This window comes from Bacillus sp. FSL W8-0920, from assembly GCF_038593215.1.
GTDB lineage: Bacteria > Bacillota > Bacilli > Bacillales > Bacillaceae > Bacillus > Bacillus pumilus.
The window spans coordinates 575,587-1,498,332 of the sequence record NZ_CP151974.1 but is presented as its reverse complement, the minus strand read 5'-3'; the positions used below and the strand labels follow the sequence as shown (position 1 = coordinate 1,498,332).

Here is a 922,746-nt window from a genome sequence, read left to right as displayed (position 1 = left end):
GTTGTGTCTTTGCTGAGTGTTTCCACACAGACGACTTCTCGGAGCCCATATTTACGTTCTATTTTTCTTTCTAACGATCCATACTGTTGGTTGACTTCATCATGAATAATGATTTCCACGATTCCTGCTTCACGTGCTTTTGCCAAATATTTCGATATGAGCGAACGGCTAACCCCAACCGCTTCTGCAATGTTAGATTGAGTGGCGCCTTCTTCATAATACATATGCGCAACCTTAATGAGCAGCCTTCTTTCATCATGGAATGTCATAATAACCCTTCTTTCCGCTTAAGTGTTCCCTAACAAATGCTATCTAAAATAACATTTGTTAAAAACAGATTAAATGAAAAAAATAACAGAGTCAATACTAGAGGAGTGTTCTCTCATAAGAATGAAAAAAGCCGCACATGAAGCGGCGGCTTTAAAAGATGTTTTTATTCATTTGTTTGATGGCTGCTTTTTCAAGCCTAGAGACTTGTGCCTGAGAAATCCCGATCTCTTCGGCAACTTCCATTTGCGTTTTGCCCTGGAAGAAGCGTTTGCGAAGAATCATTTTTTCCCTGTCGTTCAACCTACGCATGCCCTCTTTTAAGGCCAATTCTTCCACCCATTGTGTGTCTTTGTTCCGTTCATCACTAATTTGATCCATCACATAAATCGGATCTCCTCCGTCATTATAGATCGGTTCAAACAAAGATACAGGATCTTGAATTGCATCTAGGGCAAAGACAATTTCCTCATGAGGCACTTCCAGCACTTTGGCAATGTCTTCTGCTGTTGGCTCCTTGCTTGTCTCACTAATCAGCCTCTCACGGACCTGAAGTGCCTTATAGGCAATATCTCTTAGCGAGCGAGACACCCGAATCGGGTTGTTATCACGCAAGTATCGACGGATTTCTCCTATGATCATAGGAACCGCATAAGTTGAAAATCTGACATTGTGGCTTAAATCAAAATTATCAATTGATTTCATTAATCCGATACAGCCTACTTGGAAGAGATCGTCGACATATTCGCCTCTGTTGTTAAAACGCTGAATCACACTTAAAACCAACCGTAAATTGCCATTGACTAGCTTTTCTCTTGCTGTATCGTCACCCTCATCTTGCAGCTGTCTGAACAATTTTCTCATCTCGTCGTTTTTCAGAACAGGCAACTTGGAGGTGTCGACTCCGCAGATTTCCACTTTATTTCTGGACACTTTTTTCCCTCCCTACAGGAGCTGTTGTACAAAGTTCAGTATCTCCTTGGGATGGAAAAATATGCACGAGCGATGACAAGAATCATGAAAAAAAAGGTTGTTTCCTTTGACAGTGCAGGGACAGAGCTTTTTTAAAAAATTTTTTAGACCATTTTATTAAATTCTTTTTGTAATCGTTTAATAATTCTTTTTTCAAGCCTCGAAATATAAGACTGTGAAATCCCAAGCATGTCAGCGACATCTTTTTGGGTTTTTTCCTCACCACCAATTAAGCCAAATCTTAGTTCCATGATCTGCTTTTCGCGGTCATTTAATTGCTCGAGCGCTTTTTTCAGCAATTTTTTATCCACATTTGCTTCAATATCGCGTGTGATAATATCATCATCTGTTCCAAGTACGTCTGATAAAAGCAGTTCATTTCCGTCCCAATCAATGTTGAGCGGCTCATCAAACGAAACTTCTGACCGGATTTTATTATTTCGACGTAAGTACATCAAAATCTCATTTTCAATACATCTCGAAGCATATGTTGCAAGCTTGATCTTTTTTTCTGGGTTAAATGTATTGACTGCTTTGATCAGACCAATGGTTCCGATACTGATTAAATCCTCAATATTAATACCTGTGTTTTCAAATTTTCTTGCGATGTAAACGACTAAACGCAAATTTCTTTCAATCAGAATCGCTCTTGCGGTTTGATCACCCTTTGGTAATTTGACAAGCAGCTCCTGCTCTTCATCCTTTGATAATGGAGGCGGGAGCGCTTCACTTCCACCAATATAATAAATTTCATCACTCTTTAGACCTAGCTTCATGAGGAGTTTATACCAGTAGTAAGTGAGTTTAAATTTTAATTTTTTCATCTTCTTCTCCCTTCTAAATGTCAAGTTGACCTCGTAAGATAAAAGACATCACCAAAAACTACGACACCCCCTGGATGATTTTCCCGTCTAACATATCTGGATGAATGATGGATTGAAATTCCTGATCTGCCGATAAACCGCTGAGACTCAACCCAACAAAACACTTAGCAGGCTGAATCATATGCGTCTTTGAATAAATGAAGACTGTATCTGGTTTTAGGCATAGTAGAAAGCCGTGATCATGACCGACCGCTCGATATGGAACAAGTCTTAATCGATCAAGAAGAGGAAATTGATCATCGATCTTTTGCATGACTTCAACAGGATGAGACTGTTTCATGAGCTCTATAAATGACTCTCCGCAAATGGCCGTTAGCTGGTCGGCCTGGACGATCATGACAGGTGTTTTTGTCATAGGATCATACAGCTGGTTGCCAGAATCGACGAGTCCCTTTAAACGGATGGTCTCTCCATGAATGTGTATTTCCACAAGCACTTGTTCATCAACCTGTCTTTTTTTCGTACCCACCTCGCCTAATCTTTTCTTTGAAAACAGCCAAATCGCAGGAAACCCAGTTAAAACAAAAAGCCAGCTAATCGGATCACCAAAGCCATCATTTTGAGAAATCAGCAGGCCATCTTGAATCACTGTATTGGTTTGCAAAAATGAATGAACCCCGATCATGCCTCCTCCCATCAAAAATGTTACAAAGTAAAAAGCAAACAGATTTTGAAAAAAGGAACGAAATCTTTGAAAACCAAAGGTTGCAAGAACAATGAAGACAGAAAAAAGTAGTTTGCCTAAAGGGTGTGACACAACCATTGCAAATGGTGTAAAGAGCAAGAGAACAATGCTCGATCCAATGAGAGCTCCTAACATATATCGCCTTTTTTTTACTTGTCGTTTGAGAATAAATGCAGTGAGTAAGAGAAGCAATAGATCAAAACAAAAGTTTAACAGCCAAATCACATCTAAATAAATGACCACCTTCTGCTCCTTTCATCTGAAACAAAGAATCAAAAGCAGTACTTGCACTTGTTTGTACCAGTATAAAACAGTCATGAGATGGAAGTCTGTCAATTCTTGTTGGGGATGATAGAGAACTTTTGGTGGATTGTTATTGTTTTTGTCGAGGAATGAGAGAGAATATTCTTCTGGACAAGCCTTCAAACAATTGTTGAAAGAAAAAAGACACGCTCCAAGAAGTCGTGTCTTTTGTTTAAGTTACTTTTCATTGATGTTTAATGTACCTGAAGCTTTTTGTCTTGTGACATTTCCATAATCATCTCGCACAATTACTTCAATGACCGCACCTTTTGCTTTAGCGGTAGAAGTAGCAGTCCAGTAGCCTTCATACGTTCCGCTCGATACTTCGCGAAGCGGCAGCTCTGTGGTATTTTGAAGCTTTGATCTCGCGTTTGTCAGCGGCATGTGAATGACAAACGTTGCGTCTAGCTTTTCTCTGCTGTGAAATGAAATTTTAACAGACTCCCCTGATGCCAGATGGACATTCTCTGCTGGAGTCAGCTTAGAAATCTCAGGTGCCTCGTATTGGACATCGATCTTGATTTTTTTAGTTGTTTTGTTTCCTGCTGCATCTTTCGCTGTGACTTTGATCATATTTTTCCCGTTCTCAAGCAGTATTCTTACGGAATACTTCCCTTCTTTTATGGTTGCCTTTTTTCCATTTACGGTGACTTGATCAAGATGATCATCTGTCACCTTTCCTTCTACAGTGAGCGATTCTTTATTCGTCTTTTCCCCTTTTTTCGGTGTATCGATAGTGAGCGCTGGCGCTGTTTGATCAATGATTACCTTTACTGGTGTAGATCGTTTTGTTGCACCTTTATCCGTAACAGTTGCAGCCGTGAATACATGCTCTCCACTTGAAACTGTGACCTTTTCTTTGAAGGCGCCTGACTGATCTGCTTTCACTTTGGCAATCTCTTCGTCGTTTTGATAGATCGCTACATCAAGCCCAGGAGAGGCTTTGCCTTCAATCTCCAGTTCATCTTTGTTCGTAATGACGCCTGCCTTTGGAGATGTAATCTCTGGCACATCTGCTTCATAGTCAACAAGCGCACGAATCATATAATTTCCCTCTTCTTTTGGAGAAGGAGAAAATGCACCGCTTGTCAGCTGCCAGCTTCTTTCAGCATTTGGTCCATCTTCATCAGTTGCAAGCCCTGGAGATTCCGTATTCTTTTTCGTTTGAATATAGACAAGATAGAAATCTCCATCCACCGTAATGGCTTGATCTTCTAAATCTACTTTTGTCCATTCCCCATTACGCAGCGCTTTTGCTTTTAGAGGTCCTGCCATTTTCTCCCCTGGAGCTCCGTTCTTCCCAGAAGCGTCATACACTTCAACTGCAAATTCATTCCCTCCAGGAGCTGGCCACTCTGATGACCAGAAACGGAAAAGCCCTCCTGTGAGTTGCGCTTGTTTCTTCCCCTTTTCTAATGAAAACTTCACAGCCCAGCCATTGCCAGGATCATAGAAGGCTCTCGCATTTTCAGCTGTTCCATCATCGTAGCCAATTTCCCCAGCAAAGCCGATGAATGGCTCTAGCTGAATGTTTTTTCCAACTGGCTTTTCTGTCACATCTGCTGTAAAAGAATATCCTTTAAATCCTTTGGCAAATACTTTGACGGTATAGACACCGCTCAATGCCTCTAGAGAAAATTCGCCAGATTCATTTGTTTTCACCGGCTTAATTTTCGCATCCTCTACAAGATAAACCGTGGCATCCTTTATCTTTTCACCCGTTGTTTCGTTGGCAATTGTGCCAGATATCGTTCGTTTCTTTAGTGGCTGTAAGGCGAAATTCGCCTCTGCCGTTTTATTTGAAGAAATATGGACGGTTTGTGTGCGTGATTCAAATCCGTAAGCTTCCGCTTTCACTGTGAATTTTCCTGCACTGTGAGGAAGCTGATATCTCCCTGTCGCTTCATCTGTGTACGTTGACTTGCCGCTTTCAAGAACACTAATTTCCGCTTTCATTGGAAGGGCTTTGATGGACGGACCAGCTAGATTTTTTTCCTTTTTCAATTCTTTTATGTTCGCAGGCTTCTTATGTGGGTGTACCGCCTTATCTTTTTGAGGCAAGGCTTGATCTGTTATTTTCATATCACCTAAATGAACATCTTCGTTTGTCACCTGTCCTTCGATCATGCCAATTCCATCTGTTAATGCCGTAATCGCCTCTCTTGCATCAACTAAACCTGCCCCATAGCCATTGTTTGGGGATTCCGTGAACTGCTGATCAGTTAATGGCTTCGCTGTATCAATCAGAATTTGTTCAATCTCTTCAACAGAAAGATCTGACTGTACTTGGCGAAGAAGAGCCACAACAGCTGAGACATGCGGACCAGCCATCGACGTCCCATTCCAGCCATCCTCATACCCTTTCCCAGGAATGGATGAACGAATGTTTACCCCTGGGGCGGCAATGTCTGGTTTCATGACACCATATGGAGACGGACCTTGCAGCGAGAAAGACCCCAATTTGTTATCTTGATCCGTAGCACCCGTTGCAAAGACCTCTTGATAGTTCGCAGGATTCGCAATAGATCCTTCACCACCAGGGTTGAATAAATCGGTATTGCCAGCTGAAAACTCTGGGAAGATGTCCGCCGCTCTCCAAGTATTGACGACATCTTTATACCAATCATCTAGGCCAGGTCCACCTCCCCAAGAATTATTGACAACATCTGGTGCCTTTTCTGGATGCGGGTTGCCGGCCTCATCTTTTGGTGCTAAAATCCACTCACCTGCGTCAAGCAGATCAGCATCTGTCCCACCATCTTCTGAGAAAGCTTTCACCGCAATCCATTTTGCGCCCGGTGCGACTCCGATTTGATTCTTTCCATCTGGCTCAGAGCCAACCATCGTTCCCGTTACATGTGTACCATGCTCTAAATCATCATATGGCGCTTCAGATCCTGTCGTAGCATCGTACCAATTGAATTCATGAGTTGGTTCATTCGGATGTGCTGGATCAAATCCGCGGTATTTTTCCTTTAAAGCAGGATGATCCCATTCCACTCCTGTATCAATACTTGCCACAACTGTACCAGTACCGTCATAACCTAAAGCCCACGCTTCTGGAGCATGAACTTGAGAAATGTTCCACTCGACTCCATCTACTGCTTTCATTTGTTTTTTCTGCTTCGTCTTCAAATCAACTGGCCGGTGAATTTGACGGGTTTCATTTGGCAACACTTGATCTACTTCTGGGAAGGCAGCCACCTTTTCCATGACTTCTTTCGTTCCCGTCACCGCTAAACCATTCACAATATAGTACGAATGAATCTCCTTCACTTGCTTTTTCTTTTGTTCCTTTTGTAAATACGTAAGGAGCGCTTCCTGCGTCTTTTCAGACGTTGCTCTTAATTCGGATACGACAGCTGATCTTTTTGTGTATTGCGTTTTAGCCGCTGTTAATTTCTGTTTTTTGGCTTTGATCACCGCTTCCTTCGCCACATTTTGCGTATTTGTTTGCTCTTTCATTTTGATTAAAAAAGTCACCTGATCATCCTGCTGAAACTGCTTCATTAATCTAGATGAGATCTTTGCTTTTGTAGTCTTAGAGGAGACAGCTTCCTCCTGATATGAGGTAGAAGTCGATGTTGCTTGAACCGTCCCAAAGCTTGTCATCGTTAAAGTACCAATCACCAAAAGACTCATCAAACGATAGCCGGCGGTCTTGCGAAACTTCAATTTCAATCAAATCCCTCCTCCTCAAATGTCCAAACAGAGTATAGGTCCCACTCCTTTCCTTCTGTTGTTCATGGCAAGATTCATGGTGTTCTATTTAATGTAGTCAAATAAAGTTCATCATTTTGTCGTTTTTTGTAAGAGGGAGTAAAAATGATTCTTTTTTCTTAAACACCATAAGTCAAATTACATATGGAAATTGAAGTAGCTTTCACGTATTTATGACTTTTTGATTAGAAACCCTTATAAGTTGAGACATAAAAAAACCCCTTCCAATGGAAGGGGTTAAGCTATACTCGATTAGCGTTTATTGCGGTTGCGTAAGAACGTTGGAATGTCTAGCGTATCATCACTTGATTGTGTATTTTGTCTTGGCTGAGATGATGGCTGTTGATGTTCTTCACGTTTTACTTCACGTTTTTGAGGAATGGATTGATTTTGCTTTAATCCTTGTCCTAATGGGTTTCTTTGTGATTTTGTCACTTCTGGTTCTTGCTCAATAAATCCAGTAGCGATCACAGTCACCACAATTTCATCCTTCAAGTTATCATTGATGACAGACCCGAAAATCATGTTTACATCTTCGTCAGATGCAGAAGCCACAATATCCGCCGCTTCTTGCACTTCATAAAGACTTAGGTTCGTTCCACCCGTAATGTTCATGATGACACCTTGAGCACCATCGATTGCTGTTTCTAGAAGTGGTGAGGAAATGGCTTTCTTCGCGGCTTCCGCAGCACGGTTTTCACCTGTTGCGACACCAATACCCATAAGAGCTGAACCTTTATTGGACATGATGGTTTTCACGTCAGCAAAGTCAAGGTTAATCAGACCTGGTGTTGCAATTAAATCTGAAATCCCTTGAACACCTTGTCTAAGCACGTTATCTGCCGCGCGGAATGCTTCCAGCATTGGCGTGTTTTTATCAACAATTTCAAGCAAGCGATCGTTTGGAATCACGATTAATGTGTCAACGGCTTCTTTCATAGAAGCAATTCCTTCAACTGCTTGAAGCTGACGCTTTCTTCCTTCAAATGTGAAAGGACGAGTCACAACTCCAACTGTCAATGCACCAGAATCTTTTGCGATTTTTGCAATGACAGGTGCAGCACCCGTACCAGTTCCACCGCCCATACCAGCTGTAACGAAGACCATGTCTGCGCCTTTTAATACTTCTTCAATCTGCTCTTTGCTTTCCTCAGCAGCTTTTTTACCGACTTCAGGATTCGCACCTGCTCCAAGCCCTCTTGTCAGCTTAGCACCGATTTGCATTTTAGTTTCTGCTTTTGATAGATTTAACGCCTGTGCATCAGTATTGACTGCAATAAAATCGACACCTTGTACGTCATTTTCAATCATTCGGTTGACAGCGTTATTCCCGCCGCCACCTACTCCGATTACTTTAATTGATGCTAGGCCGTCTATATTTGTTTCAAACTCCAACATGCTGAATCCTCCTAATCCGTCGAAAATCTAATTCTATTCCCAGAACATATTAAATAGTTTTTTCATTTTGCCCGGTTTTTTATTTGTCTCTTGTTGTGCTTGTTGTTTTACTTTCGGTCTTGGCTGCGCTTCTTTCACTTGTGGTGCAGAAGAAACCGGCTCCATGGATGCGCCTACTTCATGAAACGCCTCATCTGGCATTTGGAATCCAACTTGTCTGCCCTGAATCTTTGCATTGCGATAAGCAAAGTGGATCAGACCCACTCCTGTCATATATTGAGGCTCTCTCACCCCGATATAATTCGGACTTGCAATCCTGACATTGTTTTGCAAGACTGTTTGTGCAAGAGAAAGGATACCTGGAATGGCTGCCTGTCCACCTGTTAGAACGAATCCACCAGGCAAATCATGGACACCCATATTTCTTAATTCCTCTGCCACAAAGAGCAGGATTTCTTCCAGCCGCGCTTCAATAATGTTAGCCGCATCAATTTGTGTATACGTTTGTTTTTGATCGGTACCGATCACAGAAACTTCAAATGTCTCCTCAGTCGATGCCTCATCATAAAACGCATGCCCAAATTGTTTTTTGATTCGTTCAGCTTCTTCAGTGGAAGTTCTAAGTCCTATAGACAAATCTTTTGTTATGTTCTCTCCGCCCAAAGGGATACTGTGAGTAGAATAGAGATGCCCGTTTTCAAATACGGAAATCGTTGTAGATCCGCCGCCAATATCGACAAGAGCTACCCCAAGATTTTTTTCATCTTTCGATAATGCTGCCGAGCCCGATGCGAGTGGCTGCAAGCATATATCCAGTATTTCAATTCCAGCTCTTTCTACACATCGGAGCCAGTTATGTAGAATCGTTTTAGAACCTGTAATTAACGATCCTTCCACCTCTAGCCGAACACCAAGCATTTTTTTCGGATCTGTGATCTCATCTCTTCCGTCGACGATAAATTGTCTCGGAATCACGTCTACGACGAGATGTTCTTGAGGAATAGATACTACTTGTGCAGCATCTAAGACACGTCTCACATCTTCAGCATGTATTTCTTTGTTTTCACTAGATACTGCGACTACGCCGCTCGTATTCTGAATATGAATGTGGTTTCCGTTAATTCCGACAATCGCCTTTTGTAAAGGAAAACCTACCATTCTCTCAGCCTGTTCAAATGCTTGTCTAATAGAATGAACTGTCTCATCTATATCAACAATCGATCCTTTTTTTAACCCCTCTGAAGGGACATTTCCAACACCTATAATGTTAAGCGAATCATCCGCCATTTCTCCGACGATGACTTTTATATTGGATGTACCGATGTCAAGGCTGACGTAAATTTCATTGTTGTTCATTCTATGGCACCTCCTCACATATCAATACTTTCTATTCTATTATTTGCTGAACAACAATACAATGAATGTGTTTTTACAAGTGTGTAACAAAACTTAAAAAATCAACATTTTTTATTAGGATTACTGAAAATATTCGTTACATCATATGTATATCCTTTTTTATGACTCACTTTTTTTCTTTTTTTCTCTAGAAATTGTCCATTTTGTTAGGAGAATTCTTCTAATAACTGCTATATTTTGAAACAATCTAACGCCGAATGCAAACATTCCGACTAAGTATAAGTCTACACCAAGATGGACGCCCAGAAAAGCTAAACTTATTGCCAGTATAATATTAAAGAAGAAGCCTGATACAAACACTAGTTCATCGTATGCCCCTTGCAGATGTGCCCGGATTCCACCAATCAATGTATCAAGCGCAGCAAGTACAGCGAGGGAAAGATAATTAGAATACTCATTCGGTATCGTAAAATTAGTTAAGAAACCGATCGCAACTCCTATGATTAAGCCAAGTACAGGAAGCCACATTAAGATTTCCCCTCCTTTACATCATCAAGAGGCTTCAATTCGTTTACTTGAATTGCACCGTCATATGCTTTTAAGTGGATTTTTTTCTTCGGCTGGCTCATACTCAAGCTGAAGTTTTCCTGAGCAAACAAATCACCAATATCTGATACATTTAAACGGCTGTATAATTTGTCGGCTTGCTCACTAATCATTTTAATGGTGACTTCATCACTATCTAAGCTGTATCCATCCATTTTTGTCGTGCCATTAATATCTCGAATCACACTTGTATTAATGACACGGCGATCATTGATGGAAATATGTTTTGCCCCAAACATATTGGCTTCATTCATTAACTTTTTCAGAAGATCAGGTGGGATATTTTTCACTTCTTCTCCGGTAAGGTCCTTGGAAAAAAGCTGAGATATTTCAATTTCAATCCCCTCCCCTTCCACTTCTGTAAAACCAGCCTTTTCTTTTAAATCCTTTAATGTTTTTGTTAATTGTGCTTCTTTTGATCGGTCTCCTTGAAGACCATATTTTTTTAGCATCTCGTCGTATTTATCAATTTCTTTGAGCAAATCCAATTCCTTACTTTTAGATGCAGATAAATCCTCTCTCAGTTCCCACACATCACGAGTATCACGAACTTTGGGCTTTTGTAAGGAATTAAATTGGATGGAGACCATGATGCCAAATATGATCATTAAAGCTGTTAAACTAAGTAAAGGCTTCTTTTTCCTCAACACCACTCACCTTTTCACTTTTAATCTTTGTTTCTTAAAAGAGGGTTCATACGAATATCCGTTTTCTCGATCGTCATTGAAATGTGATCACTTGTCAGCTGATCGACCACTCCCCCTGCAATATTTAAAGCGGGTATTAACACAGCAGGATCACCAATAGCAGATATGACAAATGGTGCTGGATGCTGAACACCATCTACTGTGACAACTGGACCGTTACAATGTATGTATGATTGGTGTGTGATTCTTTGCCCATTAATAGATACAGCAGAAGCCCCTGATATAAATAGTTCGTTTATCACATGAAAAATGTGGCTCTCATGCACAATGTAATTATTAACATTTTGTCCACTCGGGATATAAGATGCATCTTCAAGAGACACTTTTACCCCTTTTCCTTTTACACCGATCTCTCCTGTAAACATTCTATATTTCTCAACATCTTCCAGCACATTAAAATATTGCTCTTTTTCATTTTTCAAATTGGACTCCGTTGCTTGTACCTTTGATTGAAGACTATATAATTCTTTTTCGAGTTTCTGATTCGCCTTTTCTTGCGTTGTGAGCTGACTTTTCAGAGAGTATTCTTTTTTCCATTGCTCTGTTCGAATGACATCTGCCTGATGCTGCTTTGTATATTGGTATGAAAAAGAAATCAGAAAACCAAGAACAAGCATGACAATCGAGAATATAACTGTTTTGCCTCTCAACGCTCATCTTCCTTTTTCTTAGATTTAAACGCTTCGAAATACGTAGCGACTTCCATATGGATTGTGCCTTTTTCAGATGATGAAAGTTCTTTTACAATGGCTGGATAGGTTTTCATTTTATCACCGAATGTTTTAATTGATGCAATCACAGTGTTTCCGTCGTTCATATAAAATTTAACTAGCCACTTGTTTGAATTGGTCGGCACATAATATATTTCTGAGATGAGCTCCTGAATAGAGGCTGGTAGTTGATTTAAAGATTTAACAGTTTGCTTCAGCTTCTCCTTATTGTCCCAATCGACAAAAATAGGTCCTGCATGACTCGGTGTCACTTCTTCTGGTAAAGCGGTCCCATTTTCAAGAAGCTCATAATATAGATTTCCCTTTTGAAGATACGCAATATTTGCATATTCTTTGACAGCAATACTCACTTTATTTGGGAAATGCTTTTTGATACTGACACTTTTAATCAATTTATTTTGTTTCAAATGATCTGCTGTTAAATCTTTATTTAAATTCCAAAACTCTGTTTCGCCTTCTTTAATTTGTGAAAGTTTAACAAGCTGTTTTGTTGAGACATGCTCGTTACCTGTGATGGTTAAAGAAGAAATTTTGCTGATAGGTGTCTGCAAATAAATAATAATTAAAACCATGATAAAAAACAGTAGTATAAAAGAGATCAGTCTCCGATTCGCTTTTTGCTTCCTTTGTTCTTTAATTTTAGGAATTCGCTCTTCTATATTGACGATCTTTTCATTTTCATGATCAGGCCGCATATATACTCTTCACCTCATTCAAAGCTGCTTGTCCACACCTTTGGGTCATCATTTTGATGAGAAAACAAACGGCATTCTTTCATGCCGTTTGTTTTCCTCAGATGCCATCATTCATAAAAACTAGCTGTTAATTTTCTTCACCGATAATTTCTACTTCTGTATGCATCTCTACGTTGCAGTCTTCTTTAATTTTCTTTTGGATGAACTGAATTAAGTCCAGCACGTCTTGAGCAGTTGCTCCACCAGCGTTGACAATAAAGTTGCCGTGCATATCAGAAATTCTAGCTCCGCCGATTTGGTATCCTTTTAAATTCGCTTTTTCTACAAGCTGTCCTGCATATTCAGGCAGCGGATTTCGAAAAATACTGCCAGCACATGGCCGGTTATAAGGCTGAGTTTCTTTACGATAATCTTTATTTTGCTGCATCTTCTTTGTGATTTTTTCGCGGTCATCCTGCTTGAGCTTAAACACAGCTTCTAGAACAATGCCAGGTCGTTCCTTTTGTAGGACTGACGTTCGATAGCTAAAATTCATTTGTTCATTTGTGAGCCACTCGATGCTTCCATCTTCAAATAAGATTCTGGCTTTCACAAGAATCTTACTGATATCAGATCCATGTGCACCTGCGTTCATATAAACAGCGCCTCCAATAGATCCCGGAATACCAGCTGCGAATTCCAGTCCTGAAAGACCCTGTTTACTAAGTGATGTCGCGAGCCTTACGACAGAGTAGCCGCCGCCTACTGTAATTTCTTCATCATTTACAGTTAAGTGATCCAGTCCAGCACCTAGCTTTAGGACAACTCCTCGAATTCCCTTATCAAGGACAAGTAAATTAGATCCTCTTCCAATGACCGTCCAATTCGTATGGTGTTTTTTCACATGATCCATGATCGTTTTCACTGCATCGATATCTTTTGGGATGATCAAAAGATCTGCTGGTCCGCCTATTTTCATTGTTGTATGATTTGCAAGCGGCTCATTTTCAAGTACTTTACCAACTTGCGCTTCTAATAATTCATTCTTCAAGTTCTCCATATTACCCTCCGCCTTACCTAATATCATTCCATCATGTAGTTGTAATTTCTTTTAACACATTATATAAACGTGTAGCCGCATCTGGTACTCCGAGTTCTTTCGTTAAACGGCTCATTTGGTTGAGTTTTTCTTCATTACCAGCAATTTCATCAATGGCATGCAGCAAACGATCTCCTGAAAGCTCTGATTCTCTTAAAACAATCGCAGCATCATGTTTTTCAAGTGATCTTGCATTGATTTCCTGATGATTTGCCGTCACGTATGGGCTCGGAATAAAAATGGTTGGGATTCCAAGAGCCGTTACTTCAGCAATTGTTGTAGCTCCTGCTCTTGCAACAATCACATCGATCGATTTCAGGTACTCTGGCATTTGATGCAAGAAAGGTTTGGTGATCATATTAGGTGCTGCACCTTTTTCCTTTAGTTCATTCAACACTTTTTCATAATGAACCTCACCTGTGATATATAAAAGCTGGTAGTTTTTAGCCTTTAAATCATCTTGCATTTCGATCACTGCTCTATTGATAGGAGCAGCACCTCGACTCCCGCCGAAAATAAGAACCGTTTTTTTCTTTTCATCGAGCCCGAATTCTTTAAGAGATTTCCCCTCTTTTATAGAGACGACTTCAGAGGCTCTAGGGTTTCCCGTAAATACAACCTTTTCAGAAGGAAAATGTGCCTTTGCCTCATCAAAGCATATGGCTACCCTATTAACATATCTCGCTAGGAACTTATTTGTAATACCAGGCAGGCTGTTTTGTTCGTGTATAATGGTCGGGATCTTCAGCTTAGAAGCCGCATAAACAACAGGCCCACACACATAACCGCCTGTTCCAATAACCGCATCAGGCTTGAATTCTTTTAAGTAAGATTTGCTTTTTTGAACGCCTTTTAAAAATCTCATCACCGTTTTGACGTTATCAAAGGAAAGCTTTCGTTTAAAACCTGAAATTTCTATTGCCTTGAAAGGGATATTTTCTCTTTCTACAATTTTCTTTTCAAGTCCATTTTCAGTACCGATATATAAAAATTCCACATCAGGATGCAGTCTTTTCACTTCTTTAATAAAGGCTAAGGCCGGATAAATATGTCCGCCTGTTCCGCCTCCACTGATTACTATACGCATTATACCATTTCCCCTCAATTTTTTTCTGCTCTGAACAAAGTATAAACCCTGTTTTAAACAACAGGGCTTCATTAAAACCTGTAAAGAAGAGTCAAAATAAACGTTTTCGAAACAAAAACTGTCATTTTCACTCTTCAAATCATTTTTTTATACTTTTGCAAAATAAACGTCAACATGGTTTCATTAGCTTCAGCACGCTAATATCTTGCGTACCTGCTGACATTAAGAAGTACGCCAATCGCCATCAGCATTAATGTCAATGATGAGCCGCCATAACTAAGGAATGGGAGCGTGATACCTGTCACAGGAATAAGTCCAGTGACAACTGCGATGTTAATCATTACTTGAATGGCAACCATTGAAATAATACCAACTGCTAGGAAACTCCCATATAAGTCTGGGGCTCCAAGTGCTATTCGTATGCCTCTCCATAATAGAACACTAAAGAGGAGTAAAATGAGTGATCCCCCTATAAAGCCAAGCTCTTCAGACAATATCGCAAAGATGAAGTCCGTTTGGGGCTCAGGTAAATAGAAGAATTTTTGTCTACTTTGACCAAGTCCCATTCCGAACAGACCACCTGGACCAACAGCGTATAAGGACTGAATAATTTGAAACCCACTGCCTAGTGGATCTTCCCAAGGATTTAAATAAGATGTAATTCGTTTTATTCGGTAGGGTGCTGATAAGACAAGTGCAGCGAACCCGCTGAGCCCTATAAGACCGAGAAATATAAAGTGAGCAATTCTCGCACCTGAAACAAATATCATAATAATACAGGTTCCAACCATCACCGTTCCTGTTCCCAGATCCGGTTGAAGCATGATGATGGCAAATGCAGAAAATACAATGCCTAAAGCTGGGGCAAAACCTTTTCGAAAGGATGTGATATTTTTTTGCTTTTCAGATAAGAATTTTGCAAGAAACGCAATCATCGCAAGCTTCATAAATTCAGAGGGCTGAATACTAAACGCACCGACACCGATCCAGCTTCTTGATCCATTTCTCTCCATACCGATACCAGGAATAAGTACAAGCAGCAAAAGGAGAAAACAAACAGCAATCAATATCTTTGACCAAGTCCGCCACGTCCAATAATCGACTCGCATAATGAAAAACATTGCGATAACTCCGATTCCGGCAAACAAAAGCTGTCTTTTTGCAAAATAAAACGAATCATCAAATTTATACGATGCCCACACTGCACTAGCGCTGTACACCATAATTAAACCAATCGTCAATAAAAGTAACGTAATGACAACAAGCAAAAAATCCGGAGAAGTTTTCTTATTCGTCAAGAGACCGACACCCCAAGCATAATTTCATTTGGGCTGTCAGTCATATGAGAGACAAGCCCTTATTTAAGCATATGCACGGCGTTTACAAACATGTCTCCACGTTCTTCAAATGTTTTATGTTGATCCCAGCTTGCACAAGCCGGAGATAATAAAATCACGTCTTCTTCTTCAGATATGTTAAACGCCGCAGGTACTGCTTGTTCAACATTATCGACATGTTTTACGTGATGTATTCCAAGCTCTTCACCAAGCTTCACAAACTTAGGTGCAGTCTCACCAAATGTGATAATTCCTTTGACATGTTTCATAAAAGGTTTCAACTCATCAAATTCATTGCCTCGATCAAGTCCACCTGCTAATAAAATAGTCGGTTGTTCGAAGGCTGACAATGCTTTAGTTGTTGCCAGTATATTGGTCGCCTTGCTATCGTTATAAAATTTCCGACTCTGAATTGTATCTACAAATTGCAGACGATGCTTCACCCCACCAAATGTGGTGAGTACGCGTGTGATCGCTTCATTTGAGCAGCCTGCATTTTTTACAACACAAATAGCTGCCAGAATGTTTTCTTGATTATGCTCACCAGGAAGGACAACATCCTTTACATCAATGATATGTTCATTCATGTAGTAAATTGCACCATGTTGAATAAACGCACCATGTTCTACTGGCTCTTTCACTGAGAAAAACACTTTTTTTGCTTTTGAACCTTCTGCTAGTTTTACAACGGAAGGATCATCTAGGTTAATTACAGCGATGTCATCTTCTTGTTGATGTGCGAATACTTTCTGCTTTGCTTTTTCATATTCATCACGAGTGTGGTGATAATCTAAATGTGCATCAAAAATATTTAATATTAAGCTGATTTTAGGTCTAAATTCAACTGTTCCCATTAACTGAAAAGAAGAGAGTTCTGTTACGATCCACTCATCGCCAGCTGCATTTGCAGCGACTTCACTGGCAACTGTTCCAATATTACCCGCCACTAATGTTTTTTGGCTGTCTTGTTTCAGCATTTCATAAATCAATGTCGTGGTAGTGGTTTTTCCATTCGATCCAGTAATCCCAATAAAAGGAGATGAGGTTAAATGATACGCTAATTCTATTTCCGTCCAAACTGGAATTTGGCGGCGAAGCGCTTCTTGAACCATCACATTTTCATATGGAATGCCTGGATTTTTAATTAAAATTGTAATGTCTTTATCTTCGAATATACGAAGAGGATGACTGCCACAAATGACATCAATCCCCTTTTCAGAAAGTAGCTGAGCAGGTTCATTTTCTTCAAACGGTTTTTGATCATTTACCGTCACATTTACTCCATGTTCATGAAGAATTGAAGCTGCCGCATATCCGCTTTTAGCAAGACCTAATACTAGTACATGTTCGTTTTTTAACATTTGCATCTTATTCAATTATAACCACACCTCGATGTAAATTCCTAAAACAGCAAGTAATAAACCAGCTGTCCAGAAGGTGACAACTACTCTCCACTCTGACCAGCCAACTAACTCATAGTGGTGATGAAGCGGACTCATCTTAAAGATTCTTTTGCCGGTTGTTTTAAAGGAGATGACTTGAAGAATAACGGATAACGTCTCAACAACAAATACTCCACCAATAATGACAAGTAAAATTTCAAGCTTCGTTAAAATCGCAATTGCTACAATGGCTCCGCCTAATGCTAGAGAACCTGTATCACCCATAAATACTTTTGCAGGATGTGCGTTAAACACAAGGAAGCCAAGAACGGCTCCTGCAACAGCTACTGAAAAGATCGCTACATCATACTGGGATTGATTCCAAGCCAGTATAGCAAATGCTCCGAAAGCAATAGCAGCGGTTCCAGATAAGAGGCCATCCAGTCCATCTGTTAAGTTTACGGCATTAGAACCTCCGACAAGCATGAAAACAACAAGGATAAAGTAAGCCCATCCTAAATCAAAGCTGACGTCTGTTCCTGGAATGCGAATCGTCGTTGCAAACTGATAATAATGGAAAACTGCATAAAAGATCACAGCGATCACAATTTGACCGATTAATTTCTGTTTCGATGTTAATCCAAGATTTCGTTTCATCGCTACTTTAATATAATCATCTAAAAATCCTAATAGGCCGTAACCAAGTGTGACAAATAACAGTAAAAACATTTCTGGACTAATCTCAGAAAATTTGTTGATCATCACAATTGTTGTAATAGTGATAGAAAAGATAATCATGATGCCGCCCATTGTCGGCGTCCCAGATTTCTTTTGGTGGGACTGCGGGCCCTCTTCTCTAATACTTTGACCAAATTTTAGTCTTCTTAAAAACGGTATAAAAATCGGGGATAAAAGAACACTGATTAAAAATCCCATTATGATTGTAAACAATATCACCTGTTCAAGCATCGTTCTTTACTCCTTCCGAATTTCCAAAGCCGTTTTCCATCAGAAAATTGCATTCATTATTATGGTATTCATTCGCGTTCTTCGTATGTTGTTTTTGTACAAAATGCTTCATTTCATTACACTCTTTTCATCATTTTAAGATTTGTTTAGATCTAAAATAGCGTCAATAGCAACCTTTGCATCATCAAAGTCATAGACTTGATCGTCAATAATTTGATAGGTCTCATGGCCTTTACCGGCTATTAAGACTGTATCGCCTTTTTTCGCATTGGCAATGGCAAAGAAGATCGCTTGTTTTCGATTCACAAAGCTATGATAATATGCGTCTGGTACCCCGTTTTCCATATCTTTTAAAATGGCTGAAGGATCTTCGCTTCTTGGATTGTCTGATGTAAATACAGGTTCATCTGCATATTTCACAGCGATTTGAGCCATTTGAGGACGCTTTGTTTTATCACGGTCGCCGCCGCAGCCAATCACGCAGAAAATTTTGCCCTCTGTTAATTCTTTACATGTTGTGAGGACATTTTCTAAACTATCAGGTGTATGTGCGTAATCGACGATGACAGGGAAGTCTTGATCGCAGTTTACAAGTTCAAATCTGCCCTTGACTCCTTCCAGCTCTTCAATCGCACTCACGATCGTCTCAAATGTTAAGCCAGATACGATCCCAACTGATACCGCTGCGAGGATATTATACACATTGAACTTTCCGACGAGGGCAACCGTCACTTTCTTGGTGCCGATTGGAGTGACCAAATCAAATTGAGTTCCCTTCGGCATGATTTGAATATTTTTTGCCATGACATCTGCTTTTCGCTCTAGGGCATACGTCATGACTTCAGCAGCTGTGACTTTTTCAAAATAACTCGAAGCCTCATCATCTGCATTTAAAATCGCATGCTTCGGTTTATTGTGATGAAAGGCACTTCCGAGCTGAGAAAACAGCAAGCTTTTCGCATGTTTATATTCTTCCATTGTGTTGTGGTAGTCAAGATGGTCCTGCGTAAGATTTGTGAAAACAGCAATATCATAATCACATCCATGCACCCTGCCAAGATGGAGGGCATGTGATGATACTTCCATGATGGCTGTGTCTACATCTTGATCAAGCATCTGTTTAAACGTTTTTTGAAGTGTGACACTTTCAGGTGTGGTGTTTTTCACGTCGAGAATGTCATCATTCACCTTCATATACATCGTACCGATTAAACCTGTTTTCTTCTCGGCTTTTCTCATCATTTGTTCGATCATGTGTGTTGTTGAGGTTTTTCCGTTTGTGCCTGTGATCCCGATGAGATTCAGCTTATGAGTGGGCTGTTCATAAAACGCATCAGCTATTCTTGCAAGTGCTCTTTGAGAGTGTTTCACAATAATGACTGGTACCTCTGTTATGTTAAGAGGGTGTTCTGCTACAATGGCAGCAGCCCCGCTTTTCACCGCTTTTTCAGCATAATCGTGTCCATCTACTGTATAACCTTTTATACAGACAAAAAGGCTTCCCTTTTTCACCTCTCTTGAATCCATTTCAATGGAAGTGATATCAGGATTTTCGTTTATCAATTCGTTGTTTTCACTTTTAAAGTATGTAAGCAGTTCTTGTAATTTCATTTTCATATCAAACCTCTCAAATTCGTTCACGTGCATGTCTTGTGAAAAAAACACACAGTCTATATTTTATCGTAAAAAAAAGGATACATCCAGCGTATTCCTTAAGTTTCTGTTGGAAAAAACACACTTTGGACTCTTTTTTTCAAACTGGCCTTCTCTTTCAACAAAAAGAGGCAGCCAAATGAGTGCGGCTACCCTCTGTTCATTCTTTATTATTCATCGTTTAAGTATAATCTGATCGTGGAGCCTTCTTTGACCTTTGTCCCAGCAGCAGGTGATTGCTTCACTACTTTACTGCCAGTTCCTGAGGCATCGATCTTTAGGTTGATCAAGAGGGATTCAAGATCTGAAACAGATCCTCCTACAAGATTCGGTACTTCAATGGTTTTTGTGTCCAGCCACTGATACTTCTTTTCAATTTGGCCTTTTCTTTTTTTCACACCCATCTCAGGCAGGCTATCCCGCATAATATGACCAACAATTGGTGCGGCAACGGTACCACCAAATTGAATGGTGCCTTTTGGATTATCCACAGCTACATAGACTACGATACTTGGGTCATCTGCAGGCGCAAATCCGATAAACGACACAATGTGGTTATTCTCCATATACTTTCCGTCCTTTACCTTCTGTGCTGTTCCTGTTTTTCCGCCGACCCGATACCCTTCAACAAATGCATTTCGGCCAGTTCCTTGAGCGACTACACTTTCAAGTGCATACCTGATTTCTTTAGATGTCTCTGCTGAAATCACTTTCTTTTTGGCAATCGGTGATTGCTTTTTCACAACCTCTTTTGTGATTGGATCTATCCATTCTTTTGCAATATAAGGCGTGTAAAGTGTCCCGCCATTTACTGCAGCTGCTACTGCAGCTACTTGTTGAATTGGCGTAACAGATACACCTTGACCAAAGGCGGTGGTCGCCTGCTCTACAGGACCTACACGATCAAGCGGGAACAAAATTCCCCGCCCTTCTCCTTGAAGGTCAATTCCGGTTTTTTGGCCAAATCCGAAATTTTTGATATAAGAAAATAATTTTTCTTTACCAAGACGGTCTCCTAGCTCTACAAAGCCGGGGTTACAGGAATTTTGAACTACTTCCAAGAATGACTGTGATCCGTGCCCGCCTTTTTTCCAGCACCTGAGTCTTGCACCATCAACTGTCACAGATCCGCTGTCAAAAAATGAATCGCGTTTTAAATTCACTTTCTTCTCTTCTAATGCTGCTGCAAGTGTAATAATTTTAAATGTCGAACCCGGCTCATATGTGCTCCACACCGGAAGATTTCGGTTAAACACTTTTGAGTCAACTGATTGATAGTCAGCTGGATCAAAATCTGGTCTGCTTGACATTCCTAGCACTTCACCATTTTTCGGATTCATCGCAATCGCAATCATACCATCTGGATTATACTTTGCCTGCGCGTTGTCTAATTCCCGTTCTATGATGGTTTGTACTTTTGCATCGACTGTTAATTTCATATCAAGACCATCTTTAGGCGGTGTATAATCGTCTGCTTCATCTGGCATTTTCTGCCCTTTTGCATCAGAATAAAACTTCACAGACCCTTTTTCGCCTTTTAGGTCATCGTCATAGTAGGCTTCAAGTCCAAGTAAGCCTTGATTATCGATTCCAGCAAAGCCCAGTACATGTGAAAGAAAGCTGCCAAACGGATAATGTCTGATGCTGTCTTCTGCTACATACACACCTTCTAAATCAAGCTCTCTTACTTCTTTTGCTTTTTCATGAGATACCTTTCTGCCCTCAGGAGAAATTCGTTCAATTGATGTTTTTTTCGTGACGTGCTTGTACGCTTTTTCTTCAGACATATTCAGCACAGCTGCCAATTTCTTACTTGTTTCTGCAGGATCTTTAATTTGCCGAGGGACGACCAAAATAGATGGAGCACTTTTGTTCGTCGCAAGCTCTACCCCATTCCGGTCCAAAATATCTCCTCGTTCCGGTTCGAATGGAAGGTTTCGGCTCCATGAATCTTTTGCTAAGCTTGTCAGCTTCTCACCCATAATAAACTGCACATATCCTAATCTAGTATCTATGATGAAAAAAATGATCACCCCAAACAACAGCACGAAAAGCAATCGTTTTCTCACTGTTACACTCGACACTCGCACGCCCGGTTCACTCCTTACATATGGCTTGTTTTCATCATATGCAGGTCCGTCCTTTTGTAGAACGCACCGTGATATTCTGCTGGAGCAAAAGAAAAAACCTAGCAAGTGATTTGCTAGGTTTACAGTTAATTTGGGCTTTTAAATGTCACAGTGACGACTTTGTCTGAAATCTCCGCTCCACTTTTGACACTTTGTTTCACAGCATATCCTTGTCCATTTGTTTCTATATGCACACCGGCAATCGAAGCATATTGAAGGACTTCTCTTCTGGACCAGCCTGTCATATCAGGCATCTTAATGGTTTTCCCTGCTGTTTTCAAGAAGACTTTCTGGCTTTCAGAGAATTCAGAGCCCGCACTCGGCCACTGGCGTTTAATGGACAGACCGTCGCCGATGACAACAGGTGTTAAGTGTTTATTTTTGACTTCTGTTTCTGCCTGCTTCACTTCTAAATCCAGGAATGAAGGCATCGTTTCTTGTTTCACTTTTTGTTCGCCTGATTTCTTATCGTCTGTTTTTGTTGGTGCAATATTTAAATATAGCAAACTATTTTTCATGACAGGGTTAAAGATTTGAGAAACCGGAGCTGACCCCGTTTCTGTTTCAGACAGCTGCGGCTGCTGGACAGCCACATAAACAAGTAGCTTCGGATCATCTTTTGGCGCCATTCCCATAAATGAAAAGACGTAATCGTTTCTTCCTTGGAGGTAACCGCCGGCACCGCCAATTTGTCCCGTTCCTGTTTTTCCAGCAACGTCGAAGCCTTTGATTTGATAAGGCTGACCTGTTCCAATTTTCGAGGAAACAACCTCACCTAAAATGTCACGAACTTGCTTCGCTGTATCAGATGAAATCGGTTTTCCTGCCGCTGTTGGTTCGTGCTGCAAAATCGTTTTGTTTGTGTTCGGGTCTGTAATATGGTCAATGACATATGGCTTCATCATTGTTCCGCCGTTTGCTATCGCAGTGGCTGCTTCGATTTGTTGAATCGGTGTGATGGCTGATGCTTGACCATAAGCTGTCGATGCTTTGTCATATTCATATCTATAATTGATTTTACTAGACGCTTCGTTCGGCAAGTCAATCCCCGTTTTGTCATAGAAATGGAACTTCTGCAAATATTGTTCGTAGCGTGTGAAGCCTAGTTTTTCTTTTGCAAGCTTTGCAAAGGCCACATTTGACGAGCGAAGAACTCCTTGATGAAAGTCAATTTTCCCCCAGCCATTTCCGTTGTTGTGGTCTCGCACAAGGCCGCCGCCTACTTTATAAGTACCAGATTGATATTTGTCATTGCCTTGGTAGACCCCTTCTTGGATCGCCGCAGCGAGGGTAAAGATCTTCATCGTTGAACCTGGTTCAAACGCATATGAAATCACATCATTGTTATAATTCGTAATGTCTAGTTCATTTAAATTAAAGCTTGGCCGCTGCCCCATCGCGAGAACCTTCCCAGTTTTCGGATCAACGACTGTGGCAATGATTTTCTTCGGCTTATACTTTTTGGCAACCTGCGTCATACTTTCTTCAAGAAACGCTTGAATTTTCTGATCGATGGTCAGCGTGACATTTTTCCCGTCTTTCGGGGCGACAATGTCTTCTTTACTATTCGGCAATGCCCATCCGCTTCTGTCACTGTTATATGTCACATAGCCGTCTTTTTCTTTTAAAAATTTGTTCAGTGCCTTCTCAAGTCCCATTGCACCTGACATGTCCTTTGTCGCCTCATTTAATCTGGCATAACCGATTAGGTTAGAAGCAAACATGCCGTTAGGATAATATCGCTTCGTGTCTTTTTCAAAAGCAACACCTGGAAGCTTTAGCTTTTCAATTTTTTCCTTCGTTGAAAAACTAATATCCTTCCCCGCTTTACCAAACTCCACTTGGAATGCATCTTTTGTATTGAGACGCTTTAAAATTTCGCTTTCACTCATATCGATGACTTTCGAGAGCTCTTTTGCCGTCTTTTCTTTATCGACGACATGCATTGGATGCTTAGGGTCCACTGTCATTTTCTTGCTCATGACCGCAATGAGCTTATACACAGATGTATCCTCAGCGATCACATTTCCATTCCGGTCTAAAATAGATCCTCTTTTTGCTTCAAGTGTTTTCTTCGATTGATATTGTTCATTTGCCTTGGCAGCTAATACTTGTCCATCAACCGTTCCTGTAATTTGAATATAGATAAAACGTGCTAGGATGATAAAGAAAAACAGGGCGAAGCAAATACTCGCAATTGCCGCGCCTCTGTTCATCATTTTATTCTTTTTAGGCATCGCCATGTTAATCGACCTTCTTAACATCTTTCGAAATAGTTAAGCCTGCTTTTTTTGCGGCATCAATGATTCTTTCTGGTTCACTCAGCAAGTCTTTTTCCTTTTGTAGCTCAGTGATCTTCTTCGATTCTAAAGATACTTGCTGTTCTAGCTTCTGCACTTCGATATTGGCGTGATAGACAGCAAAAGCTTTAGAAATGATGAGAATCGAGCTGCACATAAGAGCCATGACAAACATGACAAGTAAGATTTTTTCACCAAGTGTGATAGAACCTCTTCTTTTAATGACAACCGATTGGCCTTGCTGCTCTGTTTGATGGTGCTTCACTTCTCTTTGGTAAGCCAAATTACTCATAAGAAACCTCCTTTTTATCATCATCTATGGTGTCGTTTTACTTTTTTTCTGCAATTCGGAGCTTCGCTGAACGGGCACGGTTGTTATGTTCCAGCTCTTGTTCTGATGCAACGATCGGTTTTCTCGTGATCAGCTTCAGCTTTGGTTCAAGTCCTTCTGGAATCACTGGTAGTCCGTGCGGAAGTTCTGGAAGAGAAGACATTTCTCTAAATGTACTTTTACAAATCCGGTCTTCAAGTGAATGGAATGTAATGACAGAAATTCTCCCCTTCGGATTGAGTAACTCTATTGCTTGTTCTAGTGCTTCTTCAAATACTTTCAATTCATCATTTACGGCAATTCGGATCGCTTGAAACACTCTTTTTGCTGGATGTCCGCCAGTTCGTCTTGCAGGTGCCGGAATTCCTTCTTTGATAATGTCGACAAGCTCACCCGTTGTTTCAATTGGCGCTTTTTTTCTTGCTTCTTCAATTTTGCGTGCGATTTGCTTGCTGAACTTTTCTTCCCCATATTTGTAGAAAATCCGAACTAGATCTTCAAATGGCCATTCATTCACCACTTTTTTTGCCGACAATGCGGCTGATTGATCCATTCGCATGTCAAGAGGTGCATCATGGTGATAACTAAAGCCTCTCTCTGGTGTGTCGAGCTGAGGAGATGATACCCCAAGGTCAAAAATCACACCGTCTACGCTTGTAATACCTTGTTCATTCAGACGTTCTTTTAAATATCGGAAGTTGCTTTTTATGAAAAGAATGTTCGCTTTAGAATCCGCGAGCTTCTCTCGTGCATGATCCAGTGCAGCATCGTCTTGGTCAAATCCAATCAATGTTCCTTTTTCTGATAATTGAGATAGTAAATATGAGCTATGACCTGCTCCGCCTAGCGTGCAGTCCACATATGTACCGTCTTCTTTTACGTTTAAACCGTCAACTGTTTCTTTTAATAATACTGTCTCATGTTGAAACATGATGTTATGGTCCCACCTTTTTCAAATAGAAATGAATGTGTAGAAAGCTTGCTGCACAAGGGATTATTATATATCAAATCCAATCATGTTTTCAGCAATTTCAGCAAAAGAATCTTCTTGCTCTTCTGTATATTGTTCCCAGATCGACTTACTCCACAACTCAATTCGATTTGAAACGCCGATGACCACACATTCTTTTTCGAGTTTTGCATATTGGAGTAGGTTTGATGCGATGTTAATACGCCCCTGCTTGTCCAGATCGCATTCGACTGCGCCAGAGAAGAAGAACCGGGTAAACGCACGTGCATCTTTTTTCGTTAGCGGTAGTGCCTTGAGTTTCTCTTCGATTAGTTTCCACTCACTCATAGGGTAGCCAAATAAACATTGATCAAGCCCTCTCGTCAGCACAAACTGTTCTCCAAGACCGTCTCTAAATTTAGCAGGGATGATCATGCGCCCTTTTGTATCAATCGTATGTTGGTATTCACCCATGAACATGATAATCAGAGCCCCACTTTCTCACCCATACTCTCCACTATCCACCACTTCTCTCCACAAAACTTATTCTACACTGTTTCTACATAAAAAAAAACCCTGAACTAGTCAGGGTTCATTAAAACTTTATTTCAAAGTTTGACAATTTGTTGCTTGTTTTGAAATGAAAATGGCATATTTTTGAATGTTTTGAAGAATTCTGGACCATATTTGTTTAAAAAGTACATGATATTCCAAATTCTTTCTTGCGGAGCATCTAGTGGTTTTAAACTATTTTCAATCCGTTCAAAGTCCCGAAGGATATATCCTTCCTTCTCTTCCACACGCTGCGCCACTTTTTGATAAACAAATTGAAGCTGGTCTTCAATAAATTTGGCATTTTTATCTAGCAGCTGCTCGAAGTTTGGTTCAATCTCCAGTGCTTCTTGTCTCATCACGTCATGAGCATTTGCTAATTCACGTTTGGCGTGTTGAACCGCTTGAACAAAGCTGTCTGGAAGACTTTGCTGAAAGTGCGCTTCTTTCTTTTCTTTCACTCCATTTGTCAGCACTTCTTCTACCGACAGTTCTCTAACTGACAGTTTCTTGTCGATGTGCCTTTCAAGAAGGGTTACATGCAGTCTCGGAAGAACAGGCGCCATCTTTAATTTAAAATGCTCAAAGATTCCTTTCAGTTCTCCCCAATAGTTAACCTCACCGTGTCCTGCCATAAAGGCAAGTGTCGGGAGAAGCGTTTCCTGCATCAAGGGACGCGTCACCACATTGTTGCTAAACCGTTCTGGGTGCTCCTCCACTTCCTGCAAAAGCTCTTCCTTCGTCCACGTAAGCCCCACTTCTGATATAGAAAACCGGCCGTTCTCTTTTTCAATCAGGAAACGTTCCTCATCATATTCGTAAAACAGATTCGCCTGATTGTCACCAGCTTCAATAATTGGCTGATATCCTGCTCGTTTCATAGCAGCCTGCGATTCATTTAAGCGAGCAGTAACTGCATCATTTGTCTCGACAATGTGCTTGAATAACGGACGCTCGAGTGGTTTGACACCTAAGTCCCCCGAATTAAATAAAAGCAGTCCATCCTCTTCAAAGAGGTCACATACAATCCATTCAAAGAAATCAGTAAACGTTTGTGATTTGCGTAAACATCGAAGAAGCTGATCAAACAAGTCATTGGTGTATGCTGATTCTTCATACGTTGAAAACACTTCACGGAGCCATGTCTCGGTTTTTTCTTGATCAAGCGGGATTCTTTTCGCAGCCGCTTTTTTGACGTTATGTAATGACAGCTTTTGTTTCACTGGCCCTTTTTCGCCAGATGTGTACACAAAATTAATTTCATCTACGTCATGATCCTCACCGGCTACCCAAAAGACCGGAATCACCGGGACGCCAAGCTCTGTTTCTTTTTCTTTTGCAAACTGAATGATGGATATGATTTTATGTATGGTATAAAGCGGTCCTGTTAATAGACCAGCCTGCTGTCCTCCGACCACCATGACACTCCGTTCATCACGGATCTTTTCAATGTTCTGGCGCATCGCTTTCGATTCAAACTTTGCGTGGTACGCGCTCATATAATCCGCTAAAGCCTCGCGCGGGAAGCTCATTTCCATGAGATCGTCGTATCTCTTTTTCCATGTGTGCTCAGAATGTATATCATAATCAAAAAAAGTCATCATCTCTTTTTTTTCTTCTATATAATCACGTATGAATAAATTCTGACTTCGGATGGAAAGTTCAGTCAATTGCATGTTTAGAACTTCCTTTCTTCAATAAATAGTTAGTTTCCCGAAAAAAGTATAGCATGTAAATGAGCTCACTCAAAAGATTTTGTTTGCTTTTTTTCCAATACTTCCAAGCTTCGATCAAAGAAAGTGAGATGTGGCGCCGCAACGCTGTGAGCTTGAGCCTTTTTTAAAAGATAGCCAAGGATGGCTTTTCTTTCGGTTTGGCGGCCTTTCACTATATCTTGAAGCATAGACGACTGATTCTCAGCCGTTTTCTCACAAACAGAGACTACATAAGACCAGAGCCGCTCTTTTTCAGGTAAGCCCAAGATGGAAACTGCTTCTTCGAATGCACATTTCATCATGTATTCATATGAAGGGTTTGCGTTCAATTCCCCGTTTCTCACATGCAGCAAAGCCGTGAGTGGATTAATACAGACATTGACAAGCAGTTTTTCCTCCAGCACCTTTTTCCATTCATCCGTATAGATCATCTGAAAATGAGATGATGTCTCATTCAATGCTTTTTTTATATCAGCTGCTTCCTCATGCTGAAATGCCCCCCACTTGATGACACCGATACCTGTATGGTTCACTGCATGATCTGACATCTTCATAGCTCCGTGCTCTACCACACCTATGTATAATGAATGTCCCGTTTTCCAATTCTCCAAATCTAATAAGTGAGCCATTCCGTTCTGTAAGAATAAGATACGATGAGGAGGTAATGTCGATAGTTCACCAAGTACATCTTGCAAATGATGATATTTCACTGTCACGATGAGCAAATCAAATTCTCCTGTTATTCCTGTCTGTGCATGAACAGCCGCCTGGCATGTTTCTCCTTTTACTGTTCGCTCAATGCCTACTGCTCGAATCTCTTCTGCCTGTTCGTTTCTTCTTGTAAAGACTGTGACGTCATGATGCTGTGATAAATAACTAGCACAAAGCAGACCAATCGCACCGCCGCCAATGATTCCAATATTCAACTGCCGCACATCCCTTTTTCGTTTACTTCATGATATCAACTATTTTAACAGGTTCATGTCGTGATGCAAAAAGCAGATGGCGCGCTATGATTGAATTTTTTTAATTTAAAAACTATAATAATAAGTGTAAAAACTTTTTGAGGCGGGTGGGATGAAAACGCCTTCAATGACATCACTGTCGACATTATGTGTGTAAGGGGGAAGATCATATGGCACAAGTAAAACGACTTCTAATTAATTACAAAACGTTAGAGGAATTTAAACAATTTAAGGAATACGGCATACAAGAGCTATCCATGCTCGAAGACCTTGAAAGCAATATGATTGAAAATGACAGCAACTCTCCATTTTATGGGATTTATTTTGGAGATAAGCTAGTGGCACGTATGAGCCTTTATCAAGTGGACGGCTCAACGACAACGTATTTTAACCACAACCATGATTATTTAGAGCTGTGGAAGCTGGAAGTGCTTCCTGGGTATCAGCGCAAAGGGTATGGCGAAGCACTTGTTGAATTCGCTAAATCGTTCGGATTGCCAATTCGGACCAATCCGCGCGTCAAATCTGCTGGTTTTTGGGATAAAATGGGCTTTGAAGCAGTCAAATATGATATGGAGCGCGATAAGGGTGAAAATCCACTCATCTGGGAGCCCGCACATATTCAAAAAAATACAGGTGAATCCGCTTAAAGGCTGATCACAAAACGCCCCTCCTTTCTCTGTGAGGGGCGTCTCTTTATTTAGCATATTCTTTTAAGCTGATATTCTGTTTGACTCTTTCAACAATACCTATGAGTGCCCGGTAATCTTCTTCTGTCATTTTTAATTGCCGCTTTAAGTGTTCATTTTCTTCTGTAAGTGACTTCAATTGATGCTGTGCATCTGCCAGTTCTTCGCGTAAATGAGTAGGTCCATCAGGTTCTTTTTCAAGCTGCTCTAAAAACTGAATCACTTCTCGAAGGGTCAATTCAGCCTGATTTGAAGTAGTCTTCTCTTCTATGGTTAACGCATGCTGTGGTAAACCAGAGGAATGAATACCTATTTTTTTGCGCAATTCTTTCCGCTGTTTTTTTGCCAGCTCTATGCCTGCCTGATATTGTTTTCTAACGTATGAGTTCCACCTGAAACCACATGCTGCCGCTGTTCTTGACAATGCTTTCCCGACTTCCTCAAATGCGGAAAGCTGCGTTCCTCCGTCTCGAATGTGCCTTAAGACAACTTCTGCTAAAAGTAAATCTTCATCCTGTGTCCATGCGTCCTGCCTTGTAATCGTCAATTGATCATCCCCCCTGAATCTGAATACCACATCATATGCGCCTACTAGAGTAGATAGACTATTTGCAGGGGAGAAACCTAAAAAATAGACAAATAAAAAAACGCAAGGGAAGAATTCCCTCACGTTTTTTTATCAAGCATTAGTTGCTTTTTACGTCTTTGCCTTTGTATGTTCCGCAAGATTTGCAGACACGATGAGAAATTTTCATTTCACCGCATTCTGGGCAAGCTACCATACCAGGTACTTGTAGTTTGAAATGCGTACGACGCAATCTTTTTTTCATTTTAGAAGTTCTTCTAAAAGGTACAGCCATTATTCCCACCTCCTTAAAGAGTTAAGTTAAGATTCATTATTTTCTTCTAAGAGCTTCTTCAAGCCTTCCAGACGCGGATCAATTCGGTTTTGATGTGCATCTTCCGAAATGACCGCCCAGTCATTCCCTTCTTGTGGTGCAGCACCTTTTACGTCCGTTTGGTCGCAAAAGATTTGCATCGGCACTTCAAGAAGAATTTCTTCCTTGACTAAAGGCGTTAAGTCGATGATGTCGTCTTCTACAATAGAAACGTCTTCATCTTCTATGTCGTCTGTCTTATGAAGTACAAATAGTTCTTTCGTTGAAATCGCAAATGGATAATTTACATCAACAAGCGTTCTTGAACAAGGCAATGTCATTTCACCTGTGATGGTTAAATCAAATGCGACTTGCTTTGATTCGATCACTCCAGTCCCTTTCACCTCTACCGGTGAAATGCGACGTATATCTGAATGAAGGCTAGTAAGTTCATTTAAGTCAACCGTCTCATGAAAATCGAAGCTGTTTTTAGCTTTTTGATGTAACTGATAAACTGTCCATTTCAATTGTATCACCTCTAAGAGCAACAAACATGATTATAGCTTTCCTCATGTTATTTGTCAATATTTTTTCTTTACAGTCCTTTGTGATGTCAGAGCGTTGTTTGACATCAGTTCTCGGAATGCCTACACTGAAAAAAATGGGCTTCATTTTTCCCTTATGCTACTGTAGCATAGACCATTTAACCATAGCAAGAAAGGCGGAACATCTATTGAAAGCAACAGGAGTCGTTGTCGAGTATAATCCATTTCATTATGGACATGCCTATCATGTTCGTCAGGCGAAAACACATACCTCCTCAGATGTTGCCATTGCCGTCATGAGCGGTTCCTTCCTCCAGCGCGGTGAGCCTGCCATCGTCTCAAAATGGGCGCGGACAAAAATGGCACTGCAAAACGGTGTAGACATTGTGTGTGAGCTTCCATACATATACGCAGTGCAAAAGGCAGAAACCTTTGCAAACGGTGCTGTGGCGATTCTAGATGCTTTAAAATGCCGCTCCCTTTTTTTCGGCAGCGAGGATGGTGACATCAAAGCATTCGAGCGAACAGCTCGTGCTTGGCATGAGAAAAAAGAAGAAATTGACCTTTTCACAAAAGGAAAAGTAAAAGAGGGCCTTAGTTATCCAGCTGCTGCTGCTGCTGCGTTTCAAGAGGTGATTGATCCTAAGCACTTACTGGATCTGTCTCTGCCCAATAACATTTTAGGTTTCCATTATGTCAAAGCCATCTTGGAGAGATCCCCTCACATGCAGCCCTTTACCTCTCAAAGGATTTCATCTGGTTATCATGATGAAGAACTACCTGAAAATCAGAAAATCGCAAGCGCAACAAGTATACGAAAAGCGTTAAAAGATCATGGTACATTTGAAACAGTCGCCCCTTATCTCCCAGAAGCTACGCTCAAGCAATTACATGACTATCATTCTTCATATGGTCTTCTACATACACAAGAAGCCTACTTTAGCTTCTTAAAACACGTTTTTCACACAATGGATACGGCAGAACTAGAAGGCATCTATGAAATCGAAGAAGGCATCGAACACCGCATGCAAAAGGCGATCACACATGCGTCCTCCTACGAGGAATATCTATCACTTGTGAAAACAAAACGCTATACGTGGACGAGGCTGCAACGGATGAACACACATCTCTTAATGAGGGTGAAAAAGAGTGCCATGCATGAGCTGCTGAAAGAGAAAAAAGCGCCTTATATTCGTTTACTTGGTATGTCAAAGAAAGGGCAGCAATACTTATCTCTTGTGAAAAAAGAATTGGACGTGCCGCTCGTCAGTAAGCTGTCTGCCTTTTCACATCCCGCACTTGATCTTGATATTCGCGCATCCCGCGTCTTCAGCCTGCCCGTTAGTGAGCCGATGCAAACGAACTTAACGGAAGCGGAATTTAAAACCTCACCGATCCGATATGATGAAGAGACTGGTCTCTTCCAGTCTTAGCAAAAAAAGCAGCCTTGCGGAAGGCTGCTCTTTTTTGATTAAGATGCTTTCTCTTTTAATTTGTTTAAATAGTTCAGGGCATCTTGCATTGTATCTACAGGCACAATTTTCATATCACTTTTAATATCTTTCGCTGTTTTGACAGCATTTCTATAGTCTGAATTTGGATCACCTTTATCATTCGGTGCAAAGAATATATCTTTTCCTGCTTTATCTGCCGCCACGACCTTTTGATCGATTCCGCCAATTGGACCGACCGTTCCATCGGCGTCAATCGTTCCCGTTCCTGCAATCGCATAGCCATGTGTTTCGTCTTCTTTTGTCAGCTGGTTATAAATTTCAAGTGACATCATAAGACCTGCTGATGGGCCGCCGATATTTTCGATATCCACCTTAATAGAAGGTGAGACTTTCACATTTCGGTCTGTAAATAATGATACGCCAATTCCAACTCGATTCGGCTCTTCTTTAAATGGTTTTAACGTCACTTTCTCCGTCATGTCTTTGCCATTTCGTTCAAGGACAAAACGGACAGATGTACCTGCTTTTTTGCTGCTGATATACGAAACCATTTTATCAGCAGAATCATAGGTCTTGCCATCAACGCTTTTAATTCGGTCGCCCACTTCAATTTTGCCGTAAGCAGGCATTCCTTTCATCACGTAGCTTGCATATACGCCGTTAAACGTATAATCTACTTTTTTACCTGCTTTTGTATATGCTGCAATCATGGCATTTTCTTGCGAGCTTTTCATCAGCTGCAGCTGCCGTTTCATATAATCTTGATCCGACTCCCCGTCCGCTTTAATATTTTCTTCTGGGACGATTTCATCATATTTATTCATTTTCGCAAGCAAATACGTATACGGATTGGCTGGACCTACTTTAATTGTCATAAGAGAGAAGCTGCCCTTCTCGCCATATCCGCCGTCTACTTGAATGTGGGGAGCAATCTCGGTTGCATCACCCGGCTTTGTCACGTAATATGGCAGTTTGACAAAGGTTAAGCCACATAATACAAGGATAACGACAAAAAAACTGAGCCAGCGAATATTTAATTTTTTCATTCGATTAACACTCCCATTTATCAATGACATCTTTCAGTGTACCTGTTAGTTGATCTGCGGCAAGCTCACCTGCTTCAATCATCTCCTGCACCTGCACGAACGCACTCGAGCTAAATGTTTCAAGCCTCGGCCGGATCATGACATCAGCGTGAATGGTTTGATGACGGACCAATTCATTTTGAAGGATGTCCAAACTTTGCATAATCACATCCGATAATCTCGTCGCCTTTTCTGTTTTTTTCACCCTTGATACATCAGAGGCGATAATGAGGTCTGCGCCCATATCTTTTAAAACAGACACAGGAATGCGGTCCACAACCGCTCCATCCACTAGCTGTCTGCCGCCCATTTCATGAGGAACAAACACGCCCGGAATGCTGATGCTTGCTCTGACTGCTTGTGAGACAGACCCTTTTTTAAACACGACCTTCTCCCCTGTCTCGAGGTCACAGGCAACCACTGCAAGGGGCATTTTTAATTCTTCGAATTTTTTCCCATATGTAAACGTGTGAATCAGCTGCAAAATTCGATTTCCTTTTAAAAGACCGATTTTTGGCAGTGTATAGTCAGCATAATACTTTTTTCTGAAGACAAGTGCAAGTTTTTTCATTTTTTCTACGTCCTGTCCTGCCGCATAAAAGCTCCCAACAAGTGCGCCAATACTGCTGCCAGCAATCATATCTACCTGAATACCTTGTTTCTCAAGACTAGATAAAACTCCGATATGTGCCATTCCTCTCGCACCTCCAGAGCCTAACGCAAGCCCGATGACTGGTCGCCTCATGAAAATCCACCCTCCTCTTTTCTATGCATATATACGAATCTATTGGTCTAAACATGCCCCTTCTGCTCGTATAGTAATAGAAGACAGGCTCGGCTAGTTTCTTTCTTTTTTGATCACGAGCTCGCCAATAGATCATAACGGCAAGGGGCGAAATCTCCATGAAAAAATGGAACACTCTGTTCATCGCTGCTTTTTTTATCTTTTTAACAGCCACTGTGATTACACATCCACAAGCCTCTTTGCAAGCGTCTAAAAATGGACTTGCAATGTGGTGGGAGGTTGTATTTCCATCATTGCTTCCTTTTTTTATTTTGTCCGAGCTATTAATTAGTTTCGGGATTGTCAGATTTGTCGGGGTATTATTAGAGCCATTTATGCGCCCCATCTTTCGAGTGCCTGGTGTAGGCGGATTTGTCCTAGCGATGGGAATGGCATCAGGCTTTCCTTCTGGTGCGAAATTAACCACTAGACTCAGGCAGGAAGGGCAACTGACACAAATCGAAGCAGAGCGCCTCGTTTCTTTTACAAATTCATCGAACCCATTGTTTATTTTCGGTGCGGTGGCTGTTGGTTTTTTTCATCATCCAGCTTTAGGAATTGTTTTGGCCTGCGCACATTATTTAGGGAATCTCGCTGTTGGGGTGACGATGCGAGGATATAAAGCACGGCATGATGCACATCTGAGAAGCCGTAAGCAAATTTTATTCCCACCGTTTCAAGAGGCATTCAGCGCTCTTCATACAGCAAGACTCGCAGAGAAAAGACCGCTCGGCCAAATTTTAAGTGATGCGGTCATGTCATCAGTCCAAACACTCTTTATGATTGGCGGCTTTATTATCTTATTTTCTGTGTTTAGCAAAATGCTGTCAGTTGTTCATGTGACGGATCTCTTATCCATAGGGATCGGATATATGCTGCAAACGATGCACCTTCCGCCAGAATTAGATCTTGCGATGATTGCCGGTTTATTTGAAATCACATTAGGAAGTCAGCTGACAGGGTCACAGGAAGTCACCCTTCTTGCTAAAACGATTGTCGTCAGCTTTATATTAGGATTCAGCGGGTTTTCTGTTCAAGCTCAGGTCGCTGGCATTCTGACGGCAACAGATATACGCTTTAAACCGTTTTTCTTCGCTCGTTTGCTTCACGGGATTTATGCAGCTGTTTTTGCCTTCTTATTGTTCAAGCCTCTTTATGTCTCTCGATCTGACATGGCTCTCCCAGCAGGTGCCTTTGAAGCAAGCCAGCAGGTCGTCATGTACAGCAGTGTGCTTTGGAATCAGCTTGTGACAGCTGGCCCTTTGATCACGCTATGCAGCTTGATCTTGTATACGGCGCTATACTATCAGAAATTAAAAAAAGGATGAGTGCACAGTGCACTCATCCTTTAAATTTTTCTATCAGCGCTTCTTCTACCTCTTTTGGCACAAGGTCTTTGACTGAACCATCATATTTCGCTACTTCTTTGACAATGCTTGAGCTTAAGAAGGAATACTGATTGTTGGTCATCATGAAAAACGTTTCAATGTCATCGTTTAACACTTTATTCATTGATGTGCCCTGCATTTCATATTCAAAGTCTGTCACAGCTCTTAATCCGCGTAAAATGACTTTGGCTTCTTTTTGTTTCGCATAATCAACAAGCAGACCGTGAAAGGATTCGACTTTGATATTTGGCAGATCCTTCGTCGCTTGGCGAATGAGCTCACACCGTTCTTCAACGGTAAATAACGGTTTCTTGGATGAGTTATTTAGTACACATACATACACTTCATCAAAGATCTTTGCACCTCTTTTGATGATATCCAAATGGCCCAATGTGACTGGATCGAAGCTACCCGGACAAACGGCTATGTTCCCCATGCTTTAATTTCCCCGCTTTCTATAGATCGTAATACCAGTCAACCCGTACAGTTCCTGTCTTGATATGTAAAGCTGTCCAGCTTCCTCTGGCAGTATAACGTCCTTATCATGCTCACACACGATTACGCCGTCATCTGTTAATAAGGCATGCTCGTCAATCATGTCAAGAAGTGCTTTTAGCTGTTGATCTTTGTAAGGCGGATCAAGAAAGATCGCTTGAAAGGATTCCTCTCGTTTCACAACGGCTGCAAGTGCACGCTTTGCCTCGTTTCGAAACACTTCACTTTGATCAATCAGCTCCAATTGATTGAGGTTTCCTTTTATCGTTTGAATCGCCTTCATATCTCGATCAACGAATATGCAATGATCGAATCCTCTAGAAAGCGCTTCAATCCCTAAACCACCGCTTCCCGCAAATAAATCAAGGGCCCATCCGCCATCAAAATACGGGCCGATCATATTAAATATCGATTCTTTTACTTTATCTGTCGTCGGTCTTGTTGATTGACCTGGTACCGCTTTAAGTGTGCGGCCTTTTCTCGTTCCAGAGATGACTCTCATTTTTCCACCACTTTTTCTGCTTGCTTCTATTGGTTATTGTGTATGACAAAAAATCCAACATTATCTTACCACAACACTCCGCAGGGGACAATGCGCGGACTTTCATTCATTTACTATGTATAGATCAAGGAAAGCGGGGTCATACTACTTATAACAGCATCTGATGTGGTGCTGTTGCCAACCGCGGAGAAGACTTACGTTTCCCCATAAGTTCTTCCTCCGGTTTCTCCTCTCCCTTTGCCTTCTCCTTAATGAATCATTAAGAATAGAAGGACCCCGCGGGTGATGCCGCGGGGGTTTTTTTGTGTCTTTAAAAGCCCACTTTATAATCATACTCTTTTGCTTTGTCCAATTTGGATTCGTACTCTAATTTAATAAAGGGTTTATATGAAGGCTCAACACGTTTCACAAATGGCAATGAGCTGAGCTTAGCCATATGGCGCTCGAGATCATTCATATCACAATAGATCACTGCATATTTCATTTTCCGTGAAATATAGTGAACATTTCCAAATTTTCTTAGCGCCTTTGACTGCTTTAACGAATGCAGCCAAACGACCATCCCTTGACGTTTGCTTTCCATCTTTTCACCTGCCGCTTTTTCAATTCTTTTCAGTCATTATGTAAAAGACGAGACATTCAAGTCTCGTCAAGATACTTTACAGCCACAGCTGCCACCAGATCCACAGCCACCGCCGCATGATGATAGACCATCAAAATATGGGTTCCCTGTTGGAACTTTGATATATGCTGATACAGCTTGACCGATTTCAATACTAATCTCATCTAAGATGGATTGAATCGCTGTTTCTGCTTTTTTGAAATCAACCACTGTATCGTGAAGATCTAACTTTCTTTTGACCTCACGCATTTCCTTTGAGATCGTTCTATAGTCCGGATGGTATTTGCCGAACCGCTGCACATCCTCATATTGCTCTTTTACTTTTGTAAAATGGGCAATAATTTGTTGGGCTTCTTCGTCTTGCTGGAGACGCTTAAAGCAGTTGCGGTAATGTTCAGCCTCCTCCGACTGAAGAATCATGGCAGCCAATTGATTCGCTTCCTCTTGGAGCTCCACAGATTCGATTGTCGCATACATAAATGATGCACCTCCAATTCATAGTTTACCACGAAACCTATGGATCAGAAAATGCTTTTACGTCACAAATACATCCCATGTCTCTCTTTTCTGCCTATATTCTGGATGACGAGAATTGAGCACAACGGTCATTTTATGCTTTCCTTTTGAGAGATGCTTGACCACAAATGCAGCAGTATATTCATTGCCTGCACGTTTTCCGTCTACATACACTGTAAAATATCCCGCCTTCTCATCCTTTTTTAGTCGCGTAGGCTCAAGATGAAAATCTTGCAGTGTACTTTCTATATAAACAGAAGACCCCTGCACTTTGTATTTTAAAAAACCTTGCTGCTTCATTTCGCTTTGGGCTTGCTGCATCACATGTACAGCTGGATCTTGCTTTATGACTTGCTTCTCTTCATGTTGACTTTGACACCCGGTGACAAGAAAAAGCAATGCGCATATTGACAGCATCCATTTCATCATCTGATTCTCCTTTCATCTACTTTTATAGGATGCTCAGGAAATAGACATCTTAATCAACTCAAAAAAGCCTCATCCGGCTCCATTTTGATTGCGCATTGCTTGGAACATTTGAATCATCATTTCAGCCATTTGGACACTGTTACTCAACTGACTCACACGATGAGGAATGGTTTTTTCGTAAAAATTCATTTTATCTAATTCAAAGGACGATAGCTTATCAGGATGTCGAGTCAGCTGTCTGTACCAGAGAGGACGCTGTCTGATGAATTTGATTCGATCCTCTTCGGCCATGACAAACTCCAGTACTTCTTTCCGCACCAAAAGCATCCCCTTTCACTTAATCTTTCCTGAAGGAGAATGGGTGCTGACTGCCTCCAGATGAACCTTTCTTTGAGCCATTTGATGAAAATTGTCCGAGTAAGCTTTGTAAAGAGGAAATAGACTGGCTCATTTTGTTGATTTGTTCATTCATTTGATCAGCGTCCATTTTTTTCACAGCAGAAACCATTTTAGACATAAAATCGGCTTTTCCCGCTTCACTTGGCTTAGAGTCTTTTTCTTCTTTCACGTCTCCAGATTGCGTTTGCCGGTAAGGAGACCACATCTCATCTTCCTCACCAAACATGACCCAATTTTCGTATACACTTTGCCAGCTTTTTTCTTGCGTTTGCACTTCTTGAATTAACTTCGGATGGCGTCTGACGAATTGTTTAAATTCATCAATGGATGTTTGTTTTTGCTTGTTTGTCATATCCTCACCCCCCATACAAATGCCTACTATACTATATACATCAGCAGTTATTTTGGTGAGCCTCTTTTTCAATCAAAAAAACAGCTGCGATGGTGCAGCTGCTTTCGTTTAAGATGTTTTTTTAATGAAGTTTTGGGTGTAGTATTTTTCTTTCACACCGACGCCAAGGTGTGTGTAATCTTTATTTAATAACGCCTTTCTATGACCTTCACTATTGAGCCAGCCTTCTACCGCTGCAGGTCCATCTACATAATTATAGGCAATGTTTTCACCTGCGAGCTGAAATGCCACCTCGCCTCTTTCTAATCGGTCTTTCAGCGTACCGTATTTTTTAGATTCATGGGAGAAATAATGATTCTCTTTCATGTCCTCACTATGCATGAATGCCACTTCAGAGGTTTCATCATCCCACTTTAAGATCGGCAGTTTGTACTTATGACGAATAATATTGGTCATATCAAAAATTTGTTTTTGACTGGAAGCTTCGATCTCTTTCCATTTTTCACCCGATATTGCCTCTGGTTCTATCAATTGACCACGATAGACGACTTCGTATGGCTTTTGTTTCACAAATGTATCTGCGTTAAACGCCCTAATACTTGAAAGGGTGCTTTCAAACTTATCCATGTAAAGCTGAACATATACATCATCGTCCACTTTCACGGTAGGTCTTGTATTCATATCATCTTCTGAGAATTCAAAGCGGTATGAATTTTGTTCATCCTCTACATGAATGTAAGGTGCAATTTGTGTTTTTTTAAATACCTCACTTGTGGCTTGACCGATTTTAAACGGTTCAACATTGAGCCCGTCTCCTGTTGCAAACAATGTCACCACTTTACTATTCTTTACCCCTACTTGAATATAGTGCTTCTTCGATTGATTGTATATCCACCAGTCATAATCATATGCGGAAGGATCAATGCGATCTGGTTCTCCCAGCTGTTTAAGCACTTCGTTTGAAGATTTCCCCATAAAGGACATGAGCCCCTTTTTAGGGATGTTGATCGGCTTATCGCTAGATGTTCCTTCATTAGACACCTTCGGTTCATTGCTGTTTTCTTTTTCTGGTGAAGATCCATATTGAATAAACAGAACATACGTTCCAGATATAATCAGGAGGATGAGGAGTGTTTTGAGCACAGTTTTCAAATAAACACCTCCGTTAAATTGGCAAGGTACAAAAAGTACCTTCTACTGTCATTTAAACAAAACTCGCTCTATTTATCAACGACAATACAGCCTATTTAACACGAATTTAAAATATGCCCCTCTTAATGAAGAAATCCTTGCCCATGATCTTGATCCTGCTGAGAGATTTCTGTCAGTGCATCTCCTGCGCGATCATTCGATAAATCTTCGACGGATAAATCTCCAAGAGCGACAATCCCTGTTAATGCACCGTTCTTCACAACAGGAATGCGGCGAAGCTGGTGCTCTGACATCAGCCGGACAATTTCTTCAAGCGTTGCATCTTCTTCTGCTGTCAGTACTTCCTTCGTCATCAGCGAGCCTACTTCCTGTGAGTTTGGCTTTTTTTCTGCAATGCCTCTGAGTACAAGGTCACGGTCTGTCACGATACCAACGAGCTGATCTCCGTTAACCACGGGAATGGCTCCGATGTCTGCTTCTCTCATTTTGACTGCGGCTTCATACGTATTGTCATCTTGCTGACATGTCACTACTTTTTTTGTCATAATATCTTTAATTTTTTTCGTTTTCACGTTGATTCCTCCATCTGTTATTTTCTTTATTACTGTAACCAGGTTATAAAAGAACATACCTTTCACAGTTGAAAGTTTAACGCTTTCATACTATGATTGTCAGTAAAGGGAATTTTTATAAGGAGGGGTTTTGGGTGAAGTTTGAAGGTACGGGGATTGAAAAGGTAGCAGCTGACTTAAATAAATTAGATTTCATCATGGAAAGTGAAGGATTTGTACGAGCCGATCAATGGGATTATGAGCGTGTGACGTACGACAGAAAGTTTAACATGGTAGAGGGAACCTTTTATTTACGCATTTCCGGCTACGCCACCGAAGGAGATGTAGGTTCAAAAAGAGCACACATACAGCTTCTTACACCTTTACTCGGAAAACATTATTATCCGCACGGTGTTGAATACGGCGAAGGCGAAGATTTCCCTAAGTCTCTCATCCAATCAAGCAAAAAAACGCTTGAACAGCTGAAAGAAAAACTAGAAGCAATGACTGCAGAAGCATAAACGAAAGCACAGCCATCCGGCTGTGCTTTTTTCATTCATATTTCGGAATCAGGGCATCTGGTACGGCATCTTTCGCTCTTTCTTTTCTTGCCCAGTCAAAGAAGACAACAGCAAGGATCGAGCCGTACACAATCTCCTGAATAATTTTCATCAAAATCGCGCCTAGCTGCTGGTCTTCTAGCAGCGGCAAGGTATGGAACATTTCAGGACCTGTGAGCGCAAGACCTGCCAGCGTATCACTTGGTACGCATAGATGCAGCGCCTGTATCCAAGCACCAGCATCAGAATAGGTTGCATAGATCGGTGCCTCACTAAACATGATGAGTGCACACGCAGGAGTCATTAATATCCCGTCTGCCATGATATAACCAAGCTTTAAAATGCCTGTAATCTGAGGCTGACTTTGGACTTTATGAACGAGCGGCCACCACATGAAAAAGGCAGCGATAAAAATGACCACTGTCATCAGCGCATGATAAAACGGATCTGTTTTCACAAAGTCAAACACAAGCGGAATATGGTACATCGAAAACAAGCCGTTAAACCCAAGCAATGCAATTAAAGGCTTTGAAAACAAACGAAACATCTGCTGAATGCCTGGTGTTTGTATGATCCGCTCCCAAATGGCCGCAGGTAATCCTGTAATAAGGAGAGGCGGAATGACTAAATAGAGCACCGCCATTTGCGCCATATGTGCACTAAACATAATATGCCCCATTAAATCAATTGGGCTTCCTTTTACGGCGTATAACAGAACAAGCCCCGTCAGAAACAACGTTTTCTCTTTTACCGTCGCACGATGCTTCCCCTTTGTCACAAGAAGCAGATAAAGAGCAGCTGCTATGACAATACTAGTCAAATAGTAAGGGCTCCATAATGCCCGAAATCCGAATATTTCTAAGTTCTCCATTGCTGCGCCTCCTTCAAGGGCAAAGCGGGCTTACCACCAAATAATGGTCAAAAAGGCTAATACGGTAATAAACGCGACAAACACACCTGAGTAAAGAAACAATGCGGGTGTTTCATGCCCTTTTTGGTTCATGTGCATAAAATAATAAAGCTGAAAAGCCACCTGAATAACGGCAAGCAGTAAAATAAATGGTACTGCGAACCAGTTTCCTACGTCTTCAGAAGCGATTGTTAAAAAGGCAACAAAGGTTAATCCAATCATCAAGCCGAAAGAAATGAGCTGATGCTTCATTTCTTCGGCATTTTTCTTTTTACGGTATACAAGATCGACTTTAGACTGATTTGTGTTTTTATTTCCCATTCTTATCCCACCATTCCCATTAAATATACAACGGTAAAGATGAAGACCCACACAACATCAATGAAGTGCCAATACAGACTTGCCACATAATATTTCGGCGCATTGTATAAATCGAGTCCGCGTCTCATATTTCGAATCATAAGAGCGGTAATCCAGCAAAGTCCAAAGGCGACGTGAGCCCCGTGAGTTCCTACAAGTGTATAGAAGGAGGAACCAAGAGCTGAACTGGTAATGGTAAAATCATACGCATGCACATAATGATAGAACTCATAAATCTCAACCCCTAAAAATGAAGCACCTAATAGCACAGTCACACCAAGCCAAAGCTGCATCTTTTTAAAGGCAAAGTTTTTCATATGATACATTGCATACACACTCGTTAAACTGCTCGTTAGTAGTAGCATCGTGGCAATAAAGACAAGCGTGAGATCAAACATATCAGTTGTTTTTGCTCCGCCTGCATTAGAGTTTTTCAGCGCCAAATACGTGGCAAAGAGCGATGCAAACAGAACGGTTTCTCCCCCAAGAAACAACCAGAACCCGACGAACTTATTCTTTCCTTCTAACGTGGCTTTCTCAGGAGAAGCCGGAAAAGTTTCTGCTGTCATTTTTTGTGGTTCCATTATGCTTTCACCCCTTTATCATCGTCATCGGTCAAATCTTCTTTGTGAATATGGTACCCATGATCGTCTTTAAGAGAGCGAACCAGCATGGTCGCAAATGTAATGCCAAGACCAATGAGAATCACTGGAAGCCCCCAGCTATGCTCTTGACGATACATGAAGCCAAACGCTGACACAAATAGACCGAATGAGATAATGACAGGTAAGATGGAATTATTCGGCATGTGAATATCATCGAGCGGTTCAGATGCTGTCATTCCTTTTTTACCATCCATTTTTTCAATCCATAATGGATCTAGTCCTCTGACAAGCGGAAGCTGTTTAAAGTTATATTCTGGCGGAGGTGAAGACACTGCCCATTCAAGCGTTCTTCCATCTCCCCAAGGATCGCCCGATACACGCTCCCCTTTTGCTGTCGTCCAGATGATATTAATCAGCATGATGACAACAGCTACAAACATGAACAGTGCCCCAATCGTACTGACCAAGTTCCCAAGGTCTAGCCCCTGACCCGGCAAGAATGTAAAGACTCGGCGCGGCATGCCCCAAAGACCGAGAAAATGCTGGATAAAGAAGGTTAAATGGAAACCGACGAAAAACAGCACAAAGCCAATTTTCCCAAGCTTCTCATTCAGTATTTTTCCAAACATCTTCGGCCACCAGTAATGCACACCAGCTAAAATACCGAATACGACCCCGCCGATAATGACGTAGTGGAAATGCGCCACAACAAAGTACGTATCGTGGAACTGATAATCTGCTGCAGCTGCTGCAAGCATGACTCCGGTTACCCCGCCAAGTAAAAACGACGGTATAAAGGCAACGGAATACAGCATTGGCGTTGTAAACTTCACATTACCGCCCCATATGGTGAGCAGCCAGTTAAATACTTTAATTCCTGTCGGCACCGCAATCGCCATTGTGGCTACAGCAAAGATGGCATTGGCAATCGGACCAAGTCCTGTTGTGAACATGTGATGCGCCCACACCATGAATCCAAGGAAACCAATCAATACAGTCGCAAACACCATCGACGAATACCCAAACAGCCTTTTTCTTGCAAACACTGGAATGATTTCAGAAAATATTCCGAATGCTGGCAGGATTAAGATATAAACTTCTGGGTGTCCGAAAATCCAGAACAAATGCTCCCAGATGATTGTATTTCCGCCGAGCTCTGGATTAAAAAAGCTCGTATCAAACATTCTATCAAGCATCAGCATCGCAAGCCCTGCAGTAAGCGGCGGGAATGCGAATAAAATCAGTGCTGAGGCGACAAATGTCGTCCAAGTAAAGAGCGGCATTCTCATATACGTCATACCAGGCGTTCTCATATTAATAATCGTTGCAAGAAAGTTGATTCCGGCAATTAGCGTACCAATACCCGCTATCTGCAACCCTAAAATATAGAAATCCATGCCGTGTCCTTCTGAATTCAGCGTGAGCGAAGCGTATGCAGTCCAGCCTGCATCAGGTGCCCCGCCCATAAACCATCCAAGATTTAAGAAAATTCCTCCGAAAAAGAACAGCCAAAAACCAAGTGAATTCACAAATGGAAACGCTACGTCACGTGCACCAATTTGAATAGGTACAACCGCATTCATTAATGCAAATAAAAGCGGCATTGCTGCAAGGAAAATCATCGTTGTTCCATGCATCGTCATGACTTCATTGTAAAACCCTGCACTTACAAAATCATTTTCAGGGATGGCTAGCTGAATACGGATTATCATCGCTTCCAGGCCGCCAATTAAAAAGAAAAATCCCCCTGCCACTAAATATAGTATGGCAATTTTTTTGTGGTCAACCGTCGTCAAGTAATCCCATAAGACAGCGCCAAACCCCCGCTTTTTAGCTATAGTACTCACCATGAAATCCCCCTCTTATCTCCCATTTGCCCCTTTTCATATAGATGTTTTAACTTTACACAGACTGTGTCTGACAGATGGCTACTTCTTGGTTGTAGAGACATATTCGGGAGCTCTTAACAAAAACTTCACATCGATTACATACCCTCTTACACATTCCTATTAGAAATTACTCGATTTTAAGTCCTTTTAAATACTCATAAAGTGCATCTGCTTCTGAGTCATTTAATTTAGGGTACGTCCCTGTCATTTTATTTCCTGGTTTAAAGCTCTCTGGATCTTTCAGCCATGCTTTCACGTTTTCTTTGTTCATGTCTTTAATTCCAGCTACTTTCGTTCGCTCTCCGAAGGTTGCAAGGTTTGGTGCTGTCCTTGCCGCTTCCGGCCGTTCGTCCCCAGGCTCTACTGCGTGACAGCTCAAGCAGTTTTTCTCTTTAAATAATTTTTCACCTTCAAGGGCAAGATCTTTTGTGGATGTAGGCTTCTTGTAATCAGCCATTTTTTTCGTCCATCCTAAAAACTCATCTTGAGAAAGCGTTTTAACTTTAAAGTCCATTAAAGCATGCGAGGGACCGCAAAGCTCCGCACATTTCCCGTAGAAATATTCTCCTGCATCTTTCGTTCGTTTTGAATCAAAGGTTAAATAAAACTTGTTTTCATTGTCTGTGTTTGTATCAATTTTACCGCCAGCCGATGGAACCCAGAAAGAGTGTTTCACATCAGATGCTTTCAGCTTGAAGTAGACCTTTTGATCTGTCGGTACAATCAATTCCTGACTCGTGACAATCCCATAATCAGGGTATTCGAATTCCCACCAATATAAACTGGCTCTTACATTGACAACAAGTGTCTTTTCAGGATCTCGTTTTTTCTTATCCATAGCGCTTGTATCCCCAAGCTCAAGCGTGTATGCCACAACAGGCACAACGAGAATAATGAGGAGAAGAATCGGAATCGCTGTCCACGTAATTTCTAGGTTACGGTTCCCTTCCACCTGCTTTGGAATCGTATCTTCTCCAACTTTAGAACGTTTGAATTTAATGATGACGTAAAAGAAAATGATCGATACAACAATGACGACAAGAACCATAATGAGTGTACTCAGTACCGTTAGGAAAAATTGTTTATCTGCTACTTCCCCAACTGGTTTGAGTGTTGATAAGTATGGTTCACCACAGCCCGCCAAAACGAGCGTCAATAAGAGAAACAGTGAATAAACACGCCATTTTCTTATCATAATTTGTCCCAACCCCTTTTGCTTGATCTCCTTTGCCTTTCGCTTTTTACCTCTTATTTATAAAATCACTTTTCACCCATCCATAACCCCCGCCTCTTATAAAAGCACTTACATTTCCTGTTTTCATAAAAAAATGATGTTTTTACTCAAAATACCATCTATGTATAAACAGAAAGCCGCCTAAATAGAACTGAATATCAGGCGGCTTTCATAGTTGTTAGAAAATGTTGTGTTATAAGATATAGCCTTGTTTTGATGTGATCAAAGTGTATTTTACTCTAGAATAGTGTAATAATAATCATCGCGACGAAAAAGATGGTTAAGTAGTTTAATGAATAAACGAACATGAGCGTTGACCACTTCATGACGTCTTTCATTTTAAAGCCCATAAGGCCAATGACGAGCCATCCAATATTCAGCAATGTGCCAAGTGCGACAATCGGCCATCCTAATCCACCTAAGAAAAATGGAAGCGGGAGAAGACATGCTGTCCAAATGATGATTTGGCGCTTCGTGACTTCAAAGCCATAAACGACTGGCAGCATTGGAATACCTGCCTTGCGGTAATCTTCCGTTTTCTTAATCGCAAGTGACAGGAAGTGCGGGATTTGCCAAATGAACATAATCATAAACAAAACCCAAGCCGTTGTGTCGATTGTACCTGTGACAGCTGTCCAGCCGATTAATGGCGGCACCGCACCAGATACACTTCCAATAACGGTATTAATGGTGTAATGGCGTTTAGACCACATGGTGTAAAGAACCGCATAAGTAAAGACTCCGATAAATCCAATCACTGCTGATGTGATAGTTGTCATCAGAAGCATGATGAGTCCAAGTACAACAAGCAAAATACCAAATGCATACGCTTGCCCCGGCTGAATCTTACCTGTAACCGTCGGTCTTGTTTTTGTTCTTTCCATTAATATATCAATATCACGGTCAAACGCATTATTAATGGCGCATGAACCGGCAATAATAAGAGAAGAACCAATCATTGTTAACAGCACAATATCAAGATTCCCAAGGAAACTCATCCCTGTAAAATAAAAAGCAAGCCACATTCCAGTAAATGTTGTAATGAAGTTGGAATTGACGATGCCCATTTTAATCAGAGCAAGAAAATCTTTCCAAGCTGTTGTTTCTTCTATTTGTCCATGAATAGCTGCTTCCGCGGCTGTTTTGGAATTTGCCAATGTGTATAACCTCCCTTGCCCAAACCTTCAAACAAACAATGAAACGTAAATTCGTTACAACTCTATCATACAAGATAAACAGCTGTAAAAAAACATCCTATTAAATAATAAACGACAATCTCGAAGTTATTTGTGAACTTTTAGTGAATTTATTAGGATTTATCTGTGTTTCAGAAGGCGGTGCAAAATGAAATATTCTCTCCTCTATTTCTATCAGACTGTGAAAGAAAGATCAAGCACTCTAAATCTGTAAACTTTGTGAACTAACATATCATTTTTTTGTGAACTTTGGTCATTATGAATTGCAACAGAACACGCATTTGGCTTAAACTTGAGAGCATGTGAGGTTTTTCAATTAGATCAGAAGTTTTTTAGAGAAGGTGAAATAATTTGATGAAATTTGCTTTAAGGTTATTGAGCGTGATCACAACATTTGTGATGCTGATCGTTTTGATTGGCGGTGCGCTTGTGACGAAAACCGGCTCGGGTCTTGGCTGCGGCAGGCAGTGGCCCCTTTGTCACGGTCGTTTCTTCCCTGAAATGAACCCTGCTTCCATCATCGAATGGAGTCACCGCATGTCAACAGGGGTTTCAACCATTCTTGTCTTGGCACTGGCGGTCTTATGCTGGAAAAAGATTAGTCCAGTATTCCGTGAAACCAAATTTTTGGTCATCATGTCGATTATATTCTTACTGCTACAAGCGCTGTTAGGGGCTCTTGCCGTCGTGTTTGGTTCCAACGCACTTGTCATGGCACTGCACTTCGGTATTTCACTCATTTCTTTTGCTTCAGTGTTATTGCTTGCGCTTCTTGTATTTGAGGCAACCCGATCTGAAACAAAGCTTGTGAAGCCGCTTCATATCGGCAAAAAAATGCAGTTTCATATTTATGGTTTGATCACCTATACGTATATCGTGGTGTACACGGGTGCTTATGTGAGGCATACTAAGTCAAGCCTTGCTTGCTCTGTTTTCCCGTTTTGTTCAAAAGACGGTGCACTTCCAGCATACTTTAATCAGTGGGTGCAAATGTCTCACCGAGCAGCAGCACTTCTTTTATTCGTCTGGATATTTGTTGCGATGTTCCATGCCATGAAACATTATAAAGAACAGAAGCAGCTGTATTATGGATGGATCATTTCAGCCATTCTCATTACACTTCAAGCGATTTCAGGTGTGATGTCTGTGTATTCTCAGCTCGCACTAGGTTATGCGCTGGCTCATTCATTCTTTATTTCCTGTTTGTTTGGAGTACTCTGTTACTTCTGCCTACTCATTGCCCGGTTTAAATATGAAAGCAAAGAACCATTCAAATAAGAATTTGTATCCCCCTTTCTTGCGGAATGGGGGATTTGTTTTATTGTTGTTTTGCTTCTTCAAATAGCGAAATGGCTTTTTTGCGTCTTTCCTGGTGGTCAACTGCCGGCAGCGGGTATGTATCACCTAGCACACAGCCCGATTTCAATTGCTCATCAATCGGCATTTTACTTGGTTCATGAATCCATTTTTCATCGACATGCTCTAGCTCTGGTACATATTTTCTAATATATTCTCCGCTCGGGTCAAATCGCTTTGACTGAGTGGTCGGGTTGAAAATACGGAAGTACGGCACCGCATCTGTTCCGACTGAGGCTGCCCACTGAAATCCTCCGATATTTGACGCCTCATCATAATCCACAAGTTTTTTTGCAAAATACGATTCGCCCTTTCTCCAATCAATCAAATAATCCTTTGTTAAAAATGAAGCTGTAACCATCCGCAAGCGGTTATGCATCCAGCCCTCCTCATTTAACTGTCTCATCCCTGCATCAACGAGCGGAAAGCCTGTTTCTCCTTTACACCAAGCTTCAAACAGCGTCTCATCTTCATTCCATTTCATTCCTTGAAACGCCGAATTGATTTCTTTTTCTTTCATCTCAGGATAATGCGCATAAATCATATGATAAAAATCACGCCATGCCAGTTCTTTGATAAAAGTCTCTCTGCCCTCGTCTTCATAGAGTGCTTCTTCATATATCGCATGAAAGATTGTTCGAATCGAAATAGTGCCTGTTTTTAAGAAGCGCGACAGCTTGCTCGTTCCAAAAACAGACGGAATATCTCGTTTCTCATGGTAACGCGTTAATCTTTTTTGGATAAATTGATGAAGCGTGTTCATCGCTTTGTCTGAGCCGATTTGATCAAACTTCCTTGAGCAGCCCTTTATCAATTCTCGCAGTTTATCATTTCCTTTTTGCGAAAGTGGCTCATCACAAATCGTATGCTCGCTGCTAAAAAATGATTTGTCAACTTTTATCACAGGCTGCTTTTCTTGCTTACGCCATGATTGATAGTATGGGGTAAACACTTGATAATGTGACCCATCTGCTTTTAAAATATCTCGCGCCCCGTGAAGGTGTGTATCTTGCCATGTTGACACATGAATGCCCTTCTTTTCTAAAAAATCGGTTACTTGCTTGTCACGCCTTTGACCGATCCCCACCTCATCTTCATTAAAAAAGACGGCTTTGATGTCATACATTTCCATGACCTGCTGAAAGGCGCGCAGGACATCATCATGGAGAAGGTGAACATACACTTGAGATTCTCTCGCTTCCTTGACGAAATGCGCCAAGTTTTGAAAGAAATGTTCGTTATTTATATCCATTTCCATTTCAGTAAAGAATGGATCTAGATGATAAAGAGCCAATAATTTGTACTCGTGTTTTTTTGCATAAGTGATCGCTTTTGACAAGGCGATATGATCATCTAATCGCATATCTCGGCGAAACCAAATCACGACAATTTCCAACTTTCTTCACCTCACTCTATAGTGTAATCACTCTCGCAGGCTGCTGCACATTTTAATGCGCTCAAAAAAAGACACATCACGATGGATGTGTCTCACTTATTATTCAGGCTTTAAAACAATCAGCAGATCTCCGGTTTGAATCGGTTCTCCATTTGTCACATGTATTTCATCTACGACCGCAGTGAATGGGGCTTGTACAGTCGTCTCCATTTTCATGGCTTCATTGATCATCAAATGCTCACCTTGCGAGATTTTCTGCCCTTTTTCCACGAGCACTTTGATGACAGTGCCTGGCATTGATGCGGCAATGTGATTTGGATTTGAACGGTCCGCCTTCATTTTTTCTTGAACGGATGATTTGATGCTTTCATCCTTAATCACGACTTCACGCGGCTGTCCATTTAGCTCAAAGTAAAGAACTCTTGTGGCATCTGGATTCGGTTCTCCAATTGACACGAGTTTAACAATGAGGGTTTTTCCTTTTTCGATTTCTACCTCGATCTCTTCACCAAGCCTCATCCCGTAGAAGAACGTTGGTGTGTCAAGAACAGAGATGTCTCCGTAGCTTTCTGCTGTTTGGACAAATTCAGAAAAGACTTTCGGATATAAGGCATACGCAATCGCATCTTGCTCTGTCAGCGTCAGGTCATGAGATTCTTTGAACTGCTGCTGAATAGCTTCAAAGTCAACTGGCTTCAGCTTTTCACCAGGTCTGACAGTGAGCGGTTCTTCTCCTTTTAAAATCAGCTTTTGCAATTTTTCAGGGAACCCGCCATGCGGCTGGCCTAAATAGCCTTTAAATAGCTCCACAACAGAATCAGGGAAGTCTAAAGTTGCTCCTTTTTCATAGACATCTTCCTCTGTTAAATCATTTTGCACCATATAAAGTGCCATGTCTCCGACTACTTTAGAGGAAGGTGTCACCTTCACAATATCACCAAACATGTCATTCACACGTCTGTACATTTCTTTTACTTCGTTCCAGCGGTCACCAAGTCCGACACCTTTCGCCTGCTGCTGCAAGTTACTATACTGTCCGCCAGGCATTTCATGCTCATAAATTTCTGTATGAGGTGAATTCATGCCGCTTTCGAATTCACGGTAGTATTTTCTAACAGAATCCCAATATTGAGAAAGGTGTTCGACCGATTGGACGTTCATGTCTGGCTTTCTTTCATGCCCATCTAAAGCATAGTACAGTGAGCTTGCGCTTGGCTGCGATGTGAGTCCTGCCATAGAGCTGACGGCCACATCGACAATATCAACACCTGCATCAATTGCCTTTGCATAGGTGAACAGTCCATTTCCACTCGTGTCATGTGTATGAAGATGGATAGGGATTGTGAGTTCATCTTTTAAAGCAGAGACTAACTCATAAGCTGCCTGCGGCTTTAATAATCCCGCCATATCTTTAATACCTAAAATATGTGCACCGGCAGATTCAAGCTCTTTCGCAAGAGATACATAGTACTTAAGATCATATTTCGGACGAGATGGATCGAGAATGTCCCCCGTATAACAAATGGCTGCCTCTGCCACTTTGCCTGATTCACGAACAGAATCAATGGCAAGTGTCATGCCTTTGACCCAGTTTAAGCTATCGAAAATACGGAACACGTCAATGCCTGCCTCGGCAGATTCCTTTACAAATGCTTTAATCACATTATCCGCATAGTTTGTATATCCGACAGCGTTTGATGATCTTAAAAGCATTTGGAACAACGTGTTTGGCACTTCTTGGCGAAGCTCTTTTAATCGCTGCCAAGGATCTTCTTTTAAGAAACGGTACGCAACATCAAATGTAGCACCGCCCCACATTTCCATACTAAACAGCTCTGGCCATAAACCTGCTGTTGGCTGGGCTACTTTCTTTAAATCATGAGTTCTGAAGCGGGTCGCAAGCAGAGACTGATGCGCGTCCCTAAAGGTTGTATCTGTTAAAAGGACGCTCTTTTGTTCTTTCACCCAATTGGCAAGGCCCTCAGGTCCATGCGCATCTAACAATTGTTTAGTCCCAGATGGCATCTCTTGCTTGAGCGGAAGCTTCGGTACAACAGGCTTGTCAAAATGAGGCTTCTTTTTCTCCGCAATACCAGGGAATCCATTAATGGTCACGTTACCAATATAAGTCAGCATCTTCGTTCCACGGTCTTTTTGCTTAGGGAAATTAAATAGCTCTGGCGTTGAATCGATAAACGACGTATCGTATTCCCCTTTTAGAAACTTCTCATGCTTTGCCACGTTTTCAAGAAACGGAATGTTTGTTTTAATTCCGCGAATCCTGAATTCCTGTAAGTTTCGAACCATTTTAGCAGCCGCTTGGTCAAATGTGAGCGCCCATGTGGACAGCTTGACCAATAGTGAATCGTAATAAGGTGTAATAACTGCACCTTGAAAGCTGTTCCCTGTATCAAGTCGTACACCAAATCCCCCGCCTGAACGGTAGGCCATAATTTTCCCTGTGTCTGGCATAAAATCATTTAAAGGATCTTCTGTTGTAACCCTTGATTGAATGGCAAAACCATGTGTGAAAATATCTTCTTGCTTTGGTATACCGACTTCCTTGCTGTGAAGGTCATAGCCCTTTGCGACAAGAATTTGGGTTTGGACGATATCGACACCAGTGATCATTTCAGTGATCGTGTGTTCTACCTGTACCCTTGGATTGACTTCAATAAAGTAAAACTCTCCATTTGCAACAAGGAATTCTACAGTTCCTGCATTGATATATGATACATTCCGAGCCAGCTGAACAGCCGCTTCGCAAATGTCTTCACGCAGTTGATCTGTAAGAGACACACTTGGCGCCACTTCAATAACTTTTTGATGCCGCCTTTGAACAGAGCAGTCACGCTCATATAAATGAATGATATTGCCATGATTGTCACCAATCACCTGTACCTCGATGTGTTTCGGATTTTCAATCAGTTTTTCAACGTATACTTCGTCATTTCCAAAAGCCGCTTTTGCCTCTGACTTCGCACGGTCATAGGCTTCCTTCAGCTCCTCTTTCGTTCTGACAATCCGCATACCCCGGCCGCCGCCGCCTAGTGAAGCTTTAATAATAAATGGGTAACCGTATTCTTCACCGAATTTTTCGACTTCTTCGGCCGAATCAACTGGTCCGTCACTTCCTGGAATGACTGGAATTCCAGCTTTTTTCGCTTCTTCTCTTGCCTTTACTTTATCTCCAAACATATCTAAATGTTGAGAAGTTGGACCGATAAATTGAATGCCTTCCTCTTCGCATCGTCTTGCAAAATGAATGTTTTCAGATAAAAATCCGTATCCTGGATGAATCGCATCCACGTCATTTCGTTTTGCAATTTCGATGATCCCCTCGATATCAAGGTAGGCATCAATCGGCTTTTTCCCTTCTCCAACTAGATATGCTTCATCGGCTTTATAGCGATGATAAGAGCCCGAGTCTTCTTTGGAATAAATGGCTACTGTACGTAAATTGAGCTCCGTACAGGCCCTGAAGACTCTGATAGCAATTTCCCCTCTGTTTGCAACTAGAACCTTTTGAATTGTTCTCTGTGACATTTCTCACTCCTCCATATCCCTTAAAATTTTATATGTACTCTATAATAAAGGAAGAAATGAAAACTGTACACTTTTGTTTTCTAAAGATTCAAAGTTTTCTGCAATCCATTTTTTTGAACTGATGGCTTGCTCATTGATTTTTTCTTTTTGTAACGCTCTTTATATTCAGTAAACATGCTGATATTCAGCAATATTCCCATACAACCGCTCAGTAAAATGATGGACGATCCCCCGTAGCTAATAAACGGAAGAGTGACCCCAGTAATCGGAATCAGACCTGAAACACCGCCTAAATTAATGCATGTTTGGATCGCAATCATGGAGGAAATTCCTATTGCAAGCAAACTTCCAAATGGATCTTCACACTTTCTTGCAATATAAAAACCTTTCACGACGATGAAGCCAAGGAGAGCGAGTACAAAAAATACGCCGAAAAAGCCAAGCTCTTCTGAAATGATTGCCATGATAAAATCTGTGTGCGGCTCTGGAAGATACCCGTACTTTTGAACGCTTTCTCCTAGACCCAGTCCAAAAAAGCCGCCTGATCCAATGGCATAATAGGAATTAATCAATTGATGTCCAGTATCCCCTGCATCTTTAAAGGGATCTTGGAAACTCTCAAAACGCCCGAGGCGATTTTGCGTGAATATTTTATCCCAGAACAGAATAATAAATGGGGTTACGATGACCATCACGGCACTAAATAACGCCAGCAGCTTCGCAAGTGTTTTCCCGCTAAACCCTGAGCATAAAATCATCGCAAGAGCAATCATGCCAATGATAAAGGCTGTCCCATAGTCTGGCTGCAAAATGATAAATCCGCATAAGATCGAAACAATCACGATTGGAGGTGTGACTCCTCGTAAAATATGATCAATATAATGCTGCTTTTTTGCATACACAGCAGCAAGATAAATAATAACGACAATCTTCACAAATTCCGCTGGCTGAAGACTGAATGGGCCTACTTTAATCCAGCTTCTTGCGTTCCCTGCAATATGACCGCCAAAGTACACATAGATGAGGGAAAAAACGGATAGCAGCAGCATACCGATTTGAAATTTCTTATTTGAAAACAGCTGATATGGAACTAATGCTGTAAAGAGCAATATGACCGCTCCAACGATCATAAATAAAAGCTGTTTCTTAAAAAAATTATCTGGCGCGGCATCGTATCTAATCACAGATGTAATCATACTTGAGCTATACACCATGACCAAACCGAATGCGCTAATTAAAATAATGGCGAACAATAATGAGTAGTCATACGATTTTAGCATTCTCTTTAACATATAATCCTCTTCCTAACGTCTGTTTCTACTGCTTGATATCCTCTTAGCTGTTTTTATTCTACTACATTTTCTCTGTTTGATCTCGTTTTACCTCTTTTATATTGTTCGTCATTCGTGAAAGAATCAAGTCCGTTTGACATGAAACAATGAAAAGAAAATAGAGGACAAAAAAACTCAAACTTATGTTAAGGAAGTTTGAGTTTTCAATCTTTATTTTTTTGTGAACGCATCATGAAGTGCGGAAAGCTCTCTCTCAAGTTTATCGAGTAGTTTCTTACCTTCATGTTGATCAACTAATCCAAGCCGGACAGCAAAATCAATTTCTCTCGATAATCCGAACATTTGAGTATCTAAAACCTCTTCATAAAGAGGACATTGCGGCATCGTTAAGTTGTCCATTTGCACTTGGATCAATTTTAAAATTTTATCTGCATCCAATTTTAATAAAGACAGTGCTTTTTGCCGATGATCGACTAAAATTTCTGACGCCAAAAGTATCCCTCCGTTCCCCAGGCGAGTACCTAATTCTTCTATTTATCATAAAGCGAAACGCCCAAAATTGCAAGCAGATTTGTACAGTTCGCTTTGTAAAAATAAAAAGAAGCCTTCCTTCATTAAAAGATACTCATCTCGTATTTTTCACTCATCAGCTCAAGCAGCTTAATCCCAGCAATACTATTCCCTTTTTCATCCAAAGCCGGACCGAAGATACCGATTCCAAAATCATATGGTGCAGCTCCCATAATCCCGCCTGAGACACCGCTTTTTGCAGGAATTCCGATGTTAATGGCAAATTCTCCGCTCGCATTGTACATGCCGCACGTCACCATAAAGGTTTTACAAATTCTAGCGACATCTTTTGAAAGAATTTGCTTCCCCGTTTCTGGATGTCTGCCGTCTAATGAAAAAACACAAGCAATTTTCGCCAAATCCAAGCTGTTCATCATGATGGCACATTGTTTCGTATAGACGTCCATGACTTCCTCTACGTTCCCTCTAATAATATGATATTGCTTCATATAATAGCACATTGCCCGGTTAATCATCGATGTCTCAAATTCGGAGGCTGCTGTTTCCTTGCAGTATGTAATGCTTTTGTCATTTGCAAGCTCTCTAATGAAGCTGAGCAACCGGCCCAGCTGATCTTGCGGAGTCGCTCCTCTGATTAAACTCGTGACTGCGAGCGCCCCTGCATTAATCATTGGATTCAGCGGTTTATTCGGACTCGCTGTTTCCAGTTTGATCATTGAATTAAACGGGTCACCTGTTGGTTCTTGTCCAACAAATTGAAAGACTTTTTTTGGCCCTTCTTCTGAGAGCACAAGCGCCAGTGCTAATACTTTTGAAATGCTTTGAAGGGTAAATCGTTTATCTACATCTCCAGCTGAGTGGCACGTATTACTCACATGATACACTGCCACAGATAAATCCGTCTGATCCGCTTTGCCGAGAGCGGGAATATAGGATGCTACTTGACCATCTTTGGCCACTTTTTTTGCTTCTTCTACAAATCGCTGAAGCTCTTCATTGTCGCGACATGCCATGCTCATACACTCCCTATCTTTCATGTATGATTAGTGTGTACAAGGTGCAGCATGTTTATGAAAGTGACAAAGCGGGAGAAAACTTCTATAATTTATGTTGGAAAGGGGTTGTCTTGAACATGAGCATCATTCAAATCAAGGGGAACGTACAGTACAAGATCACCATTGATCCAAGTGTATGGATTTTTGATGACCGCAAATTTTTAATGGATTCATTCTTTGAAAAAAATGCAGCAAGTGAAGAGAAGCAGCTAGATCAGGAGCTTGACCAAGAGCGGGTCATAAGAGAAGGTCAAACTCTTCCACCCACGTTAAAAACAGAGAAGAAGTACGAAAAGGAAAGACTCGTCACAGGCAGCTTCGGGATGAAGCTTGGCGATATGCTAAAAAATGCTGAGCCGCTTGAACATGCGGATACATGCGAATTTGTCACAGAGACAGGTACAATTGCTGTGCCGCTTTCTCAGGCAATGGAAAGCATTGCTCATTTCAGCCAACATGGTAAGCCAATCACAGAAGAAGGACCCATCCACGTCTATTTCGCGGATCAGTCCAACCTCACTCAGCCGATAAAAGGTGTCAAAGAGCTGATCATTACATAAGAACAGATGGTCTGGACTATAGCAAATCAGCGGCAAGCTGTGCAAGTCCAGACCTTTCTCCTTTGACAAGCTTGACATGTCCAGATATTTGCTGCCCTTTGAACCGCTCGATCACATACGTAAGCCCATTATTTAAGCTGTCTAAATAAGGGTGATCAATCTGCTCTGGATCTCCCATGAGCACAATTTTACTTCCCTCTCCGACTCGCGTTAATAATGTTTTCACCTCGTGCTTTGTTAAATTCTGCGCCTCATCAATGATAATAAATTGATCAGGTATACTTCTTCCCCGAATATACGTCAATGCTTCGACTTGAATAGATCCAATTCCCGACAAAATCGCATCAAGCTCGCCCGGCTTTTTTGTATTAAATAAAAACTCTAGGTTGTCATAGATCGGCTGCATCCATGGTCTGAGCTTTTCTTCCTTTTCTCCAGGCAAATATCCTATATCTTTCCCGACAGGCACAATGGAGCGCGCCACGATCAACTTTTTAAACATACCGAGGTCCTCTGTCTGCATTAATCCGGCAGCAAGTGCAAGCAATGTTTTACCAGTCCCCGCTTTTCCAATCAGTGTCACGAGCGGAATGTCACGGCGCAAAAGCAGCTCGAGTGCCATCGTCTGCTGGACATTCTTTGGACGGATTCCCCAAATATGCTCTTGATCATAAACGAGACGTTTTACATGCTCTGCCTTTTGATCAAGCATTCCTAAAGCAGAACCACCTTCATTTCCCTTCATGATGACAAATTGATGAGGGTTGAATGGTGCGCTTGTGACCTCTTTTATTGGTAATTGATTTTGCTTATAAAATGTATTCAATTGCTCAGTCGGAATGTAGAGCTCATGATAGCCATTATCGATGTCTTCATTTTGCAAAACACGGTCACTTAAGAAGTCTTCTGCTTGAAGCCCTATAGCATCCGCCTTTACCCGCACTAACACATCCTTGCTGACCAAAATAACAGGTCTGCCATGAGGCTTTGTTTCTTCCTCTAAGCTTAAATTTTTCGCGACTGCCAAAATTCGATTATCGTTCGTTTTTTCAATAAAAATTTCTTGAAGCTCATGAAAAGAGCGGTGATTCAGTTCAATGCGTAGCGTCCCTTTTGACTCTAGTGTAATTTTTTCATGCAGTTTCCCTTTCGATCTTAAACCGTCGATTAGGCGTGAGACGCGCCGGGCATTTTGTCCAACCTCGTCCATATATCTCTTTTTTGAGTCTACTTCTTCTAACACAACGGCTGGTATGACGACCTCGTTGTCTTCAAATGAAAAGATTGAATTCGGATCCTGTAATAACACATTTGTGTCTAATACATAAATTTTACTCAGGTCCTTCGCCTCCTGATCGGGGTTTCATTCATCCTTGTCTTTCCCAAAACGATTGTTAAAATATATGTTTTCATGAATAAAGTTAGAAGGTTAATTCAACAATAAAATAAATCATGCAGTTTGTGAAGGAGGGAATACAGATGCGACTATTTTTGACATTATTCATGATTCAAGCCATCATTCTGTTGGGCGCTTGTCAGCAGCAAGAAAAGCCAGAGGCACTAGACAAGCAAGATGGACGCCAGCACGTAGTACGGGTGTCAGACTCAACGAAGAAAAAGACCAATCAAGCCCGGTCATCTACAGATGTTGCGCAGCATCTTGTCAAAGTGACAGAGCACGTAGCAGATGTCAATGATGCAACGGCGATCGCCATCGGCCGCTATGCTGTTGTTGGTATTGATGTAAAAGATGATTTAGATAGAAGCAAAGTAGAAAACATTAAATATTCAGTTGCAAAAGCACTGAAAAATGATCCAGAAGGTGCGAATGCTGTTGTGGTCGCTGATCCGGATACAGTCAGCCGGTTAAAAGAAATGGGCAAAGAAATACAAGCAGGCCGTCCTGTCAGTGGGATTATGGATGAACTAGCCGCCATCGTCGGCCGCGTGATGCCAGAGATGCCGAGAAATGAAATTGATCGCCACGAAACAGATCCGACAAATGAGCCGAATGATCAGCTCAAACAAAATGATCAAAAACAGTTAGACGAACATCAAAACGATCAATCAAACCATCATATGAATCAGAAGAAATAAAGAGAACGGCTTATATCTCCTGTGATATAAGCCGTTTTATACGCTGATTTTAAGTAGCTGGAAAACATGCTATAATAAATGCAATAAGTGAGGTGAAAAGGATGAGAGTGAAGTGCTCAATATGTGAGAAGCTTGAAACCATTGATGATGATACACTCGTTGCTAAGCGGTTAAGAAATCGACCGATTCATACATATATGTGCGATGACTGTCAGGAACGTATTAAAGTAAAGACAGAAGCACGCATCAAGACTGGCAGATTCTCTCTTTATCAAGATCCTGCGACGAAAGAGAAAAAGAAGAAAAAAGGAAAAAAAGAACAAAAGACATAAAAAAAAGACCTGACACATGTTCAGGTCTTTTTTTACGTATTCACTGTTCCTTCTTTTTTCGCACGATGCAGCCGTATTTTATAAATAATCAAAATGGCAGCTGCCACAACTAGGCCTTCCGCTACTGGCAGGAAGATTCCTAGAAATGTGAGAAACGTGCAGCCAAAAATCAAAAACAAGTAAATCACGAGCGCTTTTAAAATCGGTAAACGTCTAGCAAAGCCGAGCTTAAAAACAATAATCGCTAAAACAAGGATGGTGCCATATAGGAGCCACATCCCTGTTTGCGGATTTTCATCGACACGAAACAGCATCGCGAAAAAGGATAGATTTTCACTTACTTCCTGATCATTCAAAAAGATTCCCTCCCCTTATCTTTCAGGGTTCTATCTCTTTAATTCTTCATGGAATTAAGATAATCCTGCTAGCTTTTTCTTCTTCGCTGATTTCTCACGTTCGTTTTTATCTAAAATTTTCTTTCTTAAACGAATTGATTCAGGTGTAACCTCACAGTATTCGTCCTCATTCAAGTACTCAAGAGATTCCTCAAGTGACATAATACGTGGTTTTTTCATGCTCACCGTTTGATCTTTCGTCGCTGAACGCACGTTTGTTTGTTGTTTCATACGGCTTACGTTGACAACAAGATCGTTCTCACGGTTATGCTCACCAACAATCATTCCTTGGTATACTTCAACACCCGGCTCAACGAAGATCACACCGCGCTCTTCAACGCCTTGGATTCCGTAAGCAGTCGCTTTACCTGTTTCCATTGAAACAAGAACTCCTTGACGGCGTCCGCCGACTTGACCAGACTGCATTGGCTGGTAGCTGTCAAACGTATGGTTCAAAATACCAAAACCACGAGTTAATGAAAGAAATTCAGTTGTATATCCGATTAAACCACGTGAAGGCACTGTAAAGATCAGGCGAACTTGACCATTACCATTATTGATCATGTCAATCATTTCACCTTTTCGTGCGCCCATTGATTCCATGATAGAGCCAGTGTGCTCCTCTGGTACATCAATTTGAACGCGTTCAACAGGCTCACATCGAACACCGTCAACTTCTTTTACAATAACTTCTGGCTTCGATACTTGTAATTCAAATCCTTCACGTCTCATATTCTCAATAAGAATGGATAAGTGAAGCTCTCCGCGTCCAGATACAACCCACGCATCAGGTGAAGCAGTTGGATCTACACGAAGACTGACGTCTGTTTGAAGCTGCTGCTCTAAGCGCTCTTCAATTTTACGTGATGTTACGTATTTCCCTTCACGGCCTGCAAATGGGCTGTTGTTAACAACAAACGTCATTTGAAGTGTCGGCTCATCAATACGAAGGATTGGCAAAGCCTCTTGGTGTTCAACCGGACAAACCGTTTCACCTACGTTGATGTCTTCCATTCCAGAAACAGCAACAAGATCTCCTGCTTTCGCTTCGTTGATTTCCACTCGTTTTAACCCTTGGAAACCAAAAATCTTCGTCACACGGAATTGTTTCACACTGCCGTCAACTTTCATTAAGGCTACTTGCTGTCCTACTTGCATTGTTCCTCTGAATACACGGCCGATCCCAATTCTTCCAACATAATCATTGTAATCAAGTAGTGCCACTTGGAATTGAAGCGGCTCTTCATGGTTATCAACTGGGCAAGGGATATGGTTAACAATGGCTTCAAACAAAGATTCCATGTTTTCATCTTGCTTGCTCGCATCGTTACTTGCTGTACCATTGATTGCTGATGCATAGACAACTGGGAATTCAAGCTGTTCTTCTGTTGCATCCAATTCAATGAACAAGTCGATTACTTCATCGACTACTTCAGCCGGACGAGCAAAGTCGCGGTCAATTTTGTTGACAACAACGATTGGTGTTAAGTTTTGCTCAAGTGCTTTTTTCAGCACAAAGCGTGTTTGAGGCATACAGCCTTCATAAGCATCCACAACGAGAAGTACACCATCTACCATTTTCATGATACGCTCAACCTCACCACCGAAATCGGCGTGTCCTGGTGTATCTAAAATATTAATGCGTGTATCTTTATAATGGATCGCAGTATTTTTAGCTAAAATCGTAATACCGCGCTCTCGCTCTAAATCATTTGAATCCATGGCTCTCTCAGCGATATTTTCATTCGCACGGAAAGTACCAGCTTGATGGAGCAATTGGTCAACAAGCGTCGTTTTACCATGGTCAACGTGGGCAATAATTGCGATGTTGCGAAGATCTTTTCGAAGTTTCACATTTTCATCTCCTAAAATAATTAGATAACTTTCATATTATATCACAATCCCCTTTAAATGCCGATCGTTTTTCTGTAAACTTATATTAACTCTAAAAAAAAGGGATGGAGACAAATGAAACAAATCAAATGGCTTCTATTATTATGTGCATTACTTGCGGTTGTCAGTATGGCGTTTATTGGGGTAACTCTTGCAGAAAAAAACGTGCTGGGTATTTGTCTAAGTATTGTGTTTGCCATGATTTTCATGGGTACAGGATTTACATTAAAAAGAAAATTAAACGTGCAATCATAAAATTTCTCAAAAGCCTTTTACATTCTATATGTAGAAGGCTTTTATTTTGGGTAAAAACAAGACCAACCACCTATGAAAGGTCGTGTATAAAGACAGAACATATCATTTAGGCTTGGCAAAAGTAAGCCATCTGAACCTCTCCATTTTTCGACAATAACGTTTATAGTTCTCCAAAATCAAACAGAAAGTTACAATTTTCCTATTCTTCCACAAACTTTCTCATGGTATGCTGTTCTTGCAACAAAATTTAACAGAAAAGGGAGAGAAAAGAAGCATGAAGAAGATTTTGAGCAAATCGCTCAGCTCTGTTGTATTTTTCGCTTTAGCTATTATTCTTACTTTCACAACAGTAGCTCCTGGGCAAGCAAGCGCTGCAACTTTCAAAGGGATTCCTTTCGAGCAGCAGCAAGTCATTAAAGAATTATTGGAGAAAAACGAGCGTGTCATCAACATTCTCATCAACTCATTTGTTGAGGAAGACAACAACTACACATTTGATGTGAAAAAAGCTGTTGAGCTCGGACTAACTGAAGAAGAAGCGGCGACTGCTGAGAAATTCTTAGATCGCGCAGCTGTTCTGACAATCGTTTTCAGTGAAAGCATCACTAAAAACGAAAAAGGAAAATTGGTTTTTGATGCAGCGAAAGCTGTTGAACTTGGTCTTACAAAAGAAGAAGCAGCTAAATTTGAAAAACTGTTGAAATCAGTGATCAGAATTGCTGACCTTGCCGGTGATGCACTTGTTCTAGACAAAAAAGGTAATGTTGTCATTGATTCAAAAATCGCAAAAGGTATTGGATTCAGCTCTACTGAATTACTTGTTTTTAACCAAATGCTGAAGAAAATTCCTCAAGAGCAATTAAAATCGGTCTATGATGCCATTCAAATTGCTAAAGAAAAATTAAGCTAAGCTCCAAAACCCCCACCTGGATCGCCCAGATGGGGGTTTTTTATTTCAGCCAATAAAGAATGATCATCATGACATACCCTAAACCAAACACGATGCTTGCTCGGTATATTAACTTGCCATAATAGCGCTTCTCGAACTTTCTTTTTTCTTCCTTTTCATCTATATATGGCATGAGATCAGGTGTCTGGATAAGAGTGATTGGTTCTCTCATCTCTTGATAAAGTTGCCGGCAGCTCTCGCAGGTTTGTAGATGCTCGGCTATTATTTTATTGGTACCCGCACTTGTGTCTCCCTCTATATAAAGGGGTAACAATTCTTCGATCAAATAACAGCTCATGTATTGAACTCCTCACAATGTAGCATTCGCTTCAGCTCTAATCTCGCTCGATGAAGGGTTGTTTTGACTTTAGATAAAGTCCAATTCAAAATTTCAGCTACTTCTTCATATGACAATTCCTGAATATCTCTTAAAATAAGGACCTCTCGATATGAATCCTTCAGCTGATTGATATGATGCCACAGCCTTTGAATGTCAGCTTGTGTTTCGATGTGGTCCTCTGGTGTCAAAAAGGACTGCTGCTCTAAGTAATCAACCTCTTCTACATTCGTAAATGTCCATTTGATTTTCCGGCGATAGTCATTCACAAATGTATGATAAGCAATGGTATAAAGCCATGTTTTCACACTAGAATGTCCTTTAAAAGATGATAAACCATGTAGAGCCTTCATAAATACATCTTGCGCAAGATCCTTGGCCGTTTCCATATTCCCTGTCCGCCGATATAGATATTTGGTGATTTCCTGAAAATATTCTTCATAGATTTTTTCAATTTGATCAGCTGTTCTGGACATTAGAAATAAAACCACACAGTCATCCAAATCGATAAGACAATGAAAAAGAAGTATAACGAGTAAATAAACCCCTTCATGCGTTTTAACTCATTATAGTCATTCTGATCTTCAATCAGTGCTGAACCTTGTTTATTCCCTATGACAACATGCTGAAATTGCTGCTCATGTGACTTCATCCAACTGTATGCTTCGTCACCCAGCTCCCCTTCTTGATACAGTTCATATAAGTCTTGAAAGATGGCTTGTTTTTCTTTATCTGTCAAAACGGTGCACCTCTTTTGTTCGTCCATTTACTTCATAAATTTTACGCTCATTTGATCCAAAGGTTTGAATAATGACTAGCCATGAATTGTCCATGTCCCCTTCTTTGTTGATCATTCTAACTGGTTTTATTTGTTTTTTATAAATCATAGATGGTTTCTCATTTTTTAATACTTGTTGATAGACTTCATCACGATCTTTATACGATACAACATCCGGTATAGAGGACACTGGTTCCAGCCTCAGTTCAATTCCATCATGATCTCTAAACACACGCAGTAGATGAGAGGATCGATTAAATGTATACTGTTTGGTTTCATTAGTACCTGTCTTTTTCTTCACGTCTTCTGGCTTTTTCTCTATGAGCTTTAACAAATCTTCATCGCTGACGTTCTCTTTTTTCTGTTGAAGAAGCGTTTTTGACAACTTGAAGCTGATGATATCTTTTGTTGAGCCATTAAACAGAAACTCCGATTGATCTTTTGTTGTGACCCTCACTTCATGCTGCCAATCAAAATAAAATTCATCAATGCCTGTGATTTGATAAGCTGGCGACTTTAGGTTTAAATGTTTATAAATACTGTTGATCCTATTTTTTATCTCCATTTCTGTTAAATGGATTCCGTCTATATCCTTTAATTGAAAGATGGCGTTTACGTATTGCGCTTGTCGAAGCGTCCCTTTTTTCCAGGTGGCAAACGCTAAACTGTCCTCTTCATTCTGAGACATTTTTGGCAGAAGAAGAACGTCCGTCTCTCCGTCCTCTTTTTTTACAGCTAATTGAATGCGCTGTAGATCGATTGACCGCCCGCTTTTTTCAAAAAATTCAATGGTTTTTTTTCTATATTCTTTATCGGTTAGTTCCTTTCCCTCTAAACGACCTCGATAAGAATAACCGCTTAATTCGCCTGTAAACGCAGAAATATTCACTTCATACTGATCATCTGCAAACACGTAATGATAAGGGATAGGCTGAAGACTAGCATTTAAATACAGCGATTGATCCTCTGGGACAAATTTTGAAGCGAATGCTTTTGCACTTACTGCTGATAAAGGGCGATATTCTTCTGAAAATGTATCTACCAGTTCCGTTTTGGTGAATTGGAACATGGTATGAGGAATATTGACAATCGGATTGAGTAATAGCAGAAAAAAGACAGCTATACAACCAGCGCCCCACTTCCTTAATCTCACCTTGTCCCGTAGTAAAGCATATAACAAATAAATCGTCATAAAGCTTCCTGCTGCTGCTACTAAAATGACAATCGATTTAAATGTAGATTGAAGCTCATACTTCGAAATAGAAGGATAAAATATATAAAGCAAGGCTGCAAAAATCAAACCATAGAATAAAAGCAATTCCTTCCACTTCCAGTGCCAAAACAAGCGAAAGAAAAGGTGCAGCAGCAAAGCGGCAAAGCAAGCCATAGCCAAAATGGTGATCATATCTCTCCATACTAGCCCCGTATCACCGCTAAGAAAGAACTTTTTGCTTTCAGCAAACACAATAAACACTGTTTGACATAAAGGCAGAAGTAATACAGATAAATCAAAAGCAAAAAACATACCTTTATTTTTTAAATAAGGAAGAGTAATAACATAGTACAGTGATGCAAGCAAGACATACCCATAGATGAGAAATTGCATGAAATCCGTCAGCACTTCAAATGTTTCAATCGTATACTGTCTAGCTAGGACTTGGTGGCTCATTTCAAGTGTCATTCCGCCTAGCAGGACTACTCTTAATACAAGCCCAGCATAAAATACATAACCACTTTTCTTTTCTTTCCATATAGGAAGTGTAATAAAAAGAACAAATAGTCCAAGTACACACCATTGAATGATGCGGATACTGTACTCGTTTAAAATAAAATACCTTTCAAAATGGAGCGATAAATCACTAAACAAATCAAACATTAATAAACAATCCTTTACATCAAATTAAGGCCTCGTTCGTATAGACATTTCTCTTTCCAAAAAGTTTCATCAAATACAAAAAATCACTTCATTCTCATGAAGTGATTTGGTTTATTTTTTATTTCCACTGCCTTTTATGTAATCGTGCAAGATTTTTTCACAAACGGATCGATTTCCGGCGACGATACTGTTTTTGTCTAGAAACGTTAGGTGTTCTCCGTGTATATTTGAGTAGACTGCCCCTACTTCATCCAAAAGCACACAGCCTGCTGCATAATCCCACGGCGCAAGCCTTAACGTGACGTATGCGTCACTTCTGCCGCTTGCGATATAAGCGAGCTCAAGTGCAGCTGATCCAATCGTTCTCGTCCCTCTCACATCACGCACAAGACGGGCAAACGGTTTAGCATCAAAATAAGGGCTTTCGATCGCCCAGGTCGGGTTAATGCCGACAATGGCTTTTTCAATCGCTACATCTTTTAATGGCGGAAGCAGGGTATCATTCATATAAGCCCCTTCTCCTTTGACCGCATGGTAAAGCTCGTCATGAATGACGTCATATATGAGACCGATTTTCCCAATGCCATTTTCAAATATCCCGATTGAAATGGCAAAGTTGCGTTTTTGATGGACAAAGTTCATTGTGCCATCGATTGGATCAATGATCCACACGACTCCATCCAGTGAGGTCACTTCTTCCCCTTGTCCCTCTTCACCTAAAATATGATGATCTGAAAATGTCGATTGTATCTTTTCAATGAAAAAACGTTCTGTTTCTTTATCGATATTTGTGACAAGATCATTTGGATTTGATTTTGTTTCAATTGATAGACCTTCCTGCATGGACGCTTTAATACGGCTTCCTGCTTCTTTTACCCAAAGCTTTGCAAGACGGTCAATTTCCACCCAGTTTGTCATCAGACTGTAAACCTCTTTTCTATGTAATACCTATTTGTAATAGCATACTGATATTATGTGCGTAAAAGCAAGAAAAAAGCAGCTTCATACAAAAACGAACCGATGAATTGGTTCGTTTTTACCTCACCTTGTTTTACCCTTTAAGCTGCTCCCATTCTTTTCTTAGGCGCTCAAGCTTTCGTTTGCTGCGTTCGATTTGGATGTCATCTTTTTGCTCGATGGCTTCATGAAGCGTAGAAAGCTCATAGTCCACCTCTAATCTCCACACAGCGATGCGATTCTTCTTCTCCTGTCTATACCCCTGCTTCACGATTTGCTTCATTTGGTCAACGCCCCTTCCAGAGAATGATTCATTCCTTGTCAGTTTTCATTGATAAAAAATTCAATCGATAAGAGAATTGGTTCTTGCTTATATCGTATGAAGCGATCGCATAACCGCAACGACATTCTGAAAATTGTGTTTTTACCTATTTGTTATGTACCACAAAATCGTTGTTTTTAAACGCTGCCCTACTTCCTCTACAATCTTTGACATGACGGTGCATCTTTTTTTGAGCTTAACCCAAGCTATGATAAAATATGATCAGCGAAAGAATACAGGAGGCATACTATGAGTGAAATGCGTTTTAGAGATGAAGATTTTGAGACATTTACAGTTGACGGTTTAGATGAACGAATGACCGTATTAAAAGAAAGAGTCCGTCCAAAGCTTGAGGCACTTGGAGAACACTTTGCACCACTTCTTTCTTCTATTACAGGAGACGAAATGTTTGTACACGTCGCAAAGCATGCTAGAAGATCAGTCAATCCGCCAAATGATACGTGGGTTGCTTTTGCAAACAGCAAGCGTGGGTATAAAAAACTCCCTCATTTTCAAATTGGGCTTTGGAAAACACATGTCTTTGTATGGTTTGCTCTCATTTATGAATCTCCTGTGAAAGGCGAATATGGTCAGTTATTCGAAAAAGAACTAGATACCATTCAGAAGAAAATACCGCAAGATTTTGTTTGGTCTAAAGATCATATGAAACCAGATGTCATGCGTCACAGCGAGCTCGATGCAGAACAGCTAAAAACGCTGTTTGAACGTGTGCAAACGGTGAAAAAAGCCGAGCTCCTTTGCGGCATTCAGTTGCCTAGAGAAGAAGTCGTTCAAATGAATAATGAAGAATTTTTATCAAAAATCGAAGATGCCTTCCGCACGTTGACTTATCTATACCGCTTTACACAAAAACAATCTGTATAAAAAAACGAGCCCACCAAGGCTCGTTTTTTCTTACATACGTATAATGGCGGACTCTTCTGCTTCTCTTGCCGTTTTCACTGTACGATAAGGAGAATACCCGCTTTCCTTTTCAAACGCTGCACAATGCGTCTTTTCTTCTGCTTTTGATGGCACAATCTCTTTAAAGCGTTTATAAGTATCTAATAACTCCTGCTTCGCTATTCCTTTTTCATAGGCTTTTTCAACAGCTTGAAAAAACGAAATAACCGCAATCTTTTCCTCTGTCGTCCAGTCGACGTCCATTGGATATTGATATTCCATTTACTTGTCCCTCACTTTAACACTCATTTCTTATTTGAACTTTTATTATAGCATCTGTTCGATCAGAAACCGATTGATTTTATGCTTTACATTCCGATCAGTTCATAATATAATTCTTTTGTTTTATGCAATGAAATCTGTCGTTATTGGCACAATAATAGCAGGTATTTCGACGAAGGTGGGAAAGCAATTGTCACAACATGATACACCCTTATACACTGGACTAAAAAAACACGCAGCAACCAATCCAGTTCAATTTCACATTCCTGGCCATAAAAAAGGAGCCGGAATGGACCCTGAATTTAGAGCATTCATTGGCGACAATGCATTAAGCATTGATCTCATTAATATAGAACCTCTTGATGATTTACACTCACCTCGAGGAATGATAAAAGAAGCACAAGATCTAGCTGCTGAAGCCTTCGGTGCTGACCATACGTTTTTCTGTATCCAAGGAACAAGCGGCGCCATCATGACAATGGTGATGACCGTATGCGGACCTGGAGATAAAATCATCGTTCCGCGTAACGTCCATAAATCGATTATGTCCGCGATTGTATTTTCTGGCGCAGTTCCTGTTTTTATTCACCCAGAAATAGACAAAGAGCTTGGCATCTCTCACGGCATTACACCAGAATCAGCGAAAAAGGCACTCACGGAGCACCCAGATGCAAAAGGTCTGCTTGTGATTAATCCGACGTATTTTGGCGTTTCAGCAGACTTAAAATCGATTGTAGACATTGCCCATTCATTTCATGTGCCTGTCCTTGTCGATGAAGCACACGGCGTGCATATTCATTTTCACGATAAGCTCCCGCTATCTGCCATGCAGGCAGGTGCCGACATGGCAGCAACAAGTGTCCACAAACTCGGCGGTTCCCTGACCCAAAGCTCTATTTTAAATATGAAGGAAGGGCTTATCTCAAAAGATCGCGTGCAATCGATTTTAAGCATGCTGACAACAACGTCTACTTCTTATTTGCTCTTGGCGTCACTTGATGTCGCTCGAAAGCGATTAGCCACTGAAGGAAAGGCACTAGCAGATGAAGCCATCCGTTTAGCTGAATCAGCGAGAAACCGTTTGAATCAAATTGATGGCATTACGTGTATTGGCAAGGAAATACTCAGTTCAGCTTCTACGTATGATTATGATCCAACGAAATTAATTATTTCAATTAAAGACCTTGGCCTAAATGGCCATGATGTCGAAAAATGGTTGAGAGAAAGCTACCGGATTGAAGTGGAGCTTTCTGACCTTTACAACATTTTATGTATTGTGACCCCTGGTGATTCTGATGAAACAATCGATACGCTTATAATGGCTATGAAAGACATTGCCGCAACCTCTACAAGTGAGAGCGGCACACAAGCGGTAACTGAAGTCCTGCTTCCTGAGATTCCATCGCTTGCCATGACGCCGCGTGATGCCTTTTACGCCACAACAGAAGTGGTTCCGTTTAAAGAAGCAACAGGCCGCATCATCGCAGAGTTTGTTATGGTGTACCCGCCAGGCATACCTATTTTTATACCAGGAGAGATTATCACAGAAGAAAATATCTCCTATATCTTTAAAAACATTGAAATTGGTCTCCCTGTCCAAGGACCAGAAGATTCAACGCTAGAGATGATCCGCGTGATTAAAGAACAGAAACCAATTTTATAAAAAAGAAACATGCAGCCCCAAATGGAGCTGCATGCTTTTTTATTTATTCAGAGGCTTCATCACAGCAATGACAGTGACCACACGTTCCGTATAGTGTTGTCACTTTTTCATTTTCAAATTGATCAATGGTCTCATTGCAATCTTGACAAATAATTGTACCCACGTACATTCCCCTTTTCTTCATTCAATATTTGAAAGCGTTTAATCTATTTCATACTCCTATAATATGATGTCACATTTAAGTTGTCAACGGTTAATTGTATGACACATTTAATTATTTTTTATGAATATGTGCTATTTTCTCATCATATTGAGGGAACGTTTCAATTGTATTTTGCTTCATATCAATTCTGTAACAATTGAGTAACAATCGAAAATTGTCAAAAAGGACATGATACACTAGAGTGACTAACAGGTAACCAGCTCCTAAAAATGTTGGGACAACCCCAAAGGATTTTGAGGTGAATAGATTGAATTTTATGAGGACACTTCTCATTATATTCCCCATGCTCTTTGTACTTAGTTCATGCTCATTTGCGTATATCATACCGAATCAGACAGACCAAGTCAGTCATATTCAAAAACCAAGAATTCTCTTTTTTACAGATGCAGAAAATCTTGATAAAGAAAGTCCTTATTATGATGCAGTCCTCGATTTAAAGAATGAATACCCGAAGGAAATGTCAAAGATGATTGTGAAAGAAGATCGTAAAGGCTGGAAAAATGAAGTAGACGAATTACCGGCTATTTTACTTGTAAATAATGAAAAAGTCATTGTGAAGGTTGAAGGAAATGTCAGCAGCAAAGAGGATATTTTATCGCCTTTATGCCACGCTTTAGACCGCGTGAATACAAATTAATGGCTTCACCTTGCACTTATATATCCATATGAAATAGCCCCCTCATGAAATGAGGGGTTTTTCTCATGCAGCGCTCAAAAAAACCCTCTCCTTGATGGAGAGGGTTTTAATAAGTTCATTATTTTACGATATGGATTGGGCTTCCAATTGCTACTTCAGCCGTTTCCATTGTAATTTCACCTAAAGTTGGGTGAGCGTGAATTGTCATTGCGATATCTTCAGCAGTCACTCCAGCTTCGATTGCAAGGCTAAGCTCTGAAATCATATCAGAAGCGCCAACACCTGCGATTTGTGCACCAATCACAAGACCATCCTCTTTACGAGTGATCATTTTCATGAAGCCATCAGTTGCGTCAAGAGAAAGTGCACGTCCGTTTGCTGCGAATGGGAATTTCGCTGCAACGATGTCGATTCCTTCTTCTTTTGCTTCTGCTTCAGTGTATCCAACAGTTGCAAGTTCTGGCTCAGAGAATACAACAGCAGGAATACCAAGGTAATCAATTTCAGCTGGCTCTCCAGCGATTGCTTCAGCTGCAATTTTACCTTCGTAAGAAGCTTTGTGTGCAAGTGGTGGTCCATCAACGATGTCACCAATTGCATAGATGTTAGATACGCTTGTACGGCATTGTTTGTCTGTTTTGACAACTCCGCGGTCAGTCAATTCAACACCAACTTGCTCAAGACCAAGCTCATCTGTGTTTGGACGACGACCAACAGTAACAAGTACGTAATCAGCATCAACTGTTTTTTCTTCACCTTTTACTTCGAAAGTAACAGTGACACCATCAGATTTTTCTTCAACGCCTTTTGCAAGAGCGTTTGTATGGATTTCAACGTTTCCTTTTTTCTTCAGGTTACGTTTAACCAATGAGCTCATTTGCTTTTCGAAACCTGGAAGGATTTCGTCTCCACCTTCAAGGATGACAACTTCTGTTCCAAAGTTTGCATAAGCAGTACCAAGCTCAGTACCGATATATCCACCACCGATAACAACTAACTTCTTAGGTACTTCTTTAAGCGCTAAAGCACCAGTTGAGTTGATCACGCGGTCTGTGTATTTAAAAGTAGGCAATTCAATTGGACGAGATCCAGTAGCAAGAATTGCATTTTTGAAAGTGTACGTCTGTGCTGAATTTTCATCCATTACACGTACAGAGTTGCTGTCTACGAAATAAGCTTCACCTTTAACGATGTCTACTTTATTTCCTTTAAGAAGACCTTGAACTCCACCTGTTAATTTGTTTACAACAGAAGCTTTCCACTCTTGAACTTTTGTGAAATCAACTGTTACGTTTTCAGCTTTGATACCCATGTCTTCAGAATGCTTAGCATTTTCGAAACGATGGCCAGCATTGATTAATGCTTTTGAAGGAATACAACCAACGTTTAGACATACACCGCCAAGTGTTCCTTTTTCAACGATTGTTACTTTTTGTCCAAGCTGTGCAGCACGAATAGCAGCTACATATCCGCCAGGACCTGCACCGATGACAAGAGTATCTGTTTCGATTGGGAAATCTCCTACTACCATGACATTACGCCTCCATTAAAATTAATTGTGGATCATTCAATAAACGCTTGATGTGGTTAAGGGCATTTTGCGCAGTAGCTCCGTCGATCATACGGTGGTCAAAGCTTAGGGAAAGAGCTAAGACTGGAGCTGCAACGATTTCGCCATCACGAACAACCGCTTTTTCAGCGATACGGCCAATACCAAGGATCGCTACTTCTGGGTGGTTGATGACTGGAGTAAACCATTGTCCACCAGCAGAACCGATGTTTGTGATTGTGCAAGATGCACCTTTCATTTCAGCTGGAGCCAATTTACCATCACGTGCTTTTGTTGCAAGCTCGTTGATTTCGTTAGACACTTCAAAAATAGCTTTGCGATCTGCATTTTTCACAACTGGAACGAGCAGGCCTTTTTCAGTATCAGCTGCAATTCCGATGTTGTAGTAATGCTTTTGAACAACTTCATCTGTTTTATCATCGATAGAAGTGTTAAGTACTGGGTACTTTTTCAAAGCAGAAGTAAGAGCTTTTACAACGTAAGGCAAGTAAGTTAACTTGATTCCTTGATCAGCTGCAACTTGTTTGAATTGTTTACGATGTGCAACAAGGTTCGTTACATCAACTTCATCCATTAATGTTACGTGAGGAGCTGTATGCTTAGAGTTTACCATTGCTTTCGCGATTGCTTTGCGGATTCCGCTCATTTTCTCGCGAGTTTCTGGGAATTCCCCTTCAAGAACTGGAGCTGCTGCCGCTTTAGGAGCTGCTTCTTCTTTCGCACTTTCAGCTGCTTGAGGTGCTGCTTCTTGAGCTGCAGAACCACCATTAACGAAGCTGTCGATATCTTCTTTTAACACACGTCCGTTTTTACCAGAACCTGCAACTTTGTAAATTTCAATGCCTTTTTCGCGAGCATATTTACGTACAGATGGCATAGCGATAACGCGTTTGTTTGGATCAGCATCTACTTGCTCTTGTGCGCCTGCACCAGTTGCTGCTGCCGCTTCTTCTTGTGCCACTTCTTTCTTCTCTGGCTCGTTACCAGCTTCAGCAGTACCTTGTACTTGAGCTTCAGTTTTTGCTTCGCCTTCTTCTTCGCTGCCTTTAAATTGAAGATTTTCGTAACCAGGTGCATCAAACGTAATGATTGTTTGTCCTACAGTTGCAACTGTTCCCTCTTCAACTTTTAATTCTAATACTTTTCCTTTAACAGGTGAAGGAATTTCTACAACTGCTTTATCGTTTTGTACCTCTGCTAAAACGTCATCTTCATTAATTTCGTCGTTTGGTTTTACAAACCACTTAACGATCTCACCTTCGTGGATACCTTCTCCGATGTCCGGAAGTTTAAATTCAAATGCCACTGTTTTTCGCCTCCTAGATTTTGTTGAATCCTTGTTGTGTATGTTTACACGGTCTTGTAATTGATAAAGGGGAAGAGAAATAAATTCTTTTCCCCTCAATCATTTAATTAAAATTCAAGAACTTTCTTAGCTGTTTCAAGCACGTCTTTATGGTTTGGAAGCCATACGGTCTCAGCTTGAGAGAAAGCAAATACAGTATCAGGTGCAGCTACACGAAGTACTGGTGCTTCTAGGCTAAGGATTGCTCTGTCATTGATTTCAGCTACTACGTTTGCAGCAATACCAGCTTGTTTTTGTGCTTCTTGAACAACGATCGCACGACCTGTTTTTTCAACAGAAGCGATGATTGTTTCAATATCAAGCGGGCTTACTGTACGAAGGTCGATCACTTCAGCAGAAACGCCTTCTTTTTCAAGCTCTTCAGCAGCTTTAAGTGATTCGTGAACCATTGCACCGTAAGTGATGATTGAAAGGTCAGAACCTTCACGTTTCACGTCAGCTTTACCGATTTCAATTGTGTACTCTTCTTCAGGTACTTCCTGGCGGAAAGAGCGATAAAGTTTCATATGCTCAAGGAATACAACCGGATCATTGTCGCGGATTGCAGAAATTAATAGTCCTTTTGCATCGTAAGGTGTTGAAGGAATGACCACCTTGATACCAGGCTGTTGTGCGATAAGACCTTCTAAGCTATCAGCGTGAAGCTCAGGTGTGTGAACTCCCCCGCCGAATGGAGAACGGATTGTCACTGGAGAATGCCAGCGTCCGCCAGAACGGTAACGCATACGAGCCATTTGTCCAGAAACAGAATCTAATACTTCGTAAACGAATCCGAAGAATTGAATTTCCATTACTGGGCGGAATTCTTGTAGTCCAAGGCCAATTGCAAGACCGCCAATACCAGATTCAGCAAGTGGTGTATCGAATACACGATCCTCACCAAACTCTTTTTGCAATCCTTCAGTCGCACGGAATACGCCGCCGTTTTTACCAACGTCTTCTCCGAAAACGAGAACGTTTTCGTCATTTTTCAGTTCTGTGCGTAACGCATCAGTGATCGCTTGAATCATTGTCATTTGCGCCATGGCTTACTTCGACTCCTTCTGTTTGTAAATTTCAAGCTGTTCAACTAAGTTGAATGGTTTCACATCGTACATGTTTTCAATCAAGTCAGTGACTTTTTGCTTAGGCTGTTCGTCAGCTTCTTTGATCGCTTGTTTGATTTGTTCTTTTGCATCTTCGATGACTTTATTCTCTTCTTCTTCAGACCATAGGCCTTTGTTTTCCAAGAATTTGCGGTAGCGTACCAATGGATCTTTTTGCTCCCACTCGTTTTCATCTTCTTTTGTACGATATCTTGTTGGATCGTCACCAGCCATTGTATGTGGGCCGTAACGGAATGTAAGAGTTTCGATTAATGTTGGACCTTCGCCATTTACAGCACGCTCACGAGCTTCAGCAGTTGCTGCATATACAGCTAATGCATCCATACCGTCAACTTGTACGCCTACGATACCAGCTGCAGCCGCTTTTTGTGCAATTGTTTGCGCAGCAGATTGCTTCTCAACAGGAGTAGAGATCGCATATCTGTTGTTTTGGACAACAAAAATCGCTGGCGCTTTGTAAGCCCCTGCAAAGTTAATACCTTCGTAGAAATCACCTTGTGAAGCTCCGCCATCACCAGTGTAAGTGATTGCAACAGCATTTTTACCGCGCTTTTTCAAACCAAGAGCTACACCAGCAGCTTGAATGATTTGTGCACCGATAATGATTTGTGGTGAAAGTGCATTCAGATCTTCAGGCATTTGGTTACCAACAAAGTGTCCACGAGAGAACAAGAACGCTTTTGTTAATGGAAGGCCATGCCAGATTAATTGTGGTACATCACGATATCCTGGAAGAATGAAATCTTCTTTCTCAAGTGCAAAGTGAGTTGCAAGCTGAGAAGCCTCTTGTCCAGCTGTTGGCGCATAGAAGCCAAGACGTCCTTGACGGTTCAATGAAATTGAACGTTGATCTAATACTCGTGTAAACACCATACGGCGCATTAATTCTTTTAATTGGTCATCTGAGAGATCTGGCATTGCCGCTTCGTTTACGACTTCGCCTTTTTCGTTTAAAATTTGAAACGTTTCAAACTGCTTTTTGATGGCATCAAATTGCTTTTTGCTATCAACAATTGCTTTTTTTGTTTTTGCAGCCATTCTAAAGTCACCTCTTCCTTTCTTTTAACAGTCAATTTGTCGTGAATCCATTTATACATACAGATATAGGATAACCCAAAATACACATATGACTCCTGTATTTAATAGCCACTAGGATCGTTGTCGAAACATAAGATGATCGCTCGTTTTTGAGTTCTTCTAACTGTATTAACGATAGTTCACAAATAACTAATACAACTTCTGTTAACAAGGACTAGTTTACAACAAGAAAAATAGTCCGTCAATTGATTTAACGGCTTTATTTAAATAAATGTATTCGCTTTACTTTTTATGGTGAGCTGTATCAATCTGTTTAACAAACACATCGAACTGTACTAGTATAGTGTGTACTACTGTACTACAATAGAAAATGTTTGTTTTTGTCGAAAAATAAAAAAAGAGCTGTTTTTTCAGCTCTTTTTGGACTCTTGATCTGCCACTTTAGACAAAGCCTGTTTATGCTCATTCAATTGCTTTGTATATTGATTGAACTTTTTACCTTCTTTTCTGACTTTGCTATAAGAACGGTTCACCGTCTTCAGCTTGGATTTTAGCTCTTTATATCCTAAGTCCTTTTTCTTTAAAGATTGATATAAATGCTGATCTTGTTTCAACGCCTTTTGATATTCCTTGTAAAGCTGGTCATACGACGCATATCTTTTCTCAAGCGATTTGACCGTTTCATCTGCTTCTTCTTTTAAATTCGTATCTTGTATACGTCTCGCAGATTCCTTGACCGTTTTCAATTCTTTTTTCGATTCATCCATGCTGTCTTTTTCTGTTTTCAAATGTTCTTCTCGTTTCGCAGCAGATGCTAACGCCTGATCAGAAAGGCTTTTCACTGTTTTAGTGTGATCCTTTGTGGTTTGAATCATTTTTTTATAGAGCTGCTGCTCTTTTTTCTCATAGCTTTGCAGTGCGCCTTGCTCTTTTTCAAAGGATGCCTCTTTTTCGCTCATTTTCGTCATCGCATCTTGCATATCATGAAATGGACTTTGACCTCCGCACCCCGCCAGCAAAAGGGTACATATCCCCGCTAAAGCAGCACCTGCTTTCATGCTTCTTCTTATCTGTCTCATCACAAGGTTCCCCCTTTACATCTCCACATACCACTATAATTTTTATAGGCGTTTGTGACAAGGAAAGAGGTCATTTTGAGGAGCCGAAGAAGATTTTTTTCAAGTGATAGGCGCATGACTATACAAATAGTGCATTCATACATAGTTTATATTACACGCTTCGCCTTCACTTATGAGAGGCCGAGTGTATTTCCAAAGGAGGTCAAAAGTATGTCTAATTATAGTCATGGAAGTATGTATGGTGGATACGGCGGTTACGGGTATGGATACGGTGGTGGATATGGCGGTGGCTGTTGTTACCCAAGTTATGGCGGTGGCTACGGATACGGCGGTGGACGGACATTCGCTTTAATCGTTGTCCTTTTCATCCTATTAATCATCGTTGGCGCAGCATTCTTAGGCGGCGGTGGCGGCTGCTGCTAATGGCTGTTTAAGCCTCTGACCGGTCTCATAGGACCGGTCTTCTTTATTTCATTGCATATGTTGTGTATCATTTTATATACTTTACATACAAAGGAAATAGGAGTGAAGATTTGTGATTACCATGGAAGATATCGTACGGGACGGACATCCCGTCTTAAGACAAACAGCTGAAGCGGTCGAGCTCCCGCCGACAGAAGAGGAAAAACAGCAATTAGCTGACATGATTGAATTCGTTAAAAATAGTCAGGATGCTGACATGGCTGAAAAGTATGGACTCAGACCCGGCGTTGGACTCGCGGCTCCGCAAATTAATGTCAGTAAACGAATGATCGCTGTTCACTGTGAGGATGAAGATGGAGTGGAATACAGCTATGCCCTTTTCAACCCGCGCATTGTCAGTCATTCCGTCAAAAGAGCTTATTTAACGACTGGTGAAGGCTGCTTATCTGTTGATGAAGCCATTCCTGGATTTGTCCCTCGATATCAAAAGATCAGGGTGAAGGGTACAACGCTTGAAGGAGAAGACATTGATATTCGCCTAAAAGGGTTTCCGGCCATTGTGTTTCAGCATGAAATCGACCATTTAAACGGCATTATGTTTTATGATCATATTCAAAAGGATCAGCCATTCGCTGAGCCTGACAACTCTGTTGCGATCGGCAGATCATAAAATAAAAAGAAGACCCAATAACCTAAGGGTCTTCTTTTTTTATTCTTCAATCAGGCCTAAATGAGTCACTGCATGGAATATGCCGTCTTCATCTACTGGCTTTGTCACAAAATCAGCCAAATCTTTTAGTTCATTCACAGCATTTCCCATGGCGACGCCTGTACCAGCAAACGAAATCATCTCTCGATCGTTCAGACCGTCTCCAAAGGCAACGGTATCCTTTTGCTCGTAAGGCAGTCTTTCGATAACTCGTTTAATGCCTTCAGCCTTTGATCCGCCTTTTGGCAAGACATCTGTTGACAGCTCGTGCCATCTGACAAGATCAATTTCTTCGCGGAACGCCTCGTATTGGACTTCCTCTTCTGCCTTACAGAATAACAGCATTTGAAAAATCTCGTTTTCTTTAAAGTAAGACAAATCATGTTCAGGATGCTCTGTTTTTAAAGTCCCAATCCCCTCATGGATAAACGGATGATTTGGCACAGAAGCCTTCATCGTTTTTTCCCCCATGAAAACAAGCGGATGATCATGATGATCCGCTGTTTCATAAATTTGCTCCATTAGCTCCAGTTTAAGCGGATTGCCGTAAATGACTTCTCCCTCATACATGACATACTGACCGTTATAAGCTATAAAGGAGTCAAGCCCCAATTCCTCTAAAATAGGCTTAATTAAAAAAGGCGAACGCCCAGATGCAATGAAGAGATGATGGCCTTTTTCTTTTAATAAACGAACCGCTCGCTTCGTTGATTCAGGTATTTTTTTATCATGATCATATAAAGTACCGTCGATATCAAAGAAGATGACTTTTTTATTCATATCCCGTCTCCTGTCTCTTGTTATGTATACCCACTCCCTTTCATCATACAGAAAGATTTCTGCTTTCGAAACCAATTCCTATGAAAACGCCCATTTCCCACATATAACCATGTAACATTCAATGGAAACGTCATATAATACAAGTATAAAGAGAGAACGGAATACAAGGTCTAATCTCACTTCAATTCGAAAGGAGGCGACCTGCGATGCTTCGTCGTCTGCGCAAGAAAATTAGAAGACAATGGAAGGACATGCTTCGTAAAAAATCGATCGCTTAAAAGGATCTTCCGCACATTTGCTGAAGGTCCTTTTTTCTCAGAGACTTTTCTTATGCGCGTTTTTTTAATATAATAGAAATAGCGAGTGTAACATACGGTATTTAAGGAGAGATTTGGATGATATATAAGGTATTTTTTCAGGCAAGTACTACTGAGGTACCTGTAAGAGAACACACAGATTCACTATACGTTGAAGCAGTTTCTGAAAGAGACGTACGTGATAAGTTGAAAAAACATAGCTACAACATTGAATTCATTCAGCCTGTAGACGGTGCTTTTTTAGACTATGAACGAGAAAGTGAAAATTTTAAAGTATTGGAGCTATGAGAGGAATGAAATTTGTAAAAAACGATCAGGCGGCAGTTTTTGCGCTCGGCGGTTTAGGCGAGATCGGTAAAAACACGTATGGCGTTCAATTTCAAGATGAAATCATTTTAATTGATGCTGGTATTAAGTTCCCTGAAGATGAGCTTCTTGGAATTGACTACGTCATCCCTGACTATACGTACTTAGTTAAAAACGAAGATAAAATCAAAGGTCTTTTCATCACTCACGGACATGAAGACCACATCGGCGGTATCCCTTACCTTCTCAAGCAAGTGAATATTCCAGTTTACGGCGGCAAACTCGCAATCGGCCTACTTCGTAATAAATTGGAAGAGCACGGTCTCTTGAGACAAACAAAACTTCACATTTATGAAGAAGAAGATACCATTAAATTCAGAAAAACAGCTGTGTCTTTCTTTAGAACTACACACAGTATTCCAGATTCTTATGGAATTGTCGTGAAGACACCTCCTGGTAACATCGTACATACAGGTGATTTCAAGTTTGACTTTACGCCTGTTGGCGAACCTGCCAACTTAACAAAAATGGCTGAAATCGGGAAAGAAGGCGTTCTATGTCTTTTATCCGATAGTACAAACAGTGAAATTCCAGAATTTACGATGTCTGAAAGACGCGTAGGCGAAAGCATTGATGACATCTTTAGAAAAGTCGACGGACGTATTATCTTTGCTACGTTTGCTTCAAACATTCACAGACTTCAGCAAGTGATCGAGTCCGCTGTTGCCAACGGCCGAAAAGTTGCGGTGTTTGGACGAAGTATGGAGTCTGCCATTGATATTGGACAAGATCTTGGCTACATTAAATGTCCAAAAAACACGTTCATTGAACATAATGAAATCAACCGTCTACCAGCAAACAAAGTGACTATTCTTTGTACTGGGAGCCAAGGTGAGCCGATGGCTGCTCTTTCTCGTATTGCAAACGGCACTCACCGCCAGATTTCGATTAATCCTGGAGACACTGTTGTCTTCTCTTCTTCACCGATTCCAGGTAACAATATTAGCGTAAGCCGCACCATTAACCAGCTGTACCGTGCTGGCGCTGAGGTTATTCATGGCTCACTTAATAATATTCATACATCTGGTCATGGCGGACAAGAAGAACAAAAGCTGATGCTCCGTTTAATTAAACCAAAATTCTTTATGCCGATTCACGGTGAATACCGCATGCAAAAAACGCATATTAAACTTGCGAATGATTGCGGAATTCCTGAGGAAAACTGCTTTATCATGGATAACGGTGAAGTACTTGCACTAAAAGGTGACGAAGCAAGTGTCGCTGGCAAAATTCCATCAGGTAACGTGTATATCGACGGAAGCGGAATTGGCGATATCGGGAATATCGTCTTAAGAGACCGCCGCATTCTTTCTGAAGAAGGTCTTGTCATTGTGGTCGTCAGCATGGACATGAAAGAATTCAAAATCTCTGCTGGTCCTGATCTCATCTCAAGAGGCTTTGTCTACATGAGAGAATCTGGAGACCTCATCAACGACGCACAAGATCTCATTTCAAAGCATCTTGAAAAAGTAATGGAACGTAAGACAACTCAGTGGTCGGAAATTAAGAACGAAATTACGGACACACTTGCTCCTTTCCTTTACGAAAAAACAAGACGCCGCCCAATGATCTTACCGATTATTATGGAAGTGTAATCACAAAAAGAGACACGAGCCGACTGGCTGTGTCTCTTTTTTTCATCAGTATTGAAAAAAGCCGCATATATAACATGCGGTTTCTCACTTTTTATGATTGAATTGGGAGGTGCTGAAAGTTTCTGACATCAAACAAGCCCTTTGTCGTCATTTTCACATCAGGAATGACTGGAAGTGCCAAGAAGGACAGCGTCAAAAACGGATTAAAGTCTAAGGTAAAACCTGTTTCTTTAAGCGCTTCATGAAGTGTATGAAGGCTTTCATTGACTAGATGTGCCGGCTGATCTGACAATAAACCAGAGATCGGTAATGGCAGCGTATGAAGAGAACGCCCTTCTTTAACAACAGTCAAACCGCCGCCTGCTTCTTTTAACGCCTCAATCGCTTTGATGATATCAGCATCATTTGTGCCAACTGCAATTAAGTTATGTGAATCATGTGCAACCGTTGTTGCAATCGCGCCCTGTTTGATGCCGAAGCCGCTGACAATCCCTACGCCTATTTCAGATAAACCTTGATGACGTTCAACAAGCACCATTTTCAATACATCTCTGCCTGTATCACTTGTAAATTGTCCGTTCATTTCTGAAGGAGAGACTTGTTCTAACTTTGTTTCAAGCTGATTCGGAACAATACGGATCACATTCATATGTTGATCGCCCGTGATAGGTAGTGCAATGTCTTCCTCTTGAACATCTACTGCATGAACAGATTGTAATAATGCTGGGCTTGGTGCGATCTTTTCGACACTTGGCTTGTACTCTCCGTTCTGTGCAACCAATTCACCTGCGATAAATACGCTTGTAATGTCTACATGATGAAAGTCCGAGACAAGCATAAAATCAGCATCATAGCCTGGTGCAATGGCTCCCTTTGTTTTAAGACCAAAACACTCTGCGGCATTTAAGCTTCCCATTTGATAGGCTAAAAATGGATCTAAGCCTTCTTTTATGGACATCCGTACTTGCTCATCAATACTTCCCTGTGCCATTAAATCATCCAAATGTTTATCATCTGTGCAAAAGAAAAAGCGTCTCGCATTCTTTTCATTGACAGCGGGTAAAACATTTTTCACGTTTTTGGCAACAGATCCTTCTCTCAGCATCACATACATGCCCCTTTTCACACGCTCAAGGGCTTCCTGTGCAGTTGTCACCTCATGGTCTGTTTGGATATTGGCCGTCCGGTAGACGTTGATTAAACGATCTGTTAAGCCTGCTAAATGGCCATCAATCAGTTTATTCTCGTTTTGGGCATCAAGCAGCTTTTGAAGCATATCTTCTTCTGCCTGCTCCACACCGACATAGTCCATCACCTCAGCAAGACCAAGTACTTCCTTTTCTTGATAAAGAGGCTTTAAATCTTTCGCTATTAATGTAGCACCTGATCGTTCAAAACTGACTGCCGGTACACAGGATGGCAGCATGAAATAAATATGTAAGGCAGCTTTTCTCGCTTCTTCCAGCATAAATTGGATGCCTGTTATACCTGACACATTGGCGATTTCATGCGGATCTGTTACGACAGTTGTCACACCGCGCGGAACGACAGCTTTGGAGAATTCAGCAGGGGTAACCATTGAAGACTCGATATGAACGTGGCCATCAATAAAACCAGGCACAAGCATTTGACCTGCTGCATCAAGCTCCTGTTCTCCCTCGTACTCCCCTATCCCGACTATTTGTCCATTTTCAACAGCGACATCAGCGTCTATCCATTCCTGGTTAAACACATCCATGACTTTCGCATGTTTAATCACGAGGGCTGCTTTTTTTCTCTTTGCTGCTACCTCAATTTGATGTCTGAAAAGCTCCTTATCCAACGACACTGCCTCCTCCAAGTAAACAATATAATGTTTCTTATCGTAAACGAATCTGTTTGTCCAGTCAATGACATTTAGAGAAAATCAACCATTTCTGAATAGTGATAATTGCACGAAAAATAAGATGATTCATTTTTGCGGTTATACATGAACAAAGCAACCCTTTTCAGTGTCAATTTCCGTCTCAATGTCCACCTGTCATGAACACATTCATGTAAAAAAACACCCCGTCATCGGAGTGCTTAATAATCGTTTTGCATTTCTCGTTTTTCAAAGCGTCCTATATCGGCTACTGCCCCAATGACAATGAGGATATCTTCTTTTTGAATCATTTCATCTGCCAGCGGGGAAACAATGACTTCTTTTCCGCGCTTAATGGCCACAATGTTGATGCCGTATTTTGCCCGTATATCAAGATCTAAAAGAGAATGTCCCGCCAGCCTGCTGTTTGCCACAATCTCAATCAGGCTGTACTCATCTGACAGCTCGAGGTAATCAAGCACGTTATTTGAAATGATTTTATGTGCAATCCGTCTGCCCATATCTCGCTCTGGATGAACGATGCGATCCGCTCCAATTTTGTTGAGCACCTTTTCATGGTAGTCATTTTGCGCTTTCACGGTGACCATTTTGACGCCAAGCTCTTTCAGCATAATCGTTGTTAAAATACTTGCCTGAATGTTTTCACCGATTGCAACGATGACATGATCAAAATTGCGAATACCAAGATTTTTTAAAACGTTTTCGTCCGTCGAATCACCAATGACCGCATGTGAGGCAATTTTCGCGTACTCGTTTACTCGATCTTCATTCATATCCATCGCCATGACTTCAAGTCCTTCTTCGCTCAGCGCCTTGCAAATACTTCCGCCAAAGCGTCCAAGACCAATGACTGCATATTCCTTTTTCATGTTCAGACTCCTTTTATCTCACTTACCATGCATTTTACTACGGTTTGATTAATGAATCCATATGGGAACGAATTTTTTTGCGGAACGCTTCACTTAAGTAAAGGTCTGCTCCTTTTTCGATTTCACTGCGATAATGAGCTGGCGGAGCGATTTCTTCGCTCTTTTGAAGCACAAGAAAGGTTAAACAGTCCTCATAAATTTGATCACCTATTTTGACATCGACAAAAGCTGGACGATATGTGCCTTCATATACTCCCTCTCGTTTATACAAATAACGAATGGCATCAAAAGGAACTTCATATAATACACCCTCTGTTTCGCCGCCGTCTTCTACCATATCAGCTCTTGATCCATCTGGCCTCACCAATGTAAATTTCGTAGTAAAACCGTTTAGTACACCACCGCCGATGATTTGTCTGAAGTGATGATCGACTTCTGCGAGCTTAAATCTAGCATCATCCATACAGGAGCCATAGGCAAAATAATAGAAGGATGATGGCTTCTCATGCCACAGTTTATAAGCTTTCCAGCACCCTCTCTTTATTTCTTTCAGTGCTGATGCCTTCTGCTCTGGCAAAATGTATGTCATGGCTGCTACCTGACCTTGATCCGTCATGACATTGATTTCCTGCTTGTCATACCCTTCCTCTAGTGCGTCTATCTTATTCAACGTGTCAGCAGTCACCTCGTACAATTCCCCGTATACAGTGCCTTTTTCTGCGGAAACACACGCTGGATATCCTTGACCTGTATCGTAGATTCTTCCATTCATCCAAGCAGATTTAGCTATTAGTCTGCTTTCCTTCATGTACGCTTCGTGGTGCTCTTCATGCTGCAATAGCGTCCCATATACAAATAAAGCTTTCACCATCATAACTTCACGTCCTCTCAACTTGCTGCTGTCTGCTTTTTTGACACACAGGCAAATAAATATGAAAAGCTGTGCCTTTTCCAAGCTCACTAGACACGTCCATTCTTCCGTGATGATCTTTTAAAATTGTCGCACAGATGGTCAGACCAAGCCCTGTCCCTTCTTTTTTCGTGGAAAAGAAAGGGTCATATATTTTTTGAATATCTTCTTCAGACATCCCTTTTCCTTCATCTTGAATGGTAATCTTCCATTCATTCAATACTTTTTCTGTAGATATGTATATGCTGCCACCTTCAGGCATTGCCTCAATCGCATTTTTGATTAAATTAATGAACAGCTGCTTCATTTGGTTAGCGTCTGCTAGGATTGCACCGGCATCCTGCCTTTTAAATGGCTGCTTGAGATCAATATTTGAAAGAACGGCATTTGTTTTTAATAAAGTAATCACTTGTTCTAGAAGCTCATGAAGCTGGACTTCTTGAAAATGGACCGCTTGAGGCTTAGCCAATACAAGCAGCTCACTTAAAACAAAATCAATCCGTTTAATTTCAGAGAAGATAATGTCAAAATAATCGGTTCTTTCAGGATATTGTGTCTTCATCAGCTGTAAAAAACCATTTACTGATGTCAGTGGATTTCTGACTTCATGGGCGATTCCAGCGGCTATTTGTCCAGCGACGGCCAGCTTTTGCGCCTGCATTTGCAATTGCTGATTGGATCTTTCAAGCTCAAGCTTTGCCTGCTTTTGTTTCGTAATATCAGCTACTGTTCCAATTCCTCCGGTAAACTGGTGATGCTCATCAAAATAGAGCTTGTAATGAACGTCTCCCCATACCTTCTTTCCCTCTTTATGGAGAAGCTGCAGTTCTACCCGCCCCGCATCTTTATGCTCCTTGATCACAGATAACAAATGCTGCACCACGCGTTCCTCTTGATCAAAGTACTGATTGTACATGGTGCCTAGACATTCATCAATGTCATAGCCTGTCATTTGTGTCCATGCTTGATTCAAAAAAATAATTTCACCTTTTTCGTTTGTTTCAAAGACGATTTCTTGCAAGTTATCTGTAATTCGATTCAGCCGCTCTGTCAGTTCCTGTGCTTCTTTCTCTCTCGTATTTAAGTCTGACACAAATAGATTTAAGCGGTCTACATAGCCTGAGACAACCCAGATCCCTGTTAGAACAAGGACTGTAAAGGCTAGATCGAGCGGCCAATTAATTTGATAGCCGCCTAGATAATAAAAGAAATCCCAGCTTAATATTAAAATAAATGCAAGAACAGATAACACGATCCGCACTTGATATGTTTTGTTCAAATAATTCCACCTGCCGCCCTGAGATTCTTTGTCAATTGTACCATTTTCCACTTATTTTTTGAGGGAGATGGGGCATTTTTAAGGAACTTTTTCAGAAAAAAAGCCTGTTCTCCGCACAAAGGAAGAGAGCAGGCTTTTTTCATTACTGCTGAAGAGCTTCTTGCAGCTCTTTTAAGAGCAGTTCTGCGCCTTCAGCGCTTAATGTAATTTGACCATTTCCATAATCATGGTTCTCTGATGTAATCTCACCAGTCATGAGGCAAACACCCTCTGGCTTGTATTTTTTCAAGACGATTTTCTCCCCATCTATAAAAAATTCCATACTGTCTTTAATGGCAATATCAAGTGCTCTTCTTAATTCGATTGGCATCACAATACGCCCTAGTTCGTCTACTTTTCTTACGACTCCGATAGATTTCAATTTCGTTCCCTCTTTCTTTCATTAGCTCAAGATCAATCTGTTTTTCACCAATTGATATATCGTAGACGTAAGAGATTCTCAAAAGGTTTCTCCTCTATAAAAATTTTTTTCATAAAAGAAAAAACAAAGGGAAAATTTATTGTGATTGTCAAAATGATACTTGAATTTTACAAGTTCATTTCAAGGTCATCACAAACCCCCACAAATGACCTCAACCCTCTGAACTTTTAAATGTAAAATTGTTTAAAACAGCAAAAATAGAGATTGGGTGAAAACATGTTTCAAAATGCCGAAATTGGAATTGATTTAGGAACAGCTAACATATTGGTTTATAGTAAAAATAAGGGAATTATTTTAAATGAACCATCCGTCGTGGCAGTCGATACAGAAACAAAAACTGTACTTGCCGTCGGAACAGAAGCAAAAGAAATGATTGGGAAAACACCTGGGAAAATTGTGGCGATCCGTCCGATGAAAGACGGTGTCATCGCTGATTATGATATGACAACAGATTTACTCAAACAAATCATGAAAAAAGCAGGAAAAAATATCGGGTTTACCTTCAGAAAACCAACGGTCGTCGTATGTACACCTTCTGGTTCAACAGCTGTTGAGCGTCGTGCCATCAGTGATGCTGTGAAAAACTGCGGAGCAAAGCACGTGCATTTAATAGAAGAACCTGTTGCAGCCGCAATCGGCGCTGATCTCCCAGTAGATGAGCCTGTTGCAAACGTCGTAGTTGATATTGGCGGAGGAACAACGGAAGTTGCCATCATTTCGTTTGGCGGCGTTGTCTCTTGTCATTCCATTCGAATTGGCGGAGATCAGCTGGATGAAGATATCATTACGTTTGTCCGAAAGAAATATAACCTATTAATCGGCGAGCGGACAGCTGAGCAAGTTAAAATGGAAATTGGTTATTGTCTCATTGAGCATGAGCCTGAATCATTAGAAGTACGTGGACGTGATCTGGTGACAGGTCTTCCAAAAACGATCACACTTGAATCTCATGAAATTCAAGGTGCCATGCGAGAGTCACTTCTTCATATTTTAGAGGCGATTCGTGCCACATTAGAGGACAGCCCTCCAGAGCTTAGTGGTGACATCGTAGACCGCGGCGTGATCTTAACCGGCGGTGGCGCTTTGTTAAACGGGATTCAAGAATGGCTCTCACAGGAGATTGTCGTTCCAGTTCATATTGCAGCAAATCCACTTGAATCTGTCGCAATCGGAACAGGTCGTTCACTAGAAGTCATTCATAAATTGCAAAAAACATTAAAATAATCTTCTTGTTCTACTTCTTTTTTTATCATTTCGATCATATCGTGAGGAATGGATAAACGTGAAGGAGGAAGAACATGTTGCTTGATTTAGGTAAACGGGTCGTTGTCACAGTCATTTTAACGGGTATTATATTAGGAGGAATGAGCCTGTCGTTTTCACATATGCCCCCTTCTAATGCACAGCCTGTGAAACAACTGAACCGCTAAAAAAGCCGCATGAAAGCGGCTTTTTTATTTTGGCCTTTCGCGTGCTCCCCATTTTCCTTTCCGGTCTTAAATCTGATATGATGAACATGACTAAAGGAGGGTTTTTATGAATTCATTTGAAAAACAATTAGATCAATATGCGAAGACCATCGTTGAAGTCGGTGTGAATGTTCAAAAAGAACAAGAAGTCGTCGTATCTGCATCTACTGAATCTGCAGACCTTGTTCGTCTTGTCGCGAAACATGCGTATGAGCACGGGGCGAAAAACGTACATATCCGCTGGAGTGATGGTGTTCTTGCTCGTTTAAAATATGAACATGCACCGCAGGATGTGTTTGAGCAATTCCCAGAATGGGAAGCACAGATGATGGAAACCATCGCAAAACGCGGCGGCGCTTTTATCACGATCTTGTCAGAAAGCCCTGACCTTCTGCGAGGCATTGATTCGAAAAAAATCGCTGCACAGCAAAAAGCCGCTGGATCCGCCCTTCATACATATCGCCAATACGTTCAATCAGACAAAGTGGCTTGGACGGTCGTAGGCGCTGCATCAAAAGATTGGGCGAAAAAGATTTTCCCTGACCAGACAGATGAAGAAGCTGTCGCTTTATTATGGGATCAAATCTTTAAAGTCGCTCGCGCTGATCAAGCAGATCCTGTGGAGGCTTGGAAAAAGCACGATGAGTCGCTAAATGAAAAGGTCAAAATCCTAAATGAGCGCCACTACCACAAGCTTCATTATGATGCTCCTGGCACTGATTTAACGATTGAGCTCCCTGAGCAGCACATTTGGGTAGGTGCCGGCAGCGTGAGTGAGCGCGGCGTCTCTTTCATGGCCAACATGCCAACAGAAGAAGTCTTTACCGTACCTAAAAAAGATGGTGTAAATGGGACTGTCTCAAGCACAAAACCGCTCAGCTATGCAGGAAATATCATTGATGAGTTTACTTTAAGATTTGAAAATGGCCGAATTGTCGATGTGAAAGCGAAGGAAGGCGAAGACATTTTAACTTCGCTCGTTGAAACAGATGAAGGCTCTCATTATCTAGGTGAGGTTGCTCTCGTACCAGATGATTCACCAATCTCAAACTCGAACATTCTCTATTACAATACCCTTTATGATGAAAACGCATCGAATCACCTTGCCATCGGCAGCGGGTATGCGTTCAATATCGAAGGCGGAAAAGAGATGAATCGTGAAGAATTGGATGCAGCTGGTGTAAACAACAGTATCACACACGTCGATTTCATGATTGGTTCAAAGGAAATGAATATTGACGGTATTACAAAAGACGGAAAACGTGAACCGATCTTCCGTAATGGAAACTGGGCGATTTAACCAAGAAAAGACATCCACAAGTGGATGTCTTTTCTTATTTACGCATAAAGCTCAACGAGTCTCTTTTGAATCTCTTGATCTGATAAGAACTCATCATATGTTGTTTGTTTATCGACGATGCCATTTGGCGTCACTTCGATAATACGGTTTGCCACTGTTTCAACAAACTGATGGTCATGAGATGAGAAGAGCATAGCTCCTTTAAAGCTCATTAAACCGTTATTCAGCGCCGTAATGGACTCTAGGTCTAAGTGGTTCGTCGGCTCATCTAGAAGCAGTACATTCGCTCCTGACAGCATCATTTTCGATAACATACAACGAACCTTTTCTCCTCCTGATAAGACGCTTGCTTTTTTCTTAACTTCTTCCCCAGAGAAAAGCATACGTCCTAAGAATCCGCGTAAGAAGCTTTCGCTTTGATCATTAGGAGAATACTGGCGAAGCCAATCCACTAGATCGACATCGTTTCCTTCAAAGTATTCACTATTGTCTTTCGGGAAAAAGGCTTGAGATGTTGTGACGCCCCATTTATATGTCCCACTGTCTGGCTCCATCTCACCAGCAAGAATTTTAAATAAAGTAGACACAGCAAGCTCATTACGGCTTAGGAACGCAATTTTATCCTCGCGATTCATAATAAAGCTGACGTTATCAAGTACTTTCACACCGTCAATTGTTTTCGATAGACCTTCTACTTGAAGAACATCATTCCCGATTTCGCGCTCTGGCGCAAAATGGACATACGGATATTTACGTGAAGATGGCTTAATATCGTCTAAAGAGATTTTATCAAGCAATTTCTTTCTTGACGTCGCTTGCTTCGATTTAGAAGCATTCGCGCTGAACCGGGCAACGAACTCTTGAAGCTGCTTAATTTGCTCTTCTTTTTTCTTATTTGCATCTTGGCTGAGTTTCAGCGCTAGCTGGCTGGACTCATACCAGAAATCATAGTTTCCGACATATACTTGAATTTTTCCGAAGTCTAGGTCCGCAATATGTGTACATACTTTGTTTAAGAAGTGACGGTCATGCGAAACGACGATGACGGTGTTTTCAAAATGAATAAGGAACTCTTCCAGCCACTGGATGGCTTGTAAGTCCAAGTGGTTTGTTGGCTCATCCAGAAGAAGGACGTCAGGCTTACCAAATAAAGCTTGTGCTAGTAGTACTTTAACCTTTTCAGAACCACCAAGCTCAGACATTTTCTTCAATTGAAGGCTCTCTGGAATGCCAAGACCTTTTAATAAGATCGCTGCTTCACTTTCTGCTTCCCAGCCGTTTAACTCAGCGAACTCACCTTCAAGCTCTGCTGCACGAATCCCGTCTTCATCTGAGAAATCAGGTTTCATATAGATCGCATCTTTCTCCTGCATCACATCATATAGACGTTTGTGACCCATCATGACGACTTTTAATACTTCAAATTCTTCGTATTCAAAGTGGTTCTGTTTTAAAATCGCTAAACGCTCACCAGGGCTCATATGAACATCGCCCGTCTGAGCTTCAATTTCACCTGAAAGAATCTTTAGAAACGTTGATTTACCAGCTCCATTGGCACCAATTAAACCGTAGCAGTTGCCAGGAGTGAATTTAATATTTACTTCTTCAAATAGTTTACGATCAGCAAAACGCAAACTAACATTATTTACTGCAATCATTTATTAATCCTCCATCACTCATTCATCATTATGAAGTATAACATGAATAACGTTTGATAGAAACGTCTCTCACTAAGAACGAAGGCAAATTGTCCAATATGGTATAATAAGTGGGAATGATTTATTGAAGGAGTTCGTGCGATTTGAGATTACTTACACTGATGGAATACTGTTTATTGATTTTCTTTATGGGTATTTATTTATCTGCAACAGGCTTTAATGCGAGGGATTTTGGCCTTTATATTGGGCTTGTGCTTATTTACACACTGGTACACATCTTTTCGAAACGCTTTTTACAAAAGCGAGGGAAAGAAAATCATAAGATCGGATTGTTTCGGTCCGTTTTAGCCATTACTGGGTCTGTCTTCGCTTCTGTGTTGGCCATTGTGCTCATTGTTACAGTGCTCACGCCAAATTAAAAACGACCCTTCTTTTAAGGGTCGCCCGTTCAAGCACTTTTCTCACGCACCTGAGAAGGGTGCTTTTATTTTGTTTGCCGAATGTCGCCAAATGGGAAGAAAACAAATTCTGATGTCCCGACAACCCGATCCTTTTCAATGAGCCCAAGTCCATTTCTGCTGTCCATGGAGTTGAGTCTGTTGTCCCCCATCACAAAGTAATCGTTTTTCAGAACTTTCACTGGACCAAAATCCCCTGTCAAATGCACTTCATACTCTTTCGCATGTGCCTTGTTCTCTTTTAAATAAGGCTCATCTACTTTTTTACCATTAATGTAAAGCGTATCATCCTTCATTTCAATCGTGTCTCCCGGAAGACCGATCAATCGTTTTACATAATGAATTTTCTGGCCATCTTTTCCATTAATAATCACGATGTCACCTCGTTTGACACCACCTAGATAGTTAATGGTTTTGTTGACAAACAGCTTTTCTCCATCATGAAGGGTCGGTTCCATCGACTCTCCTTCCACCACATACGGCTCAAATATAAACGTACGGATGAGCAAGACGAGCGCAAGTGCAATTAAAATGGCTTTGATCCATTCAAACAGTGAACTTTTCTTCTCTGTTTTGGCTTGCTTTGCATCAGATTGAATATCATTTTCGTTTTGTTTGTTTTCTTCGTTCAAAATACTGCTTCCTCCTAAGACTTTCTGCTAAAAGACTTGAAACGTGAATTGAATAACTTTACTTTATCACATGTCATTTAAAAATTCACAAGACAACCATTCAATTAGATATTTTTTCCTAATTTGTTCATAATTAAACAAAAGAAGCACCGCTGTTCACGATGCTTCTCTTCTACTTTACGCTTCTAGTTTCACTGGTTTTTTCAAAATACCAAGTAAAATCGCTGTTACAACGGCACCGATTAAGATGCTGATGATATAAAGTATCGGATGATTTGTTACCCAGAAAACGAATAGTCCGCCGTGCGGTGCAGGAAGCGTGACTCTAAAGAATTCCGTTAATCCGCCAGCCACAGCTGCTCCAATGACAGCTGAAGGAATCACGCGTAGAGGATCAGCCGCTGCAAACGGGATCGCCCCTTCAGTGATGAAGGCCGCTCCCATAAAGTAGCATGTAATCCCTGCTTCTCGGTCACGTTTTGAGAATTTATTTCTAAAAATTGTTGTAGCAAGTGCAATACCTAATGGTGGTACCATTCCGCCTGCCATAATGGCAGCGTGTGGTGCATAGTTTCCAGCAGCAATCATCGCAAGACCAAATGTGTAAGCCGCTTTGTTAATTGGCCCACCCATATCAATCGCCATCATACCTGCCAAAATAATGCCCATTAAGACAAGGTTTCCAGTACCTAAAGTTTCAAGCCAATGAGTTAATCCGTCCATCACCATTTTTACTGGTGTGTTCACAACGTAATGCATAATGATACCTGTGAAGAAAATACCGAACAATGGATAGAGCAGAACCGGTTTAATTCCGTCGAGTGACTGCGGTACGAATGTGAATACTTTTTTAAGTAACACAACGACATAACCAGCAAGGAAACCGGCAATGAGTCCGCCTAAGAATCCAGCACCTGCTGCCGATGCCATAAATCCACCAACCATACCTGGCGCAAAACCTGGACGATCTGCAATACTCATCGCAATAAATCCGGCTAATACAGCCACGATTAAGGCAAGTGCATTATCTCCACCAATTCCTTTTAAAACAGCTGCAAATGAATTAAATGAAGGGTCATTAGGGTCAGCCGATTTAATACCCCAGAAGAATGAAATTGCAACAAGGATACCGCCTCCGACAACAAATGGAAGCATGTTGCTTACACCGCTCATTAAGTGCTTGTAAAAACCACTTCTCCCTTTGCCAGATGACTCATGTTCGTCTTTTGAAGAACTGCCGCCAGAGCCTTTATAGATCGGCGCATCTTGATTGACTGCTTTTTCAATCAATTCCTGCGGACGACGGATTCCTGCTGTCACAGGTACTTCAATGACATGTTTGCCTTTAAAGCGTTCCATTTCAACTTGCTTGTCCGCTGCCACAATGATGGCTGGTGCTTCTTCGATTTCTTTTGCGGTAAGAGCGTGTTTAATACCGCCAGAGCCGTTTGTTTCAACTTTAATGTCAACGCCCATTTCTTTCGCTTTTTCTTTCAAAGCATCTGCTGCCATAAATGTATGTGCAATACCTGTTGGGCAAGCTGTTACTGCTAAAATCTTAGCTGGTTTACCTGATGCAGCCGGCTCCTCTTGAACTTCCTCTTCTTCTTCATCGTCGTCCTTATCATGCGTATTGATGATATCGATGATTTCATCTTCAGTAGCCGCTTCAAGAAGCTGCTTTCTGATTTCTTCACGCATCAGAAGTGTTGATAAACGAGAAAGTGCTTCTAAGTGCGTGTTGTTTGCGCCTTCAGTTGCTGCAATCATAAAGACAAGATGACTCGGCTGCGCATCCAGTGATTCATAATCTACACCAGCTACCGAGCGGCCAAATGCAATGGCAGGCTCTTTGACACTTGCTGTTTTAGCGTGAGGGATAGCAATTCCTTCACCAATACCAGTAGAGCTCTGTTTTTCACGGTTAATCACTGCTTCTTTGTAGCCCTCTTTATCATTTAACTTGCCTGCTGTATCTAAAACAGTGACTAATTCTTCAATGACTGCTTCTTTCTGCTGGCTGTCTAATTGAAGCTTAATGGTCTGCTTTGTGAGTAGTTCTGTTATTTTCATGGTGACTCCTCCTTTAAATGCGTGTGACTTTTACTTGTGGTAATAGTGTGTCAACAAGCTCTTTTGTCCCAAGCTCTTCAGAAAATGCTGTAGCACTGCCTGATGTGACGCCAAGCTTAAATGATTCTTCAATCGAAAGGCCTTTCGAAACGCCGGCTAAAAATCCTGCAACGACTGAATCCCCTGCACCAACCGAATTAACAAGCGTACCCTTTGGAACATTTGACTGATAAATCCCTTCCTTACTGAATAAGAGAGCGCCATTACCAGCCATGGATACGATAACATGTTCAGCACCTTGCTCTAACAGCTTCTTCCCATAAGGAATAGCTTCTTCCGCAGTAGAGATGCTTGTCTCAAACATTTCACCTAGTTCATGATGGTTTGGCTTCATTAAGAACGGTTTCAAGCCTGCTGCTTTTTTTAGGGCTTCCCCGGAAATATCAAGGACCACTCTAACGCCTTGCTTTTCGCACACCTCAGCAATACGTTCATACGTGTTATGAGGCAATGAAGAAGGAATACTGCCAGCTAACACAACGACATCTCCTTCAATCAATGAAGTAAATTGAGACAGAAACGACTCAAATTGTACTTCAGTAATGGATGGGCCGAGTCCGTTGATTTCGGTTTCTTCACCTGTTTTTAGTTTCACATTAATTCGTGTATCTTCTGACACCTCGTGAAAGGCTGTTTGTAATTGTTCGTTTTGTAAAAAGTCTTGAATATATTTGCCTGTAAATCCACCAATGAATCCAAGTGCTTTTGATTCAACACCGTGACGTTTTAAAAGCCTTGAGACATTGATCCCTTTTCCGCCCGGATATTTTTTGTCATAGGTTGAACGATTCAAACCGCCGACTGCGAAATCCTCCACGTGTACGATGTAATCAACTGATGGGTTTAAAGTAACTGTATAAATCATGTTTTCACTACCTTTATAACCGTTTTTTCATGGTAATTATCGAATGAATCCTCTTTTGCGTCGTTTGTGATAATGGTGGCTTCCTGTAAACTAGCAAAGGTTGAAAACGATATTTCGCCAAATTTAGAGGCATCTGTTAAGATATAGGTTTTTTTCGCCTGCTTCATGGCCCTTTTTTTCATGAGCGCTTCCTCTGGATCAGGTGTTGTAAACCCCGCCTCGGGATGAATGCCGTTCGTCCCAACAAAGCTTTTGTCAAAACGGTAATTTTCCATCGCCGTTAAGGCTGCGGCTCCGACCATGGCTCCTGTTCGATGTTTCACTGATCCGCCTATCAGGTAAAAAGAAATGCCTTTTCTCATGAGTGCTTCAATGTGCATAACACCATTTGTCACCACAACAATATCTTGATCTGGATCGATATATTCAATCATTTGCTGTGTGGTCGTACCAGCGTCTAAATAAATACAATCGCCTTGTTTTAAAAGTGAAGCAGCTGCCTCTGCAACCAATGACTTTTCTTGAAGGTTTTTGGCAGATTTCTCAAATACATCTGGTTCAAGACGGATACTTGATATCTTGGCTGCTCCCCCATGAACTCTTTTAAGAAATCCTTTTTCTTCAAGGGCTGATAAATCTCTTCTAATAGTAGATTCAGACGCATCCGTCATAATCGTTAAGTCCTGTATTTTGATGACATCATTTTCTTCTAAACAGTCGATAATGAGTTGATGTCTTTCCGGTGTTAACATGAAAACACCCCCTTTTGAAAACGTATTCATTTCGCGCGCACCTTTATTGTAATCGCTTTTTTCAACATTATCAATACAAAACAATCAAATACATTCAATAACTATCAAAATCTTTCACCATGGTCATCTTACCTTTATATGTACCATTTGTAAACTGAAAAATATGTGACATTAAGATGAAAGTCATGATCTTAGCATTTCTATCATTTTTCATTTCATTCAATAGAACTAAAAAAAGCTTTTATGCGATGTGCATAAAAGCTTTTGATGTTTGATTACAGCGGAATTCACACTGTTTGTATGTCTTTGTTCTTCTCAGAATTATTCATATCTAAGAGAATCAATCGGATCTAGTCTTGCTGCTTTATTCGCAGGAATTAACCCAAAAACAATCCCAATAAGCATACTAAACAGTACACCTACACAAATGATTTGCCAAGATACTAAGGACGGCCAGCCGGCAATGAGTGATACTAACGAGGCACCGCCTATACCTAGTGCAATCCCCATCAACCCGCCGATCAAGGTTAAGACGACAGACTCAATTAAAAATTGAACGAGTATTTGAGCCCTCGTTGCTCCAATCGCTTTTCGAATACCGATTTCCCTTGTCCTCTCTGTCACAGAAACAAGCATGATATTCATCACACCGATACCGCCGACAAGTAAAGAAATTCCAGCTATTGACCCAATGATTGTTGTCATAACAGACGTGATTTGACCGATGCCCTCTGCAATTTCTTCCATGTTGATCATTTCATAAGCATCTTCTGTATGATGATTCTCATTTAATAATGCAGCCGCATTCTTTCCTACTTCCTTCATTTGATCAGCATGTGCGACTTGAATTGACAACTTATCGTATTCTTTGATCCCAAATGTGGAGGTGAGCATGGCAAATGGGACATATATTTCATTCATATCGAATGAGAGCATTCCTTTTTGTTTGGCTAAAACACCGATGACTTCAACCGGCTGTCCGTTCATCCAAATCATTTCGCCCAATGCCTTCTGTCCATTAAATAATTCTTTTTGTAAGCCTTCAGAGATGAGGGCGGCTCTTCTGCCGCTTCTAAAGTCAATATCTCTTAAATTCTGCCCTTCTGCTATTTGTAATGAATGTACATTTGTATACCCTTCATTTATACCGTTAACTGTCGCATCCACTGTCGTATCTTGAAATCTCAGCTGCATTCCTTGCGCAGTCGAAGAGGCAACCTGATTCACCCCATTGATTGTCTTAATGCTTTTTATGTCTTCCTCAGTAAATGTGGCGTCGAATAAAGCGTTGGGATTTGCATTTAACTCTTCGTCAGAAGGCGTATATGTCATATCAACGGTATTGTTTGGACCTGAAATCGACCCTTTTAGCATTTGCTCGCCGCCTTGACCGATAGCCACGACCGCAATGACTGATCCAACACCAATAATAATCCCAAGCATCGTTAAAATAGAACGTAATTTATGAGCTAAAACAGAATTCATCGCTATTTTGATATTTTCAAAGAGTTTCATTCATAGCGTCCCCTTGTGTCAATCTATCTTCAACGAGTCGTCCATCTCTTACAACGACCGTCCGATTTGTATACGCAGCTATTTCTTCTTCATGGGTGACAAGTACAATCGTTGTCCCTTCCTCATTCAGCTTAGTAAACTGTTCCATGATTGAGAAGCTTGTTTTTGAGTCAAGAGCGCCTGTCGGTTCATCTGCTAAGATAAGTTGCGGCTTATTGACAATTGCACGGGCTATTGCCACTCTTTGCTTTTGCCCTCCCGACAATTCACTTGGCATATGTTTCATTCGGTCTGTCAAACCAACCTTTTCAAGTGCCATCTCTGCACGTTCTTTTCTTTCCTTTTGACTGATACCAGCGTAAATCATCGGAAGCTCAACATTACGCCTCGCATTTAACCTCGGCAGCAGGTGAAATTGCTGAAAGACAAATCCAATGAATTGATTTCGAATCACTGCGAGGTCTTGATCCTTTGCTGCTGACAGCTCTCTTCCTTGAAAATGATATTGTCCTGTAGTTGGCCGGTCTAAACAGCCAATGATATTCATTAACGTCGATTTTCCAGAGCCGGACGGGCCCATAATAGACATATACTCGCCTTTTTCGATGACAAGATCGACCTCACTTAATACATCAAATGATTCCTCGGCAACCTCATAGCTTTTTGTCACGTTTGAAAGCTGAATCATTCAGCATTCACTTCCATTCCGTCATACATGTCATCTGATGGATGAGAAATGATTTGATCCTCTGCTATGACACCTTTTGTCACTTCAAGATCATGACCTGACGTTTCCCCTAGCTCTACTTTTACTTTTTTAAGTACATTCTTTTTGACAACATAAACGTATTGTCCATCATCCTCTTTTTTTACAGCTGATTCAGGAATCGTTAGGGCTTGACGCTTATCTGTTTCAATTTCCATGATCATTTTAAAACCAGGTTTTGCTTCAGGTTTTTTTCCTTTTATTTCGATTTCAACTGGATATTGCACCGTTTGATCACCTGCAGTTGTTTCGGATGCTGCCTGAGCAGGTACAACCCCCACTTTTTTCACGACCCCTTGCCAGCTCTTTCCGCGAATAACATCAGACGTTATCTTTACTTTTTGTTTCTTTTTCACTTTTATGGCGTCATATTCAGAAATCAATCCTCTTACAATCATTTTTTTCTCATTGCCAATATGAATGATCGCCTGTCTCTCTTCTGGCTTTCCTGCCCCTTCTTCTTGCTCAATGGAAATGACTGTACCGGCAATTTTACTATGTACGATTAAATCTTCTATTTGTGCTTTTACTTTTTCTTGGCTGATCTCTGCTTGTTTTTGTTCTAATTCAGCCGCTTTCAGCTCTAGTTCAAGCTGGTCTCGCTCGGTTTTAGGATTGGCAGCGGAGTCGCCTCCTTGTTTTTTATCTAATTCGCTCAATCTATTTTGTAATTGTTCGCGTTTTAACGTACTGGATTCAGCCGCAAGAGCTTGCTGCTCTTCTTCAAGTTCCAGCTCTCTATTTTCATATGTAAGAAGCGGCGTTCCAGGCTTTACCTTTTCTCCTTCTTTCACAGAAATCCCCTTCAAATGTCCCTTTTCCTCTTCTGCATAAATGAACTGCTCTTCAGAGAATGAAAGTGTCCCTGGCGTCATGACCGTAGTGGTGATTTCTTTTTGCGTAGGTTTTACTGTTTTAATAGCTGCTGTCGAAGCAGGCTTTGATTGATTTTTCGCAATGTTAAAGCCAATAAATAGACCGATAACAATAATAAAAATGGATCCGATGATGATTTTCTTTCTCATAAAGACATTCTACCCCCAGCTTACTGATATGGTGATTGCAGTTCCTACATATTGAAAAATGATAGATAAGAGATAAAAGACTCCTATAATGGTCCAAGCGATTCTTGGCGATATATGGCCTACTTTCATCAATAAAAAGCCTGTTAAAACAAGGTTCCAGATCACAAATAGATCAATATTGGCAAGCACAGCATGCCATGGACCAGACGTTTGAATGAGTGCATTTAATGAGGTGATTGTGATGTTTTTTGGCACATGGAACAGAATGATGGACAGATGAGAAATAATCGTACCAACGATCGTAACTGGTGTAATAAACAGGACCGCTGAAAACAGCTGCTGAAACGATGCATCACCCTTTGCTAAAAAAACGATGAACTTATATATTGCAGCATTAACCACAAGCCCGAGAAGTAGACCAATTAGCGTCACCACATAAACGACCGATACCGGCAAGCTTAAATCTGCCCACATTCCTTCATTCACCAGCTCTGACAAATAAGTCACAATCACTGTTAAAAAAAGTACGCAGGATAAAGGCCACCAAACCACCGGATTTTCCCATACTCTTTTCAGGTGCTCCGAAGGCCTTGTGCTCACTCCAATGATCGTAGGCTTTTGCATATTTTCTTTCATCAAATGTCATCCTCTCTATGTCATGCAAGTATGCAAACGCACATGCTCTCTCTTATTCTTTCTATTTTATCAAAAGATTGCCAATAAGTGATGGATGATTTGATTTTCTTATTTTCATTGAGGGAAAAATTATCTATTATCATGAATGAAATCCTCCAAATGACACCATGACTAGATCATATTCATATCAAGAAATAAAGGTTTTTCTGACCTAAAAACATTTTATCAAAAAAAACCCATGTCTTTCGGAATAAATATCCTTTTCCTTTGAATTCGGTTGGTCTTTGTGAGACACAACAATTTTTTGTTAAAATAATCCTAGTAATTTCAACAAATCCCGGCTTTATAGGACTATGATTGGTTTCTTTTATAGAACAAATGAGCCTTTAGTAACAATACTTTCATATTAAAAAATTAAAAATATCATGATTTTACTTGATCAAAAGTTATTTTTTCATATAATGTAAAATAGAGGTAGGTTAAATGATAGTGGAAATGGAGTCAAGTGAATGTTAAGAGAAAAATTGAAAACGCAATTGATTTTACTTTATGAAAAGGAACAAGAAGCATGGCAATACTTTCGAAAGGAAAGAGAACTGATTTATCATGAGCTCAAATTACTTGATATGAAAGAAAGCAGACCCTCTAATGACAAAATATACTACGCTGCTAGATGTGTAGATATTATTAAAGAGAAAAAGGGTAGCATTGTGAGCACAAAAGAATTAAAAGAACAGCTTCAAGCCCAGACAGATTTCAACGTGAGACGAATTAGTGAATTGTATGATCTGATTCAGCAGCTCGATCCTCACATTTCTAAAGCACGAAGGGGATGTTTTATTTACGAAGATCACACCCAAATACCTCTACAATCTTTTCACACATAAAAAATTGGTTACAGCCGCTGGCCATAACCAAATCCTCTAATATCTATTATCCACCGCTTACAGGAGGAATGAATGCAACAGTGTCCCCGCTACGCACTTCAGCGTTTCCCCTCGTATATCGTTCGTTGACTGCAACCATCACATTTTGTGCAGCATCAACACCATATACCTCCTGTAATTCTAATTTAATCTCATCAACCGTTGTTTGATCTTTTTGAATGATGATTTGTTGTTTACCGGCCTTCTCAGCAAGGCCGGCGAACAATAATACACTAATCAAGCTGATCACCTTCTTTCTTTGCAAGTTGAAGCTCGCTAGGTTTCCCCTCTGGATATGAAACTTTTTCAAGCTGATCACCTATCCAGGCTTCCCCGTCTTCCCAATATTCTTTTTTCCAAATCGGAACGATTTCCTTAATTCGCTCAATGGCATATTCGTTCGCTTCGTATGCAGCCTTCCTATGAGGAGATGAAACGGCTATCGCAACAGCAATATCCGTTATATCAAGTGTCCCGACCCTGTGCACAATGGCAGCTTCAGTATCAGGCCATCGTTTCTTGATTTCTTGTCCAATTTGACTTAGCATGCTTTCTGCCATTGGTATGTATGCTTCGTAAGTTAAGCGCAGCGTTTTCTTACCGTTTGTCCACTCTCTGACCGTCCCGATAAACGTCGTAATGGCCCCTGCCTTCCGCTTTGTCACATGCTGAATCAATTCATTCACATCAATCGGCACTTTTGTTATTTTAAAAAGTTCACTCAAATAGAGCCGCCTCCTTTCAATAAGTTATAACAAAATGTATTCGCATCCTTTTCAAAGGCTGAAAACACTGGAAAAGAGTAATTTTGGGCTAACTGAAACTCTTGAGAAAAATAAATAGCTGCTTGTATATTGGAAAGTGTTGAAAGATCAATGAGCTCCTCTTCATTCTTCACACAAACGATTTTGCGGTATGGTGCCTGTTTATACCCTTCTATCAAGACCGCGTCTAATGGAAGATACTGACACATGTTGAGCAATTGCTTTAACGTGATGTGCTGCATTGAAAAGTGAAATTCACCCTCTCCTTCTACGCCAGCGGCAAATGCACCTGCCCCGACATATCGATCGGTGTCTTTTTCTTTCAAAAGACGATCTGGTTTACCGCCATGTCCATGGTGTTTAAAACAGCCTAGCTTCAGCTCATCAAGTACAGCCAGCTGACAGAGCTTTTCAATCAACGACGTCTTTCCGCTGTTTTGATAACCGACCACCTGTAATATACTTAATGTGTCATCCAGCATGGGGAACCCTCGCCTTCGTGCTGAAACAGCAGAACATGCACCTGATCACCAGCCTTAAAACCTCTTGTTCCACCTGGCAGCACGATGAAACAGTTCGCCTCTGCTATTGAGGTCACGGCACTTGATTTATCGAGACCTGTTGGGGTCACACTGAGCTGACTGCCCGTGAACTCAAGTGCCGCTCTGACAAATCGAGTAAACGGATTGGCTTTTGGGAAATCGTGTGTCAGCTTCGCCTCAGCAAAATCGGGTAACGGCTGTTTCTTGAAAGACCATTTATAGACCATCGGTTTCACAAATAATTCAAAGCCAACAAAACAGGCAGCAGGATTTCCTGACAGGCCAAACAGCAGTTGACCATTTGGCATTGCAGCAACCGTCGTTACACTGCCGGGTCTCATGGCCACTTTATTAAATAGCACCTGAGCTCCCAGCTTTTCATAAATTGCGGGGAGAAAGTCAAAATCACCTACTGAAACTCCGCCTGTTGTAATTAAGAAGTCTACCTTGCTTAAGGCTGCTTTGACTGCATGATAGCTTTTGTCAAAATCATCGGACACACCGCCTAAATCAAGCGGCTCTCCCCCAGCCTTAAGGATCTGGGCATAAACCATGCTAAGGTTACTGTTTCTAATCTTCCCGTCCACCATCGCATCACTCACTTGAAGAAGCTCTGTACCTGTTGAGATGATGCCGATCACTGGCTTTTTGACAACTGGAACTACCGCATATCCGAATGTCGCCAATAAGGCCGTAACGCCCGGAGTTACTTTGGTTCCTTTTTTGAGCATCACATTCCCTTCAAGTACCTCTTCTCCTTGACGAGAAATATTGTCCCCTTTTTTCAGCGGTCTTTTAAGTGACATGTATGATTTCCCATCTTTTTCAAAGGTTTTAGTCAGCTCAAGCATGATGACGACATTTGCTCCATTCGGGATTTTTGCTCCTGTCATGATACGAATGGCTTGAAAGAGACCGATGGTTTTTGCTGAGACCACTCCTGCCCCAATATGATCAATGACCTCAAATTCAACCGGATGCTCGCTTGACGCTTCTTTTGTATCTTCTGCCCGAAGTGCAAAACCATCATACGGGGACCGATCAAATGCAGGCACATCATGATCTGCCAAAATATCTTCTGCAATGAACCTTTCAAGGCTATTTCTTAAAGGCACCCATTCTGCTTCTCCATGCTTTTCATATTGATGGACTTTTTGAATGGCTTCTTGTACTGGAATTGGCTGACGTCTTTCCATCACACTTCACTCCTATATCCCTAGCAGTTTTGCTAGTAATGAATTGGCTGCTTTTTCATCATTTGTCCCATGGATTAATGCACGTCCACCTTTGAAAAAGACGATACGATAAGATTCATAGCGGACATGGATTAAGAAGTCATTCACTTCTACCTCACAAATGGATGACAGCCGCTCTTTCACATGCTGAAATGATAGATTAGCTAGATCCTTAGATACAACTTGGACTGTATCCCGCCCGCAAAGAATCGTCGTTTTTTTACGCTGATCGTGTAAATAAGGATAGGTTCTATCTTTGCCGCAAGATGGACAGTCCTTCTGCTTAGTAAGAGACAAATCCATTTTAAACGATGTCGCCTGCCAAAGATCAAATGTGACAAATTTCCGTTCGATTTGATCTTCATGTCCTGTTAAATACTTTAGCGCCTCTGTTTGCTGATAAGCAGAAACCATATGAACTGCTGGAGAAATAATCCCCGCTGTATCACACGTCAAACCGCCAACAGGCAGTTCTGTAAAGACACACGATAAACACGGCGTTTTATCTGGCAAAATGGTCATATACATCCCCTGGCTGCTCACACAAGCACCATATATCCACGGCGTCTTCGTTTCCTGCGATAAATCATTCATGACCATTCTCGTCTCAAAATTATCCGTCGCATCAATGACAATATTTGCGCTGTGAAATAACGGTCTTAACAGCTCAACCCCTGCATCTTCAATCAGGGCGTGTATGGTCACTTCATGATTGATCTCTAGGAGACGTTTTTTTGCCGCAGCTGCTTTTGGCACATGTGCCTTTGCGTCATGTTCTGTATACAGCTGCTGCCGCTGTAAATTTGAAAATTCTACATAATCACGATCAACAATCGTCAACGTGCCGATCCCAGACCGGACAAGCCCTTCCGCAGAGGCCGTTCCAAGTGCACCTGCTCCAACAATTAGAACATGACTGTCAGCAAGCGCACGCTGACCCTTTTCCCCAACCGGAGGGAACAAGATTTGTCTTGAATATCGATCATTCAATGCTGTTCTCTCCTCACCATTTTTTATGTATCATATCATACCGTTTTCAGGTAAATCGCTTCTTTTATTGATATTTCGGAATTCATTTGGTGTTACGTTCAGTTCCTCTTCTGAGACGATACGCACCTTAAGCCTTTGAAGTAACTCTTTGATGGCTAATTGATTCTCTTTTAAACACGCATCAATGGACGGCAGACAGCGGCGGTGATAAAGTGCAAATAAAGGCTGTAATCTGCCCTGAACAAGCGGGATGATTGCATCTACGTGCTCGCCACAATAGGACGATAATGCTTCGGCGGTCTCTCTCCGCACGAAAGGCATGTCACATGCCGTCACTAAATACCATGCTGCTTCTTGCTTTTGCATCGCTGTATACATGCCGGCAAGCGGCCCGCATCCGAGCACCTGTTCATCATCCAACCACACATCTCGTTCACCTCTTTCTTTAAAAAAGGTCAGAAGTGATGGATGGCTGATGATGACCATCTGTCCTTTCAAAAGTTGCTTTTTCACATGCTCATATAGTGGTTTTCCTTGATACATATAACTTGCCTTTGGCTCTCCAAAACGTCTGGATGCTCCTCCAGCTAAAATGACATTGACTACGTCCATCCACTCACCCTCCTTTGATATGGTTGTTCTAATCACTCTCATCTCGCATACTTTATTGGTAACATGAATAAGGAGGGTCTATCGATGAACAGGCGCCATGCTTCTCCCCTATTCCATGACCTATCTCAAGAGAATTTATACTTAAAAGCGGAAACAGCCAAATATCAACAAATGATCTCTGATTTACAGTCCTCATATACGTATTCTAAAAACAAGAAGTTAACTCAAGAATATCACGAGATGAAAAAGGATTACACGCAATTAAAGCAACAATTGGATGAAATGACCATTGATCAAGATCATGCAGCCTCAAAAATACAGGATCTTTCCTACAGCAAATCTGAATTATTACATAAAATAGTCCTTCTTCATGAAATGCTCCAAAAAGAAACCTTTCATAGAAGGAAAGAAACGGAAGAAAAACACCGGCTGCATTTAAAAGTCATCAAATATAAAGAAATCTCTCAACAATTAAATGAACGGGTGCAAGATCAAGATAAACGGCTTGCAAAAGAGGAGAAAAAAGGAAATACTTTATCCGCTGTGATTGAGAAACTGCAGCAAACATTAGGTGATAAAAACGCAGAGCTCAATCTATTACAGGAAGGCGTAAAACACCTGCAGGAGCGTTTTTATGAAACACAAGAGAAATTACTGCAAATTGAAAAAGCAAAGGAAGCGATTTTTTATGAAACGCTCACAAGCTATCAAAAGCAGTTAGCCGAAAGTGAGGAATGGATCGCATCTCATTTTGCTGATATTGACCAGTCAGCTCAAACAAATTCACAGCCATTCTCTCGAGACAGCCTCCTGCAAACAACGGAAGAAATTGAACCCATCTTGAAAAAGTTGAATGAACAAGTTCAAACGCTACAAGCACAAGTCGATGCGGTGCAGCAAAATGGAGATGTCATGACAGTAAAGATTGAAGGCTTCAAAAAGCAGCGTGATCACCTGTCAAAGGAACGAAAAATTGTCTATACTGTTGATCAAAAAAAGTAATTCTCGCAATAAAAAAACTGCTGGCTTTTTTCGTCAGCAGTTTCTTTTTTATTTATTCGTCTTCTGTTTGAATATCGCCTTCTAAAATATACTGTCCGCGATATGGCTTTTTCACTTCAGGATACATTTTAATTAAGCTTTGCATAAACGTTGTCATATTTGGAATTTCAAGACCGCTCTCTTTTTCAATTTCTTTTTGAAGTTCAGAGCTTTTAATCGCTGCATTATGACGCTTTAACGTTTTAATCGCAGCTTCGCGAAGCTTAGCTGCCTTTGAACCAGGGCGAGCTGTGCCTCTTCTGCGTCTTGTAGATCCTTCAGGAATACCTACAGGTGCACCGTTTAGCTGTCCTGTTCCTAAAGTTGATACAGCATTTGATTGTGATTGTGCAGGCGGCTGGTAGCTTCTCATTTCTTGTGCAGCCAGTTCAGCTAATACAGGCAGTGAATCCGTTTTTCTTTCTGTACGCACTTCTTTTTTTGTATCTGACACTAGACCTGTTCCATGACGGTCTAATTCTCTTAATTTTGCATAAATCGTATCTCGCTCAATTTGATATTCACGGATGACCTTTACTTCTGCTTCGTTTAATTGTTCCAATCGTAATCGTAACGCTTCCCTCTCATTAAACAATGGATTTCCCCCTCATCATATAAAAAATATTCTATAGTAAATATTAGATTAGAAAACTAATTTTATCAACTATTTTTTTATCATTTTACAGTTTGTTATCAGATAGGTATTTTCAACTAAAATTTTGCCAAAGAGGAACAATCGGCATCCATTTCATTGCCACTAAAGGCTTTTGACAAACCTTAAAATATTGTAAAAAATTTGAATAAACACTTATACTACTTGATTTACATCGTTATTTACCAAACTGAAATTTCTTTTGTGCAAAAACGTTCTGAATAGTAAAAAGTTAAAACCTTTACATTTTCATTTCAAAACAAAAATGTAAATAGGTCTTTAGACCTTTTTGTTTCAGGAATATTTTTTAATAAACTCCCCCAATTTCTCTTTTCTTAGGAAGGCGAAGTCCATTCCGTGCAATAGGTCGCCTATTTTTGTCCATGAAAAAACCCCCATTTATGGGGGAAAGCCTATTCTGCAGCCTTTTCAGACTCAGAAAGCACTCGATTGACACGTTTCTCAAGCATTTTCATTCCGCTTCCGCCAGCTTGGAAGTGGCGCAGAGCACCTGTTTTATCAAATACATAATATGCTGGTACATATTCATTTTCAAAGGCTTCTGTTAACTTATGATCACTATCCACAAAAATTGGCTGCGTGATTTCATGCTCTTTCGCAACTTCCTTGATCTTATCCAGATCTAGGTCATCCTCTGATCGCGGCATATGAACGGCTATCACGTTTAGTTGATCCTTGTATTCATCACGGAATTGATTGACTTGAGGCATTGCCTCTTTACAAAGATGACAGCTGACTGACCAGAAATGAATCAATGTTGGTTTGTCACCAATTAGATCTTCTTTTGTTACTTCTCCATTTAACCATTCTTTTGCACCAGTTAGTTCTGGCATTGGTTGACGTAATTTCATTATGAAGCGCCTCCATCCATTGTATGTGTCGAAACAAAAAGGTCTAACATTAGTTAGACCCTCCTGTTTCTTCAGCTATCAATTAAAGTGTTTTTTGACCAGGCTTCCAGTTCGCTGGGCAAAGTCCACCAGTTTGTAATGCTTGAAGAACACGTAATGTCTCATCTACATCACGACCGATATTGTTGTGGAATACTGTTTGATATTGAAGTTCGCCTTCAGGATTGATAATGAATAGACCGCGAAGTGCAATTCCTTCTTCTTCAATTAAAACGCCGTATTCTCTAGATACTGTGTGGTTTGTGTCAGCAGCTAGCGGATATTTCAATTCGCCTAGACCATTGTCTTTACGGTCTGTGTTGATCCAAGCAAGATGCGTATGGATTGTATCAGTAGATACACCAATGATTTCAGCATCTAAATCTTCGAACTCATCATAACGATCGCTCATTGCTGTAATTTCAGTTGGGCAAACAAATGTGAAATCCATCGGATAGAAGAAAAGAACTGTCCATTTGTCATTCTTCATGTTTTCTTCTAGACTTACTTTACCAAATTCCTTGTTAGCAAGTACTGCTTCCATTTCAAAACGTGGAGCTTGTTTTCCTACAAAACGCTCTGCCATATGTAAATCCCTCCAAAAATAATATCTTTATACAGACTTCTAAGCTGTATATAAAATGAGAATCAAAAGTTGAAATTCTCATTTAGTTAATAACTTCACAATTACAATTATAATACTTAAGCGGTTTTTAGTCAATATTAATTAATAATAAATTTAATTAACGATTTGTCACAATCTCTTGCTTCACTTAACAAAAGTTTAACATGTCTTGCAGAAGGGAACAAATGATTAGCTTCTCTATTAGAGCATACATAGAAAGGTTTTGAAGATCATGAAAGCATTTGAACAAATAGATTGGGTTTCCATTATCCTCAATAGCAGTATGATTTTGCTAAAACTAATCGCTATTTTTGTGATTTATTTTATCATCAGAGCCATCGGAAATAAGATGATTAAGCGTGCCTATTCCACTTTCTCTGAAAGGCATGACGTCTCTTTATCAAGAGCTCAGACGCTGCAAAGTCTCACGCTAAATATTTTCGCCTACATATTGATTTTTATTTTAGTTGTCATGATCCTCGACTTATTTCATTATAACCCGACCGCTTTGCTAGCTGGCGCAGGCGTTGTGGGGCTTGCAATCGGTTTTGGCGCTCAAGGACTAGTGAGTGATATTGTGACAGGATTCTTTATATTATTAGAGAAACAATTCGATGTGGGAGAATACATAACAGTTGCTGGCTTTGATGGGATCGTAGAACAAATTGGACTTAGAACCACGCAGCTTCGAAGCTTTGACGGCACCCTTCATTTTATTCCAAATCGAAGCATATTGAACGTGAGCAATCATTCAAGAGGGACTATGCAGGCACTCGTTGATATCGAGCTATCTCCAGAAGAGAATGTGGATCAAATGATCACAGCCCTTCAAGCTGCGTGTGATGAGGTACGAAAAGACATTCCTCAAATTATCGAAGGCCCTCAAGTTGTCGGCGTGGAGGCGTTTGGATCCTCTTCCCTTGTACTGCGCATCATTGCAAAAACCGAAACAATGGAGCAATGGCGGGTAGAACGAATCTTGCGCAAAAAAATGAAAGAAGTACTCGATATAGAAAAAGAGCAAAAAGAACCGGGATGATCATCTACCGGTTCTTTTTCTTGTTTGTTTTATTGAACACGCTGTTCTACTTCTTGACAAATTTCATCAGCCGTCATACCAGACGCGGTAATCACAGATGCCTTTGTCGTTGTGTCTGAAATGCCAAGAACATTTGAATCTAGCCCTGTGACTACATAGCAGTCACACTGATCCATTTGCTGTTCATTTTGAATACGTACGACGTCATACCCTTTTTGCTTCAGTAGTTCTTCTACATCGGATAAAGATGGTTCTACACCAATTCTTGTCATAATCAAGAACACCTCCTGTTCATAAGGTGTACAGGAGGTAGCTTGATTATTCATTCACCTGCTTGCTTTTTGAAATAAGCCGTCATAACGTTTACTGCGGTTTCTATCGCTTTTTCATCAGGCATAAGTTTTGCATGATGCAGGCCATATTCTGAATCGACCCCTAACCAAAACATGAATCCAGGGTATTTTTTCAGCATGTAGCCAAAATCTTCTCCTGTCATGGCTTCTCTGCATTCAATCACATTCGCAAGCCCTTCTCCGGCGACATATGACATAAATTCCTCTGTCAGTTCCTTTGAATTATCCACTTCGTAATAAGATGAAGGGTATCGCACGGTTGCCTTGCATTCGTAGCCAATTTCAATCCCTTTTGCTAGTGCTTCAATTCGCTTTCTCACTTTTTCCATAGATTCTGGTGAAAGTGTACGAATGGTGCCATCAAGCTTTGCATGCTGTGCAATGATATTTTGAGCCGTTCCCCCGGTAATCGTGCCAATCGTGATGACCGCACTATCAAGAGGATCGACATTACGAGAAATAACCGATTGCAACTGACCTACAAGTGCGCTCGCTGCCACAACCATATCATTCGCTAAATGAGGGTAAGCAGCGTGTCCGCCTTTTCCTTCAAGATCTATCACAAGCTCACTCGTATTGGCAAAAAGCAGCCCTGGCTTTGTGGCTATCGTTCCGACAGGATATTCAGGTGCAATATGCAGTGCTGTAATAAAATCTGGCGTCCACTTTTTCAGCACATCACTTGTAAGCATCGGTTCAGCTCCGCCTGGACCTTCTTCTGCCGGTTGGAACATAAATAATAGATCTTCTTTGATTGGCTCATGAACGAAATGATCAATGATCCCAAGTGCGATGGTCATATGCAGGTCATGTCCACACGCATGCATCTTCCCTTCATGTACTGATTGAAATGGATACCCTGTGTCCTCAGGAATTGACAGACCGTCCATATCTGCACGATACGCAAATACGCGCTCAGGATTTGTTCCCTTTACTTTGACAAAAAGTCCAGTTCGCCATGTTTCTATCTCAACTCGATCTTTTGAATAAGCACTAAGATGATTGATGAGGTACGCTTGTGTTTTGAATTCCTTAAAACCAAGCTCAGGGATTTGATGTAAATCTCTTCGAATGGATATCAATTGCTCACGATTTAACAAGTGAACTCGCTTCCTTTCCTCTATACGAATAAGACGTGGATATATCATCCACGTCTATGTCTTCAGCTGCGAATTGTATGAATTAAAGCTGACGCAGTTCTTGTTTAATTTCTGTTTTACCTTTTGTTTTTTCATCAATGTCTTTGATTTTCTTTGCAGGTGTACCTGCTACAACTGTGTAAGGCTCTACATCGTTCACAACGATCGCACCAGCAGCTACGACTGCACCTTTACCAATTGTTACACCTTCTAGAACTACAGCGTTCGCACCGATGACAACATCATCTTCTACGACAACTGGTTTAGCAGATGGTGGCTCAATGACACCTGCAAGAACAGATCCAGCACCGATATGACAGTTCTTACCTACTGTCGCACGGCCGCCAAGCACCACGTTCATGTCAATCATCGTACCTTCGCCGATCACAGAGCCGATATTAATAGAAGCCCCCATCATGATGACTGCATTATCACCGATTTCAACTTGGTCACGAATGATCGCACCTGGCTCAATACGCGCTTTAATGTTCTTTAAATCTAACATCGGGATTGCAGAGTTGCGGCGGTCATTTTCCACGACAACATCTTCAATTTTGTCTTTGTTCGTTTCTAGCGCTTCTTGAATGTCGCTCCACTCACCGAAAACAACTCCGGTGTTTCCTGTGATGAACGTTTTTGCATGTTCACCAAACTCAATACCTTCTAAATCACCTTTGATGTAGACTTTGACAGGTGTTGATTTTGTACTATTTTGAATAAATGAAATAATTTCATTAGCGTCCATTTGTTTCATGTATGTATGTCCTCCTCTTAATTTATACTTCATTACTGTACCAAAGGAGAGTTTTAATGACAAGTGAAAGAGTTGACTCTTCAATGGAAAATAAAACAAGCGGGACTGATTACCCCGCTTCCTGCTGGTGAAGATGAACAAATTGTTTGCCAAAAGAAATCAATTTCTCTTCTTCTTCTCCTTCTGGATTTAGCTCGATCTTGACGGATGGCAGGACAATGTCACCGCCAAGTTCCTTCACTTTTTCTTCGATTAGGTCAACAGCTCCGCAAAAATGCTCATAAGATGTATCCCCGGAACCGAATACAGCAAATGCTTTTCCCGTTAAATCAAGCTCTTCCATTTCTTCATATAAATCAATAAAATCATCAGGAAGGTCACCATCTCCCCATGTGTACGCACCTAACATAATGTGCGTGTAATCATTGAGAAGCTCTGCATCAATATCCATCGCTTCATGACGGTCCACCCTGGCTCCTGCTTCTGTTATTCCTTTTTCAATTAGATCTGCCATCGCTTCTGTATTCCCAGACATCGTGGCATACACGAGTAAAACCTTTTCTGTCACTTTTTCTTCCTCCTTATCAATGAATCAATGCCGGCTCCTCATATGGTCTTACAAACTTGCTCTCATATAAACCAGCACAGAAAAAGTTTTCATTTTGATTGGCTACACGAAAACCGTGTCCTTTGATCGTATCAAACCATTTGAGCTCTTTTTGCTCAATATCAAGCTGATACACTTTAGAAAACCCGTGTTCGTCTTGTGAAGTCGTCACATACACAATGCCATTATCCTCTGACACATCCAAAAATGATTCCTCTCTAGCAAAGGCTTGTGATTGAATATCATGCAGCATATTGGTATGTAAATCTAAAATTTGAACAGATCCCTTTTTGCCTTTTTTTGATCCCAATGCGCAAACAAGCAGATGCTCCTGACAGAGCAGCATAGAAGCTGTCATCCGGTGCTCCTCTCTGTTTAGGAGGAAAACCTGTTCACTCTCCAAGTCATACACCCATATTCCTCCGTGAACATCATGAATCTGTGTTCCAATATAAAGGTGATCACCTGCAGCACATAAGGAACGAATGACAGGCGGGTGGTTCACATGAGCAAATGGCTTCATAATTTCCCAGGAAATCCCGAAATCATTTGACACATAAATACTATGTTTTCCATGTGCACACACAAACCCATCTTTGCGTCCTGTAATAGACCAAACGACTGCATTTGTTGGAAATGATGATAGCGCCCATGTATGACCTTCATCTCCTGATCTAATCACTGTGCCATTTTCACCAACACCGAATAAATAAGGTCCAATATAGCTGATGGCATGAATTTTATGCTTGAGCTTAAACAGTTGCTGCCACCCGCTCTCCACACTGTAGTGAAAAATACCTTCACGTTTTACAGCGACAAAGTATCCACCGTTTTTAGATGCAGCAACAGCTGTCGCTCCTTTATGAAACATGGTTTTCAACTCGTTTCTCAGATAGCGCCGCCCACGTTAAAAAGCTTGTCGCAAATTCCTGACAGCACGCCACATCCTCATCGGTATCAGGCGCAAGCTCCATTTTCAATGTTTCAGGAAATACAGATGCACCGGTTGATTTGAGCATGTCATGAAATGTATGAACAGCCTCACAAAACTTCGGGTAGCTGTAATCTCCAGATCCGAACACAGCTGCTTTGATGTCACTTAGTTCAAGCGTGGAGACCTCTTCATAAAAGTCCTCAGCTTCATAAGGTAAATCACCATCACCCCATGTATAAGAACCGATGAACACATAATCGTATGAAGAAAGATCCTCTGCGCTTGTATCATCAAATTCCAACATCTCTGTATCGATCCCTATTCCTTCTAGTGTTTGCTTTATGATCGCTGCCATATCTTCTGTATTACCAGACATACTCGCAAATGTAATTAGTGCTTTCATCTATCGGTCACCCCATCTAAATGATAATCATTTTCAATTATTATATGTACACTTTAAATGATAATGATTTTCATTGTCAAATGATTTCATAAAAAAGCTTTGACCAATCAATACGATAACCCAATGAAAAACCCGCTCATTCCAATTGGAAGGCGGGTTTTTCATATCGAAGAGATCATCGGTTTCTCATTCGTTCGTTTCATCTATTTGAATAAAATATGGACCATAATCCGTTTCATGCGTCATCACAAATGTCCATTTTTCATTCCAATCCATCACATACATATCGTTATAATCCATATGATTAGATTGATATGGTAAATCATTGATTAAAAGAGAGCTGGCATTTTCGAAAAGATACGCCTCGTCAACAAATTGATAAAAAACAGTACACTTATCCTTTGATTGTTGAAGAAATGCGTCTATCGCTTCAGCATTTTCAAGGCATGTAACCATTCCAAAACTGCATAAATGCCATAAAAAATCATCTATTGATATCTCGTTTTGTTCTTTCATTGAAAGATGACTAGCAAAACGTTCACGCCACCTCACGCGCAAATGATCTCCCCATTCTGGTTTGTTCATTTTGATTAATTGATTGTTTTTCATAAGATCGAAGTCTCCTCTATGATTCGCTCCATCTATCTGTTGCTTTGATATGCGTGCAATAAGTAAATGATCATTCACCTAAAAAAGCACCTTTCTTTTCCAAGAAGGTACTTACACCGCATCACTTTCAAGCATTTCTTTGACCACACCGACAAATGCTTGCACTTGTTTTAATTGAAAAGAAGCTTCATAGCCTAGCAGCCATGTGTCACGTCCGATTTGCTCTCCATTCACGTCAACAAGCGGTGTTTTATGAACACTTTTTTCGTGGTCGTATAAGGTGACCGAAGGCAAAATGGCGTAGCCGATGCCGTGGTAGGCCATTTGTTTACACGTCTCAATCTGGTCCACTAGAATCGTCTGCTTTGGAGACACTTTGAATTTTTGATGCCACCAGTGCTGGATTTCCTGATAATACGTGCTGTCGCTTTTAAATTGAATAAACGGGCGTTCTGTCTCGATTAACTCGTCCACGTCTTTGATAACGGAATCGACTAAATATAAATGATCTGTCATCAAATATTCCTTTGTTCCCTTCCAATCAGGGTTTCCGCGAATGATCCCAATGTGCACGTGGTCCTCGTATAAGCTTTTGAGCATTTCACTACTCCAGCCGGTCACAAGTGATACCTTCGCATTTGGGTACTTTTCGACATATCGCTTTAACACTTTCGGCAGCCAGTGCTGTCCAATAATGGATGCAACCGCAAGCTTTAGTGTACCGTGAATTTCCCCTTCAAGTTCATCGATTCTCTCTCTCACTCGATCTTGCTCAACCGTCACCTCTTTTGCAAATTGAATGATCTGTTCACCTGCCGAAGTCACGGTGAGCCCTTTCTGAGAACGAAAAAAGATTTTGGTTCCCCACTCTTTTTCAATCGTCTGCAATCTTTGGGATAAAGCAGGCTGAGAGACAAAGAGCCGCTCCGAAGCCTTTCTCATATTCAATTCTTCACTTAGCACAACAAGCATATGTAACTCCTGAAGCTGCATGGGCGTCCCCTTTCTCTCTATAAGTTTTTCTTATTCCATATGGTCATTATATAAATTATAGCTTATGAAGGCAAAAAAAATAAGCTGGGTTTCAGCTCATTTTTTCGCGGCATGAATCACTTCATTTAAGCGCTTTAATACAACACGTCGTGTAAATATTCCTTCAAAGACTTGCTCCTCATTTACGACACAAACAAATCCATTATTCGTTACAGCGTGAACGCCTTTTAGCACAGGATCCGTCGTTTTAAGCCTTGGGATATCAGTAAGCATAACCTCTTCTACCTTCAATTGGTCCAGCTTTTCGAATTCAATTCGTTCTAAACCAAAGATCTTATCCATGATCATATTCGTTCCAATTAACCCATGCAGGTGATAAGAAGGATCTAATACCGGGATGGCTGTATATCCTGTTTTTGTAAGGACCAATAGAGCATGCTCAAGGTTATTTCCAATTTGAACATGTGCCACTTTATCTGCATCAATCATATGCTCGGCTACTGTTGACTCAAGCAATTGAGTTGGTTCTATCTCTATCATGTTTCTTCGACCCCTTTTCTCTCAATCATCAATCATACATTCCCCTTTACCATTAAGCATAAACTAAAACGAAATTTGTCGAAAGATTTTTTCTGCATAAAAAAGATACTCAGCTCCCGAGTATCTAATAGAATGTTCAATCAATATTAATTCTCAAACCTTACTCTGTCATACAATGTGATCAACTGCTTATACGTATTGTCATCGACATTTTTTGTTCCACATTCTATATCATTGATCTCACTGCTTAGTAATTCGACAGCATATTCCTGATTCAGCAATACGTTTAATAATAGCTTTTTCTCTTCTTCATTAAAACGATTTTCGATGACGCTCATCCAACATCAGGCCCCCTGTTTCATATATGCTTTTATATTGATTAGCAGGCTTTTGAATGTCTGCTTCCTCTCTATACAGCTAGAATAAGGAACTAGAATCGAATCGTCAACCGCACGTTTCGACAAGGTTTGGAGAAAAATGACGGAATTTATTTTGTGTATCGATTGGCATAGCAAAATGCTGCGTATGAGTCGGGTTTTATTTTAGCTTCAATTCCCATAGCTGTGATCATTCCGGTCATTTCCTGGATCAGATCTTTTGTACTTCCTTTTTTGCCAATATCCAGATGGGCTTCAAAACGGAGGTCTGCCCCTTCCTCAGCAAACGGAAGAAGCAAATCCATCAGTTCTGTTAAAGGCCCCTCAAGGATGTCTGCACATACCTTTTGGCTAAACGCTGTCTCTAATGAAATTTTTTCTCTAAGGCTTTGCACAGGTCTGCTGATCACTTGTTGCGTGAGGCAGCCCCAAGCCCCTTTGCCAATCCGGTGGAGATGAATTGCAGTCATAAATCTTGTGACATTTTGATTGACCTGAGAGTCCGTACCAATTGATAACACATAGGCGGATCTAGGGTCTTTTCGAATAAAGTCTTTCATTCTCATGACGACATCAGAAAACGCTAAATGATCTTCAGAAAGATTGTAGTAAAAAGAATCACTCACAGAAAGGAACTCCTTTTTAATGGTCTCTTATCCGAAATATGCGCTGAATGATCATCTTCCATTTGTACACTGCGCCAATCATGACACATGTATATTGCCGCAAATAAACGAAGGAATCCTTAGAAAAAACATTTCATACGATTCAGCTTAGGATTGTAAAAGCTCAAAAATCTCAATCGAAATCATATCAATGTTGTCAAATGGGAAAGTATTTGGCTTATCCCCTTGTTGAAAAACAGTCAATTCAAACGTTTGATTCTTTTCGAAATACTTAACACTACAGATTTTCTCACCGTTCACTTCGAAATAACGCTGTGCCGGTTCGTTTGCAGCTTCTGCTGTCTCTTGAAGACTTTGCAGCCTTGTAATGATACCCATTAATTGTGACATTCTAAAAAAAGACTCCTTTCAAAAAAACAACTCAAGATGAACCCGTATTGATTATACACAAGTCCTACAAAGCATCATACCATAAAGTGTTCTCAGATGATATTTTTCCTCTTGAATTCAAAAAAAGAAAAAGAATCTGTTTTTTTAGTTTGAGTCTTTTTTCTAATCTCATGCACCATGTTTTTATAAACCCGCAGATCTCATCAGACGTTTGGCAATTTCGTCAAAATCCTCTTTGGAAATGCCTGGGGCAAACTCTTCCGGTAATTCTCTATAATCTGGCACAGGTGCTCCTTGCGGGGTGCCCTCAATCACTGTGAGCGGTTTTCCATCAATCGGATGACTGCCTTTCCAAATCTTATTAATGTCCTTGTAATCCGTATCACTAAATGTATACAGCTTTGTATGAACATTTTGATCTTCAAATTTCCTCGCTGAATCAAAGTATTTGTTGTCGAGGTTTGGGATTGGTAGCATCTTTCCTACATCTACACCTGTGGCTACCTCAAGCGCCTTTGCATATGCCACAACATGCACTCCGCCCCTGACGAGTAAATAGCCGATCATCTCTCTTGCTGTAGGATGATCTGTCATTTCATATACGCGCATTTTGTGCGTACGTGCTCCGCATTCTAGGAAGAAATTATGAAGGAGGTCAAGAATCAGGTTTCCGCTTGAGAACACATTCTCCCCGGTCCAAGGTTTTGCCATGGAATCAAACGGATAGCCTGTTTGAGCCGTTTGAATAAAATGCTGTGTATTTCGTTTATCGACAGCCGCTTTCATCGGTGTCGTATCTGGATCTCCGCCATGGGTGGTCCCTGTAATCATGAGATTCACAGCTGTGGTCACAAGTTCTACATGACCGAATTCTTCAGCCGTAATGCTGGATACGAGGTCATAAAACGGTTTGAGTTTTCGTTTTCCTCGAAAGTTAAAGGATTGAAACATGTAATTATTTAATGTGGACATTTCGCCGAATTTTCCGCCGAGTAATTCTTGCACAGCAGCAGCACCATTTGCATCTGGGTGATCTGGTCTTGGCAAATCAATCAGCAGCCGCTTGTCACGTTTGATCATGACGTTCCCTCCTACCGTCTAACTGTCATCACTTAAGATGTATGGAAGGATTGGGCTGTCCTATGCATGAGGCGAAGATGAAAAGCACAAAAAAAACTTGGCGGGGGTAGCGCCAAGTTTTTTGGATCTTGATCTGATAGAGGGGTTGGGGAACAGAGAGTAGCTTCTCTCTATAACTAAATGATAATGATTATCAGTTTCATTGTCAACCATTTTTTATTTCTTTTTTTCAATCAAAAAAAGCAGCCTAAAAGGCTACTTAGATTGTTAATAAATGGATAATACAATCTTCACTCTGTGCTTTTAAATTAATCCATCTTGCTCATATAAATAGGCATACGGAAGATCTATAAATAAATACATATCTCCCTCTAACGGGTAAGAAAACGTACGTATCCTCTCACCAGTTTCTAAATCGCTGTAAATATCACTGAAAAATCCTTTCCCGCTCATTCTCATTTGGAGAATATTTGCTAGGAAATAAGGACGCCAGCTCCAGTTTTTCTCGATATATTCAGGCTGGAACAACCATTCTTTTTCTTTTTTAAACACATTTCCAGTGATTTGAAAGCCTTCTTCATTACACATATAAATCCGAAAGCTGCAATCCGATAATTCTAATGCCAGCTTTTGGATGAGTTCATCATTTGTAGTGCATGATTTTTTTAAGGTCGTGACAGCTTGGTGAATTCGTTTATAAAATGTTTCAGAATGTTCGTAGACAGTTTGTAGTTTCTTTTTCTCATGCGCAATAAATTGCTGGAATTCTTCCCTCAGCTGATCTTTTCGTTTATTGCGGTCGATTAATTCCGCCGCCGGCTCGTGAAGATAGAACCCTTGAAAGTATCTGCCACCATTTCTCCAAGCATATTGCAGCTGAAAATTTGCTTCAATGTCTTCATAAATTAAAGCCGCCCCTATTTTTCTCGCAAGCAATGAAATGCTGTACAAGACATATTCATAGGAAGGAGAAGGAGCCGATGCCCTTAATGCGTGTAAATCTATTTTTAATAGATCGGGTGAGAGCAAGGCAATCCGGTCAAGATTGCTGCTTTCTTTTCCGATATTCGAAATGGCGATTTTAATACCATATGTACGAAAATACGTTAACGTATGGTAAAGCTGTTCAATATCGCCGCTAAACGTATGCTCTGTAAATTCGATAACAAACCGATTAAGTTGAATACCCCTTGCTTCATATTGCTTCAAGAGTTCTAAAAAGCTTTCACCATGATCAAGCATCAGGATATTGGCATCATGATTAATAAAAATGAGCAAATCATCATCTGCTGTTGTGAAAAGATCGAGTGCTTGCGTCAGTACTTTATGATCTACTTCCACTTTATATTCGTCAGGAATAGATGAATCCGTAAAGAAGGAGCCTAGGCTAACTGTTTCAGACTCGAGCTTCATTCTTCCTAAAACCTCATAGCCTATCACTTTTTGCTCTTCCGCACTGAATATCGCTTGATAGTGCGGGAAAACATCTTCAATATTCGTTAAAATATCCAATGGATCGACCATTTTCATCACCTGCTTCTCTCTTTGTGTGATTATAACACATCAAAAGCAGGTCTTACATCGTCATTCAAAATGGGGATTGGTTGAGCCATTGCCCCCCATCCATTGTGATACAATCTCCATTTATATAAGACGCTTGTTCAGATAATAAAAAGCTTGCAAGCTTTGCAATTTCCTCTGGTGTACCAAGTCTGCCAAGTGGAACACTATCTACTGTTCTTTGCGCTGCCTCTTCCGATTCCCATAGTTTATCCGCACCACCTGTTCTCTCGATTGGACCTGGCGCGATGGCATTAACGCGAATTCGATATTGCTTACCCCATTCCACTGCAAGCGTTCGAGTGAGAGATAAAACACCGGCCTTTGCTGCCGCTGAATGCGCCACACCTACACCAGCACCCCATGCATAGGTTGCCACCATATTGACCATACTTCCCCTTTTCTTTTGACGAATCCAGTAATTGCCCACTGCATGACTGCAAAAAAATGTTCCATTTAATACAATATCAATGACAGCCTTCCAGCCGTTAGGAGATAGTTTTTCTGCTGGAACTAAAAAGTTTCCTGCAGCATTGTTAATCAGAGCGTCCACATCTCCAAATGTATCTACCGCAAACTTGACCATTTGATCGGCATCCTCTGGGTTTCGTACATCCATTTGGAAGTAAGCGATCGAGCCGCCATTTTGTTTTATTTCATTTGCTACCTTTTCTAACGTTTCTTCTGTTCTTCCAGTAATCACGACATTCCAGCCTTCATGTGCCAAATGGACAGCCATCGCCTTCCCCATTCCGCTTGATCCCCCTGTGACAATCACTGTTTGTTTCGTCATTTGTTCTCCCCCTCTGTGGTTTTGAATGACTATTCATTCATTATTTCTATCATATCATGATTGACCCTAGATGCACCATATGGGAGATTCTTTAAATATGATGCTATACTTAATTTTATTTATAAAGGAGTCTTATATGAAGCAACTTTCTCGGAGACAGTTTTTAAAAGGAGCAGCTGGCGCGAGCATTCTCGGTTTTTTAGCTACAACATGTGGATACGGATATGCCAGATACATTGAACCACGCATGATCGATACCGTGTCAATGACCATTCGGGATGCTCAGCTTCCAGCTTCATTTGACCAGTTTAAAATTGCTCAATTTAGTGATGTTCATTTAAGTGATACATTTCCTGCGAAGGAATTAGAATCCGTCGTCCAGCAAATCAACGCTGAGTCTCCAGACCTCATTGTGTTCACAGGTGATCTCGTTGATTTTCAAGCATCGATTGAAGAGCATGAAAAAGCGAAAGCCTATTTGACTGAGCTCCATGCCCCGTTTGGTAAGCTCGCGATATGCGGTAATCATGACTACGGACCATTTGGCATTGATCTTTATGAGAATACGATGAAAGATTGCGGCTTTACAATATGTAAAAATGATGTGTTTCCATTAGAAAAAGAAGGGGCGCATATTCAGATTGCTACAATGGATGACCTGATGATGAGTGTGCCGGATTATGACCTGATTAAGCGAGAAGTATCATCTGATTTATTTACCTTGCTGCTCGTACATGAGCCTGATGCAGCATTGGAGCTGGATACAACCCCCATTAACTTGCAGCTTTCTGGACATACCCATGGCGGACAGGTGCAGCTTCCTTTCTACGGACCCATTCTCACAGCACCTTTTGGCCATACATATGTGGAAGGTTTATACGGAAGTTATCAGCACCGAATCTATGTCAACCGCGGACTTGGGACAACAAGACTGCCGCTTCGATTTTTAGCCAAACCTGAATTAACCTTTTTCACCCTCTCTTCTCGCATTTAGACAGAAGCCAAACCGCTTCTTTTTGCATATAGATAATCAAAGATCTTTCTCATGACAAATGTTAGGAGAAACCTTCCTTAGCCTGATTCCGTCCATATATAGATTGAGTGACAGGCATCATGGCTTCTTTTATTTGAGCAAAAGGAGTGTCCTTTGGTGTTGCGATATACGGTAAAACGCGGAGAAACGCTTGCTTCTATAGCGCTTGATTTTCGAACAACAACAGAAGCTTTAAAGGCTGCAAACCCTTCACTGCAAGGCCGAGAGCCGTTACAAAATGAGGTCATTATCATTCCTGGTCTGCCCGATCCTAATACGATCCCTTACCGCATCTCTGTTTCGATTTCAAGCAAACGTCTCGTTTTGTTTTCTGGATCAGAGCTGATTCGGTCGTATCCGATTGCAACAGGAAGAATTTTAAATATGACACCGACAGGTTCTTATTATATTGTGAACAGACAGCCAAACCCAGGAGGTCCCTTTGGCGCCTATTGGCTAAGCCTCTCGAAAGTTCATTACGGCATCCACGGTACGAATAACCCGTCTTCAATTGGTAAAGCTGTGTCTAGGGGATGCATTCGTATGTATAATCAGAATGTCATCGAACTTGCTTCAATCGTTCCAAATGGAACACCTGTGACCATTAGCCAGTAGGAGAAATCAATTGTATGAATGCTTAAAATTTTATATGATATAAAGTGGGATCTTCAGGTTAAGGAGCGTATTTATGGATATTTTTAAAAACAGAAATTTTGTTCGTCTCTTTTTTGCAGCACTTGCTTCGCAAATGGGGACAACAGTAGGCAATATGGCGTTTGCCTTTTATTTGCTCGATCATTTTAGTCATCAGCCCGCCTACGCCACATTAGCAGAGCTCATGTATTCACTTCCAACGATCTTTGTCTTTTTTATGGTCGGTGTCGTAGCAGATCGTTTTGATCGTAAAAAAGTCGCAGAGAATTGCGATTGGATACGAGCTGGGCTGACGATTGTTTTATTCATTGTTATTTATTTCAATTCACTACCTCTTATTTTCTTGATCTTGTTTATACGAAGTGCCATTACGAAGTTCTTCTATCCAGCTGAAGCCTCTCTCGTTCAGGCGATTTTAAATAAAGATCAATATGCAAAAGCCGCTGGCTTAAATCAAATGCTGTTTAGTTTATTCATGGTATTTGGTGTTGGAATCGGTGCGATTATGTATAAGACAATTGGACTTCACGGTGCCATTACCATTGATTTGATCAGTTTTATTGTGTCAGGCATCCTGATTCGTACATGTAACATTCCAATTGAAGCACGTCAGCCAAATGGACAAGCAGGCTGGAGAGGCATGACCATTAAAACGTCTCTAAAAGATTTTAAAGAAGGCATTCTTTACATTATAAAAAATAAATTATTGGCTTCTTTAATTTTTGGCTTTTTTGTTTTCGGTCTAGTCAATGGCGCATTTGCTGTACTTCCGATGTTTACAATGAAATATGGCCTTTCACCGGACCATTTTGAACTGCATACATCATTCTTTACAATCGCAATTGGTGCCGGTCTACTTGTTGGCAGCATAATGGGCTCTGTTCTCGCTAAAAAAGTAAAGATGCAATATCTCATGTCACTTCCAATTTTGGTTGCAGGCATTCTGATTTTTGTACTTGGTTCCACCCATACACTATGGTTGTTTTACGTCACATCGTTTGTCATTGGTACATGTATTGGCCCAGTCAACATTGTCATTGGCGGCTGGTTGCCGAGAATCGTCCACCCTCGTCTGATGGGACGTGTGTCAGGCTGGGTTGACCCACTTACCATGTTTGCTCAATCCATGACATTAGGTTTGATTGCGGTACTATTTCCAAAACTCATTACAAACGTTTCTTATATTTATTACGGAATGGGCGTTATTATTTTACTCGTTTTCCTTTTTTACTTCTTTACACTGCCAAAGTTCAGCAGAGAAGCTGACGACTTAGACGTGCAGCGTGAACTAAAAGGTCAGGGAGCGCAATAAATGAAGCAAAAAGGACTTTCTTCTATAGAAAGTCCTTTTTGCATGGCTGAAACACAAACGGCACTTATTTTTTCTGCTCATCGAAATGATTGGAAGCAAAGGATGAATCGAACGATCATCTATCACGTACACAATGCCTCCAACGACAAGTGCGACCAATAAAGGAGTTAACATATCTTCAATCTAAACAGTCCTGTCTGTTCTCATTAACTTTGATCTTATAACATATTTTTCTTTTTATGAAATAAAAGGAATGTGTATAAAATTGCAATATTTTTAATAAAAAATCTTTACATCTTTGGAAGTTTTATAGTAGTATAGTCAGGTTGGAGGTGAGGGGTATGCTAAAAAGTTATTATTTTATTCATACAAAAGATGATCAAGGTCAATATGTTGTACATACAGAAGATTGTGCATTTTTAGGTGATGCTTCAAGCCGTAAATTGATTGGTCTGCACATGAGTGGCGAGAGCGCCATTGATGAGGCTAAACAAATGACGAATGAAACTGATTTTAATGGTTGCTTCTACTGCGCTTATTCAAGTCATAAGAAATAGACCATGTGATTAAACCATATGTTCGGGCATGTTGTCTGGCATATGGTAAATTTTCAGGCGCAACATGAATACAAATTGAGAAACTACCCATTTATTTAAATAGGTAGTTATCACGAACTAATAGTTCACTTCATATATATTTCACCCAGTCAATTCTTCTTGCAATGAAAATCTCTCTTTGAACACCCTTCCTTCTCATTTTTTTGGCTGATATAATGCCATGAATAAAATCATGTATACAATACAAGCTGTCCCAGCCCATTGAAAAAAACCAAATGGCTCCTTTAACCAAAAAACAGTCGTGACAACTGCCGCAAGGGGCTCGACACTTCCAATTAAGCTTGACTCTTTCGGTGATAAATATTGCAAGCTTTCTATGTAAAACCAAAAAGCGATCATTGTACCAAATATGATAACAAACAATAAATAAACATACGCTTCAACAGGTAAATGCGAAAGATTTATCTTCCATGGCGGATGGACTAAGCTAAGGGCGGCTCCCCCAATCAGCATCGCCCAGCCGACAACGACTAAAGAATCAAATTCTTTTAACAGATTGATTGGATATAGCGTATAAAACGAAAGCGCTACAGCAGACAGTATTCCCCAAACCACTGCGACAAATGGAACGGTTAATGTTGAAACAGAACCATTCGTCAATAAGAGAAACATGCCCATGAACGCCAATGACACCGTCAGCATATCTCTTTTGGTAAAAGTAGATTGGCGGCGAAGTACTAAATACATGATAATCATAACAGGGGCCGTATACTGCAGAAGCGTCGCCACAGCTGCATTCCCAAGTTGAATGGATGCCATATAAGTATATTGAACAGCTAGCATGCCCATTACTCCAAATATCAGGACTTGCATAGCCGTCCTCTTCTTTTTCCACACACCAATTAGTTGCGCTCGTTCTTTTGTCATGAAATGAACAAATAAAAGCAGTCCACCTGAAATAAGCAGCCTGACAGTCACAAGCCAATTGACATAAATCCCATATTGCTGAAACAATTTTTGTGAAACAGTTCCTCCTACTCCCCAACAGATGGCACCAATCAGCACAAGCAAAATTCCCTTATTTCTATCCATTTCGTTCTCCTCAACTCTCAAACAATCATGATAATATAGTTGATAGTAGTTCACTTTGTTACATATTGATATATCAATTGAACATAAAAATAAAAGAATATTGAGGAGAACCATGAACAACCATCATTTTCTTGTTGACTACAATTTGAAAGAATTAACGGAGCATTCTACTACGACCTGGTCTATCGCTCTTTATCATACGAAAATTTGTGATCATAGAAGCGGCCGCATCCCTCTTCACTGGCATGACGAATTTCAATTTGTTTTTATTTTAGAGGGGGAAGCTGAATTTCACATCAATGAAGAGACGATATGTTTGAAGGAAGGAGATGGCGTATTCATCAATAGTGGCTGCCTGCATATGGCAAAAGATGCGAATGGGACAACTTGTACATATCTTTGTCTAAACGTTTCCCCACATTTCATCACAGCCAATGAATTATTTACCACTTTCGTTCATCCTTATATGCATGCGAGTCAGACACCTTATATTTTATTGAACCGAAAAGACCACTGGCCAAATCATATCTATCAATGTATTCAAACCATTCAGCGATTAATTGATGAAACTCCAGCATATTATGAGCTTGAACTCAATATTCAACTCATCACCATGTGGAAATGTTTATTACAAAATGGCTTTCAAATAAAATATGATGCACGGCAGCATGATAAAAATGAACGGATGAAACCTATGCTGAATTGGATTCACCAGCATTATCACGAAAAGGTGCTTCTTCAAGATATCGCTCGAGCAGGTCAGCTAAGCCGATCTGAATGCTGCAGATACTTCAAAGATATTCTAAAGAAGACACCTCTTCATTATGTGAATGAATATAGAGTTCAACAAAGTCTCATCCTGCTTCAAGAAACAGATTTCAATATAACCGAAATTGCTTACAAAGTCGGCTTCAACAGCACAAGTTATTTTATTAGTATGTTTAAAAGAATAAAAAATACGACACCTTTAGCATATAGAAAATTAAAAGCGCCGCATTCTTTGTAACTGAAACAGATTGAAGAAAAATCATGATGGATAGATACTAGTGTCTTTGCACACCATTCTGTCATTTTTATATACAAACACGTTTTAGAACCGTCATGAATGGCTATTGTAAATAAGAACAATGGAAATCCTATCGCTTTTTAAAATAAGTCTATTTGCAATTTACTAATAAAAACGTATAATTTATACTAAGCACAGGAAGACGAAAGACAAAGGAGAGAAAAAATGGACGATTATGCTCATACTAAAGACATAGAACCTACAGCAGAAAACATCGCAAAAGCCATTTATACTGTTAACCGCCATGCTAAAACCGCACCAAATCCCAAGTTTCTTTATCTTTTGAAAAAACGTGCGCTGCAAAAACTATTGCAAGAAGGTAAAGGAAGAAAAGTGGGCCTACATTTCTCTAACAATCCCAAATATAGTCAACAACAGTCCGACGTGCTGATTGAAATTGGAGATTATTATTTTCACCTGCCACCAACCAAAGAAGACTTCGAATTTTTGCCACACTTAGGAAATTTAAATCAATCATATCGCAATCCGAAAGCGAATATGTCATTAAACCGAGCAAAGCAACTGCTTCAAACGTATGTCGGTTTAAAAGAAAAACCTACCGCCACAAAACAAAAATCACATTATACAAAGCCCGTCTTCAAACGACTCGGGGAAAGTTATTTTTAAACAAAAAACCACTCATGACGAGTGGTTTTTCCTTTAGATAATAAAGTGATCGACTTTTTCAATCAGCTGATGAATTTCTGGTTTACTAATTTGATCATCTGCACCAATTGTTTCCCCTTTATGGCGCAAATCTTCAGTGATTAACGAAGAGAAGATAAGAATCGGTATGGAACTTGTTAAAGGATTTTCCTTCAACAGTTTCGTTAATCGGTGACCATCCATTTTAGGCATTTCAATATCTGTAATAATCATATCAATTTCTTCTGTCACAGTAATTCCTTTGCTGACAAGGTCCATGACGTGGTCATATGCCTGTTTCCCGTCTTCAAAGGTCACAATGTTTTTATAGCCTGCTTCGGTTAATTCATTTGCTAATAAACGCATGAGAAGCGGAGAGTCTTCAACGACATAAAGCTTCTTCCCTGTTCTTCTCTCGTCTTTCTCACCGTCAAACATATGATACGTTTCTACTCCAGAAGCGGATTCAATATCATAAATGATTTTCTCATAATCTGGAAGGAAAACCATTTTCTCATCAAGCTTAATGATACCGGTTAAATGACGTTCCATCCCTTGATTGAGTGCAGTTGGCTTTTCAATCTCTTCCCAGCTGACGCGGTGAATTTGTGATACCGTTCCTGTATGGAACACAAATTTCCGTTGGTTGAATTCAGTCACAATATATTTCTCTTGTTCTGACTGATCTGACTCGACATTAAAAAAGGAAAATAGATTGATGACTGGTAAAATCTCGCCTCGTAAACTAATCATCCCTTCTACATCTTGATGAGAGTGCGGTACTGCCGTCACCTCAACCGGCTGGATGATTTCTCTTACTTTCATGACGTTAATGCCGAATTGATTTGAACCAATTTCAAACTTCACAATTTCCAATTCATTGGTACCAGAGTCAAGTAAAATTTCTTGTTTGTTTAAAGCCACGGAAATCCCTCTATTCTTCAATATAAGATTGTACTTTTTATATCGGCAGCATAGGTAAAAAGTTGACGTTTCTTTACGCTTTCTCTCGTACGAATTGATGAATCACAAGTCCTATCGCTGCAAGAATAAGTAAAGACCCTAGCGCAAGGCGGCTTGCGAGGTTTCCGTGCTCTGCAAACAGCAGAGTGACTGACCCATAAATGATGGGTCCAATAATGGAAGACACCTTCCCTGAGAATGCGAAGAGACCAAAAAACTGTCCTCTCTTTTCCTTCGGTGTCAGCTCAATAATCAATATTCGTGATGCCCCCCAGCTTGCGCCGAGTGAAATACCGAATAAACTGCCAGCCACCCAGAAGACCCATTCCGTTGTGGCTGTGACAGCCAGAATCAGGGCAACGATCAAAATCACATACACGACTGTAATCGAGCGCTTTGCCCCAATCGCTTTTGTGATATATCCAAATAAAAAGGAGCCAATGATACTTGAAATGGTCGACACAAGATAAAGCAGAATAAATTGTCCAGCAGTAAAGCCAATGATGATTTTGGCATACACCGCCATCATCGCAATCGCTGTCTGTAGGGCATCATTCATAAAAAAGAAAGCAATCATAAAGATAAAAGCCGGCTTGTAATGTTTCATCTCTTTAAACGTGCGAATAATTTCTTTATACCCGCTGAAAAATGACGCCTTTTTCTCTGGCTGCGGCAGTGGATGAGGGTCTTTTACAAAAAAGAGAAATGGCAGGAAAAAGAGAAAGAATAATAGTGCTGTCGGAATAAATGCTTCATGAAATTGGTCATTGCCAACAAGTAAATAAACTGTGAGACCGACAAGTGTCCCTAAATAACCAACGGCAATGCCAAATCCAGAAATAAGCGGTATTTCATCCTTTGTCCCAAGATCGGGCAGGATGGTGTCATAAAACACTAGGCTCGAGTGATAGAAGAATTTTGCAATCACAAACAAGGTGACCACTACTAATAAAGAGACAGGCAGCCCAAACCATTCGCTTGAGAAATCAATCCCAGCAAAGATCCCCATCAAAAATGTACAAGCTATACATATTAGAGTAAACACTGTGATATAGCGCTTCTTTTTTCCTGTACGATCGATCAGGACTCCGTATAATGGTGTGAAAATGACGAGAAAAAAACTGGCTAGTGCGTTTGCATAAGAAATAAATGTACTAGCGATCTGATCCATTCTCGCACTGTCTCCGATTGTTTCCTGCAAGTAGAACGGGAAGAAAATGGTAATCATATTCGATGAAAATATCGTATTTGCAAAGTCATACAATGCCCAGGCCAAAATGGGTGCTGTCAAAAACAGACCGAAGCCTGCCCCTTTTTTCTGCATGGGCTTTTTCCCTGTTTTCAATCGTTTGTCTCCCTTCCCTGCCTGATTTTTCACTATCATTCTATTTTATGTCATACGTCCCTCTTCCATACAAGCAATCTATACAAAAAGCACCTCTTACGATTGAGCAGAGGTGCTTTTTTTCATTATTTCTTCACAACAATGGTACTTGCAATTAAATCGTGAAGTGCTTGTTTTTTCTCTGTGAAAAAGGCAATGATGTAGCCAATATATAAGATTGGAGACAAAAAGCCTTTTGCAAAGAAGCGACCTGTTGCACGGCCGAATGTCACTTTTTCGCCCGTTACTCTTGTCACTTTAATCCCAAGAGCCATCTTACCAAGCGTTCCTTGCAGTTTTGATGATTCCATGATGGCGTAATAAAGCCATGTCACCACAATACCGACCAAGATCGCTCCTATATAGAAAAAGATAAGTCCCATAATCACTGCCCATTCCTCATCTGTCATAACAGTTGTTGAATAGTAATAGCTGTCGTCATCCATCATCAATGCTGCCTCTGGACTTGAGACAAAAAAGAGTGTTGCCAAAATAAACATGATAAAAGAATATGGTACGCCGATGATGATACCATCCAAAAGGTGTGCAAGAAAACGATAGCCTACGCCTGCTAGCTCAGGATGTTTCTTTTCTTGAATGTGTGGTTCTGTTATGTTTGTTTCCATCCTATTTCTCCTTTATTATGTATGTTTTCTATAAATTTCTTATAATCATTCGTTATTATATCTTATGAATATCGCAAGATCAATGTAACTTTACACTTTTACATATATTTTAGATCAGTTCGTCCTCAATGATTTATGTGAATAAATACTGAAAATTTGTGAAAATCATGGTAATTCTAGTTCTTTTACCTCCTGATTTTTTAACATTTTGTGATATTTTCGTCTTGTTTCCATTCTGCTGTTGACAATGGTTCTTCACATGGTACAATAGTCAAGGATTTTTTAAAGAAAGGTGTTCATGATGGGAACTGTCGTACTATTAAATAACAATGAAATGACTGTGATTGAAGATATTTGCGAAGCTGATTTTTTAGACATGAAGCATGATTTGTCAAATGATGACGCAGCTTATATCTCTTGGTATGAAGATTACGATACTGCTTATGGATATTGATTTCATTTCATAGATGAAGCGTAAAAAAAGGCGATACAACCTAAGTTGGTTGATCGCCTTTTTACGTTTGCGTGCTTCTTTCACTTTCAGGTTCTACATGAATAAAGATTTGTGCATGCGGAAAATCTTGCTGAATCTTCTCTTCAATTCGATCACATAATTGATGAACATCTTCTATCGTTGTCTTGCCATCTACAATCAAATGAAAATCAATATATTCCTCTGCACCGGATCGTCTTGTTCGAAAGTCATGATATTCGATGAATTCTTGACTGAATCCTTGAATGATTGCTTCGATCGATTGTTCTTCCTCGGGCGTTAGCCGGGCGTCTACGAGCGGCGGGAAGGCTTCTTTCATGAGTTTAAATGCTTCACGCATAATAAAGAGAGCAAGTATCATTCCAATGATCGGATCTAAGAAATACCAGTCGGTTAATGCGACAAGCAATAAACTGAATGCGACCCCTAATGACGTATACACATCAGTTAACAGGTGCAATGCATTCGATTTCATGGCGACAGAATGTACTCGCTCTGCCTCTTTGTTCACAACCTTCGATACGATAAAATTGATGAGCGCGCCTATCAGCATCACCACAATGCCAAGTACAGGCAGCTTGACTGGCTCTGGATGCATTAATTTGTGAACACATTCGTAGATGATCCAAATGCCCGCAACGAAAATCAGTAAGGTCTCAATCGTTCCAGAAATATTTTCGACTTTTCCATGTCCATAAGGATGTTTAGAATCTGCTGGCTTTCTTGAAATACGAACAGAGATAAATGCAATAAAAGATGCCATTAAATCGAGAAAAGAATGAATGGCTTCTGATAAAACCGCAACAGATCCAGTGAGCAGACCTACAATGATTTTTAAGATGACAACAAATGTGTTACTCATCACGGATAGAAACGCTATTTTTGATGTCTTCGCTGATTGTTCCATTTATCGTCCTCCTTTAGGAGATCGTATGTCTATGAAAGCAATTCCCATGACCCTGATTCTCACGTTCTTTCAGTTTACACCGTTTTGCCGTTTTCTAATCATGTTATCGCAGCCTGTATTTTCTCGTGAGGTTACGCTATAATAAATGTTGCTCTTTCTTCAATATATCACTCATGCTGTGATGAATAGGAGAATAGACTACAGATAATGATATCCAGTGCCTTTCGCAGGTGACATTTATGCAGTGAATGGTAAAATAGGATAAAAACATAAATTTTTAAGGTGATGAGAAATGGAGCATTTGCTGAATCCAAGAGTAAAGGATATTGAAATTTCAGGCATTCGAACATTTTCAAATCTCGTATCGTCATATGAGGATGTCGTTTCTTTGACGATAGGCCAGCCCGATTTTTATACGCCGCATCATGTCAAAACAGCTGCAAAAGCAGCCATTGACGAGAATTTTACTTCGTACACTCATAATGCTGGTTTCCTAGAGCTAAGACAAGCAATCCAGCACTACATCAAGAAGAAAGTCAACCTTGATTATGATGCAGAGTCAGAGATCATTGTGACGACAGGTGCAAGTCAAGCGATTGATGCTGCGTTTCGAACCATTTTGTCAGAGGGTGATGAAGTGATTCTACCTGGACCTGTCTACCCTGGCTATGAACCGATCATTCGAATGTGCGGGGGGAAGCCCGTACATATCGACACAACGAATGCTGGCTTTAAATTAAATGCCAAGCTGATTGAGGATGCATTAACGGAAAAGACAAAGTGTGTTGTGCTTCCTTATCCTTCAAACCCAACTGGTGTCACGCTTTCAGAAGAAGAATTGAACGAGATTGCCCAGCTCCTTGAAGGAAAAAACATCTTTATTTTATCCGATGAAATCTATAGCGAGCTGACATTTGACCGGCCGCATCATTCAATCGCTTCTTTCTTAAAGGAACAGACCATTGTGATTAACGGACTGTCTAAGTCTCATAGCATGACTGGTTGGAGAATTGGCTTTTTATTTGCTTCAGCTCCAATTGCTAAACATGTATTAAAAGTACATCAATATAACGTGTCTTGTGCCTCGGCTGTCTCACAAAAGGCGGCACTTGAAGCTGTGACAAATGGTGTGGATGATGCACTCATCATGAGAGAGCAATATAAGAAAAGGCTCGATTATGTATATGATCGGCTCATTTCTATGGGGCTTCCGGTCATTAAGCCTTCTGGCGCTTTTTATATTTTTCCATCCATTGAATCGTTTGGGATGAGTTCCTTTGATTTTTGTATGGAGCTGTTAGAAAGTACAAGACTTGCTGTCGTACCAGGGTCTGCTTTCTCTCCACTCGGCGAGGGGTATGTGCGTCTATCCTATGCTTATTCACTTGAAACACTGAAAGAAGGACTTGACCGCCTAGAACAATTCGTTCTTGAAAAGCGTTCTATTCATTTAACAGACTGAAACAACGGCTCTCCTGCCGTTGTTTTTATTTTGCAGGAAACATGATGTGAAATACGGTGCCCTTTTCGGGATGACTATCCACACGGATCGTCCCGTTGTGATTTTCTAAAATATTAAATGTCACCATAAGGCCAAGTCCAGTCCCTTTTTCCTTTGTCGTTAAAAAGGGCTCTCCTATTCGCTTCATGACCGATTCAGGAATGCCAACCCCTTCATCACGAATGGTGACGTGAATTCCATCTCTTTCTGCTTTGGCCGTAATGTCAACCTGCCCTCCGTCCGGCATGGATTCTACGGCATTTTTGATTAAATTGATAAACACCTGCTTGAGCTGATTTTGATCCCCGTTCATCAGGAGATCCTCTTCTATTTCACTTGTATTCATTAAAATGCCATTTAAGTTCGCTTGTGTTTCTAATAAAGCCGTGACTTCGCTGATGATTTTTTTCAAATCAAGTGTCTGCATCGATGCCGTTTGCTGCGGTTTTGCCAGCATGAGCAGCTCGCTTAAGATAATTTCTATCCGGCTCAGTTCAGAGAAAACAATCTCGAAATATTGATCCCGATCTTTTGTTTTCGGTTTAATGAGCTGCAAAAAGCCTTTGATGGCAGTCAATGGGTTCCTGATCTCATGTGCAATGCCCGCAGCCAATTGGCCTGCGATCGATAATTTTTCAGATCGGAGCATGAGCTCTTCTGTCTGCTTACGTTCGGATATATCTCTTAAAATAATTTGAACGGCTGTTTCTCCAAAAAATGTAGTTGGGATACACACCATTTCTGTATAAATCAGTTTGTGTTTAAACGTATGACAGCTCATCGTGACAATCTCAGAATCTGATGCTCTTTCAATAATACGTGATATGCTTTTTTTCACTTTTGGCTGGTCACAGGAATGGATTTGATGAAAAATATCTTTTCCTATTAATTTATCGTAATGCTCGGCTTCAAATAATTTAATGCCTGATTCATTCATAAACACCCATTTGTGATCGTGAATGACCGCAATCGTATCAATGGAGTTTTGGATGAGCAGCTGATACCGCTCCCGGCTTTTTTGCAGAACGGTTTGGAATTTCTTACGGGATGAGATGTCTACTAACAGCAAAAGCTCTGCCCGCTGATTTTGATAGATCGTTGGTGATGACTTCACTTCGATATGAATGCTGCTCCCATCTTTCCGCTTCCAAATCTGTTCAATCATTCCGACTGGAAGACCTTGTTGCAGCCTTGTAATTCGGCTTCTCACAATGTCATGGTACTCCTCAGCAATAAAGTCAAATGCAGTTTTGCCGATCATGTCATCTCTTGTACATACCCCCATTAATTGAAGCATCGCATCATTCGCATAAACAATTTCCCCTAAAATCGTAATACATAACGGATTTGGCAGCATGGCAATCAATTGTTCAGCTTCACTGACATGTTGGAAAGCCGGCAGACTGCCTAACGACTGTTCTGACACTTCTGATGTTGTTTGAAATGCTGCTTTTTGCGGTTCAGCGTCCAGCACCCTCATTTTTAGGATCATTTCTCTACTTAATTCACTGTCTAACTCATCACAAGCAACAAAATCAATACTAGCTTCAATCCATACAGCTGTTAGGTCACTTCTAAGCAGCCTAAAGTGGGAAATCTCTAGCATGTGCTGATTGTAGAAATAACTCTCGACGAGAAATTGATCTTCGGTATGAACAAAGTCTTTCAAAAAACACCCTAGTAAATCCTTTTGTTCATAGAGCAAAAGCTGCTTACAGTTAGAAGAAATGTAGAGAAAGCGGCCATTAGAAGAAAGAACGGCATGTAAATCGATATTCGAATAAAGCTGATTCGAATCTTTCATTTTTTGTTCCATCGTCGTCCGACCCTCCTTTTCATTTTTTAGGGTTGTCCTTAGATTGATGTATAAAAAAGATTCGCTAGAAAACCCGTATTTTCCTTCCGTCATCGAGGGAAACGTCCATATTTTCAGCAAAAAAGAGCACATTCTCTTGATGTGCTCTCTGCTGTTTACTGCTTTTCGTATTTCTTTTGTAATTCAACGTACTTATCAATAATTTTACTTGGGATGGTTTTAATGACGGAATCTTTGTCTGAGACATAAGGTGTCACGACACTAAAAGCTACTTTTGGATTGGACGATGGATAATATCCTCCAAAGGTTAAATTGTAAGTGGGGTTTCCCCACCAGCTGCGGTTAGCACCATAGTAAAAGGTTTGGGCCGTCCCTGTTTTTCCTGAGACATCATGCTGACCAAAGCGGCCAGCGGCAGTACCGCCGGTCGATGTGACCATTTTCAGTCCCATTTTGACGCGGTCAATATCTGCTTTCGAATTGTTAATCGTGTTCAATACCTTCGGCTCGTATTTTTTCACGACTGGGCCTACTTCATCCTTCTTCGTTGGAAGGTGAACGCTTTTCACCACTCTTGGTTGAACGCGATTTCCTCCATTGGCGATCGTTGACATGTACTGGGCAACTTGAAGCGGTGTATACGTGTCATACTGCCCAATTGCTTCATCGAGCAAAAGTCCGCCGACCGTCTTCGGATGTGTCTGCATCCCGCTTGATTCCTGCGGCAAATCGATCCCTGTTTTCACGCCGAGGCCGAATTGCGCATAGTAGTTTCTCATTTTTTGCAGGTGCTCAGGTCTTGCCGGTAACGGACCATCCTTTTGATAAATGATGCCCGCCATTCTCATCGCTACTTGGAACATGTAGACGTTGGAACTTTTTTGGAGAGCCTGTAGATCATTGACCCATCCAAGAACTTTGTATGACCGTTTCGGCTTTCCACCACTCCCTGCAAAGTAGAGCGGTGTATCCATATAGGATTGGTTGTGCGACATTCCGTCCTGATAACCGCCAAGTACTGTGGCTCCTTTGATTACAGAGCCCATTTCGTACTGGGTCGTAAATGTTCCGATGGCATAATCAGTGACGTCTCTGCCGTCCATTTTCTTGCCAGACATCGCGAGAACATCCCCAGTGTTAGGGTCCATCATCACGACAAATGCACGGTCCATCATATAGTTTCTCGCACTAGCGGATCTAAGCTCTGATTCGACGATCTTGTCGACTTCCTTTTGCAGCTCCATATCAAATGTCAGTGCAAGATCAAGTCCTCTTCGTCCCTCTGTCCGCTTGATTTCATCGAGCAGCTTCCCGCCAACCTGAGTATATTGAACGGTCGCTTTCTCCGGGTTCAGAAAATCCTCGTATTGATACTCTAAATAGCTCTTCCCTACTCGGTCATTACGTGAGTAGCCTCTTGCCATATAGTAATCTTCACGCTCTTTTATAATCCCTTGCTCTGGTGTGGTCACACCGCCAAGTACATTATAAAGGGTCTTCTCATACGGATATTTTCTTGTCCAATCATTGATGACATTCACACCAGGTAGTTCATCAAGATGCTCTGATACAAGTGAAATCTCTTCATAGGTCAAACTCACAGATGATGCCTGCTTTGACTCTTTTGTTTCATCGAGTAAAGCAACTTTTTCGTCCCCTTTTTTCTCTTCATTTGGGTCCATTGCTTTCACGATTTGAGGCTCAAAGGCATATCCGCCTGTAAATCGACGATAGATCGCTGCAACTGCTTTTTCCTCTGCATTTTTTTCGATCGCCTTGACCTCTTCCTTAGGCACGCGCTCTACTTGAAGCGGATAGACATCTTTTGCTTTAAGATTCTTTTGCTCTGCTTTTGAAATGAGCTTATCCGCTTCTTTCGGATGGCTTGCCAGCCAAAAATCTCGAATGTCACGCTCTCTCAAAAAATCAGTATCCATTTTTATATAAGTCGCAAGTTTTCTTGCTACCTTAATCTTATCCTTCGCTTTTACACCGCTTTCTGATGTATAAACGATGGCAGGTACACTTTCATTATCAACGACGATTCTTCCTCTCGCGTCATACATTTTTCCTCTTGGTGACGGGTATGATGCTGTTTTGACCTCTGTTCGGTTAGCCTGCTTTTTATAATCCTCACCATTGACGATTTGCAGTACACCAAGCTTGATCACAAGCACAGCAAACAAACTAAAGACAGCGAAGAAAAAGAGATTAATCCTCCAGGCGTTCCGGCGCTTGAATTTTTTCTGCTCGGCACCACCTTGATGCTGTTTCTCTCCCACTTATGTAGCTCCTCTCATCCTTTCAATCTTTTACAATTACCACTCATTATTGTAACACTTTTGTAATAGTTGTTACAGCGAAACAAGCGAAAAAAAGCTGTCAATCCCTATTATGCAAAAAAATATACTAACACTTTAAAATATTGGTATGTTTATGTCGTTTTCATTAAATGGAAGAATTCCCTATCCTTTGATATGAGGCGGTTTTTTTTGTGACTTTAACAAAAATGACAAACAGGCATTGTCAATGGAGGATGCTGGTACGTTTATAACAAAAAGTCCATGTTATGATTTTCTGTGAGAAAACAAAACAAAGATTTTAGGAGGAGTTACAATATGAAGAAGAAATCATTCTTTTTTTCAGCGCTAACGGCTGCTGCACTCATCACGTTCACTGGGGGACATTCAGCTGATGCGAAGGAGCTTAACCTGAAACAAGTAATACATGTACAGCATCAAACCATTGATCTTCATACATTAGCTACAAAATTACATATCTCTTCAGATGTAAACAAGCTAAGCAAGTCGAATCAAAAAGAGATCGAAGCTCTTTTAAACAAGCTGATCAAAAGCGGTCAACCTGTTACTGGCACAAAAGTGGTAAAAGAAGTAAACAAAGCAAAAAATGAACAAAAACAAGAATCAGTGAAAAAACCTACTGCTTCTAAACCAAGTGCGCCAGCAAAACAAAATACAAACAACAATACAAAAGCTGATCAAAAAGACACAACGACAGCAAAAGCAGACAGCAGCTTGAATGCATTTGAAAAAGAAGTCGTTGAGCTTACAAACAAAGAGCGTGCAAAGCAAGGATTAAAAGCACTTTCTGTTGATTCAAAACTAAGCAAATCTGCTCGCGCAAAATCTCAAGATATGAAAGATAAAAACTATTTCTCTCATACAAGCCCAACTTACGGATCTCCATTTGATCAAATGAAGAAATTCGGGATCACTTACAAAACAGCAGGTGAAAACATTGCCCAAGGTCAAAGATCTCCACAGGAAGTGGTGACTGCTTGGATGAACAGTGAAGGTCATAGAGCCAATATCTTAAACAAAAACTATACACATATCGGTGTTGGTTATGTGAAATCTGGCAACTACTGGACGCAGCAATTCATCGGAAAATAAGTTATCTAAAAAGCCTGTCCCGAAGTAGGACAGGCTTTTTTATTTCACCCATAATTTATATATACTTTGTGTGCCGCTATTTTCTTCGCCCTGTTCGCGCAGCTTCTCATAAAGTGACTTCGCAAGTGAGAGCCCAGGCATCTCTTCTCCCATCAGCTCTGCTTCTTCAAGTGCAATGCCCATATCTTTAATAAAATGCTTCACGTAGAACCCTGGCTCGAAATCACCTTTCAGCATTCTTGGTGCAAGGTTTGACAAGGACCAGCTTCCTGCCGCACCCGTTGTGATGCTTTTGAGCACGTGCTCTGGATCAAGTCCTGATTTTTCGGCATAGGCCATAGCCTCTGCGACACCTACCATGCCTGCTGCAATCGCAATTTGGTTACACATTTTGGTATGCTGGCCGCTTCCTGCAGGTCCTTGATATTGAATGTTTTCGCCCATTTTCTCAAATAAGGGCAAACACGCTTCATAGGCTGATTTTTCTCCGCCAATCATAATGGCAAGCGTTGCATTTTTTGCACCTACGTCTCCGCCAGAAACTGGTGCATCTAATGCAAACAGCCCTTTTTCTTTCGCTTTCACTTCAATTTCTTTTGCCAGCTGAGGCTTCGATGTCGTCATATCTATCAGATAAGTACCAGGCGTAGCATGTGCCACAAGCCCCTCTTCACCTAAATAGATTTCTTCTACATCTGATGGATATCCTACCATTGTGATGACAGCATCTGCATGTTGTGCAATTTCCTTCACTTCCGGCTTCCATGATGCGCCTTTTTGAATGAGTGCATCTGCTTTCGCTTTTGTTCTTGTATAAACGAGAACTTCATATCCAGCATCCATTAAATGTTCTGCCATACTGCGTCCCATTACACCAATTCCAATAAAACCAACTGTTTTGATTTGTGTCATCACTTGTTCCTCCTTAAAGAGACTTTGTCAATCCACCATCAATGATAAGTGTTTGACCTGTCATGTATGTATTGGCTTCAGATAAAAGAAAGGCTGCATATGCTGCAAATTCCTCTGGCTGCCCATAACGGCCAAGCGGAATCGTACGTTCAGCCTGTGCTTTGATTTCTTCAACCGTTTGGTGCTCTGCCTGCGCGCGGTGCTTGTCGAGCTGTTTGACACGGTCTGTTTCAATTTTCCCTGGGGCTAACGTATTAATCAAAATCCCATCCTTAGCAAGCTCCTGAGCGGCTGTTTTTGTCCAGCCGGCAATAGCCGGTCTAAAAGTATTTGACAGCATCAAGCCTGGGATCGGTTCTTTTACTGACATAGACGCAATGTTTAACACGCGTGCACCGCGTTTTTTCAAATAAGGCAAGGCCTCTTTTAATAATCGAATATAGCTGAGTAAATGAAGCTGAAATGATTCCATCCAGTCTTCATCTGTTAAGGTTTCAAGCGTCCCTGTTTTAGGCCCGCCTGTATTGTTCACAAGAATGTCTACACACTTCTCATCACCAGCTGCCGCTTGAACTAGCGCCTTGATTTGCTGCGCGTCAGACACATCACATACTTGATAAGTCAGCTTTCCTTTTACAAGCGGAGATAATTCTTTCACCGTTTCTGTCAGCGTGTGCTCATGTCTTCCTGAAAGCATCACATCTGCTCCCTCTTTTGCTAGAGCAAAGGCAATCGCTTTTCCGATACCTTGACTACTTGCAGCGACCAATGCTTTTTTTCCAGATAAATTGACATTCATGTCAACACCTCCTTTGCTTTATTTTATCATACAAAAAGAACCTTGCTCACGTCGCAAGGTTCCTTTTCGCTTCTTTACAGCTTAAACCGATCTACTGCTTGACGTAATGCATTGCTGGATTCGTTCAGCATTTCAGTCGAGGTTTTCGTTCTTTCTAAAACTTGGACTTGTTCATCTGTAGACGCATGCACTTCCTCAGCTGAAGCCGCCGATTCTTCTGAAATTGCAGCAATGCTTTGAATGGAGTCACTCATCTTCTGCTGTTCTTCTGTCATTTCATTGATCTGTGTATGAATGCTGTCGATTGTACCGACAAGTGCCTGCATTTCCATTGTGATGCTGCTCAGTGCCTCACCTGTTGCATTAATGGCGTCACCTTGTTCCTCATTCATCTTACTTGCTGCTGTCATCGCTTCAGCCGCCTTCTTCGATTCATTTTGAATGAGTTTGACGGTTTCACTAATGTGTTTTGTTGATTGCGCAGATTGTTCAGCAAGCTTTCTGACTTCTTCTGCAACAACAGCAAATCCTCGTCCGCTTTCTCCAGCTCTCGCTGCTTCAATGCTTGCATTCAGTGCAAGTAAATTCGTTTGATCCGAGATTTGAGAAATGGCTGTCACCACGTTTTCGATATTTTTCGTTTTATGCTCAAGGTCTAGCAGCATTTGCTCTACCTTTTTCGATTCTTCGTTCGCTTGTGTTGATTTTTGAACGAGCACACCAAGTGCATCAAGCCCTTTATAGCTTGCATCCTCAGATGATTTTGAGTTGGTTTGCATTTGTGAGGCAAGCTCACCCATATGGCGCACTTTCTCATACAATTGCTCTGATTTCTCATTAATTGTTTCTGCATCTGATGCCTGCTTAGATGCCCCTGTAGCCACCTCTTGAATGGCGGTTGCAATCTGTTCGCTCGACAGCAAGGTTTCATTTGAAATTTGTGTGACTTCATCAGTTGATGTCACTACTTGGTCTGAAGCCCCTTTCACTTTTTCAATTAACTCTCTAATTCCTTCGGTCATTTGATTAAAGCTCTTTGTTAGGAAACCAATCTCATCTTGAGATTTCGTTTCAAGTGAGCTGGTTAAATCACCTTCAGATACTTTACGCACATGCTCGATCAGACGCTTGATTGGCGTTGTAATGCTTTTTGCTAATAAGAAACTGAGAATGATCGCAAGAATAATGGCAATCACTGAAATAATGATGCTCGTCTGATTCATTTGTTCTGTGATCCAAAGCAGTTTCTTTTTCTCAAAGCTGACACCTATTGTCCAGTCTGCCTCTTTGATTTTAGAAATGACCGTCAGTTCTTTATTATCATCAATACCGGAATTGTCGATCGCTTTTTTTACAGAAGCAATTTTTGATATGTTTTTTCCTTGCTCAGTTGGATGTGCCAAAATCGTTCCTTTGCCATCAACTAAGAAAGCAGTTCCCATATAAGGGATCTTTTGTTCCTTAATATATGATTGAATGGAAGACAGCTTTAAATCAAGTCCTGCGACGCCAACAACCTTTCCATTTCGCACAATTGCCTTGGTGGCTGAGACAACCATTTCATTCGTTGCTTTATCAATGTACGGATCTGTCCAGATGACTTCATCAGGCTTTTCAGCAGAATTAATAAACCAATCTCTCTTTGTTGGATCATATCCCTCGCCAAAATCAGATTCTGGGAAGGCAAACATTTTGCCGCCACTTGTTCCTATATAGGCAAGTGAGATCAGTTCATCCTGCTCCTGCAAGCCTTTTAGTTCATCGTTTTCAAAGGCTAATGTTTGTTTTGTTTGCTTTTGGGCAAAATCTTTTGTCAGTGTACTTGTTGCCAGTCTGTTTATTGTATCCCCGTAATTATCAAGCTTTTGAGCAATAATATCTCTCATGCTTTCTGCTGTTGCTGCTGTAGTCGTTTTTGCATCCCGTTCAATGAGTGGTCTCAATACTATGTTGGAACCCACTTGAACTGCCACAACGGTTAATATTAAAATAACTGAGATAAAAACAGCTATTCTCACTTGAAGTTTCTTAAACATCTCATCACCCCTACATCCTACTTTCGTATCTTATTTTGTATATCGGCAAAATTGATACCGCATTCAATAGTTGCAAGAAAATTTAAATAGAAAAAACAAGCCCTAAAGGCTTGCTTTAAGTGAAATATTCAATTTTCGCAGACGGAAAGTACCGATCAATATATGATTCTAAAGTCCGCCTTAACTCTTGTTCCTCATCTTTTTGATAGATATATTTCCCAATCCCATATCTACCCCACTTGTATCTTCTTTTTTCTTCATCTAATTCTAATTTTGATTTCGGATAGTTTTTTTGGATGACACGCTTCGCTGGTTTTGTAAAACGATGCTGGATCATTTCAAAGGTGATATCGTGCCTCACATCTTCAGGAAGGGCTGCATCTAGCTTTTCAAAAAGAACTTTATACCCTTCCTGCCAGCCTTCATGAATGTAAATTGGGGCAATAATAAAGCCAAGAGGATAGCCTGCCTTTGCGACCTTGACAGCCGCTTCAATCCGCTGATCAAGCGGTGATGTTCCAGGTTCGAAATATTTAATGACATAATCCGCATTGATGCTAAAACGGAATCTTGTCCGGCCATTATGCTTTGCATCAAGTAAATGATCGACATGATGAAATTTGGTCACAAAGCGAAGCTTACCAAGATCAGTTTGGCCGAAGTATTCAATCGCTTTCTTTAGTGTATGTGTCAAATGGTCAATTCCTACAATATCTGACGTACAAGAAGCTTCGAATCTCGTGATATCCGGCGCACGCTCATTCATGTACTGCTCCGCCTGATCTAATATTTCTTCAACATTCACATATGTTCGAATGTATGGCTTACTTCCCATCGTCGTTTGCAGGTAGCAATAATGGCAATGCCCCATACAGCCTGTTGCAAATGGGATCGCATACTCCGCAGATGGTTTAGACGTATCAAACTTCAACGTTTTCCTCACACCAATGACAAGCGTTGATTTCGCATTACGATACTTTTGTAAGTCATTTTTACCCGGAATATTTCTTACTTGGTTATGTGAAGTCGTTTCTCTTATTTCAATACCCATCCCCTCGAACTTTTCCTTCAGCTCTCGTCCTAACGGGTACTCTAACGCCCGTGGTTCAATGTACACAAGCTGGGGCACAAAAGGTTTGATCATATTTAGCACATCCTTACCTTATAGGTTTTCATACCGTTACTTTAACCGTGCAAGATGGCTTTTATCCTTTCTAAAATCTCCCTTATTCAAATAAATCTTGATAAAGAGCTTCTGCTTCTTCATATGTCGGAAAGACCGCATCATCTGGAGCTAAAGGATGGTACGTTTCAAGTAAGAATAGGGCAAGCTCCTCTTCGTTGTATGGATGTGAAACGATTTCTGCTTCTTTGATTTGTGCTACGTTTGCTGCATGTGGATTTCGATAAATCACATATACTTGATCACCCGGTTTATAGTCTGAGAAAGGCAATCTGGTCACCTCCATTTTTCTTATAGAATGCCCTTCTCTCTGACGGATATGACCCAATATGATAAAATTCGACAAAAAAACCAGACAGGGTTACTGTCTGGTTTGAATTCACTTAGTTATGTTGAAACGTTTTCTTCACGAAATCAACCACTTCTTCTGTCGTGCTAAGTGATAAAATATGCTCTTTAAATGATGCAGCTTCTTCCTTAGAAAGCTTGCTTAGCTGAGTTCTTGCTGGAAGAATAGATGTTGCACTCATTGAGAATTCATCTAATCCTAATCCAAGAAGAAGAGGAATTGCGATTTCATCTCCTGCCATCTCTCCGCACATGCCAACCCATTTACCTTCTTTATGCGCTGCTTCAATAACAAGCGTAATCAGACGTAAAATCGCTGGATTGTAAGGCTGGTAAAGATAAGACACTCGTTCGTTCATTCGATCAGCAGCCATTGTGTATTGAATCAAGTCATTCGTTCCAATACTGAAGAAATCCACTTCTTTTGCAAATTGGTCTGCAATGACAGCTGTTGATGGAATTTCTACCATTATACCGATTTCAATGGAATCGGATACGTCTGTACCAGCGGCAACCAATGCTTCTTTTTCTTCAAGTAAAATGGCTTTTGCTTCTCTAAATTCTGATAACGTCGCGATCATAGGGAACATGATTTTCAAGTTTCCATATGTACTTGCACGAAGTAAGGCGCGTAGCTGTGTTCTGAAAATCTCCTGTTCTTCGAGGCAAAGGCGGATCGCTCTAAAGCCAAGAAACGGGTTCATTTCTTTTGGAAGCTGCAAGTAAGGGAGTTCTTTATCGCCACCAATATCTAGTGTGCGGACAACCACTGCTTTGCCTTCCATTTTCTCTAAAACAGTTTTATACGCATCGAACTGCTCTTCTTCTGTAGGAAGCTGATCTCTGCCCATGTATAAAAATTCTGTACGGTACAATCCGACTGCTTCGCCGCCATTTTCAAGCACACCTTTTACATCTTCAGGTGTTCCGATATTTGCAGCTAGCTCTACGTGAACGCCGTCTTTTGTGACCGTTGGCTGGTCAACCAGTTTCGCCCATTCCGCTTTTTTAGCTAAATAGTCTTCATGCTTTTTTTGATACGCTTTCACTTCATCTTCAGAAGGCTGAATGATGACGTCTCCGCTAATACCATCAACAATGATCAGATCACCATTTTTCACCGTTTTTGTTGCTTCTTTTGTTCCAACAACAGCTGGAATCTCCATTGATCTTGCCATAATCGCTGAGTGAGAAGTACGACCGCCGATATCTGTCGCAAACCCTTTGACGAATTGTCTGTTTAGCTGAGCAGTATCAGAAGGAGTTAAATCTTCAGCAATGATGACCACTTCTTCAGAAATCATGCTTGGATTCGGAATGTCAACGCCTAGCAAATGTCCAATTACACGTTTTGTTACGTCGCGAATATCCGCTGCACGTTCCTTCATGTATTCATTGTCCATTGCTTCGAACATCGTAACAAACATTGTCGCTGTTTCTTTTAAAGCAAATTCAGCATTTACTTTATCAGAGTTGATTTTATCCTTTACTGGGTTTAGCAGCTCTGGATCACTTAACACAAGAAGGTGTGCAGAAAAGATATCTGCTTTGTCTTGGCCAAGCTCTTTTAGCGCATGTTCTTTAATTGCTTCAAGTTCTTGTTTAGAAACATGAATTGCTTCTTCAAAACGCTTCACTTCTGTCTCTGGATCGTTGATGTCTTTTTGGTGAACTGTTAAATCTGGTTCTTCCAGACGATATGCTTTTGCAATCGCAACGCCTGCTGAAGCACCGATTCCTTTCAGTTGTTGCATTACTCGCCTAGGCCTTCACTTTTCATTGTGTCTTTAAGCGCAGCAAGTGCATCATTTTCATCAGAACCAGAAGCAGAGATTGTGATTGTAGCACCTTTCGCAATTCCTAGAGACATTACACCCATAATAGATTTCAGGTTCACTGTTTTACCATTATATTCTAAGTTGATATCAGCATCATATTTACTAGCAGTTTGTACAAGTACTGTTGCAGGACGTGCGTGAATTCCAGAATCTGCAGTTACTTTGAATGTTTGTTGAGCCATTTTTATCAATCTCCTTTTTATACAATTAATACATCCACAATATTATATCATACTGCCGAGCTTGTCATCTAACAAGAACGGCAGTTATGAAAATTATTTTGAAATTTTCATGATGTTTTCTTGACCAGCTTTGATTTCACCGGCTTCTTGAAGGTCAATAAATTGTCCTTCACTTAAGTTGGTAAATACAATTGGTGTCATTAAAGATGGTACTTCAGACTTAATTTTATCAATATCAACCTCTAAGAGTTTTTGACCGATTTCTACTTGATCTCCCTCTTGTACAAATGCTTCAAATCCTTCTCCTTTGAGGCTGACCGTATCAATACCGAAGTGGATCAAAATTTCAAGTCCACCGTCAGATTGTAGGCCAATTGCGTGTTTCGTTGGGAATACATTTAAGATCTTCCCTTTCACCGGTGAAACCACCGTTCCATCTGTTGGCAAGATGGCGAAACCGTCACCCATCATTTTCCCTGAGAATACTTGATCTGGTACATCTGTAATCGGATGAAGCTCCCCTGTAATTGGTGATGCAAAGGTTTCTTCACCTAGTTCGTTTTGAAGCGGTTTTGCAATGACCTCTTCGACCTGCTGGCTGACTTCTTCTTTTGCAGAAGGGTCTTTCGCTGGACGAGGCGTGCGGCCTGCAATGATGTCCTGCATTTGTGTTTTTAAATTATCAGAGCGAGGACCGAAGATGGCTTGGATGTTGTTCCCTACTTCGAGAACTCCTGAAGCACCAAGCTTTTTCAAGCGGTCCTTGTCCACTTTCTTCTGATCATTAACAGTGACACGTAAACGCGTAATACAAGCATCAAGGTGTTTAATGTTTTCTTGGTCACCCATTGCTTCAAGAATTTCATAAGGTAAGTCATTACCCTTTTCAGACTTAGGACTATCTGCACCGTCAGCTGCTTCATCCTCGCGGCCTGGCGTTTTCAGATTAAATTTGCGAATGGCGAATCTAAATCCGAAGTAATAAATAGCAGCAAGTGCGAGACCAACTGGAATCACAAGCCACCAAGCGGTTCTGTTTGGCAAGATACCGAATAAGAAGAAATCGATTAATCCTCCTGAGAAGGTCATACCGATTTTCACGTTTAGAATATCCATTATCATAAAGGATAATCCAGCAAATACACAGTGGATTGCAAATAACACTGGTGCAACAAACAAGAATGAGAATTCAAGCGGTTCAGTAATCCCTGTTAGGAAAGAAGTCAGGGCTGCTGATCCCATAATTCCTGCGACAAGCTTTTTATTCTTTGGTTTTGCTTCATGGTAAATCGCAAGTGCTGCTGCTGGGAGACCAAACATCATGAACGGATATTTCCCTGTCATGAATGTACCAGCTGTCAGCTGAACACCATCTTTGATTTGCGCCATGAAGATACGCTGATCACCACGGATAATATCTCCTGATAAGCTCTTATAGCTAAAGAACTCATACCAGAATGGCGCGTAGAATATGTGGTGCAGACCAAACGGAATTAATGAGCGTTCAATGACACCGAATACAAAGGCAGCAAGCGGCTCATTCGCTGCAAGCAGTCCTGTTGAAAATGAGTTCAGTGCACCTTGGATTGGCGGCCAAATGACTAGCATCAAAAGCCCTAAAATAAGTGCTGAAATAGATGTAACAATTGGAACAAAACGCTTACCGGCAAAGAAGCCAAGATATTGCGGAAGCTCAATTTTGTAAAATTTATTAAACATATAAGCTGCTAATACCCCGACAATAATCCCGCCAAAAACTCCGGTAGATAAGGTCGGTATGCCGAGCATATTAACATATGCTGGGTGGCTTTCCTTAAAGAACTTAGCCAATTTGATTGAATCGGATGGAATTGATCCGTTGGCCATTAATACGGCACTCATCGTTACGTTCATGACAAGATAACCGATAATTGCGGCAATCCCTGCCACACCGTCTCCATTAGCAAGACCGATGGCAACCCCTACGGCAAATAAGAGCGGAAGATTCGAGAAGACAATGTTCCCCGCATTTTCCATGACGCTTGCAACAAGCTGAATTGTATCATTGCTTAAAAATTGAGCCACATCGATCAGCTGCGGATTTTGCATCGCATTCCCAAGTGCTAATAAAATACCAGCAGCAGGAAGGATCGCAACTGGAAGCATAAGTGCTCGTCCAATTTTTTGCAACACACCAAAAAGTGATTTAAACACTAGTTGAACCTCCTTTTATTTTCGCTTACAACATACAAGCGGGACGCTCCCTGACATACATTTCATAGTTAACCGTTTACATTTCACTTTCAAACACAAAAAAAGGCATGGTGATATAAGGTTGCGCAAATAACAGGATCTTATCCTGTATTTACCTTAAGTCACTCATGCCTGATCGAATCAGTTACACGTTTCAAGGAAACTATGAAATTTTATTTGTCAATCTGTACAGATGAAGGGTTAGGTAGACAGCCTCTGCATCTTGTACAGGCTTTTTCAATGCATGTTGTAATATTTTGATCATTTTCCAAGCAGTATTGTAGCATAAAGGATATTCATTTTTCAATAGATGAAGCAATTTTTCTGGCTCCTCTAAAGATTCTTCCCGTTTAATACGCTCAATCGAAAACGTAATATGGCGCAATAAGCGTAAATAATGAATACTTTCTCTGTCTACTTTCATATGAAATGAATCTTCTATGACTTGGACCATTTGCGTGATGAGCTGCGAATGACGGTTCACCTCAGATAATGGCCGATTCGTTAAAGCTGAGTGAATATGGAGCGCAATAAAGCCAATCTCTCCTTCTGGCAGCTTTGTTTCGACATCAGGACGCTCGTTAATGAGCTCAACGACTTCCTTTGCGACCTCGTATTCTTTCGGATACAACGACTTCGTCTCAAGCATAAAGGGATTGGTGATATCATATCCTTGCTGCACCCGCTTAAAACTAAAGGCAATATGGTCAGTCAGGGCAATATGAATATGCTCATTCAAACGGTGTCCCATTTTTTCTCGTATATGATAAATGACGTCATTGGCAAGCTCGATCATGTTCTCATCAATGTGGTGAAGCAGTTGTTTATATTCTGTTTGTTCCTTTGTATTTTTAAGGACAAACATTTTTTCAAATGTATCTTGATCGAGAACATCACCCGATTTTTTCCCGAAGCCGATTCCTTTCCCAATCAGAACTACTTCGCCCAAAGAAGGGTGTCTTGCAATGATGACATTATTATTTAACGCTTTATCAACGGTGAAGGATTCCATGAACATCCCCACCTCCTTCTTATTCAATCCCTCTTATCGTACAAAACAGATGAAACGTGCGTCAACGATTGTTTTTGAAAACGGTGGTTGATCGCTCGATCAGGCGAAATGGCAGCATTCTTTTCTCTGGCATCTCTCCCTTTATGGCCCGATCGAACAAGTCAAACGCTTCCTGACCCATTCGTTTCAGCGGAATATCAATGCTGGAAATCCCCAAAGCCTCACTTAATTGGTTAAATTGAAAGCTCAGTATGGCTGGAGTTTCTTCTGCTTTTATATGATGACGCTGCGCCTCTAATAAAAAGCCTGCTGATACGTCATCATTTGTGATGAATAATGCTGTGGGGCGATTCTTCATCTCCTGCCACTCTGTAAATAATTGTTTTCCATCAAAAAGTGTTAGTTTCCCTTCGATGATCCATTCTTCATCAATCTCCTGCCCGAGCGATTTCATCATGTCTTGATAAGCCTGAAGGCGCGACTCGCTATTCGCTCCTTCTGTTCTGGCGAGAACAATCGCAATTCGTTGATGGCCGCATGCTGCCAAATGATGCAGGCCTTCCTTAAATGCTTGATCATGTGCAATTGACACTGTTGAGCATGTATCATGCGGCGTGGGATGACAAAATATAATCGGCCCAGATTCCTGCCACTTTAAAATATGCCCATCACTTAACGCATTTGAACAAAATATTAAACCATCCACACGGCGTTCTTTTAAACTCATTAACGCTTCTTTTTCTTTTAATGGATCATACCCCGTTTGAAATAAAGCAAAATGCATACCGTGCGCCTGTGCTTTTTCTGCAATACCTGTGACAAGGCCGCTGAAATAAGAGTGTTCAATCGTCGGAAGAACGATGCCAAGCATATTTGAATAGCCCTTTGCTAAATGGACAGCTTGAATGTTTCTCGTATATTTGAGCTCTTTCATCGCATGTAGAACACGTTCTCGTTTTTCCTCTTTGACATAAGGATGATCATTCAACACACGTGATACAGTTGTCACAGATACGCCCGCTCTTTTCGCAATCTCCCTTATGTTTGCCATTTTTTCTCCTACTTTCTCTTGCTATGGTAAGCGTTTCATACTTTAAGATGTATGTGAGCTGAACAAATCACTGGATGGAAAGGGGAATTCAAGATGGGTTTCATCATATGGATTATATTATGTATGACTGTTTTGTTTTCTGCTCGTTTTGCACTACATCCTTTAGGAAAAGAACATAAAATCAAACCGTTTGAATCAATTGATGATTTTTTTGTTGATCAGGATCGAAAAGAGTGACAAAAAATCACGATGACACTTCCAAGACATGGACGTTCATCGTGATTTTTTTATTACTTGATGATCGTCAGCTCTTTCGGATAATTGGTTAAAGTGACTGGACCGTCTGCTGTGATCAATACATCATCTTCAATTCTGACGCCGCCGACTCCTGGGACGTAGACCCCAGGTTCGATCGTATACACCATGCCTTCTTGGAGAAGATCATCATTTGCCTGGCTCATCGAAGGAAACTCATGAACAGACACCCCTAGACCATGCCCAAGGCGGTGAGGGAAATAGTCCCCATATCCAGCTTCTGTGATCAGCCCGCGTGCTTTTAAGTCCAGGTCCCCAATTCTCACACCCGGCTTACTCATTTCTAGTGCTGCCATTTCTGCGTTCAGGACGGTTTGATAGATGTCCTTTTGCTGATCAGTAGCTTCCTGATAGATGAATGTTCTTGTAATGTCTGAGCAGTACCCATCAACAATGACTCCAAGGTCAAATAACACAAAGTCGCCTTTTTTTAAGGCTGCCTGTCCTGGATTTCCGTGAGGCTCTCCTGATTTTTCGCCAAAGAGAACCATCGTCGAAAAGGACATGCCTTGAATGCCTTTTTTCTTTAGCTCATATTCAATGACAGCGAGCACTTCTGTTTCGGTGACTCCTTCTTTTAAGGCGTTCACCCCAATTTTTACCCCTTCATCTGCCAATTGAGCTGCTTTTTTCAGTGTAGCAATTTCAGATTCATCTTTAATCAGCCTCAGCTGATTGAGCTCTTCTTCTGCCCGGACAAAAGTTTCTGCCCCAGTGGCAGCTTGAAGCTGTTCTGCTCTTTGAAGCGGAATCGACTCTTTTTCAATTGCAAGTCGAGTTGCTCTTACACCGCGTTTTTCTACTGCTGACTGAATAAAATCAAATGGATTCTCATGGTCTTCATAACCAATGATATCGCCTGACCACCCAGCATTTTTCGCCTGCTCGACTTCCATTTTAGGCAAAATAAAAAATGGATCTGCCTCTTGAAACACAAACAGCCCCATTACTCTTTCATGCGGCTCTGTGAAGTATCCAGATAGATAAAACACATTTTCCTTTGTATGTATAAATGCACCTTGAATGTCTTTTTCCTTTAGCCAAGAAGACAAGCTCTTCATTCGGTTCATCGTGATCCTCCTCACACGTTTTACTACTGATCTATTGTATCAGTTTTTGCTTTATTTCGCACAAAAGCGCACTGGCAGAAGCCAAGTGCGCTATGATGATTTGCTTAAGATGCACGAAGCAGACGCAGTCCATTTAAAATGACCAAAATCGTACTTCCTTCATGCCCGATGACGCCAAAAGGCAAATCAAGCACTTGTAAGAAATTCGCACAAATTAACAAACAAATCACCGTTAATGAGAAAATAATATTTTGCTTAATAATTCGGTTCATCTTTCTTGAAAGACGGATCATCTTCGTTAAGTTATTTAAATTATTCTTCATTAAGATCAGATCTGCTGTTTCTAAAGCCACGTCTGTGCCTCCGCCCATCGCAACCCCCACATCTGCTGTGGCGAGTGCCGGTGCATCATTGATTCCGTCTCCTACCATGATGATGGAATTACCGTGTTTTTTAAGTTGATTGACCTCATGTACCTTTTCATCTGGAAGGCACCCAGCAACAACCTTTTGGATGCCGGCTTCCTGCGCAATGGCTTCAGCCGTTTTTTGCTGATCTCCTGTCAGCATGACGGTTTGGATGCCTAAATCATTCAGCTCTTGAATCATTTTCTTCGCTTCAGGTCTAATTTGATCTTTAAGGCCAAGGCACCCAACGACTTCTTGATCCTTTTGAACATACACCACTGTGTATCCTTTTTCAGAAAGATGCTCTCCTGTTTCTTCAATCTCGCGGTCCATTGAAGCCTTGCCAGCAAAGTCTTTCTTCCCAATCCGCCACGTTTCTCCATTCAATTGTGCCTTTACACCAAAACCAGAGGTTTCTTCAATGGTGACATGAGCTGATCTTTCTATTTGTTGCTCTTGTGCCATATCAGAGATCGCTTTCGCTAATGGATGGTTTGATTGATTTTCAATTTGATAAAGCGCCTGATAAAAGGCCGCTTTCTCTTGTCCTTTAGCGATCACCACCTGCTCCACAGCTGGCTTTCCGCTTGTAATCGTCCCCGTTTTGTCAAAAGCAATCATGCTGCTAGTGCCTAGCTTTTCTAAAAAGACGCTCCCTTTAACAAGCATTCCGTTTCTTGCGCCGTTTGAGATCAGTGACAAAGCAGCTGGCATAATGGATGCAACAAGCGCACAAGGTGATGCTACGACCATAAACACCATGGCCCGGTAGAAGGTTTCACTCATACTCCAGCCTAGTACAAAATGAGGCAGAACCATTAAAATCGCGACGGTGATCAGTACACCTTTTACATACGCACCTTCGAATTTTTCAATAAATGCCTGGCTTGGTGACACACTTTCTTGAGCCGATTCGACAAGTTTAATAATTTTATGGAAAAGCGTTTCTTCATTATGTTTGGTCACTTCTACTGTTAAGGAACCATTTAAGTTCACTGTTCCCGCAAACACATCTTCGCCTTGCCCTTTTTCCTGGGGCACAGACTCGCCCGTAAGCGCAGATTCATCCACACTTGTTCTTCCGCTTAAAATCACACCATCTGCTGCAATACGTTCCCCAGCTTTGATCATGATACGGTCACCTGGTGTTAATGATGAAGCAGAGACTTGAATGGTCGTACCATTTTCTTCAATGAAAGTCGCTTCATCTGGTGCGATGCTCATTAAAGCTGTTAAATCCTTCTTGCTTTTATTTGATGTATACGTTTCAAGCGCACCACTAAGTGAGAAAATAAAAATTAAGATCGCGCCCTCTGCCCAATATCCAATGATTGCTGAGCCTATAGCTGCAAAAATCATTAAAAGTTCAACATTCAAGCTTTTAGACGAAATGGTTTCTTCAATTCCTTCCTTCGCTTTTGCAAAACCTCCAATTATAAACGCAAGGATAAATAAAGGAATACTCCACATGCTCTCATCCTTTAACATCCATCCAACCAAAATGAGAATCCCTGAGATACCCGCTGCTATTAATTCTCCGTGCTGTGTCCATTGATGAAGGGACCATTTCGATTCCTTTTGATTTGTTGTTTGATAAAGTGCTGTATTCTCATTCATGATTGTTTTCTCCTCTCTAATTGATAATGGTTTTCACATCATCAATTGTTGCCCGTTTCCTTTTTTCATCTATATTTTCTGCTATTTCAAGCTTTTTATAGGTCTGTTATTCATTATAACAGGTTCTGACCGATTTTCAATTAATAATTATTATAATTTCTTTTTGATAATAATTATCATTATTGATGTAGATCCTTTCATCTCTTCTGAGCACAGTTTATTCAGATGAAAAGCAATTGAACACAAAAAAGAACCAAAGGAATGATCCTTGGTTCTTGAAATCATGTTTCGTTCTAAAAATCCGTCCACTCCTTGATTTGTTTTTTCGTCAGTGGACCTACATGATTTTTCACAATTTCCCCTTTTTCATTTATCAAAAAGCTGGTTGGAATGGTGATGATTTGGTATCTCTTCATCATTTCCCCTCGCTCATCTAGTATGACCGGGAATGTAAACTTTCTGTCTTTCACAAATTGGGCAACCGCATGTTTACTTTGTTCAGCCCCTAGTAAATTCACCGTTAAGATATCAACATCACTCTGATTTTCTTTCACGATCTGGTCAAATACGGGCAGCTCCATTTTGCAGGACGGGCACCATGTTGTCCAAAAATGCAAAATGGTCTTTTTTCCTTTCGCCGGAATCATCTGCTTTTCACCAGTTAATGCACGAGCCTCTATCCTTGGCGCCATAACGGGCTCTTTCGCTTCAGCCTCGCTGCCTATGAGTAATAGAAGCAGGGTCATTATAAGAAGACTGGCGGGTAGATATTTACGATTCATCAGGATCTTCCTTCCCAGTTTTCTTATAGCTTGCCCGCTCGACGAAGAGGACATTCAAGCTTTTTTCATTCTAAGAAACATGGAAACGCCAAGCTCCTTACAAATCGTCGCATAATGCAGTGCAGTCAAGAGGAGCATGCCCGTATTCATCCCTAATATAACCCCCATCATATTCAAGCTTTCAATTGACCCGAGAAAATACACCATTGAAAACGAGACGACATGCACCCATATATTATGTAGGAACACATCTTTAATGAGCCCCATACCGATTAAGCACGCTTGAAATGGCATCACAAACAGGTGGCATAAAAAGTACGGCCAAAGCAGCTGTAAGTAGACAGCAGCTTGCGGTGAATCAAAAAAGAGCTGTGTGAGCGGATAAGCAAAATAATACATCACCATCACTGCCGGTACCCCGTACCCAAACGTAATGATTATTGCCTGCCTGACACGTTTTTTCACAAGGGCATACTGACCTAAAGCATAGGCTTCAGATACACTCGGAATCATCACAATCATGATGGAATGAGCGATAAATGCAGGGAAAAAACCGATCGACATCGCGACACCAGCCAGCATGCCGTAATGATCAACAGCAAGTGTGCCAGAGATGCCTGCAGCAATAAGGGCACCTTTGATTAAAAACGGTTCTATCGCATTTGCGATCGCATGAAAAATCCGCATGCCCGTTGTTGGAATGGAGACAGCTAATAGGCGCTTTCTCACGTCAATTCCTCTTAATTCAACAGACCTGACATTGACAGCATTTTTCGCCATGACGTATTGGGAGTATAAATAAATAAAGACGACAAGATCACTCGCGACAATGACACCAATGGCAATGAGTACCGCTGTTTCAATATCAAACGAATACCAATGGAAGAACAAAAACAGGCAGATAAGCTGGATCGTTTTCTTCAGCATATTGGCAAGAGCGATCCTGCCCATTTGCTGCTTTCCCATAAAATAGCCGCGTGCAATCGAGGTAAACGCAATAATTGGAATAAGAGACAGCACAAGCCCTTTCATGAGCGGATGATACGACTGAAACACTGGAATGAACGGCAGGACAATCGCAGCGATCCCCGTTGTTGTACATGTCACCACAAGCGTCATTTTAAACGCATGGCGGAGCATACTTTTATGGAGCCGCTCATGCGATTCTGCAATGAATTTAGAAATGGAGACTGGCAGCTCTAAGCTGGCAATCACGAGGACCAGCATGATGATTGGAAGGATACTCATATATAGACCCATTCCATGTTCTCCAAGCTCTCTCGCTAAAATCATATTGACTAAAAACTCTATACACTCCGCAATGAAAGCTGCGACAGATAGCAGAATGACCCCTTTTACAAATCGATTCATGTAGCCTCCCCTTTATCTAAAGCAAATTCTTTTCACATTCTATGAGACAAGTCCTGAAAATATTTTGATAAATGAAGACAAAAAAAAGAGCGATCTGATTGATCGCTTCATTTCTTTATACAGCAAATACGTGACGACCGATACGTTCTACAATTTTGCGAGAACGAATCCAGTTATCTGTTGCCGTTTTGGGATTATAAAAATAAATGGCCTTTGTTGTTCTGTCATGTTCTTTCACTACTTGCTTCACAGCTTTAACAGAATCTTGATCTGCTTTATCATGAATGCTTCCATTCGATACTGGCTGGAAAGCATTTCGCTGATAAATAACACCTTTGACACTGTCAGGAAAAGAGCGATGCTCCACCCTGTTTAAGACGACGCTTGCCACAGCTTTTTTACCTGCGTAAGATTCACCTTTCGCTTCAGCATGTACCAATCGTGAGAGCAGTTCCATTTCCTCATTAGAATAGCGTTTGGCGCTTTCCTCGTTCGTCGTTTCTGATTTTACTCTTTTCTTTTGCTTCGGTTTTGAAGACATTTTTTCTGAAGACGTACTTAGCATTTTGACTTTCGGCTGACGCTTCTCCTCTGAAAATGCTGGGATGACTTGATCGTGTTCATCTTGATCTATATATGAAAGCTCATGCTTAACAGGTGCTTGTGAAAGTTCGTGACTTAATGTGCCTTGCTGCTCTTGTATGTTGTCCATCTTCATGGCTGCGATTAGCATAAGGATGACAAAAAGAGCGGTATGAATTTTCATCATTCGCCTCATTCCTCCTTTAATTAAAGTAGGCGGTAAGATACTTGTCCACTCTAACAAGAGCTCCTTCTATTTTCACGCACAAAGATTTGCATGCCTAACCAAATTCCGTCATTAAATGGCATGTCCTAGTTGAATTGCGTATCAACTGGAATTGTTAGCGCTTAAAAAGACCCCTTTTCCGCCTATCATCATCCTTATGCTCCTGATTATGGGTTATTACATTTTCTTTTCAGATGTATCAAGCTCGTTTGAAGTGTGACAAAAGAACTAAAATAAAAAAGCTTTCTCTCATTCATGAGAAAAAGCTTTAGCTTCTTGCTTCTGTAAGATATTCAAAAATAACATCTCCACCATGTTTCGCAATCCCGCGAAAATACTTAAAATCATCTTGATTCACCAAGATCGAACGAAACGTTAAAAAATCATCTTTCTGAATGGTCACTTGCTTTTCTGTCCCATTTCGTAACGATTCAAGTATTGTGAGCATTTGTTCTTCCGTCAAATAAACCGCTCCTTTACAGCCATCATCAAATATTAAATATATCATCCGTTAGGAAAGCATACAACGAAAACGAAACAAAAACGTCTTTATCCTTTACATTGGTATGAAAATATTGCAAAATACTTTTTAATAGGGAATGAAATCTGTTTTTAAAGGAGAGGGATCGGTTGAAGATTGCAAAAATTGGAAATGTGATCGAATTTAGAAATGGTTTAACAGGTGTAGTTGAAAAAGTGAATGAAAACTCTGTCATTGTGGATGTCACCATTATGGACAACTATAGAGATTTAGAACTGGATTCACTAACAGTCGTTAATCATAAAAACTATAAAATCATCAAAGACTCCGTACATTAATTTGCAATCCTCAATTCAGACTATCGATACATACGTAAATACGAAGCAAAGCTGTTCATTTATTTGTTGAAAAGGTGAATAGTATTTCAGACAACTTTCTATTTTTATAAAGTGATGAGATGCAGTATTAGCTCTAGACAGGAGAAACTAAAATGCAAAATTCAAATGATATCATTGTGCGTTTTGGGAATATGGAAGACGCTGAAACTACTTTAGACATACAGTCATCAGTGATTGCTGAATCAGATTATTTACTTACAACGCCTGAAGAAAACAAAAAAACCCTTTTAGAACACAAGGCTTGGATACAAAAAAGAATAGAGAACGAAAACGAAACGTACATAGTTGCTCAAAAAGACGGAAAAGTCATTGGGTTTATAGCATTTGAAAATGGATCAAATAGAAAAAGAACTGCCCACGCAGGTTCATTTGGTTTGATGGTTCATAAGAGCTTTAGAGGTTTAGGCGTAGGGGAAATGTTGCTAACAGCGTTATTAAATTGGGCAGAAATGAATCCTTCGATCGAAAAGGTTAGTTTAGCCGTATTCTCTACAAATCAAAAGACCATTTCTTTGTACAAAAAGATGGGATTCAGAGAAGAAGGTCGTAAAATAAAAGAATTTAAAATAAGTGAACATGAATACTGGGACGATGTTTTAATGTATAAACTTGTTTAATACCATAAAAATAGATGCAGAAATAAGGACATAACATAAATTGATTCATCAATTTGTTATGTCCTTTTCTTATTATTTCACCTGTACTAGTGTCAGTCTTTTTGCGTATGAAAGGTTTGCATTTCCGCTTTCGTTTTGTACATGTCAACTTCCTCTGGGGTGATAACGCCTTTATCGATTAAAAGTGCAATCACTCCAAGCAATGTGGAGGCACTCCATTTATATCGTTCTTTGTTTTGATGTTCGAGCATTTGAAGCTCTTCTTTTAGTTCCATCAGCAGCTTCTCTGTCTTTTCTTCTTTGTTTGCCAACTCAAACGCCTCCGTTATTCGTTCATTGCCTCTATTTTATCTCAAAGCAAATAAGATAAGCAAAAAACACAAATTACCTTTACAAACATACGTTCTGCCATGTATAATAAATTTACGAGCTGGTAGCCCCCAGCCGTCCTAGCAAGTTCTATTCCCATTTTTATGAGGAGAGCGACATGACTCTTCTCTTTTTTTATCACTTCAATCTAATTCATCCCATTCAAACCCATAAAAAAAGACATGTCATTAGGCATGTCTTTTCCTTTATTAGCGATTATCAATCGTTTCAGGATACATATCATGATTCATCATGCGATATGAAGCCATTTCTTCATATTTGGTACCAGGTTTTCCGTAGTTCGTGTACGGGTCAATTGAAATACCGCCTCTTGGTGTAAATTTGCCCCATACTTCAATGTATCTTGGGTCCATCAATTCAATGAGATCGTTCATAATAATATTCATACAATCCTCATGAAAATCACCATGGTTACGGAAGCTGAACAAATACAATTTTAATGATTTACTTTCAACCATGATTTCATTTGGGATATAGCTGATATAAACTGTCGCAAAATCCGGCTGACCTGTTTGCGGACAAAGTGACGTAAATTCTGGGCAGTTGAATTTCACAAAATAATCTCTATTTGTATGTTTATTCGGAAATGTTTCAAGCACTTGTGGTGCATAATCAAACAAATAATTGGTTCCTTGATTTCCTAGTAAAGTGACACCTTCTAATTCTTCTGGTTTTCTTGTCGTCATGTCGTCTCTTCCTTTCTATACGCCTCGTTTATTGCCCCATAATAATGTGTGCAGCTGCGGCAGCACTCTTACGCGATTTAAGTCTGGGTCTTGCGCTACTTGATCGACAAGCGCTTCATACTTCTTTAATAAGTGCGTCAATAAGTACGCATCATCACCTGTTGTCGTGTCATCATTTCCTACCTGCAAATAAAAAGGAAGCTCTGGATATTTCGCATGAACATCCTTTGCATAGGCTAAATCATGATCGTCAAAAATCACGACCTTCAGGCTTGCATGCTGCAATCTATTTCCGTTTTTCAGCTCATCTATGATACGTGTGAGTTTCGCGAAATCTGTTTTCATATTTGAGCTTGGTGGCTTCGGAGAAATGGTTAAATCATCAATTTTCAAAAACCAGTCCTGATACATTGTCCCTTGTGTTTCAAGCGCTGTATCAATTCCTTCTTCGTGTAGCAAATCAATAAGTGATTCCATTTGTTTTAAAAGCGCAGGGTTTCCCCCTGAAATGGTGACATGAGAAAAAGCCTGTCCGCCTATTCTTTTTAATTCCTTGACAATGTCCTCTGCGTGAAGCCACTGAATGTCATGCTTTGCTGATCCATCCCAAGTAAAGGCGGAATCACACCAGCTGCAAGAGTAGTCACAGCCAGCCGTTCTGACAAACATGGTTTTTTGTCCAATGACCATCCCTTCTCCTTGAATGGTCGGACCAAAGATTTCTAATACAGGAATTGCTTTAGCCATTGTGTTCAACTCGTTTCGGCCGGTAAATGCAGTAGCTTGTTGGTGTCTCCCTAACAAAGACCTGAACACATACTGGTTTATTTGCTAAAGTCGATAAATATGCTGCGACTTTGTCATGGACTGTTTTTGCCACAACCTCTGTAGTAGGCATCGCGTATGGATCGGTTGATGAGAATTCCTCATGATCATTGAGCAGCGTGTGATCATACTGTCCATGAATAAGTTTTTTCAGTGTACTAAAATTGACAAGGAAACCTGATTCATCTAGGTCATCTCCAGCAATGGTTATATTGATGGTGTACGTGTGACCATGTACACGGCTGCAAGCACCTGCATCCTCTCTTGGGATGAAATGGGCAGCTGATATATGCATATCCTTGTTCAATTCAAATGAGTATGGATGATTCGTTTGTGGATAGATTTGAGAAAGCATTTATTTTGCCTCCTTCATTTCCATATAAGTGTCATAGCCCTTTTTCCGAAGCTTACACGCAGGACATTCCCCGCAGCCATCAGACATGATGCCATTATAGCAAGTGAGCGTTTCATTTTTCACAAAATCTAATGCATTCAGCTCGTCTGCTAGCTTCCATGTTTCTGCTTTATTGAGCCACATGAGCGGTGTATGGATGACAAATGGTTTTTCCATCGCCAAATTCACTGTGACATTACAAGATTTTACAAACTCGTCACGGCAATCTGGATAGCCGCTAAAGTCTGTTTCACATACACCTGTGATAATATGTCTTGCACCGATCTGATACGCAAGAATAGAAGCGAAGGATAAGAACACTAAGTTTCTTCCTGGTACAAATGTGGAAGGCAGCTCTCCTTCTTTTTCCTCAATGTCAATGTCATCTCTTGTTAAAGCATTTGGTGCCAGCTGATTCAAAAGAGACATATCTAATAGATGGTTCTTCACACCTAACTTGTCAGCAATTCTTTTGGCGACATCAATTTCTTCTTGATGACGCTGATTATAATGAAAGGTCACGGTTTCTACCTCTTCGAATTGTTGAAGTGCCCATAATAAACATGTCGTACTGTCTTGTCCCCCGCTAAAGACAACGACTGCTTTTTCATTTTTCATCTTCTGTTCTCCTCCTTTTGCAGATCTATACACTCGTACAAAGCTGCATCTGAAAGGCTCATGAAAACCCCTATTTTTCTCAAAAGAAAAGACACCTTTACATGTGTATGAGGTGTCCCAGCCATAAAAAATAAAAAATGCCACATCCAAGGATACGGCAAGTCCTTAGTTTTTTATAGAGGGTTTTGCTAGAACCTCTCCCGTTTACACGGATTTTTGTTCAATTTTCACAGAGGATAGTGTACCACATATTTTCCATGCAGGCTATCCTTTCTTTACTTATCATGTGATGCAGGCACTTTTTTTAGAAAAAGAAAGAGGATAAAAAAGATGCTCACATAGCCAAAAATAGGATAAACTGTTGATATCAATGTACCGTAACCAATTTTACTAATCACATAGCAGCATAAGAGAATAAGGGATATTGTCAAGACACTGTTCATTCGTATATACGCCCTCACTTGTCTCTCAAGTCCATATAAATTGCCTATGACGGATGTAAAGACTTCGCCGAAGATCACAAATAAATAAATGAGGTGAATGGAATTTGCTACTTGATACACGACCTGAGCCATTGGAATATCAAACGCCTCCAGCATATCTAATGAAGAAAGAGATAAAAAGCATACAAATAAAATAATTGTCAGCATGACGCCCCCAAGCACAGCTCCCTTTTTAATCACCGCTTCAGAGGTCATTTCATTTGCGACGGGCACTAACACTGCTTGAGAAAGTGCCAAATTAAAAGCACCATATGAGATAGCTGATAAAATCCACTCTCCCTCACCCATTTGCAGCGCAAGAACATAACTTTCACTACTGCTAAAAACGAATGAATCAAGAAACACAATCATTGAAAAGAAAATAAGCATTGGGACGACGAGAACATTGACACCAAATAATCCTTTTGATCCTTTCAAAAGCACAATCACGCTCAGAATGATCGTCAAAAAGATCCCATATTCCTTCGATATGCCAAGCTGCTCTTCAAATATAGCACCTGCGCCAGAAATCATCACTGAAGTGACGCCTAATAAAATAAAAAACATGACGACATTAATATACCTGCTTGCAGCTGCGCCAAATAGAAACCGGTTCATATCTTGATAAGACTCTGCTTCAATTCGTTTAGAAATGAGCATCATTTTTGCCCCAAGTCCAGTAAAAATAGCGCCGCTAATCAAGATTCCGAATAATCCAATCCAGCCAAAACGAACAAAAAATTCTACGATTTCTTTTCCGGTCGCAAACCCAGCTCCAACCACTGTTCCTACATATACAAAGGCAAGCTGAAAAGCGGATTCATTTGAACGTTTCATGTGACCCCTCCGCACCCATCACTTTCGATTGTCTTTTTTTATCCTATGAGACAAGTTCCTTGAAAAGAAGGACAAACCATGATTAAATGCAAAAAAGGATTTTCACCCGCCTTTGAGCAAAACAGTTGAAAGTCAAAATAGGTCAGAGTATACTATAGTCAAAGATGGTCAAACAACAGACCATTTTCTTTAACATTCATTGGTCAAATAAAGTCAAACTTTTATCATAAGGAGGTCATGGCAAATGCGTTGTCAACATTGTCAAGTAAATGAAGCAACTATTCGCCTGAATATGCAAGTGAATTCATCCCGGAGCCAAATGGTTTTATGTGAAGACTGCTACACCTCTTTGATGGAGCAATCAAAAATGAAAATGGGACCTCAATTGTTCGGAGGAAGCTCATTCTTCTCTGGGCAAGAGCAAGCAGGACATACGCAAAACGTAGAGCAGCCAAAGCAAAAAGGCTTACTTGATGAACTTGGCCGCAATTTAACAGATGGCGCAAATGCTGGTTTAATTGATCCAGTCATCGGCCGTGATGAAGAAGTCGCAAGAATCATTGAGATTTTAAATAGAAGAAATAAAAACAATCCTGTCCTCATTGGTGAACCAGGTGTTGGGAAAACAGCGATCGCTGAAGGACTTGCATTGAAAATTGCAAGTGGCGATGTACCAAATAAATTAAAGAACAAACAAATCTATTTATTAGATGTCTCCTCCCTTGTAGCGAATACAGGGATACGTGGTCAATTTGAGGAAAGAATGAAGCAGTTAATCAAAGAACTGCAAAGCCGTAAAAATATTATCTTATTTGTAGATGAAATCCATCTTCTTGTAGGCGCTGGATCTGCCGAAGGGTCAATGGATGCTGGAAACATCTTAAAACCAGCTCTTGCACGAGGCGAGCTCCAGCTAGTAGGTGCGACGACATTAAAAGAATATCGTCAAATTGAAAAAGATGCCGCACTTGAACGACGCTTCCAGCCCGTCATTGTAGATGAGCCAACACAAGCTGAAGCGATCGAAATTTTAAAAGGCATTCAAGATAAGTACGAAAGCTACCATGGCGTCACCTATTCAGACGAAGCCATTCAAGCGTGTGTTCAATTATCTTCCCGGTATATTCAAGACCGTCATCTGCCGGATAAAGCCATTGATTTAATGGATGAAGCAGGTTCAAAAGCGAACCTCTCCATTGATGCAGCAAGCGAAGATGAACTAACAAATCGTCTGAGAGAAATTGCTGCTGAAAAACAAGCCGCTTTAAAAGAAGAACAATACGAAAAAGCAGCGAAGCTTCGAGATGAAGAAGAGGCCATTGAAGCTAGACTTCAAAACAAAACAAATGACAAAGAACATGTCGTCACAGCAGAAGACATTCAAGCCATTGTGGAACAAAAAACAGGCATCCCTGTCGGCAAACTGCAAGCAGACGAACAAACCAAAATGAAAGAAATTGACGTCCGCTTAAAAGCACGAGTGATCGGTCAGGAACATGCGGTTGAAAAGGTAGCGAAAGCTGTGAAGAGAAGCAGAGCCGGCTTAAAATCGAAACATAGACCAACTGGCTCCTTCCTATTCGTTGGACCAACAGGTGTCGGGAAAACCGAATTATCAAAAACACTAGCTGAAGAATTATTTGGTTCAAGAGATGCGATCATCCGTTTAGATATGAGTGAGTACATGGAGAAACACTCAGTATCTAAGCTCATCGGTTCTCCTCCTGGTTATGTTGGACATGATGAAGCGGGTCAACTGACGGAAAAAGTACGCAGAAAACCATACAGCATCATTTTGCTGGATGAAATCGAAAAAGCACACCCTGATGTGCAGCACATGTTCCTTCAAATCATGGAAGATGGCCGATTAACAGATAGCCAAGGTAGAACCGTCAGCTTTAAAGATACGGTCATCATCATGACAAGTAACGCAGGCAGCACAGATAAAACGGTCAAAGTCGGCTTCCAGTCTGATCAGGAAGAAGCAATTGAGGAGCAATCACTCATTGATTCACTTAGCGCCTATTTCAAGCCAGAATTCTTGAACCGTTTTGACAGCATCATTCAGTTTGATTCATTAGATCGAGATGATTTAGTGAAGATTGTGGATCTTTTGCTCAATGAGCTATCAGAACAATTAAAAGAGCAAAATTTAACAGTCCATGTGACAAATGAAGCGAAAGAAAAAATTGCAGAACTTGGATACCATCCTGCATTTGGTGCTCGTCCACTGCGAAGAACCATTCAAGAGCATGTTGAAGATCAAATGACGGAAATATTGCTTGAAGAAGAACAGCTTTCAGGATTTACTGTAGAAGTTGAAGATAACGAAATTGTCGTAAAAAAAGGATAAGTACATCTTAAGAAGGATCTATAGCTCCATCATGTTGCGGTGTCTAAGTTCCATCCGCACGCCGACGCTCCCCCGCCTCTATTCCTTTAAGATAAAAGAAAAAGAGGTGGATCACATGATGAATTGGAGCTATGATCTTGTCAAAATCATGTATGAGGAAAAATTAAAAGAGCTGCTTTTAATTGAAACCGCTCAAAGAAATTAAAAAAGAAACTCCCTTTATATCAGAGGGAGTTTCTTTTTTAAGGTAATAGAAAGCGCTTTCGTCAAAAATTCTTCACAGAAACTGCCTTAATTTGATATTCAGACTAAAACCCTTCTAGAAGACACCGATATTAACTATAGAAAAAGATAGTTAAAGGATTTGGTGAGATAATGGACAAAACATCGTTAATAGGTATTATTTTAGCATTTATTGCACTGAGTGTCGGTATGGTTCTGAAAGGTGTAAGTCTAACCGCTCTTATCAACCCAGCGGCTATATTGATCATTGTGGTTGGGACGATTGCAGCTGTTGTCATCGCATTCCCATCTAGTGAAATTAAGAAAACACCAAAATTGTTCGGCAAAATTTTTAAAGACAACAAGCTTCCAACGATTCAAGAAATGATCCCTCTTTTTTCAAACTGGGCACAAATTGCGCGTCGTGAAGGTCTTTTAGCATTAGAAGCTAGCATTGAGGAAGTAGATGACGATTTCCTTAAGAACGGCTTAAGCATGGCGGTTGACGGTCAAAGTGCAGAATTTATTCGCGACGTCTTAACAGAGGAAGTTGACGCCATGTCTGAAAGACATCAGTCAGGCGCATTAATCTTTACACAAGCCGGTACATACGCTCCGACGCTTGGTGTACTTGGCGCCGTTGTCGGACTTATTGCTGCACTTGCTAACATGGGAGATATTGAAGCACTTGGACATGCAATCAGTGCAGCCTTCGTTGCCACACTGCTTGGGATTTTTACAGGGTATGTGTTATGGCATCCATTTGCCAACAAGCTAAAGCGTAAATCAAAGGAAGAAGTAAAACTTCGTCTAATTATGATCGAAGGGATCCTTTCTGTTCTTGAAGGTCAATCTCCAAAAGTGATTGAACAAAAACTTCTCATGTACTTACCAGCGAAAGAACGTGCAAATCTTGTCATTGAAGAAGGAGAAAAACAAAATGGCTAGGAAACGTAAAAAACATGATCACGATGACCATGTAGATGAATCTTGGCTGATCCCTTATGCCGATCTTCTGACGCTTCTACTCGCTCTCTTCATTGTGCTTTTTGCATCAAGTTCGATTGATGCGGCAAAGTATGAACAGATGGCCAAGTCTTTTAATGTCGTCTTTACGGGCGGTACAGGTGTCATGGATCAAACCAGCATGCAAAGCACTGAAGAAACTGAAAATAGCAACCAGACCAAAAAAGCAGCTGAAGAAGATGAAGAAGCTCAAGCGAAAGCTCGAGATCATGCCGTTCTCACAAAGGTCAAAAAGCAAGTGGATTCCTTCATTGCCAATAAGAAACTTGGAGCTAAGCTCGAAACAAAGCTCACGGACGAAGGTTTGCTCATTACGATAGAAGACAGTATCTTCTTTGATTCTGGCCGGGCGATTATTCGACCTCAAGATGTCCCGTTAGCAAAGGAAATCTCAAAACTACTCGTCATTAACCCCGCTCGTGACATCGTCATTAGCGGACATACTGATAATGTTCCGATCAGAAATTCAGAATTTGAATCCAACTGGTATTTAAGTGCCATACGTGCTGTAAACTTTTTAAGTATTCTTCTTGAGAACAGCAATTTAAACCAAGAAAACTTTAGTACAAAAGGTTTCGGTGAATTCAAGCCAATCGCTTCAAATGACACAGCAGAAGGCAGAAGTAAAAACCGACGCGTAGAAGTACTTATTTTACCGATTGAGAAAAAAGCAAAATAAAAAAGGGAGCCCTCGGCTTCCTTTTTTATTTATTCTTTATGATCATATAAATGTTTTGCACGCAGTCCCACATGTTTAAGCATGTCAATGCAGGCATCCTTCTCTTCTTCGCTCAGGACACTGATCATCTCATGAATTTCTTTCGCATGATCTGGGAAGATATCATCAAGCAAAGCTCGTCCCTGCTCGGTAATATGCGCAAATGTGACCCTGCGGTCTTCTGCACAAGCCTTACGGCTAAGGAGTTCTTTCTTCTCCAATTTATCGACCACATACGTGATGCTGCCGCTTGCAAGTAAAATCTTATCACCGATTTGCTGAAGCGGCTGATCCCCTTTATGATACAGCAATTCTAATACTGCAAATTCAGTCGGATTCAGCCCGTGCTTCACAATATGTTTGTTCATGTGATGATTAATTGAGCGATAGGCACGTGATAATACAATAAATAATTTCAAAGATTTTTCAACATTATGATTTTCCATTTTTTATCATCCTTTATGAAATACACCCCACTAATGTGACATTAATAAACAATAAGTAAAATGTCAACATTTTGATCTATCTTTAGCATGAAAATGAGACCAGAACGAATCACCTAATTTTTTAAAAATCACACAAGTCATCGTAATAAACATAGGTTCAATGCTATAATAAGTCTATTAGGTAATACGTTGGAGCGATGAATGATGAGTATACTGAAAGGGTTTTGGAAGAAGATCAGGCTGTACCTTATTTTGGTCATGATTCCAACCCTAATCATTAGTTATTTTATCTATGAAAAAGAAACGGAAAAAATCGACTTAAAAAACAAACAAACTGCTACACTTATGTTAAATATTCACAAAAACCAAATGAATTATTTAATTAGTGAAACAGAAGCGAGATTAACTTCACTTGCCATGGGATTTGACCAGCCTCTTGAGACGAAAAAAGTAAAAAACATCCTAGAGAAAATCTATAAACAAGAACCTCGTTTTTCAGGCCTGTATCTCCTAGACAAAAAAGGAAATGTAACAGTAAGCACCACACCATTAAAGGAAAAAATCAACCTATCATTCAGAGATTACTTTAAGCGCATTCAAGTGACCAAGCAGACGGTGATCACAGATAACTATGTGAGCCGAATTACAAAACAGCGGATTCTTTCCATTTGCGTGCCTGTGCTGGATGAAAACGAAGAAGTCACCAATGTGCTAGTCGCCGCCATTCAAATTGATTATTTAAGAAATATTATGAATGTATTGAACCCTGATCTTCATTTTAAGATGCTGAATCAAAATGGACATGTCGTGTTTACAAGTGGTCCACAGCCAGCATCAGAAAATGGCAGCACCGTGTCTACATATTTAGATGAAAACAGCTGGAAGCTAGAGGTCTATCCGCAACGCGCTTCTACAGGTGAAGTGCTGTCTGTTATGCTGATCCCTTTATCCAGTGCTTTTATTTTATTAAATATTTTATTCACACTTGTTCAATATGTCATTTTAAGGCGTCAAACCCAGCAGGAGCGTCACCAAAATGAAGCGCAAAAGCTTGAATTAATCGGAACCCTCGCAGCAAGTACGGCACACGAAATTCGCAACCCATTAACAGGGATTAGTGGATTTATACAGCTTTTGCAAAAGAAGTATCACTCTGAAGAAGATCAGCTCTATTTTTCTGTCATTGAAGAAGAAATTAAACGAATCAATCAAATCGTCAGTGAGTTTCTTGTATTAGGGAAACCAACGGCAGAAAAATGGCAGAATAACTCTGTCAAAGAAATTGTCAGTGAGATCATGCCGATCGTTTTCTCTGAGGCGAACCTTTATAATGTTGAGGTTGATTTGCAAATTAATACGATTCGAGATGTTGGGGTATATTGCACAAAGGATCACATTAAACAAGTCGTATTAAATGTAGCGAAGAACTCGTTAGAAGCGATGCCAAATGGCGGTCATTTGAAGATTTTAATTGAGGCTGAAAAAGAACATGTCATTATTAAAGTGAAGGATACAGGCGAGGGCATACAAGAAGAAATGTTAAAACATATCTTCCTCCCTTTTATTACGTCGAAGGAAAAAGGGACAGGTCTTGGGCTTGTTGTGTGTAAACGAATCATTTCGATGTATGGCGGAACAATTGATATCGAGAGCGAAGTGAATAAAGGAACAACCGTCATGATCATGCTTCCTTCTGCTCACTCAGCATAGCTGAAACATTCAGCCGGTTTTGCTTAGGCAAGACCGGTTTTTTCATGTCAATAAGAGGGACGGTTCACAGATAGAAGACTCATTTGAGATACAAGATCATGAAAGGAGGGGGCAGATTGTTTCTCATGAAAAAGGAGATGCTGATACTCATTCATCAGGTTGTCCAGTTCTTGACTATATTTAATTGTCGTCTCACCAGTGTAGCCTTCTGCTTGAGCAGCTTCTACCATCTGTTTTCTCTTCTCATCAATGGACATTAGCAATTGTTCTTTCCTTACATAAATATTCATGATCTCAGCTCCCGCAATGAATTCGACTGTCTATGCTCAAAATGATCCGACACCAAAATTATACTTTATTTGTAAATTAAATTAAATATGCTAATTTTATTTAATTTTTTACAGCCTAAAGACCTCTTACCCAATCATATTTGGGGGTAAACTTCAAATTTGGACAGGACTGACACATGGATTAAACAGAATTTTATCCTATGTAGAAGATCAAAATCAACTATTTTCTTTCTCATTTTATGTCTATTTCCCTAAAAAAAAGCTGATCTTCCGCCTCATGCGGAATGATCAGCTTTTGTCATTAAACCTTTTCTTCCTCGTAAATTGGCACCCAGCCCTCAGTTGTGACAAATATGCGAACGGCAACCACTTTTCGATCCTTTTGAAGTGTAAAATAGTGACGAATATGTGGCGGAACAGAAATTAAATCGCCTGGATTCAGTCTCACGTCAAAAAAGACGCCATCCTTACCTTGAATGGCAAAGATTCCATGTCCGCTTACAATAAAGCGTACTTCGTCATCTGTATGGTGATGCTCACGCTGAAAATTTTGGAGCAGGTCATCTAGGTTTGGTGTGGCGTCAGATAATGAAATCACATCCTGCGCTTTGTATCCTCGTTTTTCAGATATACTCTCGATTTCCTTTTGGAAAACAGTCAAAATCTCTTCCTTTTCCTCATCTGTTAAATCATACTTTTCTGATAATCGGTTTGGAAGCTTTGCAATATCCCAATGCTCATAAATGACCCCTTGGTTTTCTAAATAGGCTGCCACCTCTTGCTCGCTTTCAAGTAATGTGTTCTCTTCGTTATGAATCAAAATCGTCGCCATGTGCTTTTCCTCCTTTTTATGTGACAAGCTGCTTTTGATAAAGCGTTAATTTCAAGTGGTAGCTAAACAAAAATTCATACGCCTCTAATACTCGTTTTGCTTCTGAGGCTGTTTTTCCCCAGACTGTGATGCCGTGATTTCGAATGAGCACAGCACCTGATTCCGACTCTTCAGTGAGATGCTTTGCAAATTGTGCTGCAAGATGCGGGATATGGGCTGGATTTTCAATAATCGGTAACGACACTTCTGCATCCTCTTCCCAGTAACCAAGCGCTTTGATGATTTCGTTTCCTTTGAAACGAACCTCGCCCCTATCCCCATACAGCTCAGACATCACATTATTATCGATTGTATGAACATGGAGACAGCAGCCTGCATTCGTCTGCTCATACACGTAGTTGTGAAGCAATGTTTCAGCTGATGGTCTAAGCGGTTCGTTCGGATCAACAGGCTTACCTGCTGCATTTACTAAAACAAAGTCTTCATCTGTTTCTTTTCGTTTATCTTTACCGCTTGCCGTCACCAAAAACGTGATTGGATCATCCGACACCTTGATCGATAAATTGCCGCTTGTTCCGTAAAACCAGTCTCTTTGTGCCAGTTCACGTTTGACGTCTGCTAGCTCCTGCCAGCGCTTGCTCTTTGCGTCTGCCATTCCTTCACTTCCTTTATTTGATCAAATTGTGCTTTAAGATCAATAAATGTTTCATACTCTAGATGGACAAGCCCGAGCTCTTTACATTCGTTTAGCAAGTAGTCACGCGCAAATGTGAGATCCGCATGCTTTGCCGCCTCCACATCGGTGACTGAATCTCCAATCATGATAATGAAGTCATTCTCACAGGTCAGCTCTCGAATGATTGACGGCTTGCAGCATCCGCAGCCATTTTGACATTGCGAATCGCAGGCATGCGGCCATTCAATCTGAATATGCTCTTCCCCAAATGACGCATGATTGCAATAAATATCGTCTCGATCCACAATGCCCTCGAGTATGGGATAAACAAAAAAGTCCATCCCGCCGCTTAGCACATAGAAGGGAATATCAGCCTTTTTCACATGATCAACAAATTGCTTGAATCCTTCTCGAATCTCTGTATCTTCTAAAATAAACGATTGAATGGCTTCTTTTTGATCACTCGTCAGTAATTGAAACATCTGCCCGACGCCTTCTTGAATGGTGATCTCCTTTGTGAGAACATCGTCCTTCAGCTTCGTCCATTCACTTGGTGCAAAGTGTTTCATGATGCGAATGATATTATCATTTTTCGTAATGGTTCCATCAAAATCACAACATACAATTGGTTTTTTCATTTATTCTGCTACCCTTCCCCATAGTTCAAGTGCTGCTTTTAAGTCTTGGCAAGAAGCTGCCTTCTCTTGGATCGACTCTCCATGTATCACCGCATCAATGATCGATCGAAATGCTTTCCCTCCGCCGATGGCTCCACGCGGATGTCCGTGAATTCCTCCACCAGCATTTATCACATGATCGAGTCCAAAATCTTTCATCAAAACTGGAACCATTCCAGGATGAATGCCTGCTGACGGAACAGGGAACGTTTTTTGAACCGAATCCTCTTTTACACAAGCTTCATAGATTCCAAAGGCATCTTTTTTCGGAAGTGCGACCGACCCATACGGTGAGGGAAAAAGACTCAAATCAGCGCCAGCATATCGATTTAATTTACCTAAAAGAAGAGAATGGGAGAATCCATATTCGTGCGATGATGTCAAAGCGCCGCTTACTGCGGGATGGGCCATAATAGGCAATCGAATATCTGGATCCTCAGCTAAGCTTTGCATGACATCTAACCCGTAGGCAAAAACATTGAATAAGAGTGCATCTGCTCCAAGCTCAGCTGCCTTTCTTGCTCGATCCTTTAGTTCAAAGGTTCTGCCAGTTAAATTAACGGCATATAGCGTTCGGTGCCCTGTCTCTTCATATGTTTCTTTTAATATCTTTTTTCCTTCTTTGATTCGTTCTTCAAAAGGGGCTAGTGGGCTCTCAAATAAAATTTCATCGTCTTTGATAAAGTCAACGCTGCCTAATGCTTGTAAACGGAGCTGTTCTTTTAAATCTGCCATATCACGGCCAATGACACCTTTAAAAATACTCATCAACAAAGGTCGATCAAACACGCCTACTTTTTTTCGTATGCCATCAATTCCAAATACCGGTCCTGGCAGACTTCTTTTCAATCGATCCGAGAATTGAATGTCGATTAGCTTCACTTTTCCATCTAGTGAAAGCTTTCCAAAGATCGTCGTCAAAACGGCCGGAATATCCGCTGAAAAGTTAGCCTCAGGATAAGCAATGGTCACCTCAGATTGATATAGGCCATTTTCGGCTGGAGCAAACTTTTCTGATACCTTTTCCACCCGGCCTTTATGCTTTTGAAGCTGCTCTTTTTTGAGCTGCGGCAAATCCGTCCATGATCCAACTGTTAAACCAAGCGCGATCTGCTCCGCTTTTCGGTTTACTTGTTCATCCTCTCGATGTGTTAATACGTATGTTGCCAGTAATTCACTCACTAGGAATCCCCTTTCGATTGCGTCATGCATATGGTCAATAAAAAAACCTCTCCAAGTGCTTTATCAGCGCCTTAAAGAGGTTGTTTCGTGTCATTCATCCGAATCTTATCTCTCAGCGCTTGCTGCAAGAATTAGCACCGTGCTTCATGGAAGTCGGTTGCCGGGCTTCATTGGGCTAGTCCCTCTGCCTACTCTTGATAAGAATATTCAATTTTCTTAAATATTGTCTGAATTATCGCACCGTTTATTCATGTTGTCAATGGCTTATTTTCAAACAGATTCAAGGAATCGATTCGCCGAGCGGCTTCTTTTAACCGCTCCTCATTTGTTAAAAGTCCTACTCTCACGTATCCTTCACCGTGAGTACCAAACCCATTCCCCGGCGCCACAACCACATGTGCTTTCTCTAATAATACGCCAGCAAAAGATTCAGATGAATATCCTTCTGGCACCTTTAGCCAAGCAAAAAACGACCCCTTTGGTGCAGTGACCTCCCAGCCAATCTCCTTGCAGGCAGCAATCCACACATTTCGCCGATTCTCATATCGATCATTTTGCACCTGTACGCACGTTTGGTCGCTTAACAAAGCTTCCGCTGCCGCATCTTGAGTGGCTTTGAACAGTGAAACAAACAGGTGATCCTGATAAAGCTCAATCGCTTCAATAACAGACGGATTTCCTGCTGCAAAACCTACTCTCCAGCCGGCCATATTATACGTTTTAGACAATGTGTATATTTCAATTCCTGTCTCTTTCGCTCCATCTGTTTGCAAAAAGCTGATTGGCTTTTCCCCATCAAACCCAATGCCGCCATAGGCAAAATCATGGACAACACATAGCTTGTGATCTTTTGCGAATGTAACGGTTTCTTCAAAAAATGAACGGCTTGCCGTGGCACCTGTCGGATTGTTGGGATAATTTAAATACATCAACTTTGCTTTTTCCTTAACATCCTCAGGCAACCTGTCATAGTCAGGTAAAAAATCATTTTGTTCAAGAAGCGGCAGCGTCACCATCTGAGCTTCAGCAAGCACAGCACCTGACCAATAATCAGGATAACCTGGGTCTGGAACAAGGAGCGTATCACCCGGATTCAGCAGGCATTGCGGCAGCTCAACAAGCCCTGCTTTCCCGCCAAATAAAATCGCAATTTCCGTCATCGGATCAAGCGTGACACCATATTCTCTTTCATAAAAGGCAGCGGCAGCCTTTTTTAATTTCGCTGTTCCGCGGAATGACGAGTATTGATGATTTTCAGGTTTTAATACCGCTTCCTGCATGGCTTTTACAATGTGCGCGGGAGTTGGCTGGTCAGGATTTCCCTGCCCTAAATTAATAATATCTGCGCCTTCCTGCACCTTTTTCTGGACCTTTTGGACAAGGGATGCAAAAAATTGTGTCGGTAATTGTTTCAATACATCTGATTGCTGGAATTCCATTTTTCTTCACCTTCTATTCAAGTTACGTAGCAATACAAATACTGTAATGGATTGTTTTACGAATTGTAAAGCAATTTTGAAAAAGGATTGACATGTGAAGCGCAGCTCTGATAATATCTTGAATTAAGAAATGCAAACAGACACGAGACAATGACATATTGATTTCTCTTATCGAGAGTTGGGCGAGGGATTTGGCCTTTTGACCCCAACAGCAACCGACCGTTAATACCACTGTGAAGTGGGGCGCAGCAAGTAAGCGCCAAGACAATTGTCTTATAGGGCACGGTGCTAATTCCATCAGACGTATGTGCTGAGAGATAAGAGAGGCTTTGAGCATACACACCATCAAGCCTCTTTCTCTCAGGAGAAAGAGGCTTTTTTATATGATTTGGAGGGGAAGCAATTGGTTACACTTACGGCATCATATGAAGAATTAACAGAAAGCTCAGCAGTTGCACTCGCAATTAGACTTGGCTTGATCCAAGAAAGTAGTCATTTGACATGTACGGAAATCGGGGACGGGAATTTAAATTACGTCTTTCATATTTTTGATCATAAACAAGAAAAAGGTTTGATCATCAAGCAGGCACTGCCCTACGCCAAGGTGGTCGGAGAGAGCTGGCCGCTTACATTAGACCGTGCGAGAATCGAAAGTACTGCCCTGATCAAGCAGTCAGAGTATACACCGCACCTCGTACCAGCAGTCTATTATTCAGATACAGCTCTTGCTGTGACGGCAATGGAGGATCTATCACACCTCGAAATCGTCAGAAAAGGGCTAATTGCCGGAAAACAATATCCGCATTTATCCGATCATGTCGGAGAATTTTTAGGAAAAACACTTTTTTACACTTCTGACTTTGCCACAAATCCTAAAATTAAAAAACAATTTGTGAAGCAATTTACGAATCCGGACCTTTGTGACATTACCGAAAAGCTCGTCTTCACAGATCCTTTCTTTGATAGCGGCACAAATGATTTCGAAGAAGAATTAAGAGAAGCTGCCGAAGCGCTTTGGGCAGATCTTGAAGTGCAGGCAAAAGCAGCTGAATTGAAGCGTATTTTCCTGACATCTGCCGAAACACTTGTTCATGGAGATCTTCATACAGGCAGTATTTTTGCAAGTGAGACGGAAACAAAAATCATTGATCCAGAATTCGCTTTTTATGGTCCCTTCGGATTCGATATTGGTCATTTTATCGCTAACCTGTTCCTAAATGCTTTGTCCCGTGAGAATGAACATGATCAGCAGCACCTTTTTGACCATGTCGTCAATGTATGGGCAACATTCAAAGAAGTGTTCGCAAAAGCTTGGAAAGAAGACAGCATTGAAGCGTTTAGTGTATCAGACAGTTTTTTAGAAACAACCTTTGACCGTATTTTAAAAGAAGCGACAGGCTTTGCGGGCTGTGAACTTGTCCGCCGAACGATTGGCCTTGCTCATGCCGCTGATCTCGATGCGATTCCATCACCATCTAAACGGATTCAGCAGAAAAAAGCAGCACTTACGCTCGGAAAAACATTCATCAAACAATATCATGCAGTGGAAACAGCGTCTGACCTCGTCGCATTATTCCAGCAATCTGTAAAGGAGTGACGGGTTTTGTCTAAAGAATTTGAAGTCCCCCGTTCTGTCGAATGGGAAGAAAACTATATTAACATTTTGAATCAGCAAAAATTACCGGCTGAAACTGAGTTTGAGCATCTATATACAAAAGAAGACGTGTATGATGCCATTGTCACGTTAAAAGTGCGGGGAGCACCTGCCATTGGCATTACAGCAGCTTTTGGACTGGCGCTCAGTGCCCAAGACATTGAGACAGAAGAAATTGATGTGTTTAGACAAGAAGTCATTCAGATAAAAGAATATTTAAACAGTGCTCGTCCAACCGCTGTGAATCTAGCCTGGGCATTAGAGCGATTGTTGCAGCGCATTGATCGTGCAGCTTCGGTCAATGCAGCCAAAACAGACCTTGTCCATGAGGCCATTCAAATTCAAATTGAAGATGAAGAAACATGCAGACAAATCGGTCAAAATGCACTCCAGCTCTTTAAATCGGGTGATCGGATTATGACCATTTGCAATGCAGGCTCCATCGCCACGAGCCGGTACGGAACAGCCCTTGCTCCATTTTATTTAGCCAAAAAGAAAAATCTCGACCTTCACATTTATGCCTGTGAAACACGTCCTGTTCTCCAAGGGGCTAGGCTGACAACATGGGAACTCATGCAAGGCGGCGTAGATGTGACGCTCATTACAGATAACATGGCAGCCCATACGATGAAAGAAAAACAAATTTCTGCAGTCATTGTTGGAGCTGATCGCATTGCCCGTAATGGAGATACGGCAAACAAGATTGGCACGTTAAGTCTCGCCATTTTAGCCAAGCATTTTCAAATTCCGTTTTTTATAGCTGCACCGCTTTCTACCTTTGATATCTCAACCAAAAACGGGGCAGATATTCCAATAGAAGAGCGTGACCCGCTGGAAGTAAAGGAATTAAACGGCGTCCAAATTGCACCACCTGATGTTCAGGTATTCAATCCCGCCTTTGATGTCACTCCTCACCATCTCATTTCAGGGATCATTACAGAGAAAGGGATTATCACGTCAAACTATACAGAAGAGATTGATGCTCTGTTCACTGAAAGCATCTCACTCTGATCATAAAAAAAGCGCCGTGTACTTCTTATTTAAGAGCACCGCGCTTTTTTATTTCATTCGTTTTTGCTAAAATTTCTTTTTTCTGTTCTTCTGTCAAAACCTTCATTTTGACACATAGTGATGTGACGGCATACATTTTATTCTTTTTGTCCCAAAACATTCCCTAGCGCCCTCCTTTTTCCCTCAACCAACTTTTTTAGCTTAATAAAAGGATATGTCGCTTGGAAAACATTTGGAACAGGTCAATCGATTTATTTTTGAACAAATGGGATACCTTCTAATTCAAGCAGAACCGCTTTTATATCTGTCTTCGTTCCTGCATAGCCCGTCAGAGAACGGTCTTTTCCAATCACTCTGTGACAAGGGATAAAAATAGGTAATGCATTGCGTCTATTGGCTTGTCCAATCGCTCTCACAGCCTTTGGGTTACCAATTGCTTCTGCAATGTCTGCATAACTTTTTGATTCACCATACGGAATAGTCGAAAGTGCTGCCCACACTTGCTCTTGAAACGAAGTTCCCTTTTGCTTGAGCGGGAGATCGAATTCTTGGCGCTCACCCTTGAAATATTCATCTAGCTGCTTTTTTGCTTCTTGTAATACAGACGTTTCTTCTTCTTTTAGATTGGCTTCCTGTTTTTTTGCTAAAAACGGCTCATCATCAAACATCACTTCGATGATGGCGTCGTCTTTTTCTAGTATGTATAGTGCCCCAATTGGTGCGTGATAGACGGTATAATACACGTTAATGCTCTCCTTCTTGTTTCTTCTGCCTCAGTGGCAGCGTGAGATGAAAGACGGTTCCTATCCCTTCCTCACTTTCTACCTCAATCGTTCCTTGATGCTCTTCAATAATTTTATAACTAACCATTAAGCCAAGTCCAGTTCCTCTTTCTTTTGTCGTATAAAATGGTTCCCCTAGACGCCTCAGCTTGTCCTCTGCCATTCCGCAGCCTTCATCCCGCAGTGAAATGACAATATGCTCTTCGCCCTTCCGCTGAATGCTCACATAGACATTTCCTTTTCTCGGCATGACTTCAATTGCATTTTTTAAAATGTTAATAAAGACTTGTTTTAATTGGTTTTGTTCACAATAAATGAGCGGAATCTCATCAATCACATTGAGATGCATTTGAACGTTGCCAAGATTCGCCTGTGCGTGCAACAGATCCATCGTGTCTTTCACAATTTGCACCACATTTTTTTCTTCAAATACGATGGCTTGCGGCTTTGCTAAAATCAAAAATTCGGTGATGATCGATTCAATTCTTTTCAGCTCTGAAGTGATGACATTGAAATAGAGCGAATACTCCCCTTCTATATTTCCTTTTAGCAGCTGAATGAAGCCTTTTAATGCTGTCATCGGGTTTCTAATTTCATGCGCAATTCCAGCGGCAAGCTCTCCGACCACATGAAGGGTATCTGATTTTCTCACCCGTTCTTCTAATTCCTTCCGCTCTGTCACATCTCTAAAGATCGCCAAATTCATATTATGAATGATGTTGCGTTTAAAAGAGAATTCCAATATCCGCTGATCTGGGTGGTTCAGCACAAATGGCACTTCATTGTCCATTTCATCTAATGACATCGCCTGGGCAGGCTGTGCCAAATGTTCAATTTGATAAGGCGCAAGGATGTGGAAAAGGTTCATTTCCGTTAAATGATCACTTTTCAATCCTAGTAGCTCGCTTGCGGATGGATTGACTTCGATAATGCGGTATTGGTTATCAAACAGAACAATGCCGTCCATTGATCCATTAAATACTTTACGGAATTTGAGCTCACTTTCGCGCAGCTCCTCCTCCATCCTTTTTCGATCACTCACATTACGTAAAATGGTTAAGTGCTGTCCTTCTAATACCGCATGCTTTGATGTAAACTCGAGCTCTTTAAACTGACCATTTGCCATTCTGAACAAAAGCTCTTCCCTTATTTCATGATTCCGAATATATCGTCTTCTAGTCGGTCTATATCTCTGATCAGATTTCACGAGAAAGTCTGTGAGTTTCTTGCCAATCAGTGAATGCATAGGCAATTCAAAAATGCGGCAGGCTGATTCATTGGCTCTCACAATCTCTCCATCATCCGCCCATATGATGATCGCATCCATTGCATTTTCAAAAATTTCTCTAAAGCGTTCCTCACTTTTTAACAGCTTTTCTTCCATTAACCTTTTTTCTGTAATATCCCGCATGATGGACATATAAAAACCGCTCATCACATTTGATGTAATGGTGAGCTCGAATAATTTGTACTGGCCAGATTGTAGAGTAACAGGAAGCTCTCCTTTTGCTTTCCCTGTTTCTTTAAGTGACGTTAAAAGGTGCTGTAAGGATGGAAGATTTTCTTCGTCGACAAATTCATGTAAATAGCGATCGGTTAAATCAGTCTTTTGCAGCTCAAAGCTCTGACAAAAAGAATGATTCGCATCAATCATGCAGCCATCCTGATCAAAAATGACCATCCCGTCAATGGCTCGGTCAAACAAATCTTTGAACAGCTGCTCATTCATGGAGCGTTCTCGTTCTAATATTTTCTTTGAGGAAATATCTCGCATGACGACAATATATTGCTGATTCATGGTGTCGTGCTCTGCGACAAATTCAATGTATTTTGTTTCACCATTTTCCAGCTGAATGGAGATTTCTCTTTTTAACGTACCTTTTCGAAAAAATAGATCGAGTGAGCATTCAATTTTATCTTTCGGGATGCCGTAAAGGAAATCTAGAACGGATTTATTGAGGAGGTCTTCTTTCGGTGTCTGTACAAGCCTGCATGTTGCTTCATTGGCTTGGATGATGTTGAGGTGCTGATCAAATATAAAAATGGCATCTAACGTCTTATTTAACAGCATTTTTTGCTGCATCAACTCTGTTCGCAAATATTCGTTCTCTTTTTCTAATTTTCTGATATCTTCTGCGCCATCGAGCGTTTCAGTCATTCTCTTACACTCCTTTTCCAGCCTCATTCCTCTACAATATTTCTACAATATTTTCATTGTTCCTTCATTCGACTCATAAAAAAAGATAACTTTTTACACGAAGACTGTCTCATTTATTTCATTTGGATGACAGGATCGAACCTCGATTCTCTTTTCTTACGCTTCTTTTACAGCCGTTCTACAATTTCACATCAAATAGCGAAATGAGCCAAAATGTATTTTAAAATGGGGCAAATACGGGAACAGTGCACTTAGAACATTTATGTTTAAAATCGAGCAGGAAAGGTGATGTTATGGTATCTTCACGAGATAGTTATTTTGATAATGCGAAATTTCTTCTGATTTTTCTAGTTGTTTTTGGTCATTTGTTACGATCATTCATTCATGATAATGATTGGATGCTTTATTTATACAAGTTTATTTATACTTTTCATATGCCTGCCTTTATTTTGGTTTCCGGCTTCTTTGCAAAAGGGTTTAGAAAGCCAGGTTTTATGAAAAAAGTTGCTATTAAGCTGATCATCCCATATTTCATTTTTCAGGTGATCTATTCCGTTTACTATTATCTCTTGCAGGATCAAAGCATGGCCAATTTAAATCCAATTGATCCGCAATGGTCTTTATGGTTTTTAATTAGTTTATTCTTTTGGAATTTGCTGCTCATTCCTTTTTCTAAACTGCCATTTCACTGGGCGATGATCGTCAGTTTGTCGATTGCGTTACTTGTCGGTTACGTGGACAGTATTAGCAATACACTGAGCTTATCGCGTACGTTTGTCTTTTTGCCAATGTTTTTAGCAGGCTTCTATTTAAAAAAGCAGCATTTTGAATTCATCCGTACAAGTAAAGGAAAGCTGTCAGCACTTCTTGTATTAATGGCTGTATTCTTGTTTTGCTATTTCTATGAATTTGATTATTCCTTCTTATTTGGATCACAGTCATATGCTTCTCTTGGTGATGAGGGAGTGATTGCGGCAATGAAACGAATGACATGGTATCTGCTTGCATTCGGCGCTACATTCAGCTTCTTTGCTTTAGTGCCAACACGCCGTTTCTTCTTTACAAAATGGGGCACAAGAACGTTATATGTGTATTTATTACATGGCTTTGTAATTAAGCTGCTTAGAACGACTTGGTTTGATGACTGGGCCTTGAATGCAGCAAGTGTGGTCATGTTATTGCTGCTGACCATTCTGTTAACCTTTACCCTGTCTAGCACCTTTGTTAAAACCGTTGCACAGCCAGTGATTGAGCTCAAAATGACCAATCTCATGCGTACAATCACCGGCAGGCAGGGCAGTTATAGCAAATAAAAAACGATCCCGCGCGGATCGTTTTTTCTATTTTTCATTCATGTGTCCATTGTGACATTCAGCATCTTTCTTAGGCTTTACAAGCGTATCAATCCATTTGCTGCTGTTGATATCTCCAAGCTCACTACCAAATTCCTCTTCTAAGATATCTGGGTCCATTGGCTTTTTATGGTCTTTCATGTCCTTGCTTTTTACATGCTTCTTAGTCACGAGATCCTCCCCCTTGTTTCCCTTTATGAGAATTTCGGTTTGCTTGACGATCTCTTGAATGTTCATCAAATTGGGTTTGTCCTTGATCATGTGCCATGCTTTCTGTCGGTGTCATATTATTTGTCAGTGCTTCATTTTTCGCTGCTTTTCTTTTCATCTGAAATCAGTCCTTTTTTGACATATTTAGTTCTTCTCTTAATTGGTCTAGAAGTTCCTTCATTTGTTTGACCGTCACCGGCTTTTCCTCTGGCTTTAACTCATAGCCGATTTGTCCATTGGCTTCTAGGGTGGCTTTTTTGAGACTGCTGATGTCTGTAATGCCTTGCTGCTTTAAGCGCATTTTGAATTCATCCCTTGTGAGCCGCGTTTTCTTAAGTTTGTGATCAAGCATTTCTCCATCCTGCAAAATGACGACAGATTTCCCTGAAACCAATTTTTCAAAGAAATCAGATTGGATAGACAATTTTTCCATGATGACGAGTGCAATGATAAATGTAGCGGCGGCATAAATCGTTTCAAGTAAATTGTGCTCAATAAAGGGTTGGATAATAATCGATCCGATTGAAATCATGATCACTGTTTGTTGAACAGTTAATTGACTAATGGATTTAGGCCCTGCTATTCTCAGCAGCAAGGTACCAACTAGCAGCATGACAATTGCTTTCCATATTACATCCAGCACGTCTCGTTCACCTCTTACCTATAGATTGCGAACATCCCATGTGATTTAGCCAGTTAGATAATGGAAATAAAAAAACAGCATTCGCTCGGAATGCTGTTTAGCCGATGATGACGCGCTCTTTCGGATAATGATAATTCGCTTCGCTTTCTCTTCGGCCAATTAAATATAAGAAGCTTGGAATGCCGATCCGTCCAATAAACATGACGACCATAATGATACATTTACCGAACACCGTAAGGTCCGAGGTGATTCCTAGCGATAGCCCTGTTGTTCCGAATGCAGAGCAAACTTCAAATAAATTTTCTAGAAGTGTATTATGCTCGGATAAGGATAACAGGAACGTAGCGCCAAACACCAAAATAAAGGCCATCATCGTCACCATCAAGGATTTGTTAATATCCGCTTGATGAAGCTCTCTTTTGAAAATTTTAATGGACTTATTTCCCCTAGCAAAATGAAACAGTGCGAGTAAATTAAGGGCAAACGTAGTTGTTCGAATTCCGCCTCCCACAGAGCTTGGGGAAGCCCCGATAAACATAAGCATACATAGAAATAAAAGGGTCGGTTCTGTCAGCTGGGTAATATCTAATGTTGTCAACCCCCCACTTCTTGTTGCGGTCGATTGGAAAAAAGAATAAAACAAGATTTCGTGCCAGCTTTTCCCTAGGAAGCTGAACCCGGCTTCAAGTGCATATATGCCAATCGCTCCAACAACGACAAGACCGCCAAACGTAATCGTTGTGATTTTTGTAAACAATGAAAACGATGCGTGCTTTCGGTCCTGATTAAATAAATAATCCTTTACTTCGACGAGCACAGGAAAGCCAATCGCTCCAAAGATGATCAGCAGCATCGTAATAAATTGGACAAAATAATCATCCTTGTAAGGGATGAGCGAGTTCCCTGTAATATCGAAGCCCCCATTGGTGGTCGCACTAATACTTGAGAAGAAGCCATGCAAGAATGCTCCTTGCACATCGTAATATTTGAGAAAATACATGCTTAAAATCAGACCGCCTAAAAACTCAATGAGCAAAATTAAATATAAGACCTGCTTCATTAATTTCACAATACCTGATAAATTGCTCTGGTTTTGATCTGCCATGATGAGCTTTCTTTCTTTAATCCCAATCCTTTTTCGCATGACAATCCACACAAAGGTACCGAGCGTCATAATGCCGATACCTCCGATTTGCAGGACAAACGCAAGGATCCACATACCTGCCACACTAAATGTTTGCGAGGTATCAACGACAGTGAGTCCTGTGACACTTACCGCACTCACCGCCGTAAATAGAGCATCAATAAATGTCCATTTCACTCCCTCTTGATGAGCCACTGGGAGGCTGAGAAGAATAAGTGATACGGTTACAGCAAGAAAATAATAGAGGGCAATCAGCTGAAATGCTGACAGCCGGTCAATTAGCTTTTTGATAGGATTCATTGTCATTCCTTCTTTTATCTATCTTTTCGAATACTTTATCATTTTAATGAAAAGAGACATGATTTTAAAGATATTTTATGCTTTATTTTCTTTTTCATCAAAAAGAAAAAGACATCCTGATGTAGAATGTCTTTTCGTCTTTCTTATTTTGCTTCTAGTCTTCTGATTCTTTCGTTTAAATCAGGGTGTGTTGAGAAAAGAGAAGCTTTTCGTTTACCACTGATTTTAAGCGTAGCAACTGCTGTTTGATCATCATCTTTGATTCTTGACGTATACGCCTCAAGTGAGCGAAGCGCATGAACCATTTTATCTTTACCGGCAAGGTCAGCTCCGCCTCGGTCTGCATGGAATTCACGGTGTCTAGAATATGCAAACACGACAAGGCTTCCTAGGACAGAGAAAATGATTTGGAAAACAATCACTGCAATAAAATGAACAATCGGAACAAGCTCTTCACGCGAAACAAAGCGGCTTGCGATCCATGCCGCAATTCTTGAGAGGAAGACAACGAACGTGTTGACGATCCCTTGAAGCAGCGTCATTGTCACCATATCACCGTTCGCAACGTGAGCAACTTCATGAGCGATTACACCTTCAACTGCTGCATCATCCATTTCATGAAGCAATCCAGTTGAAACGGCAACAAGTGATCTTCTCTTAGAAGGACCTGTCGCAAAAGCATTTACTTCAGATGATTGATAAATACCAACCTCAGGCATTTTAGAAAGGCCTGCTGCTCTTGATAATCTGTGCACGCGGTCAACAAGCTGCTGCTCATCATATGTTAATGAATCCTTTTCAGGGTTTAACACACGCACACCCATCATCATTTTTGCCATCCAGCGAGACATCGCAAGTGACATGAACGAGCCAACAAAACCAACAACTGCACTGAATACTAGCAGTGCCACCAAATTAATTCCACCGTCTGCTCCTATATAAGAACCAACACCAGTTGCTGCACTAATAACCGACAGTACAATACCAATCGTAGTGATAACAAGAATGTTCGTTAATATAAACAGAAATATTCTTTTACCCATACATAACCTCCGCTGTCATATTAAGTTCATTTGAACTTATTAATAAAATTATAAAAATAAACGTCTCAAATTGCAAGGAAAAAGGAATCATTCCTTCTGTTTATCATAACGGCTTAAGCCCCGTCACTTCAATATTTACGACTTTGCCACAGCTGAAAAGTGAACAAATTGTGACGCCGCGTTCTGTATTTTAGTTTATTTTGCATTTTCATCAAAAAGAGATTATGATGTTGAATTAGATCAATAATCACGTTTTTGACGTACAAATGAGGTGGAACATGGTGACTTTTAAATTAACGAGAATTGACATGACGAGACTTCTATATTCTCTAAAAGGAGAGGGAGATCTGACTCCGCTTCAGCTTTTGAATCTATCTGTAAAGGGCGATAAGGATCATGAATATGATGAGTTAAAGATCCCTTCGTTTTTTGAGAAGCTCGAACGGCGGAAGCAAAAATCAGAGCACGGTCTTTCTACAAATGAAATTGTTGAGCTTGGCAACTTGTGTGAGCTAACGTCTCTTAAATCGACGGCGATTCAAAATTGGATCAAGCGTGATATTAAAGATATGATTGGTCATCCAGAGCTTGGCAAGAAGTACTCCATTGATCAGGTCGTTATTTTATTAATTGTCAGGGATTTAAAATCAGTTTTTGACTTTGATGCCATTCGCATGATCTTATCTGCCTTATTTAACACGATCACAGATCGAACAGATGATGTTATTAGTCCAATCCGTTTTTATGAAGCATATGCGCACGTCCTAGATTTTATTTATCACCATACACATTTTCCGTTAAAGGAAACAAATTTACGAGAAATGACTGAGGAGCAGACCGACATGCTCCATGAAGAGTTTACAGAATTAACGAAGAATCAATGGAATTTGATTAAAGGCATTATCAGTTCTACCGTCTTCTCTGTGTTCACTTCCCACTTGCAAAGTACAGCGCAAGAAATGATGTTTAATACGCTACAGGCAGCTAAATAAGGATAAAAGAAAACCGAGGTGATGAGGTCACCACGGTTTTTTTGTGCAGCAATTGCCAGCATAATTGTACGCCGTTTTCTTCAAAATAAGAAGGCGCAACAAACATGAGGTGAAAGGAGGAATATGGACATGGCAAATCGAAATCAGCTTCTTGTTCCTGGAGTAGAACAAGCATTAGATCAATTTAAATACGAGATCGCTCAAGAATTTGGCGTGACTCTCGGTTCAGATACAGTCGCACGTGCAAATGGTTCTGTTGGCGGTGAAATTACAAAACGACTCGTTCAACAGGCTCAATCACAAATGGGCAATCAATCTAAATAAAAACATGGTGAAATACGCCGGAGCTATTCTGGCGTTTTTTTATTGTTCATATGTGTGCTCAAACCGGTTTTCACGATACGGGGACGGTGCACCTTTTCCCTGCTTCTTCATATGGTCTTTTTTTCGTTCAGCGGACGGCTGTTTCTGATCCCTGTCGTTTTTTTTTGCGTGCTTTTCAGCACCACCACGTGATGTGCCGTTTGGATTCCTTTTATCATCAGGTTCCGTTGAGTGATTTTTTTTTTGTTCTTTATCGATAGAACGTTCCTTTTCTTCCTTTATTTGATTGTCTTTGCTTTTATCATCAGGTTTTGTTTGGTGTGGCTTTTGAATAGATCCTTGCTCTTCCCTCTCTTGATCCTTCTGCTCTTTGTCTTCAGCTTCAGGAGCCTCTTGATCTGGCTTCATCTCTTCGCTATCGTCTGTCTTGACGTCTTCTTGTTTGTCTTTGTCTGCTTGATCTTCATCATCTTTTTTAGGCTCTTCTTCTTTGACAGCATCACTCTCTGCTGCGTCTTCATCCTTTTGAATGCCTTCTTGTTCTTTGTCTTGGATTTCTTGATTTCTGATATATGTGCCTGTTGAAATGCCTGCCTTTTGAGCTTTTTCTCTTGTTTCCAGGTCACTTTCTACAGTTTCTAGCTTGTAATCGCGCTTTTGATATTCACCAGAGATGGTGTTAATTTTACTTTTGACGTTGGTTTTATATGTATGGTCCTGCTTGTTTTCATAAACCGTTGAAATATAAATACTCTTAGAGTGGTTCACATAACCTTTTTTGTCACAGTCATCTATGATTTCCTGCACAACTTTGGTCATGTCGTTTTTTTCTAAATCCTTCATACTGGCCAGTACTTGTTTCGCATCTTTATTCAGTGGTGTGACACCGATCACTTGATAATTGTGATCAAGCTTCAGTTCAAAGCTTGGATTAATGTCAATCGTCATATATGCATATGCTTTTTGACTTGAGAAAGATGGCATCATAGTAAAAATCACGACAATAATCGCAGCGATTGATAGGATTCCTGCATTTAATGGACGTAAACGAAGCAAGTCAAAAAAACCGGCTTTTTTTCTTTCGAGACGTGATTCATTCGGAAATGTCACTTCTTGACCGATTTCATAATCTTGCTGTTCATATTTTGTCCGCAGAAATTGTCCATCAGGGGTCAGCAGCGTGACATATTTTTTGTTTTTCTCTACTATAATGCCTCTTCTCATGAATTAAGCACCCCTTTAAGGTAATCTTTCAAATACACATAATCACCCGTCATAATGATCGCCATCGCAATGATATATTTTCTATTTCTCTCAATCGTTTTGCGGCTGACTTCCACTAGCTTTTCAAGCTGTTTGACTGGCAATTGTTTTTTCTGAAATAAAATGGTTCTGAGCTCATCGTGTTCAACGAGTGTGTGAGCTACTTTAATGGCATTTTGCCTTGCATCTGCATGCTTTGGTGAATGTTCAAGCAGCTCTTGAAACGTGAGACCGTATACTTTCAATCGTTCTTTAAAATGTTCAATTTCTTCTCTTCTGTGTTCTTGTTCAATTAAACGTCTATATTCGTTTGTAGACAGCTCTGCTTCAATCATGCTTTGAGAGTACTCGCCATTTTCACTTTCTTGCAGGTCCATTTGAACCGTTGGCGCATTTCTCGCTTCTTTTCGAATATAGTCGATCACTTTTCTTTTAATAATTAATTCTGCGAAAGCAAGGAGTGAGTTTCCTTTTTCAGCAGAGTATTTTTCTATCGCTTCATTAAAGGCAATTAAGCCTATGCTGAATTCATCATCTTTTTCATCTATATATCGTTTACAAACGGATGAAACCGTCTTAGCGACAAATGGTTTGTATTGCTCTATTAATGCATTTTGCAGCTCGATATCACCTTGTTGAATACTGATAGCCGACTGCTCTAATGTTTGCTTTTTCTTTCCTTTTTTAAACAAAAGGCTAAGCAATGGTTTCACCTCAGTTCTCCCTATATTACTCATTTATGATAGCTAATTTATGAGGGAAGCGCAAAGGAAGAAATGAGGAATTCATTTCCTGTTACCCAATTATGACATGTATATCATCATCTACTTTACAATGTTTCGTCTAAAAGCAAAGAAATAAGGGGGTATCTCCCCCTTATTTGTAATATACGTGTTATGAAAATGAAATGATATTTCTTTCAAAAAACCTACTCTTCTAGGCGTACCTCTTGTTTTTCCTTGTTTTGTTGCCCGCCTTTTCTTGATGGACTTGATAAAAACCAGCCAAATGCTGCAATTGCGAGAAGCACTGTCCAGAAAATCACTTTCCATAATGTTGAATGAATAAAATGAGAGGACACGATACCAATGGCTGGATGTGACAGTGTGTAAAGCGTGAGCTTCACACCAACCCACCCGACAATGACAAAGGCTGCTGTTTCTAGGCTCGGTCTTGTTTTGAGCAGTTTCACAAAGACAGTCGCTGCAAATCTCATGATGATCAGACCGATGATACCACCTAAAAGAATGACAATAAATTGACCGCCATCAAGTCCACCGATTTGCGGAAGACTTGTTTTCGGCAAAGTTACGGCTAATGCGACCGCCGCTAAGATGGAATCGACAGCAAAAGCGATATCAGCAAGCTCGACTTTTACGACTGTTGCCCAGAAGCCGCTTTGCTTCATGTTTGTGTCTGATTCCTTTTTCTTAAATACGTGCGATTTTAAAATATGGTGAATGGAAATATAAAGAAGATAAATTGCACCAATGGCTTGAACTTGCCACACATCCACTAAAAACGAAATAAGAAACAGGGAACCAAATCGCATGACAAACGCACCCGCAAGTCCGTAAAACAATGCTTTTTTCCTTTGCTTTTCTGGAAGGTGTTTCACCATCACAGCCATGACCAGCGCATTATCAGCGGCTAAAATCCCTTCTAATCCAATCAGTACGAGAAGAACCCACCCGTACTCTAAAATAATTGCTGCATCCATCATCATTCCTCCTTGTTTTATCTATTGTCCCACAACAGACAAAGGCTTATGAATGCAAAAAAGACCTTTGCCTGTAATGGCAAAGGTCTTGCTAGACATGTGATATGTAGAATCATGCCAACAAAGCCGATGGAACTTAAGTCCATGTAATGACGACTTTGTTTCCGGTAAAAACCGGACGCTACTCCCCTTTGGTGGGATTTAAGAATATTTAGATTACTTATAGTTTAATCAATAGACACTGTATTGTCAACAGGGGACTTTCACCTCGGGTCCAGTGATTAGGCAGTTGGTGTTTCTGCTTTTCTTTTTCTACGTTTCAGCCATATATACATCGCGAAAAGCAACACAATCCCGATCCCAATCGGCAGAAGATATGGATCTAACATTGCGCCAACCTCTTTCCAGTTCTCCCCGAGCACAAATCCAAGATACACATATACAAATGTAATAGGCGTAATCGCTAAAAACGTGTACAGGCAAAAGACCCACACATTCATCTTGGCAATACCGCACGGGATGGAAATAAGCGTTCTGACTCCTGGAATAAACCGGCCGCTAAATGCGACGAATCCACCATGCTTTTCAAAGAAGGCATCCGATTTATCAAGCGACGCCGGTTTAACAAAAAAGTACTTCCCATATTTATTTAAAAAAGGTCTACCGCCATAACGTCCTAACCAGTACAAGGTCAAAGGGCCAGCCACGCCGCCAATAGAGCCGGCTGCCACAACACCAATGAAGGCCATGTCCCCTTCTGAGACCCAGTAACCCGCAAGAGGCAGAACCACTTCAGCAGGAACAAATTCAATACATAATGCAAGGAAGATGCCAAAGTACGACAAGTTCTTAAAGGCATCAGCTAAAGAAATAATAAAATCTTCGATGTTTATCAATCCCTTTCACACATAATCGTTTAACTGATTCTATCTCTTTTAGAATCGCACATATATTAAACGAAAAAAACCGAAGAAACGATTCACTTTTCGTCGTTTTTTTACATTAAATTTGATTTTACTATAAAAGACAGGTGAAAAAAAAGTTGATTGTGGTATTTAAGTGAAGGAAAAGTGAACACAGAAGCCATTCGATCCGATATATTAGGTATACGTCTGTTTTAAGATACTGGAGGTTTTCTTACATGACCCATTTAACAGGAAGTTACAATGGATGGCTTGTCTTTCTGTCAATCGCAGTCGCCACTGTCGCCTCCTACTCAGCTCTTCATTTAGCCAGCCGAGTGGCACAGTCAAGCGGTGCAAAGAAAAAGGTATGGCTGATCGTTGGTGCCTTGATCATGGGAATGGGGATATGGTCGATGCATTTTATCAGCATGATGGCATTTCACGTGCGTGCTGGCATCACCTATGAAACACCCTTGCTCATTTTATCGATTTTGGCATCTTTTGTCGGGTCCTTGATCGCATTCACAATATGCATTCAAGAGCAACTCTCCACAAGGCGGCTGCTCATTAGTTCAATCACCATGGGCTCAGCTATTTGCAGCATGCATTATCTTGGAATGGAATCAATGGCCAATGTCTCAATCAGCTATGATCCAGTCCTCTTTTTTCTTTCGTTTTTCATTGCTGTGATAGCGTCTTTCTTTTCGCTTCATCTCTTTTTTCGGCTCCATCGATCCGGGAAAAAGCAGGAGGATCATCTGTTAAAAATAGCTGGTGCACTCGTGATGGGCGGGGCTGTTTCTGGGATGCATTATACCGGTATGGCTGCTTCTACTATGTTTTTTCATTCAGACGGACAGCCCTATAGGGGTGGTTCTCTTGAACTATCTCCATTCAGTCTGTCGATTTTCATCGGCTTAATGACACTGATTGTCCAAACACTGATGATTTTTGGTGCCTATATAGATCACCGAATCATGAAGCAGGCAGATAAGCTAAAGGAAAATGAACAGCGGTTCCAATCGCTCATCAAACATAATATCGATGGCATTATCGTGTTATCTGTCAATCGAAAGGTGCTTTCTGCGAACGACTCAGGTAAACAAATTCTAAAAATGTGCAATTCTTGGATTGGTGATGATGTCAGCCAATACGTCATGCCGACTGACATGTGGGAAGAATTTATTTACGAGTCAAAAAAAGCCATCACACGTGAAGCAGAACTAAAAGCAGCAGATCGCTTTTATTATTATCATGTCACTTACATACCTGTTCATGTCAACAATACGCTTGACAGTATTTATCTTGTCTTAAAAGATTTAACGCAGCAGCGGATTGCAGAAAAAGAAATTCATGTCATGGCACATTATGATGCGTTAACCGAGCTTCCTAATCGGCGCCACGCCATCAACCATCTAAGTGATGTTCTCTCCGCTCAAGAAGAGACAGGAACATCGACGGCTGTTCTGTTTCTTGATTTGAATCGTTTTAAAATTATCAATGATGCACTTGGTCATAACATAGGGGACTTACTTCTTAAAGCAGCTGCAAACAGACTGACGCAATGTTTACCAGACAACGGCTTTATAGCCAGACTAGGCGGGGATGAATTTTTAATGATCTTCCCTGACATGGGGCATGACACACAGAAAATTGAACAGCTTTCTCAAAATATCATTCGGCAATTTGAGCGTCCTTTTTTCATCCAGAATCATCAGCTCATTACTTCTATCAGCATTGGAATCGCTATCTCACCTCAAAATGGCAAAGATGGGATGGAGTTAATGAGGAAAGCCGATATGGCGATGTATTTATCCAAAAAACATAAGCAAAGCCGTTATGAGTTTTTCACCGAATCAATGGAAAGATCAAGTGAAGATAGGTTGAACCGAGAGCTTGAGTTACGGGATGCCATTCAAAGAGAACAGTTTGTGCTTCATTACCAGCCGCAAGTGAGTGCGAAAACAAGACAGATGACTGGTGTAGAAGCTCTTCTAAGAATGAAAGCACCAGATGGTTCGTTAAAATCACCCGAGGCTTTTATTGAGCTGGCAGAGGAATCAGGACTGATCATTGATATTGGCAGATGGGTGATTGATACCGCATGCAGGCAGGCTAAAACGTGGTATGACAACGGGCTGAAAATTCCCGTGGCTGTCAATTTATCTGCAAAACAATTCAATTCTGAAGACTTAATTGATTTGATTAAGCTGACACTGAAAAAATACGATATGACACCGTCACTGCTCGAGCTTGAAGTCACAGAAAGTATGACAATGGACAATATCAAGCAATCAAAACAGGTACTGACCTCACTGAAACATCTGGGCGTTCGTATTAGTATTGATGACTTTGGTACAGGGCATAGCTCCTTAAGCTATTTAAAGGATTTGCCCATTCATCGCCTAAAAATCGACAAATCCTTCATCGAAGATATTTTAAATGATTCAAAATCTGAACAGATTACAGGTGCCATTATCGCGATGGGACATCAACTCTCTCTCGAGGTCATAGCAGAAGGTGTTGAAACCTTTGCGCAGGCGCAGCTTTTATCTGCGCAAGGATGTGACGACTTGCAAGGCTTTTATTATGCAAAGCCCCTTCCAGCAAACGATATCGAAAAATTCATTGCCTATCCAGCGCATCAGCTGGACACATAAAAAAGGTGCCAATCATGGCACCTTTTCGTTCTATCTAAATAATAAATGTTGACTGTGAATACCTGCTTTTTTCAATAGACTAATCAATTGTTCTTGTTCTTCTCGCGAGAGGCCTGAGAAGGCACGCGCAATCCGGAGAGAATGAATCGGGTAAATTTTATCAAGATAACTGCGCCCTTTATCTGTTAAATGGGCATAAACCGACCTTTTATCCTTTGGGTCCTGCTCTCTTTCAATGAAACCATTTCGTTCTAATTTGTCAATTACGTACGTCACATTCCCGCTGACAAGCAGGAGTCTTGAGCCGATTTGCTGAAGTTTTTGAGCACCTCTTGTATACAGCAATTCAAGAACCGCAAATTCAGTTGGATTAAATCCATGCTCTTTGCTGTCTCTAATGCTGTGTTCTGAAACGCTTTTAAATGCTCTTGCAAATACCTTGTAAAGTGTCATTGAACGTTCTACTTCTTCTTCATTAAACGATAGTCTCATCACATATCTACCTCTTATAATATTTTTTTAACTTCAAGGCTTTCTTGCGGTGCAGTTGGAGCCTTTCGTAAAAAATAGAAGTACGTTTTTGAAAACCCTTTCAACCACATAAGTGACTCCATTCGTGTTATGTATAAGATTTCGATATAAACTTTTAAAATCCTTCTTATTTTTCACAACCATCTCGAAAAAAAGGTTTTTTAGCAAACCATCAAGATCCGACACAGTTTAACATAATCTGTAAAGACTCTATGTTTCTTTACACTGTATTCGTCAAATTTCTACAAAATTCAATATTGCTATAACATTAAACAAAAAAAAGAACCCTTTATGTGACATGCGCACATTTCAAGGGATTTTCACAAATCACGCTTTGTTTTGTTGAAAAAGAAGTGATACTCTTTTTTTAAGTCACTAATTGTCATTTTCTTGGCCGCACTAGGACTGTACACTCCTAATGAACAGAGCTGCTTCGTATAATAATGTCTTTCCTTCGCTAAAGCTTCTGTTAGGATACGCCGCACCGATTATCCCCTCCTATCAATTGATCTGGAGCAGGTGCTTATGAAGACCTTTTATACAAATCATTTTGTACAGCTCTTAGAAGAGCATGCGCATTCTGACCTGCAGCCTGCATGAATCGCTCCAGTAATTCATCCCTCTTCATATCTAATGCGATGATTTCTTTTGCCATACAGATGATCCGTGTTTGCTCCATCATATGCTCCTCCTCCTATTTCAACTCATCATCATTATATGCAAGCGTAGCAATCACTTCACATATGTTGTCAACTTTCCTTCCATCGTTTTTTCATTTTTATGTTTTTATGTTATATTTTCTAACAAACGATAGGTTTTTTTCGTTGTCATTCTGTATAATATGAAGAAAAGACTTGCAGGGGTGAGTATATGACGCAGGAAGATGTATCTTATAAAGATAAAAAAGTCATTTCAATCGGGATTGTCAGTGAATTAACAGGGCTATCCGTCAGGCAAATCCGATATTATGAGGAACGCAGACTCATCTACCCCCAGCGCTCAACAAGAGGCACGCGTAAATATTCTTTTTCTGATGTAGAACGATTAATGGACATCGCCAACAAACGAGAAGACGGTGTGCAAACAGCGGAGATTTTGAAAGACATGAAGAAAAAGGAACAGGCATTAAAAAGCGGACAATATAAGAAAAAAATGCTGGAAGGTCAAATTAACGCACACTTCCGGTACAAAAATCGATAAACAAATAAAGTTTAGCTGACTCTTTTAGGCTTTGTTCGTACTTGATTTTTGGTCATGGCTTATGAAAAAGAGACAGCTTTTTTTGCTGTCTCCGTTATCAAACCAAAGCCCTTGGCAATGCCAGATCATACTCAGTGAAATAAGCTATATAGGCAAGGACATTCGTTTAAATTTACTTTTTTTAGGCGGCGTTCCACAACATTTCATTCTAAGAAACAACACTATATCAAATAGCGTTTTAGGTATATTGTTAAGTGCAGGCGATCTAGCGTTTATCCATTCGTTCAGGAATCGAAACAGTTCGTTCATTGATCACATTCCCCGTGTTCAGCGTCGTTTTTGGTTCAATTAAGAGCAAATGAACTTCTTCTTCAGCAATTGGCTGATGTTCAATTCCTTTTGGAATCACAAGAAACTCCCCTTCATTAAGCGCTATTTCTCTATCCCTAAAACGGATGACTAGATTTCCTTTCCATACAAAGAACATTTCATCCTCGTCATCATGGTGATGCCAAATGAATTCACCCTTAATTTTTACCATTTTCATGTATGAGTCGTTCAACTCTCCACTTATTCTAGGATTCCAATAATCATTTATTTGCGAAAATTTCTCTTGGATATTAACCTTTGAAATCAATAGATTCCCTCCTCATTTACTTGGAAACGTCTTTTTTATCTTTCTTAAGCTAGAACTCCCTACCTTGCAAATTCTCCTCCTCATGATAAACATCAAGGGACACAATGAGCATCAACCTCTTATATTATTAAGTTTACTTATTCTGTTGGATCACGTAAAATCAAAAAATAATGTATAGTTCATCACAATTTGTGATACAAAAAGGAGCATTGTTTTGGATATTACATCTTTGGAGATATTTAAAGCAGTAGCTATTGAACAAAGCGTTACAAAAGCTGCTGAGAAATTAAATTATGTACAGTCCAATGTCACTGCACGAATCCAGCGTCTTGAACAAGAATTAGGTGTTCCTCTTTTCTATCGATATCACAAAAAGATATCCTTAACGCCTGCAGGGCGAGAACTGTTGCCATATGCAAACAAATTACTCTACGATTTTGAAGAAGCGATAGAGGCCGTAAAGCTTTCCTCTACTCCGCGAGGTACTTTGCACATTGGATCTATAGAGTCTACCGCTTCGACAAGATTGCCCAGCATTTTCGCAGCATATCACAAGACATTTTCACAAGTAGAATTAAGCATGTATATGGCACCTACTGTAGATCAGGTTCATGCTATTCTCAACTACAAGGTAGACGGTGCATTGGTTGATGGGCCCATTCTTCATCCCGACATTATTGAATATCCGGTATTGGAAGAATCACTTGTTCTCATTACAAGCTACTCCCAGGAGGAATTCCAGGTAGAATCAATTTTACATGAACCATTGCTTTCGTCATTTGCGCATTGCATCTATTTGGGGCGTTGGCAACGATGGTTAGAGAGCAATGGCTTTGCTTCGATGAAGGTAATGGAATATGGCACTTTAGAGGGCGTGCTTAAATGCGTTGAAAATGGGCTAGGGGTTACCGTATTACCAAAATCTATGGTTGAATCTCGGGTGCAAGGCAGATTTACCTGTCATCCTTTACCGGAACCACACAGAATCGTACCAACTGTGTTTATAAGGCGCCGCGATTCGTACATGACCAGTGCCCTCTCACGGTTTATGGAATTATTGGGCATAACTCATATGTGATCGGGTCATTTGTGGTAAAAAAGAGGATAGATAGAGCGACATTCTTTCAGCTCTTCTATCCTTTTTACATAAAATTATTTTAGCTTTCATTGAGAGGAAGTGTCAGTTCCTTCAACGAGTCCTACAAAGTCAATCCGTACACCGCCTTTTTCAGGATCTTCTATGACCCGCATGGCCAGTGCCTTTTTCTCCCCTGTTTTTTCATCTTCGTAATTCGCATGAAAGACGTGAATGCTGGCTTCTTCCAATTGAAAATCATCATAAGAAAGCGTCTCTATGCCCCATTCTTTTTTCAGTTTTAGAATGTCATTTGGGCTTGGGACAGCACCTTCAACATAGATGTTTTCTATTTTTTGTTTATTTCCTTCGGTAATCGCTTCAATCATATGCTCTGCAGCCACTAGTCTTCTGTCTTTCCCCTCGTCTTCCCTTGAACATGCACCTAGCAATACAATGCACATTAAAATGAATAAAAACTTCTTCATTTTTCTCTCCCACCTTCTCCTTAAAATGTAAAGGATGGAAGCGCTATATGCAATCTTTATTCAAAAAAGACTGTAAAACGTCACGTTTTACAGTCTTCTTGCTACATCAGTGTATGAAGGAATGCAGTTGCAATTCCAAAATAGATCAATAAGGATAAAATATCATTCAATGTTGTGATCAACGGCCCAGATGCAATGGCTGGGTCCACGTTTAATCTGTGTAAAATAATCGGTACAACCGTACCTGCCATTGTCCCAATAATCAGTGTTGCAAGCAGTGAGGAACCGACAACAAAACCTAAAATCATATTGCCCTGCCACACCATTGCGACGACTGTAATAATAATGGAACAGACAATCCCAATGTAAATACTCGTTCTCAGCTCTCTAAAAATAAGGCGCATGATGGTTTTTTTCGTTAATTCTTCTTTTGAAAGCCCTCTAATGACGACGGCAAGAGACTGTGTCCCTGTATTCCCTGTCATCCCGGCAATCATCGGCATGAAGAACGCTAAAGCAACGACTTGCTGAAGGGTACCTTCAAAATAATTTAAAATACTGCCTGAAATCAGCCCAATGAACAAAAGCAAAATGAGCCACGGAAGACGGCGGTATGCCGCCACAAATGCCGGCGTGTCGAACGTGATATCTTTACCAGAGGCAGCAAACTTTTCATAGTCTTCGCCCGCCTCTTGAATCACAACATCAATGATATCATCGACTGTAACAATTCCGACTAGGACATTGTTCTCTTCCACAACAGGAATCGCAAGGAAATCATATCGTTCAATCAGCTTTGCGATTTCCTCCTGATCCTGAAAGGCTCCAACGGCAATGACTCTTGTAAACATGAGATCCTGTACCTTTTCATCCGGTTCACCTAAAATGAGATCCCGGTATGAGAGAACGCCTACAAGCTGTTTTTGATCATTAATCACATATAAATAGTTGATTGATTCCGCAATTTCAGCAAAGCTTTTCAGCTTCACAACGGCATCCTGCACTGTAAAATGCTGAGGAATCCAAACATAACGGTTCGTCATGATCCGTCCCGCTGTCTCAGCAGGATAATTCATAAGAAGCTGGACGGCTTTTGATTCCTCTGCTTCCATGTTAGATAAAAGCTGATCCTTTAGCTCATCCTCCATCTCATCAAACAAGTTGGCTAGATCATCGTTATCCATTTTGTTTGTGACGAAGGTCGCTTTGTCTTTACCTACTTTTTCAAGAACAATTTCTTGATATTCCCGCTCCAGCTCACCCATCATTTCTGTCACGTCATCGACTGGTAAAAAGCTGAGGAAGCGGCCGCGGTGTTTCTCTGGAAGTTCTTTAAATAAGTAGGCCATATCATATGGCTGAAGTTCTTCCATGATGTTTTTAAATTCTTTTCGTTTTCCATCTCTCAGTAAAATAATGATGCGTAAAATGAGTTCATCATACGTAATATTTTGTATCATCGCTGTTACCTCCCCAAAGTCAGGAGATACCCGAATCCCTTAGAATGTGCGGGGGTCAGGATCTCCTCTATCTGATGTCTCAATCTGATCTTTTGACATATCCTCTATGTGTCTCGAATCGGGATGATCCATCCCCACACCTCCTTTTCTCATAAAAAAGCACCTTCAACCGAATGAAGGCGCTTTGTAAGCATGACAAATAAACACTTGCTCCTTCAATCGTAGAGCTTTAGCACTGTATGGCATAGGAAAAATCCAGCTGCATTAAAAATCACCTTATGTCGATGATTTCTGTTGACCCATTGGCGTCTTTGGACATTTTTGGGCAGCAGCGTATCTCCATACAGGAGCCTCACCTAACGAAGTCTCATATTGTTGACACACTGAGATTACAGAAAAAGCGCAGTGATGTCAATAAGCAAGATGCCAATTCCCCTTATGTATTCGCTTACTTTTGAAAAAAAGAGCGATAGACAAAGTAGACTATCGCCCTTTCATGTCTTTTATTCCTCTTCTGGCTGATTCATATCCTCTTGGGAGAGGAGATGAAAGGAATCATGCAAAAACAAAGCATATCCTTCTCCATCAGGATGCGGAACATATTCCGCATGGTCCATTGTCTGCTCTTCTTCTTTTTTCTTCATATTCTCTCGCCTCCTTTCCCGTAGTTTGTCCCAATGAAAAAACCTTACACATGAAAGTGTAAGGAGTGATTAGTACAAAACAGCTGAACTCATAAAGGTGCGGCGAATGTCACCATTGGCAATGCGCTGATAACCGTCGCTTTAGCTAAAAATGAATGATTGTTTACAGAAAAAAGCTCTCTCTGATTAGGGTACAGCCATTGATTGATAACACAATGTATAATACTAAGTATAAAAATTGAATATTGGGGGATATGATGATGGGCGAATCTACACTGAACATGCACTTTTCAAATGATTTATTAAAAAAAGTAAGAGAACAATTTTTATATATTGATGAGGATCCTATCCTAAAAAAGGAACGACTTTTTTTGACAATGCAGGTGGCTCTCTTCGTTTAAAACAGGCAAATCATATATTTTCAATCATTGATGGCATCCCAGATTGTTCTGAAAGAAATCATAAAGCTGCAAAACACTTGATTGATATCCAAAAAAAGGGGATTGTTGATCTTCAAACCATTTTTAACGTGAAACAAGGAAGCTTCGCCACATATCTGACAGCATCACAGGCTATCTTTCAAACTACGGGTATCATTGCAGAACATATTCAAGGAACAAATATTGTCACAACATCCTTAGAACATCCAGCAGCCTACGACGCAGCTAGTTTTTATGCAAATAAATTAAACAAAGAGCTGAGAGTGGCCAAGTCTAATCCTTTAACAGGTGGAGTGAACGTAGAAGACATCTTGGCATTAATCGATCAAGATACTGTTCTTCTAAGCGTCATCTATGCTTCGAATATCTCTGGTGCTATTTTAGACATTGAACAAATTGTACAAGAGGCAAGAAAAAAGAAACCAAACTTATTTATCATGGTTGATGCCGTTCAACATGCACCTCATGGTTTAATTGATATTGAAAAAACACCTGTGGATGTGATAAATTTTGCTCCATATAAATTTTTTGGTGTTAGAGGCTGCGGGATTGCTTATTTATCGGAAAGAGCTGCTCTTCTCCCTCATCATAAGTTAAAAGGAAAGAAAGAAACTGAATGGGGACTAGGAACTCCAGCACCTGCTCATTATGCGGCTATTAGCGCAATTGTTGATTATGTGTGCTGGCTTGGAGGTCATTTTACAACAGTGAATGCCAGACGACAGTTATTCGCAGCAGGTATGGAAGCTATCGGAAAACAAGAAAGGTCTTTATTAAAAATAATGCTAGACGGGACACCCAACGTAAAAGGGCTAAGAGAAATCAAAGGAGTTACCGTGCATCTTGATGACCATGATTTATCAAAAAGAGATTTCATCGTAGCCATATCGATAGAAGGAACAAACCATGAGGATGCAGTAAGACAATATGAACAGCACGGTGTGATCGTATATGAAAGGTTGAATACAAGCATTTATTCTAAAAGGATGCTGGATTCCTTTGGAATGAAAGGGGCTATTAGAATATCACCTCTCCATTGTCATACTATTCAAGAGATTGAGACGTTTTTAAGAACAACTGAAATGATAAGCAATCAACATAAAAAGCATTAACATGCTTGGTGGACAGATACATGGAAGTACGCTATTTAGTTTAAAAGATGATATTCATTTGTACTTAAATATCATCTTCTAAGCAAAAATAACGGTCTGAACCATCGGTTCAGACCGCATACAAATTTATCTTAGGATTGCTGCCGTATTAATCATCCCATTCTTGCTTCAGGATTTTGCCTGTTTTAGCGGAAATCTCAAAATCAACTTCCTCGCCGTTTGGTGTGGTGATTTCGACTTCATACAAGTACACACCATTTTCTTTATCTAAATCAGAATCTGTGACTGTTCCTTTTACTTTTGCAAGGGCAATTTGTTCAGCCTGTTTTTTAGTGATTTTCACATTCTTTTTCTTTTCTTTGACTGGATCATTCAGCGCTTTCCCTGTTTTGGCATCGACATATACTTTATATTCAAAGCCGCCTTTTTTAATCTCGACCTCATACACCCATTTTCCTTTTTTACGCTCAAGATCCACATCGTCCACATAGCCTTTCACAACTTTTAATGCTGCTTTTTCAGCTTGTTTCTTTGAGACAAACGATGATTTCTTTTGCACCACCTGCTCGGCGTTTGCTGTTTGATTTGTATTTTGCGCTTGAAGTGTGAAACCACCTGCGACAAGAGTTCCTGTTAATGCTGTAGCTACTAGTACTTTTTTCATCATGTTCATGTCCTCCTCTATTTGATTTCTCCTTTATCTTAAAGAAACAAGATGATAAAGGAAGGAAAGAAACATGAGAAAATCATGAGAAAAGGATTAGTTTTCGTACGTAATACCTTCAATGTCTCCTGTATATGCGTTCACAAGCACCTCTGCCTCTCGCCCATCAGGCAAATCCAGCTCCACCTCAAAGACGAGCATACCGCTAAATGTTTCAAGATCAGCATCATCCACTGTCCCTCCGACTTCTTTTACTGCAATTCGGATGGCTTCTTCGACCGTGATTTTTGTCATTTTCTTTTCTTTAGAGGTTGGGTTTTTCTTTTCTGCTTCAAGCACCTTAAACGTTTGCTTGTCGACATCGACTTGATATAATTCTTTTTTTGATTGGATCGTAAAAATAAAACGATCGGACTTTTCTTTCTTTTGAATGACCGTACCGCTTACTTTTTTAACAGCCGCTTCTTCTGCCAGAAGCTCAGCATTTTTTTCATTTGGTTTTTGATAGCTTTTTAACTGCTTGATTTCTTTCATTTGACCGCTTGCGGAAGATGCAATGATTTGATAGATCCCATTTGAATTTTCCAGGGTCAAGGTATAGTCCTGTTTATGATTGATTAAATCAATATTTGTAATGTTTCCATTGTAGTCTTTTGCGATGATTTTTTTGATTTCTGCTTCACTTAATATTTTTTGATCAATGGTTTGAATCATGAGCATTGCAAAGGCTGCAAGAACGACGAGACATCCTGCGAGCGCAAGCACCATTTTCGTTTTTCTAGACATGCAGCGCCTCCTTCCTATTTCCTATTTTATAAGGAGGAAATGAGAAATTGATGAGAAAAGACCTATTTTATTTCTGAAAAAGAATGGTCATGGTTGTCCCTTCGCCGATACGACTGTCCACCTTCAGTTCGGCCCCGTGCTCTTCCGCAATTTGCTTCGCAATTGAAAGACCAAGTCCGGTTCCGCCCGTCTCACTGTTTCTCGCTTCATCCACACGGAAAAAGCGGTCAAAGATTTTCGGCAGATCCTCTTCTTTTATGCCAATCCCATGGTCAACGACTGAAATAAACGGCTTCTCTCCCACCCATCCGCAAGTCACATCAACGGCCTCTGTACTATATTTAACTGCATTATCAATCAAGATGGTCAAAAGCTGTTTGATTGTCTCTTCATCCCCCTCAGCGACGAGCGGCTGATCTGTTTGCACATCAGGATCAATGGTTCGATTCGTTGCAACTTCAAGTGTATGACATACCTGCTTGCATAAATGACCAAGATCAACTGGCTTCATGTCCAAGTAAAGCGGCTGACCATTTTTCGCAAGTGTTAATAATTGATCTGTCAGCCTTTTCATTTTTTTCGCTTCATCATGAATCGCTTGAGAGGATTCTTCTATAACCTCTGGACGTGTCTGTCCCCAGCGCTTTAGTAAATTGCTGTAGCTCATAATGACGGTAATCGGTGTCTTCAATTCATGAGAGGCATCATGCAAGAATTGCTGCTCTTTCTCATAATGCTTCTCGAGGATTTCTGACATTTCATTAAAGGTTTGTCCCATTTGATACAATTCATCCTTTGAATCGCCTGCTAGTTTGATTCGCTTAAACGCCTTCTCCTTCATACTTGCCTTCATGGTGCTCGTCATTCTACTAATAGGGCGTACGATTTGTTTTGTTAAAATGTGGCCAGCAAAATAAGAAAGCACTATAATTAAAACGCCAGCAGCGATTAAAATCATTCTTAATAACGCCAAATTCTCTTCCGTATTTTCGATTTCTTCATATACTTGAAGCGACACGATCTCGCCATTTGTCCAAATAACCGGAATCGCAGCGAACGCAACCATATGCTTGTTGTATTCTTTGATTTCTGCTGTCTGACCAGTTTCATATGTAAAAGGCAGTGAGCTAAACGTTGATTCCTTTGTGACAGTCAGCTTTGACTCACCCTTTTCTGTCACGACACGGATCATGCCATTTTGAGGTAGGTACGCCTTCAGCAGCTCCGAGGATGGAAGACCCTCTTCTTCTGATTTTTTTAAAGCAATGGCAATATTTTCAGCAACCTCAGACAGCCGGGACATATCTTTTTGCGTCAAGGTCATCGAAAAAATAAAATAAATGGCTGTATGAAACAGCAGCACCATTAAAAACAAGGACAACGATGTATAAAGCTGAATTTTATTTTTTAATCTCATTCTTTATCCTTTCATCACATAACCCACACCTCTCACTGTGTGAATCAGCTGTTTTTCGAATGGGTAATCGACTTTTTTCCTTAAATAACGAATATAGACATCCACTACGTTTGTGTCACCGAAGTAATCAAAGCCCCAAACGGCTGTTAAAAGCTGATCTCTTGTAAGCACTTGCTGCTGATGCTTCAGCAAGTGGACAAGCAGGTCATATTCTCTCGGTGTGAGCTCAAGCATTTGCCCGGCCCTTTGTATGTCTCTTGTTTTCTCGTTGACGGTCAAATCTGCTATGCTAAGCTCCGTTTCCTTCTCTTCTTGCGCATGAATATTCAACCTTAACTGCGCACGAATTCGCGCTAGTAATTCTTCTATGTCAAAAGGCTTTGTAATATAATCATTCGCCCCAAGATCGAGGCCGCTTACTTTATCAGGCACACTCCCTCTTGCTGTTATCAAAATAATAGGTGTCGCTGTATTTGTCTTTCGAACCCTTCTCAGCACTTCAAGACCACTTAATTCTGGAAGCATGACGTCAAGCAGCACCAAATCGAAGCTTTCCTCTTCAAGAGCCTGGAGTCCGCTCATACCTGTCTCTTTGACTTTGACCTCATATCCTTCATATTCAAGCTCTAGTGACAGCACCCTTGCAATTTTCTTTTCATCTTCGACTACGAGTATCTTCCCTTTGTTCATCTCTATCTCTCCTATCTAAAAGGCAAGCTTGTCTTTCCATTATTATATGTTGCCTTTCCCATTTGGAACAGTCACAAACTTCACGTCTTTTTTTACTTAAAAAGGAACATATATTTAATAAAGCTGTATTCATTTTCATCAATTTTTAAACATAGTCATTCAATCTCACGAAATACAGAGAAATCAAATTGAATAGATGCTCAACAAAAAAAGCCTCTTTCTTGAGGCTTTTTATTTATTTCGTTTTAGGATTATTGTCAAAAAGCTCGTCTACTGTGGTATCCAGAACAGTTGCAATGTCAAAGGCTAATTGTAAAGTAGGATCATATTTATCATTTTCAATGGCATTTATGGTTTGTCTTGAGACCTTACAACGTTTAGCCAGTTCTTCTTGGGATAATTTAAAAGATTTTCTGAGTTCTCTAATATGATTTTGCATTTAATCACCATATTTTTTTCTGTAAATGATTAATGAAAACAAATATATGATTGAGATCAGAGTCAAAAACATGATAGGGGAAACTCCAAAACCTTTATAAGAATTTTTTTCTTGAATCATATAAAATATGGCCTGTGCGACTTCTAATACCAGTATACCGATTACCACCATAAAAGCATAGGATTGAGCTTTCGAGTAGATAAATTTCTTTCTCTCATCACCTTTTTGAATCATTGGTGCAATAAAGATGAACAGTCCGATTAGTAATAATATAACTGAATACACAATTTTTACAACATCCATTTATTCGTCCCCTCTCCATCAAAATGTAAAAAACTCTTTACATTTAAAATCATAGCATCATTCCGATAAATGTCAAATACTTTTTACATTTTATTTTATATAACGTTATCATAAAAAAACAATCATTCGCCCCTCGCTTGTGCTCTTCCTTCCCTTCTATTTATCATCTCCTGATTTCATTGTTATGTAGTTTGCCTCTTTTAGTCCTTTTCACCCATTTTCATCTATACAGGTGCAAGCTCACTATGCAGCATTTCCTTCTTTTTCATATGATATCAAGAGTTTTCCTCAAAAGCTGAGTTCTTTCGTCAAAATGTGAGGAGAACTGCACTTTTGATAATAGATTGATTATTTGAAAAATTATTACAATTGACCCTTTCCGATCAAAAGTTTCTTTTATACAATAACATTACGCAGCCTGAATCTACTTTGAAAACAAAATAAGGAGGGCTTTCTTATGAAAGGTGAAATTCGCTTAATTCCGTATGAAGTAAAAGCCAATGTGATGGAAGCGAAAGAGACGCCGGAAAGTATTCAGGAGATTAAAGCACCCGAACTTTGGTCAAGTGGCTTCAAAGGAAAAGGCATAACCATTGCTGTCCTTGATACAGGCTGTGACACAGAGCATCCCGACTTAAAAGATCAGATTATCGGAGGCAAGAACTTTACCGATGATGACAATGGAGATGCTGAAAATGTAAAAGACTACAACGGGCATGGTACCCATGTAGCAGGAACGATTGCAGCAACAGATCAAAATGGCGGAATTCTAGGGGTTGCCCCTGAAGCCAAGCTGCTGATCGTGAAAGTTCTTGGCGGTGAAAATGGCAGCGGGAAATACGAATGGATCATTAATGGCATCAACTATGCCTCTGAGCAGAAGGTGGATATTATCTCTATGTCTCTCGGTGGTCCAAGCAATGAGCCCGCCTTGCAGGAAGCCATTCAAAATGCGGTGAAAAGCGGTGTACTTGTTGTGTGCGCAGCAGGAAATGAAGGGGACGGGGACGAGCGTACAGAAGAATTCTCCTACCCAGCAGCATACAATGAAGTCATTGCCGTAGGCTCTGTCTCCCTTGCAAGAGAATCCTCTGAATTCTCCAACGCCAATAAAGAAATCGACCTCGTCGCTCCAGGAGAAGACATTTTATCCACTCTTCCTAACCATAAATATGGCAGACTCACAGGCACCTCAATGGCTGCCCCTCACGTGAGCGGTGCACTAGCCATCATTAAAAATGCCGAAGAAGAAGCGTTCCAGCGTAAGCTGACAGAGCCTGAGGTCTATGCTCAGCTTGTCAGAAGAACCCTTCCACTGAAGCAATCTAAAGCCCTCGTCGGAAATGGATTTTTATATTTAACTGCGCCTGATGTCCTTTTAGAAAAAACATTGGAAGCAGATCTTTTATCTCTATAGCTTGAATAGAGGTCCTGAGAATAGATAGAATTTTCTCAGGATTTTTTTAATTAAAATTATTCAAAATTTACTTTGACGAAATGAAATGGACGTTATATAATCGAACACAATAAATTCATAGTTTGAGAGTCGGTAATTCGATCATACGTCGAATTTTAATTGGGAAGACCGGTGAAAATCCGGCGCGGTCCCGCCACTGTGAGTGAGGAGAGCTTTTCTTATGAATCCACTGTCATAAGGACGGGAAGGATGAAAAGCTTGCAGATTCACCAGCCAGGATACCAGCCGCTCTATCACATCAAACCCCCTACGGTTGATAGGAGATGTCGGAAAAAAGCGTCAGTTCTGCTCACGCCTTATTTCGCACACACATTTTGTCTTTTTAAACCAGACATTTGCCCTCATCAATCTTCACCATGAGTGTAAATGTCTTTTTATATTTAGAGGAGGAATTGGAATTGACAATTGTTAAAACAAGTAATCTAGGTTTTCCGAGAATTGGTTTAAACAGAGAATGGAAAAAAGCACTTGAGTCTTATTGGAAAGGTCAAACTGACCGTGAAACCCTCTTAAGCACACTGGATGAACAATTTTTAACTGCCATTAAAACGCAAATTGATCGACAAATTGATGTTGTTCCTTCTGGAGATTTTACCTTCTACGATCACGTGCTCGATACTGCTGTCATGTTCAATTGGATTCCAGAGCGCTTCCGCAGCTTAAAAGACCCGCTAGATACATACTTCGCGATGGCAAGAGGAACAAAAGATGCTGTCTCAAGTGAAATGACAAAATGGTTTAATACAAACTATCACTACATCGTTCCAGAATACGAAAAAACCACCGAATTCAAACTCACACATAACAAACCGCTTGAAGCTTACGAAAAGGTGAAAAAGGCGTTTGGTGTTGAAACAAAACCTGTCGTACTTGGTCTTTATACATTTGTCTCACTTTCTAAAGGCTATGAACCAAATGAAGTAAAAGAGATTCAGCAGCGTCTCGTCCCGCTTTATACTCAAGTTTTAAAAGAACTTGAAGAAGCTGGCGTCAAATGGGTACAAATTGATGAGCCAGCACTTGTCACAGCTTCATATGAAGACGTGAAAGCCGTCAAAGAAATCTATCAAACAATCAAAGAAGCCGTACCTGCCTTAAATATTCTTCTTCAAACCTACTTTGATTCAGTAGATGCGTATGAAGAGCTTGTCACATATCCTGTTGAAGCCATCGGTCTTGATTTTGTCCATGATCAAGGACGCAATCTTGATCAAGTGAAAAAGCACGGCTTCCCGAAAGATAAAATTTTAGCAGCAGGCGTCATTGATGGAAGAAATATTTGGAGATCAGATCTTGGCGAAAGATTGTCATTCGTTTCTGAGGTCATTGCTGACGCTCAGCCGAAGGAAGTATGGCTGCAGCCATCAAGCAGTTTGCTGCATGTACCAGTTGCAAAACACCCAAGCGAACAGCTTGAAGAAAAACTATTAAACGGACTTTCTTATGCTACTGAAAAGCTGGCTGAATTAACAACATTAAAAGAGGGCTTAACAAAAGGAGCTGCGGCGATTGAAGCCGCCATCAATGAAGCCAAGCAAGCACTTCTTACTTTAAAAGAATTTGCAAAAGGAACCAATGCGGATTTCACAGCAGAACGCAACAATCTTTCATCGAAAGACTTTAAACGTCCAGTTGCCTTTGAAGAGCGCCTTCGTATCCAAAACGAATCTCTTGAACTGCCGCTCTTGCCAACAACAACCATTGGCAGCTTCCCGCAGTCTGCTGAAGTGCGCAGTGCTCGTCAAAAATGGCGTAAAAATGAATGGACAGATGCAGAATATGATGAATTTATTAAGAAAGAAACAAAAAGATGGATTTATATTCAGGAGGAAATCGGTCTGGACGTTCTCGTACATGGAGAATTTGAACGTACAGACATGGTTGAATACTTTGGTGAAAAGCTAGCCGGATTTGCCTTTACGAAATTTGCTTGGGTACAATCCTACGGCTCACGCTGCGTGAAGCCGCCAATCATTTATGGAGATGTCGAGTTTACAGCGCCAATGACCGTGAAAGAAACGGTTTATGCACAAAGCTTAACGGAGAAAAAGGTCAAAGGAATGCTGACAGGTCCTGTCACCATCTTAAACTGGTCTTTCCCAAGAACAGATATCACCCGAAAAGACATTGCCTTCCAGATTGCTTTCGCATTACGTAAAGAGGTAGAAGCGTTAGAGGAAGCAGGGATTCAAGTTATTCAAGTGGATGAACCTGCGCTAAGAGAAGGTCTTCCGCTCAAAGAAAGTGATTGGGCAGACTATTTAAACTGGGCAGCAGAGTCGTTCCGTCTATCAACATCATCTGTTCAAAATGAAACGCAAATTCATACACATATGTGCTACAGTAACTTCGAGGATATTGTCGATACGATCGAAGACCTTGATGCCGACGTGATCACAATTGAACATTCACGCAGTCATGGCGGATTCCTCGATTACCTAGAGAAGCATCCGTATTTGAAAGGCCTCGGACTTGGTGTATATGACATCCATAGCCCGCGCGTTCCATCTGTCGAAGAAATGAGTCAAATCATTGATGATGCGCTGAACGTATGCCCGACAGATCGCTTCTGGGTGAATCCTGACTGTGGACTAAAAACGAGACAAGAGCCTGAAACCATTGCTGCTTTGAAAAACATGGTGACGGCGGCTGAAGTCGCTCGTAAAAAGCTGTCGCAGCATGCATAATTGATTTCCTCTCCCCTGCTATCATGGCGGGGGATTTTTATGTGCAAATTGTCCTGCTTGACCATCTACTAGGAGGTTTCCTTTTCTAGCATGATTCGTTTATACTAGAGAAGTCAGTCGAACAAAGGGAGGAAGACAATGAATCACGAAGATTTTTTACAACGCGCAATTGATCTTGCAGTAGAAGGAGTCAATAGTGGTACTGGCGGCCCTTTTGGAGCAGTCATTGTCAAGGATGGACAGATTATTGCCGAGGGAAGCAACAATGTGACAACAACAAATGATCCAACCGCACATGCTGAAGTCACAGCCATTCGAAAGGCGTGCCAAACGCTGAATACATACCAATTAGAAGATTGTATTTTATATACAAGCTGTGAGCCTTGTCCGATGTGTCTTGGTGCTATTTACTGGGCTAGACCAAAAGCGGTCTATTTTGCTGCTGGACATCAGGATGCAGCAGTTTCCGGTTTTGATGACTCGTTTATTTATGAAGAAATCAATAAAGATTACGAATCAAGAAATATTCCATTTTATCAGCTGACACTTCAAAAAACCCTTGCACCATTTGAAGCATGGGAAACATACGAACAAAAGAAAGAATATTAAAAAAAGACACCTGCGCTCATCAGCAGGTGTTTCTTTTTTTCAGCGTGATAGAGGACCTTTTTTATTCAGCCACTTCAAGCTCTACTTCGATGTTCCCTCTTGTTGCTTTTGAATATGGACAGAATTCATGCGCAGCCTCAACAAGCTCTTTCACCTTGTCATGGTCAAGGCCTTTTGCAGATACAATCAGCTTGACACCAAGCTTAAATCCGCCATCACTTTCATCTTTTAAAAGACTGACATGTCCCTCGACTTCTGATTCAATGTTGACCCCTTGCTTTTTCGCTACTTGTTCAAGTGCCCCTCCGAAACATGCTGCATAGCCCGCTGCAAATAATTGCTCTGGATTCGTACCAGTTTCTCCGTCTTTCTTTGCATTAGGCATGACAATGTTATGATCGAGCACACCATCTTCTGAACGAACATGTCCAGCTCTTCCATGTTGTGCCTTTACTTTTGCTGTGAATAATGGTTTCATCTTCATCTCCTCCTTTATCTATTTATTCCTTTCACGTTCTATCCATTTCTCAAACATTTATCGCACATTAAAGAATTTTTTCGTTTTTGGGCTGTATTTATTTTAAAAAAGAAGAAAATCTTATACAATGATAAGTATGACAAAAAATAGTTGGTGACTGACATGACAAATGAATTCGAGCATATGAAGCTGGAAAATCAGCTTTGTTTCTTGTTATATGCAAGTTCAAGAGAGATGACGAAGCAGTATAAACCGTTATTAGAAGAGTTAGACATTACGTATCCGCAATATTTGGCACTGCTTTTATTGTGGGAGCATGGGACATTAAATGTGAAAACGATGGGAGAGCTTTTATATTTAGACTCCGGTACACTCACACCTATGCTGAAACGGATGGAGCAAAACGGACTCATCATCCGCGAGCGCTCGAAAGAGGATGAACGTTCTGTGCAAATTCGTTTAACGGAATATGGCGAGCAACTAAAAGAGAAGGCTACTGCAATTCCATTTCAGATGCTGTCTGGGACAGGCAGATCGGAAGAAGAGTTAAAAACGCTGCGCGCCTCTTTGCATGAGCTTTTGCAAAAATTAACACAATCAAAAGGCTGAGGGAACATTCCCTCAGCCTTTTATGATATCAATTATTGTGCGACAGCTACTAATTCTACTTCGATATTTCCTTGAGTCGCTTTTGAATATGGGCATACGCCGTGTGCTTTATGAACAAGCTCATCTAATGCTGATTGCTCAATTCCAGTTCCTTTTACTTCTAGCTTAACGCCTAGTTTGAAGCCGCCATCTGAACTGTCTTTTACTAAGCTCACATGTGCTGTTACTTCACTTTCAAAACGGATACGCTCTTGTCTTGCGACCATTTGAAGGGCTGAATCAAAACATGCAGAGTAGCCTGCTGCAAATAATTGCTCTGGATTTGTTGCTTTTTCAATTTTTTTCGCTCTTGGTGTTCCAGGCATTGCTACATCATGCTCAAGCACACCATCAGTTGAAACAACCTTTCCTTCTCTTCCTCCTACAGCTGATACCGTTGCAGTAAATAAAACTTCTGACATGTATATAACCCTCTTTCTCTCCAATAATATTTTCTACAATTGAATTGTACACAATTAAAATTCAAGAGTCAACGAATACACACTCTTTTTTTAAGATTTCCTTTCTCTTCTATTTTATGTACACAGTAAAAAAAGCCCTTAATAAGGGCTTTTAGATGATGTCTTGCTGCGCATTTGGTTGTTGTAGCGTATGATTTCTGTTATCCGGGTCGGCATTTGCTGCTGCCAGCCATAACGCCAGGATGGTGATGCTTGTACAGACGACTGCCCATTTTTTAAAATTCATATAAACAATCCCCTCTCTGAATATAGATTCGAGCATGTTCCGCTTCTCCGTAGAACATGGAAGATTTTTCATAATCTTCCATTTCATTATAATACTTTGCGGTGTCTAATGCCAGCTCCTCTATATCTGGATATGCATAGGCAGACTCTAAAAAATGAAAAATTCGTTTAATATGCTCCGCATCTTGCTTTAAATACAATGCTTCTAAAAATATCGTCTTTTGAATATGAATGTCATCTTGAAGTACTTCTGCTCGCTTCATACATTCTTCTCTGTAGTGTAAGGCTTCTTCGTGTTTGCCTTGTTTGTATAATATCTGAGCGGCTGTATAAAGAGGGTCTATGGATCGACGAAGGTGATCGGATTGATTTTGGTCAAATAACGAGATGGATTCTTTCATTAGTTCGAGTGCGCGGTCAAGATCTCCCATTCGGTAATAACTGTTGCCCATATTAAACAAAGAGGAAGCAATAAAACGCACATTTTGAAAGTCTCTTGATCTCGCAAGCGCTCTCTCGAGATGTGGTAATGCCTTTTCATGTCTTCTCATATCATCATAATTACCTGCCACAATAAATTCGCATTGGATCGTGCGAAGCGCATATAGCTCATGCTGAATATAGACATCTCGCGCCAGTTTGGCATGATGCATCGAGATATGTGTTTGTTTCATGTGATAATATATTTCTGACATTTTAAAATGAAATTCCGCACGTTCAATATCATCTGACACAAAAGAAAGCTTGTGCTCTGCCTTTTGATAAGACGAGATGGCAGCAATATACTGCCTACGGCCAAATTCATACATGCCTCTGAAAAAATGATAGTAGTATTCAAGCATGCCTGTGACATGTGTTTGATGCTCATCTATTTCTTTCGAAAGCTCGGAAAAGTTGGCGCGAAGCTTTCCTTCCTTTAATGGCTTTAAATAATCGAGCATGACCTCATGTCTGAATTCCATTAAAGAAAAATAGAGAAGCAAATTCTGATCTTCTTCCATTGAATCAAGAGAGGTGCGAATTTCCTGCTTTAGTTGTTCTGCTTGTTCTGAATCAAATCTGCGGATTAATTCATACCACTTGTTGATTTTCACTCCAATATCCGAAGAGGGAATGATTTTCGCCATACGTTGCCTTCTCCAATCTTCTCAAAATATAAAACATTACCATATTTTATCATACTTGACCGAAGAAATACAAAAATGAAAGGAAAAAGAGAGTCCTTTTGTCACAAGACTCTCTTTTGAATTCGTTATTCTCTTATTTGTCCTTGACCGCGAATGACAAACTTTTCAGAGGTTAAGGCAGGCAGACCCATAGGTCCTCTTGCATGCAGTTTTTGTGTGCTAATCCCTATTTCTGCTCCGTAGCCAAATTCAAAGCCATCTGTGAACCGAGTAGAGGCATTATGATAGACAGCGGCAGCGTCGACAGCTGTTAAGAAAAGTGACGCATTTTGATCATTTTCCGTAATGATCGCTTCAGAGTGCTTGGAGCTATACGTTTGTATATGCTGAATCGCTTCTTCTATATTGGCTACGATTTTAATACTGACAATCGGCGCTAAAAACTCTGTTTCATAGTCCTCTGTGGTCGCTAATGAAGCACTTGGCGCAAGAGCACATACAGCTTCATCGCCCCGTATCTCTACCCCATTTGCATGAAGGGCTTCACATAACGAAGCGCCATATGTTTTTGCCCATGCTTCATGAATGACAATGCTCTCGATCGCGTTGCAAACAGAAGGCCTTTGGGTTTTAGCATTCAGCACAATCTGCTCAGCCATTTCGTTTTTCGCTGTTTCATCAATGTAGATATGACAGTTCCCTGCACCTGTCTCAAGCACTGGCACGGTAGACTCTCTCACAACAAGATCAATTAAATTTTTCCCGCCGCGCGGAATAAGGACATCCAGATATTCATTTAAAGTGAACAGCGTTTTCGCCGTTTCACGGCCTGTATCTTCAATCAATTGCACACTGTCTACTGGAATATCCGTTGTGTGAAGCGCTTCATGGATCACCTTCACAATCGCTTTATTACTATGGATGGCAGAGGAGCTCCCGCGAAGAATAACAGCATTCCCAGTTTTCAAACAAAGGGTGGCAGCATCTACAGTCACGTTTGGTCTTGCTTCATAAATCATTCCAACCGTTCCAAGAGGCACACGCACCTTTTCGATGTACAGACCGTTTTCTTTTTGAATGGTTTCTAATGTTTCACCAATTGGGTCTTTTAGGTGAATGAGTTGAAGGGTCGCGTCTGCGATGGCTTCAATTCTCTCTTCCGTGAGTCTAATCCGGTCAATAACAGAAGGCGTGAACTGCTTTTCCTCTGCAGCCTGCACATCCTTTTTATTCTCATCGAGTAAATAAGCGGAAGATGCTTTAAGTGCCGTTGCGATGGCATGTAAAGCTGCATTTTTTTGCTCCGTCGTTTTTAGGAGCAGCTGATCTTTGGCTACACTTGCTTTTTTTGCTTTTTCAAGAACTTCATTCATCGTATTCCCTCCTCAGTTTTGTACATGCTGTACCCAGTGATCTCTGTGTATGACTTCAGGCTTCTCATTTGAAAGCTCGTCACTTCGCATTCCTTTAATACTGAGAAGCTCATCGGATGCGTACAAGGTTTGTCCTTTACCTACTAGTCCGTTCGGCCCGACGACTTCAACGACCTCTCCTTTAGAAAAGTCACCAGCGACATCAATGACGCCAGCTGGAAGAAGACTTCTGCCATGATGCAAAATCGCCGCTTCCGCTCCTGCATCTATCATAATTTTCCCAGAAACGGGTGAATGGAATTGAATCCATTGACGGCGGTTGTTAACAGCTGATAAGTCCTGTTCTCCGATATACGTTCCGTCTCCTTGACCCGCTAGAATATGAAGCAGCTTATCCTCACCAGTACCTGTACCAATGAAGACTTTCACGCCTAGTGAAAGTGCCGTTTGTGCAGCAGACAGCTTTGATTTCATCCCGCCTGTTCCCACTTTTGAGCCTGTGCTCTTCGCATATGAAAACAATTCTTCTGAAATGTGTGTTAGTACATCAAAACGCTTCGCCTCAGGATGCTCATTTGGATTTGCATTATAAATACCGTTAATGTCTGTTAAGATGATCAATTGGTCTGCATGAATTAATCCACTGACAAGAGCTGACAGCATGTCATTATCACCAAAGGTAAGCTCCTCAATGGAGACAGAATCATTTTCATTAATGATCGGTAAAATTTTTCTTTCTAGCAGCTCCATCATCGTTGCATAAGCATTTCGATATCTTGTTCGATCTGAAAAGTCATTACGGGTTAAAAGCATTTGTGCAGGTGTCATGTGAAACTGTGAAAATAGTTCTGTATATTTCTGCATTAATAAGCCCTGACCAACGGCTGCTGCTGCCTGTTTTCCCTTTAAGGTCACAGGTCTTGATGGATACCCTAAGCTGCCAAACCCTGCTGCCACGGCTCCTGATGAAATTAAAATAATTTCATGCCCAGCCTCTTTCAGCTTTGCTATCGCTTTCACATGATCCTGCATTTTTTGTTCATCAATGGCTCCTTTTTGCTCTGTTAATGAACTGCTGCCAATTTTGATGACGATCCTTTGCTTTTTCATTATTGATTCCCTCCGCTATACCTTTAGGCACAAAAAAATCCCTTTTTCTCCTTATGTAAAGGACGAAAAGGGATTTTCCGTGGTACCACCTTCATTGAATAAGCATACTTCTAGCTTATTCCACTCAACTCCTGTAACGCCAGGCACGCGCTTAGATTTTTCCTCTAAGGCTCAAAGGGCAGGTTCAGCAGCTGTCTGCGGCAAATGTTTCAGCATGTCATTTGCTCTCTTTACGCATCAGTTCCTGCTTACTATTCCTTTTCAACGCTCGTTAATTTTTTTATATTATCACCAATTGCTAAGGAAAAGTCAAGCGGTCAATTAAATACAATCGTTTTATTCTCATGCACAATAATTCGATCTTCTAGATGCCATTTGACGGCACGTGCAAGCACACTCCGCTCAATTGTTCGGCCAATATTTTTTAAAGCTTCCGCATCATCCCTGTGATCTACACGCTCAATATCCTGTTCAATGATCGGTCCTTCGTCTAAATCATTGGTCACATAATGAGAGGTTGCGCCAATTAATTTGACTCCTCGCTCATATGCCCGCTTATATGGATTCGCACCGATAAACGCTGGCAGGAAGGAATGATGAATATTAATGATTTTGTTCGGGTGTTGTTCTATAAATCCAGGCGTTAAAATTTGCATGTATCTAGCAAGCACAATGGCATCAATATCATACTCTTCTAATAATGTGAGCTGCTGTTTTTCCGCTTCTTTGCGAATGTCTTTGTTCGCCTTCACAAAATGGAACGGAATTCCAAGCGCTTCTACTGTATCTTTTGCCGTTTCATGATTGCTGATGACGACCGCAATTTCAGCCATCAAATTGCCGCTTTGCCATTCCCATAGCAGCTCATGTAAACAATGAAGCTCTTTTGACACAAAGATTGCCAGCTTTTTCAGCTCACTTGCACGCGACATGCTCCACGTCATTTGAAAAGATGCTGCAATTGGTTCAAACTGCTGCTTCAGCTGATCCATATTTGCCGAGATGTCTTTCCAATCAAATTCAATTCTTAAAAAGAACCGGCCGCTTTCATGATCTGTTGTGTATTGGCTGGATTCAATGATATTTGCTCCGTGCTCAAATAAAAAGGAAGAGACAGCTGATACAATTCCAGGCTGATCCGGGCAGCTGACAAGCAATCTTCCTTTTTGCTCATGCTTTTGTCTGTGTAATTCAAGTTTCTCTGTTATCAAAGTTCTCATGTATCATGACCTCATTTACGTTTTCATTCTAATGAAATATTATACTGGACTGGAAAGAGAAAAAGCAATGTAGAGCCCTATTTTTCATTGAATATTCATTCAATTCTGCACCTATCGTGATATAATGTGAATAGACCTTTTATCATAAAAGGAGTGATGGAGATGAAAAGTATGACTTTGTTTGGAAAAGTGAGCTTTTGGCTCGGCATCATTTGTCTAATCACAGGTATTTTCCTTTTTATAGCCGGTGAAAGACTCATTCCTTTTCTCACATTTGGTGTGTGTTTTCTGCTTGTGAGCCAGCTTTACCGCAAAAATGAAAACGATTCCAATCATCATTCGATGTAACAAAAGGCTGGCATCTATCTGCCAGCCTTTTCTTATTCAATGATTTTCAATCCTACTGCCGCAGATAAAATCAGTGCGATGAAGAAAATACGTTTTGCGTCTTTCGATTCTCCGTAAAACAGCATACCGACGATGGCGCCTCCAGCAGCTCCGATTCCAGTCCAAATGGCATACGCCGTTCCCATCGGAATCGTGTTCATCGCAAGAGACAGCATCAGAAAGGACATCGAAAAGCCAGCCGCAATGAATAAAATCCATTTGACATGCTTGTCTTTTTGGAATTGGTTCATCATGGTCACACAAAACATTTCTAAGATGCCTGCTCCAATAAGTAAAAGCCAGCTCATGATTCAGCCTCTCCCTTCTTTTCACCTGTTGTCAGCTTCAGTCCTAATACACCGCACAAAAGCATGACAATCAAAAGCAGTTTGACAAGCTGAACCGGCTCACCAAGCACCATGCCTATGACGACGGTTCCTGCTGTCCCAAGCCCGGTAAAAACGGCATAAAGTGTGCCAACTGGGAGTACACTTGTTGCTTTCAGGAGTAAAAAAAAGCTCACGATAATACAAACGATGGTTGCGCCCCATTCTATGAGCGAGTGGGCATATTTCAGCCCCATCACCCAGCCGACTTCAAAGATGGCCGCAATAAAGACATTTCCCCATTTCATCTGATCTTCTCCTTTCTGAACGATTCCAACCAACAAAAAAAGCCTGGAAATCGATCGTTTGATCAAATCTCCCGGGCTTTTATCCCTCCGTGTCCATATGGCCTCTTCTAAGACCCTATGTGTTTTCTCTCGGTCCAGACTGCGCCAGCGCACGGAACCCTAGAAAACCAATTCATGATAAACAGACCTGACTTAGAGCAGATTCTGTATTAAAAATCTTATCACACCCCGATATGCCGGTCTACCAGTTTGCTCTCCCTCTTCAAATATACTTGTTCATTTTTCGAAAGAAATGATTTGGGACCGGCGTATACTAAGTGTTAGAAACAGATCAACTGATAAAGAAGATCTGCGGGATATTTGCGTGCTGCTAACCGAAGGGAAATGAACGTATATGACAATCCATTTATTTTTTATTACATTGACGATCAAGCGTAAATACAAGGACATGGAGACCGTTCTTTACGAACAAGAAGTTGAAACATTTTATGAAGAAATGAAACAGAAACAACTAAAGTATATGAACTAAAACAGGAAAAATATGGAAGAAGGACCAAGTTAGACACGCTCAGACGTTAAAGGAACGATCATATCGCTGGTATAATGAACTCAGATTGATGTGATGAACGTTCAACTTTAGGATGCTGCATTTATAGATCATCCGATGTATCGGCCCAAATAATGAAACCAAGAGGTGGATCGTATGATGATAAACGACGAACAGAAACATGAATTTTATCAAGCACTGGTTGACAAGAATCCGCAATATGACGGCACATTCTTCGCCGGCATTAAGACGACCGGTATCTTCTGCCATGCCACATGTACCGCTAGAAAACCAAAATATGAGAACTGTGAGTTTTTCTTTACAGCAGAGGAAGCACTGCTAGCAGGGTATCGTCCGTGCAAGCGCTGCACTCCATTAACCTATCCAAACAGCATTCCAGAAGAAGTCAAAACACTCGTTTCAGCAGTTGAAACACATCCTGAAAAACGCTGGAAAGAAGAGGACTTTCGCGAGTTAGGGATTCACTCTGCAACGGCCCGGCGGAAATTCAAAGAAATCTACGGCATGACCTTTGTTCAATATGCGAGATCACGCCGAATGGGGCTTGCCTTTAAAGAAATTATGAATGGAAAAAAAGTGATTGATCAGCAGGTCGCCTTGGGCTATGATTCTTCGAGTGCCTTCAATGATGCCTTTACGAAAATCATGGGAAATCCCCCTAAAAAGGCGCAGACTAAGATTCTCCACGCTAATTTTATTTCCACACCGATTGGACGCATGATCAGCGTGACAGATGCCGCGCATGTGTATTTACTGGAATTTATGGACAGGCGGGGACTAGAAAAGGAAATTGAGAACATGAGAAAAAAGCATCATGCGCGTATTTTAGTTGGGGAAACAAACGTCCACCAACAATTGGTAAAGGAATTGACCTTATATTTCGAGAAAAAACTGACGCAGTTTACCGTACCACTTTCCATGCATGGTACCCCTTTTCAAATGAAGGTGTGGGACCTGCTCACACGCATTCCATCAGGCGAAACAAGTTCATACCGAGATCTTGCTGTGATGCTGGGCGATCCGCATTTGGTCCGGGCGGTAGGGAATGCAAATGGTGCCAATCAATTGGCGATCATCATTCCATGCCACCGCGTCATTCAAACAAGTGGTGAGCTTGGCGGCTACGGCGGCGGGGTTGAACGTAAGAAATATTTACTTCAGCTAGAACAGCGGATATAAAATAAAAACGGCTCTGCTTATTTTGTAAGCGAGCCGTTTTCTTCGTAGCGGGTGATGCTGTATACATCAATGATTTGGTCCCATTTTGAAATGGTTTTTTCTTTTTTCATGCCCATTTTTAAAGCGACCTTTACCGATGCTTCATTGTCTGGGCGGATTAAGCTCACCATTCGTCTGACCTTCATTTCTTCAAAACCATAGGTGAGACAGCCTTTTGCGGCTTCAGCAGCATAGCCATTTCCCCACGCTGCTTTTTTTAGCATGTAGCCGATTTCAAGTTCTGTTTGTCCTTCAATGTTTTGCAGAACAATCCCGCTTTGCCCAAGTGGTTCATTCGTTTCTTTGTCTTCAATGATCCAGAGAGAAGTATGATACATACGGTCATTCTTTTGATTCCATGCAATCCACTCTTTCGTCTGCTGCTCATCCTTCAAAGAAGGATAATACTTCATTACTTCTTCATCTTGGAACAACATGTCATATAAAAATGGTGCATCATGTTCATTCATCGTTCTCAGTCTAAGGCGCTCTGTTTCAAGCACTGTGCGTGTTTGAAGTTTCATTTATGATCCCCCCTCACTTACTGATTAAAAATATCACCGAACAATCCATTTGAATCTGGGGCAAAGTAATGGATTCCCGCACCGGTTAAACTAGCTGCCAGCGCCGTCCACATCATTAAACTGACTGTCATCCACACCGCAACTTGCTTTCTCTTCGTCCCGAAGCTCATGCACATAAATGCCGCTAGATGACTGCCGATGATAAAAGGACCAATAAGCGCTAATCCCGGGAGACCATATCGTTCCCAAATTTTTCTGGCTCGCAGTTGCTTTTTTTCTCCTTTTTCATCACTTTTGTCCTCTTTTCTTCTCAACCGCCATGCTTTGAAGCGGTCTACGAAAACAATGAGGAGCAAGACTGTGAGAAAGTTGCCGATGAATCCGATTACAGCCGTTGTCACAGGATGCAGTCCACCTAAGATGGCCAGTGGAACAACACCAACCACTTCAAAAAAAGGCAAAGCAGCCAATACAAAAACAAGTACATATCCCCATAAAATATCCAAGCATAGAACCCCTTTTCATTTTGTCCTCTTCCCATTGTAATGAAAAATACGCTACCATTTCTACATTTTTTTAGAAAAAGAAAAGTACACCGGATGGATGTACTCTATTTTTTACATCGTGTTTTCATTTTTCTTGTTCGCCCGGCGTAAGACCATGAGCATAAGCCCTATTACGATCACAACCGATAGTAGACTTTGCATGAGAAGCACGCTTGGTGATGTCCAGCCAAGCCATTCGAATATGAGCTGCGGTCCGAAGAAGATAACCGGTATCAATGAAACGACATTCGCCTTTAAGATTGCATTAAAGACAATGATACATAACAGCATAAGCAGGATGACGCCCAATCTTTGACCTGAGGTCAGCACAAGTAATGGTGTGCCGAGCTTTTGATCCAATAGTTTGATTGTGACCATTGAAGTCAGTTGAAAGATTCCTAAGATCCAAAAATAAAGAAATGCCCGGCCGCCTGTCTGAAAGGCAGACGCTCTAAACATCACAATAATCATGATGACATTGGCTACTAAAACGAGCGGATAGCCAATTAACGCATACCAAGAATAGGATAAGCTTTGACTGATCGCATCTGATAAAATCATATAAAAGAGTGAACCAATTAAGAAGGCACTGACGAAAGGAACCCAGTCTTTATGGTTTCCTGACAGCTCTTTTGCGAGTTCATCAGCATAGCCCCTCGGATCTCCGCCAAACACAGCCTCCCCTGTTTTGCCATCTTTTTCAGCCTCAACCGCATGTGTCGTTAGCTCATCCATCAGCTCATCAATTTCGTCCTCATTTTTTCCCATTGATATGAGATAAAATTTCAGCTCTAGTAAGATGTGTCTTGTTTCTTTTGATACCATAATCTCACTTCCCTTTTTGTAGTAAACAGTTCACATTTTTTGAAAGCTCACTCCAGCGGGTAATAAACTCTGTGAGCGCTTGTTCTCCAGCTTGTGTGAGCGTATAGTATTTCCTTTTCGGCCCGCTTGCTGATGCTTTTGTGACAGTGGTCACAAGCTGTTCCTTTTGCATACGCAGCAGAATCGGGTAGATACTGCCTTCACTAATTTGATCAAATCCATAATGAGCGAGCTTCTTCGTCATTTCATATCCATAAATCTCACCCTCTGAAATAATCGACAGCAGGCAGCCTTCTAAAATTCCTTTTAGCATTTGTGTGGATGTTGTCATCTTTGTTCCTCCGATTCCAGTACCTTGCATCACAAGATAGCATCATCTTACCACACACTATCTTGCCATGCAAGATACCGTTCTAGAAAAAAATCACCGCTTAAAGGGTGATTTTTACGCCCATGGTTTATCTGTCCCAAGTGCGTCAGCCAATGCCTTGCTATGCTTTCGGCGGCTTTTTCTTTCTTCAGCCCGCTGTTTTGCGGTTTGATGCAACATGATTTCTTCCTCTGTTTCCGGCATGACTTGTGGGACTTTCTTAGGCTTCCCATTGTCATCTAACGACACAAAGGTAAGAAATGAAGTCGCTGCGAGTCTGCGCTCTCCAGACATCAAGTTTTCTTTGATGACCTTAACGAACACTTCCATAGAAGACGTACCCACCCATGTGACATAGGACTCTAAACATACCGACTCCTTTTGTCCAATCGGCTCTAAAAAATCAACGGAATCCATTGATGCCGTGACCGTTTCACATCGGCTGTGCCTTGCTGCCGAGATGGAGGCAATGTCATCTATATAACTCATTAATTTTCCACCAAATAAGGTTTGGTGATTATTCGTATCGAGAGGGAATACCCTGCTGGTTTTGACAACTTTTGATTCCTTGCAGTATTTAAAATTTTCTTCACTCATCATCATAGCTCCTTCTTGCTGTTTTCGTGAATGCGGAACGACTTTTATTAAACACTATTCTTTTAGGTTTGTCTAAACATTTTGCTTTAGTCTCCTGTGAGAGATTTTCTTTCGGAAATGTTTCAACTATGACTAGAACGAGGAATAATAGAACTATGAACAAACAAGGAGGCCATTTGATGGATTCTATGAGAGCAGAACAAATACACAAAATGCCGCAATGCATGAGTGAATATGACGATTTACAAGAAGTCCTTTTATGCAGTCCCATCTATATGGAAATCAAACAGATCATCAACGAAACCCAAAAACATTTTGCAAGAGAAAATATTTCTCAAATGAAAGCCATTACTCAGCATAAGCAATTGATCCAAACCCTAAAAGACCATCAAGTACGCCCCATTATGCTTCCTGCAAATGACCGCTTTCCTGAACAAGTGTTTACCCGGGATATTGGGTTTACGATTGGACATACACTCTTTGTTTCAAGCATGGCCGCTCCAGTTAGGCAAGGAGAAGAACAATTGTTAAAAGAGTGGGCACAGGGAAATGGGTTGAAGACTGTTACCCTGACAAATGGAACGATTGAAGGCGGCGATGTGCTTGTGGATCAAAGACGCGTATTTGTCGGAACGAGCAAAAGAACAAATCCAGCCGCTATTCATGAGCTTAAAAAAGAACTGCCGGATCATGACATCATTCCCATTCATCTTCCTGCTCACATTTTGCATCTCGATTGTGTGATGAATATTCTCTCTCATGATGAGATATTGATTTATCCAGAAGCGTTCAAAAAAGAGGATCTTCACCTGCTCAACATGCATTATCATCTAATTGAAATAAGCGAACAAGAGCAATTCACACTCGGCCCAAACGTTTTATCCATTGGACAGAAAAAAGTGATCAGTTTGCCCATCAATCAAGAAACAAATGCTGCATTAACCGCTCACGGCTACACTGTCATTGAAGTGGATTTTTCAGAAATCATTAAATCTGGCGGCTCTTTTAGATGCTGCACATTGCCGATTCGGCGTACGTTCACTAAAAAAGCCAGCGTGTAGAACAGTTTGTCTACTTGCTGGCTTTTTATCTGCCTATTTTTATGTCCGATCGTATAAATGACAGGCGACATCATGCCCTTCTTCTACTGCTTGTAATGTTGGCTTTTTTTCAGCACACACATCCATCGCTGCAGGACACCTTGTTCGAAATACACAGCCGCTTGGCGGGTTCACTGGACTTGGAATTTCTCCCTTTAAAATGAACCTTTTGCGCTTGTCCTCCACGTCAGGATCTGGTATGGGGATCGCTGACAGCAATGCTTGTGTATAGGGGTGCAGCGGTATTTGATATAACGTATCACTGCTAGTCAATTCGACGAGATGACCTAAATACATGACACCGATTCGGTCGCTAATATATTTGACCATCGACAAGTCATGCGCAATAAAGAGAAATGTCAGCCCTTCCTCCTTTTGCAGTTTCTTCAGCAAATTCACGACCTGCGCTTGAACGGAGACATCTAGTGCAGAAATTGGTTCATCTGCCACAATAAATTTCGGCGCTAAGGCGAGTGCTCTTGCAATACCGATTCTCTGCCTCTGCCCTCCGCTGAATTCATGAGGATAGCGCGTGGCAAAGTCATAGCTAAGTCCAACAGCTTCCAGTAGTTCTTTCACCCGGGCAACCCTTTTCTTTTGACTCCCATAAAGGTTATGAATCTCCATTGGCTCCAGCATAATATCTTTTACAGATAGCCGCGGATTTAAGGAGGAATACGGATCTTGAAACACCATTTGAATTTGCCGATTAAAATCAAAGGATTCTTTTTGTGAAAGGTGATGAAGGCTTTTCCCTTCATACAAGGCTTCTCCATCTGTCGGTTCATAAAGGCGCATAAGCACTTTTCCAAGTGTGGATTTCCCGCAGCCGGACTCGCCAACAAGGCCAAATGTTTCGCCTTGTTTCAGCTGAAAGGAGACACCGTCTAGCGCTTTTAGCGTTCTTCCTTTCGATAGATGAAAATGTTTTTTGAGATTGTTTACTTGTAAAAGTGGTTCAACTGCCATGACCTTTCCTCCTCTCGCTTGGCAAATACCGTCTCGCACCTGCCCATTCTTTTTCATATGAAGTGCCAGCAAGGGAAAGAAGTTCAATTTCTCTGCCGGTTTTAGGTGAATGAAGCATCATACCGTCACCTGCGTAGATCCCAACATGGCGGACTGCTCCCTTTCCGTTGTCATTGGCGAAAAACAATAAGTCGCCTTGTTCTAAATGGCTTGATGCGACCGGTGTTCCTTGCACTGCTTGGTCACTTGCATCCCTCGGCAAAAGATATCCGCACGCTTTATACATGCTGTAAGCAAAGCCCGAACAGTCATAGCCAAAGCTGCTCATGCCGCCCCATAAATACGAAAGACCAATAAATTGTTTTCCCTTGTCTACAACATCTTTGCCGGCCATAGAAAAAATAGATGAAACTGGATGCACATCTGCTTTATTGATTTCTCTCGTCCCTGCTGGTGTGACAACACGAAAGCAATCACTCGTTTCTTCTACAGCTGCGAGCTCTGTTAAAAAACTAATTTCCATGTCCGCTTGCCCGTTTCGATAGAGCATGGCTTTTTTCTGACAAACGATATGAGATATAGTTGGTGCACTTCCTTCTGTCACTTGCTTTAGTTGGTTCGCAGGTATATAGCCAGGATAGCCTTGTGGGTGTTTCCGGCTGGCCTGCTGCGGAATAACGACTTTCATCCAGCCGTCTGTTTCTTCTAAGCCAATGACTCGTTCACCGAGCAGTACTTGCGACTGGATCAGATTTTCTTCACATAAAGCCAGTTTTTCTTCATATGTTTGCTTGTCAATCCACTCTTTGAATTTGAAGGAGCTCTGAAGTACCTTTTGATCGATTTCTCTCGGTGACTGCGGCGCTGTCCATACGTTCGCAACTGCAACCTTTGATTCAAATATCATCATGAGACTCCTTTCACTCCTTGAATGCCTAACCCATGATGCGGCGGGAAAAAGATATCTTTTCCTTTGTACACGATTCCTCCGTCCACCATGTCCTCTTTTAGCATGAGCGGGGCATCAAAATCATAGCGGGTGATATTTGGCTGGCTGGCGGCGAGATGAGCGGCTGCTGTAATGCCAAGTTTTGACTCAATCATGCTGCCAATCATGCACTTTACGCCGTATGCTTCTGCCAGTGCATTGATTTTTAGGGCTTCTTTTATGCCGCCTGATTTCATTAATTTTAAATTGATTAAATCACAGCTTCTCGTTTCAAGCACCTTGATCGCATCATGAAAACTAAAAATACTTTCGTCTGCCATTATCAGTGTATCTGTTGCCTCCGTCACACGGCGTAGGCCTTCGATATCTTCTTTTGGCACTGGTTGCTCGACTAGTTCGATATTCAGTGGCTCCATTTTCCGAATGGCTACGACCGCTTCCTTCCACGTCCAGCCCTGGTTCGCATCGAGTCTAATCTGAATATCCGGCCCGATCTTTTCTCGAATTCGCTTGATACGCTGAATATCCGTATCTATATCATCTTTTCCTACCTTGATCTTTAATGTCTGAAAGCCTTCAGCTGCGTATTGCTTCGCATCTTCCGCCATCTCAAGCGGACGGTTTACACTGACCGTATAATCAGTTTCAAGCTGACTGCGATATCCGCCAAGGTATTGATAAAGCGGAAGTCCTGCCTGCTTCGCTAAGCCATCATAAATGGCCATGTCAACCGCTGCCTTTGCGCTTGTGTTGCAAGCGAGCACCCGGTTCATATGAGAAAAAATTTGTTCATATTCTGACAAGGAAGCTCCAAGCAAACTCGGTCTGATCACTTCGCAGATGGCATAGTCGATGCTTTCCAGCGTTTCACCTGTAATCACTGTTGTCGGGACTGCCTCTCCGTAGCTGACGTCACCTTGATCATATGTGATGATAACGATCAGAGATGCTGCGTCATACACCGTTCGTAAAGCGGTTTTGAAAGGCTTTTTTAGCGGTACACTCATTCTACATGTACGAACATCGACGATTTTCATTTGATCGCCTCTTTCGCTGCAACGCCTGGAGAAATGTGCAGTTTTTTTCCTGTCGCATCTAATGCAGCCTGCGTGCCCATTGGAATGGCAAAGTTTGGCGAAGAATGACCGATCCGGAAGCCCCCAAGTGCAGGTTTCTTTTGCGGGACAATATAGGTGTCCCATACTTGATTCAATGTGAGGGACTGATCTTTCTTTTTTGGCTCACATTGATGAAAATCTCCAATGATGAATCCAGCCGCATCATCCAATTTTCCAGCAGATGTAAGGTGCTGCATCATTCGATCGATTTTATAGGGTTCTTCGTCAATATCTTCAATGAACAAAAGCTTTCCCTTCGTATCGATTTCAAAAGGCGTACCAAGTGTTGTCACGATGAGGGCAAGATTTCCTCCTGCAATCTCACCTGAAGCGGTGCCCGGATAGAAAGTATGAAGGGGTGACAAGTGGTGCGCATACGTAAAGGCTTTCGGTGCGAACAGCTGTAAAAAGGTATCTTTCGTATAAGGATGGACCTCCTCAAGTCCCACATCAGAGGAAAGCATTGGCCCATGAAACGTCACAAGACCCGTCTGCTGCTGGATGGCCGTATGTAAAAACGTAATATCACTATAGCCCCAAAAGATTTTTGGATTCCGGCGAATGAGGTCATAGTCAATGACTTCCGCAAGTCTTCCAGTCCCGTATCCTCCGCAAGCACAAATAACCGCCTTCACTTCTGGATCTTGAAACATACGATGAAGATCCTCCACTCTTTCATGATCATGACCTGCTAAATATCCATACCGGCGGCCCAAATACTTCCCTTTTTTCACCTTTAGCCCGAGGCTTTCTAAAAAGGCAATCCCTTTTGCTAATTTCAGCTCATCAGGCGGGCTTGCTGGTGCAATAATCCCCACCGTATCCCCTGTTTGAAGTGCCACTGGCAGCTGGCTCATGCCATATCCCCTCTTTCTCTTCGTTTCTTTCAATCTATGGGTTTCTGCTTCATAACATGAACGAATAAAGGAACAGACGCTTTTATCTAAAAGCGTCTTAGATTGTTGACAAAGGGCTAAAATGATGTTTATTTTAGCCCTTTGTCTTCTTTTCAGCGTGATAGAAAACCTTTGCAGTCTAGGAAGGACGAGCACTGGCGCGGAGCGAATTTGTCATTCGTGAGCACCAGCGCGCAGGACTGACAACGAATGCGAGGGTTTGTCTACACGCTGAGACGCTTTTATCTAAAAGCGTCTTTTGATCCTAATATTACTCTCCATCTACTTGTGCCCATTTCAAATCGATATACCCAACAGGGTGACGGACAATCCCCTTCACGCCTTCTTTTTGTAAATGAACTTGGTTATAAAAATGAATCGGAATGATCGGTGCTTCTTCAATGAGAAGTGCCTCTGCATCATGAAGAATGTTATTTCTCTTTTGCTCGTCTGCTTCCTGGCTCGCCTTTTTGATCAGCTGATCATAGGTATCGTTTGACCATCCTGTCCGGTTCATGGCATTCCCTGTTTGAAAGCTCTCTAGGAAATTGATTGGATCTGCATAGTCTGCTAAAAATGAACTTTGTGAGAATTGGAATTTGAGCGCCTTTTGATCTTCTGCAAACACATTGGCTTCCATGTTTGCAAGCTTCACATCTACACCTAGCGCTTCTTTCAGCTGCTGCTGGATGGCTTCAGCTTTTTTCTTGTTCTCAGGCTTTGTACTGTATGTCAATGTGACGGCTGGCAGTTTTGAATAGTTCTCTTCTTTCAGCCCTTTTTCTAATAACTTCGCAGCTTCACTCTTATCATTCTTCACAAGATCACCGCCAGCTTTTCTGAAATCCTCACCCTTTGAATCAAGAATGCCTGGCGAGACGAAGGCACGTGCTGGCTTCTCTTCATTTTTCGTTACATAATCCACGATATCTTGCGGGTTGATCGCCATTTGAAAAGCTTTGCGGATGTTCTTATTTTGAAAAGGCTCCATGTTCACATTCAGACGATAAAAGAACAATCCAGCCTGGTCTTCAATTTGTACATCTTTATTTTTCAGCAGATTTTCACTTTGCTCTGCTGGGACAAAGGCAGTATCTAAATCTCCTGATTGATACATTTGATAGTCTGTGTTTCGATCACTGATCATCAGCCACTTCACTTGATCCAGCTTGACTGTTTTTTTGTCCCAATACGTCTCACTTTTTTCCATTGTGAAGCTCTCATCATGCTTCCACTCTGTCAGCTTGAACGGTCCATTTCCGACAAAGGTTTTGGCGTCTTTTGCCCAGTTTGGGTCCTTCTTAGCTACCTGTTCATTGACAGGAAAAAAAGCAGGGTTTGCGGTCATATTTAAGAACGATTTCTGCGGATATGCCAGTGTGACCTTAAGCGTTTTGTCATTTACAGCGCTGACTTTCACGTCTTCTTTGTCTCCTTTTCCGCTGTTAAATGCCTCTCCGCCTTCAATCATGTAGGCTAGGAACGATGCAGATGAGCCTGTTTTCGGATCCAGCAGCCGCTTCCACGCATATTCAAAGTCACTCGCTTTCACTGGATCACCATTTGACCACTTGATGCCATCTCTTAAATGGAACGTGTACGTTTTTCCATCCTCTGATATCTCCCATTTTTCCGCCATTGCAGGAGATGGTTCGTGCTTTTCATTCAGTCTCGTTAATCCCTCCATTAAGTTATTGAGCCCTTGCCACGATACATTATTAAAACCAATCGGCGGATCAAACGACGTCGGTTCATTTTCGTTATTTAAGGTTAATATTTTCTTTTCACCCTGATTGCTTGATGATCCTTTCCCTGCTTGCTCATTGGCTGTACATCCTGCGAGCAGCATGATCGTGAACAAACATATACTGATGATCCATCCCTTTTTTCTCATCAAAAACTCCCCCTTTGTGTTGATGATAAAACGGTTTGATTCGCTCGCTCATCTTGGAGCCAGCAATGCACTGTGTGGGTAGGTGACCGCTGCGTTTCGTGCGGCATGATATGATCACACACCTTCATGGCGGACGGGCAGCGATCTGTATACGGACAGCCCTTTGGCGGAGCAAATAAATCAGGCGGGCTTCCTTCAATTGGAATGAGTTCATCTTTCATATCAAGTCTTGGAACGGATTGCAGAAGTCCTTTTGTATAGGGATGCTGCGGACTGTAAAAAATATCTCGCCTCGTTCCGACCTCCACCATTTTCCCTCCGTACATGACGGCTACCCGGTCTGCGACTTGGGCGACGACCCCTAAATCATGTGTGATTAAAATAATGGTGACCCCTGTTTTTCTCTGAATCTCTTTAAACAGCTCTAATATTTGTGCCTGTATGGTCACATCCAGTGCGGTCGTCGGTTCATCAGCAATCAGCACTTTGGGCTCGCAAATTAGTGCCATGGCAATCATGAGCCGCTGCCTCATTCCCCCGCTGAACTGGTGAGGGTATTGCTTTAACCTTTCCTTCGGCTGCGGAATGCCGACCAAATCAAGCATCCGAATGGCGGCTTCTGTCACTTCTTTTTTCGTCAGCTTTTGATGCTCCTTTGCCGCCTCCATGAGCTGATCGCCGATTGTCAAGGTTGGGTTCAGTGCGGTCATTGGATCTTGGAAGATCATCGAAATATCGACACCTCGTATGGCGCGCATTTCTTTTTCAGATAATGACAGCAAATTTCGGTCTTCAAACCAGATTTCTCCCCGATCAACATGAGCGCTGTAAGCTGGCAGCAGCCTCATAATGCTTTGTGAAGTCACACTTTTCCCGCAGCCTGACTCTCCTACAATGGCAAGGGTTTCTTTTTCATATACATCCACATTCACCCCGCGTACCGCTCGAACTGAGCCGCCATATGTCCGAAAACTGACGTGCAGATCGATGATTTGTAGAACTTTTTTCAAAGCGCCATCACCTCTTCATCTTCGGATCAAGCGCATCTTGCAAGCCATCACCTAAATTGTTAAAGCAAAACATCGTGAGCGAAATAAAAAACGCAGGGAAAAATAAACGCCACCAATGCCCGTTATCTGACAGCACTGTCGGCAGCGCATCATTTGCCATCACGCCCCAGCTTGCAAACGGTGCTTGAATGCCTAAACCAAGAAAGCTTAGGAACGCTTCTGCAAATATCGCGGTTGGTACAGTTAAGGTCATCTGAACGATAATCGGCCCCATCGTATTCGGCAGCAGGTTGCGGCGAATGATACGAAGGCTCTTTGCACCAAAGGTTTTTGAGGCAAGGACATATTCCTGGCTTTTCAGCTGAAGAACTTGACCTCTCACGATTCTTGCCATTCCAATCCATCCGGTGACAGTGAGCGCTACAATAATGGTGACGAGCCCTGGCCCCATCAGAACCATCAATAAAATGACAACAAGTAAATAAGGAAGACCGTAGAGCACCTCGACGATTCGCATCATGACATTGTCATATCTCCCGCCCTTATAACCGGCAATGCCTCCATAGATCACGCCGATGGCAAAATCAATCAGGGCTGCCATGACGCCTACAAATAAAGAAATACGCGCCCCGTACCATGTACGCGTGAACACATCTCGTCCAAGCTCATCCGTTCCGAACCAGTGAGCAGCGGATGGCGGCAGATTTTGCATCGAAAGACGCTGCTCTGTCACGCTATTAGGTGCAAGCAATGGGCCTAATAGTGCCATGATAAAAAGAAAAATCAATACCGATAGACTAAACATCGCAAGCTTATTTTGCTTCAGTCGCCTCCATGTGTCTGCCCAATACGAAAGAGAGGGTCTTTTAATGGCATGGGCCTCCGTTTTCTTTTGCTCTCTCGGAGAAAACCATTCGTCCGGCACTTCATGATGCGGATTCGGTTGATCCTGCTGCAAATGTATACTCATGCCTTTCCTCCTTTCTGATGCAGCTGAATCCTTGGATCAAGCAGGCGATACGCCACATCGACAATGAAAAGAAGTGTGATTAAAATGATGCTGTAAAAAACAGTGGTTCCCATGATGACAGGATAATCACGGTTGTTAATACTCTCGACAAAGTATTTTCCCATGCCAGGAATCGCAAATATTTTTTCAATGACAAAACTTCCTGTTAAAATGCTTGCGACAAGTGTGCCAAGAATAGTCACAACAGGCAAAAGCGCATTTCGAAGTGCATGTTTAAACACAATTTTAAAGGGAGAAAGTCCTTTTGCTTTAGCAGTGCGAATATAGTCTTGAGACAGCACTTCAATCATGCTCGATCTTGTTAACCGGGCAATAATGGCCATCGGACTAACGGCAAGAGCAATGGTTGGCAGCACCATATGCATCGGACTTGTCCACATCGCTGTAGGAAAGAGCTTCAAATTCACAGCAAGCTGCTGAATTAATAAGGTAGCAAAGATAAAGTTTGGAATGGATATACCGAAAACAGCAATGGTCATGGCGATATAATCAATCAATCCATTGTGCCGGAGGGCAGCCATGACCCCTAGCAGGATGCCGGAGATGACAGCAATCAATATTGAGATAAGACCAAGTTCTAATGAGACTGGGAAGCCTCTCGCCAATAGATCATTGACACTTTCAGAAGGCTTTTTAATGGAAGGACCAAAATCAAAGGTAACGATGGATTTTAAATAGATGACATATTGAACATACAGTGGTTCGTCTAAGTGATAGTAGCTTTCGAGGTTTCGCTGGACGGTTTCGTTTGTATTTCGTTCTTCATTGAAGGGCGATCCTGGGATGACCTTCATTAAAATAAACGTTAACGTCGTAATCGTTAAAATCGTGGCAATCATCGCAATAAAACGCTTGAGCAAAAAGCTGGTCATCTGCCGTCTCCCCCTCGCTTAACAAAATGTTGTACGTGCGGCAAGCTCTGTCATGACAAGCATCGCTTGGTAGGCTTCTAATATATTCTCTGCTTGATACGTCACCGTTGTTGTCCCTTCAATAATGGCAGTACCAGGCATTAAATTCGCCCATTCAGCTTGTCCATAATTGGCAAACTCAATCTTCAGCAGCGGCTGATCAGGAGGCGTCAGCGGCTTGATGTGATGAATCTGTTTCATTGCGGCTTCCACTTGCTGCAAGATTTGTTGGTTGACTTTGGCAGGAGTGAGAGATTTCACAGCAGATCTTGATATGGTCTCTTTCACTGCCACTGTTTTCACACCAGGCATCAGCTTCTCTGCTTCAAGAGCTGCTTGATCGTCTCCGCAAACAAGAATCACCGGCACACCATAGTAGCCTGCAACATACGCATTAAAGCCCATTTCACCAATTGGATGATCATTTATGTAAAAATGTCTAACACCAAAAATCATACTGTGGGACATCACACCTTTCATAGACGCCCTCGCATGATAGCCTAAAAAAACAGCAGCATCATAGGTTTGATCTAACCCTTGAACCATTGAATAAGGCTTGACGTCACCAGATATAAGAGATGCTTCTTCATGCAATTCTTCAATCAACAAATTATTCATTTTAGAATGACTGTCATTGACCAAAATATTGGTTGCGCCATGCTGAAGAAGTGCCTCCACACAGGCATTCACTTCACCCGTCATGATCTTTCTGCCCCGTTCATAATTGTGCTGACGGGCATCGACAAATGTATGATCAGCTAGACCAGTAATCCCCTCCATATCGACAGATACATAGAGCTTCATTCCCATCCCCCTTAAATTAAACTTAAAATTTGTGTATATTTTTCTAAATTTTCTAAAAAATTATATGATTACTTGATCGATTTTTCAATACAATGTCTGAAAATAAGGAAATTAGACTCAGATATTATAGATCAAAAGACTGTACGACAAAGGATTTTTTTAACAAATAAAACACCGCTAACTATGTCTTTAGTGGTGTTTGTCTGCTTCGTTAATCTGTGATTTCAGCTGTTCATATTTCTTCATCGTTTGTGTAAATAGATCATCAAACATCTGAGGTGCCTGCTTTTGAATAACCTCGGCGCCTTCTCCTGTAATGCCCCCTTTTGTCGCCACTCTATCGACGGTTTCAGCAAAGGTGAGGCCCCGTTCTACAAGGACTTGACCTGTGCCTAAAAGGGCATACGTTAAAAATTCATACGCTTCCTCTAAGGAAAGCTCACTATTTCTCACAGCAGCTCTCGCCATTTCTTCAAAAAGAGCAGCGATAAAACCAGGAGATGAGCTCGTCAAGTTACTCGCCGCATCGAACTTGTCTTCTTCAACTTCACGTACGATGCTAAAAGCTGAAAGCAGGCGGTGCAAACGCGCCTTTTCTTCCTCTCCAGCAGTTTCACCATGCGCAACGAGGGAAACGCCCGTTCCAACAGCTGACGTGAGCGTTGGGATGTATCTGGATATTGGTTGAGTCGTATGCTTTGATAACTTGTCTAACGTCACAGCCGCGGCTACTGACACAATATGCACCGATTTGGCTGCTGAAGACAGTTGATCGAGTACATCAAGTACAGCAAGCGGCGGCACGCAGATAAAAAGTACATCACATGACGCAGAAAGTTCCTCTAATGAGCAGATGTTTATTTCTTGATGCTTGTCTTTAAGTTGAAGCAGGCGGTCCGTTTCACTTCTTGTATGGATCATGATTTGATGTGCATAGAGCACTTCTTTTTCCAGCCATTTTTGCACCATCATATCAGCCATGCTTCCATATCCAATGATTCCAATTGTCTTCACAGTTTAATCTCCTCTATTTTGCTTAGATTCACTACTTATTTTAACAATTTCCCACAATGTTTTCATTTTTATCCCACACTTTTTTCTTACGATCAAGTCAGTATCCACAACAAAAGGTAAAACCCCCTTAAACCCATACATGAAAAAATGATGAAAGAGAGTGATTTGAATGACACATCACAAAAATGAACAACAACCTTCTCAAGAACTTCAAACAACGGAGCAGCCGCAAAAACGAAAGAAGAAGCCAAACGGCTGGTTTAAGCCATTTGTCAGCGGTGTTGTAGGCGGTACGCTGGCGTTAGGTGTGTACGTCCTTTCGCCATATGCCCAGCACGCATCAGACAACACAGCACATAATTCAGCAGTGGTATCGACAAATGATACAAGTACCAATTCGTCAAAAACAACCGCCGTCCAAACATCACATTCATCGAGCAGCATCTCCAGCATGGTGGAAAATGTATCACCAGCCATTGTCGGCATTACAAACTACCAAGCGCAAAGTCAAACAGACACGAGCTTCGGCGATTTCAATACGCCTTTTGATGAATCACAGCAAAATAAAAGCAGTCAAGAGGAAAAAACAGGTACAGGCTCAGGAGTGATTTTCAAAAAATCCGGCAGTAAAGCCTATGTCTTAACAAATAACCACGTCATTGAAGGGGCAAATAAACTCACAGTATCCTTACACGATGGCAAAACCGCCAAAGGTAAACTGGTTGGAGCTGACCCGCTGACTGACCTAGCTGTTGTAGAAATTAGCAGCAGTCACGTAACGAAGGTTGCGGCATTAGGCGATTCCTCCTCGCTGCGTGCTGGGGAAACCGTCATCGCGATCGGAAACCCGCTTGGTGAAGATCTATCAAGAACCGTGACCCAAGGAATTGTCAGCGGTGTTGACCGAACAGTCTCGATGAACACATCAGCAGGCGAAAGCAGCATTAATGTCATTCAAACAGATGCAGCTATTAACCCAGGAAACAGTGGCGGCCCGCTTCTTACGACAGATGGAAAGGTTGTGGGGATCACGAGTATGAAAATTTCTGAAACAGGTGTTGAAGGCATCGGATTCGCTCTTCCAATCAATGATGTCAAACCAATCGCCGATCAGCTTCTCGCAAAAGGAAAGATTGAGCGTCCATATATCGGCATCAGCATGCTGGATCTCGAACAAGTCCCGGACGTGTATCAGAAAGAAACACTCGGTCTCAAAAATAGTCAGCTTGATCAAGGTGTATACGTCAAAGAAATCGCCGCAGGCTCACCTGCCGCCAAAGCCGGCTTAAAGTCAGAGGATGTCATTACCGCCATCAATGGGAAACAAATCAAAACCGGAAGTGAATTACGTCATGAACTATACACGAATACGAAAGTTGGAGACACCGTAAACATCACACTCATTCGAAACGGAAAAGAAGAAACGAAGAAGGTGACATTAACACAAACTGAATCTAAGCAGGTAAGTTCCTAATGCAAAAGAAAAAGGGCTAAAATCAAGATGATTTTAGCCCTTTTTTCTTTTCAGCGTGATAGAAAACCTTTGCAGATCTGACAAAGAATGCGGGGGGTTTGTCTATACGCTGAGCAGCTCATCATGAGCTGCTTTTTTATGATGACTGAATTGGCGTTAATCTTTGTTCTATTTCTGCTCGTTTGTGCTCTAGAAATGGCGGAAGGGCTAATTGATCGCCAAGCTCATCTACTCCTTCGTCCACTGTAAATCCAGGGCCGTCTGTTGAAATTTCAAATAAGATACCATTCGGTTCTCTAAAGTAAAGGGCTTTAAAGTAGAAACGTTCCACAACACCAGAGTTCGTGAAGCCTGCTTTTGATATTTTGTCATACCATTTTTCCAGTTCCTCTGCATCTTCCACGCGAAAGGCTACGTGATGCACACTTCCTCTGCCGGAACGCTCAGAAGGCCCTTCAGTTTTTTCGATCACATGAATTTCTGTTCCAGCACCGCCATTTCCTGACTCAAAAATGGTCACGATCTCACCATCATTTGATTGTTCACGCGCTCTTTCGGTGAAGCCAAGGATGTCTGTTAAAACACGGATCGTTTTGTCCGCTTCTGCAACAGTTAATTCCACTGGACCCAAACCTCTAATGGCAAACTCTGCCGGAATATCATCATGCACTGGCGGTGAGCCTGCTTCTTGTGCGTTCGGTTCTACTGTTAAAAATAGCTGCTGCCCTTCTGGGTCTTGAAAGCGCAAGGCAGGTCTGCCCCCTCTCAAGGAAGCCGTTTCTTGCTGTACGTCTGTCTCTTCAAAACGCTTTTCCCAAAATGAAAGTGCTTCTTCAGAAGAAACGAGAAGGCCTGTGCTTGTGATCGCGTTTGTTCCTTTCAAACGACGAGCGAGCATTGGAATTTCAAAGAATGTGAGCTCCGTTCCCGGTGAAGCGACCTCATCTCCATAAAATAAGTGATACATAGATGGGTCATCCTGATTGACCGTTTTCTTTACAAGTTTTAAGCCAAGAATCTGGCGGTAGAAATCAACATTTTTTTGAGCATTGGCTGTTAATGCAGATACGTGGTGAATTCCATTGATTTTCATTACGTTCACTCCTATTTCTAAATATCTCGAATTCAAGATAATATCCTTATGAATAAAATAGGTCATTTCTCAAGAAAAGTCAACCATTTGGCTAGATGTTCGGTTTCTAACGATAAAATTAACATTAAATCAAAAATAATCTTTTATTGTTCGCTTTTAACGAAACATTTACCCTGATATCTCCAATAAACGAACACTTTTAAATACAAATACGAAAATCAGAAAATTTTTTTAATTCTTGTTTTCCTAAAATCGTATTACAATGAACAAAATACATGTCACAGTAACGTACGAAAGTGATGCAGGAGGTCGCGAGTAATGAACAAAGAACAACCAGCGTTAAAACAGGACATCGGCTTATTTTTCGCCCTATCTCTTGTCATCGGGACGATTATCGGGTCCGGCGTCTTTATGAAGCCAGGCAACGTCCTTTCCTATTCAGGAAGCTCAGATATCGCATTATTCGCTTGGCTGCTGGGCGGCATTTTAACCCTTGCAGGCGGACTCACTGTTGCTGAAATTGGTACACAAATCCCCCGGACTGGCGGATTGTATGCCTACCTTGAAGAAGTGTATGGTGAGTTTTGGGGCTATTTATGCGGCTGGGTGCAGATTATCATTTACGGACCTGCCATCATCGGTGCGCTCGGTCTTTATTTTGGTTCATTGTTAGCCAATTTATTTTCTCTTTCTTCTTTATGGTCGACAACAATCGGCATTATCACTGTTTTATTTTTATGTTTAATTAACATCATGGGAACAAAATACGGCGGTTTTGTTCAAGGGCTGACCACCATCGGAAAGCTTGTCCCGATTGCCGCTATTATTGTGTTTGGCTTATGGAAAGGAAACGAAAATATTTTTATGGCTGTCAACGATAGCATCGCTCAAATGAACTTCGGTGCAGCGATCTTGGCTACGTTGTTTGCCTATGACGGCTGGATATTGCTTGCAGCACTTGGCGGTGAGATGAAAAACCCAGAGAAGCTGCTTCCTCGTGCAATGGCAGGCGGGATTTTAATCGTCACGGCTTGCTATCTCTTTATTAATGTCGCTCTTTTGCACGTGTTACCAGCAGATCAAATCGTACAGCTTGGAGAAAATGCGACAAGTACTGCTGCGACAATGCTCTTTGGACCAATCGGCGGTAAGGTCATTAGTATCGGCATCATCATTAGTATCTTTGGCTGTTTGAACGGAAAGGTTCTTTCATTCCCACGTGTGATTTTCGCGATGGCAGAGCGAAAGCAAATTCCTTTCGCAAACGCGATCTCGCGTATTCACCCTACATTTAAAACACCGTGGATTGCTGTATTTGTACAAATTTTGATCGCCATTGTGTTTATGGTCGTCAGCAATCCAGAAAAGCTGTCAGAGGTTTCGATCTTCATGATCTACATCTTTTATGTCATGGCCTTTTTCGCAGTCTTTAAACTGAGAAAACAAAACAAAGGAATCGAACGTGCTTATAGCGTACCACTTTATCCGCTCACACCAATCGTTGCGATTATCGGTTCTTTATTCGTCTTAATCAGCACCATGATCACCGACTGGAAAAGCTGTCTCATCTCTATGCTGATCGGGATTGCTGGACTGCCTATTTATTATTATATGAAAAAAACACACAAAAAAGCAGAGCGCTAATCAGCTCTGCTTTTTTTTATATTGCTTAATCACTTTGTATGATTCGTTTAAATATCTCATGAGCCGGTATGGCTTACTAAGCACGCGGATTGGGAGTCTTGAGATAAATCCATTCAAATTCGCCTTATATTCCTGCGTCATCCGCTTTGGCTTTGTCGCAATTTTTTCGTATACTTCTTTGTAAAATTCCTTCATGATGTCGACTTTCACACTGATCTTCTGATGACACTCTGTACACTCAACGCTTTTCATCTGATCATTCACATAAACGATGCTGTGGAGGGTCTCTTCTTGGCACCGAGTACAATGTAGGTTCGCTTCCATTTCGGTTTTCTTCAAGATACACAGCTCCTTTCTCGTTTGATGTTGCTCTTTTTATACAATTCGATGGGTATTAGCCGTTTATTGGACGGAAGCTTCCTTTAAAATGGCTGCGGCCGTTAGTTCGTCTGTCACCAGTACTTGAATAAAGCCGCCATTTAAAGCCCCTAAAATACTTTCAGCCTTATGGGTTCCTTCTACAACAGCGATGACCGTTTTGACGCTCTTTAACTGCTCCAGTGATAAACCAATGACCTTTTGGTTCAGTTCATCTTGGACAGGTTTGCCTTGACCGTCAAAGAAACGAAAGCCAATATCACCAACAGCCCCTGATTGCCTTAAACCAGATAAATCTTCTTCTTTTAAGTAACCAACTGTTTTTAACGTTGAACCTTTATGCGGGTTGCCAATACCGATGAGGGCAATATCTACATTTTTACCTTCTTCAAGCACAGCTTCTATATCCTGCATTGCCATGAGCCGCTCTTTTAATTCTTCTGTTTCTAAAATCGCCGGGGCATATAAATAGGAACACGTGCCATTCATTTTCTTTGCCAGCTCATATGCCAGCTGATTGGCATGAATGTCGACTGCCTGCCTGCCCATTCCGCCCTCTAATGGAATGACCTTCACATCATTTCTTCGCTCGAACGGGTATTCCTTTACAAGCTCAGACAGTGTAGTTCCCCATGAAATGCCGATTTTCTCCGCGTCTTTCATGTTTTTAGATAAATAATAGGCGCCTGCTTGACCGACTGCCCGCTTCACCATCTCAGACATTGTCCCGACGCTTGGGACAACGACAGCATCTGTTAATTGAAAAGTTGTTTCTAGCTGTTTTTCCAGTTCCACCGTATGAATACTTTCATCTTTAATGTACACCTCAACGATTCCCACATCTTTTGCTTTTTGTAAGAGCTTTGAAATGACTGGTCTTGAGACATTGAGCTTTTTTGCGATTTCCTGCTGCGTCCACCCGTCTGTATAATAAAGATGAGCAACTTTGACGAGCTGTCGTCTTTCTTCCCAATTCAGCATGTGACATCATCCTTTTAATATACTATGATTCCCAGTATACCAAACATTCGTTTCTAATTGGCACAATTGTTATGAAAATGACAAAAAGAGCGATTACCTCTCCGCTCTTTTTCCCTCCGTATATTTTGGCTGATACGTTCTCCCGCCGTCTAACAGGATAATTTGTCCGTGCAAGTAGCTTCCCTCTTCACTTGTAAGAAATAAAGTGAGTCCTGCGATATCCTCTGGTCTTCCTAATCTCCCGACAGGAATGAGCGATTGTAGCTGCCTTTTCTCCACCTCAGTAGGATAGAGCGTATCAAGCATTTGAGATTCAATCACGCGGGGTGCAATCACATTGATACGCACATGGTGTGCCCCTAATTCCTTTACAAGCGAACGCATCAGGCCAAAAGCACCTGCTTTTGAGGCGTAATACTGAATTCCACCGCCTGAGCCAGTGATAGCAGATCCTGATCCAATCACGACAATGCTTCCTTCTTGCCGCTCACATATATAAGGTGCTGACGCTTTGATGCAATAGTAAAGACCATACAAGTTCACAGCCAGTGTCTTTTTCCAAAGTGAAAAATCGACTTCTAAAAAAGGAAGTGATTTTGTCATCCCTGCTGAATACACAAGATGAGCAATGCCGCCTAGCTCCCTTTCAGCTACTGAAATCATCTGCTGAACACTTTCCCACGATGAAACGTCAGCTTGAAATGTCAGCAGCTCAGAGTGCTGTTTTTTTAAAAGTGAAAGTCCTTGTTCATCTATATCAGACACAGCCACTCTGTGCCCTTCTTTTAAAAAACGCTCGGCAATTTCCTTTCCAATCCCTTGGGCACCACCAACGATGAGAACCGGTTTTTGATCATTAGCCAGCACTCTCACCCCCATCAAGCATAATCGCTGCACCATCAGTAAATGCGCCATATGATGTACTTAAAAAGACCGTCATATGGGCCACAGTCTCCTTGATTTGCTCTGCATTAGGAATCAAATGGAGAGGGGGCGGTAATAAGGCGAGCACCCGAATGCCTTTGTCTTTAAATTCTCGCGCCAGCCCTTTTGTCATGGCATTCAGCATGGAATTCGATGTCGCATGTGAAATCCCGCCATCACCTGTGATACTGCCTGATGACGATATATTAATAATGCAGCCTTTTTTCTGGTCAACCATGTGCCATACGGCAGCTTGACTGGAAAGAAAGACAGTATTCACAGCTGTTTCCACTTCGTCCATCCACTCATTAGGGTGAGCGGCATCAAGCTCCGCCTCAGCTCCTTGCGCTGCTTGATTGACCAAAATATCCAGTTTCCCGCACGTATCGATCACTTGCCTCAGCATACGCGTGGCATCACGCGGCGTTTCTAGCGGATTCATGATGATACTCGCCTGACCGCCCATTTTTTGAATGTCTTCACAAATGGTTCTAGCCTTTGATTCATCATGAAATGTGTGTAAAAAAACATGTGCACCTGCCTGGGCTAAAGCCAGGCAGATGGCTTCTCCAAATCCATCTGTGCTACCTGTCACAAGTGCCGCTTTCTGATGAAGCTGGACGTGCACATGCATCTCCTCCCTATCCCTTGTTTGGCATTTATTTTCTCAGCTTACTCACGATATCAAGAGCTGCTTCATAAAAACCTTCTGAGATGGTCGGATGCGGATGAATCATTTTCGCCATCTCTTCTGCTGTTCCTTCTAAATACATAAAGGAAGAAGCTTCTGAAATCATTTCTGTGACATGCGGACCAACCATCGTTGCACCGATCACTTCACCATATGCTGTATCGTACACCAATTTAATAAAGCCTGTTTGAACACCTGCCGCTAACGCTTTACCGCTTGCCGCTAAATCAAATCGTTCAGTTTGTACGCTGAGCCCTTTAGCTTTTGCCTCTTTCTCCGTAAGACCAACACTTGCCACCTCTGGTAATGTATAAATACATCTAGGCATAATATCAGCATTCATTTTTTCAGGCACGCCGCAAATATTGCTGACCGCAACAGCAGCCTCTGCCATCGCCGCATGAGCCAGCTGATAACCGCCGGCGACATCCCCAACTGCGTATACACCTTCAGCACTTGTCTGCATCCGATCATTCACCTTGATAAACGGACCATCATGCTGAAGATCAAGCTGGTTAACAGCTGATACATTCGGTCTTCTTCCAACGCAGACAAGCAGTCTTTCCGCTGTAAAGATGTGCGTCTCCCCTTTATCATCTGTTGCATGAACCGCTTTGACTCCTTCGCTTTCCGTCACCTCTGTCACAGTGGTTTTCTTCGCGATATGGATGCCCTTTTTCTTGAGTTCTCTTTCTAGCAGCTTAGATGCTTCTTCATCCTCTTGCGGGATAATGGACGGTGCCGCTTCAATAATGGTGACTTTTGATTGAAGACTTTGGAAGATACAAGCAAGCTCAAGACCAATGACGCCTCCGCCAATAATGACGACAGAAGCAGGAATATCTGGGATGTCAAAGATTGTATCACTTGTATCAAATGAAATATCTTTAAGCCCCGGTATTGGCGGAATAGCTGGTGTAGATCCAGTAGCAATGATTAACTCTTTCGTTTCAATCGATTCTGATCCATCTTGTTTTTCAATCTCAATCCGATGCTTTGTCACCGCTGTACCTCTGCCGTTATATACATCAATCTTTCCTTGCTTTAATAAAAAAGCGATTCCACCTCTGAGCTTTTCAATGACGTCATCTTTGCGCTTTCTCATTTTATCGAAGGAAAGAATCATGTCACCTGTTTCGATTCCCCAGCTTTTCGCCTTCTCGATTGATTCAATGACTTCTGCATGTTTCAGCAGGGTCTTTGAAGGGATACAGCCTCGATTTAAACAAGTACCGCCTAGAAAATCCTCCTCAATCAAAGCAACCTTCCGTCCGCGCTCAGCCGCTTGAAGGGCGGCAGTATACCCGCCAGGCCCTCCGCCAATGACTGTCAGATCATACGTTTTCGTCATCCGATTCATCTCCTACATTAGCAATTCAAATGGTTGTTCAAGCACTTTTTTAAGGTCTGTTAAAAAGGCAGCCGCTGGTGCGCCATCTACTACTCGGTGATCAAACGATAAACTGACACCCATCATTGGCCGCACCTGAATTTCTCCATCTACTGCAACAGGTTTATCTTGAATCCGTCCTACACCTAAAATCGCCACTTCTGGCTGATTAATGATCGGGGTAAAGGTATCAATGGCATACATGCCTAAGTTACTAATCGTAAAAGTGGATCCTTTCAGCTGGTCAGGAAGCAGTTTTTGATCGCGTGCGTTTCGGCCAATTTCTTTCGCTTCTTTTGTTAGTTGTTTTAATCCTTTTTGATTCGCATGAGAAATGACTGGTACCATCAAGCCGTCTTTCACTGCAACAGCGAGACCAATGTGTACATCTTCATGGAAATGAAGCTCATTTTGTTCAAATGTCATATTGATCTGCGGGTGGCGCGTGAGTACATGGCTGACCGCATGAATGATGATTTCTGTGAACGACAGCCGGTAGCCTGTCTCTTTTTCAATCGCCGGAAGTAACTGCTGACGCACTTCTTTCGCTTTCGTCATATCAATTTCACTTGTTAATGTGACGTGCGGTGCTGTAAAGGCACTTTGTGACATGCGATCAGCAATCACTTTTCTCATGCCAGCTAATTTTTGTGTTTTCACAGGCGAAGCCTCTTTTGTTTGCGTTGCTGCTTGTACGTCACTCTTCATGATCTTACCGTGAGCGCCAGATCCAGAAACTGCTGCTAAATCAATTCCTTCACGAGCAGCGACTTTTTCTGCAAGTGGTGAGACGCGCTGGTCTTTCTCGCTAGAATGAACGACTGCCTCGACGTCCCGCTTTTGGACTCTGCCTTTTGGCCCTGTACCAGATACCTCTTGAATCGCCACATGATGATCCTTTGCCGTTTTTCTCGCTGCGGGCGTGGCACGTACTTTTTCACCAGATGTTTTTGGGGCTTCAGTAGAACTGGATGAAGACGAGTCTGGTGAAGACGATTCGCTGCTTTCTGAGGAATCCTCATCTGCCTGTGCTGGCGGCTCGCTCGGCACCTGTTCATTTGCCTCTCCGATATATCCAATAACAGCATTGACTGGAATTTGATCATCAGCTTCGTAGTATTTCTTTAGAAAAATGCCGTCATCATAGGCTTCCACCTCGATGTTGATCTTGTCTGTCATAATTTCAAAAAGAGGCTCACCGATTTCAACTGAATCTCCTTCTTCTTTCAACCATTGAAGCAAGGTTCCGATCTCCATCGTACTGCTTAGCTTCGGCATAAATATCTCTTTTGGCATGATCTTCTCCCCTTTATTTAAGAGCGTACAAGCTCTTTTGCTGCTTCAATAATATCTGGCACTTGTGGAATGACCGCTTTTTCCAGCGTCGGGTTGTATGGTATTGGGACTGCAAGGCCGCCAAGTCGTTTAATCGGCGCATCTAAATAGTCAAACGCTTCACTTTCCGCTATCATACTTGCAATCTCTCCACCGTAGCCGCCTCGTTTGACAGCCTCATGAACCACGATACATTTACCTGTTTTCTTCACAGATTCGATAATGGTTTCTTCATCTAATGGGACAAGTGTTCTTGGGTCAATGATTTCAACATCGATTCCCTCTGCTTCTAGTTCCTTCGCCGCTTCTAATGCTTTGTGTACCATAATCGCTGTTGCTACAATTGTGACGTCTTTCCCGCTTCTTTTCACATCAGCTTTCCCTAAAGGAATCGAATAAGGCTCTTCAGGCACTTCGCCGATTGTTTTATATAAAAGCTTGTGCTCGTAGAAAATGACAGGGTTGTCATCATCCATTGCTGCTTTTAAAAGTCCTTTGGCATCATAAGCTGTTGAAGGCTGAACTACCTTTAATCCCGGAATATGAGCCATCCACGCTTCTAAGCTTTGTGAATGCTGCGCTGCGGCACCCGTTCCTGATCCTGCTGGTGTTCTCACAACGAGTGGTACTTTTCCTTTTCCGCCAAACATGTATCGTGTTTTGGCTGCTTGGTTTACAAGCTGATCCATTGCGATTGTAATAAAGTCAGAGAATTGAAGCTCTAAAATCGGACGCATACCTGTCAAAGCCGCTCCGACTGCACCTCCTGCGATGGCAGCCTCAGAGATTGGTGTATTGCGTACGCGCTCCGGACCGAACTCTTCAATCATGCCGCGCGTGACCCCAAAAGCACCGCCATATACGCCGATATCCTCACCTAAAATGAATACATCTTGGTTCTCTCTCATTTCCTGACTCATAGCCTCTCGAACGGCTTCTAAATATGAAATCTCTCTCACTGTTGTTTTTGTCACGTGATTCCCCTCCTAATTAGGCGTATACATCCTCTAATAGTGTATCGATTGACGGTTCTTTACTGTTTTTAGCGAATTCTACAGACGCTTCAATTTCCTGCTTCGCTTCTTCCTGCAAGGCCGCTGCCTGCTCTTCTGTCAAAACATTCAGTTCAATCAAGAGAGACTTAAAGCGCTTGATTCCGTCTTTTTGTCTCCACTCTGTTTCTTCTTCACGTGTACGGTATTTTTTCGCATCACTCTTAGAGTGACCTTTCCAGCGATACGTTTTCATTTCAATAAGTGATGGACCTTCTCCAGCTCTTGCGCGGCTGACTGCTTCATCTACTGAGTTCATAATCTCGACCATGTCATTTCCATCAATCGATTTCCCAGGTATTCCGTAGCTTTCTGCTCTTGTTGAAATGTCTTCAATGTTGATCATTTCTTTTACAGGGCCAGACATGCCGTACTGATTGTTTTCACAAATGAATACAACAGGCAGATCCCAAATGGATGCAAGATTTAGCGCTTCGTGAAAGCTGCCTTCATTTGTCGCTCCATCTCCGAAGAAACAAAGAACAACATAGCCTTCCTGTTTCATTTTAGATGTGAGCGCTGCACCTGTTGCCAGCGGGATACCGCCGCCAACGATTCCATTTGCGCCAAGGTTCCCTTTTTCTAAATCAGCGATATGCATCGAGCCGCCTTTTCCTTTGCAATAGCCAGTCTCACGTCCGAATAGTTCTGCCATCATCTTATTGACCTCTGCACCTTTTGCAATACAGTGACCATGTCCACGGTGCGTGCTGACGATCTTATCTTCGTCCTTTAATACGGCAATTGATCCAACAGCTGACGCTTCCTGTCCGACACATAAATGAGTGGTTCCATGGATAAGTCCTTTGGCAAAGAATTGATCGACCTTTTCATCAAAATATCTCACTAACCACATTTGTTTATATAAATCTGCTAATCTCTCATGACTAATCTGTTCAGGCAAAGTGATTTGTTTTTGCATTTCTTCTCTCCCCTTTACATTTGTTCTTATGTGTTACATTTGTAATTATCATACGTTTAAGTATCTTTGAAGTCAAGCATTTCTCTTTCATTTTTAAGCGTTTTCATCTTTTATCAGAAAAAAAGAGAAAGGCAAAGCCCTTTTCTAAAGAACTTCTCTTTCTCTTCCAATCTCCTAGGTTCTCATTCATCTGGGTACATCATGATTTTGACACTCTCACCTTCAGGGTGCCTTGCGCATTCTATCGCCTGAAGGAGCTGACTTAACGGATAACGATGCGTCACCATCTTTTCTGTGTTGACCACTTTTGCTCTTAAAAGTTCAAGGGCTTCAAGGTAGTGATAAGGATGTGAGGAATAGGCTCCTACTACTTTCACTTCATCATGGAAAAATCGATCAGCCGGAATGGAGACGTCTCCCTTTGGAAAATGAGCAAACACTAAAATCGTTCCGCCTCTCGCTACCGATTGAAATGCTTCTTTTAAAAGCGCACTACTCCCAACAGAAATAATGACGAGGTCTGCTCCCTTTCCATTTGTTTCTCTCATGACCCGGTCTTCCACCGGCTCAGAGGCTGGATGAAAAGCGACGTCTGCACCTAAATTTCTCGCTTGCAGCAGCCGGTTCTCATTCACATCCGTTATCATCACTTTCCCAGCTAAGTAATGTTTGGCAAGCTGTAGTTGAATGCAGCCAATTTGCCCCGCTCCAAGGATCAGTACAGAATCTCCTGGATGAAGAGGTGCTCGTTCAAACCCGTGCAGGCAGCAGGCGACTGGCTCCACCATCGCCCCTTGCTCATATGAGACATCATTCGGGAGCTTGCCCATTGTGTGCTTGACATGTAATGCAGGGACGCGGATATACTCTGAAAACCCGCCTGGCTCTACATTAGTGGCTGCAAACTGCGGACACATTGTATAAAACCCCTTTTGACAAAAGTCACAAGTGAAGCAAGGTACATGGTGCGCAACATAAACCCTGTCTCCCGTTTTTATATTTGTCACATTTTTTCCGGTTTCAACAACATCTCCTGCGATTTCGTGCCCTAGTACCGTTCCAGGAGGTACCGTCTCATGTGTTGCTTTGTAAATATCTGTGCCGCATAAGCCGCAGGCACGCATTCTTAATAGCACTTCATCATTACCAATCGCAGGCCGGTTCCGCTCCTCATACCGAATGTCCTCTGAAGAATAAAAGACAGCTGATTTCATGTAGCTGCATCCTCCTTTTCATCACCTTTCGCAAAATCCTGCAACGTTTGCACAAGCTGCTTGTACTCACTCATCTCACTGGATATCCAGTAACGTCCTCCGAATATGCGAGATGGGCCCACCCTGACATAGACTTTTCCGATATGAGGGTATGGCTTGATAAAAAGCTTTCCTTTAATATCAGAGACCGCATATGTGTGCCATCTGCCAAACGCTCCGATTTTGAGTTTATCTTCACTAATGATGACGTTTGTCGGCTGGTTCAGTCCAGTGATGCTAGAAAGCATGAGGATAGGCAGCGTATAAACGCCTAACACAGCTAACGGTTCAGGCCCTGCTGACATTAACGTATAAAGAGACCAAAGAAAAAACAGACAGATGAGTACGGCTGGAAGAAAAATAGACAACACTGCAGACGTTCGGCTATAAGCATGATGCTGCATGAGACGTCCTCCTTTCAGATACATAGAAGGAGCCAGGAAAGCAAAGCTCCTCCATGGAATGATTGTTTACTTAATATGATCGATGATTTTTTCAATATCATCTTCAATGCCAAATCCAGTTAAAAAGGATAATGTTTGAATCACAGGCGTTCCTTTCGTATCACTCACTGGTGTTGTCGTTACGATTAAATCGGCGCCTTCCGCTTTTTGCGGGACTTCAGATGCCTTGCACTGTTCCACCACGACATCATATCCTTTTTCCTTTAACTTCTCTTCGACCTTTTTGGCAACAACCGTTGATGTTGCAACCGCTGTTCCGCATGAAACCAATATTTTCTTTGCCATAAGAATCCCTCCAGCTCTTTTATTGATCTTTCTGATCTAAGCCCATTTCTTTCGCATACTGCTTTCTAATATCATTTCGCACCCAGTACCATAGGAGCGCATAAGCCAGAGCACAGATGATGGCTGCAATAAAGTACGGGTTGCTCGGATCAAGAAGTCTCACCATGATCCAAGGAATGACGTGGGAACCAAGGTCAATACCTGAAATCATATTGGCTCCTTCTGGGAAGTCAAACCCGACTGCTTTCCCCATTGTTGTCGCAAGCGGTGCGAGATTCGTTGCGATAAAGAAGACAATCATTAATGTAAAAATACTGTTAATAAGACCACGAATAATGTTTCCACGAGCGGCTGCTACTGCCCATACAACTGTAAATGGTAGAACTGATAAGTCAGCAAACGGCAGCATGCCATTGTAAGGGAGAACGACTGCAAGTAGAATCGTAATCGGCACCATAAGAAGGGCTACCGCCATATTCGCCGGATGACCAATCACAATCGCTGTATCTAAACCAATATAGACATTTTTCCCAGGGAAGCGCTTTTGAATATAAGAACGAGCGCCTTCAGAGATTGGAATAAGACCTTCCATTAATAACGCAACCATTCTTGGCATTAGGACAAGAACTGCTGCCATTTGAATACCAAGCGTCATGACGCCTTTCGCATCATAGCCGCCTAAAAGACCAATAATGATACCAAGTATGAGACCCATCACAAGCGGTTCGCCAAAAATACCAAAACGTTTCTTCAATGTTTCTGGATCAGCATGAATTTTGTTTAAGCCAGGGATCTTGTCAATGATACGGTTGGACGCATACATAAGCGGTGCGAAGTTGACCGTTTCAGCATGAGCCATCGATACGCCTTTCAATCCAAAATGGTGTTCGATTGTCGGTGCCGTCCAATCAGCTAATTTAAGCGTGATAGCAGAGACGATCAAACCAACAGCAAGTGCCAAGAACATATTATGATAAGCGTAGTAAGTCACAGAGGCTGCGAAAATCAAATGCCAGAAGTTCCAAATATCCACATTCAGTGTTTTTGTAAAGTTAACGGACAATAAGATGACATTTAACAAAAGCACAAGAGGAATCATCAAAGGGGCAACAGGTGTACCGAAGGATATAGCCGCTCCAATCGGCCATCCAACATCCAAAATATCGAGCTTTAGGCCAAGGGAATTAACCATGGCTTTTGCTGCTGGCCCAAGGCCACTCACAAGCAAATTAATGACAAGGTTGACACCGACAAACCCAATTCCGATCGTAATACCGGCTCGGAAGGATTTCTTAAAGCCTTGCCTTAAAATCATACCGAAAAGCGTCATAATAATCGGGAGCATAATAGTTGGTCCAAGGTCTAATATAAAATCGACAGCTTGCTTGATCATACATCCACCTCCTGGATTTTTCATATAAAGCGCTTACATTATTTTGTGAAAGGCTATTGGTTTAATTCTTTCTGAAGCACAGCAACCGCTTCTTCATACGACGTCATATCAGACAGCTTCGTCATCACCTCTTCTTTTCTAAAAAGTGTCATGAGCTTCTCTAACATCACAAGCTGCTTACTAGGTTCAGAGATTGCTAGGACGAACACAATTTTAGCCAGCACAGTTTCATCAGGGCTCCCCATCTTGTGAAAGATAACAGGTTCCTTTAAAGTGGCTACACTAATCGCCGGTTTGTTCACATGCTCAGGATCTGTATGTGGAATTGCTACCCCAAAGGTCGCAAGTGGAAGGCCCGTAGGATATGTTTTTTCTCTTTCAAGCACCGCTGGTAAAAAGCTCGACTTAATATATCCTCCCGCTTCTAATCGCTCTGCTAAATATGTGGTCACCTCCTCTCTTGAAGATGCATCGTACTGCAGCTTAATCAGTTGTTCATCTAACTCAAACAAGTTGTTCAAACAACCACTCCTTTCATTTGGTATAAATATGAACACATGTAACAAAAAGAAAGAACATTTTGGAATAGAACCTTTTATAAAGCGCTTACAAATATGCATCCTGAAAAATGTTCAATGTTGTTACCTTTGTAAAGATATTATAATATTCTAAATTATAAGTCAATGTTCCTAGGGAAAATTTTATAAAAAAAGAGGCAGTCTTCTGCATCTTTCATCAACTCTGCTCTACTTCTTATTAAATGTGACTTCCTCTCTCTAATCACTCAGTACTTGCTCTTTGATGTCAGCAACAACATTATCATTCATACGGAAAAAAGGCCCTTAGCCATCGAAATACATACAGTCCTGTACTTCATAAATAGCGAAGCGTCTTCCGCTCTCTGATCAGCTATGTTTCATTTATTTAAATAAAAAAAGAAACGCCATCCTCAAGAGGCGCTTCTTTTCCCGGGAAATGTTCTTATTGGGCAGAGAGCTTTAAATTGACGCCAACGGCAGTTCCGTTTCTCGAGGAGTCAGCCACTCCAGTAAAGGTTCCTGCTTTTCGATCAATGAGTAGCGCTTGGACATTTCCTATATCAATAGGCGAATTGCCGAAACGATGTCCCATGTCATTAAGCTTTGTTCTCACATCGAGAGGGACACCTACTTCATAACGATAAGAAGTTGGGCTGTTTGTGTAAATTCTTGGTTCTTCAACTGCATCCTGAAGCTCCATCTCATATTCAAGCAAATTCAAAATGGTTTGTGAAACAGAAGCAATAATGGTCGTTCCTCCCGGTGAACCTACTGTCATGACAGGCTCATTATCTTTAAAAATGATGGTCGGTGTCATACTAGACAATGGTCGTTTATTCGGCTGAACTTCATTTGCTCCGCCTGGTCTTGCATCAAAATCTGTTAGTTCATTGTTTAAGAAGAAACCATATTCCGGGACGAGAATCCCTGTACCAAATAACTGTTCAATGGTTGTCGTGAATGACACAACATTTCCCCACTGATCGGCAACAGTAAAATGTGTGGTCTCACCAATGGTTTTATCTTCAGGCTGTGGAACAATAGGAGATGGATTTTTTTCATCCTCATACGCCCACGGATCTCCTTCTTTCGGGTTACGATTCTTTTGATCTAATTGAATAAGAGAGGCTCTTTCTGAAATGTAATCATCGTCTAATAGTCCTTTTAGTGGAACATCTACGAACTCGGGGTCGCCGGCATATGCAGCACGGTCAGCATAGGAGAGATGCATTGTTTCAGCAAGTAGCTGATATTTTTCAAATGATTTGGGGTCATATTGAGATAGGTTAAAGTGGTCAAGTATTTTGAGAATTTGCAGCATAAACACCCCGCCTGAGCTTGGTGGAGGCATACTTGCAAGCTGGTATCCTTTATAGTCTCCCCAGATAGGCTTGTCAGTCTCGACCTCATAACGACCAATGTCATCAGTTGTCATCGTCCCGCCAAAATCCTGGACTGTATTTGCAAGTGCCTTTGCTACTTTTCCTTCATAAAATGCTTTGCTTCCTTTTTTCGCAATGAGCTTAAATGTTTTTGCAAGACCTGGCTGAACTAGGAGGTCTCCTTCTTTGAGCGGCTGATCATCTGGAAGAAAGATTGGCGCTGCGGCCGTTTTTTTCAATTTTCCTTGATGATCATCAATGGCTTTTGCCAGAACAGAATCGATTTCAAATCCATCCTCTGCAAGCTCAATGGAAGGCTTAATCAATTCTTTCATCGAGCGGGTTCCCCACTTTTCTAATGCCGCCTCAAGACCTTTCACAGTCCCTGGAACACCAACAGCATTACCGTGTGTGGATCGCTCAGCAAACGGGATGACTTTCCCCTCATCTGTTAAAAACATGTCTGGTGTTGCGCCTTGTGGTGCTCTTTCTCGACTATTGATGATGGATGTTTCTTTTGTCTTCCCATCATAAACCATCATAAATCCTCCGCCACCAATTCCAGACATCATTGGCTCTGTCACATTCAGTGCGTACTGGATGGCAACAGCAGCGTCAACAGCGTTTCCACCTTTCTTTAATACATCTGCACCCACTTCTGATGCGAGTGGATGGGCAGTAGCCACCATGCCATCCTTCCCAACAGCTACTTTATTCCCATGAGTTTCGTTTGCAGTGACCTGACTGACAGGCAGAAAAAACGAGAAAACCAACAGACATATGGACAAAATAGTTAGAGAAATGCGTTTCATACACAACACCCCTTCCATATTCTTACTTTGACCATACCGACTTCTTGACCAGAATACAATAGATTATTCTAAAATTTCTAAATTTTTCATTATTTCTTCCTATATTCACCAAATATAAAGCGGATTTTCAAAACATATGACACATGTACAAAGTAGGGATAAAGACACTATCCTTTCAAGTCTTTGATTTCGCGGTATAATAAACGCATCACAAAGGGGGAAGAATGATGAATCAGCAGAGCACCTTATTTTGGGAAACTTATTGGAAAGAAAAATCAGAAAGCGCACCAATTGACGCATCTGTTTCCGCTTGGGCATTTGGAGCAGACCCAGATCATTTACTTGACCTTGTTCTGCAAGGGAAAAAAACAGCGACATGTTCTGGACATCTTTTTTACGAAAAGGAACAGGAGCCGCTTCCAAAGGCAGGACAATATGCGGTCATTTTGGACAGCCATGACGAACCAAAAGCCATCATAGAGATCACACATGTAGATGTCATGCCAATGAATGAGGTTCCAGAATCATTTGCCCAAGCAGAAGGTGAAGGCGATCTTTCTTATAACTATTGGTACAAAGCCCATCAAGCATTTTTCACAGAAGCACTCAAACCGTTCGGATTAGAATTTAAAGAAGACATGCTCCTAGTTTGCGAGCGATTTAAACTAGTTTATTCAGCTTCTTAAGCTTTAAGCGGCGCCAAGAATGGACCGCTTTTTTCATTTCTTTTCTCCTTTCTGAAAAAGGTGTGTTGAGAACACATCTTTAGGTCAGAATAAGATCAAATAGAAAAAGTGAAGAAATTTTCGACTACACCTGTTTTTTTTCGACAAAAGAATATATAATTATTTGATGTGTGCATTGTCTCATTTATACAATGGAGGGTTTTTACATGTTAAAAAGGAAAAAAGACAAGTTTTCCGTCTTGTTAACGGAAATTGCTAAAAATTTAGATGAAACTGCTGAGTATTTTGTTAGCTATAAAGTAACAAATCAAACCACTCTGAAAGAATTTTCTGACACATTGAAGGAATATGAGACAAAAGGTGATAATCATGTTCATACGATGATTAAAGAGCTGAACAAAGCCTTTATTACGCCGATTGAACGTGAAGACATTCTTCAATTGACGAATAGCCTCGACGATGTTTTAGATGGAATTGAGCATTTTTCAGCGACAATGGAAATTTATTCAATGACAAGCTCTGACGAACATATCGACAAATTCAGCCACTACATCAGAGAATGTGCAAAGGAAATTTTAATTACAATCGATTTACTGGCTGAAAATCGCTTAAAAGATATTCAACCACACGCAATCAAAATCAAAGAGATCGAGCATAATTGTGACAATCTTTATCGTAAATCACTAAAGAACTTGTTTGGAAAAGAAACGGATCCAATCAAGGTCATTCAATACAAAGAAATTTACGAAACACTTGAAGAAATTGCTGATTCCTGTCAAAGTGTTGCCAACAATCTAGAAACAATCATTATGAAGAATGCGTAACGGGGTTAGTTAAACATGGACACATTACTCATCCTTACCATATTTATTGTCATTTGTGCACTTGCTTTTGATTTCATCAACGGATTCCACGATACAGCAAATGCCATTGCCACTTCGGTTTCAACAAAGGCGTTAAAGCCTAGACATGCTATTATTATGGCAGCGTTCATGAACTTCTTAGGAGCAATGACATTTACAGGTGTGGCAAAGTCCATTACAAAAGACATCGCAGATCCTTTCACACTTCAAAACGGTTCTGTCGTCATTTTGGCTGCTTTAATTGCGGCCATTACTTGGAACTTGCTTACTTGGTATTACGGAATTCCGAGTAGTTCTTCGCACGCACTGATCGGATCAATTGCAGGAGCTGTTATTGCCTCTGCTGGTTTTGGCGCTTTAAACTATTCGGGGTTCATTAAAATCATTCAAGCACTGTTGCTTTCACCTATCCTAGCTTTCGTATTGGGATATATCGTGTATACCATTATCAAAATTATATTCAGAAACAACAATCTCGCAAAAACAAATAAACAATTCCGACGTGTTCAAATTTTAACTGCTGCACTGCAATCGTATACCCACGGAACAAACGATGCGCAAAAAGCGATGGGAATTATTACGATGGCTTTAATTGCAGGTAATTTGCATACAACTGACGACATTCCTTTCTGGGTACAATTCTCTTGTGCGCTTGCAATGGGACTAGGTACTTCTATTGGCGGCTGGAAGATTATTAAAACAGTCGGCGGTAAAATTATGAAAATTCGTCCAGTAAACGGAGTATCAGCTGACTTAACGGGTGCAGCTATTATCTTCGGAGCGACATTTATTCACTTACCTGTTAGTACCACTCACGTGATCTCATCTTCTATTCTAGGTGTAGGTTCTGCACACAGAGTAAAAGGAGTAAACTGGGGTACGGCAAAACGCATGCTCGTCACTTGGGTGATCACATTACCGATTTCGGGAACTCTAGGGGCTCTTATATACTTTGTGTTAAATGCGATTATCTAATATCAAAGACCTGTCAGACAGGTCTTTTTTTATTTGTCTGCACCCTTTTCCTGCAAGCCATTTTTTCATGAAGCAGGGTTTCCAATCATATCCATAGAAATGAATAAGTATCCATCTGTCTATGGGAGAGAAGAACATGCTATTATTTTTTCAATTGACCGTGTGGTTATTGCTAGGTGCTCTTGCTGTATATGTATTTGCCGTATGGCGCTTTGAACAAAAAGTAAAAGAAAAGATGTTTGCCATTCGTAAAACGTGGTATTGGATTTATGTAGCTGGTGCTGTTGTGTACTGGACAAATGACCCTTCTTCAATCTTCACCGATTGGATGCACTACTTGATTATTGCCGTTTTTTTTGCATTAACCGATGCATTCATCTTTCTCAGCTCCTATATTAAAAAACTCGGAAATCACGAACTGGAAACCGACACCCATCAACTCCTAGAACAAAATAACGATCTACTTCATTCTTACCTCAATAAGCTAAAAACGTACCAATACCTATTGAAAAATGAACCGATTCATGTATATTATGGAAGTGTAGAGGCATATATAGAGGGGATTGAACGACTCATTTATTCTTTTGCCGACAAAATGAATATTCAAGCGGTTCTTTGTCCATACGATACGCAGGAACAAAAAGATGACCTGCTGCGGACACTTGACCAGCGCTCTCTTATTCAGGCGAAGCTTGACAGGCAGGAAGTCTATTACGATGATTTCGGCAAATTGGTGCTCATCCCGTTTTCTGTAGCAGATGATCACTTCGTCATTAAGCTCACCTCTGATGACATTGTCACTGAGTTCGACTATTTATTAATGACGTCACTTACAACAATTTATGACCTAATCTTGCCTGACGAAGAGGAAGGTGATGAAGATGGACCACGCACTTCAAGGGGATAACAACAATCGCAAGAAAAACCCTTTTAAGATTTTAAAGAAAAAGCAACATATTAGTATGGCGGATTACAAGGTAAGCCCCCATACTGAGCGTATTTTTAAAAAGAATGAACAGCTATTGGATGAGTATAAAAATAAAAGGGCTTGATTACACTAAAGGACGCGGAACAAAATCCGCGTCCTGCTTCCATTTTCACATAGACTTGCATACAATAATCTATACGCTGCAACGATTGAGGTGCCAATAAATGAAAAAGAAAATCAAACAATTGAGATATGTTCAGTTTGCTGAATATAAGTCGTCGCCTTATATGCGTCGATTAAATGAGCAAAGTGAAGCAGTCATCCAATCATACAAACAGAAACACTCACTTACTTAACAGCTTCAGAAGCTTTTCCTTCGTTTTAGGTCCGTATACCCCATCACTTGTCAAACCATTTACCAGCTGAAAACGCGCTACGGCGTTCGCCGTTTTTTCTCCGTAAACTCCGTCTATTCCTTTATTTGCAGCTGCTTTATCAGGATAAAAATAAACAGCAGCAAGCGCCTGCTGGACGAGGCGTACATGCTCTCCCTTTGTCAATGGAGAAGTCACCTTTAAAACCCCATCTGGCAGCTCATACAAGCTCTTTGCATCGTTACGATAAATTTTGAGAACCTGTCCAATTTGAATCTTGTTCGGATCGCTAATGTCATTCCACTTCTGTAAATCCTGAACTGTGACCCCGTGAGCTTTCGCAATACTCGTTAACGTATCACCGCTTTTCACGACATACGTGATGACCGTCTCCGGATCTTCTGCCGTTCCAATCCCTTTTTTAAATTCATCCCAAGTAGATAGAAGCTGGCGTGGACATGCTTTTCCAGACCAGTACTGATGTGTGACCACGTTTGCTAGCGGAATGTGATGTTCTTTTAACAGCTTTTGAATGAGCCATTGTGCATGTTTGACCGCTTGCTGAAAATTCCCATCTACATTCTCACAAATTTCAATTCCGATCGACTTCCGGTTACCATTCCCATGACCATCCCCTGCATGCCAGCCATTTTCATTTAACGGCAGATGCTGAAAGATTTCATGATCATCCACTGTAAAGTGCCAGCTCACCTCTGTCGTTGGGCTTTTTACATAGGCCGCATGACTTTTCGCATCCGCTCCCTTTGACGTGTTTGCTGTGTTATGCACCGTTACATACTCCGGTGTCATCGCATATCCTGGGCGGTTTCCGTTTCCAACTGGAATAAAATCTTGATAAATTTGTACCATGTACTGCACTCCCTTTTGCTAAATTGAATTGATCTTTCTCATCAATCGGTGGCATTCGTAAGACAATACTTGTTTGTTTTCATGAGAAGACTATGGTAAAATTTGAATTCAATTCACTCTTTTTAGTCGTGAAACGTGCAAAAATACAGAAAAAAACAGGAATTAATTCCATTTTTCCTTGATTTTATGTTAAAATTGTTAAAAATAAGCCGATAATAAAAGTAAGTAATAGCTCATTTAGCTATTTAGTCCTATATGGACTTTTCTTTTACGCCAAAAATAGAACATACGTTTGTATGGAGGTTTTCAAATGACTGGTTTTTTAACCCATTTAGAAGAAGATATTAAGCGTTTATATGCTCAATTACAAATAAGCGGTCCTGCTTATAGAGAGATGCAAAGGATCGCTTCTGAATTTCGCGTGTGGGTCCATTACGAGGAGACTGGCAGCATGATGATCCAGCATCAAGGTCTTTACAGTATTATCTTAAACAGATCCCTATCACCTGAAGAACAGTGGCAGGATTTCGCCCACGAGCTTTGTCATGTGCTAAAGCATACAGGCAATCATTTCAAAATGAACAAACTCTTTCGAGAACTGCAGGAGTTTCAGGCAAAACAATTCATGTATCACTTTTGTGTTCCAACCTTTATACTGATGAAAATGAAGCTTCCACCCCTTCGGCAGCAAGCCATTTTGCATATTGCTCAAACGTTTCACGTCACTTGGGCTTTTGCTGAAAAACGGCTTGCCTTATTCGAACAGCGAAAAGCAGGTATTCGCTTTCAACAGGAGTTTACGTCTTATTTAATGAAAGCAGAAAGAGTCGCTGAAAAAGAAGCAGTTTATCAAACGTAAATCATCGCATAAAAGTTTATTCATAAAGGGCTAATACTTGTTTGAGTACATTTGTGTACCGATAAAATTGTTCAGTTTGTGTATCTCGCCGGTATTGACGCCTAAAGTCTTGAAAGAATGCTCTTCTTTGCGCCTGACTAATTTCAAGTTGTACACTTTTTCCTGTCAGACATTTGTTATTGATATTATCAGGATGCGTTCCAGAAAAACGATCAGATTCGGCTAGCAGCAATGCTTGAAAGCCATTTAGTGTTAAACGCTTCACAGTTTCTGCCGCTCTTTCTCTGTCTGTACCTCCCACTAACGTTTGAAGCACCTCTGTTTCTCCGTAGCCATGAAGTGCAAACGTATAATGATGGGTATGCACTTCTGAAAGGCAAAGCGGCTCATCAAAGCGTGTACTTGTAATATGAAGAACATGATTGCCTTTTACTTTAAGGCCTTCAAATAAATACATAGAATAGTCACTAGAAATTTCATGAACAAGCTCACTCACGCCTGATTCAATTCCTCCAGCATGAGGAGACAAAACTAGCAGCTGGTTACCTTTCCGCTTGTGAAGAATTTGATAATCAATCCCTTTTCTTTCATGAGCGGAGAGCTCTTCATAATTTTCATACGTATCGATAATTTGCCTCATGTCATCTGCTCCATTTCTTTATATGAGCATAAGTCTACTGATCCCTCATTCTTTTGTAAAGAGGTTTCGAATCAAATATACCACTTGAATTCTTCCTTAAATTTTCCTTACATTTACGGCATTCTGTTGAATTTTGAGAAAAAATGACCGATAATTGAAACGAATAGAACTTTTGGACTATATGAATCTTTTTGTATTCTCTCTCATAAATTAGAAATATTGTGATCTACATCTGGAGGAATTCATGTTAAAAAAGAAAACCACCCTCACTCTTATCATCTTACTCCTTAGCTTCGCTGGCATTATTTATTGGAAATGCTTCTCTCTTCAAGGCGTGTCTCACGGAACATTCATCCGCTCGATGTCATCACCTGACGGAATGTACATCATCAACACCTATCAGCATAGCGGAGGAAAGCTAAAGGAAAACGCAGTCAGAGCAGAAATTGAAAACAAACTGACCCACCGCAAGAAAACGATTTACTGGAAATACCCTGATAAGGACCCTCTCATCAAATGGAAAAACGGACAGCTTGTTCAAATTGGACATGAGTTTTTAAATGTGGTGAAAGGCGACACCTACGATTATCGCTTTGATCAGAACAAGAGAAAATAATGCATCAAAAAAACGAATCCCTCTTGGATTCGTTTTTTACGTTGACATGACGGTTTGCATGAATTTCTTCATATTCTTACTAACCGTCGTCAATCGATCGACAATTTCACTAAACTCTGTCACAAGTAAAGCCTGTTCCGATGAAGAACCTTTCATATGGTCCATACTTTCAAGTAATGTATGTATATTGGAGGAGATTCCTTGCAGTGAGCTTTCGATGTTTTCTGTTGCACGTGAAGTTTCACTTGAAAGCTTTTGAACCTCACTTGCTACAACACTAAAACCTGCTCCCTCTTTTCCTGCCCTGGCAGCTTCAATTGACGCATTCAATCCTAGCAAACTCGTTTGTTTCGAGATGCCTTTAATCATTTTTGTAATATCGGCTGTTTGTTTCGAGCTTTCAAGAGTTTGCTGCGTTTGTAAGGTCATCTCCTCACTTGTAGCAGAGAGCTCCTCTGAATGTGCCGCCACCACGTGCACTTTTTCTTGAATACTTTGAATAATGTCATTCAATGAATCCATATACGCTTCAAGCTCTATTTGATTTTTGAGTGGAAATCCTAAAGCGAGGGCACCAATCACTTGCCCATTTTCATCAAAAATAGGCAATCCCATCGCATTTAATGGTACTCCATACACTGATTCAGGCACAAACATACTCGATGTCTCACCTCTCAACGCTTTTTTCATATTCAGATCATCTGGTTTAATACGTTCACCAGCTCGAATTTGAAAATCAACATCTTTCGATGGCAAATACAGCAAAAATTTCTCTCGGTCAATGACACCCATCGTCACTTCATTTTTTAAAATCTGCATCATATAAGGTGCTGCTGTCACTATACTCTGTAGTATATCCATTTTCTCTACCCCCTTGTATTATTTATCGGTCGTTCTTCTTAAAATAATAGTTTTTTTAAAAAAATAATGATGATGATGAAAGTTATTTCTCATATGTACGAGTAAAAAGAAGGAAATTCCCTCTTTATATTCAACAAAACGTAAATTTGCTATAATTCAAGTATCAACATATGATGAAATGGTCATGTAATCATTTTATATATTCATTGGAGGCGCATGTTGTGAGACAACCTATGACATATGAGCGGGCGATCGTCATTGGCGGCGGTATGACGGGAATACTCGCTGCAAAAGTTTTATCAACGTTTTATCATCAAGTTTTCATTATCGAAAAGGACGAAATGCCAGACTCTCCTAAGAATCGTCTCGGCACTCCTCAAGCTTTTCATCCACATAGAATGCTGCCACTAGGCAAGCAAATAGTGGAACGTCTATTTCCTGGTTATACAAAAGAGTTACTGACAATGGGCGGATTTAATACGTGGCATCAAACCTCTCGTTTTATTACAAAAGATGGTGAGTTAACGCTTACTGATACCGAAGAAACAGCCGTCACAAGACGTGCCATGCTAGAGTGGGTGCTGATGCAAAGAATGTTAAATGAGGGACGGGTGCAATGTTTAGAAAAACATGAAGCCCTCTCACTTCAGTTGCAAGAGGGAACAAACCAAGTCATTGGACTGGTCGTGAAAGATCGGCATGAAAAACCAGGAAGCATTCGTGAAATGAAAGCAGACTTAGTGATCGATACGTCTGGAAGAATGTCTAAATTGCCAAAATGGCTGAAGGATGCTGGACTGACCTTACCACGGGCAGATGAATTAACGGTGTCACTCGGTTACAGCACAAGATACTACAAGATGCAACCAGAAGCGCCATACCAGCAATCAATGGTCGTAGTGGGTCAGCCGGAAAGGCAAATCCCAACAGGACTATTTGAACGGGTAGATCATGATTTAGTAGCTGTTCTTCTCTCTGCAGCTGGCGGAGCACATTATCCAACAACGGATGCTGATCAATTTGATTCAGAAACAGCTGCACTGACCCATCCCGCAATAGCAGATGCCATCACTCATTTAACGCCCTATACAAAGCCAAAAGGGTTTAGAGTCCCTTCTTGCGTGAGATATCACTATGAACAAATGCACGACTGGCCAAGTGGATTATTGGTGATGGGCGATGCCTTGTGTACATTAGATCCCATTCATGGTCAAGGAATGACAAAGGCCGCACTCGAAGCACAAACTCTTGAGCGCATGCTCAAACAAGCACAAGAAAATGAGCGGCTATCTTTTGAAAAGGACACATTACAACAAATGCAGCACGCGAGTGAACTTGGCTGGTGGCTTTGTGCAATTGCTGATATGGCGTGGGAAGGCGTCGAGTTAAAAGGAGAAAAAACCATTCCTCATTTAACGTTTGTACAGGAATTTTTAAATCGCTACGTACAATACGCCATTGTCACAAAACAGCCTAAACGTCTTGAAGCGTATCACCGGATGCATTCTTTCTTAATAGAACCGAGAGACATCATCAACTTAGAACAGCTGCTTGACATGATTCAAGCTGACACTTCTGGAGAAACGGCTGAATGGTGGAGTCAGTGGGATCAAGAGGACGATAAACGCAATCGAGCTTTTTTCCATGAAGCGGTTCCTGACTTTCGTTTACAGCACTTGCTTTCATTAGATTGAAACAAAAAAAGCCCCTTAGTGGGGCTTTTTCATTAACGTAATAATTGAAGTACGTTTTGCGGCTGTTGGTTTGCTTGAGCTAACATTGCTTGAGACGCTTGAGAAAGAATGTTGTTCTTTGTGAACTCACTCATTTCTTTCGCCATGTCAACGTCACGAATACGTGACTCAGCAGCTGTTAAGTTTTCAGCAGAAGCACCAAGGTTGTTGATTGTGTGCTCGAGGCGGTTTTGGACTGCTCCAAGTTTAGAACGCTGGTCTGAAACTTGTTTGATCGCTCCATCAATGATTGCTAATTGATCGTTAAACCCACCTTCTTCATCTGCTGCAATTTCGGCGAAATCAGTTACTTTAATAGTAGAAACGGTTTTATCCTCAACTCCAAGTTTATCAGCAGACATTGCTTCAATATGAACTGACAATTGCTGCGCACCGTTAGCTCCAATTTGGAAAGTAAGTTTTTTCGGTTCTCCGTCTTCTGGTTCAGCAGCAAAAGTTCCATCAAGAAGTTTCTTTCCGTTGAATTCAGTACGGTCAGAAATACCGTTCTTATCTGTACCGTTCCCAATTTCCTGAACTAGTGCATCAATTTCCTCTTGAATTGCACCAAGGTCTGTTTCATCTTGTGTACCAGTGTTTCCAGCTTGAACGACTAGTTCACGTACACGTTGAAGGATTGAGTGAGTTTCAGTCAATGCACCCTCAGCTGTTTGAATAAGAGAGATACCGTCTTGAGCATTTTTCGTCGCCATTTCTAATCCGCGGATCTGACCACGCATTTTTTCAGAGATTGCTAGACCTGCTGCATCATCTCCTGCACGGTTAATTTTAAGACCAGAAGAAAGCTTCTCCATGTTCTTTTGTCCTGCTCCATTGTTTGCAGACAAACGGTTCAGTGTGTTAAGTGCTGCGATATTGTGGTTAATTCTCATTTCCTATTACCTCCATGTGTTTGAACCAATTGAACATCCTTGTCCAAAAGTTCTAAATTAGAATTTTTTTGTAAGCCTTACAATCCATTTATCGAACATTAATGGAATTTGTTTAACAAAAAAGGATTAAATAAGGAAAAAGCCTTATTTATTATGATCATTTCGCTAGTGTATATCAAATTTAAAGGTCATTTTTCATGACTTACCAGAGGGATTTAAGAATCATAAGACTGGGGGAAAATCGAAGAAAAAAACACCATAAAAAAAAGCCCCATTAAGGGGCCTGTCATTAACGTAGTAATTGAAGTACGTTTTGTGGCTGTTGGTTCGCTTGTGCAAGCATTGCTTGAGACGCTTGAGAAAGAATGTTGTTCTTTGTGAACTCACTCATTTCTTTCGCCATGTCAACGTCACGGATACGAGACTCAGCAGCTGTTAAGTTTTCAGAAGAAGCACCTAGGTTATTAATTGTGTGCTCTAGACGGTTTTGAACCGCACCTAGTTTAGAACGTTGATCTGACACTTGTTTGATTGCATTATCAACGATATCTAATTGATCATTGAAACCACCTGCAGCACCTGCAGCAATAGTTGCAAAATCAGTTACTTTAAGAGCTGAAACTGTTTTAGTTGCATCAGCTGGGTCTGTTCCAAGTTTATCAGCAGACATTGCTTTGATGTTTACATCTAATTTTTGTGCTTTGTTTGCACCAATTTGGAAAGTTAATGTAGCTGTTTCAAAATCACCATTCAACAATTTTTTACCGTTGAACTCAGTACGATCAGAGATACCATTTTTATCCGTACCGTTACCAATTTCTTGAACTAGGTTATTGATTTCTTCTTGAATTGCACCAAGATCTGTATCGTCTTGTGTACCCGTGTTTCCAGCTTGTACAACTAGTTCACGAACACGTTGAAGGATTGAGTGAGTTTCAGTCAATGCACCTTCAGCTGTTTGGATAAGAGAGATACCGTCTTGTGCGTTTTTAGAAGCCATTTCTAGTCCGCGGATTTGTCCACGCATTTTTTCAGAGATTGCTAAACCTGCTGCATCGTCTCCTGCACGGTTGATTTTAAGACCAGAAGAAAGTTTCTCCATGTTCTTTTGGCTAGCACCGTTGTTTGCAGACAAACGGTTCAATGTGTTAAGTGCTGCGATATTGTGGTTAATTCTCATTTCCTATTACCTCCATGTATGTGGGACCTAACAGACGTCCTTGTCTGAAAAAAGTCCTTTATTCTAGGGCTTATCAACCCTACAATTCTTTTATCGGAATATTTCATAGGAAGTTTAACACTTTTTAATATTTATTTATTAATTTATCAGTCTTAATTCATGATTTAGTTCTATGGAAAAGACGTATTGTGTGCTCCTTTTAAAATATTAGTTCTTCTTATCATATTTTTAATTTAAAATATAAGTACGCACCAAGTGGGTCTCACATGATATATTCAGGATCTGCTTTTTTCAAATATCAGTAGACATAAAAAAGCCCCATAAAGGGGCCCTTCATTAACGAAGTAATTGAAGTACGTTTTGTGGCTGTTGGTTCGCTTGTGCAAGCATTGCTTGAGATGCTTGAGAAAGAATGTTGTTCTTTGTGAACTCACTCATTTCTTTCGCCATGTCAACGTCACGAATACGAGACTCAGCAGCCGTTAAGTTTTCACCAGAAGCACCAAGGTTGTTGATTGTGTGCTCTAGACGGTTTTGAACTGCACCAAGTTTAGAACGTTGGTTAGATACTTGTTTGATAGCTCCATCAACGATATCTAATTGATCATCGAAAGAAAGTGCGCCTGCAGCAGCAGGAGTGGCAAATTGTGTTACATCGATGTCTGCTACTGCGTGGTCTGCTTTAAGAGTTCCGTCAGCTTCTAATGCACCAAGTGCTGTAGAAGACATTGCTTCGATGTTCACATCTAATTTTTGTGCTTTATTTGCACCGATTTGGAAAGTTAATGATTTTGCATTAGCACCAGCTGCGCTGAAAGAACCGTCAAGTAGTTTCTTTCCGTTAAATTCTGTACGGTCAGAGATACCGTTTTTGCCAGAACCGTCACCAATTTCTTGAACTAGGTTAGCGATTTCTTCTTGGATAGCACCAAGGTCTGTTTCATCCTGAGTACCTGTGTTTCCAGCTTGAACGACAAGCTCACGTACACGTTGAAGGATTGAGTGAGTTTCAGTCAATGCACCTTCAGCTGTTTGGATAAGAGAGATACCGTCTTGTGCGTTTTTCGTCGCCATTTCTAATCCGCGGATTTGTCCACGCATTTTTTCAGAAATTGCTAAACCTGCTGCATCGTCTCCTGCACGGTTGATTTTAAGACCAGAAGAAAGTTTCTCCATGTTCTTTTGGCTCGCACCGTTGTTTGCAGATAAACGGTTCAATGTGTTAAGTGCTGCGATATTGTGGTTAATTCTCATTTCCTATTACCTCCATGTATATGGGACCTGACAGACGTCCTTGTCTGAAAAAAGTCCTTAATTCTAGGGCTTAACAACCCTGACAATTCTTTTATCGGATTATTTCATAGGAAGTTTAACATTTTTTAATATTTATTGATCAATTTTACATATCTTTATTCACTATTTAGTTTCACAAAAATTTCTATTATGCTATTCGTTCAAGTGATGAGCACATAGCCTGTATTAAAATGAATAGGAACAAAATAAAAAAGCCCCATAAAGGGGCCTGTTATTAACGAAGTAATTGAAGTACGTTTTGTGGCTGTTGGTTCGCTTGTGCAAGCATTGCTTGAGACGCTTGAGAAAGAATGTTGTTCTTTGTGAACTCACTCATTTCTTTCGCCATGTCAACGTCACGGATACGAGACTCAGCAGCTGTTAAGTTTTCAGAAGAAGCACCAAGGTTGTTGATTGTGTGCTCTAGACGGTTTTGGACTGCACCAAGTTTAGAACGTTGGTCTGAAACTTGTTTGATCGCACCATCTACGATGTCTAGTTGTTGATCAAATGTAAGTGTTGGTGTAGCAGCAGCGAATTGTGTAACATCAATATTAGAGACTGCTTGACCCGCTACAAGAGTTCCATTATTAAGAGCCCCTAGTTTGTCAGAAGACATTGCTTCGATATTTACATCTAATTTTTGCGCTTTGTTTGCACCGATTTGGAATGTTAAAGTAGCTGTACCATTAGCAAAGTCGCCATTCAACAATTTTTTACCGTTGAACTCAGTACGATCAGAGATACCATTTTTTCCAGTACCATTACCAATTTCTTGAACCAGATTGTTGATCTCTTCCTGGATAGCACCAAGATCTGTTCCGTCTTGTGTCCCAGTGTTTCCAGCTTGAACAACAAGCTCACGTACACGTTGAAGGATCGAGTGAGTTTCAGTCAATGCACCTTCAGCTGTTTGGATAAGAGAGATACCGTCTTGTGCGTTTTTAGAAGCCATTTCTAATCCGCGGATTTGTCCACGCATTTTTTCAGAGATGGCAAGACCTGCTGCGTCATCTCCTGCACGGTTGATTTTAAGACCAGAAGAAAGCTTCTCCATGTTCTTTTGGCTCGCACCGTTGTTTGCAGACAAACGGTTTAATGTGTTAAGTGCTGCGATATTGTGGTTAATTCTCATTTCCTATTACCTCCATGTATGCGGGACCTGACAGACGTCCTTGTCTGAAAAAAGTCCTTCGTTCTAGGGCTTATCAACCCTGACAATTTTATTATCGGACGTGGTAATAGGATGTTTAGCAGATTTTTTTTGAAATATCGCATTTTTTCATGACTTTGATCCTAATTTTAACAATTTCACAAAAACAAAAACTGCTGATCTATCATCAGCAGTTTTGCCATTATATGAATATCATATCAGTATTGTTTGATATCAAACATTAAAATATTTTGGTACACCACATAATCCTTCTTACTTGTGAAAGACCCTTTATTGTGTTCATCATTGATTTCATAGAAGTTCATACCAATTCCAAAGCTTCTTTCTTTATACCAGTTAAGAAAATCGTTGATTTCTTTCATTGAAAGCAAATAATCTTTTTGCAGTCCATTTATCATAGTAATTGAAAGTATACCCTTTGTTACTTCTTCACCAGGTTTTGTTCCGTCTTGTTCCTTTGGTTCTTCTGTTGATCCATCCCCAGGCTTAGTCCCGTCCTGATCTTTCGGTTCTTCTGTTGACCCATCATCAGGTTTTGTTCCGTCTTGGTCTTTTGGTTCTTCTGTTGATCCATCACCAGGCTTTGTTCCGTCCTGATCTCTCGGCTCTTCTGTTGTGCCATCATCTGGTTTTGTCACATCCTGATCTTTTGGCTCTTCTATTGTATCATCATCTGGTTTTGCCTCATCTTCAGTTATTTGCAAGTCGTTTAATGGAATGGAAATCACTGATTTGTAATCACTTTTTGCAGAAAAATTCCCCATATAATATGAGTAGTTACGTCCGCCAATGACATACAAATGGTCATCAACAATTGCTGCAACAGCTGATACTCTACCTTCTGGTAAATCATATGCTGAATTTTTAAATTGGCCATTTTCTGGGTTGAAAATTTGAACTTTCTTCAGTATTTCACTTGAATAATCACCAGTCAACTGTCCTCCAATAACGAAGAATTTCCCATTATATGTTTCATAGGCTGGTTCAAATGAATATGAAGTTAAGTCACTATCTTTTAATTTACTCCATTTATCTGTTGAGATATCATACTGGAACAAAGATCTTTCTCTACTATGCCCAATCGAATTTTCTCCACCGGCAACATATATTTTGCCATCAATTGCAGAAATGGCTCTCCCATTTCGAGATGGTAAACCCGATGAGTTCAAGCTCTTCCATTCACCAGAGGCTGTATTGTATTGATAGACATTATTCTTATAAGAATTTTTTGAAGATACAATATATATATCCTCTTTTACTGCAACTGCGTACAAAGTTCCCTTACTATAAGTTGAAAATACAGGGTCTCTGGGTATTTGAATTGGCTCTTCAGCCCACTGATCAAGTTCTGTATCATATATATCAATCGTGTTATAAGCTGTTTTTGTCTCTTCGTTTATTCCACCTATTAGATATATTTTCTTACCTACTGTAGCATAAGTACCACCTGTTCTATTTCTCGGCATGCTCGTTTTTTCTTCCCAAACATCTTTCTTAGGGTCATACATAAATGTTTGATTATTTAACTTATTTTTTTCACTTGCTCCGCCAAATAAATAAATTTTTCCATCTACCACTCCTACACCGGCATTAATACGTTCTTCTGGTAAATCAGCTCGTTTCGTCCATCCAGTTGATTTTGTTTCTGCATCTGCTTTAAATGGACTAAGGGTACTTATTAAAAGAAGTACCATGATAAATAGTAAAAATTTCTTTTTCATTTTTATTCCTCCACATCATTATATTCCCTCCTTTTATCGATCTAATATTTGTAAAGTTTACAATTTAATGGCTTTTTAATTAAACTTTTTATAATAAAATCCTCACACATACATCACCGGTGTCGATATTTTAATAATCTTCCCGCCTCGACGATAAAATCTTGGGACGCGGCGGCTTAGGGTGGCGATGACTTCGTAGTTGATCGTATTGAGCATTTCAGCAATTTCATCGACAGAAATTTCTCCGCCCTTTTGACGACCGTATATGACGACTTCCTCGCCTTGCTTTGCTTTCATTTCTCCTAAACTGATCATCGTCATATCCATTGTGACTCGGCCAGCAATCGGCATTCGTTTTCCGCGGAAAAGCATAAATCCCCGATTTGATAAAGCACGTGAGTACCCATCTGCGTAACCGATCGGTATGGTCGCAATAACCTCATCAGGTTTTGCTACATACGTTGCCCCATAGCTGACGGTCCTTGGCTCTGTCACCATTTCCTTTACGAACGCAATCCTTGCTTTTAAACTGAGAGCGGGCTCTAGCTGAACAGCGTCTAAGCTTTCAATGTATTGCGAGGGATACAGACCATATAGCCCGATGCCCAGCCGAATCATATCGGCGCTAAATTCAGGAAACGCGATAGCAGCCGCTGTATTGTTCATATGTACGGTTGGCAGCTTAATTCCTTGTTTTTTCAAAAAGCGAAGAAATTCAATAAAAATGCTGTGCTGCAGCAGCGTGAAGTCAGGGTCAGGCTCATCTGCAGTGGAGAAATGCGTAAAAATCCCGTCCCATCTAAGATTTTCACTCTTTTCAAGAGCTTCCACCACTCCTAACAGCTCTTCCTTCGTCCGTACACCTAGTCGCCCCATCCCTGTGTCGACATTGACATGAATCCCAAGCCGGTGTTGACTTTCTTCTTCTGCTAAGATCTCATTTGCTTCAACAATCCAGTCTTCACGAAGGCCAGATAGATCAATTCTCCAGGCCGCAGCCCTTTTCACACAGTCGAGCGGGGTAAATCCAAGAACCAAAATCGGTGCTTCAATTTTTGCTCTTCGCAGCACAATGCCTTCCTCCAAGCTAGCAACTGCGAGCTCCGTCGCACCGCTTTCCAGTGCCTGCCGGGCTACCTCCACTGAGCCATGTCCATAAGCATTCGCCTTCACGACAGCCATGATCTTACTTTTCCTTGGAATATGCGCTTGAATGGCTTCGATATTTCTTTTAATCGCATCGAGATTGACTTCGATCCAGACTTCCCTGCATAGCTTTTTCATTTATTTTTCCTCCTCATCACATGAGCGTTCTTTCTATCTCCATGTTCGCTTTTGCGTCTAGTCTATCTTTATTCATTTTTGAGAAAAACATTCAACTACAATGACTGGACCTGCTTTGTCTTGTTGCACACAAAAAAAGAAACCACATCAACTGTGATTTCTTCTCTATGTGCGATGATATTCAATTTCATCCGATCATTGCATCAATATCATGATAAATCTCCTGTAAATTTTCCCCTTCACTTAAGTATTGAACATTGCTCTTACGAACAGGCACATCAAAACACAAGAAGTTGATTGTCATCGTGGACGATACTTGATCATTCATTGTGAACCTTAATTCAAGCGTCGAAACCTCTTCTTGATCATCACCTCCGCTACATCATCAATCGGCACCCCATCTTCTAACATCTCAACTTGTTTCAAATCTTTCATGGATAGCTCAGTGACTGCAAATCTATTTTTTCTAGTTGACCCGCCAGGCTGATATTCAATAAAGCGCATTTTCTTTAACTCATCATCAATCGCAAATCCCTTATCAACTTGCTCCGAAAAGATATAGGTAGATGCCTGAAACCCATCTTCGTGAAAAAGCATCATCATTTTGTCCAATAATATGTTGGGATCATTCTGTTCTTTTCGTCTTTGACATCTACCGGCTATGATTAAAATGACCAGTCCTCCGATGATGCTGAGAGCCGTTCCCCATCCATTCCCTACATCTACGAAAACAGTAAAACCTAAAATAGCAATCATAAAAGCAATGATAATGCCTATGATGAATATCACTCAATGCTCCTCCTATCATGACCCTTCATGAATGGTTTAGCCATAGTATAGCATTTGAAGTAAGGTGATTTAAGAATATTTATATGAAGAAAACAGACCATAAAGATCTGTTTTCCCATTGAACTTCATTCAAGTGTTTAAAAGATAGGCAGTAAGAATTCACACACGCCTTCTTCTTCTCTATATCTCTCCATAATAGATGCCTGACGCATGTTCAATTGATTGTTTTGGATCATTTGAGGCAATTGGCTCCAAAACAAATTCACTTTTTCGGTTGTATGTGTCACTGTAAACACAGCATACTTTCCCCCTTCAAAATGTCCAGTCTGAACCATTCGATCTTTTGAGAAATCTCTATTTGTCATCAACATGAGGTCGTATCTGCATTTTTCTGGTGGGATTTTTCCAGGATCATCTTGAGGAACACCATATATACCAAATTCCTTTAATTCATCATTTAATTGATGTTGATTGATCCATTTTTTAAATCTTTTCATCATCTCTACATTTTCTTTGCTACCATATGGTCCTATATTTCTCATAAACACCATTTTCATATTCGTTAACATTTCAATTTTGTAATTCATGATTTCCCTCCAACTCTTATTGGAAGATTGGCCAATCATTCCTTACATCCAACGGTAACATCCTTTAAAATATAATACAGTAGGATATTAAAAATAATTGAATTATGTTGGAAAAACATTCACAGGAATTGCGATTTAGATCATAAATTAAGTCATCTCATTTTCTCTTTAAATAGCATATCCAATTTTTTAAAATAAAAAAGAACGGTCTTTAGCCGCTCAATTGTTTATTGATTTTCCTTTGAAGATTTAGCAAAGAGAAGGGTGACAATCAAATAGATAATTGTTCCGAAAAACAGACCATTTAACAAGCTGATAAACAATATTTCACAAACCAGGCCAACATAATAAGACACTGGCGTCCCTGGAAACACAGCCATATTGAACAGACTAATTATAAAGGTTAAAGCAAAAAATATAATGAAAATCTTTCGAAATACTGTTGATTTTAACATTGTCATTTCACTTCCTCCTCAGTATGTTTTCTATGAAAAAAATATTCTTTGTTCATAGCGTATATTCCGTTTTATAGTAAAAAGCCCATAAAGGGCTTTTTACTTAAGCAGTATAACCAATACTTGCAGTATGACCTCTCCTAGCTTCATCATGACTTGCTGTCACTTCAGACGTAAAATAACCAACAACACTTATGACACTAATCATCACGAATACTACTGATAACGTTTTAAATTTCATACTGACAGTCCCCCCGCTTTACTTGAGTTTGGAAATAAAGAATCTTTTCATAGAAATGCATCGCATTGTCTTTATCTCCCATTTCATTATAATATTTTGCAGCATCTTTTGCTAAATCTTCGAGGTCAGGATACATTGACTTTACTTCTAACAATTCCATTATTTTTTCCAACTGCTCAAAATTGTTGTCAATGTATAGGGATCTTAAAAACTTGAATATCAATAATAGAACATGGTCTTTCAGCTTTTCAGATAGTTCTATGCCGTTATTTAATGCATATGTACCTAAGTCCTGTTCTTTCTTTTTGAAGTAGGCTTTTGACAACATAATGAGCGGATCTAAGATTCTATTTAAATGCTCGTATCCCTGCTCTTTAAATGCTCGAATTGAATCATTAAAGTGAATAATCGCTTGTGCTAATTCTTTGTTATGAAAATAACTCAACCCTAAATTATAAAGTGCTGATCCTTTTAATCGTTTTGTTGAGTTGTCGGCGGCTTTTTCTAGTGCGTGTTGAAAATGGGGTATGGCTTTTTCGGGGCAGCCCATATCGATATAGTTTAATCCAATGACAAAAGAACATTGAATCTCTCTAACAGTGTATGTATCTTTTTCTCGGTAACATTCTATCGCCTGTGCGATATGGTGCATCGACATGTGGGTTTGTTTCATGTGGTAATAGATTTCTGCCATCTTGTAATTGAACTCGGCACGTTCAATATCGTCGCTGACAAGAGACAGCTTTTTTTCTGCCCGCTTATAGAAGGTAATCGCATTTAGGTATTCATAGTTTTCAAATTCGTACATGCCGTAGAAAAAATTAAAGTAATACTCGAGCAATCCTGTTAATTTTTCTTGATCCCTTTTGATCTTCATTGCGAGTTCCCTAAAGTTCGCCCGCTCTTTCCCATTTTCTAAAGGATTTAAGTAATCAAGCATTAATTTATGTCTGAACTCCATGAGTGAGAAATACAATAATAAATCTTGATTTTCTTCCATATGATCAAGCATTGATTTGATTTCCTCTTTATATGCTTCGGCGTCCGGTACGTTAAATCGTTGAATATGATAATACCATTCATTGATTTTCAAACCGACGTGAGAAGAAAGTACTTTCTCCATCAGCCCTTACCCCTTCCTCTATTTCCCCTATAATGACATATATTATCATTTCATGAGCTATCCGGCACCGAAAAGAAACCGCAAAAGAACAAAAAAGCTTCTTCTAAAGAAGCCAAGTGATTGATCGTCATTTTGATAAGGAGGAATAACTGAGCTCGCGCCCCTGTACTCTCTGAAATAAGATGGTACAATCAGGTCTAACGAAATATTTACATCCAGTATACCCTTCACGTCATACTTGATTTAATCGTTTCCATTTACGAATTTGAGTACGGAAATTTTTAAAAGGGGCAACGGTATTCACATGAATAAATTTATAAACTGGCCAAACTGCCTTTGCTGTAGCGCCATCCGCCCATTTTCGTTGATGAGGTTCAAACACTTCTGCTTCACTCATACGATCCAACATATCACAAATAGTTAACACATTCTGTTTGAGCTGAGCTCTTAATGCGACTAGTGATTGACAGGCATACTTCTCATTAAAAAGAGAATATAATGCGCCAAGCTGATTCCATTTGTATCCTTCTGCTGGCGTATGGACAACTTTTCCTTCAGTTTCGTTTTGCTCCCATTGAAGTAACAGGGTTGTCCAACCAACTTGATAGGCCAAGTTTTCTGCAGGAGTTCGGCTTACATCCTCTATTCGATCATCTTTCATTTCTTCTGGAATCATATCGAATTCTTCATCGTATTGATTGTACGATTTCATGATTGCTTGTTTTAAAATGTCTTTCGACTCATAGGTTGTCATCATATTCACCTCTAGTTCTTTTCGTGAAAATTTTCCTCAGAACACATCTTGCAAAAGTAAAAAAAATAACTAGAGCTCATGATACTGAATTATTCTAATGTTTTCTGCTTTATTGTCTCTATTATAATCAAACTCTTAATCGAGCAAAAAAGCAATAGCATTTCTGGTTAAATGAAAGCATCTACGTAAGTTTAATAAAGAATATCTATAAAACCGGCTGCGAAAAATAAAGACACTCTTTACGTTCTATCATAAACAAGCACCCAGTATTTCGCCCCAGGTTCCCCTTCTTCTACAACAGCCTTCCAGCCTCTTTTTTGATAAAAAGACAAAGCTTTGTGATTGTCAGAGACACATTTGAGGGTGACCGGTGTTCCGAGCACTTTTATAGCATGTTTGAGAAGCAAGTCGCCAGCTCCTTGACCAGCAGCTTCGGGATGCACAAACAAGAGGTGAATAAAACGATCTGGTACATATAGAGAAATGAATCCGAGGATTTTATTGTTTTCCTCTGCTAAGAAAATTTGCTCTTCCAGCGTATCTTGATCAAAATCTTGCAGATTGATTTCTTCTGTATTGAGCCAGTGAAAGCTCTGACGGCGGGATTCTAAATAGATTTGTCTTAATTTTGGATAATCTTCTATGCTTGCTTCTCTAATCAACATCACAACATCCCCCCTGTTTTTATTTGAATGTTAATTCACCTCTAGAATGTGTTTTGCCTGTATTCTACCTGCCAATAACAATTGATCGCTGAACTGCGAATCATTGACAGCACGTGCAAGAGCGATTGTACCGACCATGCTGCTTACTAGTGCGTAACTCGTAGAGAGACCGATATTTCCCGTATCGGCTATAAACGCCATAAACCGTTTCAATTCATCCGTATAGGCTTTCCGTACCTCTTGCGATAATTGAGAAATCTCCCCTGCAAGTGCAGGCAGTATACAGCCGATCTCCGTCTGATCACGGTGAACAGAACTTAAATAGAATTCAATGATCGTCTGAATTCGAGACTGGTCTGCTTTCTTGTCTGCAACACTTTGCAGCAGCTTTATCGTATCAGTAATAGCAAAATGAAAAGCCTCTATCACCAACTGATCCTTGTTCTTAAAATGAGCGTAAAACCCTCCATGAGTTAGACCTGCCCCTTTCATAATGAATGGCAAACTGATATTACGAACGCCATTTGTTCGAAATGCTCGTGCAGCACTTGCAATGATTTGCTCTCTCACTTTTGACTTATGACCTTTCGGATAAGGCATCTTTTTACTCCCCTCCTTCACTTTAACTCTTTTTAAGTGTGTTTATCAAAATATTATAATCATCATATTTTCTTGTGTCAATTGACTGAAATCCATCTTTCCTCACTTAGATGGGATTGACTTCATCAAAATATGATGACTATAATATATTATGATCATCATATTTTGAGACGGAGGTGCAAGAAATGATTCATTTAGAAACAGTAGATACTTTAGTGATCGGATCAGGTCCGGGAGGCTACGTGGCGGCATTACGTTCAGCTCATCTCGGCATGAAAACAGCGATTGTAGAGCGTGATCAATTAGGTGGAGTATGTACCCATGTAGGCTGTATCCCTTCTAAAGCGCTAATAGCAGAAGCAGAGCGGTTCAAACTCCGCACACAATTGGGGGTTTTTCAAGAAAGCGGCTCTTTCAAGGATGCTCAAGCGTTCAAAAAAGCTGTTGTGAAAAAACAAGCTGGAGGCGTCCAATTTTTGCTAAAGTCAGCGGAAGTTACCATTCTGGAAGGTGAGGCAAGCTTGATCGATCATCATACAGCGGTGATTCAACATGCCGAAAAAGGTGAAAAGCGAATCAATTTCAAACACCTAATACTAGCAACTGGTTCCCGTCCGATTGAAATTAGATCACTCCCTTTCGGAGGTCGTATATTGTCTTCAACTGAAGCACTATCCCTTCCTAAAATTCCGAAAAGCCTTGTTGTAGTTGGAGGTGGTTATATTGGGGTTGAACTAGGACAGATGTTTGCAAGGTTTGGAGCAAACGTCACCATTTTGGAAGGCGGCAATCAAGTATTGCCTGGCTTTGAAAGTGAACTTGTCTCGCCTGTCGTTCGACAATTGAAAGAAGATAACATCACCCTGATTACAGGAGCACACGTCACAGATGCCAAGCAGCATATAAACGGAATTGATCTTCATTATGAGAAACAGAAAGAAAGCTACACGGTGAAAGCGGAATATGCACTGATTACTGTCGGAAGAAAACCGAATACAGATGGTTCATTAGGGCTTGATTCTATCGGGTTGTCCATTACCCCTCACGGACTGATTGAAGTTGATGAACAATGCAGAACATCCATTCCGCACATATATGCCATTGGTGATATCACCGAGGGTCCCGCTCTGGCTCATAAAGCTTCCTATGAAGCGAAGGTTGCAGCAGAGGCAATCGCTGGTAAACCTTCTATTGTAGATTATAAAGCGATCCCACTCGTTGTGTTTTCCAGCCCAGAATTGACGAGTGTTGGACTGAACGAAACAGATTGCAAGCAACAATCCATTCCGACTGTCATTGGAAAAACAATGTTCTCCATTAATGGTCGAGCACTGGCATTAAAAGAACCAGAAGGATTTGTGAAGATTGTAGCCCATGCCGAATCTGGTCTTATTTTAGGAGCACAAATCGTAGGTGCAGAAGCATCTACTCTTATATCAGAACTTTCTCTCTCTATTGAAATTGGTGCTACAGTAGAAGATTTAGCAATGACGATTCATCCTCACCCAACATTAGGTGAAATGATCATGGAAGCTGCAGAAATGGCCACCCGTAAAGTTGAAAAATATCTTGCACGATAATTGGTTCAGGTGTAGCTTCTAAAATTGAGAAAAATAATCGCCATAGCTTATTTATTTAAGAATAATAGGCTATGGCGATTTCAATTGAGCACTCATATTAAAACGTCGGTCAATTTATCGTTAATTGGATCCTACTTCACGCTTTTTACCGAGATTCATGGATAACTGAACGCCAATCATCAGCATGACGATGACAAGCATTGCCACAATAGAAGCATAAAAATGTCCGCTTAGATCGAAAACCAAGCCAATGAAAAACGGACCGAATCCTCCCATGATATACCCGCCCATCTGCGACATGGCGGACCAAGTTCCGGCTTCCTCTGGAGTACGCGTCTCTATAATCGGTAACATGAGCGCTAAAGGAAATAATCCACCTGCACCCATACCTAGGAAAATGACAGCTGGCAAGATCGGCATTGGCAGAAGAAGAAAGATGAGGCCAATCAGCTCAGACAGACTGCATAAGATGAGAAATAATTTCGGTTTTCCTAATCGAGTAACGACCGCTGGAACGAGTAGTGCCACCGGAATCTGAATGAGTGTAAATATGGTCAGCAGCATGGCAGCATATTGCGGACTGTTTCCGAAACTAAGAGCAATCGGTGAAATCCATGCCGTCAAAGAATAAAACATGCTGGACATAAAGCCAAAAAACAAGGTAAATTGAATCGCCTTTTTGTTTCGCAGCGGCAATTTTAACGGCAAGGTTACATGATCACTCTGCTCATTTTTGCGAGCTATACCTACCCATAGAATAAGCGCGATTACCCCTAGAATAGCCCAGCAAGACAATGCAAACGGAAGATGGTGACTGCGTAGGTAAATCGGAATGGTGAAGCCGGAAGCAAGTGCTGCACCTATTGTCATCGAAATGGAATAAACACTGACAATACCAGGATTTCTCGGGAAATACTTTTTAATAAAACTAGACAATAAAGGACCCGCGAAGCTAATCCCTACCCCTCCTGCAAATGCAGTCATGAGCAGAATAGCGACCGATTGGCTTGTACCCCGCAGCGCTGTGGCGATCGTGATGAGAAGAATCGAGAAAAAAAGCGTTCTCTCTAAACCAAAACGCCGGCTGAGTGTCGTCGCAACGGGAGCAAACACCCCCATACAAAGGACAGGCAAAGTGGTCAAAAGACTGGCTGTCAGTGCGTTCACACCAAGCTCTGATTGGATCATACTCATCATAGAAGCCACGGACGTAATGATTGGGCGCAAGTTTAATGCAGCTAAAAATAAAGCGGCTAAATAAAACATTTTTTTCATCAATGCACTTCTTCCTCTCTCTACTTGTTGAAGTTACTTTGAGTATAAATCCGCCGCATTCATTGATCAATACAATAATTCGTATTATGATGATAGTAAAAAACTATTATTAATGAAAGGATGACAAATGGATACTCGGCATATTACATATTTCATGGCTGTATTCGATCATTTACATTTCACAAAAGCTGCTGAGCAATTAGGGATATCACAGCCTACATTAAGCCAGCAGATTCGGCTGCTTGAAGCAGAAGTTGGGATGCCGCTCTTTGATCGAATCGGCAAAAAAGTCGTCGCTACCGAAGCGGGTTCTCTGCTATATCAATATGGGATGAAAATGCTTCAAGCTGAAAGAGATGCAAAAAATGCGATGAAAGAACTATTATCTGAAAAACGGGGAAACGTTCGACTTGCCGTTCTCCCTTCCGATCTTGACTTTCAGCTTGTTCCGCTATTTGTAGAATTTAAAACACTTTATCCTGAAACCAATCTGAAAGCATATTCAACGATCTTCGTTCGTGAAGAGGTTCTGTCGCATAAGGTGGATCTCGGCATCGGGCTGAGAGGGCCTGCGGATAAGCGTCTCATTCAAATTCCACTTGGAAGTGAGCCCTACGAATTATTTGCTCATTCAGAAAGTGAACTAGCCCAACAGAGTGAAGTGACATTGGAAGAGCTGACGCAACATGCTTTGGTCATGTATCCGAAGGGATATCTAGGAAGAGATTTAGTAGAAGACGTATGTAAAGAACAGGGTGTGGAACTAGACACTGTCATGGAGGTTGGGTCCGCATCTTCATTATTGCAGCTGGTTGAAGCCGGCATCGGTGCAACCATTCAGCCGCGAGGATTGCTGCAACAACATGCGACATGGCCAAATATTGTTTCGATTCCTATTGCTGATCCGGCACCTGTTCGTCACTTGGAATTAACTTATTATGCAGATCGATTTGTCAGCAAAGCACAGCAGCAGCTATCTGAATGGCTAATAGACTTTTTCAAATCAAGAACAAACTAAAAATGAGGGTAAAACATGAAGAATGCAAACAGCGTATTTACAAGGACAAACCGGGTAGCGATTCGTCAATTTGATCTGCAAGATATCGATGCATTTTATCAATACCGAGCAAACCCCTCTATTGCAACCTATTTAAAGGAAAGGGCTATATTCACGAAGCCTTGAGTTCAATGATCGAATATATTTTCACTACACTGAACAAGCATAAAATCATTGCCTTTACTGATGTGCGCAATGAAAAATCTATTCGCGTGCTGGAACGTTTAGAAATGAGACGCGAAGGACATTTGCTTCAAAATGATATGTCAAAAGGACATTGGGTTGAAGAATATCAATATGCGATTCTTCAATCGGAGTGGACCGCTAAGCGCCAGTAAAAGACGCTTTTGATAAACCTTCTATATACATATAGAACTTTTCTATAACGCTCACCATGCTTTCTTTTTTTATAATAGAAAAAAAAGAAATGTGGTGGCGTATATGTCTACAACGATCGGAATTATGGGCGGGATGGGTCCTTTAGCAACGATTGATCTGATGAAAAAAATCATTTCTCATACTCCAGCGATAAAAGATCAGGATCATCTCCATGTGATTGCTGATAATTATCCGCAAATCCCTGATAGAACCAATGCCATATTTGGGAAAGGCGAAGATCCTACAGATGATATGATTGCATCAGCTAAGAGATTAGAAAGTGCAGGAGCGGACTTTATTCTCATTGCATGCAATACCGCTCACTTCTTTTTAGAAAACATACGACATTCCACTCATATCCCTATCATGAATATGCCATTAGAAACCGCAAGTTACCTAAACAAACATCACTATACATCTGTGGGCTTACTATGTACTGATGGAACATTAAAAACCGAGCTCTATCAAAGGGCTTGTGCTCATCACAAGATTGACGTCATGACTCCTAGTGAAAATCTTCAGAAGAGCGTTATGAATGGGATATATGCGGTGAAAGCAGGAAAATTATGTAAAGGCGAAAGTGAATTAGCGGTAGCTGCAGAGATTTTAATCAATCAAGGAGCAGAAGCCATCATTGCCGGCTGTACAGAAATCCCCTTAGTCTTAAGGTCAACTAAAGATGTGAAAGTGATTGACCCTACTGTCATTTTGGCGAAAGAAGCTGTAAAATTAGTGTATGAGCTTGAAAAGCTAAACATTTAAAGTACGTAATTTAAGGGGATAAAATGAATATTGAGAATATAGAAGCGTTTATTTTCGTATGCCAGCTAGGCAGTATCAATAAAGCTGCGGAAGCACTGTATTTAACCCAGCCTTCTGTTTCGGCACGTATTCAATCGTTAGAAAAAGAATTAGACCTAAAATTATTTGATAGACAGAGAAATAAACTATCTCTGACGGAAAAAGGTGAACAGTTTTACCCGCATGCCAAAAAGATCCTCCATTCTTATCAAGAAGCAAAGCATAGTCTCAAACAAACGATGATTCCTTATGAATTGACGATTGGATGCGCATCCTCTATTTCCAATAATCTATTGCCTAACATATTGCCCGCCCTAAAAGAAAAATACGAAAACCTGAAAGTGAAAATCGTAACAGGACACTCAAAGGATGTTGTCCAAAAAGTGATTAACAACCAAGTAGACTTTGGCATTGTCAGGACTGAAACACATCCTCAAATTGAATCAATCCCGATTTTCAGTGATCCAATCGGGCTGTTCGTCCCAACTCATCACCCGCTCGCTAGCCTTGACAACATTAATATGAAAGAACTAGAAGAACAGCCTTTTATTTTCTTTGACTATGGGTCATTTGATTGGTTGATGCTCCACCGATTATTTCAAAAAAACAGCATCACACCGAACATTTCCATTGAGGTTGATCATATGGAAACCGCAAAAAATTTAGTACTTCAAGGAATGGGACTATCGTTTCTACCTCATCATTGCGTGAGAAATGAGGTAGAACAAGGAACATTAAAACAAATTTCAATCGATCCATCCATCAATTTCAACATCAATATCGAGTTCATTTATAAAAAAGGAAAATCCAAATCAGTTTTCATTGATCAACTCAAACAGTTTTTTCATGAATTAGATTAAAAAAGCCCTTTTTAGGGGCTTTTCTTCTTTCACTATCGTTTTTCCACTGGATGAATGTCTTCTCCCAAAAAGGGGATATTAGGCTCTCCACTCTTTTCTAGAAATTCAGCAATTTCTTGCAGCTCTTGATCGATACGGTCATTCCTTGGCATATCCGGGTTTAACAGAAGGATGGAGTGAATCGTTGTCGCTGTTTCATACAAGACATGTTGATCTTTTATCTGTTGGATGCATTGTTTCATACGATCGAAAAACCATTCGATCTCTTCCGTTTCTTCCATCGAATAATGTGCCATTTTGAAGAGATTCTGCTGACGAAGGTCCTGCCTCTCAAATATGTGTTCAAGCTCTTCTTTACTGACATATAAATCAGAATCTTCCTCCTTAATCTCTACTACTTCGACCATCGCATCTTCAGCTGTATATAACTTCTCAATAAAGTCATCGAAAGTTTCTGCCAGCTTAAAATCTACTTCCAGCTCTAAATCAAAATAGTGAATAGAAGGATGTTCCTTCGTTTCTCGATAATCCATGGCGATCCATGTATCTTCTTCTCCGCTGATGATCACAAGTCCCTCAGGCAGATTCAATTCATTACTTAACTCGGGACTATTCATGATGCCATCACCTTTGGCGATTCCTCTTAGATGGTCAAATTGAACATGATCCTCAGCCCATGAATTCGGCTGTTCCGTTGGAAAAGCATTGCGAACTGTAAAACCGCCATTCCATTCTAAAATGAGCTTTTTGTATGTATCAGGTAAAATGACTCCAAGTATGCCCTCTGCTTCATGAATTTGTTCCTCATCTATCTTTTTTAACGTAAAAGGACTCTCTTCTTCTTTTTCCCAGAATGATTTCAAAGTGGGTGCCTCCCAATCTGTATTAAGGTCAGTATAACATTGGTTCATTATGAATTCTCTACTCAAACTTATCTATTAATAAACTGGTGATGAGGAGAAGATCATAAACCTTTCATCCTCTCTGAGACCTTAAAGGCTATAAGCTTTACGACAAAATAAAAAAGCCCCTTGGAGGAGGCTTTTTTACGTTTGTTTTCTTGAAGCAACCTCGATGTTGCTGTTATCACTTTTAGAAAGTGATGGAATACCAGCAGTAGATGCGAGTACAATGACTGCCAATGCACAAAAAACAACTTTTTTAATACTCATAAAGACAGTCCCCTTTCAAAATTTTTGTTTGCGCGTCCAACATTTTCATTAAAAATTCATTTGCTGTTTCGTGATCATTTTTAGATTTGAACACACCTGCCACATCATAAGACAGCTCTTCTAAATAAGCATAAATTTTGTTCTCATCTAAAAAATGAAAGACCTGTTTAATTTGGTCAATATTTACTTTATCAACATATAGGGCTTTGATAAAGTGGAACAGTCGTTTGTATAAATCGTCATCATATTGAACAGAGATCGAAAAGCCATAATCAAGGACATCTTTTCCCTTTTTATAATCGCCTTTTTTCATCAATAACGATGACAGAAAATAAAGCGAATGTGGTAAGTTGTCATATCGTTCATTTTTGTTGATACGAACAGCCTTTTCACAATAAGCAATAGCTTGATCTGTATCACCTAAACATTCATAGCAATCAGCCAGATTATAATATGCTGATGAGATCAATCTATTGTTTTGAATTTCTTCAGCCATCCTTAAAGATTTTTCTAAATGAGGAAGAGCTTTATCGCTGCGTTTCATATCATCGTAGTTTCCTGCAATTACAAATGAGCATTGAATCTTTCTTACTTTATACAGGTCATATTGTTCGTAAATCTCCATTGCTTTCAGAATATGGTGCATAGATACATGTGTCTGTTTCATCATGTAATAAGCTTCTGCAACTTTAAAATGGAATTCAGCTCTTTCAATTTCGTCAGAAACAATCTCCAGCTTTATTTCTGCTTTTCTATAATATTTTATCGCTTCTACATACTCTTTATTACTGAATTCATACATGCCTCTGAAAAATAAATTGTAATACTCTAACATGCCGGTGAGCGTTTCTTGAGAGGTTTCTATCAGATCTAAGAGGGATGAAATGGTTGGTCTATTTTTATTAAAGTCTACAGGTTTAATGTAATCTAACATGATTTGATGTCGAAAGCACATCAATTGATAATAAATGAGTAAATCTTGATCCTCTTCCATTCGTTCAATTTCTTGTTCTACCTCAGCTTTCAAAATCTCTGCGTCGGGTACACTGAATTGCCGAATCATTTTATACCATTCATTTATTTTCACACCTACATGTGAAGAAAGAACTTTCTCCATCCCTTATTCCCCTTCCACTAATTTCCCTTATATTACATTTATTATCACATATAGGAATTTACAAAGCACCGAAAAGAAACCGCAAAAAGAACAATTGTTACATCAATAAACCTTTGGCACATTATCATTACAAAACAAAAAGGCAGACTCATTTCAGTCTGCCTTCATCTTCTAGATTTTCATGGGAACACCTTTTGTCTTCAGGTAATATGCAATGAATCATTTAACCACTCGTCACAATGTTCAATAAGCCACCTCAAATATTCAACATATTGACCGGCATGATAGCCATCACAAACAGCATGATGTACTTGTATGGCAACGGGCAAAATGATTTTTCCTTCTTCCACCTTAAATTTGCCTATCGTAAATATTGGCAGTAAATAAGCTTCATCTGTAGATACATTAAGGTTAAAAGAAGTAAAATCAATCCACGGTAGACTTGAAATATTGAACATGTTTTCTGGCATATGAGGTTTCGGAAATAGGTTGCTGCTTTTGCTAAATGTTTCAATATCGGCTACACAGCTTTTATAAAACTGAGCAAAGTTTTCATCAAAAGGCGTCCAAATACTTGAAAACGTCTTTGTTTCTTTATTTAGAATTGTATAACTAGGATGGAGAATCTCCCAGTAACCCAGTTCATCGTTCACTTGATCCATCCGAAACTCAGGAATTTTTTGCACAGCTCTTGCTAACAAATAAATTTGCACAGGATATACTTTTAGCTTTTTTTCTTTTAATATTGCATGCAATTTCGTGATGTCTAGATTGATCACCAGGCTATATGAGCATCGGGTTAACGTCATATAATGGTGAAAGTGCTCTTTTCGCGGATAATTTTCGTCTATTTGTTTAAACAATTTTATCTCCTCCTGAATGTGATTTACTGTATTCAGGAGGAGACTTTATCTGTTTTCACCACCACAATCATCCTTTCAAGAGATATGTCATGTTTCTGTCCATTCAAAGTCTACCATGAGCTTTGCCTACGTTAAAGCCTGCAGCAACTCGAATAAAAAAGCACCTTCTATTGTAGAAGTACTTATCTTATATTCTAGCACTAGCTTTTTTATATTTTCGAAGAAATTGATGACCTTCATTTAAAAAAACTAGAAAACGCTTATTTATAGTTTCAATAACGATTCTATCTGGTTGACCATATGGAGCACCAATTCTATAATCAATATCATCTGCAACTCCATACTTGTCCGACTCTTTAATACTAACGATTTGATCAATTGGTATTTCTGTTTTAGATAAACCAAATTTTAAGACTAAGCATTTTTCATCAAAACTATAACGAGTTTTTAGGAAAACAGTAAAAATAAAGAAAAGTGCTAATAAAAAGATTAACATAATTACATATTCCATAGAATCACTCTTTCTTATGCTTTTATCTAATTTTACCATGTTTTTTACTTTTTAAAACCAACAACTTTAATAGAAGTGTTATATAAGTTTAAATTCACCCTAGTAAGGCAAGTTCTATGAAGTGCTGTTCATACATTTGTATAAGTTAGCTACGATTCCCCCTCCTCTATATTAGAAAAAATGACTGAGATACTTCTCACTGTTTTACCAAAGTAAAACTTATTAAAGAGCATCTATATATGTCCATCGTACTTTTAGTGAAGAAATCAATTGTTTTAGTTCGTTGCGAATGACCTTTGTTCGTGTAATTCCTCAAGGAGGTGCTTGGTTAGTGACACAGGAAAATAAGGCATCAAAAGGTCTGTTAATTACTTTACCTGCCGCTATTATCGCTATTGTATTGATTTTAGGAAAAATTGGTACGCCTGTAACAAATATTTTATTTTATGTAGTAGCTTTCGGTGTAATGTGTTTAACTGTTTCAAACTTAATAAAAGACTATAAAAAAAAAAGAAAGATTGATTACTTGTTCAGGGCGCTAATTTATATAGCTGTGAAAAACAGGATAATGAACCCTTCAATAGAGGAAACAAGCGTTACCAAAATACGGTTTCATGATCTTAGACACACTATGAAACTATTTTATTGTTAAATGGCGCACCTGTCGTATCTTAAATTGACCACACTGAAAAATACAGTGTGGTTTTTAATTTTTATAATGTTTTCTTATATTTTAGAAATACAAAAGCCATTCTCGATTATCTCACGAATGTCTCTTTATCAACGTCTTTTCATATGATATGATTCCGACTGGGCTCGAACCTGCGTCCTCTACCCTGTCAAGGTGAATGACCTCATCCGAAGCAAACGGACGTTCTCTGAAAAAGACTGATTTAATAAGGTTCTATGATGAGCCTTTCTGATAAAAAATGTGCATTTCTGAAGAAAACTGAAAGAGTTGGTCCCCATATAAAAACAGACCCTGCAGGGCCTGTTTTAATTTTGCCTATATGTTTTGAGATGTTGTGTTTCGATCAGCTACAATCATCTTAAGAGCAATCATCGTAAAACCCTTCTTAAAAGTCATACAAACAATCCCCTCTCTGAGTTTTGAGTTGTGTTTCTAATACATTTCGTAGCTTCTTCAAATCGACCTTGTTTCCCTACTCATCTGCATATACTATATAACATGCTTTAGAATAAGCGAATAGCTGTTTCTGCTCTATACTGAAACACCTCGGCAAGCTGCTCCTCATTTATATTATTAACATAAATCGCTTCTAAGAAGTTAATTAGATTTTTATAAAGCTTGTTAGGGGCTTCCTCACATGCCCATCAACTTAAGAATTTAGAATTCCCCACCAAAAATTATGAGTTTTTTTGTACAAGTTATCACAAAATTTCGTTTTTGGGGTAGTTTTATTTTCTTAGCTTTATTGCGATGAGCGGTACCCCATAAAGGCCCCTGATACATAATTGATGTTCTACCATTTGTAGAAAACAATCCACTTATACCATTTTAACAAGAAGAAATATCTCATCCTTGTTGTAATATTGGCTTACGTTAAGCTTGTGAAAAAATCATATTCATGTATAATACAATTGATGTATAATACATGAATTGTAGGAGGATGACCTTTTTGAAAAGAGAAGATGCCTTAAAACTAAGATCAGATATTAAGAAAATGATTATAATAACTGGGGTTTTTGAATCTCAAAATTTGCCCAATGGACCATTTGAAAAACCTCTACCAACTTCTCAAATGATGGCGTTAGAGGAACTAGAGGTGGAAAAATTAACTGTTTGGCAACTATCCAATAAACTTAGATTAGAGACTTCAACTGTGAGTAGATTGGTAGATAAGTTAGTAAAAAAGGGGCTTGTTTATCGTGAAGTAAATGAAAAAAATAGAAGAGAACTTTTTCTGCACCTCACAGAAAAAGGTCACACAACTGTTCAATACTTAAGAGAGCAATCCATTACATTTTATCAAAATATTCTCAATAACTTATCAGAATCAGAACAAAAAATAGTTGTGGCTGGTTTTGAATTATTTATTGATTCTATTTCTAAGCCTTTTGATTAGAGTGAGGTAAATCATAACATTTGGAGGGTATAATGAGTTTGGATTTTGAACGTCCTATTATTGAATTAAAAGAGAAATTTGATGAATTAAAGAAAATAATGAAAGAACATAATGTAGATTTATCGTCAGAAATTCATGTATTAGAAAAACGTTTAAATAAAATGCAAGATGAAATTTATTCTAATATTACACCTTTTCAACGAGTTCAAATTGCAAGGCTACGTAACCGGCCCACGACATTGGACTATATACCTTTATTGTTTACAAACTTTTTCGAACTTCATGGTGATCGATTATATGGTGATGATCAAGCAATGATAGGTGGTATTGCAAAATTTAAAGGAATGCCCGTTACGGTTATTGGTCATCAAAGAGGTAGAAGTACAAAGGAAAATATAGAAAGAAATTTTGGAATGGCTCATCCAGAAGGATATAGAAAAGCGCTAAGACTTATGAAACAAGCTGATAAATTTAATCGCCCTATTATTACATTTATTGATACAATAGGCGCCTATCCAGGGAAAGGGTCTGAAGAACGTGGAATTTCTGAAGCAATAGCTCGAAATCTATTTGAAATGGCTACGCTTAAAGTGCCAATTGTTTGTATTGTAATTGGAGAGGCATCAAGTGGTGGAGCTCTTGGCATTAGTGTCGGTAACCATATCCATATGTTAGAGTATTCATGGTACTCGGTAATTTCGCCAGAAGGAGCAGCATCTATCCTATGGAAGGACGCTAAGTATGCTCCAGAAGCTGCTAAACATATGAAAATTTCAGCAAAAGATTTAAAACATTTAGGAATTATTGATGAAATCATTCCTGAAATTAAAGGTGGAGCACAAAATGATATAAAATCACAGGCAAAAATGATTGAATCTGCAATCGAATCATCTCTAAAAAAATTGATACTATTATCCTCGGAAGAGCTTATACAACAGCGATATGAAAAGTATAGACAAATAGAGAATAATAAATGAAAATATTTAAAGTCCGTATTGCATTTCTGAAGAAAACTGAAAGGGTTCGTCCCCAATCCCTCCGCATAAAAAACAGACCATGTAGGGTCTGTTTTAATTTTGCGCTTTGAGATATTGTTTAAGAAAAAGCTTTGCTATAGAGGTAATGTACCAAAGCTTTTCGATTAATTTCGCTCAACTATCGGTTTTTCAGCTAACACTTTGATAGCCTTTTGTTTAGTTCCCACAAAGCTGTTTTGTTACTATCCCATTTTAAAAGAGTTACCGCTTCCTCAAAACACACCCATTTATAATCAACGTGTTCTTTAGATAATTTAATATTTTTTGTAGAAACTTTAACGCCAAAAGAAAATTCTTTTATCACATAAACATCTTTTCCCCAAAGAAATTCACCAACTACATCCTCTACGGGGAGTGAAGACACAGAATGAAGTTTTATATATGGACATTCTCTTATAATTCCAGCCTCTTCAAACGCTTCCCGTTTTGCTGCTTCTATAGGAGTCTCACCATCTTCTCCACCACCAGCTATTCCTTGCCAATAACCATAATCGCTTCGATGAAAAATAGCATAAAGAATGGAATTTTCAGTTTCTATATAAGGAAATATCAATACTTGATACGGTGCTCTCATTGCTTAACCTCTTTTTCTTAAAATTCACCTTAAATAATACTCTCAAACTCACTAAGAATAAGTTCGCCTACATTTACTACAAGTGGATCTTCATTACTTTGTAAGAAATCGGATATTTGTTGCACCAGCTCTTTAATATTATTATTGATTGGCATATTTGGATTCAACAAGAGAATGTTATTAAACGTATCAGCTACTTGATAAAGCGCATCTTCATCTTTTGTTTTTTCAATGTGATATTGCATCTTTTTAAAAAACCATTCAATTTCGTTCAAATCAACCATCGGGTAATATTGAATTTTATACAGATTACCTTCATCAACGACGTCCAATTCAAATATGGCTTCAAGTTCTTCTTTACTCAAATAAACTTCAGTAAGCTCATATTCAACCTCTGTTGCTTCCTCATCAATAGTGTACTCAACTGTATAAAGCCCCTCAATGAATTCATCAAAGGAATCTGCTAATTTAAAGTCTTCTTCCATCTCAACATCAAAATAATGAATTGCAGGATTCTCTTTCGTTTTTCGATAATCCATCGCTACCCAAGTATGGCCATCCCCGTTAATCAAAACAAGCCCTTCTGGCAGCTCCCACTCTTTTATTAAATAGGCACTATCCATAATCCCTTCACCTTCAGCAATTCCAAGCAGGTGATTAAATTGAATGTGATCCTCAGCCCATGAATTAGAGTGAGTCGTTGGAAAAGCATTATGAACTGTATAACCACCATTCTGTTCTAATATGAGCTTTTTATATGTATCTGGCAAAGTGACACCAAGTTTCTTTTCAGCTTTAGCTATTTCTTCTGCGTTGATCTTTTTTAACGTATAGTAAGCTTCTTCATCTATTTCCCAAAAAGATTTCAAAGTTTTTTTCCTCCTAGTGTCATTTAACAAACCTTTTTATATTCTATAAAACTGTTTTTGGTGGTAACTGTCTTTCTGATCTTGAGAGAAAGATTGATCTAATATGATTCACTTCCGTAAGAATCCAACAATTGATGACCTAAAAAGGAAAACGAAAGATGAATCGACGATACGTAAGGCAGTTGGGAATCATGTACCACGTAAAGAATTGACTTGGGATAATGAGAAAAAAGAATGACGTTTTAGATAAAGAATAAATTTCTAATACATTTAGCTAATTAAGGCACTTTCATATTGCGGGGTTTTACTTATTTTAATGTCTTTTGAAGAACTGTTTTTTAAACACTGCAATAACAATTGATATGAATGTTGTACTTACTTAATTTTTAATGTATAAATGTATCTGACATCCATTCATTAAACTTTTGTTTCTCTTCAAATTGTGGATAATGAGCTGATTTATTGAAAGTAATGAAATGCTTTTCTTTGGCAGTAATCGTATCGAAATATTTTTTAGCTGTATAAGATGAAGTCATAAAATCATATTTACCCATAACAAAATATAAAGGAACTTCAAGACTTGTTAAAAAATCTGGTAATGGCTTTTCTAAAAGATGCTTTACCAGCTTCTCTTGAGAATATCCCATTCCAAAGTTATAGCGTATGACGTCTAACAAATTATATTCATTGCTAAATAAAGTTCCTATCATATCACCGTCAGGGTTATCGATACTTCTTGTAGCTCCTCCATATTTCATCACATAATCTCGCGGGGTAACTATATCACCTTTTTCAATATTCTTAGTTAACCCTTTTAAATAGTCTACATCTTCAATATTACCAGCTTTTTCAGCTTGGATAATGCAATAATTCAAACTGTCTTTCTCACTTTCTATTGTATCACTCATCTGTCCAATCCCCACATAAGCCTCATACTTCTCAGGGGATTTTTTAGCCGCTTGCATACCAATGTATGTACCTGATGAATGAGCCATAAGAATGACTTTATCTTTACCAAGACGTTGTGAAATATAGTCTGTCAACTTCAATAGATCATCGACTAATAAATCTGTTGATAGATTAGAATAATCTTCAAAAAAGTGATAAGATTTCCCACTCGCTCTTTGATCATAATTCACAACGGTAAAATTTGATTCTAATAGGTTTTGGTATTTAGCAGCGTATGGTGTTTCTGGAGATCCTGGTCCGCCATGTACAACAATTACGACAGGGTTATTCTGATTACTTCCACGTATCATAATTTCATGATTAGTACCATTTATCTTTACTTTTTCTAATGTACTAATACTATTATCACCTTTTATTTTTGAGGTCCATGTTGGAAATAAAAGGGCTATTACAAGTAATGCTAGAATAGCCATTATTAAAAAGGATATGTATTTTATTGTTTTCTTTTTAAAATCCATGTTATTTTCCACTTCTAGGTTTCAACTCCTTTTATTTTTACTAATCTAAATTCCCCATAACTAGTTAGGTGTTTCTATAGAAACCTTATTCTTCTGTTCTATAACATTTATTTCAAGAAATATAATTTCTAGTACAATATACACACAAGTATATCATATTCAATTTACCATACTTTCTTACCCAAGCGCCAGAATACAAAAAAGAGCAACTTCCAAGTCAGAAGTTGCCTCTTTATTCTAATCTTCAGGATCATCTAAGATGCCCAATATATCTTTTTCATCCATTTGATCCTAAAAATACTGAGAAACAATCTGGTGGATAAAGTTCGTCCCCAATCAACAGAAACAGAACAATTATTCGTTTTCAGAAAAACAAAAAACCCTTGCTAGGCAAGGGTTTAAACGATGATTCCGACTGGGCTCGAACCAGCGACCTCTACCCTGTCAAGGTAGCGCTCTCCCAGCTGAGCTACGGAATCGGGTTATGTATCAGTTCTGGGCTTTCTGTTACTGACAGTCTCTATTATATAATCATCATGATCCGTCGTCAATGGTTTTGTTCAAAAAAGGTCAAAAAGCCGGCGGCTGTGCCGGCTTTTTCTCTTCTTTATGATTGGTTTACAAGAACAGGCTTTAGTTGATCGAGTGCTTGTTTGAAGTCGCGTTTGAGGTCTTCTCCGTTTTCTACTCCTACACTTAATCGAAGCAGGCCGTCCGTAATCCCTCTTTTTTCTCTTTCTTCTTTTGGCATAGCAGCATGTGACATTTTGGCTGGGTATGACAGAATGGATTCGACGGCGCCAAGGCTGACGGCGAATACAGGTAATGTGACAGCATCCACTAATTCTTTGACCGCTGCTTGGTTTTCTAATTCAAATGAGAGAACTGCTCCAGCTCCGCTTGCTTGCTTTCGCTGAATGTCTGCCCCAGGATGGTCATCTAAGCCTGGATAGTATACTTTTTTCACCGCAGGATGCTCTTTGAGGAATGAAGCGAGTTCAAATGCCGTTTGGCTTGCTTTTTCTAATCTGACTTGAAGGGTTTTTAACCCTCTTAATACGAGCCAGCAATCCTGCACGCCAAGGACCGCACCGAAGGAGTTTTGCAGAGAATAGAGTTCTTCTCCCAGTTTCTCGTCTTTCACTACAGCTAAGCCTGACAGTACATCACTATGACCGCTCAAAAATTTCGTTGCGCTGTGCAGGACTACGTCAACGCCAAGGTCAAGCGGACGCTGAAGAGCGGGTGTTAAAAATGTATTATCTAAAAATGTCAGACAGTCATGTTCTTTGGCAAGCTGGACGACGCCCCTAATATCCGTAATCCCTAGAGTTGGGTTTGACGGCGTTTCCATGTAAATGACTTTTGTATTCGATTGAATGCCTCTTTTGACTTCATTCAAATCCGTCATGTCCACAAAGGTATGCTCAATGCCAAATCGCGAAAGAACTTGAGTAATCATTCTGAAAGTACCGCCATACACATCTCTTGTGACAAGGACGTGATCTCCTTTTGATAATAGAAGAAAAGCGGTTGAGATGGCTGCCATGCCTGATGCAAAAGCAAGCCCTCGTGTTCCTCCTTCTAGCGCCGCAATCGTATCCTCTAACGCTTGACGTGTAGGAGTCCCCGATCTTGAGTAGTCATATTGACCAAAATCATCGAAGCTGCTTTGATGAAAGGTGGACGCATGCTGAATCGGCACACTGACTGCACCTGTTGAACGGTCTGTTTTGAATGCATTATGAACGAGTTGGGTTTCGAATGTCCAATCATGTGTGGTCATTTGGCATGTACCTCCTCTTTTACTTGTGATAGTGCCTGTTTTAGGTCTGCCTTCAGGTCATCTACGTGCTCAATACCAACGGAGAAACGGAGCAGTTTGTTACACACACCGTTTGCAATGCGAATTTCCGCAGGAATATCCATGTGCGTTTGCGTCGCAGGATACGTAATGAAGCTTTCGACTCCGCCAAGACTTTCAGCAAAACATATCGTTTTCAGCTGCTTTAAAAATGGATTGACCCAGTCCTCTTCGGCTACACGGAATGACAGCATTCCTCCCTTGCCTGGGTAAAGGACATCTTGAATTTCTGGCTGTTTCTTTAAAAACTCAGCTAGCTCCTTCGCATTTGCCTCGTGCTGGCGCATTCTAAGAGCCAGTGTTTTCATCCCTCTCATTAACAGCCATGAGTCAAACGGAGATAAAACGGCGCCAATTGCGTTTTGATGCTGGAACATGTCTTCAGAGAGCTTCTCTCCTTTTGTCACCACAAGCCCGGCAAGAACGTCATTGTGTCCACCTAAATATTTGGTTGCACTATGGATGACAATGTCCGCTCCAAGCGTAATCGGCTTTTGCAAAACGGGTGTGTAAAAGGTGTTATCGACAATGACCAAAGCGCCATGTTCTTTTGCAATCTTCGCTATTTTTTGAATATCCGCTTCCTGCATAAGTGGATTTGTCGGCGTTTCAATAAAGACTGCTTTTGTGTTTGGCGTGATTTTAGAGCGTAAACAGTCTTCATCTGAAAAATCATCGTAAAGAAAACGTAAGCCGTACTTTTTCCATTCGTTTTCAAACAAACGGTATGTACCGCCATATAGGTCTGATGAGACGATGAGTTCATCACCGCTTTCAAATAGCGCCATGATCGTTTGGATCGCAGCCATTCCCGAACTGAAGGCAAATCCGGCCGTCCCTTCTTCGAGTGAAGCAATTGCATCCTCTACAAGCTGTCTTGTTGGGTTTTTCGTACGAATGTAATCAAATCCCGTTGATTCCCCTATGCCTCTATGTCTGTAGGCTGTTGAAAGATAAACGGGGGGACTGACCGTACCAGTCGCCTCTTCGCTGCGGTTTCCAATTTGCGCTAATGTCGTTTCCACATGTTCTGTCATTTGACACCATCCTAAGTAAAAATCTGATTTCAAAACAGAAAACCCCTTCTTCATAAGAAGAAGGGGTTTTAATCGCTTCCTCTTATCTTCCAAGCAAAAAAGCTGCTTGCTGGATTTAGCACCTTGGTACATCACATGAAGTGATGCATACCGGTTGCTGAGGTTTCAAAGGGCCAGTCCCTCCACCTCTCACGATAAGAATGTGTTGTCTGTCTGTTCTAATTCTTAATACTGTAACGCATTAAATCTCATTTTTCAAGAGGAATCTGAACAATTAATTGAAATTTTCTGTATTTTATAACAGATTCGGTGTTAACTGAATTGATTGCATGTTAGCATATAGGAACAACACTATTTTTCATGTTACAATGAATGGAAACGTTTCACTTTGTGATGAAATCGGTTAGCTGGAGGAATGGATTATGGTGAAGAAAACAGGCATTATTCAAGAACAAACCTTACATTCAAAAGAACTTGGGGCGGATATGACCCTTTTGATCTATTTGCCAGTCAATTATTCCCCCCTTTATACATATCATGTCATCATTGCCCAAGATGGTCATGATTATTTCCGCTTAGGCAAAATAGGCAGACAGGCAGAAGAATTGATGCAAAACAAAGAAATGGAACGCTCCATTATCATTGGTGTTCCTTATGAAAATGTCACGGAAAGACGGAATACGTATCATCCAGACGGCACAAAATTTGAAGCGTATAAACGCTTTTTAGCAAATGAACTTGTCCCTTATATTGATACGCATTATCCAACCTATCAAATTGGCTCAGGTCGCACGTTTATTGGTGATTCACTGGGTGCTACGATTTCTCTTATGACAGCGATTGATTATCCTTCTTTATTTGGCGGACTCATTTTGCAGTCCCCTTACGTCGATGAGTCAGTCTTAGAAGCTGTTAAACAGTCGACAGCCCTTTCTCATTATGCGATTATCCATCAAATTGGACTGGAAGAAACGGCTGTGAAAACAACAGATGGCCAAGTGCTTGATTTTATTCAGCCAAACGACGATTTAAAGGCACTTCTTGAACAGTCAGGTGCGGATTATTTATTTGAGACATTCGAAGGGGATCATAAATGGACGTTTTGGCAGCCGCTCATTGCGCCTTCGTTAAAAAGAATGCTCCCATATTCGTTAATCAACTGAATTTTGTTATAATAAACAATAATAAATACTTTCTTAATCAGGAGGGAACAAGATGAAATACGGAGTTGTTATATTTCCATCAAAAAAATTGCAAGATATTGCGAACTCTTACCGGAAGCGTTATGATCCGAACTATGCACTCATACCGCCTCATTTAACACTTAGAACACCTTTTGAATTAACGGATCTAGAAGCGGCTGAGGTCGTCTCAACGTTAAGAGAGTATGCAAAAAATGTTTCTCCTATTACGTTACGTATTAAAAAATTCAGTTCATTCGCTCCTGTAAACAACGTCATTTATATGAAAGTAGAACCTAACGAGGAAATCATGGCGCTCAATGAAAGATTGTACGCAGATCCACTTGAAGGTACACCTGAATATGCCTTTGTTCCGCATGTGACAGTGGCTCAAAAACTATCAGATGATGAGCATTCAGACGTACTTGGCACATTAAAGCTGAGAAAGATTGACCATGAAGAAACAGTGGATCGCTTCCACCTTTTATATCAATTAGAGAACGGATCTTGGACCGTCTATGAAACATTTATTTTAGGAGAAGAGGGTTAAGTACACTTGAAAACAGTCATCGCAACAGCACAAACACAACGAGAAGATGCATATTACGTTCGAAAAGAAGTATTCGTCAAAGAACAAGAAGTCCCAATAGAGATTGAAATAGATGAACTAGAAGACGAGGCCATTCATTTTGTCATTTATAACGATGAAATGAAGCCTCAAGCAGCCGCTAGATTACTGATCATTGAAGGGCCAAAGGCAAAGCTAGAACGAATTTGTGTGTTAAAAGAGGCGCGCGCTTTCGGCCTTGGCCACAAACTATTAGAAGCGCTGGAAACAGAAGCCATTGCGAATGGTGCGAAGGAAGCAGTTATGCACGCACAAGTCCAAGCTCTTCCTTTCTACGAAAAAAAAGGCTACAAAGCCGTATCTGAACCGTTTGTAGAAGCGGGGATCACACATGTCAAAATGACAAAAACACTGTCTGTTTGACCAAAAGAAAAGCCAGAGCATTCAAGATGCCCTGGCTTTTCTTTCTTTATCATCGTTCGTCAATGGAAGAAAGCGCAAACATTTATATATACGTATTAATATGAACGCCTTTGCCTTCCTCCATAAACATATCTCGTACAAAGCGTTCCCGCTTTTTTTGTTGTACTTTCGTTTCCGCTTCTGTCACTAAGTCCTCTTTTTTCTCCAGCTCTCTGTATATCTTGTCATGAAAGGTGCGAGTAACCTTAGTTACTTTCGCGTAGTCTTCTTTATCCTGAGGAGCAGGACGATTGATATATTGAAAATACAGATCCGGCTGAATCGGGGCTATATATCCCATCAAGAACGCCTCCTTTGCTTCTCTTCTACTCTACTATTCCCTAATTAATACTGTTTGAAACACGTCTCATTTGATATGATTAGATGTGTTTCTTTTTAAGATTGATTAACTATTGGAGGACTAGCTTTGAAATGCGCACGACGACATGATCGAACGATCTCATTACATACGTATTCGAGAGAACATTATCAATTCCTCCATGACGAGGGAAAAAAAGGGCACTTATTCTGCCCATATTGCGGACAACCAGTCTTTTTCAGATTAAATATACATGAAGAACCTGCCTTTATTCATAAACATATGTCTCAGCAAGTGCTGTGTGAACAAGCAGAAGAACAAGAAGATCAGAAAAAACACGCAGAGCGAGAGGAAAGTGCTTCTTATAAAGAACTTGGGGGCTTCCGTTTTCCAACAGGTAAACAAATCATCTCGCAAACGAATGAATCATATGACTGGCAGGAACCAAGGTCGATTCAATTTAGTGATGCGTTACATTTAGAAGAGAATGAACAAGCACATACCATCGATCTCTTTCCGCATATCACCTTTAGCACACCGCAGCTTCAAGCTGTCACACATAAAGACGGTCCAATGCTGGTGCTGGCTGGTGCTGGCAGCGGGAAAACAAGAGTCCTGACAGCAAGAGCGGCTTATCTCATGTCACATCATCATATTCCTGCTCACCATATCTTACTCGTGACTTTCACCACAAAAGCCAGTAGTGAAATGAAAGAAAGACTGCGCAAGCAATATCAGCTTCACCCATCACAAGCAAGCCAAGTGGTGACAGGCACCTTCCACAGTCTTTTTTATAAAATGCTGCTTCACGATGACGCAAACAAATGGAATGGCCAGCACCTGATTAAGTTTGATTGGCAGAAGGAACAGTACATTCGGAAAGCCATCATGAATGAAGGACTAGATGAAAAAAACTACCCTACCGATCAAGTCCTGCAATCGATCGGCTATTGGAAAAATGCTTTTTTACCAGGTGAGCTTCCTGATTTGAAGGATGAAAAGGAAAAGCACATGTGGACGATCTATCAATCTTATGAACATCAAAAACGAGACAATCAGCAATTTGACTTTGATGACATGGCCATTGCCTGCTTACATATGCTGACAGAACAGCCCGAACTGCTAAAACGGTATCAAGAACGATTCCAGTATATTTTAGTGGATGAATTTCAGGATATTAATCCAGTACAATATCAATTAATTCAGCTGTTAGCTGGAGAATGTGAGCAGCTATTTTGTGTCGGTGATGATGATCAAGCCATTTATGCCTTTAGGGGCAGTAATCCTGCTTTCATTCTTGAATTCAAACGAGATTATCCTTCGGCTCAGATTGTCCATTTACATGCCAATTATCGGTCGCATCATACAATTGTCGCAAGTGCGGATGCCATTATTAAGAAAAATCAGCATCGTTATGAGAAAACGTTAAAAGCCGTCCGATCGGAGACAATCCCTCCTACGCTCTTTTATCCATATGACGAGGAAGAGGAAGCGACCATGATCGTGGCAGATATTCAGGAGAAAATTAAAAACGGCGCAAAGCCGAATGATATCTGCGTGCTCTTTCGCACCAATACGGGAGGCCGCGCGATTTATGAGCGTCTGCATCAATCCGCGATTCCGTATGAGACGGAGGCTGGTGTCAAAGCCTTCTACAGCAGACGAATTGTTCGGGTTCTTCTCGCCTTTCTCTCTTTAAGTCAGGATGCCGATGATGTAGCTGCTATGAAACAGCTGCTTCCAGTTTTCTTTTTAAAGCAACAGACCTTAAACACAATGAAGGCACTGACCATCACGGAAGATTGTTCAATGGTCGACGCACTCGGAAAACTAACTGATATTCAGCCGTTTCAACAGAAAAAGCTGCAATCTATTGTTCCTCTGTTCCGCACGTTACGAAATTTAAAGCCGTCTGATGCTGTGGCGTTTATTGAACAAAAGATGGGACTTGGTGATTACTTAAAAAAACGAGTGAATGATACGAATGTGCTTGAAAAAGGGGCGGATGACGTACGAGATGTAAAAACCGCCGCCAAACGCTTTGAAACGATTGAAGCCTTTCTCGCACATGCCGAACACATGAAATCTGCCGAAAAGGAAAAAACAGACGAACCAGGTGTTCAGCTCATGACGATTCACCGGGCAAAGGGTCTGGAATTCCAAACGGTGTACATCACTTGCGTGGTCGACGGAGCACTGCCTCATGATTTCTCACTTGATGAACTCAGAAACGGTGATGAAGAAGCCTTGGAAGAAGAGCGCCGTTTATTATATGTGGCCATGACAAGAGCTGAACAATCTCTTTATCTATCGGTTCCATCATTTAGACGAGGGAAAACCGCTCATCGCTCGCGCTTTTTATATCCCCTACTAAAGAAAAATCGAGCATTATTCACAGAAAAACAACAGGCCCCCCTTTAAGCGGAGAGCCTGTTGTTTATTTTTTGTTGTTCATCATTTTAGCGATGGTATTGAAATCAAGCTTTTCTTTTCCACTTGTAATCGATTGAACGATTTTGTCTTCCATTTCTTTCGGTACACGTTTATTCGCAAGCTGCGCTACTTTTTTAATGACGCCTCGTACCGTTGCTTCATCTTTAAAGTTGGCATTTTGCAAAGAACCTGCAAGTTTGAAGACATCGTTCATATTCACACCTGTTTTATTTTCAACGCTTTTAAAGAATTTATTATCCATTCATTTGCCTCCTCTTTGTGGAGTAATCACCTTACTATATGAAAATAGGCGAGATATGTGCCTATCCTAAAGCCTTGTTTGCCCAAAGAGAAAGGAAAGCAAAAGGCTCCCCTATTGCTTCCCTCACCTTCTTACTGTTTAGTTAAAGAAAGAAGCACCAACGATGATTAGAAGGATGAAAAGCACAACGACAAGAACAAATGTTGATCCATATCCGCCGCCGTAACCTCCGCCGTAGCCGCCGCAATAACCGCCACCGTAACCGTAACAACTCATATATAAGCACCTCCTCTTCTCCCTTACAAAATATGAAAAATACAACAAATGGTTTGGACGATCACATAAAAAAGTGCGGAATTTTTATTTCTGCTGTTTAAAGACGTAATCTGCCTCTCCATGACGCACAATGAATGCTTCTGTTTCTTTCGCAAAAGCATCCATCTTCACGCCAAATGCTTTTAAATGCTCCTCAAGATCCTTCGCTTTATCCGCTAGATCCATTTCAACCTTTTCGTGCGCTTGCTCTTTCCCATCATGGGGTTTAGTGAACAAGGAACCGATTAATTGTTCGAATGCATCCATTCTGGTCACCCCTTCTCTCTTACATATGCATCACTCAAAAAAAGGGCAACAAAAAAACCGGATAAATCCGGCTTTTGTTTTCTCTTCTATTGAGGTTTCTTTTTCTTTCCACAGCCGCAGCCTGCTTTTTTAATTTTCTTCGTATAAACAGATTGTTGATTTGACTGCGCTGGATAACCTTGAAGCATATGTGACGGTGTTTCATTTGGTTTCATCGCAACCCTTCCTTTCCTCTTCCATGATAGTATATGCATTTTTTGAAAGCGCGTCTGATCAGAATGCCTGTTTATTTCACCAGCTTTGAGACAATTGCTTCAATAATGCCTGCTGCTGCGGCAATCGCTAATAGTAAATTAAGCCACATGCTAATGACAGGAAATAATATGTATATCAGAAGTAAAGCAGCAGTGCACCACATGCCAGTACACCAATAACAGCTTAACAGCTCTCCTACCCAAGACCGCAGCCCTTTACCTTTAATGATAATATATGTCTCTACTTCACCTTGTTCATTGACCTCTTCTTGTTCTTCATGAAATAAACGGCGGAAAGGAGCAGTAATGGTATCAAACACAATGAGCCTAGTCAGTCTAAAGGATGCGAGGGCAAACACGACAAATGACAAAGCACCGCTCAGGAGCCTCCACCTCCTTCTTTCTTCTTTTTTGCGTCCTTTCTTTATATATGCAAAAAGAAAGACCGCCATGATGAATCGAGCGGAAATAAAATTGGGTTGTACTTTTTCACACTTTCCGATTCCACCTTGAGCCTCTGCTGCATTAAATAATGTATAGATAAGAAAGGAGTGAAAGTATTGTCTATTGAAGAAAGTGCTGATTTATTATACACACAACTGTTAAACGAATTAATCAGCAATTATGATGATTTCATTGAGATCAAAGATTCCGAAAATGTCACAATTCATAAAACAGATGTAACAGCCGCACTCTCCCTTCAAGCGACCGTAACGACAATCATTACTCTTTTAATCCAACTTCTTGTACCAAACGATGAATTGGCTACAGACATCACAGATCAGCTTTTAGCCACACAACAAGTGACAGTCCAAAAGAAAACTGTGATCCAAATCATCAATTGCTATAACGTCACGATTACATTATCAGATGCATCTATTATGAACTCTGTCCAAATTCTCACTCAAACATTGAATGTACTATTAGTTGAAGCCGGCATTCTTTGACCCTTTCTTTTTCTAACATTATGTATGAAAGAGGTGAAATAATCGTGGCTGAAGAGAACGAAAAAAAGGAGTTTCAAATCAACACTGATGTTGATCCATTAACGAGCCTTCTTGTAAGTGATATTTTAAACAAAAACAATATCACAGATGATCAGAAAGCAAATATTTCAGATGATCAAAGAAGAATGATTTTGAAATTAGTTGAGGACTTACAAAAGAAAGCAGATGACTTCGTACAGCAGCAGCAGGAGAAAAAAAGGCAGGCTGAGGCAGCAAAACATGTGGAAGAAGCAGCGCCTGAACCGCAAGTACGTCCAAAACGAAATTCACTTCGAGATCGTATTCAGCAGCGCCGTGATGCGCAGCGAAACAACGATTAAATAAAAATGGGTTGCCTGCTAGGGTAAATGCCCGAGACAAAACCATTCATTCCAGCATTTAATAAAGTAAACGGAAGGAGGAATAGAAATGGAATCTAAACCATACTCTTGGGTCGCTCTAGATCGTAACTGTACACACCACGGCGATTACAACAACTACGAAAGAAAAGCAGTTTGTGACGGCCACTTTTTTGATGATGAAGATGTCTTACAAGACTTTGATCAAGTGAGTTTTACAAAGCAGACGTCTGAGGAAGTCATTATCGTCAGAGACTCTTGTGACATTAACGTATCTTCTGTTGACGCACAGGTTGCAGCATCTATTCAAGTAGCTGTTCAAACAGCGATCATCACCATTACAAATATCTCAATCGCAGACGGGGATTTAGCAGACCGCGTCACACAGGATCTTTTACAAGCCGCTACTCACAAACAAACAAACCGCCAAAAACTTGTCATCGAAAATTCAAGAAACGTTACAGTATCGACAATCGATGCGGACATCTCGATCGCAATCCAAACACTTACTCAAACACTTGTTGCGACAATCGTTGCAATCGGTATCCTCTAATGTCCAAAAGCAGAGCGAAAAGCTCTGCTTTTCCTTTTATAAAAATACAACAAATATAAATAGTCATTTACCCACACCAACTAGAGGGCGCATACATATGTTGTTAAGGACTAAAGTCAAATACCTTGTTAAAGGAGCTGAAATCCATGAGCTGCGGAAAACACCATGGCCGACATGATGAAAACTGTGTATGCGATGCGGTTGATAAGATTTTAGCAGAGCAGGAAGCTGTAGAAGATAAATGTCCTACGAGCTGCTACAGTAATTTATTAAGCCCAACCGTTTCTGGAAAAGATACGATTCCGTTTTTACTTTTCGATAAAAAAGGCGGATTGTTTTCTACTTTCGGAAACATTGGAGGATTTGTTGACGATTGCCAATGCTTCGAATCCATTTTCTTCCGGGTTGAAAAATTACACGACTGCTGTGCTACGTTATCTGTATTAAGACCTGTTGATGTACACGGACATACGCTAAGCGTTTGTCACCCTTGTGACCCTGACTTCTTTGGTTTAGAAAAAACGGACTTTTGTATTGAGGTTGATCTAAACTGCTTCTGCGCAATCCAATGTTTAAACCCAGAACTAGTAGACAGAGTCATGCCATCGAAAGATAAAAAGCATCATCACCACGGCTAAATCAACCGGCCATTGATCTCACTTGTCATGAGTCAAAGCATCCCCTTCCTTACGAATGACAGTCAATCATGCGGAGCAGTCAGCATAAGAGCTGCCGCTTCCGCATTGATTGTAAGTAGAAGTATCAACCGGCAAAACAAAAAGCTTGTAGATGATGACAGTGCTCAAACACTCAAACAAATTTCCTAGTATAGGAGGGTTGAATATGAGCCGCAAACATTCATGGAATTGTGTAGCAGAGGCTGTTGAAAATATTAACGACTTACAAAATGCCGTCGAAGAAGAATGCCCGACCAGCTGTTACAGCAATCTCCTTTCTTCATCCCATTCATTAGGTGACACTGTCCCGTTTGTTCTCTTTACATCCAAATCAAAACCATTCGTCGCATTCGGAAACGTCGGAGAAGTAGATGCAGGTCCTTGCTTCAGCACTACATTTTTCAGAGTCGAACACATCTCTGACCACTGCGCAACACTCAGCTTGCTTATCGCATTTGACAAAGACCGTCATATTTTAGATTTTACAGACAAAGATTCCGTATGTGATGTGTTCCGATTAGAAAAATCGAAGTATTGCATTGAAGTAGATCTTGACTGCTTCTGCGCAATCGAGTGCTTAAATCCACGACTCATCAACCGTAACTGCTAACAAAAAAAGTCCCTCTATGGGACTTTTTTTATTCGTTAAAAGCCAAGTGGATGAATCGAGGAAATTTCATCTATTGCTAATTCAACTGGATTTCCCCCGCCCGCTGTTCGAATGACCACTGTATCTTCTTTTCGATCCATGATAATCCCTCTATATGTTTTACCATCAGCTTCAATCAGGCAAAGGGCTCTTGGCATATTATGAGGCAGGCTTGTGAGAAAATCGACTTTTTCGTCAATGCTCATCTGACTTAAAGGCTTTTTCACTCGTTTTCTTCTAGGTTCTTCTTTTGTTTCATGAAAAACGCCTTCTGGCGGCTTCTCCTCTTCTCGCTGAGGTTTTCGTTCTTGTATAAGCTCTGGCTCTTTTGTGATGTCTTGTTCTTGGGTAAGCTCTGCTTCTTGCATCATGTCTTGCTCTTGCTGACGCTCAGGCGGCTTTGCTTCTTTTTTCTTCTCGATTTCTTGAGCCACAGGTTCCTCGTGCGTACTTTCTTCGATCTTGTCTTTTTTACTCTTAGAAATTTCTTGTGGTTTTTCTGATTTCTTTCGCTTTCTCACAATATTTTGCATGGCCGGCATTGATTCATCATAGCTCGGCTGAACAATATACATAAGTGGCTTCTGGTTCTCATCACCTTTATTTGACATACTAATCCCTCCCGAATGATTCATTCCTTATATATATGAGCGGACGCCTCAAATCAGAAGAAAAATAAAAAAACAGCATACCCTTATTCGGTATGCTGCAAATCATTTAATTGGTTAGCGAGCAATGATATGGAAGCCAGAATCAACATGCAGATTCTCACCTGTCATGCCGCGTGATAGATCACTGAATAAGAATAGAGCTGTATCGCCAACTTCTTCAGGAGTCGTTGTACGGCGAAGCGGTGCACGCTCTTCAATATCCTTCAGAATGGTATTAAAACCACTGATGCCTTTTGCAGACAGCGTACGAATTGGACCAGCAGAAATACTATTCACACGAATACCTTCTGCGCCTAAATCAGCTGCTAAGTATTTCACACTTGCTTCAAGTGCTGCTTTTGCTACACCCATTACGTTGTAGTTAGAAACCACACGCTCTCCGCCTAGGTATGTAAGCGTGACAATGCTTCCACCTTCTGTCATTAATGGACGTGCTGCTTTTGCTACAGCTGTTAAAGAGTATGCACTAATGTTGTGCGCCAAAAGGAAACCTTCACGGTTCGTGTTTAAGTATTCACCGACAAGCTCTTCCTTGTTTGCAAATGCAATCGCATGCGCAACGCCATGAATAACTTGTACTTTTTCTTTAATTGTAGCGAAACATTTTTCGATTTCTTCGTCACTTGTCACGTCACATGGAAGAATGATTGAATCATCACGCTCAAGTGTGCTTGCAAGTTCTTTTACAGATTCAGCAAGACGATCTCCAACATAAGTAAAAATCAAACGAGCTCCAGCTTCGTGAAGTGAGCGGGCAATTCCCCAAGCGATGCTTCGTTTATTGGCAACACCCATTACCACGATATTACGGCCTTCTAAAGAAAAGTTCATATGTAATAAAGCCTCCTATTTTTTCAAGACATAGTATTAGTACCTGATCATAATATTATCACAGATCATGAGAGAATGACAATTTCCGCAGAAAGAAAGTTTCTTTTTCATCAAAAAACCGTCCTCACAAATGAAGACGGTTCGATTTTCTTATCGTTTGAGCCGGTTTTGCTGATAAGCAAAATGGTTGGTAGGTCCGTGTCCAGCCCCAATATTCAAAGGGAACTTGATGGCTTCATGGACAAAGGTTTCTGCTGTGTCAAAAGCCTCCCTCATGGAGGATCCTTTCGCAATTTCGGCTGTTAATGCCGCTGCAAACGTGCAGCCTGTGCCATGTGTATGCGGTGTATCAATATGTTCATTTGTGACTTCTATAAAGCCTTTTCCATCATACAATAGGTCTGTAATCATTCCGTCAGATGGACCGTGACCGCCTTTGATCACGACATGTTTCGTACCAAGCTCATATAAACGCTCCGCTGCTAGATAGCGATCCTCTTTTGTCTGAATCCGCATGCCTGTCAGCACTTCTGCCTCAGGAAGATTCGGCGTTACGGCATAGCTGACAGGCAGCAAGTGTGTTTTCAACGCTGTGACCGCATCTTCATTTAATAAAGAAGCGCCTCCTTTTGCGATCATCACTGGATCGACAATGAGCTTCATGTCATATTGAACCGTTTTTTCAGCAACTATCTTGATCATGTCTGCGCTCCACAGCATTCCTGTTTTGACGGCATCTGGCAGTAAATCCTCTGCCACTGCATCAATTTGACTTTCTAACGCCTCGTTTGAAAGCGGATATACTCCGTGAACACCTAGTGTGTTTTGTGCTGTAATCGCTGTGATCGCAGACATTCCGAACACACCGAGCTCCTGAAAGGTTTTTAAATCAGCTTGAATGCCTGCTCCGCCGCCAGAATCAGAACCTGCAATTGTGAATGCTTTTTTGATCGTCATTTCATCACACCTCTCATTAGCCAATCCATTGATGATAAATGGTTCTTGCTTTTGCCATATCATTTGTGCCATGGACAAGAGCTCTGCCGTCTTTAAATAAGACAAGCTTATATTCATCCTTTTGACAGGAAAGCAAATACGGATTTTCAAGGACATCTATCCCTGCTTTCTTTAACCGAAGAGCCACTTCGTGTAATGGCGGCGGGGTTTCGGCTGCACTGCGGATTTGGACCGTATTGCGGCCGCATAGTACATCTGCTTTCGCTCTCTTGTCATAGGAGAGAAAAGGATATGTCTTCAGTCCGCAGCTTGGACATTGCTTCTTCTTTAAGGAGCTGGCTGATCGGATGTCAGACCGCTCATTGGTCCATAAATCAAACGATCTTAAAATTGGCGTCACTTGATGACCTGTTAAATACTTCAGAGCATCTGCCACTTGATATGCTGCCACCTGCTGCACAACTGGACTAATGATACCGGCTGTATCACAAGTCATGCCTTGTGCGGGTAAATGTTCAAGCAGGCAGTGTAAACATGGCGTCTCACCAGGAATGACAGTAAATTGAATACCATAGCTGGCGACGCAAGCTCCATAAAGGAATGGAATTTGATGTTTGACGGCAGCATCATTAGCGATCATTCTCACCTCAAAATTATCCGCTGCATCAACAATGATTGAAGCTCCGCTGACCAGTTCATCAATCTGTTCAGCGGTCACATCAATGACAATTCCTTTGACCTGCACGTCACTATTTATCTGTTTGAGTCTATTTTCAGCCGCCACAGCCTTTGGCAGTCGATCCTGTACATCTTGCTCCGTGTAAAGCTGCTGACGCTGAAGGTTGCTCCATTCAATATAATCTCGATCCAAAATGGTGACAGATCCAACGCCAGCACGAACGAGCATTTCCGCACTAGCTGTTCCAAGCGCTCCTGCACCAATAATGACAGCCTTTGAGTCATTTAACCGCTTTTGCCCCTCTATGCCGATTGGCTGAAAGAGCTCTTGTCGTGAATAACGTGTGCTCAAAATGCCGGCATTCCTTCCTGCGGACTGCTTGCTGTCCCGTAGTTTTTCAAAGGAATACGTCCCGCCTCGAAGCCTAGCCTTCCTGATTCAATCGCCAGCTTCATGGCTTTAGCCATTTTCACAGGGTCCTTTGCACCTGACACAGCGGTGTTCAGTAATACAGCGTCAGCCCCTAGCTCCATCGCATAAGCCGCATCCTTTGGAGAGCCTACACCAGCATCAATAATCACCGGTACCTTTGCCTGCTCGATAATAAATGAGAGATTCAGAGGATTTAGTAAGCCTTGCCCTGAACCAATCGGCGAAGCACCTGGCATGATGGCATGGACACCAAGCTCTTCTAATTTTCTTGCCAGTACCACATCATCAGATGTATATGGCAGCACGATAAATCCTTCTTCGAGTAGCATTTCGGATGCTTTTAACGTTTCGACTGGATCTGGCAGAAGAGACCTTGAGCAGCCAATGACTTCTACCTTGATCATGTCACACAGTCCAGAAGCCTTCGCTAAACGAGCAATACGAACTGCCTCTTCCGCTGTACTAGCACCAGCTGTATTCGGAAGCAGCGTATATTTTGATAAATCAAGCTGCTCCAAAAAGTTTGGCTGAGATGCTTCGAAAATGTTCATTCTTCTCACAGCAAAGGTTAATATTTCTGCTTCTGATACGTTCACGGCTTCTTTTTGAACTTCAAATGATGGGTACTTTCCTGTACCAAGTAATAATCTTGATGTGAATGTCTTTCCGCCAATGTGCAGCATGTTGTCATCCTCCTCCTACAAAGTGAACGATTTCGATCGTGTCATTAGGTTCAATTTTCACTTGTTGAAACGCTTCTTTATCGATAATTTCTTGGTTCTTTTCCACAATCACTACTCGATTTTCAAGCTGATAGTCTGATAGCAGGTCATAGATCGTTCCATTTTCTTGTTCGAAATCAACGATTCTGCCATTCAATTGAATTTTCATACAAACAGTGCCTCCTTTCGGCCAATACGAAATGCGTGAAGCCATTCCTTTTGGACCGGTTCACCTAATATCAGGTCGCGAATGATTTCTCCAGTAATCGGGGCAAGTAAAATACCATTTCTGTAATGCCCTGCAGCAAAAAGAATACGCTGATCTTCCGGGTGTCTTCCGATATAAGGATGCCGGTCGCTTGTCGCCGGACGAAGGCCAGCCCAGCACTGATCAATCGGCATCTCCTTGATCGAAGGCATCAGCTGTGACGCCTTTTGAATAACAGCTTCAATGCCGCCAAGCGTCGGAACAGTTTGCCACTCGTTTGGCTTCATCGTTGCGCCAACGACCAGTTTGCCGCTATCTCGTTGAACGATGTAACTATGATCATGGTAAATGGTGTGTTGGAGTGCTGGACCATGATTCCATACAGACACACATTCCCCTTTTACTGGATAAAGAGAATGAGATAATCCAAGCTCTTCAAAAAAACGGCCAGACCATACACCACTTGCTACAGTGAGGTCATCACATGTGAATGTTCCCTTCGTTGTTCTAATCGCTAACGCTTCTTTCTCCCGCTTCACTTCGATCACGGGTGTACACTCATTCACTTCTGCCCCGTACCTGACCGCCGCCTGCCAAAATGCCCGGCATACCGCATAAGGTTCGACATGAACATCCTCTTTAATCAAACCTGCTCCTAAGATGTTCTCTGCTATTTGAGGCATGCATTTTTTTACGCTGCTTGCGTCAAGCCACTCAAATGTAGACAAATGCTGCATGCGGCAAAGTGCTTGTTTCTCCTCTTCTGTAAAGGCTACCTTCATGATACCGCCCGCTGATGTTCGAATATCAATGCCAGATTCATGCTGTAGATCGACTTTTAACTTTTCGTACAACGCCTGGCTTGCTCTGCCTACTTGAAAAAAAATATCCTTATGACCCTCTCCTTCAGCATGTGCACCAAGCATCCCAGCAGCCGCACTTGTCGTTTGCTTCCCTACCTCATTCGCCTCAAATAAGACGACCTGCTTTCCTGCTTTTGCAAGGTGATAGGCAATGGACATCCCTATGATTCCACCACCAATGATTGCCACATCATAATGCTTCTTCATAAGGATGCTCCTTTACTTGTTTAGAAAATGCTTGTGCCATCTTGCGCGGCTGATGATGAGTAAAAATTCCAGACATGACAGCAATCCCTTTCACATTCGCGTGTCTCAATTCTGGAATGCGGTCAGGTGTCACACCACCGATTGCCACGACTGGAATAGATAGTAGAGATGTCAGTTCTTTCACAAGCTGTACGCCTCTTGCCTGAAGTCCTGGTTTACAAGTGGTGTCATATACGTGCCCAAATATGACATACTCTGCTCCATTTTTCTCAGCTGCTTTCCCTTCTTCAATCGAATGAACAGAGACGCCCGCATGAAGATGAGGGAATTTTTGCCGCAGCTCTTTTGGCGAAAAGCTATGGCCCGGGAGATGTACCCGGTGAATATTGGTGAGCAGTGCAACGTCTACTCTGTCGTTGATGATGAGCTTCTCTTTCGGTACACCTTCTAAAAGGAGACCTTTCACGAGATCAACAAGCTCACTTGCTGTTTTAGACCGTTCTCGGATATGAATAAAATCCACTTCAGGTGCAATGTTTTTTATTTGTTTGATCAGCTCACCCGCAGGAAGCGAATCATTTGTCACTGCGTGGAGTTCCATTTGCACCAACCCCATCTAAGCATGCTGTTTGCCACATTTCTTTTTGATACGCCATCTCCCAGAAATGGTATTCGTAATAGCTTGAAATCACAAAATTTTCTTTCATATTGGCCCGTACATGTTCTGGTGCTTTTTCGGCTAGTTCATCAAAGCGGTTGACCTGTTCAAAGACAAGTTCCTTAAACCAATCCCCTCCATATGTCAAAATCCATTCCTGATAAATCGGATGGTCAGGTGTGGTTTGTTTCAGCTTTTCACCCACCTCATAATAAAGCCAGTAGCACGGCAATAACGCAGCTAATATCTCTTCGAATCGTCCGCTTTTCACAGATCGGTACATATGAGACGTATACGCATATGCAGTGGGAGAAGGCTTAAAGTTCTCGATGGCTTCATCTGAAATCTCTAAAAGCTCTATAAACTTTCTATGCAGCGACAGCTCTGCTTCATACGTTCCCTGCGCATGATACGCCATTCTGCCGGTCGTATGTAAGTCCTCACTAATTGCCGCTCCATATGCTTGCACCTTTGCAAAATGAGTTAAATAATATGAATCTTGCATCACATAATACGTGAAACGATCGAGTGACAGCGTGCCATCGCCAATCCCTTTCACAAAGGGGTGTGTAAAGCTTCCATTCCACCATGGTGCTGCTGCTTCTTTACATTCAGTTGAAAATGTCATGTTTCTCTCCTCCTGTTTTTCCATATAAAAAAGCCACTTTCCGTATGGAAAGTGGCTTGGAATTTGTAAAAAGCATAATCAAAAACCGCACCACTTCCCTACGCAGGTATGAACCTGTTCAGGTAATGAGGGTCTAAAAGTCGATACTTTTATCTCAGCCCTTTTAAAGGACTCCCCTAGTGGATCAAATATATGATGTTGTACTTCTATCTTAATCAGGAATTGTTCATTGGTCAAGGGTTCATTCTCACTCTAATTGGGCTCTAAGTCCTGCTACATACTCACGAGAGCCCGACACAAGCACACGGTCACCGCTTCTAAGCGTCGTATCTCCATGTGGTACTAAGCTGTCTATCCCTCTGAAAATACGGACAAAGACCAAATCGCCGGTAAACGGAAATTCCCTCAGCATGACATTGTGATAGCGATGATTGTTCATTTGAATTTGATACAAGGAAGTATCCTCATTTGTTAATAATCGAATTGCATCCGGTGCTTCAATCAAGGCTCTTAGCACCGTTTTAGATGATAGGAAATTAGAAAACGTATCAATGCCCGCTTCCTTCAATGTTAGCTCTGCCTCAGCTTTGCTCACACTCGCAATGACTTGTTTTGCTCCTTCTTCCTTTGCAAATAAAGCAATTTCCTTATTTTTCGTCTCACTGCCTGTTGCGACGACGAGGACATCCTCCTGGCCAACGCCTGCCTTTCGCAGCGTCTCATCGTCGTACTCTTCAATTGATTCGACTTCAAAGATGGAGTCGGCGAGCATCGCTTCTTTATTTTCTTGAAAGACATGCAAAATTCGAATATCATATTCATCCTGATGTAAATCGAGTGTGACAGGTAAGGTCAGCTGATTTGCACCAATAAAGGTCACACGTTTTTTATGGCTCACAGCTTGTTCTTTTTTAAACAGTGCTTTAAACCAAACTGGCGTTAAAATACTCGTGAGTATCGCGACTAAAATCAGCGCGCCGGACATTTTATGATCAATGACTCCGAGCCGCTCCCCGATCGTCGCAGCTGCAATGACGAGTGATAATGTCGATGTTAATAAAAAGCCAGAGCCGATCACTTTTTTCATGTCATACCATTTTTTCAAATAAAGAATCGGGATGAGCTTACTAATCAGTAATGCAATAAATAGCAGCGGGATCATGATCATAATAGTTGGGTCCTTGAACAGTGCCCATATATTCAAATCCACTCCAACCATCACAAAGAAGATGGGGATCAAAAATCCGTAGCCAAATGAATCCAGCTGCTGGACAAGCTCTTTATTCGGCGAAAGAAGGGACACAAGTACGCCCGCTAAAAACGCCCCAAGAATATTTTCAGCACCGAGTGATTCAGATAAAGCAACTAAGACTATAATGAGAGTAAAGATCGCCCTTGTCCCAATTTGCACGGTCCCTTTTGACATGGACTGAAAAATTGACTTTGTCTTAAATACGCGGCCAAATAAATAAAGAAGGATGCCCGCAGCAAATAATAAGAGCAGAAGCCACATATTCCCTGTACCATCGCCATAAATGGAGGAAAATACAGCAAGTAAAATCATCGTCACCAAATCCGCAATGACAGCGACAAGCAAGATGATTTGACCGATATTCGTCTGCATCAATTTTTCCTCTTTTAAGGTGGGAACCACTACCCCTAATGAGATCGTCGATATAATGAGCGTCATTAAAAAGGCATTTTGGATAAACCCTGCAAGGACAAACGCATAGGACAGAATAAAAGAAATACTAAATACGCCAAGAAAAACAATAGTGGCTGCTTTAAACGTATTCGGTTCTTTTAGACCATTTGGTAGTTCTCGTGCTTTCTTCTTTGACTCGAAAGAAGAAAAATCTATTTCAAGTCCACTTAAAAACATCAGAAAAATAAAACCGAGCATGGATAACGTATCTAACCATGCATCATGTTCAACTACCAGTTGAAGACCGCTTTTTCCAATGATGAGCCCCATGATGATTTCAGCAACAACGACCGGAATGGTCAGCTTAAATCGGTGCAATAAAAGTGGGGTGAAAAAGGCGACAATAATAACGACAACGAGTGATGAAACAGATGTATGCTCCATTGGCTAAAGCCTCCTAACATTGATGTTTAATCTTTTAAGGTTTACGTTAAAGCATTGATTCTAACAATTGCCTAAATGAAAAGAAAGCCATTCGTTATATGTTCTAAAATTCAAACTTCTTTAACCCCGATGAATGGATGAGAAAAATCAGGAGGAAATCTTATGAAATTTGATATCATTGGTGATATCCACGGCTGCTACGAAGAGCTGCTTGCCCTCATACACAAACTAGGATACGAATTCAAACATGGATTACCCGTCCATCCTGATAAGAGAACGCTAGCACTTGTCGGTGATTTAACAGATCGAGGACCTCAGTCAGTAGATGTCATGCGATTTGTCATTCATGCCTACGCACACGGCGCGATCCGCTACGTACCTGGCAACCATTGCTTTAAGCTTTATCGCTATTTAAAAGGAAATCCGGTGAAATTACTTCATGGCATTGAAACCACAGTGAACGAAATAAAAAAGCTGCCCCTTCATGAACAAACCAAATTGTCACATGAATTTAAGCAGCTATTTGAGAAGGCTCCGCTTTACGATGTACTTATTCCTGATGAACTGATGATTGCTCACGCAGCGATGAAGGAAAAGGACATTGGAAGAAAGCCGAACAAACAAATGCGATCCTATCTATTATTTGGCGCAGTCACAGGAGAAACGTGGCCGGATGGGCGACCTGTGCGGAAGGATTGGGCAATGGAATATCGCGGAAAACCATGGATTGTCTACGGACATACACCAGTGAAAGAACCGCGATTCGTTGGCAGAACCGTCAACATTGATACAGGCTGTGTATTTGGCCACCGGCTGTCTGCCCTTAAATATCCTGAGCTTGAAACGGTTTCTGTTCCTTCCTCTATGCCTTATGACGATTCAAGGTTTCAGCATTTCACATCATAAAAAAACCCGGTCCTGCGCTTGCAGGTAGCCGGGTTTTTCTATTTAAAGCAGCAATGATTTCATGTCTTCAGGAAGCGGAGCCGAGAATGTCATTTCCTCCCCGGTCATCGGATGAGGAAAAACAAGAGTCTCACTATGCAGTGCCTGCCGGTTCATCTGCTCACTCGTCCCGCCATATAACGTATCTCCGATGAGCGGATGACCAAGGTACTGCATATGAACACGAATTTGATGGGTTCTCCCCGTTTCAAGTGCCAGCGTCACATCTGACATGTTCAACTCAGCATCCACCGCTCGCACTGTAAAATGCGTCACAGCTTCCTGCCCAGTATCATCGACCATTCGCTCGATGATACTATCTCCTTTTCGGGCAATTTTTGCACGAATGGTTCCATGCTTTTCTTTGATCATGCCATGTGTAAACGCTCTGTATGTTCGTTTGACCGCTCCACTTTTCTGCGCTTTTGATAAAAGGCTGTGGGCAAAGCGATGCTTGGCCACAAGCATGACGCCAGATGTATCACGATCAAGGCGGTTCACTAAATGAACCGTCAGCCGAACAGACTGCTCTGCATAATGATGCAGCAATCCATTCGCAATACTGTGCTCTGGGTGCTCCCGAGAAGGAATGGACGGAATATATGGCTTTTTATTCAGCACAAGGACATGCTCATCCTCAAATAAAATATCAAGCGGAATCGGAGCAGGCTTTAGCCCTTCACTCACTTTTTCCTCTGGGAATAAAATGGTGAGCCTGTCTCCGTTATGCAGCTTGTATCTCACAGTCACATGCTCTCCATTAATGAGGAGATCACCGCCATCAAATTTAATATCCGTCAGCATTCTTTTCGAAATGCCAATATCTATTAAATAATCCTTTAAAAGCAGCCCTTCTTCTTTGGCTGTCATGGTTTTGTTTAGTGTAAAGTATTCCAGCGAGAACGACCTCTTTCTTATTCACCTTTTCCGATAAAGGAATCTTGCACCCTTTTCCAAAACGGAAATGGTCTAAATCGGGCAAAGCGGACATTCTCGTCTGCTACCCGGCATTGAATGGATTTGACGTCCTTATGAAGCAGCGTCAAATGATCAATGGTTACCTGAAAATCGACATCATTCCTCGGTTTAATGACACAAGTATGGTGGTCTGGTAAAATAAGCGGCGAACCGACCGTTCGAAACACTCTGTTGTTGATTGAAGCCATTTCTGCCAGCTGAATGGCTCTAATGGAAGGATGAATAATGGCGCCCCCAAGTGCTTTATTATAGGCTGTACTGCCAGACGGTGTAGACAGACAAAGACCGTCACCTCTGAATGTTTCAAACAGCTGACCCCTAATTTCAACATCTGCCACAAGTGTCCCTTCCATACTTTTAATCGTACATTCATTCATGGCTAAATATTTCTCTTCTCTGCCGCCATCGTTGTATCTGACAATGACTTCTAAGATCGGATATTCCACAATGTGATAAGGGGTTTTCGCAATAGCTAAAACGAGTTTTTCAATTTCACTTGGCACCCAGTCAGCATAAAAACCAAGATGACCTGTATGAACACCGACAAAAGCTGTTTCATTCAGACGGTCGCTATAACGGTGAAACGCATAAAGAAGGGTGCCGTCTCCACCAACCGTAATGACAAGATCGGGTTCCTCTTCATTAAGTTCCATCCCGAAATCCAATAAGTAGGTCTGAATTTTACTTTTGAGTGTGTCAGATACAGAATTCCCTTTCGAAGAAACTGCAAATTTCATGAATTCTTCTCCTTTTCCACCTTGCTGCTATGAGAGGGCAGCATCATATTTGATCAAGCACAGGCTCAGCTATCGTTTTTCTTTTTCCGGGAAAATGCCACTTGTGCTTCTTGAATTTCCCCTCTAATTTCAGACATCTCATCATCAAGAAGAGATGCTGCCTCGGAAGCTCTTTGAAGGCGCAGCTTGACTTTCTCCGGGATATTCCCGCTATATTTATAATTCAGAGAATGCTCAATGGTCGCCCAAAAATTCATCGCAAGTGTACGAATTTGGATTTCGACGAGGAGCTGCTTCTCTCCATTAATCGTTTGCAGCGGATATAACACAACAAGGTGGTACGAACGGTATCCGCTTTCTTTATGCTCTGCAATATAGTCGCGTTTATCAACAACCACGAAGTCTTTTCGTGACTGGAGCATTTTTTTCACGACTTGTATGTCTTCTACAAACTGGCACATAATGCGAAGCCCAGCAATATCCTGCATCGTTTCGATTTCATGCATTGGGATGTTTTTACGCTTTGCCTTTTCTAATATGCTGGCAACAGGTTTCACTCGGCCTGTAACAAATTCTACTGGTGAATGGTCATCCTCGAATTCATACAGCTTTCGAATGCCTTTTAGTTTCACTTTTAATTCTTCGACTGCTTGTTTATACGGTGCGAGGAATTGATCCCATTGTTTTTTGTCCATGAAACTTCCCCCAATTCCATATACCTAATTATTTCAGAGGAATGTGCTCTTCACTTTCTCTTCCATATCTCCGTAATTGGCATTGTCTTTAATATTGTCGATTAAATAATGTAATTCTTGATGAAGCTGAATGAGTTCTAACGAATGTCCTCCCGCTGTCAAATAGACAGGGATGTCAAGATTCATTGCTTCTTTTAATGGAGTCCATGTATGTTCCCCTAAGATAAGATATGAAAAGGACTCCTCGTTTTCAAGTATGTAAACGAACGCAAAGTGATCAGAATCAACAAGCATTTGTCCTGATGCTTTTGCTTTTTGGATTTGCTCTTCTGACTTGGTCGTCAAAATCAGCCTGTCTTCTTTTAAAGTTGCTTCTGCGATTTCAATTCGGTTTTGCATCATGATCTCCTTTACAACAAAGTACAGCTTTATTTTATCATATCAAGTTCAATATTGATAAACCGAACTTATTGAGAAAATCCTATTTTCTTCTTATAAATGATCCTTTCACGTAATTATCCATTGATTTTGGCACATGTGGAAAGAGAAATAATAGATAAAAACAGTCTTTTACATGATGAACATACTTCATGTACAATAATCATATTTCCTCTAAATGAAAGGTTGATGTCAAAATGGCACAGGAAATTGAAATAGAACTAAAGCAATTGTTAATGAAAGAAGAATTTGAACAGTTGAAACAACATTTTCAATTGAAGGATTCGGATTTTCACACGCAAACCAACCATTACTTTGATACACCTCAATTTGATATAAAATCTCAATTCGCTGCATTAAGAATGAGAGAAAGAAACGGTCAGTGGGTTCTCACGTTAAAGGAACCACACGAAATAGGCTTGCTCGAAACCCACCAAACGATCGCTCCTCCTTCAAGCCTTGCCGATTTCCAGCTGCCAAAAGGTGAAGTGGCTGACAGGCTAGATCATTTGAACATTCAAAAGGATCAAATTGTGTATTTTGGTTCACTTGAAACGTCAAGAGCTGAAAAAATGATCAAAGAAGGCTTAATTGTTTTGGATCACAGCCGATATTTAACAGTAGAGGACCATGAACTTGAATTTGAAGTGAGCGACCTGGAAATCGGACAAGCCGCATTCTCCGCATTGCTCCAACAATTCCAAATCCCTGTTCGAAACACGAAAAACAAAGTCGTACGTTTTTATGAAGAGAAAATGAAAACACAGAATAGATGAATTCCTTGAAGGAGGAACATGATGAACGTCAATCAACTTCAATCCTTTATGCAGCTCCAAGCGCTTAAAACGTTACAATCAGACCCTGGACAAACGCAAATGCCGGGCGGCCAAGAATCGACTGCACAAGCTTCATTTCAGTCGCTGCTGCAAGATTTTTTAGGCGGATCAGAATTATCACGCCTCCCGCTTTCAATTTCTGCATTTATGGGAACGGACCCATCAACAGCTCCGAACACGCAATACGCGCGTACAAACCCATACTTATCTGCTATCGCTGGCGGTGAGCAGCTTCAAGCTCAACCTTCATATGCGAATGACGCTCAATTGAATACAGCAAATGGTATTGGGAATGTCTTAAACAACAGCTACACGCCGCCGCTTCAAAAGGCTGTTTCAAGCGGCTCATCATCAAAGGAAATTAATCAAATTGTGTCACAAATGGCTCAAAAACATGGTGTTCCAGAAAAGCTAATTCATGCGGTCATTAAGCAAGAATCTGGCTATCGTACGAATGCGGTCAGCCATGCAGGCGCGCTTGGCCTTATGCAGCTTATGCCATCTACAGCTAAGTCACTTGGCGTGAATAATGCCTTTGATGCGGCTCAAAACATCGAAGGCGGCACGAAGTATATCAAACAAATGCTTCAGAAATATAATGGAAATGTCTCACTCGCCTTAGCTGCTTATAATGCAGGCTCAGGAAATGTTGATAAATACGGCGGCATTCCACCATTTAAAGAAACACAAAATTATGTAAAGAAAATTACAGCACAATATTTCGCTTAAACCGAAGAGAATAACCTCTTCGGTTTTTTGTATGTCGCTTTTCACCCTTTTTTGACTGAATGTGTTATGATATGGTCAATTGATCACGGAACCCGCCTCTCCCCTTATTTCCAATAGACCAAAGCGGTTTGTTTGTGGAATTGAGATGAGGTTGTTAAAATAAGTACAAGAATAGAAACATTAAAATAGAACAAACTGAATATCACTTTTGAAATAAATGAATTCACAATAGGGCGCTTCATCCTATTAACTACGAGTAAAAGGAGTAGTCAACATGGTACAATCGTTTAACGCACCTTACGAAGCGGTTGGAGAGGAACTTCTGTCGCAACTTGTTGATACTTTTTATGAAAATGTAAAGTGTCATCCTTTGCTTCATCCTATTTTCCCGGATGACTTAAAAGAAACAGCAAGAAAACAAAAACAGTTTTTAACGCAATATTTAGGCGGACCCCCGCTTTATACAGAGGAGCATGGTCACCCTATGCTACGGGCGAGACATCTCCCTTTTCCGATTACTGAGGAGCGGGCTGACGCATGGCTTGAATGCATGGAGGATGCGATGGATCAAGTAGGATTAACCGGCGATATTCGTGACTTTTTATTTGAGCGACTTTCTTTAACGGCTCGTCATATGGTCAATCAAACACCTGAAAAGGATGGACGATCTTGAGCTGCAATACGCACGATCAATATTTCTCACACTGTCACGGACATCCTCAAAAGCCGATTGAAATCTATGTATTCATTGACCCTCTAAGTCCAGACTGCTGGTTATTAGAACCATCCATTAAAAAATTAAAAATGAAGTACGGCCGTTTTTTCACTTTACGAACGGTAACAAGCTCTAGTATTAATGCATTGAATCGGAAAAGAAAAAAGCATTTACTGACTGAAGCATGGGGGAAATTTGCGACCAAAACTCAGACCAAAAAAGAACAAATGCTGTCTGAACAAATTGTGACTTCACCCTATCTCGCCTCGCTTGCATTAAAAGCGGCTGAACTTCAAGGTAGAAAATGCGGAATGAAATTTCTGCGACTCATTCAAGAATCACTTTTTTGCCATCAGCAAGATGTCACAAGTGAACATGTACTGCTAGAAAATGCAAAAAGCGCTGGACTAGACATCGAGGAATTCCAGCGCGATATTCATTCTCAAAGTGCTGTCAAAGCACTAAAATGTGATATGAAAATTGCCGCTGAAATGGACGTGTCTGAGCTTCCGACCTTTGCCTTTTTTAATACAGTAAACGGAGATGAAGGATTAAAAATTTCAGGTGCGTACTCTTATGATGTATACGAGGAAATCCTTTTTGAAATGATTGGTGAAAAACCAACCCCTTCAGAACGGCCTCCAATTGAATGGTTTATTGCTTACTTTCAATTTGCATCTGCCAAAGAGATTGCGGTCGTTTATGACCTGACACTTGATGAAGTTGAACGAGAAATGAAAAAGCTGGCTTTCGCTAAAAAAGTCGAACGTGTACAAGTGCAGCAAGAAATGTTTTGGCGCTATAAAGAAGATGATCATCATTCAGATCTTGATGTCTATCGCTGTGAGAATGAACATGGGTGCTGACCCATGTTTTTTCTTCACTTCCAAAAAGAACATTTGTTCTATTTTTAGGTACGAAGAAACCGCGCCGGGATAAGCGCGGTTTCACTATGTCTTAACGACAACAAAGGGGATGGGAGAAATTTTTCACGGTCAAACAAAGGGGTAATGTTTGTATGTGATTAATTTCACATCTGTAGTATATCAAATTTTGTCGACTTATGACAACAGATATACTATATGTTCATATTTTTGTCACAAAACATAAGAGGGTTGTCACTTTCATATAGTGAAAGTAACGAAAAAATGGAGGGATCTGCATGCGCAGCACAACCATTGGACTTGTTTCCATTGGCTTATGTTTCTTTTTAAACATATTAGGCTTAATGAAAATGCTTCCCCTTTATCTCACATCGCCTCTCTTATTTGCTGCAATACTTTTTACACTTTATCGACTGAACCACCGGAAGACCTTTAAGGGATTTAAAGGTTGATGAGAATGAACGGCCTCTACATGTGAAGAGGTCTTTTTTGTGAAAAAAACTCCTGTCAAAAGATGAGTATGCACTCACACGTCTGACAGAAGTCTTTTCATTACTCACCCGTTGTGGAGATGAGTTCTTCCATTTCTTTTAGTTTTTCTTCGAACAATTGACATGCTGCTTCGATTGGTTCTTTAGAAGCCATATCAACACCTGCTTTTTTCAGCACATTGATTGGATAATCAGAGCTTCCTGCTTTAAGGAAATCTGTGTAGCGCTCTACCGCTGGTTTTCCTTCTTCTAAGATTTGCTTGCTTAATGCCTGTGCAGCACTATAGCCTGTAGCATATTGATAGACATAATAGTTGTAATAGAAGTGAGGGATTCTCGTCCATTCTAATCCGATTTCCTTATCCACAACCATGCCGTCTCCAAAATACTTCTTATTCAGGTCGTAATAAAGGTTCGTCATGAATTCTGGCGTTAAAGCCTCTCCTTCTTGTGCTTTCACATGAATCAAATGCTCAAACTCAGCAAACATCGTCTGTCTGAATACCGTTCCTCTAAATCCTTCTAGCAAGTGATTTAACACATACAAACGCTGCTTTTTATCATCTAGATGATTCAGCAGGTATTCGCCAAGTAACGCTTCATTTGTCGTAGAAGCTACTTCAGCTACAAAGATGCTGTAGTTTCCATACGGATATGGCTGGTGCTTTCTTGTATAGTAGCTGTGGACGGAGTGCCCAAATTCATGAGCCAGTGTAAATAAATTATCAATATTATTTTGCCAGTTCATGAGGATATATGGATTTGTGCCATAACTTCCAGATGAATACGCACCGCTACGTTTCCCTTTATTCTCATAAACGTCTACCCAGCGATTATTGAGTCCCTCTTTTAACACGGACACATATTCTTCTCCTAATGGCGCTAACCCTTTTAGCATATAATCCTTTGCTTCATCGTAGGTTAGCTTCATGCCAGCATCTTTTACAAGTGGCGTATACAAGTCATAATTGTGCACTTCATCAAGCTTTAACACCTTTTTACGCAATTCAATATAACGGTGTAATAACGGTAAATATTGATGAACTGTATCAATTAGATTGTCATATACTTCTTCTGGGATACTGTTTCGAGATAGTGCTGATTCTCTTGCCGATTTATAATTTCGTACTTTTGCATAAAAATTATCCTTTTTAATCGAACCACTCAGTGTTGAAGCAAGCGTGTTTTTATACTGATCATACGTTTTATACACAGCTTTAAAGGCATTCTTTCTCACTTCACGGTCATCACTGTTTAAAAATGTGATAAAGTTGCCGTGGGTAATTTTCTTTTCTTCCCCATTTTCATCCTTTACAGAAGGGAACGAAATATCAGCATTGTTAAACATACTAAAAGTAGTAGATGAAGTTGAGAGAGGTTCAGATGCCTCAGCTAATAAGGCCTCTTGCTCCTCACTTAAAATATGTGGACGTTCTTTATTAATTTCTTCAAGAGCATGAGAATACAGTTTTAATTCTTCTTTTTCCAGAATAAACTGCTGCAATTTATCTTCTTGAATCGATAAAATCTCTGGAACAATATAAGCAGAAGTACTAGAGAGTTGTGTAAATAAATTCGATGCTTTATCATTTAGCGCTTGAAATGATGAATTAGTTGTATCCTCATCGTATTTCATGTGCGCATATGTATAAAGCTTACCAAGCTTTTCAGAAAGCTGATCCTGAAAGGTTAGGGCTTCATACAGTACATCAGCAGAATGGGCGAGCTTGCCTTTAAATTGGGCGAGCTTAGGAATTTCTTTTTTGACCGCTTCGAATTCCTTGTTCCATGCATCGACGCTTTCAAAAATATCTTCAAGTCGCCATTTGTTTTCTTCTTTTACTTCGCTTCTGTCTGGTAAATGGTTGTTTTTGCTTTGTGAAGTCATATGAATCCCCCTTGCATAAGTTGTGTTGAACCAACCTTTCGGAAAGTGAAAGAAATTGGTGTTGTATTTATCTTCTTTGTTTTGAACTATATTTGTCAAATCATATGCAGAAATAAATACCAAACAGACTAAAAAAATGAGAAAAAAGCGTTTCTTTCTATTCAATCGCAGCACCACCTTTTTCTTATCATGATCAAAGTGGGCATGAAACATGCTAATGAAATAAGAAAGCATCTCGTTTGAACGCTTCATCTACTGTTTGTATCGGCATTTGATTTGACGCTACTTCATAATTACCCTCTTTCGTCATGTGTAAAAACCCTTGTCTGACAAGCGCATGAACATATGATGTGATAACCTCTTTTAATTCTTCTATTGAAACATCCCCATATCGAAGCTTTACTTCTTTCATCTGGATACACCGCTTGATTTCTTTCATCAGCAGTTGAATCGTCACTGGACTGCTTCCTTTTTTCCTTATTATCCAATCATATAGACACCCCTGCCAGACATAAACGGGACTTGTAAAGATGTACGCTTCTGGCAGCGGGATAAATAATTCAGCCGGTAGAAAAGGGAAAGCTGTTTGATGATGCTCATAAAAAACGTCTCTCAATCGTTTGCTTTCATTTGATAAAATGCGAGGAGGCCGCTGCCTAAATTGCTGTATGCACCTTAGCCATTGCTTAGAAACTTGACGCTTGCTTGATGGCGGCGATAGGATATCCGAAAGTTTGCGGTATGCTGTTGGCGGTCTGACAGTCATGGCAGCACATATTTTCGTTGGTTGAAATACAAGGAGTTGAGCAAGATGGATGAATCGATTCTGGAGCGGACAATAAAAAATCAGACTTCCTTTCTGTGATTCCCTTAGCATTCCCCAATGAATGGAGGAGAAGGAAAAGAGCTGGGCAGATTTTCGCTTTAAACGATTTGCTCCTAGGACCCATATAGGGAAGAGCCCTGCTTCGCGGAGTCCTGCTGTTCTTTTACGGAGCTCTTGCCGTGAAATATTTGAGCATTGATATTCGATTGCATAGCTTGTTCCTCCAATAGAGACGGTCACGTCAGGACGCTGATGAACCATTGACACATACTTTTCAAGCACTGGTTTATGTCCCAGCTGCTGAAGCCAATTCATCATGGCTTCTTTCCCCGCCTGATGATATGCCGTTTCGCCTGAGGCTAGTGGACATGCTGTCAGCTGTTTATGTGCAAAATGATAAACACGTTGTTCACCAAGCTTTAATTGCACTTCTTCCCTGCATTCAGGGCAGTAAAATTTGCACGTTGTCCTGACATGCTCCAACCTGTTTTTAGATAAGTGATGTGTAATTCGAATAAGCTTTCCATTATCCATGATCGCTGTATTCATTCAGCTCGCCCCTTAGTTTTTGATGACCGTATTATAGCTTGTTCGTCTATAAGAGAGCGAATAGGCAAAATGAGCTTTTATTGTGTGAAAATATGATTTTACTGATGTTTTCTTGAGGAAAATGAAAAAACCCCCTGATAAAAAGGGGGAAAATACAATCTTTATAGTAATGGCGATAATAATCTTGCTGTTGATTCAAAGAGTCTTACCCTTAACGGTCTCTTTGCAAATTCTTCTGGGACAATCTCGTGCGACTGTTCTAAATCACCTAAAAAGTCGTTCACGAGCTTCTCAGTGCTTTTCGTTTTATAGAGGAAGGCATTCACTTCAAAATTCAAATGAAAGCTTCTCATATCCATGTTGGCCGTGCCTATCGAAGCCAGCTCGCTATCTACAATGATAAATTTACTATGCATAAAGCCTTGATCATATTCATACACCTTTGCCCCTGCTTCTAAAAGCTCCGGGAAGTATGAACGGGACGCATGGAAGACGATCCGTTTATCTGGATTCTTCGGTGCAATAATCCGTACGTCTACTCCGCTTAATGCAGCAATTTTCAATGCAGACAAAATATCATCATCCGGCACAAAATATGGTGAAGCAATCCAAATAGACTTTTTGGCAGAGATAATCATGGAGAAAAAGAGATTTTTAATGACCTCCCACTGTTTATCAGGACCACCAGCAATCATTTGTACGCCTTCTGTTGTAATCTCAATGTGGGTGAAATCTTTGAAGTATTCCACACCTGCACATCTCTCATTCGTCATATAGTACCAATCCTGCATGAAAATCTGCTGCAGATCACGAACAGCTTCACCCTTAATCATCAAATGCGTGTCACGCCAAAATCCATATTGTCTGCTTCTGCCCATATATTCGTCTCCAATGTTTAGCCCGCCAACAAATCCAACTTCTCCATCAATCACGACAATTTTTCGGTGATTTCGGAAATTGATTTTATTATTTAACAGTGGCAGCCTCACGGGTAAAAATGGAACGATCTGAACGCCAGCCTTTTCGAGGTCAGCAATATATTGACGAGAGAGCTTTAAACTCCCTACATCGTCATATAAAAAGCGGACAATCACGCCATTTTTCGCTTTATCAATGAGAATATCTTTTAATTCTTGTCCAAGGTCATCGTGGCGGAGAATATAATATTCTAAATGAATGTGATGTGTCGCCTTTTTGATTTCTTCAAAAATATGAGAGAATGTTTCTTCTCCATTCGTCAGGACTTTAGAGGACGTGCGATACGTAATAGGGGTATGTCCAAGTCTGTGGGCCAGCTTAAATAAGAGCTGCTGATGATCACCCATATGCGTCATTTTCTCAATCGCTTCTCTATGAATATGTTCATCTTCCTGGATTAACTGTTCGTCCAAGATGGCTTTCTTTTCAAACAACCGGCGCTTTTTGATATTGCGTCCAAAGAAAATGTAGAACAAAAAGCCGAATAACGGAAAGCTGCCAAGCAGGACAAGCCACGTTATCGTTTGAGATGGATTCCGGTTCTCCAAGAATATGACAAACCCGATGAAGATAATCGATAAAGTGAACAGAACGCTGACTGAACTTAATACACTTACCGCTAAATCACCGGCAATTAATTGAATGACTAAATAAGCACCTATCGTAATGATAAGAAAAAATAGAACTTTGACTAAATTTCTCATTTCATTTTCTCCTTGCCGATCTCTTTATTTACCTATTCATTCCGATAAAAAAGCCGATTCCTCTATAGAAATCGACTTTTGTTGGTTACGAGAAGTGCTGTTGAATCGTTTCAAGGGCATTTCCTTCGATAATCAGCTGACCATATTCTTTCAGTCTGTAAATGCTGACCACTGATTCATGAGCATATTCAAGCAAAATGCTGAGCTTATTCTCCACTTGCTCATCTGACAAATCCTCGTGGAAGTCAACATATAGATAATAACGGTTTTCAAACGAATATAAACTTGAGGTAAAATCCTGCATATTTAATTGAGAAAGTGCAATCAAATCTTCAAAGTCATCCATTTTCAACACAAATTGAAGTTGAAGTTTTTTGTCCTTCTCATTATGGTCTTCTTGATCCTGCTCTTCTTTTTGAAAATCATCAAGCAGTGCGTCTAGACTTTCTTCATCTGTTTGATCTTTTTTATCTTCTGGAATCGGCAATTCGAGCTTTTGTCCATCTTTAGAAAGTTGGGCTTTCGTCACGACAATTTCAAGACCTTTGTCAAGTGCCTGCACTTGAATCCAAAGCGGTCCCTCAACTGCAAATTCTTCTTCTTCGTGCACTTCGTCCATTACTTCCCAAAACAGCTCTTCACTGCGTTCACGATTATACCAAATCTCTTCACGGTCAAATCCGCGGTCTTCAATATCACCGTAGGAAATATAAAATTTCACTGTATGTTCATTAATTCTTTCGATTTCCATTTTGCCAACCTTCCCTTCTATATAAGATGTTGAAGGGACATACAAGCTCCCAATTAATAGTACTTTACTACACTTTACCCGTTCCGTCTACATGTTAACCTTTTAAAGAATTGAGGTATTGCTTCGTACTGTCTATTTTATGATAAAACATGAATAAAAGAAATAAAAACGCATTTTTTGCAGAGAAAACTTACAGAAACATATATTTGAATTGTCTTCATATATTGGTTGTACGAGCTCTATTAGACATGAGGTGAAATGGATGGAAACAGAATGGATCATATCCTTACTGATGATTATTGGCATCGATCTGATTTTAGGCGGAGATAACGCGTTGATCATTGCGATGGCTAGCCGCAGCTTGTCAAATGACAAACGCAATAAAGCCATATGGATCGGCACACTTTTGGCAGTGCTGATGAGAATAACAATGACAGGTGCCGCAGTTTATTTATTGACCATCCCTTATTTACAATTTATCGGCGGACTTTTTCTCCTTTATATAGGATACAATTTGTTAATTGAGCAAAAGAAAGAATCAATTCGCATTAAAAGCAGCGGCTCCCTTTGGCGTGCGGTTCAGACCATTGTGATTGCCGACCTCTTTATGTCACTTGATAATGTGATTGCAGTTGCAGGAGCGGCAAAAGGGAACATGTTGCTGACCGCTTTTGGCCTGATGATTTCAGTACCGATTATTATTTGGGGAAGTAAGCTGATTCATGCCGCTTTCACCAAATTCCCGTTTCTTTTATACGGAGGAAGTGCTCTTTTGGCTTTTACTGGCGGTGAAATGATTGTTCGTGATGTGAAATTGAATGAATTTATGGCTCAGCATGCGACTCTTGAATTGATGCTTCCGTTTTTAACAGTCGTAATGGTCATTTTAGCCAGCCTGTTTTACGAACAAACGGCTGAAAATAAATAAAAAAAGCTGCCAAATGATCGGCAGCTTTTCGTTTTTCTATTAGTTAGCAAGTCGCTGAGCTTCTCTTAGTTGGAATGTACGAACCGTTCTTGGAAGGAAACGTCTAATTTCATCTTCATTGTAGCCAACTTGTAGTCTTTTTTCATCCAAGATGATTGGACGTCTTAAAAGACCTGGATGCTCATTGATCAGTTTATACAATTGTTGAAGAGGCATTGTCTCAACATTCACATTTAGCTTTTGGAATACTTTTGAACGTGTTGAGATAATTTCATCTGTACCGTCTTCAGTCATTCGAAGAATTTCTTTAATTTCATCGATTGAAAGAGGCTCTGAAAAGATGTTTCTCTCTTGATACGGAATATTGTGCTCTTCTAACCACGCTCTTGCTTTTCTACATGATGTACAGCTTGGTGATGTGTATAATGTTACCATAAATCTTCACTCCTCAATTTGTAGAATGAATATTGATCTGTATTCTTAAATTAAAATTGTTCTAAATAAGTAATCTTTATAGTGATTATACTATAAAAAAGTAAGTGTGAACAGATTTTCTTGCAATTTTTGTGACAAAAACTAGACAATTTCATTCATTTTCTCGTGTTGCTTGATGTCTGAACATTCTCATTTAGTCGAGATGATCGAAAATATTTTTTTGTTTTCTATTTTCAATGACCTTCAATACATCATCAACATCTTCATACGACTGCCCATACCATTCTTCATCTTTATACGTATGGATTCGTTCATAGGTTTTCCTCATAGCCTCCATCATTTCTTCTTCATTATCTGTAAGAGGCGACCAATAAAGGATTTCCATGCGGTTCACTTCATTTGTTGCAAGTGACCTGCGTTTATAACCGATTGATTCTGCATGCTTGAAGTGCTCTCTTTGGTAAAACTTTAGGCGTTTTGCAGTATCTGCATCATCTTCATCTACAGGCTCAACCTCAAGCAAGATCGGTTTCTTTTTTTCCTTCAGCTTATGAATGAGCTTTGATCCGAGGCCTTCACCTCTTGCATCTCTGGAAACAAATAAATAATCAATAAAGATAAAATTATCAAATTCGGCGTACATCATCACATGATGAGGTCCTTCCTCCTTATGATAAACATCACTTCTTTCCTTTAATAAAGCTTCCATATGCTCTTTTGACTTCATTTCTTCTATCGGGAAGTATTCACTGAGCTTTTCATACCAATTCATGGATCCGCTCCTTATGATATCGTTAAGAACCACTTCCTTAGATATTCCCGATTTCCTGCTATTTAAACGCCTGTACTAGTAAGACGCAGCAAAGTCTCCTCTAGTTTCACTTTTTTTCAAACAACAGAAAAAAAGTTTTATATCGAACGATTCATGAGTAATTGAAAACAGACAAACAGGATAAGTGTCATCCCAGTTTGGAACATGATGAAATAAAGATACTTGCTGCGCCGTGCTTCCTCTTTCTGATTGCTTGTTTTCCGGTGAAGCATATATTCCACGGAAAAAGACACGATGCCAATGAGCACCATAAATATGAGCATCCACTGTCCTCCATTTGGCTTTCTCAAAAAGGACGTTGAAAAAAGCATGAATACAATGAGAAAGTGAAAGAATGAATAACGAAACGTCTTCCATATCGACATCTGATTTCCTCCTAGAACCCGCTTGTTGTTAACTAGAAATTACCATCATCTCGTTTTTTTGTAAAATAAAAAAAAGAAGCACTGACATAGCAGTGCTCCTTCCTTCTTATAATTGTTTTGCCTGAAGCTCTTTGAATTCTTCCTCTGTGCAGCTCACAAAGTGACCTGGCTTCACTTCACGGAAATCAGTGTTTGTTCCTTTGTGAACGGACGGATCATACTTGATTCGTTTGCGGTTACGCTCATAATCTGGATCTGGAAGCGGAATCGCAGATAGTAATGATTTTGTATATGGATGAAGCGGATTTTCGTATAATTCATTCGCTGGTGCCAGCTCTACCAATTTCCCGAAATACATCACGCCAATACGATCGCTGATGTATTTTACCATGGACAGGTCATGGGCAATGAATAAATACGTTAAGCCTTTTTCTTCTTGCAGTTCTTTCATTAAGTTAACGACCTGTGCTTGAATCGACACATCTAATGCAGATATTGGTTCATCGGCAATAATAAAATCTGGCTCAACTGCTAATGCACGGGCAATTCCGATACGCTGCCTTTGACCACCAGAGAATTCATGCGGATATCTGTTTGCATGCCCTTTGTTCAATCCAACGGTTTCAAGCAACTGGTACACACGCTCTTTACGCGCTTGCTTTGTTTTCGCAAGGCCATGAATGTCGATGCCCTCTGCAATGATATCAAGGACTGTCATTCTAGGGTTCAGTGAGGCATATGGATCTTGGAAGATCATCTGCATTTGACGGTTGAACTCAAGCATTTTTTGTCTTGATTTCTTCCCGTGTACATTTTCTCCTTTATAAAGAACCTCGCCATCTGTCGCATCATAAAGTCTAATGATGGATCGGCCCGTAGTGGATTTACCACATCCAGACTCACCTACAAGACCTAGTGTTTCACCTTTGTAAATATCAAATGAAACGCCGTCAACTGCTTTCACCGTTCCTCTTGCTGTATGGAAATGCTGCTTTAAATTTTTGATTTCTAACAATTTTTCTGCCATGCTATTCACCCTCTTTTACTAATACAGGTTTTTCGTAGCTACCTTCTAGTTCACGCATTCTCGCCTTTACAGCAGCAGGCGGTTCAACTTTAGGTGCATTTGGATGAAGTAGCCATGATTTCACATAATGCGTATCTGATACTTTGAACATTGGCGGTTCTTGTTCAAAGTCAATTTTCATTGCATAATCGCTTCGGAGTGCAAATGCATCTCCTTTCGGCGGGTTTGTCAGATCTGGCGGTGTTCCTGGGATTGCAGTCAGCTTTCCTTCAGCTCCGCCATCTGTGTCTAGGCTTGGCATTGATGCCAATAGTCCCCATGTATACGGATGTTGTGGATTGTAGAAAATTTCATCCACAGTTCCTGTCTCAACAATCTGACCTGCATACATAACAGCTACACGATCAGCGACGTTGGCGACAACACCAAGATCATGCGTAATAAAGATAATTGACGTTTCAACCTTTTGCTGAATTTCTTTCATTAATTCTAAAATTTGCGCCTGAATTGTTACATCTAGAGCTGTTGTCGGCTCATCGGCAATCAATAGCTTTGGATCTGCTGCGAGTGCCATCGCAATGACAACCCGTTGTCTCATCCCGCCACTAAATTCGTGTGGGTATTGTTTGATTCTTTTTTCAGGCATTGCAATTCCAACAAGCTCCAGTAATTCAATGGCTCTTTTTTCAGCCGCTTCTTTTGAAATTTGTTCGTGCTTGAACAGCACTTCTGTAATTTGTTTCCCGACCTTCATCGTTGGGTTCAAGGAAGTCATCGGATCTTGGAAGATCATTGAGATGTCTTTTCCTCGAATGTTTTGCATTTGTTTTTCAGTTTTCTTGACAATATCTTGCCCATCAAACAGGATCTGTCCGCGCTTGAAATAACCCGGCGGCATCGGGATTAATCTCATGATGGCCTGTGATGTCACACTTTTACCAGAGCCAGATTCACCTACAATAGCAAGTGTCTCGCCTTTATTTAAGTGGAAGTTCACACCACGAATGGCTTGAACCTCTCCACCATATGTTTTAAATGAGATTGCAAGGTCTTTCACCTCTAGAATACGTTCACGTTCCATCCTAATCACTCCTTATTTACGCAACTTCGGATCTAAAGCGTCTCTTAGTCCGTCTCCAACCACGTTAAAACCAAACATTGTAATACAGATAAATGCGGCTGGGAACCATAATCTCCACGGGTAGTAAGTCATGGCTGGAATTCCGTCAGACGCCATTGTTCCCCAACTAGCTAATGGAGCTGGTACACCAAGCCCTAGATAGCTTAAGAATGCCTCCGTGAAAATAGCCGAAGGAATGGTTAGTGTCATCGTGACAAGAATTGGTCCCATTGAGTTTGGAATCAAGTGTTTAAATAAAAGTCTAGATGTTTTCGCACCTAATGTTTGTGCGGCAAGAACGTACTCTTGGCTCTTCAATTGTAAAACCTGTCCCCGAACAATACGTGCCATGTTAATCCAGCCTACAACTGTCATGGCGAGGATAATCGTTAATAATCCTTTTGGCAGAACAACCATCATTAAAATAACCATTAATAGTGTTGGGATTGCCCATAAAACGTCTGCGATACGCATCATCACTTCGTCCGTACGTCCGCCTTTGAATGCAGCAATACTTCCCCAGATAATACCGATGATCACGTCAAGAACAGCTGCTGCAAGACCGATAAAGATCGAAATTCTTGCCCCAACCCATGTACGAACAAACATGTCTCGGCCTAAATCATCCGTACCGAACCAGTGCTCTTTTGAAGGCGGCTGATCTGCATTAAGCAAATCTGTCGTAGAGTAATCATATTTAGAAAACACCGGAACGAAGATCGCCAGCATCACAACAATGAAAATAATTGTAAGCCCAACCATTGCAAGTTTATTTGCACGGAAGCGAAGCATAGCATCCTTCCATAAAGATAGACTAGGTTTAGAAATTTTTTCAGATTCTGCTGCATCAGCCGTCGCCGGCACAAATAAGTCTTTTCTCATCTCTTCCATGTGTTAGACCCCTTTCTTCGCCTTCGTCAGTTTAATTCTAGGATCGATAATACCGTAGAGGATGTCAACGACTAAAATACTGATTAATAGAATAATACTGTAGAAGACTGTGACACCCATGATGACGGTGTAATCACGGTTTGTAATACTTGTGACAAAGTGAGAGCCTAATCCAGGAATGCCAAAAATCTTCTCCACGACAAAACTACCTGTTAAAACTGAAGCAGCCATTGGTCCCATGTAAGTAATGACAGGTAACAATGCGTTTCGAATCGCGTGTTTGATCGTAACAGCTGATTTCGTTAATCCTTTCGCTCTAGCCGTTCTAATGTAGTCACTGTTTAGCACTTCAAGCATACTTGACCGTGAAAGTCTAGCGATAAATGCCATTGGCATGAAGGAAAGTGCAATAGAAGGTAGTACGGTGCTGGCCCAAGACTCCCATCCTGCAACTGGGAAAATCGCTAAAATGCTTGCCTCAGATGCAAATACATATTGTAGTAGCGCCGCTAAAATGAAACTTGGAACTGAGATTCCAAAGATCGTTAAAATAGCAATCGTATAGTCTTGCCACTTGTTATGATAGAGCGCTGCAAGGACCCCAAACAATACACCAAATGCTAATGCGAGGAGAATTGCCTCAATTCCGAGGGTAAAGGAAACGGGGAATCCAGAACCGATTAAGTCATTTACGGTTTGTCCTTTGTATTTAAATGAGGGACCAAAATCTAATTTTGCAACTGAACCTAAGTAGCTTACATATTGAACAAATAAGGGCTTGTCCAACCCGTAGTGCTCGTTTAGGTTTGCTTCAATTTCAGCAGGAAGTTTCTTCTCCCCAGAGAATGGACCACCAGGTGCTGCCTGCATGAGAAAGAAAGTTGCAGTTACAATAACAAACAGTGTGATTAAAATATATATTAATCGCTTACCGATATATTTAAGCAACGGAATTGCACCTCCATGATTTTACAACATTTTCTCTAATCAGCAAGAAAGGTATATGGAGAGACATCCTCCATATACCTTAAGATCCTTGCCGTAGATCTCTTACACTATAATCTTACTTTTCGAAATGAGCCCATTTGTATTGAACATCACCAAGTCCAGATACGACGACACCTTTAAGTTTTGGATCTTGTACCCAAAGCTGAGTGTAGAAGTAGATTGGTGCTATAGGCATATCGTCGATGATGATTTTCTCTGCTTTTTTCAGCATTTCTTCACGCTTCGTTTTATCTGTTTCTTTCGCAGAATCATTCAACAATTGTTGATACTCTTTGTTTTCCCATCCAGTGTCGTTGTTTCCACCGTCTTTATCTTTGTAAAGCTCAAGGAAGTTCACTGGATCGTTGAAGTCACCTAACCAGCCCATACGTCCAATTTGGTAATCTCCACTGTGGATTTTGTCGATGTATACGTTCCACTCAGAGTTATCAAGTTCAACTTTCACACCTAAATCTTTTTTCCACATTTCTTGAATTGCTTGTGCAATCTTTTGGTGAGCTTCATCTGTGTTGTAAGAAAGTTTCAATGCTGGAAGGTCAGAAACTGACTTATAACCTAATTCTTTCACACCTTTTTCAAGAAATTCTTTAGCAGTTGCTACATCGTGATCTTTGAAGTAGCCAGTTTTGTTATCAGTAAATCCTTCCATTGTTGGAGGAACGATTGCCATTGCTGGAACTTGTTCACCTTGCGTAATTTTGTCAACAATTGCTTGACGGTTGATTGAGTATGCAAGGGCCTTACGGATGTTTGCATTATTTAAAGGTTTTGATTCTGTGTTGAATTTGTAGTTATAAATACCAGCGATCGTTTGAATTTTAAGACCGCCATCTTTTTTCAATGTTTGTAAAGATTCTGTTGGAAGGTTTCCAGTTGGAGAACCAGCCCAGTCAAGCTCACCTTTTTTGAACATGCTAAGCTCAGTGTTTGTGTCTTTGATCATAGACATGTTAATCTTTTTCAATTTCACAGTGTCTTTATCCCAGTATTCATTGTTCTTTTCAAGCGTGATAGAACCGCCATGTTTCCATTTAGAAAGAACGAATGGTCCGTTAGATACGTAGTTTTCACCAGCATTTGTGTACCAGTTTTTATTCTTTTCAGCCACTTTTTTGTTGACTGGCATATACGTATAGAATGCAGTTAGTTCAGTAAAGAACGGTGTTGGGTTCTCTAGCTCAACTACAAGCGTTTTGTCATCTTTTGCTTTAATACCAACATCAGCAACTTTCGCTTTCCCTTTGTTCGCTGCTTCAGCACCTTTAATATAGTAAAGCTGGTAAGCATATTGAGATTCATTTTTAGGATCTAATGCCCATTTCCAAGCATATTCGAAATCTTTAGCTGTGACAGGGTCACCATTAGACCATTTTGCATCACGAAGTGTGAATGTGTATGTTTTACCATCAGCACTTGTTTTGATATCAGAAGCCATTGCATTTTCTGGCTTACCTTCAGCGTTAATTCTTGTTAATCCCTCAAAAGTCTGACGGATGACACTTCCTGAAGTTGAATCATTTGCCAATCCCGGATGTAGAGAAAAAGGCTCAGTGGAGATATTCACATTTAGTGTTGTTTTAGCCTCTCCAGAACTGCTCGTGCTGTCGCCTGATTTGTTTCCGCTGAAACCACAAGCGCTTAATACAAGTGTGAAAATAAGCATTAAAGTAACAACAGACCAACGCTTTTTCAACTGTATTCCCCCTTATAATATGTTTTAGTTCAAAGGTCTCGATAGAAGATGAGATTCAGATTTAAGAAATAGCGTAAAAAAGTCCCTAAATAGCTTACTTTCTATTTCTTTTGTTTTTTCTGAATTTTCACTATGTAAAGAGCCTAGCACAAACGTGTGAACAAATTAATTATAATGAATAGAATAATTTATTGCAATATCAATTTCATATATTTTTAAAAAACGTAAATGGGGATAAAGAGGGATTTTTATAAACTAAAGTCTCAATCACTTCAACAAATTAAAGCGGAAATTGATTAAAATAATTTAACAAATTCAGCAGGAATAATGTTTTATACATATAATTAATCATCCTTTTTTAAAAAAATCTGACAGATAGTTGGTATTTTACCTAAAATTTTAAGTGTCAAACGACATGATGAGAAGGTCACATGAGGGCTTCGTGACTTTTTCATGGTCATCCTTTATAATAGATAGACATAATGTTGCGATGAAAAAGAAGAGTACATATATTCACCATTAACAGAGAGTCTGCGGCTGGTGCGAGCAGATAATGGCATGTATGGAATGGGCTTTGGAGCAGCTAACCGAACACTTTTGAAAGTAAGTAGGCTTAGACGGAGCAGTCTCCGATATCAACGTCTTGAGTGATTTCCATGTGAAATAACAAGGGTGGTACCACGGTTCATTCGTCCCTTTTCTGTTGAAAAGTGATGGGTGGGCCTTTTTATATTGAAGAAAAGAGGTTTTAGTATGACAAAGAAGACAATTTTTTCAGGCATTCAGCCGAGTGGTTCGGTCACATTGGGGAACTATATTGGAGCGATGAAGCAATTTGTCGATTTGCAGCATGATTATCACGGCTATTTTTGTGTAGTCGACCAGCATGCGATTACGGTGAGTCAGGACAGGCTAGCCCTTCGCCAAAATATTAGAAGCTTAGCAGCTCTTTATTTAGCGGTTGGACTTGATCCAGAGAAGGCGACATTGTTTATCCAATCAGAGGTACCTGCTCACGCCCAGGCAGGATGGATGCTGCAATGTGTTGCTTATATTGGGGAATTAGAAAGAATGACCCAATTTAAGGACAAATCCGCTGGTAAGGAAGCGGTTGTTTCAGGACTATTAACGTATCCCCCATTAATGGCTGGCGATATCTTATTATATGGTACTGATTTAGTCCCTGTCGGAGAAGATCAAAAGCAGCATCTTGAATTGACTAGAACGCTTGCTGAACGTTTTAACCGCAAATACAATGACATCTTCACCGTACCTGAAGTGAAGATTCCAAAAGAAGGCGCTCGGATTATGTCTTTAGCAGATCCGGTGAAAAAGATGAGCAAATCCGATCCGAACCAAAAATCGTTTATTACTTTATTAGATGAACCAAAGCAGCTTGAAAAGAAAATCAAAAGTGCTGTGACGGATTCAGAAGGCATCGTTAAGTACGACAAAGAGAACAAGCCTGGGATTGCCAACTTGCTGACGATTTACTCTGTGTTAGGTAACATATCGATTGCAGAGCTTGAGCAAAAGTATGAGGGCAAAGGGTATGGTGAGTTTAAGGGAGATCTTGCGAACGTCGTTGTTGATGCTTTAAAACCAATTCAAGATCGATACTATGAACTCATTGAGTCAGACGAGCTTGATCGCATTCTTGACGAAGGTGCTGAAAAAGCAAACCGCGCAGCAAACAAAATGCTGAAAAAAATGGAGAATGCAATGGGTCTTGGCAGAAAGCGCAAATAAAAAAAGCTTGCAGCACATCACGCTGCAAGCTTTTTCTAATTCACCTTTGATTCGTTTTCCATTTCCCAAAGCTTTTCAAAAAACGGCTGTCCCTTAATCATTTTTTCACAAAATGCTACATGATTCTCTGACCATCCATCAATGGTTTCATTGTAAAGCATGTTCCAAATCTCTTCGAATGACATTCGTTTGATTTGATTGTACATGCGCGGATTCCATTCCGTATACCAATACGCAATCTCCGCCCTGTTTTGAAGACCTTTTAATTGATCGAGCGCCATAAACATTAGCTGCTTCAGCTGTCTTTCTTTTCTCGTTAATCCGCTGATGTGCTGCGGCGGCAAAGACAAAATGTGATACTCCTTCGCCGACTCAAGACGGTCCTGAGAGAATTCATATTCCTCAGCCTTCACATCCTTCACCATTTCATACACCAATTGCTCCTGCCTTGGGATTAAGCGGCTTTTCCTCACAGGAATGGAATACCCAATCGTATCCACAGCAATAATTCGTATGCCGTCTGTCACCACAAAGCAATATTCTAATTTACGCCGTTCATGATTTTTTCGAATATATGATTTCTCAAAAACAGATTCTAGCAGCGTCTTCGGCAGCTCTGAAAGATCATTCTCTATGTAATCATACAAAGGACTCTGCACCTTGAGTAAAGGTACTTGATCTAACAGCTCCACACTGTCCTCCTTGCGCCACTCATGAAAATGACACACATTGTAGCCATTTTCTTCCCCTTCAAACCAATTCACCCATACGTCATGAAGAAATAACATAACCAATCCCTCACTTTATAAAAACTGTTGTCCACAGTATGGGCAAGGGATAGAGAAATTATTCCAACTTTATTAAACTTCAAGCGGAGCGAATGTGGTTTGCATTTCTTTATTGCGCAGAGTCCCTTTCATCTTGTCATAAAAATGAGGCATTACTTTAACTTTTTAGGATCAAGCGCATCTCTCAGCCCATCTCCTAAGAAATTAAAGCATAAAACGGTCAGCAATATCAGTAAACCTGGGAAGAGCGGATACCACCACGCTTGCACCATAATCGAGAAGTTTTGTGCATCTTGCAGCATGTTGCCCCAGCTCGCTGTTGGCGGCTGTATGCCAAACCCTAGATAGCTCAGTGTTGATTCGGCTAAAATGACGGAACCTACTTTTAATGTAGCTGACACAATAATAGGACCGATACAGTTCGGTAAAATATGCGAAAAGATGATGACATGGTTTTTCGTTCCAATGGTTCTTGCTGCGAGTACGAATTCTCTTGTTCGCAGTGATAAAAATTCACTACGGATCAGTCTCGCGGTTGTGGTCCATCCGGTCAAAGCAAAGATTAAAATCAATTTATCAATGCCCGGTTTGAAAATAGTAACAAGCGTGATCAAGAGAAAAATGTCGGGAATCGACAACACGACATCCACAAATCTCATTAACAAGGAATCAACAAATCCTTTGAAATACCCCGCTACCGCTCCGACCACAGTGCCAATGGTAATCGCACCGACCACCGAAACGAAACCGACTAATAAAGAGACCCTCGCGCCATAAAGCACCCTTGAGAAAATATCGCGGCCAAACTTGTCAGTTCCCATCAAATGCTCAACACTTGGCGGCTGGAGCCGTTTTAATAAATCTTGCTGCTCTGGTGCGTAAGGGGCAATCACAGGAGCGAAAATGGCTGAAAAGATAATGACCAATAAGATCACGGAGCCGGCAACCGCCAATTTATTTTTGAAAAATTTCTCGCAAAATAAACGCAGCATCGTCTCTGGCTTTGGCGGAAGACCCTCCTTTAATTTGAGATCAACAGGAGGTGTTCCCATATTAGGCTGTGCCAATTGTGCTTCAGCTCCCTTCTAATATTCAATACGCGGATCAACGATCGCATAGAGAATATCCGCAATTAAATTTCCAACCACCACGAGCACTGCGGAAATAACAGTCATCGCCATAATGACCGGATAATCTCTCGAAAAAGCAGAATCAATGAACAGCTTTCCAAGCCCTGGCCAAGTGAAAATTTGTTCCACTACGACTGCACCACCAATAAAGGATGGAATCATCAATCCGAAAATCGTAATGACAGGCATAAGACCGTTTCTTAACCCGTGCTTGAAAATGACTTTGTTTTCTCGAAAGCCTTTCGCTCTTGCGGTACGAATGTAATCCTGCCTCATGACATCAAGCATACTCGACCTTGTGTACCGGGTGAGCCCTGCCATATCAGCGGTTGCTAAAACAAAGGCTGGTAAAATGATGTGATGAAGCCGGTCAAATACATTAAAATCGGCGTTTAAGGTAGAGACGCCGCCTGTTGGGAACCATCCTAAATTCACAGATAAAACCATTATTAGAATGAGTCCAAACCAAAAGTTCGGAATAGCCAGTCCGATAAAAGATGTAAATGTAATGCCATAGTCTAGCTTTGTATATGGACGTTTTGCCGAAAGAACACCGAATGGGATGGCGATAATCAGGGCGACTAATGTAGAAAAGATCATGAGGATGAGGGTATTTGGCAGCCGGGCAAAAATCAAATCAGCCACAGGCGTTCCCTTTTTAACAATGGAGGTGCCAAAGTCACCTTGAAGCATATTGCCAAGCCATTTCATATACTGCACATATTCAGGGTCGTTCAAGCCGTACTTATCAATAAAAGCTTCCCGGTCTGCCGCACTAATGGTTGGGTCCATCATAAGTGACATCGGATCGCCTGGTGCTGCTTTCATAATGGCGAAGGACAAAATGGTAATCCCAAATAAGATGGGAATGGAAAGCAGTGTCCTTCTAATGATATATGTAACCATATGCACAACTCCTTTTTCATCGGATCGCCATACTGTGATGAAAAAGGGCTAAAATGATCTTTCTTTTAGCCCTCTGTCTTCATTGCATCGTGATATGAGAACCCTCTCAATCTAACTGGTGCTCGGTGAATGAAAGGGTATATCTTCACGCTAAAAGGAGAGAACTTTCCTCTTCTTTCACTAGCAGCCTACTGTTCAATCCACCATTTCTCGATTTTGTAATACTCATCTTTCGGGTGGTAAGAGTAGCCTTGGAGATTAGATGGCATCGCGCGATGTGAGTTGGCATAATAAAGGAACGTATATGGCTGATCTTCTGCGATCAATTCATAAATTTTTTCATATGCCTTTGAATATTCTTTTCGATCGCTTAAATTCTTGGCATCTACTAACAGCTTATCGACCTCTTTATTTTTATACCAGATGTTATTCAAGCCTTTTTCTGACTGGCTTGAGTGGAAGATGCTGAATTGATCAGGGAATGTGGCAAGGCTCCAGCCGAGCAGCAGCGCATCATAATCCCACTTAGGCGGTGTCGTCTGCTCAATGAGTGCACTGAATTCCACAATTTGCGGCTTCGCTTCCACACCAATTTCTTTGAGCTGCTGCTGGACAACGACAGCAATGTCTTCACGGACTTTGTTTCCTTGGTTGGTCTTTATAACAAAGGAGAATTTCTTGCCATCCTTATCAAGATAGCCATCTCCATCTGTATCCTCCCAGCCCTCTTCTTTCAGCATCTTTTTCGCTTTTTCTTGATCAAATTCAAACACTGGAACACTTTCATTTTTAGGGTAGTTCCATGACAGCGGACTTTCTGGAATGTTGGCTACTTTGCCGTCTCCATCTAACACTTGATCGACAATCGTTTGGCGGTCAATGGCATGTGTCAGCGCTTGGCGGACCTTTTTACTTTTAAAGAGATCATTTTTCTGGTTCCAGCCAATGTATGAATAATTGAGCCCTAAATCAGATTCAATTTTAATGTTGCTGACTTTTTCAGCCGTTTGCAGCTCTGCTCCAGGTACAGCAAAGAAATCAATATCACCTGCTGAAAGCTGGGCAATTGCTGCGTTCTGATCAGGAATCGTTTTAATCGTGACGGTATCAAGATATGGACGTCCATCCCAATAATCGTCAAAGGCTTCTAGTTTCACGTAGTCGCCTTCTTTCCACTCGGCAAATTTAAATGGACCTGAACCAATTGGTTTTTTTCGGTTAAATTCATTTTCACCGAGATCTTTTATAGGCACATCACCTAAAATATGCTTAGGCAAAATGCCGTAGCTTCCTAGTGTGACATTATAAAAATAGGGATCTTTTTTATTGAGCTTGAATTCGATTGAGTAATCCCCTGTCTTTTTAACTGAATCTAATACTTCAAATCCTGATCCGCGCTCCCCGTTGTAGTCCTTATTGATCGGAATGCTGTATGTAAACACAACATCATCAGCTGTCAATTCTTCTCCATCATGAAACTTTACGCCTTTTTTAATGGTCACATCAAACTGCTTCCCGTCATCAGATTCTTTAATATCTTCTGCGAGTGATAGCTGAGGGTTCAGCTTTCCGTCCGTTTGAAGTAAAAAGCTGTAGATTCTTTCTTCAATATCAGAGCTAGCCACGTCTGTTGAATACAGCGAGTTAAATAATGTTGGTTCTGCAATGGAACCGATGACAAGATCTCCGCCCTGTACAGGTTTACCGGTGGATTTCTTTTCACTGTCTCCAGAGGTTTTATTTCCACTAGAGCAAGCCGCAAGCATGAGCGTGAAGATCAGCAGTAAACTAATCAATATGGATTTTCTATTTCTACCTTTCATATACAATTCCCCCTATCCTTTTTTAGAAATGACGACAGATGCCGCTTCATCCCCCCTCTCAAAGATGAATTCATCCAAGCCGATTAAGCGTCGTAGAGGTGACAGGCAACGAAGTGGTTTGGTTTTAATTCTTGAAATGCTGGTATTTTTTCTTTACAAATTTGTTTCGCATACGGGCATCTTGTATGAAATACGCACCCTTTTGGCGGATTTGCAGGACTTGGCAGATCGCCTTGAAGCATGATCCGTTCTCTTTTGATCTGACCTTTTTTACGGGTAACAGGGACAGAAGAAAGCAATGCCTGTGTATATGGGTGGAGCGGTTCATCGTACAGGCTGTGCTTATCGGCAAGCTCCATCATTTTGCCGAGATACATCACGCCGACTCGATCACTAATGTGCCTGACCACACTTAAGTCGTGAGAGATAAATAGATAGGTCAGGTCAAATTCCTCCTGAAGTTCCTCCATCAGATTAATCACCTGCGCCTGAATGGATACATCAAGTGCTGAAACCGGCTCATCTGCGATAATCATTTCAGGATTCATGGCAAGTGCACGAGCAATGCCGATTCGCTGCCTCTGCCCGCCAGAAAATTCGTGGGGATAGCGATTTGCAAAGCTTGGATGAAGGCCCACCTTTGATAAAAGCTGTTCTACTTTTTCATTTCTTTCTTTTAAGGAATATAAGTGGTGTGTTTTGTAGGGTTCTTTGATGATGCTTCGAAGTGTTTTTCTAGGGTTGAGTGATGCAAAGGGATCTTGAAAAACCATTTGGATGTTTTTTCGTGTTGATTGTCTTAGCTTTGATTCTGATACACGGGAGATATCTTGCCCTTTAAAAAGGATTTGACCGTCAGTTGGTTCATATAAACGAATCATGGTCCGGCCTAATGTTGATTTACCGCATCCTGATTCCCCCACTATCCCTAACGTTTCACCTTTATAAATCTTCAAATCTATGCCGTCAACAGCTTTGACTGCACCGACTTTCTTCTGAAAGACGCCTGCTTTAATCGGAAAATGTTTTTTGATTTGTTTCAGTTCAAGTATGGCTTCTTTCTCTATTAGATCTGTTGCATGTGGTTGATTTTGAGCAAGGGTCATGTTTGGTCTGCCTCCTCATATAAGAAGCATCTGACGCTTCTGCCATTTTCAAAAGTCCTCAGTTTAGGCAGTTCACCTAGGCAGCGCTCCTTCACTTGCGGGCATCTAGGAGCAAATCGGCAGCCGGCTGGAAGCTGATCCGGTGCAGGGACATTCCCTTTTATTGCTGTTAGCGGCTGTATGTCTCCGTCAATGACAGGAATCGATTCAAGCAGCCCTTCTGTGTAAGGATGCAGCGGCTGATCAAATAATTCTTCGACGGTCCCATTTTCAACAACCTGTCCGCAGTACATGACAATGACTCGATCTGCCACTTCAGACACGACACCTAGATCATGAGTGATGAGGAGAATCGATGTACCAAATGTCGTGCATAAATCTTTCATCAATGTGAGCACCTGGGCTTGAATCGTAACATCTAGGGCAGTTGTCGGTTCATCTGCAATGAGGAGCTTCGGATCACAGCTTAGCGCAATGGCAATCATCACTCTTTGCCGCATGCCGCCTGATAAACGGTGCGGGTAATCTTTGATGATTTGTTCCGGTCTGGAAAAACCAACAAGCTTCAGCAGGTCAATCGCTTTTTTTGTCGCTTCTTTTTTTGAAAGTTTTTTGTGATAGATGAGGATTTCTGTTATTTGTTCCCCGATGGTTAGGACGGGATTAAGTGAGGTCATGGGTTCCTGAAAGATCATCGACACGTCATTACCACGAATGCTGCATAATTCCTTTTCACCATATGTAACGAGATCCTTGCCATCTAGCTTGATGAAACCGTCCATAATTTTTCCACCAGTGCCGTTAATCAAGCCCATAATGGATAAGGACGTAATGCTTTTACCAGATCCAGACTCACCGACTAATGCGACAGTTTCTCCTCTGTTGATACTGAAATCAACACCATCTACAGCAGGTATCGCTTCTTTTTTTCTAAAAAAATAGGTTTTTAAGTTCTGCACTTCAAGCAGCGTGGTCATGTATTCGCCCCTTTCACCATCAATCAATAGAACAAAATCTAAAAATTTCATCTTTTTCGAATAAAAAGAATTATCAAAATTTATATTTGTATATTATTACATTGTTATGACGAAATCAAGAAGAATTTAGTAAATTTGTAATATGTCTCTTTTTGTGTGAATCATTCACTTTATGAGTCTATCGCCTTTAAAAAAGTTTCGGACGGCTCTGCAATCATAGACTCCTCGCTGATTCTGTGTTCGCTGAAATACTTTTTCACGATATAAAACCCAGTGGCGTAACCAAGCATTTTGGGGTAGTTCCCTTTTCCATAAAGGAGGTTCTGTATCAGTCTTTCGTCGTCCTGCACTTTTTGATCAAGATGACTGGATACCCATTTCTGATACATACGCTGAAGCTGCGTTTCGTCATAGAGAGTGGTCCATTTGGCTGTATAGCTTTCTCCGTATCTATGATACACAGCATATTCAGCGAGCCCCTCCATCATGATTGTATCAAGGAATGTAAAATCTTTTTCTTCTTTCGTGAGAAAATGCAACCTACATACATGGTGATATTCATGAGTCAGCAATGTGCCGATACGTTCTTTCGGGGTATTTGGCGACAAAAAGAGAAAGACCTTGTCGTCAAATGCCATGCCGGATTGATAATAAAATTGCTCTCTAATTTCTTTACTGCTCTCATTGACTGGCAAAATAAAGACTGGAATGTCAGGGCCTTTCCACTGCTTTTGCAGCGCCCGGTATTCTTTCATGACGAGCTGGAAGTACCCTTTTTCTTTGAGCTTGTCGATCATGTCTTTGCATGATCGAAAAGAGCGAATCATGCCGTGATGTTGCAGGTGGGAGAGAATAGAGGACCATTCTTTTTCCTCCGCCCCTTTAAAATAAGGAACAAAGCGCGACGCAAGCTCCTGAAATGATGAAGATTGATGAATGAGATATTGTGTATTGACTAGACCCATACTGCTAAACACCTCCATTTTCATCATATGCAAAAAAGCGGCGATCTGATTATAGATCGCCGCCTTCTTAGGAAATATTACGCTTCGTATTTTTTAAAGATAATTGTCGCATTGTGTCCGCCAAAGCCAAGTGAGTTACTTAGAGCCACTTGTACTTCTTTTGAACGTGCTTCATTTGCCACATAATCAAGATCACATTCTTCATCCGGTGTTACAAGGTTAATGGTTGGAGGAATAACGCTGTCTTTAATCGCAAGCACAGAGAAAATAGCTTCTACTCCACCTGCTGCGCCAAGTAAGTGACCTGTCATCGATTTTGTCGAACTGATCGCAAGCTGATTCGCATGCTCTCCGAACACTTCTTTAATCGCCATTGTTTCAAATTTATCATTGTACGGTGTGCTTGTTCCGTGGGCATTGATATAATCAATTTCTTCCACAGACAAACCAGCATCTCGAATCGCTTCTTTCATTGCGCGTACGCCGCCTTCTCCGTTTGGAGCCGGTGCTGTAATATGATACGCATCTCCAGTTGATCCATATCCAACAATTTCTGCATAAATCGTCGCGCCACGTTTTAATGCATGCTCAAGTTCTTCAAGAACGACAATCCCTGCACCCTCTCCCATCACAAATCCGTCACGGTTTTTGTCAAATGGACGGCTTGCTGTCTCTGGATCAGGATTTGTCGAAAGAGCTTTGTTCGCACAGAAGCCAGCGAACGACATTTTTGTTAACGGCGCTTCTGTTCCGCCTGTGATCATCGCATCTGCATCTCCGCGCTGAATGACTTTAAATGCATCACCAATTGAGTTTGTTCCTGTTGCACATGCTGTGACAGTACAAGAGTTAACCCCTTTTGCGCCAAGTGCAATTGAAATTTGGCCTGTTGCCATATCTGGAATCATCATTGGAACGAAGAACGGGCTTACGCGTCTTGCCCCTTTATTTGAATACACTTCAAACTGCTCTTCAAATGTTTCAAGTCCGCCAATACCAGATCCAACCCATACACCAACACGCGGTGCGATTTCATCTGTGATTTCAAGACGTGAATCTTCTAGCGCCTTTTGAGCAGCAACGACTGCATATTGTGTGAAGCGTGCCATTTTTCGTGCTTCTTTTTTCTCCATGTAATCTTCAATGTTAAAATCTTTTAATTCTGCAGCCACTTTTGCTGTATATTCACTTGAGTCGACACGTGTGATTGGTCCAACTCCTGATACACCTGCTAAAGCATTTTTCCATGTTGATTCTACATCGTTGCCAAGAGGTGTCAAAGCACCCAATCCTGTAACAACTACTCGTTTTTTATCCATTAATTTGTGCACCTCACTCTTTTATCGGCCCCATCGCATAGCGATTGCGCCCCACGTTAATCCGCCACCAAAACCTACCATTACAATCACATCGCCGTCATGAATTTTTCCGGCTTCGATTTCTTCACATAGTGAAATCGGAATGGATGCTGCTGATGTGTTTCCATATTTATGGACTGTCTTCGACATTTTTTCAACTGGCAGCTCTAGGCGTTCGCGGGCTGCTTCCATAATGCGAATATTTGCTTGATGCGGGATCAAGAAGTCAACGTCTTCTTTTGATAGTCCAGCTTTTTCGATGACGTTTACGCTTGACTCGCCCATTTGTCTTACAGCAAATTTAAATACTTCTCGTCCATTCATGATTGTATGATCTTTTTCATCTAAGTACAAGTGCTTACCGCCTCTTCCATCGGCTCCAAGCTCAAATGAGAGAATTCCTTTCCCTTCGCTGACCTCTCCTAACACAGCAGCACCTGCTCCATCTCCAAACAGAACAGCAGTATTGCGGTCATCCCAGTCGGTAATGCGAGAAAGTTTTTCAACGCCAACGACGAGCACGTGCTTGAACGTACCTGATTCGATAAATTGTTTTCCAGTAACAAGCCCATACATAAAGCCAGCACACGCAGCGCTAATATCCATTGCACATGCTTTATGTGCACCGAGCTGCTCTTGAATCATACAAGCGACTGTCGGAAATGATTGATCTGGCGTGACTGTCGCCACAAGAATCATATCGATATCTTCTGCAGCTACATTTGCGTCAGCTAATGCTTTTTTTGCAGCAGCAAGCGCCATATGTGATGTATTGACATCATCAGAAGCAATTCTTCTTTCTTCTATACCTGTTCTAGTACGAATCCATTCGTCAGAAGTTTCAACCATTTTTTCTAAATCAAGATTTGTTAACACTTTTTCAGGTATATAGCGGCCAAGGCCAATAATTCCAGCATTCATTGAATAAGACTCCTTTTACTCATACGAGCATGTGATATTGTGATCTTATATTAGTATCTGGTACTAATTTTAACTTATTTTTTTCTCCTTGGCAATACAAACGTCTAACCTTTCCTCTCACTTTTTTCATAGATTATTGATATACCAATCGTAGAAAGGAGCATTTGATATGGCGCAAAAAGATATTTTTTCGGCGATGATGTTTGGACAGCCGCTTGAAAAGGAGAAAAGCAAGGAAGAAGCAAAGGAGGAACGCGTGGAGACAACTTCAAGTGAAGAGTCCATTGACTACATGCATGTCATGAACCAAATTGGGAACATTATGAACTCCATCGATGAGCTGAAGCCTGTGTTTAAAGATGTTGGCCCTATGATTAGTGCCTTCAAGAAAAAATTATCATAAAAAAAAGCCACTATTCTGTGGCTTTTTCTGATTCTGCATCTGCTTTTCCAAGCTCATATGCCTCTTGCATAACAGATGTAAACAATGATAAAAGCGGCTGAAGAGCTTCGGGCTCAAGCTGAATACCTGCTTTATCTAATTCTTCTTTTGCCTGCGGAAAATACTTCATGGCAATTTGTAAAAACTCCATCGATTTTTCGTGCTGCATCGTTGTATCCTCACTTTTCATTTGGCAGTTTGCCAGTTTTTTTGTAAGACGCAATATCACTTTCAATGTCTTTCAAAAAAGCACGGTCAATGGTGGAACTAAATTTCCCCATTTCGATCACTCCTTCTTTAAAGTCAAAGGAGTACTCACCTTGTGCATTTAGCTTGCCTTCATTAAATTTCTTCGCAATAATACTATACGCTTTATCCACATGCTGGACTGTGCTTGTTAAGACGGTATGGCTGCCGAGGTTGGATTGATCGGTGACATATCCGATCGCTGATAAATTATCGGCTTTGATTTGTTCAATGACAGGGATATTATAACCATCACCTGCTGGATATACAACATCTACGCCCTGTTTTTCCAATTTTCGATAGAGCTCCACGGCTTTGTCCGCATCATCCCAGTTTTCAACAAACTCGGCAAGCACTTGTACATGTTCATCTTGATATTTTGCACCTTTGATAAAGCCGTCTACTTCGCTTTGCCAATCATATGTAGCAAGAATACCAATCTTTTTTGATTTTGACATATGTGCTGCTGTCATGCCTCCGAAAAAGCCCATCGCTTCACCTTTAAACGTCACATTCGCAACATTATCAGCCTGAGGCTTGTTTCCATTTACCGTGATAAATTGTGTTTTCGGATAATCTTCACTAATGATGTTGAAAATTTCGCTGTATTCACTGCCATGGCCAATAATCAAATTGACTCCTTTTTTGTGAAATTCTTCAATGGCATCAACGATTTTCTCTTTGTCGACCATTCCTTCCTTATAATAAACATCTACACCAAATGTTGATTGAATATTTAATAAGCCTTTATAACCTTTCGTTCCCCAAACTTGATCATTAATTGTATCGGGGACGAGTAAACCCACCTTCTCAATCTGTCCTTTTAAAGGTGCCTGTGAGCAGGCAGATAATAGGAGAAGGAACGAAAAGATCATGACAAGCCGCTGATACTTCATGCCATGTTCAACTCCCTTTGCCACATGCAGGCATGAACCTGTATGTTAAATATAGGTTTATTTTATACTGAAAAAAGATAAGATGGAAGATCATTCTTGCTTTTTGTCGAAAAATGTTGAGTTTTGTCTTTTCCATTCTGCCATCATTTCTTCTGCTTGTTTGTCATCTGTTTGTCTTTCTGCCTTCAATTCATGTGTTATTTCCTGTCTTTGTTCAGAGCCTGTTGCCCACTTGAACAAATCCCTTGCTACATCTTCTACAAAAAATGCCTCATCACGCTTCGTTCTTTCTTTATCAAGTGTCCATGGTCCAAACATGCGAGGTAGAATAACAGCCGGCACATTCTGATTGGATGATTCGTCTTCGTTTTTTTCGTAAAGAACCCGGTACATACCTTGCGCCGCTTTCAGGTCTTCGTATCTTTTATCTGGTTCTTCTGATTGAATAAAGATCAGATCATACGTGTCTTTCCCATCCTGAAGGTCAATGACACGGAAAAGATCATTTCTGCCAAGCCACATCATTCGTTCTTCTAATAACCTCTTTTGCTCTTCTGTTTGCTCATGAGGGCATGTGATATCCATTTGAATGCCCTCTTTCATCATATATTCACACAGCGCTAGGCCAAAAAATTCATCTGCCCCTATGATCAGTCCTGTCTCCATGTCCATGTCCCCTTTTTTAGCTTATCGAATAAAAAGAAGAGCCCTTTCCATGAAGGGCTGTTATCATCCTATTCATCACAATTCTCTTTCATGCGATTTATAAAACTTGTGAATGGATTGAAAGATTCTTCTCGGATGATCAAACATATGCAAGGTGAGATCGATTTGACAATGCTCTGGATTCTTCATGTGCTGATCAATAAAAGGCTTTGCATGCAGTTCATATGCATAGGGTGCACCGTTTAGTCTTTGCCATATGTGAATCGGTACATGAGCAGAATGAACAGGGCAAGCTGGGAGCGGATACGTTTCCGCTTCCTTTTCAGAGCAGCCGTAGCTTTTCGCTAATTCTTTGATTAGCTGTTTATAAAAGAATTTGTGTTCCTTTTCTCTTTCCCGTTGTGCATAGAGATGCAGACATGGATTCACCATCGCAATGGATCTTAGCACTTCTGGCATCTCTTCAGCAAGGCTCATAGCAACGAGTGCACCCATCCCCTCTGCCAGCACATGAATTTCCCGGTTTAATATTTCTTGTTTTAATGTGTGATGAACGAGCTGCTTTGTACTAAAAACAGCATCTTCGCATCCCCAGTGATTCCCATGAAGATGACTATTAAACAATGTATATCCTTCATCCTTTAAGGCAGTTAAAAGCTGGTTTCTTCCATAGTGCTGAAGCCAGAATGATGTATTTTCCTGCACAAAGTGATTTCGGTCACCGAGGATAAGAATGCCAAAGCCATTTGGTTTTTGAGGAAGGTGAATGACGTTCCACTGGGAACCAAGCTGGAAAAACCGTTCGCTTACACCCATATGGCCAGCCTCCTTTCAGTGATTCTGCTTTCTATGATATGAACAACAACTCTTGTAGGAATAAGGAAATCCCCTAATGACAGAAGAATTCTTTTTATTTTTATAGAAGAAGGTCTAAAAATGGTCACATAAAGGCTAAAACAGTCTTTTCCCCTCACTCGTATCTATGGTATGATAATCAATAGATTGTTACATAAAGGACGGTGGGATTATGCATTATATTATCACCCTCATTTGGACTTTTCTGCTGACACATATGGCTGGTTACATCGTTGCTTCGATGAATGGCGCTGCTTATGACTTTACTTTGACTTCTATTCTTGCAGTGGTGTTTACGGTTATTTTATTCATCTTTGCTGAAGTAAGTCCAATGAAAGAAACGGAAAGTTCAACAAAACACTCTTAATACGTAAGAGATGAATGCGAGAAAGAGCTAAAATGATCTTGATTTTAGCTCTTTTTCTTTTTGCTTGAAAAGCGGTACGCTAAAACCCCCTGCAGCTACAGGGGGTTTTTTATTGATTACACCTCGACGGTTTCGGACTTCTGTTTGTCTTGAGTCAAATGGCTTTTCGCAAGCCCTGTAAACAGGAAGATCGCGATACCTGATAAAATTTCAAGGACCCCGCCGCCAGCAATGACAGGTCCCGCTCCAAATCTTTCTGCCAGAACGCCTGATACGACAGCTGCAAACGGGAGGAAAACATTTGATGAAGCATTGATCACCGCGTATACTTGCGGCTGATCATCTTGGTCGACAGACGTTTGAATAATGACCATTTCCGGTACATTGATCGCACTAACGGCGGCACCGAATATAAAGGAAGCTAGTAGAACGACTGGCAGCCATGTACTCATCCCTGTGATAAAGAATGCAGCTCCTTCAATCATACCAGCGACAATAAAGAACAAACCAAATCTCTTAATTTTTACCTTCGCCAGAGCAAAGCCCATCATAAACGCGCCGACTGCAGCAACACCTCTTAAAATGGAATACACCATAGAATCGCTTTGCAATGCTTCTGCTACGTATACAGCAGATAGTGCCTGCCACGGAGCTGCAGCGACATTCATTAAAATACAATACAGCGTCAGTGCAAATAAAATGTGATGATTTTTGACGACGAGAAACCCTCTTTTTAAGTTATAAAAATATGTATTCTTTGCTTGTTTTATACCTGCTGCTTTGTCTTCAGCGGTTTTCTTTAATTTAACACCGATAATAAACAGGCCGGATATGATGAATAAGGCAGTGGTGATGAGCAGGGTATCTGCAGGTCCGATTAATTTGACTAAGAGACCAGCGACCATGACTGCTGCAAGTGCGACAATTTCAAAAGAAGATTGCAGGATGGCATTTGCTTTTTGAATCAGATGCTTCGGTACAATCTGCGGTAAAATCGCCACCGAGGCTGGGTTATACGCTGCACCTGTTGCCGATTGAATAACCATTAATGAGATCAATAACCATAATGGCAATAGATGCGAAAAATGCAGTAGCGGAATAATGAGTACAATGGTTGCTCGAACGACGTCTGATGCGAACATCCATTTAGACAAATGGTGCTTTTTCATAAGAGGTCCTAGTATTGGGGCTAGCAAAGATGAAGGAAGTACGGTTACTGCTAGGAGAAGTCCTGTACCGAGCGCTCCATCCCCTCTCAAAATCAATAGCCAAAGGACGGATGTAAAAGCAAAACTTTCTCCTGTGTTTTTAATGAGTCTTGATATGAATAATGAGGTGAAGCGTTTATTCCAAACACTTTCACTGAGATTCGTCTTTTCCATCACACAAATCCTTTCAACTAGTTAATTTCACTTACATATTTTACCTTAAATTCTCTTTTATTCATACTATTTATTTGAAAATTTGAACTTAATTGTTTTTTATTATAAAGAAAAAAGAGGCATGACACATGCCTCTAAAGACTTATTCCAGCCGACTCTTAGTCAATTGCTTATGGCTTTCTCTGATAGGTCCAAACACGGTTATGGTTCGAGTTATCCGGAAAGACGTCGCCTGCTTGAAGCTTAATCTTTAAAGGATCTTTCACCATACTGCCGGTTTCACCGATCTCGACATACACACCATTATTTGGTGCTTTATTCCCTGATTTAAACTGATGCTGCTGACCCATTTCCATCCTCCTTTCTCGATGATGTTATTATGTCCCGTGACTTGCCTCTCCAATCCTTTATGCAAAAAGTCCCTGCTCCTACGAGTCAGGGATGCTTTTCATTTATTTGGTTTGTTGATACATGAGCTCTTTGATTAATGCTTTTTGTACATGCAGGCGGTTTTCTGCCTGCTGAAATACTTTTGAGTGCGGTCCATCAATAATGTCTGCTATCACTTCTTCTCCGCGGTGTGCTGGGAGACAATGCAGGAAAATATAATCCTTTGCTGCATGACGCATTAGTTCGTCATTGACTTGATATTCTTTAAATTCAGCAAGGCGTTTCTCTGTTTCTGCTTCCTGCCCCATGCTTGTAAACACATCGGAATAAATGACATCTGCATTTTGGACAGCAGCGACAGGGTCTGTCGTAACGATGACTTCTGCGCCTGATTGTTTTGCAAATTCACGTGCTGTGTCTGTTACTTCTTGAAGTGGTTCATAGCCTTTTGGTGATGCAACTGCAATATCACAGCCTAGCTGCGCACAGCCAACCATCAAGGAGTGAGCCACGTTATTTCCGTCACCGATGTAGGCGACTTTGATTCCTTTTAATGTTCCTTTTGCTTCTTTTATCGTCAATAAATCAGCAAGTGCCTGGCATGGATGGGAGTAGTCAGTCAGTCCATTGATGACAGGAATGGACGCGTATTGTGCCAACTCCTCGACCTTCCCATGTTCAAAGGTTCGAATCATAATGCCGTCTACATAGCCAGACAGCACCTGCGCTGTATCACTGATCGTTTCTCCTCTGCCGATTTGCAAATCATTTGAGCTGAGGAAGAGCGCATGTCCCCCCAGCTGCGTCATTCCCGCTTCAAACGACACGCGGGTTCTAGTTGACGATTTTTCAAAGATCATCGCTAACGTTTTCCCTTTGAATAAATCTTGGTATGGGTTTTGTTTCATTTCTTCCGCTTTTTCAATTAAATAAGCAATGTCATTGATTGAGAAATTTTTTAATGATAAAAAGTCTTTTCCGTATAATGTCGGTTGCACGTCAACTTGACTCATGCCGTCACTTCCTTTTTGTATAATTCTTGGAGCGATACTGGTGATACATCTCCATTTTTTCCTTGTAGGAATGCTTGAACTGTTTCATATTCGGTTAGAACTTGGACGCCGTGTGTGAGTGCTTTTACGCGTTGCTCTTTTGCCTCTTCATCCTCGCCTAAATGGATATGAAGGGATTTATCTTCGTTTTGCAGCCAAGTGTCAAAGCTGTCCGTCCAGACGTCAAAGCCTGCATGTTTTGCTTCATCTACCAATTGTTCACTGCCTTTTATAAAGAGGCTACCTTTCTGATGCCAGATCGACGCAAACACTTTTTTCAAGGCGCTTTCGGCGTTTTTGCCTACACACATTCCTTCTCCTGTCGCTTTCATTTCAGGTGTCAGCTTTAAGTCAATATCTTGAATGGCATGTGATGAGAAGACTGGGAATTTGACCGCTGTTCCCCCTTTGTTTTTCGTTACTGGGTTCAGTTCTTCAAGCGTTGCACCAGCTAGTAATTGAGTCGCAAGTGGAATCATGTCAATGCCCATCACCTTGCTGACAACTGGAACGGTCCGGCTCGCCCGCGGATTCACCTCTAGTACAAGCGCCTGATCCCCTTTGATCACAAATTGGATATTCATAATGCCCTTAAACGCTAATTTCTTCGCTATTTGTTCGGACGCAATATGCACCTGCTGTTTGATGTCCTCGCTGATGGAGACACTTGGTAAGATGGCAAAGCTGTCACCTGAATGGACGCCTGCTTTCTCAATATGCTCCACGATCGTTGGGATGAAGGTCGTTTTTCCGTCAGAAATCAGATCCACTTCAACTTCTTTTCCAGTGACATACTCATCAATTAAAATTGGATACGGCAAATGATCTGGCTGATCAAGTAGTGACGTCAAATGCGCTTCTGACTGGACAACAATCATTCCCATTCCGCCAATGACATACGATGGGCGAATTAACACAGGGTAACCGATGCTGTTAGCATGCGTGAGCGCTTCTTCTTTTGAATGAGCTGTATTTCCTTTTGCATGAGGTAGGTTCAGTTCATCAAGAAGCTGATAGAACAGATCACGATCTTCCAGCGCATCTAGCGTGTCGAAGGATGTACCTAACAACGTAATGCCCGCTTTTTCTAAGCCTTCTGCTACATTGATGGCAGTCTGTCCGCCAAATTGAACGATGACGAAATCAATTTGCTCTGCTTCCACAACGTTTAAGATGTGCTCTAATGTAATGGGCTCAAAATATAAACGATCTGCGATTTCATAATCCGTACTGACCGTCTCTGGATTGTTGTTCATCATGATCGTTTCAAAGCCAAGCTTTTGCAGGGTAAGAACGCCATGCACCGCACTATAGTCAAACTCGACTCCTTGCCCAATTCGAATTGGACCAGAGCCAATGATGAGTGCACGCTGTTTTGTTTTCTCTTGATGCTCTCCATCACTTTTGCCAAAGTATGTGGAATAGAAGTAGTTCGTTTTTGCATCAAATTCCGCTGCACATGTGTCGACAATCTTAAATGAAGCCGTAATGCCATATTCTTGACGAAGCTGTCTAATCGCCTCTTCACTATTGCCTGTTAGAAGAGCAATCGTTTCATCAAGGAAGCCCTTTTCCTTTACCTTTTTCAAGGTGTCTTTTGAGAGCGTTCCCTCATGGTTCTTCAATTCCTGTTCGAGAGTGATCATATTGCTGAACACATGTAAGAAGAATAGATCGATTTTCGTCGCTTGATGGATCGCTTCAACCGTTTCCTGTCTTGAAAGAAGTTCCATGACAGCAAAGAAACGTCGATCGTCTGGTGTTTTGACAAGCTCAAATAGTTGTTCAGTCGATTGGTCTTTCAATTCTGGCAGGTGGAAACCCTTTGTCTTGATTTCAAGAGAGGCGACCGCTTTTTGGATGGCTGACTCTAAATTACGGTCAATCGCCATGACTTCGCCAGTCGCCTTCATTTTTGTACCTAATTGCCGATCTGCCTGTTTAAATTTATCAAACGGCCAGCGCGGGAATTTCACGACGACATAATCGAGTGCCGGCTCAAAACTAGCATAAGTTGTGCCTGTGAGCGGGTTTTTCAGTTCGTCTAGTGTATAGCCTACCGCAAGCTTTGCTGCCATTTTAGCAATCGGATAGCCCGTCGCTTTTGAGGCAAGAGCAGATGAACGACTAACCCGCGGATTCACCTCAATGACAAAGTATTCTTTACTGAGTGGATCAAGGGCAAATTGGATGTTGCATCCCCCGACTACATCGAGTGCTGAAATGATTTTCAGGCTTGCTGAACGAAGCATTTGATAATCTTGGTCTGTTAATGTTTGCGAAGGTGCAACGACAATCGAATCTCCTGTATGCACACCAACTGGATCGATATTTTCCATATTACAAACCGTAATACACGTATTTTGACGGTCTCTCATGACTTCATATTCGACTTCTTTAAAGCCCGCAATGCTTTTTTCAACTAAACACTGATGAATCGGGCTCGCTAAAAGGGCTCCTTCAATAAGCGGTTTAAACGCTTCTTCTGTTAAAGCAATTCCGCCGCCCTTTCCGCCAAGTGTGTATGCTGGTCTTAGGATGACTGGGAAACCTACTTCTTTTGCAAATTGAAGGGCATCCTTTGCATTATCCACAATTTCACTATCTGGCACAGGTTCGTTCAACTGCTTCATGAGAGCACGGAATTTCTCTCGATCTTCACCGTTTTCAATTGTTTCAACTGACGTTCCGAGCAGGGTTACCCCGTGCTTTTTCAGCACACCGGCTTTTTCGAGCTCGACAGCAAGGTTTAAAGCGGTCTGTCCGCCAAGGTTGGCTAAAAGACCATCTGGTTTTTCCTTTTCGATGATTCTTGTCACTGAATCAACTGAAAGCGGTTCAAAATAGATTTCATCAGCAAATGATTCGTCTGTCATAATGGTTGCTGGGTTGTTATTCACTAAAATGACTTTGTAGCCCTCTTCTTTTAGGGCCATACATCCTTGTGTTCCTGAGTAATCAAATTCAGCTGCCTGACCAATGATGATTGGACCAGACCCGATGACTAGAATGGTTTGTATGCTTTGATCTTTAGGCATGTGCAACTTCTCTCCTTGCTTGTTTCACTTTCTCAATAAAATCATCGAATACCCATTCACTTTCAGCAGGACCTGGGTGTGCTTCTGGATGAAATTGAACTGACATAATGAGCTTCTCTTTATGAATGAATCCTTCGACAGATCCATCATTAACATGAAGGAATTTCACTTCCACTTCTTTGTCATTCATGCTTTTTTCATTCACCACATAGCTGTGATTCTGACTTGTCATGAAAACACGTTTGGATTCTGTATCTTGTACAGGGTGATTCGCCCCGCGGTGGCCAAATGGAAGCTTATACGTATCCCCGCCAAGTGCAAGAGCGATTAATTGATGACCTAAGCAGATTCCAAGTGTCGGGAAGGTCATCATGATGTCATGAATGGTTTTTAAATATGGCTTCATTGTTTTGGGATCTCCAGGTCCATTCGATAGCAGGACCGCATCTGGCTTAATCTCAAACACCTTTTCCAGCTGTTTGTACGGAATGACGGTTACTTTACAGCCGCGCGCTTCAAGCGAATCTGCTATTGATTTTTTAAAGCCAAAATCAATAAGCGCTACATGTTCCTCGCCGCTGCCTTGAGTGTAGATTTCATCGTCTGTCACCTGTGCGATCACATTGTCTTGTTTCATGGCCGGCGGTGTTTCGTTTTCGTCTACACTGATCACAGCGTTCATCGTCCCATTTGCCCGGATGTTTTGCACGACTGCACGTGTATCGGTATGAGTCAGAAGCGGAATGTTCCACTTCTGTAAATAATCTTTTAAGCTAACCGCTGCAAGATGGTGAGAGAAATGATCCGCTGCTTCATACACAACGACAGCTTTCACTTGTGGTTTTTTGCTCTCAAAGTCTTCATGATTAATACCGTAATTTCCGATGAGTGGATATGTGAAAACAATGATTTGTCCCTTATAGGAAGGGTCTGTGAGCACCTCTTGGTAACCTGTCATCCCTGTAAAGAAAACCACTTCACCTGTCATGCCAGCTTCTCCTGTCAGTTCTCCTTCAAAAGAGGCTCCATCTTCTAAATTTAAATAACCTTTCATGCTTGTGTCACCCCAAATTGAATAATTAGTAATATAAATGAATTTTTATGCGTTTTGGTGTAAAAAAATTTATACCGTCACTGTTTCATTTGCTAAAACATGAGTCATCGCTTCTATTGCTTGATCTATTTCTGCTTGTTCTACATTCAGCGGAGGCAATAACCGAATCACATTCGGACCAGCTGGAAGTACTAGCAACCCCTGTTCTCTCAGAGCTGTGATATAATCTCCGACTGGCTGATGACATTCAACCCCTGCCATCAATCCTTTTCCGCGTACTTCTTTTACGATATTCAGTTGTTTCAGATCTTGCAATTTTTCTAGCAGATAAGCGCCTTTTTCTTTGACTTCTGTCAGAAACTCATCTTTGAAAATGACATCGAGTGTTGCATTCACAGCAGCCATGGCAAGCATGTTGCCACCAAAAGTTGTTCCATGTGAACCTGGTGAGAATGCGTCTCCTAAAGCCTTTTTCCCGATGACTGCACCGACTGGGAAGCCATTTCCTAATCCTTTAGCAGAAGAGATAATATCAGGATCAAGTCCCGTCTGTTCGTATGCAAATGCTGTTCCTGTACGTCCAATACCCGTTTGAATCTCATCTACGATCAGAAGTGCTTCATGCTTTTGGCAAAACGCTTGAACAACGTCTAGAAATTCTGTTGTCGCTGGATTTACGCCACCTTCTCCTTGCACAACCTCAAGCATCACCGCTGCCACATCATCGACTTCACATGCAGCAATAGCGTCTGGGTCATTGAACGGGACATAATGAAAGCCTTCCAGCATGGGACCAAAACCCGTTTTGATTTTATCTTGACCTGTAGCAGCCATACCAGCATACGTGCGCCCATGAAAAGAGTGCAAAAATGTCACGATATTTGTTTTCCCTGTTGCTTTACGCGCTAATTTGATTGCACCTTCATTTGCCTCAGCTCCGCTATTACAGAAAAACACGAGATCACCTGAACTATTTGCAGCCAGTTTTTCTGCTGCTTTTTCTTGCAGTCCATTTTCAAATAGATTCGATACATGCCAGACGTGATCAAGCTGTTTCTTGATGGCTTGATTGACCTTTGGGTGATTGTGACCGAGATTTGTGACCGCAATGCCTTGTATAAAGTCTAAATATTTTTTCCCATTTGTATCGACTGCCCAAGAACCTGCTGCCTCTTGAATTTCAACATTCCACCGTCCATAAGTTTGAAAGAGATGACTCACAGGACCGCCTCCTTTTCCTTCACAATTCTTGTTCCTTTAAAGGTTTCCCCTGTAAAGATACTGCCTTTGCCATTCACGATCATGACTTCATTCACATCTCCTGATAAAGCACTCAAAGCGGATTGCACCTTTGGAATCATTCCCCCGGAAATAATGCCTTCATCAATGAGCGTGAGAGCTTCTTGTTCGGTGACGACATCTAATAGCTCGCCATTTTTTAAAATGCCTTCCACATCTGTAACAAACATGAGCTTATCAGCTTTCATCGCTCCTGCGACAGCTGATGCTGCTAAATCAGCGTTTACGTTTAACGTTTGGCATTCCTCTGTCATAGACAGTGGTGCAATCACAGGAATAAATTGTTTTTCCATTAATGCTTCTGCCATCTCTGGATGCACTTCTTTGATTTCACCAACGTACCCGTACACGTCTTGATTAAGAAAATCAGCGACAAGCATCTGACCATCTTTCCCAGACACGCCGACAGATGAGATACCATGCTTTGCGAGCTCTGATACAAAGTATTTATTGACCGTTCCTGAAAGGACCATTTCCGCTACCTCTAATACTGGCTTCGTTGTTTTGCGCTGCCCGTCAACAAATTCTGTTTCCACTTCTAATTTTTGCATCATGTTCGTGATTTCAGGGCCTCCGCCATGGACGATAGCCAGCTTAAATCCAGCAGCTTGAAGTGAGCGGACATTTTCATAAAAGGTATCTGAAAGTTCTCGAATGACACTGCCTCCACACTTGAATACGATCGTTTTATCCATGTCTATCTCCTTCATTATGTGCGATAGCTCGCGTTAATTTTCACATAATCATAGGTAAGGTCACAGCCCCATGCCGCTGCCTGACCATTCCCCTCATTCATTTGAATCAAAATCGTGATCTCATCCTGCTCTAAATACGCTTTTGCTTCCTCTTCTGAGAATGGCTGCGGTTCATTATGTTTAAACAGACATTGTCCACCTAAATACACTTCTACCTCTTGTGGTGTGACGGACGCTGCGCTATGGCCAATCGCTCCAATGATACGCCCCCAGTTGGCGTCGGTGCCGTATACGGCTGTTTTCACTAGGCTTGAACCGACGATTTTCTTCGCTATGATGCCGGCTTCTAAATGATTTTTAGCGCCAGCGACTTGCGCTTCAATTAATTTCGTTGCACCTTCTCCGTCTCTTGCAATCTCTTTGGCAAGATCCTCACAAGCTAGCTTTAATCCTTCTTTGAACAATGGCCATTCTGGATGCTCTTCATTTAGCACATCATTTTCTGCCATGCCATTTGCCATCACGAGTACCATATCGTTTGTCGATGTTTCTCCGTCAACAGTAATTTGATTAAAGGTCACATCGGTAATATCACGCAGTGCATTTTGCAGAGCGTCTTGTTCGACATTTGCATCCGTTGTCACGAAGCCAAGCATTGTTGCCATATTTGGATGAATCATACCTGAGCCCTTCGCTGCACCTGAAATGAGAATCTCTTTGCCGTTTATCGTCAGGGTGTATGTTGTGTTTTTAATGACTGTATCTGTCGTTAAGATTGCCTCTTCAAAATGACCATTTCCTGCTTTTGCTTCTTTCAGCTGAGTGATGCCTTTTTTGATTTTATCCATATCCAGACACTCTCCAATGACACCAGTAGAAGAAACAGCAATGTAATCAGGTTCTACCCCTAACATATTTGCGCAAGCTGCCTGCATTTCGTATGCGTCCTTTAAACCTTGCTCACCGGTACATGCATTGGCGATGGCACTATTGACAATGACCCCTTTTAATTGCCCTGTCTTTTTTAAGCTTTTCTGAGTGACTTGTAGAGGCGCAGCTTGAAAGTGACTTTGTGTGTATACCGCTGCACTCGCTGCCGGCACTTCACTGACGATCAGTCCGAGGTCTTTTTTTGAATAACGTAATCCAATATGAATCCCCTTTGCTTCAAAGCCTTTTGGTGATGATACGTCACCGTCTATTTTAACAATGCTTTTTTCATTCAATTCGATCATGTTTGTTGTCTCCCCTGTTCTTATGGATAGAGAGGTGTCATTGTGAGGCCCGCCTCTTCATCTAAGCCTTTGATGATGTTGAAGTTTTGAACCGCTTGGCCGGCTGCGCCCTTCATGAGATTGTCGATCACAGACACAATCGTGAGTCTGCCTGTACGTTCATCTAAATGAAAGCCAATGTCACAGAAATTACTGCCGTATACTTCCCTTGTTTGCGGATACACCCCGTGATCTCTCACTCTGACAAAATAGGAATCTTCATAAAAGCCTTTCATATGCTTCATCAATTCCTCTTTTGTGGTATCTGATTTCAGCTGAGTATACATCGTCGCCATAATCCCCCTTGTCATCGGGACAAGGTGCGTTGAAAATGTGATATTCGCCGTGTGCGGATTCCATTCTCTTAATATTTGCTCTATTTCAGGTGTATGTTGATGTTCATTTACCTTATAAATTTTGAAGTTGTCGTTTAGCTCTGAAAAATGCGTTCCAAGTGAGGCAGATCGTCCTGCACCGGACACTCCTGTTTTTGCATCTATTATGATCATAGATTCATCGATTAGATTCTGTTTCATCAGCGGTGCTAAACCGAGAAGAACTGCGGTAGGGAAGCACCCTGGATTTGCAATAACTTCAGCCTGCTCAATCGTTTCACGATTCAATTCAGATAACCCGTACACAGCTTGTTGAACAGATGCTTGATCAGCTGCCCTTCGTTTATACCAAGCTTCATAGGTTGCACCGTCTTGAATGCGCAAATCACCTGATAAATCAATGATAGGCACTCCTTGGTTCATGAGCTTCGGTGTGAGTTCACTTGATACGCCTGCTGGTGTCGCTAAAAACACAGCATCTGTTTCTCGCACAATGGCAGCAGGATCAATGGCTTTTAATGTTTGATCAGTAATCGTTGTGAGATGCGGATAAGATTGACTGTATAATTGCCCATCACCACTCGATGAATACAATATACATTCATCCACGTGTGGATGTTGCTTGAAGATACGAACTAATTCCGCACCACCGTATCCCGTAGCACCTATAATACCTATTTTCAACGTCAATACACCCTCTTGATCTTTGTGAAATTATTTAACATTATAACATGTATAAAAATTAATTCAATTGTATATTTAATATTTCTTTTCATTTTTTTTCATAAAAAAATCCACATATCTACGTGAGATATGCGGATTTATCTTTCATATTTCATCAAGATGATCATGAGAGCACTGCATAAATATATGATAGAGCTTGCATAAAAAATGAAGTAAACGGTGAAGAAATCTGCAAACAGGCCGCCAAGCATAATTGCTATCGATGAAAAAAGAGCTGTCCAAAAATGATAGCGGCCGACCTCCTTCATTCTTTTATTCTCTGTTGTCAGTTCCGTAACGATGAGTTTTTCCCCGTGCTTTTGAAAGCCGCCTAGTGCACCAAGTGCCAGCTGAATCATATACACTTGCGCGACTTCTGTTATATGCGGAAATAGCAGCAAAAGAAATGCCATACCGAACGAATGAATAATCAAAAAGAGCCGCCTATCGGTTGTTTCGGGCAGTTTCCCTAAAAGTAAATGAATAAACGCTCCGCTTAAACCAAAAAGGCCATAGGCAAGACCAAACTGAGAGTAGCTTGATCCAACATTTTTAATAAAAAGAATGTAAAAAGGGAAAATCAAACTGCTGGCGAAAAACAGCAGACTTTGTGAGTAGACGAACCATTTCATTGCTTTTGCATTCATTGTGTATTGTACCTTTCATAAAAGTAATTGATAAACCTGCCGTCCGGATCTGCTTGCTTTTTCTTTTGGAAGAACACATCCGTTTTAGGATACGCCTGTTTCATTTGTACCTTCGTTTGATAAGGCATGTACGGTAAGTAATAGCTTCCATGGTGCCGTAGCGTGATATCTGTCATTTGCCGGATGATCCGCTCTGCTTCTGCCTTCTCTTCTTTCTTAAAACCATAATTCACTAAAAGAACAAGGGCAAACATATCTTCTTTCGCATATGAGAGATCCGCTTTTTCATTTTTTTGTACGTAGCGGATCGTGATGTTCATTAAATTCAAATCTTCCTGTTGTAAAAAGTGTCTCATTTCATCGATATACGCACGAAAGCGATCCACTGGGACGAAATATTCCTGCAGTACATCTGTGTCTGACTCATTCTCATAGTCTAAAAAAGCAGAATCTGAGCGCATCACATTATTTCTTGTGATCAGCTGATCATTTTGACTTTGGAAATACTTCTTTTGCAAATGCCATAGCAGATCTTTCCCCATATCAAACCTTCTTGAAAGACCGAGCATAAATTTGAGTGGCATAACGAGTTGATCCTCTTTCAGCTCTTGATATGATTCGATCTCTTGTTGTGAAGTGAGGGAATAATTCGTTACATACATCTCTTTCAAAAAGTTGGTTTTCGATGTTGAGATTCTGGCAAGATGCATGCGTACTTGTTTATTTTGTTTGACATGTTTTTGAAAATAATCAGTGTATTCATCGTAATTTAGAGAGGTTGTCTCCATTTTATATAATTCATCCTTTGTTAAGGAAAGTTCAACATCTAAAATGACTCCGAACAAGCCGTACCCTCCAATAACGGCAGTAAATAAATCATCGCCTGGCTTCACTGTGACAATCTCACCATCTGCTTTTAACAGTCTGAAGGAACGAACGGTGTCAATGAGTGAGCCGTAGCGAATGTCACGTCCATGTGCGTTTGCACTGAGAGAACCGCCAATCGTAAAGATGTTCTGTGATTGCATGACCTTCACTGCAAGACCATATGGGTTGACATATCTTTGTATATCATCCCATGTAGCGCCGCTTTGGACACGGATGGTTTTCTTTTTTTTATCAAATGCTAAAATTTGGCGGAATTCTGTCATATCGAGCACGATGCCATTTTCATAATACGTGTGGCCGCCCATGCTATGCTGTTTGCCGGCAATGGATATCGGTAGTTTTTTTGCTTTCGCTTCTTCTACTACTTCTTTTAAAGTGTCTATTTCTTTACCTTGAACGACTTTTTTTATTTTAACAGGCATGAGATGACTGACATCTGTAAATGCCTCAAGGTCTTGTTTTTTGTGTGCTTGCTCCTCACGAATGGTGATTGATGTAAAAAATGCAGCAGCATATCCCATCAAAAGAACGATCCACAACCATTTTCGTTTCATTATAGGTACTCCGTTCTATAAAAATTACATTCATTATATCAAACCATACTCTCCCCCCACCTTAATTTTTCATAAAAAAACCCGGTACGAGTGTTCCTCATACCAGGCATTTTCATTTGTGCTTATTGAATACCGAGCGCGATTTTTGCGTATCTTGACATTTTGTCTCGTGTCCAAGGCGGATTCCATACGATGTGAACTTCTGTTTCTTTCACTTCTGGAAGATCACTTAATGCTTTTTTCACTTCATCCACGATAACTGGTGCAAGGGGACATCCCATTGATGTTAAGGTCATCGTGATATCCGCTTTTCCATTCTCATCAAGATCGACATCATAGACAAGTCCAAGGTTGACGATGTCGACATTCAGCTCAGGGTCAATCACCTGTTCTAGGGCGCCTAAAATATTTTCTTTCAATGCTTCATCCATGATATCCACTCCTTTTCCATTAGTATAACGTACTTTTTCTTTTGACTAAACGTTTGTGCTTTTCAGATGTGTCACAAACCAGTCAATCGTTTCAAACATTGCCTGTCTTGAGACCTTATGGCCAGCTTGTCCATCTGTAATAAAACGAATCAGGTGCGGATCTTCTTTATATTGGGTTGCTACTAACTCGTCATAAAGAGCTTTTGCATGCCGATAAGGGACAACTGGATCGTTTTCTGCATGCCAGAATAACAGCGGTCTTTTGTTTAATCGATCTGTTTGCAGCGTTAAATCATAAGGACGCAGCGCGTCTAATTGCTGATGAACCTCTTCGTCTGTAATTTCTTTCATCAACCCTTTGTTCCGCATGTTCATGATTTGTGCTTGTAGGAATGTCGTATATTTCGGACTGCCCATCAAGCTAACTGCCGCTTTAATCCAATCATGCTTGGCGAGTGCACCAAAGGTCGTGATGCCGCCCATGGAAGTACCTGCAACACCGATCAGATCGGCTTCAATCAATTGTTTTTCTTGAAAATATGTTTTGAGTATATCGATTTCACGTATTTCGTTCAGGACAATTTCCCAGAACCTTGACGCCAGTTCCTCTAAGCTGAGGTTTTCTGATCTTACACCATGATAAGCACAGTCAGGCAAAATCACTCTCATGCCTTTTTCCGCCAAATGAAAGGCGAAGTGTAAGTTGTGCTCGCGTGCACTTGTAAATCCGTGTATAAAAAATACAAGCGGCAGCGGTTTGTTTTTATTTTCAGCTTTTACGATATGTAAAAATGGAATATCGCGCGCAATTTGCTCATCAATGGTGATCACAGCCTATGAATCCTCCTTTATCATTCCCGTCTTTGTTTATTTTAACATGTAGACAACAAAGATGTGATAAAGATACACTATAGGTAGAGGCGCCGCAAGAACTGCCTCCTATCACTTACAGATCAAAGGAGATTTTATGGAGACTAAACCTTATCTAATCGCACTTGACCTGGATGGCACGTTATTAAAAGATGATAAAACCATCTCTACACACACACTTGACGTCATTCAAAAAGTGAAAGACAGCGGGCATCATGTCTGTATTTCGACCGGACGGCCATTTCGTTCCAGCTCTCCTTATTATCAGCAATTACAGCTTGATTCACCCATTGTGAATTTTAATGGAGCGTTTGTCCATCATCCTCTTGATGAAAAATGGGGAAGATTTCATACGTCACTTGATCTTCAAGTCGTTAAACAGCTTGTAGACATTAGTGAGGAGTATAAAGTACACAATGTGCTAGCTGAAGTGTTAGACGATTTGTATTTCCATTATCATGATGAGAAGCTCATTGATATATTTAATATGAATGCAAATAAAGTTACTGTTGGAGACCTTAGAGACAACCTTGGAGAGAATGTGACGAGCGTGTTAATTCACGCAAAAGAAGAGGACGTTGGAGCCATTCGAAGCTATTTATCAGATGTTCATGCAGAAGTGATTGATCATAGGCGATGGGCTGCTCCGTGGCACGTGATTGAGATCATTAAAACAGGCATGAACAAGGCCGTTGGACTGCAAAAGATCAGTGATTATTACGGCGTTCCACAGGAGCGGATTGTGGCATTCGGAGATGAAGACAATGATTTAGAAATGCTTGAATTTGCTGGATGCGGTGTGGCTATGGGCAACGGAATTGATGCTGTGAAACGTATTTCAAATGAAGTCACTGATACAAACGAACAAGATGGGATTGCAAAGTTTCTAACGAATTACTTCTCGCTTTAATTTTTCCATTCATACATAGCAGATGGAAGCGGGCATACTACCTTTAGACAGGTTGTCCTGTCAGCTTGTGTAAAGGGGCGGATTCCGAATGGGTAAAAGAAGCAAATCGAAACGCTTTATACAACAAGGTAAAGATTCAGTCAGTCTGCATGATGCACGTTTTCCTTATCGTTCTACGCTTGAAGAAGCTGCGGAGGACAGGGGAAACATGAAGACTGATGCTTCTGGAGGTTCATTGTGAGAAACGAACTTTTTGATCAAGCCAAATCATTTACTGAAGAAGCCCTTACTTCTTCATTTTCATCTGGGTTAGAGCGTCAACAGGCGGTCAAACGAGCCAAAAATGCCGTATCATCTGCATTTGCCAATTCGACAGATGCAGAAAGAAACCAGCTGCATACCTTCCAAGACTTGCTCGATGATCTCTAACATAAAAGAAGCTGTCCACACCATTGGACAGCTTTTTCTGATTCTCATGAAGCTGAAAGCACTTATTTCACTTGGAACGTTTTCTTTTCCGTGATTTGCTTCAGCCCTTCTGCTCTTCCTTTAAATGTGACGACCGCTTCATACGTTCCCGGCTTGACACCATTTGACCACGTATCTTGAAAATCATAGGCTTCGCCTTTCTTTAGTACAAATGATTGGATGGCCTGAGTGAACATACGGTCTTTTGAGTAGCGGTATTGTTCATTTCCGTTTTCATCATACACACTGAGTTCGAATTTCTGGCTTGTGTTAAAGGTAAATTCAATATCTCGATCTGATTCATTTTTCAGTGACATGTTAAATTGAACCGAAGAACCTTTCTGGACGGGGTCTACTGTGAGTACAACCGTTTTTTCTCCCATTTGACCTGATACCTCCTTGTTTGGTTCATCCTTTTTTTGTTGTCCACAAGCGGTTAAAATCAATACAACGAGAAGAAGCACCAACCCTTTTTTCATTCGCTACCCACCTTTTAATCTCGTCTGAAAAATCCAAGAATATTAGTTGTTTGCACAATATTTGTAAAGGCTTTTGGATCGACTTCTTTAATAATTTGTTCAAGTTCATACAGCTCATACCTTGTAATGACGATCACCATCATTTCTTTTGGCTCATTGGTAAAAGCTCCCTTTGCAGGTACAGTCGTAATACCTCTGACCATTTTTCCATAAATGGCTTCCTTGATTTCATCAGCCTTTTTCGTCACAATCATCGCGGTCAGCTTCTCATGTCTTGTATGGATGGCATCAATGACCCTTGTGGTCACATACAGTGTGACAAGGGTATATAATGCTTTCTCCCAACCTTGTAATAATCCTGCTGTAAAAATGATGATACCATTTAAAATGAAGAAATACGTACCGACTGGTTTATCCTTCCACTTCGCTAAGATCATGGCTATGATGTCGAGTCCGCCTGTCGATGCCCCAAATTTGAGCGTGATCCCAATCCCTACTGCTGATATCACGCCGCCAAACACAGCATTTAGTAAAATATCATGTGAAACACTCGTTTCTGGTAAGATGCCGAGGAAAATGGTCGTCAGGGCCACACTGATGATGCTGTAAAACGTAAAGGAACGGCCCACTTTCATCCACCCTAAAATGCCGACTGGAATATTTAAAATAAATAATAGAATCCCTGTGGATACATAAAATGGCGCATATTGATCCATTAAGCTAGATAACAGCTGGGCTACCCCTGTAAACCCACTCGCGTATACATCAGCTGGAATTAAGAATAAATTTAGTCCAATCGCATTGAGCAGTGCACCAATGACGACGACAATGAGTTTTTTTGCTTCTCCGATGAACATATTGTCATTCCTCCACTTACCATTCTCTCTATGGTTTTCCCTAAAATTTAGAATTTGAACACGAAAAGTTGATTTCTGTGATATAGTTAGGCTAAAAAGTTGTAAAATATGGCTGATTTTTTTAGAAAGAAGGGATTTTGATGACTGTTCATATCATAGCAGACAGTGCTGCTGATCTGCCTCTTTCTTATTATGATGAACATAACATGACGGTTATTCCGCTCCGTGTATTGCTTGGCGAAGAGGAATTTGAAGATTTGGTCACCATTGAACCAAAACAAGTATTTGATGCGATGAGACAAGGCGCTAGCCCAAAAACGTCACAAGCTTCACCAAACCGAATCAAAGAAGCCTTTGTTTCTCTCGCACAAACCCATACATCTGCAATCTATGTTGCCTTTTCATCAGAGCTTTCTGGTACATATCAAACCGCTGTGATGATGGCAAACGAAGTGAAGGAAGAATACCCTGATTTTGATTTACGAATCATTGATTCTAAATGTGCTTCACTCGGCTATGGGCTTGCTGTCAAACACGCTCAATCACTTGCCATTGACGGAAATACAATACAAGAAATTGAAACGTCTGTAAAGCATTTTTGCGAATCTTTACAACATATTTTTACTGTAGACGATTTATCGTATTTAGCAAGAGGCGGAAGAATTAGTAAAGCGTCCGCATTTGTTGGCGGTTTATTGAGTATTAAGCCCATTTTACACGTCGAGGATGGAAAGCTCATCCCCCTTGAGAAAATCCGCGGACGTAAAAAGCTGTTGAAACGCATTATAGAACTGATGAAAGAACGTGGAACGGATTGGTCAAATCAAACTGTTGGCATTAGTCATGGTGATGATCCTGCACTTGCAGAAGACATGAGACAATTGATTGAAGCCGAATTTCATCCAAAAGAAATTGATATTCAGATTGTCGGCGCAGCTGTTGGGTCCCATTCAGGCCCAGGTACGCTTGCCATCTTCTTTACAGGCAAACCATCATAAAAAGCACCCTTCCCTGACACATCACGGGAAGGGTGCTTTTCTTATGACTTATGAAAGTTTAAAACGGTGGACGGTTTCATTTAACCTTGCCGTCATACTCATCAGTTCTTCTACCTGTTTGTTCATTTGATGGAAAGATTGCAGCTGTTCATTGGCCGAGGCAGAAATTTCTTCACTGCCAGCTGCTGTTTCTTCTACAACCGCACTAATATTTTCAATCGAGTTGAGTACTTGTCCGCCAAGCTCTGTTGATTGAACAATTTGGTCATTTAAGACCGCCATTTCTCGTTTAATGTGCTGCGCTTTTGTTTCTATATCTTCAAAGGAGTGCGAGGTTTTGTCCATCGCATCCTGCTGTTGAAGTGAAAGCTTGACTCCTTCTTTGACAGTTTGACTAATGGATTGAATGCCTCTTTCAATATGACTGACCATATCAAAGATTTGTCTTGTAGCGTTAGATGATTCGTCGGCTAGCTTACGAATTTCATCTGCTACAACGGCAAAGCCTTTTCCAGCCTCACCTGCTCTTGCCGCTTCAATCGCTGCATTTAGCGAAAGTAAGTTTGTTTGATCCGCAATGTCAGAAACTGTTTTGGCCATAGCCGAGATCCCGCTAGCATATTGCGTGAATTCTCCTGCCGACTGCTCGATTTGCCTTGTGGCATGTGTATTTTTTTCAATCGCCGTTTTGGTTTCTGTTAACGTGTGCTTTCCACTTTCCACTGCTTCTATCGCATCCCCTGTACTTTGGATGACTGTTTGTGAACGTTCGGAATTTTTACGTCCATGCTGATCCATCTTTTCAATCAAGCTAACGCCATGCTGGAGATCCTCTGAAATGGCCTGTGACCCATTTGCCATTTCGTCTGTCGAGACAGATACTTGATTTGCAGATTCCATCAGCTTTTTGTTTTCATCATCTAATTGGATCGAGAATGTCTCTACTTGACTTGAGACATTACTGATTTCTTTAATCAAACTAATCAGTTGATCTGTCATTTGATTAAAGGATTCATTCAAGCCGCCGATTTCATCCTTACGCTGAATGTCCATTCGCTCGACAGCAAGGTTGCCTTCTGCGATCTGCTTCGCTCGGTAGGAAAGTGATTTAATCGGTGTCACGATGGATCTTGTTAATCCAATATTTAAAAAGACAGCAATGACAATCAGTGTGAGGGCTGCGACGAGTGCACTTGTGATGATCCATTGCACATTATCCGCTGTATTCTCTAGATTTTGTTTATATGCTTCTTCTGCTCTTTTATTCATTGTATGGATGTCGTTTAAAACACCATCAATTCTTGCAGCGACCCGTCTTGCATCCGATGCATTTTTTTCACCAATGGCATTATTTGCTTCCTTGGTCCACGTGTTATATTTTGCATTTAACCTTGTTAATTCATCTTTATTTATATTTCCTGCGTGTTTGTTTAACGTTTGCAGCTGTTTTTTTGCTGTAGAAATACCGGTTTGAACAACCTCTAGCTGTTCATCAGAAAGGGTCATTGAATAATTGGTCATGGTTTGTTCGACGCTTTCAAAGCTTGCCTTCGTTTTTTGAACATTTAATAAGGCTTGAACTTCTGTTTCATTCGATGATTGGATCTTTGTCATACTGACAATGATAAAGGCGATGACGCCAACTGCTAAAAGAAGTGAGACGAGTGAGTTGAGTAAAATTTTGATGCGCAAGCTCATGATGCGTCCCCCTCATCTTTTAGCAATTTCTGCTTCAGTTCATTTACTTTTTTGGTCAATGTTTCAGCATCTTTGAGCACCCGAATTCTTGCCATATCGATTCCGTCATTGTTTAAGTCGTAAATAACATGCCCATTTTTGATTTGATTGCTCTTGACGAGCTGTTCGCTGAATTGATAGACCACTTCATCGACTTTTTTTACCATGGACGAAATCACCGCTTTTTCAGCGGTGTAGTACTGATCACTATCTACACCAATGGCATATTTGCCCTGCGCTTGCGCTTCTTTTAATACACCGACACCTGTATAGCCAGCTGCGGCATATAAAACGTCTGCTTTCTTTTTGATCATGCCTTTGGCTATTTTACTGCCTTTGTCCGCATCACTAAACGTATTAGCATAGGTGGATAAGATCTTGATGTTCGGATTCACTGATTTGGCGCCTTTTTGGAACCCTTTTTCAAAACGATGGATCAACTCCGCATCGACACCGCCAACAAATCCAATGACATCACTTTTCGTTGTCATTGCAGCAAGTGCGCCCGCTAAATAGCTGCCTTGCTCTTCTTTAAACGTCACGGAGGTCACATTTTTCAGCTCAGATACGGCATCGATGAGCAAAAAGTGCTTCTTCGGATATTTCTTTGCGACTTTTTCTAAGTCTTCTTGCATACTAAAGCCTACCCCGATGACGAGATCATTGCCAGCTTTTACAAGCTCGGTCAGTCCTTTTTCATATGTATCGGTTTCTGCAATTTCTCTATAATCAAATTCAATACCTAGGTCATCACGTGCTTTTTCTAATCCTTTAAACGATGAATCGTTAAATGATTGATCACCAAGACCATCATCTGTGAGCATAACGCCAATATGCTTCGCATTTGATGCTGGTGGTTCCCCTTGTTGATTGCTGCATGCGGTGAGCACCATAAGCACGGCTACCAACAGAAGCAATGAAATTTTCACTTTCATCCAAACACACACTCCTTTTGTCATCCTTACTCCTTTCTTATCGGATTTGAGAGGCGTTGTTTCAATGATTAAGTGAAGGTTTTTCAGCTTTTTTCATGACTTTTTTCACTAAAAAAACCCATTATTTATCACAAATATAAAAAAAGGGATAAAACCATGATGATTTTATCCCTTTTTCTTCATTTCAGTGTGATATGAAAACCCATGAGGTTAGGGTTCTCTTTCACGCTGCTCATTTTTTCTCGTATGTCCAGCCCTCTTTTTGGTAGACTAGGCCGTTTTTCATCAAATGACCTAATGCTCGTTTAAAGGCTGCCTTGCTCATTTGGAATCGTTCACGGATGTCTTCTGGATCACTTTTGTCTCCATAAGGCATGGCACCATTTCTCGTTCTCATATAGGTTAAAATTTCTTCTGCATCGACAGATAACGCTTCCTGTTTTCTAGGGAGCAGAGAAACGTTCACGGTCCCATCCTCTTTCACTGCAATGACGCGTCCTGTCACGGTCGATCCTAATCTTGGTTCTTCCTTTCGTTCCGTGCGGTGGATAAACCCTCGCACGCCTGTATCTGTCAGCATAAACGAGCCTGTCGCAATTAAGCGATAAATCGTACCAGTGATTTCTTTGTTCATTAAGGTTTCGGGTGCCTCGGTAAACAATTCACTGATCACATCTTCAGTGGCTGGCTTTGCGAACATTCTGCCGTAGCTTGTGACTTTCAGCATACAGTAAAGTTTGTCTCCTTTTTTCGGCCATGCTTCCTCAAAAGGCGGTAGATGTTCTGTTGCAACAAGTGCATCCTTTGAAAGCCCAACATCCACAAATGCGCCCATGTCTTCTAGGACGTCTACGACTTCTACCCAGCCATATGTATGCGCATTGATTGTCGGTATTTTCATCGTCGCAGCTAGTCTTTCTTCATGATCTACGTATAAGTAGACCTCTACTTCATCTTGGTCACCAATATCTTCTGTCATTTCACTGCGGTGCAAGAGGACAGAATCTTCACCATCTGTCAAAAAGTAACCGTATTCCATCTCGTTCTCTATTTGCAAGGTCAGTTGCTCACCTGGTCTCATGTTCTCTTCCTTCCTATCTGCTCATAAAAGAGCGTTCGTTCATCTTTTGATTCACTTTATTCTACTATACTTCTCCTCACATGAACATCTCTAGTTCTGTTAGCTAAAGTGGTCAAACCGAACGCGATTTATACCGCTGCTGGCAGAACTCTTTGACTCATCTCTTTGATAAAGTTTCTTCTTCTCCACGTTGCATGATAAAATAGACGCAATATCTATCCATGGAGGTCATGCGTTATGGCAAAAGAAAGCTCATTTGACATTGTATCAAAGGTTGAACTGCCTGAGGTGCAAAACGCCGTTCAAGCAGCGCTGAAGGAAATTAAAAACCGTTATGATTTTAAAGGAAGTAAAAGTGATATTTCTCTTGAAAAAGAAGAGCTCGTGCTCATCTCTGATGATGACTTTAAGCTGGAGCAGCTAAAAGATGTACTTGTGTCAAAGCTGATCAAACGAAATGTTCCAACTAAAAACATCGACTACGGAAAAACCGAGCATGCCCTTGGCGGAACCGTACGCCAGCGCGCGAAGCTGATCAGCGGAATTGATCAAGACAACGCCAAAAAGATCAATGCACTCATTAAGCAATCCGGCATCAAAGTGAAGTCACAGTTTCAAGATGACCAAGTGCGTGTAACAGGAAAAAATAAAGATGATTTACAAGAGGTTATTTCTCTTATGCGCAAGGCAGATTTACCGATTGACGTTCAATTTATAAATTTTCGATAAATTTCAAATTTTCCATTGATTATTTCCGATTTTTTCGATACAGTGGATGGAAGTTCAATTTATTGACATGTTCATATCGCTTTCTTATCAAGAGAGGCAGAGGGACTGGCCCTGTGAAGCCTCAGCAACCGGTGTAGTAGAAATATATTTTCTATGACCAAGGTGCTAAATCCAGCAAGCAACTGCTTGGAAGATAAGAAGAAGAATTACGATACAGCCAAAAAGTCTTCTTCTTATCAGAAGGCTTTTTTTGTTACATAAAAATAAGGAGGAAACCAATGGGCCTATTACAAGACTTACAAAACCGCGTACTGATTGCTGACGGTGCAATGGGAACACTTTTATACTCTTACGGCATTGACCGCTGCTTTGAAGAATTAAATTTATCGAAAGAAGATGAAGTAAGGCGCGTGCACGAAGCATATGTGCAGGCTGGTGCGGACATCATTCAAACAAATACGTACGGCGCAAATTATATTAAACTATCCCGCTACGGCTTAGAGGAAGAAACAAAGCGCATCAATACAAAGGCGGTACAAATCGCAAAAGCAGCCGCCGGCTCTGCTTATGTCCTTGGAACGATCGGCGGCATTCGAACGTTTAACAAAAATGCCTATACAATTGAAGAAATTAAACGAAGCTTTAGAGAGCAGCTGTACATTCTATTAAATGAGCAGCCCGATGGATTATTGCTAGAAACGTATTATGACATGGAAGAAGCGAAGGCCGTTCTCCAAATTGCACGAAAAGAAACGACTCTCCCGATTGTCATGAACGTCTCCATGCATGAACAAGGTGTGTTGCAGGATGGAACACCGCTCAAGGATGGTTTATCTGAATTGTCCTCTCTTGGCGCAGACGTCGTTGGCATCAACTGCCGGCTTGGCCCTTATCATATGATTCAGGCACTCGAAGGCGTTCCAATTTTAGAAAATTCCCATTTATCAGTCTATCCCAACAGCAGTCTCCCCTCTCTTGAAGAAGGCAGACTCGTCTATGATACAGATAACGATTATTTTCGAAAAAGTGCACTTGAATTTAGAAATCAAGGCGCACGTATTATCGGCGGTTGCTGCGGAACAACGCCTCAGCATATTCACGCAATGGCTGAAGCGGTCAAGGATTTAGCCCCGATCACTGAAAAAGAAGTGAAAGTATTAAAAGAAGAAGTCATTTCGATTCAAGATCAGCGGACTGAACCAGGTCTTGATGAGCTCGCTACGAAAAAACGGACGATTATTGTAGAGCTTGATCCGCCGAAGAAGCTGAACTTCGAAAAATTCCTCGTCGCGGCAAATGAGTTAAAGAATGCAGGCATTGATGCATTGACATTAGCCGATAATTCTCTTGCGACCCCGCGCATTAGCAATGTGGCTTGCGGGGCATTATTGAAACAGCAGCTTGATATGCGTTCACTCGTCCATATCACGTGCCGTGATCGTAATTTGATTGGGCTTCAGTCCCATTTGATGGGTCTCGACACCCTTGGTTTAACTGATATTTTAGCCATTACAGGCGACCCTTCTAAGATTGGAGATTTCCCGGGTGCAACGTCGGTTTATGATTTAACCTCCTTTGATTTGATTCGGCTGATTAAGCAGTTTAACGAAGGCCTTTCTTTCTCAGGGAAGCCGCTTGGCAAAAAGACCAATTTTTCAGTAGCTGGCGCGTTTAATCCGAATGTTCGCCACATTGATAAAGCGGTCAAACGTCTTGAGAAAAAAATCGAATACGGTGCTGATTATTTTATTTCACAGCCTGTTTATTCTGAGGAACAGCTTGTGAAAATTCATGAGGAGAGCCGTCATTTAGATAAGCCGATTTATATTGGCGTTATGCCGTTAACAAGCAGCCGAAATGCGGAGTTTATTCATCATGAAATTCCAGGCATCAAATTATCTGATTCCATTCGTGACATTATGGCCAAGGCTGGTGAGGATAAAGAAAAGCAGCGAGCAGAAGGCTTAGCGATTGCCCGCTCTTTATTAGATACAGCCTGCGAATTGTTTAACGGCATTTATTTAATTACCCCTTTCCTTCGATCAGACTTAACAGCAGAACTAACCACCTACATTCATCAAAAAGAAAAGGAGTCAAACACCCATGTCAACTATCACTGAACAGCTTAAGAAACGCATCCTCTTCCTTGATGGTGCAATGGGGACCATGATTCAAAATGCCAATCTCACAGCAGAAGACTTTGGCGGAGAAGAGTATGAGGGCTGTAACGAGTATTTGAATGTGACAGCCCCTCACACCATCCGCGCGATTCATAGAGAATACCTTGAGGCAAGCGCCGACCTCATTGAAACAAATACGTTCGGGGCTACAAAGCTCGTCCTTGACGAATACGGGCTTGGCCACCTTGCCTATGAACTCAATATACGGGCTGCCCAGCTGGCAAAGGACGAAGCTGACCGTTTCTCCACGCCGGAGCAGCCTCGATTTGTTGTTGGCGCGATGGGTCCCACTACGAAAACATTATCTGTGACAGGCGGCACAACCTTCGATGAGCTCGTCAAAAACTATGAAGAGCAGGCCCGCGCCTTGATTGATGGCAAATGTGATGCCCTTCTTTTAGAAACAAGTCAAGACATGCTGAATGTAAAAGCTGGTTTCAAAGGCATTCAGGAAGCCTTCCAGCAGACAGGTATTGAGTTGCCTCTCATGGTATCAGGTACGATTGAACCGATGGGCACTACCCTCGCTGGTCAGGATATTGAAGCCTTTTATATCTCTCTTGAGCATATGAAACCAATGAGTGTCGGCCTGAACTGTGCGACGGGTCCTGAATTCATGACAGACCATATCCGCACGCTCTCCTCCATCGCCAAGTCAGCGGTTAGCTGCTATCCAAATGCTGGTCTACCAGATGAAGAAGGTCAATATCATGAATCCCCTGCTTCACTTGCTAAAAAAATTTCCGCCTTTGCCAAGGAAGGCTGGTTAAATATTGTTGGCGGCTGCTGCGGAACAACACCTGCACATATACAGGCATTGTCAGATGAAGTACGAACGATTCAGCCGCGTCACATTGCGCATGAATCGTCTCAGCATACCGTCTCAGGAATTGAGCCCCTGATATATGAGGAGTCAATGCGCCCTCTTTTTGTAGGAGAACGAACCAACGTGATTGGTTCACGCAAATTCAAACGACTCATTGCGGAACAAAAGTTTGAAGAAGCGTCAGAAGTTGCTCGTGCACAGGTAAAAAACGGTGCTCACGTGATTGATGTGTGTCTCGCTGATCCAGACCGCGATGAGGCGGCAGACATGGAAGGTTTTTTACAAGAGGCTATGAAAAAAGTCAAAGCCCCATTTGTCATTGATTCAACGGATAAACACGTGATCGAAAAAGCGCTCACATATTCCCAAGGGAAAGCCATCATCAATTCCATTAACCTTGAGGATGGCGAAGAACGCTTCGAAGAAATTCTTCCACTTGTGAAGCTATACGGCGGTGCACTTGTTGTCGGCACGATCGATGAAACAGGGATGGCCGTAACAGCAGAACGAAAGCTGGAGATTGCGGTACGCTCTCATGATCTATTAACGGAGAAATATGGCATTCCCGCAAGTGACATTATTTTTGATCCACTTGTCTTTCCAGTAGGCACTGGAGACGAGCAGTATATTGGCGCTGCCGAAGAAACGATCAAAGGCATCAAAATGATCAAGGAAAACCTGCCTGAGTGCTTGACGATTTTAGGCATCAGCAACGTGTCTTTTGGACTCCCACCTCTTGGGAGAGAAATCTTGAATGCCGTCTACTTGTATCACTGCGTCCAAGCAGGACTTGATTACGCCATTGTGAATACAGAAAAGCTTGAACGCTTCGCTTCCATTCCAAAGGAAGAAATCAAGCTCGCTGAAACACTGCTCTATGAAACAAATGATCAAACCCTTGCTGAATTCACCCAGTTTTACCGAGGCAAAAAGAAAACGGTGAAAAAACCAAAGGTCTCCTTATCACTTGATGAAAGGCTAGCACTCTACGTCGTCGAAGGAACAAAAGAAGGACTTATCGATGATTTATCCCTGGCTCTAGAGCAATTTGAATCACCACTTCATATCATCAATGGTCCGTTAATGCAGGGAATGGCTGAGGTTGGACGTCTTTTCAATCAAAACGAACTGATTGTGGCGGAAGTGCTTCAATCAGCAGAGGTCATGAAGGCATCTGTATCGTATCTCGAGCAATATATGGAAAAGCAGCATGCAAACGGAAAAGGTAAGATTCTACTTGCCACTGTAAAAGGAGATGTCCATGATATTGGAAAAAACCTTGTCGACATCATTTTGAGTAATAACGGCTTTCAAGTGGTCGACCTTGGCATCAAGGTGACACCGCAAACATTGATCGAAGCTGTGCAAAAGGAAAAACCAGATATGATTGGGTTATCAGGATTGCTTGTGAAGTCAGCCCAGCAAATGGTACTCACCGCTCAGGATTTACAAAAGGCGAATATTTCCGTGCCCATTTTGGTCGGTGGCGCTGCACTTTCTCGGAAATTTACGAAAATGAAGATTTCGCCTCATTATGACGGACCGGTTCTTTACGCAAAAGATGCGATGGACGGCTTATCTTTAGCCAATGAGTTAAAAGCAAATCCTCTTCAGTTTCAAATTAAGCCCGACGAAGAGCCTGTGGCACCTTTCAAAAAGAAAGAAACAAAGCAGCCACAAGCTGTCATTGAATTACTAGAAAAACGTGCGGCACTCCCTGAGGCACCTATTTTCACGCCAGAAAATACGGCACGTCATTATGTAAGGGACATCGACCTGCATCATATTATGCCTTATGTAAATGAACAAATGCTCATTGGCCACCACCTTGGATTAAAAGGAAAGGTGAAAAAGCTGTTGGCCGAACAGCATCCAAAAGCATTGGAATTAAAGCAGCTTGTCACAGATCTTCTAAACGAAGGCAGAGAGAAAAACTGGTTTGCGCCTGCATTTGTCTATCAATTTTATCCTGCCAGTTCAAACGGAAATGATCTGCATATTTATGATCCCAAAGCGCCTGACCGTATCATTGAAACATTCCAATTTCCAAGACAGGAGAAGCTTCCGTACCGCTCCATTTCTGATTATGTGCGGGGAAGCGGTGAAAGGGAGAAAGATTATATTGCCTTATTTGCCGTCACAGCCGGAGCGCGTATACGTGAAGTCGCGCAGCACTTTAAGCAAGAAGGAGATTATTTAAAAATGCATGCAGTTCAAGCTCTTGCGCTTGAGCTTGCAGAAGGATTAGCCGAAAGAACCCACCAAGTGATTCGTGACAAATGGGGCTTTCCTGACCCAGTCGATTTCACAATGGAAAAACGATTCCAAGCGAAATATCAAGGGCAGCGCTATTCCTTTGGTTATCCTGCCTGTCCAAATCTTGAAGACCAAGAAAAGCTGTTCAAGCTGCTTCAGCCTGAAAAAATCGGCATCCATCTAACGGAAGGATTTATGATGGAACCTGAAGCATCTGTTTCAGCGATCGTCGTTTCTCATCCTGAAGCTCGATATTTTAATGTTCATTAATGCAGAACCTCCGAAACTGGAGGTTCTTTTTTGCTGGGAAAATTAGATAAACTTCAATTTTTACACTATACCTTCTTATGGTACGATACACATAGATGAATTCAGCTAAGAAGGAGTTGCGCGTCATGACAAACGTTGTTCAACGAGCATTAACACTCGATGACATACCAGATCTTATCGCATTGTCTCAAGAGGTAGACTGGCCTGATTACAATGCGGAAGAGCTCACATCTCTTTTAACAAATGGATATTTCACAGGTTTTTCAACAGCGGATGGACAAGTCATCTCATGTGCAGGACTTTTCCAATATGATCGAATGGCGTCAATTGGTGCTGTCATTGTATCTGAGACACATCGCGGCTTAGGTCTTGCAAGGAAAATGATTGACACCCTGCTAGATCAATGTGATCAAAGCATTCCTGTCGTTTTAACCGCTACTGTCCAAGGGCGGCCAGTTTACGAAAAAATCGGGTTTCACACGGCTGGTTACATTACGACTTACAAAGCGCAAAACCCAAACCCAGGGGCACTTAGTGTGTCAAATGACATCCACCTGTCTCCTGCCGATGAATCGCACCTTCCGTGTATTGAAGCACTCGATGAAAAAGGCGCAGGCACAAATCGATCAAGCTTTATAAAAAACCGGATGAACCGAGCAGCACGGCGTATCATTGCACAAAATGAACATCACGACACAACTGGCTTTGCGTTCGGCGTTGAAACACCTGCCAATTTAATGATTGGTCCGCTTGCTGCAAATGATGAACTTACAGCTCTCTCGCTGATCCGTTCGCTCATTTCGTCTTATTCGGGTCCAATTCGTTTAGATATGCAGGAGGAAACAGCTGAGCGCCTCCATGAATCACTTGTTGAAGCAGGTTTTACGAAAACAAACAAAGCGCATTTTATGATGATTCGTGGAAAAGAAAAGCTGAACGATCCCGCTCTTCTTTATTTCCTTGCCTCTCAAGCATTTTCGTAATATATAAAAAGCTGTAGACACTTGATGTCTACAGCTTTTCTATTATTTCTCGCCGATGGACGAAAGAACATGCGCGAGTGCATTTGTGACCTTTCCATGCTCTGATGCATGCGGGCGGTCATCTCCGTCTCCATACCCATAATCAATCATTCGATTACGATTTAAGCACAGCTTTGTCAGCTTCGGCTGGAATAGATCAAATAGGTCAAAACGGTCCTTCAGCTGCGGGAATTGCTTTTGATACTGCTGAATTTCTTCGGCAAGCAAGCGCCAAAGTGTCGCTTCATCTAACAGCTGATGGTTCTCTAACACGTTTGATACGTAACGCAGGTTGCAAATAAACAATCCTGTAAAGATAAACTGCACTAAGCCTTCCGGCGGTTCACTCCGCAGCACTTCTTTTAAATCGTCTCCTAGAGAAGCCAATTCAGGCAGCGGCTGATCACTAATATTCACATCATCGACGAAATCTTTGATCGCCAAACGATGAGGCTGATGATCTTTTAACACAAGAATCGTATTTTGTCCGTGCGGTGAAAAGACGGTGCCGTATTGATACATAAAGTGCAATAGCGGCGGCATCACCACATGGAAAAATTTCGCCATCCACTCTTTTGCTGAGAGACCTGATTTTTCAATCAGCTGTTTCACATATGGCTCACCTTCATGATCCTCATAAGTGAGTGCCGCAAGTGTAACAGGGGTCTCTCCTTCATCTAAGTACGAGTAAATGCTTTCTCTAAAAATCACACCGAGCATTTCAAGATATTGATACGGCGCACCAGGCAGTTTGCTATAGTAAGGATGATCGACATTAATACTTGCATTCTCACCAGGTAATATCACGCGGCAGACATCAGATAAAAATGAATCTTGATCCGCGATCCCTTTAATATGCGCTGTAATGCGAGGGGCAATGACTGTCCGTTCTGACGGAAGTCCTCGGTACACGAGTGTATTTAAAATGCTCATTGGCAGTTTAATATGATGCTTGCCTTTATTTGAGATGTTCGTAAAGGTTCTGATCGACTGCTGCGGGATATATTGATCCAGTCCCTCTCCTACATACACAATCCGGCGCAACGCCAAATCTTCTGGGAAATGCTGAATAATCATATGTGTCCACTGCCATTTATGAACAGGCATCAAATAATAATCAGCTGCAATCAATCCTTCATCCTTTAGCACGCGGTGAAATTGACGGATCGTGACTTCATCTAACTCTTTGGCAATTACCTGCTCATAGTTTTCATGATCGACTGCATGGAATGTCGCAAGGTCCCGGTGAACAGCAATCCAAGACAGCTGCACACTTTCTTGCCTTTCAGGTGCATAGGCTAGGTAGTCATCATAACTGAACCCAATGCGTCCTTTGTTATACACAATCCAAGGGTGGCCTGTCATTTCTCCTTCAATCCATGCATAATCAGTATCTGTCAGTTCATCCGCACGAAGTGCTTTTTTCGACAGCAAATGTACATCTGCTAACAGGGTGTGATGAAGCTCTTTTATAAGGTGTCCTGTTGTGTCAGAAGACATTGGAATGAGCGGCTGAATGTCTAGTAAAAACACAATGGCACTGACATCCTTTGACCATTTTCCGTCTTGACAGCACTCGATTGATTCAGCAATTGTATCAAAACTATCAAACAAACGAGGTTTTGCAAGATAGCGATATTTCTTATGTTCGTGAATGATTAATTCATACTGAGCAATGCCATCCTTATGATCTAGCTGCACGGGATGAAGCATATCCTCATACATGTATTCAGACAGCATTTTTGCCACCATTCGCTGGTTTGCCTTTTTCCAAGCAGCCGGATTCACCGCTTTTTTCAATTCATCTTGTACACTCATCGCTTCATCCTCCTTAACCTTTGATTTCTTCAAATGTGTTGACGTTCTTATGTGTACCAAATGTCTGGAAGACGTGCTTTTGATAAAGTGGATACACGGTTTGACGAGCAAGTTCATTGATAATCACACTGTTTCGGTAAGCGCCAAGACCTAAATCTGGAGCGCCAACGCCATGTGTATGAAGCTCTGCATTTTGGACAAAAATATCATTTTCACCCATTGTATTCGTTTTTAAGCGATATTCACGTTCGATTTGGAACCGTCCTTGATCGTCCCATTGAATGTGATGAGAAATTGGATTGATAAACGGGGGCAGTACCGATTGATAGCCCGTCGCCAGTACGACAATATCTGTCTCGTGGGTAAAGGTGTCCTCTTTGACCCATTGCGTGCATGAAAGGGACAAGCCGCGAGCTGTTTCCTCAATCAAGTTGACCTCCGTCATTGCTTGAAGCACTGTGTTCAACTGCTCTCCGCAGGCAGAACGTTCATAAAGCAAATGATAAATATCACGGATCATTGCAGAGCTGATGCCCTTATACAGCAAATCTTGCTGCTTTAACAACGCATCCTTTTTTGTTTGCGGAAGCTCATAAAAGAAATCAATATAATCTGGAGAGAAATATTCAAGGCCAAGGTTTGAATATTCCATTGGGAAAAATCCTTTAGAGCGTGTGAACCAGTGAATATCCTTCGCCTCATCATCTGATAAAATATCATAGAACACTTCTGCCGCACTTTGACCAGAGCCGATCACTGTCACAGATTTCCCTTTGAAACAGCCTTCTTTCTTTCGTTTTAAATAGTCAGCAGAATGAAAAACTTTCTCTCCTAAAGCTGGCTGGAGCGATGCTGGTATCGCCGGCTGTGTACCAATTCCTAAGACGAGATGCTTACTTTCAAACACCTCTACCGTTTGGTCTTTCACATGACGCACATGCACTTCATATCGCTTTTCTCCTGCTTTCTCGATCAATGAGACAGATTCGACGTTCATGCCAAATCGGCAAGAGTCTAACTGGTCTGCGACCCAGCGGCAATAATGACTATATTCCTTGCGCGGGATATGAAAATCTTCTAGAAAGTAAAATGAATACAAACGATTTTGTTCCTGTAAATAGTTAAGAAAGCTATATTTACTTTTCACATCTGCCATACTGACAAGGTCCGCTAAAAAGGGAACTTGCAGTGTCGTCCCCTCAATGAGCATCCCTGGGTGCCAATGAAAGGCTTCACTTCTTTCAAAAAACAAAGCGTCAATTTCATTTACCTCTTCAGATAATGCGGCAAGTCCTAAGTTAAACGGACCAATGCCGATCCCTATTACATCCACTACATTATTTTGCTTGTTGAACCGCGTCATGGTTATACTTCCTTTCGAATCTTTCTCGATCACAAAACATTAAAAGACCTGTTTTATCGGGTAAATTGACTGGTTTTACACGTTCAAATCCGCATTTTTCAAATACATGGATCATTTTTTCATTGCGAATATCCGGCTCAGCGACGACTTTTTCTGTTGGTTTATTCTGCTCAAATTGAAATGCTGTCATGGCCTGAAGCAGCGGAGTAGCAAAACCTTTTCCTACATAATCCGGCTCCCCTATTAATAGATGGATTCCTTGATCATGCGGAGAAGGCTGATAGTAAGATTCAATGACATCACCTTTGACGTTGTATGCCTCAAAATAACTCATTGGCGTCCCATCAATTGTGCCTAAATAAAGGGTTTGATGCGGATCATGAACCGCCTGATAAAAATGCTTTTCAAAAGCAGGGAACGGAATATTCAAATGCCAAAATGGGTGAACATACTCCTCTTGCATCCACCTGTGGACAAGCCGGACATCTCTTTCATATTCAGCGCGAATAAACTTAATACGATCCCTCATCCAATCAGCGCCTCCTTATGTAAAAAGAGCGGATTCAAGACAGCTGTGTAACGAGACTGTGTTTCCAGAGATCCTGTCAGTTCATCCATATCTTCAAACCGTGTCAGCAAATTCGCTTTTGAAGGCAGTTCTTTTGAGCGCAGAAGGCTGTTTGTCAGCTCAGATGCACCGTATGTTTCCTCATGAGCGAGCAATGTGTCTCTCACAAGGGCGAGCAAGTCTTCTTCTTTCGCCAGACCTTCTGTACCAAAGCCGTTAATGAGACCAAATAAATGATTAAAGAAGAAATAATAACGCAGTCTCTCAACAGCTACCTCATCTGCACAAATCGTTTCACTTCTCACGCTCAGGTTTTGGACAAGATTTGCGAGTTTATCCTTTTTCGATTCACTATAGTAGTAGCCTTGGTTGTCACGATAATAGAAGGTGTGCGGATAACCACCCTTCATTTGCACAACAGCGTTTTGCTGATGGGCTTCAAGTGCAAGACCATACGTTTCAAACAGCCAGAGCATCGGTTCTAACGAAATAGTTAAATATTGTTTAAACCAATCTTGGCTCACAGCCTCCAGTGATCGGCCTTCTGCGTCTGCAAGGTCATGAATGATCCCTGCTAATCGCGATTTTCCACCATACGCATGATCCTGACATAATCCAGCAATTAAGCTTGCCCCTTTTTCACGATGTAAAAATGGATTTTGACGAATGACTACTTCAAAGCCAGATTCCGCCTCTTCTCCTTGAATGGATAAATAGGCGGGATCTTCAATGACCCGGAATCCAGAAAATTTATCGTATAAAGAAACGCCTAATTCTGTTTTTAAAATGCGCGACATCTCTACACCGCGATCCAGTTCCTTTTGTTTATTAACACGTAAGGAGTTTGTAATTTTCACAGGAACAGAGAATTTGAGCATGTAAGCAGAATCCTTTTGATAGACGGTTCTGAAGGATGAGGTCGCTGTGTATTCAGAACCGATCGGTCCTAAATAAGTGAGTTTCCCTTCCTCTATATAACGGTTCACAAATGCCTTCTCCATGACCACTTTGACTTGCAGCGGATGAATCGGAATGAGCACATATTCTCCGTTTTCTACTAACGTATTCAGTCTCTCTTTTTCTGCTGGTACCTGGCGCAAGAGCTCCTCTAGCATGAGGCTTGCCGCAGACTGTGTAATTGACGAATCCTGAAGCACAATCGAATGATGCGCTTTAAAGTAATGAAGCTGGAAAGCCCCTTTCAGCTCAGGAGAATAGATCGCTTCCTCCTCCTCTGTCATTCCTTGTCTGCTTTTTGGGGTAGGATGCGTTAAATGACCAAGGAGAAGTGACTGCTCAGCCTCAATATACTCAAAATCGGCTTCAGAAAGAGCGGCTCGATCACTTTCTCGCTCCTTTAAGAACCGTTCAATATTTCGGCAGCTTAAAATGATGCGAAGCATGAATTCATCCTCTGCATCTGTACGGCCATATTCAATGAGAAGCTCCTTTGAACATAAAGCAACAAGTGTCGTGTAATCGACGATTGCGCCCTCTTGTTCACTGCCTTGCGGGCGAAAGCGAATCGGAAAATCAAAGAGATGGCGGCCAACAGATGAAACATATCGGATCGGAATCACAAGCTCTAGATCTTGTTTTGCTAGTTTTGCGATGAAGACAAGCGAGCCATCTGCTCTCACCTCTTTTTTTGCAGATCGATCGATTCCTGTTTCGCGTAAAAAACAGTTTAAAAAGCTTTGCATGGTTGCATTTTCAGCCATTTGTTTATATTGACTCAACGTAGTACCCTCCCGGATTGAATATGAGCGATCCCGATATCAACGATGTCAGAAAGGATTTCCTCAATATGTGTGATTGTCGTTCTCGGATTTAACAAAGTGAATTTTAAGCATGTTCGGTCATTCACCACTGTTTTCGCAATGACAGCAGTTCCTGTTTTGAATAATGTCCGATGAATGATTTTATTGATGTCATCTGTTTGATCGTCATCCTTAAATCGGAACACAACTGCATTGATTTCTGGCTCAGGATTGATCACTTCAAGGTCATCATTTCTCTCAATAAGCGCGACCACATCCTTTGCAAAATGAATGGTATGGTCAATGATTTCTCCAAAGCCTTCTTCTCCAATTAAACGAAGAGAAAGAAGTAATTTCAGAGCATCAAACCGGCGCGTCGTTTGGACAGATTTATTGACGAGATGTAGAATACCATCGAGCTCGTCTTCCTTTGGATTAAGATAATCGGCATGATAATTGATCAAACCAAAATGTCTTTTATCCTTTAGCAAAAATGCCCCGCAGGATATCGGCTGATAAAATTGTTTGTGAAAGTCAATCGTGATTGAATCAGCAAGCTCAATACCGTCTAACTTCTTACGGTAGGTTTCGCTTAATACAAGTGCTCCGCCGTAGGCAGCATCTGCGTGAATCCAAAGACCGTATGGCTTGACGAGGTCATATACCTCTCGAACTGGGTCAATACTGCCAAAATCCGTTGTCCCGCAAGTGGCTACTACCGCAAAAGGCAGCAAGTTCTGCTCCTTCAACTCAGCCAGCTTCTTTTTCAAATCATTGAGGTCCATTCGATGATGCTCATCTGTCTCGACTAGTACGACTGCCTGCTCTCCTAAACCTAACTGGGAGGCAGATTTTTTCACAGTGAAGTGAGCATTATTCGAGCAAAGGATTCTCATGCGGTGAGATTCACTTGGTAAGCCTTTCTGCTGAACATTCCACTGCCATGTGTTTTCACAAAAGGCATCTCTCGCTAGAAGCAGCCCCATGTAGTTAGATTGGGTTCCACCGCTTGTAAATGTCCCATCTGCTAGGCCGCCATAAGAAAACTTCGCACATAGCCACTTGAGAATTTCTTCCTCAACCAAAGAAGCAATACCGCTTTGATCAAAGGAATCCATTGATTGGTTAAAGGAACTTACCATCACCTCTGCGGCAAGTGCAGGAATAAGCGGTGGACAATGCAGATGTGCCAAGCATTTAGGATGCGATACATCAATCAAATGCGGCAAAAGATGTTCTTTTATATCTTGAAAGACGGATTCAATGGATTCACCAGACGGTTGAAATCGGAATAGCGATTCGACACTATCCGCTAATTTCCCAGGCAATATTCCACTGTATGGTCCTGTGTCTTTTTGCCATTGATCCAGTAAGCTGTCGATAGATGTATGAAGAGCCGCTTGGAAGGACTCTCTTCCAAGCTGGCTTTGATTGATAAATAATGAATCCACTGAAGCCTTAGTTGATTGCATCGTACACGGCCTCTTTAAAAATAGCGATGACTTTTTCAAGCTGTTCTTCTGTCATAATGAGTGGTGGCAAGAATCGAATAACACTTCCGAAACGGCCTCCTGTCTCCACAATTAAGCCTTTGTCGAAGCAATTCTTTTGAATAAGACTGGCCAGCTCTGGATTCGCTGGATAGCTTCCGTCCACATCCTGTTTCTCATTTGAATTGACTACTTCAACGCCAATCATTAAGCCTCTCCCTCGAACATCACCGAGAGCAGGGACTTGTTTTTGGATGTCTTTTAGATGCGCCTGCATACGATCTCCTAACCGTTCTACATGATCAAGCAGGTTGGTTTCTTTGATAAATTTAAGCGTAGCAGTTCCAGCAGCCATCGCCATTTGATTCCCTCTAAATGTCCCGATGTGTGCACCTGGATTCCATTGATCTAAATCTTGATCATAAATCACAACTGAAAGCGGCAGGCTTCCACCAATGGCTTTTGACAGCACAATAACGTCAGGTACAATTCCTGCATGTTCAAAGGCAAACATCTTCCCTGTTCGGCCGATGCCTGATTGAACCTCATCAATAATGAGTGGAATCCCTTTTTCTTTTGTGATTCTTCTCATTTCTTTCATCCATTCAATCGATGCTGGAATGGAGCCCCCCTCGCCCTGCACTGCTTCAAAGATCATACCTGCTGGCGGAAGAATACCACTTTCAGGATCATTTAATACGCGCTCAATATACGAACTTGAAATGCGGTGCGAATTCTTCCCACCAATTCCAAATGGGCAGCGATATTCATATGGGTAAGGCATAAAATGAACATCAGGTATTAACCCTTGCACTCTTTCCTTTGGAGATAAATTCCCGCTTAATGACATCGTGGCATGTGTCGCACCGTGATACGCACCATGGAAAGATAGAATGCTTCGATTCCCTGTCGCTGTTTTGACTAATTTAATTGCTGCTTCTATGGCGTCACCACCAGTTGGTCCACAAAATTGAATTTTGGCTCTTTTTGCAAACTCTTCTGGCAAGTGAGAAAAAATTTCATTCACAAATTCTTCTTTAATTTCTGAGGTTATGTCCAGCGTATGCAACGGTCTTTTTTCATGAAGCATACGTTCAATTGCATCTATAACAACTGGATGATTGTGACCAAGTGCAAGTGTTCCTGCGCCTGCCAGGCAGTCATAAAACTCTCTGCCATCCGCATCTGTCACGATCATACCCTCGGCTTTTTGCATGGCTAATGGGAACCGTCTCGGATAAGACCTTGCATTCGATTCTCTTTGACTTTGCTGCTCTAAAAATTGCTGATTTTTAGAAACGGTTTTGATGGACATAATAAAACACTCCTCCAATTGATAAAGATTATCATTTTCATTTACTAGCCTAGAGGATGTGAGATATGAAAGTCAATTGTATTCAAAAAGATGATTCTAAAAGCATATGAATGCTATATTCTCTATTTAACGAGTAATTTCGTGTCATTTTGACAAACCTCTACTGCTATAGGGAGAATAAACGCGTGAGACGAAATAATGTAGAAAAAAATTACAAATCATTCTTCCTGGTTCTTTTGTTCTATTCATGACAAAGCACTTATTTTATATGGGAAAGTGGATGAAAGTGATGTAGAAAAGGAAAAAAAGAAACTTCATTCTATATTGATATAAATGGTTATAATGGTATAATTTCTCTGAAACAAAAGGGAATGGAGAGGGATCTGATGATTTTAACAAAGCATGATCTCCACCACTACTTAGCTCAGGACAAGAAAGCATTAGCCATTAAGCGCAAACGACCTAAGTGGTTTGGGGATGATATATGGAAATATCAAAGGATTTTACGAAAATATGAATACTATTCTAATAGCGGTGCTGCACTTCGCAAATGGTTCTATCGCTATTTACATAAAAAGAAAGGCATGCAGCTTGGCTTTGATATTCCGATTGGTGTCTTCGGTCCCGGTCTTAGAATCAATCATACGGGTCTCTTAATTGTGAACAAACATGCAAAAATCGGGGCATTTTGTGATATTCATCAAGGGGTGAATATTGGTCAGAATCATCATGAAAAAGATGTACCAACCATTGGGGATCATGTATGGATTGGCCCAGGTGCTAAGCTGTTTGGGGATATCTATATTGCAGATCATATTTCCATCGGAGCAAATGCTGTGGTAAACCGTTCCTTTCACGAGGAGAAAATTGTTATTGCAGGTGTGCCAGCGCAAAAGGTAAAAGAAAAAAGCCCTTCATCATGAAGGACCCACCTGATAAAAAAGAATGATACCGATCAAAACAGAGATGAGCAGCATGAGGTAAAACAAAATCGTTAAAATAAGAATGGTCCAGCCAAGTCCCTTCCTCTCTGTCTTGATCAAATAAATACCGAGAACGATCGTACTAAATAAGACACCTAAAATGGCCCACAGCCATTTGTCTTTATCATGCTTTGGCGCATCAAACCATAAATAAATGGCAACAGCAAGTGAAACGAATAACCCTGTAAGTCTCACGTTCAAACTCCTCCTTATGTACACGCGTGCTTTCTATTATGCGTTTGAGTATCCGATCATCAGCAATAAGAAGTAAAAGACATAGACTAGAATGAAAATAGAATAGATGATAATGGACACGATCAGAACCGTCCAGCCCAATCCTTTTCTTCCTGTTTTGATCAGGTATATTCCAAATGTAAAGAGCCCGAATAAAAGGCCTAAAATCGCCCACAGCCATTTATTCTTCCCATGTTTAGGCGCATCTACAAATAGGTAAACGGCCACTATAATCGACACAAACCATCCGGTAATCCAGCGCAACTCATTCGTCACCCTTCTTTTTTAGTTTATTCAATCATACGCTACTTTTGTACTAAAAAGAAAAGGAATTATTCAGTTGAATGTTGCAGAAGGCTTTGCCATTCCTCTCTCAGCATCCCGTAACGCATCGAATCATAATACTCTCCTTGGTAGTAACGGACCTTTCGCAGTCTTCCCTCAAGGATAAACCCGCATTTCTCTGCGCACCGCATCATCCGTTCATTTCCCGACCATGTAGTAAGACCAATTCGAGGAATATCAATGTGTGTAAATAACTTATCAGTCCATAGACTTAATGCCTTTGTCCCAACGCCACCGCTCCAAAAGCGCGAATCATAAATGAGAATGCCGCATTCAAGCCACCGTGTACGTTCATTCTCCCAATAATATGACACGGTGCCTTTGATTTCGCCGTCTATTTCAATACCATATAGCTTTGGCGGAATGGATGTATCCTGTAAGTATCGTTTTTTAAAAGCAGCAAGCGGGATTTCGTGTTCATGAAAATATGGGGCGTTCCACTCTCGATAGGACTGGTCTGGTGCTTTGAATCTTAAATGCCATACCAACTCTAAATCAGCTTCGTTTAATGGTCGTATGTTCACAAGCTTTTGTTTTTCCCTTTTCATCTGTTCACGTTCCTTTACTTTGTCGTTCTTTTTGCAAGATGACGGTACTCGATAGGCGTCATGCCTTCGTTTTGCCGAAACAGCTTAGAAAAATAAGTAGGATCATCAATGCCTACGTGATCAGCAATCGCTGCGATTTTATCATTCGTTGAGGCAAGCATGCTTTTGGCTTTTTCGACCTTGAGACGATTGATATATTGGTTTGGCGTGAGTCCATACACCGTCTGCATACACCTTGTCATGTAATCAGGGTGATAGTGCAGCTTCTCTGCAAGCTCCTCCATTTGCAGTTTCTTCATAAAGTGACGCTCAAGATAATGAACCACTTCTGAGGCGACATTCTCCTTTGCACTTGGAATATGAAATGCTTCTTTTTGTAAATGAATGAGCAGTTCTTCAAACTGAAGCTGTTTTTTCAGCGGCAGTTCAGACGCGTCATCGTTTAGGGCCCGCATCTGTGCAAGGTGCTTTTCTAATACATTTCTTCCTTTCACTTTTCCTTTACGGGGCAGGCTAAATTCATATGTTGCCGGCTTTTCAAAGGTGGCTTGATTTTGTTTCATATCAAACCAGTGTTCTCTCGGCCGATTCGTCAGCTCATATGGATCAATTGAGAAATGCAGCCACTCATAGTGCGTATCTTCTTCGCATGGCAGGTGTCCGCCATGCGACAAGCCAGGTGAGAGAATGATATATTCTCCTTCTTTTACGTGATGAGCCTTTCTGTCCTCTGTGATCCATAGCTGCCCTCTTGTGACATAAAGAAGATCAAACACGGTGAAGGTTCTAGAGATATGTCTTTCTCCTTGATGAAATACGCCTTTGCCTGAAGCGATATAAACCGGGAACGGCGGTACAGTAAATGTAATAAATCGATTCATATTCATCCCCTTATGAAGTCGGATTTCTCCAATAAGTTTCGGTTTCATCTCTTCTTATTATAGTCGATGCAAGGTACACTATAAATCGGATTTATACGAAAGGAGGTTGATTGATGAAACCTCAATCACTGCCAATTCAAAAGATTCAAGCTAGGGGGAAGAAAAACCACCCTTCATTATTTGCATTAACTTGGCCTATTTTTATTGAAATCTCTTTATATATGCTGATGGGAAGCGCGGATACCCTCATGCTCAGCCAATATTCCGATAATAGTGTTGCAGCAGTTGGTGTAAGCAATCAGCTCCTGAATTTATTGATTGTCATGTTCAGTTTCATTACAACTGGAACGACGATTGTGATTGCGCAGCTTTTAGGAGCGAGCCGCAAGCAGGAAGCGACTCAAGTCGCCTATGTCTCACTAGGAACCAATTTCTTGATTAGCTTTGTCATTAGTCTTCTCATGTTTGGATTAGCTGTTCCCATCTTACACCTGATGGGCCTATCAAGTGAGCTCATGCCGGATGCGACTATATTTTTACAAATTGTCGGGCTGCTTTCTTTTATTCAAGCGCTCATTATGACGTATAGTGCTATTTTAAAAAGCTACGGATATACAAGAGATACGATGTATGTCACTATCGGAATGAACTTGTTAAACGTTGCTGGTAACTATTTGGTGATTTTTGGTCCGTTTGGTTTCCCTGTATTAGGTGTCATGGGGGTCGCTTTTTCGACCTCACTCGCTCGATTGATCGGATTAATGGCCATGATCCTCATTGTACGTCGCCGAATTGGATTACGCTTTTCACTGAAGAAGATGTTTCACATCCAGCGGACATATTTAAAAAAGTTGCTGAAAATCGGCATTCCTTCTGCTGGAGAGCAGCTTTCTTATAACGGCTCTCAAATGATCATTACACTGTTTATTACATTTATGGGGACGCAGGCATTAGCTGCAAAGGTTTATACTCAAAATGTCATGATGTTCATTATGCTATTTGGTGCAGCTATTAGCCAAGGGACACAAATTTTAATTGGGCGCCATATTGGGGCGAAGGAATTCGATGCTGCCTATCACAGATGTATGAAAAGCTTATACTGGGCCATTGGCATCTCCCTTCTTTCTTCTATTGCTTTATCTTTATCATCGACGCATGTGCTTGCTTTCTTTACTAGCAACAGCGAGATCATTCAAACCGCCGCCACCCTCCTCCTTTTGACCATTATTTTGGAACCGGGCCGTTCTTTTAATATGGTCATTATTAATTCCTTGCGGGCTGCTGGCGATGCGAAGTTTCCAGTGTATATGGCGATGATTTCAATGTGGGGCATCGGGCTTCCGATCGCTTACTTGTTAGGCATTCAGCTTGAAATGGGCCTCATTGGGATTTGGATTTCTTTTATCGTGGATGAATGGGTAAGAGGCATCTTTATGTATAGGCGGTGGCGTTCAAGAGTTTGGACAGAGCATCGCTTTTCTTCCACATAAAAAGGACTGCGGGTGCAGTCCTTTTTTACGTAATATCTTCTAAAATAAGTTCTTTTTCTTGGTTCGAAATAAATGATCGCTGTGTAAACACGCGGTATTCATTTTCTCTTGTTTTATCTAAAATGGCTTTATAAAAGTGAGCAGCTGCTTTCACTGGTATACGTGAATAGAGCGGGAATTCATGAAGATGGTCAAAAAACTCCTCGTAGTATGCCTCTGCCTCAAAGGCAATGTACTCCCATACGTGCTGAAATGCTTGATTGATAATGCCTTCTTGCAATTCTTGCTCTGTATATCCGAATTGATCCATGACTTGCTTTGGCAAATAAATGCGGTCTCTTTCAGCCTTATCCTCGCCAATGTCACGAAGAATATTGGTCAGCTGCATGGCAATCCCTAATGAAATCGCTGCTTCTTTTAGCTGTTCTTTTTTACGCGGTGCAATAATAGGAAGCAGCATAAGTCCAACGGTACTAGCAACATGGTAGGAATAAATGAGCAGTTCATCTAACGTTTCATATCGGTGCTGCTCTAAATCCATCTCCTGACCTTGGAGCAAGTCACGGAACGGGGCTTCATCCATACGAAACTCTTGAAATGTATGTGCTAGCGCCACCCACATCGGATCGTTCCGATCTACCTCACCTTGTAAAAATCGATCAAACGTCTCTCGAAAGGAGGCAAGCTCCTCTTTTGGCGAGGGGGACTCATCTACAATATCATCTGCTCTCCGGCAAAAGGAATACACGGCCCAGACGGCCTGTCTTTTCTTTTTAGGCAGCATGGAAAAGGCACGGTAAAACGTTTTAGAATGGGTTTGAATGGTCTCCTCACACAATTTCAATGCTGTTTGTACATCAACCACTTAGCTTCACTTCCTTTCTGTCATTCAAATCTTTTAACAGCACAGACGCCATCAGCTTCGCACTTTGCATCACGATCGGCACTCCGCCACCAGGATGGATGGAAGCACCTACTGCATAAAGATTGCCCGTCTCAGCTACCTTCACTTGCGGGCGGAACACACCTGATTGAAACAAGTTAGGCGCAAGTCCAAAGCTGCCACCTTCAAACAATCCTTCTCGCAAGGAATCATTTGGTGTTATAATTTTTTTCCAGACAATCGACTCTCGCAATCTTGGAAAGCCTCTTTTCTCAAGACGATCGACCATTTTCTCTACAAAATCTGTCTCCTCTTCCCAGTTGATATGATCTCCTGAGGGAACGGGAATCAGCATATATAAAACACTACAGCCTTCCGGGGCAAGAGATGGATCAATGATCGATGGATTAAATGTATAAAACGACGGATCTTGAGGGATCGTCTTCGTTTGAAAAACCTCTTTCATATGCTGATCAAAGTGTTCGCCCATAAAGAATTGATGCACAGGCGCATCATGGTACATTTTGTTTAACCCGAGATACACCATTACACAGCCAGAGGACGGCACGTATTTTCGCCGATCTTGTTCGTCTAAACCAAGCTGTTTTAACGCAGCTGGATAATCTCCGTTGATGACAAAGGCATCAGCTGCTATATGGGCGTCATTGACTTTTGCTTTAACCACGCGTTTCCCATCAAACTCTAGCTCCGTGACTTCGACATTTTTTCTCACATGCACACCCATTTTCATGAGCTGCCCTTCCAATATATCTACTAAACTCGCATAGCCGCCTTTTAAATAGTAGATTCCATGTGCGTGCTCACTATATGAAACAAGCGAATATATAGCAGATGCTTCATATGGATTTCCTCCGACATAGAGGGTTTGAAGTGCATATGCATCTCGCAGGCGTTCGTCTGAGAAATACTTTTTCAGGGCACTTTGAACCGTGCGATACGCCTTTAATTTCATTAAAATTTTCATGTTTGCTTTTGTAAAAAATGTACGCTTTTCATGAAATGATTTCTCTAGAAAAGCTTGTTGTCCTTCTTGAAACCGGTCTGTCATTTCTTCCATAAACCTTAGGAATCCTTGATCTTCCTTTGGAAATACACGTCTGATTTCCTCTAGCTGACGAAGTGCATCAGAGTACTTCGTGTAGGAGGTTCCATCTTGAAATTGAATCGTATACAGCGGATCAAGCTGCAAAAGATCAAGAGATGCTTCGTCAATTCCTACCTCATGTAAAATACCTTTTAACATATCTGGAAGTAGGACAATGGTCGGACCTTCATCTACTTTATATCCTTTCTCACGTACAAAAGCAAGCCTTCCGCCAAGTCGCTCATTTTTTTCGACAAGCGTGACATCATGTCCCGCTTTTTTTAAATAAAGTGCTGAGATCATCCCGCCAATACCGCCACCTGCAATCAATATATGTTTTGTCATGAGGCGCTCCCCTTTTCTTGTTGCGGCAATGTTTTGTGCGTATGTTTCTCTTTTGAAAGAATCGCATTTGTCGTGATGCGTGCTGATTCTAAAATGGTCGGCAGTCCGCTTCCTGGATGCGTTCCTCCTCCTACGAGCCAGCAATGATCCAATTCATCAAATTCGTTGTGCGGCCTTAGGACCATCATCTGCGTCAGCTGGTGGCCAAGGTTAAATGTGGCTCCTTCGTATACGTAAAGGTCTTCCTCCCATTGCTTCGGTGTAATCATCCGCTCGACTTCTATATGCTGCCTTACATTCTTAAAACCGGTTTTTCGCTCCAGTGTATTCAGTACAAGTTCTCTGAATTCATCTTGATGCGCTTCCCAGTCAATGCCGCTTTGATTGTTGGCAACAGGTGCCAATACATAAAGAGCTGACTTTCCTTTTGGCGCAAGTGAGTCATCTGTGACACTAGCATTTTGAATATAAATAGATGGATCATCTGGCAGCTCATATGTTTTCGTAATGCCTTTGACAAATTGCGCATAATCATCAGAAAAAACGATGGTATGATGCGGCTCCTCATATATGGTATCTAATCCTAAATAAAGCATAAAGGTGGAGCATGAAAATTTTTTCTTTTTTAATTTTTTCTCGCTATATTTCTTTAAAAGTCCTGGCTCTACAAGCTTTGTCATCACATGTGCAAAGTCTCCATTTACGACAACCTCATCTGCCTGTATTTCTTCCCCAGATTCTAAGCGAATGCCTTTTACCTTCCTGCCTTCTGTCAGCAGTTTTTCGACGCCGGCTGACAGATGAATCGTTGCTCCAGCTTCAACCGCCGCTTTTGCCATCGCTTCTGACAGCTGATTGACCCCGCCCTTCGGATGGAACACACCTGTGTCATGCTCCATAAATGATAGAATGGAGAAAGCACCAGGGCACTCCCACGGTGACATACCTAAATACTTTGATTGAAATGTAAACGCATATTTCACTGATTCATTTGAGAAATAATCTGACAGCACATCATATAAACTCTTATTCAATGAAAGCTGCGGAAGTGCTTTGAGCACCTTTGGACGCAAATAATGATGAAAACGATCCATTTTACTTTGTAAAATAGGTGTAAGCCGATCCATTTTTCGCTTCGTATCGTTCATAAATCGAATATACCCTTCGCCCTCTCCAGTTGCAAAGGCTTCTAACCGTCTATACATTTCATCACGATCTCGTATCATATCTAGCTGATCGTCTTGAAAAATCAATCTATACATTTCTTTTAATTCGATCACATCAATATAGTCATAAAGATTTTTACCAGCAAAGGTGAACAGCTCCTCTGCAATATGAATCATGCTGAGAAAGGTAGGACCCGTATCAAACGTGAAATCACCCAGTTGAAACTTAGCGTTTCGTCCGCCGATAAAGGGCTGCTTTTCGTATACATGAACGTCATGTCCTTTGCTTTGAAGCATCATAGCTGCCGCAAGTCCCCCTGGTCCTGCTCCGATCACAATGATTTTCATTATCCTTTTTCCTCCAAATTAATTCACTTTAAGTTAATTATACAAATTAGAAAGATTAGATCAACTTTCGATGTGCTCTATTCGTCTCATGTTATGTATCAAAAAAAGCCGGCTTCCCTTCAACAAATGTAAGAAAGCCGACCCTTTATTACGCTTCTATATCAATTCGATACGTTTCAAACCAATGATGAATTTGCGCCAGATGAGCGATTAATTGCGGGCCCTTCATGAGCTGGCCATACCAAGGCACTTGAAAGGAAGCTCCTTCCGTTTCAATCAGCTGCTTTAATTGATTCGGATCTAGAAATTCGTGAAGGACAGAATCTTTTTGCGCAAGGCAGTCTATTAACATCTCTTTTACAGCCTGGGTATAGGCTGGATGATGTGTTTTCGGGTAAGGACTCTTCTTGCGATAAAGCACTTCATTCGGTAAAATTCCCTCTAATGCTTTACGTAAAACCCCTTTTTCACGATTTCCATGCATTTTCATTTCCCAAGGAATATTCCATACATATTCGACAAGACGATGGTCCGCAAATGGTACACGTACCTCAAGACTCGCCCCCATACTCATTCGGTCTTTTCGATCTAGCAGCGTTGTCATAAACCAGACCATATTTAAGTAAAAAAGTTCTCTCCGGGCTTTATCTACTCCAGTTTCTCCATCTAAAAGAGGCGTTTCAGCCACGGTTTCTTCATATTTGCTTTGTGCATATTCTTTTAGTGACAGCTTCTTTTGCCACGAGTCTTGTAAGAGCTGCGTTCTAGCTTCCGTCGATCTCATCCAAGGAAAACCATTCGTTTCATTTGCCGAATGAAACCAAGGATAGCCTCCAAAAATTTCATCCGCACATTCACCTGACAAACCAACCACAAAGTCCTTTTTAATTTCTCGGCAGAACCAAAGCAAGGAAGAATCAATATCTGCCATACCCGGTAAGTCTCGGACCTCAACCGCTTCCTTTAAATAAGCAGCCAGCTCCTTTTGTCCAACGATGCAGCTGTGATGATTCGTTTGAAACGCCTTGGTCATGTGGTCAATCCATGGACCGTCCGCATTTGGCTGGAATTGACTTGCTTCAAAGAATTGATCATTCCCTTCGTAGTCAACCGAATACGTATGAAGCGGTGCTTTCCCTATTTTCTCAAAGTGCTTAGCGGCAATGGCGGTAATGGCACTCGAATCAACGCCCCCCGATAAAAATGTACAAACAGGCACATCAGAGACGAGCTGCCTTGTGACGGCATCTGTAAAGAGATCCTTGACGTGCTGTGCTGTGTCATCGAGCGAGTCCGTATGCGCCTTGCTTTTGACATTCCAGTATCTCCACACACGCAATCCGTTTTTTGAAAAGGTCAAGGCATGAGCAGGTCTCAGCTCTTTTACCCCTTTAAACACTCCTTGCCCTGGTGTTCTAGACGGTCCTAAACCAAAAATCTCCGATAATCCCTCATGATCGACTTTTGCTTTCATATCAGGGTGAGCAAGAAGCGCTTTGATTTCTGAACCAAATAAAAAGGAATGATGACGTTCTGTATAGAAAAATGGCTTGACGCCGAGCCGGTCTCTCCCTGCAAATAATAATTCACGCTCACTATCCCAAATCGCAAATGCAAAAATACCATTAAAATGGGTCACACACTCTTCCTTCCATTCTGTGTAGGCGTGAAGAAGTACCTCTGTATCAGAATGCCCAAGAAAGCGGTGGCCCCTTTTTAACAATTCTTTTCTTATATCCTCTGTGTTATAAAGCTCTCCATTGTATACAACGGTATAAGCATGGTTTTGATGTGTATATGTCATCGGCTGTTTTCCGCCTTCTACATCTACAACCGCTAATCTTTTATGCCCAAATAGAACGTGCTCACTTTTCCACGTATTTGTATCGTCTGGCCCTCTTTTAGATAATGTATCTGTCATTTGATTGATTACATGGTCCTGTTGGATGAGCTGCTTTTTAAAGTCTGCCCAGCCTGTTATTCCACACATCATCATCAGCTCCCATCCGTTTTTCCTCAAGTGTTCTCATTCAGCCTTTCTTAGTTTATGCATCGTCTCCTTGATAGTTGATTTGTCCTTTTTTCTCGGACGTATAGGACAAGCATGATTTGGTAAGAAAAGAAAGAGGAAAGGAGCGTCTGCAAATGGAAAAACGAATGAGGCAGCTTGAACGCTGCAGCCGAAGATGGTGCAGCGGGTATTTACTCATTGAAAAAGGGCATTGTCTGATTGAAGATGAAGAAGGAGAAATCATGCTACCAGAAAGTCTTCAAAGCACGATGATCTGTTTGAAGGATAATGACAGGTGGACAAAAGGGGAACTGCTCGGGTCCATGATCCTTCATGAAAATGGACAGCTATTAGAGGTACAAGGCGGTGAAGAGATTCAATATACGGCATCACTTGCGAAAGGATGGCTTGACCTCCTGATGTTCGTTCCTGAAAACGTCTTTTATGAAATCATTGCACAGATAGAACAGCTTGGCTTTTCTGTCTACGATTGTGTTTTCTCTTCCTTTCATTCTTTTCAACGAGTTTCTTTCTTTCAGTTTTCGACAGATACACAATCACTTGCCCTTCAATGTCAGCACGACTCCGCCGCAGGTCAAATTCGTTTTGAATGGACCACTTCTGACGGTCACCGGTCAGTTTCGCAATTTGAAGGCATATAAAAAGGACACTGCTTCGTATAAGCAATGTCCTTTTTATGTTAAAAGATATGGAAACCGATTGGCAGACGTAACCCGAGAAGAATGGTCACAATCGCGAGTACGATAAAACCAATCAATACACCAGTCACCGATTTTCCTTTTTTCTTGCGTACAAGAACCATTTCCATGAAGCCGATCACAAGGATACCGAAAATCATTTTACCGATATACTCGCCGCCGAAACCTGGAATCTTCATTCCTGTGCGAACATACAGCTCTACGCCTGTGGCGATAATGATCAAGTACAATAGTCTGACAATCATGTGCACAATTTTAGCACCTTTGTCGTTTTTACCTGCTAGAGCAAAGGCCACGAAGAATAAAATAATTCCTAGCACCCATGCTGTAATATGTAAATGCGTTCCCATCTGTTATTTCCCCCTTTATCAGAACAATTACCTTCTCATCGTACCACGAAATAAGTCGAACACAAAGCGACAATCCTGTGTCATCTCACTCTTTATTTGACGCGATTTGATAGCGTCCCAATCGGTTCAATCGTGATGTCGATTCGATCCCCTGAAGCTAAAAATTTAGGCGGTTCAAAGCCTTTGCCAACCCCAGAAGGTGTTCCCGTTGCAATGATGTCACCAGCTTCTAGTGTCATCCCTTTTGAAAGAGTAGACACAATGTTCTCGATGGAGAAAATCATTAATTCTGTACTTGCAGACTGGCGAACCTCTCCGTTAACCTTTGTTTCCACATGGAGCGCGCCGTGATCCTCGATCACAGACTTATGTACAATATAAGGTCCTATCGGGCAGGTTGTATCTAAGCTTTTCCCTATAAAAAATTGTTTGTGTTTTTTCTGTAAATCTCTTGCCGTTACGTCATTTAAAATGGTGTAACCAAATAGATAATCATGGACTTCTTCAGGTGCAATATTCTTCCCTGATTTGCCCATCACGATCGCAAGCTCTCCTTCATAATCCAGTTCACTCGTCACATCTTCATGAAGGAGGATATCCGCTTCATGTCCAACGACTGAAGTAGGTGCCTTTGTAAAAATCATCACATCTTTAGGAATATCCGCTACACTTCCCATCTCCATGACATGATCTTGATAATTCTTTCCAACACACATAATGTTTTTAGCTGGCTTTGGAATCGGCGCATGGAGTTTCACGTCCGACAGCGGATAAACATAAGAACCGCGATCCTCTTCTTTTTTCTCAGCCCAGTCAAGGAGCTGTTTGACATGCTCAACAAACTTGTCCCCCATATGAATACATTCAGCTAAAGAGTTTGGCAGTGTCTCAAGCTCAAATAATTTGGCTTCTGCCTTTTTGACGTCCATGACCCATTCATCATCAATGACTACCCCGATAAACATCCTGCTATGTATCTCACCTGTAAAAAACTTCATGTTTTCCCCTCACAATCTTCATTTCGCTAAGTGATGATGTCTCATTTTATTTCTCTATGAAATAAAAAAAACCCTTTTTTATCATACTCTCTTTTAAAAAGGGTTTCAAAAAAGATGATCTGATGTTTAGCGGTAGCGGCGATACTCCCACATGTTCCCTTGATCCCATTTACGATCAACATTTCCTCTGCTGCGGGAATGATGCTTTTTCTTTCCACATCTTTTGCAAGAGCGACTGCTTCTATGGTGATGAGATCGCTTAGATCGATGGCTGCGGCGCGACTTGCGGCTCTTCTTATGATGCGATCTGTGCTTGCTGCGATGTGACTTGCGGCAGCTCTTCTTATGATGCGATCTGCATTTGCTGCGGTGTGACTTGCGGCAGCTTTTCTTATGATGGGATCTGTGTTTGCTGCGACATGACTTTTTCGGTTCGCTCTTTTTGCTTCTGCAAGATTTCTTGCTTTTATATGACTTTTTACTCTTCATGCTTTTCTTCGAGCGATAACTTTTCTTTGAACGATGGCTTCTGTAGCTTTTTTTACTGCGACATGATTTACGGCGTCCACCACCGCCAAAGAACCAATGACCGCGATTTGAATGACGAGAACGAGCTGACTTATGCGATCGTCTCGATTCTGGCTCACGATCTAAGTGATGATCACGTCCTTCACTTCGAAGTGAATCCACTGCATGTTCAATATGTGAATGATCAAATGTGCTCACGAACGATTCCCCTCCCAGTCTATACTTTGACAAAACAAACAGATCAAACTGTTTATCTTCTCTGCTTTATGTTACGAGACTTGGTAGACAAGTGTTCTTGGCGGATGCCCCTTTCTTTTAAAACTCCATGAATACCTAACAAACGGGTACAGGACATTCCTTCATTTTCATATCGTAAAGAAGAGCATAGGAGGAGGATGAACGCATGACTACAGAACCTTTAAAGCAAATGGATATTTGGATTCATCCAAAGGACCTGATTGAATTAAGAAAAGACATATGGAACGACGAACCTGTTGAGGCCATTTTGAAAACCGGCCAGATCAAATCGCACATTTATGCTTCATACCGAGGGTCTCATATTAGGAAACTTAAGAAAAAGTCCTATCAAATTGAATATCGAAAGCCAAAGCAAAGACAAGGCGAATCCATCTTTCATTTAAATGCGGAGTACAATGACCCTTCGTTTATCCGGAACAGGCTGTCCTTTTATTTCTTTGAGCAAATGGGCGTGCTAAGCCCTGCTGCGTCTCATGTGTTTCTCACTATAAACGGAAGAAAAGAAGGCATTTATTTAAAAATAGAATCCGTCGATGAGCACTTTTTTCAGAAAAGACAGCTTTCAGGAGGCGGCATTTATTATGCAGTCGATGACGACGCCAACTTTTCCCTTTTGAGTTCATTTGATAAAAAGCCAAAAAAACACCTTCTCCTCGGGTACGAGAAAAAAACAGGGAGTTCTCAACATGATCAACAGCTGAGTGAATTTATTTACTTTCTCAACACAGCGAAAGATGACATATTTGCCGAAAAGATTGAGCATTACCTAGATGTGACCCAGTATTTCCGCTGGCTCATTGGTGTTGTGTGCACACAAAACTTTGACGGCTTTGTCCATAACTACGCTCTTTATGTGAATGAACAAGGCAGGTTCCAAGTGCTTCCTTGGGATTATGATGCGACATGGGGCCGTGACATTCATGGAGAAGAAATGGCGTTTGATTATATTCCAGTAAGCGGCTTTAATACTTTAACTTCTAGATTACTAGATATCCCTTCGTTTAAGAGAGCCTATTACACGCTTTTCCAGCACGTACTCGATACACAATTTTTAGAAGACCGGCTTTGTCCAATTATTGAAACATGGCATGCTTCTATTGAAAACCGAATCGGAGATGATCCTTATACAAGAGACCGAAAAGACATTCTAAGATCAGAGCGAGAGGTCATCCGGCAGTATATCAACAAAAGACGACGTTATTTACAGGCTGAAATAAGAAAAGAGAGAGATCGCACGTAAGGACGCTTTCGAATTTTGTCACTTTATTACTCATATTGACGAAACAACTTTTTTTATAGAAAAATAGGGTATACTAACCATATCCTTCTATTTGATAAAAAATGTGAGAGTTGGCGTCCGTTATGATCAATTATGAAATTGAACAAAAAAGATTACATTTAATTGAGACCGCAAAAAAATTCGGGATGAATGCCGAAGAAACCATCAGGTGCAGTCAAGAGCTTGACACACTCTTAAATAAAGGCATCAAATATACCTCGAATGAATGCTCTAAAAAAGGGTAAACCATACACCTCATTCCTCTCATCAAAAGCTTTCAAAAAGACAATCACACATTAAAAGACCCATCATAAGCTATGGTGAAACGCCCAAAAACAAAGTGCCTTATTTTTATAAAGGATGTGCACCGCTATGCCGGCTATTGTTGGAGCCTTTAAAGTAAATGCCGTCGGAACGAGCGGAGTCGTTCATGTTGGAGACTGCATCACCATTTCTCCAAATAGTCAGGTTAAAACGTTTGCTGGCGCAGGCAGTTTTAACACTGGTGATCAATTGCGCATTAGCAACTATAAAAGTGTGACAAATACGTACGACAGTGATGTCATTGATCAACCGCTTGTTGGTAACTTGTAAGGAGTGAGAATCCGTTGAACTTCTATATTAATCAAGCGATACAAATTAATTATTTGCGTGTAGAGTCTGTCAGTAACTCCTCTGTGCTGCAAATTGGGAGCGCTGGTTCAATTAAAGCTCTTTCTAATCTGTATAACACGGGCAGCTACGTAGAAGCAGCACCTGCCGCAGCAGGCACACAAGGAATTGAAGAATCCCAAGGCGCAAGCACAGCACCTTTTGTACCGCTTCAGTCACCAACAACTTAAGTTCATCTGCAATCCCCGGAGGTGTATGTCAATGTATGACTATCAAAGCAACGCTTCACAAGTGTATGGCATCATTCAAAAACAAACACAACAAATCATGATGCTTGAAAAAAGGCTTAACGAACTTCAGCAGGAAATGCAAATGATCAAGGATAAACCGACAACGACGATTGAACGGATTGATTATCAATTTGATCAACTGAAAATCGAGCGGCTGGAAGGTACGCTGAATATCGGCCTCAATCCATCTGATCCAAACAGTGTTCAAAACTTTGAAGTGGGCCAAACAACAACCCCGGGCATTGGAATGATGCAGCAAGAAACGGCTGATCAATTTTTCAATCAAACACGCCAGCTTGTCGACGCATTCTTAAATGAAGAAGCGCCAGAACTTCTTGAAGAGCTGGAGCAGCGATATGAAGGGTCTCTTGATGAAAGCAACAAGCACCACATCATTGAGGATATTCGCAAGCAAATTGACAGCAGAATCAAATACTATGCAGGACAGCTCCCGCACCGGGAAGATATGACTCCGCTGCAGCGTTCAGAGCAAATTGCTGAATATGTGAAGCATGATGTTAAACGAGCGATTGAGCACTTCTTAGCCCATATTCCAAATGAAACGAAAGGAGAGGAAAACGGATGAATTTCACAGTCGTCAACCGCAACATCGAGACCGGAAGCATTAAAGTAGTTGGGGTTTCGTCCTCTTCCCTATTTATCATCGGGGACACAGATCATGTACAATTATCCTCCATTTTTGATACACCGCCAGAATCTTTGATCATTGGCCCGTTTGTTCCTCTGGCACCTCGATAATGATTAAGCGCACATCTCAAGTGAAGTTCTCGAAGGTGAATTCTGTCGGGATTTCGAGTGTCGTTCAAATTGGTGATACACAGGAGCTATGCCCGAAGGTCAAGGTGTTAGCTGTTCAACGGACGCTTAGTTTGTTTTATGGCTATGAAGCAGAAAACTTAAATGCGAAAGAATTTGAAGTATATTTTGAGCCGATTCCATTGATGCTGCCAGAACGATCAGTTAGAACGGCTTTTTACCATGAAAAGCCTGTGATTAAAGTTTCTTCGATACATGTAGAAGGGGTATCATCGTCCTCTGTCTATCAAATCGGCTCTACTTGTAGAATGAATGCCGTTGCGCGAGTGAAGCATATTCGAGAGTTATTTAGCAACGACGAAAGTCCGCCAAACTCACAAGTGGACCTACCTGCGCATATGATGGTGATATGACTTCGAATAAAGGATGTCGATTATGCCAGCAATTGTCGGACCCATTTACATTAACTCTATTTCTGGAGGCGTCGTAAACGTCGGTGACTCATTTTACCTTTCACCTAAAAGTTCGTCAAAATCTGCTTTAGGCTCTGGAGCGGGGAATACCGGAGATTTCTTGATATTAAATAATGGCATTAGCGCCACCAACTATGTGGATCCTGACTTAAATGATCAGAATATGGTAGGCAATGCATAAAGCAGCTCCTCTACAGTCATTTCATGAGAGGAGCGCTTTTTATGCTTATTTTTTTCTGCGTTGTCTCGATTTTTTTGTTTTAACCAGCTTGCTTGCCGGCTGTTTTCGAATCCATTTGATGTACGAAGCAAGCTTTTCATCCTGCCTTAGTGCATCAAGTGTGTTCAAGCGCACGGCAAGCTCCTGGTTTGTAAAGAGGGCATGCACTTGTTTATGGCAGGGGATACACAGGAAGGCAGTCGGTAAAAAAGCCCCACCTTCTTCTCTTGGTGTTAAGTGATGTTCTGTGAGCAGGACATGTTGTCTTCCGCACAGCTCACATAATCCAATGGTTTGCTTTGCCACCCTGTCATCACCTCAACATTTACATTAATTCCATTGAGACCGTTGTCCCTTTCCCGCTTGGATCTGCTGGATGGACAATCAGTTTCTTCGGTAGTCTCATTTTCAATTCTTCCACGTGGCTAATAACACCAACTGCTAAATTGTGAGACTGTAGCTTTTCTAATGCGGTAATGACCGTATCAAGCAAGTCTTGATCGAGCGTACCGAATCCTTCATCAAGGAAAAAGAATTGCAGTGGGAATTCACCTCTCAGCTGAATTTGTGCAGAAAGAGCAAGGGCAAGCGCCAGTGATGTCAAGAAGGTTTCCCCGCCGGACAAGCTGGACACAGGACGCCTAACACCGCCATTTGCATCATCTCGCATAACAAAGCCGCCTTCTGAGTCGACCTCAATCGCATATCTTTGTCTCGTCAACATACCTAAGCGGGCGGATGCATCACGACTGACACTTTCCAGCTGTTCTTCTGCTAAAAATTCAACAAACGTATTCCCTTTAAAAACAGTTTGCAGTTTATCAAGGCGATCAATTTCTTCCTGCAGTGCTTCCAATCGTTCGTGAATACTTGCAAAGCGCTGATGATTCTCTTCAATCACACGCAGGTGTTCATGTGCGGACCCACTCATTGCTGTCGCTTCTTCCAATGCTTTTTCAGCTGCAGCTTTTCTGTGCTGAATGTCCGTCCACTGCTTTTCATCCAGTGACTCTTCTTTCAGTAATTCAGAAATTCGCTTTAAGTTTGCGGCACATTCCTTTCTTTTATCCTCAAACTCCTCAATTTCCTGTTTGACCGATTGACGTACTGGCTGTTCCATTGAAACAGACTCAATTTCCTGCGGCATATGAAAAGGAGAAGATTCTGCTTGTTTTTCCCATGCTGCTTCTGCTTCATGTTTTCGCCTGTTCGCCTCTTGAAGCTGACGCTCACTGCTTGAAAAATGACTTTGCGCCTCACTAAACAACTGCTGCGCGTGCTGCAATTGCTTGTACGATTGCTGCTCTTTTTCATTAAGAAGAGAAAGGGTGTGTTCAACCTCTATAAGTTCATCAGAAATAGAGGCAGCTTTTAATGGATATCGGCCTAAATCTGTTTCATATTGTTGGATAAGCTGCTGCTGACTTTCTAACTGATGCGCTAGTTTATCAAGTTCTTTCTCGACATTGTATATCACTGTCTGCAGCTGCTCTTTTGCTAGCTGTTTTTCTTCCAAAAACGTAATGCTTTTCTCAATACGTTCTTTATAGCCTTCCGCTTGTTGGTCCTTTTCATCGATTTGCTTTTGCATTTCTTGTACTTGATTCAATGTAAGATGCGGGAAGGTCTGTTCAAATTGAGTCGTTTGCTCTGAAAGCTCAGCATCAAACTCTTTGATCAGCACCTCTAATTCTTCGATGCGCTGCTGTTCAAAAGTCATTTGCTCTTTTATCTTGCTCATCTCTGCTACTTGATCATGCGTTTCATCCATTAAACGAGCTCGTTTATGTTCAACTTCTTGAGTATCCTGTTTTATGCCTTTCCATTCTTGCACCAGACCCTGCAAAGACTGCGAATTTTGTACCGTTTCTACTGCTGCAGCGACTTCCGCTCCAGGGGCTTTCTGAGATAAGAAAGCGAATTGCTTTACTAATTGATTGGCATGCGTTTCGAGAAGCTGCTTTGCGGCATACATGTCTCTCCCATAATCCTCTGCCTGCTTGAGCTCTTTGTCCATCCGTTGAATGACTTCATCGACTTGTGCCACGGTTTCTTCATGGTCATTGGATTGCAAAGCCTTTGGATCATGATGAATCGACCCACAAACCGGACATGGCTCACCATCTACTAGCTCTGCCGCTAATTCTTTTCTTAATTCTGCCGCCCTTACCGCATCTCGCTGCTTTAATTTTTCGAGTTTCTGTTGTTGTTCTTTTTGACTCCATTCTGTCAGAGCTCGTTCGAGTTCACATACATAAAAATAGAGGTGTTCAATTGCTTGAAACGATTGGTCTATTTTTTCATAATGGTCGTTTTGCTGCTTTTGAAGCTTTTCATATGCTTCTGAAGTCTGTGAGGCTCGCTTGTTGAGCTCCTCCAGCTTTTGCTTTTCCTTTTGAATACTAAGGTTTATTCTTTCAACATTTTCACTTAAACGTAAAGCATCCTGTACACTTTTGCGTTCTTTCACTGAAACTTGTAACTGCTCCAGCTCATTTTTCAGCTGTGTTTGTTTCGTTAGTGCACGCTCTAATAGAGATTGGAGATTCTCCGCTTCTTTCTTCTTTTGGAGGAGCTGCTGCGCTTTTTCATTTTTTTGGCGCTCTATGCTCGTCTTTTCCTGAAAAGCTGCCTCTTTTTTACGTTCAATTTCTTTTAGCTGAATCAGCTGTTCTTTCTTTTGGAGAAGGTCTGGCTCTGTCTCTATTTTCTTTTGCCGGGCTTGCTCATACTCCCGCGCCATTTGATCATAGATCGTTCGTTGATGCAGCAGCTGCTTTTCTGCTTCCTCTTTCTCTTTCGATGCTTGAGAAAGCTGTTTTTCAGCCTTTGTCAATGCATCCGCATAGGGCTTTAGCGTCTCTGCCTGCTCTGCGATATGGAGCTTCGTCTTTTTCTCTTCTATTGATGGTGCCAGTAAATTCAGCTTGTTTTGTTCAGTCTCGTAAGCTTCTTGTTCCTTTTGATACTGCCAGATCGCTTGCGCCTTTGTAAAAGCAGTGAACGCTTCGTCCCGCGCTTGTTTTTTCTCATGAAAAATAGCCTTTGCCTGCTCAGCTGCTTCCTTTGCTTTTGCCAGCGCCTCTGGACCAGCTTCTCCTAAACCATTCAGTTCAGCTAGCAGTTCATTTTTTTGCCCATAATGCTTTTGAGCCTTTGTACGCAATCGCTTGACGAGTTGATCTCCATATTTCTCCAAGTTAAATAACCGCTGAAGCATTTGACGTCTGTCTGCCCCTTTGAGGGAGAGAAATTCTGCAAACTTCCCTTGAGGTAAGACAACCGCACGGGTAAAGTCATCAATGGTTAATCCGAGTAGTTCTTCTACTTTACGATTCACCTCACTCGCTTTATCTGCGAGAACTGTCTGCGTATCACCGATTTCAATTAGGCGGCATAATGTCGTTCTGACTTTCATTTCATCCGCTCGTTTGAAAGCACGTTCAACTTTATAAGAAATGTGGTGTTCCTTTTGCAAAGCAAATGTAAAGGAAACCGACAGCTTTTCTTCCGCTTGGTTCAAAATACCATGTGTATTATTTAACGCACGCTCCACTTTGCCATAGAGTGCCAGTGTCATGGCGTCTAATATGGAAGACTTTCCACTTCCTGTCGGTCCAAATATGCCAAACACACCCGCATCACATAATGAGCTAAAGTCAATTATTTGTTCTTCTCTGAAGCTATGAAGTCCTTTAATGGTCAGCGTAATCGGCTTCAAGTCGCTTCCTCCTCTTGCATATCATTGGCTAGCTCTAAAAACAGTTTGACTGTTTTTTCATCAGGCAGACCGCCACCTGTCTGGCGCTCATAAAACTTCACGAACCTCTCTTCGATCGAGAGTTTTTCCACTTGCTTTTGCTCTTCTATTTGCTGTAGTTCTTTGAACTTTGGACGAATGTGAACAAACCCACTATGCTGCTTTCGGAGCTGATGAATCTCTTCAATAGAGAGCTGATCTGTTAAATGAATCTCTAGATCAATCCATGCCTGAAGATCCCGTTTTTCATCCAGCCACTCGTACACTTGACTCAGTCCCTCAGTCGCCTTCCATTTCATAAGTGGTTTTCCGCTTGATAGAAACACTTCTTTCCAGCTCGCTTTTTCATTCGGTTTTGCCTCTACAATTGTGACTGATTTGGCGTAACCTGATTCAGAAAAGCTATAAGCAAGAGGTGATCCAGAATAACGAGCAATCGTTTTGGCACGTTTGATCGTTTGCGGCCTGTGCAAATGACCAAGTGCAACATAGCAAGCGGATTCTGGCAGGCTTTCAGCCGCAACAGTATATGCGCCGCCTACTTCAATCGGTCTTTCTGAATCTGTTTGACTCCCCCCTGCCACATAAATGTGGCTTGTTGCCATATTGACCGTATCCGGTTGAAATTGATTACTTAAATGTTGAAACGCTTGTTGAATCTTTAAATTGTAATGATCACGAAGCAATTTCTCTTCAAATGTTTCAGCTAGCACCTCATTTAGTCTCGCCTCAGACGGATAAGCGAGTGCTGCAATGGATAAACGTTCATCCGCAGAAGGAACATCGACACGGATGATGTCATTTGTCGGATATCCAATTAAATGAATCCCTTGATCATTTGTTAAAGGTGATGCGGCTGATAAACGATCCGGATTATCGTGGTTGCCTGAAATGACCACTACCTGGCGTTTTCCTTTATCAGATAAGGCAGATAGACTTTCATAAAAAAGCTGCTCTGCTCTAGCAGGCGGATTCACAGTATCAAAGGCATCACCGGCCATCACAATGACATCAATGTGTTCGTCTTTCACGATTTGATACAGTTCATCCAAAAACTGTGCTTGCTCATCAAGCCGGCTTCGACCTTCAAGGGTTTTCCCTAAATGCCAATCCGCTGTATGCAGAATCCTCATGTGATTCACCTCTCATTCCGATACATTTATAAAGAAATTTCTAAATTTCCATCGAAGAAATAGAGAATTTTCTCCTCTAATGTTCTGTTTGTCAAACGCTCTACAGCTTTTGCATATAAGGCTATTTGGGTTTCATAACGCTTTTTCAAGATCGGTTCAGCAGCGTCAACTGTATATCTGCCTTGTACTCTATCAGTTTTATAATCTAGTAAATATAGCTTTCCATCTGTTTCAAATAAACAGTCAATCATCCCTTGAATCAGAACAGGCTCTCCCTCAGTATCAATATGACTGTATACCTCTTTAACAGGTAACACCATACTAAATGACACCTCTCGTTTTACCCAGTCCGCTTTTAGCAGTTTTTGACCAATTGAAGTAGAGAAGAAAGAAGCAATTCCTTCTTGATTAATTGATTGGATCTGCTCATCTGTTAGCAAGTCTCGCTGCTGTAAGGATTCGAGCAGGTGTCCTATACGTGATTCATCATAGGGCTCCTCAGAAGGAAGCGGGATATGCTGCATCACTGTATGCATTGCGGTGCCTTGTTCTGCGGCAGTGAGTGTTTTTTTCTTCATGAAAGCTGGCCGGTCATACAATGTTGCACGAGCTTTTCGAATAGAAGAAGGAACACTGTACTCATCCTGTATTTCTTTCATTCTTTTTATCTCGGAAACAGACTGCTTTGTGCCGACTTGCGAGGCCGCTAGATACGGATATTTCCATGAGAGTCTCTCTGCCACCTTCTCATCAGCATCACCATATCCTTCAACAGGTAGACCATCGATCAATGCTTGTACAATCTCGTCTTGCTCCTTTTTTTCAAGTGACATATCTTCCTTTAAAAGATCAGAAGCTTGCGTAAATGAGATAGTGAATGTAGACGGATGCGAAAGAACAATATCTCCTGTTTCTTCTAAAACAGATGACATCGCTTGATGACGGATAAGGGCAGGGCCAATGAAATCTAAGTATGTTTTCGATTGATACCGTTCAAAATCAGGGAGCAGCCACTCTTCTCCGGTTGCGGCATTTTGCCATTTGCTTAATGCTTTCACCTGATTTTTGACAGAGCCGACTAGAAATAATTTTTCTTTAGCCCTTGTGAGCGCTACATATAGGACCCTTAATTCTTCAGATAACAACTCTTTTCTCATCTTTTTTTTCATCGCCACAAGTGGTAATGTCGCATAACTAATTCTCAGCTCAGGATGGATGTACTTGCTTCCAAAGCCTAGTTCTTTATCAAGTAAATAGGGCTGGTTTAAGTCCATCATATTAAAGTTTCTGCCGAGCCCTGCGGTAAAGACGACTGGAAATTCTAATCCTTTACTGCTATGGATCGTCATCATGCGCACAACGTCCTCTGTTTCACTGAACGTTTTTGCTGCACCAAGATCATCCCCACGCTCCTGCATTCTTTCAATAAAACGAAGGAATCGGAATAGCCCTCTAAAGGCAGCTTTTTCGTATTGCTTAGCCCGGTCATAAAGGGCACGAAGATTTGCCTGTCGCTGCTTACCTCCAGGCATTCCGCCAACATAATCAAGATACTGCGTATCACGGTAGACTTCCCAAATTAATTCTGCCACCGAATGATTGATAGAAAAATCACGCCACTTGCGCAGTAATTGGAAAAATCGCTCTAGTTTTTTGCATGTAGGGTGATCAGAATGCGTCACACTCATGAATGCCTTTACAGCATCATAATACGTGCCTTTTTTATCACTCGTTCGAATCAGAGCCAATTCATTTTCGTCTAAATGAACAATAGGTGATCTTAAAACAGCAGCAAGCGGGATATCCTGATATGGATTATCGATGACTTTTAACAATGAAAGAATGACAGACACCTCTGTTGCTTCAAAATAACCAGAGGAAAGATTCGCATATACAGGGATTCCCTGCTTCTTTAATTCCTCCATCATTTGCGGAGCCCAAGGCATAGACCGAAGCAAAATGACAATGTCACGATACTGCAAATTACGGGTCATTTGCTGCTTTGCATCGTACACTTGAAATGGCTGCTCCACTAATTCTTTTATTTTTTCAGCAATGATTCTCGCTTCAAATTGGACGGTCTCGAGCTCTTCTCGCTCTTCGCCGGTTTCTGCTTCCTGCTGATCTAAGTGGACAAGAAGCATTTCTGTCGTTGTATCTTTGCTTTCTGGATAACTCGCTCCAAGCTTTAATTCAGCTTGTTCATCATATTCAATTTCTCCCACTGTTTCCCCCATCAGCTGCTTGAACAAAAAGTTCGTACTATCTAAAACATCTGAACGGCTACGGAAGTTTTTATTTAAATCGATTCTCTTCCCTGTTTCTTTGCCGTCTGGTTGAAAGTGTTTATATTTGTTTAAAAAGAGCATAGGCTCTGCCAGTCTAAAACGATAAATAGACTGCTTTACATCACCAACCATAAACAGATTGCCCTCAGCAGAATGTTCTCCTTTAGATACAAGCTTTAAAATCGTTTCTTGTACAAGGTTTGTATCCTGGTATTCATCAACGAGCACTTCTTCAAACTGCTGTTGATAGTATTTGGCAGCTTCTGTTTCGATCAAATGTCCTTCTGCATCCTGCTCCGCTAAAATGCGTAAGCAATAGTGCTCTAAATCCGAAAAGTCGACAATTGACTTTTCCTGCTTCGCTCTTTCGAAACGCTCACCAAATTGGATCACAAGCTCTACAAGCGTCTCCACAACTGGCTTCATTTCAGCTAAGCTTTTTAAATGTTGGGCAGGACTGCGCATGAAGTATTCATCTTTTAGTTTTTCTAATTGTTTTTTTGCTTGATTACGTGCATCTGTGGATTTTTCTAAGAGAGCAGGGTCATATTCGTCCCCTTTGCACGTTTTGAGCCTTTTAAAATTGACGTTCGGCAAAAGCTCATAAAGCTTCTCAAAATCATCTTGATGACGGATTAATTCATTGACTTGCTCTAAATCATCTATAAAATTCTCTGCTCTCGGTGCTGGGCCGCCTGGTTCTTTTGATAGCGAAAGAGCTCGTTCAAGCAGCTCCTGGCAGCTCCGGAGAACGAGAGAAAGATCTTCTTTGATATATGGATAAAACGGTAATTCTTCTACTTTTGTTTGAGCATCTACATCATAAAGTGAAAGAAATGCCCGCATCCATTGCTCCGGAGAAGGATGAGATCTCGAAAACTCATAAATTCTCTTCACGAGCCATTGCAAATCTAAGTCGTGACGGTCAGATGTATAACGATCAACCAATTCAAAGAATGATGGCTTTCCAGCCTTATATTCATCCTCAAACAGTTCGTCTAACACTTCATCTCCTAATAATTCTCCTTCTGTTTGGTCAGCCAAACGAAAGCCTGGATCAAGATCAATTTCATAGTAAAAGGTGCGCAAAACCTGCAAGCAAAAGGAGTGCAAGGTTGAAATATTAGCTCGATTCATGAGGGACAGCTGCCTTCTCATATGAAGAGACCCAGGGTTTTTGGCTAATTCTTTTTCAAGTGCTTCTGTGATCCGATGCTTCATCTCTGCCGCAGAAGCATTTGTGAAAGTCACAACGAGCAGACGATCCACATCAACTGGATGTTCAGGCCGGGTCATTTTTCGAATCAGGCGTTCAACCAAAACAGCTGTTTTACCTGACCCTGCCGCCGCCGCAACCAAGATATCTTGTCCTTCTGAAACGATGGCTTCCCACTGGTCATCCGTCCACGTACTGTTATTCGGTTTTGGTATTTGCATACTGATCCCCTTCTTTTTTGATCCGTTCTATCACAACATCATCCTTTTCAGAGGTGAGCACCCTAAAATCATTATCTTCTATTGATTCATCGAATTGGCAAATAGACTTGAATGAACAAAAGCGGCAAGGTGTTTGATCCTTTAATTTATATGGATTAATTGCGACCTCTCCATTTGTAATTCTTTCGCCTGCTTCTTCAAATGTGCGCCGAACGTGTTGTGTGAGTATATGGAAATGATCCTCACTTAAAACTGCCGAATCAGAACGGAAAGACCCATCCTTTTTCAAACCGGCTTGAATGACTTGCGATCTACCTGAATCAAGCGTTTGATCCATTAGCTTTACTGCTTCCACATCTTCAAGCAATAAACCCTTCATTTTAAATTTCTTGAAGATTTCCTGCTCAATTTCATCCTCTGCAAGTGGAATCGGTGCTTGAATGAGCGGATCATGAATATGGAAATATAAAATGCCAGCAGGCGTTGCTTCTACGCCGAGCCACTCTTTCGAATACGTAATGGTTAGGTCTAAGTATGTGAGCATTTGCAAGGCAAGACCATAGTATACTTCTGCTAGGTCAAGACCTTTCTCACTGGATTTGTAATCGACGATTCTTAAAAGCAGCCCTTTTGAACCTTCTGCCTTATCTACCCTGTCAATCCTTCCGACAAGCTCCATCGTGCAGCCATTCTTTAATTGAAAAGTAAACGGCGGCAAAGGCCCTTGACCTCCAAAACCTAACTCAAGCCCTACCGGAGAAAATCCACTCAATTTGGCATGTTCACTTAATATAGAAGAGACTCGAATCAAGATTTTCTGAAGCTTTTCTTTAATATAAGCATGCCGATTAGAGCTTAATAGAATTTCCTTTTGAAGACGCGGAGCAAGCTGTTCGATTGCATGTCTTGAATAGGTGACACAATCTTCCTTCGTTAGGTTTTTCCAATCCTTTTTTTGTTCAACTAGCGTATCTGAAATATGCTTCAAAGCCGAGTGAAACAATTGGCCGATATCGGGTGCTTCCAATTTGTAAAATTGTCGATCCTTTAGTTTTAAACCGTGGGAAGCAAAGTGAGAGAATGCACACGCATTGAACTTCTCCATTCTTGAAACACTGCCCTGAATATGGTCACCGTAAAGCTCTTTTGTGACATTAGGCTTTAATGGCTTCGCTCGATTTGTAAAGAACAAGCTTGACATGATGTTTTTTGATACATCCCGATGAGGAGATGTCATTAAGTAGTTATAGACACTCCACCATACACTGCTGATGGGATATTGATTGAGCCATTGCTGCAGCTGTGAGATGGTATACGACAACGAAACATGCTCATTCGCTACAAATTTTAATTGCTCATCGTCTTCCAGTTGTTCTGGATCTAACACATAAAGAGCCTGTTGATGATTTGGCATAAGCTCTTGGCAATACTTGATGAGTGTCGAAGGCAATAGAGAACGTCCTTCTGCATCAGAAGCCGCATAGGATAGATACAAATGACGGGATGGACTTGATAACGCTTGGTAAATTAAAAATTGCTCATCTAGCAGCCGTTCTTTTCCTGTCTCTGCTAGCTCTGCTCCTGCTCGTTTTAACCATTCTCGGTCATCCTCAGACAATACACTCTCATCAGAGGGACGTGCGGGAATAACGCCATCATTTACACCAATGATAAACGTACACTTCACTTGATACATTCTGGATAAATCCATACTTCCAATAAATACTTGGTCGAGTGAAGGCGGAATCAAAGCGAATTTTAGAGAAGCTAACCCTGTATCTATCATCTGTTGGAATAAGGGAAATGAGAGCTCTTCGTCACCTAGCATGTCAACAAATTCATCCATTAATTGAATCACCGCATCCCATACTTGCCCGTGCTGCATTGCTTCAGCTAATCGACCTGCTTCTTCAGCCTCAAGCCTCGCCTTTTCAAGCTTATCTGGTACTTGTATCTCTTCTAAAAAGACATAGACAGCCTCTACCATGTCCCTTACCTTTTGCGCTTTTTTGAGCCTTTTCTGCAACTGGTAAAGCGGGGGCGCGATCCATTCTTTGACGTCATTTAGCATTTGTTCCATTTCAATTTCTTGATCTGTTTGCCTGAAATCCTCATCTAATGATTGGAAACGCCTGTAATGAAACCGGGAACCGTTTGTCCAGCGCTCTCCTTTTACACCATAAGCAATGCAATAGTTTTCAAGCTGATCTGCCTGCTCTCTCGCTTTGTTCTTAGTGATTTCAAGCGGAAATAAGAACTCTGTTTTCACGCAGCGAAATACCGCTTCATACCGCCAATTTCCTTTTATGACATCCAAGCTCGAACGAATTAATTCAATGAGCGGATGATACTGCATCGATTCATTTCCATCAATAAAAAAAGGAATATCGTAATCTCGAAAAACCTCTTTTAACGTATCTTTATAGTCATCTACATGCCGCGCTACAATCGAGATATCTCGCAGTCTGAGTCCTTTTTCTCTCACTAAATCAAGGATATCTCTCGCTACTCCCTCAATTTCAGCTCGTTTATTTGCACTTTTAGACACTGTGAGATGAGGGGTGTTTTCCTGATATGGCTGAACGGGCCGCTGCTCATATTGGTGTTCTAAATAAGCAAGATCTGGTGTATAAAGGTGCCGATGATTTCTTTCAAAAATATTTTCAGAAATGTCAGCTCCGCACTCTTTAGCAAGCTTATAGAGCTGGAAATACGTTTTACCTGTCATACGAAATAAATCAAGTTCATTTGGCTGCCTATCATGATAGGATCGATCTACTGTGAAAGCCGCAGTTATTTTTGCTGCATGCAGCAAGAGCTGTTCAATGACAAGAAGCTGCTGCGGTGTAAATTGATAAAAACCATCTATATAGATGTGTGCTCCTTTTATTTCTTCAGCTGAAGGAATTTGCTGGGAAAGAAGAGTCAAATAGTCTTCTGAGTGCACATATTCATCTTGTAAATGCTGCTCCATCTGCTGATAAAGAACATGGAGATCATGCAATTTTTCGGCTGCCCGTCTTTCTTCTGTATACTCTGAATGCATGCTAGACGCTGAAATCTTCTCAATATCCTCTGGCAGCATACAGTATCTTTTGAATTCAGCCATCGTTTTTTCGATTTGCTCCACAAACCCCGGCTTATCACTCGCTTTTTTGAATACTTTAAACTTGTCTTTCTGCTCTTCAATCACTTTTCTTAAAAGCATTTGAATTCCTGTGCTTGTCACAAATTGCCGGTTCGCTCCACCAGTCTGCTGTAAAATAGACCAAGCAAGACGAGTGAAACTAAATACTTTAGCTCTGATCATTCCACCAGCTTCAGACGTTTTCGCAAGCTCATATTCCATTAAAAATGTCATTTGATCCGGGACTAAAAAAATGATTGGCGGACCCAACGGATCAAGCCGAAGCTGTTCTTTGATTTCCTCTAAGATTGCAGTCGTTTTTCCACTCCCCGATCTGCCTGCTAAAAACTGAATCTCCACGTTCCACAACACCTTTCTTATGTACTCATATTCTAGCGAAAATAAAGGTAAATAGCTATTTTCCGATCACGTTCCCATTCTCCTTTCTGAAAAAAGACATAGGCACCTTTCCTCACTCTTTTCATATCATAAACCATCATGAACTAAAAGGAGGCTGGCAATATCATGTATTACGGTTACTATGACTACTCGCCTTATGACATGCGCCAAAACACAAGGATCATTTCAGACCTTGAGAAAGCGATTAATGGTGAGTATTCTGCGATCCAATGCTACGAAAAACTTGCCCAAAAGGCAAAAAATCCTGAAGCAAAAAAGATCATTCAAGAAATACGCCAGGATGAAGTCAGACACTATCAACTATTTTCAAAGCTATATTATTCTTTAACAGGGAAAAACCACAAACCAAGCGTAACAGAACCTTGTCCAGACCAATTCAGAGAAGGACTTATGTTTGCCTTTAAAGATGAACAAAAAACGGTCGATTTTTACTTAAGCGTATCAGACTATGTCCGGGATCAAGGAACAAAAGAGCTAATGAAACGTATCGCTCAAGATGAGCAGCAGCATGCTGTATGGTTTTTATATCTTTTAACGCACCATGTATCATAGATAGTCCTATTTTAATAGGAGATCGTATGTTCCGTCAAAAAATGAAATCGATTTTTCGTTCATTCAATCTATTAAAGAAAGCGCTAAATGTAGCAAAGCCTCACATCCCTTCCTTATTTTCAAACGAGAAAATGAGAATTCGACCATTAAAAAAACTCCTCTGCCCAAAATAGCAGAAGGAGTTTTTTTATGATCTTTTAATGAAATTTTGCTTCATTGCTTTGCTGCTGATGCTTGAGTATCCCATCAATTGACAACAGCTTACTGCCGCTAAGAGTCAAATAAAGCGCCATGACGAGCAGCGAAAGTTCAAATTCATAGCCACCAACAAATCCTCTAGAAAAACCAACAGTGATAATCGCTACTGCCATAATTGGTACGAATAATGCTGCGAAAATACGTGTTCCTAGACCTAAAATCAAGGCAATACCACCGACTAGCTCAATTGTCTTCACAATATAGGCCATAAATTCAGGTACACCGATTTGTCCAAAGAATGCTGCTGTGCCTCCCAGCCCTCCTTGATATGCCTGAAGCCCATGTAAAAAGAAAATAATACCTAAAATAACGCGTACAAAAAGTGTTCCTATTTCTTGATTTGTTTTCATATAGTGATTTCCTCCTGTTTTTACACTACACAATGTAATGTTAATAAGTAAAAAAATTAGTAATTAAGGTTGAGCATAATCATTAAGACCACCATCAGAATGGCTGATGTGACGATTGGAATCATTGGTACATTAAAAGGAATATTGTAAGTTGGATTTAAGATTTTTTGTATTCTTAAATTCAATGCCCGATCCCCAAAGGACACCGCAAACTTTGTTTGTTTTTGAAACTGGGTTCTCTTTTTAATCAGCTTCAAAAGGGCCTGCCCTACTCCAAGCTCAGTACCTGTCTTCTGAATGGCATAGTCATCTGCAATCACTTCACGAAAAACAGAGTAGCTTTGTCTCATATGCTTTAACACTGGAATGTACCAAATGACTTTTGTGAGCATTGAGAACATGAAAGCCTTTAAAGGATCATAGCTGTATTTGTGATGCAATTCGTGATGAACTACAGCGTCAATCTCTTCTTCATCCAGCATGTCCATGAGAGCTGTTGATAAATAAACCTTTGGGTGAAACATCCCCATTGCAAAAGCAAGCGGTTCATGACAATGAAACACGATGATGTCATTAGCATATTTCTCAGATAAAGATTCGGTTGACTGGTGATCGACTGCAAGCATCAGATTTTGCTTGAATTGAATGTACTTTTTGATTTGTTTCGTCATATAAAAAATCGCAAAACCCAATGTGTAGAGGACTAAGGCATCCAGAAAGTATTTTAAAGGAGTGAATCCATAGAATTCGAGCACAGACTGGCATACATGGATCAGGTTATATGCTTGATTCCAGCCAAAAAAGCTTGAAAGCACGTAATACCCCATCTGATAAAAAATGGCTAAACCAATCAATATACCGCCTGAAAACAGCAGACTCGACTTCATTTTATTCATTTTGCTGCTCCTCTTTTTTAGATGCTAGCCGTGCTTCTAGTACTTTGAGTAATTCAGGATCAGCACTTTCAATCGCATCCACCATATGATTCACTGCCAGTGGACCGAAATCATCCATCAATCCTTGTGTAATCCATTTTGTTTGCTCATTTAGAAATTCTTCTTTTGTTAAAATAGGATTATAAATAGATGAGCGCCCTTTTGTTTTTTTCTCCACAATTCCTTTTTCGGTTAAGCGGTTCAGCACAGTCATCACGGTGTTGAAATTAATCGGCTTCTCATCTGACAGCTTTTGCTGCACCTCTTTAATCGGCATATCCTCACCTTCATAAAGGATCTCCATAATTCTTCCCTCTAAAGGACCAAAAAAACGATTCAATCCCTTTTCATTATATTTAAAAGAAGGAATTTTCATGTTATCACCCCACACTATGTAGTGTAGTGTAATTGAAAATGATAGTCAACCGATAACATAAATAGGGGAAAATCGTTGTATATAGACTTTGTTTTTGGTAAAAATGATATCTTTCTTTATAAAAATGTACTAATCATTTAGTGATAAGATAATCTTATGAAAATAGTGAAAAAATTCGTATTTTATTTATAGAGACTTTTGTATTATAGTGAAGTTAACAACATTTCACTTACTGAACAAACATATAGGAAGAAGGTTTACATGTGATGAAACAAGGAAACAGCCTTCGAACCGATCTCATTCTCATTGCGATAAGCGGTTTAGGTGGATTTCTTTTGTCTTTAACAGGTATGTCCATTGGCTGGATGGTAGGTACATTAATAACCGCAGCTTTTATTTCTATGCGCCGCCCCACCCTGTTTCAGCGTAAAGGAACTAGCACCTTACGTATTCACAGCAGATGGCTGCTCCTTGGTCAATTCATTCTCGGAATCGAACTCGGACAGAAAATGAATATGAAGGTCCTTCACATTTTCGCTGAAAATTGGCTCCCTGTGAGTTTCATGCTCGTCTTTTCTATTCTACTGGCGATGCTCTCAGGCTTTGTCTTATGGAAGCTGAGCAAAACAGATATGCTGACAAGCTTTGTCGGAACTGCCCCCGGCGGTTTATCCGCTATGCCGGGCATTGCCCAAGAGGTGGGAGCCAATACAGCTGTTGTGAGTCTTGTGCAAACGATACGTGTATTAATGGTTGTACTCACTATCCCATTTACAGTGTTTTATTTAAATACAAAAAACCAAGCGGATGTGGCTGTAGTTACGCAAGGGAGCGCTTTTTCTTCGGGTGTTTTCACCCTTTCAAACATCTCTTGGACCGCTGCGCTTATTTTAGGTGCCTGGCTCATGTCACGCCTAGCAGTTCGTCTTCATTTCCCTGCTCCTTGGCTGATCGGCAGCATGCTAGGCGTCGCAGCTCTTCAAGTTGGTGCGGGCGCACTCATAGGTTATGATTTGATTCCTTATTGGCCGGCACAAGCGAACATTGCGTCTCAAGTATTTCTAGGTGCAACCATCGGTTCAAAAATGAATAAAGAAATGTTTGTCGGGCTAAAAAACACTCTCATTGTGGCTGTCGTCAGCTCAGCTGGGCTAATTGCTGCGACTGTCCTCAGCTCTATTGCCATCGCTGAGATCACAGGTATCTCTGTCATTACAGCCATTCTTGCTTTTTCGCCTGGCGGTATTGCAGAGATGGCAACAACTGCGGTTACACTGCATGAGGATTCTACCTTTGTTGTGGCTGTACAAGTCGTCAGAATTATTCTCGTCATTGCAATGCTGCCACCGTTTTTCCGCTTCTTACATCACGTATGGGCAAAAAGGCAGCCTGATTATAAAGCCGCAAAATAAAAAGAGACGCTTTGCATGTGCAGAGCGCCTTTTTTTATTCACTGGTATTTCTTTTAACACCGACAACTTGATCCTTTGAAATGGTGCCAAAATGCCGGCTGTCGAAGCTATGTATTCGGTTATCTCCGACCACAAAGTAATGATTGTTTTTGATTTTATCGTCTCCTGTGATGGCTTTCAGCTGAAAATCCCCTGTCAGAACGTTCCCCATTTTATGTTGTTTCTGCTCTTTTAAATAAGGTTCCTTCTTTTTTTCACCATCGACAAATAACTGATCATCTTCATACTTGATCGTTTCTCCTGGGAGTCCAATGACTCGCTTGATCAAGATTTGATTTTTAGGTCCGTGAAATAACACATAATCAAACCGGCTAATTTTCGTGAGTTTTGGCGAGAACTTATTGATTAATAATTCTGTTCCATCTGTAAAAGTTGGGTCCATACTAACCCCTTCTACTTTGTACGTGACAAACATGAAATTCTTGACTTGGAACAATAAGACGATGCCTGTAATAATCATCAACCATAGCAATGGCTTCTTTTTCATTAAGAGCCTCCTTTGTCCTCACGTTTGCTCATTCGAATGTTTAACCTATTTTCTACTCTCTTTCCAACATACCATAATAACGCAATAACTAGAACCGCAAAAACACTTCTTAACGGATTCTTAACTAAAGCAGAAAGATCATAACCAATAAAACTAATGATAAAGAGCATGACACACTTGCCAGATAAAGTAGCTAATGAGAATTGCCAAAAACTAATTCTTGATAAACCCGCTACAACATTGACGGCAGCAGAGGGCGTGAAAGGAAAGCAAAGTAAAATAAATAATGGACCAAATCCCCGCTTCTCCACCCAAAGCATCAATTTTTTAATGGAAGGATGCCTGCTGATAAAGTTGAGCATTCTCATCTGTCCAAACTTTCTGATCAGTAAAAAGACAAGAATAGACCCTGCACTTGCGCCAATCCAGGTCAATAAAAATCCTTCCCAAAGGCCGAATGCATTTGCATTCGCTACAGCAAACGCAACGAGTGGTAAAAACGGAAGAAATGCTTCTATTAAAGGGAGCAATATGGCCACAATCGGTCCAAAGGCCTTGTAGCTCTCAAAAAATGATGTGATATTTTCGTGAGTAAATAGGGAAAGAAATGATGTCAACTTGTTTGACTCCTTCAAGGTTTGTCTACTTTTCATTTTACATGGAAAACATAAAAATATACAAATGAATCCCCCCCTTGAGATTATTTGACTCATTCGGTATAATAAATAAGAACATGTGTTCCATCAAGAAAGAAAGCAGGCTTGGACATGACGAGACTATCAAGAATACAGCTTCAGATGATGGAACAGGCCATCTTTCTTCCAATGGTCGTCTCCATCCTCAATCGTGATTTGACTCACTTAAAACAACATCAAACATTTAAACTAAATGAACCATACATTCAGCTTGTGACCTCCGCCTTAAAGGAAGCACAGAAAGCACTTTATGAACTAAAGCAGCATTTACGTAAAGAAAAAATGAAGGTACAGCAAATTGAACACGATGAAGGATTTACAACGTATCTATTTATCATGGATGGCTATGAAGAAAAACATAAATACTTTAATCCACGTATACGTCACCGGGTAGAGGAACTGCTGACACGGTATTTTCTTCATCAAGCGAATTGAATTTGCTTCATTGTCGCGCTTCCCCATTCAAAGCAAAAAGCCTGCCACAGCGGCAGGCTAATGCTTCTTTATGATAATTCAAGCTGTTCTCTCAGCTCTGTTCTCACTTCTTCTAATCCAGCGCCATCTAACTCAAAGTAATACACATTCCCAGGCTGATAATCATGGCCCTTTAGCTGAATGGTATCTACTGATGTCAATGAGCTCAATAACGGGAAAAGACCGATAAACTGCTTCATGGACAGATTGGTTGAAACATTGTCACCAAGTGTATCAATGATGTTGTCATAGGATGGGATCGAAGAAATGGATTTAGACTTTTCAAAGATGGCTTGAAGTGCTTCCATTTGGCGCTTCCCGCGCATGAGGTCACTATCTGCCTTTCTCGTTCTCACAAAGGCTAATGCTTCTTCGCCATTTAACGTATGTGTTCCTGTTTGTACATGAACTTTCCCTTTTGAATCCTTTTCCATTTGTTTTGCGATACCTTCATCTTCAATCGTTACGTCAATTCCGTTTAGCTCATCTACAATGTCTTGAAACGCCTTAAAGTTCCCTGAAATCACATAGTCTACAGGAATGTTCAGCAGGTTTTCGACCGTTTTGACTGACAAATCTGCACTTCCAAACGCATGGGCGTGGGCGATTTTATCATATCCTCTTCCCGGAATATCTACATAAGAATCACGAGGAATACTGAGGAGCTTGATGGTTTTCTCTGTTCGGTTCACAGCCGCCAGTAAGACCGCATCACTTCTTGCTTCGTCTACCGTTTCACCTGGACGGCTGTCAATTCCAAGCAGCAGGACCGAGAAGCTGTCCTTTCCTGGATCAAAAGCTTTCACACGCTTTTGCGAGGTGTCTCCTCTTTCTAATGACACTTGCGCCTTATTCGACGCTTTTGAAATTTTATAGTAAGCATATCCTGTCACAGATATTGCCATCACCATGACAAATGCCATGATAAACAGCACGACTTTCACCCAAGGTCTCAGCCTTCTTTTTGATCTTGTTTTCTCCTTCATCCTTTCCGAACCCTCACTCTATCTTAGTCTATCAATGTAGGTTCCACTATAACATATTTTAACGAAAGTTTCCTGCACGCAACATATTTTTATGAACCCACAATGAAAAACTTTTAAAACTCAGATAACTCAATCTTTTAATCTGCCGGTAGTGTTCTTTTTAAATGATTCCGTATAATTAGCATTGTCTACATTCATATCATTGCAGGAGAAAATTCAGAAAAAAGCAGCCTCTAATGTCGGCTGCTTCTTCATCGTTATTGAATACTCACTTGAAATTGTCCCTTCAATTCCTCTTCTGCTTCTTGAAATAACTGCTTTACGCTTTCTGCATACTCGCCAAGAGCGTCCTTGCTCGTGTCAAAATTCACCCATGTCAGCTCTACTGGCAGATTTACTTCTCCTGTCAAACAGTCCCATAGGGCATCGAGATTTTTCCCGTAGTAGTCAGGAAGGTGTAAAACTGTTTTTAGTTGGTCATGAAGCTCTTCTTGCGACCTGCACGACGCGCCGTCCAGCTGCACTTGTTTCATGTCATCTTCCCCTCTCATGCCTTTATTTTAAACGAATGGAAGGCAAAAGAGAAAGCAAGACTCCTCACTTTTGTTTCTGTCTGACACTTGACATCAAAAGGATGAGACAAGCTGCCAAAACGACCAAGAAAAAGACGGTTAAAACCACCTGAGTTCCGAACAGATCAGCGAAGAGCCCGACAAAAACACTTGGAAGACCCAGACCTAAATAGGCAAACAAATAAAACCCGGCAACGGCTCTAGCTGCCTCCTTTTTTCCCCGCTCGACAATAAGCTGAAGACCGCCTAAATAAGTAAATCCATAGCAGGCAGTACCCGCAAGCATCGTTCCGGCAAGCACAAGAATGATTGACCCACCATTTGCTCCAAATAGCAAGAGACCGTATCCACATGGAAGACAGATAAATCCGGCAAGGAGCGCTGCTGTGCTATTCATTTTGCGAACAAAAGGCTGCATCAGGACACCTGACATATTAATCAAAAACAGTGCCGGCCCTACCCATAATTCATATCCATTCAATTTAAGCTGTGCTGGCAAAACCGAAATCACAAGGCCACACACTGACCACGCGACAGCAATCGCTGCATTCGCTGGCATTGTTCCTTTTGGAAATGTTGGCATGTTCATCATCGGTTTATCTGCATCTCCTTGTACAGGCGGAACGAAAAAGAAGACACCCACGATCGTTAGGATTAAAAAGACCAGCACAATCCAATAACTAAGCGGCGCAAGCGTCACATACTGAAAAGAAAGAAGTGCCGTAAAAAGAGCACCGCCCCCAAAGCCAACCGAACTGCATAACGCAATAAAAGTTGGAATCCAGCTTGATTTTTCTGGATATAAAGCAATCAAATAAGCAGTGCATGTGCCAACACTTAGGCCAAGCCCCACCCCTTGCAGCAGCCGCGCCAAAAAGAGCATCTGAATGGTAGGATGTACGATCATCAATAAGGTAGCACATAATGAAAAACTAAGTGCGACCAATAAAACCGGTTTGCGTCCAGCCCGGTCAGATATCCCGCCAAGAAAAAGTAAAACTGGAATCAGTCCGAAGACATATGCAGCAAATACAAGGGCTGTCGCCGCCTTTCCGTACCCTGCTTGTTCGGCATACAACGTATAAAGGGGCACCTGCAGATTCACTGCGGTTGTAATCATAAAAAGACCAAATAAAACGAATATAAATGGAATGATGGATAGGTGTGCGGTTTCTTCTTTAGCTGCAGGGATCATTTCACTCTCTCCTCTAGTCATAAGCATATGAGAACAGTGTACACACCTTTTGGCTTACTTCCTATATCCAAAAACGATGCTATTGACCACTCCATATTCCCGTGTCATCATCATGTTATATGTGACAATGAGAGAAGGTGTCCGATGTATATTTATTTAGACCGCTCAAGTACTACCCCGTTCTGGCAGCAAATCGTGACTGAGATCATTCAACAAATTCATTCCCAAAAACTGAACCCCGATGATCAGTTAACACCGACACGCGTATTAGCACAGGAGCTCAATGTATCAAGATCAACTATACAGCTTGCTTATGATGAACTGCTGGCAAGAGGATATGTCAGCACATCTAGAAGAGGCGGTACGAAGGTCATTTCAAGTGATCACTATGCGGCCTCCACTCCCCATCAAGGTGAGCCGCCTTTTCCTCTTCCGGTAAGACCACACTTTCAAGAGGCGGAGAAACAAATGAACCACTGGCTGTCGGCCAATCAATTTCATGAGAAGCTTGATATTGATTTTCGTCATCAGGAACCAGCCATCGATGAACATTTTCAAAACATATGGAAACGCTCGCTCACAAAAGCATTACAGCGATTAGAGATGAAAGATTGGGGCTATTCCTCCCCGCATGGTTTATGGGAAGTACGTTCAGAAATACGCCAATACTTATCAGTAGAACGCGGCATCGATGTAGAAGAGGATCAAATCGTGTTAACAGGAGGCACGCAGCAAGCCATTGATTTGATTTCACAGGTATTGCTTAAAAAAGGCGATATAGTAGCTGTTGAAGATCCAGGCTTTCCTGGAGCAAGGCTTTCCTTTATGCATCGTGAAATGAACATTTATCCCGCGCCCGTCGATGAAGAAGGGATCATGGTGAATACATTACCACGAAAAACAAAGCTGATTGCGGTGACGCCCTCCCATCAGCGTCCAACCGGTGTATGTATGAGTGTGAGCAGAAGGCAGCAGCTGCTAAAATTTGCTGTCAGTCATCAGTCTTATATACTAGAGGATGATTTTGATGGAGATTATCGTTATCATGGCGGACCGCTTCCTTCCTTATTTTCAGAAGCACCCGACCATGTGATTTATATCTTAAGCTTCTCCAAAGTGCTGGCACCAGGCATCCGCCTTGCTGCCATTATCGGCTCCAAAGCGGTCATAAAAGAAATCGCTTCCTTGCAATCACTCATTCAAAGACAGCTGCCCATTATGGAACAGATCACACTCGCCTCTTTTTTCAGAGAAGGAGAATTCACGCGTTATGTCAGGCGAATGAGACAGCTATATAAAAAAAGACAGGCTGCCATGATGGATGCCCTTTTAACACAACAATTTGACAAGCACTTTCATATTTATGGAACAGATACGGGTCTTCATGTCTTTTTGGAAGGAGCGCCAAACTTTGACGAAAAAGGCAGTATTGAGGCAGCAAAAGCAGCAGGTATTGGCATTTATCCATTAAGTCCTTATTGTTTTGAGAGCAATCGAAAGGGATTACTGCTAGGCTTTGCTTGTACGGACGAAAACATGATTCAAGAAGGTGTGCGCCGCTTAAAGCAAATACTTTATATGTAAAAAAAGCCTGGAAGTCCGCCTTCCAAGCTTTTTACGTTGATTGCTGAATGCGGCCTACTTCTTCAATAAATGCAGCTGCCCTCTGCAATCCATCTTGGAGATGATGAGTAGCGGAAATAAACAGCTTTTCTTGATCTGGGCGCTTTAATAGCTGCTCCACCTGACCAATTCCTTTTTCAAATGAATGAAGACCTGTCTTTAATTGTTCATCTGCCTTTTGATAAGCGGTTGGAATTTCTTGATGAGCAAGCCCCTTTTGAATCACACGATCAAAGGCTTTCGTCGCCTTTTTCAATTTTTTATTTACTTGGATCTTTCCCTGTCCATCTGAAATAAATTGGTCGGTCATGTTTTCATAAGCTTCATTTAACTCATCCATATAACGCTGAACCCATTGTTCATACGCAGCTTCTTTTGTGTCTTGTTTTGAAGGCGATTGACCTGCTTGCTGACAGGCTGCTAGTAAGGTCACTGTCAAGGTGAATAGTAGCAGCAATTGCGATTGTTTTTTCATACAGAGCCTCCATTTCTTATTCCCATTCGTTCATATCGGTCAAAATAGGAGTATCCTTTACCACATACGAACACTTTGCAAGAAATGATTTCTTTTATTGTAACAGACGGCTCGTGTCACTTCTGTGATTTATGAATAATTGCTTGAAAATACGTCTAAGGATCCACATTTCTCTGTCATTTGGTGGACAGTCTACCGATACACACTCAATAGACGACTGGATATATGGATTTGGTTTCAACAAATTCATGTGCATGGTGGATGTTCTCGTGTCATCATAATGATGCCCCAACGAAGTCGCCTTGTCCTGTTGATTTATTGAAGTTTACCTTTACAAGCAATGTCAAGCTCTTCGACTACTTCACCATCTTGGATGAGATAGGCTTTTTCATGAAGATTGACAGCGGGACAAATATGATTTGGAATGATTTGCACCTTCTCACCGATCTGGACAGTCTGACGGAAGCCTTCGTGATAAATGATAGCATGCTCATCAAATACACTGGAAACAAATACATCATCAAAGTCTTTTACCTTGCCTAGTCCCTTTGTTTTCGTCAGCCCTTTTGTACGGGTTTGAGCCGTGAGCCCTTTGGCACCAACATCTGTAATGACACGAGTATTTGTTGGCTTACTAATGACTGTCGTCAGGACGGCTGCTGCACAATGTGAAAAAGTGCCGATCACATTGGACTGAGAGGCATCCATGAAGATGTATGTGCCTGGGCGGATTTCGGTCACTCCCTTTGGAATATCAAATTGAAATAAGAACGGTGGTGTTGATCCTATGCTCACTACCTCTAGCAGCATGCCTGATTCTTTTGCAACCTGTGCAAACCGAAGCGTTCGATTCACAGCGTCTTCATATAATGTCTGACAATGCGCTTTACTTTCCGCCTTGTATGTATGACCATCATGAGAAAAAATCCCTTTTAAATGAACGAACTCACATGTTTTTATCGCCTGCAAGATTTGACGGAAATCACTCTCTTCAATGACACCAGACCTCTCTTCTCCAACCTCTATCTCAATTAAAACCTCCGCTTTTTTCTCTGCTCCACGAAAGACATCTTCAATTTGATGCACATGCTCTACACAATCAATTCCAAATGAAATGTGTATCGACCCTGCCAGCTTTCGAATTCGCTTCAGCTTTGTCTCACCTACAATTTGATTGGCGATAAAGATATCTGTTAGCCCATGCGCCGCCATCACTTCTGCTTCCCCTACTTTCGCTACAGTTAAGCCAGATGCGCCCATCTCCTCCTGCACCTTCGCAAGACCAGGTGTTTTATGTGTTTTCGTATGAGGACGCAGTTTGACTTGCTGACGGTCCGCATATTGCTGCATAGCAGCTAGATTCTCCATCATCACCTGTTTATCAATTAATAGCGCCGGTGTATCTAGTTCATCATAAGTCATCATCATATCCCCTTTTCTGTCGCTCATTATATAAAATTTTATACATTGTACTTAAATTATATAATTTGTTATATAATTTTCAATGTTTTTTTCTTCGAGAAAGTAAGACGATATGCTAAACATAAGGAGTCCAGCGGCTGGGCTGCCGCTGGTTTTAGTTAATATCTGTTCCGAAGCTCCCTTAATATAAAATCGTATACAAGGTTGAGCTGTTGTTCCTTTGGATACAGCATAAATTCTTGTTTTTTAGGAAGACCACCATCAAGGCGATCTTGAAATTTCGTTCGGAGATACGCTGTTCTGTGCACCTGACTCTCAAATGACTTATATGAGACATCGAGTTTGACGGTTTGCTCATTTGTAAAGATGACCACCGTGTCTCCGAGGGATGATTCCTGGAAGGTATGAATGTATTTGTGGGAGATCCAGCCGCACTGAGGACGGTTGGATGAATAGGTTGGGAAGAAATACAGATGATTGGATGAGTCAATCACAATGGGAGGCTTGTGGGATATTCCTGTTACTTCATATGTTCCCGCTTTTCTGCCTGCATAGCTTGAGCCGAAGAATCGGCAGCTGCGTTCAATAATTTGCAGAGGTTTTAATTCAACGTAAAAGCTTGTCTCTCTTTCTATGACTTTTGAATATACTCTTTTTCCTTCTTCAACCGGAAGGATCGCCATTGTTGTTTGATTAATGACGTATGAATCTAAAGGTGTTTCACTAATTCCTGACACTTCATTTCCTCCTGTGTTAATTTTTGGTTATTTTAGATACTATTAATCTATCACCAACATATAAGAAACGACAGGATTTTTTCAAAATTTATTAAAAATCATTTTTTTATCGTATTATTTAGTCCATTCGATCTATCGAAAAGCCTTTTTTAAGATATATCACATCGTGTCGATTGGACAAGAGGTGTCGATTTCGCTCAAAAATAAATTGTCTAAAAATTATAAATTCTTGTTGATTTTTTCTTCGCCAATCCATATACTATAAAAAAGGCATCGGGGGGATTCTTTATGAAAGAGAAAAAAACGTATGCTGAGCTCATGAAGTCCCGCAACACCCAAAAAACCGAAGAAAACGGCGTGACGATTTTAGACATCTATATTCAAATGGTTTTAGATGAGGCGCTTTATAAACAGCGCTTAACCTTCCTTAGAGAAGAGATTGATAAGGCACTGGATCAGCGTGATGAAAAACGATTCAACGACCTGTCAGCTCAATATGCAGAACACTGCTTACATTAATCATGATGATTTTACTTGCGGCAAAGAGGGCAGCAACTCGTCTCTTTACCGCAAGTTTTTTGTTTATCCATTTAAAATGGTTCCGCCATTGACATGCAGGATTTGTCCATTTATATAAGAGGAGTCTTCGCTCGCTAAAAATAAATAGCTCGGCGCAAGCTCTACTGGCTCACCAGGACGCTCCATTGGAACATCTCCGCCAAATTCAGAGACTTCCTTTTCCGTAAAGGTCGATGGAATGAGGGGTGTCCAAATGGGTCCCGGAGCTACCCCGTTTACTCTAATCCCTTGCTTAATGAGCGATAAAGATAATGATCTCGTAAATGTCACGACTGCCCCTTTTGTAGATGAATAGTCGATCAAGGTTTCATGCCCTTTATAGGCTGTGACAGATGCAGTATTAATGATACTGCTCCCTTTCTTTAAATGAGGAAGTACCGCTTTTGTTAAATAAAACATGGCAAAAATATTCGTTTGAAATGTTCGAAGAAGCTGATGTGAGGTAATCTGTTCAATGCTTTTTTGCGGATGCTGTTCCCCGGCATTGTTCACCAAAATATCTATGGAACCGAAAGCATCCTTCGTTTTTTTGACGACCTCATTTGAAAACGCCTCATCTCCTAAATCACCTGCAATTAAAATGACGCGACCTCCCGCCTTTTCAATATAGTCCTTCGTTTCCTCTGCATCGCGGTGCTCACTCAAGTAAACAATGGCGACATTGGCGCCTTCCTTCGCAAATAAGACCGAGACTGCTCTTCCGATCCCGCTGTCTCCACCTGTCACAATGGCTGTTTTCCCTGCTAATTTTTTATCCGGCATCTCTCGATCAAAAACAGGCCTTGGATTCATTTTGTATTCAAGACCTGGACGCTCACTTTGATGCTGAGGCGGCAATGTTTTCTTCGGCTGCTTTGTTGACACGTCTGACCACTCCTTCCTTTTATCTTGTTTATTTTTATGTGTTGGCTATTTTTTTATGTATGCCAGGCTAGTTTCCTTTCAAATGTATGATTTTCTTCATTGTGGAAAAATTATACATAACAAGTCACTAACTGGAGGCGACAGTATGGAGCAAGAACATAAAGGATTGGAACAGGCAAAATCGTTATGGATAGCGGATAGTCAAAAGCATTCTTTTCCTACAGTAGATGAGGATCTCACAGCAGATGTCATCATTGTTGGCGGTGGTATTACCGGTATCGCTACCGCGTTTGAAATGACAGAACGCGGGCTGGATGTCATCATCATTGATGCTGATCAACTGCTGCAAGGTACGACCGGACATACGACAGCTAAGATTACCTCACAGCACGATGTTTACTACCATGAGCTGATCCAGCAAATTGGTATGCCCAAAGCCCGTTTGTATGTAGAAGCAAATGAGAAAGCAAAAGAGCTAATTCAAGCTCGCGTCCAAAAGTACGACATCGATTGTCAGCTAGAAGTCAAGGATGCGTACCTTTATACAAAGGAAGAAAGCGGTGTAAAAAAATTAAAAAAGGAATTAGATGCCTACAAACAGCTTGGGATTGATCGGGGATGGAAAACAGCGCTTCCTTTTGATGCTGACATCAAGGCTGCCCTAGCAATGACGCAGCAGGCACAGTTCCATCCCCTTCATTATCTCAATGCACTCATTGACCAGCTCCTAGAGCGTGGTGTACGTATTTATGAACAGACAACTGCTGTTGACGTAAAAGAAGGAAACCGCCCTGCTGTCGTCACAAAAGACGACCATCACCTGACAGGCCGCTATATCATATCCTGTTCGCACTTTCCTTTTTATGATGGAAAGGGACTTTATTTCACGCGCATTCACCCAGAGCAATCTTATGTGGTAGCAGCCAAAACAACGAAGCCGCTCCCAGATGGAATGTACTTAGGGATCGACCAGCCTGCTCATTCTTTAAGAACGACAGAATGGCATGGTGAGGAAGTCGTTCTCATCGGAGGAGAAGGTCATAAAACTGGACAAGGCGGGGATGAATCTGCTCACTATGAAGGACTAGAAAGGTTTGGAGACGCTACCCTTGGAATTGAAGAGGTGCTGTATCGCTGGTCGACACACGATATGGTCACAATGGATCAAATCCCTTACATTGGCCGCCTAACCAAGCACCATCAAAATATCTTCGTTGCGACCGGTTTTAGAAAATGGGGCATGACGACAAGCCACGCGGCAGCTACTCTTATCGGTGATTTGATTGAAGGAAAATCGAATCCATACGAATCCATTTTTACGCCATCAAGACCTGTTTCTGATTCTTTCGTCAAAGATTTCGTTAAAGAAAACAGCAATGTCGCTGCCAAGCTGATCAGTGGTAAATTAAAACGAACCGATCAAACCATTGATGATTTAAAGCCAGGTGAAGGCGGCATTGTATCGTATGAGCATAAAAAATGCGGCGCCTTTAAATCAGAGGATGGGAATATCTTTCTTGTGGATACAACGTGTACTCACCTAGGCTGTGAAGTCGCTTGGAATAATAGCGACCGCACTTGGGATTGCCCGTGTCACGGTTCACGTTTCTCCATTACTGGAGAGGTAGTAGAAGGCCCAGCAAAGAAACCACTAAAAAGGTCTTATAAAGAACAGTAAAATTTTACTGATCCCCTTTAAAAAATCCAATATTATCCGATAGATAATATAAAGTCTGATAATTTGTGATGATTATAGGGGGACAAAAACATTGTTATTTAAAAAAGAGACGAAAAGAAAAAACACTGCTTTTTTCACACAGCAGGATGATGGGATAAAACGTATCAACTTTTCTGACAATACGGATATCGCGAAACAAATTAAAATGATAGATCTGACGCAGCATGACCTATTTATTTTAAAACAGCTCAATCCAATTGTTCAGGAGGATATTGCACGTATCGTTGATAAATTTTATAAAAATTTAGAAGTCGAATCTTCCTTGATGCATATCATTCAAGATAATAGTTCTGTCGACCGTTTGAAAAAAACACTCCGCATTCATATTAGTGAAATGTTTGCAGGTGTGGTTGATGAAGCCTATGTGGCAAAACGAATTAAAATTGCGCAAGTTCATTTACGGATTGGCCTCCAGCCTAAGTGGTATATGGCTGCATTCCAGGACCTTCTGCTATCAATTATGGATTTATTTGCTCAGCATATCCAAGATTTCAAAGAATATCAGACAGCAGTCAAAGCGACGACAAAAATCTTAAATTTAGAGCAGCAGCTTGTCCTTGATACATTCCAAAATGAATATTCTAAAATTCGTGATGAAGCAGAACAGCAGCAGCAGGAGCTCCATACAAAAATCACAGAAACATCAAATTCACTTGCTTCTCTCTTCTCAAACACAACAAATGCAGTGGACAAGCTTGTATCAAAATCTGATGAGATGGCAGACATGTCGCAAGCTGGCACGCAAATTTCAGCACAGGTCGAGGAAAAATCGATTGGCGGTAAAAAAGAATTAGAGATTCAACAAACACAAATGAACCAAATTGATGGCAGCATGACAAAGATTGAAACAGAAATTAAGCGTTTAGAAGAAATCGCCAAACAGATTGAACAAATCTTTGGGATTGTCACAGGCATTGCAGAGCAGACGAACTTGTTATCTTTAAATGCTTCCATCGAATCTGCACGAGCAGGCGAACACGGAAAAGGCTTTGCTGTCGTCGCAAACGAGGTTCGTAAATTATCAGAGGACACAAAGAAAACGGTTTCAACCGTATCTGAACTCGTCAACAATACCAATTCACAAATCTCCATTGTGTCTCAGCACATTGGGGACGTGAATTTACTCGTGACAGATAGTAAAGAAAAAATGACTCAAATCAATTCGCTCTTCGATGATATCGTCAGCAGCATGAACTTAAGCAAAAATCAAAATGGAAAAATTGAAATAGACCTTCAAACCTTCCTGAACGAATTGAAGGAAGTCAAACAAACGGTTTCTCAAGTTGCCAGCTCAGTCGAATCCTTAACAAGTCTCACAAATCGCTAATCCAGTCTTTTTTCTTCTGCTTTAGTATAATAGAAGAAAAGATAGAAAAGGCGGGATTTGATTGACAACAATTTGCCTAGTCAGGCACGGGGAAACAGATTGGAATGCAGCGAAACGAATTCAAGGACGAACAGATATCCCTTTAAATGATACTGGTAAATGGCAGGCTGAACAAACGGGTCTTTATTTGAAGGATGCCCATTGGGATGTTGTCATTTCCAGTCCACTCACAAGGGCAAAAGAAACAGCACACTTGATTTTAAAACATATAGATGCGCCTCTTGTCGTCATGGATGATTTCATTGAGCGTGATTATGGCGATGCTGAAGGCATGTCATTTGAGGAGCGCCAAAAGCTTTTTCCAGATAAACAGTATCCAAATATGGAGCCGCTTGAAGCGATTCAGGATCGAATGGTAGAAGGCATTGAGAAAGTTAGAGCAGCCTATCCGAATCAACAAGTCCTGATCGTGGCACACGGCGCTGCCATCCATGCTTTACTCACCACCTTAGCGGATGAACATCTTGGTCTTGAGAACACGAGGCTCGTCAATGCTTGCTTAAATTATGTGGAATGGAAAGATGGTAAATGGAAGGTGCTTGATTACAACGTGGTCAGCCATTTAACTCAATCCTCTCCTATTTAAAGAACCTGTTATGTAAACAGGTTCTTTTTAAATGACAAAAACAATGATAAAATAGTATTTTTTTATATCGAAATTCGAAATAGATGCTAGACATTTCTACCTATTTTAAGGCTTTTCGGGTATCGAATATTTCTCCGAAAATGGATCATAAGAAAAAAAGCACATTTCCTTTTTAATAGATAGCCGCTGAAATAGTAGAATAAACATATTTTACCATCATTTCCAAGTGACTTAATTCCCCAATTTTCGCTAGGACTTTCACAAAAATTCGGGTCTACTCTTATTTGCCTACTTCCCTTAAACTGAATATACAGAATAGTCAAACGGATCATTCTTATAGACTACGGATGATTATTCTGAAATAAGAAAAAAGGGATGTGGATTGTGCGTGAAAAAGAAAAATGTGATGACAAGTGTTTTATTGGCTGTCCCTCTTCTGTTTTCAGCAGGGTTTGGAGGCTCCATGGCAAATGCCGAGACGGTCTCAAAGTCAGATAGTGAAAAGAGCTATATTGTTGGCTTTAAAGCCTCTGCCACTACAAACAGCTCTAAGAAACAAGCCGTCACTCAAAATGGTGGAAAACTAGAAAAGCAATATCGTCTCATTAATGCCGCACAAGTAAAGATGTCCGAACAAGCCGCAAAAAAACTTGAACATGACCCTAGCATTGCTTACGTAGAAGAAGACCACAAAGCAGAAGCATATGCACAAACCGTCCCTTATGGAATCCCTCAAATCAAAGCTCCAGCTGTACACGCTCAAGGTTATAAAGGGGCTAATGTCAAAGTAGCTGTCCTTGATACGGGCATCCACGCTGCCCACCCTGACTTAAATGTTGCAGGCGGTGCCAGCTTCGTCCCTTCAGAGCCAAATGCCACCCAAGACTTTCAATCACATGGAACTCACGTAGCCGGAACCATTGCTGCCCTTGATAACACAATTGGTGTTCTTGGGGTCGCTCCAAGTGCTTCCCTATATGCTGTTAAAGTATTAGACCGCTATGGCGACGGACAATATAGCTGGATCATTAGCGGTATTGAATGGGCAGTAGCCAATAATATGGATGTCATCAACATGAGCTTAGGCGGACCGAATGGTTCAACAGCACTTAAAAATGCCGTTGATACAGCGAATAACCGCGGAGTCGTTGTTGTGGCGGCTGCAGGTAACTCAGGTTCCACTGGTTCTACTAGTACAGTTGGCTATCCAGCAAAATATGATTCTACCATTGCCGTTGCCAATGTAAACAGCAACAATGTCAGAAATTCGTCTTCTAGCGCAGGTCCTGAATTAGATGTTTCTGCACCTGGTACTTCTATTTTAAGTACAGTACCAAGCAGTGGATACACATCTTATACTGGAACGTCTATGGCGTCTCCTCATGTAGCAGGAGCAGCAGCGCTTATCCTTTCTAAGTACCCGAATCTATCAACTTCTCAGGTTCGCCAGCGCTTAGAAAACACAGCAACACCGCTTGGTAACTCCTTCTATTACGGAAAAGGGTTAATCAACGTTCAAGCGGCTTCTAACTAAACAATAAATAAAATCCGGCTAATACAGCCGGATTTTTTTATTTATTGCTTCCTCGACGTTTCCTCTTTTTCCGCTGCTTTTTCCATTTCCATGATTCTCTCCATCATAGTTGGGTGCCCGTAGCGGAAGACCTTCACTAAAAGTGGTGGATTCACCTGAGACAGCCCTGATTTTGCAAGCTTTTGAAAAGACGTCACCCCTGCCTCTCCGTCTTTTGTCAGGTTTAGCGCATACTCATCAGCTGCACGTTCTTGATGTCTTGAAACTGCATTTGTAAAAGGTGATGCTGCAAATGACAGCATCGATACAATCATGAGAAGAAGCGGAAGAGCAGCGATGTCGCGCGGCTCCCTCAGCCGAAATAGAACTGCTCCTTTACGATAGAAATAAAAATAGAGACGGTCGATCGCAAAAAATCCCGCAAGTGACAGTACTAGATATCCTGCTAATCCTATATAGACATGCTTCATGACGTAATGTCCCATTTCATGTGCCATGATAAATAAAATTTCGCGATCTTTCAGCTTTTGCAGTGTCGTATCCCATAACACAATACGCTTATTTTCACCAATCCCTGTGACATAAGCATTCATCGTGTTCGTTTTCTCAGACATATTGACCTCATATACATGACCTGCCGGGATATGAGCTTTGTCTGCAAGTGTTAAGATCTTGTTCTCAAGAGTTTGATCCTTTAGTGGATAAAAATTGTTATATAACGGATCAATGACGACCGGCTGTATAAAGAAGAGAAATAGCGTGAATGGAACTGTCAAACACCAGGCATACAGCCACCAGCGCTTTCTTCTTTTTTGAATAAGCCAAAAGAATACAATAGCACATAGGGCAAGAAGCGGATATTGAATCCAGAAATCCAGTATTTGATCTTTCAACCAGCTTGCCGTACTTTGAGCAGATACTCCGTAGTGCAAAGACAGCTGATAACCAATCCACTTAATGGGAAGTGAAATCAGCATTGTCAAAAGCGACAGCACAAACACATATACAAGTTTACTTAAAAATGTGAATCGAGCTGCTGCCAGGCTCCAGTCTGCTAATTTTCGTGAAAACCCTGAAATGAGCAGAAGAAAAAAGACATACCAATCTAATGGAATTGTCATGAAAAATAGCAAGTTACGTAATCTCGAGAAATTCTCGCTGATGACAAGCTCATGGCTTGTCATAAAGGTATGCGGATCTGCACTTGTTCCTTTTACACTGTCAGGAACCGCTGCATCCCCAAATAGAAACAAATAAGAATAAATAAAAAGACCGTACAATATGTATGCTACCGTTGCAAGAGCTACCCATTTACGTACTCGCACAGGTCAGCCTCCTTTCCATCCCTCTCTCTATTCTAATCATCCATTATTTTGTTTAGAACCTGTCTCATGTGGCTCCATCATAGCATGCCCTATCTGAAAAAGCTTTCACGAAAAAAATGATTATGCTACTCGAAAATCGGAGATGCTACATATAAAATAGAGTGTTGGAGGATCGAAATGAAGAAAATCCTTGCAGGAGTTGTGATCTTTGGACTTTTACTTATTACCTTCTTTTATGTATTCAGCCGGACGAGCGAAATCTTTGATGAGAATCGAGCTGAAAAATTGCTCCTTTCATCTGAAAACGAGTCCACTTCTTATGAAATAGATGATAAGGACACAGCAGAAGACTTAATAGAAGAATTAAACAAAGGCAAACAAACAAGCAATCATCTCAAGAAAAATTTAAAGAAACCAGATTATATCGCCAAGGTGATGTACGGCCGAACAAACGGCACCACCTTTCAGCTTTGGACAAACCGTTCGCAGGTCGTTTTTTTAGTAGATGGGACTTATTATGAGCTGAATCAAAAACAGTCTAATTCTTTTCAGAAACAGTTAAAAGAAGCCATTCTAAAGGGCTGAAATATTATTTTATCCCTTTGTCTTCTTATCAGCGTGATAGAACCTTAGCACACTAAGGGAGTCTCTTCATAAGAGACCCCCCTTTTCTTATTTACTTTCCTCTGCTTGATACTTTTCCTTTAGTGCTCTTCTTAAAATTTTACCTGTTGTGTTCTTTGGAATATCATCTATGAAATGGATCGTTTGGGGCTGCTTATATTTCGCTAAAAAGCGTGAACAATGTGTGATGATGTCTTCTTGATCGATGTGAGCATGTTTCTTGGGGGAAATGTAACAGACGACAGCCTCTCCGGTGTTCGGATCTGGCACACCGATGACAACGGCTTCTGCTACAGCTTCATGTTGATAAAGCACTTCTTCTACTTCTCTTGGATACACATTATAACCGCCAACAAGAATCATATCCTTTTTCCGATCGACAATATAAATGTATCCTTCTTCATCTCTTCTTGCTAAATCACCGGTGTACAGCCATCCGTCTCTTAGTGCAGCTTCAGTATCTTCTGGCATTTGATAATAGCCTTTCATAATGTTGGGTCCTTTTGCTATGAGCTCTCCGACTTCATTTGGACCGACTTCTTCTCCCAGTTCATTCACAATCTTATTCTTCACATTCATAATGTCGGTCCCGACTGAACCGGGTTTTCTTTTTCCATCAAGAGGATTGAATGCAGTTACTGGGGAAGCCTCTGATAATCCGTAACCCTCCAGCACCGTGACACCAAATTTTTTCTCAAAACCGTGAAGTAAAGCAACAGGCATTGAGGCACCGCCTGATATACAAATCCTCACAGAGGACATTGCTTTCTCATGCCCTTCCTGGCGGTACAAATAGTTATACATAGTTGGAACACCAACAAATAACGTTGGCTTCTCTTTTTCCATCATACGCAAAAGCTCTGATGGGCTGAAATGCGGCAGGACATAGATGGTCGCGCCATGAATCAATGGTGCATTCATACAAACCGTTAAACAAAATACGTGGAACATCGGCAATGCGGCGATCACCTTGTCCTTTTCATCAATGGATAGGTACTCAGCAACGTCTCTGGCATTTGAATACAGGTTGAAATGAGTCAGCATCGCACCCTTTGGTTTTCCTGTCGTGCCAGATGTAAATAAAATAACTGCCGTATCGTCCTGATGAATAGATGGATGCACGTTCTCTTTCGCATGACCAGACACAAGCTTTCCAAAGAAGACAAGTTGATCTGATACTTCCTTAAAACTTGATCTGCACGCAGATTCATTTTCTGCACAAATAATCACCCGTTCAATAGACGGAAGCTGTTCATACACTTGCTCGTACACTGGCAGCAGTTGTTCAGGGGCAACAATGCCTTTTACATCACCTGTAATCAGCATATAGCCAATTTCACTAGGCGTGTATGTTGGATTGATTGGTACTACGACAAGCCCGGCTTTTAAAGCACCAAAAAAAGAAATGACAAAATGCGGTGAATTTCCTAAAATAAGCGCGATATGATCCCCGGCTTGAAATCCTTCGCCCACTAATCCATCTGCAAAGCGCTCGATACTTGTCATGAGCTCTCGATAGGTCCACTGATTTCCTTCAAAGATCAGTGCGATATCTTCTCCCTTCGTCATCGCCGTCTGCTCTAGATTTTTGATCAAATCCATTCTCCCACCCCTTACATGTCATCAATGAATGAATAACCATTCATTTTATGGCCAAACATTCCTCCTTTCTATTATAATAGACAATCGAAAAAATCCACAAGATCAAATGTAAATCGCTTTCAATTCTTTCAATCAAAAAAGCACCGCTATCTCTAGCCGTGCTTGTTCCTCTTAATAAATCAAATCAAGAAAATCCTCTTTTGATACATTGCCGAAGTAGTGGCGCATGTCCATATCTTCTAATACGTCGCTGATCGTTTTGCGATCATATTGTTGCCCAATGAGTCTTTTTTCAATATCAGCAATATCCCCTACACCGAAGAAATCACCAAAGATCTTGCAGTCCTGGATCATCCCTTTTTTCACTTCTAATCGAAGATCAATGGAGCCTGCTGAGAATCTTTTAGAATGCTGTAAATTAAATTTCGGTGAACGGCCGTAGTTCCATTCCCATTTTTGATATCGTTCCCGAGAAATCTCGTGAATCTTTTCCCAATCCTTCTCAGTCAACTGATATTGAGGAACATCCCCATTCGTATCGAAAATGTAGCTTAACAGAATTTTTCTAAATTCTTCTGTTGTCATCTTTTGATCCATTAATTCACTAATATTGGCAACCCTGCTCCTAATGGATTTAATGCCTTTTGATTCAATCTTTTCTTTTTTCACATTTAAAGCCGAAACAACATGTTCAATTTCTGAATCAAATAGCAGCGTGCCATGGCTGAAAATACGTCCTCGTGTTGCGAACTGGGCATTTCCAGAAATTTTTCGACCTTCTGCCATGATGTCATTTCTGCCACTTAATTCAGCTTTGACGCCTAGCTTTTCAAGCGCTTGGATGACTGGCTCCGTAAATTTTTTAAAATTATGGAAGCTGTCCCCATCGTCTTTTGTGATAAAGCTGAAGTTTAAGTTTCCTTTGTCATGGTAAACTGCGCCACCACCGGACAGGCGGCGGACAACTTTGATGCCGTTGTCTTCCACATACTTCGTGTTGATTTCTTCTATAGTATTTTGGTTCTTTCCTATAATAATCGACGGCTGGTTAATATAGAACAGCAAGTACGTTTCTTCTGGGTCTAAATATTTTAAGCAATATTCTTCAATTGCCAAATTAATCATTGGATCATAATGTTGTTCGTTATCGATAAACAGCATCTCTATCTTCCTTCCTTGTTCCATCTAAGCCCTGAATGGGCAAGCTGTATATTGCCAGTATATAACGCCTGTGCTTCATTGACTAGGTCTTTATGACGACCAAAATGGGGCAGGTGGGTGATGATCAGTTCCCCAACATTTGCTTCCTTTGCAAGCTTGCCCACCTCTGTACTATTCATATGTCCTGCACTCGATCCATCCTGTCCAGCGTAAAAATTGCTTTCAGCAATCAGTAGATCTGCATCCTTGCTAAATGGGATAAATGCCTCCTGATCACTTGAGTCTGCTGTATACACCACCACAGCATCCCCCGCCTGAATTCTCATCGCATAGCATTCTGCCGGATGAACCGTTTTCAAAAAATCAATTTGAAATGGACCAATTTGAATACCCTCTTCTGGCTGATAAGCCTTTGCCTTAGTATGTACATCATCCGCAAGCCGCCCAAATGCTTCTTGATTACCTGTATGTCCATAGATCGGAAGCGGACCGCTGCTTTTTCCTAAATAATATCCCACTAGCTTCGCATATTGGAGTGGTCCGATATCTGCAATATGATCGTGGTGATAATGAGAAAGGAGAACAGCATCTAGTTCTTCTATATCTATGTATTGCTGCAGTTTGGAAAGAACACCGCTTCCGCAGTCTACAAGTAGACGAAAGCCATCTGATTCAAAAAGATACCCTGACGTCGCTTCACCAGCGGCCGGGAATCCTCCGTAGCATCCAATGACAGTTAATTTCATCGTCATTTTTCCCTCCTTTTCTAAAAATCCCCTTCTTACAATATACCCATTTTTCATGAAAAAAGCATTCTTCTTGCCTATTGTTACAAAACAGATTGACAAATATCAATCTGTTATAATACAATAATAGCAACAAAACGTATTGGAGGATGACAAATGCTAGGAAAAATCACAGAATTTTTTAGAAATTTGCCTTCAAAAAAATGCACAAAATGTGGAAATGATTTAATGGAACAACACGAGTGTTACGGTAATGAATGTGAGGAATGCTCACAAGTAAGTTATCTTAAATAAGGTAATAAATTGAATTAAAAAGCACTTTTTTCCTCCGTCGTCAGTTGGAGTCAAAAGTGCTTTTTATTTTTTCTGAAAAATAGGTAAAAAGGTAAAACCCTTGTCCTAAAAGGGTTTTTTAGTATTTTCATCTGATGAGTTTTAGTTCCGAAGGCACTTTTTATTGACTTGAATCAATAATGGAGGTTCTAAATGTTCATTTTTTCAAACAATTTTGTATTTTCTTAATATAATTTAATCGTGGACGAAACTCTTTAATTTTAGTTATACTTTAATTCATATATTAAAACTTAATATGATGGGAATATTCCTTTAATGAATATGTTAGGGAGGAAATCTATGAAAAAATTAAAATTTGGATTAGCGACACAAATCCTAATCGGTCTTATTCTCGGTGTCGTTGTTGGGGCAATCTTTTTCGGTAACCCAGGCGTTGAGACTTATTTAAAACCAATTGGAGACTTCTTCTTAAGACTCATTAAGATGATTGTTATACCAATTGTCGTATCTAGCTTAATTTTAGGAGTTGCAGGTGCCGGTGATGGTAAAAAGGTAGGGAAGCTTGGTTTTAGAACCATTCTTTATTTTGAAATTATCACAACATTTGCGATTATCCTTGGTCTTGTGCTTGCTAACTTTGTTCAACCTGGTGCAGGCGTTGACTTTGGAAATACGGAAAAACAAGATATTAGCCAGTATGTTGAAACGGAAAAAGAGCAAAGCAGCAAATCAGTTGCTGATACGTTCCTTCATATCGTTCCAACGAACTTCTTCCAATCATTGGCGGAAGGTGATTTGCTTGCGATTATTTTCTTCACTGTGCTATTTGCTCTTGGCGTTTCTGCCATTGGTGAACGCGGCAAACCAGTGCTCGCCTTCTTTGAAGGTGTATCACACGCCATGTTCCATGTCGTCAATGTTGTGATGAAAGCTGCACCATTTGGTGTCTTCGCACTCATTGGCGTGACTGTATCAAAATTTGGTCTTGAATCTCTTATTTCATTAGGTAAGCTTGTAGGTCTTGTTTATTTTGCGCTCGCTCTCTTCCTTATCGTTGTATTCGGAATTATTGGAAAGATGATTGGCGTCAATATTTTCAGATTTCTTGCTTACATGAAAGACGAAATGCTTCTTGCCTTTAGTACATCAAGCTCTGAAACAGTTTTACCAAGAGTCATGGATAAAATGGAGCGCATTGGATGTCCGAAGGGAATTGTTTCTTTTGTTATCCCAATCGGTTATACGTTTAACCTGGACGGCTCCGTCTTGTATCAAGCGATTGCTGCGCTTTTCCTTGCACAGGTATATGGCATTGACCTCACGATCGTCCAGCAGCTCACACTTGTTCTTGTGCTGATGGTGACATCTAAAGGAATGGCTGCCGTTCCTGGTACGTCCTTTGTTGTATTACTCGCCACATTAGGAACGATTGGTGTTCCTGCTGAAGGTCTTGCATTTATTGCAGGTGTGGATCGTATCATGGATATGGCGCGAACAGTTGTTAACTTAACAGGAAATGCACTTGCAGCTGTTGTGATGTCTAAATGGGAAGGGCAATATGACCCTGAAAAAGGACATCGCGTGATGACTGGACAAGATGTACCTGAACCGACACAGCTTTCAAGCTAATGAAAAAGAACCCCAATAAATGGGGTTCTTTTTTTATACTGTGATTAAGGATGATTGCACGTAGTGATAAAGAAGATTCGCTGTATGGACAAGGGAATCTTCATGCGTTCGTTCAAAAGCATGCGAGGAATCGATCCCTGGACCAATCAGTCCATGAATGATATCATGCCCTGCTCGAATCGCTGCTGATGCATCAGAGCCGTAATAAGGGTAAATATCTAAACGGTAATCTATGTTGTTCTCTTCTGCTAATGCAGCTAAATGCTTGCGTAATCCATAATGATAAGGACCGCTTGAGTCCTTCACACAAATAGACACGCTGTATTCATCTGTTGATTGACCATCGCCGATCGCTCCCATATCGACAGCAAGATATTCCACCGTTTCTTCGGGAATATTGGAGTTACCTCCGTAGCCAATCTCTTCATTATTAGAAATTAAGAAGTGCGTCGTATGCGGCAGTGTGATATTTTCCTTTTGAATGCGGTGGATGAGTCGTAGCAAAAGCGCTACACTTGCCTTGTCATCAAGGTGTCTTGATTTAATAAAACCTGATGACGTCACTTCCACTCTAGGATCAAATGAGATAAAGTCCCCTACTTGAATCCCAAGTGCTTTGACATCGTCTGCATTTTTCACCTTTTCATCGAGACGAATCTCCATATTTTCTTGGTTTCGTTTTGCTTTTCCTGCATCCGCATAGACATGAACGGACGTTTGATGCATAAGAATAGTACCTGTGTATGTATGACCTGTTGCTGTTTCAATTTCACAATATTCGCCTTCAATTGAGTTATATTGAAAGCCTCCAATGAGTGCAAGACGAAGCCGTCCATTTGATTTAATTTCCTTTACCATTGCACCGAGCGTATCGACATGTGCTGTCAGCATGCGGTGTTCCTTGTCATCAGTTCCTTTAATAGTAGCAATTAAGCCGCCCTTACGATTTCGTTTTGTCTCAATATTTACATCTTGTAAAAAGCGTTCAACAAAGCCGATCACCTTTTCTGTATTCCCTGACGGACTTGGGATCGATACGAGCTTTTGAATCAGCTGAACGGTTTCGTTTACTTCAGTAGTCATTCGGCATTTCCTCCTTTGTGTGAAAGCAATTCCTTCCATTAAAATATATCGCTTCGGGTTCAAGATGTCTAATTTCAAATCAAAAATCCTTCCTCTATCAAGAGAAAGGATTCATTGATTAAGCTTCGTCTTGTTTCATTTTTCTTACGTTCCAAGCAAAGTATGCAGTTGTTGCCGCCATCATGATGATCGCAACTGTACCGAGAATCGCTGCTTGGTGCCATAAATAGCTGTCATCACCGCTTGCAATGATCGTTCTAAATCCATTGATTGTATACGTCATTGGAAGCAGACTATGAATGACTTGGAAGAACTTCGGCACAAGCTCAAGCGGGAATGTACCAGCACTTGCTGCGAGCTGAAGAACTAAGATAATGACGGCAATGAAGCGTCCTGGGTTCCCCATTGTTGTTGCTAGCAGCTGAATAATCGCTAAGAATGTCAGACTGACGACGATCGCAAAGAGATAGAAGCGCCAGAGGCTTTCCACCTCAAGACCAAGACCAAAGATGAGCATCGTACTTGCAATGACTGCTTGAAGGATACCGACAAGTAGAAGCACGCTATATTTGCTGACAAACCATTCAAACGCATTTCTAGGGCGGCCAGCAGGGTCTTTCATTGGGAATACGACGGTGAGCATTAGAGCCCCAACAAAGAGTCCCATGGATAAAATATAAGGCGTGAGCCCTGTTCCATAATTATCAATCTTCTTCGCTGTATCATTTTCTGTTTTAACTGGGCTAGCAATCATATTGTAATTGTCTTGCCCCGCATCAATTTCTCCTGTTTCATCAGCGGCGCTTTTCAATTTATTGGACAGCTTACCTGTACCGCTCTTTAAATCTCCCAATCCTTTATCAAGCGATTTTGAGCCTTCGGCAAGCTTAGATGTATTACTTTGGATATTTGTTGAACCACTTTCCAGCTTATTTAACGCTGCGCTCAGCTGGCTTGATCCATTCGCAAGCTTATCCGCACCGCTTTTCGCTGTATCAAGCTTTCCATTTGCTGTTTGCAGGCCATCTTGTAATTGGCCTTGACCTGTTTGAAGCTTCAGTGCACCTTGATACAATTTATTCGTACCAGACGTCATTTGGTCGATCGCATTTTGTATCGCAACTGTAGATGTGTACAGCTGTTCTGTTTTCTCTGGTAGCTGTTTGACTTGCTGCAGCTGCGCTTTTGCAGATGCAACTGCTTGTTGAACCTCACTTGCATCAGGCAGTTCCTGCAAGGCCGCTAAGCTTTGTTCGAGTCCAGACAGATCAGGCAGTTCGATTTTAGGCAGGCTGTTCAGCTGATCCATTGCCGCCTTTTTCTCTTCATCTGTCATAGAGCTGTTTTGGATAATGCTTTTTACATTAGCATCTCGATTTGATAGTGCTTCTTTTAATGAAGCAAGTTTTGTACTGAACGTTTTTGCGTCTTCTTTCACCTGATCGAGTTTAGGCGCCATCTTCTCTAAATTCGCTAATTCTGGTGACGACAAGACTTTTTCTACTGCTGCAATTTTTTCCGAAAAGGATTGGGCTTTGTTGTTTAGCTGCTCAATGCCTGCTGTGAATTGCGGCATTTTAGAAGCGAGCTGCTGATGTCCTTCTCGGCTTGTGTTTAATCCTTCGGTTAATGTATCAATTCCTGTACCAAGCTCTCCAAATTTCTGATCAATGGTTTGATAGCCTGTTAGGAGCTGACCAAGCCCACTGTCTAGAGACTGTATGCCTGTGTTCAGTTCACCCATTTTCCCTGCGAACTGATGAACACCTTCGCTATAGGTTAACGTACCTTCAGCCAATTTGGCTAAGTTGTCTTTTAATTTCGTACTGCCATCTTTTGCGCTTTTTGTTCCGTCATCAATTTTCTTCGCGCCATCGCTTGCTTGATCTAATCCTTTTGCAATCGTTTTGAAGTTATCAAAGATGACCTCGGCGTAATTTTTTGTGACTTCTTTTGAAACCGAATCTTTTAATTTGATAATGGCATTATTCGCAATTTGTGACGCCGCATAGTTGGCGCCTGGATTCGTATAATATTTCAGATTCGATTTTTTCGGATGTTTATCTAGCACTGTACTTGCATTTTTCGAGAAATTCTTTGGTATTTCCACCACGAGGTAATAGTCCTCGTTATTTAATCCTTTTATAGCCTTTTCATGACTATCGACAAAGTTCCATTTGAAATTATCGTTTTTCTTTAATTCCTTTACTAAATCATCGCCGACTTGAAGGGTTTTCCCGTCATAATGACTGCCTTCATCCAAGTTGACAACCGCTACAGGCAATTGATCAACTGTACCATAAGGGTCCCAGTATGCTTTTAAAAATACACCACTGTAAATCAGCGGAATAAATAAGACAGCTAAAATCGGGATCAGTAGTTTTTTGCTCGTTACAATGTCCTTCCATTGATTCCGAATTAAATTCATTGCTGTTTTCCTCCCATAGATGAATGACTAAATATAAAATTTGGTCATTTGAACTCAAAAAAATTATGTTGTTGCAGATAGTCCTTTTAAGACATAAAGCTCCAGCGATTCGGCTACCTCTTCTTTTGTTAAAGGCTCGTATCGCTTTTCCCAATCAAAAATCAGTGCAATATATAGTTTCACCATCACAAATGCAGTCAATTCAGGATCACAAGGCTTAATGTCGCCTTTATCCATCGCTTCTTGCACTTTCATTTTGATATAGCGAATGATCATCTGCTCCATTTTTTCGATCATTTCCTTGACCGCTGACGTGCCAAGCTCTGCATTTTCCTGAAAAATCTTAATTGTGAGCTGGTGGTTTTTTCGAAATTCTAAAATTGCAAAGAGTGCTAAGTGAAGGTTTTCAGAGAAACTATTCTTCTCATCAATTGCCTCATCCGCAATTTTCCTCATCTCTAGTAAAAGGGATGTGAAAATTTCATCAAACAACTCTTCTTTGTTTTTGAAAAATGTATAAATGGTTCCTTTTCCGACGTTGGCAAGCTTTGCCACAAGGTCCATTGTGGTCGCTTTATACCCGAATTGAGTAAATGCTTTCGTCGCACCCTCTAAAATCATTTGTCTCCTATCAACACTCATGTTCTCACTCCCGAAATGACTATTTGAACGTTTTGGTCATTAAGTACAGAAAGTAATATACCATATCTTTTTCCCCAGATGCAACAACTTTGTTCACATTTATGATTCCCAACTCTTTTTGAATGATTCGAACATGAAAAACTCCCTTTCCATGACAGAAAAGGGAGTTGTTTTTATGAAAATAGATACGATACAGCCTCTGAGATGGCGGCTTTTCCTTGATCAATACAATCAGGGATTCCAACACCTTCAAATGCAGCACCTGTGATATAAACACCAGGATATGATTGCTTAAACGTTTCTCGCATGTTCGAAATAGCTTTCTGATGACCGACGTGATATTGCGGCATACTTGTCTTCCAGCGAGTCACTGTCGTCAATTCTGGATCTGCTTTAATATCCATGATTTTCTTTAAATCTTCTAGCACGATGCTGACGATTTGACTGTCTGACTGCTCGACAATCGATTCGTCACCAGCTTTTCCGACATACGCACGCAATAGCGTTTTTCCTTTCGGAGCGGTATGCGGCCACTTTTTGTTTGTCCACGTACAGGCTGTAATAGAGAAATCACTGTTTCTTGAGATAACAAAACCAGTGCCGTCATATTCATTATGAACATCCTCTTCTTTAAAACCGAGTGCTACTGTTGCAACAGAAGTAGAGGTCATGTCATGCAAATACTCTAGCCCTGCTTCTTTAGGAAACATGGAATAAATCGATTGATGCGGCGTCGTGACAATGGCTGAATCGGCAAAAAGCGTTTGACCGCTGTCTAATTGCAAGCCATAGCCTCCATCCGTTTTTTCAATCTGTTTTACTTTTGTCCCTTTATACACCTTTGTCAGCTTGAGCTTACTTTCTACTGCTTCCACAAGCGACTGCAACCCTTGATTGATCGTTTGGAACTGTCCTTGTTTTTTCGCAGTCACCTGCTGCGCTTTCGCATGCTGCTGTGATTTTTTCATCCCAAGAATCAAACTGCGATGCTGCTGTTCTGTTTGATAAAATTGCGGGAAGGTGGACATTAAGCTCAGGCGGTCAATATCCCCTGCATAAATGCCTGATAGAAGCGGTTCAATTAAATTCTCAACGACCTCATCACCCACACGTCTTCTAAAAAATTCACCAAGCGACTGATCTTCGGTCTGCTTGCTTTTTGGCAACACGAAATCCATCGCCGCTCTTGCTTTTCCCGCAACTGAAAAAAGACCAGTTGTAATAAATGGGCTGATTTGAGTTGGAATGCCCATAACAGCACCCTTTGGCATCGGGTGAAGCTTTTCATTGACCAGTACATACGCTTGCCCAGTTTCATTATTGACGAGCTGATCGGACAGACCGACATCTTTCGCAAGCTGCGGCCCACTGACCTTTCTTTCTAAAAATGAATCAGGTCCACGTTCAATGATGTAGCCGTCTTTATATAATGTTTGTATTTTTCCACCTAGCCTAGGGCTCGCTTCAATAAGTGATATTTGAATCGGAAGACCTTTTTCTTCGACTTCCTTTTCCAAATAGAAGGCGGCGGCTAAACCAGTGATGCCACCGCCAATGATGACAAGGTGTTTTTGATTGTCATGCATAGGATCGCCTTCTTTTATATGATTACTTGCTTTCGTCAAGCTTCTTTAATACGACTGTTGCCAGAGCATCAATAAATGCTGGTTTCGCATTTGGCATTTCTGGACGATAGTAGGCTGCACCAATTTCATCTGTCACGACTTTACATTCATAATCGTTGTCGTATAACACTTCAAGATGATCAGCGACAAAACCAACAGGCACATACACGAATGTTTGATAGCCTTTTTGTTCAAATAAGTCCCGCGTTAAGTCTTGTACGTCTGGTCCAAGCCATGGATCCGGCGTATTGCCTTCACTTTGCCAGCCAATTTCATAGTGTTCAATTCCCGCACCTTCTGCAATCATTTTGGCAGATTGTGCGAGCTGATCAGGATATGGATCTCCTGCTGCAATAATTTTTTCAGGAAGGCTGTGTGCAGACACAATAAGTACCGCGGAATCTCTTTCCTCTTGACTCATTGATGCATACGTATCCTTCACTTGCTTCACCCAATAGTCCACAAACTTCGGCTCATCGTACCAGCTTTCAACAGACGTAATCTGTAGATTGCCAAGCTTGTCTGCCTCATCTTGTGCACGTTTGTTATATGATTTCACACTAAAGGTAGAGAAATGCGGCGCTAAAACGATACTCACAGCTTCTGTCATGCCGTCCTTGTGCATGTCAGCAACTGCATCCTCTATGAAAGGCTCGATATGTTTTAAGCCAATGTACACATGAAATTCAATGTCGTCTTGAATGTCATTCAAGTGCTCACACAAACCATGTGCCTGCTGCTCAGTAATTTTTGATAAAGGAGAAATACCGCCGATTGCCTTGTAGCGGTCCTTTAAATCTTGCAGCATTTCCGGCTCCGGCTTTCTGCCTCTACGAATATGTGTATAATAACGCTCAATGTCTTCTTCTTTATATGGGGTGCCATATGCCATGACAAGAAGCCCCATTTTCTTTTTCTCCACAACCAACACTCCTTCAGATCAATTGAAATAGTTTAGATGGATGATTTTTTATGTGTAGCTGAATAGTCGTGAATAAAATCGGTCAGCTTCTTTAACGTATCTGGTGAAACATCTGGAAATACCCCATGACCTAGGTTAAAGATGAAGTGATCTGATTTCATCCCTTGATCTAATATGTCTTTTGCTCTTTCTTCAATGACTTCCCAAGGAGAAAGTAAGATCGTTGGATCAAGATTTCCTTGTAACGTTTTTGTGAGCCCTTCTTTTCGCGCTTCGTCTACACTCATACGCCAATCAAGTCCAACGACGTCTAGCGGCAGGTCATGCCAATCTTTCACGAGATGGCTTGCACCAACTCCGTACATGATCATTGGTACATTTTCACTCTTCAACTCTGTGAAAATTCGCTGCATGACAGGTTTAATGAATGTCCGGTAGTCCGCTGCATTTAAAGCGCCCACCCATGAGTCGAAGATTTGAAACGCACTGACCCCTGCTTTTACCTGCGCGCGTATGTACGTGATCGTCATATCAGCTAATTTGTTCATGAGCAGCATCCATGTCTCAGGCTCACTGTACATGAGCGCTTTTGTTTTATGATAGTTTTTAGACGGGCCGCCCTCAATCATATAGCTAGCCATCGTAAATGGTGCACCAGCAAAACCGATGAGCGGTACATTCAGCTGCTCCTTCGTTAAAAGCTGAATGGTATCAAGCACATATGGCAGGTCTTCTTCAGGATGAAGTTCCCCAAGACGTTCGATATCTGCTTTTGTCCGAATCGGTGAATCAATGACAGGTCCAATGCCATTTTTAATTTCAACGTCCACTCCAATAGCTGGAAGCGGGGTCATAATATCTTTATATAAAATCGCGGCATCTACACCATATTGTTCTACAGGAAGTCGTGTTACATAAGCACATAGCTCTGGCTGATGCGTAATTTCAAATAGCCCGTACTTTTCTTTAAGGGCACGATATTCAGGCTGTGAGCGTCCTGCCTGCCTCATATACCAAACTGGTACATGGTCTGTTTTTTCCCCTTTGCACGCCTTTAAGAACGTGTCATTAAAAGCCTTCGTTTTTCCCATTACCTTTCATTCCACCTTTCGCCTTACACTCTCTTTGTATAAGGCTCAAACACTGCTTTTACTATACCGCTTTTTCAAGGCACGGTATACTAAACCGGCTCATTGTTCAAAAAATCGCCGAATATTAACGTCCAAAAGCCTCTGGCTTGACATATGGACTGCCTTCTCCTTCTTCTTGCGTTTGAGTATTATATGGAACCACCTTATACTCCGCATCTGAAAACACATTGGCATACGGCATTGTGTAGCTGCCTACGCCTGTCACTGAATCGATCAGCGTCTCGTTCCCATTCCTCTTTTCATAAATACGGTATTCAACCCGTTTATCCTCTTGCTTCTCCCAAGACAGCTCTAATGTAAACAATCCTTTGATTTTAAACGCATAGCGGGCTTCAAATCCTGATAGTCCCTCTAAATGAATTGGCGCTTGAAGTTCTTTAATCCCCTCTGGTTTTTTAAACGTTTCATTCGTTATTTGGGCTGCCGTTAAAATATCCTTAAACAGCTGCACTGGGTATTGACTTCCGCCAGTTAAATAGTGACTGTTATCGGTTTTGTCATACCCCATCCAAATCGCACCCGTTGTACTTGGCGTATAGCCGGCAAACCAAGCATCTTTTGTTGCACCCTTCACACCTGAATATGTGGTCGTGCCTGTTTTACCTGCTAAATCTCCAGCATATGAACCGCTCTGGGCTGTTCCGCCTTTGACGACTTGCTGCAGCATTCTTGTCATATTCCAAGCATTCTGCACGCTAAACACTCGTTCTGGCTTACTACGATTTTTCTCTACCGTTTCTCCTTCATCATTGGTGATTTTCTGAATGAAGAAAGGCTTTTGATATACGCCTTCGTTTGCAAATGTGTGGAAAGCTCCTGCGATTTGAAGTGGAGAAACCCCTTTTTCTAAACCGCCAAGCGCCATGGCAAGTCCTTGATCCGAAATATCGATTCCCATTTTCTCGAGATATGTTTTCGAAGTATCAATACCAAGCTGGCTTAATGTCCACACCGCTGCTGTATTCTTACTTTTCATGAGGGCCTCCACCATCGTGACCTTGCCTTCATACTGTCCATCGTAATTCTTTGGTGAATAACCGTCATAGCTTTTTTCTTCGTCTTCAAGCAGGGAATAAGGTCGGAATTTTTTCTCTTGTAGCGCAGGTCCATATACCGCGATCGGCTTGAAAACAGATCCAGGCTGTCTAACAGCGGTCACCCTGTTATAGCCCCTCGCTTGATATTCTCGTCCTCCGATTGCTGCTTTTACTCCCCCTGACTCATTATCAATAAAGATGGCACTGCTTTCAGGAGAACCGCTTTTTCCCGGGAAATAACGGTTGTTTTTCATCGCATCGTAGGTGACCTTTTGCAGATTCATATCAATCGGAACTGTTATGGTATAACCACCTTGAAGCAATTGTTCATGTGAAATGGCATACTCTGATTCTGCTTCCTTAATGATAAGATCGACATAGCTATCGACCCAAGGCGTTTCTGATTTCTTTTTTAAATGAATGCCTAGTGTTCTCCCTTTTGCTTCTACTGTTTCTGTTGATGATAAATATCCTTGCTCATTCATTAAGTTAAGAATCGTGTCCCGTCTTTGTTTATTTTTATCAGGGTGTAAAACAGGCGAGTAAGTAGACGGCGCCTTTGGCATCGCAGCGAGTGTAGCCCCTTCGCTGACCGTTAAATCTTTCACATCTTTACTAAAGTAATAATTGGCTGCTGCTTGGATACCGTAGACGCCATGACCGAAGTAAAGCTGATTCAAATACATTTCAAGCAGCTTATCCTTTGAATAATCTCTTTCTAAATTAATTGCAATGATGACTTCTTTTGTTTTTCGCAGAAAGGTTTTGTCATTTGTGAGAAAAATATTTTTTGCGAGCTGCTGAGTAATTGTACTGCCGCCCTCTACCTTTCCACCTGCTAATATATCTCGATAAACCGCCCTTGAAATTGACTGCGCATCAATTCCATGATGCTCATAAAACCGCTTGTCCTCGACAGACACAAAGGCTTTTGCTACTTTATCAGGTACATCCTTTATTGACACAGGGTCCCGATTTTCTGAATACATACTTGTGAGTTCTTTTCCATTCCGATCAATGATTTGGGATGAAGCGTGAAATACAAGCTTCTTTTCATCTATGACATAATGTCCTAAAAATAAAATGGTCAGATAGCCAATAAATGAGAGTACGATTGTACTTCCTGCAATGACTAATGGAATGATTATCTTCTTTTTCTTCAAATTAGGTCACCTCATTCCTTTATACGGATAGTATGGGATGTATTGCTTCATAATATGTTTTATGGATTGACTACCAAAGAATTATATATCATTCTTTTGTTATACTATCAAGCGGGAGGCGGTTTAGATGAATGTCTATATAACCTATGGAACAGCAGATTTCTTGCATAAAATCGCAAAGAAACACGATCAGGAAAATCTGCTTTATATGGTCGGAAAAGAACAAGCAGCTCTTTTCCATGAGACGGAGGGCGAGACTGTTTTTAAAGCCCCTCATGCCTATGATGTGATCTATGCGAAAGGTGAGCTAGTCCAACCTGGCTTCGTCACCTTGAATCATATCCCTGTGAAGCTTGAAAGCAGAGCACTGTTTGAATCTACTTTTCAGAAGAAGACGAACATTTCAGAACATCAGCGGGGCTTCCAGGCTCTTCGTGTTTTAAGACCGAAAAAAGATGAAGAAGTGTATTTGATTATGACACTCTGGGCATCAGAGGACTTATTTGAAGACTTTCAAGAATCAGAAGCATTCTTTCAGCCAAACGATGATACTGGCTCCATCTTCTCTCGTCCTGCTTATCTCACATCCTATCATGCCGTTACAGACAATTAAGGAAGTGCTGCTTTCAGCACTTCCTTTTTTTATGAAAAAAAGCCCAATCGCTGGGCTCTTCATTTTATCGTCGTGATGTCAGCTCGTACCGATGAATGATCGGCTGAAGTACATAGAAATTCAATAGGATCCATCCTAATAAGATCGGCCACTTCAGCATAGGTGAAGCCCCTTTCAATTGAATGAGCATCACCAATAGCGGAATCAAACAGAGCATGAAAAAAATCATTTTTGATACAAAGGTTTCTTTGATTTGATGCCGACAGCTTGGACACATCATCATTTTCGTATGTGATAAATGAAACTTTTCAACGAAAGAAAACGCTTTTGAACAATTTGGACAGCTTCCCAATACAATTCCTCCCTTTCTCCGCTTCATAGCACCTTCGACTTTTATGTAAAATGACCTTTTGATGCGCATACGACATTCTCTTCTGTTGAAAGATTCTAACAATTACCATACAATCAGTAAAAGAGCATGAAGGAGGTTTTCAAATCAATGACAATATCCACTTTACAAAAAAGCATCAATGAACGTCTTGATGAACATTATGAGGAAATGGTTGAAATTAGACGCCATCTCCACATGAATCCTGAACTTTCTTTCCAGGAAGAAGAAACAGCCGCTTTCATCGCCAGCTACTATGACAGATTACATATACCAACACGTACACAGGTGGGCGGCCATGGTGTACTCGCCTTTATCGAAGGAGCTTCTTCGGGCCCGACGATTGCCCTCAGGGCTGATTTCGATGCGCTTCCTATCCATGATGAAAAGGAAGTGCCTTACAAATCGACAAAGCCCGGTGTGATGCATGCCTGCGGGCACGATGGGCACACAGCGACACTACTTGTCTTAGCGAAAATTTTGAATGAGCACCGTGATCAATTAAAAGGGAAAATCGTCCTCATTCATCAGCATGCAGAAGAATATGCGCCAGGCGGTGCAAAACCAATGATCGAAGACGGCTGCTTAGACGGTGTCGATGTCATATTCGGGACGCATCTTTGGTCTCCAGAGCCTTGTGGCACGGTTCTTTATAAAAGCGGAAACTTTATGGCAGCTGCCGACCGCTTCTCTATCCGAGTTCAGGGGAAAGGCGGACACGGCGCCCAGCCTCACTTAACGAAAGATGCTGTACTTATCGGTTCACAAATCGTCACAAACTTGCAGCAAGTCGTTGCCCGTAAAGTCAATCCAGTTGATTCTGCTGTTGTATCTGTTGGAGGTTTTGTAGCAGAGAATGCTTTTAACGTCATTGCAGATTCTGCAGTTTTGACTGGTACTGCACGGTCCTTTGAAGAAAGTGCACGACACACCATCGAACGAGAAATTGAACAGGTCGTAAAAGGGGTGTGCGACATGCATGATGCCGGCTACACATATGAATATGTGAGAGGATATCCTGCTGTCAAAAATCATCCAAAGCCAACTGAATTTATTGCTGACATCGCAAAACAAACAGATGGTGTCACAGAAGTAAAAGAAGCGGAAACCCAAATGGGCGGAGAAGATTTTGCTTACTACCTTCAGCATGTCCCTGGTACCTTCTTTTACACAGGCGCCATGCCGGAAAACAGCGAAGACGCGTATCCCCATCACCACCCGAAGTTTGATATCAACGAAAAAGCAATGCCTATCGCAGCAAAGGTACTCGCCCGTGCTGTCCTTTCCTACGATGAATAAAAAAAGCCGCTGGCAAACAGCGGCTCTAGATTAAAGACAAAGGGTTTTAGCCCTTTGTCTTCTTTTCAGTGTGATAGAAAACCTTTGCAGTCTAGGAAGGGCGAGCACTGGCGCGGAGCGAATTTAACATTCGTGAGCACCAAGCGCGCAGACCTGACAACGAATGCGAGGGTTTGTCTACACGCTGAAGCCGCTGGCAAACAGCGGCTTTTCTATTTCATTTCTTTCAACACCCGTAAATGAAACACATGACGAGCAACATCTCCGAGCTGTCCTGTCAGATGATGATTTGCCACACCGCCAACAGCGGCTCCGACAATCGGCATTAATTGAAACAGCTTCACTAGGTCAATGTAATCTCGATACTCTTGCTGAAAGCTGTACCAATCCATTTTCTCACGGCTCGTTTCCCAATCATCAATGATGCTCATCATTTTTTGACGATGCGCACTGCCGGAAAAGGCGAGTTGAAATATACAGAGCAAAAAGAGTCTTTCCTCTTTTTGAGACAAATCAAAGCCATAAATACATGCCAGTTCATAAAGACATTTCATCTTGATGCTAAGCAGCAGCGGAAAGTCTGCCATACCGAGCAAAATACCACCTGCACCTGTTCCAATTCCTTCGATCGCAGCTGCTTTTTGATAGTACTTCACTTTCTCCTTTGCCAGTTCATTTCGCTCAATGATGGATAATTGCTCATCAATGACTGAAAATGAAGTGAAGTGAGATCCTGATACGGTGGATTCAACCATTGTTTTGACCGCACTTGTGATGACTTGATGAAACCTGGCAGGGATTCGGCGGTTCACCTGCTGCTGAACTCCTTTTGAAAACCGTTCGATCTTTGAAGGTTTTCTTAAAAAACGCGTTTGAAAAAGAATGGCTTCTTCATATAACTCCCGTTCAGCTGCATTCATCCGGTCCCCTCCTTGATGTCATCATACGCTCGCTGTCAGAAACATATCTCTGCTTATCGCATCTTTTTTAATCGACTGAGTACGTAAGGCTTGAAGAGGACAAGCACAAATGCCAGTGAAATCAGAAGGGCAAGTCCACTTCCCTGCCATCCTCCTGCCGGTAGTACTGAACAGCTCAGCAATATCGATTGGATGATGAGCACGTTACGGACGAGAACAAAAAAGCTCCGATCCTTTTCTTGCTGAGCAACAGGATAAAGTGCCTGTAATGAAAGATGGGCAAAGTGCTTCGTTAACGGCACAAGCTGGACACCTGTGATGAACACGGTGAACAAGACAAGCAGCGCGCCCACCCAGCCTGCTGCACCTGTATACAAAATAATCAGGACAAACACGGCAGTTAGCCTAAAAACGAGACCAAAATAGTCATTTGAGCGTACAAACGCCCTCACATACATATAAGAAAAAGTTTTACGCTGGTCATACGGAACAAACTGCAAAAGCCAGTCCATATAAGCTCTTCTTTTCACCTGTTTCTTTAAATGAGGCACATCTGTAAATAAATTGGCCAAACGATAAAAACGCTGTTTTCGTTTTAATTCGTCAGAAATATGCAATTCCCATTGAAAAGGCTGCTTTTTGACTGCATTGGTTAAGTAAACGAGATAGACACCATAGATGAGATAAAAAACGATTGCGATTGCATAAGATGCCTGTAAAACGGTATAGATTAAAATCATATTCAATAGAAAACGAAGGAATGCATCAAGCCATCTCATCTGTTTTCCTTGAAAATACGTCATTCTCCATTGAATCGCTGTATTCAGACCCTTGATCAAAATCATTTGCGCCAATATAAGCACATACATCTTGATGCCGCCTGAAGACACCGCCGAATAAAGCGGGAGTGCGACAATGGATACGGCAATGAGAGGAAACAGCTGAGAAATGAAGCTAAAGTTAAAAGCTTGTTTTAAATAAGGCTCCATCTTCCCTTCCAAAGGAAGCAAAAACACGAGATCCGCTTCTTTGATCAACGTCCGCACGTAAGAGCTTGTCAGCACCAATGAGAAAACAACTGCCATGACCCAGTAGGAAGGAAAATGTGCTGGAATTTGTTTGAGCCAGTTACTATACCAGCTCGCTCCGCCTGCAAGGAAAAAAATGAGCACAATGACAAGATGATCATTGAACATGTATTTTAAATATTTTCTTGTATCTTGTATGTGTTCCGCTAACCGGGATTTCCAAATGCTTTGCGTCGTTTTACTCATAGCTTTCTTCCTTTGTTAATTCCAAATAAAGATCATCGAGTGTCGCATCTCTCATATTGAACTGTTCTCTCAGCTCTGTCAGTGTTCCTTTCGCTCTAATTTCCCCTTCGTGCAAAATAATAAAGGAATCACAATAGCGTTCAGCTGTCGCCAAGATATGCGTTGACATCAGGACACTAGCACCGTTTTTCTTTGCAGCATTCATCCGTTCAAGCAGTGCATTAATCGCAAGAGGATCAAGCCCTAAGAACGGTTCATCGATGATATACAGTTCCGGTTCAACAAGAAACGCACACATAATCATGACCTTCTGCTTCATTCCTTTTGAAAAATGAGCAGGGAACCACTTCAAACGTTTCTCCATTCGAAATTCTTTCAGCAATGACGGCAGACGCTCATCTAATTGTTCCTTTGACAGTCCGTAAGCCATCGCTGTCAGCTCTAAATGCTCTTTTAAAGTTAATTCTTCATATAATACAGGTGTTTCTGGAATAAACGTAAATTGCGAACGATACGCCTCTTGATCATCTTGAAGGGTTCGTCCATTCAATTCAATAACACCTTTATGCGGTTTCATGAGTCCGATGATATGGCGAATGGTTGTGCTTTTCCCCGCCCCGTTTAAGCCGATGAGACCGACGATTTGATTTCTTTCTAATTCAAATGAGATATTTTTTAGAACGGGATTCTTCGTATATCCACCCGTTACATCTTTTACAGTGAGAAGGGACATGAATTCGTTCCTTTCTTTCGTTTTTCCTTTATAGTAACAAAAACGAAAGGTAATTTGAAATGTTTACCTATAGACAAGTCAAGAATAAAAAATAGGCATCTTGGTCATCATAATGTATGTAGAAGAAATGAACTTGATGACCAATAAGTAAATGAGGTGTTTGTTAAAGGCAAAGAACCGCATGACAAGTTGGTTTTTCATCTAAAAACCTTAGCTTCTGTTTTGCTTCACTGATTCTTGATTTTTGTGTCCTATACAATATGTATACGACAAACCAAAACGTCAAATGAGGTGTTTACGGCAGAAATAGCAGGCATATGAATTCTTTATTTCAGTAAATAGAGAATTCAAAAGGCATATCGAATGAAAGCATCAGCATTTCTTCTGCAGGAGCAGGATGAGCGACCAAAGGAGTTCGCTTGTCCTGTTTTCTTTTTTGCTCATTTTTGTGATACGATGAAGGAAAATGAATGAGGAGTGACATGACGTGAGCGATTGTATTTTTTGCAAGATCATTGATGGAGACATTCCATGTGCAAAAGTATATGAAGACGAGCATGTATTGGCTTTTCTAGATATTAGCCAAGTAACAAAAGGGCATACCCTTGTAATTCCAAAAATACATAAAGAAAACATCTACGAAATGACACCAGAAGTATCTAATCACTACTTCCAAGCGATTCCGAAAATTGCAAGAGCGATCAAACAGGAATTTGAACCCATTGGATTAAACCTTTTAAACAACAACGGCGAAAAAGCCGGACAATCTGTGTTCCATTACCATATGCATATCATTCCGCGCTACGGCAAAGGCGATGGCTTTGGTGCCGTATGGAAATCACATCAAGATCAATACACGTCAGAGGATTTAAAAGAGATTTCTTCTGCCATCCACACGCGCCTTACCTCATCTTAATAGATGAGGTTTTTCTCATTTCCACCCCTTTTTATCCCCTTCATTTCTTAATAGTAAGATATTTAAAACGATTCAAATTTTTTGTCCAATTGCTTCAAATTTGTGATAGGATGGTTTTATCTTTTGATCCATTAACGCGAGAAATAGGGAGAGATTGTGATGAAGCGAACGACGAATTTTAATGCTGGTCCGGCGGCACTGCCGCTAGAAGTGCTTGAAAAAGCACAGGAAGAACTTGTTGATTTTAAACAAACTGGGATGTCTGTGATGGAGCTGTCTCATCGCAGCGGTGAATATGAAGAAGTCCACAATAAGGCAAAAGCACTGTTGGTGGAACTGATGGACATTCCTGAAGATTACGAAGTCCTCTTTTTACAGGGCGGAGCTAGCCTTCAATTTGCGATGATTCCGATGAACTTCTTACATGAAGGCGAAACGGCTCATTTCATTCAAACTGGCGCTTGGTCAGAAAAAGCATTATCAGAAGCAAAAGGGTTTGGTGAAACATCTGTGTTTGCTTCAAGTGAAGACGACAACTACTCGTATATTCCAGAAGTAGATGCCTCCGGTTTAACAGATGGCGCTTACTTACACATCACATCAAACAATACGATCTTCGGCACTCAGTGGAAAACGTTCCCTGGTACATCATTACCGCTCATTGCGGATATGTCCAGTGATATTCTCAGCAAAAAAATCGATGTTTCTCAATTTGATCTCATTTATGCTGGGGCACAAAAAAACCTAGGGCCTTCTGGTATCACGATTGTGATCGCGCGCAAACGTTTATTAGAAAAAGAGAAAAGCAGCACACCGAAAATATTAAAATATTCAACACACGCAAAAGCTGGCTCTCTTTATCACACACCACCGACTTTTGCGATTTATATGCTGTCTCTTGTCCTTGAGCATGTTAAACAGGCTGGCGGCGTAGAAGCAGCGGAAAAACGCAATGAACAAAAAGCAGGCATTCTCTATGACACAATTGATCAAAGCGGCGGTTTTTACAAAGGACACGCACGCACTGACAGCCGTTCGCATATGAATGTCACATTTACCCTTCGTGATGATGCGCTCACTGCTTCCTTTGTAGAGAAAGCAAAGCAGGAACAAATGGTTGGACTTGCCGGCCACCGTTCTGTCGGTGGATGCAGAGCATCTATTTACAATGCGGTATCGATTGAAGACTGCCAAAAGCTTGCGGACTTTATGAAAAAGTTCCAGCAAGAAAATGAGTAAAAAAGCTTTTCTATAGAGAAATAAATTTGTTATAATAACGAGAAATATAAAGTGATGACTCTTGCAATAAATGATGAGCCATATTATTGGAGAGTTCTAAGAGCTTAGCAGAGGAGAGCATAGAAATGAAAACAAAAGAATTAGTCATTATGTCATTGCTTGTAGCAATGGGAGCTGTTTTGCATACGATTTTCCCGCCCATCTTTTTCGGAATGAAACCTGATATGATGCTGGTTATGATGTTTTTAAGCATCATCCTTTTCCCAAAGGTACAGCATGTAGTGGTTATTGCCCTCGTAACAGGCGCCATTTCTGCATTAACAACAGGTTTCCCAGGCGGACAAATTCCGAATATGATTGATAAACCAGTAACAGCCTTTATCTTCTTAGCCCTTTTCTTATCTTGCATGAAGATAAAGAACAAAGTAGTGCTAACCGCTGTGTTAACTGCGATTGGAACCATCGTATCCGGCGTGATTTTCCTATCTGCCGCATTACTGATCACTGGACTGCCAGCTGCATTACCGGCACTTCTTGTAGGCGTCGTCCTGCCAGCAGCCGTGATTAATACCATTGCCATGGTATTTGTCTTCCCAATTGCTCAGTCCATTCTCAGACGTGCAAGAATGATAGAAGTTGCTTAACAAATAATCGAACCTCTTCATAATAGATGAAGAGGTTTTTTTCATGCTTTTATAAAAGAAAAAGGGTCAGCAGCAAAATGAGGAGCGAAATTCCTGCACCTGCCGCACACACAAGTGCTTTTTGCTTTAATACATGTTTTGGCGGATAAGACCCTGCATACCCCAGCTGTCTTGCATAATGAATAGAACCACCTGTAAAAACGACACCGATACACGTAAAAACGAACAGAAAGACAGACAACCTTCTCCCCTCCCTTTTCTTCAAAAGTATGCTAAAATAAAGCAAGCTATGTATGGAAGTTCAATGAAGCTGATCGTCAGCTCAGAGAGAACATGCGAATGTGTAAAATTTGACTAGAGGTGATTTGAATGGCTAGTGGACGTTCTTTATTAACAGGATTATTTGTAGGCGGTCTCCTCGGAGGTGCGGCAGTGCTCCTGACGACTCCCTCTTCTGGCAGAGATGTGCGCGGAAAGATGAAAGATGGCTATGACAAATTCGAAGATACGCTGACAAGATTAAAAAGAGATGGACAGGCTTTAAAAGAGCAAATTGTTGAAACAGCAAAAGAAAGCGCAGAGGTCATTAAAGAAGTCGGAACTGAATTACAAACATCGATTCAGCAATGGCGTGAAGAAATCAAGCCTCACCAGCAGGACTTGCAAAAGGAAATTCAGGAAATTGAGGAAAAGCTCAAGCAACTGGAGAAAACCTTACAAAACTAATATACTCAAGAAAAAATATTCGTTTACAAAAGTGTGCGGGGTGCGTATCCCGCACTTTTTTTGTTGAAAAAAGGTTATTTTGTCAATGTTTTTCATGAGTTTTAAAAATTCTTGAATTTTCAGCTTTATTAATCTTTATTTTATTGGCATAATAGAATTACAAGAAAAAGAGAAGTAGGTGAAATGGATGAATCATTCGGAAAAGCCTTTCGATGTAAAAGAAGCACTTTTATTCAGTCAAAGAATGGCCCAATTGAGCAAAGCTCTTTGGAAATCCATTGAAAAGGACTGGCAGCAGTGGATCAAACCGTATAACCTAAATATCAATGAACATCATATTTTGTGGATTGCGTATCAATTAAAAGGAGCTTCAATATCAGAAATTGCAAAGTTTGGCGTCATGCATGTATCAACGGCGTTTAACTTCTCCAAGAAACTTGAGGAACGAGGATTTTTAAAATTTTCTAAAAAGTTAAACGATAAACGCAATACGTATATTGAGCTAACGCCAAAAGGCGAAGAGACATTCCATAAACTACTCGAAGATTATGACCCTGCACGAACTGGTATTGTCAAAGGTGCACAGCCGCTTCATGACATTTACGGAAAGTTCCCTGAGATTTTAGAAATGATGTGTATTATCCGAAACATCTATGGTGAGGACTTCATGGAGATTTTTGAGAAATCGTTTTCAAACATTGAGAAGGACTTTTTGGATGAGCGAGGAAAAGTCACGAAAAAACCTGAGGAACTTGAAGACTCAGCTGATGCAGCAGAAAAAGCGGCTAATAAAGCAAATCAAATTGTTTAATGATCTTTATAAATTCATTCATTAACGGCTGAAACAGCCCTTGATCACGCAATGCAAATATCGTCTCATGCACATCCAGCTTTTCAATTAACTGTCCTGCAAAAAGCGCAAGCATATCGTCAAACATGACGTAGCCTTGTGCTTTTTGCTTGTCCATTTCCTCTGAAAGCTCAGCACAAATACGCTCAATTTCCTGCGCCTCTTCCTTCGATACCCGCTGCCTGATCAATAATGCATAATATGGATAACGGCTCATATCGGTCGCCGTCAGCAAAAGTTCCATATAATATTCGAGCTGGCTCATTCGTTCCTCAATACTCATGTACGTTCCCTCTTTCTCTTAGTCTTTCTATTCTAGCCGAAATTACTCATTGACGAAAGAGACGAACCTCCCTCTTCTGTCTTTTTTTCTTGAAAAATCCAAAGTTTCCTCTCTTTATTCCATGTGAACACAACATTTTATTTTTTTTCATGAAAACCATTGATTTTTATCCTCAGGAAGAGTAAATTATCTTGAGATATTCAATTAGTTTTTTAAGATTGGAAGGATGAAAAATGAATTGTTGGAAAACCATTAATCTTGAAAAGGATTATGGTTATACAAGACTGCTGATTTCAGCCATAAGTCTTGCTATACTTTTTTTCATTACGGCTTTTTTATGTTTTCAACTGACTCATCCTGAAACGAGACTAAGCAGTCACAACGCACCGCTTTTTGCGATGCTTTTACTTGTGACATTGCTTGTCCACCGCGTGGTTCACTTGATCCCAGTGATGAAAAACAAGAAAAAAATGACGCTATTTAAACGCAATTGCTGGCAGCGTGTACCAAAGAACATCATGCTTTATTCACTTCTCAGTCCATTTTGTGTGATTTCACCGGTTTACTTTGTGTTAGGTGTGGCGTTTCCAATGTATGCACACTATTTTATCATCATCGCAAGTATTCATGCAGGCTATTGTTTGCCTGACTTTTTATTTGCATGGAAACTGCTCAAAGCACCTAAATCCTGCATCATCGATCAAGCCCAAGACGAGTTTGATATTTTAGTTGACCAAACATCCTCATCATGAGGTTTTTAAAGCCAACTTCTATCTTTTTCATAAAAAATTTGGTAATGTAGTATGGGAATAGCATAGAGAGGGGGGATCTCCGATAGTTTTATTTTACTTCATCGTCTTTGCCGCGTTTATTGTGTATTCAATAAACAGGCTTACTAATACATTATGCCTTGTCAGAGAGATTCCTGAAGAACGGCAAGATAAGGTGTTTCGCTTTATCAATGTATCGATACTGATCTTACTGATCTCATCATTTGTTGAAATTACCATATCTATTTAAGATCAAAGCAAAAGCTGCCAGTTTGAGGGCAGCTTTTTGTGTATATTCATTAATTAGCAAATCCAAGATGCACCGATAATGATCAATAAGATGAATAACACGACGACTAGTGCAAAACCGCCAGCGAAGACTTCTCCTCCCATGTAAAAAACACCTCCTGCCAGTTCTTCCTCTGTTCTAAGCTCAGTGTATGCTATAAAATTGAAAACGTTTAGGCACCTGTCATCGTTTGAAAAAAGAACCGCCCGCACGCATGGCAGGACGGCTCCTTTCTGTCACAGCGATTTAATTAATAAAGATATGCTGCACCAACGATGATCAGCAAAATGAATAGCACGACCAATAAAGCAAACCCATTAGAATATCCTGCTCCCATATAATTCAGCCTCCTTTTTGTGATCACTATATGTGTATGTAGCGCGCAAATTTTTGACTAGACGAATGCCCTCCCATTTGCATTTCTTTTTACAGCGTGTCACAATATGTTATGATACAAGCAATGATAAATAAATTGGAAAGATTAGGAGTGTTTTTTGAATGAAAAAAATGGCTTTAGCAGCTGTAACAGCAGTTAGTGTTTTAACTCTTGGCGCATGCAGTAGCGGTGATAAAGATGTCATCGCAACAACAAAATCAGGAGATGTCACAAAAGAAGAGCTTTATACGACTCTTAAGAAACAAGCAGGTGGAGATGCTTTAAATCTACTTGTTCAACAAAAGGTTCTTGCTGACAAATACAAAGTATCTGATAAAGAAATTGATAAGAAAATGGAAGAATATAAAAAGACACTTGGTGAAGATCGTTTAAAACAACTTCAAGATGAATTCGGAAAAGATTACATCAAAGATCAAGTGAAATATGAGCTGCTGACTCAAAAGGCTGCCAAAGCTAACATCAAAATCACTGATAAAGAAGTAAAAGCGTATTACGATGACCTAAAAGGGAAAATCCGCGCAAGCCACATTTTAGTAGCTGATAAGAAAACAGCTGACGAAGTGGAAAAGAAATTAGATAAAGGTGAAAAATGGGATGCTGTTGTGTCTGAATATTCAACTGATACCGCTTCAGCTGCACAAGGCGGCGATGTAGGCTGGTTCGCAAAAGAAGGTCAAATGGACGAGAACTTCAGTAAAGCTGCATTCAAACTAAAAGTGAATGAAATCAGCAAACCAGTGAAATCACAATTCGGCTACCATATCATTAAAAAGACCGAAGAACGCGGTAAATACGATGACATGAAAGCAGACTTGAAAAAAGAACTACTTAATCAAAAACAAGCAGACACAAATGAAATCCAAACGATCTTAAACAAATTGGTGAAAGATGCCGATGTGAAAGTAAAAGATAAAGAACTTGAAAACACATTCAAAGAAAAGTCTCAACAACCCGCACAAAATCAACAACCACAACAAAACCAATAATCACAAAAAACCCCTCTGCCGTGATCGGGCAGAGGGATTTTTATATCACCTGATTAAGCAATCGAGTGATCTTCTTGTGCCGCCGTATCTTGGGATCTTTTCATTTGCTGCCCCTGTCGTCTGCGCTCTCTTTCTTGCTCCATTCGCTCGATAAAAATTTCTCCTTCCTTTTCAATAAAGGATTGATCAATCTCTTGCTCCTCTTTGGCCGTTGTCATTAATTTATACGCACAGAAAATAATGCCAATGATACATGCATACACCCACCATGGAAAAAACAACATTTTTTCATCGCCTCCTTTTTTTCAGAACAGCTCTCTTCCTTTGTGTTACATGCTTATGCGAGAAGAAGACAAGTTATGAAAAAAACGCCCGCATAAGCGGACGTTTTGACATGGTTATTCGTGAAAGGTTGGTTTATAAAATGAACGATTCTCTAGCGCAAAAATACGTTCTGTATATTCTCCTGGCTTCACATGCTCAAGCGCACGATCCATCATATTCATCTTCGCATCTAAATTATCAATATAGTGGAGAATTTCGGCTTCCTTCACCATTGGTGGTTTCGGGCTGCCCCACTCTCCTTTGCCGTGATGACTTAGTACTAAGTGCTGTAGAATCAGAATTTCTTCTGAATCAATGCCAAGCTCTTCAGCAGCTTTCGCAATTTCTGTCACCATAATCGAAATATGACCAATTAAATTGCCTTCCACCGTATAGGTGGTTGAGACTGGGCCTGAAAGCTCTTTGACTTTTCCTAAATCATGAAGAATGATGCCTGAATATAAAAGATCTCGATCTAGTGATGGATATAGATCCCCAATTGATTTAGCCAAATGCAACATAGATACCACGTGATAAGCAAGACCAGAGACAAATTCGTGATGGTTTTTTGTCGCTGCTGGATAGTCAGCGAATTCCTGTCCATATTTTTTCAGCAAATGTCTTGTGACACGCTGTATATTAGGGTTTTTCATATCAAAGATATATTGCATAATCGTATCCATCATATCATGTTTTGGAATAGGAGCTGTTTCGAGAAAATCATCGATTCGAATTTGCTCATTTTCAGCAACAGGGCGTATATTCCTAAGTTTCAGCTGATTCCTCCCGCGATAATGATGAATATCGCCTACTACCTTCACAATGGTTTGTGCGGCATAGGTTTGTTCATCATTCTGCTTCGCATCCCATAGTTTCGCCTCAATATCTCCACTTTGATCTTGAAGAATTAACGTTAAAAATGGTTTGCCATTACTCGCAATCCCTTTAGTAGATGATTTAATTAATAAATGCAGGTCAACTTGTTCGCCGACATCATAGGTCATGATCCCTTTAGCCATTCAATAAAAGCTCCTTCCATGTTTCTGCTCATATAAGTATAACATAAGTCATTATTTGTCAATCATTCAACAACTAAACTCGTAACCTGTCCATCTTCTGCTGCTTGCTTCATATGCTCATGACAGGTGAAATAAAACAGCTGTGTTTCAAAACGTGTGAGCTCGTCCATCATCTCCAGCACTCTGCCTAGACGAACGTGATCGAAATGAACAAAGCTGTCATCCATCATAAACGGAAGCTGACAATCTTGCTGATGAGACAAAGCAAGCGCAAAACGAATCGCCAGATAGATCTGTTCACACGTTGCCTGTGAAAGCTCCTCAGGACGGAATATTCGTCCATCCATTCTTTTCACCATGAGCAAGTCATCTTCAGGTGAAAATAAAATCGCTTCATAACGATCATTTGTTAACGGTTGAATAAAACTAGAGGCTGTTTGAAGCAATGCAGGCAGCCTTGTTTCTTTATGCTCATTCAATTTTTCTCGTATGACGGTGCGGACAAGCTGAATGGCCGCCCATTTTTTTGCAAGGTGCTTCGCATGCTCCTGCTCTGCGGCAAGCTGATGAGTCAAATCAGACACTGTTCCAGAAGCTTCTATTTGCCGGATTTCCACCGCTAGTTCTGCTAAACGCTTTTCCATATTCTCCGCATTCAATTGAACGTCATGAAGGTGCTGCTTTGCTTCTGCACACTCCTCCTCAAGGAGAGATAGTCCTTTATGAATAATCCATTCCTCCTCATCAAAACAACCGCTTCTATGAAGCTCTTGATTCAGCTGCTGCAGCTCAGAAAGCCGTTTCCGGTATTCTTTCGATAGATGAGAAAGCACTTGGTAATCTTCTTTGGACTCTGCTTCTACTTGACGAAAAAGCTCGTCAGTTTGTTTTTCGTAATATTGAATTTCACCTTCTAGTGTCGAGAGCTGCTGCATCGCATGTTGAATGGATACATGTAATGTCTGGCGTTCTTTTTCTCTTTTCGCCTCATCTTTCAATATCTCTTGAAAGGCTGAAATATTCTCCTGAATAGTTCCTTCCTTATTTTGAAGGAGACTGCTTAACGCTGAAACCTTGCGCTCATAAATCGATTGCTGATCGGAGAGCACATCTATTTCACGCTGAAGCTCCTCATATGCCGCTGTATTCATTTTTAATTGTTTTAGAATATGGAAGGCCTCTACTAGGAAAGAAAGCTCAGACGACAAGCCAAGCTGTCTCTTCTTTTCCTCTACTTGCTGCTGGACAGGCTCTAGCTCTAGCTCCCAGTCTTCATATTGCCGGATGATTCTTTCGTACAGCAGCTCCTTCTGCCTCATAAGTGTTTCAGCTGAAGCTGCCTGCACTTGAAAGGAATCTAAGGCGTCTTCGCCGCTTCTTTGTTTCATAGGGCTCATTTGACTGAATGAGTAAATGACAAAGAAGAGAAGAACAGAAAATCCCGCAAACAAGAGCGTGATCCACCACTCTGTTAAAAAGAATAGAACACACAGAAACACCACATCAAATGCGATCAAGCCTCGGAATAACCACGACCGGGAATGAATCGGTTTCTTTTTCGTTCTTGTCCCCTTCGCATCATCTTCTGTTCCGTGCAGTCTCACTTGCTGTTCCTTTAATCCCTTTAAAGCGGCTTCTGCTTCGTCCAGCTCATGTCTTGCGTGATCAAATCGTTCATCTAACTGCGCCTTTCTGTCCATGAGACGGACGTATTGAGTGACAGTCTCCTTTAATTCCCACTCAAATTCAAGCGAATCGTCGATTTGTTCGAGCTTTATCGGGCGATCCCACTTTAGCTTTGCTACCGCTTCGTCGATTTTTTGTTTCAATGAATCACGGTTTGCTCGACACTCTGCTATGCGCTTTTTCACAAGCTCAGCATTAGATGCTTCATCTACAACTCGTTTCATCTCCATTAAGGTATCTTTGTCATAGAGCGGTTGAACTTGTACGAGTGAGGTTTGCAAATGTTCTAACTTCTGTTTCAGTGCAGTCAATTGAGCCTTTTTCGGGTGAAGGTGTGATTCTAGTTTATCCAGCTCATGCTCTGTTTCTGCTCTAAAACGTTTGACCCGGTCTGGATAGCGGGCTAATTCCTTTTTCAAGTCCACTTTTTTCTCAATCATGGGATACACTTGAATGGATTCAGTCAGTTTCTGAAGGTGTTCTTCTGCTTGCTTCATTTCATTTTGAAGCTTTTCGATCGTCTCCGTTAATTCAGATTGCTCCCGTTTCTTTTCGGTATAGCTACCTTCTATCAATCTCGCTTGTTTCAGCTGACCTGTTAGCTCTTTTAAATGATCAAGCTGCTGGTTTAATTCAGGCTTGCGGCCATTTGGTTTAAACAGCTGCTCCTGCTGCTTTAGCAGCCTGCTATCCATCTTGGTGGCTGCATCTGAGCCAAATAAACTTGAGAAAAGTAGAAATTCGCCTATCTGATCCTGATTTAAGGCTTGGACATTTTGCAGTCCGAACACATCAAATGAATAGATTGATTGATATAATCTGCGATCCGTTCCCTTTAAAAGTGTCTGTAGAAAAGCTTCGTCTTTCACTTCACCATTCGGTAAAAACACCTGTGCTTGACCACCGCGGTCGGATGTTCTCTCAATGTGAATAACGCCTAACTCGTCATCTTGGCAAGTGAGGGAACCGCCATAAAAAGAACCCTGTTTCGTCTTGTACATCTTGTTTTTCGGAAAACCAAATAACATCGATTCAATAAACGTTTTCAATGTCGTTTTCCCCGATTCATTCAGGCCGTAAACTAGCTGAAAACCGTCATCAGAAAAGTGAAAGGTCCGATTTGAAAATTTCCCGAAATGGGCGATATGGAGTGAACGTATTTTCATTGTGCCTCTCCTTTTCTCATAATTGCTTTAGCTGTTCTGTCAGCAGCCTTTGTGCTTCTTCTTTTATATCCACCTCATCCTCTTTTGTGAGAGTTTTGCCTGACTTTCTATAGGTTGGGTGACGCTTGATCGGTGATAGAAGCTCTTCATATGCCTCAAACTGTGAAATTTCAGCAGTGAGTTCCTTTAAAAAAGAATCTTCTGGATAGGCGACATCCTCATTTGTTCGGCAATCAATCGAGATCACCCAAACGAATACATCTTCATCTTCCTCCTGTTCATGAAGAACGATCATGAGCTCCTCAACCAACTCAAGCTGCGTATGCTCAAAGTAAGGTGGTGCCTCACCCGTCAATTCAATTTTCACAAAATGAGGGACGCCATCCTTTTTCAGTTCACTGATTTTGTTATCCACAAGTATCACAAGATCCGTCATATGAACCGTCTCTGTGATGTCTATTGCAAGTGTCTCAAACATCACATCTGCACAGCTCATAAATTCCGCTGTCGCAGAATCCTTGGAGAGTTGAACAACGTAACAGCCTTTCTCTCCTGTTTCTTTTATATGTCTGCCCTGCATGTTACCAGGGTAAATAATCAACGGGTCTTCATGCAGAAGGGCTCTCTTATGTATATGTCCAAGCGCCCAATAATCGAAATCTCGGGAAACGAGCTGCTCAAGCTGAAAAGGTGCATACGCGTCATGACCTTCTTGTCCAGCTAATGTACCGTGAAGCATCGCAATGTGAAAGGCAGCATCTGTCGTTTTGACGTAATGTGAGGTCATATTTTCATAGACAGCACGCTCCTTGTAGCTAAATCCATAAATACTTGCGACAAGCTGATCTCCTCTATAGTAGGATCGCTCACTTGGGGTACTGGTTGAAAAAACGTGCACATTCTCAGGCCACTCAATCGGTGTCCATTCACCGCCTAAATGATCATGATTACCATAAATAATAAAGACTTCAATCCCTTGAGTTTGCAGTCTTAGAAACTGATTTCTTAAAAACAGCTGTGCTTTCAGGCTACGGTTGGATTCGTCAAATAAATCTCCACTCAGCAGCACAAAGTCTACTGCTCGAGCAATGGCGAGATCAAACATATTCTTCGCACTTTGAAATGTACTTTCTTTGAGCCGCTTAAAGGGTAAGCTAGGGATATTCGACATTCCTGCAAATGGACTGTCTAAATGTAAATCTGCGGCATGAATAAAGGTGAGCTTAGTCAAACGTCTATCTCCTTGTCCGATACTGTCATTGTCCATATTTTATCATGCCATTTTTGCGAATGCACGTTCTATCACTCTCATTCTAAAAAACACATTTTTAAGGGCTAAAAAAGAGGTTTTATCTTATTCCTTGTTTAATTACATAGACAAGTAGAGGAAAGGAAGATGAGGAATGGAGAAGACATACTTTTTAACTGTATTTGACCCATCGGGTGAGACTTTATTAAATGAAAAAATCACAACGGATAGTGATGAAAAGGCAAAGGAATTAGGTCGCCATCGCTTAATCGAACAGCAATACACGAAGCATTCTCATCGGCTCGTTGATGATGCAGGCAAGCTACTTTTATTTGAACGTTAAAAAAGCCGGCATTCGCCGGCATCACATCCGTTTATACATTCTGGAACACAGGTCGTCTTTTTTCTAAAAAGGCCTGAATGCCTTCCTTATGATCATGGCTTTGCCTCAGCCTTGCCTGTGCTGCCCTCTCCTTTTGAAGAACGGCTAATAGCTGTGATTCTGACTGCTGGAAATAGATTAGCTTTGTCTCGATAAATGCTTGAAGCGGCATGTTCATAAACGGCTTCACACATACCTTTTGATACGCATCGACTTCCTCTTGAAACACGCCGTCTGCAAGGCCCAGCTTTAGCGCTTCTTCAGCAGGAAGCTTTTGTCCGCTCCAAATCAATTGTTTCGCGGTTTGTTCACTGACTCTTTTTGTAAGGAAAAAGTGTCCTCCGCCATCTGGTATTAAGCCTACTCCATTAAAATTCATGGCGAGCTTTGCATCATGATGCATAAACAAGTAGTCACAGCTTAAAGCAAAGCTAAAAGCAAGGCCTGCCGCTGACCCGTGGACAAGAGCAATCGTCACTTTTTTCATACCGGCAAGAGAAAGCGTAATCCCCTCGATCAGATCCATCACACGATGGAAATCTTCTTCACTTTCCTGCTTAAGCATCATGCCAATATCTCCGCCTGCTGAAAATCCTTTTCCCACACCCTTGATCACAACGACTTTTGCACTACTTTCCTCCGCCGCATCACATGCCTCTTTGAATTCAGCAAACATGTCCACATGAAATGAATTGTAAGCATCTGGTCTGTTGAAAACGATTTCAAAAATATCCCCGTCTAGCTGACAATTGATATATGTCATCATGCATCCCCCTTTTCTTTTAAACACACAACTTACTTCCATTTCAACCCGAATAATCCCTTTTCCTCTGCGTAAAAAATTTCAAGATCAGTTGATACCAAAATAAGCATAATTGTTGAAACAAAAAATATATTTTTATATATTAAATGAGGAAAGAAGTTGGTGATGAAAGGGGGAGGATGGCTGATAAGGCTTTCCCTATTCATATTGGTTAGTTTCATCGTCATGTTTTCTCCTTTTTCAAATGTCGTTTTTGCTACACAAGCAGAAACGAGCACACCTAGTCTTATTTCTCCATCCATCTCCGATGAAGAAATACACGCTGTGAAAACACCTCTATTTTCAAAAAATATGCCTCTTCTATTCTATTAAAGGACAGATTATCACTAGCTGATTCAAAGGTTTTCCCTCTAAAGCCTGCTCCATCAGCTGCGTTATCGATTGATCTACGTTTTTTGAAAATAAAGTGTGCGATCCCCATTATGTGTCAATCAAATGATCCATAATGATTCATTTTATTTCATCCGTATTACGATATGAAAATCACAACCTACATATTTGGAGGGATAAAATGAATATGAAAGAAAATGATTTTCCTGGGAGTATTGCGGGCGGACTTGCCGCTACCTTAAAGCCATTTGCTGCATTGTACGTCTTAATCCTTGCGATATTAGGTCCACTAGTGACGAAGGAATCTAAGCGAATTTATCAAATTCTGAACAAAGTGTTCAAATGGCAAACAGAAAAGCCAAAAGTGAAAAAAGAAACGAACCTAATGAAAAAGGGCCTTATGCTTGGGGCCCTTTTTATCTCTTATTCAAATTGCTGAAAGGCTGTTTCTTGCTTAACTGGCGCTTCTTTGACCCCGCGAATGGTTTGAATCACTTTCTGGTTGCGGTAGATGGATAGTTTTAAATTGGTCGCCGCTGTTCCATGAGAGTGATCTAGGTGCGTGAATGTAAAGAAATGATGCGGACGCTTGTCTTTGAACACAAGCCTGAAGTCTTCTGTCACTTTAAAATGCTCTTCACTTTCCCATTCAATTAAAGGTTCATACGCACTAAACCATGCCGGGATATTCGGTGTATACCCTGTAGCCAATACAGCACGATCTACTGTTATATTCTTTTTTTTCTTTAACTGCCACTGCTTTAGGTGTAGCTTCAGGGACTGATTCTCCTCCACCTGTATGGCTTCAAGCTCGGTCATTGGCTGAATAATCACAGATGCCTCTTCGCCTGAAACAGACCGATGATACAATTCCTGATAAATGCGTGAGAGTGTCGATGCATCTATCCCATTTCTTAATCCAGTCAGCCTAGGTAATGTGTTCATTCGTTCTTCATAAGGAAGCGAATGGAAATATTCAACGTACTTTGGTGTAAACAGCTCCTGACCAAGCTCAGCCGTCTCCAGCTCTCTAAATTCACTAGATCGCGTAAACCAAGATAGCTGTTGCCCTTTCTTCTGATGCTGAAGCAGGTCTAAGAAGATTTCGGCTGCACTCTGCCCAGAGCCAATGACCGTCACCGCCTCAGCTTCATGAAGTTCTTTCTGTTGTTCTAAATACCGGCTGCTATGGGTCACATATGGCAGTGCAGCAGCAGGCACATCGACAGGAATCATCGGTTTGCTCCCTGTTCCGAGCACGACATGCTTTGCCTGATACTCAGAAAGCGATCCATCCTTCAATCGCCGGACTTTCACAAGATAACCACCTTGGCAGTCCGTCACTTCCTCTACCTTCATGCCAAATTGACAGCTATCTAATTCACCTGCGACCCATGACAAATACTCATTGAATTCTCTTCGCGGAATGTCAAACTGTTCAAATGTATAGAACCGGTGAAGTCTATTTGATTCATGTAAATAATTTAAAAATGTATATCTGCTCCTTGGATTCGCCATCGTCACAAGATCAGCTAAAAAGGAGACTTGTAAATCCGTTCCTTTGATCAGCATACCAGGATGCCAGGCAAATTCAGTCTCCTGTTCAAAAAAACAGCATGAAACATCTTCATACTCCGCTAACAAAGCCGCCAAACCTAAATTGGCAGGCCCAATCCCAATTCCGATCACATCAATCATATGTACACCTGCTTTAACTTTTTATCACTTATATACCCTTTTACAAATGAAAAAAACACTGCGTCACCGCAGTGTTTAAACATGAGGAACAAATAATGACTCAAGAAACTGAATTTTCTCTTCAGTATAGTGTTCATAACGGTCATTATATGATTTTGGATCTTTTGGATTGGCATATTGCGTAATTTTTCCTGAACGTGGATCAATAAACTTACTAGCAGCACCGCATCCAATCCCAATGATTGTCTGCACTTCTTCCATAATAATGATATTATACAAACTTTCCTGTCCATCTAATGAATACCCGACATTTTCAAGGTTTCCTAAGATGTTTTTTTGTCTATATAAATAATAAGGATGATAGTCATGTGCTTTCGTCCAAGCGACCGCTTCATCCATCATACGTGTGATCTCTTCTCGGTCAGCTACTTGATATTTGTCCTTATTGCGCGTCATCTCAGACGCTCTTTTAAAGGAGAGTGTATGCACAGTTAACGATTCAGGCTTAAGTTCTTCAGTCTGTTGCAAGGAATGCTGGAATTCCTTTAGCCCTTCTCCCGGCAAACCAATAATTAAGTCCATATTAATATTATTCATGCCATACTGTCTTGATAAGTGATACTTTTCAATCGTTTCTTCTACACTATGGTGCCGGCCAATGGCTTTCAGTGTTTCATTCTCATACGATTGTGGATTGATACTAATCCGGTCAATATGATATCGGTTTAGCACCTCTAGCTTATCAGGCGAAATCGTATCAGGACGTCCTGCTTCGACAGTCACTTCCCGTATATGTTTCACATCAGGGAACGAGCGATACATTTCTTCATACAGCAAATCCATTTCTTCTGCAGTGATACTCGTCGGCGTACCTCCGCCAAAGTAAACGGTCGTCACTTTGATCCCATGTTCTTTTAGCCAAGTCCCGATTTTTTGCATCTCATAATGAAGACCAAACAAAAACGTTCCCACTCTTCCTGCTTGTCCTTTAATCGCATAAGCAGGAAACGTGCAATAAGCGCATTTTGTTGGGCAGAAAGGAATACCAATATAAATACTTACCTCCTGCTGAAGGTCATACAGGTCAGGAATCGCTTGAAGCTGACGGTCAACAATCTCCTGCATCAAATCGATTTTTTCATCATGAATCAAATAATCACGCTTTAATGCGGCATGCGCATCTTCCTTTGTCATACCTTCTCTCAGCATCTTATGAAGTAATTTTGTAGGACGTATCCCTGTGAGAATACCCCACTTTTGCGTCATTCCTGTGTGCTCCTGAAGCAGATGTAAATAAACAGACAGCACTGTGTTTTTGATTTGCTTCCAGCGCTCCTTGTCATTCAAGCCCTCTGGGACGTCTCGCGAAAAACGACTAGTGATGTCTAATCCAGCGATGTGACCAGATGCCTCCACTATGCCATTTTCTTCTTTCCAGCTAAACTCCATGACTAGTCCATCATGCAATTCATCTGGATCAAACAGCACTTCACTATCTTCTTCAAATAAATTGGCTATATTAACAAGCGGGCGATGAAATCGTTCATCTGACAGCCCTTTAATTAAAATTCGCATCGTATCACCTTTATCTTCAAACTTGTTTCATTTTACAAAATATATGTAGGAAAAGCAATGACTGGAACAGTTGAAGACCCTGCCATTTCTTGATTGACAGGGCCTTCGCCTATATTATCGTTTAATATCGAATTGATGTAAGAATCCTTCTCTTTGCTGCATTCTAAAGTATTCTTTGATCATATAAGCGACTCCCTGTTCATCGTGCGAACGTGTCACCCAATCGGCTTTACGCTTAACAGAATGAGGTGCATTTCCCATCGCAACGCCTAAACCAGCCAATTCAAGCATTGCGATGTCATCTGTTCCCTGCCCAATGACCACCGTATCTTCTAAAGTCAAATCTAATGCTGAGGTCAAAAGAGAAAGCCCCGCTTCTTTCGATACGCCTTTGCATACAATATTCATTTTCTCATCACTGATCCGAATAAGATCGACAGATGGAAAAGCTTGTTGAATGGTTCGGTGAATTTCAGGCTGCAGCTCTGCCGTTGAATATACTTCAATCACTGGTGTACTGACCGGTTCATCCATCAGCATATCACTTAGCGATTCAACAAATTGCACGGGATAGAAAATTGGATCAGATGGATGAATCAACGTCTTTCCCATCAGCTGTGACTGCGTTTTTTTCCGGTTGCCAATCGAGAATTTTTCATGCAGCAAGCGAACATTACAATCAAAGCTTTCAAGAATTTGTACAAGATTAAATGTTTTTTCTTCCGTTAGTTTCTTCACATGAAGCGGCTCATCGAGTTTATTCGCGATAAATGCACCACTATGCGTTACAAGGGTTGACGTTGGAATCTTCAACGCCTTGGCAATTTTTTGTGCGGAACGAAAATGCCGGTTGGTGACAAGCGTCACGTAAACCCCTTTTTTCTTCACGTATTCCACAGCTTCTTTTGTAGCGGAATGGATTTTTCCATTGGAACGAAGTAACGTTCCATCTATATTGAGTGCAAGTAATTTTTTTGACACTGAGGCATCCCCCTTCTTGATGACTGTACTTACGATGAGGATATGCCCTAGCTTGGTGCTTTAGAACATGCAGTTGAAAGAGCCCTATGTGTTATGAATCTTTTGCAAATAAAAAAAGCCTACCCCTAGGCTTTTTTTTATGTATGGTTTGGATGCGTCACAATGAGGTGATGAAGCTCCCCATGATCCCCTTATCTTTCACACACCAAAGCATTGCTTATATCAGATCCCCTTATGCTTTGTGTTTCTCCCAGAAGCGCTTCTCTCTCGTTTGGCTAATCGCCATAAATCCCAAGTGAAACGCACCCAATTGTCCCATGAGAGCGCTCATTTGAAAGCACTTTCAATATAAGTATTATCGCAAAATTTATGAGCTTCGACAACCTTTTTTTGAAAAGTTGGACAGGGAACATGTGAAATAAAAAAAGGGCGAATATCATCGCCCTTTTCATTAATTTTCTTCTGGATTCCCATAAAGCTCTTCAAGAGGCTTCATGATCACTTTATTTAATTCTCCGATGAGAACACTCACACGTTGTTCTGCTTCCATCAACTGCGAGATTTTATCGTGCTGTTGAACAAGTGCCACTGTTTTTTGAGCTTGCTCCACTTCTTCTTGTGTGATCTCTTGACCAGTCATTTGTTTTTGTTGAAGGTTTACTTGAATGTCACGGAAGTTATCGAACATTCTTTTAGAGGATTCATCCGCGTTTACCTCATCATAAAGATTTTTTAAAGTTGAATATTCTTCGCTATGACGCAGTGCTTTTTCAAGGTCATATGCAACATCATAAACATTTACAGACATGTTATGTCTCCTTTCTATCCGTTATCACCGATATGATCGGCGGACACCACTCCACTATAACAAACTATGGCTTTCGTTTCACATATATACAATGAATTCATCAAAATTTCTCTAGTCTGTCTTAAAATAGCGTGACAAAGATTGCTTGGATTGCGCCGATCAATCCGCCTAAAAGACCGCCTAAGAATGTAATCATCTTGAGCTCCTTATTGGAAATACTGACGACAAGCTCTTCCATTTTTTCTAGCGGGAAAAGTTCAATTTGTTCACGAATGATGTCTTCAAATTGCAGCTTTGCAAGCAGATCCTCTAAAACATTTGATGCCGCACTGATCCCCTTTTGAATCAGTACTGGTGCAACGTGTGTTTTAAGATCATCCGCTACAGCACTGACATATGCACCAACTGGTTTGTCTAATATCAGCTTTGTTGAGAAATGAGAAAGCAATTGGTTTTTCACGCTAAACATAAGTTCCTTCACATTCCATCTTTCATCAAGCTCATGTAGAGAGAACTGCTTCACCTTGTCCCATTCTTGAACAAGCAAATCTGATAAAAACCTTTTTGTCTCTGCGTTTCTTAAAAATTTGATGATTTCAGGATGTACCCGATCAATTAAGCTTGAATTTCCTAGAAACATTTGGACCATACTGCCGAGCATTCCTCTTTCTTTTAAGAAATCATCAATCATATTACCGAGTCTTGATTTTCCTTCCTCACTTTCAAAATAATGAATCCCTCTCTTTAAAATATAATCTGCTGCATCTGGAATTTTTGAAGATATTTTGTTTTCCACATCTAGCGGAAGCAATTCAGATAAAGTTTGCTCATTATAATTTTCAAGTAGTGAATTGAGCTTATGATCAGACCACTCATGGATCCATTCATCTGCTTTGACGTCAGCCTGTGATACGCCGAAGCTTTCAAGCAAAGATAGCACTGTTATCTCCATTTCAGCGCCTTTGTCAATATATCGATGGACTGTATGTAAGATTTCTTGCTTTGCCTCCGATGATTCAAATCGCTTTTGAATACCTTCTGGCGTGAGCAAATGCTCCATCACCATGACACCAACCTGCTTGGCTACTTCGTCTCTTCTTTTCGGAATGAGCCCTGGTGTAAAAGGAAGCTGTTTCCCGAATAAGTAATACGGCTTATAAGGGCGAAAAAGCATTTTAATCGCAAGATGGTTTGTTGCTGCTCCAATGACTGCGCCTATCACAATCATAAAGATAAACGTTGTGAATATATTCAAAGTCGTCATCAACCTTTCAAATAACACCCGATGTTTATTGTTTTAACCTATACGTATTATAGTTGTTGTCAAGTTCCCAAGCAAATGAAGCATGCTGCTAGACATATGATCAATCGATCTGTCGTAATGATAAAGGAGCGCAATCTTTATGTAAAATCATGAAAAAGTGTTTTTCTGCTGGTAAAAAAAGAAGTTGAAAAGAAGGTGTTTTTTAATGACATCAACATTAGGTATTGTGACCCTTTCACCGAAGTATGAAGAGGCATTCACACGTGGGCTAGCCAAAGCTGCCCCTGCTTATGGTTTAAAGGTTGTCCGTTTTACACCACTTGATTTAAAGCCGGCTTCAAATTTGATACAAGGTCAAACATATACGAATGGTCATGGATTCGTCGCAGCAGAATTTGAGATTCCTGACTTGATTTACGATCGATGCCTTTACAAGCATGACGCACAATCTAAAAAAGCAAAACCAATCATGGATTGGCTGAAAAAGTATCCGAAAACAGATTTTTTGAATACAGGTATTTCAAATAAAATGATGCTATTCGAGCAGCTCCGCCTTCTCCCTGCTTTACAGCCATATTTACCTGTCTGCTCATTATTAAAAAAGACATCAGACCTTCTCAGCATGTTAAGGAAAGACGGTTATTGTAAAATGCAGCCGCTCTCTCAACACCATGCAGCATCTACTTACTTCATTTTCTTAAAAGACAACACTTTCACTGTTCAGCTAAGTCCCGAGCAAGTCATCACATTTTCGCGTCCATCAGATATAGAGCGCTGGTGTAAAAAATATGTAGGCCGATATTTCCTTCAATTTTTTCAGACGAGTGATGAAAAAGACTTTTTATTCAATGAAATAAGGATTTTCCTGATGAAAGATTCACAAAATCAGTGGAATCGCATAGGAATTCACACAAAATCACCTACAGAAAATAGTCATTTAAGCATTACACAAAAATCAGCAGCCATGATAGGCTTTGATCACTATCTAAACACCTTGCAGCCGCACATCAAAGAACTTCTTTTAGATGATATTGCATCCATTCAAGCATCTCTGCCAGCATATATAGATAAAACCCTTTCCCCTTGCTTTGAATTCGCTGTAGACTTACTCCATACAAGTGAAGGCAGGCTTTTCATATCAAATATAAGATCAAAACCAGGGCGATCCGCTTTTTTAAAAGCTTATCCTGACAAGGAAAATCATTTGATTCGTACCATTCTTGCACATGCCCAATCGATGAAGTCACAACCGAAGGAGGTATCTTATGAACAAAAATCGCTGCATCATCGCTCCTCATCCCACAAGTGAAAAAACAATTCATCTTCCCGTCCGTTTTAAACAGCAGGAGGCGATCTATTCTCTTGCTTTAGGTTCCCGTTTAATAGATGACTTCACCGTTTCCTATCATCAACATCCGAAGAAAATTTTATTATCAGAAGATCTATATAGAGATTTACGAATTCCTTATCAATCAAAAGCTGATGTGATCGCCATTGATCATACCCTGTTTTTAGGGCCACTGCTTGGTATTTTCACCGCAGGTTTTGAGCAAAGCACGCAGCCACTCGGAACGAGATCAGACTTTTTTATCAAACTGCTGCGCTCTTTCAAACAACATGCCGGTTTTGCCTATCTTTTTGGTACTCATTCTATTGATTGGGATAAAGGAATGGTAGAAGGATTGTTGTACCAACAGCAAACATGGGTTAAAAAACAGATGCCCCTGCCTTCAGTCATTTACGACCGTCTTCCAAGTAGAAAGGCTGCTCAGTCAGCATTCATTCAAGAAACAAAACGCAAACTCACTCAAGACTATGATATTCCTTGGTTCAACCCTCATTTTTTTAACAAATGGGATATTCATGAACAACTGTTAACAGATGAAAAAACATGTCCTTTTCTTCCACATTCCATACAATTGGACCCGGTGGACGCTCTAAATAAAATAGAAACACTCCTCCATCTACATCAGGTCATTTACTTAAAACCGTCAAACGGCAGTCACGGCGACGATATTTATCAATTAAACAAGAAGGCTCATGGAATCATTGTATGCTCAAATCAAGGAAGAGCTGTTCCATATGACTCATTAGAGGATTTCGTGACCAATCTCCGGAAAGATCACGCAGTTCAAGACTTTATGGCTCAACAAGGCATTGCACTTCTTCAAATAGACAATCAACCAATGGATTTCAGAGTCCATACCAATAAAAATAAGTACGGTCATTGGACAGTCACAGCAGCAGCAGCAAAAATTTCTGGCAATCACACCGTCACGACTCACCATTCACATGGTGGCTCCGTGAGAACACTTTATGATGTTTTTCCAGAAAAGAAGAAGCGTTTCAAAATCTTAGAGCAGCTTTCTTATACGGCCATCACGCTTAGTCAGGTAATTGATGAAAAAATGTCCGGTCATATTGGTGAAATCGGTTTTGATTTAGGTATTGATCAGACAGGAGCTATCTGGATGTTTGAAGCCAATTCTCGCCCTGGCCGCGAGGTTTTCCAGCATGTCTCATTGCGAAACTCAGAAAGGCTGATCGGCAAAAGAATCATGGATTACGCATCTTACCTTTCACAAACGACCTCAACAACTACAGACCATACAAACGTCTACTGACTGTTTTTCGTTTTAAAGTGAGGGTGCTATGAAATCTATGCTTTTCCTATGCTCTTTTCATCAGATGAGATACAATAAAATCAAGTTCAAGGTTGTTTCCGTATTGTCGTGTTTATTTATTGTTTCATCAATAAAAGCAAGGAGGCAATAATGATATGATTTCTCATTTTCAATGGAAACCTCTCTTTAAAAAAGCACAATTGCCAGGCTGGAAAATATCCTTTTTTCACAATGGTGCGCACTACGAAGGCATCTACCACAAAACAGGTGATATTGAATGGGGCTCTCAGCTTCCGCCCCATGAAGTCGAACCAACATTAAAAGAAGAAATCCACGAATTAATGCTATTCCATGTCTATGATTAAACTGTTTAAGGAGCTTCGCCATGTTAGAAAAATTAAAGCTTGTTTACGGAGAGCATATCATCAGCTCCCCTACAGATGATCATCAAATTCTTTGGTACCAAACAGACGAAGGCGAATTATTTGGAGTAGACAAATCAAAGCTTACAGCTAGAGAAACACTTCTTCTCAATACTTTCCTTACACCAATTGATCTTTCTCACACAAAGCAGACTGAGGATGAACAAAAATGGTACAGCTATCTTTTTGATAACAAACCACTAACTGTTCAGCACCCCGTCCGTGTATATTATTTTAAAATGTCACATCAAGCAGAACAAAGGCAGCAAATAAAAGAGGCTGTGGTCCACAGCCTCGAACAAACTCATTTCATTTGGACAGGCGCTCATACCGCGATGCTGATTCAAACAAACGCTACATCAGAAAATAGTCAATTAGAGCTGCTATATGATTTGTCTCTAGCCATTACAAGTGACTTTTTAACAGACTCAGTCTTTTTACAAGGACAGCTCCATTTGCCAAATGAACATTTACAGAAGAAATTGTTAAAAGAACAGCAGCTTGTCTTGGGCCATATGCAGCGAGCTAAGCCTAGGTCAGGGATTTGCACAATTTATCAATGTCTACCCTCACTCTTACGTTATGATGAATCCGCCCTCTCTCATGCTATTTCAGATGCTTTTAAAGAGGCGGTCCTTGATCGGGACGTTTACCGTACCCTCATGACTTATATGCAATGTAACTTAAATGCATCTAAGGCAGCAAAAGCTTTATATGTTCACAGAAACAGCCTTCAATATCGAATTGATAAATTTATTGAGCGAACAGGAATTGATATACGACATTTTCCAGAAGCATCTGCCGTCTATTTTATGATGAATCTTCTCGACCTTTCATAACATTCAGTGACATGAGCACCCTGCCCAAAAATGAAAATGAGATGTTGTGCACGTTGTCCATTTACAGACGCTTCCCCATTTTATACACTTTACTTACAAGTAAAGCGCTTTCAATAAGTAAATGGGGAGGTTATCATCTATGGCTGAAATGATGCTCAATCAAATTTATAAAGTGTATGATAACAAGGTAACAGCAGTAGACAACTTTAATCTACATATAGAAGATAAAGAATTTGTTGTGTTTGTTGGTCCATCTGGGTGCGGAAAATCAACAACCCTTCGCATGATTGCAGGACTTGAAGAGATTTCACAAGGGGATTTTCTTTTAGACGGAAAACGGATGAATGATGTAGCACCAAAAGACCGGGATATCGCAATGGTTTTCCAAAACTATGCATTATACCCTCACATGAATGTATACGATAATATGGCTTTTGGATTAAAGCTACGGAAGTTCCCGAAAGCAGAAATTGATGAGCGGGTTCGAAATGCCGCTAAAATATTAGGCCTTGAGCAATATTTAGACAGGAAACCAAAAGCACTGTCTGGAGGTCAAAGACAGCGTGTTGCACTTGGGAGAGCAATTGTGCGTGATGCAAAGGTCTTTCTTTTGGATGAGCCGCTTTCTAATTTAGATGCAAAACTCCGCGTTCAAATGCGTGCTGAAATATCTAAGCTTCATCAGCGTCTGCAAACGACATTTATCTATGTCACACATGACCAGACTGAAGCTATGACAATGGCTACTCGTCTTGTTGTAATGAAAGATGGCTTTATTCAGCAGGTTGGAGCGCCGAAGGATGTATATGAAAATCCAGAGAATGTATTTGTAGGTGGATTCATTGGCTCTCCTGCGATGAATTTTTTTACAGGAAAGCTCTCTGACGGTGCCATTGCAGTTGGAAAAACGCATATACGTGTACCAGAAGGAAAGATGAAGGTATTACGCAGCCAAGGTTATATCGGAAAAGATATCATCCTCGGGATCAGACCAGAAGATTTTCATGATGAACCAGTGTTTATTGAAGCATCTGAGGGCACAAAGATCGATGCCAACGTAGAAGTTGCTGAATTAATGGGAGCAGAAACGATGCTTTACTCTTCTCTCGATGGTCAGTCTTTTATTGCACGTGTTGATTCTCGTACCGATGTTCAGGCCGGACAATCTATACCTCTTGCCATCGATATGAACAAAGCCCACTTCTTTGATTCGGATACGGAGCTCCGCATTCGTTCCGCTGAATAAAGAGATATATGCAGTGCCATCACTCATGATTGAGTGATGGCTTTTTTGCATGTTGAACAACATTTACCATGTACTTTTCTCGTATGTTTTTTTCGGAAATCACCATAATACTTAGTACAAAGAAGTTACTGCATTGGGTTTCGCCAAGTGGCAAATGACTTGATCATTTCGCTGGTGCGATTCCAGCAAACCCAACCATAAAAAATCATATACAAAAAGGAGATTCACATCATGGCTAATTCTAATAGTTCAAATCAATTACTAGTTCCTGGAGCAGAGCAAGCAATCGATCAAATGAAATACGAAATCGCTTCTGAATTTGGCGTTAACCTTGGAGCAGAAACTACAGCTCGTGCTAACGGTTCAGTTGGTGGAGAAATCACAAAACGTCTTGTGTCTTACGCTCAACAACACATGGGTGGAACAAAAGCTTAATTTCATATCTGGATCATAGAAGGCACCTCTTAAGGTGTCTTCTTTTTTTGTTATTCCCCCTCACCAATCTCCTTTCCAGCTCATATCATGGAGTAGAAAGGAGCGAATCTTCATGGACATTATTTCCGGTATGAACTTTGAACTTCTACAATTCGTAGGTATCTCTCTATTATGTGAATATGCTCATAGTATTCGGTCCTTTCATCTTTATAAAAAAAGCATCACATAAAAGTTGTACCATTTTGGGTTCTTTTCACTTATAGTATGTAGTGGAGGGATCGAACAGATGAAAATAGCTCTTTTCGGTGCTCATGGACGTGTAGGACAAGCATTTCTTCGTTTCGTTCAAGTAGATGATCGTTACATCGTTCGTTCATTGATTCGGACAAACCGAGAAGAAATGCTTGCGGGTATGTTTCAAGTCACCGGCAATTCAAGAAATCGAGAAGATGTGCTTGAGACGATCAAAGGAGCAGATATTGTTGTGAGCTGTCTATCGACAGATGGTGATGATACATTATCTGTTTCAATGGAACATATCGTACAAGCCATGAAGCAATCAAATACATCAAGAATTATTACAATAGGTACAGCAGGTATTTTAAAGGCAAGGCAGCAGCCGGAACTTTACCGTTTTGAAACAAATGAATCAAGGCGGACCACTTCCCGAGCAGCTAAGGAGCATGCCAAAGCGTTTGAACTCCTTCAATCGACTGATTTAGATTGGACCATTATTTGTCCAACCTATTTACCAGACGGAGAAGTGACACGGTCATATCGCTATGAGAAAGATTTTCTCCCTATAGATGGAAAGAAAATTTCAGTTGAAGATACCGCACACTTTTTATATCAGCAGTTAAATTCGAAGGAATTTGTACATCAACGCGTCGGCATTGCTTACTAATGTCGCATAACGAGTAAAGATCGAGGTCTAAAACGATTTCTCGACTTTTTTATGCAAATAAAAAGAGCCTCATTCATAATGAATAGGCTCTTTTTGTGATTCATCAGCTGTTTGCCACAGCACCTTTTTGCAGTTCGTACATTTGCGCATATAGCCCTTCTTGCTGCATGAGTTGATCATGACTGCCCCGCTCGACAATTTCCCCTTTTTCTAAAACCAAAATCATATCGGCTTTCTTAATGGTGGATAATCGGTGAGCAATGACAAAAGTTGTTCGTCCTTCTTTGACAACATCAAGCGCTCGTTGAATGATCGCTTCTGTTTCTGTATCAATGTTTGCGGTGGCTTCATCTAAAATTAAGATCGCTGGATTGTATGCTAGTGCACGAGCAAATGAAATGAGCTGACGTTCCCCTGAGGAAAGAGTACTTCCCTTTTCAACGACTGGTTCATCAAATCCTTCTGGCAGATGCTTCAATAACTCTACTGCGCCTACTTGTTTTAATGATGCTTCAATCGTTTCTCTTTTAATGTCTTCATTTCCTAAGCTGACATTGGATGCAATCGTTCCGGAAAATAAATACGGGTCTTGAAGGACAATGCCCATTTGTTTCCGCAACGTTTGCCGGGACTGGCGATAAATGCTTTCTCCATCAATGAGAATGTCTCCTTGCTGAATGTCATAAAAACGCAGCAGTAAGTTCATGATCGAGCTTTTCCCAGAACCAGTATGCCCCACAAGTGCAACCGTCTGGCCTTTTTTGGCCTCGAACGTAATGTTCTTTAATACATTTTTCCCTTCATTATAAGCAAAGGTGACATCTTGGAACTGAACGTGTCCTTCCATTTCCTTCTGAACGGGTTCTTCCACTGTTGTTCCTGGCTCATCCAATAATCGGAAAACCCTTTCCGAGGAAACCCGTGCTAATTCCAATCTCGAGAATTGGTTCACAATGCCTGTAATCGGCTGAAATAATCGATTTAAATAATCGACAAACGCATAGAGCACACCAATCGACACAATCCCCGTCGCACTTAAGGACGCACCGCCAAAATACCAAATGAGTGCCACATAGGCTAAATTCCGAAGCAGGTTAACTAAGTTATGCGAAAGAAGTGAATTTAAATGGAGCATCTTTCGCTGATATCGAAAGTGATTGTTGTTCAGCTCATCGAATTCCTCTTTCGTCACTTTTTCATGGCGAAACGCTTGAATAATGGTCATCCCTTGAATGGCTTCATTTAGCTTGGCATTGATGTCACTAATGATCGAACGAATGCGGTGATTGTACACCGATGCAAACTTTCTGTAGGTCATTGACCATAGGAAAATAATCGGTACCGCCACTAAACAAATGAGTGCCAGCTTCACATTTAATAAAAACATGGCAATATAAATCCCAATCATGTAAATCGCACTCGTCACGAAATTGGCGAGGACTGTCACATATAAATCACGAATGGTTTCTGTGTCATTGGTGATCCTCGCTACGACCTTTCCAGCAGGTAAATTATCAAAATACCGGATAGGCAGTGTTTGAATATGCTCAAATACATCAACCCTCATTTTTTGAATAATTCGGTTGGCTATTCGCTGTAACAGATAATGCTGCGTATATTGAAAGAAAATCGCAATAACGAGAAGCCCTAGATAAAATAGAACAAGCTGCACCAAACCACTGATTTCCGGCTCATAAAAAGAGAAAATTTCCTCTTTCGATAAACGCTGTACTTGATAGGTCTCGCGCTCGTTTCCATTTTCAATGGTAAGCTGATCTCCCGATATCTTTCGGTTTCCATCAAAACGAATGGGCTCATTCACAAAATAGTAACCGAATCCGACCTGCACCACATTGATTTGTTTTCCGGATTCCATATCACTGTCTAATCGATCGCTTCGTATATAGTTATTTCCCTGGTAATAAACGGTTTTGTCTGTTTTTTCATTGACCTCGACATAAGGCTTTTCTACGCCTAAAATATGATCATCAATCATTTTCTTCCCAATAAATGGTCCTGTCAGTTCAGCACCTACTGCAATGATGAGAAAGATCAAGGCAACAGACAGTACTTTCTTATAAAGGAGTGCGTAGGCAAGGAGTCTTCTTCCTGTTGTCATGCCTCATCCCCTCCTTCCAGCTGGTTTGTCAGCTGCTGACGCAGAAATTGTTCTTTGTACCATCCATCTTGCTGAATAAGCTCTTCGTTAGTTCCCTTTTGGACGATGCGTCCTTCTTCCATGACAAGTATGAGATCTGCATGCTCAACAGCTGATAGACGATGAGTCGTAATAAACGTCGTTTTTCCATGACGATTTTGCCTTAAATTTTCTAAAATAGCGGTTTCTGTTTTTGCATCTACCGCAGAAAGCGAGTCATCCAGTATTAAAATGTCGGGATCTATTAATAAAGCGCGTGCAATGGAAATTCGCTGCTTTTGTCCACCTGACAGCGCCACACCTTTTTCTCCGACCATGGTTTCGAGACCCTCAGGCAAAAGACGTAAATCTTTTTCAAAATAAGCATCTTTGATCGCTTGTGCTAATTCATTTTGTTTTGCGTCTCGATGACCAAAACGCATATTCTCTTCTACACTTTTAGAAAAAAGAATATGATCCTGCGGTACGTATCCGATCCATTGAAATAGCTGATCCAATTCGATCTCTTGGATTGGGACTCCTGATAGCAGGATTTGACCATCACCTGTTGGGTACTGGCGCAGAAGCTGTTTTACGATAGTCGTTTTACCGCTTCCTGTTTTGCCTGTAATTCCGATCGTTTGCCCCTTTCGAATCGTAAAGGACACATCAATTAAATTATCTTTAGGGGAAGTTGGATACCTAAATGTCACGCGATCAAACTGAATATCGCCAGGCTCTTGTAACGTTTTTGGCTGAGAAGCGTCTGTGACATCCGGCTTGTAGCTGAGTGTATGATTCAACCGGTCTAACGACGCATTTCCTCTTTGCATAATATTAATCAACTCGCCGATCGCAAACATTGGCCAGATCATCATCCCAAGATAGACGTTAAAAGCGACAAGCTCACCAATGGTTAAATCACTTTGGAATACAAGATAGGCTCCGTAGCCAATTCCTATTAAGTAGCTGACACCGACAAGTAATTTCACTGTCGGCTCAAACAATGAATCAATGACCGCCACTCTCATATTTTTTTGAAATACATCATCTGTCATTTGGCGAAAGCGTTCGACATCTTGCTTCTCCTGTACAAAAGACCGGATGACCCGGACACCTGCGACCGATTCAAGGACGCGATCATTCATATCACCAAATGCATCTTGAGCAACTGTAAAGCGATCATGAATTTTGCTGCCATAATACGCAATCAAAAGCGCCATCAGCGGCATAGGGATAATCGCCATTAAAGTTAATTTCCAGCTAATCGTCAGACCCATCGTAAAAAAGATCATCAGCATATAAGCAGTGGAATCCACCAATGTCAGAACGCCAAAGCCTGTCGTTAAAGCTACAGCATTCAAATCGTTTGTACCTAATGCCATTAAGTTACCAGTTTTTTTCTTTTCATAAAAGGTGGGTGTCATCTTGAGTAAGTGGCGCATGAGTTTCCCGCGCATTACACGCTCCATGACATTTGCGCCGCCAAATAACTGATACATCCAAAAATATGTCAGTGTATAGACGACGACACCTAGCAAGCAAAAAATGGCTACATAAAACATCATACTAGATGTTGTAAATTGACCAGAACGAATGTCATCCACTGCCTGCCCAAGGTATCTTGGCGGCAGCATTTCAAGCACATTCACAATGAGCAGGAGCGTAATGGCGATCGTATAACGCCTCCACTCTTGTTTGAAGAACCAGCCTAATTTTGTAAATACTGAAAACATGTTTGTCTCTCCTTTTAAAGCTAGCCGCTTTCTAGATTTTCTTGGCTGTCACCTTGAATTATTTTTTTGGTTTTTGTCATTTGTCTTGTTTTTGGCATGTTCACATGCTTTCACTCCTCTTCATTTACTTGTTGATCTCCATCCCTTTATTTCGGAATGCGAAATGAATACAACAAAAAAAGAGGCAACCAGCAATCTGGTACGCCTCTTTTCGTCATGTAAAAAGGCGCATGTTGACAAATACGCAACATACGCCTTGATTCATCCGATCAATTGGAACATACGAGTCCCTTTTCAATGACCAATGAAGGTGTAATTGTCACGTGAATCAACCCATTCATGCAGTTTGATTTCATTCTTCCAATGTTGCACATGACATTTCCTCCTTTTGGCTCTTGAATCTTTTTTTATCTTATAGTGGCTGTCACCATTTTGTCAATAAATATTTTTCAATAAATGAAATTTTCTAACAAAAAGTTCACCACCTTCATGTGTATCTTTTTCAGATAACGGGTATACCATGAGTGTAAAGACTCCTTTTGAAAGGAATGAGGACATTGTTTCAAGCTGATCGGATGGTCGTTGCGTTTGATGGACATGAAGACAGTAAGAAAGCATTAAAAAAGGCAATCGCTTTAGCCAAAACCTTGAATGCCAAGCTGACCGTTGCCTATGCACATGATGGCAAATCAAGCAGACAGGTGTTTGATGCACCGCGCCCAATGACTGGCGGAGCTTATATCGGCGGCGGCATGGCAGACCTTCAAACACCCCCTGTGTATGTACCTCATGATGAACAGCAAAGTCCCTTGATTTTTGAAGATCATACAGAAGAGGTCGTTGCAGAAGCAAGAATGCTTTTAAATGAGGAGCAGTTTGAAGCTGCGATTGAAATTGTTGAGGGGGAACCAGCGGAAGCGATTATCGAATATGCTGAAGACATATCAGCAGACCTCATCGTCATGGGAGCACGTGACCAAAGCAGATTGAAAAAAATGCTCTTTGGCAGTGTAAGTGAAAAGTTATCATCAAAATCAGATATTCCTGTGCTTATTGTAAAATAAAAGAATCACAAAAGGCTGTAAACATTCGTTTACAGCCTCTTTTTATTTATGAAGAAATCGATGCTTCACTTTCCTGTTTAATTTTTTGCTGGAAGCCTTCCTGTACACGCTTTGTTAACTCTCCTGGAACGCCTTCACCTACTGGCTGACCATCAATTTCAACAATCGGAATGACTTCAGCCGTCGTCGAGCTGATGAAAATTTCCTGCGCGCGCAGCAGCTCTTCTTTACTTATACGCATTTCTCCAACGCTGCATCCCTCTTCTTCACATACTTCAAGAAGCTTTCTACGGGTAATGCCGTTTAGAATAAAATTGTTTGCGGGATGTGTGCGAATCACGCCATCAATGACGGCATATACATTCGAGGAAGTACCCTCTGTCACAAAACCGTCTCTAATCAGAATGGCTTCAAACGCACCAGCTTCAGATGCTTTCTGTTTTTCCATGACGTTATATAAAAGATTTAAGCTTTTAATATCACATCTTAACCAGCGAAGGTCCTCAGATAATATAGCCTTTGCACCAGCTGTCTGCTCATGAACAGGCTTTTTCACCTGGAACGTATATGCTGTGATTTGAGGAGTGAGAGAATTGCCATATTGATGTTTACGAGGTGCGACGCCCCGTGTGACTTGAATATACACGCCGCCATCTGTTAATTGGTTATGGGCGACGAGCTGTTTTAACTTTTCTTCCATATCTGATACTGCACCTTGAAGATGAATGCCGATTTCTTTTGCACTCTTGAACAAACGCTCTGTATGCTCTTTTAATGTAAACAAATTCCCATTGTATACACGGATGACCTCATAGACACCGTCACCAAATTGATAGCCTCTGTCTTCAATATCCACATGTGCATCCTTTTTTTCAATGAAATCGTCATTATACAATACTTTCATACGGAATCTCCCCTTCGCTTCGCATTAATGGTTGAATCTGATGCTATCTTAGCGGATAAATGGGTATGTTTCAATGATTATTCAGAATTATTTCACATCATGATAAATGGTCAACTTTCTATTGTAACAAAGATAGACTCATAACCAAAAAGATTCCAATTTTTTAGCATCTTCTATATTCATAGGCTCTTTTTTCCTGTATACTTACTCCATATAAACACGACAAAAAACAGTGAAAAAAGACAGAATCTACTACATGATTCGACAAAAATTTTTGATTTATTGGAGCGATTGTAATGCAACGGGTTACGAAAAAACAGACACCTTCAAACACGATGCTGCTCTCAAAGGCGATTGGTTTAGTGATTCTGTCACTGATCCTCTTTTTTATTTGGGATATATCTAAAACCAATATGCAGGCAGCAGACCAGCCGGCTAAAATGTCTGCGAGCAGTCAATTCCGAGACACAAGCACAAGTCTGAAAGCAAAAGATGATTCTACGAAAACATTAGATGCACATTTTAAGATCAACCCAAACAAACACGTAACGGATCAAACGATCTTTTTAACCTTTGATGATGGTCCGTCAGCGACATCAAACCAGCTTTTAGATGTGCTCAAGGCGCATCAAGTAAAGGCTACATTCTTCATGCTTGGGCCGCAGATTAAGGAACATCCGGCCGCTGTGAAAAGACTTCATCAAGAAGGTCATCAGTTAGGGCTTCATGGGATCACACACGATGTGAAACGCTTTTATCAAAAAAGTGATTCTCCCGTTAATGAGATGAAGGAAGATCAGCGCATTTTGGCTTCTGTCACAGGAGAGTATTCACATCTTGTGAGAACACCTTATGGCAGCGCCCCAAATTTAACCGATCAGCAAAAAGCACGTTTAAAACAAAAAGGCTTTATCTACTGGGATTGGACAATTGACAGTCTTGACTGGAAATATAAAAGCTCAAAATATGTACCAGAAGTATTGAATCAACTGCAAGTGCTAGAGACAAAACATCCAAAGGAACCAAAGATCATCTTAATGCACGATCAGCCAGCGACAGCAAAATACTTAAACAGTTTGCTCACACAGCTAAAAGCAAAGGGCTATACATTTGAAGTACTTGATGAAACGATGAAGCCGCTGCAACAATAAAGAAAGACCCTGCACCTTTTTTGGATGCGGGGTCTTTTATGAATTATAAAGCTTTCACGAGATCGCCAATTCGCTCATGAAAGACAAGATCAAACAATGGATCGTATTCTGTTTCACTCAAATTCATCATCACCTTGAAGATGGAAGGATTTTGAGCGGCATCTTCTGGAATATATCTTGCTGGCACTACTTCTAGGGAGGTTCCCATGACGAGCAGAAGGTCCGCTTGCTGAAGTGATTTCTCTACTTGATCAAAATGTTTAACCCTGTCTCCAAAAAGGACAACATCTGTTTTCAGCACTTGCCCACATGTCCGTCCGTCTGAGGAAACCTTTAGACATACAGGCACTTCTTCTTGTAATAAATAAGGCAATTCATATGTCGCTTGGCATGATGGACAAGTAGCTGTTTGAATGGAGCCGTGAAGTTCATATACATGCTGGCTTCCTGCTTTTTTATGCAGGCCATCAATATTTTGGGTAAAAATCTCTACAAGTTTTCCTTGTTTCTCAAGGCTTGCTAAGAAGGTATGCCCGCTATTCGGCTCGTACTCCCCGCTCATTTTCATCTGAAACAATTCCTTGAATTTCGGCCAGAATTGATAAGGGTTTGATAAAAAGTAGGAGCGGCTCATCGCTTCCATGCGAGCGGTGTCTTCAGTCCATAAGCCGCCCGTTGATCTAAAATCGGGAATACCTGATTCCGTGCTCATCCCCGCACCTGAAAGCACCATTATATGTGAAGCCTGCGTTAATTTCTCTCTTAGCACTGCCACCTTTGTTTGATCCACGCATCCTTCCTCCTTTATTCACTCAGCTGTTTTTCACCTTTTTGTTTCATGTAAATGGTCTGTCCAGGGAAGGCAAATTCTACACCTTCTTCATGGAAGATATCCATAATACGGTAGTTAATGTCCTGTTTGATATTCAGGTTTTCAGCCCAGGCCGTCGTGTTTGTGTAAAAGTTAAAAAATAAATTCAAATAACTGTCTGCCAGTACATCGAGATTCACCATGATTGTCTCCTTGTGCACCCCATCATGCTCATAAAGCATTTGTTTGAGACGTTTGATACAATGGTCCAGATTTTCCTTTGGTGTATTGTAGGATACACGTACGGAAAACGTAATTTGGCGTTTATTCATTCTCGTCCAGTTCGTGATTGGTTCCTTTGAAAGCGTAGAATTCGGAACTGTCACGACAGCTTCAGCAGGTGTTCTAAATTTTGTACTTCGAAATGTAATGTCCTCGACAGTCCCAAGAACACTTGGCGTCTCCACAAAGTCGCCCATTGTAAAAGGCTTCTCTGTAATGATAACGACCCCTCCAAAAAAGTTCGCCACCGTATCCTGTGCAGCAAGCGCAAAGGCTAGACCCCCTAGACCAAGACCTGCCACAAGTCCATTTACATCATAATTAAATTCCTGTGCAATGACACTAATACTTAGTGCAATAATAATGAAACGAAGCACCTTTGATAAAAACGGCGCTAAAATATCATCCATTTCTAATTCAAATTTCGAATTTACTTTTTGAAATAAGAAAGAAGAAGCTGCGGTTAAATTACAAAGCCCCCATGTCAGCATCAATATAATGGAGGATCTATATAATTTGACGATGACATCCATATGATGCTCAAAGTATGGTGCCTGTCTTAACGCCAAATATAACCCAAGTGCAACAAAAAACAGTCTGGCTGGCTTTTCGAATGCCACAACAATTTGGTTAATGACCTCCGTTTTAGACCGATTGGTCAGCCTAAAGAGAAGATGAAATAAGTACTTCGTAAATACTTTCCGAAGCAATAAAAAAAGCAATAAAATACAAAGGCTAATACCGATTTGGATCGCAACATCTACTGTAAAATATGTATCCATCCATTTTTGTGTAATCATGTTTGTCTCTCTCCTTTAAAACAATCCTCTCTAGTTTATAATATAACCTTCGTTTATGTCCTCTCATAAATGTCTGACCTCTAAATAAAAAGCCTCGGGATCAGTCCCGAGGCATGATGTTCAATTATGAAATTTTGGCTAGAGACATATCGACGGGCAGCAAACTACTTTTTCTTCTGAGCCTGATCAAGGAGAGTCGCTTTAAACATTTCAGCATCCGTTTCGGCCTTAATACGTTCTTCCACTCTAATTCTCCCTTTACCCAATCATCTCGCCTCCTTTTCATCATTATAAAACATCAGAATTTTCAGTCAACATGACGAAAGCACTAATATTTTGGCGAACGCTGACGATTTGGACAAAATTGATCGAAGAAAAATTTGATGTACTTCAGATTTACTCAATCATGGCTTGGGATATTCCTGCAACTTTTTACATTTGTATTCTCATACTTTCTTAGCAATCCGATTCACCATTACATACAGCTCTTCTTTCGTCCATATAGTAAAGAAGGAAAAACGGTAAAGCATTTGATATGATAAGACCAGAACTTAAGTCAGGGAGCTGGAGCATGTGTATATTATTGCGCATAGAGGGTCATCAAGCGCTGCCCCAGAAAATACAATTGCTGCATTTGATTTAGCTGTTCAGCAGGGTGCAGATTATATTGAATTAGATGTACAGCTCACATTGGACCAGCACGTCGTCGTGATCCATGATGATACAGTTGACCGAACGACGAACGGGAACGGCTTAGTCAAAAGCTATACACTCGATCAGTTGAAAAAACTGGACGCAGGAAGCTGGTTTGACCAACAGTACACAAATGAACGAATTCCAACATTACACGAAATTCTTGAAAGATACAGCCAGCGGATCGGGATATTGATCGAGATCAAACACCCAAAACGGCAGATAGGAATTGAAAAGGCAGTTGCCCGCATCGTCAATCGGTTTGCCTATTCTCGTCATATCATGATTCAATCTTTTGACGATCATGCACTGCAAAGAATCAAAGCTTTCGCCCCTTCTCTTAGAACAGCTTTGATTATAAAGCCTAATGCATTTAAACTGACGAAAAGAAAGTTAACGGCATACAGCTCGTTTGCAAATTGTCTTAATATGAAAAAAACGATGATCAATAGATGGTGGATAGACCGCATCCACACATTCGGGATGGATGTGTTTATATGGACTGTGAAAGATCAAAAAACAGCCGATCGGATTAAAAAATATCCCGTTGATGGTGTCGTGACGGATCATCCGCTATTTTTTCTAAAGGAGAAATGATGTAAATGAAAGCGTATCTTGCCGTATTTATTGGTGGACTGATTGGGACACTTTGCAGATATGAACTAAGCCAATCGATTGTCAGCCAAACATTCCCCTATGCAACGCTAATCGAAAACGTGACAGGCAGTCTGCTTCTTGGTTTTTCAACAGGATATTTTATGTTCCAAAAGAGAAAAAAATATCTTGCCGCTTTGATCGGAACAGGATTTTGCGGAGGTTTTACGACAATGTCCACTTTTTCTAAAGAAACGATTCTTTTATTACAGACCGGGCAAATCACTTCAAGTGTGATCTACATCCTGCTCTCAGTCATTGCAGGAGTAGCGGCTGCCTTATGTGGACTAATGCTAGCTCAACGACTCTTTCATCAAAATAAGCAGCAGAGAGAAGGCAGATAAATGATCGTTTTATATACAGCTATTGCCGGCGGGATTGGCAGCGTCCTTCGTTTTTTGATTAGCCAAACGATACAGAAATCTAAGTCTCATGCTCGTTTCCCGTACAGTATTATTCTTATCAACTTATTAGGTGCTGCCGGTTTAGGTATACTGACAGGTGCCGTGACTGCTAATCATCCGCTGCTTGTGATCATTGGAACAGGTTTTTTCGGTGGCTTTACAACATTCTCTACGTTTAGTGTAGAGTCTGCGACCATGCTACAGCAGCGGCAAATCGGAAAACTTGCTGTCTACTTATTGACGACAATCATCGGGTCTTTCTGTTTCTTTACTGCGTTCTATCAAATAGGACAACACCTTTTTTAAATATTGGTGATCGCAGCTAAGCTAATGAGCAATTGATCCATAAGCTGGCGCTTCATTAAAAAGAGGGTTTTTTCACTGTAGCCGATTTCCATCGCACACTTGGCCATCCGCCAATCTCGAAAGTATTTGTAATCGATGAGCTGCTTCTCTATCTCATCCAACTCTTTTAGTGCTGTTTCAATACAAGCAACGATGAGTTCATACTGATTTTTTTGCTCTTCTAACTTCTTCCGTGTCATGTGATCCAAATGATGCGGATTTCTTTTTTCAAGCTGTCTTTCGATATTTAAAATCGCTGCCTGGTAATTTTTAAAATTCTTCAAATGAAACTCAATTCGTTTCATTGAGGTTTTTTTCTCCGTGATACTGGCTGTTTCATACCAAAGCATATCCATCCCCCTATATAGAACGTTTGTTCTCATTATAACCCGAACGAGCATTCGTAAAAAGAGACTAAATACCTAAAAAAACCTTGAGCTTATTTTTCGCTCAAGGTCATTTCATTTACTAACAGCGGCTCTTTTATATCAAGCCCTGTGCGTGTATTTCCTTTTTCTGATGATGTGACGCCTTTCTTTAGGTCGATCTTTTTCACATAGCGTCCATCCATCTCCAAGACCTTCATCCGAATATCATCAAGATAAATGGATTGTCCTTCTCGGATATCAATGTTCTCATTTAAGATTAACCCGCCTATTGTATCAATTTCTTCATCATGATATGACATTTCAATCAAATCTTGAACTTCATCTAATCTGACTTTGCCATCTAAAACATAATGATGATCGGCTCTTTTTTGAATAACCGGCTGCTCATCTTCATCGAATTCATCTCGAATATCTCCAACAATCTCTTCTAAAATATCTTCTGTTGTGACAAGTCCAGACGTTCCGCCATATTCGTCGGTTAAAATCGCCATATGCATTCGATCGCGCTGCATCTTGACAAGAAGCTCTTGAATAGGAATCGTGTCAATGACTTCAATCACTGGATATATATAATCTTGAATCTTCAGTTGATCTTTTTCTCCTTGATACACAAGATCTGCAAAGAGCTGCTTTTTGTTCAGCATGCCGATGACATGATCTTTATCACCTGAAAACACGGGAAAGCGTGTATATTTTTCCTGCGTCATGATGGAGAGGATTTCATCTAGCGGCATATCTTCTGGAATGGCACAAATTTCTCTCCGCGGGACCATGATTTCTCTGGCAATTCGATTATCAAAGTCGAAAATTTTGTTCATATAATTATATTCTGATGGGTTGATTTCCCCATTTTTTAAGCTCTCAGATAATAAAATCTTTAATTCCTCTTCAGAATGGGATTGTTCTTTTTCAGACCCCATATCGATGCCCATCATTTTGGTTAGAACACGGGCTGACCCGTTTAACACATAAATGAAAGGGAACATTAGGATATAAAATGCATGCAGCGGGCCTGACAGCCAGAGCGTCATTTTTTCCGCCTTTTGAATCGCCAGTGTTTTTGGTGCAAGCTCACCGACGACTACATGCAAAAAGGTAATAATAGAGAACGCAAGTGTTGCTGAGATCAGGCTGATTGCTGAATCAGGAATGTTTGTCAAACCGAAACCTCGAACCAAAAGTTCTTTTACAGCTGGCTTACCAATCCACCCTAAACCAAGGGATGTCACTGTAATACCGAGCTGACAGGCTGACAAATATTCATCCAGCCTTGATGTCACCTTTTTCGCCACGATGGCCTTTTTAGACCCTTCGGCAACAAGCTGATCAATTCTTGAGCTTCTCGCCTTTACTATGGCAAATTCAGATGCAACAAAGAAAGCTGTTAAAGCAATCAAAACACCGACTATACTCAGATTAACAATATCGTCCATTTAACCTTGCTCTTTCTTAGAAGAACAAGGAGTCACCTCCTGATTGATGATGTTATGTTTTGCAAAACGGTTAACTGATTAAATAAGACTATATTGAGGGCCCCACTTAACCACCTCCGGTTCACGTATAAATCCGCTTCTCTACATATATATGAAACGGTCTTCATTTTATCTTACCATAAATAATCTGAAAATTCCTGTATCACTATGTTAAATTTGACAGGACAATTTAGACTGAGAAATCCCTTTCTCCTCTTCATATCGGCAGGAAATATGAACAATTAACTTGTATTTCAGGCTAGAATTATATTAAACTATTTTCATAAACTATAACGTGACGGTTAGGAGGAGATGTTCAGATGGGGCTGAGAAAAAGTATCGTATTGGTGAACTAGCACAGATTGCACAGGTGACGAAACGTACTGTAGATTATTATACAAATCTAGGGTTGCTTGCGCCTGTTAGATCTTGCTCAAATTATCGTTATTACGATGAACATGCTTTAAAACGATTACAATTAATCGTTCTTTGCAAACAGCAGAGATTGGCTCTTTCTGACATCAAATCCAGATTAGATGAACAATTCCCTTCTCAAAAGGAAGATCCTGATGAACTTGTCCATTTAACATCTGATATCGATCGGATGAACGAGCATATGGACCGCATTTTGGTACGTTGTAAGCAGCTTCAACCAGAACAACGTGAAAAATTAAAAGAGCAGCTTACACCTGAGAAGATGACGGCTGTCCAATCATTTTTACTGCTGTTAAGTTAAAATTTTTACTAAACAGGAGGTGTTACCTTCGTTCTCAAAGTCAGAACGAAGGCCTTAATTGGACATAGTTAATTTACTTATAGTTGCTTTGCTTATAGCTTTAACCGCATTTTTCGTTGCATCAGAGTTTGCGATCATTCGCTTAAGAAGCTCAAGAATTGATCAGTTAATCGCAGAAGGTAATAAAACAGCAGTTGCTGTCAAGCATGTCACGACTCACCTTGATGAGTATCTGTCGGCCTGTCAGCTCGGTATTACCATTACCGCCCTTGGTATTGGTTGGTTAGGGGAAGAAACAATTGCGCACATGCTTGCTCCACTATTTGTAGAGCTGTCCATTCCTCAATCAGCTAGTTCTATTGTCACTTTTATTATTGCGTTTAGTATTATGACGTTTTTACACGTTGTGGTTGGAGAACTTGCACCAAAAACACTCGCCATTCAAAAGGCGGAGCAAGTATCTCTTCTTTTTGCTAGACCGCTCATGATTTTTTACAAAGTGATGTTCCCGTTTATCTGGGTATTAAATGGATCTGCTCGTTTGTTAACAAAAGCGTTCGGTCTTCAGCAAGTTTCTGAGCATGACATGGCGCACTCTGAAGAAGAATTGCGGATTATTTTATCAGAGAGCTATAAAAGCGGCGAAATTAACCAGTCTGAATTCAAATATGTAAATAAAATTTTTGAATTTGATGACCGTCTGGCGAAAGAAATTATGATTCCTCGTACCGAAGTTGTCAGCTTCCCTCATGATATTACCATTGAGGAAATGCTGAAGGTGACCAAGGTAGAGAAATATACACGTTATCCAATTGAAGATGGCGATAAAGATAATATGATTGGTGTTCTGAACATTAAAGAGGTTCTTACTGCCTGCATTAGCGGTGAGTGTTCTACAAGTGATACGATCGAAAAGTTTGTCAATCCAATTATTCATGTGATTGAAACCGTTCCTGTACATGATTTATTGCTCAAAATGCAGCGTGAACGTGTACACATGGCGATTTTATCAGATGAATACGGCGGTACAGCTGGTCTTGTGACTGTAGAAGACATCCTTGAAGAAATCGTCGGTGAAATTCGTGATGAATTCGATATGGATGAAATCAACGAAGTGCGTAAACTTGGAGAAGACCATTACATCTTTGATGGAAAGGTTCTAGTGGACCAAGTCAACCTGCTCTTAGGTACGCAGCTTGATAACGAAGAAGTCGATACGATCGGCGGCTGGTTCCTTACTCAGAAATATGAAGTTGAGAAAAATGACACCATTCGTGAGCAAGGCTATGAATTTATCATTAATGAAGTCGATGGACACCATGTGGTATATATCGAGGTCAAAAAGTTAAATGAACAATTAGCAGAAGCCGCTGAAGAAGGCGCTTCTTAAGAAAAAAACGACCCTTGCCAAAGCAAGCGGTCGTTTTTCTTATGCCTTTTCCATTAATTGAGCTTCAAGTTCTTTAATTCTCGTGTTTAATACTTCCGTCATGGCACCTAATCGTTCTTTTGGCGGCAGATGCTCAAATTCTGACTGCTCAATCGGTTCACCAATAATTAAGCGCATTTTCCCCTTTTTGAAAAGACTTTTCGCATTGGACGGTCCTTTGTACGCTGCTGGAACGATTGGCGCTTTACCGAGCTGTGCAATAGTAACCGCACCTCTTTTTAAAGGTACATCCTCTGTTGTACGTGTTCCGCTTGGAAAAATCCCGACGATCTTTCCCTCTTTTAATAATTTAATGGGCGTTTTAATACTGCTTGGCCCAGGATTCTCTCGATCAACTGGAAAGGCATGAATCTTCTTTAAAAATCCACCGATCCATTTGTTTGCAAACAATTCTTTTTTCGCCATGTAGTGGATCTCAAACGGAAGAATTCCTGCGCCTAATGCAAGAACATCCACAAAACCCTCATGTGTACATGCAATGACAAATCCCCGATCCGTTGGCAGATTCTCTTTTTGATATACTTTGATTCCGCCTCGGAGAGTAAATACTACTTTAATGGTATAGCCTGAAAATTTATACATAGTGCACTTCCTTTGTTTGAAGAATGAAGGATTTGTTTCTATTATAACAAATTTTTTATTACCTGGTACTAAAATTTTCATGAAACAGCCAAACCATCACATCATTTTTCTTTCTAAATCATCGTTCTTTCTGTATTCAGGTCTATGGTTTTAGGAGAGAATAGAAGAGGAATTGTGTCCAATTTTGTCGTTTTTTAAGGTTTTTTCCTGATTTGTTCTATTGAAAATGCTTTATAAATGACGCAAATTTCGCTATGATAAGGAGAAATGATTTTGATTCGGCGAAAGAAATGAGTATTGTACGGTATTGAGAAGTTTCGTGCAACTTTATGCCTTTCTTATGCGTGTATAACATAGAGGGGAGAAAAATCAGTGACGATCGATGAAATTTATCAAATGTATATGAACGATGTTTACAGGTTTCTGCTCTCCATGACAAAAGACAAACATTTGGCAGAAGACTTATTGCAGGAAACCTTTATGCGTGCTTATATACATATTCATTCCTACGACCATAGCAAAGTGAAACCTTGGTTATTTCAGGTGGCACGAAATGCTTTTATTGATTATGTCAGGAAACATAAAAAAGAAGTGACCATATCGGATGATCTTATTGGCGGCCTTTTACAAACGTCTGTACAAAGCCCTGCTGAACAGGTTGAAATAAAAGAAGTCCTCAACATGTATTTGGAACAGCTTCCAGATAACTACAAGGAAGCGTTGACATTGTATTATTTAAAAGAACTGAATTACAAGGAAGCATCCAAGGTCATGAATATTACTGAAGCAAATTTTAAAAGTGTTTTATTTCGTGCAAGGCAGCGCCTAAAAGCACTTTACAACAGAGGTGTTAATGATGAATGAAGAGTTTAACAAGCGATGGGAACAATATAATAATGGTGAGATGAACGAGGAAGAAATGATAGCGTTTGAAGAAGAGCTTGAAGAAAACGAAAAACGCTTAAGTCAGGAACTGAACGACTCGGATTGGACCGATTTTTCCATCAGTCCTGAAAAGCAAAAAGCCATCTTGCAATACGGAAAAAGAAAGTCTTATTTACGTATTTCTGTACTTGCTGTCATCTCTACACTTATTATTTTACCGCTTTGTACATTAGGAAGTTATCTATACTACGGCGTTGGCGGAGCAGAGAGCAAAGGGAATCACTTCATGGAAACAGCCGCTGTAACAGTCGCTTTGACGAAACCAAACGTGGCGATTGATATGAAGGATTTAAAAGGCCAAGTCAAGCTTTTTGGAATGAACACCGAATTGAAGCTGCAAAAACAAATTGGCAATAAAACAGAAGCCATTGGCAGTGAGCAAATCGAGATGTTTTTCGATAAATTAAAGCAGCCTACCATCTCATATTATGGTGACAGTGCACGCGATACGGAGGATTTCTTTACCCATCCTTCTACTCAGGCAGATGCATCAAAAAAACAAACACTCACTACTTTAGACAAGCTTCCTGAAGGAACAGTCAGTGAAGTGTATGTTTCCTATGACAAAGCGTATACACCAAAGGACGTTTATTCCTTTGCTAAAAAATATGATATGAAAGTGCTCTGGAATGCGATTAAAACAGAGGATTCATTAAGCGAGAATCAGCGGCCAATTGGCTTTCCTGGGAGAGACTCTGAATTCTTAAAAGAGCTTCAGCACACATCAAAAACAGAGGTAGATCAATTTAAAGATGCCCTTACTTATGTCAATCAGCACCCAACCTGGGCAAAAACGATCTCTGGCAGATCTGAACTGGATCTGTCAAACCGCATACGCTATATCAATCAAAATGGTGTCACGATTTATGGCTCTGTGATCACAGGTCCTTCGAAAGAAATCGAGAAATTCGTGAAGACAAAACGCATTAAAACGGCAAAAGTGAGCGAGGTGGAATTATGGAATTGGTAAGAATTTTTAAAGAGCATAATGTATTTGGCTGGATTTCTGTCGGTACAGCGATATTATCTCTGCTCATGCTGAACCTCGCCATTATAAGTAATGTGACATTTTATTCTTTTCAGATGCTTCCTTTTGCAATGGCCGCAGTTCCATTTGGCATTATTGAACTGTTCATTAAAAAAGGCCGTACGGGCCCTGGGTTCCTTGGTGTCGTTCTGAATATCTTTGTCATTCTTTGTGTCTATGCCATCGTATCGATCGATGTCGATCTTCAATTAGGCTTTTAAGCCGTTCTCAAAATGAAAAGCCCGAGTTACTTGACTAATGCCAAGTCGCACGGGCTTTTTTGAATATCGATTTATGTTCTTAAGTCTACAGCGCAAATAAAAAAGACTGCTTCATCAGCAGTCTCTTAAAATAAATTAGTTTACAAAAGTTTTCGCTCCAAGGTAAATCGGCTTCCAGTAGCTTGAATTCATATCACTGATCGTCACACCATCGGAAGCAGCATGAATAAACTTGTTGTTTCCAATGTAGACACCCATGTGAGACGGACCCGATTTATATGTTGTAAAGAACACAAAATCGCCAACCTTTGGAGAAGATACGCTTTTCATTGATCCCCAAAAACCTTCAGTTGTTTGTCTCGAAATCTTTTTTTGTTTGTTAATGATATACCACATAAACCCGCTGCAATCAAAGCCCTTTGGTGTCGTTCCACCCCATCTATATGGTGTGCCATTGTGCGCTTTAGCATCCGATACAAGCTTAGACGTGTTTAAAGAAGAAGCAGAAACTGTTTTTTCTTTAACAGGTGTTGTCTTCACTTTTTTAGACGACTTTTTGACCTTTAGCTTTTGCCCAATTTTGATCAGGTTTGTTTTGAGTTTATTTAACGATTTCAGCTCTTTTACAGTCATGCCGTACTTTTTGCCGATTTTAGATAATGTATCACCTTTCACAACTTTATGAGTGGCTGTGGCTGACGCCGCTTTTACTTTTGTTGTTGTTTTGGATGTTTTCATTGTTTTTTTTGCGGCAGTACCATTTACTTTTAACGTTTGTCCAACATAAATCGTGTTAGATTTCAGCTTATTGTCTGATTTAATCTTGCTCACGCTTGTCTTATATTTTTTCGCTAAAACAGAAAGAGAGTCACCTTTTTGAACTTTTACTGATTGTGCTGAGGCAGCTCCGGCAAATAATGTCGTCCCAAGTAAAACTGCACTTGCAGCTGTGATCAATTGTTTTTTCATTTGTTCCTCCTGTATGTATCTATCGAGATCCGAATTTTTATCTACTTACTATTATAAGGATCAAATACCAGAAGAAATAGTCTTGACTTCCTACGACATTATGCTTATTAATTCGGCAAAATTTATTTTTTTTTAGGGTTCTTTTTATTTCATTTTCATTACACAATCATGACAAAATAAACGCATCTTGTCATGGATAAATGATACATTCATTTCTCTTTTTGGCTCATTCTATGTAAAGTGGGCCTTTACAATTTTAAAGGGAACTTTACGATCCTGTAAATGGGAATCCACAATTCTGCTCTACCATTGTAAACGTAAGAGCGATACATAAACATTGAGGAGGCAAAATGAATGAGTGTGTTGAAAAGCTCGAAAACGAAAATCGCTGCAGTGGCGGCAGCATCTGTGCTATCGATTGGCATTTTTTCAGGAATTGAATTTGGACAGGCTGACAAAGCAGAGGCTAAAAAGAAGCCAAAAAATGACGTACAAAATGTGATCGTGCTGATCGGGGATGGCATGGGAACACCGTATCTTTCAACTTACCGTTCATTTAAGCACAACGGAGACCTTTCAAAGCAAACAGCGTTTGACCCTTACCTTACTGGCATGCATAAAACATACCCTAACGACTCGAAAAGCAATATCACTGATTCTGCCGCAGCTGGTACAGCTATGGCAACTGGTAAAAAGACATACAACAATGCCATTGGTGTAAACAAAAACGGCAAAAAATTAAAAACCGTTTTAGAAGAAGCCAAACGCAAAGGAAAATCGACGGGTCTTGTCGTGACCTCTGAATTAACAAATGCCACCCCTGCTGCGTATGCGGCTCACGATGTATCGAGAAAAAACACAGCAGCCATCGCTGATGATTTCTTCGATGAAAAAATCGGTAAACAGCATACAGTCGATGTCATGCTTGGCGGAGGTCTCGTCGATTTTGTCCGAAAGGATCGTGATTTAACGAAGGAATTTAAGCAAGCCGGATATGATTATGTCACCAATAAAGATGCCTTACAAAAAAACAAAAACCAAAAGGTGTTAGGCATTTTTGCTGATGGCGGTCTTGATAAAGCGATTGATCGTGATAAAAAGACCCCTTCCCTGCAAGACATGACATCCTCAGCCATTAAACAGCTGTCTAAAAACAAAAATGGATTTTTCCTTATGGTCGAAGGCAGCCAAATTGACTGGGCAGGACATGATCATGATATTGTGAGTGCCATGAGTGAAATGAAGGATTTTGAAAAAGCATTTGAAGAAGCGATTCGTTTTGCAAAAAAGGATAAAAATACGTTAGTCATCACCACTGCCGATCATTCAACTGGCGGACTTTCCTTTGGGGCAGACGGCTCAGGTAGCTGGGATTACAAACCGGTAAAAGCAGCGAAAAAGACCCCAGATTTTATCGCAAACAAAATCGTCAGTGGCATGCCTGTTGAATCAGCGCTGAAACAATATATCGATCTTGATTTCACAACAGAAGAAATGGCCTCTATTCAAAAGGCCGCTGAAACAAAGGATACTGTTAAAATTGATGATGCGATTGAAGAAGTGATCAACGTGAGATCACATACAGGCTGGACCACATCAGGTCATACGGGCGATGAAGTGCCATTCTTTGCGTATGGCCCAACAAGCCAAAAGCTAAAAGGTCTGATGGAAAACACCGATCAAGCAAAACACCTTTTCAAGCTGCTGAAAAACCAATAAAACTGACAAAAAAGATGTCTGCTAAGAGACATCTCAGCGTGTAGACAAACCCTCGCATTCGTTGTCAGGTCTGCGCGCCGGTGCTCACGAATGTCAAATTCGCTCCGCAAAAGTAGCTGCCCTTCCTAGACTTCAAAGGTTTTCTATCACGCTGAAAAGAAGACAAAGTGCTAAAATAAAAATCATTTTAGCACTTTGTCACCAATCTAAGATGTCTGCTAAGAGACATCTTTTTTTGTTTTTTTATGCGAGATATTTTCTATGAACTCCTTTTCCATCATACGAAAACATGACTTCTTTTCCTTCAAGAATGGATTCGATATGCACACTTCTTCCCCATAGCTGATGCAAATATGGGAGTACTTTTTCTAAGTATTTCAGATCTAGTTCAATGCCCTCATACCAATGTTTAATATAGAGTTCATTGTTTTTTAAATAGTCGCCATCCATCACGGTCAAATAAGGAAAGCCGCCATTGACCCTCATGCTGACTAGCTGATCACGAACAGCCTTCCATTCTTTATCGATGACTTTATAATCTCTCCCTTGTTTTTGAAACAAGTACAAATCTTCTCTCATCACAAGGTCTTTTGTTAAGTAATTTCGAATGAAGGAAATATCTGATTCAATCTCCCTTACTTCAAACATTTTGCTGCGGCCCGATCCTTCTGTCACCCCTGCTTTTTTTAATTCTTCACATGGGTTGTCATAGCGCTCTTCGATATCTTCAAAAATCTTCAAACCTAAATAGTAAGGATTGATGCCTGTTTTTGACGGCTGCACCACGCCAGCATTTAATTTGGCAAACTCAATCGATTCATTTGAATCCAAATCAAGCTCTCGCATTATCCGCTGATGCCAATACGATGCCCAGCCTTCATTCATAATCTTTGTTTCTAGCTGAGGCCAAAAATAGAGCATTTCCTCCCTCAGCATCGTGAGGACGTCGCGCTGCCACGGCTCTAACTCCCGGGAGTGCGCCTCAATAAAGAGTAAAATATCTTTTTCCGGCTTTGGCGGAAATGGCTTGGCGATTTTCTTTTTCTCACGTATTTTCGGCTCATCCATTCCCCACAAATCATCATACGGCGTCTGACGCTTTGGTTGGTCATCTTCATATTCTTCTTCATCGCCGATATTCCAGCTTAGTTTTGAACGAACAAGAGACGGATCAATATGCTCCTGAAGAGCCAATACGGCGTCTAAAAAGGATTCAACTTCTTTTGTTCCATGAAGATGCTCATATTCTTTGATCCGCTCTGCCGCAGCTGACATGCTTTCTACCATGTCTCGTTTTGTGTTTTGGAAACGGCAATTATTTTTGAAGAAATCACAGTGTGCCAGTACATGAGCCACAATTAATTTATTCTGAACAAGCGTGTTGTTATCAAGTAGAAAGGCGTAGCAAGGATTTGAATTGATGACCAGCTCATAAATTTTGCTTAATCCTAAATCATAATGAAGCTTCATTTTATGAAATTGTTTCCCGAAGCTCCAGTGGCTGAATCGTGTTGGCATTCCGTATGCACCGAACGTATAAATTATTTCCGCGGGACAGATTTCATACCTCATCGGATAAAAATCTAGACCAAATCCTTCTGCAATTTCTGTAATTTCATCAATGGCTCTTTGTAAAAGACGTTTTTCTGATACGCTCAAGGAAACCATCCCTCCTCATCGGACTTATCCCTACTATATGAGCGTATCTAAAAAAACATGATGTTCCGCCATTCGTTTAGACGACTTCCATTTCTTTTGTGGATTGCCCGCCGAATGACTCGAAATGTATATTCTGTTCTGGAATTCCCAGCTCTTTTAGTATATAAATCATCTCCTGTGTAAACACCGGGGATCCGCATAGATAAAATTGGCCTTTCCCTTCTCCAACCACTGATTGAAGAAATAGACGGTCAATGCGGGAAGCTGCCTTTTCAACAAGCTCACCCTTACCAGACTTCGCAAATTGTTCATTACATAAGATGATGCGGCCATGCGGAGCTGATGCTAGAACGCTTTCAAATTCATTTTCAAAAGCGGTGACATCCTCTAATCGATCTGCATAAATCATTGTAAATGGATGGCTGTTTTGCGCTGCTGTTTTCAATAAACCGATCATTGGCGTGACTCCAGAACCAGCACTAATGAAATAAACAGGCTCTTTTGTGGCTTCTTGCAAGCAGAACATTCCCTGCGGCATACTCACTTGAAGAACGTCTCCTTCTTCCATTTCATCATGCAAAAATGTAGACACATGACCATCGCGCTTCACTGTGATGCGGTAATAGGATGGATGATGGTGATCTGATAAGCTGTATTGTCTGCTACACATATAAGCCTCACCTGGCATATCTGCCTGAACCGTAATATATTGACCTGCTTCAAACATTGGCAGCTCTGATTCATCTTTTGGTACTAAGTAAAAGGAGATCAGCGCTGGAGATTCCTGTACCTTTTTCTTTATCACAAATGGCTTCACATCTGCCCATCCACCTGGTTGCTTTACATTCACCTCCATCATTTCTGCTTCAATCGTGATAAAAATATTTGCAATGATGTCATATGCGGCCTTCCAAGCTAAAAGCGTGTCATCTTTTTCCGTTAAACCAAACACTTCTTTCATCGCTTCAATTAGGTAATATCCGACGATTGGATATTGCTCTTTTTTGACCATCACACTGACATGCTTATGGGCAATCTGTTTGACCGCAGGAAGTAATTCTTCTAATCGATCGATGTGCAGTGCAGCTTGGTATAGTGTCGCAGCAAGCGCCTCTGGCTGACTTCCGTTCATGAGGTTTGTTTGATTAAATTGATTGAGTAGCTCTGGATGCTGACGAATCATATTTTGATAAAAAACAGTCACAAGGTTGGTTCCCTCGCCTTTTAATAGAGGGGCTGATTGTTTAATAGCATTCATTTGATCTATAGATAACATCGTCATTCCTTCTTTCAAAAGATGTATTTTAAATACATCTTTATCGTAACGGATGACAGCTTATAAAAGCAATATTTATAATACATGTTTTAAATGTTGACACATTTAACACTTTCTCGAACAGTTTTTGTCTAAAATGTGTTACGATGATACAAAACTCTATCAGGTTTAGAGGTCGTCAAAATGAAACTAACGAATTATACAGATTTCTCATTAAGAGTACTCATTTATTTAGCATCAAGAGAGAACAATGAACTGTCAAATATTCAGCAGATCGCCGATGTTTATGGCATCTCTAAAAATCATCTGACAAAGGTGATTTATCATCTTGGAAAACGCGGCTATGTTGAAACGATCCGTGGAAGAAATGGCGGAATTAGGCTTGGGAAAAGCCCAGAAAGCATTAACATTGGAGAGGTTGTCCGTTATACAGAGGATGATTTAGTCATGGTTGAATGCTTTGATCCAAGGAAAAACAGCTGTATCATTTCCCCGATTTGTTCATTAAAGCATGTACTTCATGAAGCACTTACTGCTTACTTGCGCGTTCTTGACCAATACACATTAAAAGACTTAACTCAAAACAAAGATGCTCTTAGAGAGCTCCTCCTTTAGGCGAAAGAATTCTATTCTTTCGTCTTTTTCTTTACCTTCTTGTAATAATAATTAATTTAAAATTATTATAAATAGATATTGACTATCATGTTTGATTCAATATAATTAGGGTATATAGATTGCTAGAAACCATTTTTTTGTTTACAGGAGGAGAAAAGAATGACAAATTCAAATCATAAAAATTTGACAACGAACCAAGGCGTACCTGTTGGCGATAACCAAAACTCAAGAACAGCTGGTCACCGCGGACCTACATTTCTTGATGATTACCATTTGATTGAAAAACTTGCACACTTCGATCGTGAACGTATTCCAGAGCGTGTTGTTCATGCGAGAGGCGCCGGCGCTTATGGTGTGTTTGAAGTTGAAAATAGTATGGAGAAACATACAAAAGCAGCCTTCTTAAGTGAAGAAGGAAAACAGACAGATGTTTTTGTTCGCTTCTCAACAGTTATTCATCCTAAAGGTTCACCTGAAACATTGCGTGATCCGCGCGGCTTTGCTGTCAAATTTTACACAGAAGAAGGCAACTATGATCTAGTTGGTAACAACTTGCCGATCTTCTTTATACGTGATGCATTGAAATTCCCTGATATGGTTCACTCTCTCAAGCCAGATCCTGTAACCAATATCCAAGATCCTGACCGTTATTGGGATTTTATGACCTTAACACCTGAATCCACTCATATGCTCACATGGCTCTTCTCTGATGAAGGAATCCCTGCGAGCTACGCTGAAATGCGCGGTTCTGGTGTGCATACATTTAGATGGGTCAACAAATATGGTGAAACAAAATATGTGAAATATCACTGGAGACCTTCAGAAGGTATTCGTAATTTATCTATGGAAGAAGCAGCAGAAACCCAAGCGAATGATTTCCAGCATGCGACAAGAGATTTATATGACCGCATTGAAAATGGCAACTACCCAGCATGGGATTTATATGTCCAGTTGATGCCGCTTAGCGATTATGATGATCTTGATTATGATCCATGTGATCCAACAAAGACATGGAGCGAAGAAGATTACCCGCTTCAAAAAGTAGGACGCATGACACTGAACCGCAATCCTGAGAACTTCTTTGCTGAAACAGAGCAAGCTGCTTTCACACCAAGTGCACTTGTTCCAGGAATTGAAGCATCTGAAGATAAATTGCTTCAAGGTCGTCTGTTCTCTTATCCAGATACGCAGCGTCATCGTCTTGGTGCCAACTATATGCGCATTCCGGTGAACTGTCCTTATGCACCTGTACACAATAATCAGCAGGATGGCTTTATGACAACGACTCGTCCAAGCGGTCATATTAACTATGAACCAAACCGTTACGATGATCAGCCAAAAGAAAATCCTCACTACAAAGAAAGTGAACAAGTTCTTCACGGTGATCGTATGGTGAGACAAAAAATTGAAAAACCAAACGATTTCAAACAAGCTGGGGAAAAATATCGAAGCTATTCAGAAGAAGAGAAACAAGCATTGATCAAAAACCTAACAGCTGACCTGAAAGATGTAAATGACAAAACAAAATTACTTGCGATCTGCAACTTCTATCGTGCAGATGAAGACTACGGACAACGATTAGCCGATTCACTTGGTGTGGATATCCGCTCATACCTTCAAGGAAGCATGAAATAATTGATCCGGAAAGGGCACCTCTAATAAAGAGGTGCTTTTTTTATAACCGGAATACGTTAATACTAATCAAATGACCGGTCACCGGGTGAAAATAGATTTCTGCATGCGCAGCAAAAAGCGTTGAGCCTTCCTTCACGGTGACGCGAAAGACATCTTTTGTCTGATCTTCATTTACTTGTGTACGCCCGATATATTGATAATCGTTTAAAACGGCGCCTTCATATTCCTCTTGCAACGCTGTGTACGCAAGTCTTTCCCAATTTTCAACAGGCTGCATCGCTGCATTTGTTGCAGGATGGATCATGAAACTGCCAAACAAAACCATTCCCGCTGCAAAAGGCACCCACCATTTCGGCTGCATGATATCATTGATCTCACTTTCATGTATATTTTGTTTATGTTGTGCTGATCGATCCATTTTCATACATGAAGCATTTATTCAGCCTATAATTCCCGGTACACGATTGATGCGGACACCAACTTTTCCCCTGAAAATGTCGATATGTTCCGAGCAAACTAATGAGGACTTCTCAAGGGAAAGGAGAAGGTTTGATGAATGTGGCGGATTATGATAAAGCACTTTATTATACGCATCGCTCGCAATGGGATAATTTACTTATTCTTATGGTACGTACGCAAGATGACTTGCTCTCGAAACGTATTGAGCATTTCTTACACGCGTATCAATTTAACCGGAACGATGCTGATGTTGAAAAATGTTTATATGGGCTCCTGCAGTACATTGACCATGCTTCAGAGGCCGCTGCTTCTGAAGTTTATTCACAACCGATGTACACATAAAGAAAAAGGCTGATTATCAGCCTTTTTACATACATTTAGCAGTGCGCAGTGATTGGAAGCATAAAGTGGCCTTTTACCCAATCTTGTTTTGTATAAACAAACAGCGCATCCTCGTCATTTGGTGCCTTCACCGAGTGTAAGCCGTCAATTGACGTATCAGGTGTAAAATAGAACATCACTTTTTCCGTCGTTTCATTCACAATATGTGCAACAACTTCCTCTATATTTTGTGGCTCGAGAGAAATGATATCAAAGACATGTATGGTTTCATTTTCTTCATTCATCAGAACAATCGTATCCAACGCTTCAATATAGAAAAGGGCATCCGGCCAAACCAATGTAAAATAAAACATCAATAAGCTGCCATGATGCTTAGCGTCTAATTTCTTTGAGCCCGTTTGGCGTTTTTCTGCGAACTGTTCAAGTAATGGCAGGTCATGTTCCAATGTCAGCTGCTTGAGACGCATGTCCTTTTTTATATGAATGGCGCTTTTGCTGATATCTAGACTAAACTCACTTTCGTGGTACCGTGTAAAGCCGAATTTTGGATAAAAATCCAGTACAGTTTCATTGGCAAAAAGAAAAATCAAATCACAATCATGTTCGTACGTATCCATAATATGCTCCATTAACTTTGTCGCTAATCCTTTATGGCGATAGGCTTGATCCGTCATCACCGTGCCAATTTGAACAGCTCGATACGTTTTTCCATCAATGATCAGTGACATGAGGTAAACGGAAGCGTTTGAGATCACTTTCCCGTGATGGACAAAGGAATAAGGAATATATTTTTTATCCCAATACCCTCTTTTGTACCAGTCACTAAAATCCAAATCAAATGTATTGATCGCTAGCTTATTAAAGCTTTCTTTCAATTTTTCATTATGGCGATAATCACTCACTAATTCATATGTCTCCATGCTCATTTCCTCCTTTTATCATTTCACCTTTAGTCAGCCGGTTTATCACCTCCTTCAAAATAAAAAAAAGACTTGATGAGCATATACTCATCAAGTCTTTTATCGTTTTACTCATAGAGATTAGACTGAACATGCTTCTCTTTTCACGCAAAAGGGCACGTCAAATAAACCAACAACCGTGCTCTTTTTATTCAATTCATTGAACTGAATGTGCGCTTAAAAGTTTTAGCATAACGACTAAATTCCCTTCTGTTATAGCAGCTCTTTAGGCTGACTTTTTTGATAATCCACTGCATATAGAGCCGCTTGGGTACGATCTGCCAGCTCTAGTTTTGATAATACATGAGATACGTGCGTTTTGACAGTTTTTTCAGAAATAAACAAGGATGAGGCAATTTCTTTATTGCTTTTCCCCTTTGCAATTTCGAATAAGACATCTCGCTCTCTATTGGTCAGCTCTTTCATTAACTCCCATTTTTGCTCTTTTGGCTCAGTCAAATGCTGCACAAGAAAATTGGTGATATGACCATCTAATTGATAGGTGCCCTTTTGTACGTCAATCATTGTCGTAAGAAGTTTTTCTGGCGCTACATCCTTGAGCTGATAGGCTTTTGCCCCTGCTTGAATGGCGGGAATAACATAATCTTTATCCGCATAGCTTGTCAGGATCACAATGCGGGTATCAGGCATTTCCAGCGTCATTTGTTTCGTTGCCTCAATGCCATTCATTACAGGCATCGATAAATCCATGAGAACGATGTCAGGTCGCGTTTGTCTGACAATTTCTAATGCTTCTTCTCCATTAGAAGCCTCACCAACAATTTCGACGTCAGGCTGTGTCTGCAGGAAAAACACAAGCCCTTTTCTCACAATATGATGATCATCTGCAATGACAACTCTCATGACGACCCCTTCCTTTCTTGAGAAAATGGCACCTTCACTTGAATAGTGGTCCCTTTACCGAGCTCAGACTCTATACAAAATGTTCCACCAGCTCTTTTGATACGGTCAGACATCCCTTTCAGACCAAGTGAAGGGAGGCTCATTTGCTCGTCATACTGAAACCCTTTACCGTGGTCGATGATTTTCATCTCAAACGTGTCTTTTGATTGTTCCAGCTGGACTTTAACGTCCTCTACTTCAGCATGTTTTTGACAATTATTCAGCGCTTCCTGGCATACCCGAAACAACGTTTCATGCTGAGTATGATCCATCTCCATACAACCTGATAACGATAATGTACAGCGTAATCCTAAAAGTTTTGCATACTCTTGAATCCCTGTTGTGAATCCTTTTTCAAGTCCTCTTGGCCTTAGCTGCCAAATGAGTGACCGCATTTCAACCAGTGCATCTTGTGACAAATGCTGAATAAAATCAATCATTTCCCCTAGATTCTGATCGTTTGTCATTTGACGGGCGGCTTTAGCAGTCAGGCTGACTGAAAATAGCATTTGGTTAACGGAATCATGTAAGTCCTGTGCAAGCCGGTTTCTTTCTTCCAAAAGAGCATGCTGATGTTCGTTTTGCACAAGCTTCATCCGTTGAATGGCGGTACCAATTTGAAGCGCAATGCTTTCAAGCAAGTTCAATTCTTCTTGCGTAAATGTGACTTTTCCTTTTGCCGCCACATTCAATAACCCGAACGTACGCTTACATGCTTTGAGGGGAACCGTCGCATGATGTGTAATTCCTTCAGTATCCCCAAGCTGCTTTTTAACCGCCGTTTCGATGCGTTTACAATTCATAATGTTTGTGGCTGATTGGAGTGAGCCCTTTGTGTATCGATTGATGCAATAGCAATCGTTTTGACACATGAGCTGCTTTTGATGCTTTGCCAGCGCTTCTGGTAAGGAGACCTCTGCCATCAGTTCGTACGAGCCGTCTTTTTCTATAAAATAAATCCATGCGGAATGAAAGCCTGTGACATCCATCAGCATATGGAGCACTTCATGAAGCGTATCTTTTATTTCCAAGCCTTCATTTAGCTTTTCAGCAATTTCTTTTAGCGTTTTTAATGTTTCAACCTTCTCTTGATATTCTCCCATACTGTTTACCCCCGGCATTTGCTGCCTTCTCTTTTCATTACGCTCATTATATCATGAGCATTCTGCCGGTTCTTTCGCTAAAAGGATGATTTTTTCTCATCCTTTTGATGGAGAAAAAGCCATCATGTATTCACACAATGGCCTTGTTTGTTTATTTAGCTGTTTCTTCCACAATTTCATAAACGACTTTCATCACTTCTTCTGACAAATGCTTCAGCTTTTCTTCGCTATCTGTTAACGATGTACCTTTGACAGCAATATAAAATTTCACTTTAGGCTCAGTTCCGGAAGGTCTTAAGCAGAACCACGAACCATCCTCAAGGAAATATTTCAGCACGTTTGATGCTGGAAGGTGAATGGTTTCTTCTTTCTTTTCGGCAATCAGATATCTTTGACTTGATTGGTAATCCTCAATGACAGTGATGCGCTGACCCGCGATAGCAGGTGGCGGATTTGTTCTAAAGGTATGAAGGATTGCTGAAATTTGCTCTGCTCCTTCTTTCCCTTTTAAGGTTAACGACTTTAACCCTTCTCGGTAAAATCCAAACTCCTTGAAAATATCAACTAGCGCATCGTACAAGGACTTGCCTTGTTTTTTATAGAAAGCAGCGACTTCGACAGCTAGCAGCGCTGCTTGCACCGCATCTTTATCTCGAGCAAAGTCACCGATCAAATAGCCATAGCTTTCTTCGTACCCGAATTGAAACGTGTATTCTCCGCTCTCTTCGAATTGCTTGATTTTTTCACCGATAAATTTAAAACCAGTAAGCGTGTCAATCGTATGGGCACCAAATGCTGAAGCAACAGCACGCCCAAGCTCACTTGTGACAATCGTTTTCATCACAACGGGACGAGGCGGCAGCTGACCAAGCTTTTGTTTTTCAGACAATAAATAATGGAGCAATAGAGCTCCTGTTTGGTTGCCTGTTAAGACGGTAAACTCTCCATCTTGATCTCTGACCGCAATACCTAGCCTATCCGCATCTGGGTCTGTTGCAATGAGGATATCGGCATTCTGCTTTTCGCCAAGCTTGATCGCATACTCAAATGCTGCATGCTCCTCTGGATTTGGCGATGTCACTGTTGAAAATTGTGGATCTGGTCTTTCCTGTTCAGGTACAACGGTTACATGCTGATAGCCTAAAGCTTGAAGCCCTTTTCGGACAGGCTCGTTGGCCGTACCATGAAGCGGTGTGAAAACGACTTTGACATCGACCTCATCTGCCAGCTCAGGGTGCACACTGATGGTTTTTAATTTTTCAATATAAGCATGATCGATTTCTGCTCCGATCATGTTGATCAGCCCTTGTTGTTTTAACGTTTCTTCTGAATCAACTGAAATCGACAGTTCATTTTCTATTGCATCTACTTCTTGAATGACTTGATCTGCTTGAAGTGGCGGCAGCTGTCCGCCGTCTTCTCCATATACTTTATAGCCATTATATTCTGGTGGATTATGACTTGCTGTTACGACAATCCCAGCAAATGCATTCAGCTCTCGAACAGCAAAGGAAAGCTCCGGTGTTGGACGCAGTTCGTCAAACACGTATGTTTGGATGCCCTGCGAGGCAAGTGTTTTGGCTGCTTCCATCGCAAATTCAGGCGATTTATGGCGTGAATCATATGCAATGGCGACGCCTCTTCTTTTTGCATCCTCTCCATGTTTCGCAATATACGCAGCAAGACCTGCAGATGCTTTACGAACCGTGTACACATTCATTCGGTTCGTACCAGCACCAATCTCCCCGCGCATTCCTCCAGTACCGAACTCAAGGTTTTTGTAGAAACAGTCTTCAAGTGCTTGTTGATTATCTTGATGTGCCTCCAGCCATTCCCTTAGCTCAGTATCCAGGTGCTTCTCATTGATCCATCGCTCATAATTCGTCTTCCAACTCATGGTCGTCCTCCCAGCTCTTATCATCAATAAAATAACCTCTACTGCTATTTTATATGGAATCATCCTTTATGTCATGCTATATCATTGGGAGATGAAGAAAATGCTGAACAAATAAAAAAGCCGATGCATGATCGGCTTTTACTTATTGCTGACAAAGGGCTAAAATGATCTTTATTTTAGTTCTTTGTCTTCCTTTCAGCGTAGTCTGAAAACCCTTGAAGTCTAGAAAGGACGAGCACCGGAGCGGAGCGAATTTGACATTCGTGAGCACCGGCGCACAGACCTGACAAAGAATGCGAGGGTTTGTCTACACGCTGAAAAGCCGATGCATGATCGGCTTTTCTTTTATTCAGCATCAAGCGGTACAACTGCTTCATGGAATAGTTGATCTAATTCTGTTTGATGCTTCTGTTTTACTGCTTCATCCCAGCCAAAACGCTCTGCCATATAATCAGCGACAGGCTGTGCATATTTTTTTGCCCAGTTGATATTAAATAGTAGGCTTCCTGTTCTTCTTAAGAAGAAATCGACAGGAGTAACAGCTAATTCTTCTTCGATTGCATAGACAAGCTCTGCGAGTACATACGCTGGAATGTTTCGTTTGTCTGCTTCACCTTGAAGCTGCTCTACACGCTTGAAGAGACTGCTGACGTTTGAGCCATATTTTTCGGCAAGTTTTTGAGCAATCGGTTCTGTTAAACCAACAGATGCACCTTCTGCTGTTTTCGCTTGGACAAAGGAAGCCATATTTTTAGATCCGCCTACATGACCGCCTGAAATTGGCATGTGCTTTGTTTTACATGGTCCAAAGTCTTTGCCTGTTGCTTCTTTTAGTCCATCACGTACAAGATTCACAATATGCTCAGCCATTTTGCGGTAGCCTGTTAATTTACCGCCAGCAATGGTGATTAAGCCTGAAGATGATGTCCATACTTCATCCTTACGAGAAATTTCTGAAGGGTCTTTGCCCTCTTCATGAATGAGTGGACGAAGACCAGCCCAGTTAGATTCAACATCTTTTTCTGTAATATTGAGATCAGGGAACATGTATTGAATCGCATTGATGACATAATCACGATCTGCTTTTGTCATACGCGGATGTTCCAGCTGCTTTTTGTACACTGTATCTGTTGTACCAACGTACGTTTTGCCTTCTCTTGGAATCGCAAAGACCATCCGTTTATCAGGTGTGTCAAAGTAGATCGCTTGTTTTAATGGGAAGACTGATTGGTCGAATACTAAGTGAATACCTTTTGTATGCTGTAAGTGCTTCCCTTCTTTTGAGTGATCCTTGTCTCTTAGTTGATCGACCCACGGACCTGTCGCATTGACGATTTTCTTCGCATATACATCGTATGTTTTCTGCGTCATGACATCTTCAATGACAACACCGACAACTTTGCCTTTATCATAAATAAATTCTTTTACTTTCGCATAGTTGACCGCTTCTGCTCCGAATTTCACAGCCTCTTTCATAACTTCGATTGTGAGGCGTGCATCGTCCGTACGGTATTCAACATAGTAGCCGCCGCCTTTTAAGCCGTCCTTTTTCACAAGCGGTTCTTTTGCAAGTGTTTCCTTCGCGCTCAGCATGCTTCTGCGTTCGTTATGCTTGACGCCAGCTAAAAAGTCATACACTCTAAGCCCAATGGATGTTGAAAACTTACCGAATGTCCCGCCTTTATGCATCGGAAGAAGCATCCATTCTGGTGTTGTTACATGAGGACCGTTTTCGTATACAATGGCACGCTCTTTACCGACCTCTGCGACCATTTTTACTTCAAATTGTTTTAAATAACGAAGTCCACCGTGCACTAGTTTCGTTGAGCGGCTAGATGTACCTGCTGCGAAATCCTGCATTTCTGCAAGACCGACGCGCATTCCGCGTGAAGCCGCATCAAGTGCTGTACCCGCGCCTGTAATACCCCCACCAATGATAAACACATCATATGGTTTTTTTGTCATTTCCTGCAGCATTTGTTCTCTTTCTAAGCTAGAAAAAGTCATCTCTTGTTCCTCCCATGTTGTACGGTAAAGAAAAAGAGACCGCAAACACCCAAAGCGTATTTCTACACTTCGGTGCCTGCGGTCTCTCCAGTTCTCCAACCGTTCTATTAACTTAATTGAAGTATATCATACTTTTGGTTTATTTGAAAGCTTGAGCTGCTTTTACAGCCTTTTTCCACCCGCTATATAACGAGTCACGGCTGCCTTCCTCCATCTTAGGTTCAAAGCGCTTGTCAAGGTTCCACTGTTTTGCAATGTCTGAACGGTCGTTCCAGAAGCCAACTGCTATTCCCGCAAGATAGGCCGCACCGAGTGCCGTCGTTTCATTAATTTCTGGACGCTCTACAGGCACATCCAGTAAATCACTTTGGAAGCCCATTAAGAAATCATTCTTTACAGCTCCGCCATCCACACGCAATGTTTTTAATGAAATATTTGAATCCTTTTCCATCGCATCTAACACATCTTTCGTTTGATAAGCAAGTGATTCTAACGTTGCACGGACAAAGTGCTCTTTAGAAGTACCACGTGTTAACCCGAATACAGCGCCTCTGACATCACTATCCCAGTATGGTGTGCCTAGACCAACGAATGCAGGAACGACGTATACGCCATCTGTTGACTCAACGCGCTCTGCATAAGCTTCGCTGTCTTTCGAGTCTTTAAACATTCTGAGTCCATCACGCAGCCATTGAATCGCTGAGCCAGCAACGAAAATACTTCCTTCTAAAGCATATTCAACTTTGCCGTCAATGCCCCATGCAATCGTCGTTAATAAACCATGATCCGACTTAATGGCTTTTTCCCCTGTATTCATCAACATGAAACATCCTGTACCATATGTGTTCTTCGCCATTCCTTCTTCAAAGCAAGCCTGACCGAATAAAGCAGCCTGCTGATCTCCCGCCGCTCCTGCAATCGGAATATTTCTGCCGAAGAAGTGATAGTCAGTTGTTTCACCATAAATGTGTGAAGATGGTTTCACCTCTGGAAGCATAGAAGCCGGTACGCCAAGGATATCAAGTAATTCTTCATCCCATTTCAGATCGTAAATGTTGAACATTAATGTTCTTGACGCATTGGAGTAATCTGTGACGTGTGATTTACCGCCTGTCATCTTCCAAATAAGCCAAGTATCGATTGTGCCAAACAGTAAGTCGCCATTTTCTGCTTTCTCACGGGCACCTTCAACATTGTCTAAGATCCATTTTACCTTTGTACCTGAGAAATAAGCATCAATAAGAAGACCTGTTTTATTTCTAAACGTTTCATTGTGTCCTTGTTCTTTTAACTCTTCACAAATGCCAGATGTTTGTCTTGACTGCCAAACAATTGCATTGTAAATAGGTGCGCCTGTATGTTTATCCCAAACAACCGCTGTCTCACGTTGGTTCGTAATTCCGATACCAGCGATTTGGTCTGCTTCAATTCCTGATTCAATTAAAGCAGTTGAAATGACCGATAGAACAGAGCTCCAAATTTCATTTGCATTGTGTTCTACCCAGCCTGGGTTCGGAAAATATTGATTAAATTCCTTTTGAGTTGTATGTGCAATTTTGCCTTCTTGATCAAATAAGATCGCTCTTGTGCTTGTTGTCCCTTGATCTAGTGCAAGAATATATTTTTCTTTTGTCATGATGTTTTCCTCCCCTTACATACTTTCATTTACAGCATTTGTTTGGTTTTTCGTAGTGATATAGAGTCCTAACAATACCACAACTAAAATAACGCTTACAATCCAAAAGGCTGGAGTGACGTTCGCTTTAAAGGCTGCATTGTAGAAAACACCGCCAAATGCGCCGCCTAAAATTGGACCAACGACTGGCACCCAAGCATACTTCCAGTTCGATGGGCCTTTCCCTGGAATCGGCAAGATCGCATGTGCGATTCTCGGACCTAAATCACGTGCAGGGTTAATTGCATAACCAGTTGTTCCACCTAAAGAAAGACCAATTGCAACAATTAAGAAACCAACAATCAGCGGATTGACTCCGTCTGCAAATTTATTTGCACCAATCGCTAAAATTCCTAGAACCAATACAAATGTACCGATGACTTCACTAAGTACGTTTGCAAAAGTATGCGGAATCGCAGGACCAGTTGAGAATACGCCTAGCTTTGCACCTGGATCATCTGTTGCTTTCCAGTGCGGTAAGTAATGTAAAAAGACAATAGTTGCCCCTATTAATGCGCCAAGCATTTGACCAACAATATACATTGGAACATCAGCCCAAGGAAAACTTCCTTCTAGCGCAAGCCCAATTGTGAGTGCAGGGTTTAAATGAGCTCCACTAATTCCACCAGTTGCATATGCTGCAATGGCTACTGCAAATCCCCACCCGAAAGCGATTACAATCCAGCCGGATTGATATGCGAGTGATTTCTTTAAATTAACTGCCGCACACACACCGCCTCCAAAAATAATGAGCAGCATTGTACCTACGACTTCTCCCCAAAATGGTGTCATGAAAAATTCCTCCTCTGGTTCAGTTGCCATCCCCTATGAATGTGTAGAAAAGATAAAGAAAAAGATCCACAACAAACATACTTTACATCAGGGTCATTTGTCACCTAGTAAAGCGTTGTTGTGGATCTCCGTTTCTCCATCACATGATATTAACTTAGTGCTATAGTATCAGAGGATGAAAACGTTGTCAATAAATATTCACATTTTATCTTTTCACTTTTGGAACGCTTTCCAAAGGGTGGTATTTGAGGTCGTCACTGCTGTAGCCCCTGCTTCAAGCGCTCTTTCTACATCTTCTTTTGTACGGATAAATCCGCCTGCAAAAATCGGGATCCCAGTTCGCTCGCGCACTTCTGTAATTAAATCTGGCACGACGCCCGGCAATACTTCAATAAAATCTGGACGATGTTTCCCGACGAACTCCATGCTTTTTTCCATGGCACTCGTATCAAGTAAAAACATTCGCTGAATGGCATATACCTTTTTTTGCTTGGCTTTTACTATGACAGAAGACCTAGTAGAAATAATTCCTGCTGGCTTCATTTCCTGACAAATAAATTCCGTTCCATACTCATCATGTTTAATCCCGTGAATGAGATCGACATGGACAAACATTTTTTTGTGATGAGCATTTGCCTCATTCATGATGCCCTTAAGCCGGCCTAAGTGAACATCAAGTAAAACACCATATGTAAATGGACTTTTTAAAAATTCCTCAAATTGCTTCATATTTCGTACAGCAGGTAAAATGGGTTGATCATGAAAACTCATAAGCCGTCTCCTTCAAAAGTGTATTGAATCAGTCTTCTCCTAACAGTAATTGAAACTCTTCTATTTTTCAATACACCTAGTGTGCCCAATACCGATTTCATCTCACATCATCTTCAGAGAACTAGCTCAAAATGATGGAAAGCAAACTTTTATTCCATAAAAAAAGCAGAGAAGTCTCTCTGCTATAGCTGTGCTATGCTTTCTTTTAAGGTATTGATGATAAATGAGGCGTCATCATCTGTTATATTAAGCGGCGGTGCAAGCTGGGCAACGTTATTATAGCCCGCCACTGTATCCCCATTTTTCCCGATGATCAGTCCGCGTTTTTTACATTCAGCAATCAATTGACCGACGACATGTGGCTCAGCTGGTTTTTTGGATTGTTGATCCTGAACAAGCTCAATGCCAAACAGCAATCCTTTTCCTCTGACATCTCCAACAAAAGGGTGTTCTTTTAACTCTTGCAAACGTTCAAGCATATCCCGGCCGAGCGTCTCGGACCGTTCCACTAGTTGCTCGTTTTCCATAATCTCTAGGTTGGCAAGTGCCACCGCACAGGAAGCAGGGTGACCGCCAAATGTATTCACATGACGCAGCCTGTCATACGTATCTTCTCCTGCATAGGCTTCATAGATTTCTCGTTTCACGCACGTTGCAGAAAGCGGTAAATAACCGCTTGTGATCCCTTTTGCCATGGTGATAATATCCGGCTTTACTTCCTCATGCATAAAACCAAACCGCTTCCCTGTCCGGCCAAATCCACAGATGACCTCATCTACAATGAGAAGCGCTCCATGGGCTTCACAGATGTCTTTGACCTTCTTCAAATACCCTTTTGGCGGCATTAGGATACCTCCGCCCGTAATGATCGGCTCCATAATGACCCCAGCTATCGTCTCACTTAGTTCCCACGTCATGGCCTGATCTATTGCCATAGCACTTGCCAGATTCTCTTGATCCTCAGGATGACGATACACATCAGGCGGTGCGACATGAATAAAGCCCTGACCCAATGGTTCATATTTATATTTACGCTGCGCTTGACCGGTTGCGGCAAGAGCCGCTGCTGTATTGCCGTGATACGACCGGTACCGGGAGATAAACTTTGTCCTAGTACTTTCTCCTTTTTGCGTATGATATTGTTTGGCCATTTTAAATGCAGCTTCATTGGCTTCAGAGCCACTGTTAGAAAAGAAGATGACATAGTCCCCGCCAAGCCACTCATTTAGCTTTTCAGCCAGCTGAATCGCCGGCACGTGGCTTTGTGTAAGCGGATAGTAAGGCATTGTCTTTAATTGCTTATACGCCGCTTCTGCAAGCTCTTTCCGGCCATATCCGGCATTTACACACCAAAGGCCTGACATCCCGTCTAAATAACGATTTCCATGAATATCTGTCACCCATGCGCCTTCTGCCTCGTGAATGACCATACTTTCATTTTCCTTGTTTGTTCCTTTCATTTGATGCCAGATCAACTGATCATCTTTTGCCTGAAGATTTTGAGCCTGCTCATGTATTTTCATCTTCCCGCCCCCATGTATCCGTTTTCATCATTAAAGAAGCTTAGACCAATTCAGCAGCACATTGCCTCTCCATTCATTATATGGATGAAACGTGAGGCATATGAAACTGGAACCAGGCCGCCCGTAAGAGAGAACCAATCCGTTACTTTCATTATAAAAAAGGGGTCAGGCCGATTACATTAGACAGATCGTCAACTGATTGAGCACCAGCATAAGACACTTTTCTTGATGCCTTGGCAAAATGGAGCACACTCTGCTAACGTCGATTTCCTTGCAGGAATTCATAGGCAAGAATCGCAAATTCAAGCGCCTGTCGTTTCGGCGCCTGCATCATATCCTCACCGAGCAAGGCATGCAGTTTATCCAGTCTATGATAGAGGGTTTGCCTAACAATATAGAGCTGGCTTGCGGTTTCTTTTTTAGAACCGTTTGTCTGTAAAAAGATATTTAGCGTTTGATAGAGTCTTCCGCTATTTTGATTATCGTATACAATCACGGGCTCTAAATACTCTTTCACCATACATTCAAGCAGACCGCTTTCCTTCATCATAGGCATGAGACGGAGCATATGTAGATCTTGATAAAATGGACTTTCCACCCGCTGAGGCATCACTTTTTTTAAATGCAGCACTTCTTTGGCTGCTTGAAAGCTTTTTCTCATGTGCTGAAACTTTTCACAATATTGCCCGATACCAAAATTGATCTCGGCCCCTCGGGGCTGCTCCCGGTCATACAATTGTTTGATGTCGTTTGCAGCCTTTTCTGCACGCTCTTTCCAGTCCTCTTTCTTTCTCGTGTTTAATAAAATAAACAAGGTTTGTTCTTGATGCTCATATGCAATCAGATGGAAACCAGCACGCTGAAAAATGGAGCGGCAAGAGACAAGAAAGTAAAGATTCCCTGTGATTTGTTCAATTTGATGATGTTTTTGAAACAGCAAGACTACGCAGCCAGTTGGCTTTTTCACCCCTTCTGTTTCTTCGAGGTGCTCTATGATCTCTTGTTCTGTATGCTCTTCTTGAAACCATTTTTGCAGCCATTCATTTTCTTTTGTCTTCTTCAGCTCTTCTGTATAAAGCTCTCTTAATGTTTGCTGGGCTAGAGCATTCGCTCCTTTATCCATTACAAGCAGTTCGAATTCAGAGAGCGTGTCCGCTTGATGAATGAGCACAAGATCTGCAAATGTTTGTTTGAGCGCAAGCACTTGTTTTTGTGTCACTTCGTATCCTTTTGGCACGGAAGCAAACTGCAAATAATTCATGACCAGTTCTTCGGTTTGTTTGGAAGAATCACATAAAATAATCGGCTCGCCCTGAACAGGGAGGAGTAAAAGTATCCCCCTTACGTGCTGATACACTTGATCCAAAATATCCATCTGCGGATGCGGGGTCAGCAAAAGCTCATTTAGCTTTGATGACAGTGCTTCTAAATCAGCCATCATTTGATACTGACGCTCGATCATCATCGTATGAAGATGCTGCGTGATGTTGACGAACTTCACTTCTTTTGTAAACAGAATAAGCGGAAAATCTCTCTCTTCTGCATAGGTCAGTAATTCTTCCGGCACTTCGAATCTTAGCGGAACAAATTCAATACACAAGCCGGCTGCTCCTGAATCAATCAGCTGTCGTAAAAACGCTTGAAACACATCCAGTTGGTCATGGAAGCCTGCGGCTGTTGTTAATATAAGCTCGCCTCCATTTAATAAATCCTCTACATCAGGCACTTCTAACACATGTATCCATTTGACCTGCCGAAACAATCCTTTTTCCCCTGCTAACACTTTTGCATGCGCAAAATGCTTCGTTTTCAACACGTCACTCACTTGGAAATGAACATCTACATTCATTCATATGTCCCCCTTTGTTTGCCGCCTATCCCCTATCCCAGAGGGTGCATGGATAAAATCCATAATAAAACTGGTAATGTCACGATACTTAAGATTGTACTGAGAAATGTCGTGCTTGAGACAAACTCAGGCTTCGTTCGAAATTGTACAGCCATCAGCGTGGTATTTGCTGCTGTCGGCATGGCTGCCACTAAGATCATAATTTGTTTCACCATATCATCTACCGGTAAAATAAGCGTAAAGCCAAATGCAATGAGTGGGGAGATAAACAGCTTCAGCAATACAGCATAAGAAATATTGCGATAATCCACTTGCTTAAAAGAAATCACAGCAAGCTGCATACCTAAAATAAGCATAATCGTCGGAATGGCAGCATTCCCCACAAGCTGAATACCCGTCATCAGCTCTTTAGGTAATGAAAGGTCAATCAGCTGAAATAATAGACCGATGAGTGCCCCATAAGCAACTGGCATACGCAGTACTTTTTTCAAGACGACCTTTCCATCTCCCGCATCCTCTCCGCCCTTTGCTGCATAATACATGCCGATTGTACTCATGACAAGCTGCTGCAGTACCATCAACACGATCGCAATGTCCAAGCCTGCTGCTCCGAAGACTAGCAGCACAACAGGCGTGCCATAGTTTCCATTGTTCATAAAGGCTGACGACAGAATCATGGCGCAATACGTTTCATTCGAATAACCATAAATACGAGATAAAATAAAGACACATAAAATAAGTGCAAGACAAAGTCCGACAACAAAAATGGATAAATACACATAGTCCATCGACACTTTGTTTTGATAAAAGGTTTCAAACGCAAGAAATGGTGACATTAAATATAAAGACATTGATGAGAGCGTATGTATGTCAAAACCAATCGCCTTCTGCCCGATATACCCGATCAGGAATATGCCGAACACTGGCAGTAAGACAAGTAAAAACTCCATGATGCACCTACTTTTCTTTAGTTGAATTCCAGATTCCTTCTGCTCCTCATTATCATACCATTGATAAACAATAAAAAAGAAGCACCCTTATGAAAGGCCGCTTCTCTCCTCATCCATATAAAACACTTCCCACAAATGACCATCAAGATCCTGAAAGCTCCATCCATACATGAACTCATGATCCTGCTTTTCCTTAAACGGTGAACCGCCTGCTGCCATTGCCTGCTCGACAAGCTCATCGACCTCTTCTCGTGAATGAACGCGCATAGAGATGATCACCTCTGATGCTTTTTTTGCATCCACTAATTGTTTCTCTGAAATGGACTGAAAATGCCTAAGAGATAACAGCATGACGGTGATCGTGTCATCAATGACCAAACAGGCCGCCTGATCATTCGTGAACTGCTGCTCAAATTCAAAGCCCAGCTGCTCAAAAAAAGCGATAGATTCCTTCACATGATTTACCGGCAAATTGATATACAGATGTTTAGATTGTCGCCCCATGTTCCTCTCCTTTTTGAACACATAATCTCCTTTCAGTATATTCAGCTTTTTCTTCAGCATCCCTTTGGCAATTGAAAAAAATATGTTATCAAAAAGAAGCGCCTCAACGATAGGCGCTTCCTTCATTATTTCTTATATTCAATATGGTACACGTCTCTTCTTCGGTCTTTCAGCTGACGTACGGTCCCATCTTGCCTTTGTCTTCTTAAAATTTCTAAATCGACATCCCCAACGACAACCATCTCAATGTTTGGATTACACTCTCCTACAATCCCATCTCTTGCAAATTCAAAGTCTGATGGGGCAAATATAGCCGATTGTGCATATTGAACATCCATATTTTCGGTTTGTGGAAGGTTGCCAACTGTTCCAGAGATGACGGTATAAATCTGGTTTTCAACCGCTCTCGCCTGTGCACAGTAACGTACTCTTAAATAGCCTTGGCGGTCTTCTGTACAGAACGGAGTGAAAATAATTTTCGCTCCTTTGTCAGCTGCGATCCGTGCAAGCTCAGGAAATTCAATATCGTAGCAAATTTGGATCGCAATTTTGCCGCAATCCGTATCAAATACCCGGACCTGGTCACCAGCTGAAATCCCCCACCATTTTCTTTCATTCGGCGTGATGTGAAGCTTATATTGCTTTTCAATCGTTCCATCACGTCTAAATAAATAGGCGATATTGTAGATTTTCCCTTCTTCTTCTACAAAGTGGGAACCGCCGATGATATTAATGTTATATTTCACAGAAAGGTCTGTGAACAAATTAATGTAGTCCTCGGTATATTCCGTGATCCGCTGCACGGCAAGACTAGGTGACCGCTCTTCTAAATAAGACATGAGCTGCGTCGTGAAAATTTCTGGGAATACCGCAAAGTCAGCTGATGCATCTGATGCAACATCCACATAATACTCGACCTGATTCATAAATTCTTCAAAGGAGTGAATTTGTTTCATCGCATATTGAATCACACAAATTCGAACAGGGAACGCCGATTTAAAATATCTTTTCGATTGCGGGCGATAATCGACATTGTTCCATTCCATTAACGTCGCATATGTGCTGGATGCTTTATCATCAGGCAAGTAATTGGGATTGATCCGCATGAGACTAAATTCATTTAACAGCTGAAAAGATAAAACGGGATCATAGATTTGGTGAAGCATCACCTGCTCCACATACTGGCGAGGCGTCATTTCCTCTTGGTATTTATGATAGTTCGGAATGCGCCCGCCAATGATGATGCTTTTTAAATTTAATCTTCTTGCCAAGTCTTTTCTTGCTTCATACAAGCGATGTCCAATTTTCATTCGTCGGTATTCAGGACTCACCATGACTTCGATTCCGTACATATTCATCCCATCCGGATTGTGGTTTGTGATGTACCCATCATCTGTAATGTCCTGCCACGTGTGGCGATCATCGTATTCATCAAAGTTAATTAATAAACTTGAACAAGAGCCAATGATTTCTCCCTCGAATTCAGCACAAAACTGCCCTTCTGGGAAATGCTCAAGGTGGCTTTCAAGATGCTCTCGTTTCCAAGGATCCATGCCTGGAAAGCATACCTCTTGCAAGGCAATGATCCGGTCAATATCCTCTTCCCGGATATTACGGATCTCCATTCTTTTTTCAAACCGCGTTAAGTCTAGTTTTTCTGCCATGATGTATTTGCCCCCTTACTGATCCTCTTTTTCAAGCTGATGGAATAGCTGGAGCAATTCGATTTCAGCCATGGATTCTAATCTGACATCATATTCTTCAAATTGCAGCGTGCTCGTCACTTTGTTTGGGACGATGACACATTTCATACCTGCCCGTTTGGCAGCTACTGATCCATTTACAGAATCCTCAAATGCCACACAATCTTTTGGCTCTATCCCTAAGCAGCGTGCGGTTTGCAAATAGAGCTCTGGATTTGGTTTCACTTCTTCCACATCATCTGACGTGCGGATACATTCAAAATAGTCGAAAAGACCAATCTGCTTCAGGTGATCAGACACCCATTTATAGTCTGAGCTGGAAGCAAGTCCAATCTTGATCCCTAGCTCCTTTGCCGCTTCTAAATAAGCTTCTACACCAGGTCTTGCTGATTCGTCCTTCATTCTTTTTTGAAAACGAGAACGCCGATCTGCTGTGAGTGTCTCATGATCCAGCGTCTTTCCTAGCTGCTTTTCCAAATATTCAAATGGCTTAAAGCCTGCCTGCGTCCCAATGACCTTGCCCCATACGGAAAGAGGCAGATCTGACTCATGCTCCGCAAACATTTCTTGTAAAACCTCATATTCATGTGTTTCTGTATCTAAAATTAATCCGTCAAAATCAAATATAATCGCCTTTACCAACGAGGCCACTCCTTTTTTTTACAAAAGTCTTAAAGATATACTCAATGCTATCATATCGTGAATAAAATTGACTTTCAAAGATGAATGTCTGCTAAAATGATTATGTATAAAAGGAGCCTGCACCGTTTTGTCAGGCTCCTACCCATGTTCGGTTCATTCTGCAAGAGATCCAAGCGCTCCGATTCGTGGAGAAATAGGCGATGTTGAAAAAGAGCGGGTTTGGTATTACAGATCTTAAAGGTTTCTCCGTTCCCTTAAAAATAGTATGTGCGAGTGCCTTGTAAGTTAACAAGGAAGTTCACACCATCTTTTACGCATTTTGAAGGTGACGGCTGGCAAAATCGTCGAGATCAAACGGAAAAGAAAAGCCGCAGGCGTTGACCTGCTCACGGTTTCGCTCGAATAGCTCACGATCTCGTTTGGTGAGATGACGTTTCGGTTTTACAATAATGGTATGTAATAGCTGAAGTCCCGATAAAATACGAAATGCATCATCCATCGTCCCGTTATATACACCATCAATAAAGGTAAGGGAGCGATCTTTTTGACGCATATCCCGCTGCTGTCCATTGACAGCATGAGAAAGAAGATCTTCAACATCCTTTGATATTTCTTCAATTGCCTGCTCTTGCAGGTCTGTAGCAGCTTTCATTAATCTCACGTGACATCTACCTCTCTGTCGTTATTCTTTATTCAGAATAGCACAGAAAAAAAGGCGTTCGCCAAGGTAAGTGTTTCCTATATATACCCATAGAGAGGAACGGATATCATGATCATAAAAGGACACACGCTCTCACTCAAAGTAGACGAGCAGTATCATCACACTTCACTCAGTCATTTTTTAAAGACAGCCGTCTCTGCATCAAAACCGATTATTCACTTTTGGATGGAGCATCAAAAAGTTCGTTTAAATCAAAAGCCTGCCCATCACGCAGCTAAAGTCAGTCAAGGCGATCAGATCATCATTGATTTATTTGAAACAGAAGAAAGTGATGTGACACCGGAATATGGTGAATTAGAGGTACTCTTTGAAGACGAGCATTTATTAATTGTGCAAAAACCTGCCGGCCGGCCAACTCATCCGAATGAACAAGGACAAACAGGCACACTGGCAAATCTTGTGGCATTCCATTTTCAAGCAAATGGTGAAGAAAAGCGGGTAAGACATATCCACAGGCTTGATCAAGACACGAGCGGCACCGTCATTTTTGCAAAGCATAGATTAGCCCATGCGGCTCTTGATCAAATGCTTTCTAAAAAAACAATCAAACGCACATACATCGCCATCGCAGAGGGACTTTTCAAAAAAAAGAAAGGCACCATCGATGCAGCGATCGGCCGTGACAAACACCATGCAGTCAGACGAAGAATCTCCCCAAATGGGCTAAAAGCTGTGACTCATTTTCAGGTCATGGACATGAATAAACGTCTGCAACTGACAGCCGTTAAACTTCAATTAGAAACGGGTAGAACGCATCAAATTCGTGTCCACCTGAGCAGTCTCGGGCATCCACTAGCTGGGGATACATTATATGACGGAGTTCGTGATTACATCAATAGGTGTGCTCTTCACGCCAAGCAAGTAGACATGAAACATCCTTTTACAGGTGAGCATCTGATCATCGAAGCACCTCTACCACCTGATATGGACCAGCTCATGAGTCAAATCATCCATTAACAAAAGAGCCTGCGTATGAAAAGCAGGCTCTTTTTCTTTATTCAGACACTCTTTTTGCATAAATAATATACCGCTCTGGCGCATTGCCGACGAAATGAAAAGGATAGCATGTGGTTAATATCAGCTCTTCCTTTTCATTCTGCAACGTAATGATGGATGTATCATGCTGATCAACAATTTTCGTATGTGTGATTTCATATATAAATTCACCATACGGCACAGTGATTTTCAGCTGATCTCCAATATCCAGTTCGCCTGTCCGGCGAAACACCGTGTCACGATGGCCAGAAAGGACGATTTGTCCATTTTGATCAGGATAATAACTGCCTTTGTAATGTCCTACTCCCTTTGCTAGGTCATCCGCATCCGTCCCTTCGACAATGGGAAGGTCTGCTTTTAATTTTGGAATCGTCAGGATGCCAGAAGCTTTCCCCACTTCTGGAGCAAACTGCTTCTTGGACATCCCTTGATCGTCCGCCACGACCTTCTTCGCTTCGTCTAATGATTGGGCTGTTTGAAGATGAGTCGATGCGATTTGCCATATCCCCCAGCCGAGCAGCACAATCCCGGCTGTCATTACAGTCAGTGCAAGCCACTTTTTCATGCTTAAACTCCTTTGCCTGTTACATTTCTCTTAGATGATACGCTCTTTAGCTTGCTGCTTTTTCCTCTTGTTTTGCTTTTTGAATTCGTCCCTCTTTTTGATACACAATGGAAGCTCCTTCAAAGCTTTTCACAAAATCGACAGTGGCTTCTAAGTCTTCTGGGCCGGTTTCAGGGTTTTGCCCAAGCCTGCCTATTGGTGCATATTTACTGCCAGTTGCTGTTGCCATGAAGTTATTCACAGTGAGTGTATACGCTTGATCGAGAGCTACGGCTGAACCGTCTGGCAGCTTCAAGTCGACTACTTTATATGTTACAGGATCATAGGAATATGAAAAGCCTGAAATGCTATAATCTGGTCCAAATTGTGGAGAAATTTGTGCTTCTATTATCTCTACTAAGTCTTTTCCCTTGATCTCTAGTTTGACTAAAACGTTGCCAAATGGCTGAATATTAAAGAGATCTCCCCACGTTATCGGCCCTTTTTCAAGGTTTTGTCTAATGCCGCCTCCATTCATCATGGCAAAGTCACTTTTCATTGAATATCTCATACCATCCGCAATCAAATTACCGAGCGGCGTGTCTCCATCATTTGAATAGCCGCCTTCCATTTTGACCCCGGCTTCTCCAACAACCTCACTAATAATCGGCTCCACTTCTTTTCCGTAATGAGCCAAGATGTCTGCTGCTTCCTTGTCCTTTTCTATACCAGCTTGATCTACATACTGGATATTCGCACTCTTTTTGACGATATCCTTCGTTTTACGGTCAAGTGTCACATTGACTTCGCCAATCGCCTTTCCATATTCAAAGGCTTGCACAATTAATTTTCCATTGACCTCTCCATTGACCACTTCATGATTATGCCCTGCAAAGATGACGTCAATTTCATCATCACCTTCTTTTGCAAGCTTTGCACTCTCTCCGGTGATCGTATCCCCATTTTGAGAGGCTGTCATATGAGCTAAAACCGCTATGGCTTTAACTCCTTTTTGTTTTAGTTCCTTCGTGGCTTCATTCACAGCTTTGACTTCATCTGTAAACTGAATGTCTTTAATCCCTTCTGGCATGACCATTCCTGCGGCTGACTTGGTCACAACGCCGATAAATGCGACTGGGATTCCTTCGACATCGATGATTTCATAAGCCGGTAAAAGCGGTTTGCCAGTATCCTTGTATTCACAGTTCGCACAAACGAGCGGAAAGTTCTGTCCGTCATACCCCTTTGTGCCTTTAGGATGATCTCCGCCATTCAAGATACGCAATAGCTCGTCTACCCCTTCATCGAATTCATGGTTGCCGACCGTGCCGACATCAAAGCCAATGTTCTCCATGAGTTCAACGGTTGGTTCATCTTGCAGAAGAGAAGATATTGGAGAGCTCCCGCCAATCATATCTCCAGCATGGACCGTGATCGTATTTTTGTGCGCTGCTTGTTTTTGCTTCATATAGGCCGCGACATAATCCATCCGCCCATACATGCCTTTATTGCCATCATCTTTTAGATCCAATTCGTATTCTTGATCAATTTTACCGTGTAAATCATTCAAACTTAAAATCGTTAATGGTACGTCGTCCGCATCCTTTGCCGGCTGATAACCAGCCTGTTCTGCTTCTTCTTTGGAAGCAAAAAAGACCCGTTTATCCACATCGATTTCTTTCCATTTGTCAGGGGACACGTAGGTTTTGACAGATGAATCACCAACATAGCGTGTCAGTCCTTTTTTCTGTTCACGTGCTCTAAATTCAAATGGCTGTTCCAGCAGAGGGTCCGCTTCGTTCCATATGCCCAGTCCTTTTTCCTTTGCTTCTTTTACTGCTTTTTGAAACGTATGATAGTCCTTTTCATCTCCAACTGGCCAGATGAAATAAGTAGGGGCATATCCTTTTTTCACAAGCTCTAGATTTGTATTTAACCCTTTTTTGGTTTTCACTTGAGCTAAAAGACGTCCATAGTTATCTTTCGCTTCAGGACCAATCTTTAATGTGACTTGGTCACCGCTTGAAAGTAGTGTTTTTAAATAGTCAGTCGCTTGCTGTCCAAAACGCAATTGGTTTTTGTCTAATTCGCTTTTTGGCTGATGATACGTTTCCGGCGTGTCCATATTCACAAAACGCACCTTTGTTGTACCTAGAACGGGCTTCTTTAGATGAATCGTATCTCCATCCACCACACGGTCAACAGTTGCTTTGTATTCTTTCTTCATCTTTGGCGGCTTTGGCTGGCGTTTCAGCAGGTTGATATCATCCTTATGTCTTGGAAGCACCTGCAACGTATCATATCTGCTTAACACCCCTGTAAACTCGTACCATTTTCCTGTCTTTACTTTATCAATCGCATTCGTATCGACCATCACTCTCAGAGTGGTGCTGTGATATTTTTTATCGATGATCACCACATTGTATCCACCGCCAGCCGGCTGCGCTGGTTTTGCCTCTACATAGCCTTTGACCTTTACTAGTCTTCCTTCATGTTTACCTGCTTGTTCCGTTTCTAGCTGCTTCACAGACACTCGCTTCGCCTTTGGCAAGGTTTGGTTCACAGCATCTATCTTCAGACTGCCTTGATCTGGCACAATTTCAATCAGTCCTTTATAAGACGTGATTTTGCCAGTCACTGTCACCTTCATCCCTGCTTTTAGTTCTGGGAAGTGATTGGGCTGAGCTGAATAAACATTGATTCCAGCTGATTTGTCTTGAATGTATGTGGACAGTTTCCCATTGCCTACAGCTGATTGATCTGCTGTCACAATTCCGCTCACTGTCACGGTCTCTCCTATGAGCTGACGGGCTTTTTTGATCTGCACAATCTTTTTTTGTTTCCACACCATTTCTTTCTTTTCAGATGCATTGACCTCGCTCCCTGCGGACATACCAGGCAATAAGGATTGCAAACTAAAGATCACCAAAACCAAACAACAAATCATTCGAATAGATAGCATTCGTTTCATTAGACCTCTCCCCTTTGTGCTTCATCTCTCATAGTGTACAAAGTAAATATTGATGTTGAATGGATTTCATGTAAAACTTGTCTTTTTTAACTCATCGGAAAGGTAATAATCACTCGTGTCCCCTCAAAGTTTTTGCTTTCAAAACGAATGGTGCCGCCATGGCTTTCAATGATTTTAATGGTCATCATTAAACCAAGGCCTGTCCCCTTTTCTTTTGTTGTATAAAATGGTTCACCGAGTTTCCCTATCTCGTCCTCTGGTATTCCCTTTCCTTGGTCTTCAAAGATCAACATCATTTGCTGATCTTTCATGAGAGAGGTCACCTTGATGTCGCCTGTCACACCATCCATCGCTTCTATTCCGTTTTTAAGGATGTTTAGGAAGACTTGTTTCAGTTCATTCGGAATGCCTTGAATGTTAGGGAGCGACGGAGACAGCTTTTTCTGAATGGACACGCCTTTTAAGACCGCCTGGGATTCAACGACCATGATCACTTCTTCGAGCAGAAGATTGACATGTACCGGTTCAAATTTCACCGATTTGCTTCTCGAAAGAACGAGGAATTCATTAATGATCGACTCGAGCCGATTAAACTCTGACATCATCACATCTGCATAATCTTTCTGATACTTCTTACTTTGAATCATCAGCTGTAAAAACCCTTTTAATGAGGTCAGCGGGTTCCGTATCTCGTGAGCGATGCCTGCTGCAAGCTGCCCTACTGCTGACAGCATCTCAGATTTCATCAGCATCTTCTCTGACTGCTTTTGATTGGTGATATCCTCTGAAATCCGCATGACGGTTGACTGCATTTTGTCAGGGTCATCAATTCGGTGTAAAGAGACTCTCTCCCATCGTTCACGTCCAGATAAATCTTGAAAGTATAGTTCACCTGTCCAGCTGCCCTCTCTTAAACAAACCTTCCATTGTTTCTCTAAATCATCACATTGACATAGCGAATGATAGACAGAAAAAATATCTTTGCCGATCAGGTCATATTCATGCTGCTGGACAAACTGACAGAAACGCTGATTCACGCATTGGATGACCCCTTCCTCAGTTGCCACAACAATATGAATATGGCTGTTATCAAGTGCCGTCACCGCTAGATGAAGCGACTGCTTAATTTTCGTTACTTCAGTCATTTTAATCCAGGTCATCACTGCTCCTTCACGTTCTTCATCGTAGATGGGTGTGATGTGAACGGTGAATTGCTCGCCTTCGTTCGTTTCAATTTCACGTTCGATCGCGCGCCTATCCGATATGACGGATTGGATATCATGATAGAGCGTTTCCTGCGTAAGCTTTTTAGCCATCGACTGAAAGGATTGCTGATGTCTGATTTTCGCAGAAGTAAATAAAGAGGCAGCTGTAGGAGTGTAATAGCGTATATTCATGTCCCTGTCCACAAACAGCGTTGCAAGCTCCGGCTTGACAGAGGGTTTGTACAGTTCTTCTCTTGTCACCCTCAAGTTGTTTATGATATTTATATAATGTTCGTGTTTTTTCTCAAACTCCTCTAATTGCGTGTGTTTTGCTTTTAATTGAGCCCTTGCCTCCTGCTCCTTTTGTTTGACTTCATTGAGTTCATTTTCCAAATCGACAATACGCTGTTGATAGACTGAATTCTGATCTGACATCCCTATGTCCCTGCCGTTCTTTTGATTTTTTCCTCTCTCATTCATTCGAATGAGAATGACGTAAACTCCCTTAAAACGGCGGTCAAAACTTTTCACGGTAAAATCTGCATATTGCTTGCTGCCTTTTTCCGAAATGAGAACATGTTGAAACACAACCTCTGTCTCGTCTGTCCAAACCTTTTGAAAGGTTTGACTGAGCATCTCTTTCATATAATCTGGTGTCACATATTCACATGATTGATCTGACACTTCTGTATGATCTAAAAAAGAATACGCACCCTTTGATACTGCCAGGATTTTGTCACTATCATTGATGACCATACATGCATCATAATCCTTGCTTACTTCTTGCATATATTGTTCGGCTCGCGCTTTCAACTCGATATCACGAGCGTCTGGTGTCCAAGGGACATGTGGTTTTGAAACGTTTGAATGGGTGTAAATGTTCCATTTTTCATTGAACAAATGAAACAAACGAGGGATATTGGGTACAGTTTCATTTGGCCCTAATATCAACATCCCTTGATCTTTTAAAGCATATTGGAATCGGGACAATACTCGTTTTTGCACTTCAGGCTGGAAGTACATCAGAACATTTCGGCAACTGATAAAATCGAGGTGGATAAAAGGTGAATCGATCAATAAATTGTGAGGTGCAAAGACAATATGTTTTCTAAGCGACTGCTTCACAATAAAAGCGTCACCTTTCCTTTCGAAATATCGCGCCCGCCATTTTTCCGGCATCCTTGCCATAGACTCTACTGAGTAAAGACCTTTACTAGCTGTTTGAATGGCTTTCCGGTTGATATCTGTTGCAAATACTTGAAGTTCAATGGTCACTTGTCTTCGCTTCATTTCTTCTAAAAATAAGATCGTAAAAGAATACGCTTCCTCTCCTGTCGAACATCCTGCAATCCAAATACGGCATCGAGATTTCCCGTTTTTCACCGCATTTTCAATGATCGACGGAATGATCTGATGTTCACATACATGAAAAGCCTCCATATCTCTAAAAAAAGATGTCATGCCGCTTAGAAGCTGAGCGTGCAGAAGGTCAAGCTCATCTGGTTCTCTTTCTAATAAGTAGTCGTACTCTGCTAACAATGAAATCCGTTTTTTTGCAACATTCATTCGTTTTTGAATGACAGATAGCAGCCTTTTCTTTTGATAGGTTGAAAAAGCAATGCCTTTATACATTTCAAGACGTTCAATAATTCTCAGTAAAACAGGATCTGCCTCATCGAGATGCGGGACGTTGATGATATTTGCGATATATGCCGCAAGGGTTGAAGGGTCTTTGAATGTTTGTTGATACAAAGTGTCAAAACCACTTTCTTCCTCACTGCACGATAAAACTGTACCGCCCTGCTCAACCAACTGAAGCAAGCCACTTCCCACGCAATGACCTTTTTGAAAGAAAATCGCATATGCCTCCTCCTTTTGAACGCTGGCAAGAGACTGAAAAAGCAAGTCCACAGAGCAAGCCATGCACGCCGGCAGCTGCTCTGATAGGTGCAGCCGCTGATCTTCTGTTAACGTCACTACCGCATGCTGTGGACAAAAATAAATCGTCTTCTTCATGACTTTCTCACCATGTTTAATCGTTTTTGCCCGGTAGCCAATCGGTAAAACAAGTGCTTCCAAATCAGTTATACAATCGCCTGTCACATGATTTTGTACAACAATAAAAGAGGCATTTAGTTCATGTGGAAATGATTGAAAAAAAGCCTCAAGATGATGCTGTTCAAACGGCGAAACACCGATGCCAATCACTGGTGCCTGCACATGTTCGTCTTCTATCAAACGATTAATGATTTTGTCCTGCATCTGGTACCCCCATGTTCATTCGTCTGATACTTTTTTTCGACAAAAAGGAAGAAAACCCTCTAATTGTAAATAATGTTTTTTGCATGAAAGAAGGAAAACTTCCTCACATTAAAACAGAATGTATAAACAATAGGAGGAATCTCTATGCAAAACGATCAGCAGACAAACGTTCAAGGAAATGTCCAGCAGCCCCAATTCAATCATGGCGGGCATGAGTTATTTGATTTACATGAAGTATTAGCAGGGACCATTAATATTTTGGATCAATACATGATCTTTCGCCAATTCATCCAAGATCCCGCATTATCCGACATTTTAGATCGACAATATCAATTTGTATTGTCACAGTATAATGTCACGGTAGATTGTTTTTCTACTGGTCAAAAGCCTAGTGAAGAAACATCTACGTATATGATGAAAGAACAAACAGAGGTGACATACGGAATAAAACCATCTCAGCCTAAGAAGCCAAATCAATCGTTACAGGATGTAAAGGACTCGGGAATTACAGGGCATATGCTAGGTCTCGTGAAATCACATGCTGGATTACTTTCAATGACTGCACTAGAGGTAACAAACCCTGTGGTGCGACGTGTGCTTGCAGCGCAAATTCCGAACTTTATTGAAATGGCGTATGAAATTTTCTTATATCAAAATAAACATAGCTATTATCAAGTTCCGCAGCTTACAGCTCAAGATATGCAGGCGATGACGTCTACATTTGCCCCAATGAAGGGCCAAGTTCAAATGCCGCCAAACAAAGCCAATCAGCAAAAACCGCTTCATTAAACAAAAAACGGCCGACCTATATCCTCAGGTCAGCCGTTTTTTCTTTGATAACTCAGTTTAAATTGCTCTTCAAAATCTGCCAAACGTTGTCCTGTCGCTTGTTCAAAACCTCTATCAAAACGGCCAGTCTTCGCCGTTTCCTCCATAATCTCATGTATGACGTCTCGTCCATAAAGCTGCACGAGCTCATAAATCATATAGTAGCTTTGCACATAAACATCTGTCTCATACGTCATTCGGGAGTCCTGCCAATCTTGATCGGAATGAAGAAATTGAAAGGGAATGACGTCGAACCGTTCAGACGTGGCATTTAACACGTCATAGGCCGTCCATTCTGCTGTTCCCTCATGGAACCAAAGGGGAAAGATCACCGAAGACACTTCGTAAGAATGAACTTTTTCATAGAAAACAAAGTGAGCATATTCATGAATCAATAACGTGTTGAAAAAGTATAAAGGGAGTGTCTCTTTCTTCAATAATGCTTCCCGCTTATCTGGATATAACCCTATCATTTGATCATGATCGGAGTAAAAACCCGTAATATGCTTAATTCCTGCAAATTGCTCGATTGTCTCTTTATCATCAAAATAAATAATGTCTAAAGGTTTGTCAGTTTCAAAATGAAATACTGACGCTGTCCTCTTCTTTGCCTGATCCATGGCCTCAATTGTTAAATCAACAAAAGCGTCCTCTTCCTCTGCATAGTATATTCTAATATGTTCATAGACTTGCTTATTGAGCCCCTCCGTTAAAATCGTTTTAGGAGAAGACTGCTGCTCTAAATATTGTCCTGTCAGCTGAAACGCAACATAAATCAAGTATGCGGTGAAAGCATAAAAAATGAGACCTGCTGCTATCATTCCGCCTACAAGCTTTTTATGAATCAATGACGGCTTGGCTTTCATTTGCTCCCCACCTGAATTCATCCTGCAGCCTCTTTCTCTTTCTATGAAGAAACAAAGATCAACAAGAGGTGATATATTTTTTACTTTATGCAGTCAGGTGCGCAAGGTGCGGTTCCAAACAAAAAAGCCGCATATGACATACGGCTTTTGTCGTAGTTATTTTGATTCAGGGAAGACACGTCTGACCGTTTCAGTAAATTCATCGAAAAATCCTGAGATGGGCTCTCCGCTTCTAATACGTTTTCCGTACCCTTCCATACGATCGACAAAGTCTGGATTCGCAGATACATACACATTGTCAATTTGTTGATCCGTTGATTTGACTTTATCAGAAATTTTCTTTTTCAAATCTTCTGTTACATTACCGCTTTTATCGCCTTCAAGCATAACGGCAACAAATGCATTCTTTCCTGTAACAAGTACGTTCGCTGTTTTTACTTCAGACATGTTGGCTACTAGCTCTGACGCTTTATCTGCCACTTTGACCTTCTGAGGTGTTTGAACATCTGGCTGATCCTGCCTCATGTTGTCATTCTTATATGTGACATTTTCATACTGTCGTTTCATTGTTCCTCTTCGCTCATCGCCCTGGTTGTTCATACCACATCCTGTGGTGATCAATGCTGGAACGAGTAGTAAAGATAGCATCCATTTCTTATTCATCATTTATTCCCTCCTTTTGCTCTTAGGTTTTTCATCCAGTCGGCTTTTTATGCATACATCCTCTCTTTCAACGAAATGAATTCATAATTCAGCTTTGTTTGGTCATCCTAAACATGATGAAGAAGAATCATCACGATCAAATGGAGGGATTCGTTTGTTTAAAAAAAGAAAAGGCATGAGCACTGGCGCAATGATCGCAGCATCTACAGCCATCATTGCATTATTTTCCCCAGTTTTACGAAGAAGACTGAAAAGCATGACGCAAATGAATATGTCTTCAATGATGAAGGGAAAAGATCAACAGCACCATGAATCGTCTCGACAAGAGTCACACGCACAGAAAGAATCAAAGGGCACTGCGGAAATCGGACAAATGATGAAGCAGGCATTCACTGCTGTACAGCCAAATCATACGAATCAGCACCAATCGACATCAAGAAACCATCAGCCAAGAGAGTCTTATGCACAGTCTCTTCATATTGATGAAAGTGTCATGAATGTGATGGATGATGAATCAATCCAGCAAGTGATCAATGACATCGAGCACAAATAAGAAAACAGGGGCCTTTATGAATAGAGGCTCCTGTTTATTCTCCTGAAAAATGTTCTTTCATCATCACAGAGAAGAAAGGTAAAAAGGTGATTTCAACTGTTGTGATAAAATCGCCATAAGCTTCCACTATGATTAAAAGCTCTTTTTCGTATTGCTTGTCTTTTTTTATCTCTACATGTTGCACGGTTTTAAAATCATAGATGCCTAAAACAGATCCATCTTTTTTTCGAACAGCTTTTAACGTAAATTCTTGACTTCCAAGGTACATCGTGACAACGAAACGCTCGTCTTGATTCTCAAATCGAAATGTCAGGCTTTGATATTCAATAGGCATCCCTTTCTCGAACCTTTCATCTGGCTCCGTTTCAAAAAAAGAAAGCCAGTCCGTTTTATCTGGGAAGCGTTTTCCTCGCATATGTTTCGATCCCCTTATAAGTGAAATTTTTATTAATTATCCTTTTTCCCCTTTTCTTTTGCAACAAATTTTAGTAATTTTAAAAAGGTGATTTAATTTTGCTAAGAGACCTCTTTATTAATTTAACAATTCTTGTCACTTTTCATTATCTATTTCTGCTTGTGTTTAAAGAGAATTTTCTTAAGAAAGAAGATACCCTGCTCAGACAACTATTCAAAGGCATTCTTTCTGGGTTACTCGGTGTCCTCTTAATGTTCTTCTCTATCAAAGCAGGACCAGCCATCATCGATTTAAGACATATCCCCCTTATTTTAACGGCCTTTTATGGAGGCATCGCCCAAACCATCATTGCAGCCTGTGTTGTAATCATTGGTCGATTATTAATCGAAGCCAACGTCGCTTCTTTCATCAATATTTTTTCCATGATGATCATCGCAACAGCTTCTTTTTTAATTGCTGAGCGCCATATGAATCAAGTTATGAAAATGCTTTTGTCCATTACGTTAGGTAATGTCATTGCCACAAGCCTGTTTATCATGATCGTGCATGAGACATCATTTGAACTGCATTTTGCTTATTGGATGTTCTCATATGTTGCAGGACTGTTTAACTTTTACGTCATTGAGCATCAAACAAAAGCATATCAGCTGTTAAATTTGTATAAATTCCAAGCTCATTATGACTTTTTAACAGGTGTTTTAAATAAGCGGAAGTTCGATGAGGTCTTAAATGATGCTTTTTCGATGAAATTTAAGCAGCCTATCCATCAAATATCCCTTATTTACTTAGACATCGATTACTTCAAATCCATCAATGACCAATATGGACATCATGAGGGAGATATGGTTTTAAAAGAAATCGGAAAAAGGCTGATGAAAAACACAAGAAGCTCAGATTATATTGGCCGAATTGGCGGTGAGGAATTTGCCGTCCTTCTACCCAATTGTACAGTTGAAAAAACATGGCAGATTGCAGAACGCTTACGAAGAAAAATAGCAGATCAGCCGATTTATTTACAAAATGGCATGTCCATTCATATTACAGTATCACTTGGGTGTGCGTATTTCCCCGGGACAAGTCCAAATATCAAGCAATTACCGATTATAGCTGACCAAGAGCTCTATAAAGCGAAGCAGTCTGGCCGAAATCAAGTGAGCTTCTCAGGGAGAAAAAGAGGCCAATGAACATAGGCTTTTTCCTCAATTTGTTAGCGCTAATTATTTTTAAAAAAGTTTTTGGATAACAGTTGTTTTTTCCCGCAAACACTGGTAAAGTAAAGGTAATTATTTTTGTTCGTATCATCTTTAAGAAGAAAGTTTTGAAAGAGTTTTCGTCTTTGAAGTTTGTGTAAGAGCAAGAATAGTGAATTTAAGCGTTAAGATCGCTTTAGGAGGAAATTTCATGTTAGAAGGTAAAGTAAAATGGTTCAACTCTGAAAAAGGTTTCGGATTCATCGAAGTAGAAGGTCAAGACGATGTATTCGTTCACTTCTCTGCTATCCAAGGCGAAGGCTTCAAAACTTTAGAAGAAGGTCAAGCAGTTTCTTTCGAAATCGTTGAAGGTAACCGTGGACCACAAGCTGCTAACGTTAACAAAGCGTAATTTAAGAGCATCTGCTCTTTAGCACTTTATAGAGTGAAGGAAAACCGCCCGGCTTCTGCCGGCGGTTTTTTTGTGCTATAAAAAAAGAGAACCTGACGAGAGGTTCTCTTTTTTATTTGTCGTTCTGCTTTAGCTTCTGCAAAGCAGAACGATACATATCATCATTCATTTTAGTTTCTGGCTCTTCTTCTTTGACAGGTGGTTCTGGCTGCTTAAACTTTTGAAGCGCCTGTCTATAGAAATCATCACCAGACACTCGTTCATCCGTTTGAGAAGGCGTTGACGCTTCCTCTTCTACTTCAGGCTCTAAAGGTCTCGCCGCAACTTCTGACTCGCTACGGGGCACGTCAGGCTGATTGGGCACATCTTCATTGATCTCTTTCTTCTCGACCGAAGCGTGTCTGACATTGAATGCTACTAATCCGATAATGACTAGAACAGCAGCTACTAACGCTACAATAATCGTCGCCAAAAGAACCCTCTCCTTATCGCTTAAATGACGCAGTGACTGATGCTACACGTCTTCCTAATGCTTTCCCGAGTTCAATGCCTTCTGTCGAAATCACTTCATCAGAATCAATCGGACATGTCACACCTGCTCCATAGTAAGAGCCGTATAAAGCATTTTCTGGCACATTTCCAGGAAGACCAACGACAAGCATCCCTTGGTGGAACATTGGTGTAATCAAATTATGCATCGTCATTTCTAAACCGCCGTGCGTTGTAGCAGTTGTACAGAAAACGGCACCGACTTTATCGATTAGTTTTCCCTCTGCCCATAGGTAGCCAAGACGGTCAATCCATGTCTTTAATCCAGCACTAATGGTCCCAAAGTGACCAGGGCAGCCCCAAATGATCGCATCCATTTGATCCAGCTTGCGAATATCCGCATCTTTCACGTGATCAACGAATACTTCAGCCTGCTCTGTTTCACCTGCGCCTGCTGCAATTGCTTCTGCCAGTGCTTTTGTATGGTTACCTTCACTATCGTATACGACATAAATTTTCATGTACGGTCCCTCCACACTTATCTTGCATCTTGGTTTGCTTCCTTAGGTGCTGGAAGCAGTGTTATTTCTTGTTTTTTATGCTGCTGATCTTTTCGCTTTTTATCCTTACGTACATCACGCAGGAACAAGCTAAGAATGACACCAGCGGCACAGAATAACGTTACCCACATGTAAGCATCATTGATACCCATTACGTTTGAATCAACCTGTGCTTTCGTAAAGAGCTGGGTGGATACATATTTTTGAGCAGCTTCAGCTGTCATGCCCATATGATGCATCACATTCGACACAGCCGCCTGGAATGAATTCATAAAGAATGGGTCCGCTGTATTTGTTTGATCCGCCATATTGGAATAATGGAATGTTGTCCGATTCGTATAAATCGTTGTGATCAAACTCGTACCGATCGAACCGCTTATTTGTCTTAATGTATTAGACATCGCTGTACCATGGCTGTTTAAGTGCTGTGGTAATTGGTTCATCCCAGCTGTCATCACCGGCATCATAAGGAGTGACATACCGAATGCACGCACTGCATACATGAGTACAATGTGACTATATGATGTATCAATGGTCAGCCTTGTAAACTCGAATGTGGTGACAACGGTAATGAGCATCCCCACAATCGCAAGCGGACGAGGTCCAAATTTATCAAACAAAATCCCTGAAATCGGGGACATAATCAGCATCGCAAGTGCCCCCGGAAGCATTAATAGCCCGGATTGCAATGCCGTAAATCCAACGAGGTTCTGCAGATAAATCGGAAGTAAGAACATCCCAGTGTATAAGGCAACTGTAATAATAATATTAATAACACTTGATAATGAGAAAATGCTGTATTTAAACACACGGAAATCAAGCATCGGATTATCAACTTTCAGCTGTTGGAAAATAAAGAGAATGATCGCAATCGCACCAACAATAATCGTCGATAAGACGATCGGATCTGTCCAGCCATCACTTCCGGCTTCACTCACTCCGTATAGAAGTGAAGCAAAACCAACGATGGAAAGAATCGCACCAAGGCCGTCCAGCTTGATCTTTTTAGGCTCTACAATATTTCTAAACATAAAGAAAGCGGCGATAATGACAATTGCTCCGATTGGAACAAGTCCATAAAACATAATACGCCAAGAATAATGTTCAATAATGTAACCAGATAATGTTGGTCCTACCGCTGGAGCAAACATCATTGCAAGACCGAAAATCCCCATTCCTTTCCCTCTGTTTTCAGGAGGGAAAATAAAAAGGATTGTTGTCATCACAAGCGGCTGCAGAATACCGCCGCCGATTGCCTGAATCAAACGACCGATAAGCATCGTTGAAAAGTTCGGCGCAATCCCGCAAATAAAGGTCCCTAGTGTAAACGAGATCATGGCAACTAAGAATAAGCTGCGCTGTCCAAAGCGTGTGATTAAAAACGCAGATAACGGAATCAGCACACCGTTGACAAGCATATAACCTGTTGTAAGCCACTGAATCGTCGTTGCACTCACATTAAATTCAGTCATTAAATGGGGCATGGCTACGTTCAGAAGTGTTTGGTTCAAAATCGCTACGAACAAGCCGGCCATTAAAATGATCAGTAAAGACAAGGAGCCTGCTCCCTGTTTTGTTGCTGCAGGTTGATTTGCCATCTCAGACAACCTCCTTTCATTTTTTGATATCAATCATCATTAAGATGAAATTTTGACAGAAGCATTCATACCAGGAAGTACTTTGTCTGATGGATTTTTAATTGAAATTTTCACTGCTACTTTTTGTGTCACTTTTGTATAGTTACCACTTGAATTTGTTGCTGGCAGCATGCTGAATGTTGAGTTTGTCGCATAACCAATTTGTTCAACTGTTCCTTCAAATGTTGTATCAGGATCACCATCTACGACGATGTCAACTTTGTCGCCTTTTTCAATGTTTTTAATATCTGTTTCTTTGATATTCGCTGTGATGTAAAGCTTGCTTAAATCAATCGTTTCACCAAGAACTGTACCAGGCTGCACTTGTTGATTGTTTTGTACTTCTTTTTTGACTAATGTGCCATCAGCCACTGATTTAATGTTTGTTTTTGTTTCTCCTTCAACTTTTGCAACTGTGCTGTCTTTTTGCACTTCGTCACCTTCATTGATATCCCAGCCTTTGATTTGTCCAGCTGCTGGTGCTGTGATTTGATACATGTCACCTGTCACTTTCGCCTCGTCAGTTTTGACAAAATTTGTGCTTTCGTAGTAGTAATAAGCACCTCCGGCAATAATGGCAAGAATTACAATAAGGCCAATAATGTTCGTTAGCAATAAACGCCCTCTGTTCATGTTTTGTTTCTCCTTTCATGTATAAAAATATAGTGTCATCTGCTTTAGCAAACTTAGAATGCCCATCATCTGACAGAATATGAAGCAAGCTCATAAAACTGTTATATCTCCTTCATCTTCCCCGCATGAATAATGGTGTGCAGCCCATTTATACTTATTGTTCACTCATGAGCAAAGAGTAGAAAAAGAAGAAAAGACGATCGGCATCTTTTTTGAAAAACTTATATTTAACAAGATTAAATATTAATAAATGAAAATTGAAATGTCAAAGAGAAAGTTTTACTTTTTTTCTGGTGATCCCTTCCTTCTCCATACAAAAAACCCTTCAGCCCTTATGCTGAAAGGTTTTTTCAAATGTGCTATTTACGAAAGAACTTCTTCCTGCTGAAAAAATTTTTTTAGGGCGAGAAAAACATCTGATTTTTGCTTCAAAATATAATGCTTAAATTTCTCATCCTGTATATGCTTATATGCTGACATTAATGTAGAATGCCGGTTGTATTGATTCACTTCACCATAACAGAATAAATTGGCTTTTTTCATAATTTCAGAAACAAGCTTTACGCACCGTGCATTGTCTGAGGTCAAATTGTCTCCATCAGAAAAATGAAAAGGATAAATATTATATCGCGATGGCGGATAACGTTCGTCTATGAGCTCTAGTGCTTTTCGATAGACAGAGGAGCAAATCGTCCCCCCGCTCTCGCCGCGCGAGAAGAAATGCTCTTCATCTACAACCTTCGCCTCTGTATGATGGGCAATAAATTCAATATCGACCGTCTCATACTTTGTCCGTAAGAAACGTGTCATCCAAAAGAAAAAACTTCTCGCCATATATTTTTCCCAAAGTCCCATACTTCCGCTCGTATCCATCATTGCCAAAACGACGGCTTTCGACTCTGGTTTGGTCACTTCATTCCACGTCTTATATTTGATATCCTCTGGGTAGATTGGATAAAAGGAAGGACTGCCTGTCATTGCATTTCGTTTAAATGCTGAGAGCATCGTTCGTTTTTTATGGATATTGCCTGTTAACCCGGTTTTGCGAATATCGTTAAACTCAATTTGCTCGACAATAATGTCGTCAAGCTCCTTTTGTTTAAGGTTTGGTAGCTCTAATTCCCGAAACAGCGCTTCCTCAAGATCCATTAATGAGACCTCTGCTTCGTAATAATCCTCTCCAGCCTGATCTCCTGCGCTCTGCCCCTTTCCTTGCCCTTGCTTACTGTCTGATCCATCACGTGCGACAATATCGCCTACCTCGCTATCTCCATCACCTTGACCCACATGCTTATTTTTATCGTAGTTGTACCGAATTTTATATTCATCTAACGAACGAATTGGAATTTTCACAACATCTTTTCCGTTAGACATGATAATGCTTTCTTCTGTGACAAGATCCGGCAAATTGTTTTTAATCGCTTCTTTGACCTTTTTCTGATGACGCTGCTGGTCGTCATAGCCTTTTCGATGGAGGGACCAGTCTTCCTGAGATACAATAAACTGACTTTTTTCTTGCCGGGACATCCATCCCCCTCCTCACCTGTTTGCACAATTCTTCTAACCACCGATTCCTTTATCTTATGCTGCTCGTCACCCAAGTTGACGGTCATTTCTAAAAAAGACATTACCGGTGCAGGTGCGCCAATAATGCCTCCTTCATTTATTAACGATTAAGAAGACTGCCTACATATTTTAAAAGTTCATTTGCACTTGTTGAATTATAGCCATGTTCATCAATTAATCTAGCCACTACTTCATTCACTTTCTTCAGCTGCTGTTCATCCGGTGTCTTCGTTGACGTCGTGATTTTCACCACATCTTTTAAATCAGCAAACAGCTTCTTCTGAATCGCCTCACGCAATCTCTCATGAGAATTATAATCAAAGCGTTTGCCCTTTCTCGCATAAGCCGAAATACGAATCAGAATTTCTTCTCTAAATGCCTTTTTCGCATTTTCAGAAATTCCGATCTGCTCTTCAATTGAACGCATAAGCTTTTCATCAGGATTCATTTCTTCACCGGTTAACGGATCACGCAGCTTGTTTTTGTTGCAATAGGCCTCGACATTATCTAAGTAATTATCCATCAGTGTTTTCGCAGACTCCTCATAGGAATACACAAATGCCTTTTGTACTTCCTTCTTGGCAATATCGTCGTACTCTTTTCGCGCAACAGAAATAAAATTCAAATAGCGCTCCCGGTCCTCGCTTGAGATAGACGGATGCTGATCGAGTCCTTCTTTTAACGAACGAAGAACATCCAGCGCATTGATCGACTCCATATTCTTCCGGATAATAGTGGAGGAAATGCGGTTAATCACATATCGCGGATCAATTCCGCTCATCCCTTCATCATGAAATTCCTTTTTCATCTCATCAATATCAGCAGATTGGAAGCCTTCGACACTTTCTCCGTCATACAGACGCATTTTTTTCACCAAATCAATATCAGAACGCTTCGGCTCTTTGAGTCTTGTCAAAATGGAGAACATCGCTGCTACTTTCAGCGTATGCGGGGCAATATGCACATCAGAAACATCACTTTCTGAAATCATTTTATGATAAATGCGTTCCTCCTCTGTCACCTTCAAGTTATAAGGAATCGGCATCACAATAATTCTTGAATGCAAGGCCTCGTTCTTTTTATTTGAAATAAACGACCGGTACTCGGTTTCATTCGTATGAGCAACGATCAATTCATCTGCACTAATCAAGGCAAAACGGCCTGCTTTAAAATTTCCTTCCTGCGTTAATGACAGAAGATGCCATAGAAACTTCTCATCACACTTTAACATCTCCTGAAACTCCATCATCCCTCGGTTTGCTTTATTGAGTTCTCCATCAAAGCGGTAGGCCCTTGGATCTGATTCTGATCCAAATTCAGCAATGGTTGAAAAATCGATGCTTCCTGTTAAATCAGCAATGTCCTGAGATTTCGGATCAGACGGACTAAAGGTACCAATACCGGTCCGTTTATCCTCTGAGAAGAAGATCCGTTCAACCCTTACATCCTCAATTCGTCCGCCATATTCCTCTTCCAGCCTCATCATATTCAGAGGGGACAAATTCCCCTGCACACGAATGCCATACTCTCTATAAAAATCCTCCCGCAGATTTTGCGGAATAAGATGAAGCGGATCTTCATGCATCGGGCAGCCTTTGATCGCATAGACTGCGCCATGATCTGTCAGTGAATATTCCTCTAGTCCTCTTTTCAGCCTAGTAACAAGCGTAGATTTCCCCCCGCTCACTGGTCCCATCAATAACAAAATACGCTTCCTCACATCGAGGCGCTTGGCAGCAGGGTGAAAGTATTCCTCCACTAATCTTTCCAATGATTCCTCTAATCCAAAAAGCTCCTGATCAAAAAATTTGTACGTTCTGACCCCATTCTCCTCTTCAATCCCGCTGTCTTTAATCATATGATAAACGCGAGAATGAGCAGATTGAGCGACAAGTGGATTTTCCTTTATAATGTCTAAATACTCGCCAAATGTGCCTTCCCATTTAAGACGCTGCTCTTCTTCTCTGTGCTGTTCAATTTTCTTTAAAATATCCATATGAACCTCCTCTTTCAAGATTGAAGCAAGTAATCAGATACTGTTTTACAATCTATGCGGAGGCGTCCTATTACATGCTTTCGTTCTTCAAAATGACGAATTGGCAAACTGAATTGACAACCATCCGCAAGACCCTTCATAATAAAGGAAAAACAGGAGAAAAATGATCTTCTTCTCCTGCTTTTCAAGGCGAACTTCACATCATATGAAACAGGCAGCGATAGAAACAAAGGGATAAGGGGGAGCTTATATGAGAACGGTCATTATGATGGGCGTCATCATTACGTTTTTAGTATCCATTTTCACAGCTGGCTACGAAGGCAAGCCTGGTAAATGAAAAAAAGGATGTTCCATGAGCGGAACATCCTTTTTTCATTTAGTTCGTTGTTTTTAGCACTTGCATATTCACTGTGCTTCGATTTTTTCAATATGTCAAAAAATAGACTGAACAAATCATATTTTGTTCCTTATCTCATATAAAAAAAGCCGAGATTGGTATCCCAGCTTTCTTCTTGACCTTATATCAGATCTCGATATTGCTGCTGTCGAAGTGCCTCATACACAAGAATTGCTGCCGTATTCGATAGATTCAGAGAACGAACATGTTCTGTCATCGGTAAACGAAGGCAGCGGTCCATATTCCGCTCGATCAAATCTTTCGGCAATCCACTTGTCTCTCTGCCAAAAACGAAGAAGTAATCTTCATCTAACTGAGAGTAATCAAATGTCGTATGCGGCTTTTGGCCAAATTTTGTGATATAGAAGAATTGTCCCTTCGGATGAGCCTCAAACAATTCATCAAGCGAGTCATGATAGACGACATTGGCATATTTCCAATAATCGAGTCCTGCACGCTTCAGCATTTTATCATCTGTCGAAAAACCAAGCGGACGAATCAGATGAAGGGTTGTATTTGTTGCTGCACATGTACGCGCAATATTTCCAGTATTAGCTGGAATCTCTGGTTGATATAAAACGACATGAAGTCCCAAAAAAGTTCACCTCTAATTTTCTTTTCCGCTCAACATTATACCATTAACTATCCTTCGCGGCATCGTCCAAAATGTGAAAAAACGTATAACGAATAGCTGGTGTATAGGCGGTCGAATCCTCATACGACCAATAACGCATTCGGCTGTCATATGTCTGAGCATTCACAAGAGGCATTCCGCCTTTATCGTGATCGACGACAATGGTTGTATGATTATACCTGCCATCTCCCTCAAAATCGTAGCAAATGACATCACCAATTTGAAGCTCCTGCGCTTCCTTGAGTTTCTTTGCTCTTAAACCCGCTTTCGAATTCGCTAAATAATTTTTCATCGAATGAGCCACCGTCCAGCTATAGCTCCACGTGTGCGACCGCACCCACCAGCCAGATCCGCGGTTCGGATACCCTCTCGTTGGCGCATTCCCTGCCTTCAAGCATTGTGAAATAAAATTTGTGCAGTTATCTTCGAAGTTTTTATAGGCGGGATTTCGTTTATTCCAGTACGTCTCCGCATATTGTACGGCTGCCCGCCGGTCATAGTGAAAGGCTCTCCCAAACTGTTCTTCTGTCTGAAAGCGCTCATCCACCTGCTCTTCCATTTGCCGCTTTTCTAACATTATCCGATCTTTCACAAGCATGTCGTTGTAAAGGAACGCTTCTCTTTTTTCTACTTGTTCCTCTAAATAAAAAGAATCGTCTACATCCTTGCATACATAAGTGAGATGAGCAAGATACTGCACATGCTGAGCCCCATCATCCTGAATCGTTGAATCTAGGAGTGTTGCTTTCGCCTTCGCCTTGACAATCTCCACCTGTCTTCTAGCAAAAAGCTCTTTTTTCCGTTCGACTGCTTCCACATCAGACATGAGCTGCGGCTGTTTGATTGCACTTCCATTTAATAAATAACCAAGCCTGTCTTCTAATGTTTGCTCTAATAATTGTTTCACACAGACACCACCAAACTTTTTTTAAAATCTCTGTTTGGTTCATTCTATGTTCACAGAGATGTTATTTAGTATTTAAAGGTGTCTGTAAAAACTCAATCCCTTTGATGATTTCTTGCTTCGCTTCCTCATCACTTTCCCGCTCAAGGGCTTTTTCCAGCTCTGGGAGCAGCTGCTCATCGCCAATTTTCCCTATTGCCCAAGCAGCCGTGCCTCGAATAACAGGCCTTGGATCCTTGTGCATCAAATCAATCAACACGGGTAAGGCAGATGTATCTTTAAAGTGAGCAAGTGCCAAAATCGCATTTCGCTGAATTGGCTTTTTCCCCCGCCATGAACCTGAAACATGACCGTATTTTTCCTTAAACTCACGATTACTGATCGTAAGAAGCGGCTTTAAGAGCGGCTTCGCAATTTCAGGGTCCGGCTCCATTTCAGGATGCAGGTGAAAGTCCTTCCCTTTATTGATCGGGCAGACAATTTGGCACGTATCACACCCGTACAATCGATTTCCTATTTTCGAACGAAATTCGTCAGGCAAAAATCCTTTCGTTTGCGTTAAAAAGGAAATACATCGCTGGGAATTCAGCTGTCCTGGATTTACAAGTGCACCAGTTGGACACGAATCAACACATTTATTACACGTTCCGCACTGGTCTTCAATTTTTTCATCCGGTTCAAATGGGACATTTGTGATCATTTCAGCCAAATACACGTAAGACCCAAACTCTGGCGTGATAATCATACAGTTCTTCGCACTAAAACCTATGCCAGCACGTTCCGCTACTGCACGATCGGACAGCTCCCCTGTATCCACCATTGATTTTGTTCGTATATCGACATGTTTGCTTCGCAAGAATTCCTCGAGCATATCGAGCTTTTTTTTCAGCACAACATGATAGTCTGTTCCCCAAGAAGCACGGCAAAAGATCCCTCTTCTTGCATCCTTTGTACTTCGAGGAGCATCTTTCATTTTGGAAGGATACGCGAGCGCTATCGCAACAATTGATTTGGCCTTCGGAAGCAGCAAAGAAGGGTTTGTTCGTTTTTCGATATCAGGCTCTTCAAAGCCTGACAAATACCCTAACGATTCATGTAAGATGAGGCGATCTTTTAATGAATCAAATGTATCAGCACTTGCAAATCGGATTTTATCGACACCAATTTCTTTCGCATATTGAATCAATTCTTCTTTTAATTCTCCAACATGAATCACCTTGCAAACCTCCTTTCTTTGTTTCTTCTGTTGTTTTCAGTATAATACGAGTGTATCATGACCGATTGGAGTGAGTCACTGTGAAGATACATATGGAAATTTCTCATCCTGACAACCCGTCTATCCATGTTGGACAGATTGAATATTCGCATATTGAAGTTGGCACATCCCCTCAAATGTTAAAAGGCCGGCTACGCCTGTTTCAAGAATCTTTATTCTTTGAATACGAAGATAAAGTCTTAGAAGAAGTACCAGCAATCAAAGAATGGACGGACCTTTTAAAAGACGTTCCTTTCCTGCCAATTCTTGCTGATATCCAAAAGGAACAATTTATTGACTCGACCAATTCCGTACAGGATTTGTCGATCTTTTTCTCTTTAAAATATTTCTTGCCTATCCTGACATTCGATGCTGATCGCATAGAAGAGCCGCTTTCACTAGCAAAACATGAGAGTGGTTACATTGAATGGCAGGACAACGCAGGACTTAAGGGATTATTTTCTCAACCAAGTAAAGCACACATTTCTCAAGACACAAAAAACATTCTGCAAATCATTCTGTTTCCGCCATCTATTTCCCGGGAAAAGAGTGAAGCCCTCATCCAATCCTTGACGAAGATGTTTGTACAAATACATGGTGGAGAAAGTAAATATGAATTTATTGAAAAAGCACTGTAGCTTGACAGTGCTTTTTCACATTATACTGACATAATAAAAAACGCAACACTTCGTTTATCTAAGAAACGAAATACTGCGTTATTAACAAAAATTATGTATTGGAGCGGGTGATGAGAATCGAACTCACGACATCAGCTTGGAAGGCTGAGGTTTTACCACTAAACTACACCCGCATCAATTTTTCAAAAGCAACGTCATCGCGTTGACCTTTATTATGTTACAACTTCCTAAACAATTCGTCAAGAGAATATGAAGATTTTTCGTCAAAAAACTTCATATTCTCCGTATATATTACGATAGTTATTTATCGAGCTGAATATAAAATAAGTAGGCATGTGACTTATTCTTCAGCGCTTGCTTAGGATTTTTCTCAATCTCTTCAAGCATCGGTGAATTTCCGTCTTTCCCCATTGCCGCTGTATACGCAATCAGTGCCTTTCCTCCAGAAGAGACTTTGACAGTTTCAGATTGTGCAGAAAAAACATAGTCACTTACCTTGAACGGAAAGCTTGCTGTTGCTTTCGTCATTCCCTCGTTCTTGTTGTCTGACCACATACTAAATTGTGATTCATATGTATCTTTCTCATGCCTTAATTGTAAGAGCACATTCATCGTTTGGTCGGTTCCATCCTGATGTAAAGTAAAGGTGGCAGATGACGCTTCCTTATTAGCTAATCGCCCATTTTTATAATGACTCCCGATAAACGTAATACTCTTATCCTTCTTCGTTAATCCTTTTATTGTCAAAGCGACCATTTCATTAGTAGTTGATGCTTCTAGTAAGTTTTTTTCTTTTTTTGTCAGTTTCATTTGTTCGATGGTTACTTGCTTCTTAGTAGCAGACTCCGTGTTTATTGTCGATACCGTCTTCTCGGTTTGCGTGGTTTCTTCAGCCTTCTCGCCGCATCCTGCTAATAGAAAAACAGTGAATATAAGAACACTCCATTTTTTTAACATTGAGATCCCCTTTGATGTTTTTTATTTTCTATTATACTAAAATTTGGTTGGACATACAAAAAAAGATTAGGAGAATTCTCCTAACCTTTCGCTTTTTTCTGCTTCATGGCTGATAAGATAGCCACAATGAGAAAACTCGCGGCAAAAATCACAATCATATAAATAAAAAAGTTTGGCTTGATTTGAAAAGTAAATGCGGATGAACCTTCCATCTCAAAAGCGAGACTGTTAAATAATAAAGCATCATTCGTTTTTGATTGAAATAAATGATAGAATAATATGCCGATTGTCAGCATCGGAAAGCCTAAAAACCCCAGAAAACCACCAACAATAGCACCTTGTTTCATCGCCTGTACGTTCATGATCGTTGTCCTCCCATTCCCCCAAGCAATAGCTGCTTCATAATGGATTTACCATCCCCCATAAATGGAAGAAGATAGAGTAATTGAATAAAATACGTGATTGAAAAAATAAAGAAACCTGTTGAAATTGGATTTTCTTTTAGACATAATACGGTCACAATGATCCCTGCTGCTCCGATCACACCTGGGACAAGCGGCCCAAGCAGGGTAATCCATACCTGCTTTTTCTGAAACGGATCTAATACCGGTCTCACAAATTTCACAGACATCATATCACTTGCAAAAAAACCTTGTGGACCATCCCGTCCCGCAAATTTCCGATGCGCATAGCCGTGTGCTGCCTCATGTAAGGCCGTTCCCGTAATTAATCCAAAATAAATAATTGTAAAATAAATCGCAATGGCTGCAATTGACCGGTCAGGAATGAATAAAAAAGCGATTCCTGCCATGACCATAAATAGCATCCAGAAAAAGATGATTTTACGCGTCACCATGAGTAATGCTGTCCCAAAAATATGAAGGAACGAGTGACCAGTGCAATCAAATCGTTCCTTCATTTTCACTTGATACTGCTTGAAAAATTGACAGCAGGCTGTCACAATCCGATATGGTGATTGATAATGAATAGACAGTAAGTGGTGCTGATTCAACCCCATTATCAGTTGATAAAAGTCACGAGAAATCACAGACTCATCGACCTGAAACAAATCGGCGAGCTCTGCGGTAATACTCGCTTCTGTCCTTTTACCATCTACTTTCGTTAACATATGATAGGCACTTTCATTAATCGGGAGTGTGCTTCCATACTGCGTATCCGTGAGATGCCTCTTTTGTAAGGTCACATACGGCGCAAGTGCCGGTACCCGCTCAATCTTTAGCTTATTGTTAAGAAGTTGAATCATGTGAATACCTCCATGAAAAACCTTTGTATATGGCAAAGATGAGCAGACCTTCAAATGCAGCTACAAGCAGCCACTGAAGTGTTTGACTCGACTCCCCTATGACATAGTTTCCAATAAAAACAATCGGAATCATGAGTAAAATAAGTGCTCCAAATGAAAAAATGCCTGTGTAAGGATTGTTCCGATCAAGCGGAAGTAAAATACCTACCACATAAAAGAGCGCAGTGGCATTGCATAAGACAGCGGCCCCAATCAATACGTTCCAAACCTGATCAGGAAGCGTCAGCGTTGTCAGCATGAAGATTGCAATTTGCAGTACACCAACAAGCAAAAGCCCGATAAACTTATACAGAGCCACTTCCCACGATCTTAGACCAAATGTTTTGTACATCCCCAGCATTCGTTTATCATTGCCAAATGAATTGAAGGCGGTTAATCCAGCAAGAGCGCAGAGAACAAAAAATGCTTCTTCTTCAAAACGGAATCCAAATTGATAACGGACGAATAAAATCACAATGAGGAGAATGAGAAAGTTTAAAATGTTTTCTTCATTTCGCACCTGTGATTTCATTTCCTTTACAATAAGTGACCATTTTTTTGAAGAAGAGAACGGCAGTTTGTTTAAAAAGGTTAACGCTTTTTTTTCTGCCATAATCGGCATCATCGCAAGGGAAAGAAATGCACCGCTCGCCGATAAAAGGATAAACAGAATCAAAATTGCATAGTTTACCCCTTCAGGAGACATTCCTTGAGCCGCTAAGAAAAACGGTGCTGTAAAATACATCAAATGATAATCAAACTGTATATATGATTGCTGAATTTGACTGATATCAAAATGCGTCATTCCATACGCTACAACCAGTGCTAATAAAACAAAGATCGCTGCAAATTTTTGCAACGGTAATTTTAATTTCAGAATGACCAAATACGTCATATTATAAATGAATTGCAAAAGCATTAAGACAAAAAGCGATTGCAAAATCACCATCAAAAAGAACGTAAAGATAAAGAAAATACCTATTCCCTGGGCAATAAAATTAGGTAAAAGCAGAATACCGATAAAAAATAAAACAAGTCCTGCCACCACTGTCACCATCGGAATAAAGTATCCAAGGCTTTTCTGAAAGGTAGAAAGAGGGAACCAGCTGAGCTGCATAGAAAAACGGTCTTGCTCAGGCGTTCTGACCTTGATCAAAATGAATAACAGGCTAGTAAAGATGGATGCATTGATCGCCATTGACACAACGAGTAATCCTAGTGAACGTTCATCGCCATTTAAGAAAGCCTTCATAAAGACACCCGTAAAACTGTATCCGATGATGGCGCCCATTGTGATGGCAAATAAAAAGAATAAGATCACAATGATCCGCTTCGTCTGAGTATCAAAGAGCTTATACATCTCCTGCTGCCACATTTTAAGCATCATTCTAGAAATGATTAATGATTTCATCAAAATGTGCACCCCTATCACTTAACATTGAAGCTTTCAGAAACACCTGTTCCAATGTGCTTGATTGATACTTCTCTTTTAAGGCTGAGACCGTTCCTTCATCCATTTTATTTCCCTTAGAAATAATGGCGATTTTGTGGCACAGCTCTTCCGCTGAAAGCATATCATGCGTTGAAAGCAAGATCGCACCATGGTGCTCAGCATAACGCTTCATCAGTTTCTTTGTGTTTATAACCGCTTCAATATCAAGTCCTCTAAAGGGCTCATCCATGATCACCAATTGACTATCAAGCATAAAGGCGGCAATCAGCTGTGTCTTTTTTTTCATACCATGTGAATAGGTTTCAATCGGTCTTGATAAAGCCGAGTCCATATCAAACAGTTCAATTAGTTGATTTCTTCTATGAATTGTTTTACATTCATACATAGAAGAAACAAAATCTAAATATTCAGCCCCAGTCAATGCTTCAGGGAGCAGCAGATCATCTGGAACATAGGCTACTTGTTTTTTAAAGGATGGTTCGTCATTTGTGACATCCTGCAACAGAATCGTTCCTTCTGTATGCTTAATGATGCCGAGTATACAGTTAATCATCGTTGTTTTACCAGAACCATTCGGTCCAGCAACAGCAACGATTTGATGAGGGTCGATTTTTAAATGAAAATCATTGACAGCAGTCACGTTATTTTTATACGTCTTGGTTAATTTCTCGATCGTAAACATATAACCTCCAAGTGTCTGCATATTCTTTAAAAACAGATCAGGCTAAACCGCCCGCCACAGACGGTTTAGCCTTGGTGTCATTTCATAGAAGTAAAAAGATGAATCCTAAGTATAGCTACTTACATTCAATTTGGACTTTTAAGCCACTTTCCCACTGAACGGCTCCTGTAAAGCTACCCTTGCCGTTTGCTAAACACCAAACTGCTGCTCCTAGAACAACTGTTGCTCCCAATCCAAGAAGGACAGCAACAAATACTAAGAACCAAGCTTGGTCCATAATAGCAGGTTCCATAGTGGAATAGTCAACTTGCGGCGCTGCATAAGTCATACTTTTCACCTCCCAGCTTATGATGATCGTATCATAGGCTCTACTCTCCAAACATCAACAGAAGATCCCATTTTTGACCGAACGTACTTTCGGATAAAATGTGACTTTTTATTCAATTCTTCACTTTCAAGTACAGAACCCCTATCTTATTAGCTAGATTTTTTCACTCCTTAAGAACCACAAAACCCATATAATGGCAATTAAACCATCTTTTTTCTTCTTTTTTTGAAATAGTCCATTTTTATCAATCCCTTTATATATTCTTTCTTTTTTGTGAAATAGCAAGAATTCCCCCGATATATCAGATAAAAAGGTCCTAATTATATGTCGTTAACACACCATTTACGAAATATTTACTGATAATTCCGATAAAAGAGTGAGTCTATTTCCCTTCTTCTCTTGTCACTTAAAATATGTATATACAAGAAAGTCCATTGGGAAAAAAGCCCTTTCTTTTCTTGAGTAACATCCAACATATGATTCGCTTCTTTTTATGAAAAAACAACTTACAGCATAGACATTCCCATGATTTCACTAGTTGGCAATGATTGATTGCTTTCAAAAAAACTGATCCGTACTCTCTAATGCAACAATCCCTCTTTTCATCCAGCGTATCCACACCCTTCCTCATTGAAATTAAAAAAGCCCATCAACTTTATTTATTATTTTTTCAGATTTATCTAAAAAATGATTGACCAAGCTCGAAACAAGATTTATAGTCTTATTAAATATTTCTTATCAAAGTAGTTGGTTTTATCTAACAAAAGGAGGATACACACATGTCAGAAGAACGTCCATTCCGTTTAGAAACAAAAGCCATTCACGCAGGTCAGGAGCTTGATTCAGCAACCTATTCAAGAGCCGTGCCTATTTACCAAACAAGCTCTTTCGGTTTTAGAGATAGTGAGCATGCGGCGAATTTATTCGGACTGCAGGAACCCGGAAATATTTACTCTCGCATTATGAATCCCACAAATGACGTCTTTGAAAAACGGATCGCCGAGCTTGAGGGCGGCATTGGTGCACTTGCTGTCTCTTCTGGACAAGCAGCGACCACTTATTCTATTTTAAACATTGCAGGAGCTGGTGACGAAATTGTCTCCTCCAGCAGCCTTTATGGAGGCACCTACAATCTGTTTGCTCATACGCTTAAAAAGCTCGGCATTACAGTGAAATTTGTCGATTCATCCAACCTTGAAGAACTCGAAGCAGCGATTACAGACAAAACGAAGGCAGTGTATGCAGAGAGTATTGGGAATCCTAAAGGCGACATTCTACATATTGAAGCCATCTCAGCCATTGCACACAAGCACCACATTCCGCTTATTGTGGACAATACGCTCGCAAGCCCATATTTATTAAGACCGATTGAGTTTGGCGCAGACATTGTCGTCCATTCCGCTACAAAATTCATTGGCGGTCATGGTACATCAATTGGCGGTGTCATTGTCGATAGCGGCAAGTTTCCTTGGGCCGACAGTGATAAGTTCAAAGGGCTGACTGAACCAGATCCAAGTTATCACGGCCTGACGTATACCGAAGCAATTGGAGAAGCGGCTTATATCACAAAAGCACGTGTGCAGCTCTTACGGGATTTAGGAGCAGCCTTGTCACCTTTCAACTCATTTTTACTTCTGCAAGGCCTAGAAACTTTGCATCTGCGTCTCGAGCGACATAGTGAAAATGCGTTAAAAACAGCGCAATTCTTACAAGATCACCCTCTTGTAGATTGGGTAAGCTACCCAGGTCTTGAAAGCCATGAATCTTATGAGCTTGCTCAAACCTATTTACCAAAAGGACAAGGCGCCATTCTCACATTCGGTATTAAAGGTGGACGAGAAGCAGGTAAAAAGCTTATTGATTCAGTTAAACTTTTCTCACATCTCGCAAATGTGGGCGATTCTAAATCATTGATCATTCATCCTGCCAGCACAACGCATCAGCAATTAAGTGAAGCAGAACAAAAAGCGACAGGCGTCACACCTGAGCTCATTCGTTTATCTGTTGGAACAGAAGCGATTGAAGACATTATTGCAGATCTTGAACAGGCGATCAAAAAGAGCCAGGCTGAATGAAATAGAAAAAGCACACCTCTGTGTGCTTTTTTATGTTTCATTCATTATTGAGTAGTCGAACGTCTTGGAAAGGATAGAACACAAATGATGTCGTTCCTTGAATATCACTCTTTGTAAAAAGACCTAAGCCATTACGACTGTCCATTGAGTTTTGACGGTTGTCACCCATGACAAAATACTTGCCTTTTGGAACGGTAAGAGGACCAAAATCAGGTGTCAGCAAGATGCCATCTGCGGCTGCTTTCTTTTTGTTTGACGCTAAGTAAGGCTCTGCCACCTTTTGACCATTGACATACAGCTGGTCATTTTTCATTTCAATTTTATCACCAGGTAAACCAATCAACCGTTTAACATAATGAGTACTGCGGTCTTCCCCATCAAGAACAATGATCTGTCCCCGCTTATAATCACCGAAATAATCAACCGTCTTATTCACAAAAACCCGCTCTGTATTATGCAATGTTGGATCCATAGAGGTCCCTTTTACAATATACGGTGCGAATAAAAAGTTACGAATGATAAAAACGGCAATGAATGCGATTAAGATCGCTTTGAGCCAGCCCCATACTTCTGATTTCTTTTTTTGTGTTTTTGTATTTGTTGTCATAAGCTCCTCCTGAAATCCCCTAGGACGAAATGAGTTCCGCTAGCTGCACGCCAGCATCACGCTTGTATCACCCTAAATATAAACATAATTTGCCAACAAATCAAGCGATGAGAGAGAAAAAGGCAAGCACCCTTCTGTGCTTGCCCAAAACTCAGTTACTTAGTAGAAGAATCCTCTTCTTTTTCTTTTGATTTACCATAGAAATAATCAGATGGATTCACTGGTTTAAAATCAGACAGCTTATGGAATCGAAGAAGATCCCTATAAAGCACTTTATCTGAAAGGCTTAACTGATTATCGACACGGGCTTTAATCGCCTCTGTCTTTTTATTTTGTTTCACAACTTTACCTGTTTTTGTATCATAGACAGTGTTATCTACAAGTGTATATTTTGGTGTCACATAGTTTCCGTTACGGAATGCAACAGTTTGATCATGTTTCTTAGAGAATAGATCTGTTCCAAAATTCACATACTCATTTGAATCAATACCTTGTAAGTGAAGAAGCGTAGGCATCACGTCTACTTCACCACCATACGTATGGTTCACGCCGCCCTGTTTGCCAGGAATACGAATCATGAGTGGTACACGCTGGTTTTGAGCATTTTGATAAGGTGTAATTTCTTTCCCTTGAATTTCGCTCATTGCACGGTTATGGTTTTCAGAAATACCGTTGTGATCACCATATAATAAAATGACCGAGTCTTTATACATACCTGATTTTTTCAAGTCTTTAAAGAATTGCTCTAATGACTCATCTAGATACCTTGCTGTTTGGAAGTAGTTATCTACTGTTTTGTCACCAGTTGTTGCCTTAGCAATCGTCGCATCTTTTTCATCTAAATTAAATGGATAGTGATTAGTCAATGTCATTAAATGTGCATAAAATGGCTTTTTCATTGATTCTAGCATCGGGATTGATTCTTTGAAGAATGGTTTATCCTTCAGACCCATATTCACAAGATTTTCTTCATCCATGTTGTAATGTGAAGCATCGAAGAATTGATCATATCCCATATGTTTATAAATCGTGTCACGGTTCCAGAAAGATTTATAGTCGCCATGAAGCACTGCGCTCGTATAGCCTGCTTTTTGATCTAGGATAGCAGGGAGTGATTGGTAAGTATTTTCACCTTTTGTCACAAACGCTGCTCCCTCTGGCAAGCCGAACATACTATTATCCATCATCAGTTCAGCATCAGCTGTCTTTCCTTGACCTGTCTGATGGAAGAAGTTATCAAAATACGTAAAGTCCTCTTTCCCATGAGCCAGCTTGTTTAAAAACGGTGTCACTTCTTCTCCATTTAGTTTGTAGTCAATTAAGAAAGACTGGAAGCTTTCTAAATGGATTTTAATGATGTTTTTCCCTTTTGCTTTACCGAAATACTCTGCGTTTGGCTTCGCATAGTGAGAAGCTGTATAGTTTACAACATCCGTTAAATCTTCACTGCTCGCATTTGCTACCTGTGTTGCATTTTGTGCTGATTGTACTCCGTCATAAATCGTATAATTATAAACACCTAAATATTTGACAACATACTTATGATCAAATGTTCTTGTTAATAATTCTGGACGGTCCTTTTCAGCTAAATGAAGGTTTACAAAGAACAGTCCTACACCTGTAGCCACAATCAACAGTGCAAATGTCTTTTTCATTTGGAATTTCTTCACTTCTGGTCTCCAGATCACAATCGCAATCAAGATAATGATATCAAGGAAATATAAAAGGTCATGCGGCTTAATACTAGATAACACACCGCCAGTCATGCCTCCTCCAAGATTGCCTGCTTGCTTCATTGTGGAGAAAGTCAAAAAGTCATCAAAGAAACGGTAGTAAGCTACATTCGCATATAAAAGTGCGGTCATAATAAAGTCAATCACAATTAATACTATGGCAGATTTACGACCCTTCAAAAAGAGAGCCAGTCCCAAAAACACAATGGCTGAACTAAATGGATTTAATAAGAGAAGACCCTCTTGAAAAGAACCTTTCACTCCTAAATTAAAGTCCATTTTGTAGGCTGCATACGATTTCGCCCAAAATAAAAGGACAGCCAATACAAAAAAGCTATATTTGTTCGCAAATATTTTTTTCATAAAACCTCTTCTTTCTTATTATCGTTCTGATATAAATGAAATCATAAAAAATTTACATTGATTTTGCAAATGTAAATCTTCTTCACCAAGCATTCCCGATGCTCTGTTTCCGCCGGATATGTGTGCTCCGTTAATATAACGTATGAGAAGCATTATAGGTTTCAAAAAAAATACGAGTAAATAAAAGGAAAAATATCCATTTACATTTCATTTACACACACTTTGCAATTCAATAGATGAAGAAGGGTTTGTAAATCACTCAGTACTACTTTACTTTTTTCATCTATTCGTGTCAAAGTAATTATAAAGAAAAGGAAGAATCACCTAGGCTTTTCGACTCATTTACCAAAATATATACAAAGTTCGATACATAACTTATTCGTATTTATTGTGACTCAACCTCCAATCATCCATGTATTTTCTCTCCTTCTGACAATCTAAAAAAGTTTTAAGCAAAAAAAGCTTGATTTCTCCTCCTCATGTGCGGTGTGATAAAGATATAGATTTTCAACAAATCAGGCTGGAGGACAATCACATGAAACATAACAAACAAATTAACGCATTTGAAGAACGATTTTCAGAAGAAATAGATCACATCATTGCTGTCACAGGACCTTCAGGAGTAGGTGCAGGAAAAGCCGGACAGGAAGCTCTTTGGACTGCTTCTATTCCACTGATTGCATGGAAGGAAAAAGACTTCGTTACAACAGAAAACATAAGACTCTGCTGGTTAACAGATGAAGAGGGATTAAGGGAAAAGCAGGCACAATTACATAAAGAATCAATCGTGACACTTCAGGTCCGAAAAGGTGAAGGTGAGTTCATGCTTGTATCACTCATCGATACAGATACACAGGATGAAGAGCTGCAAGAGATACTAGAAGAAGCCCAAAAACCTGTCTTTTATCATGATGACCTGCTGGGCACCTTTGAATTAGTGAAAGGACTAGACTTATTTGAAACAACGATCCAGTGGAGTAATCAAGAATGCCTGCTCTACTTCAACCTCGAAGAAGATGAAAAAGTAAACGACTCACTTCGAACCGCTAGACAACTCATGAAAGAGAAGACCACATGGGATGCTTCTATTAAATCATTTGCAGCAAATCAGCTGCTTGAATTAGCTAAAGACTGGCAGGAGCAAGATGACTCCGCTGAAACACAAGAAGAGCTTACTCTGGATCACTTTATAAGCCGCATCTCCCTTGAAAGTCTGCATGCTTACCCAGATGGAGAGTTTGAAGTCTACTGTCATGACGGTGATTTATTTTGGGGACATGTCATCATTGTCTCAGGCAATATCAATGGCACGTTTCAAGATGCCCACATTGCAGGCTAAAGATTGGCGGGATAAATAATGGAGATCAAGGCTTTTCATGAATTAAAGCAAATTGGAAAAACACCCGTCGTGGCTAAGATTGGCGGCTTTCGTCCTGATCCAGCAACACACAGCTGGTTTGCCGGTCATTTCTTCATCCACCCCGATCAAGGCTGGCCCATAGATCAAGATGGCGTCATGATTCCGATCTTACAAATTTATTTACCTGAAGTGCCAGGAGGATTGAACGAATTCAATGAATGTAAAATGATTCAAATCTTTCTCAACCAGAAAGCACTTCCGATGGATATTACCAAAAACGGCGAGGGCTGGAAGCTCATTGAATATGCAGATATGGAAGGATTAGAAGTAGTTGAAACTCCTGAAGAAGTGAGAGGACTCAAACCCTTTCAAATCCAATGGAAGGAAAGTGAGCAAGAAGACTACCCTTGCTGGGAAGAAGCGTGGTCATACGTCGATTTATCAGAAGTAAATGAAAGTGATGAAGCGACAGAACACTTCTTTGATCAATACACCAATTATTCGTTCACAAAAATCGGTGGATATGGGGCGTATATTCAATCCCCACCCCATCAACAACAAGGCGAATTCATGCTGCAAATCGCCTCAGAAGAAAAACCTCGGTTCATGATTGGTGATAATGGCACGATGTATTTCTATTACGACAAAGACACAAAAGAATGGTTTATGCATTGGGATTGTTTTTAAAGTTTTATTGAATGAAACCTTTCCTCCTTCTAAGCGTAGGAAATAATATGGAAGGAGGAACCAACATAGGATTCATTTTCGATATCTTTTCACTTGCTGTATATATCCCTTTTCTACAGGTAGATGAAGAGGATATCTCTAGAAACGCAGCCCATCTCAAAAAACATAGCTGGTTTCATGAGTTATTAAATGATCCAGCTTACAGGCATCTCATCATTTATCATCCAGATGTCCGCCAAGTCATTGGCAGATGTAACACAGATAAACTTCATCAAAAGCGATACAACTTAAAATGCGAACGTAAAGTGCTGAAAGCATTACGTCGTGCCAAGTAAATGGACAAAAGGGCCTTGCTTTCCTATGGCTCTTTTCATCGTTCTCTAAGAAAACATTTGACGCCTGGACAACTCTCCCCGTATATTATGTATAAATCCATCTTTTTCATAGAAAAGGGGGCTTTACATGCGCTTGTTTAAGTACTGGAGAAAAAAGCAGCCTAAACAACAGATCATCTCAGAAATGAAAGAAGACAGCATCCCAATCAACTTCTCCACACTTCCCTTTGGTACAGACACAGTAGATGATTTTTTGTTCAACTTAGACCTCACCTCGAAGCTCACAGATCCCTATAAAGAAACAGATCCGAACAAATGAACCTATCCTCATCCTCCTGGATGATTTTTTTATACTCAATGAAAGGTGTGGCCCATGAAAACATATTATATCGTCAGACACTGCCAAGCAACTGAACAATCCGAGGATGCGTATTTAACGCCACAAGGCATCGCACAATCTCATGCACTAGCACAGTTCTTTTCCGGCATTCACCTCAATAAGATCATCTCAAGTCCCTATAAGCGAGCGATCCAAACCATTGAGCCTCTTGCTCATGCAAAACAACTCGAGATACAAATTGATCAGCGTCTCTCTGAACGTGTGTTAAGCAGCAAGCCAATGGACGATTGGTACGAGAAACTAAAGCTCAGTTTTACGGACTTGCATATGGCCTGTGAAGGCGGAGAATCGAGCCAAGAAGCGATGAATCGTATTGTAGAGGCACTCTATGAACAAATAAAATTAGGAAAAAATCATACTCTATTCGTCACACATGGCAATCTTATGAGCCTGCTTCTTAAACATGCCGATCCCACGATTGGATTCAAAGAGTGGGAGAAGCTAAGTAATCCAGATGTCTATGTTCTGAAATATTTCAAACCAGATCATATAGAAATAGAGCGTATATGGCATAAATAAACGGCAGAATGAATTCTGCCGTTTCCTCATCTATTGTTAATAATAAAAAGCCTCTACCCACTCATACGGCTTCTTACGCTCCGCACACCATTTCATGAAGCCTCTTGTCTCCGTTTGCTGAAATTTCTTCCAGTCCGATAAAAGCTGATCATAATAGGCTGCTTGTTTTTCAACATTGGTACGAATCCTTTTATCTTCGATCAGCATCATGACATCTTCAATGCCTTGAATTCGCTCTTGATCTTTCTCATAGGTGCTTAAATAAAGATCTTCATGTATATGATGAAACGAATACCACAAAGCCGATAAATAGGTTTCGCAAATTTGTACAATGACACGCTGCTCCTTGCTACCTCCAAGCTCTAGTGCCTTCAATAAATAGGGCAGCCCTTCTCCCTGATGCACAAACAAGCCCTGCCAGCGATACTGTCTCACATCCATAGGATCAACCTTCTCCCACTCTTGCATAACAGGCTGAATCACCCCAATGATCAATGGATACACAAGCAAATGATGACCATCCTCAAACCGTTCAATCTTTTCAAACAGCCAAGCAACAAATGAACGCCGTGCTGCAAATTCGCTCTCCTTCATTTCTTCAACAAAAAACCGAAGAACCTTTAACGCATCTTTACGCAGACCCTGTTCTTTCTTCACACAGTACTGTCTAAAAAGCGGATAATCATGTGATCCCTCGTCTTCAATGATGGTCTGTAATATCGTCTTCATTTGCAAGTTAACAACTCCACCTTTTTACATTCTTTCTATTTCTCATTTATCTTTGAATCATAAACCTGATTCCTTAACACTGATTCACCCATTCTAAATAACACCTTTGAATCACTTTTTTGATTTTATCGTAGTTCTCCCAACTATCTTTAACATAATATACGCCTTCAGCTTCTGGAAATGTCTCCTCCTTATTTAAGCGTGATAAGAGTGGTATAAACACCTAATTGGTCTTTGACTTTTAGAAGGCTCTTGGCATCCTCAAATCCATTCTTTTCGGTGTTCATGAATGAATTGAATGTCTTTTTGATAATGTTCAAGGTGCCCCTCATGAATCATTTTTTGAAAAGCTATATCACCTTCACTCGCTTTTCGTTTCATGTACTGACATAACCCTTTTAAACGCAGCAGCACCATATCCACATAATCTTCTGCTATTTCCTCACCATAAGCTTCAAAAAACAGTTTCACTCTATGCTTTATCTGGTCTGCATGTTCTGATGAATGGTAGTTCACGATCTCTCCTGTTTCTGTGCGAAAAAACCTACTGAGAGGTACACAAGTATACAGAGTATATGCGATATCCCACAGCCTTGGACCAGGAGCAGCTACATCAAAATCAATGATTCCTACTGGTTTTTCATTATTGAAAATGATATTGTACATAGCAAAATCATTATGGCACACAACCTCTATGTTGTTAGGCGTATTGTCCATTCGTTCCCAATCGTCTGAAATGGGAAAATCACGAACAGCATCATGATACAGTCTAAGCATTCTCGCTATTTCTTTTAAGGCATGGTGAGAGCACATGTATTCTTTTAAGGGATCATGACCGGCTACGCCTTCAATGAAGGACAATATCTCTCTACCTTTTTCATCAACCCCTAAAAACTTTGGAGCATAGGAGAAATTCTTTTGTTCTAAATGCTTTAGCAGCTTTTGTATATTGATATTGTCTGACTTTACTTCTCGACGAACCGTATCTCCAGAACGATATACGTTCGAGACATTGCCACCTGTCAATAACTCTTCATGATCATTTTGTTTTTTCATAAATTCTCCCCTCAAATTGGGTCACAATGATGATGTTAGCTAAAGATGTGTATGTACCCACAAATATTCATTTAGTTACACAAAAGTATTTCACTGTTTTATGTGAATGCGCTATCCCATTTTGTTTCCTTACATGGTTAAATGTATCTTATCAAATGTTGCAAATCATCTAAAGATTATTCTGCTAAAAGAAGTACATGCACATTATTTTCTAATAGGTTTCTATTTTTATCTAAATAACTCATTTAAACCACAAAAAAACGTTTCACCACAAGGGTGAAACGTTAGGTTGACGGTAAAAACCGATCATGAAACTATTAATAGATACCGGTGGCCGGGGTCGAACCGGCACTCCGTGAGGAACACGATTTTGAGTCGTGCGCGTCTGCCAATTCCGCCACACCGGCATGATCATTAAAGAGCGCAACTTATGATAAAAAACATGGTGCCGAGGGCCGGACTTGAACCGGCACGGTAGTCACCTACCGCAGGATTTTAAGTCCTGTGTGTCTGCCAATTCCACCACCCCGGCAGTCTTTTCAAAAAGGCGACACCCGGATTTGAACCGGGGATAAAGGTTTTGCAGACCTCTGCCTTACCACTTGGCTATGCCGCCATTATTGGAGCGGAAGACGGGATTCGAACCCGCGACCCCCACCTTGGCAAGGTGGTGTTCTACCACTGAACTACTTCCGCGAATCAACTGGGCTAGCTGGATTCGAACCAACGCATGACGGAGTCAAAGTCCGTTGCCTTACCGCTTGGCTATAGCCCAATAATAAAATGGGGCGATTGATGGGAATCGAACCCACGAGTGCCAGAGCCACAATCTGGTGCGTTAACCACTTCGCCACAACCGCCATAGATGTTATGAATCATATTAAGAAAATTGGCAGGGGCAGTAGGAATCGAACCCACACCGGAGGTTTTGGAGACCTCTGTTCTACCTTTAAACTATGCCCCTATGAAAATAAAAATGGTGGAGGGGGGCGGATTCGAACCGCCGAACCCGGAGGGAGCGGATTTACAGTCCGCCGCGTTTAGCCACTTCGCTACCCCTCCACATTTGAAAAACAGTGCCGGCAAGAGGACTTGAACCCCCAACCTACTGATTACAAGTCAGTTGCTCTACCAATTGAGCTACACCGGCAAATAGTGGTGGCTCGGGACGGAATCGAACCGCCGACACACGGATTTTCAGTCCGTTGCTCTACCAACTGAGCTACCGAGCCAAGTATTTATTTTAAAAATGGCGGTCCGGACGGGACTCGAACCCGCGACCTCCTGCGTGACAGGCAGGCATTCTAACCAACTGAACTACCGGACCATTTTGGTTGCACTCAATGAGCACTCCCCATTGGTGTATAAAATAATTTGGTTGCGGGGGCAGGATTTGAACCTGCGACCTTCGGGTTATGAGCCCGACGAGCTACCGAACTGCTCCACCCCGCGATGATATAAAAGATATGGTGGAGGATGACGGGCTCGAACCGCCGACCCTCTGCTTGTAAGGCAGATGCTCTCCCAGCTGAGCTAATCCTCCGAATAAAAAACACTGGTGTATATTCTATAAAATGGTGACCCGTACGGGATTCGAACCCGTGTTACCGCCGTGAAAGGGCGGTGTCTTAACCGCTTGACCAACGGGCCCTTTATTATGTAAATTGTGGCGGAGAGCAAGGGATTCGAACCCTTGAGACGGGGTTACCGCCTACACGATTTCCAATCGTGCTCCTTCGGCCACTCGGACAGCTCTCCAAATTGGCTCCGCAGGTAGGATTCGAACCTACGACCGATCGGTTAACAGCCGATAGCTCTACCACTGAGCTACTGCGGAATGAAGAAAGCCTGGCGATGTCCTACTCTCACAGGGGGAGACCCCCAACTACCATCGGCGCTGAAGAGCTTAACTTCCGTGTTCGGTATGGGAACGGGTGTGACCTCTTCGCCATCATCACCAGACAATTTAGTGACAAAAGATATTATACTATGTATTGAAAATAAATCAAGAGATATTTAAAAAATGTTCTCTCAAAACTAGATAACAATGTTCAAGCTTCACATTAGAATATAGGTTAAGTCCTCGATCTATTAGTATCTGTCAGCTCCACGTGTCACCACGCTTCCACCTCAGACCTATCAACCTGATCATCTTTCAGGGATCTTACTTCCTTGCGGAATGGGAAATCTCATCTTGAGGGGGGCTTCATGCTTAGATGCTTTCAGCACTTATCCCGTCCGCACATAGCTACCCAGCGATGCCCTTGGCAGAACAACTGGTACACCAGCGGTGCGTCCATCCCGGTCCTCTCGTACTAAGGACAGCTCCTCTCAAATTTCCTGCGCCCGCGACGGATAGGGACCGAACTGTCTCACGACGTTCTGAACCCAGCTCGCGTACCGCTTTAATGGGCGAACAGCCCAACCCTTGGGACCGACTACAGCCCCAGGATGCGATGAGCCGACATCGAGGTGCCAAACCTCCCCGTCGATGTGGACTCTTGGGGGAGATAAGCCTGTTATCCCCGGGGTAGCTTTTATCCGTTGAGCGATGGCCCTTCCATGCGGAACCACCGGATCACTAAGCCCGACTTTCGTCCCTGCTCGACTTGTAGGTCTCGCAGTCAAGCTCCCTTGTGCCTTTACACTCTGCGAATGATTTCCAACCATTCTGAGGGAACCTTTGGGCGCCTCCGTTACATTTTAGGAGGCGACCGCCCCAGTCAAACTGCCCACCTGACACTGTCTCCCTGCCCGATAAGGGCAGCGGGTTAGAAGGTCAATACAGCCAGGGTAGTATCCCACCGATGCCTCCACCGAAGCTAGCGCTCCGGTTTCCAAGGCTCCTACCTATCCTGTACAAGCTGTACCAACATTCAATATCAGGCTGCAGTAAAGCTCCACGGGGTCTTTCCGTCCTGTCGCGGGTAACCTGCATCTTCACAGGTACTATAATTTCACCGAGTCTCTCGTTGAGACAGTGCCCAGATCGTTGCGCCTTTCGTGCGGGTCGGAACTTACCCGACAAGGAATTTCGCTACCTTAGGACCGTTATAGTTACGGCCGCCGTTTACTGGGGCTTCAATTCGCACCTTCGCTTACGCTAAGCGCTCCTCTTAACCTTCCAGCACCGGGCAGGCGTCAGCCCCTATACTTCGCCTTACGGCTTCGCAGAGACCTGTGTTTTTGCTAAACAGTCGCCTGGGCCTATTCACTGCGGCTTCTCGGGGCTTTAACACCCTAAGAAGCACCCCTTCTCCCGAAGTTACGGGGTCATTTTGCCGAGTTCCTTAACGAGAGTTCTCTCGATCACCTTAGGATTCTCTCCTCGCCTACCTGTGTCGGTTTGCGGTACGGGCACCTCTCACCTCGCTAGAGGCTTTTCTTGGCAGTGTGGAATCAGGAACTTCGCTACTAAATTTCGCTCGCCATCACAGCTCAGCCTTTACGGGAAACGGATTTGCCTATTTCCCAGCCTAACTGCTTGGACGCGGATATCCAATACCGCGCTTACCCTATCCTCCTGCGTCCCCCCATTGCTCAAATGGTGAGGAGGTGGTACAGGAATATCAACCTGTTGTCCATCGCCTACGCCTTTCGGCCTCGGCTTAGGTCCCGACTAACCCTGAGCGGACGAGCCTTCCTCAGGAAACCTTAGGCATTCGGTGGACGGGATTCTCACCCGTCTTTCGCTACTCATACCGGCATTCTCACTTCTAAGCGCTCCACCAGTCCTTCCGGTCTGACTTCACAGCACTTAGAACGCTCTCCTACCACTGTTCGTAAGAACAGTCCGCAGCTTCGGTGATACGTTTAGCCCCGGTACATTTTCGGCGCAGAGTCACTCGACCAGTGAGCTATTACGCACTCTTTAAATGGTGGCTGCTTCTAAGCCAACATCCTGGTTGTCTAAGCAACTCCACATCCTTTTCCACTTAACGTATACTTTGGGACCTTAGCTGGCGGTCTGGGCTGTTTCCCTTTCGACTACGGATCTTATCACTCGCAGTCTGACTCCCAAGGATAAGTCATCGGCATTCGGAGTTTGACTGAATTCGGTAACCCGGTAGGGGCCCCTAGTCCAATCAGTGCTCTACCTCCGAGACTCTTACCTTGAGGCTAGCCCTAAAGCTATTTCGGAGAGAACCAGCTATCTCCAGGTTCGATTGGCATTTCACCCCTACCCACACCTCATCCCCGCACTTTTCAACGTGCGTGGGTTCGGGCCTCCATTCAGTGTTACCTGAACTTCACCCTGGACATGGGTAGATCACCTGGTTTCGGGTCTACGACCACGTACTCATGCGCCCTATTCAGACTCGCTTTCGCTGCGGCTCCGCATCTTCTGCTTAACCTTGCACGGGATCGTAACTCGCCGGTTCATTCTACAAAAGGCACGCCATCACCCTTTAACGGGCTCTGACTACTTGTAGGCACACGGTTTCAGGATCTATTTCACTCCCCTTCCGGGGTGCTTTTCACCTTTCCCTCACGGTACTGGTTCACTATCGGTCACTAGGGAGTATTTAGCCTTGGGAGATGGTCCTCCCGGATTCCGACGGAATTTCACGTGTTCCGCCGTACTCAGGATCCACTCTGGAGAGAACAACATTTCAGTTACAGGGCTGTTACCTTCTTTGGCGGGCCTTTCCAGACCTCTTCGCTTATATCGTTCCTTTGTAACTCCGTATAGAGTGTCCTACAACCCCAAGAGGCAAGCCTCTTGGTTTGGGCTGTTCCCGTTTCGCTCGCCGCTACTCAGGGAATCGCATTTGCTTTCTCTTCCTCCGGGTACTTAGATGTTTCAGTTCCCCGGGTATGCCTTCTCATACTCTATGTATTCAAGTATGGATACTACTCCATTACGAGCAGTGGGTTTCCCCATTCGGAAATCTCCGGATCAAAGCTTGCTTACAGCTCCCCGAAGCATATCGGTGTTCGTCCCGTCCTTCATCGGCTCCTAGTGCCAAGGCATCCACCGTGCGCCCTTTCTAACTTAACCATTTCTTACTTTAGAAAGAATCACTATGTGTGATGAACTTTGCATTGCATTCAATGTGAATGTATTACTTATTGTTATCTAGTTTTCAAAGAACAATCCTGTCTCGCTAGAGACATGTCTTGAAGGAATGATCCTTCAAAACTAAACAAGACGAAAACGCACACTGCTCCATATATCCTTAGAAAGGAGGTGATCCAGCCGCACCTTCCGATACGGCTACCTTGTTACGACTTCACCCCAATCATCTGCCCCACCTTCGGCGGCTGGCTCCATAAAGGTTACCTCACCGACTTCGGGTGTTGCAAACTCTCGTGGTGTGACGGGCGGTGTGTACAAGGCCCGGGAACGTATTCACCGCGGCATGCTGATCCGCGATTACTAGCGATTCCAGCTTCACGCAGTCGAGTTGCAGACTGCGATCCGAACTGAGAACAGATTTATGGGATTGGCTAAACCTTGCGGTCTCGCAGCCCTTTGTTCTGTCCATTGTAGCACGTGTGTAGCCCAGGTCATAAGGGGCATGATGATTTGACGTCATCCCCACCTTCCTCCGGTTTGTCACCGGCAGTCACCTTAGAGTGCCCAACTAAATGCTGGCAACTAAGATCAAGGGTTGCGCTCGTTGCGGGACTTAACCCAACATCTCACGACACGAGCTGACGACAACCATGCACCACCTGTCACTCTGTCCCCGAAGGGAAAGCCCTATCTCTAGGGTTGTCAGAGGATGTCAAGACCTGGTAAGGTTCTTCGCGTTGCTTCGAATTAAACCACATGCTCCACCGCTTGTGCGGGCCCCCGTCAATTCCTTTGAGTTTCAGTCTTGCGACCGTACTCCCCAGGCGGAGTGCTTAATGCGTTAGCTGCAGCACTAAGGGGCGGAAACCCCCTAACACTTAGCACTCATCGTTTACGGCGTGGACTACCAGGGTATCTAATCCTGTTCGCTCCCCACGCTTTCGCTCCTCAGCGTCAGTTACAGACCAGAGAGTCGCCTTCGCCACTGGTGTTCCTCCACATCTCTACGCATTTCACCGCTACACGTGGAATTCCACTCTCCTCTTCTGCACTCAAGTTTCCCAGTTTCCAATGACCCTCCCCGGTTGAGCCGGGGGCTTTCACATCAGACTTAAGAAACCGCCTGCGAGCCCTTTACGCCCAATAATTCCGGACAACGCTTGCCACCTACGTATTACCGCGGCTGCTGGCACGTAGTTAGCCGTGGCTTTCTGGTTAGGTACCGTCAAGGTGCGAGCAGTTACTCTCGCACTTGTTCTTCCCTAACAACAGAGCTTTACGATCCGAAAACCTTCATCACTCACGCGGCGTTGCTCCGTCAGACTTTCGTCCATTGCGGAAGATTCCCTACTGCTGCCTCCCGTAGGAGTCTGGGCCGTGTCTCAGTCCCAGTGTGGCCGATCACCCTCTCAGGTCGGCTACGCATCGTCGCCTTGGTGAGCCATTACCCCACCAACTAGCTAATGCGCCGCGGGTCCATCTGTAAGTGACAGCCGAAACCGTCTTTCATCCTTGAACCATGCGGTTCAAGGAACTATCCGGTATTAGCTCCGGTTTCCCGGAGTTATCCCAGTCTTACAGGCAGGTTACCCACGTGTTACTCACCCGTCCGCCGCTAACATCCGGGAGCAAGCTCCCTTCTGTCCGCTCGACTTGCATGTATTAGGCACGCCGCCAGCGTTCGTCCTGAGCCAGGATCAAACTCTCCGAGGTATGCAGGATGCATATCACACATGCGTTGCTACACGATGTAGCGAACTTAGCATGTGATCATTTCCTGCCTCGTCAGCGTTTGACTGACTACCTATGATATAACATAGGATTTTTTTATAAAAACTCGAATTAACAGGTACGTTTTGTCTTGTTTAGTTTTCAAAGATCATCTTCGCCGTCTCTCAGAGGCGACTTTCTCAATATAACATTTCGACACTGTGTGCGTCAAGTGTTTTTTAGAATTTCTTTTTGTCAGCTTTTCTTCCAAAAGCAACTTGTTTGCTCGTTAGCGACGTATAATAATATACCATCATAATATTCAGGCGTCAATATCTTTTTTCACAAAATATCCTCGATGATAGATTTTTTGCCCCTTTGTCTCAATCGGCTCCACCTGAACAATTCCTTTTTCCACAAAGAAATCAATCATGACGCTAAGGTCAGGCGTGAAATACTTGAGGTCAGGATGCGCGAGAAGCTCTCCAAAAAGCCATATATCTTGCTGTTCCATGACATGACGCAAATGAGCGGCGCCAATTTCTGCTTTTGAATGGATCAAAAAGTCATTTGCTAAAAATAAAAGTTCCAAACGCTTATGAAGGCTTTCGTGGCTTTCAATGAGTTCTGAATAAAGTTTATATACTTCCGGTTCCATATGACGCACCTGATTCCAAACTGTCACTTCTGGGTGGAAACCTTTATCGATCACTTCAATACGTGCCAAATGATGCAGAGCATGCACAATTGAATTATATGCATCAAGGAATTGATTTGACTCAAAAAATGCTTTTCCTTCTATATATCTGCGAATAAGCTTGCCGTATTCTAAACCGATTTTAAGTTTGCGGTTTGAAAATGGGAATGTACTCAGGTCATCAATTAAGTTGAAAATATATTCATTTCGATCAAATAGGACTTTCCCATTCAAAATCCAATCAATGATTCGGCGGTTTGTGCCAAGGGTGATCCATTCCTTCAACTGCTCATCTGTGACAACATTTAAAGAAGCTGTTTGGTGATCGGATTCATAGTGCTTGATAAATAACGGCTCTTCCGCTTCTTTTACAATGACTAGAAGTGCTGCATCAAAGTTATCCGTCTCAGAAGATACCTTGTGTCTTCTTTCTACTATAATCACAGCCAATGTGTCTGGGTGACTTGCTCTCTCTTGATAAATAGGACGGAGAAGATTTTCCATAGTGATTCCTCCAATACTCGGGTGTAAAGTTCTTCTCTAATGCTATGTATTTCTCCTCATAGAATCAAAATTCCTTCAATTCAAGAAAAAAGATCATTGAATCATTATAAGCAATTTATTCACAAAACTCTATAACTAATTCAAACAGAAAGGTAAAATGTGCTATATTGGAGACAAGGGGGGGCTAGGGATGGCGAAATACTCCAGTAAGATTAATAAAATCAGAACATTTGCACTTAGTTTGGTTTTTGTTGGCTTTCTGATCATGTATATCGGTGTGTTCTTCAAGGAATCGATTTGGCTGTCGACTTTCTTTATGCTGCTCGGCGTCTTATCGATCGGATTGAGTACAGTGGTTTACTTTTGGATCGGTATGCTTTCTACGAAGGCAGTCCGTGTCGTATGTCCAGGCTGTGAGAAGGAAACAAAAGTGCTTGGGCGGGTGGACATGTGCATGCATTGCAGAGAGCCGCTTACACTCGATCCAGCATTAGAAGGCAAAGAGTTTGATGAATCCTACAATCGAAAAAAGTCATAAAAAAAGCTGACCATTTAACCGGTCAGCTTTTTCATTAATGATTTTCTTTTTTCGCACATTCTTGACAAGTCCCATAGATCTCCAAGCGATGATGACTGACTGTAAAGCCCGTCACATGGGATGCAAGCTGTTCAACCTCATCAAGGCCAGGATAATGAAAGTCCACTATTTTTCCGCAGTTTTCACAAATCGCATGGTAATGGTCAGATGTCGCAAAATCAAATCGGCTTGAGGAATCACCGTACGTTAATTCCTTTACTAATCCAGATTCCCGGAAGACTCGTAAATTGTTGTAAACCGTTGCGACACTCATATTTGGAAATTTCCCTTCAAGTGCTTTATATATATCGTCCGCGGTTGGGTGAGTCATAGAATTTACGAGAAACTCCAAGATGGCATGGCGCTGCGGAGTAATTCGAACACCGGTTTCTTTTAAAGCATCTAAAGCGTCTTTTAGTTCGTGAGCAGCCATTTCATCATGCACCTCTCTTCAAAAATATTCTTATATTGTAATCTTTATAATTAGTGTACCCCCAGAGCCGAATCTTTGTCAATTACAATCCTCTTTTTTACCTATTCTTCTTCACAAAAAAGACCGGCATGTCTGCCGGTCCTATCCTGTGATGATATTAAGCGTGAGATTTTAGTTCCTCAAGCGCTTCTTCTACGTGGTCTTTCACCTTAACTTTTCTCCACTCTTTCACAAGCGTTCCTTCTTTATTAATAAGAAACGTTGAACGTTCGATGCCCATGTATTCTTTGCCAAAGTTCTTTTTCAGCTTCCATACTCCAAAGGCTTCGGACAATTTCTGTTCATCGTCTACAAGAAGTAAGAACGGTAAATCATGTTTCTCTTTAAACTTCTGATGCTTATCCTGACTGTCTGGGCTTACGCCGATAATGACAGCATCTAATTCTGCAAAGCTTTGATGGCGATCGCGGAAATCACATGCTTCTGTTGTACAGCCGGGTGTCATATCTTTTGGATAGAAATAAAGGACAATATGTTTTCCTTTAAAGTCAGAAAGCTTTACTTTCTCCCCGTTGTCACCGGTTAATTCGATTTCAGGTACTTGCTGGCCTACTTCGATTGTCATGACACAATCCCTCCAACCTATTTTTTAATAGCCTATCCAATTTTGAGAGGATATTCAACTAAGGACGCTTGCATCGGCATGTTAAAATAATGATAGACGACGTGATACGTTGAGATAGGAGGCTATTTATGAAATTCACAGAATCAGAAAAATTACATCAAGAGGCGCTGGAGCATATTGTTGGAGGTGTCAACAGCCCGTCTCGTTCATATAAGGCAGTAGGCGGCGGTTCACCCGCGGCTATGGAAAAAGGAGAAGGCGCTTATTTTTGGGATGTTGACGGAAATCGCTATATCGATTATCTAGCAGCATACGGCCCAATTATTACAGGACATGCCCACCCTCATATTACAAAAGCGATTACAAAAGCGGCTGAATCAGGTGTCCTTTACGGAACGCCAACGAAGCATGAAGTCACTTTTGCTAAAATGCTGAAGGAAGCCATGCCTGCTTTAGACAAGGTTCGCTTTGTCAATTCAGGTACTGAAGCGGTGATGACAACGATTCGTGTCGCACGTGCATATACAGGCAGAACAAAGATCATTAAGTTTGCCGGATGCTATCACGGTCACTCTGATCTTGTACTTGTGGCAGCTGGCTCTGGTCCATCCACTTTAGGAACCCCTGATTCAGCAGGCGTTCCTAAGAGCATCGCCAATGAAGTGATTACCGTTCCATTTAATGATATTGACAGCTACAAAGAAGCATTGGATCGATGGGGTGATGAAGTCGCAGCTGTCCTTGTCGAGCCGATTGTCGGGAACTTCGGCATCGTGGAGCCTAAGGATGGTTTCCTGCAGCAGGTCAATGACCTCACTCATGAAAAGGGCGCACTTGTGATCTATGATGAAGTGATTACAGCTTTCCGCTTTATGTACGGAGGCGCACAGGACTTGCTTCAAGTAAAACCTGACCTCACTGCATTAGGAAAAATTATTGGCGGCGGACTTCCGATCGGTGCTTATGGCGGTAAAAAAGAAATTATGGAGCAAGTCGCTCCTCTTGGACCAGCCTATCAAGCTGGCACGATGGCAGGAAATCCTGCATCCATTCTTTCTGGTATTGCCTGCTTGGAAGTGTTAAAACAAGATGGTGTTTACGAGCATCTTGATCAGCTTGGCGCGATGCTAGAAGAAGGCATTTTAGCCCATGCAAAAAAACATCAAGTAGATATTACAGTGAACCGCTTAAAAGGGGCTCTCACTGTCTATTTCACAAAAGAAACCATTGTGAACTATGAACAGGCTGAAAATACGGATGGCGAAATGTTCGCCCGCTTCTTTAAATTAATGCTTTCGCAAGGGATTAACCTCGCTCCTTCTAAATATGAAGCTTGGTTCTTAACGATCGCACATACAGAAAAAGATATTTCCGAGACGCTGCAAGCAGTAGATCATGCGTTTGAACAGTTGAAACAATCATAATAGGGTCAAAAACAGGCGTAAAAAAATGCGCCTGTTTTTTTATTTATCAGCTCTTGTTTGTCAAAAGCGTGTGAATCTGTTACATTTCTTCTCAATACCTTCTTTTGATGTTTTCATGAACTTTCAAAAATCACTTGAATATTTCGGAAGACCGCTGTATATTACTTAGTTGTTCATCAAAATATTTATAATAAATGACGAGTGATCATCTATTATCTAAAAGAAAGGAATGCAGGGACAAAACCAATGAAACTTGGAGCCCGTATTTTAAAAACCGGTATTGCCATTGTACTCGCGCTTTACCTGGCAACATGGCTTGGGTTGCCAACGCCCGTCTTCGCGGGAATTGCAGCTGTATTTGCTATCCAGCCATCTATTTATCGATCTTTTTTAACGATTGTTGATCAAGTGCAAGCCAATATTATTGGCGCAGCACTTGCCATTACGTTCGGTCTACTTTTTGGCACTGGACCAGTCATTATCGGTTTAACCGCCGTCATGGTCATCGCCATTAATTTAAAGCTGAAGATTGAACACACGATTCCAATTGCACTTGTAACCGTCATTGCGATTTTAGAAAGTGCAGGGGATCATTTCCTTTCCTTTGCCTTAATTCGAACAGCTACTGTGGTGTTAGGAGTTCTTTCTTCATTTTTAGTGAATTTAATCTTCCTGCCGCCAAAGTATGAAACAAAGCTTGTTCATCACATTATGGAAAATACGGAGGAGATTTTAAAATGGATCCGTCTGAGCTCCAGACAGTCTACTGATCATTCCATTTTAAAGGATGACATCGATCAAATAAAAGAACGCATGATCAAATTAGATCACATTTACTTGTTATACAAAGAGGAACGAAGCTATTTAAAGAAAACAACCTATGTAAAATCAAGAAAGCTCGTTTTGTTCAGACAGGCCATTATGACATCGAATCGTGCCCTGTACTTGCTGAAAAAGCTTCATAAATTAGAAAATGAAATTCATTTGATGCCAGAGCATTTCAAGGAAAGCTTAACAGATGAAATTGATTACTTACTGTATTGGCATGAGCGCACCTTGATGAAATTCGTCGGTAAAATGAAGCCGCAGGACGATGAATTTCAAAATGAATGCTCTCTTCGCCTTGAAACGTTAACGAAATCATTTATCCAGCATCAGCAAAACCAAGAAAACGACTTGCTCGATTACAATATGCTGAATGTCATGTCCAGCATCATCGAATACCGTGATGAACTAGAGCATTTAGATACATTGATTACAAGCTTCCAGACGTATCACCCAAAAGACAGTGAAATTGAGACAGATGAAAAAGAAGCATAAAGACCAATTCCTAGAATTGGTCTTATTTTATTTTCTTCATTTTAGGATCCAGTGTGTCTCTTAATCCATCTCCCATCAGGTTAAAGCCCAAAACTGTCAGCATGATCGCTACACCTGGGAAAATTAATGTCCAAGGGGCTTGAACGAGATAAGGTCTTGCATCGGCAAGCATTTTCCCCCACTCTGGGCTTGGTGCCTGTGCACCCAATCCTAAAAAGCCTAAAGCCGCTGCTTCGATAATCGCTGTTCCGATCGCAAGCGTCGCTTGTACGATGACCGGCACCATACTGTTTGGCAGAATGTGACGCAGCACGATGCGGCGGTGTGACATCCCAACCGCCTTTGCTGCTAGCACGTATTCTTCTTGTTTAATACTCAGCACTTTTGAACGAACGAGCCGTCCAAAGGTTGGGACATTAATAATCGCAATGGCAATAAGGGCATTTTGTAAGGAGGGGCCTAAGATAGAGACGATCGCAATCGCCAGTAGAATACTAGGAAAAGCGAGTAAAATATCAAACACTCTCGAGATCACAGCATCTAGCACTCTTCCGCCATAGCCTGCAATCAATCCAAGCAGTGTGCCTAAAATGACAGACCCGAGAACCGAGAAGAAACCAACCCATAAGGAAATCCGCGCGCCATGCACAACTCTTGAAAATATATCTCTGCCGAAATCATCTGTACCAAACCAGTGCGCAGCTGATGGTGCACTAAATCGCTCACCGAGAGATTGTTCATTGATTCCAAAAGGAGCAATGAGCGGTGCAAATATCGCTAAAATGAGAAATAAAAAGACAATCACACTGCCAATGACCGCCAGCTTGTGCTGAAAGAACAGCTTCATCGATTCAAGAATCAATGATTGAGAGCGCTCTTCTTTTGGTTGAGGTGGTTCAAGCTCTTTTTGCGCTTCCATGTTATCACTCTCCCTGCCTAATATTTAATCCTTGGATCAATGACCGCATACAAGATGTCCACAATGAAATTGATCAGGACAAATATGAGCGCAACGACGAGAATGCCTGTTTGAATGACTGGGTAATCACGATAGCTGATGGCGTCATATATATACCGCCCAATGCCCGGCCATGCAAAAATGGTCTCTGTTAAAATGGCCCCGCCTAGCAAGAGGCCTGTCTGAAGACCAATAATCGTTAAGATCGGAATAAGCGCATTTTTCAGCCCATGCTGATAAATGATGAAAAATGAACGTACTCCTTTTGCTTTTGCTGTTCGAATAAAGTCTGAATGAAGCACTTCCAGCATACTTGCCCTTGTTATCCTTGCAATAATCGCAGCAGGGATTGTAGCAAGTGCTGTACTTGGTAAGATCAAATGCTTGATACTGTCAGTGAATTGATCAAACCGGCCTTGCAAAAGCGTGTCCAGCGTATGAATATAGGTGATTGATTCCACTGGATTTCTGACGTTTTCACGTCCCGTTGTCGGTAAAATACCTAATTCAATTGAGAACAGCCACTGCCCCATTAAGCCTAACCAGAAAATTGGCATGGACACTCCAATGAGTGCAATAAACATCGCGACATAATCAAAGAAAGAATGTTTAAACCAAGCACTGATGATTCCAGCATTAACCCCCACAACGATCGCCAGCACCATGGCAAAAAAGGTCAATTCTAACGTCGCAAATAAGTATGGTTTCATTTCCTGGGCAATAGCCGCTCCTGTTCGTATCGAAGTCCCTAAATCTCCTTTTAAAAGGCCCAGCATGTAATGTCCGTATTGAACATACCAAGGCTGGTTTAAACCGAGCTGGATGGTTAACTGTTCTACTGCTTCTTTCGTTGCCCGCTGTCCTAAGATGACCTGTGCTGGGTTTCCTGGAATAAACCGTATAATTGAAAACACGACCAATGTCATTCCGATCAATACTGGGATGAGCATTCCTGCCCGCTTCATACAATAAGCAAACAAACAGCTTTCACCGCCTTTTCTTTGTTTGAATAAGGGAGATACAAGATCTCCCTTATTTGCTTATTCGAAATACACGTCAGTCAAAGCTTCTGAACCAGTTGGATGCGGCTGGTAGCCTTTTAAATCACTAGATGCTGCAAGCATTGGGATGGAATGCACCAATGGAATCCAAGGTGCTTCATCATGAATGATTTCTTGTGCTTTTTTATATAGCTCATTTCGTTTCTTTTGATCTGTGTCTGTTTGCGCTTCAATGAGGATGTCATGCATTTTATCGTTTTCGAAGAATGTATAGTTGTTGCCGCCAATGCTGTCTTTGTCCAAAAGTGTGTAGATGAAATTATCAGGATCGCCATTGTCCCCTGTCCAGCCTAATAAGAACACATCAGCTTCCCCTTTACTTGCCTTATCTAAATAGGTCGCCCAGTCGTAAGTCACAATTTCTGCTTTGACGCCGACCTTTTCAAAGTTTGATTGAATGACTTCTGCTACCTTCATCCCATCTGGCATATACGGACGCGGTACAGGCATCGCCCAAAGCTTGATGCGAAAGCCGTCAGGAAAGCCCGCTTCTTTTAAAAGTTCCTTCGCTTTTTCAGGATCATACGGATATGGATCAATGTCGTCATTGTAGCCTTCTAAAGCTGGAGGAAGAGGGTTTTTTGCTGGCTCGGCAAGTCCTCCATAAAATGACTTAATAATGGATTCTTTATCGACCGCGTAATTGAGCGCTTGACGAACGAGCTTGTTATCGAGCGGCTTTCTTGTGACGGTCAGTCCGATATAGCCTACATTCATTGATGGTCTTTCAATGAGCTGGAGTGCTTGATCCGTTTTAATGCCATCTAAATCTGACGGATTCACGCCATCCATCAAATCGATCTCGCCTGTTTTCAATGCATTTAAGCGAGCCGAGTTTTCTGGGATCGAGCGGAAGATGATTTGATTCAGTTTTGGTTTATCCTTCTGCCAGTAATCTTCGTTCTTTTCTAACACGATACGGTCGTTTTGTTTCCACTCTTTAAATTTGAATGGTCCTGTTCCTACTGGATTTTCGCGAAAGGAATCGCCGCTTTTTTCAACAGCTGCAGGACTCGCGATGCCAAACGGTGACATGGCAATATTTTTAAGGAATGTCGCCTGCGGGCGCTTTAGCTGAAATTCAACTTCATGCTCACCTTTGACGATGATGTCCTTAATCACATGGCCTTTATCTTTTTTATAACCGCCAAACATGCCGTAGTAAGGGAATTTTTCTGCATCGCCATTCATCCAGCGGTCAAAGTTGAATTTCACCGCTTCTGCGTTAAAGTCTGTGCCATCGTGAAATTTCACACCTTCTCTTAAGTAGAATGTGTACGATTTTCCGTCCTTTGCAACATCCCAGTCTGTTGCGAGACCTGGATGGATGGTCGTGTCTTTCTCACCGTAATTCAGCAGCTTTTCAAACATATTCTCTGTGACCTTGAAGGTTTCGCCTTCTGTTGTTGTGATTGGATCAAGTGAAGTGGAGTCTCCTCCTCTGCCAAATACGAGGGTGTCTTTTGTTGCCTTCTCTTCTGATGACGGAGCGGACGAGCATCCCCCTAAAAACAGTGCAAGTGCCAGCACAAAAATGAAACTACTGAACAACCATGTCTTCTTCATTGTGTTCCTCCTTTTGATATAAGTAACACGCCGCCGCGTGCCCCGCTTCCTCCTCATACAAAGTAGGTACTGCTTTTAAGCATTTCTCCCACCTTTTTGGACACCTTTTGTAGAAAGGACAGCCGCCGCTTGGTGTCATGGCAGACTCTTCTGCCGACACATCTTGCGTCTCTAGCACGTGATCCATATGTGGAATGGATTTCAGAAGCAGCGATGTATAAGGATGAAGCGGGCTGTGAAATACGTCTTCGGCAGGCCCCATCTCGACAATGCGGCCTGCATACATGACTGCGATTCGGTCGCTCATATATCTGACAACACCAAGATCGTGAGAAATAAATAGATACGTTAGAGAAAGCGTCTTTTGCAATTCAAGCATCAAATTCAAAATTTGCGCCTGAACGGATACATCTAAAGCTGAAACGGGTTCATCGGCAATGACAAGACTTGGATGGGTAATGAGTGCTCTAGCGATACCAATACGCTGCCTTTGTCCGCCGCTGAATTGGTGCGCATAACGTTCTCCGTAGGATGGGTCAAATCCGACAATATGCAGCATCTCTTTTACCCGCTTCCGTCTTTCTGCTTTCGTTCCATGTCGATGGACAATGAGCGGTTCCTCTAAAATATCTTTGATTTTCATTCGTGGATTTAATGAAGCGTATGGATCTTGGAAAATCATTTGAATGTCTTTTCTTAAAGAACGCATCTCTCTTTCTTTCAAAAGAGTGACCTCTTGCCCTTTCAGTTGAATAGAGCCTGACGTCGGTTCAGTCAATCTCATTAAGCTTTTGCCAAGTGTTGATTTCCCGCAGCCTGATTCACCAACAATGCCAAGCGTTTCCCCCTCCTTCACGTGAAAGGACACTTGATTTAAAGCCAGAGTCGAATGTTTGTGTTTAGAAAAAAAAGCGGCTGTGTCATACCGTTTTGTCAGTTGATTCACTTGCAAGAGTGGGTGACTCAGTGTCTTCTCCTCCTTCCATTAGAAAGCATGCCACGCGGTGATCCTGTTCAATGGATTGTAAAACTGGATCTTCTTCAAGACATTGCGCCATTTGATAGGGGCAGCGCGCGGCAAATTGACAGCCGGATCGAATGGTCCCAGGCTTCGGTACATGACCTGCAATGGAGATGAGCTTTTCTTTTTTCTCTTTAAACGATGGAACTGAGGCGAAAAGACCTTTTGTGTAGGGATGCAGAGGTTTTTGAAAAATACGGTCAACGGTTCCTTCTTCTACGATTCGACCGGCATACATAATCATGACTCGCTGGCATATTTGCCGCACGACACCTAGATCATGGGTAATAAATAAGATCGCGGTGTCCATCTCTTCATTCAGCTTTTTGAGCAGGCGAAGGATTTGCGCTTGGATGGTCACATCAAGTGCAGTTGTTGGTTCATCTGCGATCATGAGCTTTGGGTGACAAAGCATCGCCATCGCAATCATCACACGCTGGCGCATGCCACCTGATAATTCATGCGGGTATTTTTTAAGCAACGATTCGGCTTGCTTCAATCCAACTGTCTGAAGCAGATCAACCGCCTTCGCTTTTGCTTCTTTTTGACCGATTGCTTGATGTGTGAAAAGGGCTTCCGTCATTTGTTTGCCGATGGTCATTAATGGGTTTAGAGAGGTCATTGGTTCTTGAAAAATCATCGAAATGTCATTTCCTCTTATTTCTCGCCACTGTTTTTCTGAAAGCGACAGCAGGTTTTGCCCTTCGAATTGAATCTCTCCCGTTGTATCTGTTTGCTGGTTCAGTCCCATTAATGACATAGATGTGATACTTTTCCCGCAGCCAGATTCGCCAACAATTCCTAAGGTTTCTCCTTTTTGGATCGAGAACGATATGTGATGGACGATGGGTACTTTTTGCTTTTTTTGCTGAAATGCAATGGACAGCTGTTTGACATCTAGCAGCACGTCTTGTTCTTTCACATATTCACCACCCCGTCATACTTTTTAAAATTGTATTGAGACAAGCTGGGAAATATGTCATGTTTTTGACAAGCATAAAAAAGCCTATCCGCTAGAATCGGATAGGCTTCTACTAATTTAATGTTTGAATGGTAAAAAGATGGCGATAGTGGCTGTCTCTGTTCATTAATTCTTCGTGTGTTCCTTTTTCCACAATCTCACCTTGTTCCATGACGACAATGAGGTCAGCATGTGTAATTGTTGATAAGCGGTGCGCGACAATAAAGGTTGTGCGGTCCTTTGCTAGCTTTTGCATCGCTTCTTGAATGTAATGTTCACTTTCTAAATCTAGTGCAGACGTTGCTTCATCTAAAATCAACAGCGGTGGATTTTTTAGAAAGACCCTTGCAATGGAAATCCGTTGTTTTTGACCACCTGACAGCTTCACGCCCCGTTCTCCTACCTTCGTGTCATATCCTTCAGGAAGAGACATGATAAAATCATGGGCATTTGCCGCTTTTGCAGCCGAAACGATTTTTTCAAAAGAGGCTTCTGGGTCTCCAACCGCAATATTTTCTTTAATCGTGTCACTGAATAAGAATGTATCCTGCAGCACCATTCCGACTTGATTTCGAAGGCTTCTTGCTCTGTACTCTTTTATATCAATGCCGTCAATTTCAAGTGACCCGTTTGTCACATCATAAAACCTTGGAATTAAGCTGACGAGAGTCGACTTCCCTCCACCGCTCATTCCTACAAGCGCAACCGTTTGTCCTTTTTCTACTTTCAAGGAGATATTGCGGAGAATCTCTTCCTGCGTGTGTTCATAACGAAACGATACATTTTTAAATTCGACCTCTCCTTTTAAATGATCGGCTTCTTTCGCATTCGACCGATCTGTTACCTCGTATGGCTCATCAATAAATTCAAAGATACGATCCATTGACGCTACTGACTGAGTTAAAGTCGTGGATGAGTTTATGAGGCGGCGAATCGGGTTGTACATCCGGTCAATATAACCGACAAAGGCAATCATGGTCCCGATCGAAAGTGATCCATTAATGACGGTGTAGCCAGCAAATGCAATGATCAATAGCGGTGCAATATCAGTAATGGTATTGACAACGGCAAATGTTTTGGCGTTCCAATTCGTATGATTGATCGCTTTGTTTAAGAAATTTTTATTTTCATCATGAAAATTCTCTTGTTCATATTCTTCAATGGCAAAGCTCCGAATAACCGGCATTCCTTGTACCCGCTCATGCAAATGCCCTTGCACTTCAGCCAGCGCCTGTGACCGCTCTTTTGTCAGCTTGCGGAGCCTACCGTAAAAAAACTTCACTGCAAACGCATATAACGGAAAAATAATGACAGACACGATGGTGAGCTTGATGTCCAGTGTACACATAATGGCGATCACGATCAGCACGGTCATCAAATCTAGCCAAATGTTCATAAGACCTGTGATGACAAATTCTTTTGTCTGTTCCACATCGTTGATGACTCTAGAAATGATTTCTCCTGTTCTCGTGTTGGCATAATAACGAAGGCTGAGCTTTTGAATATGCGAAAACAGCTTTTCCCGAATATCAAATAATACTTTACTGCCTGTCCACTGCGCATAGTATTGTCTATAGTATTCAACAGGCGGCCTCATCACTAAAAATAAGACGAGCATGATTCCCATAATCATCAGTAGAGATGATGTCTTTTCTTCAGCCGACCCCGTGCCTTGAATGACATCATCAATGACATACTTTAAAAGCAGAGGCAATGTTAAGGGAATCGAGAACTTGATCATCCCGATGACCATTGTCAATGCAATCTGTTTTTTATACGGTGTAACAAAAGCCATGTACCGTTTAATGACCCCCATGTAAATCTCCTTCCCAATCTATCAGTGCCTCTTATCCGTACGCAATCAAAAACCTGTTAGCCTAAAAAGCCAAACAGGTTTTTTGATGCTCTTGCTTATTTTGTATAATGTAAAAAACGTTCATACCACATATCCACAAATTCAGGAGCAAACGGACCTTTCCGCTGGTGAATCCAATGCAATAATGTATTCAGATGCTCTCTTAAGATACTATCGATTTCCTTTGGATAATTCATCTGCCTCTTATGATCTGCATATTCATCCTCATCCAAAATATTATACGTCATGTCTGGAAAGACTTTGACATCTAAGTCGTAATCAATATACTTAATTGCTTCTTCATCTGTTGCAAAAGGAGAGCTGATGTTGCAGTAATAATATACCCCATCATCTCTAAGCATCCCAATCACATTAAACCATTGTTTTGCATGGAAATAGCAAATAGCCGGTTCTCTCGTCATCCAAGTACGGCCGTCGGATTCAGTCACCATTGTACGGTCGTTTGCACCAATGATACACAATTCCGTTGCTTTCAGAATGGTGGTTTCATTCCAAATCCTGTGGATCAAGCCATTGTGTTTATAGCTTTGAATTTGGATGCTTTCTCCTTCCTTGGGATAGCCCATATTTTCTCCCCTACTTTCTATAACAAAAAAACATAACAGTCCAAAGACCTAATTTCCCAACTAAACATGTCTCTATCATATTATACCGTTACATCATTAAAAAATGAAATGAAAAAGCCATTCAACCCAATTGAACGGCACACTGTCTTACATCACGGTTGAACTCTTTTCCATCTGCTTATATGAATTGATGACCTCTTCTGTCTGTTTTGTAAACAAGGTTTGGATTTTTTGCAGTTCCTTACGTTTCTGTTTGATTTGATCATGAAGCCTAGTCCACTCTTCTTTTTTTTCATCTTGCAGCAATTGTTTTTCTGTTTCTAAGCATAGATCAAGTTCTCCCTGTACATTGAGCAGTTGATCCATGAGCTGCATTTGTTCTTTTACAAGCTGATCGAAATCAGACATCTAACTCCTCCCTTTTATTTTCATCCACTTTTTGTCTGTATACCATTTCTTGAAATATTGCCGAAATCCTTTGACTGTTTATGTAGAGGCTTTACAGGTTTTGTCGGATGGTGGGGGGAGAGGCAAAAAGAAAAGCACTTCATTCGTAGATGAAGTGCTTCCCTCTGTTTCAGTGATTAGCTGTTTTGTTGTTTGTTTTGCTCAGCTTTTTGGTTGTATTTTTTTACTTGCTGTGCGTCAGTCTCGCTAGCAAATTCAGTACCATATTGACCTTGAGCAGTAGCTTGGTTTTGTTTTTTCACTTGTTGTGCGTTTGTTTTGTTTTGTTGTTTATCCATCATTATCACCTCCACGCACATTAATTTGTGCAGAAGGTGTACTTCCTATTCATGATTTTTTTAAACAAGCAAAGAACGTCCGCCATCCACAATAATCGTCTGTCCTCTAATCATGTCTGCCTTGCCTGACACAAGGAATTCGACGCTATCGACCATGTCTTTAATTTCTACCATTCGGCCAGCAGGAGTGTTTTTCTTCGCGTCTTCTAAAAGCTCTTCTCGGTTCGGGAAGTGCTTAAGTGCATCTGTATCAATCGCGCCGCCAGATACAGCATTCACGACAATATTTTTTTGTGACAGCTCAACGGATAGATAACGCGTCAATGCTTCTAATGCTGCTTTTGATACGCCGACTACTGTGTAATTTTCAAGGTAGCGAATAGAGCCAAGTGAGCTAATGCTGACGATATGTCCGCCGCCGTTTTTCTCCATTAGTTTCGCCGCTTCTTGTCCGCAGAATAACAAGGCTTTCGCATTGATATTCATCGTCCAGTCCCAATGATTTTCTTCAAGGTCCATAATGGGACGCTGAACACCTGAAGCCGCATTGTTTACAAATACATCTAAACGGCCAAAGGTTTCATCGATTTGCTGAAACATGTCTTTGATTTTCTCTGGCTGACCTACATTGGCTTTGACAACCAATGTTTTTACACCCATCGCTTCAATTTCTTCCGCTGTTTCAAGTGCGGCTTTTTTGCTTCTCGCATAGTTAATGACAATGTCATATCCTTTTTCAGCTAGGCGAAGGGCTACTTCTTTCCCTACACCTCTGCTGCTGCCTGTAATTAATGCACATTTACGTTGATTCATTATGGTTCATCTCCTGATTTGAATAGTTTTCGTCCATTCGCTTCACACTAATAGGAAAGTTCCTATTAGGAGGTTACATTCATGTATGTCGGACGCGATTTAAGCCAGCTTGGCATGATGTCCAAGGATCAATGGAAAGATACTGAGCTTGCTTACTTTCATCATGCTTTCCAACAAATTTTACCTTATTTAAACGAAGAAGGGCAATCTAAGTATCGAGAAATCATTTCTGAAATTGAAAACCGCGGGGGGCTGCACCGAAATGAAGCCGATTATACCCACGGTACAACGGTTAAATACGACTAGGCTGTTCAAGTGCCATCATCCAAATTTTTTGATGTGAAACTGGCAAAGCATATGCCTTAAATTCTTCTGTTGTCACTTTTTTCAGCATCGTGTCATCAGATACAGAGGTCACACGTCCAAAGAAAACAGAAATATTCCAGATGAGGTGGGTAAATACATGCTGAATGGTGCCTTCTAAATCACCAAGCTCTGCTTGTACACCTGCCTCCTCTTTTAAGAAATCCATTAGCTGCTCTTTTTCCGTTTTTCTTCCCTTTATGGTTTCCAAGTTAGGGAATTCCCATAAATTCGCAAGCAGGCCTGTACTTGGCCGCTTATGAATATAGAGGTTGCCTGCATCATCAAATAACACCACTGCTGCCATTGATTTTGCAGTCGGTTTTTTCTTTTTGCTTTTCACTGGGAGCTCATGCTGAACGCCTTCCTCAAGTGCCGAGCAATGCATGTTCACAGGGCAAATAAGGCAGGCAGGAGATGTTGGGGTACAAATGAGCGCACCAAGCTCCATCAGCCCTTGATTAAATTCTGATGGCTTTTCCCGGGAAATGAGCTGATCGACCGCAAACTCGAAAATATTTCTCGTTTTTGGTTTTGCAATATCATCCCATATGGACAAAATACGGGAAATGACCCTCATAACGTTGCCGTCTACCGCAGGGTACGGCTTGTTATAGGCGATACTTAGTACTGCGCCGCTCGTATACGGACCTACACCTTTGAGCTTTGAAAATTGCTCTTTCGTATCAGGGACAACGCCCCCGTAGGATTCATAGACTTCTTTCACAGCTGCCTGTAAATTACGCACTCTTGAGTAGTAGCCAAGACCTTCCCATGCTTTCATGACCTTTTCTTCATCAGCTAAAGCGAGATCTTTCACCGTCGGGAATTGCTCCATAAACCGGTTGAAGTACGGAATGACCGTATCTACTCTCGTTTGCTGAAGCATCACTTCTGATACCCAGACTCTGTATGGATCTTGATTTTCACGCCACGGAAGTGTTCGTTGTTCTTTTTCGTACCAATCAATTAAATCATGCTGAAAGCCCGCAATATCTTTGCGGTCCAGCTTTTCTTGAATGTCTTTCATATCTATACTCCTTCTCATTGGACCGAGGGCTAACGTTCTGAAAAGAACCTTATTTGTTGTATACTGTTTGTAGATACGTTAACATGTTACATTAAATCGGGATAAAGCAAAAGTGATTTTGCACATAGTCTTGATTGGAGACGTATACTTTGTATGATTGTTCCTAAGCATGACAACTAGGAGGTAATCAATTGGACACTGGTACTCATGTAGTAATGGGCATTTCTCTTGGGGGACTTGCACTTTTAGATCCAGCCGTCAGCGCAGATCCACACATGGCACACGCCGTGATGATCGCGACCATCGCCGGCTCCCAAGCACCAGACATTGATACTGTGCTAAAACTTAAAAATAATGCGGTTTATATAAGAAATCACCGAGGATTTACACATTCCATTCCGGCTGTACTGTTTTGGTCATTGCTAATTCCGGCTGTGATTTTCCCATTTGTGCCAGGGGCGAATTTACTTCACCTCTGGTTATGGACCCTATTAGCCGTTGTGCTTCATGTGTTTGTCGATATATTCAATGCATACGGCACACAGGCCATTCGTCCATTTTCAAAGAAATGGGTAGCACTTGGGATCATTAACACGTTTGATCCGTTTATCTTTTTTACACACCTTGTCGCCATTGTCGTTTGGGCGATTGGCGGACATCCCGGCTATACGTTTATTACGCTGTACGCCGTGATTTTCTGTTACTATATCGTCAGGGTCATCATGCAGCTCCAGATTAAACGTCAGCTGCGTGCACGATTCGATGAAATTGAAGAGATTATTATTTCGCCTACAATGAAGTTCAGACAATGGCGCATTGCCGTGAAATGTAAATCCTCTTTCCATGTTGGGCGCAGCATGAATGGAGAAGTCGTCATTTTAGACACCTTTAACCGTGTGCCGGTCCCTGATACTGAAATTATGAAAATTGCCAAACAAGACGAAAACATTTCAGCTTTTCTCTCCTTCTCCCCTGTCTACCGGTGGGAAGTGGATAAATACAAGGATCATTATGAGGTGCGGTTCATTGATTTACGCTACCGCAGCAAAGGTCACTATCCTTTCGTCGCGATCTGCCATATCGACATGGACCACCAAATCAAAAATTCCTATACCGGCTGGATTTTCAGTGAAGAAAAACTGCAAAAAAAATTAAGACTCGGCTCTGTGTGAGCGAGTCTTTTTTTGTTGTGTAGGGCTTGGATTTTTTGGGGATAGATATTTGAATTTATGTAATTCGCAGAAACTGTGGACTATGCACTTATGTTGAGTGTGACGACGAATTACTGCGCTATCTCGATATCCAAGACATTTTCAATCCATCCTGGCTATCCTTGATGGATTGAAAAAGGTTATTTCAATCCACGCACTCATATAGAGTGCGACGTCAACGGAGCTATGGAGGGATATGAAACTGTAATATTTCAATCCACGCACTCATATAGAGTGCGACAAGAGTACAAGTGCAAGGTATAGACTCTGCAATTATTTCAATCCACGCACTTATGTTAAGTGCGACTTATATGGGGAAGGAACAGTAGTGGAAATACATAAATTTCAATCCACGTACTCATATAGAGTGCGACAATAGGCACTGCCAGACCCACAATAACAACAACTGATTTCAATCCACGCACTCATGTAAAGTGCGACAACTTCCATTCATTGTTGACGATAATGTAAAAGAATTTCAATCCACGCACTCATGTAAAGTGCGACTTGAACGTTGGGGCTTTTGTCAAGAAAGTCAGAAAAATTTCAATCCACGCACTCATGTAAAGTGCGACTGCTTTGAAAAAATATGATTATTTAGGAGAAAATTTCAATCCACGCACTCATGTAAAGTGCGACTGCGATTTCTGCCCTAATTATAACATTTTTTAGGTAATAATCGTCAAAACCCACAAGTTTCTATATAGAATTTTGTTTTCACCCTTAAAAAATATACATTTTTTCTCATTTTTGTCGAATGAAACGGTGCGAATGTTCCAGGGATTTTATGTTCACCTCACATTCGCACCGACTTTTTCTTAGTATGAAATATATTGAAACTTGTTAATCAAACTTCTTTATATTTCAGCAACAATTGAATCCAATTAGATTCATGACTACTGAGGCAGGAGGCAGAGTTATGTTTTCACAATTATTAATCCATCCACTCATGTAGAGTGCGACCTGAAACACCAAATAAACCGACATATCCAAGCAAGATTTCAATCCACGCACTCATGTAGAGTGCGACCGGGACATCTGTAAAAGAACCCGAAAAGTTAGAATTTCAATCCACGCACTCATTTAGAGTGCGACGACCCTTTTCAACACAACGAACTATACACTGAAGATTTCAATCCACGCACTCATGTAGAGTGCGACGTACTTTCAGTATCAATCTGACGGCACGCTGAAGTGTATTTCAATCCACGCACTCATGTAGAGTGCGACATAAGGGCAAAAAAACAGCTATCCCCCTTAGAATTTCAATCCACGCACTCATGTAGAGTGCGACTGCGATTTCTGCCCTAATTATAACATTTTTTAGGTAATGATAGCTAAAACCCTCAATTTTCTATATGGAATTTTGTTTTCACCTCTAAATAATATACATTTTTTCTCAATTTTGTCGAATAAAAAGGTGCGAATGTCCCAGGAATTTTATGTTCACCTCACATTCGCACCGAATCTTTCTTAATCCTATTTTAAAAAAACTATTACTGATGATAATCATACTTATTTCGCTGTTTCATCAACAGCTTTGAATTCATTAATAAAAAGGCTGAGACAGAGTTTTGTTTTTCACAACTATATCAAGCGCAATTGTCAATATATCTTTCAAGCTACCTTCTGATAAGAATTTTACTCCTCATACTCATATAGAGTGCGATTTGAAAAAAACATCAAGCTGAACCATCGACTTTTAAGCAACAAGTTAACTATCAAATTGAGAGATTTCAATCCACGCACTCATATAGAGTGCGACGCAAAACTATGGTGAAAGCACGGCTACTTACAAATTTCAATCCACGCACTCATATAGAGTGCGACACCATCACTAACAAAAAAATGGCCGGAGGAAATTATTTCAATCCACGCACTCATATAGAGTGCGACTGCGATTTCCGCCCTAATTATAACATTTTTTAGGAAATGATCGTCAAAATCCTCAAGTTTCTATATAGAATTTTGTTTTCCTCTCTAAAAAATATACATCATTTACCATTTTCGTCGAATGAAACGGTGCGAATGTTCCAGGGATTTTATGTTCACCTCACATTCGCACTTAGTCTTAGATGACGTCGTCCATTTTAAGTCTTCCATAACCCGCATTTGTTTTAGCACCGATTCCTTCGTGTTCTAAAGCGCCTAGTAAGATGGTTTTGGCGAGTTCGAGCCATTCCGATTCTTCTGGTAGATTCTTTTTTGTTTTCAATAGAAGTTGAAAGCGGCCGTTGACCACCGTTAAGAAATGAATAGGTGTTGGTGAGTCATCGTCTCGAGGGCCTGGAACACTTCCCCCTTTGTTCATCTTATCTAGCTTGACGCTGTTGTAGTCTGAATGATGTGGTGTCATCACATCCACTTTGAATGCTTCTCCTACCGTCTCAGGCATCATGAGCGCATCATGAAATTCGATGATGCCAGCACGTTCGTTTGTTCCAAACAATGTGTTGTAATCACTACCACCTTGTTTTAGTTCAGGAAAGTTTTCACCTAATACAGAGTGGGCATAATGAGAGGCTACACCTTTTAAAGCTGTTCCTGGTAAATAAGGAACGCCGTATATCGGGTGTAATAACAATCCCGTTTCAAGTACACCCTCTCCTCCATGTCCAATGACTAACGGCGATATGGACTTGACTAAGCATGTGAGGTTCGTATCGGTATAATATCGCTCCACAAATTTTTCATACAGCAAGTGATTGTATTTTTCCCACTGTTCTTGATGCAAACTAATCACATTTTCATAAAATGACTGCTTCTTCGAGCTGTCCTTTATGATGTCCGACAATGTAGAACCATCAATCTCCCATTTGCTTTTGTTTAAGGTTAATGACAGATTCATTGGATGTCCTCCACATTCTCCGCCCCTTGTTCCACCTTTAAAATAGATTCCGCATATCTTTTTAACCAAACAGATGCATTTAAACCTTGTCTTGATTTGATTAAGTAATCTCGATTGGAAGCTGACCAATCTCCTTGTATATCCAATGTTTCTTTTATATCCTGAACGAATTGTTGATAAGCATTTCCTTTTTTTGATTTTGCTTCAAAAAATGTAATGGTGAGCCTTAATCCATTTGTTAAGATCATTGAGGCGAATCTGTGACAGAGTTGTCCATATTGATTTGAGAAATTCTCCTCATTCGTTTTGGCATTCATCACATGTTGATACGCTTTCTCAGCATAATGATGTTGAATGAGTTTCATGATCCCTCCCCTCCTGTCATACGCCAGGATACTCTTCCTTTACCTACGTTTGTGTTTCCACCTAATTGAAGATACATCTGTTTTTCTAGTTGATTTAAAAGTTGATGTCTAACGGATAAATTATTGCTTCCATCGACACGATCACACCACATGAGCCCATAAAATATGGCTTCTGCCGGTACATACTCTTCATACCAGAGAGCACCTTTACTAACTGTTTGGGTTTCATGATCAATTCTAATACGAGGTGTCACTTCAGAATTCATGGTGACAATGTATTGAAAAACGTCATCACTTACAATCACAAATCGTTCTATCCAAAGAGTTTGTGATTGTTTATCGTCGAATAAAAGTTTGGCCATCTGTTCAGCAAAATCGGTTAGTTGTGGAGATTTTTTCGCAGCCCCTTGAAATTCACCTAGATATAATTCGTCATTCTCTACTAATTTAGAAATCATGGTGACTAGCGTGCTCGATTCTTCGATGAGATCAGGGATATCCAGCGATACGCCTAATGCTTTTGCATCGCGGGCTAATCTTTTCAATATGAGTGGACTTGCCACATATCCAAATGTACCGTATCTACTCGCCACCGGGAATGAAAATAACCGGCCATCTGTCATGACGACTGCTCCTGCGCTTCCATCTTGATCTCCTTGTGTACCAAATACTTTTTGTACGAATGTGTCTTGTCCTTTCGCGCGATAATGTTCACGCTGCACGCCTTTGATACTGCTTCCAGGTATAATCGGCCATTCTGTTACTTTTTCTCGTTGAATGGGCATATCAATCACGCCAACTCCTTCACCCGCTCCAATATGAAGGGGGGATAAACAATGTATCCAAAACCAACGGCTTGCTTCCATCATCTCACTCCTCTTATTCATTCGGCTTCCATGTTCCCCAAAGTGCTAACCCGCAGCCATCTTCACGATCAAACGCTTCTTTGCGCCGGTTACGATCGGATACTGATTGAAGCCACATTTTTTCGGCCAGTTCTGCTGGATCTCCTTCTTCTACTGTAAAGAAGTAAACGCTACCCGCAGGGACTAAGCGGCGTATTGCTTTTTCACGCCCTTTGTCTTTATTTGCTAAACTCCATCCAGAGATAGGCTGCCAATATGGAACAGATGCCCAAACCAATTTGAGTCGTACATTTGTATCAAATAGTGGTTTTGACATGAGCTGTTCATCCAGCCAGCCGGGCTGCCATCCTTTACTGAAATAAGCAGGTGTCGCCAATATCATGCGAACATACGGCTTGTTTTTGAGCGATTCTTTAATAGCATCCGGACATGTCCAATCTTGTTGGTATACATGTGGCCGGTCTTCTATATGAGCCAGCCGCCGTTCACCACCGATTGGGTGAATCCCTGAGAAAGGCTTTAATTCTTCTGACTCTTCAGTAGATAAATCTATTCCTGCCTCCAGTTTAAAGTCATCTGGGAATAAGAGCGATTCAGTTGAAAATAGATGCTGATCTTTTGCTCTTTTACTGCCAGTTTCCACCTCAATTTGTGTTCGCTCCTGACGCTGTAATGCTGGAATAAATGCAGGTGGTGCATCATTTTTGAACGAATGATTTTCCTTCTGCATGTGTTGGTATTCAGTCAAGGCTTCCTTCACCTGACTCTCATCCACTGCGTCTGTCAGCCAGTTCATCATCCACTTTAGTGATACAAAAGCAGGCGGCGATTTCATTTTTTTACGAGCACCAGCTCCAATTGGCGGCCATAATGCCTCACTAAAACGGCCTGTTTTTCCTGTGCCAAAAAAGCCCTGTCCTTTCGACATCATTCGCTTCGGTCTCACTTGATACATGCCATACTCATCATCGAATAACTCAAGGTCATTAGGCATTGGCACATATAAATGATCATGCCAGCGATATAAAGGACCTCGCACAAGAGATTTCGCATAATAAGAAAGTGGCGTGGTGTGTTTCATTGATTGTCGTGTCTTCGCTAGTGCTGTACGAAGTGTTCCTGCGACCACACTAGGGGGAACATCGTTTAATGAACGCGCCCGTATACCCGGTACACTTTGAAATGGGCGTGCATCACGAATAAGCAGCGGATCAAGCGGTTGAATGTGAAACCATCTTTCAGGCATGTCCACTTACCTCCTCTAGTTGAAGAGCAATGATCATACATTCAGCGATTGTATGTAATTCTTCTAATGTATTCTTCTTCGGTATATACTTCGTAATCAATTGATCGATCCACTCTTTCGTTTCTTGCTCTGTTTTTGCTTCCGTTTTCTTTTTGAATGCAAGACGTCTTATCTCTAGTGGAATGAGTTCATCTAAAATTGCTGGCTGTTTTTTAAATGAAGACTGTTCGTATGTTTGATACAACTCTCGTAAGCCATATGCAAAGCCAGATGTAAAATAAGACTGTTTTAACCACGTCGTCATCTCTTGGATAGAGGCCACTGGATCTATTTGAAATGAGACTGAGATATTCATTGTGTCTCCTCCGCCTCGCTTTTGGAAATGAATCGCTAATGAATTTCGCTCTTGTTTTGCATATTGTTCAGCCTGGCGTGCCATACTTCTTACTTCTTCAAGAGGCTCAAGCATATGAACGATGGCGATGCCAATTGAAATCGAAGGAGGTGTCTCACTATGTTGATGAGCCTTCATCGTTGAAACAAATTCTCTTTGTAATTTCCCAGCTGCTTCTAAGCATTGGTGCACCGGTACATAAGCCATGACATCATCTCCACCGCCATAGATCAATGTACCTTCACATTTGGAAATAATCCCACGAGCCTTTGAAGCAAAAGTTGAGAGCGTTTTAGAAAATGCAATATGGCTTTCTACATGCTGTATATTTCGTAGTTGGCTGCCCATCTTATCTCCATCCGCCATGAGAAAGGCATAGTAAGGTGAAGGTACTGGTGGTTTGATCGGCCGGCCATGATGCTTGCTGTATTCACCTTTGAAATATTTTTCGAGCAGCTGTGTGATGTCATTTTTCGCTTCTGTTCGTGTGGTCCCGACAAGTCCACGTTGTTCAAGATAATCTTCTATTCTTCTTTCATAAAAAAGCGATGCCTCACTCAAATCAAGAGGAGCTACTGTTAGATTCATATTCTTAAGATATGTTTCTACATCTTTCACATATTGTGTGGCAGCTTTCTTCTGTTCATTTTGTTTCAACATGTTTTGATAGGGAGCAAACGCTTTATCGCAGACTGATGGAAAGGTCATACTCGGGTGCTTATGTATAGATAATCGTTTGATCACTGAAATCGCATCTAATGATTCATGTTCACCAATTCCCCATTGCGCAAGTTGCGCAAGTTGCGCCACTTGCTGTGGTGTTTTTTGCTTTTGGAAAACAGACTCTCGTCCACCATCAAGTGATGATTTTGGTTCACCGAATAACGCCCCTGGTTCATTTTGTTTAAAATCTCTTAAAGTCTTCCGTGCCGCCATTAAACCTTCGACTTCTTGAAGAGCCAAATGATATGGACTTGCAGACGCATTTGCCGCTTCCTCTTGAGTTTGCATCTCAGTCCATACAGCATAAAATTCTATTAAATCATCTACTTGTCGATTCCATGTGCCTATTTGAATATAAGGATCCACAATCTCTCTTACAAAGTCTGCGTATTCCTTCCATTTGTCATATATTGCTTTTTTCACTTGTCTTGCAATGGATGAAGGCTGTTCGTGTGAAATTCCTCCCAATATTTTGTTTGGTGCGTTGTTTGTTTTTGCAGAGGATTCGTTGAACACAGGGAAAATAAGCGTTCCACCCAGTTCCTGAAATTTCTTCGCACCTGCTTTACTTAATTCAGATAGAAGAAAAGAGCCAAACCATAAATCACGCGTCCGCCTTGCTTGCGCAATAAATTCTTGAACGGGCCCTATAGAAAATAGCATCAATGTTTGTTTTTGTAATCCTTCTGACAAAATGTTTGCACCTCCTTGCTATGTAAAAAGGCTTGAATCGCCGATGAGTGCGTCCGGCCACTCTCGTCTTGTAATGGGTTGTTTGAGTAGGTGGCTGTTGGGTAGATACTTTGTTCATCTGTTACATCGGGCAAAGGCTTTCCTTTTCCTAAAAGCGATAAAGATTCGATCTTTGGTTGCTGCAACACCATCACCATGCCCACTGATTCCTTTTGATTAATAGCTAACGGTTTTAAGATGAGTGGTGAAGCCAAACGATCCTTTCCTTTAGGTAGGAGCGTTGTAGGTTTTGGGTCTTTCCCCTTATCTTTAGGAGCAAATCGAAACTGAATAGGCAAACCAAATTGAGCTCTAGGAAATGCTTGATATTCAAATGGTTTCTCTTTTGGATATGGGGTTTCATGACCTGATTTAGCCTTACCTGTTAACAGACGAATAGTATCTGCTTCCGGCCAACAACTTCTCCCCATTTTTTTATTCGGGTTTGATCTTCTTCGAAATGTTTCATATGTCTGAATGACGGATCGCCAGCTTGAGATAATTGATGATGGAAATGCCTGTACTTTGAATTCACGACTAAGCGTCGGCCATTCTCGACTTGATGCTGGCAATTGGATGTCATATTCTAAAAGTTTTTGCTCAAACCATTTTTCCAATTGGCTTTTTGTCCTCTTGTTGTATGGTGAAAATTGCTTGCAATATAAACTGCCACACCCACGTCTCGTTCTTGACCCAAGTCCACCGAAGTTGATCCAAGCCCATAATGCTGCTTCAACTTCTTTTTTGATTAACTCAAATTGGGTTGTTTTTTTAGATAACCGGATATTTAAAGAAAATTGCGCCTTCATGAGGTATGGTGTTTGATCTTTCATATTTGAAAGAACATACCGTGGAAAAGGATGATTTTTCTTATTTAAAAATGATTTTGAATTTCTTTTCAATTCGTCTTTCTCATAATGCGTTACCACTTGAATTTGACTCGCTTGTTCTGTATGACCAAATATCTCTGCTTCTCTTTTAAATAATTCATTCGCATTTTTGCAGGCAGCTCCTCGAGTTGCACGCCACCAGAAACGAAGATGTCCACGAATTGCACTTTCTCGAATCGGTCTGTCTTGATCAATTGAGTTTGATTGGGGCCCTCCCCCAAACATTGGCGTAACCAAATGAATAGTAAGCGGCTCTTTAAAAAGTCTTTGGTCTTCATGGATTTTCGTATCAATCGCATGTTTCACATCATGCCAATTGGTTTTGGGTTTTCTAGATTCCCTTGTCATGTCGCTCTCCTTTCTTCACTTTGTTATCTGTTTCTGAAACAGCTTGGCATATGCATAGTGAGGGAAAAACATGGGATTGTTAATGAGCATCAGCAATTGATTTAATTGGAAGTTCAGCGTTAACAGATCGTATCCATCAATACGTAAATCGCTGAGTTTGTTTTCATCTAAAAATTTTTCTTCTTCCTTATATCGTTTTTCTTGTTTGAAACAATTTAATTCGTTTGACCACCATCTTAGATGTTCATGTTCATTAGGTACTTTCAATTGAAATTCATTGCTTTTTTTCATGAGCATGAAATCAAAGGACGCCGCTAATTTAGCTGCTTTACTTGAAATTGTTTGGTCTCCTTCTCTTTTAAAGTTACTTGCTAAAATGAGCAAAGGACGCGTCCTCTTTTGTGTGTTACTTTCACTTGTAAAGTAACCTGTAGCCATTCTAGCAATTCCTGTTGTTTTTGGTGTTAGCTGTTTTATTTTTTTAGACCATTCTTCTAAACCTTTTTCTTTCAAATTTGAACTTTTACATTCAATAGCAACCGCAACCGCCTCAATCGGTATAAATTTCAACGAATTGTGTTGGAACACATACGGCGTATACTGCTCATCAAATACGGCAATATCGACTTCGTTAGAATGATTTCCATCTGAGTCAATAATGATGACACCTTGTGCTAATGAATATTTTTTAGGGATAATTTTCCGAAAAAACTCCAGCCACATCACTTCTCTAGAATCCCCTGTCAGCCCGCCATGGTTAGAAGCAAAGTCCACTTCTTCTGATATCATGCTGTTTAATCTTTGATAATTCTCTAAGATCAGCTGCTCCACTTTACCGGTTCGCTCCGTCTCACCCAAACCATTTCCTCCTTCATCATTCATTACGAATGGATAAAATTTGAATCTAAATAACTACTTTTCATTTCGACTTATTTTGAGATTTTTTAAGGTTTATTTAGGAAAAAGAAGAAGAAAAAAACATGACTGCAAGGAGTCATGTTTTCACTGTACAAATGAACAGTATATTTGATGGCTATTTGAAAGAGGATGTTGTAAGAAGATGATCTTTAAGGTAGTCATAACCGTTTAAGACACAATCATTGAAAACCATGCGCACCTCATATATGGGTGCGACAAATACTATGAAGATTTAACAGACGAAGAAATCATTTCAATCCACGCAATCATGTAGAGTGCGACACTAACTATCGCAAAGAAAACAAAAGCGATTCTTATTTCAATCCACGCACTCATGTAGAGTGCGACTGCGATTTCTGCCCTAATTATAACATTTTTTAGGGAATGATAGCCAAAACCCTCAATTTCTATATGGAATTTTGTTTTCACCTCTAAATAATATACATTTTTTCTCATTTTTGTCGAATAAAAAGGTGCGAATGCCTCAGGAATTTTATGTTCACCTCACATTCGCACCGAATCTCTCTTAATCCTATTTAATTAAAAACTATTACTGATGATAATCATACTTATTTCGCTGCTTCATCAACATCTTTGAATTCATTAATAAAATGGCTGAGACAGAGTTATGTTTTTCACACCTATTTCAAGCGCAATGTCAATAAATCTTTCAAGCTACCTACTGACAAGAATTTTATTCCTCACATTCATATAGAGTGCGACAAATATAAGACCTGTAATTAATACGGCTACTGTATTTCAATCCACGCACTCATATAGAGTGCGACGAGGATACGCCTATGCAGGATCGGGCAATATTATATTTCAATCCACGCACTCATGTAGAGTGCGACGAGGATACGCCTATGCAGGTACAGGAAACATAATGATTTCAATCCACGCACTCATGTAGAGTGCGACTGTAAGGGACGGGAGGAGAAAAACTTGAATAAAATTTCAATCCACGCACTCATGTAGAGTGCGACAATACAGTAACAATTGTGCCTGCGGAACAAACTAATTTCAATCCACGCACTCATGTAGAGTGCGACAATACAGTAACAATTGTGCCTGCGGAACAAACTAATTTCAATCCACGCACTCATGTAGAGTGCGACTGCGATTTCTGCCCTAATTGTAACATTTTTTAGGAAATGATAGGTAAAATCCTCAACTTTCAATAAAGAATTTTGTTTTCTTCTTCATGAAATATACATTTTTACCCAGTTTTGTCGAATAAAAAGGTGCGAATGCCACGGGGATTTTATGTTCACCTGACATTCGCACCATCAGTTCCTCTTACATCTTCGTCATATATTCCACAATAAACTCCCAAAAGCCAGGTCCTTCTTGGTAAATCAGCCGGTCTACTTTTTCGATGAGTTTGATGTAAAGTTCTTGTTCGAGGTCTTCTCTTTCTTGATATGCCGTGTTTTGTAGTTTCTTTTTGATCATGGGTGTGAAGGTTTCAATGAGTTCTTCCATTTCTCCATTGGTCATTTTGTCTTCGTGCACGGACATCTCCCCCTGTTTCTTCTTTTAGTTTGTTGAGCGCTTTTTTGTGAATGTTTGAGATGTTTTGTCTCGTTTCGCCCAGCCGATCGGCTATTTCTTTCATTGTTTGACCTTCAACATAAATATGGGTTAAGACCATTTTTTGTTTGTCTGTGAGCTGCTGGTAGGCCTTGTACAATCTTTTGTCTTGCAGGTGCTCCCCTAAGTCTTGCTGGTTGAAGAGCACGGCTTCATACGTATCTGTTTGAACAGGATCTTTCACTTCTTGCGTATCAGGATGATCGAGTATGAGCGGAAAACGCTGCTGCTTTTTTTTGACTCGTTTGTCAAAGTCGACTGAAAAGATGCGGATCATTGTGGAAATATACTTGATGATGCGGATTTTTTGATAAAACTGCTTGAACTCGGAATCTAGTTTTTTCGCATTTTCTTCGTTTGGCTCTTCCATGACTTGCCGGAGCAGCTGCTGGTTTTTAGGATTGCTTAAAAATTGCTGAATGAGTGGGTGATCAATGATTTCATTCCATTTTGCTTTCAATAACAGCCGATAATCCATGTGCATCCTCCCCTTTGTTCTCTCTACTTGCATTAAGTGGACAAAAGTTAAAAAAAGTAAACTTTGTGAAACGGGTCTAATGGTTCATTTTCTCCCCCTTTGATTTCCTATTTCTTCTTTCATACCACTTATAGAGAAGACGAGCATCCGCTGGGAGGTGAGACAAATGGAGACCTTTTTTTCGGAGGAATGGCTGAAGCAGCTCGGTCAGGCTGGCTTTCCTGCCATTTTGACAGTTTACTTGCTGACACGTTTTGAACGAAAGTTTGATGAATTAAGCAAACTCATCCAACGATTGGTCGCTGTTCAAAAAAATGATGAATCAGATTGACATCTTCTTGATTCGTTTCACCTTATGAAAACGAGGGCCAAATGAAAGGCCTTTTGTCACCTCACACAATACGATGTTGAAAGGGGATTTTATCATGAGTGAAAAGCAAAATGGTGTACCGCAGCCGATTCGAGGAGAAAAAGGAGCAACGGTCAAAATTCCACGTAATCTCGAGCGAGACAGACAAAACCCAGATATGCTCACGCCACCAGAAACCGATCATGGAACGGTTCCCAACATGAAATATTCTTTTTCTGATACGCACAACCGTTTAGAAAAAGGCGGCTATGCCCGCGAGGTAACGGTGCGTGAACTGCCAATTTCTAAAAGTCTTGCCTCTGTGAACATGCGGCTAAAGCCTGGTGCGATTCGTGAGCTTCACTGGCATAAGGAAGCGGAATGGGCGTACATGATTTATGGGGAAGCCCGAATTACATCGGTTGATGCAGAGGGGCGGAATTTTACAGAGGATGTGACTGAGGGAGATTTATGGTACTTCCCTTCTGGCTTGCCGCACTCTATTCAAGCACTTGAACCAGGAGCGGAATTCTTGCTTGTGTTTGATGATGGTTCCTTCTCTGAAAATAGTACGTTCCAAGTGACTGATTGGCTTGCGCATACCCCAGAGGAAGTCGTTCTCCAAAACTTTGGAATGACAAAGGAGCAATTTAAGAAGCTGCCAGAGAAAGAGAAGTATATTTTCCAAAAAGGAATTCCTGGTTCCCTTGAGTGTGACAAGGTGAAAACAGAGCAAGGAGAAGTCCCGAACTCCTTTAAATATGAGCTGTTAAAGCAAGAGCCGATTACGTCAAGCGGCGGACAAGTGTGGATTGCGGACTCTACCAATTTCAAAGCGTCTAAAACGATTGCATCCGCTCTTGTGAAAGTTGATCCAGGTGCCATCCGTGAGCTGCACTGGCATCCAAATACGGATGAATGGCAATATTTCATTTCTGGAAAAGCTCGAATGACGGTATTTGCTTCTGATGGACATGCGAGAACCTTCAACTATCAGGCGGGAGACGTTGGCTATGTGCCATTTGCGATGGGGCATTATGTAGAAAATACAGGCGACGAACCGCTCTATTTCTTAGAAATCTTTAAGAGCGATCATTATGCAGACATTTCACTCAATCAGTGGCTTGCGGTCACACCGAAACAGCTTGTTTTGGATCATTTAGATCAAGGCGAAGAATTCTTGAAATTGCTTGATACTGAAAAACATCCTGTCATCGCTGCACCTAAAAAAGAGGATTAATTCCAACCTTCCTGCAAAAAGGCTGTCCTTTTTGCAGGTATCTTCATGTAAAGGAGTGTTGTTTACCATGCAGCAATCTGTTCACGCTTTATGGCAAGGGCTGAAATGGCTCATGGCGCTATCAGCTATCTGTTACATATTTTTGTTGTTTTGTGTGCTGTTCTTTCATTTGACGGGTGCTTTTTATCAATCGATTTTATCGCTGCTACTGTTTATGGGCATCTATGTTGTACTCGGGATCTCTTTTGAACATCTGGAACACGTGCTCATGCGGTTTGTTCGAAAATGTCGGTCCAAAAAACGATCCATCGTTTTCTATGCCATCTTATTTCACCTTTTGTTTATTTGGGGTGCTGTCTACTTATCAGATGAATTGGTTGACGGCATTTTGCTGACTACTTCTGAAGAAATTCTCTTTGCGCTTAGTCTTTGGCTATTTCATTTTTTGTTTGATTATGCGACGTTTCCATTTGAGAAAGAAGTTTCTTGACTGTCTATCTTCTTTTTGTGGAGAGCGCTTGTTTGACCTGCTCCATATGATGGAGATCATGCATAATCAAACCTTGAAAATAACTTGATAACGTCAGCTCGGTTTGACCGATCAAAAAGGATGTATTCCAGCGAGATGCTTCGATTTTCTTCATTTCTTGAAGCAATTCTGTTCTGACAGCAATAAATCGCCCGATCGTCTCGCTTCTCTCTTCGTGTCTTGCCCTTTCGGCTGACTGTATATTCATTTCATGCACATCAGGTGCCTTACATAACGCCCGATCGTTCCAAAATTCCTTTAGGCGATCATGTAAAATAAATCCATCCCACGGAACAAAATGTGCGATGATCTCAGCAATGCTCCACTTTCCATCAGCAATGGCGCGGCGCCATTCTTCGTCTGTTACATCCGCTAGTGACAGTACCCATTCAAGGGTGTGTTCGTAGTGTTTTATCACGGTGTCTTTGTTCATGTTTTGTTATCCCCTTCATGTTTTTAAAAGAAGTTGATTAGAAATTGGTTAGTTTCATTCTTGCGAAATCATTTATAACATATTATCATATACTTTAATTACCAAATGAAGAGGGGGAATTGTGATACGCTGTCCTATATGAAAAAGCTTATTTTTTTGCACTAAAATAAACCGACTGGTCTGTTTATAAAAGAGGAGGGGAAATAATGAAATCTCAACATGTGATCATTATCGGCAGTGGTGTAGCAGGATTGGCTACTTCTTTATTTTTAAAAAAGGCTGGAATGGAAAGTACGATTTATGAAAGCAGGTCAGATGAAGAATTAGAAACAGGAGCAGGTTTTTTACTGTCTCCGAATGGGGTAAAGATTTTGGATGAAATCGGGTGTAAAAATGAAGTGATAGCAAATGCAACAGTGATAAAGAAGATCCAGCAAATAAACAGTGAAAATGAAGTAGAAGCGATCTTTCACAATTATAGTGAAAAATATTATGATGCCCCTTTACTGAACGTCATGAGAGACCAAATCATCATATCACTTTTAAAAGAAGTTCACCGTCAAGGAATAGAAGTGAAATACAACAAAAAGTTAACCTCGATCAAACAGCAGCCTCATTCCGTTCAGGTTCTTTTTGAAGATGAAACTGAGATAACAGGTGGTATTGTAATAGGAGCAGATGGAACTTTTTCGAAAACAAGAGAGGCTATTGCGTTTAATGCTAAATTAGATTATAGCGGCTTTTGGGGACTGCAAGGAGTATCGTTTGTGAAGGATTTTGTATTGGATGAGGCAACAAGTTATTTTTACAATGACGGAAACTTTCAATTCATTTTTGGAAAAGCGCATCCAACAAATAAAATGAATATTTTATGGCAAGCTTTCTCTCAGTGTCCTGAGAAGTTACCTACAAAACATTTTGAGAAAGCCAATAAAGAAACCATTCGACAGTTATTATATAAACAAATGGAACATTGGAACATTCCAAAACACCTATCTGACATCATCGATCATACAGACATGTTCTTTCCAAGAAGTATCTATGAAATAAAGGATCTTCCTGTGTGGTCAAAAGGACGAGTTGTTCTTATAGGTGATGCTGTACATACAGCAAATCCTTTTGTTGGTCAAGGAGCATCGTATAGTCTAGAAGATGCCATGGTCTTAGCAAAAATGCTAAGGGATCATGATGATCGAGATGCGTTCTATTATTATGAAAAGGATCGAAGAAAGAGGACAGAAGAATTGAACGCGCTACTTCAGCACATAAGTATTCAAAACGATATTGATAAAAAAATGAACGAATATACGATTGAATGGGATGAAGAAACTTACGTATGAGATGAAAGACAAAAAAACACCACTTATGATGGAAAGTGGTGTTTCTTGTGTTGTCTCCGTGCATATAGGATCGCCCCAATCAAACTGACGAGTGAAATCAACGCAAGAATTCTGATATAAGGCGGATAGTAGGTTAGCACAATATCGTTTTCGCCTTTTTCTATTGGAAAACCGATAAAGGCGTAATTGGCTTGTTCAATATCAGTCTGCTGTCCGTTCACCGTGAGCTCCCAGCCTTTTTCATATGGAACAGGCAGAATCATGTAGTCATCACCGCGCTTGTTATCATACGAAATCGTAAAGCGGTTATTTTTTAGCTTTACTTGCTGGTTGCCATCATCCTGTTTTTCTTTTTTATATGCTTTCTCTAGGACGCGGTAAGGCTCTTGATACAGCTTCAGTTGATTGAGCTCGTATGTCCCTTTTGGTACTCGAATGGAGAGGATCTTTTCCGCTGGGACCCGAATCGTCACTTCATTGACACCTGTTTTGTAGATGGATGTATTGCTTTTTCTTGATGTGACATAGTCGTCAACGGATAACTGAAATCCTTCGTTACGGTCGGTCCGCTTCACATAAAAGCTCACATACACATCCCCAGCGCGAGCGATGTCATCTGGAAGTGTGATATTCAGACCGCCCATTTCTCCGTATACATCAAGCACGCCATGTTCGTATACAGCTTGTTCCGTATGAATATTCGTATCTTTGAGTCGATCTGCTGCGTGCTCGATTTCAGCGTTTCCTTTTTTGTCTAAAATGACGCCTTGCAGCATCGCATGCTCTTTATCAAGTGCTGAGGCATCCTTTAAGGATTGTTCTGAATAAACGGTGCTCGTTGTTCTTGCAAATGGCAGTGACCGAGTATTTTCATATACCTCATAATGCTCACTTTTCAAGATTGGCTTAAAATAAGCTGGTGGTGAGTAAGGCATCATGCTGTTTCTCATATAATACTTTCCGTAGGTCAGGCTGTATAAATTCGCCCTGTCCCCCATTGTTGCATACCGGCTGACACTTTCCCTTCCCATATCGATTTGCAGGTCATTCCAATAGAAATTGAGCAAATGCTGATTCAATATACTTGAATACACACTCATGCCTTGAAAGCCTTCAAATAATGGGGTATTGTTTCGCACGCCATTCATCCAATCAATCCGGGCAAGCGGATCTTTTGAACGGCTTTGAATCTGCTGAATGAGCTTCATTTGTTCATGTCCAGCATATGCCTCACTATTCAGATACGTATCTGATACGCTCTTAATATTGCTTCTTTCAGATAAGTATCCCTGCTGATACACGCCTGCTGTCAGTAAGCTGATGGCAATAAGCACAGCTGAAAAGAGACGAAGGTGCTGACGTTTTTCGGCATGCATCCATAGGAAGAACAAGCTGATCACAACCAGTCCTATACCCGTAAACACAACGACATCCATGTTTCCCTTTGCTCGTTCTGAAAGGACGACAGCAAGAAGGAACACGATCCAAGCGCCTAAGACCGCACGCTTTTTCCACTTCCACTCGATTTGTGAGAAATGCTTGATCGTGATGGCAACGGCCGCTCCAACTGTAAAGGCAAGAATGTATTCAAATCTGTATTGCGGTGCTGAAAAACCATTAAACACGCTCGCCATCTTTGGACTGTAGTGAAAAACAATGAGCAGAACGCTGATCGATGTAAAAATGAAAAACCACCTGTTCCGGTAAAGCGGAACGAGGAACATACAAATGAGAAAAATCACAGGTAATAAATACACCCTGCTCGTAAACAGCAGATGATCATGCAGCTCGAACCAAGGAATGGTCTGTTCATACGGCGGTCTTATATTGTTAAGAAAGCCATAAACAGACGGGATAAAAAAGGCGGCACTGATCCCAAAGGATAACAGCGTAGAGATCGCAAGTGTCCAAAACACTTTCCACCCGTGCTCCTCACTTCGCAGCTTGATCATATATCTGAAGACAAGATAGATCGCTAAAAAGATAAAGTGAATATAAGCAAAGTAAAAGTTGTTGATCAGCATCAGACTGCAACTCGCAATAAACCAAGCGGGCTTACCCGTTTTGAATATCCTCTCCACCCCAAGCACAAGCAGCGGAAGCCACATCATGCTGTCGGTGAAAAATTCCCAAAACGTTTGATGCCGGAAATATACAATAGATAATCCATAGATTGCGGCACCTGTCAGTGCACCCAATCTATTTTGAACCATTGAAAGAAGCACACGGTAAGCGATGAAAAGAATAAGCGTCAGCTTGATCACGCTCAGCCAAATCACGGCATTTGCCCAGAAATGGATGTCTGTTGACTGTATGAGATGGAGCGCATTCATCAGCCAGACGACAGCGACTGTCACCATAAAGACCGTCGACGTTGTGAAATAATACCCTAATTGCGTGTATGTACCGCCGCCTAGACCGAATTGATAGGAATAAAAGAAATTCCCTTTGACATATTCTTCATACAGCAGCTTTTTAAATGGGAGCATTTGCGAAATGCCATCCCCATCTCCTGTCATGTACCGGCCTTGCGTATATTCATATAAGAAAAAGGAGTGGCCTAATAATGCGAGAATGAGGCACATTCCAATGATTATCCATCTACGTTTCATCATCTAAATCCTTTCCACAAAAGATCCATTGTTCTTTGAAACAAAACAACCCAGCAAGCGATTCGTGCTTGCCGGTTATTTGACTCCACGTTATTTAAATAACTGTGTTAACACTCGGTCTTGTTCCTTTGAGCTTGTCTCTTGCTGCATGACATTTGATTCTTGGATCAAATAATGCGGCCTCTTTTTCGTTTCATAATAAATGCGGCCAATATATTCACCAATCACACCTAGACTCAAAAGCTGGACACCTCCGAGGAAAAGCACAGCCGATATTAAAGTGAAATAACCAGGTACTATCACGCCCGTTTTGACGATTTGAATAAAGGTGGCCACGATGTAAATCAAAGAGAGGAATAAGATCAGTATGCCAGTATAAAAACAAATACGCAGCGGGCGGTTGTTAAAGGAAATAACGCCATCTATGCCATAGTTAAACAACTTCTTTAATGACCATTTTGTATCACCATGCTGTCTTTCTACATTTTCATAATAGATGACCTTTTCTTCAAATCCAATCCAGCAAAAAAGCCCTTTTGAAAAACGATTTCCTTCTTTCAGCTGAAGCAATGCATCGATTGCTTGGCGCGAAATTAAGCGGAAATCTCCGACGCCATCACGCAAGTCCACTTCGACTACCTTGTTCATCACTTTATAGTACATGGATGATAAGTAAGAGCGAAGCTTGCTGTCTCCTTTACGGTTCCGTTTGGCAATGACTTGATGGTAGCCTTCTTCATATCCTCTGACGAAGTCCTGAATCAAATACGTTGGGTGCTGCAGGTCGGCGTCCATGATGATCGCAGCTACTCCCTTCGCATATTCAAGTCCTGCCAGAATAGCGGCTTCCTTCCCAAAGTTACGTGAGAAGGAAATGTATTTGACCTTTGCACTTTTGCGAGAGAGCTCTCTCATATATTGAAGTGTATTGTCTTTGCTTCCATCATTCACAAAAATGATTTCAAAGTCATAATGAAAATCGCGAAACTCTTCCTCGAGTGCCTCAAAGATTCGTCTGATGTTTTCACCTTCATTGTAAGAAGGAATTATAACAGAGAGCAATTCTCGTTCCATATCGCACCTTCTCTTCACTTTTTTCACATAGTCTGATATGTTCATTATTCCTTTTTTGTCAGGAAACGAAACCCTTTTTTATTATCCATAAATTACATGTCTCTTTAATCGTTCCATTATATCAAAGTTTTATTTCCAGTGATTTTCAGTAAGATGAATTTAATGTAATTTTAAGTTTAACCATTGTAAAAAGCCTGTAATTTCGATCACAGACTGGGTATTGTATCATAAAATTGTTTACTCATTTATATATTTTCCTATTTCTTGAAAAAGATGAGGGGCACTTCTTTTAATGAAGCAGCCCTTTGTTCTGCTCTTGTAGATGCTCGTTTGCCTTCGATTGTTTATTTTGGAATAAATGCAGCTGCGCACCGTAGCTCTCAATCCACTCTTGGACAATCCGTTCAGTTGTTTCCTGTCCTTTATACTTGTGGCCAGCCTTTGCATAGGTCGTTTCAAAATCACTCCATAGCAGCTCTACCCATGTACGTGCTTCATCATATGTCAGCATATTGTTTTTTTCCATCAGTTGTTCTGTTAATCGCTCAAAGTATTGTTCCATGTCGGTTCCTCCTTCATCTAGCAGAAAGTGCCTTTTTAAAAAAACCTCTTTTTTCATATACTACCCTTACGTCTTCAAAAGACGCAAATGATTTGTATTGTTTGGAGGGAATCGATATGCGTAATAAAGCAAAGGGCTTTCCAAATCAAGTGAATCACAAATTTGAAGGCGATCCAGGCGCCACAGATGCTTATGCGTCTAAAAGGCCGAATGGTGAGACGAATACACGTCCACAGGAACGAATGAGGGCATCAGGGAAACGCTAATTTTTCCAAAGGGAGTGCTTGAGATATGAGTTCAAATGGGAAATCGTATATGGAAGACTTTGTTCAATTAAGGACAACCGCTTACCCTCAACCATGGGCGAATGCAAAGCATTCTGCCTCTCAGGTCAACGGAGAAACGCAGCAAACGCAGCACGACATCGTACTTCAGAACAACGTCCGTAAACAACGTTCGAAGTAAAGAAAAGGACTGATCTCTCGGATCAGTCCTTTTTCGTAAGCATTGAAATTGGCAGTGCATCTTCCTTATTTGGGGCTGATACTCTGTATCCCCACGCAAATACACCATTTAAATATTCCACGTAAAACTCTTCGTCTGTATCTTTGATTTGATAAGTCATTTTGGTTTGAATCAAGGCTGGATCTACTAAGTAGGCTTTCGCCATATCGATTTTCCGTTCTAAGACGGCATATTCATTCACAATGCCAAGCTGCTCAGCCTTACGTGCTTTTTCAGAAAGAGAGGCTATCTCCTGCTTCAATTCGTATTCCGTCATCTCACTATAACGTTTGTCCATCTGTCATTCCCCTTTGTCTAAAACGTGATCAATTGTGTCGAGATCAAAGCCTTTTCTGAATAAAAATTGCTTCACCTTCATCTTCTTTTCAAATGACCCGTCGTATCCTACCTTGCGTTTTGCCTTCTCCAGCATATAGAGGAGGGCTTCTTCTTCCTTTTCCTCTTCTTGTCCATCATAGGCTTCTTGAAGGGCTTTATCAATGATCCCAAACGAAAATCCTTTTCGTTGCAGCTGCAGCTTGATGCGCTGCTCGATCTCTTTTGCGGAACGATTTTTTTCTTTTCTCACAAGCTTCTGAACCTGCTTCACAGCTTCCTCCAGCTGTAAGTCATCAGGATATTGCGATAGTGCTTGTTCAATGTTGTCATCATCTATCCCTTTGAGCTTTAGCTCTTTTTTCAGGACGGACGGCCCTTTGCTGTTCGTTTTACGGTGGGTGCTGACATAGGCTTCCGCAAATTCAAGATCATTTACATACTTGTATTGCTTTAATTTGTGTATAATTTCACTAATAGCAGGTGCCGGGATTTCTTTTTTCGTCAAATAATCGGTTACTTCTTTCACCGATCTCATTCGGTAGGATAAATAATCGACGGCCTGCTGAAATCCTTTTTTCACAGCATCACCGAATTGAATGTCGATGATATCGGCTTCGTCCAGCTCTTTTCCCTTTTTCAAATCGTGCTGGACGAGCACATCTAGATCCACGCTAAAGGCGTATTTTTCATCAAGAAAGATGTTTACCCGCTCTGTATTGTTTTTCTGAGCAGAGATTTTTGTAATATAGGGCATCCTGTGATCACTCCTTTTTTAAAACAGTCAGGATGTTTCTTCTGATTCAAAATCGTGAAAGATATAGGTATGTATATGAGAGGAGAGATGTCAATTGAATATCGCCATCACCGGAGGAACCGGTTTTATCGGCCAGCATGTCACAAAAGTGCTCGCTGCTGAGGGACATCATCTATATATTTTAACAAGAAATCCAAAGGAATCCGAACAAAATCATTTACACTATGTGCAGTGGCTGACAGAAGGTGCTGCGCCTGAGCATGAATTGCCTGCGATTGATGTCTGGATTAACCTTGCTGGAAAATCCATTTTCACCCGCTGGACAGACAAGGCAAAAGAAGGCATCCTCTCTAGCCGTATTCAATCCACACAAGAAGTAAGGCGCATTATAGAAGCGCAGGAATCGAAACCATCTGTGCTCATTCAAGCAAGTGCTGTCGGAATTTATGGCACGTCTCAAACAGGAGATTTTACAGAGGAATCACCTCCTGCGGATACTGATTTCTTAAGTCATACATCAAAGCGTTGGGAAGCTGAGGGGCAAAAAATTGAAGCACTCGGCATTCGTACGGTCTACACACGCTTTGGCGTCGTATTAGGGGAAAAAGGTACCCTACCACTGATGACCTTGCCATATAAACTATTTGCCGGCGGAACGATTGGCTCCGGCTCGCAATGGGTTTCATGGGTTCATGTCGAAGACGTAGCACATCTCATTGCTTATGCAATACACAATGTCGACATCTCAGGTCCACTCAATGTCACATCACCGAATCCTGTTCAAATGAAGCAGCTCGGACAAACGATTGCGTCTGCCCTTCATCGCCCTCACTGGCTGAAGGTCCCACCCTTTGTCATTCGAACGGCACTTGGCGAAATGTCATTACTTGTTTTAGAAGGTCAGCGTGCGCTGCCGAAGAAGGCATTGCTTTCTTCTTATGACTTTTTGCATCCTGAATTAAAAGAAGCGATTTTGCATTCTAAGGAATAAATGTTGTCAAAAACACCCATCCTATTAGAAATGAGATGAGGGGGCGATTTTGATGAAGAAAAAAGAACACCAGCCAACTTCGAAGCTGAAGAAAACCCAGGAAGTCCTGTATCAGCAGGAATTCAAAAAAGCGGAAAGAGCAGCAGAAAAAAGAAACAAATAAGACGGATATTCCCCTCCAACAAGCACATAACTAAAGTGATCTTGTAAAGGAGGGAAAGGCTTTGAAAAAAGACCAACACCAAAAAACCAACCACGAGCTTGCAGCACAAGAGTCGGATGGCGAATATGTTGAATTTTCCAAAGAACTTGCAGATCCGAATGACGTAAAAGCAATGGCACGTATGAAAGCAGCCGATCAGCGCGCCAAAAAACAATAAGTAAAAAAAGCAGACCCTTTTGCGGTCTGCTTTTCTGCTTTTATTGAATTTCAGTAAGAAGACTTGATGCTTTCTGACGTGATTTTTCCTCAGGCACCTCTTCTGGATAACCAATATGAAGGATGGCAGCAAACCGCTCGTTTTCCTTTAGGCCCATGTCCTGTTGAAAGCCTTTGTCGTATAAGATGCGGCCGCTCTTCCAGACCATACCGATTCCTTGATCCCAAGCAAGCAGCTGGAAGTTTTGAATGAGAGCACTCACAGCGGCAAAATCATCATTTCTCACCACTGGGTTCTCGTCTTCCTTTAACACCACAAGTAAAAGGGCTGGAACTTTTGAAAAGTAATCTCTATATTGATTGATCTTTTCTTCCTTTGCATCTGGATTGTTGCGCTTGAAAAACGCAATGAAGCGATCAATAAATGTCGCTTTCGCTTCCTCCGTCACCGCATATAGAAAGCGCCAAGGCTCCGTAATTTTATGATTCGGTGCATAGACCGCATCCTCTAATAACGGCTGAAGCTGCTCAATGGTCACAGGCGTTTCTTTGAACTTCCGAATCGATCGTCTATATCTGACAGCGTCTCGTACTGTTAACGCTTCTGTTTGTTGTTTGATTTCTGGCATATGTGTCATCCTTTCAATCAATCTTAATTGAAATTGATTCTCATTCACATTATAAACATCATTTCAAGCAGTTGCAAATGATGTTTCCCATCCCTTCTGCTAAAAAGTTGTTTGAGTTTTTCAAGTAATGTTACAATCATATTACGTTTTAAACAAATTTTGATAAAAAACCCAAGATGATGAAATAGGTTTAGTTATTCCCATTTTGTCTAATGCGGTTATTTTGTCAAAAGGCTTTCAAACCATGATTGGAAGGGAGGCTTCTGGATGGAATGAAAATCAATATCGGGCAAATCATTAAGCTCTACCGGTATAAACAAAATATGACCCAATCTGAATTGGCAGAAGGAATTTGTTCTGTCTCTCATTTAAGTAAAATCGAAAATGGCTCAAAGGAGGCCAATCAAGATACGATCAATTTACTGCTTGAACGACTTGGCATCAGTCAAGAAACGCTGTCACAAAAGGCGCGTCACCTGCTGTCACTCTTAGATGAGTTTCAAATGAATATGTATTTCTATGCACTCGATCAAGCTGAACAAAATGCAGAAATGATCATTCAGCACGAAGAACAGTTCTTTTCGCTAGATTTAGGCATTCAGTATCATTTGTCCCTATTTCAATTTTATTTATTATCGGACAAGCAGCCGCTTGCCTTAAAAACACACCGCGTGCTTAAAAAGTTTGAAAAAACCTTTATTGAAACGGAAAAAGAAATATTTGAATATCTAGATGGCATTCATCTCATTACAAATGGTCAGCTTGAAGAAGGGATAAAGAAACTTGAGAGCTGCTTTTCTTACGCGTCTGTTGAACAAAGTGACCTGTATTATCACTATGCAAAAGCACTTGGAAACATGGGACTTCTTGGCGATGCGCTTGAAGCAACCCATCAAGCCATGGATTTATATAGACAAAAGAACAATTTCAAGCGGATCATTCACTGCACACTCATTCATGGCGTGATCTCACTGGAACTAAAAGCCTTTCAAACGGCGAAGAAATATTTAAAAGAAGTGATTTTGCACACGTCCCTTTATCCTGATGCCTATATTAAAATGACCGCTTATTTTTATTACGGGGTGCTCTTAAAACGGGAAGGCGATTTTTCTTCAGCTGTGCCTTATTTACTAGATTCACTCAATTACTTTAATCAAGAACAGATAGAAGACCGTTATTGTGAAACTCTGTATGAAATCGCGACCTTATATGCTGAATACGACCGCAAAAAGGCCCTTCCCTACATACATGAGCTGTTAAAACAGCCTCGTATTCAGCCAAACTGTTTATATATGATCAAAATCTATAAATTGATGATTGAGGAAAACCCTCTTGATTTGAAAACCTATCTGATCGAAGCAGCTCTTCCTTACTTTAAACAAAATGAGCTGCACAGTGAGTACTTGTTTGCTCTTAGAACCTTGCTTTCCTATGCGGGTTCTGAGCTTGACGAACGTACCTATATGTCCTACACGAGAACGCTGCTTCATCACCTTGCATCATATGTCCCCTATTACAAAAAAGCATGACCTTCTGCCGATCTAAGGTCATGCTTTTCCTATTCTTTAAATGGTCTTCTGTTGATCTGTATCAGGACGGGTGACTTGTTTGACTGAATGAATATACCGTTTTCTCGCAAAGTAATCGTACGCATGCTGACCAAAGCCTAACCAAATGCTGAGCACGATGAATGGGATCGTTCCCCATAATGCAGGGATATTGCAAGCAATTTTCAGCCATGTATAGATCCCTGAGTTTTTTTGGTTTTTGGCTAAGGAAATTGACACGATTCGCTTTTCTGCCTTTTCTTCACTTATTTTGTTCAGTTTGAGCAATTGCGAGTGTCTAAAGGATTCAAAATGAATACGGTTCTTCCAATCGAGAGCTTTCAACAAGTCCATCGCTTTTGCACATGAAGGACTTTGCCCGTCATAAAACACAAGCAGCCTAAGTGATTTGATGGAACGCTGTTCTCTTTTTTTCGATTCAGCGAGCTTCTTTCTTTCTTGATCGAGATAAATGATTTTTTTCATAGATTGATCGCCAGCCCTTTTCCGTCATTTGTTTTTTAGTTCGTTCAAAGGAGATTACAACTAGATTACTATAGTTGCTGGGCCTCTTGTATTGGGAAAAAGCAAACCAACGTGCGTTATATGAGCCTTTAGATAAGGGCAAAATTAAGGTTTTCATGGCACATATGAGGTTTTTCAACTAAAAATGGTTGGGAAAATCGTGATGCGTTGCGGTTTTCTGCGGTTTTTTGTAGAATTCTGCGGTTTTTCTACATCTTTATGCGGTGTTTTGTAGGTGAGACGCAAAAACAAGATAGAAAAAGACTACTTCCCGTTGCGGCGAAGTAGTCTTTTGGTTTATATTTTTTCCAAAACTTCTACTATTTCTTTCTCAATATCTTTCCATAAGTAACGATCTGTCGTATAGTGATGTGCGGCTTCTTTCGCAAATACTTGAAAAGCTTCCTCAAAATCAGGTGCATCCTTGTCGGGTTTTTTCTCATCAACAAATCGCTGTGCTTCTGTTGAGCGTGGTCCCCATTTACCTACTTCATTCCCGTCCTGATCAATGATCACGATAATCGGAATCGATCTTGCGGTCCCGTTCGTTAAATACTGATCCATCAGGTCTAGATGCTCGTCCCGAATAAAATAGCGCGCATCAATGAGTGCTTCACTTGCAATACGCATGAAAATTGGTACATTGACCATCGCATCTCCGCACCAATCCGCTGTGATGACAAGCGCTCTGAGCTTTTTCTTTTGCAGCTTTTGAAGCAGCTCTTTTTCTTTTTGATGAATTGCGTACTGATTGTACACCGTGAGTAGATTTTCTCGGTTTTTCTCCATGTTGTGTACATATGTACGTTCAGTTAATCCCTTTTTAAACCATTCATTTAATGTCATATTTACATCCCCCTTACTCTTCAACTTTACCACTTTTGCTATTCTTTTGTCTAAAAAAACCTTCACCTAGTGAAAGGTAAAGGCTTTTGATCTATGGACGCCGGTTGCGATTTGGGTCCATCCCTATCAGCTTGGTGACAAGCACCATTGTGACAGGTAATGATGTATTCTTTTTATACGCTAAGTATTTTCCGCGCCATTCAGGTTTATATTTCTGTTTAAACGACCGTAATCCGCTGAAGCTGTACATAAATCTGACGTTGTTGAAAATAACACTCGCCAAACGCTCCGTGAGGAAGGACTGATGAAATGTTCCTACATTCGATAAAGGCGCCATTCCCATGTTAAAGGATTTGTAGCCTTTTTCTTTCGCCCATTGAAAAAGGTGGATAAACAGCGCATCCATCATCCCGTTCGGTGCATCATGCATATGACGCATTAGGTCGATGGAAATCTCCCCTTCTTGATACATCGGCATTAGTGATACAAAAGAAATGATTTCCCCTTGTTCATCCTTCAGAATCGCAATCGGTGCTTTTTGAAGATAATCTTCTTGAAAATAGCCGAGCGAAAACCCTTTTTCATTTTTCTTTCCGAGCCAGCTGTCAGAAATCTGTTTTAAGGTTGAGATGAGCTCATCTGAAAAAGGCGGTTCCAGCATTTCAAACGTATAGCCTTCTCGTTCAAACTTATTGGCCACAGCCCGTAAATTTGATTTTTTCTTACCGGAAAGAGAGAACGTTTCTAAATCGACCATGGCTTCTTCTCCAAGCTTAAAGAAGTGAAAGCCTAAGTCATGGTAGAGCGCCATCCCTTCCCGTTCTACTTGATAAAAAGCAACGCGATAGCCTGCTTTTTCTGTCTGCTGTAGAAACTCTTCAAGTACAAGTGGATAGGATGCTTTACGTCCGGATGGATCTCCAAGCACAATGACGCAGCGGCCAATGCGCCCAAATTGAAGCATCGCCTCTCCATCACTTGAGAAAAATAGTTTTTTGTCGCCTAAAAAGCCAAGATGACTGAGGGCATTTCCGCCCTTTTCTTCTAAAAACGTTTTTAATTTTTCCTCATCTGCTTTTTCTCCAATCGGAAATGCTCTTTTATTAAAAATCAATCTGCTAATGAAGAAAAAAAGCGGTACACCTATGAGAGCAATCATGCTTGTCATTGTGATATGCCGTTCATTATGCACGAGGTAATCCCTACTCAAGAAATGTCCAATTTTTGTCCAAATAAAGTTGCCGATGACATTATAGTTAAACAGCACGAGTAAATATCCAGCAGCCGCCGCCACAAACTGATACAAGGAATAAGGGGCCTGCTGCTTCACAAATTGATTTCGAAGAGAGAAAAATACAGCCATGATGACTGGCAGTATAAAGATGAGACTCAGGTTAAATCCTTTTAACAAAGTAAACACAAAGCCGCCTGCTAGGGCGATCATCGTCAGCACGTACGATCTTTTTGTTCGTTTATACACTTCAATGGACAAAATCATCAGGATGATGCCGAACATTAAAGAAAGACCATTAAATCCTGATAATAGAAAGCGTGGAATGCTTGTAATCACGCCTAATCGATCGACAGGAAGCACAACAGACGCCATAATGAGCAAGCCGCTTCCAAAGGTTAAAATTGATAAAGATCCGTACAATAAACGGATTAATAAAGCACGGTGCAACACAATTAAGACGTTCGTTGTTTCTATGGCAGGTGCCATTCTCGGATTGCCTTCAAGGCGTCTAAGTGTCGTTCCCGTTAAATCGTAAGCAGCTAGACAAAGCCCAAGGATAAACGGGAAGATCGAGTACACGAAGCGGTACAAAACGAGCGCCGTCAGTACCATCTCTTTATCAAACCCAATGTACTGCATGCTCAGTAAAAAGATGAGGTCAAATGAACCAAATCCGCCCGGAACCATACTGATTAAACCACCGATTGACGCAATCGCAAATACGCCTAATACAATTCGGACATCGACATTCATCCCCATAGAGACGACAGCCATGTACATGACGAGACCAGCTGCCAGCCATTCTAAAAACGATGCTCCGATATAAGCGTAAATCGGATGCTTCAGTCCGCTTTCACCGCTCTCAATCGAGCTTTTTCGTACGGACGCCATAATGATGTAAATGGGCACAATACAAGCAAAGATAATCACAAAGGCCCATAGCCACGGCTCTTGGCTAATAATACTTTCAACAGGAAGCACCCTCACCAAGATCAGATCACTGAAAATAGATAAGCCCAAAAGAACCGAGGAAGTCAAAAGAGCAATGCCTTTCAGCAGTTTTTTCGTATCGGTTATGTACTCCTTGTATAGAAGTGTTCTAAGCCCTGCTCCTGATAGACCGCCGAATCCAAGGACACTGTTAAAAGAGTTCGCAATCCAAGAAATGCGAATCGTTTTCCAGCCGCTGATGGGCATATTCAGGCTTTTTCGTAAAATAAAATCATATAAGGACATCGATAACACTGCGACAAGTCCAAGAAAGACAAGAATAAACAAGTCCATTCGATTCAAGCTGTCAATGATATAAAACGTTTTTTTAATGGAAAGGCCGCTCAGTTCCTTTTTGGCGACGAAAATTAAGACAAGGATAATCACGATCGGAAAAAGCATTTTTAAGATCGTCATACCCGTTTTTTTGTTCCACATGATTTTCCCAACTTTCTAAGTTGCTTCATTTATTTCGACTGACCATTATTATACAACAAATACCACTTGATTCATGCAGTTTAACATTCAAAAGCTTGTCGAACCTTTCAATTAGAAGTAAAAATCAGTAATATAGAGAAAAGAGCCGCTTAAAGGAAGTGAACGAGCGTGGAATATAATATTCATGACACCACCGTATTAAAAGAAGAGATTCTATCTCCAGAGGAAAAAAAGACATGGGTGCTCTATATGAAAGTACTCACAGCTGCAGGTCTTGGAGATGTGTCAGAATGGATGAAGCTTGATATGAGTATGCCTCAAATGAAGGTACTCATGCTACTCAATAACCATGGCTCTCTCAAGGTATCCGAAATCGCTGAAAAAATGGGCGCTTCTTTGTCCAATATGACAGGCCTGCTTGACCGGTTAGAACAGTCTCATTTTGTTGAACGAAAACACTCTGAGCGTGACCGTAGAATCATTGTCGTCGAACTAACAGAGGAAGCGAAAAATATTTTTAGAAGCATTTATCAAAAAGGACACGAAAAAATCAAAAACTCCCTGCAACGGCTCAATGACGAGGAAAAAGAAAAAGTCAACGAAGGGCTGGCTATTTTAGAAAAAGCACTGCGTCCTGAACGCGGCTAAACATGAAAAGGAAAAAAGACGGTCACTTGAGATCCGTCTTTTTTAGTTCTTCTACTTGTCGATCTGGGGTGAAGAGATTTTTACGAATGACTTCCCTGTCGTCCCATAAAAGATAACCTAAACCGATGATGAGAAAAAAGATACTGATCCACGTACCGCCAGGCAGTATCTGTTCAAGTTCCTCAATCGTTCTTTCTGAGCCTAAGCTATTACTATAGCGTATCTCAAAAAGAACATATTTTGCTATATAAAACAATGCCGCCATACAAATAAACATGGCGCCGACAATTCTTCTACCAGACATGTGTTTACTCCTTTAATTCCATTGATTTCTTTTGATTAATTCCGTGATATGGGCAAGATGATGCTTTGAGTGCCAGACGTACATTCCTGTTGCATCATATAAGGACACCGTTTGTTGATCGGCTGGGTGATAATAGGACGCAGTGAAGTCTTCTTCTGACATCCCTCGAAGTAATGTAACCCACCTGCGATGCAGACTGCTGATTAAGAGCAGTGATAGGCTGATGGGCGCTTTGCTATCTGGAAGCTCGGCGAATCCCGCCTGATCATATGGACGGATGTGCGGTATTTCTTCTGTGAGCGCAAGCTTGAATCGTAAGTATGCATTCAGATGGCTGTCTGCTACGTGATGAATGAGCTGACGGACGGTCCATCCTCCAGGCCGATAGGGTGTATCCAGCTGAGCATCTGTCAATTGATTGGTGACTGTTTCATATTCTTGTGGAATCGTACCCAACTGATCAATCCATGACTCTAGCTGCTCCTTTGTTTTATTTTCAACCGGTTCATATAAGCCAATCGGATATTGTAATGACGTCATACACTCTCCCCTTTCTCAAATCCTTCTAGTACAAATTTGCCAATCATCTTTCCTTGTTCAAGGGTTTGATGTGCCTGCTTCAAGTTAGCAGCATTGATCGGACTGAGAACCTTTGTTAACGTATGCGTTAATCTCCCCTGTTCAAATAACTCAGCCGCCTCTGTTAAAAGCTCATGCTGTTTGATCATGTCCGCTGTTTTGTACATAGGGCGTGTGAACATGAACTCCCATACAAATGCAGCACTTTTATTTTTGAGTAATTGAATGTCTAGGTTGTGCTGATTCTCGACAATGGTACAGATCGTGCCTTGCGGTTTGATGGCTTCTGCCATGCCTTTGAAGTGTCCATCTGTATCATTTAGGCATAAAATGAAATCCACTTCGCCTATTCCTTTTTTCTGAAGCTGCGCGAGAAGCGGCTCATGATGATCAATGATATGATCAGCACCTAATGATAGACACCACTCTTTTGTTTCAGGTCTTGATGCGGTGGCGATTACAGTGGCATTTGCTAATTTGGCTAGTTGGATGGCAATAGAACCTACTCCGCCTGCACCGCCGATGATGAGCAGTGTTGCCCCTTCTGCATTTCGCTTCATATGCATCCGGTCAAATAACGCTTCATATGCCGTAATTGTCGTCAGAGGCATCGCGGCTGCTTCTGCAAAGGAGAGATTGGCAGGCTTTTTTGCCACAATCCGTTCATCCACAAGCTGATACTCACTATTTGAGCCTTGACGCGTGATATCTCCCGCATAGTACACGTGATCACCAGACTGAAATAATGTACACGCTTCGCCAACTTCAACAACCGTACCGCTTGCATCGTAGCCAAGAATTTTCAGTTTTTCTTCCTTCTGATCCTTCGGTGATCTCACCTTCGTATCAACTGGATTCACTGACACAGCCTCTACCTTCACCAGTATATCCCTGCCCGTTGCTTTAGGCTTTTCTACTTCCTGATCCATCAAGCTTTGCTCATGCTCAATCGGTAAGTACTCCAATAGTCCAACAGCTTTCACTCGCTCGCACTCCCTTTCACCATGCTTCTTTTCCACATTTTATCATAATTTTCTGATGTTTATGGATAGATCAAACGAGTGATTGCACATTTAGGACCCTTTCAAAGCCTTTCGCTCCCTCGCTATATAAGAAGGACGAGCTCTTTGCCATGAAGGAACATAGGAGAACCAGCTTTTGGATTTAAAAAATAGCTGAACGTAATAAAACTGGATGTGCTGAAGGAAAAAGATCATTAATAGAAAAATAGCTAGTGACAGAGTTAGGCTATCAGCTGCCCCTTGCATCCATTTAGTGATAAAGAAAATAACAAAGCCGATCATTATCATTTGTTCCAGCCTTTGCATGATCTGGGTCAAGACATGTCCTCGTTTCGATAGATCACCAGACTGGTGCTTCCTGATCTTTCTCGATTTATAAAACCATATGGTACATTCTACTAAGTTATGAGTCATAAAAAGAGCGATGAGGGCGATCAATAAAGGTGATGGGGTATAAAGGACTTGAGCAACGAACGGAAACACTAAAAAATAGCATGCCATACATGCGTGTCTCACTGATAAGAGAAATAGTTCTTTTTCTATGTATGGTTTCATCTGTTTCACCTCCATATGTACTACGTCTTATCTGCCAAAAAGTTCCCTTTGCCTATCAAAAAAGGATGCCCCAAAGGCATCCTTCCTGAATCACATTTAAAATGCAGCGCTTAGTACGACAGGTCCTTGCGGCAGTTTGTTATCCTTTTTTGGTTCAAGGGTGACTGCCACGGTATCCCATGATTCGCTCGCTTCTTTTTCTGATAATGCATAGGTGACGGTTCCTTCTCCTTTGTTATCTGTTTTAAAGGCACCAGCTGGTACCGGTTGATCTCCTTTAATGAGCCACACTTGATAAACAGCAGATGAATCAAGCTGATCCTTTAATCCGTCTGCACTCACCACCAGCTCTTTTTTGCCGTTATGCTCAATCACTGAAAAAGCACCCGTTGTTTTTGGTGATGCGGCTGATGCCAGTGATTTTGTCGCTACAACCCTGACAGGTTCTTCCGCTTGTTCTTTTCCATTCGATAAGAAATACACGTTTCCAGCTGCTGAAATAAGAAGCAGTGCGGCAACAAGTGGCAATAGCCATTGGTTACGTTTCTTTTGCAGCGGTTTCATCTCGTTTGGTTCATGTGCTGCCTTGAGCTCTTTCCTATGGCTATTCTTTTCTTCGACCGTCTCTTCTTCAAACACCTGGGATAAAATACGGTCTTTCATCCCTGCCGGAGGTGTTTGGTCATCTGCTAGAAATGGAATGTCAGACATGAGCGATGTCAATTCTTCAAGCTCTTCTTTGCAAGCTGAGCAGTTCTTGAGGTGCTCTTCAAATTGTGCTTTTTCTTCTCCTTGTACATGCCCGTTGAAATAATCAATCACTTGATGTTTACACTGAGTCATGCCTCTTCCTCCTTTCCTCCGCGAGACAGTCTCGTCCGTAAGTGCTTCAATGACAATCGAACTCTTCCCTTCACCGTTCCAATGGGGATGCCTAGTTTTTCAGCAATGCTTTTTTGTGTCATTCCTTTAAAATAGACATCTTCTATGATAGTTTGCTGTTCTTTTGACAATGTAGATACTGCTTCACGTATGATTTGTTTTTCCTCGTTCCATTCAACTTCCTTTGATACATCTTCTTGATGATCGGCTAAATATTCAATATGCTCATCTTCTAGTGCCGTTTCGTTCCGGTGCTTTCTTAGGAGATCGATGGCTGTGTTGCGTGACATCATGAATAACCACGAGGAGAATTTGCCTTTATCCGTATGGTATTCTCCTATACCGCGCCAGAGCTTGATAAAGACTTCTTGCAGCACTTCCTCCGCAAGCTCACGACTTCCAGTCATTTTATAAATAAACGAATATAACACACGTTCATAGCGATCATACAGCACTTCAAGCGAAGGCTTGTGACGATCAAATTTGATCTTGTGATACAGCTCAGAATCTTTCAGTGTATCCATGGTCATCTCCTTCCTTTTTCATGAGAAAGAGCATGCTGCATTCATCATGAAATCCTTCACGTATTGCTTATCACTCGATTTGCTGAAATAAGCCTACTTTGTACTTTACTCTTTTTTAAAGGAGAAAAAAAGAGCGCCGAAAAAGGAAGTGTGCTCCTCATGAGAATGTACTTACTGTACGAAAAGCAAGGCCATTTGGATCACTTCTATCTGAAAAGTCAAGAATCCATGTGTTTCCATTCTCTGTTCCGTTGATTTTAGCAAACTCTCATGTCCCTCACAATGTCAACATGTCATAATAGAAGGTAACGAAATGAATTGGAGTGTCCTTACATGATGTTGACGATCGTTCTTTTTTTATTAGCAGGAATAGCAGAAATTGGCGGCGGCTATCTTGTGTGGCTTTGGCTGCGCGAAGCCAGACCTGTCAGCTATGGAATCGCCGGCAGCCTTATCCTCGTCGCTTATGGGGTCATCCCTACCTTCCAGCAGTTCCCGACTTTCGGACGGGTTTATGCGGCCTATGGCGGTGTGTTTGTGGTTCTTGCTGTGTTTTGGGGCTGGTGGGTCGATCGAAAAACGCCTGATTTGTACGATTGGGTAGGCGCTCTTATTTGTTTAATAGGTGTGAGTATGATGCTCTTTGCCCCTAGAAACTAGGGAAAAAGATTGCAATACATGTCATGAGAAAAAAGCCGGCGCTCTTTTGCCGGCTTTCACATTTCTTCTAATGGACTTTTTATGCCCCGAATTGTGTTTCATAAAGGCGCTTATATAAGCCATTTTGCGTTAGTAATGTTTTGTGATTTCCTTGCTCTGCAATGCCACCTTTTGTCACAACAACAATTCGATCTGCATGTTGAATAGTTGCAAGGCGATGCGCAATGACTAGCGTCGTTCTACCTTCTGAAAGCTCTTCTAGTGATCGTTGGATCGAAGCCTCTGTTTCAGTATCTAGTGATGAGGTCGCTTCATCCAGTATTAAAATAGGTGGATTTTTCAGGAAAATACGTGCGATTGATACACGCTGCTTTTGTCCACCTGACAGCTTGACGCCTCTTTCACCAATCATTGTCTCAAGACCTTCGGGCAGGGATTCGACGAGTTCTTTTAGCTCTGCTTTTGACACTGCCTGCCATATTTCATCCTCAGTTGCATCAAGTTTTCCATAAAGAATGTTCTCTCGAATGCTCCCATTAAATAAATAGACGTCTTGTTGGACTATTCCAATTTGTTGGCGCAGTGAAGACAGCTTCATCTGTCTACTATCAATGCCGTCTATCGTAATGGTTCCAGATTGCCATTCATAAAACCTTGGTAATAAACTGCATAGCGTGGATTTACCAGCACCGGAAGGACCTACTATGGCAACCGTTTCCCCTTGTTTGATCTCCAGATTAATATGCTCAAGGATCAAACTGTCCTTCTCATAACCAAAGCTGACATCATGAAATGTAATTTCACCTTTTAGCCCATCGACATGAATCGCATCAGGGACGTCCTTTTCGTCTGGGGCTTGATCTAAGAGCTTAACAAATCGCTTAAAGCTTGCGACTCCCTTTGGATACGTCTCAATGACTGAATTAATTTGTTGAATAGGTCCTAAAAAGATTCCAGACAGCAGGACGAATGAAATGAATTCGCCATAGGTCATATTCTTTTGCATCACAAACCATGTCCCGCATACAAGTCCAAAGATGGTGACGCCCTTCATAAGCAGGTGACTAATTGAAGCGTGTAATGCCATCATTTTGTATGTGGTTAATTTCGTTTGTTTAAACTGTTCATTGTGTTCAATAAAGCGATCCACCTCGTGCGTTTCATTCCCAAATGCCTTCACTACTCGAATTCCGCTCACATTATTCTCAACCCTTGCATGGAATTGACCAATACTTGAAAACATGTGATCAAAGGCAATCGACATTTTCTTCGTAAAATAAACCGATAGCCCTATTAAGAATGGGACAATGAGAAACGTGAGGACGGCAAGCTGCCAATTAATTGATAGCATCAAGGCAAATGCACCTGTAAGAGTCATCATTGCAATAAATAAATCTTCAGGACCGTGGTGAGCGATTTCACCAATATCCATTAAATCGTTTGTCATGCGTGAAACAAGCTTTCCTGTTTTCTTTTGATCAAAGAATCGAAAAGACATTTTTTGTACGTGGGTGAATAGCTGACTTCTCATATCTGTTTCAATATTGATACCTAGCTTATGTCCGAAATAAGTCACCACATAATTCATTGCTGAGCTGACAACATAGACTGCCAGTAAAATTCCACTCCAGATGAGAATCATTTCCCAGTTTCTGTTTGGGAGAAGGTCATCTACAACCATACTGATCGCGAGTGGAAATGATAATTCAAGTAGTGCCGCTATGACGGCACAGGAAAAATCTAATATAAACAGCCCCATATATGGCTTGTAATAGGAGAAAAATCGTTTTAACAAAAAGCAGCCCCCTTACTTCTGAGATAATTCTGTCAATATCTCAACGTATTTTTCTGCTTGATTGGCGATAGCTATTGGATCAAATGGCCAGAAATACGTAATATCCAAGTCATGTACTTGATTCTTTTTCACCGCTTTTAAGCTTTTCCATATTGAATTGTTCTTATCGAACGTACCTCCGTTGGCTTCATCAACAAATATATAATCACCTGCATATTTTGGTAGCACTTCATATGAAATATGTTCAAATCCTGACTTTCCATTTAAAACAGTGTCTGCAACATCTTTTGGCGGCTGAAGCTGCAATTGTTCATAAAGTGCTTGTCCACCTCGATAGATACCATTCCCATACACATAGACATCATTTTTAAATGCACCCAAGATTGACACTGTTTCGCCTTCTTTGATGACTGTTTTCACTTTCTTTCTAGCAGCTTCTATACGTTGATCAAATTTTTTCAAAAACGCTTTTCCTTCTTCTTCTTTATTCAAGATGCTGGCTAATGTAGTGATCTCTTCTTGTGAATTTTTAAATACACCGAACGGATAAACAATCGTTGGGGCAATCTTTCTGTAGACGTCAAGTACCTTTTCATCGTCTACAGCTGAAATGATGAGGTCTGGTTTTAAGCTTGCCACCTTTTCGGCGGAGCGTTCATCACTAATGTCTGCCACACCATCCACTTTGCCTTTGAGATGTATGTTTTTTAAATCTTGTGTTGTGGCACCAACCGGTTTTACCCCTAGTGCAACAGCACTACCCAAATAGCCATCTACGAGAATACGCTTTGGATTTGCTGGAATCTCGACCTTGCCTTTCACTGTGTCAACCGTTTTTGTTTTTTCTTCGGCTTTTTTACTTTCTTCCTTTTGACCGCAGGCTGCTAGTGCGAATAACAACACTAAAGCTATTAAACTAAGAAATATGCCTTGTTTTTTCATAACTTCTTTTCTCCTCCATATCATGATGAATCACTGAGAATCATTATCATTTATTTGTCTCTCGTATTCTATCAACCGCTTGTCTATCGGTCTATGGATAATCGTCATAACTTGTTTATGGACAATTGTTAGATACTCTTATTCTTTTATTAAAAATTGAGAGAATCGTTTCATGATTTCTATCGCCCGTTCCCCTTCACCAAATCTAAATTCTTCTAGTTTTAACAGGTAGAATGTATTATTTTGCACTGCGGGTAAATTACGCAGGACATCACTTTCCTTCATACGTTTGTCCATATGTCTGTACCATCCATTCCGAACAGCCACAATAAAAAACATATGATCTGCTGCATAATCTGCTAAACGCTCAAGCGGAATCACAACATGTTTATCCGGTTTCAGCACCTCCTCTTGAATGGCTTCAGGGGGCTTCAACCCCAACGTTTTATATAGGTTGATTGCTCCTCTCGCATGAAAAGACCACATATACACCTTGTCATGTCCCCTTACTTCATATAAAGCAACCGTTTCCTTTTTTTTCAAAAATGGCGTCAAGCGAGCTCTTTCCTTCTGTGCTTGCTTCTCATAACGCTCCACCCATTGCTTTGCTTCTTCGCTCCTTCCGATGAGGCTACCTAAACAAAGTACCTCCTCTACAGGACTCAGGCGACTATATGGAAAAACAAGCACAGGAGCGATTTTCTCCATGCGTTTCATCCATTCTATGTTTGTATAGAAATAATCAGGCATTAAAATGAGGTCTAAGTTCATGTCCTTCAAAACGTCGTCAGGTGTATGCTCATGAATGACGATAACATCACTGAGTTGACCTTGAAGCACATCTGAATAAAGAGCAATATCTTCTTCCATGCAAATTGGTTTCACTCCAAGCGCAAGCAAAGAGCCTACAAACTGAAAAGCGGCAATTCGTTTTGGTTGGCGGCTCAGTCGATACTGACTAGGCGATCTGCCCGTTTTTTGACGAAATTTTCTGCTGAAATAGAGGCTATCAGTATAGCCTACTCTTTGTGCAATCGCCTGAACCTGTTCATCGGTTTTGAACAATAGCTTTTTTGCTTCATCTATTCGAATTTGTGCAATATAATCTGTGACACTCATTCCAACGCTTTTCTTAAAAAAAGTAGAGAAATAGCTTTCATTAAAGCCCATTTTATGTGCTAAGTCCTTACGGGTCAGTTCTTGTTGGTAATGCTCTGCAATGTATTGAAGAATCATTTGAATTGAATAATGATCAGCATGAATTGTTTTTTCATTTTGTTGCTGGAATATTTGCAGTACTAGCTTTAGTAGCTTCACTTGGCTACTTTCTGAATAAGAGGGATCACTTAAACGTTTAATATGAAGAAATAATACCGGTGAGCCCATCACCACTTGCCCGTTATCAGGCAGGGTATCATAATTGATTTTATAAATTAATTCATCATCAGCATCATTTGTGAGCATGTAATGTTCAAATGAAACAGCAAAAATTGTGACTTGCTGATTAGATAAAGAACGGATAACAACGGGGATGTGAGATCGTATAAACAGGCTATCCCCACCGTCAAGCTCGTACTCCATTCCTTCTAGCTGAATGACAACGGTACCATCAGCTGTTAAAACGCTTGGAGATTTTGTCTGCCATCTGTTCGTTTGTTTTGCTTTCAGACACATCTGAATTTTCTTTTTCATATGTAGCATCGTTTCCATTTGTGCGTTCATCTTCAGATACCTCCTTTCAGCGATAAAAAAGGTGATGCCGTTGCGGCACCACCCCAGCGTGTAGACAAACCCTCGCATTCGTTGTCAGATCTGCGCGCTGGTGCTCACGAATGTTGAATTCGCTCCGCTCCAGTGCTCGATCTTCCTAGACTTCAAGGGTTTTCAATTCACGCTGAAAAGAAGACAAAGGGCTAAAATAAAAATCATTTTAGCCCTTTGTCAACAATCTGAGGTGATGCCGTTGCGGCTCCACCCTTCTTGTTTTGTTTTTTTTAGCGATCCGCACCGGCTGCCAGCAATTCTTTGTTTTTTTCCTTAAAACGTTCATTATGAGAAGATACATACGCCACTTTCTCCGCATCTGGTTCGATATATAATTTCGCACTATTTAGTGCGTTCACACCATCTACAAACGTTCCTGCAATCAAGCGGACCTTGCTTTTATGTGTACATAAATCACCTACTGCATACACACCTGGTAAATTGGTCTCCATCTGCTCATTCACTTCAATGAGTCCCCATTCACCTTGCTTTAATCCCCATTCTGCAAGAACACTTAAATCGCCTTTCATGCCGTGGTTGACAATGACTGCGTCTGTTTCAATACGTTCTTTTTCACCTGTTTCTAAATGCTGAACAGTGACAGCTTCGATTTCTTTTCCGTTACCATGTAGGTCAGTTAATTCATGTGGGGTTAAAATACGTGCACTTGATGCTTTCATATTCGCCACGTTTTTTTCATGTCCACCAAACATATCTCTGCGGTGTATAACAGTAACACTTTTCGCAATTGGCACAAGGGCATTTGCCCAATCCACCGCAGAATCGCCGCCCCCAGAGATGACGACTCTTTTTCCAGCGAAGGTTTTGAGCTCCTGAACCGTATAATAAAGGTTTGTTACTTCATAGCGATCTGCATTTTCAACCTCCAGCTTTCTTTGAACTGGAATACCGTGCCCCATTGCCAAAATCAAGGTTTTGGTTAAATGGCGATCACCATTTTCGGACGTAATCAATATATTTCCATCTTCTAAGCGATGAAAGTCTGTTATTTTTTGATTTAATGCAATGACAGGTTCAAATGTTTTGGCTTGCTGTTCAAGCTGTTTAATTAATTGCTCTCCTCTTGTTGGCACTAATCCACCTACATCCCAAATGACTTTCTCTGGATACAGTAGGATTTTCCCACCAAGGCTTTCGTTATACTCCAGTACCTTTGTCTTTAAATCCCGCATCCCACTATAAAAGGCGGTGTACATTCCTGCTGGACCGCCGCCAATAATGGTGACGTCAAACAATTCAAGCTGCTCTGTCATTTGAGTCCCTCCAGTTTTTCATCGATTGATCTATTTACAAGTGATATTGATTCTCATTATCATATGTACCTATTGTAGTCTACTCTAGTGAAGGGAATCAATAGCTTTCTGCAAAAAAAGAACAGGACGAGCGCTTTCTCGTCCTGTCATCCATCACACAATCGCTAATCCAAGGTCTTTTAATTCAAGCGAAACAAGTCTTGCAATCGCATCTGCTCCTTCTTTTGTAAAGTGCGTGCGATCCTCTACGCCTGTTGACAGCATAAAGTAAGAAGTCGTTTTCTCTATGCCGGAAATTTGATAAAATTGAAGGCTTGCCGTATTTAAATCAACAAGAAGGACTTCTTCTTCATCAGCTAGTTCTTTCATAGCGGCACAGTAATCAGGGAAATCATTGATATATTCTCCGTCTTTTTCATGAAAGCGGCCGACTGGCGTTAATAAAAGCGGTGTAGCGCCTTTTGCTCTTGCTCCGTGAATATATTGAGACAAATAGCTTTTATACGTCGTGAAAGGATCTGTATGCCGTTCGGGCTTCTCCGTTGAAGCATCATTGTGCCCCATTTGTGTAAGCAGCCAGTCCCCAGGCTGAATGTCAGCCAATATTTTATCAAGCCGTCCTTCTTCAATGAATGTTTTTGAGCTTCTTCCACCGATTGCGCGGTTGTCGACGCTCACGCCTTGCGCTGTATAGCGATGTAAAAACTCTCCCCATCCTCCTTGAACAGGACGATCCGGGTAAGATGCAACGGTTGAATCACCAGCTAAATAGATGGTTGTCATGTTCATACGCCCCCTTGTTCATATAGCCACTCTTATAAGCGATGCGGACATCCTAGTGGCTGCTGAAAAGATATGAAACAATCAGCATCGCTACTTCATTCATTCTCTTTTTAATGATCAAACCCCTGCTTACCGGTAGATGTGAATGCGTTAAATATTCGGCGGAAGTTCTACTTTTGTCTCAACGGCTTGCTTTAACGCCTGAAGCATGTAGCCAATTCCTTTATATGGAGCTAGCGGATAAATCGCTGTCTGATGAGGAAGTAATAAAGGATCGATCACCTTTCGATATTTCTTTCCACCTAGTATCACTAGTTCATCATATGCAGTGAGATGTTTTTCATGAAATTGCTGCCTTAGTGCTTCACGTGTTATCTGATCAGCATGCGGTGTACCAAAAGCCACATCATAATTTTCATGAATGATATCATCTGCTTTTAGGAATCCATGCTTCGCTGATATGATCAGCCAGTCTGAAAAGAACGTTTGGGCATAGCTCTTCGTATGCTGATGCAGCGGACTTAAATAAACGAGGTTCGCTGGCTGGCTCCCTGCCTCTGGATGGACGTCCCAAATTTTCTTCGCCCCACATGGAATGATACATACTCGCTTCAATTGATTTTCTCCTTCCTTCGTCGATACATTCGATACAACATACAACCTAGCGCTGTGCCGAGTGTATTTAATAGAATATCATCAATATCGCTGCTTCTTGTAATCATACCAGATTGCGAGAATACCCATTGAAGCACTTCAATCATTGTTGACAAGAAAAAGCCAGCAAGAATCGCCTTTTGCCAGCGCAAGGTTCGGAATGCTTGATAGAGAAAAAAACCAAGTGGCACAAATAACAAAATGTTCCCTGCCAAATTTAAAAAAACAAGATTGGGATAGCCGTGATGATAGGCATGGAGATTTTGATAAATGGACTGCAAAGGCATGAGGTTGACACTCACCTGATCCCTTCGTGCGGAAAAACGATTTGGAAAGACCGTCAAATACAATAAAACATTCGTATACATAAACAGACAGGCAAGAACGATTTCTGTTCGTAAATAGATAAATCGTTTTTGCTTTTTCGCCTGTCTGTATCTCATATGTAAATAGAGCGGGACGAGCAAGAGAAAATAAGTAATGGAAAACATCGCACTGAATGTCATACGGAGAGCTGCCCCTTTCTCACATGATGCTTGACCATATTTACAGCTTATTCAGGCCTGCCCTCATCTATTCATCACTTATTCTCCTATTCAATGACGAGACACCCATATTGACAAATCGTCAGTTTTCCGCTAAACTGACTGACATTCAGTCATTTAAGGTCGGTGATGATGTGTCGAAACGAGAAAAGATTATGCTTGCTGCCATTGATGCGTTTAAAGAAAAAGGAATCGAAAAAACGACCATTTCGGATATTGTGAAAGCAGCAGGAGTGGCGCAAGGAACGTACTATTTATATTTTCCTTCAAAGCTGTCTGTCATGCCTGCTATCGCAGAACATCTCATCTCGCAGATGGTTCCCGCTATTGAAAAGGAACTGACTCAGCATGCGGATGTCCTCGATCAAGCAGATGCGCTTGTTGAATTCATCTTCTCTTTTACAAGACAATACCGTGACGTCCTTGCTCTAACGTACTCAGGTTTAGCTGCCACGGAGCATTTAAAGGAATGGGAAGATATTTATGAGCCGATTTACAAATGGGTCGCTGCTTTTTTAGAAAAAGCAAAGCAGGACAAAAGGGTCCGTGCGAATTTGAACTGTCAATATGCAGCCAAATTCATTATCGGTTTACTTGAATCGTCTGCTGAGCAAATGTACTTGTTTACAGAAACAGATACAGAAGAGATTCTGATTCAAAAGCGAGAGGTGAAGCAATTTCTTCTTTACGCACTTGGCATAGAGACACCTTAACTTAGTACAGCACTTGCTGTACGGCGTGTAGACAAACCCTCGCATTCGGTGTCAGTCCTGCGTGCTGGTGCTCACGAATGTCAAATTCGCTCCGCGCCAGTACTCGTCCTTCCTAGACTGCAAAGGTTTTCTATCACGCTGAAAAGAGGACAAAGGGCTAAAATAAAGTTCATTTTAGCCCTTTGTCGACAATCTGACTACAGCACTTGCTGTACGCTCTTTTTTGGTTTTAAAATGACGAATCGTCAGTTTTGAGTTTTAGGAGGAAATACGATGAAAAAAAGCTGGATGTATGTCGCACTCACTTGTTTATTCGAATTACTTTGGGTGTTTGGTTTAAATAGAGCTGATGCGGTGTGGGAGTGGGCGATCATTATCTGCCTGATCCCGGTTGATTTTTATTTTTTAATGAAAGCCTGCGAGAAGCTGCCGACAGGGACCGTGTACGCCGTGTTTGCCGGAGTTGGAACGATTGGTACGTCTTTGATGGATTACGCGCTGTTCGGCGGTTCGTTTTCATTAGAAAAGCTCTTATTTATGGGCATTTTAATTCTCGGCATTATTGGACTGAAAGTGTCTGATGGAGATGCACATGAGCAGAAAGGAGAAGCGGTATAAATGGGCTGGTTTTTTGTACTATTAGCCTCTGCCTGCGAAATCGGCGGAACCATTGGCCTCAATATGTTTAGTAAGAAAAAGCAAATCACGACAGGTATTTTATTTGTCGGCGGATTTGCCCTATCCTTTTTGTTTTTATATGCCTCGTTCTCTTCCGTTCAAGTATCCGTTGCCTATACGGTCTGGATTGGACTTGGAACGGCGGGCTCTGTCTTGTTTAATATGATTCTATTTAAAGAACCGAAAAACATGATTCGTATACTCAGCTTGCTGCTGATTGTGATTGGCGTCGTTGGGCTGAAGTTATTTGCGTAATTGAATGACAAAAAAGGAAGGGAGTCAAAGCCCCTTCCTTTTTTAATTCTCGTTTAATGTGGATCATGCTGCTCGAGCAAGAGATCCATTGCGTAAATCGATTCGCCTTTCTCATCTAATAAAAAGTACACTATCAAAGGCTCTCCAAAAGCTGGTGTCTGCTGCGTGAACAACACACAGGTGAATTTTTCGATACCAATTGGAAGCTTTCTTTTTAATATAGGATGAAGAATAGGCGAAGTCCGAATTGTATCTACATCAACATCCCAACGTTCGTTTTTTAATGTTGGATAATGCTCTGATAATAATTGGTGTAACATGTCGGTCGTGAGCGTTGCTTTTCCATTGTACCCATCATCTATTATGTTGGTGTTATACATCCGACGGTTGCTCACCCTTTGAAGCATTAATTCGTATTCCTTTTAAGACAAATCGTTTCTGACCATCAAGAGTACAAGTGATCAATGTCAGTTCATTTTTCCCGCGATCCTTTAGTACATCAACATCCGTCGGTTCAATCGTAGCTGAGCTGACAATTTTATATTCATATGTTTCAGCTTGATGATGTAAGACGACTTTTTCTCCCTTCGGCACCTCTGGCAGCTGCCTGAAAAGCCGGTCGCCTTTATACCCTCTATGGCCTGCAATCGTGAAATTTCCTTCACCTGGCATTTGATGAGATTTGATCTGAGTCAGTGCAATACCTAAATTTTCTTTTGAAGTAACAGGAAGCACTTTTTCGTTTAAATCAATTGACGGGATCTCTAGCTCCATCACATCTCGAAGGTCTTCTTCTGACACAGTTAGATGTGGAATAGAAGAAAGGGCATCACTGTCATTTTCTTCAATCATCTTTAATGCCTGTTCCATTGCTGCAGTCTCTTGAGAAGTTCGCCACTCATATATAAAAGGAACGGAGATGAGCATTAGCCCCGCGACCACCAAAAAGCTGCCTAATAAGGTTCTTTTTTTCATCAATATACTCGTTCCTTCCTTTTACTGAATGGCTCTTCTTCTAAGAACAAGAAGAACAGTTCCAGAAACTACTAGTAAAATCCCTGCATACATCATATAACGCAGCCATTCTTCTCCAGTCTTTGGCAGCTCACCGTTTGAGTCATGAGGTGGATGTTGATCCCCTTTAGGTGAGGCTGGAGGATTCGTGTGGTCCTCTTCATTCTTCACTGGAGCATTTTTCACAATCAATGTCTTGATCTCCACTTCGCCCATTTGAATTGTAAAGATGAGTGGTTTCTTTAAAGCTACATAACCATTTGGAGCTTTCGTCTCTGTGAGTGTATATTCACCAGGTTTAAGCCCTTTGACAATGGCTTCTCCGTCTTTTCCTGTTGTCACAGATTTTATGGTTTTCCCGGCTTTTGTACGAATGTCAAAGGCTGCACCTTTTAAAGTTCTATCTGTCTGCTGGTCTACCTTTATGATACGCAGACTTCCTAAGATCAAGTGATTCTTCGCTGTTAATTGAAGTGGCTTCTGCTGATTTTTTTCAATTGTAAACAGGATCGGCTTATGGTCCAATTGATAGCCATGAGGTGCTTTCGTTTCAACGAATTGATATTCTCCCGGTTTTAGATCGTTGATGCGAAGCTTTCCTTTTTGATCGGTTACAAGTGATTTCTTCAACGTTTTCCCTTCTTTACTCAGAAGAGCAAACTCTGCATTTTCGAGCGTATGTCCCTCATCATCCACTTTGGTCAGTTCCACTGCTCCCGGCGTCAGTTTGTTGATCATTTCTACTTTGGCTGGTTTGTCTTGACCTAAACGGATCGTAAATGAGACAGGTGTCTGATCCAATTCATAGCCGGCAATGCTTGCTGTTTCGACAAATTGATAGGTTCCTGGCTTCAGTTGATCGACTGTCAGTTGACCGTTTTTGTCTGTCTTTAAGTCTTTCTTCACACGCTGATCGTGCGCATCAATCAGGTCAAAGGTCACGCCAGCGAGCAACTGACCATCCTCCCCTTTTTTCTGAAGCTTCACAGCACTTGTCGTCCGAATATTTTCTTTTGTCACTTTCACCAGTTGATTTGGATTGAAATCAATCTTAAAGTCCACTGGTTCTGCATCAAGTTTATGTCCAAAAGGAGCCTTCGTTTCAACCAATTGGTAAGCGCCTGGTTTCAAATCGTTGACAGTGATGATGCCTTTCTCGTTGGTTGTTAAACCTGACATCAATTCTTTACCATCGTCATTGAAAAGTGTAAATTCTGCGCCCTTCAATCTTTCTTTTTCTTCCCCTATTTTTGTTAGTTCTACAGAACCTTTCTTGAGCTGATTGATGGCCTCCACTTGAATCCATTCTTTTTGACCTAATTCAACTTGAAAGACAAGTGGTTTCGCACTCAATTCATAGCCTTCAAGACTCTTTCTTTCAACAAATTGATAGGTTCCAGGTTTTAGACCTGTGAAGGTGATTTCTCCATCCTGATTGGTTGTAATCCCTTCTCCTCCTGCCACTATCTTTCCTTTGGCATCAGATAGATCAAAGACAACCCCTTCTAATGATTTCCCATCTTCGCCTTTTTTGTGTAACAGCACTCCGCCTGTTGTGCGGCTATTTTCTTTTGTCACACTGACCAGCTTCTCAGGGTTAAATGGAATAGCAAAAGTGACAGGTGTTTCGTCAAGCTCATGACCGAATGGAGCCTTCGTTTCAACAAACTGATAGGTTCCAGGTTTAAGATCGTTGACGATGATTTCCCCGTTCTGATCAGTGACGAGACCTGTTTTCATCTCTTTTCCATTTGCATCTACAAGCTTGAATTCTGCTCCTTCAAGCACTTCATTCTTTTCACCAAGCTTCGTGAGCTGGACAGCTCCAGTTTTGAGATCATTGATCACTTTGATCTCTGCCGGTGTTTTTTGTGCGATTTCGATGGTAAACGGATAAGGTTTATTTTTCTTTTGATAACCATCAATACTCTCTGTCTCTACAAGCTGATATTTGCCCGGTTTGAGGTTATCGACCAAAAGCTTCCCATCTTTATCTGTTGTCAAATCTTTACGCACAACTTCGTCATTTTGATCCGTGATTTCAAATCGAACACCTTGAAGCTGCTTGCCATCTTCCCCTTCTTTCACCACTTCTAATGCACTTGTTTCGTATAGGTTCTTTTGTGAAATGATGACTGGTTCTTTTGGATCGAGTGGTACTTCAAATTTGATTGGTGTTTCATCTAATACATAACCATCAGGTGCTTTGGTTTCAATGAGCTGATACGTACCCGGTCTTAGTTCGTTTATCGTGATCTTGCCATTTTCTCCTGTAACAAGCGAACCATTTAGCTCATGCCCGTCTTGATCTAAGAGCTTGAACTGTGCACCTTCTAGTCTCTCTCCGCCTTCACCTATTTTGCTCAATTCAGCAGAGCCTTTGATGATGTCATTTACTGCAGTGACAATCGTTGTTTCTGTTTGATTTTCTTTGATTGTGAACGGCCATTTTTGCTGATTTAATTGATAGCCTTTCGGTGCGTTTGTCTCAACAAAATAATAGGAACCTGGCTCAAGATGTTTGAAAAGAATTTCTCCTTTTTCGTCCGTTTTCAAATGGGTTTGGACGGTATCTCCAGATTCATTTTTCAGTTCAAATTCAGCATTCTCTAATGCCGCACCCGTCTCTTTGTCTTTTTTCGTTAACTTGACATGCTGGCGGATTTCTTGGTTCTGCACCGTCATGCTATTTCCTGTTTTCGCTTGATCTTCTGATTCGTAGGGCTGATCAATCGTTACATTGATTGGTTCCTTCGTCTTAATATAACCATCAGGTGCTTTCTCTTCTGTCACGATATAGTCACCATACAGAAGACGATCAAATCGAAGAGCTCCTTCTTCATCTGTTGTCTTTGTTCCAATGACGATACCGCTCGCAGCATCTGTCAGAGAAAAGCTTGCTCCTTTTAGCGCTTTTCCACTACTCGCGTCTACCTTTTTAATGGTTAAAGCGCCAATCGCTCCTGTGCCATCTCCCATACCAGCGGTGCGTTTGACCACAATTGAGGCTTCGGATTCCTTTTTGATTTCTTTTACATTTTCACCTCTAAACGTTACTTCGTTTTGAAGTGTACTTCCCACCTTATCTAAAATGAGAGATTGGTATTCTAAAATATATGGTCTCGTGATTTCTTCTTTAAATTTGATTTGAAAAGAATCTGGATCGAATTCAAGGTCTAGTTCATAGTCCTTCCCTTTTTCCAGCTCTTCCTTTTTGGTCACTTGCCCCTTTTCATCTATTGTCGTCGAATAGAGATGAAATGAGTTTTCTATTATCGCTTGGTTACTGCTCGGATGGTCTATAATCGTCGCATCTTGGACTGTTGATTGGCCAAAGTTGATATTGAGTTTCCAATCAATGACTTTCCCTTGCTGATTTCCTGATTTGCTCGTGTATTTCCCTCCATTTGGAATGGACACCACAGCATTTACGTCTGATTCTTTCGTCTTTCCATCATAAAGGGTCGCTTTATTTTCATAGGTTTTCTGTACTAAATCCATTCCTTCAACACTTGTTTGATACGTGATTTTGTATGGGGAATCAATGGCATGTTTGAAAATGACTTCGAAGCCTGATTCTCCTTTTTCATTTTCAAGGAATTTGATGTCATAATGTTCTTTCGCTAATACCTCTTTTTCTTCCGCTCCATTTTCCCCGCCTTGTAAATCAAGCGAGTAGACGGTGATTGAATCTTTAAGCAAACGCTGATTTCCTTGAATGAAATCCTCGATTTTCGCCTCTTCTAAATGTTTCAAGTTATAGTTCACACCGATATTCCATGTGATCTCTTTTTTCTTTGCATCATATGTTCCGTTCTTAAAACCATTTGACTGCGTGTATGTGTCAGGCGTGAAGACAGACTGATTTTCCTTCGTCAAATCCTTGCCATCTTCATTTATCCATTCAAGCTTTACATGATTACGCAGGTTCTTTTGATCTTTATCTGCTCTTTTTTCATAATCAAAAGACGTTGTATATGTGACGGTATGTTCTGTCTTGATTTCTTTCGTAAATTGAATATCAAATCCATTTGCATGTTCAACTATTTGATAATCTGTGCCTTCTTCAAGCACTGTATTACCTGTCGTCACTTTTAAACTATCTTTTTGCAGCGTCAATCCTTCGTTTGTAAACGTATCTTTTAATATCAGGTTGTTCATGGTTTGTTGATCTTTGTTGAAGGTGATACGCCATGGAATAGTCTTGTTCTTGTAATTCGGTGTTCCATGATTTTTCGTTAGAATTTGTTGATCAATTCTTTGCTTCCCTTGTTTGCTCTCTTTGCCAGCTGTTACAGTATTGATAATCTCTTCAGCTTCGAAAATCCGCTCGGTTGCTTTTGTTTGATATGTGATGAGATAAGCCGATTGAATATCTTGATTGAATTGCAAGGTAAACCCGTTTTGTTCATCCTTTTTTTGAGGTTGAACCACATAATGTTCAAATGCTTTTGTTCCTGATTCTTTGCCATTCTGATCAATTGTGACTTCCTTGACTTGAAATGAATCAGAAATCAGCGCCTGTGTGCCATTAAAGAAGTCTTCTAACAAAGCATCCTTTTCAGCAATCTTTTTTTCGTTATAGTTGTAACGAATTTCCCACGTAATTGTTTGTGTGACTGGATCGTAGTGGGCGGCTTTTTTATTTAAAGGACTGCCTCTTGTCACATTCACTGTTCCTTCTGCTGAACTAATCACTTTATCAGCAGAGACAAGGGACGCTTTATTACGAAACGCAGACTGATCTTGATTCGTAATGTCCGTTTCATACATTAAACGGTAAGCTAGATGCACGTCATCTTTAAATTCAATCGTGAAATCTTGACCATCTGCTGTTTGGCCAATTGTGTAGTGGTTTTCGTCAAGCAGCTGACCAAGCGATGTTTCACCATTTAGCTTTGTATCAACACGATAAAGCTTGATTGAATCTTTCTTTAACGCTTGACCTTCTTGAATCGGATCTAAAAGTCTCGCTTGTTTCACATCGTCTAAGTCCATATTAAAATCGACTGTCCATTGAATGGTTTCAGCATTGTAAGATCGATTTGGTTCTCCCTTTTTAGAGACGTTTGGACCATTTGGAATGTATTGAATCGGGATCGATATCGTATCTTTGCCTTCAATCGGGGTAATGACCACTTCTTTTTCTTCAGTAATGACTGTTTTTTGATCTAATTGTGTCCATACTTGAAGTGTTCCATGGATATTTGAATATTGTTTGATAAAGTCAGTGAATTCGATGGAGGCATTTCCGCTCTCATCTACAGAAAAATAACCAATGGTTGCCTGATTAAATTTCATCTCGAGACGATCGATTTTTTCATAAATCACTAATTCCTCTGGAACCTTGAAATGGAATGTATCCCCGCCATTATAGCTATGACCATTTGGGATCGCCCACTCATAGTTAATGGAAATAAGCGAGTTGATGTCAGGCTTATCAACTGAATTTCCATCCTGATCTTCAAAAATTAATTTTGCATCAGTGAGAAGATTTTCTTGTATCAGCATTTGTTTTGAAACACTTTGCAGCCCTACACGCTTAGATACGCTCACTTTGTTTTTTAGTAATTCATCTTCATCGCTTTGTTTCGTTTGAGCGGCTTCTTGATTCTTATCGTCTTTTTCTGATGAGGTTGAGTCATCTTTTGGAAGGCTTTCTTCACGCTCGTTTTGCTTTGTTTTCTCTTTTGGCTCAGCTATACTGATTACATCTATGTTTATTGATCCTTCTAAATTTGGATCAAGCTCAACATCTTCTTTAAATATGACCGTCACTTCATTTTGTTTTGAAACGGTATACTCACCAACAAGTATGTCACCCACAGTAATGGGTTCCTTCTGTTCCTTTTCTACCTGTATGGCTGAAGGAAGAGTGAGAACATACGGATATTGTTTTTTTAGATCGATTCCTTTTATCGACCAATGGACAATTGCCTTTCTGACTTGCTGATCTTCCATGTTTGATAACTTGTTTCCTTCGCTATCAGCAAACTCAATATCTCCATAAATGTTTTCTTGGCTTTCTTTTGCTTGTGCCCCTGCTAAAGGCAAGATTCCTAATATACTAGACTGTATGACTAACACCGCGATGAGAGCCAATGACAATATTCTTTTCAATACATCCACCCTTTTCTAAAATTAATTTTCAACCATGATAAAAAAATCATTTGTATACTGTCAGATCAATCACTCCGCTTCTGATCAAATATTTTCTAAAAATTTGCCCCTTAAGACCCTATGAATAAAATGAGTTGATCAATCATGAGCTTGAAAGGGAATCATGAGTAGTGGATATAATAACTGGGTAGGGGTCTATAGAAATGGGGAATAGTGAGAGGATCGTGAAAAGAATAAATGTGAATTTTTCTATTTATACTGGAATGAACAATAAATGATGTGTACATGCATATATAAGCATGTATTCACATATGGTTCGTTCATATGAAACAAGCATGTATCATATCGTATGTAAGGTGAGACAGTTCAGCATTATATAAATCGCATTCCTTTCTACTCCCTTTCATATGGTAATCAAAAAGTTGCTGCGTTTTATTCTTACATTTACCGTTTCAACAGCAAAAAAATAAACAAAATATCTAAAATGATCCATTTTTATAGGATTCATGGCTTACTTACCACTTTATAAATGAAAAATATGGAGAATCAGGGCATAACATTTGTTTTCGTCTAATTTTTTTCTCTTTTATCATGAAAAGTGAAGACAAAACGATTTAGCCTAAACATTACAATCATTTCATGCCTATTTTGAGAATCAAATGTTCTTTAAATGAACTTCATAATATAGAGGCAAGCCAAGGAAAGGAGTTAGTTGTTTGATGGAGCTCATTGATAATAAATCAAAGAGATGGATAAACATTTTAAAACTGCTTGTATCTAAAAATAAGTGGTGGAGCCTTCAAGAGATATCGAATGAACATATCGGTTCGGTTCGTGCCATCCAAAGCGATTTAGAACAAATGAAATCGTTCAAAACAGAGAATGGTGAGCCGTTAATCCACATAAAGCCAAGACAAGGCATATCCATTTGTTATACACAGACGATACGAGTGGACTACTATATCAAGGAAATTTTAAAAGATACGATTGAAATTCGATTGATTGATGGCATTTTTTTCGAACAAAACAGGTCCTTCTATGAATGGATGGACACGCTTAATATCAGTAGATCCACATTGTACAACACCATTCATAAAATCAATTCCATTCTTATCTCTTATGACATTGAATTACGCCCAGATAGTATGCAGTTCCATGGAAATGAGAAGGAGATTCGTCAATTCTTTGTTGAATTTTTGTTTGAAGTGTATGGAAGCCGGCTTTGGCCATTCGATGATATTCAAAAGCAAGATGCAGTTGATTTATTACAGGAGCTATTTCAGGTGCTAGAAGTCAATGTACCAGATGTGGCGATAGATAAATACTGCCTATGGTTTGCCGTTTCCATTCACCGAATGAGGAAAAATTTCACAATAAGCCGTAAATATACGTACTCAATGAAAGAGGAAAAACAAACTTCTGTAGCCAAAGGGATCTATGATCAAATCCAAACATGGGAAGAGCATATTTGCCGAATGACCAAAGACGTATTTGATGTGACGCTGGATCATCATGAATTTGTCTTTTTGCTATTGATCGAACCAGCTATTGGACACTTTAAATCAATTGAAACTGTCGAAGAAAAATTGACGTTCTTCCAATCACATACACCACGACTTTATGATGCCATTCATTCATTTATCAACCAATTGGAGTCGATTTTTCATCAAGAAATAGCGAATCGCAAGGTGATGACACTCATTCTTCTCCAATATTATGTGTATTCCAATGAAATTACCGTGAGAGATGGGTTCCTTTTCAAAAAGAAATCGAGCTATTTATCAGAGGTGAAAAAACAGTTTCCTTACTTCTATTCGAGGATTACTCATATCATCCAAGAGCTAAAAACAGACGATATCCTCGGTTCTTTTGTGAAAAATGAACGTGAATTGATTCGTATGATTACGTCTTCCTGGAGAGGACTTGTTCATTTGGAGATGGAACGGAGAAACGCGCTGAACATTTTTGTTATTTCAACATTAGGCTATTATCATAGCTTGTTTATTGCTGATTTAATTAAATTAAGCGTACCTCCCCTCATTCACATTTTCACAAGTCCAGAGAATACATTAAATGATGTCACGATGGATCAGCTTGGGATTGATATGATTGTGACTGATACTGAGCTTCCGATTCAATTCGGGCGGTCTACGCTGCTGATCAGCTCTTTTCCAACAAAGAAAGAATTGGACAACTTGCACTCAAGATTGGTTGATATGACAGGCTAATGTTCATCAAAAAAAGCTGCTGAGGGGCTCTCAAGCAGCTTTTTGCTTCTGTATTAATGAAGCACTATTTGTTCATTCATCAAATCAATGGCATAAAGTGATTGCTCATATTCATCTAATAGAAGGTATACTTTGAGCGGTGCAGCCATTTGATCTGTCTGCTGCGTGAATAGGACACAAGTGAATTTTTCGATCCCCTCTGGCAGCTTGCTTTTCAGAAAAGGATGAAGAATAGGAGAGATTCGAAGGGTATCAACATCTTTTAGCCAAAGTTCATCTTGTAACGCAGGATAATGGTCAACCAAAAACTGACGAAACACTTCCAATGTACTCAAGGTAGACATCCTCACTTTCTTCTATCATGGCTTCAAGCTTACCTAAATCAAACATGTTCAAAGTCATCCTATGATGTCAGCCCACCAAATGTCGTATACTACTAGAGACACGATTTCATTTTTTTCAAAAAGCATTGTAGATCAACTTTACTGTCATGAGTGTTTCATATGTATGACGTCTACTAATATTCCAACCGATGGACCTATGATCATATTCTTATCTGTTTCTTTCGTGATGAAACGACAACTTCCTGCTACAAAATTCCAAATTTCTTCAAAAAATTGGTGCAATGAGACAAAAAAGAACAGCTTCTCACTGTTCTTTCAAAGAAAACACTTCGCCGCTCTCTGCATCAACACCAACATGGCAATCGAGCTTTCCGCATAGAACATATTGTTTTTGCGCTTCGTCATAGACGTAAATAGGTGTAAGTTCAAGACGTTCTCTCAATTTTTCAAAGGCTTCTGTCTGAGATACAGAAATTTCATTTGCCGCTTGAGAGGGGCTGAGTATCCCGCACACTTGAAACATTTCTTTTTTATCTATGTAATTAACGGCTTCAAACGAGCTGGCGTCAATGAAGACCTTGATCTTGTCCATAAACCCACTGCCTTCTTGCCCGTTCGTTTTTAATATCGCATGGATGTATCCATGCTCACGATGGAGTGTTTTCAGAACCCACTTCCCTGTATCCTTTGGATATTTTTGCGCCAAGAAGGTTCGGACTGCTTTGATACACTCAGCTTGCTCTTCTTTTGATATCGGGAAAGTATCTGGTGACGGTTCCAATGAGAAAGCTTGTTCAGCTGAAATGTTCTCATGCATGTTCATTTCCTTTTTTTCAAAGGCATTGTTTATCGGTTCATTCCACTCAATGACCTCATTCATGTGTATAAAGTGCGTTTCTTCACGCCCAATTTCAAACGGAAGCGTTCCTGTTCCATCGTTTTTCACATAAATTTCTTCTAATGCATAAATAGATCGGATTCGGTTGTGCTCGAAGGAAGGCCATTGAAACAGCTGTACTTGCTGCTCGGCTAAGTTCTCCAGCTTATCAAGAGAAAGTGCATATTCCTCAGCTTTCAGTAATGTTTTGGCTAAAAATGGGCCGTGGTGTGTAAAGTACATGAGCTGTCCATGTTCATTCCATTTCACTTCGATTCTGCCTGATGGCGTCACTTTCACACCATCTATTGCTTCTTCGAAAGAAAGTTCCCCTTTCTCCTTCTGATGCATATGAAAATGCTCATCATAGATCAACCCTGTTTCTTGTTCGATCCATTGAATGACATGAGCTGGATAAGGTCTCTTAAACGTGACACCCTGCTGCGCATAGGTTTTGTCCATGACAAAAATAACCGATTCAATCTGTCCTGTATTCAAATTCACTTCAATGACAGCTGTGCCGTCTGGGTTGATATCGTCGTCCTCAGGTTCAGCTTCATGAGAGGGGAACCATTCCATATTCAATGTATAAATCGTTTCATTGAACATGTTGACGTAACGATGAAAGCTGTGTCTTTTTAGATCATAAAGATCTAAGCCAAATTTCGCCTTTGTCTGATCAATCAATTGTTGTATGTTTGCATTCAATGGTTTCACCTCTAAATAATGATGTTTTATGGAAGAAGAAAAATGACGATAAAGATAGAGATGATGATTGCCATCAATAACCCTAAAGCAATTCCCATCATGTTAGACTCTTTTGTATAGCCTGTTAATTCTCCTTCAGTCGATCGATCGATTTTTCTAAAGCGAAAAAGCATGCTTATATTGATAGAGGCTAGAACGATTAAAAACAATAAAATGGTCAATACAGGCTCGATGTCACTAAATGGATTCGTTACATTTTGAAAACTAAATGATTGAAAAAACATAATGCCACTCAATACGACTTTCCAAACATTCTCTGAAAATTTTTCTTTCTCCCATTCTTTTCCTAATTTCTCTTTTTCATAAATAGCTACCTGCTCAAAAATAGGTATGAAAAACTTTGTTTTTCCTTTTTTGATAAAGCCGATAATGCCTTGGAGAAGCATTAAAATTCCTAAACACAAAAAGAAATGTGTAAGTTGGATATTAAAGATTTGAATCACCATAAAAAAAGCGATGATCATAAGTCCGAATATCAAATTAGAGACAGCTATTTGTTTTGTCCTCATCTTTTTCAGTGCAGCTTGTTCCATGTAATACTCCTCTCCGTTTCAAAGGTTTCTGTTGAACGCTCTATCTTTATTACGATTTCACTGAATAAATGTTTCAATATTTTCCCTTTCTACTGTCAATTCGGATTTTTTCGCAAATGAAAAGACGCCCATCATTCGAACGTCTTATTCTTCTTCAAGAAATCATCACATCATATTTGAGCAACTGTTCTGTTTTTTATTTGTTGAGCTGCCAGATATTTAAAGTCATCAATAGAGAGCTGTCTAGATGTCTTTTCTCCATGCTGTCTGATATTCAGTGTTTTTTCTTGCATTTCTGTATCACCAATGACAGCGATATAAGGGATTTTTTGCATTTGTGCTTCTCTCATTTTATAGCCGAGTTTTTCATCCCGTTCATCGATTGTGACTCTGATTCCGATCTTTCTTAATTGCTGCTGCACCTCAAGGCAATGATCAAGGTGAATCTTTGAGACAGGAATGATTTGTACTTGCACTGGTGCCAGCCATAACGGGAAGGCACCTGCAAAATGCTCGATGAGAATCCCAAAGAAACGATCTAGAGAACCAAAAATGGCACTGTGAATGACAACTGGTCGTACCTTTTCATTCTTTTCATTGATATATGTTAAATCAAATTTCTCAGGCATTTGAAAATCTAGCTGAATTGTGGCGCACTGATGGCTCCGCTGCAAGGCGTCTTTAATATGAAAATCGATCTTCGGTCCATAAAATGCCCCATCTCCTTCATTTAGCTGGTAATCGACCTTTAGCCGATCAAGCACATTCTTTAGCGCTGATTCAGAGATATCCCAAATGGCATCATCCCCTAACGCTTTTTCTGGACGAGTGGATAGTTCCACAGAGTACTCAAACCCAAATGTCCGATACACATGATCAACTAATTGGAAAATCCGTTTGATTTCAGCTTCAATTTGATCTTCTCTCAAAAAAATATGGGCATCATCTTGGCAAAAAGTTCTGACCCTGAACAATCCATTTAATGCTCCGCTAAATTCATGACGATGCACCTGACCGAACTCAGCCATTCTGATCGGAAGGTCTCTGTATGAATATAAGTTATTTTTAAACATGAGCATATGCCCTGGACAATTCATCGGTTTTAAAGCAAAGCTTGTATGATCTACTTCTGAGAAATACATATTTTCATGATAATGATCCCAGTGACCTGACTTTTCCCATAGCTCTTGGTTCATCATAAACGGTGTGCTCACTTCTTCATATTGCGCTTTGTTTCGCACTTCTCTTGAAAAGGCCATTAATTCATTTCTCACAATCTGACCTTTTGGTAAATAAAACGGCATACCTGGCGCTTCTTCCGAAAACGTGAACAGAGATAATTGTTTCCCTAATTTCCGGTGATCACGTTTGCTTGCTTCTTCCATGAAATGAAGATACTCAGCTAGATGTTTTGGATGTTGAAACGCTACACCATACACTCGCTGCAATACATCTTGATGACTATCCCCCCGCCAATAAGCCCCTGCAACACGTGTTAGCTTAAATGACTTTACGAACCCAGTAGAAGGTAAATGAGGCCCGCGGCATAAGTCGATAAATTCACCCTGCTGATACACTGTGATGGCTTCTTCAGATGGGAGTCGTTTTAAAATATCCAGCTTATATGGATCATGTGCAAACAACGATTCAGCTTCTTTGTAAGTGACCTCCTTTCTTTGGATGAGATGATTCTCGTTTATGATCTTTTCCATCTCTTTTTCAATTGCAACCAAATCCTCTACACTTAATGTTTGATTCAGCTTCATATCATAGTAAAATCCATTTTCGATAACAGGTCCGATTCCAAGTGTGACATTGTCGAATAACCTTTTCACAGCTTGGGCTAATACGTGTGCCGATGTATGGCGCAGTACTTCAAGCCCTTCTTTTGAATCGAGTGTGACAATAGACAGCCGAGCATCACTTTCCAGCTGATGACTTACATCGACCATTTGTTCATTGATCTTTCCTGCCACTGCTTTCTTCCTTAAGCTCGGGCTAATATAGGAGGCAACATCTGCGACAGTCGTACCTGCAGAGAACCCCTTTATCTTTCCATCTGGAAATTGAATCTTCACCATGTTTTCTCTCATGACTGACACACCTTTCTTTTTTAAAAATAAAAAAACACACCCATCCCGCATAAAGGGACGAATGTGTAATCCGTGGTTCCACCCAAATTCCCATAACGCATAGTCGCTTTATGGCTCTGGTGCCGTAACGTGGCATAGTCGGTATTGGATACTTCAATTTTCCCCAATACAGCTCAAAGGTGGTAAGACAACTTTTCTGCGTTAGGAAGATTTCAGCGTGACTTCCCTCTCTGGTAACCGATAAAAGTGGCTCATGTCCTTTTCAAAGCAATGATAATCGTTGAGAGAACAAAAAAACACACCCATCCCTCATAAAGGGACGAATGTGTAATCCGTGGTTCCACCCAAATTCCCATAACGCGTATTCGCTTTATGGCTCTGGTGCCGTAACGTGGCGTAGACGATATTGGATACTATGATTTCCCCAATACAGCTCAAAGGTGGTAAGACAATTTTCTGCGCTAGGAAGATTTCAGCGTGACTTCCCTCTCTGGTAACCAGTAAAAATGGCTCATGTCCTTTTCTTCGCTTTTAATTTCTCCATATCTTACATGAAGGTGATGGATCATGTAAAGCTTTATTTTTTTGCAGTGCAATTGAATTTTCATTCTTTAAATGATATGTTGCGTGTATTTACTTGGGCTGTATTCAATTTTAAACGCGGGAGATAGGGCCCGTTTCACTTCTTCAGTGATACGCTCTCCTTCTTGATTGAATTTCTTTTCCATGTCTGCACCATTTGGCAGCAAATCATCTGTCTCTTCGTCAAACCAGCGGCCATACTGTATAGCCCAATTCCAAATCTTCGAGAAAAGGGTATCGCTTATTGGTACATCGTCTCTTTCTAAATGACATTGACAATGCCCACAATGAAAAGGTTCACCACCGTAATCTCCTTCAATTTTCACAAAAGGATGATCCTCAAATTCTCGACAGCACACCCATTTTTTAAAGTGCTGACCGAAGTCTGTCAATTTAATTGAGTAATAACGCATGGAAGTGCGCCTTCCTATCATGTCAAAAATTCCTTGATCAATTAATGTCTTGAGTCGATGCTCAATAAAATCATCACCGATATACTGTTCTAAATGACCGAGGACTTCCCCAATTAAACGTGGAGTTTTGATGTACTCCTCTTCGGGATCTGACTGATGAAGCCGCTTAGCCATTTTCACTAAATAAGCATCAAATTCATCTTCTGGTACACTGATCGTTTGTCCTTTTTGCCATATCCTCAGGGTATGGTTTTCTTTAGCAAATGATAGCCATTCGTTTTGTAAATTCTCTCTTTCTTCTTTTGACACTGCATGAATATGCTCTTTACATCTGTACAAAACCTTCAATTTTTCAGTTGTGATTTCCCCGGCATGTCGAATATCCATTCGTCTTGTATTTGTATTGAACAGCTGATCAAATGCAGTCGTTGTATTGATGAGAGACAATTCAATGTTTTTCTCTTTTAATAAATAGATGGCATATCGCAAACCAATTTGCTCATGGGCATTATTGCCTGTCCAGATGAGGATACTCGTACCATCTTTTATATCTTTTATTTGCTGAAACATTCTATGCTGATTGGTGATCATGTCATCAAAATAGCCATATTCATTTGACATCACGTGACGAAGCCACTCTATACGTTTCTCCTGTCCTTCTTGTTCATGTAAATGCAGAAGGGGTCCAATCGAATAAATGTCATCAAAGGCGATGATCTCATTTACTTGGTCTTGCTTCATTTCGCGCAATGCTTGTTTTAAACTACCGGCAGTTGCTGCTCCAAATACGATATGTATCATCATTCGCCTCCCTTTATCTTACAGTTTATTTCATCTTCACCTATTCATGGTTCCCTCGTCAATTCTATTGAGTCAATTTCATTCAAAAGTATGACAATGAGAGGTTAAGATATATATAGAATGCAGAATTGAAGAGACTATATCCCATGAAATGGGGCAATCTGTTTACTGAGCTCGCTTTAAAACTTTCTCTCTGAATGATTGATAGAAACCCCCTTCATTTAGTTCAAATTCTTATTCACAAATTCCCCTTCACAATCGTTCTCTTGGCTTTCTTAACAATTCTGCTAGTTGCTTTTGTATCAGAATCCTTTGACCACTGTTCGCACAGGTTCGTTACCCAATTTGGTTGTGTTTTACTAGCGTCATTGAGCCAGTTTCCTACAGAATCTTGAACATATGTGGATGGATCAGATTTGAGTAAATTTAGAATAGGCAGTGCCCTCTCTGGCTCCTGTTTTAATAACTCAATATGCTTTGTCCATACCCCTCTCGGACGGAGCGACTCTACAGAGAACCGGCGAATATTTTCATCCTCGCTTTTTGCCCATTCTGTTAAATGCTCTATACTTTGATCGAGCTGAAGACTTAGACTTTCTCTTACTGACATCCACGCAATTTCTCGAACACCAAAATGATGATCAGCTGCAAATGGCTGAATGTACGCAAGTTTCTCTTCCAGTGTTGATAAACTCTGTTTGTTCATATAAGCAGCCCAACAGCGAACGCTATCAGATATGTGGTGAGCAAATGCCAGCAGCACTTCCGCTTGTTTTTCTTCATTCTCTTCATGTAGCACGTCATCTAACAATTGACCAATGAGCCGAATGGCTTTCATTCCTGATTCAGCTTTTTGTTTAGTGATCTCAGATGATACATCGTCTAAACGATGCTCTAAACCAACGGACGGCAAAACATGCTGTATTAGCGTCATATGATTGACAGCCAGCCATTCAGTTAAATTCACACTTTCAATCTCTCCCTGATTCAAAAGGGTCAAGACGTCATGAGGGATATCAGTCCCCTTTCGAGCGCCTTTTCGATTGATCATTTCCTCACTTATTGGCATTCTGTATTCTCTCCTTGTCTAGTGGTTCTTTTGTTTGATATTCATTGTTTTTAAAAGGAATTTGTTGATGCTTTCATTCTTTGAATATTGACTCCTATTGTAGCAAATAAACAACTTCACTGGTGCATTCTTCAAATCAAAAAGGAACTACCCGAAATAAGTAGTTCCTTTCATACAACATTGAATGTAAGTTAGCTTCCTTGCTCGATCACCTTCAAACTCTTGCGCTGAGAAAATCGGTCAAATGCTACCATTAGAATGGTCATGAGTAGAGCGAGAAAAACAGTGCCAGCACTGATCCAGCTTAGGTTTAATATAGATGTTTCGCTTAGCACAATCCCTCCTACACCAGAGCCTAATGCAAATCCGAATTGAATAAATGATGTATTGACACTTAATGCGATATCAGGAGATTTTGGTACAAGTGTGACAAGATATAGCTGCTGAGCTGGTGATGTGCTCCATGTAGCGATCATCCATATCATGATGACAGCCACCATGACCACGAGATTCCCTGTGACAAATGATAGCAGCATGAGCATGATGATTTGCAGAGTGATTCCTGAGAAAATCGTGAATATTGGGCCTTTTTTATCTGCCGCCATCCCTCCAAGGCTGGAGCCCAAAAAGCTGCATATTCCTGCTAGTAACAAAATGCCACTGATTTCTGTGATGCTAAGATTTGCTGATGCTTGCAGGAAGGGCGTTAAATAGGTAAACAACGTGGCATATCCACCTACATAGAATAGCGTCACTGCCACCGCCAGTAATATTCGCTTGTCTTTTAAAATCGATAACTGCATACGAAGCGTCACTGGTTCTTGTTCTTTCATAGAGGGGATTCGCCTATACACTACAATCAGCGGAATAAGCGTGATCAATCCAATGGCTGCGAATAATGCTTTCCATCCGATCATACTGCTTAGAAATGTCCCGATTGGAACGCCTAAAACCAAGGAGCTGCTGAGTCCCATTAAAATGATACCAATAGCTGTTCCTCTTTTTTCACGTTCTACAAGACGAGTCGCAACAGCCATTGCCACCACAATAGCCGTTCCCCCACTGATTCCTTGTAAAATCCTTGTCATCATCACCATTTCAAACGAATGGCTGACACTTGTGATGAAATTACTTAAAATAAAAATAATTAACATCCATGACAGTATTTTTTTGCGGTCTATATTGATGGTCAGTGCAATGACAATCGGTGCGCCGATTGCCGCTGAGAGCGCTAAAGACGTGACCAATAATCCAGCGGCAGACGTCGTGACATGTAGATCATCTGCGACCATCTGGATAATGCCTGTAATGATATATTCGATTGTTCCGATTAAAAAGGCTGCTAATGCAAGTAAATAGACAACGGTTTTATTTTTCATCGTGACGTTTCTCCTTTGGACAATGCTTACGATTTGATTTCATCTATAATCGGAATTTGAATTTCAATGAGTCTGCCTTCTTCATTTTCAGACAATGGATAATAAATCTCTCGGCCTGGCTGGTCTTCTTTCACACGGTATCCATTATTTTCGATCCATGTCGCCAGGTCAATACAAGCTGTTTGGGCAGATGGAGAATGTGAATGAAATAATAATGTCGCCATGGTTTCTTCAGCAGGTAATGTACGTATCGTGATCCCTTGAGGAAGAGTGCCCCTTAACGCTTTGACGGAATACCCCACCTCAAATTCGAACTCACTTTCTTTTTCGAATGATTCCCTCCATAGCACTACTTGTGGTCCAGAGATCGATTCTTGTTGATGTTTAAGTAATAAATGATGAAACATTTGAAAGAATGAAGGAATTTCGTCAACAGTTCCGTTGGATTGAAAAGACATGATGCGTTTGCTTTCAACGGATTTGATGATGACCTCCTGTTCTTTTTCAACACATCCCTCTCGTTTGATGAGGTGCATCCGCTCCTTAATACGCGCTAATTTCTGTTGTTCTCTCTCGATCAATTGCTGAATTTCACTTTCTTTCAGCAGAAACATGCCCTGAATCTGCTCTACTGAGATATCTTCACGAAGAAGCTGAGCCATTTGCTTTAACGTAAAGCCCAATTCCTTGTACAGAAAAATTCGGTTGACCTCAAGCAGCTGTTCAGCTGAGTAATAACGGTATCCTGAATCTTGATCAATCTGCTTAGGCTTTAATAAATCAATTTGGTCATAATATCTTAAGGTTTTAACAGGCACTTTACTTAACATAGAAAAATCGCCGATCTTGAACATCCTGCATCTCCTCCGTTTTGTTGATCTGATCAAAGTATAAACCTTTCAGTTAAGGGGAAGGTCAACATGAAGTTGAATAAATTTTTCAAAAGCGCGAAAAAACCTAGATGTCTCTAACATCTAGGTTTTGCTCATTATTCTAAAATTTTTCTAACAAGCCCATCTCTTCAACAATCTTTATATCATTCATAAACCGTTGCAAACTTACTTTGTTCTCTTTTTTCTGTAAATCTGAAGAATAACCTAAGCATAGATTAAAAATACGATCTAACCTTTCACCGACTCCGCTATAAAAATAATTTGTTAATATTCCATTATTTTCACTTGCAAGAACCACAACTGTAGCCATCTCTAGTACATATTCAATATCTTCTTTAGAAATCGTTCGATCCTTTTTCTTAGCATTCATGAATTCATGACTATGAATAGAACGTATCCTACCTTCAAGTAAATTGAGTATAGACTTTTTATAGATGACATACACACTGTGAATATCACTTTTATCAGGACAATAGGGATCTTGTAAAATGAATTTTATTCGCTCATCTTCTTTTTCCATTTTTACTGCATCAAGATCATTTAATAAAATGTTATCGATTTCTTCTATTTTCATAGGAGGAAAAGTGTTGGCTGCATCTGTTTTACTTTTCATTTGATCACTCTAAACAATCCAATCTTTCTAGGCACTTTACAATAGCTCCGTTTGTAAAGAAATTGAGTATGGCACCCTCGCTAAATCGTTCGGCTCTCACAACCTCCATCATAAGAGCAAGCACACACTGTGCATTTAAATTTGAAATGTCCACGTTCTCCATATCGTTCAGTCCCGATTCAATCCCATTTTCTATCAGGATTTCTCTGTAGCGGATAAGCCCCATCTCTTCGTGTTGTTCTGCAAAGGTATAAATATCTTCAATCAAGTGACGGACCGTTTCGGAATATTTCACAAAAGGCATTTGAATCGGATGTTCAGCTGTTCCATCATTTTCTTGATCGATCACCCATTCTCCAATAGGATCTTCCTGAAGCAGCGGTATGTATTTTGTTAGAATATCGAATTGGCTCATTCTCATCCTCCTCTATTTCATTCCTATACATCAGTATATAAAAAAATCCGTGATCATCCTACCAGCTAGACACCAGTATTCAAATCACGGACAGTCTTTATTTACTAAAAGTAAGTGGATATTTCATTTTTAATGATTTTAGCATGTAACAGGAGTGTCATTGATTCAAAATTAGGATGGAGCTTTCGAATATATCGAATCTCTATTTCCAACTAAATTGCTTTAGCTAAAATAATAAATCGGTGTTGTTTTGCGTCAAAATAACCTTTTTGTTCAATGGTTTTATGAATGGTGTATAATTCATCCTTGAAATTACTTATTTCAAAATCTGGCACTTGCCAAGGAATTGCTTTCAGATAATACACCAATGCTCCAATGTCATAAAATCTTAGAATAGGAAACTCTTCAGCACTTCTCAAAATCTTAAAATGATTCTCCTGTATTTCTTTTAAAGCTAGCTTTAAGTTCCAATCAATAAATTCCTTATTTATTGGTGCCCCTAGATTTTCATTAATCTCTATGCAATCGAGTCCACCTACTTGTTGAGTTAGAAAAATACCTTCTTTCGAGATAATTCTTCTCACCTCTTTAGATGAAAATGACTCATGTTGATTTATGATAAGATCAAATTTCCCATCCTCAAACGGAAGAGTTTCATCCTCATCAATTTGAACTACCTTAACGCCTAAAGGTGTTAATCGTTCTTTTGCGATAGGTACATTAGGCATGTAACCTTCTGTAGCATAAACTGATGATGGAAAAGGTCTCAATTTTGATAAAAATTCCCCACCACCTGTTCCCATATCTAGCATTATTCTTGCATTTTGAACAAGAGAAGTAGCTATACTACCATATGACCACGAAAGCATATCACTTTTCATTCTTCCAGTTTCAGATATGAATGCGAAATCCCACCCAACAAAAGGTTCATCTGCTTGTTTTATTAACGAAGAAAATTGTTTGTCATTCATAATAGCCCTCCAATACTCATTTTGCAGTTTTAATAATTAAATATTTGGTGGGCCTCTTACGAATGTATAAAATTGTTATGTTTCATATTCTTTCAGTCTCATATTTAATAACTCCCTGTAAAAAATGATTTCCTTCACTATAACATATTTACCTATTATTTCTGTTTAGCTATATGACTTTCAAGATCTTTTAAAAAATGAAGGAATGGAGTCGAATTTTATGAGCTCAAATAAAATTGATGTAAAAATAATGAATGGTGAAAATACAAATAGAAATTGACTATGACAGTGTTATCAATTGTGAATTGCTTCACCCGGCTTTACTCTTTTTTGCTTTTCTGTCCATTTCCGCTTAGAGCCAAACTGGTCTACCCCCCAGAACGAAAAATTGTGCTTACTTGTCATAAACATCTCATTTTTCGTTTTGAGTAGATGGTCTACCTCAAACCTTTTATTTATCCCATACCCTCATCTGCCTTATGACCAATGCTGCCGTTTCACTCGGATGGCTAAGTGGAAAATGATGACCATATGGAACAAAATCAACTTTGCCAAGATGTGACGGGGCAGAATAGCCTTTGTCATAATCCCCCCAAATAATATGAAGATGATCCTTTGTGACCTCATTGAAATCATCTTGATTGGTTTTCTGTAGTAAATGGTTAAGCTGAACCGTCGTATTTAATATTCTAGGAGACGTAAAACTATTTCTGACTTTTTCAATATAATGTTCAGGGATGCTCTCCGTATTTTCAAACAAACCATTCCTTAATACATAACGCCCTATCATATTAGTCGTTGCCCATTTCAATGTCCATTTGTTCATCAATTGAGGAACATGTCGCGATGCAGCATTTTTCTTATCAACAGGCGGCTGAAGTAAAGTGATTGAATACTTCTTATCGATGTACTCTTGTACCAATGCTTCCAAGAGAATATACGCACCGAATGAATGGCCGATTAGATGTGCACCATTCGTCGCTTTCTCCAATACCTTTTTCAAGACATTCAAATACATATCTAGAAGATGTTTCTCTCGTTTAAAAGGAGAACGTCCCAAACCTGGAAGATCCAAGATCCATACAGGTTGACCCGTTTTTTCATGTAGCTCTTGTGCTAAGGGGAATAAATCCTCTCCATCACTCAATAAACCATGTAATAAAATAAACGGTTTACCCTCTCCTTTTAATTGGTAAAGGGTCGTGTTATCACATAGTGTTCGTTTAAATAAATGATCATCCTTACCGTTTTGATTCATCATTCGATAATCCAGATCAGCTACTACAGCAGGGAAAAATTTCATGACACTCGTCTTCTTAAACCAATCTTCTCCCATTATTTTTTTCGCTGCAACATTTGAGAATGTTCGTTTTGTCATAAAATTCAGTCCGTCAGAAGGAATTTTAGTAATTTTACTTACGCCACTATTCATAACAGCCTTCATTAGTGGCATTGGGACAGAGATTTTTGGTGCCCTCATATTCATACTTTCTGACATCATACTCAATAATTCACCAATGTTCTGATCGTGCTGCCAGTCTTCAACAAGCGTATATGTTTGAATAGCTGGCTGCTCCAATCTGAAAACCTGCACAATAAACCTCGCAAACTCATCGTTTGAAATAAGTGGCAACCTATAATCCTTACCTCCAGGAATCACCGGCATGAGCCCTCTTCGCATACTCTTCACAAGCAAACCTAATCCTGCTATCTGCTCTGTACTCCCCGTTTGACTACTGCCGACGACAGTTGGCGGATTAATGACAGAAAGCGGATAACCTACTGCTGATGCCTGTTGACGAATATAAAGATCTGCTAAAAATTTTGTTCTCTCATATGGATTTTTTATTTTCAAATAATGGTTTCCTTCTTTAAACACATCAATTTCAATCTTGCTATTTTGATCATCAAAGGGACTCATATAACCGACAACATGAATAAATTGCTGCAAGCCCTTCGATTGATGAATACTTTTAGCTAATTCACTCATATGTTTGGCGCCATTTAAAAAGACGGAAGCTGCCTTTTTACTTGTCGTTTGAATATCCATGGGTCCTCCTGCGTGAATGATCACATCCGTTTTCAACACCTTCTCCTTATCTTCAGCACTTAGACCCAAATCGACTTTCGTCAAATCACCTTCAACAAAGTGCATCACTGCCTCTTTTAAAATACCTCTTTCTTGAAAAGTGCGTGTTGCCTTACTTTTCGATCTCACTAAAAGAAGAATGTTCACATCCTCTTTGGCTAATTCTTTTACTAACTCCTTTCCAATAAAGCCTGTTCCACCAATTAAAAATACTGTTTTCATATGAAGTCTCCTCTTTAGTACTATTCAGTACTAATTTGATGTAAAAAAAATGCTTCTTTTATCGAAGCAAGTTAAATAAATGATCTGCTGTTTTTGTGATGACAGTGGCATCCTTCAATGTTTCTGAAATAAATAACGCGCCTTCAAGATTGGTAATAAAAAGTGATGCCACCTCATCAATCTGAATCGTATCTCTAAATTCCCCCTTCTCTACCCCTTGTTTCAGCAATAGAGAAACTTTCTTTTGTAATCCTGTAAAAAACAGACCTATTTTTTCTTTTATTTGTGTGGCCTGTGTAGGACTTTGAATATAAAGAGTAATAAATGGACAGCTTCCTTTATAGTCTCTCGATTGAACTCCTTGTGATAATTGCTTTAAAAATAGTTGGATACGTTCTTCAACTAAAAATTGGTTCTGAGATAGTACGTCATCAATTGCAGATTGATACATGTCAATCCAATAATCAACGACCCCTTCTAATAATTCCTCCTTATTAGAAAAGTGATAATACACATTAGACTTTGACACTTTGCTTACACGTACTAATTCATCCATGCTTGTATAAGCAAATCCTTTTTCTAAAAATAAAGTTGCAGCTACTTCAAGCACACGTTTTTGATTCATTAATTTTACTTTTTTCATAATTAGAACTATATAGTACTAATTTAAATATTGCAAGTGTATATGTTCATTTAGAAAAAAGTCTGATGAAAGAAATGCCCGCAAAACAAAAAAAAGCTCGAAAATCTAATATTGATTTTCGAGCCTTGATTAAAGTCTATTTTTTCACGAGCGATACAACAGTCTCCACATGCGCCGTATGCGGGAACATATCGACTGGCTGCATGTATTCGATTTTGTAGTCTTTTGACATATATTCGAGGTCTTTTGCTAATGTTGATGGGTTGCAAGAGACGTAGACAAGGCGTTTTGGCTTGACTTGTTTGACGGTGTCTAAGAAAGTGCGCTCGCAGCCTGTTCTTGGCGGGTCCACGACGATGACGTCAGGACGGAAGCCTTCTTTGACCCAATTTGGCAGCCAATGTTCAGCTGTTCCTGTCACATAGGTCGCGTTTTTCATGCCGTGTTTTTTGGCATTTTTCTTGGCATCATCAATCGATTCTTTGATGACATCCATTCCTCGTACTTCTTTGGCGCCATCTGAAAGCCACATCCCAATCGTTCCAACGCCGCAATACGCATCGACAACTTTTTCTTTGCCAGTTAGTTTTGCCGCTTTTTTCGCTTCGTCGTAAAGCTTTAGCGTTTGCTTCGGATTCAATTGGAAGAAAGCACGTGCACTCAGTTCAAAGGAGACGTCTCCTAAAAATTCTTGAATGACCATGTTGCCAGCTAGATGAGATGTCTTATGACCAAAGATGACCGACGTTTTTTCACCGTTGACATTGTGCATAATGGACGTCACTTCTGGCAGACGTTTTTGAATGGCTTCGGCGATTTCTTTTTTCTTTGGAAATTCCGGCTTTGATGTGACAAGAACGACCTGCACTTCCCCTGTTTCAAAGCCGACACGCACGACAATTGATCGTACGTCGCCTTTTCTCGTCCGTTCATTGTAGACCGATACACCGAATTTCTCTAAAATTTTGCGGACAACGCCCGTTGTTTTGTTCGTTTTTGGATGCTGCACGATGCATTCCTTAATCGGTACAAGCTTATGAGAGTTCAGTCCGTAAAGCCCAGCAATGATGTCACCGCTATGAGAACGCCCTACTTGGAACTGACTTTTATTTCGGTAGTGCCACGGATCTTCCATACCGATCGTTGGCCTGATATCTAGCTCTTCAACTGATAGTTTTGTATGACGTTCCATTGATTGAATGACAATATCTCGTTTTTCCTTTAGCTGCTGCTCATACGCCAAATGCTGAAGCTGACAGCCGCCGCACTCTTCGTATACTGGGCATGGCGGTTTCACTCGATGCTCGGAGCGCTTTCTAACTTTCCTAACCGTACCTTCTGCATATTTTGCTTGGACATTCGTTGCTTCCACAACCACTTCTTCGCCTGGAAGAGCACCCGGGACAAAGACTACTTGCTTTTTAAAATAACCGACCCCTTCTCCATTAATGCCAAGGCGTTTAATGGTAAGCGGAAACTGCTGTCCCTTTTGCAAAAGGGCACCTTGCTGTTTTTCCTTCACTTCATTCTCTCCGTTCTATCTGAACCGTTGATAGGTTGTCTTCATTTTATTCCATCTCATTAGTATACCATGACTTGGACAAAGAGAGAAAATCCCTTTCATTTATCTGTCTCAATGCTTCTCCATAAATATAAAGAAGCGTAGCTTAAATAAGGAGTCCAATCCTTGCTGAATGCTGCCATCTCTTCTTTTGTCGGCTTTTCAGGCAGGTCAAAATGCCGCTTGATGGCGTTTTGAATCCCGATATCTGCCATCGGAAAGAGATTTGGTCTTCCAAGTCCATTCATGAGCACATTTTGAACTGTCCAAGGTCCAATCCCTCTAATTGGAAGCAGACGTTCTTCCACCTCCAGATCAGTTAAATCATGTAATTCTTCTAAACAAAGAGAGCCGCTCACAATTCGCTTCGAGACATCGATGACATATTCCGCTTTCCGCTGACTAAATTGGAGCTTTCTCAATTCCTCCGTTTCAAGTGAGGCGATGGTTTCTGGTAAAGGATCAAACCAAACCCCCTCTATTTGCTCGCCATACGTATGAACAAACCGTTTTGTGAGTTCATAGGCAAACGCCAGATTGAGCTGCTGATGAATGATGCATTTCATCAAGCAATGATATAAGTGAAAATCCAGCATGAGCGGTGTTCCCTTATGACGCTCAAAAACGGGGGCTAGATTTGTTTGAGAAAAATGCTCATGCACAGCGTCTAATTGATGCTCCATGCCAAATATCCGCTTCATCTCACATATGAGAGGTTCCTCAGGACCATTTCCTTTCACCCGAAACGTGGGTGCTTCTTTTGTTCCGGTGGCTTGAACGACGACAACGTATGGTTTTTGTTCTAATCTGATTGGTACTTTGATTTCTCTTTTATTCAAATCGACTGCTTTTAATGGATCATTTGATAAGCGTCTTAGCACTTGATCGAAGTGATATGGCGGTTCAACCACCAGCTGTTTTTCCCACATGTTTTCCCTCTTCCTTTCTGCAAACACGCGCAGATGCGATTGTTTCATTTTGCTTGAATGATTCTCTATATTAAATACTTTTGAATATAAAGAGTACAAGAATTTATCAGTTATATCTTCCTTATTTGTGGTCATTCTCCTTTTGGTCTGATGAAAGTTTTTGGTCGAATTCAGCTAATATTCGACATGATCCTCCAATATTTTAGGATCATTTTCCTTAAATTAGAAATAGAACCTCTGGGTGATATCTTCTATCCCGAAAAAATTTGTATAATTATGACATATCAAGGAGGTGACAAAGGAATTAGCTGATTAGGCAATCATTTGTTTTATCTTGCAGGAACATATTTTACCTCATTGATAACCGGCTTCACCTAGTTTCACTTTTTACGAAAAGGAAGACCCAAACATTTTAAAACAAAGGAGATCCGACCAATGAAAAAAACCATTCTTTCTATTGCCCTTGCCACTGCTGTTTCTTCGACTCTGCCAGTATTTGCTGACGCTGCTGAGAAAAAAACGTCAGCACCCGTCTCTACTACACTACAGCAAACTGTATTAAACAAAGCTGCTGAAGGAAAAGCTGGAACGACAGCTAGTCCTAATGTTAACGTCAACTTCGATGTTCTTGGGATTGCCAATGCGATTGTTAACGCAGTAAACGCAAATGCAAACCGTCCTGGGTTCGTTAAAGGCGTGATGGAAAGCACATTCTATGCTGCTGGTGGCAGATATAATGTCATGGTCTTTAACCTAAGCCAAAATTATGAAGACCGCTTTAACGGCGTGAAAACTTTTGCAACTGCTAATCTTGGTAACGTTGTTTACGGTATTTGGGTATTTGAAAGTGGTACCTTTAAAAACAACGGCGATGGCGGCTGGGATAACTGGGCGTTCAGAGGCTGGTTTGACCGTCAAGATAAATTTGTTACGTTCCGTCGTCCTTAATTCTCGGTTTTATCCATCAATCATACACGCACAATGGACCGATCTCAGTGATGAGATCGGCTTTTTTATGGAGAGAATGTATAAGTTCACTGGCGTTGCTTCATGATATAATGCAAGTCTGGAGGGGTGTATATGCTGAAAAAACTTGCAGTGACAAAGAACGGAGACTTGATTGAACATGCAACATTGCACCAGCTTTCAAGCCCCGATATCGCCTGGTATTGGATTGACTTTCATGCGCCAACGGAAAAGGAAGCAGCGCTGCTGAAGGAATTCTTTCAGTTTCATCCGCTTTCAATTGAAGATTGCTTCCATTATTTACAGCGGCCTAAGCTTGATTTTTATGAAGAGTATTTATTTTTCGTTCTTCATGCTCTCAATCAAAAAACACTTCGTTCAGAGGAAGTGGACCTGTTTGTTGGGGAAAGTTTTATTGTCACCTTTCATTTAAAGGAAGCACCATACATTGATCGTGTGATGCGAAAGCTAAAAGAATCTGAACACGCGCGAAATAGCGGACCTGAGCATCTTGCCTACATGCTGATTGATGATCTGGTTGATGATTATTTCCCGATTATTTATCAAATTGAAGACAGGTTAAATGAGATCGAAGATGAAGAAGGTCATAAAACGTACGGTACTTTAATGAACGAAGTATTCGGAATTCGGTCAGACTTGTTAAAGCTAAGAAGGACAATTATTCCGATGAGAGACCTCTTATATCGTATCGTGAATATTAATATGATGAAAAACGATAAAAATAGACAAGCCTATTTCAATGATATCTATGACCACCTTCTGAAATTAACAGAGATTGTCGAATCAAACCGTGATATGACAGCCGATTTACGAGACAGCTATCAGACGCTGAATTCTAACCGAATGAATGCAATCATGATGACGCTGACCATTGTATCGACCATCTTTATTCCATTGACCTTTATTGTTGGAGTGTACGGAATGAACTTTGATAACATGCCTGAATTACACTGGAAGTATGGCTATTTTGGCGTACTGATTTTCATGGGTCTGCTCGTCTCGGGTATGCTTTTGTGGTTTAAGCATAAAGGATGGTTCCGCATATTCAAATAATGTGTAGAGTGAATGACTGAGGAGGCGGTTAGATGAAAAACTGGATTCCTTTGTCTCATCAAGAACTAAAGCTCGTTTGGGAGACGCTCTATCGAGATTTCAAATTTAATCCGAGCCTCTCTCGTTTTCCCTCATTTCGCGTACCTTCTCCTTTCATTACATATGATATTTCTGCTTATTTTGAGGACTCTTCCCTTCTCCATGCAGATGAAGACCTTGAAGAGAAAGCATGACTTGTTTTTCAGGAGCTTATCAGAACAGACGAGTATATGCTGGCACTTGATTGGCAGCACGAATGCTACTGGATCACACCATACGGCTCATTTGAAAAAGATGAATTCGGAGATTGGGCAGTGCCTGTGCTACCGAACGGGGATTATTATTTCTTTTTATCAAAAGAGATGCATTGGGGCTTGCTAGGACACCCTTGGGAGCAAAGTATCACGATTTTCGGTGAGGGCTTGATTGATTCTTTCTCGCGCCATCATCCGATTTTGTTTCAGCGTAAAATAAGAGAAGGATAAAGAAAAAGCTCGCAGGTGTTCTGCAAGCTTTTTTTCTATAGCTGAGGGAGATGCCATACTTTTTCAAGCATGAGATCGTCTAGGCTTTTAAAGGAATAACCTTGTTTTTTCAGTGACGTGATGGCATCATCCAATGCCTCTGCATTGTCTCTTGAGACGGTATGAAGTAAGTAAATGGCACCTGGGTGCGCCTGCTTCATCATTTGATCGTAAGCATACTGTTTTCCTTTTTGATGATGAATATGCCAGTCCACAAACGCCACTGACCAGAAAACGGTTTGGTAGCCTAGCTCTTTTGTTTCCTTCAGCACTCTTTCACTGAATACACCGCGCGGCGGACGAAGATAGAGGTTGTCTTGTTTCCCAGTGATTTTGTATACGGCTTCATTGACACGCCCCAGCTCTTCTTTGATTTCTTTCGTACTCTTTGTTGTTAAATCTGGATGATGATAGGAATGGTTGCCGATGATATGACCTTCCTCCGCCATACGTTTAACGAGCTCAGGCTGGTCCTTGACAAAGTGACCTGTCACAAAAAAGGTGGCTGGCACTTGATGTTTTTTCAGCACATCTAAGATCTTGGGCGTGTACCCATTTTCATAGCCATTGTCGAAGGTAAAATAAATCTCTTTCTTTTTCGTGCTTCCTAAATAGAAGGCATCATACTTTTTTAAAAGGGCGTTCAGTTCTTTACCCGCATCCGCTGGCTTGTGTTCTTTGCTTTTTGCAAATCCCCAATGGACGGGCTGATTAGACACGGCTTCCGCTTCTGAGAGAGGCATGGATACAAAAAGCGCACATAAACAGATGAGCATGTATTTTTTCATTTACGTCACTTCCCGGTTTTTCTTCTATTGTGCAGAATAAGACCGAGACTCATACACTGATGCACCTGCCAATTTAAAGAAAAAAGCCCGCACTGTGCGAGCTATTCTTCCTTCCAATCGGTTTTAAACCGTTCATATTTTGCTTCTAGGTCGTCAATCATCTGGATCAGTCTGTCTATATCCTCAACATCTGTTGATTCTGGATCTAATGAATCAATCACATTCATAAACATATCTAATCGGTTCTTTAAATAATCAACCTGCTGCTCTTTGCTGTCTGCTGCCTTGCCCATAGATACACTCCCTTTAGCATTTGTTTCTAGCTTATCTTTTTTTCCCTTGTAAATCAATGAAACCCCACTTGCGTATAACGGTGATGGGGCTTAAAATTAACTGTTGGCGGGTCCACGTTTGCCCGAATGAAAAGGAGATAGATACCATGAACCAAAAAACAGCACTTCGTCCGATTACACCTGCATATGACCCTTGGGAAGCCTATCTTGATGTGCAGGATTACGGGGAGATGAAGCTGACAAATATTGAATTTACAACCACGACGTTGTGTAACATGAGATGTGAGCACTGCGCGGTCGGCTATACTTTGCAGCCAAAAGACCCGAATGCACTGCCGCTTGATTTACTGCTTCGCCGTTTAGATGAAGTTCCGCTTCTGCGCTCAATCAGTATTACAGGCGGAGAGCCGATGCTTTCTCTCAAATCTGTGCGGGAATATGTCGTCCCTTTATTAAAGTATGCCCATGAACGCGGCGTCCGTACACAGATCAATTCAAACTTAACACTTGATTTGGCGCGATATGAAGAAATTATTCCATACTTAGATGTTCTTCACATCTCACATAACTGGGGAACTATCGAAGAGTTTGCAACGGTCGGTTTTGCGATGATGGACAGAAAACCAACCTTTGAACAGCGCGAGAAATTATTTAACCGCATGATTGAAAATAGCCGGGCACTTGTCAAAGCAGGTGTTACCGTATCTGCTGAAACCATGCTTAATAAACGCACACTTCCATATATTGAACACATCCACCGGCAAATTGTGGAGGAAATGAAATGCCAGCGCCACGAAGTTCACCCGATGTACCCAAGTGATTTTGCCAGCGCCCTTGAATCATTGACACTGCCGCAAATGCGTGATGCGATTCATCAGCTGCTTGATATTCGTGATCAAGACACATGGATGCTGTTTGGCACCCTGCCATTTTATTCTTGCAGTACAGATGAAGAAGACCAGCGCCTCCTCAAACGATTGCGTCAGGAGAAGCATGTCACGGTACGAAATGACCCTGACGGACGCTCACGGTTGAATGTGAATATTTTTGATGGGAATATTATTGTGACGGACTTTGGTGATACACCGCCGCTTGGAAATATTGCGACCGATACATTGCAATCAGCTTATACTCGCTGGATGGACACAAAATTAGCAAAAGAGCTGAATTGTCATTGTCCAAGCGTACAATGCCTCGGTCCGAATGTTCTTGTGAAAAACAGCTATTATCAAGATGTTGATTTTACTTCTCGTACAATCAGGGGGTAACCGATAGATGGACGATACATTTCTGACAGTGGTCAAGAACAAATACATTGAAATTCTAATTGTTGGACTTGTTCTTTGGCTTGCCGTCTTTATCATCAACAAAGCCCTTCAGATTTTCTTTAAACGAACGGAGTTTATTGAAGATAAGAAGAAGAAAACGATCGAGAGCTTGGTCAAATCTGTGACGAAGTACACAGCTTCAATTTGCTTTGTATTCTATGTCATTTCTCTCTTCTTTCATGATTTCGGAAAAATTCTTGCAGGTGCTGGTGTTGCAGGGATCGTCATCGGTTTTGGCGCCCAGACGCTAATTCGTGATATTTTAGCAGGCATCTTCCTGATCTATGAACGTCAGATTCATAAAGGGGATTATGTGACAGTGAATAACCTCTTTAATGGAACGATTGAAGAAATTGGTCTCCGTTCTTTGCAAATTAGAGAATGGAGCGGCAAGCTGTTAACCATTTCTAACGGAGACATCCGGCAAATTCAAAACTATAACATGCACTACATGCGGATTACGGAGTCTGTATTAATTAGTGCGAATCAAAACCCAGATACAGCCTTTCAAGCACTAGAAACGGCCTGTGACAATTTAAATCAAATGCATCATGATTTTCTTAAAAAAGATGAATTCCAGCATGCCATTGAACCGTTTCAAGTCCATGGCATTATGGGTCTGAACAAGCTGAACCGCGGGATTGAGCTCACAGTGAAAGGAATGGTCGAAGATGAAAAATATTTCGATGCTGCCCTCGCTGTCCGAAAAGAAATGATCAAACAACTTCATCAGCATGATGTCAAATTGCTTGAAGATCTCGTTTATCCCCAGCCTGCAAAATAACCTCATTTGTGATGGGGTTATTTTTTATATCATCGGCTCTTATTTCTTTATTTATTAGGTGCGCCGAGCTGACTCGGGCTCTCCAAAAACATGAAACGCTTGAACAGCTTGGACATATCCGTTAAGAATTCGCTTTAATTCAGCCCCTCTAACTTCTATCCTCTTGACTAATTCATGTATAATAGAAGGCAGAATGATTTCATGCAGCATGGGGACCCTCATACTGTGTATTTTCTAAGTGAAAGAGAGTGAAGAAGATGGGTCGTAAGTGGAACAACATTAAAGAAAAGAAAGCATCAAAGGATGCCAGTACAAGTCGTATTTACGCAAAATTCGGGCGTGAAATCTATGTGGCTGCCAAACAAGGTGAGCCAAACCCAGAATCAAACCAAGCACTTCGTTTTGTCCTAGAACGTGCAAAAACATATAGTGTCCCAAAACACATTGTAGACCGTGCCATTGAAAAAGCCAAAGGCGGTGCGGAAGAGAATTTCGATGAGCTGCGCTACGAAGGATTTGGTCCAAACGGATCGATGGTAATCGTTGATGCCCTCACCAATAACGTGAACCGCACAGCGTCAGATGTTCGTGCGGCTTTCGGAAAAAATGGTGGAAACATGGGCGTAAGCGGCTCTGTTGCCTACATGTTTGACCAAACAGCTGTCATCGGTGTCGAAGGAAAAAGTGAAGAAGAAACACTTGAGCTTTTAATGGAATCAGACGTTGATGTACGTGACATCATGGAAGAAGATGAAACGGTGATTGTGTACGCTGAACCAGATCAATTCCATCAAGTACAAGAAGCATTCAAACAAGCCGGCGTAGAAGAATTCACTGTCGCTGAAATCACAATGCTTCCTCAAAATGAAGTGACATTAGATGATGAATCTAAAGAACAATTCGAGAAACTAATCGATGTATTAGAAGAGCTTGAAGACGTGCAGCAGGTTTATCATAATGTGGATTTAGGGGAATAAAAAACTTAAGCCAAAGTAGTCGTTAGGTTCATCAACTTCTACTAAGGCTTTTTTATTTCCCTGAAAAAATGTAATATATGGATAAGGTGTTAATGTATACAATTTCCAAGGAGCTGAGTTTCATTTTTAAAACATGGTGGTTTTCTTATTATGGATTTATGATCATCCCTTATCTTGGCCTATGTTTTAATTTCAACAACTTAACGATATTTACTAAAGTGATCTTCTTTCTTTTTATCGTATGGTATTTATATAACGCCTTTGACTTTTACATGAATGAGCTAAAAAGAAAAAAAGAGAAACCCGAATAGCAAAAAAACAGTCATCTCCCCTTGATAAGAGGAGATGACTGTTTTAATTCATCCCTTGAAACCCAAACGTCAGGTGATCCTGAACAGGAATCCAAGCGCCGATTCCTTGTGAGGTCACGTTTTTCACGACGAGTTTGCGTTTATTTCCTTTAAGCACAAGGTACACTTCTCCGTATGTCACCTTTCCTTTTTCGTTAATGGCCGGGGCATAGGCATGAAGTGAAGCTGCTTTTTTCGGAGAGACATGGTATGACTGATCTCGTTTTGTTCCTGCGCCAATGACTGTGTCAAATGCGAGGGGTAGCTTTGTCTTTTGAATGGCTTTTTGCATCATCAATGTTTTCACATCTTCTGGGCTTGGCACTTTTGCTGTGAGCCCGCCGCTCACTTTTACTTGCTGCTTTTGAACATATTTGCCAATGGCTGTTTTGTTGCCGCCTCTGTTATCAATATGATTCGTATTCACTTTTTTGTATTCCCAATTGGCCACCGTTTCGTTTGAATCATAGCTCAGTGCCCATCTTCCAAGGAAAATGGTCGCGCGGTAACCAACAGCTAATGGCGTCCCTGAAATGCTGGATTCATTCAGCATTTTGATCAAATGGGTATTCTCAATCGGCACATTCGTTGTTTTAAACAATTCGGCTGTCAGCTCGCTCGGCTGGAGCAATGGCTGATCCTGTGACGCATTCGGATACGTATTCTCCTTAGAAATACTGGCGACAGACGCTGGCACCTTAAATGGCTTCGCCGCCTCCGCTGGAAAGCTGTATAGAAAACTTAAGGATAAGAGAACAACAAACATGATGCGGGGCATCTTTTTCATATCATCACTCTTTCTCATTCATTTTTCCATAGTATTTTCCGCAAAGACGTCCCTTATCCACAAAAGATTATAAAAGGAAAAATCCAATCGCCATAATGAAATAGGCAGCAAGTAATGTGGCGCCTTCAAACCAATTGGTATCTCCGTCATTAGATAAAATGACTGTGAGTAACACGGCGGATGCCATCGCAATGAGCTCTGGTAAGGAGAAAATGAGTGGCATCTGCGTATTGAAAAAAAGCGAGCTGATGACAAGGATTGGTGCGACCATCATCGCAACCTGAAGTGTGGAACCAAAAGCAATTTCCACTGCGACATCCATTTTGTTTTTATACGCCATGATGACAGCAGAGGCATGTTCTGCCGCATTGCCGACGATGGCCACAATAATGACTCCGATAAACAGCTCACTCCAGCCAAATTGTTCCCCCACCGTATCAAATGTATGGACGAGGCGCTCTGAAATGTACGCAACGGCCATCGTTGCAAGCAGCAAAATCAAAGTGGCAAACTTACCAGACCATTCAGGTATTTCTTCTTCCGTCTCCGCCTCTCCGTCCAAGCTCTCCTGCTTGGCAACATAGACACCTCGGTGGCTCACCAGTTTGAAATAGAGCGCTGCAACATAAAGCAAAATCATCACAATGCTAATGCCAATGCTTAAAACAAATTGCTTCTCCTCAGCCATTTCCACCGAAAACACTTCTGGAATGACAAACGCCACAATAATGGCAAACATGAGCAAGCCCGAGTTGTGCCTTGCATCGTGGACATTGAACACTTGGCGCTTATATTTTAATCCGCCAACGAAAAAAGACAGTCCCGCCACAAGCAGTAAGTTTCCGATCACTGAGCCAGTTAACGACGCAAGGACGATGGCTGTCAGTCCTTGCTTTAATGCAAAAAACGAAATAATTAACTCCACCGCATTTCCAAATGTGGCGTTTAAAAGCCCGCCAATTCTGGGACCTGCTATGATGGCAAGACTTTCTGTGGCTCTTCCCATAAAACTAGCAAGACCAATAATCGCGATACAATACACAGCAAACATGATGGCCTGCGGAAAATGAAGAAAACTGCCAATCACCGATAGCGGCACACCAATTGCGACAATCACAAGAAACAAACGATTCATACAGCCATTCTCCTTTACATATGTCTGACTGTTATTCTTTCGTGAGTGCCGGCTTCATATACATTTAGGTTTTCTCGTGTGAGAAGGTGATTTCAATACTACCTTTCACAGACTGCACCATAGAGCAATGCTTCAATGCCAGTGTAATGCTTTTCTCTATTTGTTCATCAGATGTACGGACGCCTTCAAATAAAATATGTAAATGAATACGGGAGATTTTGTTTACAGCTCCTGCTCTTGTCGTTTCAGGTGTAATCGTCAGCCCTTCCCAGGATATTCGCTTTTTCCGGCATACATGAATGAGCATTTCTCCAAAACAGCCGGCAATAGCTGAGGTGAATAATTGAGATGGTCTGTACCCCGTTTCTTCATTTGCTGATATATACAGCTGCCTTTCATCTATTCCCGCGATCCACCCGCCTGATTCGTATATCAGTTTCATTCCTTTCCCACCTTTCTATTGAAACCCCTATGGTTCCATTGTACGATGAAAACATGAACTTGTAAGGAGCATCTTATGTCGAGAATTCATTTTATGATTTTAATTTTACTTGTATCTGTATCTGGTTTTTCGCAGGGAGCGTTATTGCCTGTCATTTCGATTATTTTTGAACATGCCGGAACTTCTCCTACGTTAAACGGACTGCATGCCACAGGCTTATATCTCGGCGTGCTGCTAGCATCTCCCTTTATGGAAGCGCCGCTTCGCCGGTTTGGGTTTAAGCCGTTAATTGTCATTGGAGGCGCCGCTGTTTTTTTAAGCTTGTTCAGCTTTGTGTTTTTTGAATCTTATGTTGTCTGGTTCTTCCTGCGGCTCATGATCGGGATTGGTGATCATATGCTGCATTTCTCTACACAGACGTGGGTGACCTATGCGTCGTCATCGAGAAATCGCGGGCGAAATATTTCATTGTATGGGTTATCCTTTGGACTTGGTTTTGCCGCTGGACCTTTTTTAACACCACTCATCGAAATCAATCCATCTTTACCTTTCATTGTTTCCGGTGCTGTTAGTTTATGTATTTGGCTGCTTGTTTTTGTTTTGAAAAATACATATCCAGATACGGGCGAAGTGCAGACGTCAGAGCAGACAAACAGTTTAAAGCGCTTTAAGAAAGCTTTTCAATTTGGCTGGGTCGCCTTTATGATGCCTTTTTGCTATGGCTTTTTAGAAACGACACTCAATAGCAACTTCCCTGTATATGCACTCAGAAGCGGGGTGACCGTAGATGCAGTGGCGTTTATTTTACCTGCGTTTGCCATTGGAAGTATTGTCTTTCAGCTACCTCTCGGGATGCTCAGCGACCGGTTTGGCAGGCGCCGCATCATTTTATGTGTGACTCTCGTCGGGTCTTTCTTTTTCCTACTAGCAGGGATTTTCATTCAATCGGTTTTGGCTGTTGCGATTTGTTTCTTTATTGCCGGAATGGCTGTAGGCTCTACCTTCTCACTTGGCATCAGTTATATGACCGACTTATTGCCAAAGCATCTGCTTCCTGCTGGAAATTTGATGTGCGGAATGGCATTTAGTGCGGGAAGTATTCTCGGGCCTGTTCTCGGTGGAATCTTTGTGCAAACGTTTGAAGGAATGAATTTACTTTACCTTGTCAGCATCGTGATATTATTCGTGTTTTTCTGCGTTCGATTTGGGCGAACGGCGGCAGTGGTGGAAAGTCATTAAAATGGAGGGTCGATCTTTGTTTTCATACGACGTCACAAATGAATTGACTTTGGCATCTCTACAATTAGATGATGCGGACACATTATTGGAGCTTATTCAAGAGAATCAGGCTCATTTAGGGGAATGGCTACCATGGGTTCATCACTGCAAAAGCATAGAGGATGTCAAAACGTTTATTCAATCGACTCAAACCATCTACAATGAACAAAAAGGGTTGGAAGCTGGCATTAAACTGAACGACCAATTGATCGGGGTGTTCCGCCTGACGTTTAATCAGAAAATAGGCAATATCGGTTATTGGATTCGTCAAGACGCGCAAGGTCGGGGCATTGTGACAACGATCGTGAAATATATGACAGAAACTTTTTTTTCAAAAGTCGATGGATTTGAAATTTTTTGTCCCGTAGGTCATGTTCGAAGTGAACGTGTAGCAATGAATGCCGGATTCGAGCTAGATCCTCACTATGAGTCAAAGCCTGATGCCGCTTTTATCCTTAAACGATATATACGATTGTGAATTAAAAACTCCCCTGCACCCATGCAGAGGAGTTTTTTTCATTTAGTGATATCCATTTTGCCCGTTCGCACTGCCGCTTGTTTTGTGCTTAGGCTGATGGCCTTTGTTTTGTTTCGTATTGCTTCCGCCTTTTTTCGATTGTTTGGACATATGTGGTTTCCCCCATCCATTCAGTTTGAACTTGATCGTTCTTCTTTAGGATGCCCGAATTTCTTTATAGTTTGCCTGGTACGATTTTACGCTTATGTAAAAGCGCATTGAGCTCGCCGCCAAGGATAATCATGATGCCGGTTAAATAAAACCAGATCATTAAAATAATGATTCCCCCAATGCTTCCGTACATCGCACTGTAGTTAGCAAACTCGCCTACGTAAAATGAAAATAGCATGCTGACCAAAATCCATCCAATCGATGCAAAAATGGCACCTGGCAGAACAAATTTTAATTTCAGCCTAATGTTTGGAGCAAAATAGTATAAGGATGTAAAAACAATCAATAAAATCAGCGGGCTAATGATCCATCTCATCGCAGTCCATACAGTGAGAAAGGCGTCTGACTGCCCAACTAATTTAGCGACAAATAAACCGAGTTCTTTGCCAAAGACAGGTAGCATCAGGGCAAAAATAATGGTCAAAACCATCGCGATCGTTAAAATGATCGATGTTAAACGTACGAGAATGAAGGAACGATTTTCCTCAACTTCGTAAGCATGGTTAAATGCTCTGACGACGGCATTAATGCCGTTAGATGCTGACCAAAGGGCGGCAATAATCCCGAACGATAATAACCCGCCATTACGATTATTCAGCGTCTGTTCGGCGATGGATTCAATCATCGAAAGCGCTCCTTCTGGCGCATAGCCAGAAATGACGCTTAGGACATCCTTTGACGTCAGCGGCAAATACCCAACGAGTGTCAGTACGAAGATGAGAAACGGAAATAATGAAAGCAAAAAGAAATAGGCAAGCTCAGCAGATTTTGCCGGTCCTTCATGCAGCAAAAAGCGTTCAATTAACGCTTTAATAAAACCCATACGCCTCATCTCCAATGATCAATCTGTCTGTTTCGATTGAAAGTGATCCTTTGTTTCTTCAATAATTTCTAATACCCTTGGGGTTGTTTCCTTTAACTGATTGACCTGTTCATTTAAAAATGACAAATCATCTGAGACTGTTCGCATCAGCTGCTTCGTTTCTTCCATCTTTTCTTTCATGCAAGCCGATATTCTGCCTGGCTCCTCACGGTACTCATCAAGCTTTTGCTGGCAGTCATTCCATTTGTCTTTGAGTGCAATTCTTGTTGGCCGATGAAATAAAGTCAGCAATGCGCCGCAAGCTGCACCTAAGAGAGCTCCTCGGAGCACGATTTGATTTTTTTCTTCCATCTCGTCTGATCTCCTTTCAGTTAAAGGTGGTTCTCTTTCTTTACATACGTCAAAAAACGGTCAATTCCTGTTTCAATTAATTCATGGACTTCCTCAAAGTTTCCAGTGTAATAAGGATCTGGCACATCATCTCGATCGTCGTCTTCTACAAAATCAAGAAGACGGCCAATAAAGTGATGTTTCCCATAGCCGGCTATACTGCGAAGTGCCCCTACATTTTCAGCATCCATCGCAATGATATAGTCATATGTTGTGATGTCCTCATCCATGATTTGTCTTGCGGACATTCCTTCATAGCTGATGCCTTTTTCATCAAGCAGCTTTCGCGTTCCTTCATGCGGGGGACTGCCTTGATGCCAGCCGCCAATACCTGCTGAATCAATCACAAAGTGCTCGCTAAGCCCCTCATCTTCTACTTTTTTTCTAAATATGGCCTCTGCCATCGGTGACCTGCAAATATTGCCAAGACACACAAATAACACATGAATCATCCTTCATTCTCCTCCTATCTTTTCCCTAAGAGTTCTTTTCGAAAACCTTTTCTCTATCATATCAAGCCCTTTTTCTTTTGAAAACTTTGCAAGAAAAACTCTCATCGGCATTGACACATTATACAAAAAAAGGAGACACTTTAGGAGAATTGCACAAATAAAGGGGGATACATATGGGATGGGTTGAACAGATTGTCAGCAATATCAATGACGTATTATGGGGACCGCCACTCTTGCTTTTGATCGTGGGAACAGGGATTTACCTGACCTTTCGAGTGCTTTTTATTCAGATTAGGCTGCTTCCCTATTCACTCAAGCTTGCATTTTCAAAGCAAGACAAGACATCAGAAGGTGATATTTCTCACTTCCAAGCATTAATGACAGCTCTAGCTGCAACGGTTGGAACGGGAAATATTGTAGGGGTCGCCTCTGCTGTCATTGCCGGCGGACCAGGCGCCGTGTTTTGGATGTGGTTTGCTGCATTCTTTGGCATGGCGACAAAATATGCTGAAGCTGTTCTTGCCGTGAAATATCGTGTGAAAAATGAAAAAGGCGAAATGTCTGGCGGGCCGATGTATTATTTGGAGCATGGCTTGAAGCAAAAATGGCTTGGGGTGCTGTTTGCTATTTTTGGCGCCACGGCTGCCTTTGGAATTGGGAATCTCGTACAGTCAAATTCGATTTCTGGTGTCATGAATTCAACCTTTCAAGTCCCAACATGGGTCACAGGCATCATCATTACTGTTTTTACTGCCCTTGTGATTTTAGGCGGAATTAAAAGCATTGGCCGGGTGACGTCTATTTTTGTACCAGTCATGGCATTATTCTACGTCATTTGCGGGCTGATCATTCTTGTCATGAATGCCGACCTTGTCCCAGGCGCAGTCGGGCTCATTTTTTCAGACGCATTTACTGGTCAAGCGGTTGCAGGTGGTGCTATCGGTACGGTGATTCGCTGGGGTGTGGCGAGAGGGGTCTTTTCCAATGAAGCAGGTCTCGGGTCTGCTCCAATCGCTGCGGCCGCAGCAAAAACGGATATGCCCGCTCGTCAAGCGCTTGTGTCAATGACGCAAGTATTCATTGATACGATGATTGTTTGCTCCATCACAGGTATTACGATCGTCATGGCAGATATGTATGTCACAGAAAAAAGTGATGCACTCACCTCGTTATCCTTTGCTCATTTCCTCGGTCCAATCGGTTCAACCATTGTGGCCATCGGCTTACTTTTGTTCGCTTATTCCACCATTATTGGCTGGTCATATTATGGCGAAAAATGCTTTACTTATTTGGCGAAAGACTCTTATGTGATGTATTATCGTGTTGTGTTTGTCATCGCTGTCTTTTTCGGTGCCATCTTCAAGAATGATTTCGTCTGGGGTGTGGCAGATATGCTCAATGGGCTGATGGCCATTCCAAACTTAATCGGACTCATCGGTTTATCAGGGGTTGTCGTATTTGAATCCAAACGAATCATTGATAAGATGAAGCAGGAGAAAAAGGAGAAAAACATCTCTGTGTCATCTTAATAGCCCTTTTATTCTTTTGCATTTCTGTTAAAATAGATATATTATTCGACACATATGCAGGAAAGGACGTGCCGCCCTTGTCAGAGCAAAAAGCGGCTGAAGTCAATCAGCTGATTGAAGACATTTCGCAAAAGTTAAATATGCTGAACATTGGAGTCATCAAAGCAGAAGACTTCAGTCCAGACAAATACGAAGATATTGAATTTCTTCACCAAATGGTGATGAAAAAATCTTCATTCAGCCCAAGTGAAATGCAAGCCATCGCAAGCGAGCTAAAAAACTTAAGAAAATAATGGTGCGAAAGGGAAACTGTTTTTATGGTCTACACGCAGTTTTCTTACATCATGCACACAAAAAGCCAGCACCCCGCAAGGTGCTGGCTTTTTTATCCTTTTACAACTGCGGTTTATTTCTCAAGCAGTTTTAATGATTCACGGTTAAAGGCTGGAATGTCATCAGGTGTACGGCTTGTCACAAGCTGATCCTGACAAACGACGACTTCTTCGTCTTTAAATTTAGCGCCTGCGTTTTCCATATCGACTTTGATGGATGTATACCCAGTCGCGCCTCTTCCTTCCAGCGTCTTCGCTGTAATGAGCAATTGCGGTCCGTGACAGATTGCAAATACTGGTTTTTTCTCATCCATAAATGCTTTAGTGAATTGGACGTAACGATCATCTGCACGCAGAATATCTGGTGAGAAACCGCCAGGAATGAGAAGTGCATCGAAGTCTTCAGGCTTCACGTTGTCAATAGACGCATCCACTCTTACTTCTGCCTCTCCTTGCTTCCCTTTCACTGTTTTTCCTTTTTCATTTTCAATGACTGTCAACTCATGACCTGCATCTTTAAAGGCTTTTGCAGGCTCGGTGAATTCAACATCCTCAAAGTAATCTGTTAATACAACTGCAATTTTCTTACCCATGTAGAAACCCTCCTGCTTGATTATCGTTTACACTACACACTATACCCGGGCATGTAGAAATCAAACATCCTATCCCTATCAGAAAACCCCTTATGATAAAAATAAGCATTTAGACTCATTCACATTACCTCAACAAGGTAATTCGTATGATTTATGTTATCTTTACAATAATCTGCAAAAAATAACTACAAAAGTTAACGAAACATTTCTACAATAGGTATTGTGGTCAAAAAAATTAGAAAGGCGGAGATCAGGTGAAGAAGCAAGCACATAGGTCTAAACGAAGGAAAAACCTGTCTATTCTGCTCACTTCCATTATGATGATTAGTCTCATTCTCCCAGCAGTACCTACTCATGCAGAAACAGAAAACGGCAAAGCCGTAAAGGTCAGCATCTTAGCCACAACCGATGTTCATGCGAACATGATGAATTATGATTATTACAGCGACAAAGAAACAAATGAATTTGGTTTGGCAAAAACAGCCGAGCTGATCGACAAGCACCGATCACAAAACCCAAATACACTCCTTGTGGATAACGGAGACTTGATTCAAGGAACCCCTCTTGGAGAATACGTTTACAAACATGAGAAAGACAGCATCATCAATCAAACAAAGGTTCACCCTATTATTCATACACTCAACAAACTAAAATACGATGCAGGAACACTTGGCAATCATGAATTTAACTACGGATTATCCTTCCTTGACGGTACCATTGCGGGCGCCAACTTCCCGATTGTTAATGCGAACGTCAAAAAGCTAAATGGAGAACACCGTTTTACACCTTATGTGATCCAAGATAAAACCTTTAAAGATGCAAACGGAGCCTCACAAACTGTGAAAGTTGGTTACATAGGATTCGTTCCACCACAAATTATGACGTGGGATAAGAAGCATTTAGATGGACAAGTCCAAGTGCAGGACATCGTCGAATCTGCCAATGAAACCATTCCTGAAATGAAAGAGAAAGGCGCAGATGTCATTGTCGCTCTTGCTCATACAGGAATTGAAAAAACCGCTTCACCTAAAGGATCAGAAAATATGATCTTTGACCTTGCCACGAAAACAAAAGGCATCGATGCCATTGTATCAGGCCACCAGCATGGCACATTCCCAAGCGCTGAATATAACGGCGTCGACAAATTCAATGTCTCAAAGGGAACCATCAACGGCATCCCAGTCGTCATGTCAAAAAACTGGGGCAGCTACCTCGGGGTCATTGATTTAACACTAGAGCCTGACGGCAGCAACTGGAAGGTCACAGACGGAACAGGCAAGATCGAATCTGTTGCCGGAGTATCATCTCAAAACAGTACCGTAAAAGACGCCATTCAAACAACGCATCAAAACACACTTGATTACGTGAGAAAGCCTGTTGGCAAAACAGAAGCAGACATTAATAGCTTTTTCGCTCAAGTGATGGATGACCCTTCGATTCAAATTGTGACAGATGCCCAAAAATGGTATGCACAAGAAAAAATGAAGGACACATCGTATAAAAATTTACCGATTTTATCTGCAGGTGCTCCGTTTAAAGCAGGCGGCCGAAACGGTGTAAACTATTATACAAATATCGCAAAAGGAGATTTAGCGATTAAGAATATCGGCGATCTCTACCTTTACGATAACACTGTGCAGATTGTGAAACTGAAAGGCAGTGAAGTGAAAGACTGGTTAGAAATGTCTGCTGGCCAGTTTAATCAGATCAAACCGAACGATGCAAAAGAACAGCCGATTTTAAACGAGGAATACCGCTCGTATAACTTTGATGTAATTGATGGCGTGACATACCAAGTCGATGTGACGCAGCCTGCTAAATACAGCACAACAGGCACACTTCTCAACGCCAATGCCAACCGCATCAAAAACCTGTCTTACAACGGGAAAACCGTCTCTGATAATCAAGAATTTTTAGTCGTAACAAATAACTATCGTGCTTCTGGCGGCGGAGGCTTCCCTCATCTGACGCAAGATAAAGTGGTGCTTGCCTCAGCAGATGAGAACCGTCAAGTACTAATGGATTATATTATCGAACAAAAAACGATCAACCCAAGTGCAGATCAAAACTGGTCTATCGCACCGATCAAAGGCGCAACAGTCACTTTTGAATCTTCTCTTTTAGCCAAACCGTTTGCTAAAGAATCAAGCAGCGTAGACTTTATTCGTAACGCAAGCACAGATGGTCTTGGTGTGTATAAGCTAGCCTTTAAAGACGATGGCACAACAGAACCGCCTACATCAGACAACTGGAATTTAACAGTGATGCATACGAACGATACACACGCACACCTTGATGATGCGGCAAGACGCGCAACAAAGATCAAAGAAGTCCGTGCTGAAAATAAGAACAATATTTTATTAGACGCTGGAGATGTCTTCTCTGGTGACCTGTACTTCACAAAGTGGCAAGGACTTGCCGATCTGAAATTGATGAACTTAATGAAATACGATGCCATGACGTTTGGTAATCATGAATTTGACAAAGGTCCTTCTGTACTCCGTCAATTCCTGACAGGTGATGCATCAGATGTCGATCCGAAAAACCGTCATCAATTTGAAAAGCCTCGATTCCCGGTCGTGTCATCCAACGTGGATGTCTCGAAGGAAAAACAATTGAGTGACTTAGTGAAAAAACCAGCCTCATTTAAAGCTGGTGAGAAAAAAGAAGCCGGGATTTACCCTTACATCCTGCTCGATGTAAACGGTGAAAAGGTCGCCGTATTCGGTTTAACGACTGAAGACACAGCCATTACCTCCAGCAGCGGCCCTAACATTCAATTTAAAGATGCGTACAAGAAAGCAAAAGAAACAGTCAACACCATTCAAACAGAAGAAAAAATCAATAAAATCATTGCGTTAACACACATTGGCTACAACCGTGATCTTGAGCTCGCTCAAAAAGTAGATGGAATTGATTTAATCATTGGCGGTCACACACACACCCTTGTCGAAAAATTAAAGGTTATCAAGAAAAAAGAACCTACGATCGTCGCTCAAGTGAAAGATTACGGACAATTTTTAGGAAAAGTAGACGTAGCCTTTGACAAAAAAGGTGTCATCCAGCCAAAAGAATCTTCTTTTGACCTGATTCCCATCAATGACTCTGTCAAAGAAGATGCAGAGGCAAAAGCGATCCTTGATGGATACAAAGCAGATATTCAAGATTTAAAAACAGAAAAAGTCGGCCATACAGATGTCCTTTTAGACGGTCAACGTGAGCATGTCCGTGCGAAGGAAACGAATCTTGGGAACTTTATTGCTGACGGCATGCTGCAGAAAGCGCAAGAATCAGCTGGAGCTGACCTTGCCATCACAAACGGCGGCGGTATTCGTGGAAGCATCGAAAAAGGTGATATCACGTTAGGTGATATTTTAACGGTGATGCCTTTCGGAAATACGCTTTATGTCGCAGATTTAAAAGGCAGTCAAATTAAAAAAGCACTTGAACAGGGGCTGTCAGGCATTGAGGAAGGCGGAGGTGCATTCCCTCATGTAGCCGGCATTGAATATACGTTTACGCTCAGTAAACCAGCTGGAAGCAGACTGATTGATGTGAAACTGAAAGATCAAAAAGGTCAACTGACAGACATTGATGATGAGAAAACATACCGCGTAGCCACAAACGCATTTGTTGGCACAGGTGGCGACGGCTACAGCGTCTTTACAGAAGCCTCTCACGGCGAAGACTTAGGGTATGTCGACTATGAAATTTTCAAAGAGCAAATTGAAAAGGCAGACGGTCAAATTTCGCCTGTTATCGATCACAGGGTGAAAGAAGTGTTCCTTCCTCGTGCGAAAGGAAAAGGCGCTTATGACATTCAAGATGATAAGAAATTCCAAACGTATGTACAGCATACAAACAAAGCATTGCTCTATTTAGACAAAGCAAGCAAAGTGAAAAACGTTCAATTGTCTCTATCAAAAGCGCAAGTAGCCGAGCTGAAGAAAAGAGAGCAAGATCCAAACGTCACCATCTATCATGACAAAGTGGGACTCGCATTACCGCTCTCAAATTTATCCGAGACAAGCGCAGATATATGGATGACAAAGAAAGATAAAGTGAAAAACGCATTAACGGATACGTATGATTTCCAAATCAAACAAGACAAGAAAAAGGTTTCGACCTTTAAAGACCCTGTCACACTATCCTTTACACTAGACGAGCCTCAAAAGGCGAAAAAACCTAGTGTATATTATGTGGATCGCAAGAAAAATCGTTACACCAAAACTAGTAATGGATCATTTGAAAACGGAGTCGTATCAGGTCAAACTGAGCACTTCAGCGAATACACGGTCCTTAACCAAAACGGGGCAGCTGGAACAACGCCAGATCAAACTGGTGGAGACGGCGGAACAACAGCACCAGACGGAGGCACGGGTACAGATCCAAACCAAGATGGAACAGGCCTTCCTGGCGGCACATTGCCGAATACAGCCACGATGATGTATACAGCTGTACTGATTGGCGTGCTCATGCTTGCCTCAGGAGGTATCCTATATTACTACCAGCGCAAGCGTACAAGAAAAAATGTTTCATCCTAAAGGAAAAGGACAGAGCCTATGCTCTGTCCACTTTTTCTCTTCTTGCAAAATCGACGAATCTGAAGCGGTCTAATCGGTGACGGCTTTCTGTGTATTGAAATAAACTTGTATCCTCTAAGAACACGTAATTCTTCACGACGACGACATGATCAAACCCGTTCAAATCAAGATACTTGGCGTCCTCTTCTGTACATGGCTCTACCACAAATTCCTTTTGGGCATAGCTGATTGATACACCGAGCTCTCCTTCAATATACTCGTAGATGGATCCTTCGCATATGTCCTTCGACAAGACCGACACATGCTTTTGCAAAAAGTAATCCTTGTCTAAAATCACTTCTTCTCCGCTAATATTACGAGATCGAATGACTTCCCAGACATCCTCCTGCCCATTAATTTTCAGCTGAGACTGAATATACTGATCCGGTTTGATTAAACCAAATTCGTGAACCGTCGTAACGGTCTTTCGGCCAAGCGTTTGGGAAAGTTCTTTAAAGCTGACAAGACCCGAGACTGGGAATTGCATTTTCTCTCGATTCAGCAAGACAGAGCCTTTGCCGCGGATTTTTTGGATATAGCCATTTTGCACAAGGATATTTAATGCCTTTCTTACCGTCTCACGGGATGTGTCATACATCAAGGACAGCTCATGCTCTGATGGCAGAATGCCTTTATCCTGCCATTCACCTTGTTCAATTCGTTTTGCGAGCTGATCATAAATCACTCGAAACTTATTCTCTTTCATTTTCCCTCCGCCCCATTTTCTAGCGTTTGGTTAAATGATAAACGATTGACTCGTATGGACGCAACGTAAATCCCTTCATATCTGCCGGTGCATCCTCATAATTGGATAACAGCACTTGCCTCTCCATCTCATCTACAGCCTGCATAAGCTCATCAGGAAGCGTAAAGTCCGTCTCTCCTGCATAAAAGTGATTGATCACAAGAAGCTTCTCCTCACCGCTTTCTCTCACATAAGCAAAAATCTTTGGATCTTCTGCTAAGAGTAAGGTGAAGCTTCCATATGTGATCACATCAAGTTCTTTACGCAGCCTGCAAAGGGCTTGATAATGATAGAAAATAGACGACGGGTCCTTTAACGAAGCTTCGACCGAAATGTCGTTATTGGCTGGCTCAATCCAAGGTGTCCCTTTTGAAAAACCTGCATTCTTTTCCGAGGTCCACTGCATCGGTGTTCTCGCATTATCTCTTGACTTGACCTGTAAAATGGCGAGCGCTTCTTCCTTTGATTTTCCTTTTTCAAGCATTACTTCATACATATTGAGTGATTCGATATCGCGGTAAGACGAGATGTCCTCAAACTGAGGATTCTTCATGCCAATCTCTTCCCCTTGATAAATATATGGAGTCCCTTGCATGAGATGAATGGTGGTCGCCAGCATCTTCGCTGATTGCTGATGGTACGTTTCATCATCACCGTATCTTGAGACGATACGCGGCTGATCATGATTGCACCAGAAGAGCGCATTCCAGCCGCCGCCCTCATGCATTTTCGTCTGCCACTCAGACAGAATCGACTTCAATTCCTGAAAATCAAATGGTGCGAGGGCCCATTTTTCTCCGTTTGGATAATCGACCTTTAAATGATGAAAATTAAACGTCATATCCAGCTCCTGCCGATCCGGTCTTGTATACCGAATGCAGTCTGCGATATTCGTTGAAGACATTTCTCCGACGGTCATGCTGTCATATTTCGAAAAAACCTCTTGGTTCATTTCGTGCAGAAACTCATGAATTCTTGGGCCATCCGTATAATACATGCGGCCGTCTCCTTGTACAGATTGTCCGGCGTCATCTAAGAAGCGTTGATCCTTTGAGATGTTGTTGATGACATCCAGCCTGAATCCATCAATTCCTTTTTCAAACCAAAAATGCATGATGTCATATACTTGCCTGCGCACCTCATCCTTTTCCCAATTGAGATCCGCTTGGGTGACATCATATAAATGAAGATAATATTCTCCCGCTTCTTCATCTAGCTCCCAGGCTGGACCGCCGAATTTTGACTGCCAATCATTCGGCGGTGATCCGTCCGCCTTGGGCTCCTTCCAAATATAATAATCTCGATAAGGATTATCCTTTGACTCGCGTGATGCTTGAAACCACTTATGGAAAATGGATGTATGATTGACGGCTAAATCCATGATGACTCGTATGCCTCGATCATGGGCTTCCTTCAGCATGTGTTCAAAATCTGCCATTGTACCGTACATGTCATGGATTTTTGTATAATCACTAATATCATAGCCGTTGTCATGCTGCGGGGACTCATACATTGGCGTGAGCCAAATACAATCCGCCCCAAGCTCTTTGATATAATCGAGCTTTTTTGTCACACCATTGATATCGCCTGTACCTGAGCCCGTTGTATCTAAAAAGCTCTTCGGATAAATTTGATAGACCACCGCTCTTTTCCACCACGGTTCATTCGTTTGTTGTTTCAATTTCATCCACCACCACTAGTTAAGTTCTTGTGAAACATCTTTCTTCTTTTTCAGCTTTGCATACAAAAGGGTTCCGATGAATGGGACGATGAGGACAATGACCATCCCTATCGCAAATGCGCCCCAATATTTCGGAATAATAGAGAAGATTCCCGGAATGCCCCCAACACCAACTGAGCTTGCCAGCACCCCTTGAGAGGCGATAAACATACCAGCTAAACCAGAGCTAATGAGTGCGAAAATAAATGGGAATCGGTAGCGCAAGTTGACGCCAAACATCGCTGGTTCGGTAATTCCTAAGTAAGCAGAAATACTTGATGTGAGCGAGAGACCCTTTTGCTTTTCATCTTTCAAAACAAACATCATCGCAAGTGCGGCTGATCCTTGTGCAATATTAGACAGTGCGAGCATCGGCCATAGAAACGTGCCGTGCAGTTTTGAATTAATCAATTGAATATCAACAGCGAGGAACGTATGATGCATTCCAGTAATGACTAACGCCGCATACAAACCGCCGTATAATAGACCACCAAGTGCTGCGAACTGCTGGAATACAGCGACAAGTCCAGATGTTAACACGTTGCCGATTGCAAATGTAATAGGTCCAATGACGATAAAGGATAAAAAGCCAATAACTAATAACGTAATCGGTGCAACCACTAATAGCTGAATGCTTTCAGGTGTCCGTTTTGTGATAAACAATTCGAGCTTCGCTAGTAAATACGAGGCGACGAGTATCGGAAGAACCTGTCCTTGATACCCTACCTTTTGCACTTCAAGTCCAAACAAATTCCAGACTGGAATCTCACCGGACTTTTCAGCCGCTCCATAGCCCCACGCATTTAATAAGTCCGGGTGTACGAGCATGAGTCCAAGGACCATCCCTAAAAGCGGATTTCCCCCAAACCGCTTCACGGCTGACCAGCCGATTAATGCGGGCAGGAATGTGAAGGCAGTGCCTGCAATCAAGTTGATCATATTCGCTAAATCAGCCCATGCCGGATACACATCGACAATCGATTTTTGATCAAAGAAAATATCAGGAGCTGTTAAAATATTATTAATCCCCATTAATAAACCGGCTGTGACGATGGCAGGAAGAATGGGAATAAAAATATCCGCAAGCGTTTTCACAGCACGCTGCAATGGATTTAATTTTTGATCAGAGGCGCGCTTCACGTCCTCTTTTGAGGCTTCGCCAATCCCTGTCTGTTTCACCATTTCGGCATATACCCGATTGACGACCCCTTGGCCGATCACCACTTGGTATTGACCGTTCGCTGAGAAAGATCCCTTCACTTCTTCTATTTGTTCAAGTGCTTTCTCATCAACCTTTCCTTCATCCTTCAGTACAAAGCGCAGCCTTGTCACACAATGTGTCGCTTGATCAATATTTTCTTTGCCGCCGATGGCTTTCACAATCTGATCTGCTGCTGCCTGATAATCAGCCATGCTATCCCCTCCGAGATCGTTTTTTATAAGAAAAAAGAACCAAAAAACTTGTATATACATGTTTGATTCTTATTTTATATTTGTATATACATGTAGTCAATAACAAAATGTAGCGCTTTCATAAAAAAAGCCCCCTCAATGTGCTCAGGAGAGGCTGCGTGTCATCATCTTTTTTTATGCTCCGCTAATTTTTCGTAGACCCTGTTTTTATAAAAGGAGGAGGCTGGACGAGCAAAAGTTTGGCGCTTAGATGTGAGTTCATCCAGTCGTTTTTGTTTTTCTTCACTTATGAGAGAAAGCTTTTTTCTTTCCTCTCCGTCTATACTGGAGTGAAGTAGGTCTTTGACGGTCATGAGTTCTTTTTTCAGTGCTGTTTCTTCCCCAGCAAAGCCAGCATTTTTCATCATCCGGTAGCCCATTCTTAGTTCTTCAGGCACATGAGCAGCGTCATCTTTAGGTAGAGGTTTGCCAAAGCCAGATAATCCTTCAAAAGCCCCGTTATCCATCGCTTTTTTGATCCGTTCTTCTGATAATCTCTGCGCAAAATCCATGGCGTTCTCCTTTCGTCTGAAACGATTTGATTAAGCATAGCAAAAAAGCTGACTCTCTCACAAGAGTCAGCATCAGCTACGCTGAACATAAGACAAAGGGCTAAAATCAAGATCATTTTAGCACTTTCTCGTTATTTATTGTCGATTTTGAAAGTAGAAACCATATGTGCTAAGTCCTCTGACATATCAGAGAGCTGTTCAATCGCACTTGAAATTTGCTGCATGCCAGCACTTTGCTGTTCTGTTGCTGCCGCTACTTCTTGAGAGCTAGCCGCGTGTTCTTCCGATACAACAGAAATTTGCTCAATCGATGTAGAAATCGTTTGATATGCTCGTTCTACTTGCTTAATAGAAGCAAGCAAATTGTTCGTTCTTGTTGCAAATTGAGACACACCGTCGTAAATCAAAGCGAAATTTTGTGACGTGCCTTCCATTTGTACGCGTCCCTCTTCCACTGCTTTACTGCTTTCCTCTACGCTTTCAAGAACGCGCTGACTGTTTTCCTGTGTGCCGATGACGAGGTCTGAAACAGTTTTAGCCGCATCCGCTGATTGCTCAGCTAACTTGCGCACCTCATCTGCCACAACAGCAAAGCCTTTTCCTTCTTCTCCAACACGTGCCGCTTCAATTGAAGCATTCAGTGCAAGCAGATTCGTCTGGGCCGATATGTCTGTAATAATTGAGATGACACTTTCAATCTCCGTTGAATGAGATTGTAATTCTTCTGCTGCATGCTTTGAGTTGGTCATCTTATCATGTAGCATATTCAGATGATCAAGCACATGGTTCACTAATGTTTGACCAGATTCTGACTGCTCTTGTACGTCAGATGAAACAGATTTCATTTCATCGACTTCTTTTGTGACGCCTTCGATTTGAGTATCGATCTCTGCAACGGATGTCGTACAATCCGTAATATTTGCGACAGAATCATTGATTCCTTCACTCATATTCGTCATAGCTTCTGATACTTGCTGCGCACTTTGACTTGATTCGGTCGTCACTGTACGAAGCTGTGAAGACATTTTTGACACTTCACTAGATGAGTGTGAGATTTTCGAAATGAGCTCTTTGATCCGCCCCTGCATCTTTTGGAAGGATGCGGCAAGCTGGCCGATCTCGTCTTTACTTTCAACCTCTACCATACCAGTTAAATCACCGTCAGCAATTCGGTTTGCTGATTCCATCAAGGAACGTGCTGGTTTCGCAATTCTTCTTCCCATAAAGAATGAGAAGAGTAATCCACCGATGAGCACAATAGCAGATGCCACTGTGATATAGATCATCAGCTTCTGCGTTGTTTGAGGCACGACAGACGCATCTAAATCAATGCCTAAAATCCCTGTCAGTTCACCGCCTGAATCCTTGATTGGCAAAAAGACTGATTTATGTGTACCAAATGAATCTTTATAAATATCACTTTTGACCATTTTATCTTCAGAGAGCGCTTGTTTCATCTCATCTGAAAAGGCATAATCTTGATCAAAGTCATTTTCTTCACCGGTTAATATAATAATTCTTTCTTTGCCGCCTTTATTAGATAGCACGTATAAGTTCTCAAGCGTATGATCTTTTTGAAGCTCTGTGAATTTCTTTTTGACCTCCACATAAAGAGGGTCATCTTTCCCGCTAATACCAAGGACGTTCCCATCCAGATTATCGATCTCTTTCTTCGCTGTATCAACATCTGTTGTTAATCGATAATCAAATTGCTTTAATAACTGGGATGATAAATCCTGGCTGACTAGATAAAATGTTAGAACGAATAGTGCAACGGTTGCGAGTAATGTTACGACAACGACTGACATGATTTTAGAGGATATGGTGTATCCTCCAAATTTCCTTTGTTTCGCCATTTTTTCCTACATCTCCACTCTCAGATTTGATTTAAGCATGTACATGTTCAAATTGTCCACAAACAGATGCGATCACATCTTTTAAATAAGATACGATATGTGGGATATGCTCTGGTAACGTATAAGGTGAGATGACAAAAAACTTACTAACGCTTAGATAGAATTCTTGTCCTTCTTTTGCATTTACAAGTAAAAACTTCGTTGTATCACCAAAGAACATCTCGTCTCTTTTTTCTCCAAGCTTTTCAAACAGCATTTTGTTCAATTCATTGTTCCGCTCAATTTCCATTGCCGTCGCTTCGCCTGAAATTTCTTCTTGAAAGCGCGGTGAGCCGTCTAGGTAAATTCTAAATAATGTAGCCATTCCGACATTGTCATCATTTACGACTTCTGCTTGCGGAATTTCTTGACTGAGTGCTTCTCTGAAGGCAAGGTTCACCTCTAAGAATTGACCGAGCAAGCGCTGGTAGCCTTCAACTCCAAACGTTAACAGCACACTCAGCATACTGATCGAGCTTCCCATTCTTGAGCATTCCAGCGTATAACCTGTATGGTATTCGCCGTAGCCTCTATGACCAACGTATGGTGTCTCTTGTTCTTCCAGATCTAAACGCTTTAGGTCTGCCGCGTTTTTCACTAAGAATAAACTAGATGTGTAAGGTGTTTGGCCGAGCTTTTGAAAGTCAAAGCACATCGTGTCAGCAAGAGAAAGATGCTGGAATTTCGCTTTGATTTCTTTTAGCATACGAAGAACACCGTCTGAGAATTGCAGCGGGTTTTCAGCTAGATCATACTCATTAAAGAAAGCAAAGAATCCGCCGAGCGCTGAATCCGCATGAATATGCGGCACCTTTAGACCATACTCCTCAGCAATGGCTTCCGCTGTTTCACGTACCCCTTTTACATCATCAATTGCAATGGCATCTGTTGTTCCGGTTGTTGCGACAATATAAACGGGAATTCCGCCATTTTGTGCAACACGTTCCATTTGACAACGCAAATCTTCCATATCCATCGAATGATCTTTATTCGTTTTAATTCTGATCAAGTTGTCTGTGCCAAGTCCTGTTGCTTCCATTGACTTAAATAAGCTGTAATGTGCCGCATCAGAACAAAACGCATAAAGGTTTTGTGGAACACCTTTTCGCAGTGACTCCGGCGCAGCTTTTGCAATCGCTAAACGCAGTCCTGAGAAAATGGCTCCTTGACCTCCCCATGTTGTATATCCCCCGCTCACACTTGGATCATATCCGATGAGCTTAGACATCATTGAGACCACTCTGACCTCAGCTTCCGCTCCTGCTGGTCCGTAAACATCCCATAGGTTGTTTCCATTTACCAGCATCGCCGTCAGCATGCCTAGAATTCCTGGTGTACTTGCCATCGGCAAAATGTTCGTGAAGAAATACTTTGTGTGATAAGGATGGTTATGTAAAAGCTTCAGTAATTCTTCATTCACAAGTTCCGCTTGTTGGCCGTTCACCGGAATTTGACTTGTTTCAGTGAGCTTTTGGTAAAAATCCTCCTCGCGATTCTTTTCACCCTTTAGGTGTGCACGGTTCGGATCTTTCAGGTGATCGACTCCTGAAACAATCTGCTCCATCAATTTGATGAGTTCTTTACGCTCTGCTGCATTTCCGTCCTCACTCGGAAACCAGTTCTGAACGAGGTTGTTTGCTCGTACAGTCATATACTATCAATCCTTTCAATGGAAGATTTCCTGTCAAAGTCTATATCGACCCCATTTCAAAAGTTTATAGTCTCGAAATGTTCACTTAAGTATATTTAGATAATTTGTTCATTCATCAAAATAAATAAAACCCTTACAAAACACATTAAAACCATTATGTTGATGAAACAAAAAAATATATCGATATATCTTATATCAGGAAATTTCATCCATGCCCTTTCTCCATTCTTCTTCTCATTTTTTTTACTTAACCTGCATAAACATTAAGAAACACTGGAAATACACTCTAAATCATCATTGTAGAAACCAAATTAATTCTTTAGACTCGTGCCTTTTTACCTGTTTTATTGATATAGCAACTGGAAAACGGCTGAATTTTCTGTTAATAATAGGATGAATTTCATAAAAAGTTTTTCGAAGAGCGAATATTTTCGTTTTCCACCCTTTTATTGCGCGGACGAGCTGCTAGACACTCTTCGCCGGTTATCACTTTTCTATTTGATCATTTCATGGTATATTCTAATGGTTCGTTTTCTTTCGTTCCGCCTCTTCCGTGTATCGGAGAAAAGGAGTGTTTTTATGAAAACATTTATTCAAAAACGAGGCCTCGGCTTCTTTGTTATTGCAGTCATTTTACTGTGGCTCAAAACGTATTCAGCGTATTTAATTGAATTTAAACTTGGTATATCAAATGTGCTTCAGCATATTTTGCTTTTCGTGAATCCTATTAGCTCCAGCTTGTTCTTTCTTGGCTTTGCTTTATTGTTCAAGAAAAAATGGCAGCCTGCCGCTATCATTGTGATTCATTTTTTCATGTCTTTTTTACTATACGCAAACATCGTGTACTATCGATTCTTCAATGACTTTATCACGCTGCCTACCGTGATGCAGGCAGGAACGAATGGCGGACAATTAGGTGATAGTGCATTTTCACTCATGCGTTGGACTGATATGTTTTACTTTATGGATACCATCATTTTGATCGTACTCGCAGTCCGCATGAAAAAGAAGCAGCAAACAAGTACAGCTACTGTACCTGTTCAAAAGTCAAAATCGTTTAGACTCGTCCTTGTGTCCTCTGTTGTCATCTTTGTGATGAATTTAGTCGCTGCAGAGATTGATCGTCCAGAGCTTTTATCAAGATCATTTGACCGCAATTATTTAGTGAAATATTTAGGTGCTTATAACTTTACTGTGTTTGATGCCATTCAAAATGTGAAATCAAACAGCCAGCGCGCTCTGGCAAATTCAAATGACGTGACAGATGTAGAGAACTATTTAAAAGCGAACAGCGCTGATCCTAACCCGGCTTATTACGGGAAAGCGAAAGGCATGAACGTGATTACGATTTCTCTTGAATCTCTGCAAAACTTTGTCATTGATTACAAAGTAAACGGAAAAGAAGTAACGCCATTCCTTAATTCATTGGCACACAACAACAAAACGTTTTACTTTGATAACTTCTTCCATCAAACAGGACAAGGAAAGACGTCTGATGCTGAATTTATGATGGATACTGGGCTCTTCCCATTATCCCAAGGCTCTGTTTTTATTAACAAAGCGCAAAACACGTATCAAGCACTTCCTGGCATTTTGAAGAAGGATCAATACACGTCAGCAGAGTTCCACGGCAATACAAAAACCTTCTGGAACCGTAATGAAATGTTTAAGTCGTTTGGATATGACAGATTTTACGATTCTGAGTATTACGATATGAACGAGCAAGATACGAAGAACTATGGGCTGAAAGACAAACCATTCTTCAAAGAATCTATGCCAATGCTTGAAAACTTGAAGCAGCCGTTTTATTCGAAATTTATTACGTTATCGAACCATTTCCCATTTGGAATGGATGAAGGGGATACCGATTTTGAACCTGGTGACTTCGGAGACTCTGTCGTCAATAACTATTTCCAATCGGCTCATTATTTAGATGAAGCGATTGAACAGTTCTTCAACGACCTGAAAAAGTCTGGACTCTATGACAATACAGTCGTCATTATGTACGGAGACCATTACGGCATTTCTGAAAACCACAATGAAGCGATGGAAAAAGTGACAGGACAAAAAATCGGAGATTATGAAAATGCGCAACTCATGCGCGTACCGCTCTTTATTCATGTACCAGGCGTAAAAGGCGGACAGATTCATAAATACTCTGGTGAAGTCGATGTCGCACCAACCCTTCTGCACCTGCTTGGTGATGATACGAAGAACTATTTAATGTCTGGTTCTGATATCTTATCGAAAAATTTCAAGGAGCTAGTGCCATTTAGAAATGGTGACTTCGTCTCTAAGGATTACACAAAAGTAGGCAATAACTATTACAGCAACAAAACAGGCGAGAAAATCGAGCCGACTGATAAGGCATCACAAGAAAATGAAACGGTGAAAAAGATGCTTGAGACATCTGATAAGATCGTCACCGAAGATTTACTCCGTTTCTACAAGCCTAAAGGCTTTACACCGATTGACCGCAATCAATATGACTATACAAAGAAAGTACAGGATGAAGAAGATTCCTCTTCCGCCAAAGATAAATCCGGCACTTCATCAAAATAACTTTCTCATTTTAAGAACCAGCCGATCCATGATCAGCTGGTTCTTTTTACGTTTGACCCCTATTGCACCGGGTATAGAAAGAAGAAGGAGGGATTTATGATGAAAAAAACAACCGCTTTTGTCATGACTGCTTCACTCGCTACGTCCTGCCTCATTGGATTCAGTCCTGCAGTCTCAGCACACGCCATGACCAAAACAGCAGTCGAACAATCCATTCCTCAAGGTCCGAAAACCGCACTAAACAACATTTATGAGCTGGCACATAAAGGACAAATGCCGTATTATGCAAAAGGTCTTAAAATTGGAGTTCAAACAAAGATGGATGTCCATCATAAACTAGGAAATCCATATCCAGAAACAGGTCAAAGCAGCTTTGATTTGTATCATGCTGAAATGGGGAATCCGGGATTTGCTTTTCATTATGATGCAAAAGGCAAAATTGACGAAATCCGTTATTTCGGTACAAATGTAGAAAAAGAAACGAATATCGGCGGAATGACCCCTTCCCTATTAAAGAAACAACTTGGACAAGCCAATTCGGTCAGCACCATTCCACAGACAAAAGAGAAAAAATACGTGTATCGTACTGGAGATTATGTGCTGGAATTTATCGCCGGCCATGACCCAGATATAAATCAGCAGAAGCTCACCGTCCTGCATATTAATCTGGTGAAAGCTGATTCCTAAATAAAAAAAGCATCCTGAGCAGAAGCTGAGGATGCTTTTTCTTTATTATGAAGCCACTTCTAAATGCGGCTTTCTTTTCATAGTTCGTTTCAAAACGGGACCTGCGACATAATCAAGTCCAAATTTGCCTGCATTTCCTTTCGCAGCCATGATGACGATGGCAATGAGCAGAAGAAGCGGGTTGACAGAGACGGTACCAGCTAGTAAGAAAGAGACATTCATCATGCTTCCGAAAAAGGCTGCAGTTGTTGTGAATAATCCAACAATTAATCCTAGACCTACTAAAATTTCTCCCCACATGACCATGGCACTGAATAGTCCAGCATTCGGCAAAGCGACATTTTCTAAAAACCATACATAGAACGGATACACAAGGTTTCCATCTTTGACAACAGGTTCAGCTATCGCAAATTGTAAATATCCTGATGCATCGAATCCGCCTGTTAGTTTTCCTATACCAGATGTGAGCCAAGTCCAACCGATATAAAGTCTTGCTGCCAAAAGGATAACCGCTGCCCATACATTCGTTTGTAAGAATTTCGTAAACATGATGATGCCTCCCTTTAATTTATGTGAATTTCTTCACATTTTCTTTATGATCTTATTATACTATGTTAAAACTAATTTGTGATCTTTTTCACATACGTATTCACAAATTGTTCATGAATATCTAGTTGAGGTAACTTTTCCCTTGCTAAATCCGTCTTAGTCATTTCAGACAATGAAAAGAGGTTTCATTTTGTATGAAAACATTATTCCAGTTTGCTTACTTACAGGCGATGTCGTGTCTATTCCCCGTCATGATCTTTGCAGCGCTTGCCCTATCAAAGATAGTGTCGATTCCTTTTCTACACCGGTATGATTTCATTCTACTGCTTTGCCTTCTTGCCCAGATACTCATGCTGACGCTTCGGCTGGAGACATTGAATGAATTGAAGGTGATCTGTCTATTTCACATAATAGGTATTGGCTTAGAATTGTATAAAGTTCATATGGGTTCTTGGTCCTATCCTGAAGAGGCTTATATGAAGGTATTTGGGGTTCCGCTCTATAGCGGGTTTATGTATGCGAGTGTAGCAAGCTATATTTATCAGGCACTGTCCCGGCTTCACGTGCAGGTCAGTTCATGGCCCCATCCGTTTCTTTCAATTGGGATTAGCTTGTGTATTTATCTCAATTTTTTTACGCATCACTGGCTCTATGATGTCAGGTGGTGGCTGACATTACTGCTTGTTGTCGTATTTCGAAAAACGTCCGTCTCGTTTCAGGTTGGCTCTTCTACCTTCCGAATGCCGCTTGTCGTCTCTTTCTTGCTGATTGGTTTCTTTATTTGGATTGCCGAAAATGTCACCACCTTTTTAGGGGCATGGCAATATCCAAATCAACAGCACGCTTGGTCTCTCGTCCATCTTGGGAAAATCAGTTCTTGGTTTTTACTTGTTGTGATCAGTATTGTGCTCGTCATCGAACAGCGCAAACAAAAAAACGTTCAGCCGATTTGACCTGGCTGAACGCTTTTTTTAATCTCGATCGACTTCCTTGCGAAGATCATCTGCGACAAATTCTACATTCGTTCCAATGATGATTTGTACGGAGGTTTTCCCTGAAGTCAATACACCTTTGGCACCTGCTTTTTTCAATGTGCCTTCATTTAATAAATGTGTATCTTCTACTGTTAAACGCAGGCGGGTGGCACAATGATCAATGGCGGTGATATTGTCTTTGCCGCCAAGTCCCTCTAAAAGTATACTCGCACCTGCCGTCTTCGTATCATCGGCTGCAATATCTTCAATGTCCTCATCTTCTCTACCCGGTGTTTTGAGCTTTAACAGTTTAATGAGGAAATAGAAAACGACAAAGTACACAATGCCATAAAGCACCCCAACCCCAAGCAGCATGAGTGGTTTTTGTGCAATGCCAAAGCTTAAAACGTAATCAATCGCTCCTGCTGAAAAAGCGAAGCCGCTATGAATCCCGAGAATGTTCACAATAAAGAGCGAAAGACCCGTTAGTACAGCATGGACACCATATAGGAGTGGAGATAAAAACATAAATGAAAATTCAATTGGTTCAGTGATCCCTGTAATAAATGACGTAAGCGCCATCCCAATCATCAGGCCAGCCGTTGCTTTTCGCTTTTCAGGCTTTGCGGTCACAATCATGGCTAAACATGCCGCTGGCAGACCGAACATCATCACTGGGAAGAAACCAGTCATAAAGACACCCGCGCTTGGATCTCCTTTAAAGAATCGCGCTAGATCTCCTGTTGCCCCGCTGAATTCCCCGAATTGAAACCAAAATAAGTTATTCAGCACATGATGAAGCCCTAATGGAATGAGCAAGCGGTTAAAGAAACCAAACAGCCCTGCACCCGTTGCACCAAGACTTAAAATCCATTCTCCTAAACCATTGATCCCGCTTTGAATCGGAGGCCATACAAATCCGAAAACGGCTGCTAATAAAATGGTGAAAAGTGCGGTCATAATCGGCACAAGCCGTCTTCCGCTAAAGAAACCTAAGTATTCGGGCAGCTTCGTATCCTTGAAGCGATTGTACACATAACCTGCCAATAGCCCGCATAAAATACCGCCCAATACCCCCATATTGTTCGTTGAATTAATCGACGTTGTACCAGCTGATAAAATAAAATAAGAGATTGCACCTGATAATGCCGCTGCCCCGTTACCATCCTTTGCAATGCCGATCGCTATCCCCATTGCAAAAATTAAAGCCAAGTTTGCAAAAATGGCATTTCCAGCCGCATGAATAAACGGGATATCGAATACATCCTCCCGCCCAATAGCCAAAATAATCCCTGCTGCTGGAAGTACAGCGATTGGAAGCATAAAAGATTTGCCTAGCTTTTGAAAAAACTGAAACACCATTTGCCTTCTCCCCCTTTGTCATCATCATGACTAAACGTCCATGATGCTCATAAAAAATATATCATATGCACGTCTAGTTATCTATACCAATTTGTCCACATTCATTTGAATTCCGCTCTTTACTCTTTTTGCGTAAAATGTGGTAAGCTATTGAATAGAATGAAGTTATAGAAAGCGGGAATGAACAGTGATTGTCAAACATGATCATGAGTTAGAAGCCTTAAAAAAAGTCGGCCGAATTGTCGCTTTGGCAAGAGAAGAAATGAAAAGCCAAGCGAAACCAGGCATGTCTACAAAAGAACTAGATTTGATTGGGAAAAAAATATTAGAAGAACATGGGGCGAATTCAGCACCCGAAAAGGAATATGACTTCCCTGGGACGACTTGTATCAGCGTGAACGATGAAGTTGCTCACGGTATTCCAAGTGAAAAAACCATTTTACAAGAGGGCGACCTCATCAATATTGATATCTCAGCAGAGCTGGACGGCTATTATTCCGATACCGGTATTTCATTCGTATTAGGTACAGGTGATGCTCGTCTTGAAGCATTATGCCAGTGTGCAGAGGATGCATTCCTTGAAGGATTAAAGCATGCAAAAGCCGGTAAAAGACAAAACCAAATTGGCCGTGCGGTCTACAATACAGCAAAAGAACAAGGATTTACTGTCATTAAAAACCTGACAGGACATGGTATTGGGAAAAATCTGCATGAAGCACCTAACCATATTTTGAACTATTATGATCCATTCGATAATGCTTTGTTTAAGAATGGCACCGTGATCGCCTTCGAACCTTTTATATCAACAAATGCTGAATCGATTTATCAAGCTGATGACGGCTGGACCTTTAAAACACCAGACAAAAGCCTTGTCGCACAGATTGAACATACCATTGTCATCACAAAAGACGAACCGATTATATTAACGAAGCTATAAGCCAGCTGATCCCCTTCTTCATTGGAGGGGATCCTTTTCGTTTCCCTTTCACGAATCTGTCACGACTAAACAAAAATGCCTGTGGTAAAATAGGCAAAGATATGCGAAAGGGGTCTTATTTGATATGTGGTTCATCATCATCGGCGTTATCTTTTTGATTGAAAGTATTATCTTAACGGTTGTAGGTATTAAGAAAAAACAATCCATGATGACTTATCTTGGTATTGTCATCATGATTATGACGGTTGGCATGATCATCGTTACCCTCAACCCGCCAAATTCATAAATGATTATTTCCAGCATATACATGGATCATAGGAAGATAGAATCAGTTTTCATTTATTCATACCTGCACACTTTTCACGTCCTTTTTTGAGATGTTACAATGCAGGCAGTTTCAATTGAAAGGAGTTTTCTATCATGCATTATGGTAGCAAAGGCTGGTATGTCGAAGAATTAAAGAAGCTTGGTGTGACCAAGCATGAAGGAAGAAAGCTTCAAAGCTTAAAAACATATTTCCTTGCAAATCTTCTTGAGCAAAAGAAACCTAGCTCATAAGCGCTTAAAAGCCGTACATCTTATGCTAATGTACGGCTTTTTTTAAATGGGCTGAATTCGTTTTTCTAAAGACTTTCTCACGACATCTGCTAAGGCATCTACTTCAAGAACGGCTTTTAGCCTCTCTGGACTTGTTTGACGATATTTGACCTCGTTCACTTCATGGACTGTAATGTGATGAGGTGCTTTTTCTACTAATACAAGAGAAGCATCAGCAGGCACTAAGCCTTCTTTCAGCACCCGTAAATAAAAGCCGGTATACCCCGTTTGCTGTACTTCCTTTACAAGCTTCATGTTGCCATGCTTAAAAGATAGTTTCACACACGGCTGTCTTGGCTGGCTCACTTCAACAAGTGCTTCTCCAAGCTGAAATACATCGCCAATCCGCACTTCTGTTTCAACTAGTTGGTGCACGGTCACATTCTCACCGAAGGCAGCTTCCTGTAACGGAACCCCTAAAAACTGCTCAAAATAAGCATAATGATCGTATGGAAAGACGCAGACGGCTTTATCATATCCTCCATGATGAACCAAATCACCTTGACCATCTCCCTCAAAATTGACCTTACTCAAATAGACAGGCTCATGAATTCGCTTTTTGTTGATGGCTGTTTTGATTTCTTTTCCGTTTGCATAGGTCGTGATGGGTTGTCCTACTTGAATTCCTACTATGTCGTATCTCTTCTGTCCCACGATGACCATCTCCTTTGATTGTCTCATGGCTATTATTTTACATCGTTAGACAATGAAATCATAGTCGATGCGTGAAGGTCAGTTAGATGCTATGGTACGATGAGAAAAAAGGAGAGATGACATTGATTCATTATCATGCCATTGTCACAGGACGGGTGCAGGGAGTCGGTTTTCGCTATTTTGTACAAGGAGAAGCCGTCAATCGCGGGATGAAAGGCTGGGTACGCAACACAGATGAAGGGCATGTCGAGTTAAAGGTAGAGGGTGAGCAGCAGGAAGTGCTTGATTTCTTAAAGACTGTCCGGAAAGGAAGCCCTTTTTCAAAGGTCACAGATATGCAGATGGAGCCGCTCACTGAGTTCGCTCATTATCAGGATTTTCGCATCAAGGGATGAAGTTTTCATAAAAAAAACCTAGCTTTCGCTAGGCTTTTTCTGTTCCATGATAGGGCTTTTCCTGATAAAAATAATTCGGCTTCACAATGGTATTGTCGTAATGCTTGTGGAAGATGTGGGTAGCAGCTGGTGATACCGGTGGAATCAGCCAAGTCCAGTCCCCAGTCAGCTTACGGTCAGCCTTTTCTTCCTGCTTTTCGAACTGTTTGAATTGATGTGCTGCTGTATGGTGATCAACAATGGTCACCCCTGCTTCTCTGTAAGAATGAAGAACCGCCACATTCAACTCAACAATGGCTTTGTCCTTCCAAAGCGACGCATTCTTTGTTGTGTCCAGTCCTAAAATCGAAGCGACTTTTTTCAGCATATTGTAGCGATTTTCATCGGCTAGATTACGTGCGCCAATTTCTGTGCCCATATACCAGCCATTGAACGGCGCTGCATTGTAATGAATACCACCAATCTCCAATTTCATATCAGCAATAATCGGAACGGCGTACCATTTCAGTCCTAAATCACGAAATCCTTCATATTCAGGATGGGTAATCTCGACTTCTTGGATGATTTCTTTCGGAAGCTCATACAAAACTGGCCGTTGATCCTTTAGCTGAAACATGAGAGGCAGGATATCAAAATGCGTGCCTTCCCCCTTCCAGCCATGGGCTTCACACAACTTTGTTAATTCAAGAGAAGCCTCGTCGCCGATGTTGCCGTACTCCGTCTCATAGCCTGCATAACGAACGAGCTGATGATTATAAATGACGACTTCCTTTTGCGCATGATTTTCTGGAGGAAAGATCGTAATGGATGGTTTGATTTTCCCATCATTGGTCGCATACTCAATATGATGAAAGAGTGCCTCTTTCACCTCTTTTTCTGTCTTCACATGACGGCAGTCGTGAACATGCAGGGTTGACCAAAATAAACGGCCAATGCAGCGGTTGCTGTTGCGCCACGCCATTTTCGCTCCATGCGCCAATTCCTCTTGTGTGTGAGTATACGTCCCTTTAGAGTTAATTTCTTGTTTTATTTCATGCAGACGTGCTGCTTTCTCTTCATTTGACTTGCCCAATTCTTCATAGCATACAGAAATAAAAGCTTCTGCTTCATTCCACAACGCTTCTTGATTACTCAAACATACTCGCCTCACTTTAATACGAATATATCCATTGTAGCGGTTTCTATTTATAAATTCACTAGTTTCAAACCATTTTTTATCATATCATCCGACCATTGTCCTTAGAGCGAGGATGAATCAATCCGTTTAAGGGTTTGCTCGAGCCAGCGGACATAGCCTTTTTCTCTTTCAATTGCCCTTGTCAGCACTAAGTAATGCCCAAATTGCGCTGAATGAAGCGATTCAGCCCCAGGATCTTCCTCTGTTAACGCATGCAGCTTCTGCTTTAGCATGTCGACTTTCTTCGTGCGCTCTAGCAGTTGATGTGTAAACAGATCAGCTGCTTCTTTTTTGTCCATGGAGGAGATGAAAAATGTTTTGAGCATGAATTCATCCTTTGTTGTTTCTGGGATCGGGTCTTTTGTCCTTAACCACTGATGCAATGCTGCTTGCCCTGCCTCTGTAATTTGATAAACCTTCTTCTCCAGCTTCTTTCCTTGTATACGAACATCAAATTCAATAAACCCTTCTTCTGTGAGCCGTTTTAGCTCAGGGTAAATTTGGCTATGCTTCGCGCTCCAAAACTGTCCAAGGGAATCCTTAAAATGTTTGGTGATATCGTATCCAGTCAGCTCACACTGATTTAGTAAACCAAGAATGGCATATTTCAAAACTCTCATGATGTGCCTCCAACGCTTATTCTTTGACAATAGTATACCACAGACTTTAAAATAAACATGTAAATCACGACATGTTTGAAACAACATCATTCTAATGAAAGAAGGAATCAACATGGATCAATTCGTTGGACTTCATATGATTTATACGTATGAAAATGGCTGGGAATATGAGATTTACATTAAAAACGATCACACCATTGATTACCGCATTCATAGCGGAATGGTTGGAGGCCGCTGGGTCCGTGATCAAGAAGTGAATATTGTGAAGCTAACAAAAGGCGTTTACAAAGTTTCTTGGACAGAGCCAACTGGGACAGACGTCTCTCTGAACTTTATGCCTGAAGAAAAGCGCAAGCATGGCGTCATCTTCTTCCCAAAATGGGTGCATGAACGTCCAGATATCACAGTTTGCTATCAAAATGACTACATCGATCTCATGAAAGAATCTCGTGAAAAGTACGAAACATATCCGAAATATGTTGTTCCAGAATTTGCGGACATTACGTATATCCATCATGCAGGTGTAAATGACGAAACCATTATCGCCGAAGCACCATATGAAGGCTTGACTGATGAAATAAGAGCAGGACGAAAATAAAAAAGCAGCACGCACTGTGCCGCTTCTAGATTGTAGACAAAGGGCTAAAATGATGTTGATTTTAGCCCTTTTTTATTTAATGCCCAACGTCCTTTTAGATAGCAAGAACCGGTACACTGGCAGTTCATCGCCTACTTTTGAAGCAATAAATCCAGATGACATGTAGCTGTCTTTTGATTCTGGCTCAAGGGCAAGTGACAACAAATTCGTTTGCGGCTGCGCCGTGAAATATACCTTTGTCCCTTTTGGCAGCTGACGTTTCTTTTGGGTGAGTTCTGTTTCAAGCTGAATATCTGTTTTGCTTTTTTCATCTCGTTTTGTTACTTGATAGGCTTGTACCGGTACTTTTACACTGGCAGGCAATGTGACACTTTTTAACCCTAAGGTTTGAAGCTTCCGTTCTACCCCTTCATGTCCAGGTAAAACAAGATAAGCTGTCGGTCGCTCTCTCGACATGACAGGAGTAGCATCGCTCGCACTGTGAAAGCGTACAGGGACATTGATGGTCTGTCCTTTTTCAATATCTACCATTTCAAGCGAATCATCCACCGGCGCTTTGAAATCATCTTGAATGACCACTTGATCGTCATCATTCGATTGGAGACCTTTTTTCACCAGCTTCAAACGCTCCGTCACCATTTGCTGCTTCACCTGCTTTGCATGTTTCACCGTTGTTTCAATGATTTTTTCATGTGTGGTGACTTGTGCTGCGACGCGGCGGGTAAAGTCCTCTCTCCCAATGCCAATCCCTCTGCTTTCTACAAGAAAGGATAGTGCTGGGGAGAGTGCCAGAGCATTTCGACCAATTCGTGCATCCGTTCCGCCTTCATAGAGATCGATCTTTCCATCAATTCCTCTTGTGCTTGTATAATATAAATCATTTGAAAATCCTTGATTTGTTAGCGTTTCACGGACGCCGCTCACGTATAATTCATTTGACGTGAGCCGGATGCTTTCTGGAATATTCAAGTTCTTCCCTGATAAGATCAGTAAATCGTGATATTTGAGGGTTCCCGCTGAGCCGATATCTTCAAACTGCTTTTGACCCACATCGTATTCATGGGCATCAATAACTACCTCTGGCGCATACCGATTAAATTCTTGATGCAAGGCTGTCAGCTCTGGAGATTCTAATGTCATATGATCACGGTTTCCATCCATTCCGTTTGCAAGCCTGCGGTCAAACGCATAAGCACCATCAGGATTGATTCTCGGGACAATGATGATATTGACATGATTGAGTATACGCTCTCCTTCTTCACCAGCTAATCGTTTTGCGATGACGAGAGCCGATTCACCGGAGGCTGGTTCATTTCCGTGTATTTGTGCTTGAAGCCAGATCGTTGGCTTTTTTGAAAGTGGAGAAATATGACGATCCTTTGTAAAGTAGAGGGCTGGAATGGACCGTCCTTCAATGGATGTTCCAATCTGCTTCTGCGTAGCGTAAGGACTTTTGCGGACAATATCACGTAAGAATTGTTGAAGCTCTTCTTGTGTGGTGAAGGCTTCTCCTTTTTTCTGAAATGCGGGGGTATCGAACGTCTCGTCAGGCTCAGGGTATAGCTTCTTCACTGAGTCTGGTTGTTTATAACTTTTTCCATAATAAGGGGTATCTGCATGAGCTGAAGCTGGGCTCACCATCGACAAACTTCCTGCTATGAGACATACAGCAGCAAAAAGAATCGTGCCTTTTCGGTTGGACATGCTATCCTCTCCCTTCGTTGATTTGCATTATAAAGAAAAAAACAGTAAAAGTGTCAGTATTTTTCAAAAATATATCTTTTGGAGGAACAAGAGTGTTTTTGTATAGGGCAAATGAATTGAGCCTGCTCGGCAATATGACCTAAAAAAAGTGCCTGCTCACGTAGCAGACACTCTTTTATTTACCAAATGGAGATGGCCCCAATGAGTACCGACATGACCGTCATGGCGACAACTGCAAGCACAGCCCATTTCATGCCAAACTTCTGATGCTGATCCAGTGATACTCCAACAAGTCCAACAAGTAAATGAGTGGATGGAACAAGTGGGCTTAACATATGAATCGGCTGGCCAATAATAGAGGCTCTCGCGATTTCAATTTTATCAACACCGTATGCTGCCGCTGTTTCTGATAGGATCGGCAGGACCCCATAAAAGTATGCATCATTCGGCATAAAGAACGTAAAGATTCCGCTCGTTAACGCCACAATGACTGGAATGAAGCCGCCAAGCTGCTCTGGAATGGCAGATACAATCGAAATTGCCATTTCATCGACCATTTTTGTGCCTGTTAAGATGCCTGTAAAAACCCCTGCCGCAAATATCATGGAAGCAATCGCTAAAACGTTGGTTGAATGAGCCGCAATCCGCTCACGCTGCTGTTCAAGGTTCGGATAGTTCACGATAATTGCCACACAGAAAGCAAGAACAAATAGGACCGTTAAGCTGACTTTTCCAGAGACAAGAAGGAGCACCAATAACAACGTAAGCGTCAGGTTAAACCACCAAAGTTTCGGCCGCTTGATGTCATCCTGTAGTGCCGCTGCCATTTCATTTGCATGAATCGGCCGTTCGAGCTCAATGACACCAAGACGTTTTCTTTCAGACTTCCCAAGAAAGTACGCCACCACAATCATGCTCAAAACCCCTGCACCAATGACTGGAATCATCGGACCAAATAAAAGTGATGGATCAACGCCAAGTGCACTCGCCGCTCTAGGTGTGGCTCCTCCCCATGGAATTGTATTCATAATCCCCATGCCAACTCCGGCAATTCCCGCTAAAATAATCGGACGGATGCCAAGCAGCGTAAATAACGGAAGCATCGCTGTTGTTGTAATCATGTACGTTGTGGTTCCGTCACCATCAAGTGCAACAAGCATAGTCAGGACAGCTGTTCCGACGACAATTTTTAATGGATCGCCTTTGACGATTTTTAAAATTTTCGCCACCATCGGATCAAATAAACCTGCATCAATCATAATGCCAAAGTACAAAATCGCAAACATGATCATGACCGCTGTCGGTGCGACTTGCTGCACACCTTTGACAATCATGTCTGAAATTTCAGTAAAATGAAAACCTGCAATAAGAGCAAATGCAATTGGTGTTAACACCAATGCCGTTAAAACAGACATACGTTTCGTCATAATCAAAACCATAAATACAACCATCATAAGAAATCCTAAGATTGCTAACACTTTGTTCACCCCTTATGTTGTATACGCTTTCATTAAATGTTGGTATCCCATTTCCAACCCTTTCTGTCATGATATCTGACGCCTGAATTGAAGTAAATATTATGAATTTTAATTCTTTTTCGGTCGATAAATGCTTTTTGTTCATTTTGTTCAAACCTTGGTTTTGATGGATTCCATGAAAAAAAGCGGTCTCACTCGACCGCTTGTTCTCCTTGAATAAACTGCTCATATCGCCTTAATTGCTCTTCCATAAAGATCTTTGCCTCTTTGCTGTTCATATAACGACTTGTCCAGCCCTTTTGCTTTAATTGCTTTTTCCAGGAATTCGTTTGTGTCATTTTTTGAAGAAGCTGATCCCATTCACGAATCTCGTGCTGATTCATTTGCTTGGGTCCCATGACACCACGCCAATGAGAAAAGATGAGCGGGATGCCTTGCTCTTTCCAAGTAGGCACATCTTCAAATCCCGCTAAACGCTGATTGGTTGTGGTCGCTATGAGTTTTAGCTTCTTCTTTTCATAATCATGACGAACCTCTGTAATCGTTGTTGTTGCTGCATCCACCTCATGGTCAATGAGCGCCTGAAATAAATCATCTGCACTGTCAAATTTCAAAAATTGAATACGGTATGGATCAATTCCTGCCATTTCTGCCGCTCGTGCGAATGAGATTTGATCATCATTTCCAAAGTCTGGGGCAAATCCAATTTTTAAGGAATCCGGTTTCTTCTTTAGTGTGCTTAATAGCTCCTTCCCATTTGAAAAGGGAGAATCCACTGGGACTGCGACGACCTGCCACTCTTCCGCAAGAATCGCAAGTGGCGTGACATCATTCATTGTCATGTTACTGCTGCCAAGCAAATTACGGCTTAACAATAAGCTTGAATTTAAACTAATATAGTTGGTATCTCGCTCCAGCATATATGTCCATCCTTTATCCACCGTTCCGCCTCTTTGATAAAGGATATTCACCGGCCGCTTCACCAGCTTTTCCTTCTCGAGCACTGATTTCATCACTTGAGCTGTTTGGTCAAATCCGCCGTCAGGGACACCAGACACCACGATATATAATGGGCTGTGCTGCAGGAAAGAGTCACCTCCCTTTTTTTCATTAAAGGTGAGCGGCATACAAAGACATATTATGATCACGACAAGGCATATTGCTTTTTTCATCTTTTAAGACTCCGCTTGCTTTTTGGCAGGATAATATTTTCGCTCTGGTCTGCCAATGATTCCGTACGCAAGCTCTGCCCGGCATTCTCCTGTTGTCACGAGATACTCAACATACCGTCTCGCTGTTGTACGTGATGCCCCCATCTTTTCTCCTAGTTCTTCTGCTGTAATTCCACTATTCTCTGATGCCATCAATGTTTTCACCTTGTCCAAAGTCAGCGAATTGATGCCTGTAGGCAGGTCTCTGTCATCCTGTTCCTTTGGCTCTTCCTGCATCTGTCCAAAAAACAAATCAATCATCGTTTGATTGACTTCATCCTTGGAATTGATGATGTCTTTCTTCTCTTTATATTCAGTTAATACTTGCGCAAACTTTTGTGCGGTCACTGGTTTGATTAAATAATGAACCACTCCGTATTGAAGGGCATCTCTTAAAAGTGTCGTTTCCGTAGCCGCTGTGATAATAATCACATCTATTTCTGGATAGCGTTCTCTTAAAAGCGGCAACAGGTTTGTGCCGAGCTCATCGGGCATATACACATCAAGCAAGATGAGGTCGACTTGTTCCTTTTGAAGCGCCTCCCACATATCCTTTGCACTCTTTGCCTTTCCGGCGACTTGAAATCCTTCTATTTGTTGTATATAAGATGCATGAATGGCTGCGATTCGAAAATCATCCTCCGCAATGAGTACCTTCATCACCATTTATTCCCCCTTTGTGCCTTTCGGTATGTATGCAGTGAAGATGGCACCGCCTTCTTTTTGGTTCGTTATTTCAATCCAGCCCCCAAGTTCGTCCAATACTTCTTTGACATTGGCGAGTCCATAGCCTCGTCCTTCTCCCTTTGATGAATGTCCTCTTGTGAAAAGTTGTGAAATGGCTCCTTCATTGACACCATCCCCTGAATCAGACACCTCTATGATAATATCAAATCCAATATCTGTGATGAACAAGCTTACTTCTCTTTTCTCCTTATTCAATACAGCCTCAAACGCATTGTCTACGAGATTGCCGATGATGGTAATAAAGTGAGATAGACTTAAATGTGCTGGGAGCGGCTCCAATGAACTATTTTCATCGATGTGGAAATGTACCTTTTTCTCAGAGGCTTTCCCTAGCTTGCCAAGTAGGATGGCTTGTATTTTAGGAGATCGAATTTGCTTCATCAGTAAATCATGCTGACGGTTTTGCAGCGTATATTCTTCCTTTATTAAGTCAATGGCTTCATCCACTTGCTTCAGCTCAAGCAAACCTAAAATGGCGTACAGCTTATTTGAGAATTCGTGTGTTTGCGCTCTCAGGTCTTCTGAATATTGGCTGACCTCTGTTAATGTATCCAGCAGCTTCGTCAGCTCTGTTTTCTCCCTGAAGCTCACAATCCCTCCAAAGACACGGTTGTCCTGCACCACTTTTTTCACATTTAAGACATAGGTTTTATCATTGACGACGGTTTCGATGTTCGGTTCAATTGCCTCTTCCTTTAAATAGACAAGGAGATTGGCTTTTGGCAAGACTTGATCAATATGAAGCGGCAGCTCGGATGAAACGAGCAGCATGTGTTCAGCAGATGTATTCATCATCGTAATCGCGCCTTTGCGGTCAAATGCAATAATCCCTTCTTTTATCGCAAGCAGCATCGCTTCTCTTTCTCGAAATAATGTAGCAATTTCATGCGGTTCAAGACCTAATGTATCTTTACGAATACTTCTTGTTAAAAAGATCGCTCCGAATATACCAGGCAAGAGCACAAGAAGAGCAATATAGCTAAGCTTGAATAGTTGATGGGCTGTCGCTTGATCGATTTCCTTTTTTAAAAATTCGACGGTGACTGTGCCAATAATTTCTTCATGCTTGCCTGTTTCTTTCATAATCGGGGCACTGCCTCTGACAACGGTTTCACCATTAGAATCACCCGATGATATGGAGGTTCCCCCAAAAAGCAGGGTACTTCTTCCTCTAAATACACTGATGGTTTTTCCTACATTCTCATGGTTCGTATGAAAAAGGATCTTCCCTTTTTGATTGGTAATGAAGATGGCATGTGCTCTAACTTGATCCTTCATTTGCTCAAGTACTACCTGTTCTTCATTTTTCGATGCAGATGTGGCCACCGATGTTTTAATGGGCGGCATATATGAGATTGTTCTAGCGGTTTGCACCGCCAGCTGTTCTGCTTGCCGCTGCCTTTCTGAGGTCTGCAAAAAACCAAAACAAATGGTCAATAACGCAATGACAACAAGCAAAAGCCCGATAATTAATCCCAAAATTTTCGTTTGTAAAGTGACTTTCCTTTTGCCCATCCTCACCGCCACAACCCCTAATCCAACTAAATTCATCGAATAAACTCTAAGAAAATCATATCATTTTTTCTTGCGAAGTTAAGAGAAAATTCATTCAAACAAAAAAGGGACGACTCAAATTGAGTCATCCCTGTTTCAATTACGTGATGGATAAGCCTGCACTCGCATAGCCTGCTACGGTATTCACTAAGGAAAGACCAGTAGCTGTTGCCGAGAAGACAACAAGCAATCTTGTTTGCGCTGTGACTGGTACGTTCAAACCAGTAGCAATGCCGTTTGAAATAGCACCTATCGTTAAAATACCGGTTAACGCTGGAGCCAATGTGACACTCGCTACTTGCGTGAAACTGTTATCTGGTGTCGGTGAAGCGAATAAGCTAGCTGTCACTGTAATACTCGTGCCGACTAAAGCCAATGCTGCCGTGGTACTAAAGTATCCGGCAAATGAAGTAATAGTACCGTCCCTTGGTACAGAGAATGCCATATTTAAAAGAGTACCTGCTGCACCTGTTAAGTCGATGATACCACCTAATATGCTAACGCCTGTTGCAGAGCTACCAAAGCCAACCAAACTAGATGTCCCGACTAGACCTCCTGCAATCGTTGTTAAAGCGACAGGTAAACCTGATGCAAACGGAATAATTGCACTCGATCCAGTAGCACCTGTTGCACCTGTGGCACCTGTGGCTCCCGTTACTCCGGTCGCTCCGGTATCTCCTGTTACACCTGTGGCCCCGGTCAATCCTGTGGCTCCCGTTACTCCCGTGGCTCCTGTTACTCCCGTGGCTCCTGTTACTCCGGTTGCTCCGGTATCTCCTGTTACACCTGTGGCCCCGGTCAATCCTGTAGCTCCCGTTACTCCGGTCGCTCCGGTATCTCCTGTTACACCTGTGGCCCCGGTCAATCCTGTGGCTCCAGTGACACCTGTTGCACCTGTTACTCCGGTTGCTCCGGTATCTCCTGTTACACCTGTGGCCCCGGTCAATCCTGTAGCTCCCGTTACTCCCGTGGCTCCTGTTACTCCCGTGGCTCCTGTTACTCCGGTTGCTCCGGTATCTCCTGTTACACCTGTGGCGCCGGTCAATCCTGTAGCTCCCGTTACTCCGGTCGCTCCGGTATCTCCTGTTACACCTGTGGCGCCGGTATCTCCTGTTACACCTGTGGCGCCGGTCAATCCTGTAGCTCCCGTTACTCCGGTCGCTCCGGTATCTCCTGTTACACCTGTGGCCCCGGTCAATCCTGTGGCTCCAGTGACACCTGTTGCACCTGTTACTCCGGTTGCTCCGGTATCTCCTGTTACACCCGTGGCGCCGGTCAATCCTGTAGCTCCCGTTACTCCGGTCGCTCCGGTATCTCCTGTTACACCTGTGGCGCCGGTCAATCCTGTAGCTCCCGTTACTCCGGTCGCTCCGGTCAATCCTGTGGCTCCAGTGACACCTGTTGCACCTGTTACTCCGGTTGCTCCGGTATCTCCTGTTACACCCGTGGCGCCGGTCAATCCTGTAGCTCCCGTTACTCCGGTCGCTCCGGTATCTCCTGTTACTCCGGTCGCTCCGGTGACGCCAGTCGCCCCAGTATCCCCTGTTGCTCCCGTTACTCCGGTCGCTCCAGTGACGCCGGTCGCCCCAGTATCTCCTGTTGCTCCCGTTACTCCGGTTGCTCCCGTATCTCCTGTGGCGCCGGTTGCTCCTGTTCCTGTAGCACCGGTTGCTCCCGTGGCTCCTGTTACTCCGGTTGCTCCCGTATCTCCTGTGGCGCCGGTTGCTCCTGTTCCTGTAGCACCGGTTGCTCCGGTCGCTCCCGTGGCTCCTGTTACTCCGGTTGCTCCCGTATCTCCTGTGGCGCCGGTTGCTCCTGTTCCTGTAGCACCGGTTGCTCCGGTCGCTCCCGTGGCTCCTGTTACTCCGGTTGCTCCCGTATCTCCTGTGGCGCCGGTTGCTCCTGTTCCTGTAGCACCGGTTGCTCCGGTCGCTCCCGTGGCTCCTGTTACTCCGGTTGCTCCCGTATCTCCTGTGGCGCCGGTTGCTCCTGTTCCTGTAGCACCGGTTGCTCCGGTCGCTCCCGTGGCTCCTGTTACTCCGGTCGCTCCCGTATCTCCTGTGGCGCCAGTCGCTCCTGTTCCTGTGGCTCCTGTAGCACCGGTTGCACCAGTTTCACCAGCTGCTGCTAACAAGGTATAATCTGGCGACGTACCTGGCGTACCTGTTGGTGGTGCTGTATTCACGATATACGTCCCACCTTCGAATGTCACCACTTGACCTACTGGATAGGTTGGGGCTACCGCTGGATCAAATGCCACGATACCCGTTAAGCCTACACCCGTGGCTCCAGTCGGGCCTGCTGGGCCTGCTGGACCTGCTGGACCCGCTGGACCAACTGCACCCGCCGGACCTGCTGGGCCTCTCCTTCCTCTCCCGCCTGGCGGACCTTGAATGACACAAACACAAGGATCTTTTCCGCAGCAAGGATTTTTCACTGGTTTTCCTGACTTTCCTTTCTTACAGCTATCACATTCCCATCCATCATCCTTATACGCATCATACCAGCTTCCTTTTTGGTAATGGCCTTTAGAATGAGAGGGATAGGTTTTTCCGCATTGTCTACATCTTTTCATAGAATCACCCCCATCCATCGTATTCAAGTATCTAGAAAATGGTGTTTGTACAATTTAAGTAAGCTACAAAATTTCAAAAACTTATTGCATATCACAAAGTGCACTTAATTCCTTTATTTTTCAGAATACCACTCAAGCTTATGCCCACCCTATATTTTCCATGATAGTACATCCCCTTAGTTCTCATCCAAATAACCAAGGGATTTTTCAACATTATTCTAAGGAGTGCACTTTAAGGGAAGTCTAAAAATTTGGAGGCGCTTTTCTTTCAGCTAAATTCACAAGGGGAGACAAAATCAAAGCGGTAAAACGCTACTTAAGTGGTTGAGAGAGTTTGTTTGGGATCACACATCATATTGGAGTGCACAAAAGGATACTTCACTATTGAAAACAGCTAAAATATTTGATTTGCCTTCTTCTTCAACGCTTTGGAATTGGCAACACGTAACGGAAACACAAGGAACAGACGCCCTCAAACCAAAGAAAAAGGGGCGTCCTCTATGAAAAAGAAAATAGGAAAGCAAGCACCAACTAAAGGATCAATGGAAGCTTACAGGCAGAGGTAGAACATTTGCACATGGTGAATGAGTATTTAAAAAAGTTGAATGCCTTAGTTCAAAACAAGGAACAATCACCAAACGAGACAAAGTGCAAGTAGTCTATCATATAAGGCATAAGTATCCAGTGAAAGCATTACTTCAACTCGCAGGTATTCCGCACAGTACCTACTATTACTGGGTGAAGCATTCGAATCGTCCTGATCGAGATGTGCCAAGCTGAAAAGATGATTCAAACCGTTTATAAGGAGCATCAAGGCCGTTATGGATACCGCCTGGAACCTTCGATAAAATTGCACCTAACATTTTAACTAGTCACTTTCAAACTGAAAAGCGAATATGACAGAGTTCAAATTATTCGGGCAGAAGCTCTACCTTTCGCCCATATTAGATCTATTTAATGGTGAGATCATCACCTATACAATTGATTCAATACCCGTTTATTCCCTTGTCTTGACGATGCTTCATCAGGCATTCGACCGTTTGAAAGATGAGGAGAAGACCATTATGCATTCCGACCAAGGCGGGCATTATCAAATGAAGCATTATAGACATGCCCTAAAAAAACTGGGGATTACACAGAGTATGTCCCGAAAAGGCAACTGTTACGATAACGCAGTGATCGAAAATTTCTTTGGTATCTTTAAAGTCTGAATTTCTGTACCTAACTCATGCCTAGAAAGCTGTCTAATACGAACCCATGGTTAAATTTCGGGGGGCACTTCTTTATGGGCTATTTATGTATTTTTGAAACTTGTAACTCGAATTAGTCATATTGTAGTAGTTTGTCCTTCTGTGTCTACCACATTTTCCAACTTTGTTATCTGTTGAAAACTACACTTCTTTATGAATTCACCATTTATTTAAATCTATACAAAAAACGAAAACGATGCTTGAAACTGTTTAGCACATTCTTTTTCTTAAAAAAGCTTTAGTATTACAAAAAAATCCAGTGCGAGATCAAAATTCATCTCGCACTGGCAGAACAAGGTTTGGATTAGAAAATTAATCGATTCGGAATAGTATAAGCCTTGCCAGTGAATAATCAATGGACTGACCGCTAAGGTTTCTTAACGAAATCGTTGTACCCGCAGGGATTTGCCCAGTAAAACCAATAGCATTAACTTCTTGACCAGCTGTTGTTCCGTTGTTATCACCAGTACCAGTACCACCTACACCATTAAGCTGTATGGCTATACTTGTTGGGCCAGCCTGACCAGCAGTCGGAGAAACTAGTGCATTGACATAATAATTACCCGCCACCTGAACCGTGAATGTGTCTGGAGCTGTAAAAGTCACATTGTTCAAAAAGGTGGTTCCAGTAAATGCAAAATTTGCACCGTCAGCAACAGTATCAGCTCCCGTAACTACACTGGCAGACGCGGTCGCTAGTGCACCGGTTGCACCCGTCGCTCCTGTTGGACCAGTGTCACCTGTGGCTCCTGTTGGACCGGTGGCTCCGGTGACACCCGTGGCTCCGGTGGCTCCGGTATCTCCGGTGGCTCCCGTTGGACCGGTGGCCCCTGTGACACCCGTGGCTCCGGTGGCTCCGGTATCTCCGGTGGCTCCTGTTGGACCAGTGGCTCCGGTGACACCCGTGGCTCCGGTGGCTCCGGTATCTCCGGTGGCTCCCGTTGGACCGGTGGCTCCCGTGGCTCCGGTGACACCCGTGGCTCCGGTATCTCCGGTGGCTCCCGTTGGACCGGTGGCCCCTGTGACACCCGTGGCTCCGGTGACACCCGTGGCTCCGGTGGCTCCGGTATCTCCGGTGGCTCCTGTTGGACCAGTGGCTCCGGTGACACCCGTGGCTCCGGTATCTCCGGTGGCTCCCGTTGGACCGGTGGCTCCCGTGGCTCCGGTGACACCCGTGGCTCCGGTGGCTCCGGTATCTCCGGTGGCTCCCGTTGGACCGGTGGCTCCCGTGGCTCCGGTGGCTCCGGTATCTCCGGTGGCTCCCGTTGGACCGGTGGCTCCCGTGGCTCCAGTTACTCCGGTGGCTCCTGTATCCCCGGTGGCTCCCGTGGCTCCAGTTACTCCGGTGGCTCCTGTATCCCCGGTGGCTCCCGTGGCACCCGCGGCCGCTAATAGCGTATAATCTGGCGACGTATCTGGCGTACCTGTTGGCGGCGCTGTATTGACGATATACGTTCCGCCTTCAAATGTCACCACTTGACCTACTGGATAAGTAGGTGCTAATGCTGGGTCAAATGCTACGATGCCAGCTAATCCTACGCCGGTTGGACCTGTATCTCCGGTGGCTCCCGTAGCTCCGGTTGCACCTGTTGGACCTGTATCCCCGGTCGCTCCGGTGACTCCTGTATCTCCGGTGACTCCTGTTGCCCCTGTCGCTCCCGTGGCTCCTGTATCTCCGGTGACTCCTGTTGCCCCTGTCGCTCCGGTTGCACCTGTGGCTCCCGTGGCTCCCGTGGCGCCTGTATCTCCGGTGACTCCTGTTGCCCCTGTCGCTCCGGTTGCACCTGTGGCGCCTGTGGCTCCTGTATCTCCGGTCGCTCCTGCAGCTCCTGTTGCCCCTGTCGCTCCCGTGGCTCCTGTATCTCCGGTCGCTCCGGTTGCACCTGTATCTCCAGTTGCTCCGGTGACTCCTGTTGCCCCTGTCGCTCCGGTTGCACCTGTGGCGCCCGTGGCTCCTGGATCTCCGGTCGCTCCTGTGGCTCCCGTGGCTCCTGCTGCTCCCGTGGCTCCCGTGGCTCCGGTTGCTCCCGTGGCGCCTGTGGCTCCTGCTGCTCCCGTGGCTCCGGTTGCTCCTGTGGCGCCTGTTGCTCCTGGATCTCCTGTGGCTCCCGTTGCTCCTGTGGCTCCCGTTGCTCCTGTGGCTCCTGCTGCTCCGGTTGCTCCTGTGGCGCCTGTGGCTCCTGGATCTCCTGTGGCTCCCGTTGCACCTGTGGCGCCTGTGGCTCCTGCTGCTCCTGTGGCTCCTGTGGCTCCCGTGGCGCCTGTGGCTCCTGCTGCTCCCGTGGCTCCGGTTGCACCTGTGGCTCCTGCTGCTCCCGTGGCTCCGGTTGCACCTGTGGCTCCCGTGGCGCCTGTGGCTCCTACTCCTGGTCCCGTTGGACCTGTTGGACCTGTTGGACCTGCTGGGCCTCTCCTTCCTCTCCCGCCTGGAGGACCTTGAATGACACAAACACAAGGATCTTTTCCGCAACAAGGGTTTTTCACTGGTCTTCTTGTTTGCCCTTTCTTACATCTATCACATTCCCATCCATCATCTTTATACGCATCATACCAGCTTCCTTTTTGGTAATGGGATTTAGAATGAGAGGGATAGGTTTTGCCGCATTGTCTACATCTTTTCATAGAATCACCCCCATCCATCGTATTCAACCTCATGGTGAAAGGTGTATGTACATTTTTATTTTTATTTGGAAAAGTTGAGAAGACCTTGCGCTCCATACACAAGGTCTTTGTTTCATTGAAATCTCATCGTCATTTTTAAATCTTTTCCTACCATACTATATTCAATATCCGCTGGACGGATCGCCTCTTTTAGTTTTTTCACACCCTCTCCTTCAAAGAAAGTAGGTGCGTCTTTCCCTCCGATCAATAAAGGCGCCATATAGATAACGGCTTCGTTCACAAATGATGCTTCTAAAAATGACGCACTCACACTGCCTCCTGCCTCAACAAGCACTGACATCACAGAGCGCTTCTTCAACATGTGTAACACATCCTGAAGATCTGTCCGATGTTCTCCGCTTGTGACAAATACTTGATGTCCTTTTTGTATCAGCTGATGATACTTTTTTTGATCGTAGTTTTGTGATGTACAAATAATGGTTTCCGCCATGTGATCTGTTAAGCTTTTGGCATGAAGCGGAATTCTTAATGTGGAATCTAAAATGACACGAATGGGCTGGGTCATGATTGAATCTTTCACAATAAGACCTGCATCATCTTGAATAATCGTTTCGACACCTGTTATCACAGCATCTGCTTCTTGGCGCAATTGCTGCACTTCTTGCCTCGCTTCTGTTCCTGTGATCCATTTGCTTTCAAGTTGAGCTGTGGCAATTTTCCCATCTAATGAAATGGCTGATTTTAAGATGACGTAGGGAAGGTCTGATTGAATGAAATGGAAAAAAGGCACATTTAAGCGATCCGCCTCCTGTTTACATATTCCTTCATCTACTTCGATCCCTGCTTGTTTCAACACGGTAATCCCTTTCCCTGCTACAAGCGGATTCGGATCTTGCGTCGCAATGACTACTCGTTTCACACCACTTTTGATAATCGCTTCTGTGCAAGGACCCGTTTTCCCATGATGCGAACAAGGTTCGAGCGTTACATACAGATGAGCTCCTTCTGCCTTTTCTCCTGCCATGTGCAGTGCATGAATTTCAGCATGAGGTTCGCCCGCCTTCATGTGAGCACCCATTCCAACAATTTCACCTTGCTGCACAATGACTGCACCGACAAGCGGATTTGGGGAGGTTTGCCCTTTCATTGCCTTTGCGTTGGCAATCGCCAGTTTCATATAAAACACATCGTCTTTCATGTGAGTCTCCTTTCTTCTCTTTCAAGGGAAAGAACTCCTTCAGGAAATGAAGGAGTTCTATTCTCATATTTTTTCCATCCGTTTCTTTTCAGAACGATCATAGTAAGGCAAGGAATAAAAAAGTTTATATGATGCTCGTTGTTTACAAAAACAGCATTTGCGACATTCATATTTATTAATGAGGAGCACATGCGGACAATTGAGTACAGTCAGACCTTTTTTCATATGTTCCTTGCAAACACTTATCATGAGAATCCCCCGCTTACATTCTTTTTCTTAATGAGAGATTACTTCTTTTGGAAATTGTTCAAATAAGCGCAGTACTTCGGTATACGTGCCATCTTCTCGAATATGATAAATCCCACCATCATACGAGCTTGCGTATACATCATTGCCTAATTGTCTGATGGCACTAATTCCATTCTTTGCAATTCTAATTGGGCCAGTATTGACCCCGAGCTCTGGATTCCACACAACGATATAGCCCCAATAATCTCCGCTCACAATATAGCCAGAGTCTGTGACAGAGACCGATTTAATCGAATACTGGTGTTCATTATGCTGGTCTAAAATTCTTCCTGTATGCAAATCAAACAATCTCACATTCTTGTCACGGCTGACAATGGCAATACGATCTCTTTTGCTATCAATGAATACGTCATTTAATAGCTCAGTCGCCCCGATATATTTCGCTTTTAAAGACAAGCTCTTCTTATCTAAAAGACAGATGGTTCCTTCTACCGCAGCTGTGATGATATGATCTCCTTCTACTTTTAGTGCTTTCACAGCACAATCGTGTGCTTTGGAACGGCCAACTTCCTTTAAATGCTCCGTCGAAATGACATGTACATAGCCGCCGTAAGTTCCAATATAGAATTGCCGATCCTCCTCGTGGAAATACACACTGTTGACCGGCCCTGTATTGAGATCAAACGAAACCATTTGCTGTAATGATTCATGAACAATATGCACCTGACTTGCATGATCTCCCCAAGCATAATAGCTTCCATCTCGTGCGACAGCCACTCCATTTGTTAAAACGCCTGTCGATTTAGCGATTTCAATCCCATTCTTTCTGAATTTTCCGTCATCTGATGCTGTGATGATATCTCCCGCATCAGTCAGTGCAATATCATTAATAGATGGTGTCGCCATTTCGATCTCATCTGATACCACTTTCCCCTTTTCAATAGACCATTCACAATACGTTTTTCCAAAGCTGGCTCCTAGGATGGATTTCTCATCCTCCGTCCAGACAAGCGAGCGCTCCCACTGATATTTATGAGGGAGAAGAGTATCAACCAAATCCCCTGTTTCGTAATTCCACAGCTTAATTAAATGGTCATAGCCTGCTGTCAGCAAGTAATTGCCGCTTGGAGAAAAGTTCACACGCTTGACGCCCTGTAAATGAGCTTTGATGATTTTTTTCTCCTGTAAAGTCACCGCATCATAAATAATAACGGTGCCATCGTCTCTGCCAAGTGCGAACACTTCTTTTTGATTGCTGCCGCTGATTGTGTCCAGCTCATAATCAAACGGACCGATTTCCCCTACAATTTCACCTGTATCATACAGCCATACAAGAACATAGCCATCATCACCTGTTGTATAAGCTTTATCGCCATGTATCCATACAGCTAATACATCTTTGCTATGTCCATGAAATTCTCTTAGGATGGCTCCTGTTTCGATATCCCAGACTAAGCATCTTCTATCTCTAGACACCGATACAAGCAACGTATCCTGCTTCGCAAAAGCAACGGCTTCTACATCATCCGCATGACCAAACAGGGTGCGAATTCGAGTATGAGTACCTGTATCAAACAATTGAATGGTATAGTCTGACGATGCACTCGCTAAATACTTTCCGTTTTCAGAAAGAGATAAAGAGTTAATGATATGCTCGTGACTTCCAATAAACGTTCCTTCTCCTGTCGCCCGGTTCCACTGATAAATACAGCGGTCATAGCCGCCAGTGTAAACAATTTGGTCCTGCTGAGTTGATAAAACAGATGTAATTGGTCCTCTATGCATAGTTTTACACTCCCACCTTTATATGTTGTTTTTGACGAGTCATTACACGAAAGCCAGTAAATCGAAAAACAGGGTCTGGGTGCTTTCCGTGTCTTCTGGCGACTCTGCATAAATCTCCGCCTCTTGCAAAGGAGCCGCCTTTTAAAATGTAGTAATCACTGCCAAGCGTTTCCGTTAAATCATCTACGACCTCAATGCCGCCTTCGTACACATGATATTTGGTGTTGACCCATTCCTCGACGTTGCCCCCCATATCATAAAGACCGAATAAGGATCTGCCCTTTTCGTAATGGCGGACAGGCGTCGTTTTTTCGATATTTGATTCGTACGTATTACAGGAAGAAGGGTCAAACTCATCTCCCCACGGGTATTGATTTCTCGTGTTACCCCGGGCAGCATATTCCCATTCTTCTTCAGTAGGAATCGACACGTCTATCCCGAGTTTTCCGCTCAGCCACTGACAGAATGAGAAGGCTTCCTCGATCTCCATGCCCCACGCCGGATGATCTTTCCCGCCGCCAAGCTCTTGATTCGTTAAGCTCTCTGGGTACGACTGGCCTGTTTCATCACAATAGCTTTGATACCATTCATTGGTGACGACCGTATCTGAAATGAAAAATTCATTGATATACGACTGATAGGATGGAAATTCTTTATACAGCCATTTTTGAAATTTTTTCTCACGGCCGTAAGTTGGATTGAGAAGCTTGTCCTTCCAGAATTCTGATGCCTTTTTCATATCTTCTTCATTACTTCCGATTGTTGCATAGCCGCTTGGGATTTGAATCCAATTGATTTCAGGTTTCACGCTTTTCTCCCGCCTTCTTTAAAGTAAACTCATCTACTGATTAATTAATTTTTTCTCATCGACCATATGCCCTGAGGCTGCTTTTGCTTTTAAATAGGCTTCATTATAGAGAGAGGCTTCGACCGTATGATCAAACCGCAAAACAGGAAGACCGTAGGCAGCAATGGAATCGACTTTATCTGGATTGTTCGTTAGGAGATGCATTGGTTTCCCTTTGTTTAAATAGTGCAGAACAGCCGCTGCCTCCTCGTAAATCCGGTCATCATCTCCGCAGCCAATCAGGCGGTTGGCTTCAAAAGTATCCAGCTGCATTTCCTGTAATTTATACGTCAATGCTTTCGCCATCAGCCCAATTGACCGCCCTTCTTGATTGGCCATATAGACGAGCATGCCTTTTCCGTAATCGGTGATTTTCTTCAGCGATAACGCAAGCTGTGGACCGCAGTCACATTTTAGTGACCCAAACACATCCCCTGTTTGGCAGACACTATGAATTCGCACAAGCGGCGGCACCTCATTTTCAAAGTCGCCAAATAAGAGACAAGAGGAAAAGGTTTGCTGCGCGGTACTCATTTGGACAATAGATTCGATCGTTGGTTTTGTCTCCCCTTCAACAGGTGCGAAGGCATACCATTTAAATGGCACTTCTTCATGTTGAATGGAGATTGGCAGGTTCACTGGGCCCACGAGCAAATAGTTTTTTTCTTGAAAGGTAAAATGATGAATCATTGATTGTAATTCATCTACAAACTTGTTCATTTGTCTCCCCCCTATTCATCGCTGCACCCAAATCGACTCACGTAGCGCAGTGATGGTGATGAATATGTGTCCGCACTAATAGCTTAAAAGAACATGGATGTGCGTTTCCTCTTATCCTTCAGACCTTGATTCCACCTATTCTAGCGATATGTCAATCTAGGTCTTTTCCAGTACAAAGGAGCAGAATTCTTGGTTCATAACGCCTTTCCCTTACATGTTGTGCACAGGCTGTTTCTTAGAATGAACACCTCTGCTACGTTTGAGTGTTCACCTTTGTACTAGATTTTGACGGCAATGACATGATGCTGGCTAATGCCGGCTTTTGCTTTTAATGGTGTAATCGATACAAGCTCCAGACCTGATGAACAAATTCTTTCTCCAAGCTGAGAGTCTGAAAACGAAAAGTGGAAACGGCCATCCTCTCCGATTAATCCTGTTCTCCACTCTTCTCCCCATACAACAAGTGAGAAGACGCCGCCTTCATGAAGCAAAGAGGAAACCTGTATTAAATAACGCTCATGATCATCAGGGTGCTGGTGATGAAAGCAGCCATGATCTAAAATTAAATCAAACTGCATCCCTCGACCCTGGCCCATCGACCAGGACATAAAATCTTGATGAACAAAATGGACAGGAACCGTTTCTCTTTTCTGTAATCCTACCCACTCCTCATGCTCATACAGGTCGATGCCGACATATGCGGAAAGCCCGCTTAAATGTTCAAGTGCCCGGCCGTTCCCGCACCCGATATCCAGCACAGAAGCAAGTGCATTCTTTTCCCTTGAACGCCATGCCTTTAGTGACACCACGGCTGCATCTGTTAAAGATGGATCAGTAGACCACATATCTGTTCTTTTCTCATAATGTTCTTGAAATGCCATTCGCATTTTTTCTAGATACAACCCACTGTCTTCATGGTATAAAGCCTTTTTCATCACAGGACCTCCTTCTATTTAAAATCGACTTTCCGGGCAAAGGTCATTTTCAAGCCAAACACCTTATGTTAAAATGAAAGATGGATTTTTTAGGAAATCTATTTTCTGAAAAAGGAGAGAAGCATCCCACATGTTCACTCTTCTTTTTCAGCATGCATCCTCATATGCAGCCATTTGACAGCTGCAGCGCCTCAGCTTGTTCTCTCTTTTTTTCATATGAGTTCACCTCCTTCACCGTTCGATCAACTCACTGCCTTTCTTGAAAACGCTTTCTCTATTGTGCAGGAATACGACGTCTTTTAATTATCTCTTGCAAAGTGATCATATTAGAAAGATCATCTACTGTTTAAATCGACTATCATTTCTTCTTCATGTAAAAAACCATTTTCTTGTGTTTTAGTAGAAATTTCCCGAGTGCTTTTACCTTGGTTTTATGCCACCACCTATCACTAGAGTGTGCCTAGAATAAACCCATCAGAAATTTAACAACTACTTCCATAACAACTGGAATAAGCCAAATATATTGTTTTTAGATTATTTTGTCAACAAATTATTTCCTAAACATTAAAATGAATTTTCTAATTGAAAATACAGGTATTTTTCGTGGTTTTTTGACCTCAAAACACTTATTTCTACATAAAAACACAACATAAACCAATAGAACTAAGAAATTTATCTACTAAATTACACAAGATTCCCATTACATTTTGAAACAAAATTGAAAGATACAATAATTATTTCCCGAATAGATTTTTGTGATATTTTGACTATTCCTTTCTCATTTCCTATCATTTTCTTTGGTATATCTGCATTTTCAATTAGATGATTTACTGTTTATTCCAATCTGCTGTTTTTTCTTAATATAGGGAAAAAGATGCATCCTCTCCTTCAGAGATGAAGGCATGAAAAAAAGCCCCTTACGAAAGTAAGAGACTTTTTTCAGTTGGCGATTATGCCCAAGTTTTCACTTTTTCATGGTCTGTCACAAAGAGAAGGACTTTCCCTTCGTCTAAATGTTCTTCAAATGTTTCAGCTTCTTCTTTAGAGAAACCAATTTCATGGATTTTATTTCGGAGCTCATCGCCCTTTTTACTAAAGATGTTCCCAACAGCATGTTTCAGTCCAACTTCTCTTGGACCTATCGTATTGGCATCTGCGTTTCCAGCAATACGCTCTGTACGATCATCGTCATGGGACAGAACATAAATGTCCTCTCTTGCAACACCGAGTGATTTTAATTGCTCTACATCTCTTTGAAGTGTTTCATCATTTGAATACTCTCTTACAACAGGTTTCATTTTATATTCCTCCTTTAGCGTCTTACGAATCTTTTACCCGTCACTTTTATCATTAAACCTTCCTTGAGCACATCCATTTTACATTGTGTACTAGCCATGCCTATTGACTTATTTTTGACAAAAACCCTGTAAAAATGACTAAATTTTCAGAAATATTATGTTCATCCCTGCTATTTTGGTGTACAATTCTTATACTGGAGGCTAGAAATGAGGTAGAGCTGATGTATTACTTTTCAGCGGAGCAGCAGTTTAATGCTTGGGTTGTCAGTGATTTGGTGAAACAGCTTTTTCAAAAGTGGAATCCTGAAGAAGCAAAAGCAAAGCCGCTTACATTGTTTGCTGAACAGCACTTTCGCATCTCCATTGATTATCTCTTTTCCATCATTATTAACATTGGAGATATCGAGTCAATTGAACAAGATCCACAAGACCTGTTGTCCTCATACTTGAATATCCTTTTTCCTTTTGTGACGCGCGATATGATGAAAGCCTCCATGCAAAATGCGAACGAATATTTATTAAAAGAACGTGATGCGGACGTGTATCAGCTGTTTGGCTGTCTGCCACCGCTCCTCTCTGTTGACTTCCAAAAAAGTAGTCCTCATCTCTGAGATGGCGGCTGCTTTTTTGTATGTGCTTGAAATAGACCGTATGTTTTGAATGAAAAGAAGCATCATGTTAATGTAAATCTAGGTTGCAAGTGAAAGGGAGGATTTGACATGAGTCAACAAAAGCAAATTCAATTAGCCAAACGTCCACAAGGATTACCTACAAAAGATGTTTTTCATTTTGAAACAGTCGACATACCTGTGCCACAAGATGGTGAAGTCTTGATTCAAACGAAATATGTTTCTGTAGATCCTTATATGAGAGGACGAATGCAGGATACAAAATCCTATACACCTCCATTCAAGCTAAATGAAGTGATTCAGGGCGGTGTTGTCGGAGAAGTTGTCGAGTCTAAATCGTCTCAATTTGAAAAAGGTGATTTTGTTCTTGGATTCCTTGGCTGGCAAGAATATTCTACAGCCAAAGCTGAATCTCTGACTAAAATTGATCCATCCATTGCGCCATTGTCCTATTATTTAGGCATTTTAGGCATGCCAGGACAAACCGCTTATTTCGGTCTTCTTGCGATTGGTCAGCCAAAAGAAGGCGAGACCGTTGTCATTTCTGGGGCCGCAGGTGCTGTTGGTTCCGTTGTTGGGCAAATTGCTAAGATCAAAGGCGCTCACGTCGTTGGGATTGCGGGATCTGATGATAAGCTGGCTTATTTAAAAGAACTGGGTTTTGATGAAACGATTAATTATAAAACAACAAATGACTTAGATGATGCTATTGCAAAGGCATGCCCTAACGGCGTCGATGTGTATTTTGACAATGTAGGCGGCGAAATATCTGATGCTGTGATGAATTATTTGAACCGCTTCGCACGTATTCCAGTGTGCGGCGCGATTTCGTCTTATAACATTAGCGCAAGCGAGGACATCGGACCGCGTGTGCAAACAAAACTCATCAAAACAAGCGCATTGATGCAAGGCTTCATTGTTGCCAACTATTCAGATCGTTTTGAAGAAGCAGCAAGAGATCTCGCACAATGGGTAAAAGAAGACAAACTGACTTACAAAGAAACAATCATTGAAGGCTTTGACAACATTCCTGATGCATTCCTCGGACTATTCAAAGGGGAAAATGTCGGAAAACAGCTTGTCAAAATTTCATAAAAAGAAAGGACCCTCCATGTGGAAGGGTCCTTTTTCTATGCTTGCTTTGGCTCAAGATGCAGCTGGCCTTGCTTATAAACAATTTCCTGAAGCGAAAGATTCAGCTTTTTCGCCATTTTTTTGAGCGTTGTATGCTCTGGAGGTGTGACTAGGCTGATGACAGCCCCTTCTTTTCCTGCGCGACCGGTTCTGCCTGAACGGTGGATATAGCCTTCTTCGTTTGGCAGGTCGGCATGGATCACGTAAGGCAGATCGTCAATATCGATCCCTCTTGCTGCGATATCTGTTGCAAGAAGAAGCGGGAATTCACGCTGTTCAAATTCCTTTAAGATGATAGCTCGCTCTGCTTTTTTCGCTTCACTATGAAGGACACCGAGGTCGACATGGTGATATGCTAATTTCTCTGCATAAATGCTTAAATTCGTAATATCACGCACAAAAACGAGCGCCTGCATGTCCTCAAGCCGTGATAGCTTTTGCAGTAGTTTCACTTTGTCACGCTGGTCACATAACAGATAATAGTGTCCTACTTTCTGCGCTTCTTCCTCACTTCTAGCAATTTTCAATACTTCTGGTTCAGACGTCATTTCTTTAATCAGTTGGACCGTTTCGTCTTTTAAGGTCGCAGAGAAACAAAGAATTTGTCTTTCTTTTAATGTGGATTTAATGATCGCTTGGATCGTTTTCATATGCTCTGGCACAAGAAGCTGATCTGCTTCATCTAGCACGATTGTTTTGACTTCGTGCATTTTTAGTTTCTTGATTTTGATTAATTCTTGTACACGGCCAGGTGTTGCGACAACGATGTTCGGGTGTTTCTTTAGTTTTTCCTGCTGCTTTTTAATGTTCGCTCCACCAATCAAGGAGATCGCTTTGATGTCTGATCCTTGTTTGAACTCTTGAACGACATCAAAAATTTGCATCACAAGCTCTCTTGAAGGTGCCAAGATTAAGACTTGCGGGTGCTTGATATTCACATCGATTTTATTTAAAAGCGGCAACACATACGCCAGTGTCTTCCCCGTTCCCGTAGGCGATTCTGCAATCACATCACGCTTCTCCGTAATCCATTCTGCTGTTTTTTCTTGTATAGCTGTTGGTTTTTCAAAGCCAGCCGCTTGGAAGTTCTCTTGTATAAATGGCTTTGCTTCTTTCAAAAATGCCCAATTTTCTATCATGTCGATCTCCTTTATCCTCATTCAATCTATCCTTTAGTATCTCAAAATCAGCTTTGAAACGCAATTTTTCTTTTGATGCTTTTATCGAGCCGGACAGTTCGATATAATCATGAGAGGCACTAGCCGTTTTGAATCTATTTGAGGTGTAAAAAATGATATTATCTGTTAAAGATTTAAGCCATGGCTTTGGCGACAGAGCCATTTTTCACGAAGTCTCCTTCCGTTTATTAAAAGGCGAGCATGTCGGCTTAATTGGCGCCAACGGTGAAGGAAAGTCAACGTTTATGAATATTATTACTGGTAAGCTGGAGCCAGATGCAGGAAAAGTCGAATGGGCAAAAAATGTCCGTGTTGGCTACCTTGATCAGCACACTGTGCTAGAAAAGGGAAGAACGATCCGCGAAGTCCTTCAGGATGCATTCCACTATTTATTTTCCATGGAAGCAGCGATGAATGACATTTACGGCAAAATGGGTGAAGCCGATCCTGATGAGCTGGAAAAGCTGTTAGAGGAAGTGGGCGTTATTCAAGATGCGCTCACAAACAATGATTTCTATATCATTGATTCCAAGGTTGAAGAAATAGCCAGAGGTCTTGGGTTAACGGATCTCGGGCTAGACCGTGATGTGACGGAGCTGAGCGGCGGGCAGCGTACAAAAGTATTGCTTGCGAAATTGCTGTTAGAGAAGCCAGAAATTCTCCTTCTCGATGAGCCGACCAACTATTTAGATGAGCAGCATATTGAGTGGCTGAAGCGCTATTTACAGGAATATGAAAATGCGTTTATCCTCATTTCACATGATATTCCGTTTTTAAACAGCGTCATTAACTTGATCTATCATGTTGAAAATCAAGAGCTCACGCGCTATGTTGGTGATTATGATCAATTTAAACAAGTGTATGAAGTCAAAAAGCAGCAGCTTGAAGCAGCTTATAAAAGGCAGCAGCAGGAAGTCGCTGAATTAAAGGACTTTGTTGCAAGAAACAAAGCACGTGTCAGCACAAGAAATATGGCCATGTCCCGTCAGAAGAAGCTGGATAAAATGGATATGATTGAACTCGCAGCAGAAAAGCCAAAGCCTGAATTCCACTTTAAGACGGCACGGACTTCTGGGAAATTGATTTTTGAAACAAAAGATTTGGTCATTGGTTATGATGAACCGCTCTCTCGTCCATTAAATCTGAAAATGGAACGCGGGCAAAAAATTGCGTTATACGGCGCTAACGGGATCGGAAAAACGACATTGCTGCGAAGTCTCCTTGGAGAAATCTCGCCAATTTCGGGTGAGGTGGAACGCGGAGAATTCCTTCATATTGGCTACTTTGAGCAAGAAGTAAAAGAGCAAAACAGCAACACCTGTATTGAAGAGGTATGGGGCACCTTCCCTTCTTACACGCAATATGAAGTGAGAGCCGCTCTTGCAAAATGCGGATTAACGACAAAGCATATTGAAAGCCGCGTGTCTGTATTAAGCGGAGGAGAAAAAGCAAAGGTCCGTCTTTGCAAGCTGATCAACGAAGAAACCAACTTACTTGTTCTCGATGAGCCGACCAATCACTTGGATGTCGATGCAAAAGAAGAACTAAAACGTGCATTAAAGGAATACAAAGGGAGCGTCTTATTGATCTCTCACGAACCTGAATTTTATCAAGATGTAGCCACTGAAACTTGGAATTGCGAATCTTGGACGACCAAAGTATTATAGGCTTCAGATTGTTGACAAAGGGCTAAAATGATCTTTATTTTAGCCCTTTGTCTTCTTTTCAGCATGATAGAAAACCTTTGAAGTCTAGGAAGGACGAGTACCGGAGTGGAGCGAATTGAACATTCGTGAGCACCGGAACGCAGTCCTGACAAAGAATGCGAGGGTTTGTCTACAAGCTGAGCCATATATCTGATGCAGATATATGGTTTTTTCTATTTAATGACCTGCTTGAATATTGATGAGATGCTTACGACCAATCAGCAGGATGATCATGCCTAACAGAACGACAGCCGCCCCAACATAGTAAGGGGTGCTTGCTGTATAAGATTCAGCAAGTACGCCGGCAATCCAAGGAGCAATCGCGCCCCCAATAAACCGTACAGCACTGTAAGAGGATGAAGCAATGGAACGCTCAACCGGTGCTGATCCCATCACAGCGGTCGTGAGCACAGTATTGATCATGCCAAGAATACCCCCAGCAATCACAATTCCGCAGATGACGACGACTACATGTGAAGTCCAGATCCCAATACCGAATAAAATCACAGCAAACGAAGCAAACAGAACCACAAGAGAAGTCAATGTCCCAAGCTTGCGATGAATGACCGGCGCTGAGAAGACGGATGTCACAGCTAAAAATAGTCCCCATCCAAAAAAGACATAACCAAGACCATGCTCATCCAGATGAAGCACAAATGGCGAATATGCTAAAAGCACAAAGAAACCAAAATTGTATAAGAAAGCGGCAGATGCCATCGTTAAAAGCCCTTTATATTTTAACGCCCCGACAGCCTCGAATAATTTCACCTTTTTCTGAGGTTTTTGCATCGGTGGAAGCATAAACGTAATGGCTAAAAGAGCAACAAGCATTAATACCGCAACGCCAAAGAATGGTCCGCGCCAAGAGATCGTCCCAAGCTCTCCGCCAAGCAGTGGTCCAACCGAAATCCCAAGACCTAGTGCAGCCTCGTATAAAATAATGGCCTTCGCACTTCCTCCAACAGACACGCCAACAATGACAGAGAGAGCCGTTGAAATGAATAAGGCATTCCCGATGCCCCATCCGCCTCTAAAGCCGATTAATTCGTTAATCGTTGAAGAGGTACCGCCTAAAGCAGAAAAGACAATAATAAAAATAAGTCCGATTAATAACGTCCATTTCGCACCAATCCGGCTAGAGAGAAAGCCGGTAAAAAACATCACAAAGCCGGTCACAAGTAAGTAGCTCGTAAATAAAAGAGAGACCTGACTTGGAGATGCATCTAATTGTGATGCAATGGCCGGCAAAATCGGGTCCACAAGTCCTATCCCCATAAATGAAATCACACATGCAAAGGCAACAGCCCAGACGGCCTTCGGCTGTCTAAGCAGACTTGTACGCTGTTTTAACACTTCTTCTTCCTTCATTCCATCAGAACCTTTCCTTCAAATGTTGACAAAATAAAATAAACACACAGAGGTGTTTATTTTTGTAATTGCTCAATTGCATGAGCCGCTTTATCTTTCATCGTTTCAAGATCCTTTTTAAAGGATTGAATCGTTTCAAGCTTTTTTGTAATCAATTGATGCTGCACAGTCAGCTGCGCATCCATATCTAACAGCTTCTCTAATCGTTCCTTCGGATCAAGCGACAGCAAATAGCCTTCTTTATTTAGCTCTAACTGCTTTCCTATTTCCATAAACGATTGAAGCTCTTGTAAAGAAAAGCCGAGTACCTCTTTTGCCTGCATTACTTTCTCTAGTTCTTCCATGTCGTCCTCTGAGTACAGTCTGACACCGCCCTCTGTCCGCTTTGGTGCTGATAATAAACCAATCTCTTCATAGAAACGAATCGTCCGTTTCGTCAGCCCGCTTCTTTTCGCCACTTGATCAATTTTCATCCATTCCATTGCCAGTGCCTCCTGCTCATCAATTCATGATTTATTATACACCTTTATAACCTTAACGTAAACGTAAATGTTTAAGTTCTTGATTCTCTCATGTTTTGATGTAAAGCAAAAAAACCTGTAGAATGTTCTACAGGTTTCATATTAGGATTAACCCTCTAATTCCTCAATCATGATCGACAGTTCTGTCCAGCGGTCCATTGCTTGTTCTAGTTCTTCAGCAACGGCTTTTTGTTCGTCCATCAGCTCTTGAATTTTCCCAAAATCACTGCCTGCTTCTGCAATGCTGGCTTCAAGCTGCTGATGTTTTTCCTCTAATGCCTGAATCCGGTCTTCAATTCCGTCCCATTCAAGCTGATCTTTATAAGAAAGTTTTTTTCTCTTTTTAGGCGCCGCTTCTACTTGTTTCTCAGCAGGCTTTGTCTCTGTCCGCTTCGCCTCTTTTTCTTGCTCCATGTAATCGCTGTAAGCACCTTGGTAGTGTGAAATGCGGCCATTTCCTTCAAAGACAAGCAGACGGTGAACCACTCGGTCTAAGAAATAACGATCATGCGATACGGTCATGACAACGCCAGGGAACTGTTCTAAATAATCCTCTAAAATGCTAAGTGTCTCCGTATCAAGATCGTTCGTCGGCTCATCTAGAAAGAGAACATTCGGTTCTTCCATTAAGACTTTCAGTAAATACAGTCTGCGGCGTTCTCCCCCTGACAGTTTGCGAATAAACGTCCGCTGCATGGATCTTGGGAATAGGAACCGTTCCAGCATTTGCTCTGCTGTCACTATGGCGCCATCAGATGTCTTAACGATTTCAGCTGTTTCCTTGATGTATTCAATGATCGTCAGCTCTTCATCCATTTCCTTGTGATCCTGCGTGTAATAGCCAATACGAACGGTTTGTCCAATTGTCAATTGTCCTGAAGTCGGTTCAATTTTACCCGCGAGACAGTTGAGTAGCGTCGTTTTTCCGACTCCATTCGGTCCGATAAATCCAATCCGGTCGCCCGGCACGACTAAGTCTGTAAACCGCTCCACAAGGTTCTGGCCAGCAAAGGAAATCGATAAGTCTTCTGCCTCTATGACTTGTTTTCCTAGGCGATGGGAACCGATGGCGAAATCCAGCTCTCCCTTCGCATCAGGCCCTTTTTGATCCATCAGCTCTTCGGCTCTGCCAATGCGTGCTTTCTGCTTCGTCGTTCTTGCTTTTGCCCCTCTTCTCAGCCATGCAAGCTCGCGTCTGAGTAAGTTTTGACGCTTCGTTTCTTTCACCTGAGCCTCTGCTTCTCGTTCCGCTCTTTTTTCTAAAAAGACTTCATAATTTCCTTTATACGTATAAAGCTGTCCTTGATTCAATTCGTAAATCCGATTGGCCACCCGGTTGAGGAAATAACGATCATGCGTCACCAGAATGACAGCACCGCTGTATTGACTCAAATATCCTTCGAGCCATTCAATCGTTGCATTATCGAGATGGTTGGTTGGCTCATCTAAAATCAGCAATCCCGCAGGCTGAATTAAATTTTTAGCAATCGCGACACGCTTTTTCTGTCCGCCTGATAAGGCATGAACAGAACGGCTCACATCTTTGACGCCAAGCTTTGTCAAAATCGTTTTGGCTGACAGGTTCGCATCCCATGCGTCTTCCTGATCCATTCGATTTTGCATGCGCATGAGCGCCTCTTGTTTTGCTTCATTTTGCGGATCATGCTCTAAATCAGCGAGTGCCTGTTCATATGCCTTCATCGTTTGAATCATGGGTGCTGTTCCAGAAAAAATGTAATCGAGAATCGTTTCATCCCCGTTCATTTCAGGGTCCTGCTCAAGAAATTCGATATCAAGTGTCCCTGCCTTCGTGATGTCACCCTCCTCAAACGATTCAAGTCCTGCAATGACCTTTAGGAGCGTTGACTTTCCTGTTCCGTTTGGTCCAATCAATCCGATGCGTTCCTTTGGTTCTATATGAAAAGAAATATGATCAAACAGCGTTTTCTCGCCATAGGTTTTATATAATCCTTCAACATTCAATAAACTCATTTTTATCAGCCCTTACATAGATTCTTCCTTTATTCTAAATCAGCCAGTAGCAGAAAACTAGTTTTAAAAAACCTGCTGCTGAAAAGAATGTTTCCTTTTGCTGCTCGATACACTATGAAGAGGTGATCTAAAGATGGTAACCATTAGCTTATGTATGATCGTGAAAAATGAAGAGGAGGTGTTAGCGGACTGCCTCTCCTCTGTTCAAGACATTGTCGATGAGATGATCATCGTTGATACAGGTTCAACAGATCGTACGAAGGAGATTGCTCACTCCTTTTCAGCACAGGTACTTGATTTCGAATGGGTTCAGCATTTTGCCAAAGCCCGCAATTTCGCTTTCTCACGTGCAACGAAAGAGTATATTTTATGGCTTGATGCAGACGATGTTCTGCTAGAAGAAGACCGTCAAAAATTTCTTCAGCTCAAAGAGACACTCGATCCTTCGGTAGATGCCGTCTCGATGTTTTATCATGTGGGATTTGATGAAGACGGTCGGGTGAATTTTAAATATAGAAGAAATCGCCTAGTGAAGCGTGCCTTAAACTTTCAATGGTACGGAGCCGTTCATGAGTATCTTCAAGTGTATGGCAACATCTTTCCAGCCGATATCGCCGTCACACACCAAAAGCGTAAGAAAACAACCGCTGGTGAGCCTGGGCGCAACTTGCGAATTTATGAAGATATGCTGGCAAAGGGAGAGAACATGACACCCCGTGATCTCTTTTACTTTGCCAATGAATTAAGAGATAACAAGCAGCATGTCAGAGCGATTCGTTTTTATCATGAATTTTTAGCGACAAAACAGTGCTGGATTGAGGATGAAATTCGCGCATGCCAATATTTAGCCGACTGCTATTATGCGGTAGGTTTCGAGGAAGCGGCTTTATCCTCATTATTACGTTCTTTCTTATATGATCAGCCTCGGCCAGAATTTTGCTGCCGGATCGGGGATCATCTAAAAATTCAAAATAAACATCAGGCAGCGATCTTTTGGTATGAGCAGGCGCTGAAGGCTCCTGAAAACGAAGCAGCCTTCACACTCACACAGTATAAAACGTGGTATCCTCACCTTCAGCTTTGCTATTGTTATTATCAGCTCGGCAATTTGGAGAAAGCCAAAACACATCACCTTGCCTCCGCCGCCCATAACCCCACTCATCCAAGTGTGCTGTATAATGAAAAAATATTTACTAAATAGACATAGACTATCTATCGCCACATCCGCCTTCCATCTCTTGGCGGATGTCTCTTTTTAAGCACAAATTCGATTGTGGCGTTTAATACTTTAGTGATTTAAAGCGTTCTCCAACCAATTGACTAAATTATCATTTAAGCATATACTAACACTCGTCTTACGAAAAGATTTATCCATTAGGAGGTCAACATGAGTTCTTTATTTCGAAAAAAGTCTCTCGACCAGCTCATGCTTGAAAGTCAAACGAAGCGGCTCAGCCGATCGTTAAATACGTTTGATTTAATCTTGCTTGGCATTGGCTGCGTGGTCGGGACTGGTATCTTTGTGATTACGGGGGTTGCTGCTGCGAAAGATGCGGGACCTGCGATTATTATATCTTTTATTTTAGCTGCGATCGCATGCGCCCTTGCTGCTTTTTGCTACGCTGAATTCTCCTCGTCCATTCCTGTGTCAGGAAGCGTCTATACGTATTCCTACGCAACACTTGGGGAATTTCTCGCCTTCTTAATGGGCTGGGATCTCATGCTTGAATATGTCATTGCGCTCTCTGCTGTAGCAAGCGGATGGTCGTCCTATTTTCAATCACTGCTCAGTGGATTCGGTCTGCACATACCGAAGGCATTATCAGCTGCACCTGGAGCCGCTGATGGAGCCGTCTTTAACCTTCCAGGCGCACTCATTATTTTGCTCATCACCTTTATCGTCTCAAGAGGCGTCAAAGAAAGCACGAAGCTGAATAACATCATTGTGCTGATTAAAATTGCCATCGTCCTTCTCTTTATCATTTCTGGCTTTGCTTACGTCAAACCTGAAAACTGGACACCTTTTATGCCGATGGGCTTTCACGGCGTGATTGCTGGAGCGGCGACTGTCTTTTTTGCTTACCTTGGATTTGATGCAATCGCTAATGCGTCTGAAGAAGTCAAAAATCCTCAAAAGGCGATGCCAATCGGAATCATCGGTGCGCTCGGTGTTTGTACGATTTTATACATTGGTGTTTCATTCGTCTTAACAGGCATGGTTCACTATACGAAGCTGAATGTCAGTGACCCTGTCGCATTTGCTCTTCAAGTTGTTGGCCTGAATAGTGTGGCGGGCATTATATCCGCAGGTGCTATTATCGGGATTACGACAGTGTTAATTGCACTTGTTTATGCTCAAGTTCGCTTAACCTTTGCCATGAGCCGAGATGGACTCATGCCGAAAATCTTTTCAAACGTTCATCCAAAATCGAAAACACCGGTTGCCAACACTTGGCTCACAGGTGCTGTTGCGGCATGTATCGTTGGATTCGTTAACTTATCTACGCTAGCGAATTTAGTCAGCATCGGTACACTTGCAGCCTTTACGGTGATCTCTATCGCTGTGATCGTACTACGGAAAAAACATCCGAATATGAAGACAGCTTTTAAAGTACCTTTTGTACCTTACCTTCCCATTATTAGTGCGGTCATTTGTATGATATTGGCTGCTACACTGAAATGGGAGACATGGAGAGCCTTCCTGATCTGGGTGGCCATTGGTGTCGTTGTCTATTTCACCTATGCAAGACGAAAAAGCCATCTGAATGAAACAAATTAGAAAAGAGACACGGGATTCCCGGTCTCTTTTTTTTGCTTAAACCACGCTGTTTTTGACTGAATTTGAGTCCACCATATCTGGATCTAACACGCTTGAAATCGGTATGACAAGCGGTGAACAATCTCCATTGTCCTCTCCAAATCCTTGGTTCAATTTCATTGAGAGAAAATAATCGATCTGCTGATAAGGACCTAGCGTCAGTGATGCACCCCGATCCATTGCATTGATTTTAAAAGCACCGACATTGACGACTGAGGGTGAGAATAACATCACACGTCACTTCCTTTGAATGGGTTTAGCTGCTGGTGAAAAAGAGGCAGGTGAGTCCACTTGATCTCGATCATCTACATGGCTTTTTGTCCCGACAAAACCGCTCGCATCTCCAAAATTTTGTCCGTACCCCTGATTTTTTTTATCTGAGTTTTGCCACTCTGCTAACAAATTTTGTCCGACATTCACCGCCGATGCATTTTCAAAGGAATTAATTTTTAACATGAAAATATTAATATTGATATACGGAGTTGGTTGAACCACAGATAAACCTCCTTTTTATAGGTATATGCAAGCACCCATCAAGTATGTTAACAGGAGGTCTTCACATGGACTTCGAAAAAATGAAGCAGTGGATGGATATTGCCCAGCAAATGCATGGGGATGATTTTTGGAAAATGATCTTCGATGATGAGCAAAGATCTCCCTTTATGGCAAATGGTCCATCTCCCTTTACATTCACTCAGCAGGATCAGCGCGGCCCAGACGCGTCGTTTCCACCAATCGACATGGTGGAAACCGCGACAGAAATTCAGTACTTAATTTATTTACCTGGCTACCGAAAGGAAGATGTACAAGTGTTATCATATGGTGAATATTTGGTTGTGAAAGGACAGCGTCTTTCCTTTTTTAATGAGCAGGATTTTCGCCAAAAGCAGGGGAAGTATGGTCCGTTTGAAAAGAAAATCCGGCTTCCAGAAATGATTCTTGGACAAATGAATGCGGCCTTTAAAGACGGTGTACTTTATATCAGGCTGCAAAAGGATGAAGGAAAAGCGACTGCTATTATCATAGATGACGAATATTGATACTCACGGCGTCGATTTGATCACGATCATCAATCGATTCAATCGGAAGGATCGTGATCACGCCATCAGCATTCTGTTCCCCAAAGCCATTGTTCCTTTTGATCGTACTGCAATGATTGCGAACAAACGTCGAGCCAAACGTCATAGATGATCCTGTGCCAATCGAATTCGTTTTCATATGAGCAATGTGAATCTGAGTAGGCAGCATGTGCGTCTCCCCTTTCTTGTCATCTCTATAAGTATATATCTCACAGCTTTTCCATAGACTAGATCAAGGCAGAAGAAAAGGTTGTGGTCTACTTGAAACATTTCATTCTATCACTCTTTAAAAAAACTGAATCCAGTCCATCCCCCTCTGTCACCGAGCTGGAGAAAAGGCTCACCGCTCTCGAGCAAAAAATGTCCGCACCAGCTTCTCCTGTCTCAGAGGATACACACATTCATATCGAATCCCTGCATGTGGACAAAATTGATTACCATTTAGAGTTTGGGGAGCTTTCCATTGATCAGCTTCAAGGCAGGCTCAATATTGGGGCAACCTATTATACGCCAAAGGACACGCACATCAAAAAATCAGCACCTCCACCGAAGCCAAAAGAAACAAAAACACCGACAGTCTCGATTCGATCAAAGCCATCATCTTAACCCGCTCAACTTTTAAGCACAATCGGGAGCCAGAAATACACCGCAAGGACAATCACCACAATACTCATGATATTTAACCAAAAGCCTGCCCTGACCATATCAGATATTTTCAGCACGTCCGCACTAAAGACAGCGGCATTTGGCGGTGTGGAAATCGGCAGCATAAACGCACATGAGGAAGCCAAAGCAGCCGCAGCCATTAACCCATAGGGCTCGATGCCAATCGCAAGCCCAAGCCCTACCGTAATCGGAATAATCATATTGGCAACAGCTGTATTTGACATAATTTCAGTCATAAACAAAATCGCTCCCGTTAAAATGATTAATAGCATGATATACGAAAGCCCATTTAAATGCTGTAGATTTTCCCCGATCCATCCTGTTAGATTGGTTTCTGCAAAGCCCGTAGCGAGTGAAAGCCCACCTCCAAACAAAAGCAACAGCCCCCATGGTAGCTGTTTCATATCCTGCCATTCTAATATTCTCTCTCCGTTTGTTGCTGGAATGAGAAATAACAGCATGGCACCGAAAATGGCGATAGATGTATCAGATACGGTGATCCCTCCAAACAAAAAGAGCTTAAAAATCCACAAAAACGCCGTCATAAGAAAAACACCAAACACCCATTTCTCCTCTTGTTTCATTTTCCCTAAATTCTCTAATCCCTTTCGAATGAACGTTACACTCATTTCACCTGTGTGCTCTACTTTGAACTGTACCTTGGTCAAATACAGAAATAAGAGAATGAGCAGAATCATCGCAACAGGAAAACCAAACAAAAACCACTCAAAAAACATAATTTCCCGATCTAATAGCTTTTTTGACATTGCAGCAAACACAGCATTTGGCACAGACCCAACAAGTGTTGCCAAACCACCAATTGACGCTGAATACGCAACCGACAATAAAATGCTTTTACTGAATCGCTCAAGAGATGGACCAGCTAAGATGTCATTAGCCTTGACCTCTTTAATCACAGCCAGTGCCACCGGAAGCATCATCAGGGCTGTCGCTGCATTTGAAATCCACATAGATAAAAAAGCAGTCGCGATCATGACACCTAATACAATGCGGTCGCTTCGTGTGCCAATCACCTTTAAAATGTGTAAGGCCATTCTTCTATGCAGATTCCATTTTTCAATGGCAATTGCAATCATAAATCCTCCCATGTACATAAAAACGATCGGATCTCCATAAGCTCTTGATGTCTGTTCCATAGAAAGCCCGCCAAGTGTCGGCAGTAGGATGATGGGCAATAAAGATGTTGCAGGTATGGGCAGTGCTTCTGTCACCCACCATGTAGCCGTCCAAGCGGTAATGCCCAAGACTACCCTCGCAGCATAGGTCAATTCATTTTCAGGTATGAGAAAAAGAATGAGCAAGAAGAGTGCCGGTCCAAGAACAAGTCCAATCACATTCACCTTTTTATAAACGATAACAATTCCCCCCTATTGAAAGCGTTTGTATATTTTTCTATTTTTTCACATTCGATGATCTCTTAAGAAATCCTTTAAATCATAAGAAAAAATGAAGATATCTTTCATAGAAACAAGCTATCATTTTCGTCCCTTTCCCAAAACCATGACATCGTGCCTTGGTCTATTTTCATAGGAGAAACTATACAAATCACGACCAATCACTGTAAAATATAGAGGATCTAATCAAAAATTGAGGTGTTTTCATTGTATACGGATCAACGAAAATCATTTTGGAAACAGAAAAAAGTCATGATCCCCATTCTTAGTATCATCGTAGTTGCTGCCGCTTTCTTTTTCTTAAAAGATTCTCTTTTTTCAAAAGAAAAAGAAGCTTTAAAAGCGGCTCAATCCTTTACGAAACAAATGGAGAAGAAAGACTTTACAAGGCTGGCTGATGAGGTAACAAGTGCGTCTTTGAAAGCCAATGACTTCTCAAAAAAACAACTAGCCGAAAAATACGACAATATCTTTAACGGAATTGGTGCTTATGATCTGAACATATCAAAGCTCAACGTCGAAAAACAGGACAAAGGAAATGGGTATCAATTTTCCTATGATGTGACAATGAAAACGTCATTGGGCAAGCTGCAAAAGCTTTCTTACAAGGGCGTTCTCTCAGAAGAAGATGACAAATGGAAAGTCGACTGGAAGCCAAATCTCATCTTCCCGCAAATGGAGAAGGGAGATACCATCAAGGTCAAATCAGACCCTGCTGTCCGTGGAAACATCGTCGATCGAAAAGGGCGTACCCTAGCAGAAACAACTGGTGGAAGCGCACTTGGCATCATCCCAGGAAAGCTTGGCACAGGGGAAGAAAAAGAACGCAATATCAAAAAAATCAGCAAGGCGTTTGATTTAGATGAAGAACTAATCGACAATCAGCTGAAACAAGCATGGGTCACAGACGACACGTTTGTCCCGCTCAAATCAATGTTAGAACAGAAGCCGATTCCAAAGGATATAAAAGGCGTCACCTATCAATCGAAGGAAATGCGTTACTATCCTTATAACGAAGCCGCCGCCCATCTCACCGGCTATGTCGGGAAAGCAAATGCAGATGATATCAAAAGAAATCCGGCATTAAAAGCTGATCAAATCATTGGCAAAACCGGTCTTGAATTCACATTTGACAAAAACTTGCGCGGACAAGATGGCGGAAGCATTTTGATCGTCCATGATGAAACAGGCATTGAAGAAACATTGCAAAAGTCAGATCGACAAGATGGAAAAACAGTGAAGCTGACCATTGATGCCTCTTTACAGAAAAAAGCCTATGAACAGCTGAAAGGTGAAAAAGGGGCCGTCACGATCATGAATCCATCATCGGGGGATCTATTAGCGCTTGTCAGCGCCCCTTCCTATGATGTCAATCTTATGACAAATGGGATCACACCTAAGCAATATCAGGCATACAGTGAAAACCCAGATCTCCCATTCCAAGCCCGGTATGCGAGCCGGTATGCACCAGGGTCTACATTCAAAACCATTACAGCAGCCATCGGGCTGGAAACAGGTGTCACAAAGCCTAATAAAGTACGCACCATCCATGGACTGAAATGGCAAAAGGATCAATCTTGGGGCAATTATCGAATTACACGAGTTCACGATAAAGAAAACGTAAATATGGTTGATGCCCTCGTGTACTCAGATAATATTTACTTCGGACAGGAAGCACTGGAAATTGGCAAAGACACCTATGAGAAAAAAGTGAAAGCATTTGGGTTTGGCGAAGATTTGCACATGCCATTTACAATGAAACCAGCACAAGTATCAAACGACGGCATTCAATCGGACATCTTACTTGCTGACTCAGCATATGGTCAAGGCGAATTACTCATGTCACCGATTGAACAATTACATGCCTATTCTCCATTTGCAACAGGAGGCAAGCTTGTCTATCCTCGAGTCGTTCAAGATGAGAAAACAGCATCACCAAAACAAATCATCAAAGAAGACTCGGCAAATACAGTGAAAAACGCGCTCACTCAGGTCGTGACGAGTCCAAACGGTACAGCTCACTCCTTACAAATTGAAGGAGCTGATATTGCCGCTAAAACAGGAACGGCAGAGCTGAAAAGCAAACAAGGAGCGACAGACGGTTCTGAAAATGGATTTTTACTTGCTTTTAATCCTAAAAAAGAAGATTACGTCCTCGTCGGCATGATTGAAGGTGTAAAAAATCGCGGTGGTAGTGGACTCGTTATTCAAAAAATGAAGCCTGTCATCGCAACTTTTTATAAATAACCATTTAGAGACACAAGCGCTTGTGTCTCTTTTTTCTAAATCATGACAATTTGCTATTGTTTTATAGTTCACCTTATGAATAAAATGAGAAGAATGCAAAATAGAAAACAGTTGAATGAAAGGAGGAAGTCTCATTGGCTATTGCTGCTCGTACAAAGGATAAACCTCAAAATTCTGTCACTGGATCAACGGTTTATCCCATTTTATTGATTATTGGCATTTGCCATATGCTCAATGACACTTTGCAAGCCGTTATTCCTGCCATGTTCCCTATTTTAGAACGCTCAATGGGGCTGACCTTTACACAATTAGGGCTGATTGCCTTTACATTAAATATGGTCTCCTCCGTGATGCAGCCCGCTATTGGGTGGTACACAGATAAAAGGCCGATGCCTTATGCACTCCCGGTTGCTTTATTTTCTAGTGCTGTCGGTATATTCGGGCTTGCGTTTGCGCCTTCCTTTGCCACCATTTTGCTTTGCGTTGTCTTTATCGGACTCGGCTCTGCCATTTTTCATCCAGAGGGCTCCCGCGTTGCCAACATGGCAGCTGGTCCAAGACGAGGACTTGCACAATCTATCTATCAAGTAGGCGGAAATACAGGTCAAGCCTTTGCTCCGCTAATCGCTGCTTTAATGCTCGTCCCTCTCGGTCAGCCAGGCGTGGCTTGGTTTACGATTGTTGGAATGATGGCTGTCGGTTTCCTTCTTTATATTTCAAGATGGTACGCAGGAAGACTTCAAACCATTCGAGCTCAAGCGAAAAAAGCTCCAGCAAAAGCTGCAAGATCTGAACTTCACCGTAAGTCAGCACTCACAGCACTTGGCATTATCGTCTTTCTCATCTTTGCCCGCTCTTGGTATGGAAATGCGATATCAAATTTCTATGCGTTTTATGCGATTGAACAATATGGATTGACGATTAAAGAATCACAGACTTATATTTTCTTATTTCTCATTCTAGGTGCAATTGGGACATTTTTAGGCGGGCCGCTTGCAGACCGCTTCGGCAAGAAAACGGTGATTTTAATTTCCTTATTGGCATCCTTTCCACTTGCCTTGCTGCTGCCATTTGCCGGGCCTGTTTTTGCCTATGTTTTACTTGGACTGATTGGAGTCATTCTGACGTCAAGCTTCTCTGTCACAGTCGTTTATGCTCAAGAACTATTTCCCGGGAAAATTGGCACAATGTCTGGTTTAACGGTTGGACTTGCGTTTGGTATGGGTGCAATCGGATCGGTCGCTCTAGGCTCATTCATTGATGCCTTCGGTTTAACGCCTACCATGATCGGAGTCGCCTTTTTACCGATATTAGGCATCCTTGCATTCTTACTACCTAGCGATCAAACCATCTCCAAATGGAATGAATCATAAAAAGGAGAAAACCGCTCAGTGATTGAGCGGTTTTTTCATATCTCATAAAAATGCGTATCAGGTACATGCTTCTTTGCAATAAACCCTTGCTGGAATTCCGGAAAGACCTTTTGCACCTGTTTGATTTTTTGATGAACCAAATCGGCATATGGAATATATAAATGATCCACAAGCTTTTGTTCTGTCATATAGTAATACCAATTCAGATTAAAGGTATTCTCATCAATGATCGTAAAGGCAGAAAAATGATAGAACAAGAGTGGACATTCGTCGAGATACATTTCCCCTTTCACAACTGAAAGCTTGTAGTTTTCAATATTCCAAATCGCGGCATTGGCTCCTTTAGATGTCACCACATGGACCCCTTCAAAATCATCGATCCATCTTTCAACATACCGCTGATCTCCATACGTCTTATTTTTTGTATCCATTTCGACTGTACAGTGTGCAAGACAGTTTTCCTTCCATTGTGTGACCGCCCGTTTGGCAACGTCTGTGTTGCGGCAGCCGACAAATCCAGTATTGAAGCGGCCAGATAACTCATAAAAGTGATAGAACCGCTTGGAATTCATATGATCCGTCAAAAATAAATGAGCGAGTGGATTCTCTGCAAATATCGCCTCTGGATCATGATAAAAATACAAATCCGTATCCAAATGGGCGAGATAATCCGCTTCTGAGGACTCAAGGATTTTGAGCAAAAAAACGGGCTTTAACGTCCAGCAATACTCATGGAACGTCCGATCATCCTTTGCCTTTCGCAGCGTCTCATCTTCAATATCTTCAAGCTGTTCATATTGAACGTGCGGATGAGGAAATTCACTTAACACCTTGTAAGCCAAAGGGTCTGCACATAGAACAGACAACTTGAATGAATGAGCGGTTTGTTCAAGCGAATGAATCAGCGCCAAAAGCTTAAAAACATGGGTATTCGACACAATGGTTGTAAAATGATAAGACGCCATCTACAACACATCCACTTGAAACAAATCAACGCGTAATAGCTCTTTTGTCAGCCCTTGAATGGCTTCTACAAGCACTGTGCAGCCATATTCCTGCCGTGCAAGCTGCGCTGCCTCTGACAGCTTTTTCAAAGGGACATGTCTAGCGGTCAGCTGATCTTTATTATCGCGTTTGACGCCTACGTTCCGCTCTGTGATCAAATGAAGCAGCTCTAAAAAATAAGAGAGCAGACCATCGAATACCGGATTTTCACGCAGCTGCCGGACTTCTTTCACAATGTCATTTGTGACGGTGTGAGAAAATGGACCAGAGAAAGCCAAATGGACATCAATGGCATCAATATTGTTGTACTTCTCGCACATATACAAAATGTTATATTTGATGTCATCAAATGACGTTAAATTACTTGGATGCTCCTGATGCACGCTCATGATATCCTCTCGCAATTCAAAAGAGAGACCAAGCTGATGCAGACGAATTCCTAAATCATAATCCTCAAACCCGTACCGAACGATCTGTTCATCAAACATCCCGAGCGCGATGACATGCTTGCGTTTGACAGAGGAGTTATTCGTAATAAAAAATCGCCACGGCAGCTCATAAGAGCCTAAATCATAGTTGTACGTGCTCAAAATGTCTTTGAGGATATCAATAAACTCAGACTGCAAATCGAAGCTTTTCTCTAGAAATGCACCATTTTCAACTTCCTTCATTGATAAAAGAGGCGTTTTATCATTCATTTTCCGCTTATACAGGCCTTGCTTTTTCAACCGATTGATATGATCCTGATCAAATGCTTCGTAAAAATAACGATAAATCCGCTTCCAGCATACACCACAAATGACAAGGTCCTCATGATCAGCATGTGCCTCCGCATGCTTTTGAATAAATTGCGGCTCTGCCAGCATATCGCTGTCATGGAATATCAGCAGGTCTCCCTCCGCCTCGCGAATGGCATGATTGCGCCCCTTGGCTATCCCTTGATTGACAGGAATACGCACCTTTTTAAACGGGAAATTCACCTCAATGTTCTCGAGCATTTCCATCGTGCCGTCCGTTGACCCATTATCGGCGACAATGACCTCAAACGGAATATTCGTATTCTGAAGCGTTAAAGAAAAAAGACTCCCTTCTAAACGCTCCTTGGCATTATAGCTCGGAATAATGACGCTTACCTTTGGCTTCTCATTCATGCGTCATCCTCCTCCAATTTGGCATAGCCGTTAAACAGCGGATCGACCTGCTCAACAGATTCAATTACATGGCGCAGCACGTTTCGATAGGCTTCTTGGAAAAACGGCAGATCATCTCTCCCCTTTTCATGAATTTGCTGCATCTCATCCTTGCTCACGATGCGAAAGCCGCTGAAATGATAGCAAATGAGCGGATGTCCATCCTCCAGCAAAATCCGTCCATTCTCTTCCCGATATGAATGCTGCCCATAGTTCCAATGACCAATATTCACGCCTTTTGTTTGAATATCCTCCACTTTTTCAAACAGCTTCGGCATATGATCGAGATATCCTTGATCTCCAAACTTGCCTTCTCCCGGTGCATTTTTGCATTCCTTCAAGCATTCTTCCTTCCACCAGCTGAGGCATTTTCGTCCGGCTTTATCTCCTTTAAAATGCAGGAAGCCAGAGTTATAGCGACCTAAAAGCTTCTGAAGCATTTTCACTTCCTCAGGATCGAAGCTCGGAATCACAATATCCCCTCTCGAAAGTAAAACAGAGGCATCCGGCTGATGTTGAAAAATCACTTGCGGGCTCTCATAAAAAAATAAATCCGCATCAAGATAGGTTACTCCTTCTGCCTGCTCCTGTTCAAATAACCACTCAATCCACATCGGCTTTAATGTCCAGCAATATTCCGAGGCATCCCGTTCCTCTTTTTTCTCCAGCAGCTCCGGCGTTTCGAACTCCCGTACATGAACAAGATCAACATGAGGAAAATTCATTTTTTGAAGCAGATCAAATGCAGCATCATCCATACATAACGTCTTGATGACAGCATCATCTTCTACTTGCTTCAATGACAAGAAAAACGCAATGGCTTGATAAAGTCTTCCACTTGATAGAACCGTACAATATATGCTGTTCATCTACTTACACCTCTATTTTTGAAAGAATTCGCGGTACCATTCAATCGTCTTCTCTAAACCTTCATCAATCGAGTAGTCTGGCTTCCAATCAAGCAGCTTTCTCGCCTTTTCTGCCGACAAATATTGATGCTTTATCTCATGCGTTCCTTGGTTTAAAATACGAGGCTTCAGTTCACTGCCCATTGCCTTTAAAATCTTATCCACGAGTTCAAGAACCGTCAGCTGAATTTCATTACTAAAGTTAAAGGCTTCTCCAGCGAGCCCTTTTTCCTCCATCTTCTCAGCTAGCAGCAAATAAGCCTTAACCGCATCTTCAATGTAGAAATAATCACGAATAAATGTCCCGTCACTTCTAATTTCCGGCGCTTCTCCTTCTAGCACAAGCTGGATGGTTTGCGGAATGATTCTGTTGAAATTTAAATCCCCGCCCCCGTATAAATTGCCGCAGCGCGTAATACAAACTGGAAGACCATATGTGTTGTAATACGTGTGAGAAATTAAATCTGCACAGCTCTTTGATACATCATACGGATGTTTCCCATTTAGCGGCATGTCTTCATCGTATGGAAGCTGTTCCTGATCGCCGTATGCTTTGTCACTTGATGCCACGATGACTCGTTTGATCAGCGGCTGTCTTCTGCACGCCTCGAGTACATTCCATGTCCCTAAAATATTGGCTTCAAATGTAGAAACAGGGTGTCTATTTGCGACCCCAACAATGGCCTGCGCCGCCAAATGGAAGACAGTATCAATTTCGTATTCTCCTAACGCACGTTCAATCGTTTGCATATCCTCCAATGCACCTTGCACCACATTCATCTTTTCAAATTGACTGCCTTGATATAAATTCGACCTTGGCACCTGATCACGCACAAGTCCCGTCACGTTTGCCCCTTGATCAATCAATTCCTTGACGAGATAGCTTCCCAATAGTCCTGTACATCCAGTCACAAATACGTTTTTCCCATTCCAAAATCCGCTCATGCCGTCACCAAACCTTCCATGGTTGTTTTCCATTTGTCCACATGCCATTGATTTCCTTCAGGTTCTTATACGTATCGATCGCTGTCCAAAATCCGTGGTGCTCATAAACCGCAAGCTCTCCATCATTCGCCAGATTTTGAAGAGGCTCCGCTTCAAACACGCATTGATCATCGTCTGTCAAATAGTCAAATACCTTTGGAGACAACACAAAAAATCCTCCATTGATCATCCCGATACTGTCTGTCTTCTCAGAGAAGGATTGTGCCATCCCGTTATATACCTTCAACGTCCCGTACTGTGACTTCTTTTCAATTCCTGTGACAGTCGCAGCTGCCCCAAGATCCTGATGACGCTTCAGCAGATGAAACATATTGACATTGGCAAGTCCATCACCATACGTCATCATGAATGTCTCATCCCCAATGTAGTCCTGTGCCTGCTTTAACCGTCCGCCTGTCATCGTATTCTCGCCTGTATCTAAAAAGGTGATTTTCCAGTTCTCTGACTTTCCTAAAAGCTTCATCTCCCCTGTCGCCATATCCAGCTTCATGCTGTGATGCCGCCAGTCGTAGTTCAGGAAATACTCTTTGATCTTCTCTCCTTTATATCCAAGCAATAAGATAAACTCATCTACTCCGTAATACTGATAGATTTTCATAATATGCCATAGAATAGGCCGATCTCCGATCATAGCAAGTGGTTTAGGAAGCGCTTGTGTGACCTCACTCATTCTCGTTCCCTTTCCTCCGCAGAGAATGACTGCTTTCATCTTCTCCCCTCATCTCTCTATGAAAAATTTTTGATTGAAAACCTTATCTTTATGCGGAAAATCAGTACATGTACCCTCATACTTTGTCCGACATCAGGTTTTGAATCTACTCTATTCATATGTCGAAATGAGAGAGGGTGCCACCTAGCATTTAACTATTTTTACAAATAAAAAAAGAGCGAGATTTGTATTCTCGCTCTTTCAAAGTTTAAATTGTATATTATCAGGGTAGATGGTATGATAAACATGTGCATCAACAGCACAAACAGCCTCTTTTTATCAAGAGACTACTAGATGGAATGAATTCAAGTGGCAGCTTGCTTCATTCTCAATATGAATCACGGAGGTGAATTCCCATGGCACAAAACGTACTTTGTGAAGTGAACTCTTGCCGTTTTTGGGCTGATAACAGCTGTACGGCTTCTACCATTAAAATTGGTAAAAACACAATGACTGATGTGACTCGCAATGCTGAAACTGATTGCGAAACGTTTGAAACAAAATAAGAGGTTTTTCTGAGATGAAGGAACTGGCAGGTTCCTTCTTTTCTTTTATCATTCTATCAAGAATGATAATTATTATCAAGTGTTTTTCACTAAACATTTCTCGGGAAATAATGACACGATATTTCTCCATTCGTTGACGATTTTCACTCCTTTTTCTATACTCAACATATCCGAAGAAGAAAAAGTGGTGACCAATCAATGGATTTTACGATACGTTTTCTATCATTCTTTGTCGTAGAAATCGAAGGCAAAGATGAACAAGCAAATAAACGGTTCAAGCATTATCAAACATTAGATCAAGAGGAATTTGAACAAAGTGAGCTGAAGGACTTTTTAGATGGTGAGCTAAAAAAAATCGTCAAACGAAAAGTGGACAGACACCCTAAATCTGAACAAGTACCAACCAAAATTGGCCGGTTCATTGTCGAACCCGGTCATGAACTCGATTCAAATCCAAACTACAATTTATTTCATCAGACGAGATTTGCCGATACAAAAGAAGTATTTAATGAATGCAGTGAACAGTTTGTTCGCACGTATTTAGATACAAGTGCTGTCAGAGGCGGCGTTTTTTTAGTTGCGTCTGCCGTTCCTAAAAAGTACTTCGATGACTCCTTTGTCTTTATTATGAAATGCGATTTTGAACAGAAAGTTGCTTCTATCGCTGATACATCTACCTTGATCAAAAAAGTAGAAATGGCGATTACAACAAAAAACATGAAATCAATTCAATACCCTTTTATGCCAGAAGAGGGCATGACAGAGGAAGCTGAAGTGAAAATTCACCAATCCTCACATGCTCGTTATTTTGAGGACTTTCTGAAATTCGTCGAATACGGAGAATCTATGCCTGAAATCATGAAATCACAGGTCATGAACATGGTGCAGGAACAAGTATTTGAAACATTACAGGATGAAAGTGAAGAATTAAAGCAGTTCGAAGAGGATCTTGAAATATGGGAAGCGAGTGAAAAACGAGAAATTAGAGAAACACTCGATACAGAACAGGTCACACTAGCAGCTTCTCACATTGTGGAACAAACCCCTGATATCACAATGAAAATGCGTCTAGGTGAAACAGAAATCAAAGGGCTTCTAGCGGACTTTGGCCACTCGATCCATATTGCGAAGGTCAACAATCGATATGTCGTGCTCGTCGAAGCAGACCAAATTGTCTTCGAAAAAGGAAGCACACCTGTTGAATTCCATAAACCAAATGGATTAAAAGAGGTTGTCAGCCAGCTCACGCAAAAAGCCTACGATTCAGACTTAGAATAAGAGAATATGACTGCCTCCTGCGATCAGCTGCATGAGGCAGTTTTTTTATATAACGCTTTATTTTTTACACTGCACTAGAAGAAACATGCTGCCCGCCTCTTACCCACATGCTGACAAGCATTAAGCTTATGATGAGCATCAACCAAAAGACGCTGTTTGTTCCGAAAAACTGAATCAACGTATACCCGCACAAAGGCCCTAAAGCAGCCCCCATATCTTGAACAAAAGAATAGCTGGCGAGAAAGCGGTTCTTATCTGTTTGAGCAGAGGCTTTTTGAAAGGCAAGTGTATCGGTGAACGTTGTTACAATCGTTGCCAGCAGCTGAATCAAAAGCAGCATCAATAGGAACCAGCCGCTTACCTTCAGCATGACCCCAAGAAAACTGAGCCCTCCAAATGAAAGAAACATCCAGCATAGCATTCGTTCCTTCATCACAAGCCGATCAAACCATTTGCCCGTTCTCGGTGCTACAAATGGTTCCCATCCCCACCTAATTGCTTGAATCACACCGCTTAAAGCCGAAGCTCCGATGACAAAGCCAAACAGAGTCAATTGATCCTGGTCAATCTTTGCTTCAATGACATGACTCAGCGTGGATGCGAATAAACCTTGAATGATCAGTGCGATCAGCATGCCTGTTATCAGTACTTTTACAACATCTCGTGTAAACCACTTTTGTTTGATGCCATGATACACCTGCGTGCCTTCTCTCTTTTCAATTTCATCCAACGATACATAAAAAATGCATCCCATCAATGTAAGTAAACCAAAGACTAGCGTCATGGACTGGAAGCCGATCAAGCTAGCAAAGATTCCGCCAAATAACATGCCAAATAAACTGCCAAGCCGGTAAAGCCCATTATAAAGCCCCGTCAAATGTCCTTGTGAGCCTTCGTCCATTTCAGCCAAAACCCTCATCCCGCTCATTCGGAGTAATGTCCAAGCGAGACCCCATGCGCAGCGGCAGATAAGCAGCAGCCAAAAGCCGCTCATCCCATATAATATCGTGGTCACTGACGCGATCAAAATCGCGATCAATACACCCGTCTTCATTGGGATATAGCGATAGAGCCACCATACGACAGGTGCTAGCGGGATACGAATGAATCGGTTGATGGACAGCAGTAACCCGACCTCCCAAATGGATGATAAACCAATCTCTTTCCAATAGACCGGGAGAACAATATAGAGCATTGAATCCCCAATAAGTGCAAATGCTGTGATGAGCGATATTGACACAACTTGCTTTTGACGACGATCCATTTTTTCTTCCCCCTTCGCTACCTTTACGATAAGGGATGCCTTATAATAAATCTAATGAATGTTTTTGATTGTTTTATCAAAATAATTGATAGGTGGTGCGAAGTTGAATTTACATGCCCTTCGGATTTTTGCAAAGGTCGCAGAGACAAAAAGCGTCACACAAACTGCCGACGCACTATCTTTGACACAGCCAGCTGTGACGGCTCAGCTTAGAAGCATTGAACGAGAGATCGGGTTTCGCCTTTTTAAACGAAACGGTCGGGGCATTGCGCTCACAGAAATGGGAAAGATGCTGCAACCTTATGCCCGGCAAGTGTTTGAGGCTGAAAAGGAAGTAGAATATCAGATCACGCTATTACAAAACGGGAAGAAGGGGCGCCTCCGCATCGCTTCTACCTACGTACCACTCAACTTTTTACTGCCTGATTGGCTGGCTGCTTTTAAAACGTCATCACCACAGACAGAAATCGAATTAAAAAGCGGAAATTCCGCTCAAGTGATAGAGAGCCTGCTTCAATATGAATCAGATGTCGCCATCGCTGTAATTGAAGATTTGCATCATGAGGAGATCGTTACCTCTCATTTGACGAATTTAAGCTATGATTTTATTGTGCCAGCAGACCATCTGTTGAACGGAAAAACCGTTCCGCTAGAGCGCCTGAGTCAGGAGCCCTTTTTAATGCGTGAAGAAGGCAGCTCCACTAGAGATAAGCTCTTTTCCCTGTTCACCTCGAAAGGAATTAAAAAACCGACTGTTGATTTACAATTCAGCGGTGTTCATGAAGCGATTCAAATGATTAAAGCTGGCTATGGGATCACACTTGTTCCCCGTGATGCGGTTCAAGGCAGTCTCAAGCGGAAAGAGATTGGGCGTGTATATATCGAAGGCATAGAAATCGTCAGACCTGTTGTGATCTGCAAACGGGCGAATGATCTTGAAGAGAATAGAACCGTGGATGCCTTCCTGCAAATGAAAGATATCGGTCCATTTAAGGAGCCGGCTGCAAATTAAAAAGGTGCCTGTATGAGAAACAGGCACTTTTTTCTATTCTGCTGGCTGCACGATGTCATACGGTACAGCCTTTGAGGCTTTCACTAATTGTTCTGGTGTGATCAGTATTTCATTTCCCCATTCACCTGCTCCAACGCCTAATATTTCCTCCTCTAATAGCGAAGCTTCGATGATGGTGCGGAAGCCTTCTGGCTGCCAGCAAAACGGCGGTATTGAGCCAATTCGGTAGCCTGTCACTTCTAGAACCTTCTCTGGTGATGCCATTTTAATATTACGAGAGCCAGCCGCTTTCTTTAGTTTCCCTGACTTAATATGCTGGTCAGCGCCAACCATCACAAGCAGCTGCTCTCCTTCCCCTGTTTCAAAAATCAATGTCTTAATCATTTGTCTCTCACGAAAACCAAGGGCTGCTGCTACATTTGCGGCTCCCTTCTCTGTTTCGGAAGAAAATGTTTTGATTTCATATGGGATACCGTGTTTGTCCAAAAAGTCATGTGCTGGTAATGTTTTCATTGATTGAACCCCTTTCCTTACGATGTGTTTCATTTAGCTTATCACAATCCTCTCATACTTAAGATGTATTTTTGAATGAAAATCCTCTGGGTACTTCATCACCATGGTATACTGAACTTGTTTTTGGAAAAGAAGGAGTCGATTGGATATGGGAAACAAGTTTTGGTGTTATACAGGCAGTAAAAGCCTTCTCATGCTAAGTGATATTCTATTTTTGATGACGATTACGTTAGTTATTTATCAAGATACACAATCTGTTGCCTATGCTGCTGTATTTCCGCTCATAAGAACGCTATGTCAGCTATTGGCTGGGCTCATCTCTCCTGTTTTGACCGCTCACTTTCACGCCGATCGTCTATTGAAATGGGTCCCTCTTTTACGGATTGGGATGCTCGTCGTGTTCACGACACAATTTCATTTCTTTCAGCAGCATCTGATCTGGCTATTTAGTGCGTTCATTTTAATTTCCATCACTGGCGGGTTCATTAGTCCTTTATTACAGTCCATCATGCCGATGCTGGTGCCAGCAAATCAGCTTGTGAAAGCGAACAGTACAGCCTCCATTTTTCATCAATCTGTTCAAATTGCCGGCTATTCGTTCACTGGAATGCTTGTCCTATTGATTGGGCCATTTTATTTAATGTGGGCCTCTTGTTTCATGATTGCGTTGTCTTATCTATTTATCATCCCTGTTTTTTCTCTACTCAAGCAAGAAGACACGGTTCAAAAAGCACATACGAAGAACAGGTTCAAGGATGGCTGGATGATCATTTGGACAAACAAAACGGTTCGCACCCTGACCTTCATGGATGTTTCTGAAAATATTGCAGGTGCTTTGTGGGTCGGACCGGTTACGCTTGCCTTTGTCACACTTGTTTTAAAGGAAGGTGGAGAATGGTGGGGATTTATCAATGCTGCTTATTATATAGGTGCCATTATAGGCGGGATCTTGGCTACATGGTTGAGCCGATTTATTCAAAAAAAGCTTCTCCTCTTTATGGCAGCAGGCTCTTTTATTTATGCAGTGCTGACCATTCTATTTGCGCTGAACAGCCTCCCGTGGCTTGCGTTGCTGCTTTGTATTTTGATGGGGCCTGCCTATCAAATTCGGGATGTTTCACAGCAAACCATTCTTCAAACGGAAACACCAGTCCATGATTTATCAAAAGTGTATTCGGCTCAATACGTCCTCTCTTCTATATCTGTCAGTTTATCTATTTTCTTTGTTGGATTGATTGCGGATACATTCGGAACGAGATTTGTGTATTTGCTAGGCGGTCTATTTGTGCTTGTCTGTTCCGGTATTGCCATCCTCGCTTTTATAAAGCAGAAAAAAGAGAGCGGCTGATTCATGCAGCGGCTCTTTTACTTTTCCTTTAACATCGCGAACATATCACGTGCCATCGCTTCTAAAATATACACGACTGGCGTCTGTGTCGTGATATTGGCTCGGTGAACCCGTTCGTCTGTCACGTAATAGGCAATATTTAAATCTGAAATGCGTGAAATCGTGCAGTGCTGATTGTTGGTAATGCTAATGATTTTGCTTCCTTCTCTTTTTAACTTCGAAATATGATCAATCGTAATACTGTTCTCCCCTGATACAGACAGCACAATGGTGACACTATTGTCTAAATACTGCATATTCATCGGGAAAAACGGATCATTGATGTAAAATGAAAATTTCTCAAGACTTGAAAAGTACCTTGCCCCATACTGCGCCAAAATACCAGAGCTGCCAGTGCCAATAAACAGCACATTTTTTGCATCGGCAATGAGTCTTGCTGCCTCTTTAATTTTCCCCTCAAAGTCCCCTTTTAGTGTTCGTTCAATAAATTCATACAGAAAGTGCTGGGTGCTTTTTAAAGTAGGTGTCTGCTCTGCTTCTAAATACATTTTAAGCTTCACTTTAAACTCTGAAAAGCCTTCACAATTTACTTTTCGGCAAAAGCGAAGGACAGACGAGGTGGATATATGGGCAGCATCTGCTAAGTCCCGAATTCTCATATACACGACCTTTTCACTGTTTTCCATGATGTATCGGTATAAAGCGCTTTCTAGTTCATTAAAGCTGGAAATAACCTCACTTGAAAACATCTGACTTCCCCTTTCTCCAACAGCATGTCACAATGTGTTTCTTTTATGTAACAAATCTCTAAATAGGGCACCCTTGCCTAAAGACGCTGAAGTCATTTACGCACGAGATGCTCTCACGATAAGCTATAGATGTACAAACAAAAGAATTGGCTTTTCTCTATTATAACATTGCGCGTTACATTATTCGGAGGTGCAGAACATGGCAAAAGGATTAAAGGTTGTCACAATTGGCGGAGGATCAAGCTATACACCAGAGCTTGTAGAAGGATTTATTAAACGGTACGATGAATTCCCGATTAGCGAGCTTTGGCTTGTCGATATTGAAGCGGGAAAAGAAAAGCTTGAAATCGTCGGAGATCTTGCAAAACGAATGGTGAAAAAGGCAGGACTTCCAATCGAGGTTCATTTAACATTAGATCGCCGGAAAGCGCTTGCGGACGCTGATTTCGTCACAACACAATTCCGTGTCGGACTTCTCGAAGCACGTATGAAGGATGAACGCATTCCTTTAAAATATGATGTCATTGGTCAAGAAACGAATGGTCCAGGAGGTCTATTCAAAGGGCTTCGCACCATTCCAGTCATTCTTGATATTGTGAAAGATATTGAAGAACTGTGCCCAAACGCATGGCTTGTGAACTTCACAAATCCAGCGGGTATGGTTACAGAAGCCGTACTTCGCTATTCAAACCATCGCAAAGTCGTTGGACTATGCAACGTGCCAATCGGCATTCGCATGGGAATTGCCAAAGGGCTTGATGTCGACGCAAGCAGAGTCGAGGTCAGCTTTGCTGGATTGAACCATATGGTCTTTGGACTCAATGTATTCTTAGATGGCAAAAGTATCATGGATCAAGTCATCGAAGACATGGCAGATCCAAACTCCACGATGTCGATGAACAACATTCATGCCATTCCGTGGGATGCTGATTTCTTAAAAGGGCTTGGCGTGATTCCATGTCCATATCACCGCTACTACTACAAAACAAGTGATATGCTGGCTGAAGAAAAGAAAGCAGCAGAGAATGAGGGCACTCGTGCAGAAGTCGTTCGTGCACTAGAAAATGACCTGTTCGAGCTGTACAAAGACCCTGATCTTGATATCAAGCCGCCACAGCTTGAAAAACGAGGCGGTGCCTACTACAGTGATGCAGCTTGTAACTTGATTGCATCCATTTATAACGACAAGCACGACATTCAGCCTGTCAACACCATCAACAATGGTGCCATCAGTGACATTCCAAATGATTCTGCTGTTGAACTGAACTGTGTCATCACAAAAGACGGCCCTAAACCAATCGCTGTTGGTGAAATGCCAGTCGCAGTCAAAGGACTTATTTCTCAAATTAAATCCTTTGAACGTGTTGCCGCTGAAGCAGCCGTGACAGGCGATTACAACACAGCACTTGTCGCAATGACAATCAACCCGCTCGTCCCATCAGATGCCATTGCAAAAAGCATCCTAGATGAAATGCTAGAAGCACACAAAGAATATTTACCACAGTTCTTCAATAAAGTAGAAGCATAAAACAGAACCGCACTTGTCGACAAGTGCGGTTTTCTTATTTCTCTGTAAACAACTGATCCATCTGAGAGCGGTCATAGTCTAATAGCCAGTGCTGTAGATCAAAAGCATATCTGACAATTTTCAAAGCACGATCCCCTGCTTTTTCTAATACAACTGATTCTTCTCCTAATGACCAATCTGCCACTTCAAAGCGAAGCCCAAAAGGCCGCCCATAAAAAAGAGGCGGCGTGAGGACAAGATCAGGAAAATGACTTTTTAAAAAACTATCGGTTTGATCGCTCATGTCATATCCTTCCATTGGTTTTATTTCTTATTTTACCGTTGAAACTGATGGAAACATAATTGGAAATAAACTGTCATTTCTTATATGATAGAAAGAGATGGAGGTGTGACCAATTGAAAAAATGGTTTTTACAGGTGTTCCTCACAGCATTGATCACCATGTGGATACAGGCTGGACTTGATCAGGCGAACTTCATTCATATCACCAATGTATGGGTCGATGTCAGCAGCTGGATTCTGATCTTCTTTGTCATCTACGCACTTTTTGAATGGACAGCTCACGTCTTAGCAAAAAGGAAAACCGTTCATCGCTAAACATCTCTTTTCATAGAGATGTTTTTTGTTGAAATTCTTCCTGCACAAGTTCATGGATGACGCCCATTCCTGCCTGGCTTCCAGCTGCCGCTGCAAGGACAAGCTGAGCAGGGCCGCCTAAATTGTCACCGCATGCAAAGACACCGCTGACTGTTGTACGACCAAGAATATCTGTTTCGATACCGCCATTTTTCGTCATTTGACAGCCTAGTGTTTCAGCAAATGGAGCTGACTGCTTGAAGTCACTTGCGACAAATCCGCCTTCTCTATTCACCGTTTCCCCATTCGCAAGGTGAATAGAGTGCATTTGCCCATTCTCATGATGAATGGACATAATCGGTACATCAATGACTTGGATAGAATGTGCTGATAGCAATGCCTTCTCCTCTTCAGCAAACACTTGCTGCCCATTCGTAAACACAATCAAATCCTTTGTCCAATTGGAAAGAAGTTTAGCCATATGCAAGGCGCGTGGATTCTCAGCAATGAGAGCAAGTGGCTTATCCTTTAGCTCCCAGCCATCGCAGAAAGGACAGCTAAACAACGTCTTTCCATACACTTCATGCATCCCCTTGATCTCTGGCAGTATATCCTCTAGTCCTGTTGCCAATATGATTTTCTTCGCTTCGAATCTTTCTCCCTCTTGTGTCAGTAACGCAAAGTTGACCTCATTGTTTTGTATCTCAACAATTCTAGTTCGTTTGATTTGGATATTGGAGTAGTTTTGAAGATCTGCTTCACCCGCTTGTCTGATCTCAAACGGTGTCATCCCATCGTTTGTAATAAACCCATGTGATTCCTGGGTCACTCGATTTCTTGGCATCTTGTCATCGAATACAATGACCTGTTTTCTGCCTCGCCCCACAACAAGTGCTGCACTTAATCCGGCTGGCCCGCCTCCAATAATGGCACAATCTAATAACATGTCAATCTCTCCTTTTTATTCAAGACTTTAAAGACTCTTAATATCTATAATTGGTTCAAAAAAATCACATGTTGAAAAATGGATTTTTTTCTGTCTGCTCTATTTGACTTGCGATATCAACTAACCGCTTTTGACTTAGCGTTTTCTGCATTTTCGTTTCAACATCCTGCATGACCTGTTCAATCAAACAGCCATCATGAGGCATGAAAGAATCATGTTCTAAGGAACAACGGAATAATTTGGTTTGTCCTTCTACCGACTGAATCACATCTAAAAACGAAATGTCCTCCTTCTTTTTCAGAATGGTGTAACCACCTTTTGCGCCAGGTGTTGATTCAATCAATCCTGCCTTCACAAGCTTTGTTAAGATTTTGGATAAATAAGTGGGTGAAAGGTCTTGCATCTTGGCGAGAGCCTCAACGCCTATTGCTTTCCCCTTTGGTGCAAGAGTTAAAAACACCATCGTATGCAGCGCATAGTTGGTCGCTTTAGAATATTTCATAGGAACATCCCTTTCTATCTATTACAGACCTTTTATATCTATAATTGATCATAAAAGATTCAAGAAGAAAAAGCAAGTGTCGTGCATCTCCTTCCTGAATTCATTCCACATTTCGCATTTTCTTCCGATAATAGAGGTAAGCACGAATCAAATTTTGATGAAAACTAGAAGGAGTGAAGAGAAATGTCAGATCAACAGCACAATGCAGCACACGAAGAAGAAGAGGAATTTAACGTATACGACATGCTTCCGCCCGCAGGAACAATCATTGGAGAAGCAACAGAAGAAGAAATGGAAGCTGCGGCAGCATTAGAAGTGAGACATTATGCCTTTATGCGTCTGCAAGACTCGTACATTCAATTTGACGGATCTTCCTATAAAGAATTGCTCAAAGACTTTCAAGAACTAGAATTTGATTCTGCAAAGTTTTGGAGAGCCATCGCACGACGCCTGCATGTCCCATACGAATGGCCAATCCGAATCGACCACGCAAACGGCCCTATTTATATAGGTGAAACAGAGGATAGCCGTGAGGTTGAGGAGAGTGCGGAGTAAGGAATTGATGACCCCCTTTTGATGAGGGGGTCTTTTGCTGAAATGATAGATTTCTCAATAAAAAAAGATGTATTACTCCTCTAAATCAAATTCCAACGCAATCGATATATTAATGGCTATGTCGTGCATTTCATCTATTTCTGATTGATTCAAATGCTCCGCAAAACGACGTGCACTCTCGACAACATCAGAATGCTGCTTAATCATCTCTTCATTCAGTATAAAGATCGTATTGATCGCCCAGCCAGCATTCGTTAACATTTCTTCGTCTTGAATGGAGTTCATGTATGTTTCTACTTCAGAAAAAATCCACTTGATATCATCAATTTGTTCTACTTGGAAATTCGCGATTTTTGAAAGCTGTTCAGGGTCTTTGGTTAAGAAGATATCTTTCACTTCTTCTTTTGATAATGGTTTATTCTGCTTTTCATATTCAGCCTGCCACTCTTCATCTGACATCCCATCTTCTTCGCTATCTTCTGCGGTATAATGCCCAGCAATCAGTTCATCAAACGAATCCGCTAATTTGAAATCCGTCTCATATTCTAGATCAAAGTAATGAACTGTCGGATGCTCCTTTGTTTCTCTGTAATCCAATGCAATCCAAGTATGACCATCCCCACAAATGAGCACAAGTCCCTCAGGCAATTCCCATTCTTCTATTAAATAATCACTATCCATGATGCCTTCATTTTTGGCAATTCCTCTTAAATGATCAAATGACACATGATCCTCTGCCCATCCATTCGGCTGATCCGTTGGAAAAGCATTATGCAGGGTATACCCGCCATTTTGTTCGAGGATAAGTTTCTTATATGTATCAGGCAAGATGACGCCTAGCTTCTTTTCCGCTTTTGCAATGCCTTTCTCATTGATTTTCTTAAATGTTTCTTCGCTTTCTCTATCCCAAAATGGTTTCAAATAAAATACCTCCAATTGTTATTTCTATCTCATTTTACCATTTAAGCGAACTAGTTTAATAGTCCTATTAAATAAAAAAAAGAAGGGTTCTCCCTCCTCTTTTTGGTCATGATTGGTCTTGATTTCTCGCTTCAAATTCATCCAGCATTGCACGCACTTCGTCTGTTGATGATGTGTTCATTAATTGATTTCTTAAGAAACTCGCTCCTCTGAATCCTTTTACATAAATCTTAAAGAAACGGTGCAGTGCCTTGAATGGACGCAAACCTAGTGACGAATATTGATCATGAAGATCAAGATGTAATCTTAAGAGACCAAGCAGTTCATCACTTGTATGTTCCTTCGGCTCTTTTTCAAAAGCAAATGGGTTATGGAAAATCCCGCGCCCAATCATCACGCCGTCTACTCCATACTGTTCAGCGAGCTTTAAGCCTGTTTGACGATCAGGAATATCTCCATTGATTGTCAAAAGAGTATCAGGTGCTACTTCATCACGAAGTTTTTTAATCTCAGGAATGAGCTCCCAATGCGCATCCACCTGGCTCATTTCCTTTCTTGTACGAAGGTGAATCGATAAATTCACAATATCTTGCTCCAAAATGTGTCTAAGCCATCCGCGCCATTCATCGACTTCAGTAAAACCAAGTCTTGTTTTCACACTGACAGGTAATCCCCCTGCTTTTGCTGCTTGAATCAGCTCTGCTGCAACGTCTGGGCGAAGAATCAAGCCGCTGCCCTTCCCGTTTTGCGTGACATTTGGGACAGGACAGCCCATATTAATATCAAGCCCCTGAAATCCCAATTCCGCCATTCCAATACTCATTTGTCTAAAGTTCTCAGGCTTGTCTCCCCAAATATGAGCAACAATCGGCTGCTCATCCTCTGTAAAGGTTAAACGCCCTTTCACACTTTGAATGCCATCAGGATGGCAATAACTCTCACTGTTCGTAAACTCTGTAAAAAACACATCAGGTCTCGCCGCCTCACTCACAACATGACGAAACACAACATCTGTCACTTCTTCCATTGGTGCTAATATAAAAAATGGCCGCGGTAAATCACGCCAGAAATTTTTACTCATCTTTCATCCAATTCCTCTCATGACATAGCGCCTTATAGGGCATGTCCTTCTTTTATCATTATATACTTTAGTTAGGATTCAACGCAAAAGGAGCATAAAATGAACAATAACAAAATGCTATCAGCACTTTATAAAATATCAAAAATTTGAGGAGACGTAAACGCCGTTCAAAAAGGCACTACTGGGAAACGTGTTATGCAATGGCAGCAGGTATAGCATCCGGCAAACTAATGAAAAGATATTCAAATAAAAAAAGCCCTATGCAGGGGCTTTTTTATATTGTAATTGCCTTTTCTGTTACATGATGAGTGTTAGAAGTAATGATTTTATCAAGTGACCAACCGGCAGCGAATAACACAGAAAAAATTGTTAAACTGATAAATAACTTCATCATCTTTAGATATTCTTTATTCAAAATATATCAGGTTATATAAAATACAGTACTTAGATACAATTTATTCTTAATATGGTTTTTGTTACAATTTTTGTGTATCGCATAGATAAAAGTGATTTTCTTAAAAGCTGCTGCTTGGATCAGAAAACATTCTGCCAAAATCGCAAAAGTAATGGATAAAGGGGAAAAGTGGACAGAAAAACAGTTCACAAATGCTTTTATTAAGATGGGTGCCCCTAGAGATGTTGCTAAAACTTTGGCAAAATTCATCATTACTCTTATCTAAATATAAAAATAAGGGCTATTAGTTTCTAATAGCGCTTTTTTATGGAGGGTCTTCATGTCTTTTTCTTACGTGATTTCATTGACTTTTTTAATACTCCTTTTAGTGTCTATCATACTCTATACTTTTTTAAGAAAGAAAAACGTTGTAGATGAAGCCCCTGGCGCTATTGCTGCCGTTCTTCTTATTTTGCTTATATTTTTTTCCCTAAGTTTAGTTATTGCCCTTCCAACTGTCATGCTTTATCTAGTATCATTGGGAGTGAATTTTCTTTTCGGTGAATACATCACTTATGATTCATTTTTTTCTATGATTACCTTCTCGTTGTTAGTTACCATCATTGTGATTTTTTGGTCATTTATCGTTTTATTTATAGGGAAAGGAATCACTTTTTTGTTGAAGATCCCAAATTGGATAACTTATATTTTAGAATTTTTTGCTTCGTGGGCTCTTATTTACTTCACGATTAAATATGTACTAAATTTGAAGATAATTGAAGTTTCTATATGGGGAAATGGGGTATTGATTTTATCTTTCTTTGTTAGCTTTTTATACATCGGACTTGATATCATATCCTCTGCGCTTGATCAAAAGAATCAAAATATAGAAGAAGAACCCCCTATCCAATAATGGAGAAGGGGTTTTATTCATTTCATAGCTTTTTCTATCTATATTCATATGTCTATAGAGTTTTATTTTAATAGCATTTCAAGCGAATTTTTCATTCTAACGGAGGGGAAGCAAAAATAAAAATATCCCGATATCGACATTTTTCACGAAATCGGGACATCTCCATTACTGCTTAATCACAAGACTTGCCACGCACTCCACATGACTCGTATGCGGAAACATATCCACAGGTTGCACTTCCTCCGTCACATACCCACCATCTTCAAGAATACGCAAATCACGAGCTAGCGTCCCAGGATTACAGGACACATAAACAACACGATTTGGTTTCATTTTTAAAATGGTGTCAAGCAGTGCTTCATCACAGCCTTTTCTTGGCGGATCGACAACTAGCGTGTCTGCCTTGATACCTTCTTTGTACCAGTTTGGGATGATGGTTTCTGCTTCGCCGACTGCGAATTCGACGTTGTTGATCCCGTTTAAGGCAGCGTTGCGTTTTGCGTCTTCAATTGCTTCTGGCACAATTTCTACGCCATATACTCTGCCTGCTTTTTGTGCGAGAAATAAGGATATCGTACCGATTCCGCAGTAGGCATCGATGACGGTTTCTTCGCCTTGCAGCTCGGCATATTCAAGCGCTTTGTCGTAAAGCACTTTTGTTTGAGCTGGATTCACTTGGTAAAACGAGCGGGCTGAAATGGCAAATTTGATGTCGCCAATTGTGTCATAAATGTATTCTTCACCCCATAAAACGGTCGTTTCGTCCCCGAAAATGACATTTGTTTTCTTTGAATTCACGTTTTGCACAATTGACCGAACGTGTGGGAAGCGTGCTATAATCTGCTCAATCACCTGCTGCTTTTGCGGAAAGTCAGCCGTTCTAGTCACAAACACAACCATCATTTCACCTGTTGCAATGCCGTAGCGAACCATCACATGACGCAGCCAGCCTTTGTGCCGCTCTTCGTTATATGCTTTGATGCCAAACGCATTACATATGTCTTTTATTGCCTGTACCACTTCGTCATTTTCTGACTGCTGGATCAAACATTTTTCCATATCGATGATTTCATGGGTACGCTGCTGATAAAATCCTGCAACTAGTCCGCCTTCGCGTTCGCCAATTGGAACTTGTGCTTTGTTTCTGTAATTCCAAGGGTCTTCCATGCCGAGTACAGGATGAACTTTTACACGGCTCATATCAAGCTTGCCGATCCGCTCTAAAACGTCCTTTACTTGTTTCTGTTTAAATAGCAGCTGGCCTTCATAGCTCATATGCTGAATTTGACAGCCGCCGCACTGCTTATAGATAGGACATGGCGCATCTTGCCTATGCTGACTTTCCTTTGTCAGCTCCATGAGTCGCCCAAAAGCAAATCCTTTTTTGACACGTGTGACTTTGATTTTCCCTTGTTCGTCAGGCAGTGCATTCGGTACAAAGACAGGGAATCCTTCAATTTTCGCTACACCTGCACCTTCGTGCGTTAAGTCTTCGAAGGTTACATTGTAGTATTCATTCTTTTCAACAGGCGGTTTCATTTTCACCAATTTTATCACCTCATTTGCAAAGAAAAACTTGGTGCCATAAGGAACCAAGTTCAATCTCTACCCTATTTTTTCAGCTGTTGCTTTTGGCACTATAAATTCAATATGACGATACAGGTTTTCAAATTCACCTGGCAGCATGCCGCCGAATTCGCCATCTAAATTTAATTGCATTTTATCTTTTACATCTACCTTCACGCGATTCGCTTTTGTGTAGATGACATTGTTATCATGAATATGCTCGCCTCGCAGTGCAAGGCTGACTACTCGAATGGCTTCTGCTAAATTGACCTTCTTTAAAATAATCAGGTCAAACATTCCATCATCTAAAACAGAATCTGGCGCTAGCTTTTCAAAGCCGCCTACTGAGTTTGTGAGTGAAACAAGAAACAGCATGATTTCTCCATGAAACAATTTGCCGTCATATTCAATTTCGACTTCTGTCGGGCGGATCGAAGGAAGCATCTCCATGCCTTTTAAATAATAAGCAAGCTGTCCAAGCATTGTCTTCAGCTTACTAGGCACTTCATAGGTGAGCTCTGTTAACCGGCCGCCGCCTGCAATATTAATAAAATAATGGCCATTGACTTTACCGATATCAAGCGGCTTCGCTATACCATCTATAATGGCATCTGTTGCTTTTAAAACACCTTCTCGTGGAATTCCAAGTGCTCTTGCGAAGTCATTTGTTGTTCCAACCGGAATAATTCCTAGTTTTGGTCTTTTTTCAAGCGGTGCTAGTCCATTGACGACTTCATTGATCGTGCCGTCTCCACCTGCTGCTACAATTAAATCAAAGTCTCTCTGTGCGGCATTCTCAGCTGCTTGTGTCGCATCTCCTGCACATGTCGTTGCATGACAAGATGTTTCATAGCCGGCTTGTTCAAATTTTTGCAAAACCTGCGGCAAATTCTTCTTGAAGAGTTCACGCCCAGATGTCGGATTGTATATAATTCGAGCACGTTTCATTCATCATCATCCTATATTCATTATGCAATCTATTTTCACCACTAACAACCTTTAATTATACTATGAGATTTGAAAATGGCAACAGAACAACACCCTAATATGACAAATCTCCTGCCACATTTCCCTCAGCAAGAAAGCATTCTGATAAGATAAAAGAAAACGCTGTAAAGGATGGTTTGCGATGAAAAAGCCTGTCTATTTTAATCATGATGGTGGTGTTGATGACCTCGTCTCGTTATTTCTTCTCCTTCAAATGGAACATCTGAAAGTGATTGGGACGTCTGTGATTCCTGCTGATTGTTATTTAGAGCCTGCTCTCAGTGCGTCTCAAAAAATCATTGATCGATTTAGCCCATATGAAATTGAAGTCGCTGCTTCAAATTCTAGAGGCGTCAATCCCTTTCCAAAAGAGTGGCGCATGCATGCTTTTTATGTAGACGCCTTACCTATCTTAAACGAGAAAGGCACTGTTGATACAAAAGTGTCCAAGCTTCCAGCACATCTTCATTTAATCGAAACTGTTAAAAAGTCTGCAGAACCTGTCACGCTGCTCTTTACAGGTCCGCTCACAGACCTTGCACGCGCCTTAGAAGAAGATCCTTCAATCTCTAATAAAATTGAAAAATTGGTATGGATGGGCGGTACATTTCTTGAGAAAGGGAATGTGGAGGAACCCGAGCATGATGGGACAGCAGAATGGAATGCATTTTGGGACCCTTATGCTGTCAGCACCGTCTTCAAGGAACGCTTTCCTATTGAAATGGTCGCACTTGAGAGCACAAATCAAGTTCCGCTTACACCTGATATTCGTCAGCGGTGGGCTTCCCTTCGTTCTCATATCGGGATTGATTTTATTGGGCAGTGTTACGCCTTTTGCCCGCCTCTCATTCATCACGAAACCAACTCGACTTACTACTTATGGGACGTGCTGACAACGATCACTCTTGCTTCCTCATCATTTACTCGTTCAAAGGAAATGAATGCGATCGTTTACACCGAAACGCCAAAGCAAGGACGTACCGAAGAGCATACAGATGGAAAATCAATTCAAGTGATTGATCATGTCGATCGTGACGCATTTTTCCAAGCATTTGAAGAGCTTATGAAAAGAGCTGTTTGTCAGATTTCAACATAAAAAAGCCCCGCCATCAAAGCGGGGCCCCATCTCAATCTTCTTCTACGTATTTCTTTTTGCGTTTAAATTTGCTTAACACTTCGTATACGATTGGTACGATAACCAGTGTTAACAATGTTGAACTTGCGAGACCACCAATGACTGTGACGCCAAGTCCTTTTGAAACAATTTGGCTTCCGCCTTCAAATCCTAATGCTAATGGAAGAAGTGCCCCAATTGTCGCAAGTGCCGTCATTAAGATTGGACGTACTCTTATTGTACCAGCTTCCAGTAATGCCTCTCTTGTTGAGAGTCCTTCTTTCTCTTTATGAATGACTCGGTCAATTAAGACGATCGCGTTTGTCACAACAATTCCGATCAGCATGAGCAATCCAATCATGGCGTTTAAGCTGATGGTTTCTTTTGCTAAAAATAATCCAACGAGCGCGCCAATAATTGTAAATGGAAGCGAGAAGAGAATTGCAAATGGTGCAAGACCTCCGCCAAATGTGATGACGAGAACGAGATACACAATGGCAATCGCTGCGAGCATTGCGAGCCCAAGCTGTGTAAAGGATTCCTCAATATCCGCACTTACGCCGCCTGTGTCAATCGTTACGCCAGATTTCAGATCAAGCTTGTCGACTTTTTTCTGAACATCCTGTGTCACACTTGAGACATCATCTGTTGTCATGTCTCCAGACACTTCTGCGTAGATTTTTCCATCACGTTTTGTCACCGTATTCGCTGTCGTACCATTTCTTACTTTTACGACATCACCAATTCGGACTTCTTGCCCTGTTGGTGTTGTGATCTTTTTATTTTCTAAATCTTTTTTGCTCTTATATTCATCTTTTTCCGTTTGAAGATTCACATCAAGTTCTTTGCCGTCCTCAGTTACTTTCGTCAGTGTTGTTTCACTATTTTGAGGAGCAATCGCTTGAGCGATTTGTGAAGCAGTTAGACCCAGTTTCGCCAGTTTTTCTTGATCTGCATTAAACGTATATTCGTCGTATTTCTCAGATAAGCTTGTGCTGACATTTTTCAGGTTTTTCTCATCTTTTAAGATGTTCTCGACATCTTTTACTGTGCCTTCAATATCGCTTACTTTGTCACCGTAGACATAGTACGTTACTGTATTGCTTGCGCCAGCAGATGAGAAGTCTTGTGATTTCCATTCCCCTTTAGACGTTTTGTCTTGCAGGGCTTTGACCACTTTATCTTTTTCTTTATCAAAGTTTGGCGTGTCTTCATCATATTGTACGAAGAATAACGCACCGTTAGAATTGCCGCCTACACTTGCTGTCAGGGCATTTGAAGAGCCTAGTGAATATTGAACAGTATTGACATGGTCACGTTTGATCAAATATTCTTCTGCTTTTTTCGTTTCATCGATAGCTTGTTCTCTCGTTTGTCCAGGTTCAGGTGTATAAGTCACCATCGCCGTCTTCTCTGCTTCCTGTGGTAAGAAGCTGACACCGACAAGTGGTGCTAAGAATAAGCTTCCGACAAGCATAAGAATGGCAATTCCTGATGTGATCCATTTGTGGTTCAATGTCCAATTGAGTACACGTCTATAACCGCCAGCAAGCTTGCTTGGTTTATGTTCTTTTACCTTTTTCGCTGTGCCGTACAGGTTCTTTTTAAATAGACTGTGTGCCATCATTGGAACAATCGTAATGGCGACAAGGAGTGAAGCCATTAAAGCAAACACAATCGTTAATGCAAATGGGATGAATAGTTCACCAATCATTCCACCCACAAGTGCTAGCGGTAAGAAGACCGCAATTGTGACGATCGTCGAAGACATGATTGGAATAAACATTTCTTTTGTGGCTTCTTTAACGAGTTCTTTTCCTTTTAATGGCTCATCCTTTAATGCCATTCGTCGATATATGTTTTCTATGACAACAATGGAGTCATCAACAACACGCCCAATGGCGACGGTCATGGCACCAAGTGTCATGATATTTAGTGTGATATCCAGCTGATTTAATATTAAAACAGCAATCAACAGAGATAACGGAATGGAGATGACCGAAATTAAGGTTGATTTGATATCTCGAAGGAACAACATAATGATAATGATCGCAAAAATCGCTCCGATGATAGCCTTATTCAGCATTGTGCTAACGGACTCTTTAATCGGTTCTGCTTGATCATATGTGGTACTTACTTTGATTCCTTTGTTATCTTTCTTAAACTTCTCAAGTTCTTTTGTGACTGCTTCTGCTACACTTACTGTGTTGGCATCAGAGCCTTTGACAATTTGCAGACCGATACTGTCTTTTCCATTTGTTCTAGAGATCGATTCTGCATTCTTGACGACTTTAATATCCGCAATCTCAGAAAGCTTAATTGTCGGCAGCTCTACAGATTGACCGCTCGCTGCACTTCCACTAGGTTGCTGCTGGGCTGCTGCTTGCTGCTGACTTGCATTTCCAGCCTGCTGCTCCGCACCTTGCGCACCTGGGTTTTCAGCGCCGCTAGATGGTGCTCCAGCTCCACTGCTTGCACTTGGTGTGACAGGAATTCGCATGTTTTTCAAATCTTTGACGCTTAAAATATTGCCATCCACTACAACTGATTTTTGCTTGTTGCCGAATGTGTATAAACCTAATGGCACATTCACATCAGAGCCTTTGATCATGTTTTGGACGGTTTCTTCATCTAAACCGTATTCTTTCAATTTTTTTTGTTTAAACGAAAATTCTACTTCTTTGATTTGCTGTCCAGAAGCTTCGACGGAAGATACACCGTCTAATCCTTCAAGTGAAGGGACAAGGTCACCTTCCACTTTTTTCGTCAGGTTTTCTAATGATTCTTTATCACCAGATACACTGAGTGCTAATATTGGAACCGCATTGATACTAAAGCGTGCGATTTTTGGTTTTTCTGCATTTTCTGGAAAATTGATATTGTTAACCGCATCTTCAATTTCCTTTTTTGCTTCATCCATGTCTTTGTTGTAATCGTACTCGACTTGAATCGATGAAGCATTTTCAAAAGAATTGGATGTGACTACATTGACTCCGTTTAGGTTTTGAATAGACTTCTCAATTGGATCGGTCACCTTATCTGATACTTCGTCCGGCGTTGCGCCAGGATACGTTGTAGAAACCGTAATGACTGGAGTGTTGATATTCGGGATTGATTCTTGTTTCATATTCAATCCAGCATATAGACCAGCAACTGTTACGATAATTGTCATGAGCCATACAGCGAACTTATTCTTTAATACAAAATTGATGATCGAATTCATTATGTCCTCCATTTTCCTTTATGTATTGACTGACTGGTCATTCTATATCATAATAAACGGTGATATACAATGCCGTCAACCATTTCTCTTGCGTTTGACGTAACATTCTAAAGCTGAAGGGGCCTTATTTCATGAACGAAAAAAAAGAAAAAATCATTAAAGCAAGCATCCAGTTGTTTGCGAAAAAGGGTTTTTCTTCTACGACCATTCAGGAAATAGCAGATGAGTGCGGAATATCGAAAGGCGCGTTTTATTTGCATTTCAAATCAAAAGAACAGCTTTTCAACCGAGCGTTCGAATATTATATCGACACTTCTATGCAAACTATTGAAACGATTCGAAAAGAGAATCAGCATCTCGCACCGAGAGAGATCTTCCAGAAGCAAATCGCTGAACAGTTTCAGCATTTTGCTGAGAACAAGGATTTTATCATTTTGATCCTCAGCGAGAACATTATTCCAGAAAACCAGCAAATTAAAAAGTATTCAAAAACTGTGAAAAAGCAAATGAATGATGAAATTCAAATTTCCATCTTGACCACTTATGGACAGGAGATCGAACCATTTATAACTGACCTGTCAGTCATGATTCAAGGAATCATCCAATCGTATGTGCAGGTGCTGCTTTTACAAGATCAGATGCAATTATCATTTGATGAGCTCTCTTCCTTTATACTCGAACGATTAGATGATTTGGTTCAAGGTATGCTTCGTTCTCAGACGAAACCGATCTTAAAGCCAACCATTTGGGACGATGAAGCGCCGAGCGCTGCATCCCTAGAAGGGGAGCTTCGTTTGTTAAAGCTTGAGCATTTGCTTTCTGATGATACCCTTGTATCCATTGAAGTCATTGAAGAAGAACTGGCGAAAGCTGAGCCTCGTAAGCCAGTCATTCAAGGGATGCTGACGAATTTAGAAAAGTGTGAGGACCCTGCTGTCATAAGAGTAGTCGAACAATTGAAGCTGTTTCTTTCATAACTTTACGTGCTGTTTTTCCGGTTCGTTCACCTTTATCCCCCTTCGAATGTGCACTTTCGCTTATACTTCATTATAAGAAAAGAATCTCCGAATTGATATACGGCGGTGGTCTGAATCTATTATAAGACCCTGTCAGTTCAAGCAAAAAAAACCGCCTCTTCTCATGAGGCGGTTTTTGCTATTGTTCATTAGCGTTTTTTGATTTCTTCTAGGAGAATCTTGTTGACCATCGGCGGGTTTGCTTGTCCCTTCGATGCTTTCATGATTTGTCCGACTAAGAAACCAATCGCGCGGTCTTTTCCGTTTTTAAAGTCTTCGATGGATTGCGGGTTGTTATCAAGTGCTTCTGTGACAAGTTTGAGCAGGGCACCTTCGTCAGAAATTTGGACAAGTCCTTTTTCTTTGACGATTGTTTCTGCGTCTCCCCCATTTTCAATCAGCTCTTTGAATACCTTTTTGGCAATCTTAGAAGAAATCGTTCCTTTTTCGATGAGATTGATCATGCCAGCCAGGCCTTGCGGCGTTAGCTTTGTATCTTCCAGCTCTTTTTGAGCTGAATTTAAGTAGGCAGATACTTCACCCATCAGCCAGTTTGAAGCTTGCTTTGCTTCTGCACCTTCTGAAATGGTTGCTTCAAAGAAATCAGACATTTCTTTTGTCAGCGTCAGCACCATTGCATCATATGCAGGAAGGCCAAGCTCATCGATGTAGCGTTTGCGGCGCTCGTCTGGAAGCTCTGGAATCGATGCTCTTACGCGTTCTTTCCACTCGTCATCAATGTACAGCTCCACCAAATCTGGTTCTGGGAAGTAGCGGTAATCATCTGAGCCCTCTTTGACACGCATGAGGATCGTCTTTTTAGACGCTTCGTCATAGCGGCGAGTTTCTTGTTCGATCAAGCCGCCAGAAAGCAATACTTGCTCTTGGCGTTTCTCTTCGAATTCAAGACCTTTTTGTACGAAAGCAAATGAGTTCAAGTTCTTGAGCTCTGTTTTCGTTCCAAACTCTTCACGGCCAATCGGACGAAGTGAAATATTGGCATCACAGCGAAGTGAGCCTTCTTCCATCTTACAGTCAGATACGCCTGTATATTGAATAATAGATTTTAGTTTTTCTAAGTACGCATACGCTTCTTCTGGTGTGCGAATGTCTGGCTCAGATACGATTTCAACAAGCGGTGTGCCTTGACGGTTGAAGTCAACAAGTGAATATCCGTCGCCTGTGTGTGTCAGTTTACCTGCATCCTCTTCCAAATGGAGACGCGTAATACCGATTCGTTTCGTTTTGCCTTCTACTTCAATTTCAATCCAGCCGTTTTCACCGATCGGTTTATCAAATTGAGAAATTTGATACGCCTTTGGGTTATCAGGATAGAAGTAGTTTTTACGGTCAAATTTTGTATCTGTTGCGATCTCGCAGTTTAGCGCCATTGCTGCTTTCATTGCAAAGTTCACTGCTTCTTTGTTCAATACAGGCAGTACGCCAGGATATCCAAGGTCGATGACACTTGTTTGCGTGTTGGCAGCTGCACCAAAAGGTGTCGGCGAGCTGGAGAAAATTTTTGATTGTGTTTTTAGCTCAACGTGGACTTCAAGTCCAATTACCGTTTCAAAGTTCATTCTGATTCACCCCTTACAGTTCAGGTTTTGCTTTATGATGATCTGTTGCTTGCTCGAAAGCGTGAGCCACGCGGTAAACCGTTCCTTCATCAAAGTGCTTGCCAATGATTTGCAGTCCTAACGGAAGACCATTTGCAAATCCACAAGGCACACTGATTCCTGGAACGCCTGCAAGGTTCACAGGGATCGTTAAAATATCGTTCGCGTACATCGTCAGTGGATCGCTTGTCTTTTCACCAATGTTAAATGCAGGAGTTGGCGTTGTTGGCCCTACAATGACATCATACTTTTCAAAAACATCTTCGAAGTCTTTTTTGATCAATGTACGGACTTTTTGCGCCTTTTTATAGTATGCATCATAATATCCTGAGCTAAGAGCGAATGTGCCAAGCATGATGCGGCGTTTCACTTCGTTTCCAAAGCCTTCAGAACGAGTATTTTTGTATAAATCAATCAGGTTTTCTGCATTATCTGTACGGTAGCCATAGCGGATGCCGTCAAAACGCGCAAGGTTTGCAGATGCTTCTGAAGAAGACAGTAAGTAGTAAGTCGCAAGCGCATATTTAGAATGCGGAAGAGACACTTCTTCCCATGTGGCACCAAGTCCTTCTAATACTTTTAACGCTTGAAGAACAGACTCTTTTGCTTCCTCGCCAACACCTTCTCCAAGGTATTCTTTTGGCACTGCAATTTTCATGCCTTTGATGTCGCCAGTTAATGAAGAAAGAAAATCTGGGACGTCGACATTTGCACTCGTTGCGTCCATTTGATCGACTCCAGCAATCGCTTGAAGAACGTATGCATTGTCCTCTACGTTACGCGTAATCGGCCCGATTTGATCTAATGAAGAAGCAAATGCGATTAAGCCATATCTAGATACACGGCCATACGTCGGCTTCAAGCCCACAACGCCGCAGAAGGATGCCGGCTGGCGAATCGAACCGCCCGTATCTGATCCAAGTGAGAATGGCACTTCACCTGCTGCAACAGAGGCTGCTGAGCCACCACTTGATCCACCTGGAACAGTGTTTAAATTCCAAGGGTTTTTCGTTGCTTTGTAGCCTGAGTTCTCTGTAGAAGATCCCATTGCAAATTCGTCCATATTTAATTTACCGATTGTGACTGCTTCCGCATCTCTTAAACGATTGACAACCGTTGCATCATAAATAGGATCAAAGTTTTGCAGGATTTTACTAGATGCTGTTGTACGTAAATCCTTTGTGACGATGTTATCTTTCACACCGATTGGCATACCGAACAATAGACCAAGCTCGTCCTTTTCACCAACTGCCTCGTCCAATTCCTTTGCATACGCACGAGCTTTCTCTTCGTCTAATGCAAGGAATGCTTGTACTTTCCCGTCTACTTCATTGATTCGTTTATAAGACTCGTCCACTAAATCAGAAACAGACAGTTCCTTTTTATGTAAAAGCTCTTTTAATTCAGAAATTTTGTGATCAAACAGTGACATGCCTCAGGCCTCCTTTAGTCCAAAATTGATGGCACACGAATATAGCCGTCTTTATGATCAGGCGCGTTTTTGATGACTGCCTCAATGGAAAGACCTTTATTCGGAACATCTTCTCTCATGACGTTTTTCATTTTTAATACGTGTGTTGTTGGTTCAACGTTTTCCGTATCTACCTCGTTTAACTGCTCTGCAAATGAAATGATGCTATCAAGCTGTTCAGTAAACATTTCAGCTTCTTCTTCTGTAATTGCAAGCCGTGCCAAATGCGCCACGTGCTTTACTTCTTCTATTGAAATTCTAGACATGCAGGTTCACCTCCAAAAATGATACGTGTTCGTGGTCATGATCATAAGTCATATACACTTTATCATATCAAATTTTACTGTTCTAAAGCAACTTTACGCAGGCGCAGCAAGAGCCCTTTTCTCTCGAAGCATCATAGTGATCTAACAGATAAAGAAAATAGTCATGCAGACCACCTTTTATTTTCAGAAAATTTTTACTTTTATTTACTTTTGTAAGCGCATACAAACTGATTCGTATCACCGATCTGTCCATTTTTTCTTCAAAATGAGGAGGTTTAAGAAGGTTGATCACTTGGGAATACTCTGTTAGGTTAAGTAACCATAGCAGTGAGAAGGGCATTCAATCAAAAAACTAGCCCTGACACTTCTGGATATTTTGATTGAGGTGATGTCAAATTTATACGAAAAAGGTGAGAACACAAAATGAGTATTGAAGTTACAATTTCCTTATCTATTTATTTTATCGGGATGCTTGCCATCGGTTGGTATGCATTCAGGAAAACACATGATTTAAATGATTATATGCTTGGTGGACGCGGACTTGGTCCATTCGTTACAGCTCTTTCAGCAGGTGCTGCGGATATGAGCGGCTGGATGCTGATGGGTGTACCAGGTGAAATGTATAAAACAGGTTTATCGACTACCTGGCTTGCGATTGGTCTCATCGTCGGTGCTTACTTAAACTATCTCATTCTTGCACCCCGTTTACGTTCTTATACAGAAATTGCTGATGATGCCATTACGATTCCTGATTTCTTTGATAAACGATTCAAAGGATCATCTTCTTTATTAAAAGCTGTATCAGCTGTCATCATTTTAATTTTCTTTACGCTGTATACATCGTCTGGGATGGTATCAGGCGGACGTTTATTTGAGTCAGCATTTGGTGCACACTACATGTTTGGACTGATTTTGACGTCAAGTATTGTTATTTTGTATACATTGTTTGGTGGATTCCTGGCAGTGAGCTTAACGGACTTTGTCCAAGGAGCTATCATGTTTTTAGCATTAGTGCTCGTGCCGATCGTTGCCTTTACACAATTAGGTGGACCTGTTGCCACATTCCAAGATATTCAACAGATTGATCCTAAATTGCTTGATATTTTTAGAGGAACGAGCGTCATTGGCATTATATCCTTCCTCGCTTGGGGACTAGGTTACTTTGGACAGCCGCATATTATCGTGCGCTTTATGGCAATTACGTCCGTCAAAGACTTAAAACCAGCACGCCGCATCGGAATGAGCTGGATGATTATTTCAGTAATTGGTTCACTATCTGTCGGTTTAGTCGGTGTTGCCTATGTTCATGAAACGGGTATGAACCTTGCTGACCCTGAAACGATCTTTATCGTCTTTTCTAAGGTGCTGTTCCATCCATATATCACTGGATTTTTACTTTCTGCCATTTTAGCGGCGATTATGAGTTCAATTTCGTCTCAGCTGCTTGTCACGGCAAGTGCAATGACAGAGGATTTATACAGAACGTTCTTTAGAAAAAAAGCATCTGATAAAGAGCTCGTGATGATTGGCCGTATGTCTGTACTCGTTGTCGCTGTAATTGCCCTTTGCCTTTCACTTAATCCAAGTGATACCATTCTTGACCTTGTCGGTTATGCGTGGGCTGGATTTGGTTCTTCATTCGGTCCAGTCATCTTACTTTGCCTATACTGGAAGCGAATGAATCATCATGGTGCCCTTGTCGGGATGATTGTTGGGGCGATAGTCGTTCTCACATGGATCACGACAGGCCTTAACCATGCAACAGGTATTTATGAAATGATTCCTGGCTTTACGTTAAGTGGATTAGCTGCCATTATTGTGAGCTTATTGACAAGTAAGCCGTCAAAAGCATCAAAACAGCTATTTAACAAAATGGAAAATCATCTTGAAGAAGAAACAAAATAAAGAACATGAAGGGTCGTCTGCCTTATGCGGATGACTCTCTTTTTAAATTAAATAAAAAGCTTTTCTTTCTTCCGATTCTGAATAAAATAAGAGTTGTGCAGCCATATGGGCTGTGAGAAGATCATATACATGATGTGAAACGTACATGAAGTGAAGGAGCGATACGCATGTTTTGGACAATTGAATGGGATACAGTCTTAAAATTAGCCGTGGCCACCTTAATCGGTTTGATTATTGGGCTTGAACGCGAGCTGAAGAAAAAGCCGCTCGGCTTAAAAACGTGTATTGTCATTGCTGTCAGCTCCTGCGTGTTAACCATCATCAGCATTGATGCAGCCTACAATTTCCCTCGAGTCTCTAGGCTTCAAATGGACCCACTCAGGTTACCGGCGCAAATTATATCTGGTGTTGGTTTTATTGGAGCAGGTGTGATTCTGCGAAAAAGCAATGATGTCATCTCAGGTCTTACGACTTCTGCGATGATCTGGGGAGCAGCAGGACTTGGGGTTGCAACAGGTGCAGGATTTTATAAAGAAGCCTTCCTCAGTCTTTTCTTTATTCTGGTTAGTGTCGAATTTCTACCATGGCTCTTCCAGCGGATCGGACCGATTCGCTTACAGGAAAAAGAAATCCGCATCAGAATGTCTCTTTCTGATCGAAACCGTATGACGGATATTTTAAAAGAAATGAAAGCCCTCAACATTCGCATTCATTCTGTTCGTATTGATGATTTAACAGAAAAGAACTATCCGATTATGGAAGTACGTGTACGCGTGCATAAAGATCGCTATACAACCGATGTGTATTTTGATATTAAAGATCTAGAAGGCGTCGTTGGCGTCAAGTGTGATACGGTATAAAAGGTGATGAGGCAAAAGTCTCATCCCTTTTTTTATGGGAAAAGGGGTTGAACCATTGCCCTCATTCAAATAAAATACAAATTATGAAATAAATGATAAAAGGGGATTTTTCATGGGCTCTATGGATCGTAAAAAACGTATTTTTCTTATGAGTGGGATTCTAGCGGTACTCGTATTCGCTGCTTTATTGACCTCACATTATGTCACTCCCGTCTCAACAAATGCAGCAGACAAGAAACGAACGAAAACACCAAAAAATGTTATTTTTATCGTTGGCGATGGAATGGGGATGCCCGTGATCAAAGCCTACCGCACATTCAAGCAGGAAAAGCTTGGTTCTCCAAAAGCACAAACCGTCTGGGACCCGTATTTAGTCGGGATGCAGACCACACACCCAGATGATCCTCGAGATAATATTACCGACTCAGCTGCCGCAGCCACGGCCATGGCGACTGGAAAAAAGACATACAATGATGCCATCGCCGTCAACCAAGAAAAAGAACCTCTTAGAAGTGTCGTTGAAGCAGCAAAGGAAGCACAAATGAAAACAGCCTTTGTTGTCTCATCTGACATCACCGATGCTACACCTGCCGCTTTTGGCACACATAACGTCTCCCGAAAAAACAAAGAACAAATTGCAGACCACTTTTATGATGAGAAAATAGGCGGAGAGCACAAAGTTGATATCCTTCTAGGTGGCGGCATGCAATATTTTGACCGAAAAGACCGTGATCTTGTGAAAGAATTTGAGAAGAGCGGTTATTCCATACTAAGGTCAAAAGATGATTTAACCTCCCAATCATCTTCGAAAATGCTCGGCTTATTCCAGGAGGACGAGCTGGATCGAGCCATCGATCGTCCAAAGCATGTGCCTACTTTAAAAGCCATGACGCAGTCAGCATTAGCCCAATTAAATCAAGACAATTCGCATGGGTTTTTCATGCTGCTTGAAGGTAGTACCATTGATTCTGCTGGACATGAAAATGATGTGGTCGGCGCAATGAGTGAGATGGAGGATTTTGAGAAAGCAGTCCAAGCGGCTCTTCAATTCGCTAAAAAGGATCAAGAAACACTCGTTGTCATCACAGCAGATCATGCGACTGGCGGCTTTTCGTTTGGTGCAGACGGCATGACAAGTGAAACTGGATATAAATGGGACCCAGCACCTATTTTAGCTGCTAAGAAAACACCAGTGTATATGGCAAAGAAAATCGCAGGCGGACAATCGGTACGTGATGTCCTTCACACCCATATTGATTTCTCGCTCACAAATGAGGAAATCTCACAGGTGGAGAAAGCGGCACAATCAGGGAAGGCCAGTACAATTCAACTCAGCATTCAACACATCTTTGATCAGCGTTCTTTCTCAGGCTGGACAACCTTTGCTCATACAGGTGAGGATGTCCCTGTCTATGCATATGGACCTGGTAAAGCAGCATTTCAAGGCTGGATCGATAATACAAAGCAAGGAAAGAACCTGTTTCATATCATTGAATCACCGTCCACCTATCGCCCATAAAAAAACAATCCCCGCCTCATCACATAGGCGGGGATTTTGATGTTAAGATTGACTTAGCTTTGTAAAGTCAAACGTCGTAATCGGTGCTGCTTGCTCAATGTCGGAGCGGAAGCTAGCGAGCATGGCCTTCTCTTCTTCTCCGATGGCAGCCAAATCAAATGCTTGATGCAGCAAGCCATAGATTAGCACGTGACGTAAGCGAAGGAAGTCAGGAATGTAGGCAAGCCACTCATCCCCAAGCTCATTCTCTTCACGATAGCCTTTAAGGAACTGCTTCATAAAGTTTCCTGCAAAAGCTGCTTTGTCTTCGTATGGAATGACTGGGTACCACAACACATTGTATAGCAAAATGCTAATGTCATTCATAAACCAATTGTACCCGATATCATCGAAATCAAAGGTCGTAATTTTGCCTTGATCCCAGTGAAAGTTTCCGTGATGAAGATCCGCATGAACCAATCCGTACGTATCCTGATTTTTCGGAAGCTTTGCCAGCTTTTCCATCAACCGATCCGCTTGTTCGAATACAAGCGTCTGATCGGCTGGGACATACTTACGCAATTTAAGCTGCTCCTCTTCATCCCACTCTTGTCTTTTATATCGCGGATCTGACAGCTGATAGCTTTTTGTCAGTTTATGCATGCGGCCTGTGTACTGTCCAAGCGCATAAAATAATTCATCATTCCAGTCTGCCTCTTCGACTTTATGGCCTGGTGCTTTTTCATAGACTCGAAGCAAAAATGAACCGCCTTGCCCATCGTCTACTTGCTCGATATCACGGCCATTTAATGAAGCAATTGGTTTTGCAACCGAAAGTCCGCCCTTCGCTAAGTGATGGAGCCATTCCATTTCACCTAAAATATAATCAGGTGATCTGCGGATGGTATGGGTAATTTTTAAAATGAAAGACTCTCCGTCTTTTTTAAGTTCATACACATAGTTTTCTGCATCTGCGATAAAGTGGATGTCACTTCGCTGGACTCCGTATAAATGAGTGGCCTCATCTAAAATTTTTGATTCTTCATATATGGCTTTTACATCTTTATGCATGCTGATTCTCCCTCTTCATATATTTTGCTAATTCTCGAATGGTGTGTTTTTCAGCAAAATTCAAATCATCAACATACCAACCCTTCTTTTCAATCTCTACTTCCATTTTGACAGCAAGTAAAGAATTTCCTCCTAAATCGAAAAAGTCGTTGTCAATTCCTACTTTTTCCACATGAAGAATGTCACACCAAATCTCAAGAAGCAATGCCTCGCGTTCATTGGTTGGCTGTGCGTAAAGTCCCTGATCCTGCGTTAGTTCCGTCTTTAATAATGAACGAAGACCTTCTTGATCATGTACCTTAAGGGCTTTTACATACCCGCTGTGCAGCGTTTGATCTGTTTGAACCGTTTCCCATGTGTAACCTTCAGAAGCTGAATGACTTGCTGTCTCCACCCTTTGACCCTCTATTTCTTCAGCCAGGTGCTGACGAGGTGACAGGTGGTCGACAATCTGAATGTGATCGCTCAGTGAACCGATTTCTTCCACTTGTATACAGTATGTTTGCTGCTCCTCCATCTCCTGCATCTTGTTTTCTTTCATAAATGACTTGAACAGCTCATTACGTCCAGTCGATGCAAATGTGAATTCAATAGAAGAAAGCTGGTGCTGACGGCTATATTCAGCGATCCATGTCAGACATTTTTGCTCAATCCCTTTCCCTAGAGCACGGCAGCTTAGCATCCATGCATCAATGATCAAGGTGTCGCCTGCATGATGAGCCAAGATCGCCCCTACAATTCCTTCATGACTGAAGCGATCCGCTGCCTCGATAATCCAGCCCTGAACATGCTCATTTTCCATCCGCTCTCTCAGCTGCTGTTCATCAAAGCGCTGATCATTTAAGCGGAATTGGTTAATGCGACTGCTCATTTGCGCCACGCGGGCAAGGTGCTTTTCTCCCCACTCTGTTACACTCATGTTCAAATTCAAATCTTGTAAAAATTGCTCCATTGACGGCGATTCTGCTTTCTCTTTTTGACGAGCTTTTTCAGCCTTGTAGCTTGTTGTTCGCCCTCTATCTTCATCTGTGACATCATAGCGGTCAAATGCCCAAGCATGCTGAGCGAATATTGGGATCGCTTTTTCATTGGCAGGTAGTAGCAGTGTCATCACTTCAGGCAGCTCTTCATTCATACGCAAGCACTGAGCAGGATCATCGTCTAAGAAAATAAACTGAGATAATGAAAGATTCAGTGAATCTGCCATCTCTTTGAGATGTGCCGGTTTACTTTCCCAATTGATCCGCCAGTCGACAATATCGTCTTTTTGCAAGATCATATCTGGGTGGTTTTCAAACACGCGCCACACATCTTCTTCATTATTCCTGCTGCTTAAGACAAGCAGGAGACCCTCTTTTTGCTTTTGTTTTAAAAAGCGCTGAAGCATTTGATGTTCTGGCGTAATATCGATGCCTTCTATACCGTCTTCTGAAACGACACCTCTCCAAAGCGTGTGATCACAATCAATGGCCGCTACCTTAAATGGTGCACCTTGCCATGCAATGAACTCGCGTGCGACTTTTGTACCGATGGCTCCACAAAAGACTTCTGTGAATGGGAGATGTGCGGCTTGCTCTCCTTTTGCATCAAAGATGTCATCTATCTGATAGTGCTTCGCAAGCTGACGGCAGTCGATTAATTGAACACCGTCTATCTCAGATAATTGAGCAATCCACTCTCGTTCCACATCTTGCAGCGTGTCTTTAAGAGCAGCACTTATCGGCAGAATCCCAACAAAATATAAGTTATGTTTCGTTTTTGATTTCAGAACGTTTGCAAGTTCTTCAGCATGCTCTGCAGCCAGTTTTTTCTTTTCTTCCAGTGAAAGATGAGCTGGACCCGTGATATCCTCTAATCGAATGAGCAGAAGGTTCGCACCGTTTTTCTTCTGTGAGATAAGGCTGCGCTCATTTAGTAATTCCTGATATACCTGCCCATACGGTGCAAATTGAACATCAAGCTGCACATCAAACTGCTTGGTCCAGTACTGAATGTAAGGTGCGATTGGATCTGCTGTAAATGTCGAGCTAACTGTAAGTACGAGCGGTGCTTTTTCCTCTGCACGCTCCCTTTTCTCTTTTGCTGCCTGTTCTTCTTCCTCTGTAAGCACATCGAAATCCTTGAGCAGTTGATCAGGTGTTTGAACAGCCTGTTCGACCAAGTGCTCGAAGTGCTTGACGAACGCTTGCATTGTCTCATGTTTAAACAGCGCAAGATTGTATTGAAGGACGCACTTTAACTCACCTGTTACTTCTCTGACAACATCCATTTTCATATCGAGTTTGGATATTCCCTTTGCAAACTCATGTGTTTCGAATGTTAGTCCATCGGCTTCGATTTTAATATTCGGATCGTACTCATTATGGTAGATGAGCATTGTATCAAAGAATGGATTGCGATGCGGTCTTGTTTTTGGATTCAGATGCTCAACCATTTGGTCAAATGGGTACTCTTGATGATCATACGCATCCAGCAATACTTGCTTTGTCTGCGCCAGTTGCTCTGTAAAGGTTGATTCTTGTACCATGTCTAGTTTAATTGGCAGAAAGTTTGTAAACATGCCAATTGTATGCTCGATATCTGCATGACGCCGTCCAGCCACAAGTGACCCGACAATCAGCTCCTCTTGATCTGCATAACGTGAGAGCAGCAGTCCATAGAGCTGGAACAAGATGACGTTATTTGTCAGCTGATACTGTTCAGCAAGCTGTTCAATTTTCTCAACGATGTGCGGTTCAATATTGAATTTGATCGCTCTTCCTAAGAAGGATTGTTCCTTCCGTTCAAAATCATATGGCATTGTCAAAGTTGGCACATTTGAGCCAATTTGCTGCTTCCAATAATCCTGCTGCTTTTGAAACATCTCGCTACGGAAATATTTGTCTTGCCATTCTGCATAATCTTTATATTGAACAGTGAGTTCCGGCAAGGTTTCCCCTCGATAGAGCTCAGTAAATTCTTTAATAAAGATGTTCATGCTCGCTCCATCCGCCACAATATTATGCATATCGACTAATAAGAGGTGATCGTTAGCTGCGATTTTCACAAAACGCACACGGATCAATGGTGCAGCCTTTAAGTCAAATGGACGAATGAATTCATCGATTTGTGCTTCTAATCCTTCTTCATCAGCTTCTGTCAATTCAACAGCAAATTGGAAGTCATCATGGACCCGCTGAACCGGTTCACCATCTTTTAATTCAAAGGTCGTTCGCAAGGTTTCATGACGATCAATTAATTGCTTGAAGGTCTGCTCAAAGCGCTCGACGTCAATTTCCCCTTTACATCTTAGTGCCATCGGCATGTTGTAAGAGGTCACTTGACCAATACGCTGATGAATGAGGAATGTCCGTCTTTGAGCAGCAGATAATGGATATGTGTCTTTCTTTTCGACTGGTTCAATCTTGAAATATTGATGCTTCTCTGCCTTTTCGATGAATGCTTGGAGCTTTTCAATTGTCGGATTGTTAAACATGTCTGTGAGCGTTAGCTCTACACCAAACTCTTTGTGAATTTGAGAAATCAGACCGGTGGCATTTAACGAATGTCCGCCAAGCTCAAAGAAATGGTCGTCTCTTTCCACCTTTTCAATTCCTAAAATGTCTTTCCACATCCGCTGTAACGTTGCCTCAATGTCATTCGATGCGGCGGCATGGACTTGATTGTTTTCTTCTATTTCCTGCCCTTTGTTATCCTTTGGCACCACCATTTGCACACCTAAGGATGAAGATAGTGCAGATGTATCTGCCTTTTCAATCCAATATCGTTGTCGTTCAAACGGATAGGTCGGCAAGGATACTTTTTGATTTGATGTCTGATTTCGCAATTTTGTCCAGTCAACCGGCACCCCTTGAAGCCAGATGTCACCCAATCTTCCCAGCAGGTAGCGGTCGTCGGCTGCCTCTTCTTTTGGATGACGCATCAATGGAATCGGCTGCTGATGATGTTCCTTTGAAGCTTGGCGAATAAAGGCACTTAACGTATTCCCCGGCCCGACTTCAACGAAAATAGGATCAAGCTCCGTTAATAACGTCTCTGCTCCATCACGGAAACGAACCGCTTGCCGCAAATGATTAGCCCAATATGCCGGGTCTTGCACTGCTTCATGGTCAATCCACGTACCTGTGACGTTAGAAATATACGGGATAGACGGCGCATTCAATTGATACTCGGCTACCTTTTCTTTAAATGATGGCAGGATGTCATCCATCATTTTAGAATGGAAGGCATGAGAGGTGTGAAGCTTCCTGCACCCATGTCCAGCAGCCTCCAGCTTCTCAGCAAGTGCATCAATGGCTACGGTCTCACCTGACACTACGCACAATTCAGGACCATTTACTGCTGCAAGTGAAAGATCATCTGTTAAATATGGCAGCACGTTTTGTTCACTCAAAGGAACACTCAGCATAGAGCCTTTTGGAAGCTGGCTAATGAGCTGTCCGCGATAAGCCACAAGATCTACAGCATCTTCAACAGATAGTAAACCAGATACCGCAGCAGCCGTATATTCTCCAATACTGTGACCGATCAGTGCCTGCGGTTTGACGCCAAAATGAATCAGCAATTTAGCCAAAGCATATTCCACACTAAACAGAAGCGGCTGCGTATATTCTGTTTGATTGATCAGCTGACGATCATCACTTGCTTCTGTTGAAAATAAAAGACGAAATGGGTCAACTGTGACATGCTGTTTGAATTGATTCAAGCATTGATCCAGCGCTTCTTTAAAGACTGGATATTTGTCATAAAGCTGACGCCCCATGTCTACATACTGAGATCCTTGGCCTGGGAAAAGAAAGACGACTGGACGGCTCGATGTTTGGGAGCTGGCCGTCTTGACCACCTCTTTTGACCTTTGATTCAGCGCCTGTAACATATCCGCCGTGTTACTTCCAAGAATGACACGTTTATGCGGGAAATGATGGCGCCCTGTTTGCAACGTATAGGCAACGTCACTTAGACGAACATGCTGCTGATGCTGAAGTAAGTAGTCCGCAAGGCGATCCGTCATTTTTTCAAGAGCTGCTGGTGTTTTGGCAGATAATAAAAGAAGTTCACTATCCTCAGGGCTATCAGCGGCAACACGTGTAGCAGGTGCTTCTTCTAAAATGACATGAGCATTTGTTCCACCTATCCCAAATGAGCTTACACCTGCTCGGCGAGGAGATTCTTGCGTGCTCCATGGCGTCAAGTCTGTGTTTACAACGAAAGGCGAATTGGTAAATTCAATTTTTTCATTTGGTGTTTCAAAATGAATGGTCGGCGGAATCACTTGATGCTTTAAGCTTAAAACGGTTTTAATAAAGCCCGCGACACCTGATGCATCATTCAGATGACCAACATTTGATTTGACAGAGCCAATGCGGCAAAAGCCTTTTTTATCTGTATCAAATGCTTGCTTGAGCGCTTCAATTTCGATCGGATCTCCGAGGGTTGTCCCGGTTCCATGTGCTTCAATGTACGAAATGGTTTCAGGTTCCACCTCAGCCATTCGAAGTGCTGTCTTAATCGCTGAAACTTGACCTTTCGTACTCGGCGCTGTATATCCTACTTTTCTATTTCCATCATTATTAATAGATGACCCTTTGATGACAGCATAAATGTGATCGCCGTCTTCAATGGCATCCTCTAAATTTTTTAAAATAACGGCTCCTGCACCATCACCAAAAACGGTTCCATCGGCTTTGTTATCAAAGACGCGGCAATGCCCGTCAGATGAATGGATCATGCCTTCTTGATAAAGATAACCTGATTTTTGCGGCAGACGAATGGACACGCCACCTGCAACAGCCATATGACAGTCGCCGCTTAATAAAGCCTGAACGGCTAAATGAATCGACACCATCGAGGTCGAGCAGGCGGTTTGCACCACCATACTCGGTCCCTTCAGATTTAATTTATATGAAATCATCGTCGCTAAATAATCACGCATATTCAGAACGGCAGCTTCCAGTGTTTTCGAATCCTCACCTTGAGCCGCCCCTTGAAGTGCTCTCATGACCCATTCTGTATTGATCCCTGCACCTGTATAAAGACCGATTTGCCCTTTATATTCAAACGGATCGTACCCAGCGTCTTCAAGCGCTGTCCACACACATTCATGAAACAGTCTAAACTGCGGGTCCATCATGGCCGCTTCCTTTGGTGTATAGTCAAAGAAATCTGCATCAAATAAATCAACATCATCTAGCATCCCTTTTGCTTTAACAAAACGGGGATTTTTTAATAAAGCTTCATCTGTACCTTCACGCCGTAATTCTTCTTCTGTAAAAAAGGAGATTGTTTCTTTTCCCTTTTTCAGATTCTCCCAGTACTCATCTACATTTTTGGCCCCTGGAAAACGACCTGCAAGACCGATAACAGCAATTTCTGCGCCATGATAGTGATTCGTTGTATCATTCATTCTCGATTCCGCCTCTCAATCTTTTATTCCGTTGCTGTTTAAAACGAGCTCTTCGATCACCTGAAGTGACGACGGCTAGTTCTTCTTCCATCGCTTCTTCCTTCGAGTCCTCAGAAGGCTGGATATATTTCGCAAGCTCTGCAACAGAAGGGTACGTAAACAACGTCACAACCGCTTCATTTGTTTGAAGTGCTTGATTTAACCGATTGGTGACTTGGACAATATCCAGCGAGCTTGCGCCGAGATCGAAGAAATTGTCGTGAATGCCCACTTGTTCCATGCCCATAAAATCCTGCCATACTTGGCAGATCGCTTTTTCAGTTTCATTTCGAGGCGCCACATATGGATTGCCCAGCTCTGGTCTTTCGTGCTTAGACACTTCATACGAATCCTCATCCGCTACGGTCTTAGGCTCTAGTGACAGCCATTGATCTATCCGTTCATCAAGATTTCCTGTGGACACGAGCATGTGTCGATTCTGCCGGCTAGACAGAACATACTGGAACAGCTCAGCACCCTCTTCTGGTAAAATCGCAAGCTCATTGATCGATTCACCTATTGTGGATTCTAGCTCACCCCAGAAATTCCACGCATCCCAGTTCACACACATCCACGGGGTTTGACTATGTTGATTAAGTCTAGCTGCAAATGCATCCATATATAAGTTAGCCGCTGAGTAAGCAGAGAATCCTAAGCCCCCAAGCAATGCACTAATGGAAGAAAAGAGAAGACAAAAGTCTGCTTGTTCTTGTTCCAGCAGCTGCTCTAGCACATCGAGCCCTTTCACCTTTGATTGGAATTGATCCTCTCCCTGCGCCAGTGTAGAAGGGATATCTTTGATTGCACGGAAGGATGTACTTCCTGGTAATCCTGCTGCATGGAATACACCATGAACGCCGCCATGCTTTTTGCGAATGGCATCAAATACATGTTTCATCTGATCCAGATCTCCTGCATTCGCCTGCACCGCTTCTACTGTTGCACCTAATCGTTCGAGCTCAAGCACCTTCTCAATTCTCGTGCGCTGCGCTTCATCGGCATTTGCTTGTTGAACATATGACGCCCATTCATTTCTTGGCGGCAATGCCGTTCTGCCAGTTAAATAAAGATGTACATTTCCTTCCTTCGCCAGCATCTTTGATAAAACAAATCCGATACCGCCTAAACCTCCTGTGATCAAATAAACACCATTTGGCCTGATCATCTTCGGAAGTCCATCTTCTTTTTGCAGCGGCAAATGCTTGTAGCTTTGCACCCAGCGCTTTCGATGACGATACGCCACAAGCTGGTCCTTTCCAGGCTGCATGATTTCCTGCACAATAAGATCGACAAGGACTTGTTCCTTCCAAGACATGACTTCTGGCACGTCTTCCACATCGATATTCCAGCACTTAATATGATGGTATTCCTGTGAAATCACTTTACACGGTCCAAGCATTGCACTTTTCTCTGCACATATCGTCTCATTGCCTGTAACTGGCTGAATTCCGCTAGTGATCGTAAACAGACGGCATTCTCGAATATTTTTTTGGGCAGCAATCGCTTGAGATAAGAAAATTAAGCTGTAATAGCCTTTTTCAATGTGCGCCTGAAAAGCGGCTTGACGATTCGAGTTGTCATCTTCTTTCGCAGCTTCCCATAAATGAAGAATCCGCTGAATATTGATGCCTCTATTAGACAATGAATCTAGCATGTTTCGGTAGTGCTGGCCTTCTGCCGGATTGATCGTAAACGACTCATCTTGCTCTTGATAAGCTTCACCCTTTGTGACAGAAATGACCTTGATACCTTGTTGCGTAAATGAATGGGTAAACAGTTCATGAAAAGCATCCTGTTCCTTGAAAATGAGCCACGTTTGTTCTTCTGTTTCTTTTTTGAAAACTGGTTTTAGCGGCTGCTGCTCCCAAGAAGGCAGGTAGAACCATTCTTCCATCTCTTTTTTCTTCGTTTCTTTAGGAGCGGATAGCTGCGGAGACGCGGGCTTTCCTGCTTCAATCCAATATCGTTTCCGCTCAAATGGATAGGTCGGTAGCGATACGAGCTGACGTTCCTCTTGAGTTGGATGTTGCTGCGCTTTGACCTCGTAGCCCCCTGCCCATAGCTCTCCTATTCTCTTTAAGAAATATGCATGGTCATCCGCTTGTTCTCTCGTATGCCTCACCATATTCAGGACATCATGATGAGACTCTTTGTTTTCATGACGTTTCGCTAATGCCGTCAAGCTGTTTCCAGGTCCAACTTCAATGACTGCTCGTACTTCATCGGTTAACAGCTGAGATAGACCTTCATGAAAACGAACGGTTCCACGCAGGTGGTTCGTCCAATAAGATGCTGTCATCACCTCTTCGCTTGTCGCCCAGGTGCCTGTCACATTCGATATAAACGGAATCGCCGGCTCGTGCAATTCTACTTTCTCTACGAATTGTTGAAACGCCTCAAGCATCGGCTCCATCATGTAGGAATGAAAGGCATGAGAAGTATGGAGCTGTCTTGTGACAATTCCTTTGTCTTGCAGTTTCATTTCAAATGCAGCGATATGCTCTTCTCTTCCAGAAACGACACAAAGGTCTTTTGCATTGACAGCAGCAACAGAAAGCGATTCATCGATCATTGAGATGAGCTCCGCCTCGGGTAATTGCACACTAAGCATCGTGCCTTTTTCCATGTCTTGCATCAATCTTCCTCTTGCCATCACGAGTGTTAATGCAGACTCGAGAGAAAAGACCCCTGACAAACAAGCGGCAACGTATTCGCCGATACTGTGTCCAATCATTGATTCTGGCTCAACACCGCTATGCTGAAGCAATTTGGCTAATGCATACTCAAATATAAATAGAAGCGGCTGGGCATTTGACGTTTTTGTGATGTCTTCGTTCGTTTCATCCTCGGAAAAAACAATGCTCTTTAAATCCACTTGCTCCGTTTCCATTACATATTTAAAGCATCTATCTACTTCCCATTTGAACACTGGCTCTGCATCATATAATCCGCGCATCATACCAGCATACTGAGCGCCTTGACCCGAAAACATAAAGGTCGCTTTACGCCATTTTTTGCTTCGGAACACACTCGTTTCAAGCTGTTTCTGCTGCATCCATTCATCAGCAGACGCGAGTACGATCGCTTTTCGGTATGGAAATTGCTTTCTACCATACCGTAATGTATAAGCAATATCTTCAAGCGGGACTTGAGGATGCTGGATCACATACTGCTTTAATCGCTCTGTCATTTCCGCCAAAGCAGTATCTGTTTTTGCAGATAAGACGAGCAGCTGCTTTTGGTTAGAAGCTGGCTTCTGCTTCGCCTGTATGCCCTCTTCTATGATCATATGGGCATTCGTTCCGCCAATACCGAAAGAGCTAACTCCCGCTCTTCTCGGACCATCTGCTTCCTTCCAATACAACGCCTTTTGATTCACATAAAACGGTGTATCTTTGAAAGGAATCTCCTGATTGGGTGATTCATAATGAATGGTTGGCGGAATCGTTTTATGCTGGAGAGCCAAAATGGCTTTAAACAGACCTGCAATCCCTGCCGCACTATTTAAGTGTCCGACATTACTTTTCACAGAACCGATCGGAATCGTCAGCGGATCTGTCCCTTTGAACACTTGACTAAGAGCAGATACCTCAATTGGATCTCCCATGTTTGTCCCCGTACCATGAGCTTCTACATAACCAATGGACGCGGGGTCGATACCTGATTTTTCATACGTTTCTTTTAAAACCTCTGCCTGTCCTTCCACACTCGGAGCGGTAAAACCAGCTTTTCGGCTGCCATCATTGTTCACACCAACCCCTTTGATGACCGCATGAATCGGGTTACCGTCTCTCATCGCATCTTCATAACGTTTTAGCAGAACAATCCCCGCTCCATCTCCGAAAATGGTTCCGCTCGCCTCTTGGTCAAACGGTCGGCAATGTCCATCCTTTGATTGAATCATCCCATCTTGATAGATGTAGCCGATATTTTCTGGAGAACTAACCGTCACACCGCCTGCCAGTGCTGCATCACATTCTTGATTCAATAATGCTTGACAGGCCATGCCAATATTGACAAGTGAGGTCGAACAAGCTGTTTGCATGGTCACACTAGGCCCGTGTAAATTCAATTTATAAGAAAGCTGTGTACTAAAGAACTCACGATCATTTAACAGCATGGCGCTGAATTGCTCAGTTGCTTCCATTTGATGGGCAAAGCGCGTCAGCCACTCATGGTTTGGACTCGTTCCTGTATAAACGCCAATTTTCCCTGCCATTCGATCAGGGTCACAGCCAGCATCCTCCAGCGCTTCCCAAGCACATTCATGCAAGAGCCTGAACTGCGGATCCATTAGCTCTGCCTCTCTAGCAGAATAGTTGAAGAAGTCTGCATCAAAGCCTTCGATTTCTTGTAAACGACCTTTTGCTCCAATGAAATTCGGATGCTGGTAGACGGACGCATCCAGCCCTGCTTTCTTGAGCTCTTCTTCTGTGAAAAAGTGAATCATTTCCTCGCCATTCACAAGACGCTGCCAAAAGTCTTCTAGCGATGAAGCTCCCGGGAATCTTCCAGCCATTCCGACAATCGCAATATCCGTTTGCTCATGGGACGTGTTTTTTACTGGGCGAGAAGCAGGCGTTTGAATCTGTTCTGACTGTTCTTCAAACAAATATTCAGCAAGACTTGCCACTGTCGCAAACCGATACAATTGCACAGTGTCAATTTGCTTGTCCACATGCTCAGATATTTTCGCTGCAAGCTGAGAAATATCAAGGGATGTCGCACCAAATTCGAAAAATGGCGATTCATCATCTATTTGATCAAACCCAAAATGAGTTTGCACAATGTCGTGAATGTCTTTTTGTAAAGAAGCGAGTGAAGCAAAGACACGCTGTTCATTCTGCGGCTTTTGTGGTTCAATGGCTGCCATCGTATTTGTTTGTGCAGAGAAATCAGTTTTATGAAATGGGTACCCAGGTAGCGGAATACGCTGTCTGTTCTTCTCATCTGTTATTGGGAAAGCTAAGCCGACCCCCATTTCCCAAAGAACACCTGCGATTTGAAGCATGTCTCCATCAAGTGGTTCGGTTGTTTTTTCTGCTCCCTTTTCAACTACAATCCCTTGTTTCGTTGAAAGGTCAATGATCAAAGCTGGTGATTCTTGCTCAACTATTGGTGATTTTACAGGCTGATCCATAGTAAGAAGACCCTTTACAGACGATGGATAGAAAGTGGTTAGTTCCTCCCCAGTTTGCTGCAAGTAAACAGGCTCTTGGAGTGTCCTCTGAGGCAGGGAAGCCAGCCTTTGATTAACCGTCTCGATATCATGAAGATGGTACACAATAGATGCCGCATCGTTTAGCTCAAGGCCGCCTGCTGCATATAAAGCTGTCCAGACGCCGCTACCTTCTCCAACCCATCCATCTAGTTCAATTCCGAGTGATCTTACCATGTTGGCAAAAGCCGATGTCATGATCAGCATCGCCACTTCTGATTGACTGCTTTGTTTAGGATGGAACAGCTCATCTTTTTTGATAGGTACCGCGGATTGGACGAGGCTTATGATTCGATCCACTTCTATTTTGAAAGAAGAATCTTTCTCATACAGCTTGATGTAATCACGTAAACCTGACTCATGATACCCCGTTAGCTTCATGCTGATCCGTTTATAAAGATGACTTTCTCTGCCTGCTGTCTCTTCATTCAGCAATTGCAGCTGCTCTAATAATTCATCCCGCGTGGAACAGACAAACGCCTTTCGATATTTGAAAGCCTTTCTTCCACTTTGTAAGGTATAAGCTGCTTCACCAAGTGAGAGATCAGGATGTGAGGAGACATATTCCTTTAAGTTTTTTGTCACGTTCTTCATGTCATGCGTTGATCTAGCTGACAGCACGATTAATTCTTTGGACGAGGCGTTGCTGTTTGCTTTTCTCGGCTTTGCCTCTTCTAAGATGACATGAGCATTTGCTCCCCCTATACCAAAGGCACTGACACCCGCTCTCCTTGGCAATTGAGATGTCTTCCACTCCTCTTTGTCTGTCCCAACATAAAATGGGGTTTGATCAAAAGAAATGCGGTGATTCGGTTTCTCAAAGTGCGGCATCGGGGCAAATTGACGATGATGTAGCATCATGACTGTTTTGATAAAACCAGCTACGCCGCTTGCGGCATCTAAATGCCCAATATTGGCTTTGACTGATCCAATTCGGCAATAGCCTTGTTGATCTGTTTGAAAAGCACGGGTAAGCGCCTCAATCTCAATCGGATCTCCAACAGGCGTCCCCGTTCCATGCGCTTCGATATAAGAAATCGTCTCTGGTTCTGTCTCAGCCATTTCTAACGCAGATTCAATAACACTTGCCTGTCCACTCACACTTGGGGCTGTATAACCGACTTTATTGCTCCCATCATTGTTCGTTGCAGATCCTTTTACGACAGCATAAATAAAATCTCCATCTTCTATCGCATCTTTTAATCGTTTTAGCGCAACAACGCCTGCACCTTCACCAAAAATGGTTCCTTTTGCTTTTTCATCAAACGGACGGCAATGACCATCAGGAGAATAAATCATTCCTTCTTGGTATTGATAGCCTGTGATTTGCGGCTGATGGAGTGTGACACCTCCTGCTAACGCAAGGTCACATTCACCGCCGATTAATCCTTGGCAGGCCATATGGATAGCAACAAGCGATGTGGAGCAAGCCGTTTGCACCGATACGCTTGGACCTTTTAGATTTAATTTATAGGCAATCCGAGAAGCAAAGGATGGGTCATTGAGATGCATGATTTGAAACACATCTTCGTTCTTTGCAAGTGACGACATATGCTGCCCCATCCACGATAGATTGCTAGATGCGCCGGCATAAAGTCCAATTAATCCTTCGTATTGCTCGGGCTCATAGCCTGCATCCTCTAGCGCATGCCATGTGCATTCATGCATCAATCGAATTTGCGGGTCCATAATAGATGCCTCTCGCGGAGAGTAGCCAAAAAAGTCTGCATCAAATGATGATGCATGTTTTAAATATGGCTTTGCCTTGACATAATCAGAACGTTTTAGCAGCGTTTCATCTACACCCGCTGCCTTTAATTCTTCATCAGTGAAAAACGTAACGGATTCTTTCCCTTGCGATACATTTTCCCAAAACACTTGCACATTCGGTGCCTCGGGAAACGTACCTGCTAATCCTACAACTGCAATTTCAAGTCCAGATTCGCTCCATTGCTCTTGATCAGACATACGCTGCATTTCTCCCATCTATTTTCGTTTTAATCTCTGTTTACGGCGGTTCTTCCCATCTGCCATCGCCTGTTTGCGGAGATTAGATGACTCAGTGACAGCTTGCTTTTCTTCCTTCACTCCATGTATCTTCTTCAGTTCTGCAGCCAATGACGCAATCGTTGGATGACTATACATCATGACCACTGGAACCTCTATACCATAAATTGATTTAATATGACCGCTCATCTGCAGTAAATCAAGGGATGTCGCACCCATTTCAAAGAAGTTCTCATTTACATCCGGTTCATGAGGAAAAAAAGAGCTGAGTACATCACACAATGATGCTTCTAGACGATCATCTATGACCTGCGATATTTGTTGAGTCGACTCTTCTTCCTGCTGCATAGGTGTTAAGCGGTGTTTTATTCTCTCACCCATGTCTCGAACAGAAACAAGAATTTGCGGATAATCTAGACGCAGCACTTCCTGAAAGGCCTTGATTCCTTCATCTGGTGAAATTCCCGCCTGCTCCTCGAGCGTCATCATGTCATTGACTTTGGCCGCTAATGCTGAGTTGTGTGCCATACCGACTTTTTCCCATCGATCCCAGTTTAAAGAAATCACTGGCTTTCCTTCCTGCCTCTTCTCATGAGCAAAGCTGTCCATAAAAGCATTGGAAGCGGCATAAGCCACTTGTCCAGCCGCTCCAAGAAAGGACACTAGGGATGAACAAAGTAAAAAGAAGTCGAGCGTTTCATCCTTGAGTGCTTCATCCAGCACATAGGTCCCGTTGATTTTTGGCAGACACATGCGAATTTCATCGTCTGCTGTTCTTGCTTGGATGATCTTCCCATCTGCCTCTCCTGCCGCATGGATGACACCATGTAAATCACCAAATGATGTATGAGCCAGCTGGATCGCTTTCTGCACGGCGTCTTTATCTGACACATCACCGTGTACAGTTAGTACATCAGCTCCTAACTCTTCAAGAGTCATCAGCTTTTTCACGGTTTCAGCTTCTTTCCCATCCGCATCACGCAGTTCATGCCATGCAGAGCGTTCACGTATTTGTGATCGGCTGAGGAACACAAGTTTTGCTTGATACGTTTCTGCTAAATGTTGAGCTAGTGTGAAACCAATGCCTCCCATACCGCCGGTCAGGAGGTAAACACCATGAGTCCTGATAGGCTGTGTGGACGATTCCTCTTTGCTTAAAGGTGTACTTGAAGCTTTTCGAACCCACCTACTGTTCCCCCGATACGCCACGACTGCCTCTTGATCGTGCATTGCAACCTCATATGAAAGAAATAGCGGCCAGTCCGCCTTTGTTTCCTGACATAAATCAATGTGCTGACACGCAATGTGCTGATATTCTTGAGGAATGGTCAGAGCTAATCCAGTACATGTTGCTTGAAGAGGATTGACCTTCTCCATCCCGATAACATCATGCGCTTGGTTTGTCACAAGGTGAAGACGGATGGTTGTGTTATGATGCTGACTGATCAGCCTGACGAGATCAAGTACAGATAAGTAGTTCGGCTGATCACCTGTATCTTCTGTTAGTTCATCATGCATCCAGATGATCTCTTCCGGTATAAATCCAGATTGCTGCAGTTCAGCCATCACCCACTCTAAGTGTGACAGCATATGAACGTCAGCCTTCATCACCTGGTCATTTTCTTTGATCGTATGATCACTTTGACAGACGCTGACAACCTCTGCATGCCGCTCTTTCAAATAAGCGGCAATATGACCATTTTTCTCAAAAACCAAGATACGCTTCCCTTGATGATGCTGCTCTTTTAGTACAGGTGCAGAGCGCTCCCATACCGGAATGTAAAACCAGTCTTGAAAATCAGCGGAGAGTGTCTCCCCCATTTCTGATGGTGCTAAATTGCTCATCAGCTGATCCGCTTTAAACTGCGGAGAGGGGAATATTTGATGCTCAAATGGATATGTTGGCAGTGACACTCGATATGGGGTCTTTTCTTTTCTGACAGCGCTCCAGTTCGGCTCCACTCCAAAACTCCACAGCTTCCCTATAGCCTTTTTCATATATTCATCATCAGCAGCTTGTTCTTTTGGATGTCTCACCAATGAAACAGCCGCTGCTTTGTTCACATCATAGTCATCATGTCGTCTCACAAATTGAGTCAACGTATGACCTGGTCCCACTTCAATGAAAACCACTTCACCAAGTCCAAGTAACGTCTCTAACCCTTGACTAAATAAAACAGGCTGCCTGATATGAGATGCCCAGTAATCAGGCGATGAGGCTTGCTCATTTGTTAACCAGCTTCCTGTCACATTCGAAAGGATCGGAACCTCGCCCTGCTGATAGGTGATCTCTGAGAGAGCGTTCTTAAACTGTACGGACGCTTCAGCCATCATACTCGTATGAAAGGCGTGAGAGGTTTTCAATGTTTGGACAGAAGCTCCTCTTTTTTCAGCTTGTTCGAGATAGATCTGTAACCGTTCTGGAGAACCGGAAACAACAGATAATTGTGAGCTATTCACCGCAGAAAGCTCGACACCCTCAGGAAGATCATGTTCAATCTCTTCGGCAGAGAGTGACACTCCGGCCATTTCACCCCGAGGCATTTTTTGCATCAAACTGCCTCTTTTTAAAACGATCCGGATTGCATCTTCAAGGTGTATGATACCGGCCACGCAGGCAGCTGTTATTTCTCCAATACTATGACCAATGAAATAATGCGGACATATGCCTAGTCCCATCAGCTTCGATGCGAGCGCATACTCAAAACTAAACAAGATGATTTGTGTATATGATGTTTGCTGTATGAGTTGTTCTGCTTTTATGAACTCTTCTTCGGTTGTTGGATATAACACGTTCTCGATCTCAACACCTGATAAAGATAAAATGATGGCAAAACATTTCTGAAGCGTTTGTTTAAATTCAGGATCTTTCTCATATAAATCCTTGCCCATATTCACATACTGAGCACCTTGTCCAGAAAACATCCAGACAACTGCCGGCTGTTGAAAGGCCTTTTGCGGCTGTCCAGCTGACTGGAATGTGCGGTCAGGCCCTGCAAGAAAAGCTTGTCGATAAGGAAAATGCTTTCGTCCCTCTTGCAGTGTAAAGGCAGCCTCGGATAGTGTGACACGCTTTTGTTCTTTTAAATAAGATGTCATTTGTTCAGCCGATTTTTGAACCGCCTGCTTCGATCTTGCAGAAATCACCATTAGCTCATGATCTCTTTCTAATGACGGGTTGTCGGCGGCGGGTGCCTCTTCCATGATCAGGTGTACATTCGTTCCACCGACTCCAAACGAACTAACTCCGGCACGCAGCGGCTGCTCTGTTTTCATCCATAGTACGGGGGTTGTATTGACATAAAATGGACTTGATTCAAAATCAATTTTCGGATTCGGTTTTTTATAATGAAGGCTAGGCGGCAGCATCTGATGGTACAGACTAAGCGTTGTCTTGATAAAACCTGCAACCCCTGCGGCTGAGTCAAGATGACCAATATTGGTTTTCACAGACCCAATCGCACAAAACTGCTTTTTATCCGTTTGAAAGGCTTTCTTTAGTGACTCAATTTCAACCGGATCTCCAAGAGTTGTACCGGTGCCGTGTGCTTCAATATAAGAAATACTCTCAGCTTCTACACGACTGATGTTGAGTGCCTTTTTAATCACTTCGCTTTGTCCTTCTATGCTTGGTGCTGTGTAGCCAACCTTCCGCCCGCCGTCATTGTTATAGGCTGACCCTTTAATCACGCCATAGATATGGTCCTTATCTTTTAGTGCCTGCTTTAATGATTTGAGCACAACAACACCGCAGCCCTCACCACCAACAGTGCCTTCTGCCTGTTCATCAAAAGCCCGGCAGTGCCCATCTGGCGACATGATCATGCCTTCTTGATACATGTATCCTTTTTTGTGAGGGGTCGTAATGGTGACGCCGCCTGCGAGTGCCATTTTACATTCTCCAGTAATCAGGGCACGCGCCGCCATATGAATGGCAGTCAAAGAGGAAGAACAAGCTGTATCAACAGCTACGCTCGGCCCCTTCAAATTCAATTTATAAGATACCTTTGTGTTCATGAAATCTTTATCTGTTAACTGAACAGCCGCAAATTGTTCGGATGAGTGATTCGTTCTCATCAGCATGGAAGCAGCTTGCCAATATAAATTAGCAGAAGCGGCTCCAAATAAACCAATCGGTTCCTGATAGGTTTCAGGGTTATAGCCTGCATCTTCAAGTGATTCCCACGCCACCTCATGAAACATGCGGATTTGCGGGTCCATTACTTCTGCTTCACGCTGTGAATAACCAAAGAAATCTGCATCAAAATGATCATGCTGATCAACTGCTCCTTTGGCACGTACATATTGCTCATGATCCAATGCTTCTTTCTCAACCCCTGCCTCAAGCAGCTCTTCCTTCGAAAAGAACGTAATGGACTCTCTTCCATTTGCAAGGTTGTCCCAAAAGTGATGAATATTCTTTGCTCCGGGAAAACGGCATGCCATCCCAATCACTGCAACCTCTAATCCTGTGAACTTACTCATCTATCATCCCGCCTAACAGTTGAGCGGCACTTTCTAAGTCATCCGCTTCATTTTCTCCATCATCTTCGATCTGTTTCTCTTGCCCTGATGCTTTGTTTTTTAATTGCGTAGCTATTTGCGAAACAGTTGTATATTGGAACAGCTCCATCACTGTCAGCTCCTGCTGAAATTCCTCTTTCACTTTATTGGACAACTCAACGATATTAAAAGAGTTCCCGCCTAAGTCAAAAAACGGTTCATCTATACGAATCTGCGAAGCAGGGACTTGTAAAATAGAGGCGAAAATGCGAACAAGCTTCTGCTCTGTTTCATTATGTGCTTGAATGGTCACAGGCTCTTGATTGTTTGACAGCTGATCTTCTGGATTCGGTAGTGCTTGGATATCCAATTTCCCTGATAGATTCAAAGGAAATTGCTCTATTTGGATGACATGTCTCGGCACCATATAACCTGGTAATCTTTCACTTAAAGACTGACGAAGCGCACGCTGATCTATCACTTGTTTTGCCATCATGTATGCGCAAATGTATTGGTCCTGATCCTGCGTTTCCTTAGGAATGACAATGACATCTTGAATCATTCCTTGCATATGCGGGTCATCAAGAATCGCTCTACGGATTTCCTCTAGCTCAATTCGATATCCCCTAATTTTCACTTGACCGTCGTTTCTCTTGGCAAATTCTAATAAACCATCAAACCGCCATCTTGCAAGATCTCCCGTACCGTATAACATCCCGCTGCTCAGCTCTGGTTTTTTGATAAATTTCTCCTTGCTCAGATCAGGGTGATTGATGTACCCACGACCTACACCATCGCCTGCTATATATAACTCTCCAAAGACGCCAATCGGAACTGGCTCTCCTTGCGCGTCACATATGAAAATATGCTCATTCGGCATCGGCTGCCCAATAGGAATGACTTGCTCATCCCAGTCTTGGGGAATCAAAAAGGATGATGACTGAACCGTACATTCAGTCGGCCCATACGCATTTATCATGATTGGTTTTTCACCTGATATATGCTGTAAAAATTGATCCATCAGCTCTTTTGTGAACACCTCTCCGCCCACCAGCATCATCTTCAACGCTGGCAAGTCTTTTTTTGATTGCGCTGCTGCCTTGTTCATCAGCTTTAAATGAGAGGGGGTCACATCAGACAGCTGGATGTGATGTTCTTGGTAAAACGACCATAACGCATGCCCATCCATACGGACTTCATCTTTGGCAATATGCAGCGTATGCCCGAAGAGCAATGCCGGGAACAATGTTTGAACAGACGCATCAAAAATGTGAGAAGCCAGCATCCCTACTTGCAAAGGATTAGGGAGCAGATCAAAAAAGCGCGTTTTCATTCCATATACCAAATTAATGACATGACGATGTTCGATAACGACACCTTTCGGATGCCCTGTCGTACCTGATGTATACAGGACATACGCCATATCCGAAGGCGAGATAGACCAAGTCATATTCTCTTTTATTGATGGTTCTTGAAGCATGTCTTGAATCACATGGACCTCGACATCCAATCCTTCGTGTCCTTCTGCATCCGAGACAATAGCTGTAGCGCCGCTGTTTTTGAGCATATACCGAATTCTTTCAATCGGCAGATGAACATCAATCGGTAAATAAGCATAGCCAGCCTTTAAGATGCCAAGAATGGCAATGACAAGTTCAGCAGATCGATACATTCTGAGTCCAACAGGAGCCTCACGTGTTATCTGACTTTGAGATAGTCTAAGCGCAATGCGATCTGATAAATGATCAACCTCTTCATATGTATAGGAGGTGGTGCCAAACACAACAGCCGTTCGCGCTGGATACAATTGGACTTGTTGTTGAAATAACGACACAATATCACGATCCACTGGATAAGCGAGCGACTCTCCTTGAAACGAATCAAACAGCTGATTTTTCTCTATATCAGATAAAAATGAGTGTGTGCTCATCGTTTGCTCAGACGTTTCGAGACATTGCTCTGTGAATCCCATGAAATGATTGGAGAACTGCTCCATCATGTGGTCATCATAAATGGAAGCATCCCAGTGAACTTCAGCATGAAGGTGATCTTGTTCTTTCTTCCAAACAATAAGCACATCCGCATGCAGCTGCTCTCTGTCAACTTGCCCATGCAATGTCTCAAATGCACATGCCAGATTGACACGCTTCTTGTCTTCTCCTGCTGAATGCCAAAGCTCATCCATTAAAATATAAACAGGATAGTTTTGATGACGCACTGCCTCCTGAAACGATTGTTTCACTGCCTCTAGCCCTGCGCTAAAGCTCATATGAGGCTCAATCTCTGCCTTCAGCGGCAGCATATGATTGATGGCGGATTGATTAGCAGACTGTTCCATTGTAGGAACAGTCACCATCAACTCAGTTTTTCCGCTATAACGTTGAAGCAAGCCAAAAGCTGCTGTGGTTAGCACGATAAACAGGCGCAAATCAGAATCTCCACATAATTGCTTTAACGAATGATTCATAGCCACAGGGAAGGACGAATGAAGCGATCGGTTCATTGCAGCAGGCTTGGCATGTGAAACCGTATGAGGAATGCGGCCATCAAGCTGGACACCTGATAAGATCGATGTCCAGTAGGCTCTTTCTAACACCCTTTCCTTCGCCGCTGCTTTCAGTTGAAAATCATCATGTTCAATCACTCTTCCATTCACCTCTTTACTTATATTTTCAAGTCATCTAATTCGAAAAGAGATACGTCATCTAATTGCTTGAATGAAGAAGTCAGTTCGATCTCCTCTATTCTTACAGCATCTACTGAAACAGCCCTCATGATGTCTTTCAGCAAGCCCGCAATCTGCTCGATGGTTTCCTCTGTGAAAAGCTCAGTATTATATTCAATCGTTGAAGAAAGACCGTCTTCCTGCTCATACGCAATCCAGAGTAAATCAAAGCGTGACGTTCCTGTCTCATACGGATAATCACTAAAGGTTAAACCGCCTACCTTCAGTTCTGGCTGATTCATATTTTGCAAGGCGAACACAGCATCAAACAATAGATTCCGGCTGACACTCCGGCTTAACTGGAGGTCTTGAACCATTTGTTCATATTGATAGTCTTGATGTCCGAAATCATCGATGACATGTGCTTTCACATCCTGCAGGAATTGCTGGTACGTCAGCTCTGCTTTAGGATACAAACGAAGTGGCAGCATATTGACAAAAATACCGATCACTTGCTGCAGCTCCTCTTGTTTTCTCCCTGCTACCGGAACCCCGACCGTGATATCTGATTGTCCGCTTAATTTGTGAAGCAAAATCTGATATACACTTAACAAGCCCATAAACAGTGTGGCGTCTTCCTGTAAAATCACCTGCTTAAACGCGTTCAGCTCCGCTTCTTCTATACGGAACGTATAATGTCCGCCGCGAAATTGTCTCACTTCTGGCCGATCGAAATCTGTTGGCAGATCAAGTAGCGGGGGACTTTCTAACCGGTTTTTCCAGTAATCACTCGATTCTTTCAGTGCTTCTGATGCAAGCAGGTCATTTTGCCATTCTGAAAAATCTTTATATTGCAGAGCAAGAGGCTCGAGCGTCCTGCCGTCATATAACTGCATAAAGTCATTGACCAAAATATCTTGAGAAAGACCGTCTGAGATAATGTGGTGCATGTCCAGCATGAGTACGAATTCCTCATCTGCCAGCTTCATCACACCGACTCTCATCAATGGAGCTTCACTTAACGTAAAGGCAGTCAAAAATTGTTCAATCACTTGTTTTTGCTCTTCCTCAGATCCTTGTGTTGATCCGTTAGTGAGGTCAAATAATGTGACTGCAAATGGTACCTCTTCTTCAATCTTTTGATAAGGGACGCCATTCTCTAGTACAAACGCTGTCCGCAAACTTTCGTGTCTCTTAATGAGCTGCTGAAATGCCCATTCCAACCTGCTAATATCGAGTTTCCCTTTGATTCGTCCCGCTTTAAACTCGTTGTATCCTGTGCTGTTTACATCCATTTGCTGCATGAGATACAACCGTTTTTGCGCAGACGACAGAGGATAATGCTCCTTCACTTCGGCTTTTTCAATCGCATGATAAGCAGCAGTATCTGCTTGATCGATATATGCTGCCATTAATCGTATCGTAGGGATTTGGAAAAATTGTGGCAGCGTCAGCTCTACACTAAATGCACGATGAATGATACCAATGAAGGTAATCGCCTTTAGAGAATCTCCACCCATTTCAAAGAAATGATCATCTATGCCAATTTCATCAATCTTAAAGAATGCTTGCCAATGTTGACTTAATGCCTTCTCCAGCTCCGTTTCTGGTGCCGCATAATTCGTGGAAAGCGCTGGTCGAGAATACAGGTTGCCATCTTGTTCATGCTCTCCGCCGCTCTCATCCTTAAGGGATAAACGGTCTACATATCGGTGAATACGATCATGTAAAGATGTTGTCGAAATAACCATTTGTTCCACTTGATCCAGCGAAAGCAATCGTTCAAAGATCATTCTTCCTTCTTTTTCTGTAATTAACGTTTCGGTGACATCATCTCCGATTGGAAGATCAAGCTGCTTCCCTTGCTCAAATTCCCAGCCGTCAAAGCTAATGACAGACCACTGTGTTTCTGAACGTAGATTGCGTTCATACACGTACGCATCGATGAAATGATTCACAGCTGTATAGGCTGTAAAACCGAGTCCGCCCAAGATCGGTGACAAAGATGACAGGACAAAACAGAAATCAAGGGATCGATCACTTAAGGCAGCATCAAGATGAAGCACACCATTCATCTTCGCTTCAAAATGCGGCTCCGAAAAAGTGACATCTGTTTGCTCCATCACCTGGAAAGATTGGTCGCCTGTCACTCCAGCTGCATAGATCACGCCATCGATCTGCCCATATGATGCATCCACTGTGTTGATCAATTGCTGGATATCTTCCTTGTGACGAACGTCTACTTTCTGAATGAGAACATCTGCACCTGTCTCTTCCAGCGCCATTACCCTTTGGATTTTTTTCTTTGTTGGATCCTGTTCATCATGCGTAGACAGCCATTCTTGCCACTTGCTTCTATCAGGGAGTCCAGACCTGCTCGTTAAGATCAATGTTCCCTTCGTTTGCTCGGCCAAAGTCTGGGCGATATTCAATCCAATAAACCCAAGTCCGCCAATTAAAATGTATACACCATCTTTTTTAGCCAAATGAGCCTGTCCTGTTTCAGGAACTGAACTATTCGCATACTTTTTCACATATCGCTTATTTCGTCGATAGACCGTGAGAAGCTGTCCATACGCTCGGTCTAGCTCATCGCTTATTTGCTTTAGCAATCTCTTTTCTTGAACCCCATTTTCCACTGGGCGATCAATATCAAGAATGCGGTAGCGTAAGTTCGGTGTTTCCTGTGAAATCACCATCGCAGGTCCTAGATGGATCGCTTTTTCAGGATAAAGTACAGGCTCACCGCCAACGGCATACGTCAATGAGGAAAGAACTGTAATCGATACCTTTTGGTCCAACACATATTTTTTCAGTGCCTGGCCGATATAAAGCAAGGAGTAATAAGCATCTTGCTGCGTTTGCTTCACCCATTCTTCTTCCGTGTGAGATAGCTGTCGTTCTGAAAGCCCCCATAGATGACAAACTTTCGACACGTTGATTTCATCATCTGCCAGATTTGATATGAGCCTTTCATAATCAGATGGCTCATGTGACCGAATGGTATAGCTTTTTTTGTCATGCTTCGTAAATTCATTTCCTTTACGAACCACTACGGACTCGTTCCGTTTCGTCAGGAGCTCAGCCGCAATCTTCTCTCCAAAAGCAGATGGATCTGCAAACAAAAGCAAGGCTCCGCCAGACGTATCTTCTGATGGCACGCAAGGTAAAAGATCGGCTTCCCAATGAGGGGTATAGAACCATTCATCCATTTGCTGCTTTCGTCCAGACTGCTTTGGTTTGTCTTGTTTCACACGATCTGCTGCATCATACCAATAGGAGGTTTGATCAAATGCATACGTTGGCAGCGGCATTTTCCTCGGCTGACGGTTTAAATGGAACCTATCCCAATCAATAGATAATCCGTTTGTCCATAGACGTCCAATTTGACCAAGTAAAAATTCAGTATCCGTCACATCTTGTTTTGAATGTCTTAACACATGACATACATGCTGATTCAGGCCGTTCAGCGACCGGTTGACCATCACGCTTAAATCTTGTCCTGGGCCAATCTCAATTAGTTGAATATTGTCCTCTTGTAAAATATTTGTGATGCCTTCAGCAAAGCGAACTGTATCGGTCATATGCCTTTTCCAATAAGACATATCCTTCGCACTCGTATCTGTCATCCAATCTCCTGACAGATTCGAAATGAATGGAATACGAAGCGACTTGGCGTTAATATGCGTTAATTTTTCTCCGAATTGCTCCGCTGCCTCCTTCATGACATGTGAGTGGGCGGCAATGGTTCCACCTAATCGCATACACATCAATCTGTTGCTTTTTAGCTCTTGTTCAAATTCACCTATCGCCTCTTCTAGACCTGACACGATACATGATGAATCATTGACAACCGCGAGAGAAATATCGTTTGGAAGCATCGGTTTTAGCTCTGCCTCAGGTAATGGAACACTCATCATGACGCCAGCTGGTGACGACTGCATCGCATTCGCACGATAGGCGACCATGGACATTGCGTCCTTTAAGCTGAATAGCCCTGATATGGCGGCTGCCGTTAATTCGCCAAAGCTATAGCCGATCATTGCATCAGGACGAACGCCCCATTCAATGAAAAGCATGGATAAGGCATATTCAATGGCAAAAATGGCTGGCTGTGCATATTGAGTACTTGCCAATTGTTCACGTGCCTTTTCTGTTTCAGCTGCTAATGGGTACAGAATACGGGCAAGACTTCGTCCTGTTGCTTCTTCATATGCTTGAAAACAAGCATCCATTTGCTTCTTAAAGTAAGGCTCTTCCCGGTACAAATCTAATCCCATATTGAGATATTGATTGCCTTGTCCAGAAAACATAAAAATAATCTTTTGCTTTTCCACATGCGAATGCATGAGCTTTCCAATGCCCTTGCCTTGCTTTTCTGTTAATACTCTTAGAGCATCTTCTCTGTTTGCCGCAACAAATGCCTGACGAAAACCAAAGGATTGTCTTCCTGTTTGCAGGGTATAAGCTGCGTCTGCCAAATTGATAGAAGGTGTGTTTTCTATTTGGCTTGCGAGTTTGTCTTTCATTCGTTCCAAGCTCGTTTTGCTCTTGGCTGAAAGAACAAGCAGCTCAGCAGAACGAGGCATTTGCTGACGATCTCTTTGTGGTGCTTCTTCTAAGATGACATGTGCATTCGTTCCACCCATTCCAAATGAGCTCACCCCCGCCCGCCGCAAATGGGAAGCTGGCTGCTTCCAGTCGATCAGCTCAGTGTTTACAAAGAAAGGACTGTGCTCAAATGCAATGTTTTCATTGGCTTTTTTGAAGTGAAGACTAGGTACAAATGTGTGATGCTGAAGCGAAAGCACAGCTTTGATCAAGCCAGCTGCTCCTGCCGCTGCATCTAAATGTCCAATATTTGTTTTCACAGATCCAATGCGGCAAAATTGTTTTTTCTCTGTGTCGAAAGCCTTTGTGAGCGCCTCTATTTCAATCGGATCACCAAGTGATGTGCCAGTTCCATGTGTTTCCACATATTCAATCGTCTCTGGTGAAACATCTGCTTGATGCAGGGCATCCTGAATGACACGTGTCTGTCCTTCGACGCTCGGAGCATTGAAACCAACCTTTTGATCACCATCATTGTTGATGGCAGAGCCCTTAATAACCGCATAAATATGGTCACCATCTTCTATGGCTTCACTAAGTGCTTTTAAAGCAACAAGACCAACACCATCTCCGCCAACAGTTCCATCTGCTTGATCATCAAAAGCGCGGCAGTGGCCATCACTTGATTTCACCATGTTCTGCTGATAAACGTAGCCTGATTTCACTGGGTGCAGGATCGACACACCTCCCGCAAGAGCTACATCTGAATCACCATTTGCAATGGATTGACAGGCCAAATGCAAGGCGACCAAGGAAGTTGAACAAGCGGTTTGCAGCGTAAGCGCCGGTCCTTTCAAATTCAATTTATGGGCAATTCTTGTACTGACGGTATACGTATCATTGAGTGAACCCACTTCAAACAGCTCTGACATGCTGCTATCAAGGGAAGCGGCAAAACGCTGAATCCATTGGAAGTTCGAAGTGGACCCAGTAAACAACCCGACCTTCCCCGTATAATTTTCTTGTACATACCCCGCATCTTCCAGCGCCTTATAGGCGTATTCATGCAGGAGACGTATTTGAGGATCCATCATTTCTGCCTGACCTGGCGAATAGCCGAAGAAGGATGCATCAAATAAATCAGGTCCATCAATGACACCCTTTGCCCTCACATAATCGGATCGCTCGAAGGTTTGGCGGTCAATACCAGCTTCAAGCAGTTCTTCATCGGAAAAGAAGGAAATTGATTCTTCTCCATTCTTCAAATTTCGCCAAAATGCCTCAACATTTTTCGCACCTGGGAATTTACCAGCCATTCCAATAATGGCAATCGGCTCATTAGCTTTTCTTATCTTTTGTTTTACAGGCTGCGTGTCTGCCGCTGTCTGCTCTGAATCGCCGCTTAAATATGCGGCAAGCTCTCTAATCGTTGGGCGGCGGAACATTTCGACCATTGGAATGCTTTGATTCAATTGCTTAGCGAGCTGTTGATTGACGTGGATCAAATTGAGTGAATGCCCGCCAATGTCAAAGAATTTGTCATGAACACTTACCTCATCTAAGCCGAGGACCTTTTTCCAAATGTCTTGAATGACTTTCTCCGTATCAGAAAGATAGTCAGAGCCCGCCTGTTTTTTCGTTTGCTGCGCCTGTTTTAAAGCAGGTAAAGCTCGTTTATCTAGTTTGCCATTGGCAGTCAGCGGCATATCGTCTAATTGAACAAAGTGAGTTGGGATCATATAATCCGGCAGTTGATCAGCCAACGCTTGTTTTATTGCCGCTTGATCAAGTATGGCTGTCGTGACAACATATGCGGCCAAACATGGTGTACCAGAAACATCTGGCTTTACAACAACAGCTGCTGCTTTTATTCCTGGCTGTTCATTCAACCAAAATTCAATCTCACCAGTTTCAATCCGGTAGCCTCTCAGCTTCACTTGATCATCATTTCGACCTAAAAATTGAATGAGACCATTAGGGAGAATGCGCGCTGCATCACCTGTTTTATAAATTTTTTCTCCTGGCTGGAAAGGGTGATCGACAAATCTTTCTTCGGTTAGTTCTGGGCGATTCAAATAGCCTTTTGCGACACCTTTTCCGCCAATATATAATTCACCGACGGCTCCTTCCGGCATGAGATTCATATGTCTGTCAAACAGAAGAATATCCGTATGCTGTGCAGGCTTTCCAATCGGTACATACACGTCTTGATCAATGTCCTGGTTATATCGATGAATCATGCAGCCAACGACCGTTTCAGTTGGTCCATATTCATTCACAATTTCAATTGGCTGCGGAAAGGACTGCTGAATGGATTTCGCTAAAGATGTTTCCAGCTGCTCTCCGCCTAAAATGAAACATTTCATTTGGCTGTCTGGGAAAGACAAATGCTTAATAAACTGTAAATGAGATGGTGTCAGTTTCATCACATGTACACGGTTGTCTTTTATGATGTCTTCGACAAGTAGCTGCCGGTTTTCATGGTGATAAATCATGATGGTATTTCCTGAAATGAGCGGCGTGAAAATAGAAGTAACCGTCAAGTCAAAGGACAGTGAGGTATACAAAGCAAAATGCCTTGTTTCTCCTCGAACATATACTTGCTTCGCCCAATCAATATAGTTGGCTAAGCCAAGATGATGAATGAGTACTCCTTTTGGTCTTCCGGTCGTTCCTGATGTATAAATGCAGTAGGCTGTTTGGTCTGAGGTGATGGCTTGTGCCAAGTTGTCTGATGGTCCGGTGTATAGATCCGGCTGCGTGATATCAATTTTTTCTCCATGATAGGCATAGGTGAGCCCTTTCATTGGATGAGTTAAGAGCCATTCTACTCCGCTGTCTTCTAATAGATATTCTATTCGTTCCTGCGGATATTCAGGATCAATCGGCACGTAAGCACCGCCAGCTTTTAAGATCGATAAGCATGCTATCACCATTTCAATGGAATGCTCTGCTAAAATGCCGACACGCTGCTCCTGTTTGACTCCTTTGTTTTGTAAATAATGTGCGAGCTGGTTCACTCTCTTATTGAGTTGTTCATATGTAACCGTCGTATCGCCAAACTCAACTGCGACTGCCGCTGGCGTTCGCTCCACTTGTGCTTCAAATAGGTCAATCACCGTTGGCTCATGGCTAGGTGTTGCTCCGCCGTATTGCTGAAAGACCGCTAACTGCTTTTCTTTCTCTTCTTCTGATAGCAGCTGTAGTTGAGCAGCAGATTTGTGCGGATGTGCACAGGCATCAGACAGGAGATGAAGAAAATGCTGACACCACTTTTCGATTTGCTCAGCTGAAAAGCTGACAGGGTTATACACCAATGAAAAGTGCAGCTGATCATCAAACGCCTGAACACTAAGCGTGAGATCGAATTCTGTCTGCTCAGTCATCTCAAATCCACGAATACGAATTGGCTGATCGTTTTTCGTGAGCATTTGATCTAGTGGATAGTTTTCAATGACGACGATTGAATCGAATAATGATTGCTCTGCAGTCATTCCTGCATATTTTTTTAAGTCAGATAGTGGGGTATGTTCATATTCATTTCTTACAGCGATCTCACGGCTCACCTCCTGCATCTGTTCAAGAATTGGCCGCTCCTGTTCGAATGAGACTCGCAGCGGTAAAGTGTTAATGAACAGCCCAGTCATCTTTTCAATATGAGGGACATCTGCATTTCTCCCTGATACTGTTGTCCCAAAGACAATATCATCTTGGTTCGCATACTTAGATAGCAAAACTCCCCACAGCGTATACATCACAGATGCCAGCGTCACGTCATATTGATTTGTGAATTTGCTCCAGCTCTCCGCAATGGAAGGATCCACTTGATGTTCATATTGATGAAACACTTCTGAAGGTTCATATGCGCCGCTTGACTTCGGAAGCAGTTCTGCATAACTCCATCCGTTGAAAACATTTTTCCAATAGGCGGCTTGTGCTTCTGTCTGTTGAAGGTTTTTCTGCTGCCATTTAACAAAGGATTGGTAGGACGGTCTTTGTTCCAGAAGAGGTTTGTCCCCATTCGATAAGCGCTCATATGCACTCATCCAATCGCTTAATACAATCCCTAGGCTCCAGCCGTCCAATAAAATGTGATGGAAGCTAATGAGAACCCAGCTGACTTCATCATTCACTTCACATAACGTCAGGCGGAATGGGACTTCATGCAGATCAAAGCGTTCTTCTCGGTTCTGTGCCGTCACCTCTTCTTTCAGCACATGAAGAGGCTCCTTCGCTTGCGTGAAATCACGATATCGAATGTCTGGCTGATGCTCCTTCAGCACAATTTGTACTGGTTTTGCTAGTTCCTGCCATCTGAACAATGTTCTAAGCATTTCATGCTGTTTGGTGACATTCGTCCATGATTGTTCAAAAATGTCTCGATCTATTGGTCCGTCTATTTCGATCAGCAGTTGTTCAAAATAAGCTGTTCCGTTCGGTTCCATTAAATGATGAAACAGCAGTCCTTCTTGGATCGTAGTGATACCTAACATATTTTCAATGTTCTGTTTATCCAGCTTCTGCGGCTGTAAAGCCATGGGCTCATCTCCTTTCTCTCTAAGAATGTTTCACGAAATAATGGCGTAAACCATAGTTAGCAATAACCTGCTGCTGAATTTGCGAAGTTCCTTCAATAATTTCAAGCACCTTTGCTTCACGATATAGTCTTGAAGCTGAGTTTTCCCGGCTAAATCCACTTCCGCCATGAATTTGGACATTTGTATTTGTAATGTCAACGGCAATTTTAGAGGTGAAATATTTTGCAATGGATGTTTCAGTGATCGCATCAGGATGATTCGCTTCTCTCATTTCCCCAGCCTTTAGGCATAAGGCTCTCGCTGCATGGAGCTGGGTCACCGCATCTCCGATCATGCCTTTGATCATTTGATGCTTGTACAATTTTTCATTAAACTGTGTTCTTTTACGCGAATACGTGACAAGAGAATCAACGGCTTCTTGTGCGATGGCAAGTCCTGCCCAAGCGACACTGTATCTTCCATGGTCTAATGCGAGTGACACCACATGGTTAAATCCACCTCCAACTGGTCCTAAAACACAGTCTTCATGAACCTGAACATGATCGAGGGTGATTTCCGCTAAATATGACGCTCGGTTGGCCATCATTCCTGTAATCCTCTCAATCTCTACACCCGGCTGATTTCGATCGACAAGGAATGCCGTGACTTGTTCACCGTCTCTTGCAATCACAATAAAGAAATCGGCAATCGCTCCAAAGGAAATCCACTTTTTCTTCCCATTTAATACATAGGATTGCCCTTCCTTTTGATAGCTTGTTTCAACATGATTGGCATCTGAACCAATATTCGGCTCTGACAAAGCAAAGGCTCCGATTTTTTCTCCCTTGGCTAATTCAACGAGCCAGCCTTGTTTTTGGTCTTCTGTTCCATAACGAAGAATGGCTTCTCCTACAAGTGAATTCACTGTCAATAATGTGCGTACATTACAGCAAGCTTTTCCCACTTGTTCCGTGAACTGTCCATATGCGATTGGATCAAGCCCTAGCCCTTGATAGGAAGACGGGATACCTGCTGCCAAGTAGCCTCTTTTTGCCATATCTCGAATCAGCGACTCTGGCAAATGTTCCGTCTCATCGAATTCATTGGCAAACGGACGGATATGTTCATCGCAATACTGGCGAATTTCTTCAACGGCATTGATCGTTTGTTCAGCTGTTTTCATGAAGAGCCGCCCCCTGTTGTTTTCTCTCAATTAAGGCGACAATGCGATTGACCGTACTAAAATGAGCAATGTCGAGGTCTTCGTTATCTAATTGGAATTGAAAGTCTTGCTCGATATAGTTCACTAGTTTCATCGCAAATAGAGAATTCACAAAGCCTTGTTCAAAAATATGATCATCATTTCCAAGTTCAATTTCCTCATCAAATACCACTAGGTTTTGCTCGATATAGGCTCTTACTTGTTCGTGTAGGTTCATGATTTAATCTCCTCGCTTTTCGCTTTTTTATTGTTTGGCTGGGTCTTTCTGATTTAATTCAATATTGACATCTACGTATTCTGGGAAAGGCTGAATCATGCTTAAATCATTTTCAAACAAGATATAGCCGTCCTCCCCTTTCTCAATTTCTTTGAAATTCGCAAACTTATATGTGATGTACATCATGCGGTTTCGGTCGGTTTGTTTAAAGTCAGCGACAAGCCGCTTTCCTCGCTTTTTCGCTTCTTGCAAAATCGTTGTGAGTAAGATGGTCCCGACACCACGAGACATGACGCGGCAAGACATAAGCAGCAGTTTGACATGCCATGTGTCACCTGTTTCTTCTATTAATGAGAGTCCAATTTTTCCATAGGAACCGAATTTATCTTCAAGTTCACAGACAAGCAGGAAGTGAGAATCTGATTGACGGAAGAAATCAAGCTCTTCATAATCGTAGGTTTTCCCGCTCGCATTTAATTGATTGGTACGGACAGTCAATTCTTCAGCGCGCTGGAGGTCTTGTTCTCCTGCTTCTGATATCACGAATTTCATATGTAAAGACGCCAAGAATTTCTCAGGCGGCCCTTCATATTTCTCTTCTTCCTGCTGCCTTTTGTCCGCTTCTAAGTACATTCTTCTGCGTCGTCTAGCATCTTCTGTGATAAAGACTGGACGCAGCCGATCATCAGTGAGTAATGACAGATAATCCACTGCATCCCAGCACGTAATCTCTGGATGAACAGCCTTCACTTCTTCTCGTTCAAATGGCTGATCATCAATAAAGAGAATGGTATCTTTATGAATATTTAGGCGCTCACTAATTCTCTTTAATGAACTAGATTTGGCATTCCAATGAATCTCTGGATAGAGAAAGAAATGTTCGATTCCGAAGGCAGAAAGCTTTTCCTTCACGGCTGCTTCATCGTTCCGGCTTGCTATAGAAAGAAGGATGCCGCGCTCATCTAACTCTGTTAGTACTTCCTTCATCGATGGTTTTAACGTCACTTCATCTGACTCAAGTAAAATTCCATCCCATAATGTATGATCTAAATCCCAGACAACACACTTAATTTGCTTAGCCATTGGTTATTCTCCTCTCACATGTCATATTGGAAAAAGCCCTTGCCTGATTTTTTGCCGTACTCGCCTGCATCAACCATTTTGACAAGCAGAGGACATGGACGGAACTTCGGATCTTTGTAGCTCTCGTATAAAACAAGCAATGAATTCAAAATCGTATCAAGCCCAATTAAGTCTCCTGTCGCAAGTGGTCCCATTTTATGACCGAAACCTCCGCGGAAAATTTTATCGACATCCGCTGGCGTAGCGACTTGATCTTGCACCGCCCAAATCGCTTCGTTGATTGTCAGCATCAGCACACGATTGGAAACAAATCCCGGAAAATCATGCACCACAACTGGTGTTTTATCAAACGATTTCAAGAAATCTTTTGCCGTTTCCACTGTGTCATCAGAAGTTGCTTTACCTCTAATGACTTCAACTAGCGCTTTAAGAGGAACAGGGTTCATAAAGTGCGCCCCAATGACATTCTCAGGGTGATGCATAAGAGACCCTACCTTTGTGATGGAGATACAGCTTGTGTTTACAAAATAGATGGTTTCTTTCGCACAAATATCTCGTAGCTCTTCATAAATAGGTTTTTTAATCTCCCAATCTTCCGTCACATTTTCAATGACGATATGCGCGTCATGTAATCCTTCAAGTGAAGTTGACAGCTGGATTTGAGACAATACATCTTCTAAAGACAATGAGATTTTCTTCTTTCTCACAAATTGAACCAATTGATAGGTCTTCTTAATTTTTTCCAGCGCTTCGTTTAACTTTTCTTCTGTGACATCAACTAATGTGACTTGATAGCCATTTGCTGAAAGGTCTAATGCCATATCAGCCCCCATGACACCTGCTCCAATCACGCCTACGTGCTTCGTGTTCATTTCTCCAACACTCCAATTCGCTTTAAAATGACATTGATTTTTTCAACGACTTCATTTGTGAATGAATGAATAAAAAAGTGATCTCCATCGAATTCGAAAAACGCACAATCTTCACTTGTATATTGATCCCAATCGTCTAAATCAAACAGCACAGAAGGCAAATCACGTGTACCATAAAAAATAGAAATTGGACAAGCAGCTGGAACGACTTCATCACATAAATAGGTCTCCAAAAGCTGAAAGTCTGCTCTTAAAATCGGCAGAAAGAAATCAAGCACTGCATGGTTATCAGCAAGTTCCTCAGGAACGCCTCCCATCGCAATGATCGCTTCTTTTAATTTGGAATCTGACAGCTGATGATAGACTTTCTTTTCTGGAATATGTGGCGGGAAGCGCCCAGAATAAAAGACATGAACAGGCTCTCTGTTTAACCTTGTTTTCATTCTTTTTTGTAATTCATATGCAAGGACGGCTCCCATACTATGACCGAAAATGGCATAGGGCTCTCCTTCTTTTAAGGAGGAGGACGCCTGTACATAAAGATCATCTGCGACCTGCTGTAAATCGGTTAGTACAGGCTCTGTCATTCTTGTCCCGTGCCCAGGGAGTTCAAGGGCATGAATTTCTATCGACCGGTCTATATAAGATTTCCACGTACTGAATACGGTACTGGCTCCACCTGCATACGGTAAGCAAAATAACTTCACGACACGCCACACTCCCTTTTGCATTTGATTGCCAACGCTTCCAGCCAGTGTTTTTCATCCTGGATGATCTGTTCTAAAGAAGCTTTGATATTGGCTTGGTACCTACTAGACATCTCACCTGAAAAAAGGAGTTTTGCTGCCTGATGCCTTGCTTTCTCCCATTCTGCTAAAATACGTTCCATCCATCCCACCAGCTCAGGTAGATCGCCTTTGATGAGATTCAGCCGATACAGCTCTACTTTCTTCGTATTGATGATCTGATTGAACGACGCCACGAGCTTCTCGATATCATCCCATTGCGGAAGCTGCTCATAAAATGTTTCAAGAGCTGCGATTCCTTTTTCTATTACGTCTATCTGACCATGCATATTTCTCAGGAAATAAGTCGTTTTTTGATCAAATAACTCAGTCGAGAGCTTGTCCGGATCAAAGTAGAAGGCCGCATAGGAATGAAATTGATCATTCGGCTGAAAATGATCATGAAAGGTGTCATACCCTTTCTGTACATCTTTAAATGACAACACTTGATGCTCATAAGACAAATTATCTAAATGCCGATTCTCTAATACGTGAAAGATTTGCTGATTTTCATCGAATCCCGTAATTAAAATGGAATGACGGCTATGGGTTGTCAAATACTCTTTTCTACCTCGCTGAACGTAAGGGTCTACCCATACAATTACCGGGCGGTCACACGTCACATCTTGCTTGACCTTTTCAATGAGGTTGGGACAATACGTCATTTTTTCTACTTGAATGCCTTGTAAATTCATAATCTTTTCTGGATCGTGTGCCGACATCCAGTCAATCTGCAACAAGCCGTGCTCTGTAAGCCCGTAGGCAAATTGATCATTTAATAAGTATGGAGAAACTTCTTGATCATGCAGCTTCACAATTGGAAAAAAGCAATTGAAAAAACAGCTGCGATAAAACAAATCATTATAAGGATGAATGCCCGAAATCTGTTTGACGGTCATCTTTTTTTCCTCTCTTTCCAGCAGGAGATGTCACCATAAATCCTTTGATGAAACCAATCGTACAAAACCAAATGAAAAACAAATAATAAGAAATCGCTAATTCAATGAGAGAGGAAGGTCCCCATACAAAAGTCATTTTCCAAGGTAGCCCATTAAAGGCTAGCTGCGCAACAATGATTGGCAGGATCAATATCCCAATTAGCAGTAGCACCCAGCCGCTACTTTTCAGCCAGACGCGAAGTGACATGTCCCTGCGAACGAAAGCGCCGTTTCTTACACGCTTTTTCCATTTGATAAAACGAACGATAGACACTATTTGCAGCAAAATAAAAAGACATGTGGCACCAAGACTCAACTGATCAATGAGCTGAAAAGGATCCATTGATGACTCTACTTCCTCATTTGTACCCGTGATCGTTTTGGCAATAAGACGTACCGTTTGCTCTGTGTAGCTGCTATTCATATTTGCTAACACTCCGATCGCAACCTCTTCTTTTGGCTGGATCAGAAAAAATGATGAATAGTTAGGGTTAGAGCCTGCATGAAAAAGCGAGTCTACCTGCTCATGTGCCTTTTCTATATACCAGCCGGCATTGTAATAGACATGCTTCCCTTCTTCTGGGACATTCACAGTTAAGTAATCAGGATTTTTTACAAAGCGAGACCAAGTTGAATCGGTCAATTGATATTGCAGCCAAGTCCCCACATCCTGACTATTCATCACAATATAGCCTGCCGGAGTGTTGCCTCGATATTCTGGTGCTTCATAAGCATGCGGAGCAAGGAATTGCAATTTAAACCCTTCTGAGACAGCGCCGGATTTCATCCGTTTTAGCCCAGCCTCCGTTTGGTCAAGATGATGCCTTTTAAACAGTCCTTTCATATAAGCCTCATACGATGTTCCTGTTACATTTTCAATGATGAGACCAAGAACATCATAGTTGATGGTCGCATATTCAAAGGAACTGCCTGGCTTACGATTAAGCTCGATTGATTTCAGCTGATCTACTGTTTTTTTCAACGCATCCTTTGTAGTATCTGGCTGGATAAGCGCAATGGATTGAAAGGGAATGCCGCTTGTGTGATGCATTAATTGCTCCACCGTTAAACGCTGAGGCTTTCCATTGTATGTTGGAAAAAAACCTGGAATATAGCTACTCACCGGATCTTTTAAATGAAGTTTCCCTTGCTTCTCTAACTCCACAATCGCAAGAGCGGTAAACGCCTTTGATGTAGATCCAATTTCAAAGAAAGTGCTGGCTGTCACTTGCTTCTTTTTCTTTCGATCCGCATAACCAAAGCCTTTTTGGTACACCACTTCGTCCTTTTTCACAACCACAACGGACATGCCTGGAATGCGTCCAAGCTCCATCTGTTCCTCTATCACTTGATCAATGGCTTTAGGTGAAATCACTGCTTTTGCATGTGTCCAACCGGCAAAGCTGCTTATCCATAAGACCGCTAATAAAAATGAAATGTAGATAACATGCTGATTTTTCCTCATGTAAATAATGAATCCATTTCTTCAAGAGACATATCCACTGTTTCAAAATCAGACGGTGTAAATTCGATTCCTTCTTTCTCTAAGCAATGCTGTACAAGATGCTCAATTTGCTGCTCTACCGCTTGCAATAGCTGCATCATGTCTGTTTCACACAGCTGTTTATCGCTGAAAGAAAGATGGAAGATCAGCTGACCGCCCTTGATGGTAGCGACCATATCGATGACGGTTGTTAATGGATTATCCAATGACGAATCCATCCCCGATGTAAAGTAAGACATCTCATAATCAGATGATTGTTTCAGCACTTGATCAATTTCACCTAGATAGTTAAAGCGTAATTGCGGCGCTGAATGAGGAGGAAGCTGCTTATTAATGAGTGACAACAGCCCATAGTCTGCACCTTTATTTGGCACTTCACGTATCGTTTCTTTGACAGTTCGTATGTGATCCGAGAGAGATTCAGACACATGAACATTCACAGGATACATGGTGGTGAACCAGCCAAACGTTCTAGATACATCGATCTCATCCTCTACTGCATCCCTGCCATGACCTTCTAATTCCAAAGAAATCTGCTCTTGATTCGTTTGCTGATAACAGGCTTGCGTCAAGGCTGAAATTAACAGTTCATGCGGCTGCGTTTGATACGCTTGATTCGCTTGATTGAGCAATTGATTCGTGAGTTCCACTGATAATGCGTTGGTTAATTTGATTTCGTCTCTGACATATCCCTCATTTGAGGAAACTGGATACAGAGGCTGTATATTTTGCACCGCTTTTTGCCAATAGCTGACCGACTCTTTTACACCCTCTGATACTGCATACTGATTCACCCGCTCGGCAAATGTTTGATAGGAATGGGTTTTAGACGGAAGTACTTCTGCTGTTACCTCCTCTGCATGCAATAATTGAATCAAGTCCTCCACAAGAATTTGCCAAGACATACCATCAGCTAATAGATGATGGGCGGCAAAGATGAGATGTGATTGAGAATCAGTTTGACAAAGCGCAGCCTGAATCAATGGTCCTTGATAAAGATGAGTCCTTTGCTTGATCTGATATCCTACTTCTTGTAACGCTTCTTCCACATTCTCTTCTGACAATGCCGTGAAATCGTGTATCATCAGCGGAAAATCTTGAATGTCTTCATCATAATAGAGTGTGTTTGTTGCCTCATGTACTTTTAACCTTAGTCCATCGTGGTGAATGACGAGCTCTTTGAGAACATCCTGCACGATGGCTTCATCCATCTTTTTCTTTGAATGAACAATGATGGATTGATGCCAGAAATGTTCATCTTTTAACCGCTGGGACCAGAACCATTCGATAATTGGAATCGATTTCACATCACCCACAGCTTGCTCTTGTGAGATATGTATGACAGGTTCCTGCTGAACGACTTGTGCCATTTCTCTAAAAATGGGATAAGTAAAAAGATCCTTGGTTTTTAAATAGAGTCCTTTGTCTTTTAATTTCGCAATAAATTGAATCGCCTTAATGGAATCTCCGCCAAGCTGATAAAAATGATCAGCCGGTTCGATTGTTTCATGCCCTAAGATGCCTTTTGCTGTATCTAGGATGATCTCTTCAATGTCCGCTGTTTCCTTGGACCACTCAACAGCTGTTTCTTGAGACAGCAATGGATCAGGCAGTGCCGTCCGATTGATTTTTCCGTTTTGAGTGAGCGGGAGCTCGTCTAGTACAACAAAATAGGCAGGTACCATGTAAGCTGGAAGCTGATCTGATAATTTCTTTCTAAGTAAAAAGGACGTCATCTGTTTTTCTTTCAATTCAATATAGGCTGCCAGCTGTTTTTCTCCAGATTCATCGGTTAGATCAATAACCGCTGCTTTATCAACTTCTTCAAGTGCCATCAGTGCAAGTTCAATTTCACCGAGCTCAATCCGGTAGCCTCGCAGCTTGATTTGATGATCAATTCTGCCAATGTAATCAATCTTTCCATCATTTGCTCGTTTGGCAATATCACCTGTTCGATACATGCGGCGACCATTTACAAATGGATTGGGCAGAAAGCGTGATTCCTGCAAATCAGGTCTTTGCCAATACCCTCTGCCAACACCTGCACCTGAAATATAGATTTCTCCTACTGTCCCAGGCAGCACGGCTTGCTGATGCTCATCTAAAAGGTAAATCTCTGTATTGGGCATTGGCACACCAATTGACACAGATGCCCCATCATCTTGATGGAATTGATGAATCATACAGCCAACGGTTGCTTCAGTTGGTCCATATTCATTAAAGATAGATATCCTTCCATCACTTGCCTCTGTGATTCTTTTAGCCAAAGCGGTCGATAATTGTTCTCCGCCCACAATCATCCGTTTCACAACTGATTGAGAAAGTGCAGCATCTGTTAGCAGTGCCATATGAGCTGGTGTCAGCTTGATGACTTTCGCTTTTTGATCAAACAAAATATGTTCTAATAAAAAGCCTGGCTGATCCTCTTGACGATAGATCATCACGGTACTGCCAATGACCAATGGCGTATAAATGGATGTCACGGTTAAATCAAACGCAATGGATGAATACAAGGCAAAATGATCATCTGATGAATCAGTATAGTGTGTTTTGGCAGACATGATATAGTTCACTAAGCTTCGGTGCTCAATCATGACTCCCTTTGGCTGTCCTGTAGAGCCAGACGTATAAATCATATATGCGACATCTTCAGCATTCCCAATGAATGGATGTTCCGCATTATACTGAGCCAACTGATCCCACACGTTGTAGATATTGTACGTATCGCCATTAAAATGGTATGCAGATGCGTCATCTGTGAAAAACAGCTTTGCCTGGCTGTCATCCAAAATAAACTGAATACGTTCCTCTGGATACTCAGGATCAATCGGCACATATGCGCCTCCAGCCTTTAAAATCCCCAGCAGCAGCACAATAAGTTCTGGTGAATGATTCATACATACGGCAACAAAGTCATGTCTTTGTAAGCCATGTGTTTGTAGAAAATGCGCCATTTGATTGGTTTTTCTCTCAAGTTCACCGTATGTCATGCTATGAGATCCGTCCTGAAGTGCAATTCGATCAGGAGAAGACGTTGACATGTCTGTGATCAATTCATGGATTTTTTGTTTCTGTGGAAACAGCATGCCTGTGTCGTTCCAGTGATATAGCTCTCGATGTGTCTCGACTTCTGTCATGAGAAGTACGTCTTTTAACAGCTGCTTTGGCTGAGCGAGTATCGTTTCGACAAAGAGAAGCATTCTTTCGTGTAGAAAGTCGATATCTTCATTGCTGTAATCTGAGATCTTGTAATCATATTGAAGCTCGATTTGCCCTTTTTCATCCCATTCTTTCACAGCAACTTGTAAGCCATATGGCTGGAAGCCATTGTAAAGCTCTATGTATTCAACCTTGTATCCTTCCATCTCCTGCACCATATTTGTGCTGTAGGAGTTGATATAGATTTGAAAAAGCTGATCATACCCTGCTTTTGCAAGCTCTAAATCTTTGACAAGTGCATCATAGGGATAACGCTGATGCAGGAAGTAAGCCTTATAGCTTTTTTGAACGTCTGTTAAGCTTTCTAACAAAGAGAGATGAGGATCGATCTTCATTCGATATGGCATTGTACTTACGGTCATACCGGACGTGGCTTTTTCCTTTTGTCCGGAACGATTGAGAACTGGCGTCCCAATAATAAAATCTTTTTGCTGGTATCTTTTATGCAAGTAGACGAAGAGTCCTAAAGTAAATAAAGAGTTGATTGAACAATGATGGACATCTATAAATTCATAGATTCGTTCTGAGAGTTGTCGATCAAGATAATGGCTTTGCCGATGGCCTTTGATTTGGTCAGTTCCCTGTACCAAATAACTATCAGACACATCAGATAATGCTTCTTTCCAAAATTGCTGATCTTTTTTAAATCTTGGGGAGTTCATATATTTTGATTCTTTATCAATAAATACAGAGTGATTGTCTGCTTCTTGTTCGATAGAGGAGCTGTGGGTAAGAGCAGTGTAAAGCTGGCTAATTTTATCGATGATTACTTTCATCGACCATCCATCTGCTACTGTATGATGGCATTTGATGAAATAACCGGATTGTTGTTCACTGATTTTTAGTACCGCAAATTCGGCGAGAGAGGTTTCTGTTAATTGAAATGGTGTTTTGAAGGCTTTTTCGGCCCATTCTAGCATGTCTTCATGTGTGGAAAACTCATAGGTAGGAATAGGGCTATCGGCGTTTGGATCAACGTATTGAAGCGTTTCACCATCTTTCTCTACTAGCTTGAGACGAAGAGATTCTGTCATCATGATACAAGATGCAATGGCCTGCTTCAGTTTATCGAGCTGCAATGGCCCATTGACGAAAATGATACCGCCAATATGATTGATCGGTGTTCCTGGATAAAATGTTTCCATGTTCATCACGCGCCGCTGCGGATGTGTTAATGGCCAATATACTAAACTATTAGTCAATTACGCCACCTCTACTTTTCATATAGTTAACATTTCTACCAACATATTAAATCACATAATGGTATTTTTGTAAATAATTGAGATAAAATGTCTAAATTTGTTCATTTTTTAATCTAGACGCTAGGAAAGCCGACACAGTAAACAGGGCAACGTTTATAAAAAAGACGACTCTTGCCCCAAAGAGATCGGTCATGGTGCTCATAACGAGGATGGACATTCCGTATATAAAAGTTGATAGTGTATGTTGAGCTGATAGTATTTTGGGCAATTCAATTTCACTCAGTGTATCTTGTACATAGGTTCGAATGGAAATACTGCGAAGCTGAAAGGCTGGTCCTAATAAAAAGACAAACAACAAACTCATCCATGCAGAATGATTCAATCCTAAGCAAAGGGTTAGCACAGCCACGATCACCGAACTGTAAAAAATGTGATCAAACAAACGCTGTTCCACATGCTTTGCGAATCGCAACACAAGCAGGCCGCCTAGAATGGTTCCGCCAAAATAGCTTGCGTTAATAAAGCCCCACCATGTTTCAGGCTGATGTAAAACTTCTGTGACATACACAAGGATAATGGCACCAGTCCAAATACTTCTACCGCTCATGGATAGCATTTCTAAAATCGTTAATGTTCGAATAGTTGGTTTTTCATACATGAGCTTCCACCCTGAAAAGACCCTTGTAGCAAATGATTCAGACTGTTGCTCTTGTTTAGCTGCAGCCCCAGTATCAATGATAAAGAGCATAGATATGAGTGACAAACTGTATAAAACAAGTGTCGTCAATAGGAGAAACTGTGGTCCAAGAATGCCAATAAACAGCCCTCCTAAAAGCCAGCCTAGTAAAAGGACCATTTGATCAGAAGTTAAGATATAGCTATTTGCTTTTAGTAAAAAGTTCTTTTCTACTAGACGTGGGATCATCGAATTTCGAACTGGAATGGTTCCTCCATCTATCAAAGAAAGGAAAAATACAATGATAAAAAAGAGAGGAATAGTAAAAGTTGATAGTTGTAGAATATAAATGAAAATTAAGCAACCGAAGAAAGCAATTTGACACATTTGTAAATAGATAATGAGTCTTTTTAGCTTAAATTGATACATAAAGAAAGGAATGAGTACCGCTCCAAGTGCTTGTCCAACAAACTGTGAGACAGCCACCATTGAAGCGATCAGTGTAGAATTTGTTAATTGATATGTCAGGATGGTCAATACGAGGACATATAGCGAATCCCCAAAATTAGCTAGGGATTGTCCCCCTAATAAAAAGTAAAATGATTTATTTTTCATAGTGATCTCCATTTTCTCTTCATTATCACCCATAATAATACATTATTTTCTACACTTCTACTTTTTATAACAATATTTTCATAATTTGATACATTATGACTAATTTAAAAAACCGCCAAAAGGCGGTTTTTATTTAGTCATATATATGGACGGTTGGTTCTTTGTCTTCAGCATTTTTCGTGATCAAGGCTTCTTGTTGATCTGAAGATGTGATGTTAATTTCGATATTCGTACTCTTATAGTAATCCATGACTTCACCTGTTAAATATTGCGTGAAGGCTACGACTTCCGTTTTTCCGTAGAACTGCATTGGAATTTCGACTTTCATTTTTTGCAGGTTGCCGTCTTTGTAAAACCCTTTTCCTACGACACCAGTATAATTCGGGAAGTAGTCTTCGACTTTTGTTTTGAAGCGGTCAAATCGCTCGGAATCATCTTTGTAGTTGCCTTTCGCATTATCTGAAGGGAAGAAGACATTCTCCTCTTTGATCGTATCCCAATTGCCGATATCAGCTGAGCCCGCTTTCACATCCGTTTTGGCGATAAAGTTTCCTGGAACGATAGATGATTTTGGTGCTTGCTTATAAAGGGCAATCATGACAGGCACTTTTTGCAGCCCATCCATTTGACGAATTCGTTTGATCACTTGTTCAGCAATTTTTTCGCCTTCTGCCAAAAGTTTCTTTGAATTTTTCGAAGAATCGATCGTCACTTCTTGCTGCGGGTCACCGATATTTTCACGGTAATAATAAACAGAGTTCAGCGCAAGTCCAATGACAACTCCGCCAAGCTGTAAGCTGTTTTTATCTTTTCGAATTAAGTAATTATGCTCTAGCATCGAAGCTAAGTAAATTGGACTACTTTCATTTTTAGACTTTGTTGAACCTGAGTTCGGAAGAGCAGGGTTTAAGCCTAGATTCTTAAAGTCTTTATCTTCTTTTTCTGCCTTTTTCAGATCACTGCCTGTTTTTTTGCGCGCCAGCCAGCCTAGAACGGTGTCCTCATCAAAATGCTGTCCTTCTTGGAAAAGGTAGTCGTTTGTATTAAATGACTCTGTTGCAAGGCGCATGAGTCCTGTTTCAAATTCATCGATGTCCAAGCGTGTGTTGAGACGCTCTGCTGTTAATCCTCTCGCAGCCCCTTGTTTAAACGGCAGCACCATTTTGTAATAGGAGTCAGAGATATTGTACATCGGGATGATGGCTGTTTCCTTCGTTTCATCCGTTTTTTGTGTGACCTCTTCCTCTTCCTTTCCCCCAAAAGGTGCACACGCTGACAATATCAGTGTGAGCATTGTCAGCAGCAATAACAACTTTTTCAATAGAAAACACTCCTCTTATTTCTTTAGCTCCTCGAGCATTTTAGCTTCGTCCCAAATTTCTATATTGAGTTCTTCTGCCTTTGTCAGCTTACTTCCCGCTGCTTCTCCGGCTATGACTAAATCTGTTTTCTTACTCACACTACCTGCCAGTTTACCGCCTAGTGCTTCGATCGCTGCTTTTGCATCGTTTCGAGCCATTTCTTCTAATTTCCCTGTCAGCACAATGGTTTTGCCTGCAAAATAGGAATCACTTTCTTCAACCTTCACCGGTTTTGGTCCTGTGTAGGTCATATTAACCCCAAGCTCTTTTAGTTCATTTAGCAGATTGAGTATTTCTTCTTTCTCAAAGTATGTGACGACAGCATCAGCCATTTTTTCACCGATTTCATCGACTTCGAGTAATTGTTCTTTCGTCGCTTGCTTTAATTGATCGATATCACCGAAATGCATCGCCAAGGTCTTCGCCGCTTTAGAGCCAATAAATCGTATACCGAGTCCAAATAGTAAACGCTCTAGAGAGTTTTCTTTCGATTGCTCAATCGAACGCAGTAAATTGTCGACAGATTTTTCGCCCATTCGCTCAAGCTGAATGAGCTCTTCTTTCGTTAATCGGTAAAGATCAGACACACGAGAGACAAGCTGTTCTTGGAAAAGCTGTGTAATGACCCGCTCGCCAAGCCCATCAATGTTCATTGCATTGCGGGAAACAAAGTGAATGAGTCCCTCACGTATTTGGGCAGGGCATTCTGGATTGATGCAACGCAAAGCCACTTCGCCTTCAATTCTCACCAGCTCACTATGACACTCTGGGCATTCAGTCGGCATGTGAAACGGCTTTTCTTCTCCTGTACGCTGATCGATCAGTACACCTGCGACTTCCGGAATAATATCGCCCGCTTTTTTCACAATCACTTGATCAAAAAGGCGAATATCCTTTTCTTTGATCAAATCTTCATTATGAAGGGAAGCTCGCTGCACTGTCGTTCCTGCTACTTTGACAGGCTCAAGGATCGCCGTTGGTGTGATGACACCTGTACGCCCGACACTTAGTTCAATATCAAGCAGCTTTGTCACGACCTCTTCAGCTGGAAACTTGTACGCAACAGCCCAGCGGGGACTTTTTGCTGTAAAGCCGAGCTCTTCTTGCTGAGCTAACGAATCGACTTTGATCACAATTCCATCGATTTCATATGAAAAGTCGGCACGCTTCGTTTTTAGTGTTTCAATGAGCTCAATCACTTCCTCAATCGTTTGGCACATCCGTCTTTCTTTGTTCGTTTTAAAGCCAAGTTCGTCGAGAAGATCAAGTCCTTCGCTTTGCGATTCAACACCAATTTCATCAAGCTCCGCTATACTGTAGACGAAGATATCAAGGTTTCGTTTCGCCGCAATTTTCGTATCAAGCTGACGAAGCGAGCCTGCCGCCGCATTACGCGGGTTCGCAAACGGCTCTTCTTCGTTTTGTAATCTTTTTTCGTTTAATGCTTCAAAAGAAGGTTTTGGCATAAATGCCTCGCCTCTCACTTCAATTGACAAAGGACGTTTGATTTTGAGCGGGATGGATCGAATGGTTTTGAGGTTTTCTGTAATATCCTCACCCGTTGTCCCATCTCCACGTGTGGCACCTCGGACAAACAGGCCATTTTCATAACGGAGAGAAACAGCGAGTCCGTCAATTTTCAGCTCGACATTGTATGCAATATCGTCACCGACTGCTTGACGAACCCTGCGGTCAAAATCAAGAAGGTCCTGTTCATTAAACGCATTCCCGAGGCTGAGCATCGGTGTGCCGTGGCGCACTTTTTGGAAGGCGTCTAACACAGCGCCTCCGACTCTTTGTGAGGGAGAATCCGCTGCTTTTAAATCAGGGTGCTCTTCCTCTAAAGAGATCAGCTCACGCATCCGCGCATCATATTCAGCGTCAGGAACACTTGGACGATCCAGTGTATGATATTCGTAGTTGTATTGGTTCAAAATCTGGTGCAGTTCCTCGATCCGGCGTTTCGCTGCTTCTTTATCCATCTGCTTCTTCCTTTCAATTCATCCGTTTTATATGTCCTATCGGTTTATTGCTTCTCAATTGGCGCAAATGCTGCGAGAAGACGCTTAATGCCTGTAGGGCTTGGGAAAGCAATATCAAGCTCCGTGCTGTCTCCACTGCCTTTTACGCTCACAACCGTTCCAACGCCCCATTTTTTATGAGCCGCTTTATCGCCCACAGCCCAGCCAATACTTCCGCCGCCTGTGTTTTGAATTGTTTGAGTTTGTGGACGTGAGACAGGTCCCCGTCTTTGTGGTCTTTCTCTAGTTTGGCCAAATGGTGTTTTCGTTTCTTTTTTCTCATTTAGGTTGTCCAATAAATCGGCTGGTATTTCTCGAATGAATCTTGATTCAAGGTTCATGTTTGTCCGGCCGAAGAGTGTTCTCATCTTGGCACTTGATAAATAAAGCTCTTCTTCCGCCCGTGTGATGCCTACATAAGCAAGGCGGCGCTCTTCTTCCATCTCTGCATCTTCCATTAATGAGCGGCTGTGCGGGAAGACACCTTCCTCCATGCCCATTAAGAAGACAACCGGGAATTCTAGACCTTTTGCGGCGTGAAGCGTCATTAAAATGACCGCATCTTGATCTTCTTCCTCATTCTCATCCAGCTTATCAATGTCTGCGACAAGGGCAAGATCTGTCAGGAAGGTCACAAGGGACTTGTCTTCATTTTGTTCTTCAAAGTTCTTAGTCACAGAGAGAAACTCGTCAATATTTTCTAGACGGCTCTGTGCCTCAATCGTTTTTTCAACCTTTAGTGCTTCACGATAGGCTGTTTTCTCTAAAATTTCTTCTGTTAGTTCTGTGACAGATAAATAATCCTGCATATTTGTCAATTGATCGATGAGCTGTTTGAACTCATCAAGCGCATTGGCTGCCCTTGCACTGAGTCCAATGAAATCTACCTGACCAAGCGCTTCAAACATAGACAGGTCATTCATCTCCGCGTATGCTGCGATTTTATCAACAGATGTCGCACCGATTCCGCGCTTTGGTACGTTCACAATTCGTGCAAAGCTAATGTCGTCATCTGGGTTAGCTACTAGGCGTAAGTACGCCAAAATGTCCTTGATCTCTTTTCTGTCATAGAACTTTGTGCCGCCGACAATGTTGTATTGAATGTTTGACTTCAATAATGTTTCCTCTATGACACGAGACTGGGCATTGGTTCGATAAAGAATCGCAAAATCGGATAATTTACGCTTACCGCTCTGATGAAGCTGATGAATCTTTCCAGCAACAAATTGACCCTCGCCGAATTCATTATCTGCACGGTAATAGGCAATCTTCGCCCCTTCATCATTTTCTGTCCAAAGGTTTTTCGGCTTACGGTTTGAATTGTTTTGAATCACCGTGTTTGCGGCATTCAGTATACGTTTCGTCGATCTGTAATTTTGCTCAAGCAGAATCACTTCACTGGATGGATAATCTTTTTCAAAGGAGAGAATGTTTGTAATATCCGCTCCGCGCCAGCGGTAGATGGACTGATCCGAGTCACCGACCACACATATATTTTGAAAACGCTGAGCAAGCAGTTTCACAAGCATGTACTGCGCTCTGTTCGTATCCTGATACTCATCGACATGAATGTATTGAAATTTTCGCTGATAGTGTTCTAATACTTCAGGGATGCGCTCAAACAGACGAATCGTCATCATAATAAGATCATCAAAATCGAGTGATTGGTTCTTAAGTAATCGCTTTTGGTAATCTGTGTAGACGTCGCTAACCACTTGATCATAGAAATCACTGGCTGTTTTGGCGTATTCCTCTGCGTCAATGAGTTCATTTTTTGCACTGCTGATTGATCCTAAAATGCTGCGAGGATCGAACTTTTTAGGATCGATATTTCGTTCTTTTAAAATGTTTTTAATGACTGAAAGCTGATCAGATGTGTCTAATATAGAGAAGTTGCGATTTACACCAATACGGTCAATATCGCGTCGTAAAATACGCACACACATGCTGTGGAACGTAGAGATCCAAATGTCATCCGCACCAGGCCCTAAAATGGCTTGGACACGCTCACGCATTTCACGTGCTGCTTTATTTGTAAACGTAATCGCTAAAATGTTCCACGGAGCCACATGCTTTTCTGCCATTAAGTAGGCAATTCGGTGTGTGAGCACCCGCGTTTTCCCGCTTCCTGCTCCTGCCATCAAGAGTAGCGGACCGTCTGTTGCTTTGACCGCTTCTTTTTGCGCGTCATTTAGCCCTTCTAATAGATGATTCGATATTTCATTCATTCCATTCACCGCCAATTCGAACTTATGTTCTATTTTAACCCTTTTCGTCTTGTTTGACTATGATGACTTTTTGACTGCGCTCACTGTCTTTAATGCTTCTTTGAAATTGTCATAAATGACGTTTCCTACAACAACCACGTCCGCATGCTGCGCAAAATCTTCCGCCTGCTTTGCGTTTTCAATGCCCCCGCCATAAAAAAGAACCGTATCAGAAAGCACTGCTTTCGTTTCTTTCACAAGTTCTATATCTCCAAGCGTTCCGCTGTATTCTAGATAAAAAATGGGCAGCTTCATTAAATGCTCTGCCACTCTTGCATATGCTCTTACGTCATCGATGTCCAGTGCTGTATTTGCCTCTGTGAGCTTGGCCGCTTTACACTCTTCATTTAAAATAACATAGCCTTCAGGCACGATCTCTTCCATCGACATCAAATCACCGAATTCCTTCATCGCATCCTTGTGAAGCCCAACAATCCAATCAGGATGAGAACTGTTTAAGACAGTCGGGATGAAATACAGATCGAAGCCCGGCACAATCATTTCATGTGTTGAGATTTCGAGCACACATGGCACAAGAAACCGGCGGACCTTTGACATTAATTGAAGCACGTTGTCCTCTGTCACATTGTCACTGCCGCCAATCAATATAGCATCCGTACCAGATTCGCAAATTGCCTCTAGCTGTTCATCGGATATTTCTTTATTTGGATCGAGTTTAAAGACATGCTTCCACTCGGTAACATCATACATGAAAAACGTTCCTCCATTCGTTTCATTCCATTTAAATATTATAACAAAATCAGTGACCGCAAAAAATGGGTAACCTCCTTCAGCTAAAAGTTTCATTCTTTTGAAAATGGGGTTCGTGACTTTAGGTTAGAATGCTGAAACCATCTAGGAGCTGAGAGGGATGATCTTTGACCGTTCACTGATAGAAGAGCTTTGTATCACCACATGTTATTATACAATAAAGGGACATTTTACTATTGATCAAAAAACCATACATAAAGCAGGTGACCGACATGAAAAGAACCATCACATATGATCAAACGATCGACATCGGATACATCTATCTCCTGCCTGTAGGAATCGGGACAATCAAAGAAACCATTGAATTAGATGTGAATGAATGTATGAACGCAGATATCGACAAGGAGGGACGAGTAGCTGGTCTGGAGTTATTTGCAGAAGAAGCCGAAGTTTTGAAGCATGTACCCGTGTATGAGGACGAGCTTTCTTTACGTTTTACAGATCAGGACGTTCTCTCAACCTATCATTTATCAGGCATTGAATTTCATTTCTCGACGCCTGATCACAAAGGGCTAATCGGTTTTACGATTGTCGATCCTCATCGATATAACGTCAAAAGAAAGACAAGAAAAAACCGTTTTGAATGGTCAAAACGGTTTTTCCAAGCTATTGTCTCACTTCATTGAAATAATGGACGGATGTCATGGCCCCTTCATCGACCATCTTGTTGTCTTGAATATCTAATGGATCAGGGTGTCCGGCTTTTTCAGGAATCTTTTCATCTGAGCGGAACATGCTTGCCCATTTTTTGAGATGCTGTTTATTTTTTACTGCTAATAACACTGCACCACCAACCCCTAATCCTGCAAGTACATACGCATTCGGACACTTATTCATGTATGTTCCCTCCCCTTATGATCTTATTTGTAAGTTACCCCGGCTTTTCATTTCTAAACGTCACAATATGTTGAAGTGGTTTCTCTTTCAATGAAAAGTGGAATAACAACAACATGATAGAGAAAAGAGGGGATCTTCGTGACAACAAATTTCATTGTCATTGTTGGCGCACTATTAGTGATTTGTTTCATCATACCAATCATTTTATTCATCTGGATTTGGATGAGAGATGAAAAACAGGAAGAGCATTCTGTCCTGCGAAATTATCCGGTCATTGGAAAGCTGCGGTTTATTTTTGAAAAAATAGGACCTGAGCTTCGTCAATATCTGTTTCTGAATGATCGCGAGGAGCTTCCTTTCTCAAGAAGAGAATACGAGCAAGCTGTCATGTCTGGGAAGTACAAAAGCCGGACGATGGGCTTTGGATCAAAACGTGATTTTGACAAGCCTGGTTACTACATTCGCAATGTTCTATTTCCAAAGCAGCGAGATGAGTTACGCATCGATCAATCTGAAAAAATCCAAACAAAAGTGTATCAGATTGATCAAGACAATTTACTACGAAGAAGTGAACATACCAAAGAGGTCGAAGCAAAACCTTACTATCTCCATCAAGACGATGTACAAGTGATTGGCGAGCACACATGTCAAAAGCCATTCCGTGTAAAAGGCCTGATTGGACAGTCTGCCATGAGCTACGGCTCTTTAGGCGACAGGGCCATTACAGCACTATCCTCGGGATTAAAAATGGCTGGCGGTACGTGGATGAACACAGGTGAAGGCGGGCTTTCTCCCTATCACCTCAAAGGCGGAGCCGATATCATATGCCAGATTGGGCCCGGTCTATTTGGCGTGAGAACAGAAGATGGCGCTTTTTCCTTTGAAGAATTTAAGAAAAAAAGCGAGCATGAGGAAGTCAAAGCCTTTGAGCTGAAGCTAGCACAAGGAGCTAAAACACGCGGCGGTCATATTGACGGCGAAAAGGTCACCGAAGAAATTGCGAACATCCGTAAATTGCCGCCCCATCAATCCATTGACAGCCCAAACCGATTTGAGATGTTCCACTCCATTCCGGATATGTTTGATTTCATTGAACAGCTGCGAAGTATAGGCGGAAAGCCTGTCGGCATCAAGCTTGTGGTCGGACATAAAGAAAACATTGAAGAGCTTGCAACGTACATGAAAAAAAGCGGAAAGCACCCTGATTTCATTACAGTGGATGGCGGAGAAGGCGGCACTGGCGCATCTTTTCATGAATTGGCAGATTCCGCAGGGCTGCCGATTTTCACGGCACTCCCAATGGTTCATCAAATATTGAAGGAATACGGTGTCAGAGATCAGGTCAAACTCTTTGCTTCTGGCAAACTTCTCTCACCAGATAAAATTGCAATTGCCCTTTCCATGGGTGCTGACTTTGTCAATATCGCACGGGGACTCATGTTTTCAGTCGGATGCATTCGCGCCCAAGTGTGCCACACGAATAAATGCCCAGTCGGGGTCGCCACAACTGATCCAAAACTGCAAAAGGGTTTATCAATTGAAGAAAAGAAATACCGAGTCTGCAATTATATCCTTTCTCTAAGAGAAGGCTTGTTTAACTTATCCGCAGCCGCTGGTATTGAATCTCCCATTCATTTTAATGAGAAACATATTGTCTATAGACAAGAAAATGGTCAGACAAGTGAAGTGCCTATTTTTACAGGGACACAGCCATCCGTCTAGTTTGAAAAAGGTGCGTTTTTGCACCTTTTTTTCAATTGCCATTTTGGCTCAATCGCGTATAAAGAACTTAGGGCAAATGACCAGGAAGTGGAGAGATGGAGGATGCGTGAGAAAAAGGTTCGCGGGATGAAACGGAAGACGAATGAGATGGTTACAAGAATTGAGGAAAGTACACGAGAGTTCCCGGCAGATATTGAACAAGGGTATTGGCATCTTCCTCTACCATTTGCTTATGATTTTATTTGTACAAACAAAACACCTCAAAAAATCAAGCGATTGTCCATCCAGACACTGATAAATAGAGCTGAACATCTCATTGATTTGAAGCCAATTGATGGAGAAGTATATCGTGTCGTGGTTGTAGTAGATGCCACTGAATGATGGGGATCACAAATCATTGTGTTTAAAGGAGATTCCTATGTTAAAGACTTTTTCAATAGACATGATGATGATCAGAGTTGGCTGCCTCTTTCCGAAGCGAGAAACATTCAAAGGAAATGGCAGTAACACAAATTTAAAAATAACCGTTGTCCTTTTCGGCAATAGTCAATTTTTTGTATCTGTACTCATGTATCTCAAAATAAAAAAGAGTAGCCGCAGCCACTCTTAATTTTACTTATTCAACAATCGCGGCCTATTCTGGAAGAGACTTTCATGTTAACCTGCCATTTCTTGCGAGAACCTAAGTAAATATCCATCAGGATCTTGAACAAGAAATTCCTTTTGTATAAACGTAGTATCATTACTTTTATATTTGCTAACAGTTGGCTCTCTGAATAGTGGAATGTTTTGCTTTCTTAAACGGTCAATGACAGGCTGTACGTCTTTAATGTCTATTTGAAAATTGATTCCCCGTCCAAATGGGTGTTTTAACTCCCCAGTGTCCCAATGGCCATTGATTTCTTCTAACATCATTTGTGTTTCCTCTTCCAACGAAACAAATATAAATTTATCATCTTCACGCTCATATTCCAATTTAAAACCAAGCAATTCTATATAGAACCATTTAGACTTTTCGATATCTGTTACAGATAACTCTGGTATCAAAGCATTGAATCTCATTTTTTCTTCTCCACAACCTTCTGATAAAGTTATTCGGTTAAATGACCCGTTTGTTGCTTCTTTCAAGCCAGTCCTTGCTTGTCTTTTCAGCGCTCTTCATAAAAAAACTGTAAACAACGCCATTCTTGTTGAATAGGATTGTTTACAGTGAAGTCTGCTTTATTTTGTTTCGTCATTTGCCTGCTGTTCTGCTACGCGGTCAAGTGCCATTGTGTAGGCATCATTTCCGTAGTTCAAGCAGCGTTTGACACGTGAGATAGTTGCAGTGCTCGCACCTGTTTCCGTCTCAATTTTATGATATGTGTTCCCCTCGCGAAGCATACGTGCTACTTCAAGACGCTGTGATAAAGATTGGATTTCATTGATGGTACACAAATCATCAAAGAATCGATAGCATTCTTCCAGGTCTTTAAGGGATAAGATGGAGTTGAATAACTGATCTAAGCTTTTGCCCCTTAATTTATCAATTTGCATCTTTATACATCTTCTCCTTTACTATTGGCACCGCTTCGCACGATATTCTGCGGAGAAAGCGGTATCTTTCCTGACTATTTTTTCAACCTCAGCAATGAGCTTTGAACGAATCATGACAGGTTTGGTTATACGCTGGAAATGCCGTCAGTTCTTTCGTAAGCCGAAGCTTCTTTATCGTATACAAAATCGACAAGTTCTGTCATTTTCCTTGTTCGACAATCTGACAAACTTGTTTGCTTCCGATATCAAGAACACTTCTGCTTGATTAGGTCTGCCCTAAAAATACAGGTTGTGCGGAAAGCTCGGCGAGACCACAAACATGCGCCCCGCCTCGCTCAATTATTCAAAATATGTTGGTCGGCCAGCGTAACCGACAGATTCATTTTTCAATCAGGCCATTTCACTCGTCATGTCAAAGCCCTCTGCTTCAACAACTCCACATAAGTATTTTCACTTACATGGCAGTGAAGAGATCCATTGCTCACGTCTGCCCTATAACAGTTGTCAGAAATGTGGCAAAGATGATACAGCTCCACTCTGTTATATTTTAACGCATTATAGACGGAAAGAGTACAGTTTTTTTCATGACATCAAATATTCCTCTTGGTGTCACTCGAATATACGGCAAATGGGTACTTTGGAAAAAGACAAGTGTATCAATTGGGCAATCAAATGGATAGCCTCGCTCAATGAGCAGCTCACGCAAGGTTTGTATTTGCTGAAGAACTGTCTCAAACGGTTCAGCAGAGGCACAGCCTGATAATTGCAGCGGGATTTCGTGCAAAATTTTCCCGTTCTCTGTGAGGACGATCCCCCCGCCGATTTCTTTCATTCGCTTATGTGCCAGCATCATATCTTCTTTATTTTTCCCGATCACTAAAATGTCACCCGTGAGCGAAAATGAGCTGACAAACCCTTGCACTTTGTTTGCAAAGCCTTTGAGCATCGTATTCACACGCCACTCGCCTTTTCGGTCAATCAGGCTAAAGAAACTTTGATCATGATCACATGACAGCTGGTTCACAGAGTTATCAATCTCCACTGTATAAGGCTCCATGATGACAGCATTTCTCATTTTGACACCTAGCGGCATGGAAAATTGCAAATCACTCGTCGTCAGATCATAGCCTAAATCTAATGGAACAAGCCCGCCATTTTCCCATTTAGTTTCTTGAAATTGATGCTGGTTCTCTCCATCTAATTTGAGGATAACCCCTTTAGATATCACCGTTTCCGGATTTGGATTCATTGGATCATCTAACACATTCAATGAAGCCAGACGTCCTGGACCGACAACACCTAATAGGTCATCAATTTGATAGTATTTCGCAATGTTAAAGGTCGCCATATTGTATGCATCGATGATAGGCACGCCTTCTTCAAGGGCAATTGAAATCAAACGATTAATCATACCCTCCTCATAAAAATGAGGCGCTGCTCCATCTGTTGTATAGAAGAAGTGATCATAGTGTCTAAAATCACGCTCGTGCAACTCTCTTAAAATGTTCACTAAATCTGGGCGGATGGAAGAATGACGAAGTGAGACATGGTAGCCAAGGGACAAGCGTTTGAGCACATCGTCTGCATTCATCGCTTCATGATCGCTGTCCGCGCCAAACAGCTTCATTTTTGTTAGCGTTTTCTCAGAAGCTCCGGGGAAATGCCCTTCAATTCGTTTCCGCTGCTTCTTCGTTTCTTGCATGCAATATAAAATGAGATCATCACCGTCCATCAATCTTGGCCAGCTTGTTAATTCGCCGCCTTGAAGGACATCAGGATGATCAATCCATTCCTTCCGGTAGTTGATAGGAAGCATCTCATCTTCATATCTGACTTCAGTTTGAAGATCATATCTAGACCACCAGAAATACTGAAATGGCTGCTGTTTTAATTCACACAGAGTGGAAAGCGCTTTCTTTTCATTGCTCTGCAAAAGAAGAAATAAGTTATCACTGACCATCGTTGTTGTGCCAAATTGAGACACATATTCTGCAAGTGATTGGGGATTATAAATATGGAACGGGTGCGCGTGAGGCTCTATATACCCAGGCACAATGTATTTCCCTTCACAATCAATCACACGTTTAGCTGATTTATTTTGAGGAAGCTCTGCTCCGACATAAACAATTCGATCATCATGTATCCAAATATTTGCTTTCACCCATTGTTTTAAAAACGGGTTTAGCACGAGTCCATTCGTTAAAAGGAGTGTTGGAACTATTTTTGAGTCGACTACATCGATTTGTGTGCGGATGTCATTGTTTCTCCAATTAAAAGTACGTTCGGACATTCACATACTCTCCTTCATTTGTATTAGCCCTATCGTAACATAACGAACCACGTTACGCATTAATGAAACGTTACAATTTCTTGAAATCACACTTAAAATATTTAAAAAAGGAGATTTACCTTCAATGAAACCTAATCTCGGCTTAATGGAAGCGCTCATTCGAATTGCCTGTGGAATGACAATATGTACTGTAGCTGGTTCTTTATATGCTAGAAAACCATGGAGTAAAATGCTGCTTTTCAGCATCATGTTCGGCGGAATGAAACTGGCATCTGGCATTCTTCGTTTTTGTCCAGTGACGTATATGTGTGAGCAGCAAGACACACATAAAGAGAAGGCTGAGTGAGACAGCCTTCTTTTTTTGTGATCGTTTTCATATCACTCCGCTGCTTCACACCATTCCACCATCGTACCTGCGATAATTTCCGCTGCTTCAATCACATGCTCAATGTCGATGGATTCATTCGGGAAATGGGCAAGCTCCGTTGTTCCAGGTCCGAATACGATGATCGGGATACCTGCCGCCTGTGACAGTAATCCGCCGTCTGTTCCCCAAGGAGCGGCTTCGATCTTTGGCGGCTCCTTCTTGACCACTTCATATTGTTCCTTCAATAGACCTAAAAGTAGATGATCCGTATCAATTGAGCCTGGAAGCCATCTTGCCCCAAACCATTCGACCTCAACAGGATGCTCTTTGAACCATTCATCCTTTTCCCCAAGTCCCATCATCCAATTTTCTAGTTCTTTCTCTGCCTGCTCAACCGTCTCACCTGGCATCACACCAAGTCTTCCCTCCATTGTGACCAGATCTGCTACAGAGGACGGCCAATCACCGCCTTGAATTTTCCCTATGTTGATGGGGATTGGAATCGGGATATGCTGAAATAACGGCTCGGTGATGCGCTGATTTCGTTCTTCTTCAAGTGCTGCTATATGTGAAAGAACGATCATACTTTTTTCAATAGCGGAAACGCCGTGATATCTTGTTCCGCCATGAGCTGCCCTTCCTTTAATATGCAGTCTGAACCACTTAGATCCCTGCTGAATCGGAAAGATTTTCATATGACTTGGTTCTGGAATGATGGCCGCATCTGCTGTATACCCTCTCAGTATGGCTGCAAGGGTGCCTGCACCGCCGCTCTCTTCTTCGACGACACTATGAAACACGACATCTCCTTTCAGCGGAATCTGTAGTGCATGCAGTGCCTCTAGTGCAAAGAGTAAAGAAACGTTTCCGCCTTTCATATCTGTTGCCCCGCGTCCATAAAGTCTCCCGTTTATGATATGCCCGCTGTAGGGCGGATATGTCCATTGTTTCGTATCTCCTGCTGGCACAACATCGACGTGCCCATTTAATAAAATGGATTTGCCGCCCCCTTTTCCCTTCAATCGTCCGGCGACATTGGGACTTCCTTTAAAGGAACGTCTCGGGGAATAGAAATACGGGTGTTCTAGCAAGTCTTCTCCGCCAATGTCCCATACATCTACATCAAAACCAATGGCAGACAGCTTATTTGCTACGATTTGCTGCACACCTTGTTCATTCCCTTGGGTGCTCTCACATTGCACCATTTGCTGAAGAAGCGCAATCGCTTCATCTTGGTGCTCTCTCATCCAGCTTCTGATACGTGTGATTGGCTGCAAGTCATTCATCCTTTCTACACAACAGATTTGACATCAGGCGCTAAAATTAAAGGTGCCTCTGTCGCCCTTATGACATCTTCCGGCTGATACGGCGGCATGACTTCACGTAAAATGAGCAGCTGCGATTTGACCTCAATGACTGCCATATCCGTTATAATCAGATCCACACAAGACTTAGCAGTTAATGGCAGTGTGCAGGCAGATTTCACCTTTGATTCACCGTGTTTATCGAGGTGGCTCATCACCACCACAACCTTTTTCGCCTTTTGCGCAAGCTCAATCGCTCCGCCCATCCCGGGTACTCGTTTGCCTGGCACAATCCAATTCGCAAGATCACCCTGACCGCTTACTTCAAGTGCACCTAAAATGGTCATATCCAGCATGCCTTTTCGAATGATGCCAAAAGCAGTCGTGGTGTCCATGTATGATCCGCCTTTTGTTAACGTAATAGGAAAACCACCGGCATTGCACAAATTCGAATCTTCTTCTCCTTGTGCTGGTGAGGCGCCTGCCCCCATAATGCCGTTTTCTGCATGAAGCCATACGTTGTAATGCGCTGGAATGTAATCAGCCGCAAGGGTTGGAATGCCGATCCCAAGATTGACGATCATGCCATCTTCAATTTCCTGCGCCGCCCGTTTGGCTATGCGGTGTCTTATATCGTTGTCTCCCATGCCCATGTCCAGTTCACTCCTTTTGATTGCACGATCTGGTTCACAAATACGCCTGGTGTCACGATTTCTTCTGGATGAAGACTACCTACAGGCACAATCTCTTCCACTTCCGCAATGGTCCAGTCTCCTGCCATCGCCACAATCGGGTTTGTATTCCGTGCACTTTTATCAAATATCAGATTTCCTGCTTCATCTGCTTTGAAGGCATTCACAATGGCAATATCCGCTGTCAGCGCAGGTTCAAGGATATATGTCTTTCCGTTTAGTGGCACGAGCTGCTTCTCATCAAGATTGAGGCTATCCATGCCGACATCTGTTACAATGCCTGCCAAGCCCATCCCGCCTGCTCGTATTTTTTCTGCTAGAATGCCCTGCGGGTAAAAATGAACATCTAGTGTACCTGATTGCATTTTCTGTCCGGCTATTGGATTTGAGCCAATATGAGAAGCAATGATCTTCTTGACTCTTCCTTCTGTGATCAGCCGGCCAACACCTATTTGCGGGAAGCCTGCATCGTTTCCGATCAATGTCAGATCTTTGATATTGGCTTCTAGGATGGCATCGATCAATGATGGCGGGGACCCTACGCCGCCAAATCCGCCAAACATGATGGTCATGCCGTCCCTAAAATGCGTGATCACTTCGTCTACATTCACTGTTTTGTTCATCATCTTTCCTCCCTACATCGCAGATGGGAAAAACCCTCGGTTGATGACTTCTTGTTCGACCTGCGTGATTGTCTGCTCAAATAATTGAATGAGTTCATCCATCTCCTGCTGCGTGATAGAAAGCGGCGGAGCGATCATGACCGCTGCACCTCCCACTCCATCCTCTCCAGCGCTTGCTGGGTAAACGAGCAAGCCATTTTGCTTCGCTGTCTCAACGACTAAATGCGTCATTTGAGCATGGGCAGGAAATGGTGTTTTCGATAAACGGTCTGCGACAAACTCAATGCCGATGAGCAGTCCCTTTCCTCTCACATCTCCTATGATGAAATGGTTTGTTTGCACATCCTTTAAAGCATTCATTAAATAGCGGCCAGACAGATCCGCTCGTTCAGGAAGCTGATGTTTTTTCATATATCGAATGACAGCCAGTGAGACGGCTGCTGAAAGCGGGTTGCCGCTATAGGTGTGACCTGCCATCACAGAGCCGGAACCGCTCAGAATTGGTGCGATGACATGATCCGCTGAGACGGCTGCCGCAATCGGTGAATAGCCAGCACTCATCCCTTTGCCGAGAACCATAATATCTGGTACGACGCCCCAATGCTCCATCGCAAACATTTTCCCAGTTCGTCCAAAGCCTGTCATGACTTCGTCTGCAATCATTAAAATATCGTTTTCCTCACAGACACGCTTCATTGCATCAAAATATCCATCTGGCGGTACAAGTGCCGCTCCCGATGCTCCGACAATCGGCTCTGCAATAAAAGCGGCAATCCTCTCTTTTCCTATACGCTGAATGACGGTTTTAAATTCCTGAACATACCATTCAACCTGCTTGCCCTCTTCCTTCGGCAGCCATGAACGATAGCTATATGGCGGAGACAGCACTGGGTTCTTTTCGAGCAATGGTTCAAAGCGCTCTCTCCTTGCAATATGTCCGGACATCGACAGTGCACCGAGGGTGATGCCGTGATAACTCATCCATCGTGAGATAATGTGATTCTTCTCAGCCTTTCCTTGCTCCTGCCAATGCTGAATTGCAATTTTCATAGCCGTTTCCGTTGCCTCTGATCCGCTTCCGACAAAAAAAGACCAGTTCAGGTTACCTGGACAAAGCGTACTCAATTCATAAGCAAGTTCTTCTGCTGGTTCATTTGTGAATTGTGATCTGTACGTAAAGCTCACTTTTTCCGCTTGCTCGGTCATGGCATCAACGATTTCACGTATGCCATGTCCAATACTTGCCGTGACAGCCCCCGATGAGCCGTCTATATATTTTTTTCCGTCCCGATCATATAAATAAATTCCCTCTCCTTTCACAGCCACAGGATAATGCTGATTCAACATCGGTTTGATTAAGTAATCCCGGGTCTCCACTTTGCCATTCCTCCCTCTCTCGTCAGCAGCTGCCTCTTTCTTTTTCATGAATCGCAAGAAAATTTTGTATACTTGTTATAAGATTAGCTTAATCAAGAGGGCAGTCATCCTCCATTCGCCACATGCCCGAATTTCAGACGCATTTTTTATACATCGTGTATAAGAGTGTTCAAAAGGAGGTCATGAGTCTATGGCGATTCTCGTCAAAGATGCACTTTCGCTCGATATCATGAAGGGAACAAAGCTGCTCGCTGGAGAAAATGGACTGGACCGACTCATTCAATGGGTGACCATCGTGGAAATCATCGAAGACACGTCGAGGCTTTCCGAAGGAGAATTGCTCGTCACAACCGGATTTGGACTCGCAGACAATCAAGAAAGACGCGACCGGCTTGAAGAATTGATTCAATCTAAAAGGCTATCAGCCATCGCTATTTATAAAGGTGTATACTTAAGCGACATTCCAGCATCACTCATTCAAGCGGCGAAAAATAGCGGCATTCCGCTCATCGAGATTCCGCCACACATCAATTTCTCAGATATTACAAAAGCCGTGTTAGAGCAAATCGTGAGCAGTCAGCTTCATCAGCTTAAATATTCATCCGCGATTCATCAAAGACTGACCCAATTAAATGTAAGGAATAAAAATGTGACGCAAATTACAGAGGAACTGGCACATCTCACTGCAGCAAACATTGTCGTTCTTGATGTCTTTTTACATCAAACAGCGGCTCATCTCATAAAAGATGAAGTGACGTACTCTCCTGCTTTTGGCTTTCTGACAGATCATGAACCAATTGAAACCTTGCCCCTTCTCAAGCAGGCAGAAGAAAAAGGGCGGCTCGTCTATGACACGTGCGGAGCGTTTGTCCTCGCCGCATGTCCGGTGATTGCGATGGGGGATATTTTTGGGTTTATTGTGTCTTTAAAGAAAAAGGATACGTGGCATCATCTCGACGCGATTGCGATCGAGCATGCCGGGGCCGTGTATGCGATTGAATGGCTGAAGCAAAAAGCCATTCAAGATACAGAAAACCAAATGCAGGGACATTTGTTAGATGATATTTTGCAGCAGCAATATACAGAAGAAAGCTACGTGGTCGAACAAGCAACAAAGCTGCAATATGATATGAGCGAGGAGCAGGTGGTGATCTACTTTCAATTTCAGCATCAGCACACACAGCTCGATCACCAAATGATGCAGCGTCTATCGCAATTACTCACCTCGATCTTTGAACGCAGACATATTCCTTTTTTACTAAAGACAAGGCTCGATTCCATTTTTGTCCTAACACCAGCCGGAAAAAAAGTGTTTCAAGAAGCGGAGTGGTATCGCGCAGCAGAGGAATGCCGGAGCACTTGGTCTTATTTTTTCCCCGTCCATCCGATTGTCATTGGTATCGGGAGAGCCTATGACCAAATCAGTCTCTTTGCAAAAAGCGCAAAGGAAGCGCAGTATGCAGCAAGGCTTCTTCCGCTTTTAAAAACAGACGAAAGCATCATTCATTATCAAAAGCTCGGCTTATATGGGATGCTTCTTGAAATGAATGAAGCGGGTATGAATTTGCATGATTTTTACGTGGAGCTGTTAAGTCCTTTGCTTTATACGAAAAAACAAGGGGCTGACCTGATCCATACACTCGAAGTGTATTTGGCACACAATGAAAATATTCAAAAATCTGCGGGAGAATTGTTTATTCACAGACATACATTAAGCTACCGGCTGAAACAAATTGAAACGAGAACAGGCTGCAGCCTCAAATCCACTGATGATCGGATGAAGCTGCAGCTCAGTATCATGGCGTACCGCCTATCTGGTCTGCTTGATCAGATGAGAACCATTTCATGATTCATTCGGCGTTTTGACCCATAGATTCATATCTTCAATTTTGTCAAAAATATAGCAGTTGTTTTGGAAGCGCCCGGTATATGTATATCCAAGCTGATAAAACACTTGATTCATTCCATAGGACAGTGCACGGGCAAGTGAATAAAAGACATAGATATGCATCGACTGGAGTTCTTTTTCAAGTGCTAGAATCAAATGATGCATGAATCCTAGTTTTCTATATGAAGGAAGGGTCGCACAATCTGTTAATTCCGCATGACCATACGGCGCATTGATTTCAGCGGATGCTGCACTCACAATGTGTCCGTCATGTTCAACGGCATAAAAAACAGTCCCTTCCTCCATCACCTTTTGGATGTAATCTGACTCGTTCATTGGCGTAGGATACGTTTCAAAGACGGTATCATAGAGCTCTGCCAGCTTGTGCACATCCTTCAGATCGGCTTTCCTCATCACATACTCATCCTGCCATGTGCCTTGGTCTTTTTTGATTTCTTTTGCTTGAATGGATGCTACGATCTCATCTTCCTCCAACCAATACGAACTGTTCATTCGATCCTCAGTGAGAAAAAGCGACATACCGTAAGCGTCACTTCCAAGAAAATAATGAGAAAATACGCCTTCAAGCCGAAAACCTTTTTCTAAAAAAAGCGGCACATGCTCACGTCTTACTTTCACAATGACCTTAGAAGCCTTACAGGCCGCCGCTTCCTGAAGAACGGATTGAATGACATCCCGCACCCTCCCGCTATAATCATCTAATCGGATTCGCTCATTAAATGAATCAATACAGATCAAGGCAGAAAAACGCTCGTTTGCAAGTTTCTTCAATTGCACCATACACTCATTCCTCTCTTAGCTAATGAAAAACTTCCAAATTAAAAATGAAGAAATAGCAATGCCAGAAAAAATCGAAATGATCATATAGCTAATGGCTGAGGCTTTTTTGACTTTGTTTTGCTTTTCTGCTTGAAACATCAAAAGATTTGAAAAAACAATAGTTAGGATAAGTAAAAATAGTGAAAAAACAATAAATCCTTTAAAAATCATTTTCTATGTCCCCGTTCATTGTTTTTATTTCTGATTGTATATATTCATTAAATGCTTTTAAAGAATTAGAAGAATTGACCTTCAAATCGTTCATACGTTTAATTATTCCACCGTGAAGTATATATATATGCTCAGCAAGTTGCATAACAAAGGCCATATCATGAGATGTGATGAGAAGAGTCTTACCATTTTTTTTATACTCCAGAATTTTAGATGTTAGATATTGAATACTCATTACATCTAAGCCGATTGTCGGTTCATCCATATAGATAACCATTGGATCAATAATATCTAAAAAACATAGATTTAATTTTGTACGCATTCCTCGAGAAAAGTTCTTTACCAATTTATCATCAACATCCATTAAACCATACCTTTGTAGGATTTCAATGAAATCGTTTTGGGTATATTTAACATTGTAGATAAAACTAATATACTCTAAATTTTCTAGTGCAGTTAAATACTCAATTAATAATGGTTGATCTGAAACATAGCCGATTTTTCTTTTAAACTCATTTGATAGAGGATAATTCAATTTTTTCCCTTCAAATAAAATATCACCTTCTTGCTTTTCAATTAATCCTAAAAGTATCTGCAATAATGTTGTTTTCCCGGCACCGTTTGACCCCAAAATAAACGTAATATCATTCTCTTCTAAGTCTAAAGATATATTATCCAAAATGATTTTTTCCCGCTCAAATACTTTAGTAACATTTCTAACACTTAGTAAACTCAAAAGAAATCACCAAACCTTATTACACATTGAATCAAGATTAGAAATAAAAAGAAGATTACAGGAGAGAACAGAACATTATAATACTTTTTGAAAAGCATTATAACTACTGTTGTTTGAATTAGAATAAAGTACAACCAATATATAGAAGACCATGAATTTTGATAGTAGTCTAAAGAAGTTTTAGAAGTTATCATTATTATAGATTGCACTACGAGATCAACTACTTGAATATACAGCCCCACATAAAGTATATTGACAATTCCTGAATAAGTAAGCTCAGTCTTCTTAGTTTTAAATATATTTATGACTTTATTAAAAATAAAGTATAAAACACCAATTGCATACAAGTTAATTAAACTTGTAACGAGTTGCATAGGTAGTTGAAAATAGACACTTGACAATATTGACTCAATCTTCTTTATTCCTTCAAACTCTAATGAATTTATATCCGTACCTGAAGCTTTGATAATATCATTAAATGCGGATTTTATACCAGTGTCTACATTTTGATATATTAGAGAATACAACAAGATACTAATAAATAAACACAACACTATATATTTCTTTTGATTAAAAATGTTCGATATGTACATATAATCCTCCTTTAAAATGTCATACTCTCTATTAGGGCTGCCAAAGCATTTAAAATAAATACTAATAAAATAACCACTACTGCATACTTTAGATATTTTTTTATTTTTATTTTTTTACTTGAGTGCGCACTGCTTATTACCAATAACAACGGTACAAACCCTAATGAAGAACTCAAAATTAGTGAAGGTACTTCTAATAATCCATGCCAGAAAACAAGGTCAATTGTTTGTTGAAGACCTTCACTAGAAATTTTATATGAAAATGTTGTCCCGATATAGTAACCATTTATAAAAAGATATATAAAATTTAACAAACCAAAGGTTATAGCTCCTAAAAAAAACATAATAGATACTATGGAATTATTTATAAAAATATCCCAAAAACTTAGTTCTAGATGATTTTCAACAAAACTATCTTTCATATTAAATCCTGTAAAAAAAGAAATCGCTAGTGTGATAATAGATAGCATGATACTAATTATCATCACCCTATCTATTTTTTTTATATACTGAATAAGAATATTCCCCATACAAAACCTCACGTTTCTTTCTTAAAATTAAAGAAAAACTGATTATGACTATTAATGTTTGTACAATTAAAAAAACAGTACTAAGAAAAATTCTAAACCAACCATTAAAAATCAGTTCGAAAATAATAATAATAATTAAATTCGAGTATAAAATCAAAGTATTGAATGCCATTTTTTTATATGGAGCATATCTATGCGGGATTGCCAGTTTATTCACAAATGAAGTTTTAGCACTATTAAAATAAACACTTATTATTGAAAAACTAATTGTATTTAATATTAGACATACAAGGGCTAAAAGAAAAAATGCTAGTGAGAATTTAAATATAATAGTAAATAAAATTAAAATTGGAAGCATGCTAATCAAAATAATAATGTTGTTTAGTATGATTTTATTTATTAACAAATTAGTTAAATCAAACCCAGAAAGAATATAATTTTCTACGTATTTTTTTTCATTTCCTAAATAATTTTTTGATAACTCCTCAACTGCTCTCAAACTCTCACCAATCAATAACAACAATACTAAATTATTAGGAATTATTATTTCAACTTTAATTATAAAATTGAGCATTAATAAAAGCATACTTGCGATGAAATAAACAAAAGAGTTGGTAAGAACCTTTTCTAATATACCTTGAGATGTAAGATATTTAATTTCTTTATTTAATATCGGCGACTTGAAGAATCTTCTGTTAAATAACATCCCTCTTTTATTTTCCATATTATTCACTAAATTTAATCGAGAATATAGTAAGACTTTTAATAAAACAACTATCAACAATATCATAAAGCTGAGCATTATAAAAATAGAATTAAATATATCTAACGAGAAAAAATATCTAAGGCTATCGGAATAGGTAACTAGATCTATTTTTTTATCATTATACAAATAACCTATTATTTTTTCTAATTCACTAATAGCTATTGAAACAATATAAAAGAATGAGACTAACATCAATGATTTAAAAAAGATTGTAACCACTGGTTTTGCTAACTTCATCTTTAAAAATTTCACTACTGAAACTATATTATTTGTTATCAAATAAATAAGAAGTGCCGTAATTATGAAAAATATAGCGTTATATAATGAAGAGTAACCAGCTAACCAAAAAGCTATTCCAATTGGTATGAATATAATTAAACTTTCCATCAGTACAATATAATCATACTTTATTGCTTTGATGTAAAAGAATTTTTCTCTGTTTAATGGGAAAACCTCGGGATATTCAATTCTTTTATTTTTTACGTATTCGTAAAGGAAATTTTTATGAATGCTTATTGATAAGAAAATAGAAAAGACATAAATGATTTTTTGAACATTTAATAACTTAATTTTAAATAAACTGAGTATGTAAAATAAAAGTATGGTCAACATAAAAAAAAGAAGATACATAAAGGCCTCTTGAGAACTGATCTTATATATATCTTTATATTGTCTTGTAATTGCTTTAATTTCCAATATAACTATCCTAAACATATTACCTCCTATTAAAAATAAATCCGATATCGTAATATCGGATTTATCACTGTTACCAAGCTACAGTTGCTGCTCTGCCGGCTTTCAATTTCTTAATAATAAAAGCACCACCAAAAGCAAAAATAGCGCCAATTAATAGTGCACCAACACCTGTGCCAGCCATTAAAAGCATAACTCTCCCAACTGATAACGCTCCGCTTTTAAAAGCCTGATTTAAAGCTACATAAATCGCACCAGCAGTACCTGATGAAATACCGAAAGTTCCAGTTAGCATAATTAATAATTTCATAGTATTCACCTCCCTATTAATTGGACATAAAACCATATTATCACATTATATATATATTTCAATATTTTTTCTGTTATTATCATATCATTCTATGAATCAAAAGATTCGTTAACTATCTACCATCTGTACTGTATGAAATTCAGTGCTTAGATTTCCCCGCAGCCTTCAGCGCACGGGCGCCAATGTCACGGCGATAAAATAGCCCTGGTTGAATGATTTCTTCAACCGCTTCATACACTCTTGATCTTGCCGCTTCAAATGTGTCGTCAAATGCTGTCACATTCGCTACACGGCCGCCATTTGTGACGAATTGGTCGTTTTCTTTTTTTGTTCCTGCGTGGAAGGTCACGACATCAGACACCGTTGTTTGCAAAGCACCGATTGGCGCGCCTTTTGCGTAGTCCTCCGGATATCCTTCTGAAGCAAGAACGACACTGACAGCGGCAGTGTCTTTCCACTGCAAGTCCACATCTTTTCCGTCCAGAATGTCGAGGAAGACTTGAACTAGATCTGATTCAAGACGAGGAAGAACCACTTGCGTTTCAGGGTCGCCAAAGCGTGCATTGAACTCAATGACCTTTGAGCCTTCTGGTGTCAGCATTAAGCCTGCATATAAAATGCCTGTAAACGGACGCCCTTCCTGCACCATGGCGCGAGCCGCCGGTTTGACGACATCTTCCACCGCTTTTTGGACGACTTCATCTGAAATTTGCGGAACTGGCGAGTAAGCGCCCATCCCGCCGGTGTTCGGTCCTTTGTCATCTTCAAATGCCCGTTTATGATCTTGCGCGATCACCATTGGGTACACCTTTTCTCCATTGACAAAGGCCATCAATGAAAATTCCTCACCTGTTAAAAACTCCTCGATGACGACCGATGCACTTGCATCGCCAAACTTTTCATCTTCTAAAAAGTCGTGCAGACAGTTGATCGCCTCTTCAAGTGTCATCGCAACTGTCACGCCTTTTCCTGCTGCGAGACCATCTGCTTTAATGACAATCGGCGCACCCTTTTCTTCCACATATGCCTTCGCTTCTTCAAACGATGTAAAAGTGGCATAAGCGGCGGTCGGGATCTCATAATTTTTCATTAAGTCTTTTGCAAATTCCTTTGAGCCTTCAATGACCGCAGCTTTTGCATTTGGTCCAAATACCTTTAGACCTGCCTCTTCAAATGCATCGACGACACCTGCAATTAAAGGAACCTCTGGACCGACAATCGTTAAGCCGATTTCATTGTCTTTTGCAAAACGAATTAATGCCTCATGATCACCTTCGTCGATCGGTACAAGCTTCGCAGCGTCTGCCATTCCATCATTGCCAGGTGCGACAAATACTTGGCTGACAAGTTCACTTTGGTTCACTTTCCATGCGATGGTATGCTCTCTTCCGCCTCTGCCGATAATTAATACGTTCACACTGTCATCCCCTTAATGTTTGAAATGTCTAACGCCAGTGAAGACCATGGCGATGCCGTATTCATCTGCTTTTTGGATTGATTCTTCATCACGAATGGAACCACCTGGCTGGATGATTGCTGTGACGCCTGCCTTTGCAGCAGCTTCCACTGTATCGCCCATCGGGAAGAATGCATCAGAGCCTAGTGCGCTTCCTTTCGCTTTTTCACCTGCTTGCTCAATCGCAATATTTGCTGAGCCCACGCGGTTCATCTGACCAGCGCCGATCCCTGCTGTCATTTGATCTTTTGCAAGGACAATCGCATTTGATTTCACATGCTTGACGACTTTCCAAGCAAGCTTTAAGTCTTTCCATTCGTCTTCTGTAGGTTCTCTTTTCGTTGGAATAGAGATCGTTGCTTCCTCTAAGCCATACGTATCAATATCCTGCACGAGCAGTCCGCCATGAACACTTGTCAGCTGCTTTTCTTTTTTCTCAAGATCTGCTTCTACATCTAATGTTAATATACGAAGGTTCTTTTTCGCTGTTAACACGTCAAGCGCTTCTTGGCTAAACGATGGAGCGATGACGATTTCTAAGAAAATCGTATGGAGCACCTCAGCCGTTTGCTTGTCAACTTCACGGTTAAGCGCCACAATGCCGCCAAAAATAGAGGTTTCATCTGCTTTGAATGCACGGTCAAACGCTTCTGCAATCGTTTCTCCTGTACCAACGCCGCATGGGTTCATATGTTTTACAGCTACAGCCGCTGGCTCCGTAAATTCACGTACGATTTGAAGAGCTGCATCTGCATCTTTAATATTGTTGTAGGAAAGCTCTTTTCCATGTAACTGTGTAGCTGTTGCCAAAGAGCCTTTGCTTGGAAGAGCATTTTCATAGAAAGTCGCCGCTTGGTGCGGGTTTTCTCCATAGCGAAGGGATTGTTTTTTCTCAAACGTGACGGTGAACTGCTCTGGCTCTGTTTCGCCAACAAAGTTCGTTAAATAATCTGCAATGAGGGCATCGTAAGCAGCTGTATGACGGAATACCTTCGCCGCAAGCTCACGTTTTTTCTCAAGTGACACGCCGCCTTCTTTGATTTGCTGAACGACTGTATCATAGTCACGAGGATCGACAATCACTGTAACGTCTTGGTGGTTTTTCGATGCCGCACGAAGCATTCCCGGTCCGCCAATATCAATGTTTTCAATTGCTTCTTCATACGTTACATCGTCTTTTGAGATCGTCTCTTTGAAAGGATAGAGATTCACGACAACAAGATCAATCGGCTGAATGCCATGCTTTTCAATCTGTGCCATATGCTCATCGTTTTCTCTCACTGCCAATAATCCACCATGAATGTTCGGGTGAAGCGTTTTGAGTCGTCCGTCCATGATTTCAGGGAATCCAGTGACTTCAGAAATCCCAATGACATCAATGCCATTTTCTTGAAGAAGCTTATGAGTACCTCCAGTTGAAATGACTTCAACACCAAGTTCTGTTAATTCTTTCACAAAAGGTACAAGATTCGTTTTATCAGAAACACTGATTAATGCGCGTTTGATCGTCATGCCTTCGTCACCTCATTAAGATAATTCTAAAAGTGATTTGATCACTTTTGGATATAGTGTGTGTTCTAGTTCATGCATTCTTTTTTCAATTGATTCAAGCTCTTCGCCTTGTTCAATATAGATCGCGGCTTGGTCAATAATCGGACCTGTATCCATCCCTTCATCAACAAAATGGACAGTGATGCCTGCCACTTTGACGCCTGCTTGATGCGCCTGTCCGATGGCATCAAGACCAGGGAAAGCTGGCAGCAAGGATGGGTGGATATTCACGATTTTCCCTTTGTATGCTTCAAGTAATGTCGGGCCGATTAGTCTCATATACCCCGCAAGGAAAACCCATTCTACTTCATGAAGCCTCAGTTGTTCGATGATTGTTTGTTCAAAAGCGGCTTTATTCGGAAAAGCCTTCGGGGTAAAAGCAAAGGAGGGAATGCCCTCTTTCTCAGCACGCTCCAGCACCTTTGCACCCGGTTTATCACAAATCACAATGGCGGCCTCTGCCTGCCACTTTTCTTCTTTTAACGTATCTATAATGGCTTGAAAGTTCGTCCCGCTTCCAGAGGCGAAGATCGCAAACTTCTTCATGAGAGGCTTCCACCGCCGAATGTGACACCTTCTCCTTTTTGAACACGTCCGATGAGAAATGCTTTCTCTCCATCCTGTTCAAGCTCGCTAATCACATCCACAAGATCGTCCTCTTTGACAGCTAGGACAAAGCCAATGCCCATATTAAACACGTTGAACATCTCTTCTGCCTTCAACTGACCCTTTTCTTGAATAAAGGAGAAAATAGGGGGAACTGGCCATGAGCCGTTATCTACCTCAACACCAAGACCTTCAGGCAGCATACGTGGTAAATTCTCAATAAAACCGCCGCCTGTCACATGTGCCATGCCGTCAACCTTGCCGGCTTTCACTTGTTTGAGTACGGGCTTCACATAAATTTTTGTCGGTTCAAGAAGCTCTTCTCCGAGCGGTCTTGTAAAAGGTTCATACGTTTGATGCAGGTCAAGACCAGCGTCTTCCAGCAAGACTTTACGAACGAGAGAGTATCCATTGCTATGAATTCCGCTTGAGCTGAGTCCAATAAGCAAATGCCCTTCCTTGATGCCCTCTCCCGTTACGATTTCATCCTTTTCAACTACACCTACTGAAAAACCAGCAATATCATATTCTTCTTCTGTGTAAAGACCTGGCATTTCGGCTGTCTCACCGCCGACAAGTGCTGAACCAGACTGCTCACATCCGTCAGCCACACCTTTGACAATGGATTCAATTTTTACCGGATCTGCTTTTCCAACGGCTAAGTAATCTAAGAAAAAGAGCGGTTCTGCCCCTTGTGCAAGCACATCGTTGACACACATGGCCACGGCATCGACGCCGATCGTATCGTGTTTATCCATTAAAAAGGCAAGCTTTAATTTCGTTCCGACACCATCTGTTCCTGAAACAAGAACGGGCTTTTTGTATGGCAGCTCAGATAGATCAAACATACCGCCAAATCCACCTAGAGCGCCCATGACACCTGCTCGTTTTGTACGTTCTACGTGTGTTTTCATTCGTTTGACGGCTTCGTACCCTGCTTCGATGTCGACACCGGCGTTTTTATATGCTTCTGACATCCCATTCACTCCTTTTAGCTGCTGCTTTCCATGTATTTTCGGCAGAATGAAAGAGCAGCATATCAACTCATCTTGACTGCTGCTCCTTTATTCGATTATTTCGTCAAGACCGTTTCCTTCACATGCGGAAGAACCGTATCTTCATATATTTCAGTCGGGTATTTCCCAGTAAAGCATGCTAAACACTGACCGCGCTGCGGATCATCATACTTCCTGCCAATCCCGTCCATTAAACCGTCTACAGATAAAAATGCAATGGTGTCCGCACCGATTTCCTGTCTAATTTCTTCCACTGAATGAGATGAAGCAATCAGCTCTTCGTGTGTGGATGTATCAATTCCATAAAAACATGGGTGTGCGATTGGCGGTGAACTAATGCGTACATGGACTTCCGTCGCACCCGCTTCTCTTAGCATCGTGACAATTCTGCGGCTCGTTGTCCCGCGTACGATGGAATCATCCACCATCACAACACGCTTTCCTTCGACTACACCGCGCACAGCAGACAGCTTCATCCGTACGCCCTGCTCACGCAATGCTTGAGACGGCTGGATAAACGTCCGGCCAACATAACGGTTTTTAATCAAACCGAGCTCATACGGAATACCTGTTGCTTCGGCATATCCAATCGCTGCAGAAATACTGGAATCTGGTACACCTGTCACAACATCTGCTTCGACATGCGCTTCCTCAGCAAGCTTTTTGCCAAGACTCTTTCTCGCACTATGCACATTGATGCCGTTGATATTGCTGTCAGGTCTTGAGAAATAAATATATTCCATGCTGCACATGCTGCGGTTAATATTCATCGAGAAGCGCTCAGATTTTAAGCCTTCATCATTAATGATCAGCATTTCGCCAGGCTCCACATCACGTAAATATGTGGCACCGACAACATCAAATGCACATGTTTCAGAAGCGACAACATAAGCATCCCCAAGCATACCAAGTGAAAGCGGGCGTAAGCCGTTTGGATCAAGCGCCACGATCATTTCTGTTTCCGTCATGATTAAGAAAGCATAGGCTCCCTTAAGCATGGACAGCGCATTTTTGATCTGTTCCTTCAATTCCATATGTCCGCTGCGCTTAATTAAATGTGCCAGCACTTCGGTATCAGAAGAGGTCTGGAAAATGCTCCCTTGGTTCTCTAGCTGCTGCTTTAACTGCGTTGCATTCACTAAGTTTCCATTATGAGCAAGGGCAAGACTGCCATTGTTTTGCGAACGGAAGAAGAGGGGCTGCACATTTTCAAAGCCGCCTCCGCCTGCTGTCGCATATCGAACGTGTCCGATCGCACCTTTTCCTTTCAAATCCTTTAGCTCACCGTTTTGAAAGACTTCCGTAATCAGTCCAAGGCCTTTGTGTGATGTGAGGTTCTCACCATCTGTTGCAATGATTCCCGCACCTTCTTGTCCTCGGTGCTGAAGGCTATGCAATCCGTAATATGTGATTTGCGGGGCTTCTTCGTGTCCCCAAACCCCAAAGACACCACACTCTTCATTTAAGCCTCTGATTTCAGCAAGCATGGGATCGCTCCTTTCCATGCACGTTCAAGCTCGTTGACCGCTGCATGAATCCATTGTTGTCCTTCTTGATTTTTGACAGTAAACACACCATCATTTGTAACCGTTCCGACTTCTTTCGCATCTTTGACAGCCGCAGCAAACGCTTCGCGGTGCTCCAGTTTGACTGTGACGACAAAACGTGACTGTGTTTCACTGAATAATGAAGCTTCGCTGTTTAAATCGATTTGGATATCTGCACCAAGCCCGTCAGTTCCAAATGTACTTTCAGCAAGTGCTACACCAAGTCCGCCTTCAGACACATCGTGTGCTGATTGAACGAGACCGTTTTGAATCGCGGCTAGCAGGGCTTCTTGACGCGAAAGCTCTACGTTCAAATCAATTTCCGGTGCTTTTCCGTAAATACGACCTTCTGTCATCTTTTGAAGCTCACTGCCTGCAAATTCTTCCTTCGTCTCACCAATGACGAAAATGACATCGCCAGCCTGCTGGAACGATTGCGTCGTAATATGAGCAGTATCTTCGACCAAACCAACCATCCCAATGACTGGTGTTGGGTAAATCGCTGTTCCATTTGATTCGTTATATAAAGAGACGTTCCCACCGATAACTGGTGTGCTTAGCGTGCGGCATGCTTCGCTAATCCCGTCAGCAGATTTTTCAATTTGCCAGAAAATTTCTGGTTTCTCCGGGTTACCGAAGTTCAGGTTATCTGTCACTGCAAGTGGACGAGCGCCTGAGCAGACAATGTTACGTGCTGCTTCTGCGACGGCGATTTTCCCGCCGACCTCTGGATCAAGGTAGAGATAGCGTGCGTTACAATCTGTTGTCATCGCTAGGGCTTTTTTCGTTCCGCGGATTCTTAGTACACCTGCATCAGAGCCAGGTGCAACGACGGTATTTGTCCGAACCATGTAGTCATACTGATCATAGACCCATTCTTTACTTGCAATCGTTGGCTGCTGAAGGAGCTGCTTTAATGTCTCTGCTGCATCTGTGATCGCTGGAGCTTCCACTTTCGTTTCTAAAAACTCACGATAGTATGCAGGCTCGCTTGACGGCTTATGATAAACCGGTGCTTCTTCTGCAAGAGCGTCAACAGGAAGCTCACATACCACTTCACCTTGATGGAGTAAACGAAGCATTTTATCGTCTGTCACATGACCAACTGATACTGCTTCAAGATCGTATTTTTCGAAAATATCAATGATTTCTTGCTCACGGCCTTTTTCAATGACTAGAAGCATTCTCTCTTGTGATTCAGACAGCATCATTTCGTATGCGGACATGCCTGTTTCACGCTGCGGAATGAGGTCTAAATTCATCTCAATCCCAGAACCTGCTTTACTCGCCATTTCCGCACTTGAGCTTGTTAAGCCAGCCGCTCCCATATCTTGAATTCCAACGAGCGCATCGTTTTTGATGACTTCAAGGCACGCTTCAAGCAAAAGTTTTTCCATGAATGGATCACCGACTTGAACCGCTGAACGTTTTTCTTCTGATTCATCAGAAAATTCTTCAGACGCAAATGTTGCACCGTGAATACCGTCACGTCCGGTTTTAGCACCAACATACATTACCGTGTTGCCGACACCTTTTGCCTGCCCTTTTTTGATGTCCTCATGATTGATTAATCCAACACACATCGCATTCACGAGCGGATTGCCTTCATAGCTTTGATCAAAATGAACTTCTCCGCCGACTGTAGGAATTCCGATACAGTTTCCATAGCCTGCGATCCCTGCCACTACTTCTTCAAACAAGTACTTCACGCGCGGTGAAGTCAGTTCACCAAAACGAAGAGAGTTTAGTACAGCAATTGGACGCGCACCCATGGAGAATACATCACGGATAATTCCGCCGACACCAGTAGCTGCTCCTTGATACGGTTCAATCGCAGATGGATGGTTATGTGATTCGATTTTAAATACAACCGCTTGGTTGTCTCCAATATCAACGATTCCAGCGCCTTCCCCAGGACCTTGAAGAACATGCTCTCCTTTTGTCGGGAATTTGCTTAAGACAGGCTTTGAGTTTTTATAACTGCAATGCTCTGACCACATGACAGAAAAAATGCCTATTTCTGTGTAGTTTGGCAGCCTGCCAATAATGGATTCGATTAAAGCGAATTCTTCATCACTCAATCCCATTTGCTGATACAATTTCTCTTCTTTAATTTGCTTGTGACTTGGTTCAAGCAGTAGTGACATGAGTGTCCCTCCAATTTTTCACGATAGATTGAAACAATTTAAGTCCGTCTGCGCTGCCTAGTAATGTATCAACCGCGCGCTCAGGGTGCGGCATCATGCCGAGTACATTGCCCTCTTCATTCGTTATACCTGCAATTCGATTGACACTGCCGTTAATATCGTCTCCGTAAGTGAAAGCGATTTGGTTATTTTCAATCAGCTTCGCTAAAGTGTCTTCATCACAGTAGAAGTTGCCTTCACCGTGCGCTACAGGAACCGAAATGGATTCGCCTTTTTGATAGCCGCTTGTAAATTGCGTTTCGTTGTTCTCTACAATGAGTTCAACTGGACGACAGATAAATTTTAAGTCTTTATTTCGTCTCATCGCACCTGGAAGAATGCCAAGCTCCTGAAGGATTTGGAACCCATTACAAACACCAAGAACAGGTTTTCCTTCCGCAGCTGCTGTTTTCACCGCCGGCATGATGTTTGAAAAGCGAGCAATCGCACCGCATCTTAAGTAATCCCCATAAGAGAAACCGCCTGGTACGAGTACACCGTCAAATCGGTCTAGACTCGTTTCGTCGTGCCATACATATTCAACTTGTTCACCTAACTCATCTTGAATCGCATGGTACATATCGATATCACAGTTAGAGCCAGGCAAGACGATCACTGCAAACTTCACTGTGCGACAACCTCCTCCACCTCATAGCGGTAATCTTCAATCACCGTGTTGGCCAGTAATTTTTCACACATTTCTTTGACGACTGTGTCTAAATCACGATCTGATTTTTCAATGACAAGCTCCATGTATTTCCCGATACGGACATCCTTTACTTCCTGATAAGACATGCTGTGCAAGGCGTGCTGCACGGCACTTCCTTGTGGATCAAGAACGCTCTCTTTTAAGCTGACAAAAATTTTCACTTTATACATGTTTATGGCCTCCAAGTCTTTTGAAAATTTCTTCGTATGCATTTGTTAAGCCTCCCAGGTTTCGTCTGAACACGTCTTTATCAAGCTTTTCGTTTGTATCTTTGTCCCAAAGCCTGCACGTATCAGGTGAAATCTCATCAGCTAGCAAAATACGATTCTCGTGATCTATTCCGAATTCAAGCTTGAAATCAATTAAATTCACATGGCAGTCTGAGAAGATTTGCTTTAACTCTTCATTTACTTGTCTTGTGATCTGCTTCATTTCCTCGACCTGCTCTGGTGTCGCTGCATCTAAAATGCGAATATGATCTTCTGTAATGAGCGGATCGCCGAGTGCATCATCTTTGTAGTAAAACTCGATCAATGGTGTATCCAGTTTTGTTCCCTCTGGAATGCCAAGGCGCTTTGACATACTGCCTGCCACCACATTTCGTACAACGACTTCAAGCGGCACAATCTGCACCTTTTGAATGAGCTGTTCTGTTTCAGAAAGTCGTTTCACAAAGTGATTGTTGATCCCTTTCTCATGTAGCATTTGAAAGATTAAGCTTGAAATTTCGTTATTCAGTCTGCCCTTGCCTTCGATTTCAGCTTTCTTTTCGCCGTTAAATGCTGTCGCTGAGTCTTTATATTCGACATATAAAATTTGCTCGTCATCGGTCTGATAGATTTTTTTCGCTTTGCCTTCGTAGAGAAGTTCTTGTTTCACAGTCATTCAGGTTGGCCTCCTAATTTGAATGTTGGCAATTTTCAGGATTGGGCACCTGACGAGCAGGTGGCCCTTTTCTTACGCAAGACCTAGACGTTCGAAAATCATATCGACATTTTTCAAGTGATAGTTGTAATCGAAGCAGTCAGCGATTTGTTCAGGTGTTAAGCGTGATGTGATTTTTTCTTCCGCTTCTACTAATGAACGGAAATGCACTTGCTTTTCCCACGCTTCCATTGCCTTCGGCTGAACCGTATCATATGCCTCTTCACGTGCCATGCCTGTATCGATTAATGCAAGAAGAACGCGCTGTGAGTAAATCAAGCCAAGTGTGCGGTCCATGTTGCGTTTCATGTTCTCAGGGAAGACCGTCAAGTTTTTCACAATGTTTGAGAAACGGTTTAGCATATAGTTCAGTGCAATCGTTGCGTCTGGTAAAATGATGCGCTCAGCAGACGAATGAGAAATATCACGCTCATGCCAAAGTGGTACATTCTCATAAGCTGTCAGCATATATCCACGGATGACGCGGGCAATTCCCGTCATATTTTCAGAGCCGATTGGGTTGCGTTTATGCGGCATTGCTGATGATCCTTTTTGTCCTTTTGCAAAGAACTCTTCTACTTCACGTGTTTCACTCTTTTGAAGTCCACGAATTTCAACAGCAAATTTCTCAATGCTTGTTGCGACGAGTGCAAGAGTTGCCATGTAATCTGCATGACGATCACGCTGCAAGGTTTGGGTTGAGATTGGTGCAGCTTTGATACTAAGCTTCTCACATACATATTGCTCAACAAACGGGTCGATGTTCGCATATGTGCCAACAGCTCCAGAAATTTTACCGTATTCGATGCCAGCTTTTGCTTGTTTAAAACGTTCTAGGTTACGCTTCATTTCTTCGTACCAAAGACCAAGCTTCAGGCCAAATGTTGTCGGTTCAGCGTGTACACCGTGTGTACGTCCCATCATGACAGTGTATTTATGCTCTTTAGCTTTTTCTTTTAGGATGTCAACAAATCTCTCAATGTCCTTGAGCAAGATATCATTCGCCTGCTTTAATAGATATGAAAGTGCCGTATCCACTACGTCTGTAGAGGTTAACCCGTAATGAACCCACTTTCTTTCTTCTCCTAGAGATTCAGATACAGCACGCGTAAAGGCAACCACGTCATGGCGCGTGTCTTGTTCAATCTCTAGAATACGATCAATATCAAAGCTTGCATTCTTACGCATAGTCACAACGTCTTCTTTTGGAATAACACCAAGCTCTGCCCAAGCTTCACAAGCGAGAATTTCTACTTCAAGCCATGCATTAAATTTGTTTTCCTCTGTCCAGATTGCTGACATTTCTGGTCGTGCGTAACGTTCGATCATTTCCCGTTTCCTCCATCTCTTTCAGTCCATATCTTTGTGATGTTTGTCATCCATTCATCATCAAACTGTTTCATAAAAGTCATATGACCCATTTTGCGGCCGGTTTTTACTTCATGCTTTCCATATAGATAAAGCTTCGCTTCTTTGAGAAGCTCAGGATGCTCTTTTGGGATGTCTACTTCATCGCCTAATAAGTTCACCATCATGCCCTCTGATAAAAGGGCTGTACCGCCAAGCGGCAAACCACATATCGCGCGAATATGCTGTTCAAACTGACTCGTCTCACATAAATCGAGCGTATAATGACCAGAATTATGCGGGCGAGGCGCCAGTTCATTGACGAGTAGCTCTCCTTCGTTTGTCAGGAACAGTTCTACAGCAAGTGTACCAACTAGCGCTAGCTTTTCAGCCAGTGTCGTTGCCAGCACTTTTGCCTTTTCCTGAATGCTTTCACCTACTCTTGCAGGCACAATACTCTGGAACAAAATGTTGTGCTTATGAATGTTCTCAGCGACTGGAAATACCGCAATCTCCCCGTGAATAGAACGAGTGACGATCACCGAGAGCTCCATTTGAAATGGGACCCAGCTTTCTAAAATACATGCTCCATGTGTGAGCAATTCAGCTGCTTCGTGAAGCTGTCCCTTTTCCTTGATCACATACTGCCCTTTTCCGTCGTAGCCGCCTCTGCATGTTTTCAGCACGGCTGGCAAACCAAGTACGGTTACTGCGTCTTCCAGCTCTTTTTCATCATGAATGATGCGGTAAGGTGCGACTTCACAGCCTGCATCTACAATCCCTTTTTTCTCCGTTTCACGATTTTGAGTTAAAAGAAGAAGTTCACTTCCTTGCGGTAAATTGGCTTCTTCCTTCAATTGATTAAGTGCATCATAATCAATATTTTCAAATTCATATGTCACGACATCGCTGATTTCTGCCAGCTGTCGAATCCCATCGAGGTCACTATAAGCAGCTGTGATTTCTATATCAGCAACCTGTCCACAAGGAGATTGTGCGACTGGGTCTAAGACAGCTGCCCGGTATCCCATTTGCTTTGCGCTGACGGCCATATATCTGCCAAGCTGTCCTCCGCCGATAATACCGATGGTTGCGTTTGGAAAAATGGTCTGCTTAGCCAAGCTGATCACTGCTTTCTAGTACAGTCTGTTTTGTTTGCTCTCTTCTTTCCTCAAGGCGAGCAGCGATTGTTTCATCAAATGCTGAAATCATTTGTGCAGCTAGAAGCCCTGCATTTGTTGCACCGGCTTTGCCAATCGCCACTGTCGCAACTGGTACACCGCCTGGCATTTGAACGATGGATAATAAGGAATCCAGTCCATTTAGTGCTTTTGATTGTACGGGCACACCAATGACCGGCAGTGTCGTTTTCGCTGCGACCATCCCCGGTAAATGTGCTGCGCCTCCAGCACCGGCAATGATGACTTTTAGTCCTTTACCTCTTGCTTCTGTCGCATATTCAAACATCAAGTCAGGTGTCCGGTGTGCGGATACGACCTGTTTTTCATACGGAATGTCTAATTCCTCTAAGATATCGCACGCATTCTTCATTGTTTCCCAATCAGATGTACTTCCCATGATGACACCTACAAGCGGCTTCATTTTGTCCCCACCTTTAAGCTGATATTCGATTTTGTATCGTTTGACACGCTTCCCAAACCTAAGCAGCTTGTCAAACGCCGAACAAAAAGGCCCGATTTGCATTGCATTGTTAGGAAGCAACACAAACCGGGCCATGGTAAGCGCTGTTCGCTTTTGAAACGCCATGTCAGTTTTGTTCACTATCCTGCATAGTCCAGTCATTTACGGTAACTGGGTAGAAACTTATGGGCCATATTCCCAAGATTATATGAGGTTCGTGTTTTGAATTCATGTTTATCTTAACAACGGATGTTCATGATGTCAACGGATTTATCGAACAATCTATGAAGTCGTCGTTTTAATGTTCGGATTTAGACTGTTTTTCCTTCAAATACGATTTTTTTCCCAATCGGAATGATCTGAATCGACCCATTTTCCTTCTTTTCCTGAAAAATGGGCTCCTCCATTCGTCGGACTGGCGCGTAGCCTTCCGCTGCCATCTGGGACAACACTTGATCGATCGTCATGTCGTCTTCCACATAGAATTTCTTCTTCTTTGGTTTTGCGGTCATTCTTTAATTCTCCTTTTCTTCACAGCCTTCACCCAGAAGCCGCCGTGAATCGATTTGGGCTCATATGAAATGATAAATGCCTTTGAATCCAGCGTTTTAATCGTTTCATATAATTGCAGTTCATATTTTCTCGGTGTTAAAATTTGCAATGCTGTCCGGTCTCCTTCAAGACCGCCTGCTACCCAGCTGGTGACACCATATCCTTTTTCTCTCAATTGCCTTGGGAGATCGACATCTAATTCTTTTGTGATCACGTTAACAGTTGTGTAGCCAAGTGCCAGCTTCTCTTCAATTTTCATCCCGACAATGATCCCCATCCCATAACCTAACGCATACGCAATGACATTTTGGATTTGATCTAAGTTATCAAGTACGATACTTAATCCAATCACATAAATCAGCATTTCAATCGTACCAGCAAAAGCTGCTGCGTACCGTCTGCCTTTCATTGTTAAAATCAAACGCATGGTGGAAAATGAAACATAGACAATATTAATCACTAAAATGATCAAAACCATGGTGAACGCATTGGATAAAAGTTGTTGAAGCACGATTCGAACCCCCTGCACTAAAAAATCAAATAAAGCACCCCATATTCTACTAGAGAACATACCTTGATACAATCAAATTTGCGCGAGAAAAACACATATATCTTTCGACAAGAACGGTGGTCTTTGTTACCAAGAGTTTACCCGTTTTTTCCTCTTCTCAACATGAAAACCTCCTTTTTTGAAAAAGGAGGTTTTCAGTGTGTGTATTATCCAAATCGAACAGGCACAAGTGAAGGAATCAAATACTCTCCGACAATGCCCCAGAGCAGTGCAATGATGACAAGCTCCACCAATAAAAAGATCCAGCCAGCATACATCAAATCACCGCGCACCGCTTCATGCTCCGATTGAATCGAGCGAAACAGCACGACCGCAATCAACTGGAGACCAAAAAACATCATCACAGATAAAATGACCGTCACATATGGAATATTCAGCATGGCAAATACAAGCCAAAGGATGGATAAAACCAAAACCGGTACAAGTGCGGCACCAAACTTCATGATCACTTCTTTCAGTGATATGTTTCCTTTTAGCATGTACTTACCGAGTAACCAGACGGTCAGCATCATCAATGTGAGCAGAATGAGTGTAAAGACCGCTACCCTCAAAAAGGCGTCACCAAAAGAGTAATGAATGCCAAAGCCTAATAAACGAGTCTTTGACGCCTTTAATTGAACATAGTTGCCTAAAGCAAAAAACACGCTGAATAACACAATCGAGATCCAGGCGTACTTCATCCGTAATGTTTCCGCTTGATTGATGGCCCGGCTCGGTGATTTTAACATCGCAAGTCCATATGAGCCATAGCGCTTAAACGCGCCTCCTACACCTTGCAGCATACGCTGAATGGCAGAACGCTCATCATCCGCTGCTACTTTTACTTTCGACGTTCTTCCACGTTTTGCGGCGCTTCTGCTAAGGCGGGATTGCCTCGTTTCTTGATCTATTGATGGCTCTTCATTTTTTAAGTCTGATGTACTTTGCTCTTCATCTTTTTCTAACATCTCATATCAACTCCTATCCAGCACAATCCTTACAGGCTCATACGAATGACCTGTAAGGATGACTCCTCTTAAAGTAGCGGAGTCTCTCTGTTCAGTCAAGATTCCTTGACGTTCATACGAATAGACGGCTAAAGGGCATCAGAGGTTTTAAAATGGCAAGAAAATTAGGGCAAAACAAAAAAACAGCAGCTTCCATGAGCTGCTGCTTCAGGCGAACTATTAATGATTTAAGAAAGCAAAGTAGAGAATAAAGATCACAAACAATCCGTACATAATCGGATGTACTTCTTTGGCTTTCCCTTTAAAGATCATCGTAATCGGGTAGAAAATAAAGCCAACCGCAATCCCTGTTGCAATACTGTATGTGAGTGGCATCATAATCATCGTTAAGAACGCTGGTACGGCAATTTCAAAACGATCCCATGCAATCTTCGCAAGCGGAGCGACCATCAGTGCACCAACAATGATTAAAGCAGGTGCTGTCACATTCGAAGTAACGATGGATAAAAGCGGCGAGAAGAACATCGCAAGCAAGAAGAAAATACCTGTCACGACAGCTGCAAATCCAGAACGTGCACCAGCAGCAACACCTGAGCTAGATTCAACATAAGATGTTGTCGTCGATGTTCCAAGAATAGAACCTACAACGATTGAAGATGAATCCGCTAGAAGTGCTCTTCCTGCACGCGGCAGCTCATTATTTTTCATTAAACCAGCTTGGGTTGCAACAGCCACAAGCGTTCCTGCTGTATCAAAGAACCCAACGAATAAGAACGTTAAAATCACGACAAGCATTTGAATCGAGAAGATGTCTGGCAAGTGAATCAAGGCTTGTCCAAAGGTTGGAGATAAGCTTGGAATACTTCCCACAATTTGCGTCGGAACTGGTATAAGACCAACAATCATTCCTGCAATAGCTGTCACAAGCATCCCAATGAAGACACCTGCATTCACTCGAAGAACCATTAAAATAACGGTCACTACGATACCAAACACCGTCAATAGAACAGGACCACTATGAATGTTTCCAATCGAAACGAGCGTATTATCATTATTGGCGATAATACCAGAGCCTTGCAGACCGACAAATGTAATGAATAGACCAATACCTGCACCAACCGCAAGCTTTAGCTCAGCCGGAATGGCATTGATGATTTTTTCACGGAAACCTGTTAAAGAAAGGGCAACGAAAATCAATCCTGAAACAAATACACCAGAAAGTGCTGCTTCCCATGTGATGCCCATGCCAAGAACAACCGAGAAGGCGAAAAAGGCATTCAAGCCCATACCTGGTGCAATCGCAATTGGATACCTAGCAATCAGCCCCATCAGAATACACCCTGCGGCAGAGGCTAACGCCGTCGCTGTAAAGACAGCGCCCTGATCAATTCGTAATTTATCTGGAAAATCCGGTACTGCTACTAAAGCAAGTGTGATCGGATTGACAAACAGAATGTAAGCCATCGACAAAAATGTGGTTAAACCACCGATGATTTCTCTGCGGTAATTCGTTCCTAACTCATCAAATTGAAAAAACTGTTTCAAGCCAACTGACTCCCTTCATGTCCTTTTGCTTTAGTCTGCCCCATTCACAAGTCAAATAAAAAACGCCCCAACAGTTTTGGGACGCTTGACTACATATGTGAATTCAGACGGTGACATAAAACAAGAACAATGCATGATTTATATCAAACGAGTGTGAATTGACGTAGTCAAGCTATTTACGGTAGCTTGGTAGAAACTTGCGGGCCATATCCCCGCTATTATACGACTTCTATCTATTTGATTTCTGTGTCTATTGTACCAACTTCATTTTTAAAACACAATACGAAAAGCGAACATTTTTCAAAGAAATGTCCGCTTCATTCGTCTTATTACACGAATTTGGAAAATCACATCTAGTTCTTTATACACCCTTCTCCAAATCCTTCTCTTTTGCAAAAACCGCTTCGGCTACATGGAAAAACTCTTTCACTGCCGGAGAAGCTTGGGAGAGAGACGGACAGGCGAGCGCAACCTCACGATGATGAGAGACATTCAACTGACGAATGTGCACAAGCTGCTGCGTTTTTAAAAACAGCTCAGGGCCTATCGTGACACCAAGCCCTTCCCCAACCATACGAGCAATGGTCGTACAATCGTGTACTTCAAATAAAGTAGCTGGCTTCAATTGAGCGTCAGAAAAAATATCTTCTACATGTGATTGATACATGCCAGTCGGCATAATAAATGGTTCATCCGCCAAATCTGTGATGTCTACAATGGACTGCTGGTGAAAACGGTGATTTGGATGATAGGCGACCACCATCTCATCTTTGATCAGCGGCAGCAAGTCAAAAGCTTCATCTGCATGGCCTTTCACAACAAAACCAACATCAATGATGCCAGAGTCCAGCCACTCCAATATTTCTTCATACGTTCCCTCATAAAATTTAAATTCGATTTTCGGATGCTTTTTCTGATAGCTCACAAGCAGCTTAGGCAATAAACAAGCAGATGCACTGGCAAATGTGCCGATACGAATCAAGCCCGTTTCTATATTTTTTGTGAGCGCAATTTCCTGCTGGATCTTCCCCACTCTATTTAACACTTCTCTAATATGCGGGAGAAGCGTTTGACCGATATCTGTCAGCATGATGCCCTTTTTACGATCACGAATGAATAAGGACACACCCCACTCCGTTTCTAAACTTGCCACTGCATGACTCACTGCGGACTGTGTCATATTTAACGCTTCAGCTGCTGCGGTAAAACTGCCAAGTTCGACCACTTTTGCGATAATGTCAAAGCGAACAAAGCTCATGAGTATTTACTCATCTCCTTCATGAAAAACATCAATTTTACTTATGTTAGCACGGAATTTAAACTAAATACAACGTATCAAATTGAAGGAAGGGTTCAAAAATGAAAAACATATCACATCAGCTATTGATTATTCTTTTAGCTGTCGGTTCATTCGTCACAGGCACGTCAGAATTCGTCGTGTCAGGCATTCTAGATATGATTTCTGCTGATTTACATATCTCCATTCCTGCTGCCGGACAGCTTATCACCGTTTACTCTCTCTTTTATGCAGTAGGTGCTCTCTTTTTAGTCATGGCAACATCGAAATTAAACCGAAAAAAGGTTCTGTTATCGGCTATTTTAGTGTTTATTTTAGGCAATGTGGTCGCCTTTTTTAGCCATCACTTTGTGCTGCTCCTGCTATCCCGAGTCATCATGGCCATGAGTGGCGGCTTATATATTGTCGTCGCCACGAATTATGCAGCGCAGATCGCCCCTCCAGAAAAAAAGGGAAGTGCGATGGCAACGGTCATTACTGGTTTTACCGTTTCACTCGTACTTGGTGTCCCTATTGGCACATTTCTATCAGGTCATGTGGATTGGCACTATATTTTTCTCATCATTGCACTAGGTACTGCTTGTCTTTTACTACTGCTTTATCAATTACTGCCACGCATGGAGGGACATTCACATCTGCCATTGAAGCAACAATTACATCTCCTTCAAGATAGCAGAGTGATCAGCGGATTAGCCACGACCGTCTTTTGGATCTTAGGCTACACAATGGTATTCGCTTATATCTCGCCTTTATTACGACAGACTGCTGGCTTCTCTCTTGAAATGACAAGTATCGCCTTGCTCATTTTAGGAATCGCTGCTTTTATAGGCTCACGATTTGGCGGCTTCGCCGTTGATCAATGGGGACCAAACCGAACCATCTCGATCAGCATCATGATCCAGATGCTCGCTCTCTTTGCTTTATTCTTTACGCAATTCTCTACAATAAGTATCTTGATTACGCTTGCCATATGGGGCATCGCTACATGGACGACAACTCCGGCGAAGCAGTTTTACCTCATCTCTCTAAAACCCCAAGCATCAGAAACCGTGCTGAGTTTTAATACAGCGATAATGAATATCGGCATGATGCTCGGATCGTCAATTGGCGGTGTGATTATACAATATACAAATGTCACGAACTTAAGCTGGATTGGCGGTTTAGCCAGTTTTGTCGCATTCATGTTGATTCGGTACTCGTTCCATCGTAATCGGCTGGTCCAAAAGCAGACAAAAAGCGAACATGTGTAATCATGTTCGCTCTCTTATTTATCGACTAGCTTTTGATGTTTCTTTTTTGACTGGAATGGTTACAAGTATATCTCTCTGTGGTGCCAATCGGTTCAGATCTGACATATTAAGATCAAGTCCATAATCTTTAAATGCTAATGTGTCTAACTTCTTATCAAATTCAAAAGTGGATTGCAAAGAGGCTGTCTTTACATTGGTCACCTTTGCATCGTTCCTCTCTAAGTAATATCCGTTTTCATCATTTGCTTCAGAATCTGACCATGATTTTAGCTTTTTAACGTCACCTAACCCTATCCATTCACCTACATTCTCCATAATATCTTCATCTAATTCTTTCTGGTCTACTCCAGTAAATTGATAATCAACTGTTACAGAATGCCCCTTTTGCTCTATTTTATTGATTTTGATTCCAATTCCATGATGCTTTGTTTTGAACTGAACAGGCAGCTTTGTCTGGAGAGGAATGATTTTGCTTTCTTCTTGTTCGTCTGTCACACCTGTGTAAAATGTTAATTCAGTTGCCTCTGGATCAATCGGCTGATCTAAAATGGTCAAATGATTTTTTCTAGTTTTGTCAGGAGTCAGTTGTTTTTCTCCTAAGACTGTTCCAATTTCGAACTGATAATCATTCCCTAGATTATCCTTCATTCTTTCTATACTAACTATATCGTCTTTAGCAAAACCATTGTAATCAATGGTATATTGAATAACAGAGCTTTTCACTCCATTTTCTACCTGTACATTTCTTAAGTGATAACGCCCATTAAAAATAGACACGTCTTTTTGTCCCGCTAATAAAGTGGTTTTTTGCTTGACCACTGGTACTTTGAAGCGCCAATTCCCTACAATATCCCCAATTTTCGAAATGACAAGTGGCACTTGTTGACCTTGTTTGATCGTTTGACCATTTGTATAGACTGTCACTTGCCCAACATAACGGCCATCTTTTAATTTTTTCAATTCATGATTGTAGGAACTCGATTGGGAAGCTTGATTTACTGGATCTAAGTCGACTATGAAAGGGACAACATCTTTCTTTGTATTCAAACGATTCACAGTAAATGTATAAACAAGCCGCCCTGCATCATAATACACACTGTTCACTTCCACATTAACCCCTCTTGATTCAGCTCCCTCATTGACATGCTTCACCATCTCACTCTGAAAAAGAGACATTCCTACTTTATCGTGAAACATCATATAAAACTGCCCAATAATCGGGACACGTGCCATCGCTGTATTAAGAGAAGGAAAAAGGAAGCCTGATGACAAATAAAGAACGATTAGTATGATGACAGAATATATTGGCGTTCTCCAATTCCATGTGAACCAACGTCTTTTCTTTTCCGCTTTCACATCTCCTATTGCTTGGCGAATTGCAGAGGTTACTTCAACCTTTGGTACTTCAATCTCATCATAAAGCTTTTTCATTTCTTTTCGTTCCATCGACACTCTCCTCCTTTTCCAATGTTTGCTTTAATAACTTTCTTGCGCGATACAAATGAGTTTTAACCGTTCCTTCAGGCATATCCATCTGCTGAGAGATCATTGAAATCGAATAATCTTGAAAATAAAATAGCTGAATCACAATCTGGTATTGCTCATCTAACACATCAAGAGCATGTTTTAAATCTAGCTTGTCTTCCAAAAAATCATTCCGCTCAACGCTTTCGTGCTGCTGTTCAAACGGCACAACATCTTGCTGCCTTTTCTTCATCGCAAAAATCGTATGAATCAAAATCCGAGTCAGCCAGCTAGAAAAATATGTTGGTTCTTTCAAGCCAGATAAATGCTTAAACGCTTTTAATACCGTCTCTTGAACAGCATCTAACGAATCCTCTTTATTTCTTGTGTAGAGAAAAGCCGTTTTATATAAACGCTCCTGATACATCAGCATTAATTTCTCAAATGCCGGGACATTCCCTTTTTGTGCTTTTTTAATTAGACGCACTTGCTTCATCTCACTCACACCTCCTACACCTGTTAGAGCACGCTTTCTCTCAAACGGTTTCAACAAACGGAAATTTCTTTTACTTAGCATATGTCGGATAAAAATTGAGAAAGTGAAGAATAGAGTCGAAAGAACAAGTTGGATATTTGATATAATGGAAGAAATATCTACAAAAAGGAGTATGTCGATTGTTTCGATTCGAAGAACCCACGTGTGCTAGCTGTCGGAAAAAGATAGAAGGAAACGAAGAAGTGTACGTTAAGCTTGTCTATCCAAAGAGAAAAGGAATGACAGAGGTGAAGGCTTGGCTGAGGAATGAAGGGGTTTTTTATTGTAAGGCTTGTTATGGAAAAACAACATAAAAACAAGCATTTCAATTGAAATGCTTGTTTTTACTTTCTACTTTTTTATTTCCGCTTACTACGAAGTTCAATGAGTGCTAGTGTATTGTCATTGAAAAAGAACTCCAAAATGATACCGTTTGATTGATCTTGGTATTGTATTCCTTTGCTATACCCTTCGACAAACCAGAGCTTCTTGAATTGATCTCCATATGTTTGTATCACAGATGAATAATCTTCTCCAATTTTAACTCCCTTAGATGTTTGAAGATTTTTTTGTTTTGATTGATTGTAAATAGATGTTACTCGATGATGTTGATCAACTGATACTACAAAATCTTGGTTTTCTTTTTCCATGTAGACCATCTGTTTAGAATTAGAATATTGAGGATTCTCTACAAGAGTATGATCTCCTTCAAATTTTTGACCGATCTTAACATGACCTAGCGATTCATCTGTTAAAGATATAGAGTGAAAATTAAAAAACATTGTCACCCAAACAAATACTGCCGTTCCTCCTAAAACAGAACCTACAATTACTAACGCCTTAGAACGAATGACTCCCTTTTTAAATAAATAAATCACTAAAGCTACGGTGATCATCACGATACAAATCATGATTAGAAAAATGCCCATTTCTCTTATCCTCTTTCTCTTTAGTATAATTCACATGTAAATGATTACCACAATGGTAATTTCATATTATACCAAAGGGTTCCACAAATTCGAACAGTACAGGTATAATTTAAATAAAATAAACAATAGGAGATACATATGACTAGAGATAAATTGATATTTCCACAAACATTTCCAACTATTCATACCGAAAGACTAATCTTAAAACAAGCAACGACCGAAGACGCTAAGGATATGCACATCTATTTATCTAATGAAACCGTGTGCCGCTACATGGGCATTGATGCACATGAAACCATCGAAGACACAAAAGGAGAAATCCAGTGGTATGACAAAATCTTTAAAGAACAAACAGGCATCCGCTGGGGCATTTCTCTAAAAGACAATCCAGCCATTATCGGCAGCTGCGGCTTTCTCAATCTAGAAAAACAGCACTGCCGCACCGAAATTGGCTATGAATTACATCACGATCATTGGAGAAAAGGCATCATGAAGGAAGCGATTACTGCGGTGTTACGGTATGGATTTCAGGAGATGAATCTGAATCGAATTGAAGCAATTATTGATCCAGCAAACACGTCCTCTGTTCAATTATTGGAGAAGATTGACTTTGTACGAGAAGGTTTATTGAGAGAGTATGATCTTGGTCAGAATGGGTTTGATGATGTGTATATGTATGCGATTTTGAAGAGGGATTACAAATAAAAACAATGAAAACAGATATTCATTTCATTCAAAAGCCGCAATCAGAATATGTTTCTTTTCACATTTATGAGCTCAATTCCACGATTGAAAAGCTTGTCCAGCAAGTGGAGCAATCAGCCCCTTATCTCTTAGCACAAGAACCCACGAAAGAAAGAATGAAAAAGGTCTATTATCACGAAATTTTATATATAGAAAGCGTTGATAAAAAGTCGTTTTTGTATACATCAGACGGGGTGTTTCTCTTAAAGGAAAAGTTATTTGAACTTGAAGAACTGCTTGAAGCGCACGATTATGTCAGGATTTCAAAATCGATGATTCTGAATATAGATTCTATTACCGCTATTTCTCCTAAAACAAGCGGTCGTTTTGAAGCAAAGCTTACAAATGAGGAAAAAGTGATGATTTCACGTTTTTATATTCAAGCATTAAAAGAGAAGCTTGGGTTACGGAGGAAGTGAACAGGATGAAACGTTATATCACAAATCTTTTGATCACATTTTGTCTGATCTTTACTGCACTCGTATTGATTTACTGTTTCACGTTTGGAACAATGCCCATCTATATTTTACAAGCAATCATGTTCAGTTCCTTTTTTTCAAGCGCCCTGACCTTCTTGCTATATCCAAAACAAACGTACAGCCACAAACGGATTCTTTTTCAACAAATCTTATATATCGTCCTTGTGATGTGTATGATTATGACAACCATCATCATCGTCAGCGGTGAAATCAGTCTTCTTTCGTTCATCGTGAATTTCCTTGTGGTCATGGCTTTATTCTTTTTGATCAAGTATCTATTGTATAAAAAAGATCAAGCAACTGCTGAGGAAATCAACGAACTTTTAAAGCAGCGAAAGAAACGAACAACATCTTAAAGTGCATCTTAGGGCTAAATATTGACATGTTAGGAAGATTTAATTGTGACTTATGCTTGATTCCACTACTCTGACGTTAGAGGAGGAATCAAAACATGAAACCAATCACAATCATTCGAAAATCAGTACTTCTACTGCTCTTTTCTTTAATCATCCCAACAAGTGCAGGTGTCTATATATCCATCAAAGAAGTAACCGATCCAACGAACATCTATCTCATCAATGGCTGTGCGATGCTGGCTGGGTGTCTTTTACTTCTATCCATTATTCAAAAAAGTCGTTTTCACTTGAAAGAAATAGGTTTTCGAAAAGGGTCTCTTGGTATGTGGATATTTCCCATCCTTATCATCGAGGCCATTCCATTTATTGCTGGATTAAATAAGGATCTAACCCTTTCTTCCTTTATAGCACTTTGTTTCTTCATGGTGTGTGTCGGTCTGTTTGAAGAAGGAATCTTTCGAGGCATCCTGTTCCAATATTTAAAACAGATCAATCTGAGTACCGCCATCTGGGGATCTGCCGTACTATTCGGCCTTGGTCATTCTGCTAATCTACTAAGCGGAAAAAGCCTCACATTAACAGTGGCACAAATCCTATTCGCCTTTTTATTTGGATTCGTTGCAGCTGAAATTGTGGCACTCACTAACAGCCTGCAATGGGTCATCATGTGGCACGCGGTGCATAATATCGTGGATCAAATGACAAATGGAAATACGCCTGTTGGAATGCAAATGCTTTTACTATCCATTCAATGTGTCATCTTGCTTGTTCTTGCCGTGATTTTGTGGAGAAGATTAAGAATGAACATATTCGGAACTGCTAGATGAGGCGACTGAAAGATGGGTAATTCGAATGTTAGGCATTTGTTATTTCAAAACCCCTTTTATATATGGGCACCTTAAAAACCTCTACTCTAAAAGAGGTGGGGCATTATCGTGTGTGCAAAATTCGACACTGCACAATCACAGTGTATCGCCCCTTAAGGTCTAACGATCATTTTTAGAAGAGAATAAAAATCCCTATCAAGATTAATGCATTTTACATCTATTTAATAATTAATCAAAATAAGATTTAATTCCATGCTTTTGTAAAATTACATTCAATAAACTGAAATCATAATCTCTCATATTCGGATATTTTTCCTTTAATTTATTATTCATCTCTTTCAAAGTCGTACATTCACTTTGATCGCTTGAAATAATAGTATTAACAGCTTTAATAACACGAAATTTTGGCTCCTCATTCATATTATTATTTAGTTGAGCTCTTATGTCTGACAAAGGATACTTAATCTTATTGTTCCACCAGATCGTTAACACATCTATCGCATCTCTTAAATTCCTAGCAACAATATTTTCAGCTTCAGTTCTCTCGCCATCTACATCTACTCGTCTATCAAATTGATGTTGAAGATTATTATCAGCTACCTCACCAATTAAAGGGTTAAACAACCTTATATTAGACTTATTGATTAGTTCAAGAAAATGTTTTGCTGCATGTGAACCACAAACAAAGACACCTTTTTTCTTTTGATCTTTTCGATCACTATAAGAAAAACAATAATATTCATTCTCTAACTGATCACCCGTACAGCTTATGTGTTCTTGTCCAGGAAGTAATTTTATTCTAGACATGATGTCTACTTTAAAAAGGCTTACTATTTCCTTTCTCCTTTCCTCACCACGACAATTAATTTCTCTACACACTTGTCCCATTTACTTACCACCCTTAAGCAATTATTTGAATTAATTACAATTAAAAAGTATATTTGATTTAGAAAGTAATCACCCTTGCAAAAGGTTGCAAAGATCTTTTTATTTATCTAAGAAGTTGTTAAATACCCTATACAGCGAGCACTGAACCTTTTAATTGCTGTCGAAGTAATAACTTTGTAACCCCATCATACTAATCACCTAATATTTTTTTCCATTCATCTATTGAATAAGATTTATTTGCTCGTTCTATTCTACTTAAAACTCTATTAAGTACTTTACTTACTTCTCTACGCTTCGAACTTTTTACCTCTCCTAAATATGTGTCAACATGAATTGATTGTCCTGTACTGTCCCTTATAGGATTTAATACAGCTTTTTCTGCGTGTTGATAGAAGTATTCAACCAAACCTTTATATGACCTGGGGGCTTGATTATTATTTTTAAAAGCATCAATTGCCAATGACTCTATATGGTACCCTGATAGTTGTTTGTTTTGAGGTAATGTACTATTAATTTTCTTTATAATTTTTATTAGTGGCACAATTTTGTTCCCATTCTCTTGGTTTACTCTTGTTAATTTCTCAGCGAAATTTTTAGGTTTTATAACATTACTCCAAGAGTTATCATTGGCTTTTGCAATTTTATAGCCAGTACTAGTTTTAATACTAGGTAATAGTTGAATTTCGTGACCTGAGCTAAATTTTACTGTTAAAGCCAAATTTCCGATCGTCACCTCTGTATTTGGCAAGCGCTTGTTTATCTTATCTTTAATTGTTTTCATGACCTCAAAAGGTTTTGCACCAGATAAATTTTTATCATTTATCTGGACAAGCATATCAACATCACTTATTCCTGATATATAAGTATTTTTATTTATTGACCCTCCAAAAATCATCTGAACAGAACCTTCAAGTTCTTTTTCAATCGCTTGTTTTAAAGTATCCAAATGGTTTCTTATTCCCTCAACATCTCGATCATTAATATTTAGAAATAGCTCTCTTATAAACTCATTCAACTCTGATTCAAATCTTTGTTGTTCTACTTGGTCCTCTCTTTCTGCCTCTAATTCACTTAATGTCTTAGAAGGTATACTATTCCAACTAGATCCAGACAATTACCTCATCTCCTTTAACACTCTATTATATATTTTTAGAATTCCTTCTAATTGATATTTAGAAAGATTCAAACTTTCCAAATTACGTGTTTCTGCAAAAGTAACCAAATCTCTGTTTAACTTATTCAACAAATCGAGGTTTTCTATATATGATATAAATTTAACCTCACTATCATTCCTATCCCAAAGACTTGACTCGATTGCATAATGGTTGAAGTAGGTAGGTTTATAATTATTGAACGAAAATCTTAACCATGATAAGCCATCAAATATGTCTGCCCCACATATAAAATATAAAATAATTGATAATGGATCTGAACATCCAAAAATATGAATAGGTGTTTCTAAGTTCAATTCTCGCATAGACTTTCTAATCGAGTATAAATTTTTAGCACGTTCTAGAATTGAAGAACCGAGTTCTTTTTCAGTAAAACCTATAATGTCAAATTTTTTTAGCAATTCATAATGTTTTATAATATCTTCAGGTTTAATAAATTTATAGTTAATATTTGAAGGTTTAAAAAGGAAATCTGAAGCAAATTGCGGGAATTCCCCAAAAATTTCTATTGCTTTTTCAATTTGAATTAATATAGGCTGACCATCATTATAATCATAATTGACTAGAACTTTTTGATAAGGATATTTTAAATTTTTGATTAGGCTATAATACAGAGTTTCATCCCATTTACTAGGAATATAAGATTCATTGTAAATATCAGATATGTCATGTTCCTTATTTCTTTCATATCCTCCACTATCTATAAATAAAATTTCAGAAGGAAATATATCATTTTCATCTATAAATTTATAATACAAGTCAAATGCGCTAATTAATGATACATCTGTTAATTTAGGCTTAATGTAGTTATATAAATCTTTAACGTAAGGAAATCCTTTGCTAGAAAAGGAAGGCACTATTAGAGGTGTATTAATACTATATTTGCTAATTTTTCTTATTGAGGATAAGATCATTCAGCATACTCCTATCTATACAAGATCCACATGCTCCACAAGGTTTTAAATCACTATCTTCACAGCTAAAAGTTAGATGTAAAGGGAGTTTAGTTTTTAAAGCATATTCATATACCTGTTTTTTAGTATAATTTAAAAACGGAGTAACTAATTTAATTGCCCCCCCATAGTAACCATCCAATAATTTTTGAATATCTTCTACAAATTCTTTAGTTGTGTCATAATAAATCGATCCGGTATGAATACCTAGTGAAATGAAACCTGAAGTTTTCATCAAGTAACCGCAAGCTGTCAAAATAAATTTTGCATTTCTACACTTGTATTCTCCCCTCTCATTCACTAGAGTTTCAATATTTTGTTTAAAGAAAGGGACATTATAATGATCACTAATTGCTTTAGCTGACTGATATTCGGAATTTACACTTTTCTGTGAATAATCAATAAATAAGGTGCGTACATTATCTTTTCTGGCTAAGTGATATTCTATTAATGAAGTGGAATCAACGCCACCACTAAGTAATATTATGGTATCCAATTACTTATGATCATCCCTTCTAATATTAAAAATACTTTTGATTTTCATTTTCAAAAGATAAAAATTCACCGACATATGCGGATTATAGTCTAATTTTTTACTAACATCAATTTTCTTTTTTAGGCGTTGCTTTTCTTTTAAAAATACCTTATCGGGAATAATTGGTGCATTTTCGTGAATTTCAATATACTCTTCTGAAAACTTTTCTACATCATCTTCATTAATTTTTTCGTGAGATAAATATGTGCTTACTCTTCTAATGAATCCAGTTAGTTGTTTACCTACATTTTCATGAGATGCGGCTCTTTCAGCAAACCTTAGATATTCTTCTAATATTGTTATTATAAAAATTACTCCAGCGAACCCCCCAACAATTAATTTATAATTATCATCTGTCATATATGGGAACCAAACTGCAAATGTTTTTGAGTCTGCAAAAGTAATAATGGCAATTATAGAAGATCCACTAAGAGCAAAGATATGAAGTGCATTTTTTGACATATTCGCTTTTTTACTCATACTAAAATGCATTTGTCTATTTTGTTCAGCTTTATTTTTTAATTTTTCAAGTTCATCTCTTTGTTTTTCGCTCATTAAAATTCACCCATTGAAAAAGACTTTTATTTTCACAGTACCATTATTTGTATTATCGTCTGAAAATCTAAATCTTTTAATACTCTTGTAAAACTAATGCTTTTCATATTGACATAGCATTTATCATTAGATCTCTCTTTCAAGATGAGATATAGATGACAATACACTATATCAAGACCAAACTTCTCTAATAGGGGCTAAAAATTTTAAAAAATGCAATGTAAGTCAAGATGCTCTTAAACAAAGAGAATTTAACTTTATGCTAAGAGACTGAATGAACAGCAAGTTTATCAATAGATGGTCAATATGTAACAACCAGATTACTGTTCAATATAGATGATTCAATTCTACAATTTATAGAAGAAGAGCCTATGTGTGCATATGAAAGAAATGATCAAAGGGGTTTTATAAAGTTGAGATTTATAAGTGGGATACGTATTTTAAGGAAGAACCACCAGACTTCGTGTCTGGCCTTTTTTGATATTTGCACAAAAAAGCCAACTCCTTTTATAAACGAAATTGGCTTTTATATTATCTACTCCCACTCAATCGTAGCAGAACTCGTAATATAATACACCACACGGTTAATATGCTTCACTCCATTCACGATACGAGTTGTTCTCAATCACATCCCAAGAGATTCTTACCCAGTCACTCCTCATACCATCAATAGAAGAAACTTCACGGATGCCAATTGTATAATCGTATTTTCTTGCGTCACCCATTACACCTACGCTGCGGATGTCTGGTGCCCCGTGAAGCCTTTGCAAGCTGTCGCACTCAATACCGAGGCTAGCAATTCCTTCGCATAGTATCCATCCAATTCCCGGACGATTTCTAGTTTTTCTTCAGAAATTTCACCCAGTACACTTCTACTTCGGACTAGAGGGTCCATTCTACTATTGCAACATAGCACAAAAAGTCAAGTTTCTAAAAGATGATTTCCGCTATACTAAACTCGTAAGGCAAGGAGGTGCTCGGTTGTCCTATCAAGAACATGAGAAAACAATTCAAGAAACATTAAATTATATTGAACAACATTTGAAAGACGATTTACCGCTTCAAACTCTAGCGAAACACGCTGGTTATTCTAGGTTTCACTTTCACCGTATGTTCAAAAAAGTGATTAAGAAGTCAGTTGTTGATTATATAAGGGAACGACGGATGACCCAAGCGGCGAAGGATTTAATTCATACGGACCAACGGGCGATTGACATCGCATTGCAGTATCGATTTAGTTCACAGGAATCCTTCACTAGAGCCTTTAAGAAAATATATGACATGTCACCCGCACGTTATCGGAAATTATTAAGAAATGTGATTAATGAGGAGGAAACAAATATGGCGGATCATCAGAACACACCTACTGGCTGGATTATGACGGGGGATACCCCATCTGACTATGAAACAGGTTTGGATAACAGAATTGTACACAGTGGGACTAACTCCGCTTATTTAAAATCAAAAGATAAAAAAGCTGGAGGTTTCGCAACATTGATGCAGCAAATTAAGTCTGATCGTTATCGAGGAGAACGGCTTCAATTTTCTGCTTTTGTTAGAAGCGAAGATGTGAAAGGCTCAGCTGGTTTATGGATGAGGATTGACCACTCTTCAGGTGAAATTCTTGCATTTGACAATATGATGAACCGTCCTATTACAGGAACAAACGGATGGAATCATTTTAGTGTCGTACTAGATGTTCCAGTAAAAAGTGAAGTTCTTGCGTTTGGCATTTTACTACAAGGTCCAGGGCAAATTTGGATGGACGAACTTAGTTTTAAAATTGTAGATGAAAGTGTGCCAGTGACAGAACAAAATACTGTGGATCATTTAGAGGATGAACCAGTGAATTTAAATTTTGAAGGCTAGCAGACTAAATTTAAGAGGAGGTTAATTGCCATGAAAAAAATTGGTGCAATTTTATTGTTCGCTGTGAATTCACTTACCTTTATTTGTGGCCTTGGATTTTTATTTGGTGAAGAGGATACCACATTAAAACAGAAGTAAAATGAAGATAAGACACCCATAGGACAAAAAAAATCAATTGAAAAAGATATCCCTATCACTATCTCTTTTTTGTAGACTTGGTATAATAGAAAAAATCAGAAAAATTAGAATGCGATGATAAGGAATAGTACTTGCCGAAATGTTTTCAGAAAGTTGCTGGTTGATGAGAAGCAATAACAAAAAGGCAGGGAACTCACCTTAGAGTAGCCTTAGTGAAATGAAAAGGATTGATGTAGTTAAGGTCGGCACCCCACCGTTATATGGGAAGGATATAAGATCAAACAATCTGTATCCGAATAAGTGCATGATAATGTACGGTTATCATGAAACAGGGGTGGTACCGCGTAAGAAGAAGTCTTTCGTCTCCAAGGTAAATATTGGAGATGATAGGCTTTTTTTATATTCTATTTTCTAGGAGGAATCGATCATGTTTAACCACAAAAAATACGAAAAGAAATACTTTTTGCCACCGAACCTTACGTATGATTGGGTAAAGAAAGAAACATTAGAAAGTGCTCCGATATGGTGCAGTGTGGACTTACGGGATGGAAATCAAGCATTACCTATTCCTATGAACTTAGAAGAAAAATTGGAAATGTTCCAGTTACTAGTAGAGATAGGTTTTAAAGAAATTGAGATCGCATTTCCAGCTGCTTCTGATACGGAGTTTAGGCTATTACGGACACTGATTGATCATCATATGATTCCAGACGATGTCACGATTATGGTGATCACACAAGCGAGAGAGCATATTATCCGCCGAACCTTCGAAGCCATTAAGGGGGTACCGAAAGCGATTGTTCATTTATATAATTCGACTTCAGAAGCGCAGCGCAGACAGGTATTTAAGAAAACAAAAGATGAAATTAAACAAATTGCCATTGATGGAGCTATTTTAGTAAAAGAACTTGCCGAAAAAACAAATAGTGATATTTATTTTCAATATAGTCCAGAAAGCTTTCCAGGAACTGAAGTTGATTATGCGTTAGATATTTGTAATAGTGTTTTAGATATTTGGAAACCGACACCAACTCATAAAGCAATCATCAATATTCCGACAACAGTTGAATATTCAATGCCTCATATCTTCGCAAGTCAGATTGAGTATATACACAAAAATCTGTCTTACCGAGACAGTGTGACATTATCTGTTCATCCTCATAATGACCGTGGCTCTGGGGTGAGTGATGCAGAATTTGGCGTGCTAGCTGGCGCAGAAAGAGTCGAAGGTACATTATTTGGTATCGGTGAACGTACAGGGAACGTAGACTTGATTACCTTGGCAATGAATATGTATTCACAAGGTTATAATCCAAAATTGAATTTCAATAACCTAGAAGCGATTCGTAAAAAATATGAAAAACTAACCAAAATTACTGTTCATGAGAGACAGCCATATTCTGGCGAGATGGTTTTCACCGCATTCTCTGGGTCACATCAAGATGCTATATCTAAAGGTATGAAATATAGAAAGGAAAATCATGTTGATAAATGGGACGTTCCGTATATCCCAGTAGATCCAGTTGACTTGGGGAGGAATTATCAAACGGATGTGATTCGAATCAATAGCCAGTCTGGAAAAGGCGGCATAGGCTATATACTAGAAACAAATTATGGCATTCAACTTCCTTATCAAATGAATGAAGCCATGGGATATGAAGCGAAGAAAGTATCTGATCAGACAAATAGGGAATTGTCTGTCGAAGAAATATATCATGTATTTGAAGAACAGTATGTTGATTTTCACCCTCATTTCCAGCTGCTTGATTATCAATTTCATAAAGGAGAGAAGCAGGAAGTCACCTTAACTTTGCTGAGAGATGATCAACAAATTGAAATACAAGGAACTGGCACTGGAAGTTTAGATGCAATTAGTAATGCGTTAAAAGCATATTTTCATCTCGAGTATGTTTTGGAAGTCTATGAACAGAATTCTTTGGGCAAGGATTCTCAAGCAAAAGCTTGCGCACAGATTGGTATTTCATATCAAGGAAAAATGCATTGGGGTGCTGGAATTGATAAAGATATTATTGAAGCAACAGTGAAGGCCCTTGTGGTTGCAGTAAATAAGCTAGAGGTTTGGATGTAGATGGAAAAAGATAAACTTGAAAAACATGAAGCGATGCAATATTTAAGAGAATATAACGAGCAAGAAATCTTTTATCAACAATACCAACAGAAAAAGCATGACAATCAATCATTGCAATTATTTTTGAAGGATTATGATCAAAACAATTTCATGCATAAGCAAATATATATAGAAGAATTTTTGCTTAAAGGGCAGAACGAATTTGAAAAAGAGGATACCATGTGGTTAGGTCAGGAGAAAGATATCGAAGTGAGAAAGTATAGCCGTTTTATGCCTCCATTGTCGGCTATCCATGATTTCTTTGAGATGATCTATGTTCTGGAAAATGAGATGTATGTAGAAGTGGAAGATAAAAAAATGACTTTAAAATCAGGAGATATTGCCTTTATTCCACCAGATACAATACACAAGCCAATTGTAATGGAGAATACAATCGCAATCCAAATCATGATCCGTAAAAGTACTTTTCAAAAAGTGTTTTTTAAAATGTTAAAAGGCAATCATGTCATTTCAGAGTTCTTTTTGAATGCATTGTATATAAAAGAAAATAAAAATATTCTTATTTTCCATAGTCGCTTGGATAAAAATTTGTTAGACTACTCTCTTCAACTGTTTACAGAAAATCACAATCGGTTTCCTAGTTACCAATTGATTATGAATAATTTGTTTGAGATATTATTATGCCTCTTATTAAGATTCAAACCAAGTCATATGAACGTAAATCAAGTCAAACAATATAGTGATATACGTATTATTCAAATGCTCCAATATATTCAGCAATGTTGTGAGCATATCACAATCCAGGAGATGGCAGAGGAATTTAACCTTTCACAATCTTATCTGTCAAAATATATAGCTCGTAAGCTTGGCAAATCATTTAGTGAGATTCGACAAGAAATAAGATTGGAAAAAGCCTGCAAAATGCTCACTGGTAGTGATTTGAAAATAGATGATATTGCGACAGCTGTTGGTTATCAAAATGTAGAGCATTTCATTCGTTTATTTAAGAGAAAGTTTCACCTAACACCACATCAATATCGTTTAAATAATAAAGTCGAGCAAACTTCAAATCAATACTCATAAAAAGGAGAAATCATCATGTCGATCAAGAAAGTAAAAGATTATTTTAAACAATATGATATGGATCATCGGATTCAGGAATTTTCAGTATCTAGTGCAACCGTAGACTTGGCTGCTTCTGCATTGGGCTGCGAACCTGAAAGAATCGCAAAAACACTCTCCTTTCTAGTAAATGGACAAGCTATTTTAGTTGTGACCTCTGGCGATGCAAAAGTTGATAACAAAAAATTCAAGGAATATTTTAAAACAAAAGCTAAAATGCTTTCTCCTAATGAGGTCGTTGACTTGGTCGGTCATGAAATTGGCGGAGTATGTCCTTTTGCTATAAAGAATGGCGTTTCTGTTTATTTAGATATTTCACTAAAACGTTTTGAGACAGTTTATCCAGCCTGCGGGAGCAGTAACAGCGCGATTGAACTAACAATCAAACAATTAGAAAAATACTCCGGTTATTCACAATGGATTGATGTGTGTAAGGGATGGAATGATTCATTAACACATTAAAAAGGAAGGAAAAAGTGCAATTAAAAATAAAAAAGAGCTAGAAACCCTTGATACACAAAGGTTTCTAGCTCTATTATAACTATTCCCACTCAATCGTAGCAGGCGGCTTACTCGTAATATCATACACCACGCGGTTCACATGCTTCACTTCATTCACGATACGAGTTGAGATCTTTTCAAGTACATCCCAAGGGATTCTTGCCCAGTCACTCGTCATCCCATCAATCGAAGTAACAGCACGGATGCCGATTGTGTAGTCGTATGTTCTTGCGTCACCCATAACACCTACACTGCGGATGTCTGGGAGTACCGTGAAGTATTGCCAGATGTCGCGATCAAGACCGAAGTTGGCAATTTCTTCGCGTAGAATCGCATCCGATTCGCGGACGATTTCTAGTTTTTCTTCAGAAATTTCACCTAGTACACGGATACCTAGTCCTGGACCTGGGAATGGCTGTCTCCAGACGATGTCGTCAGGAATACCCAGCTCTGAACCTAGGGCACGGACTTCATCCTTGAATAGCGTATTCAAAGGCTCAATCAATTCGAACTGCATGTCTTCTGGAAGACCACCTACGTTGTGGTGAGATTTGATTGTTTGTGCCGTTGCTGTTCCGCTCTCAATGATATCTGTGTAAAGTGTTCCTTGTGCTAAGTAGTCGATTCCTTTTAGCTTGTCCGATTCATCATCGAATACATAGATGAATTCGTTACCGATGATTTTACGTTTTTGCTCAGGATCAGACACACCTTTTAGCTTGTTTAAGAAACGATCTTTCGCATCTACTTTAATCACGTTCATGTTGAAACCTTCGCTAAATGTCTTCATAACCCCTTCTGCTTCGCCTTTGCGAAGAAGACCGTGGTCAACGAAAATACATGTCAGCTGATCGCCGATTGCTTTGTGGATCAATACCGCCACAACAGATGAATCTACACCGCCGCTTAGTGCGCACAATACTTGTTTGTCGCCTACTGTTTCACGGATTTTCTGCATTTCGATTTCAATGAAGTTCTCCATTGACCATTTGCCATCGCAGTCACACACGCCGAAGACAAAGTTTTTCAATAGGTCATTTCCGTACTCAGAGTGACGAACCTCTGGGTGGAACTGAACGCCATAGAAATTCTTCTCAGCTAAGCTCATCGCTGAGTTTGGACAATGTGCACTTGTTGCATCAACTGTAAAGCCTTCTGGTACTTCAACAACAAGGTCACCATGGCTCATCCATACGACTTGATCAGTCGGAAGGTCTTTGAATAAAGCAGGCGTTCCATTAATGTGGATATCTGCTTTTCCGTATTCACGCTGGCTTGCCGCTTCTACTTTCCCGCCTAAATAATGAGTCATAAGCTGCATGCCATAGCAAATGCCTAGAACCGGAATGTCTAGATCAAAAATCTTTTCATCACAGCGGAAAGATCCTTCATCATAAACACTGTTTGGACCGCCAGAAAGGATGATTCCTTTAGGCGCCATTTCTTTAATTTCTTCAGCAGTTAAAGTGTGCGGATGAAGCTCACTGTACACACCAAATTCACGAATACGGCGTGTGATCAGCTGATTGTACTGACTGCCGAAATCTAGAACCAAAATCATTTCATTTACTAAATTTGTCATGGTGTCACCTCTATGTCCAATATAGTTTTTATAAACGCACAGAAAAAATGAGAGGAGAAAACCTGCTCTCAGTGTAAATCACGCTTTTGAAGCGCCCAGACTCACATCCGAACGCTTCAATTTCATGTATTTTAGAAGGTTTTAATATTCACCTATTCTAACAACAGGAAGGTACGGGGTCAAGACTATCTCCTGTTTATTAAATTTTCCCATAACTTTGCCGATTGCCGCCAAAGCACCGACGCATCCTCTCGTCGATAGAGTGCCCGCTCATAGAGCTGCGTCAGCTCTGACATGCGATGATCTCCATCCTTGTCATCGATCAAAGAAGCAAATTCTCTTAGCGTCATGCCAGGTTTTTTCTCAATTCCCCTGCGCTTCAGCTGCTTTAATAGAGCAGCATACGCATAAAAGAATGCTTCCTCCTCTGGCAGACGTTTCACCTTTCTCACAATAAAGAATGGCAGCCATCTTGCTCTGAATCGATAAAGCAGCCAACTGATCAATCCTAGAAGGACCATAGCTCCTGCCGCGAAACCCAAGATTGAACCAACATGTACCATATTAGGCTTCGCTTGCGCTGTTTGTTTCTTTGGTTCTACCGGTCGCTCTGTCTCCTGCTGCTGTGGCTGTTCTGCCTGCTGATCTTCGTTTGTATTAGAGCTAGGCTGATCTTCTTCCTTTTGATTATCATCTGTCTGATCGCTAGAAACCGATTCATTTGTAAAGGTCTCTGGGTTCGTAAACCCTTTTGTCGGTTCGAAGGTCACCCAGCCTCTATTTGGAAAATACACCTCTACCCATGAATGCGCATTGTTATTGGTTACTTCATACACATTGTTTCCATCCATCTGTGTTTCATATAATTGACCTGACGTGTACCCTTTCACCCATCTCGCCGGAATCCCGATCGAACGGAGCATCACAATCATAGAGGATGAAAAATTATCACAGTAGCCGATCATCGTATCAAATAAAAATTGATCCACATAATCTTCATTACGACTAGGCACAGCGACATTTTGCGTTTCATATGAAAATTTCGCTGACCCTAAGTAGTCCTCAATCGCTTTGGTCTTATCGTACATATTATCCTTCGTTTCCGTTAAGCTGTTTGCCAATGTTTTCACTCGCTCTGGCAATGAGGAAGGAAGCTGCAAGTATTCACGGCCAACCTCCTGATTGACCTTCTGCTTCGTCGGTACTTTGATGCTCTGCAAATCCTCAAGGATAAATGTAGGCGATAAGAAGCTGACTTGGTAGTTCCCTAAATTTTTCGGCGGATTTTGAATGGATGGGACAATTTTCTCCGTTTTCCCCATCATTTGCAGCGGAATGTTTTCCATTGGCATCAGCATGATCGTCCCAATCGGATAGACGGCATGATTAAATCGATAGTTTGATTCCATATCGACTCTCGTTTCGTGCACCTCTGTTTTTACACGCTCGGTAAACCAACGATTCCGCACACTGTTCTCTTTTAGCCGCGTAGGCTTCGTATCATTTGAGGCATCCTCCCAGCCCTTTCCGGTATAGATACTTTTTGTTTCAACACGAAAGTAAGACGGCTCTTTTCCGCTCCATTTAAAGACCGGTGTGCGGTCCTCACTAAACGGTCCGCCAAGCGACGAATCATCTGTACTATATCCCACCTTATTCTGTCCGGCAGAGCCATCTTGATTCGTCACCGCCTTAAAAAATGGGACAGGATCAGGCCATTTCGGATCAGACTTTGGTAAAGAAGCACCAAGTGTCGCTGACAGAAGAACGAGCGCCAGCATGGGCAAAAACCACTTTAGGCGCGCCTTCTGCGTCACCCGAATGCCTTCAGCCGAACGCAGTCGATCGAAATACAGCAACCCAAGCAGACAAAAACCAAATACCATAATACGAACGATCGCAAAGGTTGCATCATATGGCGTAAACGTATCCAGAATCGTGACATACACAATCGTCATGAGTAAAAAGAAAAAGATACGCTGCTGATAGACCACCCAATAATGAAGCAAGTAGACAAGCAGCCATAACAAAATATAAAACAATAATGTGCGGAAGGAGGGGTACATGTCACTCCACATGCCTGTGCTCATCAAGGTGATATTATCTTTAATATCACCTAATAATGCAGCCGGATAGCTTGGCTCTGCTTGATAAAAGATCAAATATAAAGCGAGCAAAATCAAGCCAGTACAAATAGGAAACGTCACATACCATTTCAAACGAAAGAATGTAAACAAACATGTAAGCCCTATAAAAATGATGAAATAAGACGTATGACTCGTCTCTGTAAAATCTTGAAGCGGTCGAAGCCACTCCCAAAGCAGCAGAAATGCTACAGCATAATAGATGAACAACTCAAAACGGCTTTGCCGCTGATGCGTATGCAGCATAAATGTTTGTCACCTCACAGTTCTTTCGTACAGCCGGTCTTCAAATAAAACGGTCATGCGTATTCCAGATGCCCTAAGCCGGTCTACAAGCTGTTTTTCTTTTGTCGTGAATCGATCCACGGCTCTCTTCACTAAAAGAACAGTGATGTTCTTTCTGTTTCGATTTCCAAAGAGGCTCGCAGCAAGCTCCTCCTGCAGCTGACCCGTGATGACATATTTTCCAGAATGCTGATACTCACTCGCTGCTAACGCCTTATACTCTTGTACGCGAGAAGGGTGATGCTGCACTCTTGTTAAATAATAAAGCATGTCCTGCAAATGAAGTTCTCCTTGATCCACTCGAAAGGCATGCTGATCTCCTAGAGGTACAAGACCTGACGGCACCCCTTTTTTCACTGCCGATTGTAGGACAGATGCTACAATAGACACGACGGTCTCAAAAACTGCTTCATCGGTAAAATCAGCAAACACGACAAGATCCTTTGTTTGATTCTGTTCAAATTCCTTCGTCATCAGCTGACCCCTTCTAGCCGTCGTCTTCCAGTCCACCCAAGCAAAACGATCTCCTTGCTGATATTCCCTTACGCCTGTTGTCACATGGGTCGGTTCATTTAACCACGAGTGAACCGCTTTGCCTCCATTTTCATTCAATGACTCAGCAGACTCCACCTGAAGATCGAGCATTTTCGGATAAACAAGCAGCTTTTTTTCTAACGGAATGATGACTTCTTTCTCCACAAAACCAAACATATCACCCGTTTTGATTCGAACTGCTGACAAATGATGTTCTCCGCGCATGACATCATTCAATTGATAGGAAAAACGCCACGTTTTCCGAAACCAAGGAAACAGCATTTGCTTCATTGCAATTTGTTCCTGTAAACGAAAGGTGTCCGGCGGATCATCCTCAATCAAGACGTAAACGTATGGAAATAGATTTGTCCGCTTAATTTCAAGATCAACAGGCAGCACGTCTCCCGCCTTCAAGCGGGTTTGTTGTAAAGTCCTTTTCGCTGTCACTCTCAGCGGAACGAGCGCAAACAGCAAAGCATACAAAGTATAGGGTAAAAATGCATAAAAAAGGAACCAGCTCACAAACCCTCCCTGAAACATGGCATAACAAAAGACTGCCGCAGTGAGGATGATGAGCATCATCACCCGTAACCATAATGAAAAAGCGAAACGATGACCTAATTTCATTGAGTCATCGACTTTTGAACTGGCACGCCAATTTGCTCAAGCATTTGTCGCAGCAGTGTCTCCGCCTTCTTCCCTTCATACGTCGCTTCTGAAGTCAAAATCATACGATGCGGTAATGTATATGGCGCTAAATACTGTACATCATCAGGAATCACATAATCGCGCCGATTCAACAGGGCATACGCCTGAGCCGCTTTCATGAGGGCGATCGATCCCCTTGGACTCACACCTAAATAAACAGATGGATGCTGCCGCGTCGCTTGTGCAATTTCAACAATATATTCTTTAATGGATACATCCACATGAATAGTCTGAACCGCTTGCTGCAACGCATGGATATGATCCTTTGTCATGACTGCTTGGAGCGTATCAATCGGGGACTGCTTTTCCTGCAAGTTGAGTACCTCCAGCTCCTCCAGCATGGTCGGATACCCCATTTGCAGCTTGAATAAAAACCGGTCCATTTGTGCTTCTGGCAGTGGATAGGTCCCTTCATATTCAACTGGATTCTGCGTAGCCATGACGAAAAAAGGATCAGCAAGCAGCATTGTTTCTCCGTCCACTGTAACACTGCCTTCCTCCATCGCTTCAAGCAATGCCGACTGTGTTTTGGGAGAGGTCCGGTTGATCTCATCAGCCAAAATAATCTGCCCCATAATCGGTCCTTGTCTAAATTCAAATTCATTTGTCTTTTTATTATAAATCGACACGCCTGTTACATCTGAAGGCAAAAGGTCAGGAGTAAATTGGATTCGCTTAAACTCACAGCCAATGGATTTTGCCAAAGCACGAACCATCATCGTCTTCCCAACACCAGGCACATCCTCTAGCAGCACATGCCCCTTCGCCAAAATCGCAACAAGGCTTAATATCGCAATGTCTTTTTTCCCAACCATGACTTTATGGATGTTATCTACGATTTTTTGTAAATCTGAATGCATCGGTTCATCAAATGCCATCCTGATCCTCCTATCACGTTTCCGTTAAATTTCATATAGTCTAACTTTACCATACAACGCGCAATAGCATAAAACATCAACACGTAGAAAAAAAAAGCCTTCTCACGATGGAAAAGACTTCTTCTCTTCTTTTGGCTCACCTGCTGGCTCCATATGAACATGAGAGTGTAAAATATCATGTTCCTTCTTCATTCTACGTTCGATCTCATCTGCAATATCATGGCTTTCTGCAATGTTCAAGTGCGGCTCGACCTCCACTACTACATCCACATGGACCGTACTTCCGAGATACCGTGCCTTAATATCTTTCAAATCGCCCACCCCAGGTGTTGCTTCAATGGTCTCTTTATATTTGGACATATCTTTTATATGAAAACCGTCCGTTAACGAATGAGAGGCATCTCTGAAAATCTCCCACGCCGTTTTACAAATAATGAGGCCAATCACAAACGCTGCAAGCGTATCAATCCATGCCAGTTGAAATTGAGAGGCAATAATCCCTACAAATGTTCCGATACTCACATACGCATCTGATTTATTATCAGCTGCTGCTGCATGAAGAGCTTGGCTATTGATCCGTTTGGACAGATTGCGGTTGTAAATATACACACCATACATCACCACAGCACTTCCTGCTGCCGTCCAAGCTGCGATCATATCAGGCGTTTGATGCTTAGATGAGAAGAGCGACTGGCCTGCACTCAGCAGAACCTGAAGTCCAACAAGCATCATAATAAAGGACGCCACAAGAGACGCAATATTCTCTGCTCTAAAATGACCGTATGGATGATCTTCATCAGGCGGCTTTTGAGAAATACGCAATCCAATCAACACTGCAAGGGATGCAATAATATCCGTCGTATTATTCAATCCATCTGCCGAAAGAGCCTCTGAATGAAACGTATACCCAATCAGAAGTTTCACCGCAGATAAGATCACATAGGCAATGATACTGACCCAAGCACCTGTTTCACCTTGTCTTAATTCGTTATAGCGCTCCATGTCGAACCGCGCCTCCTCACACATCACTTTTCTATTATTTATCTTACAAAGCAAAGCCCGTGTGGGTCTACAGCAACATGATTCGCTTGTGTCAGCAAAATAGGATACATAGAAATGTGTTGACCTATGTAAACTTATTTTTATAAGGTCAATTGACCTCAAGACCTACTCCCATCAACCTTTTTCCAATTCACTCTGTGATGATCATATTGGTAATATCACTCTTTCTGAGAAATTATCAGAATAATTTTATTTTGAGACACAACTTCTCCCCATCCGATCTTATGCTATTTTTAAGAATGAACAGAGGAAAAAGAGGGAACATAATCTCTCAAATCCTTTATACTTTTTAACATCATGTTAAGAGGTTTGAAATGTCGGTTTGATAACCTGTCCAATGCTGAATGACAATTCAGTATGATAAAATTTAAAATATTCTAAAAACAAATTCTCTATAAGGAGAAATGTTTGGAGGTAAAGACATGTCCAACATGACAAACGGTCTTCAAAAAAATCTGAAAACAAGACATATTTCAATGATCTCCATTGCTGGGGTTATTGGCGCAGGGCTATTTGTTGGTAGCGGCGCTGTCATTCATTCTGCAGGGCCTGGGTCCATTCTTTCCTATTCTTTTGCAGGACTTCTCGTAATCTTTATTATGAGAATGCTTGGAGAAATGGCATGCGCCTATCCGACAAGCGGATCCTTCTCACAATATGCGAGCGATGCCATCGGTCCATGGGCCGGCTTTACAATTGGCTGGCTTTATTGGTTCTTCTGGGTGATTGTCATCGCGATCGAAGCCATTGCCGGTGCTGCCATTATTCAGTATTGGTATGGAGATGCACCTGTTTGGCTCACAAGTCTTATCCTCACTATCCTCTTAACATTAACAAATATCTTTTCTGTTAAATCTTTTGGCGAATTTGAATATTGGTTCTCATTAATAAAAGTCGTCAGCATTATTCTCTTTCTACTCATCGGTTTTGCATTTATCTTTGGTTTTGGTGGTCATCATACTGTAGGTCTTGCCAATTTAACGGGGAACGGCGGTTTCCTTCCAAATGGATTCAGCTCTGTTTTACTCGGAATTGTCGTCGTCATCTTTTCCTTCATGGGAACCGAGATTGTGGCAATAGCGGCCGGAGAATCAGCAGACCCCGTCAAGTCTGTGACAACAGCTACCCGCTCTGTTGTATGGCGTATCATCGTGTTCTACGTCGGTTCCATCGCTGTCGTTGTGACCTTGCTTCCATGGAATTCAGCGAGTATTTTAACAAGCCCGTTCGTTGCGGTATTAGAATACATCGGTGTCCCATCAGCTGCTCAAGTGATGAACGTCATTGTTTTAACAGCTGTTCTATCTTGCTTAAACTCTGGGTTGTACACAACGTCCAGAATGCTTTATTCATTGGCAGAAAGAGGCGAAGCACCGAAACGCTTTATGAAAATCAGCAAACGTGGTGTTCCTGTAGCGGCTACAGTCGCAGGCACCTTCTTTTCCTACATTGCCGTCATGATGAACTACTTTTATCCTGAAACCATCTTTTTGTTCTTAGTCAACGCATCCGGCGCCATTGCCCTTCTTGTCTATTTGGTCATTGCTGTTTCACAATTAAGAATGCGCCGTAAAATCGAAAAAGACAATCCAGAACAGCTCAAAATCAAAATGTGGCTGTTCCCATACCTCACGTATTTTACCATTTTGGTCATTTGCGCCATCTTGGCATCAATGCTGTTTATCGAATCAATGAGACCGCAGCTCATTTTGACGAGTATCATTACCTTCGGTGTGCTTGCCGCTTATTTCATCTTTAAACCGAATAAAAAAGTGCCTGCAAATGCAGCGCTTGAAAATAAACATCCGTAATGCTCCCGCTGAAAAGCGGGTTTTTTATTTTATTCACCTATTTTGATGTCCGCACTTATACTGTATCAAATTGGATTTTAAGTGAGGATTAGATAACATGAACCTAGAAAAATTTGTTGACGAGCTGCCAATTCCAGAAGTTGCGAAGCCCGTCAAAAAGAACCCAAGACAAACGTATTATAAAATCGCTATGGAGGAGGTATTTCTAAAAGTTCATAGAGACCTGCCCCCAACCAAGCTATGGACCTATAATGGCAGTTTGCCTGGTCCAACCATTCATGCGAATCGAAATGAAAAAGTCAAAGTGAAATGGATGAACAAATTGCCACTTAAGCATTTTCTACCGGTCGATCACACCATTCACGAAGGCCATCATGATGAACCAGAAGTCAAAACCGTCGTTCATTTACATGGCGGCGTCACACCAGCAAGCAGTGACGGCTATCCAGAGGCTTGGTTTTCACGAGACTTTGAAGCAACCGGCCCCTTCTTTGAACGAGAGGTGTACGAATACCCAAATCATCAGCAAGCCTGCACATTGTGGTATCACGATCATGCGATGGCATTGACACGATTAAATGTGTACGCCGGATTAGCTGGATTTTATTTAATTTCAGATGCGTTTGAAAAATCGCTAGAATTACCGAAGGGTGAGTATGATATTCCGCTAATGATCATGGACCGTACGTTTCAGGAGGATGGCGCGCTGTTTTATCCAAGCAGACCAAACAACACGCCAGAAGACAGTGACATACCAGATCCGTCTATCGTGCCCTTCTTTTGCGGAGAAACCATTTTGGTCAATGGAAAAGTATGGCCGTATTTAGAAGTAGAGCCGCGAAAATACCGTTTTCGTATTTTAAATGCGTCCAATACAAGAACTTACGAGCTGCATCTAGACAACGATGCGACGATTTTGCAAATTGGATCTGATGGCGGCTTTTTACCAAGACCTGTTCACCATCAATCCTTTAGCATTGCTCCTGCTGAGCGATTTGATGTCATCATCGATTTTTCAGCTTATGAAAACAAAACGATCATCCTTAAAAATAAAGCCGGCTGCGGACAGGAAGTAAATCCTGAAACAGATGCGAACATCATGCAATTTAAAGTCACACGTCCGCTAAAAGGGAGAGCACCTAAAACATTACGGCCTATTTTCAAACCGCTTCCACCGCTTCGTCCTAGTCGAGCTGATAAAGAGCGTACGCTCACACTTAGCGGCACACAGGATAAATACGGCCGCCCCATTTTATTGCTAGATAACCAATTTTGGAATGACCCTGTCACGGAAAATCCTCGTCTTGGCAGTGTGGAGGTTTGGTCTATCGTCAATCCAACAAGAGTCACACATCCTATTCATTTACACCTTGTTCAATTCAGAGTGATAGACAGAAGACCATTTGATACTGAGGTCTATCAATCGACAGGGGACATTGTGTATACAGGACCAAACGAAGCACCTCCCTTACATGAACAAGGCTACAAGGACACCATTCAAGCGCATGCCGGTGAAGTCATTCGGATCATCGCTCGCTTTGTTCCATACAGCGGCAGGTATGTGTGGCATTGTCATATATTAGAGCACGAGGATTATGACATGATGCGGCCGATGGATATCATCCAGTAAAATGAAATCACCCTCCCGTCACATGCGTAATCACATATATTGAGTACATCATTGGGAAGGGCTAACAGACAGCGATCTATTAGCCCTTTCCTTCCTTTTCATTGAATCATTCTAAATTAAAACAATGCATGACTTGAAATGGCATTTATTTGTACATTCAATACTTAAAAAATTGACGCAGCAAACCGATAATACTACTATATACCCATTGCATCTATCAAAAGGCACATTTACCACAATGAACGAACAAATGGAAAATTGCGATAAAAAACGGAGGAGTTCAATTTGAATGAAGAAAAAGAGACTTGCCAGATCACACAAGAAACAACGGCAGGTAACATAGAGAAGCTTTCAATTCAGAAAAACGAGAGCATTCGGTCAAATATTGAACAGCTAACAATTGAACTCGGTGAACAAAAAGAATTCAACCACTTCATTTTAGATCAAAAACAAAAGGCCATCAGTACATTATCTGCCCTCATTACAAAAGGCGATTGTGATGAAGAATTAAAGACTCATTTTGAACAAGCATTACATATCGGACTTTCTGTCATAGAGATCATGGAGATTATTAAGCACTGTACAAAAGTTGCTGGATTCCCTCACTCCATTAATGCCCTGTTTATCTTTCAAAACTTATTAGACAATAACACCAAATAAATCAGAGAAAACGAGAAGCATCTGTCCTCTCGTTTTTTTATGTCCACTCATATTACTCTCTTTCTTTTCCTCTGTCACTTAAGCAAAATATGAAAATACCACACGTTTCCCACCTTAAAAACTGATTTTCCTTACATAAATTCCTTAATTTCTGCAACATGTCAAATGGCAAAATAAAAAAACGTCCAGTTATATAAAAATAACTGAACGTACCTTTTATCGATTGACAGTGAAATTGTTAACAATCCCGCCATCCTTCTCCCAAACGGCTTCCACTGTTTTCTTCTTGATATTGTATTCAAATATCGTTCTTACCTTTGCTTTTCGACCGGTGTCATCCTTTAATTCCTTTGCGTTTTTAGCAACACCTAAGAAATAAATAGAAGACCCATCCGTAGAAAATTGCGGCTGTGCGGCACTTAAAATATGCACATCCTCACTGTTCTTAACGAGTGTCGCCTGTTTTCCTGTTTCTACATCAAGCATTTTAATAGAGGCTACTTCTTTTTCGTTTCGCACCTTCACTTCTGTATAAATCAATGTCTTATGATCTGGTGAAAATGAAATATCATTGATCGTTTGCGAGATACGTGCAATTCGCTTCCCCTTCACGCCTGTTTGAAGGGTGATCTTCATGGTCGTTGGTTCAGGGTCTCTTCCCTTTTCATTCGCTTCATCGGTTTTCTTGTAATCTTCTTTTAAGGAATAATGCTGGATTGCCAGAAGGTTTGACGCAGGATCATATGCAAAAGAACTTACCGTGTCATCCTTGCTTTTTTCTGGATATAATACCTTCACTTTGTGTGTGTTTACATCAAACATAGCGACATAAAATTGTTCCCCAGAATCCTTATTATACCTAAGATATAACTGTTTCCCGTCTCCAGACAGCCTCATACTGTCGATGGAATCTTCACTCGTAAATAGCGTTTTTTCTTCATCCGTTTTTACATTCAGTTCTCGAATACTCACTTTTTGCGTGTCTTCATCCGTATACGTGTAATATAAAAGCTGTTTCGTAGAATCATAAGCAATCGAAGGATAGGCTGTCAGTTTCTCCGTATGAAGTGCCCGGTCATGCAAGTAATACGTATTGTTTAACTGTTGATCTGTAAATGAAACGAGTAATTCGTCTTTTGCATCCTGATTTGTTTTCACTTTTACCGCATGCTTCGGCTCTTGCCCCGGCTTCATCATAAAGAAAATGATGGCCGCAATCACTGCGACTCCGATGACCGTGATGATCCACCATGTTGATTTTTTCATTGCCTTTCAGACCCTCTCTACAAGAAAAGAAGCCAGAAAATGAACTTTTCCCGCTTCTTTGCATGCCTATGTATTAATAAGTGTAATGTCCTTTTACGACACCTTTACTTGTTTTAAACCCTAGTGCTTTGAATGCTTTTGGGCTGACGTCTAATACAGCGTTTGGCATTCTACCTACATCATATTTATATACTGTAATCACTTTATGTGGTTTCGCTTTTGTTGTCACTCTTAGTTTTGTACCTTTTTTCGGTACGTCAAATCCCATTTTAGTTGCTGCATCCCAATGACCGAGTTTTTTTCCATCTGCGCCTTTTTTACCGACACCATTATACCAAGTAATATTGCCGCTTACTTTTTTTGCACTTGCTCCATGTGAGAAACTAAACGCCAAAAATAAACTAGCTACTGTTACGATTGTCGCGATAAGCTTTTTATTCATTAAAAAATCCTCCGTATTTGGTTTCTGCACTTATTATACATGAAGATGCCCCCAGTTATTTTACAGTCACATTACAATTCGAATACAAATTGACCACTTTATGACCGATTTTGTTCATAAAAAATACCAAAATCAGCCAGAACAATGTAAGCAACTCCTCTCTTTCATTTTATATAATAAAAATGAATCAAATATAAGGAGGAATTTTTATGAAAAAGTGGTTCATCGTTTTGAGTGTGAGTTTAGCGTTGGTTTTGATGCTTTCAAGTCTTCCTGCCTCAGCAGCTAGTCCTCGTCACGGTGCGATTGTGACACAAACGGATGAAGCCAAATGGTCAGGCATCTCCGCTGATATTGTGCTTCCGAAAACAGCGACGATTAAAAATGGCTATGCGGACTGGTACCTCGGTCTCGGCTCTGCCGTTATAGAGAGCGGTATTTCAAAAACGTCTTCTGGCTATAAAGTCTTTCTAGGCAGCGGCTCACAAGGTGGCAGCCAATATTGGAACAGCGAATATGATAAGAGCATTAAGGATGGTGCACGTGTCAATTTAAAGCTCATCAACAATGGTGATGGCACAGTGTCACTATACGTCAATGGGACATTGCGCTATAAACAGCCTGTTTACAAACCTAGCCGTCTGAAAAACCTCGATGTCGTCAAAATGGTACACGGCGTTCAGGATAATGGGGCAAACAGCTACACACAAGCAAGCTTCTCGAATGTACAGCTTCGTGCAGATACATCAGGAAGCGTCTATAAAAAATGGGATGGGTCCATCAAATCATCGCTTTTACGTAAAAATTTAGAATCAGGTGCTGCAGCTCCTAAATTCACCGTCATTTCTTCTGTTCCATTAAGTACAAGCCTTTCCGCACAATAAGAAAAAAGCGCCCTTTTTGGGTGCTTTTTATTGTTCACAGCTTATCAACACTTCTCTTTTAATCAAAACAAGGATTCGTGGTAACATAAACATACATACTTCGAAGAAAAAAGGAGAACGAACGTGAAAAAAAGTCTACTTGTTTTCATGAGCCTAGTTGCAAGTCTCTTCATGCTAGCAGCTTGCTCAAATACAACAAACGAACAAAAAACAGAAACGAAGGCACTTCCAACGATCAATGAACGCATTCAAAAAGAAACGAAAGAAGTCATGGAACAGTCTAAACTCATAAAAGACACAGCGATTACCGTTGATCAAAAGAAAAAAGTCATTTCATTAAACGTGATCGCTTCCTCTGACACCAATAGTGATTACGCTGAAGTCATCGGTTTAAACTTTGCCAAGACACTGGCCATTGGAGCTTCAACTGAAAAAGAAAACAACCTGCACAAACCGGAAAATGACAGCCTTGGTGCTCTCTATTCCTTTTACGACCTAAACATCACCGTGAAACAAGAAAACGGTAAGGTGCTGGCAAAGGGAACGAAAAAAACAAATGAAACAAAGATTACTTGGGAAAGAGCCCAGTAATTTAGAAAGGCTTGTAGAGGATCGCTCTACAAGCTTTTTTCAAGTTTATACAGACAAATCGTCTCTCATCGCATCGACCAGTGTGTGAATATCTGAGTGAGCCCACGATGCTAATCGTACCAACAGATCATCTATACACTCATACAAATGATGTTCCCTCAAAATATACTCCTTATAAAATGGAATGACAAAGAAATAGAGCAAATCAGCCAATTCAAGTGCAACGTTATCGTCATCCTCATCTTCTAACGCCTGTCCAACACTTTGAATCAACCAATGCAAATCTGCTTTCTTTTCAATCGGAACATACATCAGTTGATGAATATTATCCGTATCGTTCGTTTGTAAAATCCGCTCAGCCGCTTCCTTTGACAGCGCCCCAATTTCTGTAGAAGAAATATTCACAACAGCTAATTCATCCTCTGATCTCACTTGATTCATTTGCAGCAAGTTTTGGTCCATCTCGACTCACTCCCCATTCTCAGATACTTTTATTATAAGGAATTGATCTGATTTTTTATGGAAATAGTGGATTTTTTTATGTAATTTTAAAGAAAATGTGACATTATAAGTCAAGGTATCTCATATCTCTCTGAAAACAAAAAAGCACTCTTGATTATAAGATTGGTTTTCTTATACGTCCTTTACTCTCTCTTTCATTGTTTCAGCCATTTCCACTTCCCCCTCTGCATCAGCTTTTCAATGATGCGAGCACAATCTAAAGCCTACAGTGCTTTTCATTTTGCTTCTCTTAATAGTTCCTCAGACAGCGTCTCCCATAAAAACTCTCTGAAGTCGGTCATATCAACCACTTCAATTTTTTTATATATGATCACAATGACAAATAACATCATATTTCACAACTTAGATTTTTCTATTTTAGAAATATTTATATACAGATGATAATTTTAGATTAAAGAAGAGACAATCTTGAATATACTAACAGGTTCTATTTTGAGGTACAAAACCACAAATAAACATCAATTTATAGTCTAGTTTCAAAAGTATGAGGTATAATCATCTTATAAAAAATACCAATTAAAAAGGAGAAGCATTAATAATGAAAAAGTTCGATTTGAACATCGAAAAAGTATTAGAGCACTGGACTATTCCTCACGCCTTAAGAGAAATCATAGCAAATGCACTGGATGAATCAAATTTAACGAACACGAAAGAGCCCCTTATTTTTAAAGATGAAGATAATAAATGGCATATCAAGGATTTTGGGAGAGGTCTAAAGTATGAACATCTAACGCAAAACGAGAATATAGAAAAGACAGAGAACCCAGATAAAGTCATTGGTAAATTCGGGGTAGGTTTAAAAGATGCATTGGCGACATTCGATCGAAGGAACGTAGAAATCCTCATCCAATCAAAATATAGTGATATTACAATAAAGAAGTTATCTAAGGGAGACTTTGACGATCTGGTAACCTTGCACGCCATCGTCCATAGTCCGACTAATCCTAATTTGGTAGGCACAGACTTTACGTTTACTGGTCTCAAAGATGATGATATCGAAAAAGCCAAGGATTTCTTCTTACTTTATTCCGGAGAAAAGACAATTGAAAAAACGAAGTATGGGGAACTCATTGAAAACAAAAAAAAACGTTCAAGAATTTACGTTAACGGAATTTGTGTAGCTGAGGAAGACAATTTACTCTTTTCTTACAATATCACTTCCACCACTAAGAAACTTCGTCAATCTTTAAATCGGGAGCGAACAAATGTAGGAAGAAGTGCTTACACAGACAGGGTGAAGTCTATTCTCTTAGAATGTAAGAGCCCAACATTTGCTAGAAAGCTGGTGGATAATTTACAAAGGATTCAAACAGGAGATTATCACGATGAATTACAATGGGTTGATGTTCAACTACACGCCTGTAAAATATTAAGTAGCAAGGACAAAAAAGTGATGTTTTTAAGTGCTTATGATTTAATGGATGGCGGTAAATACTTAAATTACGCAAAGGAGGAAGGGATACGTATCATTACTGTTCCTGATTCACTAGCGAATAAACTTGAAACTAGTAAAGATCTGAATGGTAATAACTTCAGAAATTTGGAAACTTATGCGTTAGAATGGAACGAACAATTCGAATTTGATATCGTAAAAGTCAACCAGTTAATGGCTAAAGAAAAAGAAATTTTCAATTACAAAGATATCATTGTAAGTTGGTTCCCAAAAAAGAGTAATCTCGTCAATGATATTGTGATTTCCAATTCAATGCGGCCAGACAATTATACGGGTAATGATGCACTTGGGTTATGGGAGCCGTCCACTAAACGAATTATCATTAAACGTAGCCAACTGAAAAATATACAATCATTCGCAGGTACACTTGTGCACGAGTTGGTTCACGCTCATACAAATACTGATGATAACACCTTAGAATTCGAAAGTGAATTAACTGAAATGCTTGGGAAGTTATCTACCCTTATCCTTGAAAGTTCAAATCCTGTAAAACCCAAAAGTATGCTAAAAAGATTATTAAACAAATAGAATGTGTGAATTATACAAAGATTTATCAAATCACATATAAACAATAAGGAGCCGCTCATATTGTGGAAGAGCGACTTCTTTTTTAATATTTTTCTGCCCTAAAAACGATGTATAAAACCGCTACAAAGAAGCACAACATCAAGTAATCGAACGAACGACTTATTACAATGTTAAATAATAAATGAAAAAAGAGGCTTCCCACAAGTTTGTTCAACTTAAGAGAAGCCTTCGTTAAAAACTTCATGTTAACAACCCGCTCTATTCTTACATAAAATCCCTATATATTAAGGGATTGGAGCGCGTATTATATCATTCTACCAATGCATTGCCTAGTTATATGTATTTTTATGACCTTATGTAAAATGAAGCGGGGAATTTCCTAAAGGTGATTTAATATGATCACTTTTACTTCTCTATATTCAATTATACAGCTTTCAACATCAAAAAAGTCTCCTTCTGGGCGGCCATGGTGCGAGCTAACCAATGCAATGTATGAATTTTCAAATCAAAAAACTCATCTACATTACAAAAGACAGAAAAAAGAAGCTTCTCAAAAGTTCGGAGAACTAATGAAAAGCCTCTAATTTTTCTATGTGGTATCAAAATGGCACCAAAATGAGTGCGACTTACGGTTAAACCCTTGATTAATAAGGGTTTAAATCCGTAATTACATCATTCCGCCCATTCCACCCATGCCGCCCATATCTGGCATTCCGCCGCCTGAGCCGCCTTCTTCTGGTTTGTCAGCAACGACTGCTTCAGTTGTTAGAAGCATTGCTGCAACAGAAGCTGCGTTTTGAAGTGCAGAGCGAGTTACTTTTGTTGGGTCAACGATTCCTTTTTCGATCATGTTTACCCATTCGTTTGTTGCTGCGTTGAAGCCTACGCCAATTTCTTCGTTTTTCAAGCGCTCAACGATGACTGATCCTTCAAGACCTGCGTTGTGAGCGATTTGGCGGATTGGCTCTTCAAGAGAACGTAGAACGATGTTTACACCTGTTTGAACGTCACCATCTGCTTCGATTGAAGCGACTTTTTTGTATACATTCACAAGTGCTGTACCACCACCGGATACGATACCTTCTTCAACTGCTGCACGAGTTGAGTTGAGTGCATCCTCGATGCGTAGTTTACGCTCTTTTAGTTCTGTTTCAGTTGCAGCACCAACTTTGATGACAGCGACGCCACCAGCTAGTTTAGCAAGACGTTCTTGTAATTTTTCTTTATCGAATTCAGAAGTTGTTTCTTCAACTTGCGCACGGATTTGGTTGACGCGTGCTGCGATTTGAGCAGAATCTCCTGAACCTTCTACGATCGTTGTGTTTTCTTTAGTCACAACGACTTTAGACGCGCGGCCAAGCTGACCTATTTCAGTTGATTTCAGGTCAAGTCCTAGATCTTCTGTGATTAACTCTCCGCCAGTTAGAACAGAGATGTCTTCAAGCATTGCTTTACGACGATCACCGAATCCAGGTGCTTTTACTGCTACTGCGTTGAATGTACCACGAAGTTTGTTCACAACAAGTGTTGCAAGTGCTTCGCCTTCTACATCTTCAGCAATGAGCAACAATGGTTTTCCTTGTTGTACAACTTGCTCAAGTACAGGAAGGATTTCTTGAATGTTTGTGATTTTTTTATCAGTGATTAAGATGTAAGGATTTTCAAGAACTGCTTCCATCTTATCAGAATCTGTCACCATGTATGGTGATGCATATCCGCGGTCAAACTGCATTCCTTCAACCACTTCAAGCTCAGTTGTGAACCCTTTAGATTCTTCGATTGTGATCACGCCGTCGTTACCTACACGCTCCATTGCTTCAGCGATTAGGCTTCCCACTTCTTCATCTGCTGCAGAAATAGACGCAACTTGAGCAATTGATTCTTCGCCTTCGATTGGTTTAGAAATCTCGTGCAAACCTTCAAGTGCTACTTTTACTGCTTCTTCGATCCCTTTACGAACGCCAACAGGGTTTGCACCAGCTGTTACGTTTTTAAGACCTTCACGGATCATCGCTTGAGCTAGAACTGTTGCAGTCGTTGTACCGTCACCAGCTACATCGTTTGTTTTGCTTGCAACTTCAGCCACAAGTTTTGCACCCATGTTTTCAAATGCATCTTCTAATTCGATTTCTTTTGCGATCGTTACACCATCATTTGTGATAAGTGGAGAACCGAATTTTTTCTCAAGAACCACGTTACGTCCTTTAGGTCCTAAAGTTACTTTTACAGCATCTGCAAGTGCATCTACACCACGTAGCATCGCGCGACGTGCTTCTTCACTGAACTTAATATCTTTTGCCATAATAACGAAACCTCCTCAGTCTTTTTAAAAATGTATCTCAATGTTTTTTATGTGATTAACCAATAACAGCTAAAATGTCGCTCTCACGAAGAATTAAATATTCTTTGCCTTCATATTTCACTTCAGTGCCTGCATATTTTGAGAAGATAATGCGGTCGCCTGTGTTTACTTCTAACGCAACGCGCTCACCACTTTCAAGTACACGACCTGAACCTGCTGCAACAATTTTACCTTCTTGCGGTTTTTCTTTTGCAGAATCCGGTAACACAATACCGCTAGCGGTTTTTTCCTCAGATTCAACGAGTTCAATGATTACGCGATCGCCTAATGGCTTTAACATAAGAAACAACCTCCTCAATTTTTATATGTAGTCTTTTTTTAGCACTCATCACCAGTGAGTGCTAACACATTTATTATAATAAAGAATGTCTTCTGCAATTTCAAGTAAAAACCTTTAAAAATTTTTACGCTTTCATGATCTTTTTTCATCTCAGATTCTTTCCTTTTCATCGAAAAAGAAGACTTGTGTTACAATAAATCTAGTTCTTTTAGTAAAGGGGTTTTCGTTACTTGAAAAAACAATATTGGTACATCATCTTAACGTATATATTGGTGCAGTTTTCTGCGTTTCCGTATGTATTCATCATGAAGTGGTTAGGTTACATTCAGACACCGATGACACAAGCAGAGCTCTCTAAATTGTCAGGTACATGGACAATTATCAGCTTCTGTGTCGGATTAATCATTATTCTGCTCATTCTTCGGACTGTGCCAAAAGCTTCACTTCGAAATGAGGCACCGGCTTCAGTCGGCGCGGCAATCGCTTGGATCATTGGTGGTTTCTTTCTTTCCCTCTTTGCACAATCGATTGCAGGAGCGATTGAACAATATGCATTTGGCATTGGCCGTGAATCCGAAAATACTCAAAACATTTTAGCCATAATGGATGCAGTTCCATGGCTTGTGATCGTCATCGCCCTGATTGGACCGATATTAGAGGAAATCATTTTTCGAAAAATCATTTTTGGTGTGATTTATGAAAAAACAAATTTCTTCATTGGAGCGCTTGTCAGTTCAGTCGTATTCGCAGCTGTACACAACGATTTTGCTCATATCTTACTTTATACCGCAATGGGCTTTACCTTTGCCTTTTTATATGCGAAAACAAAACGAATCATTGTTCCAATCGTTGCTCATATGCTGATGAACTCACTCGTTATTCTTGTGCAGATTGAGCCAGTAAGAAAAATGATTGAAGAACAATCTCAAACAATGCAAATGATTATTGGAGGCTTTTTCTCATGAGAAACCCTGTTGTATGGGGCATCATTTATTTTGCCGTAGGTGTGGCTTTCACCTATATGGCCATTCAAAATCCAGGTGACATGTGGTCATTTTACAGCATTTTGCTGATGGTGTTTGCGGCCTATAATATTAATATCGCGCTTAAAATGTTTGCCTTCTCTGTCAAACTCAAAAAACAGCAGCAAAAATAAATCAAAAACCATTTTCCGCACTTGGAAAATGGTTTTTTTATGGAGGACAAGTTTTCATGGAACAAGAAAAACTGAACATCTTAAATGAGCAGCATGAAACGATTGGAGTCGCTGCCCGATCAGATATCCATGCCCAAGGCCTTTGGCATGAAACCTTTCATTTTTGGCTTCTCAAAAAGGAACATGACACCATCTATCTCTATTTTCAGCTAAGAAGTCCCGCAAAAAAGGATTTCCCTTCTCTTTTTGATATCACCGCAGCAGGTCATCTTCTTGCAAATGAACAGCCTTCTGACGGTATGAGAGAGGTAGAAGAAGAGATCGGTCTTACTATACCTTTTGAGGATTTGACCTTTGCAGGAGTTATACAGGATGAAATCCATCTACCCGATTTGACTGATCGTGAATGTTGCCATGTCTATCTTTACGTCCATCAAGAAGAGCAGATGAACATTCAATTACAAAAGGAAGAAGTCGCTGGACTTTACAGAGCAAAGCTAATGGATGCACAGCAGCTTTTCACTAGAAAATATGAAAACATGCAGCTGGAGGGCTTTGAAATTGATGAAGCCGGAGAACGACGTGAGGAAAGCAGAGTAGTCTGTATACAAGATTTTGTCCCGCATGAGCCTTCCTATTATCAGCATCTATTTCAAGCGATCAATCAATTCCTTTCATAATAGAAAAAGCATCGTGACCCTTATTTGGATCACGATGCTTTTTTATGTGACATCATAACTTTCTTTCTCCTCTGTTTGCTGCATTTTGCGATAGGTCACTCTCGAAATGACGATACTCACTTCGTATAAAACGAGCATCGGCAAGGTAACCATGAGGTGAGAAACAAGCTCTGGCGGTGTAATGAGTGCGGCAATGACAAGGAGGACAAAGTAGGCATACTTCCGTATTTTTGATAAAATCATCGGTGTGATGATGCCAAGTCTTGTGAGAAACATCAACACAACGGGCATCTGAAACAAAAAGCCAAATGGAAGTGTTAACTGCATCAGAAATGTAAAATACTCATGAATCCCAATGACTTGCTCTACATTTAAATCATTCGACATTCGCATCATAAAATCAACGACAAACGGAAACAAAATAAAATAAGAGAAAGCCACACCGCTCAAAAATAAAAGCAGTGCAATCGGAATATAAGCAAGTGTCACCTTTCTTTCTTTTTCATATAAGCCGGGGCTCACAAACGCCCAAAGCTGATATAAAATCACGGGACACGTCAAAACCAAAGCGATGACAAATGCGAACTGCATAAACACGTACAGCGGATCTGTGAGCTTAAATGCATTCAGTGTCAGTGTGGCCGCTTCATCGGTATTTTGTAAATACACAATGACCGGCTTAGCAAGAAAAAAACCAGCCACCATAAAGGCGACAAAAAACATCGCAATGATCACTAAACGTTTTCGCAGTTCCACAATATGCTCCATAAGCGGCATATCTTTGACATTCATGAAGCTCATCCTATTCTACTGATCTTCTTTTTTCTTTTTTTCTTCCTGATCATCAGCTAAACCTTTTGTGGCATTTTTGAATTCACGTAATGTATCTCCTGCTGCTCTTCCTAATTCAGGAAGCTTTTTCGGCCCAAAAATAATGAGCGCAACAATCGCAATTAGAACCAAACTTCCAGGACCGATCGGACCCATTTGCTCCACCCCCTTTACCCCTTTTCGTCAATCCTCCTGTGTAACAGAGTAATGCTTTAAGAAATACACAAGTGACTGAAGTTCAACCGCCAAATCTATATGATGAATTCGAATGTGTTCCGGCACATTCAATCGAGCCGGCGTAAAATTAAGGATTCCTTTGATGCCAAGGGCAATCAAACGATCTGTAATGGGTTGAGCTGCTACGGCAGGTACTGTCAAAATGGCAACAGGAATATCTCCTACCTCTTGAACATGCTCTTCAAGCTTATCCAAATCATAGACAGGCACGCCGCCTATCTCACTTCCTATTTTACTCTCATTGACGTCAAAAGCCATTGAAATTTTTGTATTATTGTTTTTGATGAAATTATAGTGTAAAAATGCAGTCCCTAAATTCCCGACACCGATGAGCATGACATTGGTCATTTCATCTTGGTCAAGTGTCTTTCTGAAGAAGGTCAAAAGGTAATCGACATTATAGCCATACCCCTTCTTCCCAAGTGCACCAAAGTACGAAAAATCTCGGCGAATGGTAGCTGAATCCACTTTGACTGCATCACTAAGCTCTGCTGATGACACCCTTTGTTTTCCTGATGCATGCAGATTTTTTAAAAAACGGTAATATAGCGGCAAACGTTTGGCTGTCGCTTGTGGAATTTTTGACTGATCTATATTCATATAAGGTCCTCCAACTTAAATATCAGATGCTCTGTGAAAATCACCGTTTTTCCCGCCTGTCTTTTCAATTAAATAGGTAGGACCGATGATCATGCCTTTATCAATCGCTTTGCACATGTCGTAAACAGTCAGTGCACATACTGAAGCAGAAGTGAGCGCTTCCATCTCCACACCCGTACTTCCTTTTGTTTTCACTTGTACTTGTATGTTCAGAATGTGCGCATTTCCGTCTTCCTCCCAATCAAAGGAGATATCCACACCTTTTAGTGCAAGCGGATGACACATTGGAATGATGGTAGATGTTTGCTTTGCTGCCATGATGCCAGCAACCTGTGCAACAGACAGCACATCGCCTTTTCCAATTTCACGTTGCTCTATTTTATGAAACACTTCTTTTATCATACGAACACTTGAAACAGCAACGGCGGTTCTCACGGTAGACGATTTGTCACTAATGTCGACCATCTTTGCTCTTCCTTGTTCGTTAAAGTGGCTAAATTGACTCATCTTTTCAACGCTCCCTCACTCAAATGATACACTATTTTTTCCTATCTGTCTTTCATTTGAATATGGCGATTGTATGTAACATTTGCTGGTTTACTGCTGATAAGCTACACTTAACATATTATAGCAGAGGTGAAGTTACATGATGATTCTACAAGTGAATCAGCTGTCCAAATCGTTTGGTGCTGATACCGTTTTAACGAATATAAAATTGGAAGTCAAAGCAAGGGATCGGATTGCCATTGTAGGTCGTAACGGCGCAGGCAAATCCACCCTTTTGAAAATCATTGCCGGTCAATTGTCTTACGAGCAAGGTGAGATCATCAAACCGAAAGACCTATCGATCGGCTATTTAGCACAGCATACCGATGTGACGTCTACACGTACGTTAAAAGACGAATTATTATCGGTTTTTGATCATTTGAAAAGGATGGAACAAGAGATGAGAACCATCGAGGAGAAAATGGCTTCCTCTACAGGTTCTGAGCTAGATTCCCTCATGAAAACCTATGACAGGCTACAGCAGGAATTTAAAGACCAAGGCGGCTATCAATACGAAGCAGACGTCCGCTCCATTCTTCATGGGCTCGGCTTTAGTCACTTTGAAGATGGGACAACCGTTCAATCCTTAAGCGGCGGCCAGAAAACCCGTCTAGCGCTTGGAAAGCTCTTATTAATGAAACCAGAACTCTTAATTCTGGACGAGCCGACCAACCATTTAGATATTGATACCTTATCATGGCTGGAGCAGTATTTGCAAAATTATACAGGCGCCATTCTGATCGTGTCCCATGACCGCTACTTCTTAGACAAAGTGGTGAACCATGTTTATGAAGTCTCAAGAACTGCCATGAAAAAGTTTGCAGGCAACTATAGTAAGTATCTTGATCTGAAAGCTGAGCAGCTAGAGCGCGATATGAAGCTTTACGAAAAGCAGCAAGAAGAAATCTCAAAGCTTCAGGATTTCGTAGATCGCAACCTAGCAAGAGCCTCAACCACAAAGCGCGCTCAGAGCAGACGCAAGCAGCTGGAACGGATGGATCGTATAGATAAGCCATTAGGTGATGAAAAATCTGCAAACTTTCATTTTGATATTACGAGACAAAGCGGCAATGATGTGCTGAAGGTACATGATCTCGACATTCGTTATGATGAAAAAACACCGCTCCTATCCTCTCTTTCTTTTCAGATCAAACGAGAGGATAGCGTGGCACTCATTGGTCCTAATGGGATCGGGAAATCAACCCTTTTAAAAACGTTAACGAACACAATAAAGCCTGTAAAAGGCGACATCACCTTTGGATCTCATGTCACAATCGGCTACTATGACCAAGAACAAGCCAAACTGACATCCTCCAAAAAAGTGCTGAATGAGCTTTGGGATGACTATCCTCATATGAATGAAAAAGAAATTCGAACATGTTTAGGGAACTTCCTCTTTTCCGGTGACGACGTCTTAAAGCCCGTTCATGCATTAAGCGGTGGAGAAAAAGCGCGCCTTGCCCTGGCAAAGCTGATGCTCCAAAAAGCCAATTTCCTGATACTTGATGAGCCTACGAACCATTTAGACTTAGATAGTAAGGAAATTTTAGAAAATGCACTGATTGATTACCCAGGAACCATCTTATTTGTCTCACATGACCGTTATTTTATCAACCGTCTGGCAACGAAAGTATTCGAACTGTCGCCTACAGAAACAAAAGAGTATCTCGGTGATTATGACTACTACCTTGAAAAGAAAAATGAACAATTAGAGCTTGAAGCGATTCAAGAAAATGAAGCGCTGAAAAAACAAGCAGCCAAGCCAGTTGAAACGGCAAAGCTTTCTTATGCGGAAGAAAAAGAACTGAAAAAGAAAGAGAGACAAAAGCAGCGCAGAATCGAGGAAATTGAAGAACGGATTGCTGTCATTGAAGCGAAGCTTGGTGAAAATGAAGAGCTTCTATGTGATCCTGCTATTTTTCAAGATCACGAGAAGGTCCAAAACATTCAAACAGAAAACGATACACTTCATCAAGAGCTGGAATCCCTTTTCGCAGAGTGGGAAGAGCTATCCGAATCGTAAAGAGTGCCCTAATGGGTGCTCTTTTTTCTTTTAGTGAAAATTTCTTATCCACATTAATATCCACAATAACTTCTTTATTATTCTTTTAAAAATCGGACTTATCCACTTTATCCACAGAGATTTAATCACATATCCACATAAAAGAACGTATTTGTGCAGATCCACTTCATTTTAAAACGAAATTTTCTAACAATTGTGGATATATCACGTTTACTTGTGAATAAATCGCTTTCATTAAAAATGAAAAAAACCTGTGTATCCACAGGAGTTTTCATTCATATGAGACAAGCGGTAAGCCCGGCTGGCCATTCATCGCCATATCGCCTCTTATACCTTTTTCAAACGCAATGGTTCCAGCAGCAGCGATCATGGCTGCATTGTCTGTACAAAGAGATAATGGTGGAATAATGACCTTCACGTCAGGAAGCTTCGTGAATGCTATCGTTAAGGCTTCTCTCAGTCCTTTATTGGCAGCGACTCCACCAGCTAGGACAACTTGCTTGACGCCATAGGCCTCTGCCGCTTTTAATGTTTTCCCAACAAGCACCTCAATGACACTTGCTTGAAAACTTGCTGCCAAATTCTCTGGAGCAATTGTTTCTCCTTTTTGAGATGCATTGTGTAGTGTGTTAATAACAGCTGATTTTAATCCACTAAAGCTAAAGTGATAAGAACCTTCTTCAAGCCATGCACGTGGAAGCTTAATCGTTGGCTCTCCTTCATGTGCTAACCGATCAATATGAGGTCCGCCTGGATACGGGAGACCCATCGTCCGGGCCACTTTATCGTAAGCTTCTCCAGCCGCATCATCTAATGTTTCTCCGATAACCTCAAAAGACCCGTGCTCTTTCATTAGTACAAGCTCAGTATGTCCACCAGAGACGACAAGAGCCAAACATGGAAACTGCAATTCATCTACAAGTTGGTTTGCATAAATATGCCCCGCGATATGATGTACACCAACAAGAGGAATTTGATGAGCAAAGCTCAGTGCCTTGGCTGCATTGACACCGATCAGAAGAGCACCGACTAAGCCCGGTCCTTCTGTGACAGCAATGGCATCTAAATCCTGAAAGCTCATATTGGCCTGTGCCATTACTTCTTCTAACACGATGGTGACTTGCTCCACGTGATGCCTTGAAGCAATTTCTGGGACAACTCCGCCAAATCGTTTATGGCTTTCTATTTGCGATGCGACAACATTCGCTACAATTTCTTTCCCATTTTTCACAATAGATGCCGCTGTTTCATCACAGCTGGTCTCTATACCTAATATAAATCGATCTGTTTGTTCACTCATTTATATTCACCCACATGACCAATGCATCTTCCCCATTATCCGTATAATAATTCTTTCGAATAGAAGCTGGTCTGAAACCAAGCTTTTCATAAAGGGATTGTGCGGGTGTATTTGAAACCCGCACCTCTAAAGAAAGATGATCTGTCTTTTTTTCTTTACAAAATTCCATGACATATCGCAGCAATGCTTCCCCGTAACCCTTTCCTCTATGCTCAGGGAGAATCGCAATGTTCGTAATTTGTGCATCGTCCATGACGATCCAGACCCCGCAATACCCAACAGGCTGCTCATCTTCTTCAATGAGAAAATAATGGCTGTACTGGTTATGAAGAATCTCATAGACAAATGATTCTTTTTTCCAAGGGGCAGTAAACGAATGCACTTCAATCGTATACACCTCTGGAATGTCCGCTACTGTCATTTTTCGAATCTCTGTTATGTTGAGATTATTTTTGTCCTTCAAGCCATTTCACTTCCGCTTCTGCCAAACGAATATAGTTAGGAACAAGCTGATGGACGTCTTCAGCAGGACGATCTGCCCCTAAAAACGCAAGCATTGAAGGTCTTGGGTTATGAAAAGCTCCCTCCGCTATCACAGCCGTTTCTCCTAAAATGGAGCCAATGCTTTCTTCATGAAGATGCACATCCTGTCCAAGGAATAGGACAGGCTTTCCTGTCTGCTTCAGCTCATGAAGCCAATCCGTGAGCAAGATATTTTGGTCTGGTTTGATCTCTTTGATTTTTCCTTCTTTAAACGTATATAGCCCAGTATAAACTTGTCCTCTTCTCGCATCGAATAGTGGCGAGATCCATCCATCAAAGTATTGACCATTTGCCGCAAGTGTTTCTAAACTCGAAACAGCCGATATCGGGATAGACAGCGTCCATGCGAGTGTTTTGGCAATGGTCACACCAATTCGGACCCCAGTGTAGGAACCAGGTCCTTTTGCTACAACAATTTTACTTAGTTCACTTGGGGCTACACCACATTCTTTCATCAATGCCTCAACAGTCGGCATCGCTCGGACGGAATGGTTCTTTTTTAAATACGTAATGCTCTCGCCAATCACTGTGGAATCTTTGACAAGGGCAATTCCTAGTGTATGGTTTGACGTATCAATTGCCAGTATGGTCAAATTCTTTCATCTCCTTACAAAGGGTCTCATAGCGTTCCCCTTTTGCACTAAACGTGAGATGACGTTCTTCTTCACGTTCTGTTCTTAGCATTTCTATTTTCAAGTAGGAGGAAGGCAATTGAGGTCCAATGAGATGTGCCCACTCAACCAAGCATACACCTTCGCCCTCAAAATATTCTTCGAGCCCGATATCTTCTTCCGCATCTTCCATGCGGTACACATCCATATGATAAAGTGGCAGTCTGCCATCGGTATATTCTTTAATAATCGTAAAGGTAGGGCTGTTGACGATACGGGTAATCCCTAAGCCTCCTGCAAAACCTTTTGAAAAAGTCGTTTTGCCTGCGCCTAAATCTCCTTCTAATGTCAAAACATCGCCTGGCATCACAAGTTTGGCCAATGCAGCGGCAATTCGTTTCGTCTCATCCGCACCTTTTGTCGTCCACGTTAATTTCACAGTTGATGTCACCTCATTTCTTAAAATGATTATATCCTTTTTTCATTAACATTGTTTGCTGTTTATTGTCTTTTAATAGAACGCTTGCTGCTTGATCACCTTTGACTTGTCCAATGCGTTTGACTTGAATGTCTTTTTTTCTACATTGCATTTCAAAGCTATCCCAATCAGCCTCTGAAATTGTACCAGTTAATACAAAGTCTTCCCCGCCAAATAACACCCATTCCAGCCAGTCTTTACGCAGCACTGGTAAATTTGGATGTACAGGGAGCTTGTTTGCTTCTATCTCTATCGTCACACGACTCGCTTCGGCTATCTCATTCAGCTCACTCGCTAATCCATCACTCACATCATTCAAGGTGACCCGCGGGAAGCTTGAGCAAATGAGGCCAGCAGCAATGTGGGGCTGAGGCTTTTTATGACGCTCAAGAAAAAAGGCTGTGTCGACTGCCTTGGGAGGGGCTACTTCGTTCATTAAAAGTGATAAGCCAGCAGCTGATGAACCAAGCTCACCTGTGACAAAGACGACGTCTCCTGTCTGAGCACTGTGACGATAACAAGCTTTTCCATTTGGTACCTCGCCAATGACCGTCACTGTAATGACAAAGTCACTGCGAGTGGCAACCGTATCTCCACCAATCAAATCCATATGATAAGTATCAGCCAATGCTCTCATTCCCTCGTAAAGAGCTGAAACGATCGTCTCATCACCATGAGGCGGGATCGCAATTGATACAAGATAATACTTTGGGGTTCCTCCCATTGCGGCGATATCACTGACATTGACCGCTAGTGCTTTAAAGCCAATCTCAAAAGGTGTGGAAAAATCAAAGCGAAAATGAACATGCTCCACCATTGTATCAACACAAACGACCTCTTCACAATGTGAATGAGGTTGATAAACACTTGCATCATCTCCGATACCCATAACCAAAGAACGCTGATGTGTTTCTTTTGGTGTAATTCGGCGAATAAGATCAAATTCATCCATAAAAAGACAGCCCCTTCATGCAATCAATTGATTGAATAGACACGATGTCAGACATAATTAGTATTAGTGTAAGCCAATATGAGTTTCAGTTTCAATTAAAAATGATATAAAGAAAGCCTGGTATGAAAAAACCAGGCTGGGTTGAAGTGATCTATCTTTTCTTTTTACATAACGTGTAACCAAACACAAAGCCATTCAATGTATATTGGATACGTATGAAAAGAAAAAGACATAAAAAAAAACGAAACTATACGTTTTCGTTTACAAGTCATAAAAATGGCGGTCCGGACGGGACTCGAACCCGCGACCTCCTGCGTGACAGGCAGGCATTCTAACCAACTGAACTACCGGACCATTTTGGTTGCGGGGGCAGGATTTGAACCTGCGACCTTCGGGTTATGAGCCCGACGAGCTACCGAACTGCTCCACCCCGCGACGATATAAATATAACAAGCTTGGCGGCGTCCTACTCTCACAGGGGGAGACCCCCAACTACCATCGGCGCTGAAGAGCTTAACTTCCGTGTTCGGTATGGGAACGGGTGTGACCTCTTCGCTATCGCCACCAAACCTGATGGAGAGAATGTTCTCTCAAAACTAGATAACAATGTTCAAACTTCACATTAGAATATAGGTTAAGTCCTCGATCTATTAGTATCTGTCAGCTCCACGTGTCACCACGCTTCCACCTCAGACCTATCAACCTGATCATCTTTCAGGGATCTTACTTCCTTGCGGAATGGGAAATCTCATCTTGAGGGGGGCTTCATGCTTAGATGCTTTCAGCACTTATCCCGTCCGCACATAGCTACCCAGCGATGCCCTTGGCAGAACAACTGGTACACCAGCGGTGCGTCCATCCCGGTCCTCTCGTACTAAGGACAGCTCCTCTCAAATTTCCTGCGCCCGCGACGGATAGGGACCGAACTGTCTCACGACGTTCTGAACCCAGCTCGCGTACCGCTTTAATGGGCGAACAGCCCAACCCTTGGGACCGACTACAGCCCCAGGATGCGATGAGCCGACATCGAGGTGCCAAACCTCCCCGTCGATGTGGACTCTTGGGGGAGATAAGCCTGTTATCCCCGGGGTAGCTTTTATCCGTTGAGCGATGGCCCTTCCATGCGGAACCACCGGATCACTAAGCCCGACTTTCGTCCCTGCTCGACTTGTAGGTCTCGCAGTCAAGCTCCCTTGTGCCTTTACACTCTGCGAATGATTTCCAACCATTCTGAGGGAACCTTTGGGCGCCTCCGTTACATTTTAGGAGGCGACCGCCCCAGTCAAACTGCCCACCTGACACTGTCTCCCTGCCCGATAAGGGCAGCGGGTTAGAAGGTCAATACAGCCAGGGTAGTATCCCACCGATGCCTCCACCGAAGCTAGCGCTCCGGTTTCCAAGGCTCCTACCTATCCTGTACAAGCTGTACCAACATTCAATATCAGGCTGCAGTAAAGCTCCACGGGGTCTTTCCGTCCTGTCGCGGGTAACCTGCATCTTCACAGGTACTATAATTTCACCGAGTCTCTCGTTGAGACAGTGCCCAGATCGTTGCGCCTTTCGTGCGGGTCGGAACTTACCCGACAAGGAATTTCGCTACCTTAGGACCGTTATAGTTACGGCCGCCGTTTACTGGGGCTTCAATTCGCACCTTCGCTTACGCTAAGCGCTCCTCTTAACCTTCCAGCACCGGGCAGGCGTCAGCCCCTATACTTCGCCTTACGGCTTCGCAGAGACCTGTGTTTTTGCTAAACAGTCGCCTGGGCCTATTCACTGCGGCTTCTCGGGGCTTTAACACCCTAAGAAGCACCCCTTCTCCCGAAGTTACGGGGTCATTTTGCCGAGTTCCTTAACGAGAGTTCTCTCGATCACCTTAGGATTCTCTCCTCGCCTACCTGTGTCGGTTTGCGGTACGGGCACCTCTCACCTCGCTAGAGGCTTTTCTTGGCAGTGTGGAATCAGGAACTTCGCTACTAAATTTCGCTCGCCATCACAGCTCAGCCTTTACGGGAAACGGATTTGCCTATTTCCCAGCCTAACTGCTTGGACGCGGATATCCAATACCGCGCTTACCCTATCCTCCTGCGTCCCCCCATTGCTCAAATGGTGAGGAGGTGGTACAGGAATATCAACCTGTTGTCCATCGCCTACGCCTTTCGGCCTCGGCTTAGGTCCCGACTAACCCTGAGCGGACGAGCCTTCCTCAGGAAACCTTAGGCATTCGGTGGACGGGATTCTCACCCGTCTTTCGCTACTCATACCGGCATTCTCACTTCTAAGCGCTCCACCAGTCCTTCCGGTCTGACTTCACAGCACTTAGAACGCTCTCCTACCACTGTTCGTAAGAACAGTCCGCAGCTTCGGTGATACGTTTAGCCCCGGTACATTTTCGGCGCAGAGTCACTCGACCAGTGAGCTATTACGCACTCTTTAAATGGTGGCTGCTTCTAAGCCAACATCCTGGTTGTCTAAGCAACTCCACATCCTTTTCCACTTAACGTATACTTTGGGACCTTAGCTGGCGGTCTGGGCTGTTTCCCTTTCGACTACGGATCTTATCACTCGCAGTCTGACTCCCAAGGATAAGTCATCGGCATTCGGAGTTTGACTGAATTCGGTAACCCGGTAGGGGCCCCTAGTCCAATCAGTGCTCTACCTCCGAGACTCTTACCTTGAGGCTAGCCCTAAAGCTATTTCGGAGAGAACCAGCTATCTCCAGGTTCGATTGGCATTTCACCCCTACCCACACCTCATCCCCGCACTTTTCAACGTGCGTGGGTTCGGGCCTCCATTCAGTGTTACCTGAACTTCACCCTGGACATGGGTAGATCACCTGGTTTCGGGTCTACGACCACGTACTCATGCGCCCTATTCAGACTCGCTTTCGCTGCGGCTCCGCATCTTCTGCTTAACCTTGCACGGGATCGTAACTCGCCGGTTCATTCTACAAAAGGCACGCCATCACCCTTTAACGGGCTCTGACTACTTGTAGGCACACGGTTTCAGGATCTATTTCACTCCCCTTCCGGGGTGCTTTTCACCTTTCCCTCACGGTACTGGTTCACTATCGGTCACTAGGGAGTATTTAGCCTTGGGAGATGGTCCTCCCGGATTCCGACGGAATTTCACGTGTTCCGCCGTACTCAGGATCCACTCTGGAGAGAACAACATTTCAGTTACAGGGCTGTTACCTTCTTTGGCGGGCCTTTCCAGACCTCTTCGCTTATATCGTTCCTTTGTAACTCCGTATAGAGTGTCCTACAACCCCAAGAGGCAAGCCTCTTGGTTTGGGCTGTTCCCGTTTCGCTCGCCGCTACTCAGGGAATCGCATTTGCTTTCTCTTCCTCCGGGTACTTAGATGTTTCAGTTCCCCGGGTATGCCTTCTCATACTCTATGTATTCAAGTATGGATACTACTCCATTACGAGCAGTGGGTTTCCCCATTCGGAAATCTCCGGATCAAAGCTTGCTTACAGCTCCCCGAAGCATATCGGTGTTCGTCCCGTCCTTCATCGGCTCCTAGTGCCAAGGCATCCACCGTGCGCCCTTTCTAACTTAACCATTTCTTACTTTAGAAAGAATCACTATGTGTGATGAACTTTGCATTGCATTCAATGTGAATGTATTACTTATTGTTATCTAGTTTTCAAAGAACAATCCTGTCTCGCTAGAGACATGTCTTGAAGGAATGATCCTTCAAAACTAAACAAGACGAAAACGCACGCTGCTCCATATATCCTTAGAAAGGAGGTGATCCAGCCGCACCTTCCGATACGGCTACCTTGTTACGACTTCACCCCAATCATCTGCCCCACCTTCGGCGGCTGGCTCCATAAAGGTTACCTCACCGACTTCGGGTGTTGCAAACTCTCGTGGTGTGACGGGCGGTGTGTACAAGGCCCGGGAACGTATTCACCGCGGCATGCTGATCCGCGATTACTAGCGATTCCAGCTTCACGCAGTCGAGTTGCAGACTGCGATCCGAACTGAGAACAGATTTATGGGATTGGCTAAACCTTGCGGTCTCGCAGCCCTTTGTTCTGTCCATTGTAGCACGTGTGTAGCCCAGGTCATAAGGGGCATGATGATTTGACGTCATCCCCACCTTCCTCCGGTTTGTCACCGGCAGTCACCTTAGAGTGCCCAACTAAATGCTGGCAACTAAGATCAAGGGTTGCGCTCGTTGCGGGACTTAACCCAACATCTCACGACACGAGCTGACGACAACCATGCACCACCTGTCACTCTGTCCCCGAAGGGAAAGCCCTATCTCTAGGGTTGTCAGAGGATGTCAAGACCTGGTAAGGTTCTTCGCGTTGCTTCGAATTAAACCACATGCTCCACCGCTTGTGCGGGCCCCCGTCAATTCCTTTGAGTTTCAGTCTTGCGACCGTACTCCCCAGGCGGAGTGCTTAATGCGTTAGCTGCAGCACTAAGGGGCGGAAACCCCCTAACACTTAGCACTCATCGTTTACGGCGTGGACTACCAGGGTATCTAATCCTGTTCGCTCCCCACGCTTTCGCTCCTCAGCGTCAGTTACAGACCAGAGAGTCGCCTTCGCCACTGGTGTTCCTCCACATCTCTACGCATTTCACCGCTACACGTGGAATTCCACTCTCCTCTTCTGCACTCAAGTTTCCCAGTTTCCAATGACCCTCCCCGGTTGAGCCGGGGGCTTTCACATCAGACTTAAGAAACCGCCTGCGAGCCCTTTACGCCCAATAATTCCGGACAACGCTTGCCACCTACGTATTACCGCGGCTGCTGGCACGTAGTTAGCCGTGGCTTTCTGGTTAGGTACCGTCAAGGTGCGAGCAGTTACTCTCGCACTTGTTCTTCCCTAACAACAGAGCTTTACGATCCGAAAACCTTCATCACTCACGCGGCGTTGCTCCGTCAGACTTTCGTCCATTGCGGAAGATTCCCTACTGCTGCCTCCCGTAGGAGTCTGGGCCGTGTCTCAGTCCCAGTGTGGCCGATCACCCTCTCAGGTCGGCTACGCATCGTCGCCTTGGTGAGCCATTACCCCACCAACTAGCTAATGCGCCGCGGGTCCATCTGTAAGTGACAGCCGAAACCGTCTTTCATCCTTGAACCATGCGGTTCAAGGAACTATCCGGTATTAGCTCCGGTTTCCCGGAGTTATCCCAGTCTTACAGGCAGGTTACCCACGTGTTACTCACCCGTCCGCCGCTAACATCCGGGAGCAAGCTCCCTTCTGTCCGCTCGACTTGCATGTATTAGGCACGCCGCCAGCGTTCGTCCTGAGCCAGGATCAAACTCTCCGAGGTATGCAGGATGCATATCACACATGCGTTGCTACACGATGTAGCGAACTTAGTATGTGATCATTTCCTGCCTCGTCAGCGTTTGACTGACTACCTATGATATAACATAGGATTTTTTATAAAAACTCGAATTAACAGGTACGTTTTGTCTTGTTTAGTTTTCAAAGATCATATTTCAAAAAATGGAGCGGGTGATGAGAATCGAACTCACGACATCAGCTTGGAAGGCTGAGGTTTTACCACTAAACTACACCCGCGTGGTTTGTATTGGCGCGCCCGAGAGGAGTCGAACCCCTAACCTTTTGATCCGTAGTCAAACGCTCTATCCAATTGAGCTACGGGCGCTTAATCAGGCGACTTAATTATCTTAACATATCGTTTTTATCAAGTCAATATCTTTTTGAGATTTGTTTGTCGCATGTGTTTGAATGTCTTTGTTTCAAATACGTCATCAGCGACGAATAAAAATATACCATGGATCACATAAAAGGGTCAATACATTTTTCTAAAAAAATTTCATGTTTTTTAAGAAGTCGTTTTTTCTTAGATAAATAGAAATGCAATAGCCCTATTTTCTTCCCTTTCTTCATAATTCCAATGATTCTTAAATAAAATCTTTCTAAATCCAAAGGAGGACAAAACATGGTCACATAGAATTTTTATTTATTGGAAAATTCTTAAAATTTTCCAAGCATTTAAAGGGGGTAGGAGATGATGAAAAAGTTCGTCGCTTTTCAAATCATGATCGCTTTGGTGATAGGAGCTCTTATCGGCCATTTCTTTCCTGACTTCGGGATGGCTCTCAGGCCAATTGGAGATGGATTCATCAGGTTGATTAAAATGATTGTTGTTCCTATCGTTTTCTCTACCATTGTTATTGGTGCAGCCGGCAGTGGTGGTATGAAGAAAATGGGAAGCCTAGGATTAAAGACGATCATTTGGTTTGAGGTCATCACAACCATCGTTCTAGGAATTGGTCTATTGCTGGCTAATGTTCTAAAGCCTGGCGTTGGCCTTGATTTCTCTAAATTAGCTAAGAAAGATATTGGTGAATTAGACGGCTATACGCAGAAAGTCGTCGACTTTAAACAAATGGTACTCGATATCATTCCAACGAATATCGTCGATGTCATGGCTCAAAATGATTTACTAGCTGTCATTTTCTTCGCCATATTATTTGGTGTAGCGGCTAGCGGTATCGGTAAGGCATCCGCTCCTGTTCTCAACTTCTTTGAATCAGTGGCACAAATTATGTTTAAGCTAACGCAGATGGTCATGGTGACAGCACCTATTGGAGTGCTTGCATTAATGGCTGCTTCCGTTGGTCAATATGGCATTGTGTTATTAATTCCAATGATGAAGCTTGTTGGGACTGTATTTTTAGGTTTATTCATTATTCTCTTTGCTTTGTTCCCTCTGGTCGCACTGATCTTCCGTTTTAACTACTTCGAAGTTTTAAAAATGATTTGGGATTTGTTCTTGGTTGCCTTCTCTACTACAAGTACAGAAACCGTCCTTCCTCAGCTTATGTCACGAATGGAGAAATACGGCTGTCCGAAAAGAATTGTCTCCTTTGTCATTCCATCTGGTCTTTCTCTCAATTGTGATGGGTCCAGTTTATATTTATCGGTTTCCTGTGTGTTTCTTGCACAAGCGTTTGGTGTCGACATGAGTTTGTCACAGCAGCTTTTGATGATGCTTGTTCTTGTGTTAACGAGTAAAGGGATTGCAGCGGTGCCATCCGGTTCACTCGTCGTCCTTTTGGCGACCGCCCATGCAGTAGGTCTTCCAGCAGAAGGCGTCGCCATTATCGCCGGTGTCGATCGAATTATGGATATGGCACGAACAGGTGTGAATGTTCCAGGTCATGCCGTTGCATGTATTGTCGTATCGAAATGGGAGAAAGTATTCCGCGAGTCTGCTTGGGAAGTTCCAAAAGCAGGTGAAGAAACAAAAGGAATGTAGTGTTATATGAAGGAAAGGGCTTCCCCTTTCCTTCAGCGTGTAGACAAACCCTCGCATTCGTTGTCAGTCCTGCGCTCCGGTGCTCACGAATGTCAAATTCGCTCCGCTCCAGTACTCGTCCTTCCTAGACTTCAAAGGTTTTCTATCACGCTGAAAAGAAAACAAAAGGAAAGGGCTTCCCCTTTCCTTTTCTTATGATAAAAATGCTTGCTTTAGGACCGCTTTGCCTTGAGGTTGCAGCTGCACTTCTGCATATGCGCCATTAATCAGCGTCATTTGCGGCGGGACATGCCCACAATCTATATCGTAAAAAATGGGGATTTGTAATTCCTTTTGTAATTCTTCATATACATCATGATACTGATACCCTTCCACAGGCACATCTACTGCACTTCGCCCAAACATAATACCTGAACAATGGTCAAACCATCCTGCTAGTTTCAATTGAACAAGCGATCTCTTCATACTTGCAGCGTTTAATTCACAGTTTTCAAAGTACCAGAGAATTGGTTCATCTTTTAAGAATGTTTTTTGAAAAGCTTTGACATCTCCAAAAGGCGTCCCAGCTAAGTGGCGTATGACATCAATACAGCCGCCCATTAGCCTCCCCTTTACCATCTTTTCTTGTCGATCAACCGTATGCCATGCGGTCGGTTCTGTTAAATGAAAAACATGTTCAATCGGATTGTCATACTGCCATTCCTTTTGATACATAGATGAAGAATATTGGCTGATGTCCATTTCCCCTTTTGTTGAAAGTACTTCTTCCCACATGACAGTCGTTTGATCAAGCTCTTCTCCCTGAAGATCTACTAGGTTCGGTCCATGCGCAGTGGCAATGCCTGTTTTTAAAGTTAACGCCAGCAGAAGCGCACTCGTATCCGAGTAACCAAGAATCCACTTTTTTTGCATCGATGAGAAATCAAGGTGCTCTAACACCTCCATCAGAAGCTGCCCTCCCCATGGCGGGATGATGTGATCAATCTCATCACAGGTCATCATGTACTGAAGCTCCTTTGCTCGTTCTACGGCAGGAGCTGATTTTGCCTTTTCCTGGTGCCATACCGTATCTCCACATATGACATCATAGCCTCTTTTTTTCATTCGCTCGCATGAGAGCTGAAACATGTCATGCAAAGATGGCTGTACACCTGAGGAAGGTGCTGTGACGCCAATTGTTTGTCCTTTTTGTAATTGTGGAAATTGTATCATCCTATTTCCCTCCATCCTCTCTCAATCTCTCATTTATAAAGAAGATGCCCCTATTACAAGGGACATCTTCTTTTATTCCTTTTGACGCAGCACAGTATAGACACCTGCAAAGATACATAGAATGCCAATGAATGAGCGTAATCCCATTTCTTCTCCCAAAAGCAGCCAGCCAAGAACGGCACCTACGATCGGTTGAAAGAAAAAGAACAAACCGCCGCTTGAGGCATCCATTAATTGAAGCCCTCTATTCCATAAAAAGAATGCTAGAGCTGTTGAGATGATGCCTAGATAAAGAATACCGCCCCAAATCTCCGGCCTTGCCATCTGTTCCACATCTAGGTGAGGTAAACGAAATAATACAGGCGGTGTTAAAACAATGAATGCAATGATGATCGCATATGTGGTTGTCACCACCTGAGGATACTTTCCTGGAACACGTTTGAGCAAAACAGACATCAGCGCCCATGTTAAAGCAGCGAAGACCAATGAAAGACCACCGACAAATTCATCTGTCTGTACTGCAACTGGTCCAATCATGAGCCATACACCTGCTGTAGCAAGCAGGATGGATGCGCACTTTCGAACAGTCATGGCTTCTTTTAATAGAAAGAAAGCAAACAGCACCATAAACGCAGGAGTTGCAGATGTAATAACAGCCCCCATTTGTGCAGAGGTATACATCGTCCCAATTTCTTGGGTCACGATTGAAAGGAAATTTCCGATCAGCCCAATCAACACCATAAGGGGGATATCTTTTTTATCTAATCGAAAGGAATAGCCCAAGCGCCAAATGGTGATCACCAACACGACTCCTGCTACAGCATATCTCATCCAGACGAGCTCAAGTGGCGGGACAACCGCTACTGTTACTTTGACAACAACGTACATGCCACCCCAAATACTTGCTGCGATTGCTAGGTAAAGGGCGCCTATATATTTTTCATTCATCATTTTCCCTCCGTTATTGGATATTTTGAATACCATATCCACAAACGGAGATCACTCTCCGTTATGGACGGAGGGCATTTGGAACATCATGTTCAAACAAAGGTTTGCACAGCATTGTCGTCACTCCAATTTTTTTATTTTCTGATACTTTATAACATATTCTGGATGACTTCAATCCTTTTTGCACCTTTTTTCTTTATATAATAGAAGATAAGGGGCTATTGACATGCTAAATTCGTTTTCATATAGTAAGTAAAACTATAGGTCGTCACGCAGAAAAGGAGTAGAGGTCGTTGGATATTGAAGCTAGAAAACATATTCCCAGCACGGAACATGAACCATTTCTCGAGGGAATAAAAGATTGTGTGCCAACCCTGCTTGGTTATATGAGTATCGGGTTTGCCTTTGGAATTGTTGGAATTAGCGCACAGTTGAGCCTATGGGACATTGCGCTTCTAGCAATCTTTATTTACGCAGGTGCTTCACAGTTTATTATCTGTGCACTGCTTGTCACGGGAAGCCCCCTTTCCGCTATTATTCTCACTACATTTATTGTGAATCTGCGTCATTTATTACTAAGCCTGACGCTGGCTCCTCATTTTACACGCTACTCTTTAAAACAAAATATTGGATTCGGTCTATTGCTGACTGATGAATCCTTTGGCGTAGCCATGAATAAATTAGCTCAGCATGGAAAGCTGAATAACCGGTGGATGCACGGGCTGAACATAACGGCTTATTTGTGCTGGATTGCTGCCTGTATACTTGGCGGCATTTTTGGACACTGGATCTCAAATCCTGAAGCACTTGGTCTTGATTTTGCTCTTTCCGCTATGTTTGCTGCACTGCTGGTTCTTTCTTTGCAAACTGTGCCTAAAAGTAAATTAACCCATCGCCTGTCACTTGTTTTGTATATGGTCGTTGCGATGTTTGTCCTGCTTCATTTTGTTCCATCACACGTGGCTGTTCTATTAGCCACCATAATTGTCGCAACCATTGGGGTGGTGACAGATAAATGATCAGCAGTTTTATGATGTGGCTCATTCTCGGCTGTATGATTGTCACTGTGATTCCAAGGGTCGTTCCCTTTATATTTGTACGAAGTATCGAGCTTCCTGAAGTGGTGCTCAAGTGGTTATCGTTTATTCCCATTTGTATCTTTACGGCTTTGATTGCAGAGCATTTGTTCATTCATACCACAACAGGTGTCACCATTCACTGGATGTACCTTGCTGTCTTGGTTCCGACCGTCGTGATCGCTGTTTGGACAAAGAGCTTATCACTTACTGTTCTTGTAGGCGTCCTGCTGATGGGGACTGCCAGATGGTTTTTTTAAAAGAAAAAGCTTAACCGCATGTGGTTAAGCTTTGTTTCATTTTACGATTCCGTATACAAATCCATCGTAACCCTTTTCACCAACAGTTTGAATGGCTGTAGCCTCTATTCTTGACTCTTGTTTGAGTAAATTGAAAAATTCACGAGTTCCTTGAACTCGCTCATCCCCATCAGAGTCATGAAGGACTGCTCCATTTCTCACGACATTGTCTGCAATAATGACTGTTCCCTTTTTTGAGAAGTGTAACGCCCACTTTAGATATTTCGGGTTGTTCGGTTTATCTGCATCAATGAAAATCAAATCGAATGGAAGCACATCCCTCTCTTTTAACTGGGCTAGCGTATCCAATGCCTTTCCTTGCAAAATGCTCACCCGTTCCGATAAGCCCGCTCTACTAATGTTTTGCTGAGCAATCTGTACATGGTGGCTGACAGCCTCTAATGTGATGAGTTCTCCATCCTCTTCAAGAGCACGCGCCAACCAAATGGTACTGTATCCACCAAGTGTCCCGATCTCTAAAATGCGCTTTGCATTCTTGGTTTTTGCTAATAAATAAAGCATTTTCCCTTGAGCTGGTGACACATCAATTTCTGGCAGGCCTGCTTGCTTATTATGAGTAAGAGCTTGCTCCAAAACATCATCTTTAGGAATCAACTTGTCTGTGATATACTCGTCAACTTTCTCCCACACTTGCTTCATCTCAACCATCTCCCTTGATCATGTCTTCTGTCTCAAGTCTACATGATGATAGCGAGCGCGTATAATCAATTCTTTTCACACATCTATTCATTTTATTGATGAAAGACATGTCATGATGGAGACATGAAGCAGTGCCATGTTTTCGGATTTACTGGTTCAGGTGATTTTTCAAATCCCCTTTTTTATCTTGAAGCTTTCCTTTGGCTTGATCCTTTTTCCCTTCTGCTTTCAGGTTTTGATGATCTGTTGCTTCGCCAAGTTTCTCTTTCAATTGACCTTTGGCTTGATTTGTTTTTCCTTTCGCTTTATCCATATGTCCTTTTTCTTCACTCATTTGTTCCACCTCCACGTTTGATACTATTCATTTAGCCTTTTTCACAGATACAAAACATCTGAGTGTGCGATCCAAGAAACTACAGCAACAAGAAAATCCAGCCAAGGTCGGCTGGATTAAAAATAATGATCTATAAGATAGACTTAAAAGCTTTAACCTGTTTTACTCTGATCGTACTCAACAAGATCACCTAGAATTTCGTCAATCTGATTCATCATCTCAGTTTCAATTTTCACCTCAGATGCTAAAGCATTCTCCCTCACCTGTTCTGGACTAGATGCACCGATAATTGCTGCAGAAACGTTCTGATTTTGCAGTACCCATGCTATTGCAAGCTGAGCGAGAGTAAGATCAACCTCTTGTGCGATGGGCTTAAGCTTTTGGATCGCCTCTAAGGTATTATTATTCATCCAGCGTTGAGCAAGGTTTTTAAAAAAAGGTTTTCCAGCAGGTGAGTTAGCACGCGAATTAGTCGGAAGTGATTTTCCTGGGAGATACTTTCCAGTAAGGATTCCCTGGGCCAAAGGCGACCATACTACCTGGCCAAGTCCTTCGCGCTGACAGGTCGGTATTACATCACTTTCAATGATTCTCCATAACATGGAGTATTGAGGTTGGCTGGCAATTAGGGGGACTTTTAGCTCTCGTGCAAGCGCTGCCCCTCGAGTAATTTGTTCTGCTGTCCACTCACTTACACCAATATAGTTCACTTTCCCCTGTCTTACTAAATCTGCGAAAGCTAACATCGTTTCTTCCAGAGGTGTAGTTGGATCAAACCTGTGTGCATAGTAAATATCAATATAATCCGTTTGTAAACGTCGCAAAGAGGCATGACAGTTTTCCAAAATATGCTTGCGTGATAATCCTCTATCGTTTTTCCCAGTACCGGTTGGATGACATACTTTTGTACATAGTTCAATGCTCTCCCGCCGGATCCCTTTTAAAGACCTGCCTAGTATCTCTTCAGCCTTGGTGTCTGAATAAACATCAGCAGTATCAAACGTCGTAATACCAACATCAAGAGCAGCTTTCACACAATCATGGGCAGTTTCTTCATTTATCTTACCACCATGATTAATCCAGTTTCCGTATGCAAGTTTACTAATTGTTAATCCACTATTTCCAAGTTTACTATACTCCATAATAATGCCCTCCTTTTGAAAGAATACTTTCATTATAAAAAGAGGCCGTTAATATGTATAATATATATATTCTGATAAATATATATATATTTTATATAACTAAAAATATTTCCATTAATAAAACGCAAAACAGTTTAATAACAATTCTTCGTAATCAATTACACAATAAGCAAGGTTGAAATTTATAGGGGGCATAAAAAATGGATCTGAGACAAATACGTTATTTTATCATGGTTGCTGAAGAACTAAATTTTAGCCGGGCAGCTGAACGTCTTAAAATGGCACAGCCTCCATTAAGTCAGGAAATTCGCAAATTAGAAGAAGAGTTAGGTGTTACGCTTTTTCATAGAACGAGAAGACAGGTTGAACTTTCAGATTCGGGGAGAGTATTTTTAGAAGAAGCCCGCCGTACGCTTCTTCAAGTAGATAGAACGATTAAAGCAACACAGCTTGCAGATGACGGAAGAATAGGTCATTTGACGATCGGCTTCGTTGATTCTACTGATATTGTGATTGATATTATTAAAAGGTTTCGAGAAAGTTTCCCTAACATCCAACTTGTCTTATGTGAAATGGCTACAGAACAGCAGTTAAAAGCACTATATAAGAAAGAAATTCAAATAGGATTTATTCGTTCTAACCAAAATAATAAGATACTTACCTCAGAAATTTGTTGTGAGGAATCATTAAGCTTGGTTTTGCCAGAAAATCATCCTTTAGCTTCATTTCCCAAAGTTCCAATTCATTTATTAGCCAATGAACCATTTATCATGTTCCCACGTCATCTAGGTGCAGCATTTTATGATTTAATTATCAGCTACTTTTGGGAAAATAGCATAAGTTTAAACGTAGTTCAGGAAGCTATTCAAATGCATACGATTGTGAATTTAGTTGCTGCAGGAATGGGAATCTCTGTGGTTCCATCCTCAGTAGAAAGCGTAAAACGTTCAGGGGTTGTTTATAGAAAAATCCAAGAAACTACACCAAAAGTAAATTTATATGTTTCATGGAGACAAGATGAAACATCAACCGTCGCTGACCACTTTTTAACAGTTGTGAGAGAAGCCTATTTAAGTTCTCAGTCTAAATCATGAAAATCCAGCCAGGGTCAGCTGGATTAAAAAATAATGATCTATAAGACAGACTTAAAAGCTTTCACCTGCTATGTACACGTTTCAGGTATGATAGACATAATGGAAAGAAAGGTTGGTGTTCTATGATTATCTCTGAAAACATATTCACCGTTCGTAACTTGACCTATCGTATTCGGTCTGCTGCAATTGGCGATGCCAAGCAGTTATCAGCGCTCAGACTGAAAATTGATGGTGAAACAGAATATTTAGACCGTGAACCAGGCGAAGCCTTTCTTCATGAAAAAGATTTTGAGGTGTTGATTCAAGATGATACCAAAAAAAGCAGGCATTTATTTTTGGTCGCTGATATTGAAGGAGAAATTGTTGGTTTCTCCAGATGTGAGGGACATTCACTCAAGCGCTCTGCTCACAAAGTGACTTTTGGGGTCGCCATTCAAAAGGATGTTTGGGGCTATCACATTGGCAAAGAGCTTTTAGCCACTTCTATTGACTGGGCTGATCAGCAAGGCATCCAGAAGATGTCACTTCAAGTGCTAGAAACGAACCAAAAAGCCATTCGGTTATATGAGCACCATGGCTTTCTGATTGAAGGGGTATTAAAAAATGATAAACGTCTGGCAGATGGACTTTATTACAATACTGTTGTGATGGGCAGGCAGCGGCCAAGCTTCTGACTACTTACATCACATAACCCCATACCATTGAAATCGCACTGTATATTAGAAGCAGCCCCATGACATACTGGAACGGTCTTTCATAAGCAGTCAAAAAGCGCTTATACAAAGAGCCAAATAGGCTCCAGCTAAATGTACCGAGAAATCCAATAAGTGCGAGAATCAGCGTCCATATGACATACTGCATATTCGATTGTCCATATGGCAAAACAAATGTTGAAATCACAGTCAATCCATACAAGATCGCTTTTGGGTTGATAAATTGCAGCATCATACCAGGGACAAAATGATTGTAACGATCAAGTGTTTCGTCATCCCCGCCTTTACTTTTCATGATTTTGACCGCTAAATAAATCATGTATGCAGCTCCGATGAACGCCATGACCCAGCCTATTTTCGGCATCACTTGATAAAGAATGATATTAAAGAAGCAACTCAAACACAAAATAACGAGAAATCCGATACCCACACCTAAACAAAATCGAAATGTTTGCTTGACCCCATATTTATTCGTAAAGACCATGGCCATGATGTTGTTTGGCCCTGGGGTAAAGCTGCTCACAAAAGCATAGATCAACATAGAAAGAATCATAGTTGCCGCCTCCCTTGTACGTTATTAAGACTTTAATTACTTTATTGCGTATGTTACGTTTTATTGTAACGTTCGGTCTTTATAAAGTAAATAGAGAAAGGAGTTTTTTTCATGGAAGATGTACAATCGATTATTTCTAAAAATGTGAGGCTTCTTAGAGACCAAAAGAAATTAAGCCTCGAAAAGATGGCAGAATTAACAGGTGTCAGCAAAACCATGATTGGACAAATTGAAAGAGGAGAATCAACCCCTACCATCACGACTTTATGGAAAATCGCCAACGGATTAAAGGTATCTTTTAGTGAGCTCATTCATGCACCACAGCCTGAAATCAAAGTAGTACGCAATGAAGATGCACAGATTTTAACGGAAGATGATGGGCGATATCGCGTATATACGACTTTTCCTTTTGATAACCGGGGGAAATTTGAAGTGTACCGAGTAGAAATTGATCCTGGCGGGTCGTTGCATGCAAATGAGCACATTGGCGGGACAGAGGAATTGATTACCGTTTTTGAGGGAGCGCTTGATATATCCATTGGAGATGAGCAATACAGCTTAAATGCCGGCGACTCCATTCGTTTTAAAGCGGACCGTACGCATGCATATAAACAAACCGGAGAACAAATGGTCCGGCTGCAAATGATTCTTTATTATCCTCATGAAAAAAGCTGACAGGCTTGTCCACCTGTCAGCTTTGCATTTTATTTAATTAAATCCTGGATCGCGTACCACTGTTCCAGTAAATGTGACACTATATTTTCCTAACCCTAATTCTTTAATAGAGGTTTGTTTTAAAATACCGACCCAGCCATCCTCTGCATATACAATACTTTCTGGGATGTTTGATGTCGTATATGTTCTTGTTACTGAAACAGTTCGACTGGCCTGAGCCGTTATTTCACTGTTTGTTTGCTCCTTTGCTTCCACTGGAGCAGTTGTGACCCCAGCACCCGTTAAGACAATTGCTCCAACTAAAACAGAAGACATGACCTTTTTCATAAAAAAATCCCTCCCTTTTTTTGTAGAACATAATAACCATACCATAATTCAGTACTTATATAAGATATTTTTTCATTTTTTTGAAAATTATGATATGATTGTCTTATGTTGGATAGAGAGCGTTTTATACTTCTGTGCTTTTATCCTCATCTCATTCCGTCAAACAATTGTGAACGGAGGTGATTTCATGAAAAAATGGCTCATCTGTTTTCAACTTGTTTTTCTCTTCACCTTGACGACCACACCACTTGCTTCTGCTGCTTCATGCCCTACAGTGAAACCTTGTGTCATTGATCCTTAAGCATCAAAAAGGTCGATCAAGCCTATTCACTTGATCGACCTTTTTCGTTATGCTTGCTCTGCTTCCCAGCGGGCAACCTCTTCTCTTACTTTAGGAGCGACTTCTTTTCCAAATAGCTCAATGGCTTTTAATACTTGATCATGCGGCATTGAACCAACTGGTACATGAAGCATAAAACGCGTGATTCCTACATTTTTTCTTAGGTGAATCACTTTCTCTGCCACTGCATCTGAATCTCCTACATACAGCGCGCCTTCTAACGTTCTCGCTGCATCAAATGTAGAACGAGTATAAGGTCCCCAGCCTCGCTCTCTTGCTAACGTATTCATCACATGCTGTGTGGAAGGGAAGAATTGGTCTGCTGCCAGTTCTGTTTCTTCCGCAACAAATCCATGCGAATGTGACGCCACGGTTAATTTCTCTGGGTCATGTCCAGCGTGCACTGCCGCTTGCTTGTACAGCTGAACGAGCGGTGCGAACTGTCTAGGACTTCCGCCAATGATGGCAAGTACTAAAGGCAGTCCCAATAATCCAGCACGTACGACAGATTCACGGTTTCCTCCACTGCCGATCCAGATTGGAAGCGGATCTTGAACAGGTCTTGGATATACGCCGACATCTTGAATAGCTGGGCGATGCTTTCCGCTCCATGTGACACGCTCAGACTGCTGTAATTTGAGCAACAAATCAAGCTTTTCTTCAAATAATTCTTCATAGTCATCAAGGTCATAGCCAAAGAGCGGGAATGATTCAATAAATGAACCACGGCCTGCCATAATTTCTGCACGCCCGTTTGATAGTCCATCTAGCGTTGCAAAATCCTGAAAGACACGAACAGGATCTGCTGATGAAAGGACTGTCACTGCACTTGTCAGGCGGATATTCTTTGTTTGTGTTGCCGCAGCCGCTAAGACAACAGCGGGATTCGATGCTGCGAAATCCTCACGGTGATGCTCACCTACGCCAAATACATCAAGGCCGACTTGATCTGCTAAAATAATTTCTTCGACTACTTCTCGAATACGCTGTGCGTGACTGACTGTTTTTCCTGTTTGAAAATCAGGTGTTGTTTCTACAAATGTACTAATTCCTAGTTCCATGAGTGGAACCCCCTATCTTATAAGTATGTTACGAATTCAGAGACTGGCTTTCGGTAGCCTCTCGGTTGTCTGCTCTCTACTTTTTCTTTTCCTAGTGTGATCATTAACACGGGAACCAAATCCGACTCGATGTTGAGCACCTTTTTCATGACATCAGGGTCAAAGCCGATCATTGGGCACGTGTCCCAGCCCTTGTTTTTGGCGGCGAGCATAAACAGCATCGCAGATAATGAAGCATTGCGGATTGCCTCTTCTTTCTGAAAATCCGCTCCTCTCTGTTCATAAAAGCTCATCGTCTCTCTGACCATTTCTTCGTATTGCTGTGTGTTTAAAATGCCAAGCATTTTCAGACCTTCATAAATGTTCGCCGCTTGCTGATAAGCCTTTGGGTCTCCCAATACAATGATCGCTGCTGAGGCAGAATGCACTTTATATTGTCCAAATGCAGCTTCTCTTACTTGTTCTTTAAGATCTTCTGTTTGGACGACGACATATTGTGTGTGCTGTAAGTTAAAAGCAGATGGTGCCATTTTGACCTCTTCAAAAATGCTGTTAAGCTCTTCTCTCGAAATCGAGATATTTGGCAAAAAATTTGATGCGGATCGTCTTTCACGTACCAATGTATCAAAGCTGAGAGTCATCTTGTTTCCCCTTTTCGTGAAGTTGTTTTGCACCTAAACCGACTTTTTTTAATAATTCAATGAGCTGTTCTTTTTCTTCTTTTTCAATAAAGGATAGGTTTTGTGAAATGACATCTGTGTGTTTAGGAAAAATGTCGTCAAACAATTGCTTTCCTTTTTCCGTCAGTAATACATGAAATACACGTTTATCAGAGGGCGCACATTGCCTTTTCACGAGCTCTTGTTTTTCTAGTTTGTTCACGACATATGTCATACTTCCACTTGGGATTGACAGGATGTCGCTGATTTTTTGGACGGGATGTGGCCCCTTACTATAGAGCAATTCAAGGATCTGAAAGTTTTCAAATCCGATATCATAACGTTCAATGTCTGTTTGAATATTTGTAAAAAGAGCTTGATAGGCTTTCATCCACACGCGGAATAGCCTTAAGTCTAATTCATGTTCATGCTGCACCATGGCAACTACTCCCTTTTTAAGAAATCCTAAAACTAGGATAAATTTATCCTAACACTAGGATATATGATTGTCAACGAGTTTGTTTCATAAAAAAAAGACCACCTCAAATCAGTGATCTTCTTCTTTTAAGACAAAATGCAATTCAGCTATCTGCTTGTATTGTTTGACTTCTTTTAATGAAAACCTGGATTCTATATCCGCTGGGGAAAACAGGGGAATGCCTCTCCCAATCATGACAGGAGCAATTTGAAGATAAAGCTCATCAACCAATCCTGCTTTTATGAAAAACTGAAGCAGTTCCCCGCCGCCGACAATCCAGATATGCTGACCTTCTTCATGTTTTAATTTTTTCATAAAAGATAAGATATCTTCACGAATGATATGGGTTCCTTTCAAACTGTCTTGTAAAGTACGTGACATGATATAACATGTCTTTCCTTCATAAGGAAACTCATCTGGTGACAGCTGTAGAACCTGCTCATATGTATTTCGCCCCATGATCAGCGTATCAACTGACGCATAAAAGTCATCATACCTCGTTTCTTCTTCGCCCTCTGTTCCTATTAACCAATCGAGCCTGTGATCCTCTCTCGCTAAATAGCCATCGATACTCATTGCCCCATAAAAAAGCAGCTTCCTTTTCTGACTCAATTCCATCACTCCCTTACCTTAAACGAGAACATATATTCTATTTTAATTGTATCAGAAAGGAAAGACAAAGTATATATGGATTTTTCATCATCCGTTTTCATGCCTTCAACACCGTGATTCACTAAGGTATCCTCTTCAAGTAATGATATAATAAAATCAGTTCAATCAATGATCATACTTGGAGGAGAAACTGATGATACGACGACTTGATCATATCGTGTTGACTGTACAACATATGGAGGACACCATTCGCTTTTATACAAACGTATTAGGAATGAAGGAAGAAACCTTTGGAGAAGGCCGTAAAGCGCTTCGTTTTGGTTTACAGAAGATCAATCTTCATGAATCTGGTCATGAATATGAGCCGACAGCGGCTCACCCACTTCCAGGCTCTAGTGATTTGTGCTTTATCACCGATTTAGATATGGACAGTTTGCTGCTGCACCTTCGCAAGCAAGTGGTTCCTATTGAAGAGGGGCCTGTCAGGCGCACAGGTACATTAGGTCCGGTTGAATCTGTTTATATCCGTGATCCTGATCTGAATTTAATTGAAATATCTCGATATATAGAGGAGGGTGATCCGTCATGACCCGCTTATTTTTGAGACCGATTGAAGAACAGGATTATCTGGGTATTCAAAGAGGATGCCAGCATGAAGAAACACTTTACATGACTGGCACACGAAAAACGTTCACACTAGAAGAAATTCGTTCAGCCTACACCCGATTTTTACAAGATGACAGCAGACGAGATTTCGCCATTTGTCTGTTAGACACGAAAGAAATGATTGGGGATGCGGCGATTGTGGATATTGATCCAATCAATCATACGGCAAGCTTCCGCATTGCGCTTCATGGACCAGAACATTTCCAAAAAGGCTATGGCACCGAAGCTGTCCGAATGGTTCAAGCATTCGCCTTTGAGACATTAGAACTCAATCGCCTTGAGCTCGAAGTCTTTTCCCACAATCCGAGAGCCTTCAGAAGCTATGAGAAAGCCGGATTTCAATATGAAGGAAAAAGGCGCCAAGCGCTTTATTTCAATGGTACCTACTCAGATGTGATCATCATGGGCATCCTTCGTGAAGAATACAATCAGATGAACAGTGGAGATGCCCCTGCTTAAGAAGGGACATCTTTTTTTAAAATTTGAATCGCTGTGACGATGATCAAACAAATCATGGAAGAGAGAACGATAGAGACGCTTGATATACTAAGCGCCATGCCTTCCCATCTGCCAATGAAGAAACTCGCTATCAATAAAACCAATCCAAATAGAATAAAGCATATAGGGAGGATCAGACCCGCATGACGGTTTCTGCCTTTTTTCCCTGCCCACCATGAGAGACACAATACAACGATTGTAAAAATAGCGGTTTGCAGCCAAAACATGTTGTTTCAACTCACTTTCTCTTTTTTTATTTTATGACGATGGAGGTACTTCCAATGAACATGAGACCCATTGAGCAAAAAGACAACCCGTATATCGCAGCGATTATCCGCCAGTCACTAGAATCGGCGAATCTGGCGATTGAAGGAACCGCCTACACTGATCCCCACCTTGACCAGCTGTTCGAATACTATCAATCATCGACTCATGCAGCCTATTGGATTGCTGAAGAGAATGGCGATATTCTGGGCGGCGTAGGCATTGCTCCATTTACTAACGGAATATGTGAATTACAAAAGCTTTATCTGAGTCCAAATGCTCAAGGAAAAGGTGCTGGCAAAAAACTGATGGATACAGCGCTGCAATATGCCTCTACATACTATGAAGCATGTTATTTAGAAACCCGCCAGGAATTAACTGCAGCCACCGGCCTTTATCAGCGATATGGCTTTTCTCTTCTTTCAGAGCCGATTGAAGGCTCTGAGCATTCTGCAATGGATGCTTGGTATCTCAAAACCTTCTCATCATGAGCTGTAAAACAATCGATAGGTTTTTGTCCGCTGAAAGCCTAGCTTTTCTGCCAGTTTGATCGAAGTTAGGTGATGGACATCGCAATCCCAATGCGGTGTCCTCTTATTTTCAAGACAACTCTTGATCATATGCTGACCCGCCAGCTGCGCTAAACCTTTCCCCCGGCAGGCTTCTTCTGTCCAAATATCTATCTCTACACGATCTTCACTTGAAAAAATGGAGACACATTCACTCACCACGTTCTCACCATCTAAGATGGCAACTCCGATTCCTTTTGATAGAAAGCGCGCCGGTCTCCCCCAATAGGCTTCGTAATAGCTAGGCGTGAAAGCCCTGCTTGCATTGATCACCTGTTCTTTTGTCCGCTCTACTCTGTAGCCTGGATGAGACGCAGAAACATAAGATTGTGCTTGCGA

General features: G+C 41.4%; 882 protein-coding genes, 22 tRNA genes, 6 rRNA genes, 8 pseudogenes, 3 CRISPR repeat arrays, 12 riboswitches and 3 other annotated features (2 of these 936 cut by a window edge). Of the genes and pseudogenes, 268 read left to right on the top strand and 650 right to left on the bottom strand.

The window, feature by feature from the left end:
- From NSS78_RS07420 to NSS78_RS07305, 24 genes are all read right to left on the bottom strand, one after another.
- A protein-coding gene (locus NSS78_RS07420; protein ID WP_050945093.1) for a sugar-binding transcriptional regulator crosses the window boundary here: on the bottom strand, window positions 1-269 show its 5' portion. It extends 670 nt beyond the left edge of the window; only the first 269 of its 939 coding nucleotides appear in the window; its start codon is at window positions 267-269; the stop codon falls past the left edge of the window.
- Window positions 270-420: 151 nt separating this feature from the next.
- Window positions 421-1,200, bottom strand: a complete 780-nt coding sequence (gene sigG / locus NSS78_RS07415) for an RNA polymerase sporulation sigma factor SigG (RefSeq protein ID WP_003211879.1) — start codon at window positions 1,198-1,200, stop codon at window positions 421-423.
- 143 nt (window positions 1,201-1,343) lie between these two features.
- Complete coding sequence (gene sigE, locus NSS78_RS07410; protein ID WP_003211142.1) at window positions 1,344-2,063, bottom strand: RNA polymerase sporulation sigma factor SigE; 720 nt, start codon at window positions 2,061-2,063, stop codon at window positions 1,344-1,346.
- A gap of 58 nt (window positions 2,064-2,121) precedes the next feature.
- Complete coding sequence (spoIIGA, locus tag NSS78_RS07405) at window positions 2,122-3,051, bottom strand: sigma-E processing peptidase SpoIIGA (protein ID WP_050945094.1); 930 nt, start codon at window positions 3,049-3,051, stop codon at window positions 2,122-2,124.
- 237 nt (window positions 3,052-3,288) lie between these two features.
- Window positions 3,289-6,792, bottom strand: coding sequence for a S8 family peptidase (locus NSS78_RS07400; RefSeq protein ID WP_282959894.1), 3,504 nt, complete (start codon window positions 6,790-6,792; stop codon window positions 3,289-3,291).
- 291 nt (window positions 6,793-7,083) lie between these two features.
- Window positions 7,084-8,229: a cell division protein FtsZ gene (ftsZ, locus tag NSS78_RS07395; protein ID WP_003211613.1), complete on the bottom strand. Its 1,146-nt coding sequence runs from the start codon at window positions 8,227-8,229 to the stop codon at window positions 7,084-7,086.
- Between the two features lie 33 nt (window positions 8,230-8,262).
- Complete coding sequence (gene ftsA, locus NSS78_RS07390) at window positions 8,263-9,585, bottom strand: cell division protein FtsA (RefSeq protein ID WP_050945096.1); 1,323 nt, start codon at window positions 9,583-9,585, stop codon at window positions 8,263-8,265.
- A 159-nt stretch (window positions 9,586-9,744) separates the two neighbouring features.
- Complete coding sequence (locus NSS78_RS07385; RefSeq protein WP_003210988.1) at window positions 9,745-10,113, bottom strand: small basic family protein; 369 nt, start codon at window positions 10,111-10,113, stop codon at window positions 9,745-9,747.
- Window positions 10,113-10,838, bottom strand: a complete 726-nt coding sequence (locus NSS78_RS07380; protein ID WP_106029729.1) for a DUF881 domain-containing protein — start codon at window positions 10,836-10,838, stop codon at window positions 10,113-10,115. Before NSS78_RS07380 ends, NSS78_RS07385 begins: the two co-directional genes overlap by 1 nt.
- A gap of 20 nt (window positions 10,839-10,858) precedes the next feature.
- Window positions 10,859-11,548: a DUF881 domain-containing protein gene (locus NSS78_RS07375; RefSeq protein ID WP_003211621.1), complete on the bottom strand. Its 690-nt coding sequence runs from the start codon at window positions 11,546-11,548 to the stop codon at window positions 10,859-10,861.
- Window positions 11,545-12,324 (bottom strand): cell division protein FtsQ/DivIB, encoded by a 780-nt coding sequence (locus NSS78_RS07370; protein ID WP_050945098.1) that lies wholly within the window; start codon window positions 12,322-12,324, stop codon window positions 11,545-11,547. Before NSS78_RS07370 ends, NSS78_RS07375 begins: the two co-directional genes overlap by 4 nt.
- A 127-nt stretch (window positions 12,325-12,451) precedes the next feature.
- Complete coding sequence (gene murB / locus NSS78_RS07365; RefSeq protein ID WP_212045840.1) at window positions 12,452-13,363, bottom strand: UDP-N-acetylmuramate dehydrogenase; 912 nt, start codon at window positions 13,361-13,363, stop codon at window positions 12,452-12,454.
- A 31-nt stretch (window positions 13,364-13,394) separates the two neighbouring features.
- On the bottom strand, window positions 13,395-14,489 hold the full coding sequence (murG, locus tag NSS78_RS07360; RefSeq protein ID WP_003212323.1) for an undecaprenyldiphospho-muramoylpentapeptide beta-N-acetylglucosaminyltransferase: 1,095 nt from the start codon (window positions 14,487-14,489) through the stop codon (window positions 13,395-13,397).
- A 197-nt stretch (window positions 14,490-14,686) separates the two neighbouring features.
- Window positions 14,687-15,787, bottom strand: coding sequence for a stage V sporulation protein E (spoVE, locus tag NSS78_RS07355; protein WP_003212197.1), 1,101 nt, complete (start codon window positions 15,785-15,787; stop codon window positions 14,687-14,689).
- A gap of 59 nt (window positions 15,788-15,846) precedes the next feature.
- Window positions 15,847-17,202, bottom strand: a complete 1,356-nt coding sequence (gene murD, locus NSS78_RS07350; RefSeq protein ID WP_050945099.1) for a UDP-N-acetylmuramoyl-L-alanine--D-glutamate ligase — start codon at window positions 17,200-17,202, stop codon at window positions 15,847-15,849.
- Window positions 17,203-18,177 carry a phospho-N-acetylmuramoyl-pentapeptide-transferase gene (gene mraY / locus NSS78_RS07345; protein WP_003211854.1) on the bottom strand — a complete coding sequence of 325 codons (975 nt, stop codon included), beginning with the start codon at window positions 18,175-18,177 and terminating at the stop codon, window positions 17,203-17,205.
- A 135-nt stretch (window positions 18,178-18,312) separates the two neighbouring features.
- The gene (locus NSS78_RS07340; RefSeq protein ID WP_050945101.1) at window positions 18,313-19,788 is read right to left on the bottom strand and encodes a UDP-N-acetylmuramoyl-L-alanyl-D-glutamate--2,6-diaminopimelate ligase; all 1,476 of its coding nucleotides are present in this window, start codon (window positions 19,786-19,788) and stop codon (window positions 18,313-18,315) included.
- A gap of 212 nt (window positions 19,789-20,000) precedes the next feature.
- Entirely contained in the window at window positions 20,001-21,920 is a 1,920-nt protein-coding gene (locus tag NSS78_RS07335) for a stage V sporulation protein D (RefSeq protein WP_012009866.1), read from the bottom strand.
- A gap of 125 nt (window positions 21,921-22,045) precedes the next feature.
- Window positions 22,046-24,196, bottom strand: a complete 2,151-nt coding sequence (locus NSS78_RS07330) for a penicillin-binding protein (protein WP_034620042.1) — start codon at window positions 24,194-24,196, stop codon at window positions 22,046-22,048.
- A 7-nt stretch (window positions 24,197-24,203) separates the two neighbouring features.
- Window positions 24,204-24,551, bottom strand: coding sequence for a cell division protein FtsL (gene ftsL, locus NSS78_RS07325; RefSeq protein ID WP_106029731.1), 348 nt, complete (start codon window positions 24,549-24,551; stop codon window positions 24,204-24,206).
- 37 nt (window positions 24,552-24,588) lie between these two features.
- On the bottom strand, window positions 24,589-25,521 hold the full coding sequence (gene rsmH / locus NSS78_RS07320; RefSeq protein ID WP_003210993.1) for a 16S rRNA (cytosine(1402)-N(4))-methyltransferase RsmH: 933 nt from the start codon (window positions 25,519-25,521) through the stop codon (window positions 24,589-24,591).
- A gap of 66 nt (window positions 25,522-25,587) precedes the next feature.
- The gene (gene mraZ, locus NSS78_RS07315) at window positions 25,588-26,019 is read right to left on the bottom strand and encodes a division/cell wall cluster transcriptional repressor MraZ (protein ID WP_003211163.1); all 432 of its coding nucleotides are present in this window, start codon (window positions 26,017-26,019) and stop codon (window positions 25,588-25,590) included.
- A gap of 128 nt (window positions 26,020-26,147) precedes the next feature.
- A complete protein-coding gene (bshC, locus tag NSS78_RS07310; RefSeq protein ID WP_309216656.1) occupies window positions 26,148-27,767 on the bottom strand; it encodes a bacillithiol biosynthesis cysteine-adding enzyme BshC in 1,620 nt (539 codons plus the stop codon).
- A gap of 65 nt (window positions 27,768-27,832) precedes the next feature.
- Window positions 27,833-28,732 carry a 2-dehydropantoate 2-reductase gene (locus tag NSS78_RS07305; RefSeq protein ID WP_309216655.1) on the bottom strand — a complete coding sequence of 300 codons (900 nt, stop codon included), beginning with the start codon at window positions 28,730-28,732 and terminating at the stop codon, window positions 27,833-27,835.
- Between the two features lie 209 nt (window positions 28,733-28,941).
- Here NSS78_RS07305 and NSS78_RS07300 point away from each other — a divergent pair, with 209 nt between their 5' ends.
- Window positions 28,942-29,421: an N-acetyltransferase gene (locus NSS78_RS07300; protein WP_003211702.1), complete on the top strand. Its 480-nt coding sequence runs from the start codon at window positions 28,942-28,944 to the stop codon at window positions 29,419-29,421.
- Window positions 29,422-29,467: 46 nt separating this feature from the next.
- On the opposite strand, the gene gerR is transcribed toward NSS78_RS07300, so the two are convergent.
- From gerR to NSS78_RS07285, 3 genes are all read right to left on the bottom strand, one after another.
- The gene (gene gerR / locus NSS78_RS07295; RefSeq protein ID WP_050945104.1) at window positions 29,468-30,007 is read right to left on the bottom strand and encodes a sporulation-specific transcriptional regulator GerR; all 540 of its coding nucleotides are present in this window, start codon (window positions 30,005-30,007) and stop codon (window positions 29,468-29,470) included.
- 139 nt (window positions 30,008-30,146) lie between these two features.
- Window positions 30,147-30,320, bottom strand: a complete 174-nt coding sequence (gene rpmF / locus NSS78_RS07290) for a 50S ribosomal protein L32 (protein ID WP_008354700.1) — start codon at window positions 30,318-30,320, stop codon at window positions 30,147-30,149.
- A 26-nt stretch (window positions 30,321-30,346) separates the two neighbouring features.
- Window positions 30,347-30,865: a DUF177 domain-containing protein gene (locus NSS78_RS07285; protein WP_003210956.1), complete on the bottom strand. Its 519-nt coding sequence runs from the start codon at window positions 30,863-30,865 to the stop codon at window positions 30,347-30,349.
- A gap of 206 nt (window positions 30,866-31,071) precedes the next feature.
- Here NSS78_RS07285 and NSS78_RS07280 point away from each other — a divergent pair, with 206 nt between their 5' ends.
- Complete coding sequence (locus NSS78_RS07280) at window positions 31,072-32,316, top strand: nucleotidyltransferase (protein WP_050945466.1); 1,245 nt, start codon at window positions 31,072-31,074, stop codon at window positions 32,314-32,316.
- Between the two features lie 38 nt (window positions 32,317-32,354).
- Here NSS78_RS07280 and NSS78_RS07275 read toward each other — a convergent pair whose 3' ends face one another.
- Window positions 32,355-33,383 carry a SepM family pheromone-processing serine protease gene (locus NSS78_RS07275; RefSeq protein WP_050945105.1) on the bottom strand — a complete coding sequence of 343 codons (1,029 nt, stop codon included), beginning with the start codon at window positions 33,381-33,383 and terminating at the stop codon, window positions 32,355-32,357.
- A 4-nt stretch (window positions 33,384-33,387) separates the two neighbouring features.
- Complete coding sequence (locus NSS78_RS07270; RefSeq protein ID WP_050945106.1) at window positions 33,388-34,167, bottom strand: patatin-like phospholipase family protein; 780 nt, start codon at window positions 34,165-34,167, stop codon at window positions 33,388-33,390.
- Window positions 34,168-34,325: 158 nt separating this feature from the next.
- Between NSS78_RS07270 and ylbJ the strand changes: the two genes are divergently transcribed.
- Window positions 34,326-35,534 carry a sporulation integral membrane protein YlbJ gene (ylbJ, locus tag NSS78_RS07265; RefSeq protein WP_309216654.1) on the top strand — a complete coding sequence of 403 codons (1,209 nt, stop codon included), beginning with the start codon at window positions 34,326-34,328 and terminating at the stop codon, window positions 35,532-35,534.
- Window positions 35,535-35,547: 13 nt separating this feature from the next.
- Here ylbJ and coaD read toward each other — a convergent pair whose 3' ends face one another.
- The 9 genes from coaD to NSS78_RS07220 form a co-directional block, all read right to left on the bottom strand.
- Entirely contained in the window at window positions 35,548-36,030 is a 483-nt protein-coding gene (gene coaD / locus NSS78_RS07260; RefSeq protein ID WP_044142001.1) for a pantetheine-phosphate adenylyltransferase, read from the bottom strand.
- A gap of 3 nt (window positions 36,031-36,033) precedes the next feature.
- Entirely contained in the window at window positions 36,034-36,621 is a 588-nt protein-coding gene (gene rsmD / locus NSS78_RS07255; protein ID WP_257736834.1) for a 16S rRNA (guanine(966)-N(2))-methyltransferase RsmD, read from the bottom strand.
- Window positions 36,622-36,901: 280 nt separating this feature from the next.
- Window positions 36,902-37,174 (bottom strand): YlbG family protein, encoded by a 273-nt coding sequence (locus NSS78_RS07250; protein ID WP_309216652.1) that lies wholly within the window; start codon window positions 37,172-37,174, stop codon window positions 36,902-36,904.
- Between the two features lie 66 nt (window positions 37,175-37,240).
- Window positions 37,241-37,690, bottom strand: a complete 450-nt coding sequence (locus NSS78_RS07245) for a YlbF family regulator (RefSeq protein WP_007499807.1) — start codon at window positions 37,688-37,690, stop codon at window positions 37,241-37,243.
- A 57-nt stretch (window positions 37,691-37,747) separates the two neighbouring features.
- Window positions 37,748-38,158: a hypothetical protein gene (locus NSS78_RS07240; RefSeq protein WP_268500566.1), complete on the bottom strand. Its 411-nt coding sequence runs from the start codon at window positions 38,156-38,158 to the stop codon at window positions 37,748-37,750.
- A 69-nt stretch (window positions 38,159-38,227) separates the two neighbouring features.
- Window positions 38,228-38,476, bottom strand: coding sequence for a YlbE-like family protein (locus tag NSS78_RS07235; RefSeq protein ID WP_034619936.1), 249 nt, complete (start codon window positions 38,474-38,476; stop codon window positions 38,228-38,230).
- Between the two features lie 19 nt (window positions 38,477-38,495).
- Complete coding sequence (locus NSS78_RS07230) at window positions 38,496-38,909, bottom strand: YlbD family protein (RefSeq protein ID WP_003212038.1); 414 nt, start codon at window positions 38,907-38,909, stop codon at window positions 38,496-38,498.
- Between the two features lie 108 nt (window positions 38,910-39,017).
- Window positions 39,018-40,061, bottom strand: coding sequence for a CAP-associated domain-containing protein (locus NSS78_RS07225; protein ID WP_342468321.1), 1,044 nt, complete (start codon window positions 40,059-40,061; stop codon window positions 39,018-39,020).
- A gap of 122 nt (window positions 40,062-40,183) precedes the next feature.
- Window positions 40,184-40,606, bottom strand: coding sequence for a CBS domain-containing protein (locus tag NSS78_RS07220; protein ID WP_034620044.1), 423 nt, complete (start codon window positions 40,604-40,606; stop codon window positions 40,184-40,186).
- Window positions 40,607-40,767: 161 nt separating this feature from the next.
- Here NSS78_RS07220 and NSS78_RS07215 point away from each other — a divergent pair, with 161 nt between their 5' ends.
- On the top strand, window positions 40,768-41,133 hold the full coding sequence (locus NSS78_RS07215; protein ID WP_050945108.1) for a YugN family protein: 366 nt from the start codon (window positions 40,768-40,770) through the stop codon (window positions 41,131-41,133).
- Between the two features lie 31 nt (window positions 41,134-41,164).
- Here NSS78_RS07215 and ctaG read toward each other — a convergent pair whose 3' ends face one another.
- From ctaG to cyoE, 6 genes are all read right to left on the bottom strand, one after another.
- Window positions 41,165-42,043: a cytochrome c oxidase assembly factor CtaG gene (gene ctaG, locus NSS78_RS07210; RefSeq protein ID WP_012009845.1), complete on the bottom strand. Its 879-nt coding sequence runs from the start codon at window positions 42,041-42,043 to the stop codon at window positions 41,165-41,167.
- A gap of 30 nt (window positions 42,044-42,073) precedes the next feature.
- Entirely contained in the window at window positions 42,074-42,403 is a 330-nt protein-coding gene (ctaF, locus tag NSS78_RS07205; protein WP_003211520.1) for a cytochrome c oxidase subunit IVB, read from the bottom strand.
- Window positions 42,404-42,405: 2 nt separating this feature from the next.
- Complete coding sequence (gene ctaE / locus NSS78_RS07200; RefSeq protein ID WP_088001578.1) at window positions 42,406-43,029, bottom strand: cytochrome c oxidase subunit III; 624 nt, start codon at window positions 43,027-43,029, stop codon at window positions 42,406-42,408.
- Window positions 43,026-44,897 (bottom strand): cytochrome c oxidase subunit I, encoded by a 1,872-nt coding sequence (gene ctaD / locus NSS78_RS07195; protein WP_050945109.1) that lies wholly within the window; start codon window positions 44,895-44,897, stop codon window positions 43,026-43,028. Before ctaD ends, ctaE begins: the two co-directional genes overlap by 4 nt.
- Before the next feature lie 166 nt (window positions 44,898-45,063).
- Complete coding sequence (gene coxB, locus NSS78_RS07190) at window positions 45,064-46,131, bottom strand: cytochrome c oxidase subunit II (protein WP_003212202.1); 1,068 nt, start codon at window positions 46,129-46,131, stop codon at window positions 45,064-45,066.
- 278 nt (window positions 46,132-46,409) lie between these two features.
- Complete coding sequence (gene cyoE, locus NSS78_RS07185; protein ID WP_003211774.1) at window positions 46,410-47,327, bottom strand: heme o synthase; 918 nt, start codon at window positions 47,325-47,327, stop codon at window positions 46,410-46,412.
- Between the two features lie 393 nt (window positions 47,328-47,720).
- On the opposite strand from cyoE, the gene NSS78_RS07180 reads away from it, so the two are divergent.
- Window positions 47,721-48,644, top strand: coding sequence for a heme A synthase (locus NSS78_RS07180; protein WP_003210766.1), 924 nt, complete (start codon window positions 47,721-47,723; stop codon window positions 48,642-48,644).
- Window positions 48,645-48,684: 40 nt separating this feature from the next.
- Here NSS78_RS07180 and NSS78_RS07175 read toward each other — a convergent pair whose 3' ends face one another.
- The 5 genes from NSS78_RS07175 to glsA form a co-directional block, all read right to left on the bottom strand.
- The gene (locus NSS78_RS07175; RefSeq protein ID WP_309216641.1) at window positions 48,685-50,118 is read right to left on the bottom strand and encodes a deoxyribodipyrimidine photo-lyase; all 1,434 of its coding nucleotides are present in this window, start codon (window positions 50,116-50,118) and stop codon (window positions 48,685-48,687) included.
- Between the two features lie 99 nt (window positions 50,119-50,217).
- Complete coding sequence (pyc, locus tag NSS78_RS07170; protein WP_212045831.1) at window positions 50,218-53,664, bottom strand: pyruvate carboxylase; 3,447 nt, start codon at window positions 53,662-53,664, stop codon at window positions 50,218-50,220.
- Between the two features lie 80 nt (window positions 53,665-53,744).
- Window positions 53,745-54,956, bottom strand: a complete 1,212-nt coding sequence (gene ftsW, locus NSS78_RS07165) for a putative lipid II flippase FtsW (RefSeq protein ID WP_044142014.1) — start codon at window positions 54,954-54,956, stop codon at window positions 53,745-53,747.
- Window positions 54,957-55,166: 210 nt separating this feature from the next.
- On the bottom strand, window positions 55,167-55,448 hold the full coding sequence (locus NSS78_RS07160; RefSeq protein WP_034318078.1) for a YlaN family protein: 282 nt from the start codon (window positions 55,446-55,448) through the stop codon (window positions 55,167-55,169).
- A 122-nt stretch (window positions 55,449-55,570) separates the two neighbouring features.
- Window positions 55,571-56,500: a glutaminase A gene (gene glsA / locus NSS78_RS07155; protein ID WP_003211229.1), complete on the bottom strand. Its 930-nt coding sequence runs from the start codon at window positions 56,498-56,500 to the stop codon at window positions 55,571-55,573.
- 119 nt (window positions 56,501-56,619) lie between these two features.
- On the opposite strand from glsA, the gene NSS78_RS07150 reads away from it, so the two are divergent.
- Window positions 56,620-57,102 (top strand): hypothetical protein, encoded by a 483-nt coding sequence (locus tag NSS78_RS07150; RefSeq protein ID WP_050945113.1) that lies wholly within the window; start codon window positions 56,620-56,622, stop codon window positions 57,100-57,102.
- A gap of 16 nt (window positions 57,103-57,118) precedes the next feature.
- Here NSS78_RS07150 and NSS78_RS07145 read toward each other — a convergent pair whose 3' ends face one another.
- Window positions 57,119-58,441 carry a PhoH family protein gene (locus NSS78_RS07145; protein WP_050945114.1) on the bottom strand — a complete coding sequence of 441 codons (1,323 nt, stop codon included), beginning with the start codon at window positions 58,439-58,441 and terminating at the stop codon, window positions 57,119-57,121.
- Window positions 58,442-58,581: 140 nt separating this feature from the next.
- Between NSS78_RS07145 and NSS78_RS07140 the strand changes: the two genes are divergently transcribed.
- The gene (locus NSS78_RS07140; protein WP_327840619.1) at window positions 58,582-59,199 is read left to right on the top strand and encodes a YhcN/YlaJ family sporulation lipoprotein; all 618 of its coding nucleotides are present in this window, start codon (window positions 58,582-58,584) and stop codon (window positions 59,197-59,199) included.
- Between the two features lie 101 nt (window positions 59,200-59,300).
- Window positions 59,301-59,531 carry a YlaI family protein gene (locus NSS78_RS07135; protein WP_003210787.1) on the top strand — a complete coding sequence of 77 codons (231 nt, stop codon included), beginning with the start codon at window positions 59,301-59,303 and terminating at the stop codon, window positions 59,529-59,531.
- A gap of 32 nt (window positions 59,532-59,563) precedes the next feature.
- Here the strand turns inward: NSS78_RS07135 and NSS78_RS07130 are convergent, their stop codons facing one another.
- Both NSS78_RS07130 and typA read right to left on the bottom strand, forming a co-directional pair.
- Window positions 59,564-59,887 (bottom strand): YlaH-like family protein, encoded by a 324-nt coding sequence (locus NSS78_RS07130; protein ID WP_003210819.1) that lies wholly within the window; start codon window positions 59,885-59,887, stop codon window positions 59,564-59,566.
- 54 nt (window positions 59,888-59,941) lie between these two features.
- Window positions 59,942-61,780, bottom strand: a complete 1,839-nt coding sequence (typA, locus tag NSS78_RS07125) for a translational GTPase TypA (RefSeq protein WP_003212439.1) — start codon at window positions 61,778-61,780, stop codon at window positions 59,942-59,944.
- A 114-nt stretch (window positions 61,781-61,894) separates the two neighbouring features.
- Between typA and NSS78_RS07120 the strand changes: the two genes are divergently transcribed.
- Together NSS78_RS07120 and NSS78_RS07115 are read left to right on the top strand one after the other, a co-directional pair.
- The gene (locus tag NSS78_RS07120) at window positions 61,895-62,074 is read left to right on the top strand and encodes a DUF5325 family protein (RefSeq protein WP_003211596.1); all 180 of its coding nucleotides are present in this window, start codon (window positions 61,895-61,897) and stop codon (window positions 62,072-62,074) included.
- Between the two features lie 274 nt (window positions 62,075-62,348).
- On the top strand, window positions 62,349-62,984 hold the full coding sequence (locus tag NSS78_RS07115; RefSeq protein ID WP_044142020.1) for a hypothetical protein: 636 nt from the start codon (window positions 62,349-62,351) through the stop codon (window positions 62,982-62,984).
- A gap of 40 nt (window positions 62,985-63,024) precedes the next feature.
- On the opposite strand, the gene NSS78_RS07110 is transcribed toward NSS78_RS07115, so the two are convergent.
- The 6 genes from NSS78_RS07110 to NSS78_RS07085 form a co-directional block, all read right to left on the bottom strand.
- On the bottom strand, window positions 63,025-63,321 hold the full coding sequence (locus NSS78_RS07110; protein ID WP_327840617.1) for a zf-HC2 domain-containing protein: 297 nt from the start codon (window positions 63,319-63,321) through the stop codon (window positions 63,025-63,027).
- Window positions 63,318-63,836, bottom strand: a complete 519-nt coding sequence (locus tag NSS78_RS07105) for a sigma-70 family RNA polymerase sigma factor (RefSeq protein ID WP_205688519.1) — start codon at window positions 63,834-63,836, stop codon at window positions 63,318-63,320. The genes NSS78_RS07110 and NSS78_RS07105 overlap by 4 nt, the downstream gene beginning before the upstream one ends.
- On the bottom strand, window positions 63,836-64,099 hold the full coding sequence (locus tag NSS78_RS07100; RefSeq protein ID WP_126741232.1) for a hypothetical protein: 264 nt from the start codon (window positions 64,097-64,099) through the stop codon (window positions 63,836-63,838). Before NSS78_RS07100 ends, NSS78_RS07105 begins: the two co-directional genes overlap by 1 nt.
- Complete coding sequence (locus NSS78_RS07095; RefSeq protein WP_327840615.1) at window positions 64,089-66,014, bottom strand: hypothetical protein; 1,926 nt, start codon at window positions 66,012-66,014, stop codon at window positions 64,089-64,091. The genes NSS78_RS07100 and NSS78_RS07095 overlap by 11 nt, the downstream gene beginning before the upstream one ends.
- A gap of 111 nt (window positions 66,015-66,125) precedes the next feature.
- Window positions 66,126-66,932 (bottom strand): inositol monophosphatase family protein, encoded by an 807-nt coding sequence (locus NSS78_RS07090; protein ID WP_327840613.1) that lies wholly within the window; start codon window positions 66,930-66,932, stop codon window positions 66,126-66,128.
- Between the two features lie 133 nt (window positions 66,933-67,065).
- Window positions 67,066-67,254, bottom strand: a complete 189-nt coding sequence (locus tag NSS78_RS07085; protein ID WP_003211901.1) for a hypothetical protein — start codon at window positions 67,252-67,254, stop codon at window positions 67,066-67,068.
- A 288-nt stretch (window positions 67,255-67,542) separates the two neighbouring features.
- Here NSS78_RS07085 and NSS78_RS07080 point away from each other — a divergent pair, with 288 nt between their 5' ends.
- Window positions 67,543-68,178, top strand: coding sequence for a DUF1054 domain-containing protein (locus NSS78_RS07080; RefSeq protein WP_050945117.1), 636 nt, complete (start codon window positions 67,543-67,545; stop codon window positions 68,176-68,178).
- A gap of 30 nt (window positions 68,179-68,208) precedes the next feature.
- Here NSS78_RS07080 and NSS78_RS07075 read toward each other — a convergent pair whose 3' ends face one another.
- The gene (locus NSS78_RS07075; protein ID WP_050945118.1) at window positions 68,209-68,478 is read right to left on the bottom strand and encodes a UPF0223 family protein; all 270 of its coding nucleotides are present in this window, start codon (window positions 68,476-68,478) and stop codon (window positions 68,209-68,211) included.
- 190 nt (window positions 68,479-68,668) lie between these two features.
- Here NSS78_RS07075 and NSS78_RS07070 point away from each other — a divergent pair, with 190 nt between their 5' ends.
- Window positions 68,669-70,141: an aminotransferase class I/II-fold pyridoxal phosphate-dependent enzyme gene (locus NSS78_RS07070; protein ID WP_106032469.1), complete on the top strand. Its 1,473-nt coding sequence runs from the start codon at window positions 68,669-68,671 to the stop codon at window positions 70,139-70,141.
- Between the two features lie 43 nt (window positions 70,142-70,184).
- On the opposite strand, the gene NSS78_RS07065 is transcribed toward NSS78_RS07070, so the two are convergent.
- Window positions 70,185-70,304 carry a GapA-binding peptide SR1P gene (locus tag NSS78_RS07065; protein ID WP_003212464.1) on the bottom strand — a complete coding sequence of 40 codons (120 nt, stop codon included), beginning with the start codon at window positions 70,302-70,304 and terminating at the stop codon, window positions 70,185-70,187.
- 316 nt (window positions 70,305-70,620) lie between these two features.
- On the opposite strand from NSS78_RS07065, the gene NSS78_RS07060 reads away from it, so the two are divergent.
- Entirely contained in the window at window positions 70,621-71,001 is a 381-nt protein-coding gene (locus NSS78_RS07060) for a hypothetical protein (RefSeq protein WP_223250645.1), read from the top strand.
- Between the two features lie 118 nt (window positions 71,002-71,119).
- On the opposite strand, the gene lpdA (NSS78_RS07055) is transcribed toward NSS78_RS07060, so the two are convergent.
- The 5 genes from lpdA (NSS78_RS07055) to NSS78_RS07035 all read right to left on the bottom strand — a co-directional run bounded on the left by lpdA (NSS78_RS07055) (window position 71,120) and on the right by NSS78_RS07035 (window position 77,160).
- A complete protein-coding gene (gene lpdA / locus NSS78_RS07055; protein WP_003211097.1) occupies window positions 71,120-72,532 on the bottom strand; it encodes a dihydrolipoyl dehydrogenase in 1,413 nt (470 codons plus the stop codon).
- Window positions 72,533-72,536: 4 nt separating this feature from the next.
- Window positions 72,537-73,877, bottom strand: coding sequence for a dihydrolipoamide acetyltransferase family protein (locus NSS78_RS07050; protein WP_003211261.1), 1,341 nt, complete (start codon window positions 73,875-73,877; stop codon window positions 72,537-72,539).
- 107 nt (window positions 73,878-73,984) lie between these two features.
- Window positions 73,985-74,962, bottom strand: a complete 978-nt coding sequence (pdhB, locus tag NSS78_RS07045; protein WP_003211433.1) for a pyruvate dehydrogenase complex E1 component subunit beta — start codon at window positions 74,960-74,962, stop codon at window positions 73,985-73,987.
- A 3-nt stretch (window positions 74,963-74,965) separates the two neighbouring features.
- Complete coding sequence (pdhA, locus tag NSS78_RS07040; protein WP_003211678.1) at window positions 74,966-76,081, bottom strand: pyruvate dehydrogenase (acetyl-transferring) E1 component subunit alpha; 1,116 nt, start codon at window positions 76,079-76,081, stop codon at window positions 74,966-74,968.
- A gap of 410 nt (window positions 76,082-76,491) precedes the next feature.
- Window positions 76,492-77,160 carry a YkyA family protein gene (locus NSS78_RS07035; RefSeq protein ID WP_327840611.1) on the bottom strand — a complete coding sequence of 223 codons (669 nt, stop codon included), beginning with the start codon at window positions 77,158-77,160 and terminating at the stop codon, window positions 76,492-76,494.
- A gap of 234 nt (window positions 77,161-77,394) precedes the next feature.
- Here NSS78_RS07035 and NSS78_RS07030 point away from each other — a divergent pair, with 234 nt between their 5' ends.
- Window positions 77,395-77,583 carry a YjcZ family sporulation protein gene (locus tag NSS78_RS07030; RefSeq protein ID WP_041816227.1) on the top strand — a complete coding sequence of 63 codons (189 nt, stop codon included), beginning with the start codon at window positions 77,395-77,397 and terminating at the stop codon, window positions 77,581-77,583.
- A gap of 112 nt (window positions 77,584-77,695) precedes the next feature.
- Window positions 77,696-78,253, top strand: coding sequence for a peptide deformylase (gene def, locus NSS78_RS07025; protein ID WP_003210923.1), 558 nt, complete (start codon window positions 77,696-77,698; stop codon window positions 78,251-78,253).
- A gap of 39 nt (window positions 78,254-78,292) precedes the next feature.
- Here the strand turns inward: def and NSS78_RS07020 are convergent, their stop codons facing one another.
- Window positions 78,293-79,072: a Cof-type HAD-IIB family hydrolase gene (locus tag NSS78_RS07020; RefSeq protein ID WP_003211252.1), complete on the bottom strand. Its 780-nt coding sequence runs from the start codon at window positions 79,070-79,072 to the stop codon at window positions 78,293-78,295.
- Between the two features lie 395 nt (window positions 79,073-79,467).
- Here NSS78_RS07020 and NSS78_RS07015 point away from each other — a divergent pair, with 395 nt between their 5' ends.
- Window positions 79,468-79,677: a DNA-directed RNA polymerase subunit epsilon gene (locus NSS78_RS07015; RefSeq protein WP_003211882.1), complete on the top strand. Its 210-nt coding sequence runs from the start codon at window positions 79,468-79,470 to the stop codon at window positions 79,675-79,677.
- A 5-nt stretch (window positions 79,678-79,682) separates the two neighbouring features.
- On the top strand, window positions 79,683-81,350 hold the full coding sequence (rnjA, locus tag NSS78_RS07010; RefSeq protein WP_003212511.1) for a ribonuclease J1: 1,668 nt from the start codon (window positions 79,683-79,685) through the stop codon (window positions 81,348-81,350).
- 91 nt (window positions 81,351-81,441) lie between these two features.
- Here the strand turns inward: rnjA and ade are convergent, their stop codons facing one another.
- The 5 genes from ade to NSS78_RS06985 all read right to left on the bottom strand — a co-directional run bounded on the left by ade (window position 81,442) and on the right by NSS78_RS06985 (window position 86,693).
- A complete protein-coding gene (gene ade, locus NSS78_RS07005) occupies window positions 81,442-83,172 on the bottom strand; it encodes an adenine deaminase (RefSeq protein WP_327840609.1) in 1,731 nt (576 codons plus the stop codon).
- Window positions 83,173-83,414: 242 nt separating this feature from the next.
- A complete protein-coding gene (locus tag NSS78_RS07000) occupies window positions 83,415-84,083 on the bottom strand; it encodes a TrkA family potassium uptake protein (protein WP_003211815.1) in 669 nt (222 codons plus the stop codon).
- Between the two features lie 37 nt (window positions 84,084-84,120).
- Window positions 84,121-84,954, bottom strand: coding sequence for a gamma-glutamylcyclotransferase family protein (locus tag NSS78_RS06995; protein WP_249118239.1), 834 nt, complete (start codon window positions 84,952-84,954; stop codon window positions 84,121-84,123).
- A gap of 7 nt (window positions 84,955-84,961) precedes the next feature.
- A complete protein-coding gene (locus NSS78_RS06990; RefSeq protein WP_003211426.1) occupies window positions 84,962-86,272 on the bottom strand; it encodes an ATP-binding protein in 1,311 nt (436 codons plus the stop codon).
- A 142-nt stretch (window positions 86,273-86,414) separates the two neighbouring features.
- Entirely contained in the window at window positions 86,415-86,693 is a 279-nt protein-coding gene (locus NSS78_RS06985) for an AbrB/MazE/SpoVT family DNA-binding domain-containing protein (RefSeq protein ID WP_003211634.1), read from the bottom strand.
- Window positions 86,694-86,969: 276 nt separating this feature from the next.
- Here NSS78_RS06985 and mreBH point away from each other — a divergent pair, with 276 nt between their 5' ends.
- The 3 genes from mreBH to NSS78_RS06970 all read left to right on the top strand — a co-directional run bounded on the left by mreBH (window position 86,970) and on the right by NSS78_RS06970 (window position 89,522).
- Complete coding sequence (gene mreBH / locus NSS78_RS06980) at window positions 86,970-87,977, top strand: rod-share determining protein MreBH (RefSeq protein WP_003211642.1); 1,008 nt, start codon at window positions 86,970-86,972, stop codon at window positions 87,975-87,977.
- A 74-nt stretch (window positions 87,978-88,051) separates the two neighbouring features.
- Window positions 88,052-88,183 (top strand): protein YkpC, encoded by a 132-nt coding sequence (locus tag NSS78_RS06975; protein ID WP_003210922.1) that lies wholly within the window; start codon window positions 88,052-88,054, stop codon window positions 88,181-88,183.
- 106 nt (window positions 88,184-88,289) lie between these two features.
- Window positions 88,290-89,522 (top strand): aminopeptidase, encoded by a 1,233-nt coding sequence (locus NSS78_RS06970; RefSeq protein ID WP_212045824.1) that lies wholly within the window; start codon window positions 88,290-88,292, stop codon window positions 89,520-89,522.
- 38 nt (window positions 89,523-89,560) lie between these two features.
- Here the strand turns inward: NSS78_RS06970 and NSS78_RS06965 are convergent, their stop codons facing one another.
- Window positions 89,561-91,180 (bottom strand): ATP-binding cassette domain-containing protein, encoded by a 1,620-nt coding sequence (locus NSS78_RS06965; protein ID WP_226805126.1) that lies wholly within the window; start codon window positions 91,178-91,180, stop codon window positions 89,561-89,563.
- Between the two features lie 143 nt (window positions 91,181-91,323).
- Between NSS78_RS06965 and NSS78_RS06960 the strand changes: the two genes are divergently transcribed.
- A complete protein-coding gene (locus NSS78_RS06960) occupies window positions 91,324-91,599 on the top strand; it encodes a hypothetical protein (RefSeq protein WP_034619939.1) in 276 nt (91 codons plus the stop codon).
- Window positions 91,600-91,664: 65 nt separating this feature from the next.
- On the opposite strand, the gene lepB (NSS78_RS06955) is transcribed toward NSS78_RS06960, so the two are convergent.
- The 8 genes from lepB (NSS78_RS06955) to NSS78_RS06920 form a co-directional block, all read right to left on the bottom strand.
- Window positions 91,665-92,237, bottom strand: a complete 573-nt coding sequence (lepB, locus tag NSS78_RS06955; RefSeq protein WP_342468375.1) for a signal peptidase I — start codon at window positions 92,235-92,237, stop codon at window positions 91,665-91,667.
- A gap of 210 nt (window positions 92,238-92,447) precedes the next feature.
- On the bottom strand, window positions 92,448-94,343 hold the full coding sequence (locus NSS78_RS06950) for a PTS fructose transporter subunit IIABC (RefSeq protein WP_212045822.1): 1,896 nt from the start codon (window positions 94,341-94,343) through the stop codon (window positions 92,448-92,450).
- A gap of 13 nt (window positions 94,344-94,356) precedes the next feature.
- Window positions 94,357-95,268: a 1-phosphofructokinase gene (gene pfkB / locus NSS78_RS06945; protein WP_212045821.1), complete on the bottom strand. Its 912-nt coding sequence runs from the start codon at window positions 95,266-95,268 to the stop codon at window positions 94,357-94,359.
- The gene (locus NSS78_RS06940; protein WP_050945129.1) at window positions 95,265-96,020 is read right to left on the bottom strand and encodes a DeoR/GlpR family DNA-binding transcription regulator; all 756 of its coding nucleotides are present in this window, start codon (window positions 96,018-96,020) and stop codon (window positions 95,265-95,267) included. Before NSS78_RS06940 ends, pfkB begins: the two co-directional genes overlap by 4 nt.
- Before the next feature lie 321 nt (window positions 96,021-96,341).
- Complete coding sequence (locus NSS78_RS06935) at window positions 96,342-97,535, bottom strand: ABC transporter permease (RefSeq protein WP_212045820.1); 1,194 nt, start codon at window positions 97,533-97,535, stop codon at window positions 96,342-96,344.
- Window positions 97,522-98,223 carry an ABC transporter ATP-binding protein gene (locus NSS78_RS06930; RefSeq protein ID WP_050945131.1) on the bottom strand — a complete coding sequence of 234 codons (702 nt, stop codon included), beginning with the start codon at window positions 98,221-98,223 and terminating at the stop codon, window positions 97,522-97,524. The genes NSS78_RS06935 and NSS78_RS06930 overlap by 14 nt, the downstream gene beginning before the upstream one ends.
- Window positions 98,220-99,326, bottom strand: a complete 1,107-nt coding sequence (locus tag NSS78_RS06925; RefSeq protein WP_050945132.1) for an efflux RND transporter periplasmic adaptor subunit — start codon at window positions 99,324-99,326, stop codon at window positions 98,220-98,222. The genes NSS78_RS06930 and NSS78_RS06925 overlap by 4 nt, the downstream gene beginning before the upstream one ends.
- A 9-nt stretch (window positions 99,327-99,335) precedes the next feature.
- Complete coding sequence (locus NSS78_RS06920) at window positions 99,336-99,962, bottom strand: YIP1 family protein (RefSeq protein WP_003211611.1); 627 nt, start codon at window positions 99,960-99,962, stop codon at window positions 99,336-99,338.
- A gap of 509 nt (window positions 99,963-100,471) precedes the next feature.
- On the opposite strand from NSS78_RS06920, the gene NSS78_RS06915 reads away from it, so the two are divergent.
- Window positions 100,472-100,849, top strand: a complete 378-nt coding sequence (locus tag NSS78_RS06915) for a hypothetical protein (RefSeq protein ID WP_003211488.1) — start codon at window positions 100,472-100,474, stop codon at window positions 100,847-100,849.
- 46 nt (window positions 100,850-100,895) lie between these two features.
- Here NSS78_RS06915 and moaD read toward each other — a convergent pair whose 3' ends face one another.
- From moaD to NSS78_RS06885, 6 genes are read right to left on the bottom strand one after another with little or no spacing between them, the layout of a single operon-like run.
- Complete coding sequence (gene moaD, locus NSS78_RS06910) at window positions 100,896-101,129, bottom strand: molybdopterin converting factor subunit 1 (protein WP_044142043.1); 234 nt, start codon at window positions 101,127-101,129, stop codon at window positions 100,896-100,898.
- Window positions 101,122-101,613: a molybdenum cofactor biosynthesis protein MoaE gene (locus NSS78_RS06905; RefSeq protein WP_212045819.1), complete on the bottom strand. Its 492-nt coding sequence runs from the start codon at window positions 101,611-101,613 to the stop codon at window positions 101,122-101,124. Before NSS78_RS06905 ends, moaD begins: the two co-directional genes overlap by 8 nt.
- Window positions 101,610-102,134, bottom strand: coding sequence for a molybdopterin-guanine dinucleotide biosynthesis protein B (mobB, locus tag NSS78_RS06900; RefSeq protein WP_137054693.1), 525 nt, complete (start codon window positions 102,132-102,134; stop codon window positions 101,610-101,612). Before mobB ends, NSS78_RS06905 begins: the two co-directional genes overlap by 4 nt.
- Window positions 102,116-103,393 (bottom strand): gephyrin-like molybdotransferase Glp, encoded by a 1,278-nt coding sequence (glp, locus tag NSS78_RS06895; protein ID WP_309216619.1) that lies wholly within the window; start codon window positions 103,391-103,393, stop codon window positions 102,116-102,118. Before glp ends, mobB begins: the two co-directional genes overlap by 19 nt.
- Before the next feature lie 9 nt (window positions 103,394-103,402).
- The gene (locus NSS78_RS06890; protein WP_212045817.1) at window positions 103,403-104,419 is read right to left on the bottom strand and encodes a thiazole biosynthesis adenylyltransferase ThiF; all 1,017 of its coding nucleotides are present in this window, start codon (window positions 104,417-104,419) and stop codon (window positions 103,403-103,405) included.
- Window positions 104,420-104,449: 30 nt separating this feature from the next.
- Window positions 104,450-105,031 (bottom strand): molybdenum cofactor guanylyltransferase, encoded by a 582-nt coding sequence (locus NSS78_RS06885; RefSeq protein ID WP_212045816.1) that lies wholly within the window; start codon window positions 105,029-105,031, stop codon window positions 104,450-104,452.
- A gap of 84 nt (window positions 105,032-105,115) precedes the next feature.
- Here NSS78_RS06885 and NSS78_RS06880 point away from each other — a divergent pair, with 84 nt between their 5' ends.
- Window positions 105,116-106,033: a hypothetical protein gene (locus NSS78_RS06880; protein WP_050945137.1), complete on the top strand. Its 918-nt coding sequence runs from the start codon at window positions 105,116-105,118 to the stop codon at window positions 106,031-106,033.
- Window positions 106,034-106,085: 52 nt separating this feature from the next.
- Here NSS78_RS06880 and rok read toward each other — a convergent pair whose 3' ends face one another.
- From rok to ahpA, 3 genes are all read right to left on the bottom strand, one after another.
- Window positions 106,086-106,667, bottom strand: coding sequence for a transcriptional regulator Rok (gene rok, locus NSS78_RS06875; RefSeq protein WP_003210851.1), 582 nt, complete (start codon window positions 106,665-106,667; stop codon window positions 106,086-106,088).
- Window positions 106,668-107,137: 470 nt separating this feature from the next.
- Window positions 107,138-107,596, bottom strand: a complete 459-nt coding sequence (locus NSS78_RS06870) for a TlpA disulfide reductase family protein (protein WP_003211884.1) — start codon at window positions 107,594-107,596, stop codon at window positions 107,138-107,140.
- An 82-nt stretch (window positions 107,597-107,678) separates the two neighbouring features.
- Entirely contained in the window at window positions 107,679-108,221 is a 543-nt protein-coding gene (ahpA, locus tag NSS78_RS06865; protein ID WP_003211758.1) for a biofilm-specific peroxidase AhpA, read from the bottom strand.
- 271 nt (window positions 108,222-108,492) lie between these two features.
- On the opposite strand from ahpA, the gene NSS78_RS06860 reads away from it, so the two are divergent.
- On the top strand, window positions 108,493-109,299 hold the full coding sequence (locus tag NSS78_RS06860) for a mechanosensitive ion channel family protein (protein ID WP_137054698.1): 807 nt from the start codon (window positions 108,493-108,495) through the stop codon (window positions 109,297-109,299).
- Between the two features lie 29 nt (window positions 109,300-109,328).
- Here the strand turns inward: NSS78_RS06860 and NSS78_RS06855 are convergent, their stop codons facing one another.
- The 15 genes from NSS78_RS06855 to fadH all read right to left on the bottom strand — a co-directional run bounded on the left by NSS78_RS06855 (window position 109,329) and on the right by fadH (window position 120,457).
- Window positions 109,329-109,571 carry a YkuS family protein gene (locus tag NSS78_RS06855; RefSeq protein ID WP_003211408.1) on the bottom strand — a complete coding sequence of 81 codons (243 nt, stop codon included), beginning with the start codon at window positions 109,569-109,571 and terminating at the stop codon, window positions 109,329-109,331.
- Between the two features lie 50 nt (window positions 109,572-109,621).
- Window positions 109,622-110,800: an N-acetyldiaminopimelate deacetylase gene (locus NSS78_RS06850; protein ID WP_050782659.1), complete on the bottom strand. Its 1,179-nt coding sequence runs from the start codon at window positions 110,798-110,800 to the stop codon at window positions 109,622-109,624.
- A gap of 34 nt (window positions 110,801-110,834) precedes the next feature.
- Window positions 110,835-111,545, bottom strand: a complete 711-nt coding sequence (gene dapD / locus NSS78_RS06845; protein WP_003212204.1) for a 2,3,4,5-tetrahydropyridine-2,6-dicarboxylate N-acetyltransferase — start codon at window positions 111,543-111,545, stop codon at window positions 110,835-110,837.
- Window positions 111,546-111,654: 109 nt separating this feature from the next.
- Window positions 111,655-112,080 carry a flavodoxin gene (locus NSS78_RS06840; protein ID WP_229200389.1) on the bottom strand — a complete coding sequence of 142 codons (426 nt, stop codon included), beginning with the start codon at window positions 112,078-112,080 and terminating at the stop codon, window positions 111,655-111,657.
- 49 nt (window positions 112,081-112,129) lie between these two features.
- Complete coding sequence (locus NSS78_RS06835) at window positions 112,130-113,023, bottom strand: hypothetical protein (RefSeq protein ID WP_095117790.1); 894 nt, start codon at window positions 113,021-113,023, stop codon at window positions 112,130-112,132.
- Window positions 113,013-113,489, bottom strand: coding sequence for a flavodoxin (locus NSS78_RS06830; RefSeq protein WP_003212484.1), 477 nt, complete (start codon window positions 113,487-113,489; stop codon window positions 113,013-113,015). Before NSS78_RS06830 ends, NSS78_RS06835 begins: the two co-directional genes overlap by 11 nt.
- A 186-nt stretch (window positions 113,490-113,675) precedes the next feature.
- On the bottom strand, window positions 113,676-114,098 hold the full coding sequence (locus tag NSS78_RS06825) for a DUF4275 family protein (RefSeq protein WP_050945468.1): 423 nt from the start codon (window positions 114,096-114,098) through the stop codon (window positions 113,676-113,678).
- 111 nt (window positions 114,099-114,209) lie between these two features.
- Window positions 114,210-115,091 (bottom strand): LysR family transcriptional regulator, encoded by an 882-nt coding sequence (locus NSS78_RS06820; protein WP_003211236.1) that lies wholly within the window; start codon window positions 115,089-115,091, stop codon window positions 114,210-114,212.
- Between the two features lie 96 nt (window positions 115,092-115,187).
- Entirely contained in the window at window positions 115,188-115,631 is a 444-nt protein-coding gene (gene cbpB / locus NSS78_RS06815) for a cyclic-di-AMP-binding protein CbpB (protein ID WP_003210874.1), read from the bottom strand.
- Window positions 115,632-115,777: 146 nt separating this feature from the next.
- Window positions 115,778-115,969 (bottom strand): antirepressor AbbA, encoded by a 192-nt coding sequence (abbA, locus tag NSS78_RS06810; RefSeq protein ID WP_003210802.1) that lies wholly within the window; start codon window positions 115,967-115,969, stop codon window positions 115,778-115,780.
- Between the two features lie 149 nt (window positions 115,970-116,118).
- Window positions 116,119-116,634, bottom strand: coding sequence for a ribonuclease H-like YkuK family protein (locus NSS78_RS06805; protein WP_003212504.1), 516 nt, complete (start codon window positions 116,632-116,634; stop codon window positions 116,119-116,121).
- 147 nt (window positions 116,635-116,781) lie between these two features.
- Window positions 116,782-117,024, bottom strand: a complete 243-nt coding sequence (locus tag NSS78_RS06800; protein ID WP_003212254.1) for a DUF1797 family protein — start codon at window positions 117,022-117,024, stop codon at window positions 116,782-116,784.
- 183 nt (window positions 117,025-117,207) lie between these two features.
- A complete protein-coding gene (locus NSS78_RS06795) occupies window positions 117,208-118,104 on the bottom strand; it encodes a manganese catalase family protein (protein ID WP_003210823.1) in 897 nt (298 codons plus the stop codon).
- A 303-nt stretch (window positions 118,105-118,407) separates the two neighbouring features.
- Complete coding sequence (locus NSS78_RS06790) at window positions 118,408-119,628, bottom strand: EAL-associated domain-containing protein (protein ID WP_321999033.1); 1,221 nt, start codon at window positions 119,626-119,628, stop codon at window positions 118,408-118,410.
- Between the two features lie 64 nt (window positions 119,629-119,692).
- Window positions 119,693-120,457 (bottom strand): 2,4-dienoyl-CoA reductase, encoded by a 765-nt coding sequence (fadH, locus tag NSS78_RS06785; RefSeq protein ID WP_003211125.1) that lies wholly within the window; start codon window positions 120,455-120,457, stop codon window positions 119,693-119,695.
- Between the two features lie 136 nt (window positions 120,458-120,593).
- Here fadH and NSS78_RS06780 point away from each other — a divergent pair, with 136 nt between their 5' ends.
- The 5 genes from NSS78_RS06780 to NSS78_RS06760 all read left to right on the top strand — a co-directional run bounded on the left by NSS78_RS06780 (window position 120,594) and on the right by NSS78_RS06760 (window position 124,013).
- On the top strand, window positions 120,594-121,451 hold the full coding sequence (locus NSS78_RS06780) for a metallophosphoesterase (RefSeq protein ID WP_050945144.1): 858 nt from the start codon (window positions 120,594-120,596) through the stop codon (window positions 121,449-121,451).
- 156 nt (window positions 121,452-121,607) lie between these two features.
- Window positions 121,608-122,105, top strand: coding sequence for a L,D-transpeptidase family protein (locus NSS78_RS06775; RefSeq protein WP_034619946.1), 498 nt, complete (start codon window positions 121,608-121,610; stop codon window positions 122,103-122,105).
- Window positions 122,106-122,178: 73 nt separating this feature from the next.
- Window positions 122,179-123,456, top strand: a complete 1,278-nt coding sequence (locus NSS78_RS06770) for an MFS transporter (RefSeq protein WP_212045814.1) — start codon at window positions 122,179-122,181, stop codon at window positions 123,454-123,456.
- A complete protein-coding gene (locus NSS78_RS06765) occupies window positions 123,457-123,618 on the top strand; it encodes a hypothetical protein (protein WP_170965988.1) in 162 nt (53 codons plus the stop codon).
- A 179-nt stretch (window positions 123,619-123,797) separates the two neighbouring features.
- Window positions 123,798-124,013 (top strand): hypothetical protein, encoded by a 216-nt coding sequence (locus NSS78_RS06760; RefSeq protein ID WP_050945147.1) that lies wholly within the window; start codon window positions 123,798-123,800, stop codon window positions 124,011-124,013.
- A 195-nt stretch (window positions 124,014-124,208) separates the two neighbouring features.
- Here NSS78_RS06760 and NSS78_RS06755 read toward each other — a convergent pair whose 3' ends face one another.
- Complete coding sequence (locus tag NSS78_RS06755; protein WP_003211579.1) at window positions 124,209-125,105, bottom strand: DMT family transporter; 897 nt, start codon at window positions 125,103-125,105, stop codon at window positions 124,209-124,211.
- 112 nt (window positions 125,106-125,217) lie between these two features.
- Between NSS78_RS06755 and NSS78_RS06750 the strand changes: the two genes are divergently transcribed.
- Both NSS78_RS06750 and NSS78_RS06745 read left to right on the top strand, forming a co-directional pair.
- On the top strand, window positions 125,218-126,111 hold the full coding sequence (locus tag NSS78_RS06750; protein WP_327840594.1) for an AraC family transcriptional regulator: 894 nt from the start codon (window positions 125,218-125,220) through the stop codon (window positions 126,109-126,111).
- 225 nt (window positions 126,112-126,336) lie between these two features.
- Window positions 126,337-126,798 (top strand): YkyB family protein, encoded by a 462-nt coding sequence (locus NSS78_RS06745; RefSeq protein ID WP_012009774.1) that lies wholly within the window; start codon window positions 126,337-126,339, stop codon window positions 126,796-126,798.
- A gap of 33 nt (window positions 126,799-126,831) precedes the next feature.
- On the opposite strand, the gene NSS78_RS06740 is transcribed toward NSS78_RS06745, so the two are convergent.
- The 3 genes from NSS78_RS06740 to NSS78_RS06730 all read right to left on the bottom strand — a co-directional run bounded on the left by NSS78_RS06740 (window position 126,832) and on the right by NSS78_RS06730 (window position 129,789).
- Complete coding sequence (locus tag NSS78_RS06740) at window positions 126,832-127,740, bottom strand: chemotaxis protein (RefSeq protein ID WP_212045812.1); 909 nt, start codon at window positions 127,738-127,740, stop codon at window positions 126,832-126,834.
- Window positions 127,741-127,813: 73 nt separating this feature from the next.
- A complete protein-coding gene (locus NSS78_RS06735) occupies window positions 127,814-129,124 on the bottom strand; it encodes an MFS transporter (RefSeq protein ID WP_212045811.1) in 1,311 nt (436 codons plus the stop codon).
- A gap of 125 nt (window positions 129,125-129,249) precedes the next feature.
- Complete coding sequence (locus NSS78_RS06730) at window positions 129,250-129,789, bottom strand: RDD family protein (RefSeq protein ID WP_003211813.1); 540 nt, start codon at window positions 129,787-129,789, stop codon at window positions 129,250-129,252.
- A gap of 298 nt (window positions 129,790-130,087) precedes the next feature.
- Here NSS78_RS06730 and NSS78_RS06725 point away from each other — a divergent pair, with 298 nt between their 5' ends.
- Window positions 130,088-130,243: a hypothetical protein gene (locus tag NSS78_RS06725; RefSeq protein ID WP_342468320.1), complete on the top strand. Its 156-nt coding sequence runs from the start codon at window positions 130,088-130,090 to the stop codon at window positions 130,241-130,243.
- Window positions 130,244-130,304: 61 nt separating this feature from the next.
- Here the strand turns inward: NSS78_RS06725 and NSS78_RS06720 are convergent, their stop codons facing one another.
- Window positions 130,305-131,189 (bottom strand): cation diffusion facilitator family transporter, encoded by an 885-nt coding sequence (locus NSS78_RS06720; protein WP_137054701.1) that lies wholly within the window; start codon window positions 131,187-131,189, stop codon window positions 130,305-130,307.
- A gap of 292 nt (window positions 131,190-131,481) precedes the next feature.
- On the opposite strand from NSS78_RS06720, the gene NSS78_RS06715 reads away from it, so the two are divergent.
- On the top strand, window positions 131,482-132,651 hold the full coding sequence (locus NSS78_RS06715; protein ID WP_137054702.1) for an aminotransferase A: 1,170 nt from the start codon (window positions 131,482-131,484) through the stop codon (window positions 132,649-132,651).
- A gap of 25 nt (window positions 132,652-132,676) precedes the next feature.
- On the opposite strand, the gene NSS78_RS06710 is transcribed toward NSS78_RS06715, so the two are convergent.
- Window positions 132,677-134,506: a PAS domain-containing sensor histidine kinase gene (locus tag NSS78_RS06710; protein ID WP_137054703.1), complete on the bottom strand. Its 1,830-nt coding sequence runs from the start codon at window positions 134,504-134,506 to the stop codon at window positions 132,677-132,679.
- Window positions 134,507-134,661: 155 nt separating this feature from the next.
- Entirely contained in the window at window positions 134,662-136,788 is a 2,127-nt protein-coding gene (locus NSS78_RS06705; protein ID WP_050945152.1) for a penicillin-binding protein 2, read from the bottom strand.
- 336 nt (window positions 136,789-137,124) lie between these two features.
- On the opposite strand from NSS78_RS06705, the gene NSS78_RS06700 reads away from it, so the two are divergent.
- The gene (locus NSS78_RS06700) at window positions 137,125-137,919 is read left to right on the top strand and encodes a CAP domain-containing protein (RefSeq protein WP_003212087.1); all 795 of its coding nucleotides are present in this window, start codon (window positions 137,125-137,127) and stop codon (window positions 137,917-137,919) included.
- Window positions 137,920-137,958: 39 nt separating this feature from the next.
- On the opposite strand, the gene NSS78_RS06695 is transcribed toward NSS78_RS06700, so the two are convergent.
- From NSS78_RS06695 to NSS78_RS06650, 10 genes are all read right to left on the bottom strand, one after another.
- Entirely contained in the window at window positions 137,959-138,831 is an 873-nt protein-coding gene (locus NSS78_RS06695) for an NAD(P)-dependent oxidoreductase (RefSeq protein WP_003211880.1), read from the bottom strand.
- Window positions 138,832-138,844: 13 nt separating this feature from the next.
- Window positions 138,845-139,630: an SDR family oxidoreductase gene (locus NSS78_RS06690; RefSeq protein WP_106029799.1), complete on the bottom strand. Its 786-nt coding sequence runs from the start codon at window positions 139,628-139,630 to the stop codon at window positions 138,845-138,847.
- Between the two features lie 74 nt (window positions 139,631-139,704).
- Entirely contained in the window at window positions 139,705-141,666 is a 1,962-nt protein-coding gene (locus NSS78_RS06685; protein ID WP_212045809.1) for a methyl-accepting chemotaxis protein, read from the bottom strand.
- A gap of 115 nt (window positions 141,667-141,781) precedes the next feature.
- Window positions 141,782-142,810 (bottom strand): spore photoproduct lyase, encoded by a 1,029-nt coding sequence (splB, locus tag NSS78_RS06680; protein WP_309216606.1) that lies wholly within the window; start codon window positions 142,808-142,810, stop codon window positions 141,782-141,784.
- An 82-nt stretch (window positions 142,811-142,892) separates the two neighbouring features.
- Window positions 142,893-143,135 (bottom strand): transcriptional regulator SplA domain-containing protein, encoded by a 243-nt coding sequence (locus NSS78_RS06675; protein WP_044331928.1) that lies wholly within the window; start codon window positions 143,133-143,135, stop codon window positions 142,893-142,895.
- Between the two features lie 97 nt (window positions 143,136-143,232).
- Window positions 143,233-144,951 carry a phosphoenolpyruvate--protein phosphotransferase gene (gene ptsP, locus NSS78_RS06670; RefSeq protein ID WP_106029802.1) on the bottom strand — a complete coding sequence of 573 codons (1,719 nt, stop codon included), beginning with the start codon at window positions 144,949-144,951 and terminating at the stop codon, window positions 143,233-143,235.
- Window positions 144,951-145,217, bottom strand: coding sequence for a phosphocarrier protein HPr (locus NSS78_RS06665; RefSeq protein ID WP_003211078.1), 267 nt, complete (start codon window positions 145,215-145,217; stop codon window positions 144,951-144,953). The genes ptsP and NSS78_RS06665 overlap by 1 nt, the downstream gene beginning before the upstream one ends.
- Window positions 145,218-145,310: 93 nt before the next feature.
- Entirely contained in the window at window positions 145,311-147,410 is a 2,100-nt protein-coding gene (ptsG, locus tag NSS78_RS06660; RefSeq protein ID WP_342468319.1) for a glucose-specific PTS transporter subunit IIBC, read from the bottom strand.
- Window positions 147,411-147,612: 202 nt separating this feature from the next.
- Entirely contained in the window at window positions 147,613-148,467 is an 855-nt protein-coding gene (locus NSS78_RS06655; protein WP_003212366.1) for a transcription antiterminator, read from the bottom strand.
- Window positions 148,468-148,522: 55 nt separating this feature from the next.
- Complete coding sequence (locus NSS78_RS06650) at window positions 148,523-149,512, bottom strand: LacI family DNA-binding transcriptional regulator (RefSeq protein ID WP_342468318.1); 990 nt, start codon at window positions 149,510-149,512, stop codon at window positions 148,523-148,525.
- Between the two features lie 93 nt (window positions 149,513-149,605).
- Between NSS78_RS06650 and NSS78_RS06645 the strand changes: the two genes are divergently transcribed.
- Window positions 149,606-149,749, top strand: a complete 144-nt coding sequence (locus NSS78_RS06645; RefSeq protein ID WP_309216603.1) for a hypothetical protein — start codon at window positions 149,606-149,608, stop codon at window positions 149,747-149,749.
- A 53-nt stretch (window positions 149,750-149,802) separates the two neighbouring features.
- Here the strand turns inward: NSS78_RS06645 and NSS78_RS06640 are convergent, their stop codons facing one another.
- From NSS78_RS06640 to NSS78_RS06615, 6 genes are all read right to left on the bottom strand, one after another.
- Complete coding sequence (locus tag NSS78_RS06640; protein WP_342468317.1) at window positions 149,803-150,897, bottom strand: Xaa-Pro peptidase family protein; 1,095 nt, start codon at window positions 150,895-150,897, stop codon at window positions 149,803-149,805.
- A gap of 104 nt (window positions 150,898-151,001) precedes the next feature.
- Window positions 151,002-152,921, bottom strand: coding sequence for a heavy metal translocating P-type ATPase (locus tag NSS78_RS06635; protein WP_342468316.1), 1,920 nt, complete (start codon window positions 152,919-152,921; stop codon window positions 151,002-151,004).
- 293 nt (window positions 152,922-153,214) lie between these two features.
- On the bottom strand, window positions 153,215-153,703 hold the full coding sequence (gene stoA / locus NSS78_RS06630) for an endospore biogenesis thiol-disulfide oxidoreductase StoA (RefSeq protein ID WP_251190922.1): 489 nt from the start codon (window positions 153,701-153,703) through the stop codon (window positions 153,215-153,217).
- A gap of 54 nt (window positions 153,704-153,757) precedes the next feature.
- On the bottom strand, window positions 153,758-155,074 hold the full coding sequence (locus tag NSS78_RS06625) for a polysaccharide biosynthesis protein (RefSeq protein ID WP_309216599.1): 1,317 nt from the start codon (window positions 155,072-155,074) through the stop codon (window positions 153,758-153,760).
- Between the two features lie 115 nt (window positions 155,075-155,189).
- A complete protein-coding gene (locus NSS78_RS06620; RefSeq protein ID WP_003211234.1) occupies window positions 155,190-155,843 on the bottom strand; it encodes a cell wall hydrolase in 654 nt (217 codons plus the stop codon).
- 307 nt (window positions 155,844-156,150) lie between these two features.
- Entirely contained in the window at window positions 156,151-156,345 is a 195-nt protein-coding gene (locus tag NSS78_RS06615; RefSeq protein WP_003212409.1) for a hypothetical protein, read from the bottom strand.
- A gap of 167 nt (window positions 156,346-156,512) precedes the next feature.
- Between NSS78_RS06615 and NSS78_RS06610 the strand changes: the two genes are divergently transcribed.
- Together NSS78_RS06610 and NSS78_RS06605 are read left to right on the top strand one after the other, a co-directional pair.
- Window positions 156,513-156,701, top strand: coding sequence for a DUF2187 family protein (locus NSS78_RS06610; RefSeq protein WP_003211747.1), 189 nt, complete (start codon window positions 156,513-156,515; stop codon window positions 156,699-156,701).
- Between the two features lie 152 nt (window positions 156,702-156,853).
- Entirely contained in the window at window positions 156,854-157,378 is a 525-nt protein-coding gene (locus NSS78_RS06605) for a GNAT family N-acetyltransferase (protein WP_327840586.1), read from the top strand.
- Window positions 157,379-157,470: 92 nt separating this feature from the next.
- Here the strand turns inward: NSS78_RS06605 and NSS78_RS06600 are convergent, their stop codons facing one another.
- The 6 genes from NSS78_RS06600 to NSS78_RS06575 form a co-directional block, all read right to left on the bottom strand.
- Window positions 157,471-157,689: a hypothetical protein gene (locus NSS78_RS06600; RefSeq protein WP_044139792.1), complete on the bottom strand. Its 219-nt coding sequence runs from the start codon at window positions 157,687-157,689 to the stop codon at window positions 157,471-157,473.
- Window positions 157,690-157,956: 267 nt separating this feature from the next.
- Window positions 157,957-158,454 (bottom strand): preQ(1) synthase, encoded by a 498-nt coding sequence (queF, locus tag NSS78_RS06595; protein ID WP_003211403.1) that lies wholly within the window; start codon window positions 158,452-158,454, stop codon window positions 157,957-157,959.
- A 15-nt stretch (window positions 158,455-158,469) separates the two neighbouring features.
- A complete protein-coding gene (queE, locus tag NSS78_RS06590) occupies window positions 158,470-159,201 on the bottom strand; it encodes a 7-carboxy-7-deazaguanine synthase QueE (protein ID WP_050945163.1) in 732 nt (243 codons plus the stop codon).
- Window positions 159,194-159,634: a 6-carboxytetrahydropterin synthase QueD gene (queD, locus tag NSS78_RS06585; RefSeq protein ID WP_003211826.1), complete on the bottom strand. Its 441-nt coding sequence runs from the start codon at window positions 159,632-159,634 to the stop codon at window positions 159,194-159,196. Before queD ends, queE begins: the two co-directional genes overlap by 8 nt.
- Window positions 159,635-160,291, bottom strand: a complete 657-nt coding sequence (gene queC / locus NSS78_RS06580) for a 7-cyano-7-deazaguanine synthase QueC (protein WP_003211973.1) — start codon at window positions 160,289-160,291, stop codon at window positions 159,635-159,637.
- Window positions 160,292-160,450: 159 nt separating this feature from the next.
- Window positions 160,451-160,495: riboswitch (PreQ1 riboswitch) on the bottom strand.
- Between the two features lie 71 nt (window positions 160,496-160,566).
- A complete protein-coding gene (locus NSS78_RS06575; protein ID WP_050945166.1) occupies window positions 160,567-161,610 on the bottom strand; it encodes a hypothetical protein in 1,044 nt (347 codons plus the stop codon).
- Window positions 161,611-161,854: 244 nt separating this feature from the next.
- Between NSS78_RS06575 and NSS78_RS06570 the strand changes: the two genes are divergently transcribed.
- The 3 genes from NSS78_RS06570 to motB all read left to right on the top strand — a co-directional run bounded on the left by NSS78_RS06570 (window position 161,855) and on the right by motB (window position 165,890).
- Window positions 161,855-163,963: an ATP-dependent Clp protease ATP-binding subunit gene (locus tag NSS78_RS06570; protein ID WP_342468315.1), complete on the top strand. Its 2,109-nt coding sequence runs from the start codon at window positions 161,855-161,857 to the stop codon at window positions 163,961-163,963.
- A 375-nt stretch (window positions 163,964-164,338) separates the two neighbouring features.
- Window positions 164,339-165,133, top strand: coding sequence for a flagellar motor stator protein MotA (gene motA / locus NSS78_RS06565; protein WP_003212085.1), 795 nt, complete (start codon window positions 164,339-164,341; stop codon window positions 165,131-165,133).
- Entirely contained in the window at window positions 165,126-165,890 is a 765-nt protein-coding gene (motB, locus tag NSS78_RS06560) for a flagellar motor protein MotB (protein WP_003211671.1), read from the top strand. Before motA ends, motB begins: the two co-directional genes overlap by 8 nt.
- A 29-nt stretch (window positions 165,891-165,919) precedes the next feature.
- Here motB and NSS78_RS06555 read toward each other — a convergent pair whose 3' ends face one another.
- On the bottom strand, window positions 165,920-166,375 hold the full coding sequence (locus NSS78_RS06555; protein ID WP_003211701.1) for a MarR family transcriptional regulator: 456 nt from the start codon (window positions 166,373-166,375) through the stop codon (window positions 165,920-165,922).
- Between the two features lie 204 nt (window positions 166,376-166,579).
- On the opposite strand from NSS78_RS06555, the gene NSS78_RS06550 reads away from it, so the two are divergent.
- On the top strand, window positions 166,580-168,085 hold the full coding sequence (locus tag NSS78_RS06550; protein WP_309216591.1) for an ATP-binding protein: 1,506 nt from the start codon (window positions 166,580-166,582) through the stop codon (window positions 168,083-168,085).
- A 47-nt stretch (window positions 168,086-168,132) separates the two neighbouring features.
- Here the strand turns inward: NSS78_RS06550 and NSS78_RS06545 are convergent, their stop codons facing one another.
- The 6 genes from NSS78_RS06545 to NSS78_RS06520 form a co-directional block, all read right to left on the bottom strand.
- Window positions 168,133-168,375: an aspartyl-phosphate phosphatase Spo0E family protein gene (locus NSS78_RS06545; protein WP_003211198.1), complete on the bottom strand. Its 243-nt coding sequence runs from the start codon at window positions 168,373-168,375 to the stop codon at window positions 168,133-168,135.
- Between the two features lie 301 nt (window positions 168,376-168,676).
- Complete coding sequence (locus tag NSS78_RS06540; protein ID WP_113386965.1) at window positions 168,677-169,207, bottom strand: cupin domain-containing protein; 531 nt, start codon at window positions 169,205-169,207, stop codon at window positions 168,677-168,679.
- Window positions 169,208-169,223: 16 nt separating this feature from the next.
- Complete coding sequence (locus NSS78_RS06535; RefSeq protein ID WP_003210888.1) at window positions 169,224-169,862, bottom strand: methylthioribulose 1-phosphate dehydratase; 639 nt, start codon at window positions 169,860-169,862, stop codon at window positions 169,224-169,226.
- On the bottom strand, window positions 169,826-170,521 hold the full coding sequence (locus tag NSS78_RS06530) for a 2-hydroxy-3-keto-5-methylthiopentenyl-1-phosphate phosphatase (RefSeq protein ID WP_050945170.1): 696 nt from the start codon (window positions 170,519-170,521) through the stop codon (window positions 169,826-169,828). Before NSS78_RS06530 ends, NSS78_RS06535 begins: the two co-directional genes overlap by 37 nt.
- On the bottom strand, window positions 170,522-171,742 hold the full coding sequence (gene mtnW / locus NSS78_RS06525; protein WP_309216586.1) for a 2,3-diketo-5-methylthiopentyl-1-phosphate enolase: 1,221 nt from the start codon (window positions 171,740-171,742) through the stop codon (window positions 170,522-170,524).
- Between the two features lie 102 nt (window positions 171,743-171,844).
- Window positions 171,845-171,946, bottom strand: a riboswitch (SAM riboswitch).
- 44 nt (window positions 171,947-171,990) lie between these two features.
- Complete coding sequence (locus NSS78_RS06520; protein ID WP_342468314.1) at window positions 171,991-173,181, bottom strand: pyridoxal phosphate-dependent aminotransferase; 1,191 nt, start codon at window positions 173,179-173,181, stop codon at window positions 171,991-171,993.
- A gap of 165 nt (window positions 173,182-173,346) precedes the next feature.
- Window positions 173,347-173,505: riboswitch (SAM riboswitch) on the top strand.
- Window positions 173,506-173,584: 79 nt separating this feature from the next.
- Between NSS78_RS06520 and mtnK the strand changes: the two genes are divergently transcribed.
- Together mtnK and mtnA are read left to right on the top strand one after the other, a co-directional pair.
- Window positions 173,585-174,778 (top strand): S-methyl-5-thioribose kinase, encoded by a 1,194-nt coding sequence (mtnK, locus tag NSS78_RS06515; protein ID WP_034619956.1) that lies wholly within the window; start codon window positions 173,585-173,587, stop codon window positions 174,776-174,778.
- Window positions 174,779-174,784: 6 nt separating this feature from the next.
- The gene (mtnA, locus tag NSS78_RS06510; protein ID WP_106035826.1) at window positions 174,785-175,846 is read left to right on the top strand and encodes an S-methyl-5-thioribose-1-phosphate isomerase; all 1,062 of its coding nucleotides are present in this window, start codon (window positions 174,785-174,787) and stop codon (window positions 175,844-175,846) included.
- A gap of 25 nt (window positions 175,847-175,871) precedes the next feature.
- Here mtnA and NSS78_RS06505 read toward each other — a convergent pair whose 3' ends face one another.
- The 3 genes from NSS78_RS06505 to NSS78_RS06495 all read right to left on the bottom strand — a co-directional run bounded on the left by NSS78_RS06505 (window position 175,872) and on the right by NSS78_RS06495 (window position 178,786).
- The gene (locus NSS78_RS06505; RefSeq protein ID WP_003211599.1) at window positions 175,872-176,006 is read right to left on the bottom strand and encodes a hypothetical protein; all 135 of its coding nucleotides are present in this window, start codon (window positions 176,004-176,006) and stop codon (window positions 175,872-175,874) included.
- 91 nt (window positions 176,007-176,097) lie between these two features.
- Window positions 176,098-176,589 carry a methylated-DNA--[protein]-cysteine S-methyltransferase gene (locus NSS78_RS06500; protein WP_212045803.1) on the bottom strand — a complete coding sequence of 164 codons (492 nt, stop codon included), beginning with the start codon at window positions 176,587-176,589 and terminating at the stop codon, window positions 176,098-176,100.
- A 1-nt stretch (window position 176,590) separates the two neighbouring features.
- Window positions 176,591-178,786, bottom strand: a complete 2,196-nt coding sequence (locus NSS78_RS06495) for a PAS domain-containing sensor histidine kinase (protein ID WP_212045802.1) — start codon at window positions 178,784-178,786, stop codon at window positions 176,591-176,593.
- A 293-nt stretch (window positions 178,787-179,079) separates the two neighbouring features.
- Between NSS78_RS06495 and NSS78_RS06490 the strand changes: the two genes are divergently transcribed.
- Window positions 179,080-180,099 carry an acyltransferase family protein gene (locus NSS78_RS06490; protein ID WP_309216583.1) on the top strand — a complete coding sequence of 340 codons (1,020 nt, stop codon included), beginning with the start codon at window positions 179,080-179,082 and terminating at the stop codon, window positions 180,097-180,099.
- A 27-nt stretch (window positions 180,100-180,126) separates the two neighbouring features.
- Here the strand turns inward: NSS78_RS06490 and NSS78_RS06485 are convergent, their stop codons facing one another.
- From NSS78_RS06485 to htpX, 5 genes are all read right to left on the bottom strand, one after another.
- Window positions 180,127-180,309 (bottom strand): hypothetical protein, encoded by a 183-nt coding sequence (locus NSS78_RS06485; RefSeq protein ID WP_003211111.1) that lies wholly within the window; start codon window positions 180,307-180,309, stop codon window positions 180,127-180,129.
- Window positions 180,302-180,466 carry a hypothetical protein gene (locus NSS78_RS06480; protein WP_199852772.1) on the bottom strand — a complete coding sequence of 55 codons (165 nt, stop codon included), beginning with the start codon at window positions 180,464-180,466 and terminating at the stop codon, window positions 180,302-180,304. Before NSS78_RS06480 ends, NSS78_RS06485 begins: the two co-directional genes overlap by 8 nt.
- 6 nt (window positions 180,467-180,472) lie before the next feature.
- The gene (locus NSS78_RS06475) at window positions 180,473-180,991 is read right to left on the bottom strand and encodes a YetF domain-containing protein (protein WP_003211987.1); all 519 of its coding nucleotides are present in this window, start codon (window positions 180,989-180,991) and stop codon (window positions 180,473-180,475) included.
- A gap of 97 nt (window positions 180,992-181,088) precedes the next feature.
- On the bottom strand, window positions 181,089-182,435 hold the full coding sequence (locus NSS78_RS06470) for a TrkH family potassium uptake protein (protein ID WP_003211513.1): 1,347 nt from the start codon (window positions 182,433-182,435) through the stop codon (window positions 181,089-181,091).
- Window positions 182,436-182,578: 143 nt separating this feature from the next.
- The gene (gene htpX / locus NSS78_RS06465; protein WP_003212518.1) at window positions 182,579-183,478 is read right to left on the bottom strand and encodes a protease HtpX; all 900 of its coding nucleotides are present in this window, start codon (window positions 183,476-183,478) and stop codon (window positions 182,579-182,581) included.
- Window positions 183,479-183,756: 278 nt separating this feature from the next.
- Here htpX and NSS78_RS06460 point away from each other — a divergent pair, with 278 nt between their 5' ends.
- Together NSS78_RS06460 and NSS78_RS06455 are read left to right on the top strand one after the other, a co-directional pair.
- On the top strand, window positions 183,757-184,470 hold the full coding sequence (locus NSS78_RS06460) for a DUF1836 domain-containing protein (protein ID WP_309216578.1): 714 nt from the start codon (window positions 183,757-183,759) through the stop codon (window positions 184,468-184,470).
- A gap of 129 nt (window positions 184,471-184,599) precedes the next feature.
- On the top strand, window positions 184,600-184,794 hold the full coding sequence (locus tag NSS78_RS06455; protein WP_003211343.1) for an alpha/beta-type small acid-soluble spore protein: 195 nt from the start codon (window positions 184,600-184,602) through the stop codon (window positions 184,792-184,794).
- Window positions 184,795-184,833: 39 nt separating this feature from the next.
- On the opposite strand, the gene NSS78_RS06450 is transcribed toward NSS78_RS06455, so the two are convergent.
- The 4 genes from NSS78_RS06450 to NSS78_RS06435 all read right to left on the bottom strand — a co-directional run bounded on the left by NSS78_RS06450 (window position 184,834) and on the right by NSS78_RS06435 (window position 188,673).
- Window positions 184,834-186,018 carry an anti-sigma factor domain-containing protein gene (locus NSS78_RS06450; protein WP_106029820.1) on the bottom strand — a complete coding sequence of 395 codons (1,185 nt, stop codon included), beginning with the start codon at window positions 186,016-186,018 and terminating at the stop codon, window positions 184,834-184,836.
- Complete coding sequence (sigI, locus tag NSS78_RS06445; RefSeq protein ID WP_034662939.1) at window positions 186,015-186,770, bottom strand: RNA polymerase sigma factor SigI; 756 nt, start codon at window positions 186,768-186,770, stop codon at window positions 186,015-186,017. Before sigI ends, NSS78_RS06450 begins: the two co-directional genes overlap by 4 nt.
- Window positions 186,771-186,985: 215 nt before the next feature.
- Window positions 186,986-187,777, bottom strand: a complete 792-nt coding sequence (locus NSS78_RS06440) for a TerC family protein (RefSeq protein WP_050945179.1) — start codon at window positions 187,775-187,777, stop codon at window positions 186,986-186,988.
- 94 nt (window positions 187,778-187,871) lie between these two features.
- Window positions 187,872-187,979: riboswitch (yybP-ykoY riboswitch) on the bottom strand.
- Window positions 187,980-188,058: 79 nt separating this feature from the next.
- On the bottom strand, window positions 188,059-188,673 hold the full coding sequence (locus NSS78_RS06435) for a DedA family protein (protein WP_212045801.1): 615 nt from the start codon (window positions 188,671-188,673) through the stop codon (window positions 188,059-188,061).
- 245 nt (window positions 188,674-188,918) lie between these two features.
- On the opposite strand from NSS78_RS06435, the gene NSS78_RS06430 reads away from it, so the two are divergent.
- Window positions 188,919-191,342, top strand: coding sequence for an EAL domain-containing protein (locus NSS78_RS06430; RefSeq protein ID WP_137054721.1), 2,424 nt, complete (start codon window positions 188,919-188,921; stop codon window positions 191,340-191,342).
- Between the two features lie 30 nt (window positions 191,343-191,372).
- Here the strand turns inward: NSS78_RS06430 and NSS78_RS06425 are convergent, their stop codons facing one another.
- The 3 genes from NSS78_RS06425 to NSS78_RS06415 all read right to left on the bottom strand — a co-directional run bounded on the left by NSS78_RS06425 (window position 191,373) and on the right by NSS78_RS06415 (window position 192,552).
- Window positions 191,373-191,837, bottom strand: coding sequence for a MarR family transcriptional regulator (locus tag NSS78_RS06425; protein WP_088004396.1), 465 nt, complete (start codon window positions 191,835-191,837; stop codon window positions 191,373-191,375).
- A gap of 356 nt (window positions 191,838-192,193) precedes the next feature.
- On the bottom strand, window positions 192,194-192,358 hold the full coding sequence (locus NSS78_RS06420) for a hypothetical protein (RefSeq protein WP_050945182.1): 165 nt from the start codon (window positions 192,356-192,358) through the stop codon (window positions 192,194-192,196).
- Window positions 192,359-192,396: 38 nt separating this feature from the next.
- Window positions 192,397-192,552 carry a hypothetical protein gene (locus tag NSS78_RS06415; RefSeq protein ID WP_095117785.1) on the bottom strand — a complete coding sequence of 52 codons (156 nt, stop codon included), beginning with the start codon at window positions 192,550-192,552 and terminating at the stop codon, window positions 192,397-192,399.
- A 191-nt stretch (window positions 192,553-192,743) separates the two neighbouring features.
- Between NSS78_RS06415 and NSS78_RS06410 the strand changes: the two genes are divergently transcribed.
- Entirely contained in the window at window positions 192,744-193,073 is a 330-nt protein-coding gene (locus tag NSS78_RS06410; RefSeq protein WP_012009715.1) for a MerR family transcriptional regulator, read from the top strand.
- Between the two features lie 265 nt (window positions 193,074-193,338).
- On the opposite strand, the gene NSS78_RS06405 is transcribed toward NSS78_RS06410, so the two are convergent.
- Complete coding sequence (locus NSS78_RS06405) at window positions 193,339-193,710, bottom strand: cupin domain-containing protein (RefSeq protein WP_003211130.1); 372 nt, start codon at window positions 193,708-193,710, stop codon at window positions 193,339-193,341.
- 214 nt (window positions 193,711-193,924) lie between these two features.
- On the opposite strand from NSS78_RS06405, the gene NSS78_RS06400 reads away from it, so the two are divergent.
- Window positions 193,925-194,788, top strand: coding sequence for a LysR family transcriptional regulator (locus NSS78_RS06400; RefSeq protein WP_327840574.1), 864 nt, complete (start codon window positions 193,925-193,927; stop codon window positions 194,786-194,788).
- 86 nt (window positions 194,789-194,874) lie between these two features.
- On the opposite strand, the gene NSS78_RS06395 is transcribed toward NSS78_RS06400, so the two are convergent.
- From NSS78_RS06395 to NSS78_RS06385, 3 genes are all read right to left on the bottom strand, one after another.
- Window positions 194,875-195,273, bottom strand: a complete 399-nt coding sequence (locus NSS78_RS06395; RefSeq protein ID WP_003211828.1) for a hypothetical protein — start codon at window positions 195,271-195,273, stop codon at window positions 194,875-194,877.
- Window positions 195,274-195,374: 101 nt separating this feature from the next.
- Window positions 195,375-196,733: a magnesium transporter gene (gene mgtE / locus NSS78_RS06390; RefSeq protein ID WP_003212108.1), complete on the bottom strand. Its 1,359-nt coding sequence runs from the start codon at window positions 196,731-196,733 to the stop codon at window positions 195,375-195,377.
- A 207-nt stretch (window positions 196,734-196,940) separates the two neighbouring features.
- Window positions 196,941-197,104, bottom strand: a riboswitch (M-box (ykoK) riboswitch).
- Between the two features lie 132 nt (window positions 197,105-197,236).
- A complete protein-coding gene (locus tag NSS78_RS06385) occupies window positions 197,237-197,377 on the bottom strand; it encodes a hypothetical protein (RefSeq protein ID WP_003212346.1) in 141 nt (46 codons plus the stop codon).
- Window positions 197,378-197,855: 478 nt separating this feature from the next.
- Between NSS78_RS06385 and NSS78_RS06380 the strand changes: the two genes are divergently transcribed.
- Window positions 197,856-198,929, top strand: a complete 1,074-nt coding sequence (locus tag NSS78_RS06380; RefSeq protein ID WP_240792634.1) for an aminotransferase class V-fold PLP-dependent enzyme — start codon at window positions 197,856-197,858, stop codon at window positions 198,927-198,929.
- A 148-nt stretch (window positions 198,930-199,077) separates the two neighbouring features.
- Here NSS78_RS06380 and NSS78_RS06375 read toward each other — a convergent pair whose 3' ends face one another.
- The 6 genes from NSS78_RS06375 to NSS78_RS06350 all read right to left on the bottom strand — a co-directional run bounded on the left by NSS78_RS06375 (window position 199,078) and on the right by NSS78_RS06350 (window position 203,228).
- Window positions 199,078-199,596: a PepSY domain-containing protein gene (locus NSS78_RS06375; RefSeq protein WP_050945185.1), complete on the bottom strand. Its 519-nt coding sequence runs from the start codon at window positions 199,594-199,596 to the stop codon at window positions 199,078-199,080.
- Window positions 199,597-199,689: 93 nt separating this feature from the next.
- Window positions 199,690-200,379: a PepSY domain-containing protein gene (locus NSS78_RS06370; protein ID WP_003211196.1), complete on the bottom strand. Its 690-nt coding sequence runs from the start codon at window positions 200,377-200,379 to the stop codon at window positions 199,690-199,692.
- Window positions 200,380-200,446: 67 nt separating this feature from the next.
- On the bottom strand, window positions 200,447-201,796 hold the full coding sequence (locus tag NSS78_RS06365) for an ATP-binding protein (protein WP_212045797.1): 1,350 nt from the start codon (window positions 201,794-201,796) through the stop codon (window positions 200,447-200,449).
- Between the two features lie 3 nt (window positions 201,797-201,799).
- Window positions 201,800-202,486 (bottom strand): response regulator transcription factor, encoded by a 687-nt coding sequence (locus NSS78_RS06360; protein ID WP_212045796.1) that lies wholly within the window; start codon window positions 202,484-202,486, stop codon window positions 201,800-201,802.
- 235 nt (window positions 202,487-202,721) lie between these two features.
- Window positions 202,722-202,925 carry a helix-turn-helix transcriptional regulator gene (locus NSS78_RS06355; RefSeq protein ID WP_050945187.1) on the bottom strand — a complete coding sequence of 68 codons (204 nt, stop codon included), beginning with the start codon at window positions 202,923-202,925 and terminating at the stop codon, window positions 202,722-202,724.
- Window positions 202,926-203,228, bottom strand: a complete 303-nt coding sequence (locus tag NSS78_RS06350; RefSeq protein ID WP_050945188.1) for a hypothetical protein — start codon at window positions 203,226-203,228, stop codon at window positions 202,926-202,928. It lies immediately after the preceding gene.
- 457 nt (window positions 203,229-203,685) lie between these two features.
- Between NSS78_RS06350 and NSS78_RS06345 the strand changes: the two genes are divergently transcribed.
- The 3 genes from NSS78_RS06345 (at window position 203,686) to NSS78_RS06335 (ending at window position 208,001) form a co-directional block, all read left to right on the top strand.
- The gene (locus NSS78_RS06345) at window positions 203,686-204,645 is read left to right on the top strand and encodes a S8 family peptidase (protein WP_212045795.1); all 960 of its coding nucleotides are present in this window, start codon (window positions 203,686-203,688) and stop codon (window positions 204,643-204,645) included.
- A 113-nt stretch (window positions 204,646-204,758) separates the two neighbouring features.
- A riboswitch (cobalamin riboswitch) is annotated at window positions 204,759-204,950 on the top strand.
- 153 nt (window positions 204,951-205,103) lie between these two features.
- Window positions 205,104-207,392, top strand: coding sequence for a 5-methyltetrahydropteroyltriglutamate--homocysteine S-methyltransferase (metE, locus tag NSS78_RS06340; protein ID WP_327840569.1), 2,289 nt, complete (start codon window positions 205,104-205,106; stop codon window positions 207,390-207,392).
- 138 nt (window positions 207,393-207,530) lie between these two features.
- A complete protein-coding gene (locus tag NSS78_RS06335) occupies window positions 207,531-208,001 on the top strand; it encodes a nucleoside deaminase (RefSeq protein WP_003212370.1) in 471 nt (156 codons plus the stop codon).
- Between the two features lie 61 nt (window positions 208,002-208,062).
- Here the strand turns inward: NSS78_RS06335 and NSS78_RS06330 are convergent, their stop codons facing one another.
- Complete coding sequence (locus NSS78_RS06330) at window positions 208,063-208,479, bottom strand: organic hydroperoxide resistance protein (protein WP_003212261.1); 417 nt, start codon at window positions 208,477-208,479, stop codon at window positions 208,063-208,065.
- A 162-nt stretch (window positions 208,480-208,641) separates the two neighbouring features.
- Here NSS78_RS06330 and NSS78_RS06325 point away from each other — a divergent pair, with 162 nt between their 5' ends.
- On the top strand, window positions 208,642-209,088 hold the full coding sequence (locus NSS78_RS06325; RefSeq protein ID WP_003212097.1) for a MarR family transcriptional regulator: 447 nt from the start codon (window positions 208,642-208,644) through the stop codon (window positions 209,086-209,088).
- Between the two features lie 32 nt (window positions 209,089-209,120).
- Here the strand turns inward: NSS78_RS06325 and NSS78_RS06320 are convergent, their stop codons facing one another.
- The 6 genes from NSS78_RS06320 to purU form a co-directional block, all read right to left on the bottom strand.
- Window positions 209,121-209,549 (bottom strand): organic hydroperoxide resistance protein, encoded by a 429-nt coding sequence (locus NSS78_RS06320; RefSeq protein WP_044138892.1) that lies wholly within the window; start codon window positions 209,547-209,549, stop codon window positions 209,121-209,123.
- Between the two features lie 151 nt (window positions 209,550-209,700).
- On the bottom strand, window positions 209,701-209,835 hold the full coding sequence (locus tag NSS78_RS06315) for a hypothetical protein (protein WP_050945190.1): 135 nt from the start codon (window positions 209,833-209,835) through the stop codon (window positions 209,701-209,703).
- Window positions 209,825-210,961, bottom strand: a complete 1,137-nt coding sequence (locus tag NSS78_RS06310) for a Rap family tetratricopeptide repeat protein (protein WP_340900656.1) — start codon at window positions 210,959-210,961, stop codon at window positions 209,825-209,827. The genes NSS78_RS06315 and NSS78_RS06310 overlap by 11 nt, the downstream gene beginning before the upstream one ends.
- A 125-nt stretch (window positions 210,962-211,086) precedes the next feature.
- Entirely contained in the window at window positions 211,087-212,334 is a 1,248-nt protein-coding gene (locus NSS78_RS06305; RefSeq protein ID WP_327840566.1) for a glutamate-5-semialdehyde dehydrogenase, read from the bottom strand.
- Between the two features lie 12 nt (window positions 212,335-212,346).
- Window positions 212,347-213,444 carry a glutamate 5-kinase gene (gene proB, locus NSS78_RS06300; protein ID WP_003211523.1) on the bottom strand — a complete coding sequence of 366 codons (1,098 nt, stop codon included), beginning with the start codon at window positions 213,442-213,444 and terminating at the stop codon, window positions 212,347-212,349.
- Between the two features lie 55 nt (window positions 213,445-213,499).
- Window positions 213,500-213,718: a binding site (T-box leader), on the bottom strand.
- A 43-nt stretch (window positions 213,719-213,761) separates the two neighbouring features.
- A complete protein-coding gene (purU, locus tag NSS78_RS06295) occupies window positions 213,762-214,664 on the bottom strand; it encodes a formyltetrahydrofolate deformylase (RefSeq protein ID WP_003212058.1) in 903 nt (300 codons plus the stop codon).
- A 162-nt stretch (window positions 214,665-214,826) separates the two neighbouring features.
- Here purU and NSS78_RS06290 point away from each other — a divergent pair, with 162 nt between their 5' ends.
- Window positions 214,827-215,012, top strand: coding sequence for a hypothetical protein (locus tag NSS78_RS06290; protein ID WP_050945194.1), 186 nt, complete (start codon window positions 214,827-214,829; stop codon window positions 215,010-215,012).
- 32 nt (window positions 215,013-215,044) lie between these two features.
- Here the strand turns inward: NSS78_RS06290 and NSS78_RS06285 are convergent, their stop codons facing one another.
- Together NSS78_RS06285 and NSS78_RS06280 are read right to left on the bottom strand one after the other, a co-directional pair.
- Window positions 215,045-215,359, bottom strand: coding sequence for a multidrug efflux SMR transporter (locus NSS78_RS06285; protein ID WP_003212530.1), 315 nt, complete (start codon window positions 215,357-215,359; stop codon window positions 215,045-215,047).
- Complete coding sequence (locus NSS78_RS06280) at window positions 215,356-215,685, bottom strand: multidrug efflux SMR transporter (RefSeq protein ID WP_327840563.1); 330 nt, start codon at window positions 215,683-215,685, stop codon at window positions 215,356-215,358. The genes NSS78_RS06285 and NSS78_RS06280 overlap by 4 nt, the downstream gene beginning before the upstream one ends.
- A gap of 66 nt (window positions 215,686-215,751) precedes the next feature.
- A riboswitch (guanidine-I (ykkC/yxkD leader) is annotated at window positions 215,752-215,859 on the bottom strand.
- A gap of 220 nt (window positions 215,860-216,079) precedes the next feature.
- On the opposite strand from NSS78_RS06280, the gene NSS78_RS06275 reads away from it, so the two are divergent.
- Both NSS78_RS06275 and NSS78_RS06270 read left to right on the top strand, forming a co-directional pair.
- On the top strand, window positions 216,080-216,214 hold the full coding sequence (locus NSS78_RS06275; protein WP_003212325.1) for a YrzI family small protein: 135 nt from the start codon (window positions 216,080-216,082) through the stop codon (window positions 216,212-216,214).
- 174 nt (window positions 216,215-216,388) lie between these two features.
- A complete protein-coding gene (locus tag NSS78_RS06270; protein ID WP_327840561.1) occupies window positions 216,389-217,432 on the top strand; it encodes a trifunctional transcriptional activator/DNA repair protein Ada/methylated-DNA--[protein]-cysteine S-methyltransferase in 1,044 nt (347 codons plus the stop codon).
- Window positions 217,433-217,449: 17 nt separating this feature from the next.
- Here NSS78_RS06270 and NSS78_RS06265 read toward each other — a convergent pair whose 3' ends face one another.
- The 5 genes from NSS78_RS06265 to NSS78_RS06245 all read right to left on the bottom strand — a co-directional run bounded on the left by NSS78_RS06265 (window position 217,450) and on the right by NSS78_RS06245 (window position 220,332).
- On the bottom strand, window positions 217,450-217,995 hold the full coding sequence (locus NSS78_RS06265) for a GNAT family N-acetyltransferase (protein WP_342468313.1): 546 nt from the start codon (window positions 217,993-217,995) through the stop codon (window positions 217,450-217,452).
- Window positions 217,996-218,012: 17 nt separating this feature from the next.
- Window positions 218,013-218,501, bottom strand: coding sequence for a small multi-drug export protein (locus NSS78_RS06260; protein WP_003211008.1), 489 nt, complete (start codon window positions 218,499-218,501; stop codon window positions 218,013-218,015).
- A 111-nt stretch (window positions 218,502-218,612) separates the two neighbouring features.
- Window positions 218,613-219,365 carry an NADH dehydrogenase gene (locus NSS78_RS06255; RefSeq protein WP_050945197.1) on the bottom strand — a complete coding sequence of 251 codons (753 nt, stop codon included), beginning with the start codon at window positions 219,363-219,365 and terminating at the stop codon, window positions 218,613-218,615.
- 4 nt (window positions 219,366-219,369) lie between these two features.
- The gene (locus tag NSS78_RS06250; RefSeq protein WP_012009682.1) at window positions 219,370-219,696 is read right to left on the bottom strand and encodes a PadR family transcriptional regulator; all 327 of its coding nucleotides are present in this window, start codon (window positions 219,694-219,696) and stop codon (window positions 219,370-219,372) included.
- A 114-nt stretch (window positions 219,697-219,810) separates the two neighbouring features.
- Complete coding sequence (locus NSS78_RS06245) at window positions 219,811-220,332, bottom strand: acyl-CoA thioesterase (protein ID WP_034619972.1); 522 nt, start codon at window positions 220,330-220,332, stop codon at window positions 219,811-219,813.
- A gap of 179 nt (window positions 220,333-220,511) precedes the next feature.
- On the opposite strand from NSS78_RS06245, the gene NSS78_RS06240 reads away from it, so the two are divergent.
- Window positions 220,512-221,393, top strand: a complete 882-nt coding sequence (locus NSS78_RS06240; RefSeq protein ID WP_226805087.1) for a dimethylarginine dimethylaminohydrolase family protein — start codon at window positions 220,512-220,514, stop codon at window positions 221,391-221,393.
- A 39-nt stretch (window positions 221,394-221,432) separates the two neighbouring features.
- On the opposite strand, the gene NSS78_RS06235 is transcribed toward NSS78_RS06240, so the two are convergent.
- From NSS78_RS06235 to proG, 10 genes are all read right to left on the bottom strand, one after another.
- Complete coding sequence (locus NSS78_RS06235; protein WP_309216543.1) at window positions 221,433-222,401, bottom strand: oligopeptide/dipeptide ABC transporter ATP-binding protein; 969 nt, start codon at window positions 222,399-222,401, stop codon at window positions 221,433-221,435.
- Window positions 222,391-223,308 carry an NlpC/P60 family protein gene (locus NSS78_RS06230; RefSeq protein WP_050945199.1) on the bottom strand — a complete coding sequence of 306 codons (918 nt, stop codon included), beginning with the start codon at window positions 223,306-223,308 and terminating at the stop codon, window positions 222,391-222,393. The genes NSS78_RS06235 and NSS78_RS06230 overlap by 11 nt, the downstream gene beginning before the upstream one ends.
- Entirely contained in the window at window positions 223,308-224,387 is a 1,080-nt protein-coding gene (locus tag NSS78_RS06225; protein WP_003211964.1) for a dipeptide epimerase, read from the bottom strand. Before NSS78_RS06225 ends, NSS78_RS06230 begins: the two co-directional genes overlap by 1 nt.
- The gene (locus NSS78_RS06220) at window positions 224,384-225,325 is read right to left on the bottom strand and encodes an LD-carboxypeptidase (RefSeq protein ID WP_034619974.1); all 942 of its coding nucleotides are present in this window, start codon (window positions 225,323-225,325) and stop codon (window positions 224,384-224,386) included. Before NSS78_RS06220 ends, NSS78_RS06225 begins: the two co-directional genes overlap by 4 nt.
- Before the next feature lie 310 nt (window positions 225,326-225,635).
- Entirely contained in the window at window positions 225,636-227,258 is a 1,623-nt protein-coding gene (locus NSS78_RS06215; RefSeq protein ID WP_309216541.1) for a peptide ABC transporter substrate-binding protein, read from the bottom strand.
- On the bottom strand, window positions 227,258-228,268 hold the full coding sequence (locus NSS78_RS06210) for an ABC transporter ATP-binding protein (protein ID WP_106032385.1): 1,011 nt from the start codon (window positions 228,266-228,268) through the stop codon (window positions 227,258-227,260). Before NSS78_RS06210 ends, NSS78_RS06215 begins: the two co-directional genes overlap by 1 nt.
- Window positions 228,269-228,275: 7 nt before the next feature.
- The gene (locus NSS78_RS06205) at window positions 228,276-229,238 is read right to left on the bottom strand and encodes an ABC transporter permease (RefSeq protein ID WP_309216540.1); all 963 of its coding nucleotides are present in this window, start codon (window positions 229,236-229,238) and stop codon (window positions 228,276-228,278) included.
- The gene (locus NSS78_RS06200; protein WP_003211100.1) at window positions 229,235-230,170 is read right to left on the bottom strand and encodes an ABC transporter permease; all 936 of its coding nucleotides are present in this window, start codon (window positions 230,168-230,170) and stop codon (window positions 229,235-229,237) included. The genes NSS78_RS06205 and NSS78_RS06200 overlap by 4 nt, the downstream gene beginning before the upstream one ends.
- 18 nt (window positions 230,171-230,188) lie before the next feature.
- The gene (locus tag NSS78_RS06195; protein ID WP_309216539.1) at window positions 230,189-231,013 is read right to left on the bottom strand and encodes a M55 family metallopeptidase; all 825 of its coding nucleotides are present in this window, start codon (window positions 231,011-231,013) and stop codon (window positions 230,189-230,191) included.
- A gap of 189 nt (window positions 231,014-231,202) precedes the next feature.
- Window positions 231,203-232,027: a pyrroline-5-carboxylate reductase ProG gene (gene proG / locus NSS78_RS06190; RefSeq protein WP_309216538.1), complete on the bottom strand. Its 825-nt coding sequence runs from the start codon at window positions 232,025-232,027 to the stop codon at window positions 231,203-231,205.
- A 169-nt stretch (window positions 232,028-232,196) separates the two neighbouring features.
- Here proG and NSS78_RS06185 point away from each other — a divergent pair, with 169 nt between their 5' ends.
- On the top strand, window positions 232,197-233,501 hold the full coding sequence (locus tag NSS78_RS06185; RefSeq protein ID WP_309216537.1) for a trypsin-like peptidase domain-containing protein: 1,305 nt from the start codon (window positions 232,197-232,199) through the stop codon (window positions 233,499-233,501).
- A 136-nt stretch (window positions 233,502-233,637) separates the two neighbouring features.
- On the opposite strand, the gene NSS78_RS06180 is transcribed toward NSS78_RS06185, so the two are convergent.
- Window positions 233,638-234,594 (bottom strand): ring-cleaving dioxygenase, encoded by a 957-nt coding sequence (locus tag NSS78_RS06180; RefSeq protein WP_003212217.1) that lies wholly within the window; start codon window positions 234,592-234,594, stop codon window positions 233,638-233,640.
- 318 nt (window positions 234,595-234,912) lie between these two features.
- Between NSS78_RS06180 and NSS78_RS06175 the strand changes: the two genes are divergently transcribed.
- Window positions 234,913-236,238 (top strand): amino acid permease, encoded by a 1,326-nt coding sequence (locus NSS78_RS06175; protein ID WP_226805075.1) that lies wholly within the window; start codon window positions 234,913-234,915, stop codon window positions 236,236-236,238.
- Here NSS78_RS06175 and NSS78_RS06170 read toward each other — a convergent pair whose 3' ends face one another.
- From NSS78_RS06170 to ggt, 14 genes are all read right to left on the bottom strand, one after another.
- Window positions 236,239-236,577 (bottom strand): bh protein, encoded by a 339-nt coding sequence (locus NSS78_RS06170; protein ID WP_034619978.1) that lies wholly within the window; start codon window positions 236,575-236,577, stop codon window positions 236,239-236,241. It abuts the gene before it with no gap.
- Between the two features lie 63 nt (window positions 236,578-236,640).
- Window positions 236,641-237,597 carry a sugar-binding transcriptional regulator gene (locus NSS78_RS06165; protein ID WP_050945210.1) on the bottom strand — a complete coding sequence of 319 codons (957 nt, stop codon included), beginning with the start codon at window positions 237,595-237,597 and terminating at the stop codon, window positions 236,641-236,643.
- Window positions 237,598-237,690: 93 nt separating this feature from the next.
- Complete coding sequence (locus NSS78_RS06160) at window positions 237,691-238,476, bottom strand: SDR family oxidoreductase (RefSeq protein WP_309216787.1); 786 nt, start codon at window positions 238,474-238,476, stop codon at window positions 237,691-237,693.
- Window positions 238,454-239,155 carry an SDR family NAD(P)-dependent oxidoreductase gene (locus NSS78_RS06155; RefSeq protein ID WP_233421732.1) on the bottom strand — a complete coding sequence of 234 codons (702 nt, stop codon included), beginning with the start codon at window positions 239,153-239,155 and terminating at the stop codon, window positions 238,454-238,456. The genes NSS78_RS06160 and NSS78_RS06155 overlap by 23 nt, the downstream gene beginning before the upstream one ends.
- Window positions 239,156-239,180: 25 nt before the next feature.
- Complete coding sequence (gene lpdA, locus NSS78_RS06150) at window positions 239,181-240,563, bottom strand: dihydrolipoyl dehydrogenase (RefSeq protein ID WP_003211944.1); 1,383 nt, start codon at window positions 240,561-240,563, stop codon at window positions 239,181-239,183.
- A 12-nt stretch (window positions 240,564-240,575) separates the two neighbouring features.
- Complete coding sequence (locus NSS78_RS06145) at window positions 240,576-241,898, bottom strand: dihydrolipoamide acetyltransferase family protein (RefSeq protein ID WP_106032377.1); 1,323 nt, start codon at window positions 241,896-241,898, stop codon at window positions 240,576-240,578.
- A 17-nt stretch (window positions 241,899-241,915) separates the two neighbouring features.
- A complete protein-coding gene (locus tag NSS78_RS06140) occupies window positions 241,916-242,896 on the bottom strand; it encodes an alpha-ketoacid dehydrogenase subunit beta (protein ID WP_034620051.1) in 981 nt (326 codons plus the stop codon).
- A gap of 31 nt (window positions 242,897-242,927) precedes the next feature.
- Window positions 242,928-243,911, bottom strand: a complete 984-nt coding sequence (pdhA, locus tag NSS78_RS06135; protein ID WP_003211858.1) for a pyruvate dehydrogenase (acetyl-transferring) E1 component subunit alpha — start codon at window positions 243,909-243,911, stop codon at window positions 242,928-242,930.
- 182 nt (window positions 243,912-244,093) lie between these two features.
- Window positions 244,094-245,125, bottom strand: a complete 1,032-nt coding sequence (locus tag NSS78_RS06130) for an alcohol dehydrogenase catalytic domain-containing protein (protein WP_309216536.1) — start codon at window positions 245,123-245,125, stop codon at window positions 244,094-244,096.
- Window positions 245,122-245,568 carry a hypothetical protein gene (locus tag NSS78_RS06125; RefSeq protein ID WP_003211419.1) on the bottom strand — a complete coding sequence of 149 codons (447 nt, stop codon included), beginning with the start codon at window positions 245,566-245,568 and terminating at the stop codon, window positions 245,122-245,124. The genes NSS78_RS06130 and NSS78_RS06125 overlap by 4 nt, the downstream gene beginning before the upstream one ends.
- A 66-nt stretch (window positions 245,569-245,634) precedes the next feature.
- Window positions 245,635-245,913 (bottom strand): PTS sugar transporter subunit IIB, encoded by a 279-nt coding sequence (locus NSS78_RS06120; protein ID WP_309216535.1) that lies wholly within the window; start codon window positions 245,911-245,913, stop codon window positions 245,635-245,637.
- Between the two features lie 19 nt (window positions 245,914-245,932).
- Complete coding sequence (locus NSS78_RS06115; RefSeq protein WP_003210771.1) at window positions 245,933-247,306, bottom strand: PTS transporter subunit IIC; 1,374 nt, start codon at window positions 247,304-247,306, stop codon at window positions 245,933-245,935.
- A gap of 53 nt (window positions 247,307-247,359) precedes the next feature.
- On the bottom strand, window positions 247,360-247,827 hold the full coding sequence (locus tag NSS78_RS06110; RefSeq protein ID WP_106029849.1) for a PTS sugar transporter subunit IIA: 468 nt from the start codon (window positions 247,825-247,827) through the stop codon (window positions 247,360-247,362).
- Window positions 247,828-248,287: 460 nt separating this feature from the next.
- On the bottom strand, window positions 248,288-250,039 hold the full coding sequence (gene ggt, locus NSS78_RS06105; RefSeq protein WP_253622704.1) for a gamma-glutamyltransferase: 1,752 nt from the start codon (window positions 250,037-250,039) through the stop codon (window positions 248,288-248,290).
- 227 nt (window positions 250,040-250,266) lie between these two features.
- On the opposite strand from ggt, the gene NSS78_RS06100 reads away from it, so the two are divergent.
- From NSS78_RS06100 to NSS78_RS06080, 5 genes are all read left to right on the top strand, one after another.
- Complete coding sequence (locus NSS78_RS06100; protein ID WP_309216532.1) at window positions 250,267-250,725, top strand: ASCH domain-containing protein; 459 nt, start codon at window positions 250,267-250,269, stop codon at window positions 250,723-250,725.
- Between the two features lie 206 nt (window positions 250,726-250,931).
- Complete coding sequence (locus tag NSS78_RS06095) at window positions 250,932-251,549, top strand: DUF47 domain-containing protein (protein WP_003212390.1); 618 nt, start codon at window positions 250,932-250,934, stop codon at window positions 251,547-251,549.
- A gap of 15 nt (window positions 251,550-251,564) precedes the next feature.
- A complete protein-coding gene (locus tag NSS78_RS06090) occupies window positions 251,565-252,563 on the top strand; it encodes an inorganic phosphate transporter (protein ID WP_003210927.1) in 999 nt (332 codons plus the stop codon).
- A 136-nt stretch (window positions 252,564-252,699) separates the two neighbouring features.
- Window positions 252,700-253,470, top strand: a complete 771-nt coding sequence (locus NSS78_RS06085) for a type II toxin-antitoxin system SpoIISA family toxin (RefSeq protein WP_050945221.1) — start codon at window positions 252,700-252,702, stop codon at window positions 253,468-253,470.
- On the top strand, window positions 253,439-253,615 hold the full coding sequence (locus NSS78_RS06080; RefSeq protein WP_080984789.1) for a type II toxin-antitoxin system SpoIISB family antitoxin: 177 nt from the start codon (window positions 253,439-253,441) through the stop codon (window positions 253,613-253,615). Before NSS78_RS06085 ends, NSS78_RS06080 begins: the two co-directional genes overlap by 32 nt.
- A 220-nt stretch (window positions 253,616-253,835) precedes the next feature.
- Here the strand turns inward: NSS78_RS06080 and NSS78_RS06075 are convergent, their stop codons facing one another.
- Entirely contained in the window at window positions 253,836-254,735 is a 900-nt protein-coding gene (locus tag NSS78_RS06075) for an N-acetylmuramoyl-L-alanine amidase (RefSeq protein ID WP_050945222.1), read from the bottom strand.
- A gap of 310 nt (window positions 254,736-255,045) precedes the next feature.
- On the opposite strand from NSS78_RS06075, the gene NSS78_RS06070 reads away from it, so the two are divergent.
- Entirely contained in the window at window positions 255,046-255,594 is a 549-nt protein-coding gene (locus tag NSS78_RS06070; protein ID WP_050945223.1) for an ImmA/IrrE family metallo-endopeptidase, read from the top strand.
- A gap of 16 nt (window positions 255,595-255,610) precedes the next feature.
- Here the strand turns inward: NSS78_RS06070 and NSS78_RS06065 are convergent, their stop codons facing one another.
- Window positions 255,611-256,234: a poly-gamma-glutamate hydrolase family protein gene (locus tag NSS78_RS06065; protein ID WP_309216527.1), complete on the bottom strand. Its 624-nt coding sequence runs from the start codon at window positions 256,232-256,234 to the stop codon at window positions 255,611-255,613.
- Between the two features lie 244 nt (window positions 256,235-256,478).
- On the opposite strand from NSS78_RS06065, the gene NSS78_RS06060 reads away from it, so the two are divergent.
- Window positions 256,479-256,850 (top strand): DUF5412 domain-containing protein, encoded by a 372-nt coding sequence (locus NSS78_RS06060; RefSeq protein ID WP_058014230.1) that lies wholly within the window; start codon window positions 256,479-256,481, stop codon window positions 256,848-256,850.
- Between the two features lie 36 nt (window positions 256,851-256,886).
- Here NSS78_RS06060 and NSS78_RS06055 read toward each other — a convergent pair whose 3' ends face one another.
- Complete coding sequence (locus NSS78_RS06055; RefSeq protein ID WP_050945225.1) at window positions 256,887-257,711, bottom strand: methyl-accepting chemotaxis protein; 825 nt, start codon at window positions 257,709-257,711, stop codon at window positions 256,887-256,889.
- A gap of 221 nt (window positions 257,712-257,932) precedes the next feature.
- On the opposite strand from NSS78_RS06055, the gene NSS78_RS06050 reads away from it, so the two are divergent.
- The gene (locus tag NSS78_RS06050; RefSeq protein WP_212045777.1) at window positions 257,933-259,405 is read left to right on the top strand and encodes an FAD-dependent monooxygenase; all 1,473 of its coding nucleotides are present in this window, start codon (window positions 257,933-257,935) and stop codon (window positions 259,403-259,405) included.
- Between the two features lie 32 nt (window positions 259,406-259,437).
- On the opposite strand, the gene hag (NSS78_RS06045) is transcribed toward NSS78_RS06050, so the two are convergent.
- The 14 genes from hag (NSS78_RS06045) to NSS78_RS05980 form a co-directional block, all read right to left on the bottom strand.
- Window positions 259,438-260,337 (bottom strand): flagellin Hag, encoded by a 900-nt coding sequence (gene hag / locus NSS78_RS06045; protein ID WP_003211802.1) that lies wholly within the window; start codon window positions 260,335-260,337, stop codon window positions 259,438-259,440.
- Window positions 260,338-260,626: 289 nt separating this feature from the next.
- Entirely contained in the window at window positions 260,627-261,517 is an 891-nt protein-coding gene (gene hag, locus NSS78_RS06040) for a flagellin Hag (RefSeq protein WP_044141244.1), read from the bottom strand.
- A gap of 336 nt (window positions 261,518-261,853) precedes the next feature.
- On the bottom strand, window positions 261,854-262,771 hold the full coding sequence (gene hag / locus NSS78_RS06035; RefSeq protein ID WP_284906259.1) for a flagellin Hag: 918 nt from the start codon (window positions 262,769-262,771) through the stop codon (window positions 261,854-261,856).
- Window positions 262,772-263,045: 274 nt separating this feature from the next.
- A complete protein-coding gene (hag, locus tag NSS78_RS06030; RefSeq protein ID WP_044141242.1) occupies window positions 263,046-263,945 on the bottom strand; it encodes a flagellin Hag in 900 nt (299 codons plus the stop codon).
- Window positions 263,946-264,181: 236 nt separating this feature from the next.
- Window positions 264,182-265,705, bottom strand: coding sequence for a kelch repeat-containing protein (locus NSS78_RS06025; protein ID WP_212046029.1), 1,524 nt, complete (start codon window positions 265,703-265,705; stop codon window positions 264,182-264,184).
- Between the two features lie 102 nt (window positions 265,706-265,807).
- Window positions 265,808-266,989, bottom strand: coding sequence for an alanine racemase (gene alr, locus NSS78_RS06020; RefSeq protein ID WP_212046030.1), 1,182 nt, complete (start codon window positions 266,987-266,989; stop codon window positions 265,808-265,810).
- A gap of 336 nt (window positions 266,990-267,325) precedes the next feature.
- Window positions 267,326-267,778 carry a hypothetical protein gene (locus tag NSS78_RS06015; RefSeq protein ID WP_249118282.1) on the bottom strand — a complete coding sequence of 151 codons (453 nt, stop codon included), beginning with the start codon at window positions 267,776-267,778 and terminating at the stop codon, window positions 267,326-267,328.
- Window positions 267,779-267,915: 137 nt separating this feature from the next.
- On the bottom strand, window positions 267,916-268,365 hold the full coding sequence (locus tag NSS78_RS06010; RefSeq protein WP_137054754.1) for a GyrI-like domain-containing protein: 450 nt from the start codon (window positions 268,363-268,365) through the stop codon (window positions 267,916-267,918).
- Between the two features lie 227 nt (window positions 268,366-268,592).
- Entirely contained in the window at window positions 268,593-268,826 is a 234-nt protein-coding gene (locus NSS78_RS06005; protein ID WP_212046031.1) for a hypothetical protein, read from the bottom strand.
- Between the two features lie 97 nt (window positions 268,827-268,923).
- Entirely contained in the window at window positions 268,924-269,061 is a 138-nt protein-coding gene (locus tag NSS78_RS06000) for a hypothetical protein (protein WP_012009633.1), read from the bottom strand.
- Window positions 269,051-270,184, bottom strand: coding sequence for a Rap family tetratricopeptide repeat protein (locus NSS78_RS05995; protein WP_050945233.1), 1,134 nt, complete (start codon window positions 270,182-270,184; stop codon window positions 269,051-269,053). Before NSS78_RS05995 ends, NSS78_RS06000 begins: the two co-directional genes overlap by 11 nt.
- A gap of 232 nt (window positions 270,185-270,416) precedes the next feature.
- A complete protein-coding gene (locus NSS78_RS05990) occupies window positions 270,417-270,938 on the bottom strand; it encodes a ClbS/DfsB family four-helix bundle protein (RefSeq protein ID WP_106029862.1) in 522 nt (173 codons plus the stop codon).
- A 239-nt stretch (window positions 270,939-271,177) separates the two neighbouring features.
- Window positions 271,178-271,603 (bottom strand): GNAT family N-acetyltransferase, encoded by a 426-nt coding sequence (locus NSS78_RS05985; RefSeq protein ID WP_212046032.1) that lies wholly within the window; start codon window positions 271,601-271,603, stop codon window positions 271,178-271,180.
- 30 nt (window positions 271,604-271,633) lie between these two features.
- Window positions 271,634-272,203 carry a TetR/AcrR family transcriptional regulator gene (locus NSS78_RS05980; RefSeq protein WP_050945236.1) on the bottom strand — a complete coding sequence of 190 codons (570 nt, stop codon included), beginning with the start codon at window positions 272,201-272,203 and terminating at the stop codon, window positions 271,634-271,636.
- Window positions 272,204-272,388: 185 nt separating this feature from the next.
- On the opposite strand from NSS78_RS05980, the gene lpdA (NSS78_RS05975) reads away from it, so the two are divergent.
- Window positions 272,389-273,783, top strand: a complete 1,395-nt coding sequence (lpdA, locus tag NSS78_RS05975) for a dihydrolipoyl dehydrogenase (protein WP_212046033.1) — start codon at window positions 272,389-272,391, stop codon at window positions 273,781-273,783.
- Window positions 273,784-273,903: 120 nt separating this feature from the next.
- Here lpdA (NSS78_RS05975) and NSS78_RS05970 read toward each other — a convergent pair whose 3' ends face one another.
- On the bottom strand, window positions 273,904-275,058 hold the full coding sequence (locus NSS78_RS05970) for an MFS transporter (RefSeq protein WP_212046034.1): 1,155 nt from the start codon (window positions 275,056-275,058) through the stop codon (window positions 273,904-273,906).
- Between the two features lie 127 nt (window positions 275,059-275,185).
- Here NSS78_RS05970 and NSS78_RS05965 point away from each other — a divergent pair, with 127 nt between their 5' ends.
- The 4 genes and pseudogenes from NSS78_RS05965 to NSS78_RS05950 all read left to right on the top strand — a co-directional run bounded on the left by NSS78_RS05965 (window position 275,186) and on the right by NSS78_RS05950 (window position 278,154).
- Entirely contained in the window at window positions 275,186-276,076 is an 891-nt protein-coding gene (locus NSS78_RS05965) for a LysR family transcriptional regulator (protein WP_212046035.1), read from the top strand.
- 15 nt (window positions 276,077-276,091) lie between these two features.
- Window positions 276,092-276,453, top strand: a pseudogene (locus NSS78_RS05960) (GNAT family protein).
- 103 nt (window positions 276,454-276,556) lie between these two features.
- Window positions 276,557-277,255: an amino acid racemase gene (locus tag NSS78_RS05955; protein WP_212046036.1), complete on the top strand. Its 699-nt coding sequence runs from the start codon at window positions 276,557-276,559 to the stop codon at window positions 277,253-277,255.
- A gap of 23 nt (window positions 277,256-277,278) precedes the next feature.
- Window positions 277,279-278,154 (top strand): LysR family transcriptional regulator, encoded by an 876-nt coding sequence (locus tag NSS78_RS05950; protein WP_342468312.1) that lies wholly within the window; start codon window positions 277,279-277,281, stop codon window positions 278,152-278,154.
- A 32-nt stretch (window positions 278,155-278,186) separates the two neighbouring features.
- Here the strand turns inward: NSS78_RS05950 and NSS78_RS05945 are convergent, their stop codons facing one another.
- From NSS78_RS05945 to NSS78_RS05925, 5 genes are all read right to left on the bottom strand, one after another.
- Window positions 278,187-279,017: an SMI1/KNR4 family protein gene (locus tag NSS78_RS05945; protein WP_212046037.1), complete on the bottom strand. Its 831-nt coding sequence runs from the start codon at window positions 279,015-279,017 to the stop codon at window positions 278,187-278,189.
- Between the two features lie 183 nt (window positions 279,018-279,200).
- Window positions 279,201-279,326 carry a hypothetical protein gene (locus tag NSS78_RS05940; RefSeq protein ID WP_262982764.1) on the bottom strand — a complete coding sequence of 42 codons (126 nt, stop codon included), beginning with the start codon at window positions 279,324-279,326 and terminating at the stop codon, window positions 279,201-279,203.
- Window positions 279,316-280,443 (bottom strand): tetratricopeptide repeat protein, encoded by a 1,128-nt coding sequence (locus NSS78_RS05935; RefSeq protein ID WP_284906246.1) that lies wholly within the window; start codon window positions 280,441-280,443, stop codon window positions 279,316-279,318. The genes NSS78_RS05940 and NSS78_RS05935 overlap by 11 nt, the downstream gene beginning before the upstream one ends.
- Window positions 280,444-280,643: 200 nt before the next feature.
- Window positions 280,644-281,306: a type A chloramphenicol O-acetyltransferase gene (gene catA / locus NSS78_RS05930; protein ID WP_137054763.1), complete on the bottom strand. Its 663-nt coding sequence runs from the start codon at window positions 281,304-281,306 to the stop codon at window positions 280,644-280,646.
- Between the two features lie 187 nt (window positions 281,307-281,493).
- A complete protein-coding gene (locus tag NSS78_RS05925; RefSeq protein ID WP_212046138.1) occupies window positions 281,494-281,817 on the bottom strand; it encodes a PH domain-containing protein in 324 nt (107 codons plus the stop codon).
- A 331-nt stretch (window positions 281,818-282,148) separates the two neighbouring features.
- Between NSS78_RS05925 and NSS78_RS05920 the strand changes: the two are divergent.
- From NSS78_RS05920 to NSS78_RS05910, 3 genes and pseudogenes are all read left to right on the top strand, one after another.
- Window positions 282,149-282,331 (top strand): annotated as a pseudogene (locus tag NSS78_RS05920) (hypothetical protein); the annotation flags it as partial.
- Between the two features lie 1,126 nt (window positions 282,332-283,457).
- Window positions 283,458-283,904, top strand: a complete 447-nt coding sequence (locus NSS78_RS05915; protein ID WP_212046039.1) for a MarR family transcriptional regulator — start codon at window positions 283,458-283,460, stop codon at window positions 283,902-283,904.
- A gap of 32 nt (window positions 283,905-283,936) precedes the next feature.
- Window positions 283,937-284,881 (top strand): acetyl-CoA carboxylase carboxyltransferase subunit alpha, encoded by a 945-nt coding sequence (locus tag NSS78_RS05910; protein WP_212046040.1) that lies wholly within the window; start codon window positions 283,937-283,939, stop codon window positions 284,879-284,881.
- A gap of 193 nt (window positions 284,882-285,074) precedes the next feature.
- Here NSS78_RS05910 and NSS78_RS05905 read toward each other — a convergent pair whose 3' ends face one another.
- From NSS78_RS05905 to NSS78_RS05880, 6 genes are all read right to left on the bottom strand, one after another.
- The gene (locus NSS78_RS05905) at window positions 285,075-285,515 is read right to left on the bottom strand and encodes an NUDIX pyrophosphatase (RefSeq protein ID WP_144503530.1); all 441 of its coding nucleotides are present in this window, start codon (window positions 285,513-285,515) and stop codon (window positions 285,075-285,077) included.
- Between the two features lie 29 nt (window positions 285,516-285,544).
- On the bottom strand, window positions 285,545-286,384 hold the full coding sequence (locus NSS78_RS05900) for an SMI1/KNR4 family protein (RefSeq protein ID WP_212046041.1): 840 nt from the start codon (window positions 286,382-286,384) through the stop codon (window positions 285,545-285,547).
- Window positions 286,385-286,770: 386 nt separating this feature from the next.
- Window positions 286,771-287,766 (bottom strand): alpha/beta hydrolase, encoded by a 996-nt coding sequence (locus tag NSS78_RS05895; RefSeq protein ID WP_240792649.1) that lies wholly within the window; start codon window positions 287,764-287,766, stop codon window positions 286,771-286,773.
- A 451-nt stretch (window positions 287,767-288,217) separates the two neighbouring features.
- A tRNA-Val gene (locus tag NSS78_RS05890) sits at window positions 288,218-288,290 on the bottom strand.
- A gap of 128 nt (window positions 288,291-288,418) precedes the next feature.
- Complete coding sequence (gene metC, locus NSS78_RS05885) at window positions 288,419-289,597, bottom strand: cystathionine beta-lyase (protein WP_050945248.1); 1,179 nt, start codon at window positions 289,595-289,597, stop codon at window positions 288,419-288,421.
- Window positions 289,594-290,712 (bottom strand): methionine biosynthesis PLP-dependent protein, encoded by a 1,119-nt coding sequence (locus NSS78_RS05880; RefSeq protein ID WP_212046059.1) that lies wholly within the window; start codon window positions 290,710-290,712, stop codon window positions 289,594-289,596. Before NSS78_RS05880 ends, metC begins: the two co-directional genes overlap by 4 nt.
- Window positions 290,713-290,791: 79 nt before the next feature.
- A riboswitch (SAM riboswitch) is annotated at window positions 290,792-290,913 on the bottom strand.
- A gap of 221 nt (window positions 290,914-291,134) precedes the next feature.
- On the opposite strand from NSS78_RS05880, the gene NSS78_RS05875 reads away from it, so the two are divergent.
- The 3 genes from NSS78_RS05875 to NSS78_RS05865 are packed head-to-tail and all read left to right on the top strand — an operon-like array spanning window position 291,135 to window position 292,884.
- A complete protein-coding gene (locus NSS78_RS05875) occupies window positions 291,135-291,875 on the top strand; it encodes an esterase family protein (protein ID WP_212046060.1) in 741 nt (246 codons plus the stop codon).
- Between the two features lie 52 nt (window positions 291,876-291,927).
- Window positions 291,928-292,443 (top strand): YjcG family protein, encoded by a 516-nt coding sequence (locus NSS78_RS05870; protein ID WP_003210845.1) that lies wholly within the window; start codon window positions 291,928-291,930, stop codon window positions 292,441-292,443.
- Between the two features lie 6 nt (window positions 292,444-292,449).
- On the top strand, window positions 292,450-292,884 hold the full coding sequence (locus NSS78_RS05865; protein ID WP_212046061.1) for a GNAT family N-acetyltransferase: 435 nt from the start codon (window positions 292,450-292,452) through the stop codon (window positions 292,882-292,884).
- 82 nt (window positions 292,885-292,966) lie between these two features.
- On the opposite strand, the gene NSS78_RS05860 is transcribed toward NSS78_RS05865, so the two are convergent.
- A complete protein-coding gene (locus NSS78_RS05860) occupies window positions 292,967-293,224 on the bottom strand; it encodes a hypothetical protein (RefSeq protein WP_003210759.1) in 258 nt (85 codons plus the stop codon).
- Between the two features lie 126 nt (window positions 293,225-293,350).
- Here NSS78_RS05860 and NSS78_RS05855 point away from each other — a divergent pair, with 126 nt between their 5' ends.
- Window positions 293,351-295,663 (top strand): ATP-dependent helicase, encoded by a 2,313-nt coding sequence (locus tag NSS78_RS05855; RefSeq protein WP_212046062.1) that lies wholly within the window; start codon window positions 293,351-293,353, stop codon window positions 295,661-295,663.
- A gap of 16 nt (window positions 295,664-295,679) precedes the next feature.
- Here the strand turns inward: NSS78_RS05855 and NSS78_RS05850 are convergent, their stop codons facing one another.
- The 5 genes from NSS78_RS05850 to NSS78_RS05830 form a co-directional block, all read right to left on the bottom strand.
- Window positions 295,680-295,937: a stage VI sporulation protein F gene (locus NSS78_RS05850; RefSeq protein WP_003212292.1), complete on the bottom strand. Its 258-nt coding sequence runs from the start codon at window positions 295,935-295,937 to the stop codon at window positions 295,680-295,682.
- A 138-nt stretch (window positions 295,938-296,075) separates the two neighbouring features.
- Complete coding sequence (locus NSS78_RS05845) at window positions 296,076-296,213, bottom strand: YjcZ family sporulation protein (RefSeq protein WP_008348419.1); 138 nt, start codon at window positions 296,211-296,213, stop codon at window positions 296,076-296,078.
- Window positions 296,214-296,297: 84 nt separating this feature from the next.
- Window positions 296,298-296,519 carry a hypothetical protein gene (locus tag NSS78_RS05840; protein WP_050945252.1) on the bottom strand — a complete coding sequence of 74 codons (222 nt, stop codon included), beginning with the start codon at window positions 296,517-296,519 and terminating at the stop codon, window positions 296,298-296,300.
- A gap of 86 nt (window positions 296,520-296,605) precedes the next feature.
- Window positions 296,606-296,734, bottom strand: coding sequence for a hypothetical protein (locus NSS78_RS05835; RefSeq protein WP_258395192.1), 129 nt, complete (start codon window positions 296,732-296,734; stop codon window positions 296,606-296,608).
- A gap of 71 nt (window positions 296,735-296,805) precedes the next feature.
- Complete coding sequence (locus NSS78_RS05830; RefSeq protein ID WP_034620057.1) at window positions 296,806-297,156, bottom strand: DUF1360 domain-containing protein; 351 nt, start codon at window positions 297,154-297,156, stop codon at window positions 296,806-296,808.
- A 177-nt stretch (window positions 297,157-297,333) separates the two neighbouring features.
- Between NSS78_RS05830 and NSS78_RS05825 the strand changes: the two genes are divergently transcribed.
- The 5 genes from NSS78_RS05825 to NSS78_RS05805 all read left to right on the top strand — a co-directional run bounded on the left by NSS78_RS05825 (window position 297,334) and on the right by NSS78_RS05805 (window position 299,958).
- Window positions 297,334-297,720: a spore coat protein gene (locus NSS78_RS05825; RefSeq protein ID WP_137054774.1), complete on the top strand. Its 387-nt coding sequence runs from the start codon at window positions 297,334-297,336 to the stop codon at window positions 297,718-297,720.
- A 44-nt stretch (window positions 297,721-297,764) separates the two neighbouring features.
- Entirely contained in the window at window positions 297,765-298,100 is a 336-nt protein-coding gene (locus NSS78_RS05820) for a hypothetical protein (RefSeq protein WP_050945253.1), read from the top strand.
- Window positions 298,101-298,188: 88 nt separating this feature from the next.
- The gene (locus NSS78_RS05815; protein WP_044140423.1) at window positions 298,189-298,671 is read left to right on the top strand and encodes a spore coat protein; all 483 of its coding nucleotides are present in this window, start codon (window positions 298,189-298,191) and stop codon (window positions 298,669-298,671) included.
- A 146-nt stretch (window positions 298,672-298,817) separates the two neighbouring features.
- Complete coding sequence (locus NSS78_RS05810; RefSeq protein ID WP_003211658.1) at window positions 298,818-299,309, top strand: CotY/CotZ family spore coat protein; 492 nt, start codon at window positions 298,818-298,820, stop codon at window positions 299,307-299,309.
- Window positions 299,310-299,514: 205 nt separating this feature from the next.
- Entirely contained in the window at window positions 299,515-299,958 is a 444-nt protein-coding gene (locus NSS78_RS05805; RefSeq protein ID WP_044140422.1) for a CotY/CotZ family spore coat protein, read from the top strand.
- A 35-nt stretch (window positions 299,959-299,993) separates the two neighbouring features.
- Here the strand turns inward: NSS78_RS05805 and NSS78_RS05800 are convergent, their stop codons facing one another.
- The 10 genes from NSS78_RS05800 to NSS78_RS05755 all read right to left on the bottom strand — a co-directional run bounded on the left by NSS78_RS05800 (window position 299,994) and on the right by NSS78_RS05755 (window position 308,942).
- Window positions 299,994-300,608, bottom strand: coding sequence for a spore coat CotO family protein (locus NSS78_RS05800; protein ID WP_050945254.1), 615 nt, complete (start codon window positions 300,606-300,608; stop codon window positions 299,994-299,996).
- A gap of 114 nt (window positions 300,609-300,722) precedes the next feature.
- On the bottom strand, window positions 300,723-301,499 hold the full coding sequence (fabI, locus tag NSS78_RS05795; protein WP_003211867.1) for an enoyl-ACP reductase FabI: 777 nt from the start codon (window positions 301,497-301,499) through the stop codon (window positions 300,723-300,725).
- 150 nt (window positions 301,500-301,649) lie between these two features.
- The gene (gene thiD / locus NSS78_RS05790; protein WP_212046063.1) at window positions 301,650-302,456 is read right to left on the bottom strand and encodes a bifunctional hydroxymethylpyrimidine kinase/phosphomethylpyrimidine kinase; all 807 of its coding nucleotides are present in this window, start codon (window positions 302,454-302,456) and stop codon (window positions 301,650-301,652) included.
- Between the two features lie 16 nt (window positions 302,457-302,472).
- Complete coding sequence (locus NSS78_RS05785; RefSeq protein WP_212046064.1) at window positions 302,473-303,486, bottom strand: thiazole biosynthesis adenylyltransferase ThiF; 1,014 nt, start codon at window positions 303,484-303,486, stop codon at window positions 302,473-302,475.
- Window positions 303,483-304,250: a thiazole synthase gene (locus NSS78_RS05780; RefSeq protein ID WP_034322849.1), complete on the bottom strand. Its 768-nt coding sequence runs from the start codon at window positions 304,248-304,250 to the stop codon at window positions 303,483-303,485. The genes NSS78_RS05785 and NSS78_RS05780 overlap by 4 nt, the downstream gene beginning before the upstream one ends.
- 4 nt (window positions 304,251-304,254) lie before the next feature.
- A complete protein-coding gene (thiS, locus tag NSS78_RS05775) occupies window positions 304,255-304,458 on the bottom strand; it encodes a sulfur carrier protein ThiS (protein ID WP_044139614.1) in 204 nt (67 codons plus the stop codon).
- A complete protein-coding gene (gene thiO / locus NSS78_RS05770) occupies window positions 304,455-305,567 on the bottom strand; it encodes a glycine oxidase ThiO (RefSeq protein ID WP_050945258.1) in 1,113 nt (370 codons plus the stop codon). Before thiO ends, thiS begins: the two co-directional genes overlap by 4 nt.
- Complete coding sequence (tenI, locus tag NSS78_RS05765) at window positions 305,551-306,168, bottom strand: thiazole tautomerase TenI (RefSeq protein WP_003211366.1); 618 nt, start codon at window positions 306,166-306,168, stop codon at window positions 305,551-305,553. Before tenI ends, thiO begins: the two co-directional genes overlap by 17 nt.
- Complete coding sequence (tenA, locus tag NSS78_RS05760; protein WP_342468311.1) at window positions 306,143-306,853, bottom strand: thiaminase II; 711 nt, start codon at window positions 306,851-306,853, stop codon at window positions 306,143-306,145. The genes tenI and tenA overlap by 26 nt, the downstream gene beginning before the upstream one ends.
- Window positions 306,854-306,931: 78 nt before the next feature.
- Window positions 306,932-307,041, bottom strand: a riboswitch (TPP riboswitch).
- Window positions 307,042-307,100: 59 nt separating this feature from the next.
- Window positions 307,101-308,942 carry a monovalent cation:proton antiporter family protein gene (locus tag NSS78_RS05755; RefSeq protein ID WP_212046065.1) on the bottom strand — a complete coding sequence of 614 codons (1,842 nt, stop codon included), beginning with the start codon at window positions 308,940-308,942 and terminating at the stop codon, window positions 307,101-307,103.
- 162 nt (window positions 308,943-309,104) lie between these two features.
- Between NSS78_RS05755 and prpE the strand changes: the two genes are divergently transcribed.
- On the top strand, window positions 309,105-309,848 hold the full coding sequence (gene prpE, locus NSS78_RS05750) for a bis(5'-nucleosyl)-tetraphosphatase PrpE (RefSeq protein WP_212046066.1): 744 nt from the start codon (window positions 309,105-309,107) through the stop codon (window positions 309,846-309,848).
- Between the two features lie 42 nt (window positions 309,849-309,890).
- On the opposite strand, the gene NSS78_RS05745 is transcribed toward prpE, so the two are convergent.
- The 4 genes from NSS78_RS05745 to NSS78_RS05730 all read right to left on the bottom strand — a co-directional run bounded on the left by NSS78_RS05745 (window position 309,891) and on the right by NSS78_RS05730 (window position 312,696).
- Entirely contained in the window at window positions 309,891-310,757 is an 867-nt protein-coding gene (locus tag NSS78_RS05745; RefSeq protein ID WP_137054783.1) for an RluA family pseudouridine synthase, read from the bottom strand.
- Window positions 310,758-310,801: 44 nt separating this feature from the next.
- Window positions 310,802-311,602: an NAD kinase gene (locus tag NSS78_RS05740; protein ID WP_003211364.1), complete on the bottom strand. Its 801-nt coding sequence runs from the start codon at window positions 311,600-311,602 to the stop codon at window positions 310,802-310,804.
- Between the two features lie 65 nt (window positions 311,603-311,667).
- Window positions 311,668-312,297, bottom strand: a complete 630-nt coding sequence (locus NSS78_RS05735; RefSeq protein WP_003211990.1) for a GTP pyrophosphokinase family protein — start codon at window positions 312,295-312,297, stop codon at window positions 311,668-311,670.
- A gap of 33 nt (window positions 312,298-312,330) precedes the next feature.
- Window positions 312,331-312,696: a hypothetical protein gene (locus NSS78_RS05730; protein ID WP_212046067.1), complete on the bottom strand. Its 366-nt coding sequence runs from the start codon at window positions 312,694-312,696 to the stop codon at window positions 312,331-312,333.
- Window positions 312,697-312,932: 236 nt separating this feature from the next.
- On the opposite strand from NSS78_RS05730, the gene NSS78_RS05725 reads away from it, so the two are divergent.
- From NSS78_RS05725 to NSS78_RS05705, 5 genes are all read left to right on the top strand, one after another.
- On the top strand, window positions 312,933-313,511 hold the full coding sequence (locus tag NSS78_RS05725) for a CYTH domain-containing protein (RefSeq protein WP_212046068.1): 579 nt from the start codon (window positions 312,933-312,935) through the stop codon (window positions 313,509-313,511).
- Between the two features lie 21 nt (window positions 313,512-313,532).
- Window positions 313,533-314,300, top strand: a complete 768-nt coding sequence (locus tag NSS78_RS05720; RefSeq protein ID WP_212046069.1) for a lytic transglycosylase domain-containing protein — start codon at window positions 313,533-313,535, stop codon at window positions 314,298-314,300.
- 274 nt (window positions 314,301-314,574) lie between these two features.
- Complete coding sequence (locus NSS78_RS05715; protein ID WP_008355333.1) at window positions 314,575-314,973, top strand: thiol management oxidoreductase; 399 nt, start codon at window positions 314,575-314,577, stop codon at window positions 314,971-314,973.
- Window positions 314,970-315,881: a ClpXP adapter SpxH family protein gene (locus tag NSS78_RS05710; protein ID WP_212046070.1), complete on the top strand. Its 912-nt coding sequence runs from the start codon at window positions 314,970-314,972 to the stop codon at window positions 315,879-315,881. Before NSS78_RS05715 ends, NSS78_RS05710 begins: the two co-directional genes overlap by 4 nt.
- A 296-nt stretch (window positions 315,882-316,177) precedes the next feature.
- Entirely contained in the window at window positions 316,178-316,351 is a 174-nt protein-coding gene (locus tag NSS78_RS05705; protein ID WP_226805021.1) for a hypothetical protein, read from the top strand.
- Window positions 316,352-316,451: 100 nt separating this feature from the next.
- On the opposite strand, the gene pepF is transcribed toward NSS78_RS05705, so the two are convergent.
- The 4 genes from pepF to mecA all read right to left on the bottom strand — a co-directional run bounded on the left by pepF (window position 316,452) and on the right by mecA (window position 322,086).
- Window positions 316,452-318,278 carry an oligoendopeptidase F gene (pepF, locus tag NSS78_RS05700; protein ID WP_282959899.1) on the bottom strand — a complete coding sequence of 609 codons (1,827 nt, stop codon included), beginning with the start codon at window positions 318,276-318,278 and terminating at the stop codon, window positions 316,452-316,454.
- 214 nt (window positions 318,279-318,492) lie between these two features.
- Window positions 318,493-319,653: a competence protein CoiA family protein gene (locus NSS78_RS05695; protein WP_050945274.1), complete on the bottom strand. Its 1,161-nt coding sequence runs from the start codon at window positions 319,651-319,653 to the stop codon at window positions 318,493-318,495.
- A 161-nt stretch (window positions 319,654-319,814) separates the two neighbouring features.
- Complete coding sequence (gene cls / locus NSS78_RS05690) at window positions 319,815-321,335, bottom strand: cardiolipin synthase (RefSeq protein WP_050945276.1); 1,521 nt, start codon at window positions 321,333-321,335, stop codon at window positions 319,815-319,817.
- Between the two features lie 85 nt (window positions 321,336-321,420).
- Window positions 321,421-322,086: an adaptor protein MecA gene (gene mecA, locus NSS78_RS05685; RefSeq protein ID WP_050945278.1), complete on the bottom strand. Its 666-nt coding sequence runs from the start codon at window positions 322,084-322,086 to the stop codon at window positions 321,421-321,423.
- 262 nt (window positions 322,087-322,348) lie between these two features.
- Between mecA and NSS78_RS05680 the strand changes: the two genes are divergently transcribed.
- Window positions 322,349-323,014, top strand: coding sequence for a TerC family protein (locus NSS78_RS05680; protein WP_050945279.1), 666 nt, complete (start codon window positions 322,349-322,351; stop codon window positions 323,012-323,014).
- Between the two features lie 39 nt (window positions 323,015-323,053).
- Here NSS78_RS05680 and spxA read toward each other — a convergent pair whose 3' ends face one another.
- From spxA to NSS78_RS05640, 8 genes are all read right to left on the bottom strand, one after another.
- The gene (gene spxA, locus NSS78_RS05675; protein ID WP_003211421.1) at window positions 323,054-323,449 is read right to left on the bottom strand and encodes a transcriptional regulator SpxA; all 396 of its coding nucleotides are present in this window, start codon (window positions 323,447-323,449) and stop codon (window positions 323,054-323,056) included.
- Between the two features lie 193 nt (window positions 323,450-323,642).
- Window positions 323,643-324,221, bottom strand: coding sequence for a GNAT family N-acetyltransferase (locus tag NSS78_RS05670; RefSeq protein WP_058014295.1), 579 nt, complete (start codon window positions 324,219-324,221; stop codon window positions 323,643-323,645).
- A gap of 137 nt (window positions 324,222-324,358) precedes the next feature.
- On the bottom strand, window positions 324,359-324,646 hold the full coding sequence (locus NSS78_RS05665; protein WP_050945281.1) for a hypothetical protein: 288 nt from the start codon (window positions 324,644-324,646) through the stop codon (window positions 324,359-324,361).
- 106 nt (window positions 324,647-324,752) lie between these two features.
- Complete coding sequence (locus NSS78_RS05660) at window positions 324,753-325,673, bottom strand: ATP-binding cassette domain-containing protein (protein ID WP_106035866.1); 921 nt, start codon at window positions 325,671-325,673, stop codon at window positions 324,753-324,755.
- 1 nt (window position 325,674) lies between these two features.
- Window positions 325,675-326,763 (bottom strand): ABC transporter ATP-binding protein, encoded by a 1,089-nt coding sequence (locus NSS78_RS05655; protein WP_095117782.1) that lies wholly within the window; start codon window positions 326,761-326,763, stop codon window positions 325,675-325,677.
- Window positions 326,764-326,766: 3 nt separating this feature from the next.
- Window positions 326,767-327,684, bottom strand: coding sequence for an ABC transporter permease (locus tag NSS78_RS05650; protein ID WP_050945283.1), 918 nt, complete (start codon window positions 327,682-327,684; stop codon window positions 326,767-326,769).
- Between the two features lie 3 nt (window positions 327,685-327,687).
- Window positions 327,688-328,632 carry an ABC transporter permease gene (locus tag NSS78_RS05645; RefSeq protein ID WP_050945284.1) on the bottom strand — a complete coding sequence of 315 codons (945 nt, stop codon included), beginning with the start codon at window positions 328,630-328,632 and terminating at the stop codon, window positions 327,688-327,690.
- 115 nt (window positions 328,633-328,747) lie between these two features.
- Window positions 328,748-330,385, bottom strand: coding sequence for a peptide ABC transporter substrate-binding protein (locus NSS78_RS05640; protein ID WP_050945285.1), 1,638 nt, complete (start codon window positions 330,383-330,385; stop codon window positions 328,748-328,750).
- 481 nt (window positions 330,386-330,866) lie between these two features.
- Window positions 330,867-331,085, top strand: a binding site (T-box leader).
- A gap of 53 nt (window positions 331,086-331,138) precedes the next feature.
- On the opposite strand from NSS78_RS05640, the gene trpS reads away from it, so the two are divergent.
- Entirely contained in the window at window positions 331,139-332,134 is a 996-nt protein-coding gene (trpS, locus tag NSS78_RS05635; RefSeq protein ID WP_003212181.1) for a tryptophan--tRNA ligase, read from the top strand.
- Window positions 332,135-332,169: 35 nt separating this feature from the next.
- Here the strand turns inward: trpS and NSS78_RS05630 are convergent, their stop codons facing one another.
- The 9 genes from NSS78_RS05630 to NSS78_RS05590 form a co-directional block, all read right to left on the bottom strand.
- Entirely contained in the window at window positions 332,170-332,922 is a 753-nt protein-coding gene (locus NSS78_RS05630; RefSeq protein ID WP_212046071.1) for a YjbA family protein, read from the bottom strand.
- A 152-nt stretch (window positions 332,923-333,074) separates the two neighbouring features.
- A complete protein-coding gene (gene opp4C, locus NSS78_RS05625) occupies window positions 333,075-333,974 on the bottom strand; it encodes an oligopeptide ABC transporter permease (protein ID WP_003212337.1) in 900 nt (299 codons plus the stop codon).
- A 33-nt stretch (window positions 333,975-334,007) separates the two neighbouring features.
- Window positions 334,008-334,958, bottom strand: coding sequence for an ABC transporter permease (locus NSS78_RS05620; protein WP_050945293.1), 951 nt, complete (start codon window positions 334,956-334,958; stop codon window positions 334,008-334,010).
- 188 nt (window positions 334,959-335,146) lie between these two features.
- A complete protein-coding gene (locus NSS78_RS05615; RefSeq protein WP_050945295.1) occupies window positions 335,147-336,781 on the bottom strand; it encodes a peptide-binding protein in 1,635 nt (544 codons plus the stop codon).
- Window positions 336,782-336,864: 83 nt separating this feature from the next.
- Window positions 336,865-337,887, bottom strand: coding sequence for a dipeptide ABC transporter ATP-binding protein (locus NSS78_RS05610; RefSeq protein ID WP_309216408.1), 1,023 nt, complete (start codon window positions 337,885-337,887; stop codon window positions 336,865-336,867).
- On the bottom strand, window positions 337,884-338,864 hold the full coding sequence (locus NSS78_RS05605; protein WP_327840120.1) for an ABC transporter ATP-binding protein: 981 nt from the start codon (window positions 338,862-338,864) through the stop codon (window positions 337,884-337,886). Before NSS78_RS05605 ends, NSS78_RS05610 begins: the two co-directional genes overlap by 4 nt.
- Window positions 338,865-339,034: 170 nt before the next feature.
- Entirely contained in the window at window positions 339,035-339,829 is a 795-nt protein-coding gene (locus NSS78_RS05600; RefSeq protein ID WP_050945299.1) for a DUF2268 domain-containing protein, read from the bottom strand.
- A 77-nt stretch (window positions 339,830-339,906) separates the two neighbouring features.
- The gene (gene fabF, locus NSS78_RS05595) at window positions 339,907-341,148 is read right to left on the bottom strand and encodes a beta-ketoacyl-ACP synthase II (protein ID WP_003211631.1); all 1,242 of its coding nucleotides are present in this window, start codon (window positions 341,146-341,148) and stop codon (window positions 339,907-339,909) included.
- 21 nt (window positions 341,149-341,169) lie between these two features.
- Window positions 341,170-342,108, bottom strand: a complete 939-nt coding sequence (locus NSS78_RS05590; RefSeq protein WP_003212296.1) for a beta-ketoacyl-ACP synthase III — start codon at window positions 342,106-342,108, stop codon at window positions 341,170-341,172.
- 169 nt (window positions 342,109-342,277) lie between these two features.
- Here NSS78_RS05590 and NSS78_RS05585 point away from each other — a divergent pair, with 169 nt between their 5' ends.
- On the top strand, window positions 342,278-342,511 hold the full coding sequence (locus tag NSS78_RS05585; RefSeq protein WP_212046074.1) for a hypothetical protein: 234 nt from the start codon (window positions 342,278-342,280) through the stop codon (window positions 342,509-342,511).
- Between the two features lie 10 nt (window positions 342,512-342,521).
- Here NSS78_RS05585 and NSS78_RS05580 read toward each other — a convergent pair whose 3' ends face one another.
- From NSS78_RS05580 to NSS78_RS05565, 4 genes are all read right to left on the bottom strand, one after another.
- Complete coding sequence (locus NSS78_RS05580) at window positions 342,522-342,719, bottom strand: ComZ family protein (protein WP_003211983.1); 198 nt, start codon at window positions 342,717-342,719, stop codon at window positions 342,522-342,524.
- A gap of 10 nt (window positions 342,720-342,729) precedes the next feature.
- Entirely contained in the window at window positions 342,730-343,692 is a 963-nt protein-coding gene (locus NSS78_RS05575; protein WP_050945301.1) for a BMP family ABC transporter substrate-binding protein, read from the bottom strand.
- 90 nt (window positions 343,693-343,782) lie between these two features.
- Window positions 343,783-344,358, bottom strand: coding sequence for a hypothetical protein (locus tag NSS78_RS05570; protein WP_050945302.1), 576 nt, complete (start codon window positions 344,356-344,358; stop codon window positions 343,783-343,785).
- Between the two features lie 75 nt (window positions 344,359-344,433).
- Window positions 344,434-345,174: a hypothetical protein gene (locus NSS78_RS05565; RefSeq protein ID WP_003211061.1), complete on the bottom strand. Its 741-nt coding sequence runs from the start codon at window positions 345,172-345,174 to the stop codon at window positions 344,434-344,436.
- Between the two features lie 211 nt (window positions 345,175-345,385).
- Between NSS78_RS05565 and NSS78_RS05560 the strand changes: the two genes are divergently transcribed.
- Window positions 345,386-345,580: a YjzD family protein gene (locus tag NSS78_RS05560; protein WP_003211779.1), complete on the top strand. Its 195-nt coding sequence runs from the start codon at window positions 345,386-345,388 to the stop codon at window positions 345,578-345,580.
- A 116-nt stretch (window positions 345,581-345,696) separates the two neighbouring features.
- Here the strand turns inward: NSS78_RS05560 and NSS78_RS05555 are convergent, their stop codons facing one another.
- From NSS78_RS05555 to NSS78_RS05495, 13 genes are all read right to left on the bottom strand, one after another.
- On the bottom strand, window positions 345,697-346,962 hold the full coding sequence (locus NSS78_RS05555; RefSeq protein WP_050945305.1) for an MFS transporter: 1,266 nt from the start codon (window positions 346,960-346,962) through the stop codon (window positions 345,697-345,699).
- 170 nt (window positions 346,963-347,132) lie between these two features.
- The gene (locus NSS78_RS05550; protein WP_003211282.1) at window positions 347,133-347,312 is read right to left on the bottom strand and encodes a YjzC family protein; all 180 of its coding nucleotides are present in this window, start codon (window positions 347,310-347,312) and stop codon (window positions 347,133-347,135) included.
- A gap of 102 nt (window positions 347,313-347,414) precedes the next feature.
- On the bottom strand, window positions 347,415-348,365 hold the full coding sequence (argF, locus tag NSS78_RS05545) for an ornithine carbamoyltransferase (RefSeq protein ID WP_327840125.1): 951 nt from the start codon (window positions 348,363-348,365) through the stop codon (window positions 347,415-347,417).
- Complete coding sequence (locus tag NSS78_RS05540) at window positions 348,362-351,442, bottom strand: carbamoyl phosphate synthase large subunit (protein WP_137054792.1); 3,081 nt, start codon at window positions 351,440-351,442, stop codon at window positions 348,362-348,364. The genes argF and NSS78_RS05540 overlap by 4 nt, the downstream gene beginning before the upstream one ends.
- Window positions 351,435-352,496 (bottom strand): carbamoyl phosphate synthase small subunit, encoded by a 1,062-nt coding sequence (locus NSS78_RS05535; protein ID WP_137054793.1) that lies wholly within the window; start codon window positions 352,494-352,496, stop codon window positions 351,435-351,437. The genes NSS78_RS05540 and NSS78_RS05535 overlap by 8 nt, the downstream gene beginning before the upstream one ends.
- Before the next feature lie 69 nt (window positions 352,497-352,565).
- On the bottom strand, window positions 352,566-353,717 hold the full coding sequence (locus tag NSS78_RS05530; RefSeq protein ID WP_137054794.1) for an acetylornithine transaminase: 1,152 nt from the start codon (window positions 353,715-353,717) through the stop codon (window positions 352,566-352,568).
- Entirely contained in the window at window positions 353,714-354,490 is a 777-nt protein-coding gene (gene argB, locus NSS78_RS05525) for an acetylglutamate kinase (RefSeq protein ID WP_113386936.1), read from the bottom strand. The genes NSS78_RS05530 and argB overlap by 4 nt, the downstream gene beginning before the upstream one ends.
- 14 nt (window positions 354,491-354,504) lie before the next feature.
- Window positions 354,505-355,725 (bottom strand): bifunctional ornithine acetyltransferase/N-acetylglutamate synthase, encoded by a 1,221-nt coding sequence (gene argJ, locus NSS78_RS05520; protein ID WP_113386935.1) that lies wholly within the window; start codon window positions 355,723-355,725, stop codon window positions 354,505-354,507.
- Between the two features lie 20 nt (window positions 355,726-355,745).
- The gene (argC, locus tag NSS78_RS05515) at window positions 355,746-356,783 is read right to left on the bottom strand and encodes an N-acetyl-gamma-glutamyl-phosphate reductase (RefSeq protein WP_170965995.1); all 1,038 of its coding nucleotides are present in this window, start codon (window positions 356,781-356,783) and stop codon (window positions 355,746-355,748) included.
- A gap of 137 nt (window positions 356,784-356,920) precedes the next feature.
- On the bottom strand, window positions 356,921-357,469 hold the full coding sequence (locus tag NSS78_RS05510; RefSeq protein ID WP_003211053.1) for an MFS transporter: 549 nt from the start codon (window positions 357,467-357,469) through the stop codon (window positions 356,921-356,923).
- The gene (locus tag NSS78_RS05505) at window positions 357,466-358,911 is read right to left on the bottom strand and encodes an FAD-binding oxidoreductase (RefSeq protein WP_137054796.1); all 1,446 of its coding nucleotides are present in this window, start codon (window positions 358,909-358,911) and stop codon (window positions 357,466-357,468) included. Before NSS78_RS05505 ends, NSS78_RS05510 begins: the two co-directional genes overlap by 4 nt.
- A gap of 122 nt (window positions 358,912-359,033) precedes the next feature.
- On the bottom strand, window positions 359,034-359,342 hold the full coding sequence (locus tag NSS78_RS05500; protein WP_003211530.1) for a metal-sulfur cluster assembly factor: 309 nt from the start codon (window positions 359,340-359,342) through the stop codon (window positions 359,034-359,036).
- A 45-nt stretch (window positions 359,343-359,387) separates the two neighbouring features.
- Entirely contained in the window at window positions 359,388-360,173 is a 786-nt protein-coding gene (locus tag NSS78_RS05495; protein ID WP_137054797.1) for a prolyl oligopeptidase family serine peptidase, read from the bottom strand.
- Between the two features lie 136 nt (window positions 360,174-360,309).
- On the opposite strand from NSS78_RS05495, the gene NSS78_RS05490 reads away from it, so the two are divergent.
- The 3 genes from NSS78_RS05490 to NSS78_RS05480 all read left to right on the top strand — a co-directional run bounded on the left by NSS78_RS05490 (window position 360,310) and on the right by NSS78_RS05480 (window position 361,551).
- Entirely contained in the window at window positions 360,310-361,122 is an 813-nt protein-coding gene (locus tag NSS78_RS05490) for a Cof-type HAD-IIB family hydrolase (protein WP_050945320.1), read from the top strand.
- 88 nt (window positions 361,123-361,210) lie between these two features.
- The gene (locus NSS78_RS05485) at window positions 361,211-361,363 is read left to right on the top strand and encodes a hypothetical protein (protein ID WP_008348539.1); all 153 of its coding nucleotides are present in this window, start codon (window positions 361,211-361,213) and stop codon (window positions 361,361-361,363) included.
- Window positions 361,360-361,551, top strand: a complete 192-nt coding sequence (locus tag NSS78_RS05480; RefSeq protein ID WP_024425070.1) for a DUF3813 domain-containing protein — start codon at window positions 361,360-361,362, stop codon at window positions 361,549-361,551. Before NSS78_RS05485 ends, NSS78_RS05480 begins: the two co-directional genes overlap by 4 nt.
- A 62-nt stretch (window positions 361,552-361,613) precedes the next feature.
- Here the strand turns inward: NSS78_RS05480 and NSS78_RS05475 are convergent, their stop codons facing one another.
- Both NSS78_RS05475 and NSS78_RS05470 read right to left on the bottom strand, forming a co-directional pair.
- The gene (locus NSS78_RS05475; RefSeq protein ID WP_251190996.1) at window positions 361,614-362,069 is read right to left on the bottom strand and encodes a BsuPI-related putative proteinase inhibitor; all 456 of its coding nucleotides are present in this window, start codon (window positions 362,067-362,069) and stop codon (window positions 361,614-361,616) included.
- Between the two features lie 14 nt (window positions 362,070-362,083).
- Complete coding sequence (locus tag NSS78_RS05470; RefSeq protein ID WP_003211320.1) at window positions 362,084-362,926, bottom strand: YitT family protein; 843 nt, start codon at window positions 362,924-362,926, stop codon at window positions 362,084-362,086.
- 140 nt (window positions 362,927-363,066) lie between these two features.
- Here NSS78_RS05470 and NSS78_RS05465 point away from each other — a divergent pair, with 140 nt between their 5' ends.
- The gene (locus NSS78_RS05465; RefSeq protein WP_268458889.1) at window positions 363,067-363,924 is read left to right on the top strand and encodes a DegV family protein; all 858 of its coding nucleotides are present in this window, start codon (window positions 363,067-363,069) and stop codon (window positions 363,922-363,924) included.
- Window positions 363,925-363,972: 48 nt separating this feature from the next.
- Here the strand turns inward: NSS78_RS05465 and NSS78_RS05460 are convergent, their stop codons facing one another.
- The 3 genes from NSS78_RS05460 to NSS78_RS05450 form a co-directional block, all read right to left on the bottom strand.
- On the bottom strand, window positions 363,973-365,622 hold the full coding sequence (locus NSS78_RS05460) for a methyl-accepting chemotaxis protein (RefSeq protein WP_327840138.1): 1,650 nt from the start codon (window positions 365,620-365,622) through the stop codon (window positions 363,973-363,975).
- Window positions 365,619-366,596 (bottom strand): BMP family ABC transporter substrate-binding protein, encoded by a 978-nt coding sequence (locus NSS78_RS05455; protein WP_050945472.1) that lies wholly within the window; start codon window positions 366,594-366,596, stop codon window positions 365,619-365,621. Before NSS78_RS05455 ends, NSS78_RS05460 begins: the two co-directional genes overlap by 4 nt.
- A gap of 232 nt (window positions 366,597-366,828) precedes the next feature.
- Window positions 366,829-367,677: a S1 RNA-binding domain-containing protein gene (locus NSS78_RS05450; protein WP_003212403.1), complete on the bottom strand. Its 849-nt coding sequence runs from the start codon at window positions 367,675-367,677 to the stop codon at window positions 366,829-366,831.
- Between the two features lie 237 nt (window positions 367,678-367,914).
- On the opposite strand from NSS78_RS05450, the gene NSS78_RS05445 reads away from it, so the two are divergent.
- From NSS78_RS05445 to NSS78_RS05430, 4 genes are all read left to right on the top strand, one after another.
- Window positions 367,915-368,406: a YajQ family cyclic di-GMP-binding protein gene (locus NSS78_RS05445; RefSeq protein WP_003211707.1), complete on the top strand. Its 492-nt coding sequence runs from the start codon at window positions 367,915-367,917 to the stop codon at window positions 368,404-368,406.
- An 81-nt stretch (window positions 368,407-368,487) separates the two neighbouring features.
- Window positions 368,488-368,606: riboswitch (SAM riboswitch) on the top strand.
- A 78-nt stretch (window positions 368,607-368,684) separates the two neighbouring features.
- Window positions 368,685-370,526, top strand: coding sequence for a bifunctional homocysteine S-methyltransferase/methylenetetrahydrofolate reductase (locus tag NSS78_RS05440; RefSeq protein ID WP_137054802.1), 1,842 nt, complete (start codon window positions 368,685-368,687; stop codon window positions 370,524-370,526).
- Entirely contained in the window at window positions 370,510-373,938 is a 3,429-nt protein-coding gene (gene metH / locus NSS78_RS05435) for a methionine synthase (RefSeq protein WP_327840140.1), read from the top strand. Before NSS78_RS05440 ends, metH begins: the two co-directional genes overlap by 17 nt.
- 125 nt (window positions 373,939-374,063) lie before the next feature.
- Window positions 374,064-374,921 (top strand): GNAT family N-acetyltransferase, encoded by an 858-nt coding sequence (locus tag NSS78_RS05430; RefSeq protein ID WP_212046086.1) that lies wholly within the window; start codon window positions 374,064-374,066, stop codon window positions 374,919-374,921.
- A gap of 42 nt (window positions 374,922-374,963) precedes the next feature.
- Here NSS78_RS05430 and NSS78_RS05425 read toward each other — a convergent pair whose 3' ends face one another.
- The 6 genes from NSS78_RS05425 to NSS78_RS05400 are packed head-to-tail and all read right to left on the bottom strand — an operon-like array spanning window position 374,964 to window position 383,274.
- Window positions 374,964-376,778 (bottom strand): IucA/IucC family siderophore biosynthesis protein, encoded by a 1,815-nt coding sequence (locus NSS78_RS05425; protein WP_212046087.1) that lies wholly within the window; start codon window positions 376,776-376,778, stop codon window positions 374,964-374,966.
- Between the two features lie 13 nt (window positions 376,779-376,791).
- The gene (locus NSS78_RS05420; RefSeq protein ID WP_212046088.1) at window positions 376,792-378,141 is read right to left on the bottom strand and encodes a lysine N(6)-hydroxylase/L-ornithine N(5)-oxygenase family protein; all 1,350 of its coding nucleotides are present in this window, start codon (window positions 378,139-378,141) and stop codon (window positions 376,792-376,794) included.
- Entirely contained in the window at window positions 378,116-378,670 is a 555-nt protein-coding gene (locus tag NSS78_RS05415) for a GNAT family N-acetyltransferase (protein WP_342468310.1), read from the bottom strand. The genes NSS78_RS05420 and NSS78_RS05415 overlap by 26 nt, the downstream gene beginning before the upstream one ends.
- Window positions 378,667-380,448 carry an IucA/IucC family protein gene (locus NSS78_RS05410; RefSeq protein ID WP_212046090.1) on the bottom strand — a complete coding sequence of 594 codons (1,782 nt, stop codon included), beginning with the start codon at window positions 380,446-380,448 and terminating at the stop codon, window positions 378,667-378,669. Before NSS78_RS05410 ends, NSS78_RS05415 begins: the two co-directional genes overlap by 4 nt.
- Window positions 380,445-381,941 (bottom strand): aspartate aminotransferase family protein, encoded by a 1,497-nt coding sequence (locus tag NSS78_RS05405; RefSeq protein WP_327840147.1) that lies wholly within the window; start codon window positions 381,939-381,941, stop codon window positions 380,445-380,447. Before NSS78_RS05405 ends, NSS78_RS05410 begins: the two co-directional genes overlap by 4 nt.
- Window positions 381,928-383,274 carry an aspartate aminotransferase family protein gene (locus tag NSS78_RS05400; protein WP_050945337.1) on the bottom strand — a complete coding sequence of 449 codons (1,347 nt, stop codon included), beginning with the start codon at window positions 383,272-383,274 and terminating at the stop codon, window positions 381,928-381,930. Before NSS78_RS05400 ends, NSS78_RS05405 begins: the two co-directional genes overlap by 14 nt.
- 386 nt (window positions 383,275-383,660) lie before the next feature.
- Here NSS78_RS05400 and NSS78_RS05395 point away from each other — a divergent pair, with 386 nt between their 5' ends.
- On the top strand, window positions 383,661-384,197 hold the full coding sequence (locus tag NSS78_RS05395) for a serine acetyltransferase (protein WP_137054808.1): 537 nt from the start codon (window positions 383,661-383,663) through the stop codon (window positions 384,195-384,197).
- On the opposite strand, the gene NSS78_RS05390 is transcribed toward NSS78_RS05395, so the two are convergent.
- From NSS78_RS05390 to NSS78_RS05375, 4 genes are read right to left on the bottom strand one after another with little or no spacing between them, the layout of a single operon-like run.
- A complete protein-coding gene (locus tag NSS78_RS05390; RefSeq protein ID WP_080984794.1) occupies window positions 384,192-384,452 on the bottom strand; it encodes a hypothetical protein in 261 nt (86 codons plus the stop codon). The two genes, NSS78_RS05395 and NSS78_RS05390, sit on opposite strands and share 6 nt — an antisense overlap.
- Window positions 384,453-384,488: 36 nt before the next feature.
- A complete protein-coding gene (locus tag NSS78_RS05385) occupies window positions 384,489-384,767 on the bottom strand; it encodes a hypothetical protein (RefSeq protein ID WP_223251209.1) in 279 nt (92 codons plus the stop codon).
- A 56-nt stretch (window positions 384,768-384,823) separates the two neighbouring features.
- Window positions 384,824-385,384, bottom strand: coding sequence for a GNAT family protein (locus tag NSS78_RS05380; RefSeq protein WP_003211119.1), 561 nt, complete (start codon window positions 385,382-385,384; stop codon window positions 384,824-384,826).
- Window positions 385,385-385,398: 14 nt separating this feature from the next.
- On the bottom strand, window positions 385,399-386,265 hold the full coding sequence (locus NSS78_RS05375) for an AraC family transcriptional regulator (protein WP_003210875.1): 867 nt from the start codon (window positions 386,263-386,265) through the stop codon (window positions 385,399-385,401).
- Window positions 386,266-386,378: 113 nt separating this feature from the next.
- On the opposite strand from NSS78_RS05375, the gene NSS78_RS05370 reads away from it, so the two are divergent.
- Entirely contained in the window at window positions 386,379-387,755 is a 1,377-nt protein-coding gene (locus NSS78_RS05370; protein WP_137054810.1) for an MATE family efflux transporter, read from the top strand.
- Window positions 387,756-387,780: 25 nt separating this feature from the next.
- Here NSS78_RS05370 and NSS78_RS05365 read toward each other — a convergent pair whose 3' ends face one another.
- The 4 genes from NSS78_RS05365 to asnB form a co-directional block, all read right to left on the bottom strand.
- Complete coding sequence (locus tag NSS78_RS05365) at window positions 387,781-388,620, bottom strand: phytoene/squalene synthase family protein (protein ID WP_050945342.1); 840 nt, start codon at window positions 388,618-388,620, stop codon at window positions 387,781-387,783.
- The gene (crtI, locus tag NSS78_RS05360; protein WP_212046093.1) at window positions 388,613-390,088 is read right to left on the bottom strand and encodes a phytoene desaturase family protein; all 1,476 of its coding nucleotides are present in this window, start codon (window positions 390,086-390,088) and stop codon (window positions 388,613-388,615) included. The genes NSS78_RS05365 and crtI (NSS78_RS05360) overlap by 8 nt, the downstream gene beginning before the upstream one ends.
- The gene (gene crtI / locus NSS78_RS05355) at window positions 390,085-391,602 is read right to left on the bottom strand and encodes a phytoene desaturase family protein (protein ID WP_137054812.1); all 1,518 of its coding nucleotides are present in this window, start codon (window positions 391,600-391,602) and stop codon (window positions 390,085-390,087) included. Before crtI (NSS78_RS05355) ends, crtI (NSS78_RS05360) begins: the two co-directional genes overlap by 4 nt.
- 148 nt (window positions 391,603-391,750) lie before the next feature.
- Complete coding sequence (gene asnB, locus NSS78_RS05350; protein ID WP_212046094.1) at window positions 391,751-393,592, bottom strand: asparagine synthase (glutamine-hydrolyzing); 1,842 nt, start codon at window positions 393,590-393,592, stop codon at window positions 391,751-391,753.
- Between the two features lie 155 nt (window positions 393,593-393,747).
- Here asnB and NSS78_RS05345 point away from each other — a divergent pair, with 155 nt between their 5' ends.
- Window positions 393,748-394,275 carry a DUF2777 family protein gene (locus tag NSS78_RS05345; protein WP_342468309.1) on the top strand — a complete coding sequence of 176 codons (528 nt, stop codon included), beginning with the start codon at window positions 393,748-393,750 and terminating at the stop codon, window positions 394,273-394,275.
- Window positions 394,276-394,313: 38 nt separating this feature from the next.
- Here the strand turns inward: NSS78_RS05345 and NSS78_RS05340 are convergent, their stop codons facing one another.
- Window positions 394,314-394,682: a YisL family protein gene (locus NSS78_RS05340; protein WP_003212021.1), complete on the bottom strand. Its 369-nt coding sequence runs from the start codon at window positions 394,680-394,682 to the stop codon at window positions 394,314-394,316.
- A 92-nt stretch (window positions 394,683-394,774) separates the two neighbouring features.
- Entirely contained in the window at window positions 394,775-395,680 is a 906-nt protein-coding gene (locus tag NSS78_RS05335; protein ID WP_050945352.1) for a fumarylacetoacetate hydrolase family protein, read from the bottom strand.
- A 931-nt stretch (window positions 395,681-396,611) separates the two neighbouring features.
- Between NSS78_RS05335 and NSS78_RS05330 the strand changes: the two genes are divergently transcribed.
- From NSS78_RS05330 to NSS78_RS05295, 8 genes are all read left to right on the top strand, one after another.
- A complete protein-coding gene (locus NSS78_RS05330; RefSeq protein ID WP_339161703.1) occupies window positions 396,612-397,706 on the top strand; it encodes a CotH kinase family protein in 1,095 nt (364 codons plus the stop codon).
- 122 nt (window positions 397,707-397,828) lie between these two features.
- Window positions 397,829-397,990 carry an aspartyl-phosphate phosphatase Spo0E family protein gene (locus NSS78_RS05325; protein ID WP_012009503.1) on the top strand — a complete coding sequence of 54 codons (162 nt, stop codon included), beginning with the start codon at window positions 397,829-397,831 and terminating at the stop codon, window positions 397,988-397,990.
- 127 nt (window positions 397,991-398,117) lie between these two features.
- Window positions 398,118-398,339, top strand: coding sequence for a spore germination protein (locus NSS78_RS05320; protein WP_003211745.1), 222 nt, complete (start codon window positions 398,118-398,120; stop codon window positions 398,337-398,339).
- Window positions 398,340-398,353: 14 nt separating this feature from the next.
- Window positions 398,354-398,587, top strand: coding sequence for a spore germination protein GerPB (locus NSS78_RS05315; protein ID WP_003210877.1), 234 nt, complete (start codon window positions 398,354-398,356; stop codon window positions 398,585-398,587).
- Between the two features lie 31 nt (window positions 398,588-398,618).
- On the top strand, window positions 398,619-399,233 hold the full coding sequence (locus NSS78_RS05310; protein WP_003211179.1) for a spore germination protein GerPC: 615 nt from the start codon (window positions 398,619-398,621) through the stop codon (window positions 399,231-399,233).
- The gene (locus tag NSS78_RS05305; protein ID WP_003210893.1) at window positions 399,230-399,406 is read left to right on the top strand and encodes a germination protein GerPD; all 177 of its coding nucleotides are present in this window, start codon (window positions 399,230-399,232) and stop codon (window positions 399,404-399,406) included. Before NSS78_RS05310 ends, NSS78_RS05305 begins: the two co-directional genes overlap by 4 nt.
- Window positions 399,406-399,837 carry a spore germination protein GerPE gene (locus NSS78_RS05300; protein ID WP_050945359.1) on the top strand — a complete coding sequence of 144 codons (432 nt, stop codon included), beginning with the start codon at window positions 399,406-399,408 and terminating at the stop codon, window positions 399,835-399,837. Before NSS78_RS05305 ends, NSS78_RS05300 begins: the two co-directional genes overlap by 1 nt.
- A gap of 22 nt (window positions 399,838-399,859) precedes the next feature.
- Window positions 399,860-400,078: a spore germination protein gene (locus NSS78_RS05295; protein WP_003211468.1), complete on the top strand. Its 219-nt coding sequence runs from the start codon at window positions 399,860-399,862 to the stop codon at window positions 400,076-400,078.
- A 45-nt stretch (window positions 400,079-400,123) separates the two neighbouring features.
- Here NSS78_RS05295 and NSS78_RS05290 read toward each other — a convergent pair whose 3' ends face one another.
- From NSS78_RS05290 to addB, 5 genes are read right to left on the bottom strand one after another with little or no spacing between them, the layout of a single operon-like run.
- Window positions 400,124-400,423 carry a hypothetical protein gene (locus NSS78_RS05290; protein ID WP_106029934.1) on the bottom strand — a complete coding sequence of 100 codons (300 nt, stop codon included), beginning with the start codon at window positions 400,421-400,423 and terminating at the stop codon, window positions 400,124-400,126.
- Window positions 400,424-400,442: 19 nt separating this feature from the next.
- Window positions 400,443-403,838, bottom strand: coding sequence for an exonuclease subunit SbcC (sbcC, locus tag NSS78_RS05285; RefSeq protein ID WP_212046096.1), 3,396 nt, complete (start codon window positions 403,836-403,838; stop codon window positions 400,443-400,445).
- Window positions 403,835-405,010: an exonuclease subunit SbcD gene (gene sbcD / locus NSS78_RS05280; protein WP_044139868.1), complete on the bottom strand. Its 1,176-nt coding sequence runs from the start codon at window positions 405,008-405,010 to the stop codon at window positions 403,835-403,837. The genes sbcC and sbcD overlap by 4 nt, the downstream gene beginning before the upstream one ends.
- Before the next feature lie 26 nt (window positions 405,011-405,036).
- Window positions 405,037-408,735, bottom strand: a complete 3,699-nt coding sequence (addA, locus tag NSS78_RS05275; RefSeq protein ID WP_212046097.1) for a helicase-exonuclease AddAB subunit AddA — start codon at window positions 408,733-408,735, stop codon at window positions 405,037-405,039.
- The gene (gene addB / locus NSS78_RS05270) at window positions 408,713-412,222 is read right to left on the bottom strand and encodes a helicase-exonuclease AddAB subunit AddB (protein ID WP_212046098.1); all 3,510 of its coding nucleotides are present in this window, start codon (window positions 412,220-412,222) and stop codon (window positions 408,713-408,715) included. Before addB ends, addA begins: the two co-directional genes overlap by 23 nt.
- A 165-nt stretch (window positions 412,223-412,387) precedes the next feature.
- Between addB and NSS78_RS05265 the strand changes: the two genes are divergently transcribed.
- Window positions 412,388-412,834: a ferritin-like domain-containing protein gene (locus NSS78_RS05265; RefSeq protein ID WP_003211961.1), complete on the top strand. Its 447-nt coding sequence runs from the start codon at window positions 412,388-412,390 to the stop codon at window positions 412,832-412,834.
- 197 nt (window positions 412,835-413,031) lie between these two features.
- Here NSS78_RS05265 and NSS78_RS05260 read toward each other — a convergent pair whose 3' ends face one another.
- From NSS78_RS05260 to NSS78_RS05250, 3 genes are read right to left on the bottom strand one after another with little or no spacing between them, the layout of a single operon-like run.
- Complete coding sequence (locus NSS78_RS05260) at window positions 413,032-413,442, bottom strand: DoxX family protein (RefSeq protein ID WP_106029930.1); 411 nt, start codon at window positions 413,440-413,442, stop codon at window positions 413,032-413,034.
- Between the two features lie 56 nt (window positions 413,443-413,498).
- Complete coding sequence (locus tag NSS78_RS05255) at window positions 413,499-414,338, bottom strand: M56 family metallopeptidase (protein WP_327840159.1); 840 nt, start codon at window positions 414,336-414,338, stop codon at window positions 413,499-413,501.
- The gene (locus tag NSS78_RS05250) at window positions 414,331-414,753 is read right to left on the bottom strand and encodes a BlaI/MecI/CopY family transcriptional regulator (RefSeq protein WP_003210872.1); all 423 of its coding nucleotides are present in this window, start codon (window positions 414,751-414,753) and stop codon (window positions 414,331-414,333) included. Before NSS78_RS05250 ends, NSS78_RS05255 begins: the two co-directional genes overlap by 8 nt.
- Before the next feature lie 266 nt (window positions 414,754-415,019).
- Between NSS78_RS05250 and NSS78_RS05245 the strand changes: the two genes are divergently transcribed.
- On the top strand, window positions 415,020-416,165 hold the full coding sequence (locus NSS78_RS05245) for an AbrB family transcriptional regulator (protein ID WP_342468374.1): 1,146 nt from the start codon (window positions 415,020-415,022) through the stop codon (window positions 416,163-416,165).
- Window positions 416,166-416,199: 34 nt separating this feature from the next.
- On the opposite strand, the gene lepB (NSS78_RS05240) is transcribed toward NSS78_RS05245, so the two are convergent.
- Both lepB (NSS78_RS05240) and NSS78_RS05235 read right to left on the bottom strand, forming a co-directional pair.
- Window positions 416,200-416,712, bottom strand: a complete 513-nt coding sequence (gene lepB / locus NSS78_RS05240; RefSeq protein WP_041815362.1) for a signal peptidase I — start codon at window positions 416,710-416,712, stop codon at window positions 416,200-416,202.
- Complete coding sequence (locus NSS78_RS05235) at window positions 416,712-417,329, bottom strand: TVP38/TMEM64 family protein (RefSeq protein ID WP_080772985.1); 618 nt, start codon at window positions 417,327-417,329, stop codon at window positions 416,712-416,714. Before NSS78_RS05235 ends, lepB (NSS78_RS05240) begins: the two co-directional genes overlap by 1 nt.
- 150 nt (window positions 417,330-417,479) lie before the next feature.
- On the opposite strand from NSS78_RS05235, the gene NSS78_RS05230 reads away from it, so the two are divergent.
- Window positions 417,480-417,842, top strand: coding sequence for a hypothetical protein (locus tag NSS78_RS05230; RefSeq protein WP_003210969.1), 363 nt, complete (start codon window positions 417,480-417,482; stop codon window positions 417,840-417,842).
- A 68-nt stretch (window positions 417,843-417,910) separates the two neighbouring features.
- Here the strand turns inward: NSS78_RS05230 and NSS78_RS05225 are convergent, their stop codons facing one another.
- The 3 genes from NSS78_RS05225 to NSS78_RS05215 form a co-directional block, all read right to left on the bottom strand.
- Window positions 417,911-418,867: an LCP family protein gene (locus NSS78_RS05225; protein WP_003212446.1), complete on the bottom strand. Its 957-nt coding sequence runs from the start codon at window positions 418,865-418,867 to the stop codon at window positions 417,911-417,913.
- A gap of 257 nt (window positions 418,868-419,124) precedes the next feature.
- Window positions 419,125-419,400: a barstar family protein gene (locus tag NSS78_RS05220; protein WP_050945369.1), complete on the bottom strand. Its 276-nt coding sequence runs from the start codon at window positions 419,398-419,400 to the stop codon at window positions 419,125-419,127.
- Between the two features lie 64 nt (window positions 419,401-419,464).
- Complete coding sequence (locus tag NSS78_RS05215; protein WP_212046100.1) at window positions 419,465-420,634, bottom strand: MFS transporter; 1,170 nt, start codon at window positions 420,632-420,634, stop codon at window positions 419,465-419,467.
- A gap of 144 nt (window positions 420,635-420,778) precedes the next feature.
- On the opposite strand from NSS78_RS05215, the gene NSS78_RS05210 reads away from it, so the two are divergent.
- The gene (locus NSS78_RS05210; RefSeq protein ID WP_212046101.1) at window positions 420,779-422,218 is read left to right on the top strand and encodes a PLP-dependent aminotransferase family protein; all 1,440 of its coding nucleotides are present in this window, start codon (window positions 420,779-420,781) and stop codon (window positions 422,216-422,218) included.
- Between the two features lie 31 nt (window positions 422,219-422,249).
- On the opposite strand, the gene NSS78_RS05205 is transcribed toward NSS78_RS05210, so the two are convergent.
- The 3 genes from NSS78_RS05205 to NSS78_RS05195 all read right to left on the bottom strand — a co-directional run bounded on the left by NSS78_RS05205 (window position 422,250) and on the right by NSS78_RS05195 (window position 424,891).
- On the bottom strand, window positions 422,250-422,732 hold the full coding sequence (locus tag NSS78_RS05205) for a hypothetical protein (RefSeq protein WP_212046102.1): 483 nt from the start codon (window positions 422,730-422,732) through the stop codon (window positions 422,250-422,252).
- A 315-nt stretch (window positions 422,733-423,047) separates the two neighbouring features.
- The gene (locus tag NSS78_RS05200) at window positions 423,048-424,154 is read right to left on the bottom strand and encodes a D-TA family PLP-dependent enzyme (RefSeq protein ID WP_212046103.1); all 1,107 of its coding nucleotides are present in this window, start codon (window positions 424,152-424,154) and stop codon (window positions 423,048-423,050) included.
- Window positions 424,155-424,312: 158 nt separating this feature from the next.
- Window positions 424,313-424,891, bottom strand: a complete 579-nt coding sequence (locus NSS78_RS05195; RefSeq protein ID WP_003212419.1) for a competence protein ComK — start codon at window positions 424,889-424,891, stop codon at window positions 424,313-424,315.
- A 288-nt stretch (window positions 424,892-425,179) separates the two neighbouring features.
- Between NSS78_RS05195 and NSS78_RS05190 the strand changes: the two genes are divergently transcribed.
- Window positions 425,180-425,410 (top strand): IDEAL domain-containing protein, encoded by a 231-nt coding sequence (locus NSS78_RS05190; RefSeq protein ID WP_003210924.1) that lies wholly within the window; start codon window positions 425,180-425,182, stop codon window positions 425,408-425,410.
- Window positions 425,411-425,473: 63 nt separating this feature from the next.
- Here the strand turns inward: NSS78_RS05190 and NSS78_RS05185 are convergent, their stop codons facing one another.
- Complete coding sequence (locus tag NSS78_RS05185) at window positions 425,474-426,334, bottom strand: SDR family oxidoreductase (protein ID WP_212046104.1); 861 nt, start codon at window positions 426,332-426,334, stop codon at window positions 425,474-425,476.
- Between the two features lie 145 nt (window positions 426,335-426,479).
- Between NSS78_RS05185 and NSS78_RS05180 the strand changes: the two genes are divergently transcribed.
- From NSS78_RS05180 to NSS78_RS05165, 4 genes are all read left to right on the top strand, one after another.
- A complete protein-coding gene (locus NSS78_RS05180; protein WP_003211807.1) occupies window positions 426,480-428,012 on the top strand; it encodes an FAD-dependent oxidoreductase in 1,533 nt (510 codons plus the stop codon).
- Window positions 428,013-428,103: 91 nt separating this feature from the next.
- A complete protein-coding gene (locus NSS78_RS05175; RefSeq protein ID WP_003211980.1) occupies window positions 428,104-429,399 on the top strand; it encodes a globin-coupled sensor protein in 1,296 nt (431 codons plus the stop codon).
- Window positions 429,400-429,460: 61 nt separating this feature from the next.
- Window positions 429,461-430,045 (top strand): histidine phosphatase family protein, encoded by a 585-nt coding sequence (locus tag NSS78_RS05170; protein WP_212046105.1) that lies wholly within the window; start codon window positions 429,461-429,463, stop codon window positions 430,043-430,045.
- A 388-nt stretch (window positions 430,046-430,433) separates the two neighbouring features.
- Entirely contained in the window at window positions 430,434-431,579 is a 1,146-nt protein-coding gene (locus NSS78_RS05165) for a S8 family peptidase (protein ID WP_034620013.1), read from the top strand.
- 41 nt (window positions 431,580-431,620) lie between these two features.
- On the opposite strand, the gene NSS78_RS05160 is transcribed toward NSS78_RS05165, so the two are convergent.
- Entirely contained in the window at window positions 431,621-432,904 is a 1,284-nt protein-coding gene (locus NSS78_RS05160) for a M48 family metallopeptidase (protein WP_137054825.1), read from the bottom strand.
- Window positions 432,905-433,081: 177 nt separating this feature from the next.
- Here NSS78_RS05160 and NSS78_RS05155 point away from each other — a divergent pair, with 177 nt between their 5' ends.
- Window positions 433,082-433,489, top strand: a complete 408-nt coding sequence (locus NSS78_RS05155) for a hypothetical protein (protein WP_003211259.1) — start codon at window positions 433,082-433,084, stop codon at window positions 433,487-433,489.
- A gap of 87 nt (window positions 433,490-433,576) precedes the next feature.
- On the opposite strand, the gene NSS78_RS05150 is transcribed toward NSS78_RS05155, so the two are convergent.
- From NSS78_RS05150 to NSS78_RS05140, 3 genes are all read right to left on the bottom strand, one after another.
- Window positions 433,577-435,130 (bottom strand): fatty acid--CoA ligase family protein, encoded by a 1,554-nt coding sequence (locus NSS78_RS05150; RefSeq protein WP_050945383.1) that lies wholly within the window; start codon window positions 435,128-435,130, stop codon window positions 433,577-433,579.
- A 171-nt stretch (window positions 435,131-435,301) separates the two neighbouring features.
- A complete protein-coding gene (locus tag NSS78_RS05145) occupies window positions 435,302-436,291 on the bottom strand; it encodes a lipoate--protein ligase (RefSeq protein WP_050945384.1) in 990 nt (329 codons plus the stop codon).
- A gap of 2 nt (window positions 436,292-436,293) precedes the next feature.
- A complete protein-coding gene (locus tag NSS78_RS05140) occupies window positions 436,294-437,037 on the bottom strand; it encodes an MBL fold metallo-hydrolase (RefSeq protein WP_212046140.1) in 744 nt (247 codons plus the stop codon).
- Between the two features lie 156 nt (window positions 437,038-437,193).
- Here NSS78_RS05140 and yhfH point away from each other — a divergent pair, with 156 nt between their 5' ends.
- Window positions 437,194-437,331, top strand: a complete 138-nt coding sequence (gene yhfH, locus NSS78_RS05135; protein WP_008359029.1) for a protein YhfH — start codon at window positions 437,194-437,196, stop codon at window positions 437,329-437,331.
- Between the two features lie 339 nt (window positions 437,332-437,670).
- On the top strand, window positions 437,671-438,960 hold the full coding sequence (locus tag NSS78_RS05130) for a cation:dicarboxylase symporter family transporter (RefSeq protein WP_003211494.1): 1,290 nt from the start codon (window positions 437,671-437,673) through the stop codon (window positions 438,958-438,960).
- A gap of 33 nt (window positions 438,961-438,993) precedes the next feature.
- Here NSS78_RS05130 and NSS78_RS05125 read toward each other — a convergent pair whose 3' ends face one another.
- The 7 genes from NSS78_RS05125 to NSS78_RS05095 form a co-directional block, all read right to left on the bottom strand.
- Entirely contained in the window at window positions 438,994-440,043 is a 1,050-nt protein-coding gene (locus NSS78_RS05125; protein ID WP_003212389.1) for a M42 family metallopeptidase, read from the bottom strand.
- A 118-nt stretch (window positions 440,044-440,161) separates the two neighbouring features.
- Window positions 440,162-442,471 carry a YhgE/Pip domain-containing protein gene (locus NSS78_RS05120; RefSeq protein ID WP_212046107.1) on the bottom strand — a complete coding sequence of 770 codons (2,310 nt, stop codon included), beginning with the start codon at window positions 442,469-442,471 and terminating at the stop codon, window positions 440,162-440,164.
- A gap of 63 nt (window positions 442,472-442,534) precedes the next feature.
- The gene (locus NSS78_RS05115; protein WP_212046108.1) at window positions 442,535-443,113 is read right to left on the bottom strand and encodes a TetR/AcrR family transcriptional regulator; all 579 of its coding nucleotides are present in this window, start codon (window positions 443,111-443,113) and stop codon (window positions 442,535-442,537) included.
- A gap of 173 nt (window positions 443,114-443,286) precedes the next feature.
- The gene (hemY, locus tag NSS78_RS05110; protein WP_050945386.1) at window positions 443,287-444,699 is read right to left on the bottom strand and encodes a protoporphyrinogen oxidase; all 1,413 of its coding nucleotides are present in this window, start codon (window positions 444,697-444,699) and stop codon (window positions 443,287-443,289) included.
- A 22-nt stretch (window positions 444,700-444,721) separates the two neighbouring features.
- The gene (gene hemH / locus NSS78_RS05105) at window positions 444,722-445,660 is read right to left on the bottom strand and encodes a ferrochelatase (RefSeq protein ID WP_050945387.1); all 939 of its coding nucleotides are present in this window, start codon (window positions 445,658-445,660) and stop codon (window positions 444,722-444,724) included.
- Between the two features lie 32 nt (window positions 445,661-445,692).
- On the bottom strand, window positions 445,693-446,751 hold the full coding sequence (gene hemE, locus NSS78_RS05100) for a uroporphyrinogen decarboxylase (protein ID WP_003211982.1): 1,059 nt from the start codon (window positions 446,749-446,751) through the stop codon (window positions 445,693-445,695).
- A 124-nt stretch (window positions 446,752-446,875) separates the two neighbouring features.
- Window positions 446,876-449,011, bottom strand: a complete 2,136-nt coding sequence (locus NSS78_RS05095) for a PBP1A family penicillin-binding protein (RefSeq protein WP_050945388.1) — start codon at window positions 449,009-449,011, stop codon at window positions 446,876-446,878.
- A gap of 127 nt (window positions 449,012-449,138) precedes the next feature.
- Here NSS78_RS05095 and NSS78_RS05090 point away from each other — a divergent pair, with 127 nt between their 5' ends.
- Together NSS78_RS05090 and NSS78_RS05085 are read left to right on the top strand one after the other, a co-directional pair.
- Window positions 449,139-449,624 (top strand): antibiotic biosynthesis monooxygenase, encoded by a 486-nt coding sequence (locus tag NSS78_RS05090; protein WP_050945389.1) that lies wholly within the window; start codon window positions 449,139-449,141, stop codon window positions 449,622-449,624.
- Between the two features lie 499 nt (window positions 449,625-450,123).
- Window positions 450,124-451,311, top strand: coding sequence for a M20 family metallopeptidase (locus NSS78_RS05085; protein ID WP_050945390.1), 1,188 nt, complete (start codon window positions 450,124-450,126; stop codon window positions 451,309-451,311).
- A gap of 212 nt (window positions 451,312-451,523) precedes the next feature.
- On the opposite strand, the gene NSS78_RS05080 is transcribed toward NSS78_RS05085, so the two are convergent.
- Genes NSS78_RS05080 through NSS78_RS05070 form a run of 3 tightly spaced genes read right to left on the bottom strand, consistent with a single transcriptional unit; the run spans window position 451,524 to window position 454,238 of the window.
- Window positions 451,524-452,231: an EcsC family protein gene (locus NSS78_RS05080; protein ID WP_212046110.1), complete on the bottom strand. Its 708-nt coding sequence runs from the start codon at window positions 452,229-452,231 to the stop codon at window positions 451,524-451,526.
- Window positions 452,232-452,284: 53 nt separating this feature from the next.
- Window positions 452,285-453,505: an ABC transporter permease gene (locus NSS78_RS05075; RefSeq protein WP_137054833.1), complete on the bottom strand. Its 1,221-nt coding sequence runs from the start codon at window positions 453,503-453,505 to the stop codon at window positions 452,285-452,287.
- Window positions 453,498-454,238 (bottom strand): ABC transporter ATP-binding protein, encoded by a 741-nt coding sequence (locus tag NSS78_RS05070; RefSeq protein ID WP_003212171.1) that lies wholly within the window; start codon window positions 454,236-454,238, stop codon window positions 453,498-453,500. Before NSS78_RS05070 ends, NSS78_RS05075 begins: the two co-directional genes overlap by 8 nt.
- 487 nt (window positions 454,239-454,725) lie before the next feature.
- Here NSS78_RS05070 and NSS78_RS05065 point away from each other — a divergent pair, with 487 nt between their 5' ends.
- The 3 genes from NSS78_RS05065 to NSS78_RS05055 all read left to right on the top strand — a co-directional run bounded on the left by NSS78_RS05065 (window position 454,726) and on the right by NSS78_RS05055 (window position 457,037).
- The gene (locus NSS78_RS05065; RefSeq protein WP_003212458.1) at window positions 454,726-455,154 is read left to right on the top strand and encodes an HIT family protein; all 429 of its coding nucleotides are present in this window, start codon (window positions 454,726-454,728) and stop codon (window positions 455,152-455,154) included.
- 159 nt (window positions 455,155-455,313) lie between these two features.
- Window positions 455,314-456,393 carry a 3-phosphoserine/phosphohydroxythreonine transaminase gene (serC, locus tag NSS78_RS05060; RefSeq protein ID WP_003210828.1) on the top strand — a complete coding sequence of 360 codons (1,080 nt, stop codon included), beginning with the start codon at window positions 455,314-455,316 and terminating at the stop codon, window positions 456,391-456,393.
- A 125-nt stretch (window positions 456,394-456,518) separates the two neighbouring features.
- The gene (locus NSS78_RS05055; RefSeq protein WP_342468308.1) at window positions 456,519-457,037 is read left to right on the top strand and encodes a tryptophan transporter; all 519 of its coding nucleotides are present in this window, start codon (window positions 456,519-456,521) and stop codon (window positions 457,035-457,037) included.
- Window positions 457,038-457,086: 49 nt separating this feature from the next.
- Here the strand turns inward: NSS78_RS05055 and NSS78_RS05050 are convergent, their stop codons facing one another.
- Window positions 457,087-457,278, bottom strand: a complete 192-nt coding sequence (locus tag NSS78_RS05050; protein WP_003211362.1) for a hypothetical protein — start codon at window positions 457,276-457,278, stop codon at window positions 457,087-457,089.
- A gap of 128 nt (window positions 457,279-457,406) precedes the next feature.
- Between NSS78_RS05050 and NSS78_RS05045 the strand changes: the two genes are divergently transcribed.
- A complete protein-coding gene (locus NSS78_RS05045; RefSeq protein ID WP_007497160.1) occupies window positions 457,407-457,763 on the top strand; it encodes a YtxH domain-containing protein in 357 nt (118 codons plus the stop codon).
- A gap of 187 nt (window positions 457,764-457,950) precedes the next feature.
- A complete protein-coding gene (locus NSS78_RS05040) occupies window positions 457,951-458,574 on the top strand; it encodes an HTH-type transcriptional regulator Hpr (protein WP_050945393.1) in 624 nt (207 codons plus the stop codon).
- Here the strand turns inward: NSS78_RS05040 and NSS78_RS05035 are convergent.
- Window positions 458,549-458,896 (bottom strand): YhaI family protein, encoded by a 348-nt coding sequence (locus NSS78_RS05035; RefSeq protein WP_050945394.1) that lies wholly within the window; start codon window positions 458,894-458,896, stop codon window positions 458,549-458,551. The genes NSS78_RS05040 and NSS78_RS05035 overlap by 26 nt on opposite strands.
- Before the next feature lie 233 nt (window positions 458,897-459,129).
- Here NSS78_RS05035 and NSS78_RS05030 point away from each other — a divergent pair, with 233 nt between their 5' ends.
- Both NSS78_RS05030 and NSS78_RS05025 read left to right on the top strand, forming a co-directional pair.
- The gene (locus tag NSS78_RS05030; RefSeq protein ID WP_003210901.1) at window positions 459,130-459,648 is read left to right on the top strand and encodes a DUF3267 domain-containing protein; all 519 of its coding nucleotides are present in this window, start codon (window positions 459,130-459,132) and stop codon (window positions 459,646-459,648) included.
- An 82-nt stretch (window positions 459,649-459,730) separates the two neighbouring features.
- Window positions 459,731-459,916, top strand: a complete 186-nt coding sequence (locus NSS78_RS05025) for a hypothetical protein (RefSeq protein ID WP_072368131.1) — start codon at window positions 459,731-459,733, stop codon at window positions 459,914-459,916.
- Window positions 459,917-459,969: 53 nt separating this feature from the next.
- Here the strand turns inward: NSS78_RS05025 and NSS78_RS05020 are convergent, their stop codons facing one another.
- Window positions 459,970-460,059, bottom strand: a complete 90-nt coding sequence (locus tag NSS78_RS05020) for a YjcZ family sporulation protein (RefSeq protein WP_017360317.1) — start codon at window positions 460,057-460,059, stop codon at window positions 459,970-459,972.
- 146 nt (window positions 460,060-460,205) lie between these two features.
- Window positions 460,206-460,292, bottom strand: coding sequence for a YjcZ family sporulation protein (locus NSS78_RS05015; RefSeq protein WP_008361129.1), 87 nt, complete (start codon window positions 460,290-460,292; stop codon window positions 460,206-460,208).
- A 161-nt stretch (window positions 460,293-460,453) separates the two neighbouring features.
- Here NSS78_RS05015 and NSS78_RS05010 point away from each other — a divergent pair, with 161 nt between their 5' ends.
- On the top strand, window positions 460,454-461,338 hold the full coding sequence (locus tag NSS78_RS05010) for a peptidylprolyl isomerase (RefSeq protein ID WP_003211354.1): 885 nt from the start codon (window positions 460,454-460,456) through the stop codon (window positions 461,336-461,338).
- Window positions 461,339-461,391: 53 nt separating this feature from the next.
- Here NSS78_RS05010 and NSS78_RS05005 read toward each other — a convergent pair whose 3' ends face one another.
- The 4 genes from NSS78_RS05005 to NSS78_RS04990 all read right to left on the bottom strand — a co-directional run bounded on the left by NSS78_RS05005 (window position 461,392) and on the right by NSS78_RS04990 (window position 466,764).
- Complete coding sequence (locus NSS78_RS05005) at window positions 461,392-461,622, bottom strand: sporulation YhaL family protein (protein ID WP_003211592.1); 231 nt, start codon at window positions 461,620-461,622, stop codon at window positions 461,392-461,394.
- A 114-nt stretch (window positions 461,623-461,736) separates the two neighbouring features.
- Window positions 461,737-462,681 carry a 3'-5' exoribonuclease YhaM gene (yhaM, locus tag NSS78_RS05000; protein ID WP_342468307.1) on the bottom strand — a complete coding sequence of 315 codons (945 nt, stop codon included), beginning with the start codon at window positions 462,679-462,681 and terminating at the stop codon, window positions 461,737-461,739.
- 62 nt (window positions 462,682-462,743) lie between these two features.
- Entirely contained in the window at window positions 462,744-465,533 is a 2,790-nt protein-coding gene (locus NSS78_RS04995; RefSeq protein WP_212046111.1) for an AAA family ATPase, read from the bottom strand.
- 16 nt (window positions 465,534-465,549) lie between these two features.
- Entirely contained in the window at window positions 465,550-466,764 is a 1,215-nt protein-coding gene (locus NSS78_RS04990; protein WP_212046112.1) for a DNA repair exonuclease, read from the bottom strand.
- Between the two features lie 172 nt (window positions 466,765-466,936).
- Between NSS78_RS04990 and NSS78_RS04985 the strand changes: the two genes are divergently transcribed.
- Window positions 466,937-467,125, top strand: a complete 189-nt coding sequence (locus tag NSS78_RS04985; RefSeq protein ID WP_003210963.1) for a YhzD family protein — start codon at window positions 466,937-466,939, stop codon at window positions 467,123-467,125.
- Window positions 467,126-467,156: 31 nt separating this feature from the next.
- On the opposite strand, the gene NSS78_RS04980 is transcribed toward NSS78_RS04985, so the two are convergent.
- Window positions 467,157-467,930 (bottom strand): enoyl-CoA hydratase, encoded by a 774-nt coding sequence (locus NSS78_RS04980; protein ID WP_137054839.1) that lies wholly within the window; start codon window positions 467,928-467,930, stop codon window positions 467,157-467,159.
- Between the two features lie 601 nt (window positions 467,931-468,531).
- On the opposite strand from NSS78_RS04980, the pseudogene NSS78_RS04975 reads away from it, so the two are divergent.
- Window positions 468,532-468,756 (top strand): annotated as a pseudogene (locus NSS78_RS04975) (hypothetical protein); the annotation flags it as partial.
- Here NSS78_RS04975 and NSS78_RS04970 read toward each other — a convergent pair.
- From NSS78_RS04970 to NSS78_RS04950, 5 genes are all read right to left on the bottom strand, one after another.
- Window positions 468,741-470,015, bottom strand: a complete 1,275-nt coding sequence (locus NSS78_RS04970) for a SidA/IucD/PvdA family monooxygenase (RefSeq protein WP_212046113.1) — start codon at window positions 470,013-470,015, stop codon at window positions 468,741-468,743. The pseudogene NSS78_RS04975 and the gene NSS78_RS04970 overlap by 16 nt on opposite strands.
- A 75-nt stretch (window positions 470,016-470,090) precedes the next feature.
- Window positions 470,091-471,590 (bottom strand): coproporphyrinogen III oxidase, encoded by a 1,500-nt coding sequence (locus tag NSS78_RS04965; RefSeq protein ID WP_212046114.1) that lies wholly within the window; start codon window positions 471,588-471,590, stop codon window positions 470,091-470,093.
- Between the two features lie 114 nt (window positions 471,591-471,704).
- Window positions 471,705-472,571, bottom strand: coding sequence for a Cof-type HAD-IIB family hydrolase (locus NSS78_RS04960; protein WP_050945401.1), 867 nt, complete (start codon window positions 472,569-472,571; stop codon window positions 471,705-471,707).
- A gap of 451 nt (window positions 472,572-473,022) precedes the next feature.
- Window positions 473,023-473,379: a YlbF family regulator gene (locus NSS78_RS04955; protein WP_003211109.1), complete on the bottom strand. Its 357-nt coding sequence runs from the start codon at window positions 473,377-473,379 to the stop codon at window positions 473,023-473,025.
- A gap of 121 nt (window positions 473,380-473,500) precedes the next feature.
- On the bottom strand, window positions 473,501-474,634 hold the full coding sequence (locus NSS78_RS04950; protein WP_050945402.1) for a DUF445 family protein: 1,134 nt from the start codon (window positions 474,632-474,634) through the stop codon (window positions 473,501-473,503).
- Between the two features lie 214 nt (window positions 474,635-474,848).
- Between NSS78_RS04950 and NSS78_RS04945 the strand changes: the two genes are divergently transcribed.
- From NSS78_RS04945 to NSS78_RS04915, 7 genes are all read left to right on the top strand, one after another.
- Window positions 474,849-475,952 (top strand): YheC/YheD family protein, encoded by a 1,104-nt coding sequence (locus NSS78_RS04945; protein ID WP_050945403.1) that lies wholly within the window; start codon window positions 474,849-474,851, stop codon window positions 475,950-475,952.
- Window positions 475,909-477,267 (top strand): YheC/YheD family protein, encoded by a 1,359-nt coding sequence (locus tag NSS78_RS04940; protein ID WP_137054842.1) that lies wholly within the window; start codon window positions 475,909-475,911, stop codon window positions 477,265-477,267. Before NSS78_RS04945 ends, NSS78_RS04940 begins: the two co-directional genes overlap by 44 nt.
- Window positions 477,268-477,422: 155 nt before the next feature.
- The gene (locus NSS78_RS04935) at window positions 477,423-477,632 is read left to right on the top strand and encodes a YheE family protein (RefSeq protein ID WP_003211787.1); all 210 of its coding nucleotides are present in this window, start codon (window positions 477,423-477,425) and stop codon (window positions 477,630-477,632) included.
- Window positions 477,633-477,652: 20 nt separating this feature from the next.
- Window positions 477,653-478,528 carry a helix-turn-helix domain-containing protein gene (locus NSS78_RS04930; RefSeq protein WP_050945405.1) on the top strand — a complete coding sequence of 292 codons (876 nt, stop codon included), beginning with the start codon at window positions 477,653-477,655 and terminating at the stop codon, window positions 478,526-478,528.
- Between the two features lie 139 nt (window positions 478,529-478,667).
- Window positions 478,668-479,774 carry a sn-glycerol-3-phosphate ABC transporter ATP-binding protein UgpC gene (ugpC, locus tag NSS78_RS04925; RefSeq protein ID WP_003212351.1) on the top strand — a complete coding sequence of 369 codons (1,107 nt, stop codon included), beginning with the start codon at window positions 478,668-478,670 and terminating at the stop codon, window positions 479,772-479,774.
- Between the two features lie 231 nt (window positions 479,775-480,005).
- Window positions 480,006-480,209, top strand: a complete 204-nt coding sequence (locus NSS78_RS04920) for an alpha/beta-type small acid-soluble spore protein (protein WP_003210761.1) — start codon at window positions 480,006-480,008, stop codon at window positions 480,207-480,209.
- A 286-nt stretch (window positions 480,210-480,495) separates the two neighbouring features.
- On the top strand, window positions 480,496-481,113 hold the full coding sequence (locus NSS78_RS04915; RefSeq protein WP_003212493.1) for an NAD(P)H-binding protein: 618 nt from the start codon (window positions 480,496-480,498) through the stop codon (window positions 481,111-481,113).
- 103 nt (window positions 481,114-481,216) lie between these two features.
- Here NSS78_RS04915 and NSS78_RS04910 read toward each other — a convergent pair whose 3' ends face one another.
- A complete protein-coding gene (locus NSS78_RS04910; protein WP_212046115.1) occupies window positions 481,217-483,232 on the bottom strand; it encodes an ABC transporter ATP-binding protein in 2,016 nt (671 codons plus the stop codon).
- Entirely contained in the window at window positions 483,229-484,986 is a 1,758-nt protein-coding gene (locus NSS78_RS04905; RefSeq protein ID WP_212046116.1) for an ABC transporter transmembrane domain-containing protein, read from the bottom strand. The genes NSS78_RS04910 and NSS78_RS04905 overlap by 4 nt, the downstream gene beginning before the upstream one ends.
- A gap of 557 nt (window positions 484,987-485,543) precedes the next feature.
- Between NSS78_RS04905 and NSS78_RS04900 the strand changes: the two genes are divergently transcribed.
- Entirely contained in the window at window positions 485,544-486,050 is a 507-nt protein-coding gene (locus NSS78_RS04900; protein ID WP_003210990.1) for a universal stress protein, read from the top strand.
- Window positions 486,051-486,096: 46 nt separating this feature from the next.
- On the opposite strand, the gene dat is transcribed toward NSS78_RS04900, so the two are convergent.
- Window positions 486,097-486,954, bottom strand: a complete 858-nt coding sequence (gene dat / locus NSS78_RS04895; protein WP_106032305.1) for a D-amino-acid transaminase — start codon at window positions 486,952-486,954, stop codon at window positions 486,097-486,099.
- A 296-nt stretch (window positions 486,955-487,250) separates the two neighbouring features.
- On the opposite strand from dat, the gene NSS78_RS04890 reads away from it, so the two are divergent.
- Window positions 487,251-488,105, top strand: coding sequence for a polysaccharide deacetylase family protein (locus NSS78_RS04890; RefSeq protein ID WP_137054845.1), 855 nt, complete (start codon window positions 487,251-487,253; stop codon window positions 488,103-488,105).
- Window positions 488,106-488,148: 43 nt separating this feature from the next.
- Here NSS78_RS04890 and NSS78_RS04885 read toward each other — a convergent pair whose 3' ends face one another.
- The 3 genes from NSS78_RS04885 to NSS78_RS04875 form a co-directional block, all read right to left on the bottom strand.
- Window positions 488,149-488,895, bottom strand: a complete 747-nt coding sequence (locus NSS78_RS04885) for an NAD-dependent protein deacylase (RefSeq protein ID WP_137054846.1) — start codon at window positions 488,893-488,895, stop codon at window positions 488,149-488,151.
- Window positions 488,896-488,909: 14 nt separating this feature from the next.
- Window positions 488,910-489,998: a mechanosensitive ion channel family protein gene (locus tag NSS78_RS04880; RefSeq protein WP_212046117.1), complete on the bottom strand. Its 1,089-nt coding sequence runs from the start codon at window positions 489,996-489,998 to the stop codon at window positions 488,910-488,912.
- Between the two features lie 164 nt (window positions 489,999-490,162).
- Window positions 490,163-490,264 (bottom strand): YhdX family protein, encoded by a 102-nt coding sequence (locus NSS78_RS04875; protein WP_017360338.1) that lies wholly within the window; start codon window positions 490,262-490,264, stop codon window positions 490,163-490,165.
- A 307-nt stretch (window positions 490,265-490,571) separates the two neighbouring features.
- Between NSS78_RS04875 and NSS78_RS04870 the strand changes: the two genes are divergently transcribed.
- From NSS78_RS04870 to crcB (NSS78_RS04860), 3 genes are read left to right on the top strand one after another with little or no spacing between them, the layout of a single operon-like run.
- On the top strand, window positions 490,572-491,288 hold the full coding sequence (locus NSS78_RS04870; protein WP_050945413.1) for a glycerophosphodiester phosphodiesterase family protein: 717 nt from the start codon (window positions 490,572-490,574) through the stop codon (window positions 491,286-491,288).
- A 5-nt stretch (window positions 491,289-491,293) separates the two neighbouring features.
- Window positions 491,294-491,689 carry a fluoride efflux transporter CrcB gene (crcB, locus tag NSS78_RS04865; protein WP_212046118.1) on the top strand — a complete coding sequence of 132 codons (396 nt, stop codon included), beginning with the start codon at window positions 491,294-491,296 and terminating at the stop codon, window positions 491,687-491,689.
- Window positions 491,690-492,055 carry a fluoride efflux transporter CrcB gene (crcB, locus tag NSS78_RS04860; RefSeq protein ID WP_212046119.1) on the top strand — a complete coding sequence of 122 codons (366 nt, stop codon included), beginning with the start codon at window positions 491,690-491,692 and terminating at the stop codon, window positions 492,053-492,055.
- Here the strand turns inward: crcB (NSS78_RS04860) and NSS78_RS04855 are convergent.
- A complete protein-coding gene (locus NSS78_RS04855) occupies window positions 492,052-492,444 on the bottom strand; it encodes a hypothetical protein (RefSeq protein WP_003211103.1) in 393 nt (130 codons plus the stop codon). The two genes, crcB (NSS78_RS04860) and NSS78_RS04855, sit on opposite strands and share 4 nt — an antisense overlap.
- 89 nt (window positions 492,445-492,533) lie before the next feature.
- Window positions 492,534-493,916, bottom strand: coding sequence for a hemolysin family protein (locus NSS78_RS04850; protein ID WP_003210868.1), 1,383 nt, complete (start codon window positions 493,914-493,916; stop codon window positions 492,534-492,536).
- 334 nt (window positions 493,917-494,250) lie between these two features.
- Here NSS78_RS04850 and NSS78_RS04845 point away from each other — a divergent pair, with 334 nt between their 5' ends.
- Window positions 494,251-494,691, top strand: a complete 441-nt coding sequence (locus NSS78_RS04845; RefSeq protein ID WP_034620022.1) for a MerR family transcriptional regulator — start codon at window positions 494,251-494,253, stop codon at window positions 494,689-494,691.
- A 58-nt stretch (window positions 494,692-494,749) separates the two neighbouring features.
- On the top strand, window positions 494,750-496,081 hold the full coding sequence (locus NSS78_RS04840) for a hemolysin family protein (protein ID WP_034620023.1): 1,332 nt from the start codon (window positions 494,750-494,752) through the stop codon (window positions 496,079-496,081).
- Window positions 496,082-496,120: 39 nt separating this feature from the next.
- Here the strand turns inward: NSS78_RS04840 and NSS78_RS04835 are convergent, their stop codons facing one another.
- Window positions 496,121-496,723, bottom strand: a complete 603-nt coding sequence (locus tag NSS78_RS04835; protein ID WP_003212102.1) for a 1-acyl-sn-glycerol-3-phosphate acyltransferase — start codon at window positions 496,721-496,723, stop codon at window positions 496,121-496,123.
- A gap of 372 nt (window positions 496,724-497,095) precedes the next feature.
- Between NSS78_RS04835 and NSS78_RS04830 the strand changes: the two genes are divergently transcribed.
- The 3 genes from NSS78_RS04830 to NSS78_RS04820 are packed head-to-tail and all read left to right on the top strand — an operon-like array spanning window position 497,096 to window position 498,916.
- A complete protein-coding gene (locus tag NSS78_RS04830) occupies window positions 497,096-497,587 on the top strand; it encodes a sigma-70 family RNA polymerase sigma factor (protein WP_003211938.1) in 492 nt (163 codons plus the stop codon).
- Complete coding sequence (locus NSS78_RS04825; RefSeq protein ID WP_003212471.1) at window positions 497,580-498,638, top strand: anti-sigma factor; 1,059 nt, start codon at window positions 497,580-497,582, stop codon at window positions 498,636-498,638. Before NSS78_RS04830 ends, NSS78_RS04825 begins: the two co-directional genes overlap by 8 nt.
- Complete coding sequence (locus NSS78_RS04820; RefSeq protein ID WP_003212420.1) at window positions 498,626-498,916, top strand: hypothetical protein; 291 nt, start codon at window positions 498,626-498,628, stop codon at window positions 498,914-498,916. Before NSS78_RS04825 ends, NSS78_RS04820 begins: the two co-directional genes overlap by 13 nt.
- A 135-nt stretch (window positions 498,917-499,051) precedes the next feature.
- Here the strand turns inward: NSS78_RS04820 and NSS78_RS04815 are convergent, their stop codons facing one another.
- Complete coding sequence (locus NSS78_RS04815; RefSeq protein ID WP_212046120.1) at window positions 499,052-499,885, bottom strand: C40 family peptidase; 834 nt, start codon at window positions 499,883-499,885, stop codon at window positions 499,052-499,054.
- 354 nt (window positions 499,886-500,239) lie between these two features.
- On the opposite strand from NSS78_RS04815, the gene NSS78_RS04810 reads away from it, so the two are divergent.
- Complete coding sequence (locus NSS78_RS04810; RefSeq protein WP_212046121.1) at window positions 500,240-501,604, top strand: alkaline phosphatase; 1,365 nt, start codon at window positions 500,240-500,242, stop codon at window positions 501,602-501,604.
- A 243-nt stretch (window positions 501,605-501,847) separates the two neighbouring features.
- Here NSS78_RS04810 and NSS78_RS04805 read toward each other — a convergent pair whose 3' ends face one another.
- Window positions 501,848-503,263 carry a SpoVR family protein gene (locus NSS78_RS04805; protein WP_050945420.1) on the bottom strand — a complete coding sequence of 472 codons (1,416 nt, stop codon included), beginning with the start codon at window positions 503,261-503,263 and terminating at the stop codon, window positions 501,848-501,850.
- 76 nt (window positions 503,264-503,339) lie between these two features.
- A complete protein-coding gene (locus NSS78_RS04800) occupies window positions 503,340-504,539 on the bottom strand; it encodes a globin domain-containing protein (RefSeq protein WP_212046122.1) in 1,200 nt (399 codons plus the stop codon).
- 183 nt (window positions 504,540-504,722) lie between these two features.
- On the opposite strand from NSS78_RS04800, the gene NSS78_RS04795 reads away from it, so the two are divergent.
- Window positions 504,723-505,154 (top strand): Rrf2 family transcriptional regulator, encoded by a 432-nt coding sequence (locus NSS78_RS04795; protein WP_050945422.1) that lies wholly within the window; start codon window positions 504,723-504,725, stop codon window positions 505,152-505,154.
- 159 nt (window positions 505,155-505,313) lie between these two features.
- Window positions 505,314-506,789, top strand: coding sequence for a catalase (locus tag NSS78_RS04790; protein WP_050945423.1), 1,476 nt, complete (start codon window positions 505,314-505,316; stop codon window positions 506,787-506,789).
- Between the two features lie 40 nt (window positions 506,790-506,829).
- Here NSS78_RS04790 and NSS78_RS04785 read toward each other — a convergent pair whose 3' ends face one another.
- Entirely contained in the window at window positions 506,830-507,213 is a 384-nt protein-coding gene (locus NSS78_RS04785; RefSeq protein ID WP_050945424.1) for a YqzG/YhdC family protein, read from the bottom strand.
- Window positions 507,214-507,341: 128 nt separating this feature from the next.
- Between NSS78_RS04785 and NSS78_RS04780 the strand changes: the two genes are divergently transcribed.
- Window positions 507,342-507,590, top strand: coding sequence for a YhdB family protein (locus NSS78_RS04780; RefSeq protein ID WP_024426598.1), 249 nt, complete (start codon window positions 507,342-507,344; stop codon window positions 507,588-507,590).
- A gap of 35 nt (window positions 507,591-507,625) precedes the next feature.
- Here the strand turns inward: NSS78_RS04780 and NSS78_RS04775 are convergent, their stop codons facing one another.
- From NSS78_RS04775 to NSS78_RS04705, 15 genes are all read right to left on the bottom strand, one after another.
- Complete coding sequence (locus NSS78_RS04775; protein WP_050945425.1) at window positions 507,626-508,510, bottom strand: GNAT family N-acetyltransferase; 885 nt, start codon at window positions 508,508-508,510, stop codon at window positions 507,626-507,628.
- 252 nt (window positions 508,511-508,762) lie between these two features.
- The gene (locus tag NSS78_RS04770; RefSeq protein WP_003212112.1) at window positions 508,763-509,413 is read right to left on the bottom strand and encodes a response regulator transcription factor; all 651 of its coding nucleotides are present in this window, start codon (window positions 509,411-509,413) and stop codon (window positions 508,763-508,765) included.
- Window positions 509,410-510,555: a GAF domain-containing sensor histidine kinase gene (locus NSS78_RS04765; protein ID WP_050945426.1), complete on the bottom strand. Its 1,146-nt coding sequence runs from the start codon at window positions 510,553-510,555 to the stop codon at window positions 509,410-509,412. Before NSS78_RS04765 ends, NSS78_RS04770 begins: the two co-directional genes overlap by 4 nt.
- A 151-nt stretch (window positions 510,556-510,706) precedes the next feature.
- Window positions 510,707-512,452 carry a phospho-sugar mutase gene (locus tag NSS78_RS04760; RefSeq protein WP_212046123.1) on the bottom strand — a complete coding sequence of 582 codons (1,746 nt, stop codon included), beginning with the start codon at window positions 512,450-512,452 and terminating at the stop codon, window positions 510,707-510,709.
- A gap of 345 nt (window positions 512,453-512,797) precedes the next feature.
- Complete coding sequence (gene glpD, locus NSS78_RS04755) at window positions 512,798-514,459, bottom strand: glycerol-3-phosphate dehydrogenase (protein ID WP_309216306.1); 1,662 nt, start codon at window positions 514,457-514,459, stop codon at window positions 512,798-512,800.
- 139 nt (window positions 514,460-514,598) lie between these two features.
- Window positions 514,599-516,095 (bottom strand): glycerol kinase GlpK, encoded by a 1,497-nt coding sequence (gene glpK, locus NSS78_RS04750; protein WP_003212099.1) that lies wholly within the window; start codon window positions 516,093-516,095, stop codon window positions 514,599-514,601.
- 15 nt (window positions 516,096-516,110) lie between these two features.
- A complete protein-coding gene (locus NSS78_RS04745) occupies window positions 516,111-516,926 on the bottom strand; it encodes an MIP/aquaporin family protein (protein ID WP_003211784.1) in 816 nt (271 codons plus the stop codon).
- A gap of 213 nt (window positions 516,927-517,139) precedes the next feature.
- Window positions 517,140-517,697, bottom strand: a complete 558-nt coding sequence (locus tag NSS78_RS04740) for a glycerol-3-phosphate responsive antiterminator (RefSeq protein ID WP_003212480.1) — start codon at window positions 517,695-517,697, stop codon at window positions 517,140-517,142.
- A 182-nt stretch (window positions 517,698-517,879) separates the two neighbouring features.
- Window positions 517,880-519,220 (bottom strand): aspartate aminotransferase family protein, encoded by a 1,341-nt coding sequence (locus tag NSS78_RS04735; protein ID WP_212046124.1) that lies wholly within the window; start codon window positions 519,218-519,220, stop codon window positions 517,880-517,882.
- A gap of 256 nt (window positions 519,221-519,476) precedes the next feature.
- Window positions 519,477-521,069, bottom strand: a complete 1,593-nt coding sequence (locus tag NSS78_RS04730) for a PucR family transcriptional regulator (RefSeq protein WP_212046125.1) — start codon at window positions 521,067-521,069, stop codon at window positions 519,477-519,479.
- Between the two features lie 32 nt (window positions 521,070-521,101).
- Entirely contained in the window at window positions 521,102-522,019 is a 918-nt protein-coding gene (locus NSS78_RS04725) for an AEC family transporter (RefSeq protein ID WP_003212117.1), read from the bottom strand.
- Between the two features lie 87 nt (window positions 522,020-522,106).
- Window positions 522,107-522,523 carry a VOC family protein gene (locus NSS78_RS04720; protein ID WP_050945474.1) on the bottom strand — a complete coding sequence of 139 codons (417 nt, stop codon included), beginning with the start codon at window positions 522,521-522,523 and terminating at the stop codon, window positions 522,107-522,109.
- Window positions 522,524-522,648: 125 nt separating this feature from the next.
- Entirely contained in the window at window positions 522,649-524,187 is a 1,539-nt protein-coding gene (locus NSS78_RS04715) for a bifunctional GNAT family N-acetyltransferase/carbon-nitrogen hydrolase family protein (RefSeq protein ID WP_106032291.1), read from the bottom strand.
- A gap of 15 nt (window positions 524,188-524,202) precedes the next feature.
- Window positions 524,203-524,868, bottom strand: a complete 666-nt coding sequence (locus NSS78_RS04710; RefSeq protein ID WP_212046127.1) for an HAD family hydrolase — start codon at window positions 524,866-524,868, stop codon at window positions 524,203-524,205.
- Between the two features lie 310 nt (window positions 524,869-525,178).
- The gene (locus NSS78_RS04705) at window positions 525,179-525,529 is read right to left on the bottom strand and encodes a DUF5365 family protein (RefSeq protein ID WP_003212251.1); all 351 of its coding nucleotides are present in this window, start codon (window positions 525,527-525,529) and stop codon (window positions 525,179-525,181) included.
- 108 nt (window positions 525,530-525,637) lie between these two features.
- Between NSS78_RS04705 and NSS78_RS04700 the strand changes: the two genes are divergently transcribed.
- The gene (locus NSS78_RS04700; protein WP_137054859.1) at window positions 525,638-526,546 is read left to right on the top strand and encodes an RluA family pseudouridine synthase; all 909 of its coding nucleotides are present in this window, start codon (window positions 525,638-525,640) and stop codon (window positions 526,544-526,546) included.
- 37 nt (window positions 526,547-526,583) lie between these two features.
- Here NSS78_RS04700 and NSS78_RS04695 read toward each other — a convergent pair whose 3' ends face one another.
- The 3 genes from NSS78_RS04695 to NSS78_RS04685 all read right to left on the bottom strand — a co-directional run bounded on the left by NSS78_RS04695 (window position 526,584) and on the right by NSS78_RS04685 (window position 533,567).
- Entirely contained in the window at window positions 526,584-527,150 is a 567-nt protein-coding gene (locus NSS78_RS04695) for a class D sortase (protein WP_003210961.1), read from the bottom strand.
- 46 nt (window positions 527,151-527,196) lie between these two features.
- Window positions 527,197-530,100 (bottom strand): 5'-nucleotidase C-terminal domain-containing protein, encoded by a 2,904-nt coding sequence (locus NSS78_RS04690; RefSeq protein ID WP_327840209.1) that lies wholly within the window; start codon window positions 530,098-530,100, stop codon window positions 527,197-527,199.
- 86 nt (window positions 530,101-530,186) lie between these two features.
- On the bottom strand, window positions 530,187-533,567 hold the full coding sequence (locus tag NSS78_RS04685; protein WP_327840211.1) for a CheR family methyltransferase: 3,381 nt from the start codon (window positions 533,565-533,567) through the stop codon (window positions 530,187-530,189).
- A gap of 144 nt (window positions 533,568-533,711) precedes the next feature.
- Between NSS78_RS04685 and NSS78_RS04680 the strand changes: the two genes are divergently transcribed.
- The gene (locus NSS78_RS04680) at window positions 533,712-534,356 is read left to right on the top strand and encodes a spore coat protein (protein WP_106032286.1); all 645 of its coding nucleotides are present in this window, start codon (window positions 533,712-533,714) and stop codon (window positions 534,354-534,356) included.
- 29 nt (window positions 534,357-534,385) lie between these two features.
- Here the strand turns inward: NSS78_RS04680 and NSS78_RS04675 are convergent, their stop codons facing one another.
- Complete coding sequence (locus NSS78_RS04675) at window positions 534,386-535,261, bottom strand: hypothetical protein (protein ID WP_050945475.1); 876 nt, start codon at window positions 535,259-535,261, stop codon at window positions 534,386-534,388.
- A 156-nt stretch (window positions 535,262-535,417) separates the two neighbouring features.
- Entirely contained in the window at window positions 535,418-535,927 is a 510-nt protein-coding gene (locus NSS78_RS04670) for a YhcN/YlaJ family sporulation lipoprotein (RefSeq protein ID WP_003211812.1), read from the bottom strand.
- Window positions 535,928-536,078: 151 nt separating this feature from the next.
- Between NSS78_RS04670 and NSS78_RS04665 the strand changes: the two genes are divergently transcribed.
- Complete coding sequence (locus NSS78_RS04665) at window positions 536,079-536,477, top strand: hypothetical protein (RefSeq protein WP_050945440.1); 399 nt, start codon at window positions 536,079-536,081, stop codon at window positions 536,475-536,477.
- 34 nt (window positions 536,478-536,511) lie between these two features.
- Here NSS78_RS04665 and NSS78_RS04660 read toward each other — a convergent pair whose 3' ends face one another.
- Window positions 536,512-536,892 (bottom strand): hypothetical protein, encoded by a 381-nt coding sequence (locus NSS78_RS04660; protein ID WP_212046131.1) that lies wholly within the window; start codon window positions 536,890-536,892, stop codon window positions 536,512-536,514.
- A gap of 98 nt (window positions 536,893-536,990) precedes the next feature.
- Here NSS78_RS04660 and NSS78_RS04655 point away from each other — a divergent pair, with 98 nt between their 5' ends.
- Both NSS78_RS04655 and cspB read left to right on the top strand, forming a co-directional pair.
- The gene (locus NSS78_RS04655; RefSeq protein WP_003211754.1) at window positions 536,991-538,076 is read left to right on the top strand and encodes a diguanylate cyclase; all 1,086 of its coding nucleotides are present in this window, start codon (window positions 536,991-536,993) and stop codon (window positions 538,074-538,076) included.
- A 217-nt stretch (window positions 538,077-538,293) separates the two neighbouring features.
- Window positions 538,294-538,494 (top strand): cold shock-like protein CspB, encoded by a 201-nt coding sequence (gene cspB / locus NSS78_RS04650; protein ID WP_003212277.1) that lies wholly within the window; start codon window positions 538,294-538,296, stop codon window positions 538,492-538,494.
- A gap of 112 nt (window positions 538,495-538,606) precedes the next feature.
- On the opposite strand, the gene NSS78_RS04645 is transcribed toward cspB, so the two are convergent.
- The 9 genes from NSS78_RS04645 to queG all read right to left on the bottom strand — a co-directional run bounded on the left by NSS78_RS04645 (window position 538,607) and on the right by queG (window position 548,523).
- On the bottom strand, window positions 538,607-538,966 hold the full coding sequence (locus NSS78_RS04645) for a hypothetical protein (RefSeq protein WP_212046132.1): 360 nt from the start codon (window positions 538,964-538,966) through the stop codon (window positions 538,607-538,609).
- A 13-nt stretch (window positions 538,967-538,979) separates the two neighbouring features.
- Window positions 538,980-539,504: a flavodoxin family protein gene (locus NSS78_RS04640; RefSeq protein WP_003210946.1), complete on the bottom strand. Its 525-nt coding sequence runs from the start codon at window positions 539,502-539,504 to the stop codon at window positions 538,980-538,982.
- A 17-nt stretch (window positions 539,505-539,521) separates the two neighbouring features.
- On the bottom strand, window positions 539,522-541,141 hold the full coding sequence (locus NSS78_RS04635) for a DHA2 family efflux MFS transporter permease subunit (protein WP_050945441.1): 1,620 nt from the start codon (window positions 541,139-541,141) through the stop codon (window positions 539,522-539,524).
- 39 nt (window positions 541,142-541,180) lie between these two features.
- Window positions 541,181-541,813 (bottom strand): HlyD family efflux transporter periplasmic adaptor subunit, encoded by a 633-nt coding sequence (locus NSS78_RS04630; protein ID WP_003211200.1) that lies wholly within the window; start codon window positions 541,811-541,813, stop codon window positions 541,181-541,183.
- Between the two features lie 363 nt (window positions 541,814-542,176).
- Window positions 542,177-543,340, bottom strand: a complete 1,164-nt coding sequence (gene yhbH, locus NSS78_RS04625) for a sporulation protein YhbH (RefSeq protein WP_003211440.1) — start codon at window positions 543,338-543,340, stop codon at window positions 542,177-542,179.
- Between the two features lie 139 nt (window positions 543,341-543,479).
- Window positions 543,480-545,375 carry a PrkA family serine protein kinase gene (locus tag NSS78_RS04620; protein ID WP_003211752.1) on the bottom strand — a complete coding sequence of 632 codons (1,896 nt, stop codon included), beginning with the start codon at window positions 545,373-545,375 and terminating at the stop codon, window positions 543,480-543,482.
- Between the two features lie 518 nt (window positions 545,376-545,893).
- Entirely contained in the window at window positions 545,894-546,367 is a 474-nt protein-coding gene (trmL, locus tag NSS78_RS04615) for a tRNA (uridine(34)/cytosine(34)/5-carboxymethylaminomethyluridine(34)-2'-O)-methyltransferase TrmL (RefSeq protein ID WP_003211950.1), read from the bottom strand.
- Window positions 546,368-546,410: 43 nt separating this feature from the next.
- The gene (locus tag NSS78_RS04610; RefSeq protein WP_050945442.1) at window positions 546,411-547,313 is read right to left on the bottom strand and encodes an amidase domain-containing protein; all 903 of its coding nucleotides are present in this window, start codon (window positions 547,311-547,313) and stop codon (window positions 546,411-546,413) included.
- A 61-nt stretch (window positions 547,314-547,374) separates the two neighbouring features.
- Window positions 547,375-548,523 (bottom strand): tRNA epoxyqueuosine(34) reductase QueG, encoded by a 1,149-nt coding sequence (gene queG / locus NSS78_RS04605; protein ID WP_050945476.1) that lies wholly within the window; start codon window positions 548,521-548,523, stop codon window positions 547,375-547,377.
- An 83-nt stretch (window positions 548,524-548,606) separates the two neighbouring features.
- Here queG and NSS78_RS04600 point away from each other — a divergent pair, with 83 nt between their 5' ends.
- Window positions 548,607-549,203 carry a hypothetical protein gene (locus NSS78_RS04600; RefSeq protein ID WP_223251302.1) on the top strand — a complete coding sequence of 199 codons (597 nt, stop codon included), beginning with the start codon at window positions 548,607-548,609 and terminating at the stop codon, window positions 549,201-549,203.
- Window positions 549,204-549,302: 99 nt separating this feature from the next.
- On the opposite strand, the gene NSS78_RS04595 is transcribed toward NSS78_RS04600, so the two are convergent.
- The 7 genes from NSS78_RS04595 to NSS78_RS04565 all read right to left on the bottom strand — a co-directional run bounded on the left by NSS78_RS04595 (window position 549,303) and on the right by NSS78_RS04565 (window position 553,926).
- Window positions 549,303-549,376: transfer RNA gene (locus NSS78_RS04595), tRNA-Gly, on the bottom strand.
- A 127-nt stretch (window positions 549,377-549,503) separates the two neighbouring features.
- Window positions 549,504-550,160: a hypothetical protein gene (locus NSS78_RS04590; protein ID WP_003211065.1), complete on the bottom strand. Its 657-nt coding sequence runs from the start codon at window positions 550,158-550,160 to the stop codon at window positions 549,504-549,506.
- Window positions 550,161-550,240: 80 nt separating this feature from the next.
- On the bottom strand, window positions 550,241-550,522 hold the full coding sequence (locus NSS78_RS04585; protein WP_003211021.1) for a hypothetical protein: 282 nt from the start codon (window positions 550,520-550,522) through the stop codon (window positions 550,241-550,243).
- Window positions 550,519-551,424, bottom strand: a complete 906-nt coding sequence (locus NSS78_RS04580) for a PqqD family protein (RefSeq protein WP_327840218.1) — start codon at window positions 551,422-551,424, stop codon at window positions 550,519-550,521. Before NSS78_RS04580 ends, NSS78_RS04585 begins: the two co-directional genes overlap by 4 nt.
- A complete protein-coding gene (locus NSS78_RS04575; RefSeq protein WP_212046134.1) occupies window positions 551,408-552,874 on the bottom strand; it encodes a hypothetical protein in 1,467 nt (488 codons plus the stop codon). Before NSS78_RS04575 ends, NSS78_RS04580 begins: the two co-directional genes overlap by 17 nt.
- Window positions 552,852-553,598 (bottom strand): ABC transporter ATP-binding protein, encoded by a 747-nt coding sequence (locus NSS78_RS04570; RefSeq protein ID WP_050945447.1) that lies wholly within the window; start codon window positions 553,596-553,598, stop codon window positions 552,852-552,854. The genes NSS78_RS04575 and NSS78_RS04570 overlap by 23 nt, the downstream gene beginning before the upstream one ends.
- A 115-nt stretch (window positions 553,599-553,713) precedes the next feature.
- On the bottom strand, window positions 553,714-553,926 hold the full coding sequence (locus NSS78_RS04565) for a hypothetical protein (RefSeq protein ID WP_003211695.1): 213 nt from the start codon (window positions 553,924-553,926) through the stop codon (window positions 553,714-553,716).
- A 779-nt stretch (window positions 553,927-554,705) separates the two neighbouring features.
- On the opposite strand from NSS78_RS04565, the gene NSS78_RS04560 reads away from it, so the two are divergent.
- Window positions 554,706-556,001, top strand: a complete 1,296-nt coding sequence (locus tag NSS78_RS04560; protein ID WP_003211883.1) for a homocysteine synthase — start codon at window positions 554,706-554,708, stop codon at window positions 555,999-556,001.
- 37 nt (window positions 556,002-556,038) lie between these two features.
- Here the strand turns inward: NSS78_RS04560 and lepB (NSS78_RS04555) are convergent, their stop codons facing one another.
- Complete coding sequence (lepB, locus tag NSS78_RS04555) at window positions 556,039-556,608, bottom strand: signal peptidase I (RefSeq protein ID WP_003211638.1); 570 nt, start codon at window positions 556,606-556,608, stop codon at window positions 556,039-556,041.
- 155 nt (window positions 556,609-556,763) lie between these two features.
- A complete protein-coding gene (locus tag NSS78_RS04550) occupies window positions 556,764-558,704 on the bottom strand; it encodes an LTA synthase family protein (RefSeq protein ID WP_126741983.1) in 1,941 nt (646 codons plus the stop codon).
- 535 nt (window positions 558,705-559,239) lie between these two features.
- Between NSS78_RS04550 and NSS78_RS04545 the strand changes: the two genes are divergently transcribed.
- From NSS78_RS04545 to NSS78_RS04525, 5 genes are all read left to right on the top strand, one after another.
- Window positions 559,240-560,043, top strand: coding sequence for a DUF2262 domain-containing protein (locus tag NSS78_RS04545; protein ID WP_050945449.1), 804 nt, complete (start codon window positions 559,240-559,242; stop codon window positions 560,041-560,043).
- Window positions 560,044-560,061: 18 nt separating this feature from the next.
- The gene (locus NSS78_RS04540) at window positions 560,062-560,751 is read left to right on the top strand and encodes a DUF1963 domain-containing protein (protein ID WP_050945450.1); all 690 of its coding nucleotides are present in this window, start codon (window positions 560,062-560,064) and stop codon (window positions 560,749-560,751) included.
- Between the two features lie 47 nt (window positions 560,752-560,798).
- Entirely contained in the window at window positions 560,799-561,086 is a 288-nt protein-coding gene (locus tag NSS78_RS04535; protein ID WP_249118285.1) for a hypothetical protein, read from the top strand.
- 127 nt (window positions 561,087-561,213) lie between these two features.
- Window positions 561,214-561,405 carry a hypothetical protein gene (locus NSS78_RS04530; RefSeq protein WP_003212265.1) on the top strand — a complete coding sequence of 64 codons (192 nt, stop codon included), beginning with the start codon at window positions 561,214-561,216 and terminating at the stop codon, window positions 561,403-561,405.
- 54 nt (window positions 561,406-561,459) lie between these two features.
- Complete coding sequence (locus NSS78_RS04525) at window positions 561,460-562,005, top strand: histidine phosphatase family protein (protein ID WP_212046135.1); 546 nt, start codon at window positions 561,460-561,462, stop codon at window positions 562,003-562,005.
- Between the two features lie 36 nt (window positions 562,006-562,041).
- Here the strand turns inward: NSS78_RS04525 and NSS78_RS04520 are convergent, their stop codons facing one another.
- The 22 genes from NSS78_RS04520 to NSS78_RS04415 all read right to left on the bottom strand — a co-directional run bounded on the left by NSS78_RS04520 (window position 562,042) and on the right by NSS78_RS04415 (window position 571,721).
- Window positions 562,042-562,740: a hypothetical protein gene (locus NSS78_RS04520; protein ID WP_212046136.1), complete on the bottom strand. Its 699-nt coding sequence runs from the start codon at window positions 562,738-562,740 to the stop codon at window positions 562,042-562,044.
- 255 nt (window positions 562,741-562,995) lie between these two features.
- Entirely contained in the window at window positions 562,996-563,790 is a 795-nt protein-coding gene (locus tag NSS78_RS04515) for a phosphotransferase (RefSeq protein WP_212046137.1), read from the bottom strand.
- A gap of 325 nt (window positions 563,791-564,115) precedes the next feature.
- Window positions 564,116-564,197: transfer RNA gene (locus NSS78_RS04510), tRNA-Leu, on the bottom strand.
- 36 nt (window positions 564,198-564,233) lie between these two features.
- A tRNA-Leu gene (locus NSS78_RS04505) sits at window positions 564,234-564,322 on the bottom strand.
- 13 nt (window positions 564,323-564,335) lie between these two features.
- Window positions 564,336-564,406: transfer RNA gene (locus NSS78_RS04500), tRNA-Cys, on the bottom strand.
- Between the two features lie 5 nt (window positions 564,407-564,411).
- Window positions 564,412-564,486: transfer RNA gene (locus tag NSS78_RS04495), tRNA-Gly, on the bottom strand.
- A 7-nt stretch (window positions 564,487-564,493) separates the two neighbouring features.
- Window positions 564,494-564,565: transfer RNA gene (locus tag NSS78_RS04490), tRNA-Gln, on the bottom strand.
- 9 nt (window positions 564,566-564,574) lie between these two features.
- Window positions 564,575-564,650: transfer RNA gene (locus NSS78_RS04485), tRNA-His, on the bottom strand.
- A 30-nt stretch (window positions 564,651-564,680) separates the two neighbouring features.
- A tRNA-Trp gene (locus NSS78_RS04480) sits at window positions 564,681-564,754 on the bottom strand.
- Window positions 564,755-564,767: 13 nt separating this feature from the next.
- A tRNA-Tyr gene (locus NSS78_RS04475) sits at window positions 564,768-564,852 on the bottom strand.
- A gap of 15 nt (window positions 564,853-564,867) precedes the next feature.
- Window positions 564,868-564,940 (bottom strand) — tRNA-Thr (locus tag NSS78_RS04470).
- Between the two features lie 6 nt (window positions 564,941-564,946).
- Window positions 564,947-565,022 (bottom strand) — tRNA-Phe (locus tag NSS78_RS04465).
- 18 nt (window positions 565,023-565,040) lie between these two features.
- Window positions 565,041-565,117 (bottom strand) — tRNA-Asp (locus NSS78_RS04460).
- 48 nt (window positions 565,118-565,165) lie between these two features.
- A tRNA-Met gene (locus NSS78_RS04455) sits at window positions 565,166-565,242 on the bottom strand.
- A gap of 15 nt (window positions 565,243-565,257) precedes the next feature.
- Window positions 565,258-565,333: transfer RNA gene (locus NSS78_RS04450), tRNA-Val, on the bottom strand.
- Between the two features lie 32 nt (window positions 565,334-565,365).
- Window positions 565,366-565,440: transfer RNA gene (locus NSS78_RS04445), tRNA-Glu, on the bottom strand.
- A gap of 17 nt (window positions 565,441-565,457) precedes the next feature.
- Window positions 565,458-565,548 (bottom strand) — tRNA-Ser (locus NSS78_RS04440).
- A 4-nt stretch (window positions 565,549-565,552) separates the two neighbouring features.
- A tRNA-Asn gene (locus NSS78_RS04435) sits at window positions 565,553-565,627 on the bottom strand.
- Between the two features lie 9 nt (window positions 565,628-565,636).
- Window positions 565,637-565,752, bottom strand: a 5S ribosomal RNA gene (gene rrf, locus NSS78_RS04430).
- A gap of 109 nt (window positions 565,753-565,861) precedes the next feature.
- Window positions 565,862-568,792: ribosomal RNA gene (locus NSS78_RS04425) — 23S ribosomal RNA — on the bottom strand.
- Between the two features lie 182 nt (window positions 568,793-568,974).
- A 16S ribosomal RNA gene (locus NSS78_RS04420) occupies window positions 568,975-570,523 on the bottom strand.
- The 16S, 23S and 5S rRNA genes sit together here with 16 tRNA genes alongside, the layout of an rRNA operon.
- A gap of 319 nt (window positions 570,524-570,842) precedes the next feature.
- Window positions 570,843-571,721, bottom strand: a complete 879-nt coding sequence (locus tag NSS78_RS04415) for a nucleotidyltransferase-like protein (protein ID WP_003217861.1) — start codon at window positions 571,719-571,721, stop codon at window positions 570,843-570,845.
- 190 nt (window positions 571,722-571,911) lie between these two features.
- On the opposite strand from NSS78_RS04415, the gene NSS78_RS04410 reads away from it, so the two are divergent.
- Window positions 571,912-572,259 carry a YgzB family protein gene (locus tag NSS78_RS04410; protein WP_003217804.1) on the top strand — a complete coding sequence of 116 codons (348 nt, stop codon included), beginning with the start codon at window positions 571,912-571,914 and terminating at the stop codon, window positions 572,257-572,259.
- A gap of 34 nt (window positions 572,260-572,293) precedes the next feature.
- Here NSS78_RS04410 and perR read toward each other — a convergent pair whose 3' ends face one another.
- Complete coding sequence (gene perR, locus NSS78_RS04405) at window positions 572,294-572,731, bottom strand: peroxide-responsive transcriptional repressor PerR (RefSeq protein ID WP_003217782.1); 438 nt, start codon at window positions 572,729-572,731, stop codon at window positions 572,294-572,296.
- Between the two features lie 157 nt (window positions 572,732-572,888).
- The gene (gene bcp, locus NSS78_RS04400; RefSeq protein WP_003217794.1) at window positions 572,889-573,356 is read right to left on the bottom strand and encodes a thioredoxin-dependent thiol peroxidase; all 468 of its coding nucleotides are present in this window, start codon (window positions 573,354-573,356) and stop codon (window positions 572,889-572,891) included.
- Window positions 573,357-573,484: 128 nt separating this feature from the next.
- On the opposite strand from bcp, the gene NSS78_RS04395 reads away from it, so the two are divergent.
- Window positions 573,485-574,780 (top strand): glutamate-1-semialdehyde 2,1-aminomutase, encoded by a 1,296-nt coding sequence (locus NSS78_RS04395; RefSeq protein ID WP_342468306.1) that lies wholly within the window; start codon window positions 573,485-573,487, stop codon window positions 574,778-574,780.
- A gap of 246 nt (window positions 574,781-575,026) precedes the next feature.
- Window positions 575,027-576,100: an aromatic acid exporter family protein gene (locus NSS78_RS04390; RefSeq protein ID WP_050944721.1), complete on the top strand. Its 1,074-nt coding sequence runs from the start codon at window positions 575,027-575,029 to the stop codon at window positions 576,098-576,100.
- A gap of 22 nt (window positions 576,101-576,122) precedes the next feature.
- On the opposite strand, the gene NSS78_RS04385 is transcribed toward NSS78_RS04390, so the two are convergent.
- The 10 genes and pseudogenes from NSS78_RS04385 to fabL form a co-directional block, all read right to left on the bottom strand.
- Window positions 576,123-577,019, bottom strand: a complete 897-nt coding sequence (locus NSS78_RS04385) for an ABC transporter permease (RefSeq protein ID WP_061407165.1) — start codon at window positions 577,017-577,019, stop codon at window positions 576,123-576,125.
- Between the two features lie 17 nt (window positions 577,020-577,036).
- Window positions 577,037-578,038, bottom strand: coding sequence for an ABC transporter permease (locus NSS78_RS04380; protein WP_003217874.1), 1,002 nt, complete (start codon window positions 578,036-578,038; stop codon window positions 577,037-577,039).
- A 60-nt stretch (window positions 578,039-578,098) separates the two neighbouring features.
- Window positions 578,099-579,685 (bottom strand): ABC transporter substrate-binding protein, encoded by a 1,587-nt coding sequence (locus NSS78_RS04375; RefSeq protein WP_044139669.1) that lies wholly within the window; start codon window positions 579,683-579,685, stop codon window positions 578,099-578,101.
- Window positions 579,660-580,637: an ABC transporter ATP-binding protein gene (locus tag NSS78_RS04370; protein WP_212046472.1), complete on the bottom strand. Its 978-nt coding sequence runs from the start codon at window positions 580,635-580,637 to the stop codon at window positions 579,660-579,662. The genes NSS78_RS04375 and NSS78_RS04370 overlap by 26 nt, the downstream gene beginning before the upstream one ends.
- Window positions 580,606-581,628, bottom strand: coding sequence for an ABC transporter ATP-binding protein (locus NSS78_RS04365; RefSeq protein ID WP_137055485.1), 1,023 nt, complete (start codon window positions 581,626-581,628; stop codon window positions 580,606-580,608). The genes NSS78_RS04370 and NSS78_RS04365 overlap by 32 nt, the downstream gene beginning before the upstream one ends.
- Before the next feature lie 112 nt (window positions 581,629-581,740).
- Entirely contained in the window at window positions 581,741-583,483 is a 1,743-nt protein-coding gene (locus NSS78_RS04360; protein ID WP_212046473.1) for an ABC transporter ATP-binding protein, read from the bottom strand.
- A 95-nt stretch (window positions 583,484-583,578) separates the two neighbouring features.
- A complete protein-coding gene (locus NSS78_RS04355) occupies window positions 583,579-584,109 on the bottom strand; it encodes a DUF402 domain-containing protein (protein ID WP_003217818.1) in 531 nt (176 codons plus the stop codon).
- 147 nt (window positions 584,110-584,256) lie between these two features.
- Entirely contained in the window at window positions 584,257-584,517 is a 261-nt protein-coding gene (locus tag NSS78_RS04350) for a YgaB family protein (protein WP_113386875.1), read from the bottom strand.
- Between the two features lie 176 nt (window positions 584,518-584,693).
- Window positions 584,694-584,840: pseudogene (locus tag NSS78_RS04345) on the bottom strand (gamma-type small acid-soluble spore protein); the annotation flags it as partial.
- A gap of 75 nt (window positions 584,841-584,915) precedes the next feature.
- A complete protein-coding gene (gene fabL, locus NSS78_RS04340) occupies window positions 584,916-585,668 on the bottom strand; it encodes an enoyl-[acyl-carrier-protein] reductase FabL (RefSeq protein ID WP_050944729.1) in 753 nt (250 codons plus the stop codon).
- Window positions 585,669-585,749: 81 nt separating this feature from the next.
- Between fabL and NSS78_RS04335 the strand changes: the two genes are divergently transcribed.
- Window positions 585,750-585,974, top strand: coding sequence for a hypothetical protein (locus NSS78_RS04335; protein ID WP_044139672.1), 225 nt, complete (start codon window positions 585,750-585,752; stop codon window positions 585,972-585,974).
- On the opposite strand, the gene mutY is transcribed toward NSS78_RS04335, so the two are convergent.
- Window positions 585,961-587,061: an A/G-specific adenine glycosylase gene (mutY, locus tag NSS78_RS04330; RefSeq protein ID WP_050944730.1), complete on the bottom strand. Its 1,101-nt coding sequence runs from the start codon at window positions 587,059-587,061 to the stop codon at window positions 585,961-585,963. The genes NSS78_RS04335 and mutY overlap by 14 nt on opposite strands.
- A 191-nt stretch (window positions 587,062-587,252) precedes the next feature.
- Here mutY and NSS78_RS04325 point away from each other — a divergent pair, with 191 nt between their 5' ends.
- The gene (locus tag NSS78_RS04325; RefSeq protein WP_034623275.1) at window positions 587,253-588,233 is read left to right on the top strand and encodes a metal-dependent hydrolase; all 981 of its coding nucleotides are present in this window, start codon (window positions 587,253-587,255) and stop codon (window positions 588,231-588,233) included.
- 181 nt (window positions 588,234-588,414) lie between these two features.
- A CRISPR array of direct repeats spans window positions 588,415-588,911; the repeat unit is 32 nt; unit sequence ATTTCAATCCACGCACTCATGTAAAGTGCGAC.
- A gap of 292 nt (window positions 588,912-589,203) precedes the next feature.
- Window positions 589,204-589,566: direct repeats of the CRISPR family, unit length 32 nt; unit sequence ATTTCAATCCACGCACTCATGTAGAGTGCGAC.
- Window positions 589,567-589,910: 344 nt separating this feature from the next.
- A CRISPR array of direct repeats spans window positions 589,911-590,169; the repeat unit is 32 nt; unit sequence ATTTCAATCCACGCACTCATATAGAGTGCGAC.
- A 174-nt stretch (window positions 590,170-590,343) separates the two neighbouring features.
- On the opposite strand, the gene cmr6 is transcribed toward NSS78_RS04325, so the two are convergent.
- From cmr6 to NSS78_RS04280, 9 genes are all read right to left on the bottom strand, one after another.
- The gene (gene cmr6, locus NSS78_RS04320; RefSeq protein ID WP_233421726.1) at window positions 590,344-591,120 is read right to left on the bottom strand and encodes a type III-B CRISPR module RAMP protein Cmr6; all 777 of its coding nucleotides are present in this window, start codon (window positions 591,118-591,120) and stop codon (window positions 590,344-590,346) included.
- Entirely contained in the window at window positions 591,117-591,485 is a 369-nt protein-coding gene (gene cmr5 / locus NSS78_RS04315) for a type III-B CRISPR module-associated protein Cmr5 (protein WP_050944732.1), read from the bottom strand. The genes cmr6 and cmr5 overlap by 4 nt, the downstream gene beginning before the upstream one ends.
- The gene (gene cmr4 / locus NSS78_RS04310) at window positions 591,482-592,354 is read right to left on the bottom strand and encodes a type III-B CRISPR module RAMP protein Cmr4 (RefSeq protein WP_342468305.1); all 873 of its coding nucleotides are present in this window, start codon (window positions 592,352-592,354) and stop codon (window positions 591,482-591,484) included. Before cmr4 ends, cmr5 begins: the two co-directional genes overlap by 4 nt.
- Window positions 592,355-592,364: 10 nt before the next feature.
- Window positions 592,365-593,597 (bottom strand): type III-B CRISPR module-associated protein Cmr3, encoded by a 1,233-nt coding sequence (gene cmr3 / locus NSS78_RS04305; RefSeq protein ID WP_050944734.1) that lies wholly within the window; start codon window positions 593,595-593,597, stop codon window positions 592,365-592,367.
- Window positions 593,590-595,407 (bottom strand): type III-B CRISPR-associated protein Cas10/Cmr2, encoded by a 1,818-nt coding sequence (gene cas10 / locus NSS78_RS04300; RefSeq protein ID WP_212046474.1) that lies wholly within the window; start codon window positions 595,405-595,407, stop codon window positions 593,590-593,592. Before cas10 ends, cmr3 begins: the two co-directional genes overlap by 8 nt.
- A complete protein-coding gene (gene cmr1, locus NSS78_RS04295) occupies window positions 595,377-596,684 on the bottom strand; it encodes a type III-B CRISPR module RAMP protein Cmr1 (protein WP_212046475.1) in 1,308 nt (435 codons plus the stop codon). Before cmr1 ends, cas10 begins: the two co-directional genes overlap by 31 nt.
- 15 nt (window positions 596,685-596,699) lie before the next feature.
- The gene (locus NSS78_RS04290) at window positions 596,700-597,542 is read right to left on the bottom strand and encodes a DUF6602 domain-containing protein (RefSeq protein ID WP_212046476.1); all 843 of its coding nucleotides are present in this window, start codon (window positions 597,540-597,542) and stop codon (window positions 596,700-596,702) included.
- A gap of 1,359 nt (window positions 597,543-598,901) precedes the next feature.
- Complete coding sequence (rsoA, locus tag NSS78_RS04285; RefSeq protein ID WP_151284160.1) at window positions 598,902-599,123, bottom strand: sigma-O factor regulator RsoA; 222 nt, start codon at window positions 599,121-599,123, stop codon at window positions 598,902-598,904.
- Window positions 599,071-599,673, bottom strand: coding sequence for a sigma-70 family RNA polymerase sigma factor (locus NSS78_RS04280; protein WP_212046477.1), 603 nt, complete (start codon window positions 599,671-599,673; stop codon window positions 599,071-599,073). Before NSS78_RS04280 ends, rsoA begins: the two co-directional genes overlap by 53 nt.
- Before the next feature lie 166 nt (window positions 599,674-599,839).
- Here NSS78_RS04280 and NSS78_RS04275 point away from each other — a divergent pair, with 166 nt between their 5' ends.
- The 3 genes from NSS78_RS04275 (at window position 599,840) to NSS78_RS04265 (ending at window position 601,752) form a co-directional block, all read left to right on the top strand.
- Window positions 599,840-600,004, top strand: a complete 165-nt coding sequence (locus NSS78_RS04275; RefSeq protein WP_003217819.1) for a YvrJ family protein — start codon at window positions 599,840-599,842, stop codon at window positions 600,002-600,004.
- Window positions 600,005-600,098: 94 nt separating this feature from the next.
- Window positions 600,099-601,262, top strand: a complete 1,164-nt coding sequence (locus tag NSS78_RS04270; protein ID WP_046343007.1) for an oxalate decarboxylase family bicupin — start codon at window positions 600,099-600,101, stop codon at window positions 601,260-601,262.
- A gap of 67 nt (window positions 601,263-601,329) precedes the next feature.
- Window positions 601,330-601,752 (top strand): regulatory YrvL family protein, encoded by a 423-nt coding sequence (locus NSS78_RS04265; RefSeq protein WP_212046478.1) that lies wholly within the window; start codon window positions 601,330-601,332, stop codon window positions 601,750-601,752.
- A gap of 4 nt (window positions 601,753-601,756) precedes the next feature.
- On the opposite strand, the gene NSS78_RS04260 is transcribed toward NSS78_RS04265, so the two are convergent.
- Window positions 601,757-602,224, bottom strand: coding sequence for a DinB family protein (locus NSS78_RS04260; protein WP_212046479.1), 468 nt, complete (start codon window positions 602,222-602,224; stop codon window positions 601,757-601,759).
- Window positions 602,225-602,430: 206 nt separating this feature from the next.
- Between NSS78_RS04260 and NSS78_RS04255 the strand changes: the two genes are divergently transcribed.
- Window positions 602,431-603,564 carry an NAD(P)/FAD-dependent oxidoreductase gene (locus NSS78_RS04255; protein ID WP_327840965.1) on the top strand — a complete coding sequence of 378 codons (1,134 nt, stop codon included), beginning with the start codon at window positions 602,431-602,433 and terminating at the stop codon, window positions 603,562-603,564.
- Between the two features lie 23 nt (window positions 603,565-603,587).
- On the opposite strand, the gene NSS78_RS04250 is transcribed toward NSS78_RS04255, so the two are convergent.
- The 3 genes from NSS78_RS04250 to NSS78_RS04240 all read right to left on the bottom strand — a co-directional run bounded on the left by NSS78_RS04250 (window position 603,588) and on the right by NSS78_RS04240 (window position 607,812).
- Window positions 603,588-606,179, bottom strand: coding sequence for a YfhO family protein (locus NSS78_RS04250; protein WP_212046481.1), 2,592 nt, complete (start codon window positions 606,177-606,179; stop codon window positions 603,588-603,590).
- An 87-nt stretch (window positions 606,180-606,266) separates the two neighbouring features.
- The gene (locus tag NSS78_RS04245) at window positions 606,267-607,250 is read right to left on the bottom strand and encodes a glycosyltransferase family 2 protein (protein ID WP_212046482.1); all 984 of its coding nucleotides are present in this window, start codon (window positions 607,248-607,250) and stop codon (window positions 606,267-606,269) included.
- 289 nt (window positions 607,251-607,539) lie between these two features.
- Window positions 607,540-607,812, bottom strand: coding sequence for a YfhJ family protein (locus NSS78_RS04240; RefSeq protein ID WP_003217809.1), 273 nt, complete (start codon window positions 607,810-607,812; stop codon window positions 607,540-607,542).
- 116 nt (window positions 607,813-607,928) lie between these two features.
- On the opposite strand from NSS78_RS04240, the gene NSS78_RS04235 reads away from it, so the two are divergent.
- Window positions 607,929-608,078, top strand: a complete 150-nt coding sequence (locus NSS78_RS04235; RefSeq protein WP_212046483.1) for a small, acid-soluble spore protein K — start codon at window positions 607,929-607,931, stop codon at window positions 608,076-608,078.
- A gap of 25 nt (window positions 608,079-608,103) precedes the next feature.
- The gene (locus NSS78_RS04230) at window positions 608,104-608,277 is read left to right on the top strand and encodes a YpzG family protein (protein WP_003217811.1); all 174 of its coding nucleotides are present in this window, start codon (window positions 608,104-608,106) and stop codon (window positions 608,275-608,277) included.
- Window positions 608,278-608,299: 22 nt separating this feature from the next.
- Here NSS78_RS04230 and NSS78_RS04225 read toward each other — a convergent pair whose 3' ends face one another.
- Both NSS78_RS04225 and recX read right to left on the bottom strand, forming a co-directional pair.
- Window positions 608,300-608,614 carry a YfhH family protein gene (locus NSS78_RS04225; RefSeq protein ID WP_050944744.1) on the bottom strand — a complete coding sequence of 105 codons (315 nt, stop codon included), beginning with the start codon at window positions 608,612-608,614 and terminating at the stop codon, window positions 608,300-608,302.
- A gap of 3 nt (window positions 608,615-608,617) precedes the next feature.
- A complete protein-coding gene (gene recX, locus NSS78_RS04220; protein WP_050944745.1) occupies window positions 608,618-609,409 on the bottom strand; it encodes a recombination regulator RecX in 792 nt (263 codons plus the stop codon).
- A 94-nt stretch (window positions 609,410-609,503) separates the two neighbouring features.
- On the opposite strand from recX, the gene NSS78_RS04215 reads away from it, so the two are divergent.
- The 3 genes from NSS78_RS04215 to NSS78_RS04205 all read left to right on the top strand — a co-directional run bounded on the left by NSS78_RS04215 (window position 609,504) and on the right by NSS78_RS04205 (window position 610,780).
- The gene (locus NSS78_RS04215; protein WP_212046484.1) at window positions 609,504-610,400 is read left to right on the top strand and encodes a TIGR01777 family oxidoreductase; all 897 of its coding nucleotides are present in this window, start codon (window positions 609,504-609,506) and stop codon (window positions 610,398-610,400) included.
- Between the two features lie 52 nt (window positions 610,401-610,452).
- Window positions 610,453-610,563 carry a YfhE family protein gene (locus tag NSS78_RS04210; RefSeq protein WP_017358836.1) on the top strand — a complete coding sequence of 37 codons (111 nt, stop codon included), beginning with the start codon at window positions 610,453-610,455 and terminating at the stop codon, window positions 610,561-610,563.
- Between the two features lie 61 nt (window positions 610,564-610,624).
- Window positions 610,625-610,780: a YfhD family protein gene (locus NSS78_RS04205; RefSeq protein ID WP_012009317.1), complete on the top strand. Its 156-nt coding sequence runs from the start codon at window positions 610,625-610,627 to the stop codon at window positions 610,778-610,780.
- A 40-nt stretch (window positions 610,781-610,820) separates the two neighbouring features.
- Here NSS78_RS04205 and NSS78_RS04200 read toward each other — a convergent pair whose 3' ends face one another.
- Window positions 610,821-611,408, bottom strand: coding sequence for a nitroreductase (locus NSS78_RS04200; RefSeq protein WP_003217860.1), 588 nt, complete (start codon window positions 611,406-611,408; stop codon window positions 610,821-610,823).
- 272 nt (window positions 611,409-611,680) lie between these two features.
- On the opposite strand from NSS78_RS04200, the gene NSS78_RS04195 reads away from it, so the two are divergent.
- Entirely contained in the window at window positions 611,681-612,937 is a 1,257-nt protein-coding gene (locus NSS78_RS04195; protein WP_050944748.1) for a transcriptional regulator, read from the top strand.
- A 36-nt stretch (window positions 612,938-612,973) separates the two neighbouring features.
- On the opposite strand, the gene NSS78_RS04190 is transcribed toward NSS78_RS04195, so the two are convergent.
- The 3 genes from NSS78_RS04190 to mprF all read right to left on the bottom strand — a co-directional run bounded on the left by NSS78_RS04190 (window position 612,974) and on the right by mprF (window position 616,988).
- A complete protein-coding gene (locus tag NSS78_RS04190) occupies window positions 612,974-613,441 on the bottom strand; it encodes a DUF393 domain-containing protein (protein ID WP_212046485.1) in 468 nt (155 codons plus the stop codon).
- Between the two features lie 336 nt (window positions 613,442-613,777).
- Complete coding sequence (locus tag NSS78_RS04185) at window positions 613,778-614,326, bottom strand: thioredoxin family protein (RefSeq protein ID WP_003217810.1); 549 nt, start codon at window positions 614,324-614,326, stop codon at window positions 613,778-613,780.
- Window positions 614,327-614,417: 91 nt separating this feature from the next.
- Window positions 614,418-616,988, bottom strand: coding sequence for a bifunctional lysylphosphatidylglycerol flippase/synthetase MprF (gene mprF / locus NSS78_RS04180; RefSeq protein ID WP_050944751.1), 2,571 nt, complete (start codon window positions 616,986-616,988; stop codon window positions 614,418-614,420).
- A gap of 168 nt (window positions 616,989-617,156) precedes the next feature.
- Between mprF and NSS78_RS04175 the strand changes: the two genes are divergently transcribed.
- Window positions 617,157-617,636 (top strand): MarR family transcriptional regulator, encoded by a 480-nt coding sequence (locus tag NSS78_RS04175; protein ID WP_003217817.1) that lies wholly within the window; start codon window positions 617,157-617,159, stop codon window positions 617,634-617,636.
- 22 nt (window positions 617,637-617,658) lie between these two features.
- On the opposite strand, the gene NSS78_RS04170 is transcribed toward NSS78_RS04175, so the two are convergent.
- From NSS78_RS04170 to NSS78_RS04150, 5 genes are all read right to left on the bottom strand, one after another.
- Complete coding sequence (locus tag NSS78_RS04170; RefSeq protein WP_106030241.1) at window positions 617,659-617,940, bottom strand: hypothetical protein; 282 nt, start codon at window positions 617,938-617,940, stop codon at window positions 617,659-617,661.
- Window positions 617,941-617,952: 12 nt separating this feature from the next.
- Window positions 617,953-618,480: a YfiT family bacillithiol transferase gene (locus NSS78_RS04165; RefSeq protein WP_212046486.1), complete on the bottom strand. Its 528-nt coding sequence runs from the start codon at window positions 618,478-618,480 to the stop codon at window positions 617,953-617,955.
- Window positions 618,477-619,502, bottom strand: a complete 1,026-nt coding sequence (locus NSS78_RS04160) for a zinc-binding alcohol dehydrogenase family protein (protein WP_212046487.1) — start codon at window positions 619,500-619,502, stop codon at window positions 618,477-618,479. The genes NSS78_RS04165 and NSS78_RS04160 overlap by 4 nt, the downstream gene beginning before the upstream one ends.
- Window positions 619,503-620,192: 690 nt before the next feature.
- Complete coding sequence (locus NSS78_RS04155; protein ID WP_212046489.1) at window positions 620,193-620,939, bottom strand: anti-sigma factor; 747 nt, start codon at window positions 620,937-620,939, stop codon at window positions 620,193-620,195.
- Window positions 620,936-621,502, bottom strand: coding sequence for a sigma-70 family RNA polymerase sigma factor (locus NSS78_RS04150; protein ID WP_050944756.1), 567 nt, complete (start codon window positions 621,500-621,502; stop codon window positions 620,936-620,938). The genes NSS78_RS04155 and NSS78_RS04150 overlap by 4 nt, the downstream gene beginning before the upstream one ends.
- Before the next feature lie 333 nt (window positions 621,503-621,835).
- On the opposite strand from NSS78_RS04150, the gene NSS78_RS04145 reads away from it, so the two are divergent.
- Entirely contained in the window at window positions 621,836-622,162 is a 327-nt protein-coding gene (locus NSS78_RS04145; RefSeq protein ID WP_050944757.1) for a YnfA family protein, read from the top strand.
- Between the two features lie 79 nt (window positions 622,163-622,241).
- Here the strand turns inward: NSS78_RS04145 and NSS78_RS04140 are convergent, their stop codons facing one another.
- The 7 genes from NSS78_RS04140 to NSS78_RS04110 form a co-directional block, all read right to left on the bottom strand.
- A complete protein-coding gene (locus NSS78_RS04140) occupies window positions 622,242-623,957 on the bottom strand; it encodes an ABC transporter ATP-binding protein (protein ID WP_050944758.1) in 1,716 nt (571 codons plus the stop codon).
- 12 nt (window positions 623,958-623,969) lie between these two features.
- The gene (locus NSS78_RS04135; RefSeq protein ID WP_050944759.1) at window positions 623,970-624,899 is read right to left on the bottom strand and encodes an ABC transporter substrate-binding protein; all 930 of its coding nucleotides are present in this window, start codon (window positions 624,897-624,899) and stop codon (window positions 623,970-623,972) included.
- A 138-nt stretch (window positions 624,900-625,037) separates the two neighbouring features.
- Entirely contained in the window at window positions 625,038-626,621 is a 1,584-nt protein-coding gene (locus tag NSS78_RS04130) for a helix-turn-helix domain-containing protein (RefSeq protein WP_327840954.1), read from the bottom strand.
- Window positions 626,622-626,893: 272 nt separating this feature from the next.
- Window positions 626,894-627,937, bottom strand: a complete 1,044-nt coding sequence (locus NSS78_RS04125) for an NAD(P)/FAD-dependent oxidoreductase (protein ID WP_106051617.1) — start codon at window positions 627,935-627,937, stop codon at window positions 626,894-626,896.
- Between the two features lie 153 nt (window positions 627,938-628,090).
- Entirely contained in the window at window positions 628,091-628,720 is a 630-nt protein-coding gene (locus NSS78_RS04120) for a rhamnogalacturonan acetylesterase (RefSeq protein ID WP_137055509.1), read from the bottom strand.
- 150 nt (window positions 628,721-628,870) lie between these two features.
- A complete protein-coding gene (locus tag NSS78_RS04115; RefSeq protein WP_212046491.1) occupies window positions 628,871-629,335 on the bottom strand; it encodes a DUF6884 domain-containing protein in 465 nt (154 codons plus the stop codon).
- Window positions 629,332-629,880, bottom strand: a complete 549-nt coding sequence (locus tag NSS78_RS04110; protein WP_342468304.1) for a VanZ family protein — start codon at window positions 629,878-629,880, stop codon at window positions 629,332-629,334. The genes NSS78_RS04115 and NSS78_RS04110 overlap by 4 nt, the downstream gene beginning before the upstream one ends.
- Window positions 629,881-630,053: 173 nt before the next feature.
- Between NSS78_RS04110 and NSS78_RS04105 the strand changes: the two genes are divergently transcribed.
- From NSS78_RS04105 to NSS78_RS04095, 3 genes are all read left to right on the top strand, one after another.
- A complete protein-coding gene (locus NSS78_RS04105; RefSeq protein WP_212046498.1) occupies window positions 630,054-630,632 on the top strand; it encodes a TetR family transcriptional regulator in 579 nt (192 codons plus the stop codon).
- 273 nt (window positions 630,633-630,905) lie between these two features.
- A complete protein-coding gene (locus NSS78_RS04100) occupies window positions 630,906-631,250 on the top strand; it encodes an SMR family transporter (RefSeq protein ID WP_003217798.1) in 345 nt (114 codons plus the stop codon).
- The gene (locus NSS78_RS04095; RefSeq protein WP_003217878.1) at window positions 631,251-631,565 is read left to right on the top strand and encodes a multidrug efflux SMR transporter; all 315 of its coding nucleotides are present in this window, start codon (window positions 631,251-631,253) and stop codon (window positions 631,563-631,565) included. It begins immediately after the preceding gene.
- A 53-nt stretch (window positions 631,566-631,618) separates the two neighbouring features.
- On the opposite strand, the gene NSS78_RS04090 is transcribed toward NSS78_RS04095, so the two are convergent.
- Genes NSS78_RS04090 through NSS78_RS04080 form a run of 3 tightly spaced genes read right to left on the bottom strand, consistent with a single transcriptional unit; the run spans window position 631,619 to window position 638,708 of the window.
- Window positions 631,619-631,945, bottom strand: a complete 327-nt coding sequence (locus NSS78_RS04090) for a hypothetical protein (RefSeq protein ID WP_212046493.1) — start codon at window positions 631,943-631,945, stop codon at window positions 631,619-631,621.
- Window positions 631,938-632,540 carry a class D sortase gene (locus tag NSS78_RS04085; protein WP_106030229.1) on the bottom strand — a complete coding sequence of 201 codons (603 nt, stop codon included), beginning with the start codon at window positions 632,538-632,540 and terminating at the stop codon, window positions 631,938-631,940. The genes NSS78_RS04090 and NSS78_RS04085 overlap by 8 nt, the downstream gene beginning before the upstream one ends.
- Window positions 632,541-632,561: 21 nt before the next feature.
- Window positions 632,562-638,708 carry a SpaA isopeptide-forming pilin-related protein gene (locus tag NSS78_RS04080; protein ID WP_342468303.1) on the bottom strand — a complete coding sequence of 2,049 codons (6,147 nt, stop codon included), beginning with the start codon at window positions 638,706-638,708 and terminating at the stop codon, window positions 632,562-632,564.
- A gap of 710 nt (window positions 638,709-639,418) precedes the next feature.
- On the opposite strand from NSS78_RS04080, the gene NSS78_RS04075 reads away from it, so the two are divergent.
- Window positions 639,419-640,927, top strand: coding sequence for a helix-turn-helix domain-containing protein (locus tag NSS78_RS04075; protein WP_327840944.1), 1,509 nt, complete (start codon window positions 639,419-639,421; stop codon window positions 640,925-640,927).
- 53 nt (window positions 640,928-640,980) lie between these two features.
- On the opposite strand, the gene NSS78_RS04070 is transcribed toward NSS78_RS04075, so the two are convergent.
- From NSS78_RS04070 to NSS78_RS04000, 15 genes are all read right to left on the bottom strand, one after another.
- The gene (locus NSS78_RS04070) at window positions 640,981-641,262 is read right to left on the bottom strand and encodes a hypothetical protein (protein ID WP_326849221.1); all 282 of its coding nucleotides are present in this window, start codon (window positions 641,260-641,262) and stop codon (window positions 640,981-640,983) included.
- A gap of 313 nt (window positions 641,263-641,575) precedes the next feature.
- A complete protein-coding gene (locus NSS78_RS04065) occupies window positions 641,576-642,865 on the bottom strand; it encodes a hypothetical protein (RefSeq protein WP_327840943.1) in 1,290 nt (429 codons plus the stop codon).
- Between the two features lie 17 nt (window positions 642,866-642,882).
- Window positions 642,883-643,449 (bottom strand): hypothetical protein, encoded by a 567-nt coding sequence (locus tag NSS78_RS04060; protein WP_327840941.1) that lies wholly within the window; start codon window positions 643,447-643,449, stop codon window positions 642,883-642,885.
- A gap of 170 nt (window positions 643,450-643,619) precedes the next feature.
- Window positions 643,620-645,542: a threonine--tRNA ligase gene (thrS, locus tag NSS78_RS04055; RefSeq protein WP_327840939.1), complete on the bottom strand. Its 1,923-nt coding sequence runs from the start codon at window positions 645,540-645,542 to the stop codon at window positions 643,620-643,622.
- Window positions 645,543-646,153: 611 nt separating this feature from the next.
- Window positions 646,154-647,341 carry a DUF1835 domain-containing protein gene (locus NSS78_RS04050; RefSeq protein WP_342468302.1) on the bottom strand — a complete coding sequence of 396 codons (1,188 nt, stop codon included), beginning with the start codon at window positions 647,339-647,341 and terminating at the stop codon, window positions 646,154-646,156.
- A 235-nt stretch (window positions 647,342-647,576) separates the two neighbouring features.
- Complete coding sequence (locus NSS78_RS04045) at window positions 647,577-648,407, bottom strand: DNA alkylation repair protein (RefSeq protein WP_327840935.1); 831 nt, start codon at window positions 648,405-648,407, stop codon at window positions 647,577-647,579.
- 191 nt (window positions 648,408-648,598) lie between these two features.
- Complete coding sequence (locus tag NSS78_RS04040) at window positions 648,599-649,786, bottom strand: MFS transporter (RefSeq protein ID WP_327840933.1); 1,188 nt, start codon at window positions 649,784-649,786, stop codon at window positions 648,599-648,601.
- A 26-nt stretch (window positions 649,787-649,812) separates the two neighbouring features.
- Window positions 649,813-650,640 carry a MerR family transcriptional regulator gene (locus tag NSS78_RS04035; RefSeq protein ID WP_327840931.1) on the bottom strand — a complete coding sequence of 276 codons (828 nt, stop codon included), beginning with the start codon at window positions 650,638-650,640 and terminating at the stop codon, window positions 649,813-649,815.
- Between the two features lie 139 nt (window positions 650,641-650,779).
- Window positions 650,780-651,292: a hypothetical protein gene (locus NSS78_RS04030; RefSeq protein WP_050944775.1), complete on the bottom strand. Its 513-nt coding sequence runs from the start codon at window positions 651,290-651,292 to the stop codon at window positions 650,780-650,782.
- A 4-nt stretch (window positions 651,293-651,296) separates the two neighbouring features.
- Entirely contained in the window at window positions 651,297-651,707 is a 411-nt protein-coding gene (locus NSS78_RS04025; protein WP_309217499.1) for a DUF6508 domain-containing protein, read from the bottom strand.
- A gap of 212 nt (window positions 651,708-651,919) precedes the next feature.
- Entirely contained in the window at window positions 651,920-652,678 is a 759-nt protein-coding gene (locus tag NSS78_RS04020; protein WP_309217498.1) for a class I SAM-dependent methyltransferase, read from the bottom strand.
- A gap of 451 nt (window positions 652,679-653,129) precedes the next feature.
- On the bottom strand, window positions 653,130-654,989 hold the full coding sequence (locus NSS78_RS04015) for an alpha/beta fold hydrolase (RefSeq protein ID WP_284907671.1): 1,860 nt from the start codon (window positions 654,987-654,989) through the stop codon (window positions 653,130-653,132).
- 58 nt (window positions 654,990-655,047) lie between these two features.
- Entirely contained in the window at window positions 655,048-655,614 is a 567-nt protein-coding gene (locus tag NSS78_RS04010; RefSeq protein WP_284907669.1) for a TetR/AcrR family transcriptional regulator, read from the bottom strand.
- Window positions 655,615-655,768: 154 nt separating this feature from the next.
- Entirely contained in the window at window positions 655,769-657,154 is a 1,386-nt protein-coding gene (gene rlmD / locus NSS78_RS04005; RefSeq protein WP_309217497.1) for a 23S rRNA (uracil(1939)-C(5))-methyltransferase RlmD, read from the bottom strand.
- A 98-nt stretch (window positions 657,155-657,252) separates the two neighbouring features.
- Window positions 657,253-658,122, bottom strand: a complete 870-nt coding sequence (locus NSS78_RS04000) for a DNA-3-methyladenine glycosylase (RefSeq protein ID WP_309217496.1) — start codon at window positions 658,120-658,122, stop codon at window positions 657,253-657,255.
- Window positions 658,123-658,557: 435 nt separating this feature from the next.
- Between NSS78_RS04000 and NSS78_RS03995 the strand changes: the two genes are divergently transcribed.
- From NSS78_RS03995 to NSS78_RS03985, 3 genes and pseudogenes are all read left to right on the top strand, one after another.
- Window positions 658,558-659,070 carry a hypothetical protein gene (locus NSS78_RS03995; RefSeq protein WP_003218040.1) on the top strand — a complete coding sequence of 171 codons (513 nt, stop codon included), beginning with the start codon at window positions 658,558-658,560 and terminating at the stop codon, window positions 659,068-659,070.
- Between the two features lie 132 nt (window positions 659,071-659,202).
- Window positions 659,203-660,162 carry a magnesium/cobalt transporter CorA gene (gene corA / locus NSS78_RS03990; RefSeq protein WP_284907667.1) on the top strand — a complete coding sequence of 320 codons (960 nt, stop codon included), beginning with the start codon at window positions 659,203-659,205 and terminating at the stop codon, window positions 660,160-660,162.
- 32 nt (window positions 660,163-660,194) lie between these two features.
- Window positions 660,195-660,686: pseudogene (locus NSS78_RS03985) on the top strand (DUF2716 domain-containing protein).
- Between the two features lie 35 nt (window positions 660,687-660,721).
- Here the strand turns inward: NSS78_RS03985 and pdaA are convergent.
- Window positions 660,722-661,513, bottom strand: a complete 792-nt coding sequence (gene pdaA / locus NSS78_RS03980) for a delta-lactam-biosynthetic de-N-acetylase (RefSeq protein ID WP_003218060.1) — start codon at window positions 661,511-661,513, stop codon at window positions 660,722-660,724.
- Window positions 661,514-661,614: 101 nt separating this feature from the next.
- Window positions 661,615-661,806, bottom strand: coding sequence for an SE1561 family protein (locus tag NSS78_RS03975; RefSeq protein ID WP_003218031.1), 192 nt, complete (start codon window positions 661,804-661,806; stop codon window positions 661,615-661,617).
- 146 nt (window positions 661,807-661,952) lie between these two features.
- Here NSS78_RS03975 and yfkAB point away from each other — a divergent pair, with 146 nt between their 5' ends.
- The 3 genes from yfkAB to NSS78_RS03960 all read left to right on the top strand — a co-directional run bounded on the left by yfkAB (window position 661,953) and on the right by NSS78_RS03960 (window position 664,895).
- Window positions 661,953-663,074: a radical SAM/CxCxxxxC motif protein YfkAB gene (yfkAB, locus tag NSS78_RS03970; protein WP_327840927.1), complete on the top strand. Its 1,122-nt coding sequence runs from the start codon at window positions 661,953-661,955 to the stop codon at window positions 663,072-663,074.
- A gap of 7 nt (window positions 663,075-663,081) precedes the next feature.
- Entirely contained in the window at window positions 663,082-663,918 is an 837-nt protein-coding gene (locus NSS78_RS03965) for a mechanosensitive ion channel domain-containing protein (RefSeq protein ID WP_111913178.1), read from the top strand.
- A 257-nt stretch (window positions 663,919-664,175) separates the two neighbouring features.
- On the top strand, window positions 664,176-664,895 hold the full coding sequence (locus tag NSS78_RS03960; protein WP_137055531.1) for a YebC/PmpR family DNA-binding transcriptional regulator: 720 nt from the start codon (window positions 664,176-664,178) through the stop codon (window positions 664,893-664,895).
- 354 nt (window positions 664,896-665,249) lie between these two features.
- Here NSS78_RS03960 and NSS78_RS03955 read toward each other — a convergent pair whose 3' ends face one another.
- The 3 genes from NSS78_RS03955 to NSS78_RS03945 all read right to left on the bottom strand — a co-directional run bounded on the left by NSS78_RS03955 (window position 665,250) and on the right by NSS78_RS03945 (window position 667,609).
- A complete protein-coding gene (locus NSS78_RS03955) occupies window positions 665,250-666,011 on the bottom strand; it encodes a YfkD famly protein (RefSeq protein WP_249118374.1) in 762 nt (253 codons plus the stop codon).
- Window positions 666,012-666,099: 88 nt separating this feature from the next.
- Window positions 666,100-667,167 (bottom strand): calcium/proton exchanger, encoded by a 1,068-nt coding sequence (gene cax / locus NSS78_RS03950; RefSeq protein ID WP_050944787.1) that lies wholly within the window; start codon window positions 667,165-667,167, stop codon window positions 666,100-666,102.
- A 64-nt stretch (window positions 667,168-667,231) separates the two neighbouring features.
- Window positions 667,232-667,609: an OsmC family protein gene (locus tag NSS78_RS03945; protein ID WP_050944788.1), complete on the bottom strand. Its 378-nt coding sequence runs from the start codon at window positions 667,607-667,609 to the stop codon at window positions 667,232-667,234.
- A 75-nt stretch (window positions 667,610-667,684) separates the two neighbouring features.
- Between NSS78_RS03945 and NSS78_RS03940 the strand changes: the two genes are divergently transcribed.
- Entirely contained in the window at window positions 667,685-668,848 is a 1,164-nt protein-coding gene (locus NSS78_RS03940) for an MFS transporter (RefSeq protein WP_003218010.1), read from the top strand.
- Between the two features lie 16 nt (window positions 668,849-668,864).
- A complete protein-coding gene (locus tag NSS78_RS03935) occupies window positions 668,865-669,365 on the top strand; it encodes a GNAT family N-acetyltransferase (RefSeq protein ID WP_253622840.1) in 501 nt (166 codons plus the stop codon).
- A 214-nt stretch (window positions 669,366-669,579) separates the two neighbouring features.
- On the opposite strand, the gene NSS78_RS03930 is transcribed toward NSS78_RS03935, so the two are convergent.
- From NSS78_RS03930 to NSS78_RS03920, 3 genes are read right to left on the bottom strand one after another with little or no spacing between them, the layout of a single operon-like run.
- The gene (locus NSS78_RS03930) at window positions 669,580-670,398 is read right to left on the bottom strand and encodes a YhjD/YihY/BrkB family envelope integrity protein (RefSeq protein ID WP_044139737.1); all 819 of its coding nucleotides are present in this window, start codon (window positions 670,396-670,398) and stop codon (window positions 669,580-669,582) included.
- Window positions 670,399-670,416: 18 nt separating this feature from the next.
- The gene (locus tag NSS78_RS03925) at window positions 670,417-670,749 is read right to left on the bottom strand and encodes a YtxH domain-containing protein (protein WP_212046535.1); all 333 of its coding nucleotides are present in this window, start codon (window positions 670,747-670,749) and stop codon (window positions 670,417-670,419) included.
- A gap of 20 nt (window positions 670,750-670,769) precedes the next feature.
- Window positions 670,770-671,240: a low molecular weight protein-tyrosine-phosphatase gene (locus tag NSS78_RS03920; RefSeq protein WP_050944791.1), complete on the bottom strand. Its 471-nt coding sequence runs from the start codon at window positions 671,238-671,240 to the stop codon at window positions 670,770-670,772.
- 173 nt (window positions 671,241-671,413) lie between these two features.
- Between NSS78_RS03920 and NSS78_RS03915 the strand changes: the two genes are divergently transcribed.
- Window positions 671,414-672,769, top strand: coding sequence for a sodium:alanine symporter family protein (locus tag NSS78_RS03915; protein ID WP_003218008.1), 1,356 nt, complete (start codon window positions 671,414-671,416; stop codon window positions 672,767-672,769).
- Window positions 672,770-672,846: 77 nt separating this feature from the next.
- Complete coding sequence (locus tag NSS78_RS03910) at window positions 672,847-673,062, top strand: DUF1128 domain-containing protein (RefSeq protein WP_003214000.1); 216 nt, start codon at window positions 672,847-672,849, stop codon at window positions 673,060-673,062.
- A 113-nt stretch (window positions 673,063-673,175) separates the two neighbouring features.
- Here the strand turns inward: NSS78_RS03910 and NSS78_RS03905 are convergent, their stop codons facing one another.
- Entirely contained in the window at window positions 673,176-673,694 is a 519-nt protein-coding gene (locus NSS78_RS03905) for a type 1 glutamine amidotransferase domain-containing protein (protein ID WP_050944793.1), read from the bottom strand.
- Between the two features lie 254 nt (window positions 673,695-673,948).
- Here NSS78_RS03905 and NSS78_RS03900 point away from each other — a divergent pair, with 254 nt between their 5' ends.
- Window positions 673,949-678,238 (top strand): multifunctional 2',3'-cyclic-nucleotide 2'-phosphodiesterase/3'-nucleotidase/5'-nucleotidase, encoded by a 4,290-nt coding sequence (locus tag NSS78_RS03900; RefSeq protein ID WP_327840925.1) that lies wholly within the window; start codon window positions 673,949-673,951, stop codon window positions 678,236-678,238.
- Window positions 678,239-678,254: 16 nt separating this feature from the next.
- Here NSS78_RS03900 and treR read toward each other — a convergent pair whose 3' ends face one another.
- The 6 genes from treR to NSS78_RS03870 form a co-directional block, all read right to left on the bottom strand.
- Window positions 678,255-678,983 (bottom strand): trehalose operon repressor, encoded by a 729-nt coding sequence (gene treR / locus NSS78_RS03895; protein WP_044139741.1) that lies wholly within the window; start codon window positions 678,981-678,983, stop codon window positions 678,255-678,257.
- A gap of 19 nt (window positions 678,984-679,002) precedes the next feature.
- Window positions 679,003-680,703: an alpha,alpha-phosphotrehalase gene (treC, locus tag NSS78_RS03890; protein ID WP_327840921.1), complete on the bottom strand. Its 1,701-nt coding sequence runs from the start codon at window positions 680,701-680,703 to the stop codon at window positions 679,003-679,005.
- A gap of 15 nt (window positions 680,704-680,718) precedes the next feature.
- Window positions 680,719-682,155: a PTS system trehalose-specific EIIBC component gene (gene treP, locus NSS78_RS03885; RefSeq protein WP_050944797.1), complete on the bottom strand. Its 1,437-nt coding sequence runs from the start codon at window positions 682,153-682,155 to the stop codon at window positions 680,719-680,721.
- A gap of 164 nt (window positions 682,156-682,319) precedes the next feature.
- Window positions 682,320-682,706, bottom strand: a complete 387-nt coding sequence (locus NSS78_RS03880) for a DUF1992 domain-containing protein (RefSeq protein WP_212046542.1) — start codon at window positions 682,704-682,706, stop codon at window positions 682,320-682,322.
- A gap of 131 nt (window positions 682,707-682,837) precedes the next feature.
- The gene (locus NSS78_RS03875; RefSeq protein WP_106033230.1) at window positions 682,838-684,562 is read right to left on the bottom strand and encodes a methyl-accepting chemotaxis protein; all 1,725 of its coding nucleotides are present in this window, start codon (window positions 684,560-684,562) and stop codon (window positions 682,838-682,840) included.
- 31 nt (window positions 684,563-684,593) lie between these two features.
- On the bottom strand, window positions 684,594-686,252 hold the full coding sequence (locus NSS78_RS03870; RefSeq protein WP_106036319.1) for a pyridoxal-dependent decarboxylase: 1,659 nt from the start codon (window positions 686,250-686,252) through the stop codon (window positions 684,594-684,596).
- Window positions 686,253-686,831: 579 nt separating this feature from the next.
- Here NSS78_RS03870 and NSS78_RS03865 point away from each other — a divergent pair.
- Window positions 686,832-688,814 carry an LTA synthase family protein gene (locus NSS78_RS03865; protein ID WP_050944801.1) on the top strand — a complete coding sequence of 661 codons (1,983 nt, stop codon included), beginning with the start codon at window positions 686,832-686,834 and terminating at the stop codon, window positions 688,812-688,814.
- Window positions 688,815-688,913: 99 nt separating this feature from the next.
- Entirely contained in the window at window positions 688,914-689,501 is a 588-nt protein-coding gene (locus NSS78_RS03860; protein WP_212046543.1) for a YjgB family protein, read from the top strand.
- Window positions 689,502-689,546: 45 nt separating this feature from the next.
- Here NSS78_RS03860 and NSS78_RS03855 read toward each other — a convergent pair whose 3' ends face one another.
- Window positions 689,547-690,050, bottom strand: coding sequence for a DoxX family protein (locus NSS78_RS03855; protein WP_003214123.1), 504 nt, complete (start codon window positions 690,048-690,050; stop codon window positions 689,547-689,549).
- Between the two features lie 194 nt (window positions 690,051-690,244).
- On the opposite strand from NSS78_RS03855, the gene NSS78_RS03850 reads away from it, so the two are divergent.
- Complete coding sequence (locus NSS78_RS03850; protein ID WP_212046544.1) at window positions 690,245-691,003, top strand: DUF817 domain-containing protein; 759 nt, start codon at window positions 690,245-690,247, stop codon at window positions 691,001-691,003.
- 18 nt (window positions 691,004-691,021) lie between these two features.
- Here the strand turns inward: NSS78_RS03850 and nagE are convergent, their stop codons facing one another.
- Complete coding sequence (gene nagE, locus NSS78_RS03845) at window positions 691,022-692,386, bottom strand: N-acetylglucosamine-specific PTS transporter subunit IIBC (protein ID WP_050944804.1); 1,365 nt, start codon at window positions 692,384-692,386, stop codon at window positions 691,022-691,024.
- Window positions 692,387-692,573: 187 nt separating this feature from the next.
- Here nagE and map point away from each other — a divergent pair, with 187 nt between their 5' ends.
- From map to NSS78_RS03830, 3 genes are all read left to right on the top strand, one after another.
- Window positions 692,574-693,323 carry a type I methionyl aminopeptidase gene (gene map / locus NSS78_RS03840; protein WP_003213886.1) on the top strand — a complete coding sequence of 250 codons (750 nt, stop codon included), beginning with the start codon at window positions 692,574-692,576 and terminating at the stop codon, window positions 693,321-693,323.
- A gap of 124 nt (window positions 693,324-693,447) precedes the next feature.
- Complete coding sequence (locus tag NSS78_RS03835) at window positions 693,448-693,609, top strand: hypothetical protein (RefSeq protein ID WP_003214360.1); 162 nt, start codon at window positions 693,448-693,450, stop codon at window positions 693,607-693,609.
- A gap of 134 nt (window positions 693,610-693,743) precedes the next feature.
- Window positions 693,744-693,881 carry a YflJ family protein gene (locus NSS78_RS03830; protein ID WP_003214303.1) on the top strand — a complete coding sequence of 46 codons (138 nt, stop codon included), beginning with the start codon at window positions 693,744-693,746 and terminating at the stop codon, window positions 693,879-693,881.
- 42 nt (window positions 693,882-693,923) lie between these two features.
- Here NSS78_RS03830 and NSS78_RS03825 read toward each other — a convergent pair whose 3' ends face one another.
- Complete coding sequence (locus NSS78_RS03825; protein ID WP_003214182.1) at window positions 693,924-694,574, bottom strand: MOSC domain-containing protein; 651 nt, start codon at window positions 694,572-694,574, stop codon at window positions 693,924-693,926.
- A gap of 122 nt (window positions 694,575-694,696) precedes the next feature.
- On the opposite strand from NSS78_RS03825, the gene NSS78_RS03820 reads away from it, so the two are divergent.
- The gene (locus tag NSS78_RS03820; RefSeq protein ID WP_050944813.1) at window positions 694,697-694,969 is read left to right on the top strand and encodes an acylphosphatase; all 273 of its coding nucleotides are present in this window, start codon (window positions 694,697-694,699) and stop codon (window positions 694,967-694,969) included.
- A 28-nt stretch (window positions 694,970-694,997) separates the two neighbouring features.
- On the opposite strand, the gene NSS78_RS03815 is transcribed toward NSS78_RS03820, so the two are convergent.
- The gene (locus tag NSS78_RS03815) at window positions 694,998-696,104 is read right to left on the bottom strand and encodes a nitric oxide synthase oxygenase (RefSeq protein WP_212046545.1); all 1,107 of its coding nucleotides are present in this window, start codon (window positions 696,102-696,104) and stop codon (window positions 694,998-695,000) included.
- Window positions 696,105-696,208: 104 nt separating this feature from the next.
- Window positions 696,209-696,766, bottom strand: a complete 558-nt coding sequence (locus NSS78_RS03810) for a PadR family transcriptional regulator (RefSeq protein WP_212046546.1) — start codon at window positions 696,764-696,766, stop codon at window positions 696,209-696,211.
- 112 nt (window positions 696,767-696,878) lie between these two features.
- Between NSS78_RS03810 and NSS78_RS03805 the strand changes: the two genes are divergently transcribed.
- Window positions 696,879-697,364 (top strand): phenolic acid decarboxylase, encoded by a 486-nt coding sequence (locus NSS78_RS03805; protein ID WP_342468301.1) that lies wholly within the window; start codon window positions 696,879-696,881, stop codon window positions 697,362-697,364.
- A 72-nt stretch (window positions 697,365-697,436) separates the two neighbouring features.
- Here the strand turns inward: NSS78_RS03805 and NSS78_RS03800 are convergent, their stop codons facing one another.
- The 6 genes from NSS78_RS03800 to NSS78_RS03775 form a co-directional block, all read right to left on the bottom strand.
- A complete protein-coding gene (locus tag NSS78_RS03800) occupies window positions 697,437-699,068 on the bottom strand; it encodes a M14 family metallocarboxypeptidase (RefSeq protein ID WP_342468300.1) in 1,632 nt (543 codons plus the stop codon).
- Window positions 699,069-699,247: 179 nt separating this feature from the next.
- Window positions 699,248-700,546 carry a citrate:proton symporter gene (locus tag NSS78_RS03795; protein ID WP_212046548.1) on the bottom strand — a complete coding sequence of 433 codons (1,299 nt, stop codon included), beginning with the start codon at window positions 700,544-700,546 and terminating at the stop codon, window positions 699,248-699,250.
- A gap of 191 nt (window positions 700,547-700,737) precedes the next feature.
- Window positions 700,738-701,718 carry a tripartite tricarboxylate transporter substrate-binding protein gene (locus NSS78_RS03790; RefSeq protein WP_212046549.1) on the bottom strand — a complete coding sequence of 327 codons (981 nt, stop codon included), beginning with the start codon at window positions 701,716-701,718 and terminating at the stop codon, window positions 700,738-700,740.
- A 3-nt stretch (window positions 701,719-701,721) separates the two neighbouring features.
- Window positions 701,722-702,420 carry a response regulator gene (locus NSS78_RS03785; protein WP_034620234.1) on the bottom strand — a complete coding sequence of 233 codons (699 nt, stop codon included), beginning with the start codon at window positions 702,418-702,420 and terminating at the stop codon, window positions 701,722-701,724.
- A 3-nt stretch (window positions 702,421-702,423) separates the two neighbouring features.
- Window positions 702,424-704,019, bottom strand: a complete 1,596-nt coding sequence (locus NSS78_RS03780; RefSeq protein ID WP_342468373.1) for a sensor histidine kinase — start codon at window positions 704,017-704,019, stop codon at window positions 702,424-702,426.
- A 139-nt stretch (window positions 704,020-704,158) separates the two neighbouring features.
- Window positions 704,159-706,633 carry an exosporium glycoprotein BclB-related protein gene (locus tag NSS78_RS03775; RefSeq protein WP_342468299.1) on the bottom strand — a complete coding sequence of 825 codons (2,475 nt, stop codon included), beginning with the start codon at window positions 706,631-706,633 and terminating at the stop codon, window positions 704,159-704,161.
- Between the two features lie 295 nt (window positions 706,634-706,928).
- Here NSS78_RS03775 and NSS78_RS03770 point away from each other — a divergent pair.
- Window positions 706,929-707,857 (top strand): annotated as a pseudogene (locus NSS78_RS03770) (DDE-type integrase/transposase/recombinase); the annotation flags it as partial.
- 338 nt (window positions 707,858-708,195) lie between these two features.
- Here NSS78_RS03770 and NSS78_RS03765 read toward each other — a convergent pair.
- The 7 genes from NSS78_RS03765 to NSS78_RS03735 form a co-directional block, all read right to left on the bottom strand.
- Window positions 708,196-710,505, bottom strand: a complete 2,310-nt coding sequence (locus NSS78_RS03765; protein WP_342468298.1) for a collagen-like repeat preface domain-containing protein — start codon at window positions 710,503-710,505, stop codon at window positions 708,196-708,198.
- A 112-nt stretch (window positions 710,506-710,617) separates the two neighbouring features.
- A complete protein-coding gene (gene ribD, locus NSS78_RS03760) occupies window positions 710,618-711,703 on the bottom strand; it encodes a bifunctional diaminohydroxyphosphoribosylaminopyrimidine deaminase/5-amino-6-(5-phosphoribosylamino)uracil reductase RibD (RefSeq protein ID WP_268458218.1) in 1,086 nt (361 codons plus the stop codon).
- A 276-nt stretch (window positions 711,704-711,979) separates the two neighbouring features.
- A complete protein-coding gene (locus NSS78_RS03755) occupies window positions 711,980-713,737 on the bottom strand; it encodes a WD40 repeat domain-containing protein (RefSeq protein WP_335365538.1) in 1,758 nt (585 codons plus the stop codon).
- A gap of 4 nt (window positions 713,738-713,741) precedes the next feature.
- Window positions 713,742-714,545: an SUMF1/EgtB/PvdO family nonheme iron enzyme gene (locus NSS78_RS03750; RefSeq protein WP_050945774.1), complete on the bottom strand. Its 804-nt coding sequence runs from the start codon at window positions 714,543-714,545 to the stop codon at window positions 713,742-713,744.
- A gap of 33 nt (window positions 714,546-714,578) precedes the next feature.
- Entirely contained in the window at window positions 714,579-715,304 is a 726-nt protein-coding gene (locus NSS78_RS03745) for a GTP cyclohydrolase II (protein WP_212046299.1), read from the bottom strand.
- A 278-nt stretch (window positions 715,305-715,582) separates the two neighbouring features.
- The gene (locus NSS78_RS03740; RefSeq protein WP_342468297.1) at window positions 715,583-716,239 is read right to left on the bottom strand and encodes a methyltransferase domain-containing protein; all 657 of its coding nucleotides are present in this window, start codon (window positions 716,237-716,239) and stop codon (window positions 715,583-715,585) included.
- A 950-nt stretch (window positions 716,240-717,189) separates the two neighbouring features.
- Window positions 717,190-717,537, bottom strand: a complete 348-nt coding sequence (locus NSS78_RS03735; RefSeq protein ID WP_003214326.1) for a general stress protein — start codon at window positions 717,535-717,537, stop codon at window positions 717,190-717,192.
- Between the two features lie 221 nt (window positions 717,538-717,758).
- Between NSS78_RS03735 and NSS78_RS03730 the strand changes: the two genes are divergently transcribed.
- A complete protein-coding gene (locus NSS78_RS03730; protein WP_003214189.1) occupies window positions 717,759-718,148 on the top strand; it encodes a YfmB family protein in 390 nt (129 codons plus the stop codon).
- A gap of 108 nt (window positions 718,149-718,256) precedes the next feature.
- Window positions 718,257-719,261, top strand: coding sequence for an NADP-dependent oxidoreductase (locus NSS78_RS03725; protein WP_050945772.1), 1,005 nt, complete (start codon window positions 718,257-718,259; stop codon window positions 719,259-719,261).
- A 35-nt stretch (window positions 719,262-719,296) separates the two neighbouring features.
- On the opposite strand, the gene NSS78_RS03720 is transcribed toward NSS78_RS03725, so the two are convergent.
- Window positions 719,297-720,439, bottom strand: coding sequence for a DEAD/DEAH box helicase (locus tag NSS78_RS03720; RefSeq protein ID WP_342468296.1), 1,143 nt, complete (start codon window positions 720,437-720,439; stop codon window positions 719,297-719,299).
- Between the two features lie 152 nt (window positions 720,440-720,591).
- Between NSS78_RS03720 and NSS78_RS03715 the strand changes: the two genes are divergently transcribed.
- Complete coding sequence (locus NSS78_RS03715) at window positions 720,592-722,145, top strand: ABC-F family ATP-binding cassette domain-containing protein (protein WP_044141251.1); 1,554 nt, start codon at window positions 720,592-720,594, stop codon at window positions 722,143-722,145.
- A gap of 216 nt (window positions 722,146-722,361) precedes the next feature.
- Here the strand turns inward: NSS78_RS03715 and NSS78_RS03710 are convergent, their stop codons facing one another.
- The 3 genes from NSS78_RS03710 to NSS78_RS03700 all read right to left on the bottom strand — a co-directional run bounded on the left by NSS78_RS03710 (window position 722,362) and on the right by NSS78_RS03700 (window position 726,065).
- Window positions 722,362-723,552, bottom strand: coding sequence for an MFS transporter (locus NSS78_RS03710; RefSeq protein ID WP_003214465.1), 1,191 nt, complete (start codon window positions 723,550-723,552; stop codon window positions 722,362-722,364).
- Window positions 723,553-723,608: 56 nt separating this feature from the next.
- The gene (locus tag NSS78_RS03705) at window positions 723,609-724,034 is read right to left on the bottom strand and encodes a MerR family transcriptional regulator (protein ID WP_003213966.1); all 426 of its coding nucleotides are present in this window, start codon (window positions 724,032-724,034) and stop codon (window positions 723,609-723,611) included.
- A gap of 147 nt (window positions 724,035-724,181) precedes the next feature.
- Window positions 724,182-726,065 (bottom strand): ABC-F family ATP-binding cassette domain-containing protein, encoded by a 1,884-nt coding sequence (locus NSS78_RS03700; RefSeq protein ID WP_050945769.1) that lies wholly within the window; start codon window positions 726,063-726,065, stop codon window positions 724,182-724,184.
- A 133-nt stretch (window positions 726,066-726,198) separates the two neighbouring features.
- Between NSS78_RS03700 and NSS78_RS03695 the strand changes: the two genes are divergently transcribed.
- Both NSS78_RS03695 and NSS78_RS03690 read left to right on the top strand, forming a co-directional pair.
- The gene (locus NSS78_RS03695; RefSeq protein WP_003214241.1) at window positions 726,199-727,266 is read left to right on the top strand and encodes a glycosyltransferase family 2 protein; all 1,068 of its coding nucleotides are present in this window, start codon (window positions 726,199-726,201) and stop codon (window positions 727,264-727,266) included.
- A 186-nt stretch (window positions 727,267-727,452) separates the two neighbouring features.
- A complete protein-coding gene (locus NSS78_RS03690) occupies window positions 727,453-728,844 on the top strand; it encodes an amino acid permease (protein ID WP_050945768.1) in 1,392 nt (463 codons plus the stop codon).
- 36 nt (window positions 728,845-728,880) lie between these two features.
- Here the strand turns inward: NSS78_RS03690 and NSS78_RS03685 are convergent, their stop codons facing one another.
- Entirely contained in the window at window positions 728,881-729,114 is a 234-nt protein-coding gene (locus NSS78_RS03685; protein WP_024424583.1) for a hypothetical protein, read from the bottom strand.
- A gap of 6 nt (window positions 729,115-729,120) precedes the next feature.
- A complete protein-coding gene (locus NSS78_RS03680) occupies window positions 729,121-729,378 on the bottom strand; it encodes a hypothetical protein (RefSeq protein ID WP_003213975.1) in 258 nt (85 codons plus the stop codon).
- Between the two features lie 65 nt (window positions 729,379-729,443).
- On the opposite strand from NSS78_RS03680, the gene NSS78_RS03675 reads away from it, so the two are divergent.
- A complete protein-coding gene (locus NSS78_RS03675; protein WP_137055408.1) occupies window positions 729,444-729,923 on the top strand; it encodes an Hsp20/alpha crystallin family protein in 480 nt (159 codons plus the stop codon).
- Here NSS78_RS03675 and NSS78_RS03670 read toward each other — a convergent pair.
- Window positions 729,904-730,131, bottom strand: a complete 228-nt coding sequence (locus NSS78_RS03670; protein ID WP_050945766.1) for a hypothetical protein — start codon at window positions 730,129-730,131, stop codon at window positions 729,904-729,906. The genes NSS78_RS03675 and NSS78_RS03670 overlap by 20 nt on opposite strands.
- Before the next feature lie 83 nt (window positions 730,132-730,214).
- Here NSS78_RS03670 and NSS78_RS03665 point away from each other — a divergent pair, with 83 nt between their 5' ends.
- Window positions 730,215-730,568: a hypothetical protein gene (locus NSS78_RS03665; protein WP_137055410.1), complete on the top strand. Its 354-nt coding sequence runs from the start codon at window positions 730,215-730,217 to the stop codon at window positions 730,566-730,568.
- Between the two features lie 5 nt (window positions 730,569-730,573).
- Here NSS78_RS03665 and NSS78_RS03660 read toward each other — a convergent pair whose 3' ends face one another.
- On the bottom strand, window positions 730,574-731,989 hold the full coding sequence (locus NSS78_RS03660; RefSeq protein WP_226804755.1) for a DASS family sodium-coupled anion symporter: 1,416 nt from the start codon (window positions 731,987-731,989) through the stop codon (window positions 730,574-730,576).
- A gap of 261 nt (window positions 731,990-732,250) precedes the next feature.
- On the opposite strand from NSS78_RS03660, the gene NSS78_RS03655 reads away from it, so the two are divergent.
- Together NSS78_RS03655 and NSS78_RS03650 are read left to right on the top strand one after the other, a co-directional pair.
- Window positions 732,251-734,290: a penicillin-binding transpeptidase domain-containing protein gene (locus NSS78_RS03655; protein WP_342468295.1), complete on the top strand. Its 2,040-nt coding sequence runs from the start codon at window positions 732,251-732,253 to the stop codon at window positions 734,288-734,290.
- 134 nt (window positions 734,291-734,424) lie between these two features.
- Window positions 734,425-735,663 (top strand): MFS transporter, encoded by a 1,239-nt coding sequence (locus tag NSS78_RS03650; RefSeq protein WP_003214287.1) that lies wholly within the window; start codon window positions 734,425-734,427, stop codon window positions 735,661-735,663.
- A gap of 35 nt (window positions 735,664-735,698) precedes the next feature.
- Here NSS78_RS03650 and NSS78_RS03645 read toward each other — a convergent pair whose 3' ends face one another.
- From NSS78_RS03645 to rfbF, 5 genes are read right to left on the bottom strand one after another with little or no spacing between them, the layout of a single operon-like run.
- On the bottom strand, window positions 735,699-736,628 hold the full coding sequence (locus NSS78_RS03645) for a putative nucleotide-diphospho-sugar transferase (RefSeq protein WP_212046304.1): 930 nt from the start codon (window positions 736,626-736,628) through the stop codon (window positions 735,699-735,701).
- On the bottom strand, window positions 736,629-737,819 hold the full coding sequence (locus NSS78_RS03640) for a glycosyltransferase family 2 protein (RefSeq protein ID WP_342468294.1): 1,191 nt from the start codon (window positions 737,817-737,819) through the stop codon (window positions 736,629-736,631).
- Window positions 737,816-738,727 carry a putative nucleotide-diphospho-sugar transferase gene (locus NSS78_RS03635; protein ID WP_342468293.1) on the bottom strand — a complete coding sequence of 304 codons (912 nt, stop codon included), beginning with the start codon at window positions 738,725-738,727 and terminating at the stop codon, window positions 737,816-737,818. Before NSS78_RS03635 ends, NSS78_RS03640 begins: the two co-directional genes overlap by 4 nt.
- 12 nt (window positions 738,728-738,739) lie before the next feature.
- A complete protein-coding gene (locus tag NSS78_RS03630) occupies window positions 738,740-739,711 on the bottom strand; it encodes a GDP-mannose 4,6-dehydratase (RefSeq protein WP_041816148.1) in 972 nt (323 codons plus the stop codon).
- Between the two features lie 4 nt (window positions 739,712-739,715).
- Window positions 739,716-740,480 (bottom strand): glucose-1-phosphate cytidylyltransferase, encoded by a 765-nt coding sequence (gene rfbF / locus NSS78_RS03625; protein ID WP_050945759.1) that lies wholly within the window; start codon window positions 740,478-740,480, stop codon window positions 739,716-739,718.
- 356 nt (window positions 740,481-740,836) lie between these two features.
- Between rfbF and NSS78_RS03620 the strand changes: the two genes are divergently transcribed.
- Entirely contained in the window at window positions 740,837-740,986 is a 150-nt protein-coding gene (locus NSS78_RS03620) for a DUF1540 domain-containing protein (RefSeq protein ID WP_003213883.1), read from the top strand.
- A gap of 198 nt (window positions 740,987-741,184) precedes the next feature.
- On the top strand, window positions 741,185-742,264 hold the full coding sequence (locus NSS78_RS03615) for a DUF3900 domain-containing protein (protein WP_012009211.1): 1,080 nt from the start codon (window positions 741,185-741,187) through the stop codon (window positions 742,262-742,264).
- A gap of 64 nt (window positions 742,265-742,328) precedes the next feature.
- Here NSS78_RS03615 and NSS78_RS03610 read toward each other — a convergent pair whose 3' ends face one another.
- Window positions 742,329-743,528, bottom strand: coding sequence for an MFS transporter (locus NSS78_RS03610; RefSeq protein ID WP_113386819.1), 1,200 nt, complete (start codon window positions 743,526-743,528; stop codon window positions 742,329-742,331).
- 103 nt (window positions 743,529-743,631) lie between these two features.
- On the opposite strand from NSS78_RS03610, the gene NSS78_RS03605 reads away from it, so the two are divergent.
- Window positions 743,632-744,540: a LysR family transcriptional regulator gene (locus tag NSS78_RS03605; RefSeq protein ID WP_342468292.1), complete on the top strand. Its 909-nt coding sequence runs from the start codon at window positions 743,632-743,634 to the stop codon at window positions 744,538-744,540.
- Window positions 744,541-744,573: 33 nt separating this feature from the next.
- Here the strand turns inward: NSS78_RS03605 and NSS78_RS03600 are convergent, their stop codons facing one another.
- Window positions 744,574-745,053: a YbaK/EbsC family protein gene (locus tag NSS78_RS03600; protein ID WP_050945755.1), complete on the bottom strand. Its 480-nt coding sequence runs from the start codon at window positions 745,051-745,053 to the stop codon at window positions 744,574-744,576.
- A gap of 148 nt (window positions 745,054-745,201) precedes the next feature.
- Between NSS78_RS03600 and NSS78_RS03595 the strand changes: the two genes are divergently transcribed.
- Window positions 745,202-746,401 carry an MFS transporter gene (locus NSS78_RS03595; protein WP_342468291.1) on the top strand — a complete coding sequence of 400 codons (1,200 nt, stop codon included), beginning with the start codon at window positions 745,202-745,204 and terminating at the stop codon, window positions 746,399-746,401.
- A 17-nt stretch (window positions 746,402-746,418) separates the two neighbouring features.
- Here NSS78_RS03595 and NSS78_RS03590 read toward each other — a convergent pair whose 3' ends face one another.
- On the bottom strand, window positions 746,419-747,150 hold the full coding sequence (locus tag NSS78_RS03590; RefSeq protein ID WP_003213997.1) for a MurR/RpiR family transcriptional regulator: 732 nt from the start codon (window positions 747,148-747,150) through the stop codon (window positions 746,419-746,421).
- A 199-nt stretch (window positions 747,151-747,349) separates the two neighbouring features.
- Between NSS78_RS03590 and NSS78_RS03585 the strand changes: the two genes are divergently transcribed.
- Window positions 747,350-748,678: a 6-phospho-beta-glucosidase gene (locus NSS78_RS03585; RefSeq protein ID WP_050945753.1), complete on the top strand. Its 1,329-nt coding sequence runs from the start codon at window positions 747,350-747,352 to the stop codon at window positions 748,676-748,678.
- 34 nt (window positions 748,679-748,712) lie between these two features.
- Here the strand turns inward: NSS78_RS03585 and NSS78_RS03580 are convergent, their stop codons facing one another.
- The gene (locus NSS78_RS03580) at window positions 748,713-748,961 is read right to left on the bottom strand and encodes a hypothetical protein (protein WP_327840059.1); all 249 of its coding nucleotides are present in this window, start codon (window positions 748,959-748,961) and stop codon (window positions 748,713-748,715) included.
- A 113-nt stretch (window positions 748,962-749,074) separates the two neighbouring features.
- Here NSS78_RS03580 and NSS78_RS03575 point away from each other — a divergent pair, with 113 nt between their 5' ends.
- Window positions 749,075-749,275, top strand: coding sequence for a hypothetical protein (locus NSS78_RS03575; RefSeq protein ID WP_327840057.1), 201 nt, complete (start codon window positions 749,075-749,077; stop codon window positions 749,273-749,275).
- 10 nt (window positions 749,276-749,285) lie between these two features.
- Here the strand turns inward: NSS78_RS03575 and NSS78_RS03570 are convergent, their stop codons facing one another.
- Both NSS78_RS03570 and NSS78_RS03565 read right to left on the bottom strand, forming a co-directional pair.
- Window positions 749,286-750,200, bottom strand: coding sequence for an NAD(P)/FAD-dependent oxidoreductase (locus tag NSS78_RS03570; protein WP_226804749.1), 915 nt, complete (start codon window positions 750,198-750,200; stop codon window positions 749,286-749,288).
- Between the two features lie 64 nt (window positions 750,201-750,264).
- Window positions 750,265-750,702 carry an Rrf2 family transcriptional regulator gene (locus tag NSS78_RS03565; RefSeq protein ID WP_327840054.1) on the bottom strand — a complete coding sequence of 146 codons (438 nt, stop codon included), beginning with the start codon at window positions 750,700-750,702 and terminating at the stop codon, window positions 750,265-750,267.
- 183 nt (window positions 750,703-750,885) lie between these two features.
- On the opposite strand from NSS78_RS03565, the gene NSS78_RS03560 reads away from it, so the two are divergent.
- Window positions 750,886-751,257 carry a hypothetical protein gene (locus NSS78_RS03560; RefSeq protein WP_106030035.1) on the top strand — a complete coding sequence of 124 codons (372 nt, stop codon included), beginning with the start codon at window positions 750,886-750,888 and terminating at the stop codon, window positions 751,255-751,257.
- A gap of 72 nt (window positions 751,258-751,329) precedes the next feature.
- Here the strand turns inward: NSS78_RS03560 and NSS78_RS03555 are convergent, their stop codons facing one another.
- Together NSS78_RS03555 and NSS78_RS03550 are read right to left on the bottom strand one after the other, a co-directional pair.
- Window positions 751,330-752,178 (bottom strand): SMI1/KNR4 family protein, encoded by an 849-nt coding sequence (locus NSS78_RS03555; RefSeq protein WP_327840052.1) that lies wholly within the window; start codon window positions 752,176-752,178, stop codon window positions 751,330-751,332.
- Between the two features lie 106 nt (window positions 752,179-752,284).
- Window positions 752,285-753,259, bottom strand: coding sequence for a tRNA-dihydrouridine synthase (locus NSS78_RS03550; RefSeq protein ID WP_095407913.1), 975 nt, complete (start codon window positions 753,257-753,259; stop codon window positions 752,285-752,287).
- A gap of 734 nt (window positions 753,260-753,993) precedes the next feature.
- Here NSS78_RS03550 and NSS78_RS03545 point away from each other — a divergent pair.
- Window positions 753,994-754,566, top strand: coding sequence for a hypothetical protein (locus NSS78_RS03545; protein ID WP_327840051.1), 573 nt, complete (start codon window positions 753,994-753,996; stop codon window positions 754,564-754,566).
- 165 nt (window positions 754,567-754,731) lie between these two features.
- On the opposite strand, the gene rlmD (NSS78_RS03540) is transcribed toward NSS78_RS03545, so the two are convergent.
- Complete coding sequence (rlmD, locus tag NSS78_RS03540) at window positions 754,732-756,111, bottom strand: 23S rRNA (uracil(1939)-C(5))-methyltransferase RlmD (RefSeq protein WP_327840049.1); 1,380 nt, start codon at window positions 756,109-756,111, stop codon at window positions 754,732-754,734.
- 60 nt (window positions 756,112-756,171) lie between these two features.
- The gene (locus tag NSS78_RS03535; RefSeq protein ID WP_050945745.1) at window positions 756,172-757,080 is read right to left on the bottom strand and encodes a diacylglycerol kinase; all 909 of its coding nucleotides are present in this window, start codon (window positions 757,078-757,080) and stop codon (window positions 756,172-756,174) included.
- A gap of 181 nt (window positions 757,081-757,261) precedes the next feature.
- Between NSS78_RS03535 and NSS78_RS03530 the strand changes: the two genes are divergently transcribed.
- Entirely contained in the window at window positions 757,262-758,215 is a 954-nt protein-coding gene (locus tag NSS78_RS03530; RefSeq protein ID WP_212046312.1) for a nucleoside hydrolase, read from the top strand.
- A gap of 31 nt (window positions 758,216-758,246) precedes the next feature.
- On the opposite strand, the gene NSS78_RS03525 is transcribed toward NSS78_RS03530, so the two are convergent.
- Window positions 758,247-761,456, bottom strand: coding sequence for an efflux RND transporter permease subunit (locus tag NSS78_RS03525; RefSeq protein ID WP_003213881.1), 3,210 nt, complete (start codon window positions 761,454-761,456; stop codon window positions 758,247-758,249).
- Window positions 761,457-761,587: 131 nt separating this feature from the next.
- Between NSS78_RS03525 and NSS78_RS03520 the strand changes: the two genes are divergently transcribed.
- The gene (locus NSS78_RS03520) at window positions 761,588-762,433 is read left to right on the top strand and encodes a TetR/AcrR family transcriptional regulator (protein ID WP_050945743.1); all 846 of its coding nucleotides are present in this window, start codon (window positions 761,588-761,590) and stop codon (window positions 762,431-762,433) included.
- 188 nt (window positions 762,434-762,621) lie between these two features.
- Here the strand turns inward: NSS78_RS03520 and gatB are convergent, their stop codons facing one another.
- The 3 genes from gatB to gatC are packed head-to-tail and all read right to left on the bottom strand — an operon-like array spanning window position 762,622 to window position 765,828.
- Window positions 762,622-764,052, bottom strand: a complete 1,431-nt coding sequence (gene gatB, locus NSS78_RS03515) for an Asp-tRNA(Asn)/Glu-tRNA(Gln) amidotransferase subunit GatB (RefSeq protein ID WP_003214292.1) — start codon at window positions 764,050-764,052, stop codon at window positions 762,622-762,624.
- A gap of 13 nt (window positions 764,053-764,065) precedes the next feature.
- Window positions 764,066-765,523 carry an Asp-tRNA(Asn)/Glu-tRNA(Gln) amidotransferase subunit GatA gene (gene gatA, locus NSS78_RS03510; RefSeq protein ID WP_003214455.1) on the bottom strand — a complete coding sequence of 486 codons (1,458 nt, stop codon included), beginning with the start codon at window positions 765,521-765,523 and terminating at the stop codon, window positions 764,066-764,068.
- A gap of 14 nt (window positions 765,524-765,537) precedes the next feature.
- Entirely contained in the window at window positions 765,538-765,828 is a 291-nt protein-coding gene (gene gatC, locus NSS78_RS03505) for an Asp-tRNA(Asn)/Glu-tRNA(Gln) amidotransferase subunit GatC (RefSeq protein ID WP_003213898.1), read from the bottom strand.
- A 423-nt stretch (window positions 765,829-766,251) separates the two neighbouring features.
- Here gatC and putP point away from each other — a divergent pair, with 423 nt between their 5' ends.
- The 3 genes from putP (at window position 766,252) to NSS78_RS03490 (ending at window position 770,112) form a co-directional block, all read left to right on the top strand.
- Window positions 766,252-767,733 (top strand): sodium/proline symporter PutP, encoded by a 1,482-nt coding sequence (putP, locus tag NSS78_RS03500; RefSeq protein ID WP_126741168.1) that lies wholly within the window; start codon window positions 766,252-766,254, stop codon window positions 767,731-767,733.
- Between the two features lie 161 nt (window positions 767,734-767,894).
- Complete coding sequence (locus NSS78_RS03495) at window positions 767,895-768,593, top strand: MgtC/SapB family protein (protein ID WP_170966033.1); 699 nt, start codon at window positions 767,895-767,897, stop codon at window positions 768,591-768,593.
- A gap of 112 nt (window positions 768,594-768,705) precedes the next feature.
- A complete protein-coding gene (locus NSS78_RS03490) occupies window positions 768,706-770,112 on the top strand; it encodes an alkaline phosphatase (RefSeq protein ID WP_327840045.1) in 1,407 nt (468 codons plus the stop codon).
- Window positions 770,113-770,154: 42 nt separating this feature from the next.
- Here NSS78_RS03490 and NSS78_RS03485 read toward each other — a convergent pair whose 3' ends face one another.
- From NSS78_RS03485 to NSS78_RS03395, 19 genes are all read right to left on the bottom strand, one after another.
- Complete coding sequence (locus NSS78_RS03485) at window positions 770,155-771,162, bottom strand: phosphotransferase enzyme family protein (protein WP_327840043.1); 1,008 nt, start codon at window positions 771,160-771,162, stop codon at window positions 770,155-770,157.
- Window positions 771,155-777,565 (bottom strand): HAD-IIIC family phosphatase, encoded by a 6,411-nt coding sequence (locus NSS78_RS03480; protein WP_309217317.1) that lies wholly within the window; start codon window positions 777,563-777,565, stop codon window positions 771,155-771,157. The genes NSS78_RS03485 and NSS78_RS03480 overlap by 8 nt, the downstream gene beginning before the upstream one ends.
- Window positions 777,558-784,790 carry an SDR family NAD(P)-dependent oxidoreductase gene (locus tag NSS78_RS03475; protein WP_342468290.1) on the bottom strand — a complete coding sequence of 2,411 codons (7,233 nt, stop codon included), beginning with the start codon at window positions 784,788-784,790 and terminating at the stop codon, window positions 777,558-777,560. The genes NSS78_RS03480 and NSS78_RS03475 overlap by 8 nt, the downstream gene beginning before the upstream one ends.
- 18 nt (window positions 784,791-784,808) lie before the next feature.
- On the bottom strand, window positions 784,809-789,314 hold the full coding sequence (locus NSS78_RS03470) for a type I polyketide synthase (RefSeq protein ID WP_327840037.1): 4,506 nt from the start codon (window positions 789,312-789,314) through the stop codon (window positions 784,809-784,811).
- A complete protein-coding gene (locus NSS78_RS03465) occupies window positions 789,307-791,976 on the bottom strand; it encodes a non-ribosomal peptide synthetase (protein ID WP_327840035.1) in 2,670 nt (889 codons plus the stop codon). The genes NSS78_RS03470 and NSS78_RS03465 overlap by 8 nt, the downstream gene beginning before the upstream one ends.
- 20 nt (window positions 791,977-791,996) lie before the next feature.
- Window positions 791,997-801,086 (bottom strand): amino acid adenylation domain-containing protein, encoded by a 9,090-nt coding sequence (locus NSS78_RS03460; RefSeq protein WP_342468289.1) that lies wholly within the window; start codon window positions 801,084-801,086, stop codon window positions 791,997-791,999.
- A 19-nt stretch (window positions 801,087-801,105) separates the two neighbouring features.
- Entirely contained in the window at window positions 801,106-802,248 is a 1,143-nt protein-coding gene (locus NSS78_RS03455; RefSeq protein WP_212046320.1) for an acyl-CoA dehydrogenase family protein, read from the bottom strand.
- Window positions 802,235-802,504 (bottom strand): acyl carrier protein, encoded by a 270-nt coding sequence (locus tag NSS78_RS03450; protein WP_050945733.1) that lies wholly within the window; start codon window positions 802,502-802,504, stop codon window positions 802,235-802,237. The genes NSS78_RS03455 and NSS78_RS03450 overlap by 14 nt, the downstream gene beginning before the upstream one ends.
- Before the next feature lie 27 nt (window positions 802,505-802,531).
- Window positions 802,532-803,587, bottom strand: a complete 1,056-nt coding sequence (locus NSS78_RS03445; protein ID WP_212046321.1) for an HAD-IIIC family phosphatase — start codon at window positions 803,585-803,587, stop codon at window positions 802,532-802,534.
- Between the two features lie 14 nt (window positions 803,588-803,601).
- Entirely contained in the window at window positions 803,602-804,459 is an 858-nt protein-coding gene (locus tag NSS78_RS03440) for a 3-hydroxyacyl-CoA dehydrogenase family protein (protein WP_003214220.1), read from the bottom strand.
- Window positions 804,456-805,166, bottom strand: a complete 711-nt coding sequence (locus tag NSS78_RS03435) for an alpha/beta fold hydrolase (RefSeq protein WP_050945731.1) — start codon at window positions 805,164-805,166, stop codon at window positions 804,456-804,458. The genes NSS78_RS03440 and NSS78_RS03435 overlap by 4 nt, the downstream gene beginning before the upstream one ends.
- On the bottom strand, window positions 805,163-806,143 hold the full coding sequence (locus tag NSS78_RS03430) for a C39 family peptidase (RefSeq protein ID WP_050945730.1): 981 nt from the start codon (window positions 806,141-806,143) through the stop codon (window positions 805,163-805,165). Before NSS78_RS03430 ends, NSS78_RS03435 begins: the two co-directional genes overlap by 4 nt.
- Complete coding sequence (locus NSS78_RS03425) at window positions 806,106-807,647, bottom strand: serine hydrolase domain-containing protein (RefSeq protein WP_212046322.1); 1,542 nt, start codon at window positions 807,645-807,647, stop codon at window positions 806,106-806,108. Before NSS78_RS03425 ends, NSS78_RS03430 begins: the two co-directional genes overlap by 38 nt.
- Window positions 807,644-812,107: a non-ribosomal peptide synthetase gene (locus NSS78_RS03420; RefSeq protein WP_212046323.1), complete on the bottom strand. Its 4,464-nt coding sequence runs from the start codon at window positions 812,105-812,107 to the stop codon at window positions 807,644-807,646. Before NSS78_RS03420 ends, NSS78_RS03425 begins: the two co-directional genes overlap by 4 nt.
- Window positions 812,108-812,198: 91 nt before the next feature.
- Window positions 812,199-813,398: an MFS transporter gene (locus NSS78_RS03415; RefSeq protein ID WP_034620241.1), complete on the bottom strand. Its 1,200-nt coding sequence runs from the start codon at window positions 813,396-813,398 to the stop codon at window positions 812,199-812,201.
- A 133-nt stretch (window positions 813,399-813,531) separates the two neighbouring features.
- Complete coding sequence (locus NSS78_RS03410) at window positions 813,532-814,692, bottom strand: CamS family sex pheromone protein (protein WP_223251227.1); 1,161 nt, start codon at window positions 814,690-814,692, stop codon at window positions 813,532-813,534.
- A 42-nt stretch (window positions 814,693-814,734) separates the two neighbouring features.
- Window positions 814,735-816,741 (bottom strand): NAD-dependent DNA ligase LigA, encoded by a 2,007-nt coding sequence (ligA, locus tag NSS78_RS03405; RefSeq protein WP_212046324.1) that lies wholly within the window; start codon window positions 816,739-816,741, stop codon window positions 814,735-814,737.
- 44 nt (window positions 816,742-816,785) lie between these two features.
- Window positions 816,786-819,008, bottom strand: a complete 2,223-nt coding sequence (gene pcrA / locus NSS78_RS03400) for a DNA helicase PcrA (RefSeq protein ID WP_212046325.1) — start codon at window positions 819,006-819,008, stop codon at window positions 816,786-816,788.
- A 57-nt stretch (window positions 819,009-819,065) separates the two neighbouring features.
- Entirely contained in the window at window positions 819,066-819,758 is a 693-nt protein-coding gene (locus NSS78_RS03395) for a heptaprenylglyceryl phosphate synthase (protein WP_041816135.1), read from the bottom strand.
- Window positions 819,759-820,030: 272 nt separating this feature from the next.
- Between NSS78_RS03395 and NSS78_RS03390 the strand changes: the two genes are divergently transcribed.
- Complete coding sequence (locus NSS78_RS03390) at window positions 820,031-820,444, top strand: DUF2283 domain-containing protein (RefSeq protein WP_251191446.1); 414 nt, start codon at window positions 820,031-820,033, stop codon at window positions 820,442-820,444.
- Here NSS78_RS03390 and NSS78_RS03385 read toward each other — a convergent pair.
- Complete coding sequence (locus tag NSS78_RS03385; RefSeq protein WP_268458160.1) at window positions 820,425-820,655, bottom strand: hypothetical protein; 231 nt, start codon at window positions 820,653-820,655, stop codon at window positions 820,425-820,427. The genes NSS78_RS03390 and NSS78_RS03385 overlap by 20 nt on opposite strands.
- Before the next feature lie 138 nt (window positions 820,656-820,793).
- Between NSS78_RS03385 and NSS78_RS03380 the strand changes: the two genes are divergently transcribed.
- Window positions 820,794-822,377 (top strand): FMN-binding glutamate synthase family protein, encoded by a 1,584-nt coding sequence (locus tag NSS78_RS03380; protein WP_251191445.1) that lies wholly within the window; start codon window positions 820,794-820,796, stop codon window positions 822,375-822,377.
- A gap of 102 nt (window positions 822,378-822,479) precedes the next feature.
- A pseudogene (locus NSS78_RS03375) lies at window positions 822,480-822,884 on the top strand (DUF3916 domain-containing protein).
- Between the two features lie 150 nt (window positions 822,885-823,034).
- On the opposite strand, the gene NSS78_RS03370 reads toward NSS78_RS03375, so the two are convergent.
- The 3 genes from NSS78_RS03370 to NSS78_RS03360 all read right to left on the bottom strand — a co-directional run bounded on the left by NSS78_RS03370 (window position 823,035) and on the right by NSS78_RS03360 (window position 826,203).
- Window positions 823,035-823,439 (bottom strand): VOC family protein, encoded by a 405-nt coding sequence (locus NSS78_RS03370; RefSeq protein WP_050945722.1) that lies wholly within the window; start codon window positions 823,437-823,439, stop codon window positions 823,035-823,037.
- Between the two features lie 159 nt (window positions 823,440-823,598).
- A complete protein-coding gene (locus tag NSS78_RS03365; RefSeq protein ID WP_003214053.1) occupies window positions 823,599-823,913 on the bottom strand; it encodes a YerC/YecD family TrpR-related protein in 315 nt (104 codons plus the stop codon).
- Window positions 823,914-824,460: 547 nt separating this feature from the next.
- Window positions 824,461-826,203, bottom strand: a complete 1,743-nt coding sequence (locus tag NSS78_RS03360; protein ID WP_003214450.1) for an adenine deaminase C-terminal domain-containing protein — start codon at window positions 826,201-826,203, stop codon at window positions 824,461-824,463.
- Window positions 826,204-826,327: 124 nt separating this feature from the next.
- Between NSS78_RS03360 and NSS78_RS03355 the strand changes: the two genes are divergently transcribed.
- Window positions 826,328-826,549 carry a DUF2892 domain-containing protein gene (locus NSS78_RS03355; protein ID WP_034320223.1) on the top strand — a complete coding sequence of 74 codons (222 nt, stop codon included), beginning with the start codon at window positions 826,328-826,330 and terminating at the stop codon, window positions 826,547-826,549.
- 32 nt (window positions 826,550-826,581) lie between these two features.
- On the opposite strand, the gene NSS78_RS03350 is transcribed toward NSS78_RS03355, so the two are convergent.
- Genes NSS78_RS03350 through NSS78_RS03335 form a run of 4 tightly spaced genes read right to left on the bottom strand, consistent with a single transcriptional unit; the run spans window position 826,582 to window position 830,566 of the window.
- Complete coding sequence (locus NSS78_RS03350) at window positions 826,582-827,847, bottom strand: peptidase (RefSeq protein WP_212046326.1); 1,266 nt, start codon at window positions 827,845-827,847, stop codon at window positions 826,582-826,584.
- Window positions 827,848-827,861: 14 nt separating this feature from the next.
- Complete coding sequence (locus tag NSS78_RS03345; RefSeq protein ID WP_212046327.1) at window positions 827,862-828,527, bottom strand: 3-oxoacid CoA-transferase subunit B; 666 nt, start codon at window positions 828,525-828,527, stop codon at window positions 827,862-827,864.
- Complete coding sequence (locus NSS78_RS03340; protein WP_050945719.1) at window positions 828,503-829,189, bottom strand: CoA transferase subunit A; 687 nt, start codon at window positions 829,187-829,189, stop codon at window positions 828,503-828,505. Before NSS78_RS03340 ends, NSS78_RS03345 begins: the two co-directional genes overlap by 25 nt.
- 12 nt (window positions 829,190-829,201) lie before the next feature.
- Window positions 829,202-830,566: an aspartate aminotransferase family protein gene (locus tag NSS78_RS03335; protein WP_212046328.1), complete on the bottom strand. Its 1,365-nt coding sequence runs from the start codon at window positions 830,564-830,566 to the stop codon at window positions 829,202-829,204.
- Window positions 830,567-830,756: 190 nt separating this feature from the next.
- On the opposite strand from NSS78_RS03335, the gene NSS78_RS03330 reads away from it, so the two are divergent.
- Window positions 830,757-832,415 carry a PucR family transcriptional regulator gene (locus tag NSS78_RS03330; RefSeq protein WP_212046329.1) on the top strand — a complete coding sequence of 553 codons (1,659 nt, stop codon included), beginning with the start codon at window positions 830,757-830,759 and terminating at the stop codon, window positions 832,413-832,415.
- Here NSS78_RS03330 and ablB read toward each other — a convergent pair.
- The 22 genes from ablB to NSS78_RS03220 all read right to left on the bottom strand — a co-directional run bounded on the left by ablB (window position 832,410) and on the right by NSS78_RS03220 (window position 854,949).
- A complete protein-coding gene (gene ablB, locus NSS78_RS03325) occupies window positions 832,410-833,255 on the bottom strand; it encodes a putative beta-lysine N-acetyltransferase (protein ID WP_212046330.1) in 846 nt (281 codons plus the stop codon). The two genes, NSS78_RS03330 and ablB, sit on opposite strands and share 6 nt — an antisense overlap.
- Window positions 833,256-833,454: 199 nt before the next feature.
- Window positions 833,455-834,201: an ABC transporter ATP-binding protein gene (locus tag NSS78_RS03320; protein WP_212046331.1), complete on the bottom strand. Its 747-nt coding sequence runs from the start codon at window positions 834,199-834,201 to the stop codon at window positions 833,455-833,457.
- 604 nt (window positions 834,202-834,805) lie between these two features.
- Window positions 834,806-835,324, bottom strand: a complete 519-nt coding sequence (locus NSS78_RS03315) for a stage II sporulation protein M (RefSeq protein WP_212046332.1) — start codon at window positions 835,322-835,324, stop codon at window positions 834,806-834,808.
- A complete protein-coding gene (locus NSS78_RS03310) occupies window positions 835,284-836,786 on the bottom strand; it encodes a hypothetical protein (RefSeq protein ID WP_212046333.1) in 1,503 nt (500 codons plus the stop codon). Before NSS78_RS03310 ends, NSS78_RS03315 begins: the two co-directional genes overlap by 41 nt.
- A gap of 70 nt (window positions 836,787-836,856) precedes the next feature.
- The gene (locus tag NSS78_RS03305; protein ID WP_212046334.1) at window positions 836,857-837,093 is read right to left on the bottom strand and encodes a hypothetical protein; all 237 of its coding nucleotides are present in this window, start codon (window positions 837,091-837,093) and stop codon (window positions 836,857-836,859) included.
- 139 nt (window positions 837,094-837,232) lie between these two features.
- Window positions 837,233-838,510: a phosphoribosylamine--glycine ligase gene (gene purD / locus NSS78_RS03300; RefSeq protein WP_309217293.1), complete on the bottom strand. Its 1,278-nt coding sequence runs from the start codon at window positions 838,508-838,510 to the stop codon at window positions 837,233-837,235.
- A gap of 12 nt (window positions 838,511-838,522) precedes the next feature.
- Entirely contained in the window at window positions 838,523-840,061 is a 1,539-nt protein-coding gene (gene purH / locus NSS78_RS03295; protein WP_309217292.1) for a bifunctional phosphoribosylaminoimidazolecarboxamide formyltransferase/IMP cyclohydrolase, read from the bottom strand.
- A gap of 15 nt (window positions 840,062-840,076) precedes the next feature.
- A complete protein-coding gene (purN, locus tag NSS78_RS03290; protein WP_050945713.1) occupies window positions 840,077-840,646 on the bottom strand; it encodes a phosphoribosylglycinamide formyltransferase in 570 nt (189 codons plus the stop codon).
- Window positions 840,643-841,683, bottom strand: a complete 1,041-nt coding sequence (purM, locus tag NSS78_RS03285; protein ID WP_050945712.1) for a phosphoribosylformylglycinamidine cyclo-ligase — start codon at window positions 841,681-841,683, stop codon at window positions 840,643-840,645. Before purM ends, purN begins: the two co-directional genes overlap by 4 nt.
- 95 nt (window positions 841,684-841,778) lie before the next feature.
- The gene (gene purF, locus NSS78_RS03280; protein WP_003213939.1) at window positions 841,779-843,209 is read right to left on the bottom strand and encodes an amidophosphoribosyltransferase; all 1,431 of its coding nucleotides are present in this window, start codon (window positions 843,207-843,209) and stop codon (window positions 841,779-841,781) included.
- Window positions 843,185-845,416 carry a phosphoribosylformylglycinamidine synthase subunit PurL gene (purL, locus tag NSS78_RS03275; protein ID WP_050945711.1) on the bottom strand — a complete coding sequence of 744 codons (2,232 nt, stop codon included), beginning with the start codon at window positions 845,414-845,416 and terminating at the stop codon, window positions 843,185-843,187. The genes purF and purL overlap by 25 nt, the downstream gene beginning before the upstream one ends.
- Window positions 845,400-846,083, bottom strand: a complete 684-nt coding sequence (purQ, locus tag NSS78_RS03270) for a phosphoribosylformylglycinamidine synthase subunit PurQ (RefSeq protein ID WP_309217284.1) — start codon at window positions 846,081-846,083, stop codon at window positions 845,400-845,402. The genes purL and purQ overlap by 17 nt, the downstream gene beginning before the upstream one ends.
- On the bottom strand, window positions 846,080-846,334 hold the full coding sequence (purS, locus tag NSS78_RS03265) for a phosphoribosylformylglycinamidine synthase subunit PurS (RefSeq protein ID WP_003214349.1): 255 nt from the start codon (window positions 846,332-846,334) through the stop codon (window positions 846,080-846,082). Before purS ends, purQ begins: the two co-directional genes overlap by 4 nt.
- Entirely contained in the window at window positions 846,327-847,049 is a 723-nt protein-coding gene (gene purC / locus NSS78_RS03260; RefSeq protein ID WP_003214271.1) for a phosphoribosylaminoimidazolesuccinocarboxamide synthase, read from the bottom strand. Before purC ends, purS begins: the two co-directional genes overlap by 8 nt.
- Before the next feature lie 72 nt (window positions 847,050-847,121).
- On the bottom strand, window positions 847,122-848,417 hold the full coding sequence (purB, locus tag NSS78_RS03255) for an adenylosuccinate lyase (RefSeq protein WP_309217279.1): 1,296 nt from the start codon (window positions 848,415-848,417) through the stop codon (window positions 847,122-847,124).
- Window positions 848,414-849,556, bottom strand: coding sequence for a 5-(carboxyamino)imidazole ribonucleotide synthase (gene purK / locus NSS78_RS03250; protein WP_309217276.1), 1,143 nt, complete (start codon window positions 849,554-849,556; stop codon window positions 848,414-848,416). Before purK ends, purB begins: the two co-directional genes overlap by 4 nt.
- Window positions 849,549-850,037, bottom strand: a complete 489-nt coding sequence (gene purE / locus NSS78_RS03245; RefSeq protein ID WP_050945777.1) for a 5-(carboxyamino)imidazole ribonucleotide mutase — start codon at window positions 850,035-850,037, stop codon at window positions 849,549-849,551. Before purE ends, purK begins: the two co-directional genes overlap by 8 nt.
- 169 nt (window positions 850,038-850,206) lie before the next feature.
- A riboswitch (purine riboswitch) is annotated at window positions 850,207-850,308 on the bottom strand.
- A 79-nt stretch (window positions 850,309-850,387) separates the two neighbouring features.
- On the bottom strand, window positions 850,388-850,588 hold the full coding sequence (locus tag NSS78_RS03240) for an NETI motif-containing protein (RefSeq protein WP_050945708.1): 201 nt from the start codon (window positions 850,586-850,588) through the stop codon (window positions 850,388-850,390).
- Window positions 850,585-851,139, bottom strand: coding sequence for a DUF2179 domain-containing protein (locus NSS78_RS03235; protein WP_024424505.1), 555 nt, complete (start codon window positions 851,137-851,139; stop codon window positions 850,585-850,587). Before NSS78_RS03235 ends, NSS78_RS03240 begins: the two co-directional genes overlap by 4 nt.
- A gap of 206 nt (window positions 851,140-851,345) precedes the next feature.
- A complete protein-coding gene (locus NSS78_RS03230) occupies window positions 851,346-852,146 on the bottom strand; it encodes a hypothetical protein (protein ID WP_309217272.1) in 801 nt (266 codons plus the stop codon).
- A gap of 219 nt (window positions 852,147-852,365) precedes the next feature.
- A complete protein-coding gene (locus NSS78_RS03225; protein ID WP_284907763.1) occupies window positions 852,366-853,691 on the bottom strand; it encodes an NCS2 family permease in 1,326 nt (441 codons plus the stop codon).
- A 144-nt stretch (window positions 853,692-853,835) separates the two neighbouring features.
- Window positions 853,836-853,937: riboswitch (purine riboswitch) on the bottom strand.
- Window positions 853,938-854,052: 115 nt separating this feature from the next.
- Window positions 854,053-854,949, bottom strand: coding sequence for a LysR family transcriptional regulator (locus NSS78_RS03220; protein ID WP_050945704.1), 897 nt, complete (start codon window positions 854,947-854,949; stop codon window positions 854,053-854,055).
- Window positions 854,950-855,050: 101 nt separating this feature from the next.
- On the opposite strand from NSS78_RS03220, the gene NSS78_RS03215 reads away from it, so the two are divergent.
- Entirely contained in the window at window positions 855,051-856,238 is a 1,188-nt protein-coding gene (locus tag NSS78_RS03215; RefSeq protein ID WP_050945703.1) for an MFS transporter, read from the top strand.
- An 18-nt stretch (window positions 856,239-856,256) separates the two neighbouring features.
- Here NSS78_RS03215 and NSS78_RS03210 read toward each other — a convergent pair whose 3' ends face one another.
- Together NSS78_RS03210 and NSS78_RS03205 are read right to left on the bottom strand one after the other, a co-directional pair.
- Complete coding sequence (locus NSS78_RS03210) at window positions 856,257-857,684, bottom strand: DUF4179 domain-containing protein (protein ID WP_050945702.1); 1,428 nt, start codon at window positions 857,682-857,684, stop codon at window positions 856,257-856,259.
- Window positions 857,653-858,198 (bottom strand): sigma-70 family RNA polymerase sigma factor, encoded by a 546-nt coding sequence (locus tag NSS78_RS03205; RefSeq protein WP_309217265.1) that lies wholly within the window; start codon window positions 858,196-858,198, stop codon window positions 857,653-857,655. The genes NSS78_RS03210 and NSS78_RS03205 overlap by 32 nt, the downstream gene beginning before the upstream one ends.
- A gap of 179 nt (window positions 858,199-858,377) precedes the next feature.
- Here NSS78_RS03205 and NSS78_RS03200 point away from each other — a divergent pair, with 179 nt between their 5' ends.
- Window positions 858,378-858,551 (top strand): hypothetical protein, encoded by a 174-nt coding sequence (locus tag NSS78_RS03200; protein WP_050945700.1) that lies wholly within the window; start codon window positions 858,378-858,380, stop codon window positions 858,549-858,551.
- A gap of 45 nt (window positions 858,552-858,596) precedes the next feature.
- On the opposite strand, the gene NSS78_RS03195 is transcribed toward NSS78_RS03200, so the two are convergent.
- Window positions 858,597-859,166 (bottom strand): hypothetical protein, encoded by a 570-nt coding sequence (locus NSS78_RS03195; protein ID WP_050945699.1) that lies wholly within the window; start codon window positions 859,164-859,166, stop codon window positions 858,597-858,599.
- A gap of 138 nt (window positions 859,167-859,304) precedes the next feature.
- On the opposite strand from NSS78_RS03195, the gene NSS78_RS03190 reads away from it, so the two are divergent.
- The 4 genes from NSS78_RS03190 (at window position 859,305) to NSS78_RS03175 (ending at window position 861,572) form a co-directional block, all read left to right on the top strand.
- Complete coding sequence (locus tag NSS78_RS03190; protein WP_050945698.1) at window positions 859,305-859,871, top strand: GNAT family protein; 567 nt, start codon at window positions 859,305-859,307, stop codon at window positions 859,869-859,871.
- A 5-nt stretch (window positions 859,872-859,876) separates the two neighbouring features.
- The gene (locus NSS78_RS03185; protein WP_050945697.1) at window positions 859,877-860,329 is read left to right on the top strand and encodes a LytTR family DNA-binding domain-containing protein; all 453 of its coding nucleotides are present in this window, start codon (window positions 859,877-859,879) and stop codon (window positions 860,327-860,329) included.
- A gap of 5 nt (window positions 860,330-860,334) precedes the next feature.
- A complete protein-coding gene (locus NSS78_RS03180) occupies window positions 860,335-860,745 on the top strand; it encodes a hypothetical protein (RefSeq protein WP_050945696.1) in 411 nt (136 codons plus the stop codon).
- A gap of 95 nt (window positions 860,746-860,840) precedes the next feature.
- The gene (locus NSS78_RS03175) at window positions 860,841-861,572 is read left to right on the top strand and encodes a CPBP family intramembrane glutamic endopeptidase (protein ID WP_050945695.1); all 732 of its coding nucleotides are present in this window, start codon (window positions 860,841-860,843) and stop codon (window positions 861,570-861,572) included.
- A gap of 228 nt (window positions 861,573-861,800) precedes the next feature.
- Here NSS78_RS03175 and NSS78_RS03170 read toward each other — a convergent pair whose 3' ends face one another.
- The 6 genes and pseudogenes from NSS78_RS03170 to NSS78_RS03145 form a co-directional block, all read right to left on the bottom strand.
- On the bottom strand, window positions 861,801-862,460 hold the full coding sequence (locus tag NSS78_RS03170) for a hypothetical protein (RefSeq protein ID WP_050945694.1): 660 nt from the start codon (window positions 862,458-862,460) through the stop codon (window positions 861,801-861,803).
- Window positions 862,461-862,650: 190 nt separating this feature from the next.
- Window positions 862,651-863,574 (bottom strand): CBASS oligonucleotide cyclase, encoded by a 924-nt coding sequence (locus tag NSS78_RS03165; protein ID WP_050945693.1) that lies wholly within the window; start codon window positions 863,572-863,574, stop codon window positions 862,651-862,653.
- Window positions 863,575-864,546 carry a hypothetical protein gene (locus NSS78_RS03160; RefSeq protein WP_050945692.1) on the bottom strand — a complete coding sequence of 324 codons (972 nt, stop codon included), beginning with the start codon at window positions 864,544-864,546 and terminating at the stop codon, window positions 863,575-863,577.
- Window positions 864,518-865,081 carry a 7-cyano-7-deazaguanine synthase gene (locus NSS78_RS03155; protein WP_050945691.1) on the bottom strand — a complete coding sequence of 188 codons (564 nt, stop codon included), beginning with the start codon at window positions 865,079-865,081 and terminating at the stop codon, window positions 864,518-864,520. Before NSS78_RS03155 ends, NSS78_RS03160 begins: the two co-directional genes overlap by 29 nt.
- Entirely contained in the window at window positions 865,082-865,675 is a 594-nt protein-coding gene (locus tag NSS78_RS03150; RefSeq protein WP_050945690.1) for an SLATT domain-containing protein, read from the bottom strand.
- A gap of 535 nt (window positions 865,676-866,210) precedes the next feature.
- Window positions 866,211-866,543: pseudogene (locus NSS78_RS03145) on the bottom strand (GMP synthase (glutamine-hydrolyzing)); the annotation flags it as partial.
- A 113-nt stretch (window positions 866,544-866,656) separates the two neighbouring features.
- Here NSS78_RS03145 and NSS78_RS03140 point away from each other — a divergent pair.
- From NSS78_RS03140 to NSS78_RS03125, 4 genes are all read left to right on the top strand, one after another.
- Window positions 866,657-867,544: an AraC family transcriptional regulator gene (locus tag NSS78_RS03140; RefSeq protein ID WP_342468288.1), complete on the top strand. Its 888-nt coding sequence runs from the start codon at window positions 866,657-866,659 to the stop codon at window positions 867,542-867,544.
- 243 nt (window positions 867,545-867,787) lie between these two features.
- Window positions 867,788-868,052: a binding site (T-box leader), on the top strand.
- 57 nt (window positions 868,053-868,109) lie between these two features.
- Entirely contained in the window at window positions 868,110-869,771 is a 1,662-nt protein-coding gene (locus NSS78_RS03135; RefSeq protein ID WP_342468287.1) for a 2-isopropylmalate synthase, read from the top strand.
- Window positions 869,772-870,854 (top strand): AraC family transcriptional regulator, encoded by a 1,083-nt coding sequence (locus tag NSS78_RS03130; RefSeq protein WP_342468286.1) that lies wholly within the window; start codon window positions 869,772-869,774, stop codon window positions 870,852-870,854.
- Between the two features lie 15 nt (window positions 870,855-870,869).
- Window positions 870,870-871,355, top strand: coding sequence for a YbaK/EbsC family protein (locus NSS78_RS03125; protein WP_212046352.1), 486 nt, complete (start codon window positions 870,870-870,872; stop codon window positions 871,353-871,355).
- A gap of 79 nt (window positions 871,356-871,434) precedes the next feature.
- Here NSS78_RS03125 and guaA read toward each other — a convergent pair whose 3' ends face one another.
- The 5 genes from guaA to NSS78_RS03100 all read right to left on the bottom strand — a co-directional run bounded on the left by guaA (window position 871,435) and on the right by NSS78_RS03100 (window position 878,527).
- Entirely contained in the window at window positions 871,435-872,976 is a 1,542-nt protein-coding gene (gene guaA / locus NSS78_RS03120; protein ID WP_113386774.1) for a glutamine-hydrolyzing GMP synthase, read from the bottom strand.
- 185 nt (window positions 872,977-873,161) lie between these two features.
- Entirely contained in the window at window positions 873,162-875,366 is a 2,205-nt protein-coding gene (locus tag NSS78_RS03115) for a transglutaminaseTgpA domain-containing protein (RefSeq protein WP_339161353.1), read from the bottom strand.
- A gap of 9 nt (window positions 875,367-875,375) precedes the next feature.
- Window positions 875,376-876,461 carry a DUF58 domain-containing protein gene (locus tag NSS78_RS03110; RefSeq protein WP_339161351.1) on the bottom strand — a complete coding sequence of 362 codons (1,086 nt, stop codon included), beginning with the start codon at window positions 876,459-876,461 and terminating at the stop codon, window positions 875,376-875,378.
- Between the two features lie 101 nt (window positions 876,462-876,562).
- Complete coding sequence (locus NSS78_RS03105) at window positions 876,563-877,525, bottom strand: MoxR family ATPase (RefSeq protein WP_339161349.1); 963 nt, start codon at window positions 877,523-877,525, stop codon at window positions 876,563-876,565.
- A 102-nt stretch (window positions 877,526-877,627) separates the two neighbouring features.
- Window positions 877,628-878,527 carry a cation diffusion facilitator family transporter gene (locus tag NSS78_RS03100; RefSeq protein WP_050945681.1) on the bottom strand — a complete coding sequence of 300 codons (900 nt, stop codon included), beginning with the start codon at window positions 878,525-878,527 and terminating at the stop codon, window positions 877,628-877,630.
- 482 nt (window positions 878,528-879,009) lie between these two features.
- Here NSS78_RS03100 and gabP point away from each other — a divergent pair, with 482 nt between their 5' ends.
- From gabP to NSS78_RS03085, 3 genes are all read left to right on the top strand, one after another.
- Complete coding sequence (gabP, locus tag NSS78_RS03095) at window positions 879,010-880,398, top strand: GABA permease (RefSeq protein ID WP_003214237.1); 1,389 nt, start codon at window positions 879,010-879,012, stop codon at window positions 880,396-880,398.
- 97 nt (window positions 880,399-880,495) lie between these two features.
- The gene (locus NSS78_RS03090; RefSeq protein ID WP_327839989.1) at window positions 880,496-882,028 is read left to right on the top strand and encodes a multicopper oxidase domain-containing protein; all 1,533 of its coding nucleotides are present in this window, start codon (window positions 880,496-880,498) and stop codon (window positions 882,026-882,028) included.
- 285 nt (window positions 882,029-882,313) lie between these two features.
- Window positions 882,314-882,688 (top strand): carboxymuconolactone decarboxylase family protein, encoded by a 375-nt coding sequence (locus NSS78_RS03085; RefSeq protein ID WP_253622907.1) that lies wholly within the window; start codon window positions 882,314-882,316, stop codon window positions 882,686-882,688.
- 216 nt (window positions 882,689-882,904) lie between these two features.
- On the opposite strand, the gene NSS78_RS03080 is transcribed toward NSS78_RS03085, so the two are convergent.
- Window positions 882,905-883,954: a hypothetical protein gene (locus NSS78_RS03080; protein ID WP_050945678.1), complete on the bottom strand. Its 1,050-nt coding sequence runs from the start codon at window positions 883,952-883,954 to the stop codon at window positions 882,905-882,907.
- Between the two features lie 73 nt (window positions 883,955-884,027).
- The gene (locus NSS78_RS03075; protein ID WP_044141453.1) at window positions 884,028-884,396 is read right to left on the bottom strand and encodes a septal ring lytic transglycosylase RlpA family protein; all 369 of its coding nucleotides are present in this window, start codon (window positions 884,394-884,396) and stop codon (window positions 884,028-884,030) included.
- Window positions 884,397-884,605: 209 nt separating this feature from the next.
- On the opposite strand from NSS78_RS03075, the gene NSS78_RS03070 reads away from it, so the two are divergent.
- Both NSS78_RS03070 and NSS78_RS03065 read left to right on the top strand, forming a co-directional pair.
- Complete coding sequence (locus tag NSS78_RS03070) at window positions 884,606-885,280, top strand: hypothetical protein (protein WP_044141452.1); 675 nt, start codon at window positions 884,606-884,608, stop codon at window positions 885,278-885,280.
- Window positions 885,281-885,403: 123 nt separating this feature from the next.
- Window positions 885,404-885,871, top strand: a complete 468-nt coding sequence (locus NSS78_RS03065; protein WP_065099121.1) for a hypothetical protein — start codon at window positions 885,404-885,406, stop codon at window positions 885,869-885,871.
- Window positions 885,872-885,916: 45 nt separating this feature from the next.
- Here the strand turns inward: NSS78_RS03065 and NSS78_RS03060 are convergent, their stop codons facing one another.
- Window positions 885,917-886,333: a hypothetical protein gene (locus NSS78_RS03060; RefSeq protein WP_284907741.1), complete on the bottom strand. Its 417-nt coding sequence runs from the start codon at window positions 886,331-886,333 to the stop codon at window positions 885,917-885,919.
- A gap of 598 nt (window positions 886,334-886,931) precedes the next feature.
- Between NSS78_RS03060 and NSS78_RS03055 the strand changes: the two genes are divergently transcribed.
- Entirely contained in the window at window positions 886,932-888,374 is a 1,443-nt protein-coding gene (locus NSS78_RS03055; protein ID WP_342468285.1) for an ATP-binding protein, read from the top strand.
- A 667-nt stretch (window positions 888,375-889,041) separates the two neighbouring features.
- On the opposite strand, the gene groL is transcribed toward NSS78_RS03055, so the two are convergent.
- Together groL and groES are read right to left on the bottom strand one after the other, a co-directional pair.
- A complete protein-coding gene (gene groL, locus NSS78_RS03050; RefSeq protein ID WP_342468284.1) occupies window positions 889,042-890,676 on the bottom strand; it encodes a chaperonin GroEL in 1,635 nt (544 codons plus the stop codon).
- Window positions 890,677-890,731: 55 nt separating this feature from the next.
- Complete coding sequence (groES, locus tag NSS78_RS03045; protein WP_003214120.1) at window positions 890,732-891,016, bottom strand: co-chaperone GroES; 285 nt, start codon at window positions 891,014-891,016, stop codon at window positions 890,732-890,734.
- Between the two features lie 230 nt (window positions 891,017-891,246).
- Between groES and NSS78_RS03040 the strand changes: the two genes are divergently transcribed.
- Genes NSS78_RS03040 through NSS78_RS03030 form a run of 3 tightly spaced genes read left to right on the top strand, consistent with a single transcriptional unit; the run spans window position 891,247 to window position 892,852 of the window.
- Window positions 891,247-891,981, top strand: a complete 735-nt coding sequence (locus tag NSS78_RS03040; RefSeq protein WP_050945674.1) for a CPBP family intramembrane glutamic endopeptidase — start codon at window positions 891,247-891,249, stop codon at window positions 891,979-891,981.
- Window positions 891,978-892,172 carry a YdiK family protein gene (locus tag NSS78_RS03035; RefSeq protein ID WP_003213897.1) on the top strand — a complete coding sequence of 65 codons (195 nt, stop codon included), beginning with the start codon at window positions 891,978-891,980 and terminating at the stop codon, window positions 892,170-892,172. The genes NSS78_RS03040 and NSS78_RS03035 overlap by 4 nt, the downstream gene beginning before the upstream one ends.
- A gap of 56 nt (window positions 892,173-892,228) precedes the next feature.
- Complete coding sequence (locus NSS78_RS03030; protein WP_050945673.1) at window positions 892,229-892,852, top strand: NUDIX domain-containing protein; 624 nt, start codon at window positions 892,229-892,231, stop codon at window positions 892,850-892,852.
- Between the two features lie 42 nt (window positions 892,853-892,894).
- On the opposite strand, the gene tatC is transcribed toward NSS78_RS03030, so the two are convergent.
- From tatC to moaC, 4 genes are read right to left on the bottom strand one after another with little or no spacing between them, the layout of a single operon-like run.
- Complete coding sequence (gene tatC, locus NSS78_RS03025; RefSeq protein WP_106918411.1) at window positions 892,895-893,653, bottom strand: twin-arginine translocase subunit TatC; 759 nt, start codon at window positions 893,651-893,653, stop codon at window positions 892,895-892,897.
- 6 nt (window positions 893,654-893,659) lie between these two features.
- Window positions 893,660-893,839 carry a twin-arginine translocase TatA/TatE family subunit gene (locus tag NSS78_RS03020; RefSeq protein WP_003214302.1) on the bottom strand — a complete coding sequence of 60 codons (180 nt, stop codon included), beginning with the start codon at window positions 893,837-893,839 and terminating at the stop codon, window positions 893,660-893,662.
- Window positions 893,840-893,866: 27 nt separating this feature from the next.
- On the bottom strand, window positions 893,867-894,520 hold the full coding sequence (locus tag NSS78_RS03015; RefSeq protein WP_003214118.1) for a redox-sensing transcriptional repressor Rex: 654 nt from the start codon (window positions 894,518-894,520) through the stop codon (window positions 893,867-893,869).
- A 15-nt stretch (window positions 894,521-894,535) separates the two neighbouring features.
- Window positions 894,536-895,027 carry a cyclic pyranopterin monophosphate synthase MoaC gene (moaC, locus tag NSS78_RS03010; protein WP_025092758.1) on the bottom strand — a complete coding sequence of 164 codons (492 nt, stop codon included), beginning with the start codon at window positions 895,025-895,027 and terminating at the stop codon, window positions 894,536-894,538.
- A 139-nt stretch (window positions 895,028-895,166) separates the two neighbouring features.
- Between moaC and NSS78_RS03005 the strand changes: the two genes are divergently transcribed.
- On the top strand, window positions 895,167-897,089 hold the full coding sequence (locus NSS78_RS03005) for an ABC-F family ATP-binding cassette domain-containing protein (RefSeq protein ID WP_050945671.1): 1,923 nt from the start codon (window positions 895,167-895,169) through the stop codon (window positions 897,087-897,089).
- Window positions 897,090-897,360: 271 nt separating this feature from the next.
- Here NSS78_RS03005 and tsaD read toward each other — a convergent pair whose 3' ends face one another.
- From tsaD to NSS78_RS02945, 12 genes are all read right to left on the bottom strand, one after another.
- Window positions 897,361-898,389 (bottom strand): tRNA (adenosine(37)-N6)-threonylcarbamoyltransferase complex transferase subunit TsaD, encoded by a 1,029-nt coding sequence (gene tsaD, locus NSS78_RS03000; protein ID WP_050945670.1) that lies wholly within the window; start codon window positions 898,387-898,389, stop codon window positions 897,361-897,363.
- Window positions 898,382-898,810, bottom strand: coding sequence for a ribosomal protein S18-alanine N-acetyltransferase (rimI, locus tag NSS78_RS02995; RefSeq protein ID WP_003214231.1), 429 nt, complete (start codon window positions 898,808-898,810; stop codon window positions 898,382-898,384). Before rimI ends, tsaD begins: the two co-directional genes overlap by 8 nt.
- Window positions 898,811-898,835: 25 nt before the next feature.
- Window positions 898,836-899,525 (bottom strand): tRNA (adenosine(37)-N6)-threonylcarbamoyltransferase complex dimerization subunit type 1 TsaB, encoded by a 690-nt coding sequence (tsaB, locus tag NSS78_RS02990; RefSeq protein WP_050945669.1) that lies wholly within the window; start codon window positions 899,523-899,525, stop codon window positions 898,836-898,838.
- Complete coding sequence (gene tsaE, locus NSS78_RS02985; protein WP_003214433.1) at window positions 899,506-899,982, bottom strand: tRNA (adenosine(37)-N6)-threonylcarbamoyltransferase complex ATPase subunit type 1 TsaE; 477 nt, start codon at window positions 899,980-899,982, stop codon at window positions 899,506-899,508. The genes tsaB and tsaE overlap by 20 nt, the downstream gene beginning before the upstream one ends.
- A 13-nt stretch (window positions 899,983-899,995) precedes the next feature.
- Window positions 899,996-900,973: a thiamine-phosphate kinase gene (gene thiL, locus NSS78_RS02980; RefSeq protein WP_212046619.1), complete on the bottom strand. Its 978-nt coding sequence runs from the start codon at window positions 900,971-900,973 to the stop codon at window positions 899,996-899,998.
- Window positions 900,974-901,250: 277 nt separating this feature from the next.
- A tRNA-Asp gene (locus NSS78_RS02975) sits at window positions 901,251-901,327 on the bottom strand.
- Window positions 901,328-901,331: 4 nt separating this feature from the next.
- Window positions 901,332-901,408, bottom strand: a tRNA-Met gene (locus NSS78_RS02970).
- 18 nt (window positions 901,409-901,426) lie between these two features.
- Window positions 901,427-901,542: ribosomal RNA gene (gene rrf / locus NSS78_RS02965) — 5S ribosomal RNA — on the bottom strand.
- Window positions 901,543-901,603: 61 nt separating this feature from the next.
- A 23S ribosomal RNA gene (locus NSS78_RS02960) occupies window positions 901,604-904,534 on the bottom strand.
- A 182-nt stretch (window positions 904,535-904,716) separates the two neighbouring features.
- Window positions 904,717-906,265: ribosomal RNA gene (locus tag NSS78_RS02955) — 16S ribosomal RNA — on the bottom strand.
- Window positions 906,266-906,445: 180 nt separating this feature from the next.
- Window positions 906,446-906,519 (bottom strand) — tRNA-Gly (locus tag NSS78_RS02950).
- An 11-nt stretch (window positions 906,520-906,530) separates the two neighbouring features.
- Window positions 906,531-906,607 (bottom strand) — tRNA-Arg (locus tag NSS78_RS02945).
- Between the two features lie 369 nt (window positions 906,608-906,976).
- Here NSS78_RS02945 and gltP point away from each other — a divergent pair.
- Window positions 906,977-908,227 carry a glutamate-aspartate/proton symporter GltP gene (gene gltP, locus NSS78_RS02940; RefSeq protein WP_034620243.1) on the top strand — a complete coding sequence of 417 codons (1,251 nt, stop codon included), beginning with the start codon at window positions 906,977-906,979 and terminating at the stop codon, window positions 908,225-908,227.
- Between the two features lie 192 nt (window positions 908,228-908,419).
- On the opposite strand, the gene NSS78_RS02935 is transcribed toward gltP, so the two are convergent.
- Both NSS78_RS02935 and NSS78_RS02930 read right to left on the bottom strand, forming a co-directional pair.
- Window positions 908,420-909,439 (bottom strand): S66 peptidase family protein, encoded by a 1,020-nt coding sequence (locus NSS78_RS02935; protein WP_050945662.1) that lies wholly within the window; start codon window positions 909,437-909,439, stop codon window positions 908,420-908,422.
- 72 nt (window positions 909,440-909,511) lie between these two features.
- Entirely contained in the window at window positions 909,512-910,387 is an 876-nt protein-coding gene (locus NSS78_RS02930; RefSeq protein WP_034620208.1) for a DMT family transporter, read from the bottom strand.
- A 293-nt stretch (window positions 910,388-910,680) separates the two neighbouring features.
- Here NSS78_RS02930 and NSS78_RS02925 point away from each other — a divergent pair, with 293 nt between their 5' ends.
- Both NSS78_RS02925 and NSS78_RS02920 read left to right on the top strand, forming a co-directional pair.
- A complete protein-coding gene (locus tag NSS78_RS02925) occupies window positions 910,681-911,406 on the top strand; it encodes an AzlC family ABC transporter permease (protein ID WP_003214127.1) in 726 nt (241 codons plus the stop codon).
- Entirely contained in the window at window positions 911,403-911,723 is a 321-nt protein-coding gene (locus NSS78_RS02920) for an AzlD domain-containing protein (RefSeq protein ID WP_106030211.1), read from the top strand. The genes NSS78_RS02925 and NSS78_RS02920 overlap by 4 nt, the downstream gene beginning before the upstream one ends.
- Before the next feature lie 36 nt (window positions 911,724-911,759).
- Here NSS78_RS02920 and NSS78_RS02915 read toward each other — a convergent pair whose 3' ends face one another.
- The 3 genes from NSS78_RS02915 to NSS78_RS02905 form a co-directional block, all read right to left on the bottom strand.
- Window positions 911,760-912,422, bottom strand: coding sequence for an O-methyltransferase (locus tag NSS78_RS02915; protein WP_106030210.1), 663 nt, complete (start codon window positions 912,420-912,422; stop codon window positions 911,760-911,762).
- 148 nt (window positions 912,423-912,570) lie between these two features.
- Window positions 912,571-912,756, bottom strand: coding sequence for a CsbD family protein (locus tag NSS78_RS02910; protein WP_003213978.1), 186 nt, complete (start codon window positions 912,754-912,756; stop codon window positions 912,571-912,573).
- A gap of 152 nt (window positions 912,757-912,908) precedes the next feature.
- The gene (locus tag NSS78_RS02905; protein ID WP_050945658.1) at window positions 912,909-913,898 is read right to left on the bottom strand and encodes an aldo/keto reductase family protein; all 990 of its coding nucleotides are present in this window, start codon (window positions 913,896-913,898) and stop codon (window positions 912,909-912,911) included.
- Between the two features lie 200 nt (window positions 913,899-914,098).
- On the opposite strand from NSS78_RS02905, the gene NSS78_RS02900 reads away from it, so the two are divergent.
- Both NSS78_RS02900 and NSS78_RS02895 read left to right on the top strand, forming a co-directional pair.
- Window positions 914,099-914,992 carry a LysR substrate-binding domain-containing protein gene (locus tag NSS78_RS02900; RefSeq protein WP_137055591.1) on the top strand — a complete coding sequence of 298 codons (894 nt, stop codon included), beginning with the start codon at window positions 914,099-914,101 and terminating at the stop codon, window positions 914,990-914,992.
- A 122-nt stretch (window positions 914,993-915,114) separates the two neighbouring features.
- Entirely contained in the window at window positions 915,115-915,666 is a 552-nt protein-coding gene (locus tag NSS78_RS02895) for a GNAT family N-acetyltransferase (RefSeq protein ID WP_309217894.1), read from the top strand.
- 4 nt (window positions 915,667-915,670) lie between these two features.
- On the opposite strand, the gene NSS78_RS02890 is transcribed toward NSS78_RS02895, so the two are convergent.
- Window positions 915,671-916,258 carry a LysE family transporter gene (locus tag NSS78_RS02890; protein ID WP_003214091.1) on the bottom strand — a complete coding sequence of 196 codons (588 nt, stop codon included), beginning with the start codon at window positions 916,256-916,258 and terminating at the stop codon, window positions 915,671-915,673.
- Window positions 916,259-916,369: 111 nt separating this feature from the next.
- On the opposite strand from NSS78_RS02890, the gene NSS78_RS02885 reads away from it, so the two are divergent.
- Window positions 916,370-916,933: an XRE family transcriptional regulator gene (locus NSS78_RS02885; RefSeq protein WP_003214401.1), complete on the top strand. Its 564-nt coding sequence runs from the start codon at window positions 916,370-916,372 to the stop codon at window positions 916,931-916,933.
- Between the two features lie 33 nt (window positions 916,934-916,966).
- Here NSS78_RS02885 and NSS78_RS02880 read toward each other — a convergent pair whose 3' ends face one another.
- The 5 genes from NSS78_RS02880 to NSS78_RS02860 all read right to left on the bottom strand — a co-directional run bounded on the left by NSS78_RS02880 (window position 916,967) and on the right by NSS78_RS02860 (window position 920,410).
- Window positions 916,967-917,260, bottom strand: a complete 294-nt coding sequence (locus NSS78_RS02880) for a hypothetical protein (protein WP_003214005.1) — start codon at window positions 917,258-917,260, stop codon at window positions 916,967-916,969.
- A gap of 348 nt (window positions 917,261-917,608) precedes the next feature.
- Entirely contained in the window at window positions 917,609-918,661 is a 1,053-nt protein-coding gene (locus NSS78_RS02875) for an LLM class flavin-dependent oxidoreductase (RefSeq protein WP_050945655.1), read from the bottom strand.
- A 17-nt stretch (window positions 918,662-918,678) separates the two neighbouring features.
- On the bottom strand, window positions 918,679-919,302 hold the full coding sequence (locus tag NSS78_RS02870) for a nitroreductase family protein (RefSeq protein ID WP_309217899.1): 624 nt from the start codon (window positions 919,300-919,302) through the stop codon (window positions 918,679-918,681).
- Window positions 919,286-919,759 (bottom strand): MarR family transcriptional regulator, encoded by a 474-nt coding sequence (locus NSS78_RS02865; protein WP_003213943.1) that lies wholly within the window; start codon window positions 919,757-919,759, stop codon window positions 919,286-919,288. Before NSS78_RS02865 ends, NSS78_RS02870 begins: the two co-directional genes overlap by 17 nt.
- A 108-nt stretch (window positions 919,760-919,867) precedes the next feature.
- Window positions 919,868-920,410 (bottom strand): dihydrofolate reductase family protein, encoded by a 543-nt coding sequence (locus NSS78_RS02860; RefSeq protein WP_003214351.1) that lies wholly within the window; start codon window positions 920,408-920,410, stop codon window positions 919,868-919,870.
- A gap of 193 nt (window positions 920,411-920,603) precedes the next feature.
- Here NSS78_RS02860 and NSS78_RS02855 point away from each other — a divergent pair, with 193 nt between their 5' ends.
- Together NSS78_RS02855 and NSS78_RS02850 are read left to right on the top strand one after the other, a co-directional pair.
- The gene (locus NSS78_RS02855) at window positions 920,604-920,999 is read left to right on the top strand and encodes a VOC family protein (protein WP_309217901.1); all 396 of its coding nucleotides are present in this window, start codon (window positions 920,604-920,606) and stop codon (window positions 920,997-920,999) included.
- On the top strand, window positions 920,996-921,535 hold the full coding sequence (locus NSS78_RS02850; RefSeq protein ID WP_050945653.1) for a GNAT family protein: 540 nt from the start codon (window positions 920,996-920,998) through the stop codon (window positions 921,533-921,535). The genes NSS78_RS02855 and NSS78_RS02850 overlap by 4 nt, the downstream gene beginning before the upstream one ends.
- Here the strand turns inward: NSS78_RS02850 and NSS78_RS02845 are convergent.
- On the bottom strand, window positions 921,532-921,801 hold the full coding sequence (locus NSS78_RS02845) for a YesK-like family protein (protein ID WP_106030202.1): 270 nt from the start codon (window positions 921,799-921,801) through the stop codon (window positions 921,532-921,534). The genes NSS78_RS02850 and NSS78_RS02845 overlap by 4 nt on opposite strands.
- Window positions 921,802-921,855: 54 nt before the next feature.
- On the opposite strand from NSS78_RS02845, the gene NSS78_RS02840 reads away from it, so the two are divergent.
- Window positions 921,856-922,329: a GNAT family N-acetyltransferase gene (locus NSS78_RS02840; protein ID WP_309217904.1), complete on the top strand. Its 474-nt coding sequence runs from the start codon at window positions 921,856-921,858 to the stop codon at window positions 922,327-922,329.
- Here NSS78_RS02840 and NSS78_RS02835 read toward each other — a convergent pair.
- Window positions 922,324-922,746: the 3' portion of a GNAT family N-acetyltransferase gene (locus NSS78_RS02835; protein WP_137055585.1), read on the bottom strand. Its footprint extends 363 nt past the window's final position; the window shows 423 of its 786 coding nt (coding positions 364-786); its start codon lies beyond the right edge, outside the window — the gene reads right to left on this strand; its stop codon occupies window positions 922,324-922,326. The genes NSS78_RS02840 and NSS78_RS02835 overlap by 6 nt on opposite strands.

Bases quoted from the DNA above. Each gene is read 5' to 3' on its own strand.
- sigE (WP_003211142.1), bottom strand. From the start codon at position 2,063: ATGAAAAAATTAAAATTTAAACTCACTTACTACTGGTATAAACTCCTC.
- ftsZ (WP_003211613.1), bottom strand. From the start codon at position 8,229: ATGTTGGAGTTTGAAACAAATATAGACGGCCTAGCATCAATTAAAGTA.
- ftsA (WP_050945096.1), bottom strand. From the start codon at position 9,585: ATGAACAACAATGAAATTTACGTCAGCCTTGACATCGGTACATCCAAT.
- NSS78_RS07385 (WP_003210988.1), bottom strand. From the start codon at position 10,113: ATGTGGCTTCCTGTACTTGGCTTAATCATAGGAGTTGCGATCGGTTTC.
- NSS78_RS07370 (WP_050945098.1), bottom strand. From the start codon at position 12,324: ATGCGGCCTGATCATGAAAATGAAAAGATCGTCAATATAGAAGAGCGA.
- murB (WP_212045840.1), bottom strand. From the start codon at position 13,363: ATGGAGAACTTGAAGAATGAATTATTAGAAGCGCAAGTTGGTAAAGTA.
- murG (WP_003212323.1), bottom strand. From the start codon at position 14,489: ATGCGTATAGTAATCAGTGGAGGCGGAACAGGCGGACATATTTATCCG.
- mraY (WP_003211854.1), bottom strand. From the start codon at position 18,177: ATGCTTGAACAGGTGATATTGTTTACAATCATAATGGGATTTTTAATC.
- NSS78_RS07340 (WP_050945101.1), bottom strand. From the start codon at position 19,788: ATGAAATTACAAGAACTGCTTACATACTTTAAAAGTGAAAACAACGAA.
- NSS78_RS07330 (WP_034620042.1), bottom strand. From the start codon at position 24,196: ATGCCTAAAAAGAATAAAATGATGAACAGAGGCGCGGCAATTGCGAGT.
- ftsL (WP_106029731.1), bottom strand. From the start codon at position 24,551: ATGAGTAATTTGGCTTACCAAAGAGAAGTGAAGCACCATCAAACAGAG.
- rsmH (WP_003210993.1), bottom strand. From the start codon at position 25,521: ATGTTTCAACATGAGACAGTATTATTAAAAGAAACAGTTGACGGTTTA.
- mraZ (WP_003211163.1), bottom strand. From the start codon at position 26,019: ATGTTCATGGGTGAATACCAACATACGATTGATACAAAAGGGCGCATG.
- bshC (WP_309216656.1), bottom strand. From the start codon at position 27,767: ATGCAATTGACTGAACTTTCCATCCGAAGTCAGAATTTATTCATACGT.
- NSS78_RS07300 (WP_003211702.1), top strand. From the start codon at position 28,942: ATGGCACAAGTAAAACGACTTCTAATTAATTACAAAACGTTAGAGGAA.
- rpmF (WP_008354700.1), bottom strand. From the start codon at position 30,320: ATGGCTGTACCTTTTAGAAGAACTTCTAAAATGAAAAAAAGATTGCGT.
- NSS78_RS07275 (WP_050945105.1), bottom strand. From the start codon at position 33,383: ATGAAAAAATTAAATATTCGCTGGCTCAGTTTTTTTGTCGTTATCCTT.
- NSS78_RS07270 (WP_050945106.1), bottom strand. From the start codon at position 34,167: ATGAGGCGACCAGTCATCGGGCTTGCGTTAGGCTCTGGAGGTGCGAGA.
- ylbJ (WP_309216654.1), top strand. From the start codon at position 34,326: ATGAAAAAATGGAACACTCTGTTCATCGCTGCTTTTTTTATCTTTTTA.
- coaD (WP_044142001.1), bottom strand. From the start codon at position 36,030: ATGGGGAACATAGCCGTTTGTCCGGGTAGCTTCGATCCAGTCACATTG.
- NSS78_RS07250 (WP_309216652.1), bottom strand. From the start codon at position 37,174: ATGGAAAGCAAACGTCAAGGGATGGTCGTTTGGCTGCATTCGTTAAAG.
- NSS78_RS07245 (WP_007499807.1), bottom strand. From the start codon at position 37,690: ATGTATGCGACAATCGAATCTGTGGAGCTCCAAGAGGAAGCGAATCAA.
- NSS78_RS07240 (WP_268500566.1), bottom strand. From the start codon at position 38,158: ATGATGAAATGGATGCTGTCAATATGCGCATTGCTTTTTCTTGTCACC.
- NSS78_RS07230 (WP_003212038.1), bottom strand. From the start codon at position 38,909: ATGACAAACAAGCAAAAACAAACATCCATTGATGAATTTAAACAATTC.
- NSS78_RS07220 (WP_034620044.1), bottom strand. From the start codon at position 40,606: ATGACAAAAAAAGTAGTGACATGTCAGCAAGATGACAATACGTATGAA.
- ctaG (WP_012009845.1), bottom strand. From the start codon at position 42,043: ATGGAGAACTTAGAAATATTCGGATTTCGGGCATTATGGAGCCCTTAC.
- ctaF (WP_003211520.1), bottom strand. From the start codon at position 42,403: ATGGGAAATAAAAACACAAATCAGTCTAAAGTCGATCTTGTATACCGT.
- ctaD (WP_050945109.1), bottom strand. From the start codon at position 44,897: ATGGTGAGTACTATAGCTAAAAAGCGGGGGTTTGGCGCTGTCTTATGG.
- coxB (WP_003212202.1), bottom strand. From the start codon at position 46,131: ATGATAAGAAAATGGCGTGTTTATTCACTGTTTCTCTTATTGACGCTC.
- NSS78_RS07180 (WP_003210766.1), top strand. From the start codon at position 47,721: ATGAAATTTGCTTTAAGGTTATTGAGCGTGATCACAACATTTGTGATG.
- pyc (WP_212045831.1), bottom strand. From the start codon at position 53,664: ATGTCACAGAGAACAATTCAAAAGGTTCTAGTTGCAAACAGAGGGGAA.
- ftsW (WP_044142014.1), bottom strand. From the start codon at position 54,956: ATGTTAAAGAGAATGCTAAAATCGTATGACTACTCATTATTGTTCGCC.
- glsA (WP_003211229.1), bottom strand. From the start codon at position 56,500: ATGGCATGTCGCGACAATGAAGAGCTTCAGCGATTTGTAGAAGAAGCA.
- NSS78_RS07150 (WP_050945113.1), top strand. From the start codon at position 56,620: ATGAGCATCATTCAAATCAAGGGGAACGTACAGTACAAGATCACCATT.
- NSS78_RS07140 (WP_327840619.1), top strand. From the start codon at position 58,582: ATGCGACTATTTTTGACATTATTCATGATTCAAGCCATCATTCTGTTG.
- NSS78_RS07135 (WP_003210787.1), top strand. From the start codon at position 59,301: ATGAGAGTGAAGTGCTCAATATGTGAGAAGCTTGAAACCATTGATGAT.
- NSS78_RS07120 (WP_003211596.1), top strand. From the start codon at position 61,895: ATGAAACAAATCAAATGGCTTCTATTATTATGTGCATTACTTGCGGTT.
- NSS78_RS07115 (WP_044142020.1), top strand. From the start codon at position 62,349: ATGAAGAAGATTTTGAGCAAATCGCTCAGCTCTGTTGTATTTTTCGCT.
- NSS78_RS07110 (WP_327840617.1), bottom strand. From the start codon at position 63,321: ATGAGCTGTTATTTGATCGAAGAATTGTTACCCCTTTATATAGAGGGA.
- NSS78_RS07105 (WP_205688519.1), bottom strand. From the start codon at position 63,836: ATGTCCAGAACAGCTGATCAAATTGAAAAAATCTATGAAGAATATTTT.
- NSS78_RS07095 (WP_327840615.1), bottom strand. From the start codon at position 66,014: ATGTTTGATTTGTTTAGTGATTTATCGCTCCATTTTGAAAGGTATTTT.
- NSS78_RS07090 (WP_327840613.1), bottom strand. From the start codon at position 66,932: ATGACAAACTGGGTGGAAATTGACCGTCTTGCAAAGCTTTGGGTAAAA.
- NSS78_RS07085 (WP_003211901.1), bottom strand. From the start codon at position 67,254: ATGAAGCAAATCGTGAAGCAGGGGTATAGACAGGAGAAGAAGAATCGC.
- NSS78_RS07080 (WP_050945117.1), top strand. From the start codon at position 67,543: ATGAGTGAAATGCGTTTTAGAGATGAAGATTTTGAGACATTTACAGTT.
- NSS78_RS07075 (WP_050945118.1), bottom strand. From the start codon at position 68,478: ATGGAATATCAATATCCAATGGACGTCGACTGGACGACAGAGGAAAAG.
- NSS78_RS07060 (WP_223250645.1), top strand. From the start codon at position 70,621: ATGAGGACACTTCTCATTATATTCCCCATGCTCTTTGTACTTAGTTCA.
- lpdA (WP_003211097.1), bottom strand. From the start codon at position 72,532: ATGGTAGTAGGAGATTTCCCAATCGAAACAGATACTCTTGTCATCGGT.
- pdhB (WP_003211433.1), bottom strand. From the start codon at position 74,962: ATGGCGCAAATGACAATGATTCAAGCGATCACTGATGCGTTACGCACA.
- pdhA (WP_003211678.1), bottom strand. From the start codon at position 76,081: ATGGCTGCAAAAACAAAAAAAGCAATTGTTGATAGCAAAAAGCAATTT.
- NSS78_RS07035 (WP_327840611.1), bottom strand. From the start codon at position 77,160: ATGAGACAGATAAGAAGAAGCATGAAAGCAGGTGCTGCTTTAGCGGGG.
- NSS78_RS07030 (WP_041816227.1), top strand. From the start codon at position 77,395: ATGTATGGTGGATACGGCGGTTACGGGTATGGATACGGTGGTGGATAT.
- NSS78_RS07020 (WP_003211252.1), bottom strand. From the start codon at position 79,072: ATGAATAAAAAAGTCATCTTCTTTGATATCGACGGTACTTTATATGAT.
- NSS78_RS07015 (WP_003211882.1), top strand. From the start codon at position 79,468: ATGATATATAAGGTATTTTTTCAGGCAAGTACTACTGAGGTACCTGTA.
- rnjA (WP_003212511.1), top strand. From the start codon at position 79,683: ATGAAATTTGTAAAAAACGATCAGGCGGCAGTTTTTGCGCTCGGCGGT.
- NSS78_RS07000 (WP_003211815.1), bottom strand. From the start codon at position 84,083: ATGAAAAAGGAATATGCAGTCATTGGTCTTGGACGCTTTGGCGGAAGT.
- NSS78_RS06995 (WP_249118239.1), bottom strand. From the start codon at position 84,954: ATGGTGAAAGCTTTATTTGTATATGGGACGCTATTGCAGCATGAAGAG.
- mreBH (WP_003211642.1), top strand. From the start codon at position 86,970: ATGTTTCAAAATGCCGAAATTGGAATTGATTTAGGAACAGCTAACATA.
- NSS78_RS06975 (WP_003210922.1), top strand. From the start codon at position 88,052: ATGTTGCTTGATTTAGGTAAACGGGTCGTTGTCACAGTCATTTTAACG.
- NSS78_RS06970 (WP_212045824.1), top strand. From the start codon at position 88,290: ATGAATTCATTTGAAAAACAATTAGATCAATATGCGAAGACCATCGTT.
- NSS78_RS06965 (WP_226805126.1), bottom strand. From the start codon at position 91,180: ATGATTGCAGTAAATAATGTTAGTTTGCGTTTTGCTGATCGTAAACTA.
- NSS78_RS06950 (WP_212045822.1), bottom strand. From the start codon at position 94,343: ATGAAAATAACAGAACTACTCACAAAGCAGACCATTAAGCTTCAATTA.
- pfkB (WP_212045821.1), bottom strand. From the start codon at position 95,268: ATGATTTATACAGTTACTTTAAACCCATCAGTTGATTACATCGTACAC.
- NSS78_RS06940 (WP_050945129.1), bottom strand. From the start codon at position 96,020: ATGTTAACACCGGAAAGACATCAACTCATTATCGACTGTTTAGAAGAA.
- NSS78_RS06935 (WP_212045820.1), bottom strand. From the start codon at position 97,535: ATGAAACTCTTTGAAAATATCAAAATAGCGATGAATTCTGTTTTAGCT.
- NSS78_RS06930 (WP_050945131.1), bottom strand. From the start codon at position 98,223: ATGATTCAGCTTTCAAACGTGACAAAAAGCTATGAGGTTGCCGAGGAA.
- NSS78_RS06925 (WP_050945132.1), bottom strand. From the start codon at position 99,326: ATGAGAAAGAAAATCATCATCGGATCCATTTTTATTATTGTTATCGGT.
- NSS78_RS06920 (WP_003211611.1), bottom strand. From the start codon at position 99,962: ATGAAAGAAAATATGCAAAAGCCTACGATCATTGGAGTGAGCACAAGG.
- NSS78_RS06915 (WP_003211488.1), top strand. From the start codon at position 100,472: ATGTTAAGAGAAAAATTGAAAACGCAATTGATTTTACTTTATGAAAAG.
- mobB (WP_137054693.1), bottom strand. From the start codon at position 102,134: ATGCTGGATGACACATTAAGTATATTACAGGTGGTCGGTTATCAAAAC.
- NSS78_RS06885 (WP_212045816.1), bottom strand. From the start codon at position 105,031: ATGGACGTAGTCAATGTCATTTTAGCTGGAGGAGCATCCAGACGTTTT.
- NSS78_RS06880 (WP_050945137.1), top strand. From the start codon at position 105,116: ATGAACAGGCGCCATGCTTCTCCCCTATTCCATGACCTATCTCAAGAG.
- NSS78_RS06870 (WP_003211884.1), bottom strand. From the start codon at position 107,596: ATGAAATTACGTCAACCAATGCCAGAACTAACTGGTGCAAAAGAATGG.
- ahpA (WP_003211758.1), bottom strand. From the start codon at position 108,221: ATGGCAGAGCGTTTTGTAGGAAAACAAGCTCCACGTTTTGAAATGGAA.
- NSS78_RS06860 (WP_137054698.1), top strand. From the start codon at position 108,493: ATGAAAGCATTTGAACAAATAGATTGGGTTTCCATTATCCTCAATAGC.
- NSS78_RS06855 (WP_003211408.1), bottom strand. From the start codon at position 109,571: ATGACAAGAATTGGTGTAGAACCATCTTTATCCGATGTAGAAGAACTA.
- NSS78_RS06850 (WP_050782659.1), bottom strand. From the start codon at position 110,800: ATGATATATCCACGTCTTATTCGTATAGAGGAAAGGAAGCGAGTTCAC.
- dapD (WP_003212204.1), bottom strand. From the start codon at position 111,545: ATGAAACAAATGGACGCTAATGAAATTATTTCATTTATTCAAAATAGT.
- NSS78_RS06840 (WP_229200389.1), bottom strand. From the start codon at position 112,080: ATGTCTGGGAATACAGAAGCGATGGCAGATCTAATTGAAAAAGGAATA.
- NSS78_RS06835 (WP_095117790.1), bottom strand. From the start codon at position 113,023: ATGTTTCATAAAGGAGCGACAGCTGTTGCTGCATCTAAAAACGGTGGA.
- NSS78_RS06830 (WP_003212484.1), bottom strand. From the start codon at position 113,489: ATGAAAGCACTAATTACATTTGCGAGTATGTCTGGTAATACAGAAGAT.
- NSS78_RS06825 (WP_050945468.1), bottom strand. From the start codon at position 114,098: ATGAAAAACAATCAATTAATCAAAATGAACAAACCAGAATGGGGAGAT.
- NSS78_RS06820 (WP_003211236.1), bottom strand. From the start codon at position 115,091: ATGCAGCTTCAGGAGTTACATATGCTTGTTGTGCTAAGTGAAGAATTG.
- cbpB (WP_003210874.1), bottom strand. From the start codon at position 115,631: ATGATAGAGATAGAACCAACTCAATTGCTTGAGTCAACAGTAGCCGAG.
- abbA (WP_003210802.1), bottom strand. From the start codon at position 115,969: ATGAGCGTCATCGAAAATCGTTTTAATGAAGAAGAGAAAAAGCTATTA.
- NSS78_RS06800 (WP_003212254.1), bottom strand. From the start codon at position 117,024: ATGTCACAATTAATGGGTATCATTACAAGGCTGCAAAGTCTTCAAGAG.
- NSS78_RS06795 (WP_003210823.1), bottom strand. From the start codon at position 118,104: ATGATCAAACGTGACAAGCGGCTGCTGATTGATTTGCCAAGACCAGAT.
- NSS78_RS06790 (WP_321999033.1), bottom strand. From the start codon at position 119,628: ATGGTCGATCCATTGGATATTTTAACGAATATTGAAGATGTTTTCCCG.
- fadH (WP_003211125.1), bottom strand. From the start codon at position 120,457: ATGACGAAACAAACAGTGATTGTCACAGGGGGATCAAGCGGAATGGGG.
- NSS78_RS06780 (WP_050945144.1), top strand. From the start codon at position 120,594: ATGAAGCAACTTTCTCGGAGACAGTTTTTAAAAGGAGCAGCTGGCGCG.
- NSS78_RS06770 (WP_212045814.1), top strand. From the start codon at position 122,179: ATGGATATTTTTAAAAACAGAAATTTTGTTCGTCTCTTTTTTGCAGCA.
- NSS78_RS06765 (WP_170965988.1), top strand. From the start codon at position 123,457: ATGAAGCAAAAAGGACTTTCTTCTATAGAAAGTCCTTTTTGCATGGCT.
- NSS78_RS06760 (WP_050945147.1), top strand. From the start codon at position 123,798: ATGCTAAAAAGTTATTATTTTATTCATACAAAAGATGATCAAGGTCAA.
- NSS78_RS06755 (WP_003211579.1), bottom strand. From the start codon at position 125,105: ATGGATAGAAATAAGGGAATTTTGCTTGTGCTGATTGGTGCCATCTGT.
- NSS78_RS06750 (WP_327840594.1), top strand. From the start codon at position 125,218: ATGAACAACCATCATTTTCTTGTTGACTACAATTTGAAAGAATTAACG.
- NSS78_RS06745 (WP_012009774.1), top strand. From the start codon at position 126,337: ATGGACGATTATGCTCATACTAAAGACATAGAACCTACAGCAGAAAAC.
- NSS78_RS06730 (WP_003211813.1), bottom strand. From the start codon at position 129,789: ATGGAAACAAACATAACAGAACCACACATTCAAGAAAAGAAACATCCT.
- NSS78_RS06725 (WP_342468320.1), top strand. From the start codon at position 130,088: ATGATGGGAACTGTCGTACTATTAAATAACAATGAAATGACTGTGATT.
- NSS78_RS06720 (WP_137054701.1), bottom strand. From the start codon at position 131,189: ATGGAACAATCAGCGAAGACATCAAAAATAGCGTTTCTATCCGTGATG.
- NSS78_RS06715 (WP_137054702.1), top strand. From the start codon at position 131,482: ATGGAGCATTTGCTGAATCCAAGAGTAAAGGATATTGAAATTTCAGGC.
- NSS78_RS06710 (WP_137054703.1), bottom strand. From the start codon at position 134,506: ATGGAACAAAAAATGAAAGATTCGAATCAGCTTTATTCGAATATCGAT.
- NSS78_RS06700 (WP_003212087.1), top strand. From the start codon at position 137,125: ATGAAGAAGAAATCATTCTTTTTTTCAGCGCTAACGGCTGCTGCACTC.
- NSS78_RS06695 (WP_003211880.1), bottom strand. From the start codon at position 138,831: ATGACACAAATCAAAACAGTTGGTTTTATTGGAATTGGTGTAATGGGA.
- NSS78_RS06690 (WP_106029799.1), bottom strand. From the start codon at position 139,630: ATGAATGTCAATTTATCTGGAAAAAAAGCATTGGTCGCTGCAAGTAGT.
- NSS78_RS06685 (WP_212045809.1), bottom strand. From the start codon at position 141,666: ATGTTTAAGAAACTTCAAGTGAGAATAGCTGTTTTTATCTCAGTTATT.
- splB (WP_309216606.1), bottom strand. From the start codon at position 142,810: ATGATCAAACCTTTTGTGCCCCAGCTTGTGTACATTGAACCACGGGCG.
- NSS78_RS06675 (WP_044331928.1), bottom strand. From the start codon at position 143,135: ATGGAGGTGACCAGATTGCCTTTCTCAGACTATAAACCGGGTGATCAA.
- ptsP (WP_106029802.1), bottom strand. From the start codon at position 144,951: ATGCAACAACTGAAAGGAATCGGTGCTTCAGCAGGCGTTGCGATTGCA.
- NSS78_RS06665 (WP_003211078.1), bottom strand. From the start codon at position 145,217: ATGGCTCAACAAACATTCAAAGTAACTGCAGATTCTGGAATTCACGCA.
- NSS78_RS06655 (WP_003212366.1), bottom strand. From the start codon at position 148,467: ATGTTCATGGAATCCTTCACCGTTGATAAAGCGTTAAATAATAATGTC.
- NSS78_RS06650 (WP_342468318.1), bottom strand. From the start codon at position 149,512: ATGGCAAACATAAGGGAGATTGCGAAAAGAGCGGGCGTATCTGTGACA.
- NSS78_RS06645 (WP_309216603.1), top strand. From the start codon at position 149,606: ATGGGTTTCATCATATGGATTATATTATGTATGACTGTTTTGTTTTCT.
- NSS78_RS06640 (WP_342468317.1), bottom strand. From the start codon at position 150,897: ATGAACCGAATGAAGAGCTTGTCTTCTTGGCTAAAGGAAAAAGACATT.
- NSS78_RS06635 (WP_342468316.1), bottom strand. From the start codon at position 152,921: ATGAATGAGAATACAGCACTTTATCAAACAACAAATCAAAAGGAATCG.
- stoA (WP_251190922.1), bottom strand. From the start codon at position 153,703: ATGAATCGTAAATATCTACCCGCCAGTCTTCTTATAATGACCCTGCTT.
- NSS78_RS06625 (WP_309216599.1), bottom strand. From the start codon at position 155,074: ATGAATCGATTTGTAAAAGGGGTCATTCTGCTATCTGTCGCAGCTTTC.
- NSS78_RS06620 (WP_003211234.1), bottom strand. From the start codon at position 155,843: ATGATGAAAATTCATACCGCTCTTTTTGTCATCCTTATGCTAATCGCA.
- NSS78_RS06605 (WP_327840586.1), top strand. From the start codon at position 156,854: ATGCAAAATTCAAATGATATCATTGTGCGTTTTGGGAATATGGAAGAC.
- queF (WP_003211403.1), bottom strand. From the start codon at position 158,454: ATGACGACAAGAAAACCAGAAGAATTAGAAGGTGTCACTTTACTAGGA.
- queE (WP_050945163.1), bottom strand. From the start codon at position 159,201: ATGGCTAAAGCAATTCCTGTATTAGAAATCTTTGGTCCGACCATTCAA.
- queD (WP_003211826.1), bottom strand. From the start codon at position 159,634: ATGCTTTCTCAAATCTATCCACAAACGAATCATCCATACTCATTTGAA.
- queC (WP_003211973.1), bottom strand. From the start codon at position 160,291: ATGAAAAATGAAAAAGCAGTCGTTGTCTTTAGCGGGGGACAAGACAGT.
- NSS78_RS06575 (WP_050945166.1), bottom strand. From the start codon at position 161,610: ATGAAACGTTCAAATGAATCCGCTTTTCAGCTTGCCTTTGTATATGTA.
- NSS78_RS06570 (WP_342468315.1), top strand. From the start codon at position 161,855: ATGCGTTGTCAACATTGTCAAGTAAATGAAGCAACTATTCGCCTGAAT.
- motA (WP_003212085.1), top strand. From the start codon at position 164,339: ATGGACAAAACATCGTTAATAGGTATTATTTTAGCATTTATTGCACTG.
- motB (WP_003211671.1), top strand. From the start codon at position 165,126: ATGGCTAGGAAACGTAAAAAACATGATCACGATGACCATGTAGATGAA.
- NSS78_RS06555 (WP_003211701.1), bottom strand. From the start codon at position 166,375: ATGGAAAATCATAATGTTGAAAAATCTTTGAAATTATTTATTGTATTA.
- NSS78_RS06550 (WP_309216591.1), top strand. From the start codon at position 166,580: ATGAGTATACTGAAAGGGTTTTGGAAGAAGATCAGGCTGTACCTTATT.
- NSS78_RS06545 (WP_003211198.1), bottom strand. From the start codon at position 168,375: ATGAATATTTATGTAAGGAAAGAACAATTGCTAATGTCCATTGATGAG.
- NSS78_RS06540 (WP_113386965.1), bottom strand. From the start codon at position 169,207: ATGGCGACGATTTTGATTCATAACGAAGAGAACACATTACTTGAAAGC.
- NSS78_RS06535 (WP_003210888.1), bottom strand. From the start codon at position 169,862: ATGGCAGACGCAAAGAGCAAGCGCTGGCAGGAGCTAGCAGACGTCAAA.
- NSS78_RS06530 (WP_050945170.1), bottom strand. From the start codon at position 170,521: ATGAAAAAACCAATTGTATGTTGTGATTTTGATGGAACCATTACGAAA.
- NSS78_RS06520 (WP_342468314.1), bottom strand. From the start codon at position 173,181: ATGGAATTCCAGCAATCAGATGTATTGAAACAATTACCGACACAATTT.
- NSS78_RS06505 (WP_003211599.1), bottom strand. From the start codon at position 176,006: ATGTTTTGGGACAAAAAGAATAAAATGTATGCCGTCACATCACTATGT.
- NSS78_RS06495 (WP_212045802.1), bottom strand. From the start codon at position 178,786: ATGACTGAAACGCTCGATGGCGCAGAAGATATCAGAAAATTAGAAAAA.
- NSS78_RS06490 (WP_309216583.1), top strand. From the start codon at position 179,080: ATGGTATCTTCACGAGATAGTTATTTTGATAATGCGAAATTTCTTCTG.
- NSS78_RS06480 (WP_199852772.1), bottom strand. From the start codon at position 180,466: ATGAAAAGAAAAGCAGCGAAAAATGAAGCACTGACAAATAATATGACA.
- NSS78_RS06470 (WP_003211513.1), bottom strand. From the start codon at position 182,435: ATGAATCCTATCAAAAAGCTAATTGACCGGCTGTCAGCATTTCAGCTG.
- htpX (WP_003212518.1), bottom strand. From the start codon at position 183,478: ATGGGTAAAAGAATATTTCTGTTTATATTAACGAACATTCTTGTTATC.
- NSS78_RS06460 (WP_309216578.1), top strand. From the start codon at position 183,757: ATGGTGACTTTTAAATTAACGAGAATTGACATGACGAGACTTCTATAT.
- NSS78_RS06455 (WP_003211343.1), top strand. From the start codon at position 184,600: ATGGCAAATCGAAATCAGCTTCTTGTTCCTGGAGTAGAACAAGCATTA.
- NSS78_RS06450 (WP_106029820.1), bottom strand. From the start codon at position 186,018: ATGAGAAGAGGCATTATAGTAGAGAAAAACAAAAAATATGTCACGCTG.
- NSS78_RS06440 (WP_050945179.1), bottom strand. From the start codon at position 187,777: ATGGATGCAGCAATTATTTTAGAGTACGGGTGGGTTCTTCTCGTACTG.
- NSS78_RS06430 (WP_137054721.1), top strand. From the start codon at position 188,919: ATGACCCATTTAACAGGAAGTTACAATGGATGGCTTGTCTTTCTGTCA.
- NSS78_RS06415 (WP_095117785.1), bottom strand. From the start codon at position 192,552: ATGGAGCAAACACGGATCATCTGTATGGCAAAAGAAATCATCGCATTA.
- NSS78_RS06410 (WP_012009715.1), top strand. From the start codon at position 192,744: ATGACGCAGGAAGATGTATCTTATAAAGATAAAAAAGTCATTTCAATC.
- NSS78_RS06395 (WP_003211828.1), bottom strand. From the start codon at position 195,273: ATGAAGAAGTTTTTATTCATTTTAATGTGCATTGTATTGCTAGGTGCA.
- mgtE (WP_003212108.1), bottom strand. From the start codon at position 196,733: ATGATACAAAATATTACGTATGATGAACTCATTTTACGCATCATTATT.
- NSS78_RS06385 (WP_003212346.1), bottom strand. From the start codon at position 197,377: ATGAAGAAAAAAGAAGAAGAGCAGACAATGGACCATGCGGAATATGTT.
- NSS78_RS06375 (WP_050945185.1), bottom strand. From the start codon at position 199,596: ATGATGAAAAAAGTACTAGTAGCTACAGCATTAACAGGAACTCTTGTC.
- NSS78_RS06370 (WP_003211196.1), bottom strand. From the start codon at position 200,379: ATGTCTAGAAAAACGAAAATGGTGCTTGCGCTCGCAGGATGTCTCGTC.
- NSS78_RS06365 (WP_212045797.1), bottom strand. From the start codon at position 201,796: ATGAGATTAAAAAATAAAATTCAGCTTTATACATCGTTGTCCTTGTTT.
- NSS78_RS06360 (WP_212045796.1), bottom strand. From the start codon at position 202,486: ATGAACAAAGGGAAGATACTCGTAGTCGAAGATGAAAAGAAAATTGCA.
- NSS78_RS06355 (WP_050945187.1), bottom strand. From the start codon at position 202,925: ATGCAAAATCATATTAGAGAACTCAGAAAATCTTTTAAATTATCCCAA.
- NSS78_RS06350 (WP_050945188.1), bottom strand. From the start codon at position 203,228: ATGGATGTTGTAAAAATTGTGTATTCAGTTATATTATTACTAATCGGA.
- NSS78_RS06345 (WP_212045795.1), top strand. From the start codon at position 203,686: ATGAAAGGTGAAATTCGCTTAATTCCGTATGAAGTAAAAGCCAATGTG.
- NSS78_RS06335 (WP_003212370.1), top strand. From the start codon at position 207,531: ATGAATCACGAAGATTTTTTACAACGCGCAATTGATCTTGCAGTAGAA.
- NSS78_RS06330 (WP_003212261.1), bottom strand. From the start codon at position 208,479: ATGAAACCATTATTCACAGCAAAAGTAAAGGCACAACATGGAAGAGCT.
- NSS78_RS06325 (WP_003212097.1), top strand. From the start codon at position 208,642: ATGACAAATGAATTCGAGCATATGAAGCTGGAAAATCAGCTTTGTTTC.
- NSS78_RS06320 (WP_044138892.1), bottom strand. From the start codon at position 209,549: ATGTCAGAAGTTTTATTTACTGCAACGGTATCAGCTGTAGGAGGAAGA.
- NSS78_RS06315 (WP_050945190.1), bottom strand. From the start codon at position 209,835: ATGAATTTTAAAAAATGGGCAGTCGTCTGTACAAGCATCACCATCCTG.
- NSS78_RS06310 (WP_340900656.1), bottom strand. From the start codon at position 210,961: ATGGCGAAAATCATTCCCTCTTCGGATATTGGAGTGAAAATCAACAAG.
- NSS78_RS06305 (WP_327840566.1), bottom strand. From the start codon at position 212,334: ATGAATGAAGTTCTTGAAAAAGCAAAAAAAGCAAGTGTAGCCAAAGAT.
- proB (WP_003211523.1), bottom strand. From the start codon at position 213,444: ATGAAAAAGCAAAGGATCGTCATCAAAATTGGCAGCAGTTCATTAACA.
- purU (WP_003212058.1), bottom strand. From the start codon at position 214,664: ATGAGAACTTTGATAACAGAGAAACTTGAATTACACAGACAAAAGCAT.
- NSS78_RS06290 (WP_050945194.1), top strand. From the start codon at position 214,827: ATGAAAAGTATGACTTTGTTTGGAAAAGTGAGCTTTTGGCTCGGCATC.
- NSS78_RS06285 (WP_003212530.1), bottom strand. From the start codon at position 215,359: ATGAGCTGGCTTTTACTTATTGGAGCAGGCATCTTAGAAATGTTTTGT.
- NSS78_RS06280 (WP_327840563.1), bottom strand. From the start codon at position 215,685: ATGAAATGGGGAAATGTCTTTATTGCGGCCATCTTTGAAGTCGGCTGG.
- NSS78_RS06275 (WP_003212325.1), top strand. From the start codon at position 216,080: ATGACAATCCATTTATTTTTTATTACATTGACGATCAAGCGTAAATAC.
- NSS78_RS06270 (WP_327840561.1), top strand. From the start codon at position 216,389: ATGATGATAAACGACGAACAGAAACATGAATTTTATCAAGCACTGGTT.
- NSS78_RS06265 (WP_342468313.1), bottom strand. From the start codon at position 217,995: ATGAAACTTCAAACACGCACAGTGCTTGAAACAGAGCGCCTTAGACTG.
- NSS78_RS06255 (WP_050945197.1), bottom strand. From the start codon at position 219,365: ATGGTATCAAAAGAAACAAGACACATCTTACTAGAGCTGAAATTTTAT.
- NSS78_RS06250 (WP_012009682.1), bottom strand. From the start codon at position 219,696: ATGACAACATCCACACAAATGCTAAAAGGAATTTTAGAAGGCTGCCTG.
- NSS78_RS06245 (WP_034619972.1), bottom strand. From the start codon at position 220,332: ATGAGTGAAGAAAATTTTAAATACTGCAAGGAATCAAAAGTTGTCAAA.
- NSS78_RS06240 (WP_226805087.1), top strand. From the start codon at position 220,512: ATGGATTCTATGAGAGCAGAACAAATACACAAAATGCCGCAATGCATG.
- NSS78_RS06235 (WP_309216543.1), bottom strand. From the start codon at position 222,401: ATGGCAGTTGAACCACTTTTACAAGTAAACAATCTCAAAAAACATTTT.
- NSS78_RS06230 (WP_050945199.1), bottom strand. From the start codon at position 223,308: ATGATATTTGAATCAAAGGTTGCAGTTGCGAACGTATGGACAGCGCCG.
- NSS78_RS06225 (WP_003211964.1), bottom strand. From the start codon at position 224,387: ATGAAAATCGTCGATGTTCGTACATGTAGAATGAGTGTACCGCTAAAA.
- NSS78_RS06220 (WP_034619974.1), bottom strand. From the start codon at position 225,325: ATGAGCCAGCTGCCAGTGGCACTTCAAACAGGGGATACGGTGGGGATT.
- NSS78_RS06215 (WP_309216541.1), bottom strand. From the start codon at position 227,258: ATGAGAAAAAAGGGATGGATCATCAGTATATGTTTGTTCACGATCATG.
- NSS78_RS06205 (WP_309216540.1), bottom strand. From the start codon at position 229,238: ATGAGTATACATTTGCAGCAGGATCAACCGAATCCGCATCATGAAGTG.
- NSS78_RS06200 (WP_003211100.1), bottom strand. From the start codon at position 230,170: ATGACCAGCTTTTTGCTCAAGCGTTTTATTGCGATGATTGCCACGATT.
- NSS78_RS06195 (WP_309216539.1), bottom strand. From the start codon at position 231,013: ATGAAGCTCTATGTATCTGTCGATATGGAGGGGATTACTGGTCTAGCT.
- NSS78_RS06185 (WP_309216537.1), top strand. From the start codon at position 232,197: ATGACACATCACAAAAATGAACAACAACCTTCTCAAGAACTTCAAACA.
- NSS78_RS06180 (WP_003212217.1), bottom strand. From the start codon at position 234,594: ATGAAAATCAATGGAATTCACCACGTATCTGCATTAACAGCCAATGCT.
- NSS78_RS06175 (WP_226805075.1), top strand. From the start codon at position 234,913: ATGAACAAAGAACAACCAGCGTTAAAACAGGACATCGGCTTATTTTTC.
- NSS78_RS06165 (WP_050945210.1), bottom strand. From the start codon at position 237,597: ATGCTGAATTGGGAAGAAAGACGACAGCTCGTCAAAGTTGCTCATCTT.
- NSS78_RS06160 (WP_309216787.1), bottom strand. From the start codon at position 238,476: ATGGGGGTGAGAGTGCTGGCTAATGATCAAAAACCGGTTCTCATCGTT.
- NSS78_RS06155 (WP_233421732.1), bottom strand. From the start codon at position 239,155: ATGCATGTGCACGTCCAGCTTCATCAGAAAGCGGCACTTGTGACAGGT.
- lpdA (WP_003211944.1), bottom strand. From the start codon at position 240,563: ATGACGAAAACGTATGATCTGACAGTCATTGGCGGAGGGCCTGGCGGG.
- NSS78_RS06145 (WP_106032377.1), bottom strand. From the start codon at position 241,898: ATGCCAAAAGAGATATTTATGCCGAAGCTAAGCAGTACGATGGAGATC.
- pdhA (WP_003211858.1), bottom strand. From the start codon at position 243,911: ATGCAAAAACAAATCACTTTGCCTGAACAGATTAGTCATGAGAGATTA.
- NSS78_RS06130 (WP_309216536.1), bottom strand. From the start codon at position 245,125: ATGAAATCAGCTGTCTTTTATTCTTCAGAGGACATTCGGTATGAGGAG.
- NSS78_RS06125 (WP_003211419.1), bottom strand. From the start codon at position 245,568: ATGCAGCATCATGCTTATAGCCGAACGTCTGCAGTGTTGTCTATTTTT.
- NSS78_RS06120 (WP_309216535.1), bottom strand. From the start codon at position 245,913: ATGGCAAAGAAAATATTGGTTTCATGCGGAACAGCGGTTGCAACATCA.
- NSS78_RS06115 (WP_003210771.1), bottom strand. From the start codon at position 247,306: ATGATCAAGCAAGCTGTCGATTTTATATTAGACCTTGGACCAACTATT.
- ggt (WP_253622704.1), bottom strand. From the start codon at position 250,039: ATGAAACGCATTTCTCTAACTATTTTGTCCATATGTCTGTTGGTTTTC.
- NSS78_RS06100 (WP_309216532.1), top strand. From the start codon at position 250,267: ATGAATCAGCAGAGCACCTTATTTTGGGAAACTTATTGGAAAGAAAAA.
- NSS78_RS06095 (WP_003212390.1), top strand. From the start codon at position 250,932: ATGTTAAAAAGGAAAAAAGACAAGTTTTCCGTCTTGTTAACGGAAATT.
- NSS78_RS06090 (WP_003210927.1), top strand. From the start codon at position 251,565: ATGGACACATTACTCATCCTTACCATATTTATTGTCATTTGTGCACTT.
- NSS78_RS06085 (WP_050945221.1), top strand. From the start codon at position 252,700: ATGCTATTATTTTTTCAATTGACCGTGTGGTTATTGCTAGGTGCTCTT.
- NSS78_RS06080 (WP_080984789.1), top strand. From the start codon at position 253,439: ATGAAGATGGACCACGCACTTCAAGGGGATAACAACAATCGCAAGAAA.
- NSS78_RS06075 (WP_050945222.1), bottom strand. From the start codon at position 254,735: ATGGTACAAATTTATCAAGATTTTATTCCAGTTGGAAACGGAAACCGC.
- NSS78_RS06070 (WP_050945223.1), top strand. From the start codon at position 255,046: ATGACTGGTTTTTTAACCCATTTAGAAGAAGATATTAAGCGTTTATAT.
- NSS78_RS06065 (WP_309216527.1), bottom strand. From the start codon at position 256,234: ATGAGGCAAATTATCGATACGTATGAAAATTATGAAGAGCTCTCCGCT.
- NSS78_RS06060 (WP_058014230.1), top strand. From the start codon at position 256,479: ATGTTAAAAAAGAAAACCACCCTCACTCTTATCATCTTACTCCTTAGC.
- NSS78_RS06055 (WP_050945225.1), bottom strand. From the start codon at position 257,711: ATGGATATACTACAGAGTATAGTGACAGCAGCACCTTATATGATGCAG.
- hag (WP_003211802.1), bottom strand. From the start codon at position 260,337: ATGAGAATTAACCACAATATCGCAGCACTTAACACACTGAACCGTTTG.
- hag (WP_044141244.1), bottom strand. From the start codon at position 261,517: ATGAGAATTAACCACAATATCGCAGCACTTAACACATTGAACCGTTTG.
- hag (WP_284906259.1), bottom strand. From the start codon at position 262,771: ATGAGAATTAACCACAATATCGCAGCACTTAACACATTGAACCGTTTA.
- hag (WP_044141242.1), bottom strand. From the start codon at position 263,945: ATGAGAATTAACCACAATATCGCAGCACTTAACACATTAAACCGTTTG.
- NSS78_RS06025 (WP_212046029.1), bottom strand. From the start codon at position 265,705: ATGAAAAAGAAATTTTTACTATTTATCATGGTACTTCTTTTAATAAGT.
- alr (WP_212046030.1), bottom strand. From the start codon at position 266,989: ATGAAAAAGCTATGCAGGGAAGTCTGGATCGAAGTCAATCTCGATGCG.
- NSS78_RS06010 (WP_137054754.1), bottom strand. From the start codon at position 268,365: ATGAATTACAAAATTGAAATGTTAACGAATATGAAAATGGTGTTTATG.
- NSS78_RS06005 (WP_212046031.1), bottom strand. From the start codon at position 268,826: ATGACAATGTTAAAATCAACAGTATTTCGAAAGATTTTCATTATATTT.
- NSS78_RS06000 (WP_012009633.1), bottom strand. From the start codon at position 269,061: ATGAAATTTAAAACGTTATCAGTAGTATTCGTGATGATTAGTGTCATA.
- NSS78_RS05995 (WP_050945233.1), bottom strand. From the start codon at position 270,184: ATGGAGAAAGTACTTTCTTCTCACGTCGGTTTGAAAATCAATGAATGG.
- NSS78_RS05990 (WP_106029862.1), bottom strand. From the start codon at position 270,938: ATGACAACCTATGAGTCGAAAGACATTTTAAAACAAGCAATCATGAAA.
- NSS78_RS05985 (WP_212046032.1), bottom strand. From the start codon at position 271,603: ATGTTGATTAGAGAAGCAAGCATAGAAGATTATCCAAAATTAAGACAA.
- NSS78_RS05980 (WP_050945236.1), bottom strand. From the start codon at position 272,203: ATGCCTTATCCGAAAGGTCATAAGTCAAAAGTGAGAGAGCAAATCATT.
- lpdA (WP_212046033.1), top strand. From the start codon at position 272,389: ATGATTCATTTAGAAACAGTAGATACTTTAGTGATCGGATCAGGTCCG.
- NSS78_RS05970 (WP_212046034.1), bottom strand. From the start codon at position 275,058: ATGAAAAAAATGTTTTATTTAGCCGCTTTATTTTTAGCTGCATTAAAC.
- NSS78_RS05965 (WP_212046035.1), top strand. From the start codon at position 275,186: ATGGATACTCGGCATATTACATATTTCATGGCTGTATTCGATCATTTA.
- NSS78_RS05955 (WP_212046036.1), top strand. From the start codon at position 276,557: ATGTCTACAACGATCGGAATTATGGGCGGGATGGGTCCTTTAGCAACG.
- NSS78_RS05950 (WP_342468312.1), top strand. From the start codon at position 277,279: ATGAATATTGAGAATATAGAAGCGTTTATTTTCGTATGCCAGCTAGGC.
- NSS78_RS05940 (WP_262982764.1), bottom strand. From the start codon at position 279,326: ATGAGTATTAAAAAAGTTGTTTTTTGTGCATTGGCAGTCATTGTACTC.
- NSS78_RS05935 (WP_284906246.1), bottom strand. From the start codon at position 280,443: ATGGAGAAAGTTCTTTCTTCACATGTAGGTGTGAAAATAAATGAATGG.
- NSS78_RS05925 (WP_212046138.1), bottom strand. From the start codon at position 281,817: ATGGAATATGTAATTATGTTAATCTTTTTATTAGCACTTTTCTTTATT.
- NSS78_RS05910 (WP_212046040.1), top strand. From the start codon at position 283,937: ATGAGTTTGGATTTTGAACGTCCTATTATTGAATTAAAAGAGAAATTT.
- NSS78_RS05905 (WP_144503530.1), bottom strand. From the start codon at position 285,515: ATGAGAGCACCGTATCAAGTATTGATATTTCCTTATATAGAAACTGAA.
- NSS78_RS05895 (WP_240792649.1), bottom strand. From the start codon at position 287,766: ATGGCTATTCTAGCATTACTTGTAATAGCCCTTTTATTTCCAACATGG.
- metC (WP_050945248.1), bottom strand. From the start codon at position 289,597: ATGACCACACATGATTGGACATTCGAAACCCAACTCGTTCATAATGCA.
- NSS78_RS05880 (WP_212046059.1), bottom strand. From the start codon at position 290,712: ATGACAGAACATGTGGAAACGACATTAGCGCAAATTGGAAACCGCAGC.
- NSS78_RS05875 (WP_212046060.1), top strand. From the start codon at position 291,135: ATGGTGAAGAAAACAGGCATTATTCAAGAACAAACCTTACATTCAAAA.
- NSS78_RS05870 (WP_003210845.1), top strand. From the start codon at position 291,928: ATGAAATACGGAGTTGTTATATTTCCATCAAAAAAATTGCAAGATATT.
- NSS78_RS05860 (WP_003210759.1), bottom strand. From the start codon at position 293,224: ATGGGATATATAGCCCCGATTCAGCCGGATCTGTATTTTCAATATATC.
- NSS78_RS05850 (WP_003212292.1), bottom strand. From the start codon at position 295,937: ATGGATAATAAATTCTTTAAAAGCGTTGAAAATAAAACAGGTGTGAAT.
- NSS78_RS05845 (WP_008348419.1), bottom strand. From the start codon at position 296,213: ATGAGTTGTTACGGTTACGGTGGCGGTTATTGCGGCGGCTACGGCGGA.
- NSS78_RS05840 (WP_050945252.1), bottom strand. From the start codon at position 296,519: ATGGATGCATTCGAACAATTAATCGGTTCCTTGTTCACTAAACCCCAT.
- NSS78_RS05835 (WP_258395192.1), bottom strand. From the start codon at position 296,734: ATGAAACCAAATGAAACACCGTCACATATGCTTCAAGGTTATCCAGCG.
- NSS78_RS05815 (WP_044140423.1), top strand. From the start codon at position 298,189: ATGGAATCTAAACCATACTCTTGGGTCGCTCTAGATCGTAACTGTACA.
- NSS78_RS05810 (WP_003211658.1), top strand. From the start codon at position 298,818: ATGAGCTGCGGAAAACACCATGGCCGACATGATGAAAACTGTGTATGC.
- NSS78_RS05805 (WP_044140422.1), top strand. From the start codon at position 299,515: ATGAGCCGCAAACATTCATGGAATTGTGTAGCAGAGGCTGTTGAAAAT.
- NSS78_RS05800 (WP_050945254.1), bottom strand. From the start codon at position 300,608: ATGTCAAATAAAGGTGATGAGAACCAGAAGCCACTTATGTATATTGTT.
- fabI (WP_003211867.1), bottom strand. From the start codon at position 301,499: ATGAACTTTTCTTTAGAAGGCCGTAATATCGTGGTAATGGGTGTTGCC.
- thiD (WP_212046063.1), bottom strand. From the start codon at position 302,456: ATGACGATCAAAAAAGCATTCACAATTGCAGGTTCTGATTCTGGCGGC.
- NSS78_RS05780 (WP_034322849.1), bottom strand. From the start codon at position 304,250: ATGCTGCACATTGGCGGAAAGACATTCACATCAAGATTATTACTTGGT.
- thiS (WP_044139614.1), bottom strand. From the start codon at position 304,458: ATGAAAATTCAATTGAATGGCAGAATCGTTGATTTCGAACAAGAAAAT.
- thiO (WP_050945258.1), bottom strand. From the start codon at position 305,567: ATGAAGAAGCATTATGATGTGGCAATCATTGGTGGTGGAATCATAGGG.
- tenI (WP_003211366.1), bottom strand. From the start codon at position 306,168: ATGGAACTCCACGCAGTGACAAATGATTCGCTTCCTGCGGGTGAGCTG.
- tenA (WP_342468311.1), bottom strand. From the start codon at position 306,853: ATGACATTTTCAACTGAATGTAAAGAAGCAGCAGCACCATGGTGGAAT.
- NSS78_RS05755 (WP_212046065.1), bottom strand. From the start codon at position 308,942: ATGGAGCATACATCTGTTTCATCACTCGTTGTCGTTATTATTGTCGCC.
- prpE (WP_212046066.1), top strand. From the start codon at position 309,105: ATGAAATTTGATATCATTGGTGATATCCACGGCTGCTACGAAGAGCTG.
- NSS78_RS05745 (WP_137054783.1), bottom strand. From the start codon at position 310,757: ATGACAGCCAAAGAAGAAGGGCTGCTTTTAAAGGATTATTTAATAGAT.
- NSS78_RS05740 (WP_003211364.1), bottom strand. From the start codon at position 311,602: ATGAAATTTGCAGTTTCTTCGAAAGGGAATTCTGTATCTGACACACTC.
- NSS78_RS05735 (WP_003211990.1), bottom strand. From the start codon at position 312,297: ATGGACAAAAAACAATGGGATCAATTCCTCGCACCGTATAAACAAGCA.
- NSS78_RS05730 (WP_212046067.1), bottom strand. From the start codon at position 312,696: ATGCAAAACCGAATTGAAATCGCAGAAGCAACTTTAAAAGAAGACAGG.
- NSS78_RS05725 (WP_212046068.1), top strand. From the start codon at position 312,933: ATGGCACAGGAAATTGAAATAGAACTAAAGCAATTGTTAATGAAAGAA.
- NSS78_RS05720 (WP_212046069.1), top strand. From the start codon at position 313,533: ATGAACGTCAATCAACTTCAATCCTTTATGCAGCTCCAAGCGCTTAAA.
- NSS78_RS05715 (WP_008355333.1), top strand. From the start codon at position 314,575: ATGGTACAATCGTTTAACGCACCTTACGAAGCGGTTGGAGAGGAACTT.
- NSS78_RS05705 (WP_226805021.1), top strand. From the start codon at position 316,178: ATGCGCAGCACAACCATTGGACTTGTTTCCATTGGCTTATGTTTCTTT.
- pepF (WP_282959899.1), bottom strand. From the start codon at position 318,278: ATGACTTCACAAAGCAAAAACAACCATTTACCAGACAGAAGCGAAGTA.
- NSS78_RS05695 (WP_050945274.1), bottom strand. From the start codon at position 319,653: ATGAATACAGCGATCATGGATAATGGAAAGCTTATTCGAATTACACAT.
- cls (WP_050945276.1), bottom strand. From the start codon at position 321,335: ATGAGAAATTTAGTCAAAGTTCTATTTTTTCTTATCATTACGATAGGT.
- mecA (WP_050945278.1), bottom strand. From the start codon at position 322,086: ATGGAAATCGAAAGAATTAATGAACATACAGTGAAATTTTATATTTCC.
- NSS78_RS05680 (WP_050945279.1), top strand. From the start codon at position 322,349: ATGGAAACAGAATGGATCATATCCTTACTGATGATTATTGGCATCGAT.
- spxA (WP_003211421.1), bottom strand. From the start codon at position 323,449: ATGGTAACATTATACACATCACCAAGCTGTACATCATGTAGAAAAGCA.
- NSS78_RS05670 (WP_058014295.1), bottom strand. From the start codon at position 324,221: ATGAATTGGTATGAAAAGCTCAGTGAATACTTCCCGATAGAAGAAATG.
- NSS78_RS05665 (WP_050945281.1), bottom strand. From the start codon at position 324,646: ATGTCGATATGGAAGACGTTTCGTTATTCATTCTTTCACTTTCTCATT.
- NSS78_RS05660 (WP_106035866.1), bottom strand. From the start codon at position 325,673: ATGGCAGAAAAATTGTTAGAAATCAAAAATTTAAAGCAGCATTTCCAT.
- NSS78_RS05650 (WP_050945283.1), bottom strand. From the start codon at position 327,684: ATGGAAGAGATGAGAAAAGACTTATTTGTGCCGGCGACGGCTGATGCA.
- trpS (WP_003212181.1), top strand. From the start codon at position 331,139: ATGACAAAGAAGACAATTTTTTCAGGCATTCAGCCGAGTGGTTCGGTC.
- NSS78_RS05630 (WP_212046071.1), bottom strand. From the start codon at position 332,922: ATGTTATTTCTTCATGACGTATGGGTGAATTGGTTTGAAGGGGAAGAA.
- opp4C (WP_003212337.1), bottom strand. From the start codon at position 333,974: ATGGGAACACCTCCTGTTGATCTCAAATTAAAGGAGGGTCTTCCGCCA.
- NSS78_RS05620 (WP_050945293.1), bottom strand. From the start codon at position 334,958: ATGGTTACATATATCATTAGAAGGACACTGCTTTCCATTCCCATCTTA.
- NSS78_RS05615 (WP_050945295.1), bottom strand. From the start codon at position 336,781: ATGAAAGGTAGAAATAGAAAATCCATATTGATTAGTTTACTGCTGATC.
- NSS78_RS05610 (WP_309216408.1), bottom strand. From the start codon at position 337,887: ATGACCCTTGCTCAAAATCAACCACATGCAACAGATCTAATAGAGAAA.
- NSS78_RS05605 (WP_327840120.1), bottom strand. From the start codon at position 338,864: ATGACCACGCTGCTTGAAGTGCAGAACTTAAAAACCTATTTTTTTAGA.
- NSS78_RS05600 (WP_050945299.1), bottom strand. From the start codon at position 339,829: ATGGGTCTAGTCAATACACAATATCTCATTCATCAATCTTCATCATTT.
- fabF (WP_003211631.1), bottom strand. From the start codon at position 341,148: ATGGATAAAAAACGAGTAGTTGTTACAGGATTGGGTGCTTTGACACCT.
- NSS78_RS05590 (WP_003212296.1), bottom strand. From the start codon at position 342,108: ATGAATGCTGGAATTATTGGCCTTGGCCGCTATATACCTGAAAAAGTG.
- NSS78_RS05585 (WP_212046074.1), top strand. From the start codon at position 342,278: ATGGCGCAAAAAGATATTTTTTCGGCGATGATGTTTGGACAGCCGCTT.
- NSS78_RS05580 (WP_003211983.1), bottom strand. From the start codon at position 342,719: ATGCAGCACGAAAAATCGATGGAGTTTTTACAAATTGCCATGAAGTAT.
- NSS78_RS05575 (WP_050945301.1), bottom strand. From the start codon at position 343,692: ATGAAGTATCAGCGGCTTGTCATGATCTTTTCGTTCCTTCTCCTATTA.
- NSS78_RS05570 (WP_050945302.1), bottom strand. From the start codon at position 344,358: ATGGAGACAGGACTGATCATAGGGGCAGATGAATTTTTTGGCCTAGCG.
- NSS78_RS05565 (WP_003211061.1), bottom strand. From the start codon at position 345,174: ATGGGTGTAAGCGAACGGTTTTTCCAGCTTGGTTCCCAGTGGAACGTC.
- NSS78_RS05560 (WP_003211779.1), top strand. From the start codon at position 345,386: ATGCATTATATTATCACCCTCATTTGGACTTTTCTGCTGACACATATG.
- NSS78_RS05555 (WP_050945305.1), bottom strand. From the start codon at position 346,962: ATGGAAAAGACGAATCTCAGTGAAAGTGTTTGGAATAAACGCTTCACC.
- NSS78_RS05550 (WP_003211282.1), bottom strand. From the start codon at position 347,312: ATGGGTCAGCAGCATCAGTTTAAATCAGGGAATAAAGCACCAAATAAT.
- argF (WP_327840125.1), bottom strand. From the start codon at position 348,365: ATGAGTCAAGTTGACGTGCAACCGACATTATACGGAAAAGACTTTTTA.
- NSS78_RS05540 (WP_137054792.1), bottom strand. From the start codon at position 351,442: ATGCCTAAAGATCAAAGCATACAAACCATTCTAGTCATCGGGTCTGGT.
- NSS78_RS05535 (WP_137054793.1), bottom strand. From the start codon at position 352,496: ATGAAAGGTTATTTAAATTTAGAAGATGGAGCCTCTTTTGAAGGAGAA.
- argB (WP_113386936.1), bottom strand. From the start codon at position 354,490: ATGGATAAAACGATCGTATTCAAGTGTGGAGGCAGTGTCATTCGAGAA.
- argJ (WP_113386935.1), bottom strand. From the start codon at position 355,725: ATGATCGAATTGAATGAAAAAAGCATTGTTAAAATAGACGGTGACGTA.
- NSS78_RS05510 (WP_003211053.1), bottom strand. From the start codon at position 357,469: ATGAATGCAAAAGCAATGAAATGGTTCGTCTACTCACAAAGTCTGCTG.
- NSS78_RS05505 (WP_137054796.1), bottom strand. From the start codon at position 358,911: ATGAAACGAAAATGGTTGTGGATCGTTCTTTTGATGGGATATGCTGCT.
- NSS78_RS05500 (WP_003211530.1), bottom strand. From the start codon at position 359,342: ATGGATGAAGCATTGAAAGAAAATATTTTAGGCGCCCTAGAACAGGTG.
- NSS78_RS05490 (WP_050945320.1), top strand. From the start codon at position 360,310: ATGGAGACTAAACCTTATCTAATCGCACTTGACCTGGATGGCACGTTA.
- NSS78_RS05485 (WP_008348539.1), top strand. From the start codon at position 361,211: ATGGGTAAAAGAAGCAAATCGAAACGCTTTATACAACAAGGTAAAGAT.
- NSS78_RS05475 (WP_251190996.1), bottom strand. From the start codon at position 362,069: ATGAAAAAAGGGTTGGTGCTTCTTCTCGTTGTATTGATTTTAACCGCT.
- NSS78_RS05470 (WP_003211320.1), bottom strand. From the start codon at position 362,926: ATGTTCATCGGAGAAGCAAAAAAACTCATTGTCGTCGTCATTGGTGCA.
- NSS78_RS05465 (WP_268458889.1), top strand. From the start codon at position 363,067: ATGACTGTTCATATCATAGCAGACAGTGCTGCTGATCTGCCTCTTTCT.
- NSS78_RS05460 (WP_327840138.1), bottom strand. From the start codon at position 365,622: ATGAGCTTGCGCATCAAAATTTTACTCAACTCACTCGTCTCACTTCTT.
- NSS78_RS05455 (WP_050945472.1), bottom strand. From the start codon at position 366,596: ATGAAAGTGAAAATTTCATTGCTTCTGTTGGTAGCCGTGCTTATGGTG.
- NSS78_RS05450 (WP_003212403.1), bottom strand. From the start codon at position 367,677: ATGAGACCAGGTGAGCAACTGACCTTGCAAATAGAGAACGAGATGGAA.
- NSS78_RS05445 (WP_003211707.1), top strand. From the start codon at position 367,915: ATGGCAAAAGAAAGCTCATTTGACATTGTATCAAAGGTTGAACTGCCT.
- NSS78_RS05440 (WP_137054802.1), top strand. From the start codon at position 368,685: ATGGGCCTATTACAAGACTTACAAAACCGCGTACTGATTGCTGACGGT.
- metH (WP_327840140.1), top strand. From the start codon at position 370,510: ATGTCAACTATCACTGAACAGCTTAAGAAACGCATCCTCTTCCTTGAT.
- NSS78_RS05430 (WP_212046086.1), top strand. From the start codon at position 374,064: ATGACAAACGTTGTTCAACGAGCATTAACACTCGATGACATACCAGAT.
- NSS78_RS05425 (WP_212046087.1), bottom strand. From the start codon at position 376,778: ATGAGTGTACAAGATGAATTGAAAAAAGCGGTGAATCCGGCTGCTTGG.
- NSS78_RS05420 (WP_212046088.1), bottom strand. From the start codon at position 378,141: ATGACGCGGTTCAACAAGCAAAATAATGTAGTGGATGTAATAGGGATC.
- NSS78_RS05415 (WP_342468310.1), bottom strand. From the start codon at position 378,670: ATGAGGGATCGTATTAAGTTTATTCGCGCTGAATATGAAAGAGATGTC.
- NSS78_RS05405 (WP_327840147.1), bottom strand. From the start codon at position 381,941: ATGCAATCAACTAAGGCTTCAGTGGATTCATTATTTATCAATCAAAGC.
- NSS78_RS05400 (WP_050945337.1), bottom strand. From the start codon at position 383,274: ATGTCCATCAAAACCGTTTCTAAAAATCAGCAATTTTTAGAGCAGCAA.
- NSS78_RS05395 (WP_137054808.1), top strand. From the start codon at position 383,661: ATGATTTTAACAAAGCATGATCTCCACCACTACTTAGCTCAGGACAAG.
- NSS78_RS05380 (WP_003211119.1), bottom strand. From the start codon at position 385,384: ATGAAAAGGGAAAAACAAAAGCTTGTGAACATACGACCATTAAACGAA.
- NSS78_RS05375 (WP_003210875.1), bottom strand. From the start codon at position 386,265: ATGAATCGATTTATTACATTTACTGTACCGCCGTTCCCGGTTTATATC.
- NSS78_RS05370 (WP_137054810.1), top strand. From the start codon at position 386,379: ATGAAACCTCAATCACTGCCAATTCAAAAGATTCAAGCTAGGGGGAAG.
- crtI (WP_212046093.1), bottom strand. From the start codon at position 390,088: ATGACAAAACATATATTGATTGCAGGTGGCGGTATTGGCGGGATGATC.
- crtI (WP_137054812.1), bottom strand. From the start codon at position 391,602: ATGAAAATCATTGTGATCGGAGCAGGACCAGGGGGACTTGCGGCAGCT.
- asnB (WP_212046094.1), bottom strand. From the start codon at position 393,592: ATGTGTGGAATAACAGGCTGGGCAGACTTTAAAAAGCAGCTCATCCAA.
- NSS78_RS05345 (WP_342468309.1), top strand. From the start codon at position 393,748: ATGGAAAAACGAATGAGGCAGCTTGAACGCTGCAGCCGAAGATGGTGC.
- NSS78_RS05340 (WP_003212021.1), bottom strand. From the start codon at position 394,682: ATGGGAACGCATTTACATATTACAGCATGGGTGCTAGGAATTATTTTA.
- NSS78_RS05335 (WP_050945352.1), bottom strand. From the start codon at position 395,680: ATGAAGTTTTTTACAGGTGAGATACATAGCAGGATGTTTATCGGGGTA.
- NSS78_RS05330 (WP_339161703.1), top strand. From the start codon at position 396,612: ATGACTACAGAACCTTTAAAGCAAATGGATATTTGGATTCATCCAAAG.
- NSS78_RS05325 (WP_012009503.1), top strand. From the start codon at position 397,829: ATGATCAATTATGAAATTGAACAAAAAAGATTACATTTAATTGAGACC.
- NSS78_RS05320 (WP_003211745.1), top strand. From the start codon at position 398,118: ATGCCGGCTATTGTTGGAGCCTTTAAAGTAAATGCCGTCGGAACGAGC.
- NSS78_RS05310 (WP_003211179.1), top strand. From the start codon at position 398,619: ATGTATGACTATCAAAGCAACGCTTCACAAGTGTATGGCATCATTCAA.
- NSS78_RS05305 (WP_003210893.1), top strand. From the start codon at position 399,230: ATGAATTTCACAGTCGTCAACCGCAACATCGAGACCGGAAGCATTAAA.
- NSS78_RS05300 (WP_050945359.1), top strand. From the start codon at position 399,406: ATGATTAAGCGCACATCTCAAGTGAAGTTCTCGAAGGTGAATTCTGTC.
- NSS78_RS05295 (WP_003211468.1), top strand. From the start codon at position 399,860: ATGCCAGCAATTGTCGGACCCATTTACATTAACTCTATTTCTGGAGGC.
- sbcD (WP_044139868.1), bottom strand. From the start codon at position 405,010: ATGAGGATTCTGCATACAGCGGATTGGCATTTAGGGAAAACCCTTGAA.
- addA (WP_212046097.1), bottom strand. From the start codon at position 408,735: ATGCAAATACCAAAACCGAATAACAGTACGTGGACGGATGACCAGTGG.
- NSS78_RS05265 (WP_003211961.1), top strand. From the start codon at position 412,388: ATGTATTACGGTTACTATGACTACTCGCCTTATGACATGCGCCAAAAC.
- NSS78_RS05260 (WP_106029930.1), bottom strand. From the start codon at position 413,442: ATGAAAACAAATCAAGAAATAGGAACACTTTTTGTACGCGTTATTTTA.
- NSS78_RS05255 (WP_327840159.1), bottom strand. From the start codon at position 414,338: ATGAATAAAATGAAGTCGAGTCTGCTGTTTTCAGGCGGTATATTGATT.
- NSS78_RS05250 (WP_003210872.1), bottom strand. From the start codon at position 414,753: ATGAAAATTCCTTCTTTTAAATATAATGAAAAGGGATTGAATCGTTTT.
- NSS78_RS05245 (WP_342468374.1), top strand. From the start codon at position 415,020: ATGAAACAAGGAAACAGCCTTCGAACCGATCTCATTCTCATTGCGATA.
- lepB (WP_041815362.1), bottom strand. From the start codon at position 416,712: ATGAAAAAGAAGCCATTGCTATGGTTGATGATTATTACAGGCATCGTC.
- NSS78_RS05230 (WP_003210969.1), top strand. From the start codon at position 417,480: ATGACGAGACTATCAAGAATACAGCTTCAGATGATGGAACAGGCCATC.
- NSS78_RS05225 (WP_003212446.1), bottom strand. From the start codon at position 418,867: ATGAAGGAGAAAACAAGATCAAAAAGAAGGCTGAGACCTTGGGTGAAA.
- NSS78_RS05220 (WP_050945369.1), bottom strand. From the start codon at position 419,400: ATGAAACAAGTGCAGCTGGACGGCGCGTCGTGCAGGTCGCAAGAAGAG.
- NSS78_RS05215 (WP_212046100.1), bottom strand. From the start codon at position 420,634: ATGATCCCTGCAGCTAAAGAAGAAACCGCACACCTATCCATCATTCCA.
- NSS78_RS05210 (WP_212046101.1), top strand. From the start codon at position 420,779: ATGTATATTTATTTAGACCGCTCAAGTACTACCCCGTTCTGGCAGCAA.
- NSS78_RS05205 (WP_212046102.1), bottom strand. From the start codon at position 422,732: ATGAAAAAACAATCGCAATTGCTGCTACTATTCACCTTGACAGTGACC.
- NSS78_RS05200 (WP_212046103.1), bottom strand. From the start codon at position 424,154: ATGACTTATGATGAACTAGATACACCGGCGCTATTAATTGATAAACAG.
- NSS78_RS05190 (WP_003210924.1), top strand. From the start codon at position 425,180: ATGAAAGAGAAAAAAACGTATGCTGAGCTCATGAAGTCCCGCAACACC.
- NSS78_RS05180 (WP_003211807.1), top strand. From the start codon at position 426,480: ATGGAGCAAGAACATAAAGGATTGGAACAGGCAAAATCGTTATGGATA.
- NSS78_RS05155 (WP_003211259.1), top strand. From the start codon at position 433,082: ATGAAGAAAATCCTTGCAGGAGTTGTGATCTTTGGACTTTTACTTATT.
- NSS78_RS05150 (WP_050945383.1), bottom strand. From the start codon at position 435,130: ATGGATTTGATCAAAAATCTAGAGCAGACGGCGATGACGAAGGGAGAA.
- NSS78_RS05145 (WP_050945384.1), bottom strand. From the start codon at position 436,291: ATGCTGTTTATCGATAACGAACAACATTATGATCCAATGATTAATTTG.
- NSS78_RS05140 (WP_212046140.1), bottom strand. From the start codon at position 437,037: ATGAAATTAACTGTCATTGGATGCTACGGAGGATTCCCGGCCGCTGGT.
- yhfH (WP_008359029.1), top strand. From the start codon at position 437,194: ATGCTAGGAAAAATCACAGAATTTTTTAGAAATTTGCCTTCAAAAAAA.
- NSS78_RS05130 (WP_003211494.1), top strand. From the start codon at position 437,671: ATGAAAAAATTAAAATTTGGATTAGCGACACAAATCCTAATCGGTCTT.
- NSS78_RS05125 (WP_003212389.1), bottom strand. From the start codon at position 440,043: ATGACTACTGAAGTAAACGAAACCGTTCAGCTGATTCAAAAGCTCGTA.
- NSS78_RS05120 (WP_212046107.1), bottom strand. From the start codon at position 442,471: ATGAATTTAATTCGGAATCAATGGAAGGACATTGTAACGAGCAAAAAA.
- NSS78_RS05115 (WP_212046108.1), bottom strand. From the start codon at position 443,113: ATGAGTGTTGATAGGAGACAAATGATTTTAGAGGGTGCGACGAAAGCA.
- hemY (WP_050945386.1), bottom strand. From the start codon at position 444,699: ATGCATGACAATCAAAAACACCTTGTCATCATTGGCGGTGGCATCACT.
- hemE (WP_003211982.1), bottom strand. From the start codon at position 446,751: ATGGGAAAAACGAAGGCTTTTAATGACACGTTCTTAAAGGCGTGCAAA.
- NSS78_RS05090 (WP_050945389.1), top strand. From the start codon at position 449,139: ATGAATGTCTATATAACCTATGGAACAGCAGATTTCTTGCATAAAATC.
- NSS78_RS05085 (WP_050945390.1), top strand. From the start codon at position 450,124: ATGACAATATCCACTTTACAAAAAAGCATCAATGAACGTCTTGATGAA.
- NSS78_RS05080 (WP_212046110.1), bottom strand. From the start codon at position 452,231: ATGAATGCAGCTGAACGGGAGTTATATGAAGAAGCCATTCTTTTTCAA.
- NSS78_RS05075 (WP_137054833.1), bottom strand. From the start codon at position 453,505: ATGAGTAAAACGACGCAAAGCATTTGGAAATCCCGGTTAGCGGAACAC.
- NSS78_RS05070 (WP_003212171.1), bottom strand. From the start codon at position 454,238: ATGTCCCTTCTCACTGTAAAAGATGTAACGGGTGGATATACGAAGAAT.
- serC (WP_003210828.1), top strand. From the start codon at position 455,314: ATGAAGCGAACGACGAATTTTAATGCTGGTCCGGCGGCACTGCCGCTA.
- NSS78_RS05055 (WP_342468308.1), top strand. From the start codon at position 456,519: ATGAAAACAAAAGAATTAGTCATTATGTCATTGCTTGTAGCAATGGGA.
- NSS78_RS05045 (WP_007497160.1), top strand. From the start codon at position 457,407: ATGGCTAGTGGACGTTCTTTATTAACAGGATTATTTGTAGGCGGTCTC.
- NSS78_RS05040 (WP_050945393.1), top strand. From the start codon at position 457,951: ATGAATCATTCGGAAAAGCCTTTCGATGTAAAAGAAGCACTTTTATTC.
- NSS78_RS05035 (WP_050945394.1), bottom strand. From the start codon at position 458,896: ATGAGTATTGAGGAACGAATGAGCCAGCTCGAATATTATATGGAACTT.
- NSS78_RS05030 (WP_003210901.1), top strand. From the start codon at position 459,130: ATGAATTGTTGGAAAACCATTAATCTTGAAAAGGATTATGGTTATACA.
- NSS78_RS05020 (WP_017360317.1), bottom strand. From the start codon at position 460,059: ATGGGAGGAGAAGTCTTCGCTGGCGGTTTTGCACTAGTCGTCGTGTTA.
- NSS78_RS05015 (WP_008361129.1), bottom strand. From the start codon at position 460,292: ATGGGAGCAGGATATTCTAATGGGTTTGCTTTATTGGTCGTGCTATTC.
- NSS78_RS05010 (WP_003211354.1), top strand. From the start codon at position 460,454: ATGAAAAAAATGGCTTTAGCAGCTGTAACAGCAGTTAGTGTTTTAACT.
- NSS78_RS05005 (WP_003211592.1), bottom strand. From the start codon at position 461,622: ATGTTGTTTTTTCCATGGTGGGTGTATGCATGTATCATTGGCATTATT.
- yhaM (WP_342468307.1), bottom strand. From the start codon at position 462,681: ATGGCTAAAGGGATCATGACCTATGATGTCGGCGAACAAGTTGACCTG.
- NSS78_RS04995 (WP_212046111.1), bottom strand. From the start codon at position 465,533: ATGAAAATACGTTCACTCCATATCGCCCATTTCGGGAAATTTTCAAAT.
- NSS78_RS04985 (WP_003210963.1), top strand. From the start codon at position 466,937: ATGGAGAAGACATACTTTTTAACTGTATTTGACCCATCGGGTGAGACT.
- NSS78_RS04980 (WP_137054839.1), bottom strand. From the start codon at position 467,930: ATGATGACATATATCAATTGTCAGCTAGACGGGGATATTTTTGAAATC.
- NSS78_RS04970 (WP_212046113.1), bottom strand. From the start codon at position 470,015: ATGATTGATGTGATCGGAATTGGGATTGGGCCTGCCAATTTAGGTTTG.
- NSS78_RS04965 (WP_212046114.1), bottom strand. From the start codon at position 471,590: ATGCGAATTTTAATTAAAGGGCTGTCAGATGAACGATTTCATCGCCCG.
- NSS78_RS04955 (WP_003211109.1), bottom strand. From the start codon at position 473,379: ATGTCTGTAAATGTTTATGATGTTGCATATGACCTTGAAAAAGCACTG.
- NSS78_RS04945 (WP_050945403.1), top strand. From the start codon at position 474,849: ATGACATCAACATTAGGTATTGTGACCCTTTCACCGAAGTATGAAGAG.
- NSS78_RS04940 (WP_137054842.1), top strand. From the start codon at position 475,909: ATGAACAAAAATCGCTGCATCATCGCTCCTCATCCCACAAGTGAAAAA.
- NSS78_RS04935 (WP_003211787.1), top strand. From the start codon at position 477,423: ATGATTTCTCATTTTCAATGGAAACCTCTCTTTAAAAAAGCACAATTG.
- NSS78_RS04930 (WP_050945405.1), top strand. From the start codon at position 477,653: ATGTTAGAAAAATTAAAGCTTGTTTACGGAGAGCATATCATCAGCTCC.
- ugpC (WP_003212351.1), top strand. From the start codon at position 478,668: ATGGCTGAAATGATGCTCAATCAAATTTATAAAGTGTATGATAACAAG.
- NSS78_RS04920 (WP_003210761.1), top strand. From the start codon at position 480,006: ATGGCTAATTCTAATAGTTCAAATCAATTACTAGTTCCTGGAGCAGAG.
- NSS78_RS04915 (WP_003212493.1), top strand. From the start codon at position 480,496: ATGAAAATAGCTCTTTTCGGTGCTCATGGACGTGTAGGACAAGCATTT.
- NSS78_RS04910 (WP_212046115.1), bottom strand. From the start codon at position 483,232: ATGACAACAGGAAGAAGACTCCTTGCCTACGCACTCCTTTATAAGAAA.
- NSS78_RS04905 (WP_212046116.1), bottom strand. From the start codon at position 484,986: ATGTTTTCAGTATTTACAAAATTAGGCTGGTTCTTCAAACAAGAGTGG.
- dat (WP_106032305.1), bottom strand. From the start codon at position 486,954: ATGAAAGTATTGTATAATGACGATTTCATTGAAAAAAAGGATGCACAT.
- NSS78_RS04890 (WP_137054845.1), top strand. From the start codon at position 487,251: ATGCAACGGGTTACGAAAAAACAGACACCTTCAAACACGATGCTGCTC.
- NSS78_RS04880 (WP_212046117.1), bottom strand. From the start codon at position 489,998: ATGATTACACAAAAATGGATGGATACATATTTTACAGTAGATGTTGCG.
- crcB (WP_212046118.1), top strand. From the start codon at position 491,294: ATGAAAGCGTATCTTGCCGTATTTATTGGTGGACTGATTGGGACACTT.
- crcB (WP_212046119.1), top strand. From the start codon at position 491,690: ATGATCGTTTTATATACAGCTATTGCCGGCGGGATTGGCAGCGTCCTT.
- NSS78_RS04855 (WP_003211103.1), bottom strand. From the start codon at position 492,444: ATGCTTTGGTATGAAACAGCCAGTATCACGGAGAAAAAAACCTCAATG.
- NSS78_RS04850 (WP_003210868.1), bottom strand. From the start codon at position 493,916: ATGGACGATATTGTTAATCTGAGTATAGTCGGTGTTTTGATTGCTTTA.
- NSS78_RS04835 (WP_003212102.1), bottom strand. From the start codon at position 496,723: ATGTATAAATTTTCAGGCTATACCATTAAAGTAGTATTTACTCTCCGA.
- NSS78_RS04825 (WP_003212471.1), top strand. From the start codon at position 497,580: ATGAATGAAGAGTTTAACAAGCGATGGGAACAATATAATAATGGTGAG.
- NSS78_RS04820 (WP_003212420.1), top strand. From the start codon at position 498,626: ATGGAATTGGTAAGAATTTTTAAAGAGCATAATGTATTTGGCTGGATT.
- NSS78_RS04815 (WP_212046120.1), bottom strand. From the start codon at position 499,885: ATGAAAAAACAATTGATCACAGCTGCAAGTGCAGTTTTACTTGGGACG.
- NSS78_RS04810 (WP_212046121.1), top strand. From the start codon at position 500,240: ATGAGTGTGTTGAAAAGCTCGAAAACGAAAATCGCTGCAGTGGCGGCA.
- NSS78_RS04800 (WP_212046122.1), bottom strand. From the start codon at position 504,539: ATGTTATCTATAGATCAAATGAATGCTATTAAACAATCAGCCCCTCTA.
- NSS78_RS04795 (WP_050945422.1), top strand. From the start codon at position 504,723: ATGAAACTAACGAATTATACAGATTTCTCATTAAGAGTACTCATTTAT.
- NSS78_RS04790 (WP_050945423.1), top strand. From the start codon at position 505,314: ATGACAAATTCAAATCATAAAAATTTGACAACGAACCAAGGCGTACCT.
- NSS78_RS04785 (WP_050945424.1), bottom strand. From the start codon at position 507,213: ATGAAAATGGATCGATCAGCACAACATAAACAAAATATACATGAAAGT.
- NSS78_RS04780 (WP_024426598.1), top strand. From the start codon at position 507,342: ATGAATGTGGCGGATTATGATAAAGCACTTTATTATACGCATCGCTCG.
- NSS78_RS04775 (WP_050945425.1), bottom strand. From the start codon at position 508,510: ATGGAGACATATGAATTAGTGAGTGATTATCGCCATAATGAAAAATTG.
- NSS78_RS04770 (WP_003212112.1), bottom strand. From the start codon at position 509,413: ATGAGAGTTGTCATTGCAGATGATCATCATATTGTGAGAAAAGGGCTT.
- NSS78_RS04765 (WP_050945426.1), bottom strand. From the start codon at position 510,555: ATGGGAGAATATCAAGAGAAGGTTGAAACATTAAAAACGCTAAAAGAA.
- NSS78_RS04760 (WP_212046123.1), bottom strand. From the start codon at position 512,452: ATGAGTTGGAAGACGAATTATGAGCGATGGATCAATGAGAAGCACCTG.
- glpD (WP_309216306.1), bottom strand. From the start codon at position 514,459: ATGACTTTTTCTAGCTTAGAAAGAGAACAAATGCTGCAGGAAATGACA.
- glpK (WP_003212099.1), bottom strand. From the start codon at position 516,095: ATGACAAAAGAAAAATATATTCTTGCACTAGATCAAGGGACAACAAGC.
- NSS78_RS04745 (WP_003211784.1), bottom strand. From the start codon at position 516,926: ATGACACCATTTTGGGGAGAAGTCGTAGGTACAATGCTGCTCATTATT.
- NSS78_RS04740 (WP_003212480.1), bottom strand. From the start codon at position 517,697: ATGAGTTTTCATGATCAACCCATTTTACCTGCTGTACGAAATATGAAG.
- NSS78_RS04735 (WP_212046124.1), bottom strand. From the start codon at position 519,220: ATGAAAATACATGAGCAGGCTCAAAATCTTCAGGCAAAAGATGATCAG.
- NSS78_RS04730 (WP_212046125.1), bottom strand. From the start codon at position 521,069: ATGAATGTAGATGTTCATTTCCAAGTGAGTGACGTGTTGAAAACGAAG.
- NSS78_RS04725 (WP_003212117.1), bottom strand. From the start codon at position 522,019: ATGGAGTTTTTACTTGTCTTACTGCCAGTGTTCGGCATATTCCTGATC.
- NSS78_RS04720 (WP_050945474.1), bottom strand. From the start codon at position 522,523: ATGGGGCGACAATCTAAACATCTGTATATCAATTTGCCGGTAAATCAT.
- NSS78_RS04715 (WP_106032291.1), bottom strand. From the start codon at position 524,187: ATGGCAGAAAAACTAGACTTAACGCGGTTTGAAAAAAGAATGGAGATC.
- NSS78_RS04700 (WP_137054859.1), top strand. From the start codon at position 525,638: ATGATCATAAAAGGACACACGCTCTCACTCAAAGTAGACGAGCAGTAT.
- NSS78_RS04695 (WP_003210961.1), bottom strand. From the start codon at position 527,150: ATGAAAAAGTGGCTTGCACTGACTGTAATGACAGCCGGGATTGTGCTG.
- NSS78_RS04690 (WP_327840209.1), bottom strand. From the start codon at position 530,100: ATGAAACGAATGCTATCTATTCGAATGATTTGTTGTTTGGTTTTGGTG.
- NSS78_RS04685 (WP_327840211.1), bottom strand. From the start codon at position 533,567: ATGCAGGACAAAATCATTAATCGTTTGATAGAAGACGAACATGTGCAG.
- NSS78_RS04680 (WP_106032286.1), top strand. From the start codon at position 533,712: ATGCAAAACGATCAGCAGACAAACGTTCAAGGAAATGTCCAGCAGCCC.
- NSS78_RS04675 (WP_050945475.1), bottom strand. From the start codon at position 535,261: ATGAAAGCCAAGCCGTCATTGATTCATAAAAAGCTTGTAGGCGGAATG.
- NSS78_RS04670 (WP_003211812.1), bottom strand. From the start codon at position 535,927: ATGATGAATAAGAAATGGATGCTATCTTTACTACTCGTTCCAGCATTG.
- NSS78_RS04660 (WP_212046131.1), bottom strand. From the start codon at position 536,892: ATGCGAGGAAAACGCTTCCCAGATAAAACGGACTGGCTTTCTTTTTTT.
- cspB (WP_003212277.1), top strand. From the start codon at position 538,294: ATGTTAGAAGGTAAAGTAAAATGGTTCAACTCTGAAAAAGGTTTCGGA.
- NSS78_RS04640 (WP_003210946.1), bottom strand. From the start codon at position 539,504: ATGAAAATTTATGTCGTATACGATAGTGAAGGTAACCATACAAAAGCA.
- NSS78_RS04635 (WP_050945441.1), bottom strand. From the start codon at position 541,141: ATGGCAAATCAACCTGCAGCAACAAAACAGGGAGCAGGCTCCTTGTCT.
- NSS78_RS04630 (WP_003211200.1), bottom strand. From the start codon at position 541,813: ATGAACAGAGGGCGTTTATTGCTAACGAACATTATTGGCCTTATTGTA.
- yhbH (WP_003211440.1), bottom strand. From the start codon at position 543,340: ATGTCCCGGCAAGAAAAAAGTCAGTTTATTGTATCTCAGGAAGACTGG.
- NSS78_RS04620 (WP_003211752.1), bottom strand. From the start codon at position 545,375: ATGGATATTTTAAAGAAAATTGAACAGCACAGAGAAGAAGAGCAGCGT.
- NSS78_RS04590 (WP_003211065.1), bottom strand. From the start codon at position 550,160: ATGTTAAAAAAATGGAGTGTTCTTATATTCACTGTTTTTCTATTAGCA.
- NSS78_RS04585 (WP_003211021.1), bottom strand. From the start codon at position 550,522: ATGAACGTACAGGCGATGAAACAAGGTGCTATTGTTGGTGGTTTTCTG.
- NSS78_RS04580 (WP_327840218.1), bottom strand. From the start codon at position 551,424: ATGATTCAACTTCTTAACAATAAGCTAAAGATTGAGCGGGTACCGGCA.
- NSS78_RS04575 (WP_212046134.1), bottom strand. From the start codon at position 552,874: ATGAAATCATTAATCATTTCTAGAATGATGCTTAAAATGTGGCAGCAG.
- NSS78_RS04570 (WP_050945447.1), bottom strand. From the start codon at position 553,598: ATGTTTACGATCGAGAAATTAACCAAGACGTATAAAAATAACGTGACT.
- NSS78_RS04565 (WP_003211695.1), bottom strand. From the start codon at position 553,926: ATGACTTATGCAGCGCCGCAAGTTGACTATTCCACTATGGAACCTGCT.
- NSS78_RS04560 (WP_003211883.1), top strand. From the start codon at position 554,706: ATGTCAGAAGAACGTCCATTCCGTTTAGAAACAAAAGCCATTCACGCA.
- lepB (WP_003211638.1), bottom strand. From the start codon at position 556,608: ATGACAACAAATACAAAAACACAAAAAAAGAAATCAGAAGTATGGGGC.
- NSS78_RS04550 (WP_126741983.1), bottom strand. From the start codon at position 558,704: ATGAAAAAAATATTTGCGAACAAATATAGCTTTTTTGTATTGGCTGTC.
- NSS78_RS04545 (WP_050945449.1), top strand. From the start codon at position 559,240: ATGAAACATAACAAACAAATTAACGCATTTGAAGAACGATTTTCAGAA.
- NSS78_RS04540 (WP_050945450.1), top strand. From the start codon at position 560,062: ATGGAGATCAAGGCTTTTCATGAATTAAAGCAAATTGGAAAAACACCC.
- NSS78_RS04535 (WP_249118285.1), top strand. From the start codon at position 560,799: ATGGAAGGAGGAACCAACATAGGATTCATTTTCGATATCTTTTCACTT.
- NSS78_RS04530 (WP_003212265.1), top strand. From the start codon at position 561,214: ATGCGCTTGTTTAAGTACTGGAGAAAAAAGCAGCCTAAACAACAGATC.
- NSS78_RS04525 (WP_212046135.1), top strand. From the start codon at position 561,460: ATGAAAACATATTATATCGTCAGACACTGCCAAGCAACTGAACAATCC.
- NSS78_RS04515 (WP_212046137.1), bottom strand. From the start codon at position 563,790: ATGAAAAAACAAAATGATCATGAAGAGTTATTGACAGGTGGCAATGTC.
- NSS78_RS04415 (WP_003217861.1), bottom strand. From the start codon at position 571,721: ATGGAAAATCTTCTCCGTCCTATTTATCAAGAGAGAGCAAGTCACCCA.
- NSS78_RS04410 (WP_003217804.1), top strand. From the start codon at position 571,912: ATGGCGAAATACTCCAGTAAGATTAATAAAATCAGAACATTTGCACTT.
- perR (WP_003217782.1), bottom strand. From the start codon at position 572,731: ATGGCTGCTCACGAACTAAAAGACGCTTTAGATGCTTTAAAAGAAACC.
- bcp (WP_003217794.1), bottom strand. From the start codon at position 573,356: ATGACAATCGAAGTAGGCCAGCAAGTACCTGAAATCGAATTAACCGGT.
- NSS78_RS04395 (WP_342468306.1), top strand. From the start codon at position 573,485: ATGAAATTCACAGAATCAGAAAAATTACATCAAGAGGCGCTGGAGCAT.
- NSS78_RS04390 (WP_050944721.1), top strand. From the start codon at position 575,027: ATGAAACTTGGAGCCCGTATTTTAAAAACCGGTATTGCCATTGTACTC.
- NSS78_RS04385 (WP_061407165.1), bottom strand. From the start codon at position 577,019: ATGGAAGCGCAAAAAGAGCTTGAACCACCTCAACCAAAAGAAGAGCGC.
- NSS78_RS04375 (WP_044139669.1), bottom strand. From the start codon at position 579,685: ATGAAGAAGACATGGTTGTTCAGTAGTTTCATTTTTGTGCTGGCACTT.
- NSS78_RS04360 (WP_212046473.1), bottom strand. From the start codon at position 583,483: ATGGGGGTCATTAAACGGTACATGGCTTTTGTTACACCGTATAAAAAA.
- NSS78_RS04355 (WP_003217818.1), bottom strand. From the start codon at position 584,109: ATGGGCTATCCCAAGGAAGGAGAAAGCATCCAAATTCAAAGCTATAAA.
- NSS78_RS04350 (WP_113386875.1), bottom strand. From the start codon at position 584,517: ATGTCTGATTTCGATCAGCTTGTAAAAGAACAAATGCAGCTCATGGAT.
- fabL (WP_050944729.1), bottom strand. From the start codon at position 585,668: ATGAATCAACGTAAATGTGCATTAATTACAGGCAGCAGCAGAGGTGTA.
- NSS78_RS04335 (WP_044139672.1), top strand. From the start codon at position 585,750: ATGTATGTCGGACGCGATTTAAGCCAGCTTGGCATGATGTCCAAGGAT.
- mutY (WP_050944730.1), bottom strand. From the start codon at position 587,061: ATGAAAGACATTCAAGAAAAGCTGGACCGCAAAGATATTGCGGGCTTT.
- cmr6 (WP_233421726.1), bottom strand. From the start codon at position 591,120: ATGAATCTGTCATTAACCTTAAACAAAAGCAAATGGGAGATTGATGGT.
- cmr5 (WP_050944732.1), bottom strand. From the start codon at position 591,485: ATGAAACTCATTCAACATCATTATGCTGAGAAAGCGTATCAACATGTG.
- cmr4 (WP_342468305.1), bottom strand. From the start codon at position 592,354: ATGATGGAAGCAAGCCGTTGGTTTTGGATACATTGTTTATCCCCCCTT.
- cmr3 (WP_050944734.1), bottom strand. From the start codon at position 593,597: ATGCCTGAAAGATGGTTTCACATTCAACCGCTTGATCCGCTGCTTATT.
- cmr1 (WP_212046475.1), bottom strand. From the start codon at position 596,684: ATGACAAGGGAATCTAGAAAACCCAAAACCAATTGGCATGATGTGAAA.
- rsoA (WP_151284160.1), bottom strand. From the start codon at position 599,123: ATGTCCGTGCACGAAGACAAAATGACCAATGGAGAAATGGAAGAACTC.
- NSS78_RS04280 (WP_212046477.1), bottom strand. From the start codon at position 599,673: ATGGATTATCGGCTGTTATTGAAAGCAAAATGGAATGAAATCATTGAT.
- NSS78_RS04275 (WP_003217819.1), top strand. From the start codon at position 599,840: ATGGAGACCTTTTTTTCGGAGGAATGGCTGAAGCAGCTCGGTCAGGCT.
- NSS78_RS04270 (WP_046343007.1), top strand. From the start codon at position 600,099: ATGAGTGAAAAGCAAAATGGTGTACCGCAGCCGATTCGAGGAGAAAAA.
- NSS78_RS04265 (WP_212046478.1), top strand. From the start codon at position 601,330: ATGCAGCAATCTGTTCACGCTTTATGGCAAGGGCTGAAATGGCTCATG.
- NSS78_RS04260 (WP_212046479.1), bottom strand. From the start codon at position 602,224: ATGAACAAAGACACCGTGATAAAACACTACGAACACACCCTTGAATGG.
- NSS78_RS04255 (WP_327840965.1), top strand. From the start codon at position 602,431: ATGAAATCTCAACATGTGATCATTATCGGCAGTGGTGTAGCAGGATTG.
- NSS78_RS04250 (WP_212046481.1), bottom strand. From the start codon at position 606,179: ATGATGAAACGTAGATGGATAATCATTGGAATGTGCCTCATTCTCGCA.
- NSS78_RS04245 (WP_212046482.1), bottom strand. From the start codon at position 607,250: ATGGAACGAGAATTGCTCTCTGTTATAATTCCTTCTTACAATGAAGGT.
- NSS78_RS04240 (WP_003217809.1), bottom strand. From the start codon at position 607,812: ATGGAACAATACTTTGAGCGATTAACAGAACAACTGATGGAAAAAAAC.
- NSS78_RS04235 (WP_212046483.1), top strand. From the start codon at position 607,929: ATGCGTAATAAAGCAAAGGGCTTTCCAAATCAAGTGAATCACAAATTT.
- NSS78_RS04230 (WP_003217811.1), top strand. From the start codon at position 608,104: ATGAGTTCAAATGGGAAATCGTATATGGAAGACTTTGTTCAATTAAGG.
- NSS78_RS04225 (WP_050944744.1), bottom strand. From the start codon at position 608,614: ATGGACAAACGTTATAGTGAGATGACGGAATACGAATTGAAGCAGGAG.
- recX (WP_050944745.1), bottom strand. From the start codon at position 609,409: ATGCCCTATATTACAAAAATCTCTGCTCAGAAAAACAATACAGAGCGG.
- NSS78_RS04210 (WP_017358836.1), top strand. From the start codon at position 610,453: ATGAAGAAAAAAGAACACCAGCCAACTTCGAAGCTGAAGAAAACCCAG.
- NSS78_RS04200 (WP_003217860.1), bottom strand. From the start codon at position 611,408: ATGCCAGAAATCAAACAACAAACAGAAGCGTTAACAGTACGAGACGCT.
- NSS78_RS04195 (WP_050944748.1), top strand. From the start codon at position 611,681: ATGAAAATCAATATCGGGCAAATCATTAAGCTCTACCGGTATAAACAA.
- NSS78_RS04190 (WP_212046485.1), bottom strand. From the start codon at position 613,441: ATGAAAAAAATCATTTATCTCGATCAAGAAAGAAAGAAGCTCGCTGAA.
- NSS78_RS04185 (WP_003217810.1), bottom strand. From the start codon at position 614,326: ATGACATTAAATGAATGGTTTAAAAAGGGATTAACTGAACGTACATAT.
- mprF (WP_050944751.1), bottom strand. From the start codon at position 616,988: ATGTGGAACAAAAAAACGGGTATGACGATCTTAAAAATGCTTTTTCCG.
- NSS78_RS04170 (WP_106030241.1), bottom strand. From the start codon at position 617,940: ATGTCTGGTAGAAGAATTGTCGGCGCCATGTTTATTTGTATGGCGGCA.
- NSS78_RS04165 (WP_212046486.1), bottom strand. From the start codon at position 618,480: ATGACGTCATTACAATATCCGATTGGCTTATATGAACCGGTTGAAAAT.
- NSS78_RS04155 (WP_212046489.1), bottom strand. From the start codon at position 620,939: ATGACTCAGTGTAAACATCAAGTGATTGATTATTTCAACGGGCATGTA.
- NSS78_RS04150 (WP_050944756.1), bottom strand. From the start codon at position 621,502: ATGGATACACTGAAAGATTCTGAGCTGTATCACAAGATCAAATTTGAT.
- NSS78_RS04145 (WP_050944757.1), top strand. From the start codon at position 621,836: ATGATGTTGACGATCGTTCTTTTTTTATTAGCAGGAATAGCAGAAATT.
- NSS78_RS04135 (WP_050944759.1), bottom strand. From the start codon at position 624,899: ATGAAAAAACAAGGCATATTTCTTAGTTTAATAGCTTTAGTGTTGTTA.
- NSS78_RS04130 (WP_327840954.1), bottom strand. From the start codon at position 626,621: ATGAACGCACAAATGGAAACGATGCTACATATGAAAAAGAAAATTCAG.
- NSS78_RS04125 (WP_106051617.1), bottom strand. From the start codon at position 627,937: ATGACAGAGCAGCTTGAATTGTTTGACGTCACCATTATTGGCGGCGGT.
- NSS78_RS04120 (WP_137055509.1), bottom strand. From the start codon at position 628,720: ATGACAACCATCTATTTAGCTGGTGATTCAACCGTTGCATCTTACCCG.
- NSS78_RS04110 (WP_342468304.1), bottom strand. From the start codon at position 629,880: ATGACATTCAGTGCGATGTTTTCCATTACTTATTTTCTCTTGCTCGTC.
- NSS78_RS04100 (WP_003217798.1), top strand. From the start codon at position 630,906: ATGAAAAAAAGCTGGATGTATGTCGCACTCACTTGTTTATTCGAATTA.
- NSS78_RS04095 (WP_003217878.1), top strand. From the start codon at position 631,251: ATGGGCTGGTTTTTTGTACTATTAGCCTCTGCCTGCGAAATCGGCGGA.
- NSS78_RS04090 (WP_212046493.1), bottom strand. From the start codon at position 631,945: ATGTATAACACCAACATAATAGATGATGGGTACAATGGAAAAGCAACG.
- NSS78_RS04085 (WP_106030229.1), bottom strand. From the start codon at position 632,540: ATGAAAAAAAGAACCTTATTAGGCAGCTTTTTGGTGGTCGCGGGGCTA.
- NSS78_RS04075 (WP_327840944.1), top strand. From the start codon at position 639,419: ATGGAGCTCATTGATAATAAATCAAAGAGATGGATAAACATTTTAAAA.
- NSS78_RS04060 (WP_327840941.1), bottom strand. From the start codon at position 643,449: ATGGAACAAGCTGCACTGAAAAAGATGAGGACAAAACAAATAGCTGTC.
- thrS (WP_327840939.1), bottom strand. From the start codon at position 645,542: ATGAGAGAAAACATGGTGAAGATTCAATTTCCAGATGGAAAGATAAAG.
- NSS78_RS04050 (WP_342468302.1), bottom strand. From the start codon at position 647,341: ATGATGATACATATCGTATTTGGAGCAGCAACTGCCGGTAGTTTAAAA.
- NSS78_RS04045 (WP_327840935.1), bottom strand. From the start codon at position 648,407: ATGCCAATAAGTGAGGAAATGATCAATCGAAAAGGCGCTCGAAAGGGG.
- NSS78_RS04040 (WP_327840933.1), bottom strand. From the start codon at position 649,786: ATGAAAAATAAAACCGTTGTCTATTTACTTGCATTAGCAGCCTTTTTA.
- NSS78_RS04035 (WP_327840931.1), bottom strand. From the start codon at position 650,640: ATGTTCAAGATCGGCGATTTTTCTATGTTAAGTAAAGTGCCTGTTAAA.
- NSS78_RS04030 (WP_050944775.1), bottom strand. From the start codon at position 651,292: ATGAAAAGTAAAACAGATGCAGCCAACACTTTTCCTCCTATGAAAATA.
- NSS78_RS04025 (WP_309217499.1), bottom strand. From the start codon at position 651,707: ATGAGCCAATTCGATATTCTAACAAAATACATACCGCTGCTTCAGGAA.
- NSS78_RS04020 (WP_309217498.1), bottom strand. From the start codon at position 652,678: ATGAATGACAAACAATTTTCTTCGTTAATAAAACAAGCAGATGAACCT.
- NSS78_RS04015 (WP_284907671.1), bottom strand. From the start codon at position 654,989: ATGAAAACAGTATTTTTAATTGGTGGAACAGGCTTTATTGGAAAGGAG.
- NSS78_RS04010 (WP_284907669.1), bottom strand. From the start codon at position 655,614: ATGAATCAAAAACGTGTGCTTGAAGTAGCTGCAACTTTATTTTTAGAA.
- NSS78_RS04000 (WP_309217496.1), bottom strand. From the start codon at position 658,122: ATGTGGGAAAAACAGCTGGTGGTTGAACCGCCATATCACTTCGATCAA.
- NSS78_RS03995 (WP_003218040.1), top strand. From the start codon at position 658,558: ATGAAAAAAACCATTCTTTCTATTGCCCTTGCCACTGCTGTTTCTTCG.
- corA (WP_284907667.1), top strand. From the start codon at position 659,203: ATGCTGAAAAAACTTGCAGTGACAAAGAACGGAGACTTGATTGAACAT.
- pdaA (WP_003218060.1), bottom strand. From the start codon at position 661,513: ATGAAAAAATACATGCTCATCTGTTTATGTGCGCTTTTTGTATCCATG.
- NSS78_RS03975 (WP_003218031.1), bottom strand. From the start codon at position 661,806: ATGGGCAAGGCAGCAGACAGCAAAGAGCAGCAGGTTGATTATTTAAAG.
- yfkAB (WP_327840927.1), top strand. From the start codon at position 661,953: ATGAACCAAAAAACAGCACTTCGTCCGATTACACCTGCATATGACCCT.
- NSS78_RS03965 (WP_111913178.1), top strand. From the start codon at position 663,082: ATGGACGATACATTTCTGACAGTGGTCAAGAACAAATACATTGAAATT.
- NSS78_RS03960 (WP_137055531.1), top strand. From the start codon at position 664,176: ATGGGTCGTAAGTGGAACAACATTAAAGAAAAGAAAGCATCAAAGGAT.
- NSS78_RS03955 (WP_249118374.1), bottom strand. From the start codon at position 666,011: ATGTTTGTTGTTCTCTTATCCTTAAGTTTTCTATACAGCTTTCCAGCG.
- cax (WP_050944787.1), bottom strand. From the start codon at position 667,167: ATGAATCGTTTGTTTCTTGTGATTGTCGCAATTGGTGTGCCGCTATCG.
- NSS78_RS03945 (WP_050944788.1), bottom strand. From the start codon at position 667,609: ATGAAACTGATATACGAATCAGGCGGGTGGATCGCGGGAATAGATGAA.
- NSS78_RS03940 (WP_003218010.1), top strand. From the start codon at position 667,685: ATGTCGAGAATTCATTTTATGATTTTAATTTTACTTGTATCTGTATCT.
- NSS78_RS03930 (WP_044139737.1), bottom strand. From the start codon at position 670,398: ATGGGTTTTATTAAAGCGTTAATTGAACGCTTTTTGCTGCATGAAGGA.
- NSS78_RS03925 (WP_212046535.1), bottom strand. From the start codon at position 670,749: ATGGAAGAAAAAAATCAAATCGTGCTCCGAGGAGCTCTCTTAGGTGCA.
- NSS78_RS03920 (WP_050944791.1), bottom strand. From the start codon at position 671,240: ATGATTCATGTGTTATTTGTGTGTCTTGGCAATATTTGCAGGTCACCG.
- NSS78_RS03915 (WP_003218008.1), top strand. From the start codon at position 671,414: ATGGGATGGGTTGAACAGATTGTCAGCAATATCAATGACGTATTATGG.
- NSS78_RS03905 (WP_050944793.1), bottom strand. From the start codon at position 673,694: ATGGGTAAGAAAATTGCAGTTGTATTAACAGATTACTTTGAGGATGTT.
- treR (WP_044139741.1), bottom strand. From the start codon at position 678,983: ATGAAAGAGAATAAGTTTCGAGTGATTTATGATCAGCTCGCAAAACGA.
- treP (WP_050944797.1), bottom strand. From the start codon at position 682,155: ATGGCTGATTATCAGGCAGCAGCAGATCAGATTGTGAAAGCCATCGGC.
- NSS78_RS03880 (WP_212046542.1), bottom strand. From the start codon at position 682,706: ATGGATTTTGCGCAGAGATTATCAGAAGAACGGATCAAAAAAGCGATG.
- NSS78_RS03875 (WP_106033230.1), bottom strand. From the start codon at position 684,562: ATGGCGAAACAAAGGAAATTTGGAGGATACACCATATCCTCTAAAATC.
- NSS78_RS03870 (WP_106036319.1), bottom strand. From the start codon at position 686,252: ATGACTGTACGAGCAAACAACCTCGTTCAGAACTGGTTTCCGAGTGAG.
- NSS78_RS03865 (WP_050944801.1), top strand. From the start codon at position 686,832: ATGAAAACATTTATTCAAAAACGAGGCCTCGGCTTCTTTGTTATTGCA.
- NSS78_RS03860 (WP_212046543.1), top strand. From the start codon at position 688,914: ATGAAAAAAACAACCGCTTTTGTCATGACTGCTTCACTCGCTACGTCC.
- NSS78_RS03855 (WP_003214123.1), bottom strand. From the start codon at position 690,050: ATGTTTACGAAATTCTTACAAACGAATGTATGGGCAGCGGTTATCCTT.
- NSS78_RS03850 (WP_212046544.1), top strand. From the start codon at position 690,245: ATGAAAACATTATTCCAGTTTGCTTACTTACAGGCGATGTCGTGTCTA.
- nagE (WP_050944804.1), bottom strand. From the start codon at position 692,386: ATGGTGTTTCAGTTTTTTCAAAAGCTAGGCAAATCTTTTATGCTTCCA.
- NSS78_RS03835 (WP_003214360.1), top strand. From the start codon at position 693,448: ATGTGGTTCATCATCATCGGCGTTATCTTTTTGATTGAAAGTATTATC.
- NSS78_RS03830 (WP_003214303.1), top strand. From the start codon at position 693,744: ATGCATTATGGTAGCAAAGGCTGGTATGTCGAAGAATTAAAGAAGCTT.
- NSS78_RS03810 (WP_212046546.1), bottom strand. From the start codon at position 696,766: ATGAGAGTTTTGAAATATGCCATTCTTGGTTTACTAAATCAGTGTGAG.
- NSS78_RS03805 (WP_342468301.1), top strand. From the start codon at position 696,879: ATGGATCAATTCGTTGGACTTCATATGATTTATACGTATGAAAATGGC.
- NSS78_RS03800 (WP_342468300.1), bottom strand. From the start codon at position 699,068: ATGTCCAACCGAAAAGGCACGATTCTTTTTGCTGCTGTATGTCTCATA.
- NSS78_RS03790 (WP_212046549.1), bottom strand. From the start codon at position 701,718: ATGAAAAAAGCAATATGCCTTGTCGTGATCATAATATGTCTTTGTATG.
- NSS78_RS03780 (WP_342468373.1), bottom strand. From the start codon at position 704,019: ATGGGCAAAAGGAAAGTCACTTTACAAACGAAAATTTTGGGATTAATT.
- NSS78_RS03775 (WP_342468299.1), bottom strand. From the start codon at position 706,633: ATGAAAAGATGTAGACAATGCGGAAAAACCTATCCCTCTCATTCTAAA.
- NSS78_RS03765 (WP_342468298.1), bottom strand. From the start codon at position 710,505: ATGAAAAGATGTAGACAATGCGGCAAAACCTATCCCTCTCATTCTAAA.
- ribD (WP_268458218.1), bottom strand. From the start codon at position 711,703: ATGAAAGACGATGTGTTTTATATGAAACTGGCGATTGCCAACGCAAAG.
- NSS78_RS03755 (WP_335365538.1), bottom strand. From the start codon at position 713,737: ATGCATAGAGGACCAATTACATCTGTTTTATCAACTCAGCAGGACCAA.
- NSS78_RS03745 (WP_212046299.1), bottom strand. From the start codon at position 715,304: ATGAACAAGTTTGTAGATGAATTACAATCAATGATTCATCATTTTACC.
- NSS78_RS03740 (WP_342468297.1), bottom strand. From the start codon at position 716,239: ATGAAAAAGGCTTTATACCATGAAGACAGTGGGTTGTATCTAGAAAAA.
- NSS78_RS03735 (WP_003214326.1), bottom strand. From the start codon at position 717,537: ATGAAACCTGTTGTAAGAGAGTATTCAAATGATGAAACACTTCAAAGA.
- NSS78_RS03730 (WP_003214189.1), top strand. From the start codon at position 717,759: ATGTATTACTTTTCAGCGGAGCAGCAGTTTAATGCTTGGGTTGTCAGT.
- NSS78_RS03725 (WP_050945772.1), top strand. From the start codon at position 718,257: ATGAGTCAACAAAAGCAAATTCAATTAGCCAAACGTCCACAAGGATTA.
- NSS78_RS03720 (WP_342468296.1), bottom strand. From the start codon at position 720,439: ATGATAGAAAATTGGGCATTTTTGAAAGAAGCAAAGCCATTTATACAA.
- NSS78_RS03715 (WP_044141251.1), top strand. From the start codon at position 720,592: ATGATATTATCTGTTAAAGATTTAAGCCATGGCTTTGGCGACAGAGCC.
- NSS78_RS03710 (WP_003214465.1), bottom strand. From the start codon at position 723,552: ATGAAGGAAGAAGAAGTGTTAAAACAGCGTACAAGTCTGCTTAGACAG.
- NSS78_RS03705 (WP_003213966.1), bottom strand. From the start codon at position 724,034: ATGGAATGGATGAAAATTGATCAAGTGGCGAAAAGAAGCGGGCTGACG.
- NSS78_RS03700 (WP_050945769.1), bottom strand. From the start codon at position 726,065: ATGAGTTTATTGAATGTTGAAGGATTATATAAAACCTATGGCGAGAAA.
- NSS78_RS03695 (WP_003214241.1), top strand. From the start codon at position 726,199: ATGGTAACCATTAGCTTATGTATGATCGTGAAAAATGAAGAGGAGGTG.
- NSS78_RS03690 (WP_050945768.1), top strand. From the start codon at position 727,453: ATGAGTTCTTTATTTCGAAAAAAGTCTCTCGACCAGCTCATGCTTGAA.
- NSS78_RS03685 (WP_024424583.1), bottom strand. From the start codon at position 729,114: ATGTTATTCTCACCCTCAGTCGTCAATGTCGGTGCTTTTAAAATCAAT.
- NSS78_RS03675 (WP_137055408.1), top strand. From the start codon at position 729,444: ATGGACTTCGAAAAAATGAAGCAGTGGATGGATATTGCCCAGCAAATG.
- NSS78_RS03670 (WP_050945766.1), bottom strand. From the start codon at position 730,131: ATGCTGCCTACTCAGATTCACATTGCTCATATGAAAACGAATTCGATT.
- NSS78_RS03645 (WP_212046304.1), bottom strand. From the start codon at position 736,628: ATGGCGTCTTATCATTTTACAACCATTGTGTCGAATACCCATGTTTTT.
- NSS78_RS03640 (WP_342468294.1), bottom strand. From the start codon at position 737,819: ATGAATGAGAAGCCAAAGGTAAGCGTCATTATTCCGAGCTATAATGCC.
- NSS78_RS03635 (WP_342468293.1), bottom strand. From the start codon at position 738,727: ATGAACAGCATATATTGTACGGTTCTATCAAGTGGAAGACTTTATCAA.
- NSS78_RS03630 (WP_041816148.1), bottom strand. From the start codon at position 739,711: ATGAGCGGATTTTGGAATGGGAAAAACGTATTTGTGACTGGATGTACA.
- rfbF (WP_050945759.1), bottom strand. From the start codon at position 740,480: ATGAAAGCAGTCATTCTCTGCGGAGGAAAGGGAACGAGAATGAGTGAG.
- NSS78_RS03620 (WP_003213883.1), top strand. From the start codon at position 740,837: ATGGCACAAAACGTACTTTGTGAAGTGAACTCTTGCCGTTTTTGGGCT.
- NSS78_RS03615 (WP_012009211.1), top strand. From the start codon at position 741,185: ATGGATTTTACGATACGTTTTCTATCATTCTTTGTCGTAGAAATCGAA.
- NSS78_RS03610 (WP_113386819.1), bottom strand. From the start codon at position 743,528: ATGGATCGTCGTCAAAAGCAAGTTGTGTCAATATCGCTCATCACAGCA.
- NSS78_RS03600 (WP_050945755.1), bottom strand. From the start codon at position 745,053: ATGAAAACATTACCAGCACATGACTTTTTGGACAAACACGGTATCCCA.
- NSS78_RS03595 (WP_342468291.1), top strand. From the start codon at position 745,202: ATGGGAAACAAGTTTTGGTGTTATACAGGCAGTAAAAGCCTTCTCATG.
- NSS78_RS03590 (WP_003213997.1), bottom strand. From the start codon at position 747,150: ATGTTTTCAAGTGAGGTTATTTCCAGCTTTAATGAACTAGAAAGCGCT.
- NSS78_RS03585 (WP_050945753.1), top strand. From the start codon at position 747,350: ATGGCAAAAGGATTAAAGGTTGTCACAATTGGCGGAGGATCAAGCTAT.
- NSS78_RS03580 (WP_327840059.1), bottom strand. From the start codon at position 748,961: ATGAGCGATCAAACCGATAGTTTTTTAAAAAGTCATTTTCCTGATCTT.
- NSS78_RS03570 (WP_226804749.1), bottom strand. From the start codon at position 750,200: ATGTTATTAGATTGTGCCATTATTGGAGGCGGGCCAGCCGGATTAAGT.
- NSS78_RS03565 (WP_327840054.1), bottom strand. From the start codon at position 750,702: ATGAAATATTCTAAAGCGACCAACTATGCGCTGCATACGATGGTGTTT.
- NSS78_RS03560 (WP_106030035.1), top strand. From the start codon at position 750,886: ATGTCAGATCAACAGCACAATGCAGCACACGAAGAAGAAGAGGAATTT.
- NSS78_RS03550 (WP_095407913.1), bottom strand. From the start codon at position 753,259: ATGAGTAAAAATTTCTGGCGTGATTTACCGCGGCCATTTTTTATATTA.
- NSS78_RS03545 (WP_327840051.1), top strand. From the start codon at position 753,994: ATGTCTTTTTCTTACGTGATTTCATTGACTTTTTTAATACTCCTTTTA.
- NSS78_RS03535 (WP_050945745.1), bottom strand. From the start codon at position 757,080: ATGAAACGTGCTCGAATTATATACAATCCGACATCTGGGCGTGAACTC.
- NSS78_RS03530 (WP_212046312.1), top strand. From the start codon at position 757,262: ATGAAAAAGCCTGTCTATTTTAATCATGATGGTGGTGTTGATGACCTC.
- NSS78_RS03525 (WP_003213881.1), bottom strand. From the start codon at position 761,456: ATGAATTCGATCATCAATTTTGTATTAAAGAATAAGTTCGCTGTATGG.
- NSS78_RS03520 (WP_050945743.1), top strand. From the start codon at position 761,588: ATGAACGAAAAAAAAGAAAAAATCATTAAAGCAAGCATCCAGTTGTTT.
- gatB (WP_003214292.1), bottom strand. From the start codon at position 764,052: ATGAACTTTGAAACGGTAATTGGACTTGAAGTCCACGTTGAGCTAAAA.
- gatA (WP_003214455.1), bottom strand. From the start codon at position 765,523: ATGTCACTGTTTGATCACAAAATTTCTGAATTAAAAGAGCTTTTACAT.
- gatC (WP_003213898.1), bottom strand. From the start codon at position 765,828: ATGTCTAGAATTTCAATAGAAGAAGTAAAGCACGTGGCGCATTTGGCA.
- putP (WP_126741168.1), top strand. From the start codon at position 766,252: ATGAGTATTGAAGTTACAATTTCCTTATCTATTTATTTTATCGGGATG.
- NSS78_RS03490 (WP_327840045.1), top strand. From the start codon at position 768,706: ATGGGCTCTATGGATCGTAAAAAACGTATTTTTCTTATGAGTGGGATT.
- NSS78_RS03485 (WP_327840043.1), bottom strand. From the start codon at position 771,162: ATGCATAAAGATGTAAAAGCCATATATGAAGAATCAAAAATTTTAGAT.
- NSS78_RS03480 (WP_309217317.1), bottom strand. From the start codon at position 777,565: ATGAATGATACAACGAATCACTATCATGGCGCAGAAATTGCTGTTATC.
- NSS78_RS03475 (WP_342468290.1), bottom strand. From the start codon at position 784,790: ATGTCTGATCAAGAGCAATGGAGCGAATCTGGACTTGAAATTGCAGTT.
- NSS78_RS03470 (WP_327840037.1), bottom strand. From the start codon at position 789,314: ATGAGTAAGTTCACAGGATTAGAGGTTGCAGTGATTGGGATGGCATGC.
- NSS78_RS03460 (WP_342468289.1), bottom strand. From the start codon at position 801,086: ATGGCTTTACAGCCGCAGAAGCTGGATAAACAGAACATTGAAAATATG.
- NSS78_RS03455 (WP_212046320.1), bottom strand. From the start codon at position 802,248: ATGAAAACAGCTGAACAAACGATCAATGCCGTTGAAGAAATTCGCCAG.
- NSS78_RS03450 (WP_050945733.1), bottom strand. From the start codon at position 802,504: ATGAACCTACACGAACAAGTAAGAGCCTATATCGAGCAAAACCTAGTG.
- NSS78_RS03445 (WP_212046321.1), bottom strand. From the start codon at position 803,587: ATGGCTAAGCAAATTAAGTGTGTTGTCTGGGATTTAGATCATACATTA.
- NSS78_RS03440 (WP_003214220.1), bottom strand. From the start codon at position 804,459: ATGAACACGAAGCACGTAGGCGTGATTGGAGCAGGTGTCATGGGGGCT.
- NSS78_RS03430 (WP_050945730.1), bottom strand. From the start codon at position 806,143: ATGACCGTCAAACAGATTTCGGGCATTCATCCTTATAATGATTTGTTT.
- NSS78_RS03425 (WP_212046322.1), bottom strand. From the start codon at position 807,647: ATGAGGAAAAATCAGCATGTTATCTACATTTCATTTTTATTAGCGGTC.
- NSS78_RS03415 (WP_034620241.1), bottom strand. From the start codon at position 813,398: ATGAAAAATAAATCATTTTACTTTTTATTAGGGGGACAATCCCTAGCT.
- NSS78_RS03410 (WP_223251227.1), bottom strand. From the start codon at position 814,692: ATGCTCACACTGATATTGTCAGCGTGTGCACCTTTTGGGGGAAAGGAA.
- ligA (WP_212046324.1), bottom strand. From the start codon at position 816,741: ATGGATAAAGAAGCAGCGAAACGCCGGATCGAGGAACTGCACCAGATT.
- pcrA (WP_212046325.1), bottom strand. From the start codon at position 819,008: ATGAATGAAATATCGAATCATCTATTAGAAGGGCTAAATGACGCGCAA.
- NSS78_RS03395 (WP_041816135.1), bottom strand. From the start codon at position 819,758: ATGTATGATGTTACCGAGTGGAAGCATGTCTTTAAACTCGATCCAAAT.
- NSS78_RS03390 (WP_251191446.1), top strand. From the start codon at position 820,031: ATGAAAAGAACCATCACATATGATCAAACGATCGACATCGGATACATC.
- NSS78_RS03385 (WP_268458160.1), bottom strand. From the start codon at position 820,655: ATGAATAAGTGTCCGAATGCGTATGTACTTGCAGGATTAGGGGTTGGT.
- NSS78_RS03370 (WP_050945722.1), bottom strand. From the start codon at position 823,439: ATGAGATTCAATGCTTTGATACCAGAGTTATCTGTAACAGATATCGAA.
- NSS78_RS03365 (WP_003214053.1), bottom strand. From the start codon at position 823,913: ATGCAAATTGATAAATTAAGGGGCAAAAGCTTAGATCAGTTATTCAAC.
- NSS78_RS03360 (WP_003214450.1), bottom strand. From the start codon at position 826,203: ATGTCCGAACGTACTTTTAATTGGAGAAACAATGACATCCGCACACAA.
- NSS78_RS03355 (WP_034320223.1), top strand. From the start codon at position 826,328: ATGAAACCTAATCTCGGCTTAATGGAAGCGCTCATTCGAATTGCCTGT.
- NSS78_RS03345 (WP_212046327.1), bottom strand. From the start codon at position 828,527: ATGGGCATGGGAGACAACGATATAAGACACCGCATAGCCAAACGGGCG.
- NSS78_RS03340 (WP_050945719.1), bottom strand. From the start codon at position 829,189: ATGAACAAAACAGTGAATGTAGACGAAGTGATCACGCATTTTAGGGAC.
- NSS78_RS03330 (WP_212046329.1), top strand. From the start codon at position 830,757: ATGGCGATTCTCGTCAAAGATGCACTTTCGCTCGATATCATGAAGGGA.
- ablB (WP_212046330.1), bottom strand. From the start codon at position 833,255: ATGGTGCAATTGAAGAAACTTGCAAACGAGCGTTTTTCTGCCTTGATC.
- NSS78_RS03315 (WP_212046332.1), bottom strand. From the start codon at position 835,324: ATGGGGAATATTCTTATTCAGTATATAAAAAAAATAGATAGGGTGATG.
- NSS78_RS03305 (WP_212046334.1), bottom strand. From the start codon at position 837,093: ATGAAATTATTAATTATGCTAACTGGAACTTTCGGTATTTCATCAGGT.
- purH (WP_309217292.1), bottom strand. From the start codon at position 840,061: ATGACGATCAAACGCGCATTAATCAGTGTTTCTGATAAAACGAATCTT.
- purN (WP_050945713.1), bottom strand. From the start codon at position 840,646: ATGAAGAAGTTTGCGATCTTCGCCTCTGGAAGCGGGACGAACTTTCAA.
- purM (WP_050945712.1), bottom strand. From the start codon at position 841,683: ATGTCAGAAGCATATAAAAACGCCGGTGTCGACATCGAAGCAGGGTAC.
- purF (WP_003213939.1), bottom strand. From the start codon at position 843,209: ATGCTTGCTGAAATCAGAGGCTTAAATGAAGAGTGTGGTGTCTTTGGG.
- purL (WP_050945711.1), bottom strand. From the start codon at position 845,416: ATGTCACTACTGCTTGAACCAAGTCACAAGCAAATTAAAGAAGAGAAA.
- purS (WP_003214349.1), bottom strand. From the start codon at position 846,334: ATGTATAAAGTGAAAATTTTTGTCAGCTTAAAAGAGAGCGTTCTTGAT.
- purC (WP_003214271.1), bottom strand. From the start codon at position 847,049: ATGACTGTGAAACAAGAACTTCTCTACGAAGGCAAAGCGAAAAAAATC.
- purB (WP_309217279.1), bottom strand. From the start codon at position 848,417: ATGATCGAACGTTACGCACGACCAGAAATGTCAGCAATCTGGACAGAG.
- purE (WP_050945777.1), bottom strand. From the start codon at position 850,037: ATGAAGCCGCTTGTAGGTGTCATCATGGGAAGTACATCTGATTGGGAA.
- NSS78_RS03240 (WP_050945708.1), bottom strand. From the start codon at position 850,588: ATGACCGCAAAACCAAAGAAGAAGAAATTCTATGTGGAAGACGACATG.
- NSS78_RS03230 (WP_309217272.1), bottom strand. From the start codon at position 852,146: ATGTTAGAAAAAGATGAAGAGCAAAGTACATCAGACTTAAAAAATGAA.
- NSS78_RS03220 (WP_050945704.1), bottom strand. From the start codon at position 854,949: ATGAGCTTTGTTCGCTTTGACATTATCGCAAAAGTGGTCGAACTTGGC.
- NSS78_RS03215 (WP_050945703.1), top strand. From the start codon at position 855,051: ATGAAAAACATATCACATCAGCTATTGATTATTCTTTTAGCTGTCGGT.
- NSS78_RS03210 (WP_050945702.1), bottom strand. From the start codon at position 857,684: ATGGAACGAAAAGAAATGAAAAAGCTTTATGATGAGATTGAAGTACCA.
- NSS78_RS03205 (WP_309217265.1), bottom strand. From the start codon at position 858,198: ATGAAGCAAGTGCGTCTAATTAAAAAAGCACAAAAAGGGAATGTCCCG.
- NSS78_RS03195 (WP_050945699.1), bottom strand. From the start codon at position 859,166: ATGGGCATTTTTCTAATCATGATTTGTATCGTGATGATCACCGTAGCT.
- NSS78_RS03190 (WP_050945698.1), top strand. From the start codon at position 859,305: ATGACTAGAGATAAATTGATATTTCCACAAACATTTCCAACTATTCAT.
- NSS78_RS03185 (WP_050945697.1), top strand. From the start codon at position 859,877: ATGAAAACAGATATTCATTTCATTCAAAAGCCGCAATCAGAATATGTT.
- NSS78_RS03180 (WP_050945696.1), top strand. From the start codon at position 860,335: ATGAAACGTTATATCACAAATCTTTTGATCACATTTTGTCTGATCTTT.
- NSS78_RS03175 (WP_050945695.1), top strand. From the start codon at position 860,841: ATGAAACCAATCACAATCATTCGAAAATCAGTACTTCTACTGCTCTTT.
- NSS78_RS03170 (WP_050945694.1), bottom strand. From the start codon at position 862,460: ATGGGACAAGTGTGTAGAGAAATTAATTGTCGTGGTGAGGAAAGGAGA.
- NSS78_RS03160 (WP_050945692.1), bottom strand. From the start codon at position 864,546: ATGATCTTATCCTCAATAAGAAAAATTAGCAAATATAGTATTAATACA.
- NSS78_RS03150 (WP_050945690.1), bottom strand. From the start codon at position 865,675: ATGAGCGAAAAACAAAGAGATGAACTTGAAAAATTAAAAAATAAAGCT.
- NSS78_RS03135 (WP_342468287.1), top strand. From the start codon at position 868,110: ATGTTTAACCACAAAAAATACGAAAAGAAATACTTTTTGCCACCGAAC.
- NSS78_RS03130 (WP_342468286.1), top strand. From the start codon at position 869,772: ATGGAAAAAGATAAACTTGAAAAACATGAAGCGATGCAATATTTAAGA.
- NSS78_RS03125 (WP_212046352.1), top strand. From the start codon at position 870,870: ATGTCGATCAAGAAAGTAAAAGATTATTTTAAACAATATGATATGGAT.
- guaA (WP_113386774.1), bottom strand. From the start codon at position 872,976: ATGACAAATTTAGTAAATGAAATGATTTTGGTTCTAGATTTCGGCAGT.
- NSS78_RS03115 (WP_339161353.1), bottom strand. From the start codon at position 875,366: ATGCTGCATACGCATCAGCGGCAAAGCCGTTTTGAGTTGTTCATCTAT.
- NSS78_RS03105 (WP_339161349.1), bottom strand. From the start codon at position 877,525: ATGGCATTTGATGAACCGATGCATTCAGATTTACAAAAAATCGTAGAT.
- NSS78_RS03100 (WP_050945681.1), bottom strand. From the start codon at position 878,527: ATGGAGCGCTATAACGAATTAAGACAAGGTGAAACAGGTGCTTGGGTC.
- gabP (WP_003214237.1), top strand. From the start codon at position 879,010: ATGTCCAACATGACAAACGGTCTTCAAAAAAATCTGAAAACAAGACAT.
- NSS78_RS03090 (WP_327839989.1), top strand. From the start codon at position 880,496: ATGAACCTAGAAAAATTTGTTGACGAGCTGCCAATTCCAGAAGTTGCG.
- NSS78_RS03080 (WP_050945678.1), bottom strand. From the start codon at position 883,954: ATGAAAAAATCAACATGGTGGATCATCACGGTCATCGGAGTCGCAGTG.
- NSS78_RS03075 (WP_044141453.1), bottom strand. From the start codon at position 884,396: ATGAATAAAAAGCTTATCGCGACAATCGTAACAGTAGCTAGTTTATTT.
- NSS78_RS03070 (WP_044141452.1), top strand. From the start codon at position 884,606: ATGAAAAAGTGGTTCATCGTTTTGAGTGTGAGTTTAGCGTTGGTTTTG.
- NSS78_RS03060 (WP_284907741.1), bottom strand. From the start codon at position 886,333: ATGGACCAAAACTTGCTGCAAATGAATCAAGTGAGATCAGAGGATGAA.
- NSS78_RS03055 (WP_342468285.1), top strand. From the start codon at position 886,932: ATGAAAAAGTTCGATTTGAACATCGAAAAAGTATTAGAGCACTGGACT.
- groL (WP_342468284.1), bottom strand. From the start codon at position 890,676: ATGGCAAAAGATATTAAGTTCAGTGAAGAAGCACGTCGCGCGATGCTA.
- groES (WP_003214120.1), bottom strand. From the start codon at position 891,016: ATGTTAAAGCCATTAGGCGATCGCGTAATCATTGAACTCGTTGAATCT.
- NSS78_RS03035 (WP_003213897.1), top strand. From the start codon at position 891,978: ATGAGAAACCCTGTTGTATGGGGCATCATTTATTTTGCCGTAGGTGTG.
- NSS78_RS03030 (WP_050945673.1), top strand. From the start codon at position 892,229: ATGGAACAAGAAAAACTGAACATCTTAAATGAGCAGCATGAAACGATT.
- tatC (WP_106918411.1), bottom strand. From the start codon at position 893,653: ATGAGCTTCATGAATGTCAAAGATATGCCGCTTATGGAGCATATTGTG.
- NSS78_RS03020 (WP_003214302.1), bottom strand. From the start codon at position 893,839: ATGGGTCCGATCGGTCCTGGAAGTTTGGTTCTAATTGCGATTGTTGCG.
- NSS78_RS03015 (WP_003214118.1), bottom strand. From the start codon at position 894,520: ATGAATATAGATCAGTCAAAAATTCCACAAGCGACAGCCAAACGTTTG.
- moaC (WP_025092758.1), bottom strand. From the start codon at position 895,027: ATGAGTCAATTTAGCCACTTTAACGAACAAGGAAGAGCAAAGATGGTC.
- NSS78_RS03005 (WP_050945671.1), top strand. From the start codon at position 895,167: ATGATGATTCTACAAGTGAATCAGCTGTCCAAATCGTTTGGTGCTGAT.
- tsaD (WP_050945670.1), bottom strand. From the start codon at position 898,389: ATGAGTGAACAAACAGATCGATTTATATTAGGTATAGAGACCAGCTGT.
- rimI (WP_003214231.1), bottom strand. From the start codon at position 898,810: ATGACAGTAGCGGACATTCCAGAGGTGTATACGATTGAAGTGCATTCG.
- thiL (WP_212046619.1), bottom strand. From the start codon at position 900,973: ATGGATGAATTTGATCTTATTCGCCGAATTACACCAAAAGAAACACAT.
- gltP (WP_034620243.1), top strand. From the start codon at position 906,977: ATGAAAAAGTTCGTCGCTTTTCAAATCATGATCGCTTTGGTGATAGGA.
- NSS78_RS02935 (WP_050945662.1), bottom strand. From the start codon at position 909,439: ATGATACAATTTCCACAATTACAAAAAGGACAAACAATTGGCGTCACA.
- NSS78_RS02930 (WP_034620208.1), bottom strand. From the start codon at position 910,387: ATGAATGAAAAATATATAGGCGCCCTTTACCTAGCAATCGCAGCAAGT.
- NSS78_RS02920 (WP_106030211.1), top strand. From the start codon at position 911,403: ATGATCAGCAGTTTTATGATGTGGCTCATTCTCGGCTGTATGATTGTC.
- NSS78_RS02915 (WP_106030210.1), bottom strand. From the start codon at position 912,422: ATGAAGCAAGTGTGGGAGAAAGTTGACGAGTATATCACAGACAAGTTG.
- NSS78_RS02910 (WP_003213978.1), bottom strand. From the start codon at position 912,756: ATGAGTGAAGAAAAAGGACATATGGATAAAGCGAAAGGAAAAACAAAT.
- NSS78_RS02905 (WP_050945658.1), bottom strand. From the start codon at position 913,898: ATGGAGTATAGTAAACTTGGAAATAGTGGATTAACAATTAGTAAACTT.
- NSS78_RS02900 (WP_137055591.1), top strand. From the start codon at position 914,099: ATGGATCTGAGACAAATACGTTATTTTATCATGGTTGCTGAAGAACTA.
- NSS78_RS02895 (WP_309217894.1), top strand. From the start codon at position 915,115: ATGATTATCTCTGAAAACATATTCACCGTTCGTAACTTGACCTATCGT.
- NSS78_RS02890 (WP_003214091.1), bottom strand. From the start codon at position 916,258: ATGATTCTTTCTATGTTGATCTATGCTTTTGTGAGCAGCTTTACCCCA.
- NSS78_RS02885 (WP_003214401.1), top strand. From the start codon at position 916,370: ATGGAAGATGTACAATCGATTATTTCTAAAAATGTGAGGCTTCTTAGA.
- NSS78_RS02880 (WP_003214005.1), bottom strand. From the start codon at position 917,260: ATGAAAAAGGTCATGTCTTCTGTTTTAGTTGGAGCAATTGTCTTAACG.
- NSS78_RS02875 (WP_050945655.1), bottom strand. From the start codon at position 918,661: ATGGAACTAGGAATTAGTACATTTGTAGAAACAACACCTGATTTTCAA.
- NSS78_RS02870 (WP_309217899.1), bottom strand. From the start codon at position 919,302: ATGACTCTCAGCTTTGATACATTGGTACGTGAAAGACGATCCGCATCA.
- NSS78_RS02865 (WP_003213943.1), bottom strand. From the start codon at position 919,759: ATGGTGCAGCATGAACATGAATTAGACTTAAGGCTATTCCGCGTGTGG.
- NSS78_RS02855 (WP_309217901.1), top strand. From the start codon at position 920,604: ATGATACGACGACTTGATCATATCGTGTTGACTGTACAACATATGGAG.
- NSS78_RS02850 (WP_050945653.1), top strand. From the start codon at position 920,996: ATGACCCGCTTATTTTTGAGACCGATTGAAGAACAGGATTATCTGGGT.
- NSS78_RS02845 (WP_106030202.1), bottom strand. From the start codon at position 921,801: ATGTTTTGGCTGCAAACCGCTATTTTTACAATCGTTGTATTGTGTCTC.
- NSS78_RS02840 (WP_309217904.1), top strand. From the start codon at position 921,856: ATGAACATGAGACCCATTGAGCAAAAAGACAACCCGTATATCGCAGCG.